The 920446-nt window shown below is 56.4% G+C and carries 869 protein-coding genes, 9 tRNA genes, 7 other RNA genes, 24 pseudogenes, 2 riboswitches and 1 other annotated feature (2 of these 912 cut by a window edge); of the genes and pseudogenes, 413 read left to right on the forward strand and 496 right to left on the reverse strand.

Features of this window, described 5'->3' with window-relative positions:
- Both EBL_RS07735 and EBL_RS07740 read left to right on the forward strand, forming a co-directional pair.
- Positions 1-349 carry the 3' portion of a cold-shock protein gene (locus tag EBL_RS07735; RefSeq protein ID WP_002443067.1) on the forward strand. The gene continues 134 nt to the left of window position 1, outside the view, so only the last 349 of its 483 coding nucleotides appear in the window; its start codon lies off the left edge, out of view; its stop codon occupies positions 347-349.
- Positions 350-428: 79 nt separating this feature from the next.
- The gene (locus tag EBL_RS07740; protein ID WP_002443069.1) at positions 429-962 is read left to right on the forward strand and encodes a DUF2058 domain-containing protein; all 534 of its coding nucleotides are present in this window, start codon (positions 429-431) and stop codon (positions 960-962) included.
- Positions 963-1026: 64 nt separating this feature from the next.
- Here EBL_RS07740 and trpA read toward each other — a convergent pair whose 3' ends face one another.
- From trpA to EBL_RS07765, 5 genes are read right to left on the reverse strand one after another with little or no spacing between them, the layout of a single operon-like run.
- On the reverse strand, positions 1027-1839 hold the full coding sequence (gene trpA / locus EBL_RS07745; protein WP_002443071.1) for a tryptophan synthase subunit alpha: 813 nt from the start codon (positions 1837-1839) through the stop codon (positions 1027-1029).
- On the reverse strand, positions 1839-3032 hold the full coding sequence (trpB, locus tag EBL_RS07750) for a tryptophan synthase subunit beta (protein ID WP_002443073.1): 1194 nt from the start codon (positions 3030-3032) through the stop codon (positions 1839-1841). The genes trpA and trpB overlap by 1 nt, the downstream gene beginning before the upstream one ends.
- Before the next feature lie 13 nt (positions 3033-3045).
- Entirely contained in the window at positions 3046-4407 is a 1362-nt protein-coding gene (gene trpCF / locus EBL_RS07755) for a bifunctional indole-3-glycerol-phosphate synthase TrpC/phosphoribosylanthranilate isomerase TrpF (RefSeq protein ID WP_002443075.1), read from the reverse strand.
- Between the two features lie 3 nt (positions 4408-4410).
- Positions 4411-6006, reverse strand: a complete 1596-nt coding sequence (gene trpD / locus EBL_RS07760; protein ID WP_002443076.1) for a bifunctional anthranilate synthase glutamate amidotransferase component TrpG/anthranilate phosphoribosyltransferase TrpD — start codon at positions 6004-6006, stop codon at positions 4411-4413.
- Positions 6006-7568, reverse strand: coding sequence for an anthranilate synthase component 1 (locus tag EBL_RS07765; protein ID WP_002443079.1), 1563 nt, complete (start codon positions 7566-7568; stop codon positions 6006-6008). The genes trpD and EBL_RS07765 overlap by 1 nt, the downstream gene beginning before the upstream one ends.
- 23 nt (positions 7569-7591) lie before the next feature.
- Positions 7592-7684, reverse strand: a sequence feature (Trp leader region).
- 113 nt (positions 7685-7797) lie between these two features.
- Between EBL_RS07765 and rnm the strand changes: the two genes are divergently transcribed.
- From rnm to EBL_RS07795, 6 genes are all read left to right on the forward strand, one after another.
- On the forward strand, positions 7798-8724 hold the full coding sequence (gene rnm / locus EBL_RS07770) for an RNase RNM (RefSeq protein ID WP_014715963.1): 927 nt from the start codon (positions 7798-7800) through the stop codon (positions 8722-8724).
- Positions 8721-9341: an L-threonylcarbamoyladenylate synthase gene (locus tag EBL_RS07775; protein WP_002443084.1), complete on the forward strand. Its 621-nt coding sequence runs from the start codon at positions 8721-8723 to the stop codon at positions 9339-9341. Before rnm ends, EBL_RS07775 begins: the two co-directional genes overlap by 4 nt.
- A 201-nt stretch (positions 9342-9542) precedes the next feature.
- Positions 9543-10424, forward strand: a complete 882-nt coding sequence (rluB, locus tag EBL_RS07780; protein ID WP_002443086.1) for a 23S rRNA pseudouridine(2605) synthase RluB — start codon at positions 9543-9545, stop codon at positions 10422-10424.
- Between the two features lie 189 nt (positions 10425-10613).
- Positions 10614-11990, forward strand: coding sequence for an MFS transporter (locus tag EBL_RS07785; protein WP_002443087.1), 1377 nt, complete (start codon positions 10614-10616; stop codon positions 11988-11990).
- Positions 11991-11993: 3 nt separating this feature from the next.
- Complete coding sequence (locus tag EBL_RS07790; protein WP_002443089.1) at positions 11994-14354, forward strand: beta-glucosidase family protein; 2361 nt, start codon at positions 11994-11996, stop codon at positions 14352-14354.
- Between the two features lie 3 nt (positions 14355-14357).
- Positions 14358-15314: an AraC family transcriptional regulator gene (locus EBL_RS07795; RefSeq protein ID WP_002443091.1), complete on the forward strand. Its 957-nt coding sequence runs from the start codon at positions 14358-14360 to the stop codon at positions 15312-15314.
- Here EBL_RS07795 and cobO read toward each other — a convergent pair.
- Entirely contained in the window at positions 15311-15901 is a 591-nt protein-coding gene (gene cobO, locus EBL_RS07800) for a cob(I)yrinic acid a,c-diamide adenosyltransferase (RefSeq protein ID WP_002443092.1), read from the reverse strand. The genes EBL_RS07795 and cobO overlap by 4 nt on opposite strands.
- Positions 15898-16659 carry a YciK family oxidoreductase gene (locus tag EBL_RS07805; RefSeq protein WP_002443094.1) on the reverse strand — a complete coding sequence of 254 codons (762 nt, stop codon included), beginning with the start codon at positions 16657-16659 and terminating at the stop codon, positions 15898-15900. The genes cobO and EBL_RS07805 overlap by 4 nt, the downstream gene beginning before the upstream one ends.
- Positions 16660-16877: 218 nt before the next feature.
- On the opposite strand from EBL_RS07805, the gene sohB reads away from it, so the two are divergent.
- Positions 16878-17930: a protease SohB gene (gene sohB / locus EBL_RS07810; RefSeq protein WP_002443097.1), complete on the forward strand. Its 1053-nt coding sequence runs from the start codon at positions 16878-16880 to the stop codon at positions 17928-17930.
- 44 nt (positions 17931-17974) lie between these two features.
- Here sohB and EBL_RS07815 read toward each other — a convergent pair whose 3' ends face one another.
- Positions 17975-18226 carry a YciN family protein gene (locus EBL_RS07815; protein ID WP_002443099.1) on the reverse strand — a complete coding sequence of 84 codons (252 nt, stop codon included), beginning with the start codon at positions 18224-18226 and terminating at the stop codon, positions 17975-17977.
- A gap of 401 nt (positions 18227-18627) precedes the next feature.
- Between EBL_RS07815 and topA the strand changes: the two genes are divergently transcribed.
- From topA to acnA, 3 genes are all read left to right on the forward strand, one after another.
- Positions 18628-21234 carry a type I DNA topoisomerase gene (topA, locus tag EBL_RS07820; protein WP_002443101.1) on the forward strand — a complete coding sequence of 869 codons (2607 nt, stop codon included), beginning with the start codon at positions 18628-18630 and terminating at the stop codon, positions 21232-21234.
- Positions 21235-21440: 206 nt separating this feature from the next.
- A complete protein-coding gene (gene cysB / locus EBL_RS07825; RefSeq protein ID WP_002443103.1) occupies positions 21441-22415 on the forward strand; it encodes an HTH-type transcriptional regulator CysB in 975 nt (324 codons plus the stop codon).
- Between the two features lie 215 nt (positions 22416-22630).
- On the forward strand, positions 22631-25285 hold the full coding sequence (gene acnA, locus EBL_RS07830; protein WP_002443104.1) for an aconitate hydratase AcnA: 2655 nt from the start codon (positions 22631-22633) through the stop codon (positions 25283-25285).
- Between the two features lie 71 nt (positions 25286-25356).
- On the opposite strand, the gene ribA is transcribed toward acnA, so the two are convergent.
- Positions 25357-25947 (reverse strand): GTP cyclohydrolase II, encoded by a 591-nt coding sequence (gene ribA, locus EBL_RS07835; RefSeq protein ID WP_002443106.1) that lies wholly within the window; start codon positions 25945-25947, stop codon positions 25357-25359.
- Between the two features lie 226 nt (positions 25948-26173).
- On the opposite strand from ribA, the gene pgpB reads away from it, so the two are divergent.
- From pgpB to yciH, 5 genes are all read left to right on the forward strand, one after another.
- Positions 26174-26941, forward strand: coding sequence for a phosphatidylglycerophosphatase B (gene pgpB, locus EBL_RS07840; RefSeq protein WP_002443107.1), 768 nt, complete (start codon positions 26174-26176; stop codon positions 26939-26941).
- A 162-nt stretch (positions 26942-27103) separates the two neighbouring features.
- The gene (locus EBL_RS07845; protein ID WP_002443109.1) at positions 27104-27406 is read left to right on the forward strand and encodes a LapA family protein; all 303 of its coding nucleotides are present in this window, start codon (positions 27104-27106) and stop codon (positions 27404-27406) included.
- A 6-nt stretch (positions 27407-27412) separates the two neighbouring features.
- Positions 27413-28579 (forward strand): lipopolysaccharide assembly protein LapB, encoded by a 1167-nt coding sequence (gene lapB / locus EBL_RS07850; RefSeq protein WP_002443111.1) that lies wholly within the window; start codon positions 27413-27415, stop codon positions 28577-28579.
- Between the two features lie 178 nt (positions 28580-28757).
- The gene (gene pyrF, locus EBL_RS07855; protein WP_002443113.1) at positions 28758-29492 is read left to right on the forward strand and encodes an orotidine-5'-phosphate decarboxylase; all 735 of its coding nucleotides are present in this window, start codon (positions 28758-28760) and stop codon (positions 29490-29492) included.
- 1 nt (position 29493) lies between these two features.
- Positions 29494-29820: a stress response translation initiation inhibitor YciH gene (gene yciH, locus EBL_RS07860; protein WP_002443114.1), complete on the forward strand. Its 327-nt coding sequence runs from the start codon at positions 29494-29496 to the stop codon at positions 29818-29820.
- Positions 29821-29892: 72 nt separating this feature from the next.
- Here the strand turns inward: yciH and osmB are convergent, their stop codons facing one another.
- The 4 genes from osmB to EBL_RS07880 all read right to left on the reverse strand — a co-directional run bounded on the left by osmB (position 29893) and on the right by EBL_RS07880 (position 34501).
- Positions 29893-30111 (reverse strand): osmotically-inducible lipoprotein OsmB, encoded by a 219-nt coding sequence (gene osmB, locus EBL_RS07865; protein WP_002443116.1) that lies wholly within the window; start codon positions 30109-30111, stop codon positions 29893-29895.
- Between the two features lie 261 nt (positions 30112-30372).
- Positions 30373-31119: a DNA-binding transcriptional regulator YciT gene (gene yciT / locus EBL_RS07870; protein WP_002443118.1), complete on the reverse strand. Its 747-nt coding sequence runs from the start codon at positions 31117-31119 to the stop codon at positions 30373-30375.
- A 45-nt stretch (positions 31120-31164) separates the two neighbouring features.
- On the reverse strand, positions 31165-33597 hold the full coding sequence (locus EBL_RS07875) for a formate C-acetyltransferase/glycerol dehydratase family glycyl radical enzyme (protein WP_002443120.1): 2433 nt from the start codon (positions 33595-33597) through the stop codon (positions 31165-31167).
- Positions 33598-33601: 4 nt separating this feature from the next.
- Entirely contained in the window at positions 33602-34501 is a 900-nt protein-coding gene (locus tag EBL_RS07880; RefSeq protein WP_002443121.1) for a glycyl-radical enzyme activating protein, read from the reverse strand.
- A gap of 136 nt (positions 34502-34637) precedes the next feature.
- Between EBL_RS07880 and fsa the strand changes: the two genes are divergently transcribed.
- Positions 34638-35300: a fructose-6-phosphate aldolase gene (fsa, locus tag EBL_RS07885; protein ID WP_002443123.1), complete on the forward strand. Its 663-nt coding sequence runs from the start codon at positions 34638-34640 to the stop codon at positions 35298-35300.
- A gap of 6 nt (positions 35301-35306) precedes the next feature.
- On the opposite strand, the gene yciZ is transcribed toward fsa, so the two are convergent.
- The 11 genes from yciZ to pspF form a co-directional block, all read right to left on the reverse strand.
- Positions 35307-35489 (reverse strand): protein YciZ/DeoL, encoded by a 183-nt coding sequence (yciZ, locus tag EBL_RS07890; protein ID WP_002443125.1) that lies wholly within the window; start codon positions 35487-35489, stop codon positions 35307-35309.
- An 82-nt stretch (positions 35490-35571) separates the two neighbouring features.
- Positions 35572-37218: an EAL domain-containing protein gene (locus EBL_RS07895; protein ID WP_002443127.1), complete on the reverse strand. Its 1647-nt coding sequence runs from the start codon at positions 37216-37218 to the stop codon at positions 35572-35574.
- 137 nt (positions 37219-37355) lie between these two features.
- Positions 37356-39287, reverse strand: coding sequence for an exoribonuclease II (locus tag EBL_RS07900; RefSeq protein WP_002443129.1), 1932 nt, complete (start codon positions 39285-39287; stop codon positions 37356-37358).
- 96 nt (positions 39288-39383) lie between these two features.
- Positions 39384-40514, reverse strand: a complete 1131-nt coding sequence (locus EBL_RS07905; RefSeq protein WP_002443131.1) for a CMD domain-containing protein — start codon at positions 40512-40514, stop codon at positions 39384-39386.
- A gap of 203 nt (positions 40515-40717) precedes the next feature.
- Positions 40718-41506, reverse strand: coding sequence for an enoyl-ACP reductase FabI (gene fabI / locus EBL_RS07910; RefSeq protein ID WP_002443133.1), 789 nt, complete (start codon positions 41504-41506; stop codon positions 40718-40720).
- 145 nt (positions 41507-41651) lie between these two features.
- The gene (gene sapF / locus EBL_RS07915) at positions 41652-42470 is read right to left on the reverse strand and encodes a putrescine export ABC transporter ATP-binding protein SapF (protein WP_002443135.1); all 819 of its coding nucleotides are present in this window, start codon (positions 42468-42470) and stop codon (positions 41652-41654) included.
- A gap of 1 nt (position 42471) precedes the next feature.
- Positions 42472-43464 (reverse strand): putrescine export ABC transporter ATP-binding protein SapD, encoded by a 993-nt coding sequence (sapD, locus tag EBL_RS07920; protein WP_002443136.1) that lies wholly within the window; start codon positions 43462-43464, stop codon positions 42472-42474.
- Positions 43464-44357, reverse strand: coding sequence for a putrescine export ABC transporter permease SapC (gene sapC, locus EBL_RS07925; protein ID WP_002443138.1), 894 nt, complete (start codon positions 44355-44357; stop codon positions 43464-43466). The genes sapD and sapC overlap by 1 nt, the downstream gene beginning before the upstream one ends.
- Positions 44344-45309: a putrescine export ABC transporter permease SapB gene (gene sapB / locus EBL_RS07930; protein ID WP_002443140.1), complete on the reverse strand. Its 966-nt coding sequence runs from the start codon at positions 45307-45309 to the stop codon at positions 44344-44346. The genes sapC and sapB overlap by 14 nt, the downstream gene beginning before the upstream one ends.
- A complete protein-coding gene (sapA, locus tag EBL_RS07935) occupies positions 45306-46946 on the reverse strand; it encodes an ABC transporter substrate-binding protein SapA (protein WP_002443142.1) in 1641 nt (546 codons plus the stop codon). Before sapA ends, sapB begins: the two co-directional genes overlap by 4 nt.
- 133 nt (positions 46947-47079) lie before the next feature.
- Positions 47080-48093, reverse strand: coding sequence for a phage shock protein operon transcriptional activator (gene pspF / locus EBL_RS07940; protein WP_002443143.1), 1014 nt, complete (start codon positions 48091-48093; stop codon positions 47080-47082).
- Between the two features lie 180 nt (positions 48094-48273).
- Here pspF and pspA point away from each other — a divergent pair, with 180 nt between their 5' ends.
- The 7 genes from pspA (at position 48274) to tyrR (ending at position 54029) form a co-directional block, all read left to right on the forward strand.
- Positions 48274-48942 carry a phage shock protein PspA gene (gene pspA / locus EBL_RS07945; RefSeq protein WP_002443145.1) on the forward strand — a complete coding sequence of 223 codons (669 nt, stop codon included), beginning with the start codon at positions 48274-48276 and terminating at the stop codon, positions 48940-48942.
- A 50-nt stretch (positions 48943-48992) separates the two neighbouring features.
- Positions 48993-49220, forward strand: a complete 228-nt coding sequence (gene pspB, locus EBL_RS07950) for an envelope stress response membrane protein PspB (RefSeq protein WP_002443147.1) — start codon at positions 48993-48995, stop codon at positions 49218-49220.
- On the forward strand, positions 49220-49576 hold the full coding sequence (gene pspC, locus EBL_RS07955; RefSeq protein WP_002443150.1) for an envelope stress response membrane protein PspC: 357 nt from the start codon (positions 49220-49222) through the stop codon (positions 49574-49576). Before pspB ends, pspC begins: the two co-directional genes overlap by 1 nt.
- Before the next feature lie 21 nt (positions 49577-49597).
- Complete coding sequence (pspD, locus tag EBL_RS07960; RefSeq protein WP_002443152.1) at positions 49598-49819, forward strand: phage shock protein PspD; 222 nt, start codon at positions 49598-49600, stop codon at positions 49817-49819.
- Positions 49820-49875: 56 nt separating this feature from the next.
- A complete protein-coding gene (locus EBL_RS07965; RefSeq protein WP_002443153.1) occupies positions 49876-51273 on the forward strand; it encodes a YcjX family GTP-binding protein in 1398 nt (465 codons plus the stop codon).
- Entirely contained in the window at positions 51270-52331 is a 1062-nt protein-coding gene (locus EBL_RS07970; RefSeq protein WP_002443156.1) for a YcjF family protein, read from the forward strand. The genes EBL_RS07965 and EBL_RS07970 overlap by 4 nt, the downstream gene beginning before the upstream one ends.
- A 153-nt stretch (positions 52332-52484) precedes the next feature.
- On the forward strand, positions 52485-54029 hold the full coding sequence (tyrR, locus tag EBL_RS07975) for a transcriptional regulator TyrR (protein WP_002443158.1): 1545 nt from the start codon (positions 52485-52487) through the stop codon (positions 54027-54029).
- Between the two features lie 40 nt (positions 54030-54069).
- On the opposite strand, the gene tynA is transcribed toward tyrR, so the two are convergent.
- On the reverse strand, positions 54070-56355 hold the full coding sequence (gene tynA, locus EBL_RS07980; RefSeq protein WP_002443160.1) for a primary-amine oxidase: 2286 nt from the start codon (positions 56353-56355) through the stop codon (positions 54070-54072).
- Between the two features lie 232 nt (positions 56356-56587).
- A complete protein-coding gene (paaZ, locus tag EBL_RS07985) occupies positions 56588-58636 on the reverse strand; it encodes a phenylacetic acid degradation bifunctional protein PaaZ (protein ID WP_002443162.1) in 2049 nt (682 codons plus the stop codon).
- Positions 58637-58923: 287 nt separating this feature from the next.
- Between paaZ and paaA the strand changes: the two genes are divergently transcribed.
- The 13 genes from paaA to menI all read left to right on the forward strand — a co-directional run bounded on the left by paaA (position 58924) and on the right by menI (position 72237).
- A complete protein-coding gene (gene paaA / locus EBL_RS07990) occupies positions 58924-59859 on the forward strand; it encodes a 1,2-phenylacetyl-CoA epoxidase subunit PaaA (RefSeq protein WP_002443164.1) in 936 nt (311 codons plus the stop codon).
- Between the two features lie 10 nt (positions 59860-59869).
- A complete protein-coding gene (gene paaB / locus EBL_RS07995) occupies positions 59870-60157 on the forward strand; it encodes a 1,2-phenylacetyl-CoA epoxidase subunit PaaB (RefSeq protein ID WP_002443166.1) in 288 nt (95 codons plus the stop codon).
- 8 nt (positions 60158-60165) lie between these two features.
- The gene (paaC, locus tag EBL_RS08000; RefSeq protein ID WP_002443168.1) at positions 60166-60924 is read left to right on the forward strand and encodes a 1,2-phenylacetyl-CoA epoxidase subunit PaaC; all 759 of its coding nucleotides are present in this window, start codon (positions 60166-60168) and stop codon (positions 60922-60924) included.
- Between the two features lie 14 nt (positions 60925-60938).
- On the forward strand, positions 60939-61451 hold the full coding sequence (gene paaD, locus EBL_RS08005) for a 1,2-phenylacetyl-CoA epoxidase subunit PaaD (RefSeq protein ID WP_002443169.1): 513 nt from the start codon (positions 60939-60941) through the stop codon (positions 61449-61451).
- Positions 61452-61458: 7 nt separating this feature from the next.
- Entirely contained in the window at positions 61459-62517 is a 1059-nt protein-coding gene (gene paaE, locus EBL_RS08010) for a 1,2-phenylacetyl-CoA epoxidase subunit PaaE (RefSeq protein WP_002443171.1), read from the forward strand.
- An 8-nt stretch (positions 62518-62525) separates the two neighbouring features.
- A complete protein-coding gene (gene paaF / locus EBL_RS08015) occupies positions 62526-63293 on the forward strand; it encodes a 2,3-dehydroadipyl-CoA hydratase PaaF (RefSeq protein ID WP_002443174.1) in 768 nt (255 codons plus the stop codon).
- 2 nt (positions 63294-63295) lie between these two features.
- Positions 63296-64084, forward strand: a complete 789-nt coding sequence (gene paaG / locus EBL_RS08020; RefSeq protein WP_002443176.1) for a 2-(1,2-epoxy-1,2-dihydrophenyl)acetyl-CoA isomerase PaaG — start codon at positions 63296-63298, stop codon at positions 64082-64084.
- Between the two features lies 1 nt (position 64085).
- Positions 64086-65597, forward strand: a complete 1512-nt coding sequence (gene paaH, locus EBL_RS08025; RefSeq protein WP_002443178.1) for a 3-hydroxyacyl-CoA dehydrogenase PaaH — start codon at positions 64086-64088, stop codon at positions 65595-65597.
- Positions 65587-66012: a hydroxyphenylacetyl-CoA thioesterase PaaI gene (gene paaI, locus EBL_RS08030; RefSeq protein ID WP_002443180.1), complete on the forward strand. Its 426-nt coding sequence runs from the start codon at positions 65587-65589 to the stop codon at positions 66010-66012. The genes paaH and paaI overlap by 11 nt, the downstream gene beginning before the upstream one ends.
- Positions 66009-67238, forward strand: coding sequence for a 3-oxoadipyl-CoA thiolase (gene pcaF / locus EBL_RS08035; protein ID WP_002443182.1), 1230 nt, complete (start codon positions 66009-66011; stop codon positions 67236-67238). The genes paaI and pcaF (EBL_RS08035) overlap by 4 nt, the downstream gene beginning before the upstream one ends.
- A 21-nt stretch (positions 67239-67259) precedes the next feature.
- Positions 67260-68573: a phenylacetate--CoA ligase PaaK gene (gene paaK / locus EBL_RS08040; protein WP_002443184.1), complete on the forward strand. Its 1314-nt coding sequence runs from the start codon at positions 67260-67262 to the stop codon at positions 68571-68573.
- A 197-nt stretch (positions 68574-68770) separates the two neighbouring features.
- Positions 68771-71827 (forward strand): D-2-hydroxyglutarate dehydrogenase YdiJ, encoded by a 3057-nt coding sequence (gene ydiJ, locus EBL_RS08045; protein ID WP_002443186.1) that lies wholly within the window; start codon positions 68771-68773, stop codon positions 71825-71827.
- Positions 71824-72237 (forward strand): 1,4-dihydroxy-2-naphthoyl-CoA hydrolase, encoded by a 414-nt coding sequence (gene menI, locus EBL_RS08050; protein ID WP_002443188.1) that lies wholly within the window; start codon positions 71824-71826, stop codon positions 72235-72237. The genes ydiJ and menI overlap by 4 nt, the downstream gene beginning before the upstream one ends.
- A 33-nt stretch (positions 72238-72270) precedes the next feature.
- Here the strand turns inward: menI and EBL_RS08055 are convergent, their stop codons facing one another.
- Entirely contained in the window at positions 72271-72636 is a 366-nt protein-coding gene (locus EBL_RS08055) for a helix-turn-helix domain-containing protein (protein WP_002443190.1), read from the reverse strand.
- A 226-nt stretch (positions 72637-72862) separates the two neighbouring features.
- Here EBL_RS08055 and EBL_RS08060 point away from each other — a divergent pair, with 226 nt between their 5' ends.
- A complete protein-coding gene (locus EBL_RS08060; RefSeq protein WP_002443191.1) occupies positions 72863-73441 on the forward strand; it encodes a TetR/AcrR family transcriptional regulator in 579 nt (192 codons plus the stop codon).
- A 54-nt stretch (positions 73442-73495) separates the two neighbouring features.
- Here EBL_RS08060 and EBL_RS08065 read toward each other — a convergent pair whose 3' ends face one another.
- Both EBL_RS08065 and EBL_RS08070 read right to left on the reverse strand, forming a co-directional pair.
- Positions 73496-74398, reverse strand: coding sequence for a glucosamine inositolphosphorylceramide transferase family protein (locus tag EBL_RS08065; RefSeq protein ID WP_002443193.1), 903 nt, complete (start codon positions 74396-74398; stop codon positions 73496-73498).
- Between the two features lie 12 nt (positions 74399-74410).
- Positions 74411-75508 carry a glycosyltransferase family 4 protein gene (locus EBL_RS08070; RefSeq protein ID WP_002443195.1) on the reverse strand — a complete coding sequence of 366 codons (1098 nt, stop codon included), beginning with the start codon at positions 75506-75508 and terminating at the stop codon, positions 74411-74413.
- A gap of 541 nt (positions 75509-76049) precedes the next feature.
- Between EBL_RS08070 and sufA the strand changes: the two genes are divergently transcribed.
- From sufA to ldtE, 7 genes are all read left to right on the forward strand, one after another.
- Positions 76050-76418 (forward strand): Fe-S cluster assembly scaffold SufA, encoded by a 369-nt coding sequence (gene sufA, locus EBL_RS08075; RefSeq protein ID WP_002443197.1) that lies wholly within the window; start codon positions 76050-76052, stop codon positions 76416-76418.
- Between the two features lie 12 nt (positions 76419-76430).
- A complete protein-coding gene (gene sufB, locus EBL_RS08080; protein WP_002443199.1) occupies positions 76431-77918 on the forward strand; it encodes a Fe-S cluster assembly protein SufB in 1488 nt (495 codons plus the stop codon).
- A gap of 22 nt (positions 77919-77940) precedes the next feature.
- The gene (gene sufC / locus EBL_RS08085; protein WP_002443201.1) at positions 77941-78684 is read left to right on the forward strand and encodes a Fe-S cluster assembly ATPase SufC; all 744 of its coding nucleotides are present in this window, start codon (positions 77941-77943) and stop codon (positions 78682-78684) included.
- Entirely contained in the window at positions 78662-79969 is a 1308-nt protein-coding gene (gene sufD / locus EBL_RS08090) for a Fe-S cluster assembly protein SufD (RefSeq protein WP_002443204.1), read from the forward strand. Before sufC ends, sufD begins: the two co-directional genes overlap by 23 nt.
- The gene (gene sufS, locus EBL_RS08095) at positions 79953-81173 is read left to right on the forward strand and encodes a cysteine desulfurase SufS (RefSeq protein ID WP_002443206.1); all 1221 of its coding nucleotides are present in this window, start codon (positions 79953-79955) and stop codon (positions 81171-81173) included. The genes sufD and sufS overlap by 17 nt, the downstream gene beginning before the upstream one ends.
- 12 nt (positions 81174-81185) lie before the next feature.
- A complete protein-coding gene (sufE, locus tag EBL_RS08100; RefSeq protein ID WP_002443208.1) occupies positions 81186-81602 on the forward strand; it encodes a cysteine desulfuration protein SufE in 417 nt (138 codons plus the stop codon).
- 102 nt (positions 81603-81704) lie between these two features.
- Positions 81705-82727, forward strand: coding sequence for a L,D-transpeptidase LdtE (gene ldtE, locus EBL_RS08105; protein WP_002443211.1), 1023 nt, complete (start codon positions 81705-81707; stop codon positions 82725-82727).
- A 71-nt stretch (positions 82728-82798) separates the two neighbouring features.
- Here the strand turns inward: ldtE and lpp are convergent, their stop codons facing one another.
- The 3 genes from lpp to ynhH all read right to left on the reverse strand — a co-directional run bounded on the left by lpp (position 82799) and on the right by ynhH (position 84998).
- Complete coding sequence (gene lpp / locus EBL_RS08110) at positions 82799-83035, reverse strand: murein lipoprotein Lpp (protein WP_002443218.1); 237 nt, start codon at positions 83033-83035, stop codon at positions 82799-82801.
- A 306-nt stretch (positions 83036-83341) separates the two neighbouring features.
- Positions 83342-84754, reverse strand: a complete 1413-nt coding sequence (pykF, locus tag EBL_RS08115; RefSeq protein ID WP_002443219.1) for a pyruvate kinase PykF — start codon at positions 84752-84754, stop codon at positions 83342-83344.
- A gap of 13 nt (positions 84755-84767) precedes the next feature.
- Positions 84768-84998 carry a protein YnhH gene (gene ynhH, locus EBL_RS20930; protein WP_420228057.1) on the reverse strand — a complete coding sequence of 77 codons (231 nt, stop codon included), beginning with the start codon at positions 84996-84998 and terminating at the stop codon, positions 84768-84770.
- A 246-nt stretch (positions 84999-85244) separates the two neighbouring features.
- On the opposite strand from ynhH, the gene EBL_RS08120 reads away from it, so the two are divergent.
- Complete coding sequence (locus tag EBL_RS08120; protein WP_002443221.1) at positions 85245-85583, forward strand: GlpM family protein; 339 nt, start codon at positions 85245-85247, stop codon at positions 85581-85583.
- A gap of 122 nt (positions 85584-85705) precedes the next feature.
- The gene (locus EBL_RS08125; RefSeq protein WP_002443223.1) at positions 85706-85894 is read left to right on the forward strand and encodes a YdiH family protein; all 189 of its coding nucleotides are present in this window, start codon (positions 85706-85708) and stop codon (positions 85892-85894) included.
- A 160-nt stretch (positions 85895-86054) separates the two neighbouring features.
- Here EBL_RS08125 and ydfZ read toward each other — a convergent pair whose 3' ends face one another.
- Complete coding sequence (gene ydfZ, locus EBL_RS08130) at positions 86055-86258, reverse strand: putative selenium delivery protein YdfZ (RefSeq protein ID WP_002443226.1); 204 nt, start codon at positions 86256-86258, stop codon at positions 86055-86057.
- A gap of 181 nt (positions 86259-86439) precedes the next feature.
- On the opposite strand from ydfZ, the gene EBL_RS08135 reads away from it, so the two are divergent.
- On the forward strand, positions 86440-86706 hold the full coding sequence (locus EBL_RS08135; protein ID WP_002443228.1) for a DksA/TraR family C4-type zinc finger protein: 267 nt from the start codon (positions 86440-86442) through the stop codon (positions 86704-86706).
- Here the strand turns inward: EBL_RS08135 and dgcJ are convergent.
- Together dgcJ and EBL_RS20525 are read right to left on the reverse strand one after the other, a co-directional pair.
- Positions 86694-88211, reverse strand: coding sequence for a diguanylate cyclase DgcJ (gene dgcJ / locus EBL_RS08140; RefSeq protein WP_002443231.1), 1518 nt, complete (start codon positions 88209-88211; stop codon positions 86694-86696). The two genes, EBL_RS08135 and dgcJ, sit on opposite strands and share 13 nt — an antisense overlap.
- 346 nt (positions 88212-88557) lie before the next feature.
- The gene (locus tag EBL_RS20525; protein WP_151199986.1) at positions 88558-88677 is read right to left on the reverse strand and encodes a small membrane protein; all 120 of its coding nucleotides are present in this window, start codon (positions 88675-88677) and stop codon (positions 88558-88560) included.
- 301 nt (positions 88678-88978) lie between these two features.
- Between EBL_RS20525 and EBL_RS08145 the strand changes: the two genes are divergently transcribed.
- Positions 88979-89485, forward strand: coding sequence for a DUF1993 domain-containing protein (locus EBL_RS08145; protein WP_002443233.1), 507 nt, complete (start codon positions 88979-88981; stop codon positions 89483-89485).
- Positions 89486-89499: 14 nt separating this feature from the next.
- On the opposite strand, the gene EBL_RS08150 is transcribed toward EBL_RS08145, so the two are convergent.
- Positions 89500-90414, reverse strand: coding sequence for a bestrophin family protein (locus EBL_RS08150; RefSeq protein WP_002443235.1), 915 nt, complete (start codon positions 90412-90414; stop codon positions 89500-89502).
- Positions 90415-90607: 193 nt separating this feature from the next.
- On the opposite strand from EBL_RS08150, the gene eamA reads away from it, so the two are divergent.
- The gene (eamA, locus tag EBL_RS08155; RefSeq protein WP_002443237.1) at positions 90608-91510 is read left to right on the forward strand and encodes an O-acetylserine/cysteine exporter; all 903 of its coding nucleotides are present in this window, start codon (positions 90608-90610) and stop codon (positions 91508-91510) included.
- 51 nt (positions 91511-91561) lie between these two features.
- Here eamA and marB read toward each other — a convergent pair whose 3' ends face one another.
- The 5 genes from marB to ptrR form a co-directional block, all read right to left on the reverse strand.
- Positions 91562-91786 (reverse strand): multiple antibiotic resistance regulatory protein MarB, encoded by a 225-nt coding sequence (marB, locus tag EBL_RS08160; RefSeq protein ID WP_002443238.1) that lies wholly within the window; start codon positions 91784-91786, stop codon positions 91562-91564.
- Positions 91787-91834: 48 nt separating this feature from the next.
- Positions 91835-92209, reverse strand: a complete 375-nt coding sequence (marA, locus tag EBL_RS20530) for an MDR efflux pump AcrAB transcriptional activator MarA (protein WP_002443240.1) — start codon at positions 92207-92209, stop codon at positions 91835-91837.
- Positions 92210-92221: 12 nt separating this feature from the next.
- Positions 92222-92677 carry a multiple antibiotic resistance transcriptional regulator MarR gene (marR, locus tag EBL_RS20535; RefSeq protein WP_002443241.1) on the reverse strand — a complete coding sequence of 152 codons (456 nt, stop codon included), beginning with the start codon at positions 92675-92677 and terminating at the stop codon, positions 92222-92224.
- A 330-nt stretch (positions 92678-93007) separates the two neighbouring features.
- Complete coding sequence (locus EBL_RS08175; RefSeq protein WP_014715970.1) at positions 93008-94210, reverse strand: sugar transporter; 1203 nt, start codon at positions 94208-94210, stop codon at positions 93008-93010.
- A gap of 92 nt (positions 94211-94302) precedes the next feature.
- Entirely contained in the window at positions 94303-95181 is an 879-nt protein-coding gene (ptrR, locus tag EBL_RS08180) for a putrescine utilization regulator PtrR (RefSeq protein WP_002443246.1), read from the reverse strand.
- Positions 95182-95284: 103 nt separating this feature from the next.
- Here ptrR and EBL_RS08185 point away from each other — a divergent pair, with 103 nt between their 5' ends.
- The 4 genes from EBL_RS08185 to EBL_RS08200 all read left to right on the forward strand — a co-directional run bounded on the left by EBL_RS08185 (position 95285) and on the right by EBL_RS08200 (position 99181).
- Complete coding sequence (locus tag EBL_RS08185; RefSeq protein ID WP_002443248.1) at positions 95285-96673, forward strand: aldehyde dehydrogenase family protein; 1389 nt, start codon at positions 95285-95287, stop codon at positions 96671-96673.
- Between the two features lie 79 nt (positions 96674-96752).
- Positions 96753-97679: a glutaminase B gene (gene glsB, locus EBL_RS08190; protein ID WP_002443250.1), complete on the forward strand. Its 927-nt coding sequence runs from the start codon at positions 96753-96755 to the stop codon at positions 97677-97679.
- An 84-nt stretch (positions 97680-97763) separates the two neighbouring features.
- Complete coding sequence (locus EBL_RS08195; RefSeq protein WP_002443252.1) at positions 97764-98123, forward strand: DUF4186 domain-containing protein; 360 nt, start codon at positions 97764-97766, stop codon at positions 98121-98123.
- Positions 98124-98245: 122 nt separating this feature from the next.
- Positions 98246-99181, forward strand: coding sequence for a VirK/YbjX family protein (locus EBL_RS08200; RefSeq protein ID WP_002443254.1), 936 nt, complete (start codon positions 98246-98248; stop codon positions 99179-99181).
- A gap of 4 nt (positions 99182-99185) precedes the next feature.
- Here the strand turns inward: EBL_RS08200 and EBL_RS08205 are convergent, their stop codons facing one another.
- The gene (locus EBL_RS08205) at positions 99186-100091 is read right to left on the reverse strand and encodes a GntR family transcriptional regulator (protein WP_002443257.1); all 906 of its coding nucleotides are present in this window, start codon (positions 100089-100091) and stop codon (positions 99186-99188) included.
- Positions 100092-100275: 184 nt separating this feature from the next.
- Between EBL_RS08205 and EBL_RS08210 the strand changes: the two genes are divergently transcribed.
- The 8 genes and pseudogenes from EBL_RS08210 to EBL_RS20540 all read left to right on the forward strand — a co-directional run bounded on the left by EBL_RS08210 (position 100276) and on the right by EBL_RS20540 (position 116453).
- Positions 100276-101727, forward strand: a complete 1452-nt coding sequence (locus EBL_RS08210) for a tagaturonate reductase (RefSeq protein WP_002443259.1) — start codon at positions 100276-100278, stop codon at positions 101725-101727.
- 719 nt (positions 101728-102446) lie between these two features.
- A pseudogene (locus EBL_RS20320) lies at positions 102447-111492 on the forward strand (two-partner secretion domain-containing protein).
- Positions 111489-111707, forward strand: a complete 219-nt coding sequence (locus tag EBL_RS19460) for a hypothetical protein (protein WP_002445644.1) — start codon at positions 111489-111491, stop codon at positions 111705-111707. Before EBL_RS20320 ends, EBL_RS19460 begins: the two are co-directional and overlap by 4 nt.
- 144 nt (positions 111708-111851) lie before the next feature.
- Positions 111852-112361: an adhesin gene (locus EBL_RS08220; protein ID WP_232001940.1), complete on the forward strand. Its 510-nt coding sequence runs from the start codon at positions 111852-111854 to the stop codon at positions 112359-112361.
- A gap of 382 nt (positions 112362-112743) precedes the next feature.
- Positions 112744-114648, forward strand: a complete 1905-nt coding sequence (locus tag EBL_RS08230) for a VENN motif pre-toxin domain-containing protein (protein ID WP_014715974.1) — start codon at positions 112744-112746, stop codon at positions 114646-114648.
- A 186-nt stretch (positions 114649-114834) separates the two neighbouring features.
- Positions 114835-115662, forward strand: coding sequence for a VENN motif pre-toxin domain-containing protein (locus tag EBL_RS08235; protein ID WP_415186321.1), 828 nt, complete (start codon positions 114835-114837; stop codon positions 115660-115662).
- Positions 115663-115957: 295 nt separating this feature from the next.
- Positions 115958-116122 carry a cytidine deaminase-like fold-containing protein gene (locus EBL_RS20935; protein WP_420228062.1) on the forward strand — a complete coding sequence of 55 codons (165 nt, stop codon included), beginning with the start codon at positions 115958-115960 and terminating at the stop codon, positions 116120-116122.
- Positions 116123-116135: 13 nt separating this feature from the next.
- Positions 116136-116453: a DUF6911 family protein gene (locus EBL_RS20540; protein ID WP_014715976.1), complete on the forward strand. Its 318-nt coding sequence runs from the start codon at positions 116136-116138 to the stop codon at positions 116451-116453.
- Here EBL_RS20540 and EBL_RS08240 read toward each other — a convergent pair.
- Positions 116419-117506 (reverse strand): IS3 family transposase gene (locus tag EBL_RS08240; protein WP_126298255.1). Its coding sequence is split into 2 segments (ribosomal slippage): positions 116419-117254 and positions 117254-117506, totalling 1089 coding nucleotides; the frame shifts between segments, so codons are not numbered across the junction. The two genes, EBL_RS20540 and EBL_RS08240, sit on opposite strands and share 35 nt — an antisense overlap.
- A 39-nt stretch (positions 117507-117545) precedes the next feature.
- Here EBL_RS08240 and EBL_RS20940 point away from each other — a divergent pair.
- The 7 genes and pseudogenes from EBL_RS20940 (at position 117546) to EBL_RS08270 (ending at position 123518) form a co-directional block, all read left to right on the forward strand.
- The gene (locus EBL_RS20940) at positions 117546-117707 is read left to right on the forward strand and encodes a DUF6911 family protein (protein ID WP_014715977.1); all 162 of its coding nucleotides are present in this window, start codon (positions 117546-117548) and stop codon (positions 117705-117707) included.
- 238 nt (positions 117708-117945) lie between these two features.
- Complete coding sequence (locus tag EBL_RS19830) at positions 117946-118257, forward strand: hypothetical protein (protein WP_232001942.1); 312 nt, start codon at positions 117946-117948, stop codon at positions 118255-118257.
- A gap of 382 nt (positions 118258-118639) precedes the next feature.
- Positions 118640-120562 (forward strand): annotated as a pseudogene (locus EBL_RS08250) (VENN motif pre-toxin domain-containing protein); the annotation flags it as partial.
- Positions 120559-120801, forward strand: a complete 243-nt coding sequence (locus tag EBL_RS08255) for a hypothetical protein (RefSeq protein ID WP_002445625.1) — start codon at positions 120559-120561, stop codon at positions 120799-120801. The pseudogene EBL_RS08250 and the gene EBL_RS08255, both read left to right, overlap by 4 nt.
- 214 nt (positions 120802-121015) lie before the next feature.
- The gene (locus EBL_RS08260; protein ID WP_002445627.1) at positions 121016-121678 is read left to right on the forward strand and encodes a hypothetical protein; all 663 of its coding nucleotides are present in this window, start codon (positions 121016-121018) and stop codon (positions 121676-121678) included.
- Positions 121650-121925: a hypothetical protein gene (locus tag EBL_RS08265; protein WP_002445629.1), complete on the forward strand. Its 276-nt coding sequence runs from the start codon at positions 121650-121652 to the stop codon at positions 121923-121925. The genes EBL_RS08260 and EBL_RS08265 overlap by 29 nt, the downstream gene beginning before the upstream one ends.
- A gap of 129 nt (positions 121926-122054) precedes the next feature.
- The gene (locus tag EBL_RS08270) at positions 122055-123518 is read left to right on the forward strand and encodes a VENN motif pre-toxin domain-containing protein (protein WP_014715980.1); all 1464 of its coding nucleotides are present in this window, start codon (positions 122055-122057) and stop codon (positions 123516-123518) included.
- Here the strand turns inward: EBL_RS08270 and EBL_RS08275 are convergent.
- A protein-coding gene (locus EBL_RS08275) for an IS3 family transposase (protein WP_126298237.1) occupies positions 123484-124571 on the reverse strand; the annotation gives its coding sequence in 2 pieces (ribosomal slippage) (positions 123484-124319 and positions 124319-124571; 1089 coding nt in all). The genes EBL_RS08270 and EBL_RS08275 overlap by 35 nt on opposite strands.
- A 39-nt stretch (positions 124572-124610) precedes the next feature.
- Between EBL_RS08275 and EBL_RS20760 the strand changes: the two genes are divergently transcribed.
- Entirely contained in the window at positions 124611-124823 is a 213-nt protein-coding gene (locus tag EBL_RS20760) for a hypothetical protein (RefSeq protein ID WP_014715981.1), read from the forward strand.
- 383 nt (positions 124824-125206) lie between these two features.
- Here EBL_RS20760 and EBL_RS08290 read toward each other — a convergent pair whose 3' ends face one another.
- From EBL_RS08290 to copC, 5 genes are all read right to left on the reverse strand, one after another.
- Complete coding sequence (locus EBL_RS08290) at positions 125207-125971, reverse strand: hypothetical protein (RefSeq protein WP_002445008.1); 765 nt, start codon at positions 125969-125971, stop codon at positions 125207-125209.
- 132 nt (positions 125972-126103) lie between these two features.
- Entirely contained in the window at positions 126104-126415 is a 312-nt protein-coding gene (locus tag EBL_RS08295) for a hypothetical protein (protein WP_002445010.1), read from the reverse strand.
- Between the two features lie 541 nt (positions 126416-126956).
- Positions 126957-127298 (reverse strand): YebY family protein, encoded by a 342-nt coding sequence (locus EBL_RS08300; protein ID WP_002445011.1) that lies wholly within the window; start codon positions 127296-127298, stop codon positions 126957-126959.
- A gap of 21 nt (positions 127299-127319) precedes the next feature.
- Positions 127320-128192 carry a copper homeostasis membrane protein CopD gene (gene copD / locus EBL_RS08305; protein WP_002445013.1) on the reverse strand — a complete coding sequence of 291 codons (873 nt, stop codon included), beginning with the start codon at positions 128190-128192 and terminating at the stop codon, positions 127320-127322.
- Positions 128193-128198: 6 nt separating this feature from the next.
- The gene (gene copC, locus EBL_RS08310) at positions 128199-128579 is read right to left on the reverse strand and encodes a copper homeostasis periplasmic binding protein CopC (protein ID WP_002445015.1); all 381 of its coding nucleotides are present in this window, start codon (positions 128577-128579) and stop codon (positions 128199-128201) included.
- Between the two features lie 435 nt (positions 128580-129014).
- Between copC and EBL_RS08315 the strand changes: the two genes are divergently transcribed.
- The 4 genes from EBL_RS08315 to EBL_RS08330 all read left to right on the forward strand — a co-directional run bounded on the left by EBL_RS08315 (position 129015) and on the right by EBL_RS08330 (position 130623).
- The gene (locus tag EBL_RS08315; protein ID WP_002445017.1) at positions 129015-129410 is read left to right on the forward strand and encodes a YidB family protein; all 396 of its coding nucleotides are present in this window, start codon (positions 129015-129017) and stop codon (positions 129408-129410) included.
- A gap of 61 nt (positions 129411-129471) precedes the next feature.
- Positions 129472-129810, forward strand: a complete 339-nt coding sequence (locus tag EBL_RS08320) for an LPS-assembly lipoprotein LptE (protein ID WP_002445019.1) — start codon at positions 129472-129474, stop codon at positions 129808-129810.
- Positions 129811-129928: 118 nt separating this feature from the next.
- Complete coding sequence (gene eco, locus EBL_RS08325) at positions 129929-130417, forward strand: serine protease inhibitor ecotin (RefSeq protein WP_002445021.1); 489 nt, start codon at positions 129929-129931, stop codon at positions 130415-130417.
- 132 nt (positions 130418-130549) lie between these two features.
- Positions 130550-130623: transfer RNA gene (locus EBL_RS08330), tRNA-OTHER, on the forward strand.
- A gap of 55 nt (positions 130624-130678) precedes the next feature.
- Here the strand turns inward: EBL_RS08330 and EBL_RS08335 are convergent.
- The 8 genes from EBL_RS08335 to EBL_RS08370 all read right to left on the reverse strand — a co-directional run bounded on the left by EBL_RS08335 (position 130679) and on the right by EBL_RS08370 (position 138853).
- Entirely contained in the window at positions 130679-131611 is a 933-nt protein-coding gene (locus EBL_RS08335) for an ABC transporter substrate-binding protein (protein ID WP_002445023.1), read from the reverse strand.
- A gap of 33 nt (positions 131612-131644) precedes the next feature.
- Positions 131645-132400, reverse strand: coding sequence for an ABC transporter permease (locus tag EBL_RS08340; protein ID WP_002445025.1), 756 nt, complete (start codon positions 132398-132400; stop codon positions 131645-131647).
- Positions 132397-133134: an ABC transporter ATP-binding protein gene (locus tag EBL_RS08345; RefSeq protein WP_002445027.1), complete on the reverse strand. Its 738-nt coding sequence runs from the start codon at positions 133132-133134 to the stop codon at positions 132397-132399. The genes EBL_RS08340 and EBL_RS08345 overlap by 4 nt, the downstream gene beginning before the upstream one ends.
- On the reverse strand, positions 133131-133823 hold the full coding sequence (locus tag EBL_RS08350) for a TenA family protein (protein WP_002445029.1): 693 nt from the start codon (positions 133821-133823) through the stop codon (positions 133131-133133). Before EBL_RS08350 ends, EBL_RS08345 begins: the two co-directional genes overlap by 4 nt.
- Positions 133824-133881: 58 nt before the next feature.
- Positions 133882-133984: riboswitch (TPP riboswitch) on the reverse strand.
- Between the two features lie 39 nt (positions 133985-134023).
- Positions 134024-135040 (reverse strand): FecCD family ABC transporter permease, encoded by a 1017-nt coding sequence (locus EBL_RS08355; protein WP_002445031.1) that lies wholly within the window; start codon positions 135038-135040, stop codon positions 134024-134026.
- 2 nt (positions 135041-135042) lie between these two features.
- The gene (locus EBL_RS08360) at positions 135043-135792 is read right to left on the reverse strand and encodes a class I SAM-dependent methyltransferase (RefSeq protein WP_002445034.1); all 750 of its coding nucleotides are present in this window, start codon (positions 135790-135792) and stop codon (positions 135043-135045) included.
- 2 nt (positions 135793-135794) lie between these two features.
- Positions 135795-136754: an ABC transporter substrate-binding protein gene (locus tag EBL_RS08365; RefSeq protein WP_232001944.1), complete on the reverse strand. Its 960-nt coding sequence runs from the start codon at positions 136752-136754 to the stop codon at positions 135795-135797.
- A 14-nt stretch (positions 136755-136768) separates the two neighbouring features.
- Positions 136769-138853 (reverse strand): TonB-dependent siderophore receptor, encoded by a 2085-nt coding sequence (locus tag EBL_RS08370; RefSeq protein WP_014715982.1) that lies wholly within the window; start codon positions 138851-138853, stop codon positions 136769-136771.
- Between the two features lie 209 nt (positions 138854-139062).
- Between EBL_RS08370 and EBL_RS08375 the strand changes: the two genes are divergently transcribed.
- Positions 139063-139605 carry a GNAT family N-acetyltransferase gene (locus EBL_RS08375; protein ID WP_002445040.1) on the forward strand — a complete coding sequence of 181 codons (543 nt, stop codon included), beginning with the start codon at positions 139063-139065 and terminating at the stop codon, positions 139603-139605.
- Here EBL_RS08375 and EBL_RS08380 read toward each other — a convergent pair whose 3' ends face one another.
- The 5 genes from EBL_RS08380 to yebS form a co-directional block, all read right to left on the reverse strand.
- On the reverse strand, positions 139606-139797 hold the full coding sequence (locus EBL_RS08380) for a YdfD/YebW family protein (protein ID WP_002445043.1): 192 nt from the start codon (positions 139795-139797) through the stop codon (positions 139606-139608). It lies immediately after the preceding gene.
- Between the two features lie 96 nt (positions 139798-139893).
- The gene (locus EBL_RS08385) at positions 139894-140133 is read right to left on the reverse strand and encodes a YebV family protein (protein WP_002445045.1); all 240 of its coding nucleotides are present in this window, start codon (positions 140131-140133) and stop codon (positions 139894-139896) included.
- Between the two features lie 111 nt (positions 140134-140244).
- Complete coding sequence (gene rsmF / locus EBL_RS08390) at positions 140245-141687, reverse strand: 16S rRNA (cytosine(1407)-C(5))-methyltransferase RsmF (protein ID WP_373278509.1); 1443 nt, start codon at positions 141685-141687, stop codon at positions 140245-140247.
- Positions 141688-141769: 82 nt separating this feature from the next.
- Positions 141770-144400, reverse strand: coding sequence for a PqiB family protein (locus tag EBL_RS08395; protein ID WP_014715983.1), 2631 nt, complete (start codon positions 144398-144400; stop codon positions 141770-141772).
- Positions 144369-145652: a membrane integrity lipid transport subunit YebS gene (gene yebS / locus EBL_RS08400; protein ID WP_002445051.1), complete on the reverse strand. Its 1284-nt coding sequence runs from the start codon at positions 145650-145652 to the stop codon at positions 144369-144371. The genes EBL_RS08395 and yebS overlap by 32 nt, the downstream gene beginning before the upstream one ends.
- Before the next feature lie 130 nt (positions 145653-145782).
- On the opposite strand from yebS, the pseudogene EBL_RS08405 reads away from it, so the two are divergent.
- The 4 genes and pseudogenes from EBL_RS08405 (at position 145783) to htpX (ending at position 150210) form a co-directional block, all read left to right on the forward strand.
- Positions 145783-146296, forward strand: a pseudogene (locus tag EBL_RS08405) (GAF domain-containing protein).
- 80 nt (positions 146297-146376) lie between these two features.
- On the forward strand, positions 146377-147066 hold the full coding sequence (gene proQ / locus EBL_RS08410; protein WP_002445055.1) for an RNA chaperone ProQ: 690 nt from the start codon (positions 146377-146379) through the stop codon (positions 147064-147066).
- Positions 147067-147085: 19 nt separating this feature from the next.
- Complete coding sequence (gene prc, locus EBL_RS08415; protein ID WP_002445057.1) at positions 147086-149137, forward strand: carboxy terminal-processing peptidase; 2052 nt, start codon at positions 147086-147088, stop codon at positions 149135-149137.
- A 191-nt stretch (positions 149138-149328) separates the two neighbouring features.
- On the forward strand, positions 149329-150210 hold the full coding sequence (gene htpX / locus EBL_RS08420; protein ID WP_002445059.1) for a protease HtpX: 882 nt from the start codon (positions 149329-149331) through the stop codon (positions 150208-150210).
- 92 nt (positions 150211-150302) lie between these two features.
- On the opposite strand, the gene EBL_RS08425 is transcribed toward htpX, so the two are convergent.
- A complete protein-coding gene (locus tag EBL_RS08425; RefSeq protein ID WP_002445061.1) occupies positions 150303-151694 on the reverse strand; it encodes an MFS transporter in 1392 nt (463 codons plus the stop codon).
- Positions 151695-151850: 156 nt separating this feature from the next.
- On the opposite strand from EBL_RS08425, the gene kdgR reads away from it, so the two are divergent.
- Positions 151851-152642, forward strand: coding sequence for a DNA-binding transcriptional regulator KdgR (kdgR, locus tag EBL_RS08430; RefSeq protein WP_002445062.1), 792 nt, complete (start codon positions 151851-151853; stop codon positions 152640-152642).
- A gap of 49 nt (positions 152643-152691) precedes the next feature.
- On the opposite strand, the gene EBL_RS08435 is transcribed toward kdgR, so the two are convergent.
- Positions 152692-152931 carry a YobH family protein gene (locus EBL_RS08435; protein WP_002445064.1) on the reverse strand — a complete coding sequence of 80 codons (240 nt, stop codon included), beginning with the start codon at positions 152929-152931 and terminating at the stop codon, positions 152692-152694.
- 166 nt (positions 152932-153097) lie between these two features.
- Here EBL_RS08435 and mgrB point away from each other — a divergent pair, with 166 nt between their 5' ends.
- The 6 genes from mgrB to rlmA all read left to right on the forward strand — a co-directional run bounded on the left by mgrB (position 153098) and on the right by rlmA (position 157548).
- Positions 153098-153241 carry a PhoP/PhoQ regulatory lipoprotein MgrB gene (mgrB, locus tag EBL_RS08440; protein WP_002445066.1) on the forward strand — a complete coding sequence of 48 codons (144 nt, stop codon included), beginning with the start codon at positions 153098-153100 and terminating at the stop codon, positions 153239-153241.
- 123 nt (positions 153242-153364) lie between these two features.
- Positions 153365-153658, forward strand: coding sequence for a YebO family protein (locus EBL_RS08445; RefSeq protein WP_002445068.1), 294 nt, complete (start codon positions 153365-153367; stop codon positions 153656-153658).
- 630 nt (positions 153659-154288) lie between these two features.
- Positions 154289-154432, forward strand: coding sequence for a DUF2627 domain-containing protein (locus tag EBL_RS19845; RefSeq protein ID WP_002445069.1), 144 nt, complete (start codon positions 154289-154291; stop codon positions 154430-154432).
- Between the two features lie 12 nt (positions 154433-154444).
- Positions 154445-154654 carry a transcription antiterminator/RNA stability regulator CspE gene (cspE, locus tag EBL_RS08450; protein ID WP_001062678.1) on the forward strand — a complete coding sequence of 70 codons (210 nt, stop codon included), beginning with the start codon at positions 154445-154447 and terminating at the stop codon, positions 154652-154654.
- Positions 154655-154923: 269 nt separating this feature from the next.
- Entirely contained in the window at positions 154924-156672 is a 1749-nt protein-coding gene (gene ftsI, locus EBL_RS08455; RefSeq protein ID WP_002445071.1) for a peptidoglycan glycosyltransferase FtsI, read from the forward strand.
- Positions 156673-156732: 60 nt separating this feature from the next.
- Positions 156733-157548 carry a 23S rRNA (guanine(745)-N(1))-methyltransferase gene (rlmA, locus tag EBL_RS08460; protein ID WP_002445073.1) on the forward strand — a complete coding sequence of 272 codons (816 nt, stop codon included), beginning with the start codon at positions 156733-156735 and terminating at the stop codon, positions 157546-157548.
- Here the strand turns inward: rlmA and mntP are convergent.
- From mntP to manX, 5 genes are all read right to left on the reverse strand, one after another.
- Positions 157545-158111 carry a manganese efflux pump MntP gene (gene mntP / locus EBL_RS08465; RefSeq protein ID WP_034920567.1) on the reverse strand — a complete coding sequence of 189 codons (567 nt, stop codon included), beginning with the start codon at positions 158109-158111 and terminating at the stop codon, positions 157545-157547. The two genes, rlmA and mntP, sit on opposite strands and share 4 nt — an antisense overlap.
- An 80-nt stretch (positions 158112-158191) precedes the next feature.
- Positions 158192-158294: riboswitch (yybP-ykoY riboswitch) on the reverse strand.
- A gap of 196 nt (positions 158295-158490) precedes the next feature.
- A complete protein-coding gene (locus tag EBL_RS08470; RefSeq protein ID WP_002445078.1) occupies positions 158491-158949 on the reverse strand; it encodes a DUF986 family protein in 459 nt (152 codons plus the stop codon).
- 53 nt (positions 158950-159002) lie between these two features.
- Complete coding sequence (locus tag EBL_RS08475; RefSeq protein ID WP_002445079.1) at positions 159003-159851, reverse strand: PTS mannose transporter subunit IID; 849 nt, start codon at positions 159849-159851, stop codon at positions 159003-159005.
- Positions 159852-159863: 12 nt separating this feature from the next.
- Positions 159864-160664, reverse strand: a complete 801-nt coding sequence (locus tag EBL_RS08480; RefSeq protein WP_002445082.1) for a PTS mannose/fructose/sorbose transporter subunit IIC — start codon at positions 160662-160664, stop codon at positions 159864-159866.
- A 69-nt stretch (positions 160665-160733) separates the two neighbouring features.
- Positions 160734-161696: a PTS mannose transporter subunit IIAB gene (manX, locus tag EBL_RS08485; RefSeq protein ID WP_002445084.1), complete on the reverse strand. Its 963-nt coding sequence runs from the start codon at positions 161694-161696 to the stop codon at positions 160734-160736.
- Between the two features lie 438 nt (positions 161697-162134).
- Here manX and yoaE point away from each other — a divergent pair, with 438 nt between their 5' ends.
- Entirely contained in the window at positions 162135-163700 is a 1566-nt protein-coding gene (gene yoaE / locus EBL_RS08490) for a CNNM family cation transport protein YoaE (protein ID WP_002445089.1), read from the forward strand.
- Positions 163701-163784: 84 nt separating this feature from the next.
- Here the strand turns inward: yoaE and EBL_RS08495 are convergent, their stop codons facing one another.
- Both EBL_RS08495 and EBL_RS08500 read right to left on the reverse strand, forming a co-directional pair.
- A complete protein-coding gene (locus EBL_RS08495; RefSeq protein WP_002445091.1) occupies positions 163785-164012 on the reverse strand; it encodes a sulfurtransferase TusA family protein in 228 nt (75 codons plus the stop codon).
- An 8-nt stretch (positions 164013-164020) separates the two neighbouring features.
- Positions 164021-165052 (reverse strand): YeeE/YedE family protein, encoded by a 1032-nt coding sequence (locus tag EBL_RS08500; protein ID WP_002445093.1) that lies wholly within the window; start codon positions 165050-165052, stop codon positions 164021-164023.
- 585 nt (positions 165053-165637) lie between these two features.
- Here EBL_RS08500 and EBL_RS08505 point away from each other — a divergent pair.
- From EBL_RS08505 to EBL_RS08515, 3 genes are all read left to right on the forward strand, one after another.
- Positions 165638-166024 carry a VOC family protein gene (locus EBL_RS08505; protein WP_002443979.1) on the forward strand — a complete coding sequence of 129 codons (387 nt, stop codon included), beginning with the start codon at positions 165638-165640 and terminating at the stop codon, positions 166022-166024.
- A gap of 253 nt (positions 166025-166277) precedes the next feature.
- Positions 166278-167429, forward strand: a complete 1152-nt coding sequence (locus EBL_RS08510) for an adenosylhomocysteinase (protein ID WP_002443976.1) — start codon at positions 166278-166280, stop codon at positions 167427-167429.
- Between the two features lie 190 nt (positions 167430-167619).
- Positions 167620-168867: a nucleoside permease gene (locus EBL_RS08515; protein ID WP_002443975.1), complete on the forward strand. Its 1248-nt coding sequence runs from the start codon at positions 167620-167622 to the stop codon at positions 168865-168867.
- A 117-nt stretch (positions 168868-168984) separates the two neighbouring features.
- Here the strand turns inward: EBL_RS08515 and EBL_RS08520 are convergent, their stop codons facing one another.
- Positions 168985-170031, reverse strand: coding sequence for a LacI family DNA-binding transcriptional regulator (locus tag EBL_RS08520; protein ID WP_002443973.1), 1047 nt, complete (start codon positions 170029-170031; stop codon positions 168985-168987).
- A gap of 155 nt (positions 170032-170186) precedes the next feature.
- Here EBL_RS08520 and EBL_RS08525 point away from each other — a divergent pair, with 155 nt between their 5' ends.
- Positions 170187-171122 (forward strand): nucleoside hydrolase, encoded by a 936-nt coding sequence (locus tag EBL_RS08525; protein ID WP_002443971.1) that lies wholly within the window; start codon positions 170187-170189, stop codon positions 171120-171122.
- A gap of 73 nt (positions 171123-171195) precedes the next feature.
- Here EBL_RS08525 and sdaA read toward each other — a convergent pair whose 3' ends face one another.
- The 3 genes from sdaA to pabB form a co-directional block, all read right to left on the reverse strand.
- Positions 171196-172560 (reverse strand): L-serine ammonia-lyase, encoded by a 1365-nt coding sequence (gene sdaA / locus EBL_RS08530; protein ID WP_002443969.1) that lies wholly within the window; start codon positions 172558-172560, stop codon positions 171196-171198.
- A 195-nt stretch (positions 172561-172755) separates the two neighbouring features.
- A complete protein-coding gene (locus EBL_RS08535; RefSeq protein ID WP_002443967.1) occupies positions 172756-173334 on the reverse strand; it encodes a CoA pyrophosphatase in 579 nt (192 codons plus the stop codon).
- Positions 173335-173342: 8 nt separating this feature from the next.
- The gene (pabB, locus tag EBL_RS08540; RefSeq protein ID WP_002443965.1) at positions 173343-174701 is read right to left on the reverse strand and encodes an aminodeoxychorismate synthase component 1; all 1359 of its coding nucleotides are present in this window, start codon (positions 174699-174701) and stop codon (positions 173343-173345) included.
- Positions 174702-174795: 94 nt separating this feature from the next.
- Between pabB and EBL_RS08545 the strand changes: the two genes are divergently transcribed.
- A complete protein-coding gene (locus tag EBL_RS08545; protein ID WP_002443963.1) occupies positions 174796-175023 on the forward strand; it encodes a YoaH family protein in 228 nt (75 codons plus the stop codon).
- A 35-nt stretch (positions 175024-175058) separates the two neighbouring features.
- On the opposite strand, the gene EBL_RS08550 is transcribed toward EBL_RS08545, so the two are convergent.
- Positions 175059-175403 carry a RidA family protein gene (locus EBL_RS08550; protein WP_002443960.1) on the reverse strand — a complete coding sequence of 115 codons (345 nt, stop codon included), beginning with the start codon at positions 175401-175403 and terminating at the stop codon, positions 175059-175061.
- A 126-nt stretch (positions 175404-175529) separates the two neighbouring features.
- Here EBL_RS08550 and EBL_RS08555 point away from each other — a divergent pair, with 126 nt between their 5' ends.
- From EBL_RS08555 to rnd, 5 genes are all read left to right on the forward strand, one after another.
- Positions 175530-177452 carry a DNA repair helicase YoaA gene (locus tag EBL_RS08555; protein ID WP_002443958.1) on the forward strand — a complete coding sequence of 641 codons (1923 nt, stop codon included), beginning with the start codon at positions 175530-175532 and terminating at the stop codon, positions 177450-177452.
- Positions 177453-177585: 133 nt separating this feature from the next.
- Complete coding sequence (gene tsaB, locus EBL_RS08560) at positions 177586-178281, forward strand: tRNA (adenosine(37)-N6)-threonylcarbamoyltransferase complex dimerization subunit type 1 TsaB (protein ID WP_002443956.1); 696 nt, start codon at positions 177586-177588, stop codon at positions 178279-178281.
- Between the two features lie 35 nt (positions 178282-178316).
- Positions 178317-178904, forward strand: coding sequence for a Slp family lipoprotein (locus EBL_RS08565; protein WP_002443954.1), 588 nt, complete (start codon positions 178317-178319; stop codon positions 178902-178904).
- A gap of 205 nt (positions 178905-179109) precedes the next feature.
- Complete coding sequence (gene fadD / locus EBL_RS08570; RefSeq protein ID WP_002443952.1) at positions 179110-180795, forward strand: long-chain-fatty-acid--CoA ligase FadD; 1686 nt, start codon at positions 179110-179112, stop codon at positions 180793-180795.
- A 77-nt stretch (positions 180796-180872) separates the two neighbouring features.
- Complete coding sequence (rnd, locus tag EBL_RS08575) at positions 180873-181994, forward strand: ribonuclease D (RefSeq protein WP_174270568.1); 1122 nt, start codon at positions 180873-180875, stop codon at positions 181992-181994.
- Positions 181995-182134: 140 nt separating this feature from the next.
- Here the strand turns inward: rnd and minE are convergent, their stop codons facing one another.
- The 3 genes from minE to minC are packed head-to-tail and all read right to left on the reverse strand — an operon-like array spanning position 182135 to position 183966.
- A complete protein-coding gene (minE, locus tag EBL_RS08580; protein WP_002443948.1) occupies positions 182135-182401 on the reverse strand; it encodes a cell division topological specificity factor MinE in 267 nt (88 codons plus the stop codon).
- A 3-nt stretch (positions 182402-182404) separates the two neighbouring features.
- Positions 182405-183217: a septum site-determining protein MinD gene (minD, locus tag EBL_RS08585; protein ID WP_002443946.1), complete on the reverse strand. Its 813-nt coding sequence runs from the start codon at positions 183215-183217 to the stop codon at positions 182405-182407.
- Between the two features lie 26 nt (positions 183218-183243).
- Positions 183244-183966, reverse strand: a complete 723-nt coding sequence (minC, locus tag EBL_RS08590) for a septum site-determining protein MinC (protein ID WP_002443944.1) — start codon at positions 183964-183966, stop codon at positions 183244-183246.
- 122 nt (positions 183967-184088) lie between these two features.
- Between minC and EBL_RS08595 the strand changes: the two genes are divergently transcribed.
- From EBL_RS08595 to EBL_RS08605, 3 genes are all read left to right on the forward strand, one after another.
- Positions 184089-184364, forward strand: coding sequence for a YcgL domain-containing protein (locus EBL_RS08595; protein WP_002443942.1), 276 nt, complete (start codon positions 184089-184091; stop codon positions 184362-184364).
- 150 nt (positions 184365-184514) lie between these two features.
- Complete coding sequence (locus EBL_RS08600) at positions 184515-185174, forward strand: fumarylacetoacetate hydrolase family protein (protein ID WP_002443940.1); 660 nt, start codon at positions 184515-184517, stop codon at positions 185172-185174.
- 90 nt (positions 185175-185264) lie between these two features.
- Entirely contained in the window at positions 185265-185720 is a 456-nt protein-coding gene (locus EBL_RS08605; protein WP_002443938.1) for a YcgN family cysteine cluster protein, read from the forward strand.
- 191 nt (positions 185721-185911) lie between these two features.
- Here EBL_RS08605 and dsbB read toward each other — a convergent pair whose 3' ends face one another.
- Positions 185912-186442 (reverse strand): disulfide bond formation protein DsbB, encoded by a 531-nt coding sequence (dsbB, locus tag EBL_RS08610; RefSeq protein ID WP_002443936.1) that lies wholly within the window; start codon positions 186440-186442, stop codon positions 185912-185914.
- A 145-nt stretch (positions 186443-186587) separates the two neighbouring features.
- Complete coding sequence (gene nhaB / locus EBL_RS08615) at positions 186588-188159, reverse strand: sodium/proton antiporter NhaB (RefSeq protein WP_002443933.1); 1572 nt, start codon at positions 188157-188159, stop codon at positions 186588-186590.
- A 223-nt stretch (positions 188160-188382) separates the two neighbouring features.
- On the opposite strand from nhaB, the gene fadR reads away from it, so the two are divergent.
- Positions 188383-189102, forward strand: a complete 720-nt coding sequence (fadR, locus tag EBL_RS08620) for a fatty acid metabolism transcriptional regulator FadR (protein ID WP_002443931.1) — start codon at positions 188383-188385, stop codon at positions 189100-189102.
- 72 nt (positions 189103-189174) lie between these two features.
- Here fadR and EBL_RS08625 read toward each other — a convergent pair whose 3' ends face one another.
- On the reverse strand, positions 189175-190710 hold the full coding sequence (locus EBL_RS08625; RefSeq protein WP_002443929.1) for a SpoVR family protein: 1536 nt from the start codon (positions 190708-190710) through the stop codon (positions 189175-189177).
- A 322-nt stretch (positions 190711-191032) separates the two neighbouring features.
- Between EBL_RS08625 and EBL_RS08630 the strand changes: the two genes are divergently transcribed.
- The 3 genes and pseudogenes from EBL_RS08630 to EBL_RS20975 all read left to right on the forward strand — a co-directional run.
- The gene (locus EBL_RS08630; RefSeq protein WP_002443928.1) at positions 191033-192349 is read left to right on the forward strand and encodes a D-amino acid dehydrogenase; all 1317 of its coding nucleotides are present in this window, start codon (positions 191033-191035) and stop codon (positions 192347-192349) included.
- Complete coding sequence (gene dadX, locus EBL_RS08635) at positions 192346-193419, forward strand: catabolic alanine racemase DadX (RefSeq protein WP_002443926.1); 1074 nt, start codon at positions 192346-192348, stop codon at positions 193417-193419. The genes EBL_RS08630 and dadX overlap by 4 nt, the downstream gene beginning before the upstream one ends.
- Positions 193377-193505 (forward strand): annotated as a pseudogene (locus tag EBL_RS20975) (hypothetical protein); the annotation flags it as partial. The gene dadX and the pseudogene EBL_RS20975, both read left to right, overlap by 43 nt.
- Here EBL_RS20975 and EBL_RS08640 read toward each other — a convergent pair.
- Positions 193443-195164: pseudogene (locus EBL_RS08640) on the reverse strand (potassium/proton antiporter); the annotation flags it as partial. The pseudogenes EBL_RS20975 and EBL_RS08640 sit on opposite strands and share 63 nt — an antisense overlap.
- Before the next feature lie 75 nt (positions 195165-195239).
- Positions 195240-196154 (reverse strand): muramoyltetrapeptide carboxypeptidase, encoded by a 915-nt coding sequence (gene ldcA, locus EBL_RS08645; RefSeq protein WP_002443922.1) that lies wholly within the window; start codon positions 196152-196154, stop codon positions 195240-195242.
- Between the two features lie 110 nt (positions 196155-196264).
- On the opposite strand from ldcA, the gene emtA reads away from it, so the two are divergent.
- Both emtA and EBL_RS08655 read left to right on the forward strand, forming a co-directional pair.
- Entirely contained in the window at positions 196265-196876 is a 612-nt protein-coding gene (gene emtA, locus EBL_RS08650) for a membrane-bound lytic murein transglycosylase EmtA (RefSeq protein WP_002443920.1), read from the forward strand.
- Positions 196877-197108: 232 nt separating this feature from the next.
- Positions 197109-197360, forward strand: a complete 252-nt coding sequence (locus tag EBL_RS08655) for a GlsB/YeaQ/YmgE family stress response membrane protein (protein ID WP_002443918.1) — start codon at positions 197109-197111, stop codon at positions 197358-197360.
- 225 nt (positions 197361-197585) lie between these two features.
- Here the strand turns inward: EBL_RS08655 and EBL_RS08660 are convergent, their stop codons facing one another.
- The 4 genes and pseudogenes from EBL_RS08660 to EBL_RS20550 all read right to left on the reverse strand — a co-directional run.
- Positions 197586-198302, reverse strand: a complete 717-nt coding sequence (locus EBL_RS08660; protein WP_002443916.1) for a YebC/PmpR family DNA-binding transcriptional regulator — start codon at positions 198300-198302, stop codon at positions 197586-197588.
- 326 nt (positions 198303-198628) lie between these two features.
- Entirely contained in the window at positions 198629-199120 is a 492-nt protein-coding gene (locus EBL_RS08665; protein WP_002443913.1) for a DMT family transporter, read from the reverse strand.
- A 9-nt stretch (positions 199121-199129) separates the two neighbouring features.
- Positions 199130-199629: pseudogene (locus tag EBL_RS08670) on the reverse strand (DMT family transporter).
- Between the two features lie 162 nt (positions 199630-199791).
- Positions 199792-199899 (reverse strand): annotated as a pseudogene (locus EBL_RS20550) (AraC family transcriptional regulator); the annotation flags it as partial.
- On the opposite strand from EBL_RS20550, the pseudogene EBL_RS08675 reads away from it, so the two are divergent.
- Both EBL_RS08675 and EBL_RS08680 read left to right on the forward strand, forming a co-directional pair.
- Positions 199900-200172 (forward strand): annotated as a pseudogene (locus EBL_RS08675) (alpha/beta hydrolase); the annotation flags it as partial. It abuts the pseudogene before it with no gap.
- Positions 200173-200414: 242 nt separating this feature from the next.
- A pseudogene (locus EBL_RS08680) lies at positions 200415-201064 on the forward strand (IS3 family transposase); the annotation flags it as partial.
- A 414-nt stretch (positions 201065-201478) separates the two neighbouring features.
- On the opposite strand, the gene treA reads toward EBL_RS08680, so the two are convergent.
- Positions 201479-203146, reverse strand: a complete 1668-nt coding sequence (gene treA, locus EBL_RS08685; RefSeq protein ID WP_002443892.1) for an alpha,alpha-trehalase TreA — start codon at positions 203144-203146, stop codon at positions 201479-201481.
- A 336-nt stretch (positions 203147-203482) separates the two neighbouring features.
- On the opposite strand from treA, the gene EBL_RS08690 reads away from it, so the two are divergent.
- Genes EBL_RS08690 through EBL_RS08705 form a run of 4 tightly spaced genes read left to right on the forward strand, consistent with a single transcriptional unit; the run spans position 203483 to position 206421 of the window.
- A complete protein-coding gene (locus tag EBL_RS08690; RefSeq protein ID WP_002443890.1) occupies positions 203483-203941 on the forward strand; it encodes an Ail/Lom family outer membrane beta-barrel protein in 459 nt (152 codons plus the stop codon).
- A gap of 26 nt (positions 203942-203967) precedes the next feature.
- On the forward strand, positions 203968-204795 hold the full coding sequence (locus EBL_RS08695; protein WP_232002154.1) for a fimbria/pilus outer membrane usher protein: 828 nt from the start codon (positions 203968-203970) through the stop codon (positions 204793-204795).
- 33 nt (positions 204796-204828) lie between these two features.
- A complete protein-coding gene (locus EBL_RS08700; protein WP_002443886.1) occupies positions 204829-205863 on the forward strand; it encodes a fimbrial protein in 1035 nt (344 codons plus the stop codon).
- A gap of 9 nt (positions 205864-205872) precedes the next feature.
- Positions 205873-206421, forward strand: a complete 549-nt coding sequence (locus tag EBL_RS08705; RefSeq protein ID WP_002443884.1) for a fimbrial protein — start codon at positions 205873-205875, stop codon at positions 206419-206421.
- Between the two features lie 7 nt (positions 206422-206428).
- Here the strand turns inward: EBL_RS08705 and EBL_RS08710 are convergent, their stop codons facing one another.
- Entirely contained in the window at positions 206429-207265 is an 837-nt protein-coding gene (locus EBL_RS08710) for an IclR family transcriptional regulator domain-containing protein (RefSeq protein ID WP_002443882.1), read from the reverse strand.
- Between the two features lie 220 nt (positions 207266-207485).
- Here EBL_RS08710 and EBL_RS08715 point away from each other — a divergent pair, with 220 nt between their 5' ends.
- From EBL_RS08715 to benD, 11 genes are read left to right on the forward strand one after another with little or no spacing between them, the layout of a single operon-like run.
- Positions 207486-208172: a 3-oxoacid CoA-transferase subunit A gene (locus EBL_RS08715; RefSeq protein ID WP_002443880.1), complete on the forward strand. Its 687-nt coding sequence runs from the start codon at positions 207486-207488 to the stop codon at positions 208170-208172.
- Between the two features lie 9 nt (positions 208173-208181).
- Positions 208182-208856 carry a 3-oxoacid CoA-transferase subunit B gene (locus EBL_RS08720; RefSeq protein WP_002443879.1) on the forward strand — a complete coding sequence of 225 codons (675 nt, stop codon included), beginning with the start codon at positions 208182-208184 and terminating at the stop codon, positions 208854-208856.
- Positions 208834-210039 carry a 3-oxoadipyl-CoA thiolase gene (gene pcaF / locus EBL_RS08725; RefSeq protein WP_002443876.1) on the forward strand — a complete coding sequence of 402 codons (1206 nt, stop codon included), beginning with the start codon at positions 208834-208836 and terminating at the stop codon, positions 210037-210039. Before EBL_RS08720 ends, pcaF (EBL_RS08725) begins: the two co-directional genes overlap by 23 nt.
- Positions 210040-210046: 7 nt before the next feature.
- Positions 210047-210823, forward strand: coding sequence for a 3-oxoadipate enol-lactonase (gene pcaD / locus EBL_RS08730; protein WP_002443874.1), 777 nt, complete (start codon positions 210047-210049; stop codon positions 210821-210823).
- The gene (locus EBL_RS08735) at positions 210810-211922 is read left to right on the forward strand and encodes a muconate cycloisomerase family protein (RefSeq protein WP_002443872.1); all 1113 of its coding nucleotides are present in this window, start codon (positions 210810-210812) and stop codon (positions 211920-211922) included. The genes pcaD and EBL_RS08735 overlap by 14 nt, the downstream gene beginning before the upstream one ends.
- Positions 211923-211932: 10 nt before the next feature.
- Entirely contained in the window at positions 211933-212223 is a 291-nt protein-coding gene (gene catC, locus EBL_RS08740) for a muconolactone Delta-isomerase (RefSeq protein ID WP_002443870.1), read from the forward strand.
- 41 nt (positions 212224-212264) lie between these two features.
- On the forward strand, positions 212265-213194 hold the full coding sequence (catA, locus tag EBL_RS08745) for a catechol 1,2-dioxygenase (RefSeq protein WP_002443869.1): 930 nt from the start codon (positions 212265-212267) through the stop codon (positions 213192-213194).
- Between the two features lie 49 nt (positions 213195-213243).
- Positions 213244-214593 (forward strand): Rieske 2Fe-2S domain-containing protein, encoded by a 1350-nt coding sequence (locus EBL_RS08750; RefSeq protein ID WP_232002155.1) that lies wholly within the window; start codon positions 213244-213246, stop codon positions 214591-214593.
- Positions 214590-215078 (forward strand): benzoate 1,2-dioxygenase small subunit, encoded by a 489-nt coding sequence (gene benB, locus EBL_RS08755; protein ID WP_002443865.1) that lies wholly within the window; start codon positions 214590-214592, stop codon positions 215076-215078. The genes EBL_RS08750 and benB overlap by 4 nt, the downstream gene beginning before the upstream one ends.
- 11 nt (positions 215079-215089) lie before the next feature.
- Positions 215090-216097 carry a benzoate 1,2-dioxygenase electron transfer component BenC gene (gene benC / locus EBL_RS08760; protein WP_002443862.1) on the forward strand — a complete coding sequence of 336 codons (1008 nt, stop codon included), beginning with the start codon at positions 215090-215092 and terminating at the stop codon, positions 216095-216097.
- Between the two features lie 8 nt (positions 216098-216105).
- Complete coding sequence (gene benD, locus EBL_RS08765; protein ID WP_002443860.1) at positions 216106-216888, forward strand: benzoate diol dehydrogenase BenD; 783 nt, start codon at positions 216106-216108, stop codon at positions 216886-216888.
- On the opposite strand, the gene EBL_RS08770 is transcribed toward benD, so the two are convergent.
- The 4 genes from EBL_RS08770 to gss all read right to left on the reverse strand — a co-directional run bounded on the left by EBL_RS08770 (position 216885) and on the right by gss (position 220615).
- Positions 216885-217253, reverse strand: a complete 369-nt coding sequence (locus EBL_RS08770; protein WP_002443858.1) for a hypothetical protein — start codon at positions 217251-217253, stop codon at positions 216885-216887. The genes benD and EBL_RS08770 overlap by 4 nt on opposite strands.
- Positions 217254-217377: 124 nt before the next feature.
- Positions 217378-217779, reverse strand: coding sequence for a hypothetical protein (locus tag EBL_RS08775; RefSeq protein ID WP_002443856.1), 402 nt, complete (start codon positions 217777-217779; stop codon positions 217378-217380).
- Positions 217780-217884: 105 nt separating this feature from the next.
- Positions 217885-218547: a PhoP regulatory network protein YrbL gene (gene yrbL, locus EBL_RS08780; protein ID WP_002443854.1), complete on the reverse strand. Its 663-nt coding sequence runs from the start codon at positions 218545-218547 to the stop codon at positions 217885-217887.
- Between the two features lie 187 nt (positions 218548-218734).
- Positions 218735-220615, reverse strand: a complete 1881-nt coding sequence (gene gss, locus EBL_RS08785) for a bifunctional glutathionylspermidine amidase/synthase (RefSeq protein WP_002443853.1) — start codon at positions 220613-220615, stop codon at positions 218735-218737.
- Positions 220616-220932: 317 nt separating this feature from the next.
- Between gss and EBL_RS08790 the strand changes: the two genes are divergently transcribed.
- Entirely contained in the window at positions 220933-221373 is a 441-nt protein-coding gene (locus EBL_RS08790; protein WP_002443850.1) for a DUF6515 family protein, read from the forward strand.
- A gap of 19 nt (positions 221374-221392) precedes the next feature.
- Here the strand turns inward: EBL_RS08790 and EBL_RS08795 are convergent, their stop codons facing one another.
- Positions 221393-222484 (reverse strand): MBL fold metallo-hydrolase, encoded by a 1092-nt coding sequence (locus EBL_RS08795; protein ID WP_174270567.1) that lies wholly within the window; start codon positions 222482-222484, stop codon positions 221393-221395.
- A 165-nt stretch (positions 222485-222649) separates the two neighbouring features.
- On the opposite strand from EBL_RS08795, the gene pdxR reads away from it, so the two are divergent.
- From pdxR to EBL_RS08815, 4 genes are all read left to right on the forward strand, one after another.
- Complete coding sequence (gene pdxR, locus EBL_RS08800) at positions 222650-224164, forward strand: MocR-like pyridoxine biosynthesis transcription factor PdxR (RefSeq protein WP_002443846.1); 1515 nt, start codon at positions 222650-222652, stop codon at positions 224162-224164.
- A 78-nt stretch (positions 224165-224242) separates the two neighbouring features.
- The gene (locus EBL_RS08805; RefSeq protein ID WP_002443844.1) at positions 224243-224527 is read left to right on the forward strand and encodes a type II toxin-antitoxin system TacA family antitoxin; all 285 of its coding nucleotides are present in this window, start codon (positions 224243-224245) and stop codon (positions 224525-224527) included.
- Positions 224518-225000: a GNAT family N-acetyltransferase gene (locus EBL_RS08810; protein ID WP_002443842.1), complete on the forward strand. Its 483-nt coding sequence runs from the start codon at positions 224518-224520 to the stop codon at positions 224998-225000. The genes EBL_RS08805 and EBL_RS08810 overlap by 10 nt, the downstream gene beginning before the upstream one ends.
- A gap of 272 nt (positions 225001-225272) precedes the next feature.
- Complete coding sequence (locus EBL_RS08815; protein WP_014715995.1) at positions 225273-226616, forward strand: carbohydrate porin; 1344 nt, start codon at positions 225273-225275, stop codon at positions 226614-226616.
- A 35-nt stretch (positions 226617-226651) separates the two neighbouring features.
- Here EBL_RS08815 and EBL_RS08820 read toward each other — a convergent pair whose 3' ends face one another.
- Positions 226652-227110, reverse strand: coding sequence for a multidrug/biocide efflux PACE transporter (locus EBL_RS08820; protein ID WP_002443838.1), 459 nt, complete (start codon positions 227108-227110; stop codon positions 226652-226654).
- 97 nt (positions 227111-227207) lie between these two features.
- Between EBL_RS08820 and EBL_RS08825 the strand changes: the two genes are divergently transcribed.
- Positions 227208-228086 carry a LysR family transcriptional regulator gene (locus EBL_RS08825; RefSeq protein ID WP_002443836.1) on the forward strand — a complete coding sequence of 293 codons (879 nt, stop codon included), beginning with the start codon at positions 227208-227210 and terminating at the stop codon, positions 228084-228086.
- A gap of 53 nt (positions 228087-228139) precedes the next feature.
- On the opposite strand, the gene EBL_RS08830 is transcribed toward EBL_RS08825, so the two are convergent.
- From EBL_RS08830 to hybO, 7 genes are all read right to left on the reverse strand, one after another.
- Positions 228140-229066, reverse strand: a complete 927-nt coding sequence (locus EBL_RS08830; protein ID WP_002443834.1) for an omptin family outer membrane protease — start codon at positions 229064-229066, stop codon at positions 228140-228142.
- Positions 229067-229340: 274 nt separating this feature from the next.
- On the reverse strand, positions 229341-229826 hold the full coding sequence (gene hybE / locus EBL_RS08835; protein ID WP_002443832.1) for a [NiFe]-hydrogenase assembly chaperone HybE: 486 nt from the start codon (positions 229824-229826) through the stop codon (positions 229341-229343).
- The gene (locus tag EBL_RS08840; RefSeq protein WP_002443830.1) at positions 229811-230311 is read right to left on the reverse strand and encodes a HyaD/HybD family hydrogenase maturation endopeptidase; all 501 of its coding nucleotides are present in this window, start codon (positions 230309-230311) and stop codon (positions 229811-229813) included. The genes hybE and EBL_RS08840 overlap by 16 nt, the downstream gene beginning before the upstream one ends.
- Positions 230311-232011, reverse strand: coding sequence for a hydrogenase 2 large subunit (gene hybC, locus EBL_RS08845; protein ID WP_002443827.1), 1701 nt, complete (start codon positions 232009-232011; stop codon positions 230311-230313). Before hybC ends, EBL_RS08840 begins: the two co-directional genes overlap by 1 nt.
- Complete coding sequence (gene hybB, locus EBL_RS08850) at positions 232008-233198, reverse strand: Ni/Fe-hydrogenase cytochrome b subunit (protein ID WP_002443826.1); 1191 nt, start codon at positions 233196-233198, stop codon at positions 232008-232010. Before hybB ends, hybC begins: the two co-directional genes overlap by 4 nt.
- Complete coding sequence (hybA, locus tag EBL_RS08855) at positions 233191-234186, reverse strand: hydrogenase 2 operon protein HybA (protein WP_002443824.1); 996 nt, start codon at positions 234184-234186, stop codon at positions 233191-233193. Before hybA ends, hybB begins: the two co-directional genes overlap by 8 nt.
- The gene (gene hybO, locus EBL_RS08860) at positions 234186-235325 is read right to left on the reverse strand and encodes a hydrogenase 2 small subunit (protein ID WP_002443822.1); all 1140 of its coding nucleotides are present in this window, start codon (positions 235323-235325) and stop codon (positions 234186-234188) included. Before hybO ends, hybA begins: the two co-directional genes overlap by 1 nt.
- A gap of 385 nt (positions 235326-235710) precedes the next feature.
- Between hybO and hypA the strand changes: the two genes are divergently transcribed.
- Entirely contained in the window at positions 235711-236052 is a 342-nt protein-coding gene (gene hypA, locus EBL_RS08865; RefSeq protein WP_002443820.1) for a hydrogenase maturation nickel metallochaperone HypA, read from the forward strand.
- 188 nt (positions 236053-236240) lie between these two features.
- On the opposite strand, the gene EBL_RS08870 is transcribed toward hypA, so the two are convergent.
- From EBL_RS08870 to EBL_RS08880, 3 genes are read right to left on the reverse strand one after another with little or no spacing between them, the layout of a single operon-like run.
- Complete coding sequence (locus EBL_RS08870; RefSeq protein ID WP_002443818.1) at positions 236241-236525, reverse strand: heavy-metal-associated domain-containing protein; 285 nt, start codon at positions 236523-236525, stop codon at positions 236241-236243.
- A complete protein-coding gene (locus EBL_RS08875) occupies positions 236522-236884 on the reverse strand; it encodes a mercuric transporter MerT family protein (RefSeq protein WP_002443817.1) in 363 nt (120 codons plus the stop codon). The genes EBL_RS08870 and EBL_RS08875 overlap by 4 nt, the downstream gene beginning before the upstream one ends.
- Entirely contained in the window at positions 236856-238007 is a 1152-nt protein-coding gene (locus tag EBL_RS08880; RefSeq protein WP_002443815.1) for a transglutaminase-like domain-containing protein, read from the reverse strand. Before EBL_RS08880 ends, EBL_RS08875 begins: the two co-directional genes overlap by 29 nt.
- 229 nt (positions 238008-238236) lie before the next feature.
- On the opposite strand from EBL_RS08880, the gene nikA reads away from it, so the two are divergent.
- The 11 genes from nikA (at position 238237) to EBL_RS08935 (ending at position 248887) form a co-directional block, all read left to right on the forward strand.
- Positions 238237-239811 (forward strand): nickel ABC transporter substrate-binding protein, encoded by a 1575-nt coding sequence (gene nikA / locus EBL_RS08885; protein ID WP_002443814.1) that lies wholly within the window; start codon positions 238237-238239, stop codon positions 239809-239811.
- 2 nt (positions 239812-239813) lie between these two features.
- Entirely contained in the window at positions 239814-240755 is a 942-nt protein-coding gene (nikB, locus tag EBL_RS08890) for a nickel ABC transporter permease subunit NikB (protein ID WP_002443812.1), read from the forward strand.
- On the forward strand, positions 240752-241588 hold the full coding sequence (nikC, locus tag EBL_RS08895; protein WP_002443810.1) for a nickel ABC transporter permease subunit NikC: 837 nt from the start codon (positions 240752-240754) through the stop codon (positions 241586-241588). The genes nikB and nikC overlap by 4 nt, the downstream gene beginning before the upstream one ends.
- Complete coding sequence (gene nikD, locus EBL_RS08900) at positions 241588-242349, forward strand: nickel import ATP-binding protein NikD (RefSeq protein WP_002443808.1); 762 nt, start codon at positions 241588-241590, stop codon at positions 242347-242349. Before nikC ends, nikD begins: the two co-directional genes overlap by 1 nt.
- A complete protein-coding gene (gene nikE / locus EBL_RS08905; RefSeq protein WP_002443806.1) occupies positions 242349-243155 on the forward strand; it encodes a nickel import ATP-binding protein NikE in 807 nt (268 codons plus the stop codon). The genes nikD and nikE overlap by 1 nt, the downstream gene beginning before the upstream one ends.
- On the forward strand, positions 243143-243598 hold the full coding sequence (gene nikR / locus EBL_RS08910; RefSeq protein WP_002443805.1) for a nickel-responsive transcriptional regulator NikR: 456 nt from the start codon (positions 243143-243145) through the stop codon (positions 243596-243598). The genes nikE and nikR overlap by 13 nt, the downstream gene beginning before the upstream one ends.
- A 647-nt stretch (positions 243599-244245) precedes the next feature.
- Entirely contained in the window at positions 244246-245382 is a 1137-nt protein-coding gene (locus tag EBL_RS08915; protein WP_002443802.1) for an ABC transporter substrate-binding protein, read from the forward strand.
- A gap of 99 nt (positions 245383-245481) precedes the next feature.
- Complete coding sequence (locus EBL_RS08920; protein ID WP_002443801.1) at positions 245482-246381, forward strand: branched-chain amino acid ABC transporter permease; 900 nt, start codon at positions 245482-245484, stop codon at positions 246379-246381.
- Positions 246381-247430: a branched-chain amino acid ABC transporter permease gene (locus EBL_RS08925; RefSeq protein WP_002443799.1), complete on the forward strand. Its 1050-nt coding sequence runs from the start codon at positions 246381-246383 to the stop codon at positions 247428-247430. The genes EBL_RS08920 and EBL_RS08925 overlap by 1 nt, the downstream gene beginning before the upstream one ends.
- Complete coding sequence (locus EBL_RS08930) at positions 247420-248199, forward strand: ABC transporter ATP-binding protein (protein ID WP_002443797.1); 780 nt, start codon at positions 247420-247422, stop codon at positions 248197-248199. Before EBL_RS08925 ends, EBL_RS08930 begins: the two co-directional genes overlap by 11 nt.
- Positions 248192-248887: an ABC transporter ATP-binding protein gene (locus tag EBL_RS08935; RefSeq protein ID WP_002443795.1), complete on the forward strand. Its 696-nt coding sequence runs from the start codon at positions 248192-248194 to the stop codon at positions 248885-248887. Before EBL_RS08930 ends, EBL_RS08935 begins: the two co-directional genes overlap by 8 nt.
- A gap of 39 nt (positions 248888-248926) precedes the next feature.
- On the opposite strand, the gene EBL_RS08940 is transcribed toward EBL_RS08935, so the two are convergent.
- A complete protein-coding gene (locus EBL_RS08940) occupies positions 248927-250210 on the reverse strand; it encodes an MFS transporter (protein ID WP_002443793.1) in 1284 nt (427 codons plus the stop codon).
- A gap of 327 nt (positions 250211-250537) precedes the next feature.
- Here EBL_RS08940 and EBL_RS08945 point away from each other — a divergent pair, with 327 nt between their 5' ends.
- From EBL_RS08945 to EBL_RS08955, 3 genes are all read left to right on the forward strand, one after another.
- Positions 250538-251926, forward strand: coding sequence for a cytochrome-c peroxidase (locus EBL_RS08945; protein ID WP_002443791.1), 1389 nt, complete (start codon positions 250538-250540; stop codon positions 251924-251926).
- 199 nt (positions 251927-252125) lie between these two features.
- On the forward strand, positions 252126-252722 hold the full coding sequence (locus tag EBL_RS08950; RefSeq protein ID WP_014715998.1) for a serine acetyltransferase: 597 nt from the start codon (positions 252126-252128) through the stop codon (positions 252720-252722).
- Positions 252723-252928: 206 nt separating this feature from the next.
- Complete coding sequence (locus EBL_RS08955) at positions 252929-255331, forward strand: DUF3772 domain-containing protein (RefSeq protein WP_002443788.1); 2403 nt, start codon at positions 252929-252931, stop codon at positions 255329-255331.
- 11 nt (positions 255332-255342) lie between these two features.
- Here EBL_RS08955 and acuI read toward each other — a convergent pair whose 3' ends face one another.
- The 8 genes from acuI to EBL_RS19855 form a co-directional block, all read right to left on the reverse strand.
- Entirely contained in the window at positions 255343-256323 is a 981-nt protein-coding gene (gene acuI, locus EBL_RS08960; protein WP_002443787.1) for an acrylyl-CoA reductase (NADPH), read from the reverse strand.
- A gap of 8 nt (positions 256324-256331) precedes the next feature.
- Positions 256332-256964, reverse strand: a complete 633-nt coding sequence (gene acuR / locus EBL_RS08965) for an acrylate utilization transcriptional regulator AcuR (protein ID WP_002443785.1) — start codon at positions 256962-256964, stop codon at positions 256332-256334.
- Between the two features lie 252 nt (positions 256965-257216).
- Positions 257217-258304 (reverse strand): IS3 family transposase gene (locus EBL_RS08970; RefSeq protein ID WP_126298255.1). Its coding sequence is split into 2 segments (ribosomal slippage): positions 257217-258052 and positions 258052-258304, totalling 1089 coding nucleotides; the frame shifts between segments, so codons are not numbered across the junction.
- 326 nt (positions 258305-258630) lie between these two features.
- A complete protein-coding gene (locus tag EBL_RS08980; protein ID WP_002445527.1) occupies positions 258631-262110 on the reverse strand; it encodes an AAA family ATPase in 3480 nt (1159 codons plus the stop codon).
- 17 nt (positions 262111-262127) lie between these two features.
- A complete protein-coding gene (locus EBL_RS20560; RefSeq protein ID WP_014715999.1) occupies positions 262128-262910 on the reverse strand; it encodes a hypothetical protein in 783 nt (260 codons plus the stop codon).
- Between the two features lie 219 nt (positions 262911-263129).
- Positions 263130-264334, reverse strand: a protein-coding gene (locus EBL_RS08990; protein ID WP_126298244.1) for an IS3 family transposase whose coding sequence is annotated in 2 segments (ribosomal slippage) — positions 263130-264016 and positions 264016-264334 — 1206 coding nt in all. Because the reading frame shifts where the segments join, the coding sequence is not laid out codon by codon here.
- Between the two features lie 88 nt (positions 264335-264422).
- Positions 264423-265025: a hypothetical protein gene (locus EBL_RS09000; protein WP_002441048.1), complete on the reverse strand. Its 603-nt coding sequence runs from the start codon at positions 265023-265025 to the stop codon at positions 264423-264425.
- Between the two features lie 15 nt (positions 265026-265040).
- Entirely contained in the window at positions 265041-265952 is a 912-nt protein-coding gene (locus EBL_RS19855) for a helix-turn-helix transcriptional regulator (protein ID WP_002441047.1), read from the reverse strand.
- Positions 265953-266129: 177 nt separating this feature from the next.
- On the opposite strand from EBL_RS19855, the pseudogene EBL_RS19860 reads away from it, so the two are divergent.
- Positions 266130-266752 (forward strand): annotated as a pseudogene (locus EBL_RS19860) (IS3 family transposase); the annotation flags it as partial.
- 15 nt (positions 266753-266767) lie between these two features.
- Here EBL_RS19860 and ychF read toward each other — a convergent pair.
- The gene (ychF, locus tag EBL_RS09015; RefSeq protein ID WP_002441044.1) at positions 266768-267859 is read right to left on the reverse strand and encodes a redox-regulated ATPase YchF; all 1092 of its coding nucleotides are present in this window, start codon (positions 267857-267859) and stop codon (positions 266768-266770) included.
- A gap of 128 nt (positions 267860-267987) precedes the next feature.
- Positions 267988-268572 carry an aminoacyl-tRNA hydrolase gene (pth, locus tag EBL_RS09020; RefSeq protein ID WP_002441043.1) on the reverse strand — a complete coding sequence of 195 codons (585 nt, stop codon included), beginning with the start codon at positions 268570-268572 and terminating at the stop codon, positions 267988-267990.
- A gap of 262 nt (positions 268573-268834) precedes the next feature.
- On the opposite strand from pth, the gene ychH reads away from it, so the two are divergent.
- Positions 268835-269107, forward strand: coding sequence for a stress-induced protein YchH (gene ychH, locus EBL_RS09025; protein WP_002441042.1), 273 nt, complete (start codon positions 268835-268837; stop codon positions 269105-269107).
- A 52-nt stretch (positions 269108-269159) separates the two neighbouring features.
- Here ychH and dauA read toward each other — a convergent pair whose 3' ends face one another.
- The 4 genes from dauA to lolB all read right to left on the reverse strand — a co-directional run bounded on the left by dauA (position 269160) and on the right by lolB (position 273545).
- Positions 269160-270845, reverse strand: a complete 1686-nt coding sequence (dauA, locus tag EBL_RS09030) for a C4-dicarboxylic acid transporter DauA (RefSeq protein ID WP_002441041.1) — start codon at positions 270843-270845, stop codon at positions 269160-269162.
- Between the two features lie 129 nt (positions 270846-270974).
- Positions 270975-271922: a ribose-phosphate diphosphokinase gene (gene prs / locus EBL_RS09035; RefSeq protein WP_002441040.1), complete on the reverse strand. Its 948-nt coding sequence runs from the start codon at positions 271920-271922 to the stop codon at positions 270975-270977.
- A 126-nt stretch (positions 271923-272048) separates the two neighbouring features.
- Positions 272049-272918, reverse strand: coding sequence for a 4-(cytidine 5'-diphospho)-2-C-methyl-D-erythritol kinase (gene ispE / locus EBL_RS09040; protein ID WP_002441039.1), 870 nt, complete (start codon positions 272916-272918; stop codon positions 272049-272051).
- Positions 272919-272921: 3 nt separating this feature from the next.
- A complete protein-coding gene (gene lolB / locus EBL_RS09045; RefSeq protein WP_002441038.1) occupies positions 272922-273545 on the reverse strand; it encodes a lipoprotein insertase outer membrane protein LolB in 624 nt (207 codons plus the stop codon).
- Positions 273546-273742: 197 nt separating this feature from the next.
- On the opposite strand from lolB, the gene hemA reads away from it, so the two are divergent.
- The 5 genes from hemA (at position 273743) to kdsA (ending at position 278828) form a co-directional block, all read left to right on the forward strand.
- The gene (hemA, locus tag EBL_RS09050) at positions 273743-274999 is read left to right on the forward strand and encodes a glutamyl-tRNA reductase (protein ID WP_002441037.1); all 1257 of its coding nucleotides are present in this window, start codon (positions 273743-273745) and stop codon (positions 274997-274999) included.
- A 40-nt stretch (positions 275000-275039) separates the two neighbouring features.
- Complete coding sequence (prfA, locus tag EBL_RS09055; protein ID WP_002441036.1) at positions 275040-276122, forward strand: peptide chain release factor 1; 1083 nt, start codon at positions 275040-275042, stop codon at positions 276120-276122.
- Positions 276122-276955: a peptide chain release factor N(5)-glutamine methyltransferase gene (prmC, locus tag EBL_RS09060; RefSeq protein ID WP_002441035.1), complete on the forward strand. Its 834-nt coding sequence runs from the start codon at positions 276122-276124 to the stop codon at positions 276953-276955. Before prfA ends, prmC begins: the two co-directional genes overlap by 1 nt.
- 164 nt (positions 276956-277119) lie before the next feature.
- On the forward strand, positions 277120-277929 hold the full coding sequence (gene sirB1 / locus EBL_RS09065) for an invasion regulator SirB1 (RefSeq protein WP_002441034.1): 810 nt from the start codon (positions 277120-277122) through the stop codon (positions 277927-277929).
- A 44-nt stretch (positions 277930-277973) separates the two neighbouring features.
- Positions 277974-278828, forward strand: a complete 855-nt coding sequence (gene kdsA, locus EBL_RS09070) for a 3-deoxy-8-phosphooctulonate synthase (protein ID WP_002441033.1) — start codon at positions 277974-277976, stop codon at positions 278826-278828.
- 62 nt (positions 278829-278890) lie between these two features.
- Here the strand turns inward: kdsA and chaA are convergent, their stop codons facing one another.
- A complete protein-coding gene (gene chaA, locus EBL_RS09075; protein WP_002441032.1) occupies positions 278891-279994 on the reverse strand; it encodes a sodium-potassium/proton antiporter ChaA in 1104 nt (367 codons plus the stop codon).
- Positions 279995-280489: 495 nt separating this feature from the next.
- Between chaA and EBL_RS09080 the strand changes: the two genes are divergently transcribed.
- Positions 280490-281197, forward strand: a complete 708-nt coding sequence (locus EBL_RS09080) for a gamma-glutamylcyclotransferase (protein ID WP_002441031.1) — start codon at positions 280490-280492, stop codon at positions 281195-281197.
- A gap of 16 nt (positions 281198-281213) precedes the next feature.
- On the opposite strand, the gene EBL_RS09085 is transcribed toward EBL_RS09080, so the two are convergent.
- Positions 281214-281567 carry a DsrE/DsrF/TusD sulfur relay family protein gene (locus EBL_RS09085; RefSeq protein WP_002441030.1) on the reverse strand — a complete coding sequence of 118 codons (354 nt, stop codon included), beginning with the start codon at positions 281565-281567 and terminating at the stop codon, positions 281214-281216.
- A gap of 244 nt (positions 281568-281811) precedes the next feature.
- Here EBL_RS09085 and EBL_RS09090 point away from each other — a divergent pair, with 244 nt between their 5' ends.
- Positions 281812-283248, forward strand: coding sequence for a YchO/YchP family invasin (locus EBL_RS09090; RefSeq protein ID WP_002441029.1), 1437 nt, complete (start codon positions 281812-281814; stop codon positions 283246-283248).
- Here EBL_RS09090 and narL read toward each other — a convergent pair.
- Together narL and narX are read right to left on the reverse strand one after the other, a co-directional pair.
- Complete coding sequence (gene narL / locus EBL_RS09095; RefSeq protein WP_002441028.1) at positions 283201-283851, reverse strand: two-component system response regulator NarL; 651 nt, start codon at positions 283849-283851, stop codon at positions 283201-283203. The two genes, EBL_RS09090 and narL, sit on opposite strands and share 48 nt — an antisense overlap.
- A gap of 15 nt (positions 283852-283866) precedes the next feature.
- Positions 283867-285639 (reverse strand): nitrate/nitrite two-component system sensor histidine kinase NarX, encoded by a 1773-nt coding sequence (narX, locus tag EBL_RS09100; RefSeq protein ID WP_002441027.1) that lies wholly within the window; start codon positions 285637-285639, stop codon positions 283867-283869.
- Positions 285640-285944: 305 nt separating this feature from the next.
- Here narX and EBL_RS09105 point away from each other — a divergent pair, with 305 nt between their 5' ends.
- The 5 genes from EBL_RS09105 (at position 285945) to narI (EBL_RS09125) (ending at position 294425) form a co-directional block, all read left to right on the forward strand.
- Positions 285945-287339 (forward strand): NarK family nitrate/nitrite MFS transporter, encoded by a 1395-nt coding sequence (locus EBL_RS09105; RefSeq protein ID WP_002441026.1) that lies wholly within the window; start codon positions 285945-285947, stop codon positions 287337-287339.
- Between the two features lie 417 nt (positions 287340-287756).
- Complete coding sequence (locus EBL_RS09110; protein ID WP_002441025.1) at positions 287757-291506, forward strand: nitrate reductase subunit alpha; 3750 nt, start codon at positions 287757-287759, stop codon at positions 291504-291506.
- The gene (gene narH / locus EBL_RS09115; RefSeq protein ID WP_002441024.1) at positions 291503-293041 is read left to right on the forward strand and encodes a nitrate reductase subunit beta; all 1539 of its coding nucleotides are present in this window, start codon (positions 291503-291505) and stop codon (positions 293039-293041) included. The genes EBL_RS09110 and narH (EBL_RS09115) overlap by 4 nt, the downstream gene beginning before the upstream one ends.
- Positions 293038-293748 carry a nitrate reductase molybdenum cofactor assembly chaperone gene (gene narJ / locus EBL_RS09120; RefSeq protein WP_002441023.1) on the forward strand — a complete coding sequence of 237 codons (711 nt, stop codon included), beginning with the start codon at positions 293038-293040 and terminating at the stop codon, positions 293746-293748. Before narH (EBL_RS09115) ends, narJ (EBL_RS09120) begins: the two co-directional genes overlap by 4 nt.
- Positions 293748-294425 carry a respiratory nitrate reductase subunit gamma gene (narI, locus tag EBL_RS09125; RefSeq protein ID WP_002441022.1) on the forward strand — a complete coding sequence of 226 codons (678 nt, stop codon included), beginning with the start codon at positions 293748-293750 and terminating at the stop codon, positions 294423-294425. The genes narJ (EBL_RS09120) and narI (EBL_RS09125) overlap by 1 nt, the downstream gene beginning before the upstream one ends.
- Positions 294426-294605: 180 nt before the next feature.
- Here the strand turns inward: narI (EBL_RS09125) and EBL_RS19870 are convergent.
- From EBL_RS19870 to EBL_RS09145, 7 genes are all read right to left on the reverse strand, one after another.
- A non-coding RNA gene (locus EBL_RS19870) (RtT sRNA) lies at positions 294606-294735 on the reverse strand.
- A 44-nt stretch (positions 294736-294779) separates the two neighbouring features.
- A non-coding RNA gene (locus tag EBL_RS19875) (RtT sRNA) lies at positions 294780-294909 on the reverse strand.
- A gap of 44 nt (positions 294910-294953) precedes the next feature.
- Positions 294954-295038: transfer RNA gene (locus EBL_RS09130), tRNA-Tyr, on the reverse strand.
- A 26-nt stretch (positions 295039-295064) separates the two neighbouring features.
- A non-coding RNA gene (locus EBL_RS19880) (RtT sRNA) lies at positions 295065-295192 on the reverse strand.
- 41 nt (positions 295193-295233) lie between these two features.
- Positions 295234-295318 (reverse strand) — tRNA-Tyr (locus EBL_RS09135).
- A gap of 144 nt (positions 295319-295462) precedes the next feature.
- On the reverse strand, positions 295463-296305 hold the full coding sequence (gene purU, locus EBL_RS09140; RefSeq protein ID WP_002441021.1) for a formyltetrahydrofolate deformylase: 843 nt from the start codon (positions 296303-296305) through the stop codon (positions 295463-295465).
- Between the two features lie 46 nt (positions 296306-296351).
- A complete protein-coding gene (locus EBL_RS09145; protein WP_002441020.1) occupies positions 296352-296810 on the reverse strand; it encodes a YchJ family protein in 459 nt (152 codons plus the stop codon).
- Positions 296811-297067: 257 nt separating this feature from the next.
- Here EBL_RS09145 and rssB point away from each other — a divergent pair, with 257 nt between their 5' ends.
- From rssB to EBL_RS09160, 3 genes are all read left to right on the forward strand, one after another.
- Positions 297068-298081: a two-component system response regulator RssB gene (gene rssB / locus EBL_RS09150; protein ID WP_002441019.1), complete on the forward strand. Its 1014-nt coding sequence runs from the start codon at positions 297068-297070 to the stop codon at positions 298079-298081.
- Between the two features lie 197 nt (positions 298082-298278).
- On the forward strand, positions 298279-299187 hold the full coding sequence (gene galU, locus EBL_RS09155; RefSeq protein ID WP_002441018.1) for a UTP--glucose-1-phosphate uridylyltransferase GalU: 909 nt from the start codon (positions 298279-298281) through the stop codon (positions 299185-299187).
- Positions 299188-299214: 27 nt separating this feature from the next.
- Positions 299215-300555: a UDP-glucose dehydrogenase family protein gene (locus EBL_RS09160; protein ID WP_002441017.1), complete on the forward strand. Its 1341-nt coding sequence runs from the start codon at positions 299215-299217 to the stop codon at positions 300553-300555.
- A 525-nt stretch (positions 300556-301080) separates the two neighbouring features.
- Here EBL_RS09160 and hns read toward each other — a convergent pair.
- The gene (hns, locus tag EBL_RS09165; RefSeq protein ID WP_002441015.1) at positions 301081-301494 is read right to left on the reverse strand and encodes a histone-like nucleoid-structuring protein H-NS; all 414 of its coding nucleotides are present in this window, start codon (positions 301492-301494) and stop codon (positions 301081-301083) included.
- Between the two features lie 483 nt (positions 301495-301977).
- On the opposite strand from hns, the gene tdk reads away from it, so the two are divergent.
- Positions 301978-302595, forward strand: coding sequence for a thymidine kinase (gene tdk, locus EBL_RS09170; RefSeq protein WP_002441014.1), 618 nt, complete (start codon positions 301978-301980; stop codon positions 302593-302595).
- Between the two features lie 154 nt (positions 302596-302749).
- Here the strand turns inward: tdk and adhE are convergent, their stop codons facing one another.
- Entirely contained in the window at positions 302750-305422 is a 2673-nt protein-coding gene (gene adhE, locus EBL_RS09175) for a bifunctional acetaldehyde-CoA/alcohol dehydrogenase (RefSeq protein WP_002441013.1), read from the reverse strand.
- Positions 305423-305883: 461 nt separating this feature from the next.
- Between adhE and EBL_RS09180 the strand changes: the two genes are divergently transcribed.
- The 7 genes from EBL_RS09180 to EBL_RS09210 all read left to right on the forward strand — a co-directional run bounded on the left by EBL_RS09180 (position 305884) and on the right by EBL_RS09210 (position 313339).
- Positions 305884-306531 (forward strand): YchE family NAAT transporter, encoded by a 648-nt coding sequence (locus tag EBL_RS09180; RefSeq protein ID WP_002441012.1) that lies wholly within the window; start codon positions 305884-305886, stop codon positions 306529-306531.
- Positions 306532-306798: 267 nt separating this feature from the next.
- A complete protein-coding gene (gene oppA / locus EBL_RS09185; protein ID WP_002441011.1) occupies positions 306799-308433 on the forward strand; it encodes an oligopeptide ABC transporter substrate-binding protein OppA in 1635 nt (544 codons plus the stop codon).
- Between the two features lie 85 nt (positions 308434-308518).
- Positions 308519-309439 (forward strand): oligopeptide ABC transporter permease OppB, encoded by a 921-nt coding sequence (gene oppB / locus EBL_RS09190; RefSeq protein WP_002441010.1) that lies wholly within the window; start codon positions 308519-308521, stop codon positions 309437-309439.
- A 12-nt stretch (positions 309440-309451) separates the two neighbouring features.
- Entirely contained in the window at positions 309452-310366 is a 915-nt protein-coding gene (gene oppC / locus EBL_RS09195; protein WP_014716002.1) for an oligopeptide ABC transporter permease OppC, read from the forward strand.
- A 5-nt stretch (positions 310367-310371) separates the two neighbouring features.
- Positions 310372-311355: an ABC transporter ATP-binding protein gene (oppD, locus tag EBL_RS09200; protein WP_002441007.1), complete on the forward strand. Its 984-nt coding sequence runs from the start codon at positions 310372-310374 to the stop codon at positions 311353-311355.
- Complete coding sequence (gene oppF, locus EBL_RS09205) at positions 311352-312353, forward strand: murein tripeptide/oligopeptide ABC transporter ATP binding protein OppF (protein WP_002441006.1); 1002 nt, start codon at positions 311352-311354, stop codon at positions 312351-312353. Before oppD ends, oppF begins: the two co-directional genes overlap by 4 nt.
- 146 nt (positions 312354-312499) lie before the next feature.
- Positions 312500-313339 carry an ion transporter gene (locus tag EBL_RS09210; RefSeq protein WP_002441005.1) on the forward strand — a complete coding sequence of 280 codons (840 nt, stop codon included), beginning with the start codon at positions 312500-312502 and terminating at the stop codon, positions 313337-313339.
- Between the two features lie 43 nt (positions 313340-313382).
- Here the strand turns inward: EBL_RS09210 and EBL_RS09215 are convergent, their stop codons facing one another.
- Together EBL_RS09215 and cls are read right to left on the reverse strand one after the other, a co-directional pair.
- Entirely contained in the window at positions 313383-313712 is a 330-nt protein-coding gene (locus EBL_RS09215; protein WP_002441004.1) for an HI1450 family dsDNA-mimic protein, read from the reverse strand.
- A gap of 37 nt (positions 313713-313749) precedes the next feature.
- Positions 313750-315210, reverse strand: coding sequence for a cardiolipin synthase (cls, locus tag EBL_RS09220; protein ID WP_002441002.1), 1461 nt, complete (start codon positions 315208-315210; stop codon positions 313750-313752).
- A gap of 147 nt (positions 315211-315357) precedes the next feature.
- On the opposite strand from cls, the gene EBL_RS20565 reads away from it, so the two are divergent.
- Positions 315358-315531 carry a YciY family protein gene (locus EBL_RS20565; RefSeq protein WP_002441001.1) on the forward strand — a complete coding sequence of 58 codons (174 nt, stop codon included), beginning with the start codon at positions 315358-315360 and terminating at the stop codon, positions 315529-315531.
- Positions 315532-315583: 52 nt separating this feature from the next.
- Here the strand turns inward: EBL_RS20565 and EBL_RS09225 are convergent, their stop codons facing one another.
- Positions 315584-315880, reverse strand: coding sequence for a YciI family protein (locus tag EBL_RS09225; RefSeq protein ID WP_002441000.1), 297 nt, complete (start codon positions 315878-315880; stop codon positions 315584-315586).
- 244 nt (positions 315881-316124) lie between these two features.
- Here EBL_RS09225 and EBL_RS09230 point away from each other — a divergent pair, with 244 nt between their 5' ends.
- Positions 316125-316874 (forward strand): energy transducer TonB, encoded by a 750-nt coding sequence (locus EBL_RS09230; RefSeq protein ID WP_002440999.1) that lies wholly within the window; start codon positions 316125-316127, stop codon positions 316872-316874.
- 58 nt (positions 316875-316932) lie between these two features.
- Here the strand turns inward: EBL_RS09230 and yciA are convergent, their stop codons facing one another.
- Genes yciA through EBL_RS09250 form a run of 4 tightly spaced genes read right to left on the reverse strand, consistent with a single transcriptional unit; the run spans position 316933 to position 319110 of the window.
- A complete protein-coding gene (gene yciA, locus EBL_RS09235) occupies positions 316933-317328 on the reverse strand; it encodes an acyl-CoA thioester hydrolase YciA (protein WP_002440998.1) in 396 nt (131 codons plus the stop codon).
- Complete coding sequence (locus tag EBL_RS09240; protein ID WP_002440996.1) at positions 317325-317864, reverse strand: septation protein A; 540 nt, start codon at positions 317862-317864, stop codon at positions 317325-317327. Before EBL_RS09240 ends, yciA begins: the two co-directional genes overlap by 4 nt.
- Before the next feature lie 45 nt (positions 317865-317909).
- Positions 317910-318653: a YciC family protein gene (locus tag EBL_RS09245; RefSeq protein ID WP_002440995.1), complete on the reverse strand. Its 744-nt coding sequence runs from the start codon at positions 318651-318653 to the stop codon at positions 317910-317912.
- Between the two features lie 58 nt (positions 318654-318711).
- The gene (locus EBL_RS09250; RefSeq protein ID WP_002440994.1) at positions 318712-319110 is read right to left on the reverse strand and encodes a YkgJ family cysteine cluster protein; all 399 of its coding nucleotides are present in this window, start codon (positions 319108-319110) and stop codon (positions 318712-318714) included.
- Between the two features lie 273 nt (positions 319111-319383).
- On the opposite strand from EBL_RS09250, the gene ompW reads away from it, so the two are divergent.
- On the forward strand, positions 319384-320019 hold the full coding sequence (gene ompW / locus EBL_RS09255; RefSeq protein ID WP_002440993.1) for an outer membrane protein OmpW: 636 nt from the start codon (positions 319384-319386) through the stop codon (positions 320017-320019).
- Positions 320020-320053: 34 nt separating this feature from the next.
- On the opposite strand, the gene EBL_RS09260 is transcribed toward ompW, so the two are convergent.
- Complete coding sequence (locus EBL_RS09260) at positions 320054-320302, reverse strand: DinI family protein (protein ID WP_151199988.1); 249 nt, start codon at positions 320300-320302, stop codon at positions 320054-320056.
- Positions 320303-320526: 224 nt separating this feature from the next.
- Between EBL_RS09260 and EBL_RS09265 the strand changes: the two genes are divergently transcribed.
- Together EBL_RS09265 and EBL_RS09270 are read left to right on the forward strand one after the other, a co-directional pair.
- Positions 320527-321405: a GGDEF domain-containing protein gene (locus EBL_RS09265; RefSeq protein WP_002440991.1), complete on the forward strand. Its 879-nt coding sequence runs from the start codon at positions 320527-320529 to the stop codon at positions 321403-321405.
- A 127-nt stretch (positions 321406-321532) separates the two neighbouring features.
- On the forward strand, positions 321533-321817 hold the full coding sequence (locus tag EBL_RS09270; protein ID WP_126298257.1) for a hypothetical protein: 285 nt from the start codon (positions 321533-321535) through the stop codon (positions 321815-321817).
- A 72-nt stretch (positions 321818-321889) separates the two neighbouring features.
- Here EBL_RS09270 and EBL_RS09275 read toward each other — a convergent pair whose 3' ends face one another.
- The 6 genes from EBL_RS09275 to EBL_RS09300 are packed head-to-tail and all read right to left on the reverse strand — an operon-like array spanning position 321890 to position 328217.
- Complete coding sequence (locus EBL_RS09275; RefSeq protein ID WP_002440989.1) at positions 321890-322540, reverse strand: methionine ABC transporter permease; 651 nt, start codon at positions 322538-322540, stop codon at positions 321890-321892.
- Positions 322524-323624 (reverse strand): methionine ABC transporter ATP-binding protein, encoded by a 1101-nt coding sequence (locus EBL_RS09280; protein WP_002440988.1) that lies wholly within the window; start codon positions 323622-323624, stop codon positions 322524-322526. Before EBL_RS09280 ends, EBL_RS09275 begins: the two co-directional genes overlap by 17 nt.
- Positions 323625-323626: 2 nt before the next feature.
- A complete protein-coding gene (locus EBL_RS09285) occupies positions 323627-324424 on the reverse strand; it encodes a MetQ/NlpA family ABC transporter substrate-binding protein (RefSeq protein WP_002440987.1) in 798 nt (265 codons plus the stop codon).
- Positions 324425-324429: 5 nt separating this feature from the next.
- Complete coding sequence (locus EBL_RS09290) at positions 324430-325791, reverse strand: LLM class flavin-dependent oxidoreductase (protein ID WP_002440986.1); 1362 nt, start codon at positions 325789-325791, stop codon at positions 324430-324432.
- Positions 325788-326993: an SfnB family sulfur acquisition oxidoreductase gene (locus EBL_RS09295; RefSeq protein ID WP_002440984.1), complete on the reverse strand. Its 1206-nt coding sequence runs from the start codon at positions 326991-326993 to the stop codon at positions 325788-325790. The genes EBL_RS09290 and EBL_RS09295 overlap by 4 nt, the downstream gene beginning before the upstream one ends.
- A 9-nt stretch (positions 326994-327002) precedes the next feature.
- Entirely contained in the window at positions 327003-328217 is a 1215-nt protein-coding gene (locus tag EBL_RS09300; RefSeq protein WP_002440983.1) for an SfnB family sulfur acquisition oxidoreductase, read from the reverse strand.
- 257 nt (positions 328218-328474) lie between these two features.
- Between EBL_RS09300 and EBL_RS09305 the strand changes: the two genes are divergently transcribed.
- The 4 genes from EBL_RS09305 (at position 328475) to EBL_RS09320 (ending at position 333221) form a co-directional block, all read left to right on the forward strand.
- Positions 328475-329527, forward strand: coding sequence for an NAD(P)-dependent alcohol dehydrogenase (locus tag EBL_RS09305; RefSeq protein ID WP_002440982.1), 1053 nt, complete (start codon positions 328475-328477; stop codon positions 329525-329527).
- Positions 329528-329641: 114 nt separating this feature from the next.
- On the forward strand, positions 329642-330280 hold the full coding sequence (locus EBL_RS09310) for a response regulator transcription factor (RefSeq protein ID WP_002440981.1): 639 nt from the start codon (positions 329642-329644) through the stop codon (positions 330278-330280).
- A 74-nt stretch (positions 330281-330354) separates the two neighbouring features.
- Positions 330355-330846: a GlcG/HbpS family heme-binding protein gene (locus EBL_RS09315; RefSeq protein WP_002440980.1), complete on the forward strand. Its 492-nt coding sequence runs from the start codon at positions 330355-330357 to the stop codon at positions 330844-330846.
- A 65-nt stretch (positions 330847-330911) separates the two neighbouring features.
- Positions 330912-333221, forward strand: a complete 2310-nt coding sequence (locus EBL_RS09320) for a hypothetical protein (protein WP_002440979.1) — start codon at positions 330912-330914, stop codon at positions 333219-333221.
- A gap of 25 nt (positions 333222-333246) precedes the next feature.
- On the opposite strand, the gene EBL_RS09325 is transcribed toward EBL_RS09320, so the two are convergent.
- The gene (locus EBL_RS09325) at positions 333247-333696 is read right to left on the reverse strand and encodes a hypothetical protein (RefSeq protein ID WP_002440978.1); all 450 of its coding nucleotides are present in this window, start codon (positions 333694-333696) and stop codon (positions 333247-333249) included.
- A gap of 437 nt (positions 333697-334133) precedes the next feature.
- On the reverse strand, positions 334134-334556 hold the full coding sequence (locus EBL_RS19885; protein ID WP_002440977.1) for a hypothetical protein: 423 nt from the start codon (positions 334554-334556) through the stop codon (positions 334134-334136).
- A gap of 428 nt (positions 334557-334984) precedes the next feature.
- Between EBL_RS19885 and EBL_RS09330 the strand changes: the two genes are divergently transcribed.
- Together EBL_RS09330 and EBL_RS09335 are read left to right on the forward strand one after the other, a co-directional pair.
- Entirely contained in the window at positions 334985-335659 is a 675-nt protein-coding gene (locus tag EBL_RS09330) for an MmcQ/YjbR family DNA-binding protein (RefSeq protein WP_002440976.1), read from the forward strand.
- Positions 335660-335893: 234 nt separating this feature from the next.
- Positions 335894-337285: an NAD-dependent succinate-semialdehyde dehydrogenase gene (locus EBL_RS09335; protein WP_002440975.1), complete on the forward strand. Its 1392-nt coding sequence runs from the start codon at positions 335894-335896 to the stop codon at positions 337283-337285.
- Positions 337286-337324: 39 nt separating this feature from the next.
- On the opposite strand, the gene EBL_RS09340 is transcribed toward EBL_RS09335, so the two are convergent.
- Positions 337325-339277 carry a TRAP transporter permease gene (locus EBL_RS09340; protein WP_002440973.1) on the reverse strand — a complete coding sequence of 651 codons (1953 nt, stop codon included), beginning with the start codon at positions 339275-339277 and terminating at the stop codon, positions 337325-337327.
- Positions 339267-340328: a TAXI family TRAP transporter solute-binding subunit gene (locus tag EBL_RS09345; protein WP_002440971.1), complete on the reverse strand. Its 1062-nt coding sequence runs from the start codon at positions 340326-340328 to the stop codon at positions 339267-339269. Before EBL_RS09345 ends, EBL_RS09340 begins: the two co-directional genes overlap by 11 nt.
- A 214-nt stretch (positions 340329-340542) precedes the next feature.
- Here EBL_RS09345 and EBL_RS09350 point away from each other — a divergent pair, with 214 nt between their 5' ends.
- From EBL_RS09350 to EBL_RS09365, 4 genes are all read left to right on the forward strand, one after another.
- Positions 340543-340848, forward strand: a complete 306-nt coding sequence (locus EBL_RS09350; protein ID WP_002440970.1) for a monooxygenase — start codon at positions 340543-340545, stop codon at positions 340846-340848.
- Positions 340849-341059: 211 nt separating this feature from the next.
- Complete coding sequence (locus tag EBL_RS09355) at positions 341060-341779, forward strand: UTRA domain-containing protein (protein WP_002440969.1); 720 nt, start codon at positions 341060-341062, stop codon at positions 341777-341779.
- A complete protein-coding gene (locus tag EBL_RS09360; protein ID WP_002440968.1) occupies positions 341776-342753 on the forward strand; it encodes a sugar phosphate isomerase/epimerase family protein in 978 nt (325 codons plus the stop codon). The genes EBL_RS09355 and EBL_RS09360 overlap by 4 nt, the downstream gene beginning before the upstream one ends.
- A gap of 114 nt (positions 342754-342867) precedes the next feature.
- Entirely contained in the window at positions 342868-344130 is a 1263-nt protein-coding gene (locus EBL_RS09365) for an MFS transporter (RefSeq protein ID WP_002440967.1), read from the forward strand.
- A gap of 42 nt (positions 344131-344172) precedes the next feature.
- On the opposite strand, the gene EBL_RS09370 is transcribed toward EBL_RS09365, so the two are convergent.
- Positions 344173-345870, reverse strand: coding sequence for an NAD-dependent malic enzyme (locus EBL_RS09370; RefSeq protein ID WP_002440965.1), 1698 nt, complete (start codon positions 345868-345870; stop codon positions 344173-344175).
- Positions 345871-345972: 102 nt separating this feature from the next.
- Complete coding sequence (lysC, locus tag EBL_RS09375) at positions 345973-347334, reverse strand: lysine-sensitive aspartokinase 3 (protein WP_002440964.1); 1362 nt, start codon at positions 347332-347334, stop codon at positions 345973-345975.
- Between the two features lie 520 nt (positions 347335-347854).
- On the opposite strand from lysC, the gene EBL_RS09380 reads away from it, so the two are divergent.
- Both EBL_RS09380 and EBL_RS09385 read left to right on the forward strand, forming a co-directional pair.
- Positions 347855-349252, forward strand: coding sequence for a diaminobutyrate--2-oxoglutarate transaminase (locus tag EBL_RS09380; RefSeq protein WP_002440963.1), 1398 nt, complete (start codon positions 347855-347857; stop codon positions 349250-349252).
- The gene (locus EBL_RS09385) at positions 349252-350718 is read left to right on the forward strand and encodes a pyridoxal phosphate-dependent decarboxylase family protein (protein ID WP_002440962.1); all 1467 of its coding nucleotides are present in this window, start codon (positions 349252-349254) and stop codon (positions 350716-350718) included. The genes EBL_RS09380 and EBL_RS09385 overlap by 1 nt, the downstream gene beginning before the upstream one ends.
- 54 nt (positions 350719-350772) lie before the next feature.
- Here the strand turns inward: EBL_RS09385 and EBL_RS09390 are convergent, their stop codons facing one another.
- Complete coding sequence (locus EBL_RS09390; protein ID WP_002440961.1) at positions 350773-352074, reverse strand: glycoside hydrolase family 10-like protein; 1302 nt, start codon at positions 352072-352074, stop codon at positions 350773-350775.
- A 409-nt stretch (positions 352075-352483) separates the two neighbouring features.
- On the opposite strand from EBL_RS09390, the gene EBL_RS09395 reads away from it, so the two are divergent.
- The 3 genes from EBL_RS09395 (at position 352484) to EBL_RS09405 (ending at position 354892) form a co-directional block, all read left to right on the forward strand.
- The gene (locus EBL_RS09395) at positions 352484-353353 is read left to right on the forward strand and encodes an SdiA-regulated domain-containing protein (protein ID WP_002440959.1); all 870 of its coding nucleotides are present in this window, start codon (positions 352484-352486) and stop codon (positions 353351-353353) included.
- Between the two features lie 84 nt (positions 353354-353437).
- Entirely contained in the window at positions 353438-353791 is a 354-nt protein-coding gene (locus EBL_RS09400) for a DUF1294 domain-containing protein (RefSeq protein WP_002440958.1), read from the forward strand.
- Between the two features lie 198 nt (positions 353792-353989).
- On the forward strand, positions 353990-354892 hold the full coding sequence (locus EBL_RS09405) for an endonuclease/exonuclease/phosphatase family protein (RefSeq protein ID WP_014716008.1): 903 nt from the start codon (positions 353990-353992) through the stop codon (positions 354890-354892).
- Positions 354893-355105: 213 nt separating this feature from the next.
- On the opposite strand, the gene EBL_RS09410 is transcribed toward EBL_RS09405, so the two are convergent.
- The 7 genes from EBL_RS09410 to EBL_RS09440 form a co-directional block, all read right to left on the reverse strand.
- A complete protein-coding gene (locus EBL_RS09410; protein WP_002440956.1) occupies positions 355106-356368 on the reverse strand; it encodes a type II toxin-antitoxin system HipA family toxin in 1263 nt (420 codons plus the stop codon).
- Positions 356361-356678, reverse strand: coding sequence for a helix-turn-helix domain-containing protein (locus EBL_RS09415; protein WP_002440955.1), 318 nt, complete (start codon positions 356676-356678; stop codon positions 356361-356363). Before EBL_RS09415 ends, EBL_RS09410 begins: the two co-directional genes overlap by 8 nt.
- 124 nt (positions 356679-356802) lie before the next feature.
- On the reverse strand, positions 356803-357135 hold the full coding sequence (locus EBL_RS09420) for a hypothetical protein (RefSeq protein ID WP_232001948.1): 333 nt from the start codon (positions 357133-357135) through the stop codon (positions 356803-356805).
- A gap of 336 nt (positions 357136-357471) precedes the next feature.
- Positions 357472-357933 carry an N-acetylneuraminate anomerase gene (gene nanQ, locus EBL_RS09425; RefSeq protein ID WP_002440952.1) on the reverse strand — a complete coding sequence of 154 codons (462 nt, stop codon included), beginning with the start codon at positions 357931-357933 and terminating at the stop codon, positions 357472-357474.
- Complete coding sequence (nanK, locus tag EBL_RS09430; protein ID WP_002440951.1) at positions 357930-358805, reverse strand: N-acetylmannosamine kinase; 876 nt, start codon at positions 358803-358805, stop codon at positions 357930-357932. Before nanK ends, nanQ begins: the two co-directional genes overlap by 4 nt.
- Positions 358802-359491, reverse strand: coding sequence for an N-acetylmannosamine-6-phosphate 2-epimerase (locus EBL_RS09435; protein ID WP_002440950.1), 690 nt, complete (start codon positions 359489-359491; stop codon positions 358802-358804). Before EBL_RS09435 ends, nanK begins: the two co-directional genes overlap by 4 nt.
- Positions 359492-359544: 53 nt before the next feature.
- Positions 359545-361035 carry an MFS transporter gene (locus EBL_RS09440; RefSeq protein WP_002440949.1) on the reverse strand — a complete coding sequence of 497 codons (1491 nt, stop codon included), beginning with the start codon at positions 361033-361035 and terminating at the stop codon, positions 359545-359547.
- 293 nt (positions 361036-361328) lie between these two features.
- On the opposite strand from EBL_RS09440, the gene EBL_RS09445 reads away from it, so the two are divergent.
- A complete protein-coding gene (locus EBL_RS09445) occupies positions 361329-362210 on the forward strand; it encodes a MurR/RpiR family transcriptional regulator (protein ID WP_002440947.1) in 882 nt (293 codons plus the stop codon).
- A 138-nt stretch (positions 362211-362348) separates the two neighbouring features.
- Complete coding sequence (locus EBL_RS09450; protein ID WP_002440946.1) at positions 362349-363239, forward strand: dihydrodipicolinate synthase family protein; 891 nt, start codon at positions 362349-362351, stop codon at positions 363237-363239.
- 49 nt (positions 363240-363288) lie between these two features.
- Here the strand turns inward: EBL_RS09450 and pptA are convergent, their stop codons facing one another.
- From pptA to EBL_RS09465, 3 genes are all read right to left on the reverse strand, one after another.
- Positions 363289-363513 carry a tautomerase PptA gene (gene pptA, locus EBL_RS09455; protein WP_002440945.1) on the reverse strand — a complete coding sequence of 75 codons (225 nt, stop codon included), beginning with the start codon at positions 363511-363513 and terminating at the stop codon, positions 363289-363291.
- 131 nt (positions 363514-363644) lie between these two features.
- The gene (locus tag EBL_RS09460) at positions 363645-363923 is read right to left on the reverse strand and encodes a YdgH/BhsA/McbA family protein (protein ID WP_002440944.1); all 279 of its coding nucleotides are present in this window, start codon (positions 363921-363923) and stop codon (positions 363645-363647) included.
- A gap of 248 nt (positions 363924-364171) precedes the next feature.
- Positions 364172-365077 carry a LysR substrate-binding domain-containing protein gene (locus EBL_RS09465; protein ID WP_002440943.1) on the reverse strand — a complete coding sequence of 302 codons (906 nt, stop codon included), beginning with the start codon at positions 365075-365077 and terminating at the stop codon, positions 364172-364174.
- Positions 365078-365218: 141 nt separating this feature from the next.
- On the opposite strand from EBL_RS09465, the gene EBL_RS09470 reads away from it, so the two are divergent.
- Both EBL_RS09470 and EBL_RS09475 read left to right on the forward strand, forming a co-directional pair.
- A complete protein-coding gene (locus tag EBL_RS09470) occupies positions 365219-366280 on the forward strand; it encodes an HlyD family secretion protein (RefSeq protein WP_002440942.1) in 1062 nt (353 codons plus the stop codon).
- Positions 366270-367295, forward strand: coding sequence for a DUF2955 domain-containing protein (locus EBL_RS09475; protein WP_002440941.1), 1026 nt, complete (start codon positions 366270-366272; stop codon positions 367293-367295). Before EBL_RS09470 ends, EBL_RS09475 begins: the two co-directional genes overlap by 11 nt.
- 48 nt (positions 367296-367343) lie before the next feature.
- Here EBL_RS09475 and EBL_RS09480 read toward each other — a convergent pair whose 3' ends face one another.
- On the reverse strand, positions 367344-367766 hold the full coding sequence (locus EBL_RS09480) for a DoxX family protein (RefSeq protein WP_002440940.1): 423 nt from the start codon (positions 367764-367766) through the stop codon (positions 367344-367346).
- 195 nt (positions 367767-367961) lie between these two features.
- Positions 367962-368195 (reverse strand): HP1242/YdcH family protein, encoded by a 234-nt coding sequence (locus EBL_RS09485; protein ID WP_002440939.1) that lies wholly within the window; start codon positions 368193-368195, stop codon positions 367962-367964.
- Between the two features lie 187 nt (positions 368196-368382).
- Here EBL_RS09485 and EBL_RS09490 point away from each other — a divergent pair, with 187 nt between their 5' ends.
- On the forward strand, positions 368383-368832 hold the full coding sequence (locus EBL_RS09490; RefSeq protein WP_002440938.1) for a nucleotide triphosphate diphosphatase NUDT15: 450 nt from the start codon (positions 368383-368385) through the stop codon (positions 368830-368832).
- On the opposite strand, the gene EBL_RS09495 is transcribed toward EBL_RS09490, so the two are convergent.
- The gene (locus EBL_RS09495; protein ID WP_002440936.1) at positions 368826-370322 is read right to left on the reverse strand and encodes an aldehyde dehydrogenase family protein; all 1497 of its coding nucleotides are present in this window, start codon (positions 370320-370322) and stop codon (positions 368826-368828) included. The two genes, EBL_RS09490 and EBL_RS09495, sit on opposite strands and share 7 nt — an antisense overlap.
- 232 nt (positions 370323-370554) lie before the next feature.
- On the opposite strand from EBL_RS09495, the gene feaR reads away from it, so the two are divergent.
- Positions 370555-371460 carry a transcriptional regulator FeaR gene (gene feaR / locus EBL_RS09500; RefSeq protein WP_002440935.1) on the forward strand — a complete coding sequence of 302 codons (906 nt, stop codon included), beginning with the start codon at positions 370555-370557 and terminating at the stop codon, positions 371458-371460.
- Between the two features lies 1 nt (position 371461).
- Here the strand turns inward: feaR and EBL_RS09505 are convergent, their stop codons facing one another.
- Genes EBL_RS09505 through EBL_RS09515 form a run of 3 tightly spaced genes read right to left on the reverse strand, consistent with a single transcriptional unit; the run spans position 371462 to position 374644 of the window.
- A complete protein-coding gene (locus EBL_RS09505; RefSeq protein ID WP_002440934.1) occupies positions 371462-371797 on the reverse strand; it encodes a YdbL family probable chaperone protein in 336 nt (111 codons plus the stop codon).
- 13 nt (positions 371798-371810) lie between these two features.
- Positions 371811-372002, reverse strand: a complete 192-nt coding sequence (locus EBL_RS09510; RefSeq protein ID WP_002440933.1) for a YnbE family lipoprotein — start codon at positions 372000-372002, stop codon at positions 371811-371813.
- Complete coding sequence (locus EBL_RS09515; protein ID WP_002440932.1) at positions 371999-374644, reverse strand: YdbH family protein; 2646 nt, start codon at positions 374642-374644, stop codon at positions 371999-372001. The genes EBL_RS09510 and EBL_RS09515 overlap by 4 nt, the downstream gene beginning before the upstream one ends.
- 212 nt (positions 374645-374856) lie before the next feature.
- Between EBL_RS09515 and EBL_RS09520 the strand changes: the two genes are divergently transcribed.
- Both EBL_RS09520 and hslJ read left to right on the forward strand, forming a co-directional pair.
- Positions 374857-375846 carry a 2-hydroxyacid dehydrogenase gene (locus EBL_RS09520; protein ID WP_002440931.1) on the forward strand — a complete coding sequence of 330 codons (990 nt, stop codon included), beginning with the start codon at positions 374857-374859 and terminating at the stop codon, positions 375844-375846.
- Positions 375847-375905: 59 nt separating this feature from the next.
- Positions 375906-376340, forward strand: a complete 435-nt coding sequence (hslJ, locus tag EBL_RS09525; RefSeq protein WP_002440929.1) for a heat shock protein HslJ — start codon at positions 375906-375908, stop codon at positions 376338-376340.
- Here hslJ and EBL_RS09530 read toward each other — a convergent pair.
- Entirely contained in the window at positions 376334-376600 is a 267-nt protein-coding gene (locus EBL_RS09530; RefSeq protein ID WP_014716011.1) for a putative hemolysin, read from the reverse strand. The two genes, hslJ and EBL_RS09530, sit on opposite strands and share 7 nt — an antisense overlap.
- 368 nt (positions 376601-376968) lie before the next feature.
- On the opposite strand from EBL_RS09530, the gene nifJ reads away from it, so the two are divergent.
- Entirely contained in the window at positions 376969-380499 is a 3531-nt protein-coding gene (gene nifJ, locus EBL_RS09535) for a pyruvate:ferredoxin (flavodoxin) oxidoreductase (RefSeq protein WP_002440925.1), read from the forward strand.
- A 64-nt stretch (positions 380500-380563) separates the two neighbouring features.
- On the opposite strand, the gene map is transcribed toward nifJ, so the two are convergent.
- Positions 380564-381349 (reverse strand): type I methionyl aminopeptidase, encoded by a 786-nt coding sequence (map, locus tag EBL_RS09540; RefSeq protein WP_002440923.1) that lies wholly within the window; start codon positions 381347-381349, stop codon positions 380564-380566.
- Positions 381346-381597, reverse strand: a complete 252-nt coding sequence (locus tag EBL_RS09545; protein ID WP_002440922.1) for a ParD-like family protein — start codon at positions 381595-381597, stop codon at positions 381346-381348. The genes map and EBL_RS09545 overlap by 4 nt, the downstream gene beginning before the upstream one ends.
- Positions 381598-381811: 214 nt before the next feature.
- Between EBL_RS09545 and EBL_RS09550 the strand changes: the two genes are divergently transcribed.
- The 5 genes from EBL_RS09550 to EBL_RS09570 all read left to right on the forward strand — a co-directional run bounded on the left by EBL_RS09550 (position 381812) and on the right by EBL_RS09570 (position 386514).
- Positions 381812-381887 (forward strand) — tRNA-Lys (locus EBL_RS09550).
- 270 nt (positions 381888-382157) lie between these two features.
- Entirely contained in the window at positions 382158-382376 is a 219-nt protein-coding gene (locus tag EBL_RS09555; protein ID WP_002440921.1) for a YodC family protein, read from the forward strand.
- 480 nt (positions 382377-382856) lie between these two features.
- Positions 382857-383432, forward strand: coding sequence for a sorbitol dehydrogenase family protein (locus EBL_RS09560; RefSeq protein WP_002440920.1), 576 nt, complete (start codon positions 382857-382859; stop codon positions 383430-383432).
- Positions 383429-385081: a GMC family oxidoreductase gene (locus tag EBL_RS09565; RefSeq protein WP_002440919.1), complete on the forward strand. Its 1653-nt coding sequence runs from the start codon at positions 383429-383431 to the stop codon at positions 385079-385081. The genes EBL_RS09560 and EBL_RS09565 overlap by 4 nt, the downstream gene beginning before the upstream one ends.
- The gene (locus tag EBL_RS09570) at positions 385078-386514 is read left to right on the forward strand and encodes a cytochrome c (protein ID WP_002440918.1); all 1437 of its coding nucleotides are present in this window, start codon (positions 385078-385080) and stop codon (positions 386512-386514) included. Before EBL_RS09565 ends, EBL_RS09570 begins: the two co-directional genes overlap by 4 nt.
- Before the next feature lie 124 nt (positions 386515-386638).
- Here the strand turns inward: EBL_RS09570 and EBL_RS09575 are convergent, their stop codons facing one another.
- Positions 386639-387211 (reverse strand): anti-virulence regulator CigR family protein, encoded by a 573-nt coding sequence (locus tag EBL_RS09575; RefSeq protein WP_002440916.1) that lies wholly within the window; start codon positions 387209-387211, stop codon positions 386639-386641.
- A gap of 200 nt (positions 387212-387411) precedes the next feature.
- On the opposite strand from EBL_RS09575, the gene ttcA reads away from it, so the two are divergent.
- On the forward strand, positions 387412-388347 hold the full coding sequence (gene ttcA, locus EBL_RS09580; RefSeq protein ID WP_002440915.1) for a tRNA 2-thiocytidine(32) synthetase TtcA: 936 nt from the start codon (positions 387412-387414) through the stop codon (positions 388345-388347).
- 40 nt (positions 388348-388387) lie between these two features.
- On the opposite strand, the gene dbpA is transcribed toward ttcA, so the two are convergent.
- Positions 388388-389758, reverse strand: a complete 1371-nt coding sequence (gene dbpA, locus EBL_RS09585; protein WP_002440914.1) for an ATP-dependent RNA helicase DbpA — start codon at positions 389756-389758, stop codon at positions 388388-388390.
- A gap of 351 nt (positions 389759-390109) precedes the next feature.
- Entirely contained in the window at positions 390110-391096 is a 987-nt protein-coding gene (gene zntB / locus EBL_RS09590) for a zinc transporter ZntB (protein ID WP_002440913.1), read from the reverse strand.
- A 211-nt stretch (positions 391097-391307) separates the two neighbouring features.
- Between zntB and EBL_RS09595 the strand changes: the two genes are divergently transcribed.
- Positions 391308-391508, forward strand: coding sequence for a hypothetical protein (locus EBL_RS09595; RefSeq protein WP_002440912.1), 201 nt, complete (start codon positions 391308-391310; stop codon positions 391506-391508).
- Positions 391509-391557: 49 nt separating this feature from the next.
- Here the strand turns inward: EBL_RS09595 and EBL_RS09600 are convergent, their stop codons facing one another.
- On the reverse strand, positions 391558-393180 hold the full coding sequence (locus EBL_RS09600) for a peptide ABC transporter substrate-binding protein (protein ID WP_002440911.1): 1623 nt from the start codon (positions 393178-393180) through the stop codon (positions 391558-391560).
- Positions 393181-393387: 207 nt separating this feature from the next.
- On the opposite strand from EBL_RS09600, the gene mpaA reads away from it, so the two are divergent.
- The gene (gene mpaA / locus EBL_RS09605; RefSeq protein WP_002440910.1) at positions 393388-394092 is read left to right on the forward strand and encodes a murein tripeptide amidase MpaA; all 705 of its coding nucleotides are present in this window, start codon (positions 393388-393390) and stop codon (positions 394090-394092) included.
- On the opposite strand, the gene ycjG is transcribed toward mpaA, so the two are convergent.
- Positions 394089-395057 carry an L-Ala-D/L-Glu epimerase gene (ycjG, locus tag EBL_RS09610; RefSeq protein ID WP_002440909.1) on the reverse strand — a complete coding sequence of 323 codons (969 nt, stop codon included), beginning with the start codon at positions 395055-395057 and terminating at the stop codon, positions 394089-394091. The two genes, mpaA and ycjG, sit on opposite strands and share 4 nt — an antisense overlap.
- 140 nt (positions 395058-395197) lie before the next feature.
- Between ycjG and tpx the strand changes: the two genes are divergently transcribed.
- Complete coding sequence (gene tpx, locus EBL_RS09615; protein ID WP_002440908.1) at positions 395198-395704, forward strand: thiol peroxidase; 507 nt, start codon at positions 395198-395200, stop codon at positions 395702-395704.
- Positions 395705-395753: 49 nt separating this feature from the next.
- On the opposite strand, the gene yncE is transcribed toward tpx, so the two are convergent.
- On the reverse strand, positions 395754-396797 hold the full coding sequence (yncE, locus tag EBL_RS09620; RefSeq protein ID WP_014716013.1) for a 7-bladed beta-propeller protein YncE: 1044 nt from the start codon (positions 396795-396797) through the stop codon (positions 395754-395756).
- Between the two features lie 347 nt (positions 396798-397144).
- Here yncE and EBL_RS09625 point away from each other — a divergent pair, with 347 nt between their 5' ends.
- The 5 genes from EBL_RS09625 to narI (EBL_RS09645) all read left to right on the forward strand — a co-directional run bounded on the left by EBL_RS09625 (position 397145) and on the right by narI (EBL_RS09645) (position 405272).
- Complete coding sequence (locus EBL_RS09625; protein WP_002440906.1) at positions 397145-398545, forward strand: NarK family nitrate/nitrite MFS transporter; 1401 nt, start codon at positions 397145-397147, stop codon at positions 398543-398545.
- A 67-nt stretch (positions 398546-398612) separates the two neighbouring features.
- On the forward strand, positions 398613-402353 hold the full coding sequence (locus EBL_RS09630; protein WP_002440905.1) for a nitrate reductase subunit alpha: 3741 nt from the start codon (positions 398613-398615) through the stop codon (positions 402351-402353).
- A complete protein-coding gene (gene narH / locus EBL_RS09635) occupies positions 402350-403900 on the forward strand; it encodes a nitrate reductase subunit beta (RefSeq protein ID WP_002440904.1) in 1551 nt (516 codons plus the stop codon). Before EBL_RS09630 ends, narH (EBL_RS09635) begins: the two co-directional genes overlap by 4 nt.
- Positions 403900-404595, forward strand: a complete 696-nt coding sequence (gene narJ, locus EBL_RS09640; RefSeq protein ID WP_002440902.1) for a nitrate reductase molybdenum cofactor assembly chaperone — start codon at positions 403900-403902, stop codon at positions 404593-404595. The genes narH (EBL_RS09635) and narJ (EBL_RS09640) overlap by 1 nt, the downstream gene beginning before the upstream one ends.
- Positions 404595-405272, forward strand: coding sequence for a respiratory nitrate reductase subunit gamma (narI, locus tag EBL_RS09645; RefSeq protein WP_002440901.1), 678 nt, complete (start codon positions 404595-404597; stop codon positions 405270-405272). The genes narJ (EBL_RS09640) and narI (EBL_RS09645) overlap by 1 nt, the downstream gene beginning before the upstream one ends.
- 1238 nt (positions 405273-406510) lie before the next feature.
- Here narI (EBL_RS09645) and mhpE read toward each other — a convergent pair.
- From mhpE to EBL_RS09685, 6 genes are read right to left on the reverse strand one after another with little or no spacing between them, the layout of a single operon-like run.
- A complete protein-coding gene (gene mhpE / locus EBL_RS09660; protein WP_002440899.1) occupies positions 406511-407521 on the reverse strand; it encodes a 4-hydroxy-2-oxovalerate aldolase in 1011 nt (336 codons plus the stop codon).
- The gene (locus tag EBL_RS09665; protein ID WP_002440898.1) at positions 407518-408468 is read right to left on the reverse strand and encodes an acetaldehyde dehydrogenase (acetylating); all 951 of its coding nucleotides are present in this window, start codon (positions 408466-408468) and stop codon (positions 407518-407520) included. The genes mhpE and EBL_RS09665 overlap by 4 nt, the downstream gene beginning before the upstream one ends.
- A 10-nt stretch (positions 408469-408478) precedes the next feature.
- Entirely contained in the window at positions 408479-409279 is an 801-nt protein-coding gene (mhpD, locus tag EBL_RS09670; protein WP_002440896.1) for a 2-keto-4-pentenoate hydratase, read from the reverse strand.
- A 12-nt stretch (positions 409280-409291) separates the two neighbouring features.
- The gene (locus EBL_RS09675; RefSeq protein WP_002440895.1) at positions 409292-410155 is read right to left on the reverse strand and encodes an alpha/beta fold hydrolase; all 864 of its coding nucleotides are present in this window, start codon (positions 410153-410155) and stop codon (positions 409292-409294) included.
- 14 nt (positions 410156-410169) lie between these two features.
- Entirely contained in the window at positions 410170-411117 is a 948-nt protein-coding gene (gene mhpB, locus EBL_RS09680; RefSeq protein ID WP_002440894.1) for a 2,3-dihydroxyphenylpropionate/2,3-dihydroxicinnamic acid 1,2-dioxygenase, read from the reverse strand.
- Complete coding sequence (locus EBL_RS09685; protein ID WP_002440893.1) at positions 411117-412799, reverse strand: bifunctional 3-(3-hydroxy-phenyl)propionate/3-hydroxycinnamic acid hydroxylase; 1683 nt, start codon at positions 412797-412799, stop codon at positions 411117-411119. Before EBL_RS09685 ends, mhpB begins: the two co-directional genes overlap by 1 nt.
- Before the next feature lie 323 nt (positions 412800-413122).
- Between EBL_RS09685 and EBL_RS09690 the strand changes: the two genes are divergently transcribed.
- Together EBL_RS09690 and EBL_RS09695 are read left to right on the forward strand one after the other, a co-directional pair.
- Positions 413123-413944, forward strand: coding sequence for a DNA-binding transcriptional regulator (locus EBL_RS09690; protein ID WP_034920165.1), 822 nt, complete (start codon positions 413123-413125; stop codon positions 413942-413944).
- A 445-nt stretch (positions 413945-414389) separates the two neighbouring features.
- Positions 414390-415481 (forward strand): hypothetical protein, encoded by a 1092-nt coding sequence (locus tag EBL_RS09695; protein WP_002440890.1) that lies wholly within the window; start codon positions 414390-414392, stop codon positions 415479-415481.
- A gap of 48 nt (positions 415482-415529) precedes the next feature.
- Here EBL_RS09695 and EBL_RS09700 read toward each other — a convergent pair whose 3' ends face one another.
- Complete coding sequence (locus EBL_RS09700) at positions 415530-416363, reverse strand: arylamine N-acetyltransferase family protein (RefSeq protein ID WP_002440888.1); 834 nt, start codon at positions 416361-416363, stop codon at positions 415530-415532.
- A 23-nt stretch (positions 416364-416386) separates the two neighbouring features.
- Positions 416387-416998 (reverse strand): helix-turn-helix domain-containing protein, encoded by a 612-nt coding sequence (locus EBL_RS09705; protein ID WP_002440887.1) that lies wholly within the window; start codon positions 416996-416998, stop codon positions 416387-416389.
- Positions 416999-417033: 35 nt separating this feature from the next.
- On the opposite strand from EBL_RS09705, the gene EBL_RS09710 reads away from it, so the two are divergent.
- On the forward strand, positions 417034-417552 hold the full coding sequence (locus EBL_RS09710; protein WP_002440886.1) for a GNAT family N-acetyltransferase: 519 nt from the start codon (positions 417034-417036) through the stop codon (positions 417550-417552).
- A 13-nt stretch (positions 417553-417565) separates the two neighbouring features.
- Here the strand turns inward: EBL_RS09710 and EBL_RS09715 are convergent, their stop codons facing one another.
- Entirely contained in the window at positions 417566-417811 is a 246-nt protein-coding gene (locus EBL_RS09715) for a DUF2526 family protein (RefSeq protein ID WP_002440885.1), read from the reverse strand.
- Between the two features lie 192 nt (positions 417812-418003).
- On the opposite strand from EBL_RS09715, the gene EBL_RS09720 reads away from it, so the two are divergent.
- A complete protein-coding gene (locus tag EBL_RS09720; RefSeq protein ID WP_002440884.1) occupies positions 418004-419257 on the forward strand; it encodes a mechanosensitive ion channel family protein in 1254 nt (417 codons plus the stop codon).
- A gap of 249 nt (positions 419258-419506) precedes the next feature.
- Positions 419507-419659, forward strand: coding sequence for a hypothetical protein (locus tag EBL_RS20725; RefSeq protein WP_014716018.1), 153 nt, complete (start codon positions 419507-419509; stop codon positions 419657-419659).
- A 280-nt stretch (positions 419660-419939) separates the two neighbouring features.
- Here EBL_RS20725 and EBL_RS09725 read toward each other — a convergent pair whose 3' ends face one another.
- From EBL_RS09725 to tehA, 13 genes are all read right to left on the reverse strand, one after another.
- Complete coding sequence (locus tag EBL_RS09725; RefSeq protein ID WP_002440879.1) at positions 419940-420161, reverse strand: DUF2767 family protein; 222 nt, start codon at positions 420159-420161, stop codon at positions 419940-419942.
- A 107-nt stretch (positions 420162-420268) separates the two neighbouring features.
- Positions 420269-421696: an aminobutyraldehyde dehydrogenase gene (gene patD, locus EBL_RS09730; protein WP_002440878.1), complete on the reverse strand. Its 1428-nt coding sequence runs from the start codon at positions 421694-421696 to the stop codon at positions 420269-420271.
- A gap of 46 nt (positions 421697-421742) precedes the next feature.
- A complete protein-coding gene (locus EBL_RS09735) occupies positions 421743-422549 on the reverse strand; it encodes an ABC transporter permease (protein WP_002440877.1) in 807 nt (268 codons plus the stop codon).
- Positions 422539-423483, reverse strand: a complete 945-nt coding sequence (locus EBL_RS09740) for an ABC transporter permease (protein ID WP_002440876.1) — start codon at positions 423481-423483, stop codon at positions 422539-422541. The genes EBL_RS09735 and EBL_RS09740 overlap by 11 nt, the downstream gene beginning before the upstream one ends.
- Position 423484: 1 nt before the next feature.
- Positions 423485-424492 (reverse strand): ABC transporter ATP-binding protein, encoded by a 1008-nt coding sequence (locus EBL_RS09745; RefSeq protein WP_002440874.1) that lies wholly within the window; start codon positions 424490-424492, stop codon positions 423485-423487.
- 15 nt (positions 424493-424507) lie between these two features.
- A complete protein-coding gene (gene ydcS, locus EBL_RS09750) occupies positions 424508-425653 on the reverse strand; it encodes a putative ABC transporter substrate-binding protein YdcS (RefSeq protein WP_002440873.1) in 1146 nt (381 codons plus the stop codon).
- A gap of 254 nt (positions 425654-425907) precedes the next feature.
- A complete protein-coding gene (locus EBL_RS09755; RefSeq protein ID WP_002440872.1) occupies positions 425908-426468 on the reverse strand; it encodes a GNAT family N-acetyltransferase in 561 nt (186 codons plus the stop codon).
- 44 nt (positions 426469-426512) lie between these two features.
- A complete protein-coding gene (locus EBL_RS09760) occupies positions 426513-426917 on the reverse strand; it encodes an acyl-CoA thioesterase (RefSeq protein ID WP_002440871.1) in 405 nt (134 codons plus the stop codon).
- Between the two features lie 62 nt (positions 426918-426979).
- Complete coding sequence (locus tag EBL_RS09765; RefSeq protein ID WP_002440870.1) at positions 426980-427924, reverse strand: tetratricopeptide repeat protein; 945 nt, start codon at positions 427922-427924, stop codon at positions 426980-426982.
- Positions 427924-430134 carry a glycosyltransferase gene (locus EBL_RS09770; protein WP_002440869.1) on the reverse strand — a complete coding sequence of 737 codons (2211 nt, stop codon included), beginning with the start codon at positions 430132-430134 and terminating at the stop codon, positions 427924-427926. Before EBL_RS09770 ends, EBL_RS09765 begins: the two co-directional genes overlap by 1 nt.
- Positions 430135-430414: 280 nt before the next feature.
- Positions 430415-432379, reverse strand: a complete 1965-nt coding sequence (locus EBL_RS09775; protein WP_002440867.1) for a peptidase U32 family protein — start codon at positions 432377-432379, stop codon at positions 430415-430417.
- A gap of 102 nt (positions 432380-432481) precedes the next feature.
- A complete protein-coding gene (tehB, locus tag EBL_RS09780; protein ID WP_002440865.1) occupies positions 432482-433078 on the reverse strand; it encodes a tellurite resistance methyltransferase TehB in 597 nt (198 codons plus the stop codon).
- The gene (tehA, locus tag EBL_RS09785) at positions 433075-434088 is read right to left on the reverse strand and encodes a dicarboxylate transporter/tellurite-resistance protein TehA (RefSeq protein WP_014716023.1); all 1014 of its coding nucleotides are present in this window, start codon (positions 434086-434088) and stop codon (positions 433075-433077) included. Before tehA ends, tehB begins: the two co-directional genes overlap by 4 nt.
- Before the next feature lie 119 nt (positions 434089-434207).
- On the opposite strand from tehA, the gene ydcK reads away from it, so the two are divergent.
- The gene (gene ydcK / locus EBL_RS09790; protein WP_002440863.1) at positions 434208-435188 is read left to right on the forward strand and encodes a YdcK family protein; all 981 of its coding nucleotides are present in this window, start codon (positions 434208-434210) and stop codon (positions 435186-435188) included.
- On the opposite strand, the gene rimL is transcribed toward ydcK, so the two are convergent.
- The 4 genes from rimL to hglS all read right to left on the reverse strand — a co-directional run bounded on the left by rimL (position 435182) and on the right by hglS (position 440604).
- Complete coding sequence (gene rimL / locus EBL_RS09795) at positions 435182-435730, reverse strand: 50S ribosomal protein L7/L12-serine acetyltransferase (protein WP_002440862.1); 549 nt, start codon at positions 435728-435730, stop codon at positions 435182-435184. The genes ydcK and rimL overlap by 7 nt on opposite strands.
- A gap of 36 nt (positions 435731-435766) precedes the next feature.
- Positions 435767-437422 (reverse strand): glucan biosynthesis protein D, encoded by a 1656-nt coding sequence (locus EBL_RS09800; RefSeq protein WP_002440861.1) that lies wholly within the window; start codon positions 437420-437422, stop codon positions 435767-435769.
- 289 nt (positions 437423-437711) lie between these two features.
- On the reverse strand, positions 437712-439223 hold the full coding sequence (locus tag EBL_RS09805; RefSeq protein WP_002440860.1) for a carboxylesterase/lipase family protein: 1512 nt from the start codon (positions 439221-439223) through the stop codon (positions 437712-437714).
- A gap of 40 nt (positions 439224-439263) precedes the next feature.
- On the reverse strand, positions 439264-440604 hold the full coding sequence (gene hglS / locus EBL_RS09810) for a 2-oxoadipate dioxygenase/decarboxylase HglS (RefSeq protein ID WP_002440859.1): 1341 nt from the start codon (positions 440602-440604) through the stop codon (positions 439264-439266).
- A 207-nt stretch (positions 440605-440811) separates the two neighbouring features.
- Here hglS and EBL_RS09815 point away from each other — a divergent pair, with 207 nt between their 5' ends.
- Positions 440812-441735 carry a LysR substrate-binding domain-containing protein gene (locus EBL_RS09815; protein ID WP_002440857.1) on the forward strand — a complete coding sequence of 308 codons (924 nt, stop codon included), beginning with the start codon at positions 440812-440814 and terminating at the stop codon, positions 441733-441735.
- On the opposite strand, the gene EBL_RS09820 is transcribed toward EBL_RS09815, so the two are convergent.
- The 9 genes from EBL_RS09820 to EBL_RS09860 form a co-directional block, all read right to left on the reverse strand.
- A complete protein-coding gene (locus EBL_RS09820; protein ID WP_002440856.1) occupies positions 441736-441924 on the reverse strand; it encodes a hypothetical protein in 189 nt (62 codons plus the stop codon).
- Positions 441925-441938: 14 nt separating this feature from the next.
- Positions 441939-443588 carry a putative bifunctional diguanylate cyclase/phosphodiesterase gene (locus tag EBL_RS09825; protein WP_002440855.1) on the reverse strand — a complete coding sequence of 550 codons (1650 nt, stop codon included), beginning with the start codon at positions 443586-443588 and terminating at the stop codon, positions 441939-441941.
- Positions 443589-443753: 165 nt separating this feature from the next.
- On the reverse strand, positions 443754-444872 hold the full coding sequence (locus EBL_RS09830; protein ID WP_002440854.1) for an S-(hydroxymethyl)glutathione dehydrogenase/class III alcohol dehydrogenase: 1119 nt from the start codon (positions 444870-444872) through the stop codon (positions 443754-443756).
- A gap of 28 nt (positions 444873-444900) precedes the next feature.
- The gene (locus EBL_RS09835; RefSeq protein WP_002440853.1) at positions 444901-445176 is read right to left on the reverse strand and encodes a metal/formaldehyde-sensitive transcriptional repressor; all 276 of its coding nucleotides are present in this window, start codon (positions 445174-445176) and stop codon (positions 444901-444903) included.
- A 352-nt stretch (positions 445177-445528) separates the two neighbouring features.
- Positions 445529-446299, reverse strand: coding sequence for a hypothetical protein (locus tag EBL_RS20570; RefSeq protein WP_126298258.1), 771 nt, complete (start codon positions 446297-446299; stop codon positions 445529-445531).
- Positions 446300-446639: 340 nt separating this feature from the next.
- Positions 446640-453380: a TipJ family phage tail tip protein gene (gpJ, locus tag EBL_RS09845; RefSeq protein WP_002440851.1), complete on the reverse strand. Its 6741-nt coding sequence runs from the start codon at positions 453378-453380 to the stop codon at positions 446640-446642.
- A gap of 52 nt (positions 453381-453432) precedes the next feature.
- Positions 453433-454038, reverse strand: a complete 606-nt coding sequence (locus tag EBL_RS09850) for a tail assembly protein (RefSeq protein WP_002440849.1) — start codon at positions 454036-454038, stop codon at positions 453433-453435.
- A gap of 104 nt (positions 454039-454142) precedes the next feature.
- Positions 454143-454715, reverse strand: a complete 573-nt coding sequence (locus EBL_RS09855) for a zinc ribbon domain-containing protein (protein WP_014716027.1) — start codon at positions 454713-454715, stop codon at positions 454143-454145.
- Positions 454716-455010: 295 nt separating this feature from the next.
- Complete coding sequence (locus EBL_RS09860; RefSeq protein ID WP_002440846.1) at positions 455011-455340, reverse strand: tail assembly protein; 330 nt, start codon at positions 455338-455340, stop codon at positions 455011-455013.
- Positions 455341-455543: 203 nt separating this feature from the next.
- Here EBL_RS09860 and EBL_RS09865 point away from each other — a divergent pair, with 203 nt between their 5' ends.
- Positions 455544-456284 (forward strand): LEM-3-like GIY-YIG domain-containing protein, encoded by a 741-nt coding sequence (locus EBL_RS09865; RefSeq protein ID WP_002440845.1) that lies wholly within the window; start codon positions 455544-455546, stop codon positions 456282-456284.
- A 570-nt stretch (positions 456285-456854) separates the two neighbouring features.
- On the opposite strand, the gene EBL_RS09870 is transcribed toward EBL_RS09865, so the two are convergent.
- The 25 genes from EBL_RS09870 to EBL_RS09990 form a co-directional block, all read right to left on the reverse strand.
- Positions 456855-457067, reverse strand: a complete 213-nt coding sequence (locus EBL_RS09870; RefSeq protein WP_002440844.1) for a hypothetical protein — start codon at positions 457065-457067, stop codon at positions 456855-456857.
- Between the two features lie 221 nt (positions 457068-457288).
- Positions 457289-458818 carry an SNIPE associated domain-containing protein gene (locus EBL_RS09875; protein ID WP_002440841.1) on the reverse strand — a complete coding sequence of 510 codons (1530 nt, stop codon included), beginning with the start codon at positions 458816-458818 and terminating at the stop codon, positions 457289-457291.
- 72 nt (positions 458819-458890) lie between these two features.
- Entirely contained in the window at positions 458891-459616 is a 726-nt protein-coding gene (locus EBL_RS09880; RefSeq protein WP_002440840.1) for a C40 family peptidase, read from the reverse strand.
- A gap of 1 nt (position 459617) precedes the next feature.
- Positions 459618-460370, reverse strand: coding sequence for a phage minor tail protein L (locus EBL_RS09885; protein WP_002440838.1), 753 nt, complete (start codon positions 460368-460370; stop codon positions 459618-459620).
- A complete protein-coding gene (locus EBL_RS09890; protein ID WP_002440836.1) occupies positions 460367-460705 on the reverse strand; it encodes a phage tail protein in 339 nt (112 codons plus the stop codon). The genes EBL_RS09885 and EBL_RS09890 overlap by 4 nt, the downstream gene beginning before the upstream one ends.
- Positions 460706-464050: a phage tail tape measure protein gene (locus tag EBL_RS09895; RefSeq protein WP_002440834.1), complete on the reverse strand. Its 3345-nt coding sequence runs from the start codon at positions 464048-464050 to the stop codon at positions 460706-460708. It abuts the gene before it with no gap.
- On the reverse strand, positions 464050-464268 hold the full coding sequence (locus EBL_RS09900) for a hypothetical protein (protein ID WP_002440833.1): 219 nt from the start codon (positions 464266-464268) through the stop codon (positions 464050-464052). The genes EBL_RS09895 and EBL_RS09900 overlap by 1 nt, the downstream gene beginning before the upstream one ends.
- A 20-nt stretch (positions 464269-464288) precedes the next feature.
- Positions 464289-464651, reverse strand: a complete 363-nt coding sequence (locus EBL_RS09905) for a phage tail protein (RefSeq protein ID WP_002440831.1) — start codon at positions 464649-464651, stop codon at positions 464289-464291.
- Positions 464652-464686: 35 nt separating this feature from the next.
- Entirely contained in the window at positions 464687-465148 is a 462-nt protein-coding gene (locus EBL_RS09910) for a hypothetical protein (RefSeq protein WP_002440829.1), read from the reverse strand.
- 32 nt (positions 465149-465180) lie between these two features.
- A complete protein-coding gene (locus EBL_RS09915) occupies positions 465181-465582 on the reverse strand; it encodes an HK97-gp10 family putative phage morphogenesis protein (protein WP_002440827.1) in 402 nt (133 codons plus the stop codon).
- Positions 465579-465965: a hypothetical protein gene (locus EBL_RS09920; RefSeq protein WP_002440826.1), complete on the reverse strand. Its 387-nt coding sequence runs from the start codon at positions 465963-465965 to the stop codon at positions 465579-465581. Before EBL_RS09920 ends, EBL_RS09915 begins: the two co-directional genes overlap by 4 nt.
- Positions 465946-466290 (reverse strand): head-tail adaptor protein, encoded by a 345-nt coding sequence (locus tag EBL_RS09925; protein ID WP_002440825.1) that lies wholly within the window; start codon positions 466288-466290, stop codon positions 465946-465948. Before EBL_RS09925 ends, EBL_RS09920 begins: the two co-directional genes overlap by 20 nt.
- 19 nt (positions 466291-466309) lie before the next feature.
- On the reverse strand, positions 466310-466645 hold the full coding sequence (locus tag EBL_RS09930; RefSeq protein ID WP_002440824.1) for a head-tail connector protein: 336 nt from the start codon (positions 466643-466645) through the stop codon (positions 466310-466312).
- Complete coding sequence (locus EBL_RS09935) at positions 466642-466893, reverse strand: hypothetical protein (protein WP_002440823.1); 252 nt, start codon at positions 466891-466893, stop codon at positions 466642-466644. Before EBL_RS09935 ends, EBL_RS09930 begins: the two co-directional genes overlap by 4 nt.
- Before the next feature lie 48 nt (positions 466894-466941).
- On the reverse strand, positions 466942-468165 hold the full coding sequence (locus EBL_RS09940; protein ID WP_002440822.1) for a phage major capsid protein: 1224 nt from the start codon (positions 468163-468165) through the stop codon (positions 466942-466944).
- 9 nt (positions 468166-468174) lie between these two features.
- The gene (locus tag EBL_RS09945; protein WP_002440821.1) at positions 468175-468882 is read right to left on the reverse strand and encodes an HK97 family phage prohead protease; all 708 of its coding nucleotides are present in this window, start codon (positions 468880-468882) and stop codon (positions 468175-468177) included.
- Positions 468858-470177 carry a phage portal protein gene (locus EBL_RS09950; RefSeq protein WP_002440818.1) on the reverse strand — a complete coding sequence of 440 codons (1320 nt, stop codon included), beginning with the start codon at positions 470175-470177 and terminating at the stop codon, positions 468858-468860. Before EBL_RS09950 ends, EBL_RS09945 begins: the two co-directional genes overlap by 25 nt.
- 6 nt (positions 470178-470183) lie before the next feature.
- A complete protein-coding gene (locus tag EBL_RS09955) occupies positions 470184-471917 on the reverse strand; it encodes a terminase large subunit (RefSeq protein ID WP_002440816.1) in 1734 nt (577 codons plus the stop codon).
- The gene (locus tag EBL_RS09960) at positions 471874-472335 is read right to left on the reverse strand and encodes a phage terminase small subunit P27 family (protein ID WP_002440814.1); all 462 of its coding nucleotides are present in this window, start codon (positions 472333-472335) and stop codon (positions 471874-471876) included. The genes EBL_RS09955 and EBL_RS09960 overlap by 44 nt, the downstream gene beginning before the upstream one ends.
- Positions 472336-472449: 114 nt before the next feature.
- Entirely contained in the window at positions 472450-472803 is a 354-nt protein-coding gene (locus EBL_RS09965; protein WP_002440812.1) for an HNH endonuclease, read from the reverse strand.
- Positions 472800-473228: a hypothetical protein gene (locus tag EBL_RS09970; RefSeq protein WP_002440811.1), complete on the reverse strand. Its 429-nt coding sequence runs from the start codon at positions 473226-473228 to the stop codon at positions 472800-472802. The genes EBL_RS09965 and EBL_RS09970 overlap by 4 nt, the downstream gene beginning before the upstream one ends.
- Positions 473229-473231: 3 nt before the next feature.
- Complete coding sequence (locus tag EBL_RS09975; RefSeq protein ID WP_002440809.1) at positions 473232-473504, reverse strand: hypothetical protein; 273 nt, start codon at positions 473502-473504, stop codon at positions 473232-473234.
- 116 nt (positions 473505-473620) lie between these two features.
- Positions 473621-474091 carry a lysis protein gene (locus tag EBL_RS09980; RefSeq protein ID WP_014716030.1) on the reverse strand — a complete coding sequence of 157 codons (471 nt, stop codon included), beginning with the start codon at positions 474089-474091 and terminating at the stop codon, positions 473621-473623.
- Between the two features lie 8 nt (positions 474092-474099).
- Positions 474100-474732, reverse strand: a complete 633-nt coding sequence (locus EBL_RS09985) for a glycoside hydrolase family 19 protein (protein WP_002440807.1) — start codon at positions 474730-474732, stop codon at positions 474100-474102.
- Between the two features lie 3 nt (positions 474733-474735).
- Positions 474736-475074 (reverse strand): phage holin, lambda family, encoded by a 339-nt coding sequence (locus tag EBL_RS09990; RefSeq protein WP_002440806.1) that lies wholly within the window; start codon positions 475072-475074, stop codon positions 474736-474738.
- Positions 475075-475259: 185 nt separating this feature from the next.
- On the opposite strand from EBL_RS09990, the gene EBL_RS19895 reads away from it, so the two are divergent.
- The 3 genes from EBL_RS19895 to EBL_RS10000 all read left to right on the forward strand — a co-directional run bounded on the left by EBL_RS19895 (position 475260) and on the right by EBL_RS10000 (position 476428).
- Positions 475260-475442, forward strand: a complete 183-nt coding sequence (locus tag EBL_RS19895) for a type II toxin-antitoxin system HicA family toxin (RefSeq protein ID WP_071840850.1) — start codon at positions 475260-475262, stop codon at positions 475440-475442.
- Positions 475443-475481: 39 nt separating this feature from the next.
- Positions 475482-475895 (forward strand): type II toxin-antitoxin system HicB family antitoxin, encoded by a 414-nt coding sequence (locus EBL_RS09995; RefSeq protein ID WP_002440805.1) that lies wholly within the window; start codon positions 475482-475484, stop codon positions 475893-475895.
- Positions 475896-475981: 86 nt separating this feature from the next.
- On the forward strand, positions 475982-476428 hold the full coding sequence (locus EBL_RS10000) for an ECs1072 family phage-associated protein (RefSeq protein WP_002440804.1): 447 nt from the start codon (positions 475982-475984) through the stop codon (positions 476426-476428).
- Between the two features lie 499 nt (positions 476429-476927).
- Here EBL_RS10000 and EBL_RS10005 read toward each other — a convergent pair.
- Positions 476928-477167, reverse strand: a pseudogene (locus EBL_RS10005) (DNA methyltransferase); the annotation flags it as partial.
- A 71-nt stretch (positions 477168-477238) separates the two neighbouring features.
- Here EBL_RS10005 and EBL_RS10015 point away from each other — a divergent pair.
- Positions 477239-478326, forward strand: a protein-coding gene (locus tag EBL_RS10015; RefSeq protein ID WP_126298247.1) for an IS3 family transposase whose coding sequence is annotated in 2 segments (ribosomal slippage) — positions 477239-477491 and positions 477491-478326 — 1089 coding nt in all. Because the reading frame shifts where the segments join, the coding sequence is not laid out codon by codon here.
- 2 nt (positions 478327-478328) lie between these two features.
- On the opposite strand, the gene EBL_RS10020 is transcribed toward EBL_RS10015, so the two are convergent.
- The 12 genes from EBL_RS10020 to EBL_RS10065 form a co-directional block, all read right to left on the reverse strand.
- Positions 478329-479183 (reverse strand): DNA-methyltransferase, encoded by an 855-nt coding sequence (locus EBL_RS10020; RefSeq protein WP_014716032.1) that lies wholly within the window; start codon positions 479181-479183, stop codon positions 478329-478331.
- Between the two features lie 411 nt (positions 479184-479594).
- The gene (locus EBL_RS10025; RefSeq protein WP_002443626.1) at positions 479595-480164 is read right to left on the reverse strand and encodes a DUF1133 family protein; all 570 of its coding nucleotides are present in this window, start codon (positions 480162-480164) and stop codon (positions 479595-479597) included.
- Positions 480148-480306 carry a YlcG family protein gene (locus EBL_RS20575; protein WP_014716034.1) on the reverse strand — a complete coding sequence of 53 codons (159 nt, stop codon included), beginning with the start codon at positions 480304-480306 and terminating at the stop codon, positions 480148-480150. The genes EBL_RS10025 and EBL_RS20575 overlap by 17 nt, the downstream gene beginning before the upstream one ends.
- A complete protein-coding gene (locus EBL_RS19905) occupies positions 480263-480661 on the reverse strand; it encodes a RusA family crossover junction endodeoxyribonuclease (protein ID WP_002443625.1) in 399 nt (132 codons plus the stop codon). Before EBL_RS19905 ends, EBL_RS20575 begins: the two co-directional genes overlap by 44 nt.
- Positions 480658-480852 (reverse strand): hypothetical protein, encoded by a 195-nt coding sequence (locus tag EBL_RS20845; RefSeq protein ID WP_014716035.1) that lies wholly within the window; start codon positions 480850-480852, stop codon positions 480658-480660. Before EBL_RS20845 ends, EBL_RS19905 begins: the two co-directional genes overlap by 4 nt.
- 453 nt (positions 480853-481305) lie before the next feature.
- Entirely contained in the window at positions 481306-483057 is a 1752-nt protein-coding gene (locus EBL_RS10030) for a response regulator receiver domain (RefSeq protein ID WP_002443624.1), read from the reverse strand.
- Between the two features lies 1 nt (position 483058).
- On the reverse strand, positions 483059-486031 hold the full coding sequence (locus tag EBL_RS10035) for an ATP-binding protein (RefSeq protein WP_002443623.1): 2973 nt from the start codon (positions 486029-486031) through the stop codon (positions 483059-483061).
- On the reverse strand, positions 486028-487104 hold the full coding sequence (locus tag EBL_RS19915; protein ID WP_002443622.1) for a DNA cytosine methyltransferase: 1077 nt from the start codon (positions 487102-487104) through the stop codon (positions 486028-486030). Before EBL_RS19915 ends, EBL_RS10035 begins: the two co-directional genes overlap by 4 nt.
- Before the next feature lie 593 nt (positions 487105-487697).
- Positions 487698-488426, reverse strand: coding sequence for an ATP-binding protein (locus EBL_RS10050; RefSeq protein WP_002443620.1), 729 nt, complete (start codon positions 488424-488426; stop codon positions 487698-487700).
- 3 nt (positions 488427-488429) lie between these two features.
- Positions 488430-489302, reverse strand: coding sequence for a hypothetical protein (locus tag EBL_RS10055; protein ID WP_002443619.1), 873 nt, complete (start codon positions 489300-489302; stop codon positions 488430-488432).
- A 10-nt stretch (positions 489303-489312) separates the two neighbouring features.
- The gene (locus EBL_RS10060) at positions 489313-489756 is read right to left on the reverse strand and encodes a hypothetical protein (protein ID WP_002443618.1); all 444 of its coding nucleotides are present in this window, start codon (positions 489754-489756) and stop codon (positions 489313-489315) included.
- Complete coding sequence (locus tag EBL_RS10065; RefSeq protein WP_002443617.1) at positions 489753-489968, reverse strand: Cro/CI family transcriptional regulator; 216 nt, start codon at positions 489966-489968, stop codon at positions 489753-489755. The genes EBL_RS10060 and EBL_RS10065 overlap by 4 nt, the downstream gene beginning before the upstream one ends.
- Positions 489969-490052: 84 nt before the next feature.
- On the opposite strand from EBL_RS10065, the gene EBL_RS19920 reads away from it, so the two are divergent.
- The 4 genes from EBL_RS19920 (at position 490053) to EBL_RS10085 (ending at position 494437) form a co-directional block, all read left to right on the forward strand.
- A complete protein-coding gene (locus EBL_RS19920) occupies positions 490053-490460 on the forward strand; it encodes a helix-turn-helix domain-containing protein (RefSeq protein WP_002443616.1) in 408 nt (135 codons plus the stop codon).
- Between the two features lie 605 nt (positions 490461-491065).
- Positions 491066-492883 carry a 3'-5' exonuclease gene (locus EBL_RS10075; RefSeq protein ID WP_002443615.1) on the forward strand — a complete coding sequence of 606 codons (1818 nt, stop codon included), beginning with the start codon at positions 491066-491068 and terminating at the stop codon, positions 492881-492883.
- Between the two features lie 95 nt (positions 492884-492978).
- Positions 492979-493191: an excisionase family protein gene (locus EBL_RS10080; RefSeq protein WP_002443614.1), complete on the forward strand. Its 213-nt coding sequence runs from the start codon at positions 492979-492981 to the stop codon at positions 493189-493191.
- Between the two features lies 1 nt (position 493192).
- On the forward strand, positions 493193-494437 hold the full coding sequence (locus EBL_RS10085; RefSeq protein ID WP_002443613.1) for a site-specific integrase: 1245 nt from the start codon (positions 493193-493195) through the stop codon (positions 494435-494437).
- 237 nt (positions 494438-494674) lie between these two features.
- Here the strand turns inward: EBL_RS10085 and EBL_RS10090 are convergent, their stop codons facing one another.
- Both EBL_RS10090 and EBL_RS10095 read right to left on the reverse strand, forming a co-directional pair.
- Positions 494675-495250, reverse strand: a complete 576-nt coding sequence (locus EBL_RS10090) for a hypothetical protein (protein ID WP_002443612.1) — start codon at positions 495248-495250, stop codon at positions 494675-494677.
- Positions 495251-495272: 22 nt separating this feature from the next.
- Positions 495273-496247 carry a DUF4747 family protein gene (locus tag EBL_RS10095; protein ID WP_002443611.1) on the reverse strand — a complete coding sequence of 325 codons (975 nt, stop codon included), beginning with the start codon at positions 496245-496247 and terminating at the stop codon, positions 495273-495275.
- Positions 496248-497195: 948 nt separating this feature from the next.
- Between EBL_RS10095 and EBL_RS20945 the strand changes: the two are divergent.
- From EBL_RS20945 to EBL_RS10110, 5 genes and pseudogenes are all read left to right on the forward strand, one after another.
- Positions 497196-497261: pseudogene (locus tag EBL_RS20945) on the forward strand (type II toxin-antitoxin system HicA family toxin); the annotation flags it as partial.
- A 39-nt stretch (positions 497262-497300) separates the two neighbouring features.
- A complete protein-coding gene (locus EBL_RS10100) occupies positions 497301-497714 on the forward strand; it encodes a type II toxin-antitoxin system HicB family antitoxin (protein WP_002443610.1) in 414 nt (137 codons plus the stop codon).
- Between the two features lie 60 nt (positions 497715-497774).
- A pseudogene (locus tag EBL_RS20950) lies at positions 497775-497888 on the forward strand (recombinase family protein); the annotation flags it as partial.
- A 402-nt stretch (positions 497889-498290) separates the two neighbouring features.
- On the forward strand, positions 498291-498800 hold the full coding sequence (locus EBL_RS10105) for a GNAT family N-acetyltransferase (RefSeq protein WP_002443608.1): 510 nt from the start codon (positions 498291-498293) through the stop codon (positions 498798-498800).
- 218 nt (positions 498801-499018) lie between these two features.
- A complete protein-coding gene (locus tag EBL_RS10110; protein WP_002443607.1) occupies positions 499019-500092 on the forward strand; it encodes a hypothetical protein in 1074 nt (357 codons plus the stop codon).
- A 114-nt stretch (positions 500093-500206) separates the two neighbouring features.
- Here EBL_RS10110 and EBL_RS10115 read toward each other — a convergent pair whose 3' ends face one another.
- Entirely contained in the window at positions 500207-500479 is a 273-nt protein-coding gene (locus EBL_RS10115) for a hypothetical protein (RefSeq protein ID WP_002443606.1), read from the reverse strand.
- A 145-nt stretch (positions 500480-500624) separates the two neighbouring features.
- On the opposite strand from EBL_RS10115, the gene EBL_RS10120 reads away from it, so the two are divergent.
- The gene (locus EBL_RS10120; protein ID WP_014716044.1) at positions 500625-501425 is read left to right on the forward strand and encodes a DUF1460 domain-containing protein; all 801 of its coding nucleotides are present in this window, start codon (positions 500625-500627) and stop codon (positions 501423-501425) included.
- A 44-nt stretch (positions 501426-501469) separates the two neighbouring features.
- On the opposite strand, the gene EBL_RS10125 is transcribed toward EBL_RS10120, so the two are convergent.
- The 5 genes and pseudogenes from EBL_RS10125 to EBL_RS10145 form a co-directional block, all read right to left on the reverse strand.
- Positions 501470-502027, reverse strand: a complete 558-nt coding sequence (locus EBL_RS10125; RefSeq protein WP_002443604.1) for a DJ-1/PfpI family protein — start codon at positions 502025-502027, stop codon at positions 501470-501472.
- Between the two features lie 20 nt (positions 502028-502047).
- Entirely contained in the window at positions 502048-503238 is a 1191-nt protein-coding gene (locus tag EBL_RS10130) for a glycoside hydrolase family 88 protein (protein WP_002443603.1), read from the reverse strand.
- 13 nt (positions 503239-503251) lie between these two features.
- The gene (locus tag EBL_RS10135) at positions 503252-504532 is read right to left on the reverse strand and encodes an oligosaccharide MFS transporter (RefSeq protein WP_002443602.1); all 1281 of its coding nucleotides are present in this window, start codon (positions 504530-504532) and stop codon (positions 503252-503254) included.
- Positions 504529-504735: a hypothetical protein gene (locus EBL_RS20850; protein ID WP_002443601.1), complete on the reverse strand. Its 207-nt coding sequence runs from the start codon at positions 504733-504735 to the stop codon at positions 504529-504531. Before EBL_RS20850 ends, EBL_RS10135 begins: the two co-directional genes overlap by 4 nt.
- Positions 504736-504869: 134 nt before the next feature.
- A pseudogene (locus EBL_RS10145) lies at positions 504870-506366 on the reverse strand (DUF2264 domain-containing protein); the annotation flags it as partial.
- Between the two features lie 237 nt (positions 506367-506603).
- On the opposite strand from EBL_RS10145, the gene EBL_RS10150 reads away from it, so the two are divergent.
- Together EBL_RS10150 and EBL_RS10155 are read left to right on the forward strand one after the other, a co-directional pair.
- Positions 506604-507482, forward strand: coding sequence for an AraC family transcriptional regulator (locus EBL_RS10150; protein WP_174270566.1), 879 nt, complete (start codon positions 506604-506606; stop codon positions 507480-507482).
- A gap of 411 nt (positions 507483-507893) precedes the next feature.
- Positions 507894-508298 (forward strand): DUF1398 domain-containing protein, encoded by a 405-nt coding sequence (locus tag EBL_RS10155; RefSeq protein WP_002443598.1) that lies wholly within the window; start codon positions 507894-507896, stop codon positions 508296-508298.
- A gap of 130 nt (positions 508299-508428) precedes the next feature.
- Here the strand turns inward: EBL_RS10155 and EBL_RS10160 are convergent, their stop codons facing one another.
- The 5 genes from EBL_RS10160 to EBL_RS10180 all read right to left on the reverse strand — a co-directional run bounded on the left by EBL_RS10160 (position 508429) and on the right by EBL_RS10180 (position 512166).
- A complete protein-coding gene (locus tag EBL_RS10160; RefSeq protein WP_002443597.1) occupies positions 508429-508641 on the reverse strand; it encodes a DprA-like winged helix domain-containing protein in 213 nt (70 codons plus the stop codon).
- A 100-nt stretch (positions 508642-508741) separates the two neighbouring features.
- Positions 508742-509356, reverse strand: coding sequence for an ABC-type transport auxiliary lipoprotein family protein (locus EBL_RS10165; protein ID WP_002443596.1), 615 nt, complete (start codon positions 509354-509356; stop codon positions 508742-508744).
- Positions 509353-510261 carry an MlaD family protein gene (locus tag EBL_RS10170; protein WP_002443595.1) on the reverse strand — a complete coding sequence of 303 codons (909 nt, stop codon included), beginning with the start codon at positions 510259-510261 and terminating at the stop codon, positions 509353-509355. The genes EBL_RS10165 and EBL_RS10170 overlap by 4 nt, the downstream gene beginning before the upstream one ends.
- 1 nt (position 510262) lies before the next feature.
- Positions 510263-511036 (reverse strand): ABC transporter ATP-binding protein, encoded by a 774-nt coding sequence (locus tag EBL_RS10175; protein ID WP_002443594.1) that lies wholly within the window; start codon positions 511034-511036, stop codon positions 510263-510265.
- A 2-nt stretch (positions 511037-511038) separates the two neighbouring features.
- Entirely contained in the window at positions 511039-512166 is a 1128-nt protein-coding gene (locus EBL_RS10180) for an MlaE family ABC transporter permease (protein ID WP_002443593.1), read from the reverse strand.
- A 210-nt stretch (positions 512167-512376) separates the two neighbouring features.
- Between EBL_RS10180 and EBL_RS10185 the strand changes: the two genes are divergently transcribed.
- Positions 512377-512667, forward strand: a complete 291-nt coding sequence (locus EBL_RS10185) for a YicS family protein (RefSeq protein WP_002443592.1) — start codon at positions 512377-512379, stop codon at positions 512665-512667.
- Between the two features lie 42 nt (positions 512668-512709).
- Here EBL_RS10185 and EBL_RS10190 read toward each other — a convergent pair whose 3' ends face one another.
- From EBL_RS10190 to hrpA, 6 genes are all read right to left on the reverse strand, one after another.
- Entirely contained in the window at positions 512710-512958 is a 249-nt protein-coding gene (locus EBL_RS10190; RefSeq protein ID WP_014716045.1) for a YfdY family protein, read from the reverse strand.
- A 281-nt stretch (positions 512959-513239) separates the two neighbouring features.
- A complete protein-coding gene (locus tag EBL_RS10195) occupies positions 513240-513557 on the reverse strand; it encodes a CcdB family protein (protein WP_002443590.1) in 318 nt (105 codons plus the stop codon).
- 3 nt (positions 513558-513560) lie between these two features.
- Positions 513561-513791, reverse strand: coding sequence for a type II toxin-antitoxin system CcdA family antitoxin (locus tag EBL_RS10200; RefSeq protein WP_002443589.1), 231 nt, complete (start codon positions 513789-513791; stop codon positions 513561-513563).
- 183 nt (positions 513792-513974) lie between these two features.
- Positions 513975-514613, reverse strand: coding sequence for a leucine efflux protein LeuE (leuE, locus tag EBL_RS10205; protein ID WP_002443588.1), 639 nt, complete (start codon positions 514611-514613; stop codon positions 513975-513977).
- A gap of 171 nt (positions 514614-514784) precedes the next feature.
- Positions 514785-515315, reverse strand: a complete 531-nt coding sequence (gene cybB, locus EBL_RS10210; protein ID WP_002443587.1) for a cytochrome b561 — start codon at positions 515313-515315, stop codon at positions 514785-514787.
- Positions 515316-515477: 162 nt separating this feature from the next.
- On the reverse strand, positions 515478-519377 hold the full coding sequence (gene hrpA / locus EBL_RS10215) for an ATP-dependent RNA helicase HrpA (RefSeq protein WP_002443586.1): 3900 nt from the start codon (positions 519375-519377) through the stop codon (positions 515478-515480).
- Positions 519378-519587: 210 nt separating this feature from the next.
- Here hrpA and EBL_RS10220 point away from each other — a divergent pair, with 210 nt between their 5' ends.
- Positions 519588-520193, forward strand: a complete 606-nt coding sequence (locus EBL_RS10220) for an FMN-dependent NADH-azoreductase (protein WP_002443585.1) — start codon at positions 519588-519590, stop codon at positions 520191-520193.
- A 46-nt stretch (positions 520194-520239) separates the two neighbouring features.
- Here the strand turns inward: EBL_RS10220 and paaY are convergent, their stop codons facing one another.
- The 8 genes from paaY to prpB form a co-directional block, all read right to left on the reverse strand.
- Positions 520240-520830 carry a phenylacetic acid degradation protein PaaY gene (gene paaY / locus EBL_RS10225; RefSeq protein ID WP_002443583.1) on the reverse strand — a complete coding sequence of 197 codons (591 nt, stop codon included), beginning with the start codon at positions 520828-520830 and terminating at the stop codon, positions 520240-520242.
- 9 nt (positions 520831-520839) lie between these two features.
- On the reverse strand, positions 520840-521763 hold the full coding sequence (gene paaX / locus EBL_RS10230; protein ID WP_002443582.1) for a phenylacetic acid degradation operon negative regulatory protein PaaX: 924 nt from the start codon (positions 521761-521763) through the stop codon (positions 520840-520842).
- A gap of 320 nt (positions 521764-522083) precedes the next feature.
- On the reverse strand, positions 522084-522629 hold the full coding sequence (locus EBL_RS10235; protein ID WP_002443580.1) for a YfaZ family outer membrane protein: 546 nt from the start codon (positions 522627-522629) through the stop codon (positions 522084-522086).
- Positions 522630-522769: 140 nt separating this feature from the next.
- Positions 522770-523027, reverse strand: a complete 258-nt coding sequence (locus EBL_RS10240; RefSeq protein WP_174270565.1) for a VF530 family protein — start codon at positions 523025-523027, stop codon at positions 522770-522772.
- Positions 523028-523151: 124 nt separating this feature from the next.
- Positions 523152-525056 (reverse strand): propionate--CoA ligase, encoded by a 1905-nt coding sequence (gene prpE, locus EBL_RS10245; RefSeq protein WP_002443576.1) that lies wholly within the window; start codon positions 525054-525056, stop codon positions 523152-523154.
- 35 nt (positions 525057-525091) lie between these two features.
- The gene (locus EBL_RS10250; RefSeq protein WP_002443574.1) at positions 525092-526543 is read right to left on the reverse strand and encodes a bifunctional 2-methylcitrate dehydratase/aconitate hydratase; all 1452 of its coding nucleotides are present in this window, start codon (positions 526541-526543) and stop codon (positions 525092-525094) included.
- Positions 526544-526586: 43 nt separating this feature from the next.
- A complete protein-coding gene (gene prpC, locus EBL_RS10255) occupies positions 526587-527753 on the reverse strand; it encodes a bifunctional 2-methylcitrate synthase/citrate synthase (RefSeq protein WP_002443572.1) in 1167 nt (388 codons plus the stop codon).
- 60 nt (positions 527754-527813) lie between these two features.
- The gene (gene prpB / locus EBL_RS10260) at positions 527814-528704 is read right to left on the reverse strand and encodes a methylisocitrate lyase (RefSeq protein ID WP_002443569.1); all 891 of its coding nucleotides are present in this window, start codon (positions 528702-528704) and stop codon (positions 527814-527816) included.
- Between the two features lie 209 nt (positions 528705-528913).
- On the opposite strand from prpB, the gene prpR reads away from it, so the two are divergent.
- Positions 528914-530515 carry a propionate catabolism operon regulatory protein PrpR gene (gene prpR / locus EBL_RS10265; RefSeq protein WP_002443567.1) on the forward strand — a complete coding sequence of 534 codons (1602 nt, stop codon included), beginning with the start codon at positions 528914-528916 and terminating at the stop codon, positions 530513-530515.
- Positions 530516-530520: 5 nt separating this feature from the next.
- Here prpR and EBL_RS10270 read toward each other — a convergent pair whose 3' ends face one another.
- From EBL_RS10270 to EBL_RS10285, 4 genes are all read right to left on the reverse strand, one after another.
- Positions 530521-531963, reverse strand: a complete 1443-nt coding sequence (locus EBL_RS10270) for a sensor domain-containing diguanylate cyclase (protein ID WP_232001850.1) — start codon at positions 531961-531963, stop codon at positions 530521-530523.
- Positions 531964-532245: 282 nt separating this feature from the next.
- The gene (locus EBL_RS10275) at positions 532246-533370 is read right to left on the reverse strand and encodes a GGDEF domain-containing protein (protein WP_002443563.1); all 1125 of its coding nucleotides are present in this window, start codon (positions 533368-533370) and stop codon (positions 532246-532248) included.
- Between the two features lie 30 nt (positions 533371-533400).
- The gene (locus tag EBL_RS10280; protein ID WP_002443560.1) at positions 533401-535020 is read right to left on the reverse strand and encodes a mechanosensitive ion channel family protein; all 1620 of its coding nucleotides are present in this window, start codon (positions 535018-535020) and stop codon (positions 533401-533403) included.
- A 175-nt stretch (positions 535021-535195) separates the two neighbouring features.
- Positions 535196-535801, reverse strand: coding sequence for an FMN-dependent NADH-azoreductase (locus EBL_RS10285; RefSeq protein ID WP_002443559.1), 606 nt, complete (start codon positions 535799-535801; stop codon positions 535196-535198).
- A gap of 105 nt (positions 535802-535906) precedes the next feature.
- Between EBL_RS10285 and EBL_RS10290 the strand changes: the two genes are divergently transcribed.
- A complete protein-coding gene (locus EBL_RS10290) occupies positions 535907-536839 on the forward strand; it encodes a LysR family transcriptional regulator (protein WP_002443557.1) in 933 nt (310 codons plus the stop codon).
- A gap of 323 nt (positions 536840-537162) precedes the next feature.
- Positions 537163-537804 (forward strand): response regulator, encoded by a 642-nt coding sequence (locus EBL_RS10295; RefSeq protein ID WP_002443554.1) that lies wholly within the window; start codon positions 537163-537165, stop codon positions 537802-537804.
- Positions 537805-537827: 23 nt separating this feature from the next.
- Here EBL_RS10295 and EBL_RS10300 read toward each other — a convergent pair whose 3' ends face one another.
- From EBL_RS10300 to EBL_RS10375, 16 genes are all read right to left on the reverse strand, one after another.
- A complete protein-coding gene (locus tag EBL_RS10300) occupies positions 537828-538895 on the reverse strand; it encodes a cytochrome c-type biogenesis protein CcmH (RefSeq protein ID WP_002443552.1) in 1068 nt (355 codons plus the stop codon).
- Complete coding sequence (locus tag EBL_RS10305) at positions 538892-539449, reverse strand: DsbE family thiol:disulfide interchange protein (RefSeq protein WP_002443550.1); 558 nt, start codon at positions 539447-539449, stop codon at positions 538892-538894. Before EBL_RS10305 ends, EBL_RS10300 begins: the two co-directional genes overlap by 4 nt.
- On the reverse strand, positions 539449-541365 hold the full coding sequence (locus tag EBL_RS10310) for a heme lyase CcmF/NrfE family subunit (RefSeq protein WP_002443548.1): 1917 nt from the start codon (positions 541363-541365) through the stop codon (positions 539449-539451). The genes EBL_RS10305 and EBL_RS10310 overlap by 1 nt, the downstream gene beginning before the upstream one ends.
- Positions 541362-541841: a cytochrome c maturation protein CcmE gene (gene ccmE / locus EBL_RS10315; RefSeq protein WP_002443546.1), complete on the reverse strand. Its 480-nt coding sequence runs from the start codon at positions 541839-541841 to the stop codon at positions 541362-541364. Before ccmE ends, EBL_RS10310 begins: the two co-directional genes overlap by 4 nt.
- A complete protein-coding gene (gene ccmD, locus EBL_RS10320; RefSeq protein ID WP_002443544.1) occupies positions 541838-542050 on the reverse strand; it encodes a heme exporter protein CcmD in 213 nt (70 codons plus the stop codon). The genes ccmE and ccmD overlap by 4 nt, the downstream gene beginning before the upstream one ends.
- Complete coding sequence (locus tag EBL_RS10325) at positions 542047-542784, reverse strand: heme ABC transporter permease (RefSeq protein ID WP_002443542.1); 738 nt, start codon at positions 542782-542784, stop codon at positions 542047-542049. Before EBL_RS10325 ends, ccmD begins: the two co-directional genes overlap by 4 nt.
- A gap of 36 nt (positions 542785-542820) precedes the next feature.
- Positions 542821-543480 carry a heme exporter protein CcmB gene (gene ccmB, locus EBL_RS10330; RefSeq protein ID WP_002443540.1) on the reverse strand — a complete coding sequence of 220 codons (660 nt, stop codon included), beginning with the start codon at positions 543478-543480 and terminating at the stop codon, positions 542821-542823.
- Positions 543477-544118, reverse strand: coding sequence for a cytochrome c biogenesis heme-transporting ATPase CcmA (ccmA, locus tag EBL_RS10335; RefSeq protein WP_002443537.1), 642 nt, complete (start codon positions 544116-544118; stop codon positions 543477-543479). Before ccmA ends, ccmB begins: the two co-directional genes overlap by 4 nt.
- Before the next feature lie 4 nt (positions 544119-544122).
- Positions 544123-544725 carry a cytochrome c-type protein NapC gene (napC, locus tag EBL_RS10340; protein WP_002443535.1) on the reverse strand — a complete coding sequence of 201 codons (603 nt, stop codon included), beginning with the start codon at positions 544723-544725 and terminating at the stop codon, positions 544123-544125.
- A 9-nt stretch (positions 544726-544734) separates the two neighbouring features.
- Positions 544735-545184, reverse strand: a complete 450-nt coding sequence (napB, locus tag EBL_RS10345) for a nitrate reductase cytochrome c-type subunit (RefSeq protein WP_002443533.1) — start codon at positions 545182-545184, stop codon at positions 544735-544737.
- Positions 545181-546044 (reverse strand): quinol dehydrogenase ferredoxin subunit NapH, encoded by an 864-nt coding sequence (gene napH / locus EBL_RS10350; protein WP_002443531.1) that lies wholly within the window; start codon positions 546042-546044, stop codon positions 545181-545183. The genes napB and napH overlap by 4 nt, the downstream gene beginning before the upstream one ends.
- Positions 546031-546726 (reverse strand): ferredoxin-type protein NapG, encoded by a 696-nt coding sequence (gene napG, locus EBL_RS10355; protein ID WP_002443530.1) that lies wholly within the window; start codon positions 546724-546726, stop codon positions 546031-546033. The genes napH and napG overlap by 14 nt, the downstream gene beginning before the upstream one ends.
- 4 nt (positions 546727-546730) lie before the next feature.
- Positions 546731-549217, reverse strand: coding sequence for a nitrate reductase catalytic subunit NapA (napA, locus tag EBL_RS10360; RefSeq protein ID WP_002443528.1), 2487 nt, complete (start codon positions 549215-549217; stop codon positions 546731-546733).
- Complete coding sequence (gene napD / locus EBL_RS10365) at positions 549214-549477, reverse strand: chaperone NapD (RefSeq protein ID WP_002443526.1); 264 nt, start codon at positions 549475-549477, stop codon at positions 549214-549216. The genes napA and napD overlap by 4 nt, the downstream gene beginning before the upstream one ends.
- Entirely contained in the window at positions 549467-549958 is a 492-nt protein-coding gene (napF, locus tag EBL_RS10370; RefSeq protein ID WP_002443524.1) for a ferredoxin-type protein NapF, read from the reverse strand. Before napF ends, napD begins: the two co-directional genes overlap by 11 nt.
- 209 nt (positions 549959-550167) lie before the next feature.
- Complete coding sequence (locus EBL_RS10375) at positions 550168-551598, reverse strand: aminotransferase-like domain-containing protein (protein WP_002443522.1); 1431 nt, start codon at positions 551596-551598, stop codon at positions 550168-550170.
- 196 nt (positions 551599-551794) lie between these two features.
- Between EBL_RS10375 and EBL_RS10380 the strand changes: the two genes are divergently transcribed.
- Together EBL_RS10380 and EBL_RS10385 are read left to right on the forward strand one after the other, a co-directional pair.
- Entirely contained in the window at positions 551795-552949 is a 1155-nt protein-coding gene (locus tag EBL_RS10380; RefSeq protein WP_002443521.1) for an alpha/beta hydrolase, read from the forward strand.
- A gap of 80 nt (positions 552950-553029) precedes the next feature.
- Positions 553030-553218 (forward strand): YegP family protein, encoded by a 189-nt coding sequence (locus EBL_RS10385; protein ID WP_002443519.1) that lies wholly within the window; start codon positions 553030-553032, stop codon positions 553216-553218.
- 24 nt (positions 553219-553242) lie between these two features.
- Here the strand turns inward: EBL_RS10385 and EBL_RS10390 are convergent, their stop codons facing one another.
- Positions 553243-554130 carry a LysR family transcriptional regulator gene (locus tag EBL_RS10390; RefSeq protein ID WP_002443517.1) on the reverse strand — a complete coding sequence of 296 codons (888 nt, stop codon included), beginning with the start codon at positions 554128-554130 and terminating at the stop codon, positions 553243-553245.
- A 97-nt stretch (positions 554131-554227) separates the two neighbouring features.
- Here EBL_RS10390 and EBL_RS10395 point away from each other — a divergent pair, with 97 nt between their 5' ends.
- Positions 554228-555112 (forward strand): pirin family protein, encoded by an 885-nt coding sequence (locus EBL_RS10395; RefSeq protein WP_002443515.1) that lies wholly within the window; start codon positions 554228-554230, stop codon positions 555110-555112.
- A gap of 12 nt (positions 555113-555124) precedes the next feature.
- On the forward strand, positions 555125-555754 hold the full coding sequence (ycaC, locus tag EBL_RS10400; protein ID WP_002443513.1) for an isochorismate family cysteine hydrolase YcaC: 630 nt from the start codon (positions 555125-555127) through the stop codon (positions 555752-555754).
- 68 nt (positions 555755-555822) lie between these two features.
- Here ycaC and dcp read toward each other — a convergent pair whose 3' ends face one another.
- A complete protein-coding gene (gene dcp, locus EBL_RS10405) occupies positions 555823-557865 on the reverse strand; it encodes a peptidyl-dipeptidase Dcp (protein WP_002443511.1) in 2043 nt (680 codons plus the stop codon).
- Positions 557866-558018: 153 nt separating this feature from the next.
- Here dcp and ydfG point away from each other — a divergent pair, with 153 nt between their 5' ends.
- Together ydfG and EBL_RS10415 are read left to right on the forward strand one after the other, a co-directional pair.
- The gene (gene ydfG, locus EBL_RS10410) at positions 558019-558768 is read left to right on the forward strand and encodes a bifunctional NADP-dependent 3-hydroxy acid dehydrogenase/3-hydroxypropionate dehydrogenase YdfG (RefSeq protein WP_002443509.1); all 750 of its coding nucleotides are present in this window, start codon (positions 558019-558021) and stop codon (positions 558766-558768) included.
- A gap of 90 nt (positions 558769-558858) precedes the next feature.
- Positions 558859-559542, forward strand: a complete 684-nt coding sequence (locus EBL_RS10415; RefSeq protein ID WP_002443507.1) for a GntR family transcriptional regulator — start codon at positions 558859-558861, stop codon at positions 559540-559542.
- Positions 559543-559626: 84 nt separating this feature from the next.
- On the opposite strand, the gene EBL_RS10420 is transcribed toward EBL_RS10415, so the two are convergent.
- From EBL_RS10420 to EBL_RS10495, 17 genes and pseudogenes are all read right to left on the reverse strand, one after another.
- Positions 559627-561093 (reverse strand): mannitol dehydrogenase family protein, encoded by a 1467-nt coding sequence (locus tag EBL_RS10420; protein WP_002443504.1) that lies wholly within the window; start codon positions 561091-561093, stop codon positions 559627-559629.
- A 173-nt stretch (positions 561094-561266) separates the two neighbouring features.
- Positions 561267-562559, reverse strand: a pseudogene (locus EBL_RS10425) (MFS transporter); the annotation flags it as partial.
- Positions 562560-562702: 143 nt separating this feature from the next.
- Positions 562703-562993: pseudogene (locus EBL_RS10430) on the reverse strand (recombinase family protein); the annotation flags it as partial.
- Positions 562994-563308: 315 nt separating this feature from the next.
- Positions 563309-563821, reverse strand: a pseudogene (locus EBL_RS10435) (DUF4113 domain-containing protein); the annotation flags it as partial.
- A 169-nt stretch (positions 563822-563990) separates the two neighbouring features.
- On the reverse strand, positions 563991-565049 hold the full coding sequence (locus EBL_RS19935; RefSeq protein WP_002443495.1) for an acyltransferase: 1059 nt from the start codon (positions 565047-565049) through the stop codon (positions 563991-563993).
- A gap of 109 nt (positions 565050-565158) precedes the next feature.
- Entirely contained in the window at positions 565159-567690 is a 2532-nt protein-coding gene (locus EBL_RS19940) for a phage tailspike protein (protein ID WP_002443493.1), read from the reverse strand.
- Between the two features lie 65 nt (positions 567691-567755).
- Complete coding sequence (locus EBL_RS10445; RefSeq protein ID WP_002443490.1) at positions 567756-570266, reverse strand: lytic transglycosylase domain-containing protein; 2511 nt, start codon at positions 570264-570266, stop codon at positions 567756-567758.
- Positions 570267-571601, reverse strand: a complete 1335-nt coding sequence (locus EBL_RS10450) for a DNA transfer protein (protein ID WP_002443488.1) — start codon at positions 571599-571601, stop codon at positions 570267-570269.
- Positions 571602-571610: 9 nt separating this feature from the next.
- Positions 571611-572300, reverse strand: a complete 690-nt coding sequence (locus EBL_RS10455) for a hypothetical protein (RefSeq protein WP_002443486.1) — start codon at positions 572298-572300, stop codon at positions 571611-571613.
- A gap of 2 nt (positions 572301-572302) precedes the next feature.
- Complete coding sequence (locus EBL_RS10460) at positions 572303-572755, reverse strand: DUF2824 family protein (RefSeq protein ID WP_002443484.1); 453 nt, start codon at positions 572753-572755, stop codon at positions 572303-572305.
- On the reverse strand, positions 572752-573429 hold the full coding sequence (locus EBL_RS10465; RefSeq protein ID WP_002443482.1) for a coiled-coil domain-containing protein: 678 nt from the start codon (positions 573427-573429) through the stop codon (positions 572752-572754). Before EBL_RS10465 ends, EBL_RS10460 begins: the two co-directional genes overlap by 4 nt.
- 1 nt (position 573430) lies before the next feature.
- Positions 573431-574849, reverse strand: a complete 1419-nt coding sequence (locus tag EBL_RS10470) for a packaged DNA stabilization protein gp10 (protein ID WP_002443480.1) — start codon at positions 574847-574849, stop codon at positions 573431-573433.
- An 8-nt stretch (positions 574850-574857) separates the two neighbouring features.
- On the reverse strand, positions 574858-575340 hold the full coding sequence (locus EBL_RS10475; protein ID WP_002443478.1) for a packaged DNA stabilization gp4 family protein: 483 nt from the start codon (positions 575338-575340) through the stop codon (positions 574858-574860).
- On the reverse strand, positions 575315-575500 hold the full coding sequence (locus EBL_RS10480) for a hypothetical protein (RefSeq protein WP_002443475.1): 186 nt from the start codon (positions 575498-575500) through the stop codon (positions 575315-575317). Before EBL_RS10480 ends, EBL_RS10475 begins: the two co-directional genes overlap by 26 nt.
- Positions 575501-575540: 40 nt before the next feature.
- Positions 575541-576815, reverse strand: a complete 1275-nt coding sequence (locus EBL_RS10485) for a P22 phage gp5 family major capsid protein (RefSeq protein WP_002443474.1) — start codon at positions 576813-576815, stop codon at positions 575541-575543.
- A gap of 13 nt (positions 576816-576828) precedes the next feature.
- Positions 576829-577713 (reverse strand): hypothetical protein, encoded by an 885-nt coding sequence (locus tag EBL_RS10490; RefSeq protein WP_002443472.1) that lies wholly within the window; start codon positions 577711-577713, stop codon positions 576829-576831.
- Between the two features lie 13 nt (positions 577714-577726).
- A pseudogene (locus tag EBL_RS10495) lies at positions 577727-579598 on the reverse strand (portal protein); the annotation flags it as partial.
- Positions 579599-579670: 72 nt separating this feature from the next.
- Between EBL_RS10495 and EBL_RS10505 the strand changes: the two are divergent.
- The 3 genes and pseudogenes from EBL_RS10505 to EBL_RS19955 all read left to right on the forward strand — a co-directional run.
- Positions 579671-580623: pseudogene (locus EBL_RS10505) on the forward strand (IS3 family transposase); the annotation flags it as partial.
- Positions 580624-580833: 210 nt separating this feature from the next.
- Positions 580834-581904 (forward strand): IS110 family RNA-guided transposase, encoded by a 1071-nt coding sequence (locus EBL_RS10510; protein ID WP_002445664.1) that lies wholly within the window; start codon positions 580834-580836, stop codon positions 581902-581904.
- Between the two features lie 7 nt (positions 581905-581911).
- Positions 581912-582127, forward strand: a pseudogene (locus EBL_RS19955) (integrase core domain-containing protein); the annotation flags it as partial.
- 8 nt (positions 582128-582135) lie between these two features.
- Here the strand turns inward: EBL_RS19955 and EBL_RS10515 are convergent.
- From EBL_RS10515 to EBL_RS20855, 22 genes and pseudogenes are all read right to left on the reverse strand, one after another.
- Positions 582136-582390 (reverse strand): annotated as a pseudogene (locus EBL_RS10515) (portal protein); the annotation flags it as partial.
- A gap of 2 nt (positions 582391-582392) precedes the next feature.
- Positions 582393-583853 carry a phage terminase large subunit family protein gene (locus EBL_RS10520; RefSeq protein ID WP_002440523.1) on the reverse strand — a complete coding sequence of 487 codons (1461 nt, stop codon included), beginning with the start codon at positions 583851-583853 and terminating at the stop codon, positions 582393-582395.
- The gene (locus EBL_RS10525; protein WP_002440522.1) at positions 583804-584325 is read right to left on the reverse strand and encodes a terminase small subunit-like protein; all 522 of its coding nucleotides are present in this window, start codon (positions 584323-584325) and stop codon (positions 583804-583806) included. Before EBL_RS10525 ends, EBL_RS10520 begins: the two co-directional genes overlap by 50 nt.
- Before the next feature lie 8 nt (positions 584326-584333).
- Entirely contained in the window at positions 584334-584678 is a 345-nt protein-coding gene (locus EBL_RS10530) for a DUF1737 domain-containing protein (protein ID WP_002440521.1), read from the reverse strand.
- A 2-nt stretch (positions 584679-584680) separates the two neighbouring features.
- Complete coding sequence (locus EBL_RS10535; RefSeq protein WP_002440520.1) at positions 584681-585067, reverse strand: hypothetical protein; 387 nt, start codon at positions 585065-585067, stop codon at positions 584681-584683.
- 1 nt (position 585068) lies between these two features.
- Positions 585069-585314, reverse strand: a complete 246-nt coding sequence (locus EBL_RS10540) for a DUF2560 family protein (RefSeq protein ID WP_002440519.1) — start codon at positions 585312-585314, stop codon at positions 585069-585071.
- Positions 585315-585438: 124 nt separating this feature from the next.
- Positions 585439-585984: pseudogene (locus tag EBL_RS10545) on the reverse strand (KilA-N domain-containing protein).
- 323 nt (positions 585985-586307) lie between these two features.
- Complete coding sequence (locus EBL_RS10550) at positions 586308-586775, reverse strand: lysis protein (protein WP_002440517.1); 468 nt, start codon at positions 586773-586775, stop codon at positions 586308-586310.
- Positions 586772-587251 carry a lysozyme gene (locus EBL_RS10555; protein WP_373278392.1) on the reverse strand — a complete coding sequence of 160 codons (480 nt, stop codon included), beginning with the start codon at positions 587249-587251 and terminating at the stop codon, positions 586772-586774. Before EBL_RS10555 ends, EBL_RS10550 begins: the two co-directional genes overlap by 4 nt.
- A 23-nt stretch (positions 587252-587274) precedes the next feature.
- Positions 587275-587523: a class II holin family protein gene (locus tag EBL_RS10560; RefSeq protein ID WP_002440515.1), complete on the reverse strand. Its 249-nt coding sequence runs from the start codon at positions 587521-587523 to the stop codon at positions 587275-587277.
- 309 nt (positions 587524-587832) lie between these two features.
- Complete coding sequence (locus EBL_RS10565; RefSeq protein ID WP_014716057.1) at positions 587833-588501, reverse strand: hypothetical protein; 669 nt, start codon at positions 588499-588501, stop codon at positions 587833-587835.
- 11 nt (positions 588502-588512) lie between these two features.
- The gene (locus EBL_RS10570; protein ID WP_002440513.1) at positions 588513-589100 is read right to left on the reverse strand and encodes a recombination protein NinG; all 588 of its coding nucleotides are present in this window, start codon (positions 589098-589100) and stop codon (positions 588513-588515) included.
- Positions 589093-589263 (reverse strand): NinE family protein, encoded by a 171-nt coding sequence (locus EBL_RS20585; RefSeq protein ID WP_126298260.1) that lies wholly within the window; start codon positions 589261-589263, stop codon positions 589093-589095. The genes EBL_RS10570 and EBL_RS20585 overlap by 8 nt, the downstream gene beginning before the upstream one ends.
- The gene (locus tag EBL_RS10575) at positions 589256-589708 is read right to left on the reverse strand and encodes a recombination protein NinB (protein WP_002440512.1); all 453 of its coding nucleotides are present in this window, start codon (positions 589706-589708) and stop codon (positions 589256-589258) included. The genes EBL_RS20585 and EBL_RS10575 overlap by 8 nt, the downstream gene beginning before the upstream one ends.
- 270 nt (positions 589709-589978) lie before the next feature.
- Positions 589979-590419, reverse strand: a complete 441-nt coding sequence (locus EBL_RS10580) for a hypothetical protein (protein WP_002440510.1) — start codon at positions 590417-590419, stop codon at positions 589979-589981.
- 203 nt (positions 590420-590622) lie between these two features.
- Positions 590623-591306 (reverse strand): hypothetical protein, encoded by a 684-nt coding sequence (locus tag EBL_RS10585; RefSeq protein WP_002440507.1) that lies wholly within the window; start codon positions 591304-591306, stop codon positions 590623-590625.
- Positions 591299-592333, reverse strand: coding sequence for a DNA cytosine methyltransferase (locus tag EBL_RS10590; protein ID WP_002440505.1), 1035 nt, complete (start codon positions 592331-592333; stop codon positions 591299-591301). Before EBL_RS10590 ends, EBL_RS10585 begins: the two co-directional genes overlap by 8 nt.
- A 102-nt stretch (positions 592334-592435) precedes the next feature.
- The gene (locus EBL_RS10595) at positions 592436-593803 is read right to left on the reverse strand and encodes a replicative DNA helicase (RefSeq protein WP_002440502.1); all 1368 of its coding nucleotides are present in this window, start codon (positions 593801-593803) and stop codon (positions 592436-592438) included.
- Positions 593800-595227 (reverse strand): replication protein, encoded by a 1428-nt coding sequence (locus EBL_RS10600; protein WP_232001855.1) that lies wholly within the window; start codon positions 595225-595227, stop codon positions 593800-593802. The genes EBL_RS10595 and EBL_RS10600 overlap by 4 nt, the downstream gene beginning before the upstream one ends.
- 52 nt (positions 595228-595279) lie before the next feature.
- Positions 595280-595426, reverse strand: coding sequence for a hypothetical protein (locus tag EBL_RS20730; RefSeq protein ID WP_002440498.1), 147 nt, complete (start codon positions 595424-595426; stop codon positions 595280-595282).
- A gap of 86 nt (positions 595427-595512) precedes the next feature.
- Positions 595513-595836, reverse strand: coding sequence for a CII family transcriptional regulator (locus EBL_RS10610; RefSeq protein ID WP_014716059.1), 324 nt, complete (start codon positions 595834-595836; stop codon positions 595513-595515).
- Positions 595837-595873: 37 nt separating this feature from the next.
- Positions 595874-596104, reverse strand: coding sequence for a helix-turn-helix transcriptional regulator (locus EBL_RS20855; protein ID WP_002440495.1), 231 nt, complete (start codon positions 596102-596104; stop codon positions 595874-595876).
- A gap of 35 nt (positions 596105-596139) precedes the next feature.
- Here EBL_RS20855 and EBL_RS10615 point away from each other — a divergent pair, with 35 nt between their 5' ends.
- The 15 genes from EBL_RS10615 (at position 596140) to EBL_RS10685 (ending at position 604160) form a co-directional block, all read left to right on the forward strand.
- Positions 596140-596895, forward strand: coding sequence for an XRE family transcriptional regulator (locus EBL_RS10615; RefSeq protein WP_002440494.1), 756 nt, complete (start codon positions 596140-596142; stop codon positions 596893-596895).
- 58 nt (positions 596896-596953) lie between these two features.
- Positions 596954-597373, forward strand: coding sequence for a hypothetical protein (locus EBL_RS10620; RefSeq protein WP_002440492.1), 420 nt, complete (start codon positions 596954-596956; stop codon positions 597371-597373).
- Between the two features lies 1 nt (position 597374).
- Entirely contained in the window at positions 597375-597740 is a 366-nt protein-coding gene (locus EBL_RS10625; protein WP_002440491.1) for a hypothetical protein, read from the forward strand.
- Positions 597741-598062: 322 nt separating this feature from the next.
- Positions 598063-598287, forward strand: a complete 225-nt coding sequence (locus tag EBL_RS10630) for a hypothetical protein (RefSeq protein WP_002440490.1) — start codon at positions 598063-598065, stop codon at positions 598285-598287.
- A 1-nt stretch (position 598288) separates the two neighbouring features.
- Positions 598289-598495, forward strand: a complete 207-nt coding sequence (locus tag EBL_RS10635) for a hypothetical protein (protein ID WP_002440489.1) — start codon at positions 598289-598291, stop codon at positions 598493-598495.
- A 71-nt stretch (positions 598496-598566) separates the two neighbouring features.
- The gene (locus EBL_RS10640; RefSeq protein WP_002440487.1) at positions 598567-599526 is read left to right on the forward strand and encodes a hypothetical protein; all 960 of its coding nucleotides are present in this window, start codon (positions 598567-598569) and stop codon (positions 599524-599526) included.
- 7 nt (positions 599527-599533) lie between these two features.
- Positions 599534-599767, forward strand: coding sequence for a hypothetical protein (locus EBL_RS10645; RefSeq protein ID WP_002440485.1), 234 nt, complete (start codon positions 599534-599536; stop codon positions 599765-599767).
- Between the two features lie 15 nt (positions 599768-599782).
- Positions 599783-600649, forward strand: coding sequence for an ATP-binding protein (locus tag EBL_RS10650; RefSeq protein WP_002440484.1), 867 nt, complete (start codon positions 599783-599785; stop codon positions 600647-600649).
- Positions 600650-601147: a single-stranded DNA-binding protein gene (locus EBL_RS10655; RefSeq protein ID WP_002440482.1), complete on the forward strand. Its 498-nt coding sequence runs from the start codon at positions 600650-600652 to the stop codon at positions 601145-601147.
- Positions 601148-601157: 10 nt separating this feature from the next.
- On the forward strand, positions 601158-601463 hold the full coding sequence (locus EBL_RS10660; protein WP_002440481.1) for a hypothetical protein: 306 nt from the start codon (positions 601158-601160) through the stop codon (positions 601461-601463).
- Positions 601463-602002 (forward strand): phage N-6-adenine-methyltransferase, encoded by a 540-nt coding sequence (locus EBL_RS10665; protein ID WP_002440478.1) that lies wholly within the window; start codon positions 601463-601465, stop codon positions 602000-602002. The genes EBL_RS10660 and EBL_RS10665 overlap by 1 nt, the downstream gene beginning before the upstream one ends.
- Positions 601999-602292 carry a DUF4406 domain-containing protein gene (locus EBL_RS10670; RefSeq protein WP_002440477.1) on the forward strand — a complete coding sequence of 98 codons (294 nt, stop codon included), beginning with the start codon at positions 601999-602001 and terminating at the stop codon, positions 602290-602292. The genes EBL_RS10665 and EBL_RS10670 overlap by 4 nt, the downstream gene beginning before the upstream one ends.
- Entirely contained in the window at positions 602289-602504 is a 216-nt protein-coding gene (locus EBL_RS10675; protein ID WP_002440475.1) for a hypothetical protein, read from the forward strand. Before EBL_RS10670 ends, EBL_RS10675 begins: the two co-directional genes overlap by 4 nt.
- Positions 602505-602592: 88 nt before the next feature.
- On the forward strand, positions 602593-602847 hold the full coding sequence (locus EBL_RS10680; RefSeq protein ID WP_002440473.1) for an excisionase family protein: 255 nt from the start codon (positions 602593-602595) through the stop codon (positions 602845-602847).
- A gap of 32 nt (positions 602848-602879) precedes the next feature.
- On the forward strand, positions 602880-604160 hold the full coding sequence (locus EBL_RS10685) for an Arm DNA-binding domain-containing protein (protein WP_002440471.1): 1281 nt from the start codon (positions 602880-602882) through the stop codon (positions 604158-604160).
- Between the two features lie 185 nt (positions 604161-604345).
- Here the strand turns inward: EBL_RS10685 and EBL_RS10690 are convergent, their stop codons facing one another.
- Positions 604346-605362, reverse strand: coding sequence for a Zn-dependent oxidoreductase (locus EBL_RS10690; RefSeq protein ID WP_002440469.1), 1017 nt, complete (start codon positions 605360-605362; stop codon positions 604346-604348).
- Positions 605363-605650: 288 nt separating this feature from the next.
- On the opposite strand from EBL_RS10690, the gene EBL_RS10695 reads away from it, so the two are divergent.
- The 4 genes from EBL_RS10695 to dmsD all read left to right on the forward strand — a co-directional run bounded on the left by EBL_RS10695 (position 605651) and on the right by dmsD (position 607707).
- Positions 605651-605989 (forward strand): DUF1283 family protein, encoded by a 339-nt coding sequence (locus EBL_RS10695; RefSeq protein WP_002440467.1) that lies wholly within the window; start codon positions 605651-605653, stop codon positions 605987-605989.
- Between the two features lie 55 nt (positions 605990-606044).
- Positions 606045-606590: a spermidine N1-acetyltransferase gene (gene speG / locus EBL_RS10700; protein WP_002440465.1), complete on the forward strand. Its 546-nt coding sequence runs from the start codon at positions 606045-606047 to the stop codon at positions 606588-606590.
- A 79-nt stretch (positions 606591-606669) separates the two neighbouring features.
- Positions 606670-606924, forward strand: a complete 255-nt coding sequence (locus tag EBL_RS10705; protein ID WP_002440463.1) for a DUF1161 domain-containing protein — start codon at positions 606670-606672, stop codon at positions 606922-606924.
- 147 nt (positions 606925-607071) lie between these two features.
- Positions 607072-607707 (forward strand): Tat proofreading chaperone DmsD, encoded by a 636-nt coding sequence (dmsD, locus tag EBL_RS10710; RefSeq protein ID WP_002440462.1) that lies wholly within the window; start codon positions 607072-607074, stop codon positions 607705-607707.
- Between the two features lie 78 nt (positions 607708-607785).
- Here the strand turns inward: dmsD and bioD are convergent, their stop codons facing one another.
- The 3 genes from bioD to EBL_RS10725 all read right to left on the reverse strand — a co-directional run bounded on the left by bioD (position 607786) and on the right by EBL_RS10725 (position 610983).
- Entirely contained in the window at positions 607786-608469 is a 684-nt protein-coding gene (bioD, locus tag EBL_RS10715) for a dethiobiotin synthase (protein ID WP_002440461.1), read from the reverse strand.
- Between the two features lie 272 nt (positions 608470-608741).
- Complete coding sequence (mlc, locus tag EBL_RS10720) at positions 608742-609956, reverse strand: sugar metabolism global transcriptional regulator Mlc (protein WP_002440460.1); 1215 nt, start codon at positions 609954-609956, stop codon at positions 608742-608744.
- A gap of 106 nt (positions 609957-610062) precedes the next feature.
- Positions 610063-610983 (reverse strand): LysR family transcriptional regulator, encoded by a 921-nt coding sequence (locus EBL_RS10725; RefSeq protein WP_002440459.1) that lies wholly within the window; start codon positions 610981-610983, stop codon positions 610063-610065.
- Positions 610984-611107: 124 nt separating this feature from the next.
- Between EBL_RS10725 and EBL_RS10730 the strand changes: the two genes are divergently transcribed.
- From EBL_RS10730 to EBL_RS10740, 4 genes are all read left to right on the forward strand, one after another.
- Entirely contained in the window at positions 611108-612361 is a 1254-nt protein-coding gene (locus tag EBL_RS10730) for an MFS transporter (RefSeq protein WP_002440458.1), read from the forward strand.
- Between the two features lie 139 nt (positions 612362-612500).
- Positions 612501-612827, forward strand: a complete 327-nt coding sequence (asr, locus tag EBL_RS10735) for an acid resistance repetitive basic protein Asr (protein ID WP_002440457.1) — start codon at positions 612501-612503, stop codon at positions 612825-612827.
- Positions 612828-612946: 119 nt separating this feature from the next.
- Complete coding sequence (gene ydgU / locus EBL_RS20980) at positions 612947-613027, forward strand: small membrane protein YdgU (protein ID WP_462803998.1); 81 nt, start codon at positions 612947-612949, stop codon at positions 613025-613027.
- Between the two features lie 106 nt (positions 613028-613133).
- Complete coding sequence (locus EBL_RS10740; RefSeq protein WP_002440456.1) at positions 613134-613955, forward strand: trypsin-like serine peptidase; 822 nt, start codon at positions 613134-613136, stop codon at positions 613953-613955.
- A 24-nt stretch (positions 613956-613979) separates the two neighbouring features.
- Here EBL_RS10740 and mdtI read toward each other — a convergent pair whose 3' ends face one another.
- Both mdtI and mdtJ read right to left on the reverse strand, forming a co-directional pair.
- A complete protein-coding gene (mdtI, locus tag EBL_RS10745) occupies positions 613980-614309 on the reverse strand; it encodes a multidrug/spermidine efflux SMR transporter subunit MdtI (RefSeq protein WP_002440455.1) in 330 nt (109 codons plus the stop codon).
- Positions 614296-614679: a multidrug/spermidine efflux SMR transporter subunit MdtJ gene (mdtJ, locus tag EBL_RS10750; protein ID WP_002440454.1), complete on the reverse strand. Its 384-nt coding sequence runs from the start codon at positions 614677-614679 to the stop codon at positions 614296-614298. Before mdtJ ends, mdtI begins: the two co-directional genes overlap by 14 nt.
- Positions 614680-615115: 436 nt before the next feature.
- Here mdtJ and EBL_RS10755 point away from each other — a divergent pair, with 436 nt between their 5' ends.
- On the forward strand, positions 615116-616162 hold the full coding sequence (locus EBL_RS10755) for an AI-2E family transporter (RefSeq protein ID WP_002440453.1): 1047 nt from the start codon (positions 615116-615118) through the stop codon (positions 616160-616162).
- A 14-nt stretch (positions 616163-616176) separates the two neighbouring features.
- Here the strand turns inward: EBL_RS10755 and smrA are convergent, their stop codons facing one another.
- Both smrA and EBL_RS10765 read right to left on the reverse strand, forming a co-directional pair.
- Entirely contained in the window at positions 616177-616743 is a 567-nt protein-coding gene (gene smrA, locus EBL_RS10760) for a DNA endonuclease SmrA (protein ID WP_002440452.1), read from the reverse strand.
- Between the two features lie 83 nt (positions 616744-616826).
- Positions 616827-617141, reverse strand: a complete 315-nt coding sequence (locus EBL_RS10765) for a hypothetical protein (RefSeq protein ID WP_002440451.1) — start codon at positions 617139-617141, stop codon at positions 616827-616829.
- A 486-nt stretch (positions 617142-617627) separates the two neighbouring features.
- Between EBL_RS10765 and ogt the strand changes: the two genes are divergently transcribed.
- The 3 genes from ogt to uspE all read left to right on the forward strand — a co-directional run bounded on the left by ogt (position 617628) and on the right by uspE (position 620169).
- The gene (gene ogt, locus EBL_RS10770; protein ID WP_002440450.1) at positions 617628-618143 is read left to right on the forward strand and encodes a methylated-DNA--[protein]-cysteine S-methyltransferase; all 516 of its coding nucleotides are present in this window, start codon (positions 617628-617630) and stop codon (positions 618141-618143) included.
- Positions 618144-618318: 175 nt separating this feature from the next.
- Positions 618319-619071: a fumarate/nitrate reduction transcriptional regulator Fnr gene (gene fnr, locus EBL_RS10775; protein ID WP_002440449.1), complete on the forward strand. Its 753-nt coding sequence runs from the start codon at positions 618319-618321 to the stop codon at positions 619069-619071.
- A 135-nt stretch (positions 619072-619206) separates the two neighbouring features.
- Complete coding sequence (uspE, locus tag EBL_RS10780; RefSeq protein ID WP_002440448.1) at positions 619207-620169, forward strand: universal stress protein UspE; 963 nt, start codon at positions 619207-619209, stop codon at positions 620167-620169.
- Between the two features lie 58 nt (positions 620170-620227).
- On the opposite strand, the gene pntB is transcribed toward uspE, so the two are convergent.
- Positions 620228-621616 carry a Re/Si-specific NAD(P)(+) transhydrogenase subunit beta gene (gene pntB, locus EBL_RS10785; protein ID WP_002440447.1) on the reverse strand — a complete coding sequence of 463 codons (1389 nt, stop codon included), beginning with the start codon at positions 621614-621616 and terminating at the stop codon, positions 620228-620230.
- 10 nt (positions 621617-621626) lie between these two features.
- Complete coding sequence (pntA, locus tag EBL_RS10790) at positions 621627-623156, reverse strand: Re/Si-specific NAD(P)(+) transhydrogenase subunit alpha (protein ID WP_002440446.1); 1530 nt, start codon at positions 623154-623156, stop codon at positions 621627-621629.
- Between the two features lie 606 nt (positions 623157-623762).
- Here pntA and ydgH point away from each other — a divergent pair.
- The 6 genes from ydgH to tus all read left to right on the forward strand — a co-directional run bounded on the left by ydgH (position 623763) and on the right by tus (position 630179).
- A complete protein-coding gene (ydgH, locus tag EBL_RS10795; RefSeq protein ID WP_002440444.1) occupies positions 623763-624716 on the forward strand; it encodes a DUF1471 family protein YdgH in 954 nt (317 codons plus the stop codon).
- A 180-nt stretch (positions 624717-624896) separates the two neighbouring features.
- Positions 624897-626279 carry an amino acid permease gene (locus EBL_RS10800; RefSeq protein ID WP_002440443.1) on the forward strand — a complete coding sequence of 461 codons (1383 nt, stop codon included), beginning with the start codon at positions 624897-624899 and terminating at the stop codon, positions 626277-626279.
- Between the two features lie 22 nt (positions 626280-626301).
- Positions 626302-627027: a dihydromonapterin reductase gene (gene folM / locus EBL_RS10805; RefSeq protein ID WP_002440442.1), complete on the forward strand. Its 726-nt coding sequence runs from the start codon at positions 626302-626304 to the stop codon at positions 627025-627027.
- A 76-nt stretch (positions 627028-627103) separates the two neighbouring features.
- Entirely contained in the window at positions 627104-627829 is a 726-nt protein-coding gene (gene rstA / locus EBL_RS10810; RefSeq protein ID WP_002440441.1) for a two-component system response regulator RstA, read from the forward strand.
- Positions 627829-629127 (forward strand): two-component system sensor histidine kinase RstB, encoded by a 1299-nt coding sequence (gene rstB, locus EBL_RS10815; protein ID WP_002440440.1) that lies wholly within the window; start codon positions 627829-627831, stop codon positions 629125-629127. Before rstA ends, rstB begins: the two co-directional genes overlap by 1 nt.
- A gap of 119 nt (positions 629128-629246) precedes the next feature.
- Positions 629247-630179 (forward strand): DNA replication terminus site-binding protein, encoded by a 933-nt coding sequence (gene tus, locus EBL_RS10820; RefSeq protein ID WP_002440439.1) that lies wholly within the window; start codon positions 629247-629249, stop codon positions 630177-630179.
- 1 nt (position 630180) lies between these two features.
- On the opposite strand, the gene fumC is transcribed toward tus, so the two are convergent.
- Positions 630181-631578, reverse strand: coding sequence for a class II fumarate hydratase (gene fumC / locus EBL_RS10825; RefSeq protein WP_002440438.1), 1398 nt, complete (start codon positions 631576-631578; stop codon positions 630181-630183).
- Between the two features lie 481 nt (positions 631579-632059).
- On the opposite strand from fumC, the gene EBL_RS10830 reads away from it, so the two are divergent.
- Positions 632060-632539, forward strand: coding sequence for an Hcp family type VI secretion system effector (locus tag EBL_RS10830; protein ID WP_002440437.1), 480 nt, complete (start codon positions 632060-632062; stop codon positions 632537-632539).
- A gap of 57 nt (positions 632540-632596) precedes the next feature.
- Positions 632597-633289: a hypothetical protein gene (locus tag EBL_RS10835; protein ID WP_002440436.1), complete on the forward strand. Its 693-nt coding sequence runs from the start codon at positions 632597-632599 to the stop codon at positions 633287-633289.
- Between the two features lie 263 nt (positions 633290-633552).
- Here the strand turns inward: EBL_RS10835 and fumA are convergent, their stop codons facing one another.
- Complete coding sequence (gene fumA / locus EBL_RS10845; protein WP_002440434.1) at positions 633553-635199, reverse strand: class I fumarate hydratase FumA; 1647 nt, start codon at positions 635197-635199, stop codon at positions 633553-633555.
- 222 nt (positions 635200-635421) lie between these two features.
- On the opposite strand from fumA, the gene manA reads away from it, so the two are divergent.
- Both manA and EBL_RS10855 read left to right on the forward strand, forming a co-directional pair.
- Complete coding sequence (gene manA, locus EBL_RS10850) at positions 635422-636600, forward strand: mannose-6-phosphate isomerase (protein WP_002440433.1); 1179 nt, start codon at positions 635422-635424, stop codon at positions 636598-636600.
- A gap of 98 nt (positions 636601-636698) precedes the next feature.
- Entirely contained in the window at positions 636699-638252 is a 1554-nt protein-coding gene (locus EBL_RS10855; protein WP_002440432.1) for a YdgA family protein, read from the forward strand.
- A gap of 60 nt (positions 638253-638312) precedes the next feature.
- On the opposite strand, the gene yhfZ is transcribed toward EBL_RS10855, so the two are convergent.
- The 9 genes from yhfZ to malI all read right to left on the reverse strand — a co-directional run bounded on the left by yhfZ (position 638313) and on the right by malI (position 647166).
- The gene (gene yhfZ, locus EBL_RS10860) at positions 638313-639218 is read right to left on the reverse strand and encodes a GntR family transcriptional regulator YhfZ (RefSeq protein WP_002440431.1); all 906 of its coding nucleotides are present in this window, start codon (positions 639216-639218) and stop codon (positions 638313-638315) included.
- Positions 639219-639429: 211 nt separating this feature from the next.
- Positions 639430-640728, reverse strand: a complete 1299-nt coding sequence (locus EBL_RS10865) for a YhfT family protein (protein WP_002440430.1) — start codon at positions 640726-640728, stop codon at positions 639430-639432.
- Positions 640725-641090 (reverse strand): DUF2620 domain-containing protein, encoded by a 366-nt coding sequence (locus EBL_RS10870; protein WP_002440429.1) that lies wholly within the window; start codon positions 641088-641090, stop codon positions 640725-640727. The genes EBL_RS10865 and EBL_RS10870 overlap by 4 nt, the downstream gene beginning before the upstream one ends.
- 21 nt (positions 641091-641111) lie before the next feature.
- Positions 641112-642002 carry a phosphotriesterase family protein gene (locus tag EBL_RS10875; RefSeq protein WP_002440428.1) on the reverse strand — a complete coding sequence of 297 codons (891 nt, stop codon included), beginning with the start codon at positions 642000-642002 and terminating at the stop codon, positions 641112-641114.
- A gap of 13 nt (positions 642003-642015) precedes the next feature.
- A complete protein-coding gene (locus EBL_RS10880; protein ID WP_002440427.1) occupies positions 642016-643233 on the reverse strand; it encodes a phosphopentomutase in 1218 nt (405 codons plus the stop codon).
- Positions 643234-643242: 9 nt separating this feature from the next.
- Positions 643243-644397, reverse strand: a complete 1155-nt coding sequence (locus tag EBL_RS10885) for an alanine racemase (RefSeq protein WP_002440426.1) — start codon at positions 644395-644397, stop codon at positions 643243-643245.
- Complete coding sequence (locus EBL_RS10890) at positions 644388-644753, reverse strand: hypothetical protein (protein ID WP_002440425.1); 366 nt, start codon at positions 644751-644753, stop codon at positions 644388-644390. The genes EBL_RS10885 and EBL_RS10890 overlap by 10 nt, the downstream gene beginning before the upstream one ends.
- A 252-nt stretch (positions 644754-645005) precedes the next feature.
- Positions 645006-646052 (reverse strand): mechanosensitive ion channel family protein, encoded by a 1047-nt coding sequence (locus tag EBL_RS10895; RefSeq protein ID WP_002440424.1) that lies wholly within the window; start codon positions 646050-646052, stop codon positions 645006-645008.
- Between the two features lie 82 nt (positions 646053-646134).
- Positions 646135-647166 carry a Mal regulon transcriptional regulator MalI gene (gene malI / locus EBL_RS10900; protein WP_002440423.1) on the reverse strand — a complete coding sequence of 344 codons (1032 nt, stop codon included), beginning with the start codon at positions 647164-647166 and terminating at the stop codon, positions 646135-646137.
- Between the two features lie 168 nt (positions 647167-647334).
- On the opposite strand from malI, the gene malX reads away from it, so the two are divergent.
- The 3 genes from malX to add all read left to right on the forward strand — a co-directional run bounded on the left by malX (position 647335) and on the right by add (position 651264).
- Positions 647335-648933 (forward strand): maltose/glucose-specific PTS transporter subunit IIBC, encoded by a 1599-nt coding sequence (gene malX, locus EBL_RS10905; protein WP_002440421.1) that lies wholly within the window; start codon positions 647335-647337, stop codon positions 648931-648933.
- Between the two features lie 51 nt (positions 648934-648984).
- On the forward strand, positions 648985-650172 hold the full coding sequence (locus EBL_RS10910) for a MalY/PatB family protein (protein ID WP_002440419.1): 1188 nt from the start codon (positions 648985-648987) through the stop codon (positions 650170-650172).
- 75 nt (positions 650173-650247) lie between these two features.
- Entirely contained in the window at positions 650248-651264 is a 1017-nt protein-coding gene (add, locus tag EBL_RS10915) for an adenosine deaminase (protein WP_002440418.1), read from the forward strand.
- A gap of 25 nt (positions 651265-651289) precedes the next feature.
- On the opposite strand, the gene EBL_RS10920 is transcribed toward add, so the two are convergent.
- The gene (locus EBL_RS10920) at positions 651290-652330 is read right to left on the reverse strand and encodes an oxidoreductase (protein WP_002440417.1); all 1041 of its coding nucleotides are present in this window, start codon (positions 652328-652330) and stop codon (positions 651290-651292) included.
- Positions 652331-652817: 487 nt separating this feature from the next.
- Between EBL_RS10920 and ydgT the strand changes: the two genes are divergently transcribed.
- From ydgT to gstA, 11 genes are all read left to right on the forward strand, one after another.
- The gene (ydgT, locus tag EBL_RS10925) at positions 652818-653033 is read left to right on the forward strand and encodes a transcription modulator YdgT (RefSeq protein WP_002440415.1); all 216 of its coding nucleotides are present in this window, start codon (positions 652818-652820) and stop codon (positions 653031-653033) included.
- A gap of 101 nt (positions 653034-653134) precedes the next feature.
- On the forward strand, positions 653135-653575 hold the full coding sequence (locus EBL_RS10930) for a DUF2569 domain-containing protein (protein WP_002440414.1): 441 nt from the start codon (positions 653135-653137) through the stop codon (positions 653573-653575).
- A gap of 77 nt (positions 653576-653652) precedes the next feature.
- Positions 653653-654234 carry an electron transport complex subunit RsxA gene (gene rsxA, locus EBL_RS10935; RefSeq protein WP_002440412.1) on the forward strand — a complete coding sequence of 194 codons (582 nt, stop codon included), beginning with the start codon at positions 653653-653655 and terminating at the stop codon, positions 654232-654234.
- On the forward strand, positions 654234-654812 hold the full coding sequence (rsxB, locus tag EBL_RS10940) for an electron transport complex subunit RsxB (RefSeq protein WP_002440410.1): 579 nt from the start codon (positions 654234-654236) through the stop codon (positions 654810-654812). The genes rsxA and rsxB overlap by 1 nt, the downstream gene beginning before the upstream one ends.
- On the forward strand, positions 654805-657003 hold the full coding sequence (gene rsxC, locus EBL_RS10945) for an electron transport complex subunit RsxC (protein WP_002440409.1): 2199 nt from the start codon (positions 654805-654807) through the stop codon (positions 657001-657003). The genes rsxB and rsxC overlap by 8 nt, the downstream gene beginning before the upstream one ends.
- A gap of 3 nt (positions 657004-657006) precedes the next feature.
- Positions 657007-658059, forward strand: coding sequence for an electron transport complex subunit RsxD (rsxD, locus tag EBL_RS10950; RefSeq protein WP_002440407.1), 1053 nt, complete (start codon positions 657007-657009; stop codon positions 658057-658059).
- Between the two features lie 9 nt (positions 658060-658068).
- Positions 658069-658698 carry an electron transport complex subunit RsxG gene (rsxG, locus tag EBL_RS10955; protein ID WP_002440406.1) on the forward strand — a complete coding sequence of 210 codons (630 nt, stop codon included), beginning with the start codon at positions 658069-658071 and terminating at the stop codon, positions 658696-658698.
- The gene (locus tag EBL_RS10960; protein WP_002440405.1) at positions 658695-659387 is read left to right on the forward strand and encodes an electron transport complex subunit E; all 693 of its coding nucleotides are present in this window, start codon (positions 658695-658697) and stop codon (positions 659385-659387) included. The genes rsxG and EBL_RS10960 overlap by 4 nt, the downstream gene beginning before the upstream one ends.
- The gene (nth, locus tag EBL_RS10965) at positions 659384-660019 is read left to right on the forward strand and encodes an endonuclease III (RefSeq protein WP_002440404.1); all 636 of its coding nucleotides are present in this window, start codon (positions 659384-659386) and stop codon (positions 660017-660019) included. Before EBL_RS10960 ends, nth begins: the two co-directional genes overlap by 4 nt.
- Before the next feature lie 566 nt (positions 660020-660585).
- Positions 660586-662088: a dipeptide/tripeptide permease DtpA gene (dtpA, locus tag EBL_RS10970; protein ID WP_002440402.1), complete on the forward strand. Its 1503-nt coding sequence runs from the start codon at positions 660586-660588 to the stop codon at positions 662086-662088.
- 187 nt (positions 662089-662275) lie between these two features.
- Positions 662276-662881: a glutathione transferase GstA gene (gene gstA, locus EBL_RS10975; RefSeq protein ID WP_002440401.1), complete on the forward strand. Its 606-nt coding sequence runs from the start codon at positions 662276-662278 to the stop codon at positions 662879-662881.
- A 55-nt stretch (positions 662882-662936) separates the two neighbouring features.
- On the opposite strand, the gene pdxY is transcribed toward gstA, so the two are convergent.
- The 5 genes from pdxY to anmK form a co-directional block, all read right to left on the reverse strand.
- Entirely contained in the window at positions 662937-663797 is an 861-nt protein-coding gene (gene pdxY / locus EBL_RS10980; RefSeq protein ID WP_002440399.1) for a pyridoxal kinase PdxY, read from the reverse strand.
- 73 nt (positions 663798-663870) lie between these two features.
- Positions 663871-665145: a tyrosine--tRNA ligase gene (tyrS, locus tag EBL_RS10985; protein WP_126298261.1), complete on the reverse strand. Its 1275-nt coding sequence runs from the start codon at positions 665143-665145 to the stop codon at positions 663871-663873.
- Between the two features lie 137 nt (positions 665146-665282).
- Entirely contained in the window at positions 665283-665942 is a 660-nt protein-coding gene (gene pdxH / locus EBL_RS10990; RefSeq protein ID WP_002440396.1) for a pyridoxamine 5'-phosphate oxidase, read from the reverse strand.
- A gap of 59 nt (positions 665943-666001) precedes the next feature.
- Complete coding sequence (mliC, locus tag EBL_RS10995) at positions 666002-666337, reverse strand: C-type lysozyme inhibitor (RefSeq protein WP_002440395.1); 336 nt, start codon at positions 666335-666337, stop codon at positions 666002-666004.
- A 102-nt stretch (positions 666338-666439) separates the two neighbouring features.
- A complete protein-coding gene (gene anmK, locus EBL_RS11000) occupies positions 666440-667552 on the reverse strand; it encodes an anhydro-N-acetylmuramic acid kinase (protein WP_002440393.1) in 1113 nt (370 codons plus the stop codon).
- Positions 667553-667820: 268 nt separating this feature from the next.
- Here anmK and slyB point away from each other — a divergent pair, with 268 nt between their 5' ends.
- A complete protein-coding gene (slyB, locus tag EBL_RS11005; RefSeq protein WP_002440391.1) occupies positions 667821-668288 on the forward strand; it encodes an outer membrane lipoprotein SlyB in 468 nt (155 codons plus the stop codon).
- A gap of 111 nt (positions 668289-668399) precedes the next feature.
- On the opposite strand, the gene slyA is transcribed toward slyB, so the two are convergent.
- Positions 668400-668840: a transcriptional regulator SlyA gene (slyA, locus tag EBL_RS11010; RefSeq protein WP_014716066.1), complete on the reverse strand. Its 441-nt coding sequence runs from the start codon at positions 668838-668840 to the stop codon at positions 668400-668402.
- A gap of 176 nt (positions 668841-669016) precedes the next feature.
- On the opposite strand from slyA, the gene EBL_RS11015 reads away from it, so the two are divergent.
- Genes EBL_RS11015 through EBL_RS11025 form a run of 3 tightly spaced genes read left to right on the forward strand, consistent with a single transcriptional unit; the run spans position 669017 to position 672150 of the window.
- Entirely contained in the window at positions 669017-669253 is a 237-nt protein-coding gene (locus tag EBL_RS11015; protein WP_002440388.1) for a DUF1656 domain-containing protein, read from the forward strand.
- 3 nt (positions 669254-669256) lie between these two features.
- A complete protein-coding gene (locus EBL_RS11020) occupies positions 669257-670117 on the forward strand; it encodes an efflux RND transporter periplasmic adaptor subunit (RefSeq protein ID WP_002440387.1) in 861 nt (286 codons plus the stop codon).
- Between the two features lie 2 nt (positions 670118-670119).
- A complete protein-coding gene (locus EBL_RS11025; protein ID WP_002440386.1) occupies positions 670120-672150 on the forward strand; it encodes an FUSC family protein in 2031 nt (676 codons plus the stop codon).
- 28 nt (positions 672151-672178) lie between these two features.
- Here EBL_RS11025 and EBL_RS11030 read toward each other — a convergent pair whose 3' ends face one another.
- The gene (locus tag EBL_RS11030; protein WP_002440385.1) at positions 672179-673075 is read right to left on the reverse strand and encodes an aldo/keto reductase; all 897 of its coding nucleotides are present in this window, start codon (positions 673073-673075) and stop codon (positions 672179-672181) included.
- 51 nt (positions 673076-673126) lie between these two features.
- Complete coding sequence (locus tag EBL_RS11035) at positions 673127-673369, reverse strand: DUF1289 domain-containing protein (RefSeq protein ID WP_162138168.1); 243 nt, start codon at positions 673367-673369, stop codon at positions 673127-673129.
- Between the two features lie 149 nt (positions 673370-673518).
- On the opposite strand from EBL_RS11035, the gene EBL_RS11040 reads away from it, so the two are divergent.
- The 4 genes from EBL_RS11040 to rnt all read left to right on the forward strand — a co-directional run bounded on the left by EBL_RS11040 (position 673519) and on the right by rnt (position 676512).
- Positions 673519-674115 carry a TetR/AcrR family transcriptional regulator gene (locus EBL_RS11040; RefSeq protein ID WP_002440383.1) on the forward strand — a complete coding sequence of 199 codons (597 nt, stop codon included), beginning with the start codon at positions 673519-673521 and terminating at the stop codon, positions 674113-674115.
- 58 nt (positions 674116-674173) lie between these two features.
- Complete coding sequence (gene nemA, locus EBL_RS11045; RefSeq protein ID WP_002440381.1) at positions 674174-675271, forward strand: alkene reductase; 1098 nt, start codon at positions 674174-674176, stop codon at positions 675269-675271.
- 80 nt (positions 675272-675351) lie between these two features.
- Complete coding sequence (gene gloA / locus EBL_RS11050) at positions 675352-675759, forward strand: lactoylglutathione lyase (RefSeq protein WP_002440379.1); 408 nt, start codon at positions 675352-675354, stop codon at positions 675757-675759.
- A 93-nt stretch (positions 675760-675852) separates the two neighbouring features.
- Positions 675853-676512, forward strand: a complete 660-nt coding sequence (gene rnt, locus EBL_RS11055) for a ribonuclease T (protein ID WP_002440378.1) — start codon at positions 675853-675855, stop codon at positions 676510-676512.
- Between the two features lie 60 nt (positions 676513-676572).
- Here the strand turns inward: rnt and grxD are convergent, their stop codons facing one another.
- Complete coding sequence (grxD, locus tag EBL_RS11060; protein ID WP_002440377.1) at positions 676573-676911, reverse strand: monothiol glutaredoxin 4; 339 nt, start codon at positions 676909-676911, stop codon at positions 676573-676575.
- 336 nt (positions 676912-677247) lie between these two features.
- Here grxD and EBL_RS11065 point away from each other — a divergent pair, with 336 nt between their 5' ends.
- Both EBL_RS11065 and sodB read left to right on the forward strand, forming a co-directional pair.
- Complete coding sequence (locus tag EBL_RS11065) at positions 677248-678153, forward strand: C40 family peptidase (protein WP_002440375.1); 906 nt, start codon at positions 677248-677250, stop codon at positions 678151-678153.
- Between the two features lie 241 nt (positions 678154-678394).
- A complete protein-coding gene (gene sodB / locus EBL_RS11070; RefSeq protein ID WP_002440374.1) occupies positions 678395-678976 on the forward strand; it encodes a superoxide dismutase [Fe] in 582 nt (193 codons plus the stop codon).
- Positions 678977-679040: 64 nt separating this feature from the next.
- Here the strand turns inward: sodB and EBL_RS11075 are convergent, their stop codons facing one another.
- Positions 679041-680207, reverse strand: coding sequence for an MFS transporter (locus EBL_RS11075; RefSeq protein WP_002440373.1), 1167 nt, complete (start codon positions 680205-680207; stop codon positions 679041-679043).
- Between the two features lie 249 nt (positions 680208-680456).
- Positions 680457-680546 (reverse strand): cytochrome bd-I oxidase subunit CydH, encoded by a 90-nt coding sequence (cydH, locus tag EBL_RS20595; protein WP_034920068.1) that lies wholly within the window; start codon positions 680544-680546, stop codon positions 680457-680459.
- A gap of 292 nt (positions 680547-680838) precedes the next feature.
- Between cydH and purR the strand changes: the two genes are divergently transcribed.
- Positions 680839-681864: an HTH-type transcriptional repressor PurR gene (purR, locus tag EBL_RS11085; RefSeq protein ID WP_002440372.1), complete on the forward strand. Its 1026-nt coding sequence runs from the start codon at positions 680839-680841 to the stop codon at positions 681862-681864.
- Here the strand turns inward: purR and punR are convergent.
- Positions 681861-682793, reverse strand: coding sequence for a DNA-binding transcriptional activator PunR (gene punR, locus EBL_RS11090; protein ID WP_002440371.1), 933 nt, complete (start codon positions 682791-682793; stop codon positions 681861-681863). The genes purR and punR overlap by 4 nt on opposite strands.
- Before the next feature lie 111 nt (positions 682794-682904).
- On the opposite strand from punR, the gene punC reads away from it, so the two are divergent.
- On the forward strand, positions 682905-684083 hold the full coding sequence (gene punC / locus EBL_RS11095; RefSeq protein WP_002440370.1) for a purine nucleoside transporter PunC: 1179 nt from the start codon (positions 682905-682907) through the stop codon (positions 684081-684083).
- 299 nt (positions 684084-684382) lie between these two features.
- The gene (gene cfa / locus EBL_RS11100; RefSeq protein ID WP_002440369.1) at positions 684383-685531 is read left to right on the forward strand and encodes a cyclopropane fatty acyl phospholipid synthase; all 1149 of its coding nucleotides are present in this window, start codon (positions 684383-684385) and stop codon (positions 685529-685531) included.
- 49 nt (positions 685532-685580) lie between these two features.
- Here cfa and EBL_RS11105 read toward each other — a convergent pair whose 3' ends face one another.
- Entirely contained in the window at positions 685581-686219 is a 639-nt protein-coding gene (locus tag EBL_RS11105; protein ID WP_002440367.1) for a riboflavin synthase, read from the reverse strand.
- A 274-nt stretch (positions 686220-686493) separates the two neighbouring features.
- On the opposite strand from EBL_RS11105, the gene mdtK reads away from it, so the two are divergent.
- The 3 genes from mdtK (at position 686494) to EBL_RS11120 (ending at position 688195) form a co-directional block, all read left to right on the forward strand.
- Positions 686494-687867, forward strand: a complete 1374-nt coding sequence (mdtK, locus tag EBL_RS11110) for an MdtK family multidrug efflux MATE transporter (protein ID WP_002440366.1) — start codon at positions 686494-686496, stop codon at positions 687865-687867.
- Positions 687868-688027: 160 nt separating this feature from the next.
- Positions 688028-688104, forward strand: a tRNA-Val gene (locus EBL_RS11115).
- Positions 688105-688118: 14 nt separating this feature from the next.
- Positions 688119-688195 (forward strand) — tRNA-Val (locus EBL_RS11120).
- Positions 688196-688308: 113 nt separating this feature from the next.
- On the opposite strand, the gene EBL_RS11125 is transcribed toward EBL_RS11120, so the two are convergent.
- Positions 688309-689124, reverse strand: coding sequence for a Cof-type HAD-IIB family hydrolase (locus EBL_RS11125; RefSeq protein ID WP_002440365.1), 816 nt, complete (start codon positions 689122-689124; stop codon positions 688309-688311).
- Positions 689125-689350: 226 nt separating this feature from the next.
- Between EBL_RS11125 and EBL_RS11130 the strand changes: the two genes are divergently transcribed.
- The 3 genes from EBL_RS11130 to exoX all read left to right on the forward strand — a co-directional run bounded on the left by EBL_RS11130 (position 689351) and on the right by exoX (position 691123).
- Entirely contained in the window at positions 689351-689584 is a 234-nt protein-coding gene (locus tag EBL_RS11130) for a DNA polymerase III subunit theta (RefSeq protein ID WP_002440363.1), read from the forward strand.
- A 122-nt stretch (positions 689585-689706) separates the two neighbouring features.
- Positions 689707-690435, forward strand: a complete 729-nt coding sequence (locus tag EBL_RS11135) for a carbon-nitrogen hydrolase family protein (RefSeq protein WP_002440361.1) — start codon at positions 689707-689709, stop codon at positions 690433-690435.
- A 22-nt stretch (positions 690436-690457) separates the two neighbouring features.
- Entirely contained in the window at positions 690458-691123 is a 666-nt protein-coding gene (gene exoX / locus EBL_RS11140; RefSeq protein ID WP_002440359.1) for an exodeoxyribonuclease X, read from the forward strand.
- A gap of 6 nt (positions 691124-691129) precedes the next feature.
- Here exoX and EBL_RS11145 read toward each other — a convergent pair whose 3' ends face one another.
- Entirely contained in the window at positions 691130-693187 is a 2058-nt protein-coding gene (locus EBL_RS11145) for a prolyl oligopeptidase family serine peptidase (protein WP_002440358.1), read from the reverse strand.
- A gap of 177 nt (positions 693188-693364) precedes the next feature.
- On the reverse strand, positions 693365-693676 hold the full coding sequence (locus tag EBL_RS11150; protein WP_002440353.1) for a YebG family protein: 312 nt from the start codon (positions 693674-693676) through the stop codon (positions 693365-693367).
- A 133-nt stretch (positions 693677-693809) separates the two neighbouring features.
- Here EBL_RS11150 and purT point away from each other — a divergent pair, with 133 nt between their 5' ends.
- Positions 693810-694988 carry a formate-dependent phosphoribosylglycinamide formyltransferase gene (purT, locus tag EBL_RS11155; RefSeq protein WP_002440352.1) on the forward strand — a complete coding sequence of 393 codons (1179 nt, stop codon included), beginning with the start codon at positions 693810-693812 and terminating at the stop codon, positions 694986-694988.
- A 48-nt stretch (positions 694989-695036) separates the two neighbouring features.
- Here the strand turns inward: purT and EBL_RS11160 are convergent, their stop codons facing one another.
- The 3 genes from EBL_RS11160 to zwf form a co-directional block, all read right to left on the reverse strand.
- Positions 695037-695678 carry a bifunctional 4-hydroxy-2-oxoglutarate aldolase/2-dehydro-3-deoxy-phosphogluconate aldolase gene (locus EBL_RS11160; protein ID WP_002440350.1) on the reverse strand — a complete coding sequence of 214 codons (642 nt, stop codon included), beginning with the start codon at positions 695676-695678 and terminating at the stop codon, positions 695037-695039.
- Between the two features lie 59 nt (positions 695679-695737).
- Positions 695738-697549, reverse strand: a complete 1812-nt coding sequence (edd, locus tag EBL_RS11165) for a phosphogluconate dehydratase (protein ID WP_002440348.1) — start codon at positions 697547-697549, stop codon at positions 695738-695740.
- Between the two features lie 236 nt (positions 697550-697785).
- Positions 697786-699261 carry a glucose-6-phosphate dehydrogenase gene (gene zwf, locus EBL_RS11170; protein ID WP_002440347.1) on the reverse strand — a complete coding sequence of 492 codons (1476 nt, stop codon included), beginning with the start codon at positions 699259-699261 and terminating at the stop codon, positions 697786-697788.
- Between the two features lie 369 nt (positions 699262-699630).
- On the opposite strand from zwf, the gene EBL_RS11175 reads away from it, so the two are divergent.
- Both EBL_RS11175 and pyk read left to right on the forward strand, forming a co-directional pair.
- Positions 699631-700500 (forward strand): MurR/RpiR family transcriptional regulator, encoded by an 870-nt coding sequence (locus EBL_RS11175; RefSeq protein WP_002440346.1) that lies wholly within the window; start codon positions 699631-699633, stop codon positions 700498-700500.
- 170 nt (positions 700501-700670) lie between these two features.
- Positions 700671-702113 (forward strand): pyruvate kinase, encoded by a 1443-nt coding sequence (gene pyk / locus EBL_RS11180; protein ID WP_002440345.1) that lies wholly within the window; start codon positions 700671-700673, stop codon positions 702111-702113.
- Between the two features lie 44 nt (positions 702114-702157).
- Here pyk and lpxM read toward each other — a convergent pair whose 3' ends face one another.
- From lpxM to znuA, 3 genes are all read right to left on the reverse strand, one after another.
- Positions 702158-703126, reverse strand: coding sequence for a lauroyl-Kdo(2)-lipid IV(A) myristoyltransferase (gene lpxM / locus EBL_RS11185; RefSeq protein ID WP_002440344.1), 969 nt, complete (start codon positions 703124-703126; stop codon positions 702158-702160).
- Between the two features lie 147 nt (positions 703127-703273).
- A complete protein-coding gene (gene mepM / locus EBL_RS11190; protein ID WP_002440342.1) occupies positions 703274-704602 on the reverse strand; it encodes a murein DD-endopeptidase MepM in 1329 nt (442 codons plus the stop codon).
- A gap of 15 nt (positions 704603-704617) precedes the next feature.
- Positions 704618-705562, reverse strand: coding sequence for a zinc ABC transporter substrate-binding protein ZnuA (znuA, locus tag EBL_RS11195; RefSeq protein WP_002440341.1), 945 nt, complete (start codon positions 705560-705562; stop codon positions 704618-704620).
- 79 nt (positions 705563-705641) lie between these two features.
- Between znuA and znuC the strand changes: the two genes are divergently transcribed.
- Both znuC and znuB read left to right on the forward strand, forming a co-directional pair.
- On the forward strand, positions 705642-706400 hold the full coding sequence (gene znuC / locus EBL_RS11200; RefSeq protein WP_002440340.1) for a zinc ABC transporter ATP-binding protein ZnuC: 759 nt from the start codon (positions 705642-705644) through the stop codon (positions 706398-706400).
- The gene (znuB, locus tag EBL_RS11205; RefSeq protein WP_002440339.1) at positions 706393-707178 is read left to right on the forward strand and encodes a zinc ABC transporter permease subunit ZnuB; all 786 of its coding nucleotides are present in this window, start codon (positions 706393-706395) and stop codon (positions 707176-707178) included. Before znuC ends, znuB begins: the two co-directional genes overlap by 8 nt.
- Positions 707179-707228: 50 nt before the next feature.
- On the opposite strand, the gene ruvB is transcribed toward znuB, so the two are convergent.
- The 6 genes from ruvB to aspS all read right to left on the reverse strand — a co-directional run bounded on the left by ruvB (position 707229) and on the right by aspS (position 712545).
- A complete protein-coding gene (gene ruvB, locus EBL_RS11210; protein WP_002440338.1) occupies positions 707229-708242 on the reverse strand; it encodes a Holliday junction branch migration DNA helicase RuvB in 1014 nt (337 codons plus the stop codon).
- A gap of 8 nt (positions 708243-708250) precedes the next feature.
- Complete coding sequence (ruvA, locus tag EBL_RS11215) at positions 708251-708862, reverse strand: Holliday junction branch migration protein RuvA (RefSeq protein ID WP_002440337.1); 612 nt, start codon at positions 708860-708862, stop codon at positions 708251-708253.
- A 74-nt stretch (positions 708863-708936) separates the two neighbouring features.
- Entirely contained in the window at positions 708937-709458 is a 522-nt protein-coding gene (gene ruvC / locus EBL_RS11220; protein ID WP_002440336.1) for a crossover junction endodeoxyribonuclease RuvC, read from the reverse strand.
- A gap of 101 nt (positions 709459-709559) precedes the next feature.
- Complete coding sequence (locus tag EBL_RS11225) at positions 709560-710306, reverse strand: YebC/PmpR family DNA-binding transcriptional regulator (protein ID WP_002440335.1); 747 nt, start codon at positions 710304-710306, stop codon at positions 709560-709562.
- Positions 710307-710329: 23 nt separating this feature from the next.
- On the reverse strand, positions 710330-710773 hold the full coding sequence (gene nudB / locus EBL_RS11230) for a dihydroneopterin triphosphate diphosphatase (RefSeq protein WP_002440334.1): 444 nt from the start codon (positions 710771-710773) through the stop codon (positions 710330-710332).
- A gap of 5 nt (positions 710774-710778) precedes the next feature.
- On the reverse strand, positions 710779-712545 hold the full coding sequence (gene aspS / locus EBL_RS11235; protein WP_002440333.1) for an aspartate--tRNA ligase: 1767 nt from the start codon (positions 712543-712545) through the stop codon (positions 710779-710781).
- Positions 712546-712871: 326 nt separating this feature from the next.
- Between aspS and EBL_RS11240 the strand changes: the two genes are divergently transcribed.
- The 4 genes from EBL_RS11240 (at position 712872) to cmoB (ending at position 715932) form a co-directional block, all read left to right on the forward strand.
- Positions 712872-713693, forward strand: coding sequence for a DUF72 domain-containing protein (locus EBL_RS11240; RefSeq protein ID WP_002440332.1), 822 nt, complete (start codon positions 712872-712874; stop codon positions 713691-713693).
- 91 nt (positions 713694-713784) lie between these two features.
- Positions 713785-714180 (forward strand): MAPEG family protein, encoded by a 396-nt coding sequence (locus EBL_RS11245; RefSeq protein WP_002440331.1) that lies wholly within the window; start codon positions 713785-713787, stop codon positions 714178-714180.
- Positions 714181-714220: 40 nt separating this feature from the next.
- Positions 714221-714964: a carboxy-S-adenosyl-L-methionine synthase CmoA gene (gene cmoA / locus EBL_RS11250; protein WP_002440330.1), complete on the forward strand. Its 744-nt coding sequence runs from the start codon at positions 714221-714223 to the stop codon at positions 714962-714964.
- The gene (gene cmoB / locus EBL_RS11255) at positions 714961-715932 is read left to right on the forward strand and encodes a tRNA 5-methoxyuridine(34)/uridine 5-oxyacetic acid(34) synthase CmoB (RefSeq protein WP_002440329.1); all 972 of its coding nucleotides are present in this window, start codon (positions 714961-714963) and stop codon (positions 715930-715932) included. Before cmoA ends, cmoB begins: the two co-directional genes overlap by 4 nt.
- 94 nt (positions 715933-716026) lie before the next feature.
- Here the strand turns inward: cmoB and cutC are convergent, their stop codons facing one another.
- On the reverse strand, positions 716027-716761 hold the full coding sequence (gene cutC / locus EBL_RS11260; protein WP_002440328.1) for a copper homeostasis protein CutC: 735 nt from the start codon (positions 716759-716761) through the stop codon (positions 716027-716029).
- 79 nt (positions 716762-716840) lie between these two features.
- On the opposite strand from cutC, the gene EBL_RS11265 reads away from it, so the two are divergent.
- Positions 716841-717977, forward strand: coding sequence for a MalY/PatB family protein (locus EBL_RS11265; protein WP_002440327.1), 1137 nt, complete (start codon positions 716841-716843; stop codon positions 717975-717977).
- A 10-nt stretch (positions 717978-717987) separates the two neighbouring features.
- On the opposite strand, the gene EBL_RS11270 is transcribed toward EBL_RS11265, so the two are convergent.
- Positions 717988-718548, reverse strand: a complete 561-nt coding sequence (locus EBL_RS11270) for a VOC family protein (RefSeq protein ID WP_002440326.1) — start codon at positions 718546-718548, stop codon at positions 717988-717990.
- Positions 718549-718735: 187 nt separating this feature from the next.
- On the opposite strand from EBL_RS11270, the gene argS reads away from it, so the two are divergent.
- On the forward strand, positions 718736-720469 hold the full coding sequence (argS, locus tag EBL_RS11275; RefSeq protein ID WP_002440325.1) for an arginine--tRNA ligase: 1734 nt from the start codon (positions 718736-718738) through the stop codon (positions 720467-720469).
- 75 nt (positions 720470-720544) lie between these two features.
- Here argS and bglB read toward each other — a convergent pair whose 3' ends face one another.
- Positions 720545-721684: a beta-galactosidase BglB gene (bglB, locus tag EBL_RS11280; RefSeq protein WP_002440324.1), complete on the reverse strand. Its 1140-nt coding sequence runs from the start codon at positions 721682-721684 to the stop codon at positions 720545-720547.
- Between the two features lie 4 nt (positions 721685-721688).
- Complete coding sequence (locus EBL_RS11285; protein ID WP_014716069.1) at positions 721689-723278, reverse strand: MFS transporter; 1590 nt, start codon at positions 723276-723278, stop codon at positions 721689-721691.
- 380 nt (positions 723279-723658) lie between these two features.
- Between EBL_RS11285 and EBL_RS11290 the strand changes: the two genes are divergently transcribed.
- From EBL_RS11290 to EBL_RS11305, 4 genes are all read left to right on the forward strand, one after another.
- The gene (locus EBL_RS11290; RefSeq protein WP_002440322.1) at positions 723659-724111 is read left to right on the forward strand and encodes a DUF1198 domain-containing protein; all 453 of its coding nucleotides are present in this window, start codon (positions 723659-723661) and stop codon (positions 724109-724111) included.
- A gap of 240 nt (positions 724112-724351) precedes the next feature.
- On the forward strand, positions 724352-725629 hold the full coding sequence (locus EBL_RS11295) for a dicarboxylate/amino acid:cation symporter (RefSeq protein ID WP_002440321.1): 1278 nt from the start codon (positions 724352-724354) through the stop codon (positions 725627-725629).
- 106 nt (positions 725630-725735) lie between these two features.
- Entirely contained in the window at positions 725736-726644 is a 909-nt protein-coding gene (yddG, locus tag EBL_RS11300; protein ID WP_002440320.1) for an aromatic amino acid DMT transporter YddG, read from the forward strand.
- 251 nt (positions 726645-726895) lie between these two features.
- Positions 726896-727693: an N-formylglutamate amidohydrolase gene (locus tag EBL_RS11305; RefSeq protein ID WP_002440319.1), complete on the forward strand. Its 798-nt coding sequence runs from the start codon at positions 726896-726898 to the stop codon at positions 727691-727693.
- A 90-nt stretch (positions 727694-727783) separates the two neighbouring features.
- Here EBL_RS11305 and spy read toward each other — a convergent pair whose 3' ends face one another.
- Positions 727784-728275, reverse strand: a complete 492-nt coding sequence (gene spy / locus EBL_RS11310; RefSeq protein WP_002440318.1) for an ATP-independent periplasmic protein-refolding chaperone Spy — start codon at positions 728273-728275, stop codon at positions 727784-727786.
- 454 nt (positions 728276-728729) lie between these two features.
- On the opposite strand from spy, the gene xthA reads away from it, so the two are divergent.
- The 3 genes from xthA (at position 728730) to gdhA (ending at position 731475) form a co-directional block, all read left to right on the forward strand.
- A complete protein-coding gene (gene xthA / locus EBL_RS11315) occupies positions 728730-729536 on the forward strand; it encodes an exodeoxyribonuclease III (protein ID WP_002440317.1) in 807 nt (268 codons plus the stop codon).
- A 14-nt stretch (positions 729537-729550) separates the two neighbouring features.
- Complete coding sequence (locus EBL_RS11320; protein ID WP_002440316.1) at positions 729551-729955, forward strand: pyrimidine (deoxy)nucleoside triphosphate diphosphatase; 405 nt, start codon at positions 729551-729553, stop codon at positions 729953-729955.
- A gap of 176 nt (positions 729956-730131) precedes the next feature.
- Positions 730132-731475: an NADP-specific glutamate dehydrogenase gene (gdhA, locus tag EBL_RS11325; protein ID WP_002440315.1), complete on the forward strand. Its 1344-nt coding sequence runs from the start codon at positions 730132-730134 to the stop codon at positions 731473-731475.
- Between the two features lie 69 nt (positions 731476-731544).
- Here gdhA and EBL_RS11330 read toward each other — a convergent pair whose 3' ends face one another.
- From EBL_RS11330 to EBL_RS11340, 3 genes are all read right to left on the reverse strand, one after another.
- Positions 731545-733473 (reverse strand): DNA topoisomerase III, encoded by a 1929-nt coding sequence (locus EBL_RS11330; RefSeq protein WP_002440314.1) that lies wholly within the window; start codon positions 733471-733473, stop codon positions 731545-731547.
- 4 nt (positions 733474-733477) lie between these two features.
- Positions 733478-734536 (reverse strand): selenide, water dikinase SelD, encoded by a 1059-nt coding sequence (gene selD, locus EBL_RS11335; RefSeq protein ID WP_002440313.1) that lies wholly within the window; start codon positions 734534-734536, stop codon positions 733478-733480.
- 188 nt (positions 734537-734724) lie between these two features.
- On the reverse strand, positions 734725-735276 hold the full coding sequence (locus tag EBL_RS11340) for an NAD(P)H nitroreductase (RefSeq protein WP_002440312.1): 552 nt from the start codon (positions 735274-735276) through the stop codon (positions 734725-734727).
- 162 nt (positions 735277-735438) lie between these two features.
- On the opposite strand from EBL_RS11340, the gene sppA reads away from it, so the two are divergent.
- The 3 genes from sppA to pncA all read left to right on the forward strand — a co-directional run bounded on the left by sppA (position 735439) and on the right by pncA (position 739052).
- The gene (gene sppA, locus EBL_RS11345; protein ID WP_002440311.1) at positions 735439-737289 is read left to right on the forward strand and encodes a signal peptide peptidase SppA; all 1851 of its coding nucleotides are present in this window, start codon (positions 735439-735441) and stop codon (positions 737287-737289) included.
- A gap of 88 nt (positions 737290-737377) precedes the next feature.
- On the forward strand, positions 737378-738394 hold the full coding sequence (ansA, locus tag EBL_RS11350) for an asparaginase (protein WP_002440310.1): 1017 nt from the start codon (positions 737378-737380) through the stop codon (positions 738392-738394).
- A gap of 10 nt (positions 738395-738404) precedes the next feature.
- A complete protein-coding gene (gene pncA, locus EBL_RS11355) occupies positions 738405-739052 on the forward strand; it encodes a bifunctional nicotinamidase/pyrazinamidase (RefSeq protein ID WP_002440309.1) in 648 nt (215 codons plus the stop codon).
- 52 nt (positions 739053-739104) lie between these two features.
- Here the strand turns inward: pncA and EBL_RS11360 are convergent, their stop codons facing one another.
- Together EBL_RS11360 and msrB are read right to left on the reverse strand one after the other, a co-directional pair.
- Complete coding sequence (locus EBL_RS11360; protein ID WP_002440308.1) at positions 739105-739383, reverse strand: YeaC family protein; 279 nt, start codon at positions 739381-739383, stop codon at positions 739105-739107.
- A 51-nt stretch (positions 739384-739434) separates the two neighbouring features.
- Complete coding sequence (gene msrB, locus EBL_RS11365) at positions 739435-739848, reverse strand: peptide-methionine (R)-S-oxide reductase MsrB (protein ID WP_002440307.1); 414 nt, start codon at positions 739846-739848, stop codon at positions 739435-739437.
- Positions 739849-740189: 341 nt separating this feature from the next.
- Here msrB and gapA point away from each other — a divergent pair, with 341 nt between their 5' ends.
- Both gapA and EBL_RS11375 read left to right on the forward strand, forming a co-directional pair.
- Complete coding sequence (gene gapA / locus EBL_RS11370) at positions 740190-741185, forward strand: glyceraldehyde-3-phosphate dehydrogenase (protein ID WP_002440306.1); 996 nt, start codon at positions 740190-740192, stop codon at positions 741183-741185.
- A gap of 620 nt (positions 741186-741805) precedes the next feature.
- Entirely contained in the window at positions 741806-742690 is an 885-nt protein-coding gene (locus EBL_RS11375) for a D-hexose-6-phosphate mutarotase (RefSeq protein ID WP_002440305.1), read from the forward strand.
- 51 nt (positions 742691-742741) lie between these two features.
- On the opposite strand, the gene EBL_RS11380 is transcribed toward EBL_RS11375, so the two are convergent.
- Complete coding sequence (locus EBL_RS11380; protein ID WP_002440304.1) at positions 742742-743488, reverse strand: MipA/OmpV family protein; 747 nt, start codon at positions 743486-743488, stop codon at positions 742742-742744.
- Between the two features lie 427 nt (positions 743489-743915).
- On the opposite strand from EBL_RS11380, the gene yeaG reads away from it, so the two are divergent.
- Positions 743916-745850, forward strand: a complete 1935-nt coding sequence (gene yeaG, locus EBL_RS11385) for a protein kinase YeaG (RefSeq protein ID WP_002440302.1) — start codon at positions 743916-743918, stop codon at positions 745848-745850.
- 72 nt (positions 745851-745922) lie between these two features.
- Positions 745923-747203, forward strand: a complete 1281-nt coding sequence (locus EBL_RS11390) for a YeaH/YhbH family protein (protein ID WP_002440301.1) — start codon at positions 745923-745925, stop codon at positions 747201-747203.
- A gap of 37 nt (positions 747204-747240) precedes the next feature.
- Here the strand turns inward: EBL_RS11390 and EBL_RS11395 are convergent, their stop codons facing one another.
- On the reverse strand, positions 747241-748047 hold the full coding sequence (locus EBL_RS11395; RefSeq protein WP_002440299.1) for an AraC family transcriptional regulator: 807 nt from the start codon (positions 748045-748047) through the stop codon (positions 747241-747243).
- Between the two features lie 109 nt (positions 748048-748156).
- On the opposite strand from EBL_RS11395, the gene EBL_RS11400 reads away from it, so the two are divergent.
- Together EBL_RS11400 and EBL_RS11405 are read left to right on the forward strand one after the other, a co-directional pair.
- Positions 748157-749353: an MFS transporter gene (locus EBL_RS11400; RefSeq protein ID WP_002440298.1), complete on the forward strand. Its 1197-nt coding sequence runs from the start codon at positions 748157-748159 to the stop codon at positions 749351-749353.
- Between the two features lie 42 nt (positions 749354-749395).
- Positions 749396-749752, forward strand: a complete 357-nt coding sequence (locus tag EBL_RS11405) for a DUF488 domain-containing protein (protein WP_002440296.1) — start codon at positions 749396-749398, stop codon at positions 749750-749752.
- Here the strand turns inward: EBL_RS11405 and EBL_RS11410 are convergent.
- Complete coding sequence (locus EBL_RS11410; protein WP_002440295.1) at positions 749743-749970, reverse strand: putative hemolysin; 228 nt, start codon at positions 749968-749970, stop codon at positions 749743-749745. The genes EBL_RS11405 and EBL_RS11410 overlap by 10 nt on opposite strands.
- Before the next feature lie 604 nt (positions 749971-750574).
- Between EBL_RS11410 and lpxP the strand changes: the two genes are divergently transcribed.
- Together lpxP and EBL_RS11420 are read left to right on the forward strand one after the other, a co-directional pair.
- The gene (lpxP, locus tag EBL_RS11415) at positions 750575-751498 is read left to right on the forward strand and encodes a kdo(2)-lipid IV(A) palmitoleoyltransferase (protein WP_002440294.1); all 924 of its coding nucleotides are present in this window, start codon (positions 750575-750577) and stop codon (positions 751496-751498) included.
- Between the two features lie 197 nt (positions 751499-751695).
- Positions 751696-752493 carry a (S)-acetoin forming diacetyl reductase gene (locus tag EBL_RS11420; protein ID WP_002440293.1) on the forward strand — a complete coding sequence of 266 codons (798 nt, stop codon included), beginning with the start codon at positions 751696-751698 and terminating at the stop codon, positions 752491-752493.
- A gap of 82 nt (positions 752494-752575) precedes the next feature.
- Here the strand turns inward: EBL_RS11420 and EBL_RS11425 are convergent, their stop codons facing one another.
- Both EBL_RS11425 and icd read right to left on the reverse strand, forming a co-directional pair.
- Positions 752576-752824 carry a hypothetical protein gene (locus tag EBL_RS11425; protein WP_002440292.1) on the reverse strand — a complete coding sequence of 83 codons (249 nt, stop codon included), beginning with the start codon at positions 752822-752824 and terminating at the stop codon, positions 752576-752578.
- 361 nt (positions 752825-753185) lie between these two features.
- Positions 753186-754436, reverse strand: a complete 1251-nt coding sequence (gene icd / locus EBL_RS11430; protein ID WP_002440291.1) for an NADP-dependent isocitrate dehydrogenase — start codon at positions 754434-754436, stop codon at positions 753186-753188.
- A 237-nt stretch (positions 754437-754673) separates the two neighbouring features.
- Here icd and rluE point away from each other — a divergent pair, with 237 nt between their 5' ends.
- The 9 genes from rluE (at position 754674) to EBL_RS11475 (ending at position 762785) form a co-directional block, all read left to right on the forward strand.
- A complete protein-coding gene (rluE, locus tag EBL_RS11435; RefSeq protein ID WP_002440290.1) occupies positions 754674-755303 on the forward strand; it encodes a 23S rRNA pseudouridine(2457) synthase RluE in 630 nt (209 codons plus the stop codon).
- Positions 755300-755635 (forward strand): lysozyme inhibitor LprI family protein, encoded by a 336-nt coding sequence (locus EBL_RS11440; protein WP_002440287.1) that lies wholly within the window; start codon positions 755300-755302, stop codon positions 755633-755635. The genes rluE and EBL_RS11440 overlap by 4 nt, the downstream gene beginning before the upstream one ends.
- A gap of 13 nt (positions 755636-755648) precedes the next feature.
- Complete coding sequence (locus tag EBL_RS11445) at positions 755649-756107, forward strand: NUDIX hydrolase (RefSeq protein ID WP_002440285.1); 459 nt, start codon at positions 755649-755651, stop codon at positions 756105-756107.
- A 56-nt stretch (positions 756108-756163) separates the two neighbouring features.
- The gene (mnmA, locus tag EBL_RS11450; RefSeq protein WP_034920063.1) at positions 756164-757273 is read left to right on the forward strand and encodes a tRNA 2-thiouridine(34) synthase MnmA; all 1110 of its coding nucleotides are present in this window, start codon (positions 756164-756166) and stop codon (positions 757271-757273) included.
- Positions 757274-757302: 29 nt separating this feature from the next.
- Entirely contained in the window at positions 757303-757932 is a 630-nt protein-coding gene (gene hflD / locus EBL_RS11455; protein ID WP_002440282.1) for a high frequency lysogenization protein HflD, read from the forward strand.
- A 20-nt stretch (positions 757933-757952) separates the two neighbouring features.
- Positions 757953-759323, forward strand: coding sequence for an adenylosuccinate lyase (gene purB, locus EBL_RS11460; RefSeq protein WP_002440281.1), 1371 nt, complete (start codon positions 757953-757955; stop codon positions 759321-759323).
- A gap of 128 nt (positions 759324-759451) precedes the next feature.
- Positions 759452-760126, forward strand: a complete 675-nt coding sequence (gene phoP / locus EBL_RS11465) for a two-component system response regulator PhoP (protein WP_002440280.1) — start codon at positions 759452-759454, stop codon at positions 760124-760126.
- Positions 760123-761586: a two-component system sensor histidine kinase PhoQ gene (gene phoQ, locus EBL_RS11470; RefSeq protein ID WP_002440279.1), complete on the forward strand. Its 1464-nt coding sequence runs from the start codon at positions 760123-760125 to the stop codon at positions 761584-761586. Before phoP ends, phoQ begins: the two co-directional genes overlap by 4 nt.
- A 77-nt stretch (positions 761587-761663) precedes the next feature.
- Positions 761664-762785, forward strand: coding sequence for a ribosomal protein uL16 3-hydroxylase (locus EBL_RS11475; protein WP_002440278.1), 1122 nt, complete (start codon positions 761664-761666; stop codon positions 762783-762785).
- A gap of 32 nt (positions 762786-762817) precedes the next feature.
- On the opposite strand, the gene pepT is transcribed toward EBL_RS11475, so the two are convergent.
- On the reverse strand, positions 762818-764041 hold the full coding sequence (gene pepT, locus EBL_RS11480) for a peptidase T (protein ID WP_002440277.1): 1224 nt from the start codon (positions 764039-764041) through the stop codon (positions 762818-762820).
- Positions 764042-764421: 380 nt separating this feature from the next.
- Here pepT and potA point away from each other — a divergent pair, with 380 nt between their 5' ends.
- From potA to potD, 4 genes are read left to right on the forward strand one after another with little or no spacing between them, the layout of a single operon-like run.
- Complete coding sequence (potA, locus tag EBL_RS11485; protein ID WP_002440275.1) at positions 764422-765558, forward strand: spermidine/putrescine ABC transporter ATP-binding protein PotA; 1137 nt, start codon at positions 764422-764424, stop codon at positions 765556-765558.
- Entirely contained in the window at positions 765542-766399 is an 858-nt protein-coding gene (gene potB, locus EBL_RS11490) for a spermidine/putrescine ABC transporter permease PotB (protein WP_002440274.1), read from the forward strand. The genes potA and potB overlap by 17 nt, the downstream gene beginning before the upstream one ends.
- Positions 766396-767187 carry a spermidine/putrescine ABC transporter permease PotC gene (gene potC / locus EBL_RS11495; RefSeq protein ID WP_002440273.1) on the forward strand — a complete coding sequence of 264 codons (792 nt, stop codon included), beginning with the start codon at positions 766396-766398 and terminating at the stop codon, positions 767185-767187. Before potB ends, potC begins: the two co-directional genes overlap by 4 nt.
- Complete coding sequence (gene potD, locus EBL_RS11500) at positions 767184-768230, forward strand: spermidine/putrescine ABC transporter substrate-binding protein PotD (RefSeq protein WP_002440271.1); 1047 nt, start codon at positions 767184-767186, stop codon at positions 768228-768230. The genes potC and potD overlap by 4 nt, the downstream gene beginning before the upstream one ends.
- A 39-nt stretch (positions 768231-768269) precedes the next feature.
- Here the strand turns inward: potD and cobB are convergent, their stop codons facing one another.
- From cobB to lolC, 5 genes are read right to left on the reverse strand one after another with little or no spacing between them, the layout of a single operon-like run.
- Positions 768270-769097, reverse strand: coding sequence for a Sir2 family NAD+-dependent deacetylase (gene cobB, locus EBL_RS11505; RefSeq protein ID WP_014716078.1), 828 nt, complete (start codon positions 769095-769097; stop codon positions 768270-768272).
- Positions 769098-769111: 14 nt separating this feature from the next.
- Positions 769112-770026 carry an N-acetylglucosamine kinase gene (gene nagK, locus EBL_RS11510; protein ID WP_002440267.1) on the reverse strand — a complete coding sequence of 305 codons (915 nt, stop codon included), beginning with the start codon at positions 770024-770026 and terminating at the stop codon, positions 769112-769114.
- Positions 770027-770039: 13 nt separating this feature from the next.
- Positions 770040-771284, reverse strand: a complete 1245-nt coding sequence (lolE, locus tag EBL_RS11515) for a lipoprotein-releasing ABC transporter permease subunit LolE (protein WP_002440265.1) — start codon at positions 771282-771284, stop codon at positions 770040-770042.
- Positions 771284-771988 (reverse strand): lipoprotein-releasing ABC transporter ATP-binding protein LolD, encoded by a 705-nt coding sequence (gene lolD, locus EBL_RS11520; RefSeq protein WP_002440264.1) that lies wholly within the window; start codon positions 771986-771988, stop codon positions 771284-771286. The genes lolE and lolD overlap by 1 nt, the downstream gene beginning before the upstream one ends.
- Positions 771981-773180, reverse strand: a complete 1200-nt coding sequence (lolC, locus tag EBL_RS11525) for a lipoprotein-releasing ABC transporter permease subunit LolC (RefSeq protein WP_002440261.1) — start codon at positions 773178-773180, stop codon at positions 771981-771983. Before lolC ends, lolD begins: the two co-directional genes overlap by 8 nt.
- Positions 773181-773561: 381 nt before the next feature.
- Between lolC and mfd the strand changes: the two genes are divergently transcribed.
- The gene (gene mfd / locus EBL_RS11530) at positions 773562-777008 is read left to right on the forward strand and encodes a transcription-repair coupling factor (protein ID WP_002440260.1); all 3447 of its coding nucleotides are present in this window, start codon (positions 773562-773564) and stop codon (positions 777006-777008) included.
- Between the two features lie 157 nt (positions 777009-777165).
- A complete protein-coding gene (gene ldtC, locus EBL_RS11535) occupies positions 777166-778137 on the forward strand; it encodes a L,D-transpeptidase LdtC (RefSeq protein WP_002440259.1) in 972 nt (323 codons plus the stop codon).
- Between the two features lie 143 nt (positions 778138-778280).
- On the opposite strand, the gene bhsA is transcribed toward ldtC, so the two are convergent.
- Complete coding sequence (gene bhsA / locus EBL_RS11540) at positions 778281-778538, reverse strand: multiple stress resistance protein BhsA (protein ID WP_002440258.1); 258 nt, start codon at positions 778536-778538, stop codon at positions 778281-778283.
- Between the two features lie 237 nt (positions 778539-778775).
- On the opposite strand from bhsA, the gene EBL_RS11545 reads away from it, so the two are divergent.
- Positions 778776-779411: a TetR/AcrR family transcriptional regulator gene (locus tag EBL_RS11545; protein ID WP_002440257.1), complete on the forward strand. Its 636-nt coding sequence runs from the start codon at positions 778776-778778 to the stop codon at positions 779409-779411.
- A 45-nt stretch (positions 779412-779456) separates the two neighbouring features.
- Here EBL_RS11545 and EBL_RS11550 read toward each other — a convergent pair whose 3' ends face one another.
- From EBL_RS11550 to yceD, 22 genes are all read right to left on the reverse strand, one after another.
- Positions 779457-779828, reverse strand: coding sequence for a glycine zipper 2TM domain-containing protein (locus tag EBL_RS11550; RefSeq protein ID WP_002440255.1), 372 nt, complete (start codon positions 779826-779828; stop codon positions 779457-779459).
- A gap of 142 nt (positions 779829-779970) precedes the next feature.
- On the reverse strand, positions 779971-781263 hold the full coding sequence (locus tag EBL_RS11555) for an NAD(P)/FAD-dependent oxidoreductase (RefSeq protein WP_002440253.1): 1293 nt from the start codon (positions 781261-781263) through the stop codon (positions 779971-779973).
- Positions 781264-781494: 231 nt separating this feature from the next.
- A complete protein-coding gene (gene ycfP, locus EBL_RS11560; protein ID WP_002440251.1) occupies positions 781495-782037 on the reverse strand; it encodes an alpha/beta hydrolase YcfP in 543 nt (180 codons plus the stop codon).
- 28 nt (positions 782038-782065) lie between these two features.
- Positions 782066-783091: a beta-N-acetylhexosaminidase gene (gene nagZ / locus EBL_RS11565; protein ID WP_002440249.1), complete on the reverse strand. Its 1026-nt coding sequence runs from the start codon at positions 783089-783091 to the stop codon at positions 782066-782068.
- A gap of 12 nt (positions 783092-783103) precedes the next feature.
- Positions 783104-783943, reverse strand: a complete 840-nt coding sequence (gene thiK / locus EBL_RS11570; protein ID WP_014716079.1) for a thiamine kinase — start codon at positions 783941-783943, stop codon at positions 783104-783106.
- The gene (lpoB, locus tag EBL_RS11575) at positions 783921-784640 is read right to left on the reverse strand and encodes a penicillin-binding protein activator LpoB (protein WP_002440247.1); all 720 of its coding nucleotides are present in this window, start codon (positions 784638-784640) and stop codon (positions 783921-783923) included. The genes thiK and lpoB overlap by 23 nt, the downstream gene beginning before the upstream one ends.
- A 13-nt stretch (positions 784641-784653) precedes the next feature.
- The gene (locus EBL_RS11580; RefSeq protein WP_002440245.1) at positions 784654-785028 is read right to left on the reverse strand and encodes a YcfL family putative periplasmic lipoprotein; all 375 of its coding nucleotides are present in this window, start codon (positions 785026-785028) and stop codon (positions 784654-784656) included.
- Between the two features lies 1 nt (position 785029).
- Positions 785030-785389, reverse strand: a complete 360-nt coding sequence (gene hinT / locus EBL_RS11585; RefSeq protein ID WP_002440243.1) for a purine nucleoside phosphoramidase — start codon at positions 785387-785389, stop codon at positions 785030-785032.
- A gap of 229 nt (positions 785390-785618) precedes the next feature.
- Positions 785619-787052 (reverse strand): PTS glucose transporter subunit IIBC, encoded by a 1434-nt coding sequence (ptsG, locus tag EBL_RS11590; protein WP_002440242.1) that lies wholly within the window; start codon positions 787050-787052, stop codon positions 785619-785621.
- A 293-nt stretch (positions 787053-787345) separates the two neighbouring features.
- Complete coding sequence (locus EBL_RS11595) at positions 787346-788128, reverse strand: metal-dependent hydrolase (RefSeq protein WP_002440241.1); 783 nt, start codon at positions 788126-788128, stop codon at positions 787346-787348.
- A gap of 9 nt (positions 788129-788137) precedes the next feature.
- Positions 788138-789145: a DNA polymerase III subunit delta' gene (gene holB, locus EBL_RS11600; RefSeq protein ID WP_002440240.1), complete on the reverse strand. Its 1008-nt coding sequence runs from the start codon at positions 789143-789145 to the stop codon at positions 788138-788140.
- Positions 789145-789783 (reverse strand): dTMP kinase, encoded by a 639-nt coding sequence (gene tmk, locus EBL_RS11605; protein ID WP_002440238.1) that lies wholly within the window; start codon positions 789781-789783, stop codon positions 789145-789147. The genes holB and tmk overlap by 1 nt, the downstream gene beginning before the upstream one ends.
- A complete protein-coding gene (gene yceG / locus EBL_RS11610) occupies positions 789773-790795 on the reverse strand; it encodes a cell division protein YceG (protein ID WP_002440237.1) in 1023 nt (340 codons plus the stop codon). Before yceG ends, tmk begins: the two co-directional genes overlap by 11 nt.
- A 9-nt stretch (positions 790796-790804) precedes the next feature.
- Positions 790805-791605 carry an aminodeoxychorismate lyase gene (gene pabC / locus EBL_RS11615; protein WP_002440236.1) on the reverse strand — a complete coding sequence of 267 codons (801 nt, stop codon included), beginning with the start codon at positions 791603-791605 and terminating at the stop codon, positions 790805-790807.
- 128 nt (positions 791606-791733) lie between these two features.
- Entirely contained in the window at positions 791734-792975 is a 1242-nt protein-coding gene (gene fabF / locus EBL_RS11620; protein ID WP_002440234.1) for a beta-ketoacyl-ACP synthase II, read from the reverse strand.
- A 90-nt stretch (positions 792976-793065) separates the two neighbouring features.
- Positions 793066-793302 carry an acyl carrier protein gene (gene acpP, locus EBL_RS11625; RefSeq protein WP_000103754.1) on the reverse strand — a complete coding sequence of 79 codons (237 nt, stop codon included), beginning with the start codon at positions 793300-793302 and terminating at the stop codon, positions 793066-793068.
- Between the two features lie 272 nt (positions 793303-793574).
- A complete protein-coding gene (gene fabG, locus EBL_RS11630) occupies positions 793575-794309 on the reverse strand; it encodes a 3-oxoacyl-ACP reductase FabG (RefSeq protein WP_002440233.1) in 735 nt (244 codons plus the stop codon).
- 13 nt (positions 794310-794322) lie between these two features.
- Positions 794323-795252, reverse strand: a complete 930-nt coding sequence (fabD, locus tag EBL_RS11635; protein ID WP_002440232.1) for an ACP S-malonyltransferase — start codon at positions 795250-795252, stop codon at positions 794323-794325.
- A gap of 17 nt (positions 795253-795269) precedes the next feature.
- Complete coding sequence (locus EBL_RS11640) at positions 795270-796223, reverse strand: beta-ketoacyl-ACP synthase III (protein ID WP_002440230.1); 954 nt, start codon at positions 796221-796223, stop codon at positions 795270-795272.
- Positions 796224-796229: 6 nt separating this feature from the next.
- Positions 796230-797264 carry a phosphate acyltransferase PlsX gene (gene plsX, locus EBL_RS11645; protein WP_002440229.1) on the reverse strand — a complete coding sequence of 345 codons (1035 nt, stop codon included), beginning with the start codon at positions 797262-797264 and terminating at the stop codon, positions 796230-796232.
- Positions 797265-797337: 73 nt separating this feature from the next.
- Positions 797338-797511, reverse strand: a complete 174-nt coding sequence (gene rpmF, locus EBL_RS19980; protein ID WP_002440227.1) for a 50S ribosomal protein L32 — start codon at positions 797509-797511, stop codon at positions 797338-797340.
- A gap of 16 nt (positions 797512-797527) precedes the next feature.
- Complete coding sequence (gene yceD, locus EBL_RS11650; protein ID WP_002440226.1) at positions 797528-798049, reverse strand: 23S rRNA accumulation protein YceD; 522 nt, start codon at positions 798047-798049, stop codon at positions 797528-797530.
- A 140-nt stretch (positions 798050-798189) separates the two neighbouring features.
- On the opposite strand from yceD, the gene EBL_RS11655 reads away from it, so the two are divergent.
- Positions 798190-798774, forward strand: a complete 585-nt coding sequence (locus tag EBL_RS11655) for a Maf family protein (RefSeq protein ID WP_002440225.1) — start codon at positions 798190-798192, stop codon at positions 798772-798774.
- An 18-nt stretch (positions 798775-798792) separates the two neighbouring features.
- Here the strand turns inward: EBL_RS11655 and EBL_RS11660 are convergent, their stop codons facing one another.
- The 5 genes from EBL_RS11660 to EBL_RS11680 are packed head-to-tail and all read right to left on the reverse strand — an operon-like array spanning position 798793 to position 802809.
- Positions 798793-799566, reverse strand: coding sequence for an SAM-dependent methyltransferase (locus tag EBL_RS11660; protein WP_002440224.1), 774 nt, complete (start codon positions 799564-799566; stop codon positions 798793-798795).
- Complete coding sequence (locus EBL_RS11665) at positions 799563-799919, reverse strand: cupin domain-containing protein (RefSeq protein WP_002440223.1); 357 nt, start codon at positions 799917-799919, stop codon at positions 799563-799565. The genes EBL_RS11660 and EBL_RS11665 overlap by 4 nt, the downstream gene beginning before the upstream one ends.
- Before the next feature lie 20 nt (positions 799920-799939).
- The gene (locus EBL_RS11670; RefSeq protein ID WP_002440222.1) at positions 799940-800680 is read right to left on the reverse strand and encodes an ABC transporter ATP-binding protein; all 741 of its coding nucleotides are present in this window, start codon (positions 800678-800680) and stop codon (positions 799940-799942) included.
- The gene (locus EBL_RS11675) at positions 800680-801711 is read right to left on the reverse strand and encodes a FecCD family ABC transporter permease (RefSeq protein WP_002440220.1); all 1032 of its coding nucleotides are present in this window, start codon (positions 801709-801711) and stop codon (positions 800680-800682) included. The genes EBL_RS11670 and EBL_RS11675 overlap by 1 nt, the downstream gene beginning before the upstream one ends.
- A gap of 6 nt (positions 801712-801717) precedes the next feature.
- Positions 801718-802809, reverse strand: coding sequence for an ABC transporter substrate-binding protein (locus tag EBL_RS11680; RefSeq protein ID WP_002440218.1), 1092 nt, complete (start codon positions 802807-802809; stop codon positions 801718-801720).
- 48 nt (positions 802810-802857) lie between these two features.
- Between EBL_RS11680 and EBL_RS11685 the strand changes: the two genes are divergently transcribed.
- Positions 802858-803598: a Crp/Fnr family transcriptional regulator gene (locus tag EBL_RS11685; protein WP_232001857.1), complete on the forward strand. Its 741-nt coding sequence runs from the start codon at positions 802858-802860 to the stop codon at positions 803596-803598.
- 46 nt (positions 803599-803644) lie between these two features.
- Here the strand turns inward: EBL_RS11685 and EBL_RS11690 are convergent, their stop codons facing one another.
- Entirely contained in the window at positions 803645-805696 is a 2052-nt protein-coding gene (locus EBL_RS11690) for a TonB-dependent receptor family protein (RefSeq protein ID WP_002440216.1), read from the reverse strand.
- Between the two features lie 140 nt (positions 805697-805836).
- Complete coding sequence (gene rluC / locus EBL_RS11695) at positions 805837-806796, reverse strand: 23S rRNA pseudouridine(955/2504/2580) synthase RluC (protein WP_002440215.1); 960 nt, start codon at positions 806794-806796, stop codon at positions 805837-805839.
- A gap of 574 nt (positions 806797-807370) precedes the next feature.
- On the opposite strand from rluC, the gene rne reads away from it, so the two are divergent.
- Entirely contained in the window at positions 807371-810625 is a 3255-nt protein-coding gene (rne, locus tag EBL_RS11700; RefSeq protein WP_002440214.1) for a ribonuclease E, read from the forward strand.
- A 217-nt stretch (positions 810626-810842) separates the two neighbouring features.
- Here the strand turns inward: rne and murJ are convergent, their stop codons facing one another.
- From murJ to rimJ, 4 genes are all read right to left on the reverse strand, one after another.
- Positions 810843-812378, reverse strand: coding sequence for a murein biosynthesis integral membrane protein MurJ (murJ, locus tag EBL_RS11705; protein WP_002440213.1), 1536 nt, complete (start codon positions 812376-812378; stop codon positions 810843-810845).
- 112 nt (positions 812379-812490) lie between these two features.
- Positions 812491-813414: a Gfo/Idh/MocA family protein gene (locus EBL_RS11710; RefSeq protein WP_002440212.1), complete on the reverse strand. Its 924-nt coding sequence runs from the start codon at positions 813412-813414 to the stop codon at positions 812491-812493.
- 3 nt (positions 813415-813417) lie between these two features.
- Complete coding sequence (locus EBL_RS11715) at positions 813418-814068, reverse strand: YceH family protein (RefSeq protein WP_002440211.1); 651 nt, start codon at positions 814066-814068, stop codon at positions 813418-813420.
- 23 nt (positions 814069-814091) lie between these two features.
- The gene (gene rimJ / locus EBL_RS11720; RefSeq protein WP_002440210.1) at positions 814092-814676 is read right to left on the reverse strand and encodes a ribosomal protein S5-alanine N-acetyltransferase; all 585 of its coding nucleotides are present in this window, start codon (positions 814674-814676) and stop codon (positions 814092-814094) included.
- A gap of 252 nt (positions 814677-814928) precedes the next feature.
- Here rimJ and mdtH point away from each other — a divergent pair, with 252 nt between their 5' ends.
- The 6 genes from mdtH (at position 814929) to solA (ending at position 820228) form a co-directional block, all read left to right on the forward strand.
- Complete coding sequence (mdtH, locus tag EBL_RS11725) at positions 814929-816146, forward strand: multidrug efflux MFS transporter MdtH (protein WP_002440209.1); 1218 nt, start codon at positions 814929-814931, stop codon at positions 816144-816146.
- Between the two features lie 108 nt (positions 816147-816254).
- Positions 816255-816815 carry a lipoprotein gene (locus EBL_RS11730; protein WP_002440208.1) on the forward strand — a complete coding sequence of 187 codons (561 nt, stop codon included), beginning with the start codon at positions 816255-816257 and terminating at the stop codon, positions 816813-816815.
- A gap of 140 nt (positions 816816-816955) precedes the next feature.
- The gene (gene pyrC, locus EBL_RS11735) at positions 816956-818005 is read left to right on the forward strand and encodes a dihydroorotase (RefSeq protein WP_002440207.1); all 1050 of its coding nucleotides are present in this window, start codon (positions 816956-816958) and stop codon (positions 818003-818005) included.
- A gap of 82 nt (positions 818006-818087) precedes the next feature.
- Entirely contained in the window at positions 818088-818333 is a 246-nt protein-coding gene (dinI, locus tag EBL_RS11740; protein WP_002440205.1) for a DNA damage-inducible protein I, read from the forward strand.
- Between the two features lie 393 nt (positions 818334-818726).
- Complete coding sequence (gene bssS, locus EBL_RS11745; protein ID WP_002440204.1) at positions 818727-818981, forward strand: biofilm formation regulator BssS; 255 nt, start codon at positions 818727-818729, stop codon at positions 818979-818981.
- Between the two features lie 116 nt (positions 818982-819097).
- A complete protein-coding gene (solA, locus tag EBL_RS11750) occupies positions 819098-820228 on the forward strand; it encodes an N-methyl-L-tryptophan oxidase (protein ID WP_002440203.1) in 1131 nt (376 codons plus the stop codon).
- Between the two features lie 7 nt (positions 820229-820235).
- Here solA and trhO read toward each other — a convergent pair whose 3' ends face one another.
- Complete coding sequence (gene trhO / locus EBL_RS11755) at positions 820236-821285, reverse strand: oxygen-dependent tRNA uridine(34) hydroxylase TrhO (RefSeq protein WP_002440201.1); 1050 nt, start codon at positions 821283-821285, stop codon at positions 820236-820238.
- A 211-nt stretch (positions 821286-821496) separates the two neighbouring features.
- Here trhO and EBL_RS11760 point away from each other — a divergent pair, with 211 nt between their 5' ends.
- From EBL_RS11760 to EBL_RS11770, 3 genes are all read left to right on the forward strand, one after another.
- Positions 821497-822417 carry a Kdo(2)-lipid IV(A) acyltransferase gene (locus EBL_RS11760; RefSeq protein ID WP_002440199.1) on the forward strand — a complete coding sequence of 307 codons (921 nt, stop codon included), beginning with the start codon at positions 821497-821499 and terminating at the stop codon, positions 822415-822417.
- Positions 822418-822577: 160 nt separating this feature from the next.
- The gene (mdtG, locus tag EBL_RS11765; protein ID WP_002440196.1) at positions 822578-823777 is read left to right on the forward strand and encodes a multidrug efflux MFS transporter MdtG; all 1200 of its coding nucleotides are present in this window, start codon (positions 822578-822580) and stop codon (positions 823775-823777) included.
- A 400-nt stretch (positions 823778-824177) separates the two neighbouring features.
- On the forward strand, positions 824178-824567 hold the full coding sequence (locus tag EBL_RS11770; protein WP_002440195.1) for a MysB family protein: 390 nt from the start codon (positions 824178-824180) through the stop codon (positions 824565-824567).
- Positions 824568-824570: 3 nt separating this feature from the next.
- Here the strand turns inward: EBL_RS11770 and EBL_RS11775 are convergent, their stop codons facing one another.
- From EBL_RS11775 to mdoG, 3 genes are all read right to left on the reverse strand, one after another.
- A complete protein-coding gene (locus tag EBL_RS11775; RefSeq protein ID WP_002440193.1) occupies positions 824571-824798 on the reverse strand; it encodes a YceK/YidQ family lipoprotein in 228 nt (75 codons plus the stop codon).
- Positions 824799-824911: 113 nt separating this feature from the next.
- Positions 824912-827455, reverse strand: a complete 2544-nt coding sequence (mdoH, locus tag EBL_RS11780) for a glucans biosynthesis glucosyltransferase MdoH (protein WP_002440191.1) — start codon at positions 827453-827455, stop codon at positions 824912-824914.
- Entirely contained in the window at positions 827448-828983 is a 1536-nt protein-coding gene (gene mdoG / locus EBL_RS11785; RefSeq protein ID WP_126298299.1) for a glucans biosynthesis protein MdoG, read from the reverse strand. Before mdoG ends, mdoH begins: the two co-directional genes overlap by 8 nt.
- A gap of 271 nt (positions 828984-829254) precedes the next feature.
- Between mdoG and mdoC the strand changes: the two genes are divergently transcribed.
- Complete coding sequence (gene mdoC / locus EBL_RS11790) at positions 829255-830403, forward strand: glucans biosynthesis protein MdoC (protein ID WP_014716083.1); 1149 nt, start codon at positions 829255-829257, stop codon at positions 830401-830403.
- A gap of 33 nt (positions 830404-830436) precedes the next feature.
- Here the strand turns inward: mdoC and ymdB are convergent, their stop codons facing one another.
- The 4 genes from ymdB to ghrA all read right to left on the reverse strand — a co-directional run bounded on the left by ymdB (position 830437) and on the right by ghrA (position 833504).
- Positions 830437-830979, reverse strand: a complete 543-nt coding sequence (gene ymdB / locus EBL_RS11795; protein WP_002440187.1) for an O-acetyl-ADP-ribose deacetylase — start codon at positions 830977-830979, stop codon at positions 830437-830439.
- Positions 830980-831165: 186 nt separating this feature from the next.
- Positions 831166-831735: a TorD/DmsD family molecular chaperone gene (locus tag EBL_RS11800; protein ID WP_002440185.1), complete on the reverse strand. Its 570-nt coding sequence runs from the start codon at positions 831733-831735 to the stop codon at positions 831166-831168.
- A 21-nt stretch (positions 831736-831756) separates the two neighbouring features.
- Positions 831757-832494 (reverse strand): phosphatase, encoded by a 738-nt coding sequence (locus tag EBL_RS11805; protein ID WP_002440184.1) that lies wholly within the window; start codon positions 832492-832494, stop codon positions 831757-831759.
- A gap of 68 nt (positions 832495-832562) precedes the next feature.
- On the reverse strand, positions 832563-833504 hold the full coding sequence (ghrA, locus tag EBL_RS11810) for a glyoxylate/hydroxypyruvate reductase GhrA (RefSeq protein WP_002440183.1): 942 nt from the start codon (positions 833502-833504) through the stop codon (positions 832563-832565).
- Between the two features lie 213 nt (positions 833505-833717).
- On the opposite strand from ghrA, the gene EBL_RS11815 reads away from it, so the two are divergent.
- The 6 genes from EBL_RS11815 to EBL_RS20005 all read left to right on the forward strand — a co-directional run bounded on the left by EBL_RS11815 (position 833718) and on the right by EBL_RS20005 (position 834801).
- A tRNA-Ser gene (locus EBL_RS11815) sits at positions 833718-833805 on the forward strand.
- 44 nt (positions 833806-833849) lie between these two features.
- A non-coding RNA gene (locus EBL_RS19990) (RtT sRNA) lies at positions 833850-833987 on the forward strand.
- Positions 833988-834171: 184 nt separating this feature from the next.
- Positions 834172-834259, forward strand: a tRNA-Ser gene (locus EBL_RS11820).
- A gap of 43 nt (positions 834260-834302) precedes the next feature.
- Positions 834303-834440: non-coding RNA, RtT sRNA (locus EBL_RS19995), on the forward strand.
- 43 nt (positions 834441-834483) lie between these two features.
- Positions 834484-834621: non-coding RNA, RtT sRNA (locus EBL_RS20000), on the forward strand.
- A gap of 42 nt (positions 834622-834663) precedes the next feature.
- A non-coding RNA gene (locus EBL_RS20005) (RtT sRNA) lies at positions 834664-834801 on the forward strand.
- 41 nt (positions 834802-834842) lie between these two features.
- On the opposite strand, the gene phoH is transcribed toward EBL_RS20005, so the two are convergent.
- The 5 genes from phoH to putP all read right to left on the reverse strand — a co-directional run bounded on the left by phoH (position 834843) and on the right by putP (position 841058).
- Positions 834843-835631 carry a phosphate starvation-inducible protein PhoH gene (phoH, locus tag EBL_RS11825; RefSeq protein ID WP_002439649.1) on the reverse strand — a complete coding sequence of 263 codons (789 nt, stop codon included), beginning with the start codon at positions 835629-835631 and terminating at the stop codon, positions 834843-834845.
- A gap of 477 nt (positions 835632-836108) precedes the next feature.
- Positions 836109-837377: an iron uptake transporter deferrochelatase/peroxidase subunit gene (gene efeB / locus EBL_RS11830; RefSeq protein WP_002439648.1), complete on the reverse strand. Its 1269-nt coding sequence runs from the start codon at positions 837375-837377 to the stop codon at positions 836109-836111.
- Positions 837378-837381: 4 nt separating this feature from the next.
- Positions 837382-838503, reverse strand: a complete 1122-nt coding sequence (gene efeO, locus EBL_RS11835; protein ID WP_002439647.1) for an iron uptake system protein EfeO — start codon at positions 838501-838503, stop codon at positions 837382-837384.
- 25 nt (positions 838504-838528) lie between these two features.
- Positions 838529-839362 (reverse strand): iron uptake transporter permease EfeU, encoded by an 834-nt coding sequence (gene efeU / locus EBL_RS11840; RefSeq protein ID WP_002439644.1) that lies wholly within the window; start codon positions 839360-839362, stop codon positions 838529-838531.
- A gap of 184 nt (positions 839363-839546) precedes the next feature.
- The gene (gene putP, locus EBL_RS11845) at positions 839547-841058 is read right to left on the reverse strand and encodes a sodium/proline symporter PutP (RefSeq protein ID WP_002439643.1); all 1512 of its coding nucleotides are present in this window, start codon (positions 841056-841058) and stop codon (positions 839547-839549) included.
- 422 nt (positions 841059-841480) lie between these two features.
- Here putP and putA point away from each other — a divergent pair, with 422 nt between their 5' ends.
- A complete protein-coding gene (putA, locus tag EBL_RS11850) occupies positions 841481-845443 on the forward strand; it encodes a trifunctional transcriptional regulator/proline dehydrogenase/L-glutamate gamma-semialdehyde dehydrogenase (protein WP_002439641.1) in 3963 nt (1320 codons plus the stop codon).
- A 54-nt stretch (positions 845444-845497) separates the two neighbouring features.
- Here putA and EBL_RS11855 read toward each other — a convergent pair whose 3' ends face one another.
- Together EBL_RS11855 and EBL_RS11860 are read right to left on the reverse strand one after the other, a co-directional pair.
- A complete protein-coding gene (locus tag EBL_RS11855; RefSeq protein ID WP_014716085.1) occupies positions 845498-846352 on the reverse strand; it encodes a DMT family transporter in 855 nt (284 codons plus the stop codon).
- A 179-nt stretch (positions 846353-846531) separates the two neighbouring features.
- Positions 846532-846708 (reverse strand): con-10 family general stress protein, encoded by a 177-nt coding sequence (locus EBL_RS11860; RefSeq protein WP_002439639.1) that lies wholly within the window; start codon positions 846706-846708, stop codon positions 846532-846534.
- A gap of 385 nt (positions 846709-847093) precedes the next feature.
- On the opposite strand from EBL_RS11860, the gene wrbA reads away from it, so the two are divergent.
- Together wrbA and EBL_RS11870 are read left to right on the forward strand one after the other, a co-directional pair.
- Positions 847094-847693, forward strand: coding sequence for an NAD(P)H:quinone oxidoreductase (wrbA, locus tag EBL_RS11865; protein WP_002439637.1), 600 nt, complete (start codon positions 847094-847096; stop codon positions 847691-847693).
- A gap of 18 nt (positions 847694-847711) precedes the next feature.
- Positions 847712-847939, forward strand: a complete 228-nt coding sequence (locus tag EBL_RS11870; protein ID WP_002439635.1) for a YccJ family protein — start codon at positions 847712-847714, stop codon at positions 847937-847939.
- 53 nt (positions 847940-847992) lie between these two features.
- Here EBL_RS11870 and cptA read toward each other — a convergent pair whose 3' ends face one another.
- Positions 847993-849720, reverse strand: a complete 1728-nt coding sequence (cptA, locus tag EBL_RS11875) for a phosphoethanolamine transferase CptA (protein WP_002439634.1) — start codon at positions 849718-849720, stop codon at positions 847993-847995.
- Between the two features lie 391 nt (positions 849721-850111).
- Between cptA and EBL_RS11880 the strand changes: the two genes are divergently transcribed.
- Positions 850112-851125: a thioredoxin family protein gene (locus EBL_RS11880; RefSeq protein ID WP_002439633.1), complete on the forward strand. Its 1014-nt coding sequence runs from the start codon at positions 850112-850114 to the stop codon at positions 851123-851125.
- Between the two features lie 398 nt (positions 851126-851523).
- Positions 851524-851927, forward strand: a pseudogene (locus EBL_RS20860) (integrase core domain-containing protein); the annotation flags it as partial.
- Between the two features lie 152 nt (positions 851928-852079).
- Here EBL_RS20860 and EBL_RS11890 read toward each other — a convergent pair.
- Positions 852080-852167 (reverse strand) — tRNA-Ser (locus tag EBL_RS11890).
- A gap of 307 nt (positions 852168-852474) precedes the next feature.
- Here EBL_RS11890 and yccA point away from each other — a divergent pair.
- Both yccA and tusE read left to right on the forward strand, forming a co-directional pair.
- Entirely contained in the window at positions 852475-853134 is a 660-nt protein-coding gene (gene yccA / locus EBL_RS11895) for an FtsH protease modulator YccA (RefSeq protein ID WP_002439629.1), read from the forward strand.
- Positions 853135-853250: 116 nt separating this feature from the next.
- Complete coding sequence (gene tusE, locus EBL_RS11900) at positions 853251-853580, forward strand: sulfurtransferase TusE (protein ID WP_002439627.1); 330 nt, start codon at positions 853251-853253, stop codon at positions 853578-853580.
- On the opposite strand, the gene yccX is transcribed toward tusE, so the two are convergent.
- Positions 853577-853858 (reverse strand): acylphosphatase, encoded by a 282-nt coding sequence (gene yccX, locus EBL_RS11905; protein WP_002439625.1) that lies wholly within the window; start codon positions 853856-853858, stop codon positions 853577-853579. The two genes, tusE and yccX, sit on opposite strands and share 4 nt — an antisense overlap.
- Positions 853859-854120: 262 nt before the next feature.
- Between yccX and EBL_RS11910 the strand changes: the two genes are divergently transcribed.
- The 3 genes from EBL_RS11910 (at position 854121) to hspQ (ending at position 857406) form a co-directional block, all read left to right on the forward strand.
- On the forward strand, positions 854121-855656 hold the full coding sequence (locus tag EBL_RS11910) for an EAL domain-containing protein (RefSeq protein ID WP_232001860.1): 1536 nt from the start codon (positions 854121-854123) through the stop codon (positions 855654-855656).
- Between the two features lie 142 nt (positions 855657-855798).
- Positions 855799-857028, forward strand: coding sequence for a 23S rRNA (cytosine(1962)-C(5))-methyltransferase RlmI (rlmI, locus tag EBL_RS11915; protein ID WP_002439620.1), 1230 nt, complete (start codon positions 855799-855801; stop codon positions 857026-857028).
- Between the two features lie 60 nt (positions 857029-857088).
- Positions 857089-857406: a heat shock protein HspQ gene (gene hspQ / locus EBL_RS11920; RefSeq protein WP_002439619.1), complete on the forward strand. Its 318-nt coding sequence runs from the start codon at positions 857089-857091 to the stop codon at positions 857404-857406.
- Positions 857407-857445: 39 nt separating this feature from the next.
- Here the strand turns inward: hspQ and EBL_RS11925 are convergent, their stop codons facing one another.
- Positions 857446-857862, reverse strand: a complete 417-nt coding sequence (locus EBL_RS11925; protein ID WP_002439617.1) for a CoA-binding protein — start codon at positions 857860-857862, stop codon at positions 857446-857448.
- A gap of 176 nt (positions 857863-858038) precedes the next feature.
- Here EBL_RS11925 and EBL_RS11930 point away from each other — a divergent pair, with 176 nt between their 5' ends.
- Together EBL_RS11930 and mgsA are read left to right on the forward strand one after the other, a co-directional pair.
- Positions 858039-858590: a YccT family protein gene (locus tag EBL_RS11930; protein ID WP_002439615.1), complete on the forward strand. Its 552-nt coding sequence runs from the start codon at positions 858039-858041 to the stop codon at positions 858588-858590.
- Between the two features lie 122 nt (positions 858591-858712).
- The gene (gene mgsA, locus EBL_RS11935) at positions 858713-859171 is read left to right on the forward strand and encodes a methylglyoxal synthase (protein ID WP_002439613.1); all 459 of its coding nucleotides are present in this window, start codon (positions 858713-858715) and stop codon (positions 859169-859171) included.
- Here mgsA and helD read toward each other — a convergent pair whose 3' ends face one another.
- Complete coding sequence (helD, locus tag EBL_RS11940; RefSeq protein ID WP_002439612.1) at positions 859172-861226, reverse strand: DNA helicase IV; 2055 nt, start codon at positions 861224-861226, stop codon at positions 859172-859174.
- Between the two features lie 122 nt (positions 861227-861348).
- Here helD and EBL_RS11945 point away from each other — a divergent pair, with 122 nt between their 5' ends.
- Together EBL_RS11945 and yccS are read left to right on the forward strand one after the other, a co-directional pair.
- The gene (locus EBL_RS11945) at positions 861349-861795 is read left to right on the forward strand and encodes a YccF domain-containing protein (protein ID WP_002439611.1); all 447 of its coding nucleotides are present in this window, start codon (positions 861349-861351) and stop codon (positions 861793-861795) included.
- Between the two features lie 18 nt (positions 861796-861813).
- Complete coding sequence (gene yccS / locus EBL_RS11950; RefSeq protein WP_002439608.1) at positions 861814-863940, forward strand: YccS family putative transporter; 2127 nt, start codon at positions 861814-861816, stop codon at positions 863938-863940.
- Here the strand turns inward: yccS and EBL_RS11955 are convergent.
- Positions 863930-864559 carry a TfoX/Sxy family DNA transformation protein gene (locus tag EBL_RS11955; protein WP_002439606.1) on the reverse strand — a complete coding sequence of 210 codons (630 nt, stop codon included), beginning with the start codon at positions 864557-864559 and terminating at the stop codon, positions 863930-863932. The two genes, yccS and EBL_RS11955, sit on opposite strands and share 11 nt — an antisense overlap.
- Positions 864560-864778: 219 nt before the next feature.
- On the opposite strand from EBL_RS11955, the gene sulA reads away from it, so the two are divergent.
- The gene (sulA, locus tag EBL_RS11960) at positions 864779-865291 is read left to right on the forward strand and encodes an SOS-induced cell division inhibitor SulA (RefSeq protein ID WP_002439604.1); all 513 of its coding nucleotides are present in this window, start codon (positions 864779-864781) and stop codon (positions 865289-865291) included.
- Positions 865292-865650: 359 nt separating this feature from the next.
- Positions 865651-866718, forward strand: a complete 1068-nt coding sequence (gene ompA / locus EBL_RS11965) for a porin OmpA (protein ID WP_002439603.1) — start codon at positions 865651-865653, stop codon at positions 866716-866718.
- Positions 866719-866809: 91 nt separating this feature from the next.
- Here the strand turns inward: ompA and matP are convergent, their stop codons facing one another.
- Entirely contained in the window at positions 866810-867262 is a 453-nt protein-coding gene (matP, locus tag EBL_RS11970) for a macrodomain Ter protein MatP (RefSeq protein WP_002439602.1), read from the reverse strand.
- 214 nt (positions 867263-867476) lie between these two features.
- On the opposite strand from matP, the gene EBL_RS11980 reads away from it, so the two are divergent.
- Positions 867477-869237 carry an AAA family ATPase gene (locus EBL_RS11980; protein ID WP_002439601.1) on the forward strand — a complete coding sequence of 587 codons (1761 nt, stop codon included), beginning with the start codon at positions 867477-867479 and terminating at the stop codon, positions 869235-869237.
- Between the two features lie 68 nt (positions 869238-869305).
- A complete protein-coding gene (gene fabA, locus EBL_RS11985) occupies positions 869306-869824 on the forward strand; it encodes a bifunctional 3-hydroxydecanoyl-ACP dehydratase/trans-2-decenoyl-ACP isomerase (RefSeq protein WP_002439599.1) in 519 nt (172 codons plus the stop codon).
- A gap of 65 nt (positions 869825-869889) precedes the next feature.
- On the opposite strand, the gene rmf is transcribed toward fabA, so the two are convergent.
- The 6 genes from rmf to rlmKL all read right to left on the reverse strand — a co-directional run bounded on the left by rmf (position 869890) and on the right by rlmKL (position 877828).
- On the reverse strand, positions 869890-870057 hold the full coding sequence (gene rmf / locus EBL_RS20015) for a ribosome modulation factor (RefSeq protein ID WP_002439597.1): 168 nt from the start codon (positions 870055-870057) through the stop codon (positions 869890-869892).
- A 252-nt stretch (positions 870058-870309) separates the two neighbouring features.
- Entirely contained in the window at positions 870310-870876 is a 567-nt protein-coding gene (pqiC, locus tag EBL_RS11990; RefSeq protein WP_002439596.1) for a membrane integrity-associated transporter subunit PqiC, read from the reverse strand.
- Complete coding sequence (pqiB, locus tag EBL_RS11995) at positions 870876-872510, reverse strand: intermembrane transport protein PqiB (protein WP_002439595.1); 1635 nt, start codon at positions 872508-872510, stop codon at positions 870876-870878. The genes pqiC and pqiB overlap by 1 nt, the downstream gene beginning before the upstream one ends.
- Positions 872500-873771 carry a membrane integrity-associated transporter subunit PqiA gene (pqiA, locus tag EBL_RS12000; RefSeq protein WP_002439594.1) on the reverse strand — a complete coding sequence of 424 codons (1272 nt, stop codon included), beginning with the start codon at positions 873769-873771 and terminating at the stop codon, positions 872500-872502. Before pqiA ends, pqiB begins: the two co-directional genes overlap by 11 nt.
- Before the next feature lie 18 nt (positions 873772-873789).
- Positions 873790-875706 (reverse strand): ABC transporter ATP-binding protein, encoded by a 1917-nt coding sequence (locus EBL_RS12005; protein ID WP_002439592.1) that lies wholly within the window; start codon positions 875704-875706, stop codon positions 873790-873792.
- Positions 875707-875710: 4 nt separating this feature from the next.
- Positions 875711-877828 carry a bifunctional 23S rRNA (guanine(2069)-N(7))-methyltransferase RlmK/23S rRNA (guanine(2445)-N(2))-methyltransferase RlmL gene (rlmKL, locus tag EBL_RS12010; protein WP_002439590.1) on the reverse strand — a complete coding sequence of 706 codons (2118 nt, stop codon included), beginning with the start codon at positions 877826-877828 and terminating at the stop codon, positions 875711-875713.
- Between the two features lie 102 nt (positions 877829-877930).
- Here rlmKL and EBL_RS12015 point away from each other — a divergent pair, with 102 nt between their 5' ends.
- Positions 877931-879052, forward strand: coding sequence for a YcbX family protein (locus EBL_RS12015; protein ID WP_002439589.1), 1122 nt, complete (start codon positions 877931-877933; stop codon positions 879050-879052).
- On the opposite strand, the gene EBL_RS12020 is transcribed toward EBL_RS12015, so the two are convergent.
- The 3 genes from EBL_RS12020 to pepN all read right to left on the reverse strand — a co-directional run bounded on the left by EBL_RS12020 (position 879049) and on the right by pepN (position 883572).
- The gene (locus EBL_RS12020) at positions 879049-879588 is read right to left on the reverse strand and encodes a cell division protein ZapC (RefSeq protein ID WP_002439587.1); all 540 of its coding nucleotides are present in this window, start codon (positions 879586-879588) and stop codon (positions 879049-879051) included. The two genes, EBL_RS12015 and EBL_RS12020, sit on opposite strands and share 4 nt — an antisense overlap.
- A 161-nt stretch (positions 879589-879749) precedes the next feature.
- On the reverse strand, positions 879750-880760 hold the full coding sequence (gene pyrD / locus EBL_RS12025) for a quinone-dependent dihydroorotate dehydrogenase (protein ID WP_002439585.1): 1011 nt from the start codon (positions 880758-880760) through the stop codon (positions 879750-879752).
- 199 nt (positions 880761-880959) lie between these two features.
- A complete protein-coding gene (pepN, locus tag EBL_RS12030; protein ID WP_002439584.1) occupies positions 880960-883572 on the reverse strand; it encodes an aminopeptidase N in 2613 nt (870 codons plus the stop codon).
- A gap of 267 nt (positions 883573-883839) precedes the next feature.
- Between pepN and pncB the strand changes: the two genes are divergently transcribed.
- The 3 genes from pncB (at position 883840) to EBL_RS12045 (ending at position 888044) form a co-directional block, all read left to right on the forward strand.
- Positions 883840-885042: a nicotinate phosphoribosyltransferase gene (gene pncB, locus EBL_RS12035; RefSeq protein ID WP_002439579.1), complete on the forward strand. Its 1203-nt coding sequence runs from the start codon at positions 883840-883842 to the stop codon at positions 885040-885042.
- 164 nt (positions 885043-885206) lie between these two features.
- Entirely contained in the window at positions 885207-886607 is a 1401-nt protein-coding gene (asnS, locus tag EBL_RS12040) for an asparagine--tRNA ligase (protein ID WP_002439578.1), read from the forward strand.
- A gap of 243 nt (positions 886608-886850) precedes the next feature.
- On the forward strand, positions 886851-888044 hold the full coding sequence (locus EBL_RS12045; protein ID WP_002439576.1) for an amino acid aminotransferase: 1194 nt from the start codon (positions 886851-886853) through the stop codon (positions 888042-888044).
- Between the two features lie 52 nt (positions 888045-888096).
- On the opposite strand, the gene EBL_RS12050 is transcribed toward EBL_RS12045, so the two are convergent.
- The 7 genes and pseudogenes from EBL_RS12050 to cmoM form a co-directional block, all read right to left on the reverse strand.
- A complete protein-coding gene (locus EBL_RS12050) occupies positions 888097-888744 on the reverse strand; it encodes an MBL fold metallo-hydrolase (protein ID WP_002439575.1) in 648 nt (215 codons plus the stop codon).
- A gap of 64 nt (positions 888745-888808) precedes the next feature.
- Positions 888809-889357: a peptidoglycan L,D-endopeptidase MepK gene (gene mepK, locus EBL_RS12055; protein WP_002439574.1), complete on the reverse strand. Its 549-nt coding sequence runs from the start codon at positions 889355-889357 to the stop codon at positions 888809-888811.
- A 232-nt stretch (positions 889358-889589) separates the two neighbouring features.
- Positions 889590-890858 (reverse strand): annotated as a pseudogene (ldtD, locus tag EBL_RS12060) (L,D-transpeptidase); the annotation flags it as partial.
- Between the two features lie 507 nt (positions 890859-891365).
- A complete protein-coding gene (mukB, locus tag EBL_RS12065) occupies positions 891366-895817 on the reverse strand; it encodes a chromosome partition protein MukB (protein WP_002439570.1) in 4452 nt (1483 codons plus the stop codon).
- Positions 895814-896524 carry a chromosome partition protein MukE gene (gene mukE / locus EBL_RS12070; RefSeq protein ID WP_042340506.1) on the reverse strand — a complete coding sequence of 237 codons (711 nt, stop codon included), beginning with the start codon at positions 896522-896524 and terminating at the stop codon, positions 895814-895816. Before mukE ends, mukB begins: the two co-directional genes overlap by 4 nt.
- Positions 896505-897827: a chromosome partition protein MukF gene (gene mukF / locus EBL_RS12075; protein ID WP_002439567.1), complete on the reverse strand. Its 1323-nt coding sequence runs from the start codon at positions 897825-897827 to the stop codon at positions 896505-896507. Before mukF ends, mukE begins: the two co-directional genes overlap by 20 nt.
- A gap of 3 nt (positions 897828-897830) precedes the next feature.
- Positions 897831-898610, reverse strand: a complete 780-nt coding sequence (gene cmoM, locus EBL_RS12080) for a tRNA uridine 5-oxyacetic acid(34) methyltransferase CmoM (protein ID WP_002439566.1) — start codon at positions 898608-898610, stop codon at positions 897831-897833.
- 132 nt (positions 898611-898742) lie between these two features.
- Between cmoM and elyC the strand changes: the two genes are divergently transcribed.
- Positions 898743-899522 carry an envelope biogenesis factor ElyC gene (elyC, locus tag EBL_RS12085; protein WP_002439564.1) on the forward strand — a complete coding sequence of 260 codons (780 nt, stop codon included), beginning with the start codon at positions 898743-898745 and terminating at the stop codon, positions 899520-899522.
- Here the strand turns inward: elyC and EBL_RS12090 are convergent.
- The 11 genes from EBL_RS12090 to serC all read right to left on the reverse strand — a co-directional run bounded on the left by EBL_RS12090 (position 899502) and on the right by serC (position 912361).
- Complete coding sequence (locus EBL_RS12090; protein ID WP_002439563.1) at positions 899502-900395, reverse strand: YcbJ family phosphotransferase; 894 nt, start codon at positions 900393-900395, stop codon at positions 899502-899504. The genes elyC and EBL_RS12090 overlap by 21 nt on opposite strands.
- A 183-nt stretch (positions 900396-900578) precedes the next feature.
- Positions 900579-901325, reverse strand: coding sequence for a 3-deoxy-manno-octulosonate cytidylyltransferase (gene kdsB / locus EBL_RS12095; protein WP_002439561.1), 747 nt, complete (start codon positions 901323-901325; stop codon positions 900579-900581).
- Positions 901322-901504 carry a Trm112 family protein gene (locus tag EBL_RS12100; RefSeq protein WP_002439559.1) on the reverse strand — a complete coding sequence of 61 codons (183 nt, stop codon included), beginning with the start codon at positions 901502-901504 and terminating at the stop codon, positions 901322-901324. Before EBL_RS12100 ends, kdsB begins: the two co-directional genes overlap by 4 nt.
- Before the next feature lie 107 nt (positions 901505-901611).
- Positions 901612-902589, reverse strand: a complete 978-nt coding sequence (lpxK, locus tag EBL_RS12105) for a tetraacyldisaccharide 4'-kinase (protein WP_002439558.1) — start codon at positions 902587-902589, stop codon at positions 901612-901614.
- Entirely contained in the window at positions 902586-904334 is a 1749-nt protein-coding gene (gene msbA / locus EBL_RS12110) for a lipid A ABC transporter ATP-binding protein/permease MsbA (protein WP_002439556.1), read from the reverse strand. The genes lpxK and msbA overlap by 4 nt, the downstream gene beginning before the upstream one ends.
- A gap of 38 nt (positions 904335-904372) precedes the next feature.
- On the reverse strand, positions 904373-906634 hold the full coding sequence (locus EBL_RS12115) for a DNA internalization-related competence protein ComEC/Rec2 (protein WP_002439554.1): 2262 nt from the start codon (positions 906632-906634) through the stop codon (positions 904373-904375).
- Positions 906635-906840: 206 nt separating this feature from the next.
- A complete protein-coding gene (gene ihfB / locus EBL_RS12120) occupies positions 906841-907125 on the reverse strand; it encodes an integration host factor subunit beta (protein ID WP_002439553.1) in 285 nt (94 codons plus the stop codon).
- 90 nt (positions 907126-907215) lie between these two features.
- On the reverse strand, positions 907216-908886 hold the full coding sequence (rpsA, locus tag EBL_RS12125; protein WP_002439551.1) for a 30S ribosomal protein S1: 1671 nt from the start codon (positions 908884-908886) through the stop codon (positions 907216-907218).
- A gap of 165 nt (positions 908887-909051) precedes the next feature.
- The gene (gene cmk, locus EBL_RS12130) at positions 909052-909738 is read right to left on the reverse strand and encodes a (d)CMP kinase (protein WP_002439550.1); all 687 of its coding nucleotides are present in this window, start codon (positions 909736-909738) and stop codon (positions 909052-909054) included.
- Between the two features lie 175 nt (positions 909739-909913).
- The gene (aroA, locus tag EBL_RS12135) at positions 909914-911200 is read right to left on the reverse strand and encodes a 3-phosphoshikimate 1-carboxyvinyltransferase (protein ID WP_002439548.1); all 1287 of its coding nucleotides are present in this window, start codon (positions 911198-911200) and stop codon (positions 909914-909916) included.
- 72 nt (positions 911201-911272) lie between these two features.
- Entirely contained in the window at positions 911273-912361 is a 1089-nt protein-coding gene (serC, locus tag EBL_RS12140) for a 3-phosphoserine/phosphohydroxythreonine transaminase (protein ID WP_002439547.1), read from the reverse strand.
- A 276-nt stretch (positions 912362-912637) separates the two neighbouring features.
- Here serC and ycaO point away from each other — a divergent pair, with 276 nt between their 5' ends.
- The 4 genes from ycaO to pflA all read left to right on the forward strand — a co-directional run bounded on the left by ycaO (position 912638) and on the right by pflA (position 918952).
- Positions 912638-914407 carry a 30S ribosomal protein S12 methylthiotransferase accessory factor YcaO gene (gene ycaO, locus EBL_RS12145; protein WP_002439545.1) on the forward strand — a complete coding sequence of 590 codons (1770 nt, stop codon included), beginning with the start codon at positions 912638-912640 and terminating at the stop codon, positions 914405-914407.
- 395 nt (positions 914408-914802) lie between these two features.
- Positions 914803-915660 carry a formate transporter FocA gene (gene focA / locus EBL_RS12150; protein WP_002439543.1) on the forward strand — a complete coding sequence of 286 codons (858 nt, stop codon included), beginning with the start codon at positions 914803-914805 and terminating at the stop codon, positions 915658-915660.
- Positions 915661-915713: 53 nt separating this feature from the next.
- Positions 915714-917996, forward strand: a complete 2283-nt coding sequence (gene pflB / locus EBL_RS12155; RefSeq protein WP_002439541.1) for a formate C-acetyltransferase — start codon at positions 915714-915716, stop codon at positions 917994-917996.
- 215 nt (positions 917997-918211) lie between these two features.
- Positions 918212-918952, forward strand: coding sequence for a pyruvate formate lyase 1-activating protein (gene pflA / locus EBL_RS12160; protein WP_002439540.1), 741 nt, complete (start codon positions 918212-918214; stop codon positions 918950-918952).
- Positions 918953-919035: 83 nt separating this feature from the next.
- Here pflA and EBL_RS12165 read toward each other — a convergent pair whose 3' ends face one another.
- A complete protein-coding gene (locus EBL_RS12165) occupies positions 919036-919632 on the reverse strand; it encodes an NAD(P)H oxidoreductase (RefSeq protein ID WP_002439539.1) in 597 nt (198 codons plus the stop codon).
- A gap of 97 nt (positions 919633-919729) precedes the next feature.
- Here EBL_RS12165 and EBL_RS12170 point away from each other — a divergent pair, with 97 nt between their 5' ends.
- Positions 919730-920446: the 5' portion of a LysR family transcriptional regulator gene (locus tag EBL_RS12170; protein WP_002439537.1), read on the forward strand. The gene runs 183 nt beyond the window's last position; only the first 717 of its 900 coding nucleotides appear in the window; its start codon is at positions 919730-919732; its stop codon lies beyond the right edge, outside the window.

Consider the following 920446-nt stretch of genomic DNA (forward strand, 5'->3'; position numbering starts at 1 on the left):
GGTGACATTCGAACCCACCACCAACAATAAAGGGCTGTCTGCCTATGCGGTGAAGGTTATACCGGAAAGCAAATATCTCTATATCGCGGGTGAGCGCGTTAAGCTCACGTCGATTAAGTCTTACCTGGTGTACAGCGAAGAGGTGCCCGCAGACACCCGGATCGACAAAGAAAACGCGGTGCTGTCCGTCGGGCTGCTGATGAACAGTATCCGGCCCAAATCCACCGGGCAGCCCGGCGCAATGCGCACCCTGAAGAAACTGGCTATCACCACCTTCCAGGGCACGACGCTTATCTTCTCCGAAGATGAGATAGACATAGACGCCACGGTAAAACTACTCAAAGTCTGACGGTCTGGCCGCAGGCCAGAGACAGCAGAGTAATCACAGGTATAATCCCGCATATAATTCAGCGAATTCAGAAGCGAAGATGACAAAACTTACCTTACAGGAACAGATGTTAAAAGCCGGACTCGTCTCCAGCAAAAAAATGGCTAAAGTTCAGCGCACGGCGAAAAAGTCGCGGGTGCAGGCGCGCGAAGCACGGGAAAGCGTCGAGGAAAATAAAAAAGCCCAGCTTGAGCGGGACAAGCAGCTCAACGAGCAGCAAAAACAGGCGGCGCTGGCGAAAGCGTATAAAGCGCAGGTTAAGCAGCTTATTGAGATGAACCGCATCCGGATAGCAAAAGGCGATATTGAATTTAACTTTACCGATAATAACCTGATTAAAAAAGTGATTGTCGATAAAACCACCCAGGCGCAACTGGTCAGCGGCCGCCTGGCTATTGCCCGTCTGGGGGCGGCGGATGCGTATGAATACGCCATTATCCCCGCAAGCGTTGCCGATAAAATTGCCCAGCGGGATGCCGAAAGCATCGTACTGCACAGCGCCCTGAGCCAGGAAGAGCAGGACGAGGACGATCCGTACGCAGACTTCAAAGTGCCTGACGATCTGATGTGGTAAGCCGTTCTGGTGCGTGACAGGTAAAAATACAGCGGCCCCGGGCCGCTGTATTGTTTTCAGAGGGTTATTGTGCGTTTACGGTCGCCGCTTTCATTTTATGGGCGAAGGCCGTCAGCTCGCACAGCATCACATCCGGCTGCTCAAGGTGTTTTTCGATAATCTTCACCACTGCCGAGCCGGAAATGGCCCCGGCAGCCCCGGCGGCGATAGCGTCACGCACCTGGTCGGGCTCCGAGATGCCAAAGCCCTGGAGCGGCGGGGCGGCGTGGCAGGCGGCCAGCTTTTCCACCAGATGGTGCAGCGGCAGGCTGGCGCGGTTCTCGCTACCGGTGACCCCGGCACGGGAGAGTAGATAGGTATATCCCCGGCCATAGTCGGCAATCTGGCGCAGCAGTTCGTCATCCGCGTTGGGCGGGCAGATAAAAATAGGCGCCACGTTATGGTGCATGGCGGCCTGGCGGAACGGGGCAGACTCTTCCACCGGCACGTCGGCAATCAGCACCGAATCCACCCCGGCCCGGGCGCACTGGGCGTAAAACTCATCGATCCCCCGGTTAAACACCAGGTTGGCATACATCAGCAGGCCGATGGGCAGTGTCGGGTATTTGGCGCGGATGGTCGCCAGCATCTCGAAACAGCGGGTCGGCGTGATGCCGCTGGCAAACGCACGCAGGGTGGCGTTCTGAATGGTCGGGCCATCTGCCAGCGGATCAGAAAACGGGATCCCCAGCTCCAGGGCATCCGCTCCGCCTGCCACCAGCGCATCAATAATCGCCAGTGACTGCTCAGCACAAGGGTCGCCAAGGGTGACGAAGGGAACAAATGCGCCTTCGCCACGGCTTTTCAGGCGCGCAAATAAGTTTTCATAACGTTCCATCAGATTTCTCCCCGGGCTTGCAGAATGTCATACACAGTAAAAATGTCTTTATCACCACGGCCAGAGAGGTTGACCACCAGCAGCTGCTCTTTTTCCGGGTCCTGTTTCATCATTTTCAGGGCATAGGCCAGGGCGTGGGAGGACTCCAGCGCAGGCAGGATCCCTTCATGGCGGCACAGGGTCTGGAACGCGTCCAGGGCTTCGTTATCGGTGATGGAGACATAATCGGCCCGGCCGGTGCTGTTAAGGTAGGCGTGCTGCGGCCCTACAGACGGGAAGTCAAGACCGGCAGAAATAGAGTAAGACTCTTCAATCTGGCCTTCATCGGTCTGCATCATCGGGGATTTCATACCGAAGTAGATCCCCACGCGGCCGTGCTTGAGCGGTGCGCCGTGCTCCCCGGTTTCGATCCCGTGGCCCGCCGGCTCCACGCCTATCAGCTTCACGCCCGGGTTGTCGATAAAGTCCGCAAACATGCCGATGGCGTTAGAGCCACCGCCCACGGCGGCGATCACCGCATCCGGCAGGCGGCCTTCTTTTTCCTGCAGCTGGGCTTTGGTCTCTTCACCAATCATGCGCTGGAACTCGCGCACAATGGTCGGGAACGGGTGCGGGCCCGCCGCCGTGCCCAGCATATAGTGGGCTTTTTCATAGCTGCCGGACCAGTCGCGCAGCGCCTCGTTACAGGCGTCTTTCAGGGTGGCAGAGCCGCTGTGAACCGGGATAACCTCCGCCCCCATCAGGCGCATACGGAACACGTTAGGTGACTGGCGCTCCACATCTTTGGCCCCCATATAGATGCGGCACTTCAGCCCCAGCAGGGCACAGGCAATGGCCGAGGCCACCCCGTGCTGACCGGCACCGGTCTCGGCGATAATTTCGGTTTTGCCCATCCGTTTTGCCAGCAGCGCCTGGCCGAGCACCTGGTTTGTTTTATGGGCGCCGCCGTGCAGTAAATCTTCGCGCTTTAAGTAGAGGGTGGTGCGGGTTCCGGCGGTGATATTGCGGCATTTGGTCAGTGCCGTGGGGCGGCCCGCGTAGTTTTTCAGCAGATCGTGAAATTCCTGCTGAAATGCCGGGTCGCTCTGGGCGCTGACAAACGCCTCTTCCAGCTGGCGCAGGGCCGGCATCAGTAACTGGGGAACATACATCCCGCCAAATTCACCAAAATAGGGGTTAAGTAACGTTGTCATGCGCATAGCTTCCTTAGTATGCCCGCAGGGTTTTAAACACTGCTGCCAGCTTGTTTGCATCTTTGATTCCGGGCGCGGATTCCACCCCGGAGTTAAAATCGAGACCGCTACAGCCTGCTCTGGCGGCTTCCACGCAGTTATCGGCGCTCAGCCCGCCCGCCAGCAGCACGTTATCCAGCGGCTGGCCGTTAAGCAGTGACCAGTCAAAGCGCTGGCCGGTGCCGCCCTGGCCGTTATCAAACAGGTATTTATCAACATGGTGCAGATCCCGGGCGGGCAGGGTGTCGCCCACGCTCAGGGCCTTCCAGATCTGAACCTCAGGCGCCAGCGCGGCCCGCAGGGCGTCGATATAGGGCTGATCTTCCGCCCCGTGCAGCTGTACGGCGCAAAGCCCCAGCTGTTGCGCGGTGCTGAGCACCACCTCCCGGGGGGCATCGCGGAAAACACCCACCCAGCGCAGGGGGGCGGCAGACATGACCCGGCGCGCGGTGGCGATATCAATGCGGCGCGGCGAGCCTTCCGCAAAGATAAGCCCCCCGTAAACGGCCCCGGCCTGATACGCCGCAGCGGCGTCTTCCGGGCGGGTCAGACCGCAGACTTTGTTCTCCCCCAGCAGTACCGCAGAGACGGCCTGGTGCAGATCGTCGGCCCCCATCAGGGCGGAGCCAATCAGGAACCCGTTGGCAAAGTGCGCCAGTTCGCGCACCTGGCGGTAGTTGCGGATCCCCGACTCGCTGATGACCGTTACCCCGTGGGGCAGGCGCGGGGCCAGTTGCCGGGTGCGGTTTAAGTCGATGGACAAGTCGCGCAGGTCGCGGTTGTTGATCCCGACCACCCGGGCCTGCAGGGCAATGGCGCGCTCCAGCTCAGCCTCGTTACTCACCTCGGTGAGCACCCCCATATTCAGGCTGTGGGCCACGGCAGCCAGCTGGCGGTATTGCTCGTCGTCCAGCACGGAGAGCATCAGCAGACAGGCATCGGCCTGGTGGTAACGGGCAAGGTAAATCTGGTACGGGTCAATAATAAAGTCTTTGCACAGTACCGGCTGGGTCACAATGGCGCGCACCACCGGCAGGAAGGCAAAATCGCCCTGAAAGTATTTTTCGTCAGTCAGGACAGACACCGCAGAGGCGACGTTTTTATAGACCCGGGCAATACGCGCCGGGTCGAAATCTTCACGGATCACCCCTTTAGAGGGGGAGGCTTTTTTACACTCCAGAATAAACCCGGTGCGGGTGCCCTCCAGGGCGTGATAAAAGCTCCGGTCGCTGGGGACAATTTCGTTCTGAAAGCTCGCCAGCGGCTGCTGCTGTTTGCGTTGCGCAACCCAGATAGCTTTGTCAGCGACAATTCTGGTTAATACGGTCTCTTGCATGATTTATCCTCTGGCCGCCAGGGCTTGTACCTGGTCGAAAGCGGCTCCGCTGTGTAAGAATTCAATAACCCGCCGGGCATTGGTTTTCAGATCTTCTTCCCCGTAAAGGCGCATCAGCATGGCAACGTTCGCGGCCACTGCGGCCTCGTGGGCGCTTTCGCCTTTACCTTGTAACAGGCGGCTGAGAATGTCACGGTTTTCTTCCGGGGTGCCGCCTGCCAGCGCCTCTTTGGTATAGGGGATCAGGCCAAAATCCGCTGCGGTTAATGTGTAGTTGCGGATCTCCCCGTGGCACAGCTCCGCCACCTGGGTGGGCGCATGCAGGGAGACCTCATCCATGCCGCCACTGTGGACCACGGCCGCCCGCTGGTAACCCAGCACCCGCAGGGTTTCGGCAATCGGCAGGACCAGCTCTGCGCTGTAGACCCCAATCAGCGCCAGCGGCGGGTGGGCCGGGTTGATCAGCGGCCCCAGCACATTAAACAGGGTGCGGGTTTTCAGCTGCTGGCGCACCGGCATGGCATAGCGAAAACCGGTGTGGTATTTCGGGGCGAACAGGAAACAGAGCCCCAGCTCATCCAGCGCTTTGCGGGATTTTTCCGCCGTCATATCCAGGTTAATACCGAACGCGGCCAGCAGATCCGAAGAGCCGGATTTACTGGACACGCTGCGGTTACCGTGTTTCGCCACTTTAAAGCCCATGGCCGAGGCAACAAACGCACAGGCGGTGGAGATATTAATGCTGTTGCTGCCGTCGCCACCGGTGCCGACGATATCGGCAAACAGATAGTCCGGGCGCGGGAACGGCGCGGCGTTTTCCAGCAGGGCGGTTGCGGCACCGGCTATCTCATTCGGGCTTTCGCCGCGAATTTTCATGCTTACCAGCGCTGCGGCTAACTGCTCGGGTTTTACCTCACCCTGAACCACGGCGCTGAACAGCTGGTGGCTCTCTGCCTGGGTCAGCTCCTGGGCCTGGTAGAGTTTTTCCAGCAGCGGTTGCAGCGAGGCCGCAGGCTCCTGTTTCTTCAGGGCCCAGTCCAGGGTCTGCTCCAGTAAGCGGGCGCCCTGGGTGGTGAGGATAGATTCCGGGTGAAACTGAAAGCCGCACACCCGATCCGCATCGTGGCGCACCGCCATGACCATACCCTCATAGTGGGCATTAATGGTCAGCCCGGCCGGGATATTGCTGCCCACCAGGGAGTGGTAGCGGGCCACCGGCAGCGGGTTCATCAGCCCGGCAAACATGGCCTGGTCATCATGCTGAATGCTGGAGGCTTTCCCGTGGAGGATCTCCCCGGCCTGGCCGACATAACCACCATAGGCTTCCACAATCGCCTGGTGGCCGAGGCAGATCCCGATAACCGGCAGCTTTCCGCGCACCCGGGTGAGCAGCTCCGGCATGCAGCCCGCTTCGCTCGGGGCACCCGGCCCCGGGGAGAGCATCAGCACCGGGTTGTCCATGGTAGCCAGACGGTCAATCAGGATCTGGGCCGGAACATGATTACGGTAAATCACCACATTGTGGCCGTTTGCTCTGAGCTGATCTGCCAGGTTATAGGTAAAGGAGTCGATATTATCGAGCAGCAGAATGTCGGCCATCAGAATGTCTCCTGTGCGTGATGGGCGGTGGCAATGGCGCGCAACACGGCGCGGGCTTTGTTACGGGTTTCGTCTGCCTCTGATTGCGGGACTGAGTCCAGCACAATACCGGCACCGGCCTGGACGGTGGCCACACCGTTTTCCACCCACGCAGAGCGGATAACGATACAGGTGTCCAGATCCCCGTGAGCGGTGAAATAGCCCACCGCGCCACCGTAACTGCCGCGCCTGCGGCCTTCTGCTTTGGCGATTAACTGCATAGCTCTTACTTTGGGTGCCCCGCTCAGGGTGCCCATATTCATGCACGCCCGGTAGGCGTGCAGGGCATCCAGATCCTGGCGCAGTTCACCCACAACCCGGGAAACCAGATGCATGACAAAGGAGTAGCGATCGACTTTGGTCAGATCCGCCACATAGCGGCTGCCCGGGGTACAGATACGGGCCAGATCGTTACGGGCCAGGTCTACCAGCATCAGGTGTTCGGAAAGCTCTTTATGGTCGGTGCGCATCTCCAGCTCAATACGGCTGTCCAGATCCCGGTCCAGGGAGCCGTCGGCGCGCCGCCCGCGGGGGCGGGTGCCGGCTATCGGGTAGATTTCTATCTGGCGGTTAGCGGCGGCGTATTTCAGGGAGCTTTCCGGGGATGCCCCAAACAGGGTGAAGCCCGTGTCCTGCATAAAAAACATATACGGGCTGGGGTTGCTGTTTTTCAGCACTTCATAGGCGGCCAGCGGCGACGGGCAGGGCAGCGAGAAGCGGCGTGAAGGGACCACCTGGAAAATCTCCCCTGCGCGGATGGCTTTTTGCATCTGGCGGACCACATCACCATATTCTTCATCGCTCTGGCTGCAGTCGCAGTGCATGTGTTCCACGTTTTCTACCGGCAGCGGCGGTGGGGTTTGCTCCAGCTGCTGGCGCAGGTCGGCGACCCGGGCGCTCAGGCGGCTTTTCTCTGCCGGGTTGTGGGTAAACAGGCTGGCCTGAATCCGGGTGCTTTTTTGCTGGTGGTCAATAATCAGCAGGGTTTCTGCCAGGTAGAAGCAGTAGTCCGGGCAGCTGTCATCCTGGCGCAGGGCCGGGAGATCTTCAAAACCGGCCACCAGGTCATAGGCAAACAGCCCGCCGAAGAACATGGCTTCATGGTTGTCGGGCGGTAACGTTACCAGCGCCTGCAACAGGCGAAACGCGTCAAAGACCGACAGGGAACATAAGCGGGCGTCTTCATCAAGCAGCGGGCTTACCGTCGGGAAATGCAGTTCACGGGCGTTGTCCCGCACCTGGCAGGTCACCCCGGCGGGCAGGGCCGTATCAAGGCGGGTGAGTAAGTCTGCGCCGTTCTGGCTCATGGCCTGCAGGGTCACGATATTGCCAAGGGCGGTGATCCGCAGGGCGCTGTCTACCAGCAGTAAACTTTTCAGATTATTTTTGCTGTCTATATCGGCAGACTCCAGCAGCAGTGTGGCCGGACGGTTCGCGCATAACTGATGGAAGACTGCCGCCGGGTTCGCGCGGTAGGCGCCCTCGCCGGTCAGGATCTCAATGGCTGGTTTTTGCAGTTCCATGGTGTTTTCTCTTTATTCTGTTCATAAAAAAGCCCGCTGCTGCGGGCCGGGGTATCTGTTTGCGTTAAGCAATAGCGTTCTCACGGCCCGTGTCAGGTCGTCAGCCACCAGTTACGCAGAGTGATGATTGTTGTCATTTCAGATACCTCGCCGTGAAAACATGCGTACTAGTTAACTAGTTCGATGAATCAATGTCAACAGTAATTTTTGATCCCGCTCAGGAGTGGTTATGATAAGCACTTCGCCGTATGGCGCTTTACACACAGGAGACGCTTTGAACGAGATACCACGACCGCGCATCTATGATTTACATAGCCACACCACAGCGTCAGACGGTCTGCTTTCTCCGCGTCAGCTGGTGGAGCGCGCTGCCCACTACCAGGTTGATGTGCTGGCTATTACCGATCATGACACCACCGCCGGGCTGGAAGAGGCGCGCCAGGCTATCCGGGACAGCGCACTCACCTTAGCACTGATTAATGGTGTTGAAGTGTCAACCGTGTGGGAAAATCATGAAATTCATATTGTTGGGCTGGGTATCGATCCGGCTAATCCGCAACTGATGGCATTTCTGGAGGCCCAGAGCACCCGCCGCCGCCAGCGGGCGGAGATGATAGCCGACCGGCTGGACAAGGCCCGCATTCCCGGGTCCCTTGAAGGGGCGCTGCGACTGGCAAACGGTGGCGCCGTGACCCGGGGCCATTTTGCCCGCTACCTGGTGGAGTGCGGGCGGGCCACCACCGTGGCAGGGGTCTTTAAGAATTACCTTGCCCGGGGGAAAACCGGCTATGTTCCGCCACAGTGGTGTACAATAGAACAAGCTATTGATGTGATTCACCATTCCGGTGGGCAGGCTGTTCTGGCTCATCCGGGCCGTTACCGTCTGAGCACCAAGTGGCTGAAACGGCTGCTGGCGCATTTTGCCCGGCACGGTGGCGACGGGATGGAAGTTGCACAGTGTCAGCAGGCGCCCGATGAGCGCAACCAGCTGGCACACTTTTCCCGCCAGTTCGGATTACTGGCGTCTCAGGGATCGGACTTTCATCAGCCCTGTCCATGGATTGAACTGGGGCGCAATTTACGCCTGCCGCCGGATATCACGCCTGTCTGGCAGGAGTGGGCGCCACCCGTCCTGATTGAAGAGAGTAAAGCATGAGCCAATTTTTTTATATCCATCCGGAAAATCCCCAGGCCCGGTTAATTAACCAGGCGGTGGATATCATCCGTAAAGGGGGGGTGATTGTTTACCCCACCGACTCCGGCTACGCCCTGGGCTGTAAGCTGGAAGATAAAAACGCCATGGAGCGTATCTGCCGCATTCGCCAGCTGCCCGACGGGCATAACTTTACCCTGATGTGCCGGGATCTTTCCGAGCTTTCAACCTACGCCTGGGTCGATAACGTGGCGTTCCGGCTGATTAAAAACAACACGCCGGGTAACTACACCTTTATTCTCAAGGGTACCAAAGAGGTGCCGCGCCGCCTGTTACAGGATAAGCGTAAAACCATTGGCCTGCGGGTGCCGTCAAACCCGATTGCGCTGGATCTGCTGGGGGCCCTCGGGGAGCCGATGCTCTCCACCTCGCTGATGCTGCCGGGCAGTGAGTTTACCGAGTCCGACCCGGATGAAATTAAAGATCGTCTTGAAAAACAAGTGGATCTGATTATCCACGGTGGCTATCTCGGCCAGCAGCCCACCACGGTGATTGATTTAACTGAGGATTCCCCCGTGGTACTGCGTGAAGGGGTGGGGGATACCCGGCCTTTCCTGTAGTACCTCGCTGTCCATGAAAGAGGCATTTCGGCGGAACTTCGTGTACCATACGCCTCCACGTCAGAAGGGGGGCTTATGTCTGGCGCTGCCACTGCCCCCCGGTAAACGAAAAAACACCGACCACAGCGGGCAAACCAGTGTGTTGCCCGCTGTGTTTAAAGTCCCTGAGACGCCTGTGAAGGCGACACCCGAGGAAGCTCAATGAGCGAAAAGTTACAAAAAGTGCTGGCCCGTGCCGGCCATGGCTCCCGCCGTGAAATCGAAGCGATTATCTCTGCCGGTCGCGTCAGTGTGGATGGCAAAATCGCCACCCTGGGCGACCGGGTTGAAGTGACCCCTGGCCTGCGTATCCGTATTGATGGTCACCTGGTGGCGATTAAAGAATCCGCCGAGCAGATCTGCCGTGTGCTGGCCTACTACAAACCGGAAGGCGAACTCTGTACCCGCAATGATCCGGAAGGGCGCCCGACCGTGTTCGACCGCCTGCCCAAACTGCGCGGCGCGCGCTGGATAGCGGTAGGTCGTCTGGATGTGAACACCTGCGGCCTGCTGCTGTTCACCACCGACGGGGAGCTGGCTAACCGCCTGATGCACCCGAGCCGGGAAGTTGAACGTGAATACGCCGTGCGTGTGTTCGGCCAGGTGGATGACAGCAAAGTGCGCGAACTGACCCGGGGCGTGCAGCTGGAAGATGGCCCGGCGGCGTTCAAAACCATTAAATTTACCGGCGGGGAGGGGATCAACCAGTGGTATAACGTGACCCTGACCGAAGGCCGCAACCGGGAAGTGCGCCGCCTGTGGGAAGCGGTAGGCGTGCAGGTCAGCCGCCTTATCCGCGTGCGCTACGGTGATTTAACCCTGCCGAAAGGGTTGCCGCGCGGCGGTTACGCCGAGCTGGATCTCGCCCAGACCAACTACCTGCGCCAGCTGGTTGAGCTGCCGGCAGAAACCCAGAGCAAAGTGGCGGTAGAAAAAGATCGCCGCCGCATGAAGGCTAACAAGATTCGCCAGGCGGTAAAACGCCACAGCCAGGTAAGTGGCAGCGGCAGTCGCCGCAGCAGCCATCGCCAGAATAACGGTTAATCTCTTAAGGGCCCCTGCACATCCGGTGGGGGCACTTTCTCGTATTTCTTCTAAGCCTGAGTGTGCCGGGCATCACAATTCCCTCTAAAGACAAAAAACAGGAACTGTTCAGACAAATAACGCAATGTGTCCGGGCGGGGCGCTTTTTATACTGGCTACCTGATTGATGACAATAACAGGTATCCGCGTATGGAACAGTCGCAAAAAATATCGGCAAGCTACGTCGTGCCCGGCGTCAGAGAGAAAGTCGGTTACGGGCTCGGCGATTTTGCCTCGAATCTGTCTTTTGGCTTCGTATCGTTATTTCTTTTATTTTTCTACACCAATATCTATGGTATCAGCGCCGCTCAGGCGAGTGTGATTTTTGTTATTTCCCGGGTGACTGACGCCATATTTAATATTTTTATTGGTTTTGTGGTTGATAAAACCCACAGCCGTTATGGCAAGTTACGGGCCTGGCTGTTATATGGCTCCCTGCCGCTGGGGGTTCTGACGGTGCTCTGCTTTGTGGCACCGGAAAGTGAGCTTAAATTCTGGTATGCCTTAATATCCTATACCCTCTATTGCCTGGCATACACGGCGGTAAATACCCCGTATTCTGCGCTGACTAACCGGATCACGCAGCATGAGGGGGCCAGAGCGTCACTGTCGGTTTACCGTTTTGTTCTGGCAATTTTTGGCTATCTGCTTGTTTCCACCTGCGCCAGTGTGCTGATCTCTGCCTTTAGCGATGCCCGCGACGGGTATATTTTTGCCGCCAGCTGTTTTGCATTACTCGCAACTTTTCTGTTTCTGGCCTGCTTCGGAATGACCCGGGAGCGGGTCAGTAACGATGCGCACGCCAGGGCCCCAGGGATAAGCGACATGTTGCGCGCCGTTTCCGGCAACCGGCCACTGATGCAGTTATCTCTGTTTACGGTCTTTTTTTACATCGCATACACGGTCTGGATGGCGATCGCCGTCTACTTTATTAAATACATAATCGGTGATGAAAATTTTACCACCGCCTTTTTTCTTATTCAGTCCGCCGCTTATATTCTGGGCTCGGTTATTTCAGAAAAAGCCATCGCCATGCTGGGGAAAAAGAAAATGACCCTGCTGGCGCTGACTATCGGTATTGCGGGGCTGCTGATGCAGTATTTTATCGCCGGTGACAATATCTGGCTGGTGATGACCGGCGTGTGTCTGTTCAGCATTACGCTGGGAATGGGGTTTGTGGCGATGTGGTCAATGATTGCCGATACCGTTGAATATGCCGAGTGGCACCACGGCACCCGGGCAGAGGGCGCTATTTACGGTTTTTTCAATTTCGTGACCAAAATTGCCATGGCTGTCGGCGGGGGATGCGCGGGCTGGCTGCTCGATTACTACCAGTATGATGCCGCACAGATAACCCATGAGGCGATGACCGGCATCACCATTATGATGACGCTGTTCCCCTGTGTCATGTTCGCCCTGAGCGCGATTTTTGTCTGGCGTTATCCCCTGGATGAGCAAACCTACCGGGACCTTGTGCGCCGCATTGCGCTGTGTAACACCTCTTCTGCTGCGCTAAAGGAGGCGTAAACCATGCATACCGATTTTCATTCTCTGATTGCCGCCATGACCCCGGAAGAAAAAGTGGATCTGCTCAGCGGCCGGGGCCTGTGGCGCACAGCGGCTATCCCCCGGCTCGGCATTGACGATATTGTCATGACAGATGGTACTTACGGGGTGCGCTACAGCACGGCCCAGATCAACGGCGAAGAAAAGTGGAGCATGGATGACTTCCTGGGCGTGGTGGGGCAAAACGCCGGGCAGGCCACTCATGGCGGGGAAGAAAAAGGCGGCAGCGAGGCGCTGTTCAGCCAGTCGCAACCGGCCACCTGCTTTCCGAATGGCTCAAGCCTTGCCTGCTGCTGGGATACGGCGCTGGTCTACCGGATGGGCCAGGCACTGGGGCGCGAGTGCCAGCACTTTGGGGTGGGGTTACTGCTCGGGCCGGGCATTAACATCCGCCGCACGCCGCTGGCGGGGCGGGGATATGAGTATTATGCCGAAGATCCCGTCATCAGCGGTGATATGGCCGCCGCCCTGATCAATGGCCTGCAACAGCAGGGGGTCGGGGCCAGCCTGAAGCACTTTGCCGCCAATAACTCGGAATACCGGCGCACTGAAATGGACTCGGTCATTGAGCCCCGGGCCCTGCGGGAAATCTATCTGGAGGGATTTCGCCGGGCAATCGCAAAATCGCAGCCCTGGACGGTCATGTCCTCTTACAACCGGCTGAATGGCGTGCAGACCTCTGAAGCTCCTTTCCTGCTGAGCCGGGTGCTGCGCGATGAGTGGCACTATGAGGGGCTGGTCATGTCGGACTGGTACGGCATTAAGAACCGCCCGGCATCGCTGGTGGCGGGAAACGATCTGGCCATGCCGGAAAACCCGGGTGAAAAAGCCGCCTTACTTGGCGCTATCCGGCGCGGGGAGGTGGCGCAGGCCACCGTGGATCAGGCGTGTCTGCGTATGTTAACGCTGCTTGACAAGGTCCACCGCCACCGGCAGCCAGACACCCGGGCAGATTTTCTGGCCCACCACCATCTGGCGCAGACACTGGCTGCCGAATCCATTGTGTTGCTCAAAAACGCCGACGATCTGCTGCCTCTGACACCTGAAAAAGTGCACAACATTGCCGTATCCGGTAAGCCCGCCCAGCAACCGGTAATTCAGGGCTCCGGCTGTGCTACCACTGTGCCCTGGATGCTGGACCGCCCCCTGGATGAGATAGTGGATGTGGCCGGGGACGCCTTTACCATCAGTTACGCACCGGGCACCCCTTACGACGACAGGGATGATCCGCAGGCGCTGGCACAGGCGGTGGAGCAGGCCCGCTGTGCGGATGTGGCGGTGGTGTTTGTCAGCACCGCTGTGGGGGAAGACGGTGAAAATGGCGATCGCAAGGATCTGAATATTTTGCCCGCCCATGAGCGGTTAATCCGCGAGATTGCCCGGGTGCAGCGCCGGGTGGTGGTGGTGCTGGCAAACAGTGATGCGGTCGTGATGCCGTGGCTGGGATCGTGCAGCGCACTGCTGGAGACATTTTTCGCCGGGCAGGGAATGGGGCGCGCCGTGGCGGAGCTGCTGTTTGGCCTGCGTAACCCCTGCGGGCGGCTGACGGTGACCGTGCCCAACACCCTGGAGGAGACCCCCGCCTGGCTGCATTATCCCGGGGAAAACCTGCGGCATTACTACGGGGAGGGGCTGTTTGTGGGTTACCGCTACTACGATAAACGGCGCCTTAACCCGCTCTTCCCGTTTGGTTTCGGCCTGAGCTACAGCCGCTTTAGCTGGGAGCAGATGGCTGTTGCGCAGGATGAATATGGCGAAGATGACACCATCAGGCTGAGCCTGCGGGTTACCTGCCACGGGCCGGTCGCCGGGAAAGAGATAGTCCAGCTCTATGTGGCCCCGCCATCCGGAGAGCTTATCCGTGAAGAGCAGGCGTTAAAAGGGTTTACCTGCGTGCAGCTGCAACCCGGGGAGAGCCAAATTGTGACCATGATGCTCCCGGTACGGGAGCTGGCTTGTTATCATCCGGGGCTCGGGGACTGGGTGGTGACACCCGGCCAGTACCAGCTGCGGCTGGGGAAATCCTCCCGTGATATTCAGCTGTGCGCCTGCGTAACGGTGAATGTGCCCCCGCGTTATGTGGCCCTGCGTGATGATAACTCGCTACAGCAGGTTATCCGCCAGCCGGGGCCGTTTTCCCGGGTAGTGGCGCTGGTGGCCGCCCGTAGCCAGCTCCCGCAAGAGCAGGTCAGGGCGCGGCTGACGGCGCTGGCCCCGGATATGTTTTGCGGCCTGTATGTAACGCTGACGGCATTTCTCGGCCTGGATATTGATCGCGCCGCACTGAATGCCGCCCTGGCAGAGCCTGCGGCCAAACAGGAGTGACCGGTGTTACCTTTTTCCGCTATCCACCCGCACCAGGCTGCAACCCATCGCGCCCCGGGCCCGCAGAGCTCCGGCTGTGAGCTTATCGCCTTCGATGCCGAGAAACTGAATTTGTTTGCCGCCCGGGTCCGCTACTGTGAGCCGCACTGGCACCCGGCACCGGAGCTGGTGACTGTGCTCAGCGGCGCGTTCTGCGTGGTGGCGGATCAGCAGGAGTTTCGGCTGAGTGGCGGGGATATGCTGTATATCAATGCCGGGGTGGTTCACACGCTGAGCGCCCGGCAGCCGGAGAGCAGCCTGATGACGGTGCAGTTTTCTCCCGCGTTGTTTGATGCCCTGCACCCGGCGCCGGGTATCCGTTACTGGCGCAAAGCCGCCGGGGCCGCGGCGGGTGATCCGGTGGCCCGGCATCTGCTGGCGCTGCTGGCGTCAGTCATTCAGGGGGATGCGCCATTTCTGCGGATTGCTGAAACCTACATGCTGCTGGATGCGCTCGTCAGGGCCGGGGAGCCACTGGCCTGCGAGCCCGCCACCAGCCGGGAGGCCGGGCGAATCAAACAAGCCATTACCTTTATTAACCAGCATTTTGACAGCCCGCTAACGCTTCAGGATGTGGCGGACCACACCGGGATGAGCTACGCCTGGTTTTCCCGGCAATTTAAACGCTTCAGCCGGCGTAATTTTAAGGACTACCTGACCCTGCTGCGCCTTAACAAGGCGCGCACGCTGCTGCGGGATACGACAATCCCCATTACCGGGATTGCCATGATGAGCGGGTTCCCCCAGCATAAATTACTGATTGCGGCGTTTAATAAATACCACGGTATGACGCCAACGCTGTACCGCAAACAGATCCTGTCGCCGCCGGGAGTGCAGGGGCAGGAGGGTGACTGTGTGTGCCTGCCGCTTACGCAGGCACTGTACCGTCAGCTGGCTCGCGCCCTGGGGGAGGTGGCTTAATAATCAATGCCTATCTGCGCTTTTACCCCGGCCTCAAAGGCGTGTTTTACCGGGCGTAGCTCGCTGACCGTGTCGGCCAGCTCCAGGATATCCCGGTGGCAGCCGCGCCCGGTGATGATAACCGTCTGGCTGGCGGGGCGGTTTTTCAGGGCGCTGAGTACCGTCTCCAGGGGCAGATAATCATAGGCCACCATATAGGTAAGCTCATCCAGCACCACCATATCCAGGGCCGGATCCGCCAGCATACGCTCCGCGTGCTGCCAGACAGCCTGGCAGGCGGCGGTGTCACTCTCCCGGTTCTGGGTTTCCCAGGTAAACCCGGTCGCCATTACCTGAAACTCCACCCCCAGGGGCTCCAGCAGGTTGCGCTCGCCGTTAGGCCAGGTGCCTTTAATAAACTGAATGGCCCCCACTTTTTTCCCGTGGCCGGTGGCCCGGGCCGCCGTGCCGAAGGCGGCGGTGGTTTTCCCTTTGCCGTTGCCGGTAAAGACAATAATTATCCCGCGCTCTTCCCGGGCGTTAGCCACCCGGGAGTCTACTTTTTCTTTTACCCGCTGCTGGCGTTCGCGGTAACGTTGGTCACTCATTCGGCAATTCCTGGTTTACGGTTGGGCTGGGCATCAAAGCTCATGCCGGTTTTCCGGCGGCTGTCATCACCCATCAGCCACAGATAGAGCGGCATAATGTCGTGGGGCGTTTTGAGCTTCATGGGATCTTCCGTGGGGAAGGCGCTGGCGCGCATGTCGGTACGGGTGCCACCGGGGTTAATACAGTTAACCCGCAAATTCCGCTGGCGGTATTCGTCTGCCAGCACTTGCATCATCCCTTCGGTGGCAAATTTAGAGACCGAATATGCCCCCCAGCCCGCCCGGCCCTGGCGGCCAACGCTTGAGCTGGTAAACACCAGGGAACCGGCATCTGACTGCAGTAATAAAGGAAGCAATGCCTGGGTCAGCATAAAGGTGGCGTTGACGTTCACCTGGATAACTTCCGCCCAGACGGCCGGGGTCTGTTCGATCATCGGTGCAATTTCGCCGAGGATCCCGGCGTTGTGCAGCACGCCGTCAAGGCGCGGCACCAGCTGGCTGATTTCCTGAGCCAGCTGGTGGCACTGCGCCGGGCTGGCAGTCAGTAAATCCAGGGTGAAAATATGGGGCTGGATGGGGCTTATCTGGTTTATCTGCTCTGCGGTGGCCTGCAATTTGTGCTGATTACGGCCCAGCAGTATCAGGCGGGCCCCGTAACGGGCGTAAGTCAGCGCCGCTTCGCGGCCAATACCGTCGCTGGCGCCGGTGACCAGAATAATGCGGTTCTGTAGTAAGTCGCGCTTAGGCTGATAGTGCATTTTAAGTCCTCGCACCTGGTGGGCAACAGCTCCGGCGGACGTTAATCCATATAATATTCATGGTTATAGCCGAAGATGTTTCAAATTCGTTTCAGGGTTTATGCCTGAAAGTGGCGCTAATTTCAATCAGCCGGGGCCGACAATAGCCTGAGCGGGACGAGTGAGTCTCATTCAGGTACAATGCGCCATCGAAAACTGGCTGAAAACGAGGCTGTATTGTGGGTGTGATTGCAGATTATGGATTATTTCTCGCCAAAGTTGCCACGTTCCTGGTGGCAATTGCGGTGCTGGTGGTGGTGGTGATTAACGCCGCGCAGCGTAAGCGCGGCCAGCGGGGCGAATTGCGGGTGACCCGCCTGAGTGAGCAATATCAGGATGCCCGGGAAGCGATGCAGGTGTCACTGCTGGATCAACACCAGCAAAAACTCTGGCATAAAAGCCAGAAAAAGAAACAGAAGCAGGAAGCGAAGCAGGCCAAAGCCCGGGCCCGGCGCGGTGAGACATCAAGCTCGGTTAAGCCGATTATGTATGTGCTGGATTTCAAAGGCAGTATGGATGCCCATGAGGTCTCCTCGCTGCGTGAAGAGATCTCGGCGGTGCTGGCGGTGGCCCGCCCCGGGGATGAGGTTATGCTGCGCCTGGAAAGCCCCGGCGGGGTGGTGCACGGCTACGGGCTGGCAGCCTCCCAGTTGCAGCGCCTGCGTGAGCGCGAGATCCCGCTGACGGCGGTGGTCGATAAAGTGGCCGCCAGCGGCGGCTATATGATGGCCTGCGTGGCGAACACCATTGTGGCGGCGCCGTTTTCTATTATTGGCTCTATTGGTGTGGTGGCGCAGTTCCCGAACTTTAACCGCCTGCTTAAGAACCACGATATCGATGTGGAGCTGCACACGGCCGGGCAGTATAAGCGCACCCTGACCCTGTTTGGTGAGAACACCGCCGAAGGGCGGGAGAAATTCCGCGAAGACCTGAACCAGACGCACCTGCTGTTTAAGCAGTTTGTTCATCAGATGCGCCCGGCGCTGGATGTCGACGCGGTGGCGACCGGGGAGCACTGGTACGGGACTCAGGCGCTGGAGAAGGGGCTGGTTGATGCCATCGGCACCAGCGATGACTGGCTTATCGGGCGTATTGAGCAGTATGACGTGGTGGGCGTGCGCTATATCCGGCGTAAAAACGTGATGGATCGCATGACGCAAAGCGCGGCAAAGAGTGCCGATCGCCTGCTTCTGCGCTGGTGGCAGCGGGGGCAGCAGAACCCGCCGTTATAATGACGCAAAAAAACAGGCCGGATATCCGGCCTGTTTTTTTTGGGTTAATCAACCAGGTGATATTTTTCCGACAGGGTGCTGGCCAGATATTTAAACATGTTAAATACTGCGGTGCTCTTCGGGGTTGGGAGCCCTTGCTCATCGAGGTAATACTCGCCGCGGAACACTAACACATCGCCTTTTTGCACAACGTCCGTTGCTTCAATTCCGGCCATGGTGTCTTCATGATCGCGAATCAGCTGGTTTGCTTCGATTAACAGGGTTTTACGGTCGATAGGTTGAGTCGGGGCTTTCATTGCTTTCTCCTTACAGACTGCGGGTAGTTTACTGCCGGCCGTGGAGAATGTGCAAATAATCCTGGCGATGGCGGCGGCCATCCGCCCCCGGGCTCCGGGTGGCGCGAATCACTATTGCATGCTAATTAAAGTTGCGTATCCGATTTTATCAGGTAGAGTGTGACGCTTTCGCAGATCTGGCAACAGAATTGCTTGACATTCAACCAAACATCGTCGTGCACGTTGTGTTCCGGTGCAAAAATTCCTGCGTTCTCAATGGGCTGGATATCACAGCTCGTGAATGACGCAGTGAAAAGTGCTTGATATCTTCGGACGCTGCCGCAATATAAAAAACGGTTCGTCGCCAGTGGAAGGTGAAAGTGCGACGTATTCCTGGAAGAATTAAATAGGTAAAGGTGAATATGGGCAAAGCTCTCGTCATCGTTGAGTCCCCGGCAAAAGCCAAAACGATCAACAAATATCTTGGTAACGACTATGTGGTCAAATCCAGTGTTGGTCATATCCGCGATTTGCCGACCAGTGGCTCAGCTCACAAAAAGAGCGCTGACTCCGCCGCCAGCAAAACGGCCAAAACGGCTAAAAAGGGCAAAAAAGATGAGCGTACGGCGCTGGTTAACCGTATGGGCATCAATCCCTGGCATAACTGGGATGCGGACTATGAGATCCTGCCCGGTAAAGAGAAGGTAGTTTCAGAACTGAAATCCCTTGCCGAAAAAGCAGATCACATCTATCTCGCAACTGACCTTGACCGCGAAGGGGAAGCCATTGCCTGGCACCTGCGGGAGGTTATCGGGGGCGACGAGCAACGCTACAGCCGGGTAGTGTTTAACGAAATTACTAAAAACGCTATCCGTCAGGCTTTTGAAAAACCGGGCGAACTGAATATCGACCGGGTTAACGCCCAGCAGGCGCGCCGTTTTATGGACCGCGTGGTGGGGTATATGGTCTCGCCACTGCTGTGGAAGAAGATAGCCCGCGGCCTGTCTGCCGGGCGCGTACAGTCTGTGGCTGTGCGGCTGGTGGTTGAGCGCGAGCGGGAAATTAAAGCGTTTGTACCGGAAGAGTTCTGGGAAATTGACGCGAATTTATCCACCCCTGCGGGGGATACGCTGCCGGTTGAGGTTTCTCACTATCTTGATAAACCTTTCCGTCCTGCCAGCCAGCAGGAAACCATGGCGGCGGTCAGCCTGCTGGAAAAAGCCAGCTACCAGGTTGTGGAGCGGGAAGATAAACCCACCAGCAGCAAGCCCGGTGCGCCGTTTATTACCTCCACCCTGCAACAGGCCGCCAGTACGCGCCTGGGGTACGGGGTGAAGAAGACCATGATGCTCGCCCAGCGTCTGTACGAAGCGGGCTACATCACCTATATGCGTACCGACTCCACCAACCTGAGCCAGGACGCGGTCACCATGGCCCGTGACTATATTGGCGACAATTTTGGTGCGAAATATCTGCCGGCGAAACCGAACCAGTACGCCAACAAAGAGAACTCTCAGGAAGCGCACGAAGCGATTCGTCCTTCCGATGTGAACGTACTGGCAGAAAGCCTCAAAGATATGGAGGCGGACGCCCAGAAACTCTATCAACTGGTGTGGCGTCAGTTTGTGGCCTGCCAGATGACCCCGGCTAAGTACGACTCCACCACCCTGACTGTCGGGGCCGGTGATTATCGCCTTAAAGCCCGGGGCCGCATTCTGCGCTTCGATGGCTGGACAAAAGTAATGCCGGCGCTTCGCAAAGGGGATGAGGACCGCACATTACCGGCCGTCAACCAGGGCGATACACTGTCACTGATTGATTTACAACCGGCTCAGCACTTTACCAAGCCGCCTGCGCGCTTTAGCGAGGCATCCCTGGTAAAAGAGCTGGAAAAACGCGGCATTGGTCGCCCGTCTACCTATGCGTCGATCATCTCCACCATCCAGGATCGTGGTTATGTCAAAGTCGAGAACCGGCGCTTCTACGCGGAAAAAATGGGCGAGATCGTCACCGATCGCCTGGAAGAGAACTTCCGCGAGCTGATGAACTACGACTTTACCGCCCAGATGGAAGATCGTCTCGACCTGGTTGCCAGCCACGAAGAAGAGTGGCGCCACGTGCTGGACAGCTTCTTCAGCGACTTTACCCGCCAGCTTGAAGTGGCGGAAAAGGCGCCGGAAGAGGGCGGCATGCGCACCAATCAGATGGTGCTGACCAGTATTGAGTGCCCGACCTGTGGCCGCCAGATGGGGATCCGCACCGCCAGCACCGGGGTCTTCCTCGGCTGTTCCGGCTATGCGTTATCGCCCAAAGAGCGCTGCAAAACCACCATCAACCTGATCCCGGAGAACGAAGTTCTCAACGTGCTGGAAGGGGATGATGCGGAAACCAACGCCCTGCGTGCGAAGCGCCGTTGCCAGAAGTGCGGCACGGCAATGGACAGCTACCTTATCGATCCGAAACGTAAAATTCACGTGTGCGGTAATAACCCCACCTGTGACGGTTACGAGATTGAAGAGGGCGAGTTCCGCATCAAAGGGTATGACGGCCCGGTCGTTGAGTGCGAGAAATGCGGCTCTGAAATGCACCTGAAAATGGGGCGTTTTGGCAAGTACATGGCCTGCACCAACGAAGAGTGTAAAAACACGCGTAAGATCCTGCGTAACGGCGAAGTGGCACCGCCAAAGGAAGATCCGGTGCCGTTACCGGAGCTGCCTTGCGAGAAGTCCGACGCTTACTTCGTGCTGCGTGATGGCGCTGCGGGTATTTTCCTGGCGGCCAATACCTTCCCGAAATCCCGGGAAACCCGCGCACCGTTGGTTGAGGAGCTCTACCGCTTCCGCGACCGTCTGCCGGAAAAATTGCGCTACCTGGCCGACGCGCCGCAGCAGGATGAAAAAGGCAACAAAACGGTTGTCCGCTTCAGCCGTAAAACCAAACAGCAGTATGTCTCGTCTGAAAAAGACGGTAAGGCGACCGGCTGGTCAGCGTTTTTCGTTGACGGTAAATGGACTGAAACGAAGAAGTAACCCTGCGGGAAAGCTGCATACCACTAAGGGCCGGATATCCGGCCCTTTTTTTGTTTTTGTTGCCGTTATAATCTGTTACATCTGCCTATACACAGAAGATATAAGTGGTATAGTGTTTATGCCTTTTTGCGCAAATGTAGCGCTAAAGGGGTATTTTTTCAGGTTATTTAACCCTGAGTGTGCAGCAGTTACCCGGATGGTACGTCATGAAACTACAGCAGTTACGGTATATCGTTGAAGTGGTTAACCACAACCTGAACGTCTCTTCGACAGCCGAAGGGCTGTACACCTCTCAGCCTGGCATCAGTAAACAAGTGCGCATGCTGGAAGATGAGCTGGGCATTCAGATCTTTTCCCGCAGCGGCAAACACCTGACCCAGGTCACCCCGGCCGGGCAGGAGATTATTCGTATCGCCCGTGAGGTACTGTCCAAAGTTGATGCCATTAAATCCGTTGCCGGTGAGCACACCTGGCCGGATAAAGGCTCACTGTATGTGGCCACCACACATACCCAGGCCCGCTACGCGCTGCCCGGGGTCATTAAAGGGTTTATTGAGCGCTACCCCCGGGTGTCGCTGCATATGCACCAGGGATCGCCCACCCAGATTGCGGAGGCGGTCTCCAAAGGTAATGCGGATTTTGCCATCGCCACCGAAGCGCTGCACCTGTATGACGATCTGGTGATGCTGCCGTGCTACCACTGGAACCGGGCCATTGTGGTCACACCGGATCACCCGCTGGCCGGTAAAAGCGCCGTGGGGATCGAGGAGCTGGCCCAGTACCCGCTGGTGACCTATACCTTCGGGTTTACCGGCCGCTCTGAGCTGGATACCGCCTTCAACCGGGCGGGGCTGTCGCCACATATTGTGTTTACCGCCACCGACGCAGACGTTATCAAAACCTATGTCCGCCTTGGGCTGGGGGTCGGGGTAATTGCCAGCATGGCGGTCGATCCGGTGTCTGACCCTGATCTGGTGCGCATTGAAGCCCATGAGATTTTCACCCACAGCACCACGAAAATCGGCTTCCGGCGCAGCACCTTCCTGCGCAGCTACATGTATGATTTTATCCAGCGCTTTGCCCCCCATCTGACCCGGGATGTGGTGGATACCGCCGTGTCGCTGCGCTCTAATGAAGATATTGAGGCGATGTTTAAAGACATTAAACTGCCGGAGAAGTAATCCGCCGCCTGCCGTACTGGCGCTGCCCCGGCGCCAGTTAAATTTGCCTGAATTATCTCTGGTTTACTGGCCGACTGCCGCGCGCCCCTGGCGGGCCGTATCCCTCCCGTTGCTAATATTATCATCACGTTAACGCGTATCTGTACTATCTTTAAGAGAAGTCTGGTGACTTTCTGCGCTGACATTTCAGCATGCCGGATAATTAAGGAGGAGTTATGTCGTTAACCCTACATGACGCCAGCAAGGACACGCTGGTCATCGATAACAAACGCTGGCATTACTACAGCTTACCCCTGGCGGCGAAAACGCTCGGGGATCTTTCCCGGTTACCCAAATCACTGAAGATCCTGATGGAAAACCTGCTGCGTTACCAGGATGGTGACGATGTCACGGAGCAGGATATTCAGGCGCTGGCAGGCTGGCTGGCCGACGCCCATGCGGATCGTGAAATTGCCTGGCGGCCAACCCGGGTACTGATGCAGGACTTTACCGGGGTGCCTGCGGTGGTTGATCTGGCCGTTATGCGCGAAGCGGTCGCCCGCCTGGGCGGCGATGTGCAGCGGGTGAACCCGTTAAGCCCGGTTGACCTGGTGATTGACCACTCGGTAACGGTGGATGCCTTCGGCAGTGCCGATGCCTTTGGCGAAAACGTGCGCCTGGAGATGGCGCGTAACCACGAGCGTTACGCCTTCCTGCGCTGGGGCCAGCAGGCATTTAACCGCTTCCGGGTGGTGCCGCCGGGCACCGGGATCTGTCACCAGGTCAACCTGGAGTACCTCGGGCAGGCGGTCTGGGGGGAAGAGCAGGACGGCGAATGGCATGCCTGGCCGGACAGCCTGGTCGGCACTGACTCGCACACCACCATGATAAACGGCCTTGGGGTGCTGGGCTGGGGTGTCGGGGGGATCGAAGCCGAAGCGGCAATGCTCGGCCAGCCGGTCTCTATGCTTATCCCGGACGTTGTCGGCTTTAAGCTGAGCGGCAAACTGCGCGAAGGGATCACCGCAACGGATCTGGTGCTCACCGTGACCCAGATGCTGCGCAACCACGGGGTGGTGGGCAAATTTGTGGAATTTTACGGTGATGGTCTGGACTCGCTGCCCCTGGCGGACCGGGCCACCATCGCCAATATGGCCCCGGAATATGGCGCGACCTGTGGCTTCTTCCCGGTTGACCAGGTCACCCTGGACTATATGCGCCTGAGCGGGCGCAGCGCGGCGCAAATCGCGCTGGTGGAAGCCTACTGCAAAGCCCAGGGCATGTGGCGCAACCCCGGAGACGAACCGGTCTTCACCAGCAGGCTGGCGCTGGATATGGACAGCGTAGAGGCAAGCCTTGCCGGGCCCAAACGCCCCCAGGACCGGGTGGCGCTGGGGGATGTTCCCGCCGCCTTTACCGCCAGCACTGAGCTGGATCTCAGCCCCCGGCACCCCTCACAGGCGGCAGGCAGCGACACGCTACCGGAAGGGGCGGTGGTGATTGCGGCCATTACCTCCTGTACCAATACCTCGAACCCGAGTGTGCTGATGGCGGCCGGTCTACTGGCGCGCAACGCAGTGGAAAAAGGGCTGAAAACCCGCCCCTGGGTGAAAGCGTCGCTGGCGCCGGGCTCCAAAGTGGTGTCTGACTATCTGGACAAAGCCGGGCTGATGCCCTACCTCGATGCCCTGGGCTTTAACCTGGTGGGCTATGGCTGTACCACCTGTATCGGCAACTCCGGCCCGTTGCCGGAGCCGGTAGAGCGGGCCATCCGGGAGCAGAACCTGACGGTGAGCGCCGTGTTGTCCGGCAACCGCAATTTTGAGGGGCGCATTCATCCGCTGGTGAAAACCAACTGGCTGGCCTCGCCCCCGCTGGTGGTGGCCTATGCGCTGGCCGGAACGATGACGCAAAACCTGGTCAGCGAGCCCCTGGGCCACGATCCGGCCGGTAACCCGGTCTGGTTAAAAGATATCTGGCCCTCCGGTGAGGCTATCGCCGCAGCAGTGGCCAGCGTCTCTACCGCCATGTTCAGTAAAGAGTATGCCCAGGTCTTTACCGGCACGCCGGAGTGGCAGGCCATTACCGTGACCCCCTCCCGGACCTACCACTGGCAGCAGGACTCAACCTATATCCGCAAACCGCCGTTTTTCAAAAATATGGAGAAGGCACCGGCCCCGGTGGCCGATATTCACGGGGCGCGCATCCTGCTGATGCTGGGGGATTCGGTGACCACGGACCATATCTCCCCCGCCGGTAATATCAAAGAGGAGAGCCCGGCAGGGCGCTATCTGCAAAGCCACGGGGTGGCCCGCGGTGACTTTAACTCCTACGGCTCCCGGCGCGGTAACCACGAGGTGATGATGCGCGGCACCTTTGCCAATATCCGCATCCGCAATGAAATTGTCCCGGGGGTGGAAGGGGGCATGACGCGCCAGTTCCCGGGCAGCGATGTGGTGCCGGTCTATGATGCGGCAATGGGCTACCAGCAGCAGGGCACGCCGCTGGCGGTAATTGCCGGGAAAGAGTATGGCTCCGGCTCCAGCCGCGACTGGGCCGCAAAAGGGCCGCGCCTGCTGGGGGTGAGGGTGGTGATTGCGGAGTCCTTTGAGCGGATCCACCGCTCTAACCTGATTGGTATGGGGATCCTGCCGCTGGAATTCCCCCGGGGGGTGACCCGCAAAACCCTGGGGCTAAGTGGTGAAGAGCTGCTGGATATCAGCGGGCTGGACGCCCTGACCCCCGGGGTAACAGTACCGGTCACCCTGACATTCAGCGACGGCCACCAGCAGCAGATCGCGTGCCGCTGCCGGATAGACACCGGCAAGGAGCTTATCTATTTCCGCCACGGCGGGATCCTGCAATATGTTATCCGCAATATGCTCAGCTAAACGGGGCTGATAATAAAAAAGGGTCTGCTCCGGCAGACCCTTTTTGCGTAATAACAATGGGGTAAGGCGCGTTATTTGGAGAGCAAATGGCCCATTTTCGCCGCTTTGGTATCCAGGTAGCGGGCGTTTTTCGGGTTGCGGCCCACAATAAGCGGAACCCGCTCGACAATTTTGATCCCTGCTTCGGTGAGAATTTCCACTTTTTTCGGGTTATTGGTCAGCAGACGCACCGCGTCCACATCCAGCAGTTTGAACATGTCGGCACACAGGGTGAAGTCGCGCTCGTCGGCGGCAAAGCCCAGCTGATGGTTGGCTTCGACCGTGTCGTAGCCCTGATCCTGCAATGCATAGGCGCGAATCTTATTCAGCAGGCCGATATTGCGCCCTTCCTGGCGGTGATAAAGCAGCACCCCCCGGCCTTCTTCGGCAATGTGGGCCAGGGCCGCTTCAAGCTGGAAGCCACAATCGCAGCGCAGGCTGAATAAGGCATCACCGGTCAGACACTCTGAATGTACCCGGGCCAGAACCGGCTCGCTCCCACTAATATCACCAAAAACCAGCGCAACATGATCCTGCCCGGTTGCCAGTTCTTCAAACCCCACCATCAGGAAGTCGCCCCAGGGGGTTGGCAGTTTGGCTTCTGCCACTCGTTTAAGCTGCATGTGAATCTCCAGATACTTACTTCCACGGGGCAATATGCCCGTGTTGTACGCCAGCAGGCTGGCTTTATGTCAATTATCGGCTATTTTGCCACAATGCCTGGTCATCACCTATAGGCTTTATGGTGGGGCCCGGGGCTGGCCGCTTTCCGCCAGCCGGTCGTGACGAATAGTTGCCGTATTATTCCTGTTTTCAGGTATCCTTGCCGGATATAAAACCGGAGAGTGTATGTTATCAATTGCAAAACGCACCCTGGCAGGGGCCGCTATTTTACTGGTGATGCCGGTCTGTGTCCTGATATCGGGCTGGCACTGGTCGCCAGATAATAACGCGCTGCTTTCTCCCGGGCTTAAAGCAGTGTATTGGGTCACGGAGTCTGTAACACAACCCTGGGGGGCGATTACCCATCTGATTTTGTGGGGCTGGTTCCTCTGGTGCCTGCGTTACCGGCTGCGGGCCGCCATCACCCTGTTAATTATTCTGGTGGCGGTGATCATGGCCGGGCAGGGGGTGAAGTCCTGGGTCAAACATCAGGTTCAGTCGCCCAGGCCTTATGTGGTGTGGCTGGAGAAAAACCACCATATTCCGGTCGATAGCTTCTATAGCCTCAAGCGCAAGCAGCGCAGCGCGCTGGTGGCCCGACAGCTGGCAGACCAGCCGCAGATCCCCGTCTGGCTGCGACACCACTGGGAGAATGAAACCGGGTTTTCTTTCCCCTCGGGCCATACCATGTTTGCCGCGACCTGGGCGCTGCTGGCCATTGGTTTACTCTGGCCCCGGCGGCGGACGCTATCCATTATACTGGTGACGGCCTGGGCGATTATGGTGATGGGCAGCCGGCTGATTCTGGGAATGCACTGGCCGGGGGATTTAATTATGGCTACCATGCTCTCCTGGCTGCTGGTGACCATTGCCTGCTGGTGTGCGCAACGGTTATGTGGCCCGCTCACACCGCCCCCTGAAGAGCAGGCGGAAATTGCCGGGCGGCACAGGTGACAGCACGATTAGCCGCTTGCAAAACCTGTGAGCGGCCCCATGTAGTGAATATTGTGACTGTGGTTTATGATTCCCCATATCTGCGGGAAATGCTAGTTTATACAGTCTGTATGGCGTGTGCGGATGTTTTCTTCGCCTGTAACCACATCTACGGGAAGTAATGTGAAATATTTATTAATCTTCTTATTAGTCCTGGCGATTTTTGTTATCTCAGTCACCCTTGGTGCCCAGAATGATCAGGTCGTCAGTTTTAATTATCTGCTGGCCCAGGGGGAGTATCGCGTTTCGACCCTTCTGGCGACACTTTTTGCCGCAGGATTTGTGCTGGGGTGGCTGATTTGCGGCCTGTTCTGGCTGCGGGTGCGCGTTGCGCTGGCCCGGGCAGAGAGACGGGTTAAACGCCTTGAACAGCAACTGGTTCCTGAGCAGGCGCCAGAGCCCTCAGTACCGGCGGCCAGGGAATAACGTTATATGCTGGAGTTGTTGTTTCTGCTGCTTCCGGTTGCCGCGGCCTATGGCTGGTATATGGGGCGCAGAAGTGCTCATCAGGATAAACAGCAGGAAGCTAACCGCTTATCCCGGGACTATGTGGCCGGGGTAAACTTTTTGCTGTCTAATCAGCAGGATAAAGCGGTCGATCTGTTCCTTGATATGCTCAAAGAAGATACCGGCACGGTGGAAGCCCACCTGACGCTGGGGAACCTGTTCCGCTCCCGGGGGGAGGTGGACCGCGCGATCCGCATCCACCAGACACTGATGGAGAGCGCCTCGTTAACCTATGAACAGCGGCTACTGGCCGTGCAGCAACTGGGCCGTGACTATATGGCCGCCGGGCTATACGATCGCGCCGAAAGCATGTTTATTCAGCTGGTGGATGAAACAGACTTCCGCCTGCCCGCCCTGCAACAACTGCTGCAAATTTATCAGCTCACCAGCGACTGGCAGAAAGCCATTGATGTGGCTGAGCGCCTGGTGAAACTGGGCAAAGACAAACAGCGCATTGAGATTGCGCATTTCTACTGCGAGCTGGCGCTACAGCATATGGGCAGCGACGATTTTGATCGCGCCATCGCGCTGCTGAAAAAGGGCGCTGCGGCGGACCGCAACAGCGCGCGCGTCTCCATTATGATGGGGCGCATCTATATGCAGAAAGGCGAATATGCCCGGGCGGTAGAGTCGCTGGAAAAAGTGCTGGAGCAGGACCGGGAACTGGTTCACGAAATCCTGGAAATGGTGCGCGACTGCTACCTGCAGCTGGATAAACCCCAGGGCTGGGAAGATTTCCTGGGCCGGGTGGGGGAAAGCGGCGGCGCCATGGCGGAGCTGATGATGGCGGAGCTTATCGAAAAACGCGAAGGCCAGGACGCGGCGCAAACCTATATAACCCGCGAACTGCAACGCCACCCGACGATGCGGGTCTTCCACCGTCTGATGGACTACCACCTGATGGAAGCAGAACAGGGCCGGGCCAGAGACAGCCTGATCGTGCTGCGTGATATGGTCGGGGAGCAGATCCGCTCCAAACCGCGCTACCGCTGCCACAAGTGCGGCTTTACCGCCTACACCCTGTACTGGCACTGCCCCTCCTGCCGGGCCTGGTCAACCATTAAGCCCATCCGCGGGTTAGACGGCCAGTAGCCTGTTTTTTAAAAAAGCCTGTATTTAGTTACAACATGCTTAATATTTATTCACCACCACACCCGCAACCCGGCCAGGCAGACGAGAGGAGCCTGTCAATTTTCCGGCACTGCGGGTAGAATGCCAGCCGTTTAAATTTTTTGCGCCCCGGTGTCGCCCATCAGTCAAAGGAAGAGCCATGAATTTTGCCGCATCATCCCGTCCTGTTGTCACGGACTCCCCGATCGTTGTCGCGCTGGATTATGCCAGTAAAGACCAGGCGCTGGCGTTTGTTGATCGCATCAACCCGGCTGACTGCCGCCTTAAAATCGGCAAAGAGATGTTCACCCTGTATGGCCCGCAACTGGTGCGCGACCTCCAGAACCGGGGGTTTGAGGTGTTTCTGGATCTGAAATTCCACGATATCCCCAACACGGTAGCCAAAGCCGTGGCGGCGGCAGCGGAGCTTGGGGTCTGGATGGTCAATGTCCACGCCAGCGGCGGGGCGCGCATGATGACGGCCGCCCGGGAAGCACTGCGCGACTGGGGCAAAGATGCGCCGCTGCTGATTGCGGTCACCGTGCTGACCAGTATGGAATCCAGTGACTTGCTGGACCTCGGCATTACCCTGTCACCGGCCCAGTACGCTGAGCACCTGGCGCGCCTGACCCGGCAGTGCGGTCTGGATGGCGTGGTATGCTCCGCCCATGAAGCGGTGACCCTTAAAGCAGGGCTCGGGCAGGATTTTAAACTGATAACCCCCGGCATCCGCCCGGCAGGCAGCGACGCAGGCGATCAGCGCCGCATCATGACCCCTCCCCAGGCGCTGGCGGCAGGGGTGGATTATATGGTTATCGGCCGCCCGATAACTCAGGCGGCGGATCCGGCAGCGGCGCTGCAGGCGATCCGCGCCAGCCTGACGGCAGGAGCCTGATATGCGCGATAACGAAAACCCGCTGGTCTACTCCACGCAAACCGGGCGAATTACCCCGCCGGAGGAAAAAGCCACGCGCCCGAAAGGCGACGGTATTGTCCGTATTCAGCGCCAGACCAGCGGCCGTAAAGGTAAAGGGGTCTGCCTTATCAGCGGTATCGATGCCGCGGATGCGGAGCTGGTGAAGATAGCCGCCGATCTGAAAAAGAAATGCGGCTGCGGTGGCAGCGTTAAAGACGGGGTGATTGAGATTCAGGGCGATAAGCGCGATCTGCTTAAAACCCTGCTGGAGGCCCGGGGCTATAAAGTCAAACTGGCTGGCGGCTGAGCGGGCGTAGCATAGAAAAAATAAGGCCATGACAGTGTCATGGCCTTGTTATCTGTTTACCCGGTCAGGGAATTATTTGCCGACCTGGTGGCCGATAATACCGCCCACTGCCGCACCGCCCAGGGTACCCAGGGTGCTGCCGTCAGTCAGTATTGCCCCACCCAGAGCACCGGCACCGGCACCAATTGCAGTGTTACGATCGCGTTTTGACCAGTGGCCACACGCGGACAGAGACATTGCCAGTGTAATAGCAAGCAGGCCTGCGGCGATTTTTTTGTTATTTAATTTCATTCTACTTTCTCCTGATTTAATGAATCACGGGAAACTTACCCATATCGGGTGTCAGAGACCTGTACTGGATACCGTGAAACCCTCTTGCGATAACGGACGTATCAGATAACGCGGATGACCGCCACTTCCTGTTATATCGCATGAGTATATTTTAAATTGTAGTAAAAAATACCACAGGGAAATTATCCTAAAGGGCGATTGGGAATGCTCTGAAGCTGTGTAAAGAAATGCCCGGCGTAGCGGTTTTTCTTTACATATAACTCAGGCAGAAACAATGTCCAGCCGCGCATAACGGGCAGTTAACTGCTGGCGTAGTGCCTGGCTTAGCCCGTTGTCGGTTATCACCCGCGTCAGGGCGCTGTCCGGGCCCAGAGGGTAGGGGTGCAGCTGGTTAAATTTGGAACTGTCCGTTAACACAATCCCCTGTGCGCCGTTTTCCAGCACGCTGTTGACCACCTCGGCACGCATCATATCCCGGCCGGTAAATCCGCTGGCGGGCTGCCAGCCATCAATGCCGATAAACGCCCGGGTAAAGTGGATCTGCTGTAAAAACTGGCGGGTGAGCGGCCCGACCATACTCTCACTTTTTTTCTGGTAGATACCGCCGGGTAAGATAACCTCACAGGGGGTGTCTTTCAGCAGGTGGGCGATATAACAGCTGACCGTCACCAGGGTGATTTTTTTCTGCTCAGCCAGGGTGCGGGCCAGCAGCGCATTACAGCTGCCGTTTTCAATAAACACCGTTTCACCATCTGCCACCAGGCTTGCGGCATACTCCGCCAGGCGCTGCTTGAGCGGGTAGTTATCCATCATCCGGGTGCCCACATCATCGCTTTCCAGCCCCAGAGCATAGCCGTGGGCGCGGCGCAAAAAATTCTGCTTTTCCAGCAAATTGAGATCCTGGCGAATGGTCACCTCAGACACCCCGGTGAGTTTCGCCAGCTCTACCACGCTCATCCGGCCGCGATCAGTGACCAGCTGTAAAATAATCTGTTGTCTCGAATTCATAGGGGCCTGTTTATCAGGCGGTGGCCGGGGCCACCGCCCTGTCAGTTAAAGCGTATGCTCAGTGCGGGCAATAATATCATTCTGAGCATCCGGCGATAAGGCCGTAAAGAAGGCGGAATACCCCGCCACCCGCACCACCAGATCCCGGTACTGATCCGGGTGGCGCTGGGCTGCCAGCAGCGTCTCCCGGGAGACAATATTGTACTGCACATGCCAGCCCCGGTGAGCCTCAAAGAAGGTGCGCAGCATCGCCATCAGTTTGGCTTTGTCGCGCGGGTTTTCAAGGGTGTCCGGGTTGAGCTTCTGGTTGAGCAGCACACCGCCAAGAATACGCTCCGTGGGCAGTTTGCCGACGGAATTGATAACCGCCGTCGGGCCCAGCCGGTCCGTACCGGATGCGGGGCTGGCCCCTTCTGCCAGCGGGGTGTGCGCTTTCCGGCCATCCGGTGTTGCCATGGTGGCGGCACCAAAAGGCACATTGGCGGAAATCGACGAGGTGCCCGCATAGTAGGTGCCCCCCAGGGGCCCACGGCCATAGCGGGTATTGTGGTATCGGGTAAGTTCGTCAATATAGCTCTGGTATGCCCGGCTCAGCAGCAGATCCACATCGTCATCATCGTTGCCGTACTTCGGCGCGCCGTTTATCAGGCGCTGGCGCAGCTGCTCCCCGGGTAAACCGTCAAAATCACCGGCCAGGGCCGCGGCCAGATCCTGCTGGGTTATCAGGCCCTGGTCGAAAACCAGTTTGCGCACGGCGGCCAGGCTGTTGCCCAGGTTGGCTATCCCTACCTGCAGGCCGGAAACCCAGTCATATTTCGCGCCCCCCTGTTTAATGCTCTTCCCGCGCTCAATACAGTCATCCACCAGGGCTGAACAGAGAATGTCGTGGGCGTTCTCCTCCAGCACCGTGTCCACCACGCATTCGATCTCGATGGATTTGCGGGTGTAGTAGCGAATCTGGCGATCCCAGGCGGCTAACACCTCATCAAAATGGCCAAAGTTACCGGCAGACAGGGCCTGCGCCTGGGGCAGAAAGACGTTGCCGGTCGTGGCGTCCCGCCCGCCTTCCAGGGCCGCCAGCATCACCCGGGCAACGTTGATAAAACTCATCCCGGTGCAGCGATACCCCCATTTCCCGCCCACCGCAGTTTCGATACAGCCAATGGCCGCATAATCGAAGGCATCTTCCCGGCTGACACCCAGTTTAATAAACGCATCAATTACAATTTCATCATTATTAAACGCGGGCATACCAAAGCCGCAGCGGATCACCTGCACGCAGGCGGCGAGGAAATCATCCCCCATCCCCGCATGGTAGCGGACACTTAAATTGGGCTGGGTAGAGCGCAGGCGGCCGCAGGACTCAAGAATCGCCCAGGATAACGGGTTAACCGCATCGACCGGAACACCGTTACGCAGGGTCTGGCCGCCGATGGTCACGTTCTGGTACAGGGGGCTACCGGCAGAGGCTTTGGAATGGGAGCCGGAGCGGATTTTATTGACCTCCAGCAGCTTCAGCCAGCAGCTTTCCAGCAGCTCAATGGCCTGCTCCCGGGTCAGGGTCGCCTCCAGCTCAACATCGCGGCGATACCAGGGGTAGAGATACTGATCCAGCCGCCCAAAGGAGACCGAGTGCCCGTTAGATTCTATCTGGAGCGTCAGCTGCACGAAGTAACAGAGCTGCAGCGCCTGCCAGAAGGTTTGCGGGGGCTGGTGGGCAATCTGTTCACAGTTGGCGGCAATGGTCAGCAGCTCTGCGCGGCGGGTTTCCCGGGGCTCCCGGGCGGCCATCTGCCGGGCCAGGGCCCCGTAGCGCAGAATATGCCCGCTCAGGGCGTTAAGGGTGATATCAATGGCGTTCAGAAACTGCGCCTTGTGGAGATCGCCCTGGTCAGTCAGCTGTAGCCGCGACTGGCGTTCGGCCACTTTTTCCCGCAGACCGGCAAGCCCCTTTTCCAGTAACAGGGGGAAGTTCACCGCCAGGTGTGCATCCCCGGAGGTCATATTGCCTTCGGCTTTGATTATCCCGCTGGCCAGCAGCGATTTTTGCTCTTCGGTAAACATGCCGTAGCAGCGGTCCTGCACGGTTTGCCCGCGCCACCAGGGGCAAATCTGGTGGATCACGGCTTTATCCTGCTCGGTGACGGAAAACCCCGCCCCGGGGCGATCGCCCAGCTCGTCAATTTCGTGCTCGATCCAGCTGACCGTATACTCAGGAAACAGCGGCGCGCCGCGCACATGGCTTGCCTGGTTACCCACGATAAGCTCGTCGTGCTTGATCCAGATAGTGCGCGCGGCCAGGTGGTGGGCCAGCGCCAGGGCCCGGCGCACCGGCAGAGGCTTATCCTGGTGGGCCTGGTATATTTCCGTGTAATGCCGCGCCCGCTCAGTACACACCGGCGGTTTAACAATATGGATAAGCGCCTGCTTATGGGCACTTATCCGTGGGCTGAGGTAGTCCAGGTTCAGTTCAGTCATCGTGTTATCCTCTAATCCAGGCGGTCATGCCTTTCTGGTCAGCATACTGGCAGGCAAAATCCAGCAGTGCCGGGGCGTCCAGTGGGGTCGTGGGGGCCAGGTAGGGCTGGCCGAGCATCTGATATTTACCGATGCCCAGGGTGTGGTAAGGCAGAAAATGAATCTCTTTTGCGCCCAGGGTATCGGCGGCAAAGTCAGTTATCTGGCGGATGGCATCGGGGCTGGCGTTAAACTGGTCAATCAGCGGCACCCGGATCACCAGCGGAATATTCCGTGCCGCCAGGCGGCGAAAGTTATCCATCACCCGCTGTGCGCTGCCGCCGGTCCACTGCTTCATGGCCCGGGGATCAACATGCTTCAGATCCGCCAGCAGCAGATCCAGGTTATCCAGCGACGGGGCAATATATTTCCAGGGAACGTGCAGGCAGCTCTCTGCGGCGGTGTGGATCCCGGCGGCTTTGCTGCGCGCCAGGATCTCTGCCGCAAGTGCGGGCTGCATAAAGGGCTCACCGCCGGATAAGGTGACACCGCCGCCGCTGCGGTCATAGAAGGGCTTGTCGCGCAGCACCGCGGCCATAATGTCATCAACCGGGCGCGGCTCGCCGCAAACCACCAGTGCACCGGTCGGGCAGCATGTCTGTAAATTATCAAGATCCCGCTCACTCAGCGCCGCCCGGTGGATAACCGGCAGCGGGCCATCCCGGCGGATGGCGTGGGGGCAGGTGTCGGCACAAAGCCGGCAGCCCTCAAGGCACAGGCGCGCGTCAAACAGCACGTCGCGGCCCGGGTTGCGGCTTTCCGGGTTCTGGCACCAGCGGCAGGCCAGCGGGCAGCCTTTTAAAAAGACCACCGTGCGGATCCCCGGACCATCATGTGTTGAGTAGCGTTGCAGGTTGAACAGCATCTGGCCTCCGGGTGGTGTGTTTCTTTTGAAGATTAAATAACTTTCGAATGAAAGTTTTATTGACCTTAATCAACGGTCAGCACCGGGGCGTGGCTATGATAACCACACTGTGATCGTCACCATGAGGAAGAGAACGATGGAGCTCTATTTAGATACGGCCGATGTTGCCGCTGTAAAACAGTACGCGCGGATCCTTCCGCTACACGGGGTGACGACCAACCCGTCGATTGTGGCGCAGTCCGGGGTGCCCCTGTGGGACCTGCTGCCCGCACTGCTGGAGGCGCTGGGCGGATCCGGGCGGCTATTTGCCCAGGTGCTGGCTACCCGGGCCGGGGAGATGGTCAGTGAAGGCCAGCGCCTGGCGGAGCGGGTGCCGGGGCTGGTGGTCAAGGTGCCGGTCACCGCCGAAGGGCTGGTGGCTATCCGGCAGTTACGCGCGCTGGATATTCCGGTGCTGGGGACGGCGGTATATGGCGCGGCCCAGGGGTTACTGGCGGCGCTGGCCGGGGCCGGTTACGTGGCGCCTTATGTGAACCGCCTGGATGCCCAGGGCGGGGATGGCATCGCCCTGGTGAGCGATTTGCAACAACTGCTGACCCTGCACGCCCCCCGGACCCGGGTGCTGGCGGCCAGTTTTCGCACCCCCCACCAGGTGTTGTCGTGCTTATTAGCCGGGTGTGAGTCCGTAACGCTGCCGCTGGATGTCGCCGGGCAGTTACTGAACACCCCGGCGGTGTGTGCTGCGGTTGAGAAGTTCACGGCCGACTGGCAGGGGGCCTTTGGCCGCACCACGCTGTAGGGAAGGTCAGATCTCCCAGGGGGAGGGGGTGTTGCCCGGGGTATTTTGCCCGGGCTCATGGCTGAGCGCCTGTAATTCGGCTTTCAGGATCTCAAGATTATTAATGGCAGAGGCGTAATCCCCGGCAACCAGAATATCCAGCACGGTATCAATCCGCTGTGTCAGTTGGGTAAGATTAATATCGGTCATTACTGTTAGTGGCTCCTGTTGGTCATTATGACCTGATAATGCAGGAATCTGGCGTAAAAGAGAATCACCTTGCCGCACGCTTTTACGCCATCATCGGCAGGGGGGACGGGCGGCTTTTCCCCCGGCGGGTATTGTCTTCAAGCCAGCGCTCCAGATCCTCTGCGGGCATCGGCCGGGCGAATAAAAACCCCTGGCGCTGCTCAATCCCGCAGGCGGTAATAAAGTTATCCTCTTCGGGGGTTTCGACACCTTCGGCAATAATTTCCATCTCCAGCACGTGCGCCATCGCCACAATTGCCTGTACCAGCGACTGGGTAGACGGGTAGCGATGCACATCCCGGACAAAACTTTTATCCAGCTTGACTGCGTTAATCGGGAAGTGAACCAGCTGAGACAGGGAGGAATAACCGGTGCCGAAGTCATCAAGGTGGATCCTGGCCCCGAGGTGGCGAAAGGCGCGGATCATGGTGCGGGCCTGGTGTTGATCCGGCGCCAGGCAGCTTTCTGTCAGCTCAATATCCAGCGGGCTGCGGCTGAAGTTCAGCTGGCGCAACCGGGCCTTGTGGGCCAGAAACAGCTCGCCGTCGCACAGCTGCAAGGGGGAGAGGTTAACCGCCACCCGCAGATGAATGCCGTTATCGCGCCAGCGGGCGGCTTGCTGTAGCGCCTGCTCCATCACCCAGCGGCCAATGGCGATAATCTGCCCGGTGGATTCGGCAAAGTGAATAAATTTTGCCGGGGAGATCATCCCGCGCCCGGGCGAGCGCCAGCGCAGCAGGGCCTCCACATCGCTTACGCTGCCGTCGGCGTTAATCTTGGGCTGGTAGTGGATCTCCAGCTCCGAAGACGGCAGCGCCCGGGCGAGGTAGTTATCCAGCCACAGGTAATCAAAGACCTGGGCATTAATGTCCGGGCTGTACAGGCAATGGCGGTTGCTACTGCGCCGCGCGGTGTCGAGTGCGGCACTGGCGTTGCGAATCAGGCGCAGGCTGTCCCTGCCGTGAAACGGGGCGATAGCCATACCCACCGCGACAATGGATTTGTTGTCCGGCAGATCGAGGTTGAGGATCCGTTTTGCCAGCACCGTCAGGCGGCGTGCGGAGGCCGGTACACAGGAGAGCCACATCTGCCCGTGGTGGGTCAGGATCATCTGCTGGCCGCTGAGCAGCAGCCGGTTGATGCGTGATTTGATGCGCGCCATTGCGTCGTCCGGGGCGGCAATCTCCACCACCATCAGCGCCACCTGTTTACTGGCTGACTGCATCATAATGTGCTGAATATGGCGCGATACCACCTGCGGGAGCAGCGGGGCGCAGTTTACCGGCGTTGACTGAAGTGCCGTGGTGGTGATGCTGCGCTTATCGGTAATTTCCATCCCGGAGCAGACCAGATAGCTCTCCGGCTGACCATCGGGGTGGTGAATAAACGTGGTGCGAAACAGGATCTGGTGCTGGCGGTGGGCGGTCTGTACCCGGACTTCTGTATTCAGGGCGCCGTCCTGGTAACGAAAACCGTGGATGGTGGCCCAGACACCGCTACTGGCCTGGCGATGCATAAACAGGCGAAAGGCGTTCTGGCCGATAACATCCGATTCGGTGAGCCCGGTGACCTCTTCACAGATCTTGTTAAAGCGCTGAATATTACCGTGGTGATCGAGGATAAGAATCGCATTCTCACCATTTTCTGGCAGTTGTTCAAAAAGCGAGAGTGCCGCAGAAAGTCCCTTCATAGCGTACCTTAGCCGAAAAACGCAGAGTCATGTGCAGGGATAAGACCATACTCACGGGGACAGGGGAATAATGCAAAATGCTGAATGGGGGCTAAGCAGAAAACGACGGCACGAATGTGCCGTCGTCAGGGGCCGGATCAGGCCGGTCGGGCGATAACGCTGCGCGTTTCCATACGTACTTCGGCAATGGTCACATCAATCACATCGGTGACTTTGCAGAACAGCTCGCCTTTGATCTGTATGGTGCCGTTTTCCTGGCTGATGACCAGCTCGTCGCGTACCGGGTGGATAAACGGTGCCGGAATAAACGCCACGGCGCCATTATCGACCAGCCGCACGCGCATGCCGCCACGGCTGACATCGATAATCTCTGCGGCGAAACGGGTATCCGTACCGGCTTTATCTTTCAGGAAGCGGGCATACAGCCAGTCGCCCACGTCACGCTCCGCCATACGGTTAAGGCGGCGGCGTTCAGACATCTGCACGGTGACTTCAGTATCCGGGCGCTGGGCGGTTTCTGATTTGATAATCGCTTTCAGCAGGCGGTGGTTGATCATATCGCCATATTTACGGATAGGTGAGGTCCAGGTGGCGTAGGCTTCCAGGCCAAGGCCAAAGTGAGGGCCCGGCTCGGTGCTGATCTCCGCAAAGGACTGGTAGCGGCGGATGCGGCTGTCAAGGAAGCCGGTGGGCTGGGCGTCCAGCTCGCGGCGCAGCTTACAAAAGCCTGCCAGGGTCAGCACTTCCTGGGGGTCTACGTCCATACCGTGGCTTTGCAGCATGGTGCTGAGCTGTTCAATGTTGGCCGGATCAAACCCGGTATGTACGTTGTAGATACCAAAGCCCAGCTTGTCGCGCAGCACCAGGGCCGCACAGACGTTAGCGGCGATCATCGCCTCTTCAACAATCCGGTTGGCAATGCGGCGCGGCTCGGCAACGATGTCCAGCACTTCGCCTTTCTCACCGAGGATAAACCGGTAGTCCGGGCGGTCCTTAAACACCAGCGCGTGGGTCTGGCGCCACTGGGCACGGCGCTGGCAGAGGGTCTCCAGCAGGCGAATCTGACCGGCGATGGCGTCGTTCTCCGGCGACCATTCACCGCGGCCTTCCAGCCAGTCAGAGACATTGTCATAGGCCAGTTTGCCTTTGGACTCGATAGTGGCGGCAAAGAACTGGATATCATCACCAATACTGCCGTCTGCGGCGATGGTCATGCGGCAGGCCAGGACCGGGCGGGGCTCACCGGCGCGCAGGGAGCAGAGATCGTCAGACAGCTCCCGGGGCAGCATCGGGATATTAAAGCCCGGCAGGTAGTTGGTAAACGCGCGGATACGGGCGGCATTGTCCAGTTTGCTGCCCGGTGCAATCCAGGCGGTAGGATCGGCAATGGCGACCAGCAGGCGGATATCGCCGTTTTCGGCCATTTCGGCGTACAGCGCATCGTCCATATCTTCGGTGCTGGCGCTGTCGATGGTGACAAAGGTGACATCGCGGAGATCTTCACGCACCAGTCCTTCGTCAATAATATCGGTGGCAATACCATCCGGGGCTTCACGCTCCAGGTTATGGCGCGCCAGGGTGACCCACCAGGGGGCCAGATGGTCATCCCCGTAGGTGATAAATTGGGTCAGCTCGGCGTAGAAGCTGCGGTCACCCTTCAGCGGATGGCGGCGCATTTCGGCCACGGCCCAGTCACCGTCCACAAATTCGTGGCTCACATCCCGGCCCGGGCGGCAGAAGACGGCGTCTTTAATCAGCGGATGATCCGGCACAATCGACAGGCGATCGTCTTTTTTCTGCACCCGGCCGACAAAACGGGTCAGAAAGGGCTCTACCAGCTCTTCCGGCTCGGCGGTTTCACGATCTTTGTCCGTATGGATAACCGCAATAACCCGGTCGCCATGCATGACTTTTTTCATCTGCGGCGGCGGAATAAAGTAACTTTTGGTGGCGTCGACCTCTAAAAAGCCGAACCCTTTTTCGGTTCCCTTGACCACCCCTTCTGCGCGGGGAGTCTGGGAGTGTAGCTGTTGTTTTAGCTGCGCAAGCAGCGGGTTGTCCTGAAGCATATCGTTGAGTTTTAGTAGCCAAAAGAGCGGCTGACAGTTTTACGCGATTCCGCCCCATGCGGCAAGCGCTGTTTCTGATAAACCGCCGCCTGGCGCTTATGACGGGCGGCCATACAGGCTAATATTCAGGCGGTTTATCCAGCCGGCCAGGGCCGCCCGGGTGAGGAGCTGAAAGCTCCCGGCGCTGTTAAGCCCCCGGGCGGTTAACCCGGCAATATGCCCGGCACCGATCCGCGACGGGGCGCGGATCATCAGCAACACCGGTTCAATAATCTCCCGAAACCGGGGGTGCCCGTGGCCCCAGGCGTGAATTGCGCGCTCGCCGTTGCGTATTGCCTCCGGCAGGGCCTGGTCCAGGCTCCAGTCGTGGCTGGCGGCCATAAAACAGGGCAGGCTGCCGGTCACCCGGGCGCTGAGCAGGCGGATAAGACACGCGGTATGGGCATCCGGGGTTGCCACCGTAAGCCGGTTGAGCAACCGCCAGCTTTCCGGATCCCGCGCCAGTACCCCGGACAGAGGGTGCAGAGGGGCGGTATCGGCGCCGCAGGTAACGGGGGGCGTGTAGGGCTCCGGTGCCAGGGCAGGCTCCCCGGCGGGCTCCGCCAGGGAGAGAAACCGGTCGGCGGGCGCATCCCCGGGGATATCCATCCCGGGCAGCCAGCGGGCGGTCATGCCGTTAAAGGCGTGCAGGGCGGCGATAACCCGGGCCTGGAAGCCCACAAAGCCTATCAGGTGGACAAAGGTCACCACGTCGTTTTCCGTCAGCCCCACACTCAGAAGCTGGCGGGTGGCCGCATTATCAATACAGGAGGGGTTACCGGCCAGCTGGCGGGCAAACTGGGTTATCTGGGTTAACCGGTGGTTACTCTCCCGGGAGGAGTCCGGCCCGGGTTCCGGTGCCAGGCGGGCGGAGTAGTGGCTACACAGGCGCTGGACCCCGTACACCTGGGCTACGGTGAGCGCCGTGCTGAGCCGGTCATAGGGGCTCAGGGTGTGCAGGCGATCGAGTGCCACCCGGGGCGGGAAATAGAGCCTGGCGAGTGCGCGTGCCGTCTCCAGCCAGGGGGCGTCTGCCGCACAGAGCGTGTCGGGCCACGGGCAGTCCAGTAAAAAGGCGTCGGCCACCCGGGGGAGATCGGCCACCCGCACGGGCGTCTCTGCCGGGCAGGGGCGGGATTGCGTTTCATGATACCAGTGGCTTTTGGCAGCAAGATGGCGTTGTTCCATGGGCATTCCTGGTCAGTGATCATGGGGCTGCGAAAATCAGGCAATATGTGGCGCAGCCCGGTCCGGAGGCATTATCCTGGCGTAAGCGCGACGTGAAGTGAAAGAATGGCGGGTGATAATAAATAGCGGAAAGCTATAACGGATGAGAGGGATGTTATAACCGGGAATAAAACAGGGCCGCCGGGCGGCCCTGTCGGGGAAACTTATTTCAGTTCCAGTTCGTTCATCGCAGCGATGCTGAAGCCGCCATCAACGTGAACCACTTCACCGGAGATACCCGCTGAGAGGTCAGAGCACAGGAACGCGGCAGAGTTACCCACATCTTCAATGGTCACGGTGCGGCGAATCGGGGTGACCGCTTCACAGTGGGCCAGCATTTTACGGAAATCTTTAATACCGGATGCGGCCAGGGTGCGGATCGGGCCTGCGGAGATGGCGTTAACACGCACACCTTCCGGCCCCATGGCGTTTGCCATGTAGCGCACGTTCGCTTCCAGGGAGGCTTTCGCCAGGCCCATCACGTTATAGTTCGGGATAGCGCGCTCAGCACCCAGGTAAGAGAGGGTCAGCAGGGCGGCGCCCGGGTTCAGCATGCTGCGGCAGGCTTTCGCCATGGCAACAAAGCTGTAGGAGCTGATGTCGTGGGCAATTTTGAAGCCTTCACGGGTAACCGCATTCACATAGTCCCCGTCTAACTGATCGCCCGGCGCAAAACCGATAGAGTGAACAAAACCATCGAATTTCGGCCAGGATTTCGCCAGTTCAGCGAACATGGTGTCGATGCTGGCGTCTTCAGCCACATCACACTGCAGAACGATTTTTGCACCCAGGGCAGCGGCAAACTCTTCAACACGGCCTTTCAGCTTTTCAGTCTGATAGGTTAAAGCCAGTTCTGCGCCTTCGCGCTGCATCGCCTGGGCGATCCCGTAAGCGATGGAGCGGTTGCTGGCTACGCCAGTAATCAGAATACGTTTACCGGTAAGAAAACCCATAGTTTTGATCCTTATCGTTGGTTCTCAGTGCGCCCTTATACAATCCGGCGCTACTACTGCGTAAGTGGTGTCATTAAACAGCCCGCGATTATATCCCACCGCTGCGGCCATGTGTCACGTTATTTTTCCCGGAAACGGGCGGGCGCTATTCGCGCCGCCAGGCATCCCGGCGCCAGGCGTCCGCCGTGAGCACCTCACCGAAGTGGCTGGTAATAAGCCGGCGGGTTAACTCATGCAGCGGCGCGGCGAGCACATCGGCAGTGCTGCCGCGCTCGACCACTTCGCCCTGGTGCATCACCAGCACCTGATCGCTGATGTGCTTCATCATGCCGATGTGCTGGGTCACATAAATGTAGGAGATCCCCTGTTTTTCCTGGAGCTCCAGCATCAGGTTTATCAGCTGCGAACGCATGGACATATCCAGGGAGGCGAGGGCTTCGTCGGCCACGATAACCTTCGGGCGCAGGATCAGCGCCCGGGCCAGCCCCAGACGCTGTTTTTGCCCCGGGGCCAGCATATGGGGGTAGTAGCTGGCGTGGTCCGGCAGCAGCCCCACCATGCGCAGGGTTTCCACAATGCGCTCCTGGCGCTTTTCCGCCGCGAGGCTGGTGTTCAGCCGCAGGGGGAAATCGAGGATCTGTGAAATACGCTGGCGCGGATTCAGGGAGGTGCTCGGATCCTGGAAAATCATCCGGATCTGCTGGCTGCGAAACGCATAATCCCCGAAGTTGAGCGGGCGGTCGTCAATCAGCAGTTGGCCGCTGCTGGGGGAGATAGTCCCGGCGAGCATTTTGGCCAGGGTTGATTTCCCGGAGCCGTTCTCACCAATAATCGCCAGGGTCTGGCGCTCGCGCAGGGTGAAGCTGACATTTTTTACCGCATCGACGGTCTGGCGGTGAAACCAGCCGGTGCGGTAGCGAAACGTTTTGCTCAGGTTGCGTACTTCGAGCAGTGTCTCAACCATCTTAGTCCCTCTCCATATTCAGCGGGAAATGGCAGGCAAAAAGATGATTTTTGACGCCAGTCAGTCGCGGGGTTTCAATACACTGGCGCTGGGCATAGGGGCAGCGGGGCCCCAGCCGACAGCCCATCGGCAATTGTTCCAGCAGGGGAATCGCCCCCTGGAGGGTATTGAGCCGGCTCTTATGGGGAATGGGGCTGCCAAAATCGGGGATCGCCCGGATCAGCGCCTGGGTGTATGGGTGGTGCGGGGCGTTAATAAGCTCCTCGCTGGGGGCGCTCTCTACCGTTTGCCCGCAGTACATGACGTTGATCCGGTCGGCCCAGTGGGTCAGCATTTGCAGGTCGTGGCTTATCAGCAAAATGGTGGTGTTATTGTTCTGGTTCAGCCGGGTGAGCAGGCGGAAAATCTGGGCCTGGGTGGTGGGCTCCATGGCGTTGGTGGGCTCGTCGGCTATCAGCAGGCGCGGCTGGTTTGCCAGCGCAATGGCGATCATCACCTTCTGGCATTCGCCTTCGGTGAGCTGATAGGGAAAACTGCGCATGATGTCTTTGTGATCTTTGATCCCCACCCGGTGCAGCAGCTCAATTGCGCGGCGTTTGCGCCAGCCAATACGCTGCCACCAGCGGCCTTTATAGGTCCAGCCGGGGATCGACTGCACCAGCTGGCGGCCGATTTTTTCTGCCGGATCCAGGCAGGACTGGGGCTCCTGGAAAATCATGGAGACGTTATGCCCCATCAGCCGCCGCCGCTCCCGGTGGGTCAGGCGCAGCAGATCGATATCATCAAAGCGCATCCGGTCGGCGGTGACCCGCCAGTTATCTTTGCGCACGCCGCAAATGGCTTTGGCGATAAGGCTCTTCCCGGAGCCGGATTCCCCCACCAGACCGCGGATTTCCCCTTCGGTCAGCGTCATATTGACCCGGTCAACCGCTTTTACCCAGCCATCGCCGGTGCGAAATTCAATGGTCAGATTACGAATATCAAGCAATGCCATTACTGCACTCCCGCATCAATTGCTCTGCGGATCCCGTCACCCAGCAGGTTGACCAGCAGCACGCTTATCATAATGGCCGCACCGGGTAACATCACCGTCCAGGGGGCCACGTAGATAAGCTCCAGGGCATCCCCCAGCATGGCGCCCCATTCCGGGGAGGGTAACTGGGCCCCGAGGTCAAGAAACCCCAGCGCCGCAATATCAAGAATAGCCATCGACAGGGCGCGGGTTATCTCGCCGGTCAGGGTGGCGGCCGTATTGGGTAGTACCGCAAACCACAGCAGATTCAGGGTGGTGGCGCCGTCAAGACGGGCGGCGGTAATGTACTCTTTTTCCAGCTCGTCGTGGACCATGGTATACACCGAGCGCACCATGCGCGGCAGCAGCGCCAGCCAGACGGCAAACATGGCGTGGCTGAGGTGCGGCCCGGCAAAGGCCACCACAATAATCGCCAGCAACAGCGACGGAATAGACAACAGGGTATCCAGAATATGGTTGAGCACCGCCGAGCGCAGCCCGTGGGTGGCCCCGGCGAAAATCCCCAGCGCCAGGCCACAGACGGTGGCGGCAAGGGTGACCACAAAAGCCCCGCCCACGGTGGGGGCCGCGCCGCTCAGTAAGCGGCTCAGCACGTCGCGGCCCAGATCGTCCGTCCCGAGGAAAAAAGAGACCTCCCCGTAACGGGACCAGGAGGGGGGCAGTAACTGGTAGCCCATAAACTGCTGGTCGATTCCGTAGGGGGAAAAGACGCCGCCGAACAGGCATAACAGTGCCAGCGCGCCGCAGCCATACAGGCCGGTCATGGCGGCGGCGTCAGCGTAAAACTTGCGCCAGGTGGTCCTCAGCGTTCCCGGGGGGCGTTTCTCGCTGTAGACGTTATCATCGTAAGGCATACCATTCCTTATTTCTTAGTGGGTTTGCCATGGCACCGAAAATGTCGGAAATCACGTTGACACAAATCACCAGCGAGCCAATCACCATCACCCCGGCGGAGATGGCGGCGTAATCCTGCTGGCGAATGGCGTTAATCAGCCAGCGGCCAAGGCCCGGCCAGTTAAAGACCATTTCGGTGATCATCGCCAGGGTCAGCATGGTGGAGAACTGAAGCCCCAGCTTCGGAATCACCGGCGGCAGGGCGTTATGCAGCACATGGCGATGCAGGATGGTCAGCCGGGAAACGCCGCGGGTGGCGGCGGCTTTAATGTAGTTTTTATCAAACACCTCCATGGTGCTGATGCGCATCAGGCGCACCACTTCGGTGGTGGGGGCCACCGCCAGGGTGACCACCGGCAGCACCATATGGCGAATGGCGCTGTCTATCATCTCATGGCGCCAGGGTGAGTCAGACAGCCAGGCGTCGATCAGGGCAAACCCGGTGACGCGCTTCACCTCATAGAGCAGGTCAAAACGCCCGGAAACCGGAAACCAGCCCAGAGTCAGCGAGAAGAACAGCGTCAGCAGCAGTGCCAGCCAGAACACCGGAATGGAAAAGCCCAGCAGGGACAGGGCGCTGATGATGGTATCCTGCCACTTTCCCTGGGTGATCCCCGCCAGCATCCCCATCGGGATGCCGACAATCAGCGCCAGGGTAAAGGCCAGCAGGCACAGCTCCATGGTGGCGGGGAACACCTCGCGCAGCTGGGCGCTGATCGGCTGTCCGTTAATGCTGGAGACGCCAAAATCCCAGTGCATCAGCCCCTCAAACCAGAACACCCACGCATTCCACAGGCTGGCCCCCTGAAGGGGGGCGCGCGGGGTAAAGTAGGAGAGGCTAAACCCGACCAGGGCCAGGAACAGCAGGGTCACCACCAGTAGCAGTAAGCGGCGCAGAGTATAAATAATCATGGTTTTTTCGCCTTCTCCATCACCCGCTCAACCCCGGCAAAAGAGGCGTTACCAAACGGGCTGAGAACCAGACCTTTAATATCGTAGCGATAGGCCAGCAGCCGCAGGGATGAGGCCAGCGGTAATACCGGCAGCTCCCGGGCCAGAATGGTCTGGGCCTGATCGTAGGCATCAATACGCGAGGCTAACTGCTGTGAGAGCAGCGCCTTTTGCAGCACGTTATCAAACTCAGAATTACACCAGTGGGCGTAGTTGGTCTGGGAGTTGATGGCCGCACAGCTGAGCAGCGGGCGGAAAAAACTGTCCGGGTCGTTACTGTCGGTTGCCCAGCCCGCGAGTGTCAGATCGTGGTTCATCTCCATCAGCCTGGCTTCCTGGAAACGCCCCTCCACCGGCACAATCACAACCCGTACCCCCACCTGGGCCAGATCCGCCTGCAGCAGCTCTGCGGTTTTCAGCGGGCTGGGGTTCCAGGCCTGGGAAGAGGTCGGCACCCACAGTTGCAGGGTCAGATTCTTGATCCCCAGAGCCTGTAGCTGCTCGCGGGATTTTTGCGGGTTATATTCCGTGACCTGGGCCTCGCCATCGTAAGCCCAGGAGGCGCGGGGCAGAATAGAGGCCGCCGTTTCGGCTGTCCCGTAGTAGATGGACTGCATCAGCCGCTGGTTATTAATTGATAACGCCAGCGCGTGGCGCACTGCCGGGTTATCCAGCGGTGGCTTATTGGTGTTAAACGCCAGATAGGCGATATTCATCCCCGGGCGCAGCGACAGGCGCAGGCGCGGATCGTCACGCAAAATTGTCAGCTGGCTGGCCGCAGGCCAGGCCAGCACATCACACTCGCCGGTCAGCAGTTTGGACAGGCGACCGGTGCCGCCGGAGCCCAGATCAACCACCACCTGGGGCATCAGCGGCACGCCGCGCCAGTAGCCAGGGTGGCGCGCCAGGCGAATATACTGCCCGGTGTGGAAATCACTTAACTGAAATGGCCCGGTGCCCACCGGCTGGCGATCAAGCTGCTCCTGGTGGCCTGCACTGGCCAGTTGCCGGGCATACTCCTCCGACAGTACCGACGCATAGTGGGTTGCCAGGTGCCACAGAAAGGAGGCATCCGGGCGGCTTAAGCGAAACTCCACCGTGTGGTTGTCGATTTTCGTAACGCTTTGCACCGTATCGCCAAACTGTAAGCTGTCGAAATAGGGAAAGCTGTCGCCGTTAACATCGTGCCACGGGCTGTTGCGGTTAATGATGCGGTTAAAACTGAATACCACGTCATCTGCATTCAGCAGGCGGCCCGGGGTAAACCAGGGGGTGGTCTGAAAGGCCACATCCCGGCGCAGGTGGAAGCGGTAGGTTGCGCCGTTGTCCAGCACTTCCCAGCGTTCAGCAAGCTCGGGAACCAGCCGGTAGGTGTAGGGATCTACATCCAGCAGGCGATCGTAGAGTTGTGCGGCCAGTGTGTCGACCACCAGGCCACCGCTGGCTTTCTGGGGGTTAAAGGTGTTGATTTGCCCGTTGACACAATAGACAAACCCGCTTTGCCGGATATCCGCCGTTTTTCTGGCGGGCGGAGCATCCGCGGCAGCGGCGCTGAAACTGCTGGCAAGCAATAACAGAAAGGGGAGCATTACGCGCATAAGTTTTTGACTTTTCCTGACCAATGTTCAGAGTGTATCGCACTCTGCCTGTGACCCCAAAATTCCCTGCACAACTGCTGGCTTTATCAGCTATTTGTGGTGGTTTTCCCGGCAATGGCGCTGTTCCGGGGGGCTATTCGTTACCGGCGGCCTCATCCTGCACCCGGATCTGGTGCTTTTTCAGCATTGCCCGCAACTGATGATACGTGATCCCCAGCAATTCGGCGGCCCGCCGCTGGTGATATTTCGCTTTTTCCAGGCTGGCTTCCACCAGCTGCTTTTCCTGGCTGTTCTGCCAGAGGCGTAAATCCAGGGGCAGGGCGGGCAGTGGCGTGGCGGTATCCGTAACTGGTGGCGCCGGGGGCTGGTGGCCGGTGGGGGCGAAGGGGTCAATAATTATCTGGTCGAGCTCGCTCTCCCACTGGCCGTGGCGGTATACGGAGCGCTCAACGGCGTTTTTCAGCTCACGGATATTGCCCGGCCAGCGGTAGTGGCGCAGGGTCTCCAGTGCCCGGGGGGTAAACCCGGGAAACAGCGGCATGCCCATCTCCCGGCTCATCTGGATGGCAAACTGCTCCGCCAGTAAAAGAATATCGCCCGGGCGCTCGCGCAGCGGGGGCAGGCGGACGACATCGAAGGCCAGGCGGTCGAGGAGGTCGGCGCGGAATTTATCCTGAGCGGCCAGGGCGGGCAGATCCGCATTGGTGGCGCACACCAGCCGCACGCTGACCTGGAGCGGCTGGTTCCCCCCCACGCGCTCCAGCTCGCCATATTCGATAACCCGCAGCAGTTTTTCCTGGACCATCATACTGGCGGTGGCCAGCTCGTCGAGGAACAGCGTGCCCCCGTCGGCCCGCTCAAAGCGCCCGGGGTGGCGCTTTTGCGCCCCGGTGAAGGCGCCCGCCTCGTGGCCGAAAAGTTCGGAATCCAGCAGGTTCTCATTGAGGGCCGCACAGTTTAGTGAGATAAACGGCCCCTGCCAGCGCCCGGACAAGTAGTGTAAGCGGCTGGCGATAAGCTCCTTACCGGTTCCCCGCTCGCCAATGACCAGCACCGGCTTATCCAGCGCCGCCAGCCGGGAGACCTGCTCCAGCACTTCGAGGAAGGCATTATCTTCGCCGATCAGGTTATCTTTGAATTCTGGCATGGTTAATTTCACTATATGGTGGTGAATGTGACTACTTTACCCGTAACTGACCCAGGGGTAAAATATTATAATTCTTTTTATATCAGTGAGATAAAAAGTTGGCACGCTAATTGTATTACTCATAGCACCCGGTCCTGATGCAGGACGCAAATCAACAACATATTTATTGAGGATAATGTTATGGGTATTTTTTCTCGTTTTGCTGACATCGTGAACGCCAACATCAACGCCCTGCTGGAGAAAGCGGAAGATCCGCAAAAGCTGGTGCGGCTGATGATCCAGGAGATGGAAGACACCCTGGTGGAAGTGCGCTCCACGTCGGCTCGGGCCCTGGCAGAAAAGAAACAGTTAACCCGCCGGATTGAGCAGGCCTGCGCGCAACAGGCCGAATGGCAGGAAAAAGCCGAACTGGCCCTGCGTAAAGAAAAAGAAGATCTCGCCCGCTCTGCGCTGGTGGAAAAACAGAAAATGACCGATCTTATCGCCTCCCTGGAAGGGGAAGTGACCAGCGTAGACGAAACGCTGGAGCGGATGAAAAAAGAGATTGGCGAGCTGGAAAGCAAACTGACCGAAACCCGCGCCCGTCAGCAGGCACTGGCACTGCGCCAGCAGGCGGCTGCCTCATCGCGGGATGTTCGCCGCCAGCTGGACAGCGGTAAACTGGATCAGGCCATGGCGCGTTTTGAATCTTTTGAACGCCGCATTGACCAGATGGAAGCCGAAGCGGAAAGCCACCGTTTCGGGAAGCCGAAAAATCTGGAGCAGCAGTTTGCCGAGCTGAAAGCCGATGACGAAATCAGCGCGCAGCTGGCCGCTCTGAAAGCCAAAATGGGCAGTGACGGCAAATAACCGGTTTGCGGCGCCAGGTTGCGCCGCAGTTTTTATGCAAAGGAGTACACATGAGCGCGCTTTTACTTGCTGTTCCGCTAACCATTTTTGTGCTGTTCGTTGCCCCTATCTGGCTGTGGCTGCACTACAGCAACCGGGCAGAGAGAGGCTCTTCGCTTTCCCGCAGTGAACAGACACGGTTAGAGCAGTTAAGCGAGGAAGCAAAACAGATGCGTGAGCGCATTAACGCACTGGAACAAATTCTGGATGCCGGTCATCCGGGCTGGAGGAACCAATAATGGCGAAAATTCTTGGCGATCGTAAATTGTGGCGCATCCCTCAGCGCGGCATGGTGAAAGGGGTATGTGCCGGGATCGCGCAGTATCTGGATGTCCCGGTTAAACTGGTGCGTCTGATTGTGATTTTATCGATGGTGTTCGGGCTGTTTTTCTTCACCATTGCGGCGTATATCATTTTGACGTTTGCCCTCGACAGCATGCCCGATGAACTGGTCGATGGCGCCACGTCAGACTGCCATACCCGGATGAAAACCGTTGACGAAGCGCTGGCAGAAAGCGAACAAAAACTGCGCGCCATGGAGCGTTATGTCACTTCAGACGCCTTCACCCTGCGCAGCCGTTTTCGTCAGCTATAACTCTCAGAATAAGGCAATATCATGTCTGCAACTCTCCCGCCGCGTACCGGACACAAACTCCAGAGCGGCATAAAGCTGGCCGGAAAGCTGGTTTTACTGACCGCACTGCGCTACGGCCCGGCCGGTGTGGCGGGCTGGGCGGTGAAATCAGTTGCCCGCCGCCCGTTAAAATGGGCGCTGGCGGTTGCCCTGGAGCCTGCGCTGCGCCGGGTGGCACAGCGTATTGCCCGGCGTTTTCACTAAGCGGGCACGCCCGGTGGTGAACCCCGGGCGGAGAATAACAATGACACAGGAGTGCTATGAAGCGAATTAAGCATGAATTGCAGTCGCTGGTAAACCGTGGGGTGGACCGGCATCTGCGTCTTGCTGTGACTGGTCTGAGCCGCAGCGGAAAAACCGCGTTTATTACCGCGCTGGTAAATCAGCTACTGGCGGTGCACAGCGGGGCCCGTTTGCCGCTGCTGACGGCTGCCCGGGAAGAGCGCCTGCTGGGGGTAAAACGTGTCCCGCAGCGGGATCTGGGGATCCCGCGCTTTACCTACGATGAAGGCATCGCCCAGTTATTTGGCACCCCTCCGGCCTGGCCGACCCCCACACGCGGGGTCAGCGAAATGCGCCTTGCCCTGCGCTATCGCTCGTCTGAATCGCTACTGCGCCACTTTAAAGACACCTCTACCCTGTATCTGGAAATCGTGGATTACCCCGGCGAATGGCTGCTGGATCTGCCGATGCTGGCCCAGGATTACCTCAGCTGGTCGCGCCAGATGACCGGGCTGCTCCAGGGGCAGCGCGGCGAGTGGTCAGCAAAATGGCGTGAACTGAGCGCCGGGCTGGACCCTTTCGCCCCGGCGGATGAAAACCGCCTGGCGGCAATTGCCCAGGCCTGGGCCGATTATCTGAGCACCTGTAAACAACAGGGGCTGCACTTTATTCAGCCGGGGCGCTTTGTGCTGCCGGGGGAGATGGCCGGGGCGCCTGCGCTGCAGTTTTTCCCGTGGCCGGATGTTGACGCCACGGGGGAGTCACGGCTCTCCCGGGCAGATAAACACAGTAATTTCGCCATGCTGCGCGACCGCTTTGCCTGGTACTGCGAGCATGTGGTGAAGGGCTTCTACCGGGACCATTTCCTGCGCTTTGACCGCCAGATAGTGCTGGTGGACTGCCTGCAACCGCTCAACAGCGGCCCCCAGGCGTTTAACGATATGCGCCTGGCGCTGACCCAGTTGATGCAAAGTTTCCATTACGGGCAGCGCACCCTGTTCCGGCGCTTGTTCTCCCCGGTTATCGACAAGCTGCTGTTCGCCGCCACCAAAGCGGACCACATCACGCTGGATCAGCACGCCAATATGGTGTCGCTGCTCCAGCAACTGGTGCAGGATGCCTGGCAGAACGCGGCCTTTGAGGGGATAACCATGGACTGCATGGGCCTTGCCTCGGTGCAGGCCACGGAAAGCGGCCTGGTGGACGTTAACGGGGAGAAGATCCCCGCTCTGCGCGGTAACCGGCTAAGCGACGGCGCGCCGCTGACATTTTACCCGGGAGAGGTGCCCGCCAGGCTACCGGGCAGCAGTTTCTGGGCCACTCAGGGGTTCCAGTTTGAAGCCTTCCGCCCGCGGGTGATGGATGTCGACCGCCCGTTGCCCCACATCCGGATGGATGCGGCCATGGAATTTTTATTCGGAGATAAATTACGATGAGCGATCCGATTAAACCCCGTATCGACTTCGCCCAGCCACTGGATGTGGATACCACGCCGGTCTACCAGCCTGCCCGGGATCTGACCCGCGCCGGCACGGGGTTTACCCCGGCACCGGAAGTGCTCACCCCGGAAGAAGAGACCGGTGCTGAGACCGTTATCGAACAGGCCCTGCGCCCGAAACGCAGCCTGTGGCGGCGGATGGTGGGGGCCGGTGTGGCGCTGTTTGGCCTGAGCGTCATCGGCCAGGGGGTGCAGTGGGCCCATAATGCCTGGGTCACCCAGGACTGGGTCGCCATGGGGGGCTGTGTGGCCGGTGGGCTGATTATCGGCGCCGGTGTGGGCTCCGTGGTGACAGAGTGGCGGCGGTTATGGCGGCTGCGCCAGCGCGCCGATGCCCGGGAGCGGGGGCGTGAGCTACTCAGCAGCCACGGCACCGGCCAGGGCCGGGCCTGGTGTGAATCACTGGCCGCCCAGGCGGGGATCGACCAGGGGCACCCGGCGCTACAGCGCTGGCATGCGGCTATTCATGAAACCCAGAATGACCGCGAGGTGGTTGAACTGTATGCCCGGCTGGTGCAGCCGGTGCTCGACAGCCAGGCCCGTAAAGAGATCAGCCGCTCGGCGGCAGAATCTACGTTGATGATCGCCGTCAGCCCGCTGGCGCTGGTGGATATGGCGTTTATCGCCTGGCGTAACCTGCGGCTGATTAACCGCATTGCCACCCTTTATGGCATTGAGCTTGGCTATTACAGCCGGGTGCGCCTGTTCCGGCTGGTGTTGCTGAATATCGCTTTCGCCGGGGCCAGTGAGCTGGTGCGTGAGGTGGGCATGGACTGGGTATCCCAGGATCTGGCGGCGAAAATTTCCGCCCGGGCCGCCCAGGGGATCGGGGCCGGGTTACTGACGGCCCGCCTGGGTATCAAGGCGATGGAGCTGTGCCGCCCGCTGCCCTGGCTGGAAGATGACAAACCTCGGCTGGGCGACTTCCGCACCCAGCTTATCGGCCAGTTAAAAGAGACCCTGCAAAAAGGCAAGGGCAGCGCTGGCCGCACCTGACGCTAACGCCCCTGTACTGTCGGGCCGTACAGGGGCGGCGGCATTTCAGCGCGGAGTGTCAATTATTGTTGACAGATCACTTCTGAAGCACCGGGAAGTGGGGTATCATCCCCGCATCGTTATGTTGCTTGTATGTAAGTGAAGGTCACCCTCATGCGTCTGGAAGTCATCTGTGAAGACCGCCTTGGTCTGACTCGCGAATTGCTTGACCTGCTGGTATTGCGGAGCATCGATTTGCGGGGCATTGAAATTGATCCGGTCGGGCGGATCTACCTGAATTTTGCCTCTCTTGATTTTGACATCTTCAGTAATCTGATGGCCGAGATCCGCCGTATCTCCGGGGTGATGGACGTGCGAACCGTTCCCTGGATGCCTTCTGAACGCGAACACCGGGCCCTGAGCGCCCTGTTGCAGGCGCTGCCTGAGCCGGTCTTCTCCCTCGATATGAAAGGGAAAGTGGAGCAGGCAAACCAGGCGAGCTGTGCCCTGTTTGGCCTGAGCAGCGACAAGCTGCGCCACCACAATGCCGCCGGGCTTATCGGCAGTTTTAACTTCAGCCGCTGGCTGGAGAACGCCCACGATCAGCCCCACAGTGAACATGTGGTGATAAACGGCCACCACTTCCTGATGGAGATAACCCCGGTCCATTTACTGGATGAGGGCAGCGCCAGGGTGCTGGTCGGGGCGGTGGTAATGCTGCGCTCAACGGCGCGTATGGGCCAGCAGCTTAAGGATCTGAGCGACCGCGACCCCGGCGCTTTCGACCCGGTGGTGGCGGTCAGCCCGCGTATGCACCAGGTGGTGGAGCAGGCGCGCAAGCTGGCACTGCTCAACGCGCCGCTGCTTATCACCGGCGAAACCGGCACCGGGAAAGATCTGCTGGCCCGGGCCTGCCACCTGGCCAGTACCCGTGCCCATAAACCGTATCTGGCCCTGAACTGTGCCTCTATCCCGGAAGGTGATGTGGAGAGCGAGCTATTCGGCAACGCCCGGGACGGGAAAAAAGGCTTCTTCGAGCAGGCGAATGGCGGCTCGGTGCTGCTGGATGAGATAGGCGAAATGTCGCCGGGCATGCAGACCAAATTGCTGCGTTTCCTCAATGACGGCACATTCCGCCGGGTGGGCGAGGATCATGAAATTCATGTGGATGTGCGGGTTATCTGCGCAACCCAGAAGAACCTGACCGATCTGGTGCACAAAGGGCTGTTCCGGGAAGATTTATACTACCGGCTCAATGTGCTGACCCTGAACCTGCCGCCGCTGCGGGAGCGCCCGCAGGACATTATGCCGCTTACCGAGCTGTTTGTGGCCCGCTTTGCAGACGAGCAGGGCGTACCCTGCCCGAAACTGGCTGTGGATCTGGGCACTGTACTGGGGCGCTACAGCTGGCCGGGAAATGTCCGCCAGCTGAAAAACACCCTCTACCGCTCACTTACCCAGCTGGAAGGCTACGAACTGCGCGCCCGGGATATCCTGCTGCCGGACTTTGACACCGCGACGCTGTCGGTCAGTGAAGATGCGATGGAAGGCTCCCTGGATGATATTACCCGGCGCTTTGAGTGCTCCGTGCTGACCCAGCTCTACCGCTCTTATCCCAGCACCCGTAAACTTGCGAAACGCCTCGGGGTTTCCCATACGGCGATCGCTAATAAGCTGCGTGAGTATGGCCTGGGGCAGAAAAAGGCCAGCGACGACTGATAAAGCACGGCCCCGCAGGTTGCGGGGGCCGGTGGTTGATTTACGGTTTTGCGGCGGGCTTCCCGGCCTGGTTAATGCTCGGGGTTTCGTTAAAGAAGTTCCACGGTTTGAGCAGCGTATGCACCCATTCGGTAGGCATAATCGGCCACTCTTCCGCCCGGGCCACATGGGTGGTGCCGGTGGTTATCCACACGACGTTATCGCTGTTTTCCAGTGACTGATTATCCTTACTGAAGGCCCCCAGCCCGGTGTCGTGGGTGGAGCGGTTCGGGTATTTCCCTTCCGGGTAGCGCTCTTCCGGGTTATAGCGGGTAACCCACAGCTGCTTGTCCATAAAGCTCAGCCGGTGGTAAATCCACTCGTCTTTGGCAAAATTGGCCCCGGTGGCCACCGGATGAGTGCCGCCCGCGTAAGGGATTATCTGGTAAGAGACCGGGTTACCCATGCGGTTTTCTTTGTTCGGGTTACTCAGCAGGCGGATAGTGCCCGGATCAAATTTGCTGGCCGCTTCCTGCTCAGTGCCGATGGCATACTGGTTAATCTGCATGGTGCTGGAGCGTGGGCCCCCGGCACTGTTCGCTTTGACGACCGGATCCATCGCCACCAGGCTGTTGTTCTCTCCGTCCACATCCAGATCGAGGCGGAAGTTGTAAATATGCTGGTGGGTGGTGCCAACGATATTGTGGTCGATAAGCGTCCCGTAGCGGGTGTCGTCTTTGGCGCTCGGGTCGTGCATGGTTCTGGCGTTCACCCCTTTGACCGCTTCAATACCGGTCGCCCCGGCATCAATACCGATCACGCCGTTATCGTGGAAGATCCAGTCAAAGATATAGTCGTAGTTCCCCACGGTGCTTATCCAGCGCACCACCAGCTCCCGGCGCTCGGCGCTGACGTTCGGTTTTCCCAGCTCCTGGTGCTTGAATTCCGGCCCGGCATAGCGCTCAAACACCGCGATAGCCCGGGGAATGGACATGGGTTTGCCGGTGTAATCCGCAATAGTCTCATCAAGGAAGACCGCATTTTGCGGGGCATCTTTACCGCGCTCAATCGGGGAGGTGAGGGTGCCCATCCCGTAATCGCCGGAGTCCAGATAGGCTTTAAAGTACCAGCCAATATCCGGATCGCCATAGGGGACAATCATCCCGCCCAGTGAGCCCTGGTACATTATCTTGCGCCGGGTGCCGTTATCGTTCCAGGTCACGGTCGAAATAACCGGGCCCACCCGGGAGTCGAGCCGCAGGTGGAAGTCCCAGTTGCCCCAGTGGATCATATCGCCGGTGATGGTGTAGTTCTTGCCTTCCGGCTCAATAATTTGCAGGGGTTTTTGCGCCGGAGCAGTGCGATCCCGGCCATCATAAGGGCGGGCCGCCGTTGGCACCGGGACCACGGTCCCGTCTTCAATTTTGATGATTTTTTTCTGCTCCAGATCGACCACCGCCACCAGGTTTTCAATCGGGTGCGCCCAGTAGTTGCCGTCGCCGGTATCCAGGTAGCTGATAACCTTCAGCAGGCGCTGATCCTGGCGCAGCCCGTCTTTGCCGTCAAAATAGCCTACGGTCAGCGGAGTGGTGATGACCTTTTTCGGATCGTTAATGCCGTGCTTTTTCAGGGCGGCGGCAAATTCTGTGCTGTTGCTGATGATGGTCTGCACGCTGGCGAAATCATCCAGCAGTACCATCCCCTGGGCCTCTTTGAGCGGGGTCCAGGAGAGCACTTTCTGCTGGCTGAGATCGACGGTGCTCTCCACAATGTGGATCCCGTCGAGCATGGTTACGCGGGCCTGGCGCGGGGTGCTGACCGGCTTGCCGCTGAGCGCAAAATTCCACACCTGATCTTTGGGCGGCTCATACAGGGAGACTTCGGTAAAGCGCATGGCGGGTTTAAAATCCGGGGATTTTTTCACCGCCTCTACGGCCTGGGTGATTTCCCGGGCGGTGAGGGCATTGAGTGGGTGCGGTTTTTTCTCCACCTGGAAGGTCTGATCCAGGCCGGACTGGAACACCTCGTTAATAAAGCCCTCGGCTATCCAGGGCTGGTTATTTTTCATCACCACCGGCACCTGGAGCGCCAGGGGTTTGCCGTTGACCATAGCGGTTTTGGCGTTGGGCTTCACTTTAACATAGGCCCCGTCTTTGCTGATGGTGTACATCCCGGCGTAGTCATCCCACTGTACGTCGGCACCAAAATCCGCCAGGGTTTTGGTCATCGGCACCATATGGGCCTCGCCACCGTGAGAGAGTGCGGCGGGCTGCCAGGCGGTGGAGACCAGAGCAATAGCCAGTGCCAGTGCTGTTTTACGGGAGGGGAGAAAACGCGTCATTGCCATCAGTGACCTCTGCCGGAAATGTTGTTGTTATGAAGTTCTTGAATAGTTCAACCTTAGCAACCGCGATTCACAAGCGTTTGCCTGGTTCTGCCAGGTGCTTTGTCTGCTGTGCCATCCGGGTAAAACATGGAATCACCTTCACAAATGGCGTAAAAAAACCGGGACAAGCCCGGTTTGCTGACACTGACAGACACCGGGGCAGGCCCGGTGTTCTGTGATTACCCGCCGGGGATCAGATGGCCGGGAAATCCCCGTGCTGGCGGCTGACCAGGGTGAGGATCGAGTAGAGCGCCACCGTTTGCTGATGCTGGTTAACGATCCCCACATCCCACTCCACCACACCCACCGGGCGATCTTCTGCGGTTTTCTGGGGCTTGGCGGTTTTACGCTTACAGGTCAGACGCACCTGGAGCGTGTCGCCGATTTTAACCGGCTCAATAAAGCGCAGGTTCTCCATGCCGTAGTTGGCAATCACCGGGCCTACGCCCGCATCGACAAACATCCCGGCGGCGGCAGAGACCACAAAGTAGCCGTGGGCTACCCGCTCGCCAAACAGGGACTCCGCCGCGCCGATAACATCCGTATGGGCGTAGAAATGGTCACCACTCAGGGCGGCAAAGTTCACGATATCCGCCTCGGTGATGGTGCGCCGACGGGTGAGCAGGCTGTCCCCGATGCGCAGCTCTTCAAAATATTTACGGAACGGGTGCACGCTGTCTTCATTCACCCGGGCGCCGCGAACCCACTGCTGGCTGACCGCCGTCAGCATGGACGGGCTGCCCTGGATTGCGGTGCGCTGCATATAGTGCTTCACCGCCCGCAACCCGCCCAGCTCCTCACCGCCGCCCGCCCGGCCCGGGCCGCCGTGAACCAGAAGCGGTAACGGTGAACCGTGGCCGGTGGACTCTGCCGCTGAGGCCTGGTTGAGGATCTGAATACGCCCGTGGGCCCGGGCCGCGCCGAGGATAAACTGGCGCGCGGTGGCTTCGCTGGCGGTGACCAGCGTGCCCGCCAGGCTGCCTTCACCGGCTCTGGCAAGGGCCATGGCGTGGTCGTGATCGCGGTAGGGCATCAGCGTGGCGACCGGGCCAAAGGCTTCCAGCGCGTGCACTTGCGGGGTTTCGTCTGGCTGCGGGCACCACAGCAGGGTGACCGGGAAGAAGGCCCCCTCGCTGTGGGGATCGGCCTCGCCGCCCAGTACCACCTGGCAACCGGCCTGCACCAGGGCATTAACGTTGCGCTGCACATCGTCGCGCTGCCCGGTGCTGATAAGCGCCCCCATTTTGACCCCTTCCCGGGCAGGATCGCCCACCTGCACGGCACTCAGTTTTGCCACCAGAGCCTGCTGCACCTCGGCAACCCGGGCCTGCGGCACCATAATCCGGCGAATGGCGGTACATTTCTGCCCGGCCTTGGCGGTCATTTCACGCACCACCTCGCGGATAAACAGCGCAAATTCCGGCTGCTCCGGGGTGACATCTTCTGCCAGCACACAGCAGTTCAGGGAGTCGGCCTCCATGGTGAACGGCACTGAGCGCTTCACCAGATTCGGGTGGCATTTCAGCTGCTGGCCGGTGGCGGCAGAGCCGGTAAAGGTCACCACGTCCTGGCCGTCCAGATGGTCCAGCAGATCACCGGCACCCCCGCAAATAATGCTGATTGCGCCCTCCGGCAGCAGGCCGCTGTCGACAATGGATTTGACCATGGCCTGGGCCAGCTGGGCGCTGGCGGTGCCCGGCTTGACAATAGCCGCCATGCCCGCAAGCCAGGTGGGGGCCAGTTTTTCCAGCATGCCCCAGCAGGGGAAGTTAAAGGCGTTGATATGCACCGCGACCCCGGATTTTGAGGTCAGCACATGGCGGGCGGCAAACTGCCCCTGTTTTGAGAGCGGAATAAGCTCATCTTCCGGCCACAGGGTATCGTCCGGTAATTCACGATTGCCCAGCCCCGCATAGGCAAACAGGGTGCCTATTCCCCCTTCGATATCCACCCAGCTGTCGGCCCGGGTGGCTCCGGTTTCGGCAGAAATGGCGTAGAAGGTCTCTTTTTGCGCCAGCAGGTGCTTTGCCAGGGCTTTGAGCATGGCGGCGCGCTGTACAAAGGTCATGGCGCTCAGGGCGGTTGTCCCGCGTTGCACCGCATAGCGGTGTGCCGCGGCCATATCCAGCCCCTGGCTGGTGACGGCCCACAACGGGGCGCCGCTGATGGCGTGCCGGATAGTCCGGCCTTCACCCTGGCCGGTCTGCCAGGTGCCCGCTAAGAAACTGGGTAATATCTGCATTTTACTCTCCGCTAACCACTTCGCTGTAATGACTAGATGTTTAAATTATGAATCATAAAAAGCAAGATTAAATTTAATCATTTATTAACAATGTGATGCAGGATACCTGCGCGCATTGTTTTAATATGTTGATTTTGCGGGTATTTTGATAATTTATCGTGAGTTTCATCACAAACGCCCCGCAGGCGTTTTGCGCATATCATTAACATTGATGTAACTTCACCTTCATAAAGTGATTCGCTTTTAATTTAATTTACCGCAAAACTGGAATCATAAAAGGTGATGTCGTGAGTGATGAACAGCAACGCCGCTTTGATCAGCGCATAGCCAGCGAAACGGCCATTGAGCCGCAGGACTGGATGCCGGATGCCTACCGTAAAACGCTGATTCGCCAGATTGGTCAGCACGCGCACTCTGAAGTGGTTGGCATGCTGCCGGAAGGTAACTGGCTGACCCGCGCCCCGAGCCTGCGGCGCAAAGCCATTCTGCTGGCCAAAGTGCAGGATGAAGCAGGCCACGGGCTGTACCTCTACAGCGCCGCAGAGACCCTGGGCTGCGCCCGGGAAGATCTCTACCAGAAGCTGCTGGACAACCAGATGAAGTATTCGTCCATCTTTAACTATCCCACCCTGACCTGGGCAGACGTACCGGTGATTGGCTGGCTGGTGGATGGTGCCGCCATCGTCAACCAGGTGGCCTTATGCCGCACCTCTTACGGCCCTTACGCCCGGGCGATGGTGAAAATCTGTAAAGAGGAGAGTTTTCACCAGCGCCAGGGGTATGAAGCCTGCACGGTACTGGCGAACGGGAGCGACGCGCAGCGCCAGATGCTCCAGGACGCCATTAACCGCTTCTGGTGGCCGGCCCTGATGATGTTTGGCCCCGGCGATGACAACTCCCCGAACAGCGCCCGCAGCCTGGCGTGGAAAATTAAGCTCCACACCAACGATGAGCTGCGCCAGCGGTTTGTGGATAACACCGTCCCCCAGGTTGAGCTGCTGGGCATGACCGTGCCGGATGCGGATTTGTACTTTGACGAGGCCACCGGCCACTACCGGTTTGGCGAGATCAACTGGGATGAGTTCAACCAGGTGATCGCCGGGCAGGGTATCTGCAATGAAGAGCGTCTGGCGGCGAAGCGTCAGGCATGGGAAGCCGGAGCCTGGGTCCGGGAAGCGGCCCTGGCGTGGTCGGCAAAACAAGCAGCGCCAGACGCGGCGTGAGGAGAGCACCATGAGCAAAATTTACTGGCCGTTATATGAAGTGTTTGTGCGTAACAAGCAGGGGTTGTCCCACCGTCATGTGGGGAGCCTGCACGCCGCGGATGATCAGATGGCGCTGGAAAATGCCCGCGATGCCTATACCCGGCGTAATGAAGGCTGCTCCATCTGGGTGGTGAAGGCCAGCGCCATTACCGCCTCCCAGCCGGAAGAGCGCGGGGCGTTTTTCGACCCGGCAGATACCAAAGTGTACCGCCACCCGACATTTTACACGCTGCCCGACGGCATTGAGCACATGTGAGGTCTCCCGTGACTGAATTAACTCCACTGGCCTTTTATACCCGCCACCTGGGCGACAACAGCCTGGTGTTATCCCAGCGGCTGTGTGCCTGGTGCGGCTTTGCGCCGGAGCTGGAAATCGATCTGGCGCTGGCCAATATCGGGCTTGATCTGCTGGGCCAGGCGCGCAATTTGCTGACCTACTCCGCCAGTCTGACCGACAGCACGCTGGATGAAGACCAGCTGGCCTATGGCCGCGACGAGCGCCAGTACACCAATGTATTACTGGCAGAACAGCCCAACGGCGAGTTCAGCGACACCCTGGTGCGCCAGTACCTGATGGACGCCTGGCACCTGCCTTTATATCAGCGCCTGGTGGAGAGCCGCGATCCGGGCCTGGCCGCCATTGCCGCCAAAGCGGTCAAAGAGGTGCGCTACCACCTGCGCTTTAGCCGTGGCTGGCTGGTCCGCCTGGGCCAGGGCACGGCCCTCTCAAACCAGAAAATGCAGCAGGCGCTGGATAATCTGTGGCGCTTTAGCGGCGAAATGTTTGTTGCCTCTCCCCAGGAGCAGGCACTGGCAGAGCAGGGAATCATCCCGGCGGCAGAGAGCCTGAAGGCGCCGTGGCTGGCAGAAGTGCACAGCGGTATTGCCGATGCCGGGCTGGTACTGCCGGCCAGCGTCCCGTACCGCACTGGCGGTAAGCAGGGGCTGCACAGCGAACACCTGGGCCCGCTGCTGGCTGAAATGCAGTACCTGCAGCGCGCCTACCCCGGGCAGCAGTGGTAACCGCGGAGAGACACATGCAGCAGACACCTGACACCCAGACCCTGAACCTGGTGGCCCCGGAAATCCGGCGTATCTGGAACAGTCTGGCCACGATAAGTGACCCGGAGATCCCGGTGCTGACCATTACCGATCTTGGCATGGTGCGCAGTGTGCGCCAGCAGGAGGATGGCTGGCACATCGGATTTACGCCGACCTATTCCGGGTGTCCCGCCACTGAGTTTCTGATAACCGCCATTAAGCAGGTGCTGAGCGGGCAGGGGTTCTCCCCGGTGCAGGTGGATGTGCAGTTACACCCGGCCTGGACCACCGACTGGATGACCAGCAGCGCCCGCGAGCGGTTGCGCGAATACGGGATAAGCCCCCCCCAGGGGCACAGTTGCCACGCTATTGTGCCGGAGCAGGTGTGCTGCCCGCGCTGCGGCAGTGAGCACACCGGGCTTATCAGTGAATTTGGCTCCACGGCCTGTAAAGCGCTGTACCGCTGCAATAGCTGCCGCGAGCCTTTCGACTATTTCAAATGTATCTGAGGTTGCCATGACAACGTTTCACTCCCTGAAAGTGGCAAAAATTGAGCCGGAAACCCGGGACGCAGTGGCGATCACGTTTGCCGTTCCGGAGGCACTGGCGGAGGAATACCGCTTTGTCCCGGGCCAGCACCTGACGCTGCGCACCCGCATCGGCGGTGAAGAGCTGCGCCGCTGCTACTCCATCTGCCGCCCGGCAGCGAAGGGGGAAATCTCCGTGGCGGTCAAAGCCATTGATGGCGGGCGCTTTTCCCGCTATGCCGTGACCGATCTGCACCCGGGGATGACCCTGGACGTGATGGTCCCCCAGGGGCAGTTTGGCTACCAGCCCCGGCCCCAGACCCGGGGAAACTATCTGGCTCTGGCGGTGGGCTCCGGCATTACGCCGATGCTGGCGATTATCGCCACCACCCTTGATACCGAGCGCGAGAGCTTTTTTACCCTGATTTACGGCAACCGCTCCAGCGACAGCATGATGTTCCGCCAGGGGCTGGCGGATCTGAAAGACCGCTACGGCCAGCGCCTGCAACTGGTCTATCTGTTCAGCCAGCAGGCCCAGGACAGCGAACTGCTCAGCGGCCGGCCGGATGGCGACAAGCTGCGGGCACTGGGGGAGCAACTGCTGGACTTCCCGGGCTTTGACCGCACCTTTATTTGCGGCCCCCACACCATGATGGAAGAGGCCAGAGAGACCCTGACCGGGCTGGGCGTTCCCGCCGGGAAGATTTTTATCGAACATTTTGCCACCGCCGGTACACCGGTACGCAGCCGCACCAGCACCCAGTCGGTGGGCCGCCGCGTCACCCTGCGCCAGGATGGCCGCGACCGGCAGATAACCCTCAGCGCAGAGGACGACAGCATTCTTGATGCGGCACTGCGCCAGGGCAGCGAACTGCCTTACGCCTGCAAAGGGGGGGTATGCGCCACCTGTAAATGCAAGGTGCTACAGGGTGAAGTGGAGATGGGGCTGAACTACAGCCTTGAACCGGAGCAGATTGCCGCCGGGTATGTACTGAGCTGCCAGGCCCTGCCGAAAGGCGACGGGGTGGTACTGGATTTTGATGTGTAGGGGCCACCATGAGCGCACTGATTTCTGAACAACAAGGCCGCGTGCTGACCCTGACGCTAAACCGTCCCGAGGCCCGCAACGCCCTGAATAACAGCCTGCTGACCGGGCTTGCCGATGCGCTGGAAGCCGCCGCCGGAGATCCGGGGGTGGGGGCGGTGGTTATCACCGGGCAGCCGCGCTTTTTTGCTGCCGGTGCCGATCTGCGCGAAATGGCCAGCCGGGGGCTGGCCGACACCTTAAACGATCCGCGCCCGCTCATCTGGCAGCGGCTGGATAATTTCCCTAAACCGCTGATTGCGGCGGTCAATGGCTATGCCCTGGGGGCCGGTTGCGAGCTGGTATTGCTGTGCGATCTGGTGATCGCCGGGGATAACGCCAGCTTCGGGCTGCCGGAGATAACCCTCGGGCTGATGCCGGGGGCCGGGGGCACCCAGCGGCTGATTCGCACCGTGGGCAAAGCCCTTGCCAGCCGGATGGTGCTGAGCGGGGAGGCCATCTCCGCCGCCCGGGCACAGGAAGCGGGTCTGGTGGCGGAGGTACACCCCGCCGCCCTGACCCTGGAATACGCGCAGCGGCTGGCCGCGAAGATAGCCGGTCACGCGCCCCTGGCGCTGCAGGCGGCCAAACAGTCCCTGCGCCAGAGCCAGGAAAGTGGTCTGGCCCTGGGGCTGAAGCAGGAGCGCACTCTGTTTACCCTGCTGGCCGCCACTGACGATCGCCGGGAAGGGATCGCCGCTTTTCTGGAAAAACGCTCGCCGAATTTTACAGGACGCTAACCATGGAAAACCTGATTGTTTGTGATGTTCAGCAGGGGGTCATGACCCTGACGTTAAACCGTCCTGAGCGCCTCAATAGTTTTAATGATGCTATGCACCGGCAGCTGGCCGGTTTCCTGACCCAGGCCGAGCGCGACGACAGTATCCGCTGCCTGCTGATAACCGGTGCCGGGCGCGGATTCTGCGCCGGTCAGGATCTTAACGATCGTAATGTCGATCCTGCCGGGGATGCCCCGGACCTTGGCTACTCCGTTGAGGCCTTCTACAACCCGCTGGTGCGCCGCCTGGCGCGGCTGCCAAAGCCGGTGATTGCCGCGGTCAACGGCGTGGCGGCTGGCGCTGGCGCCACCCTGGCTCTGGGCTGCGATATGGTGATTGCCGCCCGCTCCGCCAGTTTTGTGATGGCGTTCAGCAAGCTGGGGCTGATCCCCGATTGCGGCGGCACCTGGTTCCTGCCCCGGGTCGCCGGGCGGGCCCGCGCTATGGGGCTGGCCCTGACCGGTGGCAAGCTCAGTGCCGAACAGGCGGCGGAGTGGGGCATGATCTGGCAGCTGGTGGAGGATGCGGATCTGCACGACACCAGTATCGCCCAGGCGCGCCACTTCGCGACCCAGCCCACCTATGGCCTGGGGCTGATTAAACAGGCGCTGCTGGCGGCAGAGCATAACACCCTTGACCAGCAGCTTGATGTGGAGCGGGATTACCAGCGCCTGGCCGGGCGCAGCGCCGACTACCGGGAAGGGGTTGCCGCCTTCCTGGCGAAACGCACGCCGCAGTTCCGGGGGAAATAACATGCAGATCAGCGAACAGACCCGTATTGCCGTTATCGGCAGCGGCACCATGGGGGCGGGCATCGCCCAGCTGGCCGCCAGCGCCGGACACCAGGTTCAGCTTTATGACATCTCCCCCCAGGCGATTACCCGGGGGCTGGAGGGAATTGCCCGCAGCCTGCAGGGGCGGGTGGACAAAGGCCGCCTGACGACAGAGCAGTACCAGGCGATACTCGGGCGGCTCAGCGCCGCAGAGCAGTTAAGCGAGCTTGCCGGGGCGGATATTGTCATTGAAGCGGCAGCAGAAAAGCTGGAGATCAAACAGCAGCTCTTCCGGGCCCTGGCGGAGATCTGCGCCCCGCAAACCCTGCTGACCACCAATACGTCATCTATCTCGGTCACCGCGATTGCCAGCGGGATCCCGAACCCCGGGCGGGTGGCCGGGCTGCACTTCTTTAACCCGGCACCGGTAATGAAACTGGTGGAAGTGGTCAGGGGGCTCGACAGCAGCCCGCAAACCATCGACACCCTGTGCCAGCTGGCCCAGCGCTGGGGGAAAACCCCGGTGCGCTGCCAGTCAACCCCGGGCTTTATTGTGAACCGCGTTGCCCGGCCCTATTACGCGGAAGCCTGGCGCGCCCTGGAGGAGCAGGTGGCCCCGGCGGCGGTGATTGATGCGGCCCTGCGCGACGGCGCCCGCTTTCCGATGGGTCCGCTGGAGCTGACCGACATGATAGGCCAGGACGTGAACTTTGCGGTGACCTGCTCGGTATTTAACGCCTTCTGGCAAGAGCGCCGCTTCCTGCCTTCGCTGGTGCAGCAGGAGCTGGTGCTGGCCGGAAAGTGGGGGCGCAAAACCGGTCAGGGGGTGTATGGCTGGCCCCGGGAAGCGCAGGCGCTGCCGGTGGTGGAGCCGCTGGCGGATAGCGCCGCTGCCCGGGTGCAGCGCAAAGGGGGGCCGGGCATGTGGCTCAACGGTATGGCCCAGCTGACGGCCCACTTTGACCAGAGCGACGTGGTGGCCGATGTGCCGTTCCTTGAACTGGATGAGGTGCTGGTGATGGCAACCAGCGGTGAGACGGCCCAGCAGCTCTCCCGGCGCTATCAGCGCCCGGTAGTGGTGCTGGATCTGGCGGATGACTACCTCAACGGCGCCCTGGTGGTGATGGCGGCCGCCGCCACCAACCGCCCGGAACAGACAGAGAAAGTGATCCACTTCTTCCAGCAGCGGGACAAGCAAGTGCTGCTGGTGGCGGACTACCCCGGCCTGCTGGCCTGGCGCACGGTAGCCATGCTGGTTAACGAAGCGCTCGATGCGGTGCAAAAAGGGGTGGCCTGCCCGGAGGATGTGGACGTGGCTATGCGCCTGGGAGTCAATTATCCCCACGGGCCGCTGGCCTGGGGAGAGTCACTGGGCTGGCAGCGGGTGCTGACGGTACTGGAAAACCTGCAAAAACATTATGGCGAGGAGCGCTACCGCCCCAGCTCGCTGTTGCGGGAGCGCGCCCTGATGGAGAAACACTATGAGCAATAGTCCCTGGGACAACGCCCGGCTGATGTACCAGCGTGATAACTGTGCCCGGGCACTGGGTATCGAGTTACAGGAGATGGGCGAGGGCAGCGCCACCGTCACCATGCGGGTGCGCGACGATATGCTCAACGGCCACCAGACCTGCCACGGGGGCCAGTTATTCTCCCTGGCGGATACCGCCTTTGCCTACGCCTGCAACAGCCAGGGGCTGGCGGCGGTGGCCTCCGGGTGCAGTATCGATTTTTTACGCCCGGCAAAGGCCGGAGACCTGCTCACGGCGCGGGCTAATGTGCGCGCCCAGGGGAAGACCACCGGCGTTTACGATATTGAAATTACCAACCAGGAGGCCCGCAGTATTGCGCTGTTTCGCGGTCGCGCTCACCGGCTTGGCATCACTCTGAGCGGAGAAAAAGTATGAGCCAGCAATATCACGACAATCAGGCCTATATTTGCGACGGTCTGCGCACGCCCATTGGCCGCTATGGCGGTGCCCTTGCCGGGGTGCGTGCCGACGATCTGGCGGCGATTGTGCTGCGCGAGCTGATGGCGCGCCACCCGAATCTGGACTGGAACGCGGTAGACGACGTGCTGCTGGGCTGTGCCAACCAGGCCGGTGATGATAACCGTAACGTGGCGCGTATGGCGGTGCTGCTGGCCGGGCTGCCGGTCTCAGTCCCCGGTACGACGGTTAACCGGCTGTGCGGCTCGGGGCTGGACGCCCTGGGCATGGCGGCCCGGGCGATTAAAGCCGGGGAAGCGCACCTGATGGTGGCCGGTGGGGTGGAGTCCATGTCCCGGGCACCCTTTGTGATGGCTAAAGCCAGCAGCTCCTGGCAGCGCCAGGCTGAGCTGTTTGATACCACCATCGGCTGGCGTTTTGTGAATCCGGTCATGGAACAGTTATACGGAACAGACAGCATGCCGGAAACGGCGGAGAATGTAGCTGAATTGTTAAATATCAGCCGGGCCGATCAGGATAGCTTTGCCCTGCGCAGTCAGCAGCGTACCGAAATTGCCCGCCAGAACGGCGTACTGGCGCAGCAGATTGTGCCGGTCACCCTTACCGGGCGTAAAGGCACGGTCACCGTGGTGCGGGAAGATGAACACCCCCGCCCGGAAACCACGCTGCAGCAGCTTGCCGCCCTGAAGGCACCTTTCCGTGCCCGGGGTGGGGTGGTCACTGCCGGGAATGCCTCCGGGGTCAATGATGGCGCCGGTGCACTGCTGGTGGCCAGCGGCCAGGCGGTCACCCGCTACGGGCTGACACCGAAATGCCGGATCGTGGCGATGGCAACTGCCGGGGTGGAGCCGCGCCTGATGGGGCTTGGCCCCGTGCCTGCGACCCGCAAAGTGCTGGAGCTGGCGGGGCTGAGTATTAACGATATGGATGTGATTGAGCTAAATGAGGCTTTTGCCGCCCAGGCGCTGGGCGTATTGCGCCAGCTGGGGCTGGCGGACGATGCCAGCCATGTTAACCCGAACGGTGGCGCTATCGCCCTTGGCCACCCGCTGGGCATGAGCGGTGCGCGTCTGGCCCTGGCGGCGAGCGATGAACTGCAGCGCCGTAATGGCCGTTATGCCCTGTGTACCATGTGCATCGGTGTGGGTCAGGGCATTGCCATGATCCTGGAACGTGTGAGCTAAACAACCTGCGAGTACCCTACAATGACAATAAAGACAGCTCTGGAGCCCATTGAAACTGCATCGCTGGATGAACTGCAGGCCCTGCAAACCGCTCGTCTGAAATGGACCCTCAGACACGCTTATGACAATGTGCCCATGTACCGGCGTAAATTTGACGCCGCCGGGGTCCACCCGGACGATTTTAAAGAGTTACGCGATCTGCGGCTGTTTCCCTGTACCACTAAGCAGGATCTGCGCGATAACTACCCGTTTGACACCTTCGCGGTGCCGATGGAGCAGGTGGTGCGGATCCATGCCTCCTCCGGTACAACGGGTAAGCCAACGGTTGTGGGCTACACCCAGAATGATATCGACACCTGGGCCAATATTGTTGCCCGCTCCCTGCGTGCAGCGGGCGGCACACCGAAAGATAAAATTCACGTTGCCTACGGTTACGGGCTGTTTACCGGCGGGCTGGGTGCCCACTATGGCGCCGAGCGCCTGGGGGCCACCGTGATTCCGATGTCCGGCGGCCAGACCGAAAAACAGGCGCAGCTGATCCGTGATTTCCGCCCGGATATGATAATGGTCACCCCCTCTTACTGCCTGAACCTGATTGAGGAGCTGGAGCGCCAGATGGGGGGCGATGCCAGCCAGTGCTCCCTGCGGGTGGGGGTATTCGGGGCCGAACCCTGGACGGCAGGCATGCGCCGGGAAATTGAGCGCCGCCTCGGGATCCGGGCGCTGGATATTTACGGGCTGTCTGAAGTGATGGGCCCGGGGGTCGCCATGGAGTGCCTGGAGACCGGCGATGGCCCGACCATCTGGGAAGACCATTTCTACCCGGAAATTGTTAACCCCAACAGTGGCGATGCCCTGGAAGATGGCGAATATGGCGAGCTGCTGTTTACCACGCTCACCAAAGAAGCGCTGCCGGTTATCCGCTACCGCACCCGGGATCTGACCCGCTTACTGCCGGGAACTGCCCGCACCATGCGCCGTATGGACCGCATCACCGGGCGCTCTGACGATATGCTGATTATCCGCGGGGTGAATGTGTTCCCCTCCCAGGTGGAAGAGGAGATCTGCAAAAACGAGCATCTGGCGCCGCATTATCAGCTGGAGGTCAACCGCGACGGGCATCTGGACAGCCTGGCAGTCAAAGTGGAGCTGAAAGAGAGCAGCCTGACGCTCTCCCACGAAGAGCGCTGCCAGGTGTGCCACCACCTGCGCCACCGGATCAAATCGATGGTCGGGATCAGTACCGATGTGACTATCGTGAACTGTGGCTCGATCCCGCGTTCAGAAGGGAAAGCGTGCCGGGTGATCGACAAGCGCGTCCTGGTCAGCTCCTGAGGGCTCAGCGCCATCACAATGCCAGCCCCGGGGCTGGCATTTTGCGTTTTGCGGGGGGGGGGGAATAGCGGGATCTGGCCGTGGTTTTGCTATCGGGCAGGCAGGCCATATAAAAATGTGATACAACCAGTAACGCGCTACGCAAACGATAACACACACTTTACCCGTAACAGAATGGCAGAAGGGTCAACCCGCACATGATCCCATTAATTTCTCAGGCACCGGGGCTGTTGCAGCCGGTGCTCGACTATTTAAAAGCACTTGAGCAACAAGGATTTACCGGCGATATCGCCACCCGCTATGCGGACCGCCTGACCATGGCGACGGACAACAGCATCTACCAGTTACTGCCTGACGCGGTGGTATTCCCGCGCTCAACGGCCGATGTGGCGCTGATTGCCCGGGTGGCGGCGGAGCCGCGCTTTGAGAGTATCGCGTTTACCCCCCGGGGGGGCGGCACGGGCACAAACGGCCAGTCCCTGAACCACGGCATTGTGGTGGATATGTCGCGCTATATGAACCGCATCCTCGAAATTAACCCGGAGCAGGGTTGGGTGCGGGTGGAAGCGGGGGTCATTAAAGACCAGTTGAACCAGTATCTGAAGCCGTTTGGGTATTTTTTCGCCCCGGAGCTTTCAACCAGTAACCGGGCCACCCTCGGGGGGATGATCAATACGGATGCCTCCGGCCAGGGGTCGCTGGTGTACGGGAAAACCTCTGATCATGTGCTGGGGCTGCGCGCCGTGCTGCCCGGGGGGGATATCCTCGACACCCACCCGATGCCCACCGCCCTGGCCGAAGAGATTGCCCGTACCGACACCCGGATAGGGCGCACCTACGGCACCGTGCTGGCGCGCTGCCGCGCACAGCGCCAGCTTATTCTGGAGCGCTTCCCGAAACTGAACCGTTTTCTGACCGGTTATGATCTGCGCCACGTATTCAGCGACGATCTCAGCCGCTTTGATCTCACCCGCATTCTGACCGGCTCTGAGGGCACCCTGGCGTTTATTACCGAAGCCCGGCTGAATATTACCCCGCTGCCCAAAGTGCGGCGGCTGGTGAATGTGAAGTACGACTCGTTCGACTCCGCCCTGCGTAATGCGCCCTTTATGGTTGAGGCGAAGGCGCTCTCCGTTGAGACGGTCGACTCCAGCGTGCTGAACCTGGCCCGGGAAGATATTGTCTGGCATTCGGTACAGGCGCTGATTACCGACGTTGCCGACCAGCAGATGCTGGGGCTGAATATCGTTGAATTTGCCGGTGATGATGAGGCCCATATTGACCACCAGGTTGAGGCGCTGTGTGCCCAGCTCGACGGGCTGATGGCCCGCCACGAAGCGGGCGTTATCGGCTGGCAGGTGTGCCGTGAACTGGCCGGGATCGAGCGGATTTACGCCATGCGTAAAAAAGCGGTGGGGCTGCTGGGCAACGCCCCGGGCCAGGCTAAACCAATCCCGTTTGTTGAGGATACCTGTGTACCGCCGGAGCACCTGGCGGACTATATTGCAGAATTTCGCGCCCTGCTCGACAGCCACGGCCTGAGCTACGGCATGTTCGGCCATGTGGATGCGGGGGTGCTGCATGTGCGCCCGGCCCTGGATATGACCGATCCCCGCCAGGAGCAGCTGATGAAGCAGATCTCTGATGCGGTGGTGGCGCTGACGGCCAAATATGGCGGCCTGCTGTGGGGAGAGCACGGTAAAGGATTCCGCGCCGAATACAGCCCGGCGTTCTTTGGCGAAACGCTCTACCAGGAGCTGCGGCTGATCAAAGCAGCGTTCGATCCGCAAAACCGGCTGAACCCGGGCAAGATCTGCCCCCCGGCCGGGATGGATGCGCCGATGATGCAGGTGGATGCGGTGAAGCGCGGCACCTTTGATCGCCAGATCCCGCTGGCGGTGCGCAGCGCCTGGCGCGGGGCGATGGAGTGTAACGGCAACGGATTGTGCTTTAACTTTGATGCCAAAAGCCCCATGTGCCCGTCGATGAAAATCTCCGCCGACCGGATCCACTCGCCCAAGGGGCGCGCCACGCTGGTGCGCGAGTGGCTGCGGCTGCTGGCGGATCGCGGGGTGGATCCGCTGCATCTTGAGCAGGTGCTGCCCGGTCAGCGCGCCAGCCTGCGCACGCTGGTGGAGCGCACCCGTAACAGCTGGCATGCCCGCAAGGGCGAGTATGACTTTTCCCACGAAGTGAAAGAGGCCATGTCCGGCTGCCTGGCCTGCAAAGCCTGCTCGACCCAGTGCCCGGTAAAAATTGATGTGCCGGAGTTTCGCTCGCGGTTTTTACAGCTCTACCACACCCGCTACCTGCGCCCGGTGCGCGACCACCTGGTGGCCAGCGTGGAAAGCTATGCGCCGCTGATGGCCCGGGCGCCGAAGACCTTTAACTTCTTCCTGCGCCAGCCCCTGGTAAAACGCCTGTCTGCCAGACATATCGGTATGGTGGATCTGCCGCTGCTTTCGGCCCCGTCACTACAGCAGCAGCTGGTGGGGCACCGCAGCGCTAATATGACCCTTGAGGCGCTGGAGGCCCTGAGCGACGCGCAAAAACAGCAGACTGTGCTGATTGTCCAGGATCCCTTCACCAGCTATTACGATGCCCAGGTGGTGGCGGATTTTGTCCGGCTGGTGGATAAGCTGGGGTATCACCCGGTGCTGCTGCCGTTCTCGCCTAACGGCAAGGCCCAGCATATTAAAGGTTTCCTGACCCGTTTTGCCCGCACTGCCCGTAAGACGGCGGATTTCCTGAACCGGGTCGCCCGGCTGGGGATGCCGATGGTGGGGGTCGATCCGGCCCTGGTGCTGTGCTATCGGGATGAGTACCGGCAAACCCTGGGAGAAGGGCGGGGGGATTTCCGGGTGCAGCTGGTCCACGAATGGTTACCGGGGGCCATGGCGTCGCGCGAGCCGTTACCGGTGAGCGGCGAGGCCTGGTATCTGTTCGGCCACTGTACGGAAGTGACTGCGCTGCCCGGCGCACCCGGGCAGTGGCAGCAGATTTTCGCCCGGGTCGGGGCCCGGCTGGAGAGTGTCAGCGTGGGCTGCTGCGGCATGGCGGGCACCTACGGGCATGAGGTGAAGAATCACGCCAGCTCACTGGGTATTTATGAGCTCTCATGGCACCAGGCCATTGCCCGCTTACCCCGTAACCGCTGTCTGGCGACCGGCTATTCCTGCCGCAGCCAGGTTAAACGTATTGAAGGTAGCGGGGTGCGTCATCCGCTACAGGCTATTCTGGAGATCATTGCATGAAAATCTGGCGACGTGAAACGACCCTGGCCGCGCTGAACGCCAACAGTCAGGGCAATATGGTGGAGTATCTGGGTATTCGCTATGTGTTCCTCGGGGAGGATACCCTGGAGGCGACCATGCCGGTCGATCACCGTACCCGCCAGCCTTTTGGCCTGCTGCATGGCGGCGCGTCGGTAGTGCTGGCGGAAACCCTCGGATCCGTGGCGGGCTGGCTATGTACTGAAGGCGAGCAACAGGTTGTCGGGCTGGAGGTCAATGCCAACCATGTCCGTTCGGCCCGGGAAGGGGAAGTGCGCGGCCTGTGCCGGGCGCTGCATGTGGGGCGTCGCCACCAGGTCTGGCAGATTGATATCCGCGACGGTCAGGGGCGGTTGTGTTGTACGGCGCGCCTGACAACGGCGGTTATCTGACTCACCCCAGGCCGGACGCCTCCGGCCTGGGGCTCAGGCGGCCTGCCCGGCACCGGGGCGGGCCCGACCGAAGGGGCAGTTTTTGCGGTACATTCCCGGCGGCTGGCTGAATGTTTTAGTGAAAATCCGCGTAAATGATTGCTGGGATTCAAAACCGTAGCGTGAGCAGATCTGATACACCGTTTCGCTGGTTGTGCAGAGATCCCGCGCCGCCAGGTGTAGCTTACGTTCGCGAATATAGCGGGCCAGATTATGGCCGGTGTGGTTAACAAACATGCGTTGCAGGTGCCATTTCGAGTAACCAGCATAACGGGCGACGTCGTCAATCCTCAGGGGCTTATCCAGATTTTTGTCTATCCAGACCAGCAGCTCTTCAATGACCTGTGCAGGGATATCCATTGGTCTTTCCTTATCGCATTGCGCTTATTACTGATGTGTGCACTCTCTCTCATAAATTTTACGGGATCTGAGTGATTTATCCATTCAGCTGCATATAATGAGTGAGTGAGCACTCATTATATTGAGTGATGATAATTCGTCAAGGGAAGGAAGCCGGGAAAAGAGGGTTGCGGCCTGCCTGGTGACATGTTTCAATCCCGGCGTTTTGACAGAAGGAAAAGAGCGCGTGGCACGTCCGAAAAGTAATGATAAGAGAATAGCGCTGCTGAATGCGGCTACCATGGCCGTTGGTATGGCGGGGATCGGGGCATCGACTGCCACCATCGCCCGTAAAGCGGGGGTCGCGGAGGGCACGCTGTTCCGTTATTTTGCCAATAAAGACGCACTGCTGAATGCGCTGTTTTTATACCTGCAACAAAGCCTGGGAGAGGCGATGATGGTGGGGTTTGATCCCACGCAGGAGCCGAAAAGCTGCACCCGGCATATCTGGAACCAGTTTATTGCCTGGGGGCTGGCAAACCCCAATGCCCAGCAGGCTATCCGCCAGCTGGCGGTAAGCGACAAAATCACCCCCGAAACCCTGCGTGAGGTCGAAACGCTCTACCCGGAGCTGCACGCACTGGCAGAGCACTGCATTCGCCGGGAGTTTCTGCACAATGAGCGGCGTATTTTCGCCGACGCCATTTTCTTTCGCCTGGCGGAGACCGCCATGGAATTTGCCGCAAAACACCCGGATGAAGCCCAGAACTGGGTTAACGCCGGTTTTGAGGCCATGTGGCGCGCCCTGTCGCTTGATACCCTGTAATAGACTGCCCGGCCGTTGTTTCTGAACGCCAGGCCGGGCGGGCTGCCTACCTCATTACCCCATCCGCTTATGCAGCGCGCGGCGGATATCCACCCCAATACGCCGCAGGGAGCCATAAAGGGTGCGCCGGGTGTCGATTAAGGTCACCTCGCCTGCGGCAGACAGCGTGTGCAGCCCGTCGCAAAAAGGGGCGTGACTGGCCGGTGCCTGTAGCCGCGCTCCCCGGGTAAACACCGGGTTATCCAGCTGATCAGGGGAGAGCTCCAGCAACTGGAGGGCGCCACCATAGGTTTTGCTGCAGTCCTGGGTGGGCAGAATCAGTTTCCCCTGGCAGATAAAAGGCGTTCCGCCCATCCGGGCACCGCTTTTATCCTGCACGACCGGCCGGGGGGAGACATTCTCCCAGGGGCCGAACAGCGTGTCGGCGCGGGCGAGCATCAGGGCGCTGGTGCGGGCCGCTTTCGGGGCGGGCGGCGTATAAAACATCCACCAGCAGCCTGCGGTGAAGAACGGGGAGGGATCGATGGCGGCACAGGGGAAGGAGAATTCCGGGGCCTTTTCCCAGCGCCAGGGAAATTCCACCGCCCGGTAGAGGGAGAGGGTGCCGGATTTATACCCTTCGGGCAGCATCCAGATCTCGCCGTCCGCCTGGAAAACACAGGGGTAGGAGAGGTGCCAGGGCTCGCTCAGCACCGTGCGCTGTTCGGTAACGTTAAAATGCTCATCCAGAACGAAGACCACAATATCCCCGTGGCGGGTGCGGTAGTCGTATGCCTCGGCAAACAGATAAAGCCGCCCTTCGTGCCAGTAGCCGAAGGGATCGGCCAGAAAGCACAGCGGGCGATCGGGCTCAATCCACTTGATGGCGAAATTCTCTATGCCACCGGCGGCCGCAATCTGCTGTACCGGAGCCTGAACAATGCCGATGCGCCAGAGTTCAGTAACAAATATATCCATTAATCAGTGACTCTATTGGGGTGAAATTTGGTAGTCCGCCCGGCAGTTCAGCCGCTCAAGGATCCGGGCGGCAGCCCGGGTGTAGTGCTCCTGGCTGAAGGTGCTGAGCACGTAGCGGCGGGCCTGCTGCCCATAGCGCTGCAGATCTTCCGGGTTGTTGAAAATGCGCAGCAGCGTCTCTTCAAGGGCCTGGTTGAGCTCGCCGTTGAGAACATAGCCGGTCTGGCCCTCTTTCACTGCGTCGCGCAGCTCTCCTACCGGCGTGGCAATCACCGGCAGGGCGGCATTCATCGCTTCATGAACCGCGAGGCACATCCCCTCGTAGCGTGAGGTTTGCAGATAGGCGTGCAGGCCGGTCAGGTAGTGGGTCACATCGGCGGAGAAGCCCGGCAGCCGGACAATATCGCCCAGACCGTGCTGGTCAATTTTATCCTGTAGCGCCTGGCGCTCCGGCCCGTCGCCGAGGATAGACAGCCGCAGGCGATCTGCATATTGCGGGTGGCGGTTGAGAAACCATGCCAGGGCATCAATCAGGCCCGCGTAGTTTTTCACTTCGTGCAGGCGGCCCACGCTCCCCAGCTGTAAGACGGATTTCCCGTCCCAGGCTTCAGCCTGTGGTACCCGGGGGCTGGACTGAAAAAAGGGCCACACCATGACCTGCTCCGGCGGGATGTGCATCTCATCGCGCAGGAAACGTACCACGGTCTGAGAATCACCCACCCACAGGCGCGACATGGCGCGCATCCGGTATGTGTAGCGGCGCACACTGGCGCTGTGTTTGAAGCTGACCACCGGGATCCCGGTAAGGCGACCGGCCCACTGGCCGATACGGGTTCCCCAGCTGAGCGAGGTCCAGATAAGGTCCGGGCGGTCGGTGACCACCCGCGCCAGATAGGCCCCTAAAATCACCGGTAAGGCGCGGCGTTTACTGGCCAGCAGGGTCCAGGAGAGCCCCGCCTCCTGCAGGCGCACGGCGGCACCCATATCCCGGGGTTCACAGGCAATAATTCTGACCTGATGGCCCAGATCCTGTAGCGTTTTGACAATTTGCGGAATAGCAAACTCTGCGCCGCCGGTCTCCAGACTCGTGACAAGATAGTGAATTTTCATGGTTTGCGAATATCCTTTCTGACCCCATCCGGGAAGGCGAGTGCCAGATTAATGCGTGTACGGCGAGCGCATAAAAGGAGCATCACTGTTGCCGCTGTCAGTGCATGGTTACTCGCTTCTGACAGCGTTACCCTTCGGGGGAAAACATGAACTGGTGAAAAGTATATAGTATTTTATCTTATTATTTAGCCATTTTATCTTTCAACAAAATCACAATATGCAGCCCGTTATTTGGAAAAATTACGATACGCATCGTCCACACCGCAAACCTGGTCATTTTTTCGATACTGTAGCCCATCGTATAAATAGGTATTTCCGATACATCTTTGTAACATGCCCATCAGAATAGCTGAGCGCGATTTTTATTTTTTATTTTCAATGCGCTGCGCTTTTTGCTGCTCAAAAAACAACCCGACCGCCAGGGTCTATGCTTAATAAATCAGCTATGGAGTCAGAATCCCCTGTCTCTGCCGGGGTTGTACTGATAATCATTATCATTAACATAAGGTCATAACCGGGGTTGATAACGGAGGGTGTGGTGATGACAACACAAGCGGACATTTTTGAACCCGCAGACTATCGCTGGCGGGGATTGACCATGACACCGGCCGCGGCGGCGCATATCTGCGAGCTTGTGGCGAAGCAGCCGGGGCTTTTGGGGATCCGCCTGCGGGTGAAGCAGAGCGGCTGTGCCGGATTTGGCTATGTGCTGGAGCAGGTTAGCGCACCGGAGCCGGGCGATTTGCTGTTTGAACAGCAGGGCGCCCGCCTGTGGGTGCCGCTAAAAGCGATGCCGCTGATTGACGGCACTGAAGTGGATTACGTTCGCGACGGGCTGAATCAGGTCTTTAAATTTCATAACCCGAACGCTCAGAACGCCTGCGGGTGTGGTGAGAGTTTCGGGGTCTAGCGGGTGGCGGTTATGACAAAAAACAGTGAAGTACGTGACGATGTGCAGGTCTGGAGCGGGGAGCAGCGCAATTACAAAGAGGGCTTTTTCACCCGCCTGGAGACAGACCAGCTGGCCCGGGGGCTCAATGAGGATGTGATCCGGGCTATCTCAGCCCGGCGTAATGAGCCTGAGTGGATGCTGGCGTTTCGCCTCAGCGCCTGGCGCGCCTGGCTGGAGATGGAAGAGCCCCACTGGCTGAAGGCCCACTACGACGCGCTGGACTATCAGAACTTCAGCTACTATTCCGCCCCTTCCTGCGGCCACTGCGACGACAATTGCGACTCCGCCCCGGGGGCAGTACAACAGGTGGCGGACAACCCGTACCTGACCCAAGAAGTTGAGGACGCCTTCACCCAACTGGGGGTGCCGGTCCGGGAAGGCAAAGAGGTGGCGGTAGACGCCATTTTTGACTCGGTTTCCGTGGCGACCACTTACCGCCACCGCCTGGCGGAGCAGGGCATTATTTTCTGTTCATTTGGTGAGGCCATCCAGGAGTACCCGGATCTGGTCCGCCAGTATCTGGGCACGGTGGTGCCTGCGAACGACAACTTTTTTGCCGCGCTGAATGCCGCCGTGGCCTCTGACGGCACGTTTATTTATATCCCCAAAGGGGTGCGCTGCCCGATGGAGCTGTCGACCTATTTTCGGATCAACGCAGAAAAGACCGGCCAGTTTGAGCGCACTATCCTGGTGGCGGATGAGGGCAGCTACGTCAGCTATATTGAAGGCTGCTCGGCCCCGGTGCGGGACAGCTATCAGCTGCACGCGGCGGTGGTTGAGGTGATTATTCTGCGCGATGCAGAGGTGAAATACTCCACGGTGCAGAACTGGTTCCCGGGGGACAGCGATCGCGGGGGGATCCTTAACTTCGTGACCAAGCGCGCCCTGTGTGCCGGTGAAAACAGCAAAATGTCCTGGACCCAGTCGGAAACCGGCTCCGCCATTACCTGGAAGTACCCCAGCTGCATTCTGCGCGGGGATAACGCCATCGGGGAGTTTTACTCAGTTGCGCTGACCAGCGGTAACCAGCAGGCCGATACCGGCACCAAAATGATCCATATCGGTAAAAACACCCGCTCGACCATTATCTCAAAAGGGATCTCTGCCGGTCACAGCCAGAACAGCTACCGGGGACTGGTGAAAATCATGCCCACGGCCACCAACGCCCGCAACTTTACCCAGTGTGATTCCATGCTGATAGGGCCGGACTGTGGGGCTCACACCTTCCCGTATGTGGAGTGTCGCAATAATTCTGCCCGGCTGGAGCATGAGGCGACCACCTCAAAAATTGGTGAAGATCAGCTGTTTTATTGCCTGCAGCGCGGCATCCGCGAGGAGGATGCCATCTCCATGATTGTGAACGGCTTTTGTAAGGATGTGTTCTCCGAACTGCCGCTGGAGTTTGCGGTTGAAGCGCAAAAACTGCTGGCTATCAGCCTTGAACACAGTGTGGGCTAGGGCGCAAGGATAAGGAATCATTATGTTAAGTATCAAATCATTACAAGTCAGTGTTGAGGATAAAGAGATCCTGCGCGGCGTCTCTCTGGAGATTAAGCCCGGCGAAGTACACGCCATTATGGGGCCGAACGGCTCGGGGAAGAGCACCCTGTCTGCCACCCTGGCCGGGCGGGAAGATTATGACGTGACCGGCGGCTCTGTCACTTTTAAGGGCAAAGACTTACTGGCCCTGGCGCCAGAAGCGCGCGCCGGAGAGGGCATTTTTATGGCCTTCCAGTATCCGGTGGAGATCCCCGGTGTCAGTAACCAGTTCTTCCTCCAGACGGCCCTGAATGCGGTGCGCGAGTACCGGGGCCAGCCGGCCCTGGACCGGTTTGATTTTCAGGACATTATTGAAGAGAAAATCAAACTGCTGCATATGCCGGAGGATTTACTCAGCCGTTCGGTGAATGTGGGCTTCTCCGGCGGGGAGAAAAAACGCAATGACATCCTGCAAATGGCCGTGCTGGAGCCGGAGCTGTGCATTCTTGATGAGTCGGACTCCGGGCTGGATATCGACGCGCTAAAAATCGTCGCCCAGGGGGTGAATGCGCTGCGGGACGGCAAACGGTCATTTATTATCGTCACCCACTACCAGCGGATCCTGGACTATATCCACCCGGATTACGTGCATGTGCTCTACCAGGGGCGGATTGTGAAATCCGGGGATTTTGGCCTTGCAAAACAGCTGGAGGAGCAGGGATATGGCTGGCTTACCGAACAGTAATGGCAGCGGTGCGCTGCAGCAGTGGCACCGGCTGTTTGAACACCAGGCCCCGGCGCGCAGTGAATATGCCACCCGGCACCTGAACCAGCTGCTGCGCGCGGGCCTGCCCACCAGCAAAGACGAAGAGTGGAAATACACCCGGCTCGATAAGCTGCTGGGCCACGGGTTTATGATGGCCGCCCCGGCCGCCGTGAGCCCCGGGCAGTGTGCGGCCCTGAAGCTGGTGCCAGAGGCGCTGTACCTGGTGTTTGTGGACGGGATCTTCAGCCCGCAACTGAGCGATGCCTGGCAGGATTCCGGGTATCAGATTGCGGTGGATAACCAGCGGGAAGGGCTGCCGGAGCCGGTGCACCCGGAGGTGTTTTTGCACCTCACGGAAAGCCTCTCTGCCAGCGTGACCCATATTCAGCTGGCCCCCGGAGCCTGCCCTGAGCGGCCGCTGGTGCTGCTGCATATCAGCAGCGGCGGGCTGCCTGACAGCACCCCCGCAGACAGCCTGAATACCGTGCATTACCGGCACCACCTGACCCTGGCGCCGGGGGCCTGTGCCACGGTAATTGAGCACTTCGTGAGCCTGGACGAGGGGGCGCACTTTACCGGTGGCCGCCTGACCATGGAGGTGGGGGCGAACGCCCGGCTGGAGCACTACAAACTGGCCTTTGAAAATGGCGCCAGCTACCACTTTGCCCATAATGATCTGCGCATCGAACGGGATGCACAGGTCCACAGCAACAGCTTTTTACTGGGGGCCGGGGTGCTGCGCCACCACACCAGCTGCGAGCTGAATGGCGAAAATATCTCCCTGCGCCTGAATAGCCTGGCGCTGCCGGTGGGCAGCGAGGTCTGCGATACCCGCACCTGGCTTGCCCACAATCGCGGCTACTGTAACAGCCGCCAGCTGCATAAAACTATCGTCCGGGATAAAGGCCGGGCGGTGTTTAACGGGCTTATCACTGTGGCTCCCCACGCCATTAAAACCGACGGCCAGATGACCAACAATAATCTGCTGCTCGGGCGGCTGGCGGAGGTGGACACCAAACCGCAGCTGGAGATCTACGCAGACGATGTGAAATGTAGCCACGGGGCAACGGTCGGGCGGCTGGATGACGAGCAGCTGTTTTATCTGCGCTCCCGGGGGATTGACGAGACCGCCGCCCGCGAGATGATCCTCCACGCCTTTGCCGGGGAGCTGACAGAGGCCATCACCATTGTGCCGCTGCGCCACCAGGTGCTGGCGCGGGTGGCGGCGCGCTTTGCCGGAGGTCGCTATGATGTTGTCAGCTGAAGATATCCGCCGCCAGTTTCCGGCCCTTCACCAGGAGGTCAACGGCCATCCGCTGGTGTATCTGGACAGCGCGGCCAGCGCCCAGCGCCCGGAGGCGGTGATCGAGGCGGAAGCCGGTTTTTACCGCCAGGGGTATGCGGCGGTGCATCGCGGGATCCACACCCTCAGTGCTGAGGCCACCGGCCGTATGGAGGCGGTGCGTGAGCAGGTGGGGCAGTTTATCCATGCGGCCGGGCCGCAGGAGATTGTTTTTGTTCGCGGCACCACAGAGGCCATCAACCTGGTGGCGAACAGCTGGGGGTCAGCGAACGTGGGCCCGGAGCATAACATTGTCATCAGCCTGATGGAGCACCACTCTAATATCGTGCCCTGGCAGCTCCTGTGCCAGCGCACCGGGGCTGAGTTGCGGGTGATTAACCTGCTGGCGGATGGCTCGCTGGATCTGGCCCATTTTCACCAGCTGCTGGATAACCGCACCGCACTTGTGGCGATAACCGAGGTCTCCAATGTGCTGGGGGTGACCAACCCGGTTGCTGATATGGCGGCGGCGGCCCACCGGGTGGGGGCGAAGGTGCTGGTCGACGGGGCCCAGGCCGTGATGCACCACCCGGTGGATGTGCAGGCCCTGGGCTGCGATTTTTATGCCTTCTCAGGCCATAAGATGTATGCCCCCACCGGCATTGGCGTGCTGTGGGCCAGGCAGGCGCTGCTGGATGCAATGCCCCCCTGGCAGGGGGGCGGCGCCATGATAGCAAACGTCAGCCTCAGCCAGGGGACAACCTGGGCCGAGGCCCCCTGGCGCTTTGAGGCAGGCACCCCCCACACAGGCGGCATTATTGGCCTGGGGGCGGCCATCACCTGGCTGGCGTCGCTGGGGATGAACAGTATACAGGCGCGGGAAACCGCGCTGATGGCCTACGCCAGTGAGGCGCTACAGGCGGTGCCGGATTTGACCCTCTACGGGCCGGCCGGGCGCACCGGGGTGCTGGCCTTTAATCTGGGCCGCCATCATGCTTATGATGTCGGCAGTTTTCTTGATAATTACGGTATTGCCGTACGCACCGGCCACCACTGCGCCATGCCGCTTATGGCGTTCTGGGGCGTGGCGGCCATGTGCCGGGCCTCGCTGGCTATCTATAACACTGAGGCTGAAATAGACCTGCTGGTGGCCGGTCTGCAGCGCATTCACCGGTTACTGGCCTGAAGGGAGCAGAGCATGGCGCTAATGCCGGACAGAGACAAACTGGTGCGCAACTTTTCCCGCTGCGCAAACCAGGAGGAAAAATACTTATATATCATCGAGCTCGGGCAGCGGCTGGCGCCGTTACCCGCAGAGTACCACCGGGATGCCTTTCAGATTCAGGGCTGCCAGAGCCAGGTGTGGATCACCATGACCCGGGGGGACGACGGGGTGGTGGTGCTACAGGGCGACAGCGACGCGGCGCTGGTGAAGGGGCTCATTGCCGTGGTGTTTATTCTCTATCAGCAGATGACCGCGGCGGACATTCTGGCCTTTGATGTGCGCCCGTGGTTTGAAAAGCTCCACCTGACTCAGTACCTGACCCCTTCACGGACCCAGGGCCTGGAGGCGATGATTCGTGCGATCCGCACCAGAGCGGCTAATCTTAGCTAAACTAACTATACGGCTTACATCCTGTTCTGCGGGGTATTTGCTTACCTCGCTGATTATTTCAGCGTTCCGGCATGGTATGCCGGTGGTACAGGAGTCGACATTATGAAAAGCGCGTATGTGGTTACTTTTAGCCTGCTCTGCACGCTTGTCGCGCCCCGGGCAGCCCTGTCTGTTGATTATCCTCTTCCCCCTCCCGGCAGCCGTTTAATCGGCCATAACCAGATATATGTTGTGCCTGATGACAAGAAAAACCTTGAATATATAGCTGAGAAATTTGATACCGGTGTTTTATTATTGCTGGAGGCCAACAACACAGTAGATCCGTTTTTACCAAAAGCCGGCTCAGAATTGACAATTCCTTCCCAAATGTTACTGCCGGATACCCCCCGGGAGGGCATCGTAATTAACCTTGCAGAATTGAGGCTTTATTATTATCCCCCGGGCGGGAAGCACGTAGAAGTTTATCCTCTGGGGATCGGCCAGCTGGGGCGGGAAACACCAGAAATGGTGACGCGCATTATTCAAAAAATTCCTAATCCTACCTGGACACCCACCGCAAATATTCGTGCCAGGTCGGCCGCACAGGGAATAAAATTACCGGCCGTTGTGCCCGCCGGGCCGAATAACCCGCTGGGCCGCTATGCGCTGCGCCTGGAAAAAGGGGGCGGAGAATATCTGATTCACGGTACTAACGCCCGTAACAGTGTTGGTCTGCGGGTGAGTTCTGGCTGCATGCGGATGCGCGCCGGGGATATCAAAGCCCTGTTTAGCCAGGTGGCCTGGGGAACCCGGGTACAAATCGTCAATGAGCCGGTCAAGTACAGTGTGGAGCCTGACGGTAAGCGCTATATCGAGGTACACCAGCCTCTGTCACGCAACGACTGGGAAAACCCGCAAACGGTGCCGATTACGCTCACCAGCGCCGCCAGCAAGTTTATCGATAACCCTCTGAGCGATCAGGCCGCTATCGATAAAGCCATCACCCGCAGGGCCGGATACCCGGTACAGGTCAATACGGGGGCAGACGGGGCAAAAAAGCAGGAGGTGCGCCCGGTAAATAAACACAGGAGAACTTCGGAGCTGACAGAGCAGCGGAGCACAACTCAGGGCAGGGATCACAGCTAGCAAAGGGGCAGGAGCGGAGCTAAAAAAAATGGCGCACATTGTGCGCCATTTGTATCATGGTAACTAAAAACTTATTTACGGTATTTAGTAGCCATGTTGTCCAGGCGCTGGTTAGCACGAGCAGCGTCGTCTTTAGCAGCCTGAACGTCAGAACGCATTGCGTTCACGTCGTTGCTCAGCTGGTCAACTTTAGCGTTCAGAGTCTGAACGTCAGAAGACAGCTGATCGATTTTAGCGTTGCTGGAGCAACCAGCCAGCAGAGTAGAACCCAGGATTACCGCGCCCAGTACCAGTTTAGTACGATTCATTATTAATACCCTCTAGATTGAGTTAATCTCCATGTAGCGTTACAAGTATTACACAAACTTTTTTATATTGAGAATATTTTTTTTAGCTATTGGGCACTTATTTTGATCGTTCGCTCAAAGATTCGTCGCTTTCACACTGAATGATAAAAAATCATGTAAAAACAGGCGCGTTCCATCGGATTTTTCTTACTTGAACACGGAATTAAATAGTAACAGCCGATTGGATCTTTTTATTATTACGAGCTACGGAAAATAAAAAAGGCGCCATAAAGGCGCCCTGATGATGAATATAATTGCTCTGGCTAATTAAAGCACGTGTACGGAAGCGGTGTTGGTGGTGCCGCTCGGTACCAGCGCGCCGGAGACCATCACAACCACGTCGCCTTTCTGCGCCAGACCGCTCTGTACGGCCAGTTCTTTACCCAGACGGTAGAAGTCATCGGTAGAGCTGATAACGTCAACCAGCTGCGGTACAACGCCTTTGCTCAGCACCAGCTGATGCGCGGTCTTCTCGTTGGTGGTCAGTGCCAGGATGGTGGCATCCGGGAAGTATTTACGTACGGATTTTGCGGATTTACCGCCTTTGGTTGCTACCACGATCAGCGGAGCAGCCAGTTTTTCTGCCGTTTCTACTGCACCCAGGCACACTGCTTCGGTGATGCGCAGTTTACGGCCATCGTGGTTGTCGTCCAGACGGCTGCGCATAACACGGTCAGTACGCTCACAGATGGTCGCCATGATGGATACCGCTTCCAGCGGGTATTTACCCTTAGCGGATTCGCCAGACAGCATAACGGCGTCAGTACCGTCGAGGATGGCGTTCGCCACGTCACCGGCTTCGGCACGGGTCGGGCGCGGGTTTTTGATCATGGAGTCCAGCATCTGGGTTGCGGTGATAACCACTTTGCGGGCTTTGACGCATTTTTCGATCATCATCTTCTGGGCGAAGATAACTTCTTCAACCGGGATCTCTACCCCCAGGTCACCACGGGCAACCATGATACCGTCTGAGGCTTCGAGGATTTCGTCGAAGTTGTTCAGACCTTCCTGGTTTTCAATTTTGGAGATGATCTGGATGTTTTCGCCACCGTGGGCCACCAGGTGCTCACGAATCTCTACCACGTCAGAACGTTTACGGATGAAAGAGGCCGCAACAAAATCCACGCCCTGTTCGCAACCGAAGATCAGATCCTGTTTGTCTTTTTCTGCCAGTGCCGGCAGCGCGATGGAAACGCCCGGCAGGTTAACGCCTTTGTTCTCACCCAGGTCGCCATTGTTCAGCACTTTACAGATAACTTTGTTGCCTTCAATTGCGGTCACTTCCATGCCGATCAGGCCATCGTCAACCAGGACGGTGTTGCCCACGGAGAGGTCAGTGGTCAGCCCTTCGTAGGTTACCGCGACGATTTCGTTGTTACCAACAACGGATTTATCGGTAGTGAAGGTAAAGGTCTGGCCGGCTTTCAGGGAAACGTCGTTACCGCCTTCCAGTTTGATGGTGCGGATTTCCGGGCCTTTGGTATCCAGCAGGATAGCCGCTTTTTTGCCGGTTTTAGCCATAATATTACGCAGGTTCTGGATGCGCTGACCGTGTTCGGCGTAATCACCGTGAGAGAAGTTCAGACGCATGACGTTCATGCCCGCGTCGAGCATCTTGTTGAGCATCTCTTCAGATTCAGTTTTCGGGCCGATAGTACAAACAATTTTGGTCTTTTTCATGACAGTCTTAATCTTAAGTTGAGGAGGATTCAGATACGTTTTCCCTGTGGCCGGTACAGCAGCCTACAGAGTGTAATAAGGTAGTGCGAAAGCGGTTTGCCACACGCCTAAGAATAGGTGACAGAAAAAAAGCGTGCAGAATAAAGTGTGCTTGCGGCTCAGCCAGCCGGGGTAGGGCAGATTCAGTGTGTTGGACGCGTCGAATCAAGATGCTGAAACCATTCAAGTTGAGACAGGCGGCCATTATAGGCCATATTGAGGGCGGATTGAAAATAAAAACGCTGTTTCAGATGCATTTTGGGCAACTTTAAATCAGCGTGTGAATCCTGTGTAAATAGGACATCAAATGAATTGTTTGCCGGAATGCGGTTTTTAACGCGTGTTTTGTGCGTGCCGGGCTTCGCCCTGCTTGAATTGTCCCGGACTGACTGCCACTATGTGGCTCCCCGATTTTCTTTTCCTTTTCAGGCAGCGGTACAGAGAGCATTCCATGGGATTGTTGATCAAAGCGGTCATTGGGGCCGTGGTGGTGGTGTTGATCGGGGTTTTGTCGAAAACCCGGAATTATTATCTTGCCGGGCTGGTGCCGCTGTTTCCCACCTTTGCCCTGATTGCCCACTATATTGTTGCCAGCGGCCGGGGCGTTGAGGCGCTGCGCGCCACGATTATCTTCGGCCTGTGGGCGGTGATCCCGTATATGATTTATCTCGGCAGTTTATGGTACTTCAGCGCCATCATGCGGGTTCCGCTGGCGCTGTTTTCTGCGGTCGTTTGCTGGTGTGCTGCGGCGCTGGTGCTGATCATGTGCTGGGCCCGCTGGCACAACTGACTGTAAGCGAAGGCGTAAACCGGCCGGAAACAGACAATATTATTTATCTTTATTTTGCCTGTTTTTTGTTCAGAACGAACGCGCTATAATACTGAGAAACGAACCAACAATAGAGGATGATTATGAACACTGAGCTAGACCCGGCATTACTCGCTATCGAGTACCTGCGTCGGGAAGCAGAAGAACTCACTCCGGCACAATTCCTGAACCGTCTGCGCCAGCTGGAGCTGGAATTTGCGGATCTGCTGGAATTGACCCATGTGGAGCTTCGTGAAGAGATCTCTTTTGCCAGCGAATACGGCGTTCACTGATCCCCTCTCATTTGATGGCTGCCGGTAACACCGGAAGCGAGATAAGTAAAACGGTCGCCACGGGTGGCCGTTTTTTCTGGCAGAAAACAAAACCGCGATAACGAAAGGAAGGCTCACTGCTGAGTCAGAATGCCGCTTGCGCGGCATTCAGCGACCACAATTAATGGAAGCCGAGGCGAATAAGCTCTACAGGCTCAATGCGCCCGGCAACGCCTTCCACTTCTACGGTTTTGTCACGACGCAGGCGGATGGCGTCCAGCCCCTGGCCATCAATGGCTTTAATGACGCCGGTTTTCCCGGTGCCGTTAATCATGACGCGGCTGCCGACGGTGATAGGATTGTGGTTACGATCATAAGTCATCATTGTGCTTCTCCTCTGAAATTGATGCATGCTTCAGACGTCAGCCATTCTAGAAGCCGGGCGCGACAAAACGTTAATCCAGATCAAAATTTACCAAATTGTATGATGAAACCAACCAGCGCGACCGGCGTAAACGGCGCGCTATAATCATAGACAACACCACACCGGTTGCAGGAGGTTTTATATGGCTGTCGGATGGGCCGGAGACGGCGCCGAACAGGATCAAATCAACAGCACCATAGAGGACGGCATCGCCCGTGCCCGCAGTGCGCTCCCCGCCGGGGAAAGCCTGGCGTTTTGTGAACTCTGCGATGCGCCAATCCCGCCGGGGCGGCGCAAAGCGATCCCCGGCGTGCGCCGCTGCGTGCAGTGCCAGGCGGCGGAGGATCAGAAAGCCACCGCGTTTTCCGGCTATAACCGCCGGGGCTCCAAAGACAGTCAGCTACGCTGAGCGGCCTGCTGCTTGCGGGCCTGTTTATCGGTATACAGCCGCAGATCCGCCGCATGGCAGGCGTGATCCAGGGTGTCGTTATCCTGCATGTGGTAGCTGCCCGCCGAGAACCGGACCAGGCCCCGGGAGTCTGTCTGTTGCAGCGTGCTTCTGATGCGCGCCAGTAAGGCCGCAATATTGCTGTCACCGTAATTGACCAGAATCAGGCAGAACTCATCGCCCCCCAGGCGCACCCCGTAGTCGCTTTTTCTCAGCGAGGCGTGAATTGCCCGCGCCAGCAGCACAATGGCCTGATCCCCGGCTTTGTGTCCCCGGGTATCATTAATGTGTTTCAGCCCGTCGAGATCGAGGGCCACAAACGTCACGCCGATACGGCGTCTGACCAGCTGTTGCAGATGGTTTTCCAGCTCCCGGGAGAGGATTTTCCGGTTATACAGGCCGGTCATACTGTCGGTGATATTCTCTTTACTGAGCCGGATATGGCGGCGAAAGTGGTTACGCACCAGATAGAGCAGCAGCAGCGTGGCGAAAATATACGGCAAAAACAGCGGATAGCTGCTCAGAATAAAGTAGGTGAAATCAATATTCAGGGCGACATTGATATCCGGGGAGAGGGCCTGGCGGTAACTGGCATAGCTGAACAGATGCCGCTGAGGGCGCTGTACCTCAATGGTGAGCTGGTTGGTATTGTCGGTAATGCTCAGCCCGAGGTAGTGCCACAGGCGGGGGCGGTCCTGGGTGTAGAACATCTGATTCAGGGTAGCGCGATTAAAATCAATCGCCACCACTCCGCGCAGCACTCCGCCGGTAAAGACCGGGGTCAGCAGCGAGATAACCGGGCTGTGGGTATTGTGGTCGATATAGATATTTGTCGTGACAGTGTCACTGCTGACGAGTGCTTTCCTGGCCGCCGGTGATATCTGAAAAGGGTTATCCTCAAGTAACCGCCAGGCGCTGAAGCGGAAATTATCCACATCCAGTAAATGGTAGAAATAGACATAATTATAAATAAAATCAATGTAATAGTTCTTTTTATGCCCGGTGATAATGCGCCGCGGATCAAGGCCATAGGGGTGGCGCTGCTCGGTCACTTCGGCATCATATTTTTGCATAATCAGAATATCCGGCCCCCAGGCATCCGTGTTCTGGTTCCGGGTCTGCAGGCTGCCATGCAGCAGCGTGCTGGCGGGTTTTCCGTGCAGATTGATGCCCAGCACATTACCGGTGCGCTCAATCTGTGCGGTTAACTGGTGCAACCGGGCCGGGGAAAGTGGCGGATTCACCCGCTGCTCAGAAAAGGCATGCATTAATGCCATCGACTGGTTCTGATTAATAAACTTCTCATACAGAATGGATGTGGCGCCATTTTCCACAATATAGGACAGATATTTTTTCATGGCATCGTGTTCCTGAACCAGAAAATGGATCAGAAAGGATGATGTCAGCACCACCACACCGCAGGATATCAGGAACTGATTTAATTTATATTTTGACTGTCTGGCCACCTGGCACTCCGGGGAAATAGCATGCAGCGGCTGCTGTGGGCAATATTGTAATATAATATTTTCCGCAACGGGTGTGACAGAGACATAAATATATGGCGCGGGGGTGGGCAAATGATTAGCGGGCCCGGTGCTCTTAATGCCGTAGGTTGATGTTTTGTTGACGAAGCCGGGGATAGCATACCCGGGAAGTGCTGAGTATCAGGATGGTACACAGCCATAACTATATAGCCAACATAATCCATGCAATTCACCGCCGGTCCTCATACTGGCGGTTTTTTTTGTCTGCCGGATGTGCAGGCCCGCAGCAGCAGGGGCCATGCGGTGAATTGCCCGGAAATAAAATGCGCTATTTGTGGCGGCTGAAAAGCACGCGCGCTTTTTTTCTGTCTTTAATAAACGAGATCAGCCCCATAACGAAGACAACGGAGAGCGCGATGGCCAGAACGAGGAGGATAAGGTCAGACATATCACCACCTTTGCAAGTGAAGGGCTTACCGCCGTCATAGCAAAGCGGCAAGCAGGGGTTGGAAAAATAATTTATCTGAAATTCAGGATAATTCTGAACCGGAGGGCTATTGATTTTTTCTTAATAAAAACAAATAACTCACTTTCCTGTCGGGCGTGCTTTTTTATTCATCCCGGATGAATGTTATATACCTGAATATTGATGAGTATAGCAAAGCCTGTTTTATGGCCGTATATAATAAATGCTTTAGCCCCCCGGTGCATGTTAGCGCCGGGGGATATCTAACCGTGTGAGGTGAACTGTGTCGCAACAATTGTATGTTGATACCGCCGGGCAACTGGTAAATGGTCTGAAAAGTCTGTCGGCTATTCTGGAGAAGGCAGAAGCCTGGGCCGGTGAGAAGGGCGTTGAGCCGCAGGTACTGCTGCAAACCCGCCTGGTGGCGGATATGTTTCCGCTGGTGCGCCAGATTCAGATGACCAGCGATATCTCAAAAGGGGCGGTGGCCCGCCTGGCAGGCGTAGAGGCACCCGTCATGGCCGATGATGAAACCAGCTTTGGCGAACTGCGCCAGCGGCTGGATAACACCATCGCCTTTATTACCGGTATTTCCCCCGGGCAGTACACCACAGACGACGAGATGCCGGTGGTGATTAAAGCCCGCTCCCGGGAGCTGCACTTCACGGCGAAGCATTACCTGTACCGCTTTGTGGTGCCGAATTTCTACTTCCATATGACCACCGCCTACGACATTCTGCGCCAGCAGGGCGTGCCGATTGGTAAGCAGGATTTCCTCGGCGCCCTGTAAGTGGCCGTTGCCCGTCAGCTCAGCCGGTAATGACTGTCCGGACGTAGCCTGGCGGGCTTATTGTCATCTTCATCCATTTCCCGCAGATCGATCTCAAGGCTGGTACACATGGCGGTCAGGGCGAGGTCGTTATCCTCCATGCCAAAGGGATCTTCCAGCTCTTCGGCCAGTGCGTCCAGCGCCACAAAGGTGTATGAGATAAATACCGAAATCAGCGGCGTCATATACAGCAAATCGTTCACTAAGGCGAAAGGCAGCAGGGCGCAGAAGGTATATACCGTGCGATGCAGGATCAGCGAATAGGCAAAGGGCAGCGGCGTATTGGCGATACGCTCACACCCGGCCTGGATCCCGGCCAGATCGGTAAGATGCTGCTCAAAGCGGGTGTAGATAATATCCGACAGCGCGCCGCTGCGCTGCTGTTCGGCCAGCCACTGGGCCATCAGCATCAGGAGGCCGTTGCAGGGGTTCTGGTAGCGGGCCAGCTGGGTGGATACGCTCTCCGGCAGGGTCGCCAGCACCGGGCTGAGCGGCTGCTGGCGCAGGGTCACGCGCAGGGCATTGGCCCAGGCTATCTGCAGGTCAATTATCTGGCGGATTTGGCGCGGCCGGTCGGTCAGCACGGTTTTCAGGCCACGGGTCAGCGAGCGGTGGCTTATCAGCAGGGTGCCCCACAGGTGGCGGGCCTCATTAAACCGGGCGTAGCAGGCGTTATTGCGAAACCCGAGGAAGATAGCGATAGCCACCCCCAGGATGCTGAACGGCGCCATAGACAGGCGGATCCCCAGGGTGTCGTACCAGGGCAGACAAAAAATAACCACCACCGACAGCAGAAAATTAAGTAACAAACGTGAGGCAATTTTAGACAACACTGAACCGTGCCAGACGAATAAGCGGCTAAACCAGTGCTGGTGAGGACGAATAATCATGAAAATACAGACAACATCAAAGGGACGAGCATTAAACGCCTGTGCCGGCGGGCAGTCAACCCGACAAACAGTGTCACTATTGTGTGTTTATCCACCAGCTGAACCGGCCCCACGCCCGCATGGTAATTCACCGGGCGCAAGTGTAATGTGAGTGAAAATAAAATGTTAATTAAATGATGATGGCGGGGCAAAAATGACAAGAAAAGACGGACTGCTGGCGCTGCTGGTCGTGATTGTGTGGGGCATTAATTTTGTGGTTATCAAAATCGGGCTGCACCAGATGCCGCCACTGGTGCTGGCGGGGCTGCGCTTTTTGCTGGTGGCCTTCCCGGCGCTGTTGTTTGTCCGCCCCCCTAAAGTGCCCCTGCGCCTGCTGCTGGGCTACGGGCTGACCATCAGCTTTGGTCAGTTTGCTTTTCTGTTCAGCGCCATCAAATTCGGCATGCCTGCGGGGCTTGCCTCTCTGGTGCTCCAGGCGCAGGCGTTTTTCACCATTGTGCTGGGCGCGTTTATTTTCCATGAGCGGCTACAGGTGAAGCAGGGTATCGGGATCACGCTGGCTATCTTTGGGTTGCTGGTGTTGATCGAAGGGAGCCCCTCCGGGAGCGGCGCCTCGCTGGCGGGCTTTGTGCTGACCCTGGCCGGGGCCCTGTGCTGGGCTTCGGGCAATATCTTTAATAAAAAAATCATGCAGCTGAGCCCGCAGCCGGATGTGATGGCGATTGTGGTATGGAGTGCCCTGATCCCGATTGTGCCGTTTTTCGCTGTCAGCGCACTGCTGGACGGCCCGGCGGTGATCCTTGCCAGCCTGCGCCATATTGACCTCACAACCTTGCTGGCGCTGCTGTATCTGGCGTTTATCTCTACCATTCTCGGTTACGGTATCTGGGGCACATTACTGGGGCGTTATGAAACCTGGCGGGTTGCGCCGCTGTCGCTGCTGGTGCCGGTGTTCGGGCTGGCGAGCGCGATGCTGTTTCTCGGGGAGAGTTTGTCTCTGCTGCAGGCGGGCGGTGCGCTGCTGATTATGGCGGGGCTGTATATTAACGTGTTTGGCTTTCGCCGCCGGGCACCGGTGCGCAGCACACCACACTGACCCCCGGCGGAATAACAACGGCCCGCTGCACAGGCAAGCGGGCCGTCTGGTTTAGCGGGTCGTGCCCTGGTGATAGTAGGGCACACCCAGCGCGTCGGATTTATCCGCCCGGTTTTCCGTGGCGTTCAAATCAACAGCGCGCCAGCTGTCAACGGAGGGCAGCAGCATTCCGCCACGTACCGGGGGCTGCCAGGTCAGATCTTCTGGCTGATCCGCGCAGACCTGGCCGGAAACCAGTACCGCCGCAGTTGCCACCACACAGAGCAGATGCCGCATATAAACCTCGTAATTATTCACCATACTGCCAGTGCTACCCGGTTAACCTCAGTGGTTAAGGGGGTGCAAAAACTTCGTCTCACCGTGCATATTGGTTATGCGGTATTTATGGGGCGGTACGGAAAAGTAGTTTTTAAACGTACGGGTCAGCGTTTGCTGGGATTCAAACCCGTAGCGCTCTGCCAGATAAAGGATCGGCTCATTGCTGTCTTTCAGCTTCATGGCAATTTCAGTCAGTTTGCGGTTGCGAATATACTGACCCAGAGAGTGTCCTGTCTCTTTTTTGAACATCCGTTGCAAGTGCCACTTAGAGTAGCCGGAACGCTGGGACACCACATCAAGGGAAAGTGGTGATTCCAGGTTGTCCTCTATCCAGTCTAAAATGCAATGCACCGTTACGGCATCATTATTACGTCTGGACATCGTCTCACCTCTCTATCGTGTCTCTTGTGTTTCTTCGGCAATGACCTTTTTCATCAGGTATTCAAGTGTTGCCACTTCCTGCGCCGTTAGATTCTTGGTTAATTCCTGGTGCAGATCCGGGCCGACTAAATTACGGCACGTCTCACACATTGCGTTACCCTGCGGCGTCAGACGCAATAAAACCCCCCGTTTATCGGCGGGATTAGGCAATCGTTCCAGCCAGCCTTTACAGGCAAGACGGGTAAGCATGCGGGTGAGTGCGCCTAAATCTACTGACAGGATCTTACTCAGCTCCCGGGGGGAGACTGACTCCTCACACTGAACTGCACATAACACCCGAAACTGCGACGCCGTAATATCCAGCGATGACAGGTGCTCGCTCAGCAAGCGATCCTTTTTCTGGTTAACCAGTACAATCAGGCGGCCCAGCGGGATCATCTCGTTGAACAGGTCTCGGGTATGTTTCAATGTATTTGCCCAGGCAATTAGATAATCACGGCAGATATTATTGGCCTGTTAAATATAAGTCAATCCAATAATTGAAGAAGATCACACTTTTTGCCAATGCTATCTGGTGAATTATCGTGGCGTGATTTCATAACTCTTTTACTAACAGCTAATTACAATCACGTCACTGAAATGTCGCCCGATGTCATCTTTCATTCGAAGGTAAGATCAATTCAGTAACACTGACAAAAATTAACCAAATTGTGACTATTTTGTGTACTGCTTGCTCAAGTGTAGCTGATGAATCCCGGACTGATAAAAAATACCGGGCACAGGCCCGGTAACGGAAGATTATTTTGCCGGTGACTGCTCTATGGCCGGGGCAGGCCAGCGGCGGAAAATCACCACCGACCAGATCAGCGCCGCAACAGCCGGAAGGGCGCCCGTATAGCCAATCCACGCCATAGAGAGGTGCAGGCTTATCTGGTTCCCCACCAGTGCCCCGGCGCCGATACCAATATTAAAAATACCGGAAAACAGCGCCATGGCTACGTCGGTCGCATCCGGGGCGAGGGCCAGCACTTTTACCTGCATACACAGGCTGATGATCATCATGGCCATTCCCCAGAACAGGCAGAGCACCACCATGTGAGTGACGCTGTCACTCAGCGGCAGCAGCAGTAACAGGCATAAGGTCAGCAGGCCAATGGCGGTGCTGACCAGGCCCGAGGCGTGCAGGTTACCGAGCTTACTGAAAATCAGGCTGCCGATGATACCGGCCCCGCCCAGCACCAGCAGCAGCAGGGTGGCGGTGCCGGCGCTCTGACCGGCAATATTAATCACAAACGGCTCAATATAGCTGTAGGCGGTGTAATGGGCGGTCACCACCACCACGGTGAGAATATAGATACTGACCAGCGCCGGGCGGCGGAACAGCACCGGCAGGCTTTTGAGTGAGCCGGAGTGCTCGCTGGGCAACGGAGGCAGCAGTTTAATGACGCACAGCAGCGTCAGAAAGGCCACCAGGCCAATAATCAAAAAGGTATCGCGCCAGCCAAAATACTGGCCGATCATCCGCCCCAGGGGCAGCCCCAGCACCATCGCCAGGGCGCTACCGGTGGCTATCAGGCTCAGGGCCTGGGCGCGTTTACCGTGCGGGGCCATGCGGATAGCCAGAGAGGCGGTTATCGACCAGAAAATCGCGTGGGCGAAGGCGATACCGATACGGCTGATAATCAGCACCACAAAATTCCACGCCAGCCAGGAGAGCATATGGCTGGCAATAAAGACAATAAAGATAGCGATCAGCAACCGGCGGCGCTCTACCTGGCTGGTGAGCAACATAAACGGCAGCGAGGTGAGCGCCACCACCCAGGCGTAGATGGTCAGCATGATCCCGGCCTGGGGGGTCGCCATCTGAAAGCTGGCGGCAATATCTGAAAGCAGCCCCACCGGGACAAACTCAGTGGTATTGAAAATAAAGGCGGCTACGGCCAGGGTAACCACCCGCAGCCAGGCCATTTTTCGGGAAACAGGGTTCGGAGTCGGAGCCATAAGAAAGTCGCGCGTCCAGAGGAAAGAAAACAGCGTCGATCTTAAAGCCGGATCCGGCGGGATACAAATTAAATTGTGATCTGAATCTCACTTTACTGCCGGGAGCCCTGTGTGGCGTCCCGGGGTAACAGCTCAATCAGGGCGTCCAGCTGCGGGGTGCGTGCGCCGCGCCGCCAGATAAGCCAGGTGGTCAGCCAGCGCCAGGGCTCCGCCAGGGGCCAGGCGCTGACCTGGTGGCTGCCGGGCATACTCTCCAGCATACTGCGCGGCATCATCGCCAGCCCGGCCCCGGCGATCACACAGGCGAGCATACCGTGGTAGGACTCCATTTCATGGATTTTACCGGGCAGGGCCTGGTCTGCCAGAAACCAGCTCTCAAAATGGCGGCGGTAAGAGCAGTTGGAGCGAAAGGCATACAGGCTGGCACCGCTGACATCCCGGGCCCGGCTCACCGGCGCGTGGGAGGCCGGGGCAATCAGCATCATCTCTTCATCAAAGACCGGCACCCCCTCCAGGGCCGGGTGCAGTACCGGCCCGTCCACAAAGGCGGCACCGAGGGTGCCTTCCAGCACCCCCTCCAGCATGGTGCCGGAAGAGCCGGTAGCCAGATCCAGCTGGATCCCGCTGTAGCGCTGGTTAAAACGGGCCAGAATCGACGGAATGCGCACCGCCGCCGTGCTCTCAAGGGAGCCCAGGGTCAGGGCCCCTTTGGTTTCATCCCCGGAGAGGACCCGCCGGGCCTCCGCCGCCAGGGCGAGGATCTGGCGGCTGTAGACCAGAAAGTTATGGCCGTCCGGGGAGAGGCGCAGGCGCTGGCTCTCGCGGATAAACAGATCCTTGCCCAGCTCCTCTTCCAGCTGGCGAATACGGGTGGTCAGGTTAGAGGGCACCCGGTGTACCTGGCGGGCGGCTGCGCTGATACTGCCGGTTTCCGCCACGGCGGTGAACATCTCCAGCTGGGTGAAGTCCATAGTGTTCTCTCTTCGTGAATGTGATGCTTAATATTATTCAGTTTCCATGAAAGTAGCACGACGCTATGGTGAATGCACTCTCCACCACACGCAGGAACAGATCATGACCTGGACACCCGATACACATGCTATTTCCACCAGCCCCATCGACGGCACCGTTGTGGCGGCGTACCCCTGGTTCACCCCGGCCCAGGTCGATGCGGCGTTAGCCGCTAACCACAAGGCCTGGCAGGGCTGGCGCGGCCAGACGGTTGCCCGGCGCGCGGCTTGTCTGGTGGCGCTTGCAGAACAACTGGATCAGAACAAAGAGCAGATAGCCCAACTGATGACCCGCGAAATGGGCAAACCCATTCGCCAGGCCCGGGCGGAAGTGGATAAAAGCGCCGGGTTGTGCCGCTGGTATGCTGAGCACGGCCCGGCAATGCTGGCCGGGCAGCCGACTCAGGTGCCGGACAACAAAGCCACCACCGAATTTCGCCCGCTGGGGCCCATTCTTGCGGTGATGCCGTGGAACTTCCCCCTGTGGCAGGTACTGCGCGGTGCTGTACCCATGCTGCTGGCCGGAAACAGCTATGTGCTCAAACATGCCCCGAATGTGATGGGCAGCGCCCAGTTGATTGAGACCCTGGCCCGGGCCGCCGGTTTCCCCGCCGGGCTGCTGGTGTCGGTGAATGCCACCGTTGAGGGGGTCAGCCAGATGATTAGCGACCCGCGTATTGCCGCTGTCGCGGTTACCGGCAGTGTCCGCGCCGGTGCGGCCATTGGCGCCCAGGCCGGTGCCGCCCTGAAAAAATGCGTGCTGGAACTTGGCGGATCGGATGCCTTTATTGTGCTTAACGATGCGGATCTCGATGGGGCCGTTGCCGCAGCCGTTGCCGGGCGCTTTCAGAACAGCGGCCAGGTGTGCGCGGCGGCCAAGCGGTTTATTGTGGAGCAGGGGGTGATTGGCGAGTTCACCCGCCGTTTTGTGGCCGCCACCCAGGCGCTGAAATGCGGCGACCCGCGCGACGAGGGCAATGACGTCGGCCCGATGGCGCGCTACGACTTACGCGACGAGCTGCACGCCCAGGTACAGTCCACCCTGGCCCAGGGGGCAACCCTGCTGCTGGGGGGCGAAAAAATCGCCGGGCCGGGCAACTACTATGCCCCGACGGTGCTGGGTGATGTCACCCCGGAAATGACCGCCTTTCGCCAGGAGCTGTTCGGGCCGGTGGCGGCAATCTGCGTGGCAAACAGCCCGGAGCACGCCCTGGAGATTGCCAATGACAGCGATTTTGGCCTCAGCGCCACTATTTATAGTGCCGATGAAGCCCGGGCGCTGGATATGGCCGCGCGCCTGGAGTGCGGCGGGGTCTTTATTAATGGTTACAGCGCAAGCGACCCGCGGGTGGCGTTTGGCGGCGTGAAGAAGAGCGGCTTTGGTCGCGAGCTGTCGCACTTTGGCCTGTATGAGTTCTGTAATATTCAGACCGTCTGGCGCGACCGGCACTAAGCGGCGCTAAGGCAGGTTACCTGAGCCACCCGCGCTGGTATACTGCGCCCCGCACAGGCGCAGATACAAGGAACACCGGGTGGCAAAGGTATTAACAGACGCATTACTGGCATCCATTCTTGAGCGGGTACGCCCGCTGACCGCGCAGGGGCAGGTGGCGGACTATATTCCCGCTCTGGCCTGCGTTCCTGCTGAAAAACTGGGGATTGCCATCAGCACCGTAGACGGCCAGCACTTTCAGGCGGGTGACGCCGGGGAGCGCTTTACTATTCAGTCCATCTCCAAGGTGCTGAGCCTGGTCCTGGCGATGGGCCTGTATGAAGAGCATGAGATCTGGCAGCGGGTGGGGAAAGATCCCTCCGGGCAGCCGTTTAACTCACTGCTGCAGCTGGAGCTGGAAAAAGGCAAACCCCGCAACCCGTTTATCAACGCCGGGGCGCTGGTGGTGTGCGATATGCTGCAGTCCCGCCTGAGTGCCCCGCGCCAGCGCATGCTGGAAGTGGTGCGCCAGCTGGCCGGTGCGCCGGATCTGCACTACAACACCCTTGTTGCCCGCTCAGAGTTCGACCACTCAGATCGTAATGCGGCCATCGCGTATCTGATGCGCTCATTCGGCAATTTCCATAATGATGTGATCCCGGTGCTGAAGAACTATTTCCACTACTGCGCCCTGGAGATGAACTGTGTGGAGCTGGCGCGCTGTTTTCTGTTTCTGGCTAATCAGGGGCGGGCGGCTCACCTGCCTGATGGCCTGATTTCGGCACAGCATACCCGCCAGATCAACGCCCTGATGGTAACCAGCGGCATGTATCAGAGTTCGGGCGAGTTCGCCTGGCGGGTCGGGATGCCGGGCAAATCCGGCGTTGGCGGGGGGATTATCGCGATTGTGCCCCACGAAATGAGCATTGCCGTATGGAGCCCGGGCCTGGATGAGGCCGGTAACTCCCTGGCGGGAACGGCGGCGCTGGAGATCCTCGCCCGGGAGATGGGGCGCTCGATTTTCTGACGAATACGCCCCGGCGGCGTATACTGTCGTGTGACACTGTCACAATAAGGAGCATGACCAGCCACAGGCTGATGAGGAAGTACCATGACACCGAATACCGAACAGCTATTCCGGCGGCTGCAACAGTCCCGCTTTCGCAGCCGCTTTCACCTTGGCGCCAGCGAGCGCCAGTATTGTCTGGACAAAGGCGCAGAGACTATCCAGCGCCACGCGGCTGATTTTATCGCCCGGCGCCTGGCCCCGCAGGAGCCTGCGAACGACGGTAAACAAACCCCGATGCGCGGCCACCCGGTGTTTATTGCCCAGCACGCCACGGCGACCTGCTGTCGCGGCTGCCTGGCGAAGTGGCACGGGATCCCGGCCGGGGTGCCCCTGAGCCAGGAGCAGCAGGCCTATGTGGTGGGGGTGATTTTCCAGTGGCTGGTGCGGGAGATGAATGGCTGATAATTTTCCTGGCTGTTGATTATCTGTTGCAGATTCCCGTAACAGGTATCATTCCTGTTGTATAACGGTATATTTTACCGATCTTATGCTTCCCGGATCCTATCTTGTGCCGGGAAGTTACCATGTCTCTGACTGAACATCACCATCCTGCCTGTCCGCCATCTTCCGCAAACCAGGTGATTAGCGCACTGATTAGCGGCGTTCTGCGCCCGGGCTCCGTGTGGCAGCGGCGCGGCTACCGGATGAAATACCTGTGCCGCTCGGCACTTTACTGGCCCGCCACCCGTTATCTGATGGTGGGGATCGCGTGCGAGCCCTGGTTTCCCGCCATGCTGCATGCTCAGTCCAGCCTGCCGGGGAAAATTCACCGCCAGTATTTACACCGCGGCCTCTCTGCAATGGCGCGCGCCCGGGCGATAGTCAGCCACTACCGCTGGGTGACCCGCACCTGTAGCCCGCGCATCCGCCAGGCGCTGATGGCCGCAGAAGTGCAAACCCTGGTGGCGACAGAGGTAAAAAACGGCACCCGGCTGCGGATTTGCGCCTCTGCCGCCACCGGGGCGCAGCGGGAAGGGGAAAGCACCCTGTGGTGCTATTGTGATGACGTCGTCCTGGCGACCCTGACATTCAGCGTGGTGGAAGAGCGCGGTGAAGCGGTGGTGAAAATTGGCGGATTGCAGGGGGCGAAGAAAACCGTGCCCCATGAGGCCATCCGGCAGGCTACCCGGGCCTGCTACGGGCTGTTCCCCAAGCGGCTCCTGGTGGAAGCGCTGGGGCTGCTGGCGTGTCGCGAGGGGATTGCGCGCATTTACGCGGTGAACGACAGGGGCCATATTTTCCGCGCGCTGCGCTACCGGTTCAGTAAGGGGCGCAAGTTTTTTGCCAGCTATGACGCCTTCTGGGCGTCAATTAACGGGGTGGCGGTACACCGCTATTATTACCAGTTGCCGCTCAGCCAGCCGCGCAAAGCCATGGAAGATATCGCCAGTAAAAAACGTGCCGAATACCGTAACCGCTACCGGCTGCTGGACACGATAGCCGGACAGCTGAGCCAGTAACCTGCTACTGTGCGCTGGCGGCCAGCGCCTGGATCATGGCCTGTTTTGCCGTATCCAGGTGGCTGTGCAGCAGGGCGGCGGCCCGCTCGCGCTGCCCGGCTAACATGGCGCTCAGGATCATCATATGCTGGTCCACTGAGACGATATTCCGCTGTTGCAGATCCCGCTCATCCCACTGGTAGTGGAAGTGAAAAATCACCGAAATAATCTCCAGCGACTGGTCAAAGAAGATATTCTGCGAGGCGGAAAGCAGCAGGGCGTGGAATTCCCTGTCCAGCCCGGCGAACAGCCGGAAGTCACCGCCGATGGTGTTGCGCAACTGGCGGTGGCGGGCCAGTAAATCCCGGGCCTGAAGCCAGCGCGGATCGTCGCCGGGCAGTGCCATAAATTTTGCCAGTGCGTGGGTCTCCAGCAGCTCGCGCAGCTCAAACAGTTGCCCGGCCCAGTCGCTTTCAAAGGTTTTCATCCGCCAGCTGCCGCGCGCTTCGCTCTCTGTCAGCGAATAGCGGCTAAAACGCAGCAGAAATTCGCGCACCACCTGGGGGGCGGCACCGGTTTCCCGGGCAAGCTCCAGCTCGGTGAAGTGCTGGCCGGGGCGCAGTTTGCGCTGGTTTATCATTCCGTAAAACGCCTGCTCAACGTGCTGATACTGCTCCTCGTGGGGGAGGGCCTGAATGGCGGTCTGGCTGTGTATGTGGGGGGTAGCGCAGATAATATACTGGCGCCCCTGGCGGCGCAGGATCTGCTGCTCTACCAGATGTTCAAGAATATGGCGCACCGTTGTACGGCTGATGCTGAACGCCTCGGCCAGCGCGTTCTGGGACGGCAGGGGCGAGGTCAGATGCCCGCGGGCAATGCTGTCCAGAAACTGGTTGATGACACTGGTGCGCAGATGTCGTGGTCGGCTCATGGGGCTATTGTGGGCGCTTCGCCAGTTAAATACCAGTTAAGTACCAAATTTTTTGCATCCACTCACAATCTAATGTTCTGCTTCACCACTCTTTCCCCTGCCTGAGCGATAAACCCTGTAATAATTTATGGCAACGCTGGCGCGGTGATATTCACCCCGCCTCTTTTCAAAGGATCCCCCACCTGTGAAACAGCTTAATCGTAATGACTTCCCTGGCGCGCAGTATCCGGACCGTATTGTTCAGTTCGGTGAAGGCAACTTTTTACGCGCGTTTGTTGACTGGCAGATCGATCTGCTGAACGAACATACCGACCTGAACGCCGGTATCACTATTGTGCGCCCGATTGATACGGATTTTCCGCCGTCTCTGGACACCCAGGATGGTCTGTACACCACCATTATTCGCGGCCTGAATGATGAAGGCCAGGCGGTGAGTGAATCACGCCTGATCCGCTCCGTGAACCGCGAAATCAATATCTATAAGCAGTACGACGACTACCTCAAACTGGCCCATAACCCGGCGCTACGTTTTATCTTCTCAAATACCACGGAAGCGGGTATCGCCTACCACGCGGGGGATAAATTTGATGATGCCCCGGCCGTCAGCTACCCGGCCAAGCTGACCCGCCTGCTGTTTGAACGCTTCAGCCACTTTAACGGCGCGGCAGACAAGGGGCTGATTATTATCCCTTGCGAGCTTATCGATTATAACGGCGAGGCGCTGCGTGAGCTGGTGCTGCGCTACGCCCGGGAGTGGGCCCTGCCGGAAGCCTTCAGCCGCTGGCTGAATGACGCCAATACCTTCTGTTCAACCCTGGTTGACCGTATCGTTACCGGTTACCCGCGTGATGAAGCCGCCGCCCTGGAAGAGAGCCTGGGCTACCGCGACAGCTTCCTGGATACGGCGGAGCATTTTTATCTGTTTGTGATTCAGGGACCAAAATCCCTGGCTCAGGAGCTGCGCCTTGATAAGCTGGCGCTGAATGTGCTGATTGTTGACGACATCAAGCCTTATAAAGCGCGCAAAGTGGCGATCCTCAACGGTGCTCACACCGCCCTGGTGCCGGTGGCCTTCCTGGCCGGGCTGGATACGGTGGGCGAGGCGATGAACGACACCCGGATCTGCGCGTTTGTTGAGCAGGCCATCAGCGACGAAATTATCCCGGTTCTGGACTTGCCCCACGATGAGCTGGTCTCCTTTGCTCAGGCGGTTACCGGGCGTTTCCGTAACCCGTACATCCGCCATCAGCTGCTGTCTATCGCCCTGAACGGCATGACCAAATACCGCACCCGTATTCTGCCGCAGCTGCTGGCGTATCAGGCCCAGAACGGTCAATTGCCCAAGCGCCTGACATTTGCCCTGGCGGCGCTGATTGCGTTTTATCGCGGGATGCGCAACGGGGAAAGCTACCCGCTGCAGGATGACGCCCACTGGCTGGAGCGTTATGAAAGCCTGTGGAGCCGCTACAGCGACAAACAGATAACGCTGCGCTCACTGGTAGATACGGTACTTTCCGACAGCGCCCACTGGGAGCAGGATCTGACCAAAGTGCCGGAGCTGGTGGATACGGTTACCCGCGATCTGGATACCATCCTGACCAAAGGGATGCGCTTTGCGGTGACGCCACTGTGCTGATAACCCCACAGTAGCACGTTGATGAAGCCTCCGGAAACGGAGGCTTTTTTTTGGTGCGCCGGGCATGGCGCGTAGCGCCGTGACTGGCGCTGTCCTTTAGCTGTGGTGGATGAAGAACGACTAAGAGGTGAAAGTCCTCCATACACCCGGTGAGGGGAAGTGTTAGCGGAAGGCAAGGGTGTTCATCGTGAGGTGAAATCTGAAGGAAGCCGGAAGCAAAATGCTGGCCTGACGAACAGGAAGCGGTTGAGGCGGCATGGCAGGGAAAGTTAGGGCAAGAGATATAAATCCCATTCTGTGATCTGATAAACAAATCAAATTTTAGCGATTATAACGTAGTTATGTCTATTAAAATAGCCAGTAATACTGTTCGTTTTTTTCTGGTGAAATAAAAATGCAGCCATCATCAAATAACTTGATGAAATTAGCATTATTTATCTTATTTTATATTTAATGATATTTTTTATTTTTATAACTAAATGTTTTTAAACGTTATTTTTATTTAACTGATTCTGTAATGTTTTTGTTTTACAGGTGTTTATTATCGATTTTTTATGAATTGTCATAGCGCAATAGTCTGATGATTATTCTCTTGTTTTATTCTGCTTTATAACACTAAGGTGAGGCGACCATTTTTATATTGGTAATTTATTTGTGCCGGATACCTTTCACGGCAGTTGGCTGGCAATACTGAGCGGCCCCTGATTCAGGAGAGAGTGATGAACAGATTATGTTACCGCGTTGTGTTTAATCAGGCCCGCCAGATGCTGATGGTCGCCCCGGAGCTGGCGCGGATAACCGGCAGTCACCAGCCCCGGGGAGCCGGGGGCGGTATACCCCATCGCCGGCAGCCGGTGCGCCCGCTGGCGCTGATGCTCTGGCTGGCGATGGGGTGGGTCAGCGTGCCGGTCAGTGCCAGTACGGTTATCAGCGATCGCACAGCGCCTGGTCACCAGCGCCCGACGGTGCTGGAAACCCGTAACGGTATCCCGCAGATCAATATCCGTACCCCGGACAACCGGGGGCTTTCCCATAATAAATATACGCAGTTTGATATTGATTCGCGGGGGGCCGTACTCAACAACAGCCCCCGGGCGACCACCACCCGGCTGGCCGGGAGTGTCAGTGGTAACCCGTGGCTGGCAAAGGGCAGCGCACGGGTCATTCTCAATGAGGTGACCGGCCGATCCCCCAGCCAGCTTAACGGATTTATAGAAGTGGCGGGGCGGGAGGCGGACGTGATCATCGCCAGCCCCGCCGGGATCACCTGTAACGGCTGCGGGTTTATTAATGCCGCGGGCAGCACGCTGGCGGCGGGGCGCCCCGTAATGAATGCCGGGCAGCTCAGCGGGTTTGAGGTGGATAAAGGGCGCATCGCCATAGAAGGGCGCGGCCTTAATGGCAACGACCAGGCCTGGACCCGGCTGATTGCCCGGGCCGTTGAGGTTAATGCCCGTGTTCAGGCCCGGAGCCTGCAGGTGACAACCGGGCGCAATCAGACCCTGCCAGATGGCGCGGTCAGCCAGGTGGCCGCCGCAGACGATGCCGGTAAACCACGCTTCTCCCTGGATGTTTCCGCCCTGGGAGGAATGTATGCCGGGAAGATTGCACTCACCGGGACCGAAAAGGGTGTCGGGGTGCATAACGCCGGTGAAATAGGGGCTTTCCTGGGGGAGTTACAGCTCAGTGCCGACGGCAAACTGACCAACAAAGGCACGATGTACGCCAGCCAGAACCTGGAGCTACAGACCGCAGGGCTTACGAACCATGGCCTGCTGGGAAGTGACAGCGGGATACAGATAACGAATCGCGGCGATATGGCCAACAGCGGCATGCTGCGCGCAGCGGAGCAGGTGACGGTCAGTAACCGTGGCGCGCTGCGCAGCCAGGGGGAGCACCTCAGCCAGCGCGGGCTGCACATTACGGCAGATTCGCTGGATTTACGCGCCAGCCGCAGCCAGTCGGCCAGCGTGGTGCTCGCGGCCACGCAGGGCGACATCATTGCCGATGAAGCACACATCAGCGCACGACACCTGAGGGTTGCCACCCCGGGTGAGCTCTCGACACAGCGGGGTAAGGTCAGCGCGGAGCAGATCGGCATCAGCGCCGGAAAAGGGGTGAATAATGCCGGTGGCCTTATCGTGCAGTCCGGCGCCAGCGAGCTGGCGATAACCACACCCCACCTGAATAATCACGCCGGATCACTGACCAGCGCGGGCTCTGTGACACTGGTAACCGGGATGCTGATTAACCAGCACGGGGAGCTGGGATCACATACCGGTAATGTGAGTATCGAAACCGGGCATCTGGCCGGGACTGGCGGCACGATGATTGCGGCGCAGGCGCTGCGGATCTTTGGGGGGGACATTGTTCTGGATAACGCCTTTACCCGTGGCTGGCATATTGATCTTGCGGCCCGCAGCCTGGCACACCAGCAGGGGAAAATGCTGCAGACCGGGGGCGGCGATGCCCTGATCCGGGTGCGTGACGGCCTGAATAACCAGCAGGGCTATATTGTCAGCCTGGGCGGGCTAAAGGCCGAAGGCCAGGAGATTCATAATCAGCAGGGGGTGCTGTCGGCAACGGCGGGCGGGCTGTTCCTGCACGCGGGCCAGCGCTTTAACAATCAGGCCGGAAGAGCAGAAAGCGGCCGGGATCTCACCCTCACGGCCCGCGAGACAGATAACCGCAGCGGAATAATACAAAGTGCCGACGGTGGGGTTATCAGTGGCGGGCAGTTTGATAACAGCGGCGGAAAACTGCTGGCTGCCCGTGGGCCTCTGGTCGCCAGCCTCAGCGGTGGCATAGATAATCAGTCCGGTGTTATCGCCTCCGGCGGAAGTTTTGCGTTACGGGCCGGTGGCGTGAATAACCGGCGCGGGCTGATTCAGGCAGCAGATGCGCTGTTCATTGACAGTGGTAACGGGGCGCTGAATAACACCGACACCCTGGGAACCGGCACCGGTATTCGCGCCGGTGGGGTGCTGGAACTGCACAGCGGTGATACGGACAACCGCGACGGGCTGATTGGCGCAGGCACCTTACTCGCCCGGGCAGGGCGCTGGTATAACCAGGGCGGGGAAGTCATCAGCCGCCACAGCATGGCGCTGCATACCCGCGAATGGATGAATCAGTCAGGCCTGGTCAGTGCCCGGGGCGGCGAGCTGGAGATGCATGTGTCCGGCGGGCTGGATAACCAGCGCGGTACGCTGCAAAGTGGTCACGCGCTCCGGGTAAGCGCCGACCGGGCAGACAATACCGGCGGGCGCATGCTGGCTGCCGGTGGTGATATGGCTATCCGGGTTACCCGGGAGTTACATAACCTGAAAGGCACAATTGCCAGCCACGGCAATACCCTGCTGCGGGCCGCCATGCTGGATAATACTGACGGCACGATATTCACCGCTGCCGGTCGCCTTGTCGGGCAGATTGCCGGGCAATTACGCAATCACCACGGGGTGATCGAAAGCAAGGATGACACCGGGCTGAGCGCGGGTATGGTCGATAACCACGAGGGGGCTCTCCTGTCCGGCGGGGCGCTGCTGGTAAGCGCTGTGGATGCTCTGGAAAATCAGCACGGCGATATTGTCGCCGCCCGGGGGCTCAGACTGCTGGCGGAGACGCTCAACAACCAGGATGGCGTGATCCAGAGCCACAGTGAAGAGGCGAGCCTTGAGATTAACGGTGATATGACTAACCGCCAGGGCATGATTCTGGGAGAGGGCGTCAGCATCAGCAGCCAGCAACTGGATAACCGGGAAGGTTTACTTCAGGCCTCCCGCCAGCTCAGCATTGACACCCGGGGGCACAGCCTGCAAAACACCGGCAGCCAGACGCCAGACAGCGGGATCCGCAGCGGCGGGGCGCTCACACTCAGTGCGGGGGAACTGGTGAATCAGCAGGGGTTGGTTGCCAGTGCCGGGGTCATGGAACTGGCGGGTGATATCCGTAATACAGAAGGGCAAATCCTCAGCCACAGTGACCTGACTGTTCACGGGACGCAGTTAGTGAATCAGCAGGGGCAACTGGTGGCCGGGCGGGATCTGCAGGCCCGTATGGCAGAGCTGAACAATCAGGGCGGCAGCGTACTGGCTGTGGGCAGCGGCCTGCTGGCGGTGGCCCGTCTTATACAGAATACGGGGGGATTTATCCGGGCCGGTGAGTCACTGACACTGAGCAGTGAGCGGATCGAAAACCAGGAAACACGCACCCCTGGCAAAGGCATTGAAGCACAGCGCCTGCTGGTGAGTGCCGGAGCGCTCGATAACACCCGTGGCGCACTGCGGGCGGCGGCACAGCTCCGTGCGGAGGTGGCCGGGCGGCTGAATAATACCCTGGGGGTTATCTGGTCCCGGGGGACGATAACGCTGGGGCAGCCAGAGGCTGCGCTGCATCTGGTGAATGACCAGGGGGATGTGGTCGCTGTGGAGGATATGGCGCTGTTTCTGCGCGGGCTGGATGCGGTGGGCCGTATCACCAGCGCCGCCAGCGTTGCGCTGAAGATAACCGGTGCCCTGATCCAGAATGGCACCCTGGCGGCGGGGAAAGACCTTGAGATCCGCAGCGGTGATGTGACCAACAGCGGGCTGATACACGCCGGGCAGCGCCTGGTGCTGAACAGTGATGCGCTGGTCAACCAGCAGGCGGCGGAAATCAGTGCCGGGCAGGCATGGATCTCTGCCAGCCGCCTGCTGAACCTGGGGCTTCTGGATGGCGGGCTGGTCACGCTTATCACCCCCAGCCTGCATAACACCGGCAGCGGGCGGATTTACGGTGATGATGTGGTTATTGACGCCCGCCAGTTACTGAACGATATGTCTGAGGGGACGGCGGCGACCATTGCCGGGCGGCGTAGTGTTTCCATCGCCACTGAGCGGTTGCAAAACCGCGATCACGCGCTGATTTACAGCGAGGGCAGCCTGGTGGTGGGTAACCGGTGGGATGAGCATAGTGGTATCAGCGGCAGGGCTGCCAGCCTGGAAAACCACAGCGCCACCCTTGAGGCGACGGGGCCGGTAGTGCTGGCCGCCGGGGTGATCGATAACCGGGATATTTACCTGGCCGTGACCCGCGAACCACAGCCTGTCGGGGTCTCCGACTGGATTGATGAGTACCGGTACTGTGCAGGGGATCGCGAACGGGTCAGTTGCCATGGGGGAGATGGCCGGCGCTATGTGATGGAGCCAGACTGGATCAACGGCGAGCGCCGGGCACTGAATCCGGACGGTTCGTTACTGGATAACGGGCGCACAAAGCTGAGACTGGAAGGGGGAAAAAATATCCGCCGCCAGCGTTTCTTCCTGCCGGGGTTTGAGCCCTCCAAACACTTCTGGCAGTACCGTTACCAGGTGCATACTTCAGAAACCCGGGTTCTGCACCGGGATCCCGCACTGATCCGCAGCGGCGGCGATCTTATCCTGCAGGGGAACTTACAGAATCAGAACAGCAGGGTGGTAGCCGGAAACCGCCTGATGGCCCACGGGCAGGTTCACAATCTGGAAACGCAGGGGGAGCGCATCACCACCCAACAGGGGACGACAACCTCCTGGTTTAAGCGCGGGGACTGGCACACCAGCAGTGTCACGTTTGATTACCAGGGAGAGCAACGTCGCGAGATGTTCAGCCTGAACCTGATGCAGTTCACTGATCATGCCGGTGAACATGCCGGGCAGACTGTCGCCAGCCGGGAAGCGCACGGCAATCTGGCACAAATGCCTGCCGGCGGGCAGCAGAGTAGCGCAATACCGGAAAGCGGCCACGGCCCGCAACTGACAGATATTCCGCTGATATCGCCCAGCCATCATGATCCGGCCCTGGCGCAACTGGCCGGTAGTGAACCGCTCAGACCGGCAGAGATATCTGGCGGTACGCCCGTGGTTATTGATGATCAACCGCTGGTGGCGCGCACCGTCAGTGGCCCGGAAACCGTGCCGGACAGCAGCCTTTTTACCCTCAATGCAGGTACGGACAGCAGCTACCTGGTGGAAACCGATCCCCGTTTTACCCGCCAGAAAACCTGGCTCAGCAGTGGTGATATCTATAGCGCGGACCAGCTGAATAAACGGCTCGGGGACGGCTACTATGAGCAAAAGCGGGTTCGCGAGCAGCTGTTGCAGGCCACCGGACAGCGTTTTCTGGCGGGGTATCAGGATGATGAAACTCAGTACCGGGATTTGCTCAACCAGGGGCGGGCCTTTGCTGAGCGCTACGGGATAAAACCCGGCATCGCCCTGACGGCAGAGCAAATGGCACTGCTGACCAGCGACATCGTCTGGATGGTGAACCAGCCTGTCACCCTGCCGGATGGCTCGGTGGAAGTGGTGAGCGTGCCCCGGTTATATGTGCGGGTTAAGCCCGGTGATTTGCAGGGCAACGGCGCGCTGCTTTCCGGGCGGCAGGTGGTGATTAGCGGCGGTGAAGCGCTGGTAAACAGCGGCACAATCCGGGGGCAGGAGATGACCCGAATCCATGGGGATAATCTGCTGAACCAGGGTGTGATCTCCGGCGATCAGGTCACTATTCTGGCCCGCAATAACATTATTAATCAGGGCGGGCAATTACGGGCCACCGAGCGGCTGTGGCTTCAGGCCGGTAATGACATACTCAGCCAGACAGAAAGCCGCCAGCAGGGTAGTGAACGCTGGCTGGATCGCCAGGCCGGGATCTACGTGCAGGGAGAGCGCGGTGAGCTGCATCTTCAGGCCATGCGTGATATCCGGCTGGTGGCCAGCGAGGTTGATAACCGCGGGCAGGCCAGCCAGACCCGGTTACTGGCCGGGCGGGATCTGCATCTGGATTCCGCCACCGAAAGCCACAGCACTGACTACACGCTGAACCGTAAAAACTACGATCGCACGCACGAGACCCGGGAGCAGGGTAGCCGGATCAATGCCGGTGGCTCCCTGTGGATGAATGCCGCTCAGGATATGACGCTACACGCGGCGGAGATAGCCAGCGGGGGCCAGCTGACGGCGGTGGCCGGTCGTAACCTGCATCTGGAAAGTGGTGCCGACACCCGGGAACATGCCGGGCGGGCAAAATGGACCTCTGGCGGATTTCTTTCAAAGACGACCCGTGAACATCTCCGTGAGGAGTACCGGGTAACGGCGCGCAGCACCACCCTTTCCGGCGACAGTGTCAGCCTGCAGGCCGGGCAGGATTTACGGCTTGATGGCAGCCACGTGGCGGGCCGTGGGGATGTTTCACTGGTTGCCGGGCGAGATCTGACGCTGACCACAGCGGATGAAGCCTGGCACCAGAACGATATTCAGCGGCAGAAAAAGTCCGGCCTGACGGGGAATGGCGGCCTGGGCTTTAATGTGGGCTCCGCCAGCCAGAAGCTCACCCGGGATACGGACAGTAATATGAAAAAAGGCAGCGTGGTGGGCAGCAGCGCGGGGGATGTCAGCCTGACGGCCGGAAATACCGTCCGGGTTCACGGCAGTGATCTGGTGGCGGGGCGGGATTTATCCGTTACGGGGGCCGGTATTGCCATCACGGCGGCACAAAACAGCCACACCACCCTGACCCGGACAGAAAGCCACGCCAGCGGGTTTAGCCTGGCGTTGTCCGGCTCTGCCGGTAGCGGGGTGAATACCCTCGTACAGCAGGCCAGAGCCGCGGGGCGTGAGGAAGATCCGCGTCTGGCCGCGCTGCGCGGTATCCAGGCCGCACTGAACGCTGTGCGTACCGGCCAGGGGATCCTTCTGGATCAGGCAGGCAGCAGCCATAACTATATCGGGCTGAGCCTGAGCTACGGCAGCCAGCACTCCCGCGCTGAGCGTAAAACGGAGCAGCTGGTGGCCTCCGGCAGTTCGCTGACGGCGGGGCGGAATATGCTCCTGACGGCGACACAGGGCGATATTCTGGCCCGTGGCGCGACCCTGAATGCGGGCGGTGATGCATCGCTTTATGCCCGGCAGGATCTCCTGCTGGCATCCGCCACAGATAAGCAGACGGTAACCGGTAAAAACAAAAGCCAGGGCAGCAGCGCCGGGGGCAGTGTGTCTTCCGGGGGCGGCGCTGCCGGTGTCAGCGCAACGAATACCCGGCTGCACAGCCGTTATCAGGCGGTGCAGCAGCAGAGCGGTCTGTTTGCCGGTGAGGGGGGATTTGATATTACGGTGGGCAATCATACGCAACTGAACGGGGCGGTGATCGGCTCTGATGCCACGGCAGATAAAAACCGGCTGGAGACCGGCACGCTGGGGTTCAGCGATCTGCACAACCGTGCAGAATTTACGGCGCAGCAGCAGAGTGCCGGTATCAGTACCGGCGGCAGTCTGGGCGGGCTGTTTCTGGGCAATATGGCCAGTACCCTGCTGGCCGGGGTGAACCATCACGGCAATGCCGGTTCATCTACTCAGGCGGCGGTGTCTGAGGGGCAGATACTTATTCGTGATCCTGGTGCGCAGCAGCAGGATCTTAACCTGCTGAGCCGTGATGTGAGCGGGGCTCACCGGTCGCCGGGCCGGATCTTTGACGGCGCGGCAGAGCAGCGGCGGCTGCAGCAGGCGCAGTTGCTGGCGGAGACTGGTGTGCAGGCCGGAGATATCGCCCGGACTCAGGGGGAGATCAACGGGCTGAAAGCGGCGCAGGCGCAGTATCCCGGCTACACGCCGGAGCAGTTGCGTGATACGGCGATTTATAAAGCTGAGGTGCAGAAATACGGTACGGGCAGCGCTATCCAGCAGGGTATACAGGCGGCCACAGCGGCGATACAGGGGCTGGCAGGGGGGAACCTGGCTCAGGCGCTGACCGGGGCGGGGGCACCGTATCTGGCTTCTCAAATCCACCGGCTGGCACCGGACGAGGCCGCACGGGCGATGGCGCATGCGGTGGTGGGGGCGGTAACGGCGTATGCGGCAGGTAATCCGGCGCTGGCGGGGGCTACCGGCGCGGTCAGCGGGGAGCTGATGGCACAGTGGGTGATGAGCCAGCTGTATCCGGGCCGGGGGGTCAGTGAGCTGACAGAAACGGAGCGGCAGACGGTCAGCGTGCTGGGTACGCTGGCGGCGGGCCTGGCCGGAGGCGTTTCCGGAGGCGGTAGCGTATCTGCCCTGGCAGGGGCAGAGGCGGGAAGGAATGCGGCGGAGAATAATTTACTCGGCGGAAATGAAGAGACCCAGGCTACATGGATCCGCCAGCATGGGGTTGATATGGCGAGCTGTGCTGAGGCGCCGAGTTCTGCAAGTTGTCAGAAGGCGATGAATGAACGTGATGCTGTAGGGCTGGCATTGGCAACGGGTGGAGTGGCTTTATTACCAGGTGGAGCCCAGGCAATGTGGGGACTTGGAGCTGGCGCTAATGCAGGTATCAGCTATCTTGCGGATGGCACGATAGATCCGGCAAATACTGCCATTGCAGGTTGGGTGAACGTTATCAGTATGGGTAACGGACTGGTGGGTACAGTTGGCTGGAATGCTGCTGGTGGTGCGCTTGGTAACTGGCTGGGTGATAAGGATCCACTATCTGGAGCAATAACAAGTGGTGTCGGTGCTGGCTTTGGCTTACGGTATAGGTAAAGGGATTTCCTGGGGAGCAAACGCAGGGGTAAACTGGTGGAAAGGTGGGTGGGATCCGGAGTTCAACTCAACATTACAGAAATATACTGAAATAAAAGGTGATTTTGGGATTTCAAAAGAAATGACGCCAAGCAATATTCCTAGTTATTTCGGTGATTTAGGTGGTTCCGTCTTCTCTGAAGTCACCGGTAAAGGGATCGAAAAAATTTCATCTCCAGGCAGTAATGGAGATAAAAAATGATCAATATCCTTTTCGCTTTATTTTCAATTTTGGCGGGGATACATTTAGCTGAAATTGCATATGCTTTATTACTTACCATTGAATACGTGATGATTGGCAGTTTTAATTTTGAGCTAACATCAGCATGGCACTACCTGAAAATTGGGGCAGGAGGAGGTGGTATAATGGGAATTGGTATTGCTCTGCTTCGATATTTTGGGGTTAAAGGTTTTTAATAATTTGTTGCTGAGAATAATACGCTGGGAAGTGTGCTGGCGGCTGCAAATAAGTAAAATCCCGGTACGATAGCGAATTACAAATCCGGCACGCAGGAAGCAATCAAAGAAGCCTGTAGTGGAAATACACCGATATCCTGCCAGATGGCTGTGGCGGCGATGGGAAGCGTGATGGTATGGCCGCTACTGTCCGGCGCGGCAGCAACAACCAGCCTGATAGGTGCCGGAGCCAATGCAGGTGTGGGCCTGCTGATTAACGGTGAAGTAAATCCAAATGACGTTATTCTGGGTTACTGGACTGGTGCATTTACTGCGGGAACGGGGTTATGGGGGACAATCGGCGTGAATGCTGCCAGCGGAGTCACTTCCAGTTACCTGAAAGGAGACGACCTATTAAAAGGTGGTGTAATGAGTGGAGCGGCATCCGGGCTGGGTTATGGAGTTGGAAAGGTAGTTCAGGGGCAGTTTGATAAAGTTCTGAACTCAAACTGGAAGAATTGGGAGTGGGTTGATCTGGGGATGGGTATATCCAAACCTATGTCGTTAGAACCATTGCCTGGCACGATAGGTAATATTGGAGGCTCGGCATCCACAGAATATACAAATGATCGATTGGGTAAGTTTTTAAGTAATAAATCAGGAGACAAAAAATGATATCTTCTGAACAAAAAAAACTTTTATCCCTTTTGGCATATATGATAATTGGTAGTGCTGTTGCAGTTTTTACAACAATAATATTAATGTCATTGCTAGTAGATGTATATTTATATTTCACTATGGGAATGAGTTTTAATTTATACTTATATGATTTTAAGAAGCTTTTTCAGGTTAGCCTATTCTGTGGGTTTATAGGTGGTGGTGGATGCTGGTCACTATATTACCGGAATTATAGGAAGATGAAGTAGTAGATTAAATTCCGGTCCCTGGGCCGGAATTTTTGCCTCAAGGATAAGTGATTATATAAGAAACCCTGTAAAACGGACCATTAACGTGGGATCCGCGAGCCAGAAGCTCACTCGGGATACTGGACAGTAATATGAAAAAAGGCAGCGTGATGGGCAGCAGCGCGGGTGATGTCAGCCTGATGGTCGGAAATACCGTCCGGGTTCACGGCAGTGATCTGGTGGTGGGGCGGGATCTCACCCTTGCCAGCCAGCAGGACAGTGAGCGTTATGACAGCAGACAGCAGAGCCACAGTGCCGGGGGCAGTGTGTCTTCCGGGGGCGGCGCTGTCGGTGTCAGCGCAACGAATACCCGGCGGCACAGCCGTTATCAGGCCGTGCAGCAGCAGAGCGGTCTGTTTGCCGGTGAGGGGGGATTTGATATTACGGTGGGCAATCATACGCAACTGAACGGGGCGGTAATCGGCTCTGATGCCACGGCAGATAAAAACCGGCTGGAGACCGGCACGCTGGGGTTCAGCGATCTGCGCAACCGTGCAGAATTTACGGCGCAGCAGCAGAGTACCGGTATCAGTACCGGCGGCAGTCTGGGCGGGCTGTTTCTGGGCAATATGGCCAGTACCCTGCTGGCCGGGGTGAACCATCACGGCACTGCCGGTTCATCTACGCAGGCGGCGGTGTCTGAGGGGCAGATACTTATCCGGGATCCGGGTGCGCAGCAGCAGGATCTTAACCTGCTGAGCCGCGATGTGAGCGGGGCTCACCGGTCGCCGGGCCGGATCTTTGACGGCGCGGCAGAGCAGCGGCGGCTGCAGCAGGCGCAGTTGCTGGCGGAGACTGGTGTGCAGGCGGGAGATATCGCCCGGACTCAGGGGGAGATCAACGGGCTGAAAGCGGCGCAGGCGCAGTATCCCGGCTACACGCCGGAGCAGTTGCGTGATACGGCGATTTATAAAGCTGAGGTGCAGAAATACGGTACGGGCAGCGCTATCCAGCAGGGTATACAGGCGGCCACAGCGGCGATACAGGGTCTGGCAGGGGGGAACCTGGCTCAGGCGCTGACCGGGGCGGGGGCACCGTATCTGGCTTCTCAAATCCACCGGCTGGCACCGGACGAGGCCGCACGGGCGATGGCGCATGCGGTGGTGGGGGCGGTAACGGCGTATGCGGCAGGTAATCCGGCGCTGGCGGGGGCTACCGGCGCGGTCAGCGGGGAGCTGATGGCACAGTGGGTGATGAGCCAGCTGTATCCGGGCCGGGGGGTCAGTGAGCTGACAGAAACGGAGCGGCAGACGGTCAGCGTGCTGGGTACGCTGGCGGCGGGCCTGGCCGGAGGCGTTTCCGGAGGCGGTAGCGTATCTGCCCTGGCAGGGGCAGAGGCAGGAAGGAATGCGGCGGAGAATAACTCTCTGGCAAACGTATTAGCCGCCGCAAATAAAGCCAATCCGGGTACAGCGGAGAAATGGCAGGAACAACAGCAGGCCGCAATTAAGGAGGCCTGTAGTGGAAATACACCGGTATCCTGCCAGATGGCTGTGGCGGCGATGGGAAGCGTGATGGTATGGCCGCTACTGTCCGGCGCGGCAGCAACAACCAGCCTGATAGGTGCCGGAGCCAATGCAGGTGTAGGCCTGCTGATTAACGGTGAAGTAAATCCAAATGACGTTATTCTGGGTTACTGGACTGGTGCATTTACTGCGGGAACGGGGTTGTGGGGGACAATCGGCGTGAATGCTGTCAGCGGAGCCGCTTCCAGTTACCTGAAAGGAGACGATCCGTTGAAGGGCGGGGCAATGAGCGGTGTAGCTTCCGGAATCGGCTATGGTGCCGGTAAGGCTCTTCAGGGATCTTTGGATAACGTATTTAATCCTAACTGGAAGAACTGGGAATGGGTGGATATGGGAATGGGGGTATCTAAACCTTTACCAGTTAATCCGATGCCTGGAGTTGTGGGGAATATCTTTGGTTCTGGCACAACTGAAGCCTCGAATGATCAGGCAAGTAAATGGATTGAAGGCCATTCGGAGAGTAAGAAATGAGAAATAACAAGTTTAGATGGTTATTTATTTTCTTATATCTCAATTTGATATTAATGGTGATTTTTCCTTTATGGTTCATGCTCGTACAAATAGGAACAGAATTATTTTATTCCTTATATTACGCTGCAACGTTTAGTCTCTCGAATATTGCTTTTATAAAATCAGTTAAGGCCGGTATATTTTGTGGTGGCCTTGCAGGTTCTGGCTATTGGTGGATCTATTATCAGCGATACAGAAAAAACAGAAATAGATAGTACAAAAATCCCAGCCAACCGGCTGGGATTTAACCTTATGCCTAATCGAGCCGGAGGCGTTTCCGGAGGCGGCAGCGTATCTGCCCTGGCAGGGGCAGAGGCAGGAAGGAATGCAGCGGAGAATAACTCTCTGGCAAACGTATTAGCCGCCGCAAATAAAGCCAATCCGGGTACAGCGGAGAAATGGCAGGAACAACAGCAGGCCGCAATTAAAGAGGCCTGTAGTGGAAATACACCGGTATCCTGCCAGATGGCTGTGGCGGCGATGGGAAGCGTGATGGTATGGCCGCTACTGTCCGGTGCGGCAGCAACAACCAGCCTGATAGGTGCCGGAGCCAATGCAGGTGTGGGCCTGCTGATTAACGGTGAAGTAAATCCAAATGACGTTATTCTGGGTTACTGGACTGGTGCATTTACTGCGGGAACGGGGTTGTGGGGGACAATAGGCGTGAATGCTGTCAGCGGAGCCGCTTCCAGTTACCTGAAAGGAGACGATCCGTTGAAGGGCGGGGTAATGAGCGGCGTAGCTTCCGGAATCGGCTATGGTGCCGGTAAGGCTCTTCAGGGATCTTTGGATAACGTATTTAATCCTAACTGGAAGAACTGGGAATGGGTGGATATGGGAATGGGGGTATCTAAACCTTTACCAGTTAATCCGATGCCCGGTATGGCAGGAAACGTATTGGGTAGTGCGGCAACAGAAATTCTCAATGATCAGCTTGGTAAAGCAGCAGTAAATAGTAGTGGAGGTAATCAATAATGAGGGAAAAGCCTTGGTCTCTGATTTTGTTCTATTTGCTTGTTGCCTGCAATGTAGCAATGATTATAGCATTCTTATTTCTATATATTTTAATAAGAGTCTATATCCTACTTGCGTATCAAATTCCATTTGAGTTGGTTTGGGAAGATACATGGAAATACACCAAAGCCGCATCTTTCTCAGGAACATTGATAGCCCTGGGATGTTGGTGGATTTATTATCAGCACTACAGAAAAAACAGAAATAGATAGTGCAAAAAATGGCTGATTGATCTGGGGTTTTACTTTCGCCGGGAATATGGCGAACACGCTGCTGGAGGGAGGGCAATAAAGGACATGCGGAAGGGGCGACGCAGTCGGCGGTTAAAGCGGGGCTAAAATCTTTAACAATTTATGAAGAGGCTACAGGATCAGTCCTCTACTGGCAGCCCGGCATGAAATCTCTCAAGGTTAGGGATTAAAATGAATTTTAAAATGAGTTGGACACTGGACGAAACAGATGGTAATAAACAGATCCCACATTGGGATATGGTATTAAATGAGTTTAAACAAATTCAGGGAAAAAAAGGAACCCTTACTCTTGATATACTGAACAGTGGTGATAATAGCGCTGAAATGCTTCAGGTTAGAACGGAGAATGGTTATTACTTGATAACATTAGGTGAAATTGTCGAAGATGAATACCAAGTAAGAACGTACTGGGATTCATCTAAACCTGAGGTAATCCCCCCATTTTTAACGGAGGCGATAAGTAGAATCAGGTCATGCGTTGAATATGCTGCATTGGCGTGAAACCATTCAGTGCCATATTCGGACGCTCGTGATTATAAAACCATTGCCAGCGTGTGGCATAGTCCTGCAATTCGTCCAGTGATGTAAACAGGTGCTGTCCCAGCCAGTCATAACGTACAGTCCGGTTATATCGCTCAATATATGCATTTTGCTGAGGTTTTCCGGGTTGAATAAAACGCAGGGTGATATTCTGCTGAGCAGCCCATGACATCAGTATCTTGCCGGTATATTCTGGCCCATTATCACATCGTATTGCTGCTGGTTTACCTTTCCACTCAATCAGTTGTTCGAGTGTCCTCACCACACGATTTGCGGGAAGAGAAAAATCTACCTCAATGGCCAGCGCTTCACGATTAAAGTCATCGATAACATTCAGCAATCGGACGGAACGACCATCCGACAGTTGATCGTGCATGAAGTCCATCGACCAGCATTCATTGCGGCTTTCAGGCACCGCCAGCGGCTCGGGCTTATCCCGTTTCAGTCGTTTTTTCGGTTTAATTCGCCTGTTCAGCGACAACTCGCAATAAATCCGGTATACCCTTTTGTGATTGAACTTAAAGCCTTTTACGTTACGCAGGTACAAAAAGCACAGACCAAAACCCCAGTTGCGCTGACTGTCGGTGATACGGAGTAGCCAGTCAGCAATAACCGTGTTTTCTTCATTCAGTTGAGGCTGATAGCGATAGCAACTTTCGCTGACAACAAACAACTGGCAGGCAAAACGTATGCTGACGCTTCGGTGCCTGACCGCGTCCTGTGCCATCTGCTTTCGCTGCGATGGCTTCACCACTTTTTTGCCATAGCCTCCTGAATAATTTCGGCTTTGAGCCGTTCTTCGGCATACATCTTTTTCAGGCGGCGGTTTTCATCTTCCAGCTCTTTTAGTCGGGCCATCATGGATGCATCCATTCCGCCAAAGCGTGAACGCCACTTGTAGAAACTGGCATTGCTCATACCATGCTCGCGGCACAGTTCAGCAACTGGCGTTCCGGCCTCAGCCTGCTTGAGGATGGCCATGATCTGGCTGTCGGTAAAGCGTGATTTTTTCATAGAGATCTCCCCGGTTCAGATTACGAGAAAATTCTACCTATGAACACACCGGTTTTTCGGGGGGATTACCCTGATACAGGAGTGATGATTCTTGGAGATTACTGGCCAGAATCTCAACTTACAAAAGACTGTGAACTTATTGTAAAGATCTTAAAAGAGTTTTTTTATACTGGTAACGTATCAAAGGAGCTTCTTAATTAAAATATAAATCCAAGACTTCAGCATTCTAAGTGGTGCTATAGTTTGATTATATGATGGTGGCGCGATAGACCTTGTGGCACGGCAGAGCGGTAGCGTCTGTAGACTGGCCCCAAAACGCTTAACAGCACAAAAATCTTAGGCATAAAGTATAACCAGAAAGGTTGGTCTAAATGATGTCATCCTGGGGTACTGGACTGGTGCATTGACAGCAGGAACGGGGTTGTGGAGGACAATCGGCGTGAATGCTGCCAGCGGAGTCACTTCCAGTTACCTGAAAGGAGACGACCTATTAAAAGGTGGTGTAATGAGTGGAGCGGCATCCGGGCTGGGTTATGGAGTTGGAAAGGTAGTTCAGGGGCAGTTTGATAAAGTTCTGAACCCAAACTGGAAGAATTGGGAGTGGGTTGATCTGGGGATGGGTATATCCAAACCTATGTCGTTAGAACCATTGCCTGGCACGATAGGTAATATTGGAGGCTCGGCATCCACAGAATATACAAATGATCGATTGGGTAAGTTTTTAAGTAATAAATCAGGAGACAAAAAATGATATCTTCTGAACAAAAAAAACTTTTATCCCTTTTGGCATATATGATAATTGGTAGTGCTGTTGCAGTTTTTACAACAATAATATTAATGTCATTGCTAGTAGATGTATATTTATATTTTACTAAGGGAGTGAGTTTTAATTTATACTCATATGATTTTAAGAAACTTTTCCAGGTTAGCCTATTCTGTGGATTTATAGGTGGCGGTGGATGCTGGTCACTATATTACCGGAATTATAGGAAGATGAAGTAGTAGATTAAATTCCGGTCCCTGAGCCGGAATTTTTGCCTCAAGGATAAGTGATTATATAAGAAACCCTGTAAAACGAACCATTAACGTGGGATCCGCGAGCCAGAAGCTCACTCGGGATACTGGACAGTAATATGAAAAAAGGCAGCGTGATGGGCAGCAGCGCGGGTGATGTCAGCCTGATGGTCGGAAATACCGTCCGGGTTCACGGCAGTGATCTGGTGGTGGGGCGGGATCTCACCCTTGCCAGCCAGCAGGACAGTGAGCGTTATGACAGCAGACAGCAGAGCCACAGTGCCGGGGGCAGTGTGTCTTCCGGGGGCGGCGCTGCCGGTGTCAGCGCAACAAATACCCGGTTGCACAGCCGCTATCAGGCCGTGCAGCAGCAGAGCGGTCTGTTTGCCGGTGAGGGGGGATTTGATATTACGGTGGGCAATCATACGCAACTGAACGGGGCGGTAATCGGCTCTGATGCCACGGCAGATAAAAACCGGCTGGAGACCGGCACGCTGGGGTTCAGCGATCTGCGCAACCGTGCAGAATTTACGGCGCAGCAGCAGAGTGCCGGTATCAGTACCGGCGGCAGTCTGGGCGGGCTGTTTCTGGGCAATATGGCCAGTACCCTGCTGGCCGGGGTGAACCATCACGGCACTGCCGGTTCATCTACGCAGGCGGCGGTGTCTGAGGGGCAGATACTTATCCGGGATCCGGGGGCTCAGCAGCAGGATCTTAACCTGCTGAGCCGTGATGTGAGCGGGGCTCACCGGTCGCCGGGCCGGATCTTTGACGGTGCGGCAGAGCAGCGGCGGCTGCAGCAGGCGCAGTTGCTGGCGGAGACTGGTGTGCAGGCCGGAGATATCGCCCGGACTCAGGGGGAGATCAACGGGCTGAAAGCGGCGCAGGCGCAGTATCCCGGCTACACGCCGGAGCAGTTGCGTGATACGGCGATTTATAAAGCTGAGGTGCAGAAATACGGTACGGGCAGCGCTATCCAGCAGGGTATACAGGCGGCCACGGCAGCGATACAGGGGCTGGCAGGGGGGAACCTGGCTCAGGCGCTGACCGGGGCGGGGGCACCGTATCTGGCTTCTCAAATCCACCGGCTGGCACCGGACGAGGCCGCACGGGCGATGGCGCACGCGGTGGTGGGGGCGGTAACGGCGTATGCGGCGGGTAATCCGGCGCTGGCGGGGGCTACCGGCGCGGTCAGCGGGGAGCTGATGGCACAGTGGGTGATGAGCCAGCTGTATCCGGGCCGGGGGGGCAGTGAGCTGACAGAAACGGAGCGGCAGACGGTCAGCGTGCTGGGTACGCTGGCGGCGGGCCTGGCTGGAGGCGTTTCCGGAGGCGGCAGCGTATCTGCCCTGGCAGGGGCAGAGGCAGGAAGGAATGCGGTTGAGAATAACCTGCTGGGTGGCAGTGAATGGCTCCAGACGGAAAAAGCCAGGGAGCATGGTGCTGATGTTCTCTCTTGTAGTGATAATCCTTCCGGTGAAGCCTGTAAGCGGGGGCAGGCTGAAAATAAAGCTTATGCAGCCGCATTAGCGACAGGTAGCGTAGCCCTGTTACCGGGTGGCGCTCAAGCTATGTGGGGATTAGGTGCTGGGGCGAATGCAGGTATCAGTTATCTGGCGGATGGCACGATAGATCCGGCGAATGCAGTGATAGCGGGTTGGGTAAATGTTATCAGCATGGGCAATGGCCTGGTGGGTACCGTTGGTTGGAATGCGGCAGGTGGCGCACTGGGTAACTGGATTGATGACAAAGATCCACTGTCTGGTGCGCTCATCAATGGTGCTGGTTCTGGTATCGGCTATGGAATTGGTAAAGGGCTCTCATGGGGAGTTAATGCCGGGGCAAACTGGTGGAAAGGTGGTTGGGATCCGAAGTTTAATCCGACTTTGCAAAAGTATACTGAGATTAAAGGCGATTTTGGTATATCAAAAGAAGTAACACCCAGTAACATTCCTGGCAGTTTTGGCGACATAGGAGCGTCTTTCTCTTCCGAGTATGGTGGGAAAAAACTCGAACCAATCATTGAGGATAAATTGAAATGAAACCCTTCAATGAGAAAATATTAAACCTGCTGATTCTATTTATCGCCTGTATGCTGGGGATTGTGGTTAGTTTCCTGTGTATAGCCTTGTCTATAGACGTTTTAGTTTGGATGCTAACAGGATCTTTCGATTTGGCAAAGGCCGATATACTTAAAATTATTAAAATTGGTTGTGTGATTGGTACTTTCACTGGTGCTGTTTTTGTTATTGCCAGGCTATTTAAACTAAAAGGATTTTAGAGTGAAGATAGGATAAAATTGCATCCACAGAGCTGGGGTTGTTGCGGAGAATAATTTACTCGGCGCGACGTCATCCGACACACTCGACAGAGCTGTTGAGAAAATTAAGAACGGAGATAAGTCATTAGCGACAGCTAATGAGCTTATCAGGCTGGAAAATGCCGATAAGCGTAGTGATGCGCTGGTATCCAAATTCACCAAAGACCCTTCACAGATGACCAGTACGGAACGTGCTGAACTGGCCGCTTATCTGCGGGTCTATGCGGCTGAAATGGAAAAGGAATATGGTCCGGCTGTCTCACAGGAACTGGTGAAAGGGTTGCTCCTGGGTCAGGATTATATCAAACGAAATCCGGACTCAGGTGCGATGGCAAAAGCACAGACCATTCTGAATACCTGGGGTTACCATAAATCGAACGCCAGTATAGGTGATGCGCCTGTCCTGTTCGGAAGTAGTGTGTTGGGACTTACTGTAAAAGGTATGGCGGCTAATGCAGCAATTGGTGTGGGTGTTAATACAGGAGTTCAACTGACAGGAAAAGACCCCTTTAGTTATGTTGATGCGATTATGGCTGGCGTGACAGCAGCAGCGATAGCAGGAAAAGGCATTGGGGGATCAGCCGCTATAAATATAGGAGGTGCTGCCATCGGAAGCAGAATCAAGGGAGAAGATCCGACTAACTCTGTTATTGGTACAGGATTTGGTAGTGTTCTGGGTAGCGGGACTGGTAAAGCTATATCAGGAATTATCGGGTCTTCAGTCAAAGAAAGTACAACAGAGGTAATCAGCGCTATTGGTGGTTCGGTAGCAAGTGAAACCGTTGGGAATACAGTTAAAGAGGCACTCGATGAAGCTGATAAATCTGCAAAAAAATAATCGTGGTGTTGGTTTTGGCACACTGTTTTTATTAGAAATTCTCTGTGTATTTTTTTTTGTGATTATCGTTTTTTTAAGCTGCTTATTAGGTAGGCTAGTAATTTTTTTTAAAACTGGGATGGTTATCTTTGATCTGGTTGGGGATATTTTTCAATCTATAAAAGTAGGCGGTGTTGCTGGTTTAATTCTAGGGGTAGGGCTCTGGATGAAAGCCAGACTGCAAGAGGGAAAAGGAAGCAGAAAATAAAGTAATAAGCGGTCGTATTTTTATTTTTTACTGGGGGAATCACCAGTCAGAAGTTAGCTAGGAATACTGGCAGTAATATGAAAAAAGCAGGACGGTCTATTTGCCGATGAGGGGGGATTTGATATTACGGTGGGCAATCATACGCAACTGAACGGGGCGGTAATCGGCTCTGATGCCACGGCAGATAAAAACCGGCTGGAGACCGGCACGCTGGGGTTCAGCGATCTGCGCAACCGTGCAGAATTTACGGCGCAGCAGCAGAGTACCGGTATCAGTACCGGCGGCAGTCTGGGCGGGCTGTTTCTGGGCAATATGGCCAGTACCCTGCTGGCCGGGGTGAACCATCACGGCACTGCCGGTTCATCTACGCAGGCGGCGGTGTCTGAGGGGCAGATACTTATCCGGGATCCGGGTGCGCAGCAGCAGGATCTTAACCTGCTGAGCCGCGATGTGAGCGGGGCTCACCGGTCGCCGGGCCGGATCTTTGACGGCGCGGCAGAGCAGCGGCGGCTGCAGCAGGCGCAGTTGCTGGCGGAGACTGGTGTGCAGGCGGGAGATATCGCCCGGACTCAGGGGGAGATCAACGGGCTGAAAGCGGCGCAGGCGCAGTATCCCGGCTACACGCCGGAGCAGTTGCGTGATACGGCGATTTATAAAGCTGAGGTGCAGAAATACGGTACGGGCAGCGCTATCCAGCAGGGTATACAGGCAGCCACGGCGGCGATACAGGGGCTGGCAGGGGGGAACCTGGCTCAGGCGCTGACCGGTGCCGGGGCACCGTATCTGGCCACTCAAATCCACCGGCTGGCACCGGACGAGGCCGCACGGGCGATGGCGCACGCGGTGGTGGGGGCGGTAACGGCGTATGCGGCGGGTAATCCGGCGCTGGCGGGGGCTACCGGCGCGGTCAGCGGGGAGCTGATGGCACAGTGGGTGATGAGCCAGCTGTATCCGGGCCGGGGGGTCAGTGAGCTGACAGAAGCGGAGCGGCAGACGGTCAGCGTGCTGGGTACGCTGGCGGCGGGCCTGGCTGGGGGCGTTTCCGGAGGCGGCAGCGTATCTGCCCTGGCAGGGGCAGCGGCAGGAAGGAATGCGGCGGAGAATAATAACCTGCACTTGCCATCCGGGATGATGAATTACGGTCAGGCGGTAGCGTCATGGAACCAGTACGCGCAGGACAATAATCTGACAATGGAACAAAAACAGGCCGGGCTGGAGCAACTGGCGAGAGGTGATTTGCCAGAAGGGATGAATATTGCGAAAGCTATTGTTGAAGGTTATCAGGATGGCGTAATGATTGCAGGTGCCTGGTATCTGGGGCCTGCTGCGTCGGTAGGTAAAATTGTTGGTGGTGGGATACTGGCATTGAGTGCAAACGGTGGCTACCAATACTACGATTTGAATAAGCCCGGTAATGAGAATAAATCATGGGATTATTTAGGGAGTGCTACATCATTTACGACAGGAATGTTAGCTCCGGGACGTGGTATATGGGCTAACACCGGAATAGCTATAGGAGGGGTAATCCTCCCATTTTTAACGGAGGCGATAAGTAGAATCAGGTCATGCGTTGAATATGCTGCATTGGCGTGAAGCCATTCAGTGCCATATTCGGACGCTCGTGATTATAAAACCATTGCCAGCGTGTGGCATAGTCCTGCAATTCGTCCAGTGATGTAAACAGGTGCTGTCCCAGCCAGTCATAACGTACAGTCCGGTTATATCGCTCAATATATGCATTTTGCTGAGGTTTTCCGGGTTGAATAAAACGCAGGGTGATATTCTGCTGAACAGCCCATGACATCAGTATCTTGCCGGTATATTCTGGCCCATTATCACATCGTATTGCTGCTGGTTTACCTTTCCACTCAATCAGTTGTTCGAGTGTCCTCACCACTCGATTTGCGGGAAGAGAAAAATCCACCTCAATGGCCAGCGCTTCACGATTAAAGTCATCGATAACATTCAGCAATCGGACGGAACGACCATCCGACAGTTGATCGTGCATGAAGTCCATCGACCAGCATTCATTGCGGCTTTCAGGCACCGCCAGCGGCTCGGGCTTATCCCGTTTCAGTCGTTTTTTCGGTTTAATTCGCCTGTTCAGCGACAACTCGCAATAAATCCGGTATACCCTTTTGTGATTGAACTTAAAGCCTTTTACGTTACGCAGGTACAAAAAGCACAGACCAAAACCCCAGTTGCGCTGACTGTCGGTGATACGGAGTAGCCAGTCAGCAATAACCGTGTTTTCTTCATTCAGTTGAGGCTGATAGCGATAGCAACTTTCGCTGACAACAAACAACTGGCAGGCAAAACGTATGCTGACGCTTCGGTGCCTGACCGCGTCCTGTGCCATCTGCTTTCGCTGCGATGGCTTCACCACTTTTTTGCCATAGCCTCCTGAATAATTTCGGCTTTGAGCCGTTCTTCGGCATACATCTTTTTCAGGCGGCGGTTTTCATCTTCCAGCTCTTTTAGTCGGGCCATCATGGATGCATCCATTCCGCCAAAGCGTGAACGCCACTTGTAGAAACTGGCATTGCTCATACCATGTTCGCGGCACAGTTCAGCAACTGGCGTTCCGGCCTCAGCCTGCTTGAGGATGGCCATGATCTGGCTGTCGGTAAAGCGTGATTTTTTCATAGAGATCTCCCCGGTTCAGATTACGAGAAAATTCTACTTATGAACACACCGGTTTTTCGGGGGGATTACCGAGGTGCTGTATTTACCGATGGACCTGATGGAGCCGCTCTTACAGGTGCAGGTGCGGGAGCATTGTTTGGTGGTACGTTTGGGAAATATGGTCCGTTCTCTGGTGAAATCAACGATATCTTTGGCTCTGTCGGTGGTGAGTTTATTAGCAATGAAGTGAAAGATGCCGGGAAGAAAAAATGATAGTGAATAAAATGCGGAAGCCGTCTTTAAAGATGTTTTTAATAAGTGTTATTTATTATTTTATTGCATTTTTTATCTTTATACTCGTTGCTAAATGTTTGATAAAGATAGGGTATGAAGGGAAACTTATCTTTAACAAGAAAGACGTCACTGACTTACTGGTAATTAGTGGGATTGTTGGTTTTGCTGCAGGTTCCAGGACGTGGCTCTTCGCTAAATTGGACGAGCGTAAAGCCCGCAAATCTCCACCCTCCAATCCTGAATAAAAAATTTATGCACCAGCTCAGTATAGTTGCCCCCTGTATCAGGGGCAGGATAATCCCCTGTTGGTGATGCCCTTTAACATGACACAGAATTCTGAACACTTTCTTTTTTGTCTCTGGCTACCAGCGGGCACCGTTGTGCACCGAGCCCCAGCGGGGGGTGATCCCGTCTTCAAACTGGTAGATCAGGGCCAACACCAGGTTCACGTTATAGCGGGTAACGTCTTCGTGGCGGTTAACAAAGCGGGAGTGGGTTTCTATCAGGTTAAAGTTCTGATACCGCTCCAGCAGGGGCAACGCGGGCTGAATATCGGTACTGAACTGCGTATCCTCCGGGGAGGTGAACAGATAAATATTGCGCTCCAGCCGCTCGTCTTTGGCCAGTTTATCCGGGAGCAGTGCATCCAGCAGGGCGATATTCTGCCGATCCAGGTTCCCGGTCATCACCCGGCCGATCTCCTGCCATTTGCTGCCGGCAAGATAACTGCCGATACGCAGCTGCGGAACGCAGGCGATGATATGGCGAATATCGTGTTTAAGGGCAAACCACAGTGCCGCCGAGCCGCCCTTCGAGGCACCGAGAATGGCGGTGTGCTCCGGCCGGACGCTGGCGATGATATGGTTAATCAGGGCACTGACACCCGCTTCAATACTGAAGTCCAGATCCTGGCACAGGTAATAGGCTGGCAGGCGGTTAAAGTCGTCCTTTATCCATAAAATTGCCGAGTGGCAATGGTGCAGGGTGGTCGTAAAGTCGTACACCGTCGGGTCCGGGCTGTTAAAACCGGACATCACAATAAGCAGATGTTTACAGTCGAAACGCGCCTTCTGAAAGCGGTACTGAATCTGTAATCCTGACCCGGCATCAAATTGTAAATCTTCCATACTCTCCCGCAGGTGCACTGTTGAAAGGCGCTAAGCATAGTCCGGGAGCCGGGGGCGGGTAAAGCTCAAAAGTCGCTAAAACCAGAAATGAAAAACGGTGCGCGCCAGCAGGGCTGGCGCGGCGTGGGGGGGTTATACGGTCAGGGCTTGCGGATTTTTATATGCCGCGCATGTCTCTGGCGTGGCAAACACAGCCCCGTACTGGTGCAGGCTGGCCCGTGACGAGAGCATATTTTCCAGCCCGATGCTCCTCAGAAATGCGGTCAGGCTGACATACTCACCCAGACCCTGGGCAATCACTTCGCGGTAGAGCTTGCCGTTATGGCACAGGGCCACCGGGTAGGGGATTTTCCCCCAGGGGATGTCTGACTGGCTGTTAAGCCAGGCGGTGATCCTGGTATCAAACTCAGGCTTTTCGTTTTCCAGAAGATAGTTATGTTCCATTATAAATACCCTTGCTTAATGAATGCCTATTCAGATTAAGCGCATAAAACAGCAAGGTCAACCGAAATAATGCCCGCTGCAGCTGCATATGTTTATAATTTGGGCCATCCGCACAGGCGGGGCGGTAAGCCGGATTCCGGGGCAGGTTATTTGTCACTGAAAAGTAGTAGTCAAGGTTTTAATGTAAATCGTTTGTTAATTATATTTTGGGGTGGTATAACTGGTCGCACCTGGCGATAAAATCCGTGCTGCCAGGTGTCGCCGGTATTCTGGCTGCGTGCTCAGGTATCACGACAAAAAAAGACCGAATACGATTCCTGTATTCGGTCCAGGGAAATGGCTCTTGGGAGAGAGCCGTGCGCTAAAAGTTGGCATTAATGCAGGCTAAGTCGCCCTGCCATTTAAGAATAGATGAGCATTTCAGCTTTTCCAGTCCGCGGCGCAGCCGGGGTCAGAAAATCTGAAAAAATGCCGTAATTAATACAAAAAAACCGTAATCGCCCTTAAGGGGAATTACGGTTTTTTTATGCAGTTCATCAGGTTAGGGGCATAACGCCCGGGCGCGTTCAATAAACGGCTCAAGGCTGATTTTCTTTTGCGGATCGCGGGGATCAGTTGCGAGGATCACCGCAATCGGCTGGGCCCGGGTCTGGCCGCTCTCAACCTGCTTTTGCGCAGCGGGGTTCAGGGGATACTGCACCAGGGTACTGGGGTTTATCACGTACAGTGCCTGATCCTGGCGGCAGGTCAGCATCACCTCTTCGCGGTTAAATACCCATTTATCCTTGCCTATCTCAAAGCGGCTGACGGTGATAATCTGCGGTGCGGCCAGCGCCGCCGCAGAGCTGCACAGTAACAATAACGAGGCGCATAATTTCTTCATTTTTCGTCCTGAATATAACAATTAAAACGGATCCCAGGTGGCAAACAGGCTGACCAGCCCCACGACCGCCAGGGAGAGTAACATTTCAGCGCGGGTAAAGGTGATAAACCAGCGCTGTGCGGTGTCGCTCTGCTCAAAGCGCGGCACCAGAAGATAGCGGTTTACCAGCGCCAGGATAGCCATCATAAAGACCAGCCCCACTTTAATGGACAGCGCCCTGAGATACGCCGAGCCCTCCGGCCAGTGAAGCCCGGTTATCAGCAGCATATTGACAGCACCGCTGATAATCACCAGCGCCACCGCCAGATGCCCGTAGCGGGAAAAGCGCATCATGGCCAGGGTGGCTGGCCGCTGCCAGCGCGCCCGGCGGGCCAGCGCCATACAGACCAGCAGCGGGATCAGGCCACCGGCCCACCAGCCTGCGGCCAGCAAATGTAGCGCGTGGCTGAGCTGGCTGATAACCCCGGCGAGCCCCGTATGCAGCGCCCCGTGGCCGGTGCTGCCCAGCAGCACCACCTGTGCGGTACAGAGGACGAGCAGCAGGGCGCTCAGCCCTCTGGGTTTAATCAGCGCGGCCATTAACACGGCGGCGGCGAAAATAATCTGCCACAGCCAGATACTGCCAAAATGCGAGTCCAGCAGCCGCCCCCAGACCCCGGGGGAGAAGGCATCAGCCCAGCCGTTGCCCATCATTCCCCCCTGCACGGCCCACAGCAGCAAGGCGGCACCCAGCGACACCATTGCCGCCGGTAACCATACCGGCGACAGGCGGCGCATAATCACCCGGCGAAAGTCGCCCGGGGCCAGCAGCGCACCACAGATAGCGCAGCCCAGGATCAGTAACAGGGCCGTAAAGTGGCAAAAGCGCAGCACCACATAGCAGGCAGCCAGCATAACCGGTTACTTGAGCGTAAAGCGGTAATTGCCGTGGGTTTTATGGCCATCAACCGAGACCACCTGCCAGTTAACCTGATAACTGCCCGGCGGCAGGGGTTGTGCGGGGGTCACCACCACAGAGCGGTTGTCATCCGCCACCTTGTGCAGCGGCCCGGTGCTGACCGGGGTTTTCCCTGGGCCATTTAGCGTGATAGTGCTGAAACCGGGCTCGATACCTTCAGAAAAGGTCAGCCGGATCTCCTGCGGGGCGGCAGTTAACTGTGCATCCGCAGAGGGGCTCTGCTGTACCAGATGAGCATGGGCGAAAGCCGGGGAGGAGAACATCAGGGCCGATAAGAGAAGTGTAAAAAACGTTGCTATTGTCGTTAACAACTTGCTTGTCATATTCGCCATTCCTTTTGATTGCGCATTAACACAATGATAACTCCGCAGGCTGTGCGGCGTCGACACCCGGCAGGGGGGAATTTGCCGGCCGGAAAAGCAGTGGGTGGTTAATAGCACCAAATGGTGCCCGGGACATTAGTAATTTGTTCTAAATTTTTAACGATGGGACAGGGTTTCAGAAAAACGCCCGGATGATGAAAAAATAACAGTATCAGTGCGTTGCGGCACGGTTATCACGCCCGCCGGGCCAGGATCTCCCCCGGGAAACCGCACGGCTGCCCGCCAGGCCCGCCACCCGTCTTTCCGGCCGGGGTTTTCCCCACAAGGTTTTTGTCGTTATTTCGCGTAATTAAGGAGTTGTCTGGTTTGCGTCTGGCGTTATCAGGACTACTGTGCCGGGCGTAGCTGTATTGACATAATGATGTGGAGGAAAACATGGGATTACTTGATCAGATCGGCAGCATACTCGAACAGGAAGGGGGCAATGCCCGGTTACTGCAGGGCGTTATTGCCTGGATTGACTCTCAGGGCGGCATTGCGGCGCTGATTGCCAAATTTCAGCAGGGCGGGCTGGGGGAAATTGCCCAGTCGTGGATTGCCAACGGGCAAAATCACCCGATCAGCGGTGAGCAGGTATCCAGCCTGTTAGGTAATGGCGAACTGGAAAGCCTGGCCTCCTCTATGGGGGTTGCGCCAGAGCAGGCTTCCGCCATGCTGGCTCAGGTACTGCCGGGCATCGTTGATGGTCTGTCTCCGTCTGGCAGCGTGCCGGAGCACGGCAACCTGCTGGAAAACGGCCTCGAAATGCTGGCCGGTAAACTTTTAGGTTAACCCGCGACGGGCCCGTTACGGGCCCGTTGTGTACGACAAACAACACGCAAGGGAGGTAATAATGAAACCAGTGATACCGGTTATCGGGCTGATGTTACTGACCGGATGTGGCTCTGCGTCTCACCTGCGCGGCCAGGAGCCGGTGCTGGAGGGCAGTAGCCCTAAGTCTCCGGCGGCGCTGGCCCAGTGTGTGCAGGAGCAGTGGGCACGCAGCGGTGTTAAATCGGAGCTGACCACATCAGGCACGGGCAGCAGTGTGCTGGTTCCCGGCACCCTGGGTGGCTACCGGGTGCTGCTGGATGCCCGTCCCTCGTCCCAGGGCAGTGATTTCTCCCTTTATGAGCGCCTGGCCCATGTGACCTCGGTGGTTTATGAGGATGGTGTCGCCTTCTGTAAATAGCGGGCGGGTCCCTTAAGTTTCTTCTTAAAATGTTGCCAGTCACCGATTATCTCTAGACTTATATTCTGATGCTGTAAGATCATAGAGAGAATTAATCTGCTTACACGGAGTTCTCAGAATGAAAGCTATTACCACCAGCCTGTGCGGTCTGTTACTGGCGTCCACCTCAGCCCTGGCTGTTGATCAGAACGCGCCATTGAGTAAAGTTGCGCCATTCCCGGCAGCGGAAAAAGGGATGGTACGCCAGGTGATTTATCTGCCCCAGCAGCCGGACGAATCCCTGCTGAAAGTGGAGCTGATGCCGGGCAAAACGCTGGATGTTGACTGCAACCGCCATATTCTGGGCGGCCAGTTTGAAGAAAAAGATCTTCAGGGGTGGGGCTATACCTACTACCAGTTAACTAAAGTCTCTTCACCGGCCTCTACCATGATGGCCTGCCCGGATAAAACCACCACCCGCAAATTTGTTCAGGTCAATACTGGCGGTAAAGGGCTGATTCGCTATAACAGCAAACTGCCGGTAGTGGTGTACACCCCGGAAAATGTTGAGCTGAAATACCGCATCTGGCGCGCCGATGAAGCGCTTCAGGATGCAGTGAAAAAGTAACCGTGCGTAGTGTGATCTGACACACAATATTCACAATTCCCTTACTATCCGGCGGGATATATTTTGCATTTGGCCGCCGGATATGAATAATACGTCCCTGCGGTAAACGTGCTTTCAGCGTGAACCCTATATCCGCCGGTAGCTCATCAGGGAAGAGCAGTAGTTTATGCTACAGGTGCGGGGTTGAAGTCCTCGTCGGCGGTCCAAATTAAAAAAACAGGCGCACTCCGGTGCGCCTGTTTTTTTTGTGCTGTGTGCCGGTTACAGCTCCACTGCGTACTGTTCCACCGGGGTGATTTTTTTAATCAGCTTGCTGGCGAACAGAAACTGTTCATATGCCTGGTAGCGGTTGCTGTCCAGTTTACCCGGCTCGGTGGCGAACAGCGGAATGCTCGCCTGCCACGCCTGCTTATTCAGTGGGGTGTTCAGCTCCGGATGGGCGCGGGCAAAAGCCTGCCAGGTCTCCTGCGGGTGCGCGCGCAGATAGTCACCACCTTGCTTCAGGGCGGTGAGAAACTTGCGAATTTTCGGGGCGGACATCGTATCGCGGCTGGCGACGATAATCAGCTCGTCATAGGCCGGGACGCCGTAATCCTCCACATTAAACACCACGGGATCCTTACCCTGTAGTTTCAGCTCCTGCGCTTCTATATTGCGGTAGCCGCCGATCACCGCATCCACCTGGCCTGCCAGCAGGGCGCTGGTAAGCTGAAAATTCACGTTGATTAACGTCATCTCCTCCGGCCGGATATGCTGGTTTTGCGCCATGGTGGCAAGGGTTGCCTGCTCAATCCCGCTGACCGAATAACCAATCTTTTTCCCTTTGAGATCCGCCGGGGATTTTATCGCTTTATCGAGGGTTATCACGGTATTGAGCGGGGAGCTGATAAGCGTACCCACCCGCACCAGCGGCAGCCCCTGGTCGGCAAAAAAGTGCAGCTGGGGCTGGTAGGTGATCGCGAGATCTGCCTGTTTCGCCACCACCAGCCGCGCAGGTAACGCCGGATCGGAGGGCGGAATAATACGCACATTTAACCCCTGCTGTTTAAAGGCACCGATTTGTTCGGCCACCATAATCGGGGCGTGATCCGGGTTAATGTACCAGTCGAGTACCAGGGTCAGATCCTCTGCGGCACTGGCCCGGGAGAGTGCCGCCATGCCCAGTAACAGGCCGCACAGGTATTTTTTCAGCATGATGTTTTCCTTGGTTCGTTATCAGTAACAGTGTCAGTCGGTTTCCGGCTTCCAGGTGATCAGCCGCCGGACCAGGGTATCGACCGTGGTCCACAGCAGAATGGTCATCAGCACCAGGATAAATAACGCGGCGAAACAGGCGTCGGTCTGCATCCGGGCATTGGCATTGAGCATCAGGTAACCGAGCCCCCCGGCGGAGCCCACCCATTCGCCGATGATGGCGCCAATTGGCGCTACCGCCGCCGCCATACGCAGGCCAGAGCCAAACGCCGGAAGCGCCGCCATCAGGCGCACATGGCGCAGCAGCGCCCAGCGCGATGCCCCCATGGTGCGGGCAAGGTTGAGGTAGTCGTTATTCACCCGGCGCAGCCCGTCGAAAAAGGCGGAAACCATCGGGAAAAAAATCACCAGGACCGCCATGGTTATCTTGGCGCTGATCCCAAAGCCGAACCACAGCACCAGCAGCGGGGCGAGGGCGAAAACCGGTATGGCCTGGCTGGTCAGCACCAGGGGCATCAGCCAGCGCTGTAGCCGGGGGGAGAAAATCATGCACAGGGCCAGGGCGGCGCCAAACAGCACCCCGATGACCAGGCCGCTGAGGATCTCACTGGCGGTGATCAGTGCATGCCATGCCAGATAGTCACGTCCCTGCCACAGGGCCTGAAGTACGGCACCCGGGGTGGGCAACAAAAAAGCGGGAATACCGCTCAGGGTCAGCAGCCACCAGAACAGTAACAGCCCGGCGAAGACGGTCAGGCCGCGCCCCAGGCGGGTGAGTGTCGGTGTCATAGGGCCCCCGTCAGCCGCAGCAACAGCCGGGCCTGGTCGTGCAAAAGTTGCGGGTCATCGGGGGCGCGCGGGGGCTGACCGGTGAGCGGGTGGTTGTCATCAAGGCCGCCAGGCCCGCGGGAGAGCACCAGCAGCCGGTGGCTCAGGCGGCAGGCTTCCATGGTGTCGTGGGTGATAAGCAGCACCGTGTTGTCGGCCAGCAGCTCCGCGGCCAGCTCCTGAATGGCGCTGCGGGTCAGGGCGTCCAGCGCGGAAAACGGCTCATCCATCAGCACGATGGGCTTGCGTTCATACAGGGTCCGGGCAATGGCGGCCCGCTGGCGCATACCGCCGGAGAGGGTGGCGGGCATGGCCCGGGCGTAGTCGGCAAGGCCCACGCGCTCCAGCAGGTGCTCAACCCAGGGGCGGTCGGTGGGCTCTTTGCGTAGCCGGGCGCCGAGCGCCACGTTTTCGGCAATAGTCAGCCACGGATAGAGCAGATCTTTTTGCCCCATCCAGGCGATCCGCCCGCTCAGGGGCTGGCCGTCGCTGCCGCTGACACTGCCGGTCGTGGGGGGCAGTAAACCGGCGATAATCTGCAACAGGCTGGTTTTGCCGGTGCCGCTCACCCCGAGCAGCGAGACAAAACGGCCCCCTTCGATAGTAAAGTTAAGCCCGCTAAAGAGGGTGTTATCACCAAAGCGCAGGCTGAGGTCCCGCACCTGGATCCCGGGGGGCGTGGTACGGCGTGTCATCGGGCGGTGTCCACAGCGTTAAGCCCCATTTGCCAGAAGGCAGACTCCAGCCGGGTGGCGGTGGTAAAAATGGTGCTCAGCTCCGGCATCCGGCTTTGGGCACCGCGCTGCTGGCCCGTGGTTTCCAGTAACGCCATGGCGGCGCGGACCCCGGCCAGGTATTGCGGGTCGCCGTAGTTGAGGATCCAGGAGGCATAAGGGTTGTTGTCGAGGCGGGTTTCCGGGCTGTTCAGTAGCCCAAGGCCGATTTCCGCATACCCGGCCACACAGGGCAGCAGGGCGGCCAGCAGGTCGAGCGCATCGCCCCGGTGGCCCGTATCCAGAACATAGCGGGTGTAGTTCATGGTTTCCGGGGCTTCCGGCTGGGCGGCAATGTCGGACTCCTGCAATCCCCAGCTCGCGCAGTAGGCCAGATGCAACGGCAGCTCCGCAATAATGGCATTAAGGGAGGCGGTCGCCGAGCGCATTTCAGGCAGGGTGTGCAGCTTGCTGACCAGCAGCCCGTATGCCCGGGCAAAGTGCAGCAAAAACAGATAATCCTGGATCAGATACTGGCGGAAGGCCGCTTGCGGCAGTGTGCCCGCAGCCAGCTGGCGGACAAACGGATGGTTGACATATTCCTGCCACTGGCTACCCGCCGCGTGGCGCAACTGACCATACAGGCCAGTTTCAAACTGCGTAATATCCATAGATCTCCTGGTATGGTGGAGATCCGGGCGCCTGGCGCTATGAACAGACAACAACCTGAAAAGCCATTGCCACCGTCCCTTCGCTGGCATGACCCAGATCAGGTTCAAAGGGTCCGGTTTACACCATCTCAGCCCGTTTCAGGGCACCCCTCGGAGACGCCTGTTATACGTTATTTGATTTTCATTTACACTTTTTATTTTCAGTTATCGCCCCGGCGGGTGCGGGCAACCAGCAGTAAAAAGACCGGCACCCCCAGCAGGGCGGTGAGGATCCCCACCGGCAACTCCCGGGGGGCAAACAGCGTGCGCGCCAGGGTATCGGCCAGAACGGTGACCATGGCGCCGCACAGCATCGCCACCGGCAACAGGCTGCCGTGGCGGCGGCCGCTGAGCATCCGGGCAATGTGCGGCACGGTCAGGCCAATAAAACCGATGGCACCGCAACAGGCGACCACAATGGCCGTCAGCAGGGTGGTCAGGCTGTAGATCAGCAGGGTTATCCGCGCCACATCCACCCCCACGGTGCTGGCGGTGAGCGGGCTGACCGCCAGCACATCCAGGGTGGGGGCCAGCCGGTGCAGCAGCAGGAAAATCCCCCCCAGCACCAGGCCACACAGCAGCACCTGGGGCCAGTCTGCCCGGGTAAACGATCCCAGCAGCCAGAACATCACGCCACGGCTGGTGTCGGCGTCCGTCTTCCAGAAGGTGATAAGCGATGTCAGGGCCGAAAGCAGCTGGGTCACGGCGACCCCGGTGAGCACCAGGCGGCCAGACTGCCCGGCCAGCGAGGCGCGGGCAAGGATCAGCACCAGCAGAAATGCCAGCGCCGCGCCGCCAAAGGCCCCCAGCGGCACAGCGGCCCAGCCCGCCCCCCAGCCTGCGGCAATTACCAGTACCGCCCCGGCACCGGCCCCGGAGGAGATCCCCAGCACCCAGGGATCGGCCAGATCGTTACGGGTCAGCGCCTGGAGCACTGTGCCGCACAGGGCAAGCGCCGCCCCCGTCAGGGCCGCCAGCAGGGTACGGGGTAAGCGCAATGACCAGATAATGCGCCGGGCCAGGGAGCCCCCGTCGGGGCTCTCCCCGGGCCCCGCCAGCAGTGCACCGGCGCTCTGGCTCAGGGAGAACGTCACCGGGCCGGTTGCGATGGCAAGCACCACCACCAGCAGCAGGGCGCTCAGCAGCAGGGCCAGTAACAGAGGGGCGCGCCGGGACAAGGCTATTTCCAGCCCGCGATAACGTAGTCGTCAAGGTATTGCCACAGGGTGCCGGTTTCGAAAAAACCGGCCTGCTGCAACAGGGCCAGCTGAAAGCCTACCGTGGTGGCGGGGGGCACCGGGCGGCCGGCAAACAGACGCGCCCGTTCGGGAAGCTGCGCCTGTAGCGTTTCGCAGGCGCTGGCATCGGCAAACCAGCTGTCCCAGCTCTGGGCACCTGCGGCGAAGGCCTGCTGTTGGGTGAGCTTGTCGTGGGCTTCTGCCAGCTGTTTTTGCTGCGGGTGGTGGGGGCTGAAGCGCTGGTGATCCGCATTAAGCAGGATCCCGCCTGGTGCCAGTAGCTCCCGGAGCGTCCGGTACAGGACCGCCTGCTGCTCCGGCATCAGCCAGTGGATGGCGGTGCTGGAGACGATCGCCCGGGGCGTATCGGGCAGGGCGGTGACCCAGCCGGGCTCTGACATATCGGCGTGAATAAAGCGGATCCGGTCTTGTTGCCCCTCCAGCGCCTGCCGGGCAATGGCGAGCAATAGCGGGTCGAGATCCAGGGCGGTGACTCGTACCTGGGGGAAGCGGTTCAGCAGGCGCTGGCTGAAAGAGCCCGGCCCGCAGCCCAGATCCAGCACCTGGAAATCATCCCCGTACAGGAGGGACAGGGTATCGAGCACAACATTAAAACGTGCCTCACGGTGGGCAATATACGCACTTTGCTGGGTATCCCAGCGGGCCAGAAGTTCGTGGGCCGGACAGGTCATTATCAGAAATTCTCCGTAGTTAAGGTGTGAAGTTGGGTGATCAGCCGCTCCAGGGCATACAGGGAGCGGGCGGAGGGATCCAGGTCGTAGCCGGGCAGAATGATATAGCGCCGCTGGCGCACCGCCCGCATGGTGGCGGTGATCGGGTTATGCTCCAGATAGGCGATTTTGTCTGCGGCGCTGTCTCCCGGTGTGCCCCGGCGCAGATCGCCGAGTATCAGCACGTCGGGATCCCGGGCGGCGACCACCTCCCAGGACACTTCAGGCCAGAGCCGGGGCTCATCGGCGAAGATATTGGTGCTGCCCACGGTGCGGGTCAGCAGGGCCGGAGCGCCGGTGTTGCCCGCCACATAAGGCACGCTGAGGCCGGAATACCACCACATCAGGCGCCGGGCGGGCAGGCAGCGGGCACTCTGGCGCAGGGCCGCCAGCTTGTTCTCCAGGGTACGGATCAGCCGTTCCGCCCGGGGGGTGACGTGATAGATAGCGGCAATGTTGCGCAGCTCGTCAAACAGATCCTCCCAGTGCAGGGGATGCTGGCGTTTACGCTGCTGCCCCTGGCAGGCGTTTTCGCTAAGCCAGGTGGCGATGCCCCAGCGGGCCAGGCGCGCCCGATCCGGTGTTTCCGGGCTGTTAAACCAGTAGTAACTGGCGGAGTAGATAAAATCCGGCCGGGTGGCCAGTATGGCTTCGGCAGACCAGGGGGCTGCGTCATAACGGGCGGGCAGCTGCCCCGCCCGCTGCCAGGGCGAGGGGGCTGTGTCCCGGCCCGGCAGGTCGCCCACCACGGCAATGACGCTGGCACCGAGATCGAGCGCCAGCAGGTTTTCCAGCGCCGGAGGGGTGTAAACCAGCACCTTTACCGGGGGGCGGGTAAAGTGCCACGGGCGGTCGCAGTTGGTCAGCGTTAGCGGCTGGCTGCCCGCTGTGACGGGCAGCACCAGGCAGAGAAACAGTGTCAACAGGTAGCCACGCATCAGAAACGCATATTCACAAAGGCTTCCCAGGTCCGCCCCGGGGCAAACAGCGCCTGGGTGGCATAGGTGCGCTGCCAGGCGTAGGTTTTATCCGTCAGGTTGCGTACCCGGGAGCCGAGGGTGATCCCCGGGACAATCTCATAGCTGCTGCTGAGATCCAGGGTGGTGTAATGGGGCATTTTGTCGGTATTGGCGTTGTTATTGTAGCTGCTGCCCACATAGTGCAGCTGGGCACCCAGCCCCAGTTGCCGGGTGAGCATATAGCTGGCTGAGAGGTTAGCTGTCCACTGGGGAACGTAGCGCGGTGTTTTCCCGGCCAGATCCTGGCCCCCCTGGCGGAAGCTGTTAAAGCGGGCGTGGGTCCAGGCGAGATTGCCCCCGAGGGTGAGCGCCTCCCGGGGGTGCCAGTGACCACTGAACTCCACCCCGCGGGAGGTCTGTTTGCCGACCGCGTTCCAGACGCCGGGGCGCAACTCATCCTGCTCGAAGAGATGCTTTTTTTGCAAATCGTAGACGGCGAGCGTCATGGCGGCGCTCTGGTCCGGCAGGCTGGCTTTGATCCCGGCTTCATATTGCCGCACCGCCGTCAGCGGCAGGGCGGTCTGGTCCGGGCCCAGGAAGAACATATCCTCACCGGGCTCTTTGCCGGTGGTGTAGCTGGCATACAGCGTAATGTCGCGCGTCAGATCCCAGCTGGGGCCAATGCCGAGACTGGTAAAATCGTAGCGGCGGCTGATGTGCTGGCCCTGCTGCTGGTAGTTCCAGTGCATATCAACCCGGGAGTAGCGCAACTGCCCGAGCAGGGCCAGGGTGTCGGTCAGGCTCAGCCGGTCTTCAAGAAACAGGGCCGACTGGTTCTGGGTTATCTGGCGTACGGCCGAGCGGCGCGGTGCGTTGCCGCTGCTGAACGGGCGCCGGGGCGGGTTGAGCAGCGGCACGTTGTCCTCACCGGCAAAACTGTTCGAATAGTAGCTGAATGTGCGCTTGCTGACGTCTGCCCCGGCCAGGATCTGGTTGTCATACTGGCCGATGCTTCCGCTGGCCTGCAGGGTGATGCGATCGCCGGTGAGGGCGTCTTTGTGGCTCAGATCGCCGAAGGAGTCCCGGGTCAGAAAACCGGTGCGGGTGGCAGACGGGTAGTAGCGCTCAACGTTGTGCCACTCGCGCAGCCCCTTGTAGTAATAGAATTTATTTTCCAGCGACCACTGAGGGGAGGCAAACCAGGACTGGGTGGCCTGAAACGAGGTGGCGTGGCCACGGATCCAGGCGTCGCGCAGGTTGTTGTAGTTGGTATAGCGCAGGTGCCTGTCGGGTTTGCCGTTAAGGCGCGGGGTGCCGAAGTAGGGGTTGCGGGTGTGCTCCGTCATGCGGTCAAGATTAAACGTCAGCATGGTGGTGGCGGTGGGGGTCAGCAGCAGTGCCCCGGTGGCCCGCAGGGGACGCTGGCGGACGTGCTCTACCTGGCTGCCCTGGCTGGCGGCGCTGATATCCAGACGACCAGCGGCCAGATTATCGATAAGCGTGCCCCCGGTGCCAATGTGCATCCGCTGGCTGGCGAAGCTGGACCAGGCGTAGTCCAGCTCCAGCGGCTGGGCGGCGAACGTGGCCCTGCGCGGGATCAGGTTAATACTGCCCCCGGCGGGGCTCAGCCCGTTAAGTACCGAGCCGGTGCCGTACAGCACATCGATGCTCTGGTAATGGGCCGGATCGCCCCCCTGCAGGGTACTGCCGGGGGTAAGCACGCCATCATACAGCCAGGCCAGCGGGGTAAAACCGCGCAGCGATACGCTGTTTGACAGGGTTGGCGACGTAGTGCCTGACAGGCCGGGCAGGGTTTCGACAACCTCAGTCAGGGAGCGCCAGCCCCGGGTGGTGATGGTGCTCTGGCTGACACTTTCCGTATGGCGCGGGATCTGCCGCTCGCTGATGGCCAGGCGGGAGGCGCTACCGGCTGAAAGCGGGGGAATGGCGTTGCTGTCGGTACTGCCGGTGACCACCAGGGTATCGTTACCGGGGGCTGCGTGAGCGGCGGCGGCGCTGAGGGAAACCAGAACTGCCAGTGAGGTGCGAGTGAGTGTCATCATACCGTCCTTGATTAAATTTGCGATGTTATAACATATCAATAATCGCCAATAAACCCTGGATAGAATGGGGGAAAGACCACGTGGCGGCAGGCAGAACAGGGCCTGCCGGTAATGCTGTACTGGACTGCTGAATATCGTAATATGATGATCTTCCTGCGTCTGGTGGCCGTGTGCCAGCGCCTCTTTACACCTGCTAAGGGAAATCATCTATGCAAGTCAGTGCCCCACACCTGGAGACCCCGCGCCTGGTACTGCGCCAGTATCAGCTTGACGATTTTGAACAACTGGCCGCCATGTGGGCGGATCCTGACATGGTGCGCCATATCGGAAACGGAGAGCCCCAGAGCCGGGAGATGAGCTGGGGGCGGTTGCTGCGCTATGTGGGGCACTGGCAGCTGATGGGGTATGGCTACTGGGCCTGTATTGAAAAGTCCAGCGGGGCGATGGTGGGCAGTATCGGGCTGCAGCAGGCCCGGCGGGTCTGTGAACCGGCGCTGGTATTACCGGAAGCGGGCTGGAGCCTGCGCCCGGCGGCCCAGGGCAAGGGCTATGCCCGGGAAGCGCTGGGGGCAATTCTGAACTGGGCCGATCAGGCGCTGCACAGCGATCTGTGCTGCATTATCGCGCCGGAGAATCAGCCCTCTGTGCGGCTGGCCCGGGGGTGCGGGTTTGACTACCAGGGGGTTGTACAGTATCACCACACGCCGGTGGAACTTTATGTGCGCAAGTATTCCCGGGCTGCAGAGCGTTGATCACAGATCGCTGTACTCGGTCGCGGGCCGCCAGTATTGCCCGCGGACCTCAACGGTCGGGTAGCAGCCGCCATTGCGTATTTGCTGATCTTCCATGGAAGCCAGACAGCGTGCTTCTGACGGGTAGTTGTCGATAGGCAGATTCTGGCACCCGGCATTCAGCCAGCAGACAAACAGAACCAGTGTATACATAACGTATCCATATGTTGTACAGAGAAAAACAGCCTGTCTGAAGAGTATAGTCAATCGCGGGGGAACAGATAACCCGTCGGGCGACGGGTTAGCAAGTTATGCCAGGCGCATAACCCAGGCATCGGTGTGTCTGTCGTAACGCTGACGGTACAGGACCGAACGTTCGCCGTTAAGCACGGCGGGGATACTGGTTTCATCATCCCATGCATCCAGCTGCATGCACAGGTCCGGGTCTGACTTACAGGGAATGCTTAACGTTCGCTCTCCGCTATGTTCCCCTTTTAACACGGCATCATCGATTTCGAAGGTGCCGATCCGCAGATGGGTTTTCGTCATAAAACTCTCCAGTGGCTCTCTTTCGTGGTACGACCAGTTTGGCGCGCATGGTTAAGCCTGGACGCGAAATAAAAAACTGCCAACTAAAAAGCATTAATTTTTTCAGGTGAATTAATTTTCCCCGCCAAACAACCTGCCGTCCCGCACCAGCTCGCGGGGGTAGCTGTTTTTGAGCCTGCTGCCCACTTTCTTCGCCAGCCCAATGGGTTGCTGCTGGAAGGTGACGATGACCTCGTCATGGCGGGGGGCGGTTGCCGGGTAGATATCCCGCCCGCGATACCACTCTTCGGCTTCTGACGCGCTCAGCTCAAAGGCGTTCACACCCTGACCACAGGCCAGAGCAATCACCGCTTCATGCTGCCAGCGATACCCTTTGTTGTGCTGCTCGGCCAGCTTCACACCGGTGCGTGAGAAGCGCACCTTGCCAAACAGGGGCTCAGCCGCAACCGGGAACAGCCAGATTTCTTTATCCCGCCGCCACAGGCGCAGGGTCTCTTCCCAGTGCAGGCCCACATTGCCTGCCAGGGTGGTCAGCTCGCGGCTCTCCCGGGCAGACAACGGCGTAAACGGAAACGCCCCGACCTTAAAGCGCGGTGCCGGGAGCGGCGCAACCGGCGCGGTTTTGCGCAGCCGGGCCACAAAGAAGCCCTCACAGTCATAAATTTGCGGGAATACATGCAGGAAACCTTCCGGCGTCAGGGCATCACCGGCCCCGGGGAACAGATCCGTCAGCGGGGTAATTTCCACGGCACCCGGGTACTGCTCCAGCAGCCAGTGGCAGGTTTGCTGATTTTCCTCCCGGTTCAGGGTGCAGGTGGAGTAGACCAGCGTGCCACCCGGCTTCAGGGCGTGGAAGGCGCTGTCGATAAGCGCCCGCTGGGTGGCGGCGATATCAAGATTGCTCCGGGGGGACCAGTTGCGCAGCGCGTCGGGATCTTTGCGCACCACACCTTCACCGGAACAGGGGGCGTCCAGCAGGATGGCGTCAAAGGTTTCCGGTAAGGCGGCGCCAAATACCCGGCCATCAAAATGGGTCAGCGCCGTGTTGCTGATCCCGCAGCGGCTGATATTGGCGTGCAGCACTTTTACCCGGCTGGCGGCATATTCATTGGCAAGGATCATCCCCCGGTTGGCCATTCTGGCGGCGATCTGGGTGGTTTTGGAGCCCGGCGCGGCGGCCATATCCATTACCCGCTCCGGCCGGGGAACCGCGTCAAACAGGGCGGTGACCGGGAGCATGGAGCTGGCCTCCTGAATATAAAACAGGCCGCTGAGGTGCTCTGCATAGCTGCCCAGCGGCAGGCTGTTTTCGTCATCATCCCCGGTGGTTACCCAGAACCCTTCCGCACACCAGGGGATGGGGGTGAGCTGCCAGCCCAGCGGGGCCGTCAGTTGCAGAAAATCCGCCACGCTGATTTTTAGTGTGTTGACCCGCAGGCTGCGACGTAACGGGCGCTGGCAGGCGGCGATAAAGCTGTCCATGGTGAGTGACGCGGGCATGGCATCACGGATGACGGCTAAGAAGGCATCGGGCAGCCAGGCTGGTGAGGATATTGACACTGTGGGTTCCGCAACTGAAAAAAGAGGAGGCGTAGTCTAGCATAAAGGCTCCCGGCAGGCACCGGGAGCCTTGCGGTTAACGGGGGATAGCCGCCCCCCATTTGCGCCACTCAGTGGGTTCGCTCTCCTGTAGCAGGAAATGCTGGCCGGGCTGCGCTTTGGGCGGCAGCGGCGTGGCAGGCGGGGTCGCAAAGGCGATACCGCCGCGAATAAACTGGTTAAAGGTACCGGTTTTCACCACGCCACCGGTCAGGCCAAAGTCCAGACTGTAGCCGGAGGCCAGCCAGAACACGGAGCTGTTGCGCACCAGATCCTGGTAACGCTTACTGATGCGCAGCTGCACCATCACCCGGTCAGAGAGCGAGCCCAGGTGCATGCCGGTCACGGTGCCCACCTCCATACCGCGGAACAGTACCGGGGTGCCGATGCCCAGTGAACCGGCATCCGGCACTTCCACCACGATGCTCAGGCCATCCAGATACCGGGAGTCAGTAATGGTCGCCTCCTGGAGTTCAAAATCATGTCTGGCCGGGCCGTTGCCCGGCTCCACATTAATATAGGGCTGGAGCAGCGTGTCCAGATGCTCAACCCCGGCGGCGGAAATTTGTGGTGAGACCACGGAAAAGCGCGTGCCGCGCCGGGCGAAGGTGGACACATACTCCGGATACAGCACCACCTGGGCCTGGACCTCGTTACTGCCGGTCAGCAGTTTCAGGGATTCGACCTGGCCGATATCGATCCCCAGGTAGCGGATCGGCATACCGGCGGCCACTTTTCCGGCGTCAAACATATGCAGTGTGACGTGGCTGCCCACCGCCCGGGCGGAGGTTTCCGAGGCATACAGCATCCGCTTGGCGTTTTTGCTCTGGCTTCCGGCACCGGGCAGGTTATCAAAGCTGATAGCGCCTTTAATGGCCCGGGTCAGCGGCGATGCCTGGACGGTCAGCCCGGCACCGTTAAGCTGCACTTTGGCCCCGCCTTCGGCCCAGAATACGCTGTCCCGGGTGAGCAGGTTGCGGTACTCCGGCTTGATATGCACATCAATATCAAACGCGCTGGCCCGGGGGCGGATGGCGGTAATTTCCCCCACCTGGAATTTACGATACAGCACCACGGAGCCGGCCTGAACATCCGGCAGGCTGGTGGCGGTCAGGGAAAGGGTGGTGGTGGGGCGTTCACCGGTATTATTTTCCCGGGCGTTGTCCGGGTTACCGAACAGGGGGTAGCTGCTCAGCGGGGCACCGCTGGTGCCCGGGAGCAGCCGGATCCCGCCGCTGACCCATTCGCCTGCGCTGGCGCCCAGCACTTCCACACCGTCAAGGCCCATTTTGACGTCGATCCGGCTGTTGACCACGAATTTGCTGTCGGCGTGGACCAGCTCCCGGTAACGGGCATCAATGGCGACCGCGAAGGTGACCCCGTCCGGGGTGAGGGTGCGATCCAGGATCTGGCCTATCTGAACGCCGTGCAGTAAGACGGGCTGGCCGCCGTCAATACCGTAGCTGTCTGGTGCGTGCAGCTTCAGGGTCAGCACATCAGGCTGCTGGAGCGGGGTTTTGTCGGCATCCAGCACGGTAAAATGGTTGCGGGGCTCGCCTTCCCCGGGCACCAGTTCAAAGGTGGCACCGGTCAGCAGGGCGCTGATGGAGGGATCACTCAGGGAAATTTTCGGTTTATGCAGCTCGATACGGGTGCCCGCACGCAGCAGGCTGACCACGGAAGGATCCACCGCCAGCTGCCCGCTGACACCGCCCTTATCATCAAGATTGAGCTTCGTCAGGCTGCCGACCTGTAGCCCCTGGTACATCAGCGGGGTAGTGTTGGCCGTCAGCCCGTTACCGGAAGGCAGGGTCAGATCCACCAGCACCCCCCGGCGGCTGTGGGCCAGATCTTCATACAGATGATACCGGGCCTCTGCCTGTGCGGCGGCGGAGTTATCCGGTGAGTCAAAGGCGATGGCACCGTTGACCAGGGCCGCGAGGCTTTCCAGCTCAATACGGGCGCCGCTCAGGCCGATGGTGCTCTTCACCCCGGAAACATTCCAGAAGCGGCTCTCTTTTTTCACCAGATGGCTGAAGCGCCGGTCGATCAGCACATCAATGGTCACGCCCCGGGTTGCGGTATTGATGGCGAAATCATAGACCCGCCCCACGGGGATTTTGCGAAAATAGACCTGCGAGCCCACATTCAGCGAGCCGAGATCCGGGGCGTTGAGGTGAATCATCAAATCGCCATTATTCAGCCGGTATTTAGGCTGGGTATCGAGGGCGGTAAAGTGTTTCTGGGGCTCGCCTTCGCCCGGCATCATGCCAATGTAGTTCCCGCCGACCAGCGCATCCAGCCCGGAGACGCCCGCCAGCGAGGCTTTGGGGGTCACCAGCCAGAACTGGGTTTCATGGCGCAGGGCATCTTTCATGTCGTTGCTGATGCTGGCCGTGACCTCAATCAGATGGCGCTCCTGATTCACACTGACCTGCTGGACAGTACCGATTTCAACCCCCTGATAGCGCACCGGTGTGCGCCCGGCGACAATACCGTCTGCGGAGGTAAAATCGATAGTGATGGTGGTTCCCCGGTCCTCATAGGTGGACCAGGCCAGCCAGCCTGCCATCAGCAGGGCGATAACCGGCAGGATCCAGAACGGAGAGATCCGGCGTTTTGGTTTTACGTGTGCCTCAGTCGGTGAAGCGGGCATTTGCTGACTCATGTGCATCCCAAAGTAATCGGCTGTCCAGCCATTGCACAGCAAGAATAGTGAAAATCACTGCGGATCCAAACCAGAACGCAGCGGGTCCCATGGTAAAAGCCAATAATTGATCGCGGTTGATAAGCGACATGGTAAGTGAAATGACAAACAGATCCAGCATCGACCAGCGGCCGACCCAGGTGATAAAGCGCAGTAACAGGATGCGGCTCTTCAGCCCGCGCTGGCAGCGGAAATGAATACTCAGCAACAGGGTGAGCAGCACAATCACTTTTAAAAAGGGCACCAGGATACTGGCCACAAACACCACCCCGGCCACAGCGATATTATCCTGGGCCAGAGAGAGAACCCCGGAGATGATGGTGTCCTCCTGGCGCGCGCCGTTCACATACACCACGGAAATGGGCAGCAGGTTGGCCGGAACCAGAAAAATGATGGAGCAAATCAGCGCCGCCCAGGTTTTCTGCAGGCTGTTTTTTTTGCGCGCCCGCAGCGGGCTGTGGCAGCGCTGGCAGCGGCCCCGGGCATCGGGCAGGCCGGTATATTCGCAACCAATACAGACACACAGCTTGTCGGTGTTATAGCGGGCGGCGGGCTGAGGGTAAAAACGCGTCCACAGCTCTTCGGTATTCAGGTGGATAACGGTCATCACGCTGAGGATAGTCAGGGAGACAAAGGCAAACAGGCCGGTGCCGGGCTGGATCCAGGCATAATCCTGGACTTTGATGGAGGCCACCATAATACCTACCAGATAGATATCCAGCATGACCCACTCTTTGAGCCGGTCGAGCATCAGCAGGATCGGGCGCAGGTTCATATTGAGGATATTCCCCAGCCACAAATAGCCGATAGCCACCACCAGGATAACCGGCGCGGCAACGGAGCAGAACAGCACCATCGCGGCGGTGATCACATCCCCCTGGTGGGCCATTTGCCAGACCCCCTGCAACAGGCTGGCATCGCTGTGGGCCCCGAGCAGCCAGATACGCAACAGCGGCTCGCTCCAGGCGAAGGGCATCAGCAGCAGCATGGTCAGCGCCATGGCCGCCAGACGGGTCAGAGACCAGTCCATACCGTTGTGCACTTTCGCGTGGCAGCGGGGGCACCAGGCATTCTGGGTACATTTTACTGTCGGGAGCAGGTAGAGCGCATCGCAGGACAGGCAGCGCTGGTAACGCGGCCGGGGAAGGGCAACGCCGATTTTATCCAGCCGCAGTGGCTTGCCGTCGGGAATATAGGTGGGTTTTATTGCCATGAATTCTGTCGCGCCAGTATCATTTGTAACTGAATAGTATCTCATTCTTGATTAATCTTGAGCATACCTGCAAAAATTGCTTATTTTAATAGACCTGCAATTCCGGTAAGACAACAGAAGTGAACAATAAATGAGCAAAAATGAGTTTTATGCCGATCTGAATCGCGATTTCGGGGCACTGATGGCAGGTGAGACCAGTTTTCTGGCATTACTGGCAAATACCAGCGCGCTGTTATTCGAACGCCTTGGCGGCGTAAACTGGGCCGGGTTTTATTTACTGGAAGGGCAGACCCTGGTGCTCGGGCCATTCCAGGGGAAAATCGCCTGTGTGCGAATTCCCGTAGGGCGCGGTGTATGCGGTACTGCCGTTGCCAGTGGTGAGGTGCAGCGGGTGGAAGATGTTCACGCGTTTGACGGGCACATCGCCTGCGATGCGGCCAGTAATTCAGAAATTGTGTTCCCGCTGCGGGTTAACCAGCGCATTATCGGGGTGCTGGATATCGACAGCCCGGAAACCGGGCGCTTTGACGCAGAAGATGAAGCGGGCCTGGGTGAGCTGGTCTCCCGGCTGGAAAAGCTGCTGGCCGGAAGCGATTTTAAAAAATTCTTTGCGTCTGACGCAGGATAAACAACGGTTAACGTAGCATTTGCCGATGGCGTCATTATAATGGCGCCTGTTCATGCTTGCTGCTTGTTGGCAATCCCGTTGTAATCAGGAAATTTCATGGAAAATCAACCTAAGTTGAATAGCAGTAAAGAAGTTATCGCCTTCCTGGCGGAACGTTTTCCCCAGTGCTTTAGCGCAGAAGGTGAAGCTCGCCCCCTGAAAATCGGTATTTTTCAGGACTTAGTTGCACGCGTAGAAGGGGAACTGAACCTCAGTAAGACCCAGCTGCGTTCGGCTCTGCGTCTGTATACCTCCAGCTGGCGCTATCTGTATGGCGTTAAAGCGGGGGCCACCCGTGTTGATCTGGACGGTAACCCGTGCGGTGTGCTGGACGAGCAGCATGTAGAACACGCCCGTAAGCAACTGGAAGAGGCGAAAGCCCGTGTCCAGGCTCAGCGTGCAGAGCAGCAGGCCAAAAAACGTGAGGCCGCCGCCCAGGAAGGTTCCGGGGATGCAGCGCGCCGTGAGCGTAAACCGCGCCCTGCAGCTCCGCGCCGCAAAGAGGGGAGTGAAGCCCGTAAGCCCCGCGCCGCTAAGCCTGCCGCTAAAGCCGCCCGCCCGGTTCGCGAAGAGCACCATACGCCTGTGACCGACACTTCCGCACTGACTGTAGGCCAGGCGCTGAAAGTGAAAGCGGGGAATAACGCGATGGACGCAACCGTGCAGGAAGTTACCAAAGATGGCGTCCGTGTACAGCTGGCTTCTGGTATGTCGATGATTGTACGCGCAGAACATCTCGTGTTCTGAAACGGAGGTCAACCAGGGCATGAACAAACTTGTTAAGCTGACCGCTATCGCCAGCCTTTTATCGCTGGCCGGTAGCGCGTTGGCTGTTGAAAATAACATTACCCGTGCAGAGCAGTTGCCTGTTCTTAAAGAAGAGCCGCAACATGCGACGGTCAGTGAACGGGTGACATCCCGTTTTACCCGCTCCCATTATCGCCAGTTTGATCTTGATCAGGCGTTTTCGGCAAAGATTTTTGACCGCTATCTGAATTTACTGGACTACAGCCACAATGTGCTGCTGGCCAGCGATATTGCCCAGTTTGCCTCCCGCAAGGGAACACTCGGAGATGAGTTTCGCTCCGGCAAGCTGGATGTCTTTTATAATCTCTACAATCTGGCGCAAAAACGCCGCTTTGAGCGCTATCAGTATGCGCTGAAGGTGCTGGAACGGCCGATGGACTTCACCGGCAACGACACCTTTAATCTGGATCGCAGCAAATCCCCCTGGCCTACCACAGAAGCGGAACTGAACCAGCTGTGGGACGGCAAAGTGAAATACGATGAGCTGAGCCTGAAACTCACCGGGAAAACCGACGCAGAAATCAGAGAAACGCTCACAAAACGCTATAAATTCGCCATCCGCCGGCTGGCCCAGACCAATAGCGAAGATGTGTTCTCCCTGGCGATGACGGCATTTGCCCACGAAATTGACCCGCACACCAACTATCTCTCCCCGCGCAATACCGAACAGTTTAATACCGAAATGAGCCTGTCTCTGGAAGGTATCGGCGCGGTACTGCAGATGGACGACGACTACACGGTTATCAACTCCCTGGTGGCCGGTGGCCCGGCGGCGAAAAGTAAAGCGATAAGTGTCGGCGACCGGATTGTCGGTGTTGGCCAGCCAGGCCAGACCATGCAGGACGTGATTGGCTGGCGTCTGGACGACGTTGTGGCGCTGATCAAAGGGCCGAAGGGCAGTAAAGTGCGCCTGGAAGTGCAGCCCAGCGGCAAAGGCAGCAAGTCACGTATTGTCACGCTGACCCGCGAACGCATTCGCCTGGAAGACCGGGCGGTGAAAATGTCCGTGAAGACCGTGGGCAAAGAGAAGGTCGGGGTGCTGGATATTCCGGGCTTCTACGTGGGCCTGACGGATGATGTCAAAGTGCAGCTGCAGAAGCTGGAAAAACAGAACGTCTCCAGCGTGGTTATCGATTTGCGGGCGAACGGCGGCGGTGCGCTGACGGAAGCCGTCTCCCTCTCCGGGTTGTTTATTCCCGGCGGGCCGGTGGTGCAGGTGCGCGACAACAACGGCAAAGTGCGTGAAGACAGCGATACCGACGGTGCAGTCTATTACAAAGGGCCGCTGGTCGTGCTGGTGGACCGCTTCAGTGCTTCTGCCTCGGAAATTTTTGCCGCCGCCATGCAGGATTACGGCCGGGCGCTGATTGTGGGCGAGCCCACCTTCGGTAAAGGCACCGTGCAGCAGTACCGCTCCCTGAACCGAATCTATGACCAGATGCTGCGCCCGGAATGGCCGGCCCTGGGCTCGGTACAGTACACCATTCAGAAGTTTTACCGGATCAACGGCGGCAGCACCCAGCGTAAAGGGGTCACCCCCGACTTGCTGATGCCGACCGGCAATGAAGTGACGGAAACCGGTGAAAAAGATGAAGATAACGCGCTGCCCTGGGACAGCATCAACGCGGCGACTTATACCGTCTCTGGCGATCTGAAGCCTTTTGACGCTGAGCTGCTGAAACTGCACCAGGCGCGTATTGCCAAAGATCCTGAGTTCCAGTACATCATGAAGGATATCGCCCGGTATAATGCCATGAAAGAGCGGCGTAATATCGTGTCGCTGAACTACGCGCAGCGTGAGAAAGAGAGCCAGGAAGATGATGCTATCCGCCTGTCGCGTATCAATGACCGCTATAAGCGCGCAGGGAAACCGGAGCTGAAAAAACTTGATGATCTGCCGAAGGATTATCAGGAGCCGGATCCGTATCTTGACGAGACCGTGAAGATTGCGCTGGATCTGGCCCATATGGAAAAAAGTAACCCGCCAGCCTCTCCGGCGCCGGTGAAATAAGAATCAAACGGGTGCAAGGAATTGTACCCGTTTTTCTTTCTGTCTTTCTGGCGCGTCAGCCAGATACTACAAAATGTAAAGTTGTGTCTTTTTAGATACCTGGCCGGGTCAGACTCTTGAAAAAGCTATCCGTGACTCTAGGATGTGTGGGCGTGTAACACACATTGTTAAACCGAGGTAAAAAGAAAATTATGATGAGAATCGGGCTTTTCCTGCTGACCAACCTGGCGGTCATGGTCGTATTCGGGCTGGTGCTAAGCCTGACAGGTATTCAGTCGGGCAGTGTTCAGGGCCTGCTGATTATGGCGCTGTTATTTGGTTTTGGCGGCTCCATTGTTTCTTTGCTGATGTCCAAATGGATGGCGCTGAAGTCTGTGGGTGGCGAAGTTATCGAACAGCCGCGCAACGACACCGAACGCTGGCTGCTGGACACCGTTGCGCGCCAGTCTCAGCAGGCGGGGATCGCCATGCCGCAGGTCGCCATCTACCATGCGCCGGATATTAACGCCTTTGCTACCGGGGCCCGCCGCGACGCGTCGCTGGTGGCCGTCAGCACCGGGCTTTTGCAGAACATGAACCAGGACGAAGCCGAAGCGGTTATCGCCCACGAAATCAGCCATGTGGCAAACGGTGACATGGTCACCATGACCCTTATCCAGGGGGTGGTGAACACCTTCGTTATCTTCATTTCGCGCATTATCGCCCAGATTGCGGCGGGCTTTTTGTCCGGCAACCGGGATGAAGGCGAAGAGAGCAACGGCAACCCGTTTATCTACTTTGCCGTGGCGACGGTGCTGGAGCTGGTGTTCGGGATCCTGGCGAGCATTATCACCATGTGGTTCTCCCGCCACCGCGAATTCTACGCCGATGCGGGCTCCGCGAAGCTGGTGGGGCGCGAGAAGATGATCGCCGCCCTCCAGCGCCTGAAAACCAGTTATGAGCCGCAGGAGGCCAGCAGCATGATGGCGTTCTGCATTAACGGTAAGTCTAAATCGCTCAGTGAGTTGTTTATGACTCACCCGCCGCTGGATAAGCGCATTGAAGCGCTGCGCAGCGGCCAGTATATTAAATAACGCTATTCTCTGGCGGCCGTCCTGGCCGCCAGTTCTTCAGCCACTCCTGGCCCCGTCACTGAACGAACATATCCCGGATCATACTGACGCCATTACGGGCGGGCAACGTGCCGGGTCGCCCGCAACCCGCTGACAACCACCGCCGTTAGTGCAAACCCGCCTGCCAGCAGCAGACAGTAATGGCTGCCGTTGGTGGTAAACAGGTTAAACAGCAGGGCCACCAGGGCGGCCCCGGCGCTCTGGCCCAGCAGGCGTGCGGTGCCCAGCATACCGCTGGCCCCACCGCTGCGGTGGGGCGGCGCGCTTGAAACAATAGTATGGTTATTGGGCGACTGAAACAGACCAAACCCGGCACCGCACAGGGCCATGCGCCAGATAATATCGCCGTCTGTCGGGCTGGCGGGCAGCATTGCCAGGGCAAACAGCCCCACAGCCATGATACTCATACCGGCAGAGCCCAGCAGCCCGCCGTGAATGCGCCCGATCAGCAGACCGGCCAGAGGGGCCATCACCATGGTTGCCAGCGGCCAGGGGGTAAGCAATAACCCGGCCTCTACCTCGCTGCGCCCCAGTGCTCCCTGCAAGTAAAAAGGCAGCGCCACCAGCGCCAGCATCTGGGCGGTAAACGAGCAGACAGAGGTGCACATGGAAAGAGCGAAAACCGGAATACGCAGCAAATCAACCGGTAACAGCGGCACAGGCATGGTTAACTGGCGGCGCACAAACAGGGTGCCGATAATCAGCAACGCCGCCAGCTCCGCACCGACAATCGTCCAGGACTGCCCCTGAGCAAAGCTGCTGAGGGCAATCACCAGCAACCCGAAGGTCAGCGCGTTCATCAGCGCACTGGGAATATCAAAGCGCGGTCTGATGGCGGACGGGGGGTTAGCAGGGAGATATTTAACCGCCAGAATCAGGGCGACGATCCCGACCGGAATATTAATCAGGAACAGCCACTTCCAGGAGGCGACCGACAACACGGCCGCCGCGAGGGTCGGACCGGCGGCCGACGAGACTGCCACCACAAAAGAGTTGATCCCCATACCTGCCCCCAGAAGGCGCTGGGGCCAGATAAGCCGGATAAGCGCGGTGTTGACACTCATCAGCGCGGCACCGCCAAGCCCCTGCAACACCCGGGCCAGGGTAAGCATCTCCAGCGAGGTCGACAGGGCACAAAACAGCGAGGTGCAGGTAAAAAGCACCAGACCATACTGATAGACCCGCCGGTAACCAATCATGTCGCCAATAAAAGAGAGCGAGAGCAGCGAGGTGACAATGGCAATCTGGTAGGCGTTAACGATCCAGATAGATTTGGCCGCGCTGGCCTGGAGATCCACCGCGATGGTGGGAAGGGCCACGTTGGCGATGGCGCCATCGAGCACGGAGATGGTCAGCCCGAGAATAACCGTCAGGATGGCAAAATAACGTTGCGGAACCGGGAGTCCGTCAGCGGAGTCCGGGCGTGTTGATATGTGTTGTTTCACGAATAGTTACCAGGTAATTGTGTCTTGCATGTAAACCGGCCAGATGTCGCAGAACGATGATGAAAACAAAGAGACTGATTGCGAATGACGCAGTTGCCCATTTATACTAAAAACCAGTTCTGATTTTTATAAAACAAAAAGCGATTGAGGTGATAAATGGCTGTCGCGGATTTGGATAAACAACCGGACTCGGTTTCGTCTGTCCTGAAGGTATTTGGCATCCTGCAGGCACTGGGGGATGAGCGCGAGATTGGTATCACCGAATTATCACAACGCGTAATGATGTCTAAGAGCACAGTGTACCGTTTTCTCCAGACAATGAAATCATTAGGTTATGTGGCCCAGGAAGGGGAATCAGAAAAATATTCTCTGACGCTCAAGCTGTTCGAGCTTGGGGCGCGGGCGTTGCAAAACGTTGATTTAATTCGTAGTGCCGATATTCAGATGCGTGAACTCTCCCGCCAGACTAAGGAGACCATCCACCTGGGAGCGCTGGATGAAGACAGCATCGTCTACATCCATAAAATTGATTCCATGTACAACCTGCGCATGTACTCGCGCATCGGGCGTCGTAACCCGCTGCACAGTACCGCTATCGGTAAGGTGCTGCTGGCCTGGCGTGACCGGGAAGAAGTAAAAGAGATTATTTCGCATATCGAATTTACCTGCAGCACCCCGCGCACGGTGAAAAATGCCGACGAGCTGCTGAGCGTGCTGGACAAAGTGCGTGAGCAGGGATACGGCGAAGATAACGAAGAGCAGGAAGAAGGGCTGCGCTGCATTGCCGTGCCGGTGTTTGACCGGTTTGGCGTGGTGATCGCCGGGCTGAGCATCTCTTTCCCGACGCTGCGCTTCTCAGAAGAGCGCCTGAGCGAGTATGTGGCTATGCTGCATCACGCCGCGCGGACTATCTCCGCACAGATGGGCTACCACGACTATCCGTTCTGAGCCCGCGCTACAAAAACGCCGCATCTGATGCGGCGTTTTTGTATGCTTATCAGCCGTGATCCACCACTTCCGTTGTTTTACGCAACACCGGGCAGTCCGTAATGCCGATGATGCCGCTTTCCGTATGCAGATACTGGACACTCACCGTATCCCGGGCCGTCATATATTTACACTGCAGGCCAAAACCGGCCGCGTTCTGGGTACTGCCAATCAGCACCCCATAACCACTCAGCAGCAGACCCACCCACAGCAGGGCGATCAGCATAACAATCCGAATTATCATGCGCATACAAGCTCCCGGAATTAACCTATTTATTTGCCGTGAGTGTGACGATATTGTTAATTTTTAGCAATACGACGAGTCCTGGAATCAGTATCTTGCCGGGCGGTAACGATCAGTTTAACTGGCCGGTGCCAGACTGTTGCGCACCCGGATAACGTCGACGGAGTAGTGAGTGAGAAGGTTGTGGTGGATTATTGTCCTGGTGGTTATGGCGGTTTGCTTTCTGCTCTGGACGCAAACGCTGAACGTGATGTGCGACCAGGATGTTCAGTTTTACAGTGGTGTCTGCATGATTAACCGGTTTATCCCCTGGTAGGTTCGTTTTTTACTGATCTTTTTTTGAGCGGCGAGCCCGGTTGCAGACGTTTGAGCGAAAATCTCACGGGTATTTTCATCAGCGCTGGTGATAGAATAGGGCCAGTTTTTTGAGGTGGTTATTATGAACGACGTTACTCCTGGTCTTTTTAGTTTATCAGCGTTAATTGTTCCATTTATTACTCTTGTTGTTGGATTGATCGCCTGGTTCTTTGTTAACCGTATTAGTGTTCGTGCTAATACCCAGATAGCGCTGCTGGAAGCGTTACTGGATCAGCAAAAGCGCCAGAATGCGTTGTTGCGCCGTTTGTGCGAAGCACAGGCCCCGCAGGTGGAATCCCCTTCGCGCCCGGCAGCTGTTGCCGGTGACGACGACGAAGAGGACCCAAGCCTGGTGCGGCTGGTGGCCGAGCGCTGAGCGTGACTGGCCGCCGCGTTGTGGGCGGCCAGCCGCGAAGAGCAGATTTTTTCAGCAGCGGGCAGGGTGGCAGGATATTTTAGCGCTTATAAAACGAGGCGGCTTATATTGTTAAGCATGATTATCGATATTTAAGCAATCTGTGCTTATTTATATCCATTGCTGAAGTATTGAACCCGGCCATAGTACATTTGGCTGGCTATCGTTCGTTGTCATTAAAGATTCATTATTTTAAGGCATCATTCCTTCTGATTAATGGGCCTTACTTATCCGTATGAATAATGGAATTTATTCTGCGCGTTAATTTGCGCAACGGGTTTCGCACTTTTTTACCTGCCTGTAGCCAGATAACGAATTGGTTATATTCTATTCAAATAAAATTTTTCGCTTTAACTGGACTGGCAGTAGGTTTTGAGCTACTTTAAAAAAGTCCTCTGATTTCCGTATGTTAGCGATTTACAGATAACATTTTGATTCATCAGCGAATCGCGAAAATCAGATTCAGGTTACGATATTCGGCTCAGAAATGTCATAATCTGTGCGACAGATCGAAGCACACTTAAAAATGGCTTGCCATTATTTTAATTGTGTGTGATAACACATTGGGTTAAACGAGGTACAGTTCTGTTTATGTGTGGCATTTTCAGTAAAGAAGTTCAGAGTAAACACGTTGTCGTTGAATACCGCTTCTCTGCCGAACCTTATATTAGTGCCTCAAGCAGCAATGTCTCTGTTTTATCTAAGTTATGCCTGCGGGCAAAGAATACACTCTAAGGAATTTTCAAGATGGCAAAGATTAAAGGTCAAGTTAAGTGGTTCAACGAATCCAAAGGTTTTGGCTTCATTACTCCGGCTGACGGCAGCAAAGACGTGTTCGTACACTTCTCTGCAATCCAGGGTAACGGCTTCAAAACTCTGGCTGAAGGCCAGAACGTTGAATTCGAAATCCAGGACGGCCAGAAAGGTCCGGCTGCTGTTAACGTAACAGCTATCTGATTTCGATCAGCGCCTGGTGTTGCCAGTCGGCACGCCTTCGGCACATAAAAGCCTCGCCAGTGTGCGGGGCTTTTTAATGCCCGTTTCCCCGCAATAGTCTCCGCCAGTGCTCTGTATTTATTCGATTTATTACAAAATGCGACCAGAACCCCGCTTATGACGTCTCTTGTTGCAAACCCGGCAAAGTATTAGCACTGTTTCTGCCCGGGCGGCAGCCGCTATCGGTTTTAATCCTCCGGGTAACCTATTCACCGGATATAAGAGATATTGTGAACAGAAGAAAAGGGGAGCCGGCGCGGCATAACTTTGTTCAGTGGCGTTTTGGTCTGCTGTGTGTGGCGATAAGCCTAAGCCTTGCGTTTTTACTGGGGCGGGTAGGGTGGCTCCAGGTGGTGCACCCGGGCAGGCTGGTCAGGGAAGAGGATATGCGTTCGCTGCGCGATCTGCCCATCGACGTGCCGCGGGGGATGATTGAAGATCGCAACGGCGAGCCGCTGGCCGTCAGCGTACCGGTGGATGCCATCTGGGTCGATCCGAAAATTTTACGCGAAAAAGGCGGCGTGAGCGTCACACCGCGCTGGCAGGCGCTGGCGAATGTGTTGCATATCCCGCTCAACGAGATTATGCACAAAATTGCCCGCAACCAGAACGGCCGGTTTATCTACCTGGCCCGCCAGCTGGATCCGCAGCAGGCTGAATACATTCAGCGCCTGAAACTGCCCGGGGTGAACCTGAACAAAGAGTCCCGGCGGTTCTACCCGGCAGGGCGCGTGGCCTCTAACCTGATTGGTTTCACCAACATTGACGACCAGGGCATTGAGGGCATCGAAAAAAGTTTCAACGGGCAGTTGACCGGGAAACCCGGGGAGCGGGAAGTCCGCCGGGATCGCTTCGGGCGCGTGATTGAAAACATTACCGAGCAGCCCGCCAGCCCGGCGCACAATATCATGCTGAGTATCGACAAGCGTCTACAGACGGTGACGGAAGATGCCCTGAGCAACGCAGTAAGCTGGAACAAGGCGGAATCCGGCGCAGCCGTATTGCTTGATGTGCAGACCGGCGAAGTCCTCGCCATGGCCAGCTACCCGACCTACAACCCGAATAACCGGGCCGGGGCGAAACTGGACGATTTTCGCAACCGCGCCATCAGCGACACCTTTGAACCGGGCTCCACCGTGAAGCCTATGGTTATCATGACGGCGCTACAGCAGGGAATTGTCCGGCCCGATGCGGTGCTCGACACCCGGCCCTATATGCTTGCGGGCCACCAGATCCACGATGTGGGCTATTACCCGGAGCTGACCCTGACCGGGATCCTGCAAAAATCCAGCGATACGGGCGTTTCCCGCCTGTCGCTGGCTATGCCGGTGCAGAAACTGCTCGACACCTATGAAGGGTTTGGCTTCGGGGCCCGCACCGACACCGGGCTGACCGGGGAGAGCAGCGGCCAGTTACCGCACCGCCGGTACTGGAGCGAGCTGGACCGGGCGACATTCTCCTTCGGCTACGGGCTGATGGTGACCCCGCTACAGCTGGCCCATGTCTATGCCACCATCGGCAGCTTTGGCATTGCCCGCCCGCTCTCCATTACCCGGGTTGATCCGCCGGTAGAAGGCCACCGGGTTATGGCGGCAGATATTGTGCGCCAGGTCGAACATATGATGGAGAGCGTAGCCCTGCCCGGCGGCGGGGGAACCCGGGCGGCGGTCAAAAACTACCGGGTGGCGGTGAAAACCGGCACGGCGAAAAAAATCGGTGCAGACGGCCACTACGTGGATAAATACATTGCCTATACAGCAGGGGTAGCCCCGGCCAGCCAGCCGCGTTTCGCCCTGGCGGTAGTGATTAACGATCCGGAAAACGGCAAATACTACGGCGGGGCCGTATCGGCCCCGGTCTTCAGCCAGATCATGGGCGATGTGCTGCGCCTGGAAAACGTTGCCCCGGACGGCCTTGCCAGCGGAGCCGGTAATCTGCTGGTGCTGAGGCACACGGATCCCGCACATCCGGCCCTGTAAGCCGTTTCGCTGACGGGCATTTGGCGGTACACTTGCGGTTTTTCTGAATCCGGAGTTTCCATGTCGTATCTTTGCCCGCTATGTCACAGCCCGCTACAGGCCGGGGAGAATCGTTACAGCTGCCCGGCGGGGCATCAGTTTGACCGGGCGAAAGAAGGCTATGTGAACCTGCTGCCGGTGCAGCACAAACACTCCCGGGATCCCGGGGACAGCCCGCAAATGATGCAGGCGCGGCGCGCCTTTCTGGATGCGGGATACTACCAGGCCCTGCGTGACCGGGTGGTAGAGACCCTCTCCGGGGCGCTGGCAGCGCACCCCGGTGATGTGCTGGATATCGGCTGTGGCGAGGGCTACTACACCCACAGTTTTGCACCGGTGGCCGCCCGCCACGGGGGCGAGTGCTACGGGCTGGATGTGTCGAAAACCGCTGTCCGCTATGGCGCAAAGCGCTACCGGGAGTGCCACTTTTGCGTGGCCTCCAGCCACCGTCTGCCGTTTGCTACTGGCGCCTTCGCGGCGGTGGTGCGGATTTACGCCCCCTGTAAGGCTCAGGAGCTGGCCCGGGTGCTGGCCCCCGGTGGCGTGGTGATCACAGTCACCCCGGGCCCGCGCCATCTGGTGCAGTTTAAGGGGCTGATTTACCCGCAGGTGAAGTTACACGATACCCGCCCGGAGGCGCTGGAAGGGTTCAGCCTGGTGGCGGAGTCCGCCCTCAGTTACCCGATGACGCTGCCCGGGGAGCAGGCGGTCTCTCTGTTGCAGATGACCCCCTTTGCCTGGCGGGCAAAGCCGGAAGTGTGGCGCCAGCTGGCGGAGGAGACGGCCTTCCACTGTGAGGCCGACTTTGTGATCAGAACCTGGCGTAAAGCCGGTTAACCGTAATAGTGGCTGTAGAGAATTTCGCAGCCAATGGCGATCAGCACCAGACCACCCAGTATTTCTGCCCGTTTGCCGAGCAGCGGGCCAATAAAGCGCCCGATCATCATACCGAGGGTGGTCATGGTGAAGGTGGCACAGCCGATGGTCAGCGCGGTAAGCCAGATATTAACGTTCAGAAACGCCAGGCCGACACCAACGGCCATCGCGTCCAGACTGGTGGCAACGGCGGTGGTGGCCAGCAGCCAGAAGCCGTGACGCTGCGCCGGGGCGGTCTCTTCGTCGGTATTGCCGCGGATCCCCTCTGCGAGCATCCGCACCCCGAGGAAGAGCAGCAGGCCGAAGGCTATCCAGTGGTTCCACTCCATCACCAGTTTACTGGCCAGCATACCCAGCACCCAGCCTACCAGCGGGGTGATGGCTTCGATACAGCCAAAAATCAGCCCGGTGCGCAGCGCTTCCCGGAATTTGGGCTTATGCAGTGCGGCTCCCTTGCCGATAGACACAGCAAAGGCGTCCATGGACATACCAAGAGCGAGAAGGAGAGTTGCGGATAAGTTCATCAGAAATACCAGACCGGGAATTCCATTAAACACATACACTGTTCCCAGTATCTGCAGCGTATATGCCAATGGTCTCGCATGACTGAAAGGGCTTTCAGTCCGTATGTACCACGCTATTTAGCGAGTATGTTGATACATACATTTTCGCGGTGCGAAAATTAGCTACTCCCCAACGACGGAAATAACAGTATCACGGATGTATTATTACTGGCAATATTTATGATTTAAAACGGCTGTTGGTGAGAATGGGAATAATTCCCATCTTGTGGGAATATTTTCTCCCCATTAACAGGGCGGGAACATCAATAACAAAAATATAGCAAAGGCTATTAATCTGCCGGTTAAATTACCGGGAATATAGTCAATGCTATATTTTATATTATTGATTTGTAACGAGAAATTTATATATCTTTTCCAGGTTATCAATATCTTTAACCCGAATGAGCAGCCGCCGTTGTTCCAGCTGCATCACCAGCACACCGTCTTCTGAGAGATTCATCTCTTTAATCCGGTCATAGGTTATCCAGGCGCCGGAAAAAAATAACCCGCGGGATTTGAATAACACCTTCGGCTGGCGGATCCAGCCAATATATATCGCGATAACCATCAGGGTACAAAGTAACCAGGTGGTCAGCTGCGCGCCGTGGCCGGTAATATTGTTATACAGCACAATCCCCACCAGGAAGATAAAGATAACCGTATCAACGGGGCTGCGGCGCAGCAGCGGCACCCGCAGCAGGGTTGGCCCGTGGCGCTTGTCCTGGACTATCTCATCATAAATGGCCCAGCCCAGCAGCAGTACCACAAACAGGGCGAGGATTGCGTCGGTCAGCGTCATGCCGTCTCCTGATAAAAAAACCGGGGGCAGGGCCCCCGGCCAGTACACTCAAATCACAGGCCCAGCAGGCCGATAGCGTAACCCACAATGCCGATAACAAAGAACCCAACGATGATCCACAGAGCGTTGACTTTTTTGCGCAGCAGCCACATGCAGGCGAAGGTCAGCAGCAGCGGCACCAGCCCCGGCATTAACTGGTCGAGAATGGTCTGCACGGTGGTGACTTTTTCGGCCCCGGTCTGGTCTGTTATCCGCGAAACCACCAGCGGAATGTTGACGTGGGTCCACTTATTGACCAGCGCCCCCATCACAAACAGGCCGAGAATAGACGCCCCTTCCGTCAGTTTCTGCAGGAAGCCGCCGCCCATATCTTTAACGATATCGACCCCTTTACGGTAACCGTAGGCCACACCGTAATAGCGGGTCAGCAGGCGCACCAGGTTAAACAGAATAAAGAACAGCAGCGGCCCGAGCAGGCTACCGCTCATGGCGATCCCGGCCCCCAGTGCGGCGAAGACCGGGCGCACGGTTCCCCAGAAGATAGGGTCACCGACACCGGCCAGTGGCCCCATCAGGCCCACTTTGAGCCCGTTGATGGCGCCGTCGTCGATCTCTGCCCCGTTCGCGCGCTGCTCTTCCATCGCCAGGGTTACCCCCAGCACTGGTGCGGCCACATACGGGTGGGTGTTAAAGAACTCCAGGTGGCGCTTAATCGCCTGGCGGCGGGCTTCGTTATTTTCCGGGTACAGGCGGCGAATTGCCGGCACCATAGAGAAGCAGAACCCCAGCGCCTGCATACGTTCAAAGTTCCATGAACCCTGAAACAGGTTAGAGCGGATAAATACCCCGCGAATATCACCGGGCGTGAGTTTCTTTTCCGTTTGAGTGGTAGTGTCAACCATTGCGCTCACCTTTTAGTCCAGTTCGTTGTCGAGGTCGTTAGCAGCACTCGCCTGAGCAGGCGCAGCAGCAGAACGGTTGTATTTCGGGCTCAGCTGGATATACAGCACCGCCATCACGGCACCAATCACACCCAGTGCCACCAGGTTAAACTCGGTGAACGCCGCAGTCACAAAGCCCAGGTAGAAGAACGGCATCAGGTAGCCTGCGCGCATCATGTTGATGACCATCGCATAACCGACAACCACAATCATGCCGCCAGCGATATTCAGGCCAGAGGTGATCACTTCCGGAATGGAGTTCAGCATGCTCTGTACTTCGCTGGTGCCCACGGAAATCGCCACAATCACGGCCGGGATCGCAATACGCATCGCCTGGAGGAACAACGAGCAGACATGCAGCCAGGACAGGGCGGTCAGGTTGCCTTTTTCCGCCGCGCTGTCTGCCGCGTGCTGGAAACCCACGGTAATGGTACGCACCACAATGGTCAGTACCTGGCCTGCTGCCGCCAGCGGAATGGCCAGCGCAATACCGGCGCCAATGCTCTGGTGGCCGGCAATAACCAGAATGGTGGAAATAATCGAGGCCAGCGCCGCATCAGGGGCCACGGCGGCACCGATGTTCATCCAGCCCAGGGCTATCATCTCCAGAGTACCGCCGATGATAATCCCGGTTTTCATATCGCCAAGAACGGCGCCAATCAGGGTACAGGCGATCAGTGGGCGGTGGAACTGGAACTCATCGAGCACCGACTCCATACCGGCAATACAGGCCACAATGAACACCAGCACAATTTGAAGCGTGGTTATCTCCATTGTACTTCTCCTATAAACAATTCCAGATTACGGGGGGTTATCTGTGTCGGTGAAAAATCAGGCCGGGCCCTATTTATTCACTTTACTGATAAGGTCCATCATTTTTAATTTTGCATCGGTAGAGACTTTGCGGGCTTCCAGCTCAATACCCTGCTGGTTCAGCCAGGTGAAGGCATCAATATCTTTCTGGTCAACGGAGATGGCGTTATTAACCTGCGTTTTGCCCTGGTGGAATGCCATACCGCCAATATTCACCGACGTAATTTTCACGCCGCCTTTTACCAGACGCTCCACATCGGTGGGGTTGGTAAACAGCAGCATCACGCGCTCACCGGCATATTTAGGGTTGTTATAGACCCGGATCATCTTCGCCACATCCACCACGTGGGCAGTGACCCCGGGAGGGGCGACCTGGGTCAGCAGCGTTTTGCGCACCGTATCGGCGGCCACTTCATCGCTGACGACGATAATGCGCTTCACATTGGTCTCTTTGGTCCAGCGGGTGGCGACCTGGCCGTGGATCAACCGGTCGTCGATACGGGCCAGGCCGATAACCATATAGTCGCCCGCTGCCATGGGCCTGGCCGGTGCTGCCGCTGCCGCCGCTTTGGGGGCCGGGGCGGGCTTCTCAACCGGCTGCGCTTTGAGGGCCTTAACCCCTTCGCGGCCGGTTTCAACGGCAATGCTGACCAGCTCATCAAATGAGGGGTTGTCATCCCGGGCCATAAATGTTTCTACCAGCATCGGAATATTGACCCCGGCAACCACTTCATACTGCGCCTTGTCGACCACAATCCGGCTGGCGGCATTAAACGGGCTGCCCCCCCAGGTATCGACCAGAAATAACACGCCGTGGCTGGTGTCCAGTTTTTCCAGTTGAGCGTTATATTTTTCGATCAGGGTGTCGGCGTTCTCCCCGGGGACGAAATCTATCCAGCCCACATTTTCCTGCTCGCCTAACAGCATTTCAGCCGTTTTCAGCAGCTGCTCCGCTGCCCAGCCGTGTGTGCCTATGACAATAGCAATAGTCACTTGCTACCTCCTGTTTGCCATTAACACACTTCTGATGAAGTGTGTATAAAATGAATCAGCCACCAAAGGGACTTGAATCGATTCAAATAACAAAAATAGAACTTCTGTTTAATCCGGGATTTATTTTAGATACCGAAAAAATAATTTTTGTGATGCAGTTCCGTAATTTATCCAACAAAAACGAAGAATTTTGCAACAATGAGAGATGTAAAGGGTGTGTTTTGCAAAGACACGTAAATCTTTACATGTGGGGAAAAAGTCTCTGTTAATGTAGCGCGGTGTTTAACAACCAGGAGTAAAGGGTAATTCCCAGTTTATGGACCGTCACCGATGGCTTTCCTTCAGCAGTTTGCCTCCCTCTGAGGCCAGCATATTACCAGGCGATATCCGCTATTTTCTCATAACCTCACTACATGCTAATCCTTCCCGGGGTGCGTCATGGAATTCTTAATGGATCCGACAATCTGGGCCGGCCTGCTGACGCTGGTTGTGCTGGAGATTGTGCTCGGTATTGATAACCTTGTATTTATTGCCATTCTGGCGGATAAACTGCCGCCAAAACAGCGCGACAAGGCGCGGGTACTTGGCCTGTGTCTGGCGCTGTTTATGCGCCTTGGTCTGCTCTCCCTGATCTCCTGGATGGTTACCCTGACCCGGCCACTGTTCAGCCTGTGGGATTTCACCTTCTCCGGGCGGGATCTGATTATGCTGGTGGGGGGGCTGTTCTTGCTGTTTAAAGCCACCACTGAGCTGCACGAGCGGCTGGAAAACCGCCAGCACGAAGGGGCGCACGGTAAGGGATACGCCAGCTTCTGGGTTGTGGTGCTGCAAATCGTGGTGCTGGATGCGGTGTTCTCACTGGATGCGGTAATTACCGCCGTGGGGATGGTCAACGATCTGCCTATTATGATCGCCGCCGTGGTGATAGCCATGGGCGTGATGCTGCTGGCCTCAAAGTCGCTGACCCGTTTTGTGAACCAGCATCCGACCATTGTGGTGCTGTGCCTGAGCTTCCTGCTGATGATCGGCCTGAGCCTGGTGGCGGAAGGTTTCGGGTTCCATATTCCCAAAGGCTACCTGTATGCGGCGATCGGCTTCTCAATCCTGATTGAGCTGTTTAACCAGATTGCCCGGCGCAACTTTGTTAAGCACCAGTCTGCGCTGCCCCTGCGTGCCCGTACCGCTGCGGCGGTACTGAGCCTGATGCAGGGCAAACGCCGGGGGGCCGGTGAGCCGCAGGAGGAAGATATGGCCCGCGCACTGGTGCCGGTGTCTGGTGAAGCCTTCGTGGAAGAAGAGCGCTACATGATAAACGGCGTCCTTACTCTTGCGGAGCGCTCCCTGCGCAGCATTATGACCCCGCGCGGCGAGATAAGCTGGGTGGATGCCAGCCGTGGCGAAGCGGAGATCCGCGAGCAGTTGCTCTCGTCGCCCCACAGCCTGTTCCCGGTTTGCCGGGGGGAGCTGGATGAGCTTATCGGCGTGGTGCGGGCCAAAGAGCTGCTGGTGGCGCTGGAGCAGGGCGTTGATGTGGCGGCAATGGCCGCGAGATCACCGGCGATTGTGGTGCCGGAAACCCTGGATCCCATAAACCTGCTCAGCATCTTACGCCGGGCGAAAGGGAGCTTCGTGATTGTGAATAACGAGTTTGGCGTGGTGCAGGGGCTGGTCACACCGCTGGACGTGCTGGAAGCCATTGCCGGTGAATTCCCGGATGCGGATGAAACCCCGGAGATCGTGGCAGACGGCGACGGCTGGCTGGTGAAGGGCTCAACGGATCTGCACGCGCTGCAACAGCGGCTGGGTGGGCTTTCGCTGGCCGGTGATGATGATATCGCAACCGTAGCGGGCCTGGTGATCGCCGCCAATGGCCACATTCCCCGCGCCGGGGATGTGATTCATGTGCTCCCGCTGCATATTGAAGTCCGCGAGGCGAATGACTACCGGGTAGATTTAGTGCGTATTACCCGGGATCCAGCCCCGGAGTCACACGAAGAGGCGTAATAATTTCACGCTGTGAAACAGACAGCGCGAAATAACAAGGGCACCGGGATAACCGGTGCCCTTTGTCGTTAAAGGTGCAGCGGATTATTTCTTCCGGATACTGATTTGCCACTGGGCGGCGCCGGTCTGCTGAAAATCCGTGACCGTATGGCCTTCTTCTGCCGCCCAGCGGGGCAGGCTTTCGGTTGCCTGGGCGCAGTCATAGGCGATAACCAGCAGATCCCCGCAGGCGAGCTTCGCCATCTGTTTTTTGGCTTCAATCAGCGGGAACGGGCACAGTTTACCGGTGGTATCCAGCGTGACAGTGTTCATAGGTGTTATCATCCTTTTGCTTTAGCGAATGTGAACGGGTGAATAATCGTAAACCAGCTGACTATCCAGCTCCCCAGCAGAATACAGGGGACAAACAGCCACCCCTGCCATGAAAACCACGCGGTATTTACCACCGTGTTGCCCAGCATACATCCCCCGGCCAGGCCGCTGCCGATCCCCATCAGGCCGCCACCTGCCAGGCTGCGCGCCATGGCGGGCCAGCCGGGAAAACGCCAGCGCAGCTCTTCACTTTTCCAGGCGGCCAGCAGTGCCCCGGCGACGATCCCGGTAAGCAGGTAACCGGCCCAGCCGAAGAACCCGGTATTACCGGTGGTAATCAGTGAGAACAGCTGTGCGCTCGGGCCGCTTATCCCAAGGCCACCCACCCGGCCAGACGCCAGGCTTGAGGGCCACGCCAGCAGCGCAATAAGCCCGATAAGCAGTGCGCTGAAAAACGGGTGCCAGCGGGCTTCAAACAGCCAGTGCGCCAGCCCCTGTTTACGCGGGGCCAGTTGCGCTACCGGCGGGGTTTTACGGCTCAGATGGCGCCAGACCAGCCAGCCGGTGAGCAGGCTCAGGGCGCATACCGCATACCAGGGGGAGATGCCAAACGTCTGAGGCAGGGAGGCGTGGCTAATGGCGGGGCCATTGAGCGGGGCAAAGAGCGACTTACCCTGAGGCTGGCGAATGTACCAGCTGGAGACCACAAAACCGACGACCGCCACGATACTGCCGGCTAATCCTTCCGCCGCCCGATACCAGGCCCCGGTTGAGCAGGATCCTGCCAGCCCCATCCCCAGGCCGAACATCAGGCCGCCACACAGGGTCGCCAGCCAGTGAAACGCGCCAGCAGGCAGCTGCGCCCAGCCCAGTTCGATAAACGCGAACAGGCCGATACTTTGCAGGGTGATGATAATCAGCATGGCGACAATCATGCGAGTGTCGCGAAACAGGTAGAGGTCACGAAAGCCGCCAGCCATACAAAAACGGCCGCGCTGCATAATAAAGCCGAGTAAAAATCCCAGAAACAGACCTGTCATATGGGAGTATCTCCAGATTGTGGTAATGCTAACTAAAGTCGCACATAAAATGTGGGCATGGATGGTAGCACGGTCAGCGCCGGTTTACATACTATTTATGTTGGGTGGGGGGCCGATCTGGTAGTAACAGCACGGGCCGAGGGGGGGGGTATACCCGACTCAAGCTATTAACAGACTTGAGAATGATGCAGATTGCCAGGGGGCCGGGTGTAATGTTGCAACTGATACGTCTGTATATGATGGTAAACGATTAAATTAGATTATCGGAAAATCCAGTAAATAGAATAGATAAATATTTTTCTAATTATAAAAAATACCCCAGATAAGTTATTGATAATGCGCATGGAGCATATATTTGGCATGGCAGTCAACAATGTTTATCTGCGCGGGAAGACTGTTTGTTGTCGTGTTTGTTATCGGGGAAGATAGTTTTAAACTGATATTATGATCGGGTTGATACTCTGGGGGTGTCTTTTATGGTATTGATTTATTTGTTTTTTATTGGTGTGCATTAGTCTGAATATCCCGGGGGAAATACTAATGATATTTACTTGATCTGAAATTAAACCATTTACAGGAGAGAGTATGTTTAAGCCTGATAGTGTTATTTTGTACGTTGACAATGTAGACGTTAGTACCGAATTTTACACGGTTATTTTTGGTGAAGGCCCTATCGAGGCTTTTCCTGGCTTTTCCGTATTCTCGTTAAAAGATGGTTTTATTTTAGGGCTGCAAACCAGGCACGATATTGAGCCGAAGCCTCAACCTGCATTTGGCGGATTTGAGTTGTGCCTGAGCGATATCTCGATCGAAGAGGTCGATGCTATTTACCACGACTTTAAGACGCGCAATGTTCCGATGGCGCTACAGCCATGCAGGCTGGAGTTTGGCTACACATTTGTGGCGCTTGATCCAGACGGGCACCGCATACGCCTGTGTGCAACGGACACCAGCGGAATCGAGAGGCTGTAATTTCGGTTAAGCGAGATATTCACAACATCACTCCATCCTGGCGTACTGTGCTTTTTACTATTAAGTCATACGTATGACTTCTTTGCTATATCCGTCACGTTTTAAGTCATACGTATGACGTACTATCCGCATCGGATAAGGAGTGAGACATTCCGGAAAGTCAATCGTATGACCTTAATGGTACATGCCTCATGGCTGGTAGGACGTAGAGCCCCGGCTTGTACGTTTTTAATGACATGCTCAGGAGAATACAATGACAAGTCGTATTGAATGGGTTCGCAATAACTGCCGCTTACTGAAACAGCTCTCTGCTGAATACAAAAAAACACAACCTTTTAAGGGGCTGACTATCGGCACTGGTATCCACCTGGAGCCGAAAACAGTCACTCTTCTGCTGACTCTGAAAGAGGGCGGAGCTCGCGTGGTATCTACCGGTAACCTGAACAGCACGCAGAAAAGTGCGGTTGATTATCTGCGCGAACACGGTGTGGAAGTCATTGGCGACGTGACGCGAGATAAAACACAGCATCTGAAGTATCTTCAGGCGGTTCTGGCTGAAAAGCCAGATTTGTTGCTGGATAACGGCGGCGATCTGTTCGCAGAGTATCTGAAGGCACCGTACGACAATCTGAAAGGGGGGACTGAAGAAACCACGTCAGGTCGTATGCGTTTGGTTGCGTTGCGCCAGCAACTGAACATGCCGATTCTGGTTATCAATGACAGCCCGATTAAACAGTTTGCGGAAAACGAGCATGCGGTTGGTCAGAGTGTTCTCGAGTCATACATGCGCATTACCAACCGCGTGACGAATGGGCAGCGAGTGACTGTTTTTGGATACGGTGCCTGTGGCATGGGTGTCGCATACAACTTCCGTAGCGCCAACGCGAAGGTCAGCGTTGTGGATACCGATCCGCTGAAACGTCTGCAGGCTCACCTGGATGGATTTGATACCCCGTCACGTGAGGACGCTATTCGCTCTGCTGATGTGATTATTACCGTGAGTGGTGGGGGCCGTATCATCGGCGGGGAAGACATTCCATTACTGAAAGACGGTGTGATCCTGGCGAATGCCGGTCACTTCCCGGTTGAAATCGATGTTGATTCGTTTGCCAGAAGTGCGCAGATTGAAAACGCCCATGAGTTTGAAGAAAGCATTGCCTCTTATCAAACCAAATCGGGTAAAAACTTTAAAATTATTGCGGAAGGTCACATGTTTAACCTCGCGGGTCCACGCCCGCTTGGGAATTCTATCGAGTCTATGGATATGGGCTTTGCCCTGCAGTCCCTGTGCCTTGAAGCCGTGGCCCGGGGAAAAGTAAATAACACCCACTGTGTCGTTCCGGTTACGCGTGAAATTGATGAGAGGGTTGCGAATATGTACATCGATCTGATCTACACCAAATAAAAGCAAAGGGCGGCTCATCTTCTACAGCGATGTGATGAGCCGTCTTAGCTGGCCGTAATCAATATTTGTCTACCTGGTGGTATCAACGTACCAATATTGTTGGCGCTTATAATCCAAAACCTGACCTGTAGCCAAATAATGCCATCAATATGGAATATGAAGCCTATACGCCATACAGACGGGGTTAGCCATGAAAATACAGTCAACACTGAAAATCATGCTATTTTCTCAGTATTTTATCTGGGGATGCTGGCTGGTTACCTTCGCCTCCTATGCCATGAGGACGCTTAGCTTTACCGGATCAGAGGTGGGGGTTATTTTTAGCTCTCTGGGGCTTGCGGCAGTGGTCATGCCTCCGGTCGTGGGGATCATTGCTGATAAATGGATCAGCGCCAATAAAATCTACATTTTTTGCCATATTGTTTCCGCTGCATCGTTGTACGGCATGTCCGCTATTGCGAATTCAGGTCCCATGTTCTGGATGATATTGCTGAATGCCGTGGCCTATATGCCAACCATTGCGCTGTCCAATACCATCTCCTATTTTTCTCTGGAAAAAAGTGGACAGGGCGTGATCGATTTCCCCCGTATTCGCATCTGGGGCACGATCGGTTTTATTATTGCGATGTGGCTTATCAGTTTTCTGGGTTTCGAAGTCAGTCGTAATCAGTTGTATATCGCGTCAGGGGCCTCCGTGTTCCTCGCTCTGTTTTCCCTTTCTTTACCCCGTGTTGTTCCATCTGCAAAAAGCATGAAAACAACGTGGCTGCAGAAAACCGGGCTGGACGCATTTGTCCTCTTAAGGCAAAAAAATATCGCCGTATTCCTGATTTTTGCGACCCTGCTGGGGTCTATACTGCAGATTACGAACACGTTCGGTAACCCATTTCTGCATCACCTGGCCGCTCTTCCTGGAGCGGAAAACAGCGTGATCGCTCGTTATCCGTCGGTTCTGTTGTCCGTTTCTCAGATTTCCGAAGTGGTATTCATTCTGACTATTCCGTTCCTGATGAACAGGCTGGGTCTGAAACGTATCATTCTGCTTAGTATGGTCGCCTGGGTAGCCCGGTTTGGTTTGTTCGCCTGGGGAGATTTTACCTCGGTCTCTGGGGTATCAATGCTGCTGCTTTCCATGATCGTCTATGGCTGTGCCTTCGATTTCTTTAATGTGTCTGGATCGATGTATCTGGCGCGGGTGGCTGGTGAAGAAATGCGGGCCAGTGCGCAGGGACTATTTATGACGATGGTGAATGGCTTCGGGCTTTATATCGGCTCCATTATCAGTGGTCATGTAATTGATTATTTCACCGTTGATGGGGTGCAAAACTGGTCCTCCTTTTGGCTTGTATTTAGCGGCTATGCGCTCGTCCTTGCTGTCGTTTTCTGGTTTGTTTACCGGGAGGAATCGTCGGAGTCAGGCCCGATGTCTTCAGCCTGACGGGAACTGTTTAATTAAGCGGTCTCCATGTTGCAGAGCCGCACTGTATTTCCGGTGCCAGACACCGGAAATACAGTCTTCAATATCAGCCTGGATATTGTGACTGCCATTGACCAGCTATGCTGGCGAAGACGTTGAATGCCGGACAATCAGTTCCAGCTCAAGGATTTCAGGCTTTGTACGACTGGAATTCCCCAGCACATTTGTAAAAAACATCCCGAGCGCCATCGTCCCGATATCGGCCGCCGGAATGGACACCGTTGTCAGCTCAGGATACAACATCCGGGCCATTTCAATATCGTTAAATCCGACCACAGACATATCTTCCGGTATGCGTAGTCCTGCCTGACGGCAGGCGCGGTAAACTGCACCAGCCAGAAGATCATCGTCGCAAAAGATAGCGGTGACGCCTGATTTGACCAGACTCATCGCCTTTTCAGTAGCAACATCCAGCTCAAAGGTAGAACCGACATACCAGCGTTTATCTGTGGGAAGATCGTGACGTGCCACCTTGTCGGTGAACGCCTTAAAACGGTACCGGAAAAGGGATTTATTGTACTGTGCGGCAAAGTAACCAATTTTTGTATGACCGAGGGAGGTCAGGTGCTGCAGAACCTGCTCTATCCCGCTATTCGCATTGAGATCGATGTGGCACAGGCTGGTATCTTCAGCCTCGATATAAATGATTTTATTGCCTGTACGGGAAAGGGTTATTCCCGATGCTTTGTCACAGGCGTAAACGATGCAGCCAGCGATGGTCATACTCTCAATCATCTGAACGATACGCTCAGCCCACAGAGGCTCAGAAGAGGTATCAACCAGGATCACGGAATAGCCTTTCGATGCCGCCAGCGTCTCCGCTGCATAAAGCACTTCGCCAAAAAAGGGCTGTTTAACATTAGGAACGGCCAGAGCGATGGTCATGGAAATGCCGGTTCGTAGCGATCGGGCGCTCAGGTTAGGCCGGTATCCCATCCGTCGTGCCGTTTCCTCAACCAGTTGCCGTGTTTTCAGTGAAACCCGGCCTTCGGATTTACCCGACAGAACCAGCGATACCGTAGACTGAGAAACATTTGCTTCACGGGCTACCTGTTTACTCGTAACCAGTTGCTCATCGGCTGTAGAATTATCAAAGTGAAAATCAGTATTCTCTTTATTATTCAATTGGTAACATCCATAACGCATTGGTTTTTTTCTTGCGGTTGACTATCTGCCAGATCGACAATATAGTCAAGTCATACGATTGACTTGCCCGGGATATTTGAGATAAGTGCTGGCTTGTCCGGTACTTTGATACTGAAAAACCTGATGGCAACCTTATGAAAGAAAAAATCATCATTGATACCGACCCGGGTCAGGACGATGCAATTGCAATTCTTCTGGCCCTGGCCTGTGAAGAAATTGACGTGCTGGGGATCACCGCTGTTGCAGGTAATGTTTCTGCAGATCTGACGGAAAAAAATGCCAGAAAAATCTGCGAGCTTGCTGGTCGACATGATCTTCCGGTTTATAAAGGCGCAGCGCGACCGCTGCTGAAAACACTTGTCACTGGCGAGCATGTACACGGTAGCAGTGGAATGGATGGCCCTGAACTACCTGAGCCTGTTATGCCTTCCCGGGAGCAGCATGCTGTTAATTTCATTATTGATACGCTCAGAATACAGCCTGCAGAGCAGGTCACACTCTGTACGCTGGGAGCCCTGACGAATCTCGCACTGGCGTTTGCGATGGCGCCGGACATCATTCCCAGGGTGAAACGCATCATTATGATGGGGGGGGGATTCTTTGAGGGGGGAAATATCACACCGACGGCGGAGTTTAACTTCTTTGTCGACCCTCATGCGGCAAAGGCGGTGTTGAATCTGGGTATCAATATCACTATTGTGCCACTGGATGTCACGCACAAGGTTCTCACGAATAAAAAACAGATCGCACGCTTCAAAACGCTGAACTCACGCGTGGCCGATGCCTGTGTGGCCCTGATGGAGTACCACGAGCGTTTTGACGTTGAAAAATACGACAGCAATGGCGGTCCACTTCATGATCCCAATGTTATCGCCTGCCTTCTCCGGCCAGAGTTGTACCGTGGTAAGTACGTGAACGTGGAAATTAGTACCGATGCGGGTCTGGCACATGGAATGTCGGTCGTGGACTGGTGGCGGGTGACGGACCGTAAACCTAACGCAACATTCCTCACCAGTGTGGACAGCGAAGGATTTTTTGATCTGTTATATTCAAAAATAGCATTGTACTGACCTGTCAGGGCATCAGCCGCATTATTTCCTACCCGAAAAAGCCAGGCCGGAGCCTGGCTTTGCCGTTGTGCGGTCAGTCACACTGGACTTTAATCGCCAGCCCGCCGCGGGAGGTTTCCCGGTACTTGGCGTTCATGTCTTTCCCGGTCTCGTACATGGTTTCGATAACCTTATCCAGCGATACCCGGGGCTCACTGGTGCGGCGCATCGCCATACGCGAGGCGTTAATCGCTTTTACTGAGGCAATCGCATTACGCTCAATACAGGGCACCTGCACCTGGCCTGCGACCGGGTCACAGGTCAGCCCCAGGTTATGCTCCATACCGATTTCCGCCGCAATACAGACCTGTTCCGGGCTGGCGCCCAGCAGCTCTGCCAGACCGGCCGCCGCCATAGAGCAGGCGACTCCCACTTCCCCCTGGCAGCCCACTTCAGCACCAGAGATAGAGGCGTTCATCTTATACAGGGAGCCGATGGCCCCGCAGGCCATAAAGTAGCGGATATAAATATCCGGGTTCACGGGCTCAATAAAGTGATCGTAATAGGCCAGCACCGCAGGCACGATACCGCAGGCCCCGTTAGTCGGGGCGGTGACCACCCGGCCACCGGCGGCGTTTTCTTCATTCACCGCCAGGGCGAACATATTGACCCAGTCCACCACGTTCATCGGATCCCGGGAGAGCTTATCGCTGGAAACCAGCAACCGGCGCAGGGCAGAGGCGCGGCGCGGCACCCGCAGCGGCCCGGGCAGGACCCCTTCCGTATTCATGCCGCGATCGATACAGGCGCGCATGGTATCCCATACCCGTGCGAAGTAGTCGTGGATCTCTTTTTCAGAGTGCAGCGCCAGCTCGTTTTGCATCACCAGGCCTGAGAGCGAATGGCCGGTAGCCTTACACTGGGCCAGCAACTCCTGGGCGGAGTGATACGGGAAGGGCACGTCCAGCTCGCTGGTGCTCTCTTTACCGAAGTGTTCTTCATCGACAATAAAACCACCGCCGATGGAGTAATAGGTTTTGCTGTACACCAGCGTATCGCCGTTCCAGGCATGGATCTGCATACCGTTTTCATGCAGCGGCAGGTTGGTATTGTGGAAGCACATTCCGCCTTCGGCCGGGAAGTCTACCTCATGGGCCCCCTGGGCCAGCGGCAGCCGCCCGCGGGTTTGCACATCGTGAATAAAGGCCGGAATGGCGTCGATATCCACATTATCTGGCTGGTTACCCGCAAGACCCATAATAATCGCAACATCTGTATGGTGCCCTTTACCGGTCAGGGACAGGGAGCCGTAAACATCCACAACCACCCGGGTAACGGAATTCAGCAGCCCCTTTGCCACCAGAGAATCGACGAACTGTTTCCCCGCTTTCATCGGGCCGACGGTGTGGGAACTGGAAGGCCCGATACCGACTTTGAACATGTCGAATATGCTAATCACGATAAAACTCCTGGCTGGCTAATAATGGTCCAATAACATCGCCGCTAGTGTATGAGGATCTTCATCAGAAGTAGCGAACTATTCACATGAATTAAACTAATGGTTATCCACTGTCTAACTAATGCGTCACGTTATAATGCTTTCGCTTTCTGCTTGTCTGGCAAGATATTCAGGAAGTGAACAGTCATATTATAGTTAACTGTCCTGGCCAATTTGCAGGGCCAGCTCACGAATAATGCCTGCCGTCATGCCCCAGACGAAGTAATGCTGATACCAGGAAAGCCACACCCGGTGCGCGTCTCCCCGCCGCCAGATATCCAGCGGATGGTAGCGACCAAGGCGCAGCGCCTCGGCAAGGGGCATTTCGAACACGGCAGAAACCTCATCCTCGCTGGCGTGGTAGTGGAGATCGGGCGGAATAATCCCCACCACCGGGGTCACCCGGAACCCGGTCACGCTGTCTACCGGCGGGAGCACGCCCACCACCTCTACCCGCTCGGGGGGGATTGCCACTTCCTCTTCGGCTTCGCGCAGGGCGGCCGCAATGAGTGAGGCATCCGAACTGTCCATTGAACCGCCGGGGAAGGCCACCTGGCCTGCGTGCTTGCGCAGCCTCGGGGAGCGCTGGGTCAGCAGCAGCCCGGGAACCGGGCGGCGCACAATGGGCACCAGCACCGCAGCGGCCCGCTGGTTAGCCGGTGCTGCGGGCGGGGAAGGGCGCAGCAACTGAAAGCGGGATAAAAAATTGTCCAGGGTCAGCGTCTGATCAGCCATCGGTTATCTCAAAGCAAAGGTAAGATACGGTTAACTTTATCAAAAGTTTCCTGATATTCCGCCGCCTCGTCGCTGTCGGCCACAATACCGCCCCCGGCAGAGCAGTAGAGATACCCCTGTTCAGCCGTCAGGGTGCGGATGGTAATGCTGGTATCCATATTGCCGCAGAAGCTGAGATACCCGATACTGCCGCACCAGGCATTGCGCCGCTGGGGCTCCAGCGTGTCGATAATTTCCATGGCCCGCACTTTAGGGGCACCGGTAATGGAGCCCCCCGGGAAACTGGCGCGCAGCAGATCGGTGGCCTTCAGGGTGGGTAATAACCGGGCGGTAATGGTGCTGACCAGGTGATGTACCGCCGGGAAGGCTTCCACCACAAACAGCTCCGGCACGCGCACCGTGCCCGGCACCGCCACCCGGCCAATATCGTTGCGCAGCAGATCGACAATCATCAGGTTTTCTGCCCGATCCTTGGGCGAGGCCGCCAGCTTACGGGCCTGCTGCGCATCGCGCTGCGGATCGTCTGCAATACGCGGCAGGGTGCCCTTAATGGGCCGGGTCTGGATCTGGCCGTCAGTCAGCTGAATAAACCGCTCCGGGGAGAGACTCAGCAAGGCGTTCTCTTCAAGGCGCACAAACGCGCTGAACGGGGCGCGGTTAGCGTGATTCAGGCGGCAGAATGCCTGCCACTCATCCCCCCGGTAGGGGGCACAAAAGCGCTGGGCCAGGTTGACCTGGTAGCAGTCTCCGCTGTGCAGCCACTGCTGAATCTGGCGAAAACGGGCGCCGTACTGCTCCCGGTCCATATTCGACTGCCAGGGGCCGGTCAGGGTGAAGGGGTCGCCCGCCTGCGGGCGCTGGCTCTGTAGCCACGCCAGGCGCTGCTCAGGCTCCCCCCAGCACAGCAGGGTCACGCGCTTTAACTGATTGTCCACCACCAGCGCCCAGTCGTAGATCCCGACTGCCATATCCGGGGTGTGGAGATCCGCCCGGGCCTGCTGAGGCAGGGTTTCAAAGCGGCGGCCCAGATCATAGCCAAACAGCCCGAGGGCGCCGCCCTGAAAGGGCAGATCCGCATCCGGCCGGGGCGTTATCCGGTACTGGTCAAGGGCCTGCTGCACCAGAAAGAGCGGATCCTCACCGCTGTGGGTTATCTCCCCCCCGCGGCATATGCGGGTATCTGCGCCCCGGGTGGTCAGGGTTATCTGCGGATCGGCCACCACAATATCAAAGCGATTATGGGGGTGATCCGCCTGGCCGGAGTGCAGCAGCATGGCCCAGGGCTGGTGGCTGAGGGGGGCAAACCAGGTGCTGGCGGCATCCTGGTGCCAGGGCAGGGTAACTATTGCGGGGGTGTTACGGGGCATAACCGGTTCCTGAATAGCTGACAAAAGCGATGTTCACTGGCCCGCAGGCGGCGGGCGTGGAATAATAGCGCTCGTAATGTAACAGGAGTCGACAATGTTTGCAGGTTTACCTTTATTAAGCCATGAACAGCAGCAGCAGGCCGTGGAGCGTATTCAGGAACTGATGACTCAGGGCATGACCAGCGGCGAGGCGATAGCCACTGTCGCGGCAGAAATTCGCGCCACCCATACGGGTGAGCGGGTGGTGGCTCTGTTTGAAGATGAAGACGACGACGGGGGCGAAGAAGACGACGGTTACGACGACGATACCGACGACAGATAACACCCACCGGGCGCAATAATGCGCCCGGTGATGTTTTACAGCGCGGCAATAATTTTAATTTCTACCCGGTAGCGGGGGTTCATCAGCCCTGCCTGCACCGTGCAGCGCACCGGTGCATGACCGGCTACCACCCACTCATCCCACGCCCGGTTCATGGCGGCAAAGTCTGCTTTGTCGGTCAGAAAAATAGTGGCGTCCAGAATCCGCGATTTATCGCTACCCTGTTCTTTCAGCACAGTCTCTATCTGGGCCAGGGTGTTCACGGTCTGCGCGTAGGCGTCGGCGTCCAGATTTTCCGGCACACCGGTGTAGTACAGGGTCTGGTTGTGGATAACCGCGTCGGACCAGCGGGCTTCAGGTTTGATGCGAACAATAGTCATGTTTTATCCCTTATGACGATATTTCTGGCCGCCAAGACTGCCATATTGCGCCTGCCGCGTCACCTCTTCACTGGCGTAAGCGCGACGGGCCTGACATAATCACTGGCAATTTAACCAGGGGGTAGCGTGACAGACGATTTTGCAGCAGAAGGGCAACTGGCCCGGGCGATCCCCGGATTCCGGCCCCGGGAACCCCAGCGCCAGATGGCTCAGGCCGTGACCCGGGTGCTGGAGCAGGGCCGCTCGCTGGTGGTCGAAGCCGGTACAGGAACCGGTAAAACCTACGCCTACCTTGCCCCGGCACTGCGCGCGGGCAAAAAGGTGATAATCTCCACCGGCTCGAAAGCGCTGCAGGATCAGCTCTACAACCGGGATCTGCCCACGGTTGCCCGCGCGCTGGAATACACCGGCACCCTGGCCCTGCTGAAGGGCCGCTCTAACTATCTGTGCCTGGAGCGCCTGGAGCAGCAGACCATGGCCGGGGGGGATTTACCGGTCCAGACCCTGACCGATCTCATGCAGCTGCGCCGCTGGGCCAGCGAAACCAGCGATGGCGACACCAGCAACTGCGCAAGCGTTGCGGAAGACGCCCCCGTCTGGCCCCTGGTCACCAGCACTAACGACAACTGCCTCGGCAGCGACTGCCCGCAATATAAAGACTGCTACGTGGTCAGAGCGCGCAAAAAAGCGATGGATGCAGACGTGGTGGTGGTAAACCACCACCTGTTCCTGGCCGACATGGTGGTGAAAGAGAGCGGCTTTGCCGAGCTTATCCCGGAGTCGCAAGTCACCATTTTTGACGAAGCCCACCAGATCCCGGATATCGCCAGCCAGTATTTTGGTCAGTCGTTATCCAGCCGCCAGCTTATCGATCTGGCGAAAGACATTACCATCGCCTACCGCACCGAGCTGAAAGACACCCAGCAACTGCAAAAATGCGCCGATCGCCTGGCCCAGAGCGCCCAGGATTTTCGCCTGCAACTGGGGGAGCCGGGCTACCGGGGGAACCTGCGCGAGCTGCTGGCGGATCCCGCCATTCAGCGGGCGCTGCTGTTGCTGGATGACGCCCTCGAACTCTGCTATGACGTGGCGAAACTCTCGCTCGGGCGCTCCGCATTGCTGGATGCCGCCTTCGAGCGGGCCACCCTCTACCGGGGGCGGCTGAAACGGCTAAAAGAGATCAACCAGCCGGGCTACAGCTACTGGTATGAATGCACCTCGCGCCACTTCACCCTGGCGCTGACCCCGCTTACGGTAGCGGAAAAATTCCAGGAGCTTATCCGCCAGCGGGCCGGAAGCTGGGTGTTTACCTCCGCCACCCTGTCGGTTAACGACGATCTGCACCATTTTACCCGCCGCCTGGGGATCGAAGACGCAGAAACCATGATGCTGCCAAGCCCCTTCGACTACGCCCACCAGGCGCTGTTGTGTGTGCCCCGGGGGTTGCCCCAGCCAAACCAGCCCGGCGGTGCGCGCCAGCTGGCCCGGATGCTTATCCCGCTGATTGAGGCGAACAACGGCCGCTGCTTTATGCTGTGTACCTCCCACGCGATGATGCGCGATCTGGCGGCGGAATTTCGCGCTCAGCTCACTTTACCGGTGCTCCTGCAGGGGGAGACGGGCAAAGGCCAGCTACTGCGCCAGTTCGTGGAGGCGGGTAACGCGCTACTGGTGGCCACCAGCAGCTTCTGGGAAGGGGTCGACGTGCGCGGGGATGCGCTCTCACTGGTGATTATTGATAAGCTGCCGTTTACCTCCCCGGACGATCCGCTGCTCAAAGCGCGCATGGAAGACTGCCGGTTACGGGGCGGCGATCCCTTTGATGAGGTGCAGCTTCCCGATGCGGTCATCACCCTGAAACAGGGGGTAGGGCGGCTTATCCGCGACGTGGACGATCGCGGGGTGCTGGTGATTTGCGATAACCGCCTGGTGATGCGCCCGTACGGGGCGGTGTTCCTGAACAGCCTGCCCCCGGCCCCCCGTACCCGGGATCTGCTGCGGGCGCGTGAATTTTTAGCCGCCGGTACAGCGCTGCCCCGGGCAGAGTAACCGGTTAGCAACCATACTTATAGCGACCCGCGCCCGCAGGCAGCGGGCCGCGAATTATTTAGGGTAGCGGGCGCGCTGTGGTATGATGCGCGCCGGTTTGACTTCTGGAGACCCACCGAGGTTGATGTAACCCATGCAAATTCTGGCCATTGATACAGCCACTGAAGCCTGTTCTGTTGCGCTCTGGCAAGACGGCACGTCGTACAGCCACTTTGAGCTTTGCCCCCGCGAACACACCCAACGTATTCTGCCGATGGTCAGAGATATTCTGAACCAGGGCGCTATTTCTCTGTCTCAGGTGGATGCCCTTGCCTACGGGCGCGGCCCGGGCAGCTTCACCGGTGTGCGTATCGGTATTGGTATTGCCCAGGGGCTGGCGCTCGGGGCCGAATTGCCGATGATAGGCATATCAACCCTGGCCACCATGGCCCAGGGGGCATTTCGTAAAACCGGTGCTACCCGGGTGCTGGCGGCGATCGATGCCCGCATGGGGGAGGTCTACTGGGCGGAGTATCAGCGCGATGCGCACGGCCACTGGCACGGCGAGGAAACCGAAGCGGTGCTAAAACCGCAGGCGGTTAGTGAGCGGTTAAAACAACTGACGGGTGAGTGGGCTACTGTGGGCACCGGCTGGCAGGCGTGGCCGGATATGGCCGCAGAGTGTGGCCTGGTCCTGAACAGCGGCGATATTCAGCTCCCCGACGCACAAGACATGCTGGCGCTGGCCTGCGCCAAACTGGCACGTAATGAGACCGTTGCCGTAGAGAACGCCGAACCGGTCTATCTGCGCAACGAAGTAGCATGGAAAAAACTGCCCGGTAAAGCATAACCCTCAGGGGATGGTGCCGGGTTAAGGAGTCAGAAATGGCGGGTTGTAAGGCAGTAAAATCCCGTTTTTTGCTGGCCGCGCTGGTGAGCATTGTGCTCAGCGGTTGCGTAACGGTTCCCGATGCAATCAGAGGCACCAGTCCGACCCCTCAGGACGATCTGGTGCGGGTAATGAATGCACCGCAGCTGTATGTCGGGCAGGAAGCGCGCTTTGGCGGCAAGGTCATTGAGGTTCATTCCCTGCAGGGCAAAACCCGGCTGGAAATCGCCACGGTGGCGCTGGATGACGGCGCAAGGCCCGTGCTGGGTGCCGCCTCCCGCGGGCGCATTTATGCAGACGTCAACGGTTTCCTTGACCCGGTCGATTTTCGCGGCCAGCTGGTCACCGTGGTCGGCCCGATAACCGGCGTACAGGAGGGTAAAATCGGTGCGGCAACCTATAAATATATGGTGATGCAGGTTACCGGTTATAAACGCTGGCGCGTGGTTCAGCAGGTGGTAATGCCGCCTCAGCCGGATCCGTGGATGTGGGGGCCACGTCCCTGGGGCTACCGCTACGGGCCTGGTCCCTGGGGGTGGTACGCCCCTGGTCCTGCCCAGGTGCAATCGGTAGTTACTGAGTAACTCATTGATTTAAAAATTATTATAAACAGCGGCTGGTCCGCTGTTTATTTATTTTCAGGACGAAAGAAAAATAATTAGTGATGCGCTTCTCAACCTTCATTCAGGTGAATTAATAAACTGGTACGCTGAGTTAATATTATGTTAACGACATGTGTATTTGTTTGGGGTTGAGATGACGACAAATAATAAATACAGAGGTGAATCTTTGAAGAAGGTTTGGCTGAATCGCTACCCGGCGGATGTGCCCGGTGATATTAACCCCGATCGTTACCCCTCACTGATCGCATTGTTTGAACAGGCCGTGCAGCGCTATGCAGACCAGCCCGCCTTTATCAACATGGGCGAGGTGATGACATTCCGTAAGCTCGAAGAGCGCAGCCGCGCCTTTGCCGCCTGGCTGCAACAGGGGCTGGGGCTGCAAAAAGGCGACCGGGTCGCCCTGATGATGCCAAACCTGCTGCAGTACCCGGTGGCGCTGTTCGGGATCCTGCGGGCGGGCATGATAGTGGTTAATGTCAACCCCCTGTACACCCCCAGAGAGCTGGAGCACCAGCTTAACGACAGCGGCGCCAGCGCGATAGTTATCGTCTCTAACTTTGCCCATACCCTGGAAAAAGTGGTCGCCAGTACCCCGGTAAAACACGTGATTCTGACCCGCATGGGGGACCAGCTATCTGCCGCCAAAGGCACGCTGGTTAACTTTGTGGTGAAATACATTAAGCGGCTGGTGCCCAAATACCACCTGCCGGATGCGGTCTCTTTTCGCAGCGCCCTGCACCAGGGCTACCGGATGCAGTACATCAAGCCCGAACTGCTCGGTGATGATATCGCCTTTTTACAGTACACCGGGGGCACTACCGGAGTCGCGAAAGGGGCCATGCTCACCCACCGTAATATGCTGGCGAACCTTGAACAGGTGAAAGCCACCTACGGGCCGCTGCTGTTCGCCGGGAAAGAGCACGTGGTGACCGCGCTCCCCCTGTACCATATTTTTGCGCTGACCATGAACTGCCTGCTGTTTATTGAGCTGGGCGGCCAGAACCTGCTTATCACCAACCCGCGCGATATTCCGGGGCTGGTAAAAGAGCTGGCGAAGTACCCGTTCACCGCCATGACCGGGGTGAACACCCTGTTTAATGCGCTGCTGAACAACAGCGACTTCCGCAAGCTGGACTTTTCCAGGCTGCACCTTGCCGCAGGCGGGGGGATGCCGGTGCAGCAGGTGGTGGCCGAGCGCTGGGAGAAGCTCACCGGGCAGTTCCTGCTGGAAGGCTACGGGCTGACAGAGTGCGCCCCCCTGGTGAGTGTGAACCCCCACGATATTACCTACCACAGCGGCAGTATCGGGCTACCGGTGCCCTCCACCGAGGTGAAGCTGGTGGATGATAACGACAACGAGGTGCCGCCCGGCCAGCCCGGGGAGCTGTGTGTCCGTGGCCCCCAGGTGATGCTGGGCTACTGGCAGCGCCCGGAGGCCACCGCAGAGATAGTCAAAGACGGCTGGCTGCACACCGGTGATATTGCCACCATGGACGAAGAGGGCTTCCTGCGCATTGTGGATCGCAAAAAAGACATGATTCTGGTCTCCGGCTTTAACGTCTACCCGAACGAGATAGAAGATGTGGTGATGCAGCACGAGGGGGTTGAGGAAGTGGCCGCCGTGGGGGTACCTGCCGGCGTCAGCGGGGAGAACGTGAAGATTTTTGTGGTGCGTAAAGATCCCGCACTCACCCAGGAGGATCTGATAGCCTTCTGCCGCCGTCACCTGACCGGCTACAAAGTGCCGAAGCTGATTGAATTTCGTACCGAACTGCCCAAATCTAACGTAGGAAAGATTTTACGACGAGAACTGCGTGACGAAGCGCACAAGACAGGCAACAATAAGGGCTAATGAAGCAGTAGCACAGCCCCCTGAGCGCTGGCCCGTCCGGCGCTTTTTTTTGGGCGCAAAACTGAAGAGAACATATGTTGAATTACCAGATGATCACCACCAACGAGGCGCTGGCAGAGGTATGCCAGGCGGCGCGCCAGTTTCCGGTACTGACCCTTGATACTGAATTTGTCCGTACCCGCACCTATTATCCGCAACTGGGCCTGATCCAGCTGTATGACAGCGAACGCATCTCGCTGATTGATCCGCTGGCTATCAGCGACTGGTCGCCCTTTAAAGCGCTGCTGGCGGACCGCAACGTGACCAAAATCCTCCACGCGGGAAGTGAAGATCTGGAAGTCTTTGCCAACAGCTTCGGCATGATGCCGGACCCGATGATTGATACCCAGGTGCTGGCGGCATTTTGTGGCCGTCCGCTCTCCTGCGGGTTTGCCACCCTGGTGGAAGCCTACTGCGGGGTGGTGCTGGATAAAAGCGAATCCCGGACCGACTGGCTGGCCCGCCCGCTGACAGAGCGCCAGTGCGAATACGCCGCCGGGGATGTCTACTGGCTGCTGCCCATCGCCCGTAAATTAATCGATGAAACCCAGACCAGCGGCTGGATGGACGCCGCCATGGACGAATGCCGCCTGATGATGGCCCGCCGCGCTGACGTGCTGGATCCGCAGGAGGCCTGGCGCGAAATCGGCAACGCCTGGCAGTTGCGCACCCGCCAGCTCGGCTGCCTGCAACTGCTGGCCTCCTGGCGGTTACGTAAAGCCCGGGAGCGGGATATGGCGGTGAACTTTATTGTCCGCGAAGAGCACCTCTGGCAGGTAGCGCGCTATATGCCGGGTTCACTGGGTGAGCTGAGCAGCCTGGGCCTTGCGGGGAATGAAATCCGCTTCCATGGTAAAACCCTGCTGGCGCTGGTGGAGCAGGCGAACGCGCTACCGGAAGAGGCCCTGCCGGCAGCGATGGAAAACCTGGTGGATATGCCCGGCTACCGCAAGGCGTTTAAGGCGATTAAAGCCCTGGTGCAGCAGGTGTCTGAGCAGAAAGGGGTGAGTGCGGAGCTGCTGGCATCCCGTCGCCAGATCAACCAGTTATTAAACTGGCACTGGAAGATTAAACCACAATCGATGCCGCCCGAGTTAATTAGCGGCTGGCGTAACCGCTTACTGGGAGAACAATTAATAACGCTGTTAAAAGATTATTAACCGGAAATTATCTGGCCGGTGCGGGTTATTATTTCCTGAAACAGGCTTATTCGCGCCGGACAATAAGATAATTCTATAATTCCCACGGCGTTTGCAGCGGTAAAAAAAAGCCCCCGAAATATCGGGGGCTTTTTCCGTGCTTATTTTGATTCTTCGGCTTCCGGTAACGTAACGTTTAATTCCAGAATCGATATATCGTCGCCTTTTTGATCCAGTTGTACTGTCACCATTTCCGGATCGATCTGTACATATTTACAGATGACCTCCAGAATATCGCGCTTAAGCTGGGGCAGATAGTGGGGTTCTGCATCGCTGCGCCGACGTTCGGCAACAATAATTTGTAATCTTTCTTTCGCGATATTCGCGGTGGTCTTTTTTCGTGACAGAAAAAAGTCAAGTAATGCCATAACTTATCCTCCGAACAGGCGTTTGAGGAAACCTTTCTTCTCTTCTTCGATAAAACGGAAGGGACGTTCTTCTCCCAGCAGACGCTCGACGGTGTCGGAGTACGCCTTACCTGCATCGGATGCATCATCCAGAATAACAGGCTCCCCCTGGTTGGACGCCCGCAGTACGGACTGATCCTCCGGGATCACGCCGACCAGCGGAATGCGCAGAATTTCCAGCACATCTTCCATGCTCAGCATGTCCCCTTTGCTTACGCGGCCAGGGTTATAACGGGTTAACAAAAGGTGTTCTTTAATCGGGTCCTGACCATTCTCAGCCCGGCGGGATTTTGAGGAGAGGATCCCCAGAATACGGTCCGAGTCGCGAACGGAAGAGACTTCCGGGTTAGTGGTTATCACTGCTTCATCAGCGAAGTAGAGCGCCATCAGGGCGCCAGTTTCAATACCGGCAGGGGAGTCGCAAATGACAAAGTCAAATTTCATCTCCGCCAGCTCATCAAGCACTTTCTCAACCCCTTCGCGGGTGAGTGCGTCTTTATCGCGGGTCTGGGACGCGGGCAGGATATACAGATTTTCTGTCCGTTTATCTTTGATCAGCGCCTGATTCAGGGTGGCGTCACCCTGAATGACGTTAACGAAATCGTAGACTACCCGGCGCTCGCAACCCATGATCAGATCCAGGTTACGCAGGCCGATATCGAAATCGATAACGACGGTTTTTTTCCCCTTCTGGGCCAAACCCGTAGCGATGGCCGCGCTGGACGTGGTCTTGCCTACGCCCCCTTTACCAGATGTAACAACAATAATGCGTGCCATAAGGAATTCCTTGTTAAAAGGGCTTATTAGTCTAATGGTTGTACGGACAAGACACCGTCAGTGAGACACATGCGGGCTGCCTTGCCAGAAAAATCGGCCGGGATCTGTTCGCTCAGCCAGTAAACCCCGGCGATGGAAACCAGTTCCGCCCCCAGGTGGGTACAAAATATTTGTGCGTCCCGGTTACCTGAGGCACCGGCGAGGGCGCGCCCGCGCATCATGCCGTAGATATGAATATTACCGTCGGCAATAAGCTCAGCGCCTGCGCTGACGTGGCTGGTAACGATTAAGTCACTGCCAGGGGCGTAGATTCGCTGCCCGGAACGCACCGGTGTATCAATTATACGGGTCTGTGCCGCGGCCACCGGGGCGGGCGCTGGCGCAATCACCTTTTCTTCTGCGACCGGCTCAGGGCGCACAGGCTCTGTCCGGAGGACTTTTTCTTTACCTTCGGTCAGTAGCGGAATACCGCTGCGCCCGATCTGTGCTTTAAGCGTAGCGTCTTTACAGCCGCTGACACCCATAATTCGCAAACCGGTCGCCTGCACCGCTTTTAGTATTTCCGGCCAGTTAAATGGTGCCTCAAGTGCTGCAATATTCACCACCACAGGCGCATTTTTCAAAAATGCCGGGGCCTGAGCTATTTTATCTTCCAGTGCCTGCCGAATAACCTCTGGCTGAACATTATGTAAATGAACCACTGATAAGGTGAAGCTACTGCCTTTTAGCTCGATTGGCGTGTTTGACATCCTGGCCTTACTCAATACAGTTTAATCCCGATATTCCGGGAACATATTCCGAAGTATAGAAGGCATGTTATAGTCACAGTTATATTCAGGCAATAACCATCCCGCGAAATCAGAGTAAAAACATGTTTTGTGTGATCTACAGAAGCAGTAAACGTGACCAGACTTATCTTTACGTCGAAAAAAAAGACGATTTCTCCCGCGTACCCGAAGAACTGCTCAATAGTTTCGGCCGCCCGGTACTGTCAATGATATTACCCCTTGATGGCAGTAAAAAACTGGCCAACGCCGATATGGACACCGTCAGAAACGCGCTGGAAGAGCAGGGCTACTATCTGCAGCTGCCGCCACCGCCGGAAAGCCTGCTGAAAATGCACATTGCCCGCAACAAAGGGCAATAATGCCGCCAGCGGCCCCGGGGCCGCTGTATCCCTGCGTGCCTAATCTTCGCCGGGCACCACGCTTTTACCGCCAGTTGATTGACTTTCCTGCCAGGGCTTGCAAATAGTAACAGCCAGCTAACACTCGTTTATCTGTCTTGAGAGGTCGTTATGTATCAACATCGTCACTGGCAGGGCGCCTTGCTGGATTGCCAGACCGGCAAAGTGGTCTGCGTGGGCAGTAACTACGCGCAACATATTAAAGAGATGGGCAGCGCCACCCCAACGGAGCCGGTGCTGTTTATTAAACCGGAGACCGCCCTTTGCGATCTGCGCCAGCCGCTGGCCCTGCCGGAAGGGCTCGGGGCTGTACACCATGAGGTCGAGCTGGCGATTCTTATCGGCAACACCCTGAAGCAGGCAGGCCCGGAGCACGTCATTAAAGCCATTGCCGGTTACGGGGTGGCGATTGACCTTACCCTGCGCGATCTGCAGGGCACCCTGAAGAAAGCCGGTGCCCCCTGGGAGAAGGCCAAAGGATTTGATAACGCCTGCCCGGTCTCCGGGTTTATTCCGGTCAAAGAGTTTAACGGCGATCCGCAGAACGCACGGCTCACCCTGAGCGTAAACGGTGAGATGCGCCAGGACGGCTCCACCGCCGATATGATCCACAAGATAGTGCCGCTCATCAGCTATATGAGCCGCTTTTTTACCCTGCGCGCCGGGGATGTCATCCTCACCGGCACCCCGGCAGGGGTTGGCCCGCTGCACAGTGGCGACGACATCACCGTGACCCTTAACGGTGAGGCGGTCTCTACCCGGGTTCTGTAACAGGTTACCGCCAGCCCGCTGGCGGTAAAATTGGCAACGGGGGCTGACTATAATAAACTAGCCACTGATACTTTCTGAACCGAAGAACCCATGACTGAACAACCTTTCTGGCAGACCCACACCCTGGAACAAATGAGCGACGAGCAGTGGGAATCACTGTGTGACGGCTGCGGCCAGTGCTGCCTGCACAAACTGATGGACGAAGACACGGACGAGATCTACTTCACCAACGTGGCCTGCCGCCAGTTAAATATCAAAACCTGCCAGTGCCGCAACTATGCCCGGCGCTTCGACTACGAGCCGGACTGCATTAAGCTGACGCGCGAAAATCTGATGACCTTTGAATGGCTGCCGCCGACCTGCGCCTACCGCCTGCTGGCAGAGGGCCAGGATCTGCCGCGCTGGCACCCGCTGCGTACCGGCTCCAAATCGGCCATGCACGCGGAGCGTATCTCCGTGCGCCACATTGCGGTGAAAGAGTCTGAGGTGAATGACTGGCAGGATCATATTATGAATCTGCCCCAGGGCTATGAGATCCAGTCATAAGATTACCCGCCAGCATAAAAAAATCCCCCTGCCGGAGAGAGCAGGGGGAAAGGGATCAAACAGCACAACTATCAGGTGTTATAACAGCCTGTTTTATTCATCATACAAATTAGCTGATGAACAGAGTATAACGCGCTGCTGAACCGTTTTTTGTTAATTTGTGGCGTATACCCGCCCGCAGGCGGGCAGGATCAACGGCCGAACAGATCGCGGCGTTTGGGTTTGCAGAACTGGGCCAGAACCACCAGCACCGCCACCACCAGATAAGCGGCGAAAATGCCCACCAGCCACTGGGGCATCTCCAGAGTGAGGAACTGCCACTGGCGCACGGCGCAGTCGCCGGTCGCGGAGAAGATCTGCGGGATCCAGCTGTCCAGGGGCAGCCAGGCGGGGAAGTCCGGGCGGAACGGACACACGGCAAACGGCGACGGATGCAGTTGCAGCATAGTATGCTGCCAGGCCAGCTCCAGACCGCGCCAGGCGCTGTAGATCCACAAGGCCATTGCCGCAAAGCGCAGCGGTGTCGCCGGGGCAATGGCCCCGATAATCCCCGCCAGCATCACGCCGAACAGGGCCACGCGCTCGTAAATACATAACACACATGGCTGGAGCAGCATCACATGCTGAAACCATAATGCTACCAGTTCCAGCGCAAAAGCGGTCAGTGCCAGCAGCAGCCAGGCGCCGCGCCCGCGTGAGCATTGATTCAGATATCGCAACATAAAAAGTTATCCCTAAAGGTGCGCTAAGGCGGCAGTGTAAACCAATTGCGCGCTCCCGCCACCTGATCCGCGCAATATTTTCGCTAATTGGCTGATGCATATACGGGTTCCTGTGTGGCGAACCCGTTACCTGCGGCCTCAGTAATTACCGGGTGATCCCCTCAATCGGGTGGTTGATAAGCCAGCCCTGAGCGTCCATCCAGTGGGTGGCGGGGATAAGCGTAAACTCCACACACAGCAGCCCCACCAGGGTAAGCACAATGGTATAAGGCAGCGCCATCCACACCATGCGCCCGTAGGACAACCGGATCAGCGGCGCCAGCGCGGAGGTGAGCAAAAACAGAAACGCCGCCTGGCCGTTCGGGGTCGCCACGGAGGGCAGGTTGGTGCCGGTATTGGTGGCGACTGCCAGCATTTCAAACTGCCCCAGGGAGAGGGTGCCCTGCTCCAGGGCGTGGCGCGCCTCATTGATATACACGGTGCCGACAAAGACATTATCGGAAATCGACGACAGCAGGCCGTTAAACAGATAAAACAGCGACAGCTGGGAGTGGGGGCTGGCGTTCAGCACAAAGTGGATCACCGGAGAGAACAGCTGCTGGTCGATAATCACCGCAACGACCGAGAAAAACACCGTCAGCAGGGCGGTAAAGGGCAGCGACTCGGTAAAGGCTTTGCCGATGGTGTGCTCATCCGTCACCCCGCACAGGGAGGTGGCGAGGATAATCACCGTCAGACCAATCAGCCCCACTTCGGCCAGGTGCAGGGCAAGGGCGATAACCAGCCAGATGGCGATAACCCCCTGAACTGCCAGTTTGACATTATCCTGACGGGTGCGCTTCGCGCTGGCGCGCTGATCATAGCGGCGCAGGATCACCTGTACCCGCCTGGGCAGTGTGGCCCCGTAGCCAAAGGATTTGGTGCGCTCCAGCAGCACACAGGTGATAAGCCCGCAAACAAAGACCGGGATCGTCACCGGCATCATACGCAGGAAGAACTCCCCAAAATGCCAGTTAGCCGCCTTGGCGATAATCAGGTTCTGGGGCTCCCCGACCATAGTCATCACCCCGCCCAGGGCCGTACCGACCCCGGCGTGCATCATCAGGCTGCGTAAAAAGGCGCGAAACTGTTCGAGGATCTCTTTATTGTTCTGGCGGATGTGGGAGTCATCCAGAATATCGTTCTGCCCGTCTGCGCCAGGGGCTGACACCACCTGATGGTAAATACCATAGAACCCCAGCGCCACGCTGATGATAACCGCCACCACGGTGAGCGCATCCAGAAAGGCGGACAAAAACGCCGCCGCCAGGCAGAAGGCCAGAGAAAGCAGGGTTTTTGAGCGGATCCCCAGCAGCAGCTTGGTAAAGATAAACAGCAGCAGCTGCTTCATAAAGAAGATACCCGCCACCATAAAGATCAGCAGCAGCAGCACTTCCAGGTTGCTGGCAATCTCGGTGCGGATGTGTTCCGCGCTGGTCATGCCGATAAATACCGCCTCAATCGCCAGCAGGCCGCCGGGAAGGAGCGGATAGCATTTCAGCGCCATCGCCAGGGTGAAAATAAACTCCGCCACCAGCAGCCAGCCGGCGAGAAAGGGGCTGACAAAGAAAAAGACCAGCGGATTGACCACCAGGAAAATCAGCAGTGTCAGTTTATACCAGTCCGGTGACTGGCCCAGAAAGTTGCGATACAGCGCACGACCCGTTGAAATATCCATATGTTTTTTGCTTCTTTCATCACATTTTAGTAATCCGACACAACCTTGCAGCATACGGGAGGCGAGGGGGATAGGCAAGTGGTTAAAAATCAGCCAGTTCGGACACCCGGGTAGTGAAAACACTATGGGGATCTCGTTTTTGGCCCGGGCGGCGCTATCTGCTTACCGGGCTCTCTGGTATGATGAGTGAATTTTTCAGAAAACAGGTTTACGGAAGCGGTCTATGGTGATTAAGGCGCAAAGCCCTGCGGGTTTCGCTGAAGAGTACATAATTGAAAGTATCTGGAATAATCGTTTCCCACCGGGAACGATTCTGCCGGCGGAACGTGAACTTTCTGAACTTATTGGCGTAACAAGAACGACCCTGCGCGAAGTGTTACAGCGCCTCGCCCGGGACGGCTGGCTGACCATTCAGCACGGCAAACCGACCAAAGTGAATAATTTCTGGGAAACCTCCGGGCTGAATATTCTGGAGACCCTGGCGCGCCTTGATCACGACAGCGTACCGCAGCTGATTGATAATCTGCTCTCGGTGCGGACCAATATCGCCACTATCTTTATTCGCACTGCCTTTCGCCAGCACCCGGACAAAGCCGGGGAAGTGCTGGCTATGGCCCGGGAAATTGAAGACCACGCAGACGCCTTTGCCGAGCTGGACTACAACATTTTCCGCGGCCTGGCGTTTGCCTCCGGCAACCCCATATACGGGCTTATCCTCAACGGCATGAAAGGGCTGTACACCCGGATCGGGCGCAACTATTTCGCCAACCCGGAAGCGCGCAGCCTGGCGCTGGGCTTCTACCACCGGCTGGCGAAACTGTGTGCAGACGGGCTCTATGATCAGGTTTATGAAGTGGTGCGCTGCTATGGCCGCGATAGCGGCGAGATCTGGCACCGGATGCAGAAAACCCTGACCGGGGATCTGGCGCCGCGCCAGGCCTGATATCGGCAATGCCAAAGAGACGGCCCCTGAACGGGGCCGTTTGTTTTTGCAGGTGACGGTGTCTGTGCCAGGCTACAGGTTATTCATGCGCGGCGGGCAGCGCTCCAGCAGCTCGATACTGCCGTCCTCATTTTGCTGCTCAAGGATCACATCAAACCCCCACAGCCGGTGAACATGCTTAAGCACCTCCCGGCAGCCTTTATCCAGCGGGGCGCGGTTATGGGGGATATAACGCAGGGTCAGCCCCCGGTCACCGCGTAAATTCACATTCCACACCTGAATATTCGGCTCCAGATTGCTCAGATTGTACTGGGCGGAAAGCTGGTTGCGGATCTCCCGGTAGCCGTCCTCATTATGGATGGCGGAAATCTCCAGATAATTATGGCGATCGTCATCCAGCACCGTGAAGAAGCGGAAATCACGCATCAGTTTGGGCGACAAAAACTGGCTGATAAAGCTCTCGTCTTTAAAGTCACGCATCGCGAAGTGCAGGGTATCCAGCCAGTCTTTCCCGGCAATATCCGGGAACCAGTAGCGATCCTCCTCCGTCGGGGTCTGGCAGATGCGCTTAATATCCTGGAACATGGCAAACCCGAGGGCGTAGGGGTTGATTCCGCTGTACCAGGGGCTGTTATAGGGGGGCTGGTAGACCACATTGGTATGGCTGTGGAGGAACTCCAGCATAAAGCGGTCGGTCACTTTCCCTTCGTCATACAGGTGGTTGAGAATGGTGTAGTGCCAGAAGGTGGCCCAGCCTTCGTTCATCACCTGGGTCTGTTTCTGCGGGTAAAAATACTGGCTGACCTTGCGCACAATACGCAGGATCTCCCGCTGCCAGGGCTCCAGCAGCGGGGCGTTCTTCTCCATAAAATAGAGCAGGTTCTCCTGGGGCTCAGACGGGAAGCGGTGATGGGTCTCGGCCAGCTTCTCCTCTTCGCGGCGCGGCAGGGTGCGCCACAGCATATTGACCTGGCTTTGCAGATACTCTTCGCGGCTTTTCTGGCGCGCGGTCTCCTCCTGCAGGGAGATCTTCTGCGGGCGTTTATAGCGGTCCACCCCGTAGTTCATCAGCGCGTGGCAGGAGTCCAGCAGCCGCTCGACCTCATCAACCCCGTAGCGCTCTTCACAGTCGGTAATGTATTTGCGGGCAAACAGCAGGTAATCGACAATCGAGCTGGCGTCTGTCCAGCTGCGGAACAGGTAGTTATTTTTAAAAAATGAGTTATGCCCGTAGCAGGCGTGGGCCATGACCAGGGCCTGCATGGTGATGGTGTTCTCCTCCATCAGGTAGGCGATACAGGGGCTGGAGTTAATCACGATTTCATAGGCCAGGCCCTGCTGGCCGTGTTTGTACTGCCGCTCGGTTTCGATAAATTTCTTACCGAACGACCAGTGAGGGTAATTAATAGGCATACCCACGCTGGAATAGGCGTCCATCATCTGTTCGGAGGTGATAACCTCAATCTGGTGCGGGTAAGTGTCCAGCCGGTAGAGCCGGGCCACCCGGTCAATTTCTGCCAGGTAGGTATCCAGCAAATCGAACGTCCAGTCCGGTCCGTCACTCAGACGTTTACTCTCCCTGATTGCCCAGTCAGTTTCGGTAGCCATCAGCGCGCCCTCATTGTTGTTGGCCCTCTCTTTGTGGAGAGCCTCATACCAAGCATAGAACAGCTGTTATAAATCATGCCGCTGAGTAAAAAAATTTCCCCGGAGTTAGCTGCGCAAAAACGCGGGATTTAAGCCACCTGGCAGAATTTTTTTCCGGAAGTTATTTACCCGGAGCACAAGGTGCTGTTTTCGCTGAAAACCCGCAATAACAGCCCTTTGTGAGAGCTATCACCATAATAAACTTGTATGTTGAATAATATTTTCTTCTAGGTTATCAATTTGTAATCAGTTGATTATTCTTTTGCTTAACCGGAGCGCGAATATGCGAGTGGTGGTCTTGGGAAGTGGAGTGGTCGGTGTCACCAGCGCCTGGTATTTACGCCAGGCAGGCCATGAGGTTACGGTCATCGAACGGGAAGCGGGGCCCGCGCTGGAAACCAGCGCCGCCAACGCCGGGCAGATCTCGCCGGGGTACGCGGCCCCCTGGGCGGCACCGGGGATCCCCCTTAAAGCCATTAAGTGGATGTTCCAGCGCCATGCGCCCCTGGCTATCCGCCTGGACGGCAGCGGCTTCCAGCTCCGCTGGATGTGGCAGATGCTGCGCAACTGCGACACCCGCCACTACCAGCAGAACAAAGCCCGCATGGTGCGCCTGGCCGAATACAGCCGGGACTGCCTGAAAACCCTGCGCGACACCACCGGCATTCAGTATGAAGGCCGCCAGGGGGGCACCCTGCAACTGTTTCGCACGGCGCAGCAGTTTGAAAATGCCGCCCGGGATATTGACGTCCTGAAAGAGGCGGGGGTGCCTTACCAGTTGCTGGAGGCCAGCGCCCTGGGCCAGGTCGAGCCTGCCCTGGCTCAGGTGGCCGGTAAACTGACCGGCGGCCTGCGCCTGCCAAATGATGAAACCGGCGACTGCCAGCTCTTTACCCGCAATCTGGCCCATATGGCAGAGCAGGCGGGGGTCACCTTCCGCTTTAATACCGCCGTGAGCGAGCTGCTGCACGACGGCCAGACCATTACCGGGGTGCGCTGCGGCGGTGAGGTTATCCGCGCCGATGCCTACGTGATGGCCTTTGGCTCCTGGTCTACCGGGCTGCTGCACGGGCTGGTGGATATTCCGGTCTACCCCCTGAAAGGCTATTCGCTGACGATCCCGATAACGGATCCGCAAGGGGCGCCGGTCTCCACCGTGCTGGATGAAACCTATAAAATCGCCATTACCCGCTTTGATCAGCGGATCCGGGTGGGGGGCATGGCGGAAATTGTCGGCTTTAACCGGGAGCTGCTGGCCAGACGCCGGGAGACCCTGGAGATGGTGGTCCGGGATCTGTACCCCCGGGGGGGCGATATCAGCCAGGCCACCTTCTGGACCGGCCTGCGCCCCATGACACCAGACGGCACGCCGATTATCGGGCGCACCCCGCTGAAAAACCTGTGGCTCAACACCGGCCACGGCACCCTGGGCTGGACCATGGCCTGCGGCTCCGGCCAGTTGCTCAGCGATCTGGTCTCCGGCAGAACCCCGGCTATCCAGTCTGACGATCTGGCGGTGGCCCGCTACCTGCCCGGATTCTCCCCGGGCCACACCCATCGCCTGCATGGCGCCATGGCAGACCGGAGCACACCATTATGACGCGCCCGGTAACGGCAGAGCTGGATCTGGCGGCCCTGCGTAATAATCTGCAGGTGGTGCGCCGGGTGGCAGCGAAATCGCGGGTCTGGTCCGTGGTCAAGGCGGACGCCTACGGGCACAGCCTGGCCCATGTCTGGCAGGCCATGAGCGCCACCGACGGCTTTGCACTGCTGGAGCTGGAAAAAGCAATACTGCTGCGCGACGGGGGCTGGAAAGGGCCGGTACTGATGCTGGAAGGGTTTTTCAGTGCCGACGAGCTGCCGCTCTTTGACCAGTACCGGCTGACCACCAGCGTACACAGCAACTGGCAACTGAAAGCGCTGGCGCAGGCCCGGCTGCGGGCCCCGCTGGATATCTACCTGAAAATCAACAGCGGCATGAACCGGCTGGGCTTTCCCCCCGGGCAGGCGGCGGCTGTTTACCAGCAGCTACGCGGCATGGCGAATGTCGGGCAGATAACCCTGATGGCCCACTTTGCCGACGCGGACCAGCCTGAGGGCATCAGCGACGCGCTGGTTAATATTGAGCAGGCGGCCCGGGGGCTGGATCTTCCCCGTTCCCTGGCGAACTCTGCCGCCACCCTGTGGCACCCGCAGACCCGGCACCAGTGGGTGCGCCCGGGGATTATTCTGTATGGTGCCTCTCCGGGGGGCGACTGGCAGGATATTGCCGGTAGCGGCCTGCAACCGGTCATGTCGCTGCGCAGCGAGATTATCGGCATTCAGAACCTGAAACCCGGCGACAGGGTAGGATACGGCAGCCGTTTTCAGGCAGACCGGGAGATGCGCATTGGCATTGTGGCGGCAGGCTACGCAGACGGCTACCCGCGCACCGCGCCAGACGGCACCCCGGTGGCCGTGGCGGGGGTTACCACCGGCACCGTGGGCATGATTTCAATGGATATGCTGGCGGTGGATCTGACCCCCTGCCCACAGGCGGGGATCGGCAGCCCGGTAGAGCTGTGGGGGCCACAGATAAAAATCGACACAGTCGCCCGGGCCGCCGGCACCATCGGCTATGAGCTGATGTGTGCCAGAGCGCCCCGGGTGGCGCTGGTTATCAAACACTGAGCGTGCCGGAGAGGCTAGAGATCGTCCTCTCCGGCAACCCGCAGCCCGACCTTGCGCACCAGGTTGTCCTCTTTTTCCGCCACGGTCCACACCATCCCTTCAAACACCAGCTGATCGCCAACAACCGGCGTACCGCCCAGCTGCTCCATCAGCATTTCGCCAAGGGTCGGGGGCAGATTGTCGTGGTGGCTGAGATCCAGCCCGTAAATCACCGCCAGATCGCTGAGCCGGGCATCCGCCTCAAGGATAAAATCACCAAAGAAGCGGTGGTCCAGAGCCACGGGCGGTGTCTGGCTGAACAGCTTGCCCAGCACCGGCAGATCCCGCTCATGGCCGATAACACAAAGCACGTCGTTTTCCCGCAGCCGGGTGCTGCCGCTGGGGTGCAGCAGCTCGTTGCCGCGAAACAGCGCCGCGATACGGGTCTGGGCGGGCATCTGCAGATCGCGCAGGGCCGCCCCTACGCACCATTTGTCGGCACTGAGCTGGTAGACAAACTGCTCCCAGTCCCCTTTGCTGTTCACATCAATCCCCACCCGGGATATGGGGTGCCCCATCGGGGGGATCACCACTTTGGCTTTACCGGCCGCCCAGCTCAGAGAGGTGCCCTGTAACAGCAGGGAGACCAGCACCACAAAGAAGGCCACATTAAAGAACAGGCGGGCGTTTTCCAGCCCGGCCATCATCGGGAAGACGGCAAGAATAATCGGCACCGCGCCGCGCAGCCCCACCCAGCTGATAAAAATACGCTCCCGGGAGGTGAAATTACGAAACGGCAGCAGACCTATCAGCACCGATACCGGGCGGGCAAAGAAGATCATCCACAGGGAGAGCAGCAGCGCCGGGATGGCAATCGGCAGCAGATCCGAGGGGTTCACCAGCAGCCCCAGCACCAGGAACATGCCTATCTGGGCCATCCAGGCCATACCGTCGAAGGTTTGCAAAATACCGTGTCGGTTGCGCACCGGGCGGTTGCCCAGCAGAAAACCGCACAGGTAGACGGCCAGGATCCCGCTGCCGTCCAGGGCGGTGGTGACCGCAAACACCAGGATGCCGCCGCTCAGCGCCAGCAGCGGGTAGAGCCCGGTGGGCAGGGTGATGCGGTTAACCATTTGCTGGATTATCCAGCCCCCGGCCAGCCCCAGGGCGATCCCCAGCCCGAACTGGCGCACAATATCGCCAATAAACGACCAGCTGAGGCTCGTTTCATGGTGCTGGATCATCGCAATCAGGGTGATGGTGAGAAACACCGCCATCGGATCATTACTGCCGGATTCTATCTCCAGCGTGGAGCTGACGCGCTCGTTAAGCCCCTTGCCGCCCAGCAGGGAGAAGACTGCCGCCGCATCCGTTGAGCCGACGATCGCGCCTATCAGCATGCCTTCAATCAGGTTAAGGTTAAACAGCCAGGCGGCGGCCATCCCGGTCAGCCCGGAGGTGATAAGCACCCCGAGGGTTGCCAGTGAAAGGGCCGGGCCCAGGGCCACTTTAAAGGAGCTGGCCTGGGTGCGCATACCGCCATCCAGCAGGATCACCGCCAGCGCCAGGTTACTGATCAGGTAAGCAAACGGGTAGTTATCAAAGGGAATACCGCCCACCCCGTCCACCCCGGCCAGCATCCCGATGGCGAGGAAGATAAACAGAATGGGGATCCCCAGGCGGGAAGAAAATGAACTTAGCAGAATGCTAAAAGTCACCAGTACCGAACCCAAAATAAAAAGATTAATAATCGTCCCGGTGTCCAACGTTGTGGTTCTCCTGCAAATAGGGTTCAGCAAATAACGCACCACCGGCATCCCGGCCCGTGGTGCTAAAGGGTTCTACGCCCCGATAACCGGATGGCCGGACACCGTCAGACTGGCCCGGGCTCCGGTGTGACGAAGCACACCCCGGGCGCCGAAAGGCAGCGTGATGGTTTCCGGTTCATGACCAAAAGGTAATCCACTGATTACTGGGATATTGAGGCGCGCGCTTACTGTCTCACACATAACGTTAAAATTGTAGCCGTCATCGTAATCAGAAAGCGTATTACCGCTAAAACTTCCCAGAATAATCGCATTCTGACACTTGAGTACCCCGGCGTAATGCAGCTGGAGCAATAAACGCTCGATCCGGAACGGGTGCTCATTCACATCCTCGATAACCAGAATGCCGTTTTCTATCTGCGGGAACCAGGGGGTGCCCAGCAGGGAGACCAGCATCGCCAGGTTGCCGCCCCACAGGGTGCCCCGGGTTTCCCCCGCAATGCCCGGGGTGGCCCAGTCGAAGGTAAACTCCGGCTCGTGCAGGGCACGCCAGAAGTGCCACAGGGTGAAGTCGCTGAGCTTTTCGGCGCCAAAATTGGCTGAGAGCATCGGCCCGGTCCAGGTGATGGCGCCGGTGGTCGCCAGCAGTGCGCACTGAATGGCGGTAAAATCGCTGTGCCCGCACAGGGCCAGCGGGTGGCGGGCTATGCGCGCGGCAATGGCCGGATAGTCTATCTGATCCAGCAGGCGGCTGGCCCCATAACCGCCGCGCACCGCCAGGGCAATATCAACCGTTTCCGGCAGCCCGGCAAGCTGGTTGATGTCGGCCAGGCGCTGGGCATCGCTACCGGCAAAGCGCTGAAAACGGCGCGCGACCACCGCCTGATTTAACACCGTATGCCCGGCTTCGGTTAAACGCTGAATACCACGGGCGGCTGCCGCCTGCTGAACACAATAGCCGGAAGGGGCGATCAGATGAATGGAAGACATGGATAATTCCTGCTGACTTACAAAAAGAATTCGTTATCATGCCGCTTACGTTTACGGTTGTCATCCACCAGCATGGAGGGGCAATGGCTGCTCTGGAGAGGGATCGGGTTGTGAAATTCAGATGGTTTATTATTCTGGCGTTATTTCTGGCGGGCTGTGCGGGGAAACCAGACCGCACCCAGGCACCCTGGGATCCGGCTAAACCGACACAGCGTGCCCTGCGCTGGCTGCCCATCAGCCAGCAGGCGGGCCAGGCCTGGGGGGTGAGCCCACGGCTGATCACCGCCATTATTGCCGTGGAATCCGGCGGGAACCCGAATCTGGTCAGCAAATCTAACGCCGTGGGGCTGATGCAGATCAAAGCCTCCACCGCAGGCAAAGATGTCTGGCGCCATATGGGGTGGCGCGGCCAGCCCAGTAACAGCGAGCTGAAAAACCCGCAGCGGAATATCTCCACCGGTACGGCGTACCTGAGCATCCTTGAGCACGGTATTCTTTCCGGCATTAAGGATCCGCAAACCATGCAATATGCGCTGATCATCTCCTACGCCAACGGCGCCGGGGCTTTACTGCGCACCTTCTCTTCAAACCGTAAACGCGCCATCGAGAAAATAAACGGCATGTCGCCGGAAGAGTTCAGGGAATATATCGCGGACAATCACCCGGCGGCCCAGGCCCCGCGCTACCTGTGGAAAGTGACCCGGGCGATGGACGAAATTTAACCGTTATTATGGCGAAATATTCCGCTCTGGCGCTATTTTCACCCGCCAGAGTGGATAAAAAAAACGCGTAGCGGTCAGAAAATCCTGAAAATAGCTGCCTTTAGCGCACACCGGTGAGAGAGATCTCATTTTTGGCGTATAGTACCTATACTTAAGCCACTGGGACGTTTGTTGGCGTCACCGGCAGTTGCCTGGTGTATTTGTGGCTGGAAATAAATAAGAGGTGTTATAAATGGGTGTTATTTCCTGGATCATTTTTGGTCTTATCGCAGGTATTCTCGCCAAATGGATTATGCCTGGTAAAGACGGCGGCGGCTTCTTTATGACCGTGATTCTCGGTATTGTCGGGGCGATCCTCGGTGGCTGGCTGTCGAAAGTGATTGGTTTTGGTGATGGTATCAGCGGTTTCAACATGCCCAGCTTTATCGCGGCGGTTGTGGGCTCGATTGTTGTGCTGTTCATCTTCCGTCTGATCCGCAAATAAGTACGGTACAGGTTGCTTAAAAACGGCCCCATGAAAATGGGGCCGTTTTTCTTTTCCCGGCCGGGTATGCATTATACCGGATAGTGCAGTTGCACGCGGTGGGGCAGGCGAGGGCGGGATACCGTGCTTGCGAAAGCTGCGAGTTGCACTCAATAAGCACGGTCAGCAGAAGCGAAATGATAAGGTTAAAAATCTGCCATAACGGCAGATTCTTTTAACCGGTAATCAGAGGTTCGCAACGTTATGATATACCCGCTGGACATCATCATCATCTTCAAGGGCATCAACAAGGCCTTCAAAGATTTCTAAATCTTCTGGTGACAGCTCAACTTCAGACTGAGCAATCAGCTCTAATTCTGTGGTGGTGAATTCAGTAATTCCGGCCGCTTTCAGCGCGTCAATACCTTTGTGAAGGTCGGTAGACTCAGTATAAATAATGATATTTCCGTCTTCTTCGGTAACATCACGAACATCAACTTCCGCATCAAGCAGAATTTCAAAAATACGGTCAGGGTCGGTCCCTTTAAATACAATTACGCCGGTGTTGTCAAACATATAGCTGACTGCACCTGCCGCGCCGATATTTCCGCCTTTTTTATTGAAAATGGTGCGGACATTAGCAATCGTGCGGTTAACATTTGATGTCAGGGTTTCAGCAATAATCATTGAACCACTTGGGCCGAAGCCTTCATAACGGCCCTGCACGAAGGTTTCATCGCCGCCGCCTTTGGCTTTATCAATCGCTTTATCAATAACATGCTTGGGAACCTGAGCCTGTTTCGCACGTTCAATAACGAATTTTAACGTGGAGTTTGATTCCGGATCCGGTTCACCCTGTTTCGCTGCGGCATAGATTTCCACACCGAATTTTGCATATATTTTAGACGTTGCACCGTCTTTAGCCGTTTTTTTAGCAACGATATTGGCCCATTTACGTCCCACTGGAATGCTCTCCTCGAAAATTTATCTGGATTACTGGCAGGGCAATAACCTGCGCGTTTTTTCTGTCACATTATATCATGATATGTAAATTTTCGTCTATGAGAATTAAAAATACCCCGGCCTTACGGAGTGTCACGTTAATTTTACTAATAGTTAATATTGTGGGTAAATTATTTCTGAATTTTTCTGAAGGCTGGTTTTTATTATTAATAATGAGGAATGGCAGTAATAATAAATAAAATGTTCAGATTTTCTTCCGGCGGGGGAGGAAGTACCGGAACCGTGTCCGGTACTCCTCAAGGCGTGGTCATCAGGGCGGGGGGAACTTATTCGTTCGCGGCTGCATGTTGCAGGGGCTTTTTCGCCACAGTGGTTTTAGATTTGCTGCTGGAGTAAATGAAGAAAAGCGCTATCCCCAGGCAGACGATGGCGCCGAGTCGACTTACCGAAAACGAAATGGACGCATTACCCAGCCAGCCGAAGTTATCGATTAACATGCTCATGGTCAGCTGACCAAAAATGACGGCGACCGTGGCAACAGCGGCACCAATGCGCTGTACGGCCAGCACCATAATGACGATATAGGGCACGCCAAACACGGCGCCCAGCAGTTGCCATTTGGGCACGTCCAGTAGGGTCAGGGCGTGTTTGGGTTCGAAGAAGAAGATCAGCAGCCCCGTGACCAGAGCGCCAGTCGAAAACGTCAGGAATGCGCTTTTAAATACGCCGACTTTGCTGCCCAGCTGGCCGTTGATGGCCGCCTGGATACTCAGCATGGAACCGCCGACAACGGCGAGAAGAATCATAAGAATAGTCATAATGTTACCTTATCCCTGTGCAACCATAACAAGCGCTGCAATGATAAAAATCAGCGCGATGATGCGTTTGTTGTCAATTTTTCTGTGTGGCGTACCGAGCAGGCCGAAGTGGTCAATGATCAGGCTTTTGAAGACCTGGCCTGCCAGGATGCCGATCATGGTCATGGCGATGCCGATTGAGGGTACTGCCACGGTCAGGATGATGACGTAAATCGGCCCAAGCACACCCCGAGGAGCTGCCAGGAGGGCTGCGCAAAGAATGACGGGCTGTTACGCGGGCTGAAAAACAGCATCAGCAGGAAGGTCAGCCCCGCACCCACACCAAATACGCTGAAGGTGGCCCACAGATCGCCGACTTGCCCGCCCAGAGGCCCGAGCAATCCTGCCTCTACGGACAGCCCCATGCCTCCGGCAATGACGATAAAAATCAGTATTAGTTGCATAGCAATTATTCTCCAGTTGTCCAGGCAGAGGAGATTACGCCCCAACAAGTGTGAGAAAAATGCCATAATCCCGGAAACACCTGTGCAGAATTTGCATTAATGAATGGGCCCCGGAATATCCGTATCTGCGCCCTTCGGATGTATATCGACGTTTATAAAGCACAGAATTTCTCTGCTGTGGCTTGCTCTTGCCTTACCGGCAGAGTAATGACGGTAAGGCAGGCAGCCTCAGGGCTTAGCGGCTGACTTTCTCAAAACAGCGATATCTTTTTTAGGCGAAGCACCAAACATCCGCGAATATTCCCGGCTGAAATGGGACAGGTTTTCGTAACCGACCCAGGAAATTCATGGTCCGTGACAACGCCGATGTCTTTTATGAATTTCCCGCTGATGACTTACATTAAGGAGATTTCCCCGCGTCCGATCCTGTTCATTCATGGCGAAAAAGCGCATTCGCTTTACTTCTCCAGAACGGCATATGAAGCGGCAAATCAGCCTAAAGAGCTTCTGATTGTTAAAGATGCCACACATGTAGATTTGTATGATCGCATGGATAAAATCCCGTTCTATAACATCACGGCATTTTTCAACAAATACCTTAGCAAATAAGCCATAACACCGCCTGGCATTCTCAAATGCTGTGGCTGGCCGGGGAGGGGCTTTCCCGGCCAGCCAGTAAATCAGGAATCTTCAGGCTGTGCAGCCCACCATTATGGCTAATCATAACAGGGAAAAAGTCAGCCGCTGGCACAAGGCGGGCAAGCTAACAAACAAGGGCAGAAGGTCCGCTGTGAGCGAGGAGCGGACATTTACATATTTGTTCCAGTGGCCAAATTTAGTGCGCCACTACATTCCAGGTGCTTCGCCGACAGGGCCATGCCTGGAATCATAAGCGTGTGCACCGTATTTATTGCCAGATGGGGCTGAATTTCAGACGGCGGGAAAAGCGGCGTCTGCCAGCCCGAAATCCTTCGCCATTACGTGTACCGCAGGTACTGAATCAGAGCTGGTCCATCGATTTTATGCACGACGCCCTGACCTGTGGCAGACGGTTCCGGACGTTTAATGTGGTGGATGATTTTAACCGCGAAGCCCTGGCCATTGAAATCGATCTGAATATCCCGGCGCAGCGGGTGGTCCGGGTACTGGACAGGATTGTCGCCAGACGGGGATACCCTATGAAACTCAGGATGGACAACGGACCAGAACTGGTATCAGTCACACTGGCTCAGTGGGCGGAGGAGCACCATGTTGAACTGGAATTTATCCGCCCGGGAAAACCGACTGAAAACGCGTTCATAGAGCGTTTTAACCGGACATACCGGACTGAAATACTGGACTTTTACCTGTTCAGGACACTGAATGAAGTAAGGGAAATAACAGAGCGCTGGCTGACGGAATATAACTGCGAGCGCCCGCATGAATCCCTGAATAACCTGACGCCGGAAGAATACCGGCTGACGGCTGAAACCCGGAAATCTCAAAAAGTGCGTGGAACTAAAACGGGTATGCTTACACTACCTTGAATTTCTCTACAATCTCATTGAGCCTCTATGTGAGCAGGGAATCTTGTTCACACGCCGGATATTTTTTTAGTCTTAATATTCCAAAATACGTTAAGAGTCAACTCACTAAACATACAATCTTTTCGCTGAATCCGGGTTAAAAAGCTGGCTCCATTGATTTGCAAACAGTGCTGTAGGTAACATCCGCTTCTGGCACTCAGCGAGCTTTCGTGACTTCAGCCATTAACCCAGCCCGCCAGTGTCAGACCCGGTACTCGCGCAAACTCCCGCGTATTTCTGGTCACCGGCACAGCACCCGGGGTAATTTGTGTTATGCGGGTCGGTGGCGGCGAAGCCTGTCTGTATCCGAAACAGGGCGCCCTTCGTCTGGCGCCCTTTATCACTGGCAGCTACTGGCTGCTGGCCGTGGCTGGCCGGGGGGCGTTATCGCAGGGCTTCTCCCGGCCACACAGCAAATCCAGAATCTTCAGGGTGACACCGTTACTCCAGCCAAAGCCGTCCTGGAGCGGGTATTCGCCGCCGCCACCGCCGGTGCCGGTTGAGGAGACATCATACTTCTCAACCAGCTTCTGCTGGCGGTCAAAAGTGTGCTGCACATTGGTCACAAAGCGCAGGGCCACCTCCCGGGCCAGGGGCTGCTGCTGGTAGTTATTCAGCCCCTCAATCGCCACCCACTGTAGCGGCGCCCAGCCGTTTGGCGCATCCCACTGCTGGCCGCTGGCAACCAGCGTGGTGGCAAGCCCCCCGGGCTGCAACAGATGCGCTTTCACCGCAATCCCGGTTTTGGCCGCCCGATCGCTGGCGGCTGCCTTCACATACAGCGGGAACAGGGCCGCCGCCGTAAGCTGATCGCGTACATGCTGCTTTTGCAGATCATAATCCCCATACCAGCCGCGCTTGTCATTCCACAGGTACTTCTCCATAGCGAGCTGGCGATCGCGGGCCAGGGTTTCATAACGCCCGGCAGCGGCGTTATCGCCCGCCGCCTGGCTCGCCGCCGCAAGGGTCTTTTCCATCTGGTAGAGCAGGGCATTGAGATCCACCGGCACAATTCGGGTGGTGCGGATACTGCCGAGCTTGTGCGGATCATCCATCCAGCGGGAGCTGAAATCCCAGCCGGAGGCCGCCGCCGCGCGCAGATCCCGGTACACCTCTGCCGCCGGTCGCTCCGGGGCGCTCCGGGCGGTGTGGATATCTTCACGCCAGGACTCCGGGCGCGGGGTGTCTTTATCATCCCAGTAGCGGTTAAGAAGCTCGCCCCCCTTCATACGCACCACCCGGGCGCTGGCCTCCCCGGGTTTAAGCTGTTCGCTGCCCGCCATCCAGTAGCGGTACTCTTTTTCCAGCTGGGGCAGATAGCGGGCGAGGGTGGCGGAATCGTCACCGGCCAGCAGCTCCACCATCAGCGGGAAAAACGGCGGCTGAGAGCGGCTGAGGTAATAGCTGCGGTTACCGTTGGGAATATGGCCCCAGGTGTCTATCTCACTGGCAAAGTTATCCACCATATTTTCTACCCGATCCCGGTGGCCGCTCTCTGCCAGCCCGAGCATGGTGAAGTAGCTGTCCCAGTAATAGATCTCCCGAAAGCGCCCGCCAGGCACCACATAGGGCCGGGGAAGGGGGAGCAGCGAATCCCAGGGGCGGGCCTGCGGGGTTTCGCGCGTCAGCACCGGCCACAGGTTATCAATATGCTCGCGCAGGGATTCCCCCTGGGGAGGCACATATCTGGCCCCCTCTTTGGGGAGGATAAAATTCACCTGCACAAAATGGCCCAGATCAAAACCGGACTGCTTCTGCTGCATCCGGTAGTCGGCAAGGATCATCTGCGGGTCGCTGCGCGGCACCGCATCCACAAAGGTTTTCTGATCCGCAAACAGCCCGGCAGACTGCACCGCCGTAAACAGCGGGCCGAAGAGCTCATCCGGGGAGCGGGGGTTTTCAGGGGTTGCGGCGTAAAGGGGGGTCAGCAGGGGGCTGAAAAACAGCCCCGCCACCGCCAGGCGCACTGCGGCGGCGGTAAGGCTCGGGCGTTTATGGGGTCGTGCTGGTGTTATCATAGGCGCTCCTTCAGGGGCCCGGGGCGGGCCAGAACCGGATTATCAGCAAAATATAGTCGCGGATCGCCGGTTAAGCCGGAAGAAAATGCCATTTACGGGCCCGGAATAATCCGGCTCCGCGTAGAGTGTGAAGCAGACAACGCTTTACCCGGAAATACTTTCCTGATTATTCCTTAAGTTCACCCTGAAATTTACCGTTGGTTAATTTACCTGAAAAAAGCCGGATGAAAAGATACGCATATTGCCCGGGGTAATGCGCTATTTATCTGTGCGCGTTTATTCCGGCCGATACTGTGCTTCAGATTATTTCCGTTATTTTATTACAAGGACAATTAAATGAATAAAGTCATTCTGGCAATGATTGCCGGGCTGGTTATTAGTGCCCCCCCGGCCGGGGCGGAAAATCATACCCTCTCTGCCGGGTATGCCCAGGGCAGCGTTAAAGGCTATAAAAATGTCCGTGGCGCAAATTTCCAGTACCGCTATGAATTTGACTATCCGCTCAGTCTATTAACTTCGGTCACCTATATGCGGGCCGATGACAGTAGCTATGATCGCCTGCTCAGCAATTACGCCTCAGTAAAAACAGACGCTAAATATATGTCCTGGCAAGTGGGCCCGGCGCTGCGCCTTCATGAGTATGTCTCTGCCTACGGGCTGCTGGGGGTGTCGCGCTTTAAGGCCACCGGGCACAACGCCTGGGGTAATAGCGCCAGCGGGTATCAGGTCAGTAACCGGTATCGCGAGCAGTCCACCTCTCTTGCCTGCGCGAGCGGGACCGCTCCCTCTCGCTGACTCTCTCACTGCCCCTGGGCCAGTGGCTGAGCGGGGGCGGGAAGGCGGCGGATATCACCGCCACCACGCCGCCGGTTTACGGGGTCTACACCAGCACCACCGATACCCACGGCAGGCTGCGCCAGCAGGCGGGGGTCAGCGGCTCGCTGCTGGAGGATAACAGCCTGGGCTACAGCGTGCAGCAGGGCTATGGCAACCGGGGGGATGGCGCTAACGGCAGTGTCAGCCTGAGCTACCAGGGGGGCTATGCCAACAGCAATATGGGCTACAACTACAGCCGTGGCGCCCGGCAGCTTAACTACGGGCTCAGCGGTGGCATTGTGATTCACGAAGAGGGGCTCACCTTAAGCCAGCCCCTGAGCGACACCAACGTGCTGATCGCCGCCCCCGGCACCCGCCACGCCCGGGTAGAGAACACCACCGGCGTGCGCACCGATCGCAAAGGCTACACGGTGCTGCCCTATGCCACCACCTACCGCCAGAACCGCATAGCCCTGGACGTGAACAGCCTGGATAACGCCACGGAAATTGACGATCCGGTCACCCGGGTGGTGCCCACCAAAGGGGCCCTGGTGAAGGCGCAGTTTACGGTGCAGCGCGGGGCAAGGGCGATGATCACCCTGCAACAGTACAACGGCAGGCCGGTGCCCTTCGGGGCGATGGTCACCCGCGCTAACGCCGGTAGCGGCATTGTGAATGAGTCCGGCCAAGTGTACCTCTCCGGCCTTGAGGGGGCGGGGGCGTTAACGGTGATGTGGGGCACCGCCCCGGATCAGCAGTGCACGGTGCGCTACCGCCTGCCCGCCGGGGCGGAGCAGAAACCCATTAATCATATTAAAGCGGCCTGCCAGTAGGGCGCGGGCGTTATACGGTCAACGGAATTGCTTATGACACTTAAATTACTTATCAGAACCGCTGCCTTTGTGCTCACCGGGCTGGCCACTACCAGCACCCTGGCCGACTGCTATTACAGAACGCGGGGCGGCACATATAACTATGAGTACGATATTTCCACGCCCCTACAGGGTATTTATAACAGCGCCGGAAAGATTGCCGGGCCGCTTAATAAATCGGCTCCGGGTTCATACCGGGGGACATGTGACTGCCCGGTAATTAATGGGCCCAGGGCTGCGTCAGTCTGGCTGGAGAGCCCGCTACCGGTCTATGCCACGGTGGGGGGAGAAACCTACTATAAGATCAATGAGTATCTGGGCGTGGCGATGGGGACCACCGACTTGAATGGGCGGATCTATTATGCGCCAGCGCGATATCAGGACCGTGCAGAGGCTCCTCCTTTCACATGTCTGCTTTCCCTGAGCCACACCTATGAAACAACAAGGGCAGGGGCAAATATGAGGCTGAAACTTTATGTTATCCGCCCCTTTATCGGTGAAGTGATTATTCCGCGTACCCTGGTGGCGAATTATTTTATCAACACGACCCGCGGTGGTGGTAAGCCGGCGACCCCTCTGGTCCGCATGTATGCCCGGGGCAGCGTATCGGTGCCCCAGTCCTGTGAAATTAACGCCGGGCAAATTATTACCGTGGATTTCGGCAATATCGCTACCGGTAACTTTGGCACCGCCGGCAGCAAAGCCCGCGGGGTGAACCCCATCACCCGTAATGTTTCCGTCTCCTGCAAGGGGGTGGAGGAGCGGGCAAACCTGGCGCTGCGCCTCCAGGCCGGGAGCGTCAGCGGGAATGCTATCGTCTCCGACAATAAAGACGTGGGCTTTATGCTCACCGACAGCGCCGACCGGCCCATCACCCCTAATGATGTCAACAGCGGGATCCGCTTTTTGTTAGACGGCCTCGGGAAAAGTAATGTGCCGGTAAGAATTTATCCGGTCAGCGTAACGGGTAATCCACCTGCTGAAGGGCGGGTATCTTCGGTAGGGTACTTACTGGCGGATTTTGACTGAGGAACAGAGATGGGCACAATATGCAATACTCATGCGGCCCGGGGGCTGCTTGCTGCGGCGCTATTACTGGGCACCAGCACTACCGCCAGTGGGGCAGAACTGGCGCGGATTAATATTCGTATTGGCGCGAATCTGGTGGCCAACACCTGTGCCGTTAGCAATGTTTCTCAGAATATGACGGTAAATCTGGGAGAGTGGGCGGCGAAGCAATTTCTGGTGACGAAGACCAGCCAGCCAGTTCGTTTCATTGTTCAGCTGGAAAATTGCGGCGCGGCTGCCCGGGGGGTAGCGGTAACCTTTAAAGGCGCTACCACTACCCGGGATACTTCTCTGCTGGCGTTAAACCGCGCCAGCACCGCCAGCAATGTGGGGATCGCTATCCTTGATAAAGACCTGCGCCGCCTGACCCCCGGGCAACCCAGCCCCCGCTACCCGATTAATCTGCCATTACCGGCAGGTGGGGTGCCGCTGGTGTTCTACGGCCAGTATGTGGCCACAGGCCCGGTCACCCCGGGCAGCGCCAACAGCGAGGCAACATTCGAATTAAACTACCCCTGATCCCGATCTACAGCAGCAGCGCCAGATCCATAGCCGCTTTTTGCAGGTGGGGCAGGAAGCGCTCGCGCAGCTCGCTGGTGCTGTGCTGGGCGGTATTCACCCCGATATTCATGGCCGCCACCACCCCACGGGTGCGCGCCGAGTGAATCGGCACCGCCAGGGAGCGCAGCCCCAGCTCCAGCTGCTGGTCGTTAATGGCGTAGCCCTGGGCGCGCACCTGTGCAAGCCTGGCGCGCAGCTGCTCCGGGCAGGTGATCGTGTATTCGGTAAAGGGCTCCAGGGTGGTGCGCTGCAGATACGCGCTGAGGGCGGGCTCGCTCAGATCCCCCAGCAGCACCCAGCCCATGGAGGTGGCATAAGCGGGCAGGCGGCTGCCACGGCCCAGATCGACCTTCATAATGCGCTTTTGTGAGGAGCGGGCGATATACAGAATGTTATCCCCGTCGAGGAGCGCCACCGAGCAGGACTCCCCAAGCTGCTTGCTCAGGTAGTCCATGGCGTTCTGGGCTGAGCGGGCCAGCTCTGAGGAGTTCAGATAGGCAAAACCGATGGTCAGCACCCGGGGCAGCAGGCTGAAGTGGCGGCCGTCCGGCGCGTGCACAAAGCCCAGGGCGTTCAGGGTGTAGAGGCAGCGGCGCACCGCCGCCCGGGGAATGCCGGTACTGTGGCTTATCTGGGCGATGGTCATACTGTTGCTGAGCGGGGTAAAGGCCTGGAGCACCTCCAGCCCCCGGGCCAGGGAGGCCATAAAATTCGGGTCCCCCTTAAAACTCTCCCCCACGGGTGCACCAATTTCGTGCAGCCGCTTCAGTTCTTCGTCAACACTAGCCGGTTCATGAATCATATAAATGCCTTATTTATCATTGTGTTTGTGGTTTATCTGCGTCTTTAACGCCCTGTCATCTGCCAAAAGTGCAATTCTTTAACATCCATCACAAATTAATTACAAACCTCGCGAAAAGTTCGATAATCGCACACCAGTTTGATATTCGCCCTTGAGTGCCAGTCTGCACTCTTCTAGTGTGTTTGCACAAGCAGTAGTTGTGACCACGTCAGGGGGAGTAATGATTAATAAGCAGCGTGAATCGCTGGAAGCCGCCGTCGCCGATATTCCGGATGGTGCGGTGATCATGGTGGGAGGCTTTGGCCCGGCGGGGCAGCCTTCCGAGCTGCTGGATGCGCTGATTGCCCGCCAGCTCAGGGGGCTAACGCTTATCAGTAATAACGCCGGTAACGGGGACTATGGCCTGGCGGCACTGCTCAAAGCGGGCTGTGTGCGCAAGGTTATCTGCTCCTTCCCGCGCCAGACAGACTCCTGGGTATTTGATGAGCTGTACCGCAAAGGCGAGATTGAGCTTGAACTGGTGCCCCAGGGGAACCTGGCCGCGCGTATCCAGGCGGGCGGCGCCGGGCTGGGGGCCATTTTTACCCCCACCGGTTACGGCACCTTACTGGCCGAGGGCAAAGAGACCCGCGAAATTAACGGCAAGCAGTATGTGCTGGAGATGCCGCTGCACGCGGACTACGCCCTGATCAAAGCCCTGCGCGGCGATCGCTGGGGCAACCTGGTGTATGACAAAACCGGCCGTAACTTCGGGCCAATCATGGCGACAGCGGCCCGCTGCACCATCGCCCAGGTGAGCCAGATGGTGGCCCCGGGAGAGCTGGATCCGGAAACGGTGATCACCCCCGGGATTTTTGTTCAGCGCCTGGTGGAAGTCTCCGCCGCCCGTTTACCGTTGTCTGCCTGAGGTATCAGCATGAAAAATTTATCGCATCAGGAGCTGGCCCGGCGTATCGCCCGGGATATCCCCGAAGGGGCTTATGTGAATCTGGGTATCGGCCTGCCCACCCAGATAGCCAACTACCTGCCTGCCGACCGGGAGATCTTCCTGCACAGTGAAAACGGCATCCTCGGCATGGGGCCCGCCCCGGCCCCGGGAGAAGAAGATCCGGAACTGATCAACGCCGGGAAACAGCCGGTCACCCTGCTTGCCGGGGGCTGCTATTTCCACCACGGGGACTCTTTCGCCATGATGCGCGGCGGCCACCTGGATATCTGCGTGCTGGGGGCCTACCAGGTGTCTGAGCACGGTGACCTGGCGAACTGGAGCACCGGCGCACCCGGGGCTATCCCGGCCGTGGGCGGGGCGATGGATCTGGCTATCGGTGCCCGCCAGGTATTTGTGATGACCGAACATCTGACCAAAAAAGGCCAGTGCAAAATTGTCCCTGAGTGTACCTACCCGCTGACCGGGATCGGCTGCATCAGCCGCATTTACAGCGATATGGCCGTGATGGACGTTACAAAGCAGGGGCTGGTGGTGCGGGAACTCTTTGGCGATATCACCCCGGAATACCTACAGGAAGTTACCCCTGTAGCCCTCACTTTTGATCTGGAGACGACCGACAATGTCCCATGCCTTTCTGTGTGATGCCCGCCGCACCCCGATTGGGCGGCTGAACGGCAGTTTAGCCACCGTACGCGCCGACGATCTGGCAGCCCTGCCGCTGCGTGATTTACTGGCCCGCTACCCGCACCTTGATCTGGCGGCCATTGACGATGTTATCTACGGCTGCGCCAACCAGGCCGGTGAGGACAACCGCAACGTAGCGCGTATGGCGCTGCTGCTGGCGGGCCTGCCGGTCACGGTGCCCGGCAGCACCCTGAACCGCCTGTGCGGCTCAAGCCTGGATGCGGTGATCACCGCCAGCCGGGCGATTAAAAGCGGCGAAAGCGAGCTGATGATCGCCGGTGGGGTTGAGAGCATGACCCGCGCCCCCTTTGTCATGGGCAAGGCGGAAAGCCCCTGGAGCCGCCAGATGGCCCTGGAAGACACCACCATGGGCTGGCGCTTTATTAACCCGCAAATGCGCGCCCTCTACGGGGTGGAAAGCATGCCCCAGACGGCGGAAAACCTGGCGCAGAAATATGAGATAAGCCGCGAAGATCAGGACGCCTTCGCCCTGCGCAGCCAGCAGCGCACGGCCCGGGCCTGGGATAACGGCTTCTACACCGGGCAGATAACCCCGGTCACCCTGGCGGGCGGGCGCAACCAGCCAGACCGCCTGTTTGATAAAGACGAACACCCCCGCGCCACCACGGCGGAGGCCCTGGCAAAACTGAAACCGGTGGTTAACCCGCAGGGCTCTATTACCGCAGGGAACGCCTCCGGCCTGAACGACGGCGCCTGCGCCCTGTTACTGGCCAGCGAGGGGGCCCTGTCGCGCCACGATCTGCAACCTATGGCGCGGATTGTGGGCGGGGCCGTCTCTGGTCTGGCGCCTACGGTGATGGGCTATGGCCCGGTGGGCGCGGTAGAGAAAGTGCTCCACCAGACCGGGCTGACCCTTGCCCAGATGGATGTTATCGAACTGAATGAAGCCTTCGCCGCCCAGGCCCTGAGCGTGACCCGGGCACTGGGCCTTGCGGACGACGCCGCCCACGTTAACCCCAACGGCGGGGCCATTGCCCTGGGCCACCCGCTGGGTGCCTCCGGCGGGCGGCTGGTGATGAACGCGGCCTGGCAGCTGCGCCAGCAGCAGGGGCGCTACGCCCTGTGCACCATGTGCATTGGCGTGGGCCAGGGCATCGCCCTGATCATTGAGCGGGTGTGAGGCGCAGATGGTCGAATATATCGTTGACGGCCCCGAAGGGGCACCGGTACTGGTGCTGTCGAACTCCCTCGGCACCCGCTGGACCATGTGGAACGGGGTGATCCCGCTGCTGACCCGCCACTTCCGGGTGGTGCGCTACAACACCCGGGGCCACGGGGGCTCGCGCCTGCCGGAGTCCGCCCTGACCCTGGACACCCTGGGCCTGGATGTGGTGGATCTGCTGGATCACCTGGATATCGGCCAGGCCTGCTTTTGCGGGATCTCCCTGGGCGGGCTGACCGGTATGTGGCTGAACCGCTACGCCGGGGCTCGCTTTCACGGCCTGGCGGTCGCCAATACGGCGGCGCGCATCGGCACGGAAGCGGCCTGGCGCACCCGGGCCGCACTGGTGCGTGAGCAGGGCATGGGGGAGATTGTGGCGGGCACGCCGGATCGCTGGTTTTCTGCGGCGTTTATCCGCCAGCAGCCTGCGGTGATCCCGGCTCTGCTGGCCGGGCTGGAGCAGGGCTCCCCCCTGGGATATGCGGCCTGCTGCGAAGTGCTGGCAACTGCTGATCTGCGCCCGCAGGCCCCCCAGATGGCGCGGCCGATGCTGGCTATCGCCGGGGAGCTGGATCCGGTCACCACCGTGGAGGATGCCCGCTGGCTGGCAGACCACGCGCCGGACACCCGGCTGGTGACCTTGCCTGCGTCCCATTTATCGAATGTGGAGTGCCCGGGGCAGTTTGCTCAGGCACTGGTGAGCTTCTTTGCCCGACAGGGAGTGATACATGCTGAATATTGAATCGATCCGCTGCTGGCTGGTGGATATCCCCACCATTCGCCCGCACAAGTTATCCATGGCGACCATGGGCTGCCAGACCCTGACCATTATTGAAATGGTCTGTAATGGCGGGATCTCCGGCTGGGGCGAGGCGACCACCATTGGTGGCTTAAGCTACGGCCCGGAAAGCCCGGAGGGGATCCGCTCCGCTATTGAGACCTATCTGGCCCCGCTGATTTGCGGCAAAACCTTTAGCGGCGTGGAAGCGCTCAGCCGGACCATGAACGCCAGCGTGAAAGGCAACACCTTTGCCAAATCGGCCCTGGAAACCGCGTTTCTTGATGCCCAGGGTAAAGTGCTCGGGGTGCCGGTCAGCACTCTGCTGGGCGGGGCGCTCAGCCAGCGCCTGCCGGTGCTCTGGACCCTGGCAAGCGGCAACACTCAGCAGGATATCGACGAAGGCAAACGCCTGCTGGCGGAAGGCCGCCACAACACCTTTAAGCTCAAGATCGGTGCCGGGCAGTTGCAGGACGACGTGCGCCACGCCATTGCCATTAAGCAGGCCCTGGGCGAGCAGGTGAGTGTGCGGGTGGATGTAAACCAGGCCTGGGATATGACCGCCGCCGTAAAAGGGATCCGCGAGTTGCAGGCCGGGGGCATTGATCTGATTGAGCAGCCGCTGCCCCTGTGGAACCACCGGGATCTGATTGCCCTGAGCCAGCGCTTTGATGTGCCCATGCTGGCAGACGAAAGCGTCGCCACCCTACAGGACAGCTACGCCCTTGCCAGCGGCGGCTTTACCGGTGCCTGGGCGCTGAAAATTGCCAAAGCCGGTGGCCCGGCCCAGGTACTGAAGCTGGCCCATGTGGCCCAGGGGGCGGGGATCAGCTTATATGGCGGCACCATGCTGGAAGGCAGCCTGGGCACGGTGGCATCGCTGCACGCCTGGTCCACCATTGGCTTACAGTGGGGCACCGAGATGTTCGGCCCGCTGTTACTGAAAGATGACATTCTCACCAGCCCGCTGGTATTTACCGATGGCGGCGTAACCCTGCCAGAAGGCCCGGGGCTGGGGGTTGAGATTGACCGCGATAAACTGAACCATTATTCCCGGCAGTGAGGAGGCAATTATGTTATTCAAAGTTGATATGACGGTAAATATACCGCTGGACTACCCGAAAGAGCAGGCCGAGGCACTCAAAGCGACAGAGAAGGCATATTCCCAGCAGCTCCAGCGCGAAGGGAAATGGCGCCATATCTGGCGGGTGGCCGGGCTGTATGCCAATGTCAGCATTTTTGATGTTAAGGATAACGAAGAATTACATTCTATTTTAATGGGGCTGCCGTTATATCCGTTTATGGAGATTTCCGTAACGCCGTTATGCCGCCACCCGTCATCCGTAAAAGATGATGACCGTTAATTAAAAGCGAAAATTATAAAACCCTACACGAGAGCATATTTATGTCTGTAAATAAAAATATTGCCAGCGAGCTGAATACCTTACTGACCGTCAGCAGCGGAATTAATGACGCGGGCGGTAATGAGCGCTTTAAAAAAATCATGCTGAAAGTGATGTCTGACATCTGCGACACCATTGATCAGTTCGACGTGACCGACGAAGAGTTCTGGCAGGCGATCAACTACATTAACCTGCTGGGCGAGCGCAAAGAGACCGCACTGCTGGCCGCGGGCCTGGGCATTGAGCACTACCTGGATCTGCGCGCCGACGCGCTGGACGCGGAGCAGGGAAATGCCCGGGGCACCCCGCGCACCATCGAAGGGCCCCTGTATGTGGCAAATGCCCCCCTGAGCCCTCAGTTCGCCCGCATGGACGACGGCACCGATAACGGCGAAATCATGTGGCTGCACGGCCAGGTGACCGATACAGACGGCAACCCGGTGGCGAACGCCATTGTGGATGTCTGGCACGCCAATACCCTGGGGAACTACTCGTTTTTTGATCAGTCCCAGAGCGAGTACAACCTGCGCCGCCGTATTCAGACCGGTGCCGATGGCCGCTACGCGGTGCGCAGTATTGTGCCCTCCGGCTACGGCTGCCCGCCAGACGGCCCGACCCAGGCCCTGCTTAATCAGTTAGGCCGCCACGGTAACCGCCCGGCCCATATTCATTTCTTTGTCTCGGCCCCGGGGTATAAGCATTTAACCACCCAGATTAACCTCAGCGGTGATAAATACCTGTGGGATGACTTTGCCTTTGCCACCCGCGATGGCCTGGTGGCCGACCCGGTAAAAATTACCGATGGGCAGATTGCCAGCCAGCGGGATATTAATCAGCCCCATACTGAGGTGAATTTTAATTTCACCCTGTGCCAGGCCCGTGATAACCAGCAAGAGTTACGCAGCAACCGCCCGCGCGCACTGCAGTCCTGATTACATTTACATATTATTAAGCCGTTTATTGCTGAGGTCATTTATGAATATGACAGTCTCGTCGTCTGCCTCTGCGCTGAAAAAGAAAATAGAGCAAGCGCTGATCATTGATAAAGATGCCGGAATATACCAGTGCAACCGGGGAATATTTACCGACCCGGAATTATTTGAACTGGAAATGAAGCACCTGTTTGAGGGGAACTGGGTCTATCTGGCACATGAAAGCCAGATCCCTGAGCCAGGCGACTATTACACCCTTACTGTCGGCCGCCAGCCGGTGATGATCACCCGGGACAAAGAGGGCCAGCTGCACGCGCTGATTAACAGCTGCTCGCACCGTGGGGCGATGCTCGCCAGCCGTAAAGCCGGGAATAAAAGCTCATTTACCTGCCCGTTCCACGGGTGGACCTTCAGCAATAACGGCAAGTTACTGAAAGCAAAAGATGAGAAGACCGGCGGCTACCCGCCGTGCTTTAAGCAGGATGGCTCCCATGATCTGAAAGCCATGCCGCGCTTTACCAGTTATAAGGGCTTCCTGTTCGGCAGCCTGCGGGAAGAGGTGGCCCCCCTGGAAGAGTACCTGGGCGACACCCTGCGGGTGCTGGATCTGATTGTCGACCAGGCCCCGGAAGGGCTGGAGGTGCTCTCCGGTGCTTCTACCTATACCTATGAAGGCAACTGGAAGCTGGGCATGGAAAACGGCGCCGATGGCTACCACGTCAGCGTGGTGCACTGGAACTACGCCTCTACCATGTCGCGGCGCAACTACGAAGCCAACGCCACCCACGCGGTGGACGCTAACGGCTGGTCGAAAAGCACCGGCGGGGTATATGGCTTTGATAACGGCCATATGCTGCTCTGGACCGAAGTGCTGAACCCGGAAGTGCGCCCGGTATACAACCAGCAGGCGCGGCTGGTGGAGCAGTTTGGCGAGCAGCGCGCGGGGCTGATGGTCAACCAGACCCGTAACCTGTGCCTGTACCCGAACGTCTACATTATGGATCAGTTCTCGACCCAGATCCGCGTAGTGCGCCCGCTGGCGGTGGACAAAACCGAAGTGACGATTTTCTGCTTCGCCCCCAAAGGGGAGAGCGCCGCAGACCGCACCCTGCGTATTCGCCAGTATGAAGACTTTTTTAACGTCAGCGGCATGGGCACCCCGGACGATCTGGAAGAGTTCCGCGCCTGCCAGCAGGGCTATATGGCGCGCAACTTACCCTGGAGCGACATGAGCCGCGGGGCCACCCGCTGGGTGGAAGGGGCGGATGAAAACGCCGCCCTGATGGAGATCCGCCCGCAGCTGAGCGGCCCGCGCTCTGAAGATGAGGCACTGTACGTTACCCACCACCACCACTGGCAGCAGGCGCTGCTGAGCGCCATCGGGGAGGAAGAAGCATGAACCCGTTATTACAGGATGTGACCCAGTTTCTCTACCGGGAAGCGCGGCTGCTGGACGACCGGGACTGGGACAACTGGCTGAACTGCTACCACCCGGAGGCGGTGTACTGGATGCCCGCCTGGACCGACCACGACCAGCTGACCCGGGACCCCCAGCGGGAAATCTCCCTGATCTACTACGGCTGCCGCGACGGGCTGGAAGACCGGGTCTACCGCATTAAGACCGAGCGTTCGGCCGCCAGTACCCCGGAGCCGCGCACCACCCATATGCTGAGCAATATCGAGCTGCTCGGCCAGGAGGGTGACACTGTCACGGTGCGTTACAACTGGTGCACCTGGAGCCACCGTTACCAGAAAACCGACCAGTTTTTCGGCACCACTACGCTGACCCTGCACACGGCCGACAGCGGGCTGGTGATCATGAAGAAAGTGGTGCAACTGAACAACGATTATATCAATCAGGTTATTGATATTTATCATATTTAAAGGAGTGCGCCATGTATAACGTCGCGCTGAATTTTGAGGATGGCGTAACGCGCTTCATCCAGTGCAATGATAATGAAAAAGTGCTGGATGCGGCCTACCGCCAGAAAATTAACCTGCCGATGGACTGCTCCGACGGGGTGTGCGGCACCTGTAAATGCCACTGTGAGTCCGGCGAGTTTGACCTTGGCGATGAGTATATCGACGAGGCGCTCTCCGACCAGGAGCGGGCAAAAGGCATGGTGCTGACCTGCCAGATGGTGCCCACCTCGGACTGTGTTATCCAGATCCCGATGGCCTCCACCCTGTGTAAGACCGGCGACCAGCAGTTTACCGCCAGCATCGGGCGGGTGGCGTCGCTCTCGGACAGCGCCATCGAGCTGGAGCTGAACCTGACCAGCCACCCGGGGATCACCTTTTTACCGGGGCAGTACATCAATATCCAGGTGCCGGGCAGCGATGCCTGGCGGGCTTACTCCTTCAGCTCAAAGCCGGGCAGCGCGCAGCTCAGCTTCCTGTTGCGCAACGTGCCGGATGGCCGCATGAGCACCTGGCTTACCCAAAGCGCCCGGGAAGGGGACGTCATGCAGCTTGCCGGGCCCCTGGGCAGCTTTTACCTGCGCCCGGTGCAGCGCCCGGTGGTGATGCTGGCCGGGGGAACCGGGCTGGCGCCGTTCCTCTCCATGCTGGAGCAGCTGGCGGTCACCGGCTGTGATAAGCCCATTACCCTGTTATACGGCGTGAACCGCGACGAAGACCGGGTGAAGCTGGAGCAGCTCGAAGGGCTGGCCGCCCGGCTGCCGGGCTTCAGCTACCGGGTCTGTGTGGCAGACCCCGGGACCACCAACCCTTACCAGGGCTATGTAACGGACCATATGAGCCGCGACACCCTCCACGACGGCGAGGTGGATATCTACCTGTGCGGGCCGCCCCCGATGGTGGATGCGGTCATGTCCTGGCTGGAAGTGGCGCGGATTGAGCCTGCCCATTTTTATTATGAAAAATTCGCCCCCCAGCGCTGAGGTGCCCTATGCAGCAACGTCGTTTTGAAAACAAGGTAATGGTCATCACCGGGGCCGCCCAGGGGATCGGTAAAGCGGTGGCCGAACGGGCCGCCGCCGAAGGGGCGAAACTGGTGTTAGTCGACCGGGCCCACTGGCTGGAAGAGGTGGCCGCCGGGCTGCGCCAGCAGGGTGGTGAGGTGCTGGCGCTGAATGCAGATCTTGAGCAGTGGGAGCCGACCGAGGCGGCCTTCGCCCGGGCCCATCAGCACTTCGGGCAGATTGATATTCTGGTGAACAATGTGGGCGGCACCATCTGGGCACGCCCCTATGCTGAGTATCAGCCCCACCAGGTAGAGGCGGAGATCCGCCGCTCCCTGTTCCCGACTCTGTGGGGTTGCCGGGCGGTACTGCCCTATATGCTGGCGCGCCACCAGGGGGCGATTGTTAATGTCTCCTCCGTGGCGACCCGGGGGGTGAACCGGGTGCCTTATTCGGCCGCCAAAGGGGGGGTTAATGCGCTGACCCAGTCCCTGGCTTTTGAATATGCCAGTGCCGGGATCCGTATTAATGCCACCGCACCGGGCGGCACCGAGGCACCACCGCGCCTGACGCCGCGCAATACGGAGGTGCCCACCCCACAGGAGCAGGCCTGGTATCAGCAGGTGGTGGATCAGACCTGTGCCACCAGCCTGATGCACCGCTACGGCTCTGTGGAGGAGCAGGCGGCGGCGATTCTGTTCCTCGCCAGTGATGACGCCAGCTATATCAACGGCACCGTGTTACCGGTGGCCGGGGGCGATCTGGGCTAAAGGGTCAGCAGCTGGTTTAGCTGCTCGGGGGAGATGGCCTCCTGCTGGTGCAGGCGCATACACTCTGCGCTGTTCCAGACGGTAGCCAGATGCTCCAGGCGGTGCCTGGCAGAGCGGGAGTTGGCGTTAAGCCGCTCCCGCATTTTATTGCCCAGAGTCACGAGGTGGTCCGGGGGCAGATCCGGCATCCGGCCATCAAACCAGACGGGCTCATTGCGGATAACGCACTGTTTTGCCTGCTCATCGCCAAGGGCGTCTACGGCCATATGGCACATCAGCAGGGTTTCTACCTTGCGCGACGGGTGTTCATTACGGGTGAGTAGCGCCAGCCCAATACAGAGCATGATGGCGAACAGATATTTCATATGACCTCCTTGTCATCCGATACCTGTTGTTATGCACGCCACAGTATGCGGTATACCGGCCCCGCAGGGGAAATGCTGCGTGTGGTTTTGCGGCGCAATTAATGCGAATTTCCTGAATTTTGCCTCAGGCATCCCCGAATGGGGGCAGCAGCGGGCGCGGAACCGGTGGCCGGGGGGGATTGTCACCCTCGCGGCGCGGCAGGGGAAGCGGGGGCTGGCGGTGCAGCGAGCGGCAGGTGCTGGCGTTGTATTCGTACACCAGACTGGCGCGGCGCACGGCTTCTGCATTGCTGGTGCGGGGCTGTTCTGAGCGCTGGCGCATCAGCGCGTAGCGATCAATGACCGGCAGCCTGCCGCCCAGGGCGCTGAGGGCGTTTTTGTGGTAGGCGGCGCGGGCCGCCGGGCTACCCAGCTCATCGACCGCGTAGCCGCAGCGCAGCACCTGTTCCGTATGGCGCTGGCTGTTATCACAGCCCCAGAGCAGTAACCCGGGCAGAATGCAGAGTAGTGCTGTCAGGTGTCTCATTGGGCCTCCTGTTGCTGCCGGGTTTCTTTTAGTCTGGCACGGGGGCTGGCAAAGGGGGGCAATACCGCACGCCGGGATCAGCGTGCGCAGGGAAAGCAGGGGTGATCAGCGGTGGGCCGGTGCCGGTAATGCGGGTGTGGACTGGGCAGGCCAGCTGTGAAGCTGTTTTTTATCCGCCCGGGTGATAGCCAGGGGGGCGTTGTAGCCGTATTTTTCCAGCAGCTGCATAAAGCGGCGCCAGATGCGGGTCATTTTCTTCGCGTAGAAATAGGGAATATAAGAGGCGGCAGGGATCAGGCTCGCTTCACCGATGTTGTCCACAATCACCAGAATCGCCTGATCCTGGCTTATCCGTTTCACGAGGATATTGCCGGGTTTCAGGGTCATGGTCACAATGCGGTTTTGCGCCAGTTGCAGGCGCAGCATCGCCAGCAGCGGGGTGAGCCAGGCGAAATTATTCTCCTGCTGGCCGAGGTTAAGGTAGAACCCCAGATCCCGCGACACGTCGCCGTTATAATCGCGGACCAGATCGTAGACGTAGCCGGTGCCCTGATCGGTGGCAACCTGGCCGTGGTAGCGTGGCAGAATATCCCAGTTGATGGTACGCGCCTGGAGATGCCGGTAATATTTCAGCTCCCGGTTCAGCTCCTTGTCGCCGCCGTGGGCCAGGGAGTGAACGATTTTAATACACAGGTTCTGATTTGCCGGATGGGCGTAGCATTGCCGATGGCGGCCTTTGCCGATCGGGGTACTGAGGTTTAACTGCACGGTGCTCTCCTTAAGTAGTGGCGTCCACGGAACAGATTTATGGTAGCAACAAGTCTTAAGGATTCCTTAATTTTTACTTTTTTTGTGATTAAAGTGCATTTTTTGCTAAAAAACGCACAGAGGGGATAAACGCCCCCGCCCCTGGTGACCAGGGGCGGGGGCGTTTTACTGACTGCGGGAGGGCCGGTTAACGGCCGAGGAATGTCTCGTCGTCAACTACCCGTAACGGGTCGATATCGCTCTCTTTTTTAATGACCAGGGTCGGGTCCGTGCGCAGGCAGGCACCGCCATAGTGGCCGCCGGTGGTAAAGGTGCAGACCTGAATATAGCGGTCGTCCACCTTCGGCAGGCACCACAACTGCTGGTAGATGTTGGTCTGGTGGGCGAACTTGCCGCTGGTTTCATCCAGCACTTCGCTCTGGTGGACCAGCCCGATATTGTTACCGCAGCGCCCGGCTATCGGCTTCACGGCATACCCGCTGCGGATAAGCTCATCGTTAAGCTCGAAATCCGCATTCAGCAGATAGCGGTGGTGCGGGAACAGGGACCAGAGGATCGGCAGTATCGCCTTGTTGCTGGGGATGGCGGTCCACAGGGGTTCGAAGACCAGCACTTCCGGGCGCAGCAGTACATCCATCAGCCGCACGTTGTGCTGCGGCTTACCGGTGCGGATAGTGAGCGCGGCCGCGTCGCCGTCGTTTTCGCTTTCTGCCCGCAGTTGCTCAAGGGCGGTTTCCCAGGCCCAGGTTTTCCACACGCAGTTCACTTCGCGCCCGTCGCCGTCGATAAGCTGGCCGGTGGCGCTCCAGGAGAGCTCATCCAGGCCGTGGAGAATTTTGCTTTCAAACCCGGCTTTGGTGAGGGCGCGCTGCATAAACAGGGCGTGGTAGTTTTCTTCGACGTCGTTGTCCTGGAGCAGGTGCACAAAGTGGCGCGCCTGGCTGTGTTTCCAGGTGTTGGCCAGGGCATCCAGCAGGCGCTCGCCGGGGTTTTCACTGCCGCTCAGCCCGCCCTGGGCGGCCCATTTGTCGAGGATTAGCCCGGTCTCCGTATGGCAGGAGGCGGAATCCGCGTTGTATTCGTAGACTTTCAGGCCGCGCTCGTCCATGCAGAAATCCAGCCGCCCGGTGATCATGTGGTGGCGGCGCTGCTGCCAGGAGAGCCGCAGCCGTGGCCAGAGCACTTTCGGGATATCAAACAGCGCCAGCAGATTGTCGTCTTTGAGGACTTTATCGGTGGCGTGCAGATACATCAGGTGCATTTCGTTGGTCGCCTGGATAAGCGCCTGCTCAGCACTGGCGGAGATGGTGAAGTAGTGGCAGGGGTCCGCATTGATGGTGTAGCCGTTGGCCTGAACGTAGGCGTGCTCGACCGGGTCGCGCTCATCAAGCCACTGGCCGTCGAACTGACCGTTGCGCGGCATTTCTGCACTGTGGATCCCCAGTAGCCGGGCGTCGATTTGCGGTGCGGGCAGGCTGTACTGAGTGTCTGAGGTCTGGATCATCCAGCCGAGGATCCGGGTATCGCTGAAGGTATCGTGCAGGTAATAGTGGCCGTCGCGGTTTTCCAGCGGCAGCTCGCGGGTCCACTGCTGACCGGCGGGCAGGGCAGAGTGGATGACGTTTTGCTCCACAATGCGCACCCGGGTGTTGCAGACCTGGGTAATGATAGCCACATGGCCGGTCTGTTTAAATTCGCCACCTTCGGCCCAAATCAGCAGGGCGCCGGGAACCGGGGCGCGCTGGCTGCCGTTAGCAAAGGCCTGCAGGGGCAGAATATCGTCATTAACGACCTGGCGCAGGAAGCGTAAATCAAAAATTTCGTAGGCCATGCCCACATCCGTGAACACCACCCCGTAGTTAAGGTACAAAAAGCGCCGGGCAAACTCCACGCACTGCCATTTGTAACCCATGTATTCGCTGTTGAGATAGTGGCGAAAGGCGGCGTCGTCCGGGTATTCCCGGGGATCAACACTCTTGTAGTCGGAAGAGTAGATAGCCACGCCACCTGGCGCATAACCCAGAATTGTCCCGAACGGGGCGTGAAGTTCAGCTGATGTATCGCTCATGCAATTTGCCTTATCACATGCCGCCTCTGGCGGCTGCGTTGAAAAATGAACACAACACCGCCACGGCGCACGGATGGGTGCCGGGGGGAGGTGTGGGTAAAATTGTGCGCTCCGTCTGGCCCTTTGTACAGGCTCAATAATGGTAGCCCGTTGCCCGGGGCGGGCTGTTCTGGTGCTCAGATGCTGACCATTTCAGGAGAAATTATGAAGATTTGGCCGGTTTTCCCCCCGGAGATAGCAATATGGTGTGCAGGGTTTTTATAATTGGCGCTACGTGAGGGGGGCACGTTACGCCGCCACCACCGGGAGAACCTCAGATGCGAAAACAAGTGCTGACCATGCTGCTGTCTGCGCTGATTATCATGCCCACCCTGGCTTTGTCCCACCCGGGGCACGGGCCCGGACACGGGTTTGGTCACGGCCACGGGTATGGTCACGGATACGGCCACTACGGGCACGGCTATGGTCACGGATATGGTCACGGCCACTGGTACGGGGGGCCGCACCGCTACAGCGTGCTGCCGGGCCTGGCAACGGCGCTGATTATCGGCGGGCTGACCTACTACATGGTGAACGGGCTCTATTATCAGCGCCAGGGCTCGGAGTATGTCCGGGTTGAGACGCCCGCCCCCCGGGGAGAGCGCGGGCTGAATGTGGTGGACTACAACGGGCGGCGCTATTACGTGAGTAACGGCAGCTATTACCAGAGAGATATTGACGGCAACTATATCGAGGTGCCGCGCCCGGCGGGCCTGTAACCCGGGGCGCGGTGTGGGCTCAGGGCAGGGTGCGCCACCAGGGGCTAAATGTCTGGCTGGGGTCATCCAGCCAGACGGGCTGGCCCATCTGCGGGGTAAGCAGCCGCCAGGGTTTCGCGCTGCTGGCGGTTGTTATCCGCTCCAGCGGATCACGCCAGGTGTGGTGGGCCAGCTTAAATTTACTGTTATGGCCCGGGAGCAGTGCCCCGGCGGCTAAGTCATCTGCGGCCATGGTGGTCTGCTCCGGGGTCATGTGAATGCTGGCCCAGTTACTGTCGTATTGTCCGCACTCCAGAATCGCCACATCCACCGGGCCGAGATAACGGCGAATGGCGGCAAAATGGCGGCCATATCCGCTGTCGCCCCCCAGGTAGATCCGCCGGGAGGGGGTTATCAGGGCAAAGGAGCCCCACAGGGTCTGGTTACGCTCCAGCAGGCGGCCGGAAAAGTGCCGGGTGGGGAGAATATGAATATCAACCCCCGGGCGGCTAAGCCGTGAAAACCAGTTCCCCTCGCTTATCCGCGCCGGATCAAACCCCCATTTCTTAAAATAGGAACCCACCCCGGTGGGGGCGATAATATGGCGAATTTTATCCCCCAGTGCTTTCACGCTCGGGTAGTCGAGGTGGTCCCAGTGGTCGTGGGTGATCAGCAGGTAATCCACCGGCGGAATATCGGCCGCCTGGTAGACCGAGGCCCCGGCAAAGGCCCGGTTGGTGCCCGGCACCGGGGAGGCCCCGGGGCTGAAGACCGGATCCACCAGAAAGCGCAGCCCGTTCAGTTGCAGAAAATAGCTGGAGTGGCCCATCCAGATAAGCACGTCCCGGGCCGGATCCAGGCGGTGCAGGTCGGTTTTCTGTGACGGCAGCGCCCGGGCGGGGATGCTGTCCGGATCTTTACCAAACAGAAACTGATACCACAGGGCCCAGGTGCTGGTGCTGCGGGTGGGCGAGGCGGTAAGCGGCGCATATTGCGGGTCATTATAAAACTGCCCGTTACGGTAGTTGGGGGTGTCTGGCGCAACGCTGACATCCGGCGCGGCGTATTGCGGGTGGCGCAGCCACAGGGCAACGGCCACCACCAGAATGGCGATAATTAAAATAACGATCATTTTGCTGTCCGGGACTTTTTGCATACGGTCAATATTATCGGCAAGTTCAGGCTTCGGGTCAGCTTTATTTTCCCGGCGCCCGGCAGCCAGGTGTATTTATATGCTTGCTTTTTCGGGCGCGGGCGGCTGTATTATTCAGCACACTTTTTACGCCATCGGGGGCTTATGCACTCACTACTCGGTGATCTGGTTGCCTGGCATCTGAGCCAGCAAACCGCCACAACCCTCGGGAAGCGGTTATATGATGCGCTGCAACAGGCCATCGGCCAGGGGGATATTGCCACGGGCACCCGGCTCCCGGCCTCCCGGGATCTGGCCTGCGAGCTGCATGTATCACGCAATACGGTGTTGTGGGCCTATGAGCAGCTACAGGCGGAGGGGTATGTGGAGACCCGCACCGGTAGCGGGACATTTGTCTGCCGCCAGCTGCCGGAATCCCACCCGTTACGCGACTCACTGCCGGAAGCAGGGCCGGACGCGCCCTTCCCGATGGCGTCCCTCTCCCGGCGGGGCAGCCAGTTGCTGGCGCAGGGCGGAGCCGGGGCCCGGCAGTGGGGGGCATTTATGCCCGGCGTGCCGGATGTCAGCCACTTTCCCCGGGATATCTGGCGCAAAATTACCCGGCGTCTGAGCCACCGCCTGCCGCTGGCGGCCCTGAGCTATACGGCCCCCGGCGGCTACGGGCCGCTACAGCAGGCGCTGGTGGACCATTTGCGGATTGTGCGCTCGGTGCAGTGCAGCGCCGATCAGATCCTGATCGGGGCCGGTATTCACCAGATCCTCGATCTGCTGGCGAAAATGCTCTGTGATCCGGGTGACAGGGCATGGATTGAGGAGCCTGGCTACTGGGGGATCCGCAATGTGCTGACCATCAACGGGGTGGATGTGGAGCCGGTCGCCGTAGATGACGAAGGCATGACACTCCCGGAGCCCGGTGAGGGCTTTTGCCCCCCGCGGCTGATCTGTGTGACCCCGTCCCACCAGTATCCGCTGGGTACGGTAATGAGTATGCAGCGCCGTAAGGGCCTGGTGGCCCGGGCCCGGGCCTGGGGCAGCGTGATTATTGAAGATGATTATGACAGCGAGTTTCGCTTTTATGAGCAGCCGATCCCCGCACTTCAGGGATTGTGCGATGATGCGCCGGTGATCTACCTGGGCACCTTCAGTAAAACCCTGTACCCGGGGCTGCGCATCAGTTATGCGGTATTGCCCCGGGCGCTGGCCGGGCGGATAAAAATGGCCCATTCGGAGCTGTATCGCGGGGGGAACGGCCTGGCCCAGCTTACGCTGGCGGAGTTTATCCGCGAGGGGCACTACGCCGCGCATGTCCGGCGTATGCGCCAGTTATACCGCAAACGGCGGGAGGCGCTGGTGGCGGTTATTGAGCGCACCCTCGGGCCGGAATATGTGGAGCGCCAGAGCCATGCCGGGCTGCATCTGATCCTCGCCTTACCCCAGAGCATCGACGATGTGGCGCTCAGCGCGGAGCTGGAGCAGTGCGGGATCCTCACCCGGCCGCTCTCTGGCTACTATATGGGCACAGCGCGCCGCCACGGGCTGCTGCTCGGCTACGCCTGTGTGGACGCCGGGGAGATGGCCCAGACCTTTATGCCGGTGGCCGAGCGCCTGGCCGCCCGGCTGAGCCCGGGGCAGGTTAGTGCGGCGGGCGGGGGTTCCTGATTCTCTTTCAGCGTATAGCAATGAGTTACCATTAGCGCTATCATTGTGTATAGCAATTTGTTACCAGCTGGAGGTGCTATGCACACGACTATCCGGAAAGCCACCCGGGATAAGCAGATCAATATCCGGGCTACAGAGGAAGAGCGGGCCGTGATTGACTATGCGGCGAGCCTGCTTAACAAAAATCGGACCGATTTCATCATTGAACAGGCGGTGAGTGAGGCGCAAAACATCATCCTGGATCAGCGTGTTTTTGCCCTGGATGACGCCCGTTATCAGGCGTTTATTGAGCAACTTGAAGGGCCTGTTCAGAATGAAGAAGGCCGTCAGCGTTTGCTGGATGTGAAGCCCGAATGGAAATAAATGTTACGGCACCGGCGTTACTGACTGAAGATCATATTCTTCAGCCATTTGATTGCGGGAATGACATTCTAAGCGATTGGTTACGCCGCCGGGCAATAAAAAATCAGCACCTTAATGCATCACGCACGTTTGTTATCTGTCTGGAAGGGACAAAACGTGTGGTCGGTTATTACTCCATTGCAACGGGCTCTGTGAGTCATATCGATTTAGGCCGCAGCTTGCGAAAGAATATGCCTGATCCTGTTCCCGTCGTGTTATTGGGGCGGCTGGCTGTCGATGTCTGTACTCAGGGAAATAGCTTTGGGAAATGGATGTTAAATGATGCCGTGATGAGAGTCTCTAACCTGGCAGACCAGGTCGGAATTAAAGCTATCATGGTGCATGCTATTAACGATGAGGCAAAAGCGTTCTATGAGCATTTCGGTTTTGTCCAGTCCCCTTTGACCCCCAGGACACTCTTTTTCAAAATATAAACCCCTCCTCTTATAGTGTTTCAGGTTATTACCACTGAAGCATTCTGAAACATACCCGGGCAAATATAATAGTTATTTCACAAACGTGATTATGCGATCCATAAATGATTTTAATTTTCCGGGCGGATTAATTTATTTTTCTGTGATCTGTTTTGCTTTTTTAAATTGAAATACCTAAAAAAATCAATGATAAACAGCACAATTGTACAATTGGCAAATAAGTTCCTTTTCTAAGATATACATTCCCATTAGTTCAAAAAGAATAATTAACAATGAAAAGACTATCAGCAGTGGTCAACAAACCAGGGCGTACTTTAGCCCTGAGCGCCCTGGCAATGGCGCTGGTTTCATCCCAGGCACTGGCGGCAGATGCCTTCAGTTACGATTCACCTTATATGTTCGGCGACTGGGGAGGCGCACGAACCGATCTGGAGAAAGACGGGGTTAAATTCTCGGTCAATTACACCATGGAAGCCGCCTCAAACCTGGCGGGGGGGGCTAACACCTCCACCACGGCCCGCTATGCGGATCAGCAGGCGTTCGGCATGAATCTTGATCTGGAAAAACTGCTCAACTGGAATGATGCCGAGTTCCAGGCCACCATCACCAACCGTGACGGGCAGAACTTATCCGATGAAGTGGCCGATAAGCGTACCGGTATGGTCTCTTCAGTGCAGGAGGTCTACGGCCGCGGCCAGACCTGGCGTCTGACCCAGTTGTGGTTACGCAAAGGGTTCTTTGACCATGCCCTGGATATTAAAGCCGGTCGTCTGACAGTCGGGGAGGACTTTGATAACTTCGACAGCAAGTTCCAGAACCTGGCGTTCGGGAGCGGCCAGGCGGGTAACTGGCGCGGGGATCACTGGTACAACTGGCCGGTTTCCCAGTGGGGTGCCCGGGTGCGGCTGAACTTCACCCCCGAGTGGTTCTTCCAGGTGGGTCTGTATAACCAGAACCCCTATAACTACGATCGTGGCGATGGCTTCCGCTTTGAATTCAGCCCGACAGAGGGCAACCTGGTCCCGGTTGAGCTGGGCTGGCAGCCGAAACTGGGGGCCGAAGGGTTACCGGGGAACTACCGGTTAGGCTTTTACTACTCCTCCACCAAAGATCCGCAGTACAGCTCCTACCATAACGGCAGCTTCAGCAATGACGACGTTCACTCCTATGGGGGCTACCTGCTGGCGCAGCAACAGCTGACCACTCAGGGGGGATCGGTTGATCGCGGGCTTGGGGTAACGGTTCAGGCGGTAATGAATGACCACAAAACCTCTAAAACCGATAACTATCAGGCCGTCGCGCTGACCTGGAAAGGGCCGTTTGATGCACGCCCGCAGGATGAGATAGGCTTTGGCGTGGCCCGTATTCATATCAACTCGGACTACAGCGAAATGCTGCGTACCCAAAACAATGAAAACGGTATCCACGACTTCGACAACCCGGCTTATCTGCCGATCCAGTCCGGCGCGGAGTGGAACTACGAAGTGTATTACGACGTCCACGTCACGAACTGGATGTCGCTGCGCCCGAACCTGCAATATATCGTGGCTCCGGGGGCCGTCAGCGAGGTGGACGACGCGCTGGTCGGTGGCCTGACGGCGAATATCAGCTTCTGACAGCATAACGCCCGGCGCAAGGCCGGGCGTTATAGTTATGAGCGCTGTAACTGCGCGTAGCGGCGTCTGATGATCCGCGCGCGCAGGTGATCGTACACCCAGTTATAGACTACCGTATAAGGCAGGAAGAACAGGATCAGACCAATCTCCAGCAGGAACGCCTCAAACAGCGACACCCTAAGATAAGCAGCCGCGATAGAGACCCCGATAATAATAAACCCGCCTTCAAACCCCAGCGCATGCAGGATCCGCACCCGTGCGGTACGGATAACCCGGGTGGCGGGCCACAGCCGGTCGAAGATCATATTGTAGATAATGTTCCACACCATGGCGGCGGTCGCCAGCAGAATGGTCAGGCCGCCCATCTCCATAACGTGGCGGCCCATCAGCCAGGCGGTGGTCGGGGCCAGAATGGCGGTGGCTATCCCTTCGAAGCACACGGCGTGAAATACCCGCTCTGGCAGGGCACGCTGTACCGTATCGGGGGTTTGCATAATCAGTAACCTCATTATTTGCTGCAGGTGAATGGCGGCTATTTTATCGATTATCATGGTAAGATTAAGTTAGAACCCATCGACAAAAGCGATACATATGCGTTACTCACCAGAAGCACTCAGCGCCTTTGTGGAATCTGTTGCCTGCGGCTCCTTTTCGGCTGCCGCCCGGCGGCTGCGTAAAAGCCAGTCCACCATCAGCGCCGCGATTGCCAACCTTGAGGCGGATTTAGGCGTCACCCTGTTTGACCGCTCCGCCCGCCAGCCGGTGCTGACCGAGCAGGGCCACCAGGTGCTGGGGTATGTGCAGGCGATCCTCACCGCCAGCGAGCGCCTGGATGCCCTGGCGGTGTCACTGGCGCAGGAGACGGAGCCCCGCCTGTCGTTTGTGCTGTCAGACACGCTCGATCCCGACATGCTGGAAGGGCTGCTGACGGGGTTTGACCAGGCCTTTCCCCACACGGAATTTGAGTGCCTGATTGGCGAAAATGAAGACGTGGTGGATCTGCTGCAAAAAGGGCGCGCCCAGGTGGGGCTGGTGGAGGCCCGCCCCCAGTACCCGGGTGATATCGGCGCTGAGCGTTTACCGGTGCAGACCCGAATGGGGATCTATGTGGCACCGGCCCACCCGCTGGCGAGCTGTAAACAGCTGGTTTACGATGAGCTTCACGCCTGGCGCGAGCTGCAACTGAATACCTTCCTGGCCCGGGAGAGCATCACCCACGGGCGCGGGCCGGTGTGGTCGGCGCCGAACTACCTGCTGCTGCTGAGTATGGCGGTGCTGGGGCTGGGCTGGTGTGCGCTGCCCTGTGCGCTGGTGCAGGAGTTTGCCCGCCCCGGGGCGCTGGTGCAGCTGGCGCTGCCTGGCTGGCCGCGCTCGTTATCTACCGATGTGCTGTGGAGCCGCCGGGCCCCCCCGGGTAAGGCGGGGCGCTGGGTGCGGGAGTATCTGATGGGCATTACGCCGAAGGTATAATTGCGCCGGGAGAGGGCCGCCGGAGAACCAACCGGCGGCCGGTTAAGGGATTATCAGAAGCGGTAACTCAGCCCGACACTGGTCACCAGGTTATAGTGTTCAATGCCGCTGGCGTTATTCGCTCTGGCGAGGGTGTCCTCGTCATAGTTATGGGCTTTTATACTGCCTTTTTTATTGGCAACCCGGGTCCAGGCCGTGTTAAGGGCTATTTTAGCCTGCGGGGTTACCCAGTAACCAATGCTGCCTTCCAGCCCGTAATAATTCTGGTTGCGGATTTTCCCGTTAAATAATGTGCTTGTCAGGTGATGGTGATCCGTATCCGCTGAACGCACCCAGCCGCTATATTTAAATGCCCCGGCAAGTTCGATATTACTGTAGGTATAACTCCCGGTCAGGCCAATATAGGGCATTTTAAAGTTTTGCTGATAGCTAATTCCTTTTACGCGGGGATCCTCTTCACCCACATCGCTACCATTATCGTAACTATAATTGCCGCCTCTGGCGGTGAAGCTGTAGTGGCTTTGCTGGTAACCGGCCATCACCCCCAGTCGCCAGTCGGGCTGGTTAAAAATCCAGCCGGTGGCGTTAAGATCAAACTGGTAGGCATTGTTCAGGCGGGTATTGGGGTGCCAGCTGTGATCGGTCCAGCTTTTTTGGCTGGCATCTTCCCAGTCGTAATCGTGCATATAGGCACCCCGGCCCGCCAGCGTGTTCCAGCCGGAGGCGCCCAGGGAGAGGTACGGCATAATATGCCAGTCAATATGGCCTTTAATTACCGCGGCGTTTTGGTATTTCCAGTTAAGCTGGCTGATTTTGCGCCCGCCTTCTTCCGGATCGTAGACGCGCTCTTTCGCTTCACCGCTGAGGGTGCCGAGAGCCAGGCCCGTGGTCACATTCAGTGGGATGAAAGTGCTCTCTGCCAGGGCAGGTAATGCCAGCAGCGCGGAAAGTATTGCCGGGTGGAGGAGTGTCTTTTTCATCATCATTCCATGTGCGTTATGAAAGGCAGGTAATTTCCGCAATAAAGCCGGTTTATTGCAATCGCTTCCCGTTTTGTGTTTCGCCGTTATTTAGATGATGGCGTAAAATGGTTTTTATTAATGGAATAAGTGAATTTAATTAAAAATAGATAAAACAATAATAGCCGTATAGGTAGTTTTTCTTATTACAAATAATATGACGCAAAACATTATGGGGCAGGGGAATAACGCAGGCAGGAAAATATCGCCCCCGGATGAGGGCGACAAGGTACGATTAACCGCGCAGTTGCCCGGTAAGCAGGGCGCGGCGGCTGGTGTCCAGTGCCGCGGGCTCGGTCACCGGCAGCGCCAGCAGCAGACGCAGGGCGTCTCTGGCGATGGTCTGCGCCTGTTCCGGGCTGAGGGTGGCAGGCAGCGGAGAGAGCAGCGAGCAGCTCAGCAGCGGCAAATCCGGCTGCGGGCTGGAGACCCGAAAGCGGATATCCCCGGCCGGAAAGGCCAGCCCCAGGGCTTCCCCGGTGGGGCGCTCGTCCCACACCTGGCCTGGGCCGGGCATCACCACCAGTTCCAGCATCCAGGGGGTGAGCAGGGTGCCCACCCACTGGCCTTCAAAGCGCTGAAAATCACAGCACTGGATCGGCATATCCGCCCGGTAAAAGGGCAGGTCTGCCATGCGCGGGGCCGCATGCTCCTGATACCAGGCCGCCAGTTGCGGCCCCGGGTTTTGGGTAAATCTCGGGTGGGTTATCCGGCCTGGCATAAGACCTCCTGTGGGTGGATTTCCAGCGCCCCCTGGCGGAGCAGCAGGGTTATCACCTGCTCCATGATCCCGGGCAGCTGCTGGCGGATGGTATCGGTAAGCGTCATCCCCGGGTCGAGACTTTCCGGGGTGATCCCCACCAGAAAGAGCTTCTTCGGGTATTCGCCGGTCAGGCGCAGGGCCATCAGCACATCGCACAGCCCCAGCTGGTGCGGGGAGATGCGCTTGCTGAACAGGGCCGGGATCTGCTCATCTTCCAGCACAAACACGCTGCCGGGCGGGTAGTCCGCCCGCACCGCGTCGATGACAATCAGCAGTTCCCGGCTGGCCATATACTCCATCAGCTCCATACCGGCGGTGCCGCCGTCCATCAGGGTGATGTTGTCCGGGAAATGCCAGCGCGCCTCCAGGGCCTGGATTGCGCGCACGCCAACGCCTTCATCACTCAGCAGTAAGTTGCCAATACCGAGGACCAGGGCTTCCATCACAGTACCTTAGTGCTGCTGAGGGATTTACCGGACAAATCCACCATATGCACCGCACAGGACATGCACGGGTCAAAGGAGTGGATGGTACGCACCACTTCCAGCGGTTTTTCCGCATCCTGCACCACTGTCCCGACCAGAGCCTGCTCATAAGGGCCCGGCTGGTCGTCAAAGTTGCGCGGCCCGGCGTTCCAGGTGGAGGGCACCACCGCCTGGTAGTTGGCGATTTTGCCGTCTTTTATCACCACCCAGTGGGAGAGCATCCCGCGGGAGGCCTCTTCAAATCCCACCCCGTGGATTTCACCTTCCGGGAACACCGGTTTGTTCCAGGTGGTGGTATCCCCGGCTTTGATATTGTCGATCAGCGCCTGGTACTGTACCGATAACTGATCCTGAAGCAGGGCGGCACGCACCGCACGGCCAATAATGCGCCCCATGGTGGATTCCAGCTGGGCAGGTTGCAGGGCGCTGCCAGTCAGCTGCTGGTACATGGCATTCATGCGCCCGTAGTGTTGCAGGGTGCCCGGGTGGCTGGAGGCCAGGCCACACAGTAACCAGGCCAGCGGGCCCACTTCGACCGGCTTGCCGTTAAAGGACGGGGATTTAACCCAGGAGTATTTGCCGTCTTCCTGCCAGCCGGTGTAGTGGGGCTCGGAGCTGCCTTCCCAGGGTTTCAGCGGCTGATCTTCCGTATACCAGGCGTGTTTGGCGCTTTCGGTGATCCCGTTAATCAGCCACGGATCCCGGTGGCTGGTGATCGGGCGGAAGGTGCTGAAGTCGTGGCCCTGGAGGTAGCCCCCGGCCATGGCAAAACTGCCTCCTTTGCTGTCCATGGGCAGCTCAGGCGCGGCCAGGTACTGGTGGGCCCCTTTGCCCTGTTCCAGCCACTGGGGGTAGTTCGCCGCGAACAGCATGGCGTCGACCTGGTACACCTGGGTGATAAAATCCCCCAGCTTATCGATAAAGGATTTCACGTACATCAGCCGCTCAAGGTTGAGCACGCTGGGGGCGTCCAGGTTTATCGGGTTGGCAACCCCGCCCACCGCCAGGTTCTGGATATGGGGGCTCTTACCGCCGAGGATAGCCACAATACGGTTGGCGTCGCGCTGGCACTCCAGCGCCTGCAGGTAGTGGGCAACGGCAATCAGGTTCGCTTCCGGCGAGAGCTTCATGGCCGGGTGGCCCCAGTAGCCGTTGGCGAAGATCCCCAGCTGGCCGCTGTCTACCAGCCCTTTGATTTTCTGCTGCACGCTGGTGAAGGTGGCGGCATTGTTCAGCCCCCAGCTGGAAATGCCTTTCAGCATCGCCTCTGCTTTGTGCGGGTCCGCCTGGAGGGCGCTGGTGATATCCACCCAGTCGAGGGCCGAAAGCTGATAAAAGTGCACGATATGGTCATGGATCTGGTGGGCCGCCACAATCATATTGCGGATAAACTGCGCATTCACCGGCACTTCCATATCCAGGGCGTTTTCCACCGCCCGCACGGAGGCGATGGCGTGAATAGTGGTACACACCCCGCAGATCCGCTGCACGATAATCCAGGCATCACGCGGATCCTGGCCCTTGAGAATGGTTTCCATCCCGCGCCACATGGTGCCGGATGACCACGCTTTCACCACTTTGCCCTGGTCGATTTCACAGTCAATGCGCAGATGGCCTTCAATACGGGTAATGGGATCAATAGTAATACGCTGACTCATGAATTAACCTCATTTTTCAGTCCGGGCTTCAGCCCGGTAGTTAACCGCTTCTGAGCGGGTAACACTGGCAGTAAACGAATAAGCAGAATGTAAGCCACGATTTCAATGGCCACAAAACCTACTGAGATAGCAATCTCGGAAAGGGTCGGGAAGTAGTGGTATCCGTTGCCCGGATCGAAAGCCAGAAGCGAGTAGTTCATACGCCACATGGCCGCCCCGAGTAACAGGCAGACGGCTGCACTGAACAGGCCCGCCGGGCTGCGCCGTACCCGCTTGCTGAGCAGCATGACCAGCGAGATAACCAGCAGGCCGGTCTCTGCCACAAACAGCCAGGTGTAGCGATCCCCGGCCAGCAGCAGGTGCCATTTACCGTGCCAGGTAAGCTCACCAAAGCGCAGCACCAGGAACAGGGCGAGCAGCACCTTGATAACGCCGCTTAACTTACGAAACAGCGGCGTTTCGTCGATACTCACCGTGTTGCTGGCCTTCAGCAGTGACCCTTCAAAAATCACGATGGAAAAGCCCATGATAAATGCCGTCAGCAGGGAGAAGAGCGGCAGCATTTCATAGCTTTGCCACAGGGGGTGGACTTTATACCCGGCCACAATCATCAGCGAGCCCATTGAGGACTGGTGCATAGACGGCAGCAGCGCCCCGATACCGATAATCAGAAACATAATGCTGTTCAGCCGGCGCAGGGAGACTTTCAGCCCCAGGCGCTCCAGCAGGGCGGGCAGCAGCTCCAGGCTCATGATCCCAATGTAGATAGTCATACAGACTGCGGTCTCAAACAGCACCGAATTGGGGTTAAAGTGGCCCGGTAAAAAGAAGTTCGGCATATTCCAGTAGCGGCCAAGGTCGATAGCTATCGACAGCCCACCCATGGAGTAGCCAAACAGGCTGGCGAGCAGGGCGGGGCGCACCAGATCGTGGTATTCACCACGGTTAAACACATACACCGCCCAGGCCAGCGCCCAGCCGCCGCAGGCAAAACCGGTGCCTATCAGCAGGTCGAAGGCTATCCAGATCCCCCAGGGGTATCCGCCGTTAAGATCCGAGACATCCCCCAGCCCGACAAAGAGCCGTTTAACAATCAGCAGCAGGCAGATAACCGCCAGCGGAGCGAAGATCCGCACGCTAAAGCTGAACAGTTTGCCGCCCAGGGGCTGTAACTGATGGCTACTCATCACCCTCCTCCTTATGCGCGTTTTGTTCCGCTTTAGAATGGCGTTTGACCAGGCAGGTAATCCCTACCAGGGCCACCGCAGGCAGCACCAGCCCTTTATACAGGGTGTGCTGGATATTCTCTGCCCGGGCCCCGGTTGCCAGAGGCTCAATGGCGGGCAGGCCGAAGTTTTCCACCGGCACCGCAGAGAGCACCAGCACCTGGGTGCCGCCCCCTTCGTGTTCGCCGTAAATTTCCGGCTGATAGCGGGCAACACTGTGGAGATAGGTATCACGGCTGCCCACCTTCTGGCGCGGGTAGGCGTACTGGCTTCCCGGAACCTGGTTCAGGCGTTTGCGGGCCTCCGCCAGCAGCTCTTCGCGGGTGCCGTAAATAATGGCCCCGGTCGGGCAGACTTCGCAGCACCCCGGCAGCAGCCCCTTATCAATGCGCTCCACGCCCTGCTGGTTACACAGCTCGCATTTGTGGATATAGCCAAAGGGGTGGTCGTAGTCGTATTTCGGGATGTTATAGGGGCAGGCCACCATACAGTAGCGGCAGCCAGTACAGACTGAGGCATCATATTTCACAATGCCGGTCTTCGGATCTTTGGTCAGGGCGGAGACCGGACAAGCGCTGACACAGTTGGGATCCACACAGTGCATACACTGTTTTTTGATAAAGGCGTAGCCGTTCTCCGTCTGGTTTTTGTGGCTGCCGTCGCCACTGCGCCAGATCTGGATAACGTTGCGGGTCCAGGGGCTGAGCTTATCGTTCTGTGACCAGGTCTTCTCCCCGGGCTGTGATGAGGTGCTCCCTGCCTCGGGCTGGTTGATCTGCTGGCAGCGGCTTACGCACGCCTGGCAGCCAACGCACAGGCTGGAGTCAAACAGCATGCCCACGGCCCCCGGAATGGGGGGCTTGTTCCGGGCTGCGGCCTGCGCCAGAGGGGCGCTGCCCGCCAGCAGGAGCCCCCCGGTAGCCAGTTTAAAAAAGTGGCGGCGATCCATCAGGGTTTCTCCTTATGGTGCGTGTCACCGCTGGCGTCGTCAGAAGGTGGGGTGTTGCGGCCCAGTTTTTTTACCGTCATCACGCTCACGCCGCCCACTGCGCCCACCACGGCCCCCAGCAGGCCTACAGCCCTGAGGGTGACTTTGCCGCCTTCGGTGCGCTGTACATCCGGCACCTGGGCCGGTGGTGTTGGCTGGTAGACCTCCGCCAGCTGGGCGATACCTTTGTGAAAGCCGATACCCTGCTCGTTACAGCCATAGCAGGGGTGGCCGATACCGACCGGCCAGATCCCGCCGCCGATATCGCAGAATTCCAGGGTAGAGCAGTTACCGTAGGTTTCCGGCCCCTTACAGCCCAGGTGGTACAGGCACCAGCCCTGGCGGTGGCCTTCGTCGCCATATTCCCGGGCAAAGCGACCGGCATCGAAATGGGGGCGTCGTTCGCAGTTTTCGTGGATCAACCGCTCATAGGCAAACAGCGGGCGGTTTTTCGCGTCCAGCTTCGGCGGGCGGTTAAAGGTGATAATGTGCGCCACCGTGGCAAGGAAGTTATGGGGGTTGGGCGGGCAGCCGGGAATATTGATAACCGGAATATCCGGGATCACTTCCTGTAAAGAGACGGCCCCGGTCGGGTTGGGGCCGCTGGCGGGCACACCGCCCCAGGCAGAGCAGGAGCCGATGGCAATCACCGCAGCGGCTTTGCTGGCGGCCTCGCGGATATGCTCCACAATCGGTTTGCCTGCCACCATGCAGTAGATGCCGCCGTCTTTTAGCGGAATGGAGCCATCGACCACCAGGACAAATTTCCCCTGGTATTTTTCAATTGCCCGGTGTTTTTGTTCCTCGACCTGGTGACCAAATGCGGCGGACAGCACCTCGTGGTATTCCAGCGAGATGGTATCCAGTACCAGGTGTTCAAGGGTCGGGTGTGTAGAGCGCAATAGCGACTCGGTACAGCCGGTACACTCCTGGGCACCGATCCAGATAACCGGCGGGCGCTCAGGTGAGGACATGGCGCTGGCCATTTTGCTGCCCGCATGGGCGCTAAGCCCCATGGTGGCGGAAAGGGCGGCGCACAACTTCATAAAGGTCCGGCGGCTTACGCCCTGGCCGGAGAGGTTACTGATCTGGTCTGACATTGCTGCTCCCGAAAACGTCGATATCTTTATTGTCTGTTTCGCGATCGGAAATAAAATGGTGAAATATTCACCTTTTATCATTATCTGTTTATGCCGATTTATTGTTTACAATTTGCTGGTGAACTGAAATTGCAAACTGCATAAATCCTGATCCTGATTAAATCAGCCAGTGAAAAAAGAGTGTTTGTTTAATATTACGATCTTTGTTACAGAAATGGGTGTCTGAATACGATATACAGGAATCGATTTAGCAACAAAGTGGCTTATCAGCACATTTGCGGATATATCATCACGGCTGATGAATACCCCGGGTGTGACGATATCGCGTCAGGAAAGTAACCACGCGCCATTATTATGTTTAACCGGTTATCAGGAAGCAGGCGTTATGCATGAGTTATCGCTGGCCTTTAGCGTAGTGGAACTGCTGGAGGAGCAGAGTAAAAGCCAGACCTTTAAACGGGTGACCGATGTCTGGATAGACATTGGCGCGCTGGCCTGTATTGAGCCCCAGGCGCTGGAGTCCGGCCTGCGCTCGGCCAGCCAGGGCACCCTGGCCCAGGGGGCCCGTTTTCATCTGCGCACCCAGCCGGCCAGCGCCTGGTGCTTTGAGTGCCAGCAGCCATTTTCCACCCCTCATCACCGGGGTGACTGCCCCCGCTGTGGCTCCCACCAGATTCAGGTGGCAAAAGGGGATGAAATGCGTCTTAAAGAGATTGCGGTAGAGTAGTATTACTACCGCGCTGAATAATACCACCCGCGACACATTATTTATGGCCGGTTATTCGGGAAAATATATTTCCGGTAATTATCCGGTTTTCAGCCGACCGCCTGGCAATATATTGCTGGCTTTTTCACCGGTGGGGCAAAAATAAATAAGCACGGCTGATAACAGATAACGCCCGGGGCCGCGGGCGATTATTCTGCCGGGGTGACACCGTGAATAGTGCCGGTAAAGCCGGTTTTGGCAATGGCCGCCAGCAGGCGCTGATCGTCAAAACTTTCCGGCACAATCACATCCGCCTGTTTGGTCTTCATTGAGGCTTTGGCCTTGATAACCCCGTCCGTGCCGCGCAGGGCCTGGTTAATGGAGATAACGCACAGCGGGCAGGTCATCTGCTGTACATCAATGGTCACTTTTTTGTTGGCCGCCCAGCCCGGCAGGGCACACAGGATAAGCGCCAGAGAGAGTAATGTTTTCATTCGTAGTTCCCCAGAAACCAGGGTAAAACCCAGGGATAGGTGAGCAGGGCCAGCACCAGCGGCACCGACAACCAGTAAAGCCAGACCAGCGCCCGGCGGCTGAGTACGCTGACACAAACCGGCCGGGGGGAGAGATACAACCGCCAGAATCCCCGGGCCATCAGGCCCACAGACAGGATAATCATCGGGATCTGCAACCAGTCAAAGGCCGGAACACCAATTAACCCCGCCGCCGAAATACCGAACACCAGATACAGCAGGGGCCCGATACAGCACAGGGTAGAGGCACCGGCGGCCAGCAGGGCCGCCAGTAATGTGGCCAGCCCGCCTTTAAGACTGCTCGGTGCTGACATAGTCATAGCTGAACGCTTTAGGATCGTAGAAGTTAAGCGGATCGCCATCCACTTCCGCATAGGGGTAGCCGAAGTTATTCACGTCACCCTGTTCTGCCGCCGGGGAGAGGGCGAAATCACGGGCGTGGTTAAAGCCCACCCAGTTCATCTCCCAGTTACCAAACAGGTAGTCGTTCACGGCCTTAACGGCCGGGTCGCCGTTCTCTTTTTTCTCGGCCAGGCGCAGCTTGGTGACATCCGCCGGATCGGCAGGCACCCAGCCAAAACCGGCCAGCCAGAACATGGCGCGGCAGTGCTGGCCGCCGCTGACATGGGCCACGCCGTGCTCGTCGGCACTGCCGAAGGCTTTTTGCGAATACTGCCCCAGCTTACGGGTCGCCCCAAGGCGCAGACCAAACATCTCCCGGGCCGGAATACCGGCAGCCCGGCACAGGGCGACAAATACCGAGTTGATATCGGTGCATTTCCCGCCCAGGGTTTGGGTTTTGAGGATCTGGCCCACATCACCGGTGCCGCAGCCGATGACGTTATCATCGCGGTGCATATGGGTGCTTACCCAGTCATGGAGCAGGCGGGCCTGCCGCAGTGGTGCTTTTTCCTTGCCAATAATCTTAAGGGCGGTCTCTTTGACCAGCCCGTCAACCGGGATATGGGGGGTAGGCTGGAGGAACGGTTTGATCTCATCCGGGATCACCGCATCGCCCGCCGGGAGCGACCAGTCCGCCAGGGTGTTGTCTTTCAGCACTTCCCAGTCCCGGGTGGCGATGGTCATATCCACGCGAATTTCCAGCGGGCCTTTTGAGTCCGGCCAGGTGACAAACAGCATTCTGGCGCCGAAGCGGTTATTGGCTGAGAGGCTCGCTGTGCGGAAGTTGCCTTTCCAGGTAAGGTCCAGCAACTGCTGAAAAGATGTATCTTCCGGGACCGGGATCCACAGGTTCACTTTCCCCGCAGAGCCCGCCGGAACCTTCAGGCTGTAGGTTTGCGTCAGCACAAAACGGCGACGCTGGTCGTTACTGGCAACCGCAGGCCGGGCTGCCGGGCGGGTTTTTGTCTCTGCCAGAACCGGGCGTACCAGACCAAGAGTGGAGAGTACCGCCGCGCCTTTGAGAAAGTGTCGTCTTTCCATTAAAAATTCCTTCGTTCCCAGTAAAAGCTGGGCCTTCACCCCGCACCTGCGGAGGCCGGGCGCTATTATGCGACTAAGTTGCCGCCGGGACAATCCACCGGGGTGCCGGAAGTTACCGGTAACGTCCGAAATAATTTCCCGATAAAAGGTACAAAAGTTAATGCAACGCAATAAACGGGTATGATAATTCCTTAAAATCATCATACTCTTCTGACTTACACAGACCATTATGATACGAATATCGCCCCGGGCGCTGCTTCCTCTGGTTTGCCTCTCTGCCGCTTTATGGCTGTCTCCGGCACCTGCCGCCGAGCTGACGACCGCCTGGCCGGTCAACACCGGCCCCCTGAACCCGCATCTTTACACCCCTAACCAGATGTTTGCCCAGAGCATGGTTTACGAGCCGCTGGTGAAATACCAGGCCGATGGCTCCGTGATCCCCTGGCTGGCAACCGGATGGAGCCGCTCCGCAGACGGGAAAACCTGGCGTTTTACGCTGCGTGACGGTGTCACATTCTCTAACGGTGAGCCCTTCAATGCCCGGGCGGCGAAGGCCAACTTTGACGCGGTGCTGGCGAACCGTAAGCGCCACGCCTGGCTGGAGCTGGTAAACCAGATAACCAGCGTGAAGGTGCTGGGGGATAACCAGCTGGAGCTGGTCCTGAAAAGCGCCTATTACCCCCTGTTGCAGGAGCTGGCGCTGCCGCGCCCGTTCCGGTTTATTGCCCCGTCGCAGTTTAAAGGGGGCGGGACGATGCTCGGTATCAAGGCCCCGGTGGGCACCGGCCCCTGGATGGTGCAGTCATCGCGCCTGAACCAGGACGACGTACTGGTGCGCAACCCCCGCTACTGGGGGGCAAAACCGGCGCTGGATAAAATCACCATCAAGGTGATCCCCGATGCGACCAGCCGCGCCGTGGCGCTGGAGACCGGCGATGTGGATATGCTCTATGGGGATGAGGGGCTGCTGCCGCTGGACACCTTTGAACGGCTGCGCCACAACCCGCAGTTCACCACGCAGCTCTCCGCCCCGGTTGAGACCATTATGCTGGCCCTGAACAGTAACCGTGGCGCCACCCGGGATCTGGCCGTGCGCGAGGCGCTCAACTACGCGGTAGACAAGAAAACCCTGATTGCCAGCGTGCTGTACAACACCCAGCAGCCCGCGGACACCCTGTTTGCCCCCAGCGTGCCCTATGCCAACCTGCATTTGCCCGCCAGACACTATGATCCGCAAAAAGCCCGCACGCTGCTGGAGAGCGCCGGGTGGGTACAGGTGCCCGGTAAGGCTATCCGCGAGCGGGCAGGCCAGCCGCTGGTGATAGAGCTGGCGTTTATCGGCACCGACGCGCTGAGTAAATCCATGGCGGAGGTGATTCAGGCCAACGCCCGGGCGGTGGGCATTGAGCTGCACCTCACCGGTGAGGAAGAGAGCAGTATCTATGCCCGCCAGCGGGATGGTCACTTCGATATGGTCTTTACCCGCACCTGGGGGGCCCCTTACGATCCCCACGCCTTTATGAGCTCCATGCGGGTGCCCTCCCACGCGGACTACCAGGCCCAGCTGGGGCTGGCGGACAAGCCGCAAATTGATGCCGGTATCAGCGCTATCCTCAGCACCACGGATAAAACCCGGCGCCAGGCGCTGTACCGGGAGGTGCTGACCCGCCTGCATAACGATGCAGTCTACCTGCCCATCAGTTATGTGTCGCAAATGTCCGTAGCCAGCAAAAAAGTGGCCCCCATCCCCTTTGCGCCGATGGCGACCGACATTCCCTTTGAACAGATAACACTGGCACCCTAACCATGCTGCGATTTATCTTCCGCCGGGTGCTGTTGCTGCTCCCGATGCTGCTGGCCGCTTCTGCGGTGATTTTTCTGTTGCTGCGCCTGGGGCACGGGGATCCGGCTATGGATTACCTGCGCCTGTCTAATCTGCCGCCTACCGCCGAGATGCTGGCCGCTACCCGGACAATGCTCGGCCTGGATCAACCCCTGTATCTGCAATACGGCCACTGGCTGTGGCGGGCGCTGCACCTGGATTTTGGCACCTCGTTTGCCACCCAGCGCCCGGTGCTGGACGATATGCTGCACTTCTTCCCGGCCACGCTGCTGCTGGCCGGGGTGGCATTCGGGCTTATTCTGGTGATTTCCGTGCCGCTGGGCATGTGGGCTGCCCGCCACCGGGAGCACTGGCCGGACTATCTGGTACGGCTGGTGGCGTTTTTCGGCGTGTCGATGCCCAATTTCTGGCTGGCCTTCCTGCTGGTGATGCTGTTTTCCGTGCAGCTCCACTGGCTGCCCCCTATGGGCTACGGTAGCTGGCAGCATATTGTTCTGCCCGCCGTGTCGATAGCTTTTATGTCGCTGGCGATCAACGCCCGGCTGCTGCGCGCCAGCATGCTGGAGGTGGCCGGGCAGCGCCATGTTACCTGGGCCCGGATGCGCGGGCTGGCTCCCCGCCAGACAGAGCGGGACCATATTCTGCGCAACGCCTCGCTGCCGGTGATCACCGCCATGGGGATGCATATTGGCGAGCTGATTGGTGGCACCATGATCATTGAAAGTATTTTTGCCTGGCCCGGCGTGGGCCGTTATGCCGTATCGGCAATCTTTAACCGCGACTATCCGGTGATTCAGTGTTTTACGATGCTGATGGTGACGGTATTTGTGGTTTGTAATCTGGTGGTGGACGTGTGCAGTGCCTGGCTGGATCCGCGTATTCGCCACCATGAGGGGGCACAGTGAACCATTTTTTACAGCACAGTAGCGGGGCGGTGCGCCTGGCGTTTGGGGTGATTATTCTGCTGGCGCTGGTGGCGCTCACCTGCCAGTGGTGGCTGCCGTCAGATCCGCTGGCTATTGATCTGACCGCCCGTTTACAGGGGGCCAGCAGCGCCCACTGGCTGGGCACCGACCACCTGGGGCGTGATATCTTCTCGCGCCTGCTGGCCGCCACCCGGACCTCCCTTGGGGCGGTGATGATTTGCCTGCTGCTGGTGCTGGGGATCGGCCTGACCGTGGGCTCCACCGCCGGGCTGCTGGGCGGGCGGGTAGACCAGGGGCTGATGCGGGTCACCGACATGTTTATGACATTCCCCACCTCTATCCTGTCGTTTTTTATGGTCGGGGTGCTGGGCACCGGGCTGACCAACGTGATCATCGCGATTGCGCTCTCCCACTGGGCCTGGTATGCCCGCATGGTGCGCAGCCTGGTGATCAGCCTGCGCCAGCGTGAATATATCCTGGCGGCGCGCATGAGCGGCGCCCGGGGCTGGCATATTTTCTTTCGCCACCTGGCCGGGGCGGTGCTGCCCTCGCTGCTGGTGCTGGCGACCCTTGATATCGGCCATATGATGCTGCACGTGGCGGGGATGTCGTTCCTCGGCCTCGGGGTGACCGCCCCGACCCCGGAATGGGGGGTGATGATCAACGACGCCCGCCAGTATATCTGGACCCAGCCCCACCAGATGCTGTGGCCGGGGCTGGCGCTGTTTATCAGCGTGATGGCCTTTAATATTGTCGGGGATGCCCTGCGGGACTATTTCGATCCGCAACTGGCCATGGAGCACAGCCACTGATGATCCAGCAACTTGAACTGCAAAATATCACCCTGCGCAGCCGCCAGCCGCTGGTGCATGGCGTCTGCCTGACGCTGCGCAAAGGGCGGGTGCTGGCGCTGGTAGGCGGCAGCGGCAGCGGAAAATCCCTGACCTGCGCCGCTACCCTCGGGGTACTCCCCGTCGGGGTGGAGGCCACCGCCGGGCAGATCCTGGCCGACGGCACACCGGTCACCCCCCAGTCACTGCGCGGGCGGCTGGTGGCGACCATTATGCAAAACCCGCGCAGCGCCTTTAACCCGGTGCGCACCATGTGGGATCACGCCCGGGAGACCTGCCGGGTAGCCGGGAAGCGGGCCGATCCGGTGGCGGTATTGCAGGTGATGCGCGCCGTAGGGCTTGAGCAGGCTCACCGGATGCTCCGGCAGTACCCGTTTGAACTGAGCGGCGGCATGCTACAACGCATGATGATAGCCCTGGCGCTGCTGAGCGAGGCACCGTTTATCATTGCCGACGAGCCCACCACCGATCTGGATGTGGTGGTCCAGGCACAGATCCTTGCTCTGCTGGAAGAGGTCATCGACCAGCGGGGCCAGGGGATGTTGCTGGTCACCCACGATATGGGGGTGGTGGCGCGGCTGGCCGATGATGTGGCGGTCATGAGCGATGGGCGGATCGTTGAACAGGGGGCGGTAGAGCAGATCTTCCGCCAGCCGGAACACCCGGTGACCCGACAACTGATCAGCGCCCATCTGGCACTGTACGGACAGGAGCTGGCCTGATGAATCTGTTAACCGTAAACGGGGTGAGCCACAGTTACCCCGCCAGTGGCGGGCGCCAGGCGGTGCTGCGCCAGCTGGATCTGAGCCTGAAAGAGGGCGAAACCATGGCGCTGCTGGGGCGCAGTGGCTGTGGTAAAAGTACCCTGGCCCGCCTGCTGGCGGGGCTGGAATCCCCCCGGGAGGGGGCAGTCACCTGGCGCGGCCAGGCCCTGAACCGGCTGAACCGCCCCCAGCGCCGCCAGTTTAACCGGGAAGTGCAGATGGTGTTCCAGGATGGCCCCGGTGCGGTAAACCCGCGCCATACCCTGGGGCAAATTATTGAGGAGCCCCTGCGCCACCTGAGCACCATGACCCGGGGCCAGCGCCAGCAGCGGGTTCATGAGATGATGGAGGCGGTCGCGCTGGATCCGGCGCTGCTCGGGCAGTTACCTGCCCAAATCAGCGGCGGGCAGCTTCAGCGGGTGTGCATTGCCCGGGCGCTGGCCCCGGCGCCGCGCCTGCTTATCCTTGATGAGGCCGTATCCAGCCTGGATTTAGTGCTCCAGGCCGATATTATTCGCCTGCTTAAACAGCTGCGTCAGCAGTTTGATATCGCCTTTTTGTTTATCACCCACGACTTGCGCCTGGTGGAGCGTTTTTGCCAGCGGGTGGTGGTAATGAGTGACGGCCACATTGTGGAAGATGTGCCGGTACAGCCCGGTTTAACCTTTTGTTCTGCTGCGGGGCAGGCGCTGCAACAGGCCGTGCTGCCAGCCTTTCCCCGCCCCCGATCCCAAACCCGCAAAGGTGCCCTATGCAGCGTATAACCATCACCGTTGATGACGATCTCCTGGCAACACTGGACGCCCTCAGCGCCCGGCGTGGATACCATAACCGCTCTGAAGCGCTGCGCGATATTTTGCGCAACACACTCGCCATGGAGGCCGAAAGCGAAGGGCAGCAGCAGGGTTACGGGGTGCTCTCCTATGTGTATGAGCATGAGAAGCGCGATCTGGCGAGCCGCCTGGTGCAGACCCAGCACAGTCACCATGATCTTTCGGTGGCGACGCTGCATGTGCACATCAACCATAACGACTGCCTGGAAATCGCGGTGCTGAAGGGCAACATGGGGGAGGTGCGCCAGTTTGCGGATGACGTTATCGCCCAGCGCGGTGTGCGCAACGGGCATCTCCAGTGCCTGCCCGGCACCGAAGAGCCCGACGCCGGGCATGCTCACCACCATCATCATCACCACCACCACCAGGATTAACGCCACCCCGGCTGGTGCGCTTCACCTCGCACCGCCGGAGGCGTGATTTTTACCCCGTTTTGGCCGCCTGTGCCCGGCGGCTGATAACCGGCCGCTATAGGGCGGGGGATTTTTGTTCTCTGCGGTTATGACGGGTATTTTCCCCCCGGCAGATAACTCTGCCGCCGGGTGAGCAGATACCCGGTGTTATATTCTGGCATCCGGCTTTTCCGCTGTTATAAACCTGTATTTTTCGCCCCTCCGGTTCGTTAATTAATTTTTTATTATTAACCGGCTGGCATATTTTACCGGACAGGCTATAACGCTTTTTTTACCGGTTTTAATGGCCGGTTCAGCTTTAGCGATTCAGGTATTAATTTCTTCTTTTATATAAGTATCCCCGATGATAAATCCGCATTTATAAGTTGTTTTTCCTCCGTTTTTGGATAATAAAATTAAAGACTAATGGTGCTGAAATAACTGGCATTATCGGTAACTGGTTTTTATGGACCCGTTGTGTCTGGCTGTTACCCCGGTTTGCGGGGGGCCGGGCCAATTGCCTCTGGATATTGCTTGCCGGAATAACACGGATGCCCGCGTTTTACCTTTAATAACCCTGGTATTACCGGGGAATGGTAATAATTTAACCAACGGAAAGTGAGGTAATAATGAACAGTGTTTGTGGCAAATTATCTGCACTGGCAGTGGTGCTGTGCGGCGCAATGGGTGCCAGTACAGCCGCAGCACAAGAGATAAAAATTGGTGTGGTATTACCGCTCAGCGGGCCATTAAGCGGTTACGGGCAGCCTTCGCAAAAAGGGGTGGAGCTGATTCAGAGTATTACGCCCACCCTGAAAAATGGCGACACGGTGAAACTGATTATTATCGACAATAAAAGCGATAAGGTGGAATCAGCCAACGCCATGCAGCGCCTGGTCTCCAGCGATAAAGTTGATGCGGTTATCGGTGAGGTGACCTCCACCAACACCCTGGCAATGACTAAAATCGCCGACGACACCAAAACCCCGCTGGTCTCGCCTACCGCCACCAATGACCGGGTGACCCGCAACCACCCCTATGTGAGCCGGGTGTGCTTTTCCGACAGTTTCCAGGGGGTGGTGGGGGCGAATCTGGCCTCCCGGGATCTGAATGCGAAAACCGCCGCGATTATTTTCGACAGCAGCAACGATTATTCCGTGGGGCTGGCGAAGGCGTTTCGTAATCAGTTTAAGAAAAACGGCGGCGTAATACCGATTGAGGTCCAGGCGCCTGCCGGTAGCAAAGATTTTAAAGCCCAGCTTGCCAGCGTTAAATCCCACAATGTGGATATGATTTATATGCCTATCTATTACACCGAAGGGGCGTTAATTGCGGTGCAGGCCAAACAGATGGGGCTGCAAAAACCGGTGGTTGGCGGGGACGGGCTGGCGGCGGATCAGGTATTTTTTGATGTGGGTAAAGACGCGGTCAACGGTTATATGACCACGGATTATTATTCCCCGAATGCCAAAACCCAGACCCCGGCCGGGGCCTCGTTTATCAAAGCCTGGGAGGATAAATATAAACAGCCGACCCACACATGGGGTGCGATGACGGCAGATGCCTATAACGTTATTATTAACGCCATGAACCAGTGCACAGACCCGAAAGACCGGGTATGTGTGAATGAAAAAATCCGTGCCACAAAAGATTTCCAGGGGGTAACCGGTACGCTCACGCTGAATAATGGCGACGCGGTACGCAGTGCGGTAATTAATGAAGTCCAGAACGGGAAACTGGCCTTTAAAACCGTCGTGAACCCCTGATAAAAGCGAAAATACTAATAAGAGCCTGTTACGGCAGGCTTTATTTTTCACCGCGTTTATCGCGGTGAAAACAGATAACCACACCGGTGGAATGCGCTAATGGATATCTCTTTGTTTTTACAACAGGTGGTAAACGGCATGAGCCTTGGCGGCATGTATGCGCTGATCGCCATCGGCTATACCATGGTTTACGGCGTATTGCGGCTGATTAACTTCGCCCATGCGGACGTTATGATGGTGGGCGCCTTTGCCACCCTGTTTTTATTCTCTTCCGTGGGGCTGCCTTTCTGGGTGGCCATTTTTTTAACCCTGCTCCTGTGTGGCCTGTCCGGGATGCTGATTGATCGCATCGCCTACCGGCCTTTACGCCATGCGTCGAAAATCTCCATTCTGATCACCGCCATCGGGGTGAGTTTCTTTCTGGAAAATACCTTTAACGTGCTGTTTGGCGGTAGCACCCGTTATTTTGAAGCCCCGGAATTCTTTAACCAGACCCGGGATATCGGCGGGGTGGTGATAACCCAGGTGGCGCTGATTATGCCGGTTATCACCATATTGCTGCTGCTGGCACTGCTGTGGCTGCTGTACCGCACCCGCTACGGTATGGCTATCCGGGCGGTGGCTTTTGATGTCAATACCGTGCGCCTGATGGGGGTGGACGCAAACCGGATTATCTCGCTGGTGTTTGCCCTGGGCAGTAGCCTGGCGGCGCTGGGCGGGGTGTTTTATGCCATCAGCTACCCGACGATTGACCCGCTGATGGGGGTACTCATCGGGCTTAAGGCATTTGCCGCCGCCGTGCTGGGCGGGATAGGCAGCGTGACCGGGGCGGTGCTGGGGGGCTTTATTCTCGGCTTTACCGAGGTGGTGGCCGTGGCGCTGTTTCCGGAGCTGGGCGGCTATAAAGACGCCTTTGCCTTCCTGTTTCTGATTCTGGTGTTGCTGTTTCGCCCGGTGGGCATTATGGGTGATGAACGTCTGGAAAGGAGCCGTTTCTGATGAAAAACGCGACCACAACCCTCACGGCTCAGTTGCGCAATCTGGTGATTATTCTCCTCTGCCTCGGGCTGCTGCTGGCGATAAACACGCTGTTTAATGACTATGTTATCCGGGTCGCCAGCACGGTGTTTGTCTTTATGATCCTCGCGGTCAGCTACAACCTGATAAACGGCGTGACCGGCCAGCTCTCCCTGGAGCCCAATGGCTTTGTGGCTATCGGGGCTTATGTGACCGGGATCCTTATCCTCGGCAGCGACAGCAAGCTGGATATGTATGAAATGGCCCAGCCCAGCCCGCTGGTGCTGGCGGTGCATGCGTCATTTTTACCGGCGCTGCTGCTGAGCGGTATCTGTGCGGCGCTGGTGGCCGTGTGCCTGGCGTTCCCGGTGTTCCGGGTGCGCGGAGATTATCTGGCCATCGTGACGCTGGGGTTCGGCTTTATCATCAAGATCCTCGCTATCAATAACCCGCAGATAACCAACGGGGCCATCGGCCTGAATGATATTCCCCAGCAGCCCCATTTGCTGTTCTGGTGCGGGATCACGGCGCTGCTTGCCACCGGGCTTATTCTGCAACTGGTCTGGTCGAAATACGGGCGCATGATGAAGGCCATCCGCGATGACGAAGACGCCGCCATCGCCATGGGGGTGAACACCTTCCGCATTAAAACCTGTGCCTTTGCCACCAGTGCCTTTTTTGAGGGGATCGGCGGGGGGCTGATGGCCTCGCTGCTGACTACCATCTCCCCGGGGCTGTTTGATTTTATGCTCACCTTCCAGCTGCTGATCATTATTGTGCTCGGGGGCCTTGGCAGCACCACCGGTGCGCTGCTGGGGACCATTCTGGTGGTGGGAAGCGCAGAGTGGCTGCGCTTTCTGGACCAGCCGCTGACCCTGTTCGGCCACGATCTGGGGGCCTTCCCGGGCCTGCGGATGGTGGTGTTCTCACTGGTGTTGCTGGTGGTGATGCTGTTTGCCCGGGAAGGGCTACTGGGCAAGAAAGAGATCTGGCAGTTAACCCGCAGCGGGGGGCACCACAATGGAAAATAACCCGGTGTTAGCCATCGATAATATCGCCATGCAGTTTGGCGGGCTGAAAGCCATCGACGGGGTGAGCTTTGAGGTCCGGCCGGCGGAGATTTTTGGCCTGATTGGCCCCAACGGGGCGGGCAAGACCACCTTGTTTAATGTGGTGACCGCCCACTATAAACCCACCGCCGGGGAGGTGCGCCTGGAAGGGCGCAGCATTCGCGGCCTTAAACCCCATAAAGTGGTCCACGCCGGGATCGCGCGTACCTTTCAGAATATCCGCCTGTTCCCGAGCATGTCGGTACTGGAAAACGTGATGATCGGGCTCGACAGCCGCAGCCGCTATTCACTGCTGGAGGCGGCGCTGCATATCGGGCGCTATTTCCCGGCAGAGCGTGCCGCCAGGGCTCAGGCGCTGGAGATTCTGGAAGAGATTGGCATTGCCCAGTTTGCCAACACCCCGGCCACCGGGCTGAGCTACGGTAACCAGCGCAAAGTGGAGATCGCCCGGGCGCTGGCTACCCGGCCGAAAATTCTGCTGCTCGATGAGCCCGCCGCCGGGATGAACCCGAAAGAGACTGAAGATCTGGCGCGGCTCATTTTCCGCATGCGCGAAGCGCATCAGCTCAGCGTACTGCTGATTGAGCACGACATGCCTTTTGTGAATACCCTGTGCGAGCGGGTGATGGTGCTGGAGTACGGGAAACCGTTATTCAGCGGCCCCATGGCGGAAGCCATTAACGATCCGGCGGTGATTTCCGCTTATCTGGGAGATCTGAAATATGCTTAGCGCCAGGGAACTGAAGGTGTTTTACGGGGTTATCCAGGGGCTGAAAGGGGTGGATATCGAGGTTAACGACCGGGAGATAGTCACCCTGATCGGCAGTAACGGCGCGGGGAAAACCTCCACCCTGCACGGGATTGTTAACCTGGTGCGTTCGTCGGGCCAGGTGCGCTTTCTTAATGAGGATATTTCCCGGCGCCAGACTCACCAGATTGTCCGGCGCGGGCTGGCCCTGGTGCCGGAGGGGCGCCATATCTTTACCAACCTGACCATTGAAGAGAATCTGCGTATGGGGGCGTACCATAATCAGGCGGCGTTTGCGTCGCTGCGCGATAAGATGTTTGCGCTGTTTCCGCGCCTTAAAGAGCGGCGTAACCAGATGGCAGGCACCATGAGCGGCGGGGAGCAGCAGATGCTGGCTATCGCCCGGGCCCTGATGGGGGAGCCGGTATTGCTGATGCTCGACGAGCCGAGCCTGGGGCTGGCGCCGCGTATTGTCGGGGAGCTGTTTGCCACCATTGAGCAGTTGCGCAATGAGAATATCACCATCCTGCTGGTGGAGCAGAACGCCAGCGCCGCGCTGCGCATTGCGGACCGGGCCTATGTGCTGGAAAACGGCAAAACGGTGTTATCCGGTCCGGCCCGGGAGATGCTGGACAACCCGGAGATCAAGCGGATGTATCTGGGGGGCTGAAAGGCGGCGGCGCGGGGAACCGCGCCGCAGTCCGGCGGCTTATACCACCCGGTTTTTCACGATAAACAGATAGCTCAGGGCCCCGGCGAAGGTGACGCAGGCGGCAATGACCAGCGCCAGGTTAAAGGAGCCGGTGGTATCCACCACCCAGCCGGTGACAATCGGTGCGAAAGAGGCAAAAACAAAACTGCCGAAGTTCTGGATAGAGGCCACCGAGGCCACTTTACTTTCCGGGACCATCATCTGGACCAGCCCCCAGCAGGCGGTGCCGGCGAAGTGCACACAAAACAGCGCCATGGAGATAAACGCCACTGCCGCCGCCGGTGAGCCGGACTGCACCACCAGCAGCGTGCCAAGGGCCGAGAGAATCAGCCCCAGCACAATGGCGGTTTTGCGGGTGCGGGCCGGATCGTAACCGGCTTTCACCAGCGCATCCATCACCAGGCCGTTGACCCACATACCGATGGCGGCGGCGAGAAACGGAATCGCCGCGACCCAGCCGGTCTTTGCCAGGCTAAAGCCCTGTTGCACCTGAAGATACCCCGGCAGCCAGGCGATATACAGCCAGCCGGTGTAGTTCACCCCGGAAAAGCCGAGGATCATGCCCCAGGTGGTGCGCTGTTTAAACAGCCCCAGCCACTCACTGAAAGCCACCCGGGGGCGCGGGGTGACCGGGGCGCTGAGATAATGGCGCTCTTCATTCGTCAGCGGGAATTGCGCCCGGTTACGATACCAGGCATACCAGCAGATCCCGACCAGGATCCCGGCCAGGCCGATTATCACAAACATGGCGCGCCATCCCCAGGCGAGCTGCATCACCACCAGTACCGGCGGGGCGATGGCCTGCCCCAGAGCGGTCGATGAGTTAAGCATGCCCATTGCCGTGCCGCGCTGCTTTTGTACAAACCATTCGTTGACCGATTTCACCCCCGCAGGCATAAACGGCGCTTCACCGATCCCAAGGCCGATACGCAGCATAATAAAGTGGCTGAATGAGTTAACCAGCCCGGTCATGGCCTGCATGGCGGACCAGAAAATCAGCCCGGCCCCCAGCACAATCCGCGGGCCGAAGCGGTCGAGCAGAAAGCCGGAAGGGAGCTGGGCAAAGCCATAAGACAAGGAGAACGCCGAGAGCAGCACGCCAAACTCCGTGGCGGAGAGGCCAAGCTCGCCACGGATGGCTTCACCGGCCACGCTCAGGGAGGCGCGATCCAGGAAGTTAACAATACCGGCAATAAAAAGCAGGGTCAGGGTGACGGTCTGAAGCCGCCGAATACGTGCCGGTTTTGCAGCCGGAACGCTTTCCGGGATATCAATGTCCATAGGTATCCTCACGCATAGAATGTTAATTATCGTTGTATTACCCGTCATGCATTTGTCGCGGGTGTGTTAATGAATAGCCTGTTCTAACTACCATACAAGCGTATCGGCTGAATTTAGTGGTGGCGATCACAGACTATTTGGGGGGAGGCCGGGGGGCCGGTGCGGAAATTTAATATTGCGTAAACCTGGCCGGACGAGGGCCCGGGGCAGGCGTTCTGTTTGGTAATGCTTAACCCTCTGATCCTTATTCTTAGTGGTGATATACGCGTCAACATGCTGGCGTTTTGGGCCTGAAGGGCCCGTTTTCACCCCGGAAAGGATCTCACTATGAAAACAAGAACCAGGCTATTGGGTGCCGCCGTGCTGTGCGTGGCTGGCGGCTATTTGGGTTTAGTGGGTTATGTGCACTACCACGACACCCGACGCAACCTCGCTTACGCCGAACAGATCAACGCCACGGCACAAAATGCCAGAATACTCGCCATGTTTCAGGATAAGGGCTGTGATTACTGCCACACTCCCGCCGCTGAACTGCCGTTTTACGCTACGCTGCCCGGTGTAAAGCAGCTGATGGATTATGATATCCAGCTCGGATATAAGTCTTTTAATCTCAGCGATGTACGAAAAAAACTCACCGATAACACCGCCGTTTCGCAAAGCGATCTCAATAAAATTGAATGGGTAATGCAGCACCAGACCATGCCGCCCACGCGCTACACGGCCCTGCACTGGGCCGGGGGGATGGACGAACAGGAGCGTGCCCTGGTACTGGCATGGATTAAAGCCCAGCGCGAGGCCCACTATGTGACCCCGGATATAGCACCAGAGCGGCGCAACGAGCCGGTCCAGCCGATCCCGCTGTCGTTACCGGTCGACGGGAAGAAAGTCGCCCTTGGTAAGCGCCTGTATCACGATACGCGCCTGTCCGGGGATAACTCCATCTCCTGTGCTCACTGTCACCAGCTGGGGGCAGGGGGTGCAGACCGGCGCAAGACCTCGCTCGGGGTGGGCGGCGCCATTGGCCCGATTAACGCCCCCACGGTATTTAATGCGGTATTTAATGTTGAGCAGTTCTGGGACGGGCGGGCACCCACCCTTCAGGCCCAGGCTGGGGGGCCACCTCTTAACCCTATTGAGATGGCCTCAAAATCCTGGGATGAGATCACCGGTAAGCTGCGTAAAGACGCCAGCCTGACCCGCGACTTTACCGCCGTTTACCCGCAGGGCTTCTCCGGCGACACCATCACAGATGCCATTGCGGAGTTTGAGAAGACGCTGATCACCCCCAATGGGCCCTTTGATAACTACCTGCGCGGCGATGATAACGCGCTGACTGCCCGGCAGCTACGCGGCTATGGGCTGTTTAAAGAGCATAAGTGCGCCACCTGCCACGGCGGGGTGCTGCTCGGCGGGGATGCGTTTGAGCCGCTGGGGCTGAAAAAGGACTTTATGTTTGGCGACATTACTGATGCGGACATCGGCCGGATGAACGTGACCCGGGATGTGCGCGATCGCCTGCGCCAGAAAGTGCCGACGCTGCGCAACGTGGCGCTGACGGAGCCTTACTTCCACCGTGGTGATGTGGCCACCCTTGATGAGGCCGTGAAGCTGATGCTGCACCACCAGGTGGGCACCTCGCTGCCACAGCAGGATGTGGACGATATTGTCGCCTTCCTGCACTCGCTTACCGGGGTCTATACCCCTCACCCGGATTAACATAACGCGCCCTGTAAAGGGCGCTTTCCTGCCCGGGTGTCGTGAAGGTTCAAATCATTTCGGGCTATTTTGTATTGGTGAAATCTGACATCCTGGATATCCAGGAGTCGGCTGTAATTGTTTTAATTCAATGCGTTACTGTTTTTTTATGTACGCCGTGTGGTAATATCCACACTTTTAGTACATGTAAGGTTATCGCATGCCATATCTGCGCATTCTCCGGTTTTTGATGTTAAACGATACTTCAGAACTTAAACGTTTCTGGACGAATGAGTTTATGAAAAACGGGGAGAAATTTTGTTGGTTAAAATTTACCAGTCAGTATAAAAAGCATAAAGATAATAATAAATTAAATGCCTTATTCTGGTTCTGGTGGCGACTGGCAAATCACATGTTTATTTCAGGTAATGGCGCAGCCAGAAAGACGGCCAGAAAAATTCAGCGCCAATTAATGTGTACTTACAACATTGAGGTGATGCTGGGGGCGAATATCGGTTTAAATCCATTTATTCAACATTTCGCAGGTGTGGTTATCTCTGACAGAGTGGTTGCTGGTGACAATTTGAATATAAAACAGGGTGTTACGATAGGTGTAAAATCAACAAATGCCAGTGAAATACAGAAAATAATAATTGGCGATAATGTCAGTATTGGTGCAAATGCCTGTATTATTTCCGACGACATAGAAATTGGTCATAACGTTATTATTGGGGCTTTGAGTCTGGTTAATAAAAGTATACCTGACAATTCAGTATATTACAGAAAATCTGAAGTAATGATGTTGTCGCGTGAATAGCACTCAGCTGGCTTTTTGTTTGCGTCCATTATTGTTTTTTGTAAATAGTGCCCGGGGGATGAGATTACTTAAGAAGTTATAACCACTGAGGTGAGGGGAAGAAGGCAGGTAAAGGCGGCCTCTTCCGGGGGCTGGCTATACTTAGTGCCATAACAGGCGGTCGTAAAGAGGCCGTCCGGTAAAGGCCAGACACCTGGAGCAGTGGTATGTTGATGTTACGACGCAATGTTTTGCTATGGCTGGCGGGCGTTATATTACTGATGTTGTGCCTGTCATTACAGGCACAGCCGGTAGCGGACCAGAGCGATACCAGCAACACTTTGCTGACCGAACTACAGGGCCAGCTTGACGATCTCAAACAGCAGGTGGTGAGGACCGCCGGCGATAAACAACTGGAATCCTACAGTGAGCGGAGCCAGCAGATCCTGGCCCGTATCGATGCGCTGCAGGCCGCACTGGGGCAGGAGTTACTGCCGGTCACCACCCAGTTAAATATACTGGGCCCGAAACCTGAAGCGGGCGCCCCCCCGGAAACGCCGGAAGTGGTGGCGCGTCGCCAGCTCCTCAGCCAGACCAAAACCGGGCTGGAGTCCCGCCTTCAGCAGACAGCCCTGCTACAGGCCAGCGCCCAGCAGCTGGCGGTGCAGATTGCCAGTGTGCGGCGCAATATCCTCGCCCGGGAGCTGAGCCTGAATAACGGCAGTATCCTCACCCCGGGGTTCTGGGCGCCCCTGTTCTCCTTTTCAGACTATAACCGCGGGCGGTTTTTGCAATTCTGGTATGCGTTGCAGGATGGCTGGCAACTGGCTGTCTCTCCGGCGCGGATCCCCGGCACCCTGTTTTTGCTGGCGATTGCGGTTGTGCTGCCTCTGACGCGCAAGCGGCTGGAGCTGCCCATTACCCGCTTTACGGTGCGCTGCATCCCGGAAGGCCCGTTTATCCGCAGTTTTTATGCCATGGCGCTGATCGCCGCCAACACCCTGCTGATAAGCCTGGCGGCCTGGGCATTTGCCTGGATCTTCCTGCGTCTGCCGCTGCACAGCGGGGTGCTGGGGGATTTCTTCTCCGACTGGCTGAATCTGTGCGTACTGACAGGGGTGATGATTGGGCTTGGCAGGGCGCTTATCAGTAAAACCCAGCCCTCCTGGCGGCTGGCGCGTATCTCTGATTCCGTGGCGGCGGCGCTGAACCCGTTCCCGCGGATCATCGCCGGTGTGCTGTTCCTGTTTGGCTCGGTGGAGATCATGAATAGCGCTATCGGGGCGTCGGTCTCTACCAGTGTGGTGGCCTCCGGGATGACATCGCTTCTGATTCTGGTGTGCGTGATTGTGATGATTGTGCGGGTGAACAGCGCCAAAAATGAAGAGGGCGATCAGGACAAGCGCCACCAGAATACCTCGGTCCACGGGGTGGTGTATCTGCTGAGCGCGGTGTTTGCGCTGGTGGAACTGATTGCGCTGCTCACCGGCTACATCGGCCTTGCACGTTACCTGACCTATAAAATGATCTGGGCGTTTATTGTTATCGCCGGGGCGTTTTTCCTCACCCGGGTGTGGGACGGGCTGTGCGATTTGCTGTTTTCCCCGGATAACCGGGCGGGCCGCTTCCTGGTGCGGTTTCTCAAGCTGCGTGAGGATCCGCTGTCGCTGCTGGCGATTGTGTTTTCTGCCATCGGTAAGGTGGTGATCCTGCTGATGATGGTGCTGGCGCTGATTTACGGCACCTTCGGCAGCAGCGCGGCGGTAGAGCTGCCCGGGCGGATTTATGCACTGTGGTCCGGCAACGGTATTGGTCAGCTTAATATTGTGCCCGCCCATGTGCTGAGCGCCATTCTGACCTGCCTGATTTCAGCCTGGGCGCTGCACCAGATCCACCGCTGGCTGACCGAAACACTGCTGCCGGTGACAAGGATGTCCGCCGGGATGCAGGCATCCATCGGCGCGCTGTTTACGAACCTTGGCTATGTGGTGGTGATTATGATGACCCTCGCAAGCCTGGGGGTGCAGTGGAGCAAGCTGGCGTGGATTGTCAGTGCCCTGTCGGTCGGGATTGGTTTTGGCCTGCAGGAGATCGTAAAAAACTTTATCTCCGGGCTTATTCTGCTGACCGAGCGGCCGGTGCGGGTGGGGGATCTGGTCAGTATCAGCGGTATTGAGGGGGACATTAAAAAGATAAGCGTGCGCGCCACGGAAATTCAGCTGGGTGACCGCTCCACGATGATTGTGCCCAACTCCCAGTTTATCTCCCAGAATGTCCGCAACGTGACCCGGGGCAATACCCTCGGGGTGGTGACCATTGCGCTGACCTACCCGCTGGACTGTGATCCGGTACAAATCCGCACCCTGTTGCTGGATATTTTTAATGCCCACGAGCAGATTTGCAGCAGCCCGGAGCCTGCGGTTTCCTGTACGGGTCTTTCTGCTGAGGGGATAACCATCAGCGCCACCGGGTTTGTCAGCTCGGCGCGGCAGATATTCGGCACTAAAAGCGATCTGTTGTTTGAGCTGCTTCACCAGCTGCGCGAACAGGGGATCAGGATCTCCGTGCCGCAAACCATCATTATGGCGCGGGAACCGGACGCGCAAAGCGCCGCGCCCGGTAACCCGTAAGGCGGGCGCGCTTAGCGGCAGCTGATCACTGCCCGGCCACGGATTTCACCGGCGAACAGCTTGTCCGCAAGGCTGATGGTCTCCGCCAGCGGGTAGGTGGTGGCGAGGGATTCGAGCAGGGCGTTATCCAGCAGGCGGGTGAGCCGCTGCCAGGCATCCTGGCGTTGAGCCAGCGGGATCATTACGCTGTCGACCCCGGCCAGGGTCACACCACGCAGGATAAACGGCGCGACGGTTGCCGGGAAATCCATCCCTTGTGCCATGCCGCAGGCGGCGACCACGCCACCGTACTGCACGCTGGCGCAGGCGTTGGCGAGGGTGTGGCTGCCTACCGTATCAATCACTGCGGCCCAGCGCTCTTTCTGGAGCGGTTTCCCCGGGTTACTTAGCTCATCACGGGAGATAACCGCGCTGGCCCCCAGGGTGGTGAGCCATTCGCTTTCTGTGGTGCGCCCGGTCGATGCGGTGACGTTGTAACCAAGGCGCGAGAGCAGGGCCACGGCAAAGCTGCCAACCCCGCCGCTGGCGCCGGTGACCAGCACTGTACCTGCCTGAGGGGTGATCCCGTTACGCTCCAGCGCCGCCACGCACAGCATGGCGGTGAGCCCGGCGGTGCCTATAGCCATTGCCTGCCAGGTGGTGGCGTTTTCAGGCAGCGCGACCAGCCAGTTGCCATTGACCCGGGCCATCTGTGCCAGCCCGCCCGGGTGTTTTTCACCCACGCCCCAGCCGGTCAGGATCACCCGGTCGCCGGCTTTCCAGACCGGGTGGGTGCTTTCGGTTACGGTGCCGCTGAAATCGATGCCCGGCACCATCGGGAAGCTGCGCACAATCGGCCCTTTGCCGGTGATAGCCAGGGCGTCTTTATAGTTCAGGGATGAGTAGTCAATTGCGACGGTGACATCCCCCTGGGGCAGATCCTGTAACTGGCGCTGACACAGGGTGGTGCGGTAGCCGTTAGCGTCTTTTTCAGTCAGTAATGAGGTGTACATATGCATCCTTAAGTGTTGGCCAGTAGCCGTAAATAGTGGTGAAGGAAGGTGTCGAGGGGCTGGCGCTGCTGCTCAAGGCGGGCGCGCAGTACGGCACCTTCCCAGCCGGTCCAGAAAAATGCCGCAAGGCTTGCGCAGTCGCTGTCTGGCGCAATCTCCTGTGCTGTGCGGGCCTCCAGCAGGCATGCTTCAAACTGGTGTTGCCAGCCGGTGAGGATCTGGTTGAGCCGCGCGCGAAAGGGCTCGGCCAGCAGGCCCACTTCCGGCGCCATGTTGCCGACAATGCAGCCGCGCTGAAAATGGTGGCGCGCCATACCCCGGGCGGCGCTGTCCACAAATGCCCGGATCCGCGCCAGCGGGGGGCACGTTTTATCGCCAAGGGTTTTTGCTAACAGGTGGCGAAAGAAGTCATCGTAGGCATCCAGAACCGCCATTCCGAAGGCCTCTTTACTGGCAAAGTAATAATAGAACGAGCCTTTCGGCACTCCGGCTTGCCGGAGTATGCCGTCAAGGCCATTGCCGGAGAAGGTGGAGGCGGTCAGCGCTTCGATACCGGCGCGCAGCAGTGCGGCGCGCACATCCTGGTGGCTGGTGTCTTTCCGGGGCCGTCCCCGGGGGCGTGCAGGTGTGGTGGTGTTCATGGCGTAAAATAATAGACCGATCGTCTAAAAATCACAACAGACACTGTGCTATGTGGGGGGATTTTCGCCAGTGCCGTAGTGCGGGGGGATTCAGGGCGGGTCACAGACAAGAAAAAAGCCCGACTGGTGAGGTCAGGCTTGTTTCTTTGTGATGGATTCCGGTTCAGAGTAGTGCACCTCAACCAGAGTACGTCACGCATCCACTAACTGTACTGGTAATCCCCCCATTTTTAACGGAGGTGATAAGTAGAATCAGGTCATGCGTTGAATATGCTGCATTGGCGTGAAGCCATTCAGTGCCATATTCGGACGCTCATGATTATAAAACCATTGCCAGCGTGTGGCATAGTCCTGCAATTCGTCCAGTGATGTAAACAGGTGCTGTCCCAGCCAGTCATAACGTACAGTCCGGTTATATCGCTCAATATATGCATTCTGCTGAGGTTTTCCGGGTTGAATAAAACGCAGGGTGATATTCTGCTGAGCAGCCCATGACATCAGTATCTTGCCGGTATATTCTGGCCCATTATCACATCGTATTGCTGCTGGTTTACCTTTCCACTCAATGAGTTGCTCGAGAGTCCTCACCACACGATTTGCGGGAAGAGAAAAATCTACCTCAATGGCCAGCGCTTCACGATTAAAGTCATCGATAACATTCAGCAATCGGACGGAACGACCATCCGACAGTTGATCGTGCATGAAGTCCATCGACCAGCATTCATTGCGGCTTTCAGGCACCGCCAGCGGCTCGGGCTTATCCCGTTTCAGTCGTTTTTTCGGTTTAATTCGCCTGTTCAGCGACAACTCGCAATAAATCCGGTATACCCTTTTGTGATTGAACTTAAAGCCTTTTACGTTACGCAGGTACAAAAAGCACAGACCAAAACCCCAGTTGCGCTGACTGTCGGTGATACGGAGTAGCCAGTCAGCAATAACCGTGTTTTCTTCATTCAGTTGAGGCTGATAGCGATAGCAACTTTCGCTGACAACAAACAACTGGCAGGCAAAACGTATGCTGACGCTTCGGTGCCTGACCGCGTCCTGTGCCATCTGCTTTCGCTGCGATGGCTTCACCACTTTTTTGCCATAGCCTCCTGAATAATTTCGGCTTTGAGCCGTTCTTCGGCATACATCTTTTTCAGGCGGCGGTTTTCATCTTCCAGCTCTTTTAGTCGGGCCATCATGGATGCATCCATTCCGCCAAAGCGTGAACGCCACTTGTAGAAACTGGCATTGCTCATACCATGCTCGCGGCACAGTTCAGCAACTGGCGTTCCGGCCTCAGCCTGCTTGAGGATGGCCATGATCTGGCTGTCGGTAAAGCGTGATTTTTTCATAGAGATCTCCCCGGTTCAGATTACGAGAAAATTCTACCTATGAACACACCGGTTTTTCGGGGGGATTACCTACTGAGCGTACTCACCTGGAGGGGATGATGCAATCCTCATTGTGTCGTGATGAAAAAAATCCACGCATGGCGTGGATTTTTCGCAGGCAAAATGCCTGAAGCGGGGAGAGCGAATCTCATGTTTTGTATCAGGATTCGACCTCTATATTAAAATCGGTAACTCTCAACCTTTTAAGGCCATGTATCAGATCAAGTCGCGGCTAATACACAAGGAGTACTTTCAAAAGCCACCCGCTTATAAAATCACGACAAACGTCATTTATTAAAATGTAAAAATTTTAATTTTGATAAGGTGTGAACTGCATGGCTGGTTGATATAATATATTCATGATCTATATTGTCACTTTCAGATCTATATGTATTAACATCAGAGTCTGTTAACTCATCTATACCTACTTCAAAGCTGAGATTTTCTAAAAAATCAATATCATCAATATGTAACATGGTAATCGTATTTTGTTCAAGTTCATGAACTGAATTAATATCATTGATATATCCAAGTGGTGAAACTGAGTACTTTTCAGAAAGTTTATTTATCCTCTCATAGAGTTTTTGTTTCTTTCTAGATAACAACCCTTTTAGCGCAATTTTCAATGAATTAGTGTTTTTGATTGTTTTTTTTGCTGTCTCAATGGTTGAGCTGGTGCTTGCTGGGTTACAAATTAAATTTAATAGGGTGTTTATATTTTTTATGGTGGCAAGTCGATGTTGTTGAGATGGGTATAGACCAGTATTTTTTGAAATTAATTTAATGTGGTTTTCTTTATTTCCGTTTATAAAAATGGAGATAAGTCCTGACTGTATGTTTTCTGGAAGATTTTCATTTGATATAAATAGTGCTTTATCAATTTGTTCTAAATTCGCAATCGGCCCTTTTTCTAGGGATGCTTCTATTTCACTGCAATCATAATCTGAGATCCTTTTATTGCTTAAGAGTGCAATATGATAACCTGTAAATTTTGAAAACCTTTGAAATAAAACAGGGCTGATATTTTCATTTATGCAAAGTGCACTATTAATAGTGAATGTCTGATATTTGTCAGCAAGGGCTAGTTGCTGAGAATGTGATATGCATTTATTTTTAGCTAATGCAGCATGTACTGAAACATCATTGATTTTCATTAAATCACTAATGGTTTTTTTTGAAATAAAAACATTTCGAGCTAGGATGCTTAGTAATTTGATATCTTTTCCATTCAATACTAATGACTGGACATTCTCACTTAATAATTGATTTTTCAACAATCGTAAATTAGTTTTCTTAGGAGTATTTTGAAATAAATGCAACTGTACGGAATCATCAAGATGGTTGTTTTCCACTAGAGCTGCTTTCACAATTTCGCTACTGTCACGGGCCAGAATTTTTTGCGTATCTGCATTGGTATTCGGATTTAGTGCCAGTGTAACAAGGACGGCTTCATTTTTTACTTCTTGTGCTAGTTTACATTGTATTTCAGTAGGCAGAGTCTGGTTTTTTGCTAGCTCAATAAGGTCGTTCGAGTTACCCATTTTAATTTTTTCAAGTAAGATTTTTTCATTGTCTGTACCATCAATAATTTCCTGATTATTTTTTTGGGGATGGGCTTTTGCAAATGCCAGGGAAACAGTAAGATCAGTATCATTTTCCAGTAACTTCTTCACGTCGTCACTTAATGAAGGATTAGTGGCTAGCGCACGGCGAATTTGTCTTATATCTCTGTACAATTTCTTCTGATGATCTTCACTAAGAGTTGGGTTATGAGCTAAAGCTTCCCTGAATGTAGGTCTTTTATCTTGCAAAAAATCCTCACGGTAAGTATTTGGGCAATGAGGGTGCCTCAAAATCGCTTTTTGTACCATATCGTTTTTACTTTTCATTAATGCGTCGAGAACCATATTAGTACAATGTGGTTTTTCAACAATACTCAGAAGAATATTATCACTAAGCTTCCCTTTCTCGATGAGTGCGACTAGTAGATTGGGAGGTGCTTCATGGTGCACGCAAGCCAGTTCTAAGACCTCTTGATCCACTTTGCAATCAGTTTCAGCCTGTGCCATAAACTCCGCAAGAATACGTGTAGTGCAGCTCGGATTTTTATAAACAGCTCTTCGCACATCGGGATGTGTATCTTTCGCTAGTTTTTCAAGCAGATCTTCACTGCACTCTTCAGCCATAGCCACCCGTTGTCGTTCCAACGGATTGGTATCATCAGCCAGTGCAATCATCTGTGATAGGTTGAGGCCATCAATATGGGAGGCGGCTCTAAGCTTCATCTTCTCAAACAATGCTTCATATTTGGTTACTTGATCTCGTAGTGTATCCCTCAATGGCACTGTACGTCCCAGTGACTCATTCATACGAATAAAATCGATGTCTTCGCCAGCAAGAAATGCACTTTCACGTGCATCATTCACTGCATTCTGAATATCGGCACCGGCAAAGTTACGACTCGCAATTCCAAGCTGTAGTTGTTGTTCTGGCGAAAATTTTTTCCAAACTGATTTAAGGTGAATGCCGAGAATATCCATTCGCTCAGGAAGATATGGGAACCCGACGTAAAAGACCTCATCAAAGCGCCCTTTACGCAATAACTCAGGTGGTAGGGCCGTGACGTTATTTGCAGTGGCGATCACAAATACTGCACTGGATTTCTCCTGCATCCATGTCAGAAAATAGCCTAGAAGTCGTGATGTGACTTCTGAGGTATTTGACGATCCTATACCGACGAATGCTTTCTCCAGTTCGTCCACCCATAAAATACATGGACTGATCGTCTCAGCCATCGCCAAGGCGCGTCGCATGTTGTGCTCACTTTCACCCACATACTTACCAAGCAGAGAACCAATATCGAGCCGCAGCAGCGGTAGTTCAAAGAGGCTGGCAACCGCTTTCGCAGTCAGAGATTTGCCACAACCGGGCATACCGGCCACTAGTACACCTTTAGGTGACTGTACACCAGCCTCTTCGGCCTCTGACAATCGCTGGAATATTGCGGCTTTACGCCTGAGCCATTCCTTCAGGTTTTCAAGCCCCCCAATATCATCAAGTTTCTCGTCGATCCTAACGATTTCTAGAATTCCACTTTTACTTATTATTTGATTTTTCTCCTGTAAAAGTGTACCAAGTGATTTTTCATTAATAACTTTATGCTGGTTTAAAGCCACTGCCAAGGACTGATCTATCTGGCTGATTGTCAGACCTGTCAGAGTTGTACTTATCCTGTTTAGCAACACATCTGTAATACTCAAAGAGTGTTCCTGAATAAATTCTTGTGCCCTCACTCTTATAGTTTCACGTAAAGGCAATGGTATTTCGATAAGAGTCATCAGTGGCTCGATGAGCGATGGTATCTCTACGCGATCATCAATGCAGATCAGACAACTTTCTTCTTTATGGTATCGGCGGAGTCGAAGAAGGAATTGATGCAACCGGGCCACCACAAGCGGGGAAGATGCCAGGACACTACGCATGTTACGGAAAATGAAAATGGTGTTTTCCAGATCATCGTCAAGGAGACCTGCTAACATCTGCTCTGGCCGAGGAGGGGGGCTGTATATATCCTCTGCAAGAGGTAAGCGGGATATGAAATCAACCCAACCCCAAGCCAAATTCCATTCCCGCAAACGCAGCCCTGTTTCTTCAGCTACAGTTTTTAGTAGTCCATCAATACGTTCGTCCTCACTGCTCTGGAGATAAAATCCCGTATGACCAGCATGTAGACATGATACGAGGCGATCTATTGTTGATCTGTCCATATATTTTTCTTGCTCCACTAACTAAACAGTGAGTTGTAGATACTGCTAACCATGCGATATGGGGCTAAAGCCGCCCTCTTTATCGCTCTTACGCTAATTTTTGCGACTGATTTTCCGGCGCTATACATTTTCTCCGCTATTGTACTGCCGAGCATGCCCCCAATGATTCCTCCTACCATTCCTCCAACGAAAGTACCCACGGGCCCGAGTAACGTCCCTATCGTAGCACCAACAGAAACACCGGTTTCCGCCATAACTATGCCTGTTATAGTAACAGCGGTTGTACTGACAACTCTGTCTAGAGCCTCTTCTTGGGAAATGTTACCTAGGGCAAGATCATAAATATTTCTGGAGTTATCAATGACAGCAGATCCCAGTAATGCAATACGACCAGCTGGCGAATTTTTTAGAAGGGTACCTAAAAATCCCTTTTTGCTTGCGACCATCAGCCCACCTGAGACTGCAACTGTCAGCATAGCACTACCTGCGGTCTTAAGTGACGTGTCTATGAACTCACGTAAGTCGTCTACAACAGGGGCGTTTTCATTACCGCATATGCGATTCCAGACACGACGAACAGCAATCCTGCCCCCCTGAAAACATACACCTAACCCTGCTGAAATTAAGGCTGTTTTGCCAATTTGCTTTCCTATGACAACAGTATCAGCTGCTCCCCAGTCCAGATTAGGAGACTGCTGTTTGTTATGAACATCTTCACGCTGACGAACGGCATCTTCTTTGGATAAAGGTGTAGATTTAACTCCATCATAATCAATGGACTCCACTGATTTTCTTTGCATGGCTGCTGAATGTCCCTTAGGAACAAGGGAGCCTTGGCCTCGATAATCGCCATGTTCAAAGAGTTTTTCTGTGCTGGCCGCATCCGAACCATATTTGGACTGGTAGCGACGAACAACTTTGCCAGTACCATCTTTTATCTGAATATCTACTGAGTTCTTTCCAAATGCATTTCCGGGCTTGATGGATTTGCCCCTATATATCCAGACACCTTTTCTCTCTTACGGTTGCGATAACTTTCTGCGTCTATATTCCCGTGGTGAGCGATATCCCAGCGCGCTGTGCGGATGATGTTCGTTGTAATGACTGAACGCCACCGCCAAGTTCATCACCGCTGCCTGGCTGTCCGGTTTCGGCATCATGTTGATGTAATCCCGCTTTATCGTCTTCACGAAGCTTTCTGCTATGCCGTTGCTTTCCGGGCTGCGGACTGCTGTTGTGCACGGCTCCAGTCCCAACATCCGAGCGAACGCCCGCGTTTCATGCGCCCTGTACGCTGAACCGTTATCCGTCAGCCATTCCAGCGACTCTGTGGGCAACTCCCTTCCGAAGCGTTTTTCTACCGCACCCAACATGACATCCTGCACCGTTTCTTTGTCATAGCCTCCGGTACTGGCTGCCCAGTCGATTATCTCCCTGTCACAGCAGTCCTGCGCGAAGGTCACCCGCAGCTTTTCGCCATTGTCACAACGGAACTCGAAGCCATCTGAGCACCAGCGCCGGTTGCTCTCAGCCACCGCTACACGCCCCTTATGGGCCCGCTTCCGGCAAGGCTCAGCAGGCTTACGCTCAATGAGCAGATGGTGGGCTCGCATAATACGATATACCCGCTTTGCGTTAACCACTGGCAGACCCTTCCGCTCTGACTCCCGTCGCAGCAACGCCCATACACGGCGATAACCATACGTCGGCAGGTCAGCCACCTCCGTGCTTATTCGGGATAACACAGCGCTGTCGTCAAAATGGGATTGCCGTCTGCGATCCTGCCAGTCAGAGGGCCGGTGAACCCTGATACTCAGTTGCGCACGCGACACACCGATACTCCGGCAGACGTCGGTTAGTCGTCGTCCCCGGGCAACAAGGGCGCATGCGCAATCCATTTTTTTGCCCGGCCGAACTCCACGGCTTCTTTGAGTATTTCGGCTTCCATCGTCTTTTTACCCAGAAGTCGCTGGAGTTCGCGGATTTGCTTATTGGCTGCTGCCAGTTCGGAGGCCGGGACAACATCTTCACCGGCAGTAACAGCAGTCAGCGATCCCTCTTCATACTGTTTTCGCCATTTGAAGATCTGGTTGGCATTTATGCCATGCAGACGGGCAACGTGGGACACGGTCATGCCCGGCTCCATAGTCTGCTGAATAATGGCAATTTTTTCCTGTGGAGTACGACGCCGACGCCGCTCAGGTCCTGATAACACTTCAACCATCTTATTATTCTGACTGGTGTTAAACATAGTTCCAAGACTACCTCTTATTTTAAGAGAGGCGAAGTGTCTGGTGATCTATGGGGCCAGTCTACTTGACGACAAGCTCAGCCCGTGCGGAAGAGCCAGCGGCCTTTGCATTCACATTAAATGTGTTAACGTGATGAACTTCTGCTATAAAGCCATCCAGATTTCGCGCCTGACTGAACTGACCATCGTTGCGGGTAATTGTCGCCTTCATCAGTTCGTTTGCTTGGGTGAGGGCATCATCAATACCTCGGGCATAATCTCCGACATTGATTACGCCATGATTCTTGGCTGAACGTTCCAGCTCTTTGCCGATCCAGTTATTACGTGTTTTTCCCTTATGAAGGGATGCGGCTAGAGAGGCTTTAAGCTCTTGCTGGTGGTGAATAGTATTAACAATATCATCAGCATCACGTACAAGTGACTCATCATTATCCCAAAGGTCAGCATGCTTACGGAACTGAGTGACAAGCCAGTTTTTTGGCTCAACATTTCTTTCAAGGCTCGCTCCATGCACAAAATCTTTTATTAGTCTACCTGTTGACTCCGTATTTCCACCGGCGCTGTGAAAATCCTTTGAGAAAGTATCAGTTAGTTGTTCCTGAAAGAGATCGTTAGTGATGTGTGGCAAATCAGGAAGCAAAGGTGCTTCATTATTCTCAATCATGATTTATATCCTTATTCATCTATTACTTGTGTCAGTAAACCTGATTAATGCTTCAGCTAACTGTGCCTTAAGTTCTGACTGCAATGACTTAGGTGACAGAATTTTCAAATTAGGAAGCCAGTAGCGTACCCATGGCAGCAACTGACGCTCATCTGCAATTTTGCAGGAGACTTCAAGGCTTCCGTCTTTGTTATGCTGAGTGATTACCTGACCTGGGAGTACGCTTCGGCGAAGAAAATAACCTGCAACACTGGCATCCACATGAAGAAGAACTTGGAATTTATTCAGACTAAACCAAACATCATCCTCTTCATCGATACACTGTTCTATCGATTTTTCAGGGATAAATTTTTCATCGCTTATCTTCAACCATGTGATTCCACTGAGAAGAAAACCTTTAAGGTTTTCCTTTTCCATTGCGGCGAGGTACCAGATATTTTTTACATTTACCAGTCGATATGGCTGTATGTATCGAGATCTGTTTTTATACAGAAATGAGCAGTATCTGTGCTCGTTAATCGACAGACTCAGTTGACTGAAATTATGCGAAAATGAGGTTTCAGTGATTTTTTCCGGAGCTAATGGTTTAATCAATAATTGTGGAAGGCCACTATCTTTCAAAAGTGCAGTCCAGAAAGTTGGGTTTTGTCCCGAAAATAACGTAGGAATTCCTAAGTTATTTATCAATTTATTAATATCATTCATTTGTAAGGATTGACGAAACCCTGGTGATAGTCGGTAACTGTCACCATGAATATGCTCAACTATGGAACTCAGTCGGTTTAGATCCCTAAATACGGTACGAACGGAAACTTGAAACATACCGGCTAACTGCTCACGTGTAATGTGCTCCTGCTGATGAAGCAAAACGATAATAGCTGCAAGACGACTAGCCAGTTTTTCGTATGACCCTGGAGAATTGCTCACATTAGCCTCCTTACCGGTAGAAATTGTCATTTAGTGTAATGCCGACTAATGACACTATGTGTCAGTGTAAATTGTGAAAAAATTATTATTAATGATTAAGATCAGTATGAGGTGACAACAGCTTAGCTGGCGTGCATAGAGTTTTCAGTCTGCGCTGTCAGGGGCTGCGCGCTAAGGCTTCACGCTAAGGTTTCACGGAAGTTCAGCCTGGTTAGTTATCGTGAGCACGGACTGCCGGTGTCTGAGAACCTGCTAAAGCAGGACTCCAGCGCCAGCGGCCCGAACCAGAAGTGGGCAGGTGATATCACGTACTTATGCACGGATGAAGGCTGGTTATATACCTTGCCGTGGTCATTGACCTGTGGTCGCGGGCTGTTACCGGTTGGTCAATGTTATCACGGATGACGGCATAGCTTGTCTGCGACGCGCTACAGATGGTGCTGTGGCGACGTAAGCGGCCGCAGAGCGTCATCGTTCATACCGATCGCGGTGGGCAATACTGCTCATCGGATTATCAGGCCTTGCTGAAACGGCATAATCTGTGGTGCAGTATGAGCGCAAGGGGCTGTTGCTACGATAATTTCTGCGTGGAAAGCTTCTTTCACACGCTGAAAGTGGAATGTATCCACGGAGAACACTTTGCCTGCCGGGAGATAATGTGGGCAACGGTGTTCAATTATATCGAATGCGATTACAATCGCTGGCACGGCTACTGGGGGGCTATAGACAATAAAATCCACGCAATTGCGTGGATTTTATTGTTTTTGTCGCTACTTATGAGAACCAGTAAGCTCTCATGAGACGACAGGTTTTATTTAGACGTTAAACAGGAAGTTCATCACATCGCCGTCTTTCACGATGTAGTCTTTCCCTTCGGCGCGCATCTTCCCGGCTTCTTTAGCGCCTTGTTCACCTTTGTAGGTGATGAAGTCGTCAAAAGAGATGGTCTGGGCGCGGATAAAGCCTTTTTCGAAGTCGGTATGAATTTTACCGGCGGCCTGCGGTGCGGTTGCCCCCACCGGGATAGTCCAGGCGCGCACTTCTTTGACCCCGGCGGTGAAGTAGGTCTGCAGGTTCAGCAGCGCGTAGCCCGCGCGGATCACGCGGTTCAGGCCCGGCTCTTCAATGCCCAGCTCGGCCATAAACTCATCGCGCTCTTCGTCGTCCAGCTCAGCGATATCCGCTTCTACTGCGGCACACACCGGAACCACAACGGAGCCTTCCTTCGCGGCGATTTCACGCACCTGATCGAGGTACGGGTTATTTTCAAAACCGTCTTCGTTCACGTTGGCGATATACATGGTCGGTTTCAGGGTCAGGAAGCTCAGATAGCGGATCGCCGCTTTGTCTTCCTCAGTCAGATCCAGGGCGCGCAGCATACCGGCGTTTTCCAGCTGCGGCAGGCATTTTTCCAGCGCCGCCAGCTCGGCTTTGGCGTCTTTATCGCCGCCTTTGGCTTTCTTCTGCACGCGGTGGATAGCGCGCTCGCAGGTGTCCAGATCAGATAGGGCCAGCTCAGTATTGATGACATCAATATCTTCCGCCGGGTTAACGCGCCCGGAAACGTGAATAATGTTGTCATTCTCAAAGCAGCGCACCACGTGGCCGATAGCTTCTGTTTCGCGAATATTGGTCAGGAACTGGTTGCCCAGGCCTTCACCTTTGGATGCGCCTTTAACCAGACCGGCGATATCCACAAACTCCATCGTGGTGGGCAGAATACGCTGAGGTTTGACGATTTCCGCCAGTTTGTCCAGACGCGGGTCAGGCATGGGGACGACGCCGGTGTTTGGCTCAATGGTACAAAACGGGAAGTTTGCTGCTTCGATCCCGGCTTTGGTAAGCGCATTGAAAAGGGTAGATTTACCAACGTTCGGCAGGCCGACGATACCGCATTTGAATCCCATGGTTCAGATCACCTTAATTGCTTTATAATCAGCGGGTTAAATAAAAACCCGTGCTGAAAAGAAAAATATCCCGATAGTATACACAAAAATGGCGTTTTCCGGAGGGCAAATACGCCCCCCGGCGCCGGTTATTGCGCTTTAAAGGCGTGTAACCGGTTAGTGGCTTTGGTCAGCCCCTCCCGGAGCCAGAGATCCGTGCAGCGCGCCGCCTCGTCAATGGCTTCATCAATCAGTTTCTGCTCGCTAACCGGGGGTTTACCCAGCACAAAACCGACAACTTTGTTTTTATCGCCCGGATGGCCAATTCCCACCCGCAAACGGTAAAAATTCGGGTTATTACCCAGCTTACTGATAATGTCCTTCAGGCCGTTGTGGCCACCGTGGCCACCCCCGAGTTTAAATTTTGCCACGCCCGGCGGCAGATCCAGCTCATCATGGGCGACGAGGATCTCATCCGGGTTAATGCGGTAAAAAGTCGCCATGGCCGCCACGGCTTTACCGCTAAGATTCATAAAGGTGGTGGGAACCAGCAGGCGGACATCCTGCCCCTCAAGGGTGAGGCGGGCAGTATAGCCATAGAATTTAGGCTCTTCCTTCAGTGGCGCACGCGCGTTCCCGGCCAGCAGATCCACATACCATGCGCCCGCATTGTGGCGGGTGGCGGCATATTCTGCGCCGGGGTTGGCCAGGCCGACAATCAATTTAATGGTCACGTAACTTTCCTGAAAAAGAGATAGCAAACGAAAAAACGGCACCTAGTTTACTGTGCCCGCCCGGGAATGACAAAGCGCTTCGCGGCGCAGAGATAACTGCATTTGGTAATGATTCGAATTTCATGTAATTCAACGCATTATTTGTAAAGTTTTGTTGACCAAATGTGATCATTTGCGCAGAACATGAAACATGGCTCCGCTATACTTACTCTTACAAGGAAAGGGGATATTCCCCGCCAGGCAGACATACCGGGGGTGACATATGAAACGCAAACACGCTTCGTTACTGGGTAATGTCCTGATGGGACTGGGGCTGGTCGTTATGGTTGTCGGGATTGGCTATTCCATTCTTAATCAGCTTCCCCAAATCAATCTTCCGCAATACTTTGAGCACGGTGCCTTGCTGAGTATTTTTGTGGGGGCCATTCTCTGGCTTGCCGGTGCGCGAGTTGGTGGTCGTGAGCGCGTTACCGATCGTTACTGGTGGGTGCGCCATTATGATAAACGCTGCCGTCGCAATCCTCGCCACGGCTGAAAAAACCACCGGTAAAACTATCAGGGCGACAGCGATGTCGCCCTTTACTGTTTTATGGCTGTAAATCCAGCATCGCCTCCCGTACATCCGGGAAGAAGGCCAGCTTACCGTGGATCGGCTGAATACCGCCCCGGGCCAGCGTGCGCAGTGGCTGAAACTGCAGGTTGCTTATCCGCAGCTCGCACCCTTCCGGCAACTTGGCAATAAAGCGCTGCAGCGCGTCCAGGCCACCGGCATCCAGCAGGGGCACCATATCCCACTGTAAAACGATAACCCGCATACCCTGCTGGCGGTTTGCCAGTTCGGTGAAGATTTTCTCCGCTGCGGCAAAGAACAGCGGGCCGGTGATACGCAGGGCCAGCACATCGTCCGGGTGTCCGGTCTCCAGCGCGACAAGCCGGGTCATACTGGCGATACGGCGCATAAACAGCAGTGATGCCAGCACAATCCCGACACTTATCGCGATAACCATATCGAACAGTACCGTCAGGGACATACAAATCAGCATGACGATAATATCGTCGCGCGGGGCGCGGCGCAGCAGGTTGATAACCTTGTGGGCCTCACTCATGTTCCAGGCCACCATCAGCAGCAGGGCGGCCATGGCGGAGAGCGGCAGCCAGGAGAGCAGTGGCGCCAGCGCCAGCAGGGCGAGGATCACCAGCAGGGAGTGGATAATCGCCGCCACCGGTGATGTGGCCCCGGCCCGCACGTTGGCAGCAGAGCGGGCAATGGCACCGGTGGCGGTAATACCGCCGAAGAACGGCGCCACAAGGTTACCGATCCCCTGGCCGAGCAGCTCACCGTTGGCGTTATGTTTGGTGCCGGTCATGCCGTCCAGCACCACGGCGCACAGCAGGGATTCAATGGCCCCGAGCACCGCCATGGAAAACGCCGCCGGCAGCAGCAGGCGGATGGTGTCCCAGTTCAGCGCGAAATCCGAACCGGGAATATTCCACGGCAGCACCAGTTGCGGCAGCAGCTGCGGGATCCCGTTCCCCTGGGTGCCGTCTGCCAGCACATAGTGGAAGCGGGAGCCAATAGTGGCGACCTGGGCGCCAAGCTGGTCGGCAATCACCATAACCGCACAACCGGCCAGCACGGCGGGCAGGTGGCCGGGCAGTTTTACCCCCAGCCGCGGCCAGAGGATCAGCACCGCAAGGGTCACAATACCGACCAGCGCATCCCCCCACTGTATGGTGGGCATAGCCATAACCAGCGCGGCCACTTTGGCCGGGTAGCTTTCCGGCATATGGGCCACGGTCAGCCCGAAGAAATCTTTCAGCTGCATGGTGGCGATGGTTATCCCGATACCGGAGGTAAACCCGAGGGTCACCGACAGGGGGATATACTCAATCAGCCGGCCAAAACGGGCGAGGGCGAAGAGGATCAGGAAAATGCCCGACAGCAGGGTGGCAATTAACAACCCCGCCAGACCAAACTGCTGGGCGACCGGGTACAGGATCACCACAAATGCCGCCGTCGGCCCGGAGACGCTAAAGCGTGAGCCGCCACAGACCGCAATCACAATCCCGGCCACGGCGGAGGTATACAGCCCGTACTGGGGGGCCACCCCGCTACCAATGGCCAGAGCCATCGCCAGCGGAATAGCGATAATCCCCACCGTTAACCCGGCGATTAAATCGCGAATAAAACGTGATGAGGTATATTTTTCATGCCAGCAGGCGTTCACCAGGGCGCGGAACGGCAGTACCTGGAAAAGCGAGTGTTGTTTCATGAATCCTTCCATGAGTAGTGAAAACGCAAAAAATAAAAAGGTCTACAAAGGTATAGCAATAACCCGTGGAAATTCCGGGGGCAATAAACGAAAAAACCCGCCGCAGCGGGTTTTTTCTCTTTACAGCAATTAATGCTCGAACATCGCAGAGATGGATTCTTCGTTGCTGATACGACGAATCGCTTCTGCCAGCATGCCGGACAGTGTCAGCGTGCGGACTTTGCCCAGAGCTTTGATTTCCGGTGACAGCGGGATGGTGTCACAAACGATAAATTCATCAATAACGGAGTTACGGATGTTTTCGATAGCATTGCCGGAGAAGATCGGGTGGGTGGCGTACGCGAATACGCGCTTGGCACCGCGCTCTTTGAGGGCTTCTGCCGCTTTGCACAGGGTGCCGCCGGTATCGATCATATCGTCGACCATGACGCAGTCGCGATCGGCAACGTCACCGATAATATGCATCACCTGAGACACGTTCGCGCGCGGGCGGCGTTTGTCGATGATGGCCATATCGGTATCGTTCAGCAGTTTAGCGATAGCGCGGGCGCGCACAACACCACCGATATCCGGGGAAACCACGATAGGGTTGTCGAAGTTTTTCTGCAGCATATCTTCCAGCAGAATCGGGCTACCGAAGACGTTGTCTACCGGCACGTCAAAGAACCCCTGGATCTGCTCAGCGTGCAGGTCAACGGTCAGCACACGGTCAACCCCAACGCTGGAGAGGAAATCCGCTACCACTTTCGCGGTGATAGGCACGCGGGCGGAGCGAACGCGGCGGTCCTGACGGGCATAACCGAAATAAGGGATAACAGCGGTGATACGGCCTGCGGATGCGCGGCGCAGGGCATCAACCATAACAACCAGTTCCATCAGGTTGTCGTTAGTAGGAGCACAAGTGGACTGGATGATGAAAATATCACCACCGCGGACGTTTTCATTGATTTGTACGCTGACTTCGCCGTCGCTAAAGCGACCTACGGCGGCGTCGCCGAGAGAAGTGTACAGGCGGTTGGCAATACGTTGTGCTAGTTCCGGTGTGGCGTTACCAGCAAAAAGCTTCATATCAGGCACGAGAAAAACCTCAGGCATGCGTCCAGTGGTGGATGATGACCAGCGCATAAAGCGGGGGAGTGGTACACCATCCAGGCGGTGTGATTAAATTGAGCGCGATGCAACGTCTGAAACAGGGTGACGTTGTCACCAACACTCAGCTTGCCCGGAAATAACCCGGTGTAGCGCAGAGACATTCGCCCCCCGCGCAACAAACCCATGTAGCCATTCCGGGGCTTGCTCAAGCACCTGCCTGGCAGCGGTCTCGGTGTCAAATTCAGCAAACACACAAGCCCCTGTCCCGGTCAGGCGCGACGGCGCGTATTCTAACAGCCAGGAAAGGAGTGCATCAACCTCGCGGAAACGTTTTCTCGCGATATCCTCGCAATCATTGCTAAATTCACATTTTAGCAACTTTTCTATTGACCTGACTGGTGTATTTCTGCGCAGTTCCGGATCGCCAAAAATAACCGGTGTCGGAATGCTCACACCCGGATGGGCAACCAGATACCATTTTTCTGGCGGATCAACCGGTGTCAGCTGCTCGCCGACCCCCTGGGCAAACGCCGCATGCCCCTGAACAAACACCGGCACATCCGCCCCAAGCTGCAGGCCGAGCTGCGCAAGCTCAGCCAGAGAAAACCCGGTATCCCACAAGTGGTTAAGCACCACCAGCACGGTGGCGGCGTCAGAAGAGCCGCCGCCCAGCCCGCCGCCCATGGGCAGGCGCTTTTCTACCCCAAGGCTGGCCCCGGCACCGGGGGGCAGCGTGCCCGCCAGGCGGGCCTTCGCCATCAGTAACCGGGCGGCACGTATAATCAGGTTGTCGTCAGTGGCGACCCCGGGAACGGGCGTGGTCAGGATAAGCTGCCCGTCCTGGCGTGGGGTAATAAGCAGCGTGTCCCCGTAGTCCAGGAACTGGAACAGGGTCTGCAGATTGTGGTAGCCGTCAGGGCGACGGCCGGTAATATACAAAAACAGATTAAGTTTAGCCGGAGACGGCCAGCGCGATGTCATAGCTTATTTCACAATCCAGTTATCCATGCGCAGCTTAATGCGCTGGCTGCCTTCGGTAAGCTCCATATTGGTGGGCAGTGGCGGCTGGGCGTCGTTATAGCTGCTGTAATTCACCTGCCAGTGGCGGCCATCTTCTGTGGTGTAGTTCAGTGAGCGCAGGCGGTATTTATCATCAAGGGTGTAGTCGGTGGCTTTACCCGGCAGGCCGAGCATCCAGGCCCGCAGGTTATCGATAGGAATCGCCATGCCGGTGAGTCGGGCAATCATCTCTTCGGCGTTGTCTGAGGTGTAGCTTTTGCCTTTGTTGTCAATCAGCTGCACGGTGCCGGGCCGGGCGGTCAGGGACATTTCGGTACTGCCCAGCGGGTTGGTCAGCAGCAGCCGGTAGTGATCCTGGCCGGTTTGCTGCCAGAAGAAGCGCGCGTACACCCGCTGATCATCAGACAGGTAGGCAAAGGCCCCCCGGGTCTGATACTGGGAAAGCTGTGTCACCGCCGTCTGGTGCTGTTTCCACTGGGGAGCGGTTGGGCTTTTCCCCGGCCCCTGGGGTGGGGTTGTGGCACAGGCCGCCAGTAACAGGCTGGCAAGCGGGAGTAAACGCAGCGGGCGCAAGCGGAAGGTAAACATAATGGCAGCACATCCTTGGATAGTCTTCGTAATATGTGATCATGCTAGCCGTCACGATGAAAAGCGTCTACGCCAAGTTGTCAGAAATCATTAAATTATCTATTACTCCTAAAGGGGCGGCTCCCTTTTATTGATCTGCAGCATCCTGTATGATGCTGGCAGAAATCCTTAGCAATGCCGGTACTATTTCCGTTCAAATGACTCTGTTAGCATTAGGTATTAACCATAAAACCGCACCAGTGTCGCTGCGAGAACGCGTAACGTTTTCGCCGGATACCCTCGACCAGGCGCTGACAAGTCTGCTTGCCCAGCCAATGGTGCAGGGCGGCGTTGTGTTATCTACCTGCAACCGCACCGAGCTCTACCTGAGCGTTGAAGAGCAGGAAAACCTCCAGGAACAGCTGATTCACTGGCTGTGCGATTACCATAATCTGAACGAAGCCGAACTGCGCGCCAGCATTTACTGGCACCGTAATAACGATGCGGTGAGCCACCTGATGCGGGTTGCCAGCGGGCTGGATTCGATGATCCTCGGTGAGCCGCAGATCCTGGGCCAGGTGAAAAAAGCCTTTGCCGATTCCCACGCGGGCCACGCCAGCGCCAGTGAACTGGAGCGCATGTTTCAGAAGTCGTTCTCCGTGGCGAAACGGGTGCGTACCGAAACGGACATCGGCGCCAGTGCGGTATCGGTGGCCTTTGCCGCCTGTACTCTGGCGCGGCAGATCTTTGAATCACTTTCCGGGGTAACCGTACTGCTGGTGGGCGCCGGGGAGACCATTGAACTGGTGGCGCGCCATCTGCGTGAGCACCGGGTTAAAAACATGATTATTGCCAACCGCACCCGGGAGCGCGCTCAGCAGCTGGCGGATGAAGTGGGTGCGGAGGTTATTGGCCTTGCGGATATTGATACCCGCCTGAAAGACGCGGATATCGTTATCAGCTCGACAGCCAGCCCGCTGCCGATTATCGGCAAGGGGATGGTGGAGCGGGCCATGAAAGCCCGCCGCAACCAGCCGGTGCTGCTGGTGGATATCGCGGTGCCACGGGATGTGGAGCCGGAAGTGGGCAACGTGGCAAACGCCTACCTGTACGGGGTGGACGATCTGCAGGCTATCATCCAGCACAATATGGATCAGCGCAAAGCCGCTGCCGTGCAGGCTGAAAGCATTGTTGAACAGGAAACCGGCGAATTTATGTCCTGGCTGCGCGCCCAGAGCGCCAGCGAGACCATCCGCGATTACCGCAATCAGGCTGAAACGGTGCGCGATGAGCTGAGCGCCAAAGCGCTGGCCGCCCTGCAACAGGGGGCCGATGCGGGCGAGATCCTTGAAGATCTGGCCCGTAAACTAACCAACCGCCTGATCCACTCACCCACCAAAGCACTGCAGCAGGCCGCCCGTGACGGGGATGAAACCCGCCTGCAAATGTTACGCGACAGCCTCGGGCTGGATTAGCACATACCCATTCTTATTATTAAAAGGTCAATCACTGCCCATGAAGCCTTCTATCGTCGCAAAACTGGAAGCCTTATACGAACGCCATCAGGAAGTTCAGGCCCTGCTGGGAGATGCGGACACCATCGCAGACCAGGACCGGTTTCGCGCCCTGTCAAAAGAATATGCCCAGCTCAGTGATGTTGCGCGCTGCTTTCTGCAGTGGCGGCAAAACCAGGAAGATATCGAAACTGCGGAAAGCATGCTCGACGATCCGGAAATGAAAGAGATGGCGCAGGAAGAGTTACAGGCCGCCAGACAACAGCGGGAAGCGCTGGAAACCGAGCTTCAGGTGCTGCTGCTGCCCAGAGATCCGGATGACGAACGCAACGCCTTTGTGGAAATCCGCGCCGGAACCGGCGGCGATGAAGCGGCGCTGTTTGCCGGGGATCTGTTCCGTATGTACAGCCGCTATGCGGAATCCCGCCGCTGGCGTGTGGAAGTGATGAGCGCCAGCGAAGGTGAGCACGGGGGCTTTAAAGAAGTTATCGCCAAAATCAGCGGCGACGGGGTCTATGGCCGCCTGAAGTTTGAATCCGGTGGTCACCGGGTGCAGCGTGTTCCGGCCACCGAATCCCAGGGGCGTATTCATACCTCTGCCTGTACTGTGGCGGTAATGCCGGAGCTGCCGGAAGCGGAACTGCCGGACATTAACCCGGCGGATCTGCGCATTGATACCTTCCGCTCTTCCGGGGCCGGGGGTCAGCACGTTAACACCACCGATTCGGCCATTCGTATTACCCACCTGCCTACCGGCATTGTGGTGGAGTGCCAGGATGAACGCTCCCAGCACAAGAACAAGGCCAAGGCCATGTCGGTTCTGGGTGCGCGTATCCGGGCGGCGGAGCTTGCCAAACGCCAGCAGGAAGAGGCCTCCACCCGGCGTAACCTGCTGGGCAGCGGCGATCGCAGTGACCGTAACCGCACCTATAACTTCCCCCAGGGGCGGGTGACCGATCACCGGATTAACCTGACGCTGTACCGGCTGGATGAAGCCATGGAAGGAAAACTGGATATGCTGATTGAGCCGATTGTCCAGGAGTTCCAGGCCGATCAGCTGGCCGCCTTGTCCGAGCAGGAATAATGACCTTCCGGGAGTGGTTACAGCAGGCGGTGGCGCAACTGAGCGCCAGCGAGAGCCCGCGCCGGGATGCGGAGATCCTGCTTGGTCTGGTGACCGGCAAGAGCCGCACGTTCATTATGGCATTTGACGAAACCGCCCTGAGCGGCGGGCAACAGCAGCGCCTGGCGGCGTTGCTGGCGCGCCGGGCTCAGGGTGAGCCGGTAGCGCATATTACCGGCACCCGGGAGTTCTGGTCGCTGCCGCTGTTTGTCTCCCCGGTGACACTTATTCCGCGCCCGGACACCGAGTGCCTGGTCGAGCAGGCGCTGGCGCGCTTACCGGCGGGCCCCTGCCGGATCCTGGATCTGGGCACCGGCACCGGCGCGATTGCGCTGGCGTTGGCCAGTGAACGGCCGGAGAGCCAGGTGTACGCCACCGATCTGGTGGCAGAGGCGGTGGCCCTGGCGCAGCGTAATGCCCGCCAGCTGGATATCCGTAATATCACCATCAGGCAGAGCGACTGGTTCAGTGCCCTGAGCGGTGAACAGTTCGCGCTGATTACCAGCAACCCTCCCTATATTGATGACCAGGATCCGCATCTGGCCCGGGGCGATGTGCGTTTTGAGCCGCGCAGTGCGCTGGTGGCAGGGGATCACGGCCTCAGTGATCTGGCGCTGCTGGTCGACCAGGCCCGGGGGTATCTGGAGCCCGGCGGCTGGCTACTGCTGGAGCACGGCTGGCAGCAGGGGGAGGCGGTCCGGCAGCTCTTTTGCCAGAGCGGTTACCAGCAGGTAGAGACCTGCCGGGATTACGGCGGGAATGAGCGCTTAACCGCGGGCCGTTATCCGGGCTGACGCTTTCGTTATTTAGCGTTATCATTTACGCCGTTTAGATTTTACTGCGCCGGGTCACCCGTGGTCTGGCGGCCGGTGAGGGCGTATAACCGCCGCTTACCGGAACGGGTGGTGCGCGCTTATTAGCCGCCGCGCCACCGAACACTATTACCACCGGGGAAAGTATGAAGTTGTTGGCCGATTTCGAATTCAACAAAGCGCCGCTTTGCGAAGGCATGATCTTAATTGCACGCAATATCCGCGAGGACTTCCCGGAAAAGGATGTTCGTGACCAGCTGGATAAGCTGGTAAAACTGGCCCGGGAAGAGATTTGCGCCGGGCAGCACCATGATCTACAACTGGAGAAACTGCTGGCGCTGTTCTACGGCGAGTGGGGATTCCGTGATGTGAGCGGCGTCTATAAGTTATCCGACGCCCTGTGGCTGGATAAGGTCCTTGCCAGCCGTGAGGGGAGCGCTGCGTCGCTGGGGGCTATTTTGCTGTGGGTGGCAGAGCAGCTGGATATCCCGCTGATGCCGGTGATTTTCCCCACCCAGTTACTGCTGCGGGCAGACTGGATGGACGGCGAAATGTGGCTGATTAACCCGTTCAATGGCGAAAGCCTTGATGAGCACACCCTTGAGGTGTGGCTGAAGGGCAATATCGGCCCTTCGGCCCAGCTCTTTAATGAAGATCTGGAAGAGTCCGATAATGCGGAAGTGATCCGCAAACTGCTCGATACCCTGAAATCCTCACTGATGGAGGAGCGCCAGCTGGAGCTGGCCCTGCGCACCAGTGAAGTGCTGTTGCAGTTTAACCCGGAAGATCCTTACGAGATCCGCGACCGGGGGCTTATCTATGCCCAGCTGGACTGCGAACATGTGGCGCTTAATGATTTCAGCTATTTTATTGAACACTGTCCGGAAGATCCGATAAGCGAAATGATCAAAGCCCAGATGAACACCATTTCGAATAAACCGGTTACCCTGCACTGATTGTGCGTTGCGGCACTCAGATTTACACCTGATAAGGCGAAAATATGAAACAGAAAGTAGTTAGCATTGGCGATATCAAGGTTGCCAACGACCTGCCATTTGTCCTGTTCGGCGGTATGAATGTGCTGGAGTCACGGGACCTGGCGATGCGCATTTGCGAGCACTACGTGGATGTTACCGACAGACTGGGGATCCCGTATGTGTTTAAAGCCTCTTTCGATAAGGCGAACCGTTCCTCTATTCACTCATATCGTGGCCCGGGCCTGGAAGAAGGGATGAAAATCTTCCAGGAGCTGAAACAGACCTTTGGTGTGAAAATCATCACGGATGTCCATGAACCGCAGCAGGCGCAGCCGGTATCTGAGGTGGTGGACGTGATCCAACTGCCTGCCTTCCTGGCCCGCCAGACCGATCTTGTGGAAGCGATGGCCAGAACCGGGGCGGTGATCAACGTGAAAAAACCGCAGTTTGTCAGCCCGGGGCAGATGGGCAATATCGTGGATAAATTCCATGAAGGCGGCAACGACAAGGTTATCCTCTGCGACCGGGGCAGCAACTTCGGCTATGACAACCTGGTCGTGGATATGCTGGGCTTCGGGGTGATGAAAAACGCCACCGGTAACAGCCCGGTGATTTTTGATGTGACCCACTCCCTGCAGTGCCGCGATCCGTTTGGTGCGGCTTCCGGCGGGCGTCGCGCCCAGGTGACTGAGCTGGCCCGTGCCGGTATGGCGGTGGGCATTGCGGGGCTGTTTATTGAGGCGCACCCGGATCCGGAACACGCCCGTTGCGACGGCCCGTCCGCGCTGCCGCTGGATAAGCTCGAGCCGTTCCTGAAGCAGATGAAAGCCATCGATGATTTGGTGAAAAGTTTCCCGGAACTTGATACCAGCAAGTAATGCCGAAAGTGCAAATAAAAATACCGACGCCAGGGCGTCGGTATTTTTTTTACTGCGGAGTGTCAGGCAAAAATCGTCATCAGATAGGCGGCAAACAGCGCCAGATGCGCCGAGCCATTAAGCACGTTAGTGCGCCCGGTTGAGAAGGAAATATGGCACAGCACCAGTGCTGCACACATCACCACCAGCTCCGGCGCCTCCAGACCAAAGACCAGCTCGTTACCGGTCAGAATGGCGATGATCGTTACACAGGGCACGGTCAGTGAAATGGTCGCCAGAACCGAGCCGAAAAACAGATTCATGGCGCGCTGCACCTGGTTATTCAGCACCGCTTTAATGGCCCCGAGCCCTTCCGGGGAGAGGATCAGCAACGCCACCAGGAAGCCGGTAAAGGCCACCGGCGCATTCAGGGTCGACAGCAGCGACTCCAGCGGGCGGGCGTTCATTTTGGTGACTGAAATCACCGCCACCAGATGCACAATCAGCCAGGCCGCGTGCCATTTACTGCTGTGGGCAGAGGGCTTACCGTGGTGGGGATCGTCGTCGTCGCTCTCGTCTTCGTGCTCATAAACAAACAGATTCTGGTGGGTTTTGGTCTGAATCAGCAAAAATACCCCGTACATGGCGGCAGAGATCAGCGCCACCATCACGGCCTGGCCGGTGGTAAAATTGCCGCCCGGCAGCGCGGTGGGGAAGACCAGCACAATGATCGCCAGCGGGAAGATGGCCATCAGATACTGTTTAATACCAAACAGGTTCACATACTGGGTGGCAAATTTCCGCCCGCCCATCAGCAGGGCGAAGCCCACCAGGCCGCCGGTAACGATAGTAATAATGGAGTATAAGGTGTCGCGCATCAGGGTGGGGGCCGCCTCGCCGGTGGCCATCAGGGCGGAAATCAGGCTGACTTCCAGAATCACCACCGACAGGCTGAGAATAAGTGAACCGTAAGGCTCCCCCAGACGATGGGCCAGCACGTCCGCGTGGCGTACTACGCTGAACGCACTGCTGAGAATGGCGACCAGCGCCAGTGCGTTAATTCCGATGATCCCCGGCAGTGACTGGGTGGAACTCCACAGCACCAGCACCGCCAGGGCGGCTATCGGAAAAATAAGGGATGTTTCCTTATGGCGGGTTTTAACCGCCTCACAGGCAGGGGTTGTCATTGTTGTGCTCCGTATACAACTGGGAATCAGGTGAATTAGTATCTTATTGATAGCACACTAAAATAACAAAAAAATAGCGTCTGTAATAATTGCTTTACGTAGTTTTACCGCATGTCGCGTTCAGCACTTTCCCGCAAATCTGGCATTTGGTGTTCAGAAATCTGTGCCCGGGGGTGTATTCTGGTGCCCGGCGGGTTAATTATTCCGCGCCGTGCTTTGTGCCGGGTGGGGATATATTTAGCGGGCCAGTAACGTTATTCAGCTGTTAACTGACGGTAATGCAGGCCGCGCCAGTGCTGGCGGTAGCAAATTTATACTGTTTTCTTATCAGGCTGTTATTTCTTTATTTTCGTGCCAGGATTAATTAACGGCAACGAATAACAATACCAGGCTATCGTGAGACGCCAAATTTCACCGGCCCGGTGCAGGCGTGTATTTTATCTGTGATGGAAAGTAATAAGACAGGGAATCACGTGATCAGGAGGTAAGTCGTTCGTGTTAACCCGTGATTTTTTGATCAATGCTGACTGTAAAAGCGCCTTCGGGGATATAGATGAATCCCTGCTCTGGAGCCCGGAACAACGGGCCGCCTCCCTGGCGGCAACCCTTGCCTGCCGCCCGGATAGCGGGCCGGTATGGATCTTTGGCTACGGCTCGCTGATGTGGAACCCGGCGATGGTCTATGATGATGCCTGCACCGGCACCCTGGAAGGCTGGCACCGGGCGTTTTGTCTGCGCCTGACCGCCGGGCGGGGCACGGCCTGCCAGCCCGGGCGTATGCTGGCCCTGAAACAGGGGGGGCGCACCACGGGCCTGGCTTACCGTATTCCGCAAGAGGATACCGCCCAGGAGCTGACGCTGTTATGGAAGCGCGAGATGATAACCGGTTGCTACCTGCCCACCTGGTGCCGGCTGACCCTGGATGATGGCCGGGAGATACACGCGCTGGTGTTTATTATGGATCCGCGCCACCCGCAGTATGAGGCCGACACCCGGCCCCAGGTTATTGCCCCGCTGATCGCCAGGGCCAGCGGGCCGCTGGGCACCAACGCCCAGTATCTCTTTTCCCTGGAGGCACAGCTTAAAAAGCTCGGTATGGCCGATGAAAGCCTCGATACCTTAGTGGGGGAGGTGCGGGCGTGTCTGGTGCCGGGAGAGTCCAGCAACTGGCCGCACCCGGGGGGCGACACCGCGGCAACATAACAGCGCCCGCGCAGCCTCAGAAGGTCAGCACTTTGTCTGCCTCCAGGGTCCACTGGGCCAGCTCAACCAGCGTGCCGATGGCAACCCCGTCAATCAGCGGCAGGTTGGTTATCCCGCGGCTGTCGGTACAGGTTTTGCACAGTTTCACGGCAATATTCTGGGCGGTGAGGATCTCCAGCATTTGCTGAATGTTGTAGCCTTCGGCCGGTTTCTGGCCGTTTAACCCGGCAGTGACCGCGTCTGACATCAGAAATACCCGGAGCTGCGGGCGCGGCTCCTGCTCACTTAGCGCAATCGCCAGGCGCAGGCTGTTAAACAGTGACTCGTTGCCGTAGGCGGCGCCGTTGGCGATGATGACTATCTTTTGCATCAGTAGATCCCTTGTGAGTGGAAAGGCTGACAGGATACACACAAAAGCGGCGTGGATCTTAATCCGGATCGGTTTCACGGGCGGATAATGTGGTCAGGATGGACAGATAATAGCCGAACAGCGCGCATAAACCTGCTACAGGTCGTGGATTTTACGGGTTTTAGCCCCATCACCCGGGAATAGGTTATACTGCGATTAATCGATTCAAATCAAAGGTGCTGCGTTCTTACAACGTTCTGAAGAGATGCCATTTTGCCATTCGCTGCCCCGCCTTTTGCTGTTTTGTACTGCGTTTTACTACGCACCGCTTAGCGTGTTTGCCGCGCCGTTAACGCCTGACCAGCAGGCGGACACACTCCCTGATTTAGGCATTAAAGATGACAGCGGCGACTATGCCCGGCACCTGGCAACCATGCTGAAAAGTTTTGGTGAAGCCAGCATGACCGACAACGGGCTGGATACGGGGGAGCAGGCGCGGGTGTTCGCACTCGGGCAACTTAAAGATGTGCTTGAGCAACAGTTACTGACCCAGACCAGCGATCTGCTGTCGCCCTGGGGTAACGCGACCCTGAACCTGGCGGTGAATAACGAAGGCCAGTTCACCGGCAGTAACGGCTCTTTTTTCGCCCCGCTGGTGGATAACAACCGCTACCTGACCTGGAGCCAGCTGGGGATGACCTGGCAGGAGCAGGGGGCCGTGGCAAACTGGGGGGTTGGTCAGCGCTGGATCCAGGGCAACTGGCTACTGGGTTACAACACCTTCTACGACCGCCAGTTTGCCGACAGCCTGAGCCGGGCCGGGGTCGGGGCCGAAGCCTGGGGGGAGTATTTACGCTTCTCTGCCAACTATTACCACCCGCTTTCTGGCTGGTCCCGTAAGGGGGGCGTTCAGGAGCAGCGCATGGCGCAGGGCTACGATGTCAGCGCCCGGGCCTGGCTGCCGTTTTACCGCTATATCAATACCAGCCTGAGCCTGGAGCAGTATTTTGGTAACCGGGTGGATCTGTTTAACAACGGCACCGGGGCGAAAGATCCGCTGGCGGTGAATCTCGGGCTCAGTTATACCCCGGTGCCGCTGGTCACGATTACCGCCCAGCATAAATATGGTGAGAGCGGTAACAGCCAGGATAACCTGGCGCTGAAGCTCAATTACCGGTTTGGTGTCCCGCTGGACAAGCAGCTTTCTGCCTCTGAGGTGGCCGCCAGCCGCTCACTGCGCGGCAGCCGCTATGACACGGTAGAGCGTATTGATGTCCCGGTTGTGGCGTATCGCCAGCGTAAAACCCTGTCGGCATTTCTGGCCACCCCCCCCTGGGATGTTCAGCCCGGTGAATCCGTGGTGCTGAAGCTCCAGGTGGTGGCGCCCGCCGGGATCCGCAGCATTACCTGGCAGGGGGATATTCAGGCGCTGAGCCTGACGCCGGGGGCCGATAACCACAGCACCGAAGGCTGGAGCATTATTATGCCCCGCTGGAACGATAACCCGGGGGCCGCCAATAGCTGGCAGATCTCGGCCATCATTGAGGATAACAACGGCCGCCGGGTCACCAGTAACTGGATAACCCTGCAACTGCAGGCGCCGCTGACCCACTGGCCTGCGGCGGATGACCGTTACCGCTTGCCGTCTGAACCGTTAAAAGATCCGCTCCTGGTGAACCCAGACGGCAGCTTCAACCCGTGATTTGAGTTTCATTTTCTTCAGCAGGTGTTTGACGTGCACTTTTACGGTGCTTTCGGTGATGTCGAGCCGCCGGGCAATCATCTTATTGGGCAGCCCCTGGGCAATCAGCCGCAGAATGTCTTTCTCCCGGGGGGTCAGCAGGCTGATTTCCCGCTCTGAGGTGGCCCGGTTGGCGCGCAGGCTGGCGGCCAGCACTGGTGTGAGGGTTTCGCTGAGCACCATCTCGCCCGCTGCCGCCTGTTGCAGGGCTTTGAGCAACTCTTCCGGCTCCATATCCTTGAGCAGGTAGCCATCGGCACCGCGCTTAAGGGCGGAGACCACATCCTCTTCGTGGTTAGAGACGCTGAACACCACAACCCGCCCGGACAGGGGCTTTTCCCGCAGGTGATCAAGGGTTTCCAGACCATTCATTCCGGGCATATTGAGATCGAGTAATATCAGGTCCGGGTCGAGGCTTTCCGCCAGTTCGACCCCCAGCTGACCATTACCGGCCTCACCGACAACGCACAGCCCCGGGGCCATACTGATCAGCTGTTTTACGCCGGTGCGCAGCATAGGATGATCATCAATCAGCAGAATCGTGGCTGCTTCCTGGTTATTCATGGGTGTACTCCTGTGTTAGGAAGATTGGCCGTCGGGGGTGAAGGTCACACACACTTCGGTGCCCCCTTGCGGGCGTGGCTGTATCTGGCAATTTCCCTTCAGGGTATGTGCCCGGTCACGCATAATAATTAATCCATAATGGTTGCGGCGCTCACCGTTTTCCGGGATTCCGCAGCCGTTATCGGTCACGCTCAGTTTCACCTGCTTGCCCTCCATCACGGCGCTGATGTTAACCGCGCTGGCCCCGGCATGTTTCAGGGTGTTATTCAGAGCTTCACGCACAATTTGTACCAGATGGATTGCCTGATTAGAGGGCACCAGCCGCGAGGGCAGCTGATAATCCAGGGTAACCGCAAAGCCGAGTTTTTCGCTGAACTCTTCACAGCAGGCTTCCAGGGCCGGGCGTAACCCGGGCTCGCTGAGCTGCAGGCGGAAAGTGGTCAGCAACTCGCGAAGCTGGCGCCATGAGCTGTTGAGCTCGTTACGGATCTGCCCCAGCAGCTCGCGGCTGGCCTCCGGCATGTCTCCCCCCTGCATTTGCAGGCAACTGACCTGCATCTTCATACAGGAGAGGGACTGGGCTATCGAGTCATGCAGCTCGCGGGCAATGGCGGAGCGCTCCTCCATCACCATCAGCTGCTGCTGGCGCTCGGAGTGGCGCTCCAGGGCGAGGGTTGAGGTGAGCTGCTCCATCAGGGTTTCAACCAGCAGTTGCTGATCCTGGTTGAGCACATTCCCCTCCGGGAGCTGCGCCAGGACCAGCCCGTACTGATTCTGGCTATCCGTCAGGCGCCATTTACAGGGGGTGGCATTAGGCAACACTGTTGGCACGCTGCGCGGGCAGAGCTGGCAGCCGCGATCGTAGCAGTCTTTGCCGGGCTGCAAAGAGAACTCCTGATAGTGCTCTTCGTCTTCATGTTCGTAGACCCGCATTTCAAGGTTGCGCAGCGGGGTAAATTTTTGCAGCTCATTGAGCACCGGGGTGACCCGCTGGCAAAAATCCGCCTGGGAGTGTAGCTGGCGGTTTGCCCAGTACAGGAAGGAGAGCACCCGGTTTTTATGCTCCAGACGGGCGGTCTTTTCCGCGACCCGGGCTTCGAGGCTGGCGTAGCTCTCTGCCAGCTCGCTGGACATGCTGTTCAGGGCCGCCCCGAGGGTGGCCATCTCATTGCGCCCGCTTATCTGCGCCCGCCGGGTAAAATCCCGGTGCCCCACGGCGGTGGCGATAGTCATCAGCTGGCGCCAGGGTTGCAGCAGGCGCTTATGCAGCCAGACAATGGTAAACAGAAAAAGCACCACCACCAGCAGCGCCATCACCAGTTGCAACATAACCACATGCTGCATCCGCTGTTCGGTCTGCTGATCAAAGGCGGTGACCAGCTCATCAATGCGCGCCACATAATGGGCCACCTGAACCTCAACCTCGCGCTGGTTGTGCGCCGCCTTGAGTGCCGGTGCCAGCTCCTGCTCCCAGCAGATCTTCAGCGACTGGAGCTTCGCCCGCTGGTGATCGTTACTGGCGGCCCTGGCCAGCTCGTCGCTGTTGACGGTGTTGCTCATTTCATCAAGCAGAGCATTACTGGCCGGGGTCAGGGGAACGGCCGCCAGCAGGCGGTAGCTCTGCATTCGCAGGGAGCCGGCTTTGTTGATGGCGTGGGCACTTCCCTGGATGCCGTTTCCCAGCCAGCTGGCCGTTCCCAGTGCCGCAACACCCAGCACAGCCAGGAGCAGGACAATCAGCACCAGCTGGTTAACCAGGCTCAGCGGTGAGAGAAGACGCTTCAACATGACGGCGGAAGACTCCATTAAGATAATGAGATTGCGGTTATTTTCACCTGTAGCCAGGAGTATACCCATACCCCCAAGGAATTACCTCTTAATTGACCGTGGGTGTATTCTGGCTACCCGGATAAGGGTAGGGCGTTTCATGCATGTGATTATCCTCGCTTTTCTGGCATTTCCGGGCTACTCACTTGGGATAACAGGAAGAAACCGCCCGCGCCTGAACCTGAATAACCATTGATATACATCAACTTATATTCACCACCACTGCCTATCGTGGCGGTGTATTTCATTACAAATTTGAGGTGTATATGAGTCAGTCCTCTGTTGCAGAACCGGCCTCTGGTAAAGTCATTACCGACTGGCGGCCGGAAGATCCTGATTTTTGGCTAACCAAAGGCCACCGTATTGCCAGCCGGAACCTGTGGATTTCCGTACCCTGCCTGTTACTGGCATTCTGTGTCTGGTTATTATTCAGCACCGTGTCGGTCAGCCTGAACAAAGTGGGATTTCAGTTTACAACCGATCAGCTGTTTATGCTGACCGCGCTGCCGTCGGTTTCCGGCGCGCTGCTGCGGGTGCCTTACTCTTTTATGGTGCCGCTGATGGGCGGTCGCCGCTGGACGGCCCTGAGCACCGGGATCCTGGTTATCCCCTGTATCTGGTTAGGGCTGGCTATCCGCGACACCTCAACCTCCTATAACACGTTTATTGTTATTGCGCTGCTGTGCGGCTTTGCCGGGGCGAACTTTGCTTCCAGCATGGCGAATATCAGCTTCTTCTTCCCTAAAGCCAAACAGGGCGGGGCACTGGGAATTAACGGTGGCCTGGGGAATATGGGGGTCAGCGTAATGCAGCTGGTTGCCCCGTTTGCCATCTCTATGGGGATGTTTGCGTTTTTAGGCACCGGGGAAGGCACCGTGCAGCCGGACGGCTCCCATCTATTCCTCGAAAACGCAGCCTGGGTCTGGGTGCCGCCGCTGGTGATTTTCACCCTGGCCGCCTGGTTTGGTATGAACGATATTGCCGCCTCTAAGGCTTCCATTAGCGAGCAGCTGCCGGTGCTTAAGCGCGGGCATTTGTGGATCCTCAGCCTGCTGTATCTGGCAACATTCGGCTCTTTTATCGGTTTCTCTGCCGGGTTTGCCATGCTCTCCAGAACCCAGTTCCCGCAGGTGAATATTCAGTATTTTGCTTTCTTCGGGCCGTTTATCGGTGCGTTGGCCCGTTCTGCGGGTGGGGCGATTTCTGACCGTCTTGGCGGCGTGCGCGTAACCCTGGTGAACTTTATCCTGATGGCGGCCTTCAGCGCGCTGTTATTTATGACGCTGCCTTCTGCCGGGGTTGAGGGTAACTTTATCGCCTTCTTTGGTGTCTTTATGCTGCTGTTCCTGACCTCTGGCCTGGGGAGCGGCTCCACCTTCCAGATGATTTCGGTCATTTTCCGCAAGCTGACCATTGACCGGATCAAAGCGCAGGGCGGAAGTGACGCTCTGGCCCAGCGTGAAGCGGCCACGGAAACCGCAGCGGCACTGGGCTTTATTTCAGCCATTGGCGCGATAGGCGGGTTCTTTATTCCGAAGGCGTTCGGGACATCACTGGAAATGACCGGCTCACCGGCCGGGGCGATGAAAATCTTCCTGATCTTTTACATTGCCTGTGTGGCGATCACCTGGCTGGTGTATGGCCGCAAGGCACACAAGTAATAGTCCCGTTATTCTGAGTCTGTTAAACGCGGCCCCGGCCGCGTTTTTTTATCTGGTTTGCTGCCTGGTCATGGGGACTTACGGGTGATGTTATTAGTTACAACATACTTATTAAGTGTGACAACGGGTGCCCGGGCAAACACCCTGCAAAAACAGCGGCCTACCACTTAATACCCGCCGGGTTACCTTTTCACTATAAAAAATAGTGTTAATTTATAAAAATCCTTAAAAATCATCATGATGTGCACGATTTTTCTATGCCTATTTAGTGGTATTTGCCTTTTTTATCAACGTGATAAAGCCCGGTGCGGTTGATCATTGTCAATTCCCGGTCCGGTTCGGGGGATTACCTTGCTGTTAACTCCAGCAATGTCGACTTTTACAGAGAGCCACAGGCTCCACATCAGGAGAATCCCGATGAGCAAGTTTCTTGACCGGTTTCGCTACTTCAAACAGAAGGGAGAAACCTTTGCCGATGGACACGGACAGACTTTTGATACCAACCGAGACTGGGAAGACGGGTATCGCCAGCGCTGGCAGCATGACAAAGTGGTGCGCTCTACCCATGGGGTAAACTGCACCGGCTCATGCTCGTGGAAGATTTATGTCAAAAGTGGCCTGGTGACCTGGGAAACCCAGCAGACCGACTACCCACGCACCCGCCCGGACCTGCCCAACCATGAGCCGCGTGGCTGCCCGCGTGGCGCCAGCTACTCCTGGTATCTGTACAGCGCCAACCGCCTGAAATACCCGCTGATGCGCAAACGCCTGCTGAAACTGTGGCGCGAAGCCAAAGCGCAGCACAGCGATCCGGTTGATGCCTGGGCCTCTATTGTTAACGACAGCGCAAAAGCAAAAAGTTATAAACAGGCCCGTGGCCGTGGTGGCCTGGTGCGCTCCTCCTGGCAGGAGGTGAACGAACTGATCGCCGCCGCCAACGTCTTCACCGCGAAAACCTATGGCCCTGACCGTATCGCGGGCTTCTCGCCGATCCCGGCCATGTCTATGGTGTCTTATGCCTCCGGCGCCCGCTACCTGTCCCTGATTGGCGGCACCTGCCTGAGCTTCTATGACTGGTACTGCGATTTGCCGCCCGCCTCACCGATGACCTGGGGCGAGCAGACCGACGTGCCGGAATCTGCCGACTGGTATAACTCCAGCTACATTATCGCCTGGGGCTCTAACGTTCCGCTGACCCGTACACCAGACGCTCACTTCTTCACCGAAGTGCGCTACAAGGGTACGAAAACTATCGCCATCACACCGGATTACGCGGAAATCTCCAAGCTCTGTGACCAGTGGCTGGCGCCGAAACAGGGCACTGACAGCGCCATGGCGCTGGCAATGGGCCATGTGATGCTGCGTGAGTTCCATCTTGATAATCCCAGCCAGTATTTTACTGACTATGTGCGCCGCTACACGGACATGCCGATGCTGGTCATGCTTGAAGCGCGTGAGCAGGGCTACTATGCGGCGGGCCGTATGCTGCGCGCCAGCGATTTGACCGGTGCTCTGGATCAGGACAATAACCCGGAATGGAAAACCGTTGCGGTGGATGATACCAACGGCGGGCTGATTGCTCCCCAGGGCTCCATCGGTTACCGCTGGGGCGAGAAGGGGAAATGGAACCTGGAGCAGCGCAACGGGGCGAATGGTGAAGAGACCACGCTGCGCCTGAGCCTGCTGGGTAGCCATGACGATGTGGTGAATGTGGGCTTCCCTTATTTTGGTGGGGATAAAACCGAAGGGTTCCCGGCCGTCACGCTGGATGAGATCCTGCTTCATAAACTGCCGGTTAAACGCCTGACCCTGGCCGATGGCAGCGAAGCGCTGGTGGCCTCGGTGTATGACTTAACCCTGGCTAACTATGGCCTTGATCGTGGCCTGGACGACAGCAACTGCGCCAGCCACTACGATGAGGTGAAAGCCTACAGCCCGGCCTGGGCTGAGAAAATCACCGGTGTACCGCGCCAGGATATTATCCGTATCGCCCGGGAGTTCGCCCACAACGCGGACAAAACCCACGGACGTTCGATGATTATCGTCGGGGCCGGTCTTAACCACTGGTATCACATGGACTCCAACTACCGCGGGCTTATCAACATGCTGATCTTCTGCGGTTGTGTGGGCCAGAGCGGTGGCGGCTGGGCCCACTATGTGGGCCAGGAAAAACTGCGCCCCCAGACCGGCTGGTTACCGCTGGCGTTCGGGCTGGACTGGCAGCGCCCGCCGCGCCATATGAACAGCACTTCCTATTTTTATAACCACTCCAGCCAGTGGCGTTATGAAAGCGTCAGCGCCCAGGAGCTGCTCTCACCGCTGGCGGATAAACGCCGCTACAGTGGCAACCTGGTGGACTTTAACGTGCGTGCTGAGCGCATGGGCTGGCTGCCTTCCGCACCGCAGCTGGACACCAACCCGCTGACCATTGCCGCAAAAGCCAAAGCGGCCGGTATGGATCCGGTAGACTACACGGTTCAGGCACTGAAAAGTGGCGATATCCGCTTTGCTGCCGAAGCACCGGACAGCGGCAACAACCACCCGCGTAACCTGTTTATCTGGCGTTCTAACCTGCTGGGCTCCTCCGGTAAGGGCCATGAGTTTATGCTCAAATACCTGCTGGGGACTGAGCACGGGATCCAGGGGCTGGATCTGGGCAAACAGGGGGCCAGTAAGCCGGAAGAGGTGGAGTGGCAGGATCAGGGGGTTGAAGGGAAGCTGGATCTGGTGGTCACCCTGGACTTCCGTCTTTCCAGTACCTGTCTGTACTCCGATATTGTGCTGCCTACCGCTACCTGGTACGAAAAAGAAGATCTCAACACCTCGGATATGCACCCGTTTATCCACCCGTTCAGCGCCGCGGTTGATCCCTGCTGGGAGTCAAAAAGCGACTGGGAGATCTACAAAGGCATCGCGAAGTCCTTCTCGCAGGTGTGTGAGGGCCACCTGGGGGTGGAAACCGACGTGGTCACCCTGCCTATCCAGCACGACTCGGCCGCCGAACTGGCCCAGCCGCTGGATGTGAAAGACTGGAAGAAGGGCGAATGTGACCTGATCCCCGGCAAAACCGCGCCGCATATTATTCCGGTGGTCCGCGATTATCCGGCCACCTGGGAGCGCTTTACCTCTGTCGGGCCGCTGCTGGAAAAACTCGGTAATGGCGGTAAAGGGATCGGCTGGCAGACCCAGAGCGAAGTGGAGCTGCTGCGTAAACTGAACCACACCAAACAGGATGGCCCGGCCAAAGGCCAGCCGCTGCTGGATACCGCCATTGACGCGGCGGAAATGATCTTAACGCTTGCCCCGGAAACCAACGGCCAGGTCGCCGTGAAAGCCTGGTCGGCGCTGAGTGATGTGACCGGGCGTGAACACACCCATCTGGCGATTAACAAAGAAGACGAGAAGATCCGTTTTCGGGATATCCAGGTGCAGCCGCGCAAAATCATCTCCAGCCCCACATGGTCTGGCCTGGAAGATGAGCATGTCTCTTATAACGCCGGTTATACCAACGTGCATGAGCTGATCCCGTGGCGCACCCTGTCCGGCCGCCAGCAGATCTATCAGGATCACCAGTGGATGCGTGATTTTGGTGAGAGCATGCTGGTCTACCGTCCGCCTATCGACACCCGCTCTGTGAAGGCGGTCATGGGGCAGAAATCCAACGGTAACCCGGAAAAAGCGCTGAACTTCCTGACACCGCACCAGAAGTGGGGCATTCACTCCACCTACAGTGACAACCAGCTGATGCTGACCCTGGGTCGCGGCGGCCCGGTCGTCTGGCTGAGTGAGGACGATGCCCGGGAGCTGGGGGTTGCCGACAACGACTGGATCGAGGTGTTTAACACCAACGGCTCCCTGACAGCCCGTGCCGTGGTCAGCCAGCGCATTCCTGCGGGCATGACCATGATGTACCACGCCCAGGAGCGCATTGTTAACCTGCCGGGCTCTGAAATTACCGGCCAGCGTGGCGGGATCCATAACTCGGTGACCCGTATTACGCCCAAGCCCACCCATATGATCGGCGGCTATGCCCATCTGGCATACAGCTTCAACTACTACGGTACTGTGGGCTCCAACCGTGATGAGTTTGTTGTGGTTCGTAAGATGAAAAATATCAACTGGTTAGATGATGAAGGTCATGATCAGGTACAGGAGAGCGTAAAATGAAAATCCGTTCACAAGTTGGCATGGTGCTGAACCTGGATAAATGCATTGGCTGCCATACCTGTTCCGTTACTTGCAAAAATGTCTGGACCAGCCGTGAAGGCGTGGAATACGCCTGGTTTAATAACGTTGAAACCCGCCCGGGGATTGGTTACCCGGATAACTGGGAAAACCAGGAAAAATGGAAGGGCGGCTGGATCCGCAAAATCAACGGTAAATTACAGCCGCGCATGGGTGGCCGCGCCATGCTGCTGGGCAAAATTTTTGCTAACCCGCATCTGCCGGGGATAGACGACTATTACGAGCCCTTCACCTTTGACTACCAGCGCCTGCACAACGCGCCGGAAGGCACCAAAGCCCAGCCGATTGCCCGCCCGCGCTCGCTGATCACCGGCCAGCGGATGGACAAAATCGAAGCGGGCCCGAACTGGGAAGATGACCTGGGGGGCGAGTTCAGTAAACGCAGTGCCGATCTGAACTTTGCCAACCTGCAAAAGGCCATGTATGGCCAGTTTGAAAACACCTTTATGATGTATCTGCCGCGCCTGTGCGAGCACTGCCTGAACCCGGCCTGTGCGGCAACCTGCCCGAGCGGCGCCATCTATAAGCGTGAAGAAGACGGCATTGTGCTGATCGACCAGGACAAATGCCGCGGCTGGCGTATGTGTGTCACCGGCTGCCCTTACAAAAAAATCTACTTCAACTGGAAGAGCGGCAAATCTGAGAAATGTATTTTCTGCTATCCGCGTATTGAAGCCGGTATGCCGACCATCTGCTCTGAAACCTGCGTTGGCCGTATCCGCTATCTGGGGGTGCTGCTCTATGACGCGGACGCGATTGAGCAGGCCGCCAGCACCGAAAACGAAAAAGATCTCTATCAGCGCCAGCTGGAGGTGTTCCTCGATCCGAACGATCCCGAGGTGATTCGCCAGGCGCGCGAGCAGGGCATTTCCGACAAAGTGCTGGAAGCTGCCCGCCAGTCTCCGGTGTACAAAATGGCCATGGAGTGGAAGCTCGCTCTGCCGCTGCACCCGGAATACCGCACCCTGCCGATGGTCTGGTACGTGCCGCCTCTGTCGCCTATCCAGTCCGCCGCAGACAGCGGTGAGCTGCCCCATAACGGTATCCTGCCGGATGTGGAAAGCCTGCGTATTCCGGTGGAGTATCTGGCGAATCTGCTGACTGCCGGTGATACCGCCCCGGTTCTGCTGGCCCTGAAGCGGATGCTGGCCATGCGCCACTTTAAGCGCGCGGAAACCGTGGACGGTGTGGAAGATACCCGGGCGCTGGAGCAGGTGGGCCTGACGGCCGCCCAGGCGCAGGAGATGTACCGTTACCTGGCTATCGCGAACTACGAAGACCGCTTTGTGGTGCCGACCAGCCACCGGGAAGAGGCCCGGGACGCCTTCCCGGAACGCAATGGCTGCGGCTTCAGCTTTGGGGATGGCTGCCACGGTAGCGACACGAAGTTCAATCTGTTTAACAGCCGCCGTATTGATGCCATTGATGTCAGTGCTAAAACGGAGTCGCGCGAATGAAAGAGCTGATTGTTATCTCCCGTCTGCTGGAGTACCCGGCAGAGGACCTGGCGCAAAACCGCGAGGAAATCACTCAGGCCATTGCGCAGTCGTCGCGGCTGAGCCGTGCTGATGCACAGCAGTTAGGGCAATTTGTTACCACGCTGCTCTCCCGGGATCTGCTTGACGTTCAGGCGGAATACAGCGAGCTGTTTGATCGCGGCCGGGCCACGTCGCTGCTGCTGTTTGAGCATGTGCACGGTGAATCCCGGGATCGGGGCCAGGCGATGGTTGACCTGCTCGGGCAGTACCGTAACGCGGGCCTGGAGCTGGACACCCTGGAGCTGCCGGACCATTTGCCGGTGTATCTGGAGTATCTGGCCCAGTTGCCGGAGGCGGCTGCCCGGGAAGGGTTGCAGGATATCGCGCCGATCCTTGCCTTGCTCAGCGCCCGTTTGCAGCAGCGTGAAAGCCACTACGGGGTGCTGCTGGATATTCTGCTGCATATGGCAGACAGCGCGCTGGACAGCAGCGCGGTTCAGCAAAAAATTGCCGACGAGGCCCGTGATGATACCCCCGCCGCCCTCGACGCGGTGTGGGAGGAAGAGCAGGTTAAGTTTTTCGCCGAGCAGGGGTGCGGCGACTCCCCGGTCAGCGCCCACCAGCGGCGCTTTGCGGGGGCGGTGGCACCACAGTATTTGGATCTGACTGACGGAGGACAGCGCTGATGCAGTTCCTGAATTTATTTTTCTTTGATCTTTATCCTTATCTGGCCGGTGCCGTGTTCCTGATTGGCAGCTGGATCCGTTATGACTATGGCCAGTACAGCTGGCGGGCGGCCTCCAGCCAGATGCTGGACCGGCGCGGGATGAATATGGCCTCAAACCTGTTTCACTTCGGGATCCTCGGGGTCTTTGCCGGGCACTTTCTCGGTATGCTGACTCCCCACTGGGTGTATGAGTCCTTCCTGCCGCTGCCGGTTAAACAGATGATGGCGATGGTAGGGGGCGGTCTGGCCGGGTTGATGACCCTGGTCGGCGGGCTGATGCTGTTAAAACGCCGTCTGTTTAACCCGCGTATCCGCGCCACAACCACCCGCGCCGATATCCTGATCCTGGCGCTGCTGGTGATTCAGTGTCTGCTGGGGCTTGGCACTATCCCGTTCTCCGCACAGCATATGGACGGCAGCGAAATGATGAAACTGGTGAACTGGGCGCAGGCGGTAGTGACGTTCCATGCCGGTGCCGCTGAGTATCTGGACGGTGTGGCCCTGATCTACCGGGTACACCTGGTGCTGGGGATGACCCTGTTCCTGCTGTTCCCGTTTACCCGCCTGGTGCATATCTGGAGCGTGCCGGTGGAATATTTAACCCGGAAATATCAGGTGGTTCGCGCACGTCGCTAACTGGCTATTACCGTGGTTTAAGCGCCTGATTGCCGGGCGCTTTTTTTATGCCTGCGGGCAGGGGGGAAGGGGAAGCGGAATATTGTATGGCGAGGTGTTTTACGCCGGAGATATAGAGATACGGACAGTGGTTGTTATCAGGGGGGAAAGCTGATTTTACACGGAGGTTATTAAGAGAAATGGTGGTGGGGGAAGGATTACTCGTCACTTCGTTCCTCGCCCTGCGGGCCGTTGCTGCGCAACGTTCTCTCGCTATCGCTCGAGTCGAACCTTAGTCGAAGGTTCTCATCCTTCCCGTACGGAAGAATATATAAATACGAAGAGAGATTTTAACCAGGGAGACACTAAGAGAAATGGTGGTGGGGGAAGGATTACTCGTCACTTCGTTCCTCGCCCTGCGGGCCGTTGCTGCGCAACGTTCTCTCGCTATCGCTCGAGTCGAACCTTAGTCGAAGGTCCTCATCCTTCCCGTACGGGAGAATATATAAATACGAAGAGAGATTTTAACCAGGGAGATACTAAGAGAAATGGTGGTGGGGGAAGGATTCGAACCTTCGAAGTCTGAGACGGCAGATTTACAGTCTGCTCCCTTTGGCCGCTCGGGAACCCCACCACTGGGGAAATGCTAATTGTAGATGCTACAGGGGGGAAGGATTATTCGTCACTTCGTTCCTCACCCTTCGGGCCGTTGCTGCGCAACGTTCTCTCGCTATCGCTCAAGTCGAACCTTAGTCGAAGGTCCTCATCCTTCCCGTACCGGATGATATGCTATAACAACATCGTTATTACGACACTGCTATATGAAAAATGGTGGTGGGGGAAGGATTCGAACCTTCGAAGTCTGAGACGGCAGATTTACAGTCTGCTCCCTTTGGCCGCTCGGGAACCCCACCACTGGCCGCTTCCGCTATCTCCGGAAGCGGGGCGCATCATATCAAATGAAGCGCCCCTGTAAAGCATTGCGTTGAGAAAAATGAACTGTTTGCGTACTTTTTGCCCTTAACGCTGTAAAGCTGCCCAGTTCACTCCCCGGGTGATTATAAAATAATCGTCCGGTTACCGTAGACAAAGACCCGCTGCGCCAGAACTTTATATAAGGCATGGCTCAGCACGTTTTTCTCCACATCTCTGCCCGCGCGCATCATATCTTCTGCGGTGAAGGTATGATCAACATTAATCACATCCTGCATAATAATCGGGCCTTCATCCAGGTTGTCATTCACATAGTGCGCCGTAGCACCGATGATTTTCACCCCGCGCTCATAGGCCTGGTGATACGGACGGGCACCAATAAAGGCCGGCAGGAACGAGTGGTGAATATTGATTATCTTATTCGGGAAGCGGGCGACAAACTCCGGCGTCAGCACACGCATATATTTCGCCAGAATGACATAGTCCGGCTGCCAGGCGTCGATGGCCTCTGCCATCTGCCGGTCGTGAACTTCGCGGGGCAGGCCTTCATGGCTGACCAGCTGGAACGGGATCCCAAACTGTTCTACCAGCGGGCGCAGTGTATCGTGATTACCGATAACCGCCGCAATATCCACATCCAGCCCACCGTAGGTGGCCTTCATCAACAGATCGCCCAGACAATGGGCCTCTTTGGTGACCAGAATAACAATTCTGCGCCGTCCGGCCGGGTTCAGCTCCCGAACGGAGCCTTCCGGCAGGGCGCTGTCCAGATCCGCCAGTAGCGTCGCGTCGTTAAAAATGCCCTCCAGCTCGGTACGCATAAAGAAGCGCCCGGTGCGGTGGTCAACAAATTCATTGTTCTGAATAATGTTGAGCTCGTGTTTGTAGCAGATATTGGTGATCCGGGCGATGAGCCCTTTCTGATCGGGACAAATGGTCCGGAGAACTTTTCGTTGTTGCGCGTGCATGGACTGCGAAAATCCTGTTGTGTGTTGTTGCGACATTGCCGTGGGCTTACTGACCACAGCACTTTTTGAATTTCTTACCCGAGCCGCAGGGGCAGGGGTCGTTGCGGCCAAACTGTGGTCGTGTTCCGTCAATATAATACCAGCGCCCCTGTTCTTTTAAGAATCGGGAGCACTCAATAATGGCTCCTGGTTTGCCATTCTCTTCAAAGCGGGCCACAAAACTGACGAAGCCTTCCTCCGGGGTGCGGCCCGGGTGGGTATCATACACGGTGAGCCCCAGCCAGCGGGTGGCCGGAAAACCGCGCTCCAGCTCATCTTTGAGCCCTTCAGCACGGCACTGTGGGTGCCAGCTTGCCACTAAGTAGTCCGCCTGGTGCATGACAAAGGCACTGTAGCGGGAGCGCATCAGATCCTCCGGGCTGGCGGGGGTTTGTGCGTTAGCTAAGTAAGGCTGACAACATAGGCTATACTCCAAACCGCTGCCGCAAGGACAAGGTTGTGTCACTGTTCTTCCTTTATTCACTCTGGTTGAAACAATCCGGAACAGGCATGTTAACTGAGTCCCGTTAACCTGTCACGGCGGCAAAAAAAGAGAAAAAACGTTTCAGCTTCAGGGTGTTTACTTTACAGCATTGGATTAGACATATCGTTTTGGCTTAACCTATTGGCAGCGTTTATTTTATTCCACTTCAGGCAAATTCTGACGGGCGTAAGTCTGGGTTTCATGCCACTATTTATATTGCGCCAGTCAGGGGAGAGAGCATGTCAGCGTCATTGTCCGGAAAACAGATCCTCATCGTGGAAGATGAACCGGTGTTTTGCTCATTACTGGACGGCTGGCTGAAGTCGCTTGGGGCGACGACCCGGACTGCCGGAGACGGTATTGAGGCCATTGAACAGATGGCGCGCCAGGCGCCCGATCTGCTGATTTGCGATCTCGCCATGCCGCGGATGGATGGCCTGAAACTGGTAGAGCATTTGCGCAGCCAGGGCGATCAAACCCCGGTGCTGATTATCTCCGCAACGGAGAATATGTCTGACATTGCCAGCGCCCTGCGCCTGGGGGTGCAGGATGTGTTGCTAAAACCTATTAAGGATTTCGACCGGCTGCGTGAAACCGTGCTTGCCTGCCTCTACCCGGTGATGTTCAACTCGCGGGTAGAAGAGGAAGAGCGACTTTTCCAGGACTGGGATGCGCTGGCCCATAACCCCTCTGCGGCGGTTCAGCTGCTAAAGGAGCTACAGCCGCCGGTGCAGCAGATTATTTCGCACTGCCGGGTAAATTATCGCCAGTTAACCGCCGGGGATACTCCCGGGCTGGTGCTGGATATTGCGCCATTATCCGATAATGATCTGGCCTTTTATTGTCTTGATGTTTCCCGGGCCGGGGATAATGGCGTTTTAGCAGCGTTATTATTACGTGCACTGTTTAACCATCTGCTGCAGGATCATCTTTCGCGCCAGAATCAGCGGCTGCCTGAAATGGGCGCGATACTCCGTCAGGTAAATCAATTATTGCGCCAGGCTAATCTTCAGGGGCAATTCCCGCTGCTGGTCGGTTATTACCATAGTACATTAAATAACCTGCTGTTAGTGTCCGCCGGGCTTAACGCCACGCTTAATACCGGTGAACACCAGGTCCAGCTCAGTAATGGCGTTCCGCTGGGGACGATGAACAGTACGCATTTCAATCAGATAAGCCAGCGCTGCAGTGCCTGGCAGTGCCAGGTCTGGGGCGCCGGGGGCCGTTTACGCCTGATGTTATCTTCTGATTGAGACACCGCAAAGGAGGCGCTATATTGCGGTGCACGTGCGCTACGGCGCGTGATATTATTTAACCAGTTTCACTTCAATTTGTCTTAATTTTTCTACTTCACAGGAATACGACCCAATAGTTCTATTTTGAACTGATATACTCGGGGCGTTTTTTATTATGAACGGCTAAAAGCCTGGACAGTTCTGGAGAATATTTAATGGCTGTAACTAAAGCTAAAGTAACAAAAGCTGTGATTCCGGTCGCAGGGCTCGGAACGCGTATGTTGCCGGCAACGAAAGCAATCCCTAAAGAGATGTTGCCGCTGGTTGATAAACCACTGATTCAGTACGTTGTTAACGAATGTATTGCCGCCGGTATCACTGAAATTGTTCTGGTTACACACTCCTCGAAAAATTCCATCGAAAACCACTTCGACACCAGTTTTGAACTGGAAGCCATGCTGGAAAAACGCGTAAAACGTCAGCTGCTGGCAGAGGTGCAGGCAATTTGCCCGCCGGGCGTCACCATCATGCAGGTACGTCAGGGTCTGGCGAAAGGCCTGGGCCATGCGGTGCTGTGTGCGCATCCGGTAGTGGGCGATGAGCCGGTGGCCGTGGTGCTGCCAGACGTTATCCTGGACGAATACGAATCTGATCTGAGCAAAGATAACCTTGCTGAAATGATCCGCCGCTTTGAAACCGACGGTCACAGCCAGATCATGGTTGAGCCGGTAGAAGACGTGACCGCGTACGGTGTTGTTGACTGCAAGGGCGCCACGCTGAACCCGGGCGACAGTGCACCGATGGTGGGGATTGTTGAGAAACCTAAAGCCAGCGAAGCGCCGTCTAACCTCTCCGTTGTTGGTCGCTATGTTTTAAGCGCCGATATCTGGCCGCTGCTGTCTAAAACCCCTCCGGGTGCCGGTGATGAGATCCAGCTGACAGACGCCATCGCCATGCTGATGGAGCGCGATCCGGTTGATGCGTATCACCTGAAAGGAAAAAGCCACGATTGTGGTAACAAAATGGGTTATATGCAGGCATTCGTTGAATATGGCGTACGCCATAATACCCTGGGAACAGAATTTAAGGCCTGGCTGAAAGAGACGGTCGGCACTAAGAAATAATTATCAGGTTAACTGCAGGAATATGTGATGAAAGTAACCGTATTTGGGATTGGCTATGTAGGGCTTGTTCAGGCCGCGGTACTGGCGGAGGTCGGGCACGATGTGATGTGTATCGACGTTGACGAGAAGAAAGTAGAGAACCTGAAAAAAGGGATCATCCCTATTTACGAACCCGGTCTGACACCTCTGGTTACTAAAAACTATGAAGAAGGCCGTCTGCACTTCAGTACCGACGCCAGAAGCGGCGTAGAACATGGGCAGATGCAGTTTATTGCCGTTGGTACTCCGCCGGATGAAGACGGTTCAGCGGATCTGAAATATGTTACCGCTGTGGCGCGCACCATCGCGCAGTATATGACTGACCACAAAGTGGTGATTGATAAATCCACTGTGCCGGTCGGGACTGCCGATAAAGTTCGCACCGTGATGCTGGAAACCCTGAAGCAGCGCGATCTGGATGTGCCGTTTGATGTGGTTTCCAACCCGGAGTTCCTGAAAGAAGGGGCCGCGGTTGCGGACTGTATGCGCCCGGAGCGCATCGTCATTGGTACAGACAGCGAAGCCGTTGTGGATCTGCTGCGTGAATTATACGAGCCGTTTAACCGTAACCACGACCGTATGATAATGATGGATATCCGCAGCGCAGAGCTGACCAAATATGCCGCAAACTGCATGCTGGCTACCAAAATCAGCTTTATGAATGAGATCTCCAACCTGGCGGAGCGTCTCGGGGCGGATGTGGAAAAAGTGCGCCAGGGGATCGGCTCTGACTCGCGTATTGGCTATCACTTTATCTACCCGGGCTGCGGCTACGGCGGCTCCTGCTTCCCGAAAGATGTACAGGCACTGATTCGCACGGCTGAGCATATTGGCTATGCGCCGCGCCTGCTGCAGGCCGTTGAGGACGTGAACGAATCTCAGAAATATAAACTGCCTGAGTTTGTTGTGCGTCAGTATGGTGAAAACCTCGAAGGGAAGACATTCGCGCTGTGGGGGCTCTCCTTCAAGCCGAATACCGACGATATGCGTGCGGCATCCAGCCGGGTACTGCTGGAAGAGCTGTGGAGACGCGGTGCGAAAGTTCAGGCATTCGATCCGGAAGCCATGAATGAAGCACAGCGTATTTATGGTCACCGGGATGAGCTGATGCTGATGGGCACTAAAGAGGCGGCGCTGCATAATGCAGACGCGCTGATTATCTGCACCGAATGGCAGAGCTTTAAAGCGCCAGACTTTGTTGAGATCAAAAATGCCCTGCGCGATCCGGTTATTTTTGATGGTCGTAATCTGTACGATCCGGAGCGTCTGGAAAAACGCGGCTTTACTTATTATGCCATTGGCCGTGGTGCGTCTATTGCGCTTTCCTGATTTGCTGCATTAATGCCCTGGCGACGGGGAGTCGCTCCGCGATTGTTTTTATACCACAATAGCGGAGCGACATTATCTGTAGCCAGCCCGCACGTTGTTTCCCCGCTATAAATCCTGCTTCCGTTTCTTATCATCGTTTTAAGCAATAACAGAATGGCTGTGTTACCCGTATCCCCCTGAAAGGGGCGGTGGTCTATTTTTACCGCCGGGTGGGGATAATTCCGGCTGGCTGTCTTTTATGCGCTACTGCGCGGATCGGGTGGTTAATGATACCGGTAATACGTATATGACAGAGGGCCCGCAACAGGCGGGTAAATAGGGTTGTGAGAATGGGATATGCCGGATGGTTAGCAGTGGTAAAAAAAAGCCCTGTAAGGGCTTCAGGGAGCCAGGGTTGCGCCAGAAAAACGCAGGGGTGCGATGGGCGGTTATTTGATGACTAACTGAACCCGTCCCGGTACGGGGAGGGTGACGCGTTGCGGATAAAAAAATCCCGCCGTGGCGGGATTTTTTCGTATTGCTGAATTATTCAGCGATCAGGAAGTCATCGAGAGATTTACCCTGCTCGTCGATAGCTTTCTTAATTACTGCCGGGGTACGGCCCTGGCCAGTCCAGGTGCGGGTTTCGCCGTTTTCATCAATATAGCTATATTTAGCCGGGCGTGCTGCGCGTTTGGTTTTAGTACCACTTTTTGCTGCGGACATGGAATTCAGCAGTTCATTCGGGTCAATACCGTCTGCAATCAGCATTTCGCGATATTGTTGCAGTTTACGGGTGCGTTCTTCAATTTCTGCGGCGGCTGCGCTTTCTTCTTCACGACGTTCGTTTACAACAACTTCTAATTTTTCCAGCATCTCTTCCAGAGTTTCCAGGGAACATTCTCTCGCCTGTGCACGAAGAGTACGGATGTTGTTCAAAATTTTCAGTGCTTCGCTCATTTTAGTAATCTCAAATTTATATCAGGAGTGAGTAGTGTGTTTTCTAATAATAGAGCGTTAAATTTAGTTCTGCAATAGATCTTAATGTAAGGAATTCAAAATTACATAATATTTACGCCAGTGTTTAGCGGTCATTAACTTCTTTTTTCCGTTATTGTTCCGGGTGAAAAGTTTGCCGGATGTCACTTTTTCACTGGTCAAAGAGCACGAAAGTATACCTTTCCGGGGTATCGCCAGGGCGGTTGTATTAGCCCTGTGAGCCCCTTTTTTTATTAAGGAATAATAAGTAACGGTACGCCGGATTGATTAATCCTGGTGAGGAAGCTACCCCGTTATTTCACCCGATATGCCCGCGTCGTGTTATGTCCGTGTTAACTTCAGGCCCGCCAGGCGGGGATTACAGGCCGGGTTTCTCGCCGGAACATCCCGGGATCCTGTGATACAATCCGCAGCTTAAGTCTACAGTTTGAGGGCGTTGGGTGAATGGCTCAGCTTTATTTTTATTATTCGGCGATGAATGCAGGTAAATCAACCGCATTGCTCCAGTCGTCGTACAATTATCAGGAACGCGGTATGCACACCATGGTATATACCGCGGAAATAGACGACAGATATGGCGCCGGTAAGGTCAGCTCGCGTATCGGGCTTTCCTCCCCGGCGAAATTGTTTAATCCGTCCAGCGCATTGTTCAGCGAGATCCAGGCAGAGCATCAGAAACAGCATATCCATTGTGTACTGGTCGATGAGAGCCAGTTTCTGACCCGCGAACAGGTCTATCAGCTCTCTCAGGTGGTGGATGAGCTGGATATTCCGGTGCTCTGTTATGGCCTGCGTACTGATTTCCGGGGCGAGCTATTCAGCGGTAGCCAGTATTTACTGGCCTGGTCCGATAAGCTGGTTGAGCTGAAAACCGTCTGCTTCTGCGGGCGTAAAGCCAGCATGGTGCTGCGCCTGGACCACGCAGGAAGGCCGTACAACGAAGGTGAGCAAGTGGTCATTGGCGGCAATGAGCGCTATGTCTCTGCCTGCCGTAAGCACTATAAAGAAGCGCTGGAGGTGGGCTCTCTGCCGCTGTTACAGCAGCGCCATCTGTCGGCGTAATCGGGGTATTTGTTACTGATACGTAACGGACGCCGGGCGTGCAGGGGGCTGCGGTTAGTTTACCGGCGCTGATGAGTTATCCCCATCGCTGTGTCAGATCCATAAAAAAACCCGCCATATTCTGGCGGGTTTTGTCTGAGTAAGGCGCTACCGGTTAGGCGCTTTTCTTACTCTTTTTCTCAGCTTTAGGGGCCGCTTGCGGGGCTTTTTTCTGCTCACCTTCGGTGAACTCGTGGCCGTAGTAGGTATCCAGCAGGATCTGTTTCAGCTCAGAGATCAGCGGGTAGCGCGGGTTAGCGCCGGTACACTGGTCATCAAAGGCATCTTCAGCCAGCTTATCCACGTTTGCCAGGAAGTCAGCTTCCTGTACCCCGGCTTCACGGATGGACTTAGGAATGCCCAGTTCCGCTTTCATACTTTCCAGCCAGGCCAGCAGTTTTTCGATTTTCGCTGCGGTGCGGTCGCCTTCAGCGGTCAGACGCAGATGGTCGGCGATTTCAGCATAGCGACGGCGTGCCTGCGGACGGTCATACTGGCTGAACGCGGTCTGTTTGGTCGGGTTATCGTTCGCGTTATAGCGGATAACGTTGCAAATCAGCAGGGCGTTAGCCAGGCCGTGCGGAATGTGGAACTGAGAGCCCAGTTTATGGGCCATAGAGTGGCACACACCCAGGAAGGCGTTAGCAAACGCGATACCGGCGATGGTGGCCGCACTGTGGACACGCTCGCGGGCAACCGGGTTTTTCGCGCCTTCATGGTAAGAAGCCGGCAGGTTTTCTTTCAGCAGTTTCAGTGCTTCCAGCGCCTGGCCATCAGAGAATTCGCTGGCCAGTACCGATACGTAGGCTTCCAGAGCGTGGGTTACCGCATCCAGGCCGCCAAAGGCGCACAGGGATTTCGGCATATCCATCACCAGGTTGGCATCGACAATTGCCATATCCGGGGTCAGCGCATAGTCAGCCAGCGGGTATTTCTGGCCGGTGGCGTCGTCGGTCACTACCGCAAACGGCGTTACTTCAGAGCCGGTCCCGGAGGTGGTTGTAATCGCGATCATTTTCGCTTTCACGCCCATTTTCGGGAACTTGTAGATACGTTTACGGATATCCATAAAGCGCAGCGCCAGCTCTTCGAAGTGGGTTTCCGGGTGCTCGTACATCACCCACATAATTTTGGCCGCATCCATCGGGGAGCCGCCGCCCAGCGCGATGATAGCGTCTGGTTTGAAGGAGTGGCACAGTTCCGCGCCTTTACGCACGATGGTCAGGGTCGGATCTGCTTCTACTTCGAAGAAGACATCCACTTCCACACCGGCTTCTTTCAGTACAGAGGTTATCTGGTCAGCGTAGCCGTTGTTGAACAGGAAGCGGTCAGTCACGATCAGTGCACGTTTGCAACCATCAGTAATCACTTCATCCAGGGCGACAGGCAGAGAGCCACGACGGAAGTAGATAGATTTCGGAAGTTTATGCCACAACATGTTTTCAGCTCGCTTAGCAACGGTTTTCTTGTTGATCAGGTGCTTAGGACCAACGTTTTCAGAGATGGAGTTACCACCCCAGGAACCACAGCCCAGCGTCAGCGAAGGGGCGAGTTTAAAGTTGTACAGATCACCGATACCACCCTGAGATGCTGGCGTGTTAATCAGGATACGGGCCGTTTTCATCATCTGGCCGAAGTAGTTAACGCGCTCTTGCTGGTTATCCTGGTCGGTATACAGGCAGGAGGTATGGCCGATACCGCCCATGGCGACCAGTTTCTCTGCTTTATTAACCGCATCTTCAAAATCTTTCGCGCGGTACATTGCCAGAGTAGGGGAGAGTTTTTCGTGAGCAAACGGCTCAGACTCGTCAACCACAGAAACTTCGCCAATCAGGATCTTGGTGCTGGCCGGTACGGTCAGGCCCGCCATTTCGGCAATTTTCACCGCAGGCTGACCAACGATGGCCGCATTCAGGCCGCCATTTTTCAGGATGATATCCTGAACGGCTTTAAGCTCTTTACCCTGCAGCATATAGCCGCCGTGGGTCGCGAAACGCTCGCGCACCGCGTCGTATACGGAGTCAACCACCACAACAGACTGTTCAGAGGCACAGATAACGCCGTTGTCGAAGGTTTTAGACATCAGAATAGAGGCAACTGCCCGCTTGATATCTGCCGTTTCGTCGATAACCACTGGCGTGTTACCGGCACCCACGCCGATAGCCGGTTTACCGGAGCTGTAAGCGGCTTTAACCATGCCCGGGCCACCGGTCGCCAGAATCAGGTTCAGATCCGGGTGATGCATCAGCGCATTAGACAGCTCAACGGAAGGTTCATCGATCCAGCCGATGATATCTTTAGGTGCACCGGCAGCAATGGCCGCCTGCAGTACGATATCTGCCGCTTTATTGGTGGCATTTTTCGCCCGCGGATGCGGAGAGAAGATAATGGCGTTACGGGTTTTCAGGCTGATGAGCGATTTAAAGATAGCCGTGGAGGTCGGGTTAGTGGTCGGAACGATACCGCAGATGATGCCGGTAGGCTCAGCGATAGTAATAGTACCGAAGGTTTTGTCTTCTTCGAGAATACCGCAGGTCTTTTCGTCTTTATAGGCGTTGTAGATATATTCGGAAGCAAAGTGGTTTTTGATAACCTTATCTTCCACAATCCCCATGCCGGACTCTTCTACCGCCATCTTAGCCAGCGGGATGCGGGCATCAGCGGCAGCCAGAGCGGCAGCGCGGAAGATTTTATCAACCTGTTCCTGAGTAAAGTTGGCATATTCACGCTGGGCTTTTTTCACACGGGCTACGAGTGCGTTAAGTTCAGCGACATTAGTAACAGCCATAATGCTCTCCTGATAATGTTAAACTCTTTTAGCAAATCAGCTATCGGACACGTCAGTATAGCTGTCTGACGGGCAGTTGCTATGTCATTGCGCTGCAAACAAAAAATGCCCGAATGATTTGCTAAAAGAGCTGTGTATCCGCCGGGGCATGATACTGACTCATTTTTCTTAATGTGAGCCAAGATTACCTATTTTTGAGTAGTGATTTTGTGATCTCTGTCAAAAATAACCAATGCTGACACCTTTCAGCATGCTGTTTACCCATACATATATATCACCGCTGCGTGACAATGACTGTCATGAATCGTAAATCATCCATAACATGACAATTAAGTAACATCTATTTGCCGGTATTTTGGCATTACCGGCAGGTATCACAGATACGGGAAATAGGCTGGAGAATCCCGGGCTTTTACTTTACTCTACGCCGGACATCTACTGGTTCACTTGCGGAGTTACAGGTGACAAATCCTCTGTTTGATTTTGCAGTCTATTTTAAATTTTTTATTGGATTATTCGCTCTGGTCAACCCGATGGGGATCCTGCCGGTCTTTATCAGTATGACCAGTTATCAGACTGCGCCAGCAAGGAATAAAACAAACCTCACCGCCAGCCTGTCGGTGGCGATTATCCTCTGGACATCCCTGTTACTTGGCGACGCTATCCTCAGCATGTTTGGCATCTCTATTGATTCATTCCGCATTGCCGGTGGCATCCTGGTGGTGACCATTGCCATGTCGATGATCAGCGGAAAGCTGGGGGAAGATAAACAAAATAAGCAGGAAAAATCAGAAACGGCAATCCGTGAAAACGTCGGCGTTGTGCCCCTGGCATTACCGCTGATGGCGGGGCCCGGGGCAATCAGCTCTACCATTGTCTGGGGAACCCGTTACCACAGCTGGAGTTATATTGTCGGCTTTGCGGTGGCCATTGCGCTGTTTGCCCTGTGTTGCTGGTTGTTGTTCCGCGCGGCCCCCTGGCTGGTGCGTCTGCTGGGACAAACCGGGATCAACGTCATTACCCGTATTATGGGCCTGCTGCTGATGGCGCTGGGCATTGAGTTTATTGTTACCGGTATTAAATCTATTTTCCCTGGCCTGCTGGCGTAACCTGATCCCCTTTGTTCATTATTCCCGCGCGTGCGGTGCACCGTGCGCGGGATTTATCATAAAAGCGGATTGATTAACAAATCCGCAATTTATATTGGCGCGCTATCCGGGCTTTTGATATTTTCCGGCAGAACACCCCTCGGTTGTCAGACCATCCGGCAGGTTATTTTCAGAGCACACTAACCGGAATAGCGCGATAAAAGAGACCGGTGTCATCACAATAAGCTGGCCTGAGCCAGTAATAATAATGACCGGAGTAACAACACAATGACCATCATCACCACCAGAAACACCCTCAGCGCAGCGGTGCTGCTGGCGCTGTTTGCCAGTAGCGCCACCCAGGCTGCCCGGGTTGTGCAAGGGGTAAGCCTTGCAGAGCAACAAACCATCGTCCGCAATAATGGCTCAGAGCCACAGTCACTGGATCCGGGCAAGATAGAAGGGGTGCCGGAGGCAAACCTGAGCCGCGATTTATTTGAGGGGCTGGTGATTTCTGACCCGATGACCGGTCACCCGATCCCGGGGGTTGCTGAACGCTGGGAAAATAAAGACTTTAAAGTCTGGACGTTCCACCTGCGTAAAGAGGCCAAATGGTCAAACGGCGAGCCGGTGACCGCCCGGGACTTTGTCTACAGCTGGCAGCGCCTGGTGGATCCGGCAACCGCATCCCCCTATGCCAGCTACCCGCAGTACGGCCATATCCTGAATGTGGATGCGATTATTGAAGGGAAAAAACCGCCCGCGGAGCTGGGGGTCAAGGCGCTGGATGACCACACCCTGGAGGTGACCCTCAGCGAGCCGGTGCCGTACTTTTATAAGCTGCTGGTTAACCCGGCCATGTCGCCGGTCTATCAGCCGGCGGTGGAAAAGTGGGGCGAGAAGTGGACCCAGCCCGCAAATATCGTCACCAACGGTGCCTATCTTTTAAAAGACTGGGTGGTGAATGAACGCATCGTCATGGTGCGCAACCCCCAATACTGGGATAACGCCAGCACCGTGGTGAACCAGGTGACCTACCTGCCGATATCCTCTGAAGTCACAGACGTTAACCGCTACCGCAGCGGCGAAATCGACATGACCTATAACAGCATGCCCATTGAGCTGTTCCAGAAGCTGAAAAAAGAGATCCCCGACCAGGTCCACGTTGACCCCTATCTCTGCACCTATTATTACGAGATTAATAACCAGAAGGCGCCGTTTACCGACGCACGGGTGCGCACCGCACTCAAGCTGGGCCTTGATCGCGATATCATCGTGAATAAAGTCAAAGCGCAGGGGGATTTACCCGCCTTCGGCTTTACCCCGCCATATACGGATGGCGCCAGCCTGACCCGGCCGGAGTGGTTCTCCTGGAGCCAGGACAAGCGCAATGCGGAAGCAAAAAAATTGCTGGCCGAAGCCGGATACGGTGAGGGCAAACCGCTGAGTTTTAATTTGCTGTATAACTCTTCGGATTTGCATAAAAAACTGGCGATTGCCGCGGCTTCCGTCTGGAAGAAAAACCTCGGGGTGAATGTGAAGCTGGAAAACCAGGAGTGGAAAACCTTCCTCGATACCCGCCATCAGGGCAATTTTGATGTGGCCCGGGCCGGATGGTGCGCCGACTATAACGAGCCAAGCTCGTTCCTGAATATGATGCTCTCCGGTAACTCCCTTAACACGCCACATTATAACAGCCCGATCTTTGACCGTATTATGGCGGAAACCCTGAAAGTGACGGATGAATCTCAGCGCGCGGATCTCTATAATAAGGCCGAGCAACAGCTGGATAAAGATTCAGTAATAGTACCGGTGTATTACTACGTGAATGCCCGTCTGGTGAAGCCCTGGGTGGGGGGATACTCCGGTAAAGACCCGATGGATAATATTTACACAAAAAATCTATATATTATTAAACACTAATGGCAAAACGCGGGACGGTAAAACAGCCGTCCCGCTGTGTCTTATTTAACCAGCATGGCAAAGGCACTGCCAGAAGGTATAAGCAATGTTAAAATTTATTCTACGCCGCTGTCTGGAAGCGATCCCGACACTGTTTATTTTGATAACCATTTCTTTCTTCATGATGCGCCTGGCCCCGGGAAGCCCCTTTACCGGTGAGCGTAACTTACCGCCGGAAGTGATGGCGAATATTGAAGCAAAATATCATCTTAATGACCCCATCATGACCCAGTATGTTAATTATCTGAAACAGCTGGCCCACGGGGATTTTGGCCCGTCATTTAAATATAAAGATTTTAGCGTTAACGATCTGGTTGCCACGGCGTTTCCCGTTTCGGCAAAACTGGGGGCGGCGGCCTTTTTACTGGCGGTTATCTTCGGGGTCAGCGCCGGGGTCATTGCCGCCCTGAAGCAAAACAGCGGGTGGGATTACACGGTGATGGGGTTTGCCATGACCGGGGTGGTTATCCCGAGTTTTGTGGTAGCCCCCCTGTTAGTGCTGATATTCTCCATTACCCTCAGGTGGTTACCCGGCGGTGGCTGGAACGGCGGGGCGCTGAAATTTATGATCTTACCCATGGTCGCGCTGTCTCTGGCGTATATTGCCAGCATCGCCCGTATTACCCGGGGCTCGATGATTGAAGTGCTGCACGCGAACTTTATCCGCACGGCCCGGGCCAAGGGGCTGCCGATGCGGCGCATTATTTTGCGCCATGCCCTGAAACCGGCGCTGTTGCCGGTACTCTCCTATATGGGGCCGGCCTTTGTGGGGATTATTACCGGCTCAATGGTGATTGAAACGATTTATGGCCTGCCGGGTATTGGCCAGCTGTTCGTTAACGGGGCACTGAACCGTGACTACTCCCTGGTGCTCAGCCTGACTATCCTGGTCGGCGCCCTGACGATTTTATTTAACGCGGTGGTTGATGTGCTCTATGCGGTCATCGATCCGAAAATTCGCTACTGATCCGGAGCAGCCATGTTGATGAGCAAAAAAAACAGCGCGGCGCTGGAAAACTTCACCGGCCAGCTGGATATCGAAGGGCGCAGCCTGTGGCAGGATGCCTGGCGGCGGTTTATTCACAACCGGGCGGCGATGATAAGCCTGGTGATCCTCGGCACTATCGGGCTGTTTGTGATCCTGGCACCGCTGCTGTCGGCATTCAGTTACTTTGATACGGACTGGGGTATGATGTCGGGCGCACCGGATCTGGAGTCCGGGCACTATTTTGGCACTGACTCTTCCGGCCGGGATCTGCTGGTGCGGGTGGCCATTGGCGGGCGCATCTCCCTGATGGTGGGGCTTGCCGCGGCGCTGGTGGCCGTTGTGGTTGGCACGCTGTACGGCGCGTTATCCGGCTATCTGGGCGGGAAAACCGACGCAGCAATGATGCGCCTGCTGGAGATCCTCAACTCCTTTCCGTTTATGTTTTTTGTGATCCTGCTGGTGACCTTCTTCGGGCAGAACATGCTGCTGATTTTTGTCGCCATTGGCATGGTCTCCTGGCTGGATATGGCGCGTATTGTGCGCGGCCAGACCCTGAGCCTGAAGCGCAAAGAGTTTATTGAGGCCGCCCAGGTGGGCGGCGTCTCAACCGCCAGAATAGTGATGCGCCACATTGTGCCGAACGTCCTTGGGGTGGTGGTGGTGTACGCCTCGCTGCTGGTGCCGGGCATGATCCTGTTTGAATCCTTCCTGAGCTTCCTTGGCCTCGGGACTCAGGAGCCCCTGAGCAGCTGGGGGGCCTTATTAAGCGACGGCGCAAACTCCATGGAGGTCTCCCCCTGGCTGCTGATGTTCCCGGCCGCCTTCCTGGTGGTGACACTGTTTTGTTTTAATTTTATCGGCGATGGCCTGCGCGACGCCCTCGACCCGAAAAACCGCCCGGAGTGACGATAATGACCCATACCACTGAACCGGCACTGCTGGATGTCCGGGATCTGCGGGTAACCTTCCGCACCCAGGACGGGGAGGTGACCGCAGTCAACAATCTTAACTTCTCGCTGCGCGCCGGGGAGACCCTGGGGATTGTCGGGGAGTCCGGCTCCGGAAAATCCCAGACCGCCTTCGCCCTGATGGGGTTACTGGCCGCCAACGGGCAGCCGGGCGGCTCCGCCCGCTTTAACGGGCGCGAAATCCTCAACCTGCCGGAGCGCGAGCTCAACCGGCTGCGGGCTGAGCAGATAGCCATGATCTTCCAGGATCCGATGACCTCACTGAACCCCTACATGCGGGTGGGTGAACAGCTTATGGAAGTGCTGATGCTGCATAAAAAAGTCAGCAAAGCCGAGGCGTTCGAAGCTGCCGTACAGATGCTGGACGCAGTCAAAATGCCGGAGGCCCGCAAGAGAATGCGCATGTACCCCCACGAGTTTTCAGGCGGTATGCGCCAGCGGGTCATGATTGCGATGGCGCTACTGTGCCGCCCCAGGCTACTGATTGCCGATGAGCCGACCACGGCCCTGGATGTGACGGTGCAGGCACAGATAATGACACTGCTTGGCGAGCTGCAGCGCGAGTTTAACACCGCAATCATTATGATAACCCACGATCTGGGGGTGGTGGCCGGGATCTGTGACAAGGTGCTGGTGATGTACGCCGGGCGCACCATGGAGTACGGCAGCGCCCGGGATATTTTCTACCAGCCAGCCCACCCGTATTCTGCCGGGCTGCTGCGCGCCGTGCCCCGGCTGGACAGCGAAGCGGCGGAGCTGCAAACCATTGCCGGTAACCCGCCAGACTTACTGCACCTTCCCGGCGGTTGCCCGTTCCAGCCACGTTGCCCGTATAGCCGCGACGAGTGCCACAAGGTGCCGCCGCTGACGGAATTCGGCGCAGGGCGCCTGCGCGCCTGCTTCAGAGCCCCGGAGGAGATAGTATGAATAGCACACCAGAGCAGGAGCTGCTGCTGGAGGTGACGGACTTAAAAGTTCACTTCGCGGTCAGAGACGACAAACAGTGGTTCTGGCAGCCCGCCAGAATGCTCAAAGCGGTAGACGGGGTCACGCTGCGCCTGTACGCCGGTGAAACCCTGGGGGTTGTCGGGGAGTCGGGGTGCGGTAAATCCACCTTTGCCCGGGCGATTATTGGTCTGGTGAAGGCCTCCGGGGGCACCGCCACCTGGCTTGGGAAAGATCTTCCAGGTATGACCCCCGCCGAGTGGCGCGAGGCCAGGCGCGATATTCAGATGATTTTCCAGGATCCGCTGGCCTCACTGAACCCGCGCATGACCATCGGCGATATTATCGCCGAGCCGCTGCGCACCTATCACCCGCACATGCCCCGCCGGGAAGTGCAGGACAAGGTCAAAGCCATGATGCTGAAAGTGGGGCTGCTGCCAAATCTGGTGAACCGCTATCCTCATGAGTTTTCCGGCGGGCAGTGCCAGCGTATTGGTATTGCCCGGGCGCTTATCCTCGAACCCCGGCTGATTATCTGCGATGAGCCCGTATCGGCGCTGGATGTGTCAATCCAGGCCCAGGTCGTGAACCTGCTGCGCCAGCTGCAGCGGGAAATGGGCCTGGCGCTGATTTTTATTGCCCACGATCTGGCGGTGGTAAAGCATATTTCCGACCGGGTGCTGGTGATGTACCTCGGCCAGGGGGTGGAGCAGGGAAGCTGTGACGCGGTCTACCGTAACCCGCAGCATCCGTATACCCGGGCGTTAATGTCCGCCGTGCCGCTGCCGGATCCGGATCGCGAAAAGCAAAAAACGGTCCAGTTGCTGGAAGGGGAGCTCCCCTCACCAATTAACCCCCCGTCGGGCTGTGTTTTTCGTACCCGCTGCCCGCTTGCCGGGCCGGAATGTTCCCAAACCCGGCCGCAACTGGAAGGGAATTTTCACCATGCGGTAGCCTGCCTGAAAGCAGAGCCGCTATAATCCCGGTGCTGCCCTGTTCTGCAGCGTCCAGTAGCCCGATATTTACGAGCCACTGTGCATACCGGCCCTGAGCCGGTTGTCAGCGACACCCGGCCGTTCCCCGGTCCGGGTGTTATGTTAACTGGCTTGTTCATTGTGAGGTGCCTGTGCCCGGAACCCGCCGGACGCTGCGTCAGCGTTCTTACGATATATTGCTTGATCAGACCAGCCCCCATAACCGCCGGTTTGAGATAGCTTTCGGGGTGCTCGATATTCTGAGCGTGCTGGTTATTTTCCTCGAAACCGGGCTGGCATCCGGCCCCGGTACTCTGCTGGCCCGCACCCATCTCTTTGAATGGGCAGAGCTGTTCTTTACCCTGGCATTCAGCATTGAGTATCTGCTGCGCGTTATCAGTACGCCGCGGCCATGGCGCTATATTTTCAGTTTCTGGGGATTTGTCGACCTGGCGACCACTATTCCGCTGTATGTGTTCTGGCTGTGGCCGGAGATAGGGGCGGAGTATGTGTCGGTCTGGCGCGCCATGCGGGCTATCCGCGCCCTGCGGATCATGAAGCTACTGCGCCTGATGCCGACCCTGAACAGTTTCTGGCAGGCGGTGCTGGAGGCCAGGCACCAGCTGTTTTTATTCTACTTTTTTATCGGCATTGTCATGGTGGTGGCCGGTTCGCTGATGTACGGCATTGAGGGGCCTGCCCATGGTTTTACCTCCCTTGGGGTGGCGGTCTACTGGGCGATAGTCACGGTCACGACGGTGGGTTACGGAGATATCGCGCCGCACACCACTGCCGGGCGCATTGTGTCATCGATACTGATCCTGATTGGTTACTCGGTGATTGCCATTCCTACCGGCTTAATTACCGCCCAGGTCACCCGTGATATAGAAAACCGCCGCCACTCCCGGGCCTGTGTGCACTGTAACCACGCAGGGCACGACAGTAACGCCCGGTTTTGTAAATGCTGCGGGCACCGGTTACCGGTGCGCTGAGAAGGGAAACCCGCCGCCAGCTGCAGGTGCGCTGGCGGTTAGCTTATTCACGCCACAGGATATGGCAAATTTTATGGTCTTTGTCGCGGCATAACAGCACCCGGGCGAAGATATCGTTCAGCTCGCCGCCGTCGGTCTCTGCAAGGCCAATGACCACCTCGGCAAAAAAGTCCGGGTTAAGGTCAAAATCCACATGTTCTGCCCAGTCTTCTGCCGGGTCGAAGAGCTCGGCGCCGCCGCGCTCTTCAAACTGCAGGTTAAACAGAATAATGTCGGCAGGATCCAGATTATCCGGCGCCAGTTCGAGGAAGATATCGTAGGCCTGCTCCAGAGTTTCATCTTCGGTCAGGCGGTTATTCAGATCCATATCCATGTTGGTTACCACATCAGTCGATAATTGTGCGCACGTTTTACAGCAACGGGCTGAAGAAGTAAAACAGACGCTCGGCAATTCGCTGCCACAGGGGGCGTTTTACCCACAGGCGCGCCTCAACCAGCCGGGAGCGGGAGATATAATCATCCTGCACCGCCCCCAGATCGGCCCCAAAGCCCGCATCATCAATCACCAGGGTGATTTCAAAATTCAGCCATAAGCTGCGCATGTCCAGGTTAACGGTGCCCACCAGGCTGAGCTGGCTGTCTACCAGCACACTTTTGGTGTGCAGCAGCCCCCCTTCAAACTGGTAAATCTTCACCCCGGCTTCCAGCAGCTCGGTAAAAAATGCCCGGCTGGCCCAGCCCACCAGCACCGAGTCGTTCTTGCGCGGCACAATAATGCTGACATCCACCCCGCGCAGGGCGGCGGTACAGATGGCGTGCAGCAGATCGTCGCTGGGAACAAAGTAGGGGGTGGTCATCACCAGCGATTCCCGGGCGGCGTAGATGGAGGTCAGCAGCGCCTGGTGAATCAGATCCTCCGGAAAGCCCGGGCCGGAGGCAATGGTCTGAATGGTGTGCCCGCTGGCCTCTTCAAAGGGCATGATATTCGCATCCGGCGGTGGGGGCAGAATGCGCTTGCCGGTTTCTATCTCCCAGTCGCAGGAGTAAACCACCCCCATCGAGGTGGCCACCGGGCCTTCCATACGCGCCATTACATCGATCCACTGGCCAACACCGGCATCCTGTTTAAAAAAGCGCGGGTCAACCATATTCATGCTGCCGGAATAGGCGATGTAGTTGTCGATCATCACCATTTTGCGGTGCTGGCGCAGATCCATACGGCGCAGGAAGACACGCATCAGGTTAACTTTCAGGGCCTCGACCACTTCAATACCGGCGTTGCGCATAATGCTGGCCCAGGGGCTGCGAAAGAACGCCACGCTGCCTGCGGAGTCGAGCATAAGGCGGCAGTGCACCCCGCGGCGCGCGGCCGCCATCAGGGATTCGGCCACCTGGTCTGCCAGCCCGCCGGGCTGCCAGATATAGAACACCATCTCAATATTGTGGCGCGCCAGCTGAATATCGCGGATCAGCGCGTGCATCACATCGTCGGAGTCGGTCAGCAGCTGTAGCTGATTGCCCTTTACGCCGCCAATGCCCTGGCGCCGTTCACAAAGCTGGAATAACGACTCTGCCACTTCACTGCTTTCGGTGGCGAATATGCGTTTACAGGATTTTAAATCGTGCAGCCATTTCGCCGTGGAGGGCCACATGGCTCTGGCGCGCTCCGCCCGGCGCTTGCCGAGGTGCAGCTCACCGAATGATAAATAAGCGACGATCCCGACCAGCGGCAGAATATAAATAATCAGCAGCCAGGCCATGGCGGAGGGGACTGCGCGTCTTTTCATTAAAATCCGCAGTGTCACACTGGCGATCAACAGCCAGTAGCCCAGGATGAGCAGCCAACTCACCACGGTGTAGAAGGTCGTCATATTTCAAAAATCCTTTAGAAACCTTTTGTTAAGAGTGTACGCACAAGTCACAACTCCGGCTACCGGAAACTAAAACTCCGTAAAATGGCTGGCTCCGGTGAATGAGGGGTCTATAATGACGCGTCTGTTTCAATCACGAGCCGTAATATGAGACATAGTAGAAATGAGGTTGGACGCTGGCGGATGCAGCGTCAGGCCCAGCGCCGCAAGTCACGCTGGCTGGAAGCACAATCGCGCAGGAATATGCGCATTCATGCAATCCGCAAATCTCTGGCAAGCCAGAAACGCAATTCCCTGCTGTTCGCTATCTACAATCTCTGATCTTCTGAAGGGTGCCGCCGGCGCCCTTCAGTGCATCACGCCGTCTGGCCGGTCAGAACACCTGCTTATAGGGCGTTACCCGTACTGTTTTATACACACCCGCTGCCTGGTAAGGATCGTCCTGGGCCCAGGACTGTGCCGCTTCCAGAGAGGCAAACTCCGCAATCACCGTAGAGCCGGTGAAGCCCGCTTTACCGGGATCGTTGCTGTCTACGGCAGGCATTGGCCCGGCGGTCAGCAGGCGGCCCTCATCACGCAAGAGTTGCAGGCGCGCCAGGTGAGCAGGGCGCACCGCCAGGCGTTTGTCCAGGGAATCAGGATGGTCTTCGGCGTAAATAACATACAGCACGATAAAAACTCCTTTGATAACGGGTAGGTGGATAACGTAACGGATAAGTGAATTACGTTAGGGGAATCGCCAGCGGACTGCAACGGTAAAGATGGTGGCGGGGGCAAATACATCATATTCCGTACTAAAAAACAGCACTTACCGGTATATATCCACCAGAGTACGGCTGGCTTGTTGAATATGATTGCTATTTGCATTTAGAATGCAGGCTGTCCTTTTGCCGATTGAATTGATTATGACTGTCATGACCTTTGAGACACCCCGCCGCTTTCCGTGGCCCACGGTACTTTCCGTGGCTATCCACGGTGCTGTGGTAGCGGGGCTGCTATACACCTCTGTGAATCAGGTAATGCAGCTGCCGGCACCTGCCCGGGCCATCAGTATTTCCATGGTCTCCCCGGCGGATCTGGAGCCACCGCAAACCGCACCGGCGCCCGCGCCTGCGGTTGCTGAACCAGAGCCGGAACCTGAAGTGTTGCCTGAGCCGCCAAAAGAGGCGCCGGTCGTGATCCATAAACCGAAACCTAAGCCCAAACCGAAACCCAAACCTAAACCGGTCCAGAAGGTGGAGCCGGAGAAAAAACCGGCAAAACCGGTGGAATCCCGCGCGGAGTCGCCCTTTGATAACCCGGACAGCACCGCCACCACCACGTCGCGCCCGGTAAGCGGTACAGCCCGCCCGGGCCCGGCCGCGCCCGTTGCCAGCACAGCCAGCCCGGCAGTGGGTGGCCCGCGGGCACTGCAACGGGGCCAGCCTGCCTATCCGGCCCGGGCCCAGGCGCTGCGCATTGAAGGGCGTGTGCGGGTGAAATTTGATGTTCTGCCCGATGGCAGCCTGGACAATGTAGAGATCCTCTCCGCCCAGCCCGCGAATATGTTTGAGCGCGAAGTGAAGCAGGCCATGCGCCGCTGGCGCTACGAGAGCGGCAGGCCGGGCAAGGGGGTAATAGTTAATATTGTCTTCCGCCTTGACGGGGGCGCCAGCGTTCAGTAGCTGCCGGTAAAACAAAAAGACCACCCGAAGCGGTGGTCTTTTTGTATCAGCGGGGGATTCAGGGCGCCGGTAACGGGCGCGGTTTGCCGTTATCGTCAACCGCCACATAAATAAAGATGGCTTCGGTAGCGCAGTAGCGCTGGCCGATAGGCTCAGAAGAGACCTTCTTCACCCAGACTTCCACATTCACGGTAATGGAGGTTCTGCCGCGTTTTACACAGCGTGCATAGCAACAGACCACATCACCAACCGCCACGGGCTTCATAAAGCTCATGCCGTCAACCCGTACGGTCACGACCCGGCCTTTTGCCAGCTCTTTAGCCAGAATCGCGCCGCCCATATCCATCTGGGACATGATCCAGCCGCCAAAAATATCGCCATTGGCGTTGGTATCGGCTGGCATTGCCAGGGTGCGCAGTACCAGCTCACCCTGTGGGACATCCGTGTGACTCATTTTTCACTTTCCTGAGGCATATGGCGGTACATATAAAAACCGCTGATAACAGTAAAAATCAGTGTCATGGCGGTTAAACCAAACACTTTAAAATTGATCCAGATACTTTCCGGTAACCAGAAAGCCACGTAGATATTGAGCAGACCACAGAGAATAAAAAACAGCGCCCAGGCCATATTCAGCCGTGACCATACCTGAGCGGGGAGCGAGATCTCTTTACCCAGCATGCTCTGAATCAGCGGCTTTTTGGTGACCATATGGCCAATCAGTAATGCGGCAGCGAACAGGGCATAAATAATGGTCACCTTCCACTTAATAAATTCCGCATTATGGAAATAGATAGTCAGACCGCCAAACACCACCACCAGAACAAACGTAACGAGGGTGGTTTTCTCCAGCTTGCGAAACTTATACCAGCTGTAGAGCAGCGCCAGCGTGGTTGCGACAATCAGCGCGCCGGAGGCAACAAAAATGTCGTACATTTTGTAGAAAGCAAAAAATACCACCAGCGGCAGGAAATCAAGAAACTGCTTCATATTGGCTTCCGTAAAGCGATGCACCGGCGGGCCGGTGCACAGATGTTAATCACGAATCAGCATATACAACCGGAACAGGTAGATCAGCAGGATAGCTGAAAACAGATTATTCACGGTATTAATGATAATAGCGGCGACTGAAGGCGACAGCGTACCCAGTGATGAGGCGAACAGCAAGAGCACCAGTCTTGCCAGCAGCCAGAGAATCACCGCCGGTGCAATCAGGCGCATATTGGCCCACCCCAGACGGGCGCTGTGGCGAATAGCCGCAAAAATCCCCAGTTTGTCCTGAACCATCATCACCGGTGCCAGAGATAGCGCAATAGCCAGCAGAACGCCCGGCACGACTAACAGCATCATGCCCATCTGGATCACAAAGGTGCTGAGGAACAGCAAAATAAACAGCCGGGGCAGCACCGGGGCAGAGGCGCCAATTGCGCGCAGGGCGCTGGTGCGCTGACCGCCGGAGACTATCTGAATTAAAAACAGCACGCCGCCTGCCAGCACTGTATTACCAATCAGCGCAGAGAAGGTCGACGCCGCCGAGGCCTTCAGCAAGACTTGCTGTTGCTCCAGCGTCATATTCTGAACCAGATCAAACAACCCCTGACTACCGGAGAGATCCGCCGTGTCTTTAAGTACCGACAGCTGTTCCTCTCCGGGAGAGAACGCGTGAGCAATGACCAGAGAGATAAACGCGCTAAGTAATGCAATCAGCAAAACAGTAACAAACTGATTACGTAAAAAATTCCCCGTGTCACGGTAAAGGCTGTTTGCCGTGATAGACATGAACTCTCCTTGAGGTACGACCAAATTTATCAGCGCATGATTGTACCCTGGATAAACCCTAAGTGGCACCTTCCTCATGTGTCTGCACTGCAATATCCGGGGAATTCATCAGGGAGAGTGAGGCTTCGGGAAGCGGGGGGAGCCCCCAGGCGGCCCGGGCGCGGTTACAGGCGCTATTGGTGATGCCATTTTCACCAGACATGGTGAATTCGCGGCAGGTGGAGGGCCGCTGCTGGTAAATAGAACAACTGACCTGTTTCCCCGGCTCGCCCTGTAGCGCTTTGCAGCGCGGGGACTTCTGGTTGGTGCCGGACATACAGCGTAAAAAAGGGGTTACTGGCTCCGTCATTGCGGCCGGAACAGCGCCTGCCGCGTCATCGCCCTCTGCCCAGTAAAAAGAGACACGAAACCAGGCACAACAGGCACCGCACGTCATGCACGGGTTGAGATCGCTCATAAAAAACCTGCCATTACAAAACAACGTATCACTTGTCAGGTGGATGAAAATAGCCCTCCCGCGGCGTACTGACAAGGGGTGGTAAGTAAACAACTTTAATTAATTATTCAGAAAAATGATCCAGATCGTAAAATAAGAACCATTAGATTTACCAAAAATTAACCCAGATCAATAAGAGTTAAAACTACATAAAAAGTGTGACTTAAAGTAGTTAACATCTACCCATATTTGGTTGTATTCATGCCGAAATAATAACCATGACAAGAAAAGGGTATGAAAAAAAAGGCAATCATGCTGCTGGCGTTGGGTAGCATTTCGGCAACAGTTTCTGCGCATGAAGCGGGGGAGTTTTTTATGCGCGCGGGAACGGCGACGGTGCGTCCGACAGAGGGCTCTGACAGAGTGCTGGGTATGAGCCACTTTAATGTCAGCAATAACACCCAGATGGGGCTGACATTCACCTGGATGGCAACAGACAATATCGGTATCGAGCTGCTGGCCGCCACGCCATTTCGCCACAAGGTGGGGCTTAAAGAGACAGGGAACCTGGCGACCGTCAGGCAACTGCCGCCCACGCTGATGGCCCAGTGGTACTTTGGCGATGCCACCAGTAAGGTGCGCCCCTATATCGGCGCCGGGGTGAACTACACGTTCTTTTATGATGAGCACTTTAATGACACGGGCAAGGCTGCGGGGCTGAGTGATTTAAGCGCCGGTCACTCCTGGGGGATGGCCGGGCAGGTGGGGCTTGATTACATGATTGATAAAGACTGGCTGGTGAATATGTCCGTCTGGTATATGGATATCGACACCACGGTGAAGTTTAAACACGACACCCTGGGCCGCCAGAGCGTGAGCACCCGCATCGATCCCTGGGTATTTATGTTCTCTGCGGGTTACCGTTTCTGACACACGGGAAAACTGGTCGCGCGGCGGCCAGTTTTTACCCGGCGGCGTCACTCACCAGCCACATATCGGCTTCGTCGAACATCTCTTCCAGCATGCGGTTCAGTTTTTCCCGGTCGCTTTTACTGGCATCGCTGTTAAGGGCGTTGGCCTGCATCGGTTTCACCCGGACATCCGCCTCCGGGAAAATACGCTGCACCCGGCGGGTGAGCTCATCAAGAATAATCTCTCTGGCGCCGGGCAGACCAGCCACATTGCGCTTATCGTAAATCAGTTCTACGTACATGCTATCGTCTCGGTTACTGTACTGGATATAAATACAGTATTCATATCCGGGCCCGGCGTCAATGGTGCGCCGGAATTTTTGTCTACTGAGATAGATCAATATCTTCCTATTGCAGAATGGGGTCTGGCCTGGCTTTTTTGCTATGCTTAGCGGCTGAGTGTTCTCCCCGTATGTAATTGTTAAGTGAAATAATGCCGATGTCCTGTTCTTCTCCCCGCGGGGTTATGCCTGTTGTCCAGCGTAAAGCCTGGATTTTCATTACCTTACTGATAGTGGTGCTGATAGCGGCACTGAGCCTGGGGTTCAGCCGCCTGCTGGCAAGTGTGCCGGTTATCCTGGGAACCCCCGGCCTGTGGATAGACTTCCTGGCGCTCGGGTTTCTGATGTTTATGATGTGGTGTACCACCCGGGTCAGTCTGACGCAGTTTTCTGTCCTGCCTATCCGCTGCGGCCTGTTATTGTGGATAGCCGGTAACGGGTTTGACCTGATGGATGAAATTGTGGTCCAGCCCCGCTGGGTGGGGTACTACTGCGAGGATTTACTGCGCCTGTCCGGGATGTTTATTACCGCCATGGGGGTGTACCGGATTATTCGCAAAATCAACTTACTGTATGTGGATGCCCGCACGCGCTCCCTGCATGACGAGCTCACCCAGTTGCCCAACCGGCGGTTTTTTATCGACACCATCCGGGAAAAAATGCAGCAGCCAGCTCCCCTGGCGCTGATGATTCTGGATATCGACTTTTTTAAGAAGATCAATGACACCTGGGGCCATATGACCGGGGATGAGACCCTGTTCAGCCTGGGTAAGATGCTCTCAGCGCTGGCGGATAACCCCCATATCAGCGCGGCGCGTATCGGCGGGGAGGAGTTCGCCATCATTGTGCAGGGGGCCGATTACCAGACTGTCGACGGGCTGGCGCAGACCATACTCCGGCGCGCAGCGACCATTATGGTTAATAACACCCAGCCGCTTTCAGTTAGTATCGGCGTCGGATTTCGTCATCCGCAGGAAGGCCAGGAAGGCTTTATTAAAAAAGTGGATGAAGCGCTCTATGCCGCCAAACATAATGGCCGGGGGCGTATTGAGTGGGCGCGCTAGCCCGCTGTGGTATTTGTGGTTCCGCCGCCAGGCGGCGGGGTAAATCTGGCTGAACTGAGTTGTGCGCGTTGTGAGAAAACTTGTTGCTGTTTTTGCTGTTACTGGCACCGTGATTCTGGTGGGGTGCGTGAATTCACCGGCCCACCGTATTGAACAATGTGAAAAGCAGGGGGTGGATGAGGCCACCTGTATTGCCCGGGAGTGGGACTATGAAAAACTAAACCCGCTGCCGGTTTATGACACCAGCCACTATGATCCCGGCGCGGCCCTGGCGTCTTCATTTAATGCGCCGGTATCCCGTAAAAAATCCACCAACGATAAACCGGAAGAGGCCGCACCCTCCGCAGCCCCGTCCCCGGCGGCATCCGCACCGGTTACGGCGGCGAAAACGGCGACTGAAACCAAACTGTAGTGTGACACTGTCACCAGGAGGCCAGCACTGCGCCCCCTGGTGATAGGGAACTGACGGGTTTTGGTGACAGTGTCACCTGTGGTTGAGCCGGCGGGCCAGTTTATCCCCGGTATACTGCAGCAGTGTCACCAGCGCCACCAGCAGCACAATCACCACGACCATCACCTGGCTGTCAAAGCGCTGATACCCGTAGCGGTAGGCCAGATCACCCAGCCCCCCGGCACCGATGGCCCCCGCCATGGCGGAGGCATTAATCATGGTCACCAGGGTAATGGTGAAGCCGCTGACAATACCCGGTAACGCCTCCGGCAGCAGCACATGCCAGACAATATGCCAGCGCCGGAACCCCATGGCCTGGGCCGCTTCGGTCAGCCCTTTGTCGACCTCCCGCAGGCTGACTTCAGCAATACGGGCGAAGAACGGCGTCGCCCCCAGGGTAAGCGGCACGATGGCGGCGGCGACCCCATAGGTTGTGCCCACCAGCAGGCGGGTAAAGGGGATCAGGGCCACCATCAGGATAAGAAACGGTACCGAACGAAACAGATTGATCACCCAGCCCAGCAACCGGTGCATGACTGGCGCCGGGAACAGATCCTGTTTCCCGCTCACCACCAGCGCCACCGCAAGGGGCAGGCCGAGCAACAGCGCCAGCAGTGACGAGATACCAACCATCATCAGGGTGTCCAGTAATCCCTGCCACAGACGCTCAAAATCCAGAGACATAGCCCGCCACCTCAATGTTATCCGCAAGCCCGGCGGGGAGATTTGTCAGTTGCGCTGCGCTGATAGCCGGGTTGAGCAGCAGCAGTAACTGGCCCACCGGGCGATTGCTGACCCATTCGATATCGCTGCGCATCAGGGTGGCCCCTCCGGGAATGGCGGCATTTACCTGGCCGGTATCCGGTGTGGCACCGTTTCCGTTATAGCGCAGGCGCACCAGTAACCGGCAGTCCGGCCCCCGGCGGGCGGGGCTTAATGTGGCTGCCAGCGCCTCTGGCAGGTGATCATGTTGCGGGGCCAGTAACTGGCGGGTAATCGCCTGCTGCGGCGCGCCATAGATCTGCCAGACCGGCCCCTGCTCAACAATATTGCCGTTATCCAGCACCGCTACCTGGTGGCACAGATCGTGGATCACCTCCATTTCATGGGTGATCAGCACAATGGTTATCTGGCGCTGGTGGTTGATGGTGCGCAGCAGATCAAGGATCGTGCGCGTAGTCTGGGGATCCAGCACAGAGGTGGCCTCATCACACAGCAGCAGCGTCGGGTTATGCACCAGCGCCCGGGCTATGCCCACGCGCTGTTTTTGCCCGCCGGACAGCTGCCCGGGCCAGGCGTGCTGGTGCTTTTCCAGCCCGACAAGCCCCAGTAGCTCATCTACCCGCTGGCGGCGCTCGCGGGCGGGCACCCCCGCAACACGCAGGGGCAGCTCGATATTCTGGCGCACGGTTTTGGCCGACAGCAAATTAAAGTGCTGAAAGATCATGCCGGTATTGCGCCGCCAGGCCACCAGCGCCTGCTCAGACAGGCGGCTGATATCGGTGCCGTCAATCACCACGCTCCCCAGGCCTGGCTCCTCCAGCCGGTTAAGGCAGCGGATAAGCGACGATTTCCCGGCGCCACTGCGCCCGATAATGCCGAAAATCGTCCCCCGGGGAATGACCAGATCAATCTGGTGCAGCGCGTCGGTCTGCTGGCCCGCGTAGCGCTTGGTCAGCCCGGAGACCTGTATATGGGGCTCGCCACGGGGCGGGCGGGCCGGGGCGTTTTGCGCCACGGCACTATGCTCAAAGGGGATACTGACCATCGTTACTGGCTCCATCCGGGTTGATAGAGTTTGCCGTAGAAGCTGTCCATGGTGGCTCTGACCGCCGGTGAATGCTGGTAAATATCGACAAATTTTTTCAGCCTGGGGTCATCCTCATGGCCCGGTTTTATCACGAACTGAATCACATACTCCGGGTGTTCGAGCCCGTCAAACAGCAGGGCGCTATTGGGGTCGATGGTGCCGGAAAGCTGCAGGTAGTGGGGGTAGCCCTGGGCGAGATCCACCTCATCCAGCGACCGGGAGAGCTGCACCGCTTCCACCTCAATGATCTTCAGCTGTTTCGGGTTGGCGGTAATATCCCCCGGGGTCGCATTCAGCCCGACACCGGGTTTCAGGGTGATGAGCCCCGCCTTCTGAAGCAGTAACAGCCCCCGGGCTTCGTTCACCGGATCGTTGGCCACCGCCACTGTACCGCCCTGGGGGATCTGATCGAACGCGGTGTGTTTTTTCGAATAGAGCCCCACATTGTTAATAATGGCCGGGGCATAGGGGACCAGGTTAAAGCCGCCCGCTTTATTGGCGTTTGCCAGGAACGGCTTATGCTGGAACAGGTTAACGTCAATATCCCCGTTCGCCACGCTGACATTCGGTGCGGTCCAGTCGGTAAACTCAATCAGTTTCACCTCCAGCCCCTGTTTGCGCGCTTCCGCGACGGCGGTTTCCAGCGGCGGGGCCAGGGCGGCAGTGGTGCCCACCTTCAGAGGGCCGGAATAGGTTGCCCCCCAGGCGGTGGCGGTCAGGCCAAGTAACGCGGCAAGCAGTGTGTATTTTATGCGCATATCTGTCAGGCTCCCTGAGTTGTCGTGTACGGGTGCCGCCAGCGGGCGGCGGGGTGGCGTTCCGGCAGGCGATCGCTGCCGAACAGTTTGTGGCGCAGTGTTCCCGGGGTATACGCCGTTTTATAACGACCGCGTTGTTGTAATTCCGGCACCACCAGTTGAATAAAATCCTGGTAGCTCTGGGGGTTCACAATGCGGGTCAGATTAAAGCCGTCGATATCGCCTTCGTCTGCCCAGCGGATCAGGGCGTCTGCCACCTGAGCGGGATCTCCGGTAATAATCGGGTAGCGGCTGCCAAGGGCGTGCTGATCAAGCAACTGGCGGCGGGTCCAGCCGCTGTAGGTACTGCTGACGGACTCAATGCCCCCGCCCGGGGCCATTGAGATCGGCTGATCAAGGCCAAAACGCGCCAGATCGATATTGATCGAGCTGGAAAAGTGCGCCAGCCCCGCCTCCGGACTGGCGGCGGCCAGGTAGTGGTCCCGCTTTTCCCGGGCCTGGCGCGCTGTCGGGGCGACAATAACGCCAACCCCCATAAAAATTTTAATATCGCCGGGCTTGCGACCTGCATCCACCGCCGCCTGGCGCAAGAGCCGGGTTTTGTCCCGCATGGCCTCGGGGGTACTGCCGTTGACAAAGGTGCACTCTGCGTGGCGCCCGGCAAACTGGATCCCCCGCCGGGAGGTGCCCGCCTGAAACAGCAGCGGTGTGCGCTGGGGCGAGGGGGCACTCAGGTGGTAGCCGCTCATCTGGTAAAATTCGCCCCGGTGGTTGATCAGGTGGATTTTGTCCGGATCCGCATAGCGGCGGCGGGCCGGATTGTTATCCAGCGCGTCCTCTTCCCAGCTGCCTTCCCACAGTTTGTAGTTCACGTCGAGAAATTCATCTGCCTGATCGTAGCGCCGGTCATGCTGCTGCTGGGCGGTGTGGCCCATCGCCCGGGCGGCGCTGTCCAGATACCCGGTCACCACATTCCAGCCGATACGCCCGCCGGTAAGATGGTCAAGGGTCGAAAAGCGCCGGGCGAAAGGATAGGGAGCCTCATAGCTGAGGTTCGCGGTGACCCCGAACCCCAGGTTACGGGTCACGCTGGCCATGGCGGAAATCAGCATCAGCGGATCGTTGACCGGTAACTGAATCGCCTCCCGGGCGGTGAGATCAATATTGCCCCGGTAGACGTCATACACCCCGAGGATATCCGCCAGGAAAAGGCCGTCGAACAGGCCCGCTTCCAGGGTTCTGGCCAGATCCAGCCAGTAGTCCAGCTGGTTGAAGTCCGCAGAGCGGTCGCCGGGGTAGGTCCACATGCCGTGGTGGATATGGCCCACACAATTCATTGAAAACGCGTTCAGCAGGATAGGTTTCACAGGGTCCCCCTGCGGGCGGGGAGCACGCCATTGAGAACATAGTGGCCAATGGCCGGGTATTTCCAGCGCACCGGATCATGCAGGGTGTGTGTCCGGGCATTACGCCAGTGGCGGGAAAGATTGTACTGCTCCAGGGTTGCGCGGGTGCCGGAGAGCTCAAACAGCAGGCTGGCGGCCTCCAGGGCCACTTCAGTGGTCCATGCCCGGGCTTTGGCCACCTCGATGGACGCTCTGGCTACCTGCCGGGCATCGGGCTGTTGCTGAGCGTCATCCACGGCCAGGCCCGCCGTGTGGAGCAGGGCATCTGCGGCGCTTAACCGGCTGGCCAGCAGGCCGGTGCGATCGAGTGTCAGCGGATCCCGGGTGGCACTGTCAACGCCGGCATCCGGCCAGGGGCGGGCCTGGTGGCGTAAAAACGCCAGCATATCCCGGAAGGCTGCCCGGGCGATGCCCTGATCAATGGCCGCATGGAGTAGCTGCGCCAGCGGACCGACGGTGGTCGGGCGCTCAAAGGCGCTCTGAAACGGCACGATATCCTCTTCACTGACCGGTACGGCGGTTAAACTGACGCTGCCGCTACCGGTGGTGCGCTGGCCGAAGCCGCTCCAGTCATCGGTAATGGTCAGCCCCGGCGCATGACGGGGAATAAACACCAGCTGCTCTTTACCGTCTTCCCCCAGTGCAGCCGTGGGCACCCGATCGGCGAACAGCGCCCCGGTGGCGTAGAATTTATTGCCGTCCACCTGCCAGTGTTTGCCCCGGCGGGAGAGACGGGTAGTACGCTGGTGGGCGCCGGCGCCGGAAAATTCCGCCAGCGCATTGCCCAGGTGAACCCCGTTGAGGATCTCCTGATATAAACGCTGCTGCTGGTGGTGGGCGGCGTTCACGCGCAGCACTTCGAGGGCGTAGAAATGGTTCTGGGGAACCTGGCCTATGGCGCTGTCGGCCTCACTGAGCAGGGCAATAATGTGCGCCAGCTGCGCATTACTGATGGCGATGCCGCCCCACTGACGGGGCACGGTAATAGCGCCCAGCCCGCTGCGGAACAGGCGGGCCAGCTCCTGATGGGGCAGCTGGCGCTGCTGATCGCGCCGGGCGGCGCCTTCTCTGAAGCTGTCCGCCAGCTGGTGTGCCACCTCAAGGGCCTGGCTGGCACTGGTAATGAGCGTGGCCTGGTGTTTGGGAGATACGGTTGTGGTCATAGTGGGTCCTTAAATCCAGGCATGACGGGCAGGGAACTCCCCGTTCAGGTAATAGTTGCCGATGGCGTGATGCTTCCAGCGCACCGGATCGTGCAGAGTGTGGGTGCGGGCGTTACGCCAGTGGCGATCCAGCCCGTGGCGCAGCAGGGTGGCGCGACTTCCGCCCCATTCCAGGAGCTTTTCGCTGGCGCGCAGGGCAATTGCAGTGGTGAGCACTTTGGCCTCGGCCACGGCAATTGAGGCGTGGGCCGTGCTGGCATCTGTCAGCGGCCGGGCGATCACCTCATCCACTATGCTTGCGGCCCGCTGCAGCAGCGCCAGGGCGGCGCTGAACTCCGTATGCAGGCGGCCCACATCCGCCACCAGGTAGGGATCATCCGCATTACGGGTGAATCCCATTTCGACGGCGTCGATCCACGGGCGTGAACTTTGCTGAATAAACAGGCTGGCGTCTTCCAGCGCCCCCTGGGCGATACCCGCGTCAATGGCGGCCTGAATCAGCTGCGAGACGGCACCACGCAGGGTGGGCTTATCCCCGCCCGGGGCGGGAATGACCAGTGCCGGATCCACCCATACATCCTCAAGGCGCACCGTGCCGCTGGCGGTGGTGCGCTGGCCCATGCCTGACCAGTCATCAATAACGCTGACACCGGCCTGGTGGCGGGGAACAAACGCCATCACCGGGGTCTGGTTATCATCAAGGGCGGTGATTACCACCAGATCGGCAAACAGGGCACCGGTGGAGTAAAACTTCTCCCCCTCCAGGCGCAGCTCACCGTTACGTTTGCGCAGCCGGGCGAGGATCTCCCGGGTATGGCGGCTGTTTTTTTCCGGCCCGCCATTTCCCAGGCGCTGGCCCTGGCTGATGGCACCAAATAAACGGGCCTGTTGCTGGGGGGTGCCTTCGGCCAGAATAATATTAATAATGCCAAAATGATTTTGAGGTATCTGGCCCAGGGCAGGATCCGCAGCGGAAATAATTCGGAATATATCGGCAACGGTGGAATATCCCAGCCCGCCACCACCAAACTGACGCGGTACGGAAATACTGCCTAAACCGCTGGCTGAAAACTGGTGAATAAGATCAGTGGCGTACAGCCGCTGCTGGTCGCGCTCTGCGGCCCCGGCGCGCGCCTGCCCGGCCAGTTCCGTGGCGGCGCATAATGCGTCTTCATGGCGGGTTAATACCCGGGCCGCGGTAATATTATCTTCGATGACTGTCATGGTTAATGCCTTATTTCAGGGTGCAGGTGACCGCCGGACTAATAACTTATTAATTAGTCTGGAAATACGTTCTGCCGGAATGTAATACCAATGTTAAACGCCCGCAGAAGGGTGAGTAAATACCTGCGGTTAGCTGATCTTCAGTAATGGATATTCGCCGGGTAAATAAGCGGGCTGGCCTCCTGTTTCCCTGGGAATAACGGGGCCCGGACCAGCTGCTATGCTCAGTGAGGGCAATCATAATCAGGAGCAGCATCATGACGGTCAAGGTTTCAGGCTATGGGGTGCTTTCCCCCACGGCGCCAGTGGCACCTCTCCAGTTTTCACGGCGTACACCGCGGGCAGATGATGTGGTGATTGATATTCTCTATTGCGGTGTCTGCCATTCGGACCTCCACCAGGCCCGTAATGACTGGGGGGGCAGCCAGTATCCCCTGGTGCCGGGCCATGAAATTACCGGTGTGGTCAGTGCGGTGGGGCCGGAGGTCACCCGGTTTAAGCCCGGGGATAATGTCGGGGTTGGCTGCATGGTGGATGCCTGTCGCACCTGCGATCCTTGCCGCCAGGGGCTGGAACAGTATTGTCAGCAGGGGCCGGTTCTGACCTATAACGGGATGGATCGCCATGATCATATGCCCACTTACGGCGGGTATTCACGCTCAATCACCTGTAGCGAGAATTTTGTGTTGCGGATCCCCCGGGGGCTGCCGCTGGACGGCGCCGCGCCACTCCTGTGTGCCGGGATCACAACCTGGTCCCCGCTGCGCCACTGGCGGGTGAATCACAACAGTAAAGTGGCGGTGGTCGGCCTTGGCGGGCTTGGCCATATGGCGCTGAAACTGGCCCATGCTCTGGGGGCGGAGGTGACATTATTTACCCGCTCACCGGGAAAAGAGGCCGATGCCCTGCGTCTCGGGGCGCACCATGTGGTGCTCTCTACCGATGCGGCGCAAATGGCGGCGGTGGGCGGACAATTTGATGTCATTATCGATACGGTGCCCTGTGAGCACGATATTAACCCCTATCTGCCGACCCTGACGCTCGACGGTACGCTGGTGTTTGTTGGCCTGCTGGGGGATATGACGCCGCCTGTCAGTACCGTGCCGATGATCCTCGGGCGTCGCGCTGTGGCGGGCTCCTGTATTGGTGGTATTGCCGAAACCCAGGAGATGCTCGATTTCTGTGCTGAGCATGGCGTGGTCTCTGATATTGAGGTGATTGATATTGCCACCATTAATGATGCCTGGCAGCGAATGCAGAAGAGCGACGTTAAATACCGGTTTGTTATCGATATGAAAACCCTCATCTGACTTTTTTGCGCGCCGGGCGGTGCCGGTTTCGTTTTATCGCCAGGTTACCCCGCTGCGGATGCCACTTATACTGCCTTTTTATAAATCAGGTAGTTGCCGGGAAATGGAGTGGTTATGCAGCAATATATCTATCTTATTGAGCAGGACGGCCCCGTGCGGGAGGTGGCAGGGCAGGCACTGCACGCGGCGGGCTGGCAGTGCCGGAGCTATACCAGTGCCAGCCAGTTTCGCCTGGCAAATCCGCAGTTAACACCGCTTTGTGGCTGTGTGCTGGCGGATGTGCGCCACGCGGGGGAATATGCGCTTATTCACCTTGAGGAGTGGCGGGCCCAGGGGCTGATTATCCCGGTGATTCTTATGAGCCGCCACGCCACTGTTGGCCTGTGTCGTCAGGCGTTTCGCCAGGGGGCGTTTGATTTTCTGCCTAAGCCGCTGGAGATGAACATACTGCTGGATACCGTGGGCGATGCGCTGGAGCATCAGCGAAGGGGCCACCTTCACCAGCGGCGGCGGCAGGATTTGCGCGGCAAGCTGGCATTACTCACCCCCCGGGAAAAGGACGTGCTGGCCCAGATCATGTGCGGCAAGGCCAGCAAGGAAATTGCCCGGTTTCTGACGCTTTCTCCCCGCACCGTGGAGGCGCACCGGGCGAGTATTTTCAGTAAACTGGAAGTGAACACCGTCACCAAACTTCTTACCCGCTATAGCGATGTTTACCCGCCAGGGCCGCGCTCTCGCGCCGGGTCCTGGTAATCCTGCTTATAGCCAGCCAGCTGTTCCTCTTTTATTGTCCGTTATTCCTTTTCCTGACTATGGAGCTGACAATAATGAAAGTGATTTCAACGGGTATCCTTCTTGCCGGTTGCCTGGCGCTCCCCGCCATGGCGGATGGCGTTCTCAGCAGTAAAAACCTCTCCCTTGAGCTGGCGGATAAGCTGGCCAGCCAGACCATCAGCGCCTGTAACGCGAAAGGTTACCAGGTCAGCGTGACGGTTCTTGATCGCGCCGGTATCCCGCTGGTGATGAAAAAGATGGATAACGCCGGCCCCCACACGGTGAAAGCCAGCCGCATGAAGGCGTATACGGCGCTCTCGACGAAGAATCCGTCCGAGAATGTTATGAAAAGCGCCCAGAGTAACGCCGCGGCAGAAAACCTGCGCAATATTCCCGGGTTCCTGCTGCTGGCGGGTGGGGTTCCTGTGAAAGTGGGTACTGAGACCATCGGCGCTATCGGGGTGGGGGGAGCACCCGGCGGGCATCTTGATCAGCAGTGCGCGACCGACGCGCTGGCCGCCAGTGCCGCTGCACTGAAAGCCTGAGCCTGACCACAAGCCGCCACCCGTATGTGGCGGCTTTTTACCATGTTAAGCAGAAGGAATTGCCCGTGAAGATCTGTTTTCCGGCCCGCAAGGCGAATGGTAAAGACTACAGCACGCTGGATGAGATGATGATTCAGGTGGGACGTGAACCTCACGGCACCTGGCTGGCAGGCACCAATGGCATGTGGCACGGCGGCATTCATATCAGCCGTGAAAGTGCACCGTCGTCCTTTCTGACACCTGAAAACATTGATACGGCGGAGCCGCTGCCGTTTATGGTCGGGGGGGAGGTGGTGGCTTACCGCCTGAACAGTCAGTATCTGACCGATACCTGGCTGGGGCAGACGCTGCAGTATTCCAGTACGTTTGTACTGGTGAAATCGGTCTGTACGCCCGATCCGACTAAACCGGCTAACAGTCTGGAGTTTTACTCGCTTTATCTCGGGCTGACACCGCCATCAGACTTTCCGGTGCTTCCGTGCTATCAGGTTACCGTGCAGGGCAATAGACTGCGTTGCCATCATTACAGCGGGCAGGAGAAGGCAGGCGAGCTGGCACCGGCGCCAACCGGAAAAACGCTGACGACCGGGCAGAAAGTTGTGGTATTACGTGAAAACCACTTTGGGCTGGGCGGACATACCCTGACCTTCGGACTTGCCCGGCTTCTGAATGAACATAACGAGATGACCGGGAATGCCTTCTGGGTGTCGGTCGACCCGTTGTATATGATCCCGAACGGTAAACATACAGCACACCTTCCGGCATGGATGCAGCAGGCCATAAAGCAGCGAACCTATGACGCTGTGATGAAGCCCGCCACCAGAATAACAGTTGCCGCCGGTGATGCGGTGGGCTTCCTCGGGAAAGATATTATCCCTGGTGCTCTGAATAAGACGCAGACAGATCCGTATGTGCATATCGAGGTGCTCAGTACCGATGGCCGGCTGCCGGATTTTCTGCGTAATGCCGCCAGCGTCACGAGTGGGGAGAAATATCTTCATATTCACCCGGAGAGCTTTTTGTATACCCGCAACGGGGACATCTTTACCAAAACCAGAGGAAAGGTACGGAAAGATATTCACAAAATTCTGCCACAGGCTAAATGCCCGTCATTCACTGACAATGCTGGCAAGCGCTGGTTTGATATAGGGCAGGGGGCCTGGCTGAGCGGCGACGACGTGGATGCAGATATCGGCCAGTATGACCTGACAAAACGGGGATTCTCGGCGTTTGAGCAGTCAGCCACGGCCAGTATGGAAAAATCCCTGCATGAGAACTGGGTAAAATCGGCGTTCAGCTATCTTTCAGAGTGGGTGCGACCAGAACGTGGTATTCGTGAAATGCAGGTGTCGAATTATTATCAGGCGCTGATCCGTAAGATGGATCTGAACTGCGATGGCGAACTGTCCGGGCACGAGCTGCATGTGGCCCTGCAGTATCCGGAGATGGACGTGAGGGATCTGGTTGCCGGTCTGGTTATCAAACACGACAGTGAGTGGTCTGGTGGTAGCAGTCACCTGCGCTGGACGGACTATCTCAAAAACATGGATATGCTGCTGTCTGGTTATGTCAGAACGTGGCTCGACAAAATGGAGTGGATGAGTCAGGTACCGCCTTTCGATGAGGGAAAACCCGTCTGGCATATGCATCCGGTGAAGTTTCTTGATGCTATTGCGGTTAAAGACGCAGGCAGGATCACAGTGTCGATGCTCAGAAAAATATGGACGAGTGAAAATAACGTGAGTGATTCTGTTTTGCAGCAAGTTGCTGACGAACTGAATGCCAACCTGGATTTGTGCCACCTTAATACAGAAGAAAGACTGTATCACTTTATGGCTCAGGTTTATCAGGAAACGGGGCCGAAATTCTCTATTATCGAGAGCTTTGATTATTCTGCGTCCAGGCTCCCGAACCTGTTTTTATATTATCGCTTGCATCCAGAAGAGCAACTTTTGGATGGGCGAACTGAAAACCACAAGGCTAATCAAGTTAATATTGCAAACAAAGCCTACGGCGGTCGAAATGGCAATCATATGCCAAATGATGGTTGGGATTATCGAGGCCGAGGTATGAAACAATTGACAGGGCGCTATAACTATCGCGTATTTACTCAGTATAGTTCTAAGGTGTGGGGGGAATCTCTTGATTTTGAAGAGCAGCCAGAACTAGTATCCTCATCCATAAAGCAAGCAGTGCGTTCTGCTTTGTTTTTTTGGGATAGGTATGAGTTATACAAGAAAGCAGATGGCGGGGTTACTCGTGCTGCAAGCGAAGCTATAACCGACGTTGTAAACTCTGGCACTGACTCTAGAGCATTAAGGTATAATAATCTAATCAGGTTTAGCCATGAAAAAATATTCGGTGATGTATTTTAAATTGACGTAGGTATAACCCGATGTTCTATTTATACAAAGACTCAAACTGGTCTTTTATTGTACTATCAACACATTTTATTTTTGCGATCCGCGAGCCGTTTTTTGTTACGTAGATACCAGAAAATGTTTTCTCGGAGGGGACGTTGATATCACTTAAAACTGTAACAGTATATGCGTATTCGCCATTTTTAAATATTACGTTATTGTAAATATATGGACCGGATTTGTTAGCCAGTATTACATTACGCGAAAACATTCCAGGAATTTCATTGTTGTAAAGGTTTTCTTTCAGTACAATATCTTTTTTCTTGTCTGTTCCATATGAGTAATATAATACATCATCATTTCTTAATATTTCTACCTTTTTATTTTGAATCGTATAACATTGAAAAATCAAGCTATCAGAGGCACTTGATTGATATGTGGTTATTAATAAAGAAATAGACATTAATACCTTTATCAGTAACGTTTTCATTTTTCCTCCTTTTACTTAGGATCATATCCCATAAATGTTTTTCTTGAGAACCATCCAGTATGAGAGTCATGTCCTTGCTTGTAAACAAAGAAACACATGGGAAGATGGTCTTATCAAGGTTAAGTCAATTGGGTAACTGCTTAACTGGCTTGGTGGTGCGCAGATACCAAATACAGTCCTTTCAGTGTAGCCGCAGTCAGGTCACTACTTCAAGAACTCTCATATCTAAATCTACCTTGTTCAGTTAAATGACTACCGCAACTGGTGATTTGTCGTGTCTTTCAGGCCTGGATTCAAGAAAAGCTACCTGGACGGGAGTTGGACTAAACAGGACGTTCGTGCATTATAAATACCGGGCTTTCGTTAGATGAGAAAAAACGAAGGTTTATTAATTTAGAAGATTTTCGCAATAAGAAAATCTTCCATTGGATTTTTGATTAATCATTGATGCTAATTAAAGAACCTTCCTCGCTATTTTTTATACATGGAAGGGTGGTGAGGGTTTTATTGTTTTTCTTCACTGTTAACGAAGTCGAGGGGATTTGTTCGTCTGCGATTCTGTCAACACTGGTTGTTAATTGGTAATCGTATATACCATTTTTTATTTCAATTGAATTTGTGATGTATCTTCCTGATGAATTTTCAAAATTTAAAGATAGTTGATCTTTTTTTCTTTTTAGTTCCAGATCTGATTTTGAACCGGCACGTCCAAACGAGTAGATTATTTCATTATCTTTTTTATATAGACTGACTTGTTTATCATTTTCAAACTTACATCTAAAAATAATATCATTAGCGGAAACATTAAAAGTTAACGCTACTAATAAAAATACAGGGGCGGTTAATAGATTTTTCCTCATAGCTACTCCATAGCTTATTGAAAAATGAACCATGACATTCTTGAGATCTACCCAGTTTGCAAGTAATCTCATTGCTTGTAAACAAAAAACCACAAAGGGACGTGGTTTGAACTGAAAGTTAAGTTAGTTGGGGAATTGCTTAATCAGGTAACTGGCTGGTGGAGCGCAGATACCAAATACTGTCCTTTCAGGATTCTGAGATGAATGTTCCGGATGGCTTGATTAACTCGTTTGTTGGTAAATATGGTAACCCGATTCAATAACGCATTAGTTACAACATGCTTATAGCTTTCACCATTCTGGTGCCCGGGGCAACAACACAGCCAGAACGCCCGTCTGACAAGACATAAAATGCGCCGTGCCCGATGGCATCGGCTGTCGCATCGCTGCATACTATGGGGCAGTCATAATCTTATCTGGTCGCCATCATGCAGGAAATTTCCTCTTTATTTCAGCGGCGCAGCGTCGATATCCCGGCACTGCTGGCCTATGGTTTTACCCGCCACAGTGAGCATTACTGCTACACAACCCACTTGCTGAATGGCCAGTTCCGTATGCAGGTCACCGTTTCTGCCGCAGGCGAGGTGGACACCACACTGACGGACACCGCCAGCGGGGATGAGTATATTCTGCATAAAATCAGCCGGACCACCGGGGCTTTTGTGGGGGCCGTACGCGAGGCCTGGCAACAGGTTCTGGAGGATATTGCCGGGCACTGTTTCCCCGTGTCGGTGTTTAAAACCGGGCAGGCCTGCCAGGTGGTGGACTATATCCGCACCCGTTATCACCATGAGCTGGAATTTCTGTGGCCGCGCTTTCCGGACAATGCCATCTTCCGGCGCAGCGATAATCAAAAATGGTATGGCGCACTCCTGACCACCCGGCCCGCCAGCCTCGGCCTGGCCGGAGAAGGGCCCATTGAAATTCTTGATTTGCGCATGGATCCGGATGCAGTCATCCAGCTGACCGACAATGTGCACTATTTCCCCGGGTTCCATATGAACAAAAAACACTGGATAACCATCGTGCTGGATGGCCCGGTGGCAAGCGGGGAGATTTTCAGCCGTATTGACGACAGCTACCAGCTGGCCGCCAGGAAGTAGCCCGCCATAAATTCACATCAGAGTTTTATATTAATAATCATGTTGAAATCTTATTTCATTCACTACATGTAAGGTTATTTTGCAAATTAAAAAACCAGTAGTTACAAAATAAACATTCAATAATTCTGATGTCAGACAGCAAAACTCCTGACTATGTTCTTCTCCGCCAGGCTCCTAAGATCACAGACCAGCCAGTAGCCGCCACGCGGCTACCGTGAACTAAGGAGCTTATCCATGGCATATGCAACAACAAACCCGTACACCGGGGAACTGATTAAAACCTTTGCGGATGCAACCGACGCCGAAGTATCCGACGCCATTGCCAGGTCTCACTCTGCATTCACCGCCTGGCGCGACGAAAGTTTCGCCAGCCGCGGGGCGATTTTACAGCGCGCCGCTGATCTACTGCGCCAGCAACAGGATGACCTTGCCCGCCTGCTGACACTGGAAATGGGCAAGCTGCACAGCGAAGCCCTGGCAGAGGTCGAGCTGTCCGCCCGGATTTTCGAATACTACGTTCATAACGCCGAACGCCTGCTGGCACCGGATATCTTACCGGCGGCAAACCCTGAAGAGGCGACCTCGCAAGTGGTCCATGAGCCGCTGGGTGTCCTGCTCGCTATTGAGCCGTGGAATTTTCCCTATTACCAGATAGCCCGCATTATTGCGCCCCAGCTGTCGGCAGGTAATACCGTCTTACTGAAGCATGCCTCTAACGTGCCCCAGAGTGCGGCGCGGTTTGAAAAACTGATGCGCGACGCCGGGCTTCCGGAAGGGGCATTTATCAATCTTTATGCGACCCGCAGCCAGATTGAGATGATCCTCAACGATCCGCGTGTTCAGGGGGTAGCGCTGACGGGCTCTGAAGCTGCCGGGGCCGTTGTTGCCCGCCAGGCCGCCAGTGCACTGAAAAAATCCACTCTGGAGCTGGGCGGGTCCGACGCATTTATCGTGCTCCGGGATGCCGATCTTGATAAGAGCGCTAAATGGGCCGTGTTTGGCCGCCACTGGAATGGTGGTCAGGTGTGTGTCTCTTCAAAACGGATGATTATTGCCACCGAAGTGTACGATGCTTTTATGGAGCGCTATATTGCCGGTGTCGCGGCACTGCGCGCAGGCGATCCCTCTGATGCCACCACCACACTGGCACCGCTTTCATCCCGCCAGGCGGCGGATGAAGTTAAACAAAAAATCCAGTTAGCTGTTGATCACGGGGCAATCGCCCTCGAAGTCGGGCCGAAAGTCCCTCACCGTGGTGCGTTTGTTCAGCCGACAATCCTCACCAATGTCACGCCTGATAACCCGGCATACAACATGGAGTTCTTCGGCCCGGTGTCGATGATTTTCCGTGCTGAAAACGAAGACGATGCCTTGCGTATTGCTAATGATTCCCCGTTTGGACTTGGCGGCGCTATCTTTACCCGCGATACGGCACACGGGGCTGAACTGGCGAAACGCCTCTCCACCGGGATGGTCTATATTAACCATCCGACCCGGGTTAAAGCCGATTTACCGTTTGGCGGGATTCGCCGCTCCGGTTATGGCCGTGAATTAATTGGCCTGGGGATCAAAGAGTTTGTGAATCACAAACTGATCTCCATCGTCGATATTGATGCGGAATTCTGATCTGTACGGGCCGTCAGCCAGGACGGCCCGATTTATTCGTCAGGCATCCACATGACCGGTAACTGGCTGGCGCTTAACCCGGGCCAGATGCAGTAACCAGGCCACACCAATCAGACATAATCCGCCAATATCGGTGTACAACCCCGGCTTGATCAACAGCAATGCAGCCGCAACCAGCACAAGGGTTTCCAGCCAGGTTGTGCGCATCCTCCAGAAGCGGGTACTGGCTGCAGACAGCGCGTAAATACCCACCAGTGCACTGACCACCATATGGATAATCGAGAAAGCAGTGATACCGTCGCCCTGGAGCAGCATCCCGGGGTTATAAACCAGCATAAAGGGGATCACAAATCCGGGGAGCGCCAGACGTACAGCTGTCCATGAGGTTTGCATCGGGTCTGAGCGGGCAATACTGGCGGCGGTGTAGCTGGCCAGCGCCACCGGCGGGGTGATATTCGACAACGCCCCAAACCAGAACACGAAAAAGTGCGCTGCCAGCGGGTTAACGCCAGCCTGAATCAGGATCGGTGACGCTGTAACGGCCACCACAATATACAGCGCCGTGGAAGGAAGCCCCATACTCAGCACAATACAGACCACCATCACAACAACCAGAATCAGCCACAGCTCGCCACCTGTCATGGCGACAATATTAAAGGCAAGGGTAGCGCCAATACCGGTCATTGTGACGACGCAAATAATCACGCCAATAGCCGCGCAGGCGAGAGTGACCTGAATGGAGCCGCGGGCGGCTTCATCCAGCGCGATGGCGATCTTTTTCGGCGTCATGCGTACTGAGGTATCCAGAGAGAGCCAGCTGGCGGCAATAATCGACAGGATCCCGAGGAAGCCCGCATAAATAGGTGTTCTGCCGGTGAGGAGGGTGCCGATAACAATAATCAGCGGTAGCAGTAATAGCCCGCGCTGTTTGAGGATAGTTTTAACCCGGGGGATATTTTCTTTACTGATCCCCTTAAGCCCCTGTTTCCTGGCTTCAAAATCAATAGCGATCACCAGCGCACCATAATAGAGCAGGGCCGGAATAACAGCCGCCATCACAATAGTGCCGTAAGAAATCCCGAGGAAACCCGCCATAATAAAGGCCGCAGCCCCCATAATGGGCGGCATGATCATTCCGCCGGTAGAGGCGGTGGCCTCAACGGCACCGGCAAAGCGCGGGGTTAACCCGATAGACTTCATCAGCGGGATGGTAAAGGTGCCGGTTGTTGCCACATTGGCTACGGCACTACCGCTCAGGGAGCCCGTCAGCGCCGAGGAGATCACCGCCACTTGTGCCGGGCCACCGCGACGCCTGCCAGCAACAGCCATCGCCAGATCGTTAAACAACAAAGTGGCACCACTGACACTGAGAAATGCACCAAATAAGATAAACACCACGATTGCCGTGGAAGCGGTGGACAACGTAATACCGAAGATCCCCTCACTGGTCATAAACAGGCGGTAGAGCAGGCGCTCTACCGAGAAGCCCGCATGGCCGAAAATACCGAGAAAATACTGACCAAAAATGGCATAGATGATCGCAAGCGTTGCCAGCCCGGGAATAAAATAGCCGGTTGTGCGCCTGGCACCTTCAAATAACACGGCAATACCAATAGCCGCCATAACATAATCGGTCAGATTCGGCACACTTTTGCGCACCACATGCAGGTCATAATAGAAAAAGTAGAAATAACCGTAACTTATCAGTGTCAGCGCGATAAACAGATAGTCCCAAAAATTAAAGCGCCGGGTAGCATGCTTTTTACTGAACGGGAACAAAATAAACCCGAGACACAGAATACCCACCAGGAAAAGAGTATTCCGGTAAAACTCCTGGCTATTGGACAGGGCATTCGACCAGATGGCATACAGGGAAATCGCAATCGCGAGAATACGGGTAAGGGTTAAGTAAATACCGGTTAATTCACGGCTGCCGCTTCCGGCTTCTTTATCCAGATCCTGCGCATTCAGCTCAACATTATTACTGCTCATGATGTGATCCTCCCTCTACGCTGTTACGGGCAATATCGCGGGCTTCAGGGGGTGTCAGCTCATCGGGGATGTCAATTCCTGCTTCGCGGTAGTAACGCCAGGCCCCGATATGCAGCGGAACGGCAACCCCTTTAAGGGCATTTCCCAGCGAGATATATTTGGCGGAACTGTGCACCCCGTGAACCGCCGTCAGATTTTCAAACATCGCTTTGGTCAGGGTATATGCGGTTTGTTCATCGAGGAATCGCGTAGTTGCCAGAATATTCGGCTGGGCTATGGTGTGCACCACTTCACTTTGCCCGGGGTAGGTTTGCGCCGGGATCTCAAAACGAAACCAGGAGTTAGCCACCCGATTCACCGCCGCCAGTTGCTCGTCCGTCACGTTCAGCAGACGGGCTTTCACGCCGCTGGCATATAAATCTGTTACCGCTGAAGCCGGGACACCAGCGGGCAGGGCGCCACCATCAAGACGGCCATCGCGCATGGCGGAGACCGTATCTCCGTAACCCAGGTATTCCGGGCTGATACTGGCTTTAGACAGCGAGATACCCCGCATAATAATGATGGTGGACTGCTCAGTGCCGCTGGCCTGCGGGCCAACAGAGTAGCGGGTATTAGCGATATCACCCAAATCGCCTTTTTTCAGGCGGTTATCCATCAAAACGAAGTGTTCCACATTCGGCCAGAGCATCGAGATACTGCGCAAATCCTTATAGGGACGGCCTTCGAAGTTACGAACCCCTTCCCAGGCCTCAACGGCCATCAGGCTTTGCAGGATCGAGAGCTGGGCCTCATTCTTTTTCATCAGATCGATATTTTCAATGGAGCCTGCGGATGACTGGCCGGTCACCTGCACATTCCTGTCTTTCAGTGCGTTACTCCAGACATTTGCCAGCCCCACGCCTATCGGATAATAGGTCCCTCCGGTAGAGGCCGTTGCGATGGAAAGAAAGGTCTTGTTCTGATTCTCTTTTTTACCAGCGATCGCCAGCGTAACGATAAGAGCTATGCCAATTACACCAAGCAATACTTTTGTTTTCCGGGATGCCATTATTACCTCTGCAGGTGATGGTGATTCGCCATGTAGAGGCAACTGGTATACAACATGAAGAAAAGTGCGGCGACCTTCACATGCCCAAAATGTGATCAGATGTAAGCAAATGGATACTTATTTGTTAATAATAATTGCAATTTGTATCTGATGCGTGCACAGAAAAACCGGCACCATCATGCCACAGCGAAAATAACTAACCCGGGAGGGGAACATGTCACCGACAATTTTACAGATTCACTTTACCTGGTCCGGCCCGTTTGGCGCGGAAATGGCGGCATCACTGCGGGAACTGGCCGAATCAATTAACCAGGAGCCGGGGTTTGTCTGGAAAATCTGGACAGAGAGCGCAGCAGAAAATATAGCCGGCGGGATTTACCTGTTTACCAGCCACGAAAGTGCCAGCCAGTATGTGGAGAAACACAGCGCCCGGCTGGCCTCATTTGGCGTGACCGGGATCCGCTATCAGATCCTGGCGGCCAACCAGGAATTAAGCGCCATTAACCACGCTCCTTTATAAACTCCCTGATTTCTGACAAAAAACCCTGAGGTAACCCTCAGGGTCCTGAATCCCCGCATAAATCGCCTTCGTTTGCTGAGTCTGGCTCCGCGCCCCAATTGAACTGTGAGAGTCTTCACATAACGTTATCAGACCGGAATCGGGTTATTGTCATACCTGGCAGGAAAGTTTAACGTCTACACAATCTGGTTTAAACCAAAAGGATTAATTCATGGAAGCAACCTCCACAGTAGAATACGCAAAAGCCCGGCTGGCAGCCTGGCTGGATGATGGCGTTGTCGGTCTTGGCAGTAAGTTGCCCTCTGAGCGGGAATTATGCGAGTTACTGGGGGTTAAACGCATGACCCTGCGCCAGGGGTTACTGGCCCTGGAGTCGGAAGGCCGTATCTTCAGAAAGGATCGCAAAGGCTGGTTTGCCGCACTGCCACGTTTTAACTACAACCCGGAGTCCTCCACCAGCTTTAAACAGGCGGCCCTGGAGCAGGGGCGTATCCCTTCCTGGCGCTATATCTCCTGCGAAACGGTAGATCACGCACCGGCCGTTATTTGCCAGAATCTGCAGCTTAGCCCGGAAGATCCGGTATATCTGATTTGTGGCTGGGGAGCGCTGGATAACCATAAAGTGTTCTATCACCAGACCTGGATCAATCCGCTGACTGCGCCGGACTTTATCAGCCACCTGGGCAACAACGCGTTTGCGGAAGTGTGGGCGCAACACTATCAGACACAAACACATACCCGTCATCTGGCCTTCAGACCAACCCGCTTAACCGGGGAAGCCTGCCGGGAGATTGGCGGCACCCCCAGCACCCCGTCGATTCTGGTGGAAAAGCACCGGGCAGACAGTCAGGGGCGGGTAGTACAAATTGATATTGAATACTGGCGGTTTGAATCCGTTGATTTTTTTATCGACTTACGGGAGTCAAAATGAATTTACAACAGGCAGTTAAAATTATGCAGAGGGCGGATGATCTGCCGCTTTACCTGCATGCCTATGCGTTCCATCTCAATATGCGGACAGAAAAAATATTACCGGAAGATTTGCTGCTGATTGCCGCACAGCAGCAGCTTCGCGGAGTGAAAATACACGTTCTGGACGGCGAAACCCGCTCCCTTGCCTGTGCCGATCCTTCCCGGCTGGCAAATTTTGGGCAGCAGGCACGCCAGGCCGGGCTGGATATTCATATTGAAACCAGCGCGTCGGATGCCGCAACCCTCGATCAGGCGGTGAATATTGCCCTGAATGTCGGCGCCAGTTCAGTACGGTTTTACCCACGCTATGAGGGGCACCTGCAGGAAGTTTTACAACGGATCCGTGGCGATATTCAGTATCTCAAACAGCATTATCAGCACAGCGGGCTGAGCTTTACCCTGGAGCAGCATGAGGATTTGAAAAGTGCCGAGCTGCTGGCACTGGTTCAGGAGGCTGATTTCCCGCAGCTTTCTCTGCTGTTCGACTTTGCCAATATGATTAATGCGGCGGAAGATCCTCTCAACGCCCTGGCAGTCATGGCTCCGGCAGTGACACAGGTGCATATTAAAGATGCCCAAATCACCCACGAAGCGCAGGGAACCGGTCACCGGGCATGTGCATCTGGCCAGGGGGATCTTCCGTTTCGCGAGCTGTTAAAAAATCTTATCTGCCTGGGAGAAGAGACACCACAGGTAACAGCATACGGCCTGGAAGAAGAGGTGGACTACTACGCACCGGCATTCCGTTACGCCAGCGAAGGGGATAATCCGTGGATCCCGTGGCGGGAAATGAGCGAAACCCCATTACCCACCGGCAATGTTGCGCAGCGGCTGGCGCAGGAATATCAGGATGCGCTGAATCAGATAAGCTACGTACGCAATATTATTAATGAATTAACTGAAAACGCCCGGCGAGTATTACAAGCCGCCTGAAATAAATAATTAAAAACATTCAGCCACACCATAAATCACCACGTCACGTGGCGGTGGAGACATGCCTGTAATGCAGGGTGTGGCGAGTATATATCCTTTTACGTGGAACTTTTTATGCTGACAAAAAAGAAGTGGACACTGTTCAGTCTGCTGATTTTATGTGGCGGTACAATATATAAATTACCGTCACTGAAAGATGCTTTTTATATTCCCATGCAGGAATATTTTCATTTAACCAACGGGCAAATAGGCAATGCCATGTCGGTTAACTCGATAGTGACCACCATTGGCTTTTTTCTGTCTGTCTATTTTTCCGATAAACTGCCCAGACGTTTTACGATGTCATTTTCACTGGTGGCGACCGGGTTACTTGGCCTCTATTTATCAACAATGCCGGGATACTGGGGAATATTATTTGTCTGGGCCTTGTTTGGGGTAACCTGCGACATGCTTAACTGGCCGGTATTACTCAAATCGGTCAGCCTGCTGGGAGACAGCACACAGCAGGGGCGTCTGTTTGGCTTCTTCGAAACCGGGCGCGGTATTGTCGATACCATTGTCGCATTTTCTGCACTGGCGATTTTTGCCGCCCTGGGCGGAACACTGCTGGGGTTCAGGGGCGGGATCCTGTTTTACTCCATCACCGCCATTGTGGTGGGGATAGTCATCTTTTTCGTGATGAAGAGCGCTGAGCACAGCGACACCCCGGCCAGGATAGCAAGCGCACCTGCCAGCGACAGCCAGAACAACAAAATGGGCAGCGTGCTGAAAAACAAAACCGTCTGGCTGGTTGCCTGCAGTGTGTTCTGTGTCTATTCGGTATACTGCGGGCTGACCTTTTTCATTCCGTTCCTGAGTAATATTTATGCGCTGCCGGTGGCTCTGGTGGGTGCTTACGGTATTATTAACCAGTACGGTCTGAAAATGATTGGCGGCCCGGTGGGCGGGATGATTGCAGATAAAGTATTAAAATCCCCCAGCCGTTATCTTTTCCTGACCTTTATTATCAGTGCGATTATGCTCGGGGTGCTGATTGTCCTGCCCCATGAAAATATGTCTGTGTATATGGGGATGCTGTGCACGCTGAGTTTTGGCGCCGTGATATTTACACAGCGCGCAGTATTTTTTGCCCCGATTGGTGAATCCGGAATAGAGGCGTCACAAACGGGCTCCGCAATGGCAATGAGCAGTTTTATCGGCTATGCCCCGGCCATGTTTTGCTTCAGTCTGTACGGGCATATTCTTGATAAATTCCCCGGAATGGCGGGGTATCAAATCGTTTTTGGTCTGATGGCTTGTTTTGCCTGCGCAGGTATTATTATCAGCGGGATTTTAGTCAGCCGTATTCGTAAAAATAACAATGCCCGGGTGAATTAATTGCGTTAAACCGTGGGCGCACATGCGCCCACGGGAGCCGGGTTAAATCGAGGTGCGCCGGTAGCTGCGGTATTCCGGGCGCCAGAAGTTATCTTCAATGGCCTGTTGCAGCGCACTGGCGGAGGTATTGGTTGCAATACCCTGCTGCTGAGCCATCCGCCCGACGGCAAAAGCAATCGCCTTCGATACCGACTGGATCTCACTGAGTGAGGGCAGCACCTGGCCATCAGGATCGGTGACCAGCGGGGAGTGCAGGGCCAGCGTCTCACTGGCGGACATCATCATCTCGTCGGTAATGCGCGAGGCACCGCTGGCAATCACCCCAAGCCCGATCCCCGGGAAGATATAGGCGTTGTTACACTGGGCAATGGGGTAGATTTTGTCCTTCCAGATAACCGGAGCAAATGGGCTACCGGTCGCCACCAGGGCATTGCCATCGGTCCAGGCGATAATATCCTGCGGGGTGGCCTCAACCCGGGATGTCGGGTTAGACAGGGGCATCACAATAGGATGGGCGCAGTGCTTATGCATTTCACGAATAATCTCTTCGGTGAATAACCCGGTTTGCCCGGAAACACCAATCAGAATATCCGGCTTCACATTACGGATAACATCCAGCAGCGACAGGGTTTCGCTGTGGGTATCCCACTGGCTCAGGCTGTCATATTTCTGGACCAGCTTACTCTGGAAGGGCATCAGCGTGGGCATCTGATCGGTCAGCAGGCCAAAACGATCCACCATAAATACCCGCTGGCGGGCCTGCTCATCGCTTAAGCCTTCCCGTTTGATCTGGGAGATAATCTGCTCTGCTATACCGCACCCGGCGGAGCCTGCACCGAGGAAAACTATCTTCTGCTCGCTCAGCTGGCTGCCCGCCGCGCGGCTGGCGGCAATCAGCGCCCCGACCGTGACCGCGGCGGTGCCCTGAATATCATCGTTAAAGCAGCACACCTCATCACGGTAGCGGTTTAACAACGGCATGGCGTTTTTCTGGGCAAAATCCTCGAACTGGATCAGCACATTAGGCCAGCGTTGTTTTACCGCCTGCACAAACTCATCCACAAACTGGAAGTATTCTTCATCCGCAATACGCGGGCTGCGGGTGCCCATATACAGCGGATCATTGAGTAACTGCTGGTTATTGGTGCCCACATCCAGCACCACCGGCAGGGTGTACGCCGGGCTTATCCCGCCACAGGCCGTATACAGCGAGAGCTTACCAATAGGGATCCCCATACCGCCGATCCCCTGATCCCCGAGCCCGAGGATACGCTCACCGTCAGTCACGACGATCACTTTGATGGTGTTATTCGGCACGTTTTGCAGAATATCATCCATATTGTGGCGGTTCTTCCAGGAGATAAAAATCCCCCGCGCCCGGCGGTAGATCTCAGAAAATCGCTCACAGGCGGCACCCACGGTGGGGGTATAAATCACCGGCATCATCTCTTCCAGGTGATCATCCACCAGCCGGTAAAACAGGGTTTCGTTGGTATCCTGAATATTGCGCAGGTAAATGTGCTGATCGATGGCGGTTTTAAAGCCTTTAAACTGCAGCCAGGCGCGCTCTGCCTGTTCCTCAATCGTTTCCACCACGTCCGGCAACAGGCCGGTGAGGTTAAAGCTGGCGCGCTCCTCAAGGCTGAAAGCACTGCCTTTATTCAGCCGGGGAAATTCCAGCAGGACCGGGCCTGCATAGGGGATATAGAGCGGGCGTTGCTTTTTGATCTGGGTATCCATCTCTGTTACTCCGGGGGTAAGAGTCCCCGGGAGCATGTTCCCGGGAGCCACTAGTCACGGGGGGATATCATACAAAAAAGCGTCTATTCTTTACCATCACCATTATTCAAAGAGATGCCGGTGCAGTTTTCTGATGGCGTCATCGGCGCTGGCGCCCGGCATCAGAAAACACAGGTTATGGTCAGAGGCGCCATAACAAATCAGCCGGATGTTATCCCGCTCCAGGCGGGAGAATACCGCGTTGCAGACGCCGTTTTCCCGGGAGAGGCGGTTACCTATCAGGGTTACCAGCGCCAGATCGTTTTCGATCTCTACCCGGCAGCGGGCGTTCAGCGCGTCCAGCAGGGCCGGGCTCAGGATCTCTGCATTGCCGGAGGTGGCGCCGGTGTTATCCAGGGTCAGCGCAATACTGACCTCCGAGGTGGTCACCAGATCCACGGTAATATTGTGGCTGGCCAGCAGGGCGAAAATATCGGCCAGAAACCCGCAGGCATGCAGCATATCCGGGTTATACAGGCGCAGCAGCGTCTGGTTACGGCGCACCGCCAGCGCCCGGTATAAGGGCAGGCTGTCAGACTGGCGGCAGACAGTGGTCCCGCCCCCGGCAGGCTGCTTACTGGAGCCGACAAATACCGGAATATCCCGGCGAACGGCGGGCAGCAGTGTGGCCGGGTGCAACACTTTGGCGCCAAAGGTGGCCATTTCACTGGCTTCTGCAAAGGAGAGGGTGGCGATGGGCCGGGCCGCCGGCACAATACGCGGATCGGTGGTGTAGATCCCGGCAACATCCGTCCAGATATCGACCCGGCCTGCGGAAAGGGCCTCTCCCAGTAAGGCGGCGGTATAGTCACTGCCACCGCGCCCGAGGGTTGTGGTGTGGCCGTGTTCATCGCGGCCGATAAAGCCCTGGGTGACAACCAGCCCGTTCTCAAGGCATGGGCCCAGGTGGCACCGGGCCAGGCGGGCTATCTCATCAACAACCGGCTGGGCCTGGCCAAAGTGGCTGGTCGTGCGCAGCACGGTTCTGACATCAAACCACCGGGTTTCCACCCCGCGCTCGTGCACGATGGCGGTAAAAATCAGCGTGGACAGCAGCTCGCCGTGGCTGACCAGCTCGTCCGTCAGCATGGCGGTGGGCTGTAAGGCGGCCTCCCGGGCCAGGCGGGCAATATTATCAATCAGGCTATCGACCTGCGCCCTGATCCCGTCAGGCTGTTTTAGCCGGTCGACTATCTGGTACTGAATCGCGCGCAGGGTCTCCAGATGATCATCGCGGTAGCGTGCCTCCATCCCCCTGGCAAGTTCAACCAGCAAATTGGTGACGCCCGCGCTGGCAGACAACACCACCAGGCGAACCTGGTTATCGGCCAGGACAATATCAGCACTGCGGCGCATGGCGTCAAAATCAGCCACGCTGGTTCCGCCAAATTTGGCGACAACAACAGGGGGGTAAATACTTGTCATAACATTCTCATTTCAGGGCACTGTAATTTCTGCCGCCGCGCTACCGGGGGTTATGCTTTAATATTTCACTATTACGGAGTTCCTCTCTGAATTCCCGCCACACGAATAGTCTGTTTCACTGTGAAAGTGGCTTTATTAATGCCATTTATTATGGCTTCCCGGAAGGTTTTTGGTTCCCGGAAATGGTCAGTTGCAGAGAGGCAATAACCAGCATGTTAAGGGATTTACTGCGGTGAGGCGATAGTTTCACAAATTTTCATAATCGCCAGCCTGAATAGGTGTCTGGCTAATACTCCGGGCATTTTGCATGGCGTTATTAACCACATAAAATATATGACTACCGGTGATTTTTGCGTTTCACTTTGATTTTAAAGAGAAAATTATTTATTTGCCATACAAAATAAAATATTGAGCAGCGAACCAAAACAACATATATTAGCCGCGCTTTTTTTGCCTTTATTTTCTTATAACCATTATTCAATCCGGGGTTATTGATATCCCGGGTTGTGGGAGTGATATGATGACGGATAAAGTCCGTATTAATACTTTGAATGCCCATTCAGAACCTCAGAGCAATGAAACCTTTCTGGCGAGACAGGCAGAATTTGAGTCTAATGTCAGGAGCTATCCCCGTAAGTTGCCATTTGCTATTGCCCGGGCGCAGGGTGCATGGTTAACCGACGTAGAAAATAATCAGTATCTTGATTGCCTGGCAGGCGCCGGTACACTGGCGCTGGGTCATAACCATCCTGATGTGCTGCAAAGCATTCAAAATGTCATTACCAGTGGCTTACCGTTACATACACTCGATTTAACCACCCCGTTAAAAGACGCATTTTCTGCGTACTTATTATCGCTATTACCCGGCGAAGGAAAGGAATACTGCCTGCAGTTTACCGGGCCTTCCGGCGCGGATGCGGTAGAAGCGGCGCTGAAACTGGCGAAGAAAGTGACCGGGCGCTCCGGCATTATCAGCTTTTCCGGCGGCTATCACGGCATGACCCACGGGGCGCTGGCGGTCACCGGCAATCTCTCCCCGAAGGAGGCCGTCCACGGCATGATGCCCGACGTGCAGTTTATGCCGTACCCCAGGGAATACCGCTGCCCGCTGGGCATTGGCGGCGAGGCTGGCGTGCAGGCCCTGAGCGACTATTTTGAAAACCTGATTTCCGACGTGGAAAGCGGGGTGCGTAAGCCCGCGGCGGTGATCCTGGAAGCGATTCAGGGAGAAGGGGGCGTGAACCCGGCACCGGCGGCCTGGCTACAGCGGATCCGCAACGTGACCCGTGAGCACGGCATTTTGCTGATTGTTGATGAAGTGCAGGCCGGTTTTGCCCGCAGCGGTAAATTCTTCGCCTTTGAACATGCCGCTATTGAGCCGGATATCATCGTGATGTCAAAAGCCGTTGGCGGCGGGCTGCCGCTGGCCGTTCTGGGGATCAAAAAGCAGTTTGACGCCTGGTCCCCGGGGCACCACACCGGCACATTCCGCGGTAACCAGCTGGCAATGGCTACCGGCCTGACCACGCTGAAGATCCTGAAAGAAGAAAATATTGCCGCGAAAGTCGCAGACCAGGGCGAGTGGCTGAAGTCTGAACTGCGCGGTCTGCAGCAGCGTTACCCGGCCATAGGCCATATCCGCGGCCGTGGCCTGATGATCGGTATCGAGATGGTTAACCCGGCAGCGGCCCCCGATCGCCAGGGATGCTACCCGGCAGATGGCGAGCTTGCTGCTCTTATCCAGAAAAAATGCTTCGAAGGTGGCCTGATCCTTGAGCGCGGCGGGCGCAATGGTTGCGTGCTGCGCCTGCTGCCGTCGCTGCTGATAACCAGCGGGGAACTGAAGATTTTCCTCGATAAATTCGAGACCGCACTTCAGGGCGCGGGCCTGAAGCCAGCTGATACCAGGGGGGTATGATGTCCGGAACTTATCCTGTCCTGTCTGGCGCGGCGGGCAGTATTGCCGCCTATCAGGATGCCATCGATCAGAGTACCCGGGCGGTCGTTGACTGGCTACAACAGCCGGACATGTACCGGGGCAAAACCGTTGCTGAGTTACGCGAGCGTATCCAGCTGGCGTTTAACGAGGAAGGGCTGGGAAACCAGGCCGCGATCGGGCGGGCGGTTGAGCTCTTTCTCAACGACAGCCTTTCCGTGCATCACCCGCAGTGTGTGGCGCATTTACACTGCCCGAGCCTGGTGATTAGCCAGGCCGCCGAAGTGCTGATTAACGCCACCAACCAGAGTATGGACTCCTGGGATCAGAGCCCGTCGGCCACGATGCTGGAAATCCGGCTGGTAGAGTGGCTGCGGGAGCGGGTGGGCTACAGCGCCGGGGACGCCGGTGTTTTCACCAGTGGCGGCACCCAGAGCAACCTGATGGGACTGATGCTGGCCCGGGATGCCTTTTTCGCCCGCCAGGGGCACTCTGTGCAACAGCATGGCCTGGGCGGGAGCCCGGCAAAAATCAAAGTGCTCTGCTCCGGGCATGCTCACTTCTCCGTGCAGAAAAACATGGCGCTGATGGGGCTCGGTTATCAGTCGGTCATCCAGGTAAAGTGCGATCGCTTCTCGCGTATGGATATGGTGGATCTGGCCGATCAGCTGGCCCTGGCGCAGGCCAGAGGTGAGCAGGTGATGGCCATTGTCGCCACCGCCGGGACCACCGACGCAGGGGCGATAGATCCCCTGGCGGACATTGCGGCCCTGGCGGCAGAGCACCAGATCTGGCTCCATGTTGATGCGGCCTGGGGCGGGGCGCTGCTGCTCTCTGAGCAATATCGCCACTACCTGCACGGCCTTGAGCTGGCGGATTCGATCACCCTGGATTTTCATAAGCAGTTCTTCCAGACCATTAGCTGCGGGGCATTTTTACTCAAAGATGCCCGCCACTATGAACTGATGCGCTATCAGGCGGCTTATCTCAACTCTGATTTTGATGCGCAGCAGGGGGTGCCGAACCTGGTTGCCAAATCGCTGCAGACCACGCGCCGGTTTGATGCCCTGAAACTGTGGATGGGCCTTGAGGCACTGGGCAGTAAACAGTATGGGGCGCTTATTGACCATGGTGTGACCCTGGCCCAGGAGGTGGCGCGCTTTATTGACGGCTGCGAAAATCTGGAGCTGATAATGCAGCCCCAGCTGGCCAGCGTGTTGTTCCGGGTTCACCCGCCGCAGTGGAGCACGGCAGATGTTTCCCTGCTGAACCAGCAGACGGGGGATGCGCTGCTGGCCTCTGGTCGTGCGAATGTTGGCGTGACGCAAGCCGGTGGGGTGACCTGCCTGAAGCTCACGCTGCTTAACCCGACCGTCAGCCTGGAGGATATGAAACGCCTGCTGGCCAGTGTGGAGCAAACCGCGCAGCAAGTGCTGAACGGCGCCTGATCCCGCACCGCTTTACTGTTCAGCCGGGGCGCTACCTCCGGCTGAACAGCCTGTTTACTGCCCCCAGCGGCTGCGCAGATAGCTGACCGCTTCCCGGGTTTGTGGCTGATCCAGATTCGCTGCCCGGAACAAAATCGTGCCGCTGACCTGGGGGAGTTGCTCGTTCAGATCCAGCTGTTTTTTCAGCTCCGCAACACCGCCTTCTGTGCCCCAGTCTGGTTCGCTGGCCGAGGGATTGCCCACCTTATACAGCGCGACACCGATATACAGCCGGGTACGGGTAGGTTTTACAACATCGGCCCACCACCGGGCGAGCACATCATAGCGGGCGACCTCCCGGCCAAAGGGCCAGTAAAGCTGCGGGGCGATATAGTCCAGCAATCCCTGTTGTACCCAGAGCCGGGTATCCGCATAGGACTCATCATAGGTTGCCGCACCCCGGGTATCGGAGCCTGCGGGATCCTGGCTCCGGTTGCGCCAGATCCCGGCCGGGCTGATACCGAAGACAATCTCCGGTTTATGCTGGCGAATGGCGCGTGAAACCTGCTCAATAAGCAGCTGCGTATTGTGGCGCCGCCAGGCCGGTTTTGAGTCAAATGCCTGGCCGTATTGCCAGAAGGTCTGGTTATCGTCCAGCACCGCACCGGAAGACTCCGTATAGAAGTAATCATCAAACTGCACGCCATCCACCGGGTAATTATCCGTCACTTCCGTGACGATGCTGGTTATCCAGTCCCGGACGGCCGGGATCCCCGGGTCCAGCACAAAGCGGCCAGCGGCTGTGCGGATCCACTCCGGGTGCTGCAGGTAAACGCTGGACGGGCTCTGACCACGGGTGGCGCTCATAGCGGCAATGGTGGCCGGAAGGGTATTGACGGTGACCCGGTAAGGGTTGAACCAGGCGTGAACTTTAATGCCCCGTTTGTGGGCCTCATCAAGGATAAAGCGCAGCGGATCGAACCCGGGATCCCGGCCCAGATGCCCGGTCATAAGCTCCGACCAGGGCAGAATTTTTGACGCCCATAATGCGGAACCATCGGGCTTTACCTGGAAAAAGACGGTATTGATGCCAAGGCTTTTTAGCTGCTCGAGCCTGGCTATCAGCGACTGTTGCTGCACCCGGATACGCAGGGCCGTATCGCTGATACTGGCAGAATCTGCCGGGGGCCAGTCGAGGTGGTTTACCGTTGTCAGCCATACGCCACGCAGCGGGGGCTGGACGCTGGTTTCCGGGGGCGGAGCAGGGGGCGTGGTGACCTGCGGCGGCGGTGTAGAAGAGCAGCTGATAAACAGCAGGGCACCGGCGACAACCGCCGTCAGGGCACCGGCTCTTTTTAAGGTGGTTGCCGGGGGCATTTTGCGATAACGAGAGATAATAGGGGCTCCGTTTATGGCTGATGGTCAGTGGAAAGGGAACATTTGCCTATTATTCAGGTCTGTATTGATATTCGCAAGGGCGGCAATAGCCAGGAAGCGCAGCCGCCGCAGGGCAGGGAAATGCGCAGCAATGTGGGGGGATCGCGCGGGCGCAGTGTTTTTATCTTGTTATGGCGCCATTGATTCTCAGATAATAAATCAGCAGATAAAATCTTACGCTATTTTGTTTGTTTTTTATTCATTATACAAAATATAAAATTAAGATCATTTGATATTCCGGCTTATCTAAAGCTAACGTTGTGTTATCAGGTTTCAGGTAAAATATAATTCCACCGCAAACGTTTTTTGTACGATTGTTATCTGGTGGTAATAAGGAGTTTGGCGTTTTATGGTAAACATCTGTGCATTTGGTAAGGTTTACAGAAAAAGCATTAACATAGCGTTATCTTTTTTAGCCCTCTTTTTTATTCTTGGTGGCGGCGCTGTCTATTATTCGCTGGCCGGTGAGGTGACTGTCAGTGATCCGGCCTATACGCTTAAGATGCTGAAAAAGTTGCCAGATGTGAGCAACTTATCTTCTCTGACCTATATCCCGGAAGAGAACATTCTGGTCGCAACCCTGAACAAACCGGCAACACTGCTGAAGCTGACCACGGACGGCGACATTATTTCACGCAGCCCGCTGACCTTCATTAAAGATGCGGAAACGGTGGAATATATTGGCGACGGTAAACTGGCCATGGTCGATGAGCGCAGCTCCGTGTTACATATTGTGAATCTTGCGAATTTACAGCCTGTTAAACCGGTCGGCACCATTGATCTGCAATTTATTACCCCCAAAAGTAACCGTGGATTTGAAGGCATGGCCTGGGATGCGGATAAAAAAACGCTTTATGTCGCCAAAGAGCGCGATCCTTATGGCCTGTATTCAGTAAAATGGGATGCCAGTAACCATATTACCGGTATCTATAAAGTTAACGAATTACTTAAAAATGTTAACGTTAAAGATATTTCTGCCCTGAATTTTGACAAGGGGAATTTGTTTATTTTATCCGATCAGTCTAAAGGTCTGGTGCAAATCGACCCGGAAGGGAAAGTTACCGGGGTACTGAATCTGAGGGCCGGGCACCACGGGCTGGAAAAAGATGTTCCCCAGGCTGAGGGGGTTGCCTCTGACTCGGCGGGTAATATCTATGTCGCCAGTGAGCCAAACCTGTTCTATAAATTTGTGCCGCTGGCCGGTACGAAAAATCCGTAAATCACGAATGTCAGCGCATTGCCGGGCGGTGTCAGGTATATTTGTCGTTTGCGTAACCAGTCGTAGCCCGTAACGGCAATTTGTATGAAATTAAATCATTTTTGTTATTTCCTGATGGCGCTGGCGGCAATTGCCAGCGCGGTGCTGCCATATCACCTGATAGCGTGGGGGGTATTTATCAACCTGCTGACGTTTTTGATCTATGGCGGTGACAAGCTGGCGGCCTGCAAAGGATGGAGCAGGGTGCCAGAGCTGACTTTGCTGGCCTTTGGCCTGACCGGTGGCTGGCCAGGTGCCATTGCCGGTCAGCATCTGTTTCACCACAAAACCCAGAAGCAGCCGTTTAAAACCTGGTTCTGGCTGAGTGTGGTTATCAGCCTGGCCGCAATGGCCGGTGGGTACTGGCTGTATTTGTTTATGCAGGTCCATATGCGCTGATCTTAAATCCCCCGTACATAAGCACGGGGGATGAGCATATAAAGCCGACGACTTCTCGTCATGCCGAAAAAATCCTTATCATTCAGTGTGTCACTTAATTCTCTTTACGTTATAAGTTTGTGCAACGTTTCACGGCAATGGATGGCTTCACTCGATATCCTCATTACCATATTGTTTAAACAAAGGTAATCACGAGTGATGAAAATGAGATTTGTACTCACTATGGCGGCGCTGGCATGCCTGGTGGCTAACGTGGAGGCTTCTGAGAAACTTGCAGGTAATGAGATACTTGCCGTGCAGAAAGGCGGGGTGCCCGATAAGGTTTACACCAGGGATAAGCCAACGCTGCGTATAGCCACCTATAATATCGGCAAGAATGAGGCTTCCGATAACGTAGCTGATTTTACAGCACTTAATTCAGCGATTAAAAAAATCAACGCTGACATTATTGCAGTACCGGAAGTGGATAACAAAACCAAGCGTAGCCAGAAAATCGATCAGCTAAAGACGATTGCTGATGCGAATAACATGCACTATGTGTTTGGTAAGGCGCTGGATTTTGACGACGGCGAATATGGGCTGGGGCTGTTGTCAAAATATAAAATTTTGCATTCGCAGGTCGTTAAGCTGCCATCAGGCAATGCCGAACAGCGTGTCGCCTTGCTGGCGCAAGTCGAGGTGCCGGGGTTTGATTCAGCACCGGTAATCATCGTAACGCATCTGGACTGGCAAAAAAATCCCACCATTCGTACCGAGCAGGCGCGTTATCTGCTGGATCTGAGTATCGGCGATGCGAGCTCTGATTTTAAGGACATTGCCTCCGCCATTAAGATCCTGGCCGGTGATTTCAATTCCACACGCGAAGAGCAGCCGGTAAAAGAGATTGGTTATTTCTTTAATGAAGTCTCAAAACCAGGGACCGATACCCGCAGCTGGCCAGCCGTCAATCCCGCCATTGATATCGACCACATTTTTACCTTCAAAGGGCAAAAGTGGGACGTAAAAAAGCTCGAGATTCCGCATAACTCTCCATCGTTTAACTGGTCGGCAGCCAGTGATCATCTACCGGTGATTGCCGAGATGGAGCTCACCGAACAGTAAAATGACAAGGGGCTTCCTGATAGAGGCCCCGTTTTTATATGCTGCAGTCAGCCAGAGGGGGGGAAGTGTACACCGGTGGGAACATCGGGTGATCTGATAGCCGTTCTGACCATTACATGCAATTTAACATAATATACATTATGCGAATTTAAATGAAGTCAGACAGAATCCAGGTCGTTGATACCGTCATTTGTGCACGGGTGTCCCATAGCTCTATGTAAGACGCGCAATATTCTCATCGATACGGGACTGAATATACTGCAATGAGTCCTTCGTTATTTTCCCGGGAAGTAATGCCTGTGATTTTACTGAAAACCCTGTTGCCACACTGGCAATGCACGAAACTACCCGGGTAACTTCTGTTTCCGATAATCCGGCCTCCCGGATACCCAGCTGCAAAATATCCTCACGGCTAATATCCAGCGCTTCCCCCATAACATCCATCTGGTGATAACCTCCCGGGCCTGCGCAGTATGTGATATCAAATGCAGGCGCCAGCGACCAGAAACCTTCCCGGGACATCAGATAAGCGAAATTCTTGGGGTGATCATCCCGGTTATTAAAAATAATATTGAAGACAATGCGTTCAAACGCGCGTTTCTTCTCCCGGACATCATTAGTACAAAACTGAGTTGCCCGGAGAAAACTGGCATAATCCATCGATCCAGGAACCTGATAGTTTGCCCCGGTGAATGCCGCCAGGCTTTGCATCGGTACACGCATTCCCTGGTAGCGATCAAACCGTCGGGTGGCAAACGCCGCCTGGCCGCCAGGAAGTTCAAAATACTGCGTCTCCGGTGTGTCTATACCGCATTCCCGCAGGCATTCGGCATAAACCATTTCAATGGCACAGACTTCCGGGTGCTCCTGTACGGCCGGGAATTTAATAAGCCACGGTTCCAGTTCATGCGCTGCTACAGTCGTAAACTCGCCGGTTATGACGTTTCTGTACAATAATACCTTCGGCCTGGCACCTTGCGGAGAGCCTCCCATAAGGAGCAGTCGGTTCAGAAATTCGCCCCCTTCCCCTTTCTGGACCTCCTGAACCTCTGCGGCTAACTGACTCACCGGGATATCGTCATCAACGGGAGCTGCATCTGGCGCAACGGGCATATACGTCATCGCCCCCATTGCATTACTACCGATATACGTTAGCCGCTCAAGGGGACCAATTCTGGCTGCATTAAGACCGCGCCTGCGAAACAACCGGTCCATCAGCAGCATTCCCCATCCGTCAGGCAAAGAATCGTATACCGGGCCTGGCAATCCGAGCTGGTGTTGTGGAAATTCACGGCGCAGCCCTGGCCCGTTGAGCGGCAGTGAATAACGAGCCAGTTCAAGGCCACGCTTTTTGGCCTGCTGGCTATATTCAAACATAATAACCGGGCGCCCGGTCAGTGCCGTTGTGGTTACCAGCGTACCCCAGAGCCAGCGTTCTCCCCATCCTTCATAAAAAATCTCAACACTATTAATCATCGCGATTCCTTTTTCTGATGCGCTGGCGAACCAGGGTTGACTCATAGCGTCGGAGATCTTCAAGGCTCTCAAGTTTGGGTTTGAAAAGTGCCTCCAGCTCAGCTGTACGCCCCAGAACCATAGCGATACGGACAACATTCTCAAACCCGGTATTCTTTCCCGATTCAAGATTAGATACCGTATTCACGCCAAGACCAGCCCTTTTGGCCAGTTCTGCCTGGGTCATTTGCTGATTAATGCGCTCTGTACGCAACCGGTCGCACAACAGGGAAACGAGCTCTTCGGGTTTTGTAAATGATAAATCTATCATGTTGTGTGTTATCTTTGTTTTAATGGCTTAACACCCAATATTATAGAGTTATATCTGTATGGATGGCAGTGGGGAAGTGAAAAAAACACGCAATGCCCCGTCCCGGGGCATCATCAGGTAACGCTCAGCACCACTCGAATGAGAGCGATTCCTGATCAAAAATAACCGATGCTTCAACCCAGTCCATACCCTCAAGAATGGCCTCGATACATTTTGCCGGGTAGCTATCATCCGCAGGGGTAAAATCCTCATAATCAGCGTCGGCGGTAAGTTTTACATCATGAAAGGCACAAACAATCACCTGGCCGGGCTCCGCAAGATCCGGAAATTTGGTACACAACAACCGGGCCTGAAAAAATGCCCCGGGCAGATCGGCCTTCATACTTTCCGTAGCCCACTGGAGCAGTTTTTCCTGGTAGTATTTCTGAGGTAAATCGCCAGCGTTATCTTCACTCACTGGCACTGCACATAAATTCAGCATGTTAAGCATAATTATCGTCCTTTAGCCCGCTATAACGACAAATTTATTCCATCGGTCTTAAGGAAATCTTAACGCAGATGCGTGGCTTATTAATGTTGCCACATCTTCGCAGTGACATCCTGACACTATCACTGCTCTCTATGACTGTAGGGCAAGTGGCGGCCAAACGAGATTATTTTTATCGATCCTGCCACACAGCTCACCTCCCGGACTACATCAGCACGGGCGCAGCAGCGCCAGCGGATTAGCTGTGATTGACGGATAGCTCTGTTCAAACGGGCTTTCCCCCTGCCCCTGCTGCTGTATTGTGAATTAAAGAATATTTTTGTTCACCTTGATAACAACCTTTTTAATTTCAGCGGGCGTACCGGTACACAACCCCGGCTTATGAGGTTCATGGGGGAAGAAAACAACAAACATGCCCGGCGTCAGCGTTATTATCTGCTCGTCCCGGATCGCCCCGCATAACTGGTAGTCATCATCCCGGTGCCACTCTTCGCCGTGTTGTGCACTCCCGGTAAAACCGTATTTAATCTTCTCCTCACCGGCCAGTAATATCTGAATATCAATATACTGTTCATGCAGCTCCGCCTGCCTGGCGTCATCGGGCCCGGTAAGAAACTGCATAACATTCATATAGACATCATTATCCGTCAGCGTATACCGGCCCGGGTCTAACGCTTCTGGCTTTCTTTCCAGGGCGGCGCTGATTATCTGCGATAACTGCGGCGGTAATCCGGCCAACGCCGGGCTATGGGTATATCCGGCTATCATAATCCACTCTCCTGAGCTAAAAGCGCGGCGCCTGAAAGCCCCGCATCATGTTGATACTGTGCGGTCATCAGTGGGGTGTGATATACCGCAGGCGCCTGTAAAAGGAAGGATTCCACCAGGGATAAATACCCGTCAGCCAGCCCCACACTGCCCCCCAGAACAACGCACTGGCAATCCGTTACCGCTTTCAGATCCGCAATTAAGCGGGCAATGGCCTGCGCAGAACGGCGGACTAAGACGCCCGCCTGCGGATGCCCCTGTAAATGCAGGGCAAAAATCTCTTTCGCGCTCATGCCCTGGAGTTCATCCGTGGCCGCGGCAGCAATACCCCGGCCGGAGGCGATAACCTCCACACATCCGGTCCGCCCGCAGCCACAGCGCGGGCCATGGGGATCGGCCAGCGTGTGTCCGATATGCCCGGCTAACCCTCCTGCCCCGGTCAGCAGCTTACCCTGGCAGATAATACCGCCCCCGACCCCCGTCGAAACGGTGAGAAAAACCATCTCACTGTACGCGCCGGATAACGCCCGGAATTCAGCCCAGGCGGCCGCCTGGGCATCATTCACCGCCAGGCAAGGCAGCCCGGTGAGCCGGGACAAGGTCTCCGTCAGTGGATAGCGGGCCAGCCCGCCTAAATTATCCGGGTTGAGCGCCGACAATACACCGTCACGGATGATACCGGTCGCGGCCACCGCAACGCGCGAAGCCCGCCCCTGAAAGGGCGCTATCAGCTCAGCCAGCGCGCTGTTCAGGGCGTCTGGCGTCTGGCTTGCGGGGGTTGGCAGTGTGTGGCGCTCCGTGATCTGCTGCCGGTTGTCCACCAGCGCCGCCGCCAGTTTTGTGCCGCCGATATCGATAGCCAGGGTCATCATCGCACCGCTCCACGCAGCGCATCGCTGTACCACTGGCAGATATGTTCAAGGCGCGTAATGGCCGAGCCGATAGTCACCGCCCAGGCCCCCTGCTGCATAGCCTTAGCCGCCAGCTGCGGGGAGTTATAGCGCCCTTCGGCAATCACCCGATACCCCAAATCATGCAGCGATCGGACCAGGGCAAGATCCGGTGCCTCCGGCACCTCATCGCCCACATAGCCGGAAAGCGTCGTGCCAATAATCTCCGCCCCGGCCTGATGGCAGTACATGCCATCCTCCAGTGAGGAGCAGTCAGCCATGGCAATGCACTGATGCTGATGAATACAGGCAATCATCTCCTCAACCGGCACCGGCCGGACCCGCTGTGTCCCGTCAAAGGCGATAATGCTCGCGCCCGCCTGCGCCAGCGCGGCGACATCCTCCAGAAACGGCGTGATGCGCACTGGCGAATCATCCAGATCCCGTTTAATGATGCCAATAATCGGCACACTCACCACCTTGCGTGCCGCGTTCATATTGGCGATCCCTTCGATACGTATCGCCACCGCCCCGGCCTGCTCTGCTGCCAGCGCCATTGCCGCAACAATCTCTGGTTTATCCAGCGGGCTGCCAGGTACAGGCTGGCAGGAAACGATCAGGCCACTGGATGCGCGAATTTTAGAATCAAGACTATTTAACAATGACATAAAACTTCCTTACTTCACTTCAGTAACTGCCCGGCCAGCGGGCACATTTATTATTAATGCTCGCACTCAGCAACAGTGGCGTTTTTGGCACGACGAACGAACGCACCGCTTAACGGTTTCCCGTCAATGGCATCATGAGTACGGAGGGCTTCAGGGTTGATCCAGCGCTGAACGCGGGAAGGCATATCCAGGCCAATCAGTAAAATAACCACGAAAGTCAGGCTGAAAGAGAGGGAGCCAAGCGCAGTGCCTAAATTCATGTGCTGGGCAACAAGCGCACCGATAACCGGGGCCGCAGCGCCGCCTAATGCGCCCACGTTATAGGTAAACCCGAGCCCTGCTGCGCGCTGGTCAGTATCAAAATAACCGCCGATAAGTTTAGGCAGGATCCCGGCAATCCCCTGTCCCAGCATTTGCTGGAAAAACAGCAGTGCCCCCAGGGCCCAGATACTGTGGCCGCCAATCGCGAAGACCGGAATAATCAGAAACTGAGAGGCCAGCAGGCTCCAGGCATACGCTTTTCGCGTGCCGAGCCAGTCCCCGAGAAAGCCCCCGACAATGCAGCCTGCTGCTGCACCAAACCCGCTAAAGAACAGAACCTGTGCGACCGCTGCCGGGTCATAACCCAGTTCACTTTTCAGGTATGTCGGCAGTAATGCCTGAATAGGCCAGGAATAAAGGAAGGCAAATAACACCACCACCATCAGCATTACGCCGGTTGGCCAGCGCTTGCCGCTACTTTGCACCATAAAGCTGATAAAAATAACCGCGCAGACCAGCGCCAGCAGTAAAATCACGGCCTGGCTATTAACATGGCCGGTGAAGCAAAACCACAGAGCAACAGCCGCCACCAGCGTCATGACGATATTAATAACCCTGTGTTTACCCCGGTAGAGAATATCCACCATCGTGCGGACCGGGGTTTTATTTGCCTGGCGCTCTTTCCAGTCTTCCGCTTCCGGAATATTTTTGCGTAACCACAGGGCAAAGATAATCGGCAGGATGCCAATGAGGAACAGCGCGCGCCAGCCCCAGACCGGCACGACCAGGCTGTAAACCTGTGCAGAGACCACCGCACCGACAGAAAACCCGGAGATTAAAAAACCGCTCGCTTTATTGCGTAAATGCTTTGGCCAGCTCTCAATAACATAAGTAGCACTGGAGCCGTACTCACCCGCCATGCCCATGCCGATTAGCAGGCGGGCGATAAACATACTGGTGTAACCCGGCGCCAGGCCGCAAGCCAGGGTGCCCACAGAAAACATAATAATACTGGTGACCATTGCCAGACGCCGGCCATAGCGATCCCCCATGGCTCCCAGCATCAGCCCGCCAAACCAGCGCGAGATAAACGCGGCAGAGATCAGGCTTGCCGCCTGCACGGTATTAAGCTGAAATTCGCTCTGAATATCAGTCAGTACCAGCGCAATCAGAACAAAATCAAAACCGTCCAGCAAATAACCAATCCACGCGGCGGAAAAAGCCCGCCATTGTGCTTTATTCAGGTGTTTGTACCATACGGTACTATTTGTTGTTGTATTCATTTTGCTCTCCAGCGATGAGCAAAGCGTCTAAACGCCGTGTAGGGTGAAATAATGAGGCTGTATGGTTTGTCTTCCGGATATAGCGTGGAGCCAAACTCCGAATAATGTTATATTTAAAAAATAAAACTCCACAACACGGGATTCGGTAATATGTGAACACGCTCAATAAATGATAAATTCCGTCTGCTCATCATCAGAAATGAGGTTTACGCCTCTTTTTAATGCTGTCAGGTTGTTGCTGAAACCCATATTCGCTTACGCGCTGTATATCCTAACCTGTTGAAAACAAAGCCATGACACAATCAACGACTCTTATTAAAGCTGGTAAAATTCTCGATACCGTAGGGGCGATGCAAAGCAATATGACCCGCGTCGGGCAACGTATTGCCGGGTTTATTCTGGCCACGCCGGACAAAGTCACCCGGCTCTCTATTGCTGATTTATCGCAGGAGGTTGACGTCGGCGAAGCCTCGATAATCCGGTTCTGTCGCACGATGGGTTATAAAGGATTCCAGGATTTCAAGATGGATCTGGCCATTGAACTGGCCACCACAGACAGCCAGGACAGCAATACATTACTGGATGCGGAAATCAGTGATACGGATGACGCACACACGATTGGCTTAAAACTGCAAAGTACAATTAATAACGTCCTTTCTGAGACGCTCAATCTGCTGGATATGCACCAGGTGGAGCAAGTGGTTGAGGCATTACACACCAGCCGCATGATCGCCATCTTCGGCGTGGGCTCATCGGGTGTCACCGCAACCGAGATGAAACACAAACTCATGCGTATCGGCCTGCAGGTGGATGCCGAAACCAATAACCATTTTATGTATATGCAGGCCGCCCTGCTCAAGGCCGGTGACGTGGCGATTGGTATCAGCCACTCCGGCGACGCCCCCGAAACGGTCCACGCCCTGAAACTGGCCAAACAGTCAGGCGCCGTTACCGTTGCGCTGACCCATAATCTGGGCTCCCCGGTCAGCGACGCTGCCGATTTCTGCCTGATTAACGGTAATCGTCAGGGCCGGTTACAGGGGGATTCCCTCGGCACAAAGACGGCGCAACTGTTTGTCCTGGATCTGATCTATACGCTGCTGGTGCAAAAAGATCCCGAACGCGCAATGACCAATAAGCTGCGCACCATGGATGCACTGTGCGGGCAGAAATAAGCGCCGCCGATCACACTTTGATGCATTGATTTTTCTCTCTGCCCCCTGGCGGTTGCAAGTCGATCGTTAACGCCCTAGCATGGAGTTATACTTCATAATTATTTTCATTAAGAAACAAAACACCGTAAGAGGTTTTTTATGCACAAGTTAACAGGTCTGATTGCCGCCCCACATACCCCCTTTAACACAGACAGTAGCGTTAATTACCCGGTGATCGACCGCATTGCCGGGCACCTCATTGAGCAGGGCGTTAACGGTGTTTATATCTGTGGCACAACCGGTGAAGGCATTCATTGTTCTGTTGATGAACGTAAAAAAATTGCCGAACGCTGGGTTGCCGCCAGCCAGGGTAAGCTCAGCATCACGCTGCACACCGGCGCGCTGAGCATCGCGGACTCTCTGGAACTGAGCCGTCACGCCGAAACTTTAGATATTTTTGCGACATCGGTTATCGGGCCGTGCTTCTTTAAACCGGGCACCGTTGAAGACTTAGTCGAATATTGCCGGATTATTGCCGCCGCCGCCCCCTCCAAAGGCTTTTATTATTATCACTCGGGCATGTCCGGCCTGAGCCTGGATATGGAGCAGTTTCTGATAACCGCCGCCGACAGGATCCCTAACTTGTCGGGCATGAAGTTTAACTCCGGCGATATGTACGAATTCCAGCGCTGCCTGCGGGTGAATAACGGCCAGTTTGATATTCCGTTTGGTGTGGATGAATTTCTGCCCGCCGGGTTAGCCTGTGGCGCGGTGGGGGCCGTTGGCAGCACCTATAACTACGCAGCGCCGCTGTATCACCGGCTGATCGAGAGCTTTAACCGGGGCGACCATCAGGACGTGGCGGCCTGTATGGATAAAGTGATCGCGATTATTCGTGTCCTGGTGCAGTACGGTGGAGTGGCCGCCGGGAAGCTGGCCATGCAGCTGCACGGTATTGATGTCGGCGATCCGCGCCGTCCCCTGCGCCCGATGACACCCGGGCAGAAAAAAGAGGCGCTGGAAAAATTCCGGGCCGCCGACTTTATCTGATTCAGATAAAACACACTGTCCGGCCCCGGCATCACGGGGCCGGCACATATCACATCTGATACCCGGGCTTTTTAACCAGGTCCGGGCTGTGAATAATCCGGTCGTAGACATCTGCCTTCCAGTTATCCGGCGCCACGGTTCCCATGGTCACGGAAAGCGCGCCCTCTTTTGACTGAAAATGTTTCTGAATAACGGCGCACAGCTCTGCGGCGATGGCTTCTTTTTCTTCGCTGCTCACTTCACGGGGGAAATATTTTACATCGATATGAGGCATGTCACTCTCCTGAACGGTTTGCAGAAAATGCAGGGCCTCTACTATAACGCCTGGTTCAGGGAATAAAAGACGGGACAATACTGCGGCGGGGAAATAATAAGGGCGCCTGCACAGCGCCCTGTCTGAATCTGTTATTTGAAGACTTCAGCAACCGCGTCAAAGTTCGGGCCATGCTGACGTGCTGCGATAATAACGTAGTATTTACCGCCTTTTGCATCTGCCAGTTGAGATAATTTTTTATGCAGATCAGACGGTGAAGACACCTGCCCGCCGCTTGCGCTGACAGACACGTTACCGATGTAGTTCAGGTTGAAATGGTGCGCTTCATCTTTAGAAATCAAATCTGCTGCTGAAGCACTGAATGCCGCCATTGATGCCACTAATGCAGAGGAAATCAGAATCTTTTTCATGTTGTATACCCGTTCCGTTTGATAAAGATATGCCATACAGACTTCACCACACCGCGCCCCTTATGGGGTTTTGCAGCGGGTTGATGTGTTCACTGTCATCATGCCACCGGACCCATTTTGGTTCCCTGAGATCCGATGCAGTAAGCGTAGCGTAAATTTAAACAATCAGTAATTATTTTTTTTAAAAAATACCTGTTTTTAGTCGCAAAATTAACATGTTAATGATTCCCTGGCTGATTATAAGAAGGTTACATATCTCCGATAGTCAGCTCCAGATAGTCAAGAAAATGGCGCACGGCCGATAACAGCCCGCGCCGGGACGGGTATAACGCATGAATAATCCGGTGACCGGGCTGCCATTCCGGGAGCACAGGAATAAGCCGGCCCGCATCCAGATCCGCCTTCAGCATCATGCGCGGCAGAATGGTAACCCCAAGCCCCGCCAGGGCCCCCTGGTGCAGCATCACCAGATCATCACTGGCAAGCCTTGGCCGGTAGCTGAAAAGCTGGGCCTCTCCCTGCGGGTTGGTCAGCCGCCAGTGTCCGTACATCCGCTCATCCTGCTGGCTGACCCCCAGCACCGGCATGTTTGCCAGATCCTCCAGGCTCCGGGGTGCGCCATATTTTTCCAGCAGTGCGGGGCTTGCCACCAGCGACTGATACCCCCGCCCGAGATACTTAACAATCAGCTCGCTGTCTTCCAGCGGTGGCGGTAACACCCGCAGAGCCAGATCAAACCCCTCGCCGATGACATCCACCCGCCGGTTAGTGGACTCCACCTCAATGGTCACCTCCGGGAACTGGTGCATATAGTCAGAGACAATCGCCCCGACACAGGAGTGCAGCAACACCACATGGCAGCTGAAGCGCACATTCCCCCGGGGCACCTGGTTTACCCGCTCAATAACCATCTGGGCGGCCTGGGCATCCGCCACCAGCGACTGGCAGTGCTGGTAATACTGCCAGCCGATATCCGTCACATTAAACCGGCGCGTGGAGCGCTGGATCAGCCGCACCCCCAGGCGCTCTTCAAGGGCGGCAATCCGGCGGCTGAGCGTTGATCGCGGTATCCCGGTACTGCGCGACGCCTCTGCAAATCCCCCCCGCTCCACTACCCGGGCAAAGTAATAGAGGTCATTCAGATCCTGCTGCATAGTATTGGTCCATAAATGGAATAGTGATGCTCATTTTAAACTGTTTTATGAAAATTAGTCTGGTAATAAAATTATTAGCAGCGGATCCTATTATTCTGTGTTTTCACCTGCCCCGCTGCTGTCATTAGAAGGATACAAGGTATGTCTCTTACACCAGAAGAGCGCTTCCATCGCTGGACGCGCTGGTCGCTTGCTATTGCGGCTCTGGCCTTTATTTATTTTGTGATTGCCGACATGCACATGCCGCTCACCCCCCACTCACGACTGCTGCACAAGGTGACCCCGGTAGCGGCTGAAGTCAGTGGCCGGGTGGTTTCTGTTAATGTCCGTAACAGCCAGTTTGTGAACAAAGGCGATGTGCTGTTCACCATTGATGACCGGGATTACCGCACCGCCGTCCACGATGCACAAATGGCACTGCAGCAAACCCTCGACAGCAACAGCTCTCTGGATGCGTCCATTGCCGAAGCCAGAGCAAGCCTCGCCCAGGCCCAGGCCGGGTGGGCCGTGGCTAAAGCGGATTCAGCCCGCTATCAGCAACTGCGCAATTCTGCCGTCTCCCGCCAGCAGGCGGATCAGGCATTAGGTAACGAGCGGGAATATGCAGCCCAGGTCGCGCAAATGCAGGCCAAAATCCATAATCTGGAAATTCAGCGCGGGCTGCGCGGCAATAACAACCTGCATATTCGCCAGGCAGAAAACAACCTGCACCAGGCCAATACCAACTTATCCCGCACCGAGGTCCGGGCCCTGGAGCCTGGCTACATCAGTAACCTCAACCTGGTCAGCGGGGATTACGCCAGCACCAGCACCCCGCTGTTAAGTATTGTCAGCACCCGCAATGAAATTTATGCCGACTTCCGGGAAAAGTCTCTGCGCTATATTACCAGCGGCTCACCGGCGGCCGTGGTCTTTGATGCCTTCCCCGGGAAGGTGTTCCACGCCCATCTGACCAGCCAGGAAGCGGGGATTGCCGACGGGCAAATCATTGCAGACGGTAAACTGGCCACCACCGAAGAGAGTGACCGCTGGGTACGTGATGCCCAGCGCCTGCGGGTCTATTTCCAGCTCGACGACAGCCTGCCCAAAGGGCTGCCCAGCGGTGCCCGGGCAACTGTACAGCTTACGCCGACAAACCCGGTGTTCGGTCTGTTGTCCTGGCTGCAAATCCATCTGATTGCCATGCTGCACTATGTCTACTGATACCCCCACCCACCATCTCAGCGAGAATGACCTGCAACAGGTAAAACGCCTGGTGCTGGGGGCCTTTATCTGCTTTCTGACCCCCAAATTCTTCGACTGGAACTACGGCTCCTATTTTGCCGTTTACCCGATGATTATTATGGGGCTGGTGCCGGTGCTCACCCGCCATATTGTGCGCCAGTTCCTGATGAGCGGCGTGTTTAATGTGCTGGTGACCATCATCATTGCCGATGTCTTTGTTGATGAGCCGGTCATTATGATCATTCTGATGCTGCTGGTGAATCTGCTGTGCTTCTGGCTGATGGCATCAGGCATGGCCTTTCTGGCCGGTGCCCATTCGGTGCTCGCCATTCACGCCATGGTGCAGCTGGGGAGCTACAACACCACCGATCTGCTGGATCTCTGCACCTCCCATCTGGTAGCCACCCTGCTGGCGACCGGCAGTGCATTCCTGGCGTTTGTGCTCTTCCCGGATAAAACCCCCCGCTCACCGCCGCCGAAAATGACAAAAAGCTATCCGGAGCTGATTCACCAGGTGTTGTTCAGCGCCGGGATCGCCACCATTTCATTTATTGCCTTCCAGATGTTTGATGAGAAAGACTCGCTCTCAGCTCAGGCCGCCACGCTGCTGATCCTGTTCCCGCTGCGCTGGTCCGGGGCCTATGCCGCCAGTATCGACAGGATGTTCGGCACCCTGATTGGTTCAGCCGCCGCCATTCTGATGCAGGCGGTGCTGTTTACCTGGGGGGAAAATATTACCCTGCAGACCATGTTTTATTTACTGGGGGTGATGATATTCGCCGCAGAGCATATTCGCGAGCGCCGGGGCCCGGCCCGGGGATTTTGCTCAATGACCGCGCTGGCTATTTTCTTCGGCCTGAAAAGCCCGGGGAGCGACGTATTTTATACCGCCATGTACCGGCTGGCGTCGGTTGCCGTTGCGGTATTTATCACCCTGATGCTGGCCTACTTACTGCACCGCCTGTTATTACGTTACTGGCCCACATCAAGCTAAAAAAAAGGCGACAGCACCGGGCTGTCGCCTGATATTTATCCGGGGTTTTTAGCGCCGGTCTACCGAAATTGCACCGGGCCCGGTCAGCGCCAGCAGAATAAAGCCACCGGTAATCGCAAGGTTTTTATAGAAATTGATCATATTGGGCATTACCGCATCCCCGGACATGGTCCAGTACGGGTGACCAATAAAACCGGTCGCGAGCGTATAAACGGCGAAAATAATCGCCAGCGGGCGGGTAAAGAAACCAATGGCAATAAGAATGGACCCGGCGACCTCCATCAGCACCGCAATGGCCGCAGCTACCGTCGGTAATGGTGCGCCCAGCGACGCCATATACTGCACCGTACCGCTAAAGCCTGTCAGTTTGGGGAATCCGGAAAGCAGAAATAACACGATCAGCGCCAGCCGGGCGATGAGGATCAAAAACGAACGACTGCCACCAAAATCACAATAGCGTAGTGAGTTCATACCGATCACCTGAAAAAGAAGGGGTACTAAAAAACATAGCGCAGATCACGCTATGCCGCCACCAACACCCTCTTTTCCTTCCGTTTTCAGCACAAACCGAACGACAAGACGGATAACAATAATACTGCACGAACGCCCGTTATTCAGAGAGTCAGTAGCCCGCCAGGCTACTTATTTACATATCTGCCACTCAATTCAGTGCTGCGGCTGCCGGGCAGCGTGCCTCATTATCTGGTACAGCTCATCTTTAATTTTCAGTTTCTCCCTTTTCATGGCGGCAACCTTGTCTTTATCACAGGGGCCCCGCCCGTCAATATATTCAAGGTCGGTAATTTCGCGATCCAGATTCTGGTGCCGGGTGAATAATGCCCGGAAGCGGGGGTTGGCGTCTTTGAGTTCGGGAATTAAATGATTTAAGTCTGGAAACATAAAACACTCCTTCTCAGTCTGGCGTTCGCGCACCTTCATCCTGGCATCCGCCGGGCAGGATGTCATGCGCGTTCTGCTCAAATTACGCGCAGGATCAACCGCCGTTTTTATTCTGCCGGAAATTCAGCCGCCTGCGCCGCTGATCCGTTACACTCTCCGGGTATATTGTCAGACAAAGTAAGTGAGCATGATGAACACACTACCCCGCATTGGCGTGGGCGTACTGATTATCCGTGACGGGAAAATTTTACTCGGCAAGCGCACAGGCAGCCACGGCGCCGGGTGCTGGTCCGCCCCGGGCGGGCACCTGGAGCCGGGAGAGTCAATTGAACAGTGCGCCCGGCGGGAAACCGCCGAAGAGACCGGGCTCCGGCTGGGGCCCATTTTCCGCGGCCCCTGGAGTGAGGATCACTTCCCCCCGTCACCCGGAACCCCGGGCCGCCACTACCTCACGCTGATGGTCGTGGCCTGTTGCCCCCGGGGCACCCCGGAACGGCGCGAGCCGGAGAAATGCACCGGCTGGCAGTGGTTCCCCCCGGAGGCGCTACCGGCACCGTTGTTTGCGCCGTTAGCCGCCCTGGCAGGCTCTCAGGGCCTGGCCCTGAAAGCGCTGATAGACCAGGCCACCACTCAGTAGCGCACACACACGGATTTGGTCTCACAGTAGGCATCCAGCCAGTCCGGGCCAAAATCGCGCCCGGACCCTGACTGCTTCACCCCGCCAAACGGCAGGTTGGCGTCAATCAGCGTATGGCTGTTGACCCACACGGTGCCGGCCTGCAGGCGCTGGCTGTAGGTCATGGCATTGCTGAGGCCGGAAGTCCAGACGCTGGCGGTCAGGCCGAAGTCGCTGTCATTGGCCAGGCGCAGTGCTTCTTCGCCGCTGGCAACCCGCACCAGGTTTACCACCGGGCCAAAGACCTCTTCACGCACCAGCTTCAGGGTCGGCGCCGGGTTGATAATCAGCGACGGGGCAATATAAAAACCGTCCCCTTCCGGGGCGGCGTTGCCGGTAATAATCTCGGTTTTCTGCACCCGGGCATCTTCAAGATAGGCGGCCACCTTCTGCTGGTGCGCCGATGAGACCAGCGGGTTGATCATCGCCTGCGGATCCATACCCGGCCCCACAGAGAGCGATTTCACCGCCTGTGCGAACGCGTCCACCATCTGGTCAAAGACTGGCGCCTCAATATAGATCCGCGAACTGGCGGCACACACCTGCCCCTGGTTCAGGAAACTGCCGGTCATCAGCCCTTCCACCACCATGGCGGGATCTGCATCTTTCAGCACAATGGCCGGGTTCTTCCCGCCCAGCTCCAGGGTCACCCGGGTCAGCCGGTCGGCCGCCACCCGGGCAATCTGTTTGCCGGTTGCCGTCGAGCCGGTGAAGCTCACCTTCGCCACCTGCGGGTGCGTGGTGAGCGCCGCGCCACACACCGCGCCGCTGCCGGTCACCACATTAAATACCCCCGGCGGCACCCCGGCCTCACAGGCCAGCTCAGCCACCCGGAGCAGGGTCAGCGGCGTGGTCTCTGAGGGTTTAATCACAATGGAGCACCCGGCCGCCAGTGCGGGCATCACTTTCCAGATACCGATCATCAGCGGGAAGTTCCAGGGCACAATCCCCGCCACCACACCCACCGGCTCTTTGCGGGTCCAGGCCTGGTAGCGGGCCCCCGGCGGCAGCGGGATGGACACATCCAGGGTCTGGCCGGTGATTTTGGTGGTCAGCCCGGCGGTATAGCGCATCCAGTTCAGGGTGCACCCCACTTCAAAGGCGCGGGAAATATTGATCGATTTCCCCTGCTCCAGGGTCTCCAGCTGGGCCAGCTCTTCACTGTATTGCTCAACCAGATCGGCAAAACGCAGCAGGACACGCTCACGCTGCGCGGGCAACATGCCTGACCAGCGGCGATCGGTAAAAGCCCGCCATGCGGACGTCACCGCCTGGTCCACATCCCCGGCGCTGGCATCTGCCGTGCTGGAGATCTGCCGGCCACTGGCCGGGTTAAATACCGGCAGGCGCTGTTCGCTGCTGGCGCTTACCCACTGCCCGTCAATAAACAACCCGTGTTGTCGGTCCAGAAAGCGCTGCACGCTCTCCAGTACGGCTACCTGTGATGACATATCAACCCCTTCTTGTTGCACTGCTTCGTCTGGTATTCAGTCTAGGGCATCCCCGCCAGGTCACCTTGGGCCTGCGTGACAATTCATTTGTTTTGCGTGACAGCTTTTACTGTTTACCGCCACGTTTTTTCAGCCGCTTTGCTTATATTTGAAGCGGGTCACTTTGCTAACTGATACCGAAATGCAACAATACCGCAACATAATAACCACGTAATCACACAGGGAGCCGGGCATGGGTTCGGGTCAACATGAACATTTTGATCACTGGCTGGCGGCGATCAATCAGGCCTGCGGGCAGTTCGCTGCCCGGCCGCTTGTGGGGGAGTTCAGCGGCAAACTGGATGAGTTCCACGCACACCAGCTGAAGCTCAGCACGGTCACCGTCAGCGCGGCGAATCTGTTCCGCACCCGCAAAGAGATAGCCCTCAGTAACGATGCCTGGTTCTTCACGGTGTTTCAGCTCAGCGGTGAGGCGGTCATGGAGCAGGAGGGTCACCAGACCGTGCTGCGGCCCGGGGATATCACGCTGATAGACGCCGCCCTGCCCAGCTCTTTTGTCTGGCAGCAGCAGGCGTGCCAGGTCTCCCTGTTACTGCCACGTCAGACACTTGAGCAGACACTGCATACCGGGCGCGTGCCCTGTGCCACCCGGCTGGACGGGAAATGGCCGGTGGTTCGCCTGTGTCACCAGCTGTTACGGGAAAGTATGCAGCACGAAAGTTTATCCCCCCGGGAAAGTGAAGCCGCCCTGGAGGCGATAATGGCGCTGTTGCGCCCGGTGCTGGTTCAGCAGGCGCCGGAAAGTTCGCGCCGGGAGCGCCAGTTTCAGAAAGTCCTGGCGCTGATTGATGAGCATATCCAGTCAGACGCGCTGCGCCCGGAGTGGCTGGCCAGCACCACCGGTATGTCGGTGCGCAGCCTGTACCGCATGTTCGCGGAACAGGGGCTGGTTGTCGCCCAGTATATTAAGAACCGCCGCCTTGATCTGTGTGCCCAGGCGCTGCGCACCGCCAGCCAGGAAGAGAAGCTGGCCGGTATCGGTTACCACTGGGGGTTTACCGACCACAGCCACTTTTCTACCGCCTTCCGGCAGCGGTTTGGGATCTCCCCGGGGGAATACCGCCGCCGCTGGCAGTAACTCAGGGTTTGCGGACCCACATGCCGTTGATCCCTTTAACATATTCCCCGGTTTTCGCCCGCTCTACCAGCTTCTGGCCCGCCAGGCGGGCCACATCGTCAACGCTGATATTATTGCTGGTTGCCAGCTGCTGGTAATTCCGTGCCCGGGCATCATTAATCTGCTTTACCAGCGCCAGGGTCTGCTCATCGCTGGCTCTGGGGGCCAGGTAACCGCTCAGGGTTTCCCCCGCCCGTCCCTGCTGGCGAGCCTCATCCAGGGTCAGTGCCGCTGCCGCCGTGCTCCACAGCAGGAGCGACACGCCAGCCAGCCGCAGAAATTGATAAATTTTATTCATTTTTCCGGCCTTATCAGAACAGATCGCTGCGGTTTTTCAGTAACGTCTCCACGTCTTTATCCACTTTGACATGGATCTCATGCTCAATTTTGACGTTCATATTAATGGTTATGGGGGTATCCGATGCGGCAACCTCAATACGCGGTGTGCACCCGGTTAACCCCGCCACCGGCAGGGCCAGGAGAATGGCGGTCAGATATCTCATTGTTGATGTTCCTTACAGACAGTTCCGGAAGGCTGGCAGCGGGCAACCGGCAATGCCATATGTTGTTCCAGCCATGATTGCAGATTGTCCCCGAAGCGCAGGCTGCGCCACAGGGTAAACAGATTTTCCTGATGCTGATAATTGAGCCGCACGGTGCTGCGCTTGCCGTCCACCTGGCTTACACCGGTGATCGCGGATTTCATCCGCAGCTCGCCCAGATTGCTCAGGCTGACATCGGTCCAGGAGCGGGAGATCTCCAGATAGCGCAGCCAGTTTATCGCCGCGCCCGCGGCAAAATTATCCCTGACCATCGCATCGGCCATGTCTTTATCCATCCGGAAGGTAAGCGGCCCGGGGTTCGACAACCAGCCGTCTTTAATGATCCACTGGGGGTGGTTCAGCCAGATGGGCAGCGCCCCGTTGACTCGCCCGGACATGGCGAACTGCTTCGGATTAATGGCGGTGATAAGCTCACTGGTGGAGATATTCTCCACCCGCAACAGCGCCGGATCGTGCTGAGGCATGCGCAGTTGCAGCATTTTAAGCTGGCCGCCCAGCACATCCACACTGACATCGCTGAGGATAAGCGGGTGCGCCTCGTCCCAGGGGTAATGGCCCTGCAAATCGGCGGTCACGTTGCTGGCCTTCGCCTGGCTGTTAATTTCGGCAATACGCAGGCGTACCGGCCCGCGGGTGCCCAGATCCCATATCCCGTCCTGGTAGCGGAACGGCAGGATAAAATCAATACCGGAGACCTGGTTATCCGGGGTCCAGACATTGCCGTTCTTAACCACCCCGTGCCCGCCTGCCTCAAACCCCTGATCCGGGGCGGCAGAGAACGCCACCTGAGCGTTAAAGGTGCCTTCATCCAGGCGGATTTTGCTCTCTTTGGGCAACAGGGGCTGGAACACCTTCAGGGGCTGGCGCGGCCACCAGGCTTCCGCCCGCAGGCGCACCCCGTCCCAGCGCCCGTTAACCCGCACCGGGCCGATCTCCCCGGCGTGAAGGTCCCCCTTAAACTGAAACGCGGTAGGATCCGTGCCGTTAACGCTGAATTTCAGGGTGGAGGGCGGCAGGTAGCTCCCGCCGCTGAGTGTGGTCTGCCCCGCATCCAGAGACAGAGCGCCCGCAAAAGACGGCGCCCGGGGATCCCGCACCCAGCGCACTGGTTTCTCCAGCACCAGGCGCGGGGCGGCAACCTGCATGGTGCCGTACTGCAACTGGTTAAATCCGGTAGACAGGCGCGACAGTTCGATGGTGTTATCCTTCCACTGGCCGGTGCCGGTCACGTCCCAGTTCGCGTTCATCGGTGTAAACCGGCCTTTCCCCCAGTAGCGCCACTGCCACAGCCCCGCATCCGGTAAAAAGTCCTGCGCTTTACCGTCCAGATGCAGCTCAAACGCCCCGAGCTGGTTTTCATGGGCCTGGAGGATCGCCTGTAGGCGGCCATCCACCCCTTTGCGGGAAACTTTCACCCCCGCCAGCGGCCAGCGCACCTGATCAATATTCAGATCCTCCACCAGCCGCCCCCGGGAGCGCAGCAGCGAGCCGGGGCCAAACTGCAGTTGCGGATCGTTAAGCGGGCCAAGGAGCGAAGTAAACAGCGTGGCATACAGGGTCAGATCATCGTGTTTTGCCTCACCGGTCAGCTGCACCGGCATGGCGCTGTTAACCATGCTGAGCTTACCCGGGCCGAAGGTCAGCACCACGTTGCCTTTACCGGCCTCGCCCTGGGTTAACACATTAAGCCGCCCGCTGATTTTCGCCTGCTCCAGCCCCTGCTGCCAGTTATCTACCGTGACACCCACCCGCCCGCTGAGGGGGAAGCCCTCATAGGGCCAGAACCAGCGGCCGTCGCTGATCCGCAGCTGTTCCCGGGTAATGCTCCAGGGTAAATCAAGCAGCGGCTGGGGCTGCTGTTCGTTGTCCAGAACCAGCTGGCCGCTGTTCTCCTGCCAGTTAAGCTCCACATTCACCAGCCCGGGCTGCTGGGGCAGATACAGTTGCGCGTGGCTCTCTCCCGCTACCGGCAGGCCATCCGGCACCACCGGCATGGTAAATTTCCCCACCAGCGCCAGCGGTTTTTGCCCCTCAAAAAGCTGCAGCGTAAAGTGCTCCACACTGAGGGCCTGGCCGGTCAGCGTGGCGGACAAATCCACCAGTTTTCCCTGGTAGCGCAGCTGCTGCTTTTCCTGTGACAGCGCCAGATGCAGCCCGCCCGCATACTGCTGCCAGGGGGCCAGTGTCAGGTTATCAATGGTGACCCAGCTGCGCGGCAGCATCTGCTGCCACTCCGCCAGGGTGCGCGGCGCACCGGGGCTCGGGGCACCCGGGGGGAGCCCGGCAAGGCAGGTGGTATCAAGGGTGACCGCCGCCGCATGCAGCGACCAGCGCGAAGGGTGTGACAATGTCACGTCGCGGACATGGGCCAGCGTGCACTCGCCCACCTGATAGCGAATATCCGGGATACGCAGTGCGTGCAGGCTGATACGGGGCCGGGCGTCAATGGCGATACGTGTTCCGGCAGGCAGCCAGATCCCCGCCAGCCCCGGCAACCAGTGCCCCAGCGTCAGCAGGAGTGTTAATGGCAATAAAATGCACAGTAGCAACAGGGCCAGTGCAGCGCTATATTTACCCCTCATGAGCAGGGAATTCCTGATTTGGCAAACAGTTAAACCGGGTGCATACCGGCATATCGTTATTTTCCCGTCAGGTAAAGATAACAACGTTACCTGAGCATAGTTAAGCTGGGATTAAACACCATCTTTTCACCGCGTTACAGAGCTTTTTAAAATTTGCGGGAATTTTTTAATAGTGATAATTTCTGTCTCAGAATTATTCTGGAGAAAACACCATGAAACTTGCCATTTACAGCACAAAAAACTATGACAAAAAATATATCGAGCATGTTAACAAAGACTACGGCTTTGAGCTCGAATTTTATGACTTCCTGCTGACCAAAAAAACGGCCAAAACCGCTGCCGGTTGCGATGCGGTCTGTATTTTCGTTAATGACGACGGCAGCCGTCCGGTATTAGAAGAGCTTAAAAAGCAGGGCGTTAAATATATCGCCCTGCGCTGCGCCGGGTTTAATAATGTGGATCTCGATGCGGCAAAAGAGCTGGGGCTGAGAGTGGTCCGGGTGCCGGCCTACTCGCCGGAAGCGGTGGCGGAGCACGCCATCGGGATGATGATGTGCCTTAACCGCCGTATCCACCGGGCCTATCAGCGCACCCGGGATGCAAACTTCTCCCTCGAAGGGCTGACGGGCTTTACCATGTTCGGCAAAACCGCCGGGGTTATCGGCACCGGTAAAATTGGTGTGGCGATGCTGCGCATCCTGAAAGGCTTTGGTATGCGCCTGCTGGCGTTTGATCCCTACCCGAGCGCTGCCGCCCTTGAGCTGGGGGTGGAGTATGTGGATCTGGACACCCTGCTGCGCGAGTCTGACGTAATCAGCCTGCACTGCCCGCTGACGGACGATAACTACCACCTGCTGAATAAAGACGCCTTCAGCAAAATGAAAACCGGCGTGATGATTGTCAACACCAGCCGCGGTGCGCTGATCGACTCCCAGGCCGCCATTGATGCGCTGAAAACCCAGAAAATCGGCTCCCTGGGTATGGATGTGTACGAAAACGAACGGGATCTGTTCTTTGAGGACAAATCAAACGACGTTATCCAGGACGATGTTTTCCGCCGTCTTTCCGCCTGCCACAACGTGCTGTTTACCGGGCACCAGGCCTTTCTGACGGAAGAGGCGCTGATCAGTATTTCTGAGGTCACACTGCAGAACCTGAAACAGCTGGAAAGCGGGCAGGATGCCCCGAACGCCCTGGTCTGAGACTTCTCCCGGTCTCGCAAGGTGCGCCTGCGGGGCTTCTTAACGCGTTAAGGAACATTATGAAAAAAGCAGTTATCGCCGGGCTGGCCGCAATGGCCATCAGCGGTTGTGCCGCAACGGGCAGCAACGACGCCATCCACCCACAGCAGCTTCAGCTTCAGCACCACCGCTATGTGCTGGAAAGTGTCGACGGCACGAAGATCACGACCCGCACACCCCGCCAGCCGGAGATCAGCTTTGGCGAAAATATGCACGTGTCCGGCCAGATGTGTAACCGCTTTATGGGGCAAGGCTCGCTCAGTGGTAATACGCTGGTGGTCAGCGCCATGGCATCGAGCCGTATGATGTGTGTTGATCCGCAGCTGAATCAGCTGGACGGTATTATCAGCGACATGCTTAACCGCGGGGCGCAAATCTCGTTAGCAGGCCAGCAAATGACCCTGACAACCCCGCAGCATACTCTGGTATGGAAACTGTCTGACCTGGTTCAGTAACTGCTGCATGCACCGGAGGCAAGCGCACGTTCACCACAGCGCTTGCCGTTCGGCAAGGCACACATGCCCACCACGGAGCCATCCAGCTGACGGGCTGCAAGCACCGTGCCACCGACCATTGAACAGTTAGCGCTCCCCTGGCCGCTCATTGCGGCATGCATACCCGCCGGCACATGGGCCGCCGTTGCCTGTTGAACAGGTTCACTGCTGCAGGCCGACAGTAAAAACGCGGCGCATCCGATAAAAAAACCGACTCGCATGGCAAAACCTCCGTGGTAAAAAAAATAGTGAAACGTTTCGCATCATAGGCCAGGCCGCCGCCCTGCGCGAGCCCTGAGGCCGGACATTCATTAACTGAAACACATTTTTATGATCCTGCTCGGATTATTCCTGGAATTTGTTCACTTTATGCAGTGACAGCGTCACACAAAAATAACATTCGCGCCGCGCAGCCCTTACGTGATGCGGCCTGAGACACCACGACCACACAAAAGCAAAAATCGCCCTCCGCCGCTTTTGCTACTATTTACCTCATCATCATTAAACGCCGGGTACAGCAAATGGCTGCCGGGCTAAATCATTACAGGGTGCCTACCCTGCTTTCTTTTTGCGCAATGTAAGGTGTCTTATGCAAACTATCGACGGAAATGGCGCAGTCGCCTCCGTGGCGTTTCGCACCAGTGAAGTCATCGCTATTTATCCCATCACGCCCAGTTCAGGCATGGCAGAGCAGGCTGGCGCCTGGTCCGAAAACGGCCTGAAAAATATCTGGGGGGATGTTCCTCGCGTGGTTGAGATGCAGTCCGAGGCTGGCGCCATTGGCGCGGTACACGGGGCGCTGCAAACCGGGGCGTTGTCGACCTCGTTTACCTCTTCCCAGGGGCTGCTGCTGATGATCCCCACCCTGTACAAACTGGCCGGGCAACTGACGCCATTTGTGCTGCATGTGGCGGCACGCACCGTGGCAACCCACGCGTTGTCTATCTTTGGTGACCACTCAGACGTAATGGCGGTGCGCCAGACCGGGTGCGCCATGCTGTGTGCCAGCAGTGTGCAGGAAGCGCAGGACTTCGCCCTGATAGCCCAGATGGCAAGCCTGAACAGCCGGGTGCCCTTTATTCACTTCTTCGACGGTTTTCGCACCTCCCACGAAATCAACAAAATCGTGCCGCTGGCGGATGACACGCTGCTGAAGCTGATGCCCCAGGCCGCCATTGACGCGCACCGCAGCCGGGCCCTGAACCCGGAACACCCGATCATTCGCGGCACCTCGGCCAACCCGGACACCTATTTCCAGTCCCGGGAGGCCACCAACCCCTGGTACAACGCGGTATACGACCACGTTAACCAGGCGATGGCGGATTTCGCCCGCGAAACCGGCCGCCAGTATCAGCCTTTTGAATACTACGGCCACCCGGAGGCAGAGCGGGTGCTGGTTCTGATGGGCTCCGCACTGGGCACCTGTGAAGAGGTGATTGATGAGCTGCTGACCCGTGGCGAAAAGGTCGGCGTGGTGAAAGTCCGCCTGTTCCGCCCGTTTTCCGCTGCCCATTTGCTGGCAATGATCCCGGCCAGCGCGCGCAATATCGCGGTGCTGGACCGGACAAAAGAGCCCGGCGCCCAGGCAGAGCCCCTGTATCTGGATGTGATGACCGCCCTGGCCGAAGCCTTCAGCCGCGGGGAGCGCGACACGCTGCCCCGGGTTACCGGCGGCCGCTATGGTCTGTCGTCCAAAGAGTTCGGCCCGGAGTGTGTCCTGGCGGTGTTTAAGGAGCTGGCCACCCCGGACCCCAGACCCCGCTTTACCGTGGGCATTTACGATGACGTGACCAACCTGTCCCTGCCGTTAGCGGAAAATACCCTGCCGTCCCGCGCCCGGCTGGAGGCGCTGTTCTACGGTCTGGGCAGCGACGGCAGTGTCTCGGCCACCAAAAACAACATTAAAATTATCGGTAATGCCACCGAGTGGTTCGCCCAGGGCTATTTTGTGTATGACTCCAAAAAAGCCGGCGGGCTGACCGTTTCCCATCTGCGGGTCAGTGAGCAGCCGATCAACTCAGCCTATCTTATCGATAAAGCCGATTTTGTCGGCTGCCATCAGCTGCAGTTTATTGATAAGTACCCGATGGCTGAGCGCCTGAAACCCGGCGGTATCTTCCTGCTTAATACCCCCTACAGCCCTGACCAGGTGTGGGATCGCCTGCCTCAGGAGGTCCAGGCAGAGCTCAATGCCAGAAATGCCCGGCTGTGGGTGATCAATGCGGCAAAAATCGCCCGTGAGTGCTCCCTCGGGGCACGTATCAATACCGTGATGCAGATGGCCTTTTTCCACCTGACCCGGATACTGCCCGGCGATACGGCATTTGCCGAGTTGCAGGGGGCCATCGCCCGGAGCTACAGCAGCAAAGGCCAGGAGCTGGTTGAGCGTAACTGGCAGGCGCTGGCTATGGCCAGAGAGTCCCTGTTTAATGTTCCGCTGCGGCCGGTTAATCCGGACAGCCACCAGCGCCCGCCGGTGGTTTCTGATTCCGCCCCGGATTTTGTGAAGACCGTGACGGCCGCCATGCTGGCCGGGCTTGGCGATGCGCTGCCGGTCTCGGCACTCCCGCCGGACGGCACCTGGCCTGTGGGCACCACCCGCTGGGAAAAACGCAACATCGCCGAGGCGATCCCCATCTGGAAAGCGTCGTTATGTACCCAGTGCAACCACTGTGTGGCGGCCTGCCCCCATGCGGCCATTCGCGCGAAAGTTGTCCCGCCGGAGGCGATGGAAAACGCCCCGGCAGGCCTGGACTCGCTGGATGTCAAATCCCGGGATATGCGCGGCATGAAGTATGTCCTCCAGGTCGCCCCGGAAGACTGCACCGGCTGTAATCTGTGTGTGGAGGTCTGCCCGGCGAAAGATCGCCAGGATCCCACCATTAAAGCGATTAATATGGCGCCACGGCTTGCCCATGTTGAGGAGGAGAAAGTTAACTATGACTATTTCCTCGCCCTGCCGGACATGGAGCGCAGCAGCCTGGAGCGCATTGATATCCGCACCTCCCAGCTGCTTACGCCGCTATTTGAATATTCCGGGGCCTGCTCCGGCTGCGGGGAAACCCCGTATATCAAACTGCTGACCCAGCTGTATGGCGACCGGATGCTGATTGCTAACGCCACCGGCTGCTCGTCTATTTACGGGGGGAACCTGCCCTCCACGCCGTACACTACCGATGCCCACGGGCGCGGCCCGGCCTGGGCAAACTCCCTGTTTGAAGATAATGCCGAGTTCGGCCTTGGTTTCCGGCTCAGCACCACCCAGCGCCAGCAGCGGGTTGCCCGGCTGGTAGAGACGCTCGCCCCGTCGCTGCCTGCGGAGCTGGTCAGCCAGCTGCGGGAAGAGGCCACCCCGGAGCAGCGCCGGGTGCAGGTTGATGCACTGCGCCAGGCGCTTCAGGGCAGTGATGATGCGCTGGCACAGCAGCTTATCGCCGATGCGGACGCGCTGGTGGATAAATCCATCTGGCTGATTGGCGGGGATGGCTGGGCCTATGACATCGGTTTTGGCGGGCTGGATCACGTACTGAGCCTGACGGAGAACGTCAACGTGCTGGTGCTCGATACCCAGTGTTACTCCAATACCGGCGGCCAGCAGTCTAAGGCGACCCCGCTGGGTGCGGTGACGAAGTTTGGTGAGCACGGCAAGCGCAAGGCCCGTAAGGATCTGGGCGTCAGCATGATGATGTACGGCCATGTGTATGTGGCGCAAATCTCCCTGGGTGCACAGCTTAACCAGACCGTGAAAGCGATTCAGGAGGCGGAAGCATACCCGGGGCCGTCGCTCATTATTGCCTACAGCCCCTGTGAGGAGCACGGCTACGATCTGGCGCTCAGCCATGATCAGATGCGCCAGCTGACCGCAACCGGGTTCTGGCCCCTGTACCGCTACGATCCGCGCCGGGAAGCAGAAGGCAAAGTGCCGATGATGCTGGATTCACGTCCGCCCTCTGACGCCCTGGCAGAGACTCTGCTCCACGAGCAACGCTTCAAACGGCTGAATACCCAGCAGCCGGACGTAGCAGAGCAGCTCTGGAAGGACGCGGCCAGTGACCTGCAAAAACGCTATGATTTCCTGGCGCTGCTGGCCGGTAAGGCAGAAAAGCCTGCCGGTGAGTAACTGGGCTCTGGCGTAAACCACAAAGCCCGCCTCTCTGGCGGGCTTTTTACTGTGTGGCCGGGGGTTAAACGGGGGCGTAGTTTCCGGTCCCTTCCGGCCAGGGGGTCAGCAGATCGTAACCATCTTCAGTCACCGCAACGGTGTGCTCCCACTGGGCCGAGAGCGAACGATCCCGGGTGACCACTGTCCAGCCGTCATTCAGGACACTGGTCCCGGCCTTCCCGGCATTGATCATCGGCTCAATAGTAAAAATCATCCCCGGTTTCAGTACCACGCCGCTTCCCGGCACGCCATAGTGCAGCACCTGGGGCTCATCGTGATAGACCTGGCCTACCCCGTGGCCGCAATACTCCCGCACCACCGAGAATCCGGCATCCTGCGCAAGTGTCTGAATAGCGGCCCCGATATCACCCAGCGTAGCCCCGGCCCGCACCGCCTTGATACCGGCCACCATTGACTGATAGGTCACATCCACCAGGCGCCTGGCGCGAATCGAAGGCTCACCGGCAAAATACATCCGGCTGGTATCCCCGTACCAGCCATCTTTAATGATGGCCACATCAATATTCACGATATCGCCCTGTTTCAGTTTTTTATCTGCCGGAATGCCGTGGCACACCACATGGTTAACCGATGTACAGACCGTTTTCGGGTAGCCGTGATAGCCAATATTGGCGGGGATAACCTTCAGGTGATCGACAATATATTCATAACACCGGCGATCCAGCTCATCGGTGGTGACGCCGGGCTGGACATAAGGGGTGATCATTTCCAGTACGCTGGCCGCGGCATGCCCGGCGGCCCTGGCCATTTCTATTTCTGCGGGGGTGTGAAGTTTAATGCCGGTCATGATGCCTGCTCCTGCGGTAAGTCTGCCGGAATGTCGTCCGCCACGATGCGGTCAATCGCCATTCCGTGATGAATTTCGCTGTTGATTAACTGGCGAACCAGTTGCTGGTGGGTTAAATGCGGGTACAGCTCTGCCAGCATCCCCAGTTTTAGCCAGTATTCCGCCTGGGCATTGATCGAGCGGCTCATGGCATTGCTGGCCACCCGCAGGTTCTCATGCATCAGATCGGAGATTTTAACGATTCCCATAAAGCACCTATATAAAACATATATGAAGCGTATATTAGCAGATTCTGACATTGCCGGGTAATTAGCGGGTAGCACGGTGTGCTGATGGCGGAAATGTGTGCGCAATGGCGAATAAAACGACAGTTAAACATTAGCATTGCTGACAAGTGCGGATTTTTTTAAAAACCCCTTGACCCTGATATTCACAGGTCTATAGTTCGTTTCAACACGGTGTGGGCTGTTAGCTCAGTTGGCAGAGCTGTGGACTCTTAATCCATCGGTCGAGGGTTCGAATCCCTCACAACCCACCACCTCCCTTCCCTTTTATTTTCATATTGTTAAATAAACGCCTCCTGCATTTATACCGCCAGGTTTCGTCATGGCCGCCCGTGGCTTTATGCTGCCCGGAACCTCATTTCGGCTATTTTCAGCCGAACGACTGACCGCTGATAACGCAACTCTGAACTATTGATCATTACAGAGGTGTTGAAACGGCAGGAACAACACCAAACCGGCGGCTACTGAACAAACCCTACAGATGGCATCCGGATACCTGTGCCTGTTAAAAAAGTGGAGGACATATGACTGTAAAAACAGGAGATGTTGTTACCCTGAAATCAGGTGGACCTCACATGACCGTTTTGGGGTTTGCCCGGGATATGGGCGAAGAATGGGCGGCTTTTCCCGGCAACGACATAGTTGTCGCCTGGATGGATAATCTGGGCCATAAGCTGGTTGATGCATTTGATCCTGCAACCCTTAAGTTCGCTAATACTGATCCCGCTATAGGGTGTGGGTGATGGGGTAACGTTAGCCGCCTGAAGGCGGCTAACATCCTGCGAACACGGTGTCTTCACCACCACCACTCTCAACGGCACGATGACAAACTCAGTAATTTACTATTGATAATGATAATCATTACTGTTAACGTTGCTCTCACCGGTACGCTGAGCCTGCACGCCAGCGAACCGGTACGACATTGCTCACATTGCTTCCAGTTTTCCGCCAGCACTGCTGGCGGTTTTTTTTTGCTCCGCCCCCTCATAAATAGCGTCATACGTCCGGAACACGCCAGCTAATATATTAAAAATCATCAGGTTAAAAACAAAAATAACCACAAGGTATTTTATGCAACTTATTTAAAAAATACCGCTAACAACAGGGCTGCCCAGTCTATATCGTTAACCTGATTGTAAAGTTACGTACATATAATAAAAACAATGTCATCCGTACCCGTTAATCGACACGCGCAATACAAAGAGATTTATCCGGAGCTGAGTATGTCACTACAAAACATCATGACGCGCCGGGAGGCATTAGTCAGAATGGCCTCAGTGATGGTAACGGTAAGTTTAATGCCCTATTCCAGACTCACCTTTGCCGAGAAATCACACGCCGCCGCCTCCCCGCTGGAATTTGCCCAATTCCTCAATATTTCCCGAAAAATCACGGAACACGAGACGCTGGATCCCGCCCTGTCAGCCCGCTATTTCAGCGCGCTTAACCAGCAAATCCCCGCCTTCGCCAGCGCGCTCCCGGTGTTATACGCAATAAGCCAGCAGGCCCCGGATGCCCTGGCCTTTAACCAGCAGGCCATCCGGCACGGGCTGGGCGAGATCATGACGGCGATTGTCACCGCATGGTACACCGGCACCGTTGCCGTGGAGGGCTCCGGCCATACCGAACTGGTCAGCTATAAGGATGCACTGATGTATAAAACGACCAGAGATGCACTGATTGTTCCCACCTGGTGTACTTACGGGCCCATGTGGTGGCTGGGACTGCCACCGGGCGTCACCCGGGAGCCCACTGTCCCGGCAACGGATCTTCCGCAGGCACAGGGGAATAACGCATGAAACGCCCTGTAATTGATGCCGCCGGGGATGCCCGGGCAGATATTGTGATTGTCGGCTCCGGTATTGTTGGCGGCTTAATGGCCGAGAACCTGGTAAGCCTTGGCTACTCCGTGCTGGTGCTGGAAGCCGGCCCGCGCATTGAGCGGGCTCAGGCCGTGGAAAACTGGCGCAATATGCCGATAAAAAACCGGGCCGGATCTGATTTTCAGGGGCTGTACCCGCAATCGGAATATGCCACCGCACCGCTCTACTTCCCGGAAAATAATTATGTCCAGCTCAGCGGGCCGAACGGCTCGAGCTTTAAGCAAGGGTATTTACGGGTCGTGGGCGGCACCACCTGGCACTGGGCGGCCTCCTGCTGGCGTAACCACCCGAACGACTTTCAGATGAAAACCCGCTACGGGGTGGGCCGGGACTGGCCCATTTCCTACCAGGATATGGAGCCCTGGTATTGCAGGGCGGAGGAAGAAATTGGGGTAGCCGGGCCAAACAACCCGGACTGGCAGTCCCCCGTTGAGCGCAGCAAACCCTACCCGATGGATATGGTGCCCTGGGCCTATGGCGATCGCCGCATCGCCGAAATTGTCAATCCTCACGGCTTTCGCTCAGTACCGATTCCCCAGGGCCGCAGTACCCGCCCCTGGCAGGGGCGCCCGACCTGCTGTGGCAATAATAACTGCCAGCCTATCTGCCCGATCGGCGCCATGTATAACGGCATCCACCATATTGAGCGCGCCGAACATAAAGGGGCACAGGTGCTGGCTGAATCGGTGGTCTACAAAATCGATACAGACGAGCAGAATAACGTGACGGCAGTACACTGGTACGATAACCAGCACCGCTCCCATCGCGCCACCGGCCGGGCATTTGTACTTGCCTGCAATGGTATCGAGACCCCCCGGCTGTTACTACTGGCCGCCAATGAGCGCAACCCGAACGGCATCGCGAACAGCTCTGATCAGGTGGGGCGCAATATGATGGACCACTCCGGCCTGCACTGCTCATTCCTCGCCCGCGAGCCACTCTGGACAGGCCGTGGCCCGGCGCAAAGCAGCTGCATGGTGGGCTATCGCGATGGTGAGTTCCGCGCCCGCCACTCAGCCAATAAAATCATCATCAATAACATCAACCGGGTGATCCCCTCCGCCCTGCAGGCGCTGAAAACCGGCCTGGTGGGTAAGGCTCTGGACGCGGAAATCCGCGATCGCGCCAGCCGCTCGGTGGATCTGTCGATTAGCCTTGAACCCCTGCCGGATCCGGACAACCGCCTGACCCTGAGCCCCACCCGTAAAGATAAACATGGTCTGGCCTGCCCGGATATCCACTACGACGTGGGGGATTACGTGCGCAAAGGGCTGGAAGAGGTGAAAAAACAGCTGCGCCAGATTGGCGATCTGTTCAGTGCCGAAGAGTTTGTCATCAACGATACCCTCAACGCCAACAACCATATTATGGGCGGCACCATCATGGGGGATAACCCCCGGGATTCGGTGGTGGACGGTAATTGCCGCGCCCACGATCACGCCAATTTATGGCTACCCGGGGGCGGAGCCATGGCCTCTGCCAGTGTGGTCAACACCACGCTGACCATGGCGGCCCTGGCCCTGAAAGCCGCCGACGATGTGCACCGTATGATGGAGGGCAAATGAACAAATTCATGCTCTCAGCCCTGGCCTGCGCGACGCTGCTGGCGGGCCCTGCCGGTGCCCAGACACCCCCGGATGCCTCGCTTATCGCCCGTGGCCACGCGCTGGCTATCGCCTCAGACTGTATGGCCTGCCACACCGATACCCCCCACCAGGGAAAACCCTATGCCGGGGGCTACGGGATCGCCTCTCCGATGGGGACCATCTACGCCACCAATATTACCCCGTCTGTGCGCTATGGCATTGGCCGCTATACCGAAGCGCAGTTTGCCCGGGCACTGCGTGAAGGCATTCGCGGGGACGGGGCGCACCTCTACCCGGCTATGCCTTATACCGCCTATACCCGGCTCAGTGATGAGGATATCCACGCCCTGTACAGCTATTTTATGCACGGTGTCGCCCCGGTAGATACACCCCCGGAGGCGAAGACCGATCTGCCCTTTCCGTTTAATATCCGCCTGGTGATGGCGGCGTGGAACCTGCTCTACCTGGATAACGCCCGCTTTGTGCCCGACAGCCAGGCCACAGCGGAAATCAACGAAGGCGCCTGGCTGGTCCAGGGACCGGCGCACTGCGGCACCTGCCACACCCCGCGCAATCTGATGATGGCAGAAGATCAGAAGCGGTATCTGGCAGGCGCCCAACTGGGCCCATGGTATGCCCCCAATATCAGCCCGGACGCTACCGACGGTATCGGTAGCTGGAGCGAGCAGCAGATTGTCGACTACCTGCGCACAGGCCGCGCCGAAGGTAAAGCCCAGGCCGCAGGCCCCATGGCGGAGGCCGTTGAGCACAGCCTGCAGTATCTGACGGCCCAGCAGCTCCATGCCATTGCTGCCTACCTGAAAACTGTCCCGGCACAGCCCGGCGATAATGATGTCGCCACAGCAACACCGGCCGACAACGGCAACACGAGTGGTGCCTGGAACGTGGAAAATAGCCTGCGGGGGAAAAACCCGCCAACGGCCAGCCACACCCTGACCAGTGGTGAGGCCCTGTACAGCGGCTATTGCGCCAGTTGCCACCAGCCAGACGGCAGCGGCAGTGAGAACCAGGCCTACCCGGCGCTGACCCGTAATACGGTTACCGCAATGGGCAACCCCTCCAACCTGATTGCGGCAATTTTATTTGGTGTCGACCGGACAACCGGCGGTCATCAGGTATTAATGCCGGCGTTTGGTGAGGGATCCTATGTGGGTGAACTTACTGATAAGCAAATTGCCGATATTGCAAACTTCGTTTTGCAGAAATACGGCAATGTCCGCGTAACGGTCACCCCGCAGGATGTTGCGCAAATACGTGCTGGCGGGCCGAAGCCGTTTATTGCACAAGTGCAGCCGTTTATCATCCCGGGGATGGGGGTCGGCGGCATTATTGTGCTGGCGCTGATCATCTGGCTGCTGCGCCGACACCTGCGCAAACAGGCCAGTAAGTAACCGGCAGAGACGCTTCGCGTCTGTGGTCCATTTACCAGCGGACCGGATACGAAGCGTGCGCCTTCACCATGATAAAAGGCCACCCGCAGGTGGCCTTCGTGATGATGCGCCTGCCGGGTGTTTGTCAGTCAAACACACCGTTAATAACGGCGGTCACAACGGCTGTGCTTAGTGCGACCAGTACTAAATCGTTACCAATGGCCTGCCATTCATATCCCGGATAATTTGGCAAATCATGCAGCATAGAGGCGGGTAAGGATTTCTTTGCAATTCCCGGGGGCAACGTTTTACCGCGCGCAACATTTTTGGCAATACCCGGAGGGAGGGATTTATACCCCACCAGCCCGTAATTAACGGCCAGTGAGCGGGCCCGGGAGAAGCTGATATCCGCGTCTACATGGTCTGGTTTACCGTAGCTTTTGCGGCTGTCGCGATCTTCCTTAGACTTGTCGTTTCCCTGCCCTTTGCCCTGGTTCGCGCCACTTTTGCCGTTATTGCCGTTGCCGTGGTTACCGTTGTTGCCATGATTACCACCGCCGCTGTTGCCATGATTACCACCACCACTGTTACCATGACCACCACCGTTACCGCCGCCGTTACCACCACCGTTACCGGGGTTCGCGTAAGCGGGGGCTGCAAGCATGGCGAGTGAGATAACCGCCGCAAGTGCAGTTTTGAGAGTGCGACGCTTAAACATGATGATTATTCCTTAAAGTTAATTTAACGCTTTGAACATAGAACAGGCATAACGCATTAACAATCTCATGCTTTCTTATTTTGCGGTGATCCGGGCCAGATGCTATAGCGCTGTAAAACGCGCTGGCATTTAGTGCGGTAATCCGTACCATACGCCCATACTTTTTTTGCTGGCCGCGCCAGCCCCTGAGACAGAGCACCATGCAAGACAACCAGGATATTACCCGGAAAGATCAGTACAACCTTAACAAACTTCAGAAACGCCTGCGTCGCAATGTGGGCGAAGCGATTGCCGATTTCAACATGATAGAAGACGGCGACCGGATCATGGTTTGCCTCTCTGGCGGGAAAGACAGCTACACCATGCTGGAGATCCTGCGTAATCTGCAACAGAGCGCCCCCATCTCGTTCAGCCTGGTGGCGGTCAACCTTGATCAGAAGCAGCCCGGCTTCCCGGAGCATATTCTGCCCGCCTATCTGGAAAGCATTGGCGTTGAATATAAGATTGTTGAAGAGAACACCTACGGGATCGTTAAAGAGAAAATCCCGGAAGGGAAAACCACCTGCTCCCTGTGCTCCCGCCTGCGCCGCGGTATTCTCTACCGCACCGCCAGCGAACTGGGGGCAACCAAAATAGCCCTTGGTCACCACCGGGACGATATTTTACAAACCCTGTTTCTCAACATGTTCTACGGCGGGAAAATGAAAGGCATGCCGCCGAAACTGATGAGCGACGACGGCAAACACATCGTGATCCGCCCGCTGGCATACTGCCGCGAGAAGGACATTCAGCGCTTTTCCGATGCGCGAAACTTCCCGATAATCCCCTGCAATCTGTGTGGCTCCCAGCCTAATCTCCAGCGTCAGGTGATTGCCGAAATGCTGCGCGACTGGGATAAACGCTACCCGGGGCGTATCGAAACCATGTTCAGCGCCATGCAGAATGTGGTGCCCTCTCACCTGTGTGATACCAGTCTGTTTGATTTTGCCGGGATCCGGCACGGCAGCGAGGTGGTCGACGGGGGCGATATTGCGTTTGATCGCCAGGAGATCCCGCTGGCACCGGCAGGCTGGCAGCCAGAGGAAGAGGACGCCCCTCACGAAGAGATGCGCCTGAATGTGGTGGAAGTAAAATAACCCGCACTCAGGCCCGGCCCCGGGCCTGAGTGACTGGCCGCTATTTCAGCAGCCGCACTTTACAGGTTTTGCCTTTGATTTTCCCGCCCTGGAGCTGTTTCCAGGCCTGCCGGGCCACGTCCTGGCGCACCGCCACATATGCGTGGGTTGCTGAAAGCGTAATCCTGCCGATATCCTCACCCGCCAGGCCAATATCCCCGGTCAGCGCCCCCAGAATATCCCCGGGGCGCATTTTGGCCTTTTTACCGCCGTCAATGCACAGGGTTGCCATGGGCGCTTTCAGGGGCACCAGCGGTTTGCTGACCGGTGGCAGCCACTCAGGGGTGATATGGAGCATGTCAGAGAGGATAGCCGCCCGCTGGGCCTCTTCCGGGGCACAGAAGCTCACCGCCAGCCCGCTGTTACCCGCCCGGGCAGTACGCCCGATACGGTGGACATGCACTTCAGGATCCCAGGCCAGCTCATAGTTGACCACCATCTCCAGCGCTTTAATGTCCAGCCCGCGCGCCGCCACATCGGTCGCCACCAGTACCCGGGTGCTGCCGTTGGCAAAGCGCACCAGGGTTTGGTCGCGATCGCGCTGCTCCATATCCCCGTGCAGGGCCAGCGCCTCCTGGCCCGCGTCGTTCAGGGCGTCGCACACCTCCTGGCAATCTTTACGGGTGTTGCAGAACACCACGCAGGAGGCCGGGCGGTGCTGGCTCAGCAGGCTTTGCAGCAGCGCAATCTTGCCGCGCCGTGGCACATCATAAAACTGCTGCTCAATCGCCGGTAAGTTATCGACCCGGTCAATTTCAATGGTCTGCGGGTCACGCTGTACCCGGGCGCTGATCGCCGCAATCCCTTCCGGCCAGGTGGCGGAGAACAGCAGCGTCTGGCGGCGCGGCGGCACACTGTCCAGCACCTGATTAATCGCCTCGCTGAACCCCATATCCAGCATCCGGTCCGCCTCATCCAGCACCAGGGTTTGCAGCGCGTCCAGCTTTACGGTGCCCTTTTGCAGGTGATCCACCAGGCGCCCGGGGGTCGCCACAATAATATGCGGCGCATGCTGCAGTGAGTCCCGCTGGGGGCCAAAAGGCTGGCCGCCACACAGGGTGAGGATTTTGATATTCGGCAGGAAGCGGGCCAGGCGGCGTAGCTCCCCCGCCACCTGATCGGCCAGCTCCCGGGTCGGGCACAGGACCAGCGCCTGGGTGGCAAACTGGCCGGCATCAATTTTCGGCAACAGCCCTACCCCGAACGCCGCGGTTTTACCGCTGCCGGTCTGCGCCTGTACCCGCACATCTTTTCCGGCCAGCACAACCGGCAGCGCCGCGGCCTGTACCGGCGTCATCGCGCTGTAGCCAAGGGATTCCAGGTTATCCAGCAGCGCGGCGGGTAGCGTATTCAGGGTAGCAAAAGCAGTCACGGTGATTTCTCTCATGGGACAAAATTAGCAGGGGGCGTATCCTCGCAGATCTGCGCACAGAACGCGACAATTTAATCGGTTTTACCCGTGGGCCGGGGGGGCTGGCACTGCAATGCTGTTTGCCGCCAGCGATGCACAAAAAAAAGCCGGCTATCAGCCGGCGTTGTACGAATCAATTGTGCTATGCAGTAATTCAAAAAAAGGAAGTAAGACAATATGGAGCGCAACGCCCATCGCTTGACGTTGCATTCACCTGCGAGACCGATATTGCGCCAGTCCAGTGTTTTTTTTATTGATATCGCTCAATTTTGCTCAGGTTTACCCGGTGTCTCCGGTTAAAAATGTGATGTCTTACAGCCATTTACTTCTGTGCAACCACCATATAACACCGCTAATCAGCATCACTAACATAATGCAAAACAGGCTAAACCCCAGGGGCCAGCTCCCCCCGGGGATCCCCCCAAGGTTGACCCCAAAAAGCCCGGTCAGAAAGGTGCTGGGCAGGAATACCATCGCCATCAGCGACATGGTGTAACTGCGCCGGGTCAGGGATTCCTGCATCACCTGGGCGATTTCGTCTGACATGACCGCCGTGCGGGCGATACAGGCGTCCACCTCATCCAGCCCGCGCCCCAGGCGATCGGCAATATCCTGCATCCGCCGGCGCTGATCGTCGTTCATCCAGCTTAAGCGCTCACTGGCAAGCCGGGCATAAACATCCCGCTGGGGCGCCATATAGCGGCGCATCACAATGAGCTGTTTGCGGGTCAGCGCCAGAAAGCCCCGTGGGGGAATTTGCTGATCGAGCAAATTGTCCTCAAGGTCGATGATCCGGTCATGGAGATCTTCAATAAACTCATTTGAGTGATCGGTCATGGCATCACAGACATCCACCAGCCAGGAGCCGCAATCCACAGGCCCGGTTCCCTCATTGAGATCGTTGACCACATCGTCCAGCGCCAGCACCCGGCGCTGGCGGGTTGAGATAATCATCCGCTCGTCCATATAGACCCGCACCGCCACCATCTGGTCCGGGCGCTCATCGGTACTGCCATTAATGCAGCGCAGGGTCAGCAGTGTCCCCTCACCAAGGCGCGATACCCGCGGGCGGGTACTTTCGCCGGATAACGCGTCCCGGGCCACATTCGGCAACAGTGGCGTGGTCTCCAGCCATTTCATGCTCTCCTGGTTGGAATAATTAAGATGCAACCAGCAGGGGTTATTTTTGTCTATCTGATCCTTATCCTCCAGCGGGCGCACCCCGCCTTTGCCATCCAGTTGTAAGGCAAACACTGCGTCCTGCACGTTCAGTTGTGAACCTTGAAGTGACTCCACCATTAACTCCATCATTTCTGACGTAATATTTACAGTCAGTCTAGCCATCGGGCGCCGTTAAGCAATGCCATATGTGCCACTAACGCCCGCAACCGTTTCACTCCCGCGGATAAGACTCAGATACGTCTGTAATCGCGCCTGGCGGGTATTCCTGAGCGGCTGCTCATGGTATACCAACCTGGCTTTCATACTGAGAAGGCAGCGAGGAGAAGCAATGAAGAAGTATGCAATGATTCTGGCCGTCATCCTGTCCGCCAGCGCGGTAAGCGGTTGTGTGTACCATGACGGGCACCACAACCGGCACCATGGTGATTATCACGGTGGATATCATGGTAACCACGGTAATTATGGCGGGCACGGCGGATACGGTGACCACAAAGGTGGTTATGGCGGTTCTGGCCGCGGGCACCGTTAATCTTTTCCATGAAAAAGCCCGCATCAGTTTGCGGGCTTTTTTACACCGGTTAATGCCGGATAATGTACATCTGCTGGCTGTAGGCCATATCCTCCGGGTTATTAATAGGATACCCCTTCACCCACGGTTTAATCAGTCGCCCGTTCGTGTACTGGTAGATCGGCGCAATCGGTGCCTGCTCTGCAATGATCTTTTCCGCCAGGTTGTACTCTTTGTTCCGCGCCACGGTGGTGGTCTCCCGGCTCGCCTGATCGAGCAATTTGTCGTACGCCGGGCTACTGAAGCGGGCAATATTTCCGCTGTGTGTTGAGGTCAGCAGCGACAGGAAGCTGGAGGCCTCATTGTAGTCTCCCACCCAGGAGGCACGGACCACATCAAAATTGCCGGTGTTGCGGCTGTCGATATAGGTCTTCCACTCCTGGTTCTGGAGCTTCACATTCACCCCCAGGTTCTGGCGCCACATTGAGGAAACCGCAATCGCAATTTTCTGGTGGTTTTCTGAGGTGTTATACAGCAGCGTCAGCTTCAGGGGTTTGGCGGGGCCATACCCGGCCGCGGCCAGCAGCGTTTTGGCCTGGGCATTACGCTCTGCCTGGCTCATGCCCTCAAACAGAGAAGCCTGCGGGGTGAACCCGGCGGTAACTTCCGGCGTGAAGTGCCAGGCCGGTTTTTCACCGGTGCCGAGGACCTTATCGGCGATGATCTGGCGATCGATAGTCAGGCTCAGCGCCAGGCGCACCCGGGGATCGGCCGTCGGCCCTTTACGGGTGTTAAACGCGTAGTAATACGTGCCCAGTTGCGGCGGGGTAAAGACCTGATCGGGGATCTCTTTTTTCAGTTTCTGATACAGGTTCTTCGGGAATGACTCGGTAATATCCAGATCCCCTGCCAGGTAACGCTTGGTGGCGGCAGACTCCTGGTTAATCGGCACGAAGGTCACCTTCGTCAGAACTGTGTTCCCGTGATCCCAATACTGCTTATTCGGCTGCAGCACAATCTTTTCATTCACCACCCGGGACTGTAAAACAAACGCCCCGTTCCCCACCAGATTCCCCGGCCGGGTCCAGTCATTGCCAAACTTCTCAAGGTTGCTTTTGTTCACCGGAAACAGGGAGAAATTGGCCGTCAGCGCCGGGAAAAACGGCACCGGTTTATCCAGTTTGACCTGTAGCGTGTGGGCATCTGTTGCCGTGACGCCGAGCGTCTGCGGTGCGGATTTCCCGTCAATGATAGCCTGGGCATTAGCAATACCGGCAAGGGCGGCAAAAGAGGCAAACGGCGAGGTGGTTTGCGGATCCACCAGGCGCTGCCAGGCATAAACAAAGTCCTGCGCCGTCACCGGCTGGCCGTTACTCCAGCGCGCGTTATCGCGCAGTGTGAAGGTCCAGATGCGGTTATCGTTACTCTTCCAGCGGGTAGCCACCGCAGGGATGATATTGCCCTTCTCATCCTGGCTGACCAGCCCTTCAAACAGATCGCGGATCACTTCAATTTCCGGTAACCCTACGGCTTTGGCCGGATCCAGTGATGCCGGTTCATCTTTGATGTGCCTTACCAGCTCCTGTTTATCCGCCAGAACAGCCCCTGGGGCCACCACAGCCGACCAGGCCGGGGTGGCAAAAGCAGCGGCCAGAAATAGCGCAAGGCCGGAAACGCGTGCAGTAAATTGCATAAATCACCTGTGGTCAGGGCGGGAAGATCCCGCAGCGAAATTATTATCTTTTTGTCAGCACGCCAGCCCCGCTGGCATGCAACGCACTGAATAGTGTGGTCTTACAACCTGATGCTGTAAAGCCCCGGACCGTGCGGACGACTCCCGATTTAGCGCCAGAAGGGTATACTTGCCAGACAAAATCCGCGAGTGATAAGACAGGCTATCATGACAACACAACGCCCCCGGCCACTGCGGGGTCTGCTTCCCGCCAGCCCCCGGCCCTATGGAAAATCGGTGCTGGGCGCCCCGCTACTCTGGTTTCCCGCTCCCCGGCGCTCGCCGCACACCGGGTTAATTATCGCTGCCACCCACGGGGATGAAAACGCGGCGTGCGTCACGCTTTCCTGCGCACTGCGCACCCTGGAAGCGGAGCTGCGCCGCCACCATGTTCTGCTGGCGGTCAATCCGGACGGGTGCCAGCTCGGGCTGCGGGCAAATGCCCGCGGTGTGGATCTGAACCGCAACTTCCCCAGCCGGAACTGGCAACCGGGGCAAACGGTCTACCGCTGGAACAGCCAGGCCACCCAGCGCGATGTGCGCCTCTCAACGGGGCAACACCCCGGTTCTGAGCCGGAAACCGCCGCCCTCTGCCAGCTGATTGAGGATATCCGCCCGGCCTGGGTGGTCTCATTCCACGATCCCCTGGCCTGCATTGAAGATCCCGGCAATTCCGCGCTGGGAAACTGGATGGCGGACGCCTTCGGGCTGCCGCTGGTGACCAGTGTCGGCTATGCTACCCCCGGCTCCTTTGGCAGCTGGTGCGCGGATCGGTCGCTGCCCTGCATCACGGCTGAATTGCCCCCCATATCGGCAGACGACGCCAGCGAGCGCTACCTGCACCCGATGACAGCCCTGCTGCAGTGGTCTTAAGCCAGGTGGAGGAGCCCGGTGCTGAACTTCAGCGGTGGTTCAACATCCACCGCAAGCCAGGTCGGGCCGTCCAGATCGGCAAAGCATACCCCGGGGGTCAGCGGCAGGGCCGCGCGAATAGCCCGGGAGGTACACAGCATACAGCCCAGCATTAATTCAAAGCCCTGCTCTGCCGCCTGGTGGGCCAGGGCCAGGGCTTCTGTCAGCCCGCCGGTTTTATCCAGCTTGATGTTGATCATCTCATAGCGACCGGCCAGGGTTGCCAGATCGCTGCGGGTGTGGCAGCTCTCATCGGCACAGATGGGTAACGGGTGGATAAAGTTCTCAAGCGCTGCATCATCCCCGACCGGCAGCGGCTGCTCCAGCATCGCCACCCCCAGATCAGCCAGGAACTGGCTGCGCGAGGCAAGCCCTTCCCCGTGCCAGGATTCGTTGGCATCAACAATCAGTGTCGCATCCGGTACTGCGCTGCGAATGGCGACCATCCGCTCGCTGATAAGCCGGTCATCCATCTTGATTTTCAGTAGCCGGGCCCCTTTGTTCCACAGCATGATCGCGGCTTCGGCCATTTTTTCCGGGGAGTCAATAACAACGGTCTGGGCGGTGACTATCTCATCGGGCAGTGTGGTGTGGGTCAGCCGGGCGAGGCTCAGCCCCTGGCGGCGGGCCTCCAGATCCCACAGGGCACAGTCCACCGCATTACGGGCGGCCCCGGCGGGGAGCTGCTGCTGAAGCTGTTCCTGGGTCATTCCCCGCTCCAGCTGGGGCATCACGGTGGCAATCTGGGCCATCACCGAGGCGACATTCTCACCATAGCGCGGATACGGCGTACACTCGCCGCTCCCTTTGACGCCGTCCTCTTCGAGTTCAACCACCACAACGGTTGCCTCTTTGCGGCTGCCCCTGGCAATCACAAACGGGGAGTGGAGTGGCCACGCCTCTTCGTAAACCCTTATCCTTCTCATAATGTCTCCGGATTTCCATGAATGCCCTCAGTATAACGACTCCACTGATTTAAATGCAGTTTCAGTTTTCTATGTAAAAAGACACCGGAGTGGCTTAGACTAGTGGAGGTGTTAATTATATGTAATAAAAGGAATCCGATATGTCACAACAAGTTCACTTCCAGGGCAATCCGGTTGCCGTTGCAGGACAATTCCCCCAGAAAGGAAACAAAGCGCCAGCGTTCACCCTGACCGCCGCTGATCTGTCCGACGTGACGCTACAGCAGTATGCCGGTAAGCGCAAAGTGCTGAATATTTTCCCGAGCATCGACACGGGGGTTTGCGCCGCGTCTGTGCGTAAATTTAACCAGCTGGCCAGCGAGCTGGATAACACCGTGGTGCTGTGCATCTCGGCCGACCTGCCTTTCGCCCAGTCCCGCTTCTGCGGCGCTGAAGGGCTGAGCAACGTGGTCACCCTGTCTACACTGCGCAACCCGGAATTTAAGCAGGCATACGGTGTGGCCATCAGCGAAGGCCCGCTGCGTGGGCTCACCGCCCGTGCCGTTGTGGTACTTAACGAGCAGGATGAGGTTATCTTCAGCCAGCTGGTAAATGAGATAACCACCGAGCCAGACTACGACAGTGCCCTGGCGGCGCTGCAGGGCTAAAAAATTAACGGGTGCCCGGGGCACCCGTTATGCCATCTTCCCCGCAAGTTTACAGGGTTATCCGCAGTATATCGTCCGGGAGGGTGGCCTCCTGCTGGCGGGTAGAGACCTGCTTCACACTCACATACAGGGTTTTGCCATCCGGCGAGAGCGCCAGGCTATTCGGGTGGACCGGCGTTTTGAGGGTTTTTGTTAACTTCAGGGTGCTGGCATCAATAATGCTCACCTCGCCCGCCTGCCGGTGGGTAACGTACACCTCATTACGCGCCGGGTTAAACAGCACCGCCAGCGACTCCGGCAGTGCCACTTTGCCGGTGACATCCCCGGTGCGGGTATCCACCACCAGTAAATCGGTTCCTTTTGAGTCGGTCACAAATGCCCGGTGGTTCGCGGTATCAAGGCTGATGTTCAGCAGCATATGCTCTTTGCCGTCATCAAGCAGTTTCTTACGCGCCAGCACCTTACCGGTGGCGGTATCAATGGTGATAAATTCCCCGTCCCCGTTGCTGGTGTAAAGCCGCCCGGCCGCGCTGTCCAGCGCCAGGCCGGTGTTCATTTTACCCAGCCCGCTGATGGTATTGCGCAGTTTCAGGGTTGCCCCGTCCACCACCCAAATCACGCTCTCCGGGCCCAGCCCGCCCATATAGACAGTATTGGTGGCTTCATCAACCGCCAGCTCCCTTGGGGCCAGCGGGCGTACCGTTTCAGTGCGTTTGCGATCATCGAGCACCAGGCGGCCTTTTACCACACCGCTGGCCGCGTCTATGGCGGTAATGGCGCTGTTCATGGTGTTACCAAACCACAGGGTGTTGGTTTTGGTATTAATGGTGGCGCCGAAGGGTTTCAGATCGTTATGCAGGGTCTTCACGACCGTCAGGGTCTGGGGATCAAGCTGGTATACCACGCCGCCTACCTCGTTTTTACGGCTACCGGAGGTGGCCACAAACAGGGCATTTTCCGCCGGGCTGTAGGCCATTTCATAAGCGCCTTTGCCCACCGGGCTGCGCAGCATGGCGTCTGCGGCCAGCACAGAAAAAGCGCTCCCGGCCAGCAGGGCAGCCAGTAACGAGCGGGAGAATGTCGGTGAAATCATGAGCAGAATTCCTTCCTGGGAGTTGTTATTACGCGCTTCACATTGTTTACCGGTGAATAAAAGGTCCATTGCCTTTTACTTTTCTGAGAATAGTAATCATTTACCACCAGAAAGCACGCATTTTCATAATACCGACGGGAATTTTTTATCCGGGATGCCCTTATATCCCGGTGCTGGCACGCTGACATATTAGCCAGATTTAACATTTCCCGGCATATACCCCTAAATTTCGCCCTGCAGATCGCGATTTCTTATCTACCTTTAGAAGTACAACCAAAAAAGTATCAGCGCGATGGACTGATGATACTAAAGAATAACAAGTAATTTGTCTGCATATGAGGATGACAATGTCGCAATCAACGGAAAAAAATAACCGCTATCAGCTGCGCAACTGGACACCGGAAAACCCCGCCTTCTGGGAGAACGAAGGCAAATATATTGCCCGGCGCAACTTATGGATTTCAGTGGCCTGCCTGCTGCTGGCATTCTGCGTCTGGATGCTGTTCAGCGCGGTTGCCATCAACCTGAATAAAGTGGGGTTTAACTTCACCACCGATCAGCTGTTTATGCTGACGGCTCTGCCCGCCCTTTCCGGCGCGGTGCTGCGGGTGCCCTACTCTTTTATGGTGCCGCTCCTGGGGGGCCGTTACTGGACCGTGATAAGCACCGCCATCATGCTGATCCCCTGCCTGTGGCTGGGGTTCGCGGTGCAGGATCCGGGCACCCGCTACAGTACATTTATTATCATCGCGCTGCTGTGCGGCTTTGCCGGGGCCAACTTTGCCTCCAGCATGGGCAATATCAGCTTTTTCTTCCCTAAACACCTGCAGGGAAGCGCCCTCGGGGTCAATGGGGGGCTGGGTAACCTCGGGGTCAGCGTGATGCAGTTACTCGCGCCGCTGGTGATTGTGCTGCCGCTGTTTACCGCCTTCGGCGCGGCGGGTGTCAGCCAGCCGGATGGCTCAGGGCTGTGGCTGGCCAACGCCGCCTGGCTCTGGGTGCCGCTGCTGGTGCTGGCGACCCTTGCCGCCTGGTTCGGGATGAATGACATCTCCAGCGCGAAGGCCTCCATTGCCGAGCAGTTACCGGTCCTCAGACGCCCCCATATGTGGCTGCTGGCGCTGCTGTACCTCGCCACTTTCGGGTCGTTTATCGGCTTTTCTGCCGGGTTTGCCATGCTGGCAAAAACCCAGTTCCCGGAGGTGAACATCCTTAAGCTCGCGTTTTTTGGCCCGTTTATTGGTGCGCTGGCCCGCTCTGCCGGAGGGGTTATCTCCGATAAGTTTGGCGGCGTGCGGGTGACCTTAATTAACTTCATTTTTATGGCGCTGTTTACCGCCCTGCTGTTTACGACCCTGCCGGGTAAGAACGGCGGCGGCAATTTCTGGGCGTTTTACGCCGTCTTTATGGGGCTGTTTCTCACCGCCGGGCTCGGCAGCGGCTCCACCTTCCAGATGATCGCCATTATCTTCCGTCGCCTGACGCTCGGGCGGGTAAAACGCCTTGGCGGGAGCGATGAACAGGCCCAGCGCGAAGCGGTTACCGATACGGCCGCCGCCCTCGGGTTTATCTCCGCGATTGGTGCTATCGGCGGTTTCTTTATCCCCAAAGCCTTCGGCTCCTCACTGGCAATGACCGGCTCACCGGTGGGCGCCATGAAAATATTCCTGGTGTTTTACGTGGTGTGTGTCCTGGTCACCTGGCTGGTATACGGCCGCAGAGCATCAGGCAAAAAAACATCCAGATAACAACACAATATCACTATTATCCGCAATGTCGTTACGGAGGGGGTAACCCCTCCACGGGAGGAAAAGCATGAGCAAATTACTCGACCGGTTGCGTTATTTTAAGCAAAAAGGCGAGACATTCGCCGGTGGTCATGGTCAGGAATACCACAATAACCGCGACTGGGAAGACGGCTACCGCCAGCGCTGGCAGTACGATAAGATCGTGCGTTCAACCCACGGTGTGAACTGTACCGGCTCCTGTAGCTGGAAGATTTATGTCAAAAATGGTCTGGTCACCTGGGAAACCCAGCAGACCGACTACCCGCGCACCCGCCCGGATATGCCCAACCACGAGCCGCGCGGCTGCCCGCGCGGGGCCAGCTACTCCTGGTATCTGTACAGTGCCAACCGCCTGAAATACCCGCAAATCCGCCAGGTGCTGCTGGAATACTGGCGCGCCGCGCGCCAGCAGCACAGCGATCCGGTTGAGGCCTGGGCCGCCATCATGAGTGATGAGCAGAAATGCCGCGAGTACAAACAGTCCCGGGGCCGGGGCGGGTTTGTGCGCACCACCTGGCAGGAGGTCAACGAGCTGATTGCCGCTGCCAATATCTGGACCATTAAACACTACGGCCCGGATCGGGTAGCCGGTTTTTCGCCAATCCCGGCCATGTCGATGATCTCCTATGCGGCGGGCACCCGCTACCTGTCGCTGCTGGGCGGCACCTGCCTGAGCTTCTATGACTGGTACTGCGACCTGCCCCCCGCCTCCCCGATGACCTGGGGCGAGCAGACCGACGTGCCGGAATCGGCCGACTGGTATAACTCCGCCTATATTATTGCCTGGGGCTCGAACGTTCCCCAGACCCGCACGCCAGACGCGCACTTCTTCACTGAGGTGCGCTATAAAGGCACCAAAACCATTGCCATCACGCCTGATTATTCCGAAGTGGCCAAACTGTCTGACCAGTGGCTGGCCCCGAAACAGGGCACCGACAGCGCACTGGCGATGGCTATGGGGCATGTGATCCTGCGCGAGTTCCACCTCAACACCCCCAGTGACTACTTCCTCAATTACGCCCGCCGCTATACGGATATGCCCATGCTGGTGATGCTGGAAGCCCGGGACAACGGCCAGTTCGTGCCGGGCCGGATGCTGCGGGCCTCAGACCTGGTGGACAACCTCGGGGAGAGTAACAACCCGGAGTGGAAAACCGTTGCCCGCACCGAAGAGGGCCACCTGGTGGTGCCTAACGGCTCCATCGGCTTTCGCTGGGGCGAAAAAGGCAAATGGAACCTTGAGCCCCTGGCCGCCGGGCAGGAGGTGGCCCTGCAACTGAGCCAGCTGGAAAACCATGACGAGATAGCCAGTGTCGGGTTCCCCTATTTCGGCGGCCAGGAAAACCCCAACTTCCGCCATGTTCCCCAGTCACCGGTGCTGTACCACCGTATTCCCGCCACCCGCATTACCCTGGCCGACGGTAGCCAGGGGCTGGTCGCCAGCGTTTACGATCTGACCCTCGCCAGTTATGGCCTGGATCGCGGGCTGGGTGATGAGAACTGCGCCAGCGATTACCACACGGTGAAAGCCTATACCCCCGCCTGGGCAGAGCAGATAACCGGGGTGCCGCGCCAGTATATTGAACAGATAGCCCGGGAGTTTGCCAGCACGGCCCATAAAACCCACGGCCGCTCCATGATCATCCTCGGAGCCGGTATCAACCACTGGTATCACATGGATATGACCTACCGGGGGCTTATCAATATGCTGGTGTTCTGCGGCTGTATTGGCCAGAGCGGTGGCGGCTGGTCCCACTATGTGGGCCAGGAAAAGCTGCGCCCCCAGACCGGCTGGCTCCCGCTGGCCTTTGCCCTGGACTGGCAGCGCCCGCCGCGCCAGATGAACAGCACCTCCTGGTTTTATAACCACTCCGAACAGTGGCGCTATGAAAAGCTGACCGCCCGGGAGCTGCTCTCACCACTGGCGGATCCGGCACGCTACACCGGCCACCTGATCGATTTTAACGTCCGGGCGGAGCGCATGGGCTGGCTGCCCTCTGCACCGCAGCTGAATACCAACCCGCTGCACATTGCCGCCGCCGCACAGCAGGCCGGTGTACCGGTAAAAGAGTATGTGGTGAATAACCTGAAAAGCGGCGATCTGCGCATGGCCTGTGAGCAGCCAGACAGCGGCAAAAACCATCCGCGTAACCTGTTTGTCTGGCGCTCTAACCTGCTGGGCTCCTCCGGTAAGGGGCATGAATATATGCTCAAATACCTGCTGGGCACCGAAAACGGCATTAACGGGGAGGCCTTCGGCACGACGGACGGTGTCGCCCCACAAGAGGTGGAGTGGCAGTCCGACGCCATCGAGGGCAAGCTGGATCTGCTGGTCACCCTGGACTTCAGGATGTCCAGCACCTGTCTGTTCTCCGATATTGTGCTGCCTACCGCCACCTGGTACGAAAAAGACGATATGAATACTTCGGATATGCATCCGTTTATTCACCCGCTGACGGCCGCCGTTGACCCGGCCTGGGAGTCGCGCAGCGACTGGGAGATCTACAAAGGGCTGGCCAGGCGTTTCTCTGAGCTGTGTCCGGGCCATTTAGGGGTAGAAACGGATGTGGTGCTCCAGCCGATTATGCATGACTCCCCGGGGGAGCTCTCACAACCGTTTGACGTTCAGGACTGGCGCAAAGGCGAATGCGATCTGATCCCCGGGAAAACCGGCCCCGCCATTGCGACAGTAGAGCGCAACTACCCGGAAGTCTGGGAGCGTTTTACCTCCCTCGGCCCGCTGATGGACTCACTGGGCAACGGCGGCAAGGGGATCAACTGGAAAACCGACAGCGAGGTTGAACTCCTTGGCAAGCTGAACCGCACCAAACTCCACGGCCCGGCAGCCGGGCGCCCGCTGATTGACAGCGCCCGGGATGCGGCAGAAGTGATCCTCACCCTCGCCCCGGAGACCAACGGCCAGGTGGCCGTGAAAGCCTGGCAGGCGCTGGGGGCATTTACCGGGCGCAGCCATACCCATCTGGCCGCCGCCAAAGAAGATGAGAAAATCCGCTTTCACGATATTGTCGCCCAGCCACGCAAGATAATCTCCAGCCCCACCTGGTCCGGGCTGGAAGATGAACATGTCTCATACAACGCCTGCTATACCAATGTCCACGAGCTGATCCCCTGGCGCACCCTGAGCGGCCGCCAGCAGCTCTACCAGGATCACCCCTGGATGCGCGACTTTGGTGAAAGCCTCGCCAGCTACCGCCCGCCGGTAGACACCGGCAGCCTGCAGCATATGAAACAGGTTGCCCCTAATGGCTTCCCGGAAAAGGCGCTTAACTTCCTGACGCCGCACCAGAAATGGGGGATCCACTCCACCTACAGCGACAACCTGCTGATGCTGACCCTGTCACGCGGCGGCCCGATTGTCTGGATCAGTGAAAAAGACGCCCGGGAGCTGACCATTGCCGATAACGACTGGGTTGAAGTCTTCAACGCCAACGGCGCCCTGGTGGCCCGGGCGGTGGTCAGCCAGCGTATTCCTGCGGGCATGACCATGATGTACCACGCCCAGGAGCGGATCATGAATATCCCCGGCTCTGAAGTGACCGGCATGCGCGGCGGGATCCACAACTCCGTCACCCGTATCACCCCAAAACCCACCCATATGATCGGCGGCTATGCCCAGCTGTCCTGGGGCTTCAACTACTACGGCACCGTGGGCTCTAACCGCGATGAGTTCATTATGATCCGCAAAATGAAGCACATTAACTGGCTGGACGGTGAAGGTAAGGATCAGGTACAGGAGAAGACAAAATGAAGATTCGCTCGCAAGTGGGTATGGTGCTCAACCTGGATAAATGCATCGGTTGTCACACCTGCTCCGTGACCTGTAAAAACGTCTGGACCAGCCGTGAAGGCACGGAATACGCGTGGTTTAACAACGTAGAGACGAAGCCCGGCCTCGGCTACCCGGTAGACTGGGAGAACCAGGAAAAATGGCAAGGCGGCTGGATCCGCAAAATCAGCGGCAAGCTGGAGCCGCGCCTGGGCGGTAAGATTGGGGTGTTGTCCGGTATTTTTGCCAACCCGGTGCTGCCGCAGATAGACGACTACTACGAGCCCTTTACCTTTGATTACCAGCATCTGCATAACGCGCCCAAAGGTAAGTTTCAGCCCACCGCCCGGCCCCGCTCACTGATAAGCGGCCAGCGCATGGAGAAGATTGAACACGGCCCCAACTGGGAGGAGCTGCTGGGGGGCGAGTTCAGTAAGCGTTCAGCAGACAGTAACTTCCACGCCATGCAAAAAGAGATGTATGGCGAGTTTGAAAACGCCTTCATGATGTACCTGCCGCGCCTGTGCGAACACTGCCTGAACCCCAGCTGTGTTGCCACCTGCCCGAGCGGGGCTATCTACAAGCGTGAAGAAGACGGCATTGTGCTTATCGATCAGGATAAATGCCGTGGCTGGCGCATGTGTATTAGCGGCTGCCCTTACAAAAAAATCTACTTTAACTGGAAGAGCGGCAAATCCGAGAAGTGCATTTTCTGTTACCCGCGTATTGAATCCGGCCAGCCGACGGTCTGCTCGGAAACCTGTGTCGGGCGGATCCGCTATCTGGGGGTACTGCTGTACGACGCAGACCGCATTGCCGAGGCCGCCAGTACCGAAAATGAGCAGGATCTCTACCAGCGCCAGTGCGATGTGTTCCTTGACCCGAACGATCCGCAAATCATCGCAGAAGCCCTGCGCCAGGGGATCCCCCAGAATGTTATCGACGCCGCCCAGCGCTCGCCAGTCTATAAAATGGCCATCGACTGGCAGCTTGCCCTGCCGCTGCACCCGGAATACCGCACCCTGCCCATGGTCTGGTATGTGCCGCCCCTGTCACCGATCCAGTCGGTAGCCGACGCCGGTGCACTGCCCCATAACGGCAATGTGCTGCCCGCTGTGGAAACCCTGCGGATCCCGGTGCAGTACCTGGCAAACCTGCTCAGCGCCGGTGATACCGGGCCGGTGCTGCGCGCCCTGAAGCGCATGATGGCCATGCGCCACTACAAACGGGCCCAGACCGTGGATGGCACTACCGATACCCGCGCCGTTGAAGAGGTGGGCCTGACCGTCGAACAGGTGGAGGAGATGTACCGCTACCTGGCTATCGCCGACTATGAGGACCGCTTTGTGATCCCGACCAGCCACCGGGAGATGGCCGGTGACGCCTTCGGTGAGCGTAACGGTTGCGGTTTCACCTTTGGCGACGGCTGCCACGGTTCAGACACCAAATTCAACCTGTTCAACAGCCGGCGGATAGACGCTATCAATATTGATGCGGTGGACGCCAGCGGCAAGCGGGAGGAGCACTGATGCAGATATTAAAAGCGCTCTCCTGCCTGCTGGAATACCCGGACGAGCTGCTGTGGGAGCACGGCCATGAGCTCCAGCCCCTGCTGGCACAAGGGGCGCCGGAGCTGGCGGCCCGCCTGCCCCACTGGCTGGCCCGCCCGCTGATGGACCAGCAGGTGGAATGGGGGGAAACCTTTGAGCGCGGCCGCGCAACCTCGCTGCTGCTGTTTGAGCATGTTCATGGCGAATCCCGGGATCGGGGCCAGGCGATGGTGGATCTGCTGTCCCAGTACGGCGCCGCCGATCTGGCCCTTGACCGGCGCGAGCTGCCCGACTATCTGCCCCTGTATCTGGAGTACCTCAGCTGCCGCCCGGAACCGGAGGCCCGGGAGGGGCTGGTCAATATTGCCCCGATTCTGGCGCTGATCGGCGGGCGGCTGGCAGAGCGGGAGAGCGAATACGCGCTGATTTTCGACGCTCTCCTGGCCCTCTCCGGCAGCCCGTTACGCAGCCACAGTGTTGGCCGCCAGGTGGCCGGGGAAACCCGGGACGACACCCCCCAGGCGCTGGATGCCGTATGGGAGGAGGAGCAGGTACGGTTTATTGATGATAACGCAACGGCGTGCGACAGCTCGCCCCAACAGCACTATCAGCGCCGGTTCAGCCAGGATGTTGCCCCGCAATACCTGGATATCGCCGCAGGAGGGCCAAAATAATGCAATGGCTGAATGTCTTTTTCTTCAATATTTACCCGTATCTGTGCGGTACGGTCTTTCTGGTGGGGAGCTGGCTGCGCTACGACTACGGCCAGTACACCTGGCGTGCCGCCTCCAGCCAGATGCTGGACAAAAAAGGGTTCCGCCTCGCCTCTAATCTGTTCCATATCGGGATTCTGGGGATTTTCTTCGGCCACTTTTTCGGCCTGCTGACCCCCCACTGGATGTATGAATCCTTTCTGCCCATGGCGGAAAAACAGAAACTGGCCATGGTGGCCGGGGGGATTTGCGGTGTTATGACCCTGGTGGGCGGGATATTGCTGCTGAAACGCCGCTTATATAACCCGCGGGTGCGGGCCACCTCCACCACGGCCGATATTGTGGTGCTGGCGATTCTGGTTATCCAGTGCGCGCTGGGTCTGCTGACGATTCCCTTTTCCGCACAGCATATGGACGGCAGCGAGATGCTCAAACTGGTGGGCTGGGCCCAGGCGGTGGTGACCTTCCAGGGTGGTGCGGCCAGCCACCTGGACGGGGTGGCCTTTATTTACCGCGTGCACCTGGTGCTGGGCATGACCATTTTCCTGCTGTTCCCGTTCACCCGTCTGGTGCATATCTGGAGCGCTCCGGTGGAGTATGTTACCCGGCGCTACCAGGTGGTCCGCTCCCGGCGCTAGCCGGTCAGGCCAGGGAGCCACGCCCCTTAACATCCCGGACGGTTTTTCTGCCGTCCGGGAACCGGTACTACATCTTGGTGCATTGGGGATTATCGCCGCCCACGGTAAAAGCACACCGCCCTGAAACCAAAAAAATTGCCTAATGAAAAAAACGCCGCACAAAGTGCGGCGGCATGGGACGTCGATAATAAAATTCGACGGCTAAGGGTTCTCGCCAAATCTTTCCTGGTAATCGCTGATCAGGTTTGCGCAATCACTTTCAGACTGAATACAACTCTGTAGCGCTTCTTTGGCCTGCTCTTTAGCCGGGTTCGGTAGCAGAGCCCCAGTCAACAAAATGGCACAGATGGCAGTCACTACGGCAGCGTAAAGTACATACTTTTTCATGATGGTTATGCTCAGATGATTCTTATCGCGACAATCTATAGCAATCCCATATAGAAAAGTCCGATTTTACATCAACCTCTGGCAAACAAGTGCAGTTGTGCTGTTACATACTCAGCGTCTGAAAGCCCCCCATCAACACAACAGACGTAACGTCAGAACCCTACGATTACGATAATACTAACGTTTAAACTTTATAATTTCATATATCGATAAAGCGACCATAATAAACACGAAAAATAAAGGAATGAGCCAGATTGGGCTGTCCGGAAACAATAGCCCCTGAACCAAAGCAAAAATTATTGTCAGTACTGCCGGGCCATAATACGAAACCAATGACATTAATACCCGTCTGAAAAACCTTTTAATAAGATTCATCATGATTATCGAATCATCCTGACTATGATATCTGCAATTCCATCATCCGACGCCCGTTGCGCTTTAAGTTCCTCTGCTCAATCAAACCAATTGACCATAAAACGGAAAGTAATCCGGCCAAATCGCGGATGGTGTACTCACCGCGACCGTGCATTTTGCAAAGATTTTTTACTGTTTATCAGACAATTCAACCGATCCTTTTAGTTACTGCTCAATTAACGTCCTGTTATACCTTAACCAGAATCAACGCTCTCTCACCTGCCCCATAATACCGACCCCAAATCAGGCGGACATTCCCCCCACCCTCACCGCTGCCCGGACGTTCTGAAAGGCGGTTTTTACAGAGCGAAATAGCGCACGGTGCTGAAATGCGGCGCTGAATAAAATCACCAGTATGTTGTAACTAATTACCGTCAGAAATAAAAAAACCGCGACATCGACTGCCGCGGCTCTGTATTACCGTTCAGCAAAAGCGGTTAACGACGGGCCAGATCCAGCGCCACATCCACAATCATATCTTCCTGGCCGCCCACCATGCGCCGCTTTCCGAGCTCCACCAGAATATCGACCGCGCTCAGGCCGTATCGGGCGGCCGCCACTTCCGCATGGCGCAGGAAGCTGGAGTAAACCCCCGCATAGCCCAGAGCCAGGGTTTCCCGGTCGACCCGCACCGGGCGATCCTGGAGCGGGCGCACCAGCTCATCGGCTGCATTCATCAGCCCGTAGAGATCACAACCGTGGTTCCAGCCCAGCTTCTCCGCCGCGGCAATAAACACCTCCAGCGGCGCGTTACCGGCCCCGGCCCCCATACCGGCCAGGCTGGCATCAATGCGATCACAGCCCTCTTCCACCGCCACCATGGAGTTTGCCACCCCAAGGCTCAGGTTATGGTGGGCGTGCATCCCGGTGAGGGTTTCCGGCTTCAGCACCGCTTTCAGGGCGCGGAAACGGGCGCGAATATCATCCATATTCATGGCACCGCCGGAATCCACCACATAGATACATGTCGCCCCGTAGGACTCCATCAGTTGCGCCTGTCTGGCGAGGTTTTCCGGCGTGGTCAGGTGGCTCATCATCAGGAAGCCCACCGTGTCCATGCCCAGCTCACGGGCAAAGGCAATATGCTGCTTTGAGACATCCGCCTCGGTACAGTGCGTGGCCACACGCACAATCCGCGCCCCGGCGTTATAGGCGTTTTTCAGATCGTGAATGGTGCCAATCCCCGGGATCAGCAAGGTGGCGATACGGGCATGGGTGACCACATCCGCCGCCGTCTCGATCCATTCAAGATCCGAATGGGCGCCAAAGCCGTAGTTAAAGCTGGAGCCCTGCAGACCGTCACCGTGGGCCACTTCAATGGAGTCCACGCGGGCGTTATCCAGCGCCCGGGCAATCTGCTGCACATCTTCAGTGCTGTACTGATGGCGGATAGCGTGCATACCATCACGCAGGGTTACATCGGAAATAAAGAGTTTTTTACCGTTCATGCTGTCGCTCCTGCTGCGCGGCCCATGGATTGCGCCATTTTCTCCGCAGTGGCCAGCGCCGCAGAGGTCATAATATCGAGGTTACCGGCGTAGGCCGGCAGGTAATGGGCGGCCCCTTCTACCTCAAGGAATATTGACGTTTTCAGCCCGGAGAAGGTGCCCGTACCCGGCAGGTGGACCGGTTTATCTTCCGGGATCACCTCAAACTGCACCTGCTGCTTCAGGCGATACCCCGGCACATAGGCCTGCACCTCTTGCGCCATGCTGGCGATGGAGGCTTCAATCTCCGTCTGGTTTGCTGCCTCACTCAGCACATAGACTGTGTCGCGCATCATCAGCGGCGGCTCTGCCGGGTTAAGGATAATGATCGCTTTGCCTTTTTCCGCGCCGCCTACCGCCTCAATGGCCTGAGAGGTGGTTTCGGTAAATTCATCAATATTCGCCCGGGTGCCCGGCCCGGCAGAGAGGCTGGCAATAGAGGCGATAATCTCCGCGTAGTGCACTTTGGCCACCCGGGAGACCGCCGCCACCATCGGGATGGTCGCCTGCCCGCCGCAGGTCACCATGTTGACGTTGCCCTGGTGCAGGTTCTTCTCAAGGTTAACCACCGGTACACAGTAGGGGCCAATAGCGGCCGGGGTGAGGTCGATCACCCGGATCCCCGGTTTGGCCGCCCGCAGGGCTTTGTCATTGCGGATATGTGCCCCGGCGCTGGTGGCGTCAAACACGAAGTCGATATCGGCAAATTCCGCCATGTTCAGCAGGCCATCGACCCCTTCGTGGGTGGTGGCTACCCCCATACGCCGGGCACGGGCCAGGCCGTCAGACTCCGGATCGATCCCCACCATCACCGACATTTCGAGGTGTTTTGCGTTACGCAGGATCTTGATCATCAGATCGGTGCCGATATTGCCTGAACCGATAATGGCGACTTTTTTCATACTCATGCTCTGTTCCTTACTGTGCATTCTCTGGCGCGGCAGAAAACTGCGCCGCCACACTACCGATACCGTCGATGACGGCGGTGAAGCAATCCCCGGCTTTGACGGGCACCATCGGGCCCAGCGCCCCGGTCAGCACCACATCACCGGCACGCAGCGGCTCCCCGAGGCTGGCCATTTTGCGCGCCAGCCAGACGGCGGCGTTTAACGGGTGCCCCAGGCATTCACTGCCCTTACCGGTCGAGACCACTTCGTTATTGCGGCTCATGCTCATGGTGCAGTTTTTCAGATCCAGGCCGTCAATACGCCGGGCCGGGCTGCCCAGCACATACACCCCGCAGGAGGCGTTATCGGCCACCGTGTCCACAAACTGAATCGACCAGTCGCTGATGCGGCTGCCCACCACTTCCAGAGCCGGGATCACCCACTCAACGGCGCTGTAGAGCTCGTCAAAGGTGGTGTCCGTTGCCGGAAGATCCCGGTTCAGCACCAGGGCGATTTCCGCTTCAATGCGCGGCTGCAGCACCCGGTTAAACGGGATGGTGTCGTTATCCCCGTAACACATGTCGGCAAATAACGTGCCGAAGTCCGGCTGGTCAACCCCCAGCTGGGCCTGCACTTTAGGATGGGTCAGCCCCACTTTACGCCCGACAATCCGGGCACCAGTGGCAACCTCATGCTCCACATTCAGGCGCTGGATGGCATAAGCCGCCTGTGCATTCTGCGGCCCGATAATCTCACGCAGGGGGGCAATGGCGACCCCCTGTTGCCGGGCCTGGCGCAGGCGGGCGGCTAAGTCGTTAAGCACGTCGTTCATCACGGGTCTCCGTTAGCGGTTCAGGAAGTCCAGCACCAGCTGGTTAAAGGAATCGGCGTGTTCCCACTGGGCCCAGTGCCCGCAGTCACGGTAGATATGCAGCTCCGCCCCCGCGATACCGGCCAGTAAACGCAGGCCGGTATCCATCGGAACAAAACGGTCATTGCGGCCCCAGATAATCAGCGTCTGCGCTTTCACCTCACCCAGGCGCGGGCTGAAGTCCGGGAACTGTTTCGGGTTGATTTCAATACTTTTAACGAAATTTTCCAGATGATCGCGCCGCGAAAGCATATTATCCAGCCGCGCCTGGAACAGTTCCTCGGTCAGATCGCTCGGATCGTAGACGAAGATATTCATCATCTTTTTCAGGTTTTCGATGGTCGGCTCCCGGTACAGCCCCTGCAGCAGTTTGATGCCTTCCGTAGGCATGGGGGTGAACAGGCTCATGCCGCCGGTGCCGCCCCCCATCAGTACCAGTTTCCCTACCCGCTCCGGCCAGCTCAGGGTAAAGGCCATGGCGCTGTGGCCCCCCATGGAGTTCCCCAGCAGGTGCACTTTAGCGATGTCCAGCTTATCCACCACCCCTTTGAGGATGCGGGCGTTAAAGTCAGAGCGGGAGCCGGTGTTAACGTAGCTGTCGCTTTTGCCCCAGCCGGGGAAGTCCACCAGCAGCACCCGGTAGCCTGCGGCAACCAGGGGCGCAATGTTGCGGTTAAAGTTTGCCCAGCCTGTCGCCCCCGGGCCGGAGCCGTGCAGCATTACCACGGTCTCACTGCCGCTGCCGCAATCGTTATAGTGAATTTTAAACTGGCGGTCGCCTTCCTGAATCTCCACAACGTGGCTGGTGGCGGCTTCGGTGAGTGTCGGTTGTGTCATGTTCTTTGCTCCTGTTAACGGTTTTTTGGCGCGGCGCTAAGTGAACCAAACCCGGCTATCCACTCAGGGATCGGGCGGTAGTAGCGGGCTTCGCTCTGCCAGGGGCCCCAGGCAGAAAGGGCGGCAAAAGCGGCAACCCAGGTTTTAATTTCGTGGGCCGACTTCCCGGCAATGGCGGAAAGCTCCGCGTTGCTCAGGCCATCAAGCTCGGCCAGGCGGCCCTGCTCCAGCAGGGTGATAAACTGGTTGTCCCACTCCGGGTTGAGCGGGTGCAGGCTGCTCTGATCTTCCACAAACCCGCGGGCGGCGCTGATGGTGCGCGCCTGGCGCAGCTGGCGCTCCTCGGCCGGTAAGTGTTTACCGCTGCCCAGCAGCCGGTTGCGCATATGCGCATTCGCGCTGACCAGCTCCGGCACCGGCGGCTGGTGCGAGATCCCGCCAGACGCCAGAATCAGCACCCGTTTATCCAGCTGGCGGACAAACTTGCCGATGGCCTCCCCCAGCAGCCGGGCGCGGCGAAAGCCCGGTAGCGGCACCGCGACACCATTAATAAACACCGGCAGCACCGGGCGGGTATCAAGCCCGCCCAGCAGGAACTCCAGCGGCTGGGCAAAGCCGTGATCCACCTGCATACAGTAAGAAACGGCCAGATCAATGCCGTCATCCATCACGGCGCTGGCGCAGGCTTCCGCCAGCTGTGCGGGCACCGGAATATCGCCCGCCAGGCTGTGAAAATCCCCGATGGCATGGCACGCCATGCCGAGGCAAAACGGCGGCATGGTGTCGTAGAAAAAGCCGTTGTAGTGATCCGGGGCAAACAGCACCACCAGCTCCGGATCAAACGCCGCAATGCGGGCCCGGGCGGCGGCAATCACGCCGTCTACCTCCGCCAGGACCTCCGGTGCGGGATCCACATACCCCACCAGGGGGGTGTGCGACAGGCAATGTACGTATGCGCTCATCAGGCCACCTCCGTTTCAGCGGTGGTTTGCGGCGTGGTGTGTGCCGCTACGGGGGTGATCAGTTGCAACGCACAGGAGAGGCTGGTTAATTTTTTCGCCAGGGTCTGGGGAATGGCCGTCAGCGCCACAAAGCGATCCGGGCGCAGCACCACAACAGAGTCTGACTGGCTGGCAAACCAGGTTTTAATACGGTTCTGGGTATCCCCCAGCCGTATCACCCCCGGGTGGTTATCCTGGGGCTGATGGATCTGAACTTCCGCCACCACATTAATAAAGACGCACCCCAGCGCCTGCCACTGGGCAATCTGGCTTTTTGTCAGCCCCCAGCACGGGTTATTCCCCCAGGCGAGAATGGCAAAACACGGGCCGATAACCTCATCAAGCCGCACCACCTCACCGCCTTCAAGGGTGACCCTGGGCTGAATAAACATGGTTCCGACAGGGCTGTTTTTCTGCCCTTCTGCGGCGACCAGCGCCCCCCGGGTATAGCGGGGCATGGGTTTAAAGCGCATCTCCAGGAAGTAGCGCTTCACCGGCGGCAGGTAGTTCAGCACCCGGGTCACCCCGTCGCGCACAACCCCGTGCCAGCGTTTTGGCGGCGCCAGCACATTGCCCGCCATCACCGAGAGGTCAATCATCGCTCTGGCGTGGTCGCGGCGCTCCTGCTGGTAGGTATCCAGCAGCCCGGCCCGGGCCTTGCCCTGCACCACCATGGCCAGTTTCCAGGCGAGGTTAAAGGCGTCGCGCATGCCGCTATTATACCCCTGCCCCTGCCAGACCGGCATAATGTGGGCGGCGTCTCCCGCCAGCAGGATCCTGTCTACCCGGAAGCGCTCCGCCAGGCGGGCGTTGTGGGTATATACCCGCTGGCGAATCAGCTCTACGTTGTCCGGATCGGGCAGCACTTTGCTCAGTAACTGGCGCATCGGCCCGGGCTTGCGCAGTTGCTCTTCGGTTTCACCGGGCATCACCATAAATTCAAAGCGCCGGATACCGTGGGGCAGCGCGGCGGAAACATAGGGCCGCACCGGGTCACAGCACAGGTAGATATGCGGGGTGCCCAGCGGATCGTTGGCAATATCGATAACAATCCACTGGTTGGGGGCGGTTTTCCCTTCAAAGGGGATGTTGAGCGTGCGGCGCACTGTGCTGGCGCCGCCGTCACAGGCCACCAGCCAGTCTGCATGGAGGATCTCCCGGCTGCCTGAGGGGGTTTTCAGGTTCAGGGTGACTCCATCCGGCTGCTGGCTGAAACTCTCCAGCTCCCGGGAGAAGCGCCAGCTGACATTCGGGAAACGCGCCAGCCCTTTAAACATCACCGCGTCCACCTGGGGCTGAATAAACGCATTGCGCCGCGACCAGCCGAACTCGTCAGTCATCGGCTGGATATCGGCAAAACAGCGGCCTTTGGGGGTTAAAAAGCGCATGGCGTGCCACGGGGTGGTATGGGGCAGCACCTGCTCTGCCAGCCCCACAGACTGCATGGTGCGCAGGGATTCGTCATCAATACCGATGGCGCGCGGGTAGTCGATCAGGGTGTCGAGCTTTTCACAGATCACCACCTCAACGCCCATCTGGCCCAGATAGTTTGCCATCATCAGGCCCACCGGGCCCGCGCCAAGAATAGCCACCTGGGTATGAGACTGGGTTACCGCCTGAAGATCCGGTCGGGTTGTTGTCATTATCGTTCCTCATTGCATCACGCGGTGGGGATTACCGGTAAGGGCAAACCGGCACCGCTACGGGTACGGGCTCTACTACCTCGTTATTTGCCAATAACGACACCGAACAGCGGATGCCCCGGCAAGCCGGGATGAGGTTCCGGAGTTGTGACATAATGCTCCGGAAGTGCAGTTGCGATGTAGGGTCAGGTAGTTGTTCATTCTTTGTTATTCATTTGTGAATGATTTTTTATAGTGTTCACAGTATATTCCCCGTCTTTGCGGAACAATAAGAAACCACCCGCGCGTGCACCAGGTGCACCGCATTGTTTTATATGGAAATTATGAAGAACAATACAGCCACCGAATACAAAAACGTCCGCGGCCTGAGCCGGGGTCTGTTGTTACTGAATTTGTTAAATCGCTTTGACGGCGGCGCCAGCGTTGCCCGGCTGGCAGAGCTGAGCGGCATTCACCGCACCACCGTGCGCCGGTTGCTGGAAACGCTCCAGGAAGAGGGATATGTGCGGCGCAGCCCGTCTGATGACAGCTTCCGCCTGACGCTAAAAGTGCGCGAGCTGAGCGAAGGGTTTCGCGACGAGCAGTGGATTTCCGCCCTTGCGGCCCCACTGCTGGGGGATCTGCTCCAGGAGGTGGTCTGGCCGACCGATGTCACCACCCTGGAGGTCGACGCCATGGTAGTGCGCGAGACCACCCACCGGTTCAGCCGCCTTTCGTTTCACCGCAGTATGGTTGGCCGCCGCCTGCCCGTGCTGCACACGGCCGCCGGGCTCACCTGGCTGGCCTTCTGCCCGGATAACCAGCGCCAGCAGCTGATCGAGCTGCTGGCCGCCCGGCCGGAAGAGGAGTATCAGCTGGCCCGGGAGCCGCTGAAGCTGGACACCATTCTGCGCCGGGCCAGGCAGCACGGGTACGGTGAAAATTATCAGGGCTGGCGCCAGGAGGAGAAAATCGCCGCCATTGCGGTGCCGGTATTTAACCAGCAGCAAATTATCGGCTGCCTGAATCTGGTGTATATCGCCAAAGCCATGACTATCGAACAGGCGGCGAAAAAGTACCTCGCCCCCCTGCAGCGGGTGGCAAAGCAAATTGAGCAGGAGCTGGCCGCCCCGGATATCCGGGCAGATGAGCACCATCCGTTTTAGCCGGGGCCGCAGGCCTTATTTCCTTTACCAGGGAACAATTCTCATTTAAATAAAATTGCGCTATTCCACGCTATTCTGCGTTTCTATAAATTCTACAAATCAGACAGGGAGTCAGCATGATAATCAGCCCGCCATTTGTCCGCTCCCGGAATACCGGAGAAAGTGACCTGTCATGGGTCAACAGAATGATACCCGTAGATATAAACCGGAATTTCCCGCTCAACCGGCATGCATCATGGCACGGTGGTGTGCACGTACTCCACACCGACCGGCGCGAGGCAGGCTACGACCGCACTGAGTTTGTCCGCGCAATTGCGGATGGGGAAGTTGTTTCTTTTCGCTCTCCGTCTTCCTCAGCCAGGCGCGACGCCTTCCCGCTGAATTACAACCGCAATGGAAATTTGACACTCGAAAAGCCTGAATCAAACCAGCTAAGGAGAGCGTAATGAACCGATTCTCATTATTCCCGATTTTGATTTTCTTTATCTCCCCTCAACTTTTCGCTACTCAAACACGAAGCCAATATAATTTAGATTCTGATAATTATGCATTGACATTACTTCATAACACTATGGTGGAGATGCTTCAAAGCGCCCCTCAAAAAATCCCGGAAACAATAACAGAAAAATTTCCATTAAAAAACGACATTGACTTTACAATCAGTACTGAAGTGTCAAAAAAAACAATCAAAAAGCCTTCTGCTAAAATCAGTGATGATGAATGGCAGGCATTTATCAACACAACGTTTAGTGCCGAATCGGAAAATGGAATGGTCAATTGCAAACTAGTTGATCTCGATGGTGATGGAAAGAGAGACCTCATTATTAATAGCTACTCAGGAGGAACTGGATTATTTAGTTTTACTGGGGTTCTAAAACGCTCTGGTGATAAATTCATTGATATAAATAATACTAAAAATGATAGCCAGGCTATAACGGGTGTTTTATATTCTGAAAATGGACGCGGAGCCAATCAGTGGGGACAGTGGGTTCGCATTAATGACCAAGTCTACGCACTTTGGTTCAATGGTAAATATGCTGAAGATTCATTTTATTTGTTGCGACCATTTAATACAGACAATAAAGTCCCTAGTATAACCATTTATTATCAGTACGAATACGATAATTTCTCAATAAAATCGGAAGAAGAAGATAAACAGTTAACCCCGGCATTAAACGATCATGATAAAAAACAGCTAATCAAATCACTCAATAATAAGTATTATTTTAATAAGCAACAGGAGAAACAGGAGCCTATTTGCCCCGTCCCGGCAGATACATCATCTGAAGATGCAGAACATTATAGAACTAAAATTGCTGGAAATTATGTCACTCAACCTATTGCAGCTATTCCTGTCTGGTTGAACGGGACGTGTTTCATCGGTTCTGTCGAAAGCTATTTTGGCCGTGGAGAGCTAATAACCATTAGCTCACCGAAAGATTTGAATATACTTGGCACTTACTCTATTACGGGGATACGCCATATAAAATCAATAAAAAAAGAATGGAAATCCAGAGAGGAAAACATTCCTTTATAATCAGATCTTCTGAAGATTCAAGTAGCCGACTGTAGCCCTGCCCGGCGGTTAGCGGGCGGCTTTCGCCTCCAGCCGGGCCATCATCGCCAGAAACGCCTCGCGGCTGATACCGTAATGGGGGTCATCCAGCCGCAGGCCGAACCGCCCGCTGAGCGCGTCATACAGTGCGTTGTTATCCAGTTGCTGTTGCTGGCTCTCCCGGGGGGTATGGCGGGTAATGCGCTGGTTAACCGCCCCGGTGCGCTCGCCGTTATGGTGCTGTAGCGCCAGCAGCAGATGGTGGCGGAAATGGGAGCCAGGCCAGTTCGCCGTGTAGAAGTTCGCCATTTCGTCGTCTGCCGGGTACAGGCGCGTGGTGTCGAAACGGTACTGCGCGTGCCACTGGCCACCACAGGCCACAAACAGCACAAAATCCGCCCCCGAGCGCCCCAGCCGGTAACGCCCGTGGGGGGTGGCCTGGATGGTGGTGTCATCCAGGCGCAGCGGGGCTGTCAGCGTGGCGCCACCGAACCCCACATCGGCAATCCAGCGGCTGCCGTTCAGCTCGACCAGGTTCAGGCGGTGGGTGCGCCCGGGCATATCCAGCGGCTGGGAGACCAGCACCCGGGCATTCAGCCCCCGGACCTCAAAACCGATATCCGCCAGCGCCTGCTCAAACAGGCCGTTTTGCTCATAGCAATAGCCTCCGCGCCCGGCGGTAACCAGCTTGCTGAAGATCTGCCCGGGATCGACGGAGATCTCCCGGCCCAGTAACACATCGAGATTTTCAAACGCAATCGCGCAGCAGTGGTGCAAATGCAGCGCCTTCAGGGTTGCCAGGTCTGCGGCAACCTCTCCCTGATATCCAATCCGTGCCAGATAGGCTTCGCGTGAAAAGTGCATAATCAGTATCCTGCGGGCTTTGTTTAGTTATAGCCTGGTTCTCCGCTTGTGGCAGCGCGTCTCGCCCCCTGCGGATTCAGCCGTACCACCACATACTGGCAGGGCGCACTGCTGCGATTGATAAACACACAGTCATCCGGGGGCCCCAGGGCCAGGCAATCCCCGGGCGCCATATGGTGCTCGTGGCTCCCTTCCCGGAAGATAAGCGCCCCCTCCTGTACCCAGATAAGCTGGCGGGCGTTATGGTAGCTGGCGGCGGGCATCGGGATCTCGCTGCCCGGCGGCAGCGTAATATGCACCAGATCCAGCGGAATATCGCTGTGCGGGGAGAGGTGGCGGCGCAGATACCCGCTTTGCGGATCCTGCCACAGGGGCTGGTCGTGATAGCGCAGCAGCTGTCCTGCGGGCATTTCTGCCCGGGCAATCAGGGTCGACATGCTGATGCCGAAGGCGCCGGAAATGCGCCCCAGCAGGGTGGCGGTAGGGCTACTTTCGGCCCGTTCAATTTTGTGGATCATCCCCCGGGAGACCCCTGCCCGCCCGGCAAGCTCAGCCACTGACCAGCCCCGGGATTCACGTTCAGTACGGATCCGGCTGGCAATACGTTGATTTAATGTGTCGATTATATTATTCATATCGACACTATATTGAACAAAAGGACGGAAGCAAGATGAATATTCGCCAGGCGCATCACCACGACTGTGCGGCCATTGCGGAGATTTACAACCACGCGGTGCGTTTTACCGCCGCCGTGTGGAACGACAGCACCGTGGACAGCGACAACCGCATCGCCTGGATGGATGCGCGCACCGCACGCCGCTTCCCGGTGCTGGTTGCCGAGCAGGACGGCCAGGTTATCGGGTATGCCTCCTACGCCGACTGGCGCGCTTTTGAGGGCTACCGCCATACGGTGGAGCACTCAGTCTATGTGCACCCGGAACACCAGGGCAAAGGGGTTGGCCGCCAACTGCTGGCGGCGCTTATCGGCATCGCCCGCCAGCAGGGAGTACACGTGATGATTGCCGGTATTGAGTCCGGCAATCTTGGTTCGGTACATCTGCACCACAAGCTGGGCTTTAGCGTCACCGGCCAGATGCCCCAGGTAGGCACCAAATTTGGCCGCTGGCTGGATCTGACATTTATGCAGCTACAGCTGGATCAGCGCCAGCCCCCGGAGGCCAGCGCATAAATCCGCCCTGCCGTCAGGCGATTTTACCGCCGCGGGTCAGGTGCTCCCGGCGTTCATCTTCCGGGGCGCGGGCGTCTTCACGCTCAGATTTTCCGTGATGGGCAACGGCCACCCGCAGCCGTTGCTGCTGCTGATAGCGCTGTTCGCGCGAGAGCTGGTCGTCGTCGCTCAGCGCTACCAGTAATTCGTTCATATGCGCAATCACATTCTCCTGCAGGGCCGCATCTACCTGTACTTTCACATCATCAAAGTGAGACATATAACCTCCGTGGTGGCCGGGCTCAGACCATCCTCCGCCCGGCGTCGCGTTCATTGGGCAAAACTGCTCCGGCAATTGTACCGCTATAGCCGCCGATATTTTACTGATAGCTAAAAAATTATCGTCCGGCTGTTTTATTGCAATCATCGGGTGCCACAGGCATCATGTTAACTGATTTAACAAGGAGAACACATGCAGGAATTGATTTCGCTCTTTAATGAATACGGTATCAGTATTAATCACACCACCTCACTGGTCGCCATTCTCGGTATTATTATTCTGACCGCTGTTGTAGTGCATTTTATTTTACACCGCATTGTGTTGCGGGCCTTTGAAAAACGCGCCGCCGCCAGTAGCCATTTATGGTTGCAGATAATCACCCAGAATAAACTTTTCCAGCGGCTGGCATTTATGCTTCAGGGGATAATTGTCCAGTTGCAGTGTGTGTTGTGGCTCCATAAAGACAGTGAAACCGCCGTCATTATTGTGACCATCGCCCAACTGTGGATTATGCTGTATGCCCTGCTCTCTTTTTTCTCGCTGCTGGATGTGATTTACCAGTTATCCGTAAAATATCCGGTGGCGTCGCATCTGCCGCTTAAAGGCATTATTCAGGGGGTGAAGCTCCTGTCTGCCATTGTGGTCGGTATCCTGATGATTTCACTGCTGATTGGTAAATCCCCGGCGATTTTAATCAGCGGCCTGGGGGCCATGGCCGCAGTGCTGATGCTGGTGTTTAAAGATCCGATTCTCGGCCTGGTTGCCGGGATCCAGCTGTCGGCAAATAACATGCTGCGCCTGGGGGACTGGCTGGAAATGCCGAAATACGGGGCCGATGGCGCAGTCACCGATATCGGGCTGACAACGGTCAAAGTACGCAACTGGGATAATACCATTACCACCATCCCGACATATTCCCTGGTCTCGGACGCCTTTAAAAACTGGAGCGGCATGTCGCAGTCTGGCGGCCGGAGAATCAAGCGCAGCATTAATATTGATACCGCCAGTATTCATTTTCTGAGCCCGCAGCAGGAGCAAAAACTGATCCGCTCGCGGCTGCTGAAGCCCTATCTGGAAGAGCGGCGCAAAGAAATTAATGCCTGGAACCACGGGCAGAATGACGAGGGCATCAATCAGCGCCGCTTAACCAATATTGGCACCTTCCGGGTCTACCTTACCGAGTATTTGCGTAACCACCCGCGTATCCGCAAGGATATGACCCTGATGGTGCGCCAGCTGGAGCCCGGTGTCAGCGGGTTACCGGTGGAGATTTACGCCTTTACCAATACGGTCGTCTGGCTGGAATATGAAGCTATTCAGTCGGATATCTTCGACCATATCCTGGCCATTATTGACGAGTTTGATTTACGCATCCACCAGTCGCCGACGGGGTATGATGTGCGTAGCGGGCTTGGCGGCACACGCCAGGCGCCTGAGGCGGGCTAATTCCGGCGCCGGCAGGCAGCTGCTCTGCCGGTGACCGCAAACAGTTTAATGATATTCATTATTTGTACCAGCGGGTTAAACATATCAAACCAATAGCGGCAGCCTGTCATTCTTAACCGTTTGTTACGCCAGCTTTTTTAGCTGACATTAATTTTTTTGCCATTTTCTGCCTATAGCCATTTTTTATGCCGGTGATATAAAAATAACATTCCGCTGTATCACCCGTCCTTTTATTCTGCTGAGGTGGATATGAAATTTATTATCAATGCCAACCAGTTAATTATTAAAATCGGCAGTGGTCATTGTGCATTTCCTAACACCGCCAGCGGTTACCGGGCGATGACAGCACAATGGCAACAGTGGCGGATGCAGAATCAGCAACAAAAAAATATTTGCTGTTAATGTTTCCCCCCGCCTGTTCCTTACTATAATTATTTAACCGGCGCTGTTATTAACAAGTGCGTTCATTGCATGTCTTTTCATGCTTTATTTCGCTAATAAACCCAACGCGCCCTGTAATTAACCACCTGAAAGGGAGAATACAATGAGTAATAATGAATGGCTGCAGGCTATCGGGCTCACTATTATTGTTGCAGCCCTGATAGGTATGTTTATGCGTCTGGATCGCGTGCTCTATAAAAAACACGACGGCAACCAGCAGTAACCGTCGGTATCGCCCCCGTTACGGTGCCTCATCCGGGGGTGGTGCCATTAACGTAATGGCCATCTCCATGGCGGCGCGGGTCTCCGGCGCCAGCTGATGCTGCTTTCCTGCCAGGGTGGTGCGCAGCATTCCGGCAATCACCAGCGATTTTGGCGCCAGGCCAAATTCATGAATTTCCAGTACCACCTGACCAATAACCCGGCACATTTCCGGGAAAAGCGGATGATTGCGATAGTCCATATGCCCTCCTTTTTCGCTGCTGCTAAGGGTAACATATTTCTCCGCCACACCGCCCTCGGTGCTGAGCAGCCACAGGCGCTGCCGCTCTGGCAGCGCCTGTGGGGTTATCAGGCGTGTTTGATCATCACGTGGCGCACCACGGTGTAATCTTCCAGGCCATACATCGACATATCTTTCCCGTAGCCAGACATCTTCTGGCCGCCGTGGGGCATTTCACTGACCAGCGTAAAGTGGGTATTCACCCAGGTGCAGCCATATTGCAGCTGTGCGCTGAGCCGGTGCGCCCGGCCAACATCCCGGGTCCAGACGGATGACGCCAGCCCGTACTGGGAGTCGTTGGCGTAAGCCAGCGCCTGGGCTTCGTCGTTAAAGGGGGTGATGCTGACCACCGGGCCAAACACCTCGCGCTGGACAATATCATCCTCCTGGCGTGCCCCGGCCAGTACCGTAGGCTGGAAGAAGTAACCGCCCCCCGGCACCTTGTTGCCCCCGGTCGCCACCTGGATATGCGGCAGAGCTTTTGCGGCCTCCACGGCTTTGCTCACCCGCTCCAGATGCGCCAGAGAGCTCAGCGGCCCCAGTTCGGTGGTTTCATCATCGGGCTGGCCATATTTCAGGGTCGATACCGCCTGGGCCAGGCGCGCCACCAGCTTATCGTAAATGCCTTTCTGGGCGTAGATACGGCAGGCCGCCGTACAATCCTGCCCGGCGTTGTAGAACCCGAAGATACGGATCCCGTCTACCACCGCGTCCAGGTCTGCATCGTCAAAGACGATAACCGGCGCTTTACCGCCCAGCTCCATATGGGTGCGCTTCATGGTATTGGCCGAATTACGGACAATATGCTGGCCCGTGGCAACGGAGCCGGTCAGGGAGACCATCCGCACTTTCGGGTGGCTGGTCAGCGGATCGCCCACCTGCGGCCCGCGGCCAAACAGAATATTCACCACCCCGGCCGGGAAGATATCTTTTACCAGCTCCGCCAGTTTGAACGCGGTCAGCGGGGTGATTTCTGAGGGCTTCAGCACCACGCAGTTACCGGTCGCCAGCGCCGGGCCCAGTTTCCAGGCCACCATCATCAGCGGGTAGTTCCAGGGGGCAATGGAGGCCACCACCCCGACCGGATCGCGGCGGATCATCGAGGTGTGCTCCGCCAGATACTCCCCGGCGGCCAGACCGTGCAGGCAGCGGGTTGCCCCGGCAAAAAAGCGGAAAACATCCACAATCGCCGGCAGTTCATCCCCCAGTACCGCATGGTAAGGCTTGCCGCAGTTAAGCGACTCCAGGCGGGCAAGCTCTTCCCCGTTGGCTTCAATGGCATCCGCCAGTTTCAGCAGCAACCCGGCGCGCTCTTTCGGCGTGGTCAGGCGCCAGCTGGCGAAGGCGGCATCGGCCGCTTCTACCGCATCGTTAACCTGCGCAGTTGTGGCTTCCGCTACGTTAATGATCACCTCACCGGTCGACGGATTGTACACCGGGATTGACTCACCCAGCCCGGCTACCAGTTGACCATTAATTAGTTGTTGGCTCTGCATTTTGTCACCTTGTTGTGTTGTGTTGCGTTATGTTGTACTGCGTTGTCTATTTTTCACTGCCCGCTACGCTGTCGCCATCCCGCGTCAGCCACCAGGCCCCTAAAATCGGTATTGTTGTCACCAGCATCACCAGTAGCGCCACCACGTTAGTGACCGGCACATCCCGCGGCCGCCCCAGTTGGTTAAGCAGCCACAGCGGCAGGGTTCGTTCGTGCCCGGCGGTAAAGGTGGTCACGATGATTTCATCAAATGACAGCGCGAAGGCGAGCATTCCACCGGCCAGCAGCGCGGAGCGCAAATTCGGCAGCACGATATAGCGAAAGGTCTGCCAGCCATCGGCCCCCAGATCCATGGACGCCTCCACCTGGCTCCAGGCAATGCGCCGCATGCGGGCTATCACGTTATTAAAGACAATCACCACACAGAACGTGGCGTGCCCCACCACGATAGTGAGAAACCCGGGCTCCAGCCCGAGCTGGCGAAAGGCGGTCAGTAAAGCGATACCGGTAATAATGCCCGGGATGGTCAGGGGCAGTATCAGCAGCAAAGAGAGGCTGTTTTTGCCAAAAAAGTCGCGGCGCCACAGGGCAGCGGCGGCCATTGAGCCCAGCACCAGCGCCAGCAGTGTCGCCAGCAGGGCAATTTTCAGCGACAGGGCCAGGGCGGCAAAAATATCGCTGCGCCCGGCGGCGTCTGTAAACCAGTGGGTGGTCAGCCCGGAGGGCGGAAAGCTGAAGGCCGCATCCTCCTGGCTGAAGGCATACAGGCCGATAATCAGCACCGGGAAGTGCAAAAACAGCAGTCCGCCCCAGGTGGCCAGACGCAGTAATAACGGGGAGCGATCATAGCGCATCGAAGGCCCCCCAGCGTTTAACCAGCAGCAGCCAGGCCGTGATCAGCACCACGGGAACCAGGGTAAAGGCGGCGGCCATGGGCATATTGCCGATAGCGCCCTGCTGGGCATACACCATATTGCCGATGAAATACCCCGGCGGCCCCACCAGCTGCGGGATAATAAAATCCCCCAGGGTCAGGGAAAAGGTAAAGACAGAACCGGCGGCTATCCCCGGGATCGCCAGCGGCAACACCACATGGCGCAGGGTCTGGGCCGGGCGGGCACCCAGATCGGCCGACGCCTGCAATAACGAGGGGGAAAGCCGCTCCAGGGCCGCCTGTACCGGCAGGATCATAAACGGCAGCCAGATATAGACAAACACCATAAAACGCCCGAGCCCGGAGGTGGACAGGGTGTTGCCGCCAATCCCCGGCACACTCAGCAGGGCACTGAGCAGCGGCATCAGCCCCAGATGGCTGATAAACCACTGGGCGACCCCGTCCCGGGAGAGGATCAGCGTCCAGGCGTAGGCTTTGACAATATAGCTGGCCCACATGGGCAGCATTACCGCCACATAGAAAAACGCCTTCCAGCGCCCGCGGGCGTAGCGCGCCATATACCAGGCCATGGGAAAGGCAATCAGCGCACAGGCAAGGGTCACCGCCAGCGCCATCACCAGGGTACGCACGATAATGTCATCATTACCCGGGCTGAACAGCGCCCGGAAGTTGTTCAGGGTAAGATCAGGGATAACCGTCATGGTGAAGTCGTCAAAGGTATAGAACCCCTGCAACAACAGAGTAAAAAGCGACCCGAGATACAAAATACCGAACCACATCAGCGGCGGGATCAGCAGCAGGCACAGCCAGTAATTCGGGTGCCGCCACAGCCAGGTGCTGAAGCGGCGTACCGGGTTTACCGGTAACTGCGTGGGGGTTATTCCCAGTACCATTTCACCCTCCCGCCTCAAGGGCTACCATGGCCTCCCGGGGCCAGGAGACCTCAATCCACTGGCCAATGGCCGGGGAGTACGGGCTCCACTGCTGATCCGGCACGGATACCAGTAATTTTTCACCCCCTTCCAGCGCCAGCTCAAGGCGCGTGGCCGCCCCCTGATACTGAATCTGGCGAATCTGCCCCCGGGCCGCAATGGCCGCCTGCCCGTCGAGGCGAATATGCTCCGGGCGCAGGGCAAACAGCCGGTCACCCATGGCGGGCTCCCCGGCCACATGGCCGGCCAGCACATTCGAGGTGCCGACAAACGCCGCCACAAATGCCGTGCGCGGGCGGCTGTAAAGCTGGCGCGGCGCATCAACCTGCTCAATACGCCCGTTGTTAAATACCGCTACCCGGTCCGACATGGACAGGGCCTCGCTCTGATCGTGGGTAACAAAAATAAAGGTGATCCCCAGCTCACGCTGCAGGCTTTTAAGCTCCCCCTGCATCTGTTCACGCAGTTTGAGATCCAGCGCCCCCAGCGGCTCATCCAGCAGCAGAACCCGCGGCTGGTTCACCAGTGCTCTGGCAAGGGCCACCCGCTGGCGCTGGCCCCCGGAGAGCTGGGCCGGTTTACGCTGCGCCATGTTCCCGAGCGCCACCCGCTCCAGGGCACGGCTGGCCTTCGCCTGGCGTTCCGCCCGGGAGACCCCCTTCACCATCAGGCCATAGGCCACGTTCTCCAGCACCGACATATGGGGGAACAGGGCGTAGTCCTGGAATACGGTATTCACATCGCGCTGATAGGGCGGCAGGTTCCCGGCCTGCTGGCCGAGAATATGAATCGTGCCGCTGGTGGGCAGGTCAAAACCGGCCACCAGGCGCAGGCAGGTGGTTTTGCCCGAGCCAGAAGGCCCGAGCATCGAGAAGAACTCCCCGTCGCGGATAGTAATGCTGACATTATCCACCGCGCACACATCGCCGTAACGGCGGGTTACCTGATTAAACTCCACAGCACAGGTCATAGGTCACCCCGGGCCTCAACGGCCGCCCATAATGGCAATGTAGTCCTGGGTCCAGCGGCTGTAAGGGACATATTTTCCCCCTTCTGCCACCGGCGTTTTCCAGAAATGGATCTTCGCAAACTGGTTGTAGCCGTTGGTTTCACAGCCTTTATCCCCGAGCAGTTTGCTGGCCTTGCAGCCCTGGGGAACCGCCGGCAGCGAGCCAAACCAGGCGGCGACATCCCCCTGCACTTTCGGCTCCAGGGTCCAGTTCATCCACTTGTAGGCACATACCGGGTGTTTTGCCTGCGCATGCAGCATGGTGGTGTCGGCCCAGCCGGTCACCCCCTCTTCAGGTACCACGGTCGCGACCGGCTGGCCTTCGCCTTTCAGGGCATTGGCCTGATACGGCCAGGAGCCGGAGGCCACCACCCCTTCATTTTTAAAGTCGCTCATCTGGACGGTGGCATCATGCCAGTAGCGGTGGATCAGCCCATGCTGGTCACGCAGCACTTTCAGCACCGCCTGGTACTGCGGTTCGGTAAGCTGGTAGGGATCGTCAATCCCCAGTTGCGGTTGGGTGGCTTTGACAAACAGGGCCGCGTCGGCAATGTAGATGGGGCCGTCATAGGCCTGCACCCGCCCCTGGTTCGACTTACCGTCGGCCAGGTTTTGCTTCACAAACACCACGCTCCAGCTGTCTGGCGCTACGGGGAAGGTTTTAGTGTTGTACATCAGCAGGTTTGGCCCCCACTGGTAGGGGGTGCCGTAGACGTTCCCGGCCACGGTATACCAGGGGGCATTGACCATGCGCGGGTCGACATTTTTCCAGTTCGGGATCAGGGCGGTGTTCACCGGCTGAACCCGTTTACCCATAATCAGGCGCAGCGACGCATCCCCGGAGGCGGTCACCAGATCGTACCCGCCACGGGCCATCAGGCTGACCATCTCATCTGAGGTGGCGGCGGTTTTGATATTCACTTTGCAGCCGGTCTGCTGCTCAAAGGGGGTGACCCAGTCGTAATTTTTATCGGTCTGGCCCCGTTCGATATACCCGGGCCAGGTCACTATATCCAGCTGGCCTTCGCCCTGTTCAGCAAGGCTTGTCAGCCCGGCGGCCTGGGCCACAGACACGGTGAGGCAAAACACAGTGAGGGCGTGTGCGGCGGCGTACTTACGCATAGCGGTGGAGCTCCTGTCTTAAAAATTATCAATGAGGCCCCCCTGGCCTGAAAATAATTTCCCCTGAGATCAACAGTAGCCTGAGATTTTTATTTGCTACATATCTTTAACAATTATGTGACGTATCGCTCACCGCGTGGTGCAGCACCCCGGGGTGATTGCAGGCGGGTCGTTTACAGTGTAGGTAATCCGCCACAGAAAATAGCCGGTATCACTATTTCCTATGGGTACGGGGGGCGTGAGAGGGAGCTGGCTCAGCCGTGCGGCTGCATCGCCTGCCAGCGGGCGCGGGCCAGGCGGTAAAGAACATGGCGGCACAGGGGGTGCCCGGCAGGGAGCGCCGGGTGCATAAATTCCCCGTCGGGGCGCATTTGCAGTTTTTCCATCACCCGCCGGGACTGGCGGTTATCCGGCGTGGTAAACGCGACAATCTCATCCAGCCCCAGGGTGTCGAACCCCTGGCGCAGTACCGCACTGGCTGCCTCCGGGGCCAGCCCCTGCCCCCAGTGATCGGCGGCCAGGCGCCAGAAAATCTCCACACAGGGGGAAAACGGCAGCGGGTGTGCCGGAACCGCAAGGCCCACCACCCCACACAGTTGCTGGTTATCACGGGACTCCAGCGCCCAGGGGCCCCAGCCGTGGATCTCCCAGTGCTCCATAAACCGCGCCAGGACCGCATCACTTTGCACCGCCGTCAAAACGGCGGGGAAATGGCGCATCACCCGGGCATCGCCGTTAAGGCGGGCAAATGCCGGGGCGTCATCCGGTGTCCAGCGGCGCAGCAGCAGGCGTTCGGTCTCCAGTCTGTTTTCCATTTTCCCCTCCGGTAGCGGTGACAGTGTCACCAATGGTCGTGTGTTTAGTCAAACAGCGGCGTTGATTTGCCGTTATCGTCCACGGCCACGAAGTTAAACTGCCCGTTGATCACCGCTTCGCTGCCGTCCTGGTACATGCTTTCCAGGAAAACGGTCACGGTCACAGTCAGGCTGGTGTTTCCCACCCGGCTCACCCGCCCCACCAGCTCAACAATGGAGCCGGAAGGGATCGGGGTCTGGAAATTAATTTTTTCGGTAGAGACGGTCACCAGGCGCTTGCGGCAGAAACGGGTGGCGGTGATAAACGATACTTCATCCATCCAGGCCAGCGCCGCCCCGCCAAACAGCGTGGAGTGGTGGTTAATAGTGGGGGGAAAGACAACTTTGGCAATGCGGCTTTCTGAATAGGCAATTTTTTGTTCGATAAACGCGGGATCGTGACGGCTCATATATTGATCATATTGATTACAAAATGTGCCGCTGATTATAACAAAAAAACCGCCCCCGCACATCAGTGCGCCCGGGGATGTTTTTCCTTCTGGTGCGCTTTCTTCAGGGCGGCGCGGTATGCCCTGGCCTGCTGTACCGGGTGGCGGGCACCGCGATAGATAAGCTGTATCCACGCATGCTCGTTTTTACGATCGCTGAACACCGGGAAATGGCTTTCCAGATAGTCCGCCAGTTTGGCTTTTTCGGCGCGGCTCGCCAGCGACTGGGCGTACTCCAGCTGCATTTTCGGGGTATTCATCACCCCCTGGGCCTGCAAATCCAGGATCCCCCGGTCATTGCCCAGCAGCTGCAGTATACGAAACCACTGTTCGTACTGCTCCGGGGTCAGCGTGGCCCGGTGATCCATGGACGAAAAACAGTTATCCGCCAGGCCCCAGTTGCCCTGCTCAATCGCCACCTGAGACAGCCGGGCCAGCAGATCCCTTCCCGGCAGGCCGTTAATCAGCGCCGGGTGGTTGATCACCTGCCAGGCGATATCCAGTGCGCCTATCTCAATAGCTTTACGGGCCACCGACTCCAGGCAGCGCTTGTCCGGCGAGCGCTCACAGCCCGCCTGCCAGCGCACCAGGCGATCCCGGGTGTGGACTTCCGGCATATGCAGGGGCAGCTCTTCCAGCGCGGCCTGCAGGCGCGGATCGTCCGGGTGCTGGCGCAGCTGGTGGCGCAACACCTGGCGCGCTTTACCGTCATGACCGGCCTGGTGCCAGGCCCGGGCCACCCTCAGGGCGAGATCGACATTATCAGACGCCAGCCGGTAAGCGTGGCGGTAGCTTTCAAGCGCCGCCGGGTGATCACCGCGCGCCTGCGCATCCCGGGCACGCACCAGCCACGGATAGACCCGGAACTGCTGGTAGTCGCTCAGCCCGGGGGGCAGTAACGGTGGCGGGGTCTGCGCCCGGACACCGGTAACCACGCACCACAGCAGCAGGATAGCCAGGATGCGCATCAGGCGGCACCTGCATTTAACGCGGCAAACATCAGGTGGTTTATCCCCATCTGGCTGAACAGCCCTTCCATTGTCGGCTGCAACTGGCGCTGGCGCCGCAATGCACTGGCCACCGCCTCTTCACTGACCACGTTTTCTTCCACCAGAAACTCACCAAACATCAGGTCGCTGTGCTCATAGCGCAGCAACATGGCGTGGAGCACGGAAGGATCTATCCACGCCTGGCTTATCAGCACTTCGGCAAATAAAATCTGCCCGGAGACATACTGCTGCCAGAGCTGCTCACCGCGCCCGGGGCTGAACAGGCCCATCTCAACGGCCCGCACCACACAGGCATACTGGTCGATCCGGTGGTGGCTGTACCAGCGGCGCAACCCTACTACCACCTCGCCGCAGGGGGCGATAACGCACGCAATCGGCACGCCGATTTTGCGCTCCAGGGCGGAGAGCGAAACCGGATCCAGCGGGCTTTCCCGGGCAACAATCAGTTTATCCCCCTCAAGGCGCCAGGGCAGCACCGCATAGTGCAGCGCAATCCGGGCCGGTAGCCGGGCAATCATCGCCGGGTCCAGCTTACGGCAGTCTACCGCCTCCGCCTGGAGCCCGGCCTGGCTGGCCAGCGCACAGGCCAGCTGCCACGGGGTGATGGTCCCCTGGCGCACCATGCTTCTTCCCAGCCGCACCCCGTTGATGCGCCGGGCCATGGCCTCTTCCAGCCCGGCGGCGCTAAGCACCCCCTGGGCTATCAGAATCTGCCCGACAGGCGGCGCATGGTTGCGCGGCACAAGCGATGCCGGGAAAGCGTGGTGGCTTTTGGCGCGGATCCAGTTGTGCATATTGCTGTCGAACATAAAGAGCCAGATGGCATACACCCAGGAGGAGACGCTGAGCACCAGGCTCCAGAAGAGCCGCAAAATACTGCCAGCCCCCATACCCGGCCCGTAAGCCGCCGCCACAAACAGCGCCCGCTGAATGATCCGGTGCACCAGCAGGATGGCATTTGCCATCAGCAACCCCGCCAGCAGATGGCTGGCGGAAAATATCCCGAGGAAATGCCAGGGATCTGCGGCGGTATGCTCATACAGCCAGACCGCACCAAGCTGGAACACGCACAGCGCGATCAGCACCGAGAGCACGCTGATAAGCCCGCCTTTACGATCGCGCCAGAGAAAATAGTTGTCCTTCAGGTGGTGGCCCCAGCGCAGCTGGTTATACCCCTGGAGCGCCACACTGCTGTTCCAGCGCGCCTTCTGGCGTACCGTGGCGGCGAAGGTATCCGGCAGGTAGCGGCGCACACATACAATGTCGCGCAAATGGGCCCGGAACCCCACCGGCACAAAATAGTCCCCGCAGTCGGAGACCTTCATCCGGCAGAATATGCCCTTGATCCCGCGGCGGCGCAGAATAAAACCGGTTTCATAATCCACCGCCATGCTGTTGACGTTAAAGGCCACGCCGTCGCCCTCTTCCAGCAGCACCATCAGCGCCCGGCGGCTGATACAGCAACCGGCACCGGTACGGGTGACCTGGCCGGTAAGTGCGGCGCGCACCGGCAGGCGCTTGCCCTGAAGCTCGGCAAATTTATCCACATAGCTCAGCCCGCTGAACTTGTACCAGGGGCGCTCATAGGGGTAGATGGGAATGCGCACCACATCGTGGTAGCTCACCAACTGGCTGAACAGCCGGAGCTCCGGCCCCATGACCACGTCCTGGGCATCGTGAAAGACAAACCCGGTGAAGGTGAAGCTCGCCTGGCGCTCAAAGCCGAACACCGCTTCAAGCAGGCTATTCAGGCAGGCGGCTTTAGAGGCCTGCACGTTGGGCACGCACACCACATGGTGAACATTGGAGTAACCGGCGCAGGCTTCCTTCACCTCCTGCGAGGTGGCCAGATCGTCCTGATAGGTGCCGACAAAGATATGGTAGTTTTCGTAGTCCAGCTCCCGGGTTGCCAGGCGTATCATCCGGCCAATGACACCCGCCTCCTGCCAGGCGGGGATCAGGATAGCCAGCGGTTTCTCACGCGAGGCTTCCGCCGCCGGGAATGGCACCGGCCGGGAAATACCGCTGCGGCAGCTTTTGCGCAGCCAGTAAAAAATATCAATAACCAGATCGTCGAGCCCGTTGAGCAGCAGCAACAGCAGCAGGATAACCAGCCCGGTTTTGAGGAAGTAAAGCCAGGTTGTCGTGATATCAATCAGGCTAGCCATAAATACGGAGGGGCCCATAAACCCGTGCAGAAGACAAAAGCGGAACAAAAACATCCGGCAAAAATAATGAATACCGGCAACAGTTGCGGGCTATGATAGTAGATCCTGGTCACACTTAAAAACCTTATCCGCCTTAAAAGCATGAAATTATATTTTTATAATTCAATGCGTAACATTTAAAACATTTTCCTAACGTCCTGGCGGAACGGGGGTTTACCGGCCTGCGACAAAGAGGGAAAACAGGGCGTTTTCCCTTCTTTGTCAGCCATATCAGGCAGCGTTAACGGCGTTTCCCGGGCAGAGTTTTGACCAGCTCTTCTGGCGTAATCGAGGCCACCACACTTCCGGGAAGCGGCATCTTCAGTATGTGGTTTTTGATTTTGCCTATCACGTGCATCTCACAGGGCTTGCAGTCAAATTTCAGGGTCAGGACCTCGTCCTGGTGCACCAGCTGCATCGGCGTGGCGCGCCAGGCTTTCACCTCTTTGATGCCTTTGGCCTGTTTCGGGCACATATTAAACGCAAAACGCAGGCAGTGTTTGGTGATCATCACCGGCACCTCATCTTTTTCCTGGTGTGCTTCATAGGCCGCGTCAATCATAGTGACACCGTAACGTTCATAGAACGCCCGGGCTTTCTGGTTATAGACATTCGCCAGGAACGTGAGGTGGGTTTGCGGGAATAACGGTGCCGGGGTGCTGACCGGCTTGCGCTGCCCCCGCGTCCAGGCCGCCAGCCGGGCGTCATCCAGGGCGGCAATCGTGTCGCGTCGCAGCTGATTAAGCAGGCTGCCGGGCACAAAGAGCACCCCCGGTAACGCGATGCTGACCTCCCGGGGGTAATACAGGGTCTGGCCCAGGCGGGATAACCCGTCCCGCAGTGCCTCTGCGGCTTTCTCCGGCTTGCTGGCCGGGCCAAAGTCCCCTTCCAGATACCGGGTCACGCTGACCCCGTCTTCACTGGTAGCCGTCAGTATCAGTTGCTCCTGCCAGCCGCCGAGGGTCAGATCCACCGCGATACGCCGCTCGCTGGAGGTTTTCAGCAGCGCCTGCTGCCAGTGGTGGTCGAGGTTGCGGTTGAGCACATGGTGCGGGCGCAGTTTTTGCAGCGCGGCGGGCATCTCGTTAGGCCAGATCCGGTAGCTGTCTGCGGCGGTTTTCTCTACTGTATTCGCCCGAAAGCCGACAATATCGCGCTTGATCAGCACATTGAGCCCGTCGCCGTTTGCCAGCGGCTCCCGGGTGCGGACATCCAGATGATCGCCTGCGACCCGCAGCACCTCTCCGACCGGCAGGCCGACAAATTTAGGCGAGTCAAAGGCGCCAATATTGCCCTGGCGACCGTGGATAAAATAGTCCGTACTGCCCCGGTGGAAGGTTTTGTCCGGCGAGGGGATAAAAAAGTGCTCCGTGCGGCCCGCCGAGGCCCGGCACAAGTCGCTGCGCTGCTCGAGAATGCCATCCAGCAGCTGGCGGTACATGGCGGTGATATTTTTCACATAGCTCATGTCTTTGTAGCGCCCTTCAATTTTGAAGGAGCGGACACCCGCATCAATCAGCGCTTCAAGGTTGGCGCTCTGATCGTTATCTTTCATCGATAACAGGTGCTTTTCATAGGCCACGACCCGGCCCTGATCGTCTTTTAGCGTATAGGGCAAGCGGCAGGCCTGGGAGCAGTCACCCCGGTTGGCGCTGCGCCCGGTCTGGGCGTGGGAGATATAGCACTGCCCGGAATAGGCCACGCACAGGGCACCGTGGATGAAAAATTCGATGGTCGCATCCACATTGTCATGGATGGTTCTGATCTGGCCGAGATCCAGCTCCCTGGCCAGCACAATCTGTGAGAAGCCCACATCGGACAAAAAGCGCGCTTTTTCCACACTGCGGATATCACACTGGGTGCTGGCGTGCAGCTCAATGGGGGGGATATCCAGCTCCAGTATGCCCATATCCTGCACGATCAGGGCATCCACCCCGGCCTGGTAGAGCTGGTGAATCAGCTGACGGGCAGGCTCCAGCTCGTTGTCGTGGAGGATGGTATTCAGGGTGACAAAAACACGCGCCCCGTAGCGGTGGGCAAAAGGCACCAGCTGCGCCAGATCCTGCAAACTGTTTCCGGCATTATGCCGGGCCCCGAAACCGGGCCCGCCGATGTAAACCGCATCGGCCCCGTGCAGGATAGCTTCGCGGGCAATGGCCGTATCACGGGCCGGGCTGAGTAATTCAAGATGAGAACGCTGGCGCATTGTTAAGGGTGTCCGGGCTGGCTGAAAGGCGCTTATTGTAGTCATAAGCGCGCTATTCAGAAAGCCCCCGGTGGGCAGATAACGTCAGCTTTGCTGCGTATCTCAGGCCGGTTTGCGGGCCAGCAGCGTGGCAAAGCGCAGTTTTATCCGGTTGCCGTCTGCGTCTGTGCGGTGCAGTTCGCCGGGATCTTCATTGTATTTCACCAGCTCCCAGCCGGTGTAGTAGTCGCTCAGTTCACCGCGACGGAAGGTAAACGGGAAGCCGACACTGCACGGGTAGTCGTCCGTATCCATGGCGGAGACAATCAGGTTATAGCCCCCGGGTGCGGTAACCCGCTGCATATCGCCGATAAGCCCCGGTATGGTGGCCGGCTCCAGGAACATCATCACCACCGTTGAGAGCACCAGATCCCACTGCCCGTCCAGACGCAGGGCGTTTAAGTCCGCCACGCCGGAGTGTAAATTTTCCAGCCCTTCCCCGGCGGCAATGCGCGCCAGGTTTTCCACGCTCATGGGGTTACGATCCCAGGCTTGCACCTCAAAACCACGGGCGGCCAGATACAGGCTGTTGCGCCCGTTGCCGCAGCCGAGATCCAGCGCCTTACCGGTGTGGATATATTTCATCGCACTGAGCACTTCGGAATGGGTACGGGTCAGGCCGTATTTCCCGGTAAAGTAATTTTCATCACGCACAGTCATTCGCGCTCCTTACATGTGGCGCCGGTTGGCACCTGAGTCGTTACAATAAGTTTGCCCTGCACCAGCAGCACCAGGGTGCGCAGAATCAGTACCCCGATAATGGCCGCCGCGAAGATAAACAGCGGCACGGCAATCCAGGCTAAAGCGCCGCCCGGCGCACTGTGCCCCAGGTGCAGCGCCGTGGCCGCAAGGGAGGAGACCCCGAACGAAAAGCTCCAGAACCCGGCGTTAAACGGGTTGGCGCTGTACCAGGGAAACAGCCGGATCATAAACAGCAACTGCAGCAGACCATAGCCGAATAGCATTTTGGCGAACACATCTACCTGGCCGCTGTTCACACTCAGCCAGGCGCTACAGGCCACAAAGGCCGGTGCCATCTGGATCCCGAGCGAGGCCCGCACCGGGGCGGGCATCTCATTCAGGCTGCGCAGCCGGTAAAGGATAGCCGGCTCCAGGCTCAGCCAGGAGAAGACCCCCGCCCCGAGGAATAAAATACCAATGTCATGGAACCCCAGAGCGCCGCAGGCCATGGCGCTGATAAAGTTATTCGCCACCGTTGGCAAATAGAGCCCGGGGGTGGTCGCTTCCGCCGGGTGCGACCCGCGCCACAACCCGCCGCTTTGCCAGGCCGCATAGAGCAACTGCACCGCGGCAGACACCACAAACATCCCGGTGCTCAGCGGCCTGCTCAGTGGCACCAGGGCAATGGCCACCAGCATGGTGGTGGCCGGAAACAGGCTGACAAAACTGCTCTGTAGCGGGTGGTGTATCTCGTCAATAATGCTCTGGTAGTGCAAAAACAGCCGGGAGAGCCAGGCCAGCGCCAGCAGCAGCCAGATAACCACCGCCGCACCAACCAGCACCAGGCCGGGCAGCTCCGGCACCGGCCAGATGGTGGCGGCATAGCGCCACGCCTGCCCCATACCAATGATGCCCAGCACCATACCGAAATAGCCTGAAGGGAGATTGAGCCTGCGCCGGGTAGGCGCCGGGATTGTCGAACGGGTCATTTTTGCTGAACTGATAAAGTGTATTTGAGAGGCAGTTTAAACTAATGTGAGCCCGATCACCATGCTGCTCTGTGTCGCATCTGCTACGGTTAACGAAGACCTTCTGCGGGAGCCCGGTCATGAATAAATATCGTCTGAGCGAGCAGATTCGCCCGGTTGAGCTCACCCTCAACGGGCAACACTTGCGCCTGCGGCTGCGCCAGATTATCGCCTGCCGGGATTTTGCCGACGTGCGCGCCGGTGATAGCGGCGGCTGGGTAGATAGCGACACCTGCCTGAGCCAGCACGGCACCAGCTGGATATACGATCAAAACAGCCTGATATTTAACGGGGCGAGCATCCGTGATAACGCCCGCATCCTCGGCCCGTGCCAGATATACAACGGCGCCATCGTCACGGACAGCTGCTGCATTGAAAACAGCGAAATTGGTGACCGGGCACAAATTTCACACCAGGCGGGGATCCACTATTCGCGGGTGCGGGGCGCCTGCCAGATCCGCGACAATGCCCGGGTGCTGAACGGCAGCCATATTCAGGCGGTCGCCGGGTTAACCGCCAGCGACTGCCAGCAGCTGCGGGTGGCCGATCAGGCAACGGTGTCGGCCTCCCGGGTGGTTCACCAGGCCCAGGTGTGCGGCCATGCGATTGTTAACCACGGTTTTATTGAACACCGGGCGAGGATTTTTGATCACGCGATTATCGACGGTAACGTCCGTAATAACGTCTGGGTGTGCGACAGCGCGCAGGTTTACGGGCGGGCACGTATTGTGGCGGGCAACGGGGAGGATGAGATCCCCACCCTGCGTTACAGCACCCGGGTGTATGACAGCGCCCTTGTCATCGGCAACTGTGTGTTGTGCCACCATGTGCAAATTTGTGGCCACGCCACGCTGAACGGCGGGCCACTGCAACTGGACAACCATGTGGTTGTCTGCGGCTATGCGCGAGTCACCGGGAATGTGTTTATTGAAGGCGATGTGCAGATCGGCGAAAGCGCCTGTGTGGAAGCCTTTGACGGCGACAGCCTGCATCTGCAGGGCAGTAAAATCATTGCCGGGGAGCAGCACATCACCCGCAGCAGCTTCCCCGGGGTTTACTGATCTTCTGCGTCGATTATCCGCCCGTAGAGATGGACATCGTGGAATGCCCCGTTCAGGTATTCCGCCTGCACCAGGCGGCCTTCCAGCGTAAAGCCATTACGCCGGGCCACATGGTTGCTGGCCTGGTTGGTGACAATGCATTTGATGGCAAAGCGCCGCACCAGCCCGCTGCGGGCATAGTGGTGAATAAACGCCTGCAGGGCGCGGGACATAATGCCCTGCCCCTGCAGCTCCTGCGACAGCCAGTAGCCTATCCACCCGGCCTTGTTGGTGGGCTCTATCTGGTTAAATGAGATAACCCCCGCGGGCTGGTCATCGTAATACATAATGAACATTTTGGCGTATCCGCGATGGTGCAGCAGATAGTTGCCCTGCAGGGTTTTACGGATATCTTCGGCGCTGTTCACATGGCGCGGCCAGTCCATTGACTGCTGTAGCCACGCCTGATTTCGCTTCACCAGCCCGTAGAGCGCCCCGGCAAAGCGCTCATGTACCGAATAGAGCACCAGATGCTCATCTACCGGGATAATTTCATCTTCCACACCAGACTCCTTTACTTGCCGCCCGATGCCCGTGCGTTAGCGCATTTTGCGATCGTCGACATATTTTCGCTGGTCTGCCGCTGGCGGGAAATACTGGTAGAGCCAGGTTTCGCTGATGGCGTCACCCCGGCAGCGCAGATACATGCGCATCTCCACCGGATCGGTTGAGTCAGATGTCGGATACCAGTCAAACAGAATGCGGTAGCCGTCAAACGGCTCCACATAGAGGATTTCAATCTGTTTCGCTTCACCGCTGGAGAGGGTTATCACCGGCTCAATGCCTTTGGGCGCGGCGGCTTTCAGATCACCGCCGACAAAATCAATGGCAAACCGGCGGCACCATTTTTCCGGGTAGTGCTCACCAGGTGCCCAGCCCTCAGGGAAGCCGCCCATGCCGGTACGGGTAGCCAGTACGCGGGCCAGCGGCGTATGGAATGGCGCCTGGCCGCTCCAGTACAGGCGGTAGCTGAAGTTCAGTGTATCCCCGGCTCTGACGGGTTTTTCCGGCTGCCAGAAGCAGACAATATTGTCCAGGGTTTCGCCGGTGGTGGGGATCTCCATCAGCCCGATGCTGCCTTTGCCCCAGTCGTTACGCGGCTCCACCCATAAACCCGGGCGCTTATTGTACCACCCCATCACATCCTGATAAGAGGCAAAATCGTGATCCGTCTGCAGCAGGCCAAACCCTTTGGGGGTATGGTCGCTAAACGCGTTGAACTGCAGGCGCTGGGGGTTGTTCAGCGGGCGGCAGATCCACTCCCCGTTGCCGCGCCACATGGCCAGGCGATCCGAGTCATGAATTTGCGGGTGGATGGTATCGCACATGCGCCGCTCGTTGGTGCCGCAGCTGAACATGCTGGTCATGGGCGCGATCCCCAGCTGCTGCACGTCTTTGCGGATATAAAGATGGTTTTCCACCTCCATTACCACCCGCTTCGCCTCACAGTGGATAATAAATTTATAGGCCCCGGCAACGCTCGGGCTGTCCAGCAGGGCGTAGACCGTAAAAGTAGTGTCGCGGGGCTCCGGAGTTTCAAACCAGAAGGCGGTGAAGTCAGGGAACTCTTCCGGGCGGTCTGCGAAGGTGTCAATGGCAAGACCACGGGCAGACAGACCATACTGCCAGGTGTCGTCTACTGCGCGGAAATAGCTCGCCCCGAGGAACGAGACCACATCGCGGCTCGCCAGTGAGGGGGCTTTAAAGGCTTTAAAACCGGCAAACCCCAGATCGGTCTGCCCTTCCAGCTGGCGGGTATCGACCCCCGCGTTATGGTAATTAAACAGTTCCGGGCGAAAGTGAATCTCCCGCGCCTGCCGGGTTTTCGGCTCCAGTGCGTACATCCGCACCCGGCGGCGAAACCCCATCCCGACGTGGAAAAACTGGACATCCAGTTTGCGGTTTGCGCTGCCGTTCCACAGGGAGTGGGCCGCATCATACTGAATGCTGTTGTACGCCTGGGGGGTGAGGTTTGCGAGCGTCTGCGGCAGCGGGCGTGGTGCCCCGCCCCAGGGCTGCTTTGCCAGGTCCAGGGCCATACTTTGCAGGGCATTAAAGCTAAAAGGTTTGCTGGCGCCATCCGCAATGGCGGCGCTGTCTGCCCAGGCGGCGCGCGAAAAAAGGCCGGATAATGCCGGAGTGCCGCATGCTGCGGCCAGAGCCATCGAGGCTTTAATAAAACGTCTGCGATTCATGCCTGAAAAATCGTCCTGTCTGTGTCGATGTATTTGACCCCGCCAGCGGCGGGATAACGGCAAGAGAGATCACTAATCCGCTCACTCTAGACAAATTCCTGGCTCAAGCCAATCTCTTTTGCTTTTGCGCCACAGGCGTGAAAATTCAACAGGATAATTCATATTTGCCGATTAATTCGGCCAGTTCTGGTGAGATAACCGCCAGGCCCGCGCCCCCGGCGGGCGACTTTATTTTTCAGCCCGGGGCTTGACGCGGACGGCAGAGTATTGCTCTGCCCGGGTGGCGGGGTTAGTCGAGGGTGACCAGCGACCTCATAATGCGTTTAAACAGCTGCATGCGGGTGCGCATAAAGCGGTTTTCCACCCGCAGACCCGCCCGGGAATTGAGGCCGATGCGTAACATGCGATCCCGGTGTTTAATGCAGGCGGGCCAGTTCAGCGGCCCTTCCAGTTGCCGGTGGTGGGTATCTGCCACGGTGGCAAACTGAACCCAGTAGTCGGCCACCTGGCGGGCAAAGGCCAGATCGCGCCCGTTAACGTACTGGCACGCCGGTGGCGTTGTCGCCAGGGTATCAAAGACATAGGGCACTTCGTTGCCATGCCATGTGCCGTGGGGGTAGGTTTCCCTCTCCGCTTCGGCCACATAATCAAACCAGTAGCGCCAGCAGGGCTGCCCCTGGCGCTGCTGGGCCTGCATCGCCACAAATCCCATGGTGGTAAAGGCCATATCCCGGCACAGCTGGCGCCCCAGCTCCAGATCGTTACTGACCCCCGGATACAGCAGGCGGATAAGCCCCAGCCCCAGGCGGCGCTCACGGCGCATCCGCTGGATTTGCGCCTCCAGATCCACCCCGAACCAGGCCATAACGCTGGCCTCATCACTGTTGCTGCCAATCATCAGCGGCAGCGGGTGCTGGCGGGCGGCGAGAAACGTCTCCAGCATGGGTTCCGGCAGGATCTGGTCACCGCAGATAGGCACCGGGCCGGTGGTGAGTGGCGCAGGCAGGTTGATCAGCTGCTGCGCCGGTATGGCGCGCAATTGCGCGAGTGTGGCCTGCTCCAGGCCAAAGTGCGCCCCCAGGGCGCTGGCCTTACGGGCGGCGGCAGCGGCGGGCAGATCCGCAAGTGTATAGGCGCTTTGCACGATGGCCTTATGAAACAGCCCCCTGGCCCGGGGGGATGCCATCAGCGACAGGACGCTGCGCGCCCCGGCCGACTCGCCAAACAGCGTGATATTGTGGGCATCGCCCCCAAAGGCGGCAATATTGTCCTGTATCCAGCGCAGGGCGGCTATCTGATCGCTCAGCCCGAAGTTATACAGCGCCTCTCCCTGCTGCTCTTCCGCCAGTGCCGGGTGGGCGAAAAACCCCAGCTGACCCAGCCGGTAATTGACGGTAACCACCACCGCCCCGCGCCGGGCAAGGGATTTCCCCTCATAGGGCGGCAGGCTGGCGGCCCCGATGGTGTAGCCGCCACCGTGCAGCCAGACCATAACCGGCAGCGGCCTATGATGCTCCCGGGGGCGCCAGATATTAAGGTAGAGACAATCTTCCGAGAACGGCCCCGGATCGCCCCCGCCCAGGGTCTGGCAGCTTTCACGATCCTGCCAGCAGGCGGGGCCGAAGGTGTCGGCCACGAAGGGGGTATCCCGGCGGACCGGCGGGCGCGGCGCCCGCCAGCGCAGCTCGCCCACTGGCGGGGTTGCGTAGGGGATACCGCGCCACAGGGCGATATCCTGTTCAATAATGCCGATGATAGTCCCCTGCGCCAGAGTGACGACCGGCACGTTCTGCTGTTCCATCTGTTTCTCCCGCTAACGCTACCTGCCAAGCGTACCGGGTTTACAGCAGACCGCAACGTTGTTTACTGCGATCTTCTTCGCGCTGATACAGGGTGTATTCGTTGTAGACCGGGCAGCCGAGCGCATATTCGAAGCTGTTCTGGCTGCTCTGCCCGGCGCTGAGCGTATAGCTTTCAATGCCAAGGCTGGCACAGATATTCGCCGCCGCGCTGAGCGGCAGAAAATCTTCATAAATGATGGGGCGGGCCTCCAGCCAGCCGCGCCGGATCAGCATTTGCGGGTCGTCCGTGCACAGGATGGTGCGCCGGTTGCTTTCGCCCTGGGGGGTCAGCCGGTAGCGGAAGTACGCCAGCTGCTGCTGTTGCAGCAGCTCTGCCGTGTCGGGAAAGCGGGTAAACACCTGCTGGAGCCGTAACTGGTGGCTGACATTATCAGTGGCGCTGCCCGCCTCCTGTAACAGGGCGTCGTACAGCGCCCGCCCTTTTGGGGTCAGCGCCATGCCCCGCTGCTCCACGGCACCAAACCGGGCCCGGCGCACCCCCGCCTGATCGCCGAACAGCACCGGCTCCCGGGGGGCACGAAAACCGGTCTGGCGGATCAGCAGGGGCAATATTCTGCGCGGCGGCCCTTCAATAATCGCCCGGGGCTCCAGGCCATATTCCGGCATCAGCGCCTGTACCCGGTCAATGTCCAGGGTGCGCGGGGCCAGGTGCGTAATGTGGCAGCCATGAAAGCAGACCACATCGGCCAGTAGCGGGTGGTACTGGCTCAGCGCCTGCCAGGCAGAGTGCCCCACCTGCGCGCGATGCTGCCAGCTAAAGAGCCCGAGGATTTCGGCAATAAATGCCCGGGCCTGGTCGTGATCAAAGCCGCCGGTGGCCTCATGCTGATCCAGCAGGGCCCGGCAGCGACGGCTGAAAATATCCCGGGAGGCGAGAAGATCGGTAACCCGGCGGCGCACCGCGGTATCGGTGATAAGCTCCGGGCGCAGCAGCGCGGTAAACACCCGGAACGGATTGCGCCGCAGCGCCAGTTCATCCACCGGGCGAAATGCCGTGGCGTGGGCAGGCACCCCCGCCACCGAGAGATCATAATACCCGACCGGGAACATCCCCATCACCGCAAAGATACGCCGCAGCAGCGCCAGCTCCTGCCAGGTGCCCACCCGTATTGCCCCGTGGCGCTCGACATTCAGCCGGGACAGCTCATCGCTGTTTACCAGTTGCTCATGGAGCGTGCTGTTGCGCTCCAGCACCGCCAGGTTGACGTCTGCCACCAGCTCCAGCAATGCACCGTACTGGGGAACTTCCTGCTGATACATAGCCGATATTGCCTGAGCAAAAAGCTCACGCACCTCATCCGCCGTTATTATCCGGGCCATAGTCTTCTGCTTTCAGGTTGCCTTGCTGCAAAGCGTAGATAACCGGAGATCCCGGCGCGGGAAGAATCTGTTTTTTGTGATCCCGATGGCGGGATAAGTTAACTATCAAGGTGTTGCCGCTTAAATGTTAATAAAATTTTGCAATGCAGTTATCATAATTTAACAGTACCACTTGTTTCACCTGCGGGGCTGCTTTAAACAATAGCCATGGAAAAAAATGTTCTGTTTAATCAGCGCATTCGCTTGCGCCACCTACATACCTTTGTCGCTGTTGCTCAGCAGGGGACGCTCGGACGGGCCGCAGAGACGCTGAATCTCAGCCAGCCTGCCCTGTCCAAAACCCTCAATGAGCTGGAGCAGCTGACCGGCACCCGCCTGTTTGAACGCGGCCGACTTGGCGCGCACCTGACCCTGTCTGGCGAGCAGTTTCTGACCCACGCGGTTAAAGTGCTCGACGCCCTCAACCATGCGGGACAGGCGCTGCATAATCCGCCCCGGGGCCCTTCGGAAGTGGTGCGCATTGGCGCGCTGCCGACCGCCGCACTGGGGATCCTGCCGCCGGTTATTGGCCAGTTTCACCGCCAGCAGCAGGATGTTACGCTGCAGGTGGGCACCATGAATAACCCGATGATCCTCTCCGGGCTGAAATCGGGCGAGCTGGATTTAGGCATTGGCCGGATGTCTGATCCGGAACTGATGACCGGGCTCAACTATGAGCTGCTGTTCCTCGAGTCCCTGAAACTGGTGGTGCGCCCGGATCACCCCCTGCTGCATGATAATGTCACCATGAGCCGGGTGATGGACTGGCCGGTGGTGGTCTCCCCGAAAGGTACAGCCCCGCGCCAGAGCAGCGAGGCACTGCTGGCGGAACAGGGCTGTGAACTGAGCGCGAACTGTATCGAAACGCTGTCGGCGTCTTTGTCGCGGCAGTTGACCATTGACTACGATTATGTCTGGTTTGTACCTTCCGGGGCGGTCAAAGACGATTTGCGCCAGGGTGCGCTGGTGGCGCTTCCGGTGCCGCAGACGGGAACCGGCGAGCCTATCGGTATTCTGACCCGGGTCGATACGCCACTCAGCGGCATCGCAATGCGCCTGCTGTCGGCTATCCGTAAATCGATGCCCGGCTGATCAGCCCATCCAGTAAGCGAACTCCCAGGCCGCCGTTGCCACCAGCGCCAGTAACAGGGCGCTCAGGGCGGCCAGCCACCAGCGGCGGCGCCAGACGGCAATCCCCAGCAGTATCCCCAGCACCGAAAGGCTCCAGGGCCAGGCAACAATAATGGTCAGCCAGCCAATGATCAGATAGTCCTTCAGCATATTCCCTCTACCTGCTAACGCTGGATGGATGCGATCCCTGCCGGTTTCCCGAACAGAAATCCCTGAATTTCCGTGCAGCCCTCTTCTTCCAGCACGCGAAGCTGGGCCAGGGTTTCCACCCCTTCCGCCACCAGCGGGGTATGAATCGCCTTGCCCAGTGAGATAATCGCCCGCACAAAGGAGCGGGCCTCCGGGTGGGTTTCTATGTTCTCCAGAAAGCAGCGATCCAGTTTGATGACATCGAAGCGGAAGTCCCGCAGCGTGCTTAATGAGGAGTAACCGGTGCCGAAATCGTCCAGCGCGATGCTGATCCCCATCTTCTGAAACTGGCGCAGGATGTTAAATGTCAGCGTTTTGTCGATGATAAACGCCGTTTCGGTCACTTCGAACTCCAGCAGGCTGAGCGGGTAGGCCATGCGTTTGAGGATTTCGCGCACATTCTTAATAAAGTCATGGTGGCGAAGCTGCACCGGGGAGATATTCACTGAAATGCGCTTGCGGATATTGCCGGCCAGGGACTCGCGGCAGACTTGCTCAATAACCCAGTAGCCCAGGGGGATAATCGCCCCGCTCTCTTCCGCCAGCGGGATAAAGACATCCGGCGGGATCTCCCCGTAAACCGGGTGATGCCAGCGCAGCAGGGCTTCATACCCCGTGATGCTGTTATCCCGCAGTGCCCGTTTGCCCTGGTAATGCATAAAAAACTGCCCGGCAGCCAGCCCTTTGCAGATATCGGCGGACATCAGGTTGCGCATCCGGGTTTTTTCGTCCATTTCCGCTGCGTACCAGCAGATGTTGTGGTCGACATCGGCCTTAGCCCGGTGCATGGCAAGATCCGCGTTACTGATCAGCATGTTGATATCGGCGCCGTCGTCCGGGTAAACCGCGCCGCCAATACTGGCGCTGATGGCGATTTCACGGCCATTTATCCGGTACTGGCTGTTAAAGCACTTATCCAGGCGGCGGGTAAATTGCTCCCGCTCACCGGGGGTATTGAAGGGTTTGACTGCGACGAACTCATCGCCGCCGAAGCGGGCAATAAGCTCATTTTTACCGAGCATTTCCCGTGCCCGGTGGGCGGCACGCTGGAGGATCTGATCCCCGGTGCCGTGACCATAGAGATCATTAATATCTTTGAACTTATCCAGGTCGATGGTGAAGATGGCGACCTTGTAATATTCGCCACGGGTCAGCACCGATGCGATAAAATTAAACGATTCGCTGCGGTTTGGCAGGCTGGTCAGCGCGTCATAGCGGGCCAGATGGGCAATTTTGTCCATCACCTCTTTCTGTTCACTGATATCGCGGGTGATTTTGGCAAAGCCCAGCAGGTTTCGCTGCTCATCATAGATGGCATCAATAATAACGTGTGCCCAGAACCGGGAGCCGTCCCGCCGGTAGCGCCACCCTTCGCCTTCGAATTTCCCCTTCTGGCGCGCAATGGCTAAATTATGGGCCGGCAGGCCGATCCGCTGCTCGCTGGCGCTGTAGAACAGACCAAAATATTTGCCCGTGATCTGGCTGTGGGTGTAGCCCTTTGCCCGCCTGGCGCCCTCATTCCAGCTGGCGACGGTGCCATCAGGGTTCAGCATGTAGATGGCATAATCTTTAACGCTTTCAATAAAATGGCGATATGCAATATCGGTCAGGCGGTCGTTAGTCATGGATGAGCCATCTGGAAGAAATTCACCTAATCAGCATAATGATACAATCTATATTATCCGCAGCGGCCACTCCAGAACAAACACCGGGCAGAGGGATGGTGACAGTGTCACCAAAAGGCAGGAAAGCCGCCTGCGGGATGGCAGGCGGAAAAACAGACGGGAGGGTTATTTATCGCCGAAGTAGATCACCGTGCGGATAGATTTGCCCTGGTGCATCAGTTCGAAGGCGTCGTTAATCTGCTCCAGCGGCATCCGGTGGGTAATGAACGGGTCGAGGCGAATTTTCCCGGCCATGGCATCTTCCACCATTCCCGGTAGCTGGGTGCGCCCCTTCACGCCACCAAATGCCGAGCCCCGCCACACGCGGCCGGTCACCAGCTGGAACGGACGGGTGCGAATTTCCTGCCCGGCACCGGCAACCCCGATAATCACGCTTTCACCCCAGCCTTTATGGCAGCACTCCAGGGCAGCGCGCATCACGTCGACATTACCGATACATTCGAAGCTGAAGTCCACCCCGCCGTCGGTCATTTCAACGATCACCTCCTGGATAGGCTTGTCGTGATCTTTCGGGTTGATGCAGTCTGTGGCCCCCATATCCCGGGCCAGCTCAAATTTCGCCGGGTTGGTATCAATGGCGATAATCCGCCCGGCTTTCGCCTGTACGGCCCCCTGGATTGCCGCCAGGCCGATACCGCCTAACCCGAAGATAGCGACGGTGTCCCCGGCTTTTACTTTGGCGGTGTTATGTACCGCACCGATCCCGGTGGTGACGCCGCAGCCCAGCAGGCAGACTTTATCCAGCGGGGCCTGGGGGTTCACTTTGGCAAGCGAGATTTCGGCCACCACAGTGTATTCACTGAAGGTGCTGGTGCCCATGTAGTGATAGACAGGCTCGCCCTTGTAGGAGAAGCGGGTTGTGCCGTCTGGCATCAGCCCTTTGCCCTGGGTGGCGCGCACCGCCTGGCAGAGGTTGGTCTTGCCGGATTTGCAGAATTTGCACTCGCCGCATTCTGCGGTGTACAGCGGAATAACATGGTCGCCGGGTTTCAGGCTGGTCACGCCCTCCCCGACTTCCACAACAATACCGCCGCCTTCATGGCCGAGGACCGCCGGGAATACACCTTCCGGATCGTCGCCAGACAGGGTGAAGGCATCTGTATGGCAGACGCCGGTGTGGGTGATTTTAACCAGCACTTCACCTTTTTTCGGTGGCGCGACATCGATCTCAACAATTTCCAGCGGTTTTCCCGGGCCAAAGGCCACGGCTGCACGAGATTTCATATGCTCTCTTCCTGTGGTGGGAATGGTTTTATTTCAGGTACGAACGAATAAGATGGGCCACATCGGCCATCCGCTGCTCACGCTCCCGGGCAGTGGTTTCACCGCTGACCAGTTCGTCTTTCAGGTGGATTTCCAGCATTTCGCTCATCAGCCCATTAGCAGCGCCCCGGACAGCGGCTATTTGCTGGAGTATCGCCAGGCAGGGCTCACCCCCTTCCAGGGCCCGCTCCAGCGCCTCTGCCTGCCCGCGGATACGCCGTACCCGGGTGAGGATGCGTTTTTTGTCTTGTGGTGAATGGGGCATTGTGCGGCCTCTGTATACTATAGGGGGGTATGGTATATGATCTGCTATGTTATTGCAAAACAAAGAAAATTGTTTTATTTCATAAAGTTATACAAATGGCGTTTCGAACATAAATAGACATAACAGGTATTTTTTGTGTCCCAAAAGTGTCCCCGAACGCGATTTTGTCCCCAAAGTGTCCCCAAAATGTCCCAAAATCCGGGCCCGGAATCGGGGGTGAATTCTGCTTCCGGCGTGAAGATCTCAGCAGGGATCCGGAACACAAAATGCTAATAAAATGTGAAAACAAAGGGCGCTCAATAACAGGAAAGGATAGTAGACGAGGAAGAAAGACAACGATCCGGACGTGCGACTAATGCCAAATCTTTACCGGATGATAATTACGCGGCATCGCGGAGACATCCGCCGCCATAAGCTGGGTGCGCATATTGTTAGTCCAGCCGCGCTTTGGCGCGCCCCAGAAGTACATTCCCCTCGGTACCAGGGATATAAAGGCATCGTTTCCCTGCAGGTGAAAACATTCCTGCAGAAACCACCCCACCGTCAGGCCGCCTGGTTCAACCCACCCGCGGGGATTAGGTAGCGACAGCGCCAGCTGGCCGTGCCCCATATGGCCGACAGGAGTCCAGTTCGCCCCACTATTATGGTGAGCATGGTTCGGATACCCCGGATCCAGCCACTTAACGCTGGTCAGCATCAGAAAATTCCAGCCAGAATCAAAAATTATTCCGCCGCCAGAATTAAACATCTGGATCCCGAATGCTGATCGTTCCGGTGGCGTCCAGATGTCATATATAAAATACTCAATATCTGCGATGTGTTTGTTCCACCATTTCATTACCCGCATATGCCGCCATATCACCGCTCCATGCCCCATGGAATCTGCCGTCTGGCTGGGATAAGCACATATGCGGGAATCCGAATTCACCGGGCGGAAAAAAACTAGCGGGCAATTAAATGCTGCCAAATCCATATAACAAAAACTAAAAGGCTCTGAGGATGAGCCTCTCGAAAAGTGGCTATTTTTGATAAGACCAGACGATCGCAAAACATAATTGACGTCCTGCTCACTGGCAATGGAAAGATCATGTTTATTAACCAGCTGGATACCGTAATTAGCCATAATAAACACCCCAGTGTAGGGTAAATCCCCCCTCGCAAAGGTGACCACCTAAATCGTCTGGATACCCCGACCTATCGCTACAGACATGGATAAAATCGGGGCCAATATTGATAACCGGTGGCCGGAATGAAAATACCAGGCCCTTTGGCACAACGACATGATTCATGAGCGTACAGTAGGCAAAGGGTGTTCCTCCGTTAAAGTGAATCCCGTGGATCCTTTCATTAATGGCCTCGCGACGTACAGGAAAGTCGCGCCACCCCAGCTGGCGCGACATAATCACATTATGGTCAAAACGCAAATTCCCTCGCTCATCAAAAACCTGCCACCCATAAGTCATTTACAAACGCCCCACTTTGAACCTGACGACGTTATTCGCATCAGTAAATAACAGGTTATTGTCATTTTTACTCAGCCGCCAACCGCCACCGGCGCCATATCCGGTTGACTGAAGTGAGCCTGATATTTTGCCACTGTCGATAGTGCCATCCTCGATCCTGGCTTTATCAATAAACATTTCATTTCCTTTAGCTATCATCACCGGTACGGATTTTTTGCTGGCACGGTTATAGAGCGCAAAGCTCTCTGCATACATCACCAGGCTACTGGTTTCACCATCGCTACCCAGAACAATACCGGCCCCCACTTTTTTGCCGTTATCGGTTTCCACTTTAATGGAATACAGTGCACTGAGCTGGCCATCCAGACCGGCTACTGTTTTTCCCTGGGTTTGCAGGGTTGATGACATATCGCCAACGGTTGTACTGAGGCTGGTCAGGGAGCGTGTCGCCAGCGTTATTTGTCCTTCTGCCTGCGTCAGTCGGGTGGTCAATGAACGCACTGCACTGCTATCAGCCTTACCGGCTACCGAATTTTGCAGACTGGTTATCTGCTGGCCTTGTGCTGTGGTTTTCCCTTCCGCACTGGTTACTCTGGCGGTCAGGCTGGTGAGTGCCCTGGCGGCTGCATCTGCCCCTTCCTGCGCGGCATGGGCATCAGTGATGTCCGTGATCACCACATCATCGATAAACAGCTCATAGCCTGGTGTGCCGTTCCCGTTAGCTCCCCGGGTGGACACCCAGACCACCCCGCGGGTTTTCCCGGCGCCCGGCAGGCGCAGTTTGCCCGTGAATTTCACCCATTGGTCCCGCGCGCCCAGGGTTGCCTCCGTAATACGGATGGCACTCTGCCAGGAATTCTTTCCGGCCACATCCTTTACCCACAAACCAACGATTGTCTGCCAGCCCGGCGAGGGCGATTCGCTTTCCGGCATCATGGCCCAGAGCTCGAAGGTATAAACCGCCCGCTCCCGCACGTTTGACCAAGGGCCCAGAGCCTTATCACTGTTTCCGAGCTCTCCGGGGCTACGCCTCAGGCACAGGCTCCGGCTGCCAGTAAATTTACTGCTGTCCACCACAAAGGCACTGGCGCCACCGAGGCGCTCACCAACGGCATAGCTTTCCAGGGAGCCGTCAAACCAGGGATTAGAAATCTGGTTACGCAGGGTGTTTACCCGGCTTGTCAGCGTGGTGACACTTTGCGACTGGGAGATCAGTGCATCTTCTGTTTTGTTTATCCGGCTGGTCAATGTGTTTACCGCCGCGCTGTCGGCCTTTTCAGTAAGTGATTTATTCACAGAGGATAAGCCGTTTTTTAACGCAGTGATCGCTGTCCCCTGGCTTGTCAGCCGGTTCCCCTGCTGGATAACCGTGTTATTTAGCGTTGAGATGGCCGCAGCATTAGCGCTGGATTTCATCATGGCACCGGATGCCGTGCCCAGGCCCGCCATGACGCCATTAATGAAGACTACCGATGTTGAAACGATAGCTTCGGCGCTGTTACCTCCGGGCGCCGATACCTCCAGCCCACCACCAGCTTTTAACCCTTTGCGCCCCAGCAGAATATAAGCTCCGCGAAAAGGTAATGTGTTAATCACTTCGGATGTCCCGCCCAGAGTCATTAGCGCATCGCGAATGATCTCCCGGGATCGGGATGGTTCATCGTGGGTCAGTACACAGATCCAGCTCCCGTTATCGAGCGCTGCGATATCCGTTACCATTTTTTCCGCCGCTGTTTTACTCCCGTAAACGTCATATTTTGTTGCTGAATCTACACGGGTCGAGCCATCACTCTGCGGCCTGAACGTAATCAGGTTATAACTGCGCCCCGGGGCAAACAGCCGTTTGCCACTCTCATCATATAAACCGGTAACAGCACTGGAGCCATTCCCTCTGGCAGTCACGGTAAACACGGTCCGGCGATTTAAAGACGCCTGCAACTGTGTAGACCGGGAATTTACCGCCACAATGTCGTTCTGATGCTGAACAACGGTATTTGTCAGAGAATCCAGCGCCCGGGCAGCCCCATCCGCAACGCCTTTCGTGGTAGATAACTCATTCTCCAGACGGGTTATCTGCTGGCCTTGTGCCGTGGTTTTCCCTTCCGCACTGGTTACTCTGGCGGTCAGGCTGGTGAGTGCCCTGGCGGCTGCATCTGCCCCTTCCTGCGCGGCATGGGCATCAGTGATGTCCGTGATCACCACATCATCGATAAACAGCTCATAGCCTGGTGTGCCGTTCCCGTTAGCTCCCCGGGTGGATACCCAGACCACCCCGCGGGTTTTCCCGGCGCCTGGCAGGCGCAGTTTGCCCGTGAATTTCACCCATTGGTCCCGCGCGCCCAGGGTTGCCTCCGTAATACGGATGGCACTCTGCCAGGAATTCTTTCCGGCCATATCCTTTACCCACAAGCCAACGATTGTCTGCCAGCCCGGCGAGGGTGATTCGCTTTCCGGCATCATGGCCCAGAGCTCGAAGGTATAAACCGCCCGTTCCCGCACGTTTGACCAGGGGCCCAGAGCCTTATCACTGTTTCCGCGCTCTCCGGGGCTACGCCTCAGGCACAGGCTCCGGCTGCCAGTAAATTTACGGCTGTCCACCACAAAGGCACTGGCGCCACCGAGGCGCTCACCAGCGGCATAGCTTTCCAGGGAGCCGTCAAACCAGGGATTGGAGATCTGATGACGTAATGTGTTGATTCGGCTGTTCAGTGTGGTGAGATCCTGAGACTGAGAAGTTAGCGTATTTTCCGCCCGGGTAACACGATTGTTCAGCGCAATCACGGCGGTACTGTCAGCTTTTTTATTCAGATCCTGGCGCGTTCCCTGTAACCCATTATCCAGAGTAGTAATCGCAGCCCCCTGGCTGGCCTGGGTTTTACCATGCTGTTCGGTTAACGACTGCAGCCTGTTAATAGCGCGGGCATTCACAACATTACCGGACTCGGTCTTCCCTACCCGGTTAGTTAGTGCCGTCAGTGCCTCACCCTGTGCCGCAATAGATCCAGCCTGCTGCCCGACAGCCTGGGTAAGGGACTGAAGTGCCGTACTGTCGGCTTTTTTACCCAGCCGGGTTTCCAGGTGGCTCAGTTTGCTGGCATGCGCTTTTTGTTCTGAGGTCAGAGAGCTCAGAGACTGCGTAACCGTCGCCTGGTTTTCATCAAACAGGGTTTGCAGTGACCTTCTGGCGCTCGCCTCAGCTTTGTCCGCAGTGATCCGGGCATTCATCTCCTGAAACAAGAGGCCTGATTTCAGGTCCGCCAGGTGATGGCTCTCTGAATTTCCCCGTACCTGAGTCGCAAGTGTCTGCCGGTTCACAGCCTCTGCTGCATCGGCCCGGGTTCGGGCCTGCTTCTCCTCCTGCAACGCAGCAACACCCGCACCGGGGGTTGGCCTGCCGACAGCAACCCAGTCGATAAGAAAATAATCCCGTTCATTCTGGCCAGCCGCCAGATCCAGCCTGAAACGGCGAATGCTCTCTGACGGATTCCATGGAATATCCTGTATGGTCAGGGTGGCCACACCGTCCGGATCATACTCCGGCTCTTTGAACACCAATGCCCGGTGGGCAGACCACCCCGTTTCACCGACACCAATCCACCACAATTTCCCGCGCCATACAGGCATTCCGTTACGCTTAATACGCAACTTAATAAACCGGTAAGCGCTGGCGTCAACAGCCATATGATTTGGTGATCGGGCAGAAGATTGGGTGTTTTTCGCCCGTAGCCAGCCATCATCTGTAACGGTCATAGGAATGCGGCTGGCGTCATCCTCTGTCCAGCCATCTGGCCCGGTATCGAAATACCAGATTTTCAGACTATCGAACTGCTCACCCGTGCCCGCCGCAATCTGCGCCATCTGTCCGGCCAGTGACGAATTAACATCCTGAATCAGGTTACGGGTTTCCCGGAATGCCGCCTCACGAGCGGCCTTCTCTGCCAGAAGCTGATCTGCCGCCTCCGATGCCATCAGCCGGATTGACTGGATACGATCGGCGCTCTCTTTGAGAACGGCTGCTGTCCAGCCTGCCTGACTCTGTGCCAGTGACTGGCTGAGACTGTTACCCGTCAGCTTTACCTGCTGACTGAGCTTATCGTCACCGGCGATGCGTTGCTTGTCGGCTGTTTCAATGCGCTGCCCCAGAGCCTGAGACACCTCGCTGACCTGCTGATCAATGTCACTTCGCAGGGCGTCGGCCTCTTCACTCAGAGCCTGATGAACCTCCCGGATATCACGCTGGCTCTCCTGCCAGGCGGGCGTATCACGCATAGCCTCAGTGAGCTGGTTGTAATAATCTCCCACCTTATCGCTGGCCATGCCCATCACCCATTCGGTCCAGGGACTTTTGTTGCCCAGACGATCCACGATCCGTGCCTGGTACCAGAATACGGCGGCGATTTGCAGGCCCATCTGCTGATACCGCTGCCCCGGGTAGGCCACACTGGACAGAATCCGGGGATTGCGGCCATCCCGGTTAGCACTGTACTGCAGTTCCGTATGCTGGGTATCTTCGGCGCCTGGGGGAAATGCCCAGGTCAGTTCGACGCCATGGAGCAATGATGTTGTCGTCAGGGCCAGGGGCATGGCGGGCGCCCCTTCCTTCCCCTCCAGGGTCTGTAACGCAGAATATCCCCAGCTACTGGACACATCAGCGGCATTAATGGCCCGGACGCGGACCTGATACTGCCCCCCATAAATACCGGTGACATCAAATGACGTGGTCGTGGTCCGGGGCACATGGTTCCAGTTGCCGTGATTACGGCGCCACTGAACCTGGTAGACAATGGCATTTTCCACTGCCCCCCAGGACACCCGCATGGTGGCCACGCGGATCCCCTGCTGCACCACGGAATCGGCGGTTATGGTTATCTTGTCCGGTGCGCGCTGGTTTGACGGCGGGATAACGCTGACGGGACGTTGTTCAATAACCGCACCGCTATCGATACGGGCGAATTTATCCGGGTCATGGGAGGCGGCCACAATGGTGAACGAGGCATCATCGTTTTCTTTTACGCCGGTCACGCGGTATTGCTGTACCCGGAGATCATCAAATTCCAGCGCCCATACGGATTCCTTTTGTGGCACCTCACCATAGGCCGTCGTGACCGTGACCTGCTGGCCGCTGATCGCTTTAATGGTGCGGCTCTGGGTTACGCCTGACGGTAAATTAACCAGCAGCCGGTCACCGGGCCCGGCCGCAGTTTTACGGTCAAGGGTAATAACCCGGCCGTCCACCGCACAGATGCGTCCGCCATTCACTTTCCCGGCCAGCATTTCATCGGCCACCCCGATGATGTAACCCGGCTGCGGAATATTGCCATCGAGACCTACGGAAAACGTCACCAGGCGATCTTTGTTATTGGTGAGGATCCCCCATCGACCTTTGCGGTTTGCCTCCGACTGGCGAGTACAGCCGATGGCCGTCAGCTCGAGCTGGTTAAAACCATAGCGGGCCACCAGGTCACGCTCAAATACCGGCTCCGTGGCATCCGTGTAGGCGTTGTCCGGATCGGACCACGACACCAGCGCATTGGTATAACGAACCTTACTGGTAGTGCCGGAATAGCGAAACTCGCCATTGATAACATTCGCCCTGGTATAGGTGTAATCAATATCCCGGGGCATATCAGCCAGGGTGACAATTTGATCCCCGCTCCAGCAGGTCAGGCCGCGGTAGATGGCGGCGAAGTCCCGCAGAACACTGTAAGCATCAGCCCGATCCTGAATATAGACATTACAGATATAACGCGGCTCGGTTCCGGCACCGCCTTTACCATCCGGAACCGGCTGATCGCAGTAACGGGCGATGTTATACAGGCTCCATTTATCGATATTGGCGGCCGATAAACGGTGACCCAGGCCAAACCGGTCACTGACAACCAGATCGTAAAATACCCACGCAGGGTTATCCGTCCATGCCCATTTGAAGAGCCCCTGCCAGAGACCGCTATATTGCCGGGTTTCCGGATCGTAGTTGTCAGGGACGCGGATCACCCGGCCGCGGGGTTCACAGGCAATCTGGGGAATCGAGCCATTAAATTGGCTGGAATCAAACTCTATATACAGCAGTGCCGTATTGGGATAGCGCAGTTTGGCATCGATGACTTCGGTATAACTTTGCAGGGTCATCCCGTCACCAATTTTGGCACTGTTGGCATCGGGGGTGATTTTGCGTAACCGCAGAGTCCATGTTGTGCCAGCGGGCGGGAGATCAATTCGGTGGCTGCGTTCATAACCCGATGTAGTTTTCCCCGTAACAGCAGCATTCAGTACTGTTATCCAGGTGCCACCATCTGTCTGTAGATCGACAGCATAAGCAACAGAATTACCCACCAGATCACCGTTACTTTCCTGCTTATACAGGGATGGCCACTTTAACCGCAGGCGGATCGCCGATAGCTGAGTGTTGGTAAAGGTATGGGTCCAGGCTGTCTCATCAGATACCGCAGTGCCTACAGATATTTCATTTTCCGTCCCTGGAATTCCCGGGATATGAGTCTGCATCTGCGTGCCGGGCCTGAAATCCCACACAACACCAGTAAAGTTTTCCGTGCCGTCGGCATTTTGCAGCGGCGTGCCGTTCAGATAGATATCCCTTCCGCTCAGACCACCAGCGAATTCACCTTCCCCCAGCGCCAGCAGGATTTTGGCTTTGGCTACAGATTGCAGGTCATCCGGATGTTCCGACGGTGTACGGGATTTGGATTGCCCGCCTTTGTGCCCGGTTATTAATTTCGCCATATTGCACCCATAAAAAAACCGCCCTCAGGCGGTTAATTGAAAATGGTCTGGTTTACTGCTGATCTTCGACATAAATCCCGGCGGAAATAATCGCCCCGCCAATCCGCCGCTGGCCATACATTAGCGGCACCGGGTATCCCTGAGAGATGGTATTCGTTACGCCGCCGAAGGCATAGCTGGCCTGGTTTTCCGTCGCCTGTTTACGGGCCAGCCCTCCGGCCTGTGGCGAAAGCATCTGGATAACACCGCCCAGCGCAACCGATGCCCCCAGTTTCATTATCGGCACACCTATGGCACCGCCGCCGAAATAGGTAATGACTCCACCAGCGACCACCAGTACGGCGCCCAGGATAGTCTGGAGTACACCAGCTCTTTTGCTGCCAATTATCACAGGAGCGATCCTGATGGCCTCTTCGCTGTGATCCATTCCCAGCTCCTCCGCGACAAGGTTTCGTTTGCCGCTAAATACAGCGTAAGTCAGGCCACGCTGCTGGCTGGTATTTAAGAAACGTTCAAAACCCGGCAGCAGGATATTCAGAGCCCGGATGGCTTCACTGGCGGACGATACGGCCAGCCGGAACTCCCGGCCAAAGGTTGCGCCTAATATGCCGTACAATCTGATAGTGCGCAGCTTATCGCAGGACGGAGATGTGGGCATATTTCCCCCAATGAAAAACCCGCAGAGGCGAGTTGGTAAATACAGTTCAGAACGAGACTCACATACTGACAGCGTAAAAGTGCTCCCTACCGTCATGATGGCTTTCAGTGATTATTACCACTTTTCCCTCCTTTTAATCTGGCAATATTTTTCTCGATCAAATATTCGAACCTATTTGAATATTCAATGCCGTGAACGGACTTTATTTTTTCTAACTCAGGATGATACGAAACAAGGATTGCCAGGGGAGTATGTTCAGCCATACCATCCAGCATTAGTCGTGATAATGCATCGAGATTTTCAGTATTAACATCACCGTTCCTGTCAATAATATTTAAAACGTCGACACCATGAATCAATACCTGCCGCCTGCTTTTGTCCAGATTGTGCCCACAGTGCTTACAAACAACTGCCGTAGCCTTTACCTTCTCTACACATGCCGGACAAATCTCCACACCACGATATGAATTTCCGATAAAAATTGCTGCTATGTATGCCAGAACCCCAATGATCAATAAGGTACATCCAACGATAATGAAGATTTGCCGCTGCGCAATAAGCCCAATGTTATTGACCGATCGCCCCAACGCTGTATAGACAGTTACATCCATATTTAACGAATAGATTAAAGCAATAATAGATATCGATATTATTAGAATTGATATTGTTTTTATCATTACGAATTCCTTTCCAGATAAATAGAACAAACGTTTATCATATGAAAAAGAATTTAGCATCAATAAAGCATAAACAAGAACTTCATTTCAAATTAATAACTCACGTGGTTCATTAGCACTAATTAATAACAACGCGCTGATATATCATATAATTATCAATGAAAACACGTGAATTTAACTGTTGGCAGTGAAAACAAAAAAACAAATGTCATTAACTAAAAAAATGAAATTCAAAAAAATTTATTAATCCACCATCTAACTCAGCGCCATCATATAATTAACATTAAAAAAACCACTAATAAATCCCCATAATCATAAAAAGTAAAAATGCGAACACATTTTTGCTGGCAATTATCACAGGAGCGATTCTGATGGCCTCTTCTCTGTGATCCATTCCCAGCTCCTCCGCGGCGAGGTTTCGTTTGCCGCTAAATACAGCGTAAGTCAGGCCACGCTGCTGACTGGTATTTAAGAAACGTTCAAAACCCGGCAGCAGGATATTCAGAGCCCGGATGGCTTCACTGGCGGACGATACGGCCAGCCAGAACTCCCGGCCAAAGGTTGCGCCTAATATGCCGTACAACCTGATGGTGTGCAGCGTATCGCAGGGCGGAGATACGGGCATATTTCCCCCAATAAAAACCGCAGGGTCTAGTTGGGATTGATTATCATTTATGTTAGTTATGTACCAAAAGCAGTCGCTGCTAACTTTGTCCCATATTCATCAATGGGCGCAGGTCAATCTATACGCTAATTGTTTTGCACTTAAGTTATGAATTATAGTACCTATAGTGAAATTAAGTACTTTTGTCCTAAGGAAGCAAAGTTGTGAAAGATTTTTCAAAATACTCAAAAGCGTTAGGGATGGCTAAGTTCTATGTTTATGCATTTTATGATACTGAAGACGCCGCTAAAAAGCCGTTTTATATAGGCAAAGGCAAGTCAGAACGCTGTCTTGATCATATAAAGTATAATGATGGCTCTCCGAAATCAGAACGAATTAATCATCTGTTAAAAAAAGGAAATCTGGGTATCGATATATTACGCCATGGCATGGATGAGGCAACCGCGAAGCTTGTTGAAGCAACATGTATTGATCTCTTAGGTGTCGGAGAACTGACCAACAAAGTACGAGGAAGCAGCTCCCTTATGGGGCGAATCACGCTGGATGAACTAAACTATCTCCTCCTTAAGCAAAAAACGGAAATCGCACCTGAACATGCAGGGCTCGCTTTTTTACTAAACAGCACCTACAAGTCCGGCATGAGTGCACTTGAATTATATGAAGCTACGCGTGGCGTCTGGGCAAAAGTACCAAAAGATGAAAACCTAAAATTTGCATACGCCACCTACGGCGGTTTGGTGATGGAAGTTTACGAGATACAGTGCTGGATAAAGGCAGGCTCTCAGCAGTACTTTACCCGGGAACTGATCATCCCCCCCGAAACTAACCGTTCAGAGTTTGTTGGACGAATCGCATCACCAGAAGTCAGAAAATTATATGTAGGCAAGCTAATCAAAAAATCGCGCAGTCATGGTAGCCCTTTCGTAAAAGTCGGGCTGGAGTAATAAACTGACCTGCTCCCCGTTGATTAATACACCTCAATGCTAGTCATGTTGTTGAGGCTGCTAATATCCGCACCTCGCTCTAAGCAGTCACACAATGAGATCATTTCTCAGGAGAGTGCTCCCCCTCCGCTAAATCGCAGGGGGGATTGTGGCTATCCACTTATTTCATTCACATCGCCAGGCGCATAAGTCCTGCTACCTCGAACTCAGCCAGGCATGGCTTTCCTACCGGCGACGTCAGTAACTTACGGAACTCAACCTCCATATCAGCAGCAATAGTATCGAATTCACTACAGCCGCAAATAACATGCCTAAGTAAGTCCTTTCAAACTTTTTGCTCCTACCTGTAAGGGTGTCCGTTTTGCGTACCTCCTTTTCATCCAGAATTTCAGCGCCTACGCGACGTGACTCGTCTAATCTTATTGCCTGTTACGTCAGGTTGTTTAGCAGCGTCTCCGGCCGTATAGAGTATTGCTCTTCAATAGCCAGGAGTGGGATAGTATTAAAACCGACCAACGGATTAATCAGGGATGCAGCCAGCGTCTGGTGCGCTAGCGGATCAAGTCATGGTTACAGTGTCATTATTTCATGAGCACTGATGATTTTCTTTTCCAGTGCCTGTGCTTTCAGTTGTTCGGCTTTTGCCAGGCAATATTCCGTAATGCCGGAGTCATTTTTTGGCATTACCGGGAGAGTCTGCATATCCTCCAGCTTATCAACCAGAGCACGGCGTATAGACTTTGACTCCCGGGTCGCAACGCGAAGAGCTTGTTTAATGTTCATCTCAATTACCTCTGCCGGACACCCGCCGTGGGAGCCCGAGGGCTTTACACTTTTTGTGTAAAAATCCCCATCAAGTTCATTGGTCGATTTTTCAATAAAATTGTTATTGCATATTTCCGATTTATCGCACTGTCTCCGTGCGGCATCAACTATTTACAGAAATTTTAATTATCTGAGAAAAACCCGCAAAAGCGGGTTTTTCTGCCTATCAAAATAAAGCCTTAAGCCATTTCAGGGAACAACTCTTCAACTTTATTTTCTACGGTATCTGCAACTGATTTCGTTTTGTCTTTTGCATTCAAAATAGAGATCGTCTCACGATATTCAGGTGCAAGTGCGTACTCTGTAAATGACGCATCAAAACCAAGCGACTTAACCTTGCTCTCAATATCTGATAGATTAACATTAAAAAACTCCTTACGATTATTCACCATATTTACCCGGTATGCAGAAAACTCATTATGTAGACTGCTTTCAAGTGCTGGTGCATCATCGGAGTAAATTAATGCATGAATATCAAACTTAAACGGTACTGATGCAGATCCCAGTTCATTAACCCGGTCTTCAGGTTCAAGCCGTCTGGTTAAACCAATTTTATAGACATTCTCGCCAAACGCTCCAATATTAGAAATTACATAGACATGGCCGCTGCGGGTTAACTGAGCCTGAGATTTTGCACGCTCAGATAAAGCCCTTGCCTCTTCAACCTGAAGCTCCAGGTCAGCAATTTTAGCTTCGATACGAGATTTTTCTTCAGCATTTGCCTTCTCAAGCTCTTTTTTTGCCCTTTCCATTGCCTTCTGGAAGTCCCGCTCTGCCTTTTGTTCATCGCGAATAGCTTTATCGTATTCACGCTGTGCCTTCTCTTCCTCTCGTTGCAATTCACGCTCTTCTCTGAGAATATCTTTCTCTTCCTGAATCTTAAGTTCTTTTTCGTGACAAAGCAGTAATTCTTCCAGCCGTAAATTCAGATAATCATACGTGATACTTATATTCATTGATTGTCCAAATTTATTGAGGGCATCAAAAGCACTTTCAATACGTTTTTTCAGTTGTTCAACATTGCCTGCTTTAATTTTACCAATAGCAGCATCACATTCGCTATTGAATGCTCTGATGAGCAATTTCACATAACGCTTGATCATTTTTTTACCTTCTGCTTTGCTACCATTCACTTCCCAACTGGTATTAAAGTCACAGGCAACATCTTTTCGAATTAGACTCTTTTGCTTTTCTTTATTGTAGATAATGGCTTCCTGGAAGGCTTTCGAATCATGATAGTCGAAACGCGGTTTGTACATGCCATAATCAATCATATCAACAGAATCACTAACTTCCGCGAGTTTTACAGAAAGCCCCAACAATAACTGCCGCTTTTCATTATACGATTGTTTTAATTCAGTCAGTTCTTGTTCCTGAGACGCAATAAGTTCCCTGGATGCTTTTTCTCTTCGTTGTATATCTGCATACTTATCTTTAACTTCTTTATCTATTGCCTGGCGCTTTTTATTAACTTCACTATCTATCTCATTTCGTTTATCTTTCACTTCTTTATCAATAGCATTACGGCTGGACTTTTCCTCATCATCCATAGCCTTTTTCATTTTTCGTGCTTCTTCTTCAAGATCAACAATCTTGCTGTAACGTAAAAGATCGCTTGCATGCTTTTTCTTCAACAAAATATGCATCACAATCATAACAACGAATAAAACAGCAAGAACACCTGCTGTTATTGTTAGTCCCAGGAGCATTTAAAAATCCTCTTCCCTTAAAAAAGTAAGAGAATAGTACCAAATGTTGCCATATTTATCATGGTGATATGTTCATGTACTCTTACCCTGAAAAACACCATCATACCGCACCACCTTCATCGTTCTGTCCCGCCAGTATCCGCCATAGGGCACCTGCTGGCTCAGATGGCCATACAGATGATGCAGCAACATATTCCCCTCCAGCAGGATCCCGGCGTGGTTCCACTTGTTCGCCTGAACCTGCATCAGCACCACATCCCCGGGCCGGGGCGCACCACTAAACTCCCGAAAACCGCACTCATACCAGCAGTCCTGATAAAAATTATCCGGGTACGCATCTTCCCACCAGGGGTAATCAACCCGGTAATCAGGTAGCTCAATGCCGTGGTGCTGGCGGTAATAATCCATCACCAGCCCCCAGCAGTCGTAATGACCCAGCACAAATGGCCTGCCGATTAATGGCAACTGCCCCCTGGGGGTGATGGTGCGGATATCGCCATCGGGCCAGCTGATGATATGCCAGGGTAGCAAGCTGGTATCGCACTGGGCCTTATCCAGTTCGCTCGGCTGACTGGTTGCATCGGGATGGCTGTGAACAATTCCAGTGATGGTGCCCCACGCTTCCACTTCCGCATAGTCCTCTGGCGCCAGAATAAAGTGTTCCGCAGGATCGGCTGCCAGATTACGACACGGAAAATAACGTTCTGAACGTCTGCTGCCGGCAATCAGTCCGCAGCACTCTCTGGGGTATTCTGCCGCGGCATGGGCCTTAATGGCCCGGATGGTTCGCTGGTACATTTCACCCCCTCAGTAGTGAAGTTCCCGGGAAGCCGCCGAAGGGTAACGCATTGTTCTCGCCGTGGCGTAACTTGCAGGCCGTAAGGGTGCCGTTGCAGACATCTCTGGCGGGATCATCAACCGGGTTATTGTTTATGTCAAAGCACCGGGCTCCGGCGTAGTCACAGCCATCGCCGGTACGGTACTGATTTCTGATACACCATGTACAGAGGGAATGGAGCTGGCGAGTCGGGATCATCAGCCCCTGGAGATCCATCGGGCTACTGAGGGTAAACTCCACTACCTCGCTGGTTTCACCGCTCTTGGTATCGATAAAGTAGAACCGGCATTTCTCCTGGGTCGGGTCTGCCCCCGGATTACCTTCAGGAAAATTGCGGGCATCCAGATACCGGGTCAGGGTGTCGTGGATGGTCACTTTCGCCTGCAGAAGGTCATCGTAATGGAGGCAAAGGGCCGTAATGGAGTTATCAATATTCGCGACCTTCAGTATTGGTTGTGCATCACTGCCGACTGTTGATACCTCAATACCGGTTATCTCACAGGGCCAGGCCCGGTATTCATTGCCCTGCCACCAGATAGATTTTGCCGGTAAACGGTTTACATCACCGCCAGCGGCCTCAATCTCCGCTGCCGTATGGGCCAGTTTATAGCCATGAAAATAGAGAACATCGTCCATGCCGAAGGTGCTGCCGTCGATTTCTAACAGCCTGACTTCATCACCCGGCTCCAGTTTCTGGTAGTCAGCTGTGATCATGGTTTAAACGCCTGTTCAAAGGTTGCCGAAAGGGAATAATTCCCGCCGCCCAGGGGGACAGGCTTATAGTGCTCGCAGCGATACAATCCGGCGGCCTCCAGTGGCGGAGTCCACTGAAATGCCCTTACCCCCTGATGCCGGTCCAGAAAACGTTTAATAGCGCCGATGTACTCCCCGGTGCCGGTAAAATTCACATCCCACTCCTGGATCCGGCAATTGAGGCCGTCACCCGAAAACTGCGCGTAGCCGTCACCAAACTGAGATTTTCTGACCCGGAAACTGACGGTCTGGGTCGGCATTACCCTGGGGCTCCAGGTGAATATTTCTATCGTCATTTACCGTCCTTTGACCGCGTTCCAGATGGCACCGCCGGGGCGCATATCCGCAGCCAGTAGTTGCTGATATTTCTCCTCAACAAATTTCCCAACCTGCTGACCAAATTGCTGATACCCAGCCGGCCCCCGGGATGAGACATTGTCGTTACCTTCAATGGTGATATACACCTGCGGTGGCGAAGCTGAAGCCCCGGACGGAGCACCAACGGCCCGAACACCGAGTGAACCGTCTGGCCCCCGGGATAAGGGCATAATCGCCTCAGGACCATTCTCCGCAAAGACCCCGGCCCCTTTGGCGAAAGCAAAGAACTGCGGTGAATCATAGATAGCATTACTGTATGCGCTAAGTGACGGGGAGTCGTATACCCCCCCTTTGGCATTAAACTGAAAGGTCGATGCGTAGGACTGAAGCGCCGTTCCGGCACTGGCTGACGCAGATGCAGATGCAGCGCCACCAGCAGCACCAATCCCAGCCCCGACAGCGCCCATAATGGACTGAAGAACGGTACTGGTGACGACGGCCTGGACAGCCATATCAACCAGATTTTTAATCACCGCCTGGCTCAGGGAGGCAAACAGGCCAACCATACTCTCCTTAAAGGTCTGCGTTCTCATCAGCAAACCGGTAAGCATATTGGTGGCCCGCTCCTGAGTCGTTTCAATGAGCCCGATAGCAAGATTGCTCAGTTCCCCCTGGGATCGGTACAGTCCCAGCGCCGTCTGGTATTGGGCATCTGCAGACTCTTTTGTAGCCTGCTGCAATAACATTTCATAGCGTTCTTTATTCAGGTGCCCGGCCTGATAATAAGCCTGCAGCAACGCCCGGCGCTGATTCAGTTGATTATCCAGTTGGGCAAGTGAGTCGACATCAGCGGCAATAATCAGGCCGGGTGCCGATACGGAGTCCGCAAGAGCATGGAGCATTTCCCGGGTGGTATTATGAGCCAGCGTGACCCTGGCCGCCTGATACTCGCGTTCAGTCAGCAGCCGGGCATTCAGCAGGGATTCAAGCTCCCGCGACGCGTGCTGCTCTTTGATGACGGCGTCTCTGGCCGGGGAATATTGCCCGGCCAGAGCCATGCGCTGGGCCTGATAATTCTCTGCGCTCCACAGCAAGGTACGCTGCAGCTCGGTGGCACTGACCCCCTCTTTTCGGGCCGCCTCCGTAAGTTGCCGGTGACTTTCCTGCTCCTGCAGATTGATACGATCCAGGCTTGAGCCATGTGCCTCTTCGATGGCCCGGCGTAACTGTCGGTACTGATTTACTGCACTTTTGGCGCCTTTACCGCTACTCTCTTCTCCGGACCAGGGATTATCGGGTTTGCCAGTATTCAGCGCTTCCGGCCGCTCAGTTGCGCCTTTCACATCACTGGCAAAACTGGTTATCCGGCTGGTGAGGCCCAACCGGGCCAGAGAACGGACATTACCCACGCGCTTAATATTCTCTTCGGTCTTATTTAATCCTTCATTGATGGCCTCAAGTTCAGCCCTGGCACGCATCTGTCCCCGCCTGACCCCGGGTAACTGACCAAATGGATCAAAGCCGTCGAGGCTGCCAATTAGGGTGTCGGCATCCTGGATTTGCTTTATCAGTTTATTACGCTGGATAAGCTGATTCTTGTGCTGCTCTTCCAGATCCAGCTGTTTCACATTGAGCTGATTAAGGGAGAGCTGCATTAAAGCATCACTGGTTTCAAGGACGGCATCTTTTAGCGTAATGGCCGATTCTTTCGCTTCTTTAGCTTTATTGTGAAAGTAAAACAGCGCTGATGCGGCCAGTGCAGCGGCGCCCAAAGGCCCGCCCACCAGCGCCAGAGCCCCCCGGGAGAGACCAGCCGCTACAGATACCGCCCTGGCGGACAGGGATAACCGACGATTGGCTGCCGCCAGCTGAACCTTCGCCTGGGTAGCAAGATGGGTCTGGGCCGTTTCTTCCCGGATCAGACGGTTAAATTCATTTTTGTAATTAACAGCCAGACCATGCTGTTTCGCAGATCGCTCCATCTGGCGGTAATAGCCAAACTCTGCATCATTTCGTTTCAGTGTGGCCGTCGCGGATGCCAGACGCATCCTGGCACTATCCGCATCAGCCCGGGCCGCGGCCCTGACGGCCACCTCATTCTCTTTCCAGTCCCGGATATTACTGCGGATCCCTGCCGTCAGTTTAGTAGTCAGTACCGGTATCAGGGTATACAGAGCCACACTGGCTACGGTGTTAAAGTTACTGCTCAGCCCATTAATGGCTTCCGTCGCATGCTGGATCCCACTTCGTAACGGGCCGCTGCTGCTTTGGCCAATTTTAATCACCAGCCCTTCGAAAGCACTCGATAATCCCAGCAGATCGCCGTTAAGGTTATTCACCCTGACAGACGCCTGCTCGTGGGCTGTTTTGGTCCCCGTCAGGGCTATGCTCAGCTCATCCAGCCGGGCCTGGTTCTGAATCAGAATGGATGCGGCGCTGAGGTTTTCCGCCCGGAACAGCTTTACCGCCTGGGCGGTGGAAAGGTTTCGGTTCGCCAGACTGGCAAGGGCCTGGCTCAGACCAACCACAGAGGGTTTCAGGCTTTTATCGGTGCCTTTTTCCAGCGCCAGAATCACATTCCGTAGCGCAGTACCGGACTCCGAGCCTTTAATCTCCCGCGCCGCCAGAACCTGAATAGCCGCATTCAGCTGTTCAAATCCGATACCTGCCTGGGCCGCCACGACACCGCTGTTTTTTATGGCCAGGGTCGTATCGGCAATTTCCGACGCCCCATATTTAGCCCCCGCCGCCAGCACATTGATATAGCGATCCGCTTGTTGCGAGCTGGCGCCGAACTGATTAAGGGAAAGCGCCAGTGCCCGGGTCGCGTCCGGCAATGTCGTCCCCGCCGCCTGCGCCAGAACCAGAGCGCTGGCCGTTGCCTGCTGGAGTCCGTCAGCGGTTTTCAGTAATTCCGGCCTGGCCGAGGCCATTAATTTCAGTGCCTCGGCAGCCTGGCTGGCACTGTACTCCGTTGCGGCCCCCATCTGCCGGGCAGCGGCATCGAGAATCAGCAACTGTTCGCTGGTGATGCCCGTAATGGCCTGCAGATCAGAAAGAGCCTGACCATAACGCCTGGCGGTGCTGATGATGGTCGAAAGGGAAAGACCGGTCCCCGCCAGCAGCGCCAGTTGGCCCCCGAGGCGAGTGACAGCATCACCAACTTTCAGATAGGCATGTTCGGTTTTTTTCGCCTCGGCCCGGGCCTGGCGATTAAACCGGCCAGAAGAGTTCTGCGCATCACCATAAGCGCCGATAAGCTGTGACCTAAAATTGGCCGCATTAAGGTGCAGGCCAACGGCCAGGGAAGCAATATCACCCATTACATCAGGACTCGCATAATGGCTGCGCACTGTTCATCAATAGCAGAACGACCGGCAGCAAGGGAGGATTCAACAGGCGCCACAACCTGGCTCCCGGGTTTATGAAAAATACCCTGTTTCAGGAAATAGGCTCGCCAGTGAAAAAGCATATCGGCTGGCAGTGCGGCGATTTTGGAAGGGTCTGGCTCGCCCCAGCGATCTGCCAGCCAGAAGATCATCTCCAGCCAGGGCGAGTCATTCAGTTTTTTTCTGCATCCTCCAGGCGGCCAATGGCATGACGTTTAACAATGCCTACCGCCTCGAGCAGCACCACATTGTCATGGACCGCAAGCAATTCAGCCGCTGTTGGTTTGTCTTCCACGGGAATAAGGGTTCCGTCGGGCTGAACCAGGCTATCGATAATAATCTGGATGCTGATTTCAGAGGCCTTACGTGGATCACCTTCTACCTGTGCCGCAGCCATGGCTTCTTCATGGCCTATCAGCTCTGCTGCCGTCATACGGCGTAACCAGACAGGGGTCCCCAGCAACACGGCTTCACTGACCACCGGCTGCGGCGTCAGTAATGCTGTTTTCAGGGATGTACATTCATTTTTTTTCATGATGCCCTCGCAAACAAAGATGAAAACAACCGGGGTTATTTACCTTTAGCTGGAGCTACGGTTCCCCATTCGATTTTGTTCTGTTTCCCCTGCACAGTTATCTGAATAGCCTCACTGGCCGGGGCGCTGATGTCATTCATCTGCCAGCCAGAAAGCGCCAGTAACATCAATACAGTGCGTTGATTCGGTAACTCAACATAGAACTGCACCGTCTGACGTTGCTCAGCGGCATTGAGAAACTCAGCGAAATGCGGATTTTTTGGCGCGTCGATAAATCCCAGCGATTTCTCCGGCCCGTCCGGTAAGTCAGAGATGGACTGTTTTTGTGTATCGATAAGGGTGGTGCAGTCAACAAAGCCCCCCGTCATCCCCATTGCGCCAAGTGCTTTACAATTTATCAGTGGTTTAAATGTGCTGAACGCGGCCCCCATCAGCCCCCATTTCACTACAGTGCCAGCAGGCAACATTGCATATTCCGGTGAGGATTTATCAGTCATTGTTATTCCATCAGGTTGTCAGGCAGCAGGTGCTACCGGTTAAGAATGCCGTTACGAATTTCCACAGCGAGGATCCGCAAAACGGTCCGGACGTTATAATCCAGCGCCGGGCGAATAAACGGGGCGGGAACCTGTTTAACGGTGCCAAACTCCTGGGCCAGGGCTTTGATCGCATGCTTTTTACTGGGCCCCACCCGGAGAGTAACAACGGTATTTCCCCGGGGCGGTCTGCGGGATGCCCGGATTTTGATGGAGTCCCGCATATGCTCCGCCCCGGAGGTTTGATCAAACCCGGCATGTTGCTTCATGTCCTCTTCAACAGCGGCCAGAGCCGCCTTTCCGGCATCCAGCAAGACCTTACGGCCCACGCTCTCCCCCAGGGCAAGAAGTTGTCTCTCCAGCTCATCCAGCCCGCTAACTTCCATTTTGATCATGGTGCCTCCCGGTAAATAAACGTGAAATCCCGCGCCAGGCGATACCGTGTGTGCCCGTTCACCAGATCGGCTTTATCCTGATAAATTCCGCCCCTGGTGATGTACTGGATCGGCACCCCTTCCAGTACATCGTGTGTCATGCCTCGCCATTCTGACCAGATGGCCTTTTCCTGGGCCAGCAGTCCCGGGTAATCGTCCACCCGATACAGGGTTATCTGAAAGCGCGCTGAAACCAGCCCCGTACGTAACATGCCGGAATACAGTTCCGGATCGGACACACGCTGATAGGTGACACCCTCCAGCTGGTTTTCAGGCAGTAACAGCGGCCAGGCCTCCAGGCCAGTAATACGTTCCAGCGCCGTTTTAATGGCCAGTTCTATCATGTCGGGTATCCCTCTCAGCCTTAATTTCAATCCTGTCCGGACGGGTACGATCCACTGCCACCACGGTAAACAACAGTTCCTGCCAGCGGATCTGCCAGCCAATCCGGATATCGGGTCGAGGCCGGAGGGTAAACAGCCAGGTCTCCACCACCTGTTGCTGGTCAAAGGTTCTGATTTTGCGGTTTGATTTCACTTCGGCCATGGCCCATACCGTGGCGATATCAATCAGTTGATCCGGGATAACCTCGCCCAGCTTTCCGCGAACCGTGCGCGGACATTGCAGAGTGATACGTTTGTTAAGCTCGCCGGCATGCAGCACAGACATCACCGCCTCCTGTTATTTATCAGGCACCGATCCCCACCCGGAAGGGCTCCAGCAACCAGCGAGCCTGCCGGGGGAGCCCTCCGGTATCGGGGCCATCTCCGCGATTAGCGTACAATCCGGCCAGAATCATTAATATTGCGCTGTGAACCGAAGGTGTTATTACCATGCCGTGTTCCCCGGCGATACCGGCCTCCCGGGCGCCTGCCAGTGATAACGGGTCCGGATATAACGGGCGGTTGAGAAACTGAATCGCCGCATCTTCGGCGGCCTGCAGATAGAGCTCTACGATCTGTCTCTCGCCGGGCTCATCCACCCTCAGGTGCTCAAGCGCCGTATTCAGATCAACTATCGTCACGGCTCACCCGCTTTATTCACCGGTACTGACTTCATTTTGTTTTCCGGGCCCCACTCCTCAGGGACGATCAGACCATTTGCAGCCAGTTCGGCCGCCCTCTGCCGGGATACAGAGAATGCATCATCCAGGCCACGGTAATTATCTCCGTCCAGAAAGCGGCGCTGAGCGCGGACAGGGATCAAGTCGTTATTGCCCTCAGCCGGAAGAGGTATGTCTGTATTTGGGGCGGATTTTGGGGATGTTTTCATGGGGCACTCCAGTCAGGTGGTGGGGCCAGGCGGCCCCGGTTGTCAGAATCACTTCACCGCTTTCCCCGATACCGCTCCGGTAACAAAGGCTTCCGGGCGGTAAACGGCCATGGCCAGGCGCTCCTCTGCCCGGATGGTGACCATATTTTTAATAAAGTCATCTTCGTTTTCCGTGGACAGCAGGACCTCAATTTCCATGCGATCGAAAATTTGAGCCGCCATATTAAATGCGCCAGTAAGGAAGGTGTTCTGGGCCATGGCCTGGGTTTCCACCACCGGCAGCCCCCATATACGTGACACACCACCGTTAACCGGTTGCGCGATGATATACCGACCCTCGTTGTCTTTGGTCAGTTCGATACCGGCCCAGTCAATGGGGTTGAGTACAAACCCGGATGCCGGATATTCCGCCAGGACAGCCTGTAACACGGCCAGGCGCAGACGATCGATCGGTGTCGCGCTGGCGACCGGAATCGCCGGGGAAAACTCCTTCGCCTGAGGCAGGATCCCCAGAATATTCGCTCCCGTCCCATCACCGGCCAGTAGCTGTAGCTCCTCTCTGAAGCGCAGGCCATATTGCGCCCGGCCATCGATATAACTTGCCAGGCCAGGTGCGTCATCCAGGATCTGACGCGAGGCTTTAAAGTGGTGGGCAATCGTGCGCACCGGCGCGTTTTTCAGTTCAAATTTAATATCTGACTTTGGCTTTTTAGCCCCTTCCTCTACGGTTGCCGCGTTATTGGTAAAGCCGGTTTCCTGTACAAATTCGATGCCGTTAGATGCTGTTGTCCCGGGGATCAACAGATGGCGAATAGTGAGCGTACGTTCCGGCGGCGCAATAATGCCCGGCATGCGATCAGCTACGACGAGGCTATTTGTGGCACTGCCCCCCGTACCGGTGGTCGCAGGCACGTTCATGATGTCTTTTTGTTCCAGTTTGACGCGAATACTCTTGCGGGCAGAGCTGTCCATCCCCTGGTAGGCTTCGCTTTCCACCACCAGTTGCCCCAGTGTTTTTTGTCCCTGAGGCGCATCCTCAGCCCGGCGGGCGCTTTTCTGCTCAAGCTCTGTCAGACGTTCTTTAAGCTCGCTGAGCGTATTCAGACTGTCATCGGTACGCTGCTTAAGCTCCTGGGTGACTGTTTCGCCGGACTCCATCTTTTTCCTGATATCTTCACCAAAGTTTTTCACCTGATCGATGACCTGGGTGAGTTTGGCGGACACCTCGCTGATATTCTGGGGCTGATCTTCCGCGGATTTTTTCTGGTACATAATGGTCCCTTAACGAATGGTCGGGAGAGTGAACTGGCTAAGTTGCCGCACCATGTCAGCAATTGCCGTTTTGGTTTCGCCGTCGTCGCCCCCGGACTCACTCCGGTAAAGCAGGTTTGACAGCCCACCGCTGGCGATAGCGACGGACTGTGTTTTTGAAAAGCCAGCCTCACGCAGGAACTTTTCGAACTCAGGTAATGACGGGAGATTGCCGTGGGCCAGTACCGACTTGATCACATCAATACGGGCCTCATCATTGGCGGGGAGCGTGACGATAGATATCTCCACCAGATCGAGCTTTGTCAGGGTACGGATGCGGGTTTTCTCGTCGTAATTTGATTCCCGGACGTAATAACCAATAGAGAGACCGGTGATAGCCCGGGTTTTCATGCCCCGCCAGGCGGTCTTCGCCTGATGGGCATCCTCCAGCCACAACACCCCTTCGCCAAATAAACCGTGGCTGTCTTCTTTCAGGCTGCTGATATCCCAGTTACCAATTGGCTCGCCACTCCGGTGTTGCCAGAGCACGGGGAAAGTGCGCTCTTTTGCCCGGGTTTCCTCTATGGACTCAAGAAAAGCGCCCGGCGCAACAACCTCGTTGTAACTGTCCACCACGTTAAAAACCGAACCGTAGCCAGAAAAAAGACCGTCATCGCTGACGGCCTTAATATCGAAATCGAATGCTTTTATCTTCATGGCGGTGTTTTTGCGCTGCATGCCGTAGCCTCCTCTGATGTGATCTCCAGCCACTGGCGCAGTGCGCTTTTGGCTGCATCGCTGTCCCCTGTCTTGCCAAGCTGCTCAAGGGGTAACAGATTGGACTGAACCGTCAGTTGATCCCCGCCCGGATGGGGTGCCATGTTCTCTTTCTGGCGGGCTTCGTTTCGGGTCATAACGCCGTTCTGGGTCATGGTGGAATAGAACGCGGCCCTGGCGGCACTGTCAGCCCGCAGAAGCCCCTCAATGGAGAACTCGGCGAAATAGCGGTTACGTTCCCCCGGAATCAGTAAACTTTTACGGATGGACTGTTCAATGCGGGTAAGCCAGGGACGCAGGGAAAAGGTCAGAAAGCCAATCAGCATTTGCTCCACGCCGCTGCCCCACATCGTCTGCCCCTGGGCGTTATGGCCAATAAGCCCCGGCCAGACGCGGAACCAGCGGCAAATTTCCTCAATATTGAACGCCCGGGTCTGGAGCATCTGGGCATCTTCCGGGTTCATAGTGACGGGCTGAAATTTCATCCCGGCTTCCAGCACCATCATTTTCCCGGTGTGCATCGATCCGGCAAATTGTGCGACCAGCGAGTCGCGAATGTCTTCACGTTGCTCTTTCCTGAGAATTTGCTCCATGGACAGTACCCCGCTGGGGCGCATACCGTTTTTGAATACCCGGGCACTGGTTTCATCGGTGGCCATGGCCATTCCGAGCGTCTGACGGGCATAGCTTATAGGCGATAACCCGATAATACCGTTAGTGCTGAAGGCCCGGATATGCATCAGATCTCTCTCGTGGATCTGGCGGGTACCGTGGCTACCAGGATCCCGGTAGGTATAAACCGGTGTACCGGTACTGCTGCGCTCAACTTTCATCCGCTCCGGACGTAAGGGAGTCAGCGCGGTGATCCTTTTACCGGTGCGGTCAATTTCACCGTAGGCATTTCCCCATAGCAGCAGGCTAGCCATCACCATCTCCCAGAACTCCACCGCAGTCATATCGGCATTGGGCTGGTTATGCAGGAGTTCATACAAAGGGTGCGCAGGAGCCGGTTGTCTGCCATCACGGGTGCGCTCATAAAACCCAACCGGGAGCGTAGCAATGGTTTCAGATAATAGCCGGACACAGGACCAGACAGCCGACAGTTGCAGGGCTTTATCTACAGTGACCTGTTTCCCGGCGGCAGACTCTCCCCCGGCGAAAGCCGACCAGAATTCCCCCTCAGTCAGTGACACGGGGATCCCCAGCCAGCGGCGCAAAGCACTTTTCACCCTACCGGGCTTTTGCTCTTTATTCATGATGTCTCACACGATGATGGGGTTGCTGAAAAAGTCACCAATATCTCCGGAGTCCTCTTCATACCCCTGCGCAGCGCCAATGGCCATGGCGGAGGCCACCAGCCCGTCAATACGTCCGGTGCTCTTCTTCTTGGCAAAAATACGGTTATCTTTCTGATCGGCTTCGGTAACGGCAGAGGCCGCATTCCAGCGCAGGCAGGGGTTGGTTTTGATGATAATACTGGCGTCATCCAGCATGCCTTCGAACAATTCAATGGAATGAGGCATCCACAGGCCGGAGTCCTTCGCCTTGTAATAGCCCTGACCATGGGGAATTAACGGGACCGAAACACCTGCTTCTTCCAGTTCCGGCTCCAGGTATTTGATACGGTACTGATCGAAAGCGACGGCCCGGATATCAAACTGCAGCGTTAAATCCGCCATACGCTCAGCCACAAAGCCATACTTAACGGCTTTTCCTGGCGTAGTGTGAATATATCCATCCCGGGCCCAGGCGTCATAAGGCACCCGGTCCGTTTTTGCTCTGTCCTTCAGGGTGTCTTTTGGTGTCCAGAACTCCACCAGCAACTTACGCTGCTTAGGAAAGAATAAGGCCAGTGAAGTCAGATCCCGGGAGCCGGATAGATCCAGACCGCCGTAGCACTCTTCTCCGGCCAGTTCATCAACCGCAAAATCACTTTCGCAAGCCATCCAGACGGCGCTGCTCATCCAGGGATTATCCGCATCCACCCACTGGCAAAAGTTCAGCCGCCGGACAATACTCTCTTTCGACGGCATCCCCCGGGCCTGGATAACCTGCTCCCGCAGGTAATCGTGGTCGAAGGTATGGCCCAGCGAAGGGTTTGCCTTCTTCCAGCAGGACTCATCTTTTAGCGGATCTTCGCCCTCATCCAGAGAGCAGATAAACGCAAAGAAACTGTCGTCCTCAATGGCACCGGCGGCAACTTTACGGCCATACTCATGATATTCGTAGCAGACACTGGTTTTATCGTGGCCGCTGTTGGTGATCATGAAAATCAGCGCCTGGCGTCGGCCTTTCGTACCGGCACGCATCATCTCCACAACAGTATTGCTTTTGTGCTCGTGAACTTCATCGATCAGGGCACAATGGGGTCGCGGACCAGACTGCCCGTCATCTGAGCTGATGGGCCTGAAAAATGACGCCGCCTGAAGGTACGCCAGATTCCATTCCCTGCCAGCACCACCTGATTTCTGGATCCTGGCCGCCAGTGCCGGTGACTGATCCACCATAGCCACAGCGTCACGAAACAGCACCATGGCCTGATCTTTTTTGGTGGCTGCCGCATAGACTTCTGCCCTGGGCTCTTTATCTGCCGTCAGGCATAACAGGCCTATGCCCGCCGAGAGTGGCGACTTACCCGATCCCTTCCCCGACTCCACATACGCCATACGAAACCGACGAAAACCCTGGGCGTTTTTCCAGCCAAAAAGGGAGCCGACAATAAAAGCCTGCCACGGCAGCAGGATAAACGGCTTCCCCTCAAAGTCGCCACCGTTGAGCTTCAGGACTTTGGCAAAGAAGTCGACTGACCGCCGGGCGGCTTCAGGATCCCAGACCAGCCCCCGGGCGCTGCCAGACTCCAGATCCCGTAAATGGCGACTACAGGCATGGCGAATATCGGGCCCGGCCAGTTCTTTTCCTGAGCTCACATCCCTGGCGTAACCGGTGACAGGATCAGAAGAATTCTGCGAGGGGGTCTTCCTGGTCTTTTTCACCATGAGTTTTGACCTTTGTTCGGGCTGCGGGAGTCAGGCCAAACTCCACCAGGTAGCTTTTAAAGCGCCGGTCAGCATCCGCAAGCATGGCCACCGCCGGATGCGCTTTAATCAAAAATCCGCCCTCGGTCTGAACCGTATACGTCCGGCCTTCTACGGCAATGGTGTTACGCAGTTGCAGAATGTCGGCGTAAATATCACATAACCGCTCAAGTGCCAGCGCATCAGCAACCGTCATAATCTGCATGTCATCAAGCAGTACCGACAGCTTCCCCCAGGCCAGCATTCCCCAGTCAGTGAGGTGCTCCGGTGGGCTGGGGATCTGGCGGGCTGGACGGGGCTCTTTATCGTTGAGTTTTCGTTTACCGGGGTTGCCGGCAACCACTTTTAGCTGGGTCGGTTTCTGCCGCCTCCCGGCCATGAAAACCTCCCGGAAAAAAACTTTTCATTTCGCGGTTGTGCACAAAAAGGAGGGGGCGTGGTCATTCTGGCCTGGGGGGCCTGAGTTTTAACCCACCCCTCCCCCTGGCAATGATCACAGATCAGGTCTGGTGAACCAGTGGGACGAGGGATCCAGAGGCATGCCATTTTCATCACAGCCGATAATTACCCCGCGTTTTTCCATACGCTGTTTGGTGGAGCCGTGGTGTGGTGCACAAAGTCCCTGCCAGTTGCCCCGATCCCAGAACAGCTTTTGTGCCCGGGCGATAGCCCGGGGATCACCGGCGCGTAAGGCATCTTTCAGTTTGTGGGGAATAATATGATCCACTACCGTGGCGGCAGTGGTCTGCCCCTGCTGCTGGCACATCACGCATAGTGGATGAGCCCGCAGAAATAGCCGCCGGGCTTTATCCCATTTACTGCCATAGATCCGCGGGTTGCCGGTCATTCTGCAGGCCGGGTTACGCCACCATCAGCATTCAGTACAGCCTCCGGCATCCGCATAACCAGCGGTTCATTATCCAGCACTTTCATGCCGTACTGGCCAATCCAGGTTGAGGTCTGGCTAATGTTACTGGCAATAAACTCCATCACTTCACCCATCAGGGTTTTGATGGCCGTTTCCGGGTTATCACGCCAGTAGCACTCAATAGCCACCAGCAGCGGGTCTGATCCGCTGGCAATACTCTGCGCACCTACGCTGTAGTGCTTTTTACGGGACGCATCCGTAATGCACTGCAACTGGCTTTGCTGGACGGTTTCCCCTTCCGGACCACATACCTGGGCGGTGATAGTGGCCACCCGGTAACCGGTGTCCTCCTGGATACCGGAGGCATAGAACAGGGCCAGGGTAAGATCATTACGTAAATACATGGGTTAGAGTCTCCAGTTGCGCTGACCACGTTTTCGGCGGCCCTGAGGGTGCGGTGTGTCAGATTCAGTAGGGGTAGATTGAGGATCTTCGGAATGTTCAGACCGGGTATCCTGCGGCCCGGTGACCTCCTCGGCAATTGTCGTGGTTAATACCGGGCGACTGCCCTGTACATGGGTAAAGCTCAGTGCCTGAATGGCCTTGTCGATCAGCGACTGGCCGTCGATCTCCAGGGCGACAAGTGCCCCATCGATGTACTCGATTTTGAAACCCTTCATGGAGGCTCCGGTGGAAAGCGGGAGAAATGTCGTAAGCTGCGGGGGATAAAACCGTTGAATCGGATCGTTACAATTAAGCCCCACATCTGTGGTGGGCTGCACAAAGACGGGGAGTATTAGTGGCGACACTGCGACCTGACATATTCTTGCAGGTACTTCACTTTTTGCTGATCGCTGATAATCCCGGCTCTGATACGGAGAATGTTTCGTCCAGCAAGCTCAGAGAGTTCGATACTGGCATCATCGCCCACGCCGCCGGTGCTGGTGGTGGGGGCTGACGCGGGTGCGGTACAGGTCCCCTGGATCCGCACCCGGCCACCAGCATCAAGCCTGCGCTGCAGAACATTATTTTTAGCCTTTGCATCTGCTAACTCCCTGGTATATCTGGCATCAAGAGATTCAATATCCCGTTGCCTGGCCTGCATTTCCGTAATCATGCCCGAGGCCTTTTTCAGCGCCAGAGCAGACTCGTCACGTTGTGCCTTATAGCTAATGGCATTACTGCGATAATAATGCGCCATCGCAGCCAGCAAACTGCATATCCCCAACAACGCGGCCACTAACACCGGATGATGTAATAATCTCATGATCCCTCTCACCCGGTCAGAGCCGACAGCGCAAGCCCGAATTTACGACGCCGGGCACTCAGACCATTGGCTCCGCCGTTAATAATGCGCGTTACCCGGGAGAGATTACCGGTATACCGCAGACACCCTTTGGCAGAGTAAAACCAGGCTGCGGAACGGGCCGCATAACTGTCCTGCTCCAGAAGCTCCGGATTAGCGACCAGGTCAATCTTCAGCGCAATACCGCAATCCAGATAATTTGTCCGTCCGGTTATCTGTTTCAGCCCTCTCCCGCGGTATTTCCAGCCATCGCCCGGCGCCCGGTTCCCGAGATTTTCTTTCCCCCACTCGCCGCCATAAACCAGATTAGCTATCGCTTTCTGATTTGCCTGCTGACCGGCGGTGCGCCCCAGGGCAAGTGCCTGTTGCTCTGTAATACGGTGTCTGCCAAATACCGGCACTAACCTGTCGGCTGCATAATTAAGGCTTTCCACCAGCCTCTTAAAGCCACCTGATTCATGCCCGATCTGGGCAATAAACATCGCCACATCAGCAGGCGATGAAATACCAAACTCTTTTAATGCGGCCGAGACATGCGGATACCAGCGCGCAGCCAGCCCGGCGCTGATACCTGCCGCCCGTTGAAACTGTTGTTGATTCATAAGTTATGCCTTTGGATTACCGCCGAAACGGGTATTCAGAAACCGTAAAGCCAGCTTGCGGGATTGCTCAACGCCGACGAAGCCAATGCTGCCGCCGATAGCAATCGAGAGGGATTTGTACCATTCGTAATATTCAAGGACGGAGGCGACTGTCAGGGTCAGTGCGCCACACAGTAGCCCTTCCAGCAGGATCATCTTCCAGCCACCGCCCATATAGGCAATGCGTAAGCCAGCCATAACGACCGCCAGCAGCACCGCACCAACGGGGGTTTCACCTCGCCACCAGCTCTGGAGTAACTCCAGAAACTCGGGCCAGGAATGGGGATTATTGTGCATTTTCATGGTCTCTCACCTCGCTACATGCGGGTGCTGATAACGTACCGGGATATGAACGAATGATGTGCCGTGTTGCGGAGGGTGAACGATTTAACAACAGCATTCAGAATAGTATTCATACCATATGATGGCTTGCAGTTGGTGTGTATGGTGTGTATAAACTAACTATCGGATAGAGACCAGGAGGGAGCCTGAAGAGCTCGGAACTGATATCACTACTGGAGAAAAATGGCTGGGTCCTGGAGCGCATCAAAGGCAGCCATCACCAGTTCTCCCATCCCGATTTTGCTATTGTCATTACTGTTCCGCATCCCAGAAAAGACGTGAAGCCAGGAACGCTCCGTCAGATCCTGAAGAATGCGAAGCTAAAATGATCAGAAAGATGCACCGGCATTATTCACACAGGAGCAGATATGTTATATCCCGCATTCGTTGAGGTTGATAAAGACGGTACCGCCAGTGGCTGGTTTCCTGACGTCCCGGGATGCCTGTTCGCCGGTGACAATATGGAAGCCGCGTTTGCCGATGCCCGCAGCGCCATAGATGCACACTTTGAGTTGCTGAGTGAAAAGGATCTGCCCATTCCCGGGGCTCACCCTATGGAAGAGCATGTTGTGAATGATCCGGGCACTTATACCGGTGGCCGCTGGTTATACGTTGACGTCAACATGGATAAGTTCGATGGCCGCGCTGAACGCATCAACATAACCCTTCCCCATCGTCTTCTTGAACGCATTGATTCAACGGTTAAGCACAAACCAGAGTACGGCAGCCGCAGCGCCTTTCTTGCCGTTGCCGCAAGGAATGAACTCCACAAATCGGATTGAGTGCCCCGGCAGAGGCAGGCCCTGATTTTGCCCAACATAAGTCACCAGGGCATGAAGTCTGCGATGCACATAAAAAGGAATCCAGCATGAGCAACTATTCAGATTTATATCAGATGATAAAACTCAGGGTTTGCCAGAATAATGACATCCCGGTCTCTTCCCTGATGGACAGGCATAGTTACCGGATAAATCAGGTGTGGTACCGGATTGGACAGATATTTACTCTCGAGTGCGTACTTGATGAATACCGAAAACTTCATGCATCCGAGTATTACCCACTGGAGAATGAGGCGGCTTTACATCATATGATTTTCCATATGACAAAGTGGAAGCTGGAGTACATCCGTGAACTTACGCTGAATGACAGCCTCTTTATTATTTCAGAACGACTAAAATCTGAGCATATGCCCGCTGAGGCCGTGGCGTTTCTCGAAAAGGTAAACTGCACAGCTCATCACTATCCGATTGATGAGTTCCCTGCTAAGGACTGGGCTCCCAGGGAAAATTCAGTTTACCTTCGCCCTCACAGTTAGCCATTACGGTAATCTCAGCTAAAATACACTGCAGCCGCTCTTCAAGAGCGGCTTTTTCTTTCAGCAGGCTGTTATAACGTGATAGATGTATTTTTTGCTGTCCCAGCCAGTTTTCAAGCTGGGTAGATGACATGCCGGGATTATAGAAGTAAGGCTGTGGCTTATTGACCATTATCTTATCTCCTTACCAGTAGATCCGCTGATGTTCTCACCAGAGATACTAAGGCATCAAAAAAGTTACTTACTATTAGAATGGAGCAGAGACAAAGCCCTGCCAGCACCATCAACATAATTTTTTGCCACACTTTCGCAGTGGCCCGGTAATCCCGCCGGAAAAACGGCCTCATTTTCAGGCTGTCTTATGCGCTAGTGGGCCGCCAGCCCAGACTCAGTGATGCTTTACGCCACCTTTCCCTCACTACGTCGCCGTGGGAATCCGACCTGTATCACCGTCGTCGTGCTGCCGAAATTGATTCAGCATTTCAGTACCGCATGGATTTTACTGTTTCATCGTGATCTCCTTTATCTCATCCACCGTTTGATTAAAACGCGCTGTCTCCATCTCGATGCCAATACCACGACGACCCGCAGCAATAGCCATCTTCATCGTCGAACCCGATCCCATAAAGAAATCCGCCACCACATCTCCGGGCTTACTGCTGGCATTAATCATTTCCCACAACATATCAGCAGGCTTTTCGCAGGGGTGTTTTCCGGGGTAGAACTGGACCGGCTTATGGGGTAATCCCCCCGAAAAACCGGTGTGTTCATAAGTAGAATTTTCTCGTAATCTGAACCGGGGAGATCTCTATGAAAAAATCACGCTTTACCGACAGCCAGATCATCGCCATCCTCAAGCAGGCTGAGGCCGGAACGCCAGTTGCTGAACTGTGCCGCGAACATGGTATGAGCAATGCCAGCTTCTACAAGTGGCGTTCACGCTTTGGCGGAATGGACGCATCCATGATGGCCCGACTAAAAGAGCTGGAAGATGAAAACCGCCGCCTGAAAAAGATGTATGCCGAAGAACGGCTCAAAGCCGAAATTATTCAGGAGGCTATGGCAAAAAAGTGGTGAAGCCATCGCAGCGAAAGCAGATGGCACAGGACGCGGTCAGACACCGAAGCGTCAGCATACGTTTTGCCTGCCAGTTGTTTGCTGTCAGCGAAAGTTGCTATCGCTATCAGCCTCAACTGAATGAAGAAAACACGGTTATTGCTGACTGGCTGCTCCGTATCACCGACAGTCAGCGCAACTGGGGTTTTGGTCTGTGCTTTTTGTACCTGCGTAACGTAAAAGGCTTTAAGTTCAATCACAAAAGGGTATACCGGATTTATTGCGAGTTGTCGCTGAACAGGCGAATTAAACCGAAAAAACGACTGAAACGGGATAAGCCCGAGCCGCTGGCGGTGCCTGAAAGCCGCAATGAATGCTGGTCGATGGACTTCATGCACGATCAACTGTCGGATGGTCGTTCCGTCCGATTGCTGAATGTTATCGATGACTTTAATCGTGAAGCGCTGGCCATTGAGGTAGATTTTTCTCTTCCCGCAAATCGTGTGGTGAGGACACTCGAACAACTGATTGAGTGGAAAGGTAAACCAGCGGCAATACGATGTGATAATGGGCCAGAATATACCGGCAAGATACTGATGTCATGGGCTGCTCAGCAGAATATCACCCTGCGTTTTATTCAACCCGGAAAACCTCAGCAGAATGCATATATTGAGCGATATAACCGGACAGTACGTTATGACTGGCTGGGACAGCACCTGTTTACATCACTGGACGAATTGCAGGGCTATGCCACACGCTGGCAATGGTTTTATAATCACGAGCGTCCGAATATGGCACTGAATGGTTTCACGCCAATGCAGCATATTCAACGCATGACCTGATTCTACTTATCGCCTCCGTTAAAAATGGGGGGATTACCATGGCACCAGACATCGGTATAGGGCACATACTTTGTCACCATAAATGGCCGGCGAAGCTGATGCCATTCATCCACCAGCTCAGAGTATCGTCGGTTTAAGGCCTGGTGCTGAACGGTGAGCCGGTCATATTCAGTGGTGAGCTGATTCACCATCGCCTTCTGGCCTGCGACCTCCCTGAACAAAGTTTGCAGCTTTGCATAGTCCGCTGCGTTTGGTAGCTGCCACTGGCTGGTCCCAAACCAGTGAGAGACCATATTCTTTTTGCCCGTGGCATCTGCTATCTGTTTTGACGTAATACAAAGCGCTTTGCGGGCATCCCGGAAGTAACTGATCAACGGAGCAAAAAGGTGCTGTTTAGTTTCGTCACACCGGGCACGGTAGCCATCGTCTTTCGCCCTGTAGGGCCCCTGATAATGCCCGGCAAAAATAACCCGTTCGGTGGCCGGGAAATATGCCCTCAGGCTCTCTTTACGACAGCCATTCCAGCGGCCGGATGGCTTCGCCCATATAATGTGATTGAGGATCCTGAACCGGTTTCTGGTGAGGATTTCAATATCCGCCGCCAGCCGGTGGCCACAGAACAGATAGATGCTCCCCGCTGGCTTTAAAACCCGCCAGAACTCTGCCAGGCAAAGATCCAGCCAGCGAAGATAATCACCGTCCCCTGCCCACTGGTTATCCCAGCTCTGCGGTTTAACGTTGAAGTACGGCGGATCAGTAATAATGAGGTCGACAGAGTTGGCGGGAAGCCCGGGCAAGATCGTCAGGCAGTCAGCGTTGTACAGAACAACACTGTTTATATTTACAGTATTTTCCATAGATCAGTAAGCATTACTCTGATAGGCTCACAACGCTTTTGCGCGAAAGCAGTGGGCCCTGGTTTGCTTGTGACCTCATGCATGAGCAGATGGCTGGTCGGGTGCGTCAACACCTACCAGCCGCCCATTTCCACAACTAAATATCCCCTGGTACTTAGGGGCTCGTATGATACTTCCGCACACGCAACGATATGCGCACGTCACGCTCGGATATCAGCAGCTCATTCACATTATTTATCCGCCCGCGCTCCCTGATAATCCCCGTTTTTATATGCTGCCCGGCGCTTATTTACCCCAGGCCGGTTATTAGCGTGGGGTGCCAGACAATAAAAAACCCGCACGGTGGCGGGTTCATTTGGATTCATTGGCTGAAGGGCGCTTGCGGTACAGCTTTGCGAAGCATACAGGGATTCAAACGGTTTCCGCGCAAGAATGCAAGCCAAATCTTTCGCTATCTGTGTCGAATGCATCACACATTGGCCGGTAAAGTAGCGACTCTGCGATAGTCAGCCAGACATCAATTCGTGACTCACATGTGCGGAATGACCATTCCGGATATTGAATATTCAGTGCCCTGGCCATCGACTTTTTACTCCTGCCATAACCGTCATAACGCTCATGTAATAATGCAATCATGGCCGGAGGTAATTGCTGCCCTACTACGTGATCAATAATCAGCGCTTCTGCGTCAGAACAAAACGCCAGGCCGCTTTTTAATTTCCCGTTAAGGAGATCGGACAGATATATTGCCAGTTCATCAGAATTCAGCCCTGACCGCTTAAGATCCCGCAATGCTTTCCGCACCGCTGTCCGGGTAACTTTATTGCCAGCCAGCAGCCGGTTAAACATGTTGTCTGGCTTACCGCTGCCGATATAAGACCACCGGCCCCACATGCGAAGTTTGCCCTGAATCCAGATACTTTCCAGTGTTCGCAGCCGGATAATTTCGCCCGCCTTACCGGTTTCAGATGGATATATCATGGTCCCCTCCGTGCATTGTTTTAATGTAGTTTTTCAGGATCCGGTAATCCACCAGCACTGACCCTGACCAGCGCACTGCCCGCAGTACCTGCCAGCGCTTATGCAGATGATCGATAACGACTCGCTTCAGATGGGGTCCCATGGACTGGCCTCCCTGATAATAATCTTCCCGGACTCCCCCAGATCTTGGTAATGCGGCAATCCCATACGTGCGCGTCGTTCGCATAGACAGCATCCATCAGGGCTTTAAGCATATTGTCGCAATCCGGCTTTGCCTGATGCGGCTGCCCCGAATAACGGACCCGCTTCAGCCTGCTCCAGCTGGTGGGCATTGGTATAACGAAAATAACGTGACAACCAGATACCGGGAGGCTGACGCCCTGTAATCGGACTTCATCGCAAAAAGCCCGATACCGGAGCACCTCTGGCCGCTTTTTCCATTTGTCGGCCCGGGTCTGGCGGGGCTTACCCATGGGGGTAATATTGAAGGTGATCATTGCGACCTCCTTCCTGAACGCGTACAGCCCTGGTCCCGGATCCTCTCGGGTAGCCAGGCAGCAACAGTCCAGGAAAGAAAATCCGTGTTCAGGCTGCGTTCTGTCTTTACCCCGCGTGATGAATAACGGGCAACCAGCTCATCCGCCTGCTCTGTTGTACAGTTGAAGTGGTAAAACCAGGATCGTTTCATTGCATACCTCCGCCAGGGGCGAAGCGCAACGAAGCACCGGCATGATCTGCCGCGGGTGAAAGTGTGGATATCGTTTGTTGAATGTGCGCCATGGTGCCTCCCATAGCGCTGTGCTGCTTCGGTGCCGGTTGTTCAGGCCGACACCGGTGATAATACAGAGGGGGGAGTGAAAATCAACCGGTGTTGTTCACAACAACACAGTGTTGACAGAATAAGATAGTAAGCTACTTTCATCTTCCAGCTAAAAATCCAAATAAAAAAACAAAGGTCATACACTATCAAAAGTATCAGATTTAAGAACGTAAAGATTTCAAAAATATTTTTCAGCCTAATGATTTTTAATATTCAAAATAAATATCAAACTAATCTAAATACTGTATAATACAAAACTTATTTTTAATTGATTACACCCACCTGATAGAATACCATCAGGTGGGTGTAACATTCAAACGACTAGAATTTCCCCGCTCCTGCTAATCTAATAAACTCAGAATCACTAATACCAATTCGCATCCAATTGCTAACTAATGCAGCCATTTCACTTGATGTTCTTGAATATCGAAGCTCTCCAAGCCATGTAAATTTTATCCCATTTGAATCTGTAAAACTAAAAATATCACCATCATCCTGTATCGCTCTAATTTTTTGAGTTTCAGGATCGGGCATGAAATCAAATGTTCTAATTACTGGCTTTTTTTGCTCCAATCGCAAATGGATTTCACACCTACTATCATCATTAACAACAAGACTGTATTTTTTAGCATCCTCAAAAGCTTTTAAAAATACAAACGGAGTCTTATCCTTCAACCTTAAAGTATCGCAAGCAGGAGTGAAACATATTAAATACTCATATTTAATTTCCTTACTTTTATCAACCGTAAGTATAGAGTTCCTTTCTCCATCTATGATGGTCGCGCCGGCTTCGGCTACCTCGACATCCATTGGTTCTTTATTTTTTTCAGGCAGACAATATCTCAATAATGTTCCGGATGTTAATGTTGGCGTCCAATCAGCACTCCCTGTAAGTTTTGAGCGGCCAAAAGCTTCTCTTTTAAACGCGACTAAACGACCAAATTCATATTCCGATTTTTTAGAGTTATCTACACCGCCTGCTAATGACTCTGATATTAAATTTCTTTTATTCTCCGCCAATTTAAAAAATGAGTTATTCGGCAAATCGAAACCTTTATCAGTAATATTACCTGCATCAAGAAGCATCAATATAGTATCTCTATTAATGGAGTAGTTGGCGTTAACCTGACAGTCTCCGATACAATCAGAGTTTGCTTCAACCCAGTGTTTTATAATATCATTACTAAGATACTTGTCAGATATTTTTTCAAGCCCCAGGGCATTATCACACTCAGTAACAAATAAATCACGAAGCATTTCTGAAACATCACTTGATGGATTGGTGATTAATTTATTCGCTATATAAGATGAATCCAGCCAATTTCCAAACCTTGTCAACATGTGATGGGTATTATCACGAATAGCACCAACTGATGCTAACGCAAAAGCAGGAATAAGACCATTAGAGAAACGTGTAAATAAACGAATCAGTTCATCAGGTAATGTTGCTGCTTGTGTATCAGTTTTATTTCTTAGGATAACTATAGTGCTCGCATTTTCGGCACAATAATCAATATCAGAAACATCGTTAACAGTAACACCACCACGTTTGAGATACTGCTTTATCTCATCAAATATTTCCTCACCAAGCGGCTCTCCAGTATAAACACAGAGTAATCTCAATCGACCATTATCACTATCATCAGCTTTGGCGATTTTTTCTAAAATCTCTAATGTTAAAGAAGAGCTCTGCCGCTCTAAATACCAATCAATAACAATTAAATCAGATATTTTTGCTGCTTGTAAGACTTTATTAACTTTAGAGTCTCTCTCCTCACCGGCATCATCATCAGGTAAAACAAAAGCACACGCAATTCCCTTTTCAGCAAAAACATCCGAAATAGCCCTAATATTAAGATCATGCTCATTATGCTCACTTATCTCTACATCAGGATTCTCTAACACAAATGTATTTTCGTCACCAAATCCAGTGTCTGTTGATATTGGAAGATGAACATTACGATTCGATGATTTAACCCAAGGTTGGTTATCAATAACCACAGCCGTTTTAAGGAAAGCTTTCACCGCATTAGATTGATGTTTTTGCCAAGAATCATTATCTACATGGCTCATATTAAATCTCCTTATCTAATACCGGATGAATTTTAAACACAGGGTTAACATCGATACCGGCTTTAATTAAAGAAATATCGAAACCTTCATTTTTTAATGTCTGTTTTGTAATTGCCAACCCCATGCCTCTGCCGCCTTCCTTTAAGGTTTCGCCAAAATTAAATATTCTATCTCTGTATCTATCTTCTATTCCAGGACCATTATTTGATAATAAGAACCCATCAATGTCGGCATCAAAATATATTATCCTATCCCCAGAAACCCGATGAGATAGCCAATATATTGCATTATCAACAATATTAATAAATGCGCCAATTATGGCTGATGATTTGCATTTAACCGTAAAATCCCTAAAAGCATGAGATATTTCTAATACTATTTTATGTTTATCTAACTGCTCAGTGAAAACAATCTTAACGACTCGGATAATTTCACTACCCGAAAGCTCTATCGTTTGACGATGCATTCTTCTTCCCAATGGATCTAAGGCTTTTAAATAGCCATCAAGACGCTCAATATGAACTCTTAGATCCATATAAATTGGCGATAAAGGTGCATTTTTATCTGCCCAAGGCTTAAACCTCACCATAGCTGAGCGAATACCTTTTATGGAGCTTTCAAACTCATGCTGAAGAATACCTACAGACATTCCCATCTGTGCAAATTCAGAATAGAATTCGATTTGCTCTTCAAGAATTTGGTTTCTTGCTTCTATTGCAGCGAATTTATCATCGTATGTATCTTTTGATTTGATATCATCAATCAATGAATCTAATTGGCTTTTTATGGAGCTAAAGTTAACAAGTTCATTATTATATAATGCATTAATTTTTCCGTTAATATCGTTCCTAATTAGCTCAATTTCAGATGGGCGTTGAGCCGATTTTTTCACAAACTCGTCAATAATCAATTCAACATCGACTCTAGCTCGAGAAAACTCAGACTTAATAACTTCATTTACTGAGTTAGTCATAGTTTTCAATGCAGTCGCAGCTGATCGTCTTATCGCCATTATATCTTTAATGATTTTATCACTTTCATTCTGGATATCAGCAATCGCATTATTTCTTCTTTCAGATAATGGGATTCTTTGACGCGACAATTCAGCTATTTTTTCAAGAGAGGATGCCATTGACTTATTAATCAAATCTTCTCTAATTTTTGAAGATATATCCTCATACGAAAACCAATCATTTTTCAATCGATTGGTTAATGCTAAACCTCTAGGTTGAACAATGGTTAATTGTGAGTTTAATTTTTTATATTTGTCATTAACTTCTCGTTCAATATCTCTCAACACTTTGCCGAAATCAGAAATATCAACATTGAATTCTAATTGTTGCAATGCAATAGAACAATAACTATCTATTTTTAACACTTCATCTTCGAAGTGGTTTTTATTATAGAGTTCAAAAAAATCGTCCAGCTCACTTTGAAAGTCTTTTCTTCTATTTTCAACTTTAGCTTTTTGTTTTTTTAACAACTCATTCTGTTTTTTATATAAATCTTTAATTTCATTAAAATCATCAGTTTGTGCCCCGCTTTTTCGGAAAAACTCAATAGCTAACTGACGAAATAAACCTATTAATATAGAGCGAAAATCTCTATAAGCCTGGTTTTCTCTAAAGCCTTCACGGCCAGCCTTTTCTGACAGAGTTTCGTTGTTTTCTTGCGTAATTGCAACGTATCCGAATCCACGCCGATATGAAAAAAACCAATCTCTAAATGATTGCGTTCTTCTTTTCTCAATATCCAGCCAATCGACATCTGAATTTCCATATGGTAAAACTCGTATTCCATTCTTATAAATATATAAACCACCAATCCTGTCTGTTTTTCTTGACATATTAGTCCACTCATCCGGAGTCAATCGAGACTCATGAGCAACCCCTTGTACATAACCATATTTAAAAGAAAACGCACCACATTTTGACTGACGCCCTTTACCATCGACCCAATTATATATAAATTCCCTTTTTTTCCCATAAATTGAAACTACACCAACAAACTGACCATACTCATTAAATTCCCCTTCAAAAAACTGATCTGTTCGATCAAAATCAGAGTTTTCAAAGAAAATTTTTCCGCCAATTAACTCTTCAACTTCTCCCGCGCGATGAATCCTAAATTCGGTTTTAATAACAGGTTTAGAATCCAACATTAAGTTAGAAAAACCTAATAAACTACGTTCGAGTTTAGATGCTTCTTTATCTGTTCCTCCCTCTATATCATCATCAAGTTCTGGTGCTACCGGTAAAAGGATAAAATGAGTTCCATATCCCCCATCTCGTAGCGATAATGAGTCATCATCCTTTTCCCTGAGCATTTTATCAATCGCATCTGGGTTTATTTTTTTATAGCCACTTAATTGTTGCTTCAGGTTATTATATTCATCTAGATCAATCTCATTTTTGAGATCATCAATATTTTTTTCTACTTTATCAACCAATACGGTTATATCGCTATTGTTTAATACGTAGCCACCGTCATATTCTTCAACTGGAATATTTATTGCGCTAATGTCAATACCTGGTTGTTCGAATAACCCCCAGTGGACAAGAGCAACAACCAAATTATGTAAACCATCCTCACGAACAGCTCTTGTCATCAACAGCGTAATAGGAGAGATTACGGCTATAGCTAATCGACCGATTCCTTTCTCCCCCATAATTGCACGTGAAGCCAAGGCTTTCGGACCACGCCACTCATCTTTCCCCAATAATTTTTTATTATAATTAATTCGAGATTCTGTCCCTAATGTTAACCAGCGACTTTCGACATCCTGGCGAGTCATTCCATACCCATTATCTCTGAGTATGAGAATCTTATTTTGTTGAAAATAATCAACTTCAACGTTTTCAGCATAGGCATCATGAGCATTTTTAAATAATTCATGTATAGCAGTAGGAATACCCGCAATCTGCTGCCTTCCTAGCATATCTACAGCTCTAGCCCTAACTATTATTTGAGTCATTCAGACCTCTCAGTTTTTTCTAAAATTGAAGCCGCTTTCTTAGGATATAAATACTCATATATAGCTAAACCTATTTGGTGCATCATTTCCGGCGGCACCGCATTTCCTATTTGAGTTGCAATTTGAGCTGAGTTCCCATGGAAAATATATTCATCGGGAAAAGATTGTAACCGTGCAGCCTCGCGAAGTGTAATAGATCTATTTTGCTCAGGGTGTGCGAATCGTCCCTTAGTTATATCCGTGCACCCCGTAGTTAAAGTAGGTGCCACATCATCCCATCTCATTCGCCCATAAGTATCTGAAAAAGAACTGCCTTTAGATTTCTTATGACAATTTAATTGTAAATAATCAGGCAAAGACTCCCGCCCACCGCCATTCTTTGGTATCTGCTCAAGTCGCTGAATATTCAACGTCGAGTGTCTACGAGCAAAGTGCAGGGGATCCTTTAAATCAGAAGATACGCCTATCGGGGGAACGGGTAACTCACCAATTGCCTGAGATACAGTTATTTTTGATTGTGTTTCGATATTTAACGAAAAATCTTTCAATCCTTTTTTCGTGGCAATTAGTACCATTCTCATCCGTCGTTGAGGCACACCTAATGTCGCCGCATTTACCTTAGTCGGCTTCATTACGACGTAACCTGATTTAGAAAGCCAATTTTTGTAATCTAGAAAGATTCCGGTTGATGCAAGTCCTGGCACATTCTCCAAAAACACAACGGATGGCTTAAAATAATTAATAAATTTCTTAGACTCAAATACAAGATTCCTACGTGAATCTTGTGCGTTTTTTGTTCTATTTTGATTACTAAATGGTTGACATGGTGCACACACTACAAGTAGATCGAGCCCGTTTGGTATTAAATCAGAAAATTGTTCAGGTGTAACCTTTCGGATGTCTTGCTGAAGCAGTCTTACTGATGGATGGTTAGCACTATACGTTTTACATGCTAACGCATCAAAATCAACAGCACCAACAACATTAAACCCTGCCTTATTCAAGCCAAACGATACGGCCCCTGAGCCACAAAATAAATCTAATGCGATGGGTTTAGGTGCGGATGACATCATTTACATTCCTACATCTTATAAAAAATTAAATATAAAAATATTTTCTCGTTAAAGACACGTTACCAACATCAGGAAAACCACATCAGTAACAGTAACCATTAACAATCAATGAATTACAAGATATTAACACTATCATGTAACCCTGTAATTTATCATATTCTACAAACATGACACACTTAGAAACAGTGATTATTGTGTATTACTGTATAGCTCTACACAAGTGTGTAAACTCAACCTTTATGCCTTAAATTAAATCATAATATTAAAAATAATCAACAAGTTAACACTAAAACCACCATGAAGTAGCTCTCTGTATACCTGCCAGGCTTTTAGCATTATCCAGCATATATAAACTCACAACAAACTCCCCTTCCCTCATCACGAACCCGGCCCTGAACGTGCCATCCGGATTTCGGTACACCACAAACGGTCTTGTGCTCTGGTTAAACCCTCTGATCTTCTCGACTGGTATTTGCATAGCTCCCCCTGAGTGGATCTGCAGTTCTCCTCGTCTGCACGCTTCCTGAACCGGCCAGCGATGGTGCAATCAGGTGCGGTTGTTTAATTTCTACTACAAATTCCGCGGGGAACAACTACCGGGTGCCGTTTTTGCGATACGAATTCCAGTCAAAAATCACCCACAGGCCATTTCCGTCCTGTAGCCGGTCTACAGCCCGGGGACCAAGCACCTCCACCAGCGCAGAGAAATTCAGGTTTGTGAGGATGCCCGTCGGCCTCATGCTGGCGGCACGGCGATCGATAATCTGGTTTAGCACCACAAACTCGTTGCGGGTGTCGCGCTGCACTCCCACCTCGTCCAGCACCAGCAGGTCTGCCCCGCACAGTCGCTCAATCAGGTCCCCTTCGGAGCGCCCGGCGCTGTAACCGTCCCTGATGCCCAGCATCAGGTCTGCCACGGTGATGATCAGCGCCGTTCGCCCCCGGCGCAGCAACGTGTTGCAGATGGCCGCCGCCAGGTGATTCTTCCCGGTTCCTGGTGAGCCGGAGAACACGAAACAGGCACAGTGGCCACTTTCGGCGTTGCTCAGCCAGGCTCTGGCCATGGTGAGTGCGTTGCGCTGGCCAGGGTTTTCTACCTGGTAATTTTTAAACGTGCATGCCTGGTAGCGTTCGAGGATCCCGGAGCGGCCAAGTATATTTTCCAGCCTGATGCGCTGGTTCTCGCGGATCAGGGCTTCTGCGTGGCGGCGCCCCTCCTCCCGCTGCCAGGTCATCAGCTCGGCGGCGCTGGTAAATTTGGGCCGTACCCCTGCGGGCATCACCTGCTGCAGGCGTTTCATGAGTCCGGTCTGGTTTCCCATGGTCTACCCCCTGAATCCCGGTGGTATGGCGCTATCCGGGACAGAAACACCACTAAAACCCGCGCTTCTGAAATGGTTTTCGCTGTGTGCGGCACGCGGTGAATTCTGGCACTTCTGGAGCCAGGTCGTGATGAAACGCTTTATCCCGGCCCGGGTTTTTCGTCGTCGGGGATTGGCATCAAGCCACCCGGCCATATTCCGGATCTCCTGGCGGATATCAACCGCCGGGTATAACTTCGCCTGTTCCTGCAGGTAGCGCTCACCAAGTGCAAAATTACCGTCCCCACCCGACAGGGGAAGTTTTATAAATATCGGGTCTTCGACTTCAGCGTGCAATGAAAAATGTTCAGCTCCGGACAAGTGGTTTTGTTCCTGTTCTTGTTCCTGTTCTTGTTCTTGTTCCTGTTCTTGGCTTCCTGGCCCCTGGCAAGCCCCTTCAGAGCCCCTTCGGCTCTGGCGTTTTACATCGAGGTGAAAATCGTCTTTATAACGTTCATAAAACTCTGAAAGGAAAGCATTTTCAGGAAGGCTGGCATACTCTCGCCGGACACCTGCACACTGGTTATCCCTGGGGTTTAATGATCTCCCGACCTGATAAGCAGCCATTTCATGTACCCAGATCATCTCTGTAGCCTCATCATAGCTACAAAATCCCACTTCAATGGCCCTGCTAAGCCCCTTGCTGGCCCCTTCAAAGCCCAGCCCCGTCTCATGAGATAAGTACAACACGGGCAAGTAATACAGCCCCAGCATATTGGCGTGCGGGGATGTCATAAGATACAGGGCAACAACCTGAGCTTCCGCGCCCGCTTTTCGCAATTCGCGTCCTGATTTTCCCATCCAGAACTGGGGTGAAACTTTTGCGTAATCACGCATAAGCACTCCGTTACGTAATGAGTTGTTCCACTAAGGGTATGAGCGCATGCAAGTGGTCCATAACCCGGTTTAGTTTTATAAGCGCTGTCGGGCAGCGGATGGCCAGTGCGGCCATGGCTTCACCGTAGGATGCCATCAGCCTGGCGCTGGCCAGCTGCGGAGAGTCAGGTTCTTCCAGTTCAAGGCGTTTATCTCTGGGCATGGCCTGAAGGGCGGTGTCTGTCAGCATGCTGGCCATCTGCCGATACCGGTTTCCGCCAAGCCCGAAGATCCGCCGTACCCGCTGTGCCGCATTGCGGATCCCGGTCTCACTGTCTGGCCGCGGCAGAAGTTCTCCCCCCACGGTTTCATGATATTTTTCGCTGATCGCGATACTGACGGTTTTCCAGCTGGTGCGCAGGGCCCAGTCATTAACCCCCACCGCCACCTGATCCACAGTTACCCTGATTTTCATGTTTCAGACCCCCTTTCGAGCTTTGCTTTAGCATATGAGTCGTAAATTTCTGGGTCATATTTCAATTTATGATCTGAAGCCAGCTCTAGTCGGAACGCGTTTTTTTCAGGGATAAGTTCCCCCCATTGAGAAACTGCTGATGGGTGAACACCCGCAGCCTGAGCTACTTTTGTTCTGCTACCGAAGTAATTAATTGCTTCTTTCTTTAGCATAAGATGCCTTCCTCTTGGTGAGTTTTCTCACAAAGACTATGAATTGAGGAAACTAAAGTCAATAGAATTTAAGATATCTAAACTATGAGCAATTTATCTATCGGACAGAGAGTCCTACAGCGACGTAAAGAAATCGGCTTCAATCAGCGAGAGCTGGGCAAAGCCGTGGGAGTGTCACACTCCACCGTTTCGTTGTGGGAAAGCGATACTACTGCTCCTAAAGGCAAAAACTTACATACCCTTTCGAGAATACTCCAGTGCTCTCCCACCTGGATTTTATTTGGTGATGAGGACAAATCTCCGTCAGAACCAGTCCCCGCAGAAGCATCAGAATGTCTTTCACCGGATGAAACTGAATTGCTTGAGCTCTTTCGCTCTCTTCCTGCCTCCGAGCAGCAAGCTCAGCTAAGTGAGCTGCGAGCTCGCTCTGAAAACTTCGAAAAATTATTTTCTGAGTTACTAGAAGCCAGAAAGCGCACCGGCAGGAAATAGCCAACATACATTGCGTGTTGGTTTTTTTGTCCCGCTTGGTGAGTTTTATAAACAAAATACGATTGCCATTCATGTTGAGTTATCTTAACTTCAAGTCTCAGCAACGCGCTGTGTTACTCCGGTAAACGTTCCGCTGGCCGGCGATAAGGCACCAACGAGGGAGGAAAGCGATGACCATAAATGCCTGGCGCTCGATGATTATCGCCACGGTAATCCTGGCCCCGCCGGAAATCCTGACGGCTATTGGGTATGGAGACTGGTAATGGAGATCATTCAATGACTGATTTTGCACGAAAACCCGCACAGCAGCAGGCTATCCGTCTCAACTGGTGCGGCATTGCAATCCGCCGGTTGTGTTACCTGCTGGCGCAGAAAGGCAATCCTGAAATCTAATACCTGAAAGTACATGCTGATAATTACTTTCTGAATATGCCACAGGTATTTTATTTTTTGGTAAAGCCGTAATTTAGATATCTGACTAATTAGAAGTCATTCGTAAATAAAAAATATATTTACCTGAATAATTCATACCGATTACAGCGGATTGATATCAGGCTGCACTTCCCTGCGGCCGGTATCCCCGCACCTCAGAGGAGCTGAACATTATGAACACTTACGCCTACTACATTAAAGCCAAAGCTAAATCAGACGCTAAAAGCCTGTTCTGCTGGTTCTCTGCCAAATCAGACTCCCGGGCTGAACGGGAAATAGCCAACATCCTGGAAGATGCAGATATCGCCACCGGCCGTGGCACCGACTATCAGCTACCACAGCGCACCGGCTGGCATGCGGTAGACGATCTTCCGCGGGAAGGTATTCTTGATGAAACCTGGTGTGAGCGCTACACCCTGAGCGCCGATGACAACATGACCTGGGAAAGCATTATTACCGATCTGCCACCGGCCACCGGGACTGATACCGTTAATATCGCCTCCCTCACGTTCGGGCATCGCGTGCTGGCCCACCTGCTGTCACCGGCGGCCATGCTTTATGACATCAACAAACCACTACGCACGCAAATCTGTGCCATTGAAATGAATACCGATGCTCAGTATGAACAGAATCTGCTACTGGCCTGTAAAAGCATCGATCAGATTAAATATTTCCCTGAGAAGCAGCTATGGGACCTGGTCCAGGCCATTGCCCTGGCATTCCCCTGTGATGAGGGAGCCCCCGTACTTGCTGACTTGCTGGACTTCCTGAAAGGCTACGTCGCTATTACAGAGCCCGGGCGGCTGGATTACACCCACAACTGGATTGAAAAGTGGCGTGCCAGCAAATCCCCCGGCGCGGCGGCCAGCGCAGGCACCCCCACCCCACGCCCGGCCAGGGGCGCCCCGCAAAACTTCCGTTCACTGAATATCGAAATTGCCTGCGCCCTGTGGCCGGGGGATCTGGATTACCACGCCATCGATGCCCGGATCATTAACTGGGCCAAAAAGATCATCAATGACGATCGGAAAGACTGGAAACGGTGGTCCGCCGTAATTCACATGCAAGCCGACATCCTCGCTTATGACCGTCAGACCATCTTCGACATGATCCGCCACGCCCCTGACCCGGAGGTTTGCCACCAGGGGAATGCGCTGAAATCTTATGTAGCTGACTTTCTGAACCAGCATGGCGTGCGTAGTGAACATACAGGGGAACAAAACAGCGGAGAGAGTCACTGCGGGGATGAAGAACATCACGAAGAGGCCACCAGCAATGTGCAGATGGAAGCGGATCGTATTGATGAAACCCAAAACGATGCTGGCCTGCCGGAAAGCCAGACTGGCGAGCGCCCGGGCAAAAGCCATACTGCGGCTGATCTGTTGCCGGTTACCGTAGCGACATTGCCGGGGCATCAGCCCGCAACCTGTTTTAACCATCTGATGGTTGATATTGAATGCATGGGCCGCCATCCGCTGGCGCCAGTCGTTGCCATTGCCGCGGTATTTTTTGCGCCGGAAACCGGAGAGTCCGGGCCGGAATTTTATGAAGTTATTGATCTGCACTCCGCCATTACCTGCGGCGGCCAGCCGGATGGTGAGGCCATTTTGTGGTGGCTGCGCCAGTCCTCAGAAACCCGGGCCGCCATTCTCAGTGATACGGCTATACCTCTCGGTGAAGCACTGTTGCAGTTCGAGCTCTTCATTGGCAGCCATGCTGATGGCGGGACAGATACCGTGCAGATCTGGGGTAACGGTGCCGCATTCGACAACGCCATTATCCGCCAGTCATTCGTCAGCGCGGGCCTGGAGCCGCCCTGGTGTTTCCGGAATGACCGGGACGTACGCACGCTGGTGGCCCTGGGCAACGCGGCGGGTATTGATCTGCGCGACAGTATTCCGTTTGAAGGTGTTCCCCACCATGCGCTGGACGACGCCCGGCACCAGGTGAAATACGCGTCTGCCATCTGGCAGCGACTGATGGCTCACTGATTCAGGGGCCGTTTCCCGTGGCCGGAGCAGGTGATTGCGGTTAATCACTCGCCCTCCGGCCATAACGATAATCTACCCCCCGTAAGGAGCAGGTTATGGTTCAGATAATTTTTCATGAAGAGTGGGTTGTGCAAAATAAACTGACCGAGAAAACAGGACTCAGTGCCCGGCAGATAAAAGCCTGCCGCCTGGGAAGCTGGATAGAGGGCGTACATTTTAAACGCCTGTCACCTTCCGGCCTGAAAACCCTGCGTGGCGTGGTCTGGTACAACTACCCGAAAATAAACCAGCTGGTACAGGATTCCTGATATGGCGGCTGTACTTCCCACTGGCGTAGAAATACATAGTGACAAAATCCGCCTTAACTTTCTGTACCGGGGGATACGCTGCCGGGAGGTTCTGAAAGGGTGGGAAGTCACCAAGACCAATATCCGCAAAGCGGGAAACTTACGCCATCTGATCATCAGCCAGATACAAAATGGCACTTTTAATTACAGGGACCACTTTCCGGAATCTCCGGCGGCCAGACGATTCGGTACCACGCTTCAGGTGCATACCTGGGGAGAGCTGGTGAATTTGTGGCTGACCACAAAAGAGGAGGATATTTCGTTCAGCACTCTCTGCAAAATACGCGCCCAGCTGGTTTCCATAAACCAGATCATTGCCCCCGGTACAGAGATCTCAGCCATCCGCCACAGCGATATCCTGCGATACCGGAAGGCGCTGCTCCACGGGGAGAATTTCTATCCGGATAACAGCCGGCGCAAACGTAAAGGCAGAAGTGCCGAAACCGTGGATAACTATATTTCACTGGTGTGCCAGATCCTGCGGTTTGCGTACCGGAGCAAGTTTATTAACGACAAGCCCTTCGAATTTATTCCAAAGCTGCGTAAAGATCGTAATAAGCCCGAGCCACTGATGCGCGAGGAATACGAGCAGCTGCTGGCTGCCCTCTCCGGGCAGGACAATAATTTATGGAAATTTGCGATCAATAGCGGTATCCGCCATGGTGAACTGGCGGCCCTGGCCTGGGGTGATGTAAACCTTGACGCCGGTACAGTTCACATCTGCCGCAATCTTACCAATCAGAATCAGTTTGTGCGGCCAAAAACCCGGGCGGGCGACCGGGTGATCACCCTCCTCGCCCCGGCCCTTGAAGCCCTGAAAGCGCAGTTTGTCCTGACCGGGCATCTTCCTGAAACGGCTATTGAGTTTGTTACCCGGGAAGTGGGAAAAACCCGGCCACAAAAGCAGCGGTTTGTATTTCTGCCGGGAATGAAGACCAGGCGACCAGGGCAGTATTTTCAGGTGCAGTCTGTTGCCCAGCGCTGGAATGCGGCAGTCAAGAAATCCGGGATCCGCCGCCGGGCGCCCTACCAGACCCGGCACACGTTCGCCTGCTGGCTGCTTTCTGCCGGTGCAAATCCGTCTTTCATTGCCAGCCAGCTCGGCCACGAGGATGCGCAGATGGTGTACCGGGTGTATTCATCGTGGATCCAGGCGTTTGATGGTGACCAGGTGGCGCAAATGAATGAGAGGCTGTGGGGGGTGTAGGTGCGGGCGCGGTGACTTAACAGAGCCGTATTTCAAAATAGGCCAGAAATGGGAAGTATTGCGTATCGTTGTAATTCAATATATGAAAAATGATAGTTTGATATTGTCCACTAACATTCTATATAAAAGTTAAAGCACATCAGCAATAATAAACATTATTCGAAATGGATATTGATTATTAATATCAGGTTAATTATAAATATACAAAAGGCACATGATGTGCCTTTTGTATATGATTTATTTTTCGGATGATTTTGCAGACTCCCTCATAATTAAAACAGAAGCGTTAAATAAAAAAGATATCAGTTCAAATACAATCGCAACCCCATAAAATAATGCCCACACACACATAAATTTCATTAAAGGAGTTGATAGTATCTTATCAAAAATGGCCACCAACATGACAGACGCATATACAACTAAAGGATAGCCCATATCAACATGGATAATTTCTGGGCCAAACTTAAGTTTGGCTTGATTTTTGATGAGAAAAGCCATAAAACTTGTAGGCATTACAAACATCAAACCATAAACGCCAATCCCAAACCCGAGCACACTAGGGAAAATAGATAAAATAGTATCTGCTGGTTCCCATTTTAGACTAGCCATGTGGAAAAGATCACCTTGTAAAACAAAAATAGTGAACACCAACATGTAGAACATTTTCTTTAATACTTTACTCCACCATAAATTCAGAGGCGCTACTTGTGTATTGTAAACTAAACGGCCAGAATATACATAGGCATTAACAATGCGAAATACAGAGCCAAGAACAGGGATCTTTCTTAACACCCGATACAATTTGAACATCATACATCCCCCTGTTCAGTGCCTGTTAATCATTTTTATCAATGAATTCTTTATTTTCTGCCGATATTTTTTTCCTGACTTTTGTTTTTTTAATCGCATCAATAATCAGTTTTTTCACTTCAAGCACTCGATTTCTCATCCCTCTAAATGCTTTATCATCCAATGACTCTCTCACGGGATAATCTTCCATCTGGTATTTCTTACGGTCCCCGTGTTCATCCACATAAGATACCTCTGCATTACCATATTTAGCAGCCAGCAGAAGCTGTGCTTTTGCTGTTTTCGGAAGATCTGTCATTAAAGATTTATCAAAACTTTTATAATTTGATTCCCACTTGCCAACTCTAAGATCCTTTAACTCTTGCTCATATTCTTTACTTAACTGCATTTCAGCTGCATCATCAAATGCGTCAGAGTTAGAAAAAGACACAATCCCAGAATAACGCTTATAACCTTTCTTTGGTTCCTCTAAGAACGTACGAATTGAATCACCAGAAGTAAGCTCATCAATTTCAAGACTATGCTCTTTAAAATTTTTAACAGCATGAACCGAAATTGTTTTTTTCAATGCATTAATTAAAGGATTTCTTGAAGGTAAACCTTTATCATCATGAATTGCTAATACATGAGTATAAGGATCAAAAACAAACTCAAAATCAAAACGTCGGCTACTTGTATTTCCTTTAGAACGGAACTCTGTTTCACCACTATTAGTATTGACAAGCTCATTTACATCATCAAATTTCAGAAAGGAACCGTAAACTACCTTCCGAGCACCATCAGAACCAGCATATTCGAATTCAGAAACAGAAAATGGAGCAAAAAACATATCACCACGAAGTGGTACTGCTATGCTACTTAGCTTAAGTTTACGTTTTTTGGCATCCTGAACCAAATCTCCCATAGATTTAAATAACTTACAATACCCTTCATAGCCGATCTCTTTAACACCTACTTCAATGGGCAACATCTGGATGTTATAAAATTTGTAAATAGCCATATTCTTCGTCCTCTGAAATAAAAGCCCTAATGTAACCTTCATTTGTATGGCTATTCAAGAATCAGCACCCCAAAGAATGATGCCCGTATAGATATTAACAACAACACTGTACAAATGTACAGTTAAATCATCAATCGTTATATTCTTATTTAGAATAAATAAATATATAATATAACAAATAGGAATATTTGAAATTAACTTACTGCTCCAATACCAAATAAGGAAATCCGGAAAGCAACAGGGTAGCAGAAAGCCTAATAAAAACGATAAAGTGGTGCTATACCAGCATTATTCCGCAACCGGACAGTCAGATAGCGGTGATGAACCAGACGGTAGCGGCCAGCCATTACAATGGATATCATCCGTACAATATGCTGGGATACCACTCACAACGGGAATGCATACACAGGAAGTCATCGCAACCGTGAGGGAGAAAAGGCATCTGGATATTTAGGACCAAGTTCACAGAATTGACTGAGCCACATAACCTTAGATGTTCTATGGTGAGCAGTATCTTCAGATATCCGAAACATACCAAAATTCATATCATAAAAGGATCAACCCAAATATTTAGTTAGGGCTGAGAAGAAGCGATTCAGGTGTGTCCCCATTATGTCCCAAAGAGAAAGAATAAGGGGAAATAGTTATTTAATAACAAATAGTTATGCATGTGAAAATTAACTATAGGGGGGTATGGTATATGATCTGCTATGTTATTGCAAAACAAAGAAAATTGTTTTATTTCATAAAGTTATACAAATGGCATTTCGAACGTAAATAGACATAACAGGTATTTTTTGTGTCCCCAAATCCGGGCCCGGAAGCGGGAAACGCTCAATAGCAGCACTCAGAATAGTATTCATACCATATGATGGCCTGCAGTTGGTGTGTATAGTGTGTATAAACTAACTATTGGATAGCGACCAGGAGGGAGCCTGAAGAGCCCCGCATCCCAGAAAAGACATGAAGCCAGGAACGCTCCGTCAGATCCTGAAGAATGCGAAGCTAAAATGATCAGAAAGATGCACCGGCATTATTCACACAGGAGTAGATATGTTATATCCCGCATTCGTTGAGGTTGATAAAGACGGTACCGCCAGTGGCTGGTTTCCTGACGTCCCGGGATGCCTGTTCGCCGGTGACAATATGGAAGCCGCGTTTGCCGATGCCCGCAGCGCCATAGATGCACACTTTGAGTTGCTGAGTGAAAAGGATCTGCCCATTCCCGGGGCTCACCCTATGGAAGAGCATGTTGTGAGTGATCCGGGCACTTATACCGGTGGCCGCTGGTTATACGTCGACGTCAACATAGATAAGTTCGATGGCCGCGCTGAACGCATCAACATAACCCTTCCCCATCGTCTTCTTGAACATATTGATTCAACGGTTAAGCACAAACCAGAATACGGCAGCCGCAGCGCCTTTCTTGCCGTTGCCGCAAGGAATGAACTCCACAAATCGGATTGAGCGCCCCGGCAGAGGCGGCTATAGATCTCGCCCTATGGCAATATCATTTAGCCTCCCATCATCAATGACGGGGTCTGTACCCACGGCGAAATGGATCAGATGGCGGTCACCATTCTGTCTGTCGTCGCGCAGGCTGAACGGCAGAAAATACTGGAGTGCGCCAATGAAGGCAGATTTCGCAGCAACTTCGTATTGCTCGCTCCACGTTTATAAAATCATCATGGAGTGAGTTTAAATTTTTGCATTAATTGGTTCCTCGAATTTTTAAAGCTATAAGAATTTATTTTACCCAATTCATTTTCCCATAAGGGGTTTACTTTAATGTAATCCACAAGCGTTTGTATCTCATCATCGGAACTTCTCCGATCATTATTTTTTGCAGACTCCTGACTGTACTGACAGGGAAGCACTGCTGAAAAGTTATATCCAATTCTCATACTGATATACTCATAAATAGATTTAGTGGGATAGTTTCTATCGTAATCTATTGTTGAGGCCATAAAAAAACGCTAATATGCTCCCCCCCGTGGTTATGTCCGGGAGATTTACGATCAAGCGCATATGGAGAACTGACTTTTGGATATCACTATCAGCGCTGCGCAAGCTAATCATTATTCGTCACTCCGCGCCATTGAATTAGCCGCTTTTGAAACACTTCGTGAGGCAGGTGCAGTGACAGGCCAGGCTGTAGCAAATAGCCTGAAGGATTTTGATGATTTCAGTCGCAACGGTTTACTGCTTAGCGCCTTTACGCCAGATGCAATCCCTGTAGGATTTATAGCTGGCAACATCGAAGACATATGGCTTCACATTGCTGAAATTGATGTACATCCAGACTGGCAGCGCAAAGGCATTGGCAGATTATTGATGCAGGCTATCCTCTCTTCCGGGCAGCAACGTGGCCTGGCCGGTGCCACACTCACAACGGATAACATAGCAGCCTTTAATTCTGAAATTTACGCCACACTGGGTTTTGAGATTGTGGAAGGCCCGTCGTGCCCGCCCCACCTGATAAGCAAGAAAGCTGAAGAGATAAAAATGGGCTTCAACCCGGCGCGGCGCGTGGCTATGCGATTAAACTTTTAAAAATAGCGTTGCATCGGCCCGTTGAATTTTCAGTTATTCAGAGAATGACGTTTGCAGATAACCCATTAGCACATCCTCTGATATGCCCGCTAGATTTAGCGTATTTTATCGATTTACCTTTCCGCGACGATAATTCTGTTTTCATGTTGTCAGCGAGATCTGCTATAAAAATCGCATCTGATATTTAATCCAACAATTCATCACTACAAAGATCCCCAATGAAAACAGCATGGAACTCATTACATCTTGGTGTAACTCATTTTTTACTGTTCTATATAGCAATATTTCTTGTCACTCCCGGGGAAACGCCACTGTATCCCATGGTTATCTGGTCAGGGATGATCATATTTAGCGGGCTAATAGTACAATTCTATTTAAATAAAACAATACGAAATAAATCTGCTGGCCGCCTTCGGAAAAACCATAAAAAAACGCAAAAGATAGCGTTAATTTCAGCACTCCTGTTTTTGATAAGTTGTGTTTCCTTTAAATTATCAAATTATATCAGCATTATGATCCCCGGCGTATTGATGTTTATGACAGCAATATCAATAATATGCACCATCATCTATCATATAAAATCAATCGATAACAAAGAAAAAACCATAGCCACAAGAGTAAAGCTGGTGGTTAAGTATTCATGGATCATTGTGTCATTGATTTCATACTACCTCGCCCGCTCACTAACATCTAACTCATGGGATATTCACTTTGATAGCACATCTAACAAACTCACAACGGTAGTCACAGCGTTAATAATCATTTTTATTTTCTACTATGCCATTTACTTTATTTTTATTGCTTTATTGTACTTTGTCACCCTACACAAGAAAAATATAAAGAAAAAAACGTCTGTCGACAGTAACCACTCAATATCAATTTTCGCCCCACTATTTATCATCGGATATATCTCATTTATTGCATTTAACGTGCAGACGCTTAATGTCATCAAGTTTGGCTTCGGGTTTTCCATAAAATATGATACGCGCGATACTTTCTTTTGCAGCGATAGATATATGTTACTTAACAAGCATCCCGATGCCCGCTTTATGTTTATCTCTGAAGGAAACTATCGCGCATTAATACCACATAATGATGATTATTATGTCTCACGTTTAACTTGCACAAAGAGTGAACCTTTTTATTCTTTAATTAGCGTAGTGGAGAAAAAAGACATCATATTAGCGGCGTTGAAAGCGCGATCAGAAGTATTTTCCAGCGACGTAAAGGCGATAATATCCGGTGACGCGCATCATTTCCGTAAATTTTCTGTTTCTGATACAAGCTCATGATCCGCTGTCCTGATGAGACTGCCCGCCACCCTGCAGGATGGCGGATAACCGCAGCTGGCAGCAGTATGCCGGGCGCAGGCTGAAACAGTAAAGCACCGATAAGCCAGAAGGATTTTACTTCCTCAGAGAATAGGGAAAAATGTGCATCATATTAGCGGCCAGTGGATATACCCCCAGACCCCGGGTCGTACTTTTTAGTTTATCTAACGTCGCATTCTCTTCAGGCACTTTACCGCCCCACACTGTCACGCCCTCAGGTATATCTGCCGGACGATTTTCATTCTCACAGGTGATCTCAATTGTTTCGCCATTGCTGAACGTGATAATCAGCGATGATACGTCCAGATGTTGTGTTACCCCATGTTCATTTTTAGCGTCTACTTTCATGAAATCTCTCTTGTGCTCTTGTATGTCATCCGTTCCGGAGGTGCAACGACATGATATCGTCATCCAAACGGTGGTGATTTCTGGTATCAATTACCATCATCTCCCGGAAAGATAAACGCGTTTTTTACCTTTGCGCGGGATGATAATGAAATTAACAGCACAGACAGCCCCTCTTATGTCGTCACACCTGGCGGCCGGTTGCGCCTCTGGTCCGGGAAAATACCGTACCATTATGGACAGCGTTACAGCGGAAAAAGTCAGCCGGATTATCCGCTCGGATGTCATCCCCTATTCAGGTGAAAAACACACAGATATTATCCACCGCGTGTCATCGGCCTTCCCCGGGACACCTTACCTGGCGGATTCCCTCACCGGCGGGCCGGACACCCCCGAAGCGCTGGTTGCTAACTTTAACGGCGTGGACTGCTTTACCCTGATAGATTACGTCGAGGCCCTGGCCCGCAGCCATGATGAGAAATCATTTCTGCACCATCTGGTGCAGGTTCGCTACGTTGAAGGAAATGTAGACTACCTCAGCCGCCGGCATTTCTTTTCTGACTGGTTTGCCACCACGCCGCATAACGCCCGGGACGTGACACCGGATATCAGCCCTGACTGCACCGTTGCGGACAAACACCTGAACCGCAAGACGGATGGCGGTGAGTACATCCCGGGTCTGGGCACCCATCCCCGCACACTCAATTACATTCCCGGAAAAGCCATCAGCCCGCAGATGCTGGGCCAGTTGCAAAGCGGTGATTATGTCGGCGTGTACTCGCCACTTGCAGGCCTGGACGTTTCCCATGTGGGTATCGTTATCCACTATGACGGGCAGATATGGTTCAGAAACGCCTCCTCGCTGGACGCAAACAGAAGCGTGGTGGATTCGCCGTTCCTGGAATATATGCGCGCGAAACCGGGTATCGTCGTGCTGCGGGCGGAGTAAACAAAAAAATCCACGCAATCGCGTGGATTTTTCTGAGTTACCGGTTACCAGGGGTAGTAAATATGCTCCGCCTGTTCACGTGCTGGCCCGTCGTCGCCGGTCAGGCGTGCCGCCACCGTAAACGCAAAATCAAATACCCGGCCAAGCCCCCGGCCGCTGATAAGATTCCTGTCCTCCACCACGTGGGCATCCACATACACCCCGTCTGTCACCTGCTGCCAGAGATCGCCGGAGCAGACATAACGCCGCCCGTTCAGAAGCCCGTTGCCGCCCAGTACCCGTGCTGCCGCCGAGCAGATCGGGCAGATCAGCCGCTGCTGCCCGTCGTGGCGGCGCACAAACTCAATCACCTGCCCGTTACGGGCCAGGTTCATGCTGCCTTCCGGCCCGCCGGGCAGGATCAGGGCGTCAAACGTCAGATCCAGGCTTTCGGCGAGTGTTGCGTCTGCCAGTACCGGGATCCCGTGATAGCTGGTGACCTCACGCGTACCGGCGCAGGAGAGGGTCTGCACCCGGATATCCAGACGCCGTAAAATATCGATAACCACCATGGCCTCCCCCTCTTCAAACCCCGGGGCGAGCAGAACGGCTGCCGTTTTCATAAACACTCCTTAGCGTGAGATTACCAGTAGGGGAACCAGGTCTGGCGCAGGCGCGTCAGCGCCTCCAGATAGAAGTAGTCACCCCAGCTACAGCACTGATCCACACCCTTACCGCTGGCCATGTGGTATACCGAGTGCTGCAGCAGCCCTTCGGTCGGGTCGTCATCCTTCGCCAGATAGTTATCCGTCAGCGAGCTGACAATCCGCAGCGCCATCTCCTCATAGTGCGCCCGGTGCGGATCCAGGGCCGGCAGCGCGTTCACCAGCTCCAGCAGGCCACAGGCGGCAATGGCCGCAGCGGAGCTGTCGCGCACGGCATCGGTGCCCAGCAGCGCCAGATCCCAGTGGCACACGTCATCCTCGGGCAGACGGTTGAGGAAATAGTGCGCCAGGCTGCGCGACAGCTCCACCAGGGATTTGTCCCCGGTATAGCGGTAGCTGAGCAGGAAACCATAGATCCCCCAGGCCTGCCCGCGGGACCAGCAGGAGGTATCGCTATACCCCTGGTGGGTATTACCAAAGCGCGGCTCGCCGGTCGTGATGTCCATATAATAGGTGTGGTATGTGGAGGCATCCGGCCGCACGATATACTTCGCCGCCTGCTGCACATGGGCAACCGCCGCCTGCCGGTAACGCACATCGCCGGTCTGTTCGCTGGCCCAGTAGAGCAGCGGCAGGTTCATATTGCAGTCGATAATCATGCGCCCCTGCTGCTCAGGATCGTTTAAATCCCCCCAGGCCTGGATAATGCCCGCCACCGGGTTAAAGCGCTCCATCAGTTGATCCGCCGCCTGCAGGGCAGAGTTGCGGGCTTCCTGGTTGCCGGTCAGCCGCCAGGCGTTAACGCAGGAGAGCGTATACAGAAAGCCGAGATCGTGATTCGCGGTATCAATGCGCCGGGTAATGCGCCGGGCAAACGACGGCAGATAACGCTCGGCAGCGGCCCGGTATTTATCATCACCGGTCATCTCCCAGGCCAGCCACAGCTGACCGGGCCAGAAGCTGGTGGTCCACTCTACGTTATCGGTACGGGGCCAGACACCGTTTTCACAGGCCTCCCCCGGGAACTTATCGCCAAACGCCACGATATTTTTATCCAGCTTACGGGTCACCCGCGCCAGGGCTTCGTCAAGTTTCTGGCGCACTGCCAGCCGGTCTGTCTGGTATAACTCAACAGGGCGAAGGGCTTCGGTAATTACTGCACTGGTCATAACAACTCCTGAATTATTGTCTGGCCGGTTCAACCGGGGTGGTATCCCGCACCGGGGAAAATGCATCTGACTCGTCACGGGTAGCTTTACAGCGCGACAAGGTAAAAGCGGAAATCAGCGTAAATAACAGGGCACAGCAGCCCATCAGCAAATAGGTATGTTCGAAGCCGATTTTGTCGTAGAGGTAACCCGCAGGCGGCGCCACCACAATGGAGCCCACATAGATCATCGCCTGGTAGCCCAGCAAATACATGGTGGCGTTTACGCGCTTATCGAAATGCTCGGCAATATATTTGAAGACCGAAATCAGCAGCAGGGCTATCTCTACCCCGTACAGCGGCTTGATAATGGAGATCATCACCGGGTCGCTGGTCAGCCCGCAGGCAATCAGCCGCGCCCCCACCACACAGCCGCACAGCAGCAGGCCGCGTTTGGCCCCATAGCGGTTAACCAGCCAGGGCACTGACATCATCATCAGAAATTCCATGCCCGACTGAACCGTGCTCAGGTAGCCATACCAGGCATTGCCCTGCTCGGTCGTGGAGAAAAACGACACGAAGTAGCGCGGGAACTGCTGCTCGGCGATAAACATCATCCATGCCACCCCGGCCACATACAGGCTGAACATCCAGAACTTGCGGTTTTTCAGCAGCATAATCACGTCCGCGAAGATGATTTTATCGTCAGAAATCACGTCGTTATTACGCAACTGCACAGCGCCAATTTTCAGGCTGATTAACACCCCCAGCATCAGCAGTGAGGTCACGCTGCTGAGCACGAAATTAGCCATCGGGGTCAGGTTAAACAGAACCCCGGAAATGGACGCCGCCGCCGCCCAGCCCAGGGAGCCCCACATACGAATGCGGCCAAATTCCAGCCCGTACAGGCGGCTGAAGCGATCCGTATAGGACTCCGCCCCTGCCACCCCGGCATACCATCCCAGGCTCAGATACATCGCGCCGATAATAATGCCCGCCATGGCGTAACTCTGCAGCAGCGGCTGGTAGACAAAGATAAAAAACGGCGCCATCAGAGCCGAAACCGCGCACACAAAATAGAGCAGCCATTTGCTCATCCCTATTTTGTCCATGATGTAGCCATACACCGGCTTTAAGATCACCGCGAACACGCCGTTGATCGCAAACACGCTGCCGATGGTCATGCTGTCCAGCCCCACTTTCTGGCTGAGCCACAGGGCATACAGCCCAAAACTGGATGACCAGGTGAAGAAATAAAGGAAAATAAACAGGCTCATTTTGTACTGTGCGCCACGCACAGAGGATGACGCATTCATGGGCAGATCTCCGGCAATAAGCTGAGTGATTTTTCAGTACCATCCACCAGGATGCGGATGCGCATATCATCAATAACCACCTGCGGGCAGTGCCCGGGGGCAAAGTCTGCGGTGTCGCCCGCCCAGACCGCGCTGACTAAAACATGCGCCCCCGGCGTAAGCTCACCACGCAGCACCGGCACAACGGCCCGCCCGGCAAACATCAGGTTGCTGTTCGGCGGCGTGAGTACCCTCTCGCCGGTACGGGGGGTGTCGCTCAGGCAAATAATGGTCGACAGGTCCGTGTCGCTGTTCAGCCGGCAGCCCCCTGGCTGGTCGGGGGTTTGCAGCTGCGGCTGGTAAAGCAGGCTAAATCCCCCTCTGCCGTATCCAGATGGCGGGCGCTCTCAATGCGGTGAACGCGCACCTGCCAGGTGCCCAGCACCAGCAGCCAGGTATCGATCACCACGTCATGCCACGGCCGCCAGCGGCTGTAGATAGTCTCGTCTGAGGTCACCACCTGTTCACAGTCCCGGCGCCCACGCCAGTAGTTGTCTTTTTCTGCCAGCAGCAGTGTGGAATCCACCGCCGCGTGGGCCAGGCCGTAGCGCCCGCGCTCACAGGTGAAGCCATAGCGGCTGGAATAGGCAAACTTGCAGTATTTCGCCTCGGTATTGACGAAGTTATTCAGCTCCAGCTGGCCTGATGTCAGCATCCATAAATGGCCGGGCTGATGGACCAGGATCTGATCTGCCAGGGGGATACTGTGGTGATCCGCAAGGGTCGGCAGCGGCAGTTCGGTGGCCTGCCAGAACGGGTCATCCTCTGCCAGTGCCAGCACCAGCATGGTTTTCAGACCCCAGTACGGAGAGCCTGGCCCGTTATAATCTTCCGCCATCACCAGGTTCGGGTAGCTGTAGCCGACACTTAAAATGCCATCCCGGTCAAAGATCGGCTGTGCCAGCCACCAGCGCAGGTGGCGCAGTACCAGGCCTTTCACCACCCCGGGGGAGAACACCTCCAGCCCGGAAAAGGCCACTGCACTCCAGAAAGCGGCCTGGGCAAAGCGGTAGGTCAGGCTGCGGCCAAAAGGAATGGCTGAGCCGTCATCAGCAAAGAAATGGATAAAATCCGTGGCAAATTGCGCAGACCGCTGGCGCAACAGGGCACAGCGGGTGGGATCCACATCCGCCATCAGGCGGGCGTAAATCAGCCCGTAGAAATGGAACCCCATGGAAATGTAGTAATCGCGGGGCCGTCCCGGGCCGTCTGAATACCAGCCATCCCCCAGGTAATAGTGCTCCATGGCGGCAAAGTGGCGCTCCAGCGCCTCACGGTTAACCGGCATCCCCGCATGGTGGAAACCCACCTGCACCAGGATCGGGAAAAAGTGCCAGTTATTATCCGGTATGGCCTGATCCTCACTCTGTTTTAACCAGCGCCAGAGGTTCTCCTGTTCACCCGGCGTAAAGTGAGCCAGCACCTTATCACCGGCCAGGGATAGCAGCAGGCCAAAGGCGGCCATTTCCACAATCTGCTGATCATAAGGCACCACCTCGCCCCAGTAGTCCGCATGTTGCGGATCGGTGCCGTGTTTAATGGCCTGCAGGTAAAACGCAAACTGCGGTGGCTCGTCCCCGCCAGCCAGCAGCGGCGTGGCGCCCCATAACAGACGGGAGAAGGTTTCCATTGCCGCCACATGTTGCCCGTAGTGGGCAGTAAAATTACCGAGATCAATCCGGCTAACATTATTTTTAAAATAAGGGGTTACCGCATTAAGCATCTCGCTGACCAGTTCCCGGAGATCGTTTCGGGTACGTAGCGGATTTACTAAATCAATGTTTTCAGGTTGCACAAGGTCCTCCCGTCAGAATACGAGAACAGATAAGTGATTGTTATTTATGATTTATAGTAATAACGATGCTCTACGGGACATAGAGTATCCGCTTTTATTCTGCAGGCTGAGTGAGCAAACTCACAAATTTAAACCGCTATTTCATTTCGCTGCTGTTTTTGCGTGTCAGGCATGGGTAAATTACAAACCATGGCGTAAAAATTTAAAATTATTGCACTCCCTGAGGAGCAAAGCATGATGAGCACACCGCAATTACTGGAACGCATCACCCTGGATAAACGGACCATGTCGTTTAACCGTATGCGTACCACCAGCGCCATTTATTACCACTGGCACCAGTGTGTCGAGCTGCTGTATATCTCCAGCGGTTACGGCATTGTGGTGGTGGATAATCAGCACTATACCGCCCGCCCGGGGCGGTTATTTGTCTTCCCGCCCTTCCGGCTGCACAAAGTGCATGTTGACCATAATGAAAAAAACCCTTACCACCGCACCACCATGCATATTGAACAGCCGGAAGTTGAACACGCCCTGCGCGACTTCCCGCGCCATCAGGCCCGGTTTTCCGCCCTTGCCGCCAGCCATCTTCCGGCCCAGGTGTATGATTTAAGCGAGCATGGCCCGTTTATGGAGCGGATCCTGAGCCAGTTTGCCGACCGGGAGCACAGGGAGGATATTCCCGCCAGTGAAGTGGCCTTTCTGGTGATGCAGATTATGGCGTTTTTACCCGATCAGCCGGAGCCCGGCCTCCCGCCCCAGCGCAGCGTGGCCTCGCGGATAATGAACTGGATAGAAGAGCACTACACCCGCAAATTCTCGCTGGATGACCTGTCTGCGGCATTAGGGTTGTCGCGCAGCTACACGTCGCGGGTCTTCCGCCAGCAAACCGGCGGCGGTATCCATGAATATTTGCTGACCCGGCGGATAAAACGCAGCTGCGAGCTGCTGCGCACCAGCGGCGACAATATCGATGAGATAGCACTGGCGGTCGGTTTCAGTGAAGCCACCTATTTTATTACCTGCTTTCGCAAAATAATGGGAATGACGCCGCTGCAATATCGCAAAGCCACCCGGGAACAGGGTACTCATCAGGCGGCGGACCAGGCCGACAGATAATCACGCCGGCAATAAGTTAGTAATCCTCATAAATATCACCCGTTCCACCCCTTCCCCCGGGTTTTTCGGGGGATAAAAACCCCCTGCTGCCTGCGGCCCCTTTTCATCTTATCGCCCGGGTAAATACCCCGCTTTTACGCAAAATGACGTATTACTAATACTAAAATCGCAGAAATACGCTGAAAATTTAGCCAAAAACAGGCATTGCAATCGGTTGCGCGCGCATAAGATAAAAACGTCATTTACTGTGACGAATGCCGGATAATATAAAAATAAAACATTATTTTACTTTTATGCTATTTTTTAAATACCGCCCCTTAACTGTTATTTTTTCAATTAGTTTTCTGATCTGCGATATTGATAAACTATGTCTGTGCGGGGCAAGTGGCTCCGGATATGGCGGAGGAAAGAATGGAATTGCACGCAATGCTCAATCGTTTTTTTGAACAGGTCAGAAGCAATGCTGATTTTCCTTCTTTTATCACCGAGCTTCGGCGCAATGATATCTCTTACTACATCTATTTTGTCGCCACCGGCAACGTTAAAATAGTCACCACATCCGATACCTATATGTCGGTAAAAACCCACCGCGGGCTGATAAAGATCAACCAGGCCGCCTGCTCACGGCTGGTAAGGATTGTCTCCCGGCGCCATTTCTCAGGTAAAACAACCTACGATCAATACTGTAAAGAGCTTGCCAAAGCCGGGGTCTTTAAATGGGTGGTGGATGTGAATGAGCAGATGCGTCATTACTGGTCAAAGGACAATCAGCTACTGCACTCAGAGCAGATAATCATGTCCCGCCCGGGCGAATAGCTCAAAATGTTCATCGTGTGAAATAGTAACCATATAAACTATATCCCGTAGATACAATGTCTGCATCACTGAGAGATATGTTTTTTTTCTACCCGGGGCTCCCGGGTATTTTTTTATCTGCGCTCTGCCCTTATCCCCGCCGGGTACAGCGGCGAAACTGCATCCCCTGCCCGTCTTTATTATCCGCAAGGCTCGCCAGCTCCAGCTGGGTCAGGATCAGCTGGCAACGGGCCGGGCTGAACCCGGTAGCGCGCGCAATATCATCAATATGGGTCCATTTCCTGGCATGCAGAAAGCCAAGGACGGCCGTAGCAACATCAGTCATTCCCTGCTCGTTGAACATCTCATCCTCCTTCTGGTGGTCAGTTAATCATCGCGGGCGTGGCGCAATAACATATGGCACAAAAATCAGCTGCCTGCCATGGGATAGATACCCGGATATCTCACTGGCCGGAAAGCTGCGGCTGCAGCCAGCGGCCGGTCTCTGCCGCCAGTTGCCCGCTGGCCTCAGCAAATGCGCGCACCGCCCCCGCTGTGCCGCTCCCGGCGGCAATGGGCCGGGTAATGATAAAACGGCGGCTGGCGAGCAGACTCCCGCTCTTCGCCTCGCTCAGATACAGCCAGATATCAATCTTTACCCGGCCCGGGGTTTGCGAATAGTCGCCTTCAAAAACCGCCAGCTGGCCGGACAGCCGGAACTGTGCCGGCAGGCGCTGCTCATCGGTTATCACCGTGCCGCTACAGTGCTGGCTTTGCAGTGCCTGCGCCAGCGCATCACGCAACAGTAACGGCGCGCGATCCTGCCAGCGGGCACCCTGATACACCATCAGTTCATGCTGTTCATTGCGTACCGCTATCCGGTCGCTGTCCAGAAAATGGCTGGTGCGCGGCGCGGTCACTTTTAAGGTGGTGCCGGGCTGCGGCTGCAGGCACAACGCCTGAGTGTCGCTGACAGCCAGCCCGTAACGCTGTACCGGCGGTGGCTGTTTGACCAGGGTGCATCCTGCCAGCGCCAGCATACTCAGCGCGGTAAGCGATCGGTACAGGGGGCCTTTCATTGTGGCGTATACTCCTTGTAAGTCTCCCCGTTCAGTAAATAACTGCCGGGGTTGTCTTCCATTTTATGGCCTATCCCGGCAAGAATTTGCAGGGTGTAGCGCATCTCCTGTAGTAACGGCGCGAACTCGCCAAACCCGGACAGCCCGCTGTTAATGGCGCCCTGGTTGTTTTTAATCAGCTCCCGGAATGTCAGGCTGCTCTCTTCCAGCGCCCCCAGTGCACGGTCGGTCTTACGAAATAAGGCGTGGCTTTGCCCGTCTGCCCGGGCCAGCAGCTGGTTAAGATGCAGGCTGGCGCCCATCACATTGTTGAGGATCTCGCTCATTTTTTGATTCTGGTTTTCCAGCGCGTTCGTTGTTTTATCAACATTTTTCAGGATGCTGGCCACATTGTGCATATTCTCTTCAGACAATAGCTGATTAAGCCGGGAGACCATGCCGTTAACATTGCTCATCAGATCGCCGCCGTCCGTCAGTAGCTGGCGCAGCGGCGAAGGGGTCGCCCGGATCACCGCCACCTGCTCCGGGCTGGTTTCCAGCGGCGGGCTGGCCGCACTGCCAAGGCTTAGCTGAATAATCGAGGTGCCGGTGATCCCGTTATAGGCCAGCATGGCCACCGTATCCTGTTTTACCGGGGTATCTGCGGCCACTTTAATTCTGGCCCACACGGTGGCAGGGTCGTTTTTATCCAGCTTCAGGGTGGATACGGTCCCTATCTGGATGCCGCTGTACTCCACCTTACTGCCGTAAGAGAGGCCGCTGACCGTCTCATTAAAGACAATATCGTAATAGTGGTACGCCTCGCGGTTGCTGGCGTGGCTGAGCCACAGCACCGCCAGCAAGCCGCCCGCGAATGTCAGCACCACAAACAGCCCGATAATGACGTAACTGGCGCGTGTCTCCATCTCAGTTCTCCTTCCATGCTGTGGCCGCCATGCGCCCACGCGGCCCGGCAAAATAGTCCTTAATCCAGGGGTTATCCTGGTGCGACACCACCTCAAGGGTATCTGCCACCAGCACTTTTTTGTCGGCCAGTACAGCCACCCTGTCACTCAGCGCATGGAGCGTATCCAGATCGTGGGTCACCAGAAATACCGTTACCCCCAGCGCATCACGCAGTACCGCTATCATGTTGTCGAATGCTGCCGCACTCACCGGATCCAGGCCCGCGGTGGGCTCATCCAGCATCAGGATCTCCGGGCTCAGCGCCAGAGCCCGGGCCATGGCCGCCCGCTTGATCATGCCGCCGGAAAGGGCTGGCGGGTATTTATCCCCCGCATGGGACGGCAACCCGGCCAGCGCCAGATACTGCCGGGCCTGGCGCAGCGCTTCACCATGAGGAAGCCCCGCAAGCTCAGTGAGCGGAAACGCCACGTTTTCCGCCACCGTCAGGGAGCTGTACAGGGCCCCCTTCTGGAACAGCACCCCGAACCGCCTGACCAGCGCCGACCGCTGCGCGGCGGGCAGGCTCAGCATATCCTGCCCGAATACCCGGATCTCCCCGGCCGCAGGCTGAATCAGCCCGACAATGCTGCGCAACAGTACCGATTTCCCGGTGCCGGAGCCGCCGATAACCGAGAGGATCTCACCCCGGCGAACATCCAGATTAAGATCCTGGTGAACCACCTGGGTGCCAAAAATATTCGCCAGCCCGCGAATTTCAATAATATTCTCCGCCATGGCTACCACCCCGCTTCCATAAAAAAGAGGGCGAAAAACGCATCCAGCAAAATCACCATAAAAATAGAGTGCACCACGCTGGTGGTGGTTTTCTCCCCCACCGAGGTTGCGCTCCCCCGTACATTAAACCCCTGCAGGCAGCCAATAATCGCCACGATAAACGCAAATACCGGCGCCTTGCTGATCCCCACATAAAAATGGCGTACGTCGATATTTTCCTGAATCAGTGACAGGATCAGGGCCAGCGGCATATCCAGCGATCCCAGGCAGACCACAATTCCCCCGGCGATACCGCAAATCATGGCGATAAATGTCAGCGCCGGCAGGGCCACCATCATCGCCAGTACCCGGGGCAAGACCAGGATCTCGACCGGATCCAGGCCACTGACTTTTAATGCATCAATCTCTTCACTGGCCTTCATGGCCCCTATCTGGGCCGTATAGGCGCTGGCCGTGCGCCCCGCGACGATTATCGCCGTCAGCAGTACCGCGAACTCGCGCAGAAAGGCAAACACCACCAGGCTCACGGTATAGTGCCCGGCGCCAAAGCGGGTCAGCAAAGAGGCCCCGAGAAACGCAATCACCGCCCCGACCAGAAATGTCAGCAGGGCCACAATCGGGATGGCATTAACCCCGCCGGTTTCGATACCTGCCAGTAGTGGGGTTATCCGCCAGCGGGATGGCCGCCACAGGCTGGCAACCAGTGTTGCCAGCACCTGGCCCATAAAGCTCAGCAGCTCAGTCAGTGCCTGCCAGACACCGGAGGTGGTTTTGCCAATGCCGGACAACCAGGCCAAAAACGGGTTCACCGGTGGGGATGGGGGTAACGCAGGGCTCTCCTTGCGGGCGCGTTCCATCAGCGCCAGCAGGTTATATTGCTGTGCGGGCAGCTGCCCCTGCCAGGAGGTGATATCAGTATTGCCCGGCAGGCGGGTAATCAGGCTGGCGCCGGAGGTGTCCAGGGCGGCCAGGCCATCCGGATGCCAGTGTATACGGGGATACCGCTGCTGTAGCCGGGCTATCTCCTGCTCGATCGCGCGGAAATTTGCCAGTGTCCAGTCACCGGAAAGAGAAATATCGGGCGTGTCCTGCGCCCCGGTAATACGAAAAAACTGAAAACCCGCAGACATCCCTGGCTCCTGCTTATTCCCTGTCAGCACCGCTGTTCCGTCGCTGTCGTATATATAACGAAATGCTCTGGTGAATCTACTCTTCCGCAGGCGGAGATACTTATCAGATAATGCGTCGCCGGATTGTACCGTCCCCCGGCGTACTGATATCTTCGTTATTCAGTGTTTTTGCTATTATCAGTAGTGCACTCGGGCAACCAGGAGAAAAATATGCAACGCATTGCGCTTATCGTGTTATCCAGTCTGGCTCTGAGCGGCCCGGCGCTGGCCAGTAGCCCCTGGGAGGGGATGAAGTTTATGCTGGATAAATCAGTATTAACCGCTGATATCCGGGCCCACTGTAAGACCCCGTCCACCATCAGCGACGAAACGCTGGTTCAGCGGGTATTAGGTAACCCGCAGAATAAAAGTCTGGTGCAGAGCGCGGCGGATTACCGGGATAAAAACGACCTCACCCGTTATAACCAGACGCTGGCGAAAATCCGCTGCCCGATTAACTAACCTGCCCCGCTTCACGGCACCACACCCCGCAAGGGGTGATGGTCAGCTGCGCTTGCCGTTACTCATCATCAGCATAAATATGGCACCTATTGCCGGAGAGAGCAGTGAAAATATACCGGAAACCAGCGCATTACCCTGTGTCAGCCAGAGGGTAAAATGGTTAATGCCCCCCGCCAGAATAAGCATCACCAGTAACGAAGCGATGCCCGCTTTATAGCCGGAAACCGAACCGGTGTAATAGCTGACAGACAATATCGCGATAAGCACTGCAAATAACAGATAAATCATCATCTCCTCCCTGGTTATCATTGCCGGTGAACCTGTCTGCAAATAGCGCGGCTCCATGCCGCTGCTATTTATCATATAGCGTATAACCGACCCCGCAGAGCATGATGGAGATCAAAGTTTATCATCCGGTAAATCCGGTTAAGCACGTGATGATTAATACCGAAATTCAGGCTGTTATTTACGTATGAGAGTTTTGCAAAAGAAGGACGGAATAAAACCCGGTAAGGGGGAAACTGCGGCACTGAAGTTGAGGGAGCGGTTGGTCATCTATACTGATAATTCGCTCAGATACCATCCAGAATAAAATCCAGCGCCCCTTTTACAGTCTGACGATACTCACTGCCATCGCAAAACTCAGCGCCCAGAGCCTTTAACGGGATACTCGCCAGTTCATGCGTCATTAAAGCGTACTGCTTACCATCAATCAGTTCCAGTACGGGATTTAATCGCACCGGACGTACCTCAGGATTTGGATAACGCTCTACAGGTAACAGAGGGATCACAATGCGCGTATTCAATGCGCCAATGATATCGCTCGTCACATCTATGAGTAGAGGGTACAACGAACTTCTTCCGGGATTGCGATAAATGGTAAATTGCATGATTCAGAACGCTCTGTAGTCATCACTGAAGTGCCCATGCTCATCATGGAAGCGGTTAAGCGCTTCCAGCCCTTCCCGATTCTCTTCTTTCCAGCGAGTGGAGGCGTGCTTTTTCAGTTCGGCATCAAGGGCTGCGGCCAGAGTCTGACTCATATTCACCCCGGCAGCACGGGCGGCAGCGATCAAATCGCGCTCCAGCGTGACAGTGACACTCTGAGTAGTACGTTGTTTCATGTCAGGACCTCTCTCTGCTTTCCTGTACGTTCAACTTACACGTATTTTTACACATGGTCTATTCTGGTCGCCTGTATGGACAGGCTGACAGAGTGCCCTGATGCGATCAAAATGACCAATACCAACACAGCTGGCGGTCCCGTTTCTGAAGATAGCTTCAGTATGATGAGACCGCCAGACCACTCAGGACTGCAGGGTTGCCAGGCGGGCCGCAAAACCGACAAATAACATGCCAATCAGGCTGTTGCCCAGTTTTGCCAGTTTTTTACGGGTTTTCACATAGCGGGTCACAAAAGCCCCGGTGAAAATCAGGAAGCTCAGATAGGTAAAGCTCACCATCTCCAGCACCCCGGCGAGGATCATAAATGCCACCCCGGTATGCGGCGCGTGCACATCAATAAACTGCACAAAGAAAGAGACATAAAACAGAATCGCTTTGGGGTTGGTCATGCTCAGGATCAGCGCCCTTTTCAGGGTGGCGCTACGCGGCTCCTGGGCGACATCATGGCCGGCCCCTTTTTTCAGTAAAGTGGCATAGAGGATCTTCGCCCCCAGATAGAGCAGATAAAACGCCCCCAGATAGCGGACGATATTAAACAGCACCGGCGTGGTTTTTATCAGCGTGGCCACCCCGGCCCAGGCGAGAAACATTAACACCGCATCGCCAATAAATACCCCCAGCGCTGCAAGATACCCCTGGCGCACGCCGTGCGTTACGCTGGTTTTCAGCACAAAAAGCGTATTGGGCCCCGGAACCAGGACAATAAAAATTGCGCCTATTACATAGGTCCAGAAATTCAGTACCCCTAAGTCAGAAAACACATTTCCCCCACGTTTATTAACAGTGAACCACCACTCAACCAGAACGGACCATATTACCGCAGTAAACATACGGGTAACAGGCGGTTATCCCCCACGGCCGCCGCCGGGCTGTATCGTACGCGTTACATGGCACTGTACGCCCCCGGCGTTAAAACCACCTGCACATACGCGTTAAGGGCGCTTTTTCGGCATCATGCGCAGCAGCGTATTATCACGCCAGAAATAGTGGTGCGCCAGCGCCGCCGCCGCGTGCAGGCCAATCAGCCAGTAGCCGAGGTTAGCCAGCAACTCATGGTAGCCCTTAAGGGTATCGACCAGGTCAAAATCCGCCTCTGGCGCGTAGGGCATGGCAATACCGAACGGGAACCAGGGCCGGGCGCGGTAATACATCATCACCAGGCCGATAACCGGCAGCGCGATAAACAGCAGGTAGATAGCCAGATGCCCGAGGTGGGCAAAACCGGTCATCATCGCGGAGGGTTTAGGGGTAATCGGCGGCGCCGGTCGTTTCAGGCGCACCAGAAGCCGGGCGACCATCAGAATAAGAATGGCCGATCCGCAGGAAATATGCACCATATTAAACACGGGGCGGTAGCTTCTGGGGAAAAAGCCTCGCAGCTCCATGGCGCAATAGGTCAGAATAACCAGTAAAAATACCAGCCAGTGAATGCCAATTTGTAGTCCCGAATACTTATCCCGCATAGCCGTTTCTGCTCCAGTGTGTGAATCCAGCAAACATTAATGATATTTCATTAAAAATTCATTAACTTTTCACCGGGCTATGCTAAATAGCGTTTCCTGAACAGAAAGTGAACACGCCTTGTCTGGCGGTAGCCTGCCCGGGTGGCAGGCTACCCCACGGCCTCAGGCGCTGATGCTCTCCATCGCCTGCATAATCCGCTTATCAGAGACCGGGTACGCCGTACCCAGCTGCTGGGCAAAGTAGCTGACCCGCAGCTCCTCTATCATCCAGCGGATCGCCTGGACGTCGTCGTCATCCCGGCGGCTGGCCGGTAATTTATGCAGCCAGGGCTGCCACGCCTGCTGCACCTGCTCGATTTTCAGCATCTGGGCCCGATCCCGGTGGGGATCAATGGCCATTTTCTCCAGCCGCTTTTCAATCGCCTGCAGGTAGCGCAGCGTATCGCCAAGGCGCTGATAGCCATTCCCGGTCACAAAACCACGATAGACCAGCCCGTTCATCTGGGCTTTCACGTCGGCCAGCCCCAGGGCCATGGTCATATCCACCCGCCCTTTCAGGCGTTTGTTAATGCTGAAGACCGCCGTCAGGATCCGCTCGACCTGTTGCGCAATATCCACCACCGTGTCGTTGAGGTTTGCGCGCACGATCTCATGCAGCCGGGTAAACCCGGCTTCATCCCAGACCGGGCCGCCTGCGTCGGCGATCAGTTTATCCACCCCGCAGGAGATGCAGTCATCAATAAGATCCAGCACTTTACCGTAAGGGTTAAAGTAGAGCCCCAGTTTGGCTTTGTTGGGCAGCTTCTCATGCAGGTACTTAATGGGCGACGGAATGTTCAGCAGTAGCAGGCGGCGCAATCCGCGCCACATGGCGTGCTGCTGCTCCTGCGGGTTGTCAAACAGGCGGATGGCAACACTCTCTTTTTCATCCACCAGCGCAGGCCAGGCTTTCACCTGGTAGCCACCGCGTTTTTGCTCGTAGTGGTCCGGCAGTGCGCCAAAACTCCAGATATGCAGGCCGCTCTGTTCGATACCGTCGTCAGCAACGGCCGAGATAGTTTGCTGAACTTTCTCTTTCAGGCTGTTTTTCAGCGCCTCCAGCGACGGGCCCTCACTGAGCTTTTTCTGGTGTTCATCCACCACCCGGAAGGTCATTTTCAGGTGTTCAGGCACCTGCTCCCAGTGCCAGTCTTCCCGATCAATAGTCACCCCGCTCATGCGCCGCAGCTCGCGCTCCAGGCTCTCCAGCAGCGGTTGTTCCAGCGGCGTTACCCGCCCGAGCACCGCATCTGCATAGTTGGGGGCCGGGACAAAGTTGCGCCGCACCGGCTTCGGCAGCGATTTAATCAGCGCTATCACCAGCTCCCGGCGCATCCCCGGCACCTGCCATTCAAACCCGGTCTCTTCCACCTGGTTGAGCAGCGGCAGCGGAATATGCACCGTAACCCCGTCGGCATCGGCCCCGGGTTCAAACTGATAGCTGAGGCGCAGCTTCAGGTTCCCCTGATGCCAGAAGTTCGGATAATCCAGCTTGCTGACCTGCTCCGCCCCTTCCCTGATAAGCATACTTTTTTCAAAGCTGAGCAGATCCGGGTTTTCCCTGCTGGCCTTCTTCCACCAGCTGTCAAAATGGCGGGAAGAGACAACATCGTGGTCAATACGCTGATCGTAAAATTCAAACAGCGCCTCGTCATCCACCAGAATATCCCGGCGCCGGGAGCGGTGCTCCAGATCTTCCACTTCCGTGCGCAGCTTCTGGTTATCGCGGAAGAAGGCATGGCGGGTCTGCCAGTCCCCTTCGACCAGGGCGTGGCGGATAAACAGCTCCCGGCACAGGGCGGGATCAATCGTGCTGTAGTTCACCTTGCGGGCCGCCACGATCGGTAACCCGTAGAGGGTGACTTTTTCACTGGCCATCACCGCGCCCTGGGCCCGCTCCCAGTGGGGCTCGCTCCAGCTGCGGCGCAGCAGGTGCTGGGCTACCGGCTCTATCCATTCTGGCTCTATCCGGGCGGCAATACGCCCCCACAGGCGGCTGGTTTCGACCAGCTCCGCCACCATGGTCCATTTGGGCGGCTTTTTAAATAACCCGGAGCCGGGGAAAATCGCAAAGCGCGCATTACGCGCACCGGTATATTCCTGCTTGTCGGTATCTTTCATACCGATATGCGACAAAAGCCCGGTCAGCAGCGCCGTATGCACGGTGCGGAAATCTGCCGCTTCGCTGTTCACCGCAATGCGCAGCTCTTTCACCACCTGGCGGATCTGGGTGTAGATATCCTGCCACTCCCGCACCCGCAGGTAGTTGAGATACTCGGTGCGGCACAGGCGGCGGAACCCATTGGATGAGAGGGCTTTTTGCTGTTCGCCCAGGTAGTTCCACAGATTCACAAAGGCCAGGAAATCTGAATCTTTATCCTGGAAGCGGCGGTGCTTCTCATCGGCGGCTTGCTGCTTCTCCTGCGGGCGCTCCCGGGGATCCTGAATAGACAGGGCCGCGGTGATAATCATCACCTCGCGGACACAGCCATGTTTTTGCGCCTCCAGCACCATGCGTGCCAGGCGGGGATCCACCGGTAACCGGGCCAGCTGGCGCCCGGAGGCGGTCAGCTTATAGCTGCCCTGCTGCTCGTTACTGATAATGGCGCCCAGCTCTTCGAGCAGGCGCACCCCGTCCTGAATATTGCGCTTGTCTGGCGCCTCCACAAACGGGAACGCGGCAATATCCCCCAGCCCCAGGGCGGTCATTTGCAGAATAACCGAGGCCAGGTTAGTGCGCAGGATCTCCGGGTCGGTAAATTCCGGGCGCGATAAAAAGTCATCTTCAGAATAAAGACGGATGCAGATCCCGTCCGACACGCGCCCGCAGCGCCCTTTGCGCTGGTTGGCGGAGGCCTGGGACACGGGTTCGATCGGCAGGCGCTGGACCTTGGTCCGGTAGCTGTAGCGGCTGATACGCGCAGTACCCGGGTCAATCACATATTTAATGCCCGGCACCGTAAGCGAGGTTTCCGCCACGTTTGTGGCCAGCACAATGCGCCGCCCCGTATGGGGCTGGAACACCCGGTTCTGCTCGCTGTTTGACAGCCTTGCATAGAGGGGCAGCACCTCGGTGTGGCGCAGATTCAGTTTGTTCAGGCCATCGGCCGTGTCGCGAATCTCCCGCTCACCGCTCATAAAGATAAGAATATCCCCGGGGGCTTCATGGCCCAGCTCATCCACGGCGTCAAAAATCGCCTGTAGCTGATCGCGGTCCGTATCCTCGGCGTTGTCCACCACCGGGCGGTAGCGCACCTCTACCGGGTACGTGCGCCCGGAGACTTCAATCACCGGGGCGTTATCAAAATGGCGCGAGAAGCGCTGGGGATCAATGGTTGCCGAGGTGATAATAACTTTGAGATCCGGGCGGCGCGGCAGTACCTCTTTCAGGTAGCCGAGCAAGAAATCGATATTCAGGCTGCGTTCGTGGGCCTCATCGATAATTATCGTGTCGTACTGCATCAGCAGGCGATCCTGCTGAATTTCCGCCAGCAGGATCCCGTCGGTCATCAGTTTAACGAGGGTATTTTCCCCCACATGATCATTAAACCGGACTTTATAGCCCACGCAGCCGCCGGGCTCGGTTTCCAGCTCCTGAGCAATGCGGTTCGCCACGGTCCGGGCCGCCAGGCGCCGGGGCTGGGTATGGCCTATCCAGCCTTTGATCCCCCGCCCCAGCTCCATGCAGATTTTCGGCAGCTGTGTGGTTTTACCGGAGCCGGTTTCCCCGGCCACAATCACCACCTGGTGGTCGCGAATGGCCTCCAGAATGGCCTGTTTTTTCTGGCTGACGGGAAGATTATCCGGGTAGGTGATCGCCGGGCGCGACGCTTCGCGCAGGGCGACTCTGGCTGCGGCGGTGTCGATTTCCGCCGTCAGTTCCGCCAGCAGCGCCTGGGCTGCCTGCGGATTTTTCATTTTGCGCACGCCATGCAGGCGTCGGGAAAGCGGCTGCCGGTCGCGCAGCATGAGCGAGTCGAGGCGTGTCTGTAAATCAGACAGTCCGGGGATTTTATTTTCCATATTGATCTTTTGTAACGCGGAACAGTGCCGTCTGGTGTCAGGTAACGTTTTGGTTATTGCACCAGTTTACCACAACGGGGGGTGCCCCGCTTTGTTCAATAAAACTGAACAGAGAATTCGATTTATTAAGCTATCTCTGGCGGGGATATCTGCATAAAGTGATGGCCTTGGCCGGGAAACCGGAGTTATCAACAATGTAAGGAACACCACATGAGCAAAGTACTTGTTCTTAAATCCAGCATCCTGGCAGAACATTCTCAGTCTGGTCAGCTGGCCGATTATTTTGTGCAACAGTGGCGTGAAAAACACAGCGCCGATCAGATAACCGTGCGCGATTTAGCCGCCCAGCCGGTCCCGGTACTGGATGGGGAGCTGGTGGGTGCTCTGCGGCCTTCCGATGCGCCCCTGAGCCAGCGCCAGCAGGAAGCACTGGCCCTGTCCGATGCGCTGATTGAAGAACTCAACGCGCACGATACCATCGTGATTGCCGCCCCGATGTATAACTTCAACATTCCGACTCAGCTGAAAAACTACTTCGATCTGATTGCCCGCGCCGGTGTCACCTTCCGCTACACCGAAAACGGCCCGGAAGGCTTAATCACCGGGAAACGTACTATCATCCTGACCACCCGCGGCGGGATGTATAAAAATACCCCGAAAGATATGGTGTCCCCGTATCTGAACGTGTTCCTGGGCTTTATTGGCCTGACCAGTCCGGAAATCATCTTTGCCGAAGGTATCGCCTATGGCCCGGAAGCAGCAGCTAACGCCCAGGCGGAAGCCAAAGCTGCTATTGATGCGGTGGTTGCGGCCTGATAGCCCTGCCACTCAGGTTATGCCGGGGCCTCCCGGCATAACGGCCTCAGGCGGGTTTGTTCACCACCCCGTCAAACACCAGCCGTTTCCTGTCGGCTTCCGGCTCCTGGAGCGGTTCAACCTGATGCAAACTGGCCTTGCAGCGCACCACCAGGGTCTGGTACTCCCGGGTGCCGCGCACTTTCCATTCCAGCTCCTCTTCACGCAACGGGCGCACTGCCCGGGCCGGGCTGCCTAAAATCAGCTGATTTGCGGCAAACTCCGCAGCGCTCTTCACAAATGAGGCGGCGCCGATAATGCTGTTCTCACCAATCACGGCACCATCCATCACCACGGCATTCATACCCACCAGGGCATTTTTCCCAATCCGGCACCCGTGCAGAATCGCCCCGTGGCCAATATGGCCATCCTGCTCCACCACCGTATCCTGCTGCGGGAAGCCGTGCATCACGCAGTTATCCTGCACATTCGCCCCGTCTTCCACCACTATTCGCCCAAAATCCCCGCGCAGGCAGGCATTGGGGCCAATATAGACCCGGTGGCCGATGATAACATCGCCAATCAGCACCGCTGTCGGGTGAACAAAACTGTCGTGGGGCACAACCGGGGTAAGACCGTCTATCTGATAAACCGGCATAATTTCTCCTTAGTAGGGTAATCCGCCAAAGCGCTGATACCAGGAGGCATCGGGCTGCGGCAGTGCGCCAACGGAGGTTTCCCCCACCTCGCTGACAAACTGTAGCGCCCCCGGCGCCACCCGCTGGTAGATATTGATACACAGCTGGCGCGCGCTCTGCCCCTGCCAGTGTGGCGGCAGCAGTGCGTCTGGTAGCATGGGGTCTTTTAACACCACCCGGCGGTAGAAATGGATCAGTAATAACTGGATCAGGAAACAGCGCCGGGGGGTCAGTTCACTGGCATCACTCTCTTTAAGCAGCGGCAGCAGCGGCCGGAAAGAGTGAATAAACTCCCCGTAGCGTTCGTTTTTCTCGGTAAGCTGCCAGCACTCCTCCACCCGGGATTTCAGGGCGCTCTGCGACAACTGCAGCGGCGAGCGGGCCTCAAAACAGATAACATTTTCCGCCACGCCGCTTTCGTGCAGCAGCGCCTGAACTTCCGTGAGGTTCTGTGAAGGCGAGGCCATCAGGCTGGGGGCCAGCGTGCCAAATCCCTGCCAGATCAGCTGGTTTTTCACCTGTTGCAGGGTCTGTTTGTCCAGCCCTTCAGAAAGCAGCAGCAGCCAGGTGCCGTCCCAGTCGGGCTGGCCTGCCCGGTATATTTTCGCCGCCGCCCGTCGCGCCTGGCGGTAGCTGGATTCGGTCATCCGGTAATAGCTGCGCCGCCCGACCCGCTCCACCTCAAGCCAGCCGTCTTTATTGAGCCGGAACAGCGATGTGCGCACAAAGCGCTCACCAAACCCCAGCCCGGACAAGAGCGCGGTCAGGCTGCCCAGCCAGATTTCACCGCCGCGATGCACCAGCGCATCCCCGTACAGTGAAGCAATAAGCGACGTACCGCTCACCGGTACAGCGCCAACCGCCTGCTGGATAAAAAGATCGAGCTTACTCATCTGATACACACCTGAAGCCGTTTATTCAATAAACGAATCATACCACAGGCGCGCCGGAATCAGCCTGCTGAATTAACAATGCAATAACATACCGGGCGCAATATCGCACGGCAGGTTACAGAGGGGGGAATGACAACAAGAATGAAAAAACAACCGCCTGACCGGTATTATTTACAAAATGAAACATATTACCGGTTTAATTTGTCATACAAATGAGGATAATGAGGACTTCTGACGTATACCCCGCTGATCATTAGCCGGCACCAGGGGTGAATGGTGCCGGTTTTTTTATTGATACCCGTGCGGTTACGCCGTCAGGATCAGAAGGTGACACCGGCCCCGAGGTAGGCACCGTCCACAATATTGTGTTTCGGATGACCGGATTTCCCGTCAACACCCGCATAGCGATAACCCGCCTTGAGGGTGACCAGTGAGATGGGGCTCCAGCTGATACCGCCGTCAGCCTCAGTGTAGTTTTTAACACTGTTGGTCATGCTGTCCGGCGCCACATACCCTTCCCCGTAAATGGCGAAGTTCATCGGCAGATCGACTTTAAAGCCGCCGCCAACCGGGAAGGCCATGCCGTCATCCCCTTTTTTCGGGTTCAGATAGACCGCTTTCGCCCCGGCATTGAGCATCACCGGGCCGAGGTCAAAATTATACCCCACACCAGCGCCGCCATATTCGCCGCCGTCGTCCGTATCCCAGGTCCAGTTGCCTTCCACGTAGATACCACCCGTGGATTTGCCCATGTCCACATTAAGATTGGTAAAGTTTTTCCCCTGTTCAAGAGAGCCACCAATTGCCAGCGCCTGCCCGGAGGCCACCAGCAGCCCGGTCAGGGCAATCACTTTAATACTCTTCATTATCATTTGCTCCACAGCGCTTACTTATTTTATCCGGCCGGGATTATAAGCACATGTTTTGCCTGACGGTATCAATTAGAGATCTTTTTATATAACAAATCGTAACCATTTCCCGGGCGGGAGGCGCCGTACAGAGAGCGCTATTTACGCCACCGGGCCCAGGGATCTTCAGCAGGGGCGCGCTCTTCAAGGCTGTCCAGATACAAATTTTCCACCTCTTTACGCGCCCAGGGGGTGCGGCGTAAAAACTTCAGGCTGGACTTAATACTCGGATCATTCTTAAAACAATTGATGTTGATCTGCCGGGCCATACCTTCCCATCCGTAGCGGGACAGCAGGGCATTTAAGATGGCTTCAAGGGTCATTCCGTGCAGAGGGTCGCTGGAGGTGTGCGTCATAATCAGTGCCATATAACAGGAAAATTGCGCTCACCATACTGGCTGATACCGGTGAACGCAACCCGCCAGCCAGGCAAAGGCGGCGGCGCTATACCCCGTTACCGCCGCCCGTCGCCCATGCCGGTTACCCGGCGCGGGCAGTTGGTCCCCCCAGCACGCGCTGGATCTCCCGCAGGGCTTCCGGGTCTTCAATGGTGGTTAAATCCCCCGGGTCACGGCCTTCACACACCGCCTGCAGCGCCCGGCGCAGCATTTTGCCGGAGCGGGTTTTGGGCAACCGGGAGACAAAATAGACCCGCGCCGGGCGGCCAAAGTGGCCGAGGTTATCGTCCACCCGGTGCTGTATCGCCTGCTCCTCCTGCTGCGCCACATCCGCCAGTAACAGACTGTCGCCTTGTTTTGGGATCACAAACGCCACGGCCACCTGGCCCTTAAGGGTATCCTTCACCCCCACCACGGCCACCTCTGCTACGTTGGCGTACCCGGAGATGCTCTCTTCTATTTCGCGGGTGCCCAGCCGGTGACCGGACACATTAATCACATCGTCAGTCCGCCCGAGGATAAAATAGTAGCCGTCCTGGTCACGAATGCCCCAGTCAAAGGTGGCATATACCGGGCGTTCAAACAGCGACCAGTAGGTGCTGACAAACCGCGCGTCATCCCCCCAGATGGTCTGAATACAGCCCGGCGGCAGCGGCCCTTCGATAACCACCATGCCTTTTTCATCCGGCCCGCAGAGCTCGCCCGTGTGTTCATTGACCAGTTGAACGTTATAGCCAAAGACCGGCATCCCGGGGCTGCCGGGTCTGGTGGGGCGATCATCAAGTGCCCGGGCAAGGGCCATAATCGGCCAGCCGGACTCGGTCTGCCAGTAGTTATCCACCACCGGGATACCCAGGGTTTCTGTCACCCAGCGGGCGGTGGGCTCATCAAGGGGCTCCCCGGCCAGATACAGCGCCTCAAGGGAGCTGAGATCGTGGTTGCGGATCTGGGCGGTGGGGAATTTTTTCAGCACCCGGATAGCCGTCGGTGCGGAAAACATCCGGCTGACCCGGTATTTTTCCACAATCCGCCACCACTGGCTGCAGTCCGGCCAGGTGGGGGTGCCCTCAAAGACCACGGTCGCCATGCCGGCCAGCAGCGGCGCATAAACGATATAAGAATGGCCCACCACCCAGCCGATGTCCGAGGTACAGAAAAAAACGCCCCCCGCTTTGCCGCCAAAAATCGTCGCCATGGTGGTCGCCAGCGCCACCCCATAGCCCCCCACATCCCGCTGCACCCCTTTGGGCTTTCCGGTTGTGCCGGAGGTGTACAGAATGCAGGAGATCTCACCGGATTCCAGCCAGCAGACCGGCACACGGGCCTCCAGATGCTGCTCGCGCAGTGTGGCGTAGTCCTGATCGCGCCCCGCCACCCGCGGCATATCCGCCAGCCCCCGGTCCACCAGCAACACCTGCGGCGGCGGGTTATGGCTCAGGGCGATGGCGTCATCCAGCAGTTTTTTATAAGGGATCACTTTACCGCCACGGGAGCCCGCATCGGCGGAGACGATCAGCACCGGACGCGCATCGTCTATGCGTGCCGCCAGGCTGTGGGAGGCAAAGCCGCCAAAGACCACCGAGTGGATGGCGCCAATCCGCGCACAGGCCAGCAGCGTAATATGGGCTTCGGCAATCATGGGCATGTAGACCAGCACCCGGTCACCACGCCCTACCCCCAGGCTCTGCAGCATCGCCGCCGTGCGGTTGACCTCCGTATGCAACTGGCGAAACGTGAAGGTGCGCTCTTCCCCGGTCTCCGCCGAGACGGCAATCAGGGCCAGTGCGTCTGGCTGGCTTGTCAGCCAGCGGTCGAGTGCGTTATGGCACAGATTGGTCGTTCCGCCGCAAAACCAGCGGGCAAACGGCGGATTCCGGTAATCCAGGGTGCGGTCAAAGGGGGTCTGCCAGTCAATACGCCGGGCCTGCTCCGCCCAGAAACCGTCAGGATCATCAACAGAACGCTGGTAAAAACTCTCATAAGACATGGTGCTCTCCTCTCAGGCGCGGCCCAGGGCCCGCATCAGATGATATACAGGTCGAGATAGTCGTTTACCGGCATCTGCTCCAGGCGCTGCCTGTCCAGGGAGACCTCCAGAATGCGCTGCTGCTGGCGGGCCGGGAACTGGCGGGCCAGATTGGTTCTGAATTTATCAATCAGGCGCGGGATCCCCTCAGCGCGGCGGCGGGCGTGGCCTATGGGGTACTCCACCACCTGCTCATCCATCCGGCTGCCGTCGGTAAAGACGAGGGTCAGCCCGCTGGCAATCGCGCGCCGCTGCGGGTCGTGATAGTCCCGGGTAAAGGCCGGATCCTCATAACAGCGTATTTTCTCCCGCAGGGCGTCAATACGCGGATCCCGGGCCACGTTATCTTCATAATCGGCAGCACTCAGGCGCCCGAACAGCAGCGGAATAGCCACCATATACTGGATACAGTGGTCCCGGTCCGCCGGGTTGTGCAGCGGCCCCTGCTTATCAATAATCCGGATGCAGGCCTCATGGGTGCGGATGGTCACGCTGGCAATATCTGCCGCCGTTTTCCCGGCCGCCTGCATATTCTGGTGCAGTGTCATGGCCGCTTCTACGGCGGTCTGGGCATGGAACTCCGCCGGGAAGGAGATTTTAAACAGCACGTTTTCCATCACATAGGTGCCGTAAGGGCGCTGGAAACGGAACTTTTCGCCGTTAAAAGAAGCATCATAAAACCCCCAGGTTTTCGCGCTCAGCGCTGAGGGATACCCCATTTCGCCGCTGCGGGCCATCAGCGCCAGGCGTACCGCCCGGGCGGTGGCATCCCCGGCGGCCCAGGATTTACGGGTGCCGGTATTGGGGGCATGGCGGTAGGTGCGCAGCGCCTGGCCATCCACCCAGGCCAGCGATACGGCGTTGAGGATCTCCTCCCGGTTCAGGCCAAGCAGTTGCGCCACCACCGCCACAGAGGCCACCTTGACCAGCAGCACATGGTCAAGCCCTACCCGGTTGAAGGCGTTCTCAAGGGCGATGCAGCCCTGAATCTCGTGGGCTTTGATCATTCCGGCCAGCACCTGCTTCATGGTTAGCGGGGCTTTGCCCCGGGCCAGTGCCGTGCGCGACAGCCAGTCCGCCACCGCCAGGATCCCCCCGAGGTTATCCGAGGGGTGGCCCCACTCAGCGGCAAGCCAGGTATCATTAAAATCCAGCCAGCGGATCATCGCGCCGATATTAAAGGCCGCCTGCACCGGATCAAGCTGGAACTGGGTGCCGGGAACCCGCGCCCCGTTGGGCACCACCGTGCCCGGCACCACAGGGCCGAGCAGTTTTTTACAGGCCGGGTACTCCAGCGCCTCCAGCCCGCAGCCCAGGGTATCCAGCAGGCAGTAGTGGGCCGTCTCCCACGCGAGGGTGGAGTCAACCGGGTAATCGAGAACATAATCAACAATATCAACCATTTCCTGATCAAATGGCGGACGCAGGTTAGCGCTTGTCAGAGTCATCATTATTTTCCGTCAGGGTTATTTTCACAGGTAAGTCACGGCGTTACTGGCGCTGATCCAGCGCCACAAAGGCGCGCGCATCCGGGCCGGTATAGCAGGCAGACGGGCGGATAATTTTGTTATCCAGCCGCTGTTCAATAATGTGTGCCGACCAGCCGCTGACCCGGGCCATCACAAACAGCGGGGTAAACATGGCGGTGGGAACGCCCAGCATGTTGTAGGAGACCGCAGAGAACCAGTCGAGGTTGGGAAACATGTTTTTGGTCTCCCGCATTACGGATTCCAGGCGATCGGCAATGGCGTACATCTTCATGGAGCCCGCCTCTCTGGAGAGTTGCAGGGCAATGGCCTTGATAACCTGGTGGCGGGGATCGGCAATGGTGTACACCGGGTGACCAAACCCGATGACCACTTCTTTGTTTTCGATCCGGCGGCGGATATCCTGCTCGGCTTCATCGGGGGTTTCATAGCGCTGCTGGATCTCCAGCGATACTTCGTTCGCCCCGCCGTGTTTTGGCCCGCGCAGGGCGCCAATCGCCCCGATAATCGCCGAGTAGATATCGGAGCCGGTCCCGGCAATCACCCGCCCGGTAAAGGTGGAGGCATTAAACTCATGCTCCGCGTAGAGGATCAGCGAGGCGTGCATTGCCTTAATCTGGCTCTCTGTCGGCGGCTCGCCGTGCAGCAGGTGCAGAAAGTGGCCGCCGATGGTGTCATCGTCCGTCTCCGGCTGGATACGTTCGCCATTGTGGCTGTAGTGATACCAGTAAAGCAGCACAGACCCCAGCGACGCGAGCAGCTTGTCGGCGATATCTCTGGCACCGGATACCGTATGGCCCTCTTTTTCCGGCAGGGTGCAGCCCAGGGCCGACACCCCGGTGCGCATCACGTCCATAGGGTGGGAGGCCGCAGGCAGAGACTCCAGCACCGTGCGCACATTGGCTGGCAGTCCACGCAACGCTCTGAGGCGCACTTTATAGCTGTGCAGCTCATCGCGGTTGGGTAATTTGCCGTGGATCAGCAGGTACGCCACCTCTTCAAATTCACAGTGGCGGGCAAGATCGTGAATATCATAGCCACGGTAATGCAGATCATTGCCGCTGCGGCCCACGGAACACAGGGCGGTGTTCCCGGCGGGGACGCCGGACAGGGCAACGGATTTTTTCGGCTTACCGGTACGCGTGTGCTGCAAAATGGTCGTTTCGCTCATACTGGCCTCGTGATTCTGTTCAGGGTGTAGGGTAACAACGGGTGCCTGCCGGTCGCCGGGCTAGCGGTGCCTGCCGGAGGCAAATAGCGCGTCCAGTTTTTCTTCGAACTGGTAGTAATTAATGCTTTCGTAGAGTTCGTTGCGGGTCTGCATCATCGGGACGACGCTTTTCTGGGTCCCTTCCTGGCGCAGGGTGCTGAACACCTGTTCGGCGGCCCGGTTCATGGCGCGAAATGCCGACAGCGGATACAGCGCCATTGCCACCCGGGCAGTACGCAGCTCATCCGTGGTGAACAGCGGTGTGGCGCCAAATTCGGTGATATTGGCAAGGATAGGCACCTGCACCGCATCGGCAAACTGACGGTACATGGATAATTCAGTGACCGCTTCAGGAAACAGCATATCGGCCCCGGCCTCAATATAGGCCCGGGCCCGGTCGATCGCCGCGTCCAGCCCTTCCACGGCCAGGGCGTCGGTGCGGGCCATTATCACAAAATCCGCATCTGTGCGGGCATCCACTGCGGCTTTGATGCGATCGACCATCTCCCCGGTCGGCACAATGGCTTTATTGGGCCGGTGGCCGCAGCGTTTTGCCCCCACCTGATCCTCAATATGCAGCGCCCCGGCCCCGGCTTTGATAACCGATTTCACCGTGCGCGCCACATTAAATGCGCTGCTGCCAAACCCGCTGTCCACATCCACCAGCAGCGGCAGCGGGCAGACATCGGTAATACGCCGAATGTCGGTCAGCACATCATCCAGGGTTGAGATACCCAGATCGGGCAGCCCCAGCGACCCGGCCGCCACGCCGCCGCCAGAAAGGTAAATAGCCTGAAAACCCGCCCGCTGGGCCAGGAGTGCATGGTTAGCATTGATAGTACCGGCTATCTGCAGGGGGGATTCCCTGTCCAGCGCCTGGCGAAACGCCTGCCCGGGAGAGGTGTGGCTCATGGTTTGCCTCATTGTTATCTGTAAGGGGGATATCTTCAGATAGCAAACCGCGTGCCAGAACCGCGCAACAGGCCGCAAGCCCGGTGCGGCGGGCCTGGTGGGGTAAAAGCGCTTCAGCTAACGTTTCAGGCCGGGTTTCATTTCGCTTCCTTGAAACAACAATGAAACACAACTACAACATATGGACAGTTTTCCTGCCTGGTATTGCTATGTCTGACCACAACGCGCCTGCGGTATCCTCCCCCACCAGACCCGTTATCTGGACCGTTTCGGTCACCCGGTTGTTTGATCTGTTCCGGGATATCAGCCTGGAGTTCGACAATCTCGCGACCATTACCCCCATCCAGCTGGGGTTTGAAAAAGCGGTGCAGTACATCCGCAAAAAGCTCACCAGCGAACACTGCGATGCGATTATCGCCGCCGGCTCTAACGGCAGTTACCTGAAAAGCCGCCTTGCGGTGCCGGTGATCCTTATCCACCCGGGGGGTGCCGATGTGTTGCTGGCGCTGGCAAAAGCGCGGCGGGTTGCCACGCGTATCGCCGTGGTCACCTATAAAACCCCGCTCCCGGCCCTGCAGGCGTTTCAGCAGTCGTTCCGGTTACCCATTGAGCAGCTCAGCTATGTAACCGAAGAGGATGCCCGCACCCAGATAAACCAGCTGAAAGCCGCCGGAATCCGGGTGGTGGTCGGCGCCGGGCTGATCACCCAGCTTGCCGAGGAAGCCGGTATGGCGGCCATTTTTCTTTACTCGGCAGATACGGTGCGTGAAGCCTTCAGTAACGCTCTGGAGCTTACCCGCCGGGCCGCTCCCCACCCGCCCCGGGATATTCCCCGGGGCGGCACGCTGAAGCCCCGCTACGGGCTGGAGGATCTCCAGGGCCATACCCCACCAGTGGAGCAACTGCGGCGCACCATTATGCTGTATGCCCGCTCCCCGGCGGCGGTGCTGATTGAGGGAGAGACCGGCACCGGCAAAGAGCTGGCGGCCCAGGCGTTACACCAGGAGTATTTTGCCCGCCGTGGCGGCGAGGGGCACCCGCCATTTGTGGCAATTAACTGCGGCGCGATCGCTGAATCCCTGCTGGAGGCGGAGCTGTTCGGTTATGAGGAGGGGGCGTTTACCGGCTCGCGGCGCGGTGGCCGCTGCGGGCTGCTGGAAACGGCCCACGGCGGTACGCTGTTTCTTGATGAGATAGGCGAAATGCCCCTGCATCTGCAAACCCGGCTACTGCGGGTACTGGAGGAAAAACGGGTCACCCGGGTGGGGGGTCAGCAGCCGGTGGCGGTGGATTTCCGGGTCATCAGCGCTACCCATTGTGATCTGGACCAGGCCATCGCCCGGGGGGCATTCCGGGCCGATCTGTTTTACCGTCTCAGCGCGCTGCGCCTGCGGATCCCGGCACTGCGCGAGCGCGGGGATGATATCAGCCTGCTGGCCCGGGGTTATATCACCCGCGCCCTGGCAGCGATGAATATACCGCTCAACGCCGCCCTGGCCGGGCGTATTACCCGCTGTATGCCCCCGCTGCTGCACTACCACTGGCCGGGAAATATTCGCGAGCTGCGCAACATTGCCGAGCGCCTGGCCCTGCTGCTCGCCAGCGATATGGTCAGTGACGATACCGACCTGCGCGCCCTGGTGCCGGAGCTCTACCCGCCAGAAAGCCCCGAACCGCCGCCCTCGCCCCTCGCCGCTCATGATGTGCTGGCGCTGCACGGCGGTGACCATCAGGCCGCCGCCCGGGCGCTGGGGATCAGCCGCACCACCCTGTGGCGGCGCTTAAAGCAGCCGCCCGGTGGGAGCCGCTGACGGGTTTATTCCCATTCGGTCCGGTTGCGGCCGTTTCTTTTGGCCTGATACATCAGCTCATCGGCTTTTTTGAGTGCCGCCTTCACTGAGCGATCTTCCCCGGGCCAGCCGGTCACGCCACAGGAGATGGTGATATTACCCACCCCCTCAATGGTGGTCTGCTCAACCACGCCACGGATGCGCTCAGAAATATCAATGGTGGCCTGGACGGGGGTGTCCGGCAGGATCAGGTAAAACTCTTCGCCACCCACGCGGCAGGCGTAGTCCGTATCGCGGCAGCTATCGGCCATGATCCGGGCCAGGCATTGCAGCACATAGTCGCCCACATCATGGCCGAAGGTATCATTCACCCGTTTGAAGTGGTCAATATCAACAGAGATTATCGCGAACGAGCGGCCGTCTTTTTCCAGCCCCTCCAGCAGAATATCCGTTGCCCGGCGGTTTAACAGCCCGGTGAGGTGGTCCCGGTTCGCCTGGTCACTCAGCCCCTTCATTTTCTGGTTGATCAGATCAATGCCCTTAAGCAGCCCGCCTTTAATGTGGATAGCCTCCTCATACCAGGCATTCACCTTCATCACGGTACTGGCGGCCCCTTCCGCATCCAGGGTGGCGGCCCCGTCAGCCAGGCGGCGTAACGGGGCGGAGATCATCCCCGACAACCACAGCAGAATGCACAGCCCCGGAATGCTGAGCGGCAAAGTGCCGAGGATCATCTTGTTCATTAAGGTGTCCAGCGGCGCCAGGGTGCTGGCTTTTGGCTCCTGGGCTATCACGCCCCACGCGGACGAAGGCACACTGGAATACCCGGCAAGCATCATGACCCCCCGGGAGTTCACCACCTCCATCGAACCGGAGCCACCAGACTCTGCGGCCTGTACCACTTTATTATTGGGCTCTTTCGTGCCGCTGCGGGTGGGATCCGGGTGATAAAACAGCATGTCATCCTGATCCACCAGGTAGACATAGCTCCTGTCATTCTGGAAATGGTTTGAGATAAGCGAACCGAGGACATTCTGCTTATTTAAATGAATCAGGCCGCTGACAAACCCAAGATAAACATTACTACTGCTGTATACCGGGTAGGTCAGGTAAACAATTCGCCCGCCGGACTCCGGCACCAGGGCGTGGCTGATAGTCTGTGTTTCTGTTTCCAGGGCCGGCTCTGCAATGGCCGGGTTCAGCCGGGTGCCATTCTGGCTGAGGTTTTGCGGATAGGTGGCTACTACCGTTCCGGAGGCATTCACAAACATCGCCCCGTCGAACCCGGAATCCTGCTGCTGCAGGCGTTCCAGCTCCTGTAACAGCGCCTCAGAGTTATTAATTTTATGCTCAACAAAATTCGCGCTGTAGGCCAGTTGCTCCATACTCACGCGAAAATAGAGCTCAATGGTGGAGGCAATACGCTCCGCATAGGCTTTATTTTTTGATAACGCATTGGTTATCAGCACACTTTCCTGAACCTGGCGCGCCGAATAAAAACAGTTCAGCAAAGTAATAATTGTGACAAATAATGCGAAAATAAGGATCAGGGTTCTGAGACTTACTTTTCTGAATACAGTCCATTGCATGGAATTTCCCCCCGTCATCCATTAACAGGTAAACGACAATATTCCGAAGAATAATGCATTATAATAAATTTATGCTACTTCCGGCAAATAAAGAAAATATCCGTTAATAAAACTAATCAATAATTTCGTCATTATAACAGCGGGCGAACACCCTATATTAATTTATCCCTCTGTTTGCCACTGATTACGCCCCTGTTGCTTCGCCCGGTAGAGTGCCCTATCCGCCCGGGAGATTACCTGCGCTACAGTATGGCACCCCTCTGAAACCGCAATTCCCATGCTGACCGTCACCTGATCACTCACCTGTGACGCCACATGGGGCAACGCCGCCGCCTGCAGACTGGCCTGTATCCGGTCGGCCACCTGCCCGGCCTCAGCAAGGGACGCCTCCGGCAGGATAACCACAAACTCCTCGCCGCCATAGCGGGCCACCAGATCTGCCGGGGCGCGAACTGATGAGGCCAGCACCCGGGCAACGGCCGCCAGGCACCCATCCCCGGCCTGGTGGCCGTAGTGATCGTTATACTGTTTAAAATGATCCACATCGAGCATCACCAGCGCAAAGGGCTGCTGGCGGGTGAGTGCCTGGTTAAGGTAGCTCTCCATTGCCCGGCGGTTGGCGGTCCCGGTGAGTGCATCCTGGTGGGCGAGAAGATCAAGCCGCGCGATCAGCAGGCGATTTTCCTGATAACGATACCAGGCCTCGCTAAACCAGCGCTGCAGGATATACCAGCCCCCGGCGAGCGTTGCCGTCAGCAGTATCCACATCAGCAGAAAGTGGCCACGGGCCCCCGGGTTAAGCCAGGTGCCAAAGACCAGAGCCGCCACCCACAGGGGGAATAAAAAAAGCAGCAGCGCGCGCGGGTGGTAATAGAGCGCGGCCAGGGCGCTCAGCATCAGGATCACCATCAGCGGCCAGCCAGAGGGCAAATGCCACCAGACGATAAAATAATAACAGCTGTAGCTCCACATCAGGCCAATCGCCAGCAGGAGCACCATACTGAGTGAGAGGCTCAGCGCCTGGAAACGGTAACAGACAATACTCAGCGCAACACTCGCCACCATAATGGCGCACATCACGCCATCTATCAGCGGTAATACCTGCTGCTGAATATGAATCGCCGCATCGAAATGGGGAAAAATAAGGTTGCGCCCGTAGACCATCAGCGCAAAGCTCAGGTTCACAAAGGTAAACCAGGGCATGCTCAGTGCCAGGGCGTGCCTGACCATATCATGACGGTCGCGCCATATGACATCCCCACGGCGATTCCCCACGCGGTATTTCATCCCTGAACCTCTTATAAGCCAGTAAAACCGTTAAGCGGACGCATTCTGGCGCTCCGGGGGTGTGGCCGGGGCGGCGTACCAGTGCTCTTTCTTCACCACAATAGCCCCTTCCGGCTGCATAACAAAATTGGGCGACATAATTTGCACACCAAACTCGTTAAACACATCCTGGATATTGCTGTATAGCCCGTTACGGGCGTCCGCCAGGGAGACACCGGGAAGCAACCGCACCTGGAGCTCATAGGCGATGTACCAGTCCATCAGACTGAGCTGGCGTACCAGGGGGGCGGGCTCCGGGGCAATACCGGCTGAGCGGTGTGCCGCCAGCTCCAGCATGGCGTGAACCTGCCGCCAGGGGGTGTCATAACCGATAGTGACACTCACGGTTAAATTCACCCCGCCCCCCGGCTGGCGGGCGCTGAGATTGGTGATTTTACCGCTCACCACCACCGCATTCGGCACGGTGACAACATAGTTTTCACGGGTGGTGATTTTGGTCGCCAGCATCCCGATTTCGCTCACCTGCCCTTCGTTGTCGGCAATCCGGATAATATCCCCTTTGCGTAACGCCCGGGAGTAGATAAGCACCAGCCCGCTCATGGCGTGGTTCATGACCCCTGCGGAGCCCAGCGTTAACATCAGACCAAAAAAGACGCTCACCCCTTTAAACGCCAGCGAATTCGCCCCGGGCAGAAAAGGATATGCCGCCGACAGCGCAAACAGCCAGATAACCACGGCGATAAGTTTGCGGGTGGCGCCGACCGTATCCGGGTGGATCCCGGGAACAGACATCCGCCCGGACTCAATCTGGTTGAGTAACACCTTAACCAGCTTAATGATGACGGAGGTTATCAGGAAAATAAGCAGCACAATACACAGCCCCGGTAAGGCCGCCACCACAGACAGGGAGATCCCCCGCACCACCCGCATGGTCCACTCTCCGAGTGATTCCCCCCACACCCGGGTCCAGGGGAATAAGCCCAGCACCCACCCCAGCCACAGGTAGCAGACCATCACCGCACACAGCAGCATCACGATGCCGTAAAGCCGCGCTTCAATATTGCCCAGCAAGCGGCGCCAGTGACCGGGAATAAGCCCCCGTCTGGCGGCTGCGGCCTGCTGGTAATAACGCTGCACCCACTGCCAGGAGCGCCAGGCGGCAAAAATAAGCGCCAGCAAAACGAGCGCCCCGGCCACCGCCTTAAGGGCCGCGAAGAGCAGATAACGGTGATTATACTGGTCGCGTAGCGCAACGCGCTGGGCCTCCATACGGGCCATTACCCGCCCGGTGGCCTGGTCGAGCGTGAGGTCGTCCCCTTCATCAAGATCTGCCTGGGTCAGCAGCATGACCGGTTTACCGTTGATGGAGATCTGGCGCCCCTGCTGGTGGTAGCGCATCACCGGGGTCGCTATCAGCGGGTGGCGCAGATCCTCCTCACTGAGGCTACGCAGGATATTTCGCACCCGTAGCACCCGCTCCCGGGGGGTGGTGAGGCCAAATTTCGCCTGCAGCATCACCACCGGCTGGTGGAAGATATAAACGGTGTTGGCCTGCTCCCCGGGGGTGGGCTGCTGGCGGGGCTCTGCGGCCGTGGCCTGTGCCATATTCAGTAAAAAAAGAGCCAGAATAAACCCACGCACAACCTTCATGATGATCCCCTGTCGTTGCGAATAGCGGTGATGGCGCATTACGGTGATGCGCAGCGCTCAGACAGAGAATAGACCAGCGCAGCGTAAATGAGGGGCCCGCGCAGGGGAAACAGCGAAGCGGGGGAACAAAAGCGGGAACGGGCGGCCAGGGCGGCCGCCACAGTAAAGGGGGATATCAGGCCAGTTGCGCCGCCTGCGCCATATGCTGCCGGGCACGGGCAATACCGGTTTCGCGCCCCAGGGGTCTGATGTCCATGCCTTCGGCATAGATAAAATCCACATCATTGATCCCCATTAACCCGAGAACCGCGCGCAAATACGGTGTTACCGCATCGGTGGGCTGGCCTTCATGTATCCCGCCGCGCGGGCTTATCACCACCGCCCGGACCCCGTCAACCAGCCCCTGCGGGTAGGTTTCCGTGTAGCGGAAGGTTTCCCGTGCCCGGGCCACCAGATCAAACCATTTTTTCAGATCCGTCGGCACGTTGAGATTGTACATCGGCGCGCCAATCACCAGCAGATCACTGCGTTTCAGCTCGTCAATAAGTGTGTCTGACAGCGCCACCCCCTGGCGGATCCCGGGGCGCGGATCCTCTGCCCCGCGCAGGGCGGCAAACAGCGCCTGGTCGAGTTTTGGCAGTTCTGTGCGCGTCAGATCGTGCTCGGTAATGGTGTCGCGATGGCCGGCCTGCTCACGCATCCGTATGTATTCGTCGATCAGCTGATTACTCAGCGATGCCTGGCCATTAATACTTGATTTCAGAATCAGCACATTGCTCATGGTGATAACCTCAGGGTAAGTTTGCTTGTTTGTAGATTATCACTACCCACAGGAATCAATAAGTGACATGATTTCCGCCTATTGTTGACCAGAAGGAACCAGTTAATGCGCACAGAGTTAAGTGGTATTCCGGTTTTCACCGCCGTTGTCGAGTGCGGCAACTTTGCCAGGGCCGCCGCGCGTTTGCACCTCACGCGATCCGCCGTCAGTAAAACCATTGCCCGCCTTGAGGAGCGGCTCGGGGCGGCGTTATTCCAGCGCACCACCCGCAGGCTGATCCTGACAGAAGAAGGCGAGATTTTTTATCAGCAGTCCCGCCAGGCGCTGGACTGCATCCGCGATGCGGAAGATGAAATTAACCGCGGTAAAGAGCATGTGCAGGGGCGTTTGCGCATCAGTTTACCGGTCCTCTTTGGCCGCAATTGCGTGGCCCCGATCTTATTTACCCTTGCCCGGCGCTACCCCCAGCTCAGACTGGAGCTCTCTTTTAGCGATCGTCAGGTTAATCTGTTTGAAGAGGGATTTGATCTGGCCATTCGCATTGGTGAGCTGGCGGATTCGGGCTCGCTGAAAGCCCGGCCATTAGGCCACCATAATATGGTGCTCTGCGCGTCAGCGGCATATTTACGCACCCACCCCGCACCACAGACAATAGATGAACTCGGTGAGCATCCGGCTATCGGATATTTACATAACGGTACTCTCCAGCACTGGCGGCTTAAAAACGAGCAGGGTATCCGCGTGGATTTCCGGCCCGCAACCGTGATGTCGGCGGATGATTTCTCTGCTATTTCTCAGGCGGTGAATGATGACCTGGGAATAGCCTGGCTCCCGGACTGGTTAGTGGCCCGGGAAATAGCCCTGGGGCAGTTGCAGGTTATTCTTCCGGAAAGTGCCAGTGAGCGTTTTACCATCAGCGCCGTCTGGCCCCAGGCCCCGTGGTTGCCGCAAAAAATCCGCGTAACCCTTGATGCACTGGTAGCCCGGCTGCCGGAGCAAATGGCGGATGGCGGACTGCTGAATAATAGTAAACAATAAATAAACGCCGGAGGATCCTCCCCCTCCGGTGCCGACAGGATCACGGGAAAATACGCAGAAATACCCGTAAGCGGTTAACTCAATAATGTATCCGCTAATATAAAACACCCCGCCATATAAAAAATAAGCGATGTTGACCAATATCACATTGTTATTTTATTTATCACAAACAACATTCCGGCAACAATATATACCCACAAAGGAGTAGTATATTTTCGCTACTTTACTAAACGCGAATCGCGTAATATCTGGGTGCCCTATCGCGCGCGATGCCGGAGTGCCGCCGCTTAAAAATACTATAAATAAACATCATGGAGAATATTATGTCGGACACGACACCCTTTAAGGTGCTTATTGTGGATGACCACCCGCTTATGCGCCGGGCTATTCGTCAGTTACTGGAGTGTGACAGCGCATTTCATGTTGTCGCTGAAACCGGTGACGGCAATAACGCCGTTGCTCTTGCCGCCCGGTATCAGGTGGACGTAATACTGCTGGATCTGAGCATGAAAACGATGTCCGGCCTGGAAACCCTGACCGCCCTGCGCCAGAACGGATGCAACGCACGCATCATTGTGCTGACCGTTTGCGACGCCGCCAGCAGTGTCTGTGCCATGACAGAGGCCGGGGCCAGTGGCTATTTACTCAAAGATACCGAGCCGGAAATCCTGCTGGAGGCGATCCGCCAGGGGGCCAGCGGCGTGCCGGTATTCAGCGACGGGCTCCACGCGCACCTGCACGGGCGCCATGATCCAACCCGGGATCCGCTACGCACCCTGACCGAGCGCGAGCTGGACGTGCTGCATGAAATCGCCCGGGGCATGACCAACAAACAGATAGCCGGGGAGCTGAATATCTCCGAGCAGACCGTGAAAGTGCATATCCGTAACCTGCTGCGCAAGCTGAATGTCCGCTCCCGGGTTGCCGCCTCGGTGTTGTTTATCCGGGCCGCTCACCCCGCCTGAGCCCGCATGTGGCGGGCTCTGCATTACTTTTCACCGCCAGGCAACTGGCTCCTCGCCTGGTCAATACTGCGCTCAATCACCCCCCGCCGGGTATCCCCTGCCGGTAGCAACGTCAGCATGGTGCGCCATGCGCTGATGGCCTCGTCAAAACGCTGCTGTTCAAATGCCGAAAACGCATACGCGCTGAGCAGGCGGATACTGGTGGTGCCCTGCGCCACTGCCTGGCGCAGCAGCGCAGCACCGTGCCGGTTATCATCAGGATCAGACGAGCGGATCAGCGCCTCACTGTACCCCAGCAGCACCTCGCGATCTGCGGGTGCCAGCCCATAGGCCCGGCCATAGGCACCGGTCGCCATGCTGGCATTGCCCAGCGCCATGCCAACACGCCCCAGCATAACCCAGGCCTCAGTATTGGTCTGATCCTGCTGTAAGCGGGTGCGTAACCCCAGGGCCAGGCGGCGCAGGTCGGGCTCATTAAGCGGCTGCGCCCGGGGATCCAGCGCCCGCTCCAGCAGGGCTGGCGCCTGCGCGGTGGCCTGCTGCCACTCCCGCACCGGGCCGTGCCCGCCGGTCAGCATATAGCTCACCAGCGTGACCACCAGCGCCACGGCGATCCCCGGCACAAACAGCCAGCGGCTCCCCCGGGTGCCCGGCGGGGCGGGCTCAGGCCCGGGCGCGGCAACCGCCACCGCTGCGCCTGTTGCCCTCTCGCCACCAGAGCGGCGGGTACGGGCCACAATAAACCAGCCGCCGCCGGTGACCGTCAGCACCGGCAGCACCCACAGCCACAGGGTTAACGGGGTCAGCGGCGGATCGTAGGTCACGAAATGGCCATAGCGGGCCACCATATAGTCTGTGATCTGCTGTTTGCTTTTCCCCTCCTGCAGCAGTTCATAGACCTTTTGCCGCAGATCGACGGCGATCATCGCGTTCGAATCGGCAATACTGTTATTCTGGCACTTCGGGCAACGCAGCTGGGTGGTGAGCTGGCGAAACGCCTGCTCCTGGGCCGGATCGTTAAACGTCATCACCTGTGCACCGGCGGCCAGGGTGGTCAGCACCCAGAGGGTGGCTATCAGCAGTATTCTCATTGCCCGTCTCCGGTGCTGTATTTTTCCCACAGGGGCCGGAGTGTGGTCTCCCACACCCGGGCATTCAGATCGCCCGCATGGCGGTAACGGATAATACCGTTGCCGTCAATCAGGAAGGTTTCCGGCGCGCCGTACACCCCGAGATCCAGCCCCAGCATACCGCTGGCGTCAGACAGGCTCAGCACATAGGGGTTGCCCAGCGTGGTGAGCCACTCCCGGGCTTTGTGACCATCGTCTTTGTAATTCAGCCCAATCACCCGCACACCCCGGGCCGCCAGCTGGTTAAGGTACTCATGCTCTGCCCGGCAGGTCGGGCACCAGGTCGCCCAGACGTTCAGCAGCACCGGCTTTCCCCCGGCCAGCAGAGTGGACTGGTAATATTTCCCCGGCGTATCGAGCGACTCCAGCCGGAACGCGGGCACCGGTTGCCCAATCAGGGCCGATTCCAGACGCGTCGGATCATCCCCCCCGGCATTACGCGCCAGCTGCCAGAGCAGCAGCGCGGCAATCACCAGGAACACCGCCAGCGGAATCATCAGCATATGGCGCTTCATTATGCCTCCCTCACCCGTCGTTTACGCTGCAGCAGGCTGCACAGCCCACCCACCGCCATCAGCAGCCCACCGGCCCAGATCCAGCGCACAAACGGCTTATAGTACAGCCGCACCGCCCAGGCGCCGTCGCCCAGATCCTCCCCCAGCGCCGCATACAGATCCCGGGTGAGACCGCCATCAATCGCCGCTTCGGTCATCACGGCGCTGGTGCTGTGATAGGCGCGTTTTTCCGCATACAGTGTGGCCTGGTGGCGCCCCTCCCGGGTGACATCAATCACCCCGATCCCCGCCCGGTAGTTCGGCCCGGCCACCTCGCGCAGCTCACGGAAAGTAAAACGGTACCGGTGAATGGTGACACTGTCACCCATTGCCATGCGCACATCCCGCTCAATGCTGTAGTTCTGGCTAAAGGCAATGCCCACCACCAGCACCGCCAGGCCAAGGTGCCCGGCCACCATGCCCCAGTAGCGGGCTCCGGGCCGGTTACCGGCTTTCACGCGCCGCGCCACATCCGCCACCAGCAGGACCATAACCCAGCCCGCCATAGCCAGCCCCAGGGCAGTGAGCGCTTCGATTCGCGCCTCAAACAGCCAGGGCAACAGCAGCGCCAGTGGCAGCGTCACCACCAGCGCTACCAGCAGCTCGCGGCGAATTTTCCCGGGCCGGTCCCGGCCCCAGCGCACCAGCGGGCCGATACCCAGCACCAGCGCAAACGGCACCATCAGCCAGGTAAAGAGGGTGTTGAAGAACGGCTCGCCAATCGAAATGCTGCCCAGCCCAAGCTGTTTATGTACCAGCGGCAGCAGCGTGCCCAGCAGCACCACCAGCATGGCGGTCATGAGCAGCACATTGTTGGCCAGCAGCAGCGACTCCCGGGACCATAGCCCGTTGCTGACCGGTGAACGTATCCGCCCGCCACGCAGCGCAAACAGCAATAGCGAGCCGCCGATAACCAGCACCATAAAGGCGAGGATATACATCCCGCGCGCCGGATCGGAGGCAAACGCATGCACCGAGACCAGCACCCCGGAGCGCACCAGGAAAGTGCCCAGCAGGCACAGGGAAAAGGCGCAAATCGCCAGCAGCAGGCTCCAGGCTTTAAAACTGCCGCGCTGGCCGGTCACCGCCAGCGAGTGCACCAGCGCAGTACCGGCAAGCCAGGGCATCAGGGAGGCGTTTTCCACCGGATCCCAGAACCACCAGCCGCCCCAGCCCAGCTCGTAATAGGCCCAGGCCGATCCCAGCACAATGCCGAGGGTTAAAAAGATCCACGCCGCCAGAGTCCAGGGGCGGGCAAAGCGGGCGAAGGTGGTGTCCATCCGGCCGCTGAGCAGTGCGGCAATGGCAAAGGCGAAGGCCACCGAAAACCCCACATAGCCCATATACAGCAGGGGCGGATGAAAAATAAGCCCCGGATCCTGCAACAGCGGGTTAAGATCCCGCCCTTCCAGCGGGTAGTCCGGAAAGGTGCGGGCAAAGGGGTTTGAGGTAAACAGGATAAACAGTAAAAAACCCACGCACACCATGCCCATAACCGCCAGCACCCGGGCCACCATCACCAGGGGCAATTGCTGGCTGAATAACGCCACGGCAAAGGTCCAGCCGCTCATCAGCAGAACCCACAGCAGTAGCGAGCCTTCGTGGCCACCCCAGACGGCCGCCACCCGATACCAGACCGGTAACTGGGTGCTGGAATTCCCCGCCACATAGCGCACGGTAAAATCATTGATGACAAACGCGTGGGTCAGGATCAGAAATGCCCCCGCCATACACAGCAGCAGGAGCCAGGCAAACAGCCGCGCAGAGCTCATCATGCGCGTATCGCCCCGCGCCACACCCCACAACGGGTAGAGCGCCAGCAATACTGCCACCCCCAGCGCCAGGCACAACAGCCCGGTTCCGATCTCCGGCATCATGAGCGCGTGTCCTCACCATTACCCGGCAGGCGGCGGTGGTTTTCGTTCATCGCCCGGGCCACTTCCGGCGGGGTGTAGTTTTCATCATGCTTTGCCAGCACTTCCCGGGCCAGGATCCGGTTGCCGGGGGTCAGCTCTCCCTGCACCACAACCCCCTGCCCCTCACGGAACAGATCCGGCAGGATCCCCTCATAGGTGACATCCACCACCCCTTGCGCGTCGTAAATGCTGAACGAGACCCTGAGCGTTTTGGCATCGCGCGCCACGCTGCCGGGCAGCACCATTCCCCCCACCCGCAGGCGCTGGCCGGGCTCCGGCATGTGCTGCGTTTCGTTTTTGCCATACAGGATCTCCCCCGGGGTGTAGAACAGATCGATATTGGCCCGCAGCGCGTACAGTATCAGCGCCACGGTCACCACCAGGCCACCGAGCACGGTCAGGGCAATCCATAAGCGATATTTACGGCGTGGGTTCACGGTGCCTCCTGCCGGGTTCTGGCCGCCAGGCGGCGCGCCTGCCGGGCCTGTTGCTGCGCTACCGCGCGTAAAATGCTCCGGTGCTGGCGCACCGTATGCAGCACCAGTATCGCCAGCGGCAGCAGCGTCATCAGCACTGCCAGCCAGACATAAAAGGCGTAACCGCCCATGGCAAAAAAGTCCTGCCAGCTTGCAAACGCACGGCTCATGAGTAACCTCTCCGGGCGGCCAGCTCACTGACCCAGGGGCGGTGTTTGTCCACCAGCAGGATCAGGTTACGCAGGCGCATCAGTGTCAGCGTGACGGATAACAGTAAAAAACCACAAATTGCCCAGCGCAGCGGCGAGCGCATTGCCGGATCAATACTTTGCTGCATTCGGGTAGAGCCCTGGTGCAGGGTATTCCACCACTCCACCGAGTAGTGGATCACCGGCAGGTTCACCCCCCCAATCAGCACCAGAATGCCCGCCGCGCGCCCGGCCAGACGCCGGTCATCAAAGGCGTGCCACAGGGCAATGGCGCCGATATACAAAAACAGCAATACCAGTTCAGAGGTCAGGCGCGCGTCCCACACCCACCAGGTGCCCCACATGGGCTTACCCCAGGCAGAGCCGGTGATCAGCGCGATAAAGGTCAGCACCGCCCCGACCGGCGCCATAGCCGCCACTGCCAGGTTGGCCATTTTCAGCTGCCAGACCAGGCCGGTAAATGCGGCCAGCGCCATGGCGGCGTAAATCCCCATCGACCACATGGCGGCAGGCACGTGCAGGTAAATAATCCGGTAGCTTTGCCCCTGCTGGTAGTCCGCCGGGGCAAAGCCAAACCCCCGGATAAGCCCCGTTGCCAGCACCAGCGCACTGGCAACCATCAGCCACGGGAGCAGCGCCCCGCAAACCTGATACAACCGGGCGGGGATCGCCAGTTGATGAAGTTTTTTCCACATACAATCACCATTGCACAAAATAAAACCAGTTACCGGCTACTGCACACTGATGCGTAAAGCAGCCGCCGTTACAAACGGGCTCAGGGTGGCGCTACCGGCCAGCAGCGCGCCGAGGATAGCCAGATAGCCGTCTACCGGCAGATGCTGGGCCGCGGCGTCCATTGCGGCGGTGGCGAAGATAAGCAGCGGCACCGTCAGCGGCAGCACCAGCACGCTGAGCAGTACGCCCCCCCGGCGCAGGCCGACGGTCAACGCCGCCACCGGCGCCCCCAGCATACTGAGGGTCGGCGTGCCCAGCAGCAGCGTCAGGGCCATGATTTGCCAGCCGGCAAAATCCATTCCCAGCAACAACGCCGCCAGCGGGGAGAGGAGCAGCAGCGGTAGCCCGCTGACCACCCAGTGTGCCGCCACCCGGGCCAGCACCACCGCAGGCAGGGGCAGCGCCAGCAGCATCAGCTGCTCCAGGGTGCCGTCGTTAAAATCATCACGAAACAGGCGATCCATGGACAACAACGCGGCCAGCAACGCCGCCACCCAGATAACCCCCGGGGAGATCCGCGCCAGCAGTTGCGGCTCCGGGCCAATAGCCAGCGGAAACAGAGCTATCACAATCAGAAAGAACCACAGCGGATTGGCAATATCGGCACTGCCGCGCAGCGCCGTGCGTAGCCCGTGGCGGAAGACCTGCACCATCATGCCCGCCCCTCCCCATACGGCAGCGCAATACGCCGGATATTCCACGCCCCCGCCATCAGCGGCTGGTGGGTGGTCAGAATGACCATGCCCCCCTGTCGGGTATGCGCCGCCATGTGCCGGGTCAGGTGCGCCACGCCGCTGGCATCAAGGGCGGTAAAGGGCTCATCGAGGATCCAGATGGTCGCCCGGGTCAGCCACAGGCGGGACAGCGCCACACGCCGCTGTTGCCCGGCAGACAGCCGGGCAACAGGCAGATCCTCATACCCCGCCAGCCCGCAGCAGGCCAGGGCTTCCAGATATTGTGCCGCCGTGGCATCCGGGTGGTAAAAGGCCAGGTTTTCCAGCGCGCTCAGCCGGGCGTTGACCCCCGGCTGGTGGCCTATCCACAATAGCTGCGGATAAAACGCCCCGCGCACCTGGCTCAGGGGGGATCCGCCGTAGCAGACCTGGCCACTTTCCGGCACCGCCAGCCCGGTCAGCATCCGCAACAGGGTGGTTTTACCGGCGCCGTTGGCGCCGCTGATCTGCACCCACTCCCCGGCACCGATAGTAAAGGAGAGATCGTCAAACAGCGCCCGGCCATCCCGGGTGCAGCTCAGGGATCTGGCCTGTAGCCTTTGCGTGTCGCCCGTCTGCATCAGGTTAAAAACCGTTCTCTACGCCGCGCATATCCGGAAGCTGGTGAGCAATCCCTTTATGGCAGTCAATACAGGTCTGGCCGTCTTTAATCGCCTGATCGTGCAGTTTCGCCGCCACGCTCTTCTGGGCGGTCAGATCCATATACTCAAAGTTATGGCAGTTACGGCACTCCTGAGAGTCGTTATCTTTCATGCGCCGCCACTCGTTTTGCGCCATGGTCAGCCGGTGAGCCTCAAATTTTTGCGGCGTATCGATAACCCCGACAATTTTGCCGTACAGCTCTTTGCTGGCTTTGATTTTACGTAACATTTTCGGCCCCCACTCGTGGGGAACGTGGCAGTCCGGGCAGGTGGCGCGCACGCCGCTGCGGTTGCTGTAGTGCACCGATTCCAGGTACTCCTCGTATACGGTGTTGCGCATCTCATGACAGCTGATGCAAAACGCCTCGGTGTTGGCTTTTTCCATGCCGGTGTTAAAACCGCCCCAGAAAATAATCCCGCCGACAAAACCGGTCAGCAGCAGGGTGCCAAGGGCCAGACGGCTCGGGCGCCGCCACCAGTGCCACAGGCGGCGAATCACACCGGGTTTCGGGTTTCCATGTTCCATAATGACCTCTTATTTCCCGTAGCCTTGCAGCGGAGAGAAGGTGTTTTCCACAATCGGGGGCGTTTCGCTCTGCGGCACGTGGCACTGCAGGCAGAAATAGCGGCGCGGTGCCACATCGGCCAGTACGTGCCCGTCACTGTCGGTAAAGTGGGTGGGGCTGATGCGCGGTGCTCCCGTGGTGCGGTAACTGGCAACACCGTGGCACTGAAGGCAGCGGTTGGTTTTTGTGGTCACCTGATACCCTTCCACACTGTGCGGCACCAGCGGCGGCTGGTTTACGTAGTTGAGCGGCATCCGCTCCTGCTCTTTGGGGATTTTGATCCCCCCCTCCCGGGTGCCCGCAACTTCCGGGGACTGGCTGAGATCCACGCCGTTTACGGCCCAGACCGCACCGCTGGCGACCAGGGCCAGGGCGGCTAACCACCGGCACACCGTTTGTTTCAGGTCGTGGCTTTTCATGATTTCGCTCCCGAATTCCATCGTGTTGTTATTGTGAATACCTCTTCGGCACAGACATCCACACAGCGCCCGCAGGTCATGCAGTCGCGACCGGTGATCTGCGCCGGGCGGGTATGATCCAGTACCGGCTCCCGTAGCACATGGGGCTCCGGGCAAACATAAAAACAGTCCATACAGCGGTCGCAGCGCGCGCGCCCTGTGGCGCTGACCACCAGCCCCCCTTTCTGGCCCGCCAGCCCGTACAGGGCCCCCAGCGGGCACAGATGCCCGCACCAGCCGTGCTCAACAACCAGTAAGTCAAACAAAAACAGGGCGAGGATCAGCAGCGAGCCGCTGCCAAATCCCATGATCAGGCTGCGCCCGAGTAGCGACACCGGGTTCACCCACTCCCAGATCAACGTGCCGGTCAGCGCACTGCCGCCCAGCACCATGATGAGGATCAGATAGCGCAGATAGCGCGGCAGCGTTGCGGACGGGGTAAAGCCAAACCGGCGCCGCAGCCAGCTGGCGCAGTCCGTGACCGGGTTTAACGGGCACACCCAGCTGCAAAACAGCCGCGTTCCCGCCAGCCCATACAGCACCAGAATGGTCGCCGCGCCGGTAAGCGCCTCCCACCCCGGCAGGTGCCCGCTAGCCAGGCTTTGCAGCACCATCAGCGGATCGGCCAGGGGAACCGTATCCAGCAGCAGGCTGGCGCTGTAGTTGCCGTGCAGGATCCAGACCCCCAGCCAGGGGCCGCTGAGGAACATCCCCAGTACCAGTAGCTGACACAGCCGCCGCAGTACCAGCCAGCGGTGGCTGCGCCACCACCCTTTGCGGGCCCGCGCCGCGTGACCGGCCTCATGTTTACGGTTTGCCATCGCCCGCCTCCTGCCAGCCAAAGCGGTAGTGGTGGCCCAGCTCTCCCCGCGCCAGATCCAGGGGCAGAACCCGGATGGCGGGCTGCTCCAGCACACAGACTTTTTCGCATTTACCGCAGCCGGTGCAGGCGTTGCTGTGTACGGTGGGCAGAAAGCGCGCGTGCTTCCCGGTGCGGCGGTTGTGCGCCAGTTCGAGGGTGATGGCCTCATCAATGCGCGGGCACTCCCGGTAGCAGACATCGCAGCGCAACCCCTGAAAATTCAGGCAGTTTTCCTGGTCAAGCAGTACCGCAAGCCCCATGCGCGCATCGTCGATGGAGGCCAGATCCTGGTCGAGCGCCCCGCTGGGGCATACCCGGGCACAGGGGATGTCCTCGCACATTTCACAGGGAATATCCCGGGCCACAAAGTGCGGAGTACCGGCCGCCAGCCCGGAGGCCAGGGTCGCCAGCCGCAGCGTGTCGTAGGGACAGGCCTGCACACACTGGCCACAGCGGATACAGGCGCTGGCAAAATGGCTTTCGTCCAGCGCGCCCGGCGGGCGCAGGCGTACCCCGGCGGCCCGGGTGGTCTGCTGCTGTAGCCCCAGCACCACCGCCACTGTCGCCAGCCCACCGGCGGCCCGGGCCAGATCGCGCAGGAAGCGGCGCCGGTGATTGCGGTTATTCTCCAGCCGGGACACGGTGTCAGGCCTTCATCAGCCGCACGGCGCACTTTTTAAAATCCGTCTCTTTGGAGAGGGGATCTGTCGCGTCGAGGGTCAGGTTGTTCACCAGCTGGGCCGCATCAAAGAACGGCATATAGACCAGCCCCCGGGGAGGCCGGTTACGGCCACGGGTCTCAACGACCGATACCACCTCCCCCCGGCGGGAGATCACCTTAACCTTGTCGCCGCGCCGCAGGTCACGCGCTTTGGCATCCAGCGGGTGGATAAACAGCACCGCCTCCGGGAAGGCCCGGTGCAGCTCCGGCACCCGGCGGGTCATACTGCCTGTGTGCCAGTGCTCCAGCACGCGCCCGGTGGACAGCCACAGATCGAACTCTTTATCCGGCACTTCTGCGGCGGGCTCAAACGGCAGCGCGAAGATAACCGCTTTACCGTCCGGTTTACCGTAAAACTTATAGCCCTCTCCCGCTTTCACATAGGGATCGTGCCCTTCGCTGTAGCGCCACTGGGTCTCTTTGCCGTCGACCACCGGCCAGCGCAGACCCCGGGCCTGGTGGTAGGCGTCGAAAGGTGCCAGATCGTGGCCGTGGCCGCGGCCAAACCAGGCGTACTCTTCAAACAGCCCTTTTTGCAGGTAGAAACCCAGCTCGCGGGATTCATCATTCAATTGGTTCTCCGCCAGCTCGCTCAGGGGGTAGCGGGCTACCTGCGGCGTGGCAAACAGCACGTCGTACAGGGTTTTACCGCGTAATTCCGGCTTCTGCGCCAGTAAAGATTCCGGCCAGACCTCGTCCGTGCGAAAACGCCGGGCAAACTGCACCAGTTGCCAGAGATCCGATTTGGCCTCACCGGGGGCGGTGACCTGCTGGCGCCAGAACTGGGTGCGCCGCTCGGCATTGCCATAGGCGCCCTCTTTTTCAACCCACATGGCGGTCGGCAGGATCAGATCTGCGGCCAGGGCGCTGACCGTGGGGTACGGATCAGACACAATGATAAAATTGCGCGGATCGCGCCAGCCCGGCAGCCGATCCTCATTGATATTGGGGCCCGCCTGCATGTTGTTGTTGCACATCACCCAGTAAACGTTCAGTTTGCCGTCTTTCAGGGCCCGGTCCTGGGCCACCGCGTGCAGCCCCACTTTCGCCGGGATCGTGCCCGCCGGGAGTTGCCAGTGCTGCTCACAGATCTGGCGGTGCTTCTCACTGGTGACCACCATGTCTGCCGGTAAGCGGTGGGCGAAGGTGCCCACTTCCCGGGCGGTGCCGCAGGCGGAGGGCTGCCCGGTCAGTGAAAACGGCCCGCACCCGGGGCGGGAGATTTTGCCGGTCAGCAGATGCAGGTTGTAGACCAGGTTATTGGCCCATACCCCACGGGTATGCTGGTTAAACCCCATGGTCCAGTAGGAGATCACTTTTTTCGTCGGATCTGCATACAGCTTCGCCAGCTGCTCCAGCTGATCCGCCGGGACACCGCTCATCGCCACGGTTTTTTCGAGGGTATACTCCGCCACAAAGGCTTTGTACTCATCAAACGTCATCGGCTCTGAAGCATCGGACCCCGGGTTTTTCGCTGCTTTTTCCAGCGGGTGGCTGGGCCGCAGGCCGTAGCCGATATCGGTGGCCCCTTTGCGCAGGTTCACATGCCGGGTGAAAAAGTCCTGATTGACCGCGTTATTCTGAATAATGTAGTTGGCAATGTAGTTGAGGATAACCAGATCGCTCTGGGGGGTGAACACCATGCCGTTATCCGCCAGTTCAAAGCTGCGGTGCTGGAAGGTGGACAATACCGCCACATTCACCTGAGGGTCTGACAGGCGGCGGTTAGTAATACGCGACCAGAGGATCGGGTGCATTTCGGCCATATTGGCACCCCACAACACGAAGGCATCCGCCTGTTCGATGTCGTCGTAGCAGCCCATGGGTTCATCCATACCGAAGGTGCGCATAAAGCCCACCACGGCAGAGGCCATGCAGTGGCGGGCGTTCGGGTCAATGTTATTGCTGCGAAAACCGGCTTTAAACAGCTTCGCGGCGGCATACCCTTCCCAGATGGTCCACTGGCCGGAGCCGAACATGCCTACCGCCTCGGGGCCTTTTTCGCGCAGGGCGGTTTTGAACTTCGCCTCCATGACGTCGAACGCCTGTTCCCAGCTCACGGGAGTGAACTCGCCGTCTTTGTGGTACTCACCGCCTTTCATGCGCAACAGCGGCTGGGTCAGACGGTCTTTGCCGTAGATAATTTTCGGCAGGAAATAGCCTTTAATGCAGTTCAGCCCCCGGTTGACCGGTGCATCCGGATCCCCCTGGCAGGCGACGATTTTCCCCTGTTGGGTGCCCACCAGCACGCCGCAGCCCGTGCCGCAAAAACGGCACGGCGCTTTGTCCCAGGTAATGGCTTCCTGCTGGCCCACCACCGCCCGGGCGACGCCCGGTACGCTGAGCCCGGCAGCCGCCGCAGCGGCCGCGACGGCATTAGCTTTCATAAAGCTACGACGACTGAGTTTCATGGTGTTTCCTCACCTTGCTGATCCTGCTGGTGATAAACCAGCGATACCGCCAGCACGCCAGCGACATTGCGTACCGACTCAATGTGTTGCACCAGTAGCAGGTGCTGTTTTGCCTCGATCACGAGGATAATCTGCCCGCTGGCCGCATCGGTCAGCGCCACTTCGCAACCGGCTATCTGGCGCAACTGTGCGCAGATAGCCGCGAAATCACCGGATCTGGCCTGAACGATCAGGCTGCAAACCTGCCAGTTAGTGGTCACAGGCGTACTCCACGGTTATTGCCGATACCGGGCAGCTGGCAACGCAGGCGCCGCACCCCGGGCAGGCATGATTATCAAGTTGTGGCTGGCTGATACCGGAGAGCTGCGCCCGGAAGGTGATGGCCCCGTAAGGGCAGTTATCTTCACAGCTACGGCACATCACGGCGTTACGGGTCAGGCACTGGCTGCCCGGGGAGACCGCCAGGCGCCAGGGGTGCGCCTCGCGGGGCAGAAAGAGTGACCGGGGGCAGGCGGCCGCGCAGGCATAGCAGAAGCTGCACTCCCCGCGGGAGAAATCCACCACCGGATAGCCGCCGGGGCCACGGCGCAGAAGCTGATTCTCGCAGGCGTTAATGCAGAGATCGCAGCGGTGACAGTGGGCCAGAAAATGGGCCTCATGGCCGCTCCAGGGTGGGCGGATCCCGGCCATGGCGCTGTGGCTGCGGCCGGTCAGCAAACCGCGACGCGTTCTATCAACCATGACATTGTCTTCCATAAACAGCGCGCATCCAGGCGCGAAACGGCCAAATAAACGGATAATCCGTAGCGTTTTATATGGCTGTTAAGATATTTCACCCGGCGTAAGCGGCGCATACCCCAATAGGGTTAAATACCGTGACCGGATCAAAAGAGTGGTTATTCAGGATGATGAAATGTGCTATTGCTCACATTTTATGGCAGGGGGCTAACTCACCCTCTGGCGGCATGGGCCCGGCAGAGTTGTTCAATAAGTTCGCCAAGCTGTTTTACCCCCTGCTCTTCGCGCTCCCCCCAGCTCCAGGCGGTATTAAAGCGGAAAAATGACGCCCGGCTATCGGTGGCGGAAAACATCTTCCCGGGGGCAATGCTGATATTGCAGGCCAGCGCCCTGGCGCTCAGCACGCTGGCATCGATCCCTGCGGGCAGCTCCAGCCATAAAAAGTAACCGCTGTCGCTGTGGTGAATGGTGACGTCCGCAGGCAGATGGCGCAACAGGGCCTGCCAGGCCCGCTGTTTGCGCTCGGCAAGCTGGCGGCGCAAACGGCGCAGGTGGGCGTCGTAACGCCGGGAGGTAATAAAATCCACCAGCGCCAGCTGCATCGGGGAGCTGGTGGATAAGGTGCTCATCAGCTGCAGTTGCTGGATACGCCGGGCATATTTCCCCGCCGCGACCCACCCAATCCGGAACCCCGGCACCAGGCACTTGGAAAATGAGCTGCAGTGAAGCACCCGGTCCTGATTATCCCAGTATTTCGCCGGCAGGGGTTTATTGCGGCCGAAATAGAGCTCGCTGTAGACGTCGTCTTCAATCAGCACCACGTTATAGCGGGCAAGCAGCGCAACCAGCTGCGCTTTTTTCCCGGCACTCAGGGTAAACCCCAGCGGGTTCTGGCTGTTGGTCATCAGCCAGAGGGCTTTCATCGGGTACTGCCGGAGCGCCTGCTCCAGGGCCGCCAGATCGATACCTTCGCGGATATCGGTGTTAATCGCGACCGCTTTCAGGCGCAGCCGCTCCAGGGCCTGTAGCGCACCGTAAAAGCACGGGTCCTCCACCCCGACCCAGTCACCGGGCTCACTGACCGCCTGGAGGCTCAGGTTCAGCGCCTCCAGGGCTCCGCTGGTGATGACTATCTCATCCGGGGAGATATTCATCCCCTGGCGGGCATAGCGCCTTGCAATGGCGTGGCGCAGCCCGGCATTCCCGGGGGGTAAGTTCTCTATCACGCTCATGGCGGTCATGGTTTTGCTCACCCGGGCCAGGGAGCGGGTAAGCGGTTGCAGCGGGAACAGGCGCGGATCGGGAAACGCAGAGGCGAACGGCAGCACATCGGGGTGGCGGCTGGCCTGAAGAACATCAAAAATATAGCGGTTGATATCAACGGATTCATTACTGGTCACCGGCACAGGAGGGGCTGGCTGCTCCCGGGAAACCGGATGCGGCGCCACATAGTAGCCGGACTGGGGGCGGGCAATAATTCGCCCCTGACTTTCCAGTTGCTGGTAGGCGTGGCTGACGGTCATAAAACTCATGCCGCTGCTGGCTACCTGCTCGCGCAGTGACGGCAGCCGATCACCCGGCTGCCAGACGCCAAGGGCTATCTGTTCGCTGATTTGCTGTGCCAGTTGCTGGTATTTTTTCATTCTGCTGCCCCGTATCGCGACCTTACGCACAGCATATCAGATGTTAAAAAAAGGTATATATTAAGACCTGTTATTGTTAAGCGTACGCCCATACTGATATGGGACAAAAGACAGGCGGCAAAATGGGAGTATTGTTCCCCGGAGAGCATAAGGTATGCTGCTTCCCGGGTGATATGACTATGCTATGGAGTGGAGAATGAAGCGCGCAGCAACGCAATTATATGGCCTGGCCCTGGGGCTTGGCCTGGGTCTGACACTACTCTCTGGTGCCGCAACCGCCGGCGAAAACGGCCAGCTGGTGACGCGCAAAGCGCTATCCGCCGCCGATCAGCTCAGCGAGGCTGCCGTTCAGTACCGTATCGGGTATCGCGCCGGAAATGGCGTGGCCGGTAAAGGCATGCGCACAGACAGCGCGGCCATATTCCTCCCGTTTGGCGAGGCGCCCAAAGAGGGCTGGCCGGTCGTGGTCTGGGCCCACGGCACCGCAGGCATTGCCAGCGAGTGCGCACCGTCGCTCAACCCGCGCACAGCACGTGAGAGCCAGTATCTGAATACCTGGCTCTCGCTGGGGTTTGCGGTTGTCGCGCCAGACTATCAGGGGCTGGGCTCCGGCGGGCTGCACCACTATCTGAATGCCCGCGCCGAGGCCTGGAGCGTGCTGGACAGCATCCGGGCGGCGCTGGCGCACTTCCCGCTGCAAAATAAACTGATCCTGATTGGCCAGTCCCAGGGGGCTCACGCCGCCTTTGCCGCCGCCGGGTATCAGCCACAATATGCCAGCGATCTGAATATTGTGGCGACCGTGGTCACCGGCACCCCGTATTTTAATCAGCCCCAGGCGCTACAGGCGTTGCTTGACACCCGCGACCAGGAGAGCCCCGAAGGTGATCCGCGGATCCCGCCGCTGTTTTATCTCTGGCAGTCGGCCGCTGACCATAACCACACCATTAACGCCGCCGATTATTTTACCGGGGCGGCCCTCCCCCTGCTGGCGCAGTCGCGCCAGTTATGTCTGCGCCCGTTAACCGGGGCCGTGGCAAAAAACAAACTGACGATGAGCAACACCCTGAAACCGGCCTTCCGGGAGATGCTCGCCGCTGAGGAGAAGGTCATCAGCTTCCCGACCCTGAAAATAACGCATCCGGTGTTTATCGGGATCGGGGGGAAAGATCTTACCTTCCCGGGCGCCATGCAAAAACAGTTCGCCCGTGATGTCCGGCAGGCCGGGACGTCGGTTAGCGTGCATTACTACCCTGAGCTGGATAGCGACAGCCTCGTTAACCCGTCGCTGCGCGATGTGGTGCCTTTTGTCCTGCAACAGATGGCCGCCGGAGAAAAGAAAAGCCAGTAAACACCGGGCGCCCTGCGGTTGCGTAATCGCCAGCTATGGCCTATAGCTAAAGCGTCTTTTGTTTATTTCAGGAGCGAACTATGGGTTATTACGTGATTAAAAAATCGGAAAAAGCCGTCGCGCAGCCTTACTATTTTCTGCTGAAAGCCGGGAACCACGAAACCATCGCCACCAGCGAAATGTACGCCACCAAAGAGGCGGCCAAAAAAGGGATCGCCTCAGTGCAGAAGAACGGCCCCAGCGACGATATCCGCGACGAAACCGTCTGACGCGCGACTCCACCTGGCTGTGCATCAGGCCAGCCAGGTTTTTAGCGTCTTCCCCGCAATATCCAGAAACGCTCTTAGCCCCGGCGACACAAACTGCTGGCGGGGATAGACCAGATGAATAGGATCCTGCTTCGCCTGCCACTGGGGCAGCAGCCTCACCAGCCGCCCTTCCTGGCATGCCTGGCGGCATAAATAGTCCGGCAATAGCGCCACACCGCCCCCGGCCAGTACCATGTTCATCACCAGGCCAATATTATTCACCACGATTTGCTGGCCCACCGGCACCGTGACATGCTGCGCCCCCCGGGAGAAGGCCCAGGCGGTTTTCCCCATTGGGGTGAACTGCAGACAGGGGTGCTGGCAGAGCTGTTCGGGGGTTTCAGGGGCGGGTGTGGTTGCGAGATACCCCGGGCTGGTAAAGACAGCCCAGCGGGCGGTGCCCACTTTGCGGGCCACCAGCGAGGAATCCTCCAGCTCCCCGGCCCGGATAGCCGCATCAACCCCTTCAGAGACCAGATCCATACGCCGGTGGGTCAGCAACAGCTCAACCTGTAGCCGGGGCCAGCGGTCGCGTATCTCCAGTAAAATGGATGCCAGCAACTGTTCCCCGAGATCCGGCAGTACCGACACCCGGAGCAGGCCGCAGGGTTCAGCGGCGACAACCTTAATGGCCGCTTCCGCATCCAGTAACTGCCCCAGCCCGGCCGAGGCGTGCTGAAAATAAATCTGCCCCGCCTCCGTCAGGTGCAGCCGCCGGGTTGTGCGCTGGAGCAACGTGATCCCGAGGCGTTTTTCAAGCATCGCCACCCGGTGGCTGACGGTCGATACCGGCAGCGACAGCTGGCGCGCCGCCGCACTGAAGCTGCCAGCCTGTACTACCTTAATAAATACCGCAATCTGATTGAAGTCCATTTAACAACTCACTGGAAAGTGTTTTTGGATTTAACCATCTACACAACAAATCTGCAACTTCCTATAGTGATCACATCCAGATTAGCGGAGTGCCACCATGAAAAAAGTTGCCTTTATTAAACGCAGTAACGGCCGCCACTGGGTTGGTAACGGTTTTCCGGTAATGAATATTTTCTCTTACCGGGATAACCCCGAAGCCATGTCCCCGTTTCTGCTGCTGGATTATGCCGGTCCGACCACGTTCTCCCCCACCGGTGAAAAACGCGGTGTCGGGCAACATCCTCACCGTGGTTTCGAAACTGTGACTATTGTTTATGCAGGCGGTGTTTCACACCGGGACTCTTCCGGTGGCGGGGGCACCATTGGCCCGGGGGATGTTCAGTGGATGACTGCCGCCTCTGGCGTGATTCACGAAGAGTACCACAGCCCCGAATTTGCCCGTCAGGGCGGTGCGTTTGAGATGGTCCAGTTGTGGGTCAACCTGCCCGCCCGGCACAAAATGGCGGCACCGGGATACCAGGGGATCACCGCAGAGACGATACCGGACATCCCCCTGCCGGATGGCGCAGGCCAGGTGCGGGTGATTGCCGGTGAGTACAGCGGGATCCGCGGCCCGGCCCGCACCATGACCCCGATGAATGTCTGGGATCTTCAGCTGCTGGCCGGCCACCAGGTGACTATAATGCTGCCCCCGGGCCACACCACGGCGCTGTTTGTGTTGCACGGTGAGCTGCAAACGGACGGGCAGCCCGTCGGCAGTGCTGAGCTGGCGGTAATGTCCCGCGCGGGCGAGCATCTGGTGCTGGAGGCCAGTAAAGAAACAAGGCTTTTACTGTTAAGCGGCGAGCCGCTCAATGAGCCCGTAGTGGGGCACGGCCCGTTTGTGATGAATACCCGGGAAGAGATTAGCCAGGCTATCCGCGATTTTACCCGCGGCCAGTTCGGGCAAATCCAGCCGGACAATAGCACTGAAAATAACTGAAGGAGAGGTACTATGAGTAAACCTTACATTAAGCTGGATAAAAACGATGTTGCGGTTCTGCTGGTAGATCACCAGGCGGGTTTATCGTCACTGGTGCGTGATATTGATCCGGATAAATTCAACAATAACGTGCTGGCGCTGGCCGATCTGGCAAAATATTTTAATCTGCCGACCATCCTGACCACCAGTTTTGAAGATGGCCCTAACGGCCCGTTAATGACCGAGTTAAAAGATCTGTTCCCGGATGCGCCCTACATTGCCCGCCCCGGGCAGATCAACGCCTGGGACAACGAAGACTTTGTCAAAGCGGTGAAAGCCACCGGGAAAAAACAGCTGCTTATTGCCGGTATCGTGACTGAAGTGTGCGTGGCCTTCCCGGCCCTGTCCGCCCTTGAAGAGGGGTTTGAGGTCTTTGTCGTGACCGACGCTTCCGGCACCTTTAACGAGCTGACCCGCCAGTCTGCCTGGGATCGCATGAGCAACGCCGGGGCCCAGCTGATGACCTGGTTTGGCGTCGCCTGCGAGTTACACCGCGACTGGCGTAATGATATTGAAGGGCTGGGCACCCTGTTCAGTAATCATATTCCCGACTACCGTAGCCTGATGAACAGCTACAGTACCGTCATTAACCGCAAATCCTGACCCGGATACCGCCCCGCACCTGCGGGGCGGTGTCACTAAATGCCGCTGGTGTCGCCAGGTGTGGGGCGTCAGCTTTTAAGCCCGCGATTCTCCAGCATTGGCTCTATTTCCGGATCGTGGCCGCGCCAGTGGTAATAAAGTGCTGCCAAATCAGCGCTGTTGCCACGGGAGAGTATCGCCTCGCGGAAGCGCTCACCGTTTTCCCGGGTTAAACCGCCCTGCTCTTCGAACCATTTATAGCCGTCATCTGCCAGCATCTGAGTCCATAAATAGGCGTAATATCCTGCCGCGTAGCCGCCGCCCCAGATATGGGCGAAATAACTGCTGCGGTAACGGGGAGGCACCGCCTCCAGCGCCAGCTGCTCCCCGGCCAGAATCGCCGGCTCCACCACGGATACGTCGGTATTATCCCCGGGTTTTATCAGGTGCCAGTTCATATCCAGCAGCGCGGCGCTGAGCAGCTCCGTCATGTCGTAGCCTTTATTAAAGGTGCTGGCGCGAAACAGCTTCTCACGCAGGGCTTCCGGCATCGGCGCGCCGGTGCTGTGGTGGCGGGCATAGTGCTCAAACACCACCGGATGGCTGGCCCAGTGCTCATTAATTTGCGAAGGAAACTCCACAAAATCCCGCGGCGTATTGGTACCGGATAAGCTGGCATAGCGCTGGCTGGCAAACAGCCCGTGCAGCGCGTGGCCGAACTCATGAAAGAGTGTGATAACATCATCCCAGGAGATCAGCGCAGGCTGGCCCGCAGGCGGGTACTGATAGTTACAGACATTGTAAATAACCGGTGCGCTGGCCAGTAACGTCGACTGTTCAACAAAATTCCCCATCCAGGCGCCGCCGCATTTGCTGTCCCGGGCAAAGAAATCACCGTAGTACAGGGCAAGCCCGCGGCCGTCGTTATCGAAAATCTCCCAGACCCGGACATCCTCCTGGTAAACCGGCAGATCGTAACGCTCCACAAATTTCAGACCATAAAGCTGCGTTGCCGCCCAGAATACCCCCTTCTCCAGCACGTTATTCAGCTCAAAATAGGGGCGAATGCTGGACTCATCAAGCGCGTATTGTTGCGCCCGCACCTGCTCCGCATACCAGGCCCAGTCCCAGGCCTGCACGGAAAAGCCACCCTGCTGCTGGTCAATCAGCGCCTGAATGTCCGCCTGCTCCCGTGCCACCCGCGCCCGGGCAGCCGGAACAATATTACGCATAAATGTCAGAGCGGCTTCAGGGGTTTTGGCCATCTGATCGGCCGTGCTCCAGCTGGCATAATCGGCAAATCCCAGAATACGGGCCTGCTCAGCACGCAGTGCTGCCAGGCGACTGATGATGGCGCGGGTATCGTTGGCATCGTTTTTTTCTGCACGCGACCAGCCCGCGCGGAACAGGCGCTCCCGGGTCTCCCGGCAGGACAACGACTGCAACGCCGGTTGCTGTGTGGTGTTCAGTAGCGGTAATAACCACCCTGAATCCAGCCCCTTCGCCTGCGCGGCATCCCGGGCGGCGGCGATTTCGGCCTCGCTCAGCCCAGCCAGCTGGCGCACATCATCAATATGCAGCCCGCCGTTCTTATTCGCCGCCAGTAATAACCGGTTAAACTGGCTGGTCAGTCGGGCGGACTCTTTATTTAACGCCGCCAGCTGCGCCTTTTGTGGTGCCGCAAGCCGGGCCCCGGCCAGCACAAATCGCTGCCAGACGACCTCAACCAGGCGCAGTGATTCGGCATCCAGCCCTGACTGGTGGCGCCGCTGGTAGACCTCATCCAGCCGTCTGAACAGTTGCTCATTGAGGTAGATATCATCGTGCAGCCCGGCAAGCTCAGTGGAAAATTCCTCATCCAGCTGCTGGAGCTTATCGTTAGTATGGGCCGATGCCATGGCAAAAAAGATGGCCGTCACCCGGGATAGCATCCGGCCGCTTTTTTCCAGGGCCAGAAAGGTGTTGTCGAAGCAGGCTTCCGCCCGGTTACTGATGATCGAAGCCAGCTCCTGGCGCTTGATCCTGATGGCTTCATCAAACGCCGGACGGTAATCATCATCCGTTATCTGATCAAATACCGGTGCCCGGTACGGCAGCGGGCTGACGGAGAAAAAAGGATTGCTGGTGCCCATGGTGACTCCCTGATGCCAAAGCAAAACCCTAGAGTATGCGCCTGGCCGCCGGGGGGCAATATTTGCCGGCAGATATCTCAGGCGAAGTCACGCACCACATGATAAGGTAAAAGCACTGAGCTAATGCAAACAAACCTATTGAGGAACAGCCACATGATTATTCTGGTAACGGGCGCAACAGCGGGCTTTGGCGAATGTATCACGCGCCGTTTTATTCAACAGGGCCATAAAGTCATCGCGACCGGGCGCCGTGAAGAGCGGCTTCAGGAGCTGAAAGACGAACTGGGTGACAATCTCTATATTGCTCAGCTGGATGTCCGTAACCGGGCGGCGATAGATACCATGCTGGCTACCCTGCCGGACGGCTGGAAAGCCATTGACGTGCTGGTTAATAATGCCGGGCTCGCCCTTGGGCTGGAGCCCGCCCATAAAGCCAGCGTGGAAGACTGGGAAAATATGATAGACACCAACAACAAAGGGCTGGTGTATATGACCCGCGCCGTATTACCGGGCATGGTAGAGCGCAACCGTGGCCATATTATTAATCTGGGCTCCACCGCTGGCTCCTGGCCGTATGCGGGCGGTAACGTCTATGGCGCGACCAAAGCCTTTGTGCGCCAGTTCAGCCTGAACCTGCGCACAGATCTGCACGGCACCGCCATCCGGGTGACCGATATTGAGCCGGGCCTGGTGGGCGGCACTGAGTTTTCTAATGTGCGCTTTAAAGGCGACGACGCGAAAGCCACAAATACCTATAAAGATACCAACGCCCTGACACCGGAAGATGTCACCGAAGCGGTCTGGTGGGTCGCCACCCTCCCGGTGCATGTGAATATTAACACCCTGGAGATGATGCCGGTCAGCCAGACATACGCCGGTTTGTCAGTACACCGCCAGAATTGATATTTGCGACCCGGCTCATGAGAGCCGGGTATAGCCGCGGGGTAAAACGCGGTATAATACTAAAGACTCTCTTTCACACAGAATAATGACATGGCCGTTGAGACTGTACTGAATCCCACCCAACCTGTTAATCAGCAAATTTATCGCATACTGCGCCACGATATTGTGCAGTGCCGCATCGCGCCGGGAACCTCCCTTTCGGAAAAAGAGATCTCGGTGCGTTTTAATGTTTCCCGCCAGCCCGTACGTGAGGCCTTTATCAAACTGGCTGAAAACGGCCTGATTCAGATCCGCCCCCAGCGCGGAAGTTACGTCACCAAAATCTCCATGCTTCAGGTACACAATGGCTGTTTCGTGCGTGAGGCTATTGAATGCGCGGTAGTGCGCCGCGCCGCACAGCGAATTAACGCCGGGCAGTGCTACTTACTGGAGCAAAACCTTCACCAGCAAAAAATGGCTATCGAGCACCAGCAGCAGGACGCATTCTTTGCCCTGGATGATGCCTTTCACCAGTCTCTGGCACAAATTGCCGACTGCCAGCTGGCCTGGGATACGGTGGAAAATATTAAATCGGCCATTGACCGGGTGCGCTATATGAGCCTGGATCATGTTTCGCCCCCGGAAATGCTGCTGAGCCAGCACCAGGATATTTACCAGGGGCTAAAAAGCCACGACGAAGAAGCCGCCGGTGCCGCAATGCACCGCCACCTGCATGAGATAAGCGACTCTATTTTGCTGATCCGCAAAGAAAACAGCGACTGGTTCGAAGACTGATCGCCAGAAATACAAACAGGCCACACTGTGGCCTGTTTGGATGTAGTACCAGAAGGGGGAAACATTGCCCCCTTCCTGCCTGCATTAGCTGAGGCGTTTTACCGTGGCCGCCACGGTTGCTTTAGCGCCATCGCGCAGCAGCTGCCCGTAAGCCGCCGTTACCGCCGCCACAAACTGGTCATTGTGCGGCAGTTCATTGCCGAAGATAGCCTCAATGCCCAGCAGCGCCGTTACCCGCCCGGCTCCCTGCTCACTCCCCGCAACAGCCGCGCTGATCTGCGCCAGTAAAGGATCGCTGACCACGATGTCCTGGCCCTGTTCATCCACCCCGCCCACATAGCGCATCCACCCGGCAATACCCAGCGCCAGCAGATCAAACGGCCGCTGATGTGCCAGATGCCAGCGCACGGAATCCAGCATACGCTGGGGCAGTTTCTGGCTGCCGTCCATGGCTATCTGCCAGGTGCGGTGCTTCAGGGCCGGGTTGCGGTAACGCTCAATGAGCGATTCGGCATACTTCTCCAGATCAACACCGCGCACAGACAGCGTTGGCGCCTGCTCCTGCAGCATCAGCATGCGGGCTGCCCGCAGGTAGTTCTCATCGGCCATGCAGTCATTAATATGTTCATAACCTGCCAGATAGCCAAGGTAGGCCAGAAATGAGTGGCTGCCGTTGAGCATCCGCAGTTTCATCTCTTCAAAAGGCACCACATCGCTGACCAGCTCTGCCCCGGCCTTCTCCCACGCGGGGCGCCCGGCGACAAAATTATCTTCAATCACCCACTGGCGGAACGGCTCACAGGCCACCGCCGCCGGATCGCGCACCCCGGTAAGTTGCTCAACCTGCGCCAGCGTTTCTGCGGTCACGGCAGGTACGATGCGATCCACCATCGTGGAGGGGAACGACACATGTTGCCCGATCCAGTCGGCCAGGTCGGCATCCAGCGCGCGGGCATAGCCGGTTATCACATTACGTGTCACCCGGCCATTTTCCGGCATGTTGTCGCAGGACATCACGCTAAAGGCTGCCAGGCCCGCTGCCTTGCGCCGGGCAAGTGCGGCGACAATAATCCCGGCCACAGAGCCCGGGTGGGTGGGATCCTGCAAGTCGGCCACGATCTGCGGATGATCCAGCTGCAGCTCACCGGTCGCCGGTGAGTGGTAATAGCCTTTCTCCGTGACGGTGAGTGACACAATCGCCACTTCCGGCTGGCTCATGGCCTGTAATACAGCCTCCAGCCCGTCACGCTGGGCGTGCAGCGCGTTGCACACCACCCCCACCACGCGCCCATGCCACTGGTCTGCCGACATTTCCGCCACGGTAAACAGCCGGTTTTGCTGTTGCAGATCGGCTATCTGCTGCTCCCCGCCAACGATATTCACCTCACAATAGCCCCAGTCGCTGGCGTGCTCTGCCGCCAGAATATCGCTATACACCGCCTGGTGCGCCCGGTGAAAGGCCCCGAAACCTAAATGCACCATGCGGGGAACCAGCGCCTCGCGGTCATAAGCTGGAATAATCGCTTTTGCGTTCAGTAAGTTGTGTTCCATAGTGTCGTTCTCAATGGGTTTGTGGTGGATATAGTGGCTATAGCTTACCGGGGACAACAAATTATTTATTGACCGGTTTATCTTTTCTGGACACTAGTATGGTAGTTAAATGTAACAAAATAAAACACAGCCCGGTCACCGCCAGCCAGATACCGGCGGTGACCGGCTGCCCGTCAGAGGCTGTGGCCCGGCAGCGCTTCGGCCTGGCGGGGCTGATCTGCCGCGTCGTCCGGATGGCTGAGATCCCGGTCACCCACTTCAGGCATCGCCAGCGCCGCAATTAACCCGATAACCGAATAGCAGATGATCATCACCGCAATGGGCCACCAGGCATCGGCCATGGTACAGAAGATCCCGGCCAGCACGGGGCCAAAACCAACGGCCACCAGCCCCCCCGCCTCTTTGGCTATTGCCATCCGGGTGAAGCGATCCCGGGAGCCGAACATTTCTGCCATGGTGATATTTTCCAGCGCAAACAGCCCCAGCACCGCCACATTATGAATAATCACCAGCGAGGTCATAATCGCCCCGGGGGAATAATCGTTGTCGACAATAATCGACAGCATGGGATACGCGAGGAGGATAGCTGAAATATTCAGAATAATATAAGGCCAGCGCCGCCCGTATTTATCAGATAACCAGCCCAGCAGCGGAATGGTAATAAACCCGAGCACAGAACTTATCATTAACGCATCGGTCGGTATCGATTTATCAAATAACAGTTGCTGAACCATATAACCGGCGAGGAATGTCTGGATCAGGCCGGAGTTTCCCGCCTGCCCGAAGCGCAAACCGGTCGCCAGCCAGAAAGAGCGGCTTTTAAACATGGCGCTGATATTCATCGCGGGTGGTGCGCTGGGTGCCTCACCCGGGGAGCCTTCATTAACCTGCTCAAAGACCGGGCTTTCTTTCAGGTTAAGCCGTAACCAGATGGCAAAAATCATCACCACGACACTTGCCAGGAACGGAATGCGCCACCCCCAGGCCACCAGCTCTTCGCGCTCCAGGCTGAAAAACATAATCGCCCAGATGGCCGTTGCGGTTAATGTGCCGCAGTTGGTGCCCATTGCCACCAGCGAGGAGATAATACCGCGCCGCCCCCGGGGGGCGTATTCCGCCAGCATCGTTCCTGCGCCGGAGATCTCCGCCCCGGCACCCAGCCCCTGGATAATACGCAGGGTCACCAGTAATAGCGGCGCAAAAATACCGATTTGGGCATACGTGGGCAATACGCCAATTAAGGTGGTGCAGATCCCCATCATGGTGATGGTAATAAACAGCACTTTTTTGCGCCCTACCCGGTCCCCCATGCGCCCGAAAATAAAGGCGCCCACTATTCTGGCAATATACCCGGCACCGTAAGTCCCCATCGCCAGAATTAACGCCAGCGCAGCCGACTGTTCAGGGAAGAATATTTCATGGAACACCAGCGCCGCGCCAAGAGAGTAAAGCTGGAAATCCATAAATTAGCGGGCTATTTTCACTAATCGTGGAATAGCCCGATTTAACCGGGGATTTATCATTGTTGTAGAGCAGGTAAATTTATCGAGCAGGTAATACCACCCAATAAGCACGGAGCTTTTTTGCCCCACCCATGCCCCATAGACCGTTACCCGACAGGAAAACGGTTGTACAGCGTAGACATACCTACCCCGACTTCGTCTGCAACATCCTGCCGGGTTGCTCCTGATTCCAGCATGGCTTTGCACTTCTTAACGACATCATCAGTCATGATTCGCTTGCCGCCACCGATTCGCCCACGGCTTCTTGCTACGGCCAGCCCAGCAAGGGTACGCTCACTATTGAGATCGGATTCGTACTGGGCAATATTGAGTATGTTGCGGAAATTATAGCGCCCTGATGCGGTACGCAAATCCACCCCATCAGTGATGCTGCGGAAATACCGCATCATCCCTGCGCTCACACGTCCCGCGATGCAAAAAGTTGGCAAAGCATGTAAACCGGTGAAAATACGTTTTGTCCCACTTTTGTCCCTCCTCCTATCACATAACACCGTTACATCCAGTTACAATACTCTCATTCTGTGTTAAACGAACTCCAATCCACCCACGGACATCCCAGCAACATACAACCATGCACAATACATAGATAAGTGAGGCGAGATGATGCAGTGGTAGGAAAATTTAGCGAGCAGGTAATATCACCACGTAAGCGTGGACTATTTATGCCCCACCCGTGACCCATGGGTGCCACATCACTTCACCACCAGAAAATCTGACAACCTGTTCGTACACCTCGGCGACAGCATTTCGCGTTTCATCTGCCAGGATTGTGCAATCCCCTGCCCGGAAAAATAAATTGTCCCTTTCCCCTCCCGGGTATTAAGTTTGTCGATCACGGACATCAGCTTATCGCTGTTGCATCGAGGCGCGAGATCGTCGAACAGGTTGAGCTGTGCCACTCCCTGGCTGTAAAAATCACCCAGCATCACCCCGGATTTTTGGTAGCGGTGCCCGTCATGCCAGATAGCATCGAGGCAATGCGTGTCTGCGGCGATGATATCGCGCACGGTGCGTTCAAGAACGACGTTGAAGTTCTTGCGGATAACATAGAGATCGGTGTCGGCCAGTTCCAGGACAGTCCTGATCCCCATCGCTTCCAGCTTTTTAGCAATCCATCGACCAATGCACCACACCTCACTCATCGGGAACAGTGACATGAGTTTTCGCTGCCTGGTGATATTTGAGAGATCCACCACGCCGCCGGTTTAATGAACTCCATGACAACCGCCATTTAAATACTGTTTATATATAAAGTAGTTTATTTGAAATAATGATCAATATGGGGTTGCAATATAATCGCAGAATAGATGGTTAATATAATATTATAGGTGACTTAAATTCAAGCCACCTATTTAATTTTAATACTAATATTAATTATGCTACGCGTCTAATTACAGGTATTTTTTTTATGACAAAAATCATTGCCGCTGAAATAGTAAATATAACAACTGTATTTATTATTGGTGATATTGCAGGATTTGACCATGATATCAAATCGTAATGCTGCAAAATATTTCTAACCATTATATGAGACAGGTAAATCCCAAAAGATAAACCACCCAATGCGTTTATAAATCCTGACAAGATAACTGATTTAATATTTGTTTTCATGAAAAATTTAAATACGCATATAGATGATATTATTACAAGAGGAGATGTATAGTTAAAGAACAACTCTGTTATCTTCTCTTGGTTATAGGATGCATATACATTCAAATACGCCACAATAGACACGCTTACTATAAATATCAAGAAGTATAAAAATGCTGGTAACTCCCTTACTTTTGACGCAAAATACAAAGTGATAGGGAAAACAATAAATTCAGCAATGCTAACATTGTACTGCCTGGAACCCCAAATAAAACTAGAGTCATATCCCATTGCAGTTAAGCATGTCGCTGAAAATGGAATTAAAGTAACATATACCAGTATGGACACTCCTATTATAGGCTTACCGGAATCATTGGATTTAATAAAGTACGTCTTAATTAAAGGCAAAAGTATCACATACCCGATAAATGCAGGAATGAACCAAAGATGAGTGCTTGTTTTATTGAAAATAATAGCTTTTACATAATCAAATAAACCATGCGAGCCAGAATAATCACCATAGTAAAAATACACGCCAGACCAGAATAAAAACGGAATAAATAATTTTTTAACTCTTTTTGTAATGTCATACGACCCATTGCTGTTTAAACACAAATGAGCCGTAACCATGAAAAACACAGGCACAGAGAATCTTGAAGATGCGTAATATATGTTATTTACAAGCCAATATTTAGAGTGATTTTCAAATAACTCATTGCTATAAAAAAATGGAGATGAAAGATGTATAAATAAAACACAAAATATCGCTATGCATCTTAGTAACTCAATATTTACATTGCGTGAATTTTTCACGAGTATGGTTTTGCTTATGTTGTCTGACATGGTTCATCGTAAGTTTTTTGTAAGGGTAGTTGTTTTTTATCACACTTTTTATGATGTTTCTAATGTTTTAGGTAGCTACGCGCCATTTCTGCGGCGCGTAGCTCACTCATTAAACTGGCGTCTGATTCAGATTCGCACTTGCGATTACGCTACTTGAGAAATGGATGCCAGCACCCACACACCTGAATGAAGTAGGAAGTGTCGCATTAACTCTTCTGACAGCCATGCCACCACCAGTCAACCCTCCTAATATGGTCACGTAAGATGGAGTTGCCGTTATATCCTCGAAAACTATAGTGGTTGAGTCAACCTTGCTTATAACTGAAAACTTACCTCCAGCATTTAAATAATTGTATTGCGCATCAGTTATTGCCGTTGTCTGGGTTGATAGACCATTAACTCCATTAATCTGAGTTCTTGCTAAATATGCTCCTACGCTTCCTGTAAAATCGACTATCAAATATTGTGAGCGTGAAGGCTTATATCTCATGACAACGGAAAAATTGCTTAAAGGGTTAACTAAATCAAAAGTCGCCGTCTGCACTACTGAACCTTTTCCACACTGATAATAATCTGGAGCCTCATCCATATAAGATCTCCCTGCTATCGTCAAAGCTGCAGGGTATTGAATCATTGGTGCTTGGCCATCTAATGACATGATGCTGCCAGATACAAAATTACTAACTCCTGCCATATTACGGCTAAATCCCAATCCTTTTGCAGAATTGAAATATAACATTGGCAATGCTACATAAGTAGCAGCATTGGCATGTATTACTTCAAAAATGTTAAGCCCACGCTTTAATCTGGCAATATGACAAGTACGATAGTCATACCCTGCAGATCCCACAACAGGCTCAATTTCTGTTCCAATAGATGCTATGCATGATGGATCTGTAGCCGCATCCGATCTTATTTGATGAGAAAGGCGGCAGATTATGCTTTTAGTGGTTCCCGTTGGATAGATGCTTGGAGTTACATAGAATGTACTCAAATCAATAGATTGGTCAGCATCCGACCAAATCATAAAGCGAATATAAATGGCTTTATTCAGACTTGAGTAGGGCCACCAAACATATTTGGCAGTCATGTTGTTTGTATCAGAATCGGTTGATCCTGGAATACTTTCAGGATTGCTTGTTGCAGATGTAGGACTACCAATATCTCCATCAGATGTCTCAACAATAAATTTATCATGAGTGACTGGGAGAAATTTAGTATCTTCTATCGCTTCAATAAATCTCTGCTTAGAGAAAATATAGGCACAATATCCCCCCATCCGATAGTGGGTGGCCTGTGCTGGATGAGTAACGTCCCATACAGTGTTTCGCATGCTAATTGCATCCCCACCATTTCCTCCCACACCAATGTTATTCATGCTATCATCAATAGCACTGCTAATATCTAAATACTCTACTAAATTATATTTATCATGTAGCGTAGCCTTCACTGAATGCTCTACTTCAGACCGGCCAATATGCGCCATTGGCATCCCAACAATGGCTACCGTGGAACCATATCCCCAACACTTACGAATAAATTTGTCGTACAAGTCAATGAGTGTCTCTTGAGTAAATGTTTGTATGGCATCGTTCTCACCCATTGATATCAGAACAACATCAGGCATAGTTTTACCGTATGCGGCGTTTTGGAAAAATCCATAATCAAGATTTCTATACGCCCATCCATCAACGAATGCTGCTCCTGCGTGGGCTGCGTTGTATCCATTTAGATACGTGAATTTATTAACAAATCCAAAATATGACATCCCGATGGTTTCTATGAACCATCTAAACCAACTATTACTACCACCGTTCATCATGTGGTTATAGTTAGTACTGCTCAAATTATTTGTTGATGGATCATATGGGTTTGCGGTGTATCCGATTGTGTTAACACCGTCAGTAATACTATCGCCAATTACACCAATTGAACATGCGGTCTTGCGAAATGCAGATGAGTTCACTCGCATTCGCGGAGTATCCGCAGGTCCATTTATTGCTAAATTAACATCAAATACATGTTCAGTTCCCCATTTGTCTCTAGTTAACACCTTACCATCGCCTACAAACTTTCTTATATCATCTGTTGGCAAAAGATTGCATCTAACAGAGACTTCTTTTGGGACGAAAACCTTTGTGCTTTGTGAGAATATGACCATACGATTATCTTCATTTAAATCTTGGCATATATCTGTAACCAGCACATAGCTATCCGTTAATGAATCAAGATAATTGCTAACATTGCTAGTTTTATACCCAATAAGCGAAGACCCACTAGGTAAAGACAGCTGTTCCTTAAACTGGTCTGGATCGTACTTAATGATATTAGGGTAATAGAACTGCTGTGTTCCATAAGCATCATACACAGCCATGCTATGCCCCTTCACGGTGACAAACTTAGAAACCTGACCATTGTATACAGGATATCCTCCAGCATTAATGATAATAGGCTGGGGCACGGGAACCAGAGATCCATCTTCGTTTTCAATGTACACCTGAATTTGATTGTCTGGGTTCACTGGATCGGTATCAATCTGACCAATATAAATTTTCCCATTGGCATTGGCCTTGAACTGACGAGCAAGCGTAAACAGCTGGCTCGGCATGCTTACGACAACATTGGCGGAAATATCTGGCATTTACTATGCTCCAGGCGCAGCAAAACCGCACAAGGCAAAGCATGTGCAGCGTTACGTTAGTTAAATTATTCTTCGGTTCTATTCATGCCACTAATCGTGGCCACAAAACCTGCTCTCGAGAGTCGATTAAATTCTTCGCCACCAACCGCGTCACGGATTGCTTTCACGGCAGCTCTATTAGCAATAAATCGACGTTCGGCTGCGGATAACGCCTCTTTGCTTGCTCCAGCTCTAGTGGCCTTAGTCGCTTCCTGAATGGCTTTTTCAATGGCGTAACGACCACTTTTGGTGGATGACAATTTAGTGATTGCTCCCTTTGCCACTGCATCCGCTGCGCCGCCAATGGCTCCCCCCGCAATGGCCCCGACCATCCCTCCACCTGAGAATCCGCCAATAGTACCGGCAGTGCGGAACGCGCCAGACAGCGCGCTTTCCATGACAGGGTGGAGACCTTGCTCAAGAGCGTTTAATGCAGGGATTGATCTCCCGGTATGTTCAACATATCTTAGGGGTTCTGTAGCTGAACGAGCCAGTTCTCCATATGCCTCTGCTAGCTTTCCGAGATCTTTAGAATGCTTGCTGATTGCCGCAACGTTCTGCGGGGTGAGGATTGATGCTATATGAGAAATTCCGGCTGCCTCAGATTTACCTCCACGCACACCCTGAGACATTGCATCCTGAAGAATTGATGCGATCGCCGGTGCTCTTTCTGCTTCCGGTAGAGACCCAATCATCTGGTTGAATTTTCCAGTGCCGCTCTTCGCTGAGTTCTGCAATGCTCTCACGCCGTTTGTGACCAGCGAATCCGTTGCGAGGTCTTTACCTAGCGCTGTCTCTGCCTGCTTTTGCGCCGCAAATCTGGCTTTTGATAATTCATTGGCATTGGTCCACTGATCAATGAAGTCGCCCTTCTGCGCCATTAGCCTCATGTCTTCAGTGGCTGCATCGCGCAACTCACCCATACGGCGAGCCATATTAGCCTCTCCAGATCTGATGTATTTTTGCTCCGCGTCAGCAAGTTTACCGCGCCATGCTTTCATAGCATCGAACGTGATGCCGTCTTTGCCGGCCTTATTGTATGCAGCAGCGAATTGCTTCATCTCAGGTGTTAGCGGCATTCCGGCGTCAATATCGCCCTGGATGGTGGCATTGGTGTTTGACATGCGAGCCTTCGCTTCTGGCATTGTAGAGCGCACATTATCCCATGCAGCCTTCTCCAAAGACTTCATGCTGTCAATTCCAGACAGAACCCTCTGTTTTATTGCTCCGCTCTTCTCTGCTGCGCTTCCGGCTTCAGCACCTAAATCGTCAAGTGCTGAGTTGAACTTACTCTGTATTTCGCTAAATGCTTTGGCGTGAGCATCCTGTGTGACACCTGGTTTTGATGCCAGAATTCCCTCTGCCTGTGCGACTCCGCGACTTCCAGACCTCATTCCAGGGGTTAATGCATTAATATCGACCCCTGTAGCCTCAGCCGCCCTTGCTACATCATCAGAAACATTAGCGGCTTGCTGTGAGATAACTTCTCTACCAGTTCCAGTTTTAGCTAGTCTTGATACATCATCGGCTGAACTTACCGCTGCTGATCCCAGAGTTTGAGTAGCCCGGGGCTTAATCAATTTTCCCACCCCGGAAAGAACGCCCTGTGCCCCAAGGTTAAGCGCCGCATTAACTGCAGCATTCTGTGCAAAATCACCTTGTTGGTTGGCTGCATCAGCAAGTGATCCGATTGCCATGTTACCGGCTACTCCAGCACCAGGGACAAGATATCCACCAATAGCCTCCCCTGCCTGAGCATATGGGTCTGTTGGCCTGTCCACTGGACGGTATACGTCATCCAGCACCTTAGGGACACCAAGCCCCTGGCCGATTGCGTTAATCAGGCTTGCGCCGCCCTGAAGTACGTCAAATGGAATGTTTACCAGGCCGCGAGCAGCCTGCTCTGCGCTGTCCATAAAGCTAGGTGACTCTTGTGGTTGTTGCTGTTCCTTGGATTCTGAAGGTGATGCTCCCTGCGCTTCAATCTGAGCAAACGGGTTGCTCGGATCATCCTGCATATGCGGCTCAACTGGATTTCCTGTTGACTGAGCTTCAATCTGAGCGAATGGGTTATCAGGGTCCTGCTGCAAATGCACCTTTGCTCGGGCTAACGTAGCTCGCTGCGGCGCGGTATCATCAGTAGTTGGATTCCCACCCGTCCATTCATCAAAGCGCTTGTCAACATACTGTCGCCCTTCTGGGCCGGGCTGATATTGTCCTTTCAATGCTTTCTCCATATTCCCCGGGCCGTCATGATAAGCCTGTAATGCATCCCGCCAGTTACCGAATCGCTGATACATCTTAGCCAGGTAACGCGCCCCGGCATCAGCCTGATATTCAGGATTTTGCATTTGTTCGTCGGTATAACCCATTCCACGATACGTCGCGGGCATTACTTGCGTAAGACCGGTTGCCCCGGCCCTGCTGACTGCGTTCGGGTTATGACTCGACTCTTTAGAGGATAGAGCTGTCATTAACCCGCCCGGGATACCGTGACGAGCGCCAGCCTGTTCCAGAAGCTCTCTATAATTTGCCATTTAGCCTCCGATGGAAGGGAGATATCCGTAACGGTTGATAAAGTCAGTGGATAATTCAGGATGCTGTTTCAGATAGTCTATTGACTGTTGTGGGGCCTCAACACGTTTGATACCGTTCTGCTGAACGTACTTACTCACAGCATCACTACGCTTCTGGTTATACATATCCATGATGACTTTGCCGTTTCTGCGGAAAGATGCCTCGCTCTGAGAGTTCTGCAGTGAACCAACAGCAGCATCCAGCTTTTTACCCTCCGCATCAGAAAGCGCCCCCATCCCTTTCATAGCTTGTACTGCTGACAGATAAGCCTGAGATTTAAAAGTATCAAGGCGCGCCTGAGTGTTTGCAGCAGCACCACCAGGAATATTTGGAGCAATTCCTTTGATACCTGTAATACCTCCGACATCTCCATTCAGTACGTCGTTTAGCGTACCCATACTGGTAGTAAGTGTGTTGATGCTGTCCCGATATCCAGTGTTTAGCGCGTCCTGCTTTTGCTGTAAATCGCGATTATTGGCGTCAATACGCTGCTGAATCTCTGAACGTTTCAGATCGTTTGTTTCCTGCTGCATTTGACGGTCTAACCGTTTGTTCTCAAGATTTATACGGTTAGTCTCTCTGTCCAGAACTATGCGTTGTTGACCTAAATTTGCCTGAATATCCTGACCACGCATCTGTACCGCGTTATTCTGCGCTGCGGTTTGCTGCCCGATGTCCTGACCACGCATCGTCACAGCACGGCCAGCCTGTTTATCCTGTACGTCAAACATCCTGTCAGGACCAACGGCACCAAGAGCCATAGTCGTAGTCAGGTGAGACAACTGCTCCGGATTGCTGATGCCAGTCTGTAGCATCCATGCAGGATCAGCACCAACACGCTTTAACCGGTCGCTATTATCGGTAACAAATTTACTGTATGCCTCAGGCCCCTGAGCCAGCGCAGTATTGGTCTGCATTGCCAGTTTCCCCAGGTCAGCGCGCTGCTGCTCATTTAGACCGGAAACAGCCTTCTGTGCTTTTGAAACGAATGCGGGATTAGCCTGAGCAAACTGGATTAACCCGGAGTTATCTCCGGTAGCCCATGCGTTAGCGTGAGCCTGATCAAATGCATTCTGTGCTTGCTGTTGCTGGTCCTGCTGATACATACCGGCAATACCTAACAGACCGTTGAGTGCCTGTAGCCCGATGTTATTACCGCCTGCTCGGGCAAATTCGTTGTTATCCCGAATCAACCCCAGTGCGACACGGTTATCACTCGCGCTGGGAGCATTTTCATTCTGCCTGCCAATTCCTGACAGAAAACTACCGCCGTTACCTTCCTGCCACGTTGCCATGATTACCTCTTAAAACAGTGAGCCAAGCAATCCAAGTCCGCCACCAATTGCAGTTCCTAACCCTGGCCCACCAAACATTGAACCGATAGCCATTCCAGCTTGAGCGCCTCCAAGGCCGCCAGTAATTGCACTCTGTAAACCTGATGGCCGATTTGCATTGGCCGCCGCCAGATCGGCACTTTGCTGCGACAATTGCCCCATATTGTTGGCGTAGTTCTGACCGGCATTGGCCTGCCCCTGTAAAGCACCGAGGCCGATATTTGCCAGGTTGTTATAGTTTTGCATTTGGCCTGATAGCCAGTTCTGCCCGAGAGTTGGAGCAATGGAGGCCAGTTGGTTACTGGTGGCCGTGGAGCCGAGTCCGCCAGTGGCCTCTGCTGCGTTCAGGTTCTGGTAGCGAGCCTGGTTGGCGAGGTCTTTGTACTGGCCTGAGTTGTAGAAGCTATTGAGCGCAGACTGCTGGCCATCGAGTGTCGAAAGGCCCTGAAGCTGGCTGATGTACTGTTGCGCCAGTGGCGTAAACGGAGCCAGGTTGTCCATAATGCGATTGAACTGCTCGTTCTGAAGATCAGCAGAGTATTTCGTAGCATCAGCAGCCGCGTTAGCTGCTTTGTTCGATCCACCTTTTCCGCCGCCTTTTGCAGGACATAATGGCTCCTCGCCGCGCAGTTTCCTGCCCAGCGTAAATGCATAGAACATGATTAATTCCTCTGTAGATAGGCTTCTAAATCTTCACGGGTTGCGGCGTAAAAAGTTACGTCATCCACGCCTTTGAAATATTTTCTGATGGTTCCCACGCGCTGTAGGCCGACCATCACGCAGTAAATCTGACCATGCCTGAATTTGCGCGCCGCAAACGATGTAACGCATTGCACGTTAGTCGTGGACAGAATGTGCCTCCAGAATGCCAGGCCAATATCTTTGCTGAAACCACGGGCATCAGGCAGGTACATTGCATGGCATTCGAATGTTAAAGGTTCAATTTCACGGTAATAGACAATGCCACCGAATTGACCATGAACGCTAACTTCGAAGTAGCAGCAAGATGGGTCATAGTCGTAGCCATCGCCGTTATTACTGCCTGCGATGATTGCAGGATGATTTCCAACTGCCTCGATCAGGTCAATATTCCGCGTTTTAGTGAATTTAATCATGCGATTAAACCGTGAATTCTCGCCATCTGTTCAAGCGCAAGAATCCTCTGACATGAAGCAGTGAGCGCGTCAGCAATAGCCTTCACTTCTGCCTGAGTTGGTGGATTGCTGACAGCGAAAGTCTGGTCAGCGTTGAATGCGGCAAGATTTGGTGTGCCAGCCCCCGCAGTCCATCCAGTTTGCTGCGGGCCGACCACCTTAGTGCCATCAACAGAAAGATACCCGGCAACATCAAGAGCGCCAGATAATGACTGCTCCGCAGTATCGGATGTCGATACGTAATCACCCTGAATTGCAGCAACATCGCTCTGCAATGCTGATACGTCTGTCTGCAATGCTGATACATCACTTTCAACAGATTTCACGCGCCCATCCAGAGCGGAAATATTCTCTTCTGCATTGGTGATTCGCGTTTCATGATTGCCAAGTTCGGCCTCTGCGGCAGTCAGGCGCGATGCATGGTCTGCAAGTTCGATATCCTGCTCGTCGTTCCTCACCTGCGCATCATACGCCCCGCCTCCTGCGTCATTTGCCTTCTGAGCTACCTTCGTTGCATCACTCGTCTGTTCCAGAACATATTGCCGGTAAGCCGGAGAAAATGCCGTTGGCAGCGATGAAGCCATGACGCCAACAGCCTGTAACACTACAGGTTCATTCAGTGAGTTATCTGCCATTTTATTCAACCCTAATCTGACAACCAGACAGCGTTACCGGAGATTTAGTGATTACCCGAATCTTGAATGCCAGGTTCTTGCGAATGCGTCCAACCCGACTCCAGAGCACGCGGCGGCTGTATACGAATGGCTTATTGTGGTCAATCATCTGCTCCCGGCCGTAGTTGATACCGTCATCAGTAGCGGATATGAATAACCGGTCAGCAATTTGGGCAACGCCAGTCGATGCTTCAAGCTCGAAATCGAAACATCTGGCATTGTCAGCCTTGAAATACGGCGTGAATAAAAGGAACTCCTGCTGTTTATCATACTGGCTGCTGATATCAGTGCGCAGAGTGCCTGTAACAGCCTCCCCCTTGTCGCCGCAGGTAATGGCATTGTCTTCGTATATAAAATCAATGCCGCGATAAACATCATCGTACAGGCCTGTCTTCAGCACAGCCCACTGAGGTCCATTCTGGCTCGCTGCTGCGTCATAAACGAGGACGTGATTCGTCAAGTGGATAATCAGCAATTCATGAGCATCAAAACGCAGTGTTTCCATTACTGCATTGCTTAACTGCTCTGCTGTGTACCCTCTGATAATCTTCTCAATGTACGCAGTCGCTATCGGCGACGTCTGGCCGGATGCAACGATATAGACCGATGGCGCGCCGGTAGCCGGATGACTGATGATTGCGAAGTTATCCATGAATGGCGTCTTGCAGAACGTACCGGCAATTCCTTTCTGGACCATATAGCTGGGATTGACGACATACAGAGCAGCACCGGCCGTAGTTGCACCGGTCAGGGTGAAATACTCAATTGTCGATGTGCCAAACGTGACAATGTAGTCATGCCATACACCCATACCAATAATTCCATCGGGCTGTGATTCAGCCCGGTATTCAGCACTGTATCTGTCTGGATGCGACTCATCCTCAATGTCAGAAATGAAAAAGGAATCTGTACCTTCTTTGCTCCAGGCATAGCGGCCACGCACTCGCACAACATCCCGGGCTGAGCCAAGCTCATACTGCGCGTATCCGGTACTGCTGTCCCAGTTCGCAATCGTGTTAATTCCACCGTCATAACGATACTCGACAACATTTCCGCCAGTGATCAGCGCCTGGCTGGTTCGACTGTGCGCCATTGGCGTCCTGGCGCTTCCGGTGACATTTGCCACCTCTGTAGTGCCGCGATACAGTTTCCCGCCGCATACTCGATACACAGCATTCTGAGACGTGTTGAACTGAACGCCACGCGATATACCAGCAACCTCGCTACGCTTCTCTATGCCTGGAAAGGAGCGCAAATAGCCACTACTGTTGAGTATCTCTTTGGGAGTAGCCAGAAGATTAACGGGCAGGAAGTCTATATAGTCGGCGTCTTTCGCGCTTTTGCCGTTTCCGCGCATCAATGGGAGTTGCTGAATAGGCATTATTCACCCTATGGATTAGGCACATCGCCATCTATCGGTGGTAAGTCGCCAAGGTAATAGCGATCTGCTGTGTATAAGTCGTACTTATTGCCCTGACCAACTGGAAAGTCACCTCGGCGGCGCATTGATGGAACAATCAGCGTATCGGTGAGCAGCGCGTCGTATGAACGCTGTGCATTTATCAGCACTCCAGAAGAAGGTTCAAGGTTGTAATCTGAAAGGATGCGCAACATCAGCTGATAACCGACAGCCTGCATGTATTTCCGAGGCAATCCTGAATCATCATCGGGTAAAGGTTCTTCGCCATCTGCCGCAAACAGGTAGCCGATATCGCCAGGATTAATCTGCCACTCGTACATCATATTTTCGAGGTCTTGAATGGCGTCCTCAACTGACTGAGGCTCAACGTCTGTAAGTGATGCATTTGATGCAATTGCTGGCTTTCTAAGGGCGAAAAGTACGATGTCACCCTTTGTCAGAGTCGTTGCCATTTTCTGCCGCCTTACGTCCGCGCTTGGTTGCTGGCTTGAGGTCGTCTACTGATGCAACGAAACCTAGCTTTTCGTAAATCGGGAAGTCTTTTTCTGCGATAACTGCCTGTACATGCCCAGCTTCGTTATCTGCGGTAAGGAACACGCTCATGCGATCCATGTTATCTCCTCAAAAAGTAAGGGGCCGAAGCCCCTTGTGATTACGGATTACCGAAGAACTGTCCACCCATATGTGGGTTGAAGCACACATAGGCTGGCAACAGGTCGAAACGCATTTTCTGCACGTTGGCGTCACCGTCCGAGTATTTGTGAACACGGATAGAGAAACCTTCGTAAGTAGCAACGGCTGAGTCGATGCTATTCAGTTTGGGAAGTGGGATGGTGCCCAGGCCGCAGAAGAACTTGTTATAGAACAGATTCGGCTTCATTGTCTGACCTGCAGTACCGATGACGGTTACTTCATCTCCTGCATCTACCTGATGGCTTACTGCATTGTACTGCGAGTTAGTGGTGTCATAAATCGGCACGCCAGACAGCGTTACAGTAACTGCGCCACCTGCGGTGGAGTTGGCGTCAGACAGAACCGTTGCAGTGAAGCTAATCGGTGCGGAACCATTATACAGAACCTGCTTAGATTGCTGCTGCAGCCAGTAGGTGTTAGTGAACTTAATCTGATCGCCTGCTTTCAGGAAGCCGGTAACAGAAGCAGTTGCGCCAGTCAGCGTTACAGTGAACTGATAGGTATCTTTCACTGCGTTATAGGTTACTGTAGGTGCAGTCTGCACTGTCAGAGTGCCACCAAATGCGCCTTGAGTGCGAGATGCCAGACCGTTAGACATCAGAGCGCGGATGCCGCCGAAGTTTCCTGAAATCTGCGCATCTTCCCATGCTGAGCGAATCAGTTGATCGCTTCCGTGCAAGCCTGATTGAGCATCAGCAAGGCGCTGAGCTGACCACGGGTCCATTACGGCGTAGTTTTCCCCAGTCTTGATGCCGAGGTCTTTCATGAATGAACCGGTCTGCGCCACGTCTGACCATTTGTTAATTGGAGTGTTAGGACTCCCCAATGACAATGCACCATTGCTCATCATGAACTGAGCAAGCTCAGTCTCTAGGTCGGTGACAATTCGCTCGCGGACTGGCTGAAGGATTTCGTCCAACTGGTTCAGCTTAATGGCTTCTTCCAGTTGACCATATTCAACGGCAACGGTGATGTAGTTACCTACACGCCCGGTTGCTTTGCCGGATATCAGGTTGTTCTTTGCCTGACCGGAAATGTCACCGGTTTCGGTTCGCTTTGATGCGAACTGATGCGGACGCTTGAAGCTGACGCTATCACCGGTGCTGGAGTTGATTTCACCTGCCAGCAGTTGGCGGTCTACGGTTTTAGCGAGAACCAGGTCGGACATGAAGCCCGGCAGGAATTTTTTCAGAACGATTTGACTGACGTTACTGTCGAGATTGTTAGTAGCCATTTAGCAGTTTCCTTTATTCGATTTTTGCGCCGGGGCAGAGTTTGTTGAAGTCGTCTTGTTTCGCATCAGCGCCGCCACCGCGAACTTCCGGCTCTGGTTTGATGGCTTTCTTGGGTTTCGGTGCAAGGCTAACCTGCTTGCTAATCTGACCTAAGAGAAATGCTGCGCGAATTGGGTCTGTCTCAGCGGCTACACGCTGGCGTAGTTGTGGGTTCTTTCCGAGCGCATAGGCGATCAGTTCCGAACCTTCGTCTGCTGCATGAATCAGAATTTCCTGCTGAATCACTGGAAGCTCACGACGAACGATTTCCTCTGTCTCCCGATAGTCTTTAACCGGTAGCTTTGTTGCTCGTTCCTGGTGCTTCTGTAAGCGTTGCTGGAACTTCTGAATATTCTCCTGCTGCTGACGTTCCTGTTGCTGCTTCTGCTGATCGGCACGGCTCTTTTTCTCATGCCAGTCAGTCACCGCCTGTTCAAACGCCGCCTCGTCGTAGTCGCACGACTCAAGAGTCGGCTTTGGAGGCAATGCGTCTGATTGCGGTTGCTGCACCTCTGCCGGCTTGGATTGAATCTCCTCAAGTTGGCGACGCAGTTCCCGTAATTCTTTATCTTTCTCGCGATTGTTCTTGCGTAAATCTTTCACCCACTGAGGGGCTGGTTGACCATCAACGTGTTCGTCATCCTCTTCAGTAAGCGGTATTTCTTCATCACCGATACGCAGGGAGTATTCATCCTGCTGCTCTTCGGCCTGTTCACTTTCGGCAGTAACCTCTTGCTCAGTATCGGCCTGGTCTTTCTTCTCAGGCTGCTCTTGTTGCTCAGTGGTCACTTCTTCGGCTGATTCCTGTTTTTCAGACAGGTCAATAACCTGACCGTCGATGATCAGTTCGCTTTCCATTGATTACTCCTGATTAACTCGGCAGTGAGTCTGCCGGTGACTGTGGTGATGGGATTTGTTGCTGTTGAGACTCGGCCACGTCTTTAAGAAGCCTGATGGCCTCCATAACTGCCTTGTCATCGATATTTCTGGCCTGAGCCAACTTGTATACGGTATTGGCCTGACTCTCCATTGCATCCTGTTGTGCGGTGAATGCTTTGATTTGAGTCTGTGCTGTCTCGTTGTTGGCTTTCTGTACTTCGGCCTGAGCTGCAACCATTTGAGCTTGCGCCAGAACCATATTCGCATCTGGCTGGCTTTGCGCTGCTGCTTGAGCTTGCTGAACAAGTGCCTGCTCTTTGGCATTGCGTGGCTTGACAATTCCTGCGGTAAGCAACTTGTTACGGTTGTATTCCTTGTAATCGTCAAGACCCTCGCCATCCATGTTTTCCATAATCAGGCCGCGAATGATGCCGGCATCTGGGTCTTGAGGTGCCATGGTGCTCAGCACGCTTGTTAGCGCTGCAACTGTTGCGTCACGCCGTGCTGTATAGCTTGGCCCGACATCAACGGTGACATCGTAACGACCGGTTGAAAGGTCATTCAGTGCGACAACTTGTCCAGTCTGTCGGTCAACAACCTGCGCATTCATCAGCGCAATGTCATCTGTTCCGTCTTCGTTGACAACACGCACCTCGCGATCTGAACCGTAAACCTCACGAGCCATTGACAACCAGACCTCACCGGCTCGCTTCAGGCTCTTAGCCATATTGTCCAGGTAGATGAACGATGCCATATCTGCGCGGTTCATCAGGTTGTTAACCGTTTCCTGTGCGATATTGCTAGGCATCTGCTGCATTGCCTGGCTCCCGCCAGTTACTTCTTGAATGTCTGCACTGGTCTGCTGCAGTAACGCTGCCAGAGCCTGATTCATGACTGCCGGCTGCGTGTAACCTGCTGGGGTAGCACCTGCAATGATGTTTCCAGCCTTATCCTTCACCTCACGCAGTGGCAGGAACGCAGGACGCTTCTTGTTGCGAGCCTCCCAATGCTTTTCGAGCCCTCGAATTTGCTCCATGCCGACAATAGGAATTTGCCCAGGGTCTTGCGCTGCCGTGTCGGCAAGCATTGAAACCTGCAGGTTATACAAGCGCTGCGGGTCCATAGCTTTCGCAATGTGACCTTCTACGCGCTCAATATCGTCGATGAACCAGCGTTTACCATATACCGGGATGAGCGGGATATGTTCGCCTGGAATGCGTCTAGGCTTCTCAAGGAAGTTATGACCATCCACCACTGATACATAAACACGGCGGCGCTTAACTGAGCGACGCGCAACCTCCTGGAATCTAGAAAGAGCCAACTCATCTTCGATATCTTCAATCTGGTCGCTGTCGTAGGTAGCAATCTCGCCAGTGATTGGCTGGCGATAGCTGATTACATCTACAGACTCTTTGCGCACCTCGTAATACTTGGCGATGTAAACAACATCAGGCTCAAACCAGTCGTATTCCCAACTGGTCATTGTGGTTACATCGAGAGAAGCTGGAGGTGTCTTCCCATATTCGGCCTCGTACTTCTCAGGCGAAAGTGAGTACATGCAGAACGCCCATAGAGCGTCTGACTTGTCGTACTTCTTCGCGTCAGGGTCAAACCATACGGAGCGTGAAGGGTCATATACCGGCTCGATAGCTATGCGCTGGCGCTCATCCATCGGGTCGTATTCGTTGACCAGCATCGAGGTTAGGCGGAAGCAGCCAAATCCACCCGTTGCGGCGTCGTCAAATGCGTTATCGCAAGCCTCTCCACCATCAGTCTCTTCGTAGTCAGCGCGGAACAGGCCATTCAGCTTGTTGGCTAACTCTTCACTAGCCTCTTTGTCACCAGGACGAAACTTAACGGTGATTGTAGTGGTTTACTGAATTTGGCCACCTGAACAGAGGTGATATGCTCATCTCAGAACAATACAGGTGTCCCAATGAAAAAAAGAAATTTCAGCGCAGAGTTTAAACGCGAATCCGCTCAACTGGTTCTTGATCAGAACTACACCGTTGCAGCTGCGGCCAGTGCTATGGATGTGGGGCTTTCTACCATGACGCGATGGGTAAAGCAGTTGCGGGATGAAAGACAGGGCAAAACACCTAAAGCCTCCCCTATAACCCCGGAACAGATTGAAATACGTGAGCTAAAGAAAAAGCTACAACGCATGGAAATGGAAAACGACATATTAAAAAAGGCTACCGCGCTCTTGATGTCAGACTCCCTGAACAGTTCTCGTTAATCGGGAAACTCAGAGCGCAGTATCCTGTGGCCACACTCTGCCACGTGTTCGGGGTTCATCGCAGCAGCTACAAATACTGGGTGAAAAACCCCGAAAAGCCAGACGGCAAGCGGGCTGTATTACGTAGTCAGGTTCTGGAGCTGCATAACATCAGTCATGGCTCTGCTGGTGCAAGAAGTATCGCCATTATGGCAACCCTGAGAGGCTTCAGAATGGGACGCTGGCTTGCCGGCAGGCTCATGAAAGAACTGGGGCTGGTGAGTTGTCAGCAACCCACCCACCGGTATAAACGTGGTGGTCATGAACACATCGCTATCCCAAATCACCTTAAGCGACAGTTCGCAGTGACAGAGCCTAATCAGGTGTGGTGCGGCGATGTGACGTATATCTGGACAGGCAGCCGCTGGGCTTACCTCGCCGTTGTTCTCGATTTGTTCGCCAGGAAACCGGTAGGCTGGGCAATGTCATTCTCACCGGACAGCAGGTTAACCATCAAAGCACTGGAAATGGCGTGGGAAACCCGAGGTAAACCAGCGGGAGTGATGTTCCACAGTGACCAGGGTAGCCACTACACAAGCAGGCAGTTCCGGCAGTTATTGTGGCGTTACCGGATCAGGCAAAGTATGAGTCGACGCGGAAACTGTTGGGATACTCATTCTAATATACTTTCAAATACCGGATCGGACTGACCCGTGCTGGGATTGGCCCAGATGCCTTTGTGTTGACCTGTCGTCCGATTCAGGTATTTCCCGGGCATAGCCGGGCCCAGCGTTTGTGACCTGATAGGAGCTTTGTGCTGCATCCCGAGTGTCCTGTCCGGCGATGGGGATGGTTGTGCTACCAATATCTGGGGGCAAACCATGCAAAATGACTGTCAATCTCCTGAAAGCGTGATCCTGGGTGTCGATACACACCTTGATGTTCATGTCGGTGCTGTTATCAGTCAGGCAGGTAAACTGCTTGGCACCCGTATTATTCAAACAAATCAAACGGGCTATCTTGAACTACTTGATTGGGCTCGCTCTTTTGGGATCCTCGAACGAGCTGGCATTGAGGGAACCGGGACGTATGGCGCTGCGTTAACACGTTTTCTCATTAAGAATAGTATTTATGTTGTTGAAGTTAACCGGCCAGATCGCTCAAAACGCCGCCTTGAAGGGAAGTCAGATCCTCTGGATGCAGAGAATGCAGCCCGGACAGTACTTTCAGGGAGCAGCAAGGCCATACCAAAAATGCAGTCCGGCGCGTGTGAAGCTCTCCGGATTATCAGTGTTGCCCGACGCAGTGCAGTAAAAGCCCGCACGCAGGCGATTAATCAGCTTCGTGCGCTGCTGGTGAGTGCCCCTCAGGATGTTCGCGACAAACTCTGGAAATCGAAACCACACGAATGCGTAACCGCCTGCATTAACAGCGAGGTGTCAGAGTACTCCCCCTTACGGATAGCCCTGTGTAGCACGCTTCGAAGTCTTGCTAAACGATGGATAGTCCTGACTGAAGAGCTGAATGAACTGGACGAATCTCTGGATAAACTGACCCGCAAATATGCCAGTAATCTTCGTAGCCAGTTTGGGGTAGGCCCACAGACGGCTGCGACGCTGCTGGCCGTTGCAGGTGATAACCCCGAACGTTTAAAAAATGAAGCGGCTCTGGCTTCGCTCTGTGGTGTAAATCCGTTACCAGCATCATCAGGAAAAACTGTCAGGCACAGATTAAACCGCGGAGGCTCACGTGAAGCTAACAACGCCCTGTGGACAATAGCCCTTGTGCGTATGCGTAGTGATCCGCGCACAAAAATCTATGTAAACAGACGAACGGGTGAAGGGTTGTCGACCAAAGAGATCCTGAGATGCCTGAAACGCTACATCGTCCGTGAACTCTATCCATTGATTTTATCGGACCTCGCCTATGCCAATCGCCCGCTCTTGACATAGGAGCGTCAATAGCCCGATGGAACGCTTCTTCAGAAGTCTGAAAAACGAGTGGGTGCCAGTGACAGGCTATATAAACTTTAGCGAAGCAGCTCATGCGATCACAGACTATATCGTCGGGTATTACAGCTCGCTAAGGCCGCATGACTATAACGGTGGGTTACCCCCAAACGAATCGGAAAACCGATACTGGAAAAACTCTAAACCCGTGGCCAGTTTTAGTTGACCACTACAGATGCGGTTATTTCGATACTCAGCAATGATGCGGTTAAGCTCTGTCGCTACCTTGTTAATCTCGAACTTTGGATACTTCTCAAACTGGTCATCGAGTTTAGTCCCTGCTGCTGTAGAGCCTTCCCATTGCCCGCCTGGGACGCGAGCAAAACGGGTAGCCTCAATGCATTTCTCGCGTACATCCTGTTGCGGCGTGTACGCACGGTCGAACCTGAGCATCACGCGCTCATGTTTTTTCTCTAATGTTTCTGCCATGTTTACCAGCCTGAAGATGAAGGGACGTAGACATCCTCTTCAACGGGAGGATTCTTTATATCGGCATAACGAATTGAATAGCGACGCATCATGTAGGCGTACCGGACGGCATCGAGAATATCGTCACGAACCTTCACAATCTTTCCTTTCTCGTCGCGATGGTAGAAGTTGTACTCTTCAAAGAAGTCACGCAGCCCGGAGAACGCCTTGAATTTACCTCGCCGCATCAGATCAAACAGTTCGAACAGACCAGGCTCAACCGCCCTGCTACCATCCTCCCACTGCGCATGCTCGGGGAGCATCTGGAATCCGGCTTCCTCGTAGTACGATTTCTGCTGTAACCCTGAACCTTTCTCGGTCTGCAATCCATCAGGCGGCCATGCTGTGGGGACATTCTCAGACCATGATTTGACACTGCTAAATGCCTCTGCCGGTGATACCTGCCTAGCTTTGTATGCGCGGGTGAGATAAAACGCTTCGTTCTCAATGTCCCATGCCAGTTGCACGTGAGCCTGTGGATGGTCCCAACCGAAGTCCATGCCGTCGATAACCAGCCAGTGATCGGGGATTGGGAACGGGTCGCACTTAATAAAGTCCTCACCCAAGTCATATATTCGACCATGACCCAGCATCGGGATCCCCTTGGTGCGCATGTCGCGCTGATGCGGTGGGTAGGACTCCAGAAGGTCTTTCTTTACCTTCTCACTCAGGTGAGGCGCATCATCCCACCCGACATTCATGCAGTACTGCCCGGACGCTGGGTTATCCATGAATGCGATAACTAATTCTGTGCGACCATTCTCTGGGGTGAATGTCAGAATACCGCGTCCACCATTTCCACGGTCGCCGGTTGCCGTTCGCGTTAGCACCTGAGGATAAATCGTAGGGTCTTTCGGCTCTTCATCGATATGGAACCAGTCTACAGCATCACCCATGAGCGCGTGCTGGCCCTGTGAATACGACCAGAACTGGATTTTTGCTAGCTGACCTGACTTGTGTTGGATATATGCAGATCTAACCGCATTGGGAGTACCCTGCATTGGCTCTGTATCAATAATCAGCTCACCAGGTATCAGGCCGCCCTGCCATCCCGCATCAGTCTTTCGCCCGAGGATTGGCGTCTGTAGAAGATCTCGGCATTTCTCACCTGAATATCCCAGGCACCAGATCAACGGAGCATGATCGAATCTGTGACCAGACCATCCTTCAGGGTAATCACCCATTGCATGGATAGCGTCTATCCCTGTCCCTGTATCGGTCTTACCGGTTCGGTTGGCTGCGATGAGGGCTACCTGAGTGTAATCAGCCGTGGCCCCGATGAACTTCTTCTGCCATGGGTAACGAGTGTTGTAAAAGCGCCGATAACGATAGACACTCTCCCGTCTCTGCTTTTCTTCCAGCAACTGGATTAGCTCAATCTTCTGGCTCTTGGTCATCCCCGGAAGCAACGGCAACTTGTCCATTCGTCAGCTCCATTATTCGCTTATCAATGTCGTCATCTGAACGGTCGGCCAGCGTAATCGTCTGGTCGTGCTGAATGCGATCGCCATATTTTTTGGGCATGATTTTCGACAAATACCATTTGCGGGTATCTATACGGAGTCGTGAGCGCTGGACATGCTCTCCATTGAGCTGCCAGCCGATGGCATTGCCTTCTTTATCCAGCTTTTCCATCCAGTCGTTAGATCCATCGTCGGCAATGTCGAACAATTCCTCGGCCAGAGCTTCAGCCCCCTCTTCCTTAGCTCGCACGTATTGGGCGCGAAACTCAGGGATTCGGCTAATCCATCTCAGCACTGTTTGTTTACACGGCATCTCATCGTCACGACAGACAGAGCGCAGTGATTCACCCTCCGCCAGTCTCAGGCAGATTGTTTCCGCTAACTCTTCTGTGTAATCCGATGGGCGACCGCCTTTATTCGTTTCGTCACCCATAAATCACCTTAACTTGGAAATGTCATTGTTAATGCCTGTGCATACTGGCATGTGCGCCCAGGTGTTAGCTGAGTAATGCACATATCGCCAAGCAATGCCCATCCTGAACTCAGTAGCCCATTAACTTTTTCGGTAAATTCAGCTCGGTCATTGCTGACCACAATTTCATATCGATTAACACGGGTTATCCCTGCTCCGATTTGCTGAAAATACTCAACCTTTCCACCAACGGTGGCATGAACGGACTTAAGTGAGCCGAATGGGTAAAAATTATTTGCCATGTTGGCCGTGACAACGTTTACCAGATCAACTGCACTCCCCGCCGTCGCTGCCTGCATACTGGTTACTGGCATGATTATTCTCCTTCCGCCATGTTATTTTTAAAGTGTTCTGCAAAATGGCTGAACATGCGATCAAGCATGTAGCAGTATGTTTCGTTGGCATCGCCAGGATAGGTCGTGACACCTACATCTCGGCAGATATAGAACGCTACGTGAGCGCACTCATGAACCAGCGTGGCAATGTCTCCATTGAATACGCCGAGTAGGTAAAGATTTTCGCCAGTCTCAGTGTTGCAATATGTCTGCGTTGCTCCAGCAAGCATTTCATTGCCGCCTGCATCCACACCGAGGTGATGACATGCCTGCTCCCATTCATCCTTTGACCGACAGAGATAAACATTGGCGCAATGGAACAATGGCACGAAGAACCGAGGTAATTTAGGCCACTTCGTTTTAGCCATATCAGGCCGCCGTGGTAGTAAACAGGCCCAGAACCTCTTTAGCCTTACGTACCGCTTCAACGGTGCGCGAAGTGGTATCAGGGTTAGAGCCACCTGCGTTATAGTGGATTTTGAACAGTTCAAGTTTTAACTGATCAGTGCCAATAAACTGGAATGCCTCTTCGGCGGCTGCATTCTGATTGAGAACCAGTTTGTATACTTCCAGCTTGAATTGCTGCTCTTCGGTCATCTGAGTAATCTCTACCATTTTTGGAATATCCTGCTGGTTGATTAAGTATGGGGCCGGGGAATACCGACACACGCTACGTCATAAACCTATACAAAACTCTGCGAAGGCCACCTGATAGATAGCCTTGTCAGAATTTTATAAATCAGACTGCTTTGCCTTCCATCAGCGCAACCATGTCAGGGTCAAGTTGATCAACCAGCCTTTCGCGCGCAGCTGCCAGTATTTTTTTTCGGCCGCCAACGCCCTACTTATTCATGGTTCTCGCACAGTTACTGACTTCTTTTGTTTCAGTAGCAATAATCAAATCCAGACGGTTAAGCCGGTTCATATTGCTGAGGCCGGAAATAACTGCTTCACGAAATGTTTCGTAGGCCTGGATTTCAAACTCAGGTTTAATCCAGGCGGCATAACGTATAGCCAGTAACTCAGCACCCCACACTCCCTGAGTTGCCCCGCCATTCACAATGCTAAGTGACTGATTTTCTTCCAGACGACATTTTTGTCCTCTGGAGTCCAATGCTGAAACAAAACGCTTAACAGTGGCACTACGAATAAATTTGTTTGGCCGCTGAGACTCTGTAGCCTCTCCATTCGCCACTGCAGCAGCATGTAAATCGTTTAGGTTGTACCGGCCATCACCATCAACACGGACAGATAATCCATAAACATTCACAGTTTGATGTGTCATTGCGTTTACCTTTTAGAAAGTGAGCCTGTCTCACAGAAAAGCCGCCCGAGAGAGGTCGCCACCTACAACGGCTATTCTCAGGCTCGCTTACTGAAAGGATCTCGATTGATATGCGCGTGAGATGCGCAGGATTGGAGTTCGCAGCGTTCGCCACGCTTCACAGCGTTGCTTTGCCACTTACGGCTTACCCGTCAGCAAGATGTGATCACCCCCTTACGGAGTTACACAATTCTTTAAGGTGGTTACGGATGCCTTCCCCCGCTATCGCAGGCGATTTAAGGGATCAAGCTTTCGGCGCTCTTCTTCCCGCATGTTCACCTCCGTTAGTTCAAGCACTGTTCCCGGATGTATTGCTGCAATCCGGTCACTTGCTTTGTGATGGTTTCGATTCCGGCTCTGAGACGCCAATAATTGAGCTCAGCATCGGCTGTAAGCTGGGGGGATTCGCCATCATCCAGGCTGGCGGCTCCGGTGGTGCTTGCTTTTTGGGTGCAGGTGGCTGCGAGCTGCAACCGACGCTTGCCAGTAGCGACATCACCACGCAGAGTTTCAATCTGAGATTGTGCATCGGCTAATTCCCGGGAGTATTTGGCATCCAGAGCAGCAACATCGCGCTGCCGGGTTGTCATGTCGGTGATGGTGGCTGTGGCTGATTTAAGACCCAGTTCGGCGATATCGGCGCGTTTCTGTTCAGCCAGATATTTATCGCGATAGTGATTAGCCGACCATATCAGCCCACCGGCGACTGCAATCAGGAACGCCGCAATCAGCACTGTGTAGCGGATATTCATTTGTCACCCCATAAACAGACCTGGCGCTCTATCTCTCTACGGGTTATCAGACCCTGCCACTGCCTGCCACTGGCATAGGTCCAGCGACGCAGCTGATCACAGGCACCGTGGATATCGCCCTGGTTGATTTTCCGTAGCAGCGTAGAGGTCTTGAAGTTCCCGACGCCAACGTTATAGACAAACGAGTAAAGCGCCCCCCGGGTGGTTTCCGGCACCGGAACGCGGATATAGGGGGCTATCTGGCGCGCCACGGTGGCGAGGTCATGACTGAGCAGCTCATCGCACTCCGCCTGGCTGTATGTTTTGCCGGGGATGATGTCCTTGCCGGTGTGCCCGTAGCAGACTGTCCGGATGCCAGCCACATCCTGATAGGGCCGATACCGTACCCCTTCCAGGCCATCATGGCCCGTTGGGCCGGTAATCAGCATGGTCGCAATAGCAACAGCACTCCCACCGGCAGCGGCTACCGCCGACATCTTTTTAATCAGGTTGCCCATGGTTATTTTTCCTGCGGCGGAGGGGTGACATAGCCGCGCTCTAACGCTGCCTCATAGGCGCGCGTCTGGCGGCGTTTAAAGTAGAAATTCACGAAGAACGTCAGCAGGCCAATAATGAAGCCGCCGACCACTGCAACTAAATTCCAGTCGAGATCATGCATCCATCTGGCAATACCGCCCCAGCATATGAGGCTGCCTGATGTGCAGTACCCCACGGCTGAGGCAATTTTGTCTGGCATTTTGATTTTCATCTCTCACCTCGCTGTTGTAGCTGAGGCTGTGTGTGGAAAAATAGAGAAATAAGGCCCGCTGACACTGCGGGATATGGGGTATCTGAGGGTGATTGTCAGGGACCTGAAAAAGTGGCCCAGTGCCCGCATTGCAGTGCAGGCACCTGCATGGATTGGGTTATGAGCCCGTCACGCAGTGGGCCAGATACGAAAAAGCCCCGCATAAGCGAGGCCATATTTTTAGCAATAAAAAACCCGCACGGTGGCGGGCTTTTCTAAATTCATTTCTTTAAGGTCGCTTGCGACACAGCTTTGCGAAGCATATATAAATTATGCAGTTTCAAAACTTGTTTTCAAGTCTTTTTTACGAGTTTCTTCATTTTCGTATCCAAGTTCAGCTTTTAATGTAAAGAAGACAGCAGAGTTGAATAATTCGATACACCAGCGAACCCGATCAATACACTGCTTTTCAGTCAGAAATGGTGCGTAATAAAACTGCATCCACCGGGCCATGTCGTTAATCGTTTTTCGCCAGGTGTAATAGTCACGGCCAATTTCATATACCGGATTGCCCTGCCCGAACGATTTGAGAATGATAGCCTCCATAAATGCTGCCTCCTCCTCATCACCAGCATTTCCAATCAGCACGGACAATGATTTTTTCGGGCATATCAGCACCCTGGCCTTTTTCATCAGCTCATCACCGCTGTAACCGATTTTACGCAACCCGGCCAGTACATCAGTGATCTGCTCCTGTTGCTCTACCGTCCAGCCGGATAACGCCATAGCCCACAACCCCCCACCGCAGGATAAATGCCCGGTTCCGCTGCCACCGTATGCGCTCCCCCAGAGATTGAGTAGTGAACGAACCCAGCGGTTTTGTGCCGGAGTAATGCGCTGGTATTTACCCAGATACGAACGGCGTGGAGCCTGAGACAGTTTAATCCAGGGGTTGTTAGGGTCGGCACGCTGTACCGAGGCTTTCTGGTAATTATTCATGTCAGCACTGTTCACGCGGCCTCCTGGCGTTTCAGCTCTTTGAGTTTTGCCCGGTATTCATCCCGGATGCGGATATAGTCTTCTCTTGTCCACTTCGGTAGCTTGTGTGGTCCCATCAACGCATCAAAACGTGCCTGGCCTATTTTGGTGATGAGTGCGGGACGGTATGCCGTTAAATTTCCTGAAAGATGGTTATTGCAGGGGGCGCACTGCTTATGGCAGTTGTCCTCGTTAAACCGGAGTTCGGGGTTGCCGCCGGTGGTGCGGAAATGGCCAGCGTGATACTGACCGTCATGAAATCGCCCGCAACTGATACATGGCTGATCCCGATCCCGGTAGCGAATGTAACTGTTGAATGCCTGTTGAGCCTGCCGAGCAAAATAACTCAGCGGCTTTACTGATTCTTTCTTTTCACGCCAGCGAGCGCGCTCTGCTTTCTCAGCCTTTTTCTTTTCCCGCTGAGCCACCGCTTTTGCAATGTCATTTTCTTTCTTGCCGTTAACGCGGGCGCATTCCAGTGTGCAAACGATCTGGTTATCGCGAACCGGATGAAACCACTCATGGCAGACTTTGCACTTGCGACGTGGTTGCTTAGCCATGGTTTTTCCTCCGCGCAGCGTGACGCAGCCAGCGAACATCAGCCAGGTGTGCTGAATAGTTGAATGTGGGGATCTGCGAGGGATTTAATTCAGGACGCGCCTTTCGTCTGGCCCGGACTCTGAAAATGTTGCGCTCGATAACGCTGGCCATGAGGCTACGCATGGGTTTCTCCCCAGCGCTGTGCCCACTCAATGCGCTGTTTTGACTTATCGCTAAACGTCACATTATGCTCAGTACCGAACCAATAAATGGCCTCGATGACGTCGCATAGATAGCGTTTGCTGGATTTAGACGTTCGAACGCCGAAATACACCCGTCCGCCACCAATGCCTGGCGCTGACTTTTGCGACTCCCCCTTCTGGGTCTGATTTACCAGAACGGTAATGAGATCCTTCCATTGCTCACGCTCCAGCTTTTCGCCATACCAAACGACCTGCTCAGACAGATCTTTCAGTAATGGCCACATCAGGCGATTTTGTTTTTCTGTGCGGGTTTCTTCCCGAGCCTCAACAATCAGGGGCGATCGGGAATCTACAGGTAACGACTGGATATGTGCTATCGCGTTGCGCTTAATAGCATCGTTGATGAGCGTGTATTGCTGTTTCACGCATCACCTCCGCAGAGGCTGAACGCTGATAGCAGAAAGTCGCTGGCGCCGGGTAGCGTCAGTAAGTGGGGAATATTGATAAATAGCTGGGCCATGGTTTCCTCTCCATAGCACAGCGTTGCTCCGATACCGGTTGTTCAGGCCGATACTGTAAATAATACCAGGTGATAATTTAAAATCAACAGGAGATAAAAACCCGCCGGAGCGGGTTTGCTGATTACTGTCTACGATTATCCGTTATCAACGTAGCGTTATCCGTTATGTCCGGCGCTATCCGTTATGACCTGTAATGTCGGCCTGGCCCAACTTGTAAGCCCGGCTTACAGGTTCATTCCCCGCGAGCATGGCGGCACGGCAGGCGTTCCAGCCCCTCACTTCGGCAATAGCAGCTACTGCATCAACGGCGTACATGCTCAGTGTATTTGGCATTGGCTTTTCTTCCGGCACTACCGGTGCTGACTGTTGGGCTGCGTAAAGATACTCGATATCCACGCCATTCTCTTTCGTAAACCCCGCCGCAATAAATTCAGGCATTTTACGAGCGGATGCATATGTCCATCGCGCATCGCTATCATCCCGTCGCCAGCGCAACGCCACCGGCTCGCTGTCCATTGCGGCCAACAATTCAGCAGCCATTCGATGGGCGACGTGGCTTTTTCCGTATGTTGCGACAACATCGTTGAGTTCATCTCTTGTTAATTTGCTGGTCATTGGTTGGCTTCCCTGAACAATATTGACTGCCGAAAACCGATTAGGGACCACAGTCCATCAATACGCTGGCTCATTTCGTACCAAACGAGGTTGTCGCCACAAATGCAAATATCAGCACCGCGTGGTTCTGAGTCGTATATAGTGCCCGGTGTAAACAAGTCAGGTTTTGTCGAGCTAACACAAAGCATTTTTGTAACAGCCATTTACTCAGCCTCCCACTTGATGCCTGCATCGCCCAGCGCCCGCTCCACCTGTTCCTGATAGCCCTGACCACCGGCGCTAACTTCCTGTGGCAGCTTCACGGTGCGGGACTCCAGCTCGGCGATACGATGGCGGGCGGCATCCAGTTCCGCCAGCATCTGGCGCATGTTTTCCGGGGAGACAGCGGCGATATAACGTTCGTATACCTCTGCGATGAACAGAACATCCTGGCTATGAATGCCTGTGTTTCTGGCGGCCAGGTTTTTTATCAACTCTACCCACGGTAGTTTTTTCTCATATTCCGCCAGCGCCTCAGCCAGGGTTATAGGTGAGATAACCAGTTCGCGAGATTTCATTTGCTCTACCTGGGCCTCAAGCTCGGCTATGCGCTGCTGCGTCTTCTCCAGTGCCTCTACCAGCTCAGCATTTCGGGATTCAGCCTCCTTCAGTTTTTTGGTCAACCTGTCGTGACCATCAACAATTTTCGAAACCTGGCTAACCATACGCTCTTCTGCGCGTTCTACGGCATCACACAACGCCCTGGTGCTAACGACTCTTTTCCCGGACTCACAGAGGGCATGCAATGGTGTAAAAAACTCGCGGCGATCCATACGTGCAGCGACGATAATCAAAATATTCCCCGATTCGCGGGCAGTTTCTTGTGTCAGTTCTGTGATTTCAGTCATGGCTGACCTCCATATATGCAGTGATAAAAGCCCTGGCAGCTTCGGCGTTGATTGCATTCCCGTACCCCTTTAAGCGGCCAACCCTGTTGCGGCTTGCCACTCTGGCCACCCCGGGCTCGACTCGTCCCATGCGTGCGGTAGCCCCATCAACCAGCGGGAATGTGCCGGGTTCAACTGGACGCCACTTTCCATCCCGACAAAAGAGCCAGTCCGCATCTCGCCAAAAACCGTTAACCTCAAGGGGCCGCATGTGTACGCCTGGCGCGGAAGCTGGTCCAGTCGTGCCTTCCCGTCCCGCTGCGCCGTCATTCCCGCTGAGTCCTTCCAGTCGCGCGATGTTGGAGTTACCCAGCCCGCCATCTTCACCAGCCCGGCAAGATTCTCCAGCCCTCTCTGTGTTTCTGGCTGATCCTTTATGTTCGCGACCGGCGTCGGCCAGCCGGACATCATCGCCGCTGTTTGAATATTCATCCCGCCCTGGCGCCCTGACGTTCCCGCGCCAGTCACTGATGACGCTGTCGGCGTTGGCCACCCAGTAGGCCCGCTCTCTGATGTGCGGCGCACCGATGCCCGCTGACGTGAACGGCACAAGCCCAAAGGCGTAGCCCACTGCTTCCAGGTCTGCTTGTACAAGATCGAACCATGCATTTGCGTTACCGCTTGCAACCTGTTCGCCAAAGACATGCTGAGGTCTGCGCTCGCTGATGAGATGGAAGAGATAGGGCCAAAGGTGCCGCTCGTCAGCAAACCCATCACCTTTGCCTGCCGCGCTGAAAGGCTGGCACGGACAGGAACCAGTCCAGACGGGCTTATCATCAGGCCATCCTGCCCGCCGCAATGCGAGGCTCCAGACACCAATTCCGGCGAAGAAATGACACTGTGTAAATCCTCTGAGGTCGTCAGGTGTGACATCTTCAATGCTCCTTTCGTCTACTTCGCCTGGGGCAATATGACCGCCAGCAATCAGGTTACGCAGCCACTGAGCTGCAAATTGGTCTATTTCGTTGTAATAGGCGGTAGCGCTCATGCCCGCACCCCGCTAAAAATTTTATGAATCTGGTAGCCCTGCCAGTTGGCACGGCACTCGTCGAAAATGGTGTTGATCCCCAGTCTGGAACTCCGTGCTGCATTAGCATTCAATGTCATAGTCGTAATTCCTCAATTCATTTTGCTGAAATACCACCGGGTCAAGTCCGGAAAGGCGGCTGCTGAAGTAGTAGGTTTTCTCTGCGCCTGGCGCATGCCGCGACTTTGTACAGATAATTTCTGTGATGCCCTTATGCTCGGTGTTCGGGTTGTATTTCTCATCCCGGTACACCATGAAAATTACGTCAGCCTCCTGCTCGATCACCCCTGACTCCCGTAAATCCGAGTTAACCGGGCGCTTATTAGCACGCTGCTCGACAGCGCGGTTAAGCTGAGCTAAGGCGATGACCGGGCAGCGCAACTCTTTCGCCAGATTCTTGAGCCCGGTTGCAATTTCACCCACGGACTGGTTCATGTTCTCCGGGTTGCTCATCTTCATTTTCTGGAGGTAGTCCACGACAATGACGCCCAGGCCACCCAGTTGTTTGTGCATCCTGCGTGCCTCGGCGCGGATCTGGTGCACACTCAGAGAGGTTTTATCGTTGATGTGAATCGGTGCGTCCTGGAACTCGCGTAGACAGTCACTGATCCGCCCCCAGGCCTCGTCCTGATTAGCCCCGTTCTCCCCCAGCAACTGCTCTTTGCTGATACGGGCCCGGTGAAATGCGATCCGCTCGGAAATCTGCTCGATAGGCATTTCCAGACTGAAAAACAGCACCGGCTTATTGCGTTTCAGGCCGATAGTCTCCGTTGCGGTAGTGCTGAACATGGTTTTACCCATCCCGGGACGACCACCGACCACAATAAAATCGGTGTTATTGAACCCGCCAAATGCCCGGTCGATGTCATCCATTCCCAGCATGGTTTTGTATTTCCAGATCTCCCCACTCATGATGGCCTCGACCGTATCGAGAGACAGGGTTATGCCATCCATGATCTGACGGGTTCCGCTATCACTACCGGACTCAACGCTGCCCACGTCAGCCTGGATAGTTCCAATGACATCCTCCAGAGAACCGACACCCGGCTCATTCAGTCGGCTAATGCCGTTGTTCAGAATTTCCAGCATCCGGCGACCCATCGCAAACTCACGCAGCTTTTGCGCATAGGTTGGCAGCATGCTGACTGACGGAGTGTTTTTAGCGATTTCCGCCAGGTACGCAAAACCACCGACCTTCTCCAGATCGCCTGCACTTTCGATATCAGCTGTCAGAGTCATCAGGTCGATACCGGAACCGGCGGCATTCAGGCGTTTCAGTGAGCGCAGGATGAACCGATGAGCAGCCACGCTAAAATCACTCTCACTCAGCCCCTCGATGGCATCCACCGCCGCATCGGAATAGTCATCGCCAGAGAGCTGTATTGCGCCCAGTACACACTGCTCCGCGTAAAAATCGATAAACCGGCTCATGCGATGATCCCCTTACGCTGCCTGTGCTCGTTGATGGCCTGCTCGTAGACAGACCCCCAGTTTTCCGGTTTGAGTATCCAGTCCAGGGTTAGCCAGGGTTTATTCTCAGCACCGCTGAACAGGGTTGATTTTCCAATCAGGTCGAATGCCTGGCCCAGGTGTTTAACCTCACGCCAGTTCCCCTGATTGGTCTTGCCATTCCACACTGCAGCCAGGTTGCGGTATGCCGGGCGGCGGGAGCTCCACTCATGCATCACCACGGATTTCCCGGGGAACTTCTCGTTCCAGAGCGCGATAATTTCTTTGTGAGGGCACGGCACAGGGTTGCTTCCCTGCCCGTCAGCCCAAACCAGGGCGTCGGACAGGTAACCATCGAAGCGGGTCACGCGGCAAATATTATTAGGCTTAGCAACCGAGTCATTACGCCGCTTCCACGTCATAACGACCCATTTGATAACGGCTTTGAGATCGCTCAGTGAGTAACCATCACGGCTTTGCGTTGGAGCCAGAAGCGTCATGAATGGCTTGTAATCCTGGCATTTAGCACCAGCCATAGCGTTGTAAAATTCCAGTGCTTCCCTGGAGTTTTTAATAATCTCATCACGACTTACACCGTCAGATGATGAGCTGAGCGGGTGAGCGCTGATAACAGGAATGCCATCTAACTCGTAATGGTCAGAAACAACACCTTCACGCACCAAGATAAATCCACTGGCTACCTGTTTGAGTTTGACCGCAGACTTATCCCTTGGGGTGATGCGATCAATCTCAATGCCACAAACATCCCCTTCGCCGTTGGATGCAAGCAAATCGATACGTCCAGGGCGTCCATCACCTCGATCAGCAACCCTGAATTCGCGGATGCACTCGTAGCCAGCGTCAATAATCATTGCTTCAACTGCGTCATGCAGTGCGGCAGCCTTGTTAAAATCGAATTTTCCTTCCAGAAGGGTAATTAATTCATCACGAAGAGAGCCGCCTTCACGACCTCCCTTGGGAGGTTTGGAGGGATCTTTTCTTTTTGTATTTTGTATAGTTTCTTTTGTGTTTAGCTGAATTGGCTTATTGGTATTAGCTGACTTAGCTAACCTTTTATTAGCTATTTCGGCTAATGTTTCGCTATGTTGGCTAATATTGAAATTCCAGTCAGAAACAACTTTGTTTACGCCGATCATTATCCCGTTTGTGATAATGACCCCCATGCCTATCATCTCGTTTTTAGCCTTACACACGTGCGTGTGATGAATGCCTGTCATGTCAGATATCTGGGTATTTGTAATACGATCAAACTTCTTACCGAAACCGTAGGTTTTTCGGATTACCGCCAGAACTACCTTCAGTTGGCGAGCCGTCAGATCGGCAGCCATAACCGCTTCCAGCAGTTCATTAGCGATGCGGGTATATCCGTCATCGAGATCTGCCACCTGGCGCTCCACGACCGCCAGAGACGGCCTGATTGGGGTTACTGTTACGAGATTACCCACGGCCTTCCTCCTTACGCTTCAACTCCTCCAGGATGGCGCGCATCTTTTCGGCCACTACTGGATTAATCGAGCGCACGAAGCGGTCGCGAGTATTGTTTTTATGTACAGCGGTCTGGTAATGACGATTAATTTTTGCCATCATTCCTCCTGCAAAGGTTTCCGTTTTTGCGCCTGAAAGCCGTTGGTGTTCGCGCACCGCGGCTTTCGACATTTTTGATATACCCATCAGTCCCACCCCAGCGGATCCGGCCGCATGCGCTCAGCTTTCATCCCCATTTCTGCCAAAGTCTCCATAGCAAAAAGGTAATCCCGACGAACCAGAACCGCCCCGGGAGGCGCCAGCTGAAGGCCCAGAGCATCCAAAAATCGACAAAACTGCTCCAGATGCCCTCCTTTCCCTTTCCATCGGCTAATTGTCGACTCATCCAATCCGCAAGCCTCAGCGGTTGGTTTTTGACCAAGATCAGCAAGCTGATTGAGAATTAGCCCTTCCATTTCAATCGGCTTTAGTTTTGGCAGCTCGGAGTTGCGTGCAATTGCATTTGTCATAGGCAATATTCACCTCATTGGGTTAGCAGGCCGATGGTTACACGACCTGCTTAGGTTTGCTCACTTCCAGAATTTGTTCTGGAGAGTATTTTCCATCTGATGCAACAGAAATTCTTCGGGCGTAGTCGGTTTCTCCGGTCCACTCTGTACGGGGAAGGCATCCGCTTCTCATCCATTTGTAAATGGCTCGTGGGGAACGGCCGCAGACCTCAGCAACAACTGGAACGCGGATGTATTTAATGATTTCCCCGAGATTACTTGGGCCCATATTTTAATCCTCAAAATGAACTTTAGGTACATATTATGACGGAACTGATAGTTCACGCAAGTGGTATTATGATTGAACCTATGGTTCATGAAGATAAAGCGCGTAAAGAATTCTCTGTCAGGCTGGCGCTGGCCTGTGATAAAGCTGGATTGCTGATCCACGGACGGCAGGCTGATATTGCCGCCCGTATGAAGGTTACCCCTAAGGCTGTCAGTAAGTGGTTTAACGGAGAATCCATCCCACGGAGAGGCACATTGCAGGTTCTGGCCTCTATTCTCGGCACGTCCTCGTCATACCTTCTGGGGGACTCAACTGATGATGGTATATCTGAGGGGCACATGGCGATAAATGACGATATTTATCGGGTGGAAGTCTTTGATATAAACGCCAGTGCTGGTTCTGGCGTGATGCTCAGGGATGAGTTCATCGAAACAATAAAATCCATTGAGTATTCAAGCGAGGAGGCGCACGCCCTGTTTGGTGGCAGGCCCGCCGAAAACATCAAGATGATTGCCGTTAACGGTGATTCTATGTCTGGAACATTTGAGCCGCGTGACCAGATTTTTATCGATGTTAGCATCGGGTTCTTCGATGGTGATGGGATCTACATTTTTATACTCGACAATAACCTTTACGTAAAAAGATTACAGCTACAATACAAAAGGTTAGCAGTAATATCGGACAATAAAAAATACGAGACATGGTACATCGACGATATAAATTCCGCTGAGCTAATTATCTGCGCCAAGGTGCTTGTCAGTCAGTCTAGAGCTTATCATTTCCACGGATGATCATCGGTGTGGATATAGAAGTAGAAATTAAGCTGATATAGGTATAAAGGAGAGTGATTTGCAGGAAAAAATATCGTGCGTCTTTCCGTTCGCAAGAATCGGTGAAAAAGCGGCTGGGATTACTCCTGTCCTGACATTCGATTGTGAAAAATTACCAGTCAAGGCAACTTTAAATATTGCCTTCTATTTCATATGCTTAAAAAAAGATGTGACGTATACCTTATGGTTTGATATCACCAGAGATGGCGTTTCTATCATCGATAACTCTTGGGATAGGGAAAAAATATTTAAAGCGGAAGATCCATCATCGAAGCCAGATGAACTTGCAGTTGGTCTGAATGCCAACATGCCTCAAATACCTTTCACAGATGAGGGGATATATACCATTGAGGCCAAACTCTTTAACATGAAAAATAAAACATTAATCGAAACCCACCAATCCTATTTCAAGGTAAAATTAAAGATAGGAGTAGAGTGAAATGAGTGAAAATGTAACTGTACTCCGTCCAGGGATGGAAAGCATAAATTTAACTAGTGGATTATCTTCTGCAGATAGTCCATCATTTAAGGGTGGTAACGGGGGTGGAGGAGATGATATGCAAATCAGGGTTGCCCGACTTGAATCTGACGTCGAATACATAAAGCGTGACATTTCTGAAGTAAAATCAGATATTAAGGCAATAGATTCCAGATTAACTAAAATTGAAACAGGTATAGAATCTATCAAAACTACCATAAAGGCATCCGCCGCAGTGGTCAGCGTAGCATTTGCCTTTTGTGTATATGTTTTTGGTAATTATGTTTCAAAAATTATTGATGCACTTAATGGCCTAATTCTTAAGTAGCCATCACCATGGCCATTGCATTGAATTGCTCATTTTTTAATCAACCTCACAGCATTCAGCACACATGACCCCCGAATGATATTCACCACTCTTCATGTCTGTATCTTATGACAATCGTCTATAAAGACGCATGCCATAAACAATCAAAAATAAATATACATAAAGTTCATTTGGTTACGCTCAAGTGAACTATTTTTACATCAAATATGTACTTTTGGTACTTTACTTTAATGAACCATTAGTACATTATCATCCCATCAGCAACGCACACCGCTGCTTCGATAAACGTTCCGCGACCCGGCGATAAGGGAAAGAGGATGAGATGAGTGAGGTCATTTTTAGCTTTGATAGCTCTCAGGATGCAGCTCGTGCAGGGATTCTGATGAATCAAGCAGATCCATCACTGCGCTATGTCCACATGCGAGCAACGATATGCGTTATCTGGCACGCAGACATCATAGCCGCAACACAGGCCGTTCTGGATGCAAATATTCGCTGCACATTCCAGTACTGGAATGACATTAAAAACAGCCACAGGAGAGGATGAGATGGTCAATCAGCACTACGGCACTCAGACAGTAAACCGTGGCACCGTTCAGCCAGGAATGCTGGTTAGGCACAAAGATGGCACCTGGACGGCATCAGCAAACGTCAAGGGACGCCTGTACATGCATCGCGGATTTGAGCGCACCTACACCACAGCTCTGCTGGTGGAGGTTTTTCTGAATGGCATGGGTCACGGCCTGAGCCATTAACAAAACGAAATTAACGCATTGGCAGCCTATTCGGTGCCGGTATTCCTACACCAAAAATTCGGGAGGTAACAATGTCTGAGCTAGCTGTTATCGAAATAAACCCTGAGCAGGCCCCTGCACTGTATGTGCCAAATGGTCTTGATGATTATCTCCGGCAGATCCGTGATGCCGTAAACGAAGTGCCAGATCTATCCACCGCTAAAGGCCGGGCGCGTGTAGCGTCATTGGCCGCCCAGGTATCACGCAGCAAGAAAGCGATTGAAGAGCCTGGCCGTAACTATCTGCGCCACCTGAAAGAGGCGGTAAAGCCAGCAGAGGCTGAATTACGCCGTTTCGTCACTGAATGCGACACCCTGCGTGATGAAGTTCGTCGCCCGCTCACTGAGTGGGAAACCGAGCAGGAGCGCATTGCAGCGGAAAATCAGATGAATGCCTGGCATGAAGAAGCGCTGGAGCTGAATGCCGAATTTAACCGGAAACTGGCTGAGCGCATCGAGGCTGATCATGAAATAGCCCTGCTACTGAATGAAAAGTTTGACCGTGATACGGCAGAACGAAAAGCAGCAGAAGAGCGCCAGCGCATCGCCCGCGAAGAAAATATGAAACACGCCGCCGCTGAACTGGCAAAGAAAGAAGCTGAACGCAAGGCCCTGGCAGATATTGAAGCCGCGCAGCGCCGTGAGGCAGAAGCAAAAGCAGCAGCAGAGCGAGCGGAACGTGAACGCATTGAGGCTCAGCAGAAAGCTGAACTGGATGCGAAAGAAGCCGCTATCCGGGCAGAGCGCGAAAAGCAGGAAGCGATTGAAGCCGAACGTCGTAAATCAGCTGCGGCTGAAGAGGCCAGGATAGCAGAAGTAAATCGTATTGCTGAGGAAGATGCCCGGCGTGCTGCTGACACTGAGCATCGTCGCACAGTAAATAGCCACGCTAAATCCGCTCTGGTTTTGGCCGGCATCCCCGATGAATTTGCAGAAATGTGCCTCCGGGAAATCATCCGGGGAAACGTCCCTGCCGTGTCTATTCGTTACTGAGGTGACTATGAAAATTAAATGCAAATACGACCGGGCGCATGGCTACCTCGACAGCCAGCGCAACCAGATTATGGAACTGGATGGCGTGGTGATCGACGGCACGGTTGACACGCGCCAGGTGCTGGAACAACTGGATTTCTCTGTTATCGACGAATGGGTCCAGGAACGTCTGGCGGAAATGGATGCTATTGCAGATCACCGCTCTGAACGGCAGAGCGTGGGTATGTCCATCACGTTTTAATTTCTGGGGATGATTATGAAATTTGAAAAAGCCATGAGAAAGAAAGCCAAGCTGCGGCTGGCACTTACCGGGCCCAGCGGAGCAGGGAAAACATACAGCGCGCTCATTATCTGTAAAAGCATGGGGGGGAGAACGGCCGTAATAGATACCGAGAAAGGCAGCGCTTCCCTGTACTCCACTGAGTTTGATTTTGATGTGCTGGAACTGGATCCCCCATTTAGCCCGGAGAGATTCATTGAGGCTATAACCGCCGCAGAAAATGCAGGCTATGACAATCTGGTTATCGATTCGATATCTCACGAATGGAGTGGCGTTGGTGGTTGCCTGGACGACCTGGACACGGTCGCCAAAACAAAATTCAAGGGCAATACCCACGCGACCTGGAGCTCATTAACTCCGCGCCACCGTAAATTTCTGGATGCCATTTTGCGGGTTAACTGCCACGTGGTAGCCACCATGCGCAGCAAGACGGAAACAGCCCAGCTTGAGGGAAGCAAAAAGGTGGTGAAGCTGGGGATGAAATCAGAGCAACGCGACGGTGTTGAATACGAATTTACTACCGTTCTCGACATCAACCATGAAACTCACACAGCGTCAGCATCAAAAGACCGTACAGGCCTGTTCTCTAACTCCGACTACACCGTCATAGATGAACGTGTGGGCGCCCGCCTGGTTGAATGGTTAAACGATGGCAGAACCAAGCCGGAGATTGACCTGGCGCATTTCGTTCATGTTGCAGAGTCTGTCGCCAGTTTTGATGCGCTCAAAGCTGCATGGGCAGAGGCATACAGGACGTTACGCGATACGCCTGAGCAGGCAAAAGCCCAGGAAGTCTACGAGGCCAGAAAATCTGAGCTGATGAAATCAAGTGAGGTGGAATAAATGGCAAGTCGTGGAATCAACAAGGTGATCCTGGTCGGCAACCTGGGGAAGGATCCGGAGGTGCGTTATCTGCCAAATGGCGGCGCGGTTACCGGCATTACCCTGGCAACATCTGAATCCTGGCGCGATAAGCAGACCGGAGAAGTGAAAGAGCAGACCGAATGGACTCGGGTGGTGCTGTTCGGAAAGCTGGCAGAGGTGGCGGGCGAATACCTGCGCAAGGGCTCACAGGTCTATATCGAGGGCCAGTTGCGTACCCGTAAGTGGCAGGATCAGAGCGGCCAGGAGCGCTACACCACTGAGGTGGTGGTAAATGTCGGTGGCACCATGCAGATGCTGGGCGGCCGTCAGGACGGTAACACCGCCGGCCAGGGCCAGACTCATGGCAGCAGACAGTTCAGCGGTGGTGCTCAGCAGCGCCCGCAGCAGCAGTCTGCCCCAGCGGCACCCGCTTCCAGCGAGCCACCAATGGACTTCGACGACGAGATCCCATTTTGAGGACCCAGATATGCTCAGCAATAACAAAGAGATACGAAAAAATCAACTGGAGAAAATCCTGTCAGATGATGTCACAGATCCAGATGCGCGCGTACGGGAACGGGTGCGCATAGAGCTGAAACGGATGGTCAACTGGGCGGCGCTGTTCGGCGTATCTATACCTGAGCCAGCCGCTACAGAACTGGAACAGGTTCATGAATGTCGCGGGTATGTTCTCCCGCACAGATTTAAATCTCAGACAGCCTGGGGATCATCGCCTGATGTTTACCCGGTGAATATGCCCACCACCGGCCGCGGCAGATTAATGGGGGATTAATGAGCGACTACGGCGGTTCAAAAACACCAGTGCCTGAGCGGGATCTGTGGCAGACGCCCGCCAGCATTTTCACGGCGCTGGATATTGAGTTTGGTTTTTATCTGGACGTTGCCGCGGCGCCACATAACGCGCTGTGCGCCCGGTTCATGACAGAGCATGAAGACGCGTTAAACAGTGACTGGAGCAGTTACGGGGCGATCTGGTGTAACCCGCCATATTCCGACATTACACCGTGGATCCGCAAAGCGGCAGAACAGTGTCAAAAGCAGCACCAGACAGTCGTAATGCTGCTGCCGGCCGATATTTCAACCGGATGGTTCAGCCTGGCATTACAGACCGTTGATGAAATCAGGTTAATTACCAACGGCCGCATTCAGTTTGTACCGGCCAGTGTGTCAGGAAAGAGGCAGTCCAACCCCAAGGGATCTTTGCTCTTTATCTGGCGCCCATTTATCAGTCCTCGGGGGATCTTTACCACAGTGAGCAAACCAGCTCTTGAGGACGCTGGCCAGCAATATCTTGATGAGGTGGCAGCATGAGAGTGTACATTGCCGGACCGATGAGCGGGATCCCGGGATTTAATCGCAGTGAATTTCACAGCGCAGCCACGCTGTTATCCGGCGACGGACATGTTGTTCTGAACCCGGCAATCCTGCCGGATGGCCTGGAGCAACGAGAATACATGGACATCTGCTGCGCAATGATTCGCTGTGCCGACGGGGTTTACATGCTCGATGGCTGGGAGAATTCAGCAGGTGCCCGGGCAGAAAATGCCCTGGCCGAAAAACTGGGTATGGTTGTCATGTATCAGGGGGATCAGTTCTCATGAACACTGAAACCCGAAATGCCCTGCGCACTGTAGCCCGGGCAGCAATAAACGACTACAAAGCCGCCCGGGCGGCAAACCCTGAAATGCACCGGGATATCATCTCCCGCCGGGTCATTCTCAGTCACCTGAAAAAGCTGGAGCCGCTGGGGATCACGGTCAGCCAGCTGAACTGGCAGATCGGCGTTCTGACAGGCGTTTTAACGGAGCGATAGCATGAGACACATTATCCGTGGTAACCCTGCCCCGGCCGATGTCTGATTTTGAATTATCAATTGCCCCACCAGGGGCGTGGAGAATGATATGGCAGAGGTAACGTACATCATAGCGGACCCTGGTGAATGGGTCTCCGAGGAGCAAATAATGGCTCTCAAAGGGCTGAAAGAAGGGACGTTAAAGAACGCCAGGAAAAAGAGCTTCCTGGAGGGACGCGAATACAAACATGTCGCAGCTGACGGAGAGCCCTACGATAACAGCCCATGTTTCTACAACATACCGGCTATTGATCGCTGGATAGCCCGGCAGGCCCCCGCGAAACCGAGCCGTAAAACTGTTTAAATACTCTGACCATTAACCAACGAGGAATCGTTATGAAATACCCAACAGGAGTGGAAAATCACGGGGGAACGTTGCGCCTGTGGTTCATCTACAAAGGGGTCAGAGTACGTGAAAGCCTGGGGGTTCCTGACACCCCCAAAAACAGAAAAGTTGCCGGTGAACTGAGGACGTCAATTTGCTATGCCATTAAGACCGGTCATTTCGACTACGCGAGCCAGTTTCCTGACTCGGCCAACCTGGTCAAATTCGGAGAGGCCAGTCAGGATCTGACACTCAGGGAACTGGCTGATAAATTTCTGTCACTGAAAGAAACGGAGGTGGCAGAAACGTCAATCGGCACCTACCGCACCGTTGTCAAAAATGTGCTGGCCATCGTTGGGCCAAAAATACTGGCATCCGCAGTAAATAAAGAAAAACTCATGGAAATCCGCAAGGAGCTACTGACCGGATACCAGCTGCCAAGACCAAACTACACAGTTAAAGAGCCTGGACGCTCAGCTGTCACTGTGAATAACTACATGACAAATCTGTATGCTGTATTCCAGTTCGGTGTGGAAAATGGCTACCTGCAGGAAAACCCGTTTAAAAGCATCTCACCTCTAAAAGAGTCCCGGGTATTGCCTGACCCCCTGACCCGGGATGAGTTTATTCGCCTGATCGACGCCTGCCGCCATCAGCAGACGCGCAACATGATTTCTATTTCAGTCTATACCGGGATCCGCCCTGGCGAGCTATGTGGGCTGGCGTGGGAGGATATTGACCTGAAATCAGGAACAATGATGATCAGGCGCAATTTTGCCAGAGGTGAATTCACCGTGCCAAAAACTCAGGCCGGAACAAACCGGGTAATACATCTGATAGAACCCGCAATACAGGCACTGAAAACCCAGGCTGAGCTAACACGGCTTGGCAAAGAACACTTGATCAGCGTTAAATCGCGTGAGTACGGGCGTTCTGACATTCAGAAATGCACATTCGTATTTTTGCCGTCGGTTACGGCCAGGTCAAAACGTCACGGCGAACACATGACGGTGGACGGGATCCGGCAATCATGGGACACAACGGTAAAGCGGGCAGGGATCCGGCACCGGAAATCGTACCAGACCCGCCACACATATGCGTGCTGGTCACTAACGGCCGGAGCCAACCCCAATTTTATTGCCACGCAGATGGGGCATGCTGATGCCCAGATGCTGTTCCAGGTGTACGGGAAGTGGATGTCGGAGAATAATGAGGCTCAGTTAGCCATTCTGAACTCAAAATTAAGCGGCTTTGCCCCACCGGTGCCCCACTGGAATTTAAAGTCTGCATAAAAACCAATTAAATCAAATGGATTAGCTATATAACTCTCAAAATCCATAAACTCCAGGGCAGTACCCAGCCAGCCGGAGACGGCGGCCTTAACCAAATCAGAGGTCGATCGTGTAGAAGAATGTTGGGTCATAATCGTTATCCGTAATCAATTCTGCGGACCACACACTCGCAACAATAATTATTTTCAGGGAAATGACAGCAGCACTTTGCAGCACTGTTTCTGGTCGGTTTCGAATAGTTCAATCGCCCGGGTAACCTGCTGATAGTCAAACTGATGGGTAACAAGTTTGCCGGGATCAATCAGCCCGCGGGTTAGCCAGTCGATGACGACGGGAAATTTTCTGGCGTTCAGCCTGGATGAATAGATAGTCAGCTCTTTGCCGGTGATTGCCTGCTGGGCTATTTCGCTGGGCCGGGAAGAAAACCCCATGATCACGATACGGCCCGCCGGAGAGGCCAGCGCCGCCGCCTCGGCGAGGATTGCCGGGTGGCACGCCGCATCAATAATCAACGTGGGGCGAGTCTCGCGCTCAGCCAGTAGCGTATTCAGCGGTGTCTCCTGGTTGTTAATCACCCAGTCGGCCCCGCACGCCCTGGCCATCGCCAGCCGTTCATCAATAAAATCAGCCACAATGACCTGGCTGACCTGATACACCCCTTTCAGCACCTGGAGCGTGGTCAGCCCCATGGGCCCGGCCCCGTAGATCAGGGCGATGTCGTCCGGCTGGGGGGCAACCTGCCCGGTCACATTTGCGGCAATCGTAAAAGGCTCGGTCATGACGCCGTAAGCATCGCTGATGTGCTCAGGAAGCACCCAGGCATTGGCGGCTGGCACCACCGCATACTCACTAAACCCCCCGTCCCGGTGAACACCGAGTACCGCCAGGGAGGTGCATACATTGGGCCGCTGCTGGCGACAGGGATAGCACTCCCCGCAGCTGATGACCGGGTCAACAACCACCCGCTCCCCGCACCGCTCCGGGTCGACCCCGGGGCCGGTCGCATCAATCACGCCGAGGAATTCATGGCCAATGACCCGCGGGTAACGGGCAAAAGGATTATGGCCGCGAAAGATATGGCTATCCGAGCCACATATTCCCGCCAGACGGACTTTCACCCGGACCTCGCCAGGCCCCGGCTCCGGTATGGGCCGCTCGTCAAGCGTTAATATATCGGGACGCTCAATCACAATACTTTTCATTTTCACTCCACATATTCAGCAGAGAAGCATTTTCGACCCCTGAATCCGGGGCCAGGGAACAAGGCATTTTTACTTAACTACCATACAAGTATATTTAATTAACCATCCCGTAAATATAGTAAAAAATCCAAAAATACAGCCAGTTAGCCTTGATAAAGCCAATATTACCAACAGATAATATCGCTTCTGTCACCGGAGCCCCTGGTCGCTGGTTTTCGCCACTACCGGTGCGGTGTTATAGTGTCGGGACCGGTTCGCCCGGCACAACAAAGCAAGAAGGAACAGAGTATGAGGACTTTTATTCGCAGCACCGTGGCGCTGGCTCTCTTTGCGGCAGGCGCGGCTCTCATGACCGCCCCTGTCAGTGCGCAAACGAACAAACTGATTATTGAGTCCGGGGATAATGCCCGCAGCCGTCAGGAAGCCGCCATGGACAAGGAACAGTGGGGTGATACCCGTTCACTGCGCCAGAAAATCAACTCCCGGGCAGAAAAAGAGTGGGATAAAGCAGACAACGCGTTCGACAAACGGGACGCCTGCCTGCAAAGCAGCAATGTTAACGCCTACTGGGAGCCCAGCACCCGCCGCTGTCTGGATCGCAGCACCGGTTTTGCCATCCGCCCCTGAACGCCAGAACTGCCCGGGCCGGGCAGTTCTTTTCCCCACAGACTGAGGAGCCCGCATGTCAACAACTAACCACATCCGCTTGCGTCCGCTGGAACGTGAGGATCTGCGCTTTGTCCATCAGCTGGATAATAACGCAAGCGTCATGCGTTACTGGTTTGAAGAGCCTTATGAAGCCTTTGTTGAACTGTCCGATTTGTACGACAAGCATATTCACGATCAGAGCGAGCGGCGGTTCGTTATTGAGTGCGACACCGAAAAAGCCGGGCTGGTTGAACTGGTGGAAATTAACCACGTTCACCGGCGGGCAGAATTTCAGATAATTATCTCCCCCGAGTATCAGGGCAAGGGGCTGGCCTCCCGGGCGGCCCGGCTGGCAATGGACTACGGGTTCACCGTACTCAATCTGTATAAGCTCTATTTAATTGTCGATAAAGACAACGCCAAAGCGATTCATATCTACCAGAAACTGGGTTTTATGGTGGAAGGCGAGCTGATCCACGAGTTCTTTATTAACGGTGAATACCGCAACACGATCCGCATGTGCATTTTCCAGCATCAGTATCTGGCGGGCCACCGTACTGCCCTTCCCCCTCGCCATTAATCCGAAATATCAGCATGTTAAGCAGCATGCGGCGGGGTTCTGCTATGATTAACAGACTCAACCAACAGAGGACGAGACAATGAAAAATACGGTCTGGCTCAGCGCATTACTGATGATGGTTGCCACCCCGGTACTGGCGGCTCCCGCTTCCTGCGAGCGGGTAAAAGCCGATATCGAACAGCGGATTATTCACAACGGGGTGCCGGAAAACGGCTTTACCCTGACCATTGTGCCCAATGACCAGCTGGATCCGAACAATGGCCAGGTGGTGGGCCACTGCGCCAATGACACCCACAAAATTGTCTATGTGCGCAACGGCGACAGCGGACAATAACACACCTTTGCGGGAGGGTTTTCGCCCTCCCGATACCAAATCCCCCCGAACTTGATATGTATTAAAGACATTTTTCTGGTTTCGTAGACAATACGCCACTCTCAGGGGGCGTGCTCCCGGCTTAATATCATCATCAGGAACCGCATTATGCCTTCAGCCTGTGCAACACAACGAATGACCCGTATTGCCATTAGCGGCCGGGTGCTGGGCGCGCTTTTTTACTACGCCCCGACCAGTGAAGAAGCCCGTCCGCTGCTGGAGACCTTCCGCACTCCGGAGTGGGCCAGCCAGTGGCCGTGGCAGGATCCCCACTCCCTGGCCCTGTGCGGGCAACTGAGCACCGCCCTGGACAACACCACGGGCGAACCGCTTCAGGCGGCCTGGCAACGTTTGTTTATCGGCCCGGATGCCCTACCGGCCCCGCCCTGGGGATCCGTCTGGCTGGATAAAGAAAGCGTGCTGTTTGGCGACTCTATGCTGGCGCTGCGCCAGTGGATGCGCACCTGTGGCATTGAGTATCAGCTGCAGCAACAGGAGCCGGACGATCACTTCGGCACCCTGCTGATGCTGGCCGCCTGGCTGGCAGAACAGGGGCAGGCGCAGCAGGTAGACGAGCTGCTGGCCTGGCATCTTCTGCCCTGGTCCGGGCGTTTTCTTGAGCTGTTTACTGAGGGCGCCAGACACCCGTTTTACCAGGCGCTGGGTGAGCTGGCCCGCCAGACACTGGCCCACTGGCAGGCAGAGCTGCTGATCCCGGTGGCTGAGAAAAAACTCTACCGCTAAGCGGTGTATATGACTGTGGGGCAACCCACAGCAGCGTGAAGTGACCGGCGGGCCTGGCGGCTCCCCGGTATCGCGGGTTTAACCTGCCGCCAGGACGTGGCGCAGACGGCCGGTGTCGATATACTGGCTCAGCTCTCGCTGCTCCGCCCGGGGCAGATACGGGAGCTCGCCAATCAGGGGGGCGGGGATTTTTTTACTCAGCACATCAATGATTTCAGCATAATGCGCCAGGCCCGGGTTAATACGGTTCGCAACCCAGCCGATAAGCGGCAGGCCGTCATTAGCAATGGCCTGGGCTGTGAGAATGGCATGGTTGATACAGCCCTCCTGGATCCCCACCACCAGCATGACCGGCAGCTGCTCCTGAACCACCCACTCAGAGAGCGGGCGCAGGTCGTTCATCAGGCTGCGCCATCCGCCGGTGCCTTCCACCAGCACATGATCGGCCTGGGTGCTGAGGTGTGCCAGCCCTTCCGACAACAGGCTGTAGTTAATCGGGCTACTGTGGGCGACGCTGCTCTCTTCTTCGCTCAGGGCGACCGGGTTTACGGCGCTGTAGGGTAATTCTATTGTGGCGCTGTCCTGCAGCACCAGGGCATCTTTATTACGCAGACCTTCCGGGGTCATTTTGCTGCCTTTAGCAACGGGTTTATAACCGGCTACGCGTTCGCCACTGGCCGCCAGAGCCTGTAGCAATGCCCTGGACACAACTGTCTTACCGACAGCAGTATCAGTACCTGTGATGAAAAAACGCTTAAACATGACTACTCCGGTGATTCTGGAAAAAATAACTGACTCAGTAATAGCGCTAAAGTCTAAAAGAAGACGTCTGGCCTCAGATTGAGGTAGCGCAATTTTTCATGAATCCCGCCAAAATTATTAACAGCAAAAATGTAACATTAAATATATCGCCAGTAAGCGTGAAACCGGGAAAGAAATAACCACAATGAGGGAGAACAACAAATAAAAATACCCCTTACGGAGTAAAGCAAATAATCTGCGGCGGATAAATAGCTCATCCGCCGGGTGGCTAATTATCCCTGCAGCAGCGGGATCAGCAATGAGCCATTGTAAAGGGCGTCTTTAACCAGGGCCGCGCCCCCCATGGTGCCCCGGCTGGAAAACTGCGTACTCTGCACCACCATTTTCTGGCTGTAGGCCGGAAGTGACTGGCGGCGAATACAGTCCAGAATCGCCGGGTGCAGGATCTCCGCAGCCTGATTCAGCGGCGAGCCTATCAGTATGGTTTGCGGGTTAAACAGGTTAACCATAATCGCCAGGATACGCCCCACGTGATTCCCGACACCATGAATAATATCCCGGGCCAGTAAATCCCCCTGGCATGCGGCCTGGCACAGGGAGTCGACACTCAGCGCCTGGCCGTGCAGTGTGGAGCTCATCGACTGGTTGAGGCGCAGCTGGGCAAGCTCCAGCACACTGTCAATGCTGGCTATGGTCTCAAGGCAGCCGTGATTACCGCAGTAGCAGCGCTTACCGTAGGGATCCACCTGGGTATGGCCAATCTCCACCAGGCTGCTGCTGCCTGCGTGTAACAGCCGCCCGTCGGTAATTACCCCGGCACCAACGTTATGATCAATCACCACCTGGATGACGTCTCTTGCCCCCCGGGAGGCGCCAAACAGCGACTCTGCCATCGTCCAGGCGCTGATATCATGCTGAATATAGACCGGCACCCCGGTGTGCCTGCTGAGGACCTCACCAAGCGGCATATTCTCCACCTGGTAGAACGGCATCCGGTGGACTATCCCCCGGGTGGTATCAATAATCCCCGGCAGGGTGATGGCTATTGCCGTCAGCCGTTCAAGGCGCTTCTGATGGCGAATAAAGAACTGATCGATTTCGCTCACGATGCGCTCGCAAAGGGGGGCGGTATCTTCCGGCAGTGGCAGGGCCTCCTCTGCCACCAGCGCACTGCTTAAGTCGCGCAGCGCGATGCTTATCTCCCCGCGCAGAATGCGCACGGCAAGGTAATGCCAGGCCTGCGTTTCAACAATCAGCCCGACCGCCGGGCGCCCGCGGCTGCCAGGCTCCTGAATTTCCGTTTCCTGAACCAGGTGTGCTTCGAGCATTTCGCGCACGATCTTGGTAATACTGGCCGGTGCCAGCTGGGCAAGGCGGGAAAGATCAATACGAGAGACCGGGCCAAGCTGATCGATCAGACGATAGACCGCCCCGGCGTTAGTCTGTTTGATTTGATCAATATGCCCTGGCTGATTATCAGCAACCACCTTACTTCTCCATATATTTTCGCGCTTCGAAATAATCTTGTGCCATGTTGAAGCACTTCAACGGATGGCGTCAAATATTTACCCTGCGTTGTGATATATCGCACAATTAACCACGACTTTCCGCATGTTTTGTTATCCCTGCGGCCGCAGACAACATACTGATAAAGCGCTCCGTTGCGGCGCCCCGCTCGTGGTGTTTTGACCACACCAGCCACATTTCTGAAATGGCGTCTTCCTCTTCCAGAGGCAGCCAGACCATGTCGCTTAGCTGCACCCGCCGGAAAGAGGCCGGTAAAATAGACACCCCCAGCCCGGCGGCCACCAGGCCGATGATTGTCATCGCCTCTCCTACCTCCTGGGTGACTTTCAGCGCCACCCCGTAGCGGTGCAACAACCCGAGGATATCGTCATACAGCCCGGTCCCTACGTGGGGATCAAAGAAGACAAAAGGCTCACCGGCCAGCTCCCGCAGTGAAATACGCCGCCGCTCCGCCAGGGGGTGGCTGCGGTGCACCATCGCCAGCAAGGGCTCGTGCAGGATCGGCATCCACGCCAGGGAATCCGGCAGCCGGGTATTGCGCAACAGGCCGATATCCAGTTCGCCATCATTTAACGGGCCTATCTGGGCACGGGTATTTACCTCCCGCGTCTGGATATGGACATCCGGATAGTGCTGGCGAAACGCAGAAAGCGTATCCGATACGGATTTAATAAACGGCGCAGACGACGTAAACCCCAGGCGCAACTCGCCGGTCTCCCCCTGGTGCAACCTGGCGGCGCGGGCGGCGGCATTATCGACCATGCTCAGGATCTGGCGCGCATCCGCCAGAAACTGCTCCCCGGCGGGTGTCAGGCTGACGCTGCGGTTAGTCCGCGCCAGCAGGCGGGCGTGAATTTGCTGCTCCAGCACCTGGATCTGCTGGCTGAGGGGCGGCTGGGAGATATTCAGCCGCAGGGCGGCGCGGCCAAAGTGCAGCTCTTCGGCAACGGCAACAAAATAACGCAGGTGGCGCAGCTCGATATTCATATTTTTAAAATATCAATTGAGAGTATTAATATATTATACAAAACAATCTGATTTTCATAATCTGGATCACATCCGGTTGTACCCGTTCCGGTTAATCACGGGGATGTCTGATTAAGGATCCATTTTGAGCCGCACAATAACCGACATACCTGCGCCGGTGCAGGATGCCGACGCCCTGACCCCCACTCGCCAGCCGGATGACTATATCAGGCGCGGCACTCCCCGGTTTATGCGCGTGACGCTGGCGCTGTTCTCCGCCGGGCTTGCCACCTTTGCCCTGCTCTATTGTGTTCAGCCGATACTGCCGGTGCTCTCGCATGAGTTTGGTATCTCCCCGGCCGGCAGCAGTATCTCCCTGTCGATAGCCACCGCCACGCTGGCCGTGGGGCTGCTGTTTACCGGCCCGTTGTCAGATGCCATTGGCCGTAAACCGGTCATGGTCACCGCGCTGCTGCTGGCCTCCTGCTGCACGCTGCTGTCAACCATGATGACCAGCTGGCACGGGATCCTGCTGATGCGCGCCCTGACGGGGCTCTCGCTGAGCGGGGTGGCGGCGGTGGGCATGACCTACCTGAGCGAGGAGATCCACCCCAGTTTTGTCGCCTTCTCTATGGGGCTGTACATTAGCGGCAACTCTATTGGCGGCATGAGTGGCCGCCTGCTGAGCGGGGTGATAACCGATCTTTTCAGCTGGCGTATCGCGGTGGCTGCCATTGGCTGTTTTGCCCTTGCCTCGGCGCTGATGTTCTGGAAGATCCTGCCGCCCTCGCGCCATTTCCGCCCTTCTTCCCTGCGCCCCCACAACCTACTGATCAATATGCATCTGCATTTCCGGGATCAGGGGCTGCCGCTGCTGTTTATTGAAGGGTTTTTGCTGATGGGCTCCTTTGTCACCCTGTTTAATTACATCGGCTACCGCCTGATGCAGGGGCCCTGGTATCTGAGCCAGGCGATTGTCGGGTTGCTGTCTGTGGCGTACCTCACCGGTACCTGGAGCTCCCCGAAGGCCGGGCAGATGACCGCCAGATATGGCCGGGGGCCGGTGATGTTGCTGTTTACCGCGCTGATGCTGGCTGGCCTGCTGCTAACGTTCTTTAACACTCTGTGGCTGATATTTGCCGGTATGCTGCTGTTTTCTGCGGGCTTCTTTGCCGCTCACTCGGTTGCCAGCAGCTGGATTGGCCCCCGGGCGCGCCGGGCAAAGGGCCAGGCCTCTTCACTGTATCTGTTCAGCTACTATGTGGGCTCCAGCGTGGCCGGGACCCTCGGGGGGGTATTCTGGCATCGTTATGGCTGGCCCGGGGTGGGAGGTTTTATTGCTGCACTGCTGGTGCTGGCACTGCTGACCGGTAGCCGCCTGCACCGTCGTCTTCACTAACGGCCTGAAGGGAGAGGATTGTACATTCGGTTACACGCCGATACTAATCACTCACTGAAGGCCGCCGCACAGGCTTTTATAGTTCATCTCACCGGCCCCGTAGTGGGGCTGACACATAAACCAATTCGAGGATGTCGAGATGAAAAAAGTATTAGCTCTGGTTATTGGCGCTGCTATGGGTCTGTCTTCTGCCGCTTTCGCTGCGCAAACTACTGAAGCCCCTGCCACCAGCACCGCAGCCGCTGCACCGGCTAAAGCTCCGGCAGCCAAAGCAACCCATCAGCACCATAAAAAAGCAGCCGCCAAACCAGCTGCAGAGCAGAAAGCTCAGGCCGCCAAAAAACACCATAAAAAAGCCGCTGCAAAACCTGCAGCCCAGGTAGAGCAGAAAGCCCAGGCTGCGAAAAAACACCACAAAACCCCGGTCGTCAGCAAAGGTGAGCAAAAAGCTCAGGCGGCTAAATAAACCGCGCTGCCGGTAACGCCCAGGCCCGGGTGTGTCACAGTACCCGGGCATGGGATCCCTCCGTTCTGCTGTTTCCGGCGGTAAGCCGCACGGACCTTTCTGTTTGCGGAGTACAGATGATGCTAAGGCGCTATCTGTTTGAAATCATCCTCGCGTGCCTGATAATCTGCGGCATTATTACCGCCAGTTTTTATCTGTAGCGCAGCGCTAATCGCACGGACTTTATTCTCTCCGTCTTCAGGCAAGACTATAATTAACTCATCATGTTACGGTACAATAAGAAAAATCGCCCCTTCTGAGAGTGATATGCGCAAAGCCATTGTGTTGTTAATGGGTTCACTATTTTTGCTTCCTGCCGTTGTTCATGCCGATGATGGCGATGACGCAATCAGCGCCAGCGATAAAAAAACGCTGTTTTTTGGCAAAGACGAACGGGTGCAGGTCACCCACCCGGAGGCCAGCCCCTGGGATGCTATCGGCCAGCTGGAAACCGCCAGCGGAAATCTGTGTACCGCCACGCTGATAACCCCACAAGTCGCCCTGACCGCAGGCCACTGTCTGCTGATGCCGCCCGGCGGTAAGCCGGATAAACCCGTGGCGCTGCGTTTTATTTCCCGGGACGGTCTCTGGCGCTATGAGATTCATAATATTGATGCTATCGCCGCACCGGGGCTAAGCCGCCGCCTGAAGGCCGACGGTGGCGGCTGGATTGTCCCCCCCGGTGCTGCCCCCTATGATTACGGCATCATTCTGCTGCGCTATCCGCCCTCCGGCATCACCCCGCTGCCCCTGTTCAGTGGCGATAAAGACGCACTCACCGCCGCCCTGAAGCGCGCAAATCGTAAGGTGACCCAGTCCGGTTACCCGGAGGATCATCTGGAAAGCCTGTACAGCCATCAGGATTGTCTGGTCACCGGCTGGGCACAGCGCTCGGTGCTTTCCCACCAGTGCGATACCCTTCCCGGGGACAGCGGCTCGCCGCTGCTGCTGAAAACCGACAGCGGCTGGCAGCTGATTGCGGTACAAAGCTCAGCCCCGGCGGCAAAAGACCGCTACCGGGCCGATAACCGGGCGATATCCGTCACCGGCTTTCGGGAGAGTCTGGCGGAGCTTGCCCCGCAACAGTAAACCGGCGCCCGGGGCGCCGGTTGATCAGGCCAGTTTAATCATCACCATGGCGACCATCAGCAGGGTTATCCCGGCCCAGCCCCGGGTATTAAGGCGCTGGCCGAATAACACCCAGCCTGCCGCCACCGTAGCCATAATGCCGAACCCGCCCCATACCGCGTAAGCCACGGAAAGCTCAATGCCTTTTACCGCCTGCCCCAGGGCACTGAAGGCCCCCAGCACTGCAAGTAGCGAGAGGATCCCGTACAGCGGCCGGCGGAAACCGGCGGAATATTTCAGTAAGATATTCGCGGCAATCTCCAGCACAATGGCGAGCGCCAGCCACGCGGCGTGTATCCACTCAAACGACGGCATGTTCAGCCTCCCCACGGGCGGTCGCCTGCCCTTTCCGGGTTTTTTTCTCCGCCGTGGTGCCGGATTTAATCAGCATGATCCCGGCCACCAGGGTACACAGCCCGATAATTTTCAGCGGCGAGAGGGATTCATTAAACAGCGTCACACTAAAGAGGGTAATAAATAAAATACCTATCCCCTCCCAGAGGGCATAAGCTATCCCCAGTGCAATTTTTTTAACTGAAAACGCGAGTAATATATAAGACATGGTAATCATAACCAGCATAAAAATATAACCGCCGGGATGATGATTAAGACTCGCCCATTTTAACGTCAGGGTGCCGGTTATTTCAGCAGTAATGGCCATAGCCAGGATAATCCAGTAGCGCACAGTGCTTCTCCTGCATGAGAATATTATTCCCTTCCGGCGTGCATCCGCAGGGCCAGAAGGTCGGAACAGAAACAAATCAGGGGGATATAACAAACCCCGTGCAGAGAGGCTCTATAGAGAGTTGCGCCACTGCTGTTCAGCTGAGAACGAGCGCCAGAAGTGAAGGAAAACAGAATCAGGGATAAGATTTAACGTCGCATTTATTTGCATTATTTATCAATTTATCCGCGTTGTTGCTTTTCGTCGGTGCGGATAGAAAATTGCCCTCAGTAGTAAAACACAGTTCATATCTACCCTGGATAATAAAATAATGCCACTGCTTTTCAATTCTTTACGATGCGCCCCCTGCGCGCTACGCTTTATTGCGTAGATAATGGCAATTAATATAGACTTGTCAGCCAATCAGGCACCCGGGTGCCAGCCGGAGGCAAAGGAAATGTCAAAGCCAGTTATTACATTAAACGGACTGAAACTGGTTATCATGCTGGGTATGCTGGTTATCATCTTCGCAGGCATCAAGGTCGCGGCGGATATTATTGTTCCCTTTACCCTGGCGCTGTTTATTGCGGTGATCCTGGAGCCCCTGGTGGGGCTTATCGAACACTGCCGGATCCCCCGGGTACTGGCGGTCACCCTGCTGACTGGCCTGTTCATTATGCTGGCGGTGGTTCTGATCGCCTACTTAGGCACCTCGCTCAATGAACTGGCCCGCACCCTGCCCCAGTACCGCTCATCACTGATTGTGCCGCTCCAGGCCATCGAACCCTGGCTGCGGCATATTGGTATTTCTGTCTCTGTTGATGAGTTAATTAAATATATCGATCCCAGCGCCGCCATGACCACGCTCAGCGGGCTTATCAGCCAGCTTTCCAACGCCATGTTCTCCGTCTTTCTGCTCCTGCTGACTGTGGTATTTATGCTGCTGGAGGTGCCGCAACTCCCGGCTAAGTTACAGAGGGTGATGCACCACCCGCGGGACGGTATGGCGGCGATTCAGCGGGCGGTTAACGCGGTTTCCCATTATCTGGTGCTGAAGACCGCCATCAGCCTGGTGACTGGTCTGGTTATCTGGATCATGCTGGCGGCGATGGGGATCCGCTTTGCGTTTGTCTGGGGGCTGCTGGCGTTTGCGCTTAACTATATCCCCAATATTGGCTCTGTACTGGCGGCCATTTTCCCGGTCATGCAGGTGCTGGTGTTTCACGGGGCCTATGATGCGCTGATGGTGGGCCTCGGGTATCTGCTGGTCAATATGATTTTCGGCAATATTCTGGAGCCCCGGATCATGGGCCGGGGGCTGGGGCTTTCAACCCTGGTGGTGTTACTGTCGCTGATTTTCTGGGGCTGGCTGATGGGGCCGGTGGGGATGCTGTTGTCCGTTCCCCTGACGATTGTGGTAAAAATCGCCCTGGAGCACACCGAAGGCGGCCAGGGCATTGCCATACTGCTGGGGGATAAACTGCCGGACACCCCGGCAGACTGAACCCCGGCCGTCTTCTAACCGCTGCGCCGGGCCTGGTGGCGCTCGCGGTTATCTATGCGGGTCAGGGGTGATTTTTTCAGCATCACACAGCATGCTCCCGATCCCCCCTGATGCGCCGCCGCCTGGCAATAGGCCTGCACCTCGTCAAACTCCTGCAGCCAGCGGGCCAGATAGCTGCGCACAATATTGGCGTGGGCCTCATTCTCCCGGCCCCGGCCGTGGACTATCAGCACATTACGCAGCCCCTCTCTGATGGCCTGGCGCATAAACGTGAACAGCTGCTGGCGGCACTGCTCCACGGGCTGGCGCAGCAGATTCAGACTGGCCTGCTGGCGGTACTTTCCGAGGCGCAGCTTATCACGCACACCGGGCTGAACCCCCTGCAGGTAATATTCCAGCGGCTCCCCCAGGGGGATGATGTCCAGAAATCCCCGGGTCAGAAAATTATCCAGTTGGGTGGTATCGGTTTTCGGCGCCGCGCGGCGCTTTGGCTGAGGGTCCCAGCGAACATCCGCCCCGCGGTTCAGGGGTTTAACATCGCCAACGGCGGCCAGGAAGATATCTTTTTCCTCGGCATTCATGGTTTAGCCTCCACCATAAAAACTCAGAGGACGATACTATAGCGGGATGCAGGCACCGGCTCAACGCCGGTGCCTGAAAGCGGTCAGAGGCTGGTGTTCTGGGGGCGATTCTGTAACTGGTGAATAGTGGCCCGTGCATCAGCCAGTTGCTGAGCGTGGAGTGAATCCCGGGCTAACAGCGCCTTTTCCCGGGCGGTCAGCTCGTTGATGGTCTTCTGCTGGGTTTCAGCCTGCAGTTGCGCGGCGATACGCGCGGTATCTGCCGCCACATACTGGTTATGGTGCCAGAAAGCAGACCACCCCATGCCGCCAACCAGTGTGGCCACGAACAGCCCCAGCAGGATCCGGTAGCGGATATCAAAATCAGACCAGCCTAAACGGTGAGATTTGTGCAACATAAATGTACCTCCTGCGCCCTGGTGAGACGCGACCACGATCGCTCTGGTAAGAATTATCTTACTAATTTACGATTTTTTCGGGAAAACACCAAAGAAATCCTGTTGCAAAACGCGTCAAGTGTGGTTTTCTTCTATTTTTTTGTTTTCCTGTGCTTATCTAATAACCAGTCATTTCCTTTTTAGTCAAAAAAAGAACAATTTTTATTTACCTGTTATTTCCATTTAGCCTTAAGAACAGCACATAACGTCAAATACACCTGTCCGGGTGTGTATCCTGTTATTTTCCCGCTTCGTATTATTTCCTGGTGTCATTATCACCGCAGCATCAGATGCCGTTATTTCCCTGCTGGCCAGGCGGTGGAAATCACTTTATTTTCCGGGTGTTATTATTTATATCGCGATATCCGTATGCCCCGCGGCCACCGCTGTATAACCCGCAAACACTATGCTATCTTGCCCCTCCCGTATGGTGACAAGACTTAAATCATGCTGATATTACTTGAAGATACCCTCCCGACCCCCCTCGGCATGCTGCGCATCATAACCGATGAGCAGTACCGTTTACGGGCCATAGACTGGGAAGATCACGACGCGCGACTCGATAAGCTGCTCAGCCAGCACTACGCCCGCACCGAGTTTCGCCGCACCGCCAGTAACAACCCGGGCGGTATGTGCCACAAACTGGCCGACTATTTTGCCGGTAATACCGCCATCATTAATGATCTGCCCACCGCCACCGAAGGCACGCCTTTTCAGCGTGAAGTGTGGGCGGCACTGCGCACCATTCCCTGCGGGCAGGTTATGCATTATGGTGAGCTGGCTACCCGGCTGGGCCGCCCGGGTGCTGCGCGGGCCGTGGGCGCGGCCAATGGTGCCAACCCCATCAGCATTGTGGTGCCCTGTCACCGGGTTATCGGCAGTAGCGGCACGCTAACCGGCTACGCAGGGGGCGTTCAGCGTAAAGAGTGGCTATTGCGCCATGAAGGCTTTTTATTACTCTAATTTGCCCTGGCCGGGTTTTAGCAATAGATGGCGTTATGCCAAAACCCGGACCCGCTAACCCTGTTGTTTTTTTTAACTCTGTTTCATTTTTCACTGATTGCGGTTTCAGCAGGCTTACGCAGGCTACAAAAAGATGTTAAAATTGACCAATATCAATTACGGCCTGAGCAGAGTTATGATCCCGGAAAAGCGAATTATTCGACGCATACAGTCTGGCGGTTGTGCGATCCATTGCCAGGATTGCAGTATCAGCCAGTTGTGTATCCCCTTCACACTTAATGAGCATGAACTGGATCAGCTCGACAATATCATTGAGCGCAAAAAGCCTATCCAGAAAGGACAGACGCTTTTTAAAGCCGGCGATGAGCTGAAATCTCTCTACGCTATCCGCTCAGGCACCATCAAAAGCTACACCATCACCGAACAGGGCGACGAGCAAATCACCGGTTTCCACCTTGCCGGGGACCTGGTCGGTTTTGATGCTATCGGCACCGGGCACCATCCGAGCTTCTCCCAGGCGCTGGAAACCTCCATGGTGTGTGAAATCCCGTTCGAAACCCTTGATGATCTGTCCGGTAAGATGCCGAACCTGCGCCAGCAGATGATGCGGCTGATGTCCGGCGAAATCAAAGGCGACCAGGATATGATCCTGCTGCTGTCCAAGAAAAATGCCGAAGAGCGCCTGGCGGCGTTTATCTATAACCTGTCGCGGCGTTTCGCGCAGCGCGGTTTCTCTCCCCGGGAGTTCCGCCTGACCATGACCCGTGGCGACATCGGCAACTATCTGGGGCTGACCGTTGAAACCATCAGCCGCCTGCTGGGCCGCTTCCAGAAAAACGGCATGCTGGCCGTAAAAGGCAAATATATCACCATCGAGAACAGCGACTCGCTGGCGCAGTTAGCCGGGCAAACCCGCAGTATCGCCTGATCGCTCACCACTACTACCGGATCACTAAATCCTGATATTTATTGATCCGGTATGTTCTCTCCCCCTGTTTCAATTCCGGCATATGGGTTAATCTTAAATTACAGACTGTGGTTTACAGTTGTAAGGAGACCCTGTATGGCTAAATATCAAAATATGCTGGTGGCAATTGAACCCAATCAGGACGATCAGCCTGCCCTGCGCCGCGCGGTGTATTTGTATCAACGGATTGGCGGTAAAATTAAAGCCTTTTTACCGATCTATGATTTTTCCTATGAAATGACGACGCTCCTCTCACCGGACGAGCGTACAGCCATGCGCAAGGGTGTCATTGCCCAGCGGACAGAGTGGATAAAAGAACAGGCGAAATATTATATTGAGGCAGGTGTGCCTATTGAGATCAAAGTGGTCTGGCACAACCGTCCTTTTGAGGCGATCATCAACGAAGTCAAAAGCGGCAACCACGATCTGCTACTGAAAATGGCCCACCAGCACGACAAGCTGGAAGCGGTTATCTTCACCCCGACTGACTGGCACCTGTTGCGCAAATGCCCCTGCCCGGTGTGGATGGTCAAAGACCAGCCCTGGCCGGATTCCGGCAAAGCCCTGGTGGCGGTCAACCTGGCCAGCGAAGAGCCCTACCACGATGCCCTGAACAAAAAACTGGTGCGGGAAACCCTGGAGCTTGCGGATCACGTTAACCATACGGAAGTTCACCTGGTGGGGGCCTACCCCTCAACCCCGATTAACATCGCCATTGAGCTGCCTGATTTTGACCCGTCCGTGTATAACGATGCCATCCGCGGCCAGCACCTGCTGGCAATGAAAGCACTGCGCCAGCAGTTCGGCATAGCGGAAAAATTCACCCATGTGGAAAAAGGGCTGCCTGAAGAGGTTATCCCTGATCTGGCCGAGCATCTGGAAGCCGGTATTGTGGTACTGGGTACAGTTGGCCGTACCGGGATCTCTGCGGCGTTCCTCGGCAATACGGCGGAACAGGTGATCGACCACCTGCGCTGCGATCTGCTGGCCATTAAGCCCAACAACAACGAAACCCCCGACGAGTACGACGACGAAGACGATGAAGAAGACGACGATTGATCTTCACGCCTGAAAAAAAGCCTGCCGGAAGGCAGGCTTTTTTACGCATCCACTATCCTTACAGCGCCTTCAGGATAGCCTCCACGGTCTGCTTCGCATCGCCAAACAGCATCTGCGTATTCTCTTTAAAGAACAGCGGATTCTGCACACCCGCGTAACCGGTGTTCATTGAGCGCTTAAACACCACCACGTTCTGGGCTTTCCAGACTTCCAGCACCGGCATACCGGCGATCGGGCTGTTTGGATCTTCCAGCGCCGCCGGGTTGACCGTGTCGTTCGCGCCAATCACCAGCACCGTATCCGTATCGGCAAAGTCATCGTTAATTTCGTCCATCTCCAGCACCACGTCGTAGGGCACTTTGGCCTCTGCCAGCAGCACGTTCATATGGCCCGGCAGACGCCCGGCAACCGGGTGGATACCAAAGCGGACATTAATGCCCCTGGCCCGCAGGCGCTCGGTAATTTCCGCCACCGGATACTGGGCCTGAGCCACCGCCATACCGTAGCCCGGCGTGATGATAACCGACGAGGAGTTCTTCAGCAGATCGGCTGTCTCTTCGGCGGTGATCTCCCGGTACTCACCGGTCTCTTCATCACCTGAAGAGACCGCCCCGTCCGTGCCAAAGCCCCCGGCAATCACGCTGATAAAGGAGCGGTTCATCGCCTTACACATAATGTAAGACAGAATGGCACCGGAGGAGCCCACCAGCGCGCCGGTCACAATCAGCAGATCGTTGCTGAGCATAAAACCCGCCGCCGCCGCCGCCCAGCCCGAATAGGAGTTCAGCATTGACACCACTACCGGCATATCCGCACCACCGATAGAAGCCACCAGATGCCAGCCAAACGCCAGGGCGATGGCCGTCATCACTAACAGCGCCAGCACCTGCAGCCCGGTGCTTTCTGTGCGGACAAAAATCAGCAACAACACCAGGGAAACCACCAGCGCCGCCAGATTCAGCTTATGGCGATTTGGCAGCATCAGCGGTTTTGATGAGATCTTACCGTGCAGCTTCCCGTAGGCCACAACCGAGCCGGTAAACGTCACCGCCCCGATAAAGATACCGATAAACACCTCTGTAAGGTGGATATTCTCCATCACCGGCTGCATTCCCGGGGCATGGTCGATATAGCTGTTAAAGCCAACCAGCACCGCCGCCAGGCCAACAAAGCTGTGCAGGATCGCCACCAGTTCGGGCATCTCCGTCATTTCGACTTTACGCGCCAGGTGAATACCTATCCCGCCGCCAATAATCATCGCCACGATGATCCAGCCGATATTACCCGCATGGGGGCCGAAAATTGTCGCCACCAGGGCGATAGCCATCCCGATGATCCCCAGCAGGTTACCGCGCCGGGAAGTTTCGTGACGGGAGAGCCCCGCCAGGCTGAAAATAAACAGGATCGCGGCAACAATGTATGCAGCTGTAACTAATCCTCCAGACATCTGTTACCCCTTAGTTCTTCCGGAACATTTTCAGCATGCGCTGAGTAACGGTGAAGCCACCAAAAATATTGATACTGGCAATCAGTACCGCGATAAAACTCAGAAAGCTGACCCAGCCGCCGTGGCCAATCTGCAGCAGCGCCCCGACAACAATAATCCCGGAGATAGCATTCGTGACCGACATTAACGGCGTATGCAGCGCATGGCTGACATTCCACACCACGTAATAACCCACCACGCAGGAGAGCGCGAACACCGTAAAGTGGCCAAGGAACTCCGCAGGCGCCACGTTGGCCAGGCAGCCAAACAGGATAATCGCCAGTGCGAACAGGGTATATTTACGCCACCCGGAGGCCGGTGCCGCAGGCGCTTTTTCCGCCGGTTTACTGGCGGGTGCCGCCTGGGGCTGTGCAGAGACCTGAATCGGCGGCGCAGGCCAGGTGACTTCCCCGTCGCGCACCACAGTAACACCGCGGATTACCACGTCATCAAAGTCGATATTAACGGTGCCGTCTTTCTCTTTGCACAACAGTTTCAGCAGGTTCACCAGGTTGGTGCCGTAAAGCTGGGAGGACTGGGTCGGCAGACGCCCGGCCAGATCCGTATAGCCGATGATTTTCACCCCGTGAGGGGTGGTGAAGATCTCACCCGGTACAGTGTATTCACAGTTGCCGCCGTTCTGGGCCGCCAGATCGACTATCACGCTCCCGGGTTGCATGCTGTCTACCATCTCGCGGGTGATAAGCGTCGGCGCCGGTTTGCCGGGGATAAGCGCCGTCGTGACGATAATATCCACTTCCCGGGCCTGGCGGGCGAACAGCGCCATTTCGGCTTTAATAAACGCCTCGGACATCACTTTGGCGTAACCATCGCCGCTGCCCGCTTCCTCTTTAAAATCCAGTTCGAGGAATTCAGCCCCCATACTCTGGACCTGCTCTTTCACTTCCGGGCGGGTATCGAACGCCCGCACAATCGCCCCCAGGCTACCGGCGGCGCCAATGGCGGCCAGCCCGGCAACCCCGGCGCCAATTACCATCACTTTTGCCGGGGGCACTTTCCCGGCGGCGGTAATTTGCCCGGTGAAGAAGCGGCCAAATTCATGGGCCGACTCCACAATGGCCCGGTATCCGGCAATATTCGCCATAGAACTGAGGGCATCCAGCGACTGGGCCCGGGAAATACGCGGCACGGAATCCATCGCCATAACGCTTATCTTACGCTCAGCCAGTTGCGCCATCAGCGCCGGGTTTTGTGCCGGCCAGATAAAGCTGATTAATAATGTACCTTCCCGCATTAATTCTATTTCTTGCGGCTCTGGCGCATTCACTTTAAGAATAATGTCAGACTGCCAGACAGCCGCCGTATCCACCATCGTGGCGCCCGCATCTGTAAACGCCTGATCGTCAAAACTGGCCAGCTTACCGGCCTGATGCTCAACCACAACACTAAACCCGAGCTTCAGCAGTTGCTCTGTGGTTTTTGGCGTTGCTGCCACCCGGGTCTCCCCGGCCAGCCGCTCTTTTGGTACACCAATTTGCATAACATGTCCCTTCCATCGGATTTTATTGATGGTGAATGCTTATCCTGAATAACTATAACCCGTGGCTACAGCGAAACATAAACAAGCAAAGTGTTTAGCTTCAGAAGAACCCCTCCGTAACAAACTTTATATAACCTACTGAAAATAGCGATTGCGATCTAGTTCTGTACCACAACAATTATTCTCTTCACGCCAAAAAAGGATCCCGGCGCCGTGAACACAGTAATATTTGCTTATTTTCTTTTTAAAAAGCCGATATTGCGCTCATCCGGCGCGTGAAAACATGATTAATCACGGGGCTGGCAGATGCAATTAACAATATATTAACGCAATAATTTATCTGCTCAGACGAAATGTGTTGCCCAACGGGGTATTTTTCACCATTTAGTAAAAAGTAGTGTGACGTAGCTTTTCTCTTGCCGGTAACGAACAAAATTGACGCAGACAGTACGGATAAATCAATGCATAATCAGCCACTACTCGGGCAAATAGCGATACCCGACAGCCACCCGCTGCCGGTGCCTGGCTGGTGCCAGTGGGCAGGCGGGCTGAAGGGTATACGCGCACTAACAATAAAATTTTTGCGCAAGGCGAAGGACCATTTTTATGAAACTTAAGAACACCTTTCTGGCAACCACGTTACTGGCAGCAACAGCCGCGACATTCCCGGCGCTGGCCGCAACGGAGCTGACGCCGGAACAGGCCGCAGCGTTAAAACCCTACGATCGCATCACCATTACCGGGCGCTTTAACGCCATTGGCGATGCCGTTAAAGCCGTTTCCCGCCGCGCAGACAGCATGGGTGCAGCCTCTTTTTATATTCAGGACAGTAACGACAGCGGCAATGGCGGCAACTGGCGCGTTGTTGCCGATGTCTACCGCGCAGACGCCCCCAAAGCAGATGAACCCAAATACCGGGTGATCAACGGGGTAACCGAACTGCCCAAAGAGAAAGCCTACGGGCTGGAGCCTTTTGATACGGTGACCGTTCAGGGCTTTTACCGCAACCAGCCGGAAGTCAACGACGCCATCACCAAAGCGGCAAAAGCCAAAGGGGCCGCCTCGTTCTTTATTGTGCGCCAGGTAGATGCCAACCAGGGCGGGAACCAGCGTATCACGGCGTTTATCTACAAAGCAGACGCGAAGCCACGCGTCGTCCAGTCCCGGGAGGCGGTGATCCCGGCCGATTCTGACGCGGGCCGTGCCGCCCTGGCCACCGGGGGCGTGGCAGCCACCAAAGTGGAGATCCCGGGCGTTGCCTCACCGGATACCCCGACTTCAGACGTTGGCCGGTTCTTCGAAACCCAGACCACTCAGGGCGGTCGTTACACTGTAACTTTACCTGACGGCACGAAAGTAGAAGAGCTGAATAAAGCCGCGGCGGCGCAAATGGTGCCGTTCGACAGTATTAAATTCTCCGGGCGTTTTAACAGTATGACGGACGTCTCCTACCAGGTGGGCAAGCGGGCTGCCCAGAAAGGCGCGAAGTATTACCACATTACCCGCCAGTGGCAGGGTAATGGCAGCAATATGACCGTCAGCGCCGATCTCTACAAATAATCCGCCCCCGCGCTGTCGCCCCCTGCGGCGGCGCGGGATATTTCCAGGCTTTTTATGTCTCTTATCATTGCATCCCTGCCCGTCACTCCGTAAAATCGCGCGCCACAGTATATGCCGCCATGATTATGCGCTTTTGCAAAATAATTATGCTGAGGTATCCGTTAAGTACAGAGTGGAAATATGGAAAAAAAATTAGGTCTTGCTGCACTGACCGCACTGGTACTGAGCTCCATGCTGGGTGCCGGTGTCTTCAGCCTGCCTCAGAACATGGCCGAAGTAGCGAGCCCGTCAGCGTTACTGATTGGCTGGGCGATTACCGGTATCGGTATCTTATTTCTGGCTCTGGCCATGTTATTGCTGACCCGCCTGCGCCCCGATCTGGACGGCGGCATTTTCACCTACGCCCGGGAGGGGTTTGGCGAGCTTATCGGCTTCTGCTCTGCCTGGGGGTACTGGCTGTGTGCGGTGATCGCTAACGTCTCCTACCTGGTGATTGTCTTCTCCGCCCTGAGCTTTTTCACGGATACCCCGTCGGCGCGGATTTTTGGCGACGGTAACACCTGGCAGGCGATTGTTGGCGCCTCGCTTCTTTTATGGATAGTCCACTGGCTGGTGCTGCGCGGGGTGCAGACCGCCGCCGGTATTAACCTGATAGCCACCCTGGCCAAGCTGGTGCCCCTCGGGCTGTTTATTGTCCTTGCCCTGCTGGCGTTTAAGCTGTCCACCTTTAAGCTGGATTTTACCGGCGTTGAGCTGGGTGTGCCGGTCTGGGAGCAGGTTAAAAACACCATGCTCATTACCCTGTGGGTGTTTATTGGGGTGGAGGGTGCGGTGGTGGTCTCTGCCCGCGCCCGCCATAAAAAGGATGTGGGCCGGGCAACGCTGCTGGCAGTGATGGCGGCGCTACTGGTCTATTTACTGGTGACGCTGCTCTCCGTTGGCGTGGTGCCACGCAGTGAGCTGGCAGAAATGCGCAACCCGTCAATGGCCACACTGATGGTCAGTATGATAGGCCCCTGGGGGGATGTGATCATCGCCGCCGGTCTGATTATCTCAGTCTGTGGCGCCTACCTCAGCTGGACCATTATGGCCGCTGAAGTGCCGTTTCTGGCAGCAACCCACCGGGCGTTTCCGCGTATCTTCGCCAGACAAAACCGCAATAATGCACCGGCGGCTTCCCTGTGGCTGACCAACATCAGCGTGCAGATCTGCCTGGTGCTGATCTGGGCGACCGATTCTGACTACAACACCCTGCTGACTATCGCCTCAGAAATGATCCTCGTGCCGTATCTGCTGGTGGGGGCCTTTTTGCTCAAAATGGCCCGCACACCGGCCCAGACGATAACCGGTATCGGCGCCTGCATCTACGGGGTCTGGTTACTGTATGCCTCCGGCCCGACCCACCTGATGCTCTCCGTGGTGCTGTATGCGCCGGGCTTGCTGGTCTTCCTCTATGCTCGCTATACTCACCGCCACGATATTCCTCTGGCTACCCGGGAAAAAGCACTGATTGGACTGATCCTCGCGGCCACTGTGCCCGCCACATGGATGCTGATCGGCTAGGGCCCGGTTTCAGGACACTGTTATGGCAACACCACGTCTGCAGCGCCCGGTTGTAATCACCGGTGGGGGCCGCCGTATCGGGCTGGCCCTCGCCCGCCATTTTATTCACACCGGCCAGCCGGTGATAATCAGCTACCGCACCCGTTACCCGGAAGTTGCGCAGCTTGAAGCCCTCGGCGTGGTCTGCCTGGCGGCGGATTTCAGCACCTCTCAGGGGGTCACTGCCTTCGCCGCACAGGTCCGCGAACAGGCCGGTAGCCTGCGCGCGCTTATCCACAACGCCAGCCAGTGGTTGCCGGAATCTGCCGACGTGCCGCTAACAGAAACCCTGGCGACCATGCTGCAAATCCACGTTAACGCCCCCTACCTGCTGAACCATTTACTGAGCGACTTGCTGTGCGGCCAGGGCCCTGCCGGGGCGGATATTATCCACTTCACGGACTACGTTGCCGGGCGCGGCAGCGACAAGCACATTGCCTATGCCGCCAGTAAAGCGGCCCTGGAGAATATGACCCTCTCCTTCGCGCGTAAATTTGCCCCGGAGGTGAAAGTGAACGCCATCGCCCCGGCGCTGATTATGTTTCACCCGGATGACAGCGACAGCTACCGCCAGCAGGCGCTGGATAAATCGCTGATGAAAATCGCCCCCGGTGAGCAGGAGATCGTTGAGCTGGTGAGCTATTTGCTGCGCTCGCGTTACGTTACCGGCCGGAGCCACGCGGTAGATGGCGGGCGCCATCTGCGCTAACGCCTTGTTACCCTTAGTGAATAGCGCTTCGCCGGGGATGCGTGTATGTTAGCTTTTTTCGTTAATCAGATGTGCTATGAGTAAAATCGTTTTTGTTGAAGATGATCCCGACGTCGGGGCGCTTATCTCTGCCTATCTGGGCAAGCACGATATTGATGTTGTGGTGGAAAGCCGGGGTGACCGGGCAGAGGCGGTGATCCGCGAGCAGGCGCCGGACCTGGTACTGCTGGATATTATGCTGCCCGGTAAAGACGGCATGACGCTGTGTCGCGATCTGCGCCCCCAGTGGGAGGGCCCTATCGTTCTGCTCACCTCCCTTGACAGCGACATGAACCATATTCTGGCCCTGGAGATGGGCGCCAGTGACTATATTCTCAAAACCACCCCTCCTGCCGTGCTGCTGGCCCGCCTGCGTCTGCACCTGCGCCAGCATGAGGCCATGCACAGCCAGGCGGCAGAATCCGCTGCGCAAAAAACCCATACCGCCATACGCTTTGGCACCCTGTGTATCGATCCGCTTAACCGCCAGGTCACCCTCGGTGAGGAGACGGTCGTGCTCTCTACCGCCGATTTTGACCTGCTCTGGACGCTGGCCACCCACGCGGGCGAAATTATGGACCGGGATGCCCTGCTCAGAAATCTGCGCGGGGTGGCCTACGACGGGCTGGACCGCAGTATAGATGTGGCTATCTCCCGGTTGCGTAAAAAGCTGTCTGACAACGCGACCGAGCCCTACCGAATCAAAACCGTGCGTAATAAGGGGTATCTTTTCGCCCCCCACGCCTGGGAAAGCCAGCGCTGATGAAAAAACTGTTTATCCAGTTCTACCTGCTGCTGTTCGTCTGCTTTCTGGTCATGACCATGCTGGTCGGGCTGGTTTATAAGTTCACCGCCGAGCGGGCCGGTCGCCAGTCGCTGGACGATCTGATGAAAAGCTCCCTGTACCTGATGCGCAGCGAATTACGGGAGATCCCGCCCCGGGACTGGAATAAAACCATTGATGACCTCGATCTCAACCTCTCTTTTGAGCTGCATATCGAACCGCTGGATAAATTCAGGCTTGATGCCGCCTCCACCCGGCGCCTGCACAAGGGGGATATTATCGCCCTGGATGAGGAGTACACCTTTATTCAGCGCATCCCCCGCAGCCACTATGTGCTTGCCGTAGGGCCGATTCCGTATCTGTTCTACCTGCACCAGATGCGCCTGCTGGATATTGCGCTGATGGCGCTGATTGCCATCTCTCTGGCGGTTCCGGTGTTTATCTGGATGCGCCCCCACTGGCAGGACATGCTGAAGATTGAGAACGCGGCCCAGCGCTTTGGCCGCGGTCACCTGGATGAGCGGATCCATTTTGACAGCGACTCCAGTTTTGAGCGGCTGGGCATTGCCTTTAACCAGATGGCGGACAATATCAATGCGCTGATCGCCAGTAAAAAGCAGCTGATTGACGGCATTGCCCACGAGCTGCGCACACCGCTGGTGCGCCTGCGCTACCGGCTGGCGATGAGTGATAACCTCAGCGAAGAGGAAGAGCAGGCGCTGAACCGGGATATCGGGCAGCTGGAGTCGCTTATCGAGGAGCTGCTGACCTATGCCCGCCTGGATCGCCCGCAAAACGAGCTTCACCTCAGCGCCACAGACTTGCCCGCCTGGCTGGATCAACACACGGCCGATTTGCGCCTGATCGCCCCCCACCGGGAGATAACGCTTGATGCGCCCCCCGGGGCCGGGTTTGGCCTGGTGGATCTGCGCCTGATGGCCCGGGTGGTGGATAATCTGGTGAATAACGCCCTGCGCTACAGTCGGCAGCGGGTGCGGATCTCTTTGCGCTGTGAGAATAACCTTGCCTGCCTGCAGGTGGACGACGACGGCCCCGGTATTCCTGCCGCCGAGCGGGAGCGGGTCTTCGAGCCCTTTGTGCGCCTGGATCCCAGCCGCGACCGGGCCACCGGCGGCTGCGGGCTGGGGCTGGCGATTGTCTATTCCATTGCCCAGGCGATGGGGGGCCAGGTGAGCGTGGCGGATAATGTTGCCGGCGGGGCGAGTTTCCGCTTTACCTGGCCGCCGCTCACCGGGCCCGGGGCTCCCCACCGCTAAGGCAAGGCCCCCTTGCGGAAAATATGATGGCGGCGCTGGACTCACCCCGGGCAGCGTGCTAAAAAATAATAAGCATGTTGTAACTAAAGACCCTTTTTCCGCCAATTATGAGGTTCTGTATGACCCGCTACTCTCTGACAGAGCGCCTGAGGCTCACCTTCAGCACCCTGGAAAGCCGCCTGCAGCAGCTAAATAGCGAACTGGCCGACACCCGGCTACTGGTGGCCCGGGTGTTCCGCCTGCCGGATATCGACAAAGGCGCAGAGCACGAACCGCTGGCGGAGATTGCCGTTGAACAGCTCACCGGTAAGGCGGCCGCCCGGGCCACCCTCAGCCACTTCACCCATCTGTTTATTCAGCAGCAGTCAGAAAAGCGCAGCACCAAAGCCGCCGTGCGGCTGCCTGGTGCATTATGCTATAACGTGACACCGTCACAAAAAACCGCACTTCAGGCGCTTATTAACGATATCAATACGTTAAAGGCCGGGTTTGAGCAGATTATTACGGTGGAGTCCGGCATTGCCCCCGGAGCCCGGTTTGAGTGGGTCCACCAGCGCTTTCCTGGCCTGCTGACACTGAACGCCTATCGCCGGATCACCGTGCTGGATAACCCGTCGACCATTAATTTTGGCTGGGCAAATAAGCAGATAATCAAAAACCTGAGCCGGGATGAGCTGCTCGCCACCCTGGAAAAGAGCCTGAATAACCCGCGAACGGTGCCGGTAAAAGACCGGGAACGCTGGCTGGAGAATGTCGCCCGCGAATACCAGGACGTTGCCGCCCTGCCCGCCAGCGCCCGGCTGAAAATCAAACGCCCGGTGAAAGTGCAGCCCGTGGCCCGGGTGTGGTATGCCGGGCAACAGCGCCAGGTCCAGTACGCCTGCCCCTCTCCGCTGCTGGCCCTGTGCCAGCGCGAGGCGGGTGAAGCCATTCCGGATATGGGCGAGTTGCTGAACTACGACGCAGACAATATTCGCCACCGTTACCGGCCAGAGGCGCAGCCGCTGCGTTTGCTTATCCCGCGGCTGCACGTCTGGCTGGCAGAGCCGTAACTCAGGGGTGCAGGCTGCCGGTCATCTCCCGGGGGCGTACCCAGCGGTCAAACTCCTGTTCGGTGAGGTAGCCCAGTTGCAGTGCCGACTGTTTCAGGGTCAGCCCTTCCCGGTGCGCTTTTTTGGCAATTTCTGCTGCTTTGTCGTACCCGATATGGGGGTTAAGGGCAGTGACCAGCATCAGGGACTCATTCAGCAGTTTGTCTATACGCTGGCGGTTCGGGGTGATACCGGCCGCACAGTGGGTATTAAAGCTGGTTATCCCGTCGGCCAGCAGGCGCACGGACTGCAACAGGTTATGAATGATCATGGGCCGGTACACGTTAAGCTCAAAGTTCCCGGACGCCCCGCCAATACTGACCGCCACATCGTTGCCCATCACCTGGCAACACAGCATGGTGACCGCCTCGCACTGGGTGGGGTTCACTTTCCCCGGCATAATCGAGCTGCCGGGCTCATTTTCCGGAATGCTGATTTCGCCAATCCCGCAGCGCGGGCCGGAGGCCAGCCAGCGCACATCGTTGGCAATTTTCATCATGCTGGCCGCCAGCCCTTTCAGGGCGCCATGCGTTTGGACTAAGGCATCACAGGTGGCCAGGGCTTCAAACTTGTTCGGGGCCGTCACAAACGGCTGGCTGGTGAGCGCGGCCAGCTCATCTGCCACCCGCCGGGCATATTCCGGGTGCGTGTTCAGCCCGGTGCCAACCGCGGTTCCCCCCAGCGCCAGCTCCGCCAGATGCGGCAGGCTGGCATCAATATGGCGCAGGCTGTTCTCCAGCATGGCGACCCAGCCGGAAATCTCCTGGCCGAGGGTCAGCGGTGTGGCATCCTGCAGGTGGGTGCGGCCAATTTTAACAATATCCCGGCAGTCGGTAGCTTTCTGCGCCAGGGTTGCGCGCAGCTGGCTGATGGCCGGGATCAGCTGTGTGCGCACGGCGATCAGCGCCGCCACGTGCATGGCCGTGGGGAACACATCGTTAGAGCTCTGGCTCTTGTTAACGTCATCATTGGGGTGTACCCGTCTGGCCATGCCCCGCTCGCCCCCCAGCAGTTCACTGGCCCGGTTGGCCAGCACTTCGTTCATATTCATGTTGGTCTGGGTGCCGGAGCCGGTCTGCCAGATGGCGAGCGGGAACTCCGCATCATGCTGCCCGGCCAGCACCTCATCAGCAGCCGCAATAATGGCCCCGGCACGATCCGCATCCAGCAGGCCGAGATCCACATTAACCCGGGCAGAGGCGCGCTTCGTCAGCGCCAGCGCCCGGATAAGCGCCGGGGGCATTTTTTCACTGGAGATGCGAAAATGTTCCAGCGAACGCTGGGTCTGGGCGCCCCATAGCCTGGCTGCGGGAACCTCAATATTGCCCATTGAGTCTTTTTCAATACGGGTGGTGGTCATTATGCGCTCCTTGTTGATAGCCAGTTATGACTAAAAGTGTAGCCCGGTACAGGTAACATCCGGCGAATTCGCGCTTGCCTGTAATTGTCCCGGGGCGGTCATCCTGACGCCAGTGAATCATATCCGCCAGCGGGTTGCTGCGGGCAGTAAAAATCATAAGCGTATTTCAGATAAAACCACAACAGACGCCGTTGCATATAGCTGGTACGTTAGCAATCTCTTTTATAACCCCTTACACAGATAACCCGGAGTAAATATTGATGAGTAAGACGTGGCCATGTACTGCATATCCCGCTTTACAGAGGAATATCAGGATGTTTGCCAGCAACAAAACATCGAAAAACAAGGGTTATTGTTCTCTGATAGCCCCATCTGGCTCACATCCGTATTTTTTGTATTCGTAAGAGTTATTTTTTATCGCTACGTGAAATGGTAGCAGTCAAAATTTACGTTATCTTAAATTTATTTATAAGGAAATAAAATGTCTACTCCCGCACATTTATGGCTTGAAGATGAAAATGGTTCCCCGATTACTGGCAGTTGTTTAATGCCACAGCGGCTGGGCTCTATCGAATTAAAATCATTCTCTCACGGTATCACTATTCCCGTTGATCCCAAATGGGGAAAACTAACTGGTACGCGTGTACACAGCCCGATCACGATAGTGAAGGAGTTTGATCAGACAACACCACTCCTGTACCGCGCTGTCTGTGAAGGGCGTACCATGAAGCGAGGGATTATCAGGATGTACCGCATTCTGGAATCAGGCGTTGAGGCCGAGTATTTCAATATCATAATGGAAAATGTCAAGTTCACCACGGTTGCTCCATACCTGTCGCCAGGAGGTATCAGCAGCACTCATCTTGAAACACTTGAATTACGTTACTCAGCGATCACCTGGAGGTATACGGATGGGAATATTATCTATCGTGATTCATGGAACGATCTTTTCTACGGCTAATAACTGCAGTCCTCAGCGTCCCCCCGGATAATACATCATACCTGGTAAGGAATGGTTATGAACTACAGCAATGAGGTTATCTCTTATTTACAGACGAATAATATTCTCGCCAGAAAGCTCGACCATGCATTAGCGGGTGTAAGAGAGGCGGTATCAAGGCAGGTTTCAATAACAGGTGCAGGTGCAACACGTATGCTGTACTACATATCCTGCTTTACGGAGGAGTATCAGGATGTTTGCCAGCAACAAAAAACAGAAGATATCCGATTCACCAAAGGTGTTTACTATATTCTCAGAAATCAAGATGTTGTGCATGAGATGCTTAATATCTACTTTAAAGAGATATTTTTGTACAAAACATCTGATCAAATAGAATATATCAAAAAAAATTTAATGGCAGTAAACATTCATATTGCTGCAAGCTCACTCACCAATACAGGATTCGCGTTAGCCACAGCAGCAGCCGTCGCCATTGGTATGAATTTACGCCTTGAAATGAGTGCGTCAGTCAGTAGTTGGGTATCAAGAGGAATCGCATCCATAGGTCTATATGGTGTGGTGCAAAAAGCGGCAGAGAGTGCACATCGCCTTCGCCTTTTATCCCCGACCTACTACGCTGCGTTATATGCTCAGGAACTGGAGATGATGTATTTTCTGATCGAACCACTGTTTGAGCGGGCCGGGGCATTTAAAGCACAATGGACATCGGATAGTGATATTGCCGAAATTATCACCAGGATGGTTCAGTAAACATCATGAACATTTTAAAAAGAATTATTAAGCGATTACTTAAGTCATTATTTTCGATGTATGGCCCTGCGTTACTGACTCTCTTTTTCGCCATCCTCCTGATACAGCTTTTCCCTGAAGGACCAGTATGGCCTGTGCCCATATTTTTCGTCGTTGTTCTGGTTATTTTTGATCGTTACGTGAAATGGTAGCCGCAGCCTGCCCCCGGATGATGCGGCCCTTTACCGGCGGGTGCCGGCAAAGGGCCCTGGGCCGTCAGGCGATTATTTCGCGCAGCGGCTGCACTGCGAGGTCAGGATCTGCTGGAAGAAATCATTCCCTTTATCATCCACGAGGATAAACGCCGGGAAATCTTCCACCTCAATCTTCCAGATGGCTTCCATTCCCAGTTCCGGGTACTCCACGCACTCCAGATGCTTGATACTCTGCTGGGCCAGTACCGCCGCCGGGCCGCCGATGCTGCCCAGATAGAAGCCACCGTGCCTGCGGCAGGCATCCGTTACCTGCTGGCTGCGGTTGCCTTTTGCCAGCATGATCATGCTCCCCCCCTGGGACTGCAGCAGATCAACATACGAGTCCATCCGCCCGGCAGTGGTCGGCCCTAAAGAGCCGGAGGGTAAACCTTCCGGGGTTTTCGCCGGGCCTGCGTAGTAGATGGGGTGATCTTTCACATACTGGGGCAGCCCCTCACCGGCATCCAGGCGCTCTTTCAGCTTCGCGTGGGCAATATCACGCCCGACAATAATCGTACCGGTCAGGGAAAGACGGGTAGAGACCGGATACTGAGAAAGTTGTTTGAGGATCTCCGCCATTGGCCGGTTAAGATCCACTTTTACGGCTTCCCCTTCCCCGGCCTGGCGCAGGCTTTCCGGGATATATTTGCCCGGGTTGTGTTCCAGTTTTTCCAGCCAGATCCCGTCGCGGTTAATTTTCCCTTTGATGTTACGGTCCGCCGAGCAGGAAACCCCCATGCCCACCGGGCAGGATGCCCCGTGGCGCGGCAGGCGGATCACCCGCACGTCGTGGGCGAAATATTTACCGCCAAACTGGGCGCCCAGCCCGAGGTTACGGGCCTCCTGGAGCAGCTCCTCCTCCAGCGCCAGATCGCGAAACGCCACCCCGTGCTCATTCCCTTCGGTGGGCAGGCCGTCGTAATATTTGGTTGAGGCCAGTTTCACGGTTTTCAGGGTCGCCTCGGCCGAGGTTCCGCCAATCACAAAAGCGATATGGTACGGCGGGCAGGCGGCGGTCCCCAGGGTACGCATCTTCTCAACCAGGAAATCTTTCAGTTTTCCGGGGCTGAGCAGCGCCTTGGTCTCCTGGTAGAGGTAGGTTTTATTGGCAGAGCCGCCGCCTTTGGCGATACACAGGAATTTATACTCGTCGCCGTCGGTACTGTAGAGATCTATCTGAGCAGGCAGGTTGCTGCCGGTATTCACCTCTTTGTACATATCCAGCGCCGCGTTCTGGGAGTAGCGCAGGTTATCTTCAATAAAGGTGTTATAAACTCCCCGGGAGAGGGCTTCTTCATCACCGCCGCCAGTCCATACACGCTGGCCTTTTTTGCCCACGATAATCGCCGTGCCGGTGTCCTGGCAGGTTGGCAGAATACCTTTTGCGGCAATATCGGAGTTGCGCAGGAACTGCAGCGCGACATATTTATCGTTTTCGCTGGCTTCGGGATCGTCAAGAATGGCGGCAACCTGTTGCTGATGCGCCGGGCGCAGCATAAACGAGGCATCGTGAAAGGCGTGCTGCGCCAGCAGCGTCAGCGCCTCGGGGGCGACTTTGATAACCTCCTGGCCTTCAAACTCGGCCACGGAAACATGGTCCTTACTCAGCAAATAATACTCAGTTTTGTCCTCTCCCAGAGGAAAAGGTGCCTGATAATAAAAGGGTTTATTTGACATTGTTTTCTCACCTGTTACTTCAGTAAGTTAAGCCCATGCTTTCCGCCCTTCCCGGGTACATTCCGTCATCGGAGTGCGGTAAAGCATCCGTTGCCACTATATTGACACATTTAATTAACAAAACCGAGAAGAGTCCGTGTTTTTGCCACTGCAGGTTACTTCCCGGGCTAAAATTGTTTTAATAGCGCCAGGCATTTCTTTTAAAAATACAGGGCATTAATCATGCAGCGACTACACAATGCTATCCAGCATTACGCCTGGGGCAGCAAAACCGCGTTAACCGAACTGTACGGTATCCACAACCCGGATCAGCAACCGATGGCCGAGTTATGGATGGGTGCCCACCCGAAGAGCAGCTCCACAGTGCAATCTCATGATGGCGTGACAGTGTCACTAAGAGAGTGCATTGCCGCCGATCCGGCAGGGGCACTGGGCTCGCGGGTGGCAGCCCGTTTTGGTGAGCTGCCGTTTCTGTTTAAAGTGCTGTGCGCCGCCCAGCCGCTCTCCATCCAGGTGCACCCCAGCAAACCCGCCGCCGAAGCAGGTTTTGCCCGCGAAAATAGCGCCGGTATCCCCCTGGATGCCGCCCACCGCAATTACAAAGATCCCAACCACAAACCGGAGCTGGTTTTCGCCCTCACCCCGTTTCGGGCAATGAACGGATTTCGGGTATTTAGTGAGATTGCCGCATTACTGGCCCCGGTCGCCGCCGCCCACCCGCTGATTGGCGAGTTTATCCGCCAGCCGGATGCCGGGCACCTGCGTCGCCTGTTTGGCGGCCTGCTCGGCCTGAACGGGGCGGAAAAAGCACAGGCGCTGGCGGTACTGCGCCAGGCGCTGCAAACCCAGTCCGGCGAGCCCTGGGATACGGTGCGCGCAATTGCGGAATTCTACCCGGATGACAGCGGGTTATTCTCCCCGCTGCTGCTCAACGTGATACAGCTACAGCCCGCAGAGGCGATGTTCCTGTCTGCCGAAACCCCCCATGCCTACCTGAACGGTGTCGGGCTGGAGGTGATGGCCAATTCAGACAACGTACTGCGTGCCGGGCTGACCCCAAAATATATGGATATTCCGGAGCTGCTGGCGAATGTGCAGTTTGTGGCTAAACCGGCAGATCAGTTGCTGGCCCACCCGCAGCGGCACGGCGATGAGCTGGATTTCCCCGTACCGGTGGAGGATTTCGCGTTTTCGCTGCATACTCTGCACGCAGCCCCCGCGCCACTGGATCAGGAAAGCGCAGCCATTGTGTTCTGCGTGGCGGGCGAGGCCCGGCTACAGAAAGAGAACGAAACCCTGGTGCTGCGCCCGGGTGAATCGGCTTTTATCAGCGCCAGCGAGGCGCCGGTCAGCATCAGTGGCCAGGGCACCCTTGCCAGGGTGTATAACGTTCTGAACTAAGTTACTGATCTTTGAAGCAGGGATTGCTACTCTTGGTTGTGGAAGTAAGAACTCATCCCGGGCCATACGCGGCCCGGCATTAATATGGAAACCGAACGATGAAAAAATCACTCGTCGCCGTCGGCGTCATTGTTGCTCTCGGTGCTGTCTGGACCGGCGCGTCATGGTATACAGGGAAGCAGCTCGAAGGCCGGATAGCAGAATTGATAGCCACCGCCAATAGCCAGTTACAGCAAACGGCGCCGGATTCCGGGGTGATCGTGAGCTATGCCAATTACCAGCGCGGCCTGTTTACCAGCCAGATGCAACTGGTGATTAGCCCGGACAGCAAAGCCAGCGGCTGGCTGAAAGCGGGCCAGAAAGTGGTCCTGAACGAGACCTTAAGCCACGGCCCGCTGCCGCTGGCACAGCTTAAGCACCTGAATCTGATCCCTTCAATGGCGTCGGTACATACCACCCTGGTTAATAACGACACCACCCGCCACCTGTTTGAGATGACCCACGGCCAGTCGTTTATTGATGCCCAAACCCGCATCGGCTACAGCGGGGCCACCGCCTCAGAGATCCAGTTACTGGCGCTCAATTATGAAAAAGATCAGGACAAAATCGACTTCAGTGGTGCCACCATCAGTACCGATGTCGACAGCGACGCTAACAGTGTGTCCGTTACCGGTAATGCAGATAGCACCGTCATCAGCACGCGTAATGACTATGGTCAGCACGTTCTGCTGACCACCAACGGCCTGAATACCGACGGCACCAGCAAACTGGCCGATTTTGGCGAGCGTATCGGCCACCAGAAAGTGGCAGTTGCGAAGGCGTCTATTGCCATCGAAGGCAAAGAGATGGCTGTACTGGAGGGCTTTAGCCTCAACGGGCTGTCGGATATTGCCAAAGACGGTAAACATCTGGATGCCAGTTTCGATTACGGGCTGGATGCCCTGAAAGTTCAGGGTCAGGATATGGGTAGCGGCAAGCTGGCGCTGAAATTCGCCGGTGTCGACGGGGCTGCGCTGCATGAATTCAGCCAGAAGTACAACGCCCAGACCCGCGCCCTGCTGGACAAGAGCAATACCGAAGAGGACTACACCGAAAGCGTGATGGACATTCTCTTTGGCAACCTGCCCCTGCTGCTAAAAGGCGATCCGGTCGTCACCATTGCCCCGCTCAGCTGGAAGAATGACAAAGGCGAGAGCACGCTGAATCTGACCGTGGCGTTAAAAGATCCCCAGGCCAGCGGCCAGAACGCCGGTAATGATCAACTGCTCGGCGGGAGCATTAAATCCCTCGACAGTAAGCTGGTTGTCCCCATTGATATGGCCACCCGGCTGATGACCCAGGTAGCGAAGCTGGAAGGATATCAGGAAGAGGATGCCGCCAAACTTGCCGATCAGCAGGTTAAAGGGGTGGCCGCTATGGGGCAGATGTTCCGCCTGACTACCACCGAAGACCAAAAAATCCTCAGCAGTCTGCAGTACAACGCAGGCCAGGTCACCCTTAACGGCAAACAGATGCCGCTGGTTGATTTCCTGGCGATGTTCGGGATGACCGTGTCCGACACGGCCCCGGAACAGCCACAGCCACAGCCACAGCCACAGCCACAGCCACAGCCACAGCCACAGCCACAGCCACAGCCACAGCCACAGCAATAATAGCCCCGCAAAGAGGGAATACGTACTCTCCCTCTTTGCTTCTGATAAGTGCACCACGGATCAATACCGGGGATCGCACTCCCCTCTGATCACCTGCTGCTGGCAGGCGACCACCTGTGACACATCCACAAACGTGCTCAGCAGTTGCCGGGTAGTGGCATCCCCCTTCCGGATAACAACAGCGGCTTCAGCCGCACTACGGACAAAGTCCGATGGCGCCAGCGGGGTTGCGCTCAGCCCGCGCAGCGCGATACTGTCCGGATCTTCCGTATTCCAGACCACCGCATCAACCATCCCCTGGGCCAGGCTGTGCAGGCAGTGGTGATAAGAGATTTCGATATAGTCAACCGCCTCCCGGGGGAACTGCTCCCGGGTCAGGATGCGCTGATCGAGAGAGCGACTGTCCAGGGCGACACGTTTTACCGGCCCTTTATCGCCCTGGCGGCGGATTACCCCGTGTCGGGCACAGGTGTCCGGCCCGGACAAAATGGCAATCTCCACCCGGCAATCGGGCGCGGCACAGTAATACTCCGCCGCCAGGCGCGACATCACGGCCATGTCATACAGGCCATTACACAGGCACTCTACCCGCACATCCGCCCCGCTCATATGGGCAAACCAGAACGGCACACCGCTGAATGCCTGCCTGAGCCCGGTGGCTAACCCTTCATATTTTTTGGTGTAGGGCAGCGGCATGGCGCAAACCAGCGCGGGAATATCTGCATAGCGTAGCAGTGCCGGGTAATCCACCTGGCTCAGCAGGCTGCCGTTGCGGCCCTGGCGCTGGATCTGCACACATCCCCCCTGCTCCAGGCTCATCAGCGCGCCCTGTAACAACCCCACGGATAAGCCGGAGTCCAGGCGCAGCGCACTGATGGGTTTTAAACGATCCCCTGGCCGCAGGGACATCAGATACATGGCCAGGTAACGCAGCGCCAGCCCTTCTTTTTTCAGATATCGCGACATGAAGATAACATATTCATTTTTATGAAATCATTAGCGGAGTTTACGATGCCAGAGCCCTACCGCGATCAGTAAACCGGTAAATTGCCGCAGTTATCACAAAGAAAATGCAGCGGTGGGTATTTAGGTTTTTTATGATTCACAAAAACCGCACAGTAAAAATACAGACAGTCAGCGCTCGCCAACTGTCTGTATGAACTGCCTGGTGCTGAACTCAGCCCGGGATAAATAACCCCGCCAGCCATAAGATATTGAGCACGATCCCGGTCAGGATCACCGCCACTACCGGCGCGGCAATTTTCAGCACCGGCCGCCCGATAGCCTCATTGAGGAAATAGAGCGCTGCGGCAATTGAGAAGCCGGTATAACCCGCCATTTTGATGGCCGCGAAGACAGAGCCGATTAACAGCGCAAACTCCATCAGCATATTCATGGCGTTGCGAATATTGTCGGAGGCATCCCGCACTGAGGGGTAACGCCCCAGCCATTTACCGATATAGCGCAACAGCAGCACCTCAGCGGAGATAACCAACGCCCCCAGCGGCGCGGCTATCCACGGCGTGGGTGACAAATACCCGACAACAAAAACAAAGGTAAACCCGGCCACCGCATATACCCCGGTCGCCAGGGCGGTCGTGGCAATCAGCGGAAGAAACCCCAGCGCGCGCATAAACTCTGCCAGCGCGGCCTGGCGCACCAGTGCACTGGCTTCAGCCGGATCCACCCCCGGGGCATAGGCCTTCGCCAGGGTGTAAATCGACACTTCGCTGCCGCCGAAGATACGCAGGCTGACAACCGCAGCAATCAGCGCCCCGACGGTGGCAATCCACGGCAGCTGCGCGATGATTCTGCGGGAGCGCTCCTCAAAGACCGAGTGGCCGTCCCCCTCCTGCTCCCCTGAGCGGTTGCGATCCCGCCAGATAGCCGTCCCCAGCAGCATCACCATGCCGGTAAAAATCTCAATGGACTCCGGGTACAGGTGCGGGAAAAAACGCACCACCACAATGCGCGACATCAGGACCACCGCGCACCCCAGCAGGCCCAGCTTCAGCCCGAACTGGTAAAACAGCGCCACCAGCGGAAACAGAGCAAAAGCCGAGACTACCGGGTTGCTCAGTTCCCCCAGCGCACCGATAATATCTACCGGCAGTGAGGTCAGCACCTGGTTTACCGGCTCCAGGCTGGTAAACACCACAATCCCCCACAACATGCCCAGCGCCAGTGCCAGCCACGGGCTGAACGCCATCACGCCGATGATGTCCGTCGGCAGAAACAGCAGCCAGCTGTTAAGCAGCCCGGTAGAGAGCGTGAACGAGATCCCCACCGACGCCACAAAACCGATGCTCAGACCAAAGGCGATACTGCCTGCCTCGCGCCGGTTCATGCGCCCTTCCACCAGTTGGGGCAAAATGGGGCGGATCCCGTCGTGAAATACCGCCGCACTGCGGTGGGACAACAGAGCCGTTATACCGGTAAGCAGTGACACCAGCATCACGGGAAGATAGCCCGTCATACGGCCTCCTGGCGTAGCGCCGCTATCAGTAACGGAATCGCATGATCCACATGCTCAACGGATAGCCCAAAGGCCACTTTCCCCTGGCCCACCCAGTCGGTTATCTGCTCCGCCCGGGCCTGAATACCTGGTTTTGCGATAGTGCAGGTGCGGTTAAAACCGATGATGGCAATCGCCATCGACAACGCGGCGCCTGCCCCGGTATTACAGGCACCGATATAGTAATCAAGCTGGCCATTTTTAACCCGGGTGGCGGCGTCAATATCACGGAGAATAAAAAGCGCAAACTCGCCCGGGGCATATTTTTCAATAATGTCACGAATATTTTCCCGCTGGAGTCCTGCAATACCGATCTTTTTCATTTTATGTCCTCATTCTTTTATTTATTTGAAAAATGTTGCCGGGTTATCGCGTAACATCTGGTCAATTTCACGCTGGCTGATCTGCGCCGCCCGCAACATGGGTACAAAGGTGTCGGTTAAATAACAAAAACCCGGCCCGCCATTTTTGGCTAAATGAGATTTACGGGTAATATCCATCGAGAGCATGACCCGGCTTAATAACCCCCGCTGTGAGAGTTCACTCAGCAGGCGCACGCGCTTTTCATCCGGGAAGTAATTATTTTTGCCAATGGTGTCAAACTGCACCCAGGCCCCCGCGTCGATGATTTTCAGCAAGGTATCCAGATCGTCCCGGAGATCACAGTGGCCTATCACCACCGATTCCGGAGAGACACCAAAGCCCGTCAGTAATGCCAGCTGCTCAGGCCCCATGGTGCTGAACCCCGTATGGGTAGAGACAGGCCGCCCCGTCTGGTGCCAGGCAAGGGCCGCCGCGTGGAACATCTTCGCCTCGTCCGGGGTGATTTTCCCTTCACTGCTGCCAATCTCCCCGATAACGCTCGCCCGGATACCGCTATTCCCGATCCCCGTCTCTATTTCGGCGACCATTTCGGCCGCCAGGGTCTGCGCATCACGCTGCGCCACGTGGGGCGGATAAAAATTCTGCTGGTAATAGCCGGTGGAAAATAAAACGTTGATGCCCGTCTCCAGCATTAAACGCCCGATAAAATCCACATTGCGCCCCATATACCGGTTGGTCATCTCAATAATATTCCGGACGCCGCGATCCATTAAACTATTAAGCTCATCCCTTAATAGTTCATATTCATCCAGACAGCAGTCCGCATTATTTTTAAACGGGGATAAATCAATATAAAGATGTTCGTGGGCATAGGTATAGCCCGCCGGATCAATTGCCGGTGATAATGCCATTATGACGCTCCTGTTATTTTATGGTGAGCAGCGGTAAAAAAGAGGTTCCGCTTTGGGGGGGCGGTGCCTGCCAGGCATCACATACGGTGGCCCCCACATCGGCCAGTGTCTGGCGGGTGCCCAGGTTGACCCCATGGCAGCCTTCACGCCATACCAGTAACGGCACCCGCTCCCGGGTATGGCGGGCGTGACCAATGGTCGGGTCGTTTCCGTGATCGGCCATCACCACCAGCAGATCATCACGGCCCAGCAGCCCCAGCAACAGGCCAAGATGGCGGTCAACCACCTGGAGCCTGTCGGCGTACCAGTCCACATCCTGGGCGTGCCCGGCAAGATCCGTTTCCTGAATATTGGTACAGATAAACCGTGGCCCGGGGCGGCGAATCTCCCCGGCGGTCAGATCCATAATGTGCCCGGTATCCACAATACCGCCGAGGTTCTCCCCCCCGGGGTTTACCACAATATCGGCCACTTTCCCCACCAGCGAGACCGGGATCTGCCGCCGGGCGAGGCAGGCAGGTACCTGGCATGAAGGGTCAACCCCATAACCGGCGTGCACCACCTGAAACCCCTGCCGGTACACCCCGCTGCGCGGGGTATCAATACCGGCATATTTGCCCTCGCGCTGCACGGCGGCGGCCTGGATCTGCGCGGCGCTGGTGCCATCCCCGCCGAATATAATAACCCGCCCCACCCGGGCCACGGCGCGCACAACCGCGCCAATCGCCTGCACCTCGCGAAAAGTGATGCGGGTGAGATCCGCCGTAACGTTGTAGACCAGGCCGCTGTCGGTCTCCAGGTTATCGCCCACGGCAACGGCCCCATCGACCCACAGCACCCCGGGCCCTTCCGGCAGCAGACGCTCTACCCGGTGACCACGCGCCACCAGCGCCTGTGCCAGCGGCTGGAGAATCTGGCTGAAGGGCTCACACAACGGTCTGGCCGGTGCGGTGCCCATGATCTCCTGGTGGCCCATAAAGGAGTCGGCCCCTTCGTGGCGCAGTAACGCACATCCGGTATTCGCCCGGGGGGCCGGGCGCATAATATTCACCACCTCCCCCAGCGCATTGATAAGCCCGAGCTGCTCCAGCACCGGTAAACGCAACTGCGGGCAACGGCGCAGAATATGGCCGCAGGTATTCGCCCCCAGATCTTCCGGGCGCACCCGGGCCACATCATCCATCGCCCCCACGGCAAAACTGTCGATAACAATCACAATCACCTTGTTCATGACGCCTCCTTATCTGACGGGTAACCCGGTGCTGCTGTATACCCCTTCCAGCCGGGCCGCGCCGCGCCGGATACCGCTGACCAGCGCCACATCGCTGCGGGTGACAAAAATCTGGGTGCGAAAACACATCACCACCGGCGTGCCCGGCGGGAAGCGCCCCTCAAGGCTCAGGTAATAATCGATACTGTCGGGATCCGGCGGGTGCAGGGCGCTACGGGTGGGGGTACTCTGATGAAAGACCAGCGCCTGGTGCGCATTGCCGCGGCGGTAAAATCCCCCGCCATAGCAGTAGCTGTTCTCCCCCACATGGTGGGAAATTTCGCTGATATACAGCATCGCCACCTGCTCGACTTCACCCCCCTCCCTGTTAGCCGGTACGGTGCCGGTAAAGGCGTGCCCGGGCTCTATATGGGTCACCCCCCGGGCCGCCAGCAGCGGCATGGCGCTGCAACAATTGGCCGACGGGGCATTAATCTGCCAGAGGTCGTGCTGCGCCTCGCGCAGCAGGGCCGCCCCCTGTTCAAGGGTGGTAAAGTTCGCTGTCGGGCGGTACTCCCCCGGCTGCCCGGTTGCCAGCAGGCAGGGGAAGTGGGTCACCCCGGCAAGGCGAACATGGGGCAGCGCGGCAATTTGCCGGGCGGCCTGGGCCACCTCACTGAGCAAAAAGCCCCCCTGCTGCCCGGGGTAGATAACATCCCCGGGCTGGTAAATCTTCAGCAGCAGCGGCTGAATAATGCCTTTTTCACCGGCAACGGCGTTAATGCGCCGGGCCTTCTCCACGCTGAATACGGTGATCACCTGGGGGTGATAATCCAGCGCCTGGCCCAGTGCGTTGTCGGGAATTTGTACCAGATGGCCGAGATGCTGCACCGGTACACCGCCACCGGCCAGGGTGCGCGCCTCGTGGAAATCCACCGCCACCGCACCGCTGTAGCCCTGGTCAATAATGCGCCGGGTCAGCCACGGATTACGGCCAAACTGTTTGCTCATCACATAGGGGGTAAGCTGGTGCTGCCGGGCATGATCCCGCAGCGCCGCGGCGTTATATTCCACCGTATCAACATCAATAACGTAGCTGTCCGGGGTGATTTTGCCCTGACGCAGCAGGCTGAGCGCGGCCCCGATCAGGGCCGGGTTTTGTCGCTCAAGGGCGGTCAGGAACATGCGCTATCTCCCCCGGGGCACAGGCCATACAGGTTCACCAGCAGGTAGCCTTCTTCATTGGGGTGCAGTTCCACCGGGAAACGGGCCAGAAGCTGCTGATTCAGGGCGCGCAGGCGCGGCATTTCGCCGCTGGCCTCCAGCTCTTCGATAACCGCCTGATCCAGCGGCGCAACCACCTCGCCCCGCAGACTGCGCATCAGCGCACTGGCCAGATGGGCTATTGCCATCCAGCCTTGTTCCTGGGGCAATGGCGTGCCGCGCAGATGTTCCAGCGCCGCAATCACCTGCAGCATTCCGGCATGGATGTCCCCATTGATAACTCCGGCTTCGTGTAACGTGTCCAGCTTATTCTTCACTGGTGCCCTCCTGGTCAGCGTTTATTTATCGGGTAACTTAAATGTTCATTTTTATGAACAATACTGCCGGAGTGTAATGCACGACAAAATTTGTACGAGTGCTGAGCGGCAGATTTGCAAATGAAATCTCAAATAAAACCACCCGGCGAACATTTGGATAATTGTCGATATACAAGGAGGGAAAAAAATGAATTCGGAATATAACGGATGCCCTCAGGCATCTGTTAATAATGACAGGGACTACCGGTAATATCACACCGTATTTTTATGATTCTCCGGTAACGGGGCATCGCCTTTATCGAGATACAGCGTTCTGCTGGGAAAGGCGAAATCCGCCCCGTGCTGGTGCACAATATCAATGCAGCGCAGGTACACCCGCTGCTGGATATCCAGCCATTGCGCCCAGTCGGTGGTGTGGGTAAAGCAGTAAATCATAATATTCAGCGAAGAGTCCCCGAAGCCATTAAAATTGACCAGCAGTGTCTGGCTCTGGTCAATACCGGCATCCTGCTGCAGTGCTTGGCGAATATCGTCCACAATCGCCGCCAGCTTATCGCTGTCTTCATAACGCAGGGTCAGCACTGTTTCAATCCGCCGGTGGGTCATCCGCCCGGGGTTCTCCACACTGATGGCGGTAAATACTGAGTTCGGAATATACAGCGGCCGGTTATCAAAAGTGATGATCTTGGTCGAGCGCCAGCCTATTTCCGCCACCGTTCCCTCAATATTACGATCCGGGGAGCGGATCCAGTCGCCCAGATTAAAAGGACGGTCAAAATAGAGCATGATCCCGGCAAAGAAGTTGCTCAGAATGTCTTTACTCGCCATGCCCACCGCGATGCCGCCAATCCCTCCAAAGGTCAGCAGCCCGGAAAAGCTCATGCCGAAATGTTCGCCATACAGCAGGATAATCGCCACCACCACGCAGATTTTCAGGATCCGGGAGATGATCCGCGCAGAGGTAATATCACTGCCGTGGCTGATTTGCCGTTTTTCCAGCATGGCTATCAGCAAAAACAGTTTGCGTAATAACATCAGGGCGATCATGCTGGCGCAAATAAAGCGCACCACCGGCGGGCTGATAAACGGTAATGAAAAATCGGCGCTGGCTCTGTTCAGGTAATCACCGGTCACGGTGATGAGCGTACTCCAGAGTAAAAAACTGGCCAGATGAAGTGCCAGGCTGTAACGGTAGTGCTTATCGCGGCGCTTAATCAGCGCCGTGGCGCACAGGGCCAGGGCACACCCGGCCAGTACAAATAATCCCGGTATATTTTTGGCGGCAAATAACCACAACATATTTTGCTTCCTTAGCTCACGCGAACCACGCCAGATGGGGGCCGATCTTGCCACAACCACGGGCCCGGCACCACCCGGGCGGTCAGGCGCTCCGGGTAACCAGCTTCGCGGCCAGGACGTGGCTGCGTGGCTCCAGGGTATTATCCTCAACCCGCTGTAGCAGGCGCATGGCCGCCATGCGCCCCACATCGCGCCCCGGGGTGGTGACCCAGGTCAGGGGAAGATCATCCAGCGCCGCTTCGGGCACTTCGGCAAAGCCCGCCAGGGCGATTTGCTGTTCATACAGGCTGTTAAGCCCCCTTTCACCGCTGTGGCGCCCGGCGCGCAGCAGGCCAAACCATGCCCCCGCCGCCACCGTGCTGTTATGGCAGACCACAGCAGAAATGGTGGGATTATGGTGCAGCAGATTAATCATGGCCTCTGAGGCCTGGCACTGGCTGGAGCCGCATTCGATTATCCACTCCGGGTGAAACGGTAACCCGTGCTGGATTAGCGTAGAGCAAAAGCCGCCCAGCCGTTCCGCCCGGGTGAGGGAGGAGCTCAGCCCGCCCAGCCAGGCTATCCGCTGGTGCCCTTTGCTAATCAGATGCCCGGTCAGCATATGTGCTGCCTGGGTGTTGTCCGGGCGGATCATGTCCACATCGTCCAGATAACTGGCCCGGGAGGCATACACCAGCGGAACATTGCGCAGGCGTGCCGTCTGGTCCAGCTCCGCCCCCTGGCCTGCCGCCCCGGCCACCACAATACCGTCCACCCCCTGGGCCAGCAGGGTGTCAAAACAGCGCATCATATATTGCCCCTGCTGGCCGCTCTGGGTCAGGAACAGCATATAGCCCCGGGACTCCAGCGCCTCTGTCAGCCCGGTGGTCAGCTGGGCATAAAACGGGTGGTTGAGATCGCGCACAATCAGGCCAATCACCCCGCTGTGCCCGCCGCGCAGCGCCGCCGCCTGGCGGTTACGCACAAATCCCAGTTTTTCAATGGCGTCATTTACCCGCACCCCGGTGGCCGCAGAAATGCGCCCTTTGCCGCTCAGCACCAGGGAGACCGTGCTGACGGAAACGCCCGCCGCTGCTGCCACATCAGTAATGGTAATTTTTTTATCTGCCGCCATCAGTGTTCCTGTCTCTGCCGTTACATCCCGGGTAAAACGTTTTATTCATATATCCGTATGAGGCCCGTTTATCTGCTTAAGATCTGTGATCGATTCAGCAATAAAAACAGGTAAAACGTTTTATCCTGATTTTATCAAACTCGTTAACCCAACCACCAGGAGTCGTTGATGGCGGCTAATACAACACAAAAAATCACCCTTTGGGAGTTTTTTCAGAACCTTGGCAAAACATTTATGCTGCCGGTTGCCCTGCTCTCCTTCTGCGGCATTATGATGGGGATCGGCAGCTCGCTGAGCAGCCACGATGTTGTCACCCTGCTTCCGGCGCTGGGCAACCCGGTGCTGCAACTGCTGTTCACATGGATGAGTAAAATCGGCTCGTTCGCCTTCAGCTTCCTGCCGATTATGTTCTGTATCGCCATTCCGCTGGGGCTGGCCCGTGAAAACAAAGGCGTTGCCGCCTTTGCCGGTTTTGTGGGCTACGCGGTGATGAACCTGGCAGTCAACTTCTGGCTGACGGCAAAAGGCATTCTGCCCACGACCGATGCCGCCATCCTTAAGGCCAATAACATCCAGAACATCCTCGGCATTCAGTCAATTGATACCGGGATCCTCGGGGCGGTGATTGTCGGCATTATTGTGTTCGTGCTGCACGAGCGCTTCCACAATATCCGCCTGCCGGACGCGCTGGCGTTCTTTGGCGGCACCCGCTTTGTGCCGATTATTACCAGCCTGGTACTGGGGGTTTTTGGCCTGGTGATCCCGCTGATCTGGCCGGTATTCGCCGCCGGGATTAACGGCCTGGGCCACGTGATTAACAGCGCCGGTGATTTCGGCCCGATGATTTTCGGCACCGGCGAGCGGCTGTTACTGCCCTTTGGTCTGCACCATATTCTGGTCGCGCTGATCCGCTTTACCGAAGCCGGGGGCACCCTTGATGTCTGCGGCCACCAGGTCAGCGGTGCGCTGACCATTTTCCAGGCGCAGCTCAGCTGCCCGACCACTCACGGGTTTGCCGAAAGCGCCACCCGCTTCCTCTCTCAGGGTAAGATGCCCGCCTTCCTCGGCGGCCTGCCCGGGGCGGCGCTGGCGATGTATCACTGTGCCCGGCCGGAAAATCGCCATAAAATTAAAGGGCTGCTGATTTCCGGCGTGATCGCCTGCATTGTCGGCGGTACGACTGAGCCGCTGGAATTCCTGTTCCTGTTTGTGGCCCCGGTGCTGTATGTCATCCACGCGCTGATGACCGGCCTTGGCTTCACCCTGATGGCGGTGCTTGGCGTTACCATCGGGAATACGGACGGCAATATTATCGACTTCGTGGTATTCGGCATTCTGCACGGCCTGTCCACCAAATGGTATCTGGTGCCGGTGGTGGCCGCCGTCTGGTTCGTGGTCTATTACGGTGTCTTCCGCTTTGCCATCACCCGCTTTAACATCAAAACCCCGGGCCGCGATACAGATGCACCGGCAAGTGTTGAAAACAGCCTGCGCCAGGCCACCGGCGGCAGCAAATCCGGCTATAACGTACCGGCTATGCTGGCGGCGCTGGGCGGTGCGGAGAATATCATCAGCCTGGATAACTGCATTACCCGCCTGCGCCTGTCGGTCAAAGATATGGCCCTGGTAGACAGTAACGCCCTGAAGTCACTGCGCGCCATCGGTGTGGTGCAGCTTAACCAGCACAACCTGCAGGTGGTTATTGGCCCCCAGGTGCAGTCGGTAAAAGATGAAATGACCACACTGATGAATACTGTTGAAGCCTGATTATCCGCCGCCCGGCCTCTGGCGGGCGGCAAACCTGTTTGCCGAGGTATTATGTTCGATTTCTCCCAACCTGTTGACCGTCACGGAACCTGGTGCACCCAGTGGGACTATGTTGCCGACCGGTTCGGCGCAGACGATCTGCTGCCGTTTACCATCTCTGATATGGATTTCCCCACCGCCCCCTGCGTACTCAGCGCCCTTCATCAGCGCCTGTCTCACGGGGTGCTGGGTTACAGCCGCTGGCAAAACGACGCCTTCACCGGCGCGATAGCGCACTGGTACGCCAGCCGTTTTGGCTGCCGGGTCTCGCCACAGCGTGTGGTGTACGGCCCGTCGGTGATTTATATGGTCGCCACGCTGATCCGCCAGTGGACCCGCCCCGGGGATGAGGTTCTGGTGCACACCCCCGCTTATGATGCGTTTTATAAAACCATCACCGGGAATCAGCGCGCGGTGCTCAGCCAGCCCCTGGAGCGCCAGCCAGACGGCCAGTGGCAGTGTGATATGGCGGCACTGGAGGCCAAACTGGCCCGCCCGACGTGTACGCTGATGCTGCTGTGCAGCCCGCAAAACCCCACCGGCAAGGTGTGGAGCAAAGAAGAACTGGCCACCATGGCCGCGCTCTGTGCCCGCCACCAGGTACGGGTTATCAGCGATGAGATCCACATGGATATGGTCTGGGATAATCACCGCCACACCCCCTGGAGTGAGGTGGGCCAGGGCTGCTGGGCATTACTCAGCTCCGCATCGAAGAGTTTTAATGTCCCGGCCCTGACCGGTGCCTGGGGGCTGATAAGCGACGCCGGGCAGCGCCAGCAGTATCTGGAGGCGCTGAAAAACCAGGACGGGCTCTCCTCCCCGGCGATCCTCTCGGTTGTGGCCCATATTGCCGCCTACCGCGAGGGTGCCCCCTGGCTCGACAGCCTGCGGGACTATCTACAGGCGAATTTGCGCTACGTGACCGACACGCTGAACGCCGCCTTCCCCGGGCTTGGTTGCCAGCCGCCCCAGTCTACCTATCTGGCCTGGCTGGATCTGCGCCCGCTGGGCCTTGACGACCATAAGCTCCAGCATGTTCTGATTCACGAACAGAAAGTCGCCATTATGCCCGGCTACACCTACGGGGAAGAGGGCCGGGGCTTTCTGCGCCTGAACGTGGGCTGCCCGCGCAGCAAAGTGGAGGATGGCGTTAAACGGCTGATCGCCGCCATTCATACCCTGCGTAACCCGCAGGGCTGATTTCCGGCTCGCTTTCAAAAGGTTCCGGTAATATCGTATAATGCGCCGCACTTTACGTAAAAGACGAGTGCGGCCATGATTGATAACACCCTTCCCCTGACTGATTTACATCGCCACCTTGATGGCAATATCCGCGCCCGGACCATCCTTGAGCTGGGGCAGCAGTACAATATTGCCCTGCCCGGAAATACCCCGGAAACCCTCCTTCCCCATGTGCAGGTCACCAGCAACGAGCCTGATCTGGTGAGCTTCCTGACCAAGCTCGACTGGGGGGTGAAGGTCCTGGCCTCACTGGAGGCCTGCCGCCGGGTCGCTTTCGAAAATGTCGAAGACGCAGCGCGCCAGGGGCTGCACTATGTGGAGCTGCGCTTTTCGCCCGGCTACATGGCCATGAACCATAATCTGCCCCTGGCCGGGGTGGTGGAAGCGGTGATCGACGGCGTGTGCGCCGGTTGCCGGCAGTATGGCGTGCAGGCCCAACTGATAGGTATTATGAGCCGCACCTTTGGTGAGGCCGCCTGCCAGGCGGAGCTTAATGCCCTGCTGACCCGGCGGGAGAACATTATCGCACTGGATCTGGCCGGTGATGAGCGGGGCTTCCCCGGTGAGCTTTTCCGGGACCATTTCCGCACCGCACGCGATGCCGGGTGGCATATTACCGTCCATGCGGGCGAAGCCGCAGGCCCGGAGAGTATCTGGCAGGCTATCCGCCAGCTGGGGGCTGAGCGTATCGGCCACGGGGTGAGAGCCACCGACGATCCGGCACTGATGGACTATCTCGCCCGGGAGAAGATTGGGATTGAATCCTGCCTGACATCCAACATTCAGACCAGCACCGTCGCCGGGCTGCACCAGCACCCGCTGCGGACATTCCTTGACCACGGCGTACCCGCCACGCTGAACTCCGACGATCCGGCAGTCCAGGGGGTTGATATCATCCACGAATATCAGGTCGCCGCCCCGCAGGCGGGGCTGAGCCCGGCCCATATTCGCCAGGCACAGATAAACGGCCTGGAGATGGCGTTTCTGACCCCGGCGGAAAAACAGGCCATCCGCGACAGGGTCGCCCGCAACCAGGACCAGACCGCCTGAGTGCCCCCGGCCGGGGGCATGGGGTTTATGCCACCGGCAGGCGCCGCCCTTCCCGGGCGGAGGTGATCCCCAGTTCGATAAGCTCCATGACCGCGATCGCCTGTGAGGCGGGCACCGGGTTTTCACCGTCGCCGTTTATCGCATCGCGGATTGCCGCATAATACGCCGGGTAGTTGCCCGGGATGGTGAGCAGCGTTTTTTCATCCAGCCCGTCTTTAATTTCGGTGGTGACCACACCGTCGCGCATATCGTAGCCCCAGTCTTCCTGGGGCAGGCGGTCCCCGGCTTTAAGCCGGTCTTCCTGCGGGTCGAGGCCAAATTTCACATAGCTTCCCCGGGTGCCGTGAATAATAAAGCGCGCGGATTCCGCCGCCGCCAGCATGGTGCTGTGCAGGATAACCCGCCGCCCCGGGTAGCTCAGCTGGGCGTGGAAATAATCCGTGGTGCTGGCCCCCGGGCGGAGCTGGGCGAGATCAACGCTGATCGCCTCCGGCAGGCCAAATAACTGCAACGCCTGATCCAGAAGATGCGGCCCGAGATCGTACCAGATCCCGGTGCCCGGCCCGGCCTGCTCCCGCCAGCGATCACGCACCTGCGGGCGAAAGCGGTCAAAGTGCGATTCGAAATAGACCACCTCGCCCAGTTCCCCTTCTTTGAGCAGGTTTTTTACCGTCAGATAGTCGCTGTCCCAGCGGCGGTTATGGAATACACTAAGCAGTAACCCTTCCCGCTGCGCCAGCGCTTCCAGCTCCCGGGCCTCTTCCAGGGTGACGGTAAAGGGCTTATCTACCACCACGTTTTTCCCGGCCAGCAGGGCCGCTTTTGCCAGCGGGAAGTGGGTATCGTTCGGGGTGGGAATCACAATCAGGTCAATATCCGGATCGTTAAATAACGCCTCCGGGCTGTTTACGACCGGCACATCTGGCCAGTCTGCGGCCACTTTCGCCCCATTGCTGCTGGAAACAGCCGTCAGTTGCAGGCCCGGCGTGCCGGAGATCAGCGGCGCATGAAATGTTTTGCTGGCATAGCCGTAGCCCACCAGTCCAACGTGAATACTATCCATCATCAATTACCCTCTGTGCGACAGTCTTTTGCATTTCACCTCATTAACGCGCGGCTCACAACCCCCGACGCACATTATCAATCACCACCGGCGGATAACACCGCAGCGGCGGTGCGGCATATTGTCCCCGAGCATGAGTGCGCGAATACCGGGTTATTAATTAACTCAGATTAGCCTGCCTTATTAATAATCCTGGTAACACTCACGCCACGGGAAATATCCGGTGCGGAAAATTAACTGCCGACGCATTAAAGTTACCCATGTCACAATTTGCTCATTCCGCTAAATGTATTAGCGCCTGTGCCTTTTTATTTTAAGCCCCGTTATTGTATGATGCCGTGGTCAGTAATGCCCCGCAGAGAGCCATTTGATTAATAACCAACACGCAACGGGCCACGGCTGGCGCGGGCCGCGCCGTCTGATAACTACTCACAAGAATAACGGGCCGCTGCCCATTCTGATTTTTACTCTTTACCCCAGGATTTTGCTTATGACCGTGCTGGACTATATATTAAAATTTCGCAAAATAAATAACCTCGAAAGCCTTGAAAAATTATTTGATCATCTTAATTACTCCCTGACAGACAGCGCAGAGATCATTAATATGTACCGGGCGGCAGATCATCGCCGGGCGGAGCTGGTCTCCGGCGGGAAGCTGTTTGATCCCGGCCAGGTGCCCAAAACCATTTGGCGCTTTGTGCAGTAGCCCTTCTGTATCGGGTAGCAATTCCCGGGAAAATCCTTATAATCCATGCCCTCACGTATTGGGGGGGATTCCCGCTGTTTGCCCGCAATCCCGGAGGCACAATGTCCACAACATCACCAGCGCGTATTGGCGGCTGGCTGCTGGCACCGCTGGCCTGGTTACTGATGACCTTAATCAGTACAACGCTGATTAATATCTTCTATACCCGCGCCCTGTTCAGCGCCCACAGCCATCAGCTTCTGGCTGACCAGCCTGCCGGTCAGGTGATGCTCTGGTATCTGTCACTGGCCTGTGCGTATGCAATGTGGGGGTACACCCTGTGGCTTACGGTCGCCTTCTTTAAGCGCCGCCGGACGGTGCCACGCCACTACATTATCTGGTTACTGATTACGGTATTACTGGCGGTGAAATCTTTTGCTTTCGCACCGGTCACTGACGAGCTTGCCGTGCGCCAGTTGCTGTTCCCGTTGCTGGCTGCGGCCGTTCTGGCCCCCTACTTTCGCCACTCAGCGCGCGTAAAGCAGACGTTCACCAACGATTAATACCCATACAGATACTCCGTTGTCGCCAGGCCGGGATTGTCCGATAATAGGCGGCTATTTTTGTTTCAGGTCGAAAAATGACTGATTATTTGCTGCTCTTTGTCGGGACCGTGCTGGTCAATAACTTTGTCCTGGTGAAGTTTCTCGGTTTGTGCCCGTTTATGGGGGTGTCCAAAAAGCTGGAGACCGCCATCGGAATGGGGATGGCCACCACCTTCGTGATGACCCTTGCCAGCATCAGCTCCTGGCTTATCAACCGCTTTATTCTCGAACCGCTGGCACTGACCTATCTGCGCACCATGGCGTTTATTCTGGTGATTGCAGTGGTGGTGCAGTTCACCGAGATGGTGGTGCGTAAAACCAGCCCGGCGCTCTACCGCCTGCTGGGGATCTTTTTGCCGCTTATCACCACCAACTGTGCCGTGCTCGGGGTGGCCCTGCTGAGTATCAATTTACAGCACAACTTTTTACAGTCTGCCCTGTACGGTTTTTCTGCGGCGCTGGGGTTCTCCCTGGTGATGGTGCTGTTTGCCGCGATCCGCGAGCGTCTGGCCGTGGCCGATGTACCGGCGCCATTTAAAGGCAATGCCATCGCGCTGATCACCGCAGGGCTGATGTCGCTGGCGTTTATGGGCTTTAGCGGGCTGGTGAAACTCTGATGAATATGATTGTCATCGCGGTAGGGGTACTGACGGTTCTGGGGCTGATTTTTGGTCTGGTGCTGGGCTATGCCTCGCGCCGGTTTGCCGTGGCCGACGATCCCATCGTGGAAAAAATTGATGACCTGCTGCCCCAGAGCCAGTGCGGCCAGTGTGGCTACCCGGGCTGCCGCCCCTATGCGGAAGCTATCGCCAATAACGGCGAGAAAATTAACTGCTGTGCGCCGGGCGGTGAAGCGGTTATGCAAAAAATAGCCGCGCTGATGAATGTGGATCCGCAGCCCATTACCGGCGATGCGGCCAGCCGGGAGCCGGAGCGGATGCTGGCATTCATTGACGAGGCCAACTGCATTGGCTGCACCAAGTGCATTCAGGCCTGCCCGGTGGATGCGATTGTCGGGGCCACCCGCGCCATGCATACCGTGGTGGCGCAGCTGTGTACCGGCTGCAACCTGTGTGTGGCCCCCTGCCCGACCCAGTGCATTACGTTACACCCGGTGGCGACAACACCTGATACCTGGAAATGGGATCTGAACACCATTCCCGTGCGCAATATTCCCGTGGAACACCATGCTTAATTTATTCTCCGCTTTTCGCAAAGATAAACTGCGCGATTTTGACGGGGGGATCCACCCCCCGGAAATGAAAACCCAGTCCAGCGGCACACCACTGCGCCAGGTGCCGCTGGCCGGGCGCTTTGTGATGCCCCTGAAACAGCACCTGGGCGCAGAGGGCGAGCTGTGCGTGAGCGCAGGTGACCACGTATTACGCGGCCAGCCCCTGACCCGTGGCCGGGGAAGAATGCTGCCCATCCATGCCCCGACCTCCGGGACCGTGGTTGCCATTGCCCCCCATCCCACGGCGCACCCTTCCGCGCTTAATGAGCTGAGCGTGATTATTGACGCGGATGGCGAAGATACCTGGATCCCCCGGGAGGGCTGGGCCAGTTACCAGCAGTACAGCCGCGAGGCGCTGATTGAGCGCATCCACCAGTTTGGTGTTGCGGGCCTTGGCGGAGCGGGCTTCCCCACCGGTAATAAACTGGCGGGCGGCGGCGATAAAATCGACACGCTGATCATCAATGCGGCGGAGTGTGAGCCCTATATCACCGCCGACGATCGCCTGATGCAGGAGTGTGCCGCTCAGGTGATCGACGGGGTGCGCATCCTGGCCCATATCCTGCAACCGCGCCAGGTGCTGATCGGTATTGAGGACAATAAACCCCAGGCCATCTCCATGCTGCGGGCGGTGCTGGGTAACGATCCGCTCATCCGGCTGCGGGTGATCCCCACCAAGTACCCCTCTGGCGGGGCAAAACAGCTCACCTGGATCCTCACCGGTAAACAGGTGCCCCACGGCGGGCGCTCTTCAGATATTGGCGTGCTGATGCAAAACGTCGGGACAGCCTATGCGGTAAAACGCGCGGTTATCGACGGCGAACCCCTGACCGAGCGGGTGGTCACCCTTACCGGGGAGGCCGTTGCCCGCCCGGGGAATGTCTGGGCGCGCCTTGGCACCCCGGTCCGACACCTGCTTAATTTCGCCGGGTTTGTCCCCCGCCAGAACGACAGCATGGTTATCATGGGCGGGCCACTGATGGGCTTTACCCTGCCCTGGCTGGATGTGCCGGTGGTGAAGATAACCAACTGCCTGCTGGCCCCTTCAGAGCAGGAGATGGGCCCGGCCACCCCGGAGCAGCCCTGCATCCGTTGCAGCGCCTGTGCCGAAGCCTGCCCGGCGGATCTGATGCCCCAGCAGCTTTACTGGTTCAGTAAAGGCGCCCAGCACGATAAAGCCCGAAGCTGGCAAATTAATGACTGTATTGAATGCGGTGCCTGCGCCTGGGTCTGCCCGAGCAGCATCCCGCTGGTGCAGTATTTCCGCCAGGAAAAAGCAGAGATCTACGCACTGGACGCTGAAGCCCGGCGTAATGCGGAGGCGAAACAGCGCTTTGAAGCCCGCCAGCAGCGCCTGGAGCGGGAAAAAGCCGCCCGGATGGCGCGCCACCAGCAGGCGGCTGTCCAGCCTGACGCCCGGGATAGCCAGGCGATTCAGGCGGCCCTGTCCCGGGTGCGGGATAAAGCCGCCAGCGCCGCGCAGCCTATCGAGATTATCGCCGGTCAGCTGCCGGATAATCAGGCAGCGATTGCCGCCCGGGCGGCCCGCAAGGCCCAGGCCCGTGCCCGCCAGGCGGAAAAACAGGCTACCGCACCGGTGGCTGCCACCACCAGTGACAGTGGCGACGACCCGCGCAAAGCGGCGGTAGAAGCCGCCATCGCCCGGGCCAAAGCCCGCAAGGCCGCCGCAACCGGGGAGCCCCCTGCCAGTGCAGCACCCGCTCCGGCGGAAGCGGTGGATCCGCGCAAAGCGGCTGTAGAGGCCGCCATCGCCCGGGCCAAAGCCCGCAAGGCCGCCGCAACCGGGGAGGCCCCTGCCAGTGCAACACCCGCCCCGGCGGAAGCGGTTGACCCACGCAAAGCCGCCGTAGAGGCCGCCATCGCCCGGGCCAAAGCCCGCAAAGCCGCCGCAGCCGGGGAATCCCCTGCCAGTGCAGAACCGGCCCCGGCGGAAGCGGTGGATCCGCGCAAGGCTGCCGTAGAGGCCGCCATTGCCCGGGCCAAAGCCCGCAAGGCCGCCGCAGCCGGGGAATCCCCTGCCAGCGCAGCGCCCGCCCCGGCGGAAACGGTGGATCCGCGCAAAGCCGCTATAGAGGCCGCCATTGCCCGGGCCAAAGCCCGCAAAGCCGCCCAGCATACGCACCAGGACTAATTTATGGTTTTCAGAATCGCAAGCTCTCCGTTCACCCATAATCACCGCCATACCGCGCGGATCATGACGCTGGTTATCCTGGCCATGATCCCGGCCGTGCTCACCAGCCTGTGGATGTTTGGCTGGGGAACCGCCATTCAGCTGGTGCTGGCGGTGGCCAGCGCCCTGCTGGCGGAAGCCCTGGTCGTCAGACTGCGGCGCCAGAAAATGCGCGCCGTGCTGGGGGACAATACCGCCCTGCTGACCGGCCTGTTACTCGGTGCCAGTATCCCGCCCCTGACCCCCTGGTGGATGGTGGTGCTCGGTACGGTGTTTGCGGTGATCATCGCCAAGCAGCTGTATGGCGGGCTGGGTCATAACCCGTTCAACCCGGCGATGATCGGCTATGTGGTATTACTGATCTCCTTCCCGGTCCAGATGACCAGCTGGCTGCCACCGGCGTCTATTGCTGCCAGCGCGCCGGATTTCACCACCGCCTTACAGGTGATTTTCACCGGCCACAGCGCCGCAGCGCCCGGGGTTCACGCCCTGCAAATGGGGATTGACGGTATCAGCCAGGCCACCCCTCTCGATACCTTTAAAACCGGGCTTCACGCGGGGCATCCGGCCAGCGAACTGCGCCAGTCCACCATATATGGTGGCGTGCTGGCGGGGATTGGCTGGCAGTGGGTTAACCTTGCCTGGCTGCTGGGCGGGATATTTTTGCTACTGACCGGCACCATCCGCTGGCATATTCCGGTCAGCTTTCTGGTCACGCTGTTTATCTGCTCGGCGCTGGGGTATCAGCTGGCGCCGGAGCGCTTCCTCTCGCCGCTGATGCAGCTGTTTTCCGGTGCCACCATGATGGGGGCGTTCTTTATTCTTACCGATCCGGTAACCGCCTCCACCACGCCGCGCGGCCGCCTGGTTTTTGGCGCCCTGGCCGGGTTGCTGGTCTGGCTGATTCGCAGTTTTGGCGGTTACCCGGACGGGGTCGCCTTTGCCACGTTACTGGCGAATATTACCGTTCCGCTTATCGACTACTACACCCGCCCCCGGGTGTATGGTCACCGTTAAGGAGTTAGCGTGTTACAGACACTGCGCAAACATGGGGTCACCCTGGCGGTATTCGCGGCCCTGACCACCGGGCTTACCGCGGTGGTGAATGCCCTGACCCAGGGCACCATTGCCCGCCAGAACGCCGACCAGCAGCAGGCGCTGTTTAATGAGGTGTACCCGGCATCGCTGTACGACAACAGCCCCCGCCAGCACTGCCTGGTGGTCAGCGATCCGGCGCTGGGCCGCGGCCCGCACCGTCTCTGGCTGGCAACCCGTCAGGATAAGCCGGTGGGGGTTATCATCGAGGCCACCGCACCAGACGGCTACTCTGGTGCCATTCAGTTGCTGATCGGGGCGGATCTTCAGGGGACGATACAAGGGGTCCGGGTCACCGAACATCACGAAACGCCCGGGCTTGGCGACAAGATAGAGCTGCGCGTCAGTGACTGGATCCGCCACTTCGCCGGGCAGCATATCCAGGGGCCGGACGATAAACGCTGGGCGGTGAAAAAAGACGGCGGCGAATTCGACCAGTTTACCGGTGCCACCATCACCCCCCGGGCGGTGGTGAACGCGGTAAAACGCGCGGGCCTGTTCGCCCGGCACCTTCCGGGCCAGCTTGACCAGTTACCTGCCTGCACAGGAGAGATCCAGTGAGTAGCACAGTAAAAGAGATTTTCGTTCAGGGGTTGTGGAAGAACAACTCCTCGCTGGTGCAGCTGCTTGGCCTGTGCCCGCTGCTGGCCGTCACCTCCACCGCCACCAATGCGCTGGGGCTGGGGCTGGCTACCACCCTGGTGCTGACCCTGACCAACAGCGCTATCTCCGCCCTGCGCCGCTGGATGCCCCCGGCCGTGCGGATCCCGATTTACGTGATGATTATCGCCTCGGTCGTCAGCGTTGTGCAGATGCTTATCAACGCGCTGGCCCTGGGCCTGTATCAGGCGCTGGGGATCTTTATTCCGCTGATTGTCACCAACTGTATCGTGGTCGGGCGGGCGGAGGCCTTTGCCGCCAGAAACGGCGTGCTGCACTCAGCGCTGGACGGGTTCGCCATCGGCCTTGGGGCCACCAGCGCCATGTTTGTGCTGGGATCACTGCGCGAAATTCTCGGCAACGGTACCCTGTTCGACGGCGCAGACGCGCTGCTCGGCTCCTGGGCAAAGGTGCTGCGCATTGAGGTGTTCCACACAGATACCCCCTTCCTGCTGGCGATGCTGCCGCCGGGGGCGTTTATCGGCCTGGGGCTGATGCTGGCCGGGAAATACCTGATTGATGAGCGCGCCCGCACCCGCAAATCTGCACAGCAAGCCCCGGCGGCGACCCACACGGAGAGTATGCAATGAACAACGCCAGACGCCGGGAGATCCTCACCCGCCTGCGGGCAGAGAATCCCCACCCGACCACCGAATTACAGTTCACCACCCCGTTTGAGCTGCTGATTGCGGTGATGCTTTCCGCCCAGGCAACGGATGTCAGCGTGAACAAAGCCACGGCGAAGCTCTACCCGGTAGCCAACACGCCAGAGGCCATTCTGGCCCTCGGGGTGGAGGGGCTTAAGACCTATATCCGGACCATCGGGCTATATAACAGCAAAGCAGAGAATGTGATTAAAACCTGCCGGATGCTGATCGAGCTGCACCACAGCCAGGTGCCGGAAGATCGCGCCGCCCTGGAGGCCCTGCCCGGTGTCGGGCGCAAAACCGCCAATGTGGTGCTCAATACGGCCTTCGGCTGGCCGACCATCGCCGTCGATACCCATATCTTCCGGGTCTGTAACCGCACCGGTTTCGCGCCGGGCAAAACCGTTGAACAGGTTGAGGAGAAGCTCCTCAAAGTGGTTCCGGCGGAATTTAAAACGGACTGCCACCACTGGCTTATCCTCCACGGGCGTTATACCTGCATTGCCCGTAAGCCGCGCTGTGGCTCCTGCCTGATAGAAGATCTCTGCGATTATAAAGAGAAAACCCCAATCTGACCGCCCCGGTACGCGGGTGCCCCGGGTGCCCGCCAGCGGAGGCTGCTCACCTTATTGCCGCGCCGGAATCACTCCCTCATATCAATAAAACCGATTAATCGACATTTCATCATGAGAATTTTTCATAGATACGTGATGGAGATCACACTGATAACAGAATGTTAAATTTACGTATCTTTTCAGCACCTTTCCCCATGCTATTGACATTAGCAATCGGTTTCTGATGGAACATACAACCATCTCTCATTCTTAATAATGGTGATATTCACCATGTAAAGAGCAAACCAGCAGCATATATCACTATTTACTGTAATAAATCGCCAGCCCTGAGATAAAAATTTGCCAATCGCTTCGCTTATAAAATTTAACGCTGAATAACATTTGCCTTTTTGGTTAATTATATTGAATGGTTTATATGTAACAGATTATTTCAAAAGTATTGCAGGAAGTCTCAGGATGAGGAAGATTACTGACCGTTTCACCCTTCTTATAACTAGAAAGTGACTGCCAGAGGCAACACACTGCACGACGCCCGCATATCATGCGGCGCAAAAAAAGAGGTTCATGTGTCGACAGCAAACAAAAAACCAGCAGAAAGCGTAAGTATGAACGCTTTCAAACAACCGAGATCGTTCTATCTCATTTTTTCTATTGAGTTGTGGGAACGTTTTGGTTTCTACGGCCTGCAGGGCATTATGGCCGTTTACCTGGTCAAAATGCTGGGTATGTCCGAAGCCGACTCCATCACCCTGTTCTCTTCCTTCAGTGCTATGGTCTACGGCCTGGTTGCTATCGGCGGCTGGCTGGGCGACAAAGTGCTGGGGACCAAACGCGTTATCGTCTTAGGCTCCATTGTGCTGGCCATTGGTTATGCGCTGGTGGCGTGGTCCGGTCACGATGCGGCTATTGTCTATGTGGGGATGGCGACCATCGCCGTGGGTAACGGTCTGTTTAAAGCCAACCCGTCTTCCCTGCTTTCTACCTGCTATGAGAAAGACGATCCGCGTCTTGATGGCGCATTCACCATGTATTACATGGCCATCAACATCGGTTCTTTCTTCTCTATGCTGGCTACCCCGTGGCTGGCCGCACACTTCGGCTGGAGCGTGGCCTTCGCGCTGAGCGTCGTGGGCATGCTGCTGACCCTGGTGAACTTTATGTTCTGCCGCAGATGGGTGAAAGACTACGGCTCCCGCCCGGACTTCGAGCCGGTGCATCTGGGCAAGCTGCTGGCGACCCTGGTCGGGGTCGTGGTGCTGGTGGGTATTGCCACCTGGCTGCTGCATAACCAGAGCATCGCGCGTATGGCGCTGGGCGTTATCGCACTGGGTATCGTGATTATCTTCGCCAAAGAAGCCTTCGCTATGCAGGGTGCCGCACGCCGTAAGATGATTGTCGCCTTTATTCTGATGCTGGAAGCCGTGGTGTTCTTCGTGCTGTACAGCCAGATGCCGACCTCTCTGAACTTCTTTGCTATCCGTAACGTAGAGCACTCCCTGCTCGGTATCGCCTTTGAGCCGGAGCAGTACCAGGCCCTGAACCCGTTCTGGATAATGATAGGCAGCCCGATTCTGGCGGCTATCTACAACAAGATGGGTGACCGCCTGCCGATGCCGCATAAATTCGCCATCGGGATGATCCTGTGCTCCGGCGCCTTCCTGGTGCTGCCCCTGGGGGCCAAATTTGCCAGCGATGCGGGTATCGTCTCCGTTAACTGGCTGATTCTGAGCTATGCCCTGCAGAGTATTGGTGAGCTGATGATCTCCGGTCTGGGCCTCGCGATGGTCGCGCAGCTGGTGCCTCAGCGTCTGATGGGCTTTATTATGGGGAGCTGGTTCCTGACCACTGCCGGTGCGGCGCTGATTGCCGGTCGCGTGGCGAATATGATGGCAGTGCCGGAAAACGTCACCGACCCGTTAATCTCCCTGGAAGTCTACGGCCACGTCTTTAAGCAGATTGGTATTGTGACCGGTGTGATAGCTATCCTGATGATGCTCACCGCCCCGCTGCTTAACCGCATGACCATGGATGACTCCACGGCTAAAAAAGCAGAAAAAACAGCCGCCTGATCCCCGTATCACTGCGGTTGCTGAAAACCTGCCCCCGGGCAGGTTTTTTTTTGCTTAATCGCCCGCTTTGCACCGGCCAGCGTCATTCTGATCTCGTCATCTGGCCAGGATATCTGTTATAAAATTCACCTGACGTGTCCTGCGGACAACACTGGCGACAGCATCAGCACAGAGAAAGGAGTTACGGATGAAACTGTATTACAAATCGGGGGCCTGCTCACTTTCACCCCATATTGTTCTGCGCGAAGCGGGGCTGGACTTTACGCTGGAGCGCGTAGACCTGGCGAGCAAAAAAACCGAAGCGGGTGAAGATTACCTGCACATTAACCCCAAAGGCCAGGTGCCTGCCCTGCTGCTGGACAGTGGCGACATGCTCACTGAAGGGGTGGCCATTGTTCAGTACCTGGCCGACCAGGTGCCGGATCGCAACCTGATCGCCCCGGCGGGAACCCTGGCCCGTTACCACGCTATCGAATCCCTTAATTTCATCGCTACCGAGCTCCACAAAGGGTTTACTCCGCTCTTTACGCCCGGTGTGCCGGATGAGTATAAAAAAATCGCCACAGAACGTCTGCTGCGCCATTTCGCCGCACTGGATGTGCTACTCGGCGAGCAGGACTACCTGCAGGGTGCCCGTTTTAGCGTGGCGGATGCCTATCTGTTCACGGTACTGGGCTGGGCATTTATGCTGAAGTTCGATCTCAGCCATCTGCCGGCGCTGCAGCGCTACTACCAGCGGATTGCCGCCCGCCCGGCAGTCAGGGCAGCCCTGGAAGCCGAAGGGTTAAAATAAGCTAAAAAAAACCCGGCACGGTGCCGGGTTTTCTCATTTAAGTGCGGGTGCAGGCTCAGAGCGCAATGGCCTGAAAATAGTGTTCTGGCTTCGCTATCCTGTCCTGTGCGGCGACAACCTGCAGCTCATATTCGCCCATCTGATGGGTGGCAATGATTATCTCGTATACGGCGGCGGTAACATGCTCCAGCGCCTCCTGCAGCCCGGCCCCCTGCAGCAGTTTGACCAGCAGCAGGCCGCTGGTGACATCCCCGACCCCGACGGGCTGGCGATCGCCAAAGTCCACCAGCGGGCGGCTGATATGCCAGGCTTCCTGGGCGGTAACCAGCACCATTTCGAAGCGGTCATGCTGGTAACCGGCCCGGGCCAGGTGCTTGATGAGCACAATCTGCGGCCCTCTGGCAATCAGTTCACGGGCGGCGGCGACGGCCTCATCAACCGAGTGCACCTCATGGCCGCTGAGCATCTCCAGCTCCAGTAAATTCGGGGCGATAATATCACTGGCCGGCAGGCCGTAGCGGGCATGAAACTCCGCCACACCGGGGGCCACAATGCAGCCTTTTTCCGGGTGACCCATTACCGGATCGCAGAAATACAGCGCCTGCGGGTTGGCTTCCTTCACTTTGCGCACAATCCCGAGGATATGCTCGCCCTGCTCCGCCGATCCCAGGTAGCCGCTCAGTACCGCGTCGCAGCGTTTCAGCTGATCGATATCCGCGATCCCCTGAACGATATCCGTCAGGTGCGAAGGCGGCATCACCGTCCCGGTCCATTTCCCGTACTGGGTATGGTTGGAAAACTGAACCGTATTCAGCGGCCAGACATTAACGCCCAGACGGCGCATTGGAAATTCAGCCGCACTATTACCGGCATGACCGTAAACAACATGTGACTGAATGGCGAGGATGTTTTTCATGATGGATCCGAATGGTACACAACAGATAAAAACAGGGGCGCGGTGTCTGCCGCGCCCCTTTCAGGTTAACGGGTTACTTCCAGCATATCAGGCAATAGTTTTTCTTGCCGCGACGCAGCAGCGTATAGCGGCCAAACAGACGATCGTTATCGGTAAATACATATTCCGCATCGCTCTGTTTTTCACCGTTTACCGTGATCGCGTTAGAGGCGATAGTTTTACGCGCCTGCCCACGGGAAGGCTGAAGCTCAGAATCAACCAGCGCCTGGATAAGGTCAGCATCACGCTCCAGCTCCACCATCGGCATACCGTCCTGGGCCAGCTGGGCCAGATCCGCCTGCGTCATATCGCTTACGTGCCCGCTGAACAGGCTGGCGGTAATGCGTTTTGCCGCATTCAGCCCCTCTTCCCCGTGAACCAGGCGGGTGACTTCTTCCGCCAGGACATACTGGGCGCGCGGCGCTGTACCGCTGTTTTTGTCTTCTTCTTCCAGGGCATTGATATCGTCAATACTCATAAAGGTGAAGAACTTCAGGAAGCGGTAGACATCCGCATCGGCGGTGTTGATCCAGAACTGGTAGAACTTGTAAGGGCTGGTTTTCTGCGGATCAAGCCACACCGCGCCGCCTTCTGTTTTACCGAATTTCGTGCCGTCGGATTTGGTGATCAGCGGAACCGTCAGGCCGAAGACCTGGTTCTGATGCAGACGACGGGTTAAATCGATACCGGAGGTGATATTCCCCCACTGATCAGAGCCACCGATTTGCAGCGCAACATTGTGGCGCTCATTCAGGCAGGCAAAATCATACCCCTGCAGCAGGTTGTAGGAGAATTCGGTAAACGAGATGCCTACATCATCACGGTTCAGGCGCTGTTTTACCGCTTCCTTGTTGATCATCTGGTTCACAGAGAAGTGTTTACCAATATCACGCAGGAAGGTCAGCACGTTCATGTTGCCGAACCAGTCATAGTTGTTGGCGGCAATGGCAGAATTGTCACCGCAATCAAAGTCCAGGAATGGCGCGACCTGGCGGCGGATCTTCTCCACCCACTCTTTTACGGTATCTTCAGTGTTCAGTTTGCGTTCAACCGCTTTAAAGCTCGGATCACCGATCATACCGGTGGCGCCGCCCACCAGGGCAACGGGCTTGTGGCCCGCCAGCTGAAAGCGCTTCAGACAAAGTAACGGAACCAGATGGCCCAAATGCAAGCTGTCGGCAGTCGGATCGAAGCCGCAATAGAGGGCGATAGGCCCCTGAGCCAGACGCTCTGCTAATGCTTCCTCATCCGTTACCTGGGCTATCAGGCCCCGCTCTTGCAATTGTTGGATCAGATTACTTGCCATCAAAATCTCCATGGGTTTACGACTGCACCTCTACCGGTACACGGTTTTCCGCCGCGCTGGCGGAATAAATAAATGTAAAGACACATAGAATAAAGCGCCAGCCCGCAGAGCGCCAGCGCTTAGCACACCAAAAAGCGTAATCAGGGGGCCAGGCGATCGATTTTCCACGCAGCGCCATCGCGCTGGTATAAAAAACGATCATGCAGACGGTGTTCCCCGCCCTGCCAGAACTCCATCTGATCAATAGTGACGCGAAACCCGCCCCAGAATGAAGGCAGCGGAACTTCGCCTTGCTGGAATTTCTGTTTAAGTTCGAGGAATTTGCTTTCCAGAATGCCACGGGCCGAAATCCGGCTGGACTGTTTTGATACCCAGGCGCCAATCTGGCTATCCCGCGGGCGGCTGCTGAAGTATTTCATCACCTCAAGGGTGGACAAGCGCTCCGCTTTGCCCTGAACCATCACCTGACGATCCAGCGTATGCCACGGGAACAGCAGGCTTACCCGGTTATTCCCCTCAATATGGTGCGCTTTGCGGCTACCGAGGTTGGTGTAAAAAACCAGGCCTTTGTCGTCGTAGTGTTTTAATAAGACGATCCGCTGGTAGGGCTGGCCGTGCTCGTCCACGGTGGCGACCACCATGGCGGTGGGATCCACCAGCCGGGCATCGCAGGCCTGGCCGAGCCAGCGTTCAAACAGATCCAGCGGGTTGTCGGTCAGATGCTCGCGGCGCAGGCCGCCCTGGGTATATTCCCGGCGCAAATGGGCAATATGCTGCAAATTTTCATCAGTGTCGGACATAAAATGTTCTGTAAGAAATCAAAAGGTGGAGCCTATTTTGCGCTCCACCTTGTGAAATCTCAACGCCGGGCCGTCTGAAGCTGACAGTTGTTGAGGATCACCCGATCCTGGTAATAGACCGTGGCCTCATTTCCTTTCGACCAGAACACGTAAATACCGTCGGAATAGCGGGTGCCGGATGCGGAAATGCCCTGTTTCAGGGTGAGGTTTTTATTGTCGTAGATGAAGTTCACTTCCTGCCGGTCGTTATTCTGGCGTACCGTCAGGGGTTTTTCATCACACTGATACTGCAGCGTATCTGTATGTATGTTGTCCATAAAATGGCTGTACAGGCTGTTGTAGTAGCTACAGCCGGTCAGCAAAAGGGGTAAGGCGAGTAATAGTTTTCTGCTCATTAGAATTATCCTGTAATGTCATCCCCAGGGAGGCTATGCCTCCCTGGTCTCTCCTCCAGTGTACAAATCAGTAACAAATCATGAAGTCAGTTAACTCTGATTTTAATGCGGGTTAGCGGGGTAAATCGCCCCCAGCACGCTGGGCTGTGTGGCACCGGTGACGGAGGGTAAATTGCCGGGCAGGCCAGAGAGTGTCCGGCTGGCAAGCCAGGCAAAAGCCAGGGCTTCCATATCATCACCGCTGATCCCGAAGGCATCTGTTGGCGCCACTTCGGTGCCGGGCAGCAGGCCGGAAAGCCGGGCCATGATAAGCGGGTTACGACTGCCACCGCCGCATACTAACAGGCGCTCACAGCCACCGCTTAGCATCACTTGCTCCGCAATGGTGGCGGCGGTCAGCTCTGCCAGTGTGGCCTGTACATCCTGGGGGGCCAGCCCCGGGAAGGCCTGAAGCTGGCGCTCTATCCAGCTGTAGTTGAAATACTCGCGCCCGGTACTTTTCGGGGCCGGGGCGGCAAAATAGGGGTCGCTCAGCATCTGCTGGAGCAGCGGAATAATCACCTGCCCGCTACAGGCCCACTGGGCGTCGCGATCGTAGGCTTTCCCCTGCTGGCGCCAGATCCAGGCGTCCATCAGCATATTGCCGGGGCCGGTATCAAACCCCCGGACCGGGCTTTGCGGGATCAAAAGCGACAAATTAGCGATACCGCCGATATTGAGCACCATGCGCCGCTCGTCCGGGTGGGCCAGCAGCGCCTGGTGAAAGGCGGGAACCAGTGGTGCTCCCTGCCCGCCCAGCGCCATATCCCGGCGGCGGAAATCCCCCACCACCGTCACCCCGGTCAGGGCGGCTATCTGGTTGTTATCACCGATTTGCTGGGTATTGGGGGCGCTGCCGGTGGGCTCATGCCAGACCGTCTGCCCGTGGCAGCCAATGGCGATGATATCGTCGCGGGTCAGTTGTTCCCGGCGCATCAGCGCCATCACTGCCTCGGCAAATAGCCGCCCGAGCCGGGTATCCAGCTGCCCCAGTTGGGAGAGCGTGAGTGACTGCCCCTGGCAGATAGCCAGAATATCCTGTTTTAACGCCAGAGGAATGGGGTGAGTATAGCTGGCCTGCTGTACCACCAGCGAAGCGTCAATGGCGGCCAGCACCACATCAACGCCATCAAGGCTGGTTCCCGACATCACGCCAATATAGCGACCTGATTTCATCCGTTGTTCCTTATATATTCCCGCGCGGTGAGGTACTCCAGCATAATCCTGGCGATAGTGCTATGATTTATTAATACTTTTTAACAATGATACAAAAATAGCACCGTTTGCCGATGCTGAATCGTTGGTTGATAATGCATTCAGCAGTATTATTTTACTATCTTTACCCTATGTGGGTTGAAGGATATGTTGCTAAGCAGTCTAATACAGGTCGTTTCAGCCGCGGTGAATGCCTGAAAAGCGTTTATGTATGAACAGGAGAGTCGTAATGATGTCGCGCGCACTGGTAATTTCTTTAGTTGGTTTATCGCTGGTTGGCTGTGCCAATACCAGCACATTGTCAGGAGATGTCTATTCGGCCTCTGAGGCAAAACAGGTCCAGAATGTCACTTACGGGACTATCGTTCATGTACGTCCGGTACAGATTCAGGCAGGCGATGACAGCAACGTTATCGGTGCTCTGGGTGGTGCGGTTCTGGGCGGGTTCCTGGGTAACACTGTTGGCGGCGGTACAGGCCGTTCACTGGCAACCGCCGCAGGCGCCGTTGCCGGGGGCGTAGCGGGCCAGAGTGTCCAGGGCGCCATTAACAAAACTCAGGGTGTCGAGCTGGAAATTCGTAAAGATGACGGAAACACCATTATGGTGGTCCAGAAACAAGGGGATACCCGCTTCTCAGCAGGCCAGCGTGTTGTCATGGCGAGCAACGGCCGCCAGATAACCGTGTCTCCGCGCTAAGTACTGACTTTTCAGGCAGCCACTGGCTGCCTGATTTCTCCGGGGCGCTTTTTTTCACTACGTTTTGAGTTCATGCGCCGCCTGCCCTTGCCCGGTATTGTGGGTTCTGTGTTAGTTTTTTTCCTGTAGCTGAATAATGTTGCGCTCAAGGCGCGCAATCATCTCAATAAGCAAAGACTGCTCCTGCTCACTGAATCCGTCCAGGATCTCGCCGCGGGTTTTATCAATCACCGATTCCATTTCCACGATAATAGGCGCCGCTTTTTCCGTCAGTTTTATGCGCTTCGCCCGTCTGTCGTTGGCGCAGGTATGGCGTGAAATTAATCCCTTCTCTTCCAGCTGATCGAGTGTGCGCACCAGAGACGGCTGCTCGATACCAATCGCCTTCGCCAGCTGAATTTGCGACTGGTCCGGCGGCAACTGGTGGATATTGTGCAGTGTCACCCAGTGGGTTTGCGTCAGCTCCAGCGGTTTTAAACGGTGGTCAATAAGTGCGCGCCAGATACGAACAAGGCGCGATAAATCTGATCCCAGTGGCGATTCCAATTTCATCTCCTTATAATTAGATTGCTAAGTTATTATGCTAAATTTAGACTATTAATTCAGGTTTTATTCAAAAACACAAATGCCTTACATTTACTGACGTTACGCAAATACCCGCAGTGACATTCTACAACCAGGTAAAGGAAAACGGCAGAAAATGCCTGCTATTTAAAGGAATAACGCTATTGATTCCCTTAACGTTTCACACCGGATCTCCTCTGCAGGACCTGCTGTTTGGTGCCTCGGTCTACTTTCCTCCCGTGTTTAAAGCGGTCGGTGCTGGTTTTTTTATCTGGCTGATATTACACAGATTATTCCGGGAATGGATTTACTCTGGCGAGATCTGGCACCCCAGATTGCTGGATTTGTCCCTGTTTGTGATCTGTGTCAGCACTGCGCTGGCGTTACTGGTGGTGTTATAGACTATGAATCTGAAAACAATAAAGTATTTTTCTACGCTGCTGGTATCCGGCATTGCGATTCTGGCCGGGTGGGTAGCCTGGAACGCCTATATGCAGTCCCCCTGGACCCGGGACGGCAAAGTACGTGCCGAGCAGGTCAGCATTGCACCACAGGTGTCCGGCACCATCACCAGCCTGCGGGTTCACGATAATCAGTTTGTCCGGGCCGGTAGCGTGCTCTTCACCCTTGATCAGGCGCCGCTGCGCATTGCGGTACTGAATGCCGAAGCCATGCTGGCGAAAGCCCGCTCCGATACGGCGAAGGCCAGCCACGAGGCGCGCCGCCGCCAGAACCTGCCCCAGAATTATATCTCCGCTGAAGATCTCGATGCGGCGAATCTGAATCTGAAAGCCGCCGCCGCCAGTGAGGCCGCCGCCCAGGCAAGCCTGAGCCGGGCCCGCTGGGAGCTGGAGCAAAGCGTGGTCCACGCCCCGGTAGATGGCTGGGTCACCAACCTCACCGCCCGGGTCGGCAATTTTGCCAGCGCCGGTAAACCGGTATTCGCCCTGACAGACAGCCACTCGTTCTATGTGCTGGGCTATTTTGAAGAGACCAAACTGCACAACATCCGCCCCGGGGATCGCGCGCGGATTACTCTGTACAACGGCAGCAGCGAGCTGACAGGCACCGTGGACAGTATCGGGCGGGCGATTTTCGATCAGAGCACCACCAGCAGCAGTGATCTGATCCCCGATGTCAAACCCAACATTCCCTGGGTGCGCCTTGCCCAGCGTGTGCCGGTGCGTATCCGGCTTGATCCGGTTCCGGACGGTATCACCCTGGTATCGGGGACCACCTGCACTATCTCAGTCAGCCATCCCTGAACATGGCTATCCCGACACTGAACTGGGCCCGCACGCCCTGGGGGAAAGCCACCTGGCCCCAGTGGCGTTACGCGCTGCGCAATACGCTCGCCATGTGTATGGCGCTGGCTATCGCCTATGGCCTGGATCTGGATGACCCTTACTGGGCCATGACCTCCGCCGCGGTGGTCAGCTTCCCGACGGTAGGCGGCGTTATCAGTAAAAGTTTTGGCCGGATCGCCGGCAGCTTTCTTGGCGCCACAGCGGCGCTGATTATCGCCGGGCACACGCTCAATGACCCCTGGGTATTTTTACTCGCCATGGCGGCCTGGCTGGCAGTCTGCACCTGGGTTTCCAGCCAGTATCAGAATAATGTCTCCTACGCTTTTGCCCTCGCCGGTATTACCGCCTCGATTATTGCCTTTCCGGGGGTGAATCTTGATGACATCAGCCAGATCTGGGTTCTTGCCCAGGCCCGGGTCTGTGAAGTGATCGTGGGGATTTTATGCAGCGGATTTATGATGATGGTGTTGCCTTCCGCCTCAGACGGCAATGCGCTGATAAGCTCGCTCAACACCCTGCACGCCCGCCTGCTGGAGCACGCGACACTGCTCTGGCGCCAGGAGACCACCGAGAGCATCCGCGCAGCCCACGAGGCGGTTATCAGCCAGATCCTCACCATGAACCTGCTGCGCATTCAGGCGTTCTGGAGCCATTACCGCTTCCGCCAGCACAACGCGCTACTCAACTATCTGCTGCACCAGCAGTTGCGCCTGACCAGCGTCACCTCCGGCCTGCGGCGCATGCTGCTCAACTGGCCAGATCCCCCCGCCCGTTTATGGCCGCTGCTCGATCAGCTACTGGCGGAGCTTGGCCGCCCCGACACCAGTAAATACCAACTGGCGCGCCTGCTGGCAGAGCACCTCCCCGCCGCGCAAGATGACTACCGCTGCCGGGCGTTTCGCGAGCGGCTGCGCTACTTTTGCTGGGCCTATCTCGACAGTAGCCGCTGGTTACGCCACCTGGAGGCCGCACCGCTGCACGACGATCTGCGCGCCCCCCGGGCCCGCTCCCTGAGCCGCCACACCGATAATGTCGAGGCCACCTGGGGGGCGCTCAGAACATTTGTGGTGATCACCCTCACCGGGGCCTGGTGCATTGGCACCCAGTGGTCTTCGGCCCCGGCGGCCCTGACGCTGGCGGCCATCTGTTGCGTGCTCTACTCCACCTCTTCCACACCGCTGAACTCGGTAACCCTGCTGTTACGGACCTTACTGTTACTGTCGCTGTTTGCCTTCGGCGTGAAATTCGGCCTGATGGTGCAAATCACCGAGCTGTGGCAGTTTTTACTGTTTTTGTTTGTGGTGGTGGTGACCATGCAGTTGCTCCGCCAACAAATGCCCCGCTACACCAGCCTCTGGGCGCAGCTGATTGTCTTTATGGGCTCGTTTATTTCGGTCTCTAACCCGCCGGTATATGACTACGGCACGTTTCTGAACGATATTCTGGCGAAAATTCTCGGGGTCGGTATGACGTGGATAGCCTACTCTGTGCTGGCTCCGGGCTCAGACCGGCGCCGGGGGGAGCGGCACATCCGGGCGCTGCGCGCCGGTTTTGTCGATCAGCTCAGCCGCCTGCCCCGCAACTCCGAACAGCAGTTTGAATCGCTGGTGTATCACCATGTCAGCCAGCTGAGCAGCAGCAAAGATGACGAAACCCGGCGCTGGGTCCTGCGCTGGGGGGCGGTATTGCTTAACTGCTCCCATGTGGTCTGGCAGCTGCGCCACCAGCCGGTCAAAAACGATCCGCTGGGGATAGTCCAGGAGAACTGCATCACCCTGTTACGCGATGTCATGAGCCAGCAGGGGGTGCGCCAGCGGCCGCTCACCAGCGCGCTTGATGAATTACAGCGCATCTCTGCCAGCCTGGCCCGCCACCACTCCCCGGCGGCCCGGGATCTGGCGGGGGTTATCTGGCGGTTGTATTGCGCCCTCCAGCAGCTGACGCTGGCACTGCCGGAACCCCGGACAGCGGAAAACCGGCCCCCTCAGTAGTGAAGGCCGGTCTCCCGGCACCGGCGGCTCAGGGTACGTCGTACCCCAGGGCCGCTTTACGGATCCGGAACCACTGCTGGCGGGACAGCTCCAGCGACAGGGCGCGGACAGCGGCGCGCACCCGTTCAATACGCCCGGAGCCGATAATCGGCAGCGGCCGGGCGGGCAAGCGCATCACCCAGGCGTACACCACCTGTTCAATGGTATCGGCCCCGATCTCCTGAGCCACTGCGGCCAGCTCATCACGCAGCAGCTGGCAGCCCGGATCGCTGAACAGCCGACCGCCCCCCAGGCAGGACCAGGCCATCGGGCGGATACGCGCCTGCTGAAGCTGGTCAAGGGTGCCATCCAGCAGTGTGGGCTGGTGCAGCGGGGAGATCTCAACCTGGTTGGTGGCCAGGGTGAACGGCAGCCGGGACTGTAACAGCGTAAACTGCCCGGGGGTAAAATTAGAGACCCCGAAGTGGCGCACTTTGCCGCTTTTATGCAGCGCGAGAAAAGCCTCCGCCACGTCATCTGCGTCCATCAGCGGGTCCGGGCGGTGGATCAGCAGCAGATCAATATGGTCCGTAGCCAGCTTTTTCAGCGATGCCTCTGCGCTGGCGATAATATGAGCCTGATCGGTAATATAGTGGCCAATGGGGTTCCCCGGCAGCGCGGTGGTGGCGATACCACATTTGGTGACGATCTCCATACGCTGGCGCAGATGCGGTGCCAGGCGCAGCGCCTCACCGAAGGCGGCCTCACACTGGTAGCCCCCGTAAATATCCGCGTGATCGACGGTGGTTATTCCCAGATCAAGATGCTGTTCAATAAACCCCGCCAGCTCGCGCGGGCTGTAGTTCCACTCCATTAACCGCCAGTACCCCATCACCAGGCGCGAAAACGTTGGCCCCTGGGGCGCCATCACAATGCGTTGAACCATAAAACGGATTCCTGTTAAAAACACCGGCCCCCAGTATAGCGGCCCGGCGGGTTAAAACAGTGAAGGTTGTTGCGGTTCCCGGGGCGTGTCGGGTTTATTTGCCCGCTGTTTGCGCAGCCACCGCTGGCGGCACAGGCGCAAAACCTCCTGCTTTTGCCCGTCAGACATGGTTTGCCAGGTAAAGCGCTCCTCCCGGCTGCGCTGGCAGCCGCGACAATACCCCCGCTCATCGGCCTGGCAAATGCCCCGGCAGGGGCTCTGAATCGGGAAGAACTCCAGTTGCTGTGCCACAATGGCCTCCTGTTAACACCTCTGCTACAAGTGAAGCTGCTGGCGCAGCAGGATGCAAGTGTTTCCCGCAACAGGCGGCAGATTGTGCCCTTTTTTCACACCGGGCCATGGGGCTGCTTGCATTAGACCGGACGGTCTACTATTGTAGCCTGATGAACAAACACAGCGAAAACTCCACCCGGGAACAGTTACTGATCACCGGGGAACAGCTCTCTCTCCGTAAGGGCTTTAACGCCATGGGGCTTACGGAGCTGTTGCAGACAGCAAAGATCCCAAAGGGCTCCTTCTACCATTATTTCCGGTCCAAAGAAGCCTTCGGTGTCGCGATGCTGGAATATCACTACGCCGGTTATTACCGGTTACTGAGCCAGCATTTTGCCAGCGGCGCGGGTAATTACCGCGACCGCCTGCTGGACTACTTTCGCGCCTCCCTGCGCCAGTTTCGCAACAGCGGCATGATAAGCGGATGCCTGACGGTAAAACTGTCTGCGGAGGTGTGCGATCTTTCGGAAGATATGCGCCACCAGATGGAGCAAGGCATCAGCCAGATAACCGCCCTGCTGACCGGCGCCATTGAACAGGCGGTTGCCGAAGGCAGCCTCGCCGCCACACCTGACGCCGGGCAACTGGCCAGCGCCCTGTACTCCCTGTGGCTGGGGGCGAACTTACAGGCCAAGATAGCCCACCATGCGGGGGCGCTGGAAAGCGCCCTGAGCCAGGTGGAGCAGATACTGCAACAGCCTGCCTGACGGCAGGTGTTTTTTTCACCCGATCCGAGACGACCGGTCTATTTTTACGGAGTTAATGATGTCCTCAGATATCCTGTTTACCCCCCTGCAAGTCGGGGCAATTCGCGTTCCGAACCGTGTTTTTATGGCTCCGCTGACCCGTCTGCGTAATAAAGAGCCCGGCGATATCCCCACCCCGCTGATGGTGGAATATTATCGCCAGCGCGCCAGCGCCGGTTTGCTTATCAGCGAAGCCACCCAGGTATCGGCCCAGGCGAAAGGTTACGCCGGTGCCCCCGGCCTGCACAGCCCGGAGCAAATTGCCGCCTGGCAGAAAATTACCAGCGCCGTCCACGCTGAGCAGGGCCATATGGCGGTGCAGCTGTGGCACACCGGGCGTATCTCTCACACCAGCCTGCAGCCAGGGGGAAAAGCCCCGGTAGCCCCGTCGGCAATTGCGGCAGGTGTGCGCACCACCCTGCGTGATGAAAACGGCCTGCCGGTGCGTGCCGAAACCTCCCTGCCACGGGCGCTGGAAACCGCCGAGCTTCCCGGGATCGTGGCGGATTTTGCCCACGCCGTCAGCAATGCCCGCAGCGCCGGTTTTGATCTGGTTGAGCTGCACGCGGCACACGGCTATTTGCTGCACCAGTTCCTCTCCCCGGCCTCTAACCAGCGTACCGATCAGTACGGCGGGAGCATCGAAAACCGCACCCGCTTCGTGCTGGAAGTGGTTGATGCCTCCATTGCCGCCTGGCAGGCCAACCGGATCGGGATTCGTATCTCCCCCCTGGGGCCGTTTAACGGGCTGGATAACGGTGAAGATCAGGAAGCGGCTGCCCTCTACCTGGTTGAAGAGCTGAATAAACGCGGCCTGGCTTACCTGCATATTTCTGAGCCGGACTGGGCAGGCGGTAAACCTTACAGCGATGCATTCCGCGCCAGCGTGCGCGAGCGCTTTAACGGCGTGATTGTCGGCGCCGGGGGATATACCCGGGAAAAAGCCGGGCAGATGATCGACAAAGGCTATATTGACGCGGTGGCCTTCGGCCGCGACTGGATTGCCAACCCGGATCTGGTCGCCCGCCTGCACCAGAATGCGCCGCTGAATGCCCAGCATCCGGAAACGTTCTACGGCGGAGACGCCACAGGTTATACCGATTACCCGACCCTGTAATCCACAGTCATTGATAGCGGCGGAGTCTCGCCGCTATACTGTTTACCTTCAGAATCACAATAAAGCATTGAGAGGCTATTATGCGCTTACTTCACACTATGCTGCGCGTGGGCGATTTGCAGCGTTCCGTCGATTTCTACACCAAAGTGCTGGGCATGAAACTGCTGCGCACCAGTGAAAACCCGGAATACAAATACTCCCTGGCGTTTGTGGGCTATGGTGATGAGAAAGACACCGCCGTTATTGAGCTGACCTACAACTGGGGCGTGGACAGCTACGACTTAGGCACCGCGTTTGGCCATCTCGCCCTGAGCGTGGATAACGCAGCGCAGGCCTGCGAGCGTATCCGCCAGAACGGCGGCAATGTGACCCGCGAAGCGGGCCCGGTCAAAGGCGGCACCACCGTGATTGCCTTTGTGGAAGATCCCGACGGCTACAAAATCGAACTGATCGAAGAAAAAGACGCCGGTCGCGGCCTTGGCAACTAATCAGGACGGCGCTTTACGCGCCGTTTTACTGCATCCCTCCGTGAAATTTGCCATAATGCGCGCTGCATTTTCCCCGTAAGAATAGAGACGCTGATGTCTGATACCGTTCAACTTAATGGTCTGTGTGACCGTTTTCGTGGCTTTTACCCGGTCGTGATTGATGTGGAGACCGCGGGCTTTAACGCCAAAACCGATGCGCTACTCGAAATTGCCGCCATTACCCTGAAAATGGACAGCGACGGCTGGATCTCACCGGACCAGACCCTGCACTTTAATGTAGCCCCCTTTGAGGGCGCGATTCTGAACCCGGAAGCGCTGGCATTTACCGGTATTGACCCTCATAACCCGCTGCGCGGCGCCGTCAGCGAGCATGACGCACTGCACGCGATTTTTAAAATGGTGCGCAAAGGGGTCAAAGACAGCGGCTGTAACCGGGCAATTATTGTCGCCCACAACGCCACCTTCGATCACAGCTTCGTGATGGCCGCCGCCGAGCGGGCGAATCTGAAGCGCAACCCGTTCCACCCGTTTGCCACCTTTGATACCGCCGCCCTCAGTGGCCTGGCGCTCGGCCAAACGGTGCTGGCGAAAGCCTGTATCTCTGCGGGGCTGCCGTTTGATGCAAGCCAGGCCCACTCTGCCCTGTATGACACGGAGCAGACCTCGCTGCTGTTTTGCGAAATCATCAACCGCTGGAAACGCCTTGGCGGGTGGCCCCCTGCCGCTGCCGATACCCCGGCCAGCAGCGACTGAGCCAGAAAACAGAGATAAAAAAACCGCCGGAGCGGTTTTTTTTATCGTTACAGACGGGGATTACTCCGCGTCGGCGTTGTGTTTTGCTGCCGTCTCTTTGATAAGCTGCTGCAGTTCACCGCGCTGATACATTTCAATAATGATATCGCAGCCCCCCACCAGCTCACCGTCAACCCACAGCTGCGGGAAGGTCGGCCAGTTGGCGTATTTAGGCAGCTCTGCGCGGATGTCCGGGTTTTGCAGAATATCAACATAGGCGAAGCGTTCGCCACAGGCGGAAAGCGCCTGTACAGCCTGGGCGGAAAAACCGCAGCTCGGCAATTTAGGGGACCCTTTCATATACAGCAGGATCGGGTTTTCAGCGATCTGGCGCTGAATTTTTTCAATCGTTGTGCTCATGTCTTGCTTCCTCAGTGCGACTACGGCCTGGCGCCTATTGTAGCGGTTCCCCGCCACCGGTAAAACACCAATAATTTTAGGGGTATCCCGTTCAGGGTAGCGCCCGTGATGTTAGCGGGCATCTGCCCCCCAGGTCATCAATAATTAGTAACAATTTACACAAGCATCCGGCGTATAGATCCTTATTCTGTATAAAAAATTTGCGCATGGCTGCGAAACTTGCCCCGATTTGAAAATGCCTATTAACTTTCATCGTTCTTATGGATTAGAATCTTCGGGTTTTACGAATTCACGTTCAGGCAAAACTGTCTGAATCTTATCAGGGGATCCAAACGAGTGGCGCGGATAACAAAATCATCTCTCACGCTCTGTGCTCTGCTCTTGACATTGCCCTACTCACAATTAGTGCTGGCGTCTCCGCACGCCAGTAGTGCGCAGTCACATAAAGCGCACACCAGTAAGGCAAAGCATACTGCGACGAGCGGTAAACAACATGCTTCTGCAGCAAAACACACCAAATCAACCCGTCAGACGGCCAAGGCCAGCCGCCACGAACGCAGGGCGGTAAAATCCGATCTTGCGGCACGCAGCAAACGTTACACAGCGGTTGGCCAGCGCATGCGTAATGATGAAATGGACCAGCTCATCACCCGCCTGGCAGGCCCGGGAGCCTCCGGGGATATGCTGCGCAAGTGTATTACCCGCAAGGGGTACAAAAAGCCCAGCTGTATCAAAGTACCGGCCGGGAGCAAACGCGCCCGGATTGAGGGCGAAGAGAACATCGCCAGCTGGGATCTGGCCGATACCCCCATCAATAATGTGCCTAAAGGCCGGGTGTTATCTGCCCAGCAGACCGCCATGAACAAATTGATGAACCAGTTGGGTAAACCTTACCGCTGGGGGGGCGCTACCCCGAAAACCGGCTTTGACTGCAGCGGGCTGATTTATTACGCCTATAAAGATCTGGTTAACTTCCGCCTGCCGCGCACGGCAAACGAAATGTACCACCTGCGCGATGCCGCCCCCATCAATAAGGGCGAGCTGGTCAGCGGCGATCTGGTCTTCTTCCGCACCCACAGCAAGCGGGCCGCGGACCATGTCGGGGTCTATGTGGGGAATGGTAAGTTTATCCAGTCACCGCGTACCGGCCGCGATATTGTTATCACCTCGCTCAGTAATGATTACTGGCAGCGTCACTATGTGGGCGCCCGCCGGGTGATGACCGCCGATAATATCCGTTAATCCTGGCGGCCTGCCCCGGGGCAGGCCGCTCTCTTCCACCGGCTCCCGCTTAAACCTTCACCATACCTATCAGAACAAATTACCCTTTCGCGGTATGAGGCTTCTCTCTGCCTCCGGTCGGTGTTAACATTCCCATCACAAGAAAACACATATCACGATACCGGCAGCCACTGCCGGATATTGATGGAACCTTACCATCTTTACAGTGAGCTAAAACAAAAAGTTAACAAGGAGTGAAGCAATGTCATTTGAATTACCTGCATTACCATATGCAAAAGACGCACTTGCACCGCACATTTCCGCTGAAACCATCGAATATCACTACGGTAAACACCACCAGACCTACGTCACCAACCTCAATAACCTGGTGAAAGGCACGGCGTTCGAAGGGAAAACCCTTGAAGAGATCATCCGCAGCGCTGAAGGCGGTGTCTTTAACAACGCCGCACAAGTCTGGAACCACACCTTCTACTGGAACTGCCTGGCGCCAAATGCAGGCGGTGAGCCGAAAGGTGCGCTGCTCAGCGCGATTAACGCCGCGTTTGGTGACTTCGCCAGCTTTAAACAGCAGTTTACAGATGCCGCGACCAAAAACTTCGGCTCCGGCTGGACCTGGCTGGTAAAACGCCCGGATGGCTCACTGGCTATCGTGTCTACCTCTAACGCCGGTACTCCGCTGACTACCGATGCCACCCCGCTGCTGACCGTAGACGTCTGGGAGCACGCGTACTATATCGACTACCGCAACGCGCGTGCCGGCTACCTGGATCACTTCTGGGCGCTGGTTAACTGGGATTTCGTGGCGAAAAACCTCGCTGCCTGAGTCTGACCGGCTGACAGCAAAACGGAGAGCCTGGGCTCTCCGTTTTTATTTGCCTGAGTGGCACTTATTCCGCTTCACATACCGGCTGCGCACCGGGCCGGGCGGCCATCACTACCAGTAACAACCCGGCAGCGGCAATCATCGCCCCGGCAACCGGCACCATGCTGTAACCCAGCCCGCCGGAAATCACCGCCCCGCCTGCGGCGGCCCCCAGCGCATTACCCAGATTAAAAGCCCCAATATTCACCGAAGAGGACAACCCGGGCGCTTCACTGGCAACGCGCATCACGCGCATCTGCAACGGTGGCACTACCGCAAAGGTTGCCGCCCCCCAGATAACCATCGCCACGGCGGCCCCGACTTCACTGCGCGCCAGCCACGGGATCGCCAGCATGATAACCATCAGCAGCAGCAGGAAGCCTTTCAGCGTTCCGGTTACCGAACGATCCGCCAGCCGCCCGCCAAGATAGTTCCCGAGGGAGAAGCCAACACCGATCAGCACCAGCATCGCAGTAACAAACCCGGCAGAGGCGTGGGTAATGGTCCCCAGCACCGGCGCGATATAGGTATAGAGGGTAAACATCGCCCCGGCCCCCAGTACCGTGGTCAGTAACGCGCTGAGCACCTGCGGGCGCATCAGTACAGCCAGCTCACTTTTCACATCCGGCCGCTGCCCGGCACCACCGGCAGGCAGGGAGAGGTAAAGGCTTAACATCGCCACCAGCCCCAGCCCTGCGGTCGCCAGAAACGACATGCGCCAGCCAATCACATTCCCCATCCAGGTGGCCGCCGGGACCCCGCCAATATTGGCAATCGTCAGCCCCATAAACATGGTGGCAACCGCACTGGCCTGCTTCTCTTTTGCCACCAGGCTTGCCGCCACCACAGACCCCAGACCAAAGAATGCCCCGTGGTTCAGGCTGGTGATTATTCTGGACACCATCAGCGTGGCGTAGCCGGGCGACAGCGCCGACAACACATTACCAAGGGTGAAGATAGCCATCAGCAACAGCAGGGCATTACGCCTGCCGCGCTGGGCCAGCAGCAGTGTCATCAGCGGTGCACCCACCATAACCCCGATGGCATAAGCGCTGATAAGCATACCCGCCGTAGGGATAGACACCCCAACGCCCTGGGCGATGACCGGTAACAGCCCCATGGGGGAAAACTCAGTGGTGCCGATACCAAAAGCGCCAATAGCCAGCGCCAGAAGTGGAAAATTAATTTTCATGAATAACTCCGGTCAGGGGGAGACAGCCATTGCCGGACAGCAACGCTCGCCGTGAAAACCCCGGATAGACAGTGATAAATCCCAGATGTTAAAAAACTGTTCAGCATCATCTCAGCAGATGACCTGAAGAAAAAGCCGCATTTATGGAAAAGAGTATTGCTCAGTCAGGAAAAATCCGGTGCGGGTGTTGCGCAAAACCGCCAGGAAGCGCGGCACCTGTTACCGGTGTGCCGCGGCCTGTTGCGCAATTTAGTGCAGAATAGCGGTGAATGCTGCGGCGACAATCAGCCCCAGTGCGACCACCGTCGTCACTAATGCGTATCTCAGCTCTGTGCTCATCTCTTGCTCCTTTTGCTCCCCGGGGGGAGACGGGTGAGTTATTTATCGCGGTAATCGTTAAAAATATTACCTGATTTTTCACTAAACTGCATTTTCCCTCTTCCCCTTTTAGCCAGGATCGTCCACAATCCCCCGCTAATTTATGACGAACTATCTATTTACGCCCTTTCGCATTTTTGCGTTGACTTCCCCGGCCCGGCCCAACCAGAGAGTTGCGGCATCCGCTAAGGAAACGCAAACGATTACCCGGCTACTTTTCAACGGGTCAGGACAGGGGCCGGAGTAATACTTCATGGCGACAATTAAAGATGTGGCGAAACGCGCAAACGTTTCCACCACAACCGTATCACATGTGATTAACAAAACCCGGTTTGTTGCGGAAGAGACACGCAACGCGGTATGGGCAGCCATTAAAGAGCTACATTACTCACCCAGCGCCGTCGCCCGTAGCCTGAAGGTGAATCACACGAAATCGATCGGTCTGCTGGCCACCAGCAGTGAAGCGCCCTACTTTGCTGAGATCATTGAAGCGGTAGAAAAAAACTGTTTTGCCCGCGGCTATACGCTGATCCTCGGCAACGCCTGGAATAACCAGGAAAAACAGCGCGCCTATTTGTCCATGATGGCTCAGAAACGGGTCGATGGCCTGATGGTTATGTGTTCAGAATATCCCCAGTCACTGCTCGCCATGCTGGAGGAGTATCGCCATATTCCGATGGTGGTCATGGACTGGGGCGAAGCCAAAGCCGATTTTACCGACTCCGTGATTGATAACGCCTTCCAGGGCGGTTATATCGCCGGGCGCTATCTGATTGAGCGCGGCCACCGGGAGATCGGGGTTATTCCCGGGCCCCTGGAGCGCAATACCGGGGCCGGCAGGCTGGCCGGGTTCCGTAAAGCCCTGGAAGAGGCGCTGATCACCCTGCCGGAACACTGGATTGTCCAGGGCGACTTTGAGCCGGAGTCCGGCTACCGGGCCATGCAGCAGTTGCTGGCCTCATCCCAGCGCCCGACGGCGGTTTTCTGTGGCGGCGACGCTATGGCCATGGGGGCTATCTGTGCCGCGGATGAAATGGGCCTGCGCGTGCCGCAGGATATTTCAGTGATCGGGTACGATAATATCCGCCACTCCCGCTACTTTACCCCGGCGCTGACCACGGTCCACCAGCCGAAAGATTCCCTGGGGGAGACGGCCTTTAATATGCTGCTCGATCGCATCATTAATAAGCGCGAAGACTCCAGAACCATCGAGGTGCACCCCCGTCTGGTGGAGCGCCGTTCAGTGGCCGATGGCCCGTTCCTCGATTATCGCCGTTAATCCCCCGTCGGTGCCGGTTCTTCCGGCACCCGCAGCCACTCCTGATTCAGGGTGGCGCTGTCCCCCAGATACTCCAGCAGCCAGCTCAGGGCCGGTGACGACTCCTGTTGTTGCCAGGTGAGGCAGCAGGCCGCATCCGGGAAGGGATTTTCCAGCGTCAGTATCCGCCACTCCCCGCTGTTCACCCGGGGGGCGGCAATATGCTCCGGGACCATACCAATACATAACCCGTCACTGATACAGGCCACCCCGGCGGCCCAGTCCGGCGCCACCAGCCGCCGCTGGTTATCCAGCAGCCAGGTGGTGCGTTTGGGCAGGGAGCGGGAGGTATCTTCCAGCACCAGTGAAGGCCAGTTGCGCAGGGTGTCGTCCCCCAGGCGCGTGGTGACCTGGGCCAGCGGGTGGTGGCTGGCGACCACACAGTGCCAGCGCAGCATACCCATATCCCGGAAGGCATAGCGCCCCCCCACGGGGATGGCCCGGGTCGCGCCAATGGCCGCCTCAACCCGGCCATCTGCCAGCGCATCCCATACCCCGTTAAACACCTCCAGAGAGACCAGCAGCTCCACATCAGGAAAGTGGCGGTAGAAATCACACACCAGCTGGCTGGTGCGCGCCGGGCGGACAATGTTATCCACCGCAATCGCCAGCTGACCACGCCAGCCGTTGGCTATCTGCTGGCACTGCTGGCGGGTGGCAATCATTTTTTTGATAACGCCGCGCCCTTCCTGCAGGAAATAGCGCCCCGCAGGGGTGAGTTCCACATCCCGGTGGCGGCGAATAAACAGCGGCACGGCCAGCCACTCTTCCAGTTGCCGGACCGTATAACTGATGGCCGAAGGCACCCGGTGCAGCTCCTGAGCAGCTGCGCTAAAGCTGCCATTACGGGCGACTGCATCCACCACTTCCAGCGCGTATTCTGACCACATAATTTGCCTTGAAAATTTTTGAATGGAGCTGGCAAATATTAGCGTTTCACAAGCCGGGTTGCACTCCTTACACTCCGGGCGACTGAAAATAATTCGACCGAAGAGTGTGCTATGCAACCATCAAAAGGATTTCTGGCCTGGCTGGCCGGCCTGAGCGTGCTGGGCTTTCTGGCTACCGATATGTACCTGCCTGCGTTTTCCGCCATGCAGCAATACCTGGGCACCAGCGCGGCGGCCATCAGCACCAGTCTGAGTGTGTTTCTTGCCGGTTTTGCCATCGCCCAGCTGATGTGGGGCCCCCTGTCTGACCACTTCGGGCGCAAACCGGTGCTGATTCTGGGGCTTGGGATCTTCGCCCTTGGCTGCCTCGGCATGCTGTGGGTTGAAGATGCCCGGCTGATGCTGGGGCTGCGGTTTATTCAGGCCGTGGGCGTGTGCGCAGCCACCGTCAGCTGGCAGGCCCTGGTGGCCGACAGCTATCCCCCCCAGAAAGCCAACCAGGTCTTCGCCACCATTATGCCGCTGGTGGGGCTCTCCCCGGCGCTGGCCCCCCTGCTGGGAAGCTGGATCCTGAACCACTTCGCATGGCAGGGAATATTCGCCCTGTTACTGGCCATTACCCTGTTGCTGATGATCCCGGCCCTGGGCCTGGCACCGGGCCGGAGCGGCCAGAAGAGCGCCTCTGACGCCCCGGTGCGCTTTTCAACTCTGCTGGCCAGTGCCATCTGGCGCGGTAACGTACTGATTTATGCCGCCTGTTCAGCCAGCTTTTTTGCCTGGCTGACCGGCTCACCTTTTATTCTGCACGACATGGGCTACAGCCCGGCGGTAACCGGCCTGAGCTACGTGCCGCAAACCATCGCGTTTTTAATAGGGGGATACGGTTGCAAAGCGCTGCTGATGCGCCACCCGCCACAGCGCCTGCTCCCGGCGTTACTGGGGGTTTATACCTGTAGTGTACTGGGCGTGTTTGCCGTGGCGCTGAGCGGCCAGGCCACCCTGACGCTGCTGCTGGTGCCCTTTTGCATTATGGCGATGGCCAATGGCGCCATCTACCCGATAGCGGTAGCGGCAGCGCTGCTGCCCTTCCCGCAGGCCGCAGGCCGGGCGGCGGCATTGCAGAACACCCTGCAACTGGGGTTGTGCTTCTTCGCCAGTATGCTGGTCTCCTGGCTGGTGGCAACCCCGCTACTGACCACCACCAGCGTGATGCTCGGTACGGTGCCTCTGGCGCTGGGTGGCTATCTGATAAGCAAAAAACGCAGCCCGCAAATTATGCAGGTTAATTAAATGAAAAATAGCATGTTTTTCAGCTTAGTCTGCTAACAATTTTCGGTTGAATCACCCAAAAAGCAGGCATATACTGTTTTACTATTACATCAGAAATATCATAAATTCTTTACAACTCAACGGGAGCGGACTCTCCCGTTTTTTTGCGATGGATCGTAGCCTTTCGAGGGGGAGTGTTCCTTTCTCTGTTCAACGTCGGATTCCAGGCGCACGGATTTTCCCGTGAAATTTCTCGCACCCAGGAATTAGCGTCTACGCTTTTCTGAGGTTCTAATCACAACAAAGGTGATGGAGAAGCTATGAGTTCATCGTGTATAGAAGAAGCAAGTGTAACAGACAACGAATGGTATCGTTTGGCCCATGAAATGCTCGGCAGAGCCGGTATTGAGATCAATGGCCGCGCCGCCTGCGATATTCAGGTCAAAAACCCGGATTTTTATAAGCGGGTATTCCAGGAAGGTTCGCTGGGTCTTGGCGAAAGTTATATGGACGGCTGGTGGGAGTGTGAAAGGCTCGATATCTTTTTCACCCGCATCCTGCGTGCCGGGCTGGAAGATCAGATCCCTCAGCACCTGAAAGATACACTGCGTATCCTCAGCGCACGCCTTTTTAACCTCCAGTCCCGTAAACGTGCCTGGATAGTTGGTAAAGAGCATTACGATCTCGGTAACGACCTGTTCCACCGGATGCTCGATCCTTATATGCAGTATTCCTGCGCATACTGGAAAGATGCCGACACCCTGGAGGCCGCACAGCAGGCCAAACTGAAGCTGATTTGCGACAAACTGCAGCTGAAACCGGGCCTGAAAATGCTGGATATCGGCTGCGGCTGGGGCGGGCTGGCTGAGTTCGCCGCCCGTCACTATGGTGTCACCGTCCACGGGGTGACTATCTCCGCAGAACAGCAAAAAATGGCGCAGGATCGCTGCAAAGATCTCGATGTGACCATCCTTTTGCAGGACTATCGCGACCTTGACGACCAGTATGACCGTATTGTTTCGGTCGGGATGTTCGAACACGTAGGGCCGAAAAACTACAATACCTACTTTGAAGTTGCCGATCGCAATCTGAAGCCAGATGGTCTGTTCCTGCTGCACACAATCGGTTCGAAAAAAACGGACAATAATGTCGACCCGTGGATCAATAAATATATTTTCCCCAATGGTTGCCTGCCTTCCGTGCGCCAGATTGCCGACGCCAGCGAAAAACATTTCGTGATGGAAGACTGGCACAACTTTGGCCAGGATTACGACACCACGCTGATGGCGTGGAATGAACGTTTCCTCGCCAGCTGGCCGGAAATTGCCGACAACTACAGCGAACGTTTCAGAAGAATGTTTACCTACTATCTGAACGCCTGTGCCGGGGCATTCCGCGCCCGGGATATCCAGCTCTGGCAGGTTTTATTCTCCAGAGGTGTGGAAAACGGTCTGCGCGTTGCCCGCTAATCATAAAAAACCCCGGATTCCCGGGGTTTTTTATTTATGCGCAGAATACTCAGACAGACGGAGCCTGAGCATCATTCAGGCCACGGGTGGCCAGCACCCGCTCAACCGTATCAACAATCGCCTGAGTTTGCGGATCAATTTCAATATTCACCCGCTGACCAATGCGCCGCTCACCCAGGGTGGTGCGCTGCAGGGTTTCCGGGATCAGGTGGACACAGAATTTGGTGGCGGTCACCTCCCCCACTGTCAGGCTGATCCCGTCGATACCGATATACCCTTTATGCAGGATGTATTTCATTAATTCCGGATGCTGTACCCGGAACCAGACCTGGCGGTTATTTTCCGAGGCGAGAATTTTGGTTATTTCCGCGGTGGTCATAACATGGCCAGACATTAAATGCCCGCCAATCTCATCGTTAAATTTCGCCGCGCGCTCCACATTGACTTTATCCCCTGGCTGAATTTCACCCAGGTTAGTGATCCGCAGCGTTTCTTTCATCAGGTCAAAACTTACCCGGTCACCGTTTATTTCGGTCACTGTCAGGCAGCATCCGTTATGCGCAACGGACGCCCCGGTCTCCAGCCCGGGTAACATGGCATCCGGCAGTTCCACCACATGGGTACGAAAGTTTGGTTTTTCTTCAATTGACACCACGCGGGCCATGCCCTGGACGATACCGGTAAACATAATGAGCTCCTGGTTTATGATAATGCTGCAGCCTGCGCTGCATAACGGTATACCGGTGAGTATACCGCGATCCGGCCCCGGGCCAGACACCAAAGACAGCACAATAACAGTTGGCAAAAAAGGTTGCCAGCCACTCCGTGCTGGCGCAGACTATTTCGCTGGCGTAATCAGGAACTGCCGCTAGAATAGAGTCGAATCTCCCTCTTTTATTCTTTCTTCCGCCTGCCGGGCGGATGCATTGTCTGTTTCAAAAACAAAACTATAAAGGTGTAACGTGCAGAAGTATTTTACCGAGGCTCGTCAGCTACTGGCACTGGCGATCCCTGTGATCCTTGCGCAAGTCGCGCAGACCGCCATGGGATTTGTCGATACAGTGATGGCCGGTGGCTATAGCGCCACAGATATGGCCGCTGTCGCTATCGGCACCTCTATCTGGCTGCCGGCCATTCTGTTTGGCCACGGCCTGCTGCTGGCACTCACCCCGGTGATAGCCCAGCTAAACGGCTCCGGGCGGCGTGACCGCGTGGGAACACAGGTACGCCAGGGCTTCTGGCTGGCGGGCATGGCCTCAGTTCTGATTATGGTGGTGCTGTGGAATGCCGGGTATATCATCCACGCCATGCATAATATCGACCCGCAACTGGCCGACAAAGCCGTCGGCTACCTGCGCGCGCTGCTCTGGGGGGCGCCGGGTTATCTGTTCTTCCAGGTGGCCCGTAACCAGTGTGAAGGACTGGCCAAAACCAAACCGGGGATGGTGATGGGCTTCCTCGGCCTGCTTATTAACATTCCCGTTAACTATATCTTTATTTATGGCCATTTCGGTATGCCGGAACTGGGCGGGGTGGGCTGTGGGGTGGCAACCGCCTCAGTCTACTGGGTGATGTTCGCCAGTATGCTGTATTTCATCAAACACGCCCGCTCCATGCGTGATATCCGCGCGCCGGAAAAATTCACCGGGCCAAATCCTGTCCTGCTCAAACGCCTGGTTCAGCTTGGCCTGCCTATTGCGCTGGCGCTGTTTTTTGAAGTGACCCTGTTTGCCGTGGTCGCCCTGCTGGTTTCGCCGCTGGGGATTGTGGATGTGGCCGGTCACCAGATAGCGCTTAACTTCAGCTCGCTGATGTTTGTGCTGCCCATGTCCCTGGGGGCGGCGGTGACTATCCGGGTGGGGTTCCGGCTCGGAGAGGGCTCAACCGCCAATGCCCAAACCGCAGCCCGGACGGGGCTGGGTGTCGGGGTGTGTATGGCGACCCTGACCGCGATTTTTACTATCTGCCTGCGCGAGCCTATTGCCCTGCTCTACAACCAGGATCCGGCGGTGGTCTCCCTGGCCGCTCAGCTGATGCTGCTGGCGGCGATTTACCAGATCTCTGACTCAATCCAGGTGATTGGCAGCGGGGTTCTGCGCGGCTATAAAGACACCCGGGCCATTTTCTACATTACGTTTGTGGCTTACTGGGTGCTGGGGCTGCCTTGCGGGTATACCCTGGCGCTGACCGATGCCGTCGTACCGCGGATGGGCCCTGCCGGGTTCTGGATAGGCTTTATTATCGGGCTGACCTGCGCCGCCATTCTGATAATGCTGCGTATGCGCTGGCTGCAACGCCAGCCACCGGCGTTTATTCTGCAACGCGCCGCCCGCTAACCCGGTAAGACATCCTGTGCAGCCGCCCTCAGGCGGCTGCTTTTTCACCGTTTTGCGCGCAACTGCGGCAATCGCGTGAATTATTACAGAAAATTCGGTGTTGCCCCTTGCCAGCATCGCTGGCTGTCGCTAATATTCGTCCCCGTTGTTACAGAGCAATGCGTTCATAGCTCAGTTGGTTAGAGCACCACCTTGACATGGTGGGGGTCGTTGGTTCGAGTCCAATTGAACGCACCATCTCTTCTTATTGTGCGTCCGTAGCTCAGTTGGTTAGAGCACCACCTTGACATGGTGGGGGTCGGTGGTTCGAGTCCACTCGGACGCACCATTTCATGCTGTACTCTTGCGTTTATCTCACTTATCTCATCTTCAGTTATTCTGCGCTGACACCGCTGTACTGCCTGAATTCAGGACGGCCCGGCCGGACCATCCGTTATATCATTACCCGGCAAAGAGCCCGCGCTGGTTCAGCACATCATCAATGACCCGCAGCGCCCCCGCATGGTTATTGCTCAGGGTTTCAAAACGGGCAACATCTTTTACTGCCTCTGCCCCATTCCCCATGGCTACCGGGTAGCCCACCAGTTTCAGCATCTCGACGTCGTTACCGCTGTCGCCGATGGCTACGCACTCTTGCGGGGAGATATGCCAGCGGTCGAGCAGGCACTGCAGGCCACTGCCCTTATGGGAGCCGGGGATAATTAAATCTACAAAACCGAAGCCGCTGGTGACCGGGGTCATGACCCCGTCAAGCGAGTGGCTGAGCTGGCGCATCAGCAGCGGGATATCCTCATCAGGAAGATTCAGCGAGAATTTAAAAATGGTATCGTCAATCTCCTGCGGATTGTCTGTCGGCTGCAGGCGGTGGTAATGCCGGGACATCAGATCAATAAACGCCTGAGGGGCCTGGCGGGAATACCAGGCGCTGTTCAGCCCGCAGATCACGTAATTGTCCGCGCAGCTGGCCGCCAGGGCCGCCAGCACTTTCAGGTAGTCCGGCCGGGATAGCCGGGAATAGCGCACCCGCTCGGGGCCGTCGTAAATCAGCGCGCCGTTTTCCGCCACAAAGGCTATCTGGTCACGCAGTTCGGGGAAAAACGAAATCAGCTGGTAATACTGGTTGCCGCTGGCAACCACAAAGCGAATCCCCCGGGCTTGCATCGCCTGGTACTGGGCCATAAACCGCGCTTTGTCGTACTGCTTACGATCATCAAGAAATGTGCCGTCCATATCTACGGCGATCAGTTTAATTTTCATCCTGCCTCTGTCCTGCCTTTGGATCCCGGGCCCGGTTATCGGCCACCCGTACCGGATATGATACCGATCACATTTTAGTCTGTCGCGTTAACTTTCATATGAAAGCCGCCCCCTCTCCCGGCCCCGGGGGCGGGATCCTCGCGAAAATTGCCCGTAGCGCTTGTCATCGGCGTTGCGAATCAGTACCGTGTTGCCCTGCGCTACACCAGCACCACAGGAGACCCTTATGGACAATTATAATCTTGCTGATCTTCCCCAGGAGGAGATGGACAAAGTGAATGTCGATCTTGCGGCGGCGGGGGTCGCCTTTAAGGAGCGTTATAATATGCCGGTCATTGCCGATCAGGTTGAGCTGGAGCAGCCTGCCGCCCTGCGGGGCTGGTTTCGTGAGCGTTTAATCGCCCATCGTCTGGCGTCCGTTAACCTGTCGCGGCTGCCTTACGAACCCAAAACAAAATAGCCACTCTGGATGACAGTTTATTACAATTTATCTGCTATGATTTGCGTTACCCTTCGGGCCTGACTGACAGGCTCGCGGCACCACGGAACCGGTGTCAGACAACTCAGAAAGGATGCACTGTGATGACTCAATGGAATGTCGCCGCAGCCCAGTACGGCTGCCATGATGGCGAGCTCAACGCCAATATCGACCACCACCTGCACTTTATCCGCCGCGCGGCCCGGGAGCAGGTGGATCTGCTGGTCTTCCCCGAATACTCCCTTACCGGCCTGACGCCTTGCAGCGCCGCCATACACGGTCTGACCCCGAACGCAACCGCCCTTGCCCCGCTTCAGCGTGCCGCTCAGGAGTACCAGATGACCATTATTGTCGGCCTGCCCCTGCATGACGGGGGGCGCATCCTGCCCGGGGCGCTGGGATTTATGCCGGACGGCACCCGCACCGCCTGCCATAAACCGGCCGGAGAGTGGGATGACATCAGCGCCGGTGCGCCGGTAATCGGCCATCAGGGGCGCAGTTTTGCGCTGGGTATCAACTCTGACGGTCAGGATGAGTCCTGGCCGCGCAGCGCCGCCAGCCAGGGGGTCGATTTATACACCACCGGGCGCATCGTTTCTGAAATCTCCTGGCAGCATGAGGTCATGCACTTACAGCGCTGGTCCCATAAATACCGCCTGCCGGTGCTGATGGCCAACCACGCCTGGTCGGTCAATGGCACCCGCAGCGCCGGGCGCAGCGCCTGCTGGGATGAGCGCGGGCAGTTAATTATCCGGGCAGATGAAGGCGAACTGCTGGTTATCAGCCGCCGCAGCGAACGGGGTTGGCAGGGGGAGGTCATTCCGTTAGTCTAGCATTTTTGCCAGCGGAGTGCCGATGCTGCGAATTATCGATACCGAAACCTGCGGGCTGCAGGGTGGCGTTGTTGAAGTGGCCTCCGTCGATATTATCGACGGGCAGATAGTGAACCCCATGAGCGATCTGGTACGCCCGGATCGCCCCATCTCCCACCAGGCGATGGCTATTCACAAAATCACCGAAAGCATGGTGGCGGATAAACCCTGGATTGAAGAGGTGATCCCCCGCTATTACGGCAGCGATTACTATGTCGCCCATAACGCCAGTTTTGACCGCCGGGTACTGCCGGACATGCCCGGCAGCTGGATCTGCTCAATGAAGCTCTCCCGCCGCCTGTGGCCGGGGATCAAATACAGCAATATGGGGCTCTACCACAGCCTGAAACTGCAGGTGCAAACGCCCCCGGGCCTGCACCAGCACCGGGCGCTGTATGACTGCTATATCACCGCCGCCTTGATGTTGCGGATCATCGAGGTTTCCGGCTGGGAGCCGGAGCAGATGGTGGATGTCACCGGCCGCCCGGCCCTGCTGGAGGTGATGCCGTTTGGTAAATACCGCGGGCAGGCGGTTGCCACCGTTGCCGGGCAGGATCCCGGTTACCTGCGCTGGATGTGGAACAACCTCAAGACCATGAGCCCGGAGTTACGCACCACCCTGCGCCACTTTCTGGACAAGCAGCCCTGAGGCCGCTCAGTCATCGTGTCCGGGTAATGTGCCCTGGGTCAGGGCCACCAGGAAGGTATACTCCAGGGCCACCCCCTCCCAGGATTTGAAGCGCCCGGATTTTCCGCCGTGGCCGGTGTCCATATCGGTACACAGCAGCAGCAGATTATCCCCCTGTTTTATCTCGCGCAGCTTCGCCACCCACTTGGCAGGCTCCCAGTATTGTACCTGGGAGTCGTGTAGCCCGGTGGTGACCAGCATATGCGGGTACTCCTGAGGGGTGAGGTTATCATAGGGGCTGTACTGGCGGATGTAGTGATACCAGCGGGGCTCATTGGGGTTGCCCCACTCTTCATACTCCCCGGTGGTCAGCGGAATAGACTCATCCAGCATGGTGGTCAGCACATCCACAAAGGGCACCTGGGCCACGATGCCGCGAAACAGCGTCGGGCGCATATTGACCACCGCCCCCATCAGTAACCCGCCAGCGCTGCCCCCCATCCCGTACAGATACCCGGGGTCGCCATAACCCTGCGCCAGCAGGGCGTCACACACCTGCAGGTAGTCCGTAAAGGTGTTCATTTTGTGGTCCAGCTTGCCCTCTTCATACCACTGCTGGCCCAGCTCGCCGCCGCCGCGGATATGGGCAATCGCCACTACAAAACCGCGATCCAGCAGGCTCAGGCGGCTGGGGCTGAAATCGGCGTCGATACTGCTGCCGTATGCGCCATAGCCATAGACCAGCAGCGGGTTGGCCCCTTTGCGAAAATGGCGGCGGTGATACACCACCGAGACGGGGATCTGCGCGCCATCTTCCGCCCGGACCCACAACCGCTCGCTGCGGTAATCGCAGGCCTGGTAGCCGGGCACCTCCTGCTGTTTGAGTACCACCCGCTCCCCGGTGTCCATATTCAGGGCATACAGGGTGTCTGCGGCGGTCATGGAGGAGTATCCGTAACGCAGCCACGGGGTGTCGGGCTCCGGATTGGTGGCGACCCAGGTCACGTAGGCCGGGTCATCAAAAGCGATGCGCGATTCGGCGCGGGTCTGGCGGTGAATTAAGCGCAGTTGGGTCAGCCCCTGTTCGCGCTCTTCCAGCACCAGCCAGCGGCTGAACAGGGTAAAACTCTCCAGCATGACATCCTGGCGGTGGGCAATCAGCGTTTTCCAGGCGCTCTCCTCCGCCACCCGGGAGCGGTACAGGGCGAAGTTCTTGCCCTCCCGGTTCGAGCGGATATAAAACCAGTGCTGGTAGTGGTCGATACTGTACTCATGATCGTGACGCCGTGGCAGAAAGCTCACCGGCTCAGCCTGCTGATCGTCGGCATCCAGCAGCAGAATTTCGCTGGTGCTGGTACTGGAGAGGTAGATAAGCACATATTTGCGCGATGTGGACTTACTCAGGCTGACGTAATAGCGCTCGTCGCGCTCTTCGTAAATCAGCGTATCCTCACGGCCAGGCGACCCTACCCGGTGGCGCCAGACCTGGTAGGGCAACAGGGTTTGCGGATGCTTGCGGATGTAATACAGGGTGGCGCCATCATTGGCCCAGACAAAACTGGCAGAGACATTTTCCAGGGTTTCCGGATACCAGTTGCCGCTCTCCAGATCCTTAAAGCGCAGCCCGTACTGGCGGCGTGAAAGGTAGTCCTCCGCCACGGCCATGATCCGGTTATCCGTGCTGACGCTCATCCCCCCCATGTCCCAGAATTCGCTGCCGGCGGCGCGCTGGTTGCCATCAAGCAGAATGTCCCACGCATCCGGGGTACAGGTGGCAACCGGCTGGCGCTGGTAGACCGGGTACTCGCCGCCGGATTCATAAATATGCCGGTAGCGGTAGCCGTTTTTCTCCCAGGGGGCGGAGGCATCCCGCTGGGGAATACGCTGCAGGATCTCACCAAGCAGCGTGTCGCGCAGATCGTTCTGGCTGGCCATGATCTGCCTGCCGTACTGATTTTCCTGCTCCAGATAGCTCAGTATCTGTGGATCAGTCCGGGTGTCGTCCCGCAGCCAGTAGTAGTTATCAATGCGGGTTTCACCATGCAGCGTCATGGCGTGGGGAATTTTTTTTGCTTTTGGTGGCATGTGGCTTCACTGATTTACACAGAGTTCAGATATTCGGGCCGCCCCGTGGCTGCCCGTGTAAGCGGTATAGTGCACCTTGCCGGTTTTATATTCCACTCTCGCGACCACGTATCCGTGTGCCTGCCGGGGGGTTACCCCACCCTGGTTACTGAAACTCTGGTACAAAATGGCAGAACTTCAAGCCGGGGCTCCGGCGGCTTTGCGCTTGCGGGCCGGGGCGGGCTCCGCTGCGGGTGCTGTGCTGGCCGCCGCCCCGGGCAGGTTGCCGGTTTTCAGCACCGCACTTAACGTATCCCGCTGCTCTGCCAGCCACATGGCCAGTGCCTCCTGCTGCCGGGCTTCAAGCTCAACCGGCCCCTGTTCAAGCCACTGCTCCAGGGTGGCGGCAAGATCGAGCATTTTGTCGTAGGCGTCAGCCTCCTTTTTACTGGCGAAAGCCATTTTTTCTTCACCCTCTCTGATAACCACATACTTGACGACAACGGCCATTACTGACTCCATTAACTGTGTTTTTATACAGTATAATCAATTATCTGCTCTGGCTCAAGGCAACAACACTCCCTATACGCAATCGTTTTCGTATATACTGCGCCGGTCATCAATTACGCCAGGAACAGAAATTATGTCTATGTTGGGAACCGCGCTACGCCCGGCAGCCACGCGCGTGATGCTGCTGGGTGCCGGTGAGCTGGGTAAAGAAGTTGCCATTGAGTGCCAGCGCCTCGGGCTGGAAGTCATCGCCGTAGACCGCTACCCGGATGCCCCGGCAATGCATGTTGCCCACCGCAGCCATGTTATCAATATGCTGGACGGCGAAGCGCTGAAGGCGCTGGTCGCCCGGGAGATGCCGGACTATATCGTACCGGAGATCGAAGCCATCGCCACCGATACCCTGCTGGAGCTGGAGCAAAAAGGCCAGCGGGTTGTGCCCTGCGCCAGGGCCACAAGCCTGACCATGAACCGTGAAGGTATCCGCCGCCTGGCGGCTGAAACCCTTGGCCTGCCCACCTCCCGCTACCGTTTTGCCGGTGACGAAGCCAGCTTTCGCCAGGCGGTGGCAGAGATTGGCCTGCCGTGTATCGTAAAACCGGTAATGAGCTCTTCCGGCAAGGGGCAGACGTTTATTCGCCGCGCAGAGCAACTGAGCGATGCCTGGCAGTACGCCCAGCAAGGCGGGCGTGCCGGTGCCGGGCGGGTGATCGTTGAAGGGGTTGTGAATTTTGATTTCGAAATCACCCTGCTTACCGTCAGCGCGGTAGACGGGATCCACTTCTGCGCCCCCATCGGCCACCGCCAGGAAGACGGGGATTACCGCGAGTCCTGGCAGCCCCAGCAGATGAGCCCCCTCGCCCTGTCCCGGGCCCGGGATATCTCCGCGAAAGTGGTGGAGGCTCTGGGCGGTTACGGGGTGTTCGGGGTGGAGCTGTTTGTCTGCGACGATGAGGTTATCTTCAGTGAGGTCTCCCCCCGTCCGCACGACACCGGGATGGTGACCATGATATCCCAGAACCTGTCAGAGTTTGCCCTGCATGTACGCGCCTTTACCGGCCTGCCGGTCGGGGCTATCCGCCAGTACGGCCCGGGGGCGTCGGCGGTGATTCTGCCCACGCTCACCAGCGACAATATTAAATTCGCCCGCCTGGCAGAGGCGCTGGGCGCAGACACGCAGATTCGCCTGTTCGGCAAACCGGAGATTAACGGTACGCGTCGTTTAGGGGTGGCGCTTGCAAGTGGGGAGACGCTCGAGGAGGCGATTGTCCGGGCCAGACAGGCCGCAGCAACAGTCGATATCCTGCCTTAAAAGAAAAATCCCCCCGCATTGCGGGGGGATTTCAGACAGGGGCGAGACTTACAGTTTCGCGCCGGCAACGGCTTCTTTTGCCAGGGTGGTGATACGCGCGAAATCACCGGATTCCATCGCGTCGTCCGGCACCAGCCAGGAGCCGCCAACACACAGCACGCTTTTCAGCGCCAGGTAGTCGCGGTAGTTAGCCGGAGAGATACCGCCGGTCGGGCAGATACGCAGCTGTGAGAACGGGCCAGAAATGGCTTTCAGGGCTTTCACGCCGCCGTTTGCTTCCGCCGGGAAGAATTTGAACTCTTTCAGACCGTAGTCCATACCCAGCATCAGTTCAGACACGGTGGCAACACCCGGGATCAGCGGGATCGGGCCTTCGTTAGCGGCTTTCAGCAGTGCTTCGGTCAGCCCCGGGCTGATAGCAAACTGCGCGCCTGCGGCGGTCACTTCAGCCAGCTGCTGTGGGTTGGTGACAGTACCGGCACCGACAATCGCGTCCGGCACTTCTTTGGCGATCAGGCGAATAGCCTCTACGGCACATTCCGTGCGCAGGGTCACTTCCAGAACGCGCACGCCACCGGCAACCAGTGCTTTCGCCATCGGTACCGCGTGTTCCAGTTTTTTAATCACAATAACAGGAATGACCGGACCGGTTTTCAGGATCTGTTCCGCACTTGTTTTCCAGTTTTTCATCAGAGACTCTCTCCCGTAAATTTAATCAGTGGTTGCGCCCCCAGGGGGGCGCTGATAACTCAAAATTTAATGCACGTTGCGCCCTGCTCTGCGCCAGACATATTTTCACGCAGTGCGCCGAACAGTTCCCGGCCCGTTCCCACGCGCTCAGCGCTGAAGTCCGGATGGAACGCTTCACGTTTTGCGAGCTCCGCCTCATCAACCAGTAAGGTCAACTCGCCGGTCTGCCCGTTAACCCGGATCATGTCGCCATTTTGTACTTTTGCCAGCGGGCCGCCGTCGTAGGCTTCCGGGGTGACATGAATAACGGACGGCACTTTACCAGAGGCACCGGACAGGCGCCCGTCAGTGACCAGCGCAACTTTGAAACGGCGGTCCAATAATACACCAAGTGGCGGCATCAGTTTATGTAATTCTGGCATACCGTTCGCTTTTGGCCCCTGATGGCGGACAACAACAACGCAATCGCGGTCTAATTCGCCCGCTTCGAAGGCCGGGAGCACATCGTGCTGGCTCTCAAAGACCACGGCCGGTGCTTCAATAATCTGGTTTTCAACCGGTACGGCGGAGATTTTCATTACCGCACGGCCCAGGTTGCCGCTCATCACTTTGGTGCCACCGTGGTGGGAGAACGGTTTTTCCAGGCTGGCAATCACGTCTTTATCCAGGGATTCGGTCGGACCGTCACGCCATGCCAGTTTGCCGTTATCCAGCCAGGGTTCCATGGTGTAGTGTTTCAGGCCAAAGCCTGCCACGGTGTGCACATCTTCAAACAGCAGGCCGCCTTTGAGCAGCTCACGTACCAGCACCGGGATACCGCCCGCTGCCTGGAAGTGGTTAATGTCTGCCGGGCCGTTAGGGTAAATACGCGCCAGCAGCGGCACGATGTCAGAAATTTCAGAGATATCATCCCAGTTAATGATGATCCCGGCGGCGCGCGCCATGGCAACCATGTGCATAGTATGGTTGGTAGAGCCACCGGTCGCCAGCAGGGCAACGATCCCGTTGACCACCACTTTCTCGTCGACCATTTTACCAATCGGCATCCACTCGTTACCGTTGCCGGTAAAGCGGGTTACCTGGCGGGCGGCGGCGGCGGTCAGCTCATGGCGCAGTGTGGCGTCCGGGTGTACAAACGAGGAGCCCGGCAGCTGCATGCCCATAAATTCAATCACCATCTGGTTGGTGTTGGCCGTACCGTAGAAGGTACAGGTACCCGGCGCATGGTAGGAGGCGGCTTCCGCATCCAGCAGGGCAGCGCGGTCCACTTTACCTTCAGCATACAGCTGGCGAATACGTACTTTTTCTTTGTTCGGCAGGCCGCTGGACATCGGACCGGCGGGAACAAACACCGCAGGCAGGTGACCAAAAGAGAAGGCCGCCATTGCCAGCCCCGGGACAATCTTGTCACACACCCCGAGGAACAGCGCGCCATCAAACATATTGTGAGACAGCCCCACCGCCGCAGACATGGCGATCACTTCACGGCTCAGTAAAGAGAGCTCCATCCCGTCCTGGCCCTGGGTCACACCGTCACACATGGCCGGAACGCCACCCGCGACCTGGGCTACCGCCCCGACTTCATGCAGCGCTTTGCGGATCTGCTCCGGGTAGTGCTCATAAGGCTGGTGCGCGGACAACATATCGTTGTAAGCGGTAATGATCCCGATATTGTTGCGCAACATACTCTTGAGCGAGGCTTTATCATCCGGCTGGCAGGCCGCGAAACCGTGGGCCAGGTTGCCGCAGGCCAGCTCGGAACGGTGGACGGTTTTGGTCTTCGCTTTCTCGATACGGGCCAGGTAGGCTTCACGAGTCGGACGAGAGCGTTCAATAATGCGCTCTGTTACGCGTAACAAATTCGGGTTCATAATGGATCCTCATAAAGTTTCTGCCGGAGCAGGCGGCCCAGGACGTTCAATTCTCAGTATAAAACACTTACAGCACTACGTTCACTGGGCCACAGGGGCAAAATCGCTTCAGCTAGTGTAACTAAAAAAGCCCCGCTGGTTAATCCAGAACGGGGCTTTAGTTAAAAATATTTTTTCGGAATCTGTGTCAGATCATGTTACCGGTAAAATATTTACATCGCATTTACCGGATAAGATCACTCAAACTCATTCCAGGAACGGCCATCACGGGTGATCATGGCCACGGATGCTACCGGCCCCCAGGTTCCCGCCTGATACGGTTTCGGTGCGTCGTTATCCAGCGCCCAGGCTTCGGTAATGGAGTCCACCCACTTCCAGGCTTCTTCGACCTCATCACGGCGCACAAACAGCGCCTGGATACCGCGCATCGTCTCCAGTAACAGACGTTCATAGGCATCCGCCAGATGAGTCTGATTAAAGGTTTCAGAGTAGCTCAGATCCAGTTTAGTCGTTTGCAGGTTATGTTTGTGGTCCAGGCCCGGAACTTTATTCAGGATCTGGATATCTACCCCTTCATCAGGCTGCAGGCGGATGGTCAGCTTGTTATTGGGCAGCTCAGCCCAGGACTCTTTAAAGAGGTTCATTACCGGGCACTTGAAGTAGACCACCACTTCAGAGCACTTGGTGGGCAGGCGTTTGCCGGTACGCAGGTAGAACGGCACCCCCGCCCAGCGCCAGTTGTCGATATCCACCCGGATAGCCACAAAGGTTTCGGTGTTGCTGGTTTTGTTCGCGCCCTCTTCTTCCAGATACCCGGGCACTTTCTGCCCCTGAACAAAGCCCGCGGTGTACTGGCCGCGCACGGTTTTCTCACGCACATTACTGCGATCGATACGGCGCAGAGACTGCAGCACTTTGACTTTCTCATCGCGGATATGGTCGGCGGTGAGATCAGACGGCGGCGCCATGGCAATCATGCACAGGATCTGCAGCAGGTGGTTCTGGATCATGTCGCGCATCTGGCCGGCTGTATCAAAATAGCCCCAGCGCCCTTCTATCCCCACCTCTTCGGCAACGGTTATCTCCACATGGTCGATGGTGCGGTTATCCCAGTTATTGGCGAACAGGGCATTGGCAAAACGCAGGGCCAGCAGGTTGAGGACCGTCTCTTTCCCCAGGTAGTGGTCAATACGGTAGACCTGGCACTCGTCAAAGTATTCGCCAACCTGATCGTTGATCTCCTGGGAGGTCGCCAGGGATTTACCCAGCGGTTTTTCCATTACTACCCGTGCCGGGCGGGCGTTCAGTTTCGCCGCTCCCAGCCCTTTGCAGATGGCGCCAAAGGTGCTGGGCGGCATGGCAAAATAGTTAATCGTGACGCGCTTTTCCTGATCGAGCATCTTCGCCAGGCGTGAAAAGCCCTTCACGTCATTCACATCAAGGTTACAGAAGTCCAGCCGCGCACTCAGCGTTTCCCACAGGGTTTCGTCGATTTTCTCATTGAGAAAGGTGTCCAGCGCCTCGCGCACCACTTTGGTATAGGCGTCTTTATCCCAGTCTGCGCGGCCAACACCGATGATCCGGGTCTCCTTGTTGATCTGACCCGCCTTTTCCAGTTGATACAGCGAAGGCAATAATTTACGCCGCGCCAGATCGCCTTTCGCGCCGAAGATAACCAGGTCGCATGCCTGGGCTGTTTGCACTACCGCCATGTTACTCTCCTCGTTTCGGATCTCCTGACAGCCGATTGTCAGGCCCTGTTTGTAATTTTATTACGGCTCACTGTATCTGGTTTGTGGTAGTCATGAAACCCAGATCCCCTGATGCCGCCGTGCCAGCTCGCGATAATCGATATTCTGGCCCATTTTACGTGATGTCAGTCACCATACATGGTAAAAATAGTGCTTTGCGCAGCACGATTTTTCGTTACTGAAATACGACACCGATCATGTTATGAAAAAAAACAACATATTCTGTGGGTGGCGCACTCCCTTTCCCGGGGAGCGGGAGTATATTCTTGCCTGTCTGCAGCGGTTTGCCGATACGCGGCGAGCCGGGACTATGAATGAGTATCCTGCCTTATGAATATGCTGGAACAGATCCAGTTACAACTGGAGCACCTGAGTAAGTCAGAACGCAAAGTCGCTGAAGCCATTATATCAGCCCCCCAAACGGCTATTCACCTCAGTATTGCCGCTCTGGCCAGTGAAGCCGGGGTTAGCGAGCCCACCGTCAACCGCTTTTGTCGCCGCATGGAAACCAAAGGGTTTCCGGATTTTAAACTCCAGCTAGCCCAAAGCCTGGCTAATGGTACGCCATATGTCAGCCGCAATGTTAATGAAGATGATAGCGTTGATGCTTACACCGGTAAAATCTTCGAATCGGCGATGGCCTGCCTTGATCTGGTACACCAGTCCCTGGATCTGCTGGCGATTAACCGGGCGGTGGATTTACTGACCCAGGCGAAGAAAATCGCCTTCTTCGGGTTAGGCTCCTCGGCTGCGGTGGCCCACGACGCGATGAATAAGTTTTTCCGCTTCAATGTGCCGGTTGTCTACTCTGACGACGCCGTGCTACAGCGCATGAGCTGTATGAACAGCAGCGACGGCGACGTGGTGGTGCTGATTTCTCACTCGGGGCGCACCAAGCATATGGTGGAGCTGGCAAAACTGGCCCGTGAAAATGATGCTATGGTGATAGCCCTTACCGGTGAAGATACCCCCCTCGCCCGGGAGGTCACGCTGCCGATATTTATTAATGTGCCGGAAGATACCGACATCTATATGCCGATGAACTCCCGGCTTGCGCAACTGACTGTGGTCGATGTCCTGGCGACCGGGTTCACCCTGCGCCGGGGCGCAAAATTCAGAGATAACTTGAAGCGGGTCAAGGAAGCACTGAAGGAATCGCGTTTTGATAAGACCCTGTCCGCTTCAGGGAAAGACAGCTAACCGCTCTACGGGCTTTCAGGTTGTAACTCAACAGGTTGCCACCTGAAAGCCGCAGGGCATGGCAAAAAATGATTTTTCATTCGGTTAATCATCGGTCCGACATCCGTGATGTCGCTGTTAACCGGTTTTGTTCATGCAACACCAAGTTTTGTCAGACAACGGAGTAATACATGTCCAGACGGCTACGTAGAACCAAAATCGTTACCACCTTAGGCCCTGCTACCGATCGCGATAATAATCTGGAAAAAGTTATCGCTGCGGGTGCTAACGTGGTGCGTATGAATTTCTCTCACGGCACCCCGGAAGATCACCAGCTGCGTGCCAATAAAGTACGTGAAATCGCCGCGAAACTGGGGCGAAATGTGGCCATCCTCGGGGACTTACAGGGGCCAAAAATCCGCGTCTCTACCTTTAAGGAAGGGAAAGTTTTTCTCAGTATCGGGGATAAATTCCTGCTGGATGCCAACCTCGGCAAAGGCGAAGGCGATAAAGAAAAAGTCGGTATCGACTACAAGGGCCTGCCTGCTGACGTCGTACCCGGGGATATCCTGCTGCTGGACGACGGCCGGGTACAGCTGAAGGTGCTGGAAGTTCAGGGGATGAAAGTGTTCACCGAGGTCACCGTAGGCGGCCCGCTGTCCAACAACAAAGGCATTAATAAGCTCGGCGGTGGCCTGTCTGCCGAAGCCCTGACAGAAAAAGACAAAGCGGACATTCTGACGGCGGCAAAAATCGGCGTGGATTATCTGGCCGTCTCCTTCCCGCGCTGTGGCGAAGATCTTAACTATGCCCGCCGTCTGGCCCGTGATGCGGGTTGCGATGCGAAAATCGTCGCTAAAGTCGAGCGTGCCGAGGCCGTCAGCAGTGAAGAGGCGATGGATGACATTATTCTGGCCTCCGATGTCGTCATGGTGGCCCGTGGTGACCTGGGGGTAGAGATTGGCGATCCGGAACTGGTCGGGATCCAGAAGACCCTGATTCGCCGCGCCCGTCGTCTGAACCGGGCGGTGATCACCGCCACCCAGATGATGGAATCCATGATAACGAACCCGATGCCCACCCGTGCAGAGGTAATGGACGTGGCGAACGCCGTGCTCGACGGCACCGACGCGGTAATGCTTTCCGCAGAGACCGCAGCCGGTCAGTACCCGTCTGAAACCGTTGCCGCTATGGCCCGGGTCTGCCTGGGGGCGGAAAAAATCCCGAGCATCAACGTGTCCAAGCACCGTCTTGATGTGCAGTTCGACAATGTGGAAGAAGCCATTGCCATGTCGGCCATGTATGCGGCGAACCACCTGAAAGGGATTACCGCCATCATCACCATGACCGAGTCCGGCCGCACTGCGCTTATGACCTCGCGGATCAGCTCCGGCCTGCCGATTTTCGCCATGTCCCGCCATGAGCGCACCCTGAACCTGACCGCCCTGTACCGTGGGGTGACCCCGGTCTATTTCGACGGCATCGACGACGGGGTCGCCGCTGCGCGCAAAGCGGTGAATCAGCTGCGTGACAAGGGCTACCTGGTCACCGGCGATCTGGTTATTGTCACCCAGGGGGATGAGATGGGTACTATTGGTACAACCAACACCACCCGGATCATGACTGTCGAATAATCGCCAGCAGAAATGACAAAGGGGCCAGTGGCCCCTTTATTGTTTCAGCGGTAGAGATCTTTGCGCTTATAGGGCTGGATCTCCCCGGGTTTGCGGGTCTTAATCAGTTTGAGGATCCAGGTGTACTGCTCCGGATGGGGGCGGACAAATATCTCCACCTCTTCGTTCATCCGCCGGGCGATGGTGTTATCGTCTGCATCCAGCAGGTCATCCATAGGCGGGCGGATATAAATATCCAGCCGGTGGGTATCGCCATTGTAGACCGGGAATAAAGGCACCACCCGGGCACGGCACACCTTCATCAGGCGGCCAATGGCAGGCAGCGTCGCTTTATAGGTATCAAAGAAAGCCACAAACTCACTGTGCTCTGCCCCGTGATCCTGATCGGGTAAGTAGTACCCCCAGTACCCTTTCCGCACCGAGCTGATAAACGGTTTAATCCCGTCGTTACGGGCATGGAGCTGGCCGCCAAAACGGCGCCGCACGGTGTTCCACACGTAATCAAGCACCGGGTTGCTCTGGTTGTGGAACATGGCCGACATTTTTTGCCCGCCCGCGGCCATCAGCATCGCCGGGATATCGACCCCCCAGCCGTGAGGCACCAGGAAAATCACATTTTCCCCGCCCTCGTGCATGGCATCAATAATCTCTTTGTTATGCCAGTCAACCCGGGGCAGAACCCGCTGCGGCCCGCGCATTGCCAGCTCCGCCATCAGACACATGGCCTGGGGGGCGGTGGCGAACATCTGGTCGATAATCGCTTCCCGCTCCGCTTCGCTTTTATCTGCAAAGCAGTAGAGCAAATTGATCTGCGCCCGGCGACGGGCGCTTTTTGCCAGCCGCCCGGCGATACGGCCAATCCGCCCCAGCAGGGGGTCGCGAAAGCCCGGCGGTGTCAGCGCCAGACCGGCAAATGCCGCGATACCCAGCCAGGAGCCCCAGTAACGCGGATGAAAAAACGCACGCTGAAACTGCGGGATAAATTCGCTGTGGGATTTTTTTTCTTGTGCCATGCTTAGTTCCGGCCTGCGCCGCTCAATCCTTTACTTATTCTGGTTTGCATCATCTGATGGGCTATTTTAGCGGCTGGATGACGGGCCGACAAAATAAAAGCCGGTGCCCGGGCACCGGCTTTCAGAGAGTCAGACGAATCCGGACAATCAGTTCAGTGTCAGCTGAGGAACCACTTCGGAAACCTGCGCCAGGTAATCGCGACGATCGCTCCCGGTCAGCCCTTCACTACGCGGCAGTTTCGCCGTCAGCGGGTTCACTGCCTGCTGGTTGATCCACACTTCATAATGCAGATGCGGCCCGGTAGAGCGCCCGGTATTGCCGGACAGCGCGATACGCTCACCGCGCTTGACCTTCTGGCCGGGTTTCACCAGCAGTTTCTTCAGGTGCATATAGCGGGTGGTGTAGCTGCGCCCGTGACGGATAGCCACATAGTTACCGGCCGCGCCACTGCGTTTTGCCACCACCACTTCACCATCGCCCACCGCCAGCACCGGCGTACCCTGCGGCAGGGCAAAATCCACCCCCCGGTGCGGGGCAATGCGCCCGGTTACCGGGTTCAGACGCCGGGGGTTAAAGCTCGAAGAGACCCGGAACTGCTTCACCGTCGGGAAGCGTAAAAAGCCCTTCGCCAGCCCGGAGGCGTTGCGGTCATAGAATTTCCCGTCTTCGGCGCGGATGGCATAGTAATCTTTGCCGCTGGCCCGGATGCGCACACCCAGAAGCTGGCTCTGCTCGCGCTTACCGGCGAGGATTTCCCGGGACATCAGCACCGAGAACTGATCATCTTTACGCAGTTTGCGAAAGTCCATCTGCCACTGCATGGCCTTAATCACCGCGCTCACCTCATTGCTGGTCAGCCCGGCATTACGGGCGCTGGTGACAAAGCTCGACCCAACCCGGCCATTAAGCACATTGTTCACCCAATCCCCTTGCTGGGTTTCGCGGTTTACGTTAAAGCCGCTGGTGGTGCGCTCATACACCCGGGTTTCACGGCGCGACATCTCCCAGGTCAGTTGCTGTAAGTCCCCGTCGCTGTTCAGCGTCCAGGTCAGCTGCTGGCCAATTTTGAGGTTACGCAGATCTTTGTCGGCATTAGCCAGGCGGGTGATATCGCCGATATCAATACCGTACTGGTTCAGAATACTGCTCAGCGTATCGCCGCTGGACACCACATAATCATGCCCGGTATCAGCACCGGTGGATTTGTCGTCCAGCTCATCCTGGGGCAGCGTATCGTCGCCCTCGTCGGTATCGGCGGTCTGGTCAATGGGTTCACTGGCTTCCGGCAGCAGCGCGCGCCTTTCGCTGGTGTGCAGCTCAATGGCCTTCACCAGTGGAGTGCTGTCCGGGTGGTAAACGTAAGGCCGCCATACAGCGACGGCCAGAGTAAGAACTGAAAGGGACCCCAGCATAACACGGTGGGGTCTTGGCAAATTGTTAAACGCCAGGGCGACAGCGCGGGCTATCTGTTGCACGTATTCACTTCCTCGTTATTCTCCTTTCAGGCAGCTTTGATACTGGTTCGCCAGTTGGGTCAGGAATTGCATATAACTCTCTTTGCCCGGTTTAATGGCCGTTCCTAACGGATCAAGGGTTCCCATGCGCACACTGGTTCCCCTGGCAACAGCTTCAATAACGGCTGGCCTGAACTGCGGCTCAGCAAAAACGCAGACGGCTTTTTGCTCAACCAGCTGTGTCCTGATTTCATGTAAACGCTGAGCACCAGGCTGAATGACCGGGTTAACGGTGAAGTGCCCGAGGGACGTCAGACCGTAGTGTTTTTCGTAGTAGCCATAGGCATCATGGAAAACGAAATACCCCTTGCCTTTCAACGGCGCCAGCTCTTTTGTGATCTGTTGATCGGTGCTTGCTAAGTTTGCCTCAAACGCCTGCAGGTTGGCGTCAAGTTTGGCTTTATTTTGCGGCATAAGTTCCACTAATTTATCGTGGATTGCAACCGCCGACCGGCGCGCTATCTCTGGTGACATCCAGATGTGCATATTGTATTCACCATGATGGTGATCTTCATCACGGTTTTCGGTATCATGGTTATGGCCGTGATGGTCATCACCGTCATCATCGCTGCCTTTTATCAGTAACGATTTCACCGGCGTAAGCGCCGTCAGCGTTAGCTGTTTAGGGGCTGGCATCTGGCTGACGGTGCGGGTCATAAAGCTCTCCATTTCGGGCCCAATCCATACCACTAAAGTGGCGTCCTGTAAGCGTTTTACATCAGACGGGCGCAGTGCGTAATCATGTGCTGATGCGCCATCAGGCAGCAGGGTTTGGGTGTCCGTTACGCCGTCAGTAATTGCCGAGGCGATAAACCCCAGCGGCTTGATTGAGGTCACCACTGTCGCCTGAGCGGCAAACGCGCTCCCCATTAACAGTGCAGCGCTAAGCCCAGCGTAAAGAAACGTATTTTTATGTGTCATAATGCGAAATAAACCCCGGTGTTGGATAAGTATTGTGATATTATAACATTCGACTACTCTTGCAAGCCTGTAAATGTAAATGACTAATTTGGTTACTCTGGAAAAGGTGTCTCTCTCCTTCGGGTCACGACCTGTGCTTTCCAATATTTCGCTGGCGCTGAAACCGGGCCGCATCCTGACCCTGCTTGGGCCGAACGGTGCCGGGAAGTCGACGCTGGTGCGTATCGTTCTGGGCCTGATAACCCCCAATTCCGGCGTTATTACCCGGGAAAAAAAACTGCGTATCGGCTATGTCCCGCAAAAACTTCACCTTGATGTCACCCTGCCCCTGACGGTCGGGCGTTTTTTGCGCCTGCGGCCCGGGGTGAAAAAAGCCGATCTGCTGCCCGCCCTGAAGCGCGTGCAGGCGGCCCATCTGATTGACGCCCCGATGCAAAAACTCTCCGGCGGGGAGACCCAGCGGGTGCTGCTGGCCCGGGCCCTGCTCAACCAGCCGCAGTTACTGGTGCTTGATGAGCCCACCCAGGGGGTGGACGTAAACGGCCAGCTGGCGCTGTATGATCTGATTAACCAGTTGCGCCATGAGCTCAACTGCGGCGTGCTGATGGTCTCTCACGACCTGCACCTGGTGATGGCCAAAACCGACGAAGTGCTCTGCCTGAATCACCATATCTGCTGTTCCGGTGCGCCTGAGGTGGTCTCTGCCCACCCGGAATTCCAGGCCATGTTCGGCATCCGCGGCGCGGAGCAGCTGGGCATTTACCGCCACAATCACAACCATCGCCACGATTTACGCGGCCATATCGTACTGCGCAGAGAGAACGGAACCCATGATTGAATTGCTGTTGCCCGGCTGGCTGGCCGGGATCATGCTGGCCTGTGCCGCCGGGCCGCTGGGATCTTTTGTGGTCTGGCGGCGCATGTCCTATTTTGGCGATACCCTGTCTCACGCCTCTTTACTGGGGGTGGCATTTGGCCTGCTGCTGAATGTTAACCCGTTCTGGACGGTGATCGCTGTGACCCTGCTGCTGGCGGTGGGGCTGGTCTGGCTGGAAAAGCGCCCCCAGCTGGCCATCGATACTCTGCTGGGGATCCTCGCCCACAGCGCTCTGTCTCTTGGCCTGGTGGTGGTGAGCTTAATGACCGACGTGCGCGTTGATCTGATGGCGTACCTGTTTGGCGATCTGCTGGCGGTGACCCCGGAAGATCTGCCGGGCATTGGTGGCGGCGTGATAATCGTGCTGGCCGTGCTCACCTGGCAGTGGCGTAACCTGCTGGCGATGACAATCAGCCCGGATCTGGCCTTTGTGGACGGGGTGAAATTACAGCGGGTAAAACTGCTGCTGATGCTGGTTACCGCGCTGACCATCGGGGTGGCGATGAAATTTGTCGGGGCGTTAATTATCACCTCGCTGTTAATTATTCCGGCGGCCACCGCGCGCCGCTTTGCCCGCACCCCTGAGCAGATGGCCGCTATCGCGGTCGTTACCGGTATGCTGGCGGTCACCGGAGGGATGACGTTCTCCGCCTTCTATGACACCCCTGCGGGCCCGTCAGTGGTGCTGTGTGCCGCAGTGCTGTTTATCCTCAGTATGGGGCGCAAACAGCCGGTATAACGGTTACACCACAGCAAAAAGCCGCCTGATGGCGGCTTTTTAGTGGATGGTTACTCTCCCCCACCCGGAGGGGCAATACCGAAGTGCTGCCAGGCCCGGGCCGTTGCCATACGCCCGCGCGGGGTGCGCTGCAGGAATCCCTGCTGAATCAGGAAGGGCTCCAGTACATCTTCGATGGTCTCCCGCTCTTCACCGATAGCCGCCGCCAGATTATCCAGCCCTACCGGGCCGCCCATAAACTTGTCCAGCACCGCCAGCAGCAGTTTGCGGTCCATATAGTCAAAGCCTTCCACATCCACATTCAGCATATCCAGGGCCTGGGCGGCAACCTCTGCGGAGATTTCTCCGTTATAGCGCACTTCGGCAAAGTCCCGCACCCGGCGCAGCAGGCGGTTCGCGATACGCGGCGTTCCCCGGGCGCGTTTTGCCACTTCCAGCGCCCCGGCTTCATCCATGGTGAGCCCCAGGCAGCTGGCGCTGCGCCCGACGATATGCTGCAAATCCGCCACCTGGTAAAACTCCAGACGCTGGACAATACCGAAGCGATCGCGCAGCGGCGAAGTCAGCGAGCCTGCCCGGGTGGTGGCGCCAATCAGGGTAAATGGCGGCAGATCAATTTTAATCGAGCGGGCAGCGGGCCCTTCGCCAATCATAATATCCAGCTGGTAATCTTCCATTGCCGGATACAGCACCTCTTCCACCACCGGCGACAGGCGGTGAATTTCATCAATAAACAGCACGTCGTGCGGTTCAAGGTTGGTCAGCATGGCCGCCAGATCGCCGGCTTTTTCCAGCACCGGCCCGGAAGTGGTGCGCAGGTTCACCCCCATCTCATTAGCCACAATATTTGCCAGGGTGGTTTTACCCAGCCCCGGCGGGCCGAAAATCAGCAGATGGTCAAGGGCATCGCCGCGCAGCCTGGCAGCCTCGATAAAGATCTCCATCTGAGCGCGCACATGGGGCTGCCCCACATATTCACTGAGCAGCTTCGGGCGGATGGCCCGGTCCGCAATATCCTCAACGGTCAGGGTATCTGCGGAGACCAGACGGTCTGCTTCTATCATCCTCTACCTCACAACGCCGCGCGTAATGCTTCGCGGATCAGGGTTTCACTGTCAGCCTCTGGCCGGGCAATTTTACTGACCATCCGGCTGGCTTCCTGCGGTTTATACCCCAGGGAGACCAGGGCGGCAACCGCTTCGGCTTCCGCGTCGTCGGCCGCGGCACTGGCGGGAGATGTCAGCACCAGATCGGCCGCCGGGGTAAACAGATCCCCGTGCATGCCTTTAAAGCGGTCTTTCATCTCCACCACCAGCCGCTCGGCGGTCTTTTTACCAATGCCGGGTAATTTGACTAACGATGCCGGTTCTTCGCGCTCTACCGCATTCACAAACTGCTGGGCAGACATCCCGGACAGGATAGCCAGCGCCAGCTTCGGCCCGACACCGTTAACTTTGATAAGCTCACGGAACAGGGTGCGCTCCTGCTTGCTGCTAAAGCCAAACAGCAGCTGTGCATCTTCACGCACCACAAAGTGGGTGAACACCGTGGCCTCCTGGCCCAGCTCCGGCAGCTCATAGAAACAGGTCATTGGCATATGGATTTCATAGCCGACACCGCCCGCCTCCAGCAATACCAGGGGGGGCTGTTTCTCAATGACGATACCTCTTAAGCGACCTATCACGTTATGTTCCTGTTCCGGGTTGGAAGAATAAAGCCCTATGATATAAAAAAGGCTGGATGTTTATCCAGCCTTAATTATTTTAACCGGCCGCGGGCCAGATTCAGCCGGCTGCTGCTCACCTGCTGCGCATTCTGGCTGACATGGCAGTGGGTAATAGCAATTGCCAGCGCATCGGCCGCATCGGCCTGGGGGTTGGCCGGGAGCTTCAGCAATGTGCGCACCATATGCTGCACCTGGCTTTTTTCCGCACTCCCGATCCCGACAACGGTCTGTTTGACCTGGCGGGCCGCATATTCAAATACCGGAAGATCCTGGTTAACCGCCGCGACAATCGCCACGCCACGCGCCTGGCCCAGTTTCAGGGCGGAGTCTGCGTTTTTGGCCATAAAGACCTGCTCGATAGCAAAATAGTCGGGCTGAAACTGGGTAATGATCTCCGATACCCCGGCGTAGATAAGTTTCAGCCGCGAGGGTAAGTCCACCACCTGGGTGCGAATGCAGCCGCTTCCCAGATAGGCCAGTTGCCTGCCGGTCTGGCGGATCACGCCATAGCCGGTAATCCGCGATCCCGGGTCGATACCAAGAATGATCGCCATGTTACCTTCCGTCGTAAATAAGAAGGCTGCGCCCCCGGAGGATTGCAGCCGTCCTTAATGTCGTTATCACCCCGCGCTGCGGGTGATTTTTGCTGCCGGAATCAGTCCAGCATGGCGGCGATTTCGTCAGAAATTTCACCGTTATGGTAAACTTCCTGCACGTCGTCGCAGTCTTCCAGCATGTCGATCATCCGCATCAGTTTCGGTGCGGTTTCTGCGTCCATATCCGCTTTGGTGGACGGGATCATAGCCACTTCGGCGCTTTCTGCCACCAGGCCTGTGGCGTCCAGCTTGTCTTTAACCTTACCCAGCTCTTCCCAGGCGGTGTAGACGTCAACGGCGCCATCATCGTAGTTCACGATATCTTCCGCGCCCGCATCCAGAGCGGCTTCCATAACGGCGTCTTCATCAACACCCGGGGCGTAAGAGATAACGCCTTTTTTGCTGAACAGATAGGCAACAGAGCCGCCGGTCCCGAGGTTGCCGCCGCATTTGGTGAACGCGTGGCGCACTTCCGCTACGGTACGGTTACGGTTATCGCTCAGGCACTCGATCATAACGGCGGTGCCACCCGGGCCGTAGCCTTCATAGATGATGGTTTCCATGTTCGCATCATCGTCACCACCCACACCGCGGGCAATAGCGCGGTTGAGCGTGTCGCGCGTCATGTTGTTAGACAGCGCCTTATCTACCGCCGCGCGCAGACGCGGGTTGGCATCCGGATCACCACCACCCAGACGCGCAGCGGTAACCAGCTCGCGAATGATTTTGGTAAAAATCTTACCGCGTTTAGCATCCTGTGCCGCTTTGCGGTGTCTTGTGTTGGCCCATTTACTATGACCTGCCATAAATATCTCCAAAAACGCCTGTTTCAGGCGGCATCAATCACAAACTCTTCAATCGCCTGCCGGTTACTCCATGATTTGGTTAACGCTGCGGCTTGTGCGGCGTCTGCCCAGAACCAGGCAAGATGCTCACTGATCTCAACCTGGCGTTCATGAGGGAGCGCAAGACAGAACCAGTACTCTGTATTACGCACCACTCCCGGCGCATAGCGATGACGCAAATGAGTAAAAATCTCAAACTCTACGCAGCGCTGGCAGTCAACTAAGGACAAATGCTCTGCAGCAATATCAATAGCGACCTCTTCCTTTACTTCGCGCTGCGCAGCCTGCAGCGCGCTTTCCCCCTCTTCCAGGCTGCCGGTAACCGACTGCCAGAAATCAGGATCGTCGCGCCGCTGCAACATTAGCACCCGCTTCGTGTCCCGGGCAAATATCACCACCAGCACCGAAACGGGTCGCTTCCAGGCCATTTCCGTTATTCGCCTTTCTTCACAACAGCGATACCCAGCTCGTTCAGCGCGACCGGGTTAGCAAAACTCGGGGCGTCCGTCATCAGGCACGCGGCTGCGGTGGTTTTCGGGAACGCAATCACATCACGGATGTTATCGGTGCCGGTTAACAGCATGGTGATGCGATCAAGGCCGAAAGCCAGACCGGCGTGCGGCGGTGTCCCGAATTTCAGGGCATCCAGCAGGAAGCCGAATTTCTCACGCTGCTCCTGCTCGTTAATCCCCAGGATCCCGAACACGGTCTGCTGCATAGTATTATTATGGATACGCACAGAGCCGCCGCCAACTTCGTACCCGTTAATAACCATATCGTAGGCATTGGCGATCGCCGTTTCCGGCTGGGCTTTGAGCTCTTCCGGGGTCATATCGCGCGGGGCGGTGAACGGGTGGTGCATCGCCGTCAGGCCGCCTTCGCCGTCATCTTCAAACATCGGGAAATCAATCACCCACAGCGGAGCCCAGCGGGACTCGTCGGTAATGGCCAGATCTTTGCCCACTTTCAGGCGCAGGGCGCCCATTGCGTCGGAAACGATACGGCCATTATCGGCACCGAAGAAGATAATATCGCCATCCTGCGCGCCGGTGCGGGCCAGGATCTGCTCAACGATCTCCGCATTCAGGAACTTGGCTACCGGGCTGTTAACCCCTTCAAGCCCCTTAGCGCGCTCATTCACTTTCATCCAGGCCAGACCTTTGGCACCGTAAATCTCAACAAATTTACCGTACTCATCAATCTGTTTACGGCTCAGCTGGGCACCGCCCGGCACCCGCAGCGCCGCCACGCGGCCTTTGGCATCATTCGCCGGGCCGGAGAACACTTTAAACTCAACCGCGTTAACCAGATCGGCAATATCCACCAGCTCCATCGGGTTACGCAGGTCTGGTTTATCAGACCCGTAGCGACGATCGGCTTCGGCAAAGGTCATCACCGGGAATTTGCCCAGATCAACGCCCTGGATGTTCAGCCACAGACCGCGGACCATCTCTTCCATAATCTCGCGCACCTGAGGGGCGGTCATAAAGGAGGTTTCCACATCGATCTGGGTAAATTCCGGCTGGCGGTCAGCACGTAAGTCTTCATCGCGGAAGCACTTAACAATCTGATAGTAGCGATCAAAGCCAGACATCATCAGCAGCTGTTTAAACAGCTGAGGGGACTGCGGCAGCGCGTAAAATTTGCCTTTGTTAACGCGGCTTGGCACCAGATAGTCACGGGCACCTTCCGGGGTGGCTTTGGTGAGCATCGGCGTTTCGATATCCAGGAAGCCGTGCTCGTCCATAAAGCGGCGCACAAACGCGGTGATCTTCGCGCGGGATTTCAGGCGCTGGGCCATTTCCGGGCGACGCAGATCCAGGTAGCGGTACTTGAGGCGCGCCTCTTCGGTATTGACGTGGTTTGAGTCCAGTGGCAGCGGCTCCGAACGGTTAATAATGTTCAGACCGGTTGCAAAGACTTCCACCTCACCGGTGGCCATATCCACATTGATGTTTTTTTCATCGCGTGCACGCACAGTACCGGTGACCTGGATGCAAAACTCATTACGCAGCTCAGAGGCAAGGTTGAAAACGTCCTGACGATCCGGGTCAAAAAAGACCTGAACAATGCCCTCACGGTCACGCATATCGATAAAAATGAGGCTACCGAGATCGCGACGGCGATTGACCCAACCACACAGAGTCACTTGTTGCCCTACATGGGACAGATTGAGCTGCCCACAGTATTGTGTACGCATGAGATATTCCTTAATCAGCCGCTGGCCGCACAAACCTGCTCTTCAGGCGGCATAGCCACGGCCAGACTGAATGACGTAACTGGATTGAAAAGGCGGCTATTATACTGGAAATTCCCCCCAGAGATAAGTCCACCACCGGATTGACTGCGCGTTTGCTGCGCACGATATCAACTATTCTCACAAAAACTAACGAATATTGTAAATGCCATCGCTGTCATTCCCGGTGTAAGGTAGCCGCATACTGTTTTCAATTCCGGAGCAATAATGTTCGCACTGATCCCCGCCACCACCGCGCCGGCCAGCACCGGGCCGGAAGGCGGAACACCGTGAGCCTGCATATCGGCCTGCCCCAGTGGTCGCACCCGAAATGGGGGCGCCTTGGCATAAACTCCCTTGCGGATTACGCCCGTTACTTCAGTTGTGTTGAAGGCAACACCACCTTGTATGCCCTGCCCTCTGCGGAGGTGGTGCAGCGCTGGTATCAGCAAACCGGCGATAATTTCCGTTTCTGTTTTAAGTTTCCCGCCACCATCTCCCACCAGCAGGCGCTGCGCGGCTGCCATGATTTGACCGCTGAGTTCTTCTCCCGTCTGGATCCGCTGGCCGCCCGTATTGGCCTGTACTGGCTGCAGCTTCCGGCCACATTTGGCCCGGATAACCTGCCCGCCCTGTGGCAGTTCCTTGACACCCTACCGGCGGCATTTCGCTACGGGGTAGAGGTACGCCACCCGGCCTTTTTTAATAAAGGCGAGGCGGAGCGACAACTTAACCGGGGGCTGCATGAGCGCGGTGTTAACCGGGTTATCCTGGACAGCAGGCCCGTGCATCAGGCGCTGCCAGAGAGCATCGCACTTCGCGAAGCGCAGCGTAAAAAACCGCGCCTGCCGGTCCACGCGGTGGCGACCGCCGATCAGCCAATGGTACGGTTTATCGGTTGTGAAGATATGGCCAGCAACCAGGCGCTGTTTCATACCTGGTTAAAAAGCCTGGCCCGCTGGCAGCAACAGGGCTCTGTGTGGCTGTTTCTGCATACGCCGGATATCGCCCAGGCCCCGGAGCTGGTCCGGGCCCTGTGGCCCACGCTACAGCAACATTTTCCGGATACCGGCCCCCTGCCCGCGATCCCCTGGCAGGCCCGGTTGTTCTGAGGCTGACAGACACTTCTTTACATAAAGGCGACAGTTGGCAGGGGAACCGCTATGATGTGCAGGCAAAGAGTCAGGTTTACACGGAGTGGATATGGTAAGCGCGCTTTATGCCGTGCTGGGTGCCCTGTTGCTGATAAAGTTCTCCTTTGATGTGGTGCGCCTGCGGACACAATATCGTGTCTCCTGGGGGGATGGTGGTTTTACGGAATTACAAAGCGCCATTCGTATCCACGGTAATGCGGTGGAATATATCCCCACCGGGATACTGCTATTATTACTGATGGAAATGAACGGTGCCGAGACTTGGCTGGTACATGTGGCCGGACTGCTGCTGATGGCCGGTCGTCTGATGCACTACTACGGTTTGCACCATCGCCAGAGTCGCTGGCGCCGCTCCGGCATGAGCGCCACCTGGTCTGCATTGCTGTTAATGGTGCTGGCAAATCTCTGGTATATGCCGTGGGAGTTGGTTTTCAGTCTCCGTTAACGCACAATAGCCCCTTTTGTTTTCCCGGATTTTAGGTTTTATGTCGAACCGCGATATGCTTTTTTCCGCCCCGATTGAAAAACTCGGGGACTGGACGTTTGATGAACGCGTTGCCGAAGTGTTCCCGGATATGATCCAGCGTTCGGTGCCAGGCTACTCCAATATCATCTCCATGATAGGCATGCTGGCAGAGCGTTTTGTTACCCCGGGCAGCCAGGTTTATGATCTCGGCTGCTCACTGGGTGCCGCAACACTTTCGGTGCGCCGCAATATTCACCACCCCGGCTGCAATATCATTGCCGTGGATAACTCCCCGGCCATGGTGGAGCGCTGCCGCCGCCACGTTACGGCCTTTAAAGCACAGACACCGGTCGAAGTGCGGGAAGACGATATCCGCCATGTCACCATTGAGAATGCCTCTCTGGTGGTGCTCAATTTTACCCTGCAGTTCCTGGCACCAGACGAACGCCAGCAGGTGCTGAATAACATCTACCAGGGGCTCAACCCGGGTGGCGCGCTGGTACTTTCTGAAAAATTCAGTTTTGAAGATACCCAGGTCGGCGAGCTGCTGTTTAACATGCACCATGATTTTAAACGGGCCAACGGCTACAGCGAGCTGGAGATCAGCCAGAAGCGCAGCATGCTGGAAAACGTGATGCTGACAGACTCAGTCGACACCCACAAAGCGCGGCTGCGCCAGGCCGGATTTACCCACAGCGAGCTGTGGTTCCAGTGCTTTAATTTCGGCTCACTGGTTGCTATTAAGGAAGGCGCCGCATCATGACGGATTTTGGCAAATTTTATCAGCAGATCGCCACCGGCCCCCTCGCCCACTGGCTGGAAACCCTGCCCGCCCAGGTGGGCACCTGGCAGCGCGAGGCGCTGCACGGCCAGTTTAAACAGTGGATGCGCAGCGTCAGCTTTTTACCGGAGCTCACCCCGGCGCACCTTGATCTGCAAAACGGGGTCTGCGCCACTGCCGACGCCCCCCTCAGCGACGGGCAAAAAACCGGCATTGAAAAACTGCTGCGTAATCTGATGCCGTGGCGTAAAGGCCCGTTTGATCTGTACGGCATTCATATCGATACCGAATGGCGCTCTGATCTGAAATGGGATCGGGTGCTGCCGCATATCAGCCCGCTGGCGGGCCGGACGATTCTTGATGTGGGTTGCGGCAGCGGTTATCACCTGTGGCGCATGGTGGGTGCCGGTGCCAGCCTGGCGGTGGGGATCGATCCCACCCAGCTGTTTTTATGCCAGTTCGAAGCGGTGCGCAAACTGCTGGGTAATGATCAGCGCGCTCATTTGTTGCCCCTGGGCATTGAGCAGCTTCCGGCACTGAACGCCTTCGATACGGTCTTTTCCATGGGGGTGCTCTATCACCGCCGCTCACCGCTCGACCATCTCTGGCAGCTTAAAGATCAGCTGGTGCAGGACGGGGAACTGGTGCTGGAAACACTGGTGGTGGAAGGGGATGAAAATCAGGTTCTGGTGCCTGGTGAGCGCTACGCCCGGATGCGCAACGTCTATTTTATTCCTTCGGCGCTGGCGCTGAAAAAGTGGCTGGAAAAATGCGGTTTTGTCGATGTGCATATTGCTGACCAGTGTGTCACCACCCTGGACGAGCAGCGCCGCACCAGCTGGATGGCGTCCGAATCTCTGGAAGATTTTCTCGATCCGGCCGATCACAGCAAAACCTGCGAAGGTTACCCGGCACCGCTGCGGGCGATTGTGACCGCCCGTAAGCCCTGAGGCAAACGCCAGATAAAAAGAACCCCGACAAGGAAGGCCGGGGTCTGGTACATGCAAACATCATATTGGGCGACATGATGCGCGGCAAAAAACATTAGCCCTTCAGGGCTTTTTTCAGCGCCGCTACCGTTTGCGCACTGACACAGTAGCGACTGTATTCATCATCACCGGGGCCGGATGACATAGACACCCCGGTTTTGCGATAGCGCATGGGTGAATTCACCCGGTGGCCTGCGGAACTGTGCACCTCCTGCAACCCCGCTTCGCAAAACAGCCGGACATTCTCAGGGCGCACCCCGGCTCCGGCCATAATGATTGGAGCACGGGAGCGGGCATTAAGTTCCCGAAGAAGTGCAACTCCCTGCGCGGCGCTGGCCTGCTGGCCGGAGGTTAAAATGCGCGCAACGCCAGAATCTGTAAGTTGTTCAAGGGCATAAAACGGATCGCGGCACATATCAAAAGCGCGATGAAATGTGACGGCCATCCCATTAGCACAGGACATTATTTTCGCCATTCGCGGCATATCTATCTGGCCGTCTTCATCCAGCACCCCGACAACCACCCCCGGGAACCCCAGATCGCGGATAAACGCGATATCGCCCATCATGGTGTCAAATTCCGCGGCGGTATAGCAAAAATCGCCACCGCGCGGGCGCACAATCGGGTGCACCGGGATCGCCAGTTGCTGGCGCACCGCGCGCAGCACACCGGCAGACGGGGTCAGCCCGCCTTCTGCCGGTGCACTGCATAATTCCAGCCGGTCTGCCCCGGCCTGTTGTGCGGTCAGCGCCGCGTCCAGTCCGTAGCAACAAATCTCCAGTAGTGCCACTACACTCTCCTTTATTTTCAGGTCGTCTCCCCATCCGGGCATGATAAGCTGAAAAAACCATTTCTCAGGGCCGCGTATCATGACATTCAATTTTGATGAAAGGATCGAGCGCCGTCACAGCGACAGCGTTAAATGGAACAAATACCCCGCCGACGTGTTGCCCATGTGGGTAGCCGATATGGACTTCCGCTCCGCCCCCTGTATTACGGATGCCCTTCACCAGCGAGTAGCGCACGGCGTGTTTGGTTATGCCGGGTACCCGCAGGCGTTTACAGAGCAGATAGTCAACTGGCTGGCGCTACAGTATCAGTGGCATATCCGCCCGGAGTGGGTGGTGGTGATCCCAGGCGTAGTGCCGGGGCTGAACCTTGCACTGCGCGCGTTTACCGGGCCCGGGGAGCAAAGCATTGCTCCGGCGATTATCTACCCGCCCTTCCATAAAGCGGCCCGTCAGGCCGGGCGCGGCCAGCGCCTGGCCCCGCTACGCCTGCACGAGCAGCGCTGGCTGCTGGATCTGGAGGCCCTGGCCCCGGAGATGGACGGCTCAGAAAAGCTGTTACTGCTGTGTAACCCGCAAAACCCGGGGGGCACCGCGTATCGCCGGGCAGAGCTTGAGGCGCAGCTGGCCTTCGCACAGCGCCACGATCTTATCGTCTGTTCTGATGAGATCCACTGTGATCTTATCCTCGAACCCGGGGTGCGCCATATCCCCTTCGCCACCCTGAGTGAAGACGCCGCCCGGCGCTCAGTCACGCTGATGTCGCCCTCAAAAACCTGGAATATCCCGGGCCTTGGGGCCTCATTTGCGGTGATCCCCGACGCGGGGCTCCGCCGCCGCTTTGTGGCTGCCGCAGAAGGGCTGATGCCCCATGTGGATCTGCTGGCGCTGACGGCCGCCAGCGCCGCCTTGCGCGACGGGGGCTCCTGGCGTGCGGCGCTGCTCGACTATCTGCGCCACAACCGGGACCGGCTCTGTAGCGCAGTCAATGGCCTGCCGGGGCTGAAAATGGTCTGCCCGGAGGCCACCTATCTGGCCTGGGTAGACGCCAGCGGACTTGGGCTGGAGAACCCCGCCCGCTGGTTTGCCGAACGGGGGCTGGGATTTTCACCGGGGCAGGATTTCGGCGCGCCCCACTACGTGCGGATCAACTTCGGCTGCCCCGCCAGCCTGCTGGAAGAGGCCATTACCCGGATGCAGCAGGCCCTGTGCCGCTGAGTGGCCCGGGTTACTGCTCGCTGGCGACAATCTGTTCGATGGTCCAGGGGTGGAATTTAATGGTGACGGTGCCGTCGGTCACCGCCAGGGTCGGGTTTGCCAGGCGCTCTTTTTCGCCCCGGGGGGCGCTGGTTTTCACCACAACGCCCGGCTGCGCCAGCCCCTGGTCCCCCAGTAAGGCCAGCGCCCGGGCATTCAGGGTGAGCGGATCGCCCGGCAGGACAATCTCCACATGCTCCCAGCCCTCATGGGGGTAGCGCTTCTCCCCCGGCCAGGGCAGTTCGATAACGTCAATCTGCCAGTGCCCCACAGTGACCGGCTGGTGGAGTTTAAACAGGCAAATCGGGCGCCCGTTGATCATGTTTTCAGACAGCAGCGTCGCGCACTGCTCCAGCCCCTGGCGCCAGCGCGCGGCGGTGGTGTTCTGGTGGCAGCGCAGTGAAATATGGTCCGCACTCAGCGGCCGGGTGTCGAGCTGCAGCCTTGCTGCAAACTGCTGCAGTTTCGCGACAAAGCGCGGTAAATCATCAACAATGTCCGCCAGTTCTGCAATATCGTGCCAGTGGGGCATGGTTCTCTCCGGGTAGAAAAAACGGCTAATCTAGCGCAGTTCCCCGCCCCCCGCCAGCGGGCGGGCACTGGCGATAACTGGCCGGTGCTGACGATCTGGCATAAATACAGTATAATCTTCGCAATTTTATCAAAAGTACGCCTGCCGTTCGGTAGACTGAGCGGCGTTTATAAAAGAAAGGTAAGCCGTGAATATTCAGGTTCTTCTCTCAGAAAAAGTCAGTCAGGCACTGGTTGCCGCAGGTGCGCCTGCGGATTGCGAGCCCCAGGTTCGCCAGTCAGCGAAAGTGCAGTTCGGCGATTATCAGGCTAATGGCGTGATGGCTATCGCTAAAAAACTGGGCATGCCGCCGCGACAATTAGCTGAGCAGGTGATTAACCATCTGGATCTGTCAGGGATCGCCAGTAAAACCGAAGTTGCCGGGCCCGGGTTTATTAATATTTTCCTCGATCCCGCCTTCCTGGCACGCAATATTGATGAAGCCGTTAAAGGCGATCGCGCCGGGATTGCCGTTACGGCAAATCCGCAAACTATCGTGGTGGACTATTCCGCGCCGAACGTCGCAAAAGAGATGCATGTGGGCCACCTGCGCTCCACCATTATTGGTGATGCTTCTGTACGCACGCTGGAGTTCCTCGGCCATAAGGTTATCCGCGCCAACCACCTCGGCGACTGGGGCACCCAGTTCGGGATGCTGATCGCCTATCTGGAAAAGCAGCAGCAGGAAAACTCCGGTGATATGGGCCTGTCCGATCTGGAAGGGTTCTACCGTGAAGCGAAAAAAGCCTACGACGAAGACGAAGCCTTTGCCCTGCGCGCCCGCAGCTACGTGGTGAAACTTCAGGGCGGCGACGAATACTGCCGTAAAATGTGGCGCATGCTGGTGGATATCACCATGAAGCAAAACCAGGCGACCTACCAGCGCCTGAATGTGACCCTCACCGAAGACGACATTATGGGTGAGAGCCTGTATAACCCGATGCTGCCGGGGATTGTTGCGGATCTGAAGGCCAAAGGGCTGGCAACGGAAAGCGAAGGCGCGACCGTGGTCTACCTTGACGAGTTTAAAAACAAAGAAGGCGATCCGATGGGCGTTATCGTCCAGAAGAAAGATGGCGGTTACCTGTACACCACCACCGATATCGCCTGCGCCAAGTACCGCTACGAAAAACTGCACGCCGACCGGATGCTGTACTATATCGACTCCCGTCAGCACCAGCACCTGATGATGGCCTGGACTATCGTGCGTAAAGCCGGTTATGTGCCGGAATCCATTCCGATGGAGCACCATATGTTCGGCATGATGCTGGGTAAAGACGGTAAGCCGTTCAAAACCCGCGCCGGTGGGACAGTAAAACTCTCCGACCTGCTGGATGAAGCCCTGGAGCGCGCCCAGCGCCTGGTGGCAGAGAAAAACCCGGATATGGACGCCGCCGAGCTGAAAAAACTGGCGAACGCCGTCGGGATCGGTGCCGTAAAATATGCCGATCTGTCCAAAAGCCGCACCACTGACTACGTGTTCGACTGGGACAATATGCTGGCCTTTGAAGGCAATACCGCGCCTTATATGCAGTATGCCTACACCCGCGTGCTTTCCGTATTCCGTAAAGCCGGGGTGGATGAGAGCAGCCTGACCGCACCGGTCAGCATCAGCGACGATCGCGAAGCGCTGCTGGCAGCCCGCCTGCTGCAGTTTGAAGAGACCCTCGCCGTGGTTGCCCGGGACGGTACACCCCATGTGATGTGTGCCTACCTGTACGATCTGGCCGGTCTGTTCTCCAGCTTCTATGAGCACTGCCCTATCCTCAGCGCCGAAAGCGACACCGTGCGCCAGAGCCGCCTGAAACTGGCGCTGCTGACCGCGAAGACCCTGAAACTGGGCCTGGATACTCTGGGTATCGAAACCATCGAACGGATGTAATCGCCCGCAAGATGTAAAAGCCCGCCCTCCGGTTTCCGGGGGCGGGCTTTTTCGTGCAGGACACCGCGCAGGTTTTTACAGATAGGTACGCAAATACTCCGCCAGGCAGAGGATCGCCATCGCCTGACCATACGGCATTGAGGTCAGCGGGATCTGGCGATAAAACGCAAGATCATGGCCCATACCGGTGCCGAATGAGGTTTGCAGCAGCTCGCCGTCATCCGAAATGTGCCGCACAATCCCCTGAATCGCCTTCTCCGCCACCGGCCCGTACGTTTGCGCAATATACCGCTTGCGCACCGCTTTCAGGATCCCGTAGGCAAACCCCGCCGTGGCGGACGCCTCCAGGTAGGAGTCCGGATCGTCCAGCAAGGTGTGCCACAGGCCGCTCTCATCCTGGCATTTCTCCAGGGCCGCCACCTGGCTTTCCAGAACCTGAATCAGGTAGCGGCGCACCGCGCTGTGTTCGGGTAAATCCACCAGCTCCAGAAAATCCGGGATAACCATTGTCAGCCAGCTGTTCCCCCTGGCCCAGCGGGCGCGGGCGAAGTTGTGGTTACCGTCAAAACTCCAGCCGTGGAACCACAGCCCGGTTTCGCGATCCATCAGATACTGGACATGCATCAGAAACTGGTAGGTCGCCTCTTCCACATACTCCGGGCGGTTGAGTAACTTGCCGATACGGGTCAGCGGCAGCACCGTCATCATCAGCGTATCGTCCCACATTTGCTGGTGGTTCTCTTCCGCCAGGGTGATGTGCTGCATGCCGCCGTGCTCGGTGCGCGGCATCTGATACATGGCCCATTCGGCCCAGCTCTCCAGCCAGGGCAGCCAGGCCTGGTTGCCGGTTTGCGCATAGCGGTTGGCCAGGGTCAGAAACGGCGCCATGGTGTTGACGTTTTTCGTGGTGGCCCCTTCGGCAAAGCGATCGGCAAACCAGTCATCAATAATGGCGCGCATTTTTTCATCACCGGTCTGGTCATAATATTGCCAGATCCCGTACAGCCCTACCCCGTGGGTCCACTCCCAGCCGGCCCAGCCTTTGGTATCAATCACCCGGCCATCGTCCAGGCGCAGCAGAAACTCGCCGGTTTCATCTTTTATATTGATCAGGTTTTCGGTGATTTTATTAATCAGGCTTTTGAGTTCATCCCGGGCAATAAAACGCGCTGGCTGGCGTAATAACGGGCTGTGTTTTACAGGATAGATAATCATCGAATTAACCTCTGCTCAGTGTCGACGTCATGGCTGGCTGCGTGCCGAGCTTCGGGGCAGCCGCCTTATTACGGTTGAGATAACCAATATTGTTATTTCCCCACAGATTCTCGTAAGGCATACCGGCAAGCATTTCTACCGTTGCCCGGGCTTGCGGGGTAACAGATTCAGGAGTAGTACGGCCCGCAACGCGCATTTTGGCGGTCTCTTCACGCAGCACGCTGTGGGTTTGCAGGTTCAGTTTAAAGCGCAGGGAGATAAGGAACCCGATAGCCAGCACCGATACGGTGCCCACACTCAGGATCATCAGAATCGTGTGGCTGACCGCCGGGGGCTGCTCGCTCTGGCCGCTGACAAAGCCGGAAAGCTGCATCACGATACCCACCAGCATGACCGCCCCCGCCTGTGAGGCTTTGCGGGTCAGGGTCATGATCCCGGCAAAGATCCCTTCCCGGCGCTGCCCGGTTATCACCTCATCCACATCGGCAATATAGGTGTAGGTGTTCCAGGGAACATAGTTGATCCCGCCACGGCCCAGCCCCGCCAGCGCAGAGACCAGCATCAGCAGGGACATCACATCGCTCATGCCCGCATACCAGAGCAGCGCATAGGAGACCGAGCTCAGGCCAAACAGCACCACCACCATCCGGTATGACGGCGCGGGCCCAAAGCGAATACACAGCGGGATCATGGCAATCACCGAGACAAACTGCAAAATCGCCATGGTGCCCAGCAGGCTGGAGGCGACCGTAGCGCTCTGCATCAGCACGAAAACCACATAGTAGGTAAACACCGCATTAAAGACGTCCTGGGCGATATACCCCCCGAGATACATTCCCAGGTGCTGGCGGAAGATTTTGATCCGCAGGGTGGAGGTGAGCTCCACATTCAGGCGCTTAAGGCTCTGGGCAAGGGTGAGCCCTTTGCGCTCTTCCTCCGCACGCAGCTGCGCCTCTGTCCATGCTTCCCGCGGCCGCTCCCAGGTGAAAATCCAGACCAGGGTGAGCACAATGGCGCACAGGGCCGAAAAAACCAGGCTTGCGTAGAGGAAAGAGTCCGGATTGTCTTTGCCAAAATAGCTCAGCAGGATCCCCGGCAGGAACGCGGCGAGGATCGCCGAAAGCTGGGCCAGGGCAATACGGGCGCCGGAGAACTTGGTCTTCTGTTTGAAGTCATCGGTCATTTCCGGCACCAGCGTCTCATAGGGCACCAGAATCATGGTGTAGACCACATCAAACACCAGATAGGTCAGCAGGTAGTACCAGTAGTGCATCTCCCCGACCCACATCAGGCTGTAGCTGAATACGCAGGGGATCCCCAGCAGAATAAAAAACTTACGCCGGCCAAACTTACGCCCCAGCCAGGTAGAGCCGAAGTTATCCGTCAGAAAGCCCATCAGCGGGCTGACGACCGCATCCAGCACCCGCGCCATGGCGAAGATAAAGGTCGCCTCAATGGGGGTAAGCCCGCAGAAGGTGGTGTAAAAGTAGAGTAGCCATGCGGCGGTCAGCGCCGTAGTACCGGCACCGAGGAAATCCCCGGAACCATAGGCAAGGTAGTTGATTAAACCTGGTTTGCGCATTTTCGTTGTCATTATCCGAACCCCGTAGCGTTATGTGGGAGCGACACCCGTCGCGAACGACCCGTGTTGCCTCAGGGGTAAAGTAAAATCACCGGGGCTGAGAAACCTTTGTATTTCTGCCGCTGACCGCCAGAGCCTGGCAGAAATACAAAGAGCACCAGAACTCAGGTCACCAATCTATAAAACGACGGTTTATAATTATCAAAAGCGATATTCATATTTGCGACATTCCCTGTAAAAACCCCTGCCTCCACACCCGTTTACGCTACCGGTGATTAACAAGCTGGTGATGGTTAGCGGGCGTTGCGCAACACCTGCCCGGTTCACTTTCCGTTGCGGGCCGGTGAGCGCCTCCCGTATCATGCCCGCAGAACAGAAAAACGAGGGTGTATATGGTCTGGTTAATGCTGGCGACGCTGGTGGTGGTATTCGTGATTGGCTTTCGGGTGCTGACCTCTGGCCCGCGCCGGGCCGTGCGCCGGATCAGCGAAAGGCTGGCGATTGAACCGGTGGTGGTGGAGTCAATGACAGACCAGATGGGCCGCAGCGCAGGCGGGGAGTTCCTCCGTTACCTTGCCCGCCCGAATGATGTGCACCTGCAAAATGCGGTGCAGGTTTTACTGATCTGGCAGGCGGCAATCATTGATGACAGCGAACACAACCTGCAGCACTGGCTGCGGTTGTTGCGCAAAGCGCGCATGGCCACCCCGCTCAGTGACGGGCACATTCGCCTGGCGATGGGTTTTTTACGTGAACTGGAGCCGGACCTTCCGACCCTGAAAGCCTTCCAGGCGCGCTACAACCAGTGTTTTACGCCGCAGGACGGTGTTCTCTGGCTCCATTAGCCGCCGGTTGCTCATTCGCCAGGCGTAAATAAAATGTTATTCCGGAAATTAATCTTTTCACCAGAATAACATTTCGCCATTTATTTAAACAAACCAAATAAAATATAAAAAAAGGTTGTATCTGATAGCGCTTTAATCCAATTTATATAACTACTCGATTTGCGTCAGACAATAATAACTTCTCCAGAGATGGCGTACCGGTATCTATTTCAGTTCAGGGCAAAATAGGGCTTTGGTAACGTGTCAAATTCAAACAAACTTACGCTATATATCATACTGTTCATGGTCGCGGGCATTGTCACTGGCGCGCTTATCCACCAGATGGCAGCACCAGACACCATAAAAGGCTGGTCTGATAACATTACCCTGCTTACCGATATTTTCCTGCGGCTGATCAAAATGGTGATCGCCCCGCTGGTGTTCTGCACCCTGACCGTGGGGATCATGCGCCTGGGCGAAACCTCCACCATCGGGCGGATCGGCGGCAAAGCCATGGTGTGGTTTATCTCCTCCTCGGTGATATCTATCCTGGTTGGTCTGCTGGTGGTCTCACTGGAAGGACCGGGCCGGGGCCTTAACCTGACCATCCCCGCAGGCGATGTGGAGACTGGCCTGGCCGTCAGCGGCATGAGCCTCAAAGCCTTTATCACCCACACCATTCCGACCAGTATCGCCGGCGCCATGGCGAATAACGAAATCCTGCAAATTGTGGTGTTCGCCATGTTTTTCGGGATTGCCGGTGCCTCCCTGGGGGAGAAATTTAACGCCCCGCTGGTCGCCGCACTGGATGTGGTGTCCCACATTATGCTCAAGGTCACCGGTTACGTGATGTACGTGGCCCCGCTGGCTATCTTTGCCGCCATCTCGTCGGTGATTGCCACCGAGGGGCTGGGGATCCTCGCCAACTATGCGTCGTTTATCGGCGGTTATTATGTGGCGATTCTGCTGTGCTGCCTGGTGATGCTGGCCGCCGGGTATGTGGTGCTCAAAAAAGAGGTTTACCGCCTGGTCGCCATGCTTAAAGATCCGGTGATTGTCGCCTTCACCACCAGCAGCTCCGAAGCGGCCTACCCTAAAACGCTCGATCAGCTGGAGCGCTTTGGCTGCTCGCGAAATATTGCCGCCTTTGTGCTGCCCATTGGTTACTCCTTTAACCTGGTCGGCTCCATGGTGTACTGCTCTTTCGCCTCCATGTTTATTGCCCAGGCTTACAATATTCACCTGAACGGTGGTGAAATTGCGGTGCTGATGATAACCCTGATGCTGGCCTCAAAAGGCATTGCCGGTGTGCCCCGCTCGGCCCTGGTTGTACTGGCCGCCACCGTGCCCAGCTTCAATATTCCGGTGGCCGGTATCCTGCTGCTGATGGGCATTGACCACTTCCTTGATATGGGCCGCTCGGCGATTAACGTGCTGGGTAACGGTATTGCGACTGCTATGCTGTCCAGAAATGAAAATGCGCTGAACAGCGTCACGGAAAGTGAAAACGACGAGGTTGCAGAGAATATCGGCGCCTGATAACCTCGCCGGACAGGCAGCACTGACAGGCCGGGCCGGGTAACTCCTGCCCGGCTTTTTTATGTTTATGGCGCGGTGACAACACGTTTATGTACGGATACAGACAGTGAGCAAGCAACCGGAGACCCTGACCACCCCCGCACCGCGTGCAACACTTGCCGGTTTACTGGCGATCACGCTGTGGAGTACCTCCGTCGGGCTGATGCGCAGCATCAGCGAGCAGTTCGGGCCAACAGGCGGAGCGGCGCTGATCTACACCCTGAGCGCACTTCTGCTGTGCCTGACCAGCGGCATTCCCCGCCCGGGGCGCCTGCCGCGCCGTTACCTTATCTGGGGGGGCATATTATTTACCGGTTACGAGATCTGCCTGGCGCTGGCTATCGGCATGGCCCACAGCCGCAGCCAGTCCCTGGAGCTGGGGATGATCAACTATTTGTGGCCCGGGCTGACCATTCTGCTGGCGCTGTTTATTAACCAGCAGCGCAGCAGCCTGTGGCTGTGGCCTGGCCTTGGGCTGGCTGTATCCGGCGTGTTCCAGGTGCTGCGTGGCGACAATCCCTGGTCACCCGGGGCCCTGTGGCACAATATGCAGGACAACCCGGTAGCCTACGGGCTGGCCTTCGCTGCCGCCATTACCTGGGCCCTTTACTGCAACATTACCCGCCGCTGGAGCCAGGGGACCAATGGTGTCAGCCTGTTCTTCTGCGCCACCGCCCTGGTGCTGTGGGCCAAATTCTGGTTCACGGATCAGCCCCCGCTGCACTTCGCCCTTTCCCCTGCGTTACAGCTGCTGTTTATGGGGGCCTCTACCGCACTGGCCTATTCCGCCTGGAACCACGGGATCCAGCGCGGCAATATGGCGGTACTGGCGGCCGCCTCCTACTTCACCCCGGTGCTTTCCGCCCTGCTGGCGACCCTGTGGCTGGGGCTTTCCCCCGGCTGGTCTTTCTGGCAGGGGGTGGTCATGGTGGTGGGGGGTTCACTGCTGTGCAGCTATGCCACCCGGGGGCACTGAGCCGGACCTCGCCCATAAGTGACAACGTCACTACTGCGACAGACCCGCCACAGCGGGAAAATCGCCATTATTAACAACATATCCCGTCACAGTTCATCCTCAGCCACCCGTTAAGTGTCGCAATTCATGCTAGTCTTAACCCTGTACTGCGAATAACACAGTTGAAATAGTTTATTCACCTTATGTTAACCAGGCTATGGATGTAGCCTGCACCCGTTACAGTGAGTGTGACAATTCAGGGAGTGATAGCGATGCGCGCATTTGAGTTTTCCCAGGGGAGCCTGCCCCTGCTGATCATCGTTCCGCATATCGGAACCCAGTTAACCCCCGATGTGTCCGCCGGGCTGGTTCCCGCTGCGCGGGCATTACCGGATACCGACTGGCACCAGGAAAAGCTGTGGCAATTTGCCCGGGCGGCCGGTGCCAGTATCCTGATGGCTAACTACTCGCGAATGGTTATCGACCTGGATAGTCCCCCGCCAGACGGGCGGGCAGACAGCCAGGCTATCAGTGCCCTGTGGCCCCAGACCATGCAGGACGGTACGCCCAATTTTATTCCCGGCAAAGCACCGGGCGGCAAAGATCGTGAGCAGGTCTTCGAACAAATCTGGAAGCCCTGGCACCAGCAGATAAACAAAGAATTACAGCGGCTGAAAGCCCAGTATGGCTATGCACAGCTGCTGGATATCCAGTCGGCCCCGTCCGCCCTTATCACCAGCCGCGCCGATATTACGCTGCTGACCCGCCAGGGGGAAAGCTGCCCGCCCCCGGTGCTGGCAGCAATCACTGACGTGCTGGATAAACAAAAACATTTCCGCTACACGGTAGATGGCCCACAACAGGGCGGCTACAGCCTGCAAACAGCCCGCCCTGGCGACGGGATCTGCGCACTGCAGCTGATTATTGCCCGGCATCTGTATATGGATGAAAAGCCCCCCTACCGCTGGCTCCCGGCGAAGGCGCAACAGTTACAGCCCGTGCTGACCCAGCTGATTGCCGCTTACCTCAATGGCGTCAGAGAGTGGGCAACCACCCCGGCCCCCCATTAATCTTTGCCCGCGGTAAAAAAAAACCGCCGGCCCTGCCCGCCACTGAGGTGACGGGCAAGACCGGCGGTCTTAGCACAGAGTGAAGCGTGATTATTCAGCAGGCACTACCGGGGCACCCTGGCCACGGCCCGGGCGTTCAGTCAGGCGCTTTTCAAAGTTCGCGTTAAACTGTTTTTTCTGCTCCGGGGTCAGAATATTGTAGATTTTATTCTGGGTTTCCATGTGTGCCAGCATCCGGGTTTTGCTTTGTTCCGCCATTTTATCCGCCTGAGCCTGGGCTTTGGCGCTGTCGAAGCTGTCGCTGGCGATAATGTTGTGCATAGCGCGGCGCTCTTCTAAGGAAGGCGGCTGCATTTTAGCGCGCTGGGTTTTCATAATGTCGCGGATCTGGGTTTTCTGCGCATCGGTCAGGTTCAGGTCCTGGAACATCATGTTGTGCATGCCACCACGATGATGACCTTTCATATGATGACCGGCAGCGGTGTTAGCTGCGGGTGCCGTAGCGGTGTCCGCAGCGTGAGCCATGTTCGCCGCACCCAGGGCCAGAGTAGATGCTACAAAAATTGCAGTTAACTTACGCATTATCAGTATCCTTATATTCAGTTATTCAGCGACACAGTGGGTATTTAAAAATACTGTGCCGTGTTGACGGAATTAATATTACGGCGGTTCAGGTCAATTAATCAATGTATCCGTAAAACTATGAAAGTCTTAAAAACACTTTTTAGTCAATTATGGAGAAATAAAGAATAAATAATGGAGATGTGTGTTTGAATTATTCTATCACACTGATTGAAAAGGAATTGTGGAGAAGTATACCTGCTAAATAGATATTTCTGAAGCCGTATCCAGGAATATTCTGTTTATTTCCCGGAATACCCATGAATATAAAAGGACTTTTTTTATAATCTCCTCTGTGGGCGGTATAAAAACGGCGCACACGCGGCCCCCGCCCGTTTCGCCACAGAGTAAGCAGGCATGGCCCGGCGTTTTCTGCTAACATCCAGCCACCTTCACCTGCAAAATGGCGGCGAATATGAAATTTGTCTCTTTTAATATCAACGGACTGCGCGCACGGCCCCACCAGTTAGCGGCCATTGTTGAACAGCACCAGCCAGATGTCATCGGCCTTCAGGAAACCAAAGTTCACGACGATATGTTTCCGCTGGAAGAGGTGGCAGCCCTGGGCTACAACGTCTTTTACCACGGCCAGAAAGGCCACTACGGTGTGGCATTAATGACCAAAGCGGAGCCGGTATCGGTACAGCGCGGCTTCCCGGATGACGCAGAAGACGCCCAGCGGCGGCTGATCATGGCAGAGATCCCCTCTTCTGTCGGGAATATTACCGTGATCAACGGCTATTTCCCCCAGGGGGAAAACCGCGACCATGCGCTGAAATTCCCGGCCAAACAGGCCTTTTACCAGAGCCTGCAAAACTACCTGACCACCACGCTGACCCGGGAATCACCGGTGCTTATCATGGGGGATATGAACATCAGCCCCGGCGATCTGGATATCGGTATTGGCGAAGAGAACCGCAAGCGCTGGCTGCGCACCGGGAAATGCTCCTTCCTGCCGGAAGAGCGCGAGTGGATGGACAGGCTGCTGAACTGGGGGCTGGTCGATACCTTCCGCCAGGCCCACCCGCAAACCAGCGATATCTACTCCTGGTTTGATTACCGCTCCCGGGGGTTTGATGATAACCGCGGCCTGCGCATTGACCTGCTGCTGGCCAGCCAGCCCTTAGCCAGCCGCTGTATCGCAACCGGCATCGATTATGAGATCCGCGGTATGGAAAAACCCTCCGATCACGCCCCCGCCTGGGCGGTATTTGATATCTGAGAGCGCTGCCGGACATGCTGAAAACCATTGACGTTGTCGCCGCGATTATTGTGCACAACGGAAAACTGCTGCTGGCCCGGCGCGCGGCTTCCTGCGATCAGGCCGGGTTATGGGAATTTCCCGGCGGCAAGGTGGAGCCGGGCGAAACCCAGGCCCGGGCCCTGTGCCGCGAGCTGGAAGAGGAGCTTGGGATCCACGCCACGCCCGGCGAGTGGATAGCCAGCCACAGCCGGGAGGTTTCCGGGCGGATGATTAACCTCCACGCCTGGTCAGTGGCCCGCTTCAGCGGTACACCACAGTGCACCACAAGCCACAGTGAGCTTGCCTGGTGCACCCCGGCCCGGGCGCAAGACTATGACCTTGCCCCGGCAGATATTCCCCTGCTGGAGGCCTTCCTCCGCCGCAGTCTGCCCGGGTAATCCCCCGCCCGGTTATCATCATTTTTTATGATGACGGGGCGCTGATAATTATTTTAGCGCCCCGGTATATTTCCCCTTGATTCACTTATGGTTACGGATGTTATAGTGCGGTTGCAAACCACATTTTACATAACCTCATAATTACAACCGTATTACCATAAGAGGCGCTTAACGCTATGGATCATTCTGTTTCACTCTCTTCTTTTCTTACCAGGGTTCAGGCCAGGGACCCCAACCAGCCGGAGTTTGCACAAGCCGTGCGCGAAGTCATGTCCACCCTGTGGCCATTTCTTGAGCAAAATCCCCGCTATCGCCAGCTCGCACTACTGGAGCGCCTGGTTGAGCCAGAGCGCGCCATCCAGTTCCGGGTGGTGTGGGTCGATGATAACAACCAGGTTCAGGTAAACCGTGCCTGGCGGGTGCAGTTTAACTCCGCCATCGGGCCCTATAAGGGCGGCATGCGTTTCCACCCGTCCGTTAACCTGTCGATTCTTAAATTCCTCGGTTTCGAGCAGACCTTTAAAAATGCGCTGACCACGCTGCCTATGGGCGGCGGCAAGGGCGGCAGCGATTTTGACCCGAAAGGGAAAAGCGACGGCGAAGTGATGCGCTTTTGCCAGGCGCTGATGACCGAGCTGTACCGCCACCTGGGGCCGGATACTGACGTACCGGCCGGTGATATCGGCGTGGGTGGCCGGGAAGTGGGCTTTATGGCGGGCATGATGCGTAAGCTCTCCAATAACAGCGCCTGCGTATTTACCGGCAAGGGGCTCTCCTTCGGGGGCAGCCTAATCCGCCCGGAAGCGACCGGCTACGGCCTGGTCTACTTTACCCAGGCGATGCTCAAGCGCCACGGGCTGGATTTCGAAGGGATGCGCGTGGCGGTTTCCGGCTCCGGCAACGTGGCCCAGTATACTATCGAGAAAGCCATGGAGCTGGGTGCCCGGGTGGTGACCGCGTCGGATTCAGGCGGCACCGTAGTAGATGAAACGGGCTTCACCCGCGAGAAGCTGGCCCGGTTGTGTGAAATCAAAGCCAGCCGTGACGGCCGCGTGGCCGATTACGCCCGGGAGTTTGGCCTGCCGTATCTCGCCGGTCAGCAGCCCTGGTCCGTTCCGGTGGACATTGCCCTGCCCTGCGCCACCCAGAACGAGCTGGATACAGACGCCGCCCGGGTGCTGATTGCCAACGGGGTCAAAGCAGTGGCCGAAGGGGCCAATATGCCCACCACCATTGACGCCACCAACCTGTTCCTGGATGCGGGCGTGCTGTTTGCCCCGGGTAAAGCCGCCAACGCCGGTGGCGTGGCGACATCCGGCCTGGAGATGGCCCAGAACGCCGCGCGGATGAGCTGGAAAGCGGAAAAAGTGGACGCCCGTCTGCACCATATTATGCTGGATATTCACGAGCACTGCGTGCAGTACGGCGGGGATCAGGCCAGGACCAACTATGTGCAGGGGGCAAATATTGCCGGGTTTGTTAAAGTGGCCGATGCGATGATAGCTCAGGGCGTTATCTGACCGCGGAGAGCCTCCGCTCAGCATATCAAACGGGATGATCTGCGGATCATCCCGTTTTTTATTGCCGGATCACTGGGCCCCGGCGGCTTTTTTGCGTGCCCGGCGCCGGGCGGGGGCCGCCTTCTGCGGGCTTGCGCCGGTAACGACCACCTGGCGAAAGCGGGTAACGGACGTATTCCGCGCCTGACCTATCAGATCATACAGCGTGGTCACCAGCGGCTGCATAAAGTCCTGATAGCGGCACTGCTTTTCGCTTATCTGGGTGAGGACCGACTCCCAGTGCGCGGTCATATCCGGGCGGGTGGCAAGCTCAGGCAGCGCCTTGATCAGCGCTTTTCCCGCGTCTGTGGCGTGGATATAGCGCCCTTTTTTCACCAGAAAATTGCGTTTGAATAACAGCTCGATAATCCCGGCACGGGTGGCCTCGGTGCCCAGCCCGTCCGTGGCGCGCAGGATCTTCTTCAGATCTTTATCCTGGACAAAACGGGCAATCCCGGTCATGGCGGAAAGCAGCGTCGCGTCGGTAAAGTGCCGCGGCGGCTGGGTCTGGCGCTCCACCACTTCCCCTTTCTCGCACAGGAGCTCATCCCCCCTGGCGACCACCGGCAGCGGCGTGCCGTCGTTCTCTTCGTCGCGCTCTTTATTGCCAAGCAGGGTGCGCCAGCCCGCATCGGCCAGGAAACGCGCCTTGGCGATAAATTTGCCCCCGGCGATCTCCAGATCAATCACGCACTTGCGGAACACCGCATCGGGGCAAAACTGCATCAGATACTGGCGGGCAATCAGCTGGTAGACCCGCGCTTCGTCCTCCGTCAGCCGCACCTGGCCGGTGCGCGCTGTGGGGATAATCGCGTGGTGGGCATCCACTTTTTTGTCGTCCCAGCAGCGGTTACGCCGCTCCATATCAATTACCGGCTGGGGCAGCAGATCCGGGGCGTGCACACCAATGGCGTTCAGCACCGCCTGGCGACCGGCAAAATGCTCCTCCGGCAGGTGGCGGCTGTCTGAACGGGGATAGGTAATCAGTTTGTGGGTTTCGTAGAGTTTCTGGCAAATATCCAGCACATTCTGCGCGCTGAGGCCGAATTTACGCGCCGCCTCAATCTGCAGGGCCGAGAGCGAAAACGGCAGCGGTGCGGGCTCGGACTCGCGCTTGTCGTTATAACCGGTAACCAGCGCAGGCTGTCCGGCGATGCGCTGCACCACATGCTCTGCCAGGGCCCGGTTGAGCAGGCGACCTTCTTCGTCCTGATACGGCTCGCAGGATTCACTGGGTTGCCAGAGCGCCACAAAGCGCTCCTCCGCCGGGGTCACGATATGGGCTTTCACTTCAAAGAAATCCCGGGGGACGAAGTTTTCTATCTCCTCGTCGCGGCGCACCACCAGCCCCAACACCGGGGTCTGCACCCGGCCAACGGAGAGCACCCCCTGGTAACCGGCATTCCGCCCGAGGATAGTCCAGGCCCGGGTCATATTGATCCCGTACAGCCAGTCGGCCCGGGCCCGGGCCAGGGCCGAGACACACAGCGGGATAAAGTCGCTGTTCGCCCGCAGCCGCGTAATGGCCCGCTCCACCGCCTGGGGGTTGAGATCGTTGATCAGGCAGCGCTGCACCTGGCGGCGTTTGTCCGCCGACAGTTGCAGATAGTCCAGCACCTCATCCACCAGCAGTTGACCTTCGCGATCCGGGTCTCCTGCGTGGATCACTTCGCTGGCCTCATGCAGGTAGCGCTTGATCACATTCAGCTGTTTCGTTACCGAGGCCCGGGGCTGAAGCTGCCACTTTTCCGGTACGATAGGCAAATCCGCCAGGTTCCAGCGGGCAAAGCGGCAATCGTAGGCATCCGGCTGGGCCTGCTCCAGCAGGTGGCCAATACACCAGGTCACCACCTGACCATTGCCGCATTCGATAAACCCATCCCCCTTACGGTGGGGTTTGGGCAGAACATCGGCAATGGCCCGGGCAAGGCTGGGCTTTTCCGCGATAAACAACCGCATCGGTTCAGACTATCTCGATCATCGGTCGTCCGCCGCGGGCAGTGCGCAGCTCGCCAATCGCCGTCAGCGTGATGCCGTGCTGCGCTGCGGCCGCCTGAACGTCGGCTTCGGCCTCCGGCGTGACCGCCAGCAGCAGGCCGCCGGACGTCTGGGGATCGCACAACAGATCGCGCCAGGCCTGCGGCATATCGCCCATCAGGTAGCCATAGCTGGCAAAGTTGCGCGCACTGCCGCCGGGCACGGAGCCCTGGGCAATATACGCCTCAACCCCCGGCAGTTTCGGGACATCCTGGTAGCGCACCAGGGCCTGCACACCGGCACCGCGGCACACTTCGCTCAGGTGGCCCAGCAGGCCAAAGCCGGTCACGTCCGTCATCGCTTTAACGCCATCAATGGCGGCAAAGTCGGCACCGGCGATGTTCATCCGGCACATGACTTCCGTCGCCAGCCCCTGGTGTTCCGGGAGCAGCAGCGATTTTTTCTCCGCCGTAGTCAGCACGCCAATGCCCAGCGGTTTGGTGAGATACAGTTTGCAGCCTGCCTGCGCGGTGCTGTTTTTCTTGATGCGCTCCGTCGGGACCACCCCGGTAACCGCAAGGCCGAAAATCGGCTCCGGCGAGTCAATGGAGTGACCACCGGCCAGCGCAATGCCCGCCTGGCGGCAGGCAAAGCGCCCGCCCTCAATCACTTTGCGGGCAATCTCCGGCGCCAGCACATTCACCGGCCAGCCGAGGATAGCAATCGCCATAATGGGCTTACCGCCCATGGCGTAAATGTCGCTGATGGCGTTAGTGGCAGCAATCCGGCCAAAATCGAAGGCATCATCCACAATCGGCATAAAAAAGTCCGTGGTGCTGATAATACATGTGCCGTTCCCCAGATCGTAGACCGCCGCGTCGTCGCTGGTCTCATTGCCCACTAACAGGTTCGGGTCGACAAACTTCGCCTGCTCGCTGTGCAGGATCTCCTCCAGCACTTTGGGCGAAATTTTACAACCGCAACCTGCTCCGTGGCTGTACTGGGTTAAACGTACATTATCCTGGTCTTCAGAATGCTCACTCATGGGACTACTCCTGCTGATGAAAAAAACACGCACCGGTTTGCGCCGCCAATGCCCTCTGGCGACACGACGATATATGGTAGCGCGTTGGGGGTCTGCAGGTAAGGGCCGGACTCTGAATTGCTGACTCAGGCCTGCAGAACGGGTAACAGATAATCAGTACGCTGCCCGGCGGGCCAGACAGCGCACCCTCAGAACCGGCGGACAAACGGCGCGGGATCGACCGCCGCAACCGTGGCTGACGCTTTCAGTTGCGGCGTACCCAGATACAGGAAGCCGACAATTTTATCCTGCGGGCGGCAGCCGAAGGCGTCGCGCACCAGGGGGTTATCTGTCAGTACGCCGCTGCGCCAGATACCGTTGAACCCCTGGGCCTGTGCGGCCATCTGCATCGCCATAACGGCACACCCGGCGCTCATCTGCTGCTCCCAGACCGGAACTTTATGGTGGGTTTCGCAGTGAGCCACGACGGTGATAATCAGCGGGGCGCGAAACGGCGCCGTGCGGGCTTTTTCGATGTGTTTGTCGTCTTCACCGGCCTCCCGGGCCGCCTGGGCCAGCAACTGGCTGAAGCGCTCGCGCCCTTCACCTTCAATCAGGGTAAAACGCCAGGGCTGCAGGCTACCGTGGTCCGGCGCACGCAGGGCGGCGCGTAAAATATTTTGCAGGACATCCCCCTGCGGGGCCGGTTCTGTCAGTCTTGATGCGCTGCGGCGCTGAACCAGTAATTCAAGTGCATCCATCAACTCGCTCCTGTTCTCAAGTTGCTCACGAAATTAACATAGCAAGGTATTTTGTTACAGTACGCCCTGATTTCCTACTGACAAGGGCCTTGCGGGTCTTTAGGATAGGCCATTCCCCTGTCTGAATGTCAGGGACATCACATTCTATGGTATGGAGAAGACATGCGTACCCTCTGGCGTTACATCAGCGCATTTTTTAAATGGACATGGCGTCTGCTCAGTTTCATTCGCTCCCTGGTCTTTAACCTTATCTTTCTGATTCTGGTTCTGGTGGCTGCCGGGATCTGGATGCAGGCCGGTTCGCCTGCGCCGGAAACGGCCCGCGGCGCCCTGCTGCTGGACATTACCGGTGTGGTAGTGGATAAGCCATCGGTCAGCAACAAGCTGGGGATCATTGGCCGCCAGCTGTTTGGCTCCAGCACCGACAAGCTCCAGGAAAACTCTCTGTTTGATATTGTCGATGCCATTCGCCAGGCGAAGGACGACCGCAATATCACCGGGCTGGTACTGGATCTGAAAAACTTTGCCGGGGGCGATCAGCCTTCCATGCAGTATATCGGCAAGGCGCTGCGCGAATTCCGCGACAGCGGTAAACCGGTCTATGCCTCCGGAGACAGCTACAGCCAGGGGCAATATTACCTGGCAAGTTTCGCCAGTAAAATCTGGCTTTCCCCCCAGGGCACCGTGGATCTGCATGGCTTTGCCACTAACGGCCTCTATTATAAGTCGCTGCTGGATAAGCTGAAAGTCTCCACCCATGTGTTCCGGGTAGGCACCTACAAATCTGCCGTAGAGCCGTTTATCCGTGACGATATGTCACCGGCGGCCCGGGAGGCAGACAGCCGCTGGATAGGCGAGCTGTGGCAGAACTATCTGTCCACCATTGCCGCGAACCGCCAGATAACCACCCAGCAGCTGTTCCCGGGTGCCCAGGCCATGCTCGCCGGGTTACAGAAGCTGTCCGGCGATACTGCCCGCTATGCTCTGGACAATAAACTGGTGGATGCCCTGGCAACACCGGCCCAGGTCGAAAAAGCCCTGACGGAAAAATTTGGCTGGAACAAGAAAGATAAAGCCTTCCAGGCCGTCAGTATTTATGACTACGCCGTCAAACCCCGGGCGCAGCAGTCTTCCACTATCGCGGTGATTTATGCCAGCGGCGCCATTCTTGATGGCGAGGAAACGCCGGGGAATGTGGGGGGCGATACCACTGCCCACCAGATCCGCGAAGCGCGCCTTGATCCGGCGGTAAAAGCCATTGTGCTGCGGGTTAACAGCCCCGGCGGCAGTGTCAACGCCTCAGAAATTATCCGCGAAGAGCTGGAAGCCGCCCGGGAAGCGGGCAAACCGGTGGTGGTTTCCATGGGGGGGCTGGCTGCCTCCGGCGGTTACTGGATCTCCACCCCGGCTAACTACATTGTGGCAAGCCCCAGCACCCTGACGGGCTCTATTGGTATCTTCGGGGTGGTTAACACCCTGGAAAACAGCCTGCGGGAGATTGGGGTCAACACGGACGGGGTATCCACCTCACCGCTGGCGGATATCAGCGCCACCAAAGCGCTGCCGGTAGAAGTTCAGCAGATGATCCAGCTGTCTATTGAAAACGGCTACCAGCGCTTTATTAACCTGGTGGCGAAGTCACGTAATAAAACCCCGGAGCAGATAGACCAGATAGCCCAGGGCCACGTGTGGACCGGCCAGGACGCCAAAAACAACGGTCTGGTAGACAGCCTGGGTGACTTTGACGACGCGGTGGCAAAAGCCGCTGAGCTGGCAAAACTGAAAACCTGGTCCCTGTCTTACTACCAGGGTGAGACGTCGATGCTGGATATGGTGTTCAGTAGCCTGAATGGCTCCGTGCGCGCCATGTTGCCCCAGGCGCTCAGCGCTGCCTTACCGGCACCGCTGGCGCAGGCGGCCAGTGCGGTCAAAAGCGAGAGTGATAAACTCACCCTGTTTAACGACCCGCGCGATCGCTATGCCTACTGCCTTAACTGTGCGGATATCAAATAACCAAACGCAGCAGCCCGGTCACGACCGGGCTGTTTTTTTCCCCGTGCCCTTCTATACTGCGGCTGTTTATTACAGGCCCGAGTAAGCTATGGAAAAAAAATCCATTTATGTCGCCTATACCGGCGGCACCATCGGTATGCAGCGCTCTGATCACGGCTACGTACCCGTATCCGGCCATTTACAGCGCCAGCTGGCGCTGATGCCGGAATTTCACCGCCCGGAAATGCCGGATTTCACCATTCACGAGTACCAGCCGCTGATGGACTCATCCGATATGACGCCGCAGGACTGGCAGCATATTGCCGATGATATCCGGGCCAACTATGACGATTACGACGGTTTCGTGATCCTCCACGGCACGGACACCATGGCTTTTACCGCCTCGGCGCTCTCTTTTATGCTGGAGAACCTCGGCAAACCGGTGATTGTGACCGGCTCACAAATCCCCCTGGCAGAGCTGCGCTCCGACGGGCAAATCAACCTGCTCAATGCGCTGTTCGTGGCGGCCAACTACCCGGTTAACGAAGTGACCCTGTTTTTTAATAACCGCCTGTACCGGGGTAACCGCACCACCAAAGCCCACGCGGACGGTTTTGACGCCTTTGATTCGCCAAATCTGCCGCCGCTTCTGGAGGCGGGGATCCACATCCGCCGTTTAAATACCCCCCCGGCACCGGCCCACAGCGGCGCGCTGATCGTCCACCCGATCACCCCACAGCCTATCGGGGTGGTGACTATTTACCCCGGGATCTCTGCCGATGTGGTGCGCAACTTTGTGCGCCAGCCGGTACGGGCACTGATCCTGCGCTCTTACGGGGTGGGGAATGCGCCCCAGCAGCCGGCCTTCCTCGCCACCCTGACAGAAGCCTGCCAGCGCGGGATAATCGTGGTGAACCTGACTCAGTGCATCTCCGGCAAGGTCAATATGGGCGGGTACGCCACCGGCAACGCCCTCGCCCGGGCGGGGGTTATCAGCGGTTACGATATGACGGTTGAAGCCGCCCTGACCAAACTGCACTACCTGTTCAGCCGCGGGCTGAGCGTGGATCAGATTCGCCAGGCCATGACCACGAATTTGCGCGGCGAACTCACCCCGGACGACTGACGGAGCCCCCATGAAACAGACTGCTTTACTGCTGGTTGATTTACAGAATGACTTTTGTGCCGGAGGGGCGCTGGCCGTTCCCCGGGGCGATGAGACTATCCCGGTCGCCAACCGGCTTATTGCGGCGTTCACCGGGCAAAATGCCCCGGTGATTGCAACCCGCGACTGGCACCCGGCGGGCCACGGCAGCTTTGCCAGCACCCACCAGACTACGCCATACACCCGGGGCGAGCTCGACGGCCTGCCCCAGACATGGTGGCCGGATCACTGTATTCAGCACAGCCCCGGCGCGCAACTGCACCCGCTGCTGAACGGGTCAGCAGTCACGGTCACGATAGATAAAGGCCAGGATCCGCAAATCGACAGCTACAGCGGCTTTTTTGATAACGGCCACCGCCAGCAGACCGGGCTCAGCGACTGGCTGACCCGACACCAGATAAACCACCTGGTGGTGCTCGGGCTGGCAACGGACTACTGCGTGAAATTTACCGTGCTCGACGCTCTGGCGCTGCACTACGGGGTCGACGTAATAACCGACGGTTGCCGGGGGGTGAATATCGCCCCTGAGGACAGCGCGCTGGCCTTTCAGGAGATGGCCGCCGCCGGGGCGACCCTGTATACCCTTGCCGACTGGCTGGACACCCACCCCGCCTGCTGAACCACCGGCTGACGGCGGCTTCATGTTACGCCGCCGTCAGCACCGCTTCAGCTTATTGCGGTTTCAGGGTGGCAATAGGCGATGGCGCCCCACCGAATTCCGCCTTCAGCTGCTGCTTACTTTTCATTTCAATCTGGCCCCGGGTGTTCAGCGTCATATGCTGGGCCTCGTGGTTATTGCGGCTTTGCCACAGCATCACCAGTTGCAGGCAGTTCTCTTTCTGCTCCGGGGTCAGGGCGACCCCGTCGGGCCATTTTCCCAGCTCTACGGCGGTGACCAGACGCTGATAGATGTCCGGAGTCAGAGAAGCAATCATATCGTCGATATTCACGGTTCAGCTCCATGAAAAGGGGTGAATGGAATAATTTGCTGAATCGTTTCTTCAGCCATTGATTTTCTCACCGTCGGCGCTGTCAGTAAAACTGAGCGCGGCGGAGTTAACACAATACCGCTCGCCGGTGGGCTGTGGGCCATCCGGGAATACGTGCCCTAAGTGGGCGTCACAGTTCGCACAGCGAATCTCCACCCGCCGCATACCGTGCGAGTTATCCTCCAGATAGCGGATAGCATCTGCCCCCGCAGGCTCAAAAAAGCTCGGCCAGCCGCAACCGGCGTCGAATTTACTTTGTGAGGTAAACAGCGGCGCCCCGCACACCAGGCAGTGGTAGAGCCCGTCGCGCCTGTTGTGTAACAAACGCCCGCTAAAAGGCGCTTCTGTACCGCGCTGCTGGGTGACATAAAACTGCACATCGCTCAGGGTTTTCTTTAAATTTTCAGGGGGTTCGAATCGGCTCATAAGAGATATCTTATTCGGGTTAGACAGATAACATTATCCCTTCTATTCTAACAAACTATTAACAGCCACCAAACGCATTTGATGTTAATTCTGTGTGGTTGTCTGAGCAGAAATGCAATTGTGATACTGATCACATTTTTATGCATTTCCCTCTTTAAAATCGACGCCTCCGTCCCCATATGGATGGAGGCTGTCACGTTGTCAGGTGGAATAAGTTGAATAATACGTGGTCAGACGTTTGATTTGTCGCAATGATTGACACGATTCCGCTTGACGCTGCCAAAGGTTTTTGTAATTTTACAGCCAACCTTTTATTCACTAACAAATAGCTGGTGGAATATATGACTATCAAAGTAGGTATCAACGGTTTTGGCCGTATCGGTCGCATTGTTTTCCGTGCTGCTCAGGAACGTTCTGACATCGAGATCGTTGCAATCAACGACCTGTTAGACGCTGAATACATGGCTTACATGCTGAAATATGACTCCACTCACGGCCGTTTCAACGGTACCGTTGAAGTGAAAGACGGTCATCTGATCGTTAACGGTAAAAAAATCCGTGTTACCGCTGAACGTGACCCGGCTAACCTGAAGTGGAACGAAGCAGGCGTTGAAGTTGTTGCTGAAGCAACTGGCCTGTTCCTGACCGACGAGACTGCCCGTAAACACATCACCGCTGGCGCGAAAAAAGTGGTTATGACTGGTCCGTCTAAAGACAGCACCCCGATGTTCGTTCGCGGCGCTAACTTCGACACCTACGCAGGCCAGGACATCGTGTCCAACGCTTCCTGCACCACCAACTGCCTGGCTCCGCTGGCAAAAGTGGTTAACGATAACTTCGGTATCGTTGAAGCGCTGATGACCACTGTTCACGCAACCACCGCTACTCAGAAAACCGTTGATGGCCCGTCTCACAAAGACTGGCGCGGCGGCCGCGGCGCATCCCAGAACATCATCCCGTCCTCTACCGGTGCTGCTAAAGCAGTAGGTAAAGTGCTGCCGGAACTGAACGGCAAACTGACTGGTATGGCGTTCCGCGTTCCGACTCCGAACGTATCTGTTGTTGACCTGACTGTACGTCTGGCTAAACCAGCAACTTACGAAGAAATCAAGAAAGCCATGAAAGCCGCTTCTGAAGGCGCAATGAAAGGCGTTCTGGGTTACACCGAAGACGACGTTGTATCTACCGATTTCAACGGCGAAACCTGCACTTCCGTGTTCGATGCCAAAGCCGGTATCGCACTGAACGACAACTTCGTGAAACTGGTTTCCTGGTACGACAACGAAACTGGCTACTCTCACAAAGTTCTGGATCTGATTGCTCACATCTCCAAATAAGGCGAGTTAAGCAACTGATCAACAAAAGGCGGCTTCGGTCGCCTTTTTTATTTGTTCTGGCCCGTCCTGCATCATCCGGGAGCCGAAATATTAAAGGCCACCGGGGGTGAGCCGGTGGCCTTACTTACGTTTCCTGGTTGCTTACGGTAAGCAGGCCAGAATCAGCTCAATCAAAGCGACAAGCGCTTTCAGAGCAATAACGGCGTGCGCGGGGCTACAGGCACAAAAAAACCCAACTGGTGAGGTCGGGCTTTCTTGTTTAATACTTTGTTTGCCGCTTACTGGTTTAAGAAGCCTCAACCAGAGCGTGCATCACACCTACTAACGGTTGTTAGTCTATTCCCGATACAGCGCTATGTCAAAGCGCAGAGGGGATTTCAGCAACATAACGGCTAACGATCTGTCATTAAAAAATTCATCCGCGCCCCCTGAAAACGAGGCTTTCTTTTCCGGATATCGGCAAATTGCCCCAATTACCCCAATCACTGCTGTCTGGTGTGGTTTTCTGGTGTAGAATATTGTAATCATGCTGCGAATAAAACAGTAACCTGCTGAATTCAATAAATAAAGACAGGCAACTTCGGTCGCCTTTTTTTATGCTTATACCGAGGGTTTTCTGAATGATTAAATCAATTTTTGCACTACCGGTTCTGGAAAAAATCACCCCGTCCCTGTCGCGCTGCCGCAAAGACGAGCTGGATGTCATTGTGGTGGATCACCCGGCAGTACGCGCCTCTGTTGCACTGCAGGGCGCCCATCTGCTGAGCTGGCAGCCTGCCGGTGAAAAAGACGTGCTCTGGCTCAGCGGCAACACGCCGTTTCAGAAAGGGGTTGCCATCCGCGGTGGTGTACCCGTGTGCTGGCCGTGGTTTGGCCCGGCGGCACAGCCTGATCTGCCCGCCCACGGATTTGCCCGCAACCTGCCCTGGACGCTGATCAATCACAGCGAAGACGCCAGCGGCGTAGTGCTGACCTTCGAATTACGCAGCAGTGAAGATTCCCACCGCTACTGGCCACACGATTTTACCCTCACCGCCCAGTACAAACTGGGGGCAACCTGTGAAATGACCCTTGGCGCACACGGCAATTTCACCACCACCAGCGCCCTGCACACCTACTTCAATGTGGGCGATATCAGTACCGTTTCAGTCAGTGGCCTGGGCGATCGCTATATCGATAAGGTGAATAATGCGCAAATCGGCAGCCTGGCAGACGGCATTCAGACCTTCCCGGACCGTACTGACCGGGTCTATCTGAACGCAAACAGCCTCAGCGTTATCCAGGATCCGAGCCTTGGCCGCACTATCGAGGTGGAGCATCGCCATAATCTGAACGTGGTGGGCTGGAACCCGGGCCCGGCACTGTCTGCCAGCATGACGGATATGCCGGACGACGGTTATAAAACCTTTGTCTGTGTGGAGAGCGCCGTCGCTACCGAGCCCCAGAAAGTGACTGCCGCACACCCCTCCCTGCTGACCCAGATTATCCGCGTAGTAAAAAACTAAGCCACAAGTAAAAAGGCCCGCAGATGCGGGCCTGATGCTGAAGGGGCAAACTCAGAAAGAGTACGTTACCCCGGTCGACAAAATACCCGTCCAGGATTTCCCGACCATCGGGCTGTCTTTTTGCTCATCGCTCAGGTGGGTATAGCGCCCGGTGCCGTACAGGTTCCAGTCGCTGGTCAGCCGGTAATTGACCGTCAGCTCCAGATACGGGTTCCAGCTGCTGTCCGGGTTGTAGTGTTTCAGGCCGCTGTGGCGGGATTCCGCATGGCTGACCCCGTAATAGTAGCGGTTCTGATTTTCACTGTTCCAGGTGACACCAATGCCCGGGGTCACCACCCAGCTACCGCTGTCATAGCGATACAGCCATGCTGTATCCCAGATAATCCCGTTGCTGTTATCCAGAACATCGCCGGCAAGCGAAGTGCGCAGGAAGCCATAAGGCGTATTGTGGGTATAAGAGAGGCCCGCCATCACCGTGCTGCGGCGGTGATCCAGCTGGCGCAGCTGGCGGTTATCGCTGTCTTTCGGGCGGAAATACTGGGGTGAATAATAGGCCATCACCGACAATTTATCGCTCTTATCATTCCACAGGTAATAGCCCCCGCCTAACCCCTTAAACCAGACGCTATCCCCCTCATAGCCAATAACCGGCACCGGCCAGACGTCATTATCATAAGATTTATAAGCATTCTCGATAATGCCGACCCCGGCACCCACTGTCCACGGGCCCTGCGCACAGGCCACAGAAGCCACAGAGGCAAGCAGCCCACCGGCAATTAAACGCGTTAATCTGGTCACACTTTAATCCTTTAATCAAAAAACTGACCCGGAATTTTAACCGCCCTTTTTGCAACACGGAAACAATTTAGGCCAATTAATGAATATGGTTTGTAAAGATGCCACGCCCATGTCAGCAATATGAAGCCTTTATGACAGCACAACAAAAACCCTGCCAAATGTAAGATGTATCGCCGGATGAGTTATTGATATGTATTTGAAATTCTCAGAAACCACGATGCAAGTTTTCCAAATGCCATCTACGCTTAAATTTACGAGGATGCAACAGCCTGACAACACTCACCCCGCCCGCCGCCGCGGTTTATTCAACCCGGGACGCAGCAGGCTTATGGCGAGCGCCGCGTCAGAATACGTCTTCCTGGAGCCTCTCCATTATTCATACGAATGGCTCTGTAACCTGTGCTAAAAAACGAAAGGACGGCATACCATGAATATATTCGATCACTATCGCCAGCGTTATGAAGCTGCCAAGGACGAAGAGTTCACACTGCAGGAATTTCTTACCATTTGTCGGCAAGATCGCAGTGCATATGCCAACGCGGCAGAACGGCTACTGATGGCCATTGGTGAGCCAGTGATGGTGGATACTGCCCAGGAACCACGGTTGTCCCGTCTCTTTTCGAACCGGGTCGTTGCCCGCTACCCCGCTTTTGAAGAGTTCTATGGTATGGAAGAAGCCATAGAGCAGATTGTCTCCTACCTGAAACACGCCGCCCAGGGGCTGGAAGAGAAGAAACAGATCCTCTACCTGCTGGGGCCGGTAGGCGGCGGTAAGTCCTCACTGGCCGAGCGCCTGAAATCGCTGATGCAGCGCGTGCCTATTTATGTGCTCAGCGCTAACGGCGAGCGCAGCCCGGTGAACGACCATCCCCTGTGCCTGTTTAACCCGCAGGAAGACGCCCAGATTCTGGAAAAAGAGTATGGCGTCCCCAACCGCTACCTGGGGACCATTATGTCCCCCTGGGCGGCGAAGCGGCTGCACGAGTTTGGTGGCGACATCACCAAATTCCGGGTGGTGAAAGTCTGGCCGTCGATTCTTGAGCAGATTGCCATTGCCAAAACCGAGCCCGGTGATGAAAACAACCAGGATATCTCCGCCCTGGTGGGTAAGGTGGATATCCGTAAGCTGGAGCACTTCGCCCAGAACGATCCGGATGCCTACGGCTACTCCGGCGCCCTGTGCCGGGCAAACCAGGGGATCATGGAATTTGTCGAGATGTTTAAAGCGCCGATCAAGGTGCTGCACCCGCTGCTGACCGCCACCCAGGAGGGGAACTATAACGGTACGGAGGGGATCTCTGCCCTGCCCTTCAGCGGCATTATTCTGGCCCACTCCAACGAATCTGAATGGGTCACCTTCCGCAACAACAAAAACAACGAGGCGTTCCTTGACCGTGTGTATATCGTCAAGGTGCCGTACTGCCTGCGGATCTCTGAGGAAATCCGCATCTATGAAAAACTGCTGAACCACAGTGAGCTGACCCACGCCCCCTGCGCGCCGGGCACCCTGGAAACCCTGGCGCGCTTCTCTATTCTCTCGCGCCTGAAGGAGCCGGAAAACTCCAGCATGTACTCGAAGATGCGGGTCTACGATGGCGAGAGCCTGAAAGACACCGATCCTAAAGCGAAATCCTACCAGGAGTACCGGGACTACGCCGGGGTCGATGAGGGCATGAACGGGTTATCCACCCGCTTTGCCTTTAAGATCCTCTCCCGGGTGTTCAACTTTGACCACGCCGAAGTGGCGGCAAACCCGGTGCACCTGTTCTACGTGCTGGAGCAGCAGATCGAACGTGAGCAGTTCCCCCAGGAGCAGGCCGAGCGCTACCTGGAGTTCCTCAAAGGCTACCTGATCCCGAAATACGCCGAATTTATTGGCAAAGAGATTCAGACGGCCTATCTGGAGTCGTACTCCGAGTACGGGCAGAACATTTTCGATCGCTACGTCACCTACGCGGACTTCTGGATCCAGGACCAGGAATACCGGGATCCGGATACCGGCCAGCTGTTTGACCGGGAATCACTGAACGCCGAACTGGAGAAAATTGAAAAACCCGCCGGGATCAGCAACCCGAAAGACTTCCGTAATGAGATAGTCAATTTCGTGCTGCGCGCCCGGGCCAATAACAATGGCCGTAACCCGCTGTGGACCAGCTATGAGAAGCTGCGCACCGTTATCGAGAAGAAAATGTTCTCGAATACCGAAGAGTTACTGCCGGTTATCTCGTTTAATGCCAAAACATCGACTGACGAGCAGAAAAAACATGACGATTTTGTCGACCGGATGATGGAGAAAGGCTACACCCGCAAGCAGGTTCGCCTGCTGTGTGAATGGTATCTGCGGGTGCGTAAATCATCATAACGATAAGATGTCCTGGCCGCAGCGCCGCTGCGGCCTTCTGCAGCGCTGGCATTAGCCGTATTGGGGGGAACTATGACCTGGTTCATTGACCGACGACTGAACGGCAAAAACAAAAGCGCGGTAAACCGTCAGCGCTTTTTACGCCGTTACAAATCGCAGATAAAACAATCGATTTCAGACGCGTTTAACAAACGCTCGGTAACGGATATTGAAAGCGGGGAATCCGTCTCCATTCCGACCGAGGATATCAGCGAACCCATGTTCCACCAGGGCCGGGGGGGGCTGCGCCACCGGGTTCACCCCGGGAACGACCACTTTGTGCAAAATGATCGGGTAGAACGCCCCCAGGGGGGCGGCGGAGGCGGCGGCAGTGGCCAGGGGCAGGCAAGCCCGGACGGCGAAGGCCAGGACGAGTTTGTCTTTCAGATCTCCAAAGACGAGTACCTTGACCTGTTATTTGAAGACCTGGCGCTGCCCAACCTGAAACGCAACCAGCACCGCCAGCTTAATGAGTACAAAACGCACCGGGCCGGTTTTACGGCAAACGGCGTGCCCGCCAATATCAGCGTGGTGCGCTCACTGCAAAACTCCCTCGCCCGGCGTACCGCCATGACCGCAGGGAAACGCCGCCTGCTGCACACTCTGGAGGAGCAACTGGAGGCGGCCGAAAAATGCGAGCCGGTACAGCTTCTGGAAGAGGAGCGTCTGCGTAAAGAGATAGCCGACCTGCGGGCGCAAATCGCCCGGGTGCCGTTTATCGATACGTTTGATTTACGCTACAAAAATTACGAAAAACGCCCGGAGCCCTCCAGCCGCGCAGTGATGTTCTGCCTGATGGACGTCTCCGGCTCAATGGATCAGACCACCAAGGATATGGCGAAACGGTTCTATATCCTGTTGTATCTGTTCCTCAGCCGCACTTACAAGAACGTTGAGGTGGTCTACATCCGCCACCATACGCAGGCAAAAGAGGTGGATGAACATGAGTTTTTCTACTCTCAGGAAACCGGGGGGACGATTGTTTCCAGCGCACTGAAGTTAATGGATGAGGTTGTCAAAGCCCGTTATGATCCGGCCCAGTGGAATATCTATGCCGCTCAGGCGTCGGACGGCGATAACTGGGCAGATGACTCCCCCCTGTGCCACGAAATTCTGGCGAAGAAGATCCTGCCAGTGGTGCGCTACTACAGCTATATCGAAATTACCCGGCGCGCCCACCAGACCCTGTGGCGTGAATATGAACATTTGCAGACCATCTTTGATAATTTCGCCATCCAGCATATCCGCGATCAGGAGGATATCTACCCGGTATTCCGCGAGCTGTTCCACAAACAGGGCTCCACCACGGAATAAACCACCGGCCAGCGCCCCGGGTGCTGGCCGGTATTATTCAGCCACCCGTCGCACTCTTCAGATCCGCAAGCCAGGCCCGGGGGGTCTGCCCGGTTTGTTGCCGGAACAGGGTAATAAACGCGGTGACCGAGTCATACCCCAGCGCCTGGGCAACCTGCTGCACGCGCTGGCCGGCAATCAGCATCCGGATGGCGAGGATCACCTGTAACTGCTGGCGCCAGCGCCTGAAATTCATCCCGGTCTCTTTCTCGACCAGGCGCAGCAGGCTGCGTTCACTCATGGCCAGCGCCCGGGCCCAGTCTGACTGGGTGCGGCGCACCTGCGGCTGAGCCGCCATAAAATCCACCATAGCCCGGATTTTCGGGTGTTCCGACACCGGTAACTGCAGATGCCCCACCGGCAGGCGGGGGAGCTCATCAAACAGCACCTGCACCAGCCGTTGCCAGGCCAGGTCCTGCGGCTGCTCCGGCCGGGCGGCCAGCGCCAGGATAATCTCGCGTACCAGCCCGGAGATCGCCAGCGAGCAGCACTGCTCCGGCATGGAGACCGCCCCGGGCTCAATAAACAAAAAACAGAGCCGGGCGTTGGGGGTGGCGTGATTACTGTGGGCCATGCCCCCGGGGATCCACACCGCATACTGGGGCGGCACCATCCACACGCTGCGGCTTACATGGCAGCTGATCCCCCCGTGCAGCGCCAGAATTAACTGCCCCTTACGGTGGTGATGCAGCGGGATCTCCGTCTGCTCTTCATCCACCCGGATATGAAACGCCAGCGCGGGCCCGGTATGGTTATCCGGTTCAAAACCGTTCAGCCCCAGGCGCTGTTCTGCTCCCCGATGCATAAAATTGTCCGAATTCAGCGATAAAGTGTCATTTTAATCTGTTTATCGCCATTGCGCGAACCCGTAAGGTAGTGGCCCTGCTCACCAGGTATCAGACTGAGGACATACCATGACCACCACCACTCGCCCCAGGGGGCTGTTACTGCTCTGCGGGATCCTGCTGATTGCCGCTACCCTGCGCGTCACCTTTACGGCCATTGCGCCACTGCTGGACCAGTTGCGCCATGACTATGGCCTGACAACGGCCCAGACCGGGGTACTGACCACCCTGCCGCTGATTATTTTTGCACTGATCTCGCCGCTGGCGGCCGGGATCTCCCGCCATCTCGGGACCGAGCGCAGCCTGTTTTGTGCCATGGGGATTATCTGCCTGGGGATCGGGATACGCTCTGCCGGTAACCTGGCGCTGCTTTATACGGGCACGGCTATTATCGGCTGCGGGATCGCACTTGGTAATGTGCTGCTCCCGGCGCTGATCAAGCAGCGCTTCCCTGATGGCGTGGCGCGCCTGACGGGGAACTACTCCCTGGCGATGGGGATAGCCGCCGCCCTGGGATCGCTGCTGATCGTGCCCCTGGCAGAGGCCGGTGCCGGCTGGCGCGGGGCTTTTCTGGCACTGATGATCTTTCCGCTGGCCGCGTTGCTGGTCTGGCTGCCGCAACTAAAACAGCCGGTTTACGCCGGTGTGGGCCGCAGTAGTGCCCTCAGCCAGCGGGGTATCTGGCGCCACCCGCTGGCCTGGCAGATCACCTTTTTCCTCGGCCTCAACTCGCTTATCTACTATGTGGTGATCGCCTGGCTCCCGGCGATTCTGGTGAGCTATGGCTATAGCGCGGCCCAGGCCGGATCGCTGCACGGCCTGCTGCAACTGGCAACCGCCGCTCCGGGCCTGGTTATCGGCCTGGTGCTCAGCCGTCTGAACGATCAGCGCGGCGTTGCGCTGCTGGTGGGGTTACTGGGGGTGGTCAGTTTACTGGGGTTATGGCTTGCCCCGGCGCTGGCCAGCCTGTGGATCGTGCTTTATGGCTTCAGTTCCGGGGCGACGATGATCCTCGGGCTGGTCTTTATTGGCCTGCGGGCCAGTAGCGCCCACCAGGCAGCGGCTTTATCGGGTATGGCCCAGGCGGTGGGCTATTTACTGGCGGCCTTCGGCCCGCCGCTGATGGGGCGCCTGCACGATATCACGCACAGCTGGGCGCTGGCGCTGCTGGTCTGTGCCCTGCTCGGCACGCTGATGGCCCTCTCCGGTATGCTGGCAGGGCGCAACCGGGTGATTGAGCACCCTGCCTTGAACCCCCGGGGCTGACGGCACTACACTGGGTGTATCACCCGTAACTCAGGACAACCGATGATCAGCTGCAAGCGCGTATACGAAGCCCCCGACGAACAGGATGGCTACCGGGTACTGGTTGATAAACTCTGGCCCAGGGGGCTTAAAAAAGCGGCACTGCCCTATGACGAATGGTGCAAAGCGCTGACCCCGGAGAGCCAGCTACGCCAGGAGTATCACCAGGGGGTGATTGATTTTGCCGGGTTCAGCGCCCTGTACCGCCAGCAACTGGCCGGTAACCCGGAGCTGGACCGGCTGGCGCGGATAAGCCAGCAGCAGCCGCTCACCCTGCTGTACGCGGCAAAAGACACCCGCCAGAACCATGCGCGGGTGCTGGCAGATATGATAGCGGAGCGGGTGCCGGTTCAGGAGTGATCGCGGCGAAACAGCAGCCACTCATCCAGCACTTCCCCGGTGGGCAGCTTGCAGCGGTGGCTTTGCCCGCCAGCATCACTGACCGGAATAAGCGTACCGCCCCGCTTCAGGCAGTAAACTGCGGCCGGGTTGGCCGTTTCGCCAGCCCCGCCGCGGGGATTATCCCCGGCACACCCGGCCAGCCCGGCACCTACCAGCAGTAACAATATATATTTCATTTATCCTCCGTATCTTTGGTCTGCGGCTCTCACCGGAGAGTCAGCGCGAGTATTTTTCCCTTTCTGCAACGGGCCTCTTCACTGTTGTCCCGGATAACGTGATCAGATAGCGGGACATCCCCGGCACCAGCGGATATGATAGCCGCACCGTTACAGGCAGGAATTTATAATGAAAAAGACCACTATTTTCTTCATTGTACTGGCGCTGGTCATTGTGGCATTTGACTATTTCAGCAAATAAGCCCTCCGCAGGCGGCGCAATTGTAAATATTCGTCGGCTGCGGTGACTTTTCCCCGCTTTTTTTCCATGAATTAATGATTAGATCCCACGAATTAATCCTGACAACAGCATTTAACACTGATTTTACACTTAAGATAATATTTATACTCTGCCAGATAACGCTTATACCAGGTGTTTATCCAGTAAAATCAGCCAGATAGCATCATTAATTTCCGAACGTTATTACTGACACATCCGGTAGGCATTTATCCATAATTTCATCCCGCTCTTAACCGGTAGTTGTGGTTAAATAGCCCTGTTTGAGCCATGTTGCGCTCGCTCACCCCAACGCAACCCCTCCCTTCCCTGCACAGATTATACTCAATGACACAACATCAACGTTTTACCACTGCGCTGCTCCACCCGCGCTACTGGCTGACATGGTCAGGATTAGGCCTGCTGTGGCTGCTGGTTCAGTTACCCTACCCGCTGATTGCCATAATTGGCCGCGGCGCCGGGCGCACATCGCGCCGCTTCCTGGCCCGCCGGGAGCAGATAGCCCGCCGGAACATCGCCCTGTGTTTCCCCCAGTTATCCGCACAAAAGCGCGAGGAGTTGATCAGCGAGAATTTTGCCTCCCTGGGGATGGCTCTGCTCGAAACCGGCATGGCCTGGTTCTGGTCAGAAAAACGCCTGCGCCGCTGGTTTAGTGTGGACGGCCTGCAAAACCTGGCCGATGCCCAGCACAATAATCGCGGCGTGCTGGTTATCGGGGTCCATTTTATGTCCCTGGAACTGGGCGGGCGGATTATGGGGATCTGCAAGCCGATGATGGCCGTTTACCGTCGCCACAACAGCCCGCTGCTGGAGTGGGCCCAGACCAAAGGGCGCATGCGTTCTAACAAAGGAATGATAGACCGCCGCCATCTCAAAGAGATGGTTAATGTCCTTAAACAGGGTGAAGCGGTGTGGTTCGCCCCTGACCAGGATTACGGCCCTAAGGGTAGCTGCTTTGCCCCCTTCTTTGCCGTGCCTAATGCCGCCACCACCAACGGCACTTATGTCTTGTCGCGGCTATCCCACGCGGCCATGCTGACCATCACCATGGTGCGTAAAACCGGCAATAAGGGCTACCAGCTGGTTATCGAGCCAGAGCTGCTGGACTATCCCGCCAGCGATGAAGTGGCCGCCGCCACCTGGATGAATAAAATCATTGAGCGCGAAATCATGCGCGCACCGGAACAATATTTGTGGGTCCACCGGCGTTTTAAAACCCGCCCGGGGGGCAGTGCGTCACTGTATATATAATGGCTGAATGCAGGCAGACGGTAGGTAACCCTGGAAAATATCTTAGTACGAATGTCGAAAGGTGGCGTTTTTTTTGCTATACCAGTTTACTGGTGTGTTACGGGTAATTCACGTGGTGAAATATCCATCATTCACATTATGTACCAGTTGTTAATTTCAGATTCATTGCGTCAGCAAACTTTATTAAGGACTGAAATATGAGTACAGCAGTAAAAGTCGCCGTAGTGACCGGCGCAGGCCAGGGTATTGGCCGGGCCATTGCCGAGCGTCTGGCAAAAGACGGTTTTCAGGTTGGTTGCCTGGATTTTAACAATGAAACAGCACAGCAGACCGTAAAACTGATTGAGAGCCAGGGCGGGAGCGCCATTGCCGTGGCGGTTGATGTCTCCGATCGCGAGCAGGTGATTGCCGCGGTGGATAGCGTGGTGGCACGTTACGGCCGCCTGGACGTAATGGTGAATAATGCGGGCCTTGGGCCAACCACACCGCTGGAAGAGATCACCCCGGAAATTTATCACAAAGTATTTGATGTCAACGTGGGTGGTGTCTACTGGGGTATTCAGGCGGCACTGAAACATTTTAGCGCCCGCAAACCCGCACGCCGCGGCGATATCATCGGGAAGATTATTAACGCCTCCTCCCAGGCAGGCCAGGTCGGTAACCCGGATTTAGCCGTTTACGGCGCCACCAAGTTTGCCGTGCGCGGCATCACCCAGACCGCGGCCCGGGATCTGGCCTCCCGTGGGATCACCGTGAACGCCTACTGCCCGGGGATCGTGCGGACCCCAATGATGGAAGGTATCGCCCGGAAAGTGGCCGATGAAAACGGCCAGACCCTGGAATGGGGCCTGGAGCAATGGGCGAAGAACGTTGCTCTGGGGCGTATTTCCGAGCCTGAAGACGTTGCGGCTTGTGTCTCCTACCTTGCCGGGAGCGACTCGGATTATATGACCGGCCAGGCGCTGATTATTGATGGCGGCATGGTATTTAATTAATCCTTTTTTAGCGGGATATTTCAGCTATCCCCTCTGAATAAAAAAGACCCGGTTTCGGGTCTTTTTATTTTCCGCCAGATAATTAATGCCGGTAACGAACCGGCGTAATACGCCGTCTGACCCAGAATATCAGTGATAATGCCCATACGGGCGCCAGATGAAATATTGCCCAGGCAAGCCAGCCGGTCAGAACATATATTCCCGGTGCGCCGTCATGGTACTGGCCCCAGGCGAAATATGCCACAGCAGTCCAGCCAATAAACCCTGCGACAATCCAGGTCAGGGACAATTTACCAAAGTGTCTGCTGATAACATCGAGTAATTCAGACATATTTTCACCTCCACGGCATAACCTTGCTGAAGGTAAAATTAAGATAATACTGAATACTTTTTATTGACTGGGTTCACAAAAGTTCAGATAGCATATCTGTTACGGGTAAAAGCGTGAACACAAATGAAATTATCCCCACTGAAGAAAATAAAGCCCATGAAAATACCGCGCGAAACGAAAAACAGACTATACTTAAAGATTGCGCGATAGTTAATTTTTGTTGCTGCTTTTATGGCGGGCATATTAACGCTGTAATAATAATTATAAATAAGCGAAGGGGCTGCGTTATATTTCTGTGTCTGATTAACATAAAAAAACGGGAACCCTCAGGCTCCCGTTTTGTGCCTCTCAGACTGGCTGATTACATATTCGCGATAATCGCGTCGCCAAACTCGCTGGAACTCAGCAGCTTAGCGCCTTCCATCAGACGCTCGAAGTCATAGGTCACGGTCTTGTTATTGATCGCGCCTTCCATACCTTTAACAATCAGATCGGCAGCTTCAAACCAGCCCATGTGACGCAGCATCATCTCAGCGGAGAGGATAATCGAGCCCGGGTTCACCTTGTTCTGACCGGCGTATTTCGGCGCGGTGCCGTGGGTGGCTTCGAACAGTGCGCACTCGTCGCCAATGTTGGCACCCGGGGCAATACCGATACCGCCAACCTGGGCTGCCAGGGCGTCAGAGATGTAGTCGCCGTTGAGGTTCATACAGGCGATAACGTCATACTCGGCCGGGCGCAGCAGGATCTGCTGCAGGAAGGCATCGGCAATCACATCTTTAACGATAATGTCTTTGCCGGTGTTCGGGTTTTTGATCTTCATCCACGGGCCGCCGTCTACCAGCTCGGCACCGAACTCTTCGCGGGCCAGCTGGTAACCCCAGTCTTTAAAGGCACCCTCGGTGAATTTCATGATGTTGCCTTTGTGGACCAGGGTCACGGAATCGCGATCGTTAGTGATAGCGTATTCAATGGCCGCGCGCACCAGGCGTTTTGTGCCCTGCTCAGAGCACGGCTTAATACCGATACCGCAATGCTCAGGGAAGCGGATTTTCTTCACGCCCATTTCTTCGCGCAGGAAGTTAATCACTTTCTGAGCATCGGCGCTGTCGGCTTTCCATTCGATACCGGCATAAATATCTTCGGAGTTTTCACGGAAAATGACCATATCCGTCAGTTCCGGGTGTTTGACCGGGCTGGGAGTGCCCTGATAGTAGCGTACCGGGCGCAGGCAGACATACAGATCCAGCTCCTGGCGCAGCGCAACGTTCAGAGAACGGATACCGCCGCCTACGGGAGTGGTCAGCGGGCCTTTGATAGCCACGCGGTATTCGCGGATCAGATCCAGCGTCTCCTGGGGCAGCCAGACATCCGGGCCGTAGAGCTGGGTTGATTTTTCACCGGTGTAGATCTCCATCCAGGAAATTTTCCGCTCGCCCTTATAGGCTTTCTCCACGGCGGCGTTAACCACTTTCAGCATCGGCGGGGTAACATCCACACCAATACCGTCACCCTCGATATAAGGAATTACCGGGTTATGCGGCACATTCAACTTACCGTTTTGCAGGGTGATTTTCTGACCTTCCGCCGGAACAACTACTTTGCTTTCCATTCACCTCTCCTTCGAGCGCTTCTGGTTTATTACTGAATTTTTTGTTAATGATTTGTAATTAGCGTGTCAATACTACCGGATTGTTACGCACCGCGCCAGACTCGATTAACACCAATTCGCGCCATATGCTGGACAAGCGCTCCGGCCTGCGCTACGCAGGGCAATTTCCTGCCCGGTTACCTCAGACCGCGGCCAGTGTGTTACCCTTGGGGCAGTATGACTGACCAGATGCCCCCTATGTATAACCAGACCAGAAAACCCCGTCCGCCCCGTATCGGGCGGCGCACCACAGGCCAGAGCGCAGACAAACGCCGCCCTGCGGGCCCCACCCGGGTGATATTGTTTAATAAACCTTTTGATGTCCTGCCGCAATTTACCGACGAGCAGGGCCGCGCCACGCTGAAAGACTATATTCCGGTCAGCGGTGTCTACGCCGCCGGGCGCCTCGATCGCGACAGCGAAGGGCTGCTGGTGCTCACCAATGACGGCGCGCTCCAGGCCCGCTTAACCCAGCCGGGGAAACGTACCGGCAAAATTTACTATGTTCAGGTCGAAGGTGAGCCAGACGAACAGGCGCTGGAAATGCTGCGCACCGGCGTCACCCTCAACGATGGCCCCACCCTGCCCGCCGGTATTGAACGGGTGGCGGAGCCGGGCTGGCTCTGGCCGCGTAATCCCCCGATCCGCGAGCGTAAATCCATCCCCACCAGCTGGCTGAAAATCACCCTGTATGAGGGGCGTAACCGCCAGGTCCGGCGCATGACCGCCCATGTGGGCTACCCCACTCTGCGCCTGATTCGCTACGCCCTCGGGGCCTGGACACTCGACAATCTGGCAAACGGAGAGTGGCGCGAGGTCAGCTTATGATAAAAATCGCCCTTCCCCTTTGCGCCCTGCTGCTGATGTGCAGCCCGGCGACAGCCGCCAGTTTTGACTGTACCCGCGCCCGCACGCCCGATGAGACAGCCATCTGCCACAACCGCACTCTGAACGATAAAGACGTGGAAATGGCAACCACCTACCGGCTGCTGTCCGGCTTATTCGCCATGGGCACCCGGGGGAATATGCAGGATGCACAACAGCAGTGGCTGGCCCGGCGCCACCAGTGCGGGAGCCATATTCAGTGCCTTAACCAGCGCTATGACGAACGCCTGAAACAGCTGCAAACCCTTTACGATAATATCGACAAACCGCTATAGCACCGGAGGAACCATGTTTAAACCCCATGTTACCGTTGCCTGCCTGGTACAGGCCCAGGGTAAATTTCTGGTGGTGGAGGAGACCATTAACGGCAAAGCCACATGGAACCAGCCCGCCGGTCATCTTGAGGCCAACGAAACCCTGGTGGAAGCCGCCAGCCGCGAACTGTGGGAAGAGACCGGGATCCGCGCCGTTCCCCAGCAGTTTGTCCGCATGCACCAGTGGATAGCCCCGGACAACACCCCGTTCCTGCGCTTTTTGTTTGTCATTGATCTGGATGCGCCACTACCCACTACCCCCCATGACAGCGATATCGATCGCTGCCTGTGGCTGGATCCGCAAATCATTCTTGAGGCGGATAATTTACGCTCCCCGCTGGTGGCGGAAAGTATTCGCTGCTATCTGGAATCTCCCCGTTATCCGCTGGAGATGCTGGGCGCATTTAACTGGCCTTTTACAAAGGGTGCCTAACGTGGTGCACCGTGCTAGAATACGCCGCCCTGAAGTTCAATGTTGTGAGTATTCCCATGTCTGATAACAGCCAGAAAAAAGTGATCGTCGGCATGTCCGGCGGTGTTGATTCCTCCGTCTCCGCCTACCTGTTGCAACAACAGGGATACAAGGTTGAGGGCCTGTTCATGAAGAACTGGGAAGAGGACGATGGCGAGGAATACTGCACCGCCGCCGCCGACCTGGCCGATGCCCAGGCCGTCTGCGATAAGCTGGGTATTGAACTGCACACCGTCAACTTTGCCGCTGAATACTGGGACAATGTCTTCGAACTGTTCCTGGCGGAATATAAAGCCGGGCGGACACCGAACCCGGATATCCTGTGCAACAAAGAGATAAAATTTAAAGCCTTCCTGGAGTTTGCCGCCGAAGATCTGGGCGCGGATTATATCGCGACCGGCCACTACGTGCGCCGCCAGGACAGCGAAGGCACCACGCGGCTGCTGCGCGGGCTCGATGGCAATAAAGATCAGAGCTACTTCCTGTACACCCTGAGCCATGAGCAAGTTGCCCAGAGCCTGTTCCCGGTGGGCGAGCTGGAAAAACCCGAAGTGCGCCGCATCGCAGAGCAGCTTGATCTGGCCACCGCGAAGAAAAAAGACTCCACCGGTATCTGTTTTATTGGCGAGCGTAAATTCCGCGAATTTCTCGGCCGCTACCTGCCCGCACAGCCGGGGAAAATCGTCACGGTCGACGGGGACGAAATCGGCCAGCACCAGGGGCTGATGTACCACACCCTTGGTCAGCGTAAAGGGCTGGGGATCGGCGGTACCAAAGAGGGCAGCGAAGATCCGTGGTACGTGGTCGATAAAGACGTGGAAAACAATATTCTGGTGGTCGCCCAGGGGCATGAGCACCCGCGCCTGATGTCTGTCGGGCTGGTTGCCCAGCAGCTGCACTGGGTCTCCCGCGAGCCGCTGACCCGGGTCCTGCGCTGCACCGTGAAAACCCGCTACCGCCAGGAAGATATCCCCTGCACCGTCACCCCCCTTGGTGAAGACCGCATTGAAGTGCAGTTTGATTCGCCGGTTGCGGCCGTCACCCCCGGGCAGTCAGCGGTCTTTTATGACGGCGAAGTGTGCCTGGGCGGCGGTATTATCGAGCAGCGCCTGCCGCTACCCTGCTGATACGTGCAGCACACAAAACAGGAGTTTTCGTGGCGAAAAATTATTACGACATCACGCTGGCGCTGGCAGGTATCTGCCAGTCTGCCAGGCTGGTTCAGCAACTGGCGCATCAGGGACACTGCGACACGGACGCCCTGCACACCATGCTGAACAGCGTTATCGATTTAAACCCCGCCTCTGCGCTGGGGGTATACGGTGGGCGCGAAGCAAACCTGCGCACCGGCCTGGAAACCCTGCTTGGCGTGCTTAACGCCAGCCAGCGCCAGGGAGCCGGGGCAGAGCTGACCCGCTATACCCTGAGCCTGATGGTGCTGGAGCGTAAGCTCTCGGCACGTAAAGAGGCCCTCGACACCCTGGGCCAGCGGATCGCGGGCCTGCAGCGCCAGCTGGACCATTTTGATCTGGAGTCCGACACCCTGATCAACGCCATGGCGGGCATTTATGTGGATGTGATAAGCCCGCTGGGGCCGCGCATTCAGGTCACCGGCTCCCCCACGGTTTTGCAAAGCCCCCAGGTACAGGCCAAAGTCCGGGCGACACTGCTGGCCGGGATCCGCTCAGCAGTCCTGTGGCACCAGTCAGGCGGTGGCCGCCTGCAACTTATGTTTTCCCGTGGCCGCCTGACAACCCAGGCCAAACAAATTCTTGCACACTGTTAACCTCTCAGGAGTCTTGACTTATGGAATTATCCTCACTGACCGCCGTTTCACCGATTGATGGACGCTACGGCGATAAGGTCAGCGCTCTGCGCGACATTTTCAGCGAATTTGGTTTGCTGAAATTCCGCGTACAGGTAGAAGTACGCTGGCTGCAAAAACTGGCCGCGCACGAAGCGATTGGGGAAGTTCCTGCTTTTCCCCAGGACGCAATCGGTTTCCTTGATGATATCGTCGCGCAGTTCAGTGTGGAAGATGCCGCGCGGATCAAGACCATCGAGCGCACCACCAACCACGATGTGAAAGCGGTGGAATATTTCCTGAAAGAGAAAGTGGCCGCCGTGCCGGCACTGCACGCGGTGTCTGAATTTATTCACTTTGCCTGCACCTCCGAGGACATTAACAACCTGTCCCACGCCCTGATGCTGCAAACCGCCCGCCAGGAGGTGATCCTGCCGGTGTGGCGCAACATCATCAGCGCCATACGCAGCCTGGCAGAGCAGTACCGCGACATCCCCCTGCTCTCCCGCACCCACGGCCAGCCCGCTACCCCGTCCACCATGGGTAAAGAAATGGCTAACGTGGCCTACCGGATGGAACGCCAGTACCGCCAGCTGGAACAGGTAGAAATTCTGGGCAAAATCAACGGCGCGGTGGGCAACTATAACGCCCATATCGCCGCCTACCCGGAAGTGGACTGGCACGCCTTCAGCGAATCCTTCGTGACCTCTCTCGGCATAACCTGGAACCCGTACACCACCCAGATTGAGCCCCACGACTATATCGCCGAACTGTTCGACTGCATCGCGCGCTTTAACACGATCCTTATCGACTTTGATCGCGACGTATGGGGCTATATCGCCCTTGGCCACTTCAAACAGAAAACCGTCGCCGGTGAGATTGGCTCCTCCACCATGCCGCATAAGGTCAACCCCATCGACTTCGAAAACTCCGAAGGTAACCTCGGGTTGTCCAACGCGGTGCTCCAGCATCTGGCCAGCAAACTGCCGGTTTCCCGCTGGCAGCGCGATCTGACCGACTCCACCGTGCTGCGTAACCTCGGCGTGGGCGTGGGCTACGCGCTGATAGCCTACCAGTCCACCCTCAAAGGGGTGGGTAAACTGGAAGTAAACCGCGACCACCTGCTTGATGAGCTGGACCACAACTGGGAAGTGCTGGCCGAGCCTATCCAGACGGTGATGCGCCGCTACGGTATTGAGAAGCCTTACGAGAAGCTCAAAGAGTTAACCCGCGGCAAACGGGTAGATGCTCAGGGGATGAAAGACTTTATCGACGGTCTGGCCCTGCCGGAAGAAGAAAAAATCCGCCTGAAAGCCATGACCCCGGCAAACTACCTGGGTTACGCGGTTCAGCTGGTCGATACCCTGAAATAATGGCCCGCGGGCTGGCGGCTGTTCGGCGGCCGGCCCGCGCTCCTTTTTTATCGTTTACTCATTGTTTATCCCGCTGCCACAATAATTCGCGGTAGACTTAGGAAATGATTTAATCAGGAGAATCCACCATGCGCGTATTAGTTGTAGAAGATAATGCTCTGCTGCGTCATCACCTGCAGGTACAATTACGCGAGCTCGGCCACCAGGTTGACGCCGCGGAAGATGCCAAAGAAGCAGACTATTTTCTCAATGAACATATGCCCGATGTTGCCATCGTCGATCTTGGGTTGCCTGATGAAGACGGAATGTCGATGATCCGCCGCTGGCGCAGCCACAATATCATCTTACCGATTCTGGTGCTTACCGCCCGGGAAGGCTGGCAGGATAAAGTCGAAGTGCTGGGCGCCGGGGCAGACGATTACGTCACCAAACCGTTCCATCTGGAAGAAGTCGTTGCCCGTATGCAGGCGCTGCTGCGCCGCAACAGCGGCCTGGCCTCGCAGGTTATCACCATGGCACCGTTCCAGATTGATCTCTCCCGCCGGGAGCTCTCTATTAACGACACCCCGATAAAACTGACCGCCTTTGAGTACACCATTATCGAAACGCTGATCCGCAACACCGGCAAAGTGGTGAGCAAAGATTCGCTGATGCTCCAGCTCTACCCGGATGCAGAGCTGCGCGAAAGCCACACTATCGACGTGCTGATGGGCCGCCTGCGTAAAAAAATCCAGGCGCAGCACGCCAGCGATGTCATCACCACCGTGCGCGGCCAGGGATACCGTTTTGATCTGACACCATGAAGCACCTTTTACGTTCCCTTTTTCCCCTGTCGCTGCGGGTTCGCTTTCTTCTTGCGACCGCAGCCGTCGTTCTGGTGCTGTCGCTGGCCTATGGGGTGGTCGCCCTGCTCGGTTACAGCGTGAGCTTTGATAAAACCACCTTCCGGCTGCTGCGCGGTGAAAGCAATCTGTTCTACACCCTCGCCCGCTGGGAAGACGGCAAAATCACCCTTGATGTTCCCGAGCATCTTGATCTCCAGAGCCCGACGCTAACGTTTATCTACGACGAGCACGGTAAACTGCTCTGGTCCCAGCGCCAGGTGCCGTGGCTGGAAAAACACATCAAACCCGAGTGGCTGAAATCCAACGGATTCCACGAGCTGGAGGCCAGTTACGCCTCATCGCGGGTGCTGGTGGGCAATAACCACGCCGTGCAGCGCAAGCTCAGCGATATCCATGACGACGACAGCGACGAAGAGCTCACCCACTCAATTGCGGTAAACCGTTACCCGGCCACCGGCATTATGCCCGCCCTGACCATGGTGGTGGTGGATAAAATCCCTATCGAGCTTAAGCGCTCCTACATGGTGTGGAGCTGGTTTGTCTACGTGCTGCTGGCTAACCTGCTGCTGGTGGTGCCGCTGCTGTGGCTGGCGGCCTGGTGGAGCCTGCGCCCCATTGAAGCCCTGGCCCGGGAAGTGCGCGAGCTTGAGGATCACAACCGGGATACGCTTAACCCGACCACCACCCGGGAGCTGACCAGCCTGGTGCGTAACCTGAACCGGCTGCTCAAAAGCGAGCGCGAGCGTTACGACAAATACCGCACCACGCTTACCGATCTCACCCACAGCCTGAAAACACCGCTGGCGGTGCTGCAAAGCACCCTGCGGGCGCTGCGCACCGATAAGCTCTCCGTGCGCCAGGCCGAGCCGGTGATGCTGGAGCAAATCAGCCGGATCTCCCAGCAGATTGGCTACTACCTGCACCGGGCCAGTATGCGCAGCGGCAGCGCGCTGTTAAGCCGCGAGCTGCACCCGGTGGCCCCGCTGCTGGACAATCTCACCTCCGCCCTGAATAAGGTCTACCAGAATAAAGGGGTCTCCATTTCGCTGAATATCTCGCCGGAGATAACCTTTATCGGCGAGCAGAACGACTTTATGGAAGTGCTGGGCAACGTGCTGGATAACGCCTGCAAATATTGCCTGGAGTTTGTCGATATCAGCGCCCGCCAGGATGAAGAGACCCTGCACCTGATTGTGGAAGACGACGGCCCCGGTATTCCCGAAAGCAAACGCAGCCTGGTGTTTGACCGGGGCCAGCGGGCCGATACCCTGCGCCCGGGGCAAGGGGTGGGGCTATCCGTCGCCCGGGAGATAGTCGAACAGTACGACGGGCATATTCTGCCCAGCGACAGCCCCCTGGGCGGCGCCAGAATGGAAATTATTTTTGGCCGCCAGAACGCCACCGGTGAAGATAATTAACCGAAAAGCCTGCAGCGATCATGCAGAAAAAAGACGATCCGTTATACTCCCGGTCAGGTACTCAGCCGGATGACAACATGGATTATCACATCGCTCTTAATCAGGCCGACTTTATTCAGCGCTACTGGCAAAAAAAACCCGTAGTGCTCAAGCGCGGCTTTATCAATTTTATTGATCCCATCACCCCGGATGAACTGGCCGGGCTGGCAATGGAAACGGAAGTAGACAGCCGCCTGGTGAGCCATCTTGAGGGCCAGTGGGACGTCCGACACGGCCCGTTTGAAAGCTACGATCATCTGGGCGAAACCAACTGGTCGCTGCTGGTTCAGGCGGTTAACCACTGGCACGAAGCCACCACCGGGCTGATGCACGCGTTCCGCTTCCTGCCGGACTGGCGAACCGATGATCTGATGATCTCCTTCTCGGTGCCCGGCGGCGGCGTTGGTCCTCACCTGGATCAGTACGACGTGTTTATTATTCAGGGCACCGGCCGCCGCCGCTGGCGGGTGGGTGAAAAGCTGCCGCTAAAACAGCACTGCCCGCACCCGGACCTGCTACAGGTGGATCCTTTCGAAGCCATCATCGACGAAGAGATGGAGCCCGGGGATATTCTCTATATTCCGCCCGGTTTCCCCCATGAAGGCTACGCCCTGGAAAATTCACTGAATTACTCCGTCGGGTTCCGCGCCCCCAACACCCGGGAGCTTATCAGCGGCTTTGCGGATTATGTATTACAGCGCGAGCTGGGGAACCAGTATTACAGCGATCCGGATCTCCCGGCCCGGGAAAACCCGGCGGATATCCTGCCCGCGGAGCTGGAAAAAGCCCGGACGATGATGCTGGAGCTTATCCACCAGCCGGAGCAGTTTACCCGGTGGTTTGGCGAGTTTATCTCTCAGTCACGCCACGAGCTGGATATTGCCCCGCCGGAGCCCCCCTACCAGCCGGATGAAATCTACGACGCGCTTAAGCAGGGCGAAACGCTGACCCGCCTTGGCGGTTTACGGGTGCTGCGCATTGGCAACGAGGTGTATGTTAACGGTGAGCTGATTGACAGCCCGCACCGCCCGGCCCTGAGCGCCCTGGCCCAACATATCGAGCTGCGGGAAGAGGCCTTTGGCGATGCCCTGGAAGATCCGGTGTTTCTGGCTATGCTTGCCGCGCTGGTTAACAGCGGCTACTGGTATTTCGCCGGGTAACCACGCAAGCGGGCCCGCCCGGGCCCGCTGATTTAGCGCGTAGTGCTGAGCTCGGCAATCCGCACAATCACCTGCACGGCTTTTGCCATCCCTTCGAGGGTAATAAACTCATGCTTACCGTGGAAGTTGTAGCCGCCGGTAAACAGATTCGGGCAGGGTAACCCTTTAAACGACAGCTGGGCGCCGTCTGTCCCGCCACGGATGGGTTTCATATCCGGTTCAATACCGCAGTCCAGCATCGACTGGCGCGCAATATCAATAATATGCGGGTGGGCCATGACCTTCTCGCGCATATTGTAGTAGCTGTCATCAATCACCAGTTCGATATAGCAATCCGGGTGCAGCCCTTTACCGACCTTTTTCGCAATCTCCATCATCCGCCGCTTGCGGGCCTCGAACCCTTCGCGCTCAAAATCGCGGATGATATAGTGCATCTCTGCCCGGTCGACGCTGCCCTTCATTGAGGTCAGGTGATAAAAGCCCTGATAGCCGTCGGTCTTCTCTGGCGACTCTTCTGCCGGGATCTCTGCATGAATACGCGCCGCCAGGGAGAGGGCATTCACCATCACCCCTTTGGCGGTGCCGGGGTGCACATTATTGCCGACAATTTTTATTGTCACTGACGCGGCGTTAAAATTCTCATACTCCAGCTCGCCAACACCGCCGCCGTCAACCGTATAGGCCCAGTCAGCGCCGAAGGCTTCCACATCAAACCAGGCCGCCCCTTTACCGACTTCCTCATCCGGGGTAAATGCCACCCGGATATCGCCGTGGGGAATGTTTTTGCCCTTCAGGGTTGCCAGCGCCGTCATGATTTCCGCAATACCGGATTTATCGTCCGCCCCGAGCAGGGTTTTACCGTCAGTGGTGATAAGCGTCTGACCAAGTAGCTGATGCAGCACCGGGAACATCACCGGCGAGAGCACCTCATCGCCAATGCCCAGGGCAATATCGCCGCCGCGATAGTTTTCCACGATCTGCGGCCGGACATGCTTTCCGCTGAAATCCGGCGCCGTATCCACGTGGGCAATAAAACCGATAACCGGCACATCACCGGCCACGTTTGCCGGGAGTGTCCCCATCACGGTGCCGTGTTCGCTGAGGGTGACACTGGTAAGCCCCATCTCTTCCATCTGGGATTTAAGCAGGTTCAGTAATTTCCACTGGCCTTCGGTACTGGGCACCTGCTTGACGCCGGGCCTGGACTGGGTATCCAGCGCGACGTACTGCAAAAAACGTTCAAGTAATTTATCCATCTCACCACCCTCTTCTGACAAGCCAGTATTATCGATAAGCCGCTAATGACAAATATTGCGTCAAGTCACTTTTAACCCGGCAAGGTTAAAAATTCTGCACAATCCGGCCTTGTCTGGTGTTTTTTTACCCACCCGGCGCCCCGGTAAAATTCCCGGCCCCGCCCTTCGGGAGAGCGGGGATTTAACCCGCTATCTACCGCACAATAACAATGACTATAGCCGCAAATCATTCGCGGGATTTAATCCGCCGATTAGTGTCCCAGAGCATTGGCGATTAAGGTGGTTTGCCGTAGAATGCCAGCCCTTACTTAACCGAGTGTCAAACCCAAAGGTGGTTAATCACAAACCCCGCATCCGGCTAATAACAGGATGCGTTATTAATGGGACAGCGTAAAAAATTGAACAGACCAACACGTCCGCTCACTCCACTGGTGAAACTGGTGGATATTCGTAAAAGTTTTGACAGCAAGACAGTGATCCCCGACCTCTCCCTGACTATCAATCACGGCGAATTTCTGACTCTGCTGGGCCCCTCCGGTTGCGGTAAAACCACGGTTTTACGCTTACTGGCCGGGCTGGAAAATGTCGATAGCGGATCGATCTATCTGGATGACGAAGACATTACCCATATCCCTGCGGAAAACCGCCACGTCAACACCGTATTCCAGAGCTATGCGCTGTTTCCCCATATGACGGTGTTTGAAAACGTCGCCTTTGGGCTAAGAATGCAAAAAACGCCAGCCCCGGAGCTCCACCAGCGCGTGGTCGATGCCCTGAAAATGGTGCAACTGGACGAGTTTGCCCAGCGCAAGCCGCACCAGCTGTCTGGCGGCCAGCAGCAGCGCGTGGCCATTGCCCGGGCGGTGGTGAACAAGCCCCGGTTACTGTTACTGGATGAATCCCTCTCGGCGCTGGACTACAAACTGCGCAAACAGATGCAAAACGAACTCAAAGCCCTGCAGCGTAAACTGGGGATCACCTTTGTGTTTGTGACCCATGATCAGGAAGAAGCCCTGACCATGTCGGACCGTATCGTGGTGATGCGCGACGGGCGCATAGAGCAGGACGGCACACCGCGCGAAATCTATGAAGAGCCCAAAAACCTCTTCGTGGCGAGTTTTATTGGCGAGATTAATATCTTCGATGCGGTCGTCCACGAGCGGGTGGATGAACAGCGGGTGCGCGCCTGTGTGGAAGGCCGCGAGTGCTTTATTTATGTGAATTTTCCGGTCTGGCCGGGCCAGAAACTGAATGTGCTGCTGCGCCCGGAAGATTTGCGGGTTGAAGAGGTCAACCACGAGAACGACGTGGAAGAGCTGGTCGGTTACGTGCGCGAGCGCAACTACAAGGGAATGACCCTGGAATCTACCGTGGAGCTGGAGAGCGGCAAAATCGTCATGGTCAGTGAATTCTTTAACGAGGATGACCCGGCCTTCGACCACTCTCTGGATCAGAAGATGGCGGTAAGCTGGGTGGAAAGCTGGGAGGTCGTGCTGGCAGATGAAAACCTCGCGTAAATTCCAGAACGCCGTTATTGCGCTGATCGTCGGCTGGCTGGTCCTGTTTGTTTTTTTGCCGAATCTGCTGATTATCGGCACCAGTTTTCTCACCCGGGATGACGCCAGCTTTGTCAGGCTGGTCTTCACCTGGGATAACTACACCCGGCTGTTTGATCCGCTCTATCTGGATGTTCTGCTGCATTCGCTGAACATGGCGGCCATTGCCACCCTCACCTGCCTGGTTATCGGTTATCCCTTTGCCTGGTTTCTGGCGCGCCTGCCCCATAACCTTCGCCCGCTGCTGCTGTTTTTGCTGATAGTCCCGTTCTGGACCAACTCGCTTATTCGCATCTACGGGCTGAAACTGTTCCTCAGCACCCGCGGCTACCTTAACGAGTTCTTATTGTGGACCGGGCTTATCGATACCCCGGTGCGGATTATGTACACCCCGTCGGCGGTCATTATCGGCCTGGTGTATATTCTGCTGCCGTTTATGGTAATGCCGCTCTACTCCAGTATTGAGAAGCTGGATAAACCGCTGCTGGAGGCCGCAAGAGATCTGGGCGCAGGCAAACTGCAAATCTTCACCCGCATTATTCTGCCCCTTACCATGCCGGGCATTATTGCCGGGTGCCTGCTGGTGATGCTGCCGGCCATGGGGCTGTTTTATATTTCCGACTTAATGGGGGGAGCCAAAAACCTGATGGTCGGTAACGTTATCAAAAGCCAGTTCCTGAATATCCGCGACTGGCCATTTGGTGCCGCGACCAGTATCACCCTCACCCTGGTGATGGGGCTGATGCTGCTGGTGTACTGGCGCGCTGCGCGCCTGCTGAATAAGAAGGTGGAACTGGAATGATCGGCCGTCTGCTGCGCGGCGGATTTATGTCCGCCATCTATGCCTTTTTATATATTCCGATCATCATTCTGATCGTGAACTCATTTAACCAGTCGCGCTTTGGCATCAACTGGCAGGGATTTACCACTAACTGGTACAGCCTGCTGATGAACAACGACAGCCTGCTGCAGGCGGCAAAACACTCGCTGACCATGGCGGTGGCCTCTGCCACCTTCGCCACGCTGATTGGCTCGCTGGCGGCGGTGGCTCTGTACCGCTATCACTTTCGCGGTAAGCCCTTTGTCAGCGGCATGCTGTTTGTGGTGATGATGTCGCCGGATATCGTTATGGCTATCTCCCTGCTGGTGCTGTTTATGCTGCTGGGCATCTCGCTGGGCTTCTGGTCACTTTTGTTCTCGCACATTACGTTTTGCCTGCCGTTTGTGGTGGTCAGCGTCTATTCGCGCCTGAAAGGGTTTGATGTGCGCATGCTGGAGGCGGCCCGGGATCTGGGGGCCAGCGAAGTGGTAATACTGCGCAAAATTATCCTGCCCCTGGCGATGCCCGCCGTGGCCGCAGGCTGGTTACTGAGCTTTACCCTGTCCATGGACGATGTGGTGGTCTCGTCCTTCGTCACCGGGCCGGCTTATGAAATTCTGCCGTTGAAGATCTACTCAATGGTGAAGGTGGGGGTCTCGCCGGAAGTCAACTCACTGGCGACTATCCTGCTGGTACTGTCGCTGGTTCTGGTTATTATCAGCCAGCTTATACTTCGTGATAAAAGTAAAATTCAGGGGACGTTAAAATGAAAAAATGGTCACGCCACCTGCTGGCGGCAGGTGCACTGGCGCTGGGTATTAATGCGGCTCACGCAGCCGGCAACGACACGCTCTACTTCTACAACTGGACGGAATACGTCCCGCCAGGTCTGCTGGAGCAATTCACCAAAGAGACCGGGATCAAGGTTATCTATTCGACTTACGAGTCGAACGAGACCATGTACGCCAAGCTGAAAACCTACAAAGAAGGCGCTTATGATCTGGTGGTGCCCTCCACCTATTATGTGGCGAAGATGCGCAAAGAAGGCATGCTGCAGCAGATCGACAAAAGCAAGCTGAGCAACTTCCACAACCTGGATCCGCAAATGCTGAATAAGCCTTTCGATCCCGGTAATGACTACTCTGTTCCCTATATCTGGGGGGCGACCGCCATTGGGGTGAACACGGACAGCCTCGATCCGAAAAGCGTCACCAGCTGGGCCGATTTGTGGAAGCCGGAGTACAAAAACAGCATTCTGCTGACCGACGACGCCCGGGAAGTGTTCCAGATTGCCCTGCGTAAACTGGGTTACTCCGGCAACACCACCGATCCGAAAGAGATAGAAGCGGCCTACCATGAGCTGCAAAAGCTGATGCCAAACGTGGCGGCGTTTAACTCTGATAACCCGGCCAATCCATTTATGGAAGGGGAAGTGAACCTCGGGATGATCTGGAACGGCTCCGCTTTTGTGGCGCGCCAGGCCGGTACGCCGATGGCGATAATCTGGCCGAAAGAAGGCGGGATCTTCTGGATGGACAGCCTGGCCATTCCGGCCAACGCGAAAAACCCGCAGGCGGCACTGAAGCTGATTAACTTCCTGCTGCGCCCGGATGTGGCTAAACAGGTGGCGGAAACCATCGGTTACCCGACCCCTAACCTCGCCGCCCGTAAACTGCTGAGTAAAGCCGTCGCCGGGGACACCTCGTTATATCCGGACAAAGCCGTGCTGGAAAAAGGCGAATGGCAGAACGACGTTGGCAACGCCAGCGCCATCTATGAGTCCTACTACCAGAAACTCAAAGCGGGCCGTTAAGCCCGCCCGTAAGGCCCGGCAGACGCCGGGTCTTACCCGTTACGCTGACAACTCAGCAATAATCTTACGCACATACTCAGGCACCACTTCGCTGGCAAGCCCGTAGTGCTTTTCTTCAAACTCGCTGCCGACCTGGCTGGGCTCCAGATTCAGCTCCACCGTATGGGCCCCCTGCAGGCGCGCTTCGTGTACAAACCCGGCGGCAGGATAAACATGGCCGGAAGTCCCGATAGCAATAAAGATATCCGCGTCCGCAATAGCCTGGTAAATCTCATCCATTCCCAGCGGCATTTCGCCAAACCACACCACATGCGGGCGTAGCCGGGCGGGAAACTGGCAGCAGTGGCAGCGATCGTCCGGCTGCACATCGCCGGTCCAGTCCAGCACCTGGCCGCTCCAGGCGCAGCGCACCTTCAGCAACTCACCGTGCATATGGATAATATTGCGGCTACCGGCACGCTCGTGCAGATTGTCGATATTCTGGGTGACCAGCAGTAAATTGCCCCCCAGCGCCCGCTCCAGTTCAGCCAGGGCATAATGGGCGGCGTTGGGTTTGATCTCCGGCAGGCTGAGCTGGGCACGGCGGGCATTATAAAACGCCTGCACCAGGGCCGGATCGCGTTCAAAGCCCTCCGGGGTGGCCACATCCTCAACCCGGTGCTCCTCCCAGAGCCCGTCTGCGGCACGGAATGTCCGGATCCCCGACTCAGCAGAAATACCGGCCCCGGTTAATACCACCACTCTGGGTTTTTCCATACCTTCTGGTCCCCGCTCGTCCCGGAAAAAAGTACGCTGGCGCAAACGCGCCCGCAACCGTCGTTTATTCTTGCGGAAACGACATAACCGATGAAGCCCACGCGATGGCATATCACCCTCAATAATTACTGACGCGAAAGATGTAAAAACGCCGCGCCACGCATACCGCCTGCATCCCCGTGACGGGCCTGCTCAATACGCGGCACTTTAGCCACCGGCAGTAAATACTGCGGCAACCGCCCCGGTAACTCCGTAATCAGGGTAGCAAACTGCGACAACCCTCCGCCAATCACCACCAGATGCGCATCCACCATGGTCAGCCAGTTTGCCAGACAGGCGGCCAGCACATCCAGGTAACGCGCCACATGCTGTTGCGCCCGGGGATCATGCCGGTGGTAGCGGGCAATAATGTCCGGGGCGGTGAGCGTTTCACCATAACGCTGATGATAGAGCCAGGCAAACCCCGGCCCGGAGAGCACCGTCTCAATACAGCCCGTCTGGCCGCAACCGCAGCGGCGCAGGGGCGTATCCCAGCCGAGGATGCGAAGCGCATCAACCGGCAGGCGCATATGACCAAATTCACCGCTGATAAACCGCGCCCCGGTCAGGGGCTGGCCATTCACGATGATCCCGCCGCCAACCCCGGTGCCGAGGATCACCCCCAGCACCAGCGGGTACTGGCTGAACTCGTCGTCCCAGGCCTCGGAGAGGGCAAAGCAGTTGGCGTCGTTATCCATGCGCACCTCGCGCCCCAGCAGTGCACTGAGATCCGCCTTCACCGGGCGACCGCTGGCCGCTGGCAGGTTGGCGGCGTACAGGGTGCCGTTGTCCGCTTCCGGGATCCCCGGAATACCGATGCCCACATGCCCGCAGCCGCCAAAGCGCTGATCCGCCGTGGCAACCAGGCCGGTTATCGCCGCCAGAAACTGGCTGTAACTGTCATGGGGGGTAGGAATGCGGGTTTCCCACAGCTGCTGGCGCTGCCCGTTATAGACACCCAGCGCAATCTTGCTGCCCCCCACATCCAGGCCATAATACATACCGCCTCCTGATCTACTGACCACTTAATACCCGGGCCGGGTCAATATTGCTCGCCCGGCGGGCCGGATACCAGCTGGCCAGCAGGCTGAGTATCAGCGCCGTGCCCAGCACATACACCACGTCCATGGCATGTAGCTCAGAGGGTAAGAAATCAATAAAGTAAATATCGCCGGACAAGAAACGGTGACCGATCAGTTTTTCAATCAGATTGATGATGGCCGTCAGCTTCCAGGAGGCCAGCACCCCGATAATCACCCCGATAACGCTCCCCAGTAGCCCGGCCATCAGCCCGTACCAGATAAATATGGCGCGGATCAGCCCGTCTTTGGCCCCCAGGGTACGCAGCACAGCGATATCGCTGCTTTTATCTTTTACCGCCATCACCAGGGTGGAGACGATATTAAAACAGGCCACGCCAATCACCAGCACCATAGCCAGATACATAATGGCGCGGATCATCTGGATATCGCGGTACATATAGCCGTAGGTTGTCATCCAGCTTTTGATATACACATAGGCATTGGTCACTTCACCGGCATCGCGCACCAGCTGGTTGGCACTGAAAACGTCCTTCATCTTCATGGCAACACCGGTCACGCTTTGCGGCATATCCAGGTACTGGCGGGCATCCTCCAGCGGCACCATGGCGAAGCTGTGATCCAGCTGACCACTGAGTTGCAGGATCCCGGTCACGTGCAGGCGCACCCGCTTCGGCTGCAGCAGTTTTTGCTGAGCGTCGGAGTTGGGGATCATAATGGAGATCCAGTCCCCCTGCTTCACATGCAGGGCATCCGCCACCCCTTTACCGAGGATTATCTGCTGGCTCCCGGCTTTAAAGTCCTGCCAGGCGTTGTGCTGCACAAACGAAGGCAGCGCACTCAGCCGGGCTTCCTGTACCGGATCCACCCCTTTTACCTGCACTGCGCGCAGGTTCGCCCCGCTCTCCACCAGGCCGGTAAAATTAATATAGGGTGCGGCCGCCACAATACCCGGCACCTTCTCAATGCGCTTCAGCGCCCCCTGCCAGTCCTGCCAGGGCTGGTTCACCGGCTCAATTTCACCGTGGGGCACCACCGCCAGAATGCGGTTGTTCAGCTCGCGTTCAAATCCGTTCATCGCGCTGAGCCCGACAATCAGCACCGCCACCCCCAGCGCAATGCCGAAGGTCGAGATCACGGAGATCAGCGATACCATGCCGCTGCGCCGCCGCCCCCGGCTAAAGCGCAGGCCAATCAGTAACGAAAGCGCAGGCGCCATTATCTGGCCCCCATTAATGTCAGCTCATTGTTCAGGCGACCGTCCCGCATCTCCAGCTGGCGCGACATGCGCCGGGCAAGGGACAAATCGTGGGTCACCACCAGAAACGCGGTGCCCTGCCTGCGGTTAAGCTCGCCGAGCAGCTCAAAAATACTGTCGGCGTTGCGGGCATCCAGGTTACCGGTGGGCTCATCTGCCAGCACCAGTCGCGGGTTGTTGACCAGCGCCCGGGCAATGGCCACGCGCTGGCGCTCACCGCCGGAAAGCTCTGAAGGGCGGTGCTTACTGCGGTGATCAAGCCCCACCGCCGCCAGCATCTCCATGGCGGTTTTTTCCATTTGCGGCCCCTGCTGGCGGCCAATCATCAGCGGCATGGCGACATTTTCCAGCGCGGTAAAATCCGGCAGCAGGTGGTGGAACTGGTAAATAAAGCCCAGCTCGCGGTTACGCAGCTCCGCCTTCGCCGACGAAGACATCTGGCTTAAGGATTTGCCGTCAAACACCACATCGCCACTGGTGGGCGTATCCAGCCCCCCCAGCAGATGCAGCAGGGTACTCTTCCCGGAGCCGGAGCTGCCCACAATCGCCATCATTTCGCCGCTGTTAATCGTAAAGCTGACGTCGTGTAACACATCGGTCTGCACATTACCTTCCTGATAGCGTTTGCACAGTTTGTCACACTGTAACAGGACCGAATTACTCATAACGTAAAGCCTCAGCGGGTTGGGTGGCGGCAGCGCGCCAGGACGGATACAGGGTAGATAACAGGGCCAGCGCCATGGCGACAATGGCGATAGTGATCACCTGCAGGGGTTCAATTGCCACCGGCAGTGCTGCGCCATCCAGGAAGGCGCCAATAACCGGCATCAGATTATTCAGCTGGCTGGCCAGCAGTGCGCCCAGCCCGGCGCCCAGCAACGCACCGACCACACCGGCGCTGGCGCCCTGGACCATAAACACCGCCATGATCTGGCGACGGGTCAGCCCCTGGGTTTGCAAAATAGCCACCTCTCCCTGCTTTTCCATCACCATCAGCCCCAGGGAGGTAATAATATTAAACGCGGCCACGGCCACAATCAGGCTCAGCAGCAGCCCCATCATGTTTTTCTCCATACGGACCGCCTGGAACAGCTCCCCTTTGCGCTCGCGCCAGTCTTTCCACGCCAGCCCCTGAGCCAGGGGCTGCTGGCTGAGCGTATCAACCTGCAGCGGCTGATCAAGCCACAGACGCCAGCCGGTAATATTGCCCTGTGGGTAGCGCATCAGGCGCGAAGCGTCCTGAATGTTGACCAGCATCTGGTACTGATCCACTTCACTGTTGGCCGCGAAGGTGCCAATCACATTAAACAGCCGCTGGCTGGGGATACGCCCCATCGGCGTAAACTGGCTGGCAGAGGGCACCATCACGCGGATAGTGTCTCCGCGCCGCACCCCAAGCTGCCCGGCGAGCTGCTCGCCCAGAATGACATTATATTTGCCCGGCTCCAGCGCCTGCTGTTTCACATTCACCAGATACGGGGTCAGCGGATCCGCCTGGGCCGGGTCAATACCCAGCATCACCCCCACGGAGACATTATGCGCACTCTGGAGCACCACATCGCCGCTGGTCAGCGCCGCCACCCGGGAGACCCCCTGCAGCTTCAGCGACTGTGCCGGCACCTGTGCCGGGTTCAGTGACCCCTGCGCCGTGGTCACCATGGCTTGCGGCATCAGCCCCAGTATGTTGTTTTGCAGCTCCCGCTCGAAGCCGTTCATCACCGACAGTACCGTGACCAGCGCCATCACCCCCAGGGTGATCCCGATGGTCGACAGCCAGGAGACAAAGCGGCCAAAACGATCTGCTGCCCGCCCGCGCATATAGCGCAGGCCGATAAATAACGCGACAGGTTGATACATGAAAATCCGTCTTATGCGGTTTTACAAAATGATCGAGGAGTATATAAGTGCCGGGCAATCAAGTAAATGAATTATAACGGCTTTTGTCATCCCGGGTGACCCATAAAACAGAGCACAATCAAGCGGATGGCGCACTTTTGCCTAAATATCCACCGCCCGAATCGCCGCGAAAAAGCACGCCTCACCCGCCGGACACCCGCTATGGCAGGCACAGCGGCCAGTATAATCACCATACTTGTTGTTTTCGTTAGGAAAAATCCTGCCGCTTTTTCTTGTGGTTGCTTATGTAAAATGATCAAGGATAATAAAGGGATACCATCCGGATTTACCGGGCCAGGCCCAGCCGCCCGCCCACTAGCTTGAAGGGATCCCGACAGACTCATGTCCGAACACTATCGTTATGACCTGCCCAGTAAAGCAGGAGATCTGCGCCAGCTTGGTGAACTGATCGGCGCAGCCTGTGCCACTGAAGTGGCAGAGATCAGCGAACGTCACCCGGGGCCGGTACTGCTTATCGCGCCGGATATGCAAAACGCGCTACGGCTCAACGATGAAATCCAGCAGTTTACCGACAGTATGGTTATCCACCTGGCCGACTGGGAAACCCTGCCTTACGACAGCTTCTCGCCGCACCAGGAGATAATCTCCTCCCGGCTTTCCACCCTCTACCAGTTGCCCGATATGCAGCGCGGCGTGTTGATCGTTGCGGTCAGCACCCTGATGCAGCGGGTCTGCCCCCACAGCTTCCTGCACGGGCATGCGCTGGTGATGAAAAAGGGCCAGCGCCTCTCCCGGGATACCCTGCGCACCCAGCTGGAGCAGGCCGGGTATCGCAGTGTCGATCAGGTGATGGAGCACGGGGAGTTTGCCACCCGCGGCGCGCTGCTGGATCTGTTCCCGATGGGCAGCGAGCACCCCTTCCGGCTGGACTTTTTTGATGACGAGCTGGACAGCCTGCGGATTTTCGACGTGGACACCCAGCGCACCCTGGAAGAGGTCGAGGCGATTAACCTGCTGCCGGCCCACGAGTTCCCGACCGACAAAAACGCCATTGAGCTGTTTCGCAGCCAGTGGCGCGATCAGTTCGACGTTAAACGGGATGCGGAGCATATCTACCAGCAGGTCAGCAAAGGCACCCTTCCGGCGGGGATTGAATACTGGCAGCCGCTGTTTTTTAGCGAGCCGCTCACTTCACTGTTTCAGCACCTTCCGGCCAACACCCTGGTGGTGAACACCGGCGATCTGGAAGGCAGCGCCGGGCGGTTCTGGCAGGAGGTCGAAACCCGGTTTGAAAACCGCAAAATCGATCCGATGCGCCCGCTGCTGCCCCCGCCTGCGCTCTGGCTGCGGGTCGATGAGCTGTTCGCCGCCCTGAAACACTGGCCGCGAATCCAGCTTAAAACCGGGCATCTTGAGCCCAGAGCCGGGGCCACCAACCTGGGCTACCAGGCGCTGCCGGACCTCTCCGTGCAGGCCCAGCAAAAATCGCCGCTGGACAATTTACGCAGATTCCTCGAACACTTCAGCGGGCCGGTTATCTTCTCGGTCGAGAGCGAGGGGCGCCGGGAAACCCTGGCCGACCTGCTGGTGCGCCTGAAACTGGCCCCGACCCGTATTCAGCGCCTTGACGCAACCGGGCCCGGCGGGCGCTTTGTCCTGATCGGCGCCAGCGAACACGGGTTTATTGACACCCTGCGCAACCGGGCGCTGATTTGTGAAAGCGACCTGCTCGGTGAACGGGTCGCCCGCCGCCGCCAGGACTCCCGGCGCACCATAAACCCGGACACGCTGATCCGTAACCTGGCAGAGCTGCACCCGGGCCAGCCGGTAGTTCACCTGGAGCACGGTGTGGGCCGCTACGGCGGAATGACCACCCTTGAGGCGGGCGGCATTACCGGCGAATATCTGATTCTGCTCTACGCCGGTGACGCGAAACTCTATGTGCCGGTCTCCTCCCTGCATCTGATAAGCCGCTACGCCGGTGGGGCCGACGAAAATGCCCCGCTGCACAAGCTGGGCAGCGACGCCTGGAGCCGGGCGCGCCAGAAAGCGGCAGAAAAAGTGCGCGATGTGGCCGCCGAACTGCTGGATATCTATGCCCAGCGGGCCGCGAAAGCCGGTTTCGCCTTCAAACACGATCGCGAACAATACCAGCTGTTTTGCGACAGTTTCCCCTTTGAAACCACCCCCGATCAGGCCCAGGCCATTAACGCGGTACTCAGCGATATGTGCCAGCCGCTGGCCATGGACCGGCTGGTATGTGGCGATGTGGGCTTCGGCAAAACCGAAGTGGCAATGCGCGCCGCCTTCCTGGCGGTGGAAAACCACAAACAGGTGGCGGTACTGGTGCCCACCACCCTGCTCGCCCAGCAGCACTATGATAACTTCCGCGATCGCTTCGCCAACTGGCCGGTGCGCATTGAAATGCTGTCGCGCTTTCGCAGCGCCAGAGAGCAGACCCAGGTACTGGAAGAGACCCGGGACGGGAAAGTGGATATCCTGATAGGCACCCACAAGCTGCTGCAAAGTGACGTGAAATGGCACGATCTGGGGCTGCTTATCGTTGATGAAGAGCACCGCTTCGGGGTGCGCCACAAAGAGCGGATCAAGGCGATGCGTTCCGATGTGGACATTCTGACCCTGACCGCCACCCCCATCCCGCGGACCCTGAACATGGCCATGAGCGGCATGCGCGATCTGTCGATTATCGCCACCCCGCCTGCCCGCCGCCTGGCGGTGAAAACCTTTGTCCGCCAGTATGATGACCTGGTGGTCAAAGAGGCTATCCTGCGTGAAGTGCTGCGCGGCGGCCAGGTCTACTACCTGTTCAACGACGTGGAGAACATTCACAAAGCCGCCGAGCGCCTGGCCACCCTGGTGCCGGAAGCGCGGGTTGCCATCGGCCATGGTCAGATGCGCGAGCGCGAACTGGAGCGGGTGATGAATGATTTCCACCACCAGCGCTTCAACGTGCTGGTGTGTACCACCATCATTGAGACCGGTATTGATATCCCCACCGCCAATACCATTATTATTGAGCGGGCCGACCACTTTGGCCTGGCCCAGCTACACCAGCTGCGCGGCCGGGTCGGGCGCTCTCACCACCAGGCCTACGCCTGGCTGCTGACCCCGCATCCGAAAGCCATGTCCCAGGATGCCCACAAGCGCCTGGAGGCTATCGCCTCGCTGGAAGATCTCGGGGCGGGGTTTGCCCTGGCCACCCATGACCTGGAAATTCGCGGTGCCGGTGAACTGCTTGGCGAAGGCCAGAGCGGCCAGATGGAAACCGTGGGCTTCTCTTTGTATATGGAGTTGCTGGAAAACGCCGTCGATGCGCTGAAAGAGGGGCGCGAGCCCTCCCTTGAGGATCTGACCAGTAACCAGACCGAGGTTGAACTGCGCATGCCCGCCCTGCTGCCGGAAGACTTTATTCCGGACGTGAACACCCGCCTTTCGCTGTACAAGCGGATAGCCAGCGCGAAAGACCGGGACGAGCTTGACGAGATCAAAACCGAGCTGATTGACCGCTTCGGGCTGTTGCCGGATCCGGCTCGCACCCTGCTGGAAATCACCGCCCTGCGTCAGCAGGCCCGCCGGCTCGGGATCCGTAAAATTGAAGGGCATGATAAAGGCGGCACCATTGAGTTTTCAGAGAAAAACCACGTGGATCCGGTATGGCTGATAGGCCTGCTCCAGAAACAGCCCCAGCATTTCCGGCTGGATGGCCCCACCCGCCTGCGCTTTATTGACGATCTGGCCGATCGCAAAACCCGCATGACGTGGATCCACCGCTTTATGGAACAAATGGCAGAGCACGCCAGCGCCTGACACACCGCCCTCTGCCGGTGGCAGAGGGCGCGTTTAGTTTCCGGATAGCATTCAGATATTTACAAAAAATTGCACTCAGCCTGGACTTCCCGACACAAGGCCAGCTGATAATCCCCCGCTCACCATTACACAGCGTAATAGATATGCAGGAGATGCTATGCAATTTCCCCCCGTCTTCTTTTATGGCATTGCCTCCCGTTGCGCGGCCGCCCTGATTATCCTCTCTGTGGGCTGCGCCAGCGCGCTGGCAAACACCTGGCCCTTACCGCCTGATGGCGGGCGGCTGGTGGGCAAGAATGACATCCACGTAGTACAGCAGGATGGCGGCTCACTGGAAGCGATAGCCAAACGCTACAACGTCGGGTTTCTGGCCCTGCTTCAGGCCAACCCGGGAATAGACCCCTATGTACCGCAGCCCGGCACCGTGCTGACCATTCCGCGCCAGGCCCTGTTACCTGATGCCCCCCGGGAAGGGGTGGTGATAAACCTGGCGGAACTGCGCCTGTATTACTACCCGGCGAACCAGAATAAGGTGGTTATCTTCCCCATCGGTATTGGTCAGTTAGGGGGCGATACCCTCACCCCCACCATGCAGACCCGGATTTCTGAAAAACGGGCCAATCCCACCTGGACCCCCACGGCCAATATCCGCGCCCGCTATCTGGCCCAGGGAATAGAACTCCCCGCTGTGGTGCCCGCAGGCCCGGATAACCCCATGGGGCATCACGCTATTCGTCTGGCGGCTTACGGTGGGGTGTATCTGTTACACGGCACCAATGCGGATTTCGGCATCGGCATGCGGGTGAGCTCCGGGTGTATTCGCCTGCGCGATGACGACATTAAATGGCTGTTCGAGCAGTTACCGGTCGGCACAAAGGTGAATATCATCAATACGCCTGTCAAAGCCTCGGTAGAGCCGGATGGCCGCCACCTGGTTGAGGTTCACCAGCCATTGTCGGAGCATATTGACGACGATCCGCAAAAGTTGCCCATCGTACTGGGGGAGAAAATGACCCAGTTCCGGGAGAGCCCGGGCACCGATACCCGACAGCTGGAGCAGGTCATACAGCTGCGCCAGGGTATGCCGGTGGACATTACTACCCCTGCGGGCCGCCCGGTACAGATCTGAGGCAAAAAAAAACCGCCACTGGGTAGGTGGCGGCAAACTATCAAGATTATGCGCTCTGGTGGCATATCAGAGCTTTCGGGCATATCAAAGGACTAACACAGGGTAACAACAGTCCGCCATGGGTAGTGGCGGACGGGACAACATTACTTGTAGATAACGGCAGTACCGTGCAGCTGGTTCGGGCCGCTAACAGAGGTAATACGGAATGATTTCGCGCCCATCTTGTCGGCTTTGGCGGACAACTCATCCTGCAAAGAGGCTAAGTTAGAACCGGCAGAAGCGGCGATGTGGCCAATTTGTTGCTGATCTGCCGGGGCAGTCTGAACTTCAACAGCGGCAAGACCAGCAAAAGAAACGGAGCTTAACAGTGCAGCAGCGATAACAGCGGTAATCTTGTTCATAACAACCTCGGCAGGTGAATTACTTGGTTTTTTTATTAACTTAACAATCGATAAATAAATACTAAACGTGATCCATTTCACGGTCAACATGATTTTATAACGATCATTAACTTATTTTTAAAACGCTTATAATTCAATCTGATAGGTTTTTGCAATTTTTGCTGTTTGCGGCTGGCGTTTAGTATTCGATTATTTTTATAATGACTATTCATAAAAACCAACCGAGGTTCAACGGCAATGACAACAACGCGCGACAGTTGTACCAGAAAAAGCCGTGGCCGCCCGAAAGTGTTCGACAGGGATGCAGCGCTTGATAAGGCCATGACACTCTTCTGGCAACATGGTTATGAAGCGACCTCCATGGCACACCTGGTGGAAGCCACCGGGGCCAAAGCACCCACGCTGTATGCGGAGTTCACCAATAAAGAGGGTCTGTTTCGCGCCGTGCTGGACCGCTATATCGCCGAGTTCGCCTCACGTAATGAGGCCCAGCTGTTATGCGAAAATAAAACGGTCTACCAGGCCCTGGCCGACTATTTCAGCGCGGTCGCCCACTGCTTTACCAGCAAAGACACCCCATCCGGCTGCTTTATTATCTGCACCTCATCGGCACTGGCCGCATCGAACGAAGATATTGCCAACACCATCAAAGAGCGCCACGCCCAGCAGGCCCAGATAATCCTGGAGTTTCTTACTATGCACCAGCAGCGCGGCGCCATTCCCGACAACTGCAACCTGCAGGCCCTGACCGACTATCTGTGCTGTATTTTGCAGGGGATGTCTGTCAGCGCACGTGAAGGCGCCAGCTATGAAGATCTGATGAAAATTACCGCCACCACGCTGCGACTGTGGCCGGAGCTTATCAAAGCCTGAGGGGAGTAGAGCAGGCAGCGCCCGCAAACCCGGCGGGCAGGCCTGCTACTGGCGCTCCAGCACCAGCTGGCCTTCCTTATTCAGCGGAATACGCGAACCCGGATTGCGATCCATACGAATCTTACCCTGCTGATTAGCAATACGATAAGTGACGTTGTAACCTATTTGCTGGCGCGTTTTGTCATACACGATTTTACAGCGCTGCCGGGCGGCGGGGTCGCCCTCTGCTGGCGGTTGCCACGGGTTGGCAACAACGGTACTGCAGATTTTCCGGGGGGTTGTGATGGTTTCCGTGATGGGTACTGCCGCAACCACCTGCGCAAACTGCGGCCCGTGGCTGAACACCGTCAGGCTGGCTGTCGCGGCAAGCCCCAGCGCCGCAACAATACCCACACCTGCCAGCATTGTCTGGTTCATTCTTTCTCTCCTGACGATACTAATGTAACTATTCTGTTACAAAATTTCCCGAAGAGCACCAGGACAAAAGACAAAAACGCCCGCCGGGAAGCGGCGGGCGGACAATTTCAGAGCACTCTGAACAGATACCGCAGGGAAGCTGTCAGTGCAGTTTCAGGCGCGGGCGGATCACCCGGTTAATCCGCCCGACCAGCATCATCAGCCCGGTTTTAAAATAGCCGTGCAGCGCAATCTGGTGCATCCGGTACAGGGAGATATAGACAAACCGGGCAATGCGCCCTTCTATCATCATTGAGCCGCGCATCAGGTTACCCATCAGGCTCCCTACGGTCGAGTAGTTCGACAGCGACACCAGCGAGCCGTGATCTTTATACACATAATCCTTAAGGGGCTGGCCTTTGATTCGCGCCAGAATATTATGCAGCGCGCAGCTCGCCATCTGGTGAGCGGCCTGAGCACGGGGAGGCACAAATCCCCCTTCCGGGCGCGGGCAGGACGCACAGTCGCCAATGGCATAGATATCCGCATCCCGGGTGGTTTGCAGCGTAGGGGTGACCACCAGCTGATTAATGCGGTTGGTCTCCAGCCCGCCGATATCTTTGAGGAAATCAGGGGCTTTAATACCCGCCGCCCAGACCATCAGATCCGCTGAGATAAACTCCCCGTTTTTGGTGTTCAGCCCGCCCGCTTCAGCGCTGGTTACCATGGTCTGGGTCAGCACCCGTACCCCCAGCTGGGCCAGCTCCTGGTGGGCGGCAGCCGAAATACGCGGTGGCAGTGCCGGCAGAATACGCTCACCGGCCTCAACCAGGGTCACGTTCAGCGCCTCGTTCGTCAGCCCCTTGTAACCGTAGCTGTGCAGCTGTTTTACCGCATTATGCAGCTCCGCAGACAGCTCAACGCCAGTCGCCCCGCCCCCGACTATCGCAATATTCACCCGGCCGTTCGCGCCAAGGTTGGTGGAGTATTTCAGAAACTGATTGAGCATCTCCTGGTGGAAACGCCGGGCCTGGTGCGGGTTATCGAGGAAGATACAGTGCTCTTTCACCCCCGGGGTATTAAAGTCGTTTGAGGTGCTCCCCAGCGCCATCACCAGGGTGTCATACGGAATTTTGCGCTCCGGTACCAGCAGCTCGCCTTTTTCATCATACAAGGCGGTCAGGGTCACGGTTTTCGCCTCGCGGTTAATATCGTTCACCGATCCCAGCTGGAACTGGAAACCGTGGTTACGCGCGTGCGCCAGGTAGCTCAGCGCATCGACGCCTTCATCCAGTGAGCCGGTTGCCACTTCGTGGAGCAGCGGCTTCCACAGATGGCTGTGGTTGCGATCGATAAGCGTAATTTTCGCCTTTTTACCGCGCCCCAGTTTATGGCCAAGCTGCGTTGCCAGTTCCAGCCCGCCAGCACCCCCACCGACGATGACAATTTTTTTCATTGGCGTAACCCCTTAAAAATAACTAACCAATTGTTAATTAAAGATTGTCAACACAACCCTTAATTAACAACAAGTTGCCGTTGTTTTTAACTTCATTGATGTGAATCATAACACGCAAGGTGCATTGGTCATACCAAATTTGACGGATATCAAATTTTTATGCGCAAAAGATAAACAAAAGGCCAGCATTTAGCTGGCCTTTTGGTTTTTTTGTTAACGGGCTGTAATTGTTCAGCCGAGGGTTTTGAACGCTTTAATCCGCTGCAGATGCCCGGAGATGCTGGGGAACTTATGGGGCTGCTCATCGTCCCAGACAATCTCATAATAGTGGTGGAGAAGATCGGCTGAACGCTGACTATCCAGAATGCCATCCTGGCGCGAGAGTATCGCCATGCAGCGGTCGCGGTTTTTCTCCCGGAAGTTCTCCACGCACTTGGTGGCAATATCCAGATACTCTTCCGGGCGATCGATGCGCCCTTCCATGTTCTCATAAGGGAACAGGTTCGGGTTAAAGATAACCTGGCGGATATCACACAAAAACCCGACCCGCTCAGCCCAGTAGCCCCCCAGCCCCACCCCGCAAATCAGCGGGCGTTCATCGGCACAGAGCTGAAGCATTTTGTCCACTTCCTTGAGCAAATGCTGCATATCGTGCTTCGGGTGCAGGGTGCTGTAGCTTATCAGGCGAACATCAGGATCAATGAACTGCAACTGCAATACCTTTTCATGGTTCCCCGGACTGTTCGAATCGAAACCGTGCAAATAGATAATCATTACATCCTCTCACCACGTGTTGTGAAAATTAGTGGCCCGCTTTATGGGCTTCCCAGCGCTCATGAAGGGCGGTCAGCTGTGTATGCGCTTCCTTCCAGCGTGCTGATCCCAGTAACGCTTCCCGGGTCAGCGAGCCGTTATGATACAAACTTGTTACACGCGACGCTTTGACCGGAGACAGGTTATCCAGCACACTTACCGCCCCTTTACGATTATTACAGACGAGGATCATATCGCAACCGGCATCCAGCGCCGCCTGGCCCCGCTCCGCGTAGCTGCCCATAATCGCAGCCCCCTCCATGGATAAATCATCGGAGAAGATAACCCCGTCAAACCCCAGCTCGCCGCGTAACACCTGCTGCAGCCAGTAAGGAGAGCCGCTGGCCGGGCGCGGGTCTATCTGCTCATAAATCACATGGGCGGGCATCACCGCATCCAGCAGGTTGTCCTGAATTAATGCGCTGAAGATGGACATATCCCGGTCGCGGATGATCTCCGCCGGGCGGGGATCCCGCGGCGTCTCTTTGTGGGAGTCGGCCTGAACGGCGCCGTGGCCCGGGAAGTGCTTACCGGTGGTTTTCATCCCGGCGCTGTGCATCCCGTCAATCACCGCGCGCGCCATATGCAGCGCCTCCTGGGGATCTTTATGGTATGAGCGCTCGCCAATTGCGGCACTGATATGGCCCAGATCCAGTACCGGCGCAAAGCTGATATCAATATCCATGGCTATCATTTCACTGGCCATCAGCCAGCCGCACTCCCGGGCCAGCGCGGCCCCCTGCTCCATACCCAGCAACGCGGCAAAAGACTGCGCCGCAGGCAGCCGGGTAAAGCCCTCCCGAAAACGCTGCACCCGCCCGCCTTCCTGGTCAACCGCCACCACCAGCTGGTTACGGGAAGCGCGGCGAATCTGGCGTACCAGTTCGCGTAGCTGCTCCGGATCATGATAATTACGGGTAAATAAAATCAGCCCGCCTACCAGCGGGTGCTGAAGAATTTCACGCTCTTCGTGGTCCAGCTCATAGCCGGACACATCTAACATTACCGGGCCCACACTATACCTCTCTTAATTAAGCCAGCGCCGCAGAGCAGACCATTGGGTCTCCGCCAGCGCGATAAATTCCGTATCGCCGGTTTGCTGCCAGCGTTGTTCATACCAGGATGCGGCCAGAAGCCCGGTCCAGGGGCGCCAGCGATCCACCTGGCAGGCCAGGCGCTGGCGGTCTATACCGGACAACCGGGCATATTCCGCAATCAGTAACTGCCGCTGGTGCTCGCTCTCCACCCCTGCGGCCGCCAGCTCCAGCGCGATATCCCCGTCACCGGCATATTCCCAGTCGATCAGGCGCAGCCCCGCAGGCTGCCAGACAATATTACCGCTATGGATATCCATATGCAGGGGGGCCAGGCGCAACGGGCGCGGCTCACGCCGCTGTGTCAGCCGTTTAAGCACCCGCAGCCAGCCGGGGGAGCGCCGGGCCGGATCCGCTGCCTGCCAGTAATAGTTCACCAGCCACAACACCGGCACCCGCCAGCCAAACAGGGGCCGCTGGTGCAGGCGCTGTAAAACAGCCGCCAGCGGTGCAATATCCCCCTCACCGATAGCCGGTTTAACGTCTCCTTCGAGCCATTCACAAACCAGCCACTGCGCCGTGCAGCCCAGCACCCGGGGGCCGATACCCTCCCCGGCCCGGCACAATGCCCGCTGCTGGCGGCGCAGGTAAACGCCTGGCAGCCCGGGCCAGAGCGCCGGGCGCGCAGCAAGAGCACCCGCGCGCGTCTCAATACGCAGCGCACCGCTACCCAGCCCGCCCGGGCCGGATACAGCACCGGCGGCCTGAGCCGCCGGTAAGATCTGAGTCAGCAGATGGGTTAACTGCCGGTCAGTGGGTTTGCTGTACCGCACCTTTCCCTGACCAGACAATTTCACCGCTTTGTACCGTCATCAGCTGCATTTGTAACTGAGGGGCATTCACATTCCCCGTCGCGTTAGAGTACAGCACATACTGCGCCCCGACTTTACGGGCGATCCCCATCGCTTTGGAGCGGGAGCCAAGGCTGTCATTGGCCGAAAGACCCAGCGCCTGCTTAGCCGTCGACAGCTGCTGCGACGAGACCAGCGTAAATTTGCCGTTATTGGTCAGCGCACTGCGCAACGCACTGGTGGCGTCGCTGGTTTTCAGGCTGCCGTTGGTGCGGTTATTGACGCTGTCAACCAGCAGCACGCTGCCGTTACTGACCCCGGCAGACTGCAGCATCTGGCTGACCATTGGCACAGCCGCGCTGCCCCAGTCATAGTGCCGCACGCGGGGCGCTGGCGCTGATGAGCCCGAAGAGGACGACGAGTGATGACGCCCCGGCGTGCCGTGCTCTTCAACAATCGGCCCTGGCTGGGCAGGAACCACCACCCCTGATGGTGCGGTAACCACCGGCGGTTTGGGCGGCTTGGGCGGCTTGGGTTGCTGTGGCTGCTGCGGTTGTTGCGGCTGTTCAGGCTTTGTCTGTGCCTGATCAACAGGCGCCGGTGACTGGCCCCGCATCGTACAGCCGGTCATGATTATCGCCACCACTACAGGCAGCAGATAGCGAGAGATTCCTCTCATTAATTTTTACCCCTCAGAGATAAAGATAAAGTCGCACCTTAGAAGCACCCGCGGCCGTTGTCAGCGTCGTGATCCTGGCACTGGCGTGTGCCGCCACGACAACAGACGCTGTTTTTTCCAGCGGGTGTATTTCAAGCCCGGTATTGTCATACCAGTAAAACCGATAATTAACGGTTATCGGCTGGTTTGTTTCATTGTAGAGTTCAGACGTTGCCACGTGTTGCGCACCGGTGTGGTTAACCTCCGGCGCACTGGCTGTGATCCCACCAGCCAGCACGGAGGCCTCCATCACCAGGGTTTGCTGGTGATTTACCGGTATTTCCGGCCGGGACTGACAACCGGCCATTCCCAGAACACTGAGCAGCACAGCAATAAGCCCCGTTCGCATGTTATCGTCCCTGTGGTGCCAGCAGCGGCCCCAGTGGGCGACCACCCAGCAGATGCATGTGGATGTGGTATACCTCCTGCCCGCCGTGACGATTGCAGTTTACCACCAGGCGATATCCGTCTTCAGCGATCCCCTCTTCGCGGGCGATTTTCGCTGCCACCGTCATCATGCGTCCCAGCGCCAGTTCGTGCTCCGGGGTTGTATCATTAACAGTAGGGATAAGGATATTAGGAATAATCAGAATGTGCGTTGGCGCCTGGGGAGAAATATCGCGAAACGCCGTTACCAGCTCATCCTGATAGACAATATCCGACGGGATTTCACGACGAATAATCTTACTGAAAATCGTTTCTTCGGCCATGGCAGTTTCCTTCAGCTAAATCGAACAGGGTACAGCGGACCCTGGCTGCGCGAACCGGTGAGCAGCAACTCACTGAGCGCTACACCGCCCGGCAGGTAATATGTTGAAGTTTGAGTATATCACTGTCGCGCAGCGCGACAAATCTGCCAGCACCCGCAGGGCACTTACCGGTATCAGAAACGAAAAAAAGGAGGCCGTAGCCTCCTTCTGGTACTCCCCGGAATATCCGTCAGTGATTGCGGATATATTCGTCCATTTCGGTTTTCAGGTTATCGGATTTGGTCCCGAAGATAGCCTGAACACCAGAGCCTGCTACCACAACCCCGGCAGCGCCCAGTTTCTTCAGCCCGGGCTGGTCAACTTTGGCGACATCCGCAACGCTTACGCGCAGACGGGTGATACAGGCATCAAGGTTGGTGATGTTCTCTTTACCGCCGAAGGCCGCCACCAGAGCCGGTGCCATTTCACTGGTCGCAGTGGCTTTGCTGCTTTCAGTGGTCTCTTCACGGCCCGGCGTTTTCAGATCCAGTGCCTTAATCAGCACCCGGAATACGGTGTAGTACACCAGCGCGTAGCAGATACCAACAATCGGGAACAGCCACAGCTTGCTGCTGTTACCGCTCAGCACGATGAAGTCAATCAGCCCGTGTGAGAAGCTGGTCCCGTCACGCATACCCAGCAGAATACAGATAGGGAATGCCAGACCCGCCAGAATGGCGTGAATGATATACAGGATCGGCGCCACGAACATGAAAGAGAATTCGATAGGCTCGGTAATACCGGTCAGGAACGAGGTCAGCGCCGCGGAGATCATGATACCGCCCACTTTGGCGCGGTTTTCCGGCTTCGCTGAGTGCCAGATAGCAATCGCGGCAGCAGGCAGACCGTACATTTTGAACAGGAAGCCACCAGACAGTTTACCTGCCGTCGGGTCACCGGCCATGTAGCGCGGAATATCGCCGTGGAACACCTGGCCTGCGGCGTTGGTGAATTCACCAATCTGCATCTGGAAAGGTACGTTCCAGATATGGTGCAGACCAAAGGGCACCAGGCAGCGCTCGATAAAGCCATAAATACCAAACGCGACCACCGGGTTCTGATAAGCCGCCCACTGGGAGAAGGTCTGAATAGCGGAGCCTACCGGCGGCCAGATAAAGGAGAGAATAACCCCGGTGAAGATAGCCGCCAGACCGGAAATAATCGGAACAAAGCGCTTACCGGCAAAGAAGCCCAGATACTCCGGCAGCTTAATACGGTAAAAGCGGTTGAACATATAGGCCGCAATGGCACCAGAGATGATCCCGCCAAGCACCCCGGTATCCGCCAGGTGTTTTGCGGCAATCTCTTCTGCCGGAAGATGCAGCACCAGAGGTGCGACCACTGCCATGGTTTTCACCATGATCCCGTAGGCAACAACGGCCGCCAGAGCCGAAACCCCGTCGTTATTGGTAAAGCCCAGCGCCACACCGATGGCGAAAATCAGCGGCATATTGGCAAAAACGGAACCGCCTGCTTCGGCCATCACATGAGAGACAACTTCGGGTAACCAGCTGAAGTTTGCTGAACCGACACCAAGCAGAATACCTGCAATGGGCAGTACAGATACGGGCAACATCAGCGATTTACCGACCTTCTGCAGGTTAGCAAATGCGTTCTTAAACATAATTGAAAGTGCTCCTGAGTATTTGTGCTTTATTGTCGGGCCCCGGGGAGGCGGGCCCTGTGTCAGGCATCTAAGTGCCTTTTATTTATTACGAAGACTAAAATAATTCATCCGGATTTTACTTGACCCCCATCACGTTTCATAAGTCAGTAACTTAAAAAAGCGAAGGGGTTCACATCTTTTATATAAAACCCTGAAAATACGGGCCAACAGACACCGATCCCGGTGCCAGACTTTACGCGCACCGGGGATTAATTACGAGCCAAAAAAAAATCCTGCTGCCAGGAATCGGATTATTCCAACCCGTTGATCTTAAACAGCAATGAGAAGTTTCGTGTGGTGGCCTGTGCCAGGGTCTCCAGCGAGACGCCCTTCAGCACCGCCAGATATTCCGCCACATCGCGTACCATCGCGGGCTGGTTTTCTTTACCGCGGTGCGGCACCGGGGCCAGATAAGGGGAGTCGGTCTCTATCAGCATCCTGTCCAGCGGAACATAGCGGGCCGCATCGCGCAGCTGCTCTGCATTGCGGAACGTCACAATCCCGGAGAAGGAAATCATAAAACCCAGATCCAGCAATTTGCCCGCCGTCTCACGATCCTCCGTGAAACAGTGTAGTACCCCGCCGCAGTCTGTCACGCCCTCTTCTTTAAGGATAGCCAGCGTATCGGCCCGGGCATCCCGGGTATGCACAATCACCGGCTTGTTCAGCTCGCGCCCCACGCGGATATGGTCACGAAAAGAGCGCTGCTGCTGCGCTTTGGTTTCCGGGGTATAAAAATAATCAAGCCCGGTCTCCCCCAGCGCCACCACTCCCGGCTCTGCGGCCAGGCGCAGTAACTCGTCTGTGTGGTAGGGTTCATCCTGGTTTAACGGGTGTACCCCGCAGGAGAACGCGACATTGTCCCGCTCCCCCACCAGTTTACGCATCGCCCGGTATCCCGGCAGTGTCGTGGCCACCGCCAGGCAAAATTTCACATCGCGGGCGGCCGCTTTGGCCAGCACATCATCAACATTTTTATGGACCGACTGATAATCCAGCCCGTCCAGATGGCAGTGGGAATCAACTAAAAACATAATAGCTCTTTAAAGATAATCAGCAGGGAGCATGGCCCCGGGGCGCATCCACTGTTCCCAGCGTAATAGCAGCTCCGTCAGCATCAGCTCCCGGTTAAGGCCGGGAACATCACGTAACTGTTCCCGGCACTGGAACAGGTGATGCAACACCGCCTGCAAAACGGCGGCAGACATCATTGAGCATAGCTGCTCTACCAGCCCCCGGGCGTCTGCATTCGCCAGCCAACTGGCGGCACCGCGCTGAACCTTGAGGGCGTCCAGCAATAAGGTACTGATCCAGTGGAGCGACTCCACCACATGCTCGTCGTTCAGAACACTGGTCAGCAACAGCAGATCCCGGTGCTGTAGCGCCTCTTCCAGCCGGGCACAAACGGCGCTGCGCCGCTTCCAGTTCTCCGGCTGAAGTAACGCCAGCGCCGCCCCGGGGGCCCCCATACTCAGCCGCAGTGCGGTTTGCAGCGGCCAGGGCTCCAGGTGAGTCTCCCGCCCCAGCCAGGCCAGGGCGTAGGGCTCATCCGGCGGGGCCAGGTGCCAGGACAGGCAGCGGCTGCGCAGGGTAATCAGCAGGCGGGCGGGCTCCCGACAGCCGAGGAAAAACCAGCAGTTCTCCGGCGGCTCTTCAAGGGTTTTCAGCAGCGCGTTCGCCGCAGGCTCGGTAAGTTTTTCCGCATCAGGGATCCAGACAATACGCGCCCCGCCCCGCCCGGATCGGCTATAGAGCTTTTCTGTCACCTGGCGCACCGGATCGATGCCGATAGCCGATTTGCCCTTTTCCGGCACCACCAGGTGGTAGTCCGGGTGGGTGCCGGCCTGCATCAGCTGGCAGCCCCGGCAGTGACCACAGCTTTTGTGGCCGTCCGGGTGCTCGCACATCAGCCAGCGGCAAATGGCGTAGATCAGCGCGTCGTCCCCCATGCCGGGCAGCGCGTGAACCAGCAGCGCATGGTGCGCCCGCCCGGACTGGTACTGGCTTATCAGTTGCTCAAATGCCGGGCGCAGCCACGGATACCAGCGCATCAGGCTTGCTCCTGCACCCAGTTAATCAGCAAGGTGCGGATCTGCTGGCCTACCTGTTCCAGCGGCTGGGTTGCGTCAATGGTCCGGATGCGCGAGTCGGCTGCGGCCAGCGCCTGATAACGGGCGCGGGTGCGGTTAAAGAAGTCCAGCGACTCCTGCTCGATACGATCAAGTGCCCCCCGGGCCCGGGCGCGCGTCAGCCCCACTTCCGGGGTGACATCCAGATACAGGGTCAGATCCGGGGCAAAATCCCCCAGTACCGTGTCGCGCAGGGTGCTGAGCATCTGCGGGTCAATCTGGCGGCCACCGCCCTGGTAGGCCTGGGTGGATAAATCATGGCGATCGCCCACCACCCAGGCACCACGGGCCAGAGCCGGTTTAATCACCGTCTCCACCAGTTGTGTACGGGCGGCATAGAACATCAGCACTTCGGCTTTGGCGGTAATCACCTCATCACCGGTGGCTTTAAGATCCAGAATCAGGCTGCGCAGCTTTTCCGCCAGCGCAGTGCCGCCCGGCTCCCGGGTCTCAACAATGTCGGTAACGCCCAGCCCGCGTAGGGTCTCAATCACCAGGCTGCGGGCGCTGGTTTTTCCGGAGCCTTCCAGCCCTTCAATGACGATAAATTTACTGCGCATTTTTGTCCTTAAGAACCTGAATGTAGCTGCGGACAGCCCGGTTATGGTCGTTCAGGTTGGTGCTGAACTTGTGTCCCCCTTTGCCGTCCGCTACAAAGTAAAGCCAGTTGCTTTTCGCCGGGTGTGCCGCGGCTTTCAGCGAGGCCGGGCCGGGAACCGCAATCGCCCCCGGCGGCAGGCCGTCAATCATGTAGGTGTTATACGGGGTGGCCGTTTCCAGATCTTTGCGGGTGATATTGCCCTTGTAGTGCTCCCCCATGCCGTAGATAACCGTCGGGTCCGTTTGCAGGCGCATGCCGGTCCGCAGGCGGTTAATAAACACCGAGGAGACCAGATCCCGCTCGCTGGCAACGGCGGTCTCTTTTTCAATGATGGACGCCATCGTGACCAGTTGATCCGGGCTCTTATAGGGCAGGCCGTCCATACGCCCTTTCCATACCCTATCGATCTCTTTCACCATCCGCTGGCGGGCGCGCTTCATCAGCGCCACGTCGGTAGTATTTGCTGTATACAGCCAGGTATCCGGGTAGAACCAGCCTTCTATCTTATCCGTATCAGAGAGCCCCAGGGCTTTGGCCAGTGTCGGGTAGCTGTCATCTTTGAGGGTGTGTTTGATGTAGGGCGCGTTGCGCAGCTGGGCCAGCCAGTCGCTGACCCGCATCCCCTCCACCAGGCGTAGCGGAAACTGGGCCTCTTTACCGCTGGCCAGCAGCGCCAGCATGTCGCGCAGGGTCATCCCCGGTGTTAAGCGGTAGGTACCGGCCTTAAAGTGCGACAGGGTCGGTTCCAGCTTCAGCAGCCACTGAAATACCCGGGGGCGGTTAATGAGCTTGTCTGCGTAGAGCTGTTCACCCAGCGCCAGCCGCCCGGTGCCCGGTTTCAGGGTAAATATCGTCTCCCCGCTAATGGGCAGCCGGCTTGCGGCCAGCCGGTGCACTTTCCACATCCCGGCGCCAGCGGCCAGACCCAGCAGCACCAGAATCAGCAGCAGGACATAAAACATCTTTTTCATTAAATACTCTTACTCACAAAGCGGGGCCAGAAAATCAAACAGTTGCCGGTCAGTATACTGGCGCTGGCCGATCCGTTTTACCGGAATAATCGGCATTAGCGCATTGCAGATCACCACCTCGTCTGCCCCGGTCAGCGCTGCGGGCGGTTCACGGACCTCAGAAACCGGCCAGCGGGCGGCAGCAAGGCAGGCCAGAATATGCCGGCGCATGGTGCCCTCCACCCCGGCCCGCTCAAGGTTCGGGGTATATACCACGCCCTGCTTACGCCAGAATAAATTAGCCGCACAGCATTCCACCAGCATACCGTCACTGTCAAGAACCAGCGCCTCCGGGGCCTGTAGCTGCTCAAGATGCGAGCGGATCAGCACCTGTTCCAGACGGTTAAGATGCTTTACCCCGGCAAGGGCCGGGCTGCACCCGAGGCGCACCGGGCTTAATACCAGTTCGATCCCGTCCTGGCGCCATTGCCCGTACTGGGGCGGAACGCCGGAAACCGACAAGATCCGCCGTGGTGTATCGCAGCCCCGGGGGCTGTAGCCGCGCCCGCCGCTCCCCCGGGTAATCATCACCTTCAGGGTGCCTGCGTCGTGCTGCTGTGCCAGCTGTTGCATTTCGGTATGCAGTATTTCCCGGGCCGGTGCCGGGATCCCCAGGCGCTGGCAGTCGCGCTGCAGGCGGGCCAGGTGGTGCTCAGCAAAGCGCACTTGTCCGTTGAGGATCCGGGCCGTGGTGAAACAGCCATCGCCAAACTGCAGGCCCCGGTCACTGGCGGGAACAGACGCCTGCCACTCACCGTTTATCAGGTACATAGAGACTCCTGTCGGGAAACCGCAAGGGTAAATCGGGCCCGGTAAGTATGACGGAACTCAGCGTCCGGGAACAGAGGGGAGATAAAAACAGAAAAGGCCCGCATTGCGGGCCTTATAAAGCGCGGAAATCAGACCTTTTTGAAGATCAGAGAACCGTTAGTACCACCGAAACCAAAGGAGTTACACAGGGTGTATTCCATCCCGGAGACCTGGCGTGCTTCATGGGGAACAAAGTCCAGATCGCAGCCTTCAGACGGGTTATCCAGGTTAATGGTCGGCGGAACAGCCTGGTCGCGCAGGGCCAGAATAGAGTAGATAGACTCTACTGCGCCCGCAGCGCCCAGCAGGTGCCCGGTCATTGACTTGGTTGAGCTGACCAGCACGCGGCTTGCCACATCGCCAAACACGGATTTCACGGCCTGGGCTTCGGCTTTGTCGCCAGCCGGGGTCGATGTTCCGTGCGCGTTGACATAACCCACCTGCCCCGGTTCGATACCGGCATCACGCAGCGCGTTGCTCATCGCCAGCGCAGCGCCTTTACCGTCTTCCGGCGGCAGCGTCATGTGGTAGGCGTCACTGCTCATCCCGAAGCCAACCACCTCAGCATAAATTTTCGCACCGCGTTTTTTGGCGTGCTCATACTCTTCCAGCACCAGAATACCGGCGCCGTCACCCAGTACAAAACCGTCGCGATCCTGATCCCACGGGCGGCTTGCGGCCTGCGGGTTATCATTACGGGTAGAGAGCGCACGGGCAGCGCCAAAGCCGCCAACCCCCAGCTCGGTACTGGCTTTTTCTGCACCACCTGCCACCATGGCATCCGCATCACCATAGGCGATGATACGCGCAGCGTGACCGATGTTATGCACACCGGAGGTACAGGCTGTGGCGATGGAAATGCTCGGACCACGCAGACCAAACATGATAGTCAGATGGCCGGCCACCATATTTACGATAGTAGACGGAACGAAGAAAGGACTGATTTTACGCGGGCCGCCTCTTACCAGCGCGCCGTGGTTCTCTTCAATCAGCCCCAGGCCACCAATGCCGGAACCAATTGCAGCACCAATACGATGTGCGTTTTCTTCAGTTACTTCCAGGCCAGAATCCTGCATGGCCTGTACGCCAGCGACAATTCCATATTGAATGAAGGCATCCATCTTGCGCTGTTCTTTGCGCGAGATGATGTCATCACAGTTAAAATCCTTTACTAAGCCAGCAAATTTCGTTGCAAAGGCGCTAGTATCGAAATGGTCGATCAGGCTGATGCCACTCTGACCGGCAAGGAGAGTTTTCCAGTTGGACTCTACGGTATTGCCGACAGGAGACAACATGCCCAGTCCGGTCACAACTACACGACGCTTAGACACGTTTGTCCTCCAGGGAGGGAAAAATAGACACTAGTGGGGCAAATTAAAGAAAAAACTCAGGCGGTCGAATGACCGCCTGGAGATGTTCACTTACGCCTGGTGGCCGTTGATGTAATCAATGGCCGCCTGAACGGTGGTGATTTTCTCAGCTTCTTCGTCCGGAATCTCAGTATCAAACTCTTCTTCCAGAGCCATTACCAGCTCAACGGTGTCAAGAGAATCAGCGCCCAGATCTTCAACGAAGGAAGCATTGTTGGTAACTTCTTCCTGCTTAACGCCCAGCTGTTCGCCAATGATTTTCTTAACGCGTTCTTCGATAGTGCTCATACTCTTAAATTTCCTATCAAAACTCGCTTTCGCGATGGTTTTCGTAGTGTATAAAATGTTGATAAAGTTGCAACTAAAACCCGGCAGTTCTTACCACGATTTTACGCTATTTTGAGACCAATCGCCCCGATAACGCAAATAAAATTCTTCCGAAACCCAATAAAAGCCCGCCAGAACCGTGAAGAATGACCAATATGTTTACTTTCTGCCCGAAGACAGCCAATTAGTCATCCCGCGATATCCGCCTGGCCGGAGTCCGAAAGAGTTCGTGATCAGACCATATACATTCCGCCGTTAACGTGCAGAGTTTCACCAGTGATGTAACCTGCCTCGTCAGAAGCTAAGAATGCAACCGCATTGGCGATTTCCTGAGCGCCACCGAGGCGACCCGCAGGAACCTGCGCCAGAATACCCGCACGCTGATCATCAGACAGCGCACGCGTCATGTCCGTTTCAATAAAACCCGGAGCAACAACGTTTACAGTAATCCCACGGGACGCAACTTCGCGCGCCAGAGACTTACTGAAACCAATCAGACCCGCTTTCGCCGCAGCGTAGTTTGCCTGACCAGCATTCCCCATGGTACCGACCACGGAACCAATGGTGATAATCCGGCCATGACGCTTTTTCATCATAGCTCGCATTACTGCTTTTGACAGACGGAAAACCGATGACAGGTTAGTTTCCAGAATGTCGTTCCACTCATCGTCTTTCATGCGCATCAGCAGATTATCGCGAGTGATACCGGCATTATTTACCAGAATATCAACTTCACCAAACTCCGCGCGAATATTTTCCAGAACCGATTCAATAGATGCAGGTTCAGTCACATTCAGCATCAGACCCTTACCGTGCGCACCCAGATACTCGCTTATCGCCTGCGCGCCTTTTTCACTGGTGGCAGTACCGATAACTTTTGCACCGCGGGCTGCCAGGGTCTCGGCAATCGCGCGCCCGATACCGCGGCTTGCGCCGGTCACCAGGGCTACTTTTCCTTCGAAGTTCATGGTCTTCCTCTTTTTATTGTTCAAGCGCCGCAGACAGGCTGGACGGTTCGTTAATCGCCGTGGCTGTCATGGTGTCGACAATACGTTTGGTCAGGCCAGTCAGCACCTTACCCGGGCCTGCTTCCAGCAGACGGGCAATGCCCTGCTCAGCCATAAATTCAACACATCTGGTCCACTGAACCGGGCTGTACAGCTGGCGCACCAGTGCGTCGCGGATAGCCTCCGGGGTGGTCTCGCATTTCACATCAACGTTATTCACCACCGGAATTTGCGGCGCGTTGAAGGTGATTTTTTGCAGCTCTGCGGCCAGTTTCTCTGCGGCAGGCTTCATCAGCGCACAGTGAGACGGCACGCTGACCGGCAGCGGCAGTGCACGCTTAGCACCCGCGGCTTTACAGGCAGCACCAGCACGTTCTACGGCTTCCTTGTTCCCGGCGATAACCACCTGGCCTGGTGAGTTAAAGTTTACCGGGGACACCACCTGCCCTTGTGCAGCCTCTTCACAGGCTTTCGCGATGGCCGCATCATCCAGGCCGATAATCGCGTACATGGCGCCAGTACCTGCCGGTACGGCGTCCTGCATAAACTTGCCGCGCAGTTCCACCAGACGCACCGCGTCAGCGAAATCAATCACCCCTGCGCACACCAGCGCAGAGTATTCACCCAGGCTGTGGCCTGCCATCATGGCCGGTGTTTTACCGCCACGCTGCTGCCATACCCGCCAGATAGCCACAGAGGCCGCCAGCAGTGCTGGCTGGGTGTGCCAGGTTTTGTTCAGTTCTTCTGCCGGCCCCTGCTGAGACAGCGCCCACAGATCGTAACCCAGCGCGTCAGATGCTTCACGGAAAGTGGCTTCCACTACCGGGTTTTCTGCTGCGAGTTCCGCCAGCATTCCCACAGTCTGGGAACCCTGTCCCGGAAAAACAAATGCAAATTGCGTCATGTTCTAGTCTCTGTTAATCAAAAACGAACCAGCGCAGAGCCCCAGGTGAATCCACCACCAAAGGCCTCCAGCAGAATCAGCTGGCCGCGCTGAATGCGGCCATCGCGCACGGCTTCATCCAGTGCCGCAGGCACGGACGCCGCCGAGGTATTACCGTGACGGTCAAGGGTCACTACCACTTTATCCATCGGCATACCCAGTTTTTTCGCGGTGGCGCTGATAATACGTAAATTCGCCTGATGCGGGACCAGCCAGTCCAGCGCACTGCGATCCAGATGGTTCGCGTTCAGGGTCTCATCAACAATGTGTGCCAGCTCCGTCACCGCCACTTTAAAGACTTCATTACCCGCCATCGTCAGGTAGGTGGAGTTTTCCGGGTTAACCCGGTCTTTGTTTGGCAGCGTCAGCAGCCCGCCGTAGCGGCCATCTGCATGCAGGTGGGTAGAGATAATGCCTGGCTCTTCAGACGCCCCCAGCACCACAGCCCCGGCCCCGTCGCCAAACAGGATGATAGTGCCGCGATCTTGCGGATCCAGTGTCCGGGACAGCGCATCAGAACCGATCACCAGCGCGTGGCTTACCGCCCCGGATTTAATGTACTGATCGGCCACGCTCAGCGCATAGGTAAAGCCCGCACAGGCGGCGGCGATATCAAACGCCGGGCAGCCGGAGATCTCCAGCATAGACTGGATCTGGCAGGCCGCGCTGGGGAAAGCATGGGTGGCTGAGGTTGTAGCGACAATAATCAGGCCGATGGATGATTTATCCACTCCGGCCATATCCAGCGCGCGCAGTGCCGCCTGATACCCCATGGTCGAGACGTTATCCTGCGGGCCGGCAATCCGCCGTTCGCGGATCCCCGTGCGGGTAACGATCCACTCATCGGTGGTCTCTACCATTTTTTCCAGATCGGCGTTTGTCCGCACCATCTCGGGCAGATAGCTGCCCGTACCAATAATCTTTGTATACATGTACGCTCAGTCACTCCTGGGTAATACAGATTCCAGACGCGCAGCTATCCTGACTGGAACTTGCCGTCGCACTGCCTGCACTGCCTGTTCAATCGCGACTGCAAAAGCTCGCTGGTTTGCAGCACCGTGGCTCTTTACCACCGTGCCGCGCAATCCTAACAGACAGGCGCCATTATACTGGTCGGGGTTGAGGTGACCGAATCGCCGCATCAGCCGCTTTTGTAGCCAACGCGTCAGTAAAACCAGCCACCAGGCCCTTTTTTTCCCCTCCCCCTGAGATTTCAGAAGCGAGAGGAACATTCTGACAACACCTTCCATCGTTTTCAGCGTAACGTTTCCCACAAACCCGTCACACACCAGAACATCCGTCTTTCCGGTCAGTAATTCATTGGCCTCAAGATAACCGATGTAATTTACCGAAGGCATTGTTTTAAGCAATGCGGCTGCATCACGAATGCTATCCAGCCCTTTGGTCTCTTCCTCACCGATATTGAGCAGCGCTACGCGCGGGTGCGCAATACCGACCACCTCTTCCGCCAGCACCGCCCCCATAATGGCGAACTGCGCCAGCATAACGCTATCGCACTTCACGTTAGCGCCCAGGTCGAGGACCACCGTTTTTCCTTTCTGCTGATGGGGCAACACCGTCACCAGCGCCGGACGTTCAATACCGTCAATCGGCTTTAATAATAGCTTTGCCAGCCCCATTAGCGCCCCGGTATTACCGGCGCTCACACAGGCCTGCGCACGCCCCTCTTTTACCAGCTCCAGCGCAATCCGCATCGATGTACCGCGGCTGTTACGAATGGCGAAAGACGGCCGGGCATCACTTGCAATAACTGACTGGGCAGGCACAATCTGCAACCGCGAACGTTGTTCAAAATCAGCTCTGGCAAGTAATGGTGTGATGACGTCGGGATCGCCGACAAGCAGAAGACTTAGCTGGGAATCAAAATCCAGCGCCTGCAATGCCGCAGGCACCGTCACGGAGGGTCCGAAGTCCCCACCCATGGCATCTAACGCAAGGGTTAGACGTGTCAAAGTATCGCCTCGTGATGCATTATCCCCGGCAAGCCGGGGACAAAACACTAAGCGCAATCACGCAGCAGCGCGATTACTTAGCGATAACTTTACGGCCGCGGTAGAAACCGTCAGCAGTAATGTGGTGACGCAGATGAGATTCACCAGAAGTCTTGTCTACAGACAGGCTGGTTACTGCAGTCAGCGCGTCATGAGAACGACGCATACCGCGTTTGGAACGAGTGGGTTTATTCTGTTGTACGGCCATGGACCTTACTCCTCAATTACTTTTGCTTTAAACTGGCTAATACGGCAAATGGGTTTGGTTTTTTTGCCTCATCTGGCAGTTCACCAAAGACCATGTCCGCCTCGGACACTTCACAGTGTTCAGAATCATGCACCGGAACCACCGGTAAGGAGAGAATAATTTCATCCTCCACCATTGCCAGCAGATCGATTTCACCGAACTCGTTAACCTCGATCGGTTCATACGCTTCCGGGAGTGCCTCAGCCTGTTTGTCATTGGCAACCGGGCTGAAACAATACTGCGTATAGACCTGATGTGAAAACGGTTTCCCGCAGCGTTCACAGTTCAGCGTTACCGTCACCTTCGCATCACCGTTGATCACGGCAAGGCGCTGGTTATCGATAGCGAAGTTCATGGAGCACTCCACATCACTGTCTACACTGACGACAGACTCGGCCACGCGCTCAACCTGAGCCGGGGTATAGATACCCTGGTAGTCGAGGCGTTTTTGAGCGGTACGAACCGGATCAAGCGTCAGGGGTAATTTTACTTTTTGCATAGGGCGCGCATATTAACGTTGTAGCGGGCTATAGTCAAAGAAAAAGGCGGTACAGCGGGCCTTTTGCCAATTATTCGCACACATTGCGGCGCACAGTTTAAAATGCCTGTTACCGATACGCTATATGTGGTTGTAAAAATATGAAACCGATAGTCCTGGCCTCCACCTCACCTTTTCGTCGCATGCTGCTGGAAAAGCTGGCCATTCCCTTTCAGTGCGCTGCGCCGCAGGTCGATGAAACGCCCCTTGCAGGGGAAGATCCCCGCCACCTGGTGCAACGCCTGGCACAGGCAAAAGCGCAGGCGCTACGCCACCAGTTTCCGGCCCATCTTATTATTGGCAGCGATCAGGTTTGCGTTATCGATAATAAAATCACCGGCAAACCCCACACCGCCGAAAATGCCATTACTCAATTATGTAGCGCCCGGGGGAAAATAGTCACTTTTTATACCGGACTGGCGCTTTTTAATTCACAAAATGGTCATTTACAAACCGAAGTGGAGCCCTTTGACGTGCACTTTCGCCACCTGACCGATGACGAAATCCGCCGTTATGTTGCCAAAGAGCAGCCGCTACAGTGTGCGGGCAGCTTCAAGAGCGAAGGGCTCGGGATAACCCTGTTCAACAAACTGGACGGGCGGGATCCCAATACCCTGGTGGGGCTGCCGCTTATCGCCCTGTGCGCCATGCTGCGCAACGAGGGGTGCAACCCGCTGCTTCTTTAGCAGCGGGCTGGCAGAGGCTTACTTAACCGCACGTACAGCGATATACCTGAGCCGATCGCTGTTGCTGCGGAAGGTTTTAAACATCCTCAGGAACTGCTTGCGGTTCTCCCTTTTCAGCGCATTTCGCACAATGCGAAGCGCGCCCGGAAGGCCTTCGTCATAAATTAATCCTCGCGGTGATAGCAGCGTCATCCCGCCGCTATTATATTGAATGTCGCGAAATCCGGCTTCCTCAAACAGCCCCAGCCACTGCTGCAGACTCAGCGGCTGGGCGTTAACGTTGATCGCCTTGCGCATCCGGGCAACCACATCTTCAGCCCCTGAGGGATCCTGCAGCATAATATCGTGAGTCAGCAACAATCCACCGGGCTTCAGTACCCGTAAATATTCATCCAGAAGATGCCGTTTCGCCTTGTCGGCGTACATCGTCAGCATCGCCTCGTTAATCACCACGTCAAACGCTTCATCCTCAAAAGGGAGCTTTGAGGCATCGGCTAATAGCACTGTTACGAGACTCGACACCCCCCGGGCGTCTATCGCCTGCTGCGCCTTTTGCAGGGCAGCACTGTCCATATCGATACCGATAACCTGGCAGCCAAAGCGTTCCGCAATGCCCACCGACGTGGTCCCCATATTACAGGCCACTTCCAGCACTTTTTTATCCGGCCCCAGCGCCGACGAAGCCAGCAGCCATTCCGTGGCTTTTTTCCCTCCCGGACGCAGGCGCGTTTTACCCAGCCTGGCAAGAAATTTATGCCCAGCCTCATGGCCGCCGTTACTGGATGGATTCATACCGCAGCCTCTTGCACCATTGGGACATTTTTGAGCATCACCAGCAGCATTTTCGAAGGCTCGATTGCTTCCAGCGAGTGAGGGGCACCCGAAGGCATTCTAAGGATATCGCCGGCCCCAACGCTGACCGCCGTGCCCTCGATGGTCAGTACCACCTGCCCCTCAATGACAATAACGACGGCCTCAAAAGGAACCCGATGCTCTGAAATCGTTTGTCCCCGATCGAAAGCAAACAGCGTCAGGTTTCCGCTGGCGTTTTTTGCCAGCACCCGGCTGGCAATCCCCTGCTCCGTTAAGGTAATTAGCCCTGAAAGCTGAAGCGCCTCGCTGGCGCCAATGCCGTTCTTTTGCATATAACATTCTCCATTCTTATTTAACGAAACAGAGGGACTACGCCGCGAACGGCGCGCGCCTCACGAACCACATCGGTTAACGCAATGGGGATCTGATACAGGCGCTGCAGCCGTTCTTCAGTGATAGCCTGCGGCACCTGGCCAAACTCGGCACCACTGCCGGGCCAGAGCATCAGCGCGTAATCAGCGACGTGGAGCGCATGCTGCGGGGAGTGGCTGGTGAATAAAATCGTCATACCGCGTTCTGCGGCTAGCGTTTTCAACACGCTCAGCACATTGTCCTGGTTATGCAGATCCAGCGCCGAAGTCGGCTCATCAAGGAGCAGAATGCGCGGTTCGCAGGCCAGGGCACGGGCAATCATCACCCTTTGCTTTTCCCCGCCGCTCAGGCGATTAAAGGGTTGTTCAGCCAGCATGCTCAGCCCCAGCCAGGCAAGGCACTCAGCAACGATTTCTCGATCTTTCTTTCCCGGCACCGCGTACCACGGCAGGCGGCGAACGCGCCCCATGCTGACCATGGTCGCCACGTCATAGCTGAACGGGCTTTCCGCTAACTGCGGTACAAAGGCGGCGTCTGCGGCGAGTTCAATCTCGCCCTGTTGACAGGCGTCCAGCCCAAGAATAAGTCGCAGCAGCGTTGTTTTACCCCGGCCATTTGCGCCCAGAACTGCGCAAACCTGGCCTTCAGGAACACTGAAGCTGAGGGAATCAAACAGCGGCCGTGTCCCGATAGAGAACGACAAATTTTTCACGTTAATCATCACGCGTATCTCCGTTTATTTACGCTCCGGAGCAACGCGGCAAAAATGGGCGCGCCGATCAGCGCCGTAATGACGCCCAGAGGGATCTCCGCGCTGGTCACGCTACGCGCCAGGGTATCTACGGCCACCATATAAGAGGCTCCGAGCAAGGCCGAGGCCGGGATAAGCCGACGATGATCGTGCCCGACGATAAAGCGCGCCATATGGGGAATAATCAACCCAACCCAGCCGATGGTGCCGGAAATAGCCACCGTTGCGCTGGTCATCAGGGTGACGCACAGCAGCACCGTCCAGCGAGTCATGTTGACCGGCATGCCCAGCGCCCGGGCGTCCCCCTCCCCCAACGACAGCACGTTGATGCGAAAGCGCAACGTAAAAATGAGCAGGCTACAGAGTGTAATTACCGGCAGGACCAGCCATAACTTGTCATACGTGGCCGACGCGAAGCTGCCCATCAGCCAAAAAACGATGGCCTGCAGAGTATTATTAGGATCGGCAAAATAGGTCATCAATGAGATCAGGGCGGCAAAAAAGGCGTTAATCACCACTCCGGCCAGGATCAGCATCAGCAGGCTCTCGCCTCCGCGTCGAAACCCGAGCACAAAGACCAGGAAAATAGCCGCAACGCCACCCAGAAAAGCCAGGCTGACGGTCAGGATCATCGATGAGAAAAAGAAAATCGCCAGTACGCCGCCAAAGGCGGCACCGGAGGAAACGCCCAGAATCTGAGGGCCTACCAGCGGGTTTTTAAAGATCCCTTGCAGCGCGGCTCCGCTTACCGCAAGCCCTGCGCCAACCAGCGCGGCAATCAACACTCTCGGCATACGCACGTACAGCACGACCTTACCGTCAGTCGGACTCCAGTCGGGGTCGGAATTGTCCCCGATGAAAACCGCATCCAGCAGTATTTGCCAGACGTGGCTCAACGCAACCGGATAGCGGCCAATGCTCAGTCCGCCTATCAGCGCAGCCAGCAGCAAGAACAGCCCCAGCCCCCAAATACCGCCATTTTTTAACATCGGAACGCTCATACAGGGCTACCTTCTCATCAGCTCAAAATACCCCTGCGAAGCCCGGTTGACGGGCATTTGCAAAATGGCGTCGAGTTGTTCATCGCTGACGGCGTAGCGGTAAAGCTGCCAGTAACGCTGTCGGATCTCCTCGCGTAGCGGCAGGCTGAACTTTTGCGGATGCAGAATCATCGTCAGCCACTGCCAGTAGAGCGGGGTTTCCTGATTCGGGGCATCCCAAATGAACCCGCCGATCGGGAGTTTGTAGACCCGCTGCTGCTTAACCGCCCGCACGCTGCTTAACAGCGGATGGCGATAGACATCCTCCGGCACCAGGCCCGCTTCAAAATTGCCCAACAAAATCACATCGGGATCCCAAAGCAGTACCTGCTCAATATTTAGCGTTCGGGCGCCGGTCACCTCTTTGTTGAGGCTGATTCCCCCGGCTAAGTCGATATCAAAATTATTGTGCGAGGTGGAGCCAAAGGTCTGGATCCCGTCATTAAAGCGGGATAGATAGAGAACCCGCGGGCGCTGGGGGGCTGCAATCCCCCCGGTCACTGCCTGAATGTCGGCGATCGTTTTTTCGCGCCAGGCAATCATTTCTGCCGCCTTCTGCTCCTGCTTAAGCGTCACCCCCATCAGCTGTATCCAGCGCTGCGTCCAGACCTCCTTGCCATAATTCAGCGTGGCGACAGTTAGCCCGGCGTTGGTTAAAGGCACAATGATATCCTCCCCGCGGTGCCCCCACTGCCAGACAAAATCGGGCTTAACGTTCAGTAGAGTCTCTATATTCGGCACAAAGTTGTTGCCTACCGTGTCGCTACGAACGTTCAGTACGTCAGGAAACATTTGGTTCAGCATGCCTTCCCTGGCGGCGACACTGGCAAACGGATGCATACCCACCAGCTTTTGCGTCCCGCCATCCATACCGACCAGCATTGACGCTGCGGGGATGGGGATCACGACAATACGCCCGGCAGGTTTTTCCAGCGCCACTTCGCGCTGCGACATATCAGTGAAATTTGTGGCGGTCTCCGCGTGACAGACGGTCGACGCCGCCAGTAATGCGGCCGCGCCAAATGGCGTTTGAAAAGCGGTCTTGACGGGATTGATCATGCACCCTCGTTTAGATGGGAATGGTTATCATTTATGATTTAGCATTCTATGCCCGGCAAATGGAGGACGCCTATGACAATTGTCAAAACCGCGCTGCTGGAAAAAAAAGCCTATACGGCGCTACGCGCAACCGAGCTTTTCGGCGATTTATCTGATGAAGAAATCATGCGCCTGGCCGCCAACTGCGAGCATCTGCATTATCAGGCCGGAGAGATAATCAGACGTGAAGGCGAGCGGCTCTGCCACTGTCCGTGCATCCTGTCAGGGCAAGTTGAGGTTTTCCGGCATACCTGGTTCGGTGAAGAAAAGATATTCGGCATCTTCCGCAGATATGATGTGGTTGCCATTGCGGCCATCTTTATGCCGCATAACCGCTACCCAATGAATGTGCGAGCCAGAGGCCCGGTGGAACTGTTGCTGCTGGGTAGAAATGAAATACTCGGGGTCTGCCTGGGGAATCCCCAACTCATGCAGCGCCTGTTAGTCCACTTCAGCAGCAAGCTCTACGAGAATATCAATCATATTGACTGGCTGACCTCCAGCTCGGCGGAGCAGCGGCTGGCCGCGTGGCTTATCGAACTCCAGTGCCAGCAGGAGAGCCAGCAGCTTCACCTGCCTCTGTCCCGGGCTCAGTTGGCGGCAAGGCTTGGGATCCGCTATGAGACGCTGAGCCGCCTTTTCTCGGGCTGGCGGCGCAAGGGCGTCATTGAGATTCAGCCGGGGCTCGTTATCATCAGAAACGGGGATTATTTGCTTGATATTAGCGCCTCAGCGAGGCGGATGTTTTGAGTATTTCCTGAAGCAGGGGCGAATGTCCCCCTGCTGTAAGAGAGGCTCAGAAACTGTAGGTTATCCCCCCATTCACGCTGAACCCCATACCGGGGAAAAGGGTGCTGTCATTTTTCGAAACGCTGCGGTTGGCGACGGATGTTGTGGCATAGCGCTTATTGGCCAGGTTATCCAGAGCAAGGTAAGTTGACCAGCCTCTGCTGTCTTTATAGCTGGCTTTCACCCCCAGCACCGCATAACGTTCGCGCCGCTGAATATTGAGATGGTTACCATGGTCGACGGCCGCATCGGTCGGCGACCAGTGGAGACTGGGCCCCAAAGACCAGTCGCCCCATTTATACAGCACTTCACCGGCCACCATATTACGGGGAATACCGGCAATGTATTTGCGGTTGTATTCGCCGCCCATAAAGCGGAAATCACTCCATGTCCATGATAAACGGTACTCCATATCCCCCGGCCCGGCAGGCACAAGTCCGGTCAGCCCCGCCTCCAGACCCTGATGTCGCGTTTTCGCCGCATAATTGAATACCCCCACAGCATTGCCCTGAGGGTCATAGGTGGTGATGTATTCATCTTTTATCGTGCTGCGATAAAGCGTCAGCTGCCAGTTCATGTCGGTAAAGAGCTGCCCTTCGCCCCCAATCTCCCAGGTCAGGCCTCGCTGGGGAGCAAGAGGTACCAGCTCACCCTTGCCTGGACTGATTATCTGATTAAACGTCGCTGGCTCATAGCTGGAACTGACGTTGGCAAACAATCGCTGGTTGTCGGCTGCCTGCCAGATCAACCCAGCTTTGGGCGTCCAGAATGTCCAGGCCTGATCCAGTGAGTCTCCGGTTTTTTTGGCGTTAACATCACGGCGTGCATGGGTGCCTTTTAGATCGAGATTAAGCAATAACGTGTGGCTCATTTTCCAGCCAGCACCCAGTGTCCCGTAAATATTTTCGGCCCGACCTTTATAATTCCCGATGCTTTTTTTATCCGCGGCCGTACCCCGACGGTTCTGGAGCAGTATGCGATCCAGATTCATATGATCCCATGATGTCGAGGCCTGCCAGGTTATCGGCCCTGTTTCCAGAGCATAGCTAATCTGTACGCCCTCCGAGTCACTGTTGCTTAAGCGGTAATTCGCCGGGGTAACAAAGTTATCGTGGGTCTTTATGTACCACAGGCCGATGTCCAGCCATTGGTTATCGCCCTGCCAGCCTGACCGGTTTGCCACCCTGGCCTGCTGCACGTTGCGGTGCGGATCACGCAGGTTAACCATCGGATAAACATCTTTAGGATCCTTTTTCAACACCGCCGGTGAAACGGGGCCAGCAACGTCAAAGCGCAGATCGGTCCAGCCAAACCAGGTTCTGTTTTCAAAATTGTCTGTCCGGTAACCCAGATTACTCCTGACGGTTTTCCGCTGAGAGGCAGAATGCTTACGGTAACCTGCAAAGCGGTCCATGGTAACGGCCAACCGGCCATCAACGCCGTACTGTTCATTCAGACCGCCCAACGCGCCCTGAAAACCTTCCCGCCCGAATGACCCATATTCATAGCGAACTCGTCCGTTCTCATCGCGCCCGGTGTAGGAGATAAGATCCAGCTCGCCGCCGAGACTGTTACTTTGAGGATTGATGCTGTTGGCGCCGCGGCGCACGCTGACAAGGCGCGCCTCACGCATATCCAGCGTGCTGATATGGAAACTTCCGTCAGCGTCCGTTGCCGGCAGGCCATCCTGTAGCAGCAGCACGCCGTTTGAAAGTGGTGCACTTTGAACACCTGAGCCACGAATATTCAACCGCGGCTGATCCAGCCCACCAAAGAAGTTTTGGATTAACACGCCAGGCTGATAATCCAGCGCGTCCTGCAACGTTGCCAGCCGGTTCTCTTCGTCGATAGCCACAAGATTGCTGCCTCCGGCAATCCGCTCCAGTTTTCGCTTTTCCTGCGAATAGTCCGGGGCGAGCCGTCGAAACTTTTCCCGCCGGTCTTCGGCTCTGACAACAATCGTCTCCCCGGTGGCCCTGGCCTCCCCCCCGCAGGCCAGGCACAGCGTCAGACAAAGTAATCTGTAGGGCAGCACCTGCCCGGTAGCGTAGTTTTCCATGCACCCTTCCCTTTGCAATAATGAGAATCATTCTCGATTATTATTCAGGCAAAGCTGCGCGGAACCTATGACATTTGTCACAAGGAAAATGAGGGGGAAACAGCCGGGCTTACCCGGCCGAAGCCGGGACTTTAGGGCACTCAGGAAACGCGGCGTAAAGCCTTCAGGCAGCGCTTAAGCTGCTCGTCCATAGGTGCTTCAATGCGGATCACCTCCCCGGTGTTCGGGTGGGTAAACTTCAGCGCTGCAGCGTGCAGGAACAGACGGTTCAGCCCGGTGCCCGCGTCCGTCAGCTGCTTGTCAAACTCCCGGTCCCCGTAGCGATCGTCAAATGCTATCGGGTGCCCCGCATGGAGCGTATGCACACGAATCTGGTGGGTACGCCCGGTCACCGGGCTACAGCGCACCAGGGTGGCAAAGGCATAACGCTCTTCAACCTTAAAGCGTGTCTGGGAGGGCTTACCCTCCTGGCTGACCCGCACAATGCGCTCGCCGCTCTGAAGAATATTTTTCAGTAGCGGTGCCTGCACCTCTTTAACATGGGACTGCCACTGGCCGCGCACCAGGGCCAGGTAATCTTTCTGCATGCCCTTCTCGCGCAGCTGTTCATGGAGCGAACGCAGCGCCGAGCGTTTTTTCGCCACCAGCAACACGCCGGAGGTATCCCGGTCAAGGCGGTGCACCAGCTCAAGGAAGCGCGCCTCCGGGCGCAGAGCCCGCAGCCCTTCAATCACCCCGAAGCTCAGGCCGCTCCCGCCGTGTACTGCCGTACCGGAAGGTTTGTTCAGCACCAGCAGATAGTCATCTTCATAGAGGATAACGTCATTGAGTGCCGCCACCTTCTGCAGATGCGGAGAGACCGCGTCTTCATCACGCTCAGCCACCCGCACCGGCGGGATGCGCACTTCGTCGCCATCCTGCAGTTTGTACTCCGGCTTGATGCGTTTTTTGTTAACCCGCACCTCTCCTTTGCGAAGGATGCGGTAAATCATACTCTTGGGCACGCCTTTTAACTGGGTGCGCAAAAAGTTGTCGATGCGTTGCCCGGCCTCATCGGCGGAAATAGCAACAAAAGTTACGGATTGCGTCTCTGTTTTCATGGGCGGCGATTCTAAATTTACCGGCTCAATAGCGCTACTTCTTTTTATATGCTTATATTGTTGATCACGAGGTTTTACCACAGCGAAACTGTTCATTTTGTGTGTTATTCACCCACTCAGGATCCGACAGTGAAAAAACTGTGAAAAACCCTGTGATAAATGGCAAAAGTGAACTTGCTATAACAAGGTATGCAGTGGAATAATGTGTCAGTTTTCCGCGTTCAGGCTTGTTAATAACAAGGAAATTTGCGGAATTGCCAATTTTGCCTGTCTATTCAGCCACGCAGCAATGGCGTAAGACGTTATGAATTTCAGGCAGTTAGCGGGCTGCGGGTTGCAGCCTAACCGGTAAATGGAATCTTATCTGGCGAAATAACACCCAGAATATTCCGTGGACTTAAGCGCACTGTTTTTCCGTTTGAATTACAGGCCGCCGATACTTTGCGCCTCCATGCAAGCGACAACCGTGAGGTTGACGACTTTGCGAATAGTCACGAGGCCATCGGTCAATTCCCGGTCAGCGTCATCCTGCCCGCAGCTTTGTCGTCAATGTAAGAATAATGAGTAAGTTACGATGAAAAGAATGTTAATTAACGCAACTCAGCAGGAAGAGTTGCGTGTCGCCCTTGTTGATGGGCAACGCCTGTATGATCTGGATATCGAAAGCCCGGGTCATGAACAGAAAAAAGCGAACATCTACAAAGGCAAAATTACCCGTATTGAACCCAGCCTTGAGGCCGCATTTGTCGATTACGGTGCTGAGCGTCATGGTTTCCTCCCGCTGAAAGAAATTGCCCGCGAATACTTCCCGTCTAACTATTCCTCCCATGGTCGTCCGAACATCAAAGATGTGCTGCGTGAAGGCCAGGAAGTTATCGTTCAGATAGACAAAGAAGAGCGTGGTAACAAAGGCGCCGCATTAACCACATTTATCAGCCTGGCCGGTAGCTACCTGGTGCTGATGCCGAACAACCCGCGTGCGGGCGGTATCTCCCGCCGGATCGAAGGCGACGACCGTACTGAACTGAAAGAGGCGCTGGCGTCTCTGGAAGTGCCGGACGGCATGGGCCTGATTGTACGTACCGCCGGGGTGGGTAAATCCGCCGAAGCGCTACAGTGGGACCTGAGCTTCCGTTTAAAACACTGGGACGCTATCCAGAAAGCCGCAGAGAGCCGCCCGGCGCCGTTCCTGATCCATCAGGAAAGTAACGTTATCGTGCGCGCGTTCCGTGACTACCTGCGCCAGGATATCGGCGAAATTCTTATCGATAATCCGAAAATCCTTGAGCTGGCGCGCCAGCACATTGCCGCCCTGGGCCGCCCGGATTTCAGCAGCAAAATTAAGCTCTACACCGGTGAAATTCCGCTGTTCAGCCACTACCAGATAGAATCCCAGATTGAGTCCGCCTTCCAGCGTGAAGTGCGCCTGCCCTCCGGTGGCTCTATTGTTATCGACAGCACCGAAGCGCTGACCGCAATCGATATTAACTCCGCCCGGGCCACCCGCGGTGGCGACATCGAAGAAACCGCCTTCAATACCAACCTTGAAGCGGCTGATGAAATCGCCCGCCAGCTGCGCCTGCGCGACCTCGGCGGCCTGATTGTCATCGACTTTATCGACATGACCCCGGTTCGCCACCAGCGCGCGGTAGAAAACCGCCTGCGCGAAGCGGTGCGCCAGGACAGAGCCCGCATTCAGATAAGCCATATTTCCCGCTTCGGCCTGCTGGAGATGTCCCGCCAGCGCCTGAGCCCGTCGCTGGGTGAATCCAGCCATCACGTGTGCCCGCGCTGTAGCGGCACCGGCACCGTGCGCGACAACGAATCCCTTTCGCTGTCGATTCTGCGCCTTATTGAAGAAGAAGCGCTCAAAGAGAACACCAATGAAGTGCATGCCATTGTTCCGGTGCCGATTGCCTCTTACCTGCTGAACGAAAAACGCGAAGCGGTAAGCGCCATTGAGCAGCGCCAGGGCGGCGTGCGCTGCATTATCGTGCCCAATGATCAGATGGAAACCCCGCACTACCACGTACTGCGGGTACGCAAAGGCGAAGAGATCAAAGCACTGAGCTACAAGCTGCCGCAGATCCACGAAGAGGCCATGGCGCAGGAGCTCGACGAGCCGCAGGCTGAGCGTAAAGTGCCGGAAGAGCCCGCACTGGCCGCCTTTATTATGCCAGAAGCACCGCCGATGCCCGCCGAAACGGCCGCAAAACCTGCCGCCAGAACCGCCCCGGCGGCAACCAGCAGCGCAGCCCAGCCGCAGCCTGCGGCCCCTGGCCTGTTCAGCCGCCTCTTTGCGGCATTAAAACGCCTGTTTGGTGGTGGCGAAGCGCCGGTTGTGGAAACCGTTGTTGAGGAAGTAAAAGCCCCCAAAGCGGAGCCGCGCCAGCAGGAGCGTCGCGAGCGTAACAACAATCGCCGCGACCGCAACAATAACCGCCGTGACCGCAGCGATCGCAACGGCCGGGAGGATCGGGACAACCGCGATACCCGCGCAGAGCGCCAGGATAACCGCGAGCCGCGTGACAACCGGGAGCCCCGCGAGGACAACCGCCGCAACCGTCGTCAGGCTCAGGCGCAAAACGCCGATGTCCAGCCGCAGAGCCGCCAGAGCACCACGGATGAGCAGGAAAAACCGCGTGAGCAGCAGCCGCGCCGTGAGCGTAACCGCCGCCGCAGCGACGATAAGCGCCAGGCCCAGCAGGAAGTTAAAGCGCTGCAGCGTGATGAGGCCCTGGCCCAGCCTGTTGCCACACCGCAGGACGCCGCCGCACCGGAAGAACGCGTACAGGTAATGCCGCGCCGTAAACAGCGCCAGCTGACCCGGAAAGTGCGTTTTGATAACGACGCCCAGCCTGCCGCAGCCACAGAGCAGCCCGCAACGGAAGAGATGCGCGCCCTGCCTACGGTGAAGCCGGTCGATCCGTCTGTGCTTCCGGCAGTGGTTCCGCCAGTGGCTGAAGAGCATAACGAGCATCAGCAGGATAATCGCGGCGATAACGCCGGGATGCCGCGCCGCTCACGCCGCTCTCCGCGCCATCTGCGGGTCAGTGGTCAGCGTCGCCGTCGCTACCGTGACGAGCGTTACCCAACCCACTCACCGATGCCGCTGAGCATTGCCTGTGCCTCCCCGGAGCTGGCCTCTGGTAAAGCCTGGATCCACTACCCCATCGCCACTGGCCACCAGCCGGAAGCAGACATTGCGGAAGTGGTCACTGAAACGGCAAATGACCAGCCGATCGTACTGCCAGCCAGCCATGAGACGCAGGCCACAGAGCAGCCGACCCCGGTGGTCGCCGAAACCCGCGCCCCGGCCGTAGAAGAACCTGCTGCTGAAGTACAGGTAGCAGACGTGCAGGCAACTGAAGCCCCGGCGGCTGAGATTGCGCCTGAAGCACCGGCCGCCGCACAGCCTGAACCGATAGCCAGTGGTGATGTGACCGAACCCCGTGACGAAAACGCACAGGTAACGGAAGCCCGCCCTGCGGCTGAGCCGGTCGTCAGTGCCCCGGAACCGGTAGCAGAGCCTGTTGCTGAGCCGGTCGTCGCCCGCGAAGCGCAGCCTGCTCAGGCCGAAGAAGCGCCCGCAGCACCGGCTCCGCAAGCCAAACCGGCACCGGTAACGGAAGCCCCGGCTCAGGTCAGCCACGCGCTGCACGGTCTGGCAAGCGCCCCCATGACCAAAGCGCCTGCGCCGCACTACACGCCTGAAGCCCCGCGCCACAGTGACTGGGTGCGCCCGGCCTTTGCCTTCGACGGTGAAGGCAGCGCCGGTGGCCACAGCGCCACCCACCAGGCGAGCGCGCCAGCAGGTAAGCCGCAATAAGGTAACCTGACCCGGTGTCACTACTAAGACCGGCCTGTTCACAGGCCGGTTTTTTTTGTCTGTAATACAGGTAGCGTGCGCCAGCCAAGCTGCGCACGCGCCGGGTGGTGTATGTCAGCAAGAGTAGCGGATTATATGGGGAAGTATACGGGGGAGCACATCTGAAGCAGGCAGATAACAGGGCGGGCACCGTGGCCCGCCCCTTCTTCACACAGGGTTACAGCGTGCGGCGGGCAAAGTCTTTCACCCGGAAACCCAGCACGGCCAGCGTCACGAAATAAGCCAGAACACCGGCAATCACCAGACCCAGCAGGCGCAGTACCCGCCACGGCATACTGCCCATATCCCAGGCAGGCATCACCTGCATAACCCCGAGCAGTACGGCCGCCATCACCACTACCGCCACCACCAGGCGCACCAGAAAACCGCGCCAGCCGGGCTGAGGCTGGAAAATATCCTGCTTACGCAGCTGCCAGAACAGCAGGCTGGCGTTCAGACAGGCCGCAAGACCAATCGATAACGACAGACCGGCATGTTTCAGCGGGCCGATAAACGCCAGGTTCATTAACTGGGTCATGATCAGCGTCACAATAGCGATTTTCACCGGCGTTTTAATGTCCTGGCGCGAATAGAAGCCCGGCGCCAGCACTTTGACCACAATCAGCCCAATCAGCCCCACCGAGTAGGCAATCAGCGCCCGCTGGGTCATGGCCGCATCAAACGCCGTAAATTTACCGTACTGGAACAGCGAAATGGTCAGCGGCCCGGAAAGGATCCCCAGCGCCACGGCACTGGGCAGCGCCAGCAGGAAGCAGAGCCGCAGCCCCCAGTCCATCAGCCGGTTATATTCGTCATGGTTACCGCTGGCAAAGCTCTTCGACAGCGAGGGCAGCAGAATAGTCCCCAGGGCCACACCCAGCACCCCGGAAGGGAACTCCATCAGCCGGTCGGCGTAATACATCCAGGAGACCGAACCGGAAACCAGAAACGAGGCAAAAATGGTGTTGATGATAAGAGAGATCTGGCTGACAGACACCCCGAGAATAGCCGGACCCATCTGCCGGACCACCCGCAGCGCACCGGCATCTTTAAAGCTGATACGCGGCAGCACCAGCATGCCAATCTTTTTCAGGTGCGGCAGCTGGTAGAACAGCTGCAACACGCCCCCGACAGTCACCGCCCAGGCCAGCGCCATCACCGGCGGGTGAAAATAAGGCGCGCCAAACAGCGCAAACCCGATCATGCTGATATTCAGCAGTGTCGGGGCAAAAGCCGGTACCGAGAAACGGTTCCAGGTATTCAGAATAGCCCCCACCAGGGAGGCCAGCGAAATCAGCAGAATATAAGGAAAGGTCACCCGCAGTAACTGGGTGGTCAGCTGGAATTTATCTGCCGTGTCGGCAAATCCCGGCGCGGTCACCATTATTACCCAGGGGGCCGCCAGCATTCCCAGTACCGTCACCAGCGCCAGCGCCAGGGTCAGCAAACCGGAAACATAGGAGACAAATACCCGGGTGGCATCTTCCCCCTGCTTGCTTTTGTATTCAGCAAGAATAGGCACAAAAGCCTGTGAGAACGCTCCTTCGGCAAAAATACGCCGCAGCAGATTCGGCAGTTTAAAGGCCACAAAAAACGCATCTGTCGCCATTCCGGCGCCAAAGATCCTTGCCACAATGGCATCCCGGGCAAAACCGAGCACCCGGGAAAACATCGTCATCGAGCTGACAGCCGCCAGCGATTTTAATAAGTTCATTATCGTTATATCCATAACACAGACGCCTGCAATGCAGGCGTCTGGTCTATTTCGCGAAGCGCTTAGTCTACCCAACCCCGGCAGAAATTCTACCCGGAGTTGTTACAGGCCATTATTCACTCATGGCTTCCCGCCATAAACGGTCCACCAGGCTCTGGGCTAGAATGGCCTGCTCACCAGAGGTTTCCGGCGCCGTCTGATTACTGACACACTCAATAAAGTGCCGGGCACAGCCCTCAAAGCCGCGCTGGGCCAGGGTGCTCTGCCAGCCGGGCACGGGCCGCCGGGTCATGATGCCCCCCTGCTCACTTTGCCAGTCGCGCATATCATTCACCTCATACACGGCCCCGTCAGTCACCAGGCGGACTGTCTCGCGCTGGCTTCCGGCCCGGCGGTGCATGGCGGTGGTTATCTGGCGGTGCTCGCAGGCAAAGTGGTGCTCGGCAAACAGCATTTCGCCGTCGTCGTTGGTTTGCAGCATTCCGCTTTGTAAATGGGCGCGATCCCCGTTCAGCCACAGTGCCGTATCCACCACGTGCAGGTAGTCATCCAGCAGGGTAAAGCGCAGATCCTGCGGCCCGACACTGTCGGTGCGGTGCTTGTCGATGCGCAGTGATGCCGCGCCATCCATATGGGTTTTCAGCTCCCGGTACAGGGGGGCAAAGCGCCGGTTAAACCCCACCATCAGGGTGAGTTTACGCAGGCTTGCCATCTCGACCAGCCGCTGTGCGTCGCTCAGGCTCTCGGCCAGTGGTTTATCCACACAGACATGAACCCCCGCCTGTAAAAGCTCACTGACGACCGCATAATGGCTGGCGGTACTGGTATGGACAAACACCGCATCACACACGGCCGCCAGCTCCCGGAGCGAGCCCATACAGGGGATACGATACCCGGCACACACCTCCCGGGCCTTTTGCTGGTTGGGCGACCAGGCACCGGCCACCTCCCACTGGCTGGCGGTTGCCACCACCGGCAGCCAGGCCTTGCGGGCGATATTTCCCAGCCCCACGATGCCAACACGTAATAAGCCCATCGCTTACGCCTCGCTCTGCGCCAGCAGTTGTGCCAGCTGCTGGCGCAGGGTGGCAACCTCCTCTTCAAGCTGTGTGACCCGCGCGGCAAGATCATCCCCCTGCGCGGCGGGTGCCGGTTGCGCACTCAGCCGGGCAGGATCCACCTCCCCACAGAACAGGTGCATATAGCGGCTTTCCCGTTTCCCGGCTTCGCGCGCCAGGCGCACCACATAGGGGCCATCTTCACGGTTCGCCAGCCCTTCCAGGGTCGACTCTACCTGGGCCATATCGCAAAATTCACACATCCGGGCGGCCCGGGTGCGCAGCTCCCCTGGCGTTTGCGGGCCACGCAGCAGCAGCGTGGTGACAATCGCCACTTCAGCTTCAGATAATTTCAGATCGCCAAATTCGGAATTACAAAACCGCTGTTCGTACTTGGTTACCCGGTTACCAAAGCCGCTCACCGTGCGCAGATAGTGGCGTTTTACCAGCTCATCCAGCACTGACTGCACCTGTGATTCAGAGAGGTTCATCACCGGCTCGCGGTTGGTTTTCTGGTTAGAGGCGCTCACTACCGCATTGAGGGATAACGGGTACTGATCCGGGGTGGTCACCTGTTTTTCCATCACGCAGCCGATAACACGTGCTTCAACATCACTTAGCTGGTACTTCATTAACTTTCGCTCTCCTTATGCGTTTAACGGCCCGCGACCCAGTCGGGGGTGGTTAACGCGGTCAGTACGTGATCCCGCCAGACCCCGTTTATCAGCAAATAATCCCGGGCATAGCCCTCTTTTTCAAATCCCAGCCGGGCCAGTAAATCACCGCTACGTTTATTGTGCGGCATATAGTTGGCCATGATCCGGTGGATATGCTGGGTGCGCTGCATATAGCGAATGGCGGCCTGGAGCGCTTCAAACATCAGCCCCTGCCCCTGGCTTTTTTCACTCAGCGAATAGCCCAGATAACAGGCGTGGAACGAGCCCCGCACCACGTTGGAGAAATTCGCCACCCCGAGGATGGTTTTCTCTTCCGGATCCAGCAGCGCGAAGTAAAACGCGCTGCCCTGCTTATGCAGCTCATTAATTAATGACAGCCGCGCCTGCCAGCCGGAGGGGTAGCAGTGGCTTTCATCGCGCACCGGCTCCCAGGGCTTCAGAAACTGGCGGTTCTCACTGTAATAATCGGCCAGGCGCCATGCGTCCCTGTCGTGGATCAGCCGCACCACTAACCGGTCCGTGACCAGACGAACTTTTGGTACGTTACTACGATAGCCGAACATCTCTATGCTGCTCCTTATGGGCTGTCCCCGTGACAGGCCCGCACTGCGGATTGATATACCCGTCAATATACCAGGCACAATAGCTTTCAGGGAGACATCCTGGCAGTAATTATTAGCAGATCACCCTTTTCGATTAAACCGGCAAATCAACCTGCCGTTTCGATAAAAAAATCTTGTCATTTAGCCTACAGGAAAATATCGCCTGTCAGGGTAATATAGGTGATTCCCTCCTTTTTATATTCAGGTATCAGCATGGCCCCCGTATCGCAGGCGAGAAGTCTGGGTAAATATTTTTTGTTGCTTGACAATATGCTTGTGGTGCTCGGTTTTTTTGTGGTGTTTCCTCTGATTTCCATCCGCTTTGTTGACCAGATGGGCTGGGCCGCCCTGATGGTGGGGATCGCCCTCGGCCTGCGCCAGCTGGTGCAGCAGGGGCTTGGGATCTTTGGCGGCGCGATTGCGGACCGCTTCGGCGCACGTCCGATGATTGTCACCGGCATGCTGCTGCGCGCCGCCGGGTTTGCCACCATGGCTATCGCCCATGAACCCTGGCTGCTGTGGGTCTCCTGTGTGCTTTCCGGGCTGGGCGGAACGCTGTTTGATCCCCCCCGCTCGGCCCTGGTGGTGAAGCTGATTCGCCCCCGGGATCGCGGGCGTTTCTTCTCGCTCCTGATGATGCAGGACAGCGCCGGGGCGGTTATCGGCGCCCTGCTGGGAAGCTGGCTGCTCAATTACGATTTCCGCCTGGTGTGCGGTGCCGGTGCCCTGATGTTTGTCGCCTGTGCGGGCGTTAACGCCTGGCTGCTGCCAGCCTATAAGCTGTCGACCATCCGCACCCCGCTGCGTGAAGGCATGGGCCGGGTACTGCGCGACCGGCGCTTTGTAACCTATGTGCTGACCCTTGCGGGGTACTATATGCTGGCGGTACAGGTGATGCTGATGCTGCCGATTATGGTTAACGAAATCGCCGGCTCCCCGGCGATGGTCAAATGGATGTACGCCATTGAGGCGGCCCTCTCCCTGACCCTGCTCTACCCGGTAGCCCGCTGGAGCGAGAAGCACTTCCGCCTTGAACAGCGCCTGATGGCCGGGTTACTGGTCATGTCCCTGAGCATGCTGCCCATCGGCATGACCAGCAATATTCAGCAGCTGTTCTCCCTGATTTGCCTGTTTTACATCGGCTCCATTATTGCCGAACCGGCCCGGGAAACGCTGGGGGCCTCCCTGGCTGATGCCCGGGCCCGGGGCAGTTATATGGGGTTCAGCCGCCTGGGGCTGGCCATTGGCGGCGCGCTCGGTTACGCGGGCGGCGGCTGGCTGTATGACACCGGTAAACAGCTCCGGCAGCCGGAGCTGCCCTGGGCGATGCTGGCGGCCATCGGGCTTATCACCTTACTGGCGCTGTGGTGGCAGTTCTCCGCCCGCCACCAGCCCTCCCAAATGCCGGAAGCCGGGAACTCCGGGAATTAATGTTTTTTTTTATTGTCTGATAGCGGCAGGGGATCGCCTGTACTGTATGTTTTGCACCCGTAACGTCAGCGCACGTTACCAGAATAAACGGATGCCCGGAGTAGAAACATGACGCGTTTTTTTATCGCCGCAGTAGTGCTCATCAGTGGACTGGTGGTGGGATGTAACCAGCTAACCCAATACACCGTCAGCGAGCAGGAGATAAACCAGGCCCTGGCGAAGCAGAATAACTTCTCCCGGGATATCGGGGTTCCGGGCCTTGCCAACGCCCACATTACGCTGCGTAATCTGGCCAGCCAGATTGGCCGCAGTGAGCCGGATAAAGTCATGCTCACCGGGGATGCGGATCTGGATATGACCTCACTGTTCGGTAACCAGAAGGCGCAAATCAGCCTCACCCTGCGCGCCCACCCGGTATTTAACCAGGAGCAGGGGGCGGTCTATCTGCAGGAGATGGAAGTGACCAGCGCCGATGTAAAACCGGAAAAGATGCAGGCGGTGCTCCAGACCATCACCCCGTATCTTAACCAGGCGCTGCGCAACTATTTTAACCAGCAACCGGCCTATGTACTCAGCGCCGATCGCAGCAAAGGGGAAGCACTGGCGAAGAAATATGCCAAAGGGCTGGAGGTGAAACCCGGCGCTATTGTTATCCCGTTTGTGAAGTGATCCCTGTCGCGGGGGGCTCCCCCCGCCTCTGTTTGCCGGTTTTGTTAACGGAAAAACGTGCAAACGAAAACGTTTCCGCTTATCCTTAGTGCCCGGCAAAAAACAGCCATAACTGTCCCTCTTACGCCGGAGCTCACCCGATGACCGTTTTCAACCAGGTTCTTAAAATTCGCCGCCCAGATGACTGGCATATCCACCTGCGGGATGGGGAAATGCTGAAAGCCGTGGTGCCCTGGACCAGTGCCCATTACGGCCGCGCTATCGTTATGCCGAACCTGGTGCCGCCAGTTACCAGCGTTGAGGCCGCAATAGCCTACCGCCAGCGTATTCTGGACGCGGTGCCCGCCGGGCAGCAATTTGAACCGCTGATGACCTGCTACCTTACCGATACGCTCGATCCGGCAGAGCTGGAGCGCGGAGCACGGGAGGGGGTCTTTACCGCCGCAAAACTCTACCCGGCCAACGCCACCACCAACTCCAGCCACGGGGTGACCAGTATTGACGCCATTATGCCGGTGCTGGAGCGGATGGAAAAAATCGGCATGCCGCTGCTGATCCACGGTGAAGTGACCCATGCGGATGTGGATATTTTTGATCGTGAAGCGCGGTTTATTGACAGCGTGATGGAGCCGCTGCGCCAGCGCCTGCCGGGCCTGAAGGTGGTATTCGAGCATATCACCACCCGGGAAGCGGCCCACTATGTGCGCGACGGTAACGCCCTGCTGGGGGCCACAATCACCCCTCAGCATCTGATGTTTAACCGTAACCATATGCTGGCCGGTGGGATCCGCCCGCACCTCTACTGCCTGCCCATCCTCAAGCGTAACGTTCACCAGCAGGCACTGCGTGAGCTGGTTGCCAGCGGCTGTGAGCGGGTCTTCCTCGGCACCGACTCAGCCCCCCACGGGCGGCTGCGCAAAGAGGCCAGCTGCGGCTGCGCCGGGTGCTTTAACGCCCCTTCGGCGCTGGGTGCCTATGCCACGGTATTTGAAGAGATGGGGGCGCTCCAGCACCTGGAAGCCTTCACCTCACTGAACGGCCCGCGCTTCTATGGCTTACCCCTTAATGAGGGCGTCATTGAGCTGCGCCGCGTGGCCACAACTGTACCGGCAGAGATCCCCGCCGGTGATGATGTGGTCATTCCCTTCCTGGCGGGCGAAAGTGTGGCCTGGTCAGTGGCCGACGCCTGATTTCACCGCCCATCATTGACTGCTTGCCAATCTCTCAGGATAACTGTATAAATATACAGTTATCTTTTTTGGGAGAATCAGTATGCGTGTAGAGGTCACTATTGCCAGAACGACGGTGCTCCCCCCGGGCGCCGTTGATGCGCTCAGCCTGGAGCTGGCCGCGCGTATCAACCATCACTACGCTGACAGCGAAAACCATGTGCAGGTGCGTTACGCCAGCGGTAACAACCTGTCGGTTATCGGTGCCGCTAAAGAAGACAAAGACCGCATCAGCGAGATCCTCCAGGAAACCTGGGAAAGCGCCGATGACTGGTTCAGCCCGGCATAACCGGGTCCGTTTCCTGAACGAACGCGGCGTTGCGCCATATGATGACCCGCTGTCGCTCTGAAATGACGTTCGTTCTTTTTTGCCGGGCACGCCGCCCGGCCTTTTTGATGATGAATCATTATTTTTATCATTCCGCGCTTTTTCAGATTTCTTTTTTTCTCAATCCTGCTCTGACACGCTGAAAAAATAATCAGATACGCATTTTATGCACCGGAATAGCCCCTCCTTGCGGCAAATTGTTCATTTGTCAATCGGAATGGAAATTAATTCACCACCCGCGGCTGTAGTATTTATTTACCGCATCTGACCAATCTCTGATATAATTACGTTGCTTCTGAAGAAAATGCATTAACCTCGCTGTCGTTGTCATTAACACGTATTAAGGGGGTTATGATGGAAAAAAATAACGAAGTCATCCACACACATCCCCTCGTCGGATGGGATATCAGCACAGTAGACAGCTATGATGCGCTGATGCTACGCCTGCACTACCTGACACTGAACAAGCCAGACACGAAAGAAACCGAGGTTGGCCAGACATTGTGGCTTACCACAGACGTCGCCAGACAGTTTATTTCTATTCTTGAAGCTGGTATTGCAAAAATAGAGTCCAGCGACTACCAGGAAAATGACTACCGAAAGCATTAGACCGGTGGCATTTTTACAGGCACCCCGTGGGGTGCCTTTTTTATTATTGTCTCTTGCCTGTTAACCTGCGGTTAATTACCCTGCTGACTACATCACCAAATAATGGGCCTGACACAATGGAATATGATTTTATCGTTGTCGGCAGCGGATCTGTTGGTGCTGCTGCCGGGTATTATGCTACCCGCGCCGGGTTACGGGTGCTGATGATCGATGCCGCACACCCGCCACATAAGCAAGGCAGCCACCACGGAACAACGCGCCTGATGCGCCACGCCTATGGCGAGGGTGAATACTATGTACCGCTGGTACTGCGCGCCCAACAACTATGGCGCGAACTCCAGGCCCACTGTAGCGAACCGGTGTTTGACAAAACCGGCGTGTTAAACCTCGGCCCGGCGGATTCCTCCTTCCTGGCAACCGTTGCCCACAGCGCCAGCCGCTGGTCACTGCCCCTTGAACGGCTGGATGCCGCCCAGCTGCGCCAGCGCTGGGGGCAAATCAGCGTGCCGGACAACTATATCGGCCTGTACGAGCCGGACGCGGGCGTCCTGTACAGCGAGAAAGCCGTCGAAACCTGGATCCGGCTGGCCCGGGAGGCAGGCTGCGCCCAGCTCTTTAACTGCCCGGTCAGCGCAATTAACACCGGTGACGGTGGCGTGGCGGTCACCACGCCGGAAGGCGAATACCGCGCCCGGAAATTATTGCTCAGTGCCGGGACATGGGTAAAAACGCTGTACCCCCGGTTGCCCGTAACCCCGGTTCGCAAGGTGTTCGCCTGGTACCAGGGCGATGGCCGCTTCGCCACCACCAACCACTTCCCGGCCTTTACCGCCGAACTGCCGGACGGCAGCCAGTTCTACGGTTTCCCGGCAGAGAATGACGCCCTGAAAACAGGCAAACATAATGGCGGCCAGGTGATCAGCCGCCCGGAGCAGCGGGTGCCCTTTGGTCAGCATCCCGGCGACGGCGCAGAAGCCTTTCCGCTCCTGCGCCAGATCCTGCCCGGGATCGGCGGCTGCCTGTTCGGGGAGGCCTGCACCTACGACAACACCCCGGACGGGAACTTTATTGTCGATACCCTCCCCGGGATCCCGGAGGCGATGGTGATAACCGGGCTCAGCGGCCACGGCTTTAAGTTTGCCAGCGTGCTGGGAGAGATAGCCTGCCAGTTTGCCTGCGGGCAGCCTTCCGGCTTTGATCTGGCGCCGTTCCGGCTGGATCGCCCGGCGCTCCGCGCCGCCTGCTGATCTCAGGCTAACGCCGCCGGGGTGCCACGCCCCCGCGCAGGGTATCGAGCGCGCCACGGGATTTATTAAAAATCCGCTCCCCGGTATCGTGACCGGCCCGGTGGCGCGCCTCCTGCGGTAATGCCAGCGCATCCCGGCAGCGTTCGCTACAGCACCCCTGGTACTTCGCCGCGCAGGCCGGGCACTGGATAAACAGCAGGTGGCAGCCGGTATTCGCGCAGTTGGTGTGCGTATCGCACCGGGCGCCACACTGGTGACAGTGGGCGATAATCTCGTCGGAGATGCGCTCCCCCATCCGCTGGTCAAAGACAAAGTTTTTACCAGTGAACCGCACCGGCAGCCCCTGCTCCCGGGCTTTGCGGGCATACTCAATGATCCCGCCTTCAATGTGGTACACCTTATTAAAGCCGTTATGGCGCATCCAGGCGCTGGCCTTCTCACAGCGGATACCGCCAGTACAGTACATCACGATATTTTTATCCCGGTGCGGTGCCAGCATTTCCACGGCTTTCGGTAGCTGCTCACGGAAGGTATCCGCCGGGACTTCCAGCGCATTCTCAAAGTGGCCCACTTCATATTCATAGTGGTTGCGCATATCCACAAACAGGGTATCCGGATCCTCTGCCAGCGCGTTGACCGCGGCCGCGTCCAGGTACTCCCCCACGGCGCTGGCGTCAAAGGTCGGATCATCAATGCCGTCGGCCACAATCCGCTCGCGAACTTTCATGCGCAGCACCCAGAACGATTTACCGTCGTCATCCAGCGCAATATTCAGCCGCAGCCCGTCGAGGTGCGGGTCAAACTGATAAATGGTCGCGCGCAGGGCCTCCAGATTAGCGGTGGGCACGCTGATCTGGGCGTTAATGCCCTCCCGGGCCAGATAAATGCGCCCCAGCACCCCCAGGGCGGTAAACGCGCTGTAGAGCGTATCCCGGGCCTGTTGCGGGTCGTTTAAGGTGAAGTATTTATAAAAAGAGACGGTGGTACGGGCAATATTGTCCGCCTGCACCTGGGCGCGCAGGGCATTATTGTTAATTCGGTTGTGTAACACTGGCATGGTGTACGCTCCTGGGAAAAACGGTCGCGGCATCTTATAGCAGCAGGATGTATTTTACATCCACTTAATTTGCGCTACATTTTCAGCAATTCACCAAATATTTATCAACCTCTGTTGAGAAAGCAATCAGTTACTTTCGGGATATTTTGGCGCGCCACAAAAAAATGTCACAATAGCCGGTAAGAAATTTATCCCGCACTACAGGATAGTCATGACCCATTTGCCGCGTTTTACCCGCTCACTTTTACACCCCCGCTACTGGCTGACCTGGTTTGGCATCGCTGCGCTCTACCTGGTCGTGTTGCTGCCCTACCCGGTTATTTACCGCATTGGCTGCGGGCTTGGCTTTCTGGCAAAACGAATACTTAAACGGCGGGTAAAAATTGCCCACCGGAATCTGGAGCTGTGCTTCCCGGAGATGAGCGAAGCAGAGCGCCAGCGCCATGTTGACGGCAACTTCCGCTCAGTAGGGATGGGGGTGATGGAAACCGGCATGGCCTGGTTCTGGCCCGACTGGCGGATGAAGCGCTGGTGCGATGTCAGCGGTGTTAATGAGATCCGCGCCCTGCAGGCGGAAAAGCGCGGCATTTTGCTGATCGGTCTGCATTTTCTGACCCTGGAGCTGGGGGCGCGTATTTTCGGTATTCATACGCCCGGTATCGGGGTCTACCGCCCTAACGACAACCCGGTCATTGACTGGTTGCAGACCTGGGGCAGAACCCGCTCGAACAAAAGCATGCTCGACCGAAAAGATCTGAAAGGCATGATCCGCGCACTGAAAAATGGCGAAATCATCTGGTACGCCCCGGATCACGACTACGGCCCGCGTAATAGTGTCTTTGCGCCGTTATTTGCCGTCGAACAGGCCGCCACCACGCCCGGCACCTGGATGCTGGCAAAAACCACGAAGGCCAGTATTGTGCCCTTCGTGCCGCGCCGTAAACCGGACGGTAAAGGCTACGAGCTGATCATCCTGCCGCCGGAAAACAACCCGCCCCTCGGCTCCCCGGAAGAGACCGCCGCCTGGATGAACAAAATTGTGGAGAAGTGCATCATGATGGCCCCGGAGCAGTATATGTGGCTGCACCGTCGCTTTAAGACCCGCCCGGAGGGCGCCCCTTCACTCTATTAATCCGAAAAGCCGCATCATGCGGCTTTTTTTACACTTTCCGGTGGTCAGCCGCTCAGGTTTTATACCCGTATAATTTGCGTGCCATCAGGAAGAAGGCGCATACTTAGTTATCTAATTATCCACTTAGCCCACTGTCAGCATTGCTGATTAACTGAGTCCTATGCCTGAAACAACCCCGCCGCTGAACTGGAAACGTAACCTGGCCATTACCTGGTGTGGCTGCTTCCTGACCGGGGCCGCATTCAGTCTGGTTATGCCTTTTTTACCGCTGTATGTGGAAGTGCTCGGGATCCATAACCACGAGTCGTTAAATATCTGGTCCGGCGTGGTTTTCAGTATCACTTTTTTGTTTTCGGCTATCGCCTCCCCGTTCTGGGGCAGCCTGGCGGACCGCAAAGGCCGCAAGCTGATGCTGCTGCGCTCTGCCCTGGGTATGGCCATTGTGATGCTGCTGATGGGGCTTGCACAAAATATCTGGCAATTTCTGGTATTACGCGCCCTGCTGGGGTTGCTGGGCGGGTATATTCCCAATGCCAACGCGCTGATAGCCACCCAGGTGCCGCGCCAGAAAAGCGGCTGGGCGCTGGGCACCCTCTCCACCGGCGGGGTTGCCGGGGCGCTGCTTGGCCCGCTGGCCGGTGGTCTGCTGGCCGATACCTGGGGCCTGCGACCGGTCTTTTTTATTACCGCCAGCGTGCTGTTCTGCTGTTTTCTGCTCACCCTGTTTTTTATTAATGAGCGTTTCGAGCCGGTATCCCGTAAAGCGATGCTCAGCGCCCGCCAGGTGCTGGGCTCCCTGAAGCATCCGCGCCTGGTGCTGAGCCTGTTTATCACTACGATGATTATTCAGGTTGCCACCGGCTCCATCGCCCCGATTCTGACGCTCTACGTGCGCGAGCTGGCGGGTAATGTGGCGAATCTGGCGTTTATCAGCGGGATGATTGCCTCAGTTCCCGGTGTGGCGGCGCTGCTCAGCGCACCGCGCCTGGGTAAGCTCGGCGACAGGATCGGGCCGGAGAAGATCCTGATTGTCGCGCTGGTAGTGTCCGTGCTGCTGTTGCTGCCCATGGCCTGGGTACAGACACCGCTACAGCTGGGGATCCTGCGTTTCCTGCTCGGTGCGGCAGACGGGGCGCTACTTCCGGCCGTTCAGACCCTGCTGGTGTACAACTCCACCAACCAGATCTCCGGGCGCATTTTCAGCTATAACCAGTCATTTCGCGATATCGGTAACGTAAGCGGGCCGCTGATTGGCTCGGCGGTTGCGGCCAGTTATGGCTTTCGCACCGTGTTCTGCGTGACGGCGGCGGTGGTGTTGTTTAACGCTTTTTACTCCTGGATAAGCCTGCGCAGGAAATAGCCCCTCAGTGGCCGATAAGTATGATTTAACTGGCATTATCCGGTGAATTATTCTGATGAAGATGTGAAATTCATTTTAGGCAGGTTATTGATTAACAAGAATTAAGAAAATATTTCCTGTGATTATTGTTAATACTCAAGAAACATCACGTTTAATGTCACATAATGAGAATATGAATATTCTCATTTTTTCCAGTTAATGCGAGTATTACCGCACGAACTCATTATCTTTATCCTTTTATCATCCTTCGCATCTATGCTCCCTGCCCGCCCCGGCAGGGATTTTTTTTGCCCTTTTTCGTCCTGATATCAATCCCGCTGCCGTCGCATATTGACGCTCTGGTGGTGTCCGTCTATAGATTGAATCATATCTATTGCTAACCCAGTCAGGAGGGTCGCTTATGTCCGACCAGAATGAAGAATTCTGCTTTACGCTTGAGGAAGCCATTGATGCCGCCCGGGAGGCATTCCTTGACAGCCACGCGCAGGGGTCGTCTGACACCAGTGTGGAGCAGTTGTCGGTTCAGAAATACATTATGCAAAACGGCGATGAGATGTGGCGGGCGCTCTTTCTGAGCGACGATGACGACGATCCGGGTGATGCCATCCCGATGCTCTCCGGCGTGGCGGCCCAGAGCGTATTCGACGGGGACTATGAAATCGGTGAGCTGCTTCAGGAGTGGCAGGAAGAAAATACCCTGCATGAGTGGGATGACGGCGAATTTCAGACCGAGCCGCCACTGGATACCGAAGAAGGCCAGACCGCAGCCGACGAATGGGACGAGCGGTAAAACTCACTCATACGGGCCGTGGCTGGCATCGATGGGCAGCAGCAGCGTATCAAAGATCAGGGAGAACGGCAGATCAATCACCGTCACATAGCGCCAGGGCGAATCGCGCAGATCCCACTGCACGCCGGGGTAATACTGATTACCGTGTCCCTGCCCCGGCACTGTACGGCTGATGATACTGCCACACCCGGAGAGGGCCAGACTGAACAGCACAACAATAATTGCTTTCACTGAAACCTCCGGCGGTATCGTTTCCCCGCTTGCGCTACTTAACCAAAAAACCGAAAAAAAATGCCGGCCCTCAGGTCGGCATTTTTGCCATAGTGCGCCGCAAAAGTCGCGACTTATCCGTGCGGTTTAAACGCCTGCGGATTGAGATGGCACTGATCGTACTGCTGAACCCAGGATGAGTATTTCTCAGGGTTCGACCAGACCCGGTAATGCATGCGCGCCATTGTGACAGGGTCACTTAGCAGCACCAGGCGCCGATCCCGGTTGAGCTTGTCCGGGTTCTCGTTAAGGGCCTGTTCAACATGCCGGTCACGGGCAATCTCCAGCACGTGGCTGGCCCGGTGACGGGCGGTTGCCATTGCGCAGGCCAGGGCATTCAGCGACGGGTTAAACACCGCGTGCATAAATCCGTCACTCAGCTCACGGCTGCGGTTAAGCGCCAGGTAAGTATCGGTTGCCTGTAGCACCTTCGGCTGCTGGTACTCTTCCGGGATCAGGAACAGTTTCCAGCGACGGGTACGTAGCCCGACGGTTGCGCGGCTGGAGATAACCGACACAAACGGCGACAGGATAAGCGAAACCACAATCGGCGCCAGCCAGAACAGGAAGCGCAGATCCAGCCAGGCCATACCCGCTGCCCACACCAGACCCAGTAACATCTGCGAGCCGTGGCGCATAAACGCCTCACCCCAGGGGGTGGAGTCGTCATCACGCTGGGGTGAGTTCCAGACCACTTCCCAGCCGAGGAACGCGCTCACCACAAACACCGTGTGGAACAGCATACGCACCGGCGCCAGCAGCACGGAGAACAGCACCTCCAGCAGCAAAGAGATGGTCACCCGGATAAAACCGCCATACTCCCTGGTGCCCTTGCACCAGATAAGAATAATACTCAGCAGTTTAGGCAGGAACAGCAGCACCATGGTGGAGGCAAACAGCGCGATTGCCAGCTCCGGGCGCCACTGAGGCCAGACCGGGAACAGCTGCCGGGGCTGCAGGAAATACTGGGGCTCGGTCAGAGCATGCACCACCTGCAGCGCGGTAGACAGGGCCAGGAACATAAACCACAGCGGTGCCGACAGGTAAGACATCACCCCGGTCAGGAACACGGCACGGTGTACCGGGTGCATCCCTTTCACCAGAAACAGGCGGAAGTTCATCAGGTTACCCTGGCACCAGCGGCGGTCGCGTTTCAGCTCGTCCAGCAGGTTCGGCGGTAACTCTTCATAAGATCCCGGCAGGTCATAGGCGATCCAGACCCCCCACCCCGCACGGCGCATTAAGGCGGCCTCTACGAAGTCGTGAGACAGGATAGAGCCGGCGAAATTCCCTTCACCCGGCAGCGGTGCCAGGGCGCAATGCTCGATAAACGGTTTCACCCGGATGATCGCATTGTGCCCCCAGTAGTGGGATTCACCCAGCTGCCAGAAATGCAGACCCGCAGTAAACAGCGGCCCGTATACCCGGGTAGCAAACTGCTGGCAGCGGGCATACAGGGTGTCCATACCGGAAGCGCGCGGCGCAGACTGGATAATCCCGGCATTCGGGTTGGCTTCCATCAGCCGTACCAGCCCGGTCAGGCACTCACCGCTCATCACGGAGTCGGCATCCAGTACCACCATATAGCTGTACTGTGAGCCCCAGCGGCGGCAGAAATCGTCGATATTGCCGCTTTTGCGTTTCAGGCGGCGGCGACGACGGCGGTAGAAAATCTGCCCTTCCCCGCCCACTTCCGCAATCAGCTCCATCCAGGCTTTCTGCTCAGCCACGCAGATATCCGGGTTGTAGCTGTCGCTGAGGATATAGACGTCAAAATGCTGTTGCTGCCCGGTCGCCTTAACCGACTCCCAGGTGGCGCGCAGCCCGGCGAAGACGCGGTTTACGTCCTCATTACAGATGGGCATGATAAGCGCCGTGCGGTGCGCCGGGTTCAGCGGCTCATCCCCGACAGTTGAGGCGGAAATACTGTAGCGATCCTTCCCGATAAGCAGCTGAAGGAAGCCCATCAGCGCCGTCCAGAAGCCGGAAGAGACCCAGCAAAACAGAATGGCAAACAGGATAAGGATGCCGCTTTGCAGCACATAGGGCAGCAGCTGCATAAACGAGATCCACAGATCCTGCCCCACCATATCTGCCGGGTTAATCAGCGCCCAGCCCTGGTAGGGCAAAATGGTTTTCATATACCAGGTGGCGATAACGGTCTGCACCAGGGTGAGGATCAGCAGCACATAGCGGCGAAGGGTCCCCACGGTGCGCCATTTCATCTCGTGGGCTTTTTCTTCATCGCTCAGGCGGTTCAGATAATCTGACGAGTTATCCTGGCCACGCAGACGATCCCAGAAGCGGCCCACCGGGTTGGTGCGCCACGGATCAGGGATCATGGAGGAGCGGTGAATTTTCGGCATGGCCTGAAGCTGATCGCGATTTTCGCTATCTTTGATCAGCTGCTGACCTCCCAGAGAGTCCGGCCAGGTCGCCTCTAAGCGGGCGGCGACCGATCCCTGGGCGGCGTCATCTTCGCGCGGGAAGGTGCGGTGCTCCGCATCCAGCGCCTGATGGAGAGCCTGTAAATCCGATTTCGGAAGCGCCGCTTTCTGCTCAGCAGAAAGCGGAAGGGACGCAATATAATCGGGCATGGTTTCAGTCGACTTATTCATTAGCAGGTAGCTGGTAGCTCCAGGTTTCACTCAGCGTCTGATCGCCATTCACCAGCGCCGCACGCATGTCCGTGGTTTTCTTATCGTCTTTCAGTTTCACGCGCAGCGTTAAACGCCAGCCTTTAGTGACCGGGTTATAGCGCACACTGTTTTCAACGATTTCACCGTTATCACCAATACTGGTTTGCGCAGTGACCGGGGTGTTTTCCGCCAGTTTTTTCATCGCCGGGCCAGCAAAATCCACCACAAACGCGATGGTGCCATCAGGCTGGCGAATCAGGTTAGACTGTTTTACATCCCCCGTGGAGCGGCGGGTCTGCACAACTTGCGCGCTGTCTGCCGCGTGCAGTTTTTCTTCGTCCCGGCTGAAGGTGATGTTGTACTTATAGTTCATCTCCTTGCCCGCTGCCGGCAGCTGATCCGGGGTCCAGTAGGCCACGATATTATCGTTGGTTTCGTCATTGGTGGGGATCTCCACCAGCTCAACCCGGCCTTTACCCCAGTCACCTACCGGGGTAACCCAGGCACTGGGGCGCTTGTCATAGCGATCGTCCAGATCTTCAAACCGCGCGAACTGACGACCACGCTGCAACAGGCCAAACCCTTTCGGGTTTTCGGTGGCATAGCTGCTTACCGCCAGACGTTTAGGATTGTTCAGCGGACGCCAGATCCACTCACCATTGCCAGCCTGAATCGACAGACCGTTAGAATCATGCAGTTCCGGGCGGAAGTTAGTGGTCGGTGAAGGCTGGTTCGGCCCGAACAGGAACATACTGGTCAGCGGTGCCACCCCGAGCTTACCTACCTTGTCACGCAGGTACACTTTAGACTGCACATTGACCACCGTATCCCGGCCAGGTATCACCACAAACCGGTAGGCACCGGTGGCTCTGGGGGAGTCAAGCAAGGCAAAAATGGTGATGCGCTTTTCGTTGGCTTTCGGGCGCTCTATCCAGAATTCACGAAAACGCGGGAACTCTTCCCCGGACGGTAAAGCCGTATCAATGGCCAGGCCGCGGGCCGACAAACCATAGGTTTGCCCGGCGCCGATCATGCGGAAATAGCTGGCGCCGAGGAAGCTGGCAATTTCATCCTGTTTATCTTTGCTGTTCACCGGATACAGCACTTTAAACCCGGCGAAACCAAGATCTTTTACGCTGTCTTTATCATGTTTAACGTTGCCAAAGGTAAAGTAATCCGGGCTATATTTGATTCTCCGGACACTGTTCGCCGTGACTTCGTTGATCACCACCGGCGTATCGAAGTACATCCCCTGGTGATAAAATTCGAGTTTGAACGGGGTTTTAATCTTGTTCCAGTATGCCTTCTCATGATTGAACTGGATCTGTTGATAATCCGCATATTTCATATCACGGAACAGGGACGGCAAGTTGCTCTTCGGCGCTTCATAGGCTTTGCCAGCCAGTGATTTTGCTTGTTTTGCGACATCATCAATAGAGAAGGCCCACACTGAAGTAGTATAAAGAGACAGCACAACTGCCGCGCTCAGCCAACCCATTTTCATCATTTTTGGTTGTTTGTGTTTCATATTAACCAGCACATCCCCCTTTGTGTGCTTAAATCAATCCGATCCATTTTAATGGTAGTGCTGCAATCCCACAACCAGATACCCGCCTTGTGGCACTCACTGGCTCATGCTTTAAGCAAATAAAAGAGCGTACGCTGACCATTACCGGCGCTATTCGCAGACATCCCGGCAACTTTCGTGTACTGTGACCTGATTCTAACGCCACCGAGAGTAAGCATAAGGCGAATTGTCTGAGATTCTGCGGAGTGATATGAGTAAGACCCCCCCACAGCGTGAATTCTTCCTTGATTCCATTCGGGCCTGGCTGATGTTGTTAGGCATTCCATTTCACATATCCTTAATCTATTCAGCACATCGCTGGCATGTGAATAGCGCAACCGCCTCCTGGTACTTAACGCTGTTTAATGATTTTATTCACGCATTCCGCATGCAGGTCTTTTTTGTTATTTCCGGTTACTTTTCATACATGCTGTTTTTACGCTACCCGCGCCGGAAATGGTGGAAAGTGCGGGTTGAGCGGGTCGGCATCCCGATGCTGACAGCCATTCCTTTATTAACCCTGCCGCAGTTTATTTTCCTGCAGCAGATCAAAGGTCAGTGGCATAACTGGCCCAGCCTGAGCCTTTACCAGAAATACAACACATTAGTCTGGGATTTAGTCTCGCATCTGTGGTTTCTGCTGGTGCTGGTGATCCTCACCACCTGCGCACTTATCCTTTTTCAGCGGCTGAAAAAAAATAACCGTCTGTTCCTGCAGGCAGCATATACACAACCGCTGACGATGAAAAAACTTTCAGTGCTATTTTTTGTACTGGGTTTGCTATATGCCGCCCTGCGTCGCGGCCTGTTTATTCTGCACCCGGCGCTGCTGAGCGACGGATTGTTTAATTTTACAGTTATGCAGACCCTGTTTTATTTACCCTTCTTTCTGCTGGGCGCGCTGATTTTTAAAAACGCGCAGCTCAAGGCGCAGTTTATCGCGCCGTCGCGCGGGTGCCAGGCGGGCGCGGCGCTGGCCTTTATTGCTTATCTGCTTAACCAGCATTACGGCAGTGGCGATCAGTGGCTTTATGAAACCGAGAGCGTCATTACGATGGTTCTGGGGCTATGGATGGTGAATGTGGTCTTTTCGTTCGGCCACCGGTTTCTGAACGGGCACTCGGCGCGGATCACCTACTTTGTTAACGCGTCGCTGTTTATCTATCTGGTGCACCACCCCCTCACCTTAGTGTACGGGGCGTGGATAACCCCCCATATTCACTCCAGTTTGCTGGGGTTTGCCGGCGGGCTGGTGTTTGTTATCGGTATTGCGCTGGTGCTGTATGAAATCCACCTGCGCATTCCGCTGCTGCGGTTTTTATTTTCCGGTAAGCCACAGCCTAAAAACAGCGCGGCCTGAAAATACCCGGCAGAGCAGGCTCTGCCGGTACGATTACAGCACTTTGTGGTCGGCAAGATCCGCCAGTAACTGCTGATACAGCGCCAGTGTCTGCTCATCAAAGCAGACAAACAGCACCAGATCCGGGTGCTCACGCCGGGTGATATAGCGGTTAACCGTCGCCACCGCAATTCTGGCCGCCTGGTCTGCGGGGTATCCGTAAGCGCCGGTGCTGATGGCCGGAAATGAAATGCTGTGGTAGCCATTCGCGCTCGCCAGCTCCAGACTGTGGTGGTAAGCCTCCTCCAGCAGTTCCGCCTCCTGGTGATTGCCACCGTGCCAGACGGGCCCGACGGTGTGGATCACGGCCCTGGCGGGCAGATCACCGGCACCAGTAATGACCGCATGCCCGGGGGCACACTCCCCCTGTTGCTGGCGGATCTGTTTGCATTCGGCCAGCAATGCCGGGCCAGCCGCCCGGTGAATTGCGCCGTCAACCCCACCGCCACCCAGTAAAGACGGGTTTGCCGCATTGACGATAACATCAACCGGAATGCGGGTGATATCGCCGGAACACGCACGCATGCGTTGCAGCATATTCCCCTCGTGATTAACCATTGTTGTACTCCAGTTCTGACGCTCAGTGATGCCGGGCGCACTGCGACACCCGGTATCAGTCACCTGATTCTGCGCTATTTATGCGAGCTTTTTCCCGGGCGGTACAGGTGAGAAATCCTATTTTGAGAAGTGCCTCAGCTATTCGGCTTGCTGAGGCGGCAGGCATTATTCTTCGGGCGTTGCGCAGGCTTCGTCATCTTCCTGAAGATCATCCCACATGGCCTGAATCGCATCCCGGGTCACAATGGCCAGGGTGCGCCAGAAAGCGGTTGTGGCATGGGCCTCGGTTTTACCTAAAAAGGTGCCACACCAGGGCAGCAGGAAATCGGCAAAGAAGGTGGTCAGCGCTTCGGTTTCATCGTCCAGGCGCTGATCTTCCAGCCAGGATCCCGCCAGCAGGATCTGGCCGAAATGGTCAACGGCCCCTTCCGGTAATGGCATACCGCGCTCTGTCAGATACTGGCGGACATCCGGTGCTCCGGGCTCCACCCAGGCCGAGCGGTACGGGGATACGCGCGGATCTTCACCGCCGAACAGGGCCTGATAATCGGCGTTAATCTCATCCGCCGCCGCATGTTGTGCCAGGCGGGCCAGCAGTTCATCCTGCTCCAGCGGCCAGTTTGCCGCCAGTTTGCCCTCACGGATCAGCGTATACACCGGGGCCAGCACCGGATCCTGCGGCTGGCGGTAAAATAAAGAGCCCAGTACGCGGCACAACAGAGAAAAATCATTCATGGGTTATATCCATTAAAAACGTCAAAGAGAGGCGAATTCCGCCACCGGTTTCATGCCTCTGAACTCAAGAAAGTCCAGCAGCCGCCGGGGAGTAACATTCAGAATGCGATCTTCGGGAAAGTCCACCGCATCAAGGATTTTACGGCATTCGCTAAAATCACCAAGGGTAAACGCCGTGTGGGAGTCAGAGCCAAGGGCCAGCCAGCCGCCCGCATCGCGGACTGCTTCAGCCACCGCGCGGCAGTTCTGCTCACTGCCTTTGCGGGAATGGGTAAAAGAAGAGTTGTTGATTTCCAGCGCCACGTGGTGCGCTGCCGCCGCCCGAGCCACGGCCCGGATATCCAGCGGAAATTTAGGGTTACCCGGGTGGCTGATGATATGCACCTGACCACTGGCAATAGTGGCAATCATGGCTGCGGTGTGGCTTTCAGCATCCCGGGGCGCAAAGACCGGCTCATGGAAACCGGCAATAATTAAATCCAGGCTGGCGCGCATCCGTTCATCACAGTCGATCTCTCCGGCGGTATTTTTAATATTCGCTTCAATACCGCGCAAAATCCCCACACCATCGACCATGCGCGGCCAGATGCGCATATTGATAAAATGCCAGGGATGGGGCGCATCCGCCATTTCCGGGCCATGGTCAGTTATCGCAAACAGCGCAATGCCTTTCTGGCGGGCAACAGCGATATAGTCGTGCAGGGTGCTGTAGGCGTGGGTACTGGCGACGGTATGCATATGCAAATCTACGGGGTACATGGCATTCTCCTTACAGATACGTCGCCAGAATAACAGTTATTGGCCGCCTTTTTTAGCCCGCCGGGCTATCAGTACCCCCGCACCAGATCCACCTGCCCGCCCGGGTAGCTCCCCGCTTCAATGCTGAGCATGGTTTTCCCGATAAACGCGACCGCTTCCGGTGGCCGGGTGACTGCGGCGATATGCGGGGTCATCACCACCCGGGGGTGGCGCCACAGGGGGCTGGCGACCGGCAACGGCTCTTTACTGAATACGTCAAGCATGGCGCCTTTGATCTGCCCGCTGTCCAGTGCGGCCAGAAGATCGTCCTCCACCAGGTGGATCCCCCGGGCGAGGTTGAGCACAAAAGATTCGGGCCGCAGCTGGCGCAGTAAATCCGCATTAATGATCCCGGCGGTCTGGGGGGTATTTGGCAGCAGGTTTATCAGCACCCGGGTGCCCTCCAGGAAGGCGGGCAGCTCATCCTGCCCGGCAAAGCTGGTCACGCCGGGGTAGTCTTTGCGGCTGCGGCTCCAGCAGCGCACCGGGAAGCCCCACTGCACCATGCTGGCGGCCACTTTCGCCCCCAGCACCCCTGCCCCGAGAATACCGATGGTAAATTCACTGTGGCGGTATTCGGCCAGCGGTTGCCACTGTTCCTGCGCCTGCTGGCGCTGGTAGTCATCAAAACGCCGGAACCAGTGCAGCACCTGGCTTACGGCGTATTCCTGCATTTGCAGCCCCATTCCGGTATCTTCCAGGCGATAAAGCGGTATCCCCTGGGGGAGCATATCCGGGTGTGCTTTAAGCTGGCTGAGAATGCTGTCGACCCCGGCCCCAAGCGCAAATACCGCTTTAAGCCCGGTGCGCCCGCGCAGCATTTCCAGCGGCGGGTGCCAGACCAGGGCGTAATCCGCATGTTGGTTGTCGCCTGGTTGCCAGACACGCACCCGGGCGCCGGGTATATTGTTTTGCAGGTTTTGTACCCACCAGGATGAATCAAAGGTGGGGTGATAGAAAATAACGTCCATACAGCCTCCTGATTTTTTTATGGATTTTGGCCAGTGGCTATTCTGCCACATCCGGGTATGGACTAAAAAGTGACATTTATCGATGTTAAAACCGGCAGATTGTCTGAAGTTTGGCTAATCGGTACAGTCGGGTAAAAAAAGGCGTTGACGCCGCAGGTGGTTTTCCCTAAATTAGCGCCCGTTCCGGCAGCGGTGCTGCGGGGATGACAATATGGTGAGGTGTCCGAGAGGCTGAAGGAGCACGCCTGGAAAGTGTGTATACGGCAACGTATCAAGGGTTCGAATCCCTTCCTCACCGCCATATTTTAAGAAGAGCTCGTCCTTGCGGACGGGCTTTTTTTTTTACATATTCTCCGCGAGGAAGGGTGAGAACCCTTGAACAGGGTTCGACAGCCGCCACCGGCGGCTGGACGATGCGCCCCGCGCATCGCCCGCAGGGCGAGCCGGGCAACGCCCGGTGAGTCAATCCCTTCCTCACCGCCATATTTTAAGAAGAGCTTGTCCTTACCAGCCCCCGCTAACGCCCCCCTCTATTCCCTCAAAAACAGTACGAAACGTTCATCACTTAACCGAATAGCGCTGAATCACAAAAATAATCTTGACCGGGATAGCCCATCCCCCTATAGTAGCGCCCGTTCCGGCAGCGGTGCTGCGGGGATGACAATATGGTGAGGTGTCCGAGAGGCTGAAGGAGCACGCCTGGAAAGTGTGTATACGGCAACGTATCAAGGGTTCGAATCCCTTCCTCACCGCCATATTTTAAGAAGAGCTCGTCCTTACGGATGAGCTTTTTTTTTGCATATTCTCCACGAGGAAGGGTGAGAACCCTTGACCAGGGTTCGACAGCCGCCACCGGCGGCTGGACGATGCGCCCAGCGCATCGCCCGCAGGGCGAGCCGGGCAACGCCCGGTGAGTCAATCCCTTCCTCACCGCCATATTTTAAGAAGAGCTCGTCCTTACGGATGCGCTTTTTTTTTGCATATTCTCCACGAGGAAGGGTGAGAACCCTTGACCAGGGTTCGACAGCCGCCACCGGCGGCTGGACGATGCGCCCAGCGCATCGCCCGCAGGGCGAGCCGGGCAACGCCCGGTGAGTCAATCCCTTCCTCACCGCCATATTTTAAGAAGAGCTCGTCCTTACGGATGAGCTTTTTTTTGCATATTCTCCACGAGGAAGGGTGAGAACCCTTGACCAGGGTTCGACAGCCGCCACCGGCGGCTGGACGATGCGCCCCGCGCATCGCCCGCAGGGCGAGCCGGGCAGCGCCCGGTGAGTCAATCCCTTCCTCACCGCATACCGGCCCTGCCCCGCCACCGGTCTTATTTACCCCCTACCCTCACCCATACGCATGCAGCGTTTTCTGGCACAGTACCGAGCGCACGCAGTCATCCTTATTAAACCGCACAACGCTTATCATCTCGTCATCGTGAAAGCGGGACAACGCATCGCTGAGCCCGGATGTCACCCCCGCCGGTAAATCGCACTGGGAAATATCCCCGTTCACGATAACCGTGACATTCTCCCCCAGCCGGGTTAAAAACATTTTCATTTGCGCCGCCGTAACATTTTGCGCTTCATCCAGAATCACAAAGGCATTTTCAAAAGTACGCCCGCGCATATAGGCAAATGGCGCTATTTCCACTTTGCCTATTTCCGGGCGCAGACAATATTGCATAAATGAAGATCCAAGGCGGCGTAATAACACGTCGTAGACCGGCCTGAAATAGGGGGCGAATTTTTCAGAAATATCGCCGGGTAAAAACCCTAAGTCCTCATCCGCCTGGAGTACCGGGCGGGTCACAATAATCCGCTCCACCTCTTTATGAATTAACGCCTCCGCCGCTTTGGCGGCACTAATAAACGTTTTTCCGCATCCGGCCTCGCTGGTGGCGAATATCAGGTGCTTTGTTTCAATGGCATCAAGGTAAGATTGTTGCGCAGCGTTTCGAGCCTGAACCGGCCGGGTATCCCGCGACTCCCGGGCCATACCAATGGATTCCACTCCGCTCATTTCAACAAGCGAGGTGACCGATTCCTGTTCACGTTGTTTATAACTGCGCGAATCCCGGCGCAGTACACGTTTTGCCTCACGACGCGCTTTGATCACTGCTTTTTGTCTTCCCATGGACGACACCTTACTGTTGGTTTCATTCCCCGCACCGTTTTACGGCGCGATTATGCTTACTAACGAATGAGGTTTGGCTTCCTTGTAAGCCATAAGTGTCTGAGGGTGAAATAACGCACAATGCGGCCGGACAGCCACAGTTGCACATATAAGCCGGTTGATTACTGTGAAACAGAGAAATGAAAAGTCAGGAAGGGAACGGGCGGGGTCATTAACTCCGCGCTCTGTGGTCAGGGTTTTGTGCTGATATCCGGTACAACTTACCCGCATTCGCGATCTCCATAGTGAAAGGTTTTTCACAACCGGGAACTACCGCTGTTGGTTTAATTACACTAGATACAACCAAAAGATCAACAATATTTTTACTTATTTTTAACTAAACCCCGGCGTGATAACCCGAGTATGGCAGCGAAATATGACAGAAAAATATCAGCCGGACCCCCCCTCACAACTCCGGGGGGTATCCGGCACGGCAGATCAGGCTTCCAGCAGCCCCTGGCCGAGGTAGTGCTGCGCGTCAGGAACACCGGGGAAGGCAAAAAAGTAGCCGCCGCCTGTGGGGCGCACGTACTCTTCCAGCGCCTCGCCATTCAGGCGCTGCTGCACCGCCAGAAACCCTTTTTCCAGATCGTGCTGGTAGCAGACAAACAGCAGGCCCATATCCAGTTGCCCGGAGGCAGAAACCCCGGCGGAATAGCTGTACCCGCGGCGCATCATCAGGCTGGAGGCCGTCTGCGCTGTGCGGGGGTTCGCCAGGCGGATATGGGCATCCAGGGCGATGGTCTCCCCCTGCGGGTCGCGGCTGTAGTCCGGCACATCATGTTCATGGTGCATTCCCAGCGGTGCGCCGCTGAGCTTATCGCGCCCGAAGATAGTTTGCTGCTCCTTAAGGGGCGTGCGATCCCAGGACTCCACGTGGAACTGGATTATGCGCACGGCCTGGTAGCTGCCGCCGGTCATCCAGCCGGGCTCCTGCTGATCCGGGGTGACCCAGATAACTTGTTCCATCAGCGGTTTATTTTTGCTGTCCGGGTTCGCCGTACCGTCTTTAAACCCGAACAGGTTAACCGGTGTTTCGCGCCCTTCACTGCGCGCGGCATGGCCGGAAATAAAACCGTCCCGCTTCCAGCGCACACTGAGCAAATCCGGCGTGTGCTTGATAATATCGCGCAGCGCATGCAGCACCGTATCCGGCGTATTGGCACAGATCTGGAGCAACAGATCCCCGTGACACTGGCTGGCATCCAGGGCGTCATTGGGAAAGCGGGTCATGGTTATCAGCTTTTTCGGGCGCAGTGGTGCCAGCCCGTAGCGCTCGTCAAACAGCGTCATCCCGGCGGAGACCGTAATGGTCAGATTATCGGGGTGGATCTCCCCCCCGAGGATGCCGGAATCCACCGGCGGCATACGCGGGTCCGGGGTGGCGGGCGCAGGCCCGCCGTGGGTTAAGAAGGCGATACGCCGGGTTAGCAGGCGCATCAGCCGGATAAGCCCGGCTTTATCCGCCGCCAGGACATCAAAAGAGACCAGCAGCACGGAGGCCTGCTGGGGGGTCAGAATGCCTGCCTGATGGGGGCCATAAAACGGCTGGCGGCGATCGCGCCGCAGCGGATCGCCGCCTGTACGCGGGGTGGCACCATGGGCCACCGGGCACCCGGCGGCCAGCGCGGTGGTGAGGATCCCGAGCCCCTTTAACAGCTGGCGGCGTGCCGGCTGTGCTGGCGTGTTTTTTTGTTTCTCCGTCATCGGGTTAGTCCAGGCCCAGTACACCACGCAGCAGCGAGAGATCTTCGGCCAGCGCCGTCACCGGCCCTTTCAGGGCCCGGCGATCTGCCTCAGTCAGCTTGTCATAGGTGGCAAAGCCCTCCGGGGTCCGGTACTTCGCCAGAATGGTATCCACCGTTTTAAAGTTGGTGTCGACCTTCGCCAGCAGCGGCGCGTTGTCTTTTTCCAGCTGCGGGCGCAGCAGGCTGACAATTTTCTGGGCGCCGTCGATATTGGCCTGGAAGTCCCACAGATCCGTACGGCTGTAGCGCTCTTCCTCACCGCTTATCTTACTGGCGGCCACCTCTTCGATAAGCCCTGCCGCACCGCCGGCCACTTTACCCGGCGGGAACGCCAGCGCCGCAATGCGCTGTTGCAGATCCTGAACGTCTTTATTCAGCTGATCCGCATAGGTGTCCATCCCCTGAACGCTGTTATCGCCGAACAGGGCTTTTTCCAGCCGGTGGAAGCCGGTAAATTTCGGATCGGCCGCTTTTTGCTCGTAATCGTCTTCACGGGCATCAATACTGCTGTCCAGATCGGAGAACAGCTCCGCTATCGGCTCGATGCGCTCATAGTGCTGGCGCGTTGGCGCATACAGCGCTTTCGCCCTGGCGATATCCCCGGCTTTCACCGCGGCGGTAAAGGCACTGGTCCCGGCAACCAGGGCCGCCACTTCGGCGGTCACATAGTCTTTATAGCGGGCGATGGGCTCAGCCAGGGGCAGCACACCGGCACTGGCCGCTTTCCCCCCGGCCCCGTTAACAATCAGCTTGCCTTTCGGGTTGCTGAGCAGGCCGCAGGTCATATCGTATTCACCGGGGGCGAGGTTCGCCGTCAGTTTCTGGGAGAATCCCGGGGCAATATTTTCCCGCTCTTCCACCACCATAACCCCTTTGAGGATCTCCCACTCCAGGGCTTTCTGGCTGTGGTTGCGGATAATAAAGCGCGTCTTTCCGGCATTTACCGTCAGCGACATGGGCTCACACTGTTTATCGGTAACCGTGACTTTCACCTCAGGAATATCCTGAGCACTGGCCGCAAAACCGCTGCATCCCAGAGCTGAAGCCAGCACAACCGATAAAAGTTTCGGTGAATAGACCTTCATCATGACCTTCCCTTAATAAAAAATATTAACGCCCGCTACCGGCGGCCTGAGCAGCCAGCCGCGACGGCGAGAAAAAGCACCACAGCGCCGGCAGCAGGTATGCCAGCCACACCACAACTTCACTGACCGACGGGGACTCCTGGTAACCGAAGATCCCCTCCAGCAGCGTCCCGAATAAGGTATGCGTAGAGAGATGATTGCTGAGATCAAAAGCCACACCCTGGAGGCCATTCCACAGACCGGCCTCGTGGAAGGCGCGAATGGCGCCCGCCGCCAGGCCTGCGGCCACCAGCAAAATAAACAGACTGGTCCAGCGGAAAAAGACCGCCAGGTTCAGGCGCACGCCGCCAAGGTAAATCAGAAAGCCCAGCACTATCGCCGTGCCCAGGCCCAGCAGCGCCCCCAGGGGCGGCCAGATACCCACATCCTGCTCAAACGCCGCCAGCAGGAAGAACACCGACTCCAGCCCTTCCCGGGCCACCGCGAAGAACACCATCAGCACCAGCGCCCAGGCGTGGCCCCCGTGGCGCTGCAGGGCACTGTCGACAGCCTGCTCCAGCTGCACTTTTACATTGCGCGACACTTTGCGCATCCAGAACACCATCCAGGTCAGAATCACCACCGCCACCACCGCGACGATCCCTTCAAACAGCTCCTGCTGCTTCTGGGGGAATTCGCCGGTAGTCCGGTTAATAAAGATCCCCAGCCCCAGGCACAGTAGCACCGCGAGGATAACCCCAACCCACATGACCCCCAGATAGCGCCCGGGCCGGGTACGCTGCAGATAACTGGCAATCAGGCTGACAATCAGCGCGGCTTCAAGCCCTTCACGCAACATAATCAGAAACGGCACAAACATCGCGCATACCCTTTTAATGAAAAGAAAACTCAACAAACGCAAAAAAGCGTAAATGAAAGTGATAGCGATTATCATTATGCGTAGCAGGAATACAAGAGGGGAATGTAAAAATAAATGATATTTAATGTAAAAAAAACGGACGCAGCCCGTAGGTGCGTCCGTCTGATGTCAGCGGGGAGTAAGGTTACTCGGCCGTGGCAGGTTGTTTCACGGCGGTGCCGTTGTAGTGGGCATCGGCTTCAGCAAAGCGACGCTGAATACTGGCGGAAGGTGCGCGGCTCAGCAGGCTGACCACCACAATCCCGATGCTGGCAAAAATAAACCCGGGGATGATTTCATACAGATCCAGCCAGGCATACTGCTTCCAGACCACCACCGTCACAGCACCGATAATCATACCGGCCAGGGCCCCGTTGCGGTTCATGCGTGGCCACAGGACCGAGAATAAAATCACCGGGCCAAAAGCCGCACCAAAGCCCGCCCAGGCATAGCTGACCAGACCCAGCACGCGGTTTTCCGGGTTAGACGCCAGGGCAATAGAGACCAGAGCGACCACCAGCACCATCAGGCGCCCTACCCAGACCAGCTCGTTCTGGCTGGCATTTTTACGCAGGAAGGCTTTATACAGATCTTCGGTAATCGCACTGGAGCACACCAGCAGCTGGCAGCTTAAGGTGGACATCACCGCCGCCAGAATAGCCGACAGCAGCACCCCGGCTATCCACGGGTTAAACAGGATCTGGGTCAGTTCAATAAATACCCGCTCGCCGTTCTGGTTAACCGCCCCGGCCTGTGCCGGGTTATTGGCGAAGTAGGCAATCCCGAAGAAGCCAACAGCCACCGCGCCCGCCAGGCAGAGGATCATCCAGGTCATGGAGATACGGCGCGCCTGAACAATGGTGTGGTGTGAATCTGCCGCCATAAAGCGCGCCAGAATATGGGGCTGGCCGAAATAGCCCAGCCCCCAGCCCATCAGCGAGATAATCGCCACCAGGTTCAGCCCTTTGAGCATATCCACGTTTTCAATGCTCTTTTGCTGAATAACCGCCAGCGAATCGCCAAACCCGCCTACCGCCAGGATAACAATCACCGGGGTCAGGATCAGGGCGAAAATCATCAGACTGGCCTGGACGGTATCTGTCCAGCTCACGGCCAGGAAGCCGCCAATAAAGGTATAAATAATTGTTGCCGCCGCCCCTAACCACAGGGCCGTGCCGTAGTCGATACCAAATGTACTTTCAAACAGCCGCGCACCGGCCACAATACCGGAGGCACAATAAATGGTGAAGAACAGCAAAATCACCAGCGCAGAGATGATCCGCAGAATACGGGCACCATCTTCAAAGCGGTGGGTAAAATAGTCCGGCAGGGTCAGCGCGTTATTATTGGCCTCGGTATGGACACGTAAACGCCCGGCGACCAGTTTCCAGTTGATCCACGCTCCGAGCACCAGGCCGATGGCAATCCAGCTTTCGGAAATACCGGAAAGATAAATGGCGCCGGGCAATCCCATTAACAGCCAGCCGCTCATATCAGAGGCGCCAGCCGATAAGGCAGTAACAAAGGGGCCAAGGCTGCGGCCACCGAGAATATAGTCATCGAAGTTTTTTGTCGAACGCCAGGCAATAAACCCAATCAGGATCATGCCAAAGATATAGACAAAAAAAGTCACCAACAGAGGTGTGCTTACGGTCATGCAGATTCTCCGAATAATGTTGTGCTGCTGTTTGCTGTTTTTAAAATCCCGCGGCGCCAGAAAGTGACGCAAAACCCTGTTGTGATATGCGGAGCGGTTATCCTGCCGCGCCCGGAAATTATTTACAAATAAGTTAACATAATATTTACATACGCTGTTACCCGGGGAAACGCTAAATTTTCGGAGGTTGCACTCGCTCACAATTTTTTAGGTTGTACCATAAAAAAACGTTAAGTGGAGCATATAAACCGAATTAATCCATTTTATTTCTTTTCGCATCATACGCTTTTCTTATTAACAACCAGATTATTGTTCAGGATGTTAATTTCATCACATTTAACAAAGTTGCACAAAGTTGCAACATGCATGATATTACTCATCAGCATTTAAACGATTCCAATAACATATCAGGAGCGGAAAACATGGGGACCACCACCATGGGGGTTAAGCTGGATGAGGCCACCCGCGATCGCATTAAGCACGCAGCAGCAAAAATTGACCGGACACCTCACTGGCTTATCAAGCAGGCCATCTTTAATTACCTGGAGCGCCTGGAAACCAGCGGCGCCTTACCGGAGCTGCCCGCCCTGCTGGCCGGGGCCGCAAATGAACCCGAAGAGACACCCGTCCCCCAGGAAGAGCCCCGCACGCCGTTTCTCAATTTTGCCGAGCAGATCCTGCCCCAGTCTGTCACCCGGGCGGCCATTACCGCCGCCTGGCGCCGCCCGGAAACCGACGCAGTACCCATGATTCTGGAGCGGGCGCGCCTGCCAGAAGCCATGGCAGAGCAGGCCCATAAGCTGGCCTGGCAGCTGGCAGATAAACTGCGTAACCAGAAAAACGCCGGTGGCCGCGCGGGCATGGTGCAAAACCTGCTGCAGGAGTTTTCGCTCTCTTCACAGGAGGGGGTGGCGCTGATGTGCCTGGCAGAAGCGCTGCTGCGCATTCCGGATAAAGCCACCCGCGATGCGTTAATCCGCGACAAGATCAGCGGCGGCAACTGGCAGTCGCATATTGGCCGCAGCCCTTCCCTGTTTGTCAACGCCGCCACCTGGGGGCTGCTGTTTACCGGCCGCCTGGTCGCCACCCATAACGAAGCCAGCCTGTCGCGCTCACTGAACCGGATCATCAGCAAAAGCGGTGAGCCCCTGGTGCGCAAAGGGGTGGATATGGCTATGCGCCTGATGGGCGAGCAGTTCGTGACCGGTGAAACCATTGCCGAAGCGCTGGCCAATGCCCGTAAGCTGGAAGATAAAGGCTTTCGCTACTCTTACGATATGCTGGGGGAAGCCGCACTGACCGCCGCCGACGCCGACGCCTATATGGTCTCTTACCAGCAGGCTATCCACGCCATTGGTAAGGCGTCTAATGGCCGGGGGATCTATGAAGGCCCGGGGATCTCTATCAAACTCTCGGCCCTGCACCCCCGCTACAGCCGCGCCCAGTATGAGCGCGTCATGCATGAGCTGTACCCACGGTTAAAATCCCTGACCCTGCTGGCCCGCCAGTACGATGTGGGCATTAATATTGATGCCGAAGAGGCTGACCGGCTTGAATTGTCGCTGGATCTGATGGAAAAGCTCTGCTTTGAGCCGGAACTGAGCGGCTGGAACGGCATTGGCTTTGTTATCCAGGCTTACCAGAAGCGCTGCCCGTTCGTGATTGACTACCTGGTCGATCTTGCCAGTCGCAGCAACCGCCGCCTGATGATCCGCCTGGTAAAAGGCGCTTACTGGGACAGCGAAATCAAACGCGCCCAGGTCGATGGCCTGGAAGGTTACCCGGTCTACACCCGCAAGGTGTATACCGATATCTCCTACCTGGCCTGCGCCCGGAAATTACTGGCCGTGCCCAGCCTTATCTACCCGCAGTTCGCCACCCATAACGCCCACACCCTGGCGGCGATTTATCACCTGGCCGGGCAGAACTACTACCCGGGCCAGTACGAGTTCCAGTGCCTGCACGGCATGGGGGAGCCGCTCTATGAGCAGGTGGTGGGTAAAGTGGCCGACGGCAAACTGAACCGCCCGTGCCGTATTTACGCCCCGGTAGGCACCCACGAAACCCTGCTGGCTTATCTGGTGCGCCGCCTGCTGGAAAACGGCGCCAACACATCATTTGTGAACCGGATTGCCGACACCACCCTCTCGCTGGATGAGCTGGTCACCGATCCGGTAAAAGCGGTTGAAACCCTGGCGCAAAAAGAGGGCGCGGTGGGTATACCGCACCCGAAGATCCCGCTGCCGCGCGATCTGTACGGTGAGAGCCGAGTCAACGCCGCCGGGCTGGATCTGGCGAATGAGCAGCGCCTGGCCTCCCTCTCTTCTGCCCTGCTGACCAGCGCCGCCCGGAAGTTTCACGCCACGCCGGTACTGGCAGAGCCCGTTGCCGAAGGCGAAATGTCGCCGGTCATCAACCCGGCAGAGCCTGGTGATGTTGTCGGTTATGCCCGGGAGGCCACCGCTGCGGAGATCGCCGCCGCCCTGGAGAGCGCCACCCACCAGGCAACTATCTGGTTTGCCACCCCCCCTGCCGGGCGTGCAGATATTCTGGAGCGCGCCGCCCAGCTGATGGAGAGCGATCTCCAGGGGCTGACGGGCCTTCTGGTGCGCGAGTCCGGTAAAACCTTCAGTAACGCCATTGCCGAAGTTCGCGAGGCGGTAGACTTCCTGCGCTACTACGCCGCCCAGGCCCGCTTTGATCTGGATAACGACACCCACCGCCCGCTGGGCCCGGTGGTCTGCATCAGCCCGTGGAACTTCCCGCTGGCTATTTTTACCGGCCAGATTGCCGCCGCCCTGGCGGCGGGTAACAGTGTTCTGGCAAAACCCGCCGAACAGACCCCGCTGATTGCCGCCCGGGGTGTCGCCCTGCTGCTGGAAGCGGGTGTACCGCCGGGTGTGCTGCAACTGCTGCCCGGCCGTGGCGAAGTGGTGGGCGCCCGGCTGGTGGCGGACAACCGCATCCGCGGCGTGATGTTCACCGGCTCAACCGAGGTGGCCGGTATTCTCCAGCGCCAGCTGGCAGAGCGCCTGGATCCCCAGGGCCGCCCGATCCCGCTGATTGCCGAAACCGGCGGAATGAACGCCATGATCGTGGACTCCTCCGCCCTTACCGAGCAGGTGGTGGTCGATGTGCTTGCCTCGGCATTTGACAGCGCAGGCCAGCGCTGCTCGGCGCTGCGCATTCTCTGCATTCAGGAAGATGTTGCCGATCACACGCTGAAAATGCTGCGCGGCGCCATGGCCGAATGCCGGATGGGTAACCCGGAGCGCCTGAGCACCGATATCGGCCCGGTCATTGACCGCGAAGCAAAAGCCAGTATTGAGCGTCATATCCAGGAGATGCGCAGCCAGGGGCACACCATTTTCCAGGCCGCCCGGGAAAATAGCGAAGATACCTGCGAATGGCAAAGCGGCACCTTTATTCCGCCAACCCTGATTGAGCTGGACAGTATTGATGAGCTCCGGCGGGAGGTCTTTGGCCCGGTGCTGCATGTGGTGCGCTACCCGCGCCACCAGCTGGAGGCGGTGATCAGCCAGATTAACGCCGCCGGTTATGGCCTGACCTTGGGGATCCATACCCGTATTGATGAAACCATCGCCCAGGTCACCAGCCAGGCCCGGGTGGGGAATATGTATGTGAACCGCAATATGGTCGGTGCGGTGGTCGGGGTGCAGCCGTTTGGCGGCGAAGGGTTATCCGGCACCGGGCCCAAAGCCGGTGGCCCGCTGTATCTTTACCGGTTGCTCGCCAGCCGCCCGCAGGATGCGCTCCAGCGCACCTTTGCCCGGCTGGACAAAAACCAGGTGGTGGACAGCTCCCTGCACAGCGGTATGCAGCAGCATATTCAGGCCCTGCTGGAGTGGTCAGCCAGCCGCCCGCTGCTTAACACCCTGTGCCAGACGCTGATGACGCTCAGTGAAAGCGGCAAACAGCGCCTGCTCACCGGGCCCACCGGCGAGCGCAACACCTATTTGCTGCTGCCAAGGGAGCGGGTGCTGTGCATTGCCGATAACGACGACGACCGGCTGACCCAGCTGGCTACCGCCCTGGCGGCGGGGTGTCAGGTGCTGTGGCCTGCCCTGCCCGAGTACCGGGCACTGGCCAAACAGCTGCCCGCCGGGGTTATCAGCCAGATAAGCTATGCCGACCAGGCGGGGTTGTTTACTCAGCCATTTGACGGGCTGATTTTCCACGGGGATTCAGATCAGCTGCGCAGTATCTGCCAGCAGGTTGCCGCCAGAGAAGGGGCGATTGTGTCGGTACAGGGATTTGCCCGGGGGGAAACCAACCTGTTGCTGGAGCGGCTGTATGTGGAGCGCTCGCTGAGCGTGAACACGGCCGCGGCGGGCGGTAACGCCAGCCTGATGACCATCGGCTAAGCCAACAGAAAAAGGCCCCGCACTGCGGGGCCTTTTTACAGGTGCCGGGGCAAATCAGGGCTCAGGGGCCACCACCGGTAGCGGCTGGCGTTTTTTGAGTTTAAGTTCACTGACCATCACCCCCAGAATAATCAGCGCCGCGCCGCCTATTGCCAGCACCGGTAGCTGCTCCCCGGCAAAGCGGCCAAAAATACCCGCCCATACCGGCTCCCCGGTATAGATAACCGTCGCCCGGGTCGGGGAGACGCTGCGCTGGGCCCAGTTCATGGTGACCTGGATAATCGCGCTGAAGATCCCAAGCCCGGCGGCTACCGCTATCAGCCCGGGGGGCAGTTCACCGGGAATGGTCTCCCCGGCCGGTATCGTGGCGGCAAAAGCCAGCACAGAGGCGGTGGCCAGCTGCACCACGGTGACCCGGCGAATATCCACCTTCCCCGCCCAGGCGCCAATCAGAATAATTTCCGCCGCGATAGCCACGGCGCTGGCCAGGGTAATGGCTTCTCCCAGGCCTACCCCCAGGCCCCCCTCCGGCCCGGCCAGTAACACCAGGCCGCAAAACGCCAGCGCCACACCAATCCATGACATCAGCCCCGGCATCCGCCCAAGGCAGATCCACTGTAGCAGCGGAACCAGCGGCACATACATGGCGGAAATAAATGCCGATTTGCTGCTGGAGATACTCGTCAGTCCCCAGGTTTGCAGGCTATAGCCGCAGGCAATGGCAATACCGACCACCACACCGGCTTTAATTTCAAGCCAGGTTATACCGCGCAGGCAGCGGAAAGAGACGATAGCCACCGCGACAGCGGCGGTGGCAAAACGCAGGCCGACAAAAAACAGCGGCCCGCTCATGGTCACCGCATACTGAACAGCAAGAAAGGTTGCGCCCCAGAACATCGTGATAAGCATCAGGATGGCTTCCTGGGGAGAAAGGGAGATACGCGCGCGAATCACGAATGAAATAACCAGTGTCTGAGAACAGGAGCTTATCAGTGTGCGATGACAATGCCGGATATTCAAGGTGATGCAGAAATAAAAACCGCCGGAGTCACCCGGCGGTGTGCCTGTGGCGTAAAAGGCCGTGCGCCTTACTTATTGCGGGCGCCGCCGTGGCTATTTTTGCCGCCTTTACGCCCCGCTTCTGAAGCACGCTGCGGATCATTTTTGAAATTACCGCCGCTCATCTTCCCGCCTTTGCGGCCGGCTTCTGATGCGCGTTCACGATCTTCGGCAAAGTTTCCTGAGCCTCCGCGATGGTTTGCCATGCTATACCTCCGGGCCGGTAAATCATTAAGCCTGTGGGTTATCAGGCTACTCAGGCGGCCATATACTCGCTGCCGCTTAGTATAAGGGTAGCGTAACGTCTGGCCCGGACGCGGCTAAGGTTACATTCTGACACATCCACACCGCGCCCGCCCCCGGGTAATCCCGGCCGGTGACATTAACGCGTTCTTATCATTACCGAAGCCTGCGGCCAGAAAAATGTGACCTGATGCTACAGCCGCCGGAAAGGCAAATCGTGCGCAATCGCCGCCAGACTGGCTTTTTATTCGCCACCTGGCCCGACTTTTCGCACAGCCTGGCGGAGATGTACTACCCTTACCAGGGTATCTTTCAGGCTTGCTGACTGGTTAATTAAGGAGAATAACAATGGCTGCAAAAGTGCTGGTACTTTACTACTCCATGTACGGACATATCGAGACCATGGCCCGGGCGGTTGCCGAGGGCGCCAGTAAAGTTGACGGTGTTGAGGTTGTCGTTAAGCGAGTGCCCGAGACCATGAACGCGGAAATTTTCGCCAAAGCGGGCGGGAAAGCCCAGACCGCACCGGTGGCAACGCCACAGGAGCTGGTGGACTATGATGCCATTATCTTCGGCACCCCAACCCGCTTCGGCAACATGTCTGGCCAGATGCGGACCTTCCTCGACCAGACCGGCGGATTATGGGCGGCAGGCAGCCTGTACGGCAAACTGGCCAGCGTGTTCAGCTCCACGGGAACCGGCGGCGGCCAGGAACAAACGATCACCTCCACCTGGACCACGCTGGCCCACCACGGCATGGTGATTGTGCCGATCGGCTATGCGGCTCAGGAGTTGTTTGATATTTCGCAGGTCCGCGGCGGTACGCCCTATGGCGCCACCACCATTGCCGGTGGCGACGGTTCACGCCAGCCAAGCCCGGAAGAACTTGCCATTGCCCGCTATCAGGGGGAATATGTGGCAGGTTTAGCAGTGAAATTAAAAGCGTAATTATCTGAGGAGAAGTCAATGGCAGATCAGCAGAACAAAGCCCACCACGTTGCGGAGTGGGCCAGCTTGCGTAATACCTCACTGGAAATTGCTGAGGCCATTTTTGAGCTTTGCAACTACGATGAGAAAAAGGCTGAGCAAGTCTGGGAAGACGGAAACGACGAAGTCTTACCCCTCGCCTTTAGCAAGACCGATAAAGACACCCTGTTCTGGGATGAGCAGACCATCGAACGCAAGGATCTGTAAGCCTTTTTCACCAGACCAAACCCCGCCACAGGCGGGGTTTTTTATGGGTGGTACTACTTGCCGCTGGTGGCTGCCCCCTCTGGGGGCCGCCTATCAAAATCCCATAACCCGTTCTTCTGGTAAGGATCGCCAATCCAGCGGGTCTGCGCCCGGAAATCCCCATTCACCAGGCTATTGTGCGCCTCCCAGCCCTGATAACTCAGCCCGGCCATATCCGACCAGGTGTGAATAAACTGGGACAGACTGTAGGGCCGGTCAGTCATACCCGTGTAGTCCTGCGGGTAGCGCTGCTGCCAGGAAGAGGAAACCCAGTGGAAATAGGGCACCGTGTACATGGCCCGGGTGGGTGCCCCCTCGTTGCGCCCCTGAATATTGTGGGGCGGTGTGTCGTAGACCTCTTCGCCGTGGTCGGAGAAAAACACCAGGAAACCATGCGGATCCGTGGCCTTATACTGGTCGATAAGCGTGGCCACCACGTAATCGTTGTACAGGTTGGCGTTGTCATAATCGTTGTAAGAGGCCAGTTGCTGGCTATTCAGCCCCGGAGGAACCACCCCATCGGCACCGCTAAATTTCGCGTAGCTTTCGGGGAAGCGGTATTTATAGTTAATGTGGGTGCCCAGCAGGTGGACGATGATAAGTTTCTTTTCGGCGCTATCTTCCAGGGCCTCCTGAAACGGGGCAAAGACCACGTCATCATACTGGCGGGCGCTCTGGGTGCGCTGATTGTTCATGTAATACTGCTTATCCGTCTGCCGGGAGAACACCGTCAGCATAGTATTACGCTTGGTCATGGTCTGCTGGTTGGTTATCCAGAATGTTTTGTAGCCCGCCTGCTTCATCATATTCATCAGCGAGGGGCGGGTCAGATACAGATCAGGGTTCAGCTCGTCGGCAAAGGTCAGGATCTGCTGCATAATTTCAATGGTATAGGGGCGGGAGGACACCACATCATTAAACACCGTGAGCCGGGGGTCTGTGTTGCGCAGTGCATCCAGCAACGGAGTGGTTTCACGCCCGTAGCCGTACAGGCTCATGCGCCCGCGCTGGGTTGACTCCCCCAGCACCAGCACCAGGGTGCGCGGCTCTTCGCCGGTGCGGTCCTTAAGCCCTTCTAGCGGGGGCAGCTGATTATTTTCCTGCATCAGCCCCTGCAGGCTGCCGAGCTGGCAGCGATACTGATAATAGGCGCTGACCATCTGCCAGGGGGCGGCCGGTTCGATACGCGACATAATATGGGCGATAATCCGCGCCGCCTTACGGCGCCGGACCAGAATATCGCGCAGCAGCATATGGCCCAGCAGCGCATAAAAAATGGCGAAAGCCACCAGATAGCGCCACGGCACAGGCAAATAGACCGGCTGCAGGCGCGACCATAAAAACACCCCCACGGCGGTATAGAGCACCAGCACAATCGCCAGCCGGGCAGAGAAATACTGGCTGGCGTATTCTCTGGCTTCCGCCGCATTACTTTCAAACAGCGTAAACAGGACGCTTTGGGAAAATTCCTGACGGTAGATAACGTAATAGGCCAGTGAGCAGAGGGACGCGGCCCAGAGAATAATACCCACAACTGTTGCAATAACCATGGAATAGCCCGGGAATAAAAACGCCGGGATCAACCACAGGGAACTGAACAGCAGCGAGTCACGCAGGCCGTTCGTACCACTGTGGCCGGAAATCAGAATAACCAGTTGTAATACAGTCGAAAAATACCAGAAAAAAACCAGCATCCAGCCCAGAGAGACCCAGCTGAAAGCCACAGGCAGCGTTGATAACATAAAAATGATACCCTGTAAAAATAGCTAACCGGTAGCTGAATGCCCACGGGAAAGGGGCACTCAGCGTTATGTTGTTCGTTATGCGGTATATTGGACACTGCCGTTCAGAATTAATTCTGCGCGGGCGTTATTTTCCTCTGACGGTAACTATTGTCCTGACAAATATAATGGGCATATTTAAACGGTGGTTAACTGTTATAAATGTTCTGACATAACCCGGCCATTTTTTGTCATTAATGCGTCATAGTTTCAGGTTATTGTGTTAGCGTTTTTGTCAAAAATCAGCACTCACGCCTGAACAGCATAAGGAGCCTGCCTATGAAAAACATCATCTCCCCCTGTGTCGGGGATCCTCAGCTTACTGTTTATCCCTTTATTCAACGAGGATCGTATGATCGATATCACTGCAGAAACCCTTTCCCGGGCACTCCGGGACACCAAAACACCTGTACTGCTTGATTTCTGGGCCCCCTGGTGCGCCCCCTGTATCGCCCTGGAGCCCTGGCTTGAACAGCTTGCCGCCCGCTATGGTGAGCAGCTGACCATACTGCGCTGCAATGTGGATCAGGACAACGCGCTGATTGCCGAATATGGCCTGCGCGGTGTGCCCACCCTGATAGGCTTTGAACACGGCCAGGAGGTGGCGCGCTGCACCGGGGGTAACGTGGCGCAACTGCACGCCATGGTAAACCGCCTGCTGCAATCCCCGGAGCAGACCAGCACCGGTGGCGCTTTCAGTGGTGACAGCGCCCTGCGTTCGCAGGTGCTCGCCCGGGTACAACAGACACCGCCAGATGCCCTGCCCCGGCTGGTCGCCGGGTGGCTGCAACACCCGGCAACGGTTCCGGGCATTCCGCCCCTGGTCTGGCAAGTGATCCTCTTTCTGGCCCAGCAGTACCCGGAGCAGGAACGTAATCGTGTATTTACGCAGTTACTCAGCGCCATCCACACCGGGGCCCGCCTTTCGGACACGGGCCGGGTGCTGGCGCGGCACTTACTGATGCCGGAGCATTGCCGCCTTGGTTGCCTGTTTGATCTTACGCCCGCGCTGGCGGCCTGCTGGCAGGCATTGCAGCGCCTGCAACTGGCGCATTTGCAGGGAGAGGCGCAAAACGCAACAGAGTGGCAGGCGGCCCGGGATATGCTGGCACAGTGTCAGCAGGCAGAGGATCCGGCCATAGCCGCAGCGGCGGCCAGCCTGGCGCCGCTGGCATTCCCGGTCAACGGGGATGATTTGTCACTCTTTCTGGAGCTGTATCGTCTGGCGTCTGATGAGCGGGCCGATCAGCTGTATCAGGACGGGCCAGAGCCAGATATGCAGGTTATCGAAAGCCACCTGCAGGAAACGCTGAAAGCCCATACCCGCCTGCTTGGTGAGGTTCTTGGCGCCGCGCGCGCGGCGTAAAAATACCGGGGCTGTGGGTAATATCCTGCCGCCCCGGCATTTCCCCTAGGGCGTTTGCCTCTTTGCCTGGTAATCCTCCCGGGGTCACCGCTTCCGCTACCTGCAACCCGGCATTATTCAGACAGATTGTTGGTGCAGCTTTACAGCCTTCAAGTGCTGCTTTTGCCGCCGCCACGATTTCCGGTGTCGCACCCACTATCATTGCACCGCCGGCCACACCCGCAACACCGGCTGAGACGATAAGGTTTCCTTCAGCAATGCCTTTCGCTATACCTGCCTTACAGGCTGTATCACAGTCCGGTGTCTTTCCGAACCAGAAGCCCAGATCTGAACCGGCTGCCGCGCCCAGCGCATTATTCTCAACTAAATTTTCTAATGGGATCAGGTATCGGGGCGCGGCCCTGACCTGTGGCAGACGGTTCCGGACGTTTAATGTGGTGGATGATTTTAACCGCGAAGCCCTGGCCATTGAAATCGATCTGAATATCCCGGCGCAGCGGGTGGTCCGGGTACTGGACAGGATTGGATACCCTCTGAAACTCAGGATGGACAACGGACCAGAACTGGTGTCAGTCACACTGGCTCAGTGGGCGGAGGAGCACCATGTTGAACTGGAATTTGTCCGCCCGGGAAAACCGACTGAAAACGCGTTCTGTTCAGGACACTGAATGAAGTAAGGGAAATAACAGAGCGCTGGCTGACGGAATATAACAGCGAGCGACCTCATGAATCCCTGAACAACCTGACGCCGGAAGAATACCGGCTGATGGCTGAAAACCCGGAAATCTCAAAAAGTGCGTAGAACTAAAACGGGTATGCTTACACTGATTTATAACCGCAAAACAAAAGTGTCCCCCACCTTCGGCAGGACATCGATTCAGGAAAAATATTCTAAGTCTATTCTGACGATCCAAAGCAAAAAGGGGTTACCTTTCGGTAACCCCTTCTTTTATATGGCGGAAGCGCAGAGATTCGAACTCTGGGACCCTTTCGAGTCGCCGGTTTTCAAGACCGGTGCCTTCAACCGCTCGGCCACACTTCCGGAATGAGGCGAACTATAAACATCCCCCGGGCCGCTGTAAAGCGGGAATGTGTTCAACCGCCGCAAAAATCACCAATTCGTGTTTTTATGGTGAATATTCAGCCATTACGCTCAGTTATCCGCCGGGGAACGGAGCACTTCGCGGCCAGCAACTATAATAAAACAGAGATCAGCAGGGGAAACATTTTCCGCATCCCCCCTACTGGTACAATCCGTGCTGAGTAAAGATGGGTAAAAGCCCTTCCCCCCTGAACAGGGCTTTTCTATTCTCATAAGCTGACAACACCTGTAATTAGAGAGAGTTATTATGGATCGCATTGTTACCTCTTCACGCGACCGTACATCGCTACTGAGTACGCACAAAGTTCTGCGTAATACCTATTTCCTGTTAAGCCTGACGCTGGCATTTTCAGCACTGACGGCGACCGCCAGCACCGTATTTGCACTGCCCGCTCCGGGGCTGATTCTGACACTGGTCGGCATGTATGGTCTGATGTTCCTCACCTATCGTCTGGCAAATAAGCCCACCGGTATTCTGGCGGCATTTGCCTTTACCGGCTTCCTGGGTTACATCCTCGGGCCGATTCTGAACGCTTACCTGTCGGCCGGTATGGGCGACGTTATCGCCATGGCGCTGGGCGGCACGGCGCTGGTGTTCTTCTGCTGCTCCGCTTATGTGCTGACCACCCGCAAAGATATGTCGTTCCTCGGCGGTATGCTGATGGCGGGTATCGTTGTGGTCTTGATCGGGATGGTGGCGAATATCTTCCTGCAGCTGCCGGCGCTGCATCTGGCTATCAGCGCGGTATTTATTCTGATCTCTTCAGGTGCCATCCTGTTTGAAACCAGCAATATTATCCGCGGCGGTGAAACCAACTATATCCGCGCCACAGTGAGCCTTTACGTCTCCCTGTACAATATTTTTGTCAGCCTGCTCAGCATTCTGGGCTTTGCCAGCCGCGATTAAGACCTGGCAACTGAATAACCCCAAAGCCCTGCACGGTAACGTGCGGGGCTTTATTTTTGCCGCAGGAAAAATTTGCTACACTGGCGGGCGTTTTAATATCAGTAACCGGAAAAGTTATGCTTACGTTCAATGGTAAAGAGTTTGATACAGATAGCGAAGGCTACCTGAAGGACAGTTCTGCGTGGAGTGAAGGGCTCGCAGAGGTTATCGCAGCCGGAGAAGGCATCTCCCTGTCCCCGGAGCACTGGGAAGTTGTCCGCTTTGTGCGTGACTTTTATCTGGAGTTTAATACCTCCCCCGCCATCCGTATGCTGGTGAAAGCCATGGCTAAAAAATATGGCGATGAAAAAGGAAACAGCCGCTATCTGTACCGCTTGTTCCCGAAGGGCCCGGCGAAGCAGGCCACAAAAATTGCCGGTCTTCCTAAACCGGTAAAATGTATTTAATAGCGGATTTCAAAATCTGACCATTCATGCCCGGAATGACGGGGCTCTGTGACCACATTATCAACTCTGGCGCTGCATGGCCCTCCGGCCTTCAGCCAGCCTATCAGTTGCGCTACCTGCTCCTCAGCCCCGCACGCCAGCACCTCAACGCTGCCATCGTCAAGGTTCCGGGCATATCCACTCAGCCCCAGGCTCAGCGCCTGGCGCCGGGTGCTGTAGCGAAACCCTACCCCCTGGACCCGGCCATAAACCCAGCATACTGTACACGTTGTTGACATTCTGCTCTCCATAACCTGGCACGCTGCGTTGTATTTCTATGTTGCCGCTGCATTTTCTCTTTACCGTGCAGCATAAGAAATTATGGCAGTATCTTTACTGTTAGCCAAACGTAACCTGAAAATCACGTTTTCCGTTGGCGCCGCTTATATGTTTATTTTAATAACCTATTGAAAATTAAAATGTTACACATAATTATTATTTTTACTTATCATGATCTATACTATACCGGTATTCAGTATAGCGCTGTCGAAATAACCGTCGTTGTCAGAAAGAGTAATAATGAGAAGAAAAACAAGAATAATTATAATTACTGCCAGCGTTATAGGTGTAATTTTGTCTGGCGCAGCATTAACCTGGCTACAGGTTATTAATACTGAAATCAACCAGACAGCCGCCACGGCCTCCAGAACAGTCAATAATATTGACTCACTGCTGGATGAGGCCAGACTGGCGGCAGATAAAGCCCGCCCTTATTTACCTGCCGCCTGTACCCTGGACACCATTATTGCGCTGGAAAAAATAGCCGTCAGCATTCGCCATATCAGGCTTATAAATACCTATCTCAATGAAAAACTGCTGTGTTCATCTTTTGGTGATAAAGACGCCATCAACGTTAACTATAACCCCCACACGCAGCAGAAACTGACAATTATTAACGATAATAAAATCTCGCCGGATGAGAAAGTAATTGTGCTTCAGACCCCCTTCCCGGAGGGGATGGTGGTTTCAAGTTTTAGTGCTGCGTGGATATCTGAGTCCTTAAAAATACTCAATAGCCAGCGCCCGCTGACTATTCAGATCGGTGATAAGACACTGACCCAGTCAGGTGATATTCATATTAATGATAATGAAAAAACAGCCGGATACCATGTTATTAAATCACAGAAATATCCCTTTTCAGTGGCATTCTCATCTGCATTAAGTATTCCGTTATCCCATTACATACAGGCAGGGAAAGCGTCCCTTTTACTGACACTGATCCTGGCGATAATGACCGGGCTGATTCTGCGCAAGCATTTATTCCGCAATGCCAGTATCTATGAGGAGTTAAAAGACGCCATCGCCAGCGGCGAGATCGTCCCCTGGTATCAGCCCGTCATCAATAACAGCACAAAAGAGCTGTACGGTATCGAGATTCTGGCCCGCTGGGTGACCCCCTCAGGGGAGGTTATTCCCCCGGATGCGTTTATCCCTCTGGCTGAGCAAAGCGGGCTTATTATTCCATTAACGCGCAAAATCATGGTCCAGGCCGGTAATGAGCTCCCCTCGTTATGGTTCAGCGAGAAATCACCATTCCATATTAGCTTCAATGTTACTACCTCACATATTCAGAGCCCGGAGTTTATCTCCGAATGTACTCGTTTCATTAATAAATTCCCCAAAGATACAATAACACTTACGGCGGAAATCATAGAGCGGGAGCCTTTTGATAAAGATGCCGAACTCAAAGAAAAAATAACCGAGTTGCGAAAAAACGGCATTAAAATATCGCTGGATGATTTTGGTACAGGATTTTCAAATATCAATTACCTGGAAACCCTGGCTATCGACATTATAAAAATCGACAAACTCTTCGTTAATGCGGTTATCGATGACGGCAACCCGGTAAAATTAATTGATTATGTTATTGATATGGCGAATGATATGAACATCACTATTATTGTGGAAGGTGTTGAGAATGCTTACCAGGTAAATTATCTGGCCGATAAAGTTAACTTTTTCCAGGGGTTCTACTTTTCAAAACCCTTGTCATTCCCGGAGCTAAAAACCAGCTTCGCCCGTTTTAATCGCATGTAAACGCTGTAGCCGTCATTTCAGCAAGCTCTGAACCGTTCACATGTGCTACCCTACGCGCCGTTTCCAGCCGTGGCGCAGCTGCCTGCTTATCATTCAACCTGCGCCCTGGCTGTATCATTGTATTTTTCCATGGGAGTACCTGATGAACGCCGCACCAAAAAGCCCGCAAACCGGTTTACCGGGATTTCCCCGTTTAGTCCTGGCTAAAGGCCGTGAAAAATCCCTGCTGCGCCACCATCCGTGGGTTTTCTCTGGCGCTGTTGCGCGGGTAGAAGGCAAAGTGGCACTGGGTGAAACGATTGATATTGTCGACCACCAGGGCAAATGGCTGGCCCGCGGCGCCTGGTCACCCGCTTCACAAATCCGGGCCCGTGTCTGGACCTTTGATCCCCGGGAAAATATCGATAACGATTTTTTCCTCAGCCGCCTGCAGCGCGCACAAACCTGGCGTACTATTGTCGCCGCACGGGACGGCCTGGACAGCTACCGGCTGATTGCCGGTGAATCTGATGGCTTACCCGGGATAACCATCGATCGCTTTGGCGATTTTCTGGTGTTACAGCTGCTCTCTGCCGGGGCTGAATACCAGCGGCCTGCGCTTATCAGCGCCCTGCAACAGCTGTACCCTGAGTGCAGTATTTACGATCGTTCTGATGTTGCTGTACGCAAAAAAGAGGGTCTGGAACTGGTTCAGGGCCCCGTATCCGGGGAGCTTCCCCCCGCCCTGCTTCCCATTGAAGAGCACGGCATGAAATTGCTGGTGGATATCCAGAATGGCCATAAAACCGGCTACTACCTGGATCAGCGCGACAGCCGTTACGCCACCCGCCGTTACACTGAAGGTAAACGCGTACTTAACTGTTTTTCCTATACGGGTGGGTTCGCTGTTTCCGCACTGATGGGTAACTGCCGCCAGGTGGTCAGCGTGGATACTTCTCAGGAAGCCCTGGATATTGCCAGACGCAATGTTGAACTCAACGGGCTGGATGTCAGCAAGGCAGAGTTTGTCCGCGACGATGTTTTCAAACTGCTGCGCAAATACCGGGATAACGGCGATAAATTCGATGTTATCGTGATGGATCCGCCCAAGTTTGTTGAAAATAAAAGCCAGCTTGCCGGTGCCTGCCGCGGGTATAAAGACATCAATATGCTGGCCCTGCAGCTTCTGAACCCCGGCGGCATTTTACTGACATTCTCCTGCTCAGGGCTGATGACAACAGAGCTGTTCCAGAAAATTATTGCGGATGCGGCCCTGGATGCGCACTGTGATGTACAATTTATAGAGCAGTTCCGCCAGGCTGCAGACCATCCGGTTATTGCAACCTATCCGGAAGGGCTCTATCTGAAGGGGTTTGCCTGTCGCGTCATGTAACTTGAAATGAGGAAAGTTACCCGCATATAGATGCTAAGTAACAATCCCCGGGAGGTGACTATGATTGCCAGCAAATTCGGCATAGGCCAGCAAGTACGCCACTCCCTGTTGGGCTATCTGGGCGTGGTGGTCGATATCGATCCGGAATACTCACTGGATGAGCCCACAGCGGATGATCTTGCTGTTAACGCAGAGCTCCGGGCATCGCCCTGGTATCACGTTGTGATGGAAGATGACGATGGGCAGGCCGTCCATACCTATCTTGCAGAAGCACAGCTCAGCGGCGAAATTCCGCAGGAGCATCCGGAGCAACCCTCAATGGATGAGCTGGCGGCGTCTATCCGCCAGCAGTTGCAGGCCCCACGATTACGCAACTAGCCACGCATACCCCCGATAAAAACCCGACTCGTCGGGTTTTTATTTACCGGTTATCCCCAGGCGCGGAATTTCAATCGCCGGGCAGCGATCCATCACCACCTGTAACCCGGCCTGCCGGGCCAGTGCTTCGGCCTCATGATTAATCACCCCAAGTTGCAGCCACAGACTCCGGGCGCCTGCGGCTATCGCCTCTCTGGCGACCTCCAGGGCGGCGTCTGAATTACGAAAAACATCCACCATATCAATGGGCTCTGGTACATCGGCCAGGGTGGCATACCCCTGCTGGCCCAGCAGGGTTTTACCGGCAACTTTTGGTGATACCGGAATAACGTGGTAGCCCTTATCCAGCAAAAAGGCCATGACCCGGTAGCTGGGGCGATCCGGCTTATCACTGGCGCCCACCAGCGCGATAGTGCGGGTACTGTTCAGGATCCCGGCAATCAGCTCATCATTCATCATCACTCCTGGTATTTATGTGCGGTGGCAGACAGGTATACCACTGACAGGCCACCCCATGAAACGCTAAGATAAAGAATATTTCTCGAAATATGTCTATATGTTAATAGTACGTCGCAAAAATGCGTCACGGATGAATGATTTTCACGCTGACCGGAGCCATTATGAAGTGCTGCATGATGTTTGTACTCTTGTTGCTCAGTGCGGCAACCAGCGCGACCACACTGCATCTGCCGGGCGACATCGAACTTCTGGTGCTGGACGGGAAACGGATCTCCCCCTCTCTGGTTCGCGGGGCTGAGCAAATTGAACTTAACAAGGGTATCCATCAGATTGTCTTACGTGTGGAAAGAAACCTGCCCCACGGCAATCTCCGGGTTCACTACCTGTCGGCCCCGGTAATTCTCACCTTCAGTACCGGCAGCGCCCGCCATGTGTCGATACAGCCACCGCAGATTAACAGCCTGGCAGAGGCCCGGTATTTTGATGAGCACCCGGGCATTACGCTGACCGATGAACCCGGCCAGCCACTGCCGGTGACACAGGATATACTGCCCGTCGATAACAGGCTCCCGGCAGACGCCATCAACTACGAGCAGCTCACGCGCCAGTATAACTTGTCCGGGAAAATAGCCTCCCAGCCGCGTTTTACCCGCGCTACCCAGCCATCGCCCGGCGTGCGTTTTTCATGGCTCAGGCCCGATCGCATCCACCAGACCATTCAGTAACCGGCTGATACGTTAAAATACCATCACTGCGCGATTTTTTTGATGTGATCGACTTGCAGCCCGGGCCACTTACAGTAAGCTGTCGGGCATCTTATTATTGACATTCAGGTAGCCAAAACACCATGGAACTGACCACGCGAACCCTCACGCCCCATAAGCATATCGCCCTTGTTGCGCACGACCACTGTAAAAACGCGCTGATGAACTGGGTAGAGATCCACAAAACGCTGCTCTCGCGCCATACGCTGTACGCCACAGGCACCACGGGTAATCTTATCCAGCGCGCGACCGGGCTCAGCGTTAACGCCATGCTCAGTGGCCCGATGGGGGGCGATCAGCAGGTAGGGGCGATGATCGCCGAAGGTAAGATTGATGTGCTGATCTTCCTCTGGGATCCGCTTAATGCCGTGCCGCATGATCCGGACGTCAAAGCCCTGCTGCGCCTGGCGACCGTCTGGAATATCCCGGTCGCCACCAATCTGGCAACGGCAGATCTGATCATCGAATCGCCGAAGATTGAACAGCCGATTGATATCCTGATCCCGGATTATCAGCGCTACCTGGATGAGCGCCTGAAATAACTACGGTTTTCTGGCCTCCGCAACCCCCAGGTGTCTGAGCACCTCCACAAAAGCGCCTGGGGCATCTTTATCAAACAGTAGCCAGACCCGCTGGCGCGCCCGGGTAATGGCGACATACAGCAAGCGGCGCTCTTCTGCATCGGGGAAGTCTTCCGGCTGGGGTAACAGCGCCTGCTCAATGACCGACTCCCGCACGCTGGCCGGGAAACCGTCGCGCCCCTCTTTTAACCCCAGCACAATGACGTGATCCGCCTGCTGCCCCTTACTGGCGTGCATTGTCATAAAATCAATATTCAGCTTTGGCCAGCGGGTGGCGGCTTTCGCCAGTATCGCCGGGCGCAGATAGTGATAGCGGGCCAGCACCAGGATACGCTCGCTTGCGGTCACGTAACCGCTCATTTTATCGAGCAAATTCTCCAGCTGAGAGTCCACCAGCAGCGTTACCGCCTTACGGTCGCCTTTTACCAGACTGTTAAGGGGCTTTTTCAGCTGGAAAGGGTTTTGCTGAATGAGCTGATTAGCCACCTCGCCAATCCGGCTGTTAAAACGGTACGTGGTATCCAGCGCACAGTTGTCCCCCTCCCCGAAAAACTGATTAAACCGGGTGGTCAGATCCAGATCAGCCCCGCTGAACCGGTATACAGACTGCCAGTCATCCCCCACGGCAAACAGCGTGGTATGGGGGTTCTGGCGGCGCAGCGCGGCAATCAGCGCCGCCCGCTGGGGCGAAATGTCCTGAAACTCATCCACCAGAATGTGTTTCCAGGGGCTGATAAACCGGCCTTTATCCAGCACATTCACCGCCTGATGGATAAGCCCGGAGAAATCAACGGCCTCTTCCTGCTTCAGTGCAGTTTTCCATGCTTTCAGCAGCGGCGCCATCAGCCGGATACGTTTCTGGAAGATATCCTGCAAATCATCCGGGCAGCGGGCAATCATCTCTGCCTGGGAGTTACCGCTCATGCGCAATAATCCCAGCCAGCGCACCAGCCGCGGGGCCAGGCGCTGGCTGAGTTTCTCATCCCGCCAGAAATCCTGCTCAGGCACCTGCCAGCCCAGCTCTTCCGTCAGCCACTGGCGCCAGCCTTTGGCCTGGGCTTTTTTCTCGCTGCACTGCTGGCGCCAGGTATCCAGCAAAAGTGCCTGGCTGGCGGCAGTGTCCGATTCCAGCTGGCTTATCTGCGGGGGCTTGCGCCCTCCCTGCTGAATAATAAACAGCGCCAGCGCGTGAAAGGTGCGCGAGCTGATATCGCCGGTATTCAGGCGCTGCTGAATGCGCTGATCCATCTCTTCGGCGGCTTTGCGCCCGAATGCCAGCATCAGGATTTGCTCCGGGCTGGCCTCACCCCGGGCCAGTAGCCACCCGGCCCGGGCCACCAGAACCGATGTTTTACCGCTCCCGGCCCCTGCCAGCACCAGTGTGGATGCCTCACCATTTACCACCGCCCGGGCCTGGGAGGGGTTCAGCGGGCTACTTTCGACTGACTGGAAAAATGGCTGGTAGTCGCTGAGCATCTTCCGGGTGTAGCGCTGGTTCGCCGCCTGGCGCTGCGCTTCACCATTCTCCAGCCAGGCCAGGCACAAAGACCAGGCGGGCTGGCAGTTATCAAACAAGGCGATTCGCGCATGGGGCAGCGGCAGTGCGCTCAGCGCCTCGCGGATTTGGCCCTGCAGGCCGGCAATATCACTGCGTTTTAACCATTTTTCGCCCTGCCCGGTGGCGTTAATCGCTGCGGCCTGCTCATCCAGCACGGTGGCGGTGATCGCCGCCATCTCCTCACTCCAGCGCTGCCAGAGCCCCAGCAGATGCTGGTAAAAACGCTGGGTATCACCCCATTCGGTGCCGTGTAAACGCACCACTTTCTGATCCGGCAGCTCAAACTCCAGCTCACCCCAGACAAGGCCGCGCTTACAATGGATATCAATCAGCTGGTTGAACGGGATCAGATACCGGTGACGATCGCCGGAAACCTCAACCCCGGCGGTCAGCAGCTTAACCCGGTCATAAGGGTGCTGTGCCAGATGCTTCCCCAGCGCCGTTGCTTTTAGTTCCATGACATCCAGATCCCAGTAGGCAGAAAGGTTATTAGTTTAACTGTCTGAGAAATCACGCTCCAGGGTAAAAAACACGGTACACTTGCGGGCGTATTTATTTGTCAGCGTTATCCGGGGGAATTATGCGTACTGTTCTTAACGTTCTCAACTTTGTTCTTGGCGGTTTTCTGACCACGCTCTCATGGCTGCTGGCTACCGTGGTCAGTATTATTTGTATTTTCACATTACCGCTCACCCGCTCCTGCTGGGAGATAACCAAATTATCCCTGGTACCCTTTGGCAACGAGGCTGTCCATGTGGATGAGCTGGCGCCGGAGAGCAAAAGCCGGTTAATGAACACCGGCGGGACACTGCTTAACATTTTGTGGGTTATCTTTTTTGGCTGGTGGCTCTGCCTGCTGCATATTGCCGCCGGTATTACCCAGTGTCTGACCATCATCGGGATCCCGGTGGGGATCGCCAATTTTAAAATTGCCGCCATCGCGTTATGGCCGGTGGGGCGCCGGGTGGTACCGGTTGAAGTAGCGCAGGCCGCGCGGGAAGCGAGCGCCCGCCGTCGTTTTCAATAGTAAAAGGAACTGCTGTTCATGCTAAGCCCGCTGTTACACCGGAATACATGGAAGAGTACCTGGCTGTATAACGTCCGAATTTTACTTGCCCTTAGCGGTACTACGGGGCTGCCCTGGTATCTGGGTAATGTCACGTTAACCATTCCGCTTACCCTGGGGGTGGTGGCTGCCGCGCTGACCGATCTTGACGACCGGCTCACCGGCAGGTTACGTAATTTGCTGATAACCCTGTGCTGTTTTCTGGTCGCCTCTACATCGGTTGAACTGTTATTCCCCTATCCGTGGTTATTTGCCCTCGGTCTGATGCTCTCCAGCTGCGGGTTTATTCTGCTGGGTGGGCTTGGCCAGCGCTATGCCACCATTGCGTTCGGGGCCCTGCTGATTGCTATCTACACCATGCTGGGCATTTCGCTCTATCAGCACTGGTATCAGCAGCCCTTGTTATTACTGGCAGGCGCTGTCTGGTATAACCTGCTCACCCTGGTGGGCCACCTGCTCTTTCCCATCCGCCCGCTACAGGACAACCTGGCCCGCTGCTATGATCAGCTGGCCAGCTATCTGGAGCTGAAATCCCGGTTATTTGATCCGGATATTGAAAACGAAAGCCAGGCACCGACGCTTGAACTGGCGCTGGCTAACGGCCAGCTGGTTGCCATACTCAACCAGACCAAAGGCTCCCTGCTGACCCGTCTGCGCGGTGACCGCGGGCAACGCAGCACCCGGCGCACCCTGCATTATTACTTCCTCGCGCAGGATATTCAGGAGCGGGCCAGCTCTTCCCACGTGCAGTATCAGGCCCTGCGGGAGAAGCTGCGCCACAGCGATATTATGTTTCGTTTTCAGCGCCTGATGTCTACCCAGGCCCTCGCCTGCCAGAAACTTTCCCGCTCCATTTTGCAAAACCGGCCTTACCAGCATGATCCCTGGTTTGAACGGGCATTTACGCACCTTGATGCGGCCATCTCCCGGCTGGGCAACTGCGGGCTGAGCGGCAGTGAAATGAACGCGATTCGCTTCCTTATGAAGAATCTGCGCGCCATTGATGCGCAGCTGGCGACCGTTGAATCGGAACAGGCGCTGGCGGCACCGGCGGGCAGCACGGAAAACACCCTCGCGGACGACAGCCTGCACGGGATGAGCGATATCTGGCTGCGGCTGAGCCGCAATTTTACGCCTGAGTCTGCCCTGTTTCGCCATGCGGTCAGAATGTCGGTGGTGCTCAGTATCGGGTATGCCTTTATTCAGATAACCGGGATGCAGCACGGTTACTGGATCCTGCTCACCAGCCTGTTTGTCTGCCAGCCAAACTACAACGCCACGCGCCACCGCCTGGCGCTGCGTATTGTCGGCACCCTGGCCGGTGTTGCCATTGGCCTGCCGGTGCTGTGGCTGGTGCCCTCCGTGGAGGGCCAGCTGTTGCTGATTGTGATTACCGGGGTCCTGTTTTTTGCCTTCCGTAATGTGCAGTACGCCCACGCTACGTTGTTTATCACCCTGCTGGTGCTGCTCTGTTTCAACCTGCTGGGTGAAGGGTTTGAGGTGGCGCTACCGCGGGTTATCGATACCCTGCTGGGCTGTGCCATCGCCTGGGCGGCGGTCAGCTTTATCTGGCCGGACTGGAAATTCCGCCACCTGCCACGCGTGGTGAGCCGGGCGCTGGACGCCAACTGCCGCTATCTGGATGCCATTCTGGAGCAGTACCACCAGGGGCGGGATAACCGGCTTGCCTACCGCATAGCCCGGCGGGACGCCCACAACAGCGATGCGGATTTTGCCTCGGTGGTGTCGAATATGTCGTCAGAGCCGGGAATGACCCAGGAAGACAGGGATAATGCGTTCCGGTTGCTGTGCCTGAACCATACCTTTAACAGTTATATTTCCGCCCTCGGGGCCCACAGGGAAAAACTCACCCGCCCGGATATCCTCGGCCTGCTGGATGACGCAGTCTGCTATGTGGATGATGCTCTGCACCAGCGGCCGGTTGATGAAGAACGGGTGAGCAAAGCATTCAGCGGGTTATCAGAGCGGATCAGGGCCTGCCAGCCAGACAGCGACACCAAAGAGCCGCTGGTCATTCAGCAAATCGGGCTGATCATTGCGCTACTGCCAGAGATAACCCGGCTCCGGCGCCAGGCTAATCTATAGACAGATTGCCTGAACGGTCGCGCTGTAAGGCCAGCCACCACTCCTGTAGCTCCCGGCGACGCGCCGCCGGGAGCGCCGCCAGGTGCACCCCGCGAATGGCGCCCTCCAGGGCATACAGAATATTAATGCCGATAAACGGATGCACTTTGCGCAATTTTATCCAGCATGCCCGGGCCCCCAGATGGATCAGGGTGTTAACGTCATCGACCCCCACGTCCTGCAACAGCATTTCAATTCTCAGCGATAAGTTAGGCAGATCTTTCAGGCGCTGCGCTGCCTTGCGGCTTTGCTTTTCATCCTGCGCACAGCGCAGTGACTCGCGGGAAAGGGTTAACAGCTGGTGCTTGTCTTCCCAGAGCTCATCATCAACGTGGTAGTATTGTAAGGCCACCGCCCGGCCCCGTTTATGGATCGAAAGCATCCCGGGTTCCCGGCGGCTCACGTAGGTTGCGGCCTGCTCGCAGGCGCGCAGATACAGCTCCCCTTCTGCCACCATGGCGAACACGGTGTTGTCCACAAACAGACTGTACCCGCCAAACAGCGCCCGGTGCTTAATTTCCCCAAGTTCTGACAAGTATTCTCGGGATGCCCGGATCCGCTCAAGCGATGCTTTTTTCATATAAAAATCCTTATTAATTAATAGATAAAGTTCAGTTTGCTCTATTAACGGATCCGCTATATGCACGTTAAGCAACTTGATCATCCCGGGCAATCACAATTTTATGATCCGGCAAAGTACAGCGAGAATTTGCGAGTCAGTTTCAGAAATTCCGGTTGATCTTTACGCCGCACCGGATTACTGTATATTCATACAGTACACCGTAAGGATGAACCGACTATGCACTCACCTGCTCAGCACACTGTCAGAAATACCCGCCCTGCCGCCCACCCTGTTGCGGGGGAAACACATCGCGCCCGGAATGCATGCCAGGGGCTGGTCAGTGAAGTTGTCTATAATGAGGGTCAGCCTGGGTTAACACAGTTACTGTTACTGCCGCTGCTGCAACAACTGGGGCAGCAGTCACGCTGGCAGCTGTGGCTTACCCCGCAGCAAAAACTGAGCCGCCACTGGGTGCAGGATGTGGGCCTTCCTTTATCGAAGGTGATGCAGGTCAGCCAGATGGGGCCTTCTACCATGGTAGACGCCATGGAAAAGGCACTGCGTACCGGTAACTACAGTGTGGTGGTGGGGTGGTTACCTGGTGAATTATCAGACTATGATCATCGCAGGCTGACGAACGCAGCGGAACAGGGTAACGCGATTGGCCTGATTATGCGTCCCACTCCAGGGCATTCTGTGAAGTCAGGACCACAAAATTCTCTAAAAATTCATTCTGGATTGTATCATTAAGTAAATTTTCAGATTTGTCCCGACTTTTTTTTTGCGCTACCGTCAACTACTTGTTACACAGCAGAAAACCCCACAACTACAGGGTTTAGCCGTGATATTGCTGAATTTTTGTGGGTCAAAAAAACAGCAAAAATGTTGAGTTTTGTAAAAACTGATCGTTTTTATTCATATACCTGACTGACTTCACACTTGTAAGTTTTTCGCGACGTTGTAGACTTTACCGTACCTGGGGTGTTCATCATAAGCTGAAACAATCAGCACAGTTACAAATGAATGCCTGTCTGGTGAAGGATTTAACCGTCGGCTTTAAAATAGCTTTAAAGCCTGCGGGAATTTTGGATGATAACGAGGCGCAAAAAATGAAAAAGACAGCTATCGCAATTGCAGTGGCTCTGGCTGGCTTCGCTACTGTAGCGCAGGCCGCTCCTAAAGATAATACCTGGTACGCAGGTGGTAAACTGGGTTGGTCTCAGTATCATGACACCGGTTTCTACGGTAATGGCTACCAGAACAACAACGGTGCTACTCATGAAAGCCAGCTGGGCGCAGGCGCGTTCGGTGGTTATCAGGTAAACCCGTACCTGGCATTTGAAGGTGGTTACGACTGGTTAGGCCGTATGCCGTACAAAGGCGACCAGGTTAACGGCGCTTTCAAATCTCAGGGCGTTCAGCTGACTGCTAAACTCAGCTACCCGATCTATGACGATCTGGATATCTATACCCGTCTGGGTGGTATGGTATGGCGCGCTGACGCTAAAAACAACGTAGTTGGCGGCGATCGTCGTAGCAACCACGATACCGGCGTTTCTCCGGTATTCGCAGGTGGTGTTGAATACGCATGGACCCCGTCCATCGCTACTCGTCTGGAATACCAGTGGATCAACAACATTGGTGACGCTGGTACCGTTGGTACTCGTCCGGACAACGGCATGCTGAGCGTGGGCGTTTCCTACCGTTTCGGTCAGGACGAAGCTGCACCGGTTGTAGCTCCGGCTCCGGCCCCGGCTCCTCAGGTACAGACCAAACACTTCACCCTGAAGTCTGACGTACTGTTCAACTTCAACAAATCTACCCTGAAACCGGAAGGTCAGCAGGCACTGGATCAGCTGTACACCCAGCTGAGCAACCTGGATCCGAAAGACGGCGCAGTAGTTGTTCTGGGCTACACCGACCGCATCGGTTCTGACGCTTACAACCAGCGTCTGTCCCAGCAGCGTGCTCAGTCCGTTGTTGACTACCTGGTATCTAAAGGTATCCCGGCAGGTAAAATCACTGCTCAGGGCCAGGGTGAATCTAACCCGGTTACCGGTAACACCTGTGACAACGTTAAGAAACGTGCTGCTCTGATCGACTGCCTGGCACCGGATCGTCGTGTTGAGATCGAAGTGAAAGGCGTTAAAGACGTTGTAACTCAGCCGCAGGCTTAAGTTTACAATGACAAAAAACCCCGCTCCGGCGGGGTTTTTTTATGGCTTTTTCAGCCAGTGCGTCACTATGGCAACAGGCGCTGACCGCCAGTTACTCTTTGGTCAGCAGCGCCTGTAAATCCTGCTTCAGGCTCGACATTTGCGTTTCGTACTGCTCTTTTCTTTCCGCGTCTTCTATCAGCTGTACTATTGTTTCTGACAGCGTATTACCCCGGCGCTGGGACAAGCCCGCCAGGCGTTGCCACACCAGATACTCCAGATCGATAGATTTCTTACGGGTGTGCTGGTGCTCCGCATTAAAATGCCGCTTACGCCGCGCGCGGATAGTCTGCTTCATCCGGTTGCTCAGCGCCGGATTCATATGGCGAACAATCCAGTCCGTGACTTTCACCGGCTCATTTTCCAGCGCCAGCAACTGCTTCAGGGCGTCCTGCTCCTCGCCTTTATCCAGATGACGGGTTATCGGCTCCCCTTCGCGATGCTTTTTCACGAGGTACTTCCATTTCCAGCCGCTTTCGAGATTTTCCAGTTGTTGATATTTCATTCTGCTCTCGGGTCACCTTGCTACTTCATTTCAGGATATCAGCATTTCATCACTTTGCTTAAGATAATAACGGACCTTAATCAGGTTACAAAATTCCTTTGCATATCTGGTGTTAGATACCTCCCCCGCCCTCAAAAGATGGCGCCGGTACGTGTGCTGCCTGACCACTTCCTGTATAATTGCCGCTTTATCATCTGAAGAATAATTCACTACCTTGACCATAAATCAACTTCCATGGCGTGTACTGATACCTGAGACAGACTCCTGGCAATCTGTCTTTGACGCTCCGTTGCCCGCGACCCGTACTGAAGATGCATTTGAAACAGTGCAGGCGCGCCTGTGTTACGGCTTACAGCAATTCTGCCATCCGTGGGGATACTCCCGTACCCTGCTGCTTCGCGCCCCTGAGGATAGCGAAACACTGGCGCTGATTACCGACGCCGTGCGCCGTACACATGTTCCCGGCGCAACCCAGTACGGCGGGCACTATCTGATTGACGGCAACACCGTCACCTTTACCGCCGCTGGCGGGCGTGCCGGTGATTTTACCGCCACGGGAGAGGTGGTGACAGCAGAGTGGATAGAAAACGACCAGCTGTTTGGCTGCGTGCGCCAGCACAACCAGGGTATCACCCTGCAACCGGGCCTGCTGCATAAAGCAAACGGCGGCGTATTGATCCTGTCGATGCGCAGCGTGCTTGCGCAACCCTTACTGTGGCTGCGCCTGAAAGAGATGGTTACCCGGCAGCGTTTTGAGTGGCTCTCTCCGGATGAGACCCGCCCACTGCCGCTGTCGATTCCCGGTATGCCCCTTGACGTTAAACTGATCCTCACCGGTGACCGGGAGGCCATGGCAGATTTCCAGGAAACCGAGCCGGAGCTTGCCGAGTCGGCCATCTACTGCGAGTTTGAAGAGACGCTCAGCCTCGAACAGGAAGATGCCAGAACCGCCTGGACAGGCTGGATAAGCGCCATCGCCGGGCAGCAGAAACTGCCGCTCCCGTTAAAAGACGCATGGCCGCTACTGCTCAGAGAAGCCGTCCGTTACAGTGGCGATCAGAGCATCCTGCCGCTCAGCCCCGGGTGGATCCAGCGCCAGCTCAAAGAAGTCGCCATTATCAGTAACGGTGATCCCTTTAGCGCTGAGCAGTTTCGCACCATGCTGGACCAGCGGGAATGGCGGGAAAATTATCTTGCCGGGCGTATGCAGGATGAGATCCTGCAAGAGCAGATCCTGATTGAAACCGAAGGTGAACAGGTCGGCCAGATTAACGCCCTGTCGGTTATTGAGTTCCCGGGCCATCCCCGCGCCTTTGGCGAGCCGTCGCGTATTTCGTGTGTGGTGCATATTGGCGACGGCGAGTTTACCGATGTCGAACGTAAAGCGGAGCTGGGCGGTAATATTCATGCCAAGGGCATGATGATCATGCAGGCTTTCCTGATGTCCGAGCTGCAACTGGAGCAGCAGATCCCCTTTTCCGCCTCCATTACGTTTGAGCAGTCCTACAGCGAAGTGGACGGCGATAGCGCCTCTCTGGCGGAGCTGTGCGCCTTAATCAGCGCCCTGGCAGACGTTCCCATTCGTCAGCATCTGGCTATCACCGGCTCTGTTGATCAATTCGGGCGCGTACAGCCGGTCGGCGGGCTTAATGAAAAGATTGAAGGATTCTTCCGGATCTGCGAACAGCGCGGCTTCACCGGCGATCAGGGGGTGATTATTCCCACGGCGAATGTGCAGCACCTGTCGCTGCATCAGGATATTCTCGACGCAGTAGAAAGCGGCACCTTCTCCCTGTGGGGAGTAGACTCTGTAGAAGATGCGCTTCCCCTGCTGACTAACGTTATCTGGGACGGAGAAGGACGCCCTTCCCTGCTCCAGGCAATTTCAGAGCGGATTGCTCAGGCCAGCCAGCAGGAGGGCCGGAACCGTTATCCGTGGCCGTTGCGCTGGTTAAACTGGTTCAACCATAACTGATCGGACTTGTTCAGCGTACAAGTGTTAGCTAACCTGCGTCCCTCATTAAAATAAGGCTTATAGTAAACATGGTAGATAAACGCGAATCTTACACAAAAGAAGACCTTCTTGCTTCCGGGCGTGGCGAGCTGTTTGGTGCTGAAGGCCCACAATTACCTGCACCCAGCATGCTGATGATGGATCGTGTCGTTAAAATGACGGAGACCGGCGGTAACTTTGATAAAGGTTATGTGGAAGCCGAGCTGGATATCAATCCGGATTTGTGGTTCTTCGGTTGCCATTTTATTGGCGATCCGGTGATGCCGGGCTGCCTGGGTCTGGACGCCATGTGGCAGCTGGTAGGGTTCTACCTCGGCTGGCTGGGCGGTGAAGGCAAAGGCCGCGCCCTGGGCGTGGGTGAAGTGAAATTCACCGGTCAGGTACTGCCTACCGCGAAAAAAGTCACTTACCGGATCCACTTCAAACGTGTGGTCAACCGCCGCCTGATTATGGGCCTGGCTGACGGTGAAGTGCTGGTAGATGGCCGCGTAATCTATACCGCGAATGACCTGAAAGTGGGCCTGTTCAAAGATACCTCTGCGTTCTGATCCTGCCCTGCATAAACGTGAAACCTCCGCACTGCGGAGGTTTCAAATACGCTAAAGAGACGGTGTCAGGCAATAGCGACCCTGTCCTCCATGGCTTTTCGCCAGCCTCCAAGCCAGTGTGATCGTTGCGTTAATGCCTGGTAAGGACACATTTCTTTTGAGCGCCCGGTGATACCGGCCTGATAACCCCGCTGATGTGCCCGTTCCAGGCGATCTCGTTTTTGTCTCTTCATGCCTCGTTTCCCTCATTATTTGCGTCTGGTGGAAAAGAAAACAATGATTACAAAATGCGCAATCACCCTTTATCAATAACGCGCAAAATCTCCGCCGTCAATGCGCAAAATTCACACCATTGTCATATTTCACGACTATATTGCGCAACAGCGCAGCACCGCGTACAGATAACGTGCTGGCAGATAAAGAAAAGCCGCGCTTTGCTGATATCAGCATAAAGCGCGGCTTTTTTGTGCTACAGACTAAGGAAATTACAGACCGGCGATGGCACCGGCGATACTGCCTGCCTCCTGGCGCCATGCGCTGGCGAGCGCTTTTACCATCGCGTCGTAGCCGTCCTGCTCCTGGGGCAGCTCAATATGGAAAGGCCGCTTGGTCAGCTGCCCGCCATGTTTTAACAGCCACTCACCGCTAACGACGACCCGGCCATCATAACGCCCCTGAAAGCCGGTCACGTTCACGCTCAGCACATCCTGCTGGCTGCCCAGCGGCTGGGAAGAGACCACCCAGCCCGGCAGCGCCGCGCTGAGGTTAGCCACCAGCGTATTGCGCAACTGCTGGTCAAGCGGGCTCGCCCACAGGTTATTTTTGGCAATGACATACTGCACGTCAGTAGTCTGGTACACCACGCCATTACCGGCCAGATAATCAGGGATCACCACCTGCTCTACCCACAACAACCGGGAGTGCTGGTTAACCTCCCCCATGGCCACCGGTTGGGTGGCCGACGACATGGGAAGCTGATACCAGGTATCTTTCACCGTGCTACTGCAGGCCGTTAATGTGGCGAGGAACGCCAGCGATAGCCACTTTTTCATTATTTTGCCCCCTTCGGCTGCGGGTCGGGCTTATCCTTCGCCTCAAAGACCAGCGCATTGCTCTTCTGGTTGATGGTACGCAATACCGGCTGCAGCTCTCTGAGCACCTGATCCAGCCGCTGCATATCGGCAACCATCTTGTTATAGGCCGCAGATCCCGGCTGGAAGCCCTGCAAACTTCTGTTCAGCTCCAGCAGAGTGTTCTGCATATCGGCCGGCAGTTTTTGCATTTCCGGGCTGGCGGTCAGCCGGTTCACGTTGGCCAGCGTTTGCTGCATGTCCCGCATGGTTTTCTGGCTTTCACTCAGGGTTGAGGTCGCCTGCTCCAGCAGCGGGTTCACCGGCATATTGTTAATCTTATCCAGTGTATCCATTAGTTTTTGCTGGATCTGCGCCAGACCACCAGACACGGTCGGGATCACGTTATAACCGGCAACCGTTTTGATCTCTTTGAGTTTCGGCTCTTTAGGATAGAAATCCACATCCACATACAGCGCCCCGGTCAGCAGGTTCCCGGTCTTCATGCTGGCCCGCAGGCCGCGCATCAGCAGGTTATTAAACTGATCCATTTTCGGTGTCTCGCCAAACTCACTGGCCAGACGCTCCGGCTCCAGTCGAATCAGTACCGGGATCCGGTAATCATCGCCCACGTCCTGGTGCAGCCCCGGCACGTTAAACGGCACGCTGACCACGGTCCCCAGGCGCATGCCGCGGAACTCTACCGGCGCACCAATCTGCAGACCCCGCACCGAATCTTTAAAGAACAGCAGGAAGTCAATATGCTGGGTATACAGCGAATCGGCAATGCTGCGTGCATCATCGTACAGTTTAAAGGCCGTTTTATTTTCTACCGGCTCCCCTACCGACAGCCCAGTCGGCACGTCAAAGCTCACCCCACCGCTGAATAGGGTAGTCAGCGAGCCCATCTCAACGCGCATCCCACTGGAGCTCAAATCAACACTGATGCCGCTGTCTTTCCAGAAACGGACATTATTGGTGACCAGACGATCATAGGGCGCCTTAATAAACAGCTGATAATTCATATCGCGTTTATTCGGATCAAAGGTGCTGGTCTCCACAGACCCCACCTGATAACCGCGGAACAACACCGGATCCCCCGGGTTCAGCTGGCCGGCTTTATCGCTCTCCAGCACAATGCGGATACCTTTAGCATCCGGCGAGGCCAGCGGCGGAGAATCCAGCAACTCATAGCGCCCGGGTTTCTCCCCTTTTACCCCCGGCTGCAGCTCAATATAGGCACCGGACAACAGGGTGCCCAGCCCGGTCACACCTTCACGGCCAATCTGCGGCTTCACCACCCAGAAAACCGAATCCCCGTGCAGCAGCTTTTCCATACCGGATTTCAGGCGCGCTTTAATTTCCACGTGGAGCAGGTCATCGGTCAGCACTGCGCTCTCCACGATCCCCACATCCACGCTGCGGCTCTTGATGGTGGTTTTTCCCCCTTCAATGCCCTCCGCACTTGTGGTGATCAGCGTCACCTCCGGCCCCTGGTGGCTGTAATGGTAAAACAGTATCCACGCGCCGATCAGTGCGGTCACAATCGGGAAAATCCACACCGGTGACCAGTGCTTAACCCTGGATACCTTGGCATCCCCGCTGTTATTTTCCACTTTTGTTTAACTCCTCATGGTCAGGATCCGGCACCCGATCCCAGGATAACCGGGGATCAAACATCGCGGCTGCGAGCATGGTAATAATCACCACCATGGCAAACATCAACGCTCCGATAGCAGGATAAATATTCATCAGAGCCCCCATCCGCACCAGCGAAGAAAGCACTGCAATAACAAACACGTCGATCATTGACCAGCGGCCAACAAACTCAACAATTTCATACATCAGGTGCATCCGCTCCCGATCGCGCGCAACACCGTGGCCGCGGGCATCCAGGCACAGCCAGGCGATAGCAATCATTTTCAGGGTCGGCACCATAATACTGGCGATAAAAATCACCCCCGCCACCGGGTAGGAGCCCTCGCTCCACAGTAAAATCACCCCGGCCAGAATGGTGGAAGGCATTTTGTCTCCCAGCAGATCGGTCGTCATGATGGGCAAAATATTGGCCGGAAAATAAAGCATAATCGCCGTCAGCAGTAATGAGACCGTCCACTGCAGGCTGTGGCGTTTACGGGGATAGCCCTTCGTATGGCAGCGGCCGCACTCCAGCTGCCCGGCAGGCAGAATAGCCGTGCAGCATGAGCAGGAGCGTAGCCCCTGGCGCAGGCCGGTCATTCCGGCTTTAAATGGCACCGGGCAGGCGGGCGCTGGCGCGATATCGTCCCACAGCCAGCGGCGATCCACACACTGGAACGCCCTGAGCTGCAGCACGCAGAACAGGCACCAGGGAATGAAGCTGCTGCCGACCCCGATATCCCCGTAGGCCATCAGCTTCACGAAGCTGACCAGTACCCCGGTTAAAAAGATCTCCGCCATGCCCCAGCTTTTCAGCGCAAACAGCACCCGGGCCAGGCGATATTTTAACTTCTGCGGCATGGTTACCCGGTTTACCAGTAACAATATGGTGACCAGGCAAAACGCCGGCACCAGCTGGACAAACAGAATAAAAAATGTGCCCAGACTTGAGTAATCCTCAGAAAACATCACCTCAGGAATTTGCAGCATGCGCACTTCACTGGTGATCCCCGCCACCTTCATATAGATGAACGGGAACAGGTTCGACAACACCAGCATAAACAGCGCGGCCAGCGCATAGGCGGTTGGCCGCTGACGCGGCGCGTTCCAGTTAACCGTCAGCGAGGTTCCACAGCGGGGACAATTGGCTTTATGTTCCGGGCTCAGTGCCGGCAGTGTCACCAGCAAATCACATTGCGGACATAAAATCGCTTTCCCCGCATGATGTGCATCACACATGCCAGCTCTCCAGATTTATCAGTCTCCCTGTTTAAGGGATTCCAGATACTCCCAGCGTTCAAAGGCGGCTTCCAGCGCTTTTTCGGCTTCCGCCAGCGCAGACAGAACCTTTTGCGTCGCCTCATGGGGTTGGTTAAAAAATGCCGAATCACTCACCTGCTCCTGAAGAGCATTGACGCTATTTTCAAGTTCTTCAAGTAATTGAGGTAACTGCTCCAGCTCGCGCTGCAGTTTATAGCTCAGTTTACCGGGCTGGCGTTTTGCCGTTCCTGCTATCTCTGCCTTCTCGCTGGCGACCGGTGTTGTTTTAACCGGCTGAGCGGGTGTCAGTGAGCGGGCCGCGGCCTGCTGGCCCCGGGCATCGTAATATCCCCCCACATAACTGGCGATCCGGCCATCACCTTCGTAGATCCAGCATTCGGTGACCGTATCGTCCACAAATTGCCGATCGTGGCTGACCAGCAACACGGTTCCCTGGTAACCGTCGATAAGCTCTTCCAGCAGTTCGAGCGTTTCCACATCCAGATCGTTGGTCGGTTCGTCGAGAATCAGCAGGTTGCTGGGTTTCAGGAACAGGCGCGCCAGCAGCAGGCGGTTGCGCTCCCCACCGGAAAGCGCCCGGACTGGCGTCATCGCCCGTTTGGGGTGGAACAGAAAGTCCTGCAGATAGCCCAGCACATGGCGCGGCTTGCCGTTTACCAGCACCTCCTGCTTACCTTCGGCCAGGTTATCCATTACGGTTTTGTCCGGGTCCAGCTCTGCCCGGTGCTGATCAAAATAGGCCACTTCCAGTTTGGTGCCGATATGCACCATTCCGCTGGTGGGGGCCAGCTGGCCAAGCATCAGTTTCAGCAGGGTGGTTTTCCCGCAGCCATTCGGCCCGACCAGGGCGATTTTGTCACCGCGCATCACCTGGGCACTGAAATCGTTAACCAGCACTTTGCCGTCTATCTCGTAGTGGAGATTTTCAATTTCAAAGACAATTTTCCCGGAGCGGCTGGCCTCTTCCACCTGCATTTTCGCTTTGCCCATCACATCGCGGCGCTCGCCACGCTCGCGACGCATCGCTTTCAGGGCGCGCACCCGCCCTTCGTTACGGGTACGGCGGGCCTTGATCCCCTGGCGGATCCAGACCTCTTCCTGGGCCAGACGGCGATCGAATTCGGCATTCTGCAGCTCTTCTACGCGCAGCGCCTCTTCTTTGGCAATCAGGTACTGATCGTAATTGCCCGGGTAAGAGACCAGCTTACCGCGATCGAGATCGACAATGCGGGTGGCCATATTGCGGATAAATGACCGGTCATGGGAGATAAACACGATGCTGCCCTGGAAACTTTTAAGGAATGTCTCCAGCCAGTCGATGGTTTCAATATCCAGGTGGTTGGTGGGCTCATCCAGCAGCAGCACCCGCGGTGCGCTGACCAGCGCCCGGCCAAGTGCGGCTTTACGCAGCCAGCCGCCAGAGAGCGACGACAGCGGGGTGTTGGGCTCCAGCTCCAGCTGCGCCAGCACTTCATTGATCCGGCTTTCCAGCTGCCAGAGCCCCTGATGCTCCAGAATCTCCTGAATCCGGGCCATCTTGTCGAGGTTCTTCTCGCTCGGGTCAACCATCACCTTTTGGGAGATATCGTGGTACGCCTTCAGGTGTTCCGCCTGCTCTTCGACCCCTTCGGCGACAAAATCGTACACCGAGCCCGCCACATCGCGCGGGGGATCCTGCTGCAGCCGGGCCACAATCAGATCCTGTTCATAGATAATGCGCCCGTCATCCAGCGGCACTTCCTGGTTAAAGATTTTCATCAGGGTGGATTTCCCGGCGCCGTTGCGGCCCACCAGGCACACCCGTTCATTTTCCTCGATATGCAGTTCGGTGTTAGCGAGTAACGGCGCATCGCTGAAGGACAGCCAGGCACCATGCATACTGATTAACGACATCTTTTTACTCCTCACCCACGCGGGTGATCAGCCAACAATTGTGGATCTGGCGGTTACGGGCAAAATCCCGGGACAGGGTTTTTTGAGTGATCTCCTGCGCCTGTAATCCCAGCGCGGCCAGCCCGTTCATATCCATGCGGAATCCACGTTTATTGTTGGAAAACATGATAGTACCGCCCTTACGCAGCAGGCGGCTTAAATCTTTCATTAACGCCAGGTGATCGCGCTGAACATCAAACGCATCATCCATACGCTTCGAGTTAGAAAAAGTAGGGGGATCGATAAAGATCAGATCAAACTGCTCCCGGGCCTCACGCAGCCACGCCAGACAGTCGGCCTGGATAAGGCGATGGGCTCTGCCGGTCAGGCCGTTGAGCCGCAGGTTGCGCTCAGCCCACTCCAGATACGTCCGGGACATATCAACGGTGGTGGTTGAGCGTGCGCCGCCCAGCCCGGCGTGAACCGTCGCACTGCCCGTATAGGAGAACAGGTTAAGGAAATCTTTGCCTTTGCTCATCTGGCCCAGCATCCGGCGGGCAATACGGTGATCCAGGAACAGCCCCGTATCCAGATAGTCTGTCAGGTTCACCAGGAAGCGTGCGTTATACTCGCTCACTTCGATAAACTCGCCCTTCTCGGCCATACGCTGGTACTGATTTTTCCCCTTCTGGCGTTCGCGGGTTTTCAGCACCAGTTTACCCGGCGGGATCTCCAGCACAGCCAGGGTGGCGGCAATCACGTCAAACAGGCGCTGGCGGGCTTTGTTGTGGTCCACCGTTTTCGGAGGCGCATATTCCTGAATCACCACCCAGTCCGCATAGCGATCGACAGCCACATTGTACTCCGGCAGGTCCGCATCGTAGATGCGGTAGCATTCAATGCCTTCCTGGCGGGCCCATTTGTCGAGGGTTTTCAGGCTTTTGCGTAAGCGGTTCGCGTAATCTCCGGCAATGGCTGCCGGTTGCCCGCCTGCGGGGCTGTCCGCCAGCTGGTAGTTTTTCTGCACACAGTCCAGCGGGCCGTTTTTCGCTTTAAACTGGCGCTCTGCACGCAGCTGCAGGCAGCTTAACAGCTCAGGCGATGCGCTGAACAAAGAGAGGTTCCAGCCACCAAACTGGCTTTTCATGATCCGCCCCAGCACACTGTGCAGGGCAATCAGCGCCGGTTCACTCTCCAGGCGCTCACCGTAAGGCGGGTTGCTGATAACCGTGCCCCGGGGCCCTTCCGGCAGCGGGTTGGTCAGCCGGGAGACATCTTTAACTTCAAAACTTATCAGGTTCCCCAGCCCGGCCTGGCGGGCGTTCACCCGGGCGCGCTCAATCACCCGGCTGTCATTATCTGAGCCATAGAAGCGCGAGGCATATTCCGCCGCCCCCCGACGGGCGCGGACCTGAGCCTCGCTGATAACGGATTTCCACAGCTGGGCGTCATGCTGTGCCCAGCCATTAAAGCCCCAGCGGGTGCGGTGCAGCCCGGGGGCCCGGTCGGTGGCGATCATTGCCGCTTCGATAAGTAACGTGCCGGAGCCGCACATCGGATCCAGTAACGGTGTTCCCGGCTGCCAGCCGGAGCGCATCACCACCGCAGCGGCGAGGTTTTCTTTGATGGGGGCCTGGCCGGTACGATCGCGGTAGCCACGCTGGTGCAGCCCTTCGCCACTCAGGTCCAGGGCGATGCTGGCCACGTCTTTATTAAGCCAGACATTGATGCGCACATCGGGCATTTCCCGGTCCACATTCGGGCGCGGCAGGTTTTTGCGGGTGAAGCTATCCACAATGGCGTCTTTCACTTTCAGCGCGCCATACTGGCTATTGCGGATGGTATCGTTCAGGCCGCTAAAGTGGACCGCAAAAGTGGCCCCGGGGGCAAACAGTTCGGTCCAGTTAATGGCCTGCACCCCGAGGTACAGATCCAGATCGCTGTAGACTTTGCACTCCCCGAGCGGCAGCAAAATCCGCGAGGCCAGCCGGCTCCAGAGTAAGCTCTGATAAACCAGCCGCGCGTCTCCCTGGTAATGGACACCGCCCTGGACGACCTGACACTGGGTTGCGCCAAGGTTTTCCAGTTCCGTTTTTAACAGTTCTTCGAGACCACGCGCCGTACTGGCAAACAGAGAATTCATATTGTCACTTATTCATTAATGTAAATTGTCGCGCATTATAGCTAATCTGTGGCGCATGTCATAAAGTTGCCCCTATATCATTGCGCTGCACGGAGTGCTGTCATGCTGAGTCTTTCCCGTCTGTATATTCATCCGGTGAAATCCATGCGCGGGCTGCGGATTTCACACGGTCTGGCCGATCTCAGTGGCTTTGCCCAGGATCGCGTATTTATGGTGACCGAGACCGACGGCACCTTTATTACTGCGCGCCAGTACCCACAAATGGTGTTATTCACCCCGTCACTGCTGCCAGACGGGCTGCATCTTACCGCACCGGACGGCAGTGTGGTGCATATTCGTTACCCGGACTTTCTGCCCCAGCCCTCCCCGACCGAGGTGTGGGGCAACCATTTCAGCGCCCTGGTGGCGCCCGCGGCCATCAACCGCTGGCTGAGCGGCTTTTTCCCCCGGGATGTCCAGCTGCGCTGGCTGGGCCCGCAGTTATCCCGGCGGGTGAAAAACCACCCGGCAGTGCCGCTCAGCTTTGCCGATGGCTTCCCGTATCTGCTGACCAGCGAAAGCTCGCTGCGCGATCTCCAGCAGCGCTGCCCGGCCAGTGTCAGTATGACCCAGTTTCGCCCGAATCTGGTGGTTACCGGCGCCCCGGCCTGGGCGGAGGACACCTGGAAGGTGATTCGTATCGGCAATGTGATTTTTGATGTGATCAAACCCTGCAGCCGCTGCATTTTCACCACCGTCAGCCCGGAGCAGGGCCGTAAACACCCGGCGACGGAGCCGCTGGCGACCCTTCAGTCATTTCGCACCGCGCCGGATAACGGCGATGTGGACTTCGGGCAGAACCTGATAGCCCGCCAGAGCGGCGTTATTCGCGAAGGGGATGAGGTTGAAATTCTCGCCACCGGGCCTGCCCGGATCTACGGTGCCGGGGCCACGACGCAGGGGGCTGTCGGTACGGGAGCCGGGAATACGCCACACCAGGCGCTCACCATTCAGTGGCAGCAACAGGTCTTCACGGGGAATAATCAGCAACCCCTGCTGGAACAGCTGGAGCAAAACGGGATCCGCATCCCTTACTCATGCCGGGCCGGGATCTGCGGCTGTTGCCGGATTTCGTTAACGTCCGGGCGCGTGCGCGCCATGAAAGCCGGCGCCGTCGGGGAGGATAACACTATCTTATCCTGCAGTTGCATACCTGAGGGTGATATTAAAATCGCGCCCTGTTAAACGGCCTGCTCCAGACTGCAGGGCTGGGCCGCCACCGGCATCAGACGGTCGTTCATCACTTTGATGGCATCACCCAGTTGCATTGTGCGGCCCGCCAGAACCAGCCCGGGCTGGGCCAGCAGGCACAGGGTCGCGTTTTCGCCACTCTCCACGGCCAGCAGGCTCACCTGCTGGTGATCATCACTGAGCCAGACACACACCCGGTCACCGGGTGCGGGCTGCCAGGGTTGCCGGTGCGCCATAAAATGCCAGCTTTTCGGCATCTGGGGTTTCAGGAAGCGAATAGCCACCAGCGCATTGAGAATAAGCTCCGCCTGCTGGTCTTTGCTTAATTCCAGCTCGCGGCATTTTTCTTCAAAGGAGAAATAGAGTGCGGCGTCATCAACGCAAAAACCCGGCGCACAGAATGCATCCGGGGTGAGCATTTTTCGGGGGAAGCGCGAGCGAAACAGCATACCGTTCGCCAGATCGAGCATCATTCGATCATGCTGATCATCATAATACCAACGCCAGTTATCATCTGGTTTAATCTTCATCGCGACCCCTTGTTATTCACCCACTGGTTTATCACATCCTTGCGCGTATTAGCCGAAAGCGACATTTGTTAACGGTCAGGCGCTCAAATTAGCAACAATTTGAAAATATAAAGCAACCAGGGCCAAAAATAAAGCCCCGGTCAAGGAGATATTCTAAAAAATCAGATATTCCTTACAATTTCTTTTATTAGCGGCGGGCCTTTGAATATAAATCCGGAATAAATTTGCACCAGCGATGCCCCGGCGGCCATTTTCTCCCGCGCGGCGATCACCGAATCAATCCCCCCTACCCCGATAATCGGTAACCGGTTATTTAATTCTGCGGATAACCGGCGGATCACTTCGGTGCTTTTTAACTGGACCGGGCGGCCACTCAGTCCGCCGGTTTCGTGGCAATATTTCATGCCCTGAACCAGGGAGCGATCAAGTGTCGTATTGGTCGCAATAACGCCATCAATATTATGGCGGACTAAACTGTCGGCCACCTGGATCAATTCTTCTTCCGTCAGATCAGGGGCAATCTTCACCGCCACCGGCACATATTTATTGTGCTGCTCATGGAGCATCTGCTGTTTGATTTTGATGGCGCTCAGCAAGTCATCCAGCGCTTCACCATATTGCAGTGTGCGCAGACCCGGGGTATTTGGTGAAGAGATATTGATGGCGATATAACCCGCGTAGGGATAAATTTTATCCATACAAATAAGGTAATCGTCTTTCCCCTGCTCTACCGGGGTATCTTTATTCTTTCCAATATTGATTCCCAGAACACCATCAAAATGCGCTTTTTTTACATTCTCGACCAGGTTATCCACCCCGAGATTATTAAACCCCATGCGGTTGATAAGCCCTTCTGCCGCCACCAGGCGAAACAGGCGCGGTTTATCATTTCCCGGCTGAGGACGCGGCGTTACCGTGCCGATTTCAAGGGAGCCGAACCCCATTGCGCCAAGGGTATCGATACACTCACCGTCTTTATCCAGCCCGGCGGCCAGCCCCAGAGGATTTTTAAATGTTAACCCCATGCAGGTGACCGGTTTTTCCGGCACCTTCTGGCGCACCAGTGCTTCCAGAGGCGTGCCGGTAATACGGCGTAATTGCTGAAAAGTAAACTCATGAGCGCGCTCAGGATCGAGCTGGAAAAGTGCTTTACGAACGAAGGGGTAGTACATGAACTCTCCTGGATTCCCGGTGTGCAAACCGGGGGCGTATTATTCATCATCTGCCCTGTAAAGGGAATTGACTTGCGACAAAAAAGCGCCATAACAGGCAACCGTTTTCCTGGCGCGGCGGAAATATCCCCATTTCGGGGGGACGGCGTAATAAAAAGCCCCGGATACCCGGGGCCTGTGTGTCGTGCTGTGGTGGCTGTCAGGCCAGCGCTTTGCTTATCTTCTCATACAGATCGCCGGAGAGATCCGGCAGCCCTTTGAGCGCCTCCAGCGCGTCACGCATCAGCGCCTGGCGTTTGCTGTCATAGCGCTTCAGGCGGATCAGCGGCTCAATCAGGCGCGAGGCCACCTGCGGGTTGCGGGTGTTCAGCTCGGTGAGCATCTCCACCAGGAAGCGGTATCCGCTGCCGTCCGGCGCATGGAACGCCGCCGGGTTGCCGCTGACAAACGCGCCAATCAGTGAGCGAATACGGTTCGGGTTACCCATGCTGAATGAGCGGTGGTTCAGCAGCGCACGCACCGTGTCGAGGACGTTGTCCGCACCACTGGTGGCCTGGAGGATAAACCATTTATCCATCACCAGACCATCCTGGTGCCAGCGGTCGTCATACTCCTGCATCAGCGTTTTGCTGCACGCCAGATCCGCCGCTACCGCCGCCGACAGCGCCGCCAGCGCATCGGTCATATTGTCCGCGTCATGATACTGGCGGCTGACCAGCGCATCCGCCTGGCCGTTATCCACAAAGGCCAGGTAATGCAGGCAGACGTTACGCAGCGCGCGTTTGCCGATATCACCATGGTCAATACGATACCCGGACAGCGTATTCGCCCGGTATACGGCCAGCAGCTCATCGGCCAGTTCACGCGCCAGGGTACGGGTCAGCGCATTGTGCACTGCCGCAATGGCCGCCGGATCAATAACCTGGAACAGCTCGGCCATCTCGTTCTGGGAAGGCAGCGTCAGGATCTCTGCCGCCAGTGCCGGGTCGATATGTTCATCCAGCAAAATCGCCCGGAAGGCATCCGCCACGTGCAGCGGCAGCGACAGCGGCTGCCCTGCCTGATAGCGGGCAACGCTCAGCCGGATATAGGTTGCCAGCAGGCTCTGGGCCGCATCCCAGCGGGAAAAATCATTCCGGGCGTGGCGCATCAGGAAGGTCAGTTGCTGATCGCTCCATTTATATTCCAGCTTCACCGGGGCGGAGAACTCACGCAGTAAAGAAGGCACCGGCTGGAACCAGACATTATCAAACACAAAGGTCTGCTCTGCCTGGGTGAGATTCAGCACGTTATGTACCGGGTGGCCATCTTTCTGCAGCGGAATAACCTTCCCTTCGTTATCGTACAGTTCGATGTCGAACGGAATATGCAGCGGCAGCTTTTCAGCCTGATCGGCGGTGGCCGGTGTCCGCTGGCTGAGGGTCAGGCAGTACTGTTCTTTCTCCGGGTCATAATCATCGCGCACGGTCACGACAGGGGTGCCGGACTGGCTGTACCAGCGGCGGAACTGGGAAAGATCCACGCTGGAGGCATCCTCCATGGCCTGGACAAAATCATCACAGGTGGCGGCGCTGCCGTCGTGGCGTTCAAAGTAGAGCTGCATCCCTTTCTGGAAGTTCTCCTCCCCCAGCAGGGTGTGCATCATGCGGATAACTTCGGCCCCTTTTTCATAGACGGTCAGGGTATAGAAGTTATTCATCTCGATGACCATATCCGGGCGGATCGGGTGGGCCATGGGGCTGGCGTCTTCCGCAAACTGCATGCCGCGCATGGTGCGGACATTACTGATGCGGTTCACCGCCCGGGAGCCGAGATCAGAGCTGAACTCCTGATCGCGGAACACCGTCAGCCCCTCTTTCAGACTTAGCTGGAACCAGTCCCGGCAGGTCACCCGGTTGCCGGTCCAGTTATGGAAGTATTCGTGACCAATCACCCGCTCAATGTTCAGGTAATCTTTGTCGGTGGCGGTTTCTGCCCGGGCCAGAACATATTTGGCGTTAAAGATATTCAGCCCTTTGTTCTCCATGGCCCCCATATTGAAGAAATCCACCGCCACGACCATATAGATGTCGAGGTCATACTCCAGGCCGAAGCGGGTCTCATCCCACTTCATGGCATTTTTCAGGGAGGTCATCGCCCAGTCGGCGCGATCGAGGTTGCCGCGGTCAACATACAGCTCCAGCGCAACCTCGCGGCCGGAACGGGTGGTGAAGGTATCGCGCAGCACGTCGAAATCCCCCGCCACCAGCGCAAACAGATAGCTGGGCTTCGGGAAGGGATCCTGCCACTGCACCCAGTGGCGGCCATCTTCCAGCTCCCCCTGGGCTACGCGGTTACCGTTAGACAGCAGGAAAGGATAGCGGGATGCATCGGCGATGATTTTGGTGGTAAAGCGGGCCAGCACGTCCGGGCGGTCCAGATACCAGGTAATATGGCGAAATCCCTGGGATTCACACTGGGTGCACAGGGCATCGCCGGACTGGTACAGCCCTTCCAGGGCCGTATTGGCCGCCGGGCTTATCTGGTTAACAATTGTCAGGGTAAAACGCTCAGGCAACTGTTCAATAATCAGCGCGCCCTCAACCTGCTGGTAGTGGGACCAGGGCTGGCCGTCAACAGCAATAGATTTCAGCACTAAGTCTTCGCCATCCAGGCGCAGTGCAACCTCAGGCCCGGCATGGCGCTGCACCTTGCTTTCTGCGGTGACGATAGTGGTCGCGGCATCGAGACTGAAGGTCAAATCAATATCGCTAATGGTATATTCCGGTGCGCGATAGTCGCGGCGGTATTTGGCCTGGGGTTGTTGAGTCATAGATAACCTTTTGTATCTGCTGTAAGTATCAAACCCCAGTCTATTCTGGTTACGCTATTGTTGCCACGCAGAATGTTCATCTTTTCTTTTCAGAATGTATAGTTTGCATCCGCTGTGCGACAACCGGCACGTTTCGCTCTCGACCAGACCACAGGCTTATGTTGTGATCCTGCTTTAATAAACGGATAATCAGGGTATACTCCTGCGTCTTTATCTGAACCACGCCATGATGGAAACGTTCCTGTAATGAGGATGCTGTAACGCGCCATGACACAACACGCTTCCCCGATACTGTACTCGCTACTGGATACGGACGCTTATAAACTCCATATGCAGCAGGCGGTCTTTCACCGTTATTATGATGTCGATGTTGCGGCAGAATTTCGCTGCCGTGGTGACGACATGCTGGGTATGTACGCGGATGCCATCCGCGAGCAGGTCCACGCTATGCAGGACCTCGCCTTAAGTGAGGATGAATTTCAGTGGCTCAGCGGTTTGCCCTTTTTTGAAACCGACTACCTCCAGTGGCTGAAAGACTACCGCTACAACGCAAACCAGGTGACCATCCGCAATAATCAGGGCAAGCTGTCTATCCGGCTCAAAGGCCCGTGGCGGGAAGTGATCATGTGGGAAGTTCCCCTGCTGGCGGTGATCAGTGAAGTGGTACACCGTTACCGCTCCCCGGAAGTGACAGTGGAGATGGCGCTGGATCATCTGGAGCATAAACTGGCGGATTTTAACCGCCTGAGCGCAGATATCTCGCTTGATAAATTCCGGCTGATGGACTTCGGCACCCGGCGGCGCTTCTCCCGCGAGGTGCAGTTCGCCATTGTCGAGCGCCTGAAACAGGAGCCGTGGTTTATTGGCACCAGTAACTATGATCTGGCCCGCCGCCTGAATTTAACCCCCATGGGCACCCAGGCCCACGAATGGTTCCAGGCCCACCAGCAAATCAGCCCGGTGCTGGCAAACAGCCAGCGGGCCGCCCTCCAGGCCTGGCTGGATGAGTACCCGGATCAACTGGGGATCGCCCTCACCGACTGTATTACCATGGACGCCTTCCTGCGGGACTTCGGCAGCGCATTTGCCACCCGCTACCAGGGGCTGCGCCACGACTCTGGCGATCCGGTACAGTGGGGGGAGAAGGCCATCACCCACTATCAGCAACTGGGGATTGACCCGCTCAGCAAGACGCTGATCTTCTCTGATAATCTCGATTTACCCAAAGCGCTTGAGCTGTATCGCCACTTTGCGTCACGGATTAACCTCGGCTTCGGTATCGGCACCCGCCTCACCTGCGATATTCCGGCCGTGAAGCCGCTCAATATTGTTATCAAGCTGGTGGAGTGCAACGGGAAACCGGTGGCCAAGCTCTCAGACAGCCCCGGCAAGACCATCTGCCAGGATAAAGCATTTGTACGCGCACTGCGCAAAGCCTTCGATCTGCCGCTGGTCAAAAAGGCCAGCTAGCTTCTCAGGGGCCTTCCGGCCCCTGTTTTTCACCTTGCGGCACGCTTTTCTTTTCTCTGTGGTCGAATTCTGCTTGTTTGCTGGCGTGTGCCAGGTAACATAGACGGTTCCCGCCATCTGCGGGGAATGCACCTATTGTTACTGGACTATATAGAGAGAAAAATATGAGCGTTGTGCCTGTAGCCGACGTACTCCAGGGCCGCACTGCCGTTGACAGCGAAGTCACCGTCCGCGGTTGGGTACGTACACGAAGAGATTCAAAAGCTGGCTTTTCCTTCCTCGCCGTTTATGACGGTTCCTGCTTTGATCCTGTACAGGTCGTCGTCAATAATTCTCTGCCCAATTACAATCAGGAAATCCTGCGCCTGACCACCGGCTGCTCCGTGATTGCCACGGGTAAAGTTGTGGCGTCCCAGGGACAGGGCCAGGCGTTTGAAATTCAGGCGATCTCCGTTGAGGTGACCGGCTGGGTAGATGATCCTGATACCTACCCGATGGCGGCCAAACGCCACAGCATTGAGTATCTGCGTGAAGTGGCCCACATGCGCCCGCGCACGAACCTGATTGGCGCGGTTGCCCGCGTGCGTCATACCCTGGCGCAGGCCCTGCACCGCTTCTTCGACGAGCAGGGCTTTTTCTGGGTCTCTACCCCGCTGATTACCGCATCCGACACCGAAGGCGCCGGGGAGATGTTCCGTGTCTCGACACTGGATCTGGAAAACCTGCCGCGTAACGATCAGGGCAAAGTTGATTTTGATAAAGACTTTTTCGGTAAAGAGTCCTTCCTGACCGTTTCCGGCCAGCTGAACGCCGAAACCTACGCCTGCGCCCTGTCTAAGGTCTATACCTTTGGTCCCACCTTCCGCGCGGAAAACTCCAACACCAGCCGCCACCTGGCAGAGTTCTGGATGCTGGAGCCGGAAGTGGCCTTTGCCGATCTGGAAGACAACGCCCGCCTGGCGGAAGCGATGCTGAAATATGTCTTCAGAGCGGTACTGGAAGAGCGTGCAGACGACATGAAGTTTTTCGCGGAGCGTGTAGATAAAGACGCCATCACCCGCCTTGAGAAGTTCATCAGCGCCGATTTTGCCCAGGTGGACTACACCGATGCGGTGGCGATTCTGGAAAAATGCGGCGAGAAATTCGAAAACCCGGTTTACTGGGGGGTTGACCTGGCCTCTGAGCACGAGCGCTACCTGGCCGAGAAACACTTTAACGCACCGGTGGTGGTGAAAAACTACCCGAAAGATATCAAAGCCTTCTACATGCGCATGAACGACGACGGTAAAACCGTTGCCGCCATGGACGTGCTGGCGCCGGGGATCGGTGAAATCATCGGCGGCTCTCAGCGTGAAGAGCGTCTTGACGTGCTGGATGCCCGCATGGCGGAAATGGGCCTGAACAAAGAGGACTACTGGTGGTATCGCGATCTGCGCCGTTACGGCACAGTGCCGCACTCCGGTTTTGGCCTTGGCTTCGAGCGCCTGATTGCCTACGTGACCGGGGTTCAGAACGTGCGTGACGTTATTCCGTTCCCGCGCACACCGCGCAGCGCCACCTTCTGATAGCTCGACACACCGGCAAGCCGGTTATCTGCCGGTTTGCCTGATAACAAGGGGAAAAGCATGCTTTTCCCCCTTTGTCGTAAGCGCCACCCCGTAGCCTGTTCTTCCGCTTTTCCCACCGCCCGGCAGGCGAAAAATGTCAGGTTTTCGAGCCACCCAGTATTTTGTCGCTAAACGATTGGCATTTTGTAAAACCACCGTTAATCTGATGAGGATTTCCCTTTATGAAAATGGAACCTCGACATGTTTGAAAACATCACCGCCGCCCCTGCAGATCCGATCCTTGGCCTTGCTGACCTGTTTCGTGCCGACCAGCGCCTGACCAAAATCAACCTTGGTATTGGTGTGTATAAAGACGAGACCGGTAAAACCCCGGTGCTGACCAGCGTAAAAAAAGCTGAGCAGTACCTGCTGGAAAACGAAACCACGAAAAACTACCTCAGTATTGATGGTCTGCCGGAGTTTGACCTCTGCACTCAGGAGCTGCTGTTTGGCAAAGGCAGCCCGATTGTTGAAACCCGGCGCGCCAAAACTGCCCAGACTCCGGGCGGTACCGGTGCGCTGCGCGTTGCGGCGGATTTCCTGGCTAAAAACACCAGTGCCAAACGTGTCTGGGTCAGCAACCCCAGCTGGCCAAACCATAAGAGCGTCTTTGGCGCCGCCGGCCTGGAAGTCTGCGATTACAACTACTACGACGCGGAAAACCACAGCCTCGACTTCGACGGTATGGTCGCCAGCCTGCAACAGGCTCAGGCCGGTGACGTGGTGCTGTTCCACGGCTGCTGCCACAACCCGACCGGGATCGATCCGACCCTGGAGCAATGGCAGCAACTGGCCGCCATGAGCAAAGAAAAAGGCTGGCTGCCGCTGTTTGATTTCGCCTACCAGGGCTTTGCCCGTGGTCTGGAAGAAGACGCCGAAGGGCTGCGCGCTTTTGCCGCGCTGCACCAGGAGCTGATCGTTGCCAGCTCCTTCTCTAAAAACTTCGGCCTGTACAATGAGCGCGTAGGCGCCTGCACCCTGATTGCCGCAGACCAGGAGACCGCAGAGCGGGCTTTTAGCCAGATGAAGTTCTGCATCCGCGCCAACTACTCAAACCCGCCAGCTCACGGTGCGTGCGTCGTTGCCACCATTTTGAATAACGATGCGCTGCGCGATCTGTGGGAGCAGGAGCTGACCGGTATGCGCGAGCGTATCCAGCGCATGCGTCTGCTGTTTGTGAATACCCTTCAGGAAAAAGGCGCCAGCCGCGACTTTAGCTTTATCACCCGCCAGAACGGGATGTTCTCATTCAGCGGGCTGAATAAAGATCAGGTCATGCGCCTGCGTGAGGAGTTCGGCATTTACGCCGTTGCCTCGGGCCGTATTAACGTGGCCGGTATGACGCCGGACAATATGTCCGCCCTCTGTGAGGCTATTGTCGCCGTAACGAAGTAAGACACCATCACAGACAAAAGGCCGCAAATGCGGCCTTTTTTGTGCGCCCGGTTTACCAGGCGGGGGCACCATCCTGCAAGAAGGGATTGGTGCGCCGCTCTTCCCCGAGGGTAGACAGAGGCCCGTGACCGGGGATAAAGGTCACCTCGTCGCCCAGCGGCAGCAGTTTTTCTTTAATGGAGGCAATCAGCTGGGCGTGATCCCCGCGCGGGAAATCACTGCGGCCCACACCGCCTTTGAACAGCACATCACCGGAAATCAGCAACCCGGATTGCGGTTCAAAAAAGACCACATGGCCGGGGGTATGCCCGGGGCAATGCAACACCTGTAAGGTCACATCACCCAGCGCAATTGTATCCCCTTCGCTGAGCCAGCGATCCGGTGTCAGAGGCGGGCAGTTTTCCAGCCCGAACATCTGGCTCTGGGCCGGGAGCCCCTGCAGCCAGAAGGTATCTTCTTTTTCCGGGCCTACAACCGGCACCCCGTAAAACGCAGCCAGCTCTGCGGCCGCGCCCACATGGTCAAGATGCCCGTGGGTCAGCAGGATCTGGCTGATGGTCACCTCTTTTTCTGCCACCGCCTGTTTGATCCGCTCAGCGTCACCGCCAGGATCGACCAGTGCCGCCTGCCGGGAACCCGGGCACCAGATCAGTGAACAGTTCTGGGCAAACGCCGTTACCGGAATAATATGATAATTCATAACGCTCCATTACCGGCCTGGCGGGCCGGATATGATTCATACCCGTCCCCTGGAAGACAGGTCCCTACCAGTGCCTGCGCGGCCCGGTATCAATATGCACAAAGTTGCTACGCGGGTAATATCCTACACCACCCGCGCCCATGGATAACGCCGCTTTGCGAATATTATTCAGCGCGATGCCTTCAATATGAAAATCCATCGCCTGGCCTTTGGTATGGTAGCTGTTTTTTGCCACACCGCGGCTGCGGGAGCGTAATTGTGTATTGGTGCTCAGTGAACGGTAGCCCGAGATCAACTGCACCGGCTTAGTAGTGCCCAGCAGCCCCTGCAGGCGATAAAGCTGGTCAAAAAGTGCCGGATCAATGGGCTTAATATGATTAGAGCGGTAATCGCGGAAGAAATGATCTAACCGGCTGAGTTCATCATGGTTGTAGCCACTGCCGTTAAAAAACTCGGCTTTGATGGTTTCCCCGGTGTGGAGATTGTTCAGAGTCAGGATGCGCGGACGCGGTGTTGAGAGTGTCGCAAACGCTTGCGTAGGTAGCATTGCCGCTCCCAGGGCAACACCACCTAACGCCAGCAACCTGCGGCGGCTAGAGTCAAATTTTTCCATAATGTCAGTCTACAGGTAAGTGAGTAATCGTAATAATTCCACAGTCTGTGCGGAGCCTTCGCCGGGCCCTACGTGGATTTGTGGGTAAATGCACTTCTGGCACACAATCGGCACATTAACCGCCAAAAAACCACGCGTCAAGTTGCCGGGCCAGCGCTGGTGCGGGTTGTGTAACACTTTTCCCCCGCACCGGCACATTATTACGACCGCAAAACTGTTTAAATTGCTTAACTTACCTGATTAACTGTTCTGCTTTTGGCAGGATTTGTGCGCCAGATCGCGCAACGGAATCATAATTGTAAATATCTGTACGAAATTGCGTCTGTCCGTCATCCCCGACAAACGCCGTCAGATAATAGAGGTTCACCGGAATATGGTTACTCACATTCACATAACGGGTATTGCCCGCTTTCACCGCGCTGGAGACCCGGGCGTTATCCCAGCCTACATCCCGTAGCAGCATCGATGCCAGTTCCGAGGCCTTATTCACCCGCACGCACCCGGAGCTCAGCGCCCGCACATCCTTCTGGAACAGGTTATGGTTCGGGGTATCGTGCAGATAGATGGCATCTGTACTGGGCATATTAAATTTATAGCGCCCCAGGGAGTTAGTCGGGCCCGGTTTTTGCTGGAAGCGGTACGGCAGGTTCGACTCGGTTATGCCGGACCAGTTTACCTGGCGCGGGTTAACCGGTTCAGAGCTTCCCCAGCCGCGCATCATGGTAAATCCGTGGCGCTCCAGGTAGCCGGGATCCCGGCGCACTTTAGGCAGCAGATCTTTGCGCGCCAGGGTTGGCGGCACATTCCACGGCGGGTTCAGCACCACGTTACTCAGGGCGCTGCTCATCAGCGGCGTTTTACGCTCCGGGCGGCCGACAATAACCCGCGACGCGAGCATTTCATCCCCGTTGAGATAATACTTCAGCGAGAAATCAGGGATATTCACCATGATCCCGGTCGACAGGTTGTCCGGCAGCAGGCGTAAACGCTGAATATTCAGCGCCACCAGCGCGGCGCGCTGTTGGGACGAAGCGCGGGAGTCCCTCATCAGTTGCAGCAGTGTCGCGTGCATTTTCGGGTACTGGGGGTTTTGTGGCGCCAGCGAGTCAATAAATTTTGCCACGTTGTGGCGATCGATCCCCAGCTGCCACTGGTTAATCACCGACAGAGCCGGTAACTCCAGAGTGTACGGGCTGCTGCTGTACAGCCAGTGGTTTCCCTGGCGGCCCACATTGCTGACATAGTCCAGATAGCCCAGCATCGCGTCAGACAGCACGATATCGCGCCCCATACCGCTCACGGACGAATCAGTCAGTAATTTCACCCAGGTCGCAAACTGAGGCTGAAAACCGGCGATCGCCGCTTCGGCCAGTTGCTGCTCGAAGCGGCGCATCGCTTCTCTGTCTTCCCACATGGCCTCCATATTGCGGGCCCCGTACAGCGCCGCCAGCCCATTAAAATAGACCGGTGTATAGCCTGCCGGCAGGCGTGACTGTAACTGATCCCGTCCCTGCTGTACCGTCATGCCAGCAGGTGCAGCCGGTGTGACAACGGACCCGGTCCCGCCGGAGGTGACCGGGGCGGGAGCACTCAGCGGTGCCCTTCCCAGTAACCCATTCATGGCCGGTGACATCGGCAGGGAGCCCTGAGTATCGGTAGGGGCTGGCGCCACAACCGCAGAGCTGTCAGACGGGATAACTTCAGGCTCATCGGCCTGGGCTGTGAACAACGGAGCTAACCCCAGTGCAATACACCAGCTCAGCGCGGAAATCCTGCGGCTGTTCAGTTTCATATGCAACCTCCATTGCCCCTTGTTCAAAACAACTTTCTCACAATAATTTGCTGCTTAATTAACATTATAGGTTGTGTAATTCACCCTGTTACTATAAAGAAAATCCGCATGAGCCTATTCTGAAAAATGGTCATTATGGGATCTATTTTTTAAATAAGTCATACAAAAAAACCCACGGCGTCTCCGCCATGGGTTTTTTACGGCTCAACGTATGCGTTATGAGGCGTCCGCCGCGTCCTCAGGCTCCTGTGCTTCAGCCTCCGGCGCAAAGCCCCGCAGCCCGACCACATGCACATGCTCGTGGTTCTGGTAAACCTTACGCACCAGTTTGTAGGTGGTGCCTTTTTCCGGGCTGATATTTTCCGGCGCCGCGATAATCAGCTGCATCTCAAGGCGTTCGCACAGCTCAAACAGCGTGTTGATCGAGCGGGCATCCAGACGGGCCGCCTCATCAAGGAACAGCAGGCGGCACGGCGAAATATCTTTCCCGCGCAGGCGGCGGGACTCTTCTTCCCAGCTCTGTACCACCATCACCAGAATCGACATCCCGGTACCGATAGCCTCACCGGTCGACAGGGCGCCACTTTCCGCCCGCAGCCAGCCGTCTGTCCCGCGGTTGACCTCCACTTCCATCTCCAGATAGTTGCGGTAGTCCAGCAGCTCTTCACCGATGGTCTGCGGCGTGCGCTGGCCCATATCGATCTGCGGGTTCAGGCGCTGATACAACTTCGCCAGTGCTTCCGAGAAGGTCAGCCGGTTGCTGTTAAACAGATCCTGGTGCTGTTCATGCTCTTCAGACAGTACATCAAGCAGTGTGGCGTGGGCCTCACGCACATTGACGTTCAGGCGCACACTGTTTACCTGGCCGAAGGAGACACTCTGCAGCCCCTGGTTAAGCACCCGGATACGGTTCTGCTCACGCTGAATGGTTTTACGAATAATATTCGCCACACTGCGGGAGCTGATGGCCAGTTTCTTCTCACGGGCGGTCAGCTCTTCGGTGAGGCGGTTCAGTTCTATCTCCATCTGTTCGATGGCTTCAACCGGATCATCGGTACGGATAATATCCTGGCGAATACGCTCGCGCAGGTGCTGATACACCGCCACGAAGAACTGGATTTTACGCTCCGGGCGTTTCGGATCTTCAGACACCCGCAGTACATCGCGCAGGTGTTCGTTATCCGCCACCGCAAGGCGCAGTGCCCCCAGGGCTTTATCCGACATGGAGCGCAGATCGTCACCGGACAGATAGGCCAGCTCGCGGCGGTTCAGACGGCGCTCTACGCCATTGTCTTTCACCATACGCATCACCGCACACCAGCCCGCTTTCGCCACCACGACGTGCTCGCGGGTGTCATGGTAATCACGCTCCAGGCGGCGCAGCTGGCGGGTCAGGTTGTCCATTTCCGCCTCACAGATGGCCAGTTGCTTCTCCAGCTGATTACGGCGGTTACGGTTACCGGTAAGCCGGTTGTGGAGATCGTCGCGGCGTATTCTCGCCCGCTCTTCTGACTGGCTGTCCACCTGAATGCCGATGGCTTTCATCTCGGTATACAGTTCGGCCAGCAGCTCTTTTTTGGTGTCGTGGGAGCTTCTCAGGGAGGCGAGCACCTGATTGTACTGGTTCAGCTGGGTAGCATGTGTCCGCAGCGCCTCGCGGGAGCGGCTGCGCTCGGTTTCTGCCTGCTCCAGGCGCTGGCGCAGTTTTTCATTAAGATCGCTGTTGCCGTCCAGCATGGCGGCTGCGTCCGTATAGCTGAAGTGGGCGCGACGCTGCACTACCTCGGTCAGCGAGAAGGCTTTCTGGCGCACTTCGCGCTGCTGGACCTGGGCATATTCATAATCCGCTTTCAGCTGTTCGAACTGCTGCGGGTCGTTTTGCAGATAAGTGGCGATGGGCTCCAGTTTTGCCAGCTGATTACCGAATTGCTGAATAAACTGCGCCGCTTCCTGGGCCTCTTCCAGCCGCTCGCGCACCTCTTCGCAGCGGTCCGGGAGCGTATCGTCCAGCAGCAGGTTAACCCGCGGCAGCAGACGGTTGAGCATCGCCACCCCTTCTTTCGCCTGCTCAAAGCGGGTTTTCTGCTGCAGGTTGTCGCTTTCATGGCTGGCGAGCGCACGCTCCAGCTCGCCACGGCGGCCGCTCAGCGTGCGGATTTCCGCTTCCGGATCCGCCTCAAACGCCACCGCCAGGTGCTGGCCGATAAACCGGCTGAATGCCTGGTGCAGGCGCTGGGTTTTCTGCACGTCAAACGACAGTGTCGCGAAACGCTCGGAGAGGGTTTCACGCTCCGCGTGCAGGTTTTCAATCCGGTTTTCCCGGGCGGCACGGCCAAACAGCGGGACTTCCGGGAAGCGGGAATAACGCCACTGCCGATCGGCGATTTTCACCACCACGGCTTTTTCCAGCTCGTCTACGCTGAATACGCTGTCATCAAAGGACTGGGGATCCCCTTCAATCAGATACAAATCTTCCGGGCACTCTTCCAGACCCGCCAGCTGCTCGCGCACCAGGTTCAGATCCGGCACCACAATAGCGTGGCGGGACGGGCCATACAGTGCGGAGAAGTACGGCGCATCTTCAAGGCTGACATCATCATAGATTTCAGATAACAGCACCCCGCCAAAACGCTCCGCCAGGGTATTGAGGCGCTGATCTTCTGCCCCTCCCGGCTGGCTCAGGCGCTCAATTTCTTCATCTACCGCCTGTTTACGGGCGCCGACCTCGTCACGCTCAACGGTCACTTCGCGCTCGCGCTCCAGCAGCTGCTGGAGGTAGCTGGTCACATCGTGGCCGCAGGTAAACTGTTCCCCGGTCTGCTCTGCCAGCTGGTTCAGGCTGCTTTGGGCCGCCAGCCAGACAGGTGCCCGCTGGGTCAGGGTTTTCAGGGTTGCCAGCACCTGCTCCTGCTCCTGGCGCAGGTTCATGCGCTGCTCACCGGCCTGGGCCACAGACTCAGACAGGCTTTCAATGCGCTCTTCCAGCTCCTGCTGGTAGGTTTCCAGATCCAGCGGATCGAACGATTTGCCCTGGCGCTTGCAGAATTCGCTCAGCAGTTGCTCCGCGTCCTGCTGTTCGCGCAGGCGCTGCTCCAGCTCGCTCAGGCGCGAGCGCAGGGCGGCTACCTGCTGCGCAACGTGGCGCTGCTCTGCCGCATCACGCAGCAGCTCCCGGGCCACCTGCCAGGCATCGCCCCGGCTGACCGGGCCGTTAATCGCCTCGACCAGTTGCCAGGCCTGCTCAAACTGGCTGTGTGCCGCCTGCATCATGCCCATCTTCTGTTCGAGATCGAGCATTTTGCCGGTGGTTTCTTGTTCTTTCGCCTGGAAGGTTTCCAGCCACTCTTCGGCGTTGTCCGGGGTGAGATCCGGCAGGTGGCACAGTTCGCGGGCGCGCTCAAGGGCCTGTAACGCCTGCTGATACTGGATAGCGCGGGTCTGCTGAACATCCAGCGCCTGCTGGTAGTCCGCCAGCTGATTTTTCAGCTCGTCCACTTCCAGCTCAGCGGCTTCAGCCCGGGCTTCGTTCTCTTCCTGCTGTTCGGCCGCTTCGGCCACCACTTCGTTTTGCTCTTCAAGGCGGATCTGCAACTCTTCCAGATCTGCCTCATAGCGCTCAATTTTTTCCTGCTGGCGCAGTGCGGTCTGCACCAGGTTCAGGTGGTCGCTGGCGGCCTGATAGTCGGCCTCCAGATCCCCTTCCGCCCCGCTGTGCTCTGCCAGCTCCCGCGCCATGTCCACATGTTTGTACTGCTCTGCGGATAACTGCTGGCGGTTGCTGAACAGGTTACGCCGGTACTCCAGCGCTTTATCAAGATGGATACGCCGCTCATTGGCGTGGCGCATATAGTCCGCCGCCACGTAGTTGGTGGCTTCGGTGATCAGGTGTTTAAACAGATCCCGGTCAGACTGTGTTACCCGGATGGCCTCAAGGGTCAGGCGGTTTTCGCGCAGGGCCGCTTCCATATCCTGGAACGCTTTGCGCACCCCGCCGTTTTCCGGCAGCAGGTAGTCGCGTAGCGAGCGGGTAATCGCGCTGGAGATCCCGCCGTACAGGGAGGCTTCAATCAGGCGGTAGTATTTGCTGCGATCGGCCGCAGAGCGCAGACGGCGCGCCACGATCCCCAGATCGAACATCAGCGAGTGGTACTCGGTTATCGAGTTAAACGGCTTAAACTGTACGCCGTCCATCCCCTCGACTTTGTCTTTCAGCTCCTGAAGGGTCAGGACACGGGCCTGGCGCTCATTCAGGGTTTCGGTCAGAAGCTGGGTAGGCTGTATCGCCACCGGCAGGCCCTGGATAGCGAACGGTTTGATGTCCACTTTCCGATCGCGCCCGGCCACCTGCTGCAAACGCACCCCCACCACCACACGCTGGTGGCGCGAGTTGATCACATCCAGCACGGAGTAACACACCCCGGCTTTCAGCTTGCCGTGCAGGCCCTTATCCCGGGAGCCGGACGTGGCCCCGGCTTCGGTGGTGTTACGAAAGTGCAGCAGGGTCAGATCCGGGATCAGCGCCGTTACAAAGGCCGCCATGGTGGTGGATTTCCCCGCCCCGTTACCGCCGGAAAGCGTGGTGACCAGTTCATCCAGATCAAAGGTACGGGCAAAAAAGCCGTTCCAGTTAACCAGGGTCAGTGAGCGAAATTTTCCGCGTTCAATCATTCTTCTTCATCCTCCGCTTTGTCCTGAAGGTGCCCGTCAGCCTCGTCATGCAGTTGCAGGTGGTTTTCCACCGGCATGGCTTCACCATCGCGGATCATGCGCAGTTGCGCCTCCCGCGGATCGTCCCCGCTGCGGACATCGGCACCAAAGCGGAACACAGACTCGGTAATACGAAATTTGCTACTGTCGTGGCCCATAAACCACACCATTCCCAGACGGCGCAGGCGGTTTAATGAGGCACGGACCTTTTCCTGCAGCTTCTGGCGATCCAGATCGGACCCGGTAGAACGGTTATTCACCAGCCGCAGCAGTTTGGTTTCATCAGCCAGGGTGGTGAGCTCGTCATAGAGCTCCTGCTGGGTGAAGATACCTTCGTTCGCCAGCCGCTCGGGGCTGAGATACAGATAACAGAGGATTTTGCCCACCATCATATCCAGCTCAGACAGTACCGAGCGCGGGATAAGCGTTGTGGAACGGGGGCGCAGGTAGAAGAACCCCTCCGGCGCCCGCACCAGCTCCACGTTATAGCGGTGGTAGAACTCTTCCAGCTGTTCCTGGAAGTCCATCAAAAAAGCATGATTATCAAGCTCATCCAGGCCAATATGACGGCCAGCGCGCAGCTGGCTGTCCAGCGCAGGAAATAAAGGATTCGCCAACGCTTGTGCCAGCTTAACTGGCATCACTTGTTCAATATTTGTCAATGACATGCGCCTGTACCCTGGCTCCGTAATCATTAATCGGCTGCCATTTCGCGGGCAGTCCGGAAAAATCTGCTTCAGCCACACCCAGGCGCACGGCCTGGTCGACCACAATTCGCGCCACATCGAAATGATGGGCCCGGGGGTATTGCGCCAGATAAGCGCGCATTACCGATCCGAGATCCAGTGGCTTCTGTTGCTCTTTATAAACCTGGAGCGATGACTCAATGATCCCCGCCAGCTGCTCGCGGATCTCGTTAAATTCTTCATATTCCAGGTCTGCCGGGAGTTCGCCGGTAACTTCGTCATCGCGCAGCGTCATCTCTTCGTCGCGCATATCCAGCAAGCGGTCGGCGCTGGCGTAAGTCAGTGCCCAGGGGGCGTCAAAATAGCCCTGAATCGACTGGCGCAGACGCTGGGCGAATACCCGGTTTTTGTCCATATCAATGGCGGTACGAATAAATTTATGCACATGGCGATCGTAACCAATCCACAGATCAATGGCCTGCTGGCCCCAGCTGATAATGCGGTCCAGTTTGTTCTGCAAATCAAACACCAGCCGCTCTACGGTATCCAGCCCGGTCATACCGAGGATGGCGTCCTGAATGCGTAACAGATTGGCCTGCAGTTTATCCCCGGCCGCTTCCAGGGTGTCCTGCAGTTCGCGCAGGGTGCCGGAGGTTTCCGTCAGCAGCATTTCGCAGCTGGTTATCGCCGCCCGCCAGTCTTTATTCAGCAACCCGGCAATATCCTCTTTGACCGCCTGCTGCTGCTCATCCATGATGCGCTGGGTCATATCAATGCTGTCGAAAATCTCCGCCACGGAGTATTTCAGCGGGGCAAACACGTTGCGGTGCCAGTGGAACTCGTCGCCCCCTTCATCGGCGGCGTCGGCGGCCCGTTTAAGTTCACCGGCCACAATCGACAGCTGCATCGACAGGCGCAGGGTTGAGAATTCGCGCTGGCGAATATAGTAATCCGTAATGCCTATCCCCAGCGGGGTCAGGCGGTATATGGCATTACCTTCGGTGATTTCACTGGTAAAGCGGTTGAGCAAACGCTGGCGCACCATATCGTTGATGGCGTTATTTGCGCGCACGTTCACGGTCTCATTCGTTTGCTCAAAGGCTTCGCTGACGTGGCGAAAGGCATCGGTCAGTTCGCCTTCGCTCATTTCGCCGTCCAGACGTTCGCCATTCAGTGTGGCTATCGCCAGCAAAAACGCCAGCCGGTCTGTGGGCAGCGCCAGCGAAAAATCATTTTTCCTGGCCCAGCTAACCAGCTCTGGCACCGTCTGGGAAAAATTACTCATAGTTTATCCTTGGTTCTCCGGCTTGATGGCGGTGACATGTATATAACGCCCGAGGCTTATCCATGGCTCCTGACGGCAGTAGCGGGTTTCCAGCGCCAGCAGTTCGTTAAAACGCTCCTGCTGCTGGTGTTTTTCCCGCAGGTAGTCATGAAATACCCGTACCCCGGTCTTACCGGTTATCTGCCAGCCAATTTGTGTCAGCCACTGGTAAACCTGCCGGGGATCCAGCGGGTGATCCGGGGAGAGCGTGCGCTTTTTACGCTTCGGCATTCCCTGTTCAACATAGGCAAAATTACCGGCCACCATGTTGTGCATCAACAAGCCATTGGCATTGTAGAACATCAGCGACAGGGCGCCACCAGGGGCCAGGCACTGCCAGAGATGCTCCAGTACCGACAGGGGATCAGCCACCCACTCCAGTACCGCGTGAAACAATATCAGATCCACCGGGCTTTCCAAATGCTGCCCGATGTCCTGGGCCGCACTGTGTACAAAATGCATGTTGTCGCTCACACCTTTTTCCCGGGCCGACTGCTGCGCACGCGACAGCATCTCCCGGGAAAGGTCACACAGGGTCACATGGTGGTGGAGCCCGGCAACCCGGCAGGCGGTTTGTCCTTCACCGCCACCGGCATCCAGTACCCGCAGCGGGCGCTGCGGCAGTGAGGCAAATAAGCGATCCAGATCCTGCCACAGGATCGCCTGGCGCAACTTGCCTTTGGTTGTGCCATAAATATTGCGCGCGAACTTCTCGGCAATATCGTCAAAATTGCGATCCTGCATGCTACAACTCCGGAACTCAGGTAGCCGACTGGCAAAAGCGCTATTTTGTCACATGCGCAAGGATAATGAACCCTCAGGGTGTAAGATCCCCGATTATTCCCGACCGTATGGTTAAAAAAGGAACCATAACTGATGCTTTTTACCCTGAAAAAAGTTATCGGCGGATTATTGCTGCCGCTGCCTTTTCTGTTGCTGGTTATCGGGCTGGCGATTGTGCTGCTCTGGTTTACCCGCTGGCAAAAAACCGGAAAAATATTATTAACAGGCGGCTGGGTGGCGCTGCTGCTGTTAAGCCTTCAGCCGGTGGCGGATAAACTGCTGCGGCCACTGGAAAATACCTACCCCACCTGGCAACCGACCCAAAAGCATGTCTCCTGGATTGTGGTACTGGGCGGGGGATACACCTGGAACCCCCGCTGGGCACCGGGCTCGAATCTGGTTGGTAACAGCCTGGCGCGGGTAACGGAAGGGGTGAGACTGTGGCGGGAAAACCCCGGCTCAGTGCTGGTTTTTACCGGTGCCGCCGCCCGGACTAACCCGGTCAGCAGTGCGGAGGTCAGCGCCCGGGTCGCGGTCAGCCTCGGTGTGCCGCGGGATAAAATACTCACCCTCGACACCCCAAGGGATACCGGCCAGGAGGCGGCCGCCGTGGCGAACGCCATCGGCCAGGCGCCGTTTTTACTGGTGACCTCTGCCTCACACCTGCCGCGGGCGCTGATCTTCTTTCGCCACGCGGGGCTCAACCCTACCCCGGCACCGGCCAACCAGCTGGCTATCGACTCCCCCCTGAACCCCTGGGAGAGGGCGCTGCCCTCCCCCCTGTGGCTGGGCCACAGTGAGCGGGTGATTTATGAATCGCTCGGGCGTATGTGGCAGTGGCTGAACGGCGTGTCAGCCGAGCCAGGGCAGTAATTCACGGGCGGCCCGGTCAAAGGCCGGGCGGTCAAAGCGCCCGTGCTGCACCAGTTGCGCAACTTCCCGCCACATCACATACAGCCAGCGGCGGGATAAAAAAGACTCCGCCACGGGCGCCCGCTGCTGATAGTGCCAGAACAGTTCGCTGGCGGGGCCGTCTTCATACAGGCCGAACAGTTCAAACTCCCGCGGGGCCCAGAGCACCGGCCCCGGGTTGACCATGGCCACCAGCTGATCACTGCGGACATCTTTGAGCATACTGCGCAAATTGAAATTACCGTGTACCAGTACGCAGTTGTCGCTGAAATCGGCAAACAGCCGGGGGAGGTATTCCCGGCTGCGGAATAACACGCTTTTATCTTCCATGGTCAGGCCGGTGTTGCGAAACTGGTTCAGGGTCGTCCACAGGGTTTCAACCCGCTGGCGATACCAGTAAGGCCATAAATTGTCCTGGGTGCTGTCCACCATGCCGACACAGCCGCCGCTGTCAATGCGGTGCCAGGCCAGCAGCCCTTCCACAATCTGATCTTTAAGCTGCTCCCAGCGTGCCGGGGTGCGGGTGGGCGCCTCAACAGAGACGCCCCGCAAACGCTCCATCAGCAGGACATCGGGCCCGGGGGTGTTTTCATGGGTGATAACCCCGTAAATCGCCGGGATACGCAGGGTGCCCGAGCGCGCCAGCGCCGACATTTTGCTTGCCATCCGGGCGGCCTCCCCCCGGGTGACAAAACTTTTTGCCAGCAGGGGCAGTGCATTTCCGTTGCTGTCATACAGCGACCACAGTGTCGAGTCGGTTTTTTCACTCACACACTCCATGCGGCTCAGGCGCTCGCCCAGTAAATGGCTCAGTTCATTGCGCAGTTGTTCCATACTCTCCACCCTCGTGAACTCGCTACTGGCCATCATGCGCATACATTGCACAACTGTCACCCGGTCAGATCAATTTCCCGGCAATTAGTCACCGCGCAGCGGTTGTCAGCGGCATTTCTGAGGCCATAAAAAAACCGCCCTGAAGCGCAATGCCACAGGGCGGTTTTTTATCCCCACAGGGGGTCAGGCCATCGCCTCGCGAACCCGGGCCAGATCCTCTGGCGTATCAACGCCAACGGCAGGCACGGCCTGGGCCACATCCACGTGGATTTTTTCGCCATACCACAGCACGCGCAGCTGTTCGAGCATTTCTATCTGCTCCAGCGGGCCCGGCGCCCAGGTCACGTAGCGGCGGATAAACCCTGCCCGGTAGCCGTAGATACCAATATGGCGCAGTAAGCTGTCGCCTATGGTATCGCGGGACTGGGCAAAACGGTCCCGATCCCAGGGAATGGTTGCCCGGGAGAAATAGAGCGCAAAGCCCCGGGCGTCGCGCACCACTTTTACCGCATTGGGGTTAAAGGCCTCGTGTGCATCGGTAACCGGCACCGCAAGGGTCGCCATGCCCGCATCCACCCGGGCCAGATTATCGGCCACCTGGCGGATAATTACCGGCGGGATCATCGGCTCGTCGCCCTGCACGTTCACGATCAGGGTATCGTCGCTGAACTGGTATTTATCCACCACCTCTGCCAGCCGCTCAGTGCCGGACTGGTGATCCGCACGCGTCATGCAGACTTCGCCCCCGGCGGCTTCAACCGCCCGGGCCACATCCGGATGGTCCGTGGCAACAATCACCCGCCCGGCGCCAGATTCACGGGCGCGCTCCAGCACGTGGACTATCATCGGTTTACCGTTGATATCTTTCAGGGGCTTACCCGGCAGCCGGGTAGAGGCGTAGCGGGCAGGAATGATAACGACAAAACTCATGGATTGATCTCTTCAGCAGTCAGTGGACGCGCTTCATGCTCCAGTAAGACCGGGATCCCGTCCCGGATCGGATATGCCAGCCCGTCCGGCTTGCAAATCAGTTCCTGTTTCTCCTGGTTAAAGTACAGTTTCCCGTTGCATACCGGGCAGGCGATGATTTCTAACAAACGATGATCCATGACTCCTCCTGACGGATCGAATAATACCGATGAGAATATCACGGTATCAGCGGAATTTCTCACTGCGGCTGACAGACCGGCAAAGGATAAGGCCCCGTTCCGGGTGCTCAGTGCACCAGCCCCTGGAGTGTCGCCAGCAGTTTTTCGGCATCGGCGGCGGGGAACCTGGCATCAACCGGCAGATACCACCAGTTATCCCGGGCAAACGCCCGGCATTTTACCGCGTCTTTTTCGGTCATCAGCAGGCTCTGGCCCGGGGCACAGAGCCCGGCGAGCATCTCTGCAGACGGGGCATAATGGTCCGAAAGCGGGATGGTTTTTTCTGTCGCGACCCCAAGCTGCTCCAGGGTGGCAAAAAACCGCGGCGGATGCCCGATCCCGGCCATTGCCACTACGTGGTGCAGTTGCGCGGCGGCACAGCGTGCGCCGGTTTTCAGGTTTACCGCCTGCCCCGGCGCCAGTGTCATGGCTATCTCCCCCGGCTGCGGGTGGCCGCCGTTGACAATAACCGCATCCACAGATTTCAGGCGCCCGGCCCGCTCACGCATCGGGCCTGCCGGTAACCACCAGCCATTGCCGAAGCGGCGCACGCCGTCCACCACAACGATTTCTTTATCCCGGGCCAGGGCGTAGTGCTGCAGGCCGTCATCAGTAATGATGATTTGCGGATGGGCCCCGCTCACCAGTGCCTGAACCGCCCGGGCACGCTGCGGGGCAACCGCCACCGGCGCACCGGTACGCTGGTAGATAAGCACCGGCTCATCCCCGGCTTCGGCGGTTGTTGTGGAGGCAGACAGCACCAGCGGATAGGAGGCCGCCTTACCGCCATACCCCCGGGATACCACGCCTACCCGGATCCCTCTGGCCATCAGTTGTTCCACCAGCCAGATAACCACCGGGGTTTTACCGTTGCCCCCGGCGGTCAGGTTCCCGACCACCACCACCGGGACCGGTGCGCGCCAGCTGCGGCGCAACCCCAGCCGGTAGCTGAGCCTGATAAGCGTACTGATCAGGCCATACAGCAGGGAGAGTGGCCACAATACCCGCCACAGCGGGGATTTCCCGGACCAGATCCGCTCAATCATTGGCCAAACTGCATCCGGTGCAGCTGGGCATAGACACCGCGCTGCTCCAGCAGGGCTGCGTGAGTGCCGCGCTCAACGATGGTGCCATCTTCCACCACCACGATCTCATCGGCCTTCTCAATCGTAGAGAGGCGGTGAGCAATCACCAGTGAGGTGCGGTTTTTCTGCAGCTCATCAAGGGCTGCCTGGATAGCCCGTTCCGATTCGGTATCCAGTGCGGAGGTGGCTTCATCCAGGATCAGCACCGGACTGTCGCGCAGCAGGGCCCGGGCGATGGCGATACGCTGGCGCTGGCCGCCGGAAAGCAGCACGCCGTTTTCACCAATGACCGTATCCAGGCCGTTATCCATTTTGTTGATAAAGTCCGTGGCGTAGGCCATCTTCGCGGCCTGCTCTATCTGCGCACGGTCGTACTCTTCGGTGCGTGCGTAGGCGATATTGTTGGCGATAGTGTCGTTAAACAGGTGCACATTCTGGGAAACCAGCGCCACCTGGTTACGCAGTGAACGCAGGGTATATTCCCGGAGATCGTGGCCGTCCAGCAGCACTTCACCGGAGTCCACATCATAAAAACGGGTGATCAGACTGGCGAGCGTGGATTTACCGGAGCCAGAGCGGCCGACCAGCGCCACCGTCTTACCGGCGGGGATCGTCAGGTTAATATTACGCAGCGCCGGTACATCGCGCCCCGGGTAGGTGAAGGTCACATTGCGAAATTCAATATCCCCTTTCGCGCGCTCCACAACCCGCTCACCTTCGTCTTTTTCCTGCTCCATATCCAGAATGGAGAACAGCGTCTGGCAGGCGGCCATACCGCGCTGGAACTGGGCGTTAACGTTGGTCAGCGATTTCAGCGGGCGCATCAGGGCAATCATGGACGAAAACACCACGGTTATCGTACCGGCCGTCAGGCTGTTCATAACGCTCGGGAAGCTGGCAGCATACAGGACAAACGCCAGCGCCAGAGAGGCAATCAGCTGAATAATGGGATCAGAAATCGACGACGCGGAGACCATTTTCATCCCCTGGTGGCGCATCCGGTTGCTGACTTTATTAAAGCGATCTTCTTCCACTTCCTGGCCGCCAAAAATCAGCACTTCTTTATGGCCTTTCAGCATCTGTTCGGCGCTGGCTGTTACCTGCCCCATGGTGTTCTGCATATTTTTACTGATGCTGCGAAAACGCTTAGAGACAATCCGGATAGCAACCGAGACCACCGGCGCCAGTACAATCAGGATCACCGACAGCTGCCAGCTGTAGTAGAACATCATAATAAACAGGCCGATAATCGACGCCCCTTCACGCACCACGGTTATCAGCGCGCTGGAAGAGGAAGACGCAACCTGTTCAGAGTCATAGGTAATGCGCGAAAGCAGGGTTCCGGTGGACTGCTTATCAAAAAAGGAAACCGGCATCCCCATCATGTGGTTAAACAGGCGGCGGCGGATAGTCATCACCACTTTGCCGGACACCCAGGAGATACAGTAGCTTGATATGTAGCTTGTTACGCCGCGCAGCAGCATTAAGCCAATTACGACCAGCGGCATCCACATCAGCACAGAGCGGTCAGTTTTACCGAAACCATCATCCAGCAACGGTTTAAGCAGCGACAGCATGTAGGTATCGCTTGCTGCGTTGAGGATTAACGCCACGGCAGCGACAATCAGCCCCATCTTGAAAGGGGAAATTACCGGCCAGAGCCGTCGGAAGGTCTGCCACGTGGAGAGATCTTTATCGTTATGCATTCAGTCTAACCAACATCTCAATGAAATAGCCGCACATTCTACCCGCTATCGCCGGGTACGCCAAACCACTGATGATACCAGCGGGGGGAAATTTGCATGCGGGCGCTCAAAATTTTCATCTGATCGCCAAACATTTGTACAGAAATCTGGCCGGATTTGCCGGTGTCGTACCAGCGAATACCCAGATCCCGGTAACGGCGGACCACCGCCGCCGCCGGAAAACGCCACGGGTTATAGCGCGCCACCGAGGCCAGCGCCACCCCGGGGTTCACCTGGCGTAGTAACCGGGGGGTAGATGATGTCCGGCTGCCGTGGTGTGGCACCTGGAGGAGATCAGCACGCAGGCTCCCCCTGTGCGATTTCAGCATAGCCAGTTCTGCGGGCCTTTCAATGTCCCCGGTCAGCAGCACACTGCGGACCCCGTCGCTGATATGGACCACGCAGGAGTGGTTATTCTCCGCCCCGGGCTGGCTGCGCGGTGGCCAGAGCACGCGTAACTGCAGCCCCTGCCACTGCCAGCGCTCCCCCATAAAACAGGGGCGGTGGCCCGGGGTGAGCATGGCGCTGTAGACCGGCAGCGCGGGCCAGGCCTGCTGAATACTCCCCAGCCCGCCAGCATGGTCCAGATGCCCGTGGCTGATAATCACCCCCTCCGGGTGGAGCCCCCGCCAGCGCAGCCAGGGAATAATCGTCTGCCGGGCGCTGTCGCCGCCGGGCCAGCGGTTCCCGGTATCATACAGCAGTGCCCGGCGGTTCTTTTCCACCACCATGGCCAGGCCATTGCCCACATCCAGCATATGTACTGCCCAGTGTGCCCCCGGGGGCGCCGGATGCCAGTAAGCATAAGTGCACGCCAGTAGCGCGACCGGCAGCACAGACAGCGAGCTGCGGTACAGGCGCAGGCGCCAGATAACCATCAGCACCAGTGGCAGCAGGGACAGCCCCACCGCCCGCTGGTCTGCCTCCAGCCAGCCCGGGGGTAAGGCGGCCAGAAAGCCCAGCACACCGTGCAGCACCTGATCGGCCAGCCACCAGAGCCCCCGGGTTGCCCCGGGCACCGCACTCAGCAGCATCCCCAGCAACAGTAGCGGGACAACCAGCAAACTGACCAGCGGCACCGCCACCATATTGGCGACAAATGCGCTGAGGCTGACACCGTGGAATATGACCACCTGGAGGGGCAGCAGCAAAGCGGTGATCCCCAACTGTAAATGGGCAAGCCCCGCCAGATAGCGGAGCTTCCCGCCCCCCCGGGGTGGCGGCATCCAGCGATACCAGAGAATCAGCGCCCCGCAGGCCCCGGCAGACAGCCGGAAACTGTCTGACAGCACCGTCAGCGGATCGACCAGCAACACACCGGCAATACAGCACAGCCAGACCATTTCAGCAGACCAGCGCCGCCCGCCCAGGCGCAGCGCCCCCCAGATAATCAGCGCCAGTAGCGCCCGCTGGGCGGGTGGGTTCGCCCCGGAAAGCCAGGTGTAAAGCGCCGCACCGGCCACCCCGGCCAGTAACGGCAAGCCGGTGCCGATCCGGGCGGCAGGCAGTAACCACTGAAGCAGGCGTACCAGCCCCCAGAACACCCCGGCAGACTGGGCAATATGCAGGCCGGAGATAGCCATCAGATGCGCGGTTCCCGTTTCGCGAAACCGCTGGCGGACATCCGCCGGCAGTGCCTGGCGCTCACCAAATGCCAGTGCCTGTATCACCGGCCAGTGGCGCAGCGTGCCTGCCTGCTCAGCAAGGTAGCCAGTAAACCGGCTGCGCCAGCCACAGCGGAGGGATAATGGCTGCGCGCGTAAGACTCTCCCGTTAACGACCTGATGGTGCGCCACCGCGTAACGCTGGCTGTCAAAACCGGGGATATTCAGTAGCCCGTGGCCGGGGCGCAGCCGCAGCCACAGGGACCAGCGCTGGCCCGGGCAGAGCGTATGTGGCGTTTTCAGCCCGCGCACGACAATATTTACCCCCGGAAAGAGACGCTTATCCCCGTAGCGATGAAGGGTTACCAGATAGCGCCCGGTGCCGGAGGGGCGGAGTATTGTCCCCTCCCCCTGAATCACCCCGGTAGTTAACGCCGTGGTGGGCCACAATACCCGCTGCGCCGCCAGCCCGCTCCAGCAGCTTATCAGCAGCGCCAGGCCCGCGTAGCGCACAGCCCGCACCGGTATACACAACAGCAGGCACGCCAGCCCGGTTCCCCCGGCTATCACCGCCAGGCCGGGGATATTGTGTATCCAGCACAGTGGCAGTACCCCGGCAATAACACAGCAACAGCAGGTTCGTAGTGATAGCAGCACTGGCGCCTCCTTTTTGCCCAGTCTCCCTTTCCGGGGGCGATACGTCCTGCGCTGCTTTCTGCTTCTTCGCGGTATGCTCTGAGAAATATACGCCAGTGAACCCGGGTTGCAGCCCCGGTGGGGCACGCTACGCAAACCGCTAAACCGCAGGCAAAAAAAAAACGACATCCGCAGATGTCGTTTTTTCGTCTGGCTACGCCCGGGGCTTAGCCATAAATATTGGCGCGATCGCGCAACTCTTTGCCGGGTTTAAAGTGCGGAACGTATTTACCTTCCAGCTCGACTTTGTCACCGGTTTTTGGGTTACGCCCGACGCGTGGCGCACGGTAATGCAAAGAGAAACTGCCGAAACCCCGGATTTCAATACGCTCACCCTCTGCCAGGGTTGAGGCCATATGCTCCAGCATCTCTTTAACGGCATCTTCCACCGCTTTAGCGGGCAGATGAGATTGCTGGCCTGCAAGTCTTTCAATCAATTCTGACTTGGTCATGATTCCTCCGGTTTCCTTGTCAGGAAAATTATCTTACAGCTCTCGATCGAACAAGGGCGGCCGCAGCCGCCCTTAAACGCAAGGTCGAAATTATTCGCCTTTAGCTGCTTTGAACGCTTCAGCCATTGCGTTGGAGAAGTTACCGTCTTCCTGTTTGTTAACAGAAGCGATGGCATCTTTCTCTTCAGCTTCGTCTTTAGCACGAACAGACAGGCTTACTACGCGGTTTTTACGGTCAACGCCAGTAAATTTAGCTTCAACTTCGTCGCCAACACTCAGAACCAGAGTAGCATCTTCTACACGGTCGCGTGAAGCTTCAGAAGCGCGCAGGTAACCTTCTACGCCGTCAGCTAATTCAACTGTAGCACCTTTCGCATCAACTGCGGTTACTTTACCAGTAACGATAGCGCCTTTCTTGTTCAGAGCAACGTAGTTGTTGAACGGATCTTCTGCCAGCTGTTTAACGCCCAGGGAGATACGCTCACGCTCTGCGTCAACCTGCAGAACAACAGCTGCGATTTCGTCGCCTTTTTTGTATTCACGTACTGCTTCTTCGCCTGCAACGTTCCAGGAGATGTCAGACAGGTGAACCAGGCCGTCGATGCCGCCGTCCAGGCCGATGAAGATACCGAAGTCAGTGATAGACTTGATTTTACCTTCAACGCGATCGCCTTTGTTGTGGGTCTCAGCGAACTGCTGCCACGGGTTGGCTTTGCACTGTTTCAGGCCCAGGGAGATACGACGACGTTCTTCGTCGATATCCAGAACCATAACTTCCACTACGTCGCCAACGTTAACAACTTTGGACGGGTGGATGTTTTTGTTGGTCCAGTCCATTTCGGACACGTGAACCAGACCTTCAACGCCTTCTTCGATTTCAACGAAGCAGCCGTAGTCAGTCAGGTTGGTAACGCGACCGGTCAGTTTAGTACCTTCCGGATAACGTTTAGCGATAGCTACCCACGGATCTTCGCCCAGCTGTTTCAGGCCCAGGGATACACGGGTACGTTCGCGGTCGAATTTCAGCACTTTAACAGTGATTTCGTCGCCAACGTTTACGATTTCGCTCGGATGCTTAACGCGTTTCCAGGCCATATCGGTGATGTGCAGCAGGCCGTCTACGCCGCCCAGATCCACGAATGCACCGTAGTCAGTGAGGTTCTTAACGATACCTTTAACTTCCATGCCTTCCTGCAGGTTTTCCAGCAGCTGATCGCGTTCTGCACTGTTTTCAGACTCGATAACAGCACGACGGGAAACAACAACGTTGTTACGCTTCTGGTCGAGTTTGATTACTTTGAATTCAAGCTCTTTGCCTTCCAGGTGCAGAGTATCGCGAACCGGACGCACGTCTACCAGGGAGCCCGGCAGGAACGCACGAATACCGTTCAGCTCAACAGTGAAGCCGCCCTTGACTTTGCCGTTGATAACACCAGTAACGGTGGCAGCTTCTTCGTAAGCCTTCTCCAGCATCAGCCACGCTTCGTGACGTTTAGCTTTCTCACGAGACAGCAGGGTTTCACCGAAACCGTCTTCTACTGCATCCAGAGCAACGTCAACTTCGTCACCAACCTGGATTTCAAGTTCGCCCTGGGCGTTTTTGAACTGCTCAGCCGGAATGGCAGACTCAGATTTCAGGCCGGCGTCAACCAGCACTACGTCTTTGTCGATAGCAACAACAACACCACGAACGATTGAACCCGGGCGGGTTTCGATTTCTTTCAGGGACTCTTCAAAGAGTTGAGCAAAAGATTCAGTCATGTTTAGTATTAGGGTCTTTAAATTTAACGTCCACCTGGCTCCATGCCGGATGGGGTTGTTTAAATGCCTGCCAACAATCCATTGCGACAGGTACTACTAAAACTATAACCGGAATTGCTCAGGAAGCACGCTCCCCGGGCAATTCCGGACAAATTCAGCCGCGCGTTATTGCGCAGTCGCCAGTTTCTGGCGGGCGTATTCTAACGCTCTTTCAATTACTTGCTCAATAGATAATCGCGTAGAGTCAAGCACTAAAGCATCTTCTGCCGGGACTAAAGGCGCCACCGCACGGTTACGATCGCGCTCGTCACGCTCTTTTATCTCGGCCAAAAGGCGCTCAAAGTTAACACTAAAACCCTTCTCCTGCAACTGCAGCATGCGGCGCTGGGCCCGCTCTTCTGAAGAGGCATCAAGAAAAATTTTCACGGGGGCGTCGGGGAATACCACCGTGCCCATGTCGCGGCCATCGGCAATCAGGCCCGGGGTTTCACGAAACGCCCGCTGACGGCGCAGCAGCGCTTCACGTACCCGGGGGAAAGCCGCCACTTTTGATGCGGTATTCGCCACATCCTGGGTGCGGATTTCACCGCTGACATCTTCACCCTCAAGGACAACTTCCAGTTTCCCGTTGCTGGAAATAAACCGCACATCCAGGTGGGCGGCCAGGGGAACCAGGGCCTCTTCGCTGTCCACATCAACCCGGTGATGCAGTGCGGCCAGTGCCAGTACCCGGTATATGGCCCCGGAGTCCAGTAAATGCCATTGGAGCGCCTCTGCCATCGCCTTGCATAAGGTGCCTTTCCCTGCGCCGCTGGGGCCGTCAATGGTGATTACCGGAGCATGTGCTGCCATCTTTCTCTCCTTTTTTGAGAATGCAGGTGAACCATTTCGGCGCGCATTATACGCCGCAACCTCCGGGACTGTTACCTCTGGGTGGCAATATCATTGCGAAAACGATCATTATAGGAGAAAACCACCCGGCCTTGCGGATACGTGTCTGGCCCTGCCGGAACAGGGCCAGTGGTTATCAGGCTAAGGTGCTGATCCCGGCCAGACGTGCAAAATAATCAGGGAAGGTTTTGGCGGTGCATTTCGGATCAAGGATGGTCACGGGGGTGTCAGAGAGCGCCACCAGCGAGAAGCACATCGCCATACGGTGATCATTATAGGTGCCAATTTCAGCAAAGGTCAGGTGCGCCGGTGGCGTAATAGTGATGAAATCGTCACCTTCAATCACCTCGGCCCCCACTTTGCGCAGCTCTGTTGCCATGGCCGCCAGGCGGTCGGTCTCTTTGACCCGCCAGTTATAAATATTGCGCAGCGTGGTGGTGCCGCGGGCAAACAGCGCGGTAGTGGCGATGGTCATGGCCGCATCCGGGATATGGTTCATGTCCATATCGATGGCGTTCAGCTCACCGCGCGTGCAGGCAATAAAATCATCCCCCCACTGGATGGTGGCGCCCATTTTTTCCAGCACATCCGCAAAGCGGATATCCCCCTGCACACTGTTACGGCCAATGCCGGTAACGGTAACGGTTCCGCCTTTAATGGCGGCGGCGGCGAGGAAATAGGAGGCCGACGACGCATCCCCCTCCACCAGGTAGTGGCCCGGGGAGTGGTACTGCTGCTGGCCGCGTACCACAAAGCGCTGGTATTGCTGGTTTTCCACCTGCACACCGAAGGTGCGCATCAGATTCAGGGTGATATCAATATAGGGTTTTGAGACCAGCTCACCTTTGATATCAATGATCGTCTCTTCCCGGGCCAGGGGGGCTGCCATCAGCAGTGCGGTCAGGAACTGGCTCGATACGCTGCCGTCCACACTGACCTGGCCGCCGGTAAATCCACCGCGCAGGCGCAGCGGCGGGTAGTTTTCCTGCTCCAGATAGTCAATCTGCGCCCCGCCCTGGCGTAAGGCATCCACCAGGTGGCCGATGGGCCGCTCTTTCATCCGCGGCTCGCCGGTCAGCACGATATCGTTGTTGCCCAGGCACAGTGCGGCTGCCAGCGGGCGCATGGCGGTGCCCGCATTGCCTAAAAACAGCTCCAGCGCGCCGCTGGCCTGTAAGGGACCACCGTTGCCGGTTACGTCACAGCGGGTGCGATCGTCTGAGAGGGTATAAGATACGCCCAGTAATTTCAGGGCATTGAGCATATGGCGGACGTCGTCGCTGTCCAGCAGATTGGTAAGCGTGGTGGTGCCATGTGCCAGCGCCGCCAGTAACAGCGCGCGATTCGATACGCTTTTTGAACCCGGAAGGTTAATGGTGCCATTGACCAGCGCAACGGGCTGGAGGGTCAGGGATTCCTGCATAGAGGGAAAAGTCTCACGTAAAAAATGGAAGCCCCGCAGCGAGCACTGCGGGGTAGACCAGAACAGTCAGGATTAACCGTGACGACGCTCAAAGTCCTGCATAAAGTCGGTCAGGGCGCGCACCCCTTCCAGCGGCATGGCGTTATAGATGGAAGCACGCATGCCCCCCACCACCCGGTGCCCTTTCAGGGCATGCAGACCCGCCGCAAAGGACTCTTCAAGGAACACCGCATCCAGCGCGCTGTCCGCCAGCTGGAACGGGACGTTCATCCGCGAACGGTTGGCGGCGGCCACGCTGTTACGGTAGAAATCGCTGTTGTCGATAACGCCGTACAGCAGCTCGGCTTTCTGCTGGTTAATTTTATCCATTGCCGCAACGCCGCCTTTGGCTTTCAGCCATTTGAACACCAGGCCCGCCAGATACCAGGCGAAGGTTGGCGGCGTATTAAACATGGAGTCGTTCTTCGCCAGCACCGTGTAGTCGAGAATGGACGGGCAGGCAATGTTCGCTTTGCCCAGCAGATCCTCACGCACGATAACCAGCGTCAGCCCGGCCGGGCCGATATTTTTCTGGGCACCGGCGTAAATCACGCCAAAACGGCTGACATCAAGCGGGCTGGAGAGAATGGTTGACGAGTAATCGGCCACCACGGTGACGTCGTCACCGAATGCCGGGGTCTCATCAATGGCGATCCCGTCGATGGTTTCGTTCGGGCAGTAATGCAGGTATGCCGCGCCTTTGGTCAGCTGCCATTCGCTCATCGGCTTGATGGCGCGCAGGCCGTCTACCGTGGTGCAGGCATCGATAACATTCGGGGTGAGGTATTTTTGCGCTTCTTTCGCCGCGCTTTCTGCCCAGTAGCCGCCATCAACATAGTCAGCAACCCCGGCGCTTCCCGCCAGGTTCAGCGGCACAGCGGCAAACTGGCCGCGACCACCGCCGTGGCAGAATAAAACTTTGTAATTCTGCGGAATATGCAGAAGATCGCGTAAATCTTTTTCTGCCTGCTCTGCCACCTCAATAAACGCTTTACCCCGGTGGCTTATCTCCATTACAGAGGTGCCTAAGCCATTCCAGTCACACAGCTCTTCCTGAGCCTGTCGCAGTACGTCAGCCGGTAGCATTGCCGGGCCAGAGCTAAAATTGAAAACCTGAGTCATTTCCCCTCACCACACCTGAATTGATAAGTTTTTCCTGTGGCTATCGGTTTTATCATTGCGACGCACCGGCTGCAATGGCTAATCGCACCCCGGGGGAATTTGTGGCCCAAATCACACAATAGCATCCGCTGATAAATCCTCCGCTGGGGGTTAAAACCTCTGCAACCGGGTTATCACGCCGGGCAGATTTATCGTCTCCGGCCCTGTTCCGGCAATAGCACCGGGCCCGCAAAACCCGTATGATTGCGCGCCTTGTGTACGACAAAAGTGAAAACCATGACTCAAACCTTTATCCCCGGCAAAGACGCCGCCCTGGAAGACTCCATCGACCGCTTCCGGCATAAACTCAGCGCGCTGGGTTTTAATATTGAAGAAGCCTCCTGGCTGAACCCGGTGCCGAATGTCTGGTCAGTGCATATCCGCGACACAGACTGCCCGCTGTGCTTCAGTAACGGTAAAGGCGCGACCAAAAAGGCCGCCCTCGCCTCGGCGCTGGGTGAGTATTTTGAGCGTCTGTCCACCAACTATTTCTTTGCCGATTTCTGGCTGGGTAACACCATCGCCAACGGGCCGTTTGTCCACTACCCGAGCGAGAAGTGGTTCCCGCTGCCGGAAGATGACAGCCTGCCGGAAGGGATCCTGGATGAGAAGCTGCGTGCCTTCTACGATCCGGATAACGAGCTGGCCGCCAGCCTGCTGGTGGATTTGCAGTCCGGGAATGACGATCGCGGGATCTGCGCCCTGCCGTTTATCCGCCAGTCGGATAATCAGACCATCTATATTCCGATGAATATCATCGCCAATTTGTACGTTTCTAACGGCATGTCCGCCGGTAACACCCGTAATGAAGCCCGGGTTCAGGGGTTGTCTGAGGTGTTTGAACGCTACATTAAAAACCGCATTATTGCCGAATCCATCAGCCTGCCGGAGATCCCGAAAGCGGTACTGGCCCGCTACCCGGCGGTGGTGGAAGCTATCAACAGCATGGAGGCCGAAGGCTTCCCGATCTTCGCCTATGACGGCTCCCTGGGCGGTAAATACCCGGTTATCTGCGTGGTGCTGTTTAACCCGCAAAACGGCACCTGCTTTGCCTCTTTTGGTGCCCACCCGGACTTTGGCGTGGCGCTGGAGCGCACCGTGACCGAGCTGCTGCAGGGCCGCAGCCTGAAAGATCTCGATGTGTTCACCCCGCCGACGTTTGATGACGAAGAAGTGGCCGAGCACACCAACCTGGAGACCCACTTTATCGACTCCAGCGGTCTTATCTCCTGGGATCTGTTTAAGCAGGATGCGGACTACCCGTTTGTGGACTGGAACTTCTCCGGCACTACGGAGCAGGAGTTTGCCACGCTGATGGCTATCTTCCGCGCTGAGGGTAAAGAGGTCTATATCGCCGATTACGAACATCTTGATGTCTACGCCTGCCGTATCCTGGTGCCGGGCATGTCGGATATCTACCCGGCAGAAGATCTGTGGCTGGCGAACAACAATATGGGCAGCCATCTGCGCGAAACGATCCTCAGCCTGCCGGGCAGTAACTGGGATAAAGCAGACTACCTGGCGCTGATTGAGCAATTAGACGAAGAAGGCCACGACGATTTTACCCGGGTGCGCGAGCTGCTGGGCCTGGCGACCGGTCCGGATAACGGCTGGTACACCCTGCGCATCGGTGAGCTCAAAGCGATGCTGGCCCTGGCGGGCGGTGATCTGGAGCAGGCGCTAATCTGGACGGAATGGACCATGGAGTTCAACGGCTCGGTCTTCAGCCCGGCGCGGGCCAACTATTACCGCTGCCTGCAAACGCTTCTGCTGCTCAATGAAGAAGAGGAGCGCCAGCCGCTGCAGTATCTGAACGCGTTTGTGCGTATGTATGGTGCCCAGACGGTAGAGGACGCCAGCGCGGCAATCAGCGGTGAAGCGCCGTTCTACGGGCTGCAGCCCGCAGGTGATGACCTGCAGGGCTTCCCGGCGCATCAGGCGCTGCTGGCCGCTTATGAGAAGCTGCAGCGTGCCAAAGCCCGGTGGGCAGCCGCACAGCCGGCCTGATACCACTTTGGTATAGGATAATTCCTGGCTATCCGCTATATTACGGGGCGCAAAATTGCCCCGTCTTTTTTATTCCACGGGTAATAACGTTTTAAATGTAATGGCATGGTTAACCATGGGTAAATAAAATAACAAACCCGGGCCGTGTTGCTACCTTTACTCATTATTATTCAATATTTTTTCACTATTTCAGGAGGGAGCACCGGCTATCTTCAACATATATAATAATTTTTAAAATTTATTTTTATCAGGATAATCAAAAACTTACTCCGAAAATCAGCAATAACCCTGCGTTTTTCGGGCCCGTTAGCTAGGTGACATATGATCTGCATCAAATTTTACTCTATAATGCTTTGTTAGTATCTGGTCGCCGAATTAATAAAGAGAGAGTTAGTGTGAAAGCTGACAACCCTTTTGATCTATTGCTTCCTCCTGCGATGGCGAAAGTCGCCGAAGAAGCTGGTGTCTATAAAGCAACAAAACAACCGTTAACGACATTTTATTTGGCAATCACCGCTGGCGTATTTATTTCTATCGCCTTCGTTTTTTACATCACCGCAACCACCGGCGCCGCGGCTATGCCCTTCGGTATCACGAAGCTGATTGGTGGTCTATGCTTCTCACTGGGCTTGATCCTGTGTGTTATCTGCGGTGCTGATCTGTTTACTTCAACCGTTTTGATAGTCGTAGCAAAAGCCAGTGGCAGAATCACCTGGGGACAGCTGGCGCGTAACTGGGTTAACGTTTATGTTGGCAACCTGGTCGGGGCCCTGCTCTTTGTGGCGCTGATTTGGCTATCCGGCCAGCATATGACAGCAAATGGTGCCTGGGGTCTGAATGTGCTGCAGACCGCGGATCATAAAGTGCATCATACGTTTGTTGAGGCGGTCTGCCTTGGCATTCTGGCGAACCTGATGGTCTGCCTGGCGGTGTGGATGAGTTACTCCGGCCGCAGCCTGATGGACAAAATGTTCGCCATGATTCTGCCGGTAGCGATGTTCGTTGCCAGCGGTTTTGAGCACAGTATCGCAAACATGTTCATGATCCCAATGGGTATCGTGATCCGTGATTTCGCAACGCCGGAGTTCTGGACAGCAATTGGGTCCACCCCGGAGAATTTTTCACACCTGACTGTAGCGAATTTCATTACTGATAACCTGATTCCGGTAACTATCGGGAACATTATTGGTGGCGGTTTGTTAGTTGGGTTGACTTACTGGGTAATTTACCTGCGCGGCGGCGATAAACACTGAGTTTTCGTCACCGGGTAGTAAATAAGATATCCACACTAGAAGGTAGGTGTTAAATGTCCGAGCTTAATGAAATGTTTGCTAAAGCCTGGGAAGGTTTTACTGCGGGTGACTGGCAGAATGGGGTCAACCTGCGTGACTTCATCCAGAAAAACTACACTCCTTATGAAGGTGACGAGTCCTTCCTGGCAGGTGCAACTGATGCAACTACCAAACTGTGGGCAAAAGTCATGGAAGGCATCAAAATCGAAAACAGCACTCACGCGCCTGTTGATTTTGATACCTCTGTAATCAGCACCATCATTTCTCACGATGCTGGTTATATCAACAAGGATCTGGAAAAAGTTGTTGGTCTGCAGACTGAAGCTCCGCTGAAACGTGGTCTGATCGCGTTCGGTGGTATCAAAATGGTTGAAAACTCCTGCAAGGCTTACAACCGTACTCTGGACCCAGAAGTTAAAAAAATCTTTACTGAATACCGCAAAACTCACAACCAGGGCGTGTTCGATGTGTACACTCCGGACATCCTGCGTTGCCGTAAAGCCGGTATCCTGACCGGTCTGCCGGATGCTTACGGCCGTGGCCGTATCATCGGTGACTACCGTCGTATCGCCGTATACGGCATCGACTACCTGATGAAAGACAAATTCGCTCAGTTCACTTCCCTGCAGTCCAAACTGGAAAGCGGTAAAGATCTGGAAGCGGTTATTCGTCAGCGTGAAGAAATCGCCGACCAGCATCGCGCTCTGGGTCAGATCAAAGAAATGGCTGCTAAATACGGCTGCGATATCTCTGGTCCGGCTACCAACGCTCAGGAAGCTGCTCAGTGGACTTACTTCGGTTACCTGGCTGCCGTTAAATCTCAGAACGGTGCTGCAATGTCCTTCGGTCGTGTATCCAGCTTCCTGGATATCTACATCGAACGTGACCTGAAAGCCGGTAAACTGACTGAAGAACAGGCTCAGGAAATCGTTGACCACCTGATCATGAAACTGCGTATGGTTCGCTTCCTGCGTACCCCGGAATATGATGAACTGTTCTCCGGCGACCCGATCTGGGCAACTGAATCCGTTGGGGGTATGGGCCTGGATGGTCGTACTCTGGTTACCAAAAACAGCTTCCGTTTCCTGAACAGCCTGTACACCATGGGCCCGTCTCCGGAACCGAACATGACCATTCTGTGGTCTGAAAAACTGCCGCTGAATTTCAAAAAATTCGCTGCAAAAGTATCTATCGATACTTCTTCTATCCAGTACGAAAACGACGACCTGATGCGTCCGGACTTCGACAACGATGACTATGCCATCGCTTGCTGCGTAAGCCCGATGGTTGTTGGTAAGCAAATGCAGTTCTTCGGTGCCCGTGCAAACCTGGCGAAAACCATGCTGTACGCAATCAACGGCGGCGTGGACGAAAAACTGAAAATGCAGGTTGGTCCTAAATCTGAGCCGATGAAAGACGAGGTTCTGGATTACGACAAAGTCATGGATCGTATGGATCACTTCATGGACTGGCTGGCTACTCAGTATGTCACCGCCCTGAACATCATCCACTACATGCACGACAAATACAGCTACGAAGCCTCTCTGATGGCACTGCACGACCGTGACATCGTTCGTACCATGGCTTGCGGTATCGCTGGTCTGTCCGTTGCGGCTGACTCCCTGTCTGCTATCAAATATGCGAAAGTTAAACCGATTCGTGACGAAGACGGTCTGGCTATCGACTTCGAAATCGAAGGCGAATACCCGCAGTTCGGTAACAACGACGCTCGCGTTGATGACATGGCTGTTGACCTGGTTGAACGTTTCATGAAGAAAATTCAGAAACTGACTACCTACCGCAACGCTATCCCGACTCAGTCCATTCTGACCATCACTTCTAACGTTGTGTATGGTAAGAAAACTGGTAACACTCCGGATGGTCGTCGCGCTGGTGCGCCGTTCGGTCCTGGTGCTAACCCGATGCACGGCCGTGACCAGAAAGGTGCTGTTGCCTCTCTGACCTCCGTTGCTAAACTGCCGTTTGCTTACGCTAAAGATGGTATTTCTTACACCTTCTCTATCGTTCCTAACGCTCTGGGTAAAGACGACGAAGTTCGTAAAGCTAACCTGGCTGGTCTGATGGATGGTTACTTCCACCACGAACAGTCCATCGAAGGCGGTCAGCACCTGAACGTTAACGTGATGAACCGTGAAATGCTGCTCGACGCGATGGAAAACCCGGAAAAATATCCGCAGCTGACCATCCGTGTATCTGGCTACGCAGTACGCTTTAACTCCCTGACTAAAGAACAGCAGCAGGACGTTATCACTCGTACTTTCACTCAGTCCATCTAATGTGGTTTTGACTGAAAAAACGTTTGAATAAGCGTAAAATGAAGGCTCCACGAAAGTGGGGCCTTTCTTATACCCATCGCCCTGCTTTCTCTCCGGAGCCGGTTTTGCCAGACATCTGTTAAACGACAGTTTTCTGCCAAAACAGACTCGGCGCGACAATCAGACTCGCGTCCACCCACCCCTCTACTGAGGGGATAAATGGAGATAACACCGCAATGTCAGCAATTGGTCGTATTCACTCCTTCGAATCCTGCGGTACTGTGGATGGCCCCGGTATCCGCTTTATTACCTTCTTCCAGGGCTGCCTGATGCGCTGCATGTACTGCCATAACCGGGATACCTGGGATACCCATGGCGGTAAAGAAATCACCGTAGAAGAGCTAATGAAAGATGTGGTCACCTATCGCCACTTTATGAATGCTTCCGGCGGCGGCGTTACCGCATCCGGTGGTGAAGCCATTCTGCAGGCTGAATTTGTCCGCGACTGGTTCCGGGCCTGCAAAAAAGAGGGGATCCACACCTGCCTGGACACTAACGGTTTTGTGCGCCGTTATGATCCGGTGATCGACGAGCTGCTGGAGGTGACCGATCTGGTCATGCTTGACCTCAAGCAGATGAACGACGAGATCCACCAGAATCTGGTGGGGGTCTCCAACCAGCGGACCCTGGAGTTCGCCAAATACATTTCCGCCAAAGGCATCAAAACCTGGATCCGTTATGTGGTTGTGCCGGGCTGGTCAGACGATGACGACTCCGCCCACCGCCTCGGTGAGTTTACCCGGGATATGGGGAATGTTGAGAAGATAGAGCTGCTGCCCTACCACGAGCTGGGCAAACACAAATGGACCGCCATGGGTGAAGAGTACAAACTCGACGGGATCAAACCGCCGAAGAAAGAGACCATGGAGCGCGTGAAAGGTATTCTGGAGCAGTACGGCCACAAGGTGATGTACTAACCCCTCCACAAGCATTGCGCCTGCTGAGCAGGCCGCAATGCCTGTGCCAGAGCCGTTATCAGCTACACTGGCAAATCAGCCTCTCAGCGTAAACCCTTTACCATCCCCCGGGCCTGACTAAACAGCGCATCATAATGCTGCTGCCGGTTATCAATGCCCTCCTCCACACCAATGGTGTTGTACAAAAATGTGACCGCTGAATCCTCAACGCCAATATAGCGAACCATGGTATTCAGATAGTGACTGAGGTTTTCCTCCCAGCCGTTGGCAGCAAACTTATCACCACTACCGCCCACCAGCGCTACCCAGCGGATCCTGCTGACCGGGATTTTACGCCCGCCGCCATAGGCCAGACCGTAATTCAGAACCCGGTCTATCCAGCCTTTGATCATGGCCGGGAAGCTGTACCACCACACCGGAAACACGACCACCAGTGTGTCTTTATCCTGCAATTCACCAAATAACTGCTGCACTTGCTCACTGTAGTGTTTATCCGGGTTTTTCCAGTCCGGTTCATCGGCTGTCTCCAGCACCGGGTTAAAGCCACGCCGGTACAAGTCCAGTGTAGTGCTGCGCATACCCTGAGCGGCGGCCTCCCCCTGGATCTCTTCAACAACCCGGGCGGTCAGTGAATCCGTACGCGGATGAGCCCAGACAATATAAATATTTTCAGATTTCATTACAGATCCTCTCAACTGTTGACCCCGCCACTTTACGCAGCGCCTATACTCCTGTAAATGTACATATTTAAGATGCATTAGTGAGAGAATTTCATTAATGAGTATAAACCTTTCCGACTTCAGTACCTTTTTTGCCGTAGCGCGCCATAAGAGCTTCCGGGCAGCCGGCGACGAGCTGGGGCTTTCCTCCTCCGCCATCAGCCACGCCATTAAACAGCTGGAACAGCGCCTGCAACTGCGCCTGTTTAACCGCACAACCCGCAGCGTTTCCCTGACCGGGGCCGGGCAAAATCTCTACCAGCGCCTGCGCCCGGCATTTGATGAAATCAACACCATGCTTGATGAAATCAACTGCTACCGGGACACCCCTACCGGTATTCTGAAGATTAACGCCGCCAGAACCGCCGCACGTCTGGTTCTGATGCCGCTGCTGGCGGCCTTCAGCCAGCGGTATCCGCAAATCAGAGTAGATGTGACCAGTGATGACCGGCTGACCGATATTGTGCAAAACGGGTTTGATGCCGGTATCCGGCTGTACGATATTGTGGAAAAGGATATGATTGCGACCCCCATCGGGCCACCCGTGCGGTTGCAGGTTGTGGCGACGCCGGAATATTTCCGCCGTCACGGAAAGCCGCAGCATCCGCGCCAGATAACAGAGCACCAGAGTGTGGTATTTCGCTTCCCCAGCGGCCGCCCTTATCACTGGCAATTCCATGGCCCGGAAGGCAGGATGGCTGTGGCGCCAGCCGGGAATATTATCGTTGATGATATGGATGCAGAGCTGGATGCCGTATTAAGCGGCGCGGGGCTG

The sequence above is a fragment of the Shimwellia blattae DSM 4481 = NBRC 105725 genome (assembly GCF_000262305.1).
Taxonomy (GTDB): Bacteria; Pseudomonadota; Gammaproteobacteria; order Enterobacterales; family Enterobacteriaceae; genus Shimwellia; species Shimwellia blattae.

Coding starts and splice junctions, on each gene's coding strand:
- EBL_RS10800 (WP_002440443.1), top strand. CDS start 624,897: ATGGAAAAAAAATTAGGTCTTGCTGCACTGACCGCACTGGTACTGAGC.
- EBL_RS10740 (WP_002440456.1), top strand. CDS start 613,134: ATGCGCAAAGCCATTGTGTTGTTAATGGGTTCACTATTTTTGCTTCCT.
- EBL_RS11245 (WP_002440331.1), top strand. CDS start 713,785: ATGGTAAGCGCGCTTTATGCCGTGCTGGGTGCCCTGTTGCTGATAAAG.
- EBL_RS08815 (WP_014715995.1), top strand. CDS start 225,273: ATGAAAAGACTATCAGCAGTGGTCAACAAACCAGGGCGTACTTTAGCC.
- EBL_RS10490 (WP_002443472.1), bottom strand. CDS start 577,713: ATGGAAAGCGAACTGATCATCGACGGTCAGGTTATTGACCTGTCTGAA.
- EBL_RS09955 (WP_002440816.1), bottom strand. CDS start 471,917: ATGGTGAAAAAGACCAGGAAGACCCCCTCGCAGAATTCTTCTGATCCT.
- pcaF (WP_002443182.1), top strand. CDS start 66,009: ATGAGCCAGCAATATCACGACAATCAGGCCTATATTTGCGACGGTCTG.
- eamA (WP_002443237.1), top strand. CDS start 90,608: ATGACAAGAAAAGACGGACTGCTGGCGCTGCTGGTCGTGATTGTGTGG.
- ydgT (WP_002440415.1), top strand. CDS start 652,818: ATGACCGTGCTGGACTATATATTAAAATTTCGCAAAATAAATAACCTC.
- hspQ (WP_002439619.1), top strand. CDS start 857,089: ATGATTGCCAGCAAATTCGGCATAGGCCAGCAAGTACGCCACTCCCTG.
- pepN (WP_002439584.1), bottom strand. CDS start 883,572: ATGACTCAACAACCCCAGGCCAAATACCGCCGCGACTATCGCGCACCG.
- EBL_RS09600 (WP_002440911.1), bottom strand. CDS start 393,180: ATGCAATTTACTGCACGCGTTTCCGGCCTTGCGCTATTTCTGGCCGCT.
- ttcA (WP_002440915.1), top strand. CDS start 387,412: ATGCAAGACAACCAGGATATTACCCGGAAAGATCAGTACAACCTTAAC.
- EBL_RS19905 (WP_002443625.1), bottom strand. CDS start 480,661: ATGATCACCTTCAATATTACCCCCATGGGTAAGCCCCGCCAGACCCGG.
- EBL_RS08775 (WP_002443856.1), bottom strand. CDS start 217,779: ATGAGACACCTGACAGCACTACTCTGCATTCTGCCCGGGTTACTGCTC.
- yceG (WP_002440237.1), bottom strand. CDS start 790,795: ATGAAAAAGATGTTTTATGTCCTGCTGCTGATTCTGGTGCTGCTGGGT.
- EBL_RS10125 (WP_002443604.1), bottom strand. CDS start 502,027: ATGAAAACGGCAGCCGTTCTGCTCGCCCCGGGGTTTGAAGAGGGGGAG.
- EBL_RS09470 (WP_002440942.1), top strand. CDS start 365,219: ATGTCTCTTACACCAGAAGAGCGCTTCCATCGCTGGACGCGCTGGTCG.
- sapF (WP_002443135.1), bottom strand. CDS start 42,470: ATGGTTGAGACACTGCTCGAAGTACGCAACCTGAGCAAAACGTTTCGC.
- EBL_RS08955 (WP_002443788.1), top strand. CDS start 252,929: ATGTTGATGTTACGACGCAATGTTTTGCTATGGCTGGCGGGCGTTATA.
- nifJ (WP_002440925.1), top strand. CDS start 376,969: ATGCAAACTATCGACGGAAATGGCGCAGTCGCCTCCGTGGCGTTTCGC.
- selD (WP_002440313.1), bottom strand. CDS start 734,536: ATGAGTGAGCATTCTGAAGACCAGGATAATGTACGTTTAACCCAGTAC.
- EBL_RS07965 (WP_002443153.1), top strand. CDS start 49,876: ATGAAGCGAATTAAGCATGAATTGCAGTCGCTGGTAAACCGTGGGGTG.
- narX (WP_002441027.1), bottom strand. CDS start 285,639: ATGTTGAAGCGTCTTCTCTCACCGCTGAGCCTGGTTAACCAGCTGGTG.
- trpD (WP_002443076.1), bottom strand. CDS start 6,006: ATGGCCGACATTCTGCTGCTCGATAATATCGACTCCTTTACCTATAAC.
- trhO (WP_002440201.1), bottom strand. CDS start 821,285: ATGCCAGTGTTACACAACCGAATTAACAATAATGCCCTGCGCGCCCAG.
- EBL_RS10290 (WP_002443557.1), top strand. CDS start 535,907: ATGCGCACAGAGTTAAGTGGTATTCCGGTTTTCACCGCCGTTGTCGAG.
- EBL_RS11135 (WP_002440361.1), top strand. CDS start 689,707: ATGACTCAATGGAATGTCGCCGCAGCCCAGTACGGCTGCCATGATGGC.
- EBL_RS20730 (WP_002440498.1), bottom strand. CDS start 595,426: ATGGCAAAAATTAATCGTCATTACCAGACCGCTGTACATAAAAACAAT.
- EBL_RS11855 (WP_014716085.1), bottom strand. CDS start 846,352: ATGCTTATCACGATGTTCTGGGGCGCAACCTTTCTTGCTGTTCAGTAT.
- ydfZ (WP_002443226.1), bottom strand. CDS start 86,258: ATGATGACTTATGATCGTAACCACAATCCTATCACCGTCGGCAGCCGC.
- EBL_RS08345 (WP_002445027.1), bottom strand. CDS start 133,134: ATGACACGCCGTACCACGCCCCCCGGGATCCAGGTGCGGGACCTCAGC.
- EBL_RS11025 (WP_002440386.1), top strand. CDS start 670,120: ATGGCTATCCCGACACTGAACTGGGCCCGCACGCCCTGGGGGAAAGCC.
- EBL_RS09410 (WP_002440956.1), bottom strand. CDS start 356,368: ATGATTAATAGTGTTGAGATTTTTTATGAAGGATGGGGAGAACGCTGG.
- EBL_RS19915 (WP_002443622.1), bottom strand. CDS start 487,104: ATGATGTCATCCGCACCTAAACCCATCGCATTAGATTTATTTTGTGGC.
- efeB (WP_002439648.1), bottom strand. CDS start 837,377: ATGACGGAGAAACAAAAAAACACGCCAGCACAGCCGGCACGCCGCCAG.
- EBL_RS09475 (WP_002440941.1), top strand. CDS start 366,270: ATGTCTACTGATACCCCCACCCACCATCTCAGCGAGAATGACCTGCAA.
- pncA (WP_002440309.1), top strand. CDS start 738,405: ATGAAACAGACTGCTTTACTGCTGGTTGATTTACAGAATGACTTTTGT.
- EBL_RS09700 (WP_002440888.1), bottom strand. CDS start 416,363: ATGCACTTTTCACGCGAAGCCTATCTGGCACGGATTGGATATCAGGGA.
- tyrR (WP_002443158.1), top strand. CDS start 52,485: ATGCGTCTGGAAGTCATCTGTGAAGACCGCCTTGGTCTGACTCGCGAA.
- rnt (WP_002440378.1), top strand. CDS start 675,853: ATGTCTGATACCGTTCAACTTAATGGTCTGTGTGACCGTTTTCGTGGC.
- mdoH (WP_002440191.1), bottom strand. CDS start 827,455: ATGAATAAGTCGACTGAAACCATGCCCGATTATATTGCGTCCCTTCCG.
- EBL_RS08360 (WP_002445034.1), bottom strand. CDS start 135,792: ATGACCTGTCCGGCCCACGAACTTCTGGCCCGCTGGGATACCCAGCAA.
- putP (WP_002439643.1), bottom strand. CDS start 841,058: ATGACCGTAAGCACACCTCTGTTGGTGACTTTTTTTGTCTATATCTTT.
- prpC (WP_002443572.1), bottom strand. CDS start 527,753: ATGAGCGAAACGACCATTTTGCAGCACACGCGTACCGGTAAGCCGAAA.
- EBL_RS11105 (WP_002440367.1), bottom strand. CDS start 686,219: ATGTTTACCGGTATCGTCCAGGGCATGGCCCGCGTGGTGTCAATTGAA.
- EBL_RS10455 (WP_002443486.1), bottom strand. CDS start 572,300: ATGTTCTATGCATTTACGCTGGGCAGGAAACTGCGCGGCGAGGAGCCA.
- copD (WP_002445013.1), bottom strand. CDS start 128,192: ATGCTGGCTGCCTGCTATGTGGTGCTGCGCTTTTGCCACTTTACGGCC.
- acuI (WP_002443787.1), bottom strand. CDS start 256,323: ATGTACACCTCATTACTGACTGAAAAAGACGCTAACGGCTACCGCACC.
- EBL_RS10635 (WP_002440489.1), top strand. CDS start 598,289: ATGGTCAATCAGCACTACGGCACTCAGACAGTAAACCGTGGCACCGTT.
- EBL_RS10630 (WP_002440490.1), top strand. CDS start 598,063: ATGAGTGAGGTCATTTTTAGCTTTGATAGCTCTCAGGATGCAGCTCGT.
- pykF (WP_002443219.1), bottom strand. CDS start 84,754: ATGAAAAAGACCAAAATTGTTTGTACTATCGGCCCGAAAACTGAATCT.
- EBL_RS09995 (WP_002440805.1), top strand. CDS start 475,482: ATGTTATATCCCGCATTCGTTGAGGTTGATAAAGACGGTACCGCCAGT.
- EBL_RS09355 (WP_002440969.1), top strand. CDS start 341,060: ATGGAAGCAACCTCCACAGTAGAATACGCAAAAGCCCGGCTGGCAGCC.
- EBL_RS11410 (WP_002440295.1), bottom strand. CDS start 749,970: ATGAAATATATATTGTTACTGCTGGTAGGTGCCGGGCTGGCCGGGTGT.
- exoX (WP_002440359.1), top strand. CDS start 690,458: ATGCTGCGAATTATCGATACCGAAACCTGCGGGCTGCAGGGTGGCGTT.
- narJ (WP_002441023.1), top strand. CDS start 293,038: ATGAAAGAGCTGATTGTTATCTCCCGTCTGCTGGAGTACCCGGCAGAG.
- EBL_RS10675 (WP_002440475.1), top strand. CDS start 602,289: ATGAACACTGAAACCCGAAATGCCCTGCGCACTGTAGCCCGGGCAGCA.
- lolC (WP_002440261.1), bottom strand. CDS start 773,180: ATGTATCAACCTGTCGCGTTATTTATCGGCCTGCGCTATATGCGCGGG.
- EBL_RS20725 (WP_014716018.1), top strand. CDS start 419,507: ATGAAATTTATTATCAATGCCAACCAGTTAATTATTAAAATCGGCAGT.
- pgpB (WP_002443107.1), top strand. CDS start 26,174: ATGTTATCAATTGCAAAACGCACCCTGGCAGGGGCCGCTATTTTACTG.
- EBL_RS09360 (WP_002440968.1), top strand. CDS start 341,776: ATGAATTTACAACAGGCAGTTAAAATTATGCAGAGGGCGGATGATCTG.
- EBL_RS10375 (WP_002443522.1), bottom strand. CDS start 551,598: ATGAAAAAATACCAGCAACTGGCACAGCAAATCAGCGAACAGATAGCC.
- EBL_RS08600 (WP_002443940.1), top strand. CDS start 184,515: ATGTATCAACATCGTCACTGGCAGGGCGCCTTGCTGGATTGCCAGACC.
- efeO (WP_002439647.1), bottom strand. CDS start 838,503: ATGAAGGTCTATTCACCGAAACTTTTATCGGTTGTGCTGGCTTCAGCT.
- hemA (WP_002441037.1), top strand. CDS start 273,743: ATGACTCTGTTAGCATTAGGTATTAACCATAAAACCGCACCAGTGTCG.
- oppA (WP_002441011.1), top strand. CDS start 306,799: ATGACCATCATCACCACCAGAAACACCCTCAGCGCAGCGGTGCTGCTG.
- nanK (WP_002440951.1), bottom strand. CDS start 358,805: ATGATGACCCTGGCTATCGATATCGGCGGCACAAAACTGGCGGCGGCG.
- ymdB (WP_002440187.1), bottom strand. CDS start 830,979: ATGCTGCAACGCATGCGTGCGTGTTCCGGCGATATCACCCGCATTCCG.
- EBL_RS10475 (WP_002443478.1), bottom strand. CDS start 575,340: ATGGCAACGACTCTGACAAAGGGTGACATCGTACTTTTCGCCCTTAGA.
- lapB (WP_002443111.1), top strand. CDS start 27,413: ATGCTGGAGTTGTTGTTTCTGCTGCTTCCGGTTGCCGCGGCCTATGGC.
- EBL_RS10150 (WP_174270566.1), top strand. CDS start 506,604: ATGAGCACACCGCAATTACTGGAACGCATCACCCTGGATAAACGGACC.
- EBL_RS09435 (WP_002440950.1), bottom strand. CDS start 359,491: ATGTCATTGTTAAATAGTCTTGATTCTAAAATTCGCGCATCCAGTGGC.
- EBL_RS08320 (WP_002445019.1), top strand. CDS start 129,472: ATGAAACCAGTGATACCGGTTATCGGGCTGATGTTACTGACCGGATGT.
- EBL_RS09820 (WP_002440856.1), bottom strand. CDS start 441,924: ATGCTGAAGGACTATCTGATCATTGGCTGGCTGACCATTATTGTTGCC.
- EBL_RS10705 (WP_002440463.1), top strand. CDS start 606,670: ATGAAAAATACGGTCTGGCTCAGCGCATTACTGATGATGGTTGCCACC.
- EBL_RS12045 (WP_002439576.1), top strand. CDS start 886,851: ATGTTTGAAAACATCACCGCCGCCCCTGCAGATCCGATCCTTGGCCTT.
- narI (WP_002441022.1), top strand. CDS start 293,748: ATGCAGTTCCTGAATTTATTTTTCTTTGATCTTTATCCTTATCTGGCC.
- fabI (WP_002443133.1), bottom strand. CDS start 41,506: ATGGGTTTTCTTACCGGTAAACGTATTCTGATTACTGGCGTAGCCAGC.
- EBL_RS10115 (WP_002443606.1), bottom strand. CDS start 500,479: ATGAAAGTAGACGCTAAAAATGAACATGGGGTAACACAACATCTGGAC.
- slyA (WP_014716066.1), bottom strand. CDS start 668,840: ATGAAATTGGAATCGCCACTGGGATCAGATTTATCGCGCCTTGTTCGT.
- EBL_RS10175 (WP_002443594.1), bottom strand. CDS start 511,036: ATGGCGGAGAATATTATTGAAATTCGCGGGCTGGCGAATATTTTTGGC.
- EBL_RS09415 (WP_002440955.1), bottom strand. CDS start 356,678: ATGATAGATTTATCATTTACAAAACCCGAAGAGCTCGTTTCCCTGTTG.
- EBL_RS10690 (WP_002440469.1), bottom strand. CDS start 605,362: ATGAAAAGTATTGTGATTGAGCGTCCCGATATATTAACGCTTGACGAG.
- EBL_RS09685 (WP_002440893.1), bottom strand. CDS start 412,799: ATGACAACAACCCGACCGGATCTTCAGGCGGTAACCCAGTCTCATACC.
- hybB (WP_002443826.1), bottom strand. CDS start 233,198: ATGAGTAGCCATCAGTTACAGCCCCTGGGCGGCAAACTGTTCAGCTTT.
- fadR (WP_002443931.1), top strand. CDS start 188,383: ATGGTGATTAAGGCGCAAAGCCCTGCGGGTTTCGCTGAAGAGTACATA.
- gpJ (WP_002440851.1), bottom strand. CDS start 453,380: ATGGCGAAATTAATAACCGGGCACAAAGGCGGGCAATCCAAATCCCGT.
- EBL_RS09910 (WP_002440829.1), bottom strand. CDS start 465,148: ATGACTGATAAATCCTCACCGGAATATGCAATGTTGCCTGCTGGCACT.
- pabB (WP_002443965.1), bottom strand. CDS start 174,701: ATGCCCCGTAACACCCCCGCAATAGTTACCCTGCCCTGGCACCAGGAT.
- EBL_RS11305 (WP_002440319.1), top strand. CDS start 726,896: ATGCGCGCATTTGAGTTTTCCCAGGGGAGCCTGCCCCTGCTGATCATC.
- EBL_RS11655 (WP_002440225.1), top strand. CDS start 798,190: ATGAAACCGATAGTCCTGGCCTCCACCTCACCTTTTCGTCGCATGCTG.
- gss (WP_002443853.1), bottom strand. CDS start 220,615: ATGAGCGATACATCAGCTGAACTTCACGCCCCGTTCGGGACAATTCTG.
- ydiJ (WP_002443186.1), top strand. CDS start 68,771: ATGATCCCATTAATTTCTCAGGCACCGGGGCTGTTGCAGCCGGTGCTC.
- EBL_RS11075 (WP_002440373.1), bottom strand. CDS start 680,207: ATGAAAATTAATTTTCCACTTCTGGCGCTGGCTATTGGCGCTTTTGGT.
- EBL_RS08515 (WP_002443975.1), top strand. CDS start 167,620: ATGAAAATACAGTCAACACTGAAAATCATGCTATTTTCTCAGTATTTT.
- EBL_RS10285 (WP_002443559.1), bottom strand. CDS start 535,801: ATGAGCAATGTGCTGATTCTGAAATCAAGTATTAATGGCCAGGCATCG.
- EBL_RS12050 (WP_002439575.1), bottom strand. CDS start 888,744: ATGAATTATCATATTATTCCGGTAACGGCGTTTGCCCAGAACTGTTCA.
- yciA (WP_002440998.1), bottom strand. CDS start 317,328: ATGAGTCACACGGATGTCCCACAGGGTGAGCTGGTACTGCGCACCCTG.
- EBL_RS09695 (WP_002440890.1), top strand. CDS start 414,390: ATGAACCGATTCTCATTATTCCCGATTTTGATTTTCTTTATCTCCCCT.
- tusE (WP_002439627.1), top strand. CDS start 853,251: ATGCTTACGTTCAATGGTAAAGAGTTTGATACAGATAGCGAAGGCTAC.
- gloA (WP_002440379.1), top strand. CDS start 675,352: ATGCGCTTACTTCACACTATGCTGCGCGTGGGCGATTTGCAGCGTTCC.
- EBL_RS09505 (WP_002440934.1), bottom strand. CDS start 371,797: ATGAATAAAATTTATCAATTTCTGCGGCTGGCTGGCGTGTCGCTCCTG.
- EBL_RS11580 (WP_002440245.1), bottom strand. CDS start 785,028: ATGCGAACGGGGCTTATTGCTGTGCTGCTCAGTGTTCTGGGAATGGCC.
- EBL_RS11800 (WP_002440185.1), bottom strand. CDS start 831,735: ATGAATGATTTTTCTCTGTTGTGCCGCGTACTGGGCTCTTTATTTTAC.
- EBL_RS09920 (WP_002440826.1), bottom strand. CDS start 465,965: ATGATAGAACTGGCCATTAAAACGGCGCTGGAACGTATTACTGGCCTG.
- narH (WP_002441024.1), top strand. CDS start 291,503: ATGAAAATCCGTTCACAAGTTGGCATGGTGCTGAACCTGGATAAATGC.
- EBL_RS09735 (WP_002440877.1), bottom strand. CDS start 422,549: ATGCGCTATGATCGCTCCCCGTTATTACTGCGTCTGGCCACCTGGGGC.
- mdtH (WP_002440209.1), top strand. CDS start 814,929: ATGGCCCCCGTATCGCAGGCGAGAAGTCTGGGTAAATATTTTTTGTTG.
- EBL_RS09490 (WP_002440938.1), top strand. CDS start 368,383: ATGATGAACACACTACCCCGCATTGGCGTGGGCGTACTGATTATCCGT.
- EBL_RS11545 (WP_002440257.1), top strand. CDS start 778,776: ATGACAACAACGCGCGACAGTTGTACCAGAAAAAGCCGTGGCCGCCCG.
- marA (WP_002443240.1), bottom strand. CDS start 92,209: ATGTCCAGACGTAATAATGATGCCGTAACGGTGCATTGCATTTTAGAC.
- yccX (WP_002439625.1), bottom strand. CDS start 853,858: ATGTCAACAACGTGTACAGTATGCTGGGTTTATGGCCGGGTCCAGGGG.
- EBL_RS10725 (WP_002440459.1), bottom strand. CDS start 610,983: ATGAATATCGAGCTGCGCCACCTGCGTTATTTTGTTGCCGTTGCCGAA.
- gdhA (WP_002440315.1), top strand. CDS start 730,132: ATGGATCATTCTGTTTCACTCTCTTCTTTTCTTACCAGGGTTCAGGCC.
- ccmB (WP_002443540.1), bottom strand. CDS start 543,480: ATGATGGTGCAGGTCTTCCGCCACGGGCTACGCACGGCGCTGCGCGGC.
- dsbB (WP_002443936.1), bottom strand. CDS start 186,442: ATGTTGCGATATCTGAATCAATGCTCACGCGGGCGCGGCGCCTGGCTG.
- prpE (WP_002443576.1), bottom strand. CDS start 525,056: ATGTCTTATGAGAGTTTTTACCAGCGTTCTGTTGATGATCCTGACGGT.
- prmC (WP_002441035.1), top strand. CDS start 276,122: ATGACCTTCCGGGAGTGGTTACAGCAGGCGGTGGCGCAACTGAGCGCC.
- EBL_RS11870 (WP_002439635.1), top strand. CDS start 847,712: ATGGCAGATCAGCAGAACAAAGCCCACCACGTTGCGGAGTGGGCCAGC.
- EBL_RS10250 (WP_002443574.1), bottom strand. CDS start 526,543: ATGACTCTGACAAGCGCTAACCTGCGTCCGCCATTTGATCAGGAAATG.
- EBL_RS11665 (WP_002440223.1), bottom strand. CDS start 799,919: ATGCAAAAGAACGGCATTGGCGCCAGCGAGGCGCTTCAGCTTTCAGGG.
- oppF (WP_002441006.1), top strand. CDS start 311,352: ATGAATAGCACACCAGAGCAGGAGCTGCTGCTGGAGGTGACGGACTTA.
- fabD (WP_002440232.1), bottom strand. CDS start 795,252: ATGACGCAATTTGCATTTGTTTTTCCGGGACAGGGTTCCCAGACTGTG.
- pspB (WP_002443147.1), top strand. CDS start 48,993: ATGAGCGCGCTTTTACTTGCTGTTCCGCTAACCATTTTTGTGCTGTTC.
- EBL_RS08265 (WP_002445629.1), top strand. CDS start 121,650: ATGAAGCTGATAAATCTGCAAAAAAATAATCGTGGTGTTGGTTTTGGC.
- rluC (WP_002440215.1), bottom strand. CDS start 806,796: ATGAAAACAGAGACGCAATCCGTAACTTTTGTTGCTATTTCCGCCGAT.
- EBL_RS10485 (WP_002443474.1), bottom strand. CDS start 576,815: ATGGCTACTAACAATCTCGACAGTAACGTCAGTCAAATCGTTCTGAAA.
- narL (WP_002441028.1), bottom strand. CDS start 283,851: ATGAATAACCAGGAAGCAGCCACGATTCTGCTGATTGATGATCATCCT.
- oppB (WP_002441010.1), top strand. CDS start 308,519: ATGTTAAAATTTATTCTACGCCGCTGTCTGGAAGCGATCCCGACACTG.
- pdxR (WP_002443846.1), top strand. CDS start 222,650: ATGCACTCACTACTCGGTGATCTGGTTGCCTGGCATCTGAGCCAGCAA.
- pntB (WP_002440447.1), bottom strand. CDS start 621,616: ATGTCTGGAGGATTAGTTACAGCTGCATACATTGTTGCCGCGATCCTG.
- prfA (WP_002441036.1), top strand. CDS start 275,040: ATGAAGCCTTCTATCGTCGCAAAACTGGAAGCCTTATACGAACGCCAT.
- EBL_RS09510 (WP_002440933.1), bottom strand. CDS start 372,002: ATGAGATATCTGACCGCCATTCTCCTGGCCCTGCCGGTGGCGGGGTTA.
- ldcA (WP_002443922.1), bottom strand. CDS start 196,154: ATGTCTTCCATTCATCTGATCGCCCCTTCCGGCTATTGTGTTCAGCAG.
- EBL_RS11425 (WP_002440292.1), bottom strand. CDS start 752,824: ATGTCTGAATTACTCGATGTTATCAGCAGACACTTTGGTAAATTGTCC.
- ycfP (WP_002440251.1), bottom strand. CDS start 782,037: ATGATTATCTATTTGCACGGTTTCGATTCGAACAGTCCGGGGAACCAT.
- hybE (WP_002443832.1), bottom strand. CDS start 229,826: ATGCCAGGCCGGATAACCCACCCGAGATTTACCCAAAACCCGGGGCCG.
- EBL_RS09445 (WP_002440947.1), top strand. CDS start 361,329: ATGACACAATCAACGACTCTTATTAAAGCTGGTAAAATTCTCGATACC.
- phoQ (WP_002440279.1), top strand. CDS start 760,123: ATGAAGCACCTTTTACGTTCCCTTTTTCCCCTGTCGCTGCGGGTTCGC.
- EBL_RS11710 (WP_002440212.1), bottom strand. CDS start 813,414: ATGGGCTTATTACGTGTTGGCATCGTGGGGCTGGGAAATATCGCCCGC.
- EBL_RS08535 (WP_002443967.1), bottom strand. CDS start 173,334: ATGGCTGATCAGACGCTGACCCTGGACAATTTTTTATCCCGCTTTCAG.
- mgsA (WP_002439613.1), top strand. CDS start 858,713: ATGGAACTGACCACGCGAACCCTCACGCCCCATAAGCATATCGCCCTT.
- trpA (WP_002443071.1), bottom strand. CDS start 1,839: ATGGAACGTTATGAAAACTTATTTGCGCGCCTGAAAAGCCGTGGCGAA.
- wrbA (WP_002439637.1), top strand. CDS start 847,094: ATGGCTGCAAAAGTGCTGGTACTTTACTACTCCATGTACGGACATATC.
- EBL_RS11030 (WP_002440385.1), bottom strand. CDS start 673,075: ATGGTTCAACGCATTGTGATGGCGCCCCAGGGGCCAACGTTTTCGCGC.
- lpxM (WP_002440344.1), bottom strand. CDS start 703,126: ATGGCACAAGAAAAAAAATCCCACAGCGAATTTATCCCGCAGTTTCAG.
- EBL_RS09900 (WP_002440833.1), bottom strand. CDS start 464,268: ATGATCTTCTGGCTGGCAGATCGCTGGGGCGAGCCAGACCCTTCCAAA.
- EBL_RS08120 (WP_002443221.1), top strand. CDS start 85,245: ATGGGATTGTTGATCAAAGCGGTCATTGGGGCCGTGGTGGTGGTGTTG.
- EBL_RS09545 (WP_002440922.1), bottom strand. CDS start 381,597: ATGGGAATCGTTAAAATCTCCGATCTGATGCATGAGAACCTGCGGGTG.
- paaX (WP_002443582.1), bottom strand. CDS start 521,763: ATGAGTAAGCTCGATCTTTTTATCCAGCAGGCGGTTGGCGCTGTACCG.
- EBL_RS10610 (WP_014716059.1), bottom strand. CDS start 595,836: ATGACAAATGCAATTGCACGCAACTCCGAGCTGCCAAAACTAAAGCCG.
- pspF (WP_002443143.1), bottom strand. CDS start 48,093: ATGCCAGAATTCAAAGATAACCTGATCGGCGAAGATAATGCCTTCCTC.
- narI (WP_002440901.1), top strand. CDS start 404,595: ATGCAATGGCTGAATGTCTTTTTCTTCAATATTTACCCGTATCTGTGC.
- EBL_RS08735 (WP_002443872.1), top strand. CDS start 210,810: ATGCTGAATATTGAATCGATCCGCTGCTGGCTGGTGGATATCCCCACC.
- EBL_RS08925 (WP_002443799.1), top strand. CDS start 246,381: ATGAAAAACGCGACCACAACCCTCACGGCTCAGTTGCGCAATCTGGTG.
- pyrF (WP_002443113.1), top strand. CDS start 28,758: ATGAATTTTGCCGCATCATCCCGTCCTGTTGTCACGGACTCCCCGATC.
- EBL_RS11270 (WP_002440326.1), bottom strand. CDS start 718,548: ATGCCCCACTGGCACGATATTGCAGAACTGGCGGACATTGTTGATGAT.
- yeaG (WP_002440302.1), top strand. CDS start 743,916: ATGAATATATTCGATCACTATCGCCAGCGTTATGAAGCTGCCAAGGAC.
- EBL_RS09975 (WP_002440809.1), bottom strand. CDS start 473,504: ATGAAGGGTTTCAAAATCGAGTACATCGATGGGGCACTTGTCGCCCTG.
- copC (WP_002445015.1), bottom strand. CDS start 128,579: ATGACAAGCAAGTTGTTAACGACAATAGCAACGTTTTTTACACTTCTC.
- EBL_RS08880 (WP_002443815.1), bottom strand. CDS start 238,007: ATGGAAAGACGACACTTTCTCAAAGGCGCGGCGGTACTCTCCACTCTT.
- EBL_RS11925 (WP_002439617.1), bottom strand. CDS start 857,862: ATGAATGATGAGCTGATTGCCGGGATCCTGAACAGTACCCGCACTATC.
- ispE (WP_002441039.1), bottom strand. CDS start 272,918: ATGACATCGCGCTGGCCGTCTCCGGCTAAACTTAATCTGTTTTTGTAT.
- pflA (WP_002439540.1), top strand. CDS start 918,212: ATGTCAGCAATTGGTCGTATTCACTCCTTCGAATCCTGCGGTACTGTG.
- EBL_RS09315 (WP_002440980.1), top strand. CDS start 330,355: ATGAAAGTGATTTCAACGGGTATCCTTCTTGCCGGTTGCCTGGCGCTC.
- nth (WP_002440404.1), top strand. CDS start 659,384: ATGAACAACGCCAGACGCCGGGAGATCCTCACCCGCCTGCGGGCAGAG.
- cobB (WP_014716078.1), bottom strand. CDS start 769,097: ATGCCATCGCGTGGGCTTCATCGGTTATGTCGTTTCCGCAAGAATAAA.
- sapC (WP_002443138.1), bottom strand. CDS start 44,357: ATGCCTTACGATGATAACGTCTACAGCGAGAAACGCCCCCCGGGAACG.
- punR (WP_002440371.1), bottom strand. CDS start 682,793: ATGTGGTCAGAATACGCGCTGGAAGTGGTGGATGCAGTCGCCCGTAAT.
- EBL_RS09390 (WP_002440961.1), bottom strand. CDS start 352,074: ATGCCCCCGGCAACCACCTTAAAAAGAGCCGGTGCCCTGACGGCGGTT.
- cptA (WP_002439634.1), bottom strand. CDS start 849,720: ATGTTATCAACGCTGCCTGTGGCTTTCAGCTGGGTCTCTCTGGGCTGG.
- EBL_RS08770 (WP_002443858.1), bottom strand. CDS start 217,253: ATGAAATATCTGTTCGCCATCATGCTCTGTATTGGGCTGGCGCTACTC.
- ruvB (WP_002440338.1), bottom strand. CDS start 708,242: ATGATAGAAGCAGACCGTCTGGTCTCCGCAGATACCCTGACCGTTGAG.
- patD (WP_002440878.1), bottom strand. CDS start 421,696: ATGCAGAGCCAACAACTAATTAATGGTCAACTGGTAGCCGGGCTGGGT.
- benC (WP_002443862.1), top strand. CDS start 215,090: ATGTATAACGTCGCGCTGAATTTTGAGGATGGCGTAACGCGCTTCATC.
- EBL_RS10895 (WP_002440424.1), bottom strand. CDS start 646,052: ATGTTGTGGTTATTTGCCGCCAAAAATATACCGGGATTATTTGTACTG.
- EBL_RS10525 (WP_002440522.1), bottom strand. CDS start 584,325: ATGGGTGACGAAACGAATAAAGGCGGTCGCCCATCGGATTACACAGAA.
- mukE (WP_042340506.1), bottom strand. CDS start 896,524: ATGTCATTGACAAATATTGAACAAGTGATGCCAGTTAAGCTGGCACAA.
- tpx (WP_002440908.1), top strand. CDS start 395,198: ATGTCACAACAAGTTCACTTCCAGGGCAATCCGGTTGCCGTTGCAGGA.
- acnA (WP_002443104.1), top strand. CDS start 22,631: ATGTCGTTAACCCTACATGACGCCAGCAAGGACACGCTGGTCATCGAT.
- pflB (WP_002439541.1), top strand. CDS start 915,714: ATGTCCGAGCTTAATGAAATGTTTGCTAAAGCCTGGGAAGGTTTTACT.
- sppA (WP_002440311.1), top strand. CDS start 735,439: ATGCGTACCCTCTGGCGTTACATCAGCGCATTTTTTAAATGGACATGG.
- punC (WP_002440370.1), top strand. CDS start 682,905: ATGCAACCATCAAAAGGATTTCTGGCCTGGCTGGCCGGCCTGAGCGTG.
- EBL_RS20855 (WP_002440495.1), bottom strand. CDS start 596,104: ATGGGCCCAAGTAATCTCGGGGAAATCATTAAATACATCCGCGTTCCA.
- nhaB (WP_002443933.1), bottom strand. CDS start 188,159: ATGGATATTTCAACGGGTCGTGCGCTGTATCGCAACTTTCTGGGCCAG.
- EBL_RS10640 (WP_002440487.1), top strand. CDS start 598,567: ATGTCTGAGCTAGCTGTTATCGAAATAAACCCTGAGCAGGCCCCTGCA.
- pcaF (WP_002443876.1), top strand. CDS start 208,834: ATGTCCCATGCCTTTCTGTGTGATGCCCGCCGCACCCCGATTGGGCGG.
- ribA (WP_002443106.1), bottom strand. CDS start 25,947: ATGCAGCTTAAACGAGTGGCAGAAGCCAAACTGCCAACCCCCTGGGGC.
- rne (WP_002440214.1), top strand. CDS start 807,371: ATGAAAAGAATGTTAATTAACGCAACTCAGCAGGAAGAGTTGCGTGTC.
- EBL_RS08380 (WP_002445043.1), bottom strand. CDS start 139,797: ATGTATACACTGGTTCTGTTTGTCTGCTGGCTGAATGCCGGGTGCCAG.
- ompW (WP_002440993.1), top strand. CDS start 319,384: ATGAAAAAAAAGGCAATCATGCTGCTGGCGTTGGGTAGCATTTCGGCA.
- EBL_RS08445 (WP_002445068.1), top strand. CDS start 153,365: ATGAACGACGTTACTCCTGGTCTTTTTAGTTTATCAGCGTTAATTGTT.
- EBL_RS09800 (WP_002440861.1), bottom strand. CDS start 437,422: ATGAATCGCAGACGTTTTATTAAAGCCTCGATGGCTCTGGCCGCAGCA.
- lolD (WP_002440264.1), bottom strand. CDS start 771,988: ATGAGTAATTCGGTCCTGTTACAGTGTGACAAACTGTGCAAACGCTAT.
- EBL_RS09265 (WP_002440991.1), top strand. CDS start 320,527: ATGCCTGTTGTCCAGCGTAAAGCCTGGATTTTCATTACCTTACTGATA.
- napH (WP_002443531.1), bottom strand. CDS start 546,044: ATGGCAAACCGTAAACATGAGGCCGGTCACGCGGCGCGGGCCCGCAAA.
- EBL_RS09710 (WP_002440886.1), top strand. CDS start 417,034: ATGAATATTCGCCAGGCGCATCACCACGACTGTGCGGCCATTGCGGAG.
- EBL_RS08315 (WP_002445017.1), top strand. CDS start 129,015: ATGGGATTACTTGATCAGATCGGCAGCATACTCGAACAGGAAGGGGGC.
- paaB (WP_002443166.1), top strand. CDS start 59,870: ATGAGCAAAATTTACTGGCCGTTATATGAAGTGTTTGTGCGTAACAAG.
- EBL_RS08545 (WP_002443963.1), top strand. CDS start 174,796: ATGTTTGCAGGTTTACCTTTATTAAGCCATGAACAGCAGCAGCAGGCC.
- EBL_RS08625 (WP_002443929.1), bottom strand. CDS start 190,710: ATGGCTACCGAAACTGACTGGGCAATCAGGGAGAGTAAACGTCTGAGT.
- EBL_RS09570 (WP_002440918.1), top strand. CDS start 385,078: ATGAACAAATTCATGCTCTCAGCCCTGGCCTGCGCGACGCTGCTGGCG.
- potB (WP_002440274.1), top strand. CDS start 765,542: ATGAAAACCTCGCGTAAATTCCAGAACGCCGTTATTGCGCTGATCGTC.
- paaY (WP_002443583.1), bottom strand. CDS start 520,830: ATGCCGGTTTATCAGATAGACGGTCTTACCCCGGTTGTGCCCCACGAC.
- tehB (WP_002440865.1), bottom strand. CDS start 433,078: ATGACTGTGCGTGATGAAAATTACTTTACCGGGAAATACGGCCTGACC.
- EBL_RS10680 (WP_002440473.1), top strand. CDS start 602,593: ATGGCAGAGGTAACGTACATCATAGCGGACCCTGGTGAATGGGTCTCC.
- EBL_RS09260 (WP_151199988.1), bottom strand. CDS start 320,302: ATGTACGTAGAACTGATTTACGATAAGCGCAATGTGGCTGGTCTGCCC.
- paaH (WP_002443178.1), top strand. CDS start 64,086: ATGCAGATCAGCGAACAGACCCGTATTGCCGTTATCGGCAGCGGCACC.
- EBL_RS09755 (WP_002440872.1), bottom strand. CDS start 426,468: ATGGAAAACAGACTGGAGACCGAACGCCTGCTGCTGCGCCGCTGGACA.
- EBL_RS09940 (WP_002440822.1), bottom strand. CDS start 468,165: ATGTACCAGAAAAAATCCGCGGAAGATCAGCCCCAGAATATCAGCGAG.
- catC (WP_002443870.1), top strand. CDS start 211,933: ATGTTATTCAAAGTTGATATGACGGTAAATATACCGCTGGACTACCCG.
- EBL_RS08810 (WP_002443842.1), top strand. CDS start 224,518: ATGGAAATAAATGTTACGGCACCGGCGTTACTGACTGAAGATCATATT.
- EBL_RS20940 (WP_014715977.1), top strand. CDS start 117,546: ATGAACACACCGGTTTTTCGGGGGGATTACCCTGATACAGGAGTGATG.
- bglB (WP_002440324.1), bottom strand. CDS start 721,684: ATGATTATCTATCCTGTAAAACACAGCCCGTTATTACGCCAGCCAGCG.
- EBL_RS09945 (WP_002440821.1), bottom strand. CDS start 468,882: ATGCAGCGCAAAAACACCGCCATGAAGATAAAAGCATTCGATTTCGAT.
- EBL_RS11400 (WP_002440298.1), top strand. CDS start 748,157: ATGACCACCACCACTCGCCCCAGGGGGCTGTTACTGCTCTGCGGGATC.
- elyC (WP_002439564.1), top strand. CDS start 898,743: ATGCTTTTTACCCTGAAAAAAGTTATCGGCGGATTATTGCTGCCGCTG.
- EBL_RS08820 (WP_002443838.1), bottom strand. CDS start 227,110: ATGCAAACCCCCGATACGGTACAGCGTGCCCTGCCAGAGCGGGTATTT.
- sufB (WP_002443199.1), top strand. CDS start 76,431: ATGACAAAAAACAGTGAAGTACGTGACGATGTGCAGGTCTGGAGCGGG.
- EBL_RS08935 (WP_002443795.1), top strand. CDS start 248,192: ATGCTTAGCGCCAGGGAACTGAAGGTGTTTTACGGGGTTATCCAGGGG.
- EBL_RS20565 (WP_002441001.1), top strand. CDS start 315,358: ATGAGACATAGTAGAAATGAGGTTGGACGCTGGCGGATGCAGCGTCAG.
- lpoB (WP_002440247.1), bottom strand. CDS start 784,640: ATGAGAGGAATCTCTCGCTATCTGCTGCCTGTAGTGGTGGCGATAATC.
- EBL_RS09110 (WP_002441025.1), top strand. CDS start 287,757: ATGAGCAAGTTTCTTGACCGGTTTCGCTACTTCAAACAGAAGGGAGAA.
- cls (WP_002441002.1), bottom strand. CDS start 315,210: ATGACGACCTTCTACACCGTGGTGAGTTGGCTGCTCATCCTGGGCTAC.
- nagK (WP_002440267.1), bottom strand. CDS start 770,026: ATGTATTATGGCCTGGATGTGGGGGGCAGCAAGATTGCGCTGGGTGTC.
- sulA (WP_002439604.1), top strand. CDS start 864,779: ATGCACTCACCTGCTCAGCACACTGTCAGAAATACCCGCCCTGCCGCC.
- yciH (WP_002443114.1), top strand. CDS start 29,494: ATGCGCGATAACGAAAACCCGCTGGTCTACTCCACGCAAACCGGGCGA.
- rnm (WP_014715963.1), top strand. CDS start 7,798: ATGATAAGCACTTCGCCGTATGGCGCTTTACACACAGGAGACGCTTTG.
- aroA (WP_002439548.1), bottom strand. CDS start 911,200: ATGCAGGAATCCCTGACCCTCCAGCCCGTTGCGCTGGTCAATGGCACC.
- pspC (WP_002443150.1), top strand. CDS start 49,220: ATGGCGAAAATTCTTGGCGATCGTAAATTGTGGCGCATCCCTCAGCGC.
- EBL_RS08605 (WP_002443938.1), top strand. CDS start 185,265: ATGACTGAACAACCTTTCTGGCAGACCCACACCCTGGAACAAATGAGC.
- EBL_RS09855 (WP_014716027.1), bottom strand. CDS start 454,715: ATGATAAAAACAATATCAATTCTAATAATATCGATATCTATTATTGCT.
- trpB (WP_002443073.1), bottom strand. CDS start 3,032: ATGACAACGTTACTTAACCCCTATTTTGGTGAATTTGGCGGGATGTAT.
- purT (WP_002440352.1), top strand. CDS start 693,810: ATGTCTATGTTGGGAACCGCGCTACGCCCGGCAGCCACGCGCGTGATG.
- EBL_RS08945 (WP_002443791.1), top strand. CDS start 250,538: ATGAAAACAAGAACCAGGCTATTGGGTGCCGCCGTGCTGTGCGTGGCT.
- EBL_RS09860 (WP_002440846.1), bottom strand. CDS start 455,340: ATGCCCGTATCTCCGCCCTGCGATACGCTGCACACCATCAGGTTGTAC.
- EBL_RS10240 (WP_174270565.1), bottom strand. CDS start 523,027: ATGACGCACACCTCCAGCGACCCTCTGCACGGAATGACCCTTGAAGCC.
- EBL_RS10540 (WP_002440519.1), bottom strand. CDS start 585,314: ATGGTAGAGATTACTCAGATGACCGAAGAGCAGCAATTCAAGCTGGAA.
- EBL_RS08070 (WP_002443195.1), bottom strand. CDS start 75,508: ATGAAAATTCACTATCTTGTCACGAGTCTGGAGACCGGCGGCGCAGAG.
- xthA (WP_002440317.1), top strand. CDS start 728,730: ATGAAATTTGTCTCTTTTAATATCAACGGACTGCGCGCACGGCCCCAC.
- EBL_RS10420 (WP_002443504.1), bottom strand. CDS start 561,093: ATGGAACACAACTTACTGAACGCAAAAGCGATTATTCCAGCTTATGAC.
- map (WP_002440923.1), bottom strand. CDS start 381,349: ATGACCGGCATTAAACTTCACACCCCCGCAGAAATAGAAATGGCCAGG.
- EBL_RS12090 (WP_002439563.1), bottom strand. CDS start 900,395: ATGGAACAACTGCGCAATGAACTGAGCCATTTACTGGGCGAGCGCCTG.
- EBL_RS10880 (WP_002440427.1), bottom strand. CDS start 643,233: ATGAACAAGGTGATTGTGATTGTTATCGACAGTTTTGCCGTGGGGGCG.
- EBL_RS08565 (WP_002443954.1), top strand. CDS start 178,317: ATGGCGGGTTGTAAGGCAGTAAAATCCCGTTTTTTGCTGGCCGCGCTG.
- EBL_RS11930 (WP_002439615.1), top strand. CDS start 858,039: ATGATGTTTGTACTCTTGTTGCTCAGTGCGGCAACCAGCGCGACCACA.
- efeU (WP_002439644.1), bottom strand. CDS start 839,362: ATGTTTGTGCCGTTTCTGATTATGTTGCGTGAAGGGCTTGAAGCCGCG.
- EBL_RS10535 (WP_002440520.1), bottom strand. CDS start 585,067: ATGGCTAAAACGAAGTGGCCTAAATTACCTCGGTTCTTCGTGCCATTG.
- EBL_RS11690 (WP_002440216.1), bottom strand. CDS start 805,696: ATGGAAAACTACGCTACCGGGCAGGTGCTGCCCTACAGATTACTTTGT.
- ydgU (WP_462803998.1), top strand. CDS start 612,947: ATGCTAAGGCGCTATCTGTTTGAAATCATCCTCGCGTGCCTGATAATC.
- ydcS (WP_002440873.1), bottom strand. CDS start 425,653: ATGCGTAAGTACGCCGCCGCACACGCCCTCACTGTGTTTTGCCTCACC.
- EBL_RS07970 (WP_002443156.1), top strand. CDS start 51,270: ATGAGCGATCCGATTAAACCCCGTATCGACTTCGCCCAGCCACTGGAT.
- ydfG (WP_002443509.1), top strand. CDS start 558,019: ATGATTATTCTGGTAACGGGCGCAACAGCGGGCTTTGGCGAATGTATC.
- mepK (WP_002439574.1), bottom strand. CDS start 889,357: ATGGAAAAATTTGACTCTAGCCGCCGCAGGTTGCTGGCGTTAGGTGGT.
- EBL_RS09160 (WP_002441017.1), top strand. CDS start 299,215: ATGAAAGTAACCGTATTTGGGATTGGCTATGTAGGGCTTGTTCAGGCC.
- EBL_RS08125 (WP_002443223.1), top strand. CDS start 85,706: ATGAACACTGAGCTAGACCCGGCATTACTCGCTATCGAGTACCTGCGT.
- feaR (WP_002440935.1), top strand. CDS start 370,555: ATGGGTTCGGGTCAACATGAACATTTTGATCACTGGCTGGCGGCGATC.
- EBL_RS09280 (WP_002440988.1), bottom strand. CDS start 323,624: ATGGTCAGTATCCCCTTTGAGCATAGTGCCGTGGCGCAAAACGCCCCG.
- EBL_RS10025 (WP_002443626.1), bottom strand. CDS start 480,164: ATGATATATCCATCTGAAACCGGTAAGGCGGGCGAAATTATCCGGCTG.
- EBL_RS11680 (WP_002440218.1), bottom strand. CDS start 802,809: ATGATCAATCCCGTCAAGACCGCTTTTCAAACGCCATTTGGCGCGGCC.
- rsxD (WP_002440407.1), top strand. CDS start 657,007: ATGGTTTTCAGAATCGCAAGCTCTCCGTTCACCCATAATCACCGCCAT.
- EBL_RS10645 (WP_002440485.1), top strand. CDS start 599,534: ATGAAAATTAAATGCAAATACGACCGGGCGCATGGCTACCTCGACAGC.
- EBL_RS08205 (WP_002443257.1), bottom strand. CDS start 100,091: ATGAGCCGACCACGACATCTGCGCACCAGTGTCATCAACCAGTTTCTG.
- EBL_RS10470 (WP_002443480.1), bottom strand. CDS start 574,849: ATGCCTATTCAGCAACTCCCATTGATGCGCGGAAACGGCAAAAGCGCG.
- EBL_RS09775 (WP_002440867.1), bottom strand. CDS start 432,379: ATGCGCCAGCGTTCTCATCTTGAATTACTCAGCCCGGCCCGTGATACG.
- EBL_RS11290 (WP_002440322.1), top strand. CDS start 723,659: ATGGTCTGGTTAATGCTGGCGACGCTGGTGGTGGTATTCGTGATTGGC.
- mdtG (WP_002440196.1), top strand. CDS start 822,578: ATGCCTGAAACAACCCCGCCGCTGAACTGGAAACGTAACCTGGCCATT.
- EBL_RS11265 (WP_002440327.1), top strand. CDS start 716,841: ATGACATTCAATTTTGATGAAAGGATCGAGCGCCGTCACAGCGACAGC.
- EBL_RS10395 (WP_002443515.1), top strand. CDS start 554,228: ATGAAAAAAGTTGCCTTTATTAAACGCAGTAACGGCCGCCACTGGGTT.
- EBL_RS08055 (WP_002443190.1), bottom strand. CDS start 72,636: ATGGATATCCCTGCACAGGTCATTGAAGAGCTGCTGGTCTGGATAGAC.
- chaA (WP_002441032.1), bottom strand. CDS start 279,994: ATGACAACCCCTGCCTGTGAGGCGGTTAAAACCCGCCATAAGGAAACA.
- pspD (WP_002443152.1), top strand. CDS start 49,598: ATGTCTGCAACTCTCCCGCCGCGTACCGGACACAAACTCCAGAGCGGC.
- EBL_RS07895 (WP_002443127.1), bottom strand. CDS start 37,218: ATGAAGGGACTTTCTGCGGCACTCTCGCTTTTTGAACAACTGCCAGAA.
- EBL_RS09850 (WP_002440849.1), bottom strand. CDS start 454,038: ATGCCCACATCTCCGTCCTGCGATAAGCTGCGCACTATCAGATTGTAC.
- EBL_RS07775 (WP_002443084.1), top strand. CDS start 8,721: ATGAGCCAATTTTTTTATATCCATCCGGAAAATCCCCAGGCCCGGTTA.
- solA (WP_002440203.1), top strand. CDS start 819,098: ATGGAATATGATTTTATCGTTGTCGGCAGCGGATCTGTTGGTGCTGCT.
- EBL_RS08825 (WP_002443836.1), top strand. CDS start 227,208: ATGCGTTACTCACCAGAAGCACTCAGCGCCTTTGTGGAATCTGTTGCC.
- EBL_RS12020 (WP_002439587.1), bottom strand. CDS start 879,588: ATGAAGATTAAACCAGATGATAACTGGCGTTGGTATTATGATGATCAG.
- EBL_RS10130 (WP_002443603.1), bottom strand. CDS start 503,238: ATGACCAGTGCAGTAATTACCGAAGCCCTTCGCCCTGTTGAGTTATAC.
- EBL_RS09450 (WP_002440946.1), top strand. CDS start 362,349: ATGCACAAGTTAACAGGTCTGATTGCCGCCCCACATACCCCCTTTAAC.
- rmf (WP_002439597.1), bottom strand. CDS start 870,057: ATGAAGAGACAAAAACGAGATCGCCTGGAACGGGCACATCAGCGGGGT.
- EBL_RS11040 (WP_002440383.1), top strand. CDS start 673,519: ATGAACAAACACAGCGAAAACTCCACCCGGGAACAGTTACTGATCACC.
- EBL_RS20570 (WP_126298258.1), bottom strand. CDS start 446,299: ATGGCTAATTACGGTATCCAGCTGGTTAATAAACATGATCTTTCCATT.
- EBL_RS09830 (WP_002440854.1), bottom strand. CDS start 444,872: ATGAAATCTCGTGCAGCCGTGGCCTTTGGCCCGGGAAAACCGCTGGAA.
- EBL_RS09305 (WP_002440982.1), top strand. CDS start 328,475: ATGACGGTCAAGGTTTCAGGCTATGGGGTGCTTTCCCCCACGGCGCCA.
- lpp (WP_002443218.1), bottom strand. CDS start 83,035: ATGAATCGTACTAAACTGGTACTGGGCGCGGTAATCCTGGGTTCTACT.
- EBL_RS11375 (WP_002440305.1), top strand. CDS start 741,806: ATGATTAAATCAATTTTTGCACTACCGGTTCTGGAAAAAATCACCCCG.
- EBL_RS10765 (WP_002440451.1), bottom strand. CDS start 617,141: ATGTTGCACAAATCTCACCGTTTAGGCTGGTCTGATTTTGATATCCGC.
- kdsA (WP_002441033.1), top strand. CDS start 277,974: ATGAAACAGAAAGTAGTTAGCATTGGCGATATCAAGGTTGCCAACGAC.
- napC (WP_002443535.1), bottom strand. CDS start 544,725: ATGGAACATGGAAACCCGAAACCCGGTGTGATTCGCCGCCTGTGGCAC.
- EBL_RS09935 (WP_002440823.1), bottom strand. CDS start 466,893: ATGAAAACATCCCCAAAATCCGCCCCAAATACAGACATACCTCTTCCG.
- EBL_RS09365 (WP_002440967.1), top strand. CDS start 342,868: ATGCTGACAAAAAAGAAGTGGACACTGTTCAGTCTGCTGATTTTATGT.
- rlmKL (WP_002439590.1), bottom strand. CDS start 877,828: ATGAATTCTCTGTTTGCCAGTACGGCGCGTGGTCTCGAAGAACTGTTA.
- EBL_RS10550 (WP_002440517.1), bottom strand. CDS start 586,775: ATGAATATCCGCTACACAGTGCTGATTGCGGCGTTCCTGATTGCAGTC.
- EBL_RS10155 (WP_002443598.1), top strand. CDS start 507,894: ATGGAATTGCACGCAATGCTCAATCGTTTTTTTGAACAGGTCAGAAGC.
- sufA (WP_002443197.1), top strand. CDS start 76,050: ATGACAACACAAGCGGACATTTTTGAACCCGCAGACTATCGCTGGCGG.
- EBL_RS10065 (WP_002443617.1), bottom strand. CDS start 489,968: ATGCTAAAGAAAGAAGCAATTAATTACTTCGGTAGCAGAACAAAAGTA.
- phoH (WP_002439649.1), bottom strand. CDS start 835,631: ATGGGAAGACAAAAAGCAGTGATCAAAGCGCGTCGTGAGGCAAAACGT.
- EBL_RS09300 (WP_002440983.1), bottom strand. CDS start 328,217: ATGACAGTCATCGAAGATAATATTACCGCGGCCCGGGTATTAACCCGC.
- EBL_RS10930 (WP_002440414.1), top strand. CDS start 653,135: ATGTCCACAACATCACCAGCGCGTATTGGCGGCTGGCTGCTGGCACCG.
- cysB (WP_002443103.1), top strand. CDS start 21,441: ATGAAACTACAGCAGTTACGGTATATCGTTGAAGTGGTTAACCACAAC.
- EBL_RS11685 (WP_232001857.1), top strand. CDS start 802,858: ATGCCCGGCAAATGGAGGACGCCTATGACAATTGTCAAAACCGCGCTG.
- galU (WP_002441018.1), top strand. CDS start 298,279: ATGGCTGTAACTAAAGCTAAAGTAACAAAAGCTGTGATTCCGGTCGCA.
- paaZ (WP_002443162.1), bottom strand. CDS start 58,636: ATGCAGATATTACCCAGTTTCTTAGCGGGCACCTGGCAGACCGGCCAG.
- EBL_RS10755 (WP_002440453.1), top strand. CDS start 615,116: ATGTCAAAGCCAGTTATTACATTAAACGGACTGAAACTGGTTATCATG.
- pdxH (WP_002440396.1), bottom strand. CDS start 665,942: ATGTCCGACACTGATGAAAATTTGCAGCATATTGCCCATTTGCGCCGG.
- murJ (WP_002440213.1), bottom strand. CDS start 812,378: ATGAACTTATTAAAATCGCTGGCGGCTGTCAGCTCGATGACGATGTTT.
- EBL_RS09745 (WP_002440874.1), bottom strand. CDS start 424,492: ATGACCTGTGCTGTGGAGTTTAATCAGGTAACCCGCCGTTACGGCGAT.
- manA (WP_002440433.1), top strand. CDS start 635,422: ATGCAGCGACTACACAATGCTATCCAGCATTACGCCTGGGGCAGCAAA.
- EBL_RS11595 (WP_002440241.1), bottom strand. CDS start 788,128: ATGTTTTTAGTTGATTCCCACTGCCATCTGGACGGGCTGGATTATCAG.
- ydcK (WP_002440863.1), top strand. CDS start 434,208: ATGAATAAATATCGTCTGAGCGAGCAGATTCGCCCGGTTGAGCTCACC.
- ychH (WP_002441042.1), top strand. CDS start 268,835: ATGAAACGCAAACACGCTTCGTTACTGGGTAATGTCCTGATGGGACTG.
- sapD (WP_002443136.1), bottom strand. CDS start 43,464: ATGGCATTGCTTGATATTCGTAATCTGACCATTGAATTTCGCACCGGC.
- EBL_RS10510 (WP_002445664.1), top strand. CDS start 580,834: ATGCAAAATGACTGTCAATCTCCTGAAAGCGTGATCCTGGGTGTCGAT.
- EBL_RS10055 (WP_002443619.1), bottom strand. CDS start 489,302: ATGCGTGATTACGCAAAAGTTTCACCCCAGTTCTGGATGGGAAAATCA.
- marB (WP_002443238.1), bottom strand. CDS start 91,786: ATGCGGCATCTGCTCTGTGTGGTGGCAACTGCGGCGGTACTGGTTTCC.
- rsxA (WP_002440412.1), top strand. CDS start 653,653: ATGACTGATTATTTGCTGCTCTTTGTCGGGACCGTGCTGGTCAATAAC.
- grxD (WP_002440377.1), bottom strand. CDS start 676,911: ATGAGCACAACGATTGAAAAAATTCAGCGCCAGATCGCTGAAAACCCG.
- EBL_RS08470 (WP_002445078.1), bottom strand. CDS start 158,949: ATGACGCTGACCGACGCAATCCTCGCCCTGTTTGTGGTACTGCTGCTG.
- dadX (WP_002443926.1), top strand. CDS start 192,346: ATGACGCGCCCGGTAACGGCAGAGCTGGATCTGGCGGCCCTGCGTAAT.
- paaG (WP_002443176.1), top strand. CDS start 63,296: ATGGAAAACCTGATTGTTTGTGATGTTCAGCAGGGGGTCATGACCCTG.
- EBL_RS10000 (WP_002440804.1), top strand. CDS start 475,982: ATGAGCAACTATTCAGATTTATATCAGATGATAAAACTCAGGGTTTGC.
- tehA (WP_014716023.1), bottom strand. CDS start 434,088: ATGACCCGTTCGACAATCCCGGCGCCTACCCGGCGCAGGCTCAATCTC.
- mukB (WP_002439570.1), bottom strand. CDS start 895,817: ATGATTGAACGCGGAAAATTTCGCTCACTGACCCTGGTTAACTGGAAC.
- acpP (WP_000103754.1), bottom strand. CDS start 793,302: ATGAGCACTATCGAAGAACGCGTTAAGAAAATCATTGGCGAACAGCTG.
- EBL_RS07790 (WP_002443089.1), top strand. CDS start 11,994: ATGCATACCGATTTTCATTCTCTGATTGCCGCCATGACCCCGGAAGAA.
- EBL_RS08340 (WP_002445025.1), bottom strand. CDS start 132,400: ATGACACCGACACTCACCCGCCTGGGGCGCGGCCTGACCGTCTTCGCC.
- smrA (WP_002440452.1), bottom strand. CDS start 616,743: ATGAATGCCGAGGAAAAAGATATCTTCCTGGCCGCCGTTGGCGATGTT.
- anmK (WP_002440393.1), bottom strand. CDS start 667,552: ATGAAATCAGGTCGCTATATTGGCGTGATGTCGGGAACCAGCCTTGAT.
- ldtE (WP_002443211.1), top strand. CDS start 81,705: ATGAAAAGCGCGTATGTGGTTACTTTTAGCCTGCTCTGCACGCTTGTC.
- narH (WP_002440904.1), top strand. CDS start 402,350: ATGAAGATTCGCTCGCAAGTGGGTATGGTGCTCAACCTGGATAAATGC.
- kdsB (WP_002439561.1), bottom strand. CDS start 901,325: ATGAGTTTTGTCGTTATCATTCCTGCCCGCTACGCCTCTACCCGGCTG.
- prpB (WP_002443569.1), bottom strand. CDS start 528,704: ATGAGCCACACCTCTCCCGGGCAGGCGTTTCGCCAGGCGCTGGACAGG.
- EBL_RS10310 (WP_002443548.1), bottom strand. CDS start 541,365: ATGATGCCGGAGATCGGAACCGGGCTGTTGTGCCTGGCGCTGGGGGTG.
- EBL_RS09440 (WP_002440949.1), bottom strand. CDS start 361,035: ATGAATACAACAACAAATAGTACCGTATGGTACAAACACCTGAATAAA.
- EBL_RS09985 (WP_002440807.1), bottom strand. CDS start 474,732: ATGAATCAACAACAGTTTCAACGGGCGGCAGGTATCAGCGCCGGGCTG.
- EBL_RS08550 (WP_002443960.1), bottom strand. CDS start 175,403: ATGACTATTGTTCGCATCAAACCTGAAGCCCGCTGGTCCGACGCGGTT.
- EBL_RS08500 (WP_002445093.1), bottom strand. CDS start 165,052: ATGACAGGTCTGTTTCTGGGATTTTTACTCGGCTTTATTATGCAGCGC.
- lpxK (WP_002439558.1), bottom strand. CDS start 902,589: ATGATTGAGCGGATCTGGTCCGGGAAATCCCCGCTGTGGCGGGTATTG.
- ccmD (WP_002443544.1), bottom strand. CDS start 542,050: ATGAGCCGTGCGTTTGCAAGCTGGCAGGACTTTTTTGCCATGGGCGGT.
- EBL_RS09905 (WP_002440831.1), bottom strand. CDS start 464,651: ATGAAAAAAAATGAATGTACATCCCTGAAAACAGCATTACTGACGCCG.
- EBL_RS10920 (WP_002440417.1), bottom strand. CDS start 652,330: ATGATGGATAGTATTCACGTTGGACTGGTGGGCTACGGCTATGCCAGC.
- fabG (WP_002440233.1), bottom strand. CDS start 794,309: ATGAACTTCGAAGGAAAAGTAGCCCTGGTGACCGGCGCAAGCCGCGGT.
- EBL_RS08750 (WP_232002155.1), top strand. CDS start 213,244: ATGACAGTCTCGTCGTCTGCCTCTGCGCTGAAAAAGAAAATAGAGCAA.
- EBL_RS08915 (WP_002443802.1), top strand. CDS start 244,246: ATGAACAGTGTTTGTGGCAAATTATCTGCACTGGCAGTGGTGCTGTGC.
- EBL_RS09770 (WP_002440869.1), bottom strand. CDS start 430,134: ATGGCTAGCCTGATTGATATCACGACAACCTGGCTTTACTTCCTCAAA.
- catA (WP_002443869.1), top strand. CDS start 212,265: ATGTCTGTAAATAAAAATATTGCCAGCGAGCTGAATACCTTACTGACC.
- EBL_RS09245 (WP_002440995.1), bottom strand. CDS start 318,653: ATGTCTATCACGGCAAACAGCCTTTACCGTGACACGGGGAATTTTTTA.
- rluB (WP_002443086.1), top strand. CDS start 9,543: ATGAGCGAAAAGTTACAAAAAGTGCTGGCCCGTGCCGGCCATGGCTCC.
- EBL_RS11945 (WP_002439611.1), top strand. CDS start 861,349: ATGCGTACTGTTCTTAACGTTCTCAACTTTGTTCTTGGCGGTTTTCTG.
- acuR (WP_002443785.1), bottom strand. CDS start 256,964: ATGAACACCACCACACCTGCACGCCCCCGGGGACGGCCCCGGAAAGAC.
- gstA (WP_002440401.1), top strand. CDS start 662,276: ATGAAACTGTATTACAAATCGGGGGCCTGCTCACTTTCACCCCATATT.
- EBL_RS09230 (WP_002440999.1), top strand. CDS start 316,125: ATGACCTTTGAGACACCCCGCCGCTTTCCGTGGCCCACGGTACTTTCC.
- pspA (WP_002443145.1), top strand. CDS start 48,274: ATGGGTATTTTTTCTCGTTTTGCTGACATCGTGAACGCCAACATCAAC.
- nikA (WP_002443814.1), top strand. CDS start 238,237: ATGATACGAATATCGCCCCGGGCGCTGCTTCCTCTGGTTTGCCTCTCT.
- hns (WP_002441015.1), bottom strand. CDS start 301,494: ATGAGCGAAGCACTGAAAATTTTGAACAACATCCGTACTCTTCGTGCA.
- EBL_RS11405 (WP_002440296.1), top strand. CDS start 749,396: ATGATCAGCTGCAAGCGCGTATACGAAGCCCCCGACGAACAGGATGGC.
- minE (WP_002443948.1), bottom strand. CDS start 182,401: ATGGCATTACTTGACTTTTTTCTGTCACGAAAAAAGACCACCGCGAAT.
- EBL_RS08300 (WP_002445011.1), bottom strand. CDS start 127,298: ATGAAGAAATTATGCGCCTCGTTATTGTTACTGTGCAGCTCTGCGGCG.
- EBL_RS10580 (WP_002440510.1), bottom strand. CDS start 590,419: ATGACCAGCAAATTAACAAGAGATGAACTCAACGATGTTGTCGCAACA.
- EBL_RS10085 (WP_002443613.1), top strand. CDS start 493,193: ATGGCGGCTGTACTTCCCACTGGCGTAGAAATACATAGTGACAAAATC.
- fumC (WP_002440438.1), bottom strand. CDS start 631,578: ATGACCACCACCCGTATTGAAAAAGACTCAATGGGCAATATTGAGGTT.
- EBL_RS09285 (WP_002440987.1), bottom strand. CDS start 324,424: ATGCGCATAAAATACACACTGCTTGCCGCGTTACTTGGCCTGACCGCC.
- ccmA (WP_002443537.1), bottom strand. CDS start 544,118: ATGCAGACGGGCGACACGCAAAGGCTACAGGCCAGATCCCTGAGCTGC.
- EBL_RS07785 (WP_002443087.1), top strand. CDS start 10,614: ATGGAACAGTCGCAAAAAATATCGGCAAGCTACGTCGTGCCCGGCGTC.
- EBL_RS08150 (WP_002443235.1), bottom strand. CDS start 90,414: ATGATTATTCGTCCTCACCAGCACTGGTTTAGCCGCTTATTCGTCTGG.
- EBL_RS19845 (WP_002445069.1), top strand. CDS start 154,289: ATGTGTGGCATTTTCAGTAAAGAAGTTCAGAGTAAACACGTTGTCGTT.
- EBL_RS11550 (WP_002440255.1), bottom strand. CDS start 779,828: ATGAACCAGACAATGCTGGCAGGTGTGGGTATTGTTGCGGCGCTGGGG.
- EBL_RS09515 (WP_002440932.1), bottom strand. CDS start 374,644: ATGAGGGGTAAATATAGCGCTGCACTGGCCCTGTTGCTACTGTGCATT.
- edd (WP_002440348.1), bottom strand. CDS start 697,549: ATGAACCCGAATTTGTTACGCGTAACAGAGCGCATTATTGAACGCTCT.
- EBL_RS09310 (WP_002440981.1), top strand. CDS start 329,642: ATGCAGCAATATATCTATCTTATTGAGCAGGACGGCCCCGTGCGGGAG.
- EBL_RS10190 (WP_014716045.1), bottom strand. CDS start 512,958: ATGATGATTTATCTGTTATTTGCAGTGCTTATCGCGATATTGTCTGTC.
- EBL_RS08790 (WP_002443850.1), top strand. CDS start 220,933: ATGCGAAAACAAGTGCTGACCATGCTGCTGTCTGCGCTGATTATCATG.
- EBL_RS09385 (WP_002440962.1), top strand. CDS start 349,252: ATGTCCGGAACTTATCCTGTCCTGTCTGGCGCGGCGGGCAGTATTGCC.
- cybB (WP_002443587.1), bottom strand. CDS start 515,315: ATGCGGGATAAGTATTCGGGACTACAAATTGGCATTCACTGGCTGGTA.
- EBL_RS09970 (WP_002440811.1), bottom strand. CDS start 473,228: ATGTATTTACGTAATGATCTTACCCTGGCCCTGTTCTATGCCTCCGGT.
- EBL_RS11445 (WP_002440285.1), top strand. CDS start 755,649: ATGTTTAAACCCCATGTTACCGTTGCCTGCCTGGTACAGGCCCAGGGT.
- EBL_RS11675 (WP_002440220.1), bottom strand. CDS start 801,711: ATGAGCGTTCCGATGTTAAAAAATGGCGGTATTTGGGGGCTGGGGCTG.
- EBL_RS10325 (WP_002443542.1), bottom strand. CDS start 542,784: ATGTGGAAAAAACTTCATCAACTGGCGATCCCCGCCCGGTTGTATCAG.
- menI (WP_002443188.1), top strand. CDS start 71,824: ATGAAAATCTGGCGACGTGAAACGACCCTGGCCGCGCTGAACGCCAAC.
- EBL_RS10135 (WP_002443602.1), bottom strand. CDS start 504,532: ATGAATGCGTCATCCTCTGTGCGTGGCGCACAGTACAAAATGAGCCTG.
- EBL_RS09725 (WP_002440879.1), bottom strand. CDS start 420,161: ATGGACTATCGCAATCATCCGCTTTTCCCGGAAATGTGCCGGGTTATT.
- hybC (WP_002443827.1), bottom strand. CDS start 232,011: ATGAGTCAGCGTATTACTATTGATCCCATTACCCGTATTGAAGGCCAT.
- EBL_RS08830 (WP_002443834.1), bottom strand. CDS start 229,066: ATGAAAAAGACACTCCTCCACCCGGCAATACTTTCCGCGCTGCTGGCA.
- EBL_RS11670 (WP_002440222.1), bottom strand. CDS start 800,680: ATGATTAACGTGAAAAATTTGTCGTTCTCTATCGGGACACGGCCGCTG.
- mliC (WP_002440395.1), bottom strand. CDS start 666,337: ATGAGCAGAAAACTATTACTCGCCTTACCCCTTTTGCTGACCGGCTGT.
- EBL_RS10075 (WP_002443615.1), top strand. CDS start 491,066: ATGAACACTTACGCCTACTACATTAAAGCCAAAGCTAAATCAGACGCT.
- EBL_RS10875 (WP_002440428.1), bottom strand. CDS start 642,002: ATGGCATTATCACCGGCAATTGATCCGGCGGGCTATACCTATGCCCAC.
- EBL_RS20760 (WP_014715981.1), top strand. CDS start 124,611: ATGAACACACCGGTTTTTCGGGGGGATTACCGAGGTGCTGTATTTACC.
- rstB (WP_002440440.1), top strand. CDS start 627,829: ATGAAAAAACTGTTTATCCAGTTCTACCTGCTGCTGTTCGTCTGCTTT.
- ldtC (WP_002440259.1), top strand. CDS start 777,166: ATGCAATTTCCCCCCGTCTTCTTTTATGGCATTGCCTCCCGTTGCGCG.
- ycaO (WP_002439545.1), top strand. CDS start 912,638: ATGACTCAAACCTTTATCCCCGGCAAAGACGCCGCCCTGGAAGACTCC.
- bioD (WP_002440461.1), bottom strand. CDS start 608,469: ATGTTTAAGCGTTTTTTCATCACAGGTACTGATACTGCTGTCGGTAAG.
- add (WP_002440418.1), top strand. CDS start 650,248: ATGATTGATAACACCCTTCCCCTGACTGATTTACATCGCCACCTTGAT.
- EBL_RS11225 (WP_002440335.1), bottom strand. CDS start 710,306: ATGGCAGGTCATAGTAAATGGGCCAACACAAGACACCGCAAAGCGGCA.
- EBL_RS10300 (WP_002443552.1), bottom strand. CDS start 538,895: ATGAGAATACTGCTGATAGCCACCCTCTGGGTGCTGACCACCCTGGCC.
- prpR (WP_002443567.1), top strand. CDS start 528,914: ATGTCTGACCACAACGCGCCTGCGGTATCCTCCCCCACCAGACCCGTT.
- EBL_RS10520 (WP_002440523.1), bottom strand. CDS start 583,853: ATGGACAAGTTGCCGTTGCTTCCGGGGATGACCAAGAGCCAGAAGATT.
- EBL_RS10275 (WP_002443563.1), bottom strand. CDS start 533,370: ATGAAATACCGCGTGGGGAATCGCCGTGGGGATGTCATATGGCGCGAC.
- znuC (WP_002440340.1), top strand. CDS start 705,642: ATGACTAATTTGGTTACTCTGGAAAAGGTGTCTCTCTCCTTCGGGTCA.
- bssS (WP_002440204.1), top strand. CDS start 818,727: ATGGAAAAAAATAACGAAGTCATCCACACACATCCCCTCGTCGGATGG.
- EBL_RS11805 (WP_002440184.1), bottom strand. CDS start 832,494: ATGTACCCCGTAGATTTGCATATGCATACCGTCGCCAGTACCCACGCC.
- EBL_RS10110 (WP_002443607.1), top strand. CDS start 499,019: ATGAAAACAGCATGGAACTCATTACATCTTGGTGTAACTCATTTTTTA.
- EBL_RS09960 (WP_002440814.1), bottom strand. CDS start 472,335: ATGGCCGGGAGGCGGCAGAAACCGACCCAGCTAAAAGTGGTTGCCGGC.
- napA (WP_002443528.1), bottom strand. CDS start 549,217: ATGAAACTCAGTCGTCGTAGCTTTATGAAAGCTAATGCCGTCGCGGCC.
- EBL_RS11395 (WP_002440299.1), bottom strand. CDS start 748,047: ATGCATCGGGGAGCAGAACAGCGCCTGGGGCTGAACGGTTTTGAACCG.
- EBL_RS19920 (WP_002443616.1), top strand. CDS start 490,053: ATGAGCAATTTATCTATCGGACAGAGAGTCCTACAGCGACGTAAAGAA.
- mdtI (WP_002440455.1), bottom strand. CDS start 614,309: ATGCCGTCGTTTGAGTGGATACACGCCGCGTGGCTGGCGCTCGCCATT.
- phoP (WP_002440280.1), top strand. CDS start 759,452: ATGCGCGTATTAGTTGTAGAAGATAATGCTCTGCTGCGTCATCACCTG.
- EBL_RS10120 (WP_014716044.1), top strand. CDS start 500,625: ATGAAATTAACAGCACAGACAGCCCCTCTTATGTCGTCACACCTGGCG.
- EBL_RS08940 (WP_002443793.1), bottom strand. CDS start 250,210: ATGGACATTGATATCCCGGAAAGCGTTCCGGCTGCAAAACCGGCACGT.
- EBL_RS10380 (WP_002443521.1), top strand. CDS start 551,795: ATGAAGCGCGCAGCAACGCAATTATATGGCCTGGCCCTGGGGCTTGGC.
- EBL_RS19460 (WP_002445644.1), top strand. CDS start 111,489: ATGATCAATATCCTTTTCGCTTTATTTTCAATTTTGGCGGGGATACAT.
- EBL_RS09690 (WP_034920165.1), top strand. CDS start 413,123: ATGAAGAACAATACAGCCACCGAATACAAAAACGTCCGCGGCCTGAGC.
- EBL_RS11880 (WP_002439633.1), top strand. CDS start 850,112: ATGATCGATATCACTGCAGAAACCCTTTCCCGGGCACTCCGGGACACC.
- yccA (WP_002439629.1), top strand. CDS start 852,475: ATGGATCGCATTGTTACCTCTTCACGCGACCGTACATCGCTACTGAGT.
- pepT (WP_002440277.1), bottom strand. CDS start 764,041: ATGGATAAATTACTTGAACGTTTTTTGCAGTACGTCGCGCTGGATACC.
- EBL_RS11475 (WP_002440278.1), top strand. CDS start 761,664: ATGGATTATCACATCGCTCTTAATCAGGCCGACTTTATTCAGCGCTAC.
- EBL_RS09085 (WP_002441030.1), bottom strand. CDS start 281,567: ATGCAAAAGATAGTCATCATCGCCAACGGCGCCGCCTACGGCAACGAG.
- EBL_RS09465 (WP_002440943.1), bottom strand. CDS start 365,077: ATGCAGCAGGATCTGAATGACCTCTATTACTTTGCCCGGGTAGTGGAG.
- lolE (WP_002440265.1), bottom strand. CDS start 771,284: ATGGCGCCTGCGCTTTCGTTACTGATTGGCCTGCGCTTTAGCCGGGGG.
- pdxY (WP_002440399.1), bottom strand. CDS start 663,797: ATGAAAAACATCCTCGCCATTCAGTCACATGTTGTTTACGGTCATGCC.
- EBL_RS09950 (WP_002440818.1), bottom strand. CDS start 470,177: ATGAATAAAGAGCAAAAGCCCGGTAGGGTGAAAAGTGCTTTGCGCCGC.
- EBL_RS08175 (WP_014715970.1), bottom strand. CDS start 94,210: ATGGCTCCGACTCCGAACCCTGTTTCCCGAAAAATGGCCTGGCTGCGG.
- EBL_RS08665 (WP_002443913.1), bottom strand. CDS start 199,120: ATGACTATTCTTATGATTCTTCTCGCCGTTGTCGGCGGTTCCATGCTG.
- asnS (WP_002439578.1), top strand. CDS start 885,207: ATGAGCGTTGTGCCTGTAGCCGACGTACTCCAGGGCCGCACTGCCGTT.
- EBL_RS07815 (WP_002443099.1), bottom strand. CDS start 18,226: ATGAAAGCCCCGACTCAACCTATCGACCGTAAAACCCTGTTAATCGAA.
- ptsG (WP_002440242.1), bottom strand. CDS start 787,052: ATGTTTAAGAACGCATTTGCTAACCTGCAGAAGGTCGGTAAATCGCTG.
- yoaE (WP_002445089.1), top strand. CDS start 162,135: ATGGAATTCTTAATGGATCCGACAATCTGGGCCGGCCTGCTGACGCTG.
- sufC (WP_002443201.1), top strand. CDS start 77,941: ATGTTAAGTATCAAATCATTACAAGTCAGTGTTGAGGATAAAGAGATC.
- pptA (WP_002440945.1), bottom strand. CDS start 363,513: ATGCCTCATATCGATGTAAAATATTTCCCCCGTGAAGTGAGCAGCGAA.
- trpCF (WP_002443075.1), bottom strand. CDS start 4,407: ATGCAAGAGACCGTATTAACCAGAATTGTCGCTGACAAAGCTATCTGG.
- EBL_RS10295 (WP_002443554.1), top strand. CDS start 537,163: ATGTCGGACACGACACCCTTTAAGGTGCTTATTGTGGATGACCACCCG.
- EBL_RS10830 (WP_002440437.1), top strand. CDS start 632,060: ATGTCTACTCCCGCACATTTATGGCTTGAAGATGAAAATGGTTCCCCG.
- EBL_RS08185 (WP_002443248.1), top strand. CDS start 95,285: ATGACCTGGACACCCGATACACATGCTATTTCCACCAGCCCCATCGAC.
- speG (WP_002440465.1), top strand. CDS start 606,045: ATGTCAACAACTAACCACATCCGCTTGCGTCCGCTGGAACGTGAGGAT.
- znuB (WP_002440339.1), top strand. CDS start 706,393: ATGATTGAATTGCTGTTGCCCGGCTGGCTGGCCGGGATCATGCTGGCC.
- EBL_RS10185 (WP_002443592.1), top strand. CDS start 512,377: ATGCAACGCATTGCGCTTATCGTGTTATCCAGTCTGGCTCTGAGCGGC.
- yciT (WP_002443118.1), bottom strand. CDS start 31,119: ATGAATTCGAGACAACAGATTATTTTACAGCTGGTCACTGATCGCGGC.
- hypA (WP_002443820.1), top strand. CDS start 235,711: ATGCATGAGTTATCGCTGGCCTTTAGCGTAGTGGAACTGCTGGAGGAG.
- EBL_RS10835 (WP_002440436.1), top strand. CDS start 632,597: ATGAACTACAGCAATGAGGTTATCTCTTATTTACAGACGAATAATATT.
- cmoA (WP_002440330.1), top strand. CDS start 714,221: ATGTCGAACCGCGATATGCTTTTTTCCGCCCCGATTGAAAAACTCGGG.
- asr (WP_002440457.1), top strand. CDS start 612,501: ATGAAAAAAGTATTAGCTCTGGTTATTGGCGCTGCTATGGGTCTGTCT.
- mpaA (WP_002440910.1), top strand. CDS start 393,388: ATGACAACACAACGCCCCCGGCCACTGCGGGGTCTGCTTCCCGCCAGC.
- ogt (WP_002440450.1), top strand. CDS start 617,628: ATGCTGATATTACTTGAAGATACCCTCCCGACCCCCCTCGGCATGCTG.
- EBL_RS09925 (WP_002440825.1), bottom strand. CDS start 466,290: ATGTCTGTGCTGCATGCCGGCGAGCTTAACAAACGTATCACTCTGCAA.
- EBL_RS20575 (WP_014716034.1), bottom strand. CDS start 480,306: ATGGGACCCCATCTGAAGCGAGTCGTTATCGATCATCTGCATAAGCGC.
- EBL_RS10655 (WP_002440482.1), top strand. CDS start 600,650: ATGGCAAGTCGTGGAATCAACAAGGTGATCCTGGTCGGCAACCTGGGG.
- EBL_RS10865 (WP_002440430.1), bottom strand. CDS start 640,728: ATGACGGGCTATCTTCCCGTGATGCTGGTGTCACTGCTTACCGGTATA.
- putA (WP_002439641.1), top strand. CDS start 841,481: ATGGGGACCACCACCATGGGGGTTAAGCTGGATGAGGCCACCCGCGAT.
- mdoG (WP_126298299.1), bottom strand. CDS start 828,983: ATGATGAAAATGGGTTGGCTGAGCGCGGCAGTTGTGCTGTCTCTTTAT.
- EBL_RS09560 (WP_002440920.1), top strand. CDS start 382,857: ATGTCACTACAAAACATCATGACGCGCCGGGAGGCATTAGTCAGAATG.
- osmB (WP_002443116.1), bottom strand. CDS start 30,111: ATGAAATTAAATAACAAAAAAATCGCCGCAGGCCTGCTTGCTATTACA.
- EBL_RS09575 (WP_002440916.1), bottom strand. CDS start 387,211: ATGTTTAAGCGTCGCACTCTCAAAACTGCACTTGCGGCGGTTATCTCA.
- EBL_RS07900 (WP_002443129.1), bottom strand. CDS start 39,287: ATGCTTCAGGACAACCCGCTGCTTGCGCAGCTAAAACAACAGCTACAC.
- adhE (WP_002441013.1), bottom strand. CDS start 305,422: ATGGCTGTTACTAATGTCGCTGAACTTAACGCACTCGTAGCCCGTGTG.
- EBL_RS10870 (WP_002440429.1), bottom strand. CDS start 641,090: ATGAAAAAGATCGGTATTGCAGGACTCCAGCGGGAAAATATTCGTGAC.
- EBL_RS10660 (WP_002440481.1), top strand. CDS start 601,158: ATGCTCAGCAATAACAAAGAGATACGAAAAAATCAACTGGAGAAAATC.
- matP (WP_002439602.1), bottom strand. CDS start 867,262: ATGAAATATCAACAACTGGAAAATCTCGAAAGCGGCTGGAAATGGAAG.
- EBL_RS10090 (WP_002443612.1), bottom strand. CDS start 495,250: ATGATGTTCAAATTGTATCGGGTGTTAAGAAAGATCCCTGTTCTTGGC.
- EBL_RS20540 (WP_014715976.1), top strand. CDS start 116,136: ATGAGTTGGACACTGGACGAAACAGATGGTAATAAACAGATCCCACAT.
- mhpB (WP_002440894.1), bottom strand. CDS start 411,117: ATGAGCGCATACGTACATTGCCTGTCGCACACCCCCCTGGTGGGGTAT.
- rpmF (WP_002440227.1), bottom strand. CDS start 797,511: ATGGCCGTACAACAGAATAAACCCACTCGTTCCAAACGCGGTATGCGT.
- EBL_RS09340 (WP_002440973.1), bottom strand. CDS start 339,277: ATGAGCAGTAATAATGTTGAGCTGAATGCGCAGGATCTGGATAAAGAA.
- EBL_RS11770 (WP_002440195.1), top strand. CDS start 824,178: ATGTCCGACCAGAATGAAGAATTCTGCTTTACGCTTGAGGAAGCCATT.
- EBL_RS12015 (WP_002439589.1), top strand. CDS start 877,931: ATGCTGAGTCTTTCCCGTCTGTATATTCATCCGGTGAAATCCATGCGC.
- potA (WP_002440275.1), top strand. CDS start 764,422: ATGGGACAGCGTAAAAAATTGAACAGACCAACACGTCCGCTCACTCCA.
- tus (WP_002440439.1), top strand. CDS start 629,247: ATGACCCGCTACTCTCTGACAGAGCGCCTGAGGCTCACCTTCAGCACC.
- EBL_RS08870 (WP_002443818.1), bottom strand. CDS start 236,525: ATGAAAACATTACTCTCTCTGGCGCTTATCCTGTGTGCCCTGCCGGGC.
- EBL_RS09665 (WP_002440898.1), bottom strand. CDS start 408,468: ATGAGTATGAAAAAAGTCGCCATTATCGGTTCAGGCAATATCGGCACC.
- benD (WP_002443860.1), top strand. CDS start 216,106: ATGCAGCAACGTCGTTTTGAAAACAAGGTAATGGTCATCACCGGGGCC.
- kdgR (WP_002445062.1), top strand. CDS start 151,851: ATGGCTGTCGCGGATTTGGATAAACAACCGGACTCGGTTTCGTCTGTC.
- EBL_RS10200 (WP_002443589.1), bottom strand. CDS start 513,791: ATGAAACAACGTACTACTCAGAGTGTCACTGTCACGCTGGAGCGCGAT.
- pcaD (WP_002443874.1), top strand. CDS start 210,047: ATGGTCGAATATATCGTTGACGGCCCCGAAGGGGCACCGGTACTGGTG.
- mnmA (WP_034920063.1), top strand. CDS start 756,164: ATGTCTGATAACAGCCAGAAAAAAGTGATCGTCGGCATGTCCGGCGGT.
- mhpD (WP_002440896.1), bottom strand. CDS start 409,279: ATGAACGACGTGCTTAACGACTTAGCCGCCCGCCTGCGCCAGGCCCGG.
- EBL_RS08950 (WP_014715998.1), top strand. CDS start 252,126: ATGCCATATCTGCGCATTCTCCGGTTTTTGATGTTAAACGATACTTCA.
- EBL_RS08980 (WP_002445527.1), bottom strand. CDS start 262,110: ATGGACAGATCAACAATAGATCGCCTCGTATCATGTCTACATGCTGGT.
- EBL_RS11160 (WP_002440350.1), bottom strand. CDS start 695,678: ATGAAAAACTGGAAAACAAGTGCGGAACAGATCCTGAAAACCGGTCCG.
- EBL_RS10445 (WP_002443490.1), bottom strand. CDS start 570,266: ATGGCAAATTATAGAGAGCTTCTGGAACAGGCTGGCGCTCGTCACGGT.
- EBL_RS08930 (WP_002443797.1), top strand. CDS start 247,420: ATGGAAAATAACCCGGTGTTAGCCATCGATAATATCGCCATGCAGTTT.
- cydH (WP_034920068.1), bottom strand. CDS start 680,546: ATGAGCACAGAGCTGAGATACGCATTAGTGACGACGGTGGTCGCACTG.
- paaE (WP_002443171.1), top strand. CDS start 61,459: ATGACAACGTTTCACTCCCTGAAAGTGGCAAAAATTGAGCCGGAAACC.
- EBL_RS09105 (WP_002441026.1), top strand. CDS start 285,945: ATGAGTCAGTCCTCTGTTGCAGAACCGGCCTCTGGTAAAGTCATTACC.
- sufD (WP_002443204.1), top strand. CDS start 78,662: ATGGCTGGCTTACCGAACAGTAATGGCAGCGGTGCGCTGCAGCAGTGG.
- EBL_RS11125 (WP_002440365.1), bottom strand. CDS start 689,124: ATGAAAATTAAACTGATCGCCGTAGATATGGACGGCACATTTCTTGAT.
- EBL_RS08795 (WP_174270567.1), bottom strand. CDS start 222,484: ATGATCGTTATTTTAATTATCGCCATTCTGGTGGTGGCCGTTGCCCTG.
- EBL_RS11020 (WP_002440387.1), top strand. CDS start 669,257: ATGAATCTGAAAACAATAAAGTATTTTTCTACGCTGCTGGTATCCGGC.
- cobO (WP_002443092.1), bottom strand. CDS start 15,901: ATGAGTGACCAACGTTACCGCGAACGCCAGCAGCGGGTAAAAGAAAAA.
- EBL_RS09405 (WP_014716008.1), top strand. CDS start 353,990: ATGAAAATGAGATTTGTACTCACTATGGCGGCGCTGGCATGCCTGGTG.
- EBL_RS12165 (WP_002439539.1), bottom strand. CDS start 919,632: ATGAAATCTGAAAATATTTATATTGTCTGGGCTCATCCGCGTACGGAT.
- EBL_RS10385 (WP_002443519.1), top strand. CDS start 553,030: ATGGGTTATTACGTGATTAAAAAATCGGAAAAAGCCGTCGCGCAGCCT.
- EBL_RS10665 (WP_002440478.1), top strand. CDS start 601,463: ATGAGCGACTACGGCGGTTCAAAAACACCAGTGCCTGAGCGGGATCTG.
- EBL_RS09895 (WP_002440834.1), bottom strand. CDS start 464,050: ATGGGTGATATTGCTTCCCTGGCCGTTGGCCTGCACCTTAATGCGGCC.
- dauA (WP_002441041.1), bottom strand. CDS start 270,845: ATGAAACAACACTCGCTTTTCCAGGTACTGCCGTTCCGCGCCCTGGTG.
- EBL_RS09295 (WP_002440984.1), bottom strand. CDS start 326,993: ATGACCACAACCGTATCTCCCAAACACCAGGCCACGCTCATTACCAGT.
- EBL_RS11730 (WP_002440208.1), top strand. CDS start 816,255: ATGACGCGTTTTTTTATCGCCGCAGTAGTGCTCATCAGTGGACTGGTG.
- dinI (WP_002440205.1), top strand. CDS start 818,088: ATGCGTGTAGAGGTCACTATTGCCAGAACGACGGTGCTCCCCCCGGGC.
- EBL_RS09625 (WP_002440906.1), top strand. CDS start 397,145: ATGTCGCAATCAACGGAAAAAAATAACCGCTATCAGCTGCGCAACTGG.
- EBL_RS10220 (WP_002443585.1), top strand. CDS start 519,588: ATGAGCAAAGTACTTGTTCTTAAATCCAGCATCCTGGCAGAACATTCT.
- EBL_RS20845 (WP_014716035.1), bottom strand. CDS start 480,852: ATGAAACGATCCTGGTTTTACCACTTCAACTGTACAACAGAGCAGGCG.
- napF (WP_002443524.1), bottom strand. CDS start 549,958: ATGGTTGATAGAACGCGTCGCGGTTTGCTGACCGGCCGCAGCCACAGC.
- msbA (WP_002439556.1), bottom strand. CDS start 904,334: ATGCATAACGATAAAGATCTCTCCACGTGGCAGACCTTCCGACGGCTC.
- EBL_RS08525 (WP_002443971.1), top strand. CDS start 170,187: ATGAAAGAAAAAATCATCATTGATACCGACCCGGGTCAGGACGATGCA.
- EBL_RS11660 (WP_002440224.1), bottom strand. CDS start 799,566: ATGAATCCATCCAGTAACGGCGGCCATGAGGCTGGGCATAAATTTCTT.
- purR (WP_002440372.1), top strand. CDS start 680,839: ATGGCGACAATTAAAGATGTGGCGAAACGCGCAAACGTTTCCACCACA.
- ompA (WP_002439603.1), top strand. CDS start 865,651: ATGAAAAAGACAGCTATCGCAATTGCAGTGGCTCTGGCTGGCTTCGCT.
- EBL_RS09530 (WP_014716011.1), bottom strand. CDS start 376,600: ATGCGAGTCGGTTTTTTTATCGGATGCGCCGCGTTTTTACTGTCGGCC.
- zntB (WP_002440913.1), bottom strand. CDS start 391,096: ATGGTGGAGTCACTTCAAGGTTCACAACTGAACGTGCAGGACGCAGTG.
- znuA (WP_002440341.1), bottom strand. CDS start 705,562: ATGACACATAAAAATACGTTTCTTTACGCTGGGCTTAGCGCTGCACTG.
- EBL_RS11285 (WP_014716069.1), bottom strand. CDS start 723,278: ATGACAACGAAAATGCGCAAACCAGGTTTAATCAACTACCTTGCCTAT.
- EBL_RS08335 (WP_002445023.1), bottom strand. CDS start 131,611: ATGCTGAAAAAATACCTGTGCGGCCTGTTACTGGGCATGGCGGCACTC.
- EBL_RS09090 (WP_002441029.1), top strand. CDS start 281,812: ATGCCATTTTGCCATTCGCTGCCCCGCCTTTTGCTGTTTTGTACTGCG.
- sapA (WP_002443142.1), bottom strand. CDS start 46,946: ATGCGCGTAATGCTCCCCTTTCTGTTATTGCTTGCCAGCAGTTTCAGC.
- EBL_RS11130 (WP_002440363.1), top strand. CDS start 689,351: ATGGACAATTATAATCTTGCTGATCTTCCCCAGGAGGAGATGGACAAA.
- hglS (WP_002440859.1), bottom strand. CDS start 440,604: ATGGCCCGGATAATAACGGCGGATGAGGTGCGTGAGCTTTTTGCTCAG.
- EBL_RS08630 (WP_002443928.1), top strand. CDS start 191,033: ATGCGAGTGGTGGTCTTGGGAAGTGGAGTGGTCGGTGTCACCAGCGCC.
- EBL_RS10165 (WP_002443596.1), bottom strand. CDS start 509,356: ATGAAAGGCCCCCTGTACCGATCGCTTACCGCGCTGAGTATGCTGGCG.
- EBL_RS08510 (WP_002443976.1), top strand. CDS start 166,278: ATGACAAGTCGTATTGAATGGGTTCGCAATAACTGCCGCTTACTGAAA.
- sufS (WP_002443206.1), top strand. CDS start 79,953: ATGATGTTGTCAGCTGAAGATATCCGCCGCCAGTTTCCGGCCCTTCAC.
- bhsA (WP_002440258.1), bottom strand. CDS start 778,538: ATGAACAAGATTACCGCTGTTATCGCTGCTGCACTGTTAAGCTCCGTT.
- rssB (WP_002441019.1), top strand. CDS start 297,068: ATGTCAGCGTCATTGTCCGGAAAACAGATCCTCATCGTGGAAGATGAA.
- tynA (WP_002443160.1), bottom strand. CDS start 56,355: ATGGCAATGACGCGTTTTCTCCCCTCCCGTAAAACAGCACTGGCACTG.
- cmoB (WP_002440329.1), top strand. CDS start 714,961: ATGACGGATTTTGGCAAATTTTATCAGCAGATCGCCACCGGCCCCCTC.
- EBL_RS08135 (WP_002443228.1), top strand. CDS start 86,440: ATGGCTGTCGGATGGGCCGGAGACGGCGCCGAACAGGATCAAATCAAC.
- EBL_RS09215 (WP_002441004.1), bottom strand. CDS start 313,712: ATGGATATGGATCTGAATAACCGCCTGACCGAAGATGAAACTCTGGAG.
- pntA (WP_002440446.1), bottom strand. CDS start 623,156: ATGCAAATTGGTGTACCAAAAGAGCGGCTGGCCGGGGAGACCCGGGTG.
- EBL_RS08065 (WP_002443193.1), bottom strand. CDS start 74,398: ATGGATATATTTGTTACTGAACTCTGGCGCATCGGCATTGTTCAGGCT.
- EBL_RS10695 (WP_002440467.1), top strand. CDS start 605,651: ATGAGGACTTTTATTCGCAGCACCGTGGCGCTGGCTCTCTTTGCGGCA.
- rimJ (WP_002440210.1), bottom strand. CDS start 814,676: ATGTTCGGCTATCGTAGTAACGTACCAAAAGTTCGTCTGGTCACGGAC.
- EBL_RS09675 (WP_002440895.1), bottom strand. CDS start 410,155: ATGACACAACCGACACTCACCGAAGCCGCCACCAGCCACGTTGTGGAG.
- nikE (WP_002443806.1), top strand. CDS start 242,349: ATGAATCTGTTAACCGTAAACGGGGTGAGCCACAGTTACCCCGCCAGT.
- EBL_RS19940 (WP_002443493.1), bottom strand. CDS start 567,690: ATGCCAGATATTTCCGCCAATGTTGTCGTAAGCATGCCGAGCCAGCTG.
- EBL_RS08435 (WP_002445064.1), bottom strand. CDS start 152,931: ATGCGCATGATAATTCGGATTGTTATGCTGATCGCCCTGCTGTGGGTG.
- EBL_RS09805 (WP_002440860.1), bottom strand. CDS start 439,223: ATGGAACAGCAGAACGTGCCGGTCGTCACTCTGGCGCAGGGGACTATC.
- EBL_RS07740 (WP_002443069.1), top strand. CDS start 429: ATGACAAAACTTACCTTACAGGAACAGATGTTAAAAGCCGGACTCGTC.
- EBL_RS20560 (WP_014715999.1), bottom strand. CDS start 262,910: ATGCAAAGAAAATCAGTGGAGTCCATTGATTATGATGGAGTTAAATCT.
- minC (WP_002443944.1), bottom strand. CDS start 183,966: ATGTCAAACACGCCAATCGAGCTAAAAGGCAGTAGCTTCACCTTATCA.
- EBL_RS07880 (WP_002443121.1), bottom strand. CDS start 34,501: ATGCTGTTCAACCTGCAACGCTACTCAACACATGATGGTCCGGGGATC.
- topA (WP_002443101.1), top strand. CDS start 18,628: ATGGGCAAAGCTCTCGTCATCGTTGAGTCCCCGGCAAAAGCCAAAACG.
- EBL_RS11390 (WP_002440301.1), top strand. CDS start 745,923: ATGACCTGGTTCATTGACCGACGACTGAACGGCAAAAACAAAAGCGCG.
- EBL_RS11640 (WP_002440230.1), bottom strand. CDS start 796,223: ATGTATACAAAGATTATTGGTACGGGCAGCTATCTGCCCGAGATGGTG.
- purU (WP_002441021.1), bottom strand. CDS start 296,305: ATGCACGCGCAACAACGAAAAGTTCTCCGGACCATTTGTCCCGATCAG.
- dmsD (WP_002440462.1), top strand. CDS start 607,072: ATGCCTTCAGCCTGTGCAACACAACGAATGACCCGTATTGCCATTAGC.
- yhfZ (WP_002440431.1), bottom strand. CDS start 639,218: ATGTCGCGATATCTGAAAAAAGAAGGGCTGGCGCTGCGTTACCTGGCC.
- minD (WP_002443946.1), bottom strand. CDS start 183,217: ATGGCACGCATTATTGTTGTTACATCTGGTAAAGGGGGCGTAGGCAAG.
- yncE (WP_014716013.1), bottom strand. CDS start 396,797: ATGATTTCACCGACATTCTCCCGCTCGTTACTGGCTGCCCTGCTGGCC.
- EBL_RS09630 (WP_002440905.1), top strand. CDS start 398,613: ATGAGCAAATTACTCGACCGGTTGCGTTATTTTAAGCAAAAAGGCGAG.
- EBL_RS11440 (WP_002440287.1), top strand. CDS start 755,300: ATGATAAAAATCGCCCTTCCCCTTTGCGCCCTGCTGCTGATGTGCAGC.
- tmk (WP_002440238.1), bottom strand. CDS start 789,783: ATGCGCAGTAAATTTATCGTCATTGAAGGGCTGGAAGGCTCCGGAAAA.
- EBL_RS08260 (WP_002445627.1), top strand. CDS start 121,016: ATGACCAGTACGGAACGTGCTGAACTGGCCGCTTATCTGCGGGTCTAT.
- EBL_RS09485 (WP_002440939.1), bottom strand. CDS start 368,195: ATGTTTCCAGACTTAAATCATTTAATTCCCGAACTCAAAGACGCCAAC.
- EBL_RS10590 (WP_002440505.1), bottom strand. CDS start 592,333: ATGAGCGCTACCGCCTATTACAACGAAATAGACCAATTTGCAGCTCAG.
- EBL_RS09880 (WP_002440840.1), bottom strand. CDS start 459,616: ATGTACCAGCGAACCATCCGGGCCATTAAGGCCCATGCCGCGGCAGAA.
- eco (WP_002445021.1), top strand. CDS start 129,929: ATGAAAGCTATTACCACCAGCCTGTGCGGTCTGTTACTGGCGTCCACC.
- paaF (WP_002443174.1), top strand. CDS start 62,526: ATGAGCGCACTGATTTCTGAACAACAAGGCCGCGTGCTGACCCTGACG.
- EBL_RS10060 (WP_002443618.1), bottom strand. CDS start 489,756: ATGAAAATCAGGGTAACTGTGGATCAGGTGGCGGTGGGGGTTAATGAC.
- narJ (WP_002440902.1), top strand. CDS start 403,900: ATGCAGATATTAAAAGCGCTCTCCTGCCTGCTGGAATACCCGGACGAG.
- EBL_RS09400 (WP_002440958.1), top strand. CDS start 353,438: ATGAAATTAAATCATTTTTGTTATTTCCTGATGGCGCTGGCGGCAATT.
- lpxP (WP_002440294.1), top strand. CDS start 750,575: ATGACACAACATCAACGTTTTACCACTGCGCTGCTCCACCCGCGCTAC.
- EBL_RS10885 (WP_002440426.1), bottom strand. CDS start 644,397: ATGTTCCTGACCGCCCTTGAGCGACAAAACCCGGCCCTGATCGGGGCC.
- hrpA (WP_002443586.1), bottom strand. CDS start 519,377: ATGGAAAATAAAATCCCCGGACTGTCTGATTTACAGACACGCCTCGAC.
- spy (WP_002440318.1), bottom strand. CDS start 728,275: ATGCGTAAGTTAACTGCAATTTTTGTAGCATCTACTCTGGCCCTGGGT.
- rlmA (WP_002445073.1), top strand. CDS start 156,733: ATGTCGTATCTTTGCCCGCTATGTCACAGCCCGCTACAGGCCGGGGAG.
- sirB1 (WP_002441034.1), top strand. CDS start 277,120: ATGAAGTTGTTGGCCGATTTCGAATTCAACAAAGCGCCGCTTTGCGAA.
- EBL_RS10100 (WP_002443610.1), top strand. CDS start 497,301: ATGTTATATCCCGCATTCGTTGAGGTTGATAAAGACGGTACCGCCAGT.
- EBL_RS10910 (WP_002440419.1), top strand. CDS start 648,985: ATGTTCGATTTCTCCCAACCTGTTGACCGTCACGGAACCTGGTGCACC.
- oppC (WP_014716002.1), top strand. CDS start 309,452: ATGTTGATGAGCAAAAAAAACAGCGCGGCGCTGGAAAACTTCACCGGC.
- EBL_RS10650 (WP_002440484.1), top strand. CDS start 599,783: ATGAAATTTGAAAAAGCCATGAGAAAGAAAGCCAAGCTGCGGCTGGCA.
- EBL_RS09765 (WP_002440870.1), bottom strand. CDS start 427,924: ATGCGCATCCTGGCTATCCTGCTGCTGTGGTGCGTGGTTACCGGTGTC.
- fnr (WP_002440449.1), top strand. CDS start 618,319: ATGATCCCGGAAAAGCGAATTATTCGACGCATACAGTCTGGCGGTTGT.
- EBL_RS08805 (WP_002443844.1), top strand. CDS start 224,243: ATGCACACGACTATCCGGAAAGCCACCCGGGATAAGCAGATCAATATC.
- EBL_RS09760 (WP_002440871.1), bottom strand. CDS start 426,917: ATGAGCCGTCACGATCCCGCGTTTATCGAACAAAAAATTGCCTATTCA.
- serC (WP_002439547.1), bottom strand. CDS start 912,361: ATGACTCAGGTTTTCAATTTTAGCTCTGGCCCGGCAATGCTACCGGCT.
- EBL_RS08595 (WP_002443942.1), top strand. CDS start 184,089: ATGTTTTGTGTGATCTACAGAAGCAGTAAACGTGACCAGACTTATCTT.
- lysC (WP_002440964.1), bottom strand. CDS start 347,334: ATGACAAGTATTTACCCCCCTGTTGTTGTCGCCAAATTTGGCGGAACC.
- EBL_RS10685 (WP_002440471.1), top strand. CDS start 602,880: ATGAAATACCCAACAGGAGTGGAAAATCACGGGGGAACGTTGCGCCTG.
- ydgH (WP_002440444.1), top strand. CDS start 623,763: ATGAAACTTAAGAACACCTTTCTGGCAACCACGTTACTGGCAGCAACA.
- EBL_RS08505 (WP_002443979.1), top strand. CDS start 165,638: ATGTTTAAGCCTGATAGTGTTATTTTGTACGTTGACAATGTAGACGTT.
- EBL_RS09330 (WP_002440976.1), top strand. CDS start 334,985: ATGCAGGAAATTTCCTCTTTATTTCAGCGGCGCAGCGTCGATATCCCG.
- uspE (WP_002440448.1), top strand. CDS start 619,207: ATGGCTAAATATCAAAATATGCTGGTGGCAATTGAACCCAATCAGGAC.
- EBL_RS09000 (WP_002441048.1), bottom strand. CDS start 265,025: ATGATTGAGAATAATGAAGCACCTTTGCTTCCTGATTTGCCACACATC.
- EBL_RS09740 (WP_002440876.1), bottom strand. CDS start 423,483: ATGGTACTGGGAATAACCCCCACGCAGTTACCGGTAAACCCGGTACGC.
- EBL_RS09875 (WP_002440841.1), bottom strand. CDS start 458,818: ATGCTCCTGGGACTAACAATAACAGCAGGTGTTCTTGCTGTTTTATTC.
- EBL_RS08230 (WP_014715974.1), top strand. CDS start 112,744: ATGAAAAAAGGCAGCGTGATGGGCAGCAGCGCGGGTGATGTCAGCCTG.
- pqiA (WP_002439594.1), bottom strand. CDS start 873,771: ATGTGTGATGCACATCATGCGGGGAAAGCGATTTTATGTCCGCAATGT.
- EBL_RS09555 (WP_002440921.1), top strand. CDS start 382,158: ATGACTGTAAAAACAGGAGATGTTGTTACCCTGAAATCAGGTGGACCT.
- EBL_RS10560 (WP_002440515.1), bottom strand. CDS start 587,523: ATGAAAATCAAAATGCCAGACAAAATTGCCTCAGCCGTGGGGTACTGC.
- EBL_RS10280 (WP_002443560.1), bottom strand. CDS start 535,020: ATGAAGGTTGTGCGTGGGTTTATTCTGGCTCTTTTTTTACTGAATATG.
- EBL_RS09335 (WP_002440975.1), top strand. CDS start 335,894: ATGGCATATGCAACAACAAACCCGTACACCGGGGAACTGATTAAAACC.
- EBL_RS09890 (WP_002440836.1), bottom strand. CDS start 460,705: ATGACGATAGAAATATTCACCTGGAGCCCCAGGGTAATGCCGACCCAG.
- malI (WP_002440423.1), bottom strand. CDS start 647,166: ATGGCGGCAGATAAAAAAATTACCATTACTGATGTGGCAGCAGCGGCG.
- EBL_RS10030 (WP_002443624.1), bottom strand. CDS start 483,057: ATGAGCCATGTAGATAATGATTCTTGGCAAAAACATCAATCTAATGCG.
- fsa (WP_002443123.1), top strand. CDS start 34,638: ATGGAGCTCTATTTAGATACGGCCGATGTTGCCGCTGTAAAACAGTAC.
- EBL_RS09325 (WP_002440978.1), bottom strand. CDS start 333,696: ATGAAAACGTTACTGATAAAGGTATTAATGTCTATTTCTTTATTAATA.
- pabC (WP_002440236.1), bottom strand. CDS start 791,605: ATGTACCTGATAAACGGTGAGTGGCAGGCGTCTGTTCCCGCCAGTGAC.
- mfd (WP_002440260.1), top strand. CDS start 773,562: ATGTCCGAACACTATCGTTATGACCTGCCCAGTAAAGCAGGAGATCTG.
- EBL_RS10585 (WP_002440507.1), bottom strand. CDS start 591,306: ATGACTGAAATCACAGAACTGACACAAGAAACTGCCCGCGAATCGGGG.
- malX (WP_002440421.1), top strand. CDS start 647,335: ATGGCGGCTAATACAACACAAAAAATCACCCTTTGGGAGTTTTTTCAG.
- EBL_RS09705 (WP_002440887.1), bottom strand. CDS start 416,998: ATGAATAATATAATCGACACATTAAATCAACGTATTGCCAGCCGGATC.
- EBL_RS07765 (WP_002443079.1), bottom strand. CDS start 7,568: ATGGAACTGCAAAAACCAGCCATTGAGATCCTGACCGGCGAGGGCGCC.
- EBL_RS09345 (WP_002440971.1), bottom strand. CDS start 340,328: ATGGCATCCCGGAAAACAAAAGTATTGCTTGGTGTAATTGGCATAGCT.
- EBL_RS20525 (WP_151199986.1), bottom strand. CDS start 88,677: ATGTCTGACCTTATCCTCCTCGTTCTGGCCATCGCGCTCTCCGTTGTC.
- hybA (WP_002443824.1), bottom strand. CDS start 234,186: ATGGATCGCCGCCACTTTTTTAAACTGGCTACCGGGGGGCTCCTGCTG.
- cspE (WP_001062678.1), top strand. CDS start 154,445: ATGGCAAAGATTAAAGGTCAAGTTAAGTGGTTCAACGAATCCAAAGGT.
- fabA (WP_002439599.1), top strand. CDS start 869,306: ATGGTAGATAAACGCGAATCTTACACAAAAGAAGACCTTCTTGCTTCC.
- EBL_RS10035 (WP_002443623.1), bottom strand. CDS start 486,031: ATGACTCAAATAATAGTTAGGGCTAGAGCTGTAGATATGCTAGGAAGG.
- EBL_RS11320 (WP_002440316.1), top strand. CDS start 729,551: ATGCTGAAAACCATTGACGTTGTCGCCGCGATTATTGTGCACAACGGA.
- EBL_RS08840 (WP_002443830.1), bottom strand. CDS start 230,311: ATGGAAGCCCTGGTCCTCGGTATTGGCAACTTACTGCTGAGTGATGAA.
- EBL_RS12005 (WP_002439592.1), bottom strand. CDS start 875,706: ATGTCGTTAATCAGTATGCATGGTGCCTGGCTGTCCTTCAGCGATGCG.
- EBL_RS08715 (WP_002443880.1), top strand. CDS start 207,486: ATGATTAATAAGCAGCGTGAATCGCTGGAAGCCGCCGTCGCCGATATT.
- sodB (WP_002440374.1), top strand. CDS start 678,395: ATGTCATTTGAATTACCTGCATTACCATATGCAAAAGACGCACTTGCA.
- EBL_RS11145 (WP_002440358.1), bottom strand. CDS start 693,187: ATGCCACCAAAAGCAAAAAAAATTCCCCACGCCATGACGCTGCATGGT.
- EBL_RS08290 (WP_002445008.1), bottom strand. CDS start 125,971: ATGGAAGATTTACAATTTGATGCCGGGTCAGGATTACAGATTCAGTAC.
- yebS (WP_002445051.1), bottom strand. CDS start 145,652: ATGGCAATAAAACCCACCTATATTCCCGACGGCAAGCCACTGCGGCTG.
- tdk (WP_002441014.1), top strand. CDS start 301,978: ATGGCTCAGCTTTATTTTTATTATTCGGCGATGAATGCAGGTAAATCA.
- holB (WP_002440240.1), bottom strand. CDS start 789,145: ATGCGCTGGTATCCGTGGCTGCGCCCGGCATTTGAGCAACTGATAAGC.
- EBL_RS09380 (WP_002440963.1), top strand. CDS start 347,855: ATGACGGATAAAGTCCGTATTAATACTTTGAATGCCCATTCAGAACCT.
- benB (WP_002443865.1), top strand. CDS start 214,590: ATGAACCCGTTATTACAGGATGTGACCCAGTTTCTCTACCGGGAAGCG.
- EBL_RS09350 (WP_002440970.1), top strand. CDS start 340,543: ATGTCACCGACAATTTTACAGATTCACTTTACCTGGTCCGGCCCGTTT.
- yciZ (WP_002443125.1), bottom strand. CDS start 35,489: ATGACCGATATTAATCTTACCCAACTGACACAGCGGATTGATACCGTG.
- EBL_RS10095 (WP_002443611.1), bottom strand. CDS start 496,247: ATGGCTATTTACAAATTTTATAACATCCAGATGTTGCCCATTGAAGTA.
- EBL_RS10555 (WP_373278392.1), bottom strand. CDS start 587,251: ATGTCGGCGGTAGCCGCTGCCGGTGGGAGTGCTGTTGCTATTGCGACC.
- EBL_RS09565 (WP_002440919.1), top strand. CDS start 383,429: ATGAAACGCCCTGTAATTGATGCCGCCGGGGATGCCCGGGCAGATATT.
- EBL_RS09595 (WP_002440912.1), top strand. CDS start 391,308: ATGAAGAAGTATGCAATGATTCTGGCCGTCATCCTGTCCGCCAGCGCG.
- EBL_RS09250 (WP_002440994.1), bottom strand. CDS start 319,110: ATGAGCGATCTCAACCCGTGCATGACGTGCGGTGCCTGTTGTGCCTGG.
- EBL_RS10625 (WP_002440491.1), top strand. CDS start 597,375: ATGAGTGAAAATGTAACTGTACTCCGTCCAGGGATGGAAAGCATAAAT.
- EBL_RS10235 (WP_002443580.1), bottom strand. CDS start 522,629: ATGAAGAGTATTAAAGTGATTGCCCTGACCGGGCTGCTGGTGGCCTCC.
- EBL_RS09460 (WP_002440944.1), bottom strand. CDS start 363,923: ATGAAAAAGATTCTGATTTCCTCTGCATTAGTGGCATCAATGGCGGCA.
- EBL_RS10480 (WP_002443475.1), bottom strand. CDS start 575,500: ATGGATCGCATGAGCGTGTTCCTTACCGCAGATAACGAAGCTGGGCAT.
- rpsA (WP_002439551.1), bottom strand. CDS start 908,886: ATGACTGAATCTTTTGCTCAACTCTTTGAAGAGTCCCTGAAAGAAATC.
- EBL_RS10160 (WP_002443597.1), bottom strand. CDS start 508,641: ATGTTCAACGAGCAGGGAATGACTGATGTTGCTACGGCCGTCCTTGGC.
- EBL_RS08920 (WP_002443801.1), top strand. CDS start 245,482: ATGGATATCTCTTTGTTTTTACAACAGGTGGTAAACGGCATGAGCCTT.
- EBL_RS08295 (WP_002445010.1), bottom strand. CDS start 126,415: ATGGAACATAACTATCTTCTGGAAAACGAAAAGCCTGAGTTTGATACC.
- sapB (WP_002443140.1), bottom strand. CDS start 45,309: ATGATTATTTATACTCTGCGCCGCTTACTGCTACTGGTGGTGACCCTG.
- fumA (WP_002440434.1), bottom strand. CDS start 635,199: ATGTCAAATAAACCCTTTTATTATCAGGCACCTTTTCCTCTGGGAGAG.
- EBL_RS10050 (WP_002443620.1), bottom strand. CDS start 488,426: ATGGGAAACCAGACCGGACTCATGAAACGCCTGCAGCAGGTGATGCCC.
- mukF (WP_002439567.1), bottom strand. CDS start 897,827: ATGAGTAATTTTTCCCAGACGGTGCCAGAGCTGGTTAGCTGGGCCAGG.
- EBL_RS07875 (WP_002443120.1), bottom strand. CDS start 33,597: ATGACTGAACTGAACCTGGACTACCTCAGCCCACGGATAAGTGCCCAT.
- potC (WP_002440273.1), top strand. CDS start 766,396: ATGATCGGCCGTCTGCTGCGCGGCGGATTTATGTCCGCCATCTATGCC.
- dcp (WP_002443511.1), bottom strand. CDS start 557,865: ATGGGCACCAGCAATCCTTTTTTCTCCGTCAGCCCGCTGCCGTACCGG.
- EBL_RS08395 (WP_014715983.1), bottom strand. CDS start 144,400: ATGAGTCAGCAAATGCCCGCTTCACCGACTGAGGCACACGTAAAACCA.
- potD (WP_002440271.1), top strand. CDS start 767,184: ATGAAAAAATGGTCACGCCACCTGCTGGCGGCAGGTGCACTGGCGCTG.
- EBL_RS10855 (WP_002440432.1), top strand. CDS start 636,699: ATGAAAAAATCACTCGTCGCCGTCGGCGTCATTGTTGCTCTCGGTGCT.
- EBL_RS20585 (WP_126298260.1), bottom strand. CDS start 589,263: ATGCGTAGCCTCATGGCCAGCGTTATCGAGCGCAACATTTTCAGAGTC.
- EBL_RS11340 (WP_002440312.1), bottom strand. CDS start 735,276: ATGGATGCACTTGAATTACTGGTTCAGCGCCGCAGCGCATCAAGACTG.
- EBL_RS10570 (WP_002440513.1), bottom strand. CDS start 589,100: ATGGCTAAGCAACCACGTCGCAAGTGCAAAGTCTGCCATGAGTGGTTT.
- EBL_RS08495 (WP_002445091.1), bottom strand. CDS start 164,012: ATGAACACTGTCACGCTGGATACCACCGGTAAACTGTGCCCGTTCCCG.
- EBL_RS10020 (WP_014716032.1), bottom strand. CDS start 479,183: ATGGAAAATACTGTAAATATAAACAGTGTTGTTCTGTACAACGCTGAC.
- EBL_RS20850 (WP_002443601.1), bottom strand. CDS start 504,735: ATGTTTGCCGGGCGGGCCGTTGTGCCGGTGCTGCGTGGTGAGCTTACG.
- oppD (WP_002441007.1), top strand. CDS start 310,372: ATGACCCATACCACTGAACCGGCACTGCTGGATGTCCGGGATCTGCGG.
- EBL_RS09965 (WP_002440812.1), bottom strand. CDS start 472,803: ATGACCGGCAACCCGCGGATCTATGGCAGTAAATGGGATAAAGCCCGG.
- EBL_RS08255 (WP_002445625.1), top strand. CDS start 120,559: ATGAAACCCTTCAATGAGAAAATATTAAACCTGCTGATTCTATTTATC.
- EBL_RS10670 (WP_002440477.1), top strand. CDS start 601,999: ATGAGAGTGTACATTGCCGGACCGATGAGCGGGATCCCGGGATTTAAT.
- EBL_RS11175 (WP_002440346.1), top strand. CDS start 699,631: ATGAATATGCTGGAACAGATCCAGTTACAACTGGAGCACCTGAGTAAG.
- EBL_RS09370 (WP_002440965.1), bottom strand. CDS start 345,870: ATGGATACCCAGATCAAAAAGCAACGCCCGCTCTATATCCCCTATGCA.
- yceD (WP_002440226.1), bottom strand. CDS start 798,049: ATGCAAAAAGTAAAATTACCCCTGACGCTTGATCCGGTTCGTACCGCT.
- napB (WP_002443533.1), bottom strand. CDS start 545,184: ATGAAAAGCCACGACCTGAAACAAACGGTGTGCCGGTGGTTAGCCGCC.
- zwf (WP_002440347.1), bottom strand. CDS start 699,261: ATGGCGGTAGTGCAAACAGCCCAGGCATGCGACCTGGTTATCTTCGGC.
- ycjG (WP_002440909.1), bottom strand. CDS start 395,057: ATGAGAAGGATAAGGGTTTACGAAGAGGCGTGGCCACTCCACTCCCCG.
- htpX (WP_002445059.1), top strand. CDS start 149,329: ATGATGAGAATCGGGCTTTTCCTGCTGACCAACCTGGCGGTCATGGTC.
- ychF (WP_002441044.1), bottom strand. CDS start 267,859: ATGGGATTCAAATGCGGTATCGTCGGCCTGCCGAACGTTGGTAAATCT.
- EBL_RS09480 (WP_002440940.1), bottom strand. CDS start 367,766: ATGAACTCACTACGCTATTGTGATTTTGGTGGCAGTCGTTCGTTTTTG.
- EBL_RS11860 (WP_002439639.1), bottom strand. CDS start 846,708: ATGGCAAACCATCGCGGAGGCTCAGGAAACTTTGCCGAAGATCGTGAA.
- EBL_RS09815 (WP_002440857.1), top strand. CDS start 440,812: ATGGAAAAAAATGTTCTGTTTAATCAGCGCATTCGCTTGCGCCACCTA.
- EBL_RS08655 (WP_002443918.1), top strand. CDS start 197,109: ATGGGTGTTATTTCCTGGATCATTTTTGGTCTTATCGCAGGTATTCTC.
- EBL_RS10415 (WP_002443507.1), top strand. CDS start 558,859: ATGGCCGTTGAGACTGTACTGAATCCCACCCAACCTGTTAATCAGCAA.
- EBL_RS19935 (WP_002443495.1), bottom strand. CDS start 565,049: ATGTCAGACAACATAAGCAAAACCATACTCGTGAAAAATTCACGCAAT.
- EBL_RS07905 (WP_002443131.1), bottom strand. CDS start 40,514: ATGGAACAACGCCATCTTGCTGCCAAAAGCCACTGGTATCATGAAACG.
- EBL_RS08195 (WP_002443252.1), top strand. CDS start 97,764: ATGACACCGAATACCGAACAGCTATTCCGGCGGCTGCAACAGTCCCGC.
- folM (WP_002440442.1), top strand. CDS start 626,302: ATGGCAACACCACGTCTGCAGCGCCCGGTTGTAATCACCGGTGGGGGC.
- EBL_RS08690 (WP_002443890.1), top strand. CDS start 203,483: ATGAATAAAGTCATTCTGGCAATGATTGCCGGGCTGGTTATTAGTGCC.
- ihfB (WP_002439553.1), bottom strand. CDS start 907,125: ATGACCAAGTCAGAATTGATTGAAAGACTTGCAGGCCAGCAATCTCAT.
- nikD (WP_002443808.1), top strand. CDS start 241,588: ATGATCCAGCAACTTGAACTGCAAAATATCACCCTGCGCAGCCGCCAG.
- tsaB (WP_002443956.1), top strand. CDS start 177,586: ATGCAAATTCTGGCCATTGATACAGCCACTGAAGCCTGTTCTGTTGCG.
- EBL_RS09990 (WP_002440806.1), bottom strand. CDS start 475,074: ATGAAAATGCACAATAATCCCCATTCCTGGCCCGAGTTTCTGGAGTTA.
- cfa (WP_002440369.1), top strand. CDS start 684,383: ATGAGTTCATCGTGTATAGAAGAAGCAAGTGTAACAGACAACGAATGG.
- EBL_RS09835 (WP_002440853.1), bottom strand. CDS start 445,176: ATGCCCCATTCACCACAAGACAAAAAACGCATCCTCACCCGGGTACGG.
- EBL_RS10305 (WP_002443550.1), bottom strand. CDS start 539,449: ATGAAGCGCCATATGCTGATGATTCCGCTGGCGGTGTTCCTGGTGATT.
- EBL_RS09240 (WP_002440996.1), bottom strand. CDS start 317,864: ATGAAGCAGTTTCTTGATTTCCTGCCGCTGGTGGTATTTTTTGCTTTC.
- EBL_RS08720 (WP_002443879.1), top strand. CDS start 208,182: ATGAAAAATTTATCGCATCAGGAGCTGGCCCGGCGTATCGCCCGGGAT.
- rluE (WP_002440290.1), top strand. CDS start 754,674: ATGTATAACCAGACCAGAAAACCCCGTCCGCCCCGTATCGGGCGGCGC.
- pqiC (WP_002439596.1), bottom strand. CDS start 870,876: ATGAAAAAGTGGCTATCGCTGGCGTTCCTCGCCACATTAACGGCCTGC.
- nanQ (WP_002440952.1), bottom strand. CDS start 357,933: ATGATAGCCGGATATACCCATAGCCCGGCGTTGGCCGGATTACCGCCG.
- proQ (WP_002445055.1), top strand. CDS start 146,377: ATGGAAAATCAACCTAAGTTGAATAGCAGTAAAGAAGTTATCGCCTTC.
- nudB (WP_002440334.1), bottom strand. CDS start 710,773: ATGGCCTGGAAGCGACCCGTTTCGGTGCTGGTGGTGATATTTGCCCGG.
- EBL_RS08200 (WP_002443254.1), top strand. CDS start 98,246: ATGTCTCTGACTGAACATCACCATCCTGCCTGTCCGCCATCTTCCGCA.
- EBL_RS12100 (WP_002439559.1), bottom strand. CDS start 901,504: ATGGATCATCGTTTGTTAGAAATCATCGCCTGCCCGGTATGCAACGGG.
- pyk (WP_002440345.1), top strand. CDS start 700,671: ATGTCCAGACGGCTACGTAGAACCAAAATCGTTACCACCTTAGGCCCT.
- ynhH (WP_420228057.1), bottom strand. CDS start 84,998: ATGGCCGCCTGTCTCAACTTGAATGGTTTCAGCATCTTGATTCGACGC.
- rsxB (WP_002440410.1), top strand. CDS start 654,234: ATGAATATGATTGTCATCGCGGTAGGGGTACTGACGGTTCTGGGGCTG.
- EBL_RS09395 (WP_002440959.1), top strand. CDS start 352,484: ATGGTAAACATCTGTGCATTTGGTAAGGTTTACAGAAAAAGCATTAAC.
- icd (WP_002440291.1), bottom strand. CDS start 754,436: ATGGAAAGCAAAGTAGTTGTTCCGGCGGAAGGTCAGAAAATCACCCTG.
- EBL_RS08705 (WP_002443884.1), top strand. CDS start 205,873: ATGGGCACAATATGCAATACTCATGCGGCCCGGGGGCTGCTTGCTGCG.
- paaD (WP_002443169.1), top strand. CDS start 60,939: ATGCAGCAGACACCTGACACCCAGACCCTGAACCTGGTGGCCCCGGAA.
- EBL_RS10460 (WP_002443484.1), bottom strand. CDS start 572,755: ATGATTAAATTCACTAAAACGCGGAATATTGACCTGATCGAGGCAGTT.
- EBL_RS10170 (WP_002443595.1), bottom strand. CDS start 510,261: ATGGAGACACGCGCCAGTTACGTCATTATCGGGCTGTTTGTGGTGCTG.
- EBL_RS08710 (WP_002443882.1), bottom strand. CDS start 207,265: ATGATTCATGAACCGGCTAGTGTTGACGAAGAACTGAAGCGGCTGCAC.
- ansA (WP_002440310.1), top strand. CDS start 737,378: ATGGAAAAAAAATCCATTTATGTCGCCTATACCGGCGGCACCATCGGT.
- EBL_RS09520 (WP_002440931.1), top strand. CDS start 374,857: ATGAAACTTGCCATTTACAGCACAAAAAACTATGACAAAAAATATATC.
- EBL_RS10465 (WP_002443482.1), bottom strand. CDS start 573,429: ATGGCAGATAACTCACTGAATGAACCTGTAGTGTTACAGGCTGTTGGC.
- ruvC (WP_002440336.1), bottom strand. CDS start 709,458: ATGGCGATCATTCTTGGTATCGACCCGGGATCGCGGATTACCGGCTAT.
- EBL_RS10595 (WP_002440502.1), bottom strand. CDS start 593,803: ATGAGCCGGTTTATCGATTTTTACGCGGAGCAGTGTGTACTGGGCGCA.
- purB (WP_002440281.1), top strand. CDS start 757,953: ATGGAATTATCCTCACTGACCGCCGTTTCACCGATTGATGGACGCTAC.
- helD (WP_002439612.1), bottom strand. CDS start 861,226: ATGGAACTAAAAGCAACGGCGCTGGGGAAGCATCTGGCACAGCACCCT.
- EBL_RS09885 (WP_002440838.1), bottom strand. CDS start 460,370: ATGATCACAGCTGACTACCAGAAACTGGAGCCGGGTGATGAAGTCAGG.
- EBL_RS09275 (WP_002440989.1), bottom strand. CDS start 322,540: ATGTCTCTGGATTTTGAGCGTCTGTGGCAGGGATTACTGGACACCCTG.
- rlmI (WP_002439620.1), top strand. CDS start 855,799: ATGAACGCCGCACCAAAAAGCCCGCAAACCGGTTTACCGGGATTTCCC.
- EBL_RS10390 (WP_002443517.1), bottom strand. CDS start 554,130: ATGGACTTCAATCAGATTGCGGTATTTATTAAGGTAGTACAGGCTGGC.
- EBL_RS11330 (WP_002440314.1), bottom strand. CDS start 733,473: ATGCGGTTGTTTATCGCGGAAAAGCCCAGCCTTGCCCGGGCCATTGCC.
- treA (WP_002443892.1), bottom strand. CDS start 203,146: ATGATAACACCAGCACGACCCCATAAACGCCCGAGCCTTACCGCCGCC.
- EBL_RS07805 (WP_002443094.1), bottom strand. CDS start 16,659: ATGCACTATCAGCCTAAGCGCGACTTACTACAGAACCGCATTATTCTG.
- EBL_RS08220 (WP_232001940.1), top strand. CDS start 111,852: ATGGCTGTGGCGGCGATGGGAAGCGTGATGGTATGGCCGCTACTGTCC.
- pyrD (WP_002439585.1), bottom strand. CDS start 880,760: ATGTACTACCCCTTCGTTCGTAAAGCACTTTTCCAGCTCGATCCTGAG.
- sufE (WP_002443208.1), top strand. CDS start 81,186: ATGGCGCTAATGCCGGACAGAGACAAACTGGTGCGCAACTTTTCCCGC.
- hslJ (WP_002440929.1), top strand. CDS start 375,906: ATGAAAAAAGCAGTTATCGCCGGGCTGGCCGCAATGGCCATCAGCGGT.
- rstA (WP_002440441.1), top strand. CDS start 627,104: ATGAGTAAAATCGTTTTTGTTGAAGATGATCCCGACGTCGGGGCGCTT.
- EBL_RS08370 (WP_014715982.1), bottom strand. CDS start 138,853: ATGATGACACTCACTCGCACCTCACTGGCAGTTCTGGTTTCCCTCAGC.
- EBL_RS08385 (WP_002445045.1), bottom strand. CDS start 140,133: ATGACGAAAACCCATCTGCGGATCGGCACCTTCGAAATCGATGATGCC.
- EBL_RS09715 (WP_002440885.1), bottom strand. CDS start 417,811: ATGTCTCACTTTGATGATGTGAAAGTACAGGTAGATGCGGCCCTGCAG.
- EBL_RS10195 (WP_002443590.1), bottom strand. CDS start 513,557: ATGCAATTTACCATTTATCGCAATCCCGGAAGAAGTTCGTTGTACCCT.
- mntP (WP_034920567.1), bottom strand. CDS start 158,111: ATGAACTTATCCGCAACTCTCCTTCTCGCTCTTGGTATGTCCATGGAC.
- cmk (WP_002439550.1), bottom strand. CDS start 909,738: ATGGCAGCACATGCTCCGGTAATCACCATTGACGGCCCCAGCGGCGCA.
- EBL_RS10450 (WP_002443488.1), bottom strand. CDS start 571,601: ATGGCAACGTGGCAGGAAGGTAACGGCGGTAGTTTTCTGTCAGGAATT.
- EBL_RS09720 (WP_002440884.1), top strand. CDS start 418,004: ATGCAGGAATTGATTTCGCTCTTTAATGAATACGGTATCAGTATTAAT.
- EBL_RS11760 (WP_002440199.1), top strand. CDS start 821,497: ATGACCCATTTGCCGCGTTTTACCCGCTCACTTTTACACCCCCGCTAC.
- EBL_RS09495 (WP_002440936.1), bottom strand. CDS start 370,322: ATGTCATCACAGGTAGCCGTACTGGAGAGCGTGCAGCGCTTTCTGGAC.
- rsxC (WP_002440409.1), top strand. CDS start 654,805: ATGCTTAATTTATTCTCCGCTTTTCGCAAAGATAAACTGCGCGATTTT.
- EBL_RS10080 (WP_002443614.1), top strand. CDS start 492,979: ATGGTTCAGATAATTTTTCATGAAGAGTGGGTTGTGCAAAATAAACTG.
- cmoM (WP_002439566.1), bottom strand. CDS start 898,610: ATGCAGGATCGCAATTTTGACGATATTGCCGAGAAGTTCGCGCGCAAT.
- EBL_RS19885 (WP_002440977.1), bottom strand. CDS start 334,556: ATGAGGAAAAATCTATTAACCGCCCCTGTATTTTTATTAGTAGCGTTA.
- ptrR (WP_002443246.1), bottom strand. CDS start 95,181: ATGGACTTCACCCAGCTGGAGATGTTCACCGCCGTGGCGGAAACCGGC.
- paaK (WP_002443184.1), top strand. CDS start 67,260: ATGACAATAAAGACAGCTCTGGAGCCCATTGAAACTGCATCGCTGGAT.
- EBL_RS11420 (WP_002440293.1), top strand. CDS start 751,696: ATGAGTACAGCAGTAAAAGTCGCCGTAGTGACCGGCGCAGGCCAGGGT.
- EBL_RS08875 (WP_002443817.1), bottom strand. CDS start 236,884: ATGACTATGTCAGCACCGAGCAGTCTTAAAGGCGGGCTGGCCACATTA.
- EBL_RS08700 (WP_002443886.1), top strand. CDS start 204,829: ATGACACTTAAATTACTTATCAGAACCGCTGCCTTTGTGCTCACCGGG.
- EBL_RS09825 (WP_002440855.1), bottom strand. CDS start 443,588: ATGACTAACGACCGCCTGACCGATATTGCATATCGCCATTTTATTGAA.
- EBL_RS11555 (WP_002440253.1), bottom strand. CDS start 781,263: ATGAAAAAAATTGTCATCGTCGGTGGGGGTGCTGGCGGGCTGGAACTG.
- EBL_RS09915 (WP_002440827.1), bottom strand. CDS start 465,582: ATGATCAAAATGGAAGTTAGCGGGCTGGATGAGCTGGAGAGACAACTT.
- EBL_RS09870 (WP_002440844.1), bottom strand. CDS start 457,067: ATGAACATTAAACAAGCTCTTCGCGTTGCGACCCGGGAGTCAAAGTCT.
- ghrA (WP_002440183.1), bottom strand. CDS start 833,504: ATGGACGTTATTTTCTATCACCCCACCTTTGATTCATCCTGGTGGGTA.
- EBL_RS11955 (WP_002439606.1), bottom strand. CDS start 864,559: ATGAAAAAAGCATCGCTTGAGCGGATCCGGGCATCCCGAGAATACTTG.
- EBL_RS08475 (WP_002445079.1), bottom strand. CDS start 159,851: ATGGTTGACACTACCACTCAAACGGAAAAGAAACTCACGCCCGGTGAT.
- hybO (WP_002443822.1), bottom strand. CDS start 235,325: ATGTCAGACCAGATCAGTAACCTCTCCGGCCAGGGCGTAAGCCGCCGG.
- slyB (WP_002440391.1), top strand. CDS start 667,821: ATGATGTCGCGCGCACTGGTAATTTCTTTAGTTGGTTTATCGCTGGTT.
- EBL_RS09980 (WP_014716030.1), bottom strand. CDS start 474,091: ATGAGATTATTACATCATCCGGTGTTAGTGGCCGCGTTGTTGGGGATA.
- ycaC (WP_002443513.1), top strand. CDS start 555,125: ATGAGTAAACCTTACATTAAGCTGGATAAAAACGATGTTGCGGTTCTG.
- EBL_RS08350 (WP_002445029.1), bottom strand. CDS start 133,823: ATGGATATTACGCAGTTTGAAACTGGCCTGTATGGTCAGTTGCGCCAC.
- yccS (WP_002439608.1), top strand. CDS start 861,814: ATGCTAAGCCCGCTGTTACACCGGAATACATGGAAGAGTACCTGGCTG.
- mhpE (WP_002440899.1), bottom strand. CDS start 407,521: ATGAACGGTAAAAAACTCTTTATTTCCGATGTAACCCTGCGTGATGGT.
- EBL_RS08375 (WP_002445040.1), top strand. CDS start 139,063: ATGCAAGTCAGTGCCCCACACCTGGAGACCCCGCGCCTGGTACTGCGC.
- gapA (WP_002440306.1), top strand. CDS start 740,190: ATGACTATCAAAGTAGGTATCAACGGTTTTGGCCGTATCGGTCGCATT.
- lolB (WP_002441038.1), bottom strand. CDS start 273,545: ATGTTTACCTTCCGCTTGCGCCCGCTGCGTTTACTCCCGCTTGCCAGC.
- prc (WP_002445057.1), top strand. CDS start 147,086: ATGAACAAACTTGTTAAGCTGACCGCTATCGCCAGCCTTTTATCGCTG.
- nikB (WP_002443812.1), top strand. CDS start 239,814: ATGCTGCGATTTATCTTCCGCCGGGTGCTGTTGCTGCTCCCGATGCTG.
- EBL_RS11715 (WP_002440211.1), bottom strand. CDS start 814,068: ATGAAGTACCAGCTAAGTGATGTTGAAGCACGTGTTATCGGCTGCGTG.
- EBL_RS08480 (WP_002445082.1), bottom strand. CDS start 160,664: ATGGAGATAACCACGCTTCAAATTGTGCTGGTGTTCATTGTGGCCTGT.
- mdoC (WP_014716083.1), top strand. CDS start 829,255: ATGAGTAAGACCCCCCCACAGCGTGAATTCTTCCTTGATTCCATTCGG.
- EBL_RS10180 (WP_002443593.1), bottom strand. CDS start 512,166: ATGTCTGCGGGTTTTCAGTTTTTTCGTATTACCGGGGCGCAGGACACG.
- msrB (WP_002440307.1), bottom strand. CDS start 739,848: ATGAGCCGATTCGAACCCCCTGAAAATTTAAAGAAAACCCTGAGCGAT.
- pncB (WP_002439579.1), top strand. CDS start 883,840: ATGACACAACACGCTTCCCCGATACTGTACTCGCTACTGGATACGGAC.
- pyrC (WP_002440207.1), top strand. CDS start 816,956: ATGACCGTTTTCAACCAGGTTCTTAAAATTCGCCGCCCAGATGACTGG.
- nikR (WP_002443805.1), top strand. CDS start 243,143: ATGCAGCGTATAACCATCACCGTTGATGACGATCTCCTGGCAACACTG.
- aspS (WP_002440333.1), bottom strand. CDS start 712,545: ATGCGTACACAATACTGTGGGCAGCTCAATCTGTCCCATGTAGGGCAA.
- EBL_RS10530 (WP_002440521.1), bottom strand. CDS start 584,678: ATGCCAGTAACCAGTATGCAGGCAGCGACGGCGGGGAGTGCAGTTGAT.
- hinT (WP_002440243.1), bottom strand. CDS start 785,389: ATGGCCGAAGAAACGATTTTCAGTAAGATTATTCGTCGTGAAATCCCG.
- EBL_RS11150 (WP_002440353.1), bottom strand. CDS start 693,676: ATGGCCGTTGTCGTCAAGTATGTGGTTATCAGAGAGGGTGAAGAAAAA.
- EBL_RS10615 (WP_002440494.1), top strand. CDS start 596,140: ATGACGGAACTGATAGTTCACGCAAGTGGTATTATGATTGAACCTATG.
- paaI (WP_002443180.1), top strand. CDS start 65,587: ATGAGCAATAGTCCCTGGGACAACGCCCGGCTGATGTACCAGCGTGAT.
- EBL_RS10565 (WP_014716057.1), bottom strand. CDS start 588,501: ATGAATAATTACCAGAAAGCCTCGGTACAGCGTGCCGACCCTAACAAC.
- nemA (WP_002440381.1), top strand. CDS start 674,174: ATGTCCTCAGATATCCTGTTTACCCCCCTGCAAGTCGGGGCAATTCGC.